Below are 922746 nucleotides of genomic sequence, written 5' to 3'. Positions count from 1 at the left end.
CCAAGGTGATGGGCTTTCGTGCCCCGCGCATCATGTTCCGCCACATTCTGCCCAACTGCCTGTCGCCGATCCTGGTCATCTCCACGGTGCAGGTGGCCAACGCCATCATGAGTGAGGCGGCTCTCTCCTTCCTGGGGTTGGGGATGCCGGTTGATCAGCCGTCGCTGGGCTCGCTCATCAGCGTGGGCTTCAACTACATCTTCTCCGGCTCCTGGTGGATCACCGCCTTCCCGGGCATCTGCCTGGTGGTGCTGGTGCTGGTCATCAACCTGTTGGGTGACTGGCTGCGGGATGTGTTCAATCCCAAGCTCTACAAGGGCTGATGGTCACAGATAAACAAACGAGACAGACAAACGAAAAGGGCGCCATAACGGCGCCCTTTTGCTATGTGTGCTGAGGGATCAAGCCTGCAGCCACTGCTCGATGCTGCGCTGGATGCCGGCGCCATCGAGCCCCAGCAGAGCGTAGATCTCCTCCTGGGTACCCTGCTCCACGAAGCGATCCGGCAGGCCGAGGTTGAGCACCGGCTTGCACTGTTTGCTGCGCATCAGCAGCTCGTTCACCGCAGAGCCCGCGCCACCCATGATGGCGTTGTCCTCGAGGGTGACGAACTGATCGTGGGTCGCGGCCAGGGAGAGCACCAGCGCCTCGTCCATCGGCTTGACGAAACGCATGTCCACCAGGGTGGCGTCGAGCGCCTCGGCAGCCGCTTTGGCCTGTTGCAGCAGGGTGCCGAACGCCAGGATGGCGGTGCCCTTGCCCTGACGCACAATCCGCCCCTTGCCGAGCGCCAGCGCCTGCATTTCGCTCTCCACCTGGACGCCGGTGCCGCTGCCGCGGGGGTAGCGTACCGCCGCCGGCCCGTTGCACTGGTAGCCGGTGTAGAGCATCTGACGGCACTCGTTCTCGTCGGACGGGGTCATGATCATCATGTTGGGCACGGTGCGCAGGAAGCTGATATCGAACGCCCCCTGATGGGTCGGGCCGTCGGCTCCCACCAGACCGGCCCGGTCGATGGCGAACAGTACCGGCAGCTCTTGCAGCGCCACATCGTGGATCAGCTGGTCGTAGGCGCGCTGCAGGAAGCTCGAGTAGATGGCGACCACCGGCTTCTGGTCGGCGATGGCGAGACCGGCAGCGAAGGTGACCGCATGCTGCTCGGCGATGGCCACGTCGAAGTAGCGATCCGGATACTGCTGGCTGAACTTCACCAGGCCGGAGCCTTCGCGCATGGCCGGGGTGATGCCGACCAGCCGCTCATCCTTGGCCGCCATGTCGCACAGCCACTGGCCGAAGATGGCGGAGAAGCTCGGCTTGCCGCCGCTCGCCTTGGGCAGGGTGCACTCGTCCGGATTGAACTTGGGCACGCCGTGATAACCGATGGGGTCCTTCTCGGCAGGCTCATAGCCCTTGCCCTTCTTGGTCTTGACGTGCAGCAGCTGCGGCCCCTTGAGGTTGCGCATGTTGCGCAGGGTCTCGACCAAGGCATTGATATCGTGGCCGTCGATGGGACCTATGTAGTTGAAGCCGAACTCCTCGAACAGGGTGCCGGGCACCACCATTCCCTTGAGGTGCTCCTCGGCCCGCTTGGCCAGCTCCTTGACCGGCGGCAGGCCGGCCAGCACCTTCTTGCCACCCTCGCGGATGGTGGTGTAGAGCTTGCCGGACATGATGCGGGCCAGGTGGTTGTTCAGTGCCCCGACATTTTCGGAGATGGACATCTCGTTGTCGTTGAGCACCACCAGCATGTCCTTGTGGACATCGCCGGCGTGATTGAGTGCCTCGAACGCCATGCCGGCGGTGATGGCGCCATCGCCGATCACCGCCACCACCTTGCGCCCCAGCCCTTCGCTCTCGGCCGCTACGGCCATGCCGAGCGCCGCACCGATGGAGGTGCTGGAGTGACCGACGGAGAGCACGTCATATTCGCTCTCGCCGCGCCAAGGGAAGGGGTGCAGACCGTCTTTCTGGCGGATGCTCTGCATCCGATCGCGGCGACCGGTCAGGATCTTGTGGGGATAAGCCTGGTGGCCCACGTCCCACACCAGCCGATCGAACGGGGTGTTATAGACGTAGTGCAGCGCCACCGTCAGTTCGACGGTGCCGAGCCCGGAGGCAAGATGGCCACTGGAGCGACTCACCGAACGCAGCAGATATTCACGCAGTTCGTTGCACAGCACGGGCAGTCGCTCGAAGGGCAGGGATCGCAACTCGACCGGCGTATCCGCGAGGGCCAGGTTGGGGAAATTGCTTATATCAACGCTCATATTGTTACTGTTATCCAGCGTTTAGTGGGTTCGCTCGATGATGTAATCGGCAAACGCTTCCAGAATGTCGGTATTGTAGGGCAAAGATTGCAAGGCTGTTAAGGCTTTACCATGCAGTTCGCGAGCCAGCTCACGGGCATTGTCGAGCCCAAGCAGTGCCGGATAGGTACTCTTTTCCAGCGCCAGATCGGAACCTTGCCGCTTGCCGAGGGTGGCGGTATCGCCCGTGATGTCGAGGATGTCATCCTGCACCTGGAAGGCGAGACCGATGGCGGCGGCATAGCTTTGCAGCGCGCTCAGGGTGGTTTCATCCACGTCGGCCTTGCACAGGGCGCCAAGCGCCACGGCGCACTCGATGAGGGCTCCGGTCTTGTGGCGGTGTACCTGTTCCAGCTCGGCCAGGGTGATCTGGCGCCCTTCCGCTTGCAGGTCCAGCGCCTGGCCACCGCACATGCCGAGATAGCCGGAGGCGCGGGCCAGCCGGCTCAGCATTCGCACCCGGTTGCCCAGCAGCGAGTCCGGCATCGGGTGATCAGCCAGAATGGCGAAGGCCAGGGTCTGCAGGGCGTCACCGGCCAAAATGGCGGTGCCTTCATCAAATGCCTTGTGTACCGTCGGCTGACCGCGACGCAGATCGTCGTCATCCATGGCGGGCAGATCGTCGTGCAGCAGGGAGTAGGCGTGGATGCACTCCACCGCGGCGGCGGGGCCGTCCAGCAGCTCGCTCTTGACGCCCAGCATCTCGCCGACGGCGTAGACCAGAAAGGGGCGCACCCGTTTGCCGCCCAGCAGCAGGCCATAGCGCATGGCATCGCGCAGGCGGGGGGCCATGGGCGGCAAGGATTCAAGTTGTGCAGAGAGACGGTCGTCAATACGTTGCCGGTGCAGGCGGGAAAAATCGTCCAGCGTCACTCACTCCTCTCCTTGCTCTGGCTGGAAGGGAACTGCCTGCTCGCTGCCATCGGCCTGAGTCAGCAGGATCTGGATCTTCTGCTCAGCCTGCTCCAGCTTCTGCTGGCCGGCGCGCACCAGGTGAATGCCCTGTTCGAACTGCTTGAGGGCCTCTTCCAGCGGCAGGGAGCCCTGTTCCAGTTGATGAACTATGGTTTCCAGCTCTTCCAGAGTGGCATCAAAACTCAGGCGGTCGATTTTTTTACTGGCCATGTCCATCCTCGGGGATTGAAAAAAACGGCTTATCTTAACATCGACGGCGGGCAGGGGGGAGGCAGAAAAATGCTGTCGGCTTAAACTCTCGGAAAAGTGGCCGATAATAAGCCATCTTCCAAAGGGGAAAATGGTAGCGGCCCTTGCCGCTGGTGAGCCAATAGCAGAAAATTCAACAAACTACAGATACAACAAATTTCAGCTGACAGGAGTAGGGATGTGGATCTAGGTAGTCTGATTGGCATAGTGCTGGGATTTGGGGTGGTCATCTATGGCATGCTGCTGGGTGGCCCTGTGGGGATGTACATTGACGTTCCTTCAATCTGCATCACGGTGTTAGGCTCCATCTTTATCGCCATGATGAAGTTCAACATCGGCCAGTTCCTGATGGCGTTCAAGGTGGCCGGCAAGGCATTCATGTACAAGGGAGACAAGCTCGACGATCTGATCGTCAAGGCAGTCGAGCTGGCCGATGCGGCCCGCAAGGGCGGTTTTCTGGCGCTGGAAGCGGCCGAGGTGCCCAACCCCTTCATGAAAAAGGGCATCGACATGCTGGTGGACGGTCACGACGCCGACGTCATCCGTGCCGTGATGGAAAAAGACATAGAGCTCACCGCCGAGCGCCATGTCATCGCCATCAAGGTGTTTCGGTCGCTGGGGGATCTGGGGCCGGCCATGGGGATGATAGGTACCCTGGTCGGGCTGGTGGCCATGCTGGCCAACATGAGCGATCCCAAATCCATCGGCCCGGCCATGGCGGTAGCCTTGCTCACCACCCTGTACGGTGCCATTGAGGCCAACATGCTTGCCATCCCCATCGCCGACAAGCTGGAGCTGCGCAGCGGTGAGGAGAAGCTGAGTCGCTGCCTGGTGCTGGACGCCATCATGGGCATCCAGGATGGCCAGAACCCGCGGGTGATCCAGTCCATGTTGCAGAACTACCTCAACCAGTCGAAACGCAACAATGGCGATGAATAGGGGGATGTATGTCTGATTGCAAATGTCCACCCCCCGGGCTGCCCGGTTACATGGGGACTTTCGCCGATCTGATGTCGCTCTTGATGTGCTTCTTCGTGCTGCTGCTCTCGTTTGCCGAGATGGATGTGCAGAAGTTCAAGCAGATTGCCGGCTCCATGGAGAAGGCGTTCGGGGTGCAGAACATTCTCGAGGTGAAGGACATCCCCAAGGGAACCTCCGTCATTGCCCAGGAGTTCAGACCGGGTCGCCCGGAACCAACACCCATCGATACCATCATGCAGCAGACTATCGACATGACCCAGACCGAGCTGGAATTCCAGCCCGGTGACGCCGACAAGGCTGGCGGTCATGACAAGAGCGAAGACAAGCTGGTGGGGGGCGATACCCAGCAGGAGGCGCAGAAACAGCAGCAGGAGCAGTCCAATGCGCTGGCCAAGGCGCTGGCGGATCAGATGAAGGCGCAGATCCAGGATGGGGCGATCGAGATTGAGGCGCTGGGCCAGCAGATCATCATCCGGATCCGCGAGAAAGCCGCCTTCCCGGCGGGTTCCGCCTTCCTGCAGCCCCAGTTCTGGCCGGTGGTGCGCAAGGTTGCCGCCTTGCTCAAGGATGTCCCCGGCGAGATAACCATCTCCGGTCATACCGACAACGTGGCCACTGAGGATGAGCTGTTCCAGTCCAACTGGGAACTCTCCTCCCAGCGGGCGGTGGCGGTGGCTCACCAGATGATCAAGGTGCCCGGTTTTGATGGCAGCCGGCTGGTGGTGCAGGGCATGGCGGATACTCAGCCGCTGGTGCCCAACACGACACCGGAAAACCGGCGCATGAACCGGCGGGTGGAGATCTCCATCATGCAGGGCAAACCGACGGTATCTGCGCCGATCAGCGCCCAGGAGCAGAAATAGTCACAGACAATTGTGATGCCAAAGCGCGATCTGCCTCGCAGGGACCGACATGGATTTTGTGCCGGCTTCATATTAAGATGCCTCATCCGAACCGACAGCTGCGGCTCTCTCTGATAGCCGCAGCTTCTCTTTTCAAGCAACCCAGGTTTCGACTATGAATCATACTCCGATGACTGTTCGCGGCGCTGAAAAGCTGCGTGAAGAGCTCGAATATCTCAAGACCGAGCTTCGTCCGCAGATTATCGAAGCGATTGCAGATGCCCGTGAACATGGTGATCTGAAAGAAAACGCCGAATATCATGCTGCCCGCGAGCAGCAAGGCTTCTGTGAAGGCCGTATCCAGGAAATTGAGAGCAAGCTCTCCAACGCCCAGGTGATCGACGTCACCAAGATGACCAACAATGGTCGTATCATCTTCGGGGCGACCGTGACGCTGCTCAAGAGCGAGACGGAAGAAGAGGTGGTCTACCGCATCGTGGGTGACGATGAGGCGGACATCAAGCAGAACATGATCTCCGTGAATTCGCCCATAGCCCGCGCCCTGATCGGCAAGGAAGTGGACGATGTCGCCATCGTCAAGACACCGTCCGGCGACGTGGAGTACGAGATCCTGGAAGTCGCCTACCTCTGAGGTAGCGTTCAGGCAGCAACAGGGGAGCCCGGCTCCCCTGTTTGTATTCAGCGGGGTTGATAAGCCTGGGTGAAGGCGTCCTGATGGCGCTGAAACATCCAGCCGCGCAGTTGTTCAAGATCCTCTCTGGCCATCTGGAAGTGCAGTGCCCAGCCCTGTATGCCGTTGCGACGGTGGATCCGCCTGACCGGCTCTGCGCTGAGGGGCAGAGGAGGGAGACCTTCGATCAGCAGGGTGCCTGCCAGCGTGGTATCCATGGCCAGCTCGGCCGGCAAGCCTTCCACCACCAGCCCGTCCAGCGACAGGCTGTGCACCAGGTAGTCCTCTTCTCCCATCTGGAAACGGGCCTGTTCATCCAGCCGCCAGGTGCGCGGATGGGGGTAACCCAGCTCCTTGATGACGGGGGCGGCGATGCGTGGTTCGACGAAGCCGTCATCGCCCTGAGTGAAACGCAGTGGGAAACGGAGCTGGTGTCCGGCGAAGCGGGCTTCCAGCACCAGCTGGTCGGCGCGTTGCAACAGGCCAAGCAGGGGAGTGGCGAGATAACCGCTCAGGGGTTGTCCGGCGGCCGTCTCCTGATCGTTTCCCAAGTCCCGTAGCATGGCCAGTTCATCTTCGGTGAGAATCTGATGGTGATCCATAGCGGGTTTCCACGAGTATTCATCGCAGGTTAAGGGCCTGGCGACTACTTTGGCAAGCGACTTGGGAAGAGAGAAAATGAGAGGAAAGAGCGATGCTCTTTCCTGTTACTTGCGGGGCAGTTGGATTTTCGGCTCGTTGGCCTGACGGTAGATGGTCAGCACGTGGCCGATGCTCTGTACTTTCACCGCGCCGGTTTCACGGACGATGGCATCCATAACCAGCTGTTTCATCTCACGATCTTCAGACGCAACCTTAACCTTGATCAGCTCGTGGTGGTTGAGCGCCAGATCGATCTCGGCCAGCACACCTTCGGTCAGACCGTGTTGTCCCAGCAGGACGACCGGCTTCAGACTGTGGGCAAGGCCCTTGAGGTACTGTTTCTGTTTATTGTTGAGAATCATGGCAATTTCTTCATAAGTCAGGGTTGAAAGGGGCGTATTCTACCCCCACTTAGCCCTTAATACTAATAACCCTTGTGGTTTTTTAAAGTCGACAATCATGACCCAGAAAAAACATTCCCCCAGTTCAACCCGCTGGTTAAAAGAGCATTTTGACGATCAATACGTCAAGAAAGCCCAGAAGTTGGGGCTGCGTTCCCGTGCCGTGTTCAAGATCGACGAGATCCAGGGTAAGGACAAACTGCTCAAGCCCGGCATGACGGTGGTGGACCTGGGGGCGGCCCCCGGTGGATGGTCCCAGTTTGCCATCGATCAGGTCGGTGACAAGGGCCGGGTGATCGCCTGCGATATTCTGCCGATGGATTCCATCGCCGGTGTCGATTTCCTGCAGGGAGACTTTCGGGAGGAAACTGTACTGGGAGCCCTGCTTGAGCGGGTCGGTCCGGACAAGGTTGACGTCGTCATGTCCGACATGGCACCCAACATGAGCGGTACCCAGCAGGTGGATCAGGCCCGTTCCATGTATCTGGTCGAACTGGCGCTGGACATGTGCAATCAGGTCCTGCGTTCCAACGGCAGTTTCGTGGTCAAGGTATTCCAGGGGGAGGGGTTTGACATCTATCTCAATGAAATCCGTAAGCTTTTCTCTGCTGTCAAGATTCGTAAACCAGACTCGTCTCGTGCCCGTTCACGAGAAGTCTACATTGTGGCTACCGGTTTTAAACTGTAGTACCCTAACCTTCATCGTTAACTGTCAGTCTGCGAGGTTACTGATTTGAGTGACATGGCGAAAAACCTAATCCTGTGGCTGGTCATCGCCGTCGTGTTGATGTCGGTGTTCAATAGCTTCAGCCCCAGCGATACCACCAGTCGCCAGCTGGACTATTCCAGCTTCGTTAAAGAAGTGACCCAAGAGCAGATCCGTGAAGTACGGATGGATGGCAAGGTCATTAATGGCGTCAAGCGCACCGGTGAACGCTTCACCACCATCATCCCAGCGCCGGATCCCCAGCTGCTCAACGACATGCTCAATCACAATGTCAAAGTGATGGGCGAGAAGCCGGAAGAGCCGTCTCTGATCACCTCCATCTTTATCTCCTGGTTCCCGATGCTGTTGCTGATCGGTGTCTGGGTCTTCTTCATGCGTCAGATGCAGGGCGGCGGTGGCAAAGGTGCCATGTCGTTTGGCAAGAGCAAGGCTCGCCTGATGAGTGAAGATCAGATCAAGACCACTTTCGCCGACGTAGCCGGTTGCGATGAGGCCAAGGAAGAGGTCAAGGAGCTGGTCGACTATCTGCGCGACCCGAGCAAATTCCAGAAACTGGGCGGCAAGATCCCGACCGGCGTACTGCTGGTAGGTCCTCCCGGTACCGGTAAGACCCTGCTGGCCAAGGCCATTGCGGGTGAGGCCAAGGTGCCTTTCTTCACCATTTCGGGTTCCGATTTCGTCGAGATGTTCGTGGGTGTGGGTGCCTCCCGGGTACGCGACATGTTCGAGCAGGCCAAGAAATCCTCCCCCTGCATCATCTTCATCGATGAGATTGACGCCGTCGGTCGCCAGCGTGGCGCCGGTCTGGGCGGTGGTCACGATGAACGCGAGCAGACTTTGAACCAGATGCTGGTCGAGATGGATGGCTTTGAGGGCAATGAAGGCATCATCGTCATCGCCGCTACCAACCGTCCTGACGTACTGGATCCGGCACTGCTGCGTCCGGGCCGTTTCGACCGTCAGGTCGTGGTCGGTCTGCCGGATGTGCGTGGCCGCGAGCAGATCCTCAAGGTGCATATGCGCAAGGTGCCGCTGGCGGATGACGTCAACCCGGCGCTGATTGCCCGCGGTACTCCTGGTTTCTCCGGTGCCGATCTGGCCAACCTGGTCAACGAAGCCGCTCTGTTCTCTGCGCGCGAGAGCCGCCGTGTGGTGTCCATGGCCGAGTTCGAGAAGGCGAAGGACAAGATCATGATGGGCGCAGAACGTCGCTCCATGGTGATGAAAGAGTCCGAGAAGGAGATGACGGCTTATCATGAAGCGGGTCACGCCATCATTGGTCGTGTGGTACCGGATCATGACCCTGTCTACAAGGTCTCCATCATTCCGCGCGGCCGTGCGCTGGGTGTGACCATGTACCTGCCGGAGCAGGATCGCTGGAGCCACTCCAAGCAGCATCTGGAGTCCATGATCTCCAGCCTGTACGGTGGCCGTCTGGCGGAAGAGCTGATCTACGGTGCCGAGAAGGTATCGACCGGTGCATCCAACGACATCGAGCGTGCCACCGACATCGCCCGCAAGATGGTGACCCAGTGGGGCATGTCTGAGCGTCTCGGCCCCATGCTCTACGCGGAAGAAGATGGTGAGGTGTTCCTCGGCCGCAGCATGGCCAAGGCCAAGCACATGTCCGATGACACCGCCCGCATTATCGATGCCGAGGTCAAGCAGGTGATCGACCGCAACTACGACCGTGCCAAGCAGATCCTGCTGGATAACATGGACGTGCTGCACAGCATGAAAGATGCGCTGATGAAGTACGAAACCATCGATGCCAAGCAGATCGATGATCTGATGGCTCGTCGCGAAGTGCGTGCTCCCAGCAACTGGCATGACGAGCACGGCGATACCCCGCAGGGTGGTGCGACTGTGGCACCCGAGCCCAAGCCGACCGTGACCGAGGCGGAACAGGTTGCCGATGTCGATATCGACAAGGCCAACGACCTGCCTGCCAAATAAGTCGTGATGATACAAACCCCGGGCTGGCCCCGGGGTTTTTCTTTATGTCCATGGAAGTGAAGATGCAGCTAATCAGCAAGGGGCTCAGCCTCTCCCTCGAACGTCCCCACGTCATGGGGATCCTCAACGTGACGCCGGACTCCTTCTCCGACGGCGGCCATTTCAACCAGCTGGAGCGTGCGATGACCCATGCGCGCCAGATGGTGGCGGAAGGGGCAACCCTCATCGACATCGGTGGCGAGTCGACCCGTCCCGGCGCGCCCGACGTGAGCGAGCAGGAAGAGCTGGACAGGGTCCTTCCCGTGGTGGAGCACATGGTGCGTGAGCTCGACGTGATGATCTCCCTCGACACATCCAAGGCAACGGTCATGCGGGAGGGCTGCGCGGCGGGGGCCCATCTTATCAACGATGTACGAGCCCTGCTCGAACCTGGGGCGCTGGCTGCGGCGGCCGCTGCCGACGTCCCCGTGTGTCTGATGCACATGCAGGGGCAACCGAGAACCATGCAGGCCGAGCCCCATTACGATGATCTGTTGGGGGAGGTGAGAGCCTTCTTTGACGAGCGGATCGCCGCCTGTTTGACGGCCGGCATCGCTCGTGAACAGCTGCTGCTGGACCCTGGCTACGGTTTTGGCAAGACCCTTGCGCACAACTATCAGCTGCTGGCACAGCAGGAGTCATTGCTCGATTACCAGCTTCCGCTCTTGGTCGGGATGTCGCGAAAGTCTATGATAGGCAACCTGCTCGGTCGCCCGGTTGATGAACGGCTGGCCGGCAGCCTGGCCTGTGCCCTTGTCGGGATGCAGCGTGGTGCCCGGATCATCCGGGTGCACGACGTGCGAGCGACCATGGATGCTCTGCGCACCGGCTGGATGGTCATGACGGGACAAGATTTCATATCCAAATAAAAAAACGAGAACAGACAATGGCAAGAAAGTATTTTGGCACCGACGGTGTACGCGGCAAGGTGGGTGAATACCCGATCACTCCCGATTTCGTAATGAAACTGGGCTGGGCCGCGGGCAAGGTGCTCTCCAAGAAGGGTACCCGCAAGGTGCTGATCGGCAAGGATACCCGCATCTCCGGCTACATGCTGGAGTCGGCGCTGGAAGCGGGTCTTTCCGCCGCCGGTCTCAAGGCCATTCTGATGGGCCCCATGCCCACCCCGGCCGTTGCCTACCTGACCCGCACCTTCCGTGCCGAGGCAGGCATCGTCATCAGTGCTTCCCACAACCCCTATTACGACAACGGCATCAAGTTTTTCTCCGCTGATGGCACCAAGCTGCCTGACGAGGTCGAGCTGGCCATCGAAGCCGAGCTGGATCACGAACTGAAGTGCGTGGAGTCCGCCGAGCTTGGCAAGGCGCTGCGCATCGACGATGCCGCCGGTCGTTACATCGAATTCTGCAAGAGCACCTTCCCCTCCAACCTGAGTCTGGAAGGGCTGAAGATGGTGGTGGATTGCGGCCATGGTGCCACCTATCACATCGCGCCTTCCGTTTTCCGCGAGCTGGGGGCCGAGGTGATCGCCATCGGCTGCAGCCCGGATGGTCTCAACATCAATGACGGTGTCGGTTCGACCGCCCCGGAGGCACTGGCCGCCAAGGTGCTGGAGTGCAAGGCTGATCTCGGCGTTGCCTTCGACGGCGATGGCGATCGCCTGGTGATGGTGGATCACACCGGCTATATCATCGACGGTGACGAGATCCTCTACATCATCGCCCGCGATGCTCTGCGTAACGGTCGCCTCAAGGGTGGCGTTGTCGGCACCCTGATGGCCAACATGGGGCTGGAGCTGGCGTTGCAGACCCTGGGCATTCCGTTCGCCCGCGCCAAAGTGGGTGACCGCTATGTGCTGGAGATGATGAACGAGAAAGGCTGGCGCATCGGTGGCGAGAACTCCGGTCACATCATCTGCCTGGATCAGACCACCACCGGGGATGGCATCGTCGCCGCTCTGCAGGTGCTGACCGCCATCTGTACCGCGGAGATGCCGCTGGCCAAGCTGCGCTCCGGCATGAACAAGTTCCCGCAGGTGCTGGTCAACGTGCGCTTTGCCGAAGGCAAGGATCCGCTGGCGGCTGACGCCGTACAGCAGGAAGTGGCCAGGGTGGAACAGGAGCTGGCCGGTCGTGGCCGTGTGCTGCTGCGCAAGTCCGGCACTGAACCCCTGATCCGCGTGATGGTGGAGGGGGAGCACGAGCAACAGGTGCGCGATATGGCACAACGCATTGCACAACAGGTTGAATCGGCGTTTTAATGAACAAATGGGGCGGCTTTTTAGCCGCCCTGGTTGTATCTTGTTCAAACGATTCAAAAATTTAAAAATAGCGCTTGTCAGCTGACAATCCTCTGGATATTATCAGCCCCGCTTTCGCAAGGGAGTTGCCGATGGGACATCGCAAGCCGTTTGTAGCAGCCAACTGGAAGTTACACGGTAGTAGGTCGCAGTTAGAGCAGTTTGCCGGTCAATGCCTGAAAGGTATTGGTGAGCAGGTAGACGTGGTCTTGTGTCCATCCCATGTGCATCTCGACTTCACGGCCGCTCTGCTCGGTGAGCAGAGGGTGATGAAGTTGGGGGCTCAGAATGTGAGCCAGCACAGACAGGGCGCTTACACGGGTGAAGTCTCGTGTCAGATGCTGGTCGAGGCAGGGTGTCGCTACGTATTGGTAGGGCACTCCGAGCGCAGGCGTCTCTTTGGTGAGACCAGTTTTATCGTCGCAGAGAAGTTTGCGGCAGCCAGGTCGGCAGGACTTGTTCCAATCCTCTGTTTGGGCGAGTCGGGTGCGGCAAGGCAGGCAAGAAGAACCTTCGAGGTGATTGCCGAAGAGCTGGATATCGTCATAGAGAAAAATGGCGCGATGGCTTTCGATAATGCTATCATCGCCTACGAGCCGATTTGGGCTGTAGGTACAGGTAAATGCGCCACACCCGAGCAGGCACAAGAGGTTCATTCCTTTATACGTGGTCGCTTGGCGGAGGATACTCCGGTCATAGGTGAGAAAGTCAGAATCATCTATGGTGGGAGCGTGACACCGGCCAATGCGAGAGAGTTGTTTGCCCAGCCCGACGTTGACGGCGGCCTGATTGGTGGAGCAAGTCTCGATGACCAGACGTTTTTAGGAATTGTTGAAGCGGCAAAGGGTGCAAGTTAAATGTACGAGATTCTTTTGGTCGTTTATCTGCTGGTATCACTGGCTCTGATTGGTCTGGTGATGATTCAGCAAGGTAAAGGGGCTGACATGGGCGCCTCCTTCGGCGCAGGGGCATCGAATACCGTATTCGGCTCCGGTGGTTCAGGCAGTTTCCTGACCCGCACAACAGCGATTTTGGCTACTCTGTTCTTTTTGATTAGCCTGGTGCTTGGCTCTATGTCCAGCAACAAGGTCAAACAGGGTAGTGAATGGGAAAATCTGCAACAGACCCAACAGGTTGAGCAGAGCAAAGCGCCAGTAAAGAAAGACACTGACGTTCCCGAGTAAGAGTTTTGCCGTGGTGGTGGAATTGGTAGACACGCTATCTTGAGGGGGTAGTGCTCTAGGGTGTGCGGGTTCGAGTCCCGCCCACGGCACCAATTAAGCAGTAAGCCTGGGTGACCAGGTGTGTTATAGCCAGTCAGTCTTGTGTGACGAGAGTGAAGTGGCTATAATCTCGCACGATTTCGGACGCGGGGTGGAGCAGCATGGTAGCTCGTCGGGCTCATAACCCGAAGGTCGTCGGTTCAAATCCGGCCCCCGCAACCAAATTTCACGCATTTCCTACGCTCAGGAAGGCGGTCGCTGCGAGGCGACAATCAGGGTAAAGCGCCAAGCCCCGATTTGACATCGGGGCTTTTTGTTATGTGCAATTTACTCTGAATCTATTTCTATCTGGGCTTTATGCCCTTTTTTTGTTTTTCGGAGGGTGACTTTGGCTACGTTGGAACAACGTTTGACCGATCTGCTCGAGGCTCCTGTCGTTGCCTTGGGTTTTGAACTGTGGGGTATCGAGTTTATCCGTGCGGGTAAACACTCCACCTTGCGCGTCTACATCGACGGCGAGCATGGCGTGAGCGTCGAGAACTGTGCAGAAGTCAGCCATCAGGTTGGCGCCATCATGGACGTCGAGGATCCCATCACCGAGGAGTATTACCTCGAGGTGTCCTCCCCGGGTCTGGATCGTCCCCTGTTCAAGGTTGCCCAGTTCGAAAAATACGTTGGCCAAGAGGCGGCGGTTTCGCTTCGGATGGCAACAAACAACCGCCGCAAGTTCAAAGGCGTAATCAAAGCCGTGCAGGGCGACATGATCACTCTGACGGTAGATGGTAAGGACGAAGTGTTGGCTTTCACCAATATCCAAAAAGCGAACATAGTGCCGAACTTTGGTTAACGAGGCTATCGGATATGAATAAAGAGATTTTGCTGGTCGTTGACGCAGTGTCCAACGAGAAGGCGGTTCCCCGCGAGAAGATTTTCCAGGCTCTGGAAACCGCACTGGCGACGGCGACCAAGAAAAAATATGAAGGCGAGATCGAAGTTCGGGTAGAGATCGATCGCAAGACCGGCGACTACGACACCTATCGCCGCTGGGTCGTCATCGCGGATCAGGCCGCCATGGAAAACCCCTACGCCGAGATCACCCTGGAAGCGGCGCAGATCGAGCAGCCGGACATCCAGATCGGTGAATATGTTGAAGATCAGATCGACTCCGTCACCTTCGACCGCATCACCACCCAGACCGCCAAGCAGGTCATCGTGCAGAAAGTGCGCGAAGCCGAGCGTTCACAAGTCGTTGACCAGTTCAAGGACAAAGAAGGCACCATCATCAGTGGCGTGGTCAAGAAGAGCAACCGCGACAACGTGATCTTGGATCTGGGCAGCAACGCCGAGGCCGTGATCTTCCGCGACGACATGCTGCCGCGCGAGACCTTCCGTCCGGGCGACCGCATCCGCGGTCTGCTCTACGCTGTGCGTCCGGAAGCCCGTGGTTCCCAGCTGTTCGTCAGCCGCTCCAGCCCGGACTTCCTGAAAGAGCTGTTCCGCATCGAAGTGCCGGAAATCGGCGAAGAGATGATCGAAATCATGGGCGCCGCCCGTGATCCGGGTTCCCGCGCCAAGATCGCGGTGAAGACCAACGATCGCCGCATAGACCCGATCGGTGCCTGTATCGGCATGCGCGGTGCCCGTGTTCAGGCGGTCTCCGCCGAGCTGAGCGGCGAGCGCGCCGACATTGTGCTGTACGATGACAACCCGGCCCAGTACGTGATCAACGCCATGGCGCCGGCCGATGTGGCCTCCATCATCGTCGATGAAGACAACCACACCATGGACATCGCCGTGGAAGCCGCCAACCTGGCTCAGGCCATCGGCCGCAACGGTCAGAACGTGCGTCTGGCCTCCCAGCTGACCGGTTGGGAACTGAACGTGATGACCGTCGAGGACATGCGTGCCAAGCACCAGGCCGAAAACGACCGCATCATGAACCTGTTCACCAGCACCCTCGACATCGATGACGATTTCGCCGGCCTGCTGATGGAAGAGGGCTTTTCCACCCTGGAAGAGATCGCCTTCGTACCGGTCAACGAGCTGCTGGCCATCGACGGTCTGGATGAAGACATGGTCGAAGAGCTGCGCAAGCGTGCCAAAGACGCCCTGACCACCAAGGCGCTGGCCAAAGAAGAATCCTTTGAAGGTGTTGAACCTTCCGAAGAACTGCTCAATCTGAACGGCCTCGGCCGTGAAATGGCGTACGCCCTGGCCGCTCGCGGCATCGGTACCCTGGAAGATTTGGCAGAGCAAGGCATCGATGACCTTGCTGATATCGAAGGGCTGACCGCCGAGAAGGCCGGTGAGCTGATTATGGCTGCTCGCAATATCTGTTGGTTCGGAGAAGAGCAGTCTAGTTAAGATCAAACGGAGGAAAATGAATGGCAGAAGTATCAGTCAAACAACTTGCCACTGACATCGACACACCGGTTGATCGTCTTCTCCAGCAGTTTGTCGATGCCGGTATCAGCAAGAGCAAGGCCGACGACATGGTCAGCGAGTCTGAGAAACAGACTCTGCTGACTCACCTGAAGAAACAGCATGGAGGTGACGAGGTCGCCGCACCTGCCCGCATGACCTTGCAACGCAAGACCAAGAGCACCATCAGTGTTCAGGGGACTGGCGGCAAGAACAAGGAAGTGCAGGTAGAAGTGCGCAAGTCTCGCACCTATGTAAGACGCTCGGCGCTGGAAGATGAACAGCGTCAGGCGGAAGCCGAGGAAAAAGCGCGTTTGGAAGCAGAAGAAAAAGCTCGTCGCGAAGCCGAAGAGAAGGCTCGTCTCGATGCTGAAGAGAAGGCTCGCCGTGAGGCTGAGCAGGCTCGTCGTGAAGCTGAGGAAAAGGCGCGGATCGAGGCACAACAAAAGGCTCGACAGGCTCAACAGCCCGCCAAAGCAGCCAGTAGCACAGCTCAGCAAGAGGCAGAAAAGATGGCCAAGCGCGAAGCAGAAGAACTGAAGCGCCAACAGGAACAAACAGCTTTGCAAAAGGCTGAAGAACTCGCCGCCAAGAAAGCCGAAGAGGCTCGCGTCATGGCGGAACAGAACGCAGCCCGCTGGGCTGAAGAAGAAGCCGCTCGCGCCAAAGAGAGCAGCGATTACCATGTGACCACCTCCAAGCACGCCCAGGCTGCTGAAGATGAACTGGATCGCAAGGAAGAGACCAGCCGCCGCACCGCTGCTGCTGCCAAGGGGCCGAAGAAGGCCGGTCGCCGCGACGACGATCGCAACGACCGCAACTCCCGTGACCCGCGCGCCCGTAAAGGCAAGCGTGGCAAGGTGGCTACCCCGAATGCCATGAAGCACGGCTTCAACAAGCCGGCTGCCGCCGTCAACCGTGACGTCATCATCGGCGAGACCATCACTGTGGCTGAGCTTGCCAACAAGATGGCCGTCAAGGGTGTTGAAGTCATCAAGGTGATGATGAAGATGGGTGCCATGGCCACCATCAACCAGGTGATCGACCAGGAGACTGCTCAGCTGGTCGCCGAGGAGATGGGTCACAAGGTGGTGCTGCGTCGTGAGAACGAGCTGGAAGAGGCGGTGCTGTCCGATCGTGACGAGACCTCCGAAGCCAAGCCGCGCGCGCCGGTCGTAACCATCATGGGTCACGTTGACCACGGCAAGACCTCGTTGCTGGACTACATCCGTAAAGCCAAGGTGGCTGCCGGTGAAGCCGGTGGTATTACCCAGCACATCGGTGCGTACCACGTACAGACCGACAGCGGCATGATCACCTTCCTGGATACCCCGGGTCACGCGGCGTTTACCTCCATGCGTGCTCGTGGTGCCAAGGCAACCGACATCGTGGTGCTGGTTGTTGCTGCTGACGACGGCGTGATGCCGCAGACCATCGAAGCCATCCAGCACGCCAAGGCTGCCGGTGTGCCGCTGGTTGTTGCGGTCAACAAGATCGACAAGCCGGAAGCGGATCCGGATCGCGTCAAGACCGAGCTGGCCCGCTACAACGTCATGTCCGAAGACTGGGGTGGTGACTGCCAGTTCGTGCACGTCTCCGCCAAGTCTGGCGAAGGCATCGACGACCTGCTGGAAGCCATTCTTATCCAGGCTGAAGTACTGGAGCTGAAAGCCGTGGTTGACGGCATGGCCAACGGCGTCGTGATCGAGTCCTTCCTCGACAAGGGCCGTGGTCCGGTTGCCACCGTGCTGGTACAGGAAGGCACCCTGCGTCAGGGCGACATCGTACTGTGCGGTCTCGAATACGGCCGTGTCCGCGCCATGCGTGATGAGCTGGGTCGCGAGATCAAGGAAGCGGGTCCGTCCCTGCCGGTGGAAATCCTCGGCCTGTCCGGCGTTCCCTCTGCCGGTGACGAAGCCACAGTTGTGCGTGACGAGAAGAAAGCCCGTGAAGTGGCGCTCTATCGTCAGGGCAAGTTCCGCGAAGTCAAGCTGGCTCGCCAGCAGAAGGCCAAGCTGGAGAACATGTTCGCCAACATGACCGAAGGCGAAGTGTCCGAAGTGAACGTGGTGATCAAGGCCGACGTACAGGGTTCCGTGGAAGCGATCTGCGATGCGCTGGTCAAGCTCTCCACCGACGAAGTGAAGGTGAAGATCGTCGGTTCTGGCGTGGGTGGTATCACCGAGACCGACGCCACTCTGGCGGCCGCGTCCAGTGCCATCCTGGTGGGCTTCAACGTCCGTGCCGATGCTTCTGCTCGCAAGGTCATCGATGCCGAGAGCCTGGATCTGCGTTACTACTCCGTTATCTATGACCTGATCGACGAAGTGAAGCAGGCCATGAGCGGCATGCTGGCCCCCGAGTACCGTCAGGAAATCATCGGTCTGGCCGAAGTGCGCAGCGTCTTCAAGTCACCGAAGTTCGGCGCCGTTGCCGGCTGTATGGTTACCGAAGGTGTGGTCAAGCGTTCCAACCGCATTCGCGTTCTGCGCGACAACGTGGTTATCTATGAAGGCGAGCTGGAATCCCTGCGTCGCTTCAAGGATGACGTCAACGAAGTCAAGAACGGCTACGAGTGTGGTATCGCGGTCAAGAACTACAACGACGTACGCGAAGGCGACCAGATCGAAGTTTACGAGACCGTTGAAATCCAACGGACTCTGTAAGCCAAGAGTCAGATTAAATAGGGGGCCGCGGCCCCCTTTTATCGCAGGATAGAATATGGCCAGAGAATTTAGCCGGACCCGTCGGGTCGGACAGCAGATCCAGCGCGAAATCGCGCTCATTCTGCAGCGCGAGGTAAAAGACCCGCGCATCGGCATGGTGACCGTTTCCGATGTGGAAGTGTCCCGTGACCTCAATTACGCCAAGGTGTATGTCACCTTCTTGCAGCTGGAAAATGATGCCGAGCGCATCAAGGAAGGGCTCAAGGCGCTGACCGAAGCCGCCGGCTACATCCGCAGCCTGCTGGGCAGCGCCATGCGCCTGCGCGTGGTGCCCGAGTTGCGCTTCTTCTATGATCAGACCCTGGTTGAGGGGATGCGCCTCTCCAACCTGGTGACCAACACCATCCGCGAAGACAAGCGTCGCATGGCCGAATCTGGTCGTGAAGAAGACGAAGCCGCGCCGGATGACACTACTGAGGATAAAGCCTGAGATGTCTCGTAGACGTCGTTTCAAGGGCCGTGACGTACACGGTATCCTGCTGCTGGACAAGCCGACCGGCCTGACCTCCAACGATGTGTTGCAGAAGGTCAAACGGATTTACAACGCCGCCAAGGCCGGTCACACCGGTGCCCTGGATCCGCTGGCAACCGGCATGCTGCCGATCTGCCTCGGCGAGGCCACCAAGTTCTCCCAGTATCTGCTGGAGGCGGACAAGCGCTATGAGGTGACCGCCAAGCTGGGCGAGCGTACCAACACCAGCGACTCCGATGGCGAGGTGGTCTCCACCCGTCCGGTGAACGTGGCCGTGGGTACCCTGATCGAGGCGCTGGACCAGTTCCGCGGCCCCATCATGCAGGTGCCGTCCATGTATTCGGCCCTCAAGCACAACGGCCGTCCGCTCTACGAATATGCCCGTGAAGGCATCGAGATCGAGCGTGAAGCCCGTCCCATCACCGTCTTCGAGCTCAAACTGCTGAGCTTTGAAGGGGATGAGGTGCGACTTGAAGTGCACTGCAGCAAGGGTACCTACATTCGCTCCCTGGTGGACGATCTGGGGGAAGTGCTGGGCTGTGGCGCCCACGTCACCCAGCTGCGCCGCACCCAGGTAGCCAGCTACCCCTATGAGCGGATGCTGACCCTGGAGCAGCTCGAGTGCATCTTTGAGCAGGCCAAGGCTGAGAGCATTCCGCCGCGCGAGCAGCTGGATCCCCTGCTGCTGCCGATGGATACCGCGGTGGCCTCCCTGCCCGAGGTGAACATGCTGGCTGCCGTGGCCGCCTATGTGAACCAGGGCCAGGCCGTGCAGGTGGCAGGCAGCCCGCAGAGCGGCCAGGTCCGCATGACGGTCGGCCCGGAGCGCGAATTCATCGGGGTTGGCGAGATCGACGACGAGGGACGCGTGGCGCCCAAGCGTCTGGTGCGCTACCACGACGAGGAGTGATCCTCCGGCGGTATCAGGTTGCTTGCCCGTTGCGCGTCTTTATCGTTGCGAAAAGGGGCGGGGACGATTATGATATCGCCCTCATTTCACGGCTGAATTAGAGATTGGCTGTGAACCTTTAAACACTCTACTGGAGTATTACCATGTCTCTAAATGCTGAGATCAAAGCTCAAATCGTTGCTGACAACGCTCGTTGCGCCAACGACACTGGCTCCCCCGAAGTGCAAGTTGCCCTGCTGACTGCCCAGATCAACCATCTGCAAGGTCACTTCAAGGAGCACTCCAAGGATCACCACGGTCGTCGCGGTCTGCTGCGCATGGTTTCCCAGCGTCGTAAGCTGCTGGACTACCTGAAGCGTAAAGACGTTCAGCGTTACGCTGCTCTGATCGCCAAGCTGGGTCTGCGTCGTTAATCGACCATCAGATTTCGCGAAAAAGGGGAACCTCCGGGTTCCCCTTTTTTATTGTGCGTCAGGCTGTTGCCGCCATCACAGAATTTGTGTCACTGCTTACCTTTTGCATCGAATCAAGTATACTTGCACGCGAATTTAAAGCGCCAAATTGTAAAAAGGAAATTCACGTGAATCCTATTGTAAAGTCATTCCAGTACGGTCAACACACCGTCACTCTGGAAACCGGTGTGATGGCCCGTCAAGCCACTGCGGCCGTCATGGTCAGCATGGACGATACCTGCGTATTTGTGACCGTCGTTGGCAAGAAAGAGGCCGATCACGGCCGTGATTTCTTCCCGCTGACCGTCAACTATCAGGAGCGTACCTATGCTGCTGGTCGTATCCCGGGTGGTTTCTTCCGTCGTGAAGGTCGCCCGAGCGAAGGCGAGACCCTGATCTCCCGTCTGATCGACCGTCCTATTCGTCCGCTGTTCCCGGAAGGCTTCCTCAATGAGGTTCAGGTGGTTGCCACCGTCATGTCCGTGAACCCGGCCGTCTCTCCTGACATCGTTGCCATGATCGGTGCCTCCGCGGCGCTGGCCATCTCCGGCATCCCGTTCGGCGGCCCGATCGGTGCAGCCCGCGTGGGTTACATGAACGGCCAGTACGTGCTCAACCCGACCACCACCGAACTGCCCCAGAGCGATCTGGACCTGGTGGTTGCCGGTACCGCCAACGCCGTGCTGATGGTGGAATCCGAAGCGGCCATCCTCTCCGAAGAGGTGATGCTGGGCGCCGTGGTCTTTGGTCACGAGCAGATGCAGGCCGTTATCAACGCCATCAACGAATTCGCTGCCGACGTCGGCACCAAGCCGTGGAACTGGACTGCGCCTGCCGTCAACGAAGCGCTGAAAGCCAAGGTTGCCGAGCTGGCGACAGCTGAGCTGGGTGAAGCCTACCGCATCACCGAGAAGGCCGTGCGTTACGAAACCATCGGTGCCATCAAGGCTCGCGTGGTTGAGCAAGTGATCGCTTCCGGCGTGGAAGAAGATGCCAAGAAGATCGGCGAAGAGTTCCACAGCCTGGAAAGCCGCATCGTCCGTGGTCGCGTCGTTCGTGGCGAGCCGCGTATCGATGGTCGCGATCCGGAAATGATTCGCGCCCTGTCCGTCGCCACCGGCGTACTGCCGCGTGCCCACGGCTCCGCCCTGTTCACCCGTGGTGAAACTCAGGCCATGGTCGTTGCGACCCTGGGTACCGAGCGTGACGCCCAGAACATTGACGAGCTGACCGGCAACCGCGCCGATCGCTTCATGCTGCACTACAACTTCCCGCCATACTGCGTCGGTGAGACCGGCATGATGGGTAGCCCGAAACGTCGTGAAATCGGTCACGGTCGTCTGGCCAAGCGCGGCGTTGCTGCCGTGATGCCGAGCGCCGACGAGTTCCCGTACGTGGTGCGCGTGGTGTCTGAAATCACCGAATCCAACGGCTCCTCCTCCATGGCCTCCGTCTGTGGTTCCTCCCTGGCGCTGATGGACGCCGGTGTGCCGATCAAGGCCTCCGTTGCCGGTATCGCCATGGGTCTGGTGAAGGAAGAAGAAGGTTTCGTCGTGCTGTCCGACATCTTGGGTGACGAAGATCACCTGGGCGACATGGACTTCAAGGTTGCCGGTACCACCGAAGGTGTGACCGCCCTGCAGATGGACATCAAGATCGAAGGCATCACCAAAGAGATCATGGAGATTGCCCTGAAGCAAGCTCGTGGTGCTCGCCTGCACATCCTGAAAGTGATGGACGAAGCCATCCAGGCTCCGCGTGCCGAGATCTCCGATTTCGCCCCGCGCATCCACACCATCAAGATCAACCCGGAGAAGATCAAGGACGTCATCGGCAAGGGTGGTTCCGTGATCCGCGCCCTGACCGAAGAGACCGGCACCAACATCGAGCTGGATGATGACGGTACCGTCCGCATCGCCGCCGTTGATGGTGATGCCGCCAAGGAAGCGATCCGCCGCATCGAGGCCATCACCGCCGAGATCGAAGTGAACCGCATCTACGAAGGCAAGGTCGTCCGTCTGGCCGACTTCGGCGCCTTCGTCAACATCCTGCCGGGCAAAGACGGTCTGGTACACATCTCCCAGATCACCGATGCACGCGTGCAGAACGTGGCCGACTACCTGAAGATCGGTGACGTGGTGAAGGTGAAGGTACTGGAAGTGGACCGTCAGGGCCGCGTACGTCTCTCCATCAAGGAAGCGAACGCCCCGACCGAAGCTGCCGCCGCTCCGGCTGCCGTTGCCGTCGAAGAGCCGGCTGCCGAATAAGTCGCCGAGCCGTGAAAAGCCGACCTCTGGGTCGGCTTTTTTTATATTTGTGGCCTGATGTTGTCTCTCTTGAGGCCCATTGTTATAACGAAAGGCTTCTCGCGCGACGGGCAACAAGGAGCAGTGTGATGTCGTGGGCCCTCCTCAGGCAGTTTCCTCCCCTGGTCTGGACCGTGATCCTGGGCACCTTCATGGTGCGCACCAGCTATTACATGGTCTGGCCGTTTCTCTCCATCTTGCTCTATCGGGAGTATGGTCTCTCGGCGACCACCATCGGCGCCATGCTGGGGGCGACCGCGGCTATCTCCACCTTGGTCAGCTTCTATGGCGGCTGGCTCTCCGACAAGCTGGGGCGGCGCAACATCTTGCTGGCGGGCTGCCTGGTCTCCGTGCTCTGCTACGGTCTGCTCGGCTTTTCCCACTCTATGTTCTGGCTCGGGCTCGGGGTGCTCGGCAGCGGCCTCTCCTCCGGTCTCATCGATGCGCCCGGCAAGGCGTTGATGGCCGATAGTCTGGCTTCGGCCAAGGCCCGTGAGCTGGCACTGCACCTGCGTTACTTTCTGCTCAACCTGGGGGCGGCCCTCGGCCCCTTGCTGGGGGTGACCCTGGGCATCAATGCCCAGCAGCAGACCTTCCTGCTGCTCAGCGGCAGCTATCTGCTGCTGGGGGCTGCCTTCCTCTGGGGATTTGCGCAAGGGAGGGTTGCGGCGACCCGTGGCAACGAGCTGGGCCTGCGGGTGGCCATCAAGGTGCTGTGGCGGGATCGGGGCTTCTTGCTGCTGGTGCTGGCTAACCTGCTGATGAACCTGGTCTATTCCCAGTTCCACTCACCGCTGGTGCAGTACCTGACCCGGGCCGGGACCCCGGAGGTGGCAAGCCTCATCGCCATCCTGGTGGCCACCAATGCCCTGACCGTGGTGCTGCTGCAGTTTCCTCTGCTACATCTGCTGGCCCGCTGGCCGGGCAAGGTGCGCCTGCAGGTCGGCATCACCCTGTTTCTGGGGGCTCAGGTGCTGTTTGCGCTGGGGGATCCACAGCAGTGGTCGCACTGGATCGGCGCCGTGCTGATGCTGAGCGTAGGGGAGACCATACTGTTCCCGCTGCTCAACGTGCTGATCGATCAGATGTCGCCCCCGCATCTGAAGGGGAGCTACTTCGGGGCCGGCGCGCTGGCCGGGCTGGGTGGCGCCATCGGCGCTCTGCTGGGAGGCTGGATCCTTGCCCAGTGGAACGGGCAACTGCTCTATGCGTTGATGGCGTTGCTCTGCCTGCTGACCTTCCTGCTCTATGAGTGGGGCGCCCGCATGCCGCGGCCCGAGCTGGCCCGGGCCAACCCGGGTCAGTGAGTACCCTTCTGGGCGACCTGTTTCATCGCCTTCTTGGCGGCATACATGCGCTCGTCCGCCAGCCGGATCAGGCTGTTGCCCTCGTCGAACTGCACCGGCCCGGTCTGCACCAGCCCTATGCTGAGGGTCACGTCACCGGTACGTTCGGCCAGTGTCTTGTTGAGACGGGGCAGGAAGACGTCCCTGGCCTGATCCTCGTTGCAGTTGGGCAGGATCAGGCAGAATTCATCCCCGCCGTAGCGGAAGCAGCAATCTTCCACCCGTGACACCTGACGAATGCAGTCGCCGACGATGCGCAGGATCTCGTCCCCGCGCTGATGGCCCTGGGTGTCGTTGATCTGCTTGAAGTCATTGATGTCGAGGTAGGCGATGACCACCGGCTCGGAGCGACGCTGGCAGGTGCGCAGGGTGCGGGTGAGGTTCTCCTGCAGATGGCGCACGCTGAGCAGGCCGGTGAGGGCATCGGTCCGGCTCATCTCCTCCAGCTGCTGGGTGCGTTCGCGTACCTTCTCCTCCAGCGCCTTGGCGTAAAGCTCGGATTTCTCCTTGGAGGATTCGATCTCCGACACCAGGCTGCGGATATAGGTCTCAAACACCAGGGTGATGTCGAACAGGAACAGCTTGTCGAGGGCGGTGAGCATGGTGACCCGCTCCTGCTCGCTGGGGATCTGGGTGAAGATATCCTCGATGAGCAGCCCTTTCAGGGTGTTGATGGCGGCCAGGTAGAGCTTGGGTTCCACCCCAATCCGCTTGTGCACCAGCCCGATCCGCAGCCGGTTGTTGACGTACTCCAGGTCATACAGGCCGCTGAACAGGTCGAGAATGTAGCGGCGCTGGGCCGCCCGCAGCCGGGTCAGGGTGTCGGCGTCGCCGATCAGCAGGGCAATCTCGGTGATCCCGGTCTGCAGGGTATAGAACTTATCGACCAGGGCGTCGATGTGGGGCTCGATCTTGGGACGATAGCTGGCGAGCAGGAGGAAATCCTGCTCGTCCAGCAGCAGCAGCTCCTTGCGATGGGCGATTTCGAACTCTGTGATCCGCATCTGCTCCAGCAGCGTCTGTTCGGTTGGGTTCATGACAGTTTCCCGAGCAAAAATAAAGGCGCACACATTGTTATGTAATTGACAGTGTAGACATTAACAGCCGGGAGCAGGTTTTCAAATGGCGCAGTGTTGTGACAGATCAACTCTGCGCCCATTTTTGCCTTGTGCTAGAAGGTGAGCACCTTGTGGGCGGCCAGAGTCCATTGGGCCAGCAGCGGCAGGGTGCCGATCTCGATCCCCTCTATGAGCGGCAGTGCCGTGATGCCGCGAGCATCGGTACAGGTCTTGCAAAGGCGGATGGTGACCCCCTGGGCCAGCAGGATCTCCAGCATCTGGCGCAGGTTGTAGCCCTCGGCCGGGGCCTGGCCCGCCAGGGCGGCGCTGACCGCATCGGACATCAGAAACAGTTTCAGGCTGGTACCGCCCTGTTCGCCCAGGGCGATGGCCAGGCGCAGGGCATTGAACAGGGATTCGCTGCCATAGGGGGCGCCGTTGGCGATGATGACAATCTCTTGATTCATAACAGACTCCTCATGAAAGTCGCCATTGTAGACCCAGCAGCCCACCATTGGCGTGACGTTGCACAAACTCTGTCGTAGCGGTTTGCCCGCGCCTTGACCCGGCCGGCTGAGTACGGTCTGATAGGCGGCCATCAAACATGACAGGGGAACGAGGTCGTTATGTGGAAGGTTATCGGAATGAGCATGCTGCTGTTGGCCGGTCAGGCCTATGGCAGTGAGGCTGTAGGTTGCAAGGCGCGCCAGCAGGCCGTCAAGGAGCAGCTGGCCATTGCCAAGGCGCACGACAACGGGGACCAGGTGGCCGGGCTGGAGCGGGCCCTGCGCAATATCGAGACCCATTGCACCGATGCGGGCCTGTTCAAGGAGCAGCAGCAGCGGGTGGCCGAGCTCAGGGAGCAGGTCAACGAGCGGTTAGTCGAGCTGCAGAACGCCCGGGTGACGGGCAAGCCCGACAAGATCGCCAAGAAGCAGGCCAAGCTGGAAGAGGCCCAGACCAAATTGCTGGCCGCCCAGCGCGAGCTGGACGCACTCAGCAAGCTTACCAAATCCTGATTTTTCGATAAAAAGAAGCCGGCGCAGCCCGGCTTCTTTTTTATCTCGTCTCTTCCGCCAGGGTGCTTCAGCTGCCGCGCCGGCCGACCATGTCGGCCGGCACCACCCAGGCATCGAACTGCTGCGCCGTGAGGTGACCGGAGGCGATGGCCGCCTCCCGCAGGCTGAGCCCCTCATGGTGGGCCCGCTTGGCGATCTCTGCCGCCTTGTCATAGCCGATATGAGGGTTGAGCGCCGTTACCAGCATCAGGGAGCGGGCCAGCAACTCGTCGATGCGGGGCTGGTTCGGGCTGATGCCGACCGCGCAGTGATCGTGGAAGCTCTGCATGCCGTCCGCCAGCAGCCGCACGCTCTGCAGGAAGTTGTGGGCGATCATCGGCCGGAACACGTTGAGCTCGAAGTTGCCGCTGGCGCCGCCGATGTTGATGGCCACGTCGTTGCCCATCACCTGGGCGCACAGCATGGTGAGTGCCTCGCACTGGGTCGGGTTGACCTTGCCGGGCATGATGGAGGAGCCGGGCTCGTTCTCCGGGATGAGCAGCTCGCCGAGTCCGCTGCGGGGGCCGCTCGCCAGCCAGCGCACGTCGTTGGCGATCTTCATGAGGGAGGCGGCCAGCGTCTTGAGGGCGCCGTGGCCATGGACCAGGGCGTCGCTGGCGGCCAGCGCCTCGAACTTGTTGGGGGCGCTCACCAGCGGCAGGCCGGTCTGCTCGGCCAGGGTGGCGGCCACCGCCTCGGCGAAGCCGGGCGGGGTGTTGAGGCCGGTGCCGACGGCGGTGCCCCCCAGCGCCAGCTCGCACAGATGGGGCAGGGCGGCGCGTATATGGCGCTCCCCCTGCTCGAGCTGGGCGACCCAGCCGGAGAACTCCTGCCCCAGGGTGAGCGGGGTGGCATCCTGCAGATGGGTGCGGCCTATCTTGACGATGTCGTCGAAGGCAGCCGCCTTGCCGGCCAGGGTGGCGCTCAGGGTGGCCAGGGCGGGCAGCAGTTGCCGGGTGAGGGTAGTGACGGCGGCCAGGTTCATGGCGCTCGGGAAGACGTCGTTGCTGGACTGGCTCTTGTTCACCTCGTCGTTGGGGTGCACCAGCCGCCCCTCGCCGCGGGGGCCGCCGAGCAGCTCGCTGGCCCGGTTGGCCAGCACCTCGTTGAGGTTCATGTTGGTCTGGGTGCCGGAGCCGGTCTGCCATACCCGCAGCGGGAACTCCTCATCATGCTGGCCGCACAGGATCTCGTCGGCGGCGCTCATGATGGCCTGCGCCGTGCGGGCGGGCAGCAGCCCCTTGGCGTGATTGACCCGGGCACAGGCCGACTTGATGCGGGCCAGCGCGTGGATCAGCGCCATCGGCTGGCGCTCGCCGGAGATATCGAAGTGCTGCAGGGAGCGCTGGGTCTGGGCTCCCCACAGCCGGTCGGCCGGTACGGCGATCGCGCCGAAGCTGTCGTGTTCACTCCTGCTCTTCATCTCGTTCTCCCTTCATTGCGAAAAAGGGGCGACATCCTGCGCCCCTGTCGAATTATCCGCCGGTCAGTGCCATTCAGCCGCGGGGGCGAAACGGCGTCAGCTCGGCCAGCGGCGCCACCGTGCTGAACTCCTGGGTGGTCTCGGCGTACTTGAAGATCTTGAAGCCTTCGCCGCGGGCGCTCCAGTACTCGATCTGCTCGCCACTTACCTGCAGCAGGCTCGCCTCGCGCAGGGCCACCACGTGCTCGCTCGGGTTGATGGCGCAGAACTCGGCCAGGCGCTCGTCGCGGGTCTCCCCCATGTGGCCGCTGATGCTGGCGTCCAGGTAGTGGGGGTTGATCTGCAGCGGGAACAGCCCCAGCGCAGGCAGTACGGCTGCGCTGCAGACCGGCATGTCATTGGTGGTGCGAATGCTCGGAGTTGCCACGTTGCAACCGGCGCTCCAGCCCACATAGGGCACGCCCCGCTCGCGCACGGCGCGCTGGATGGGCACCACCAGGCCGTTTTCGTGCAGCAGCTGGTTGAGGCGCCAGGTGTTACCGCCGCTGATGAAGATGGCCTCCGCCTGCTGGATGGCGTCCACCGGATCGTCAAACTGGTGGATGCTGATGGCCTCCACTCCCAGGCTCTCGCTGAGCTCCAGGGCACGGGCATCCCAGTCGCTGCGGATCACCGCGTAGGGGATGAGCAGGATGCGCTTGACCTGTTTGCGGGCGAGCAGGGTTTGCACCCGATCCCGGGCCCAGCCGAGCAGACCCGGGCATTCGGTGGCTTTGCCGTTGCTGAGAAGAAGCAGTTCCATGAAGCGTGTCCTCGATAAGTGAAAGCGCGAAGAGGTCACCGGCCCAGGCCGGGTGACGGAAGCCCCCATTCTAGCCCGATCCGGCGTCGGGTTCTGTGATCGACTCGCCATGTACCCTGATGAGACCGTTTTTTGACCAAAGAGAGGTCAGGCACTGATGGGCCTGCGACTGGGGTCATGGTGCCGAGCGGGTGGCATATGGACGCGATGAGGCTGTAGAGCAGAGGAGATCCAGGGGTCTCTTTGAATTTCATCGGCGGCCACAAAAGCACAAGGGGACCCGCAGGCCCCCTTGGTCAGTCTGGCGCGATCAGTCGAGCTTGAAGTCGACCCACACCAGGCGGTGATCCGAGCTGACTCCCTTGGCGATGCCCAGCTTGGCGTCATACACCAGGTGGTAGCCAGGCTCGAAGCTGGCCGGCCAGAACACGCCGGAGGCGACCGCGTTCAGGTTGGCGGAGGGCAGCACGTGGTCGAGCTGCAGGCCGCTGCTGCTGGTGATGCGCTCCGGGGTGGGGCGGTTGTTGTTGCGCTTACACTGATCCGGCTGGCTGGCGAGGCACTCGGGGCCGCCCTGGCTGACCGGGATCAGGGCGCCGTTGGTAACGGCCTGATTGACCAGCGCATGGTTGTGCAGATCCTGAATGGCGGTCAGGTCGCCATCGCCAATCTGGGGATCGGCGTTGAGATCGCCGGCGATGACGAACTTGGCACCCGCGGGCAGGCCACCGGCTTTGCCGGCGTCATCCACCATGTAGCTGGCGGTCTCCACGTAGTCCTGCCAGAAGGCGACTTCGGCCCGGTTGTGCTTGACGTTGTGGCGCGCCGCGTTGCCGAAGATGGGCGGGGTCGGGTGGGAGATGAGGAAGTGGATCACCTCCTCCTTGTTGCCGCGCTTGATGCGCACCGGCACGTCGGCGTGGTTCTTGGACGAGAGCGGGAAGGCCTGCCAGGCGGCGTCGTCATACCAGGCATCGCCGCACTGGCGGCCGGCCGGGATCGGCGCCTTGGCATTGTTGCAGTCGTCGATGACGGGGTTCGTTTCGCCCGGCATATCCTTCCACTTGAATTTCTGGAAGGTGCGGATCTGTTTGGTATCGATGGGGTACTGGGACATCACGGCGAAGGCGTACTGGCCGTGATAGTTGCCAAAGCCCCAGGCGTCGTCCGGCCCGTTGTTGACCTTGCCGTCCAGGTTGAGGTCATGGCCGCTCATCAGGCCGGTGTTGGTGGCGAAGTTCTGCAGCACCGGGTAGCTGATGGCCTTCACCTCGTCGTGCTGGGCGTGGGCCAGGTAGTTGTCGTTGAAGGCTTTGAGGTCTTTGGTGTCGCTGCCCTTGCCGTCATTGTCGAATTCGTTGAGCAGGAAGACGTCGGGTCGGGTGCGCTGGATGATTTCGGCGATGTTGCGGATCTGCTGCACGTCGAGGGCCTTGGTCTTCTCGGCGCCGCTCAAGGTGCCGTCGGCGAGGCGGGCCAGCAGGGCGTCCTGCTCGGTGCGGCTCAGAGCCAGTTCACCGGCGAGCATGCCGGCGGCGGTGCGATCGAAGGAGAGGTTGAAAGTAGCGAAGCGAACCATGGGCGTCGGGGTCTCGGAGTCATTCTGGCTGTTACAGCCTGCCATCAATCCGAGGGAAATGGCAGCCGCGAGCAGGGACTTGCTGATATTTTTCATTGTAATATTCCGTAGCATCAATAAGTTATACCTTGCTCATGGGGAGCGAAGGAGGGCCCATTATAGGGATCCCGGCAGGCAGCCGGGCTCTGAATGGGCCAAAGTGTGAGACCATTCACAGAGCAAAACGGGGAGGCGAGATGAGTCGGCGACAAACGGCCCTGGTGGTCGAGGGGGGCGCCATGCGCGGCATTTTTGCCGCCGGGGTGCTGGATGCGTTTCTGGCCAAGGGGCGCACGGCGTTTGATCACTGCATCGGGGTGTCGGCCGGGGCGGTCAATCTGGCGGCCTTTCTGGCCGGCCAGCAGGGGCGCAACCACAACGTCATCACCGACTACTCCTGCCGTCCCGAGTTCATCAACCTGGCCAAGTTCGTGCGCGGCGGTCACTGGCTCGATCTCGACTGGCTGTGGGCGATCACCATTCGCGAGTGCCGGCTCGATCTGGCGCGCTTTGCCGCCAACCCGGTGCCGCTGACCGTGGTGACCACCCGGGTAGCGGACGGCCAGGCCGCCTACCTCAAGGCCAATGCCGCCGAGCTGGAGCAGCAGATCAAGGCCTCCTGCTCGGTGCCGCTGGTCTACCGGGATTTCGTGCGCATCGACGGGGAGGCCATGACGGACGGCGGGGTGGCCGACTCCATTCCGGTGCGCCACGCCTATGAGCAGGGTGCGCGCGACATCACAGTGGTGCTCTCCCGGCCGCTGGGCTATCGCAAGCGGGCGCCGCGCCTGCCTGCCCTGCATCGCTACCTGCTGCGCGAGACGCCGGCGCTGGCTCGCGCCAGCCTGTCGCGCCATCAAAGCTACAACGATGCCATCGACTTCATCCGCCAGCCGCCGGCCGATTGCCGCATCCGGGTCATAGTACCGCCGGCAAACTTTCGGGTCGGCCGCATGACCACCGACCGGGCGAGGCTGGAGCAGGGTTACCGGATGGGCTGGCAGGCAGCCCTCGACTATCTGGCGGCGGAGCCGGTGCCGGCCTGAGGAGATTCGGTCGACCATAGGCAGCGTCGCTGAGACGAGATGCAAAGCACCGGGGCAACCCGGTTTTTTTGTGTCTGCGCCATCCCGGAACCCGGCCATGGCGCATCGGCTTATTATGTGAATAAATAATTGTTTGCGATATTTTCGGCGAAGTGGTCACTATTATTCCGTTGAGCCGCTATCACTATTAAGCTCTGCTAAATAATGGCTGAGTCAACTTGTGACCAAATAAAATAATGGCTAGGGAACTTTTTTGGAAAAGGGTTTTTTGTAACCGCTTTAATATTCATTATTTTGTTTTTATTCATATAGATAAATGTGAATTGCTTATGCGGTAAAGATTATTAGCGCAGGGTTGAAGCTGTTTACATCAATGGCGAATTGATAGCCTGACTTTATCTCGGCTACTGTCCCCTCTCGATTCGTTTGGGTAGCAAACGGATACGCAAATAATAACAACAGAGACTGGACGCATTGATAAAGAGTCATCTTTATTGATTTTAATCCTGCCAAAGGAGCCGGAATAATGAGTGGTTTATCTTCCCATCAAATTGCCCAGAATATATTTGCCGAGCTGTTGCCTTATCGCCGCCGCTTCCCCGATCCCATCCTGGATCGGCAGCAGGAGGAAGCCGAGGTGGCCGCCATCCAGATCCCCCGTCTGCAAGACTTCATCGAGCGGGGCGAAACCATCCTCTGCGTGTTGCCCGCCTTTCCCACCAAGTCGCCCAATCCTAACAAAGTGCTGGGCTCTCTGCCGGACATGGCGGAGCGGCTCTCCCTCAGTTTTCTCAACCACCTCTGCCAGCGCATCCAGCTGCACTATGCGCCCGGCATGCGGATCCTCATCTGCTCGGATGGCCACGTGTTCGGTGACCTCATCCGGGTGCCCGATCCGGCCATCGATGCCTATCAGGCCCATATCGAGCAGCTGATCCTGGAGCTGGGGGCGACCCATCTCGGGGTCTTCCACCTGGGCATGGTGGCGGGCATGGCCGAGTTTTGCGCCAGCCGCGACTTCGACACCCTGCGCGAACAGCTGGTGGAGCGCTACGCCGAGCCACTGGAACTGATTGCCCAAGAGGTAAGAAGCACCGAGGAGGGCATTCGCCTCTATCGTGCCATGACCCGCTTCCTCTATGAAGACAGCCAGCTGCCGGACACCCCGCTCTCCAACACGGCGCTGCAGCGGGATGCCAAGGGGCGCACTCATGCGGTGATCCAGCGCAGCCGCGCCTGGGGCAACCTGCTGGCGGAGCGCTTCCCCGAGGCGATCCGCCTCTCCATCCACCCCCAGGCGAGCCACAGCCTGAAGATGGGCATTCACATGCTGCCGACCCGGGATGACTGGCTCACCCCCTGGCACGGAGTGGTGGCCAACCTGGATGGCCAGTTCGTGCTGATGAAGCGGCGCGACGTGCTGGCGATGGAGCATGAGCTGGTCCACATCCACGGCCGTCCGAGCCACTACCTGATCAACGGCAAGCAGGCCGCCGCCTGAGGAGTTTCCCATGACTGCATCCATCGTTACCCTCGGCGGCGAGCGCTGCCGCATTCTGCCGCAGGCCCCGTTCGGCTTGCTGATTGAGCCGGCCCGCAATGGCCAGCCGGTGCAGAGCCTGGCTATCGAGGCGCTGCGCGAGCTGGCCCGCCGCCACGGCGTGCTGATCCTGCGCGGGTTCGAGTCGGGCTTCACCGATGCCGAGCGGCTGACCCGCTACGGCGAGGAGTGGGGAGAGATCATGATGTGGCCTTTCGGCGCCGTGCTGGACGTGAAGGAGCACGAGAACGCCACCGACCACATCTTCGACTCCAGCTATGTGCCGCTGCATTGGGACGGCATGTACAAGCCGACCCTGCCCGAGTTCCAGCTGTTTCACTGCGTGCACGCGCCGGCGGCGGACGAAGGGGGGCGCACCACCTTCATCAATACCCGCCAATTGCTCACCGAGCTCGATGGCGAGCGGCTGGCCCGCTGGGAGCGGGTGCACATCACCTATCGCATCAAGCAGGTGGTGCACTACGGTGGCCAGGTGAGCTCGCCACTGCTGGTGACCCACCCGGTGAGCGGCGAGACGGTGCTGCGCTACAACGAGCCGCCGCGCGAGGGAGTGCGTTTTCTCAACCAGCATGCCCTCGACATCGAGGGGGTGGCGCCGGCCGAGCAGGCCGCTTTTCTGCAGGATCTGCACGAGCGGCTCTACGACCCGCGCTACTTCTATGCCCATCAGTGGCAAGGGGGAGACGTGGTGATCGCCGACAACCTCGGCCTGCTGCACGGCCGCGAGGGGTTCACCGCCCGCTCCGCGCGCCACATCCAGCGGGTCCACATCCAGGCCAGCCCGGTCTGCCTCAACCCGGCGCTGGCGCCGCAAGGGGCGGCGTGATGGCGACCCTGTTGCTGGCGGCCACCGCCACCCCGGGCCACGTCAATCCCATGCTGGCGGCGGCTCGTCTGCTGGTGGCGCAGGGGCACCGGGTGCTGATGCTGTGCGGCGCCCTGTTCGAGCGGCACATCCGTGACACCGGCGCCGAGTTCGTGCCCCTCGCCCCCGAGGTGGACTTTGACTACCGGTCGCTGGAGCGGCACTTTCCCGAGCGGGCCAGCCTGAGCGGCACCGCCCAGATGGCGCTGGCGCTCAAGCGCTTCTTCGCCGCTCCCATGGCGCAGCACGACAGGCAGCTGAGGGCGCTGATCGCGGCGGAGGGGGTGGATCTGCTGCTGGTGGAGAACGGCTTCTACGGGGTGCTGCCCTTGCTGCAGCAGCCCCATGGCCGGCCGGTGCCGATCCTGATGCTGGGGGTGAACCCTGTCTCTTTCTCGAGTCCGGACGCCATCTTCTACGGCCCGCGCATTCCCCCCGAGCTGCGCCGCTCCCTTGGCGAGCTGCCCTGGCTCGATGAGCCGACCCGGCAACTGCAAAGGGAGGTGCAACAGCGTTTCGATGCCGCCCTGGCCGAGGCGGGGGCGCCGCCGTTGACGGCCCCCTTCACCGACGTGATGGTGACGGCGCCCGATGCCTTTTTGCAGCTATCCTGTGCCGGCTTTGAATATGAGCGGCCGGAGCTCGAGGGGGTGATCCGTTATGTCGGTCCGCTGCTGCCACCCCGGCTTGAGCTGACGCCGCCGCCCTGGTGGGAGAGGCTCGATGAGCGACCGCTGGTCATCGTCAGCCAGGGCACTCTGGCCAACGTGGATCTGGGGCAGTTGCTGCTGCCGGCCATGCAGGGGCTGGCCGGCGACGAGCTGCAACTGCTGCTGACCACCGGCGGGCGGGATCCGGCGCTGCTGGGTGATGCCATCCCGGCCAATGCCATCGTCACCGACCACGTGCCGTTCGAGCTGGCGCTGCCCCGCGCCGCCGCTTTGGTGACCAACGGCGGCTACGGCTCGGTGCAGTCCGCGCTGGCCCACGGGGTGCCGCTGGTGGTGGCGGGCACCGGAGAGGACAAGGCGGAGGTGGCGACCCGGGTGGCCTGGAGTGGGGCCGGCATCAATCTGCACAGCAACGAGCCGACGGCGGCCATGGTGGCCACGGCGGTACGCAAGGTGGTGCGTGAGCCGCGCTACCGCGCCCGGGCGCGGCTGCTGGCCGAAGAGATGGCGGCGCTCGATGGCCGCGCCGCCATCGCCGGGACGGTGGCGGATCTGCTCGGCGGACGACCTTGATAGCGTGATGAAGGGGAGGCCAGACGGCCTCCCTTTTTGTTCAGCTTCTGCTCAGTTTGGTGCTGCTAGCGTGGCCATCATGACAGCAGGCTGTGCCAGTGGCGCCGGATGCGCTTTTTCATGCAAAAAAGAGCGTTTTCGACGTTGAAATTTTGGCCGACTCAGGAAAGAATGCGCGCTCGGTAATCGACCGCGGACGCCACCTTTGCGCCCCGGCGCAACCGAGGATGACACGGCCTTCGGCCAACTTGGTACAGGAAACCACACAGGAATTTTATGAATCCCCTTCGCATTGCCGCTTCGGCTCTTTTATGTACGCTGGCACTGGCCGGCCAGCAGGCTGCCGCCGTTGAATACCAGCTGCCCGCCGCCAACAGCCGCCTGATCGGCGAGAACCAGGAATACGTGGTGCCCGCGGACAACCGTCCGCTGGAGCAGATTGCCTCTGACTTCCAGCTGGGTCTGACCAACATCATGGAAGCCAACCCGGGCGTCGACCCCTACCTGCCCAAGGCTGGCAGCAAGCTGATCATTCCCCATCAGCTGATCCTGCCCAACGCTCCCCGCGAAGGGATCGTCATCAACGTGGCCGAGATGCGTCTCTACTACTACCCGAAAGGCAAGAACGTGGTGCAGGTGCTGCCCATCGGCATCGGCCAGCTGGGGGTCAACACCCCGGAGAACTGGATCACCAAGGTTGAGCGCAAGCGCGCCAACCCGACCTGGACCCCGACCGAGAACATCCGTCGTCGCTATGCCGCCCAGGGCAAGACCCTGCCTGCGGTCTGGCCGGCCGGCCCGGACAACCCCATGGGCCTGCACGCGCTCTACATCGGCAACCTGTACGCCATCCACGGCACCAACGCCACCTTCGGCATCGGCCTGCGGGTGAGCAGCGGCTGTGTGCGCCTGCGTGCCGACGACATCAAGTATCTGTTCGACCACGTGCCGGTCGGCACCCGCGTCCAGTTCGTCAACCAGCCGGTCAAGACCACGGTCGAGCCGGATGGCAGCCGCTACATGGAAGTACACGAGCCGCTGTCGCGCACCGAGGAGGAGTTCAACTCCACCGCCTCCGTGCCGCTGCCCATGACCCCGGCCACCACTCGCTTCATCGCCCACGCGGAGAGCGACTCCAACGTGGTCAAGCAGGTGCTGGAACAGCGTACCGGCATGCCGACCCGTCTCAACCCGCAGGTCTGATGACCCGGGAGACTGGCTCATGCACAACGGCGACCATCAGGTCGCCGTTGTTGTTTCTGGGAGCCGCCGTCATCAGCCGGCCGGCGGGGCATAGAGGGCCAGCCAGTTGCCCTCGGTATCTTCGATGATGACCCGTGAGCCATGGCCGCTGCCGATGCTGTGCAGGGGCTCGAGCACCCGTCCGCCGATGCTGGGCACCAGCTGCTCGGCCTCCTGCAGGCGATCGCCCAGGGCGAGGTAGATGAGGGGGCCCGAGTGCCCCGGCTGGTGGTACTTGTCCATGGGACCGAGACAGGCCGCCGCGTTGTTGCCGTCGTGGCGCAGCATGGCGAAGCGGATCTCCTCCTGTATCGGCGTGACCGGCACGTCGAGCAGGGCCGAGTAGAAGGCCATGGCGCGATCCAGATCCCGTGTCGGAATGTCGGCCCAGACCAGGGTATTGTCCATCTTGGTGATCTCCTGCATGTGCCGGCCGATGCGACCGGCGGCTCTGTTCCTTGCTGACGGCCTCTCGCGGCAGGTCGTAGACAGCTTCCTAGAGGTTAGGAGCGGCCCATGAGGAGCGCCAGAGCTAAAAAAGCGGCGCCTGATGGCGCCGCTTTCGGGTGGGAATCTGGGGGCTTTTCCCCACGATATACAGTTAGTTGCCTGCAATGCTCAGCCCGCCGAAGCGGATAAGCGGCGCGTAGAAGCTCTTGCCATCGTCGTGGTGCAGCAGGTTGCCGACCGCTTCCAGCTCACCCAGCAGGCGGTAGAAGTTGCCCGCCACCGTGATGCCGCGTACCGGGGCCACCCGCACGCCGTCCCGGCACAGGAAGCCGGAGGCGCCGAACGAGAAGTCGCCGCTCACCGCATCGGCGCCGGAGTGCAGGCCGTCCAGCTTGACCAGCTCCAGATACTCGCCGGCTTGCGCCTCGGCCTCGCTGTGGGGGCCGAGCCCGAACACCAGGTGGCGCGGACTGACATCCAGCGCACTGCGGGCGCTGCGGGCCGCCGAGCCGTTGCTGGCCACATCGAAGTAGCGGGCGGTGGCGCTGTTGTGCAGCAGGGTCTTGAGCTCCCCTTCGCCGATCAGCAGCAGATCCCGGGTGGCGGCACCCTCGCCATCGAAGGCCTTGATGTGCATGCCGCCCGGCATATAGGCCCGGCTCTCCAGGGTGAGCCAGCGGGAAGCCACGCTTTGGCCCAGCTTGCCCCGCCAAGGATTGATCCCCTGCTGGGCCCACTTGCCCGACAGCGCTGCCTGGAAGCAGCCGAACAGGCTGGCCAGGGCATTGGTGTCGAAGATGGCGCTGTAGTGACCGCTCGGCACCGCGTCTCCCGCCAGCAGGCCGTCGGCCACGGCGTGGATCTGCTGGATGAGGGTCTGGCTGTCCAGCGCATCGAAGCGGCGCTCATACTGCCCCTGGGAGAACATTGACTGACGGCCGTCGCGCTCGATGAGGGCGGAGCTGTAGCAGCCGACGCTGAATGCCTGATGCTGGCAGAGGCTGCCCTGGGTGTTGGCGAGCCACAGCCGGCCCTCTCCCTCGAAGAAGCTGTTGTAGGGGGCGCCGGTCACGTCCGGCAGCGCCAGCATCTCCGACTCGAGGCGCAGGGCCAGGGCAATCTTCTCCTCCACTGGGGTGGTGTCGGGCTGATTGATCTCGGCGCAGTCGGTAATGAGCCGGCTCTGCTGCACGGCGATGGTCTGATCCGGGTCCACCTTGGCGAAGCGGCTGGCATCCAGCGCATCCTGCACCATGGCGGCCAGCGCCGACTCGTCGAGAGACTCCGAATAGGCGATGCCGACCCGGCCCTCTTTTATCAGCCGAATACCGATCTGTTGGCTGCTGGTGACCTTGTATTCGCTGAGCTCTCCCTTGTCGGCCTTGAGAGAGAAGGCCTTGTCCTGGTTGGCGATGACGTCCGCCTCGGCACCGAGGTCGGCGACCTGGTCCAGCAGGCGGGCAAGCAGTTGGTTCATGTCGAGTTGGCTCATCAGGCGTTCCCTCCGACCAGGATATTGTCAACCTTGAGCGGCGGCTGGCCGACCGAGGCGGGAATGGAGCCGGAGACCGAGCCGCACATGCCGGCGGAGAGGGCCAGATCGCGCCCCACCATGGAGATCTCCTTCAATACCTGCGGGCCTGTGCCGATCAGGGTGGCCGACTTGAGGGGCCGGGTGATCTTGCCGTGCTCGATGAGGTAGGCCTCCTGCACGTTGAAGTTGAACTCGCCGGTGCCGGGTTGCACCGAGCCGCCCCCCATCCGCTTGGCATAGATGCCGTGCTCCACTGTCGCCAGCATCTCGTCCAGGCTGTGATTGCCCGGCTCGATATAGGTGTTGCGCATGCGCGAGGCCGGCGCGAACTTGTAGGATTCACGGCGCCCGGAGCCGGTACGGGCGTAGCCGGTGCGAAGGGCCCCCATCCGGTCCACCAGGAAGCCGGTGAGCACGCCATCCTTGATGAGCTGGGTGTGCTGGGTCGCCATTCCCTCGTCATCGACGTTGATGGAGCCCCAGGCGTTGCCCTGCAAGCCTTCATCCACCGCGCTGACCGCCGGATTGGCGATGAGCTGGCCCATCTTGTCGTGGAACACCGAGGCCTTCTTGGCCACCGAGGTGGTCTCCAGCAGGTGGCCGCACGCCTCGTGGAAGATGACGCCACCAAAGCCGTTCTCCATGATGACCGGCAGCTTGCCGCTCGGGCAGGGAGCCGCCCCCAGCTTCACCAGCGCCTGGCGGGTGGCGGTGAGGGCCAGCTCGCGGGGATCGATACTGGCGGCGTGCTCCCAGCCCATCATGGCGCCGGGGGCTTCATAACCGACGCTCTGCTCGCTGCCAAGGGCGGCGATGGTCTGGGCCATGATGCGGTTGTAGTGGCGGCGATCGCTCACCTGCACCCCTTCGCTGTTGAAGATCTCCACCTCCTGCTCCCAGCCCAGCACGTTGCCGGCAAACTGGCTCACCTTGTCGCTCTCGGCGCGGGCCGCGGCATCCATGGCGTGCAGGTAGGCGATCTTCTGCTCCAGCAGCTTGTCGGCCGACAGGGGCAGGGCGATCGGGTTGCGATCGTTCAGGCGGGTGAAATCGAAGGCGGTGGCGGTGACCACGGGGTCACGCCTGTCCTTGGCCGCCAGCAGGGTGACGATGCGCAAGAGTTCGTTGCGATCGGCCAGGTTGGTGTAGCCGTAGAGCACCTTGTGGCCGTAGCACAGGCGCACGCCGATGCCGAAATCGAGGCCGCCGCTGATATTTTCTATCTGGCTTGAGAGCAGGCTGAGCTGGCTGCGGCGCTTGCGCTCCACAAACAGCTCGGCGAAGTCGGCGCCCAGCGCCAGCGCGTGATCGAGCACGTCGCGGGCGATGGCGGGGGCCAACAGGGAGAATGGGGTCATAGAATGTCCTTTTCTGGTCTGTCCGTTTGCTTCCGACACCCGGCTGTGATTGTTATGGGGTGTCGCTTCCATTGTTGCAGACCAGCATAAAAAAGTCGCTATAGCGTCATGCGATGATACCGATTGAGAAAATCGGTGCGATTTATGCGCCCGGTGGTCCGAAACCTGAGGCGGCAGGCGGGGAAGTGTCGCAGCTGACGTCTGTTCAAGGGGCCAGTCACAAGGCCTTTTTCGACATGCCGTGCGGGGAGCGGGCGATGGCAGGGGGCCATCGCCACTGCTGTCAGAAAACCCGGCGTCACAGCAGTTCGTGGATCTCGCTCAAAATCTGGTCGACCCACTGCTCGATGCGCGATTCGGTCTGGTCGTACTGATTGGCATCGTCGAGGGCCAGGCCAACGAAGTGATGACCATCGTCGATGAGCGCCTTGGAGGCGTCGAACTCGTACCCCTCGTTGGGCCAGTAGCCCACCAGCTTGACCCCCTTGGGCACCAGCTGATCGTGCAGCATGCCGAGGGCATCCTGGAACCATTCGCCATAACCCAGCTGATCGCCGAGGCCAAACAGGGCGATGATGCGCCCCTCCAGATGCAGGTCGGCAATGTCTTCCCAGCGGGATTCCCAGTCCTCCTGCAGTTCGCCGAAGTCCCAAGTGGAGATGCCCAGGATCAGGATGTCGTACTCCTGCATGCGGATGAGGGGCACGTCCTTGATATTGTGGAGATCGACCAGCTCCGGGCCAATGAGGGTGCGGATCTTCTCGGCGGCCATCTCGGTGTAGCAGGTGGTAGAGCCGTAAAACAAACCAATCTTCATCGCTCTTCTCTTGATCGCAGTAGGCAAGGGGCGTGACCGGCACAGCGGCGCCCGGGGTGGGCGCCAGTCTAGCAGATTGCCCGGCGCGCTTCACTTCTTGCCGGGCCATGGACAAGCCTGCCTTGCGGGCCGGGTGGGTCGACACGTTACAATGGGGGACTGTTTCCCTGAGCGCGGCGTACCATGAGCAAAGCTGAATCCCATCCCCTGATCGAGCCGTTTCTCGACGCCCTCTGGCTGGAGCGGGGCCTCTCCGACAACACGGTCAGCTCCTATCGCACCGATCTGGAAAAATTCTCCCTCTGGCTCGATGAGCAGGGGGGCTCCCTGCTGCTGGCCGGGCTGGACGACATCCAGCACTACCTCGCCTGGCGGGTGGATCACCAGTTCGCGGCCAGCAGCACGGCCCGCTTCTTGTCGGCCCTGCGCCGCTTCTACCAGTATCTCAACCGTGAGAAGCTGCGCAGCGACGATCCCACCGTGCTGCTGGAGGGGCCCAAACTGCCCAAGAAGCTGCCATCGGATCTCAGCGAAGCCGAGGTGGAGGCGCTGCTGCAAGCGCCGCAGGTGGATGACCCGCTGGAGCTGCGCGACAAGGCGATGCTCGAGCTGCTCTACGCTACCGGACTGCGGGTCTCCGAGCTGGTGGGGCTGACCGCCGAGCATGTCAGCCTGCGCCAGGGGCTGGTGCGGGTGGTGGGCAAGGGCAACAAGGAGCGGCTGGTTCCCATGGGGGAGGAGGCGGTGCACTGGCTGGAGCGCTATTACCGTGAGGGTCGCGGCCTGCTGCTGGGGGGCACCAGCTCGGACGTGGTGTTCCCCTCCAAGCGGGCCCAGATGATGACCCGCCAGACCTTCTGGCACCGCATCAAGCTCTATGCCCTGCGGGCCGGCATCAGCGGGGAGCTATCTCCCCACACCCTGCGCCACGCCTTCGCCACCCACCTGCTCAACCACGGCGCCGACCTGCGGGTGGTGCAGATGCTGCTGGGCCACGCGGATCTCTCCACCACCCAGATCTACACCCACGTGGCCAACGAGCGGCTCAAGGCACTGCACGGCCAGCACCACCCGCGCGCCTAGGCCAGACAGAGGCGATCTTTCCCCTCCTGCTTGGCGCGATAGAGGGCGGCATCCGCCCGGGCCAGCACCTCGGCGGGCGGGGCATCCAGCGCCTCGGCCAGCCCACCGCTGAAGGTGACGGTCAAGCCCGGTTCGCGCCAGTTCTGCGTGGCCATGGCCCGGCGCCACTGATCCATCTGCTGCTGTGCCTCCTTAAGCCGCCCCTGCTCGAAGATGGCGACCAGCTCCTCGCCGCCAAAGCGGCAGAGGGTGGCCTTGCCCTCCAGCAACTGGCTGCCCAGGGAGGCGGTGCGTCTGAGCACGCTGTCGCCGGCGGGGTGGCCATGGCGGTCGTTGATCAGCTTGAAGTTGTCGATGTCGATGATGGCCAGCACATAGGGGGTATGTTGCTGGTGCAGCTCGCTCAGCAGGGTGTCCATGTAGCGGCGGTTGTAGAGCCCGGTCAGGGCATCGCGCTGGGCCTTCTCGCTCTCCGCCTGCATCTGGTCCGAAATCAGGGTGATCTCGTCCTCCAGCTCCTCGATGCCCGGAATGCGGGGGATGATGAGGGGCTGTCCCGGCGGGGTGACCCGCAGCTGGCGCACCACCTGCACCAGCATGCCGATGGTGTTCTCCAGCCGCTGATGGAAGATGACGGCCACCAGGATGAACATGACCAGCGACAGCAACAGCCCCATCATCATGTTGGGCAGCAGCTCCCTGATGACGAAGGAGTTGCTGAAGGGGTAGATGATGATGACCTGCCAGCCGGGGTTGTTGGCCAGGGTGTAGTAGGCGATGAGTTCGTCATCCTGGCTCTGGATCGCGCCATTTTTCCCCTGAAGCCGGGATAACCAGGGCTCGTCGAGCGGGGTGGCGTTCAGCAGCGGGTTGCTGTGCGCCACGATGCGCTGATACCTGCGATCGTAGAGCTGGTAAGTCATCTGCTTGCCGCCCTGCAGCATGCGCCCGATCCGGTCCGAGACTCGCGACAGCTCGACGTCCAGACCAATCACGGCCACTATCTTGCCGCTGTGGTTCAAGACCGCCCGCGACAGGGTCACCACCGGGATGTGCTGGACGGTGTCGAGATAGGGGGCACTCCAGATATTGATCCCCGGCGTATGGATGGCATCCAGATACCATGCCTGTTTGGCCATAGCCTGGGGGGAAGGGGGGAGCTGGTGGTTGAAGTTGACCAGGGTATTGTCCCGCTGCACATAGTAGAGCCCCTTCAACAGGCTGCCCGAGCGGCTGAGCTGCTGCCACACCGAGTAGTGCCGCGCCCGCATTTCCGGCGGGAGCACGCCGTCATGGTCGGCGAGATCCACTGCCAGAATATTGAGTTGCTCTTCGACCGAGCTCAGCGCGTTGTCCCATTGCTGGGCCGTACTGCTGCTGAAAAACTCCATGCGCTCGCGTACTACGTTCTGTTGTTTGATGAAAAACAGATAGAGGTTGCTGGCTGTCATCAATAGCAGGGGCAGGGAGAGCAACAGCAAATAGCGCAGAATGAAACCATGTTTCGCTCTGGTCTTCACTGTCGGGGATGTCATGGCGATGATTCCTGTAGGTTTACATTCATTCAAGCATGATGTGCGTGGGATGGGGGCGGATGCAGATCAAGGTCTGGGTGATGCCAAGTGTAAAGTGTTCCGTTGCTGATGTAGCTAAAAAACCGCCCGAAGGCGGTTTTTTTCCAGTACACGACAGGAGCTGGCGCTTATTTTCCCTGTTGGGATTTGAGCAGATCGCGGATCTCGGTCAGCAGCTCCTGATCCTTGGTGGGGCCGGCCGGTGCCGCGGCTTCCTCTTCCTGCTTCTTCTTCAGGGTGTTGATGGCCTTGAGCCCCATGAAGATGGCGAAGGAGATGATCAGGAAGTCGATGATGGTCTGGATGAACTTGCCGTAGGCGATGACCACGGCCGGCGCACTGCCCTCGGCGGCCTTCAGGGTCACGGCGAGGTCGCTGAAGTCCACGCCCCCCAGGATCAGGCCGATGGGCGGCATGATCACGTCACCGACGAAGGAGGAGACGATCTTGCCGAAGGCGGCCCCGATGATGATACCGACCGCCATGTCGATGACGTTGCCTCTGGATGCAAAGGCCTTGAACTCTTGAATCAGACTCATTTTCCCCTCCAAAAATGGGCTAGCAGCGGCCTGGGCCGCCCTGGTGTTTGAATAATAAAGCATCAGGAAAACAGAGGATGACCGTCGTGTTTCCTGTCGTCCCGGTTAGCTTGCTGGGGCTTTGCCCGATTGGCAACCTGTCAGATCGGGATTTTTTTGCGACCCTTCTATTAACCAATCAGTAATTAAGCAGTTGAGGCGAGCATATTTGCTGAGTAACCTTGTGAGTCCATTCGTTCATGCCAAGTGAGTAAAAAAGTGCACTATTTACTGCTGGGAATGATGCTGCTGGGCTCTTTTGCCGTCAGCGCGGGGATGGATCCCCAACTGTTGAAACAGACCATAGAGCGGCGGCTCGGGGTGCAGGTCTACCTGGTGGACGAGACCCCGGTCTCCGGCCTCTATCTGCTTGGCACCGCGCAGGGGCCCCTCTATACCGATGCCAGGGGCGACCATGTGCTGCTGGGCACCATGCTGGATCTGGCCCACGACATGAAGAACCTCACCATGCTGGGCCAGCGTCAACAGCGGCAGCTGGCCCTGGCCCAGATCGGCGAGCGGCGGATGCAGCTCAAGGCCGTGCCCGAGCGCCACCGCCTCACCCTGTTTACCGATCTCGCCTGCCGCGGCTGTCGCACCACCCTGGATGAGCTGTCCGCCTTGCAGGCGAGGGGGGTGAGCGTGCAGCTGCTGCCGGTGCTTGGCCCCTTTGCCGATCTGGCCGAGGCGCAGGCGCGCTGGTGCGATCCCGGGCTGCTGCGCGAACTCGAACTCAGTGATCGTTTGCCTGAGAGCGGCTGTAATGAGATCCTTGCCCATCATATCGGCCTGAGCCAGTGGCTCGGGATCAAGGCACTGCCGAGCTGGGTCCTGCCAAATGGCGACCTGCTGCGCGGTTATCAGAGCCCTGAACAACTGCTCAAGATACTGGATCACATCGATGCCCCTGCTAATCCGTCGTCGTCCGCGCGTGGATGATTCCCATCTGCCCGCCACCCTTCATCCCTTGCTGCGGCAAATCTTCGCCAGCCGTGGGGTCGAAGACCCTGCCCTGCTGGAGCGCAGCGCCAATCAGCTGCTGCCACCCCAGCGCCTGTTCGGTATGGCGCAGGCGGTGCCCCTGCTGGCCGACGCGCTGACGGCGCAAAAGCGCATCCTCATCGTCGGTGACTTCGACTGTGACGGCGCCACCAGCTCGGCCCTGTGCGTGCTGGCCCTGCGCGCCATGGGCGGCCGCCACATCGATTTTCTGGTGCCCAACCGCTTCGAGTTCGGGTATGGCCTCACCCCCGAGATCGTCGAGCTGGCGGTGGCCCGCGGCGCCGAGTTCCTCATCACGGTGGACAACGGCATCTCCAGCATCGCCGGGGTGGCGGCAGCCAAGGCGGCCGGCATGCAGGTACTGGTTACCGATCACCATTTGCCGGGCCAGGAGCTGCCTGACGCCGACGCGATAGTGAACCCCAACCAGCATGGCTGCGACTTTCCCTCCAAATCGCTGGCCGGGGTCGGGGTCGCCTTCTATCTGATGGCCGCCCTCAACACCCACCTGCGCCAGAGCGGCTGGTATGAGCGCCAGGGGCTGCGCGCCCCCAACGTGGCGGATTACCTGGATCTGGTGGCCCTTGGCACCGTGGCCGACGTGGTGGCGCTCGATGGCAACAACCGCATCCTGGTCCATCAGGGTCTGCAACGGATCCGGGCCGGCCGCTGCCGTCCCGGCATCCAGGCGCTGGTGGATGTGTCGGGCCGCGACGGTCGTCGCCTGTGCGCCGCCGATCTCGGCTTTGCGCTGGGGCCGCGCCTCAACGCGGTGGGCCGGCTCGACGACATGTCGCTCGGGGTCGCCTGCCTGCTGAGCGACGACCTCAACCTGGCGCGCCAGCTCGCCTCCGAAATGGACAGCCTCAACCAGGAGCGCAAAGAGATCGAGCAGGGGATGCAGCAGGAGGCGCTGGCCACCTTGGAGCAGATCCGGTTTCGTGACGGCGAGGTGCCCTCCGGTATAGTGCTGCACCGGGACGAGTGGCATCAGGGGGTGGTGGGGCTGGTGGCCTCCAAGGTGAAGGAGAAGTACTACCGCCCGGTCATCGCATTTGCCGAGAGCAGCGAGACCGAGCTCAAGGGCTCGGGGCGCTCCATCCCCGGGGTGCACCTGCGCGATGCGCTGGAACTGCTCGATACCCGTCACCCCGGCCTGATGGGCAAGTTTGGCGGCCACGCCATGGCGGCCGGGCTGACCCTGCCCAAGGCCAATATCGAGGCCTTCGGTCGCGCCTTCGAGGCGGTCATCGGCGAGCTGGTGACCCCTGAGCTCTTGACCGGGGTGCTGCTCACCGACGGCGAACTGCTGCCGGATGAGCTCACCCTCGAGCTGGCGGAGCTTATTCGTGCCTCCGGCCCCTGGGGTCAGGCCTTTCCCGAACCGCTGTTCGACGGCGAGTTCGTGCTGGTGCAGCAGCGGCTGGTGGGGGAGAAGCACCTCAAGATGATGCTGACCACGGATTCCGGCCACGCGGTGGATGCCATCGCCTTCGGGGTCGACTTGCAGCGCTGGCCCGATGCCTCGGTCAAACGGGTGCGGCTGGTCTACCGACTCGACGTCAACGAGTGGCGCGGCAACCGTAGCGTGCAGCTGCTGGTGGAGCATCTGGAGGCCGCCGGCTTCTGATCCGTGAGTCTCTCTTGCTGCCGATGACGGCCACCTCAGGGTGGCCGTTTTTTTATGGTATGAACCCGGATTTTGCCGTTGACCCGTCTATTGCTTCACAGTTTAAGCTTCCCTTCATCGGGTCACGGACCCCACTGAGAGTCGCTGTCATGAAAATATCCGAACTGGCCAGGCGCTGCGGCCTGGCCCGCTCCACCCTGCTCTATTACGAGAAGCTGGGGGTGATTGCGGGAACGAGGGGCGCCAACGGTTATCGCCACTACGACGATGAAGATCTGCAGCGGCTGCGGATGGTGCAGGCCCTGCAGGCGGGCGGGCTCAGCCTCAAGCAGTGCCTCGCCTGTCTGGCGGGGGAGATAGATCAGGAGGTATTGCAAGCCCGGGTCAGAGAGCTGGACGGCGAGCTGGCGCGGATGCAGAGAGCGCGGGATCTGCTGGCAGACCTCGCTGGCTTGCGTTCGCACTCCGGCAACGAGTTCAAGGCCTGGCAACTGCAGCATCAAGCCCCGCAGGCCTACTTTGCCTGGGTGATGAAGCAGGGATTCAGTGAAAAAGAGCGTTATCACCTGCAGTGGCTGAGCAAAGACATGAATGAACACGAGCGCTACATCCGGGATTTCAAGCAGTTGTTGGATGGCATGAGTTATTGGGGGCCGGGCGATAGCCTCTTCACCCAGCAGCAGTTTGCCGCGCTGCCCATGGCGCCTCGCCGGATCCTCGACATGGGCTGCGGGCGCGGCGCCGCCACAATGGCGTTGGCCCAGGTGACGGACGCCGCCATCGTGGCCATCGACCTCGACGAGGAGGCGCTGGCCGCCGTGGCCAGATCGGCCAGCGCGGCTGGCTTTGAGCAGGTCACTACCCTGTGCGCCAACATGGCGGCGCTGCCGGTGGAGCTGGCCCCCGCCGACCTTATCTGGGCCGAAGGGAGCGCCTACACCATAGGGGTGGCCAATGCGCTCAAAGCCTGGCGGGCGCACCTTGCCGGCCCTGATGCCTGCATCGTGTTGAGCGACCTGGTGTGGCTGATAGACACGCCGCCAGAGGAGGCGCTGGCGTTCTGGCAACGGGATTATCCCGCCATGCAGACCCTGGCTGGTCTGCTCAAGACGGTGCAGGAGGCGGGGTATCGCTGCCTGTGGCACACCGAGTTACCGCAAAGGGCCTGGCACAATTATCTGGATCCCATCGAACGCAATCTGGCGCGCCATCGCGCCGAGCTGGGGGATAGCCCAGCCTGGCAAGATCTGAGCCGGGAAGTGGCTATCCACCGCCAATACCTGGGCAGCTACGGCTATGTGATCTGCTGCCTGCAGGCAGTCTGATCAGGCCATCCATTGAAAGAGAGCAAACGGAGAAACCCTTATGAACATCCTCATTCGACCGGAAACGGTCACCGATCACGACGCCATTGAAGCGGTGACCGTGGCCGCATTCTTCAAGGCCCCCCATACCGATCACAACGAGCAGCTGATCGTGCGTGACCTGCGCCAGGCCGGGGCACTCAGTCTGTCGCTGGTGGCGGAGCAGGCGGGGCAAGTGGTCGGCCACCTCTGCTTCTCGCCGGTGACCATCAGCGATGGCAGCGAGCGCTGGTATGGCCTTGGCCCCATTTCCGTCTCCCCCGAGCTGCACGGCAAGGGACTGGGTTCACGGCTGATGGAAGCGGGTCTGGCCGAGCTCAAGGGGATGGGGGCTGCAGGCTGCGTGGTGCTGGGGGATCCCGGCTTCTACGGCCGTTTCGGCTTCGTGTCCGAGCCGGGGTTGACGCTGCCCGGCGTGCCGGCCGAGTACTTCATGGCCCGCTCGTTCGGCGTCGCCATGCCCAGTGGTGAAGTGCGCTACCATCAGGCCTTTGAGCAGGGGTGAGTCCTCACCATGAGAGCAGGCGTCATGGCGCTTGCTCTCATGGTGGTTTTTAATTGCTGGATTTTTTGATAATCAGGGTTTTTAGCATCGATTAAAGCTGATTTCCCATATGGTAAATTCAATAAATCGAGGAATTGTGATAAATTCACCCTTCTTGTTCCTCTTTGTTTGAACCGGATGCATCCCTTGTTGCCCCCTGGCCGACTGTCGACCTGGTCGATGGCCCTCGCCATCGCCTGCCTTCTCTGGCTTGCCGCCTCTGTCGCGGCAGGGGTCGTTGCAACCCCGGGGCCGGCAACGGGAGGGCAGGAGGGCTCGATGCAGCTGCACGAGCCGGCCCAGCGAGGGCTGCTCGACAGCGCCAGCCTGCCGCCAACCTCCCAGTGGCGCCTCGGCTTCGAGCAGGGGCGGCGACTGGAAGGGGCCGCTCATGCCGAGCTCTACCAGATGCTGCTGGCCTGGTTCCAGCATGAGATCCTCGGCCTGCTCTGCGGCCTGCTGTTCTTCCTGCCCCTCATCTACCTCAGGCAGCTGGCCGACCACTTCGGCTATCTGCATCGGCGGCTGCGATGCTGCCACCATCTGCAATTTCGGTTCTGCCACAGCGACTAGAGGCCGGCTGCACGCCACGCGCCCGTTCGATCCGATCCTGATCCCAGCCACAGAGTGCGGCCTGTGGGTCAGGCTCCGATCCGGCGCCTCTTGCACCGCCTTCGTGCCCGCTTGTGCGCAGGGAGGCGGCTCCCGTTCGTACCCGTTGTGAGCTGACCCGATGGACTATTACGTCAACCTCTTCATTCAATCGATCTTTGTGGAAAACCTGGCGCTGGCCTTCTTCCTTGGCATGTGCACCTTCCTGGCCGTTTCCAAGAACATCAACACCGCCTTCGGCCTTGGCCTGACGGTGCTGGTGGTCATGGTGATCGCCATCCCCCTCAACAACCTGATCTACCGCCATATCCTGCGCCCGGAGAGCACCTTTCTCGGCGAGTTTGATCTGAGCTTTCTCGATTTCATCGTCTACATCGGGGTGCTGGCGGCCCTGGTGCAGGTGATGGAGATGGTGCTGGACAAGCACTTTCCGGCGCTCCATCACGCGCTGGGCATCTATCTGCCGCTGCTGACGGTGCACTGCGCCATCTTCGGCGGGGTGATGTTCATGGCGCAGCGGGACTACGACTTTATCGAATCTGTGGTGTATGGAGCGGGCTCAGGCCTGGGCTGGCTGCTGGCCATCGTCGCCATCGCCGGCCTGCGCCAGAAGATGAAATATGCGGATGTGCCTGAGGGGTTGAGGGGGATTGGCATCACCTTCATCGTGGCCGGGCTGATGTCGCTCGGCTTCATGTCCTTCTCCGGCATGTCGTTCTAGCCGGTAGAAAACAACAACGGCCACCCTGGTGGCCGTTGTTGTCTGCCTCAGCCCTCCGCCAGCATGGCGAGCAGCCGGTCACGCACCAGCGGCAGGGTCAGAAAGCCGTCCCGGTCGAGGAAGTGGCCGCCATGCTCCAGGCTGTAGAGCGGCGCGGACAGTCGCTCGCTCAGGTGCTGGCAGTAGGGATAGGGCACGATGGCATCATCCCGGGAGGCTATCACCACCCGGCGGGGGGCCAGCGCCATGATGCGGGCCGGGTCATAATCCGGGGTCATGAAGGGATCCAGCTCCGGCAGGGTGTGCAGCGGCTGATCGAAACCGGAGACCAGCAGGATCCCCCCCACCTGGCTGCCGGCGGGCAGCCGGTCGAGCTGGCGCAGTATGGTGATGCAGCCGAGGCTGTGGCCGAGCAGGAAGGTGTGTTCGTCGTGATCCTGCACCAGGCTGTCCATGGCCGCGTCCCAGGCGGCGGGCTTTGGGTGGTGGGGGTCAGGCATGGCCAGCACCTCGACCCGGACATCCCGGGCCTCGAGTTCGGCCTTGAGCCAGGGAAACCAGTGAGCGTCGGGGGAGGCGGTATAACCGTGCACGATGAAGAGGCGGGTTTGAGACATGGCATATCCTGGGCGGTTGACGATAACGGCGCCACATCATAACAGCGACCAAGGCCCCTCGACATGCCCGTTTCGGGGGCGCCAACCAGCAGGATGTGCTTTGCGACTTGCATAAAAAAGAGCGCCAGAAGGCGCTCTTTTGCTGTCGGCGGGCAGAGGCTTATTTGACCTCTTCCCCCTTGGCCTGCAGATCCGCGTGGTAGGAGGATCGCACGAAGGGACCGCAGGCGGCGTGGCTGAAGCCGAGCTCCATGGCCACGTCTTTGAGCTCGTCGAACTCTGCGGGCGGCACGTAGCGCTTCACCGGCAGGTGGTGGCGGCTCGGCTGTAGGTACTGACCCAGGGTCAGCATGTTGACGCCGTGCTCGCGCAAGTCCTTGAGTACCTGGACTATCTCTTCATTGGTTTCGCCCAGACCCATCATGACGCCGGATTTGGTCGGCACATGGGGATGCATCTCCTTGATGCGGCGCAGCAGCTCCAGCGACCACTTGTAGTCGGCACCCGGACGGGCGACCCGGTACATGCGCGGGGCGGTTTCCAGGTTGTGGTTGAAGACGTCAGGCGGGGTCTCGCGGAACACCTCGAGGGCCTGCTCCATCCGGCCGCGGAAGTCCGGGGTCAGGATCTCGATGCGGGTCTGCGGGCTGTGCTCGCGGATCTGCTTGATGCAGTCGGCGAAGTGCTGGGCACCGCCGTCGCGCAGGTCGTCGCGATCCACCGAGGTGATCACCACGTATTTAAGCCCCATCTCCTTGATGGTCAGCGCCAGCTTCTTCGGCTCTTCCGGGTCGAGTGCCAGCGGGCGGCCGTGGGCCACGTCGCAGAAGGGGCAACGACGGGTGCAGATGGCGCCCATGATCATGAAGGTGGCGGTGCCGTGGTTGAAGCACTCCGCCAGGTTGGGGCAGGAGGCTTCCTCACACACCGAGTGCAGCTTGTTCTTGCGCAGGGTGCTCTTGATGTGCTCGATCTTCTGGCTCGACGGTGGCAGCTTGATCCGCATCCAGTCAGGCTTGCGCAGCACTTCCTCGTTGGGATCCGGCATGAATTTCACCGGGATCAGGGCCATCTTGTCGCCATCGCGCAGCTTGACGCCCGGCTCCATACGAACGGGTTTGCTCATGATTCACTCTCGGTGTTTGTTATTGTTTGATAACCAATCAGGCGGGCCAGTTCGGCCACCAGGATGGATTGCGCCTCGGCCACGCTCTGCGGGCCGCCCAGGGCGCTGGTCTGGGTCATGGCCATGCCCGCATAGCCGCACGGGTTGATGCGCAGGAAGGGGGTCATGTCCATGTTGATGTTGAGGGCCAGCCCGTGGAACGAGCACCCCTTGCGAATGCGCAGGCCAAGGGAGGCCAGTTTGGCCTCCATGCCGAGCTCGTTCTTCACGTAGACCCCGGGGGCATCGGCCTTGGCATAGGCGCTGATGTCGCTGTTGGCCAGGGTGTTGATGATGGCGGTCTCCAGGCAGGTCACCAGCTCACGTACCGTCAGCTTGCTGCGACGCACGTCCACCAGCACGTAGAGCACCAGCTGGCCCGGGCCGTGATAGGTCACCTGACCGCCGCGATCGCTCTGCACCACCGGGATGTCGCCGGGGGCGAGTAGGTGTTCGGCCTTGCCGGCCTGCCCCTGGGTGTAGACGGGGTCATGCTCCACCACCCAGAACTCGTCCGGGGTGTCGGGGGTGCGGCTGTCGGTGAAGGCCTTCATGGCATCCCATACCGGCTGGTAGGGACGACGGCCCAGCTGTCTCACCAGCAGCTGGCTGGCGGACTGTGATGACTCGGCGGGAGTTTGGGGTGACATCTTTCCTCACTGACAGGCGCTTGGGTCGGCCGGCACGGCGCTGGTCGCCGGCGGCAAATAATCAGTCGCCCCGGTGGCGGGGCGAAAGAGGCGACTTACAGGACGTAGCGAACCAGTTCTATGTTGCCGAGGGCGGTATACATGGCTTCGATATGTTCCTTGCTCTGGGCAGTCACAGTGACCCGGACCGAGTGGTAGTTGCCCTTGGAGCTGGGCTGGACGGTCGGGCTGTAGGTGCCGGGGGCGTGCTGCTGCAGCACTTCCACCACCATGTCCGGCAGGGCCGGGTCGGCAACGCCGAGCACCTTGAACGGGAACTTGCAGGGGAACTCCAGCAGTTCATCAAACTTGGTATTCATTTACTCACCTTTTGCGGTCGTCGCGAGACGACTTTCTTGCTTGTGGCTAATGGCCGTTGGCCCCTCGGGGCCGCCATGCCCCCGTCTGTGCGGGGCAATGCTCAAGTGTATATGGGCATTGCCCGGGCCGGGATCAAGGCCGGACCGGCAGACAAGGGATGGAGGTGCTGCTTTTTACCACAAATCGTCAGTCGGCGGAACCTGCAGTTTACAGGGTTATTGACTGGCCCGACCCCAAAAAGACAGCAGCGGCGCCTGTTGGCGCCGCTGTTTGGTCGGGATCCTGCGTGCGGATTACTTGAACCAGCTGGAAACCAGCATCACCAGGTAGTCCCACAGACGGCTCATCAGGCCACCCTCTTGCACCTCTTCCAGGGCGACCAGCGGCACCTGCTTGATCTCCTTGTCCCCTTGCTTGAGGAACACGGTGCCGACGCGCTGACCCTTGGCCAGCGGTGCCTTCAGTTCGCTTTCGAGCTGGAAGTCCGCCTTGAGGTTGTTGCCCTGGCCACGGGTGACCAGCACGGAGACGTCCTTGTCGACGCCCAGCTTCACTTCTGGCTTGTCGCCCATCCAGATCTTCTGGGTCACCAGCTCGGTGCCGGCCTTGTAGGGGGTCAGGCTCTGGAAGAAGCGGAAACCGTAGGTGAGCAACTTCTTGCTCTCGGCGGCGCGGGAGGCTTCGCTGCTGGCGCCCAGCACCACGGCGATCAGGCGCATGCCTTCGTTGTTGGTGGCGGAGGAGACCAGGTTGTAGCCGACCTGGCTGACGTGGCCGGTCTTGATGCCGTCAACCTGCAGGGACTGGTCCCACAGCAGGCGGTTGCGGTTGTGCTGGGTGATGCCGTTGAACACGAAGGATTTCTGGGCGTAGATCTTGTACTCCTCCGGCAGGTCGCGGATCAGGGCCTGGCCCAGGCGCGCCATGTCGTGAGCGGTACTGTAGTGACCTTCCGCATCCAGACCGTGCGGGTTCATGAAGTGGCTGTCGTTCATGCCGAGCTTGGCGGCCCAGCTGTTCATCAGGCTGGCGAAGGAGTCGGTGCTGCCCGCCAGGAATTCGGCCATGGCGACGCAGGCGTCGTTGCCGGACTGGATGATGATGCCCTTGTTCAGGTCATCGACCGAGACCTGCTTGCCCACCTCGATGAACATCTTGGAGGAGTCGGAGTAGTTCTTGGACCAGGCGTTCTGGCTGATGGTCACCATGTCGGTGCGCTTTATGTTCCCCTTCAGCAGCTCCTGGCCGATGATGTAGGAGGTCATCATCTTGGTCAGACTGGCGGGCGGCAGACGCTCTTCGGCGTTCTGCTCGGCCAGTACCTGACCGGAGTAGTAGTCGATCAGGATGTGGGCCTTGGCGGAGATCTCCGGCGCGGCGGGAACCACCACGGGGTTGGCGTTCGGCGTCGGGGTCGGTACAGGCGTGTTGGCCTGGGCGGTGGCGCTTATCAGGGAGGCCAGAATAACTGAACGGGCAAATTTGGACATCTTGAAATTCCTGGTGCCTGGTTGGGGTAACCCAAGTTAAAAATGCGGGCTTCACTATACCAGAAGCGACCGTCGGTCAAAGCCCGACGTGCCATCTGGTCTGGTTTTTTCTCCCTCCGTAGCCGCCATCACGCCGGGAAACGACGTGATGGCGGGCCACAGAGGGCGGTTCGGTCAGCTTGAACCTGAGACGCTCAGGGGACGATGAAGGCTTGCTCCAGCCCCCCCTGGCGCACTTTCTCCAGGGTGGCGGCCTGCTGGTCGGCAGGCACGGGGCCGATCAGCACCCGGAAGATGGCACCATGGGCGTCCACCCGATAGGGCAGGCCGTGACGCTGGGTCATCACCTTGCCCATCGCCTCCGCCCGTGCCTGCGAGCCGCTGGCCAGCACCTGGATCATCTTGCCCTCGCCGCTGCTGGCGGGTGCCGCCGTCTTGGCCGTTGCCGGTTTGGCGGGTTTGGTGACCGGCGCCTTGACTGGGGCCGGCTCTTCTGCCGCCGGCGTGGCCATGGCCAGCTCGGTGGGTTGGCCGACGAAGCCGTCCTGAGCGACGGGGGCCGTGGCGGCCGGGGTGGTCGGCGTCATCTCGATGGGCTTCATGGGGGCCATGAGCACCATCTGATCCGGGGTGTCGTTGATGAGCTCGAGCCGTACCCGCGCCTCGCCCCCTTCCACCATCCCCAGCTGCGTGGCGGCGGCATGGGAGAGGTCGATCAGCCGATCGCTGCCGAAGGGGCCGCGATCGTTGACCCGCACTATGGTCTCTTGCCCGTTCTCCAGGTTGGTGACCCGCACATAGCTTGGCAGCGGCAGGTTGCGGTGGGCGGCGCTGAACAGCTTGCTGTCCTGCACGTCGCCGTTGGCGGTCTGCTGGCCGTCCAGATCCTGGGAGAGCCAGCTGGCGGTCCCCTCTTCGCTGTAGTGCTTGATGTCGCGCCACACCTCGTTCTTCTGCTTGCCTATCCAGTAGTCACGGTTGCCGCTGGCGCTCAGGGGCTCGGGACGCGGGATGGCGCCGGTGGCCTGCGGGATTTCGATGACCTGGGGTTTTTCCGGCTGGACTGGTTCGGGAGGCGGGGGAAGCTGTTCCGGCTGGCTGCTACAGGCGGCCAGCAACAAGGTCAGGCTGAGCGGGAGAAGTTTGTGGCTGTAATGCATACGCGTCCTGGATTGCTTGACTGAGTTGATGCACCGCCATCGCATAGAGCGGGCTGCGGTTATAGCGGGTGATCACGTAAAAATTGTGGCGCGCGACCCAGTATTCCGGTCCATCGGCCTGTTCCAATGCCAGCAGTTTCACCGGCGTGTCGGGTGCCAGCGGGGTGGCGAGTTCAATGCCCGCGGCGGCCAGCTCGGCCCAGGTCTGGGTCAGCTCGGGGGCAGGCCCCAGCAGGGTACCCACTGGCGCCAGTCCGATCAAGGCGGGTTCGACCGCCGACTCCCCCCAGCGCCACTGATGCTCGGCAAAATAGTTGGCGACGCTGCCGATGGCATCCACCGGATTGGCGAACAGATCGCGCTTGCCGTCGCCGTCGAAGTCGACCGCGTAGTGGCGATAGCTGGAGGGCATGAACTGACCCATCCCCATTGCGCCGGCATAGGAGCCCTTGAGAAGGGTGAGTGGCCACTTCTCTTCCCGGGCAAGCAGCACCAGCTGGGCAAACTCCTTGGCGAAGAAGTCGGCCCGCTCGGGGTAGTGAAAGCCCAGGGTGTAGAGGCTGTCGAGCACCGGATGGCGGCCCATCTGGCGGCCGTAGAAGGTCTCGATGCCGATGATGGCGACGATGAGGGAGGCCGGCACCTGATAGGTCTGCTCGGCCCGCGCCAGGGTGGTGGCGTGGCGTTGCCAGAAGCCGACCCCGTCCCGGATCCGCTCCGGAGTGATGAACAACGGCCGGTAGCGATGCCAGGGTTTGGCCTCCCAGGGGCGGCTGATGGTGTCGAGCACCTCCTGGCGCAGGCTGGCCTGGGCGGTGGCGGCCTGGAGCGCGGCCAGCGGCACCTGCTGCTGCTCGGCGAGCCGGGCGAGCCCGGGGGGCTCGACGGCCGCCGTTGCGTTCAGGGCAACGAGAGAGAGCAACACACCAGCCAGTCGCATCAGGCCAGCAGCCTTCTGTGGGTCTGGATGGACATCAGGATGCCGAAGCCGGCCATCAGGGTCACCATGGAGGTGCCGCCGTAGCTCACCAGCGGCAGGGGCACGCCGACCACCGGTAGAATGCCGCTCACCATCCCCATGTTGACGAACACGTAGACGAAGAAGGTCAGCGTCAGGGCACCGCCCAGCAGGCGTTCGAAGCTGTTCTGGGCCTGCATGGAGATAAACAGGCAGCGGCTGATGATGTAGAGGTAGATCACCAGCAGGAGGGCGACCCCCACCAGGCCGAACTCCTCGCTGAACACCGCGAAGATAAAGTCGGTATGCCGTTCTGGTAAAAACTCCAGCTGGGACTGGGTGCCCTGCAGCCAGCCCTTGCCGAACACGCCGCCGGAGCCGATGGCGATCTTGGACTGGATGATGTGGTAGCCACGGCCGAGCGGATCCTTCTCAGGATCCAGCAGCATCAGCACCCGCTGGCGCTGGTAGTCGTGCATCAGGAAGAACCAGAGCACCGGCATGAAGGCGCAGATGAGCAGCACCGCGAGGCCGATGAGCCACCAGCTGATCCCCGCCAGGAAGATGACGAAGAAGCCGGAGGCGGCCACCAGGATCGAGGTGCCAAGGTCAGGCTGGGCCGCGATCAGCAGGGTGGGCAGCAGCACCATGATGAGGCTCAGCACCAGGTGGCTGAACTTGGGCGGCAGCGAATGACGGCTGAGCCAGGCGGCCACCATGATGGGCATGGAGAGCTTCATCACCTCGGAGGGCTGGAACTTCATGAAGCCGAGGTCCAGCCAGCGCTGGGCACCCTTGCCGATGTGGCCGAACACGTCCACCGCGATGAGCAGCAGCACCACCACCGCAAACAGGGGAACCGACCAGCGGGCATAGAGGGAGGGTGGCAGCTGGGCCATGCCGATCATCAGGGCGAACGCCAGTCCGCCACGCACCAGCTGGCGCACGATGGAGTCGACATCCTGACCGGAGGCGGAGTAGAGCACCACCATGGAGAGGGACATCAGGGTCAGCAGGCCGAGCAGCAGCGGCAAGTCGATATGCAGCTTGTACCAGATGCTCTGCTGGCGAGCGGAGTTACTCATGAGAGGCAACCTCTTCGGATTGGGGCTTCTTGGCCGGTGCCGGCGGCAGCTGGGGCTCCGGCGGCAGCAGATAGGCATCCAGCATGTTGCGGGCGACCGGCGCCGCCATGGCGCTGCCGCCCCCGGCGTTCTCCAGCACCAGGGCGACCACCGCCTTGGGTGCTTCGAACGGGGCAAACGAGACGAACAGGGCGTTGTCGCGATGCTCCACCTTGGTGGTGGCCGCGTTGTAGACCTGGTTCTCCTTGAGGCCCACCACCTGGGCGGTACCGGACTTGCCCGCCGCCTTGTAGGGGGTGTTGGCAAAGGCGCGTCGACCGGTTCCTTCGTGGCCGTTGATGACCCGCCACATGCCGTCCTTGGCCACCTGCCAGTAGCTGTCGCTCTTGGTCTGGATGGCCATGTTCGGGTTGATGGGGGCGTTGACCACGCCATCGATGGAGGCGGTGCTCTTGAGCAGGTGCGGCGTCACGTCGTGGCCGTTCTGGGTCAGGATGCTGATGGCCTTGGCCAGCTGGATCGGGGTGGCGCTCCAGTAGCCCTGGCCGATACCGATGGAGATGGTGTCACCCTGATACCAGGGCTGGCGCCAGCGGGCCATCTTCCAGTCGCGGGACGGCATGACCCCCTTGGTCTCTTCGTAGATGTCGACACCGCTGTACTGACCGAAGCCGAACCTGGTCATGTAGCTGTTGATCTTGTCGATGCCGACCCGGTAGGCGAGATCGTAGAAGTAGGTATCCGCCGACACCTCGATGGCGCGATAGACGTCGAGCCAGCCGTGGCCCCAGCGGCGCCAGTCGCGAAACTTCTTGGTGGTGCCGGGGATGGAGAAGCTGGGGCCGCCAAAGTAGCGGTAGTTGGGGGTGATGGCCCCCTCGTTGAGCCCCATCACCGCCATCATGGGCTTGACGGTGGAGGCGGGGGCGTAGATGCCCTGGGTGGTGCGGTTCACCAGCGGCCGGGCCGGATCGTTGAGCAGCGCCGAGTAGTTGGCGCTGGAGATACCGGTCACGAACAGGTTGGGGTCATAGCTCGGGCTCGACTCCATGGCCAGGAGGGCGCCGGTATTGGGATCCATCATCACGATGGCGCCGCGGCGGCCGGCCAGCAGCTGCTGAGCCTTGAGCTGCAGGCGGATGTCGATGTTGAGGTAGATGTCCTTGCCGGGCTCGGGCGGCTGGAACTTGAGAGTGCGCACCACCCGGCCGCGGTTGTTCACCTCGACCTCCTGGTAGCCCGCCACGCCGTGTAGCTGATCCTCGTAGTACTTCTCCACCCCCTGCTTGCCGATATCCTTGGTGGCGGCATAGTTGGCGAGCTTGTCCTCCTTGTCGAGGCGCTCCACGTCGCGGGTGTTGATCTTGGCCACGTAACCCAGCGCATGGGTCAGGGTGTCGCCAAACGGGTAGTAGCGCTTGAGGTAGGCCTCGATGCTGGCACCCGGGTAGTTGTGCTGGTTGACCGAGAAGAGGGCGACCTGATACTCGGTCAGCTTCTCGTACAGGGCGACCGGCTTGAAGCGGCGCTGGCGTTTCACCTCGGCCAGGAACTTCTCCTTGGTCCCCTCCGGCAGCTTCAGCAGGGTGATTAGCTCGTCGGCGGTCTTCTCCAGATCCTTGGTCTCTTCCGGCACGATCTCGAGGCTGTAGACAGGGCGGTTTTCCGCCAGCAGCACGCCGTTGGTGTCATAGATGAGGCCGCGTGGCGGCGCCACCGGCACGACGCGGATGCGGTTGTCGTTGGAACGGGTCTGGTAGGTGTCGTAAGACTCTACTTGTAGGTAGTAGAGATTGCCCAGCAGCACCAGCATCAGCACTATCATGCCAGCGTAGGCGACCAGGGTTCGTCGGAAGAAGAGGCGACCCTCGGCGCTGTGGTCGCGCATTTCGATGCGAGTCTTCAGCATGCCGCTACCTTATGACTGTCGAGCAGGTGAGAAACGGGGTGCAGATGTGCATGCTCACGCTCTGTGATTCGGGTTTGAGAGGGGAATGCTTGGATAGTGCATGGCTCACTCTCTGTGATACGGGTATGTGAGGGTGATGCTGGAATAGCGCATGGTTCACTCTCTGTGATACGGATGATTGGTTGTGATGCTCCAGGCGCGATAGAGGCTCTCGGCCACCAGCACCCGCACCAGCGGATGGGGCAGGGTCAGCGGCGACAGCGACCAGCTCTGCTCGGCGGCAGCCTTGCACTCGGGGGAGAGCCCTTCCGGGCCGCCCACCAGCAGGGCCACGTCGCGGCCATCGAGCTTCCAGGCTTCCAGTTGCACGGCCAGCTGCTCGGTAGTCCAGGGTTTGCCGGGGATGTCCAGGGTCACGATGCGCGAGCGGCCGGCGGCAGCCAGCATGGCTTCCCCCTCTTTTTGCAGAATGCGGGGAATGTCGGCATTTTTACCACGTTTTCCGGCGCCGATCTCGACAAGTTCGAATGGCATGTCTTTGGGAAAACGGCGGCGATACTCTTCGAAGCCATGCTCTACCCAGGCGGGCATCTTGGTGCCCACCGCAATCAACTGGATTTTCATCGGTCTTTACACTTGTGCTCGTTTATTGCGCATTCACCTGAGCGGTGTTGCTCCAGAGTTTTTCCAGCTGATAGAAATCGCGATGCTCATCCTGCATCACGTGCACGATGACGGAGCCCAGATCCACCAGCACCCACTCACCGGTGAGCTGGCCTTCCACGCTCAGCAGATCGAGCCCGGCATGGCGAGCTTCGCTGGCCAGATGGTGGGCGATGGCGCTGACGTGACGGCTGGAGTTGCCGGAGCAGATGATCATGGTGTCGGTGATGCTGGATTTGCCGCGCACATCGAGGGTGATGATGTCGCGGCCTTTCATGTCATCGATCTTGTCGACGATAAAGGCATGCAGTTCTTGGCCTTGCAATGAGTCTCTCCTGTATTCCGGCGCGCTTTCACGGCGTGAGGGCGGCGGATTATATCATGGTCGCTCCCGTTTCCCAGTCCGGTGAAGGGGAGTGGAACAGGGGCCGTGCCCGCTCGGAAAACGGCCCCCTGTTGATCACTATAGTGCGCGATCCGCGTCGGACAACTACCCCGGAAAACCGGGTTCAGGCCGGTCGATAGAGCCCCTGCTGGCGGATGTACTCCGCCACCGATGGCGGCAGCAGATAGCGGGGATCCGCCCCCGCCGCCAAGCGCTCTCTGAGCCGGGTGGCCGACAGCTCGATGGGCAGGTTGTCCGCCAGCCAGATGCGGCCGTGGCGCAGCCGGTGCAGCTCCGCCACTTCGCGGGCCTGGTGGCGGGTCAGCAGCGCGACCACTTTGGCCGGGTAATCCGGTTGCCAGCCGGGACGGGTGCTCACCACCAGGTGGGCGTAGTCGAGCAGCTCCTGCCAGCGGTGCCAGCTTGGCAGGCTCAGCAGGGAGTCCATCCCCATCAGAAAGCAGAGCGGGGTGTCCGGCAGCTCGCTCCTCAGCTCGATCAGTGTGTCGATGGTCCAGGAGGGTGTGTCGCGCTTGAGCTCCCGCTCATCCACCACGAAGCCCGGGTTTTCCGCCGCCGCCAGCGCAACCATGGCCAGACGCTGCTCGCTCGAGCAGAAGGGATTGGCGCGGTGGGGCGGGATATGGTTCGGCAACAGGCGCACTTCGGCCAGACCAATGGCGTCGCGGGCCTCGATGGCCGGGCGCAGATGGCCGATGTGGATGGGATCGAAGGTTCCCCCCAGAATGCCGATGGGCGGCTGCAGCATGGGCTCCCCTCCGGGGATGGCCGGGATGTCGACGGGCTGGCTCATATGTCAGATCCCGCCAGCGGCAAGGGGGTACCATCGCGAAAACCGAGGGCGATGGTCTGCAGCATCAGCCAGGCCTGCTCGGTATCGAAGCGACGCTGGGCGTCGTCGAGGCGGGCCATCAGCTGCCACAACTGCTGCAGCTTGGCGAAGGGGAGCCGGGTCAGCGCCTGCTGAATAAGCTGCTGGCGGCTCTGCCAGATGCGCAATCGGGAGAAGTGCTCCACCAGCGGCTGACCGGCGCGGGCCGCCAGCGCCAGCTCGGTGAGCTGCTCCAGCTCGCGGCACAGGGTCCAGGCCAGCATGCCGGGCTCGGTGCCTTCGGCGCGCAGGGCCAGCAGGATGCGCTGGGCCCGGTTCACCTTCCCTTCCAGCAGGGTGTCGATGAGCTGGAACGGGGTGAAGTGGGCGTGGCGGATGATGGTCTCCTGCAGATAGGCGACGCTGATGGGCTGGGGCGGCGAGAGCAGGGTCAGCTTCTCTATCTCCTGGCTGGCGGCCAGCAGGTTGCCCTCGTAGGAGTGGCACATGAAGTTGACCGCATCCGGCAGCGCCTTGAGGCCGAAGCGCTGGAAGCGGGCGCTCATCCAGCGCGGAAAGAAGCGGGGCTCGGGGTGGTTGACCGGCACATAGGTGCCGCTCTGGCTCAGCTTGTCGAACCAGGCTGCCTTCATCTGGGTCTGGTTGAGACGATTGCCGCTCAGTACCAGCAGCAGGTCGGGGTGCAGCTGCTTGCCGATCTCGCTGATGCGGGCGGCCAACTCCTTGTCGACCTTGGCCGGCAGCTCCAGCTCGATGATCTGGCGGGCCGAGAAGAGGCTCATGGCCTGGCAGGCATCGTAGACCTGATTCCAGTCCAGCCCCTGTTCCACCACGAAGCTGTGGCGCTCATCGAAGCCCTGTTTGCGCGCCACCTGGCGCACGGCATCGATGGCTTCCAGCTTGAGCAAGGGCTCGTCCCCAAAAATGAGATAGCAGGGCTTGAGCCCTGCCTTGAGATGATCCGCAAACTGCTCGGGATAGACTCTCATCAACACACTCTCATCAGGATGGGCGCATCAGAATTTGACCTGACTGAGCTGGCGGATCACCAGGTTGGCGGCCTGCTCCTGCATCTCCTTGCCGAGCTGCTCCTGCTCGCGGGAGGAGGCGAGCGCCGCGTCCGGCTTGTTCAGGAAGCTGCGGTTGAAGGCGATGGGGAAGACCTGGGTCGGTTTGCCCGGCATGGAGACGGTGAACTGGGTGTTGTAGCCCAGCACGTACTCACGGGCCTGGCCGATGGAGTCGACGGAGGCGACCTGACTGGTGCTGCCGACGCCGGACAGGGTCAGCACCGGAATGCCCTCCTTGTCGGCGAGTTCGACGCCAGCGGCTTTGAGGCGGGTGGTGACCAGCCGGTAGAAGTCGCTCTTGTTGTCACCGACCACCTTCATGGTCATCAACTCGGGCGGGATGGCGGTGCCGCGCATCTGGAAGCCGCAGGCCTGCAGCAGCAGACCGGTCAGCAGGATGGCCATCCAGCGGGTGAGGGTGGTGCCCATAGAAAATCCTCTTTGCATGAAGTGAAGAGCGGCGGGCGCAGGGCCCGCCGTTATCATCCGTTTGCTGTGACCGCTTGGCAACCGCTCCGTTGGCGACGCAGTTGCGTCGACCCGAACCGGTACCCGGTTGCCAGTAAGCGATATGGCATCAGTTGGCTACGATGTTGAGCAGCTTGCCCGGCACGTAGATCACCTTGCGTACGGTCAGGCCGTCGGTGAACTTCTGTACCGAGGCATCGGCCATGGCCAGCTTCTCGACGTCGGCCTGGCTGATCTCGGCCGGCACGGTCAACTTGCCGCGCATCTTGCCGTTGATCTGCACCACCACCAGCTTCTCGGTCTCGACCATGGCGGCCTCGTCGGCCACCGGCCAGGCCGCGTGATCGATGTCGTCGCCCTTGCCCAGCATCTTCCACAGCTCGAAGCCGATGTGCGGGGTGATGGGGTAGAGCATGACCACCACAGCTTCCAGCGCTTCCTGCATCAGGGCGCGATCCTGAGCGTCGCTGCCCAGCTTGGCCAGGTTGTTCATCAGCTCCATGATGGCGGCGATGGCGGTGTTGAAGGTCTGACGGCGACCCACGTCGTCGCTCACCTTGGCGATGGTCTTGTGCAGCTCGCGGCGCACGGCTTTCTGGTCGCTGGTGAGGGCGGCCAGATCCAGCGCGGCAACGGCGCCACCGGAGACGTGCTCGAAGGTGATGCGCCACAGGCGGCGCAGGAAGCGCTGGGCACCTTCTACACCGGAGTCGGACCACTCCAGGGTCATCTCGGCCGGGGAAGCGAACATCATGAACAGACGCACGGTATCGGCGCCGTAACGCTCCACCATCAGCTGCGGGTCGATGCCGTTGTTCTTGGACTTGGACATCTTGGTCATGCCGGAGTGCATCACTTCACGGCCTTCGAGGTCGACCGCCTTGGTGATGCGACCCTTGTCGTCGCGCTCAACCTTGACGTCGAGCGGACTGACCCAGACATTGCCGCCCTTCTCGTCCTTGTAGTAGAAGGCGTCAGCCAGCACCATACCCTGGCAGAGCAGGCGCTTGAACGGCTCGTCGCTGTTCACCAGGCCCGCATCACGCAGCAGCTTGTGGAAGAAGCGGGCGTAGAGCAGGTGCATACAGGCGTGCTCGATGCCACCGATGTACTGGTCCACCGGCAGCCAGTGGTTGGCAGCAGCCGGATCCAGCATGCCCTTGTCGTAGTCCGGGGAGCAGTAGCGCGCGTAGTACCAGGAGGACTCCATGAAGGTGTCGAAGGTATCGGTCTCGCGGAACGCTTCCTGGCCGTTGTAGGTGGTCTTGGCCCACTCGGCATCGGCCTTGATCGGGCTCTGGATGCCATCCATCACCACGTCTTCCGGCAGCAGCACCGGCAGCTGATCTTCCGGGGTCGGCACGACGGTGCCGTCGGCCAGGGTCAGCATCGGGATGGGGGCGCCCCAGTAGCGCTGACGGGAGACACCCCAGTCGCGCAGACGGTAGTTGACGGTGCGCTTGCCGTGGCCCAGCGTTTCCAGCTTGTTGGCGATGGCATCGAAAGCGCCCTGGAAGTCGAGACCGTCGAACTCGCCGGAGTTGAACAGCACGCCCTTCTCGGCGTAGGCGGCTTCGATCACGTTCGGCGCTTCACCGTCGGCCTGCTTGATGACCGGCTTGATCTCGAGGCCGTACTTGGTGGCGAATTCGTGGTCACGCAGGTCGTGACCCGGTACTGCCATCACGGCGCCGGTGCCGTAGTTCATCAGCACGAAGTTGGCGACCCAGACCGGCACCTTGCGGCCATCCAGCGGGTGAATGGCGTAGAGGCCGGTGGCCATGCCCTTCTTCTCCATGGTGGCGAGCTCGGCTTCGGCCACCTTGGTGTTCTTGCACTCTTCGATAAAGGCGGCCAGCTCCGGATTGCTTTCGGCGGCCTGCAGCGCCAGCGGGTGACCGGCGGCGATGCCCACATAGGTCACGCCCATGAAGGTGTCAGGACGGGTGGTGTAGACCTCGAGATGCTCAGTTTGACCGTCGATGGCGAAGCTGATGTTGACCCCTTCGGAGCGGCCAATCCAGTTGCGCTGCATGGTCTTGACCATCTCAGGCCAGCCTTCCAGGTTGTCGATGTCGTTGAGCAGCTCTTCGGCGTAGTCGGTGATCTTGATGAACCACTGGGGGATCTCTTTCTGCTCCACCGGGGTGTCACAGCGCCAGCAGCAGTTGTCGACAACCTGCTCGTTGGCCAGCACCGTCATGTCGTTCGGGCACCAGTTGACGGAGGAGGTCTTCTTGTAGACCAGACCCTTCTCGTAGAGCTTGGTGAAGAACCACTGCTCCCAGCGGTAGTAGTCCGGCTTGCAGGTAGCCAGCTCGCGATCCCAGTCATAACCCAGACCCAGCATCTTCAGCTGGTTCTTCATGTATTCGATGTTTTCGTAGGTCCAGGGCGCCGGTGCCGTGTTGTTCTTGATGGCGGCGTTTTCCGCCGGCAGGCCGAAGGCGTCCCAACCGATGGGTTGCAGCACGTTCTTGCCATTGAGGCGTTGATAACGGGAGATCACATCACCTATGGTGTAGTTGCGAACGTGCCCCATGTGTAGACGACCAGACGGATAGGGGAACATGGAGAGGCAGTAGAACTTTTCCTTGTCTACTTTCTCCACCGCCTTGAAGGTTTTCTTGGCATCCCAGTGCTTTTGCACTGCTGGTTCTATGGATTGGGGAACGTATTGCTCTTGCATTGGTGACATCCGGATCTGTGAAATGGATAGATAAATCAGCTGGGAAATCGCAATAGAATACCCATATCCTGCGGCGGCAACAACCGCCAGCGTCCCTCGGGCCTTAAGCCGGGCTCGATCAGGGTTCAGTAGAGGAGTAACGGCCATGGACAAACGTCAAAAAGGGTACGAAGCCTTCATTGCCGAACTGCAAAAGCAGTGGCAAGAGACAGAACAGTTCCAGGGGGAGCGCCTCAACCGGATGATCGCCAAAGTACAGGCCTATCTGGAGGCGGCCGGGGATCTGACCCAGGACGAGCTGGCGCTGATCGCCGAGTATGTGAAGCGAGATCTGGGCAACTATGACGAGGGGCGCAAGGATGAGCAGGTGGAGGAGTCCGCCTTCATGCTGGCGCTCAAAGATACCGCCTGGTCCTGGCTGGCGGACGTGACCGACCGCACCCAGGTGGAGTGGCAGGAGCTGGCGGACGAGCTGGAGCACAAGGGGGTCTACCGGGCCGGTGACTGGGTGGGGCTCGGGGTATTGGTGTGCGATCACTGCGAGTGGCGCCATACCGTGCTGCACCCGGAACAGCTTGGCACCTGCCCCGAGTGCGGGGCCGATGAGTATCACCGTGAGCCGCTCTCGCCCTGAGAACCTGTCCACACTCTTACTGCGAGGCCGTGATCAAGGCTCATGTACTGCTCGCTTGTTTGTAACCGATAGTTCTCACGTATATCTATACGCTCCGGTTCCTGCGCTGCTCTTTACCTTGCTGACGACCTCTCGTTGCAGAGCCTGAACAGGTTCTGAGCGGGTATCAGACTGAACAGAAGAGAGGCGCCCCTGGGCGCCTCTCTTGTTTATCTGCCTTGTGTTGCCTCAGCCCTTGCGCGCCCAGGGGTGGGCACGGGGGCGCAGCCCCAGTCCCAGCGCCAGCAGCAGGGCGGCGATGCCGTACATGGGCCAGCTGCCAAAGCGCAGATAGGGGGTCACGCCGTGGGCGGGACGCACCTCGGTGCGCAGCACGCCAGCCTCGAACTGCGGGATCTGGGCGATGATGCTGCCGTCGATCTCGGTGACTATGGTGATGCCGGTGTTGGTGTCGCGCAGCAGCGGGCGGGCCAGCTCGAGGGCACGCATGCGGGCGATCTCCATGTGCTGCCAGGGACCGATGCTGGTGCCGAACCAGGCGTCGTTGGAGACGGTCAGCAGGAAGTCGGTATCCGGCTGCACGTTGCGGCGCACCTCGTCCGGGAAGATGATCTCGTAGCAGATGGCGGCGGCAAACTTGAGCCCCTTGGCGATCAGGTTCGGCTGCACCTCGTCCCCGCGGCTGAAGGAGGACATGGGCAGGTTGAAGAAGGGCGCGATGGGGCGCAGCAGATCTTCAAACGGCACGAACTCGCCGATGGGCAGCAGGTGATATTTGTAGTAGCGGTTCTTGTGCTGGTAGTAGTAGGACTCCTTGCCTTCCGCATCCTGCACCCCCATGCCGAGCACGGTATTGAAGAAGCGCTGCTGCTCGAGATCGTAATGGATGATCCCCGCCAGCAGGCCGGTATCGTTCACCTTCATCGCCTTGTCCAGGCTCTCCAGGTAGTTGCCCATCTCCTTCTCGATGGCCGGGATGGCGGATTCCGGCCAGACGATGATGTCGGCATCCTGGTTCTCGCGGCTCAGATCCTGATACTTGCGCACCGTCGGCACCAGGGCCTCCGGATCCCACTTGAGGGACTGCTCGATGTTGCCCTGCACTAGCGCCACCTTGACCGGTTCACCTCGGGTCACCCAGTTGAGCTGCATCAGCCCCTGGGCGGCGCCCACCAGGGCCACCGGCACCAGCAGCCAGGCCGGTTTGCGGCTCTGCCAGAGCAGCCAGAGGGCGGAGGCGGTCAGCAACAGCGCGAGGGTGATGCCCTGTACGCCGAGGATGGGGGCAAAGCCCTTGAGGGGCCCGTCGATCTGGCTGTAGCCAAACCAGAGCCAGGGGAAGCCGGTCATCACCCAGCCACGCAGCCAGTCGGCCATCAGCCAGAGCGCCGGGAAGGCGAGCAGCCAGCGGCTCCAGTGACGTTCGCGGAAGAAACGGGCAAACAGCCAGCAGGCCAGGGTCGGATAGAGCGCCAGATAGGCCGACAACCCGGCCAGCAGCACGAAGGCGACCGGCAGGGCGATGCCGCCGAACATGGTCATGCTGACGTGGATCCACCACAGCCCCGGCAAAAACAGCCCCATGGCGTAGCCAAAGCCGCGCCAGGCCGCCTGCTTGGGGGTGGCCTTGTCCAGCAGGGCGTAGAGGCCGAGCAGGGACGGGATCACCAGCGGCCAGTAGTTGAAGGGGGAGAAGGCCAGCACGGCGATGGCGCCAGAGGCCATGGCAAACAGGCTGGTCAGAAGTTTCGATTTTGCGGGCTGTAATTTCACGGGCGATGAGGCTCGGATTGGACTGCTATGGGTTGAATGGCCGGTATCTTAACCCGTAAAGGCGGTCAACGGCGAGCCTCCCGGCCGACGGCCCGAAGCGAGGGGATAAAAGGGTGATGACGGGCCCGGTAGCCGGTGGGAAACAGGGGGCACGTGGTCAAACGAACAGCGCCCCGACGGGCGGGGCGCTGTTGACTCGGACCAGGGCTTATTGGGCCTCGGACTGTGCCGCGACATGGTTGTCGGGGATCTTCACCTGCAACTGCTGCAGACGACGCTTGTCGGCATGCATCACCTTGAACAGGTAGCCGTCCAGCTCGATCTCCTCGCCCTTCTTGGGCAGGTGGCTGAAGGCGTGCATCACCAGACCGCCGACGGTATCCACCTCTTCATCGCTGAACTGGGTACCGAAGAAGTCGTTGAAATCCTCGATCTCGGTGAGGGCGCTCACCGAGAAGACCCGTTTGCTGATGCGGCGGATCTCGTCCGGCTCGTCTTCGATGTCGTCGAATTCGTCGTCAATCTCGCCGACGATGAGCTCAAGGATGTCCTCGATGGTCACCAGACCGGAGACGCCGCCGAACTCGTCCACCACGATGGCCATGTGGTAGCGCTCTTCGCGAAACTCCTTGAGCAGCCGGTCGACCCGCTTGCTCTCGGGCACGATCACCGTGGGGCGCAGGATATTCTCCAGTTGCAGCGGCTCGCTGGCGTGGTGGCCGCCGAACCCGAACGGCAGCAGATCCTTGGCGAGCAAGATGCCCTCCACGTGATCCTTGTCCTCGTTGATCACCGGGAAGCGGGAGTGGCCCGACTCGATGATCACCGGCAGGATCTCGTCCACCGGCTGGGATTTCTCGATGGTCACCATCTGGGAGCGGGGGATCATGATGTCGCGCACGCGCAGCTCGGCAATTTCGAGCACCCCCTCGATCATGTCCTTGGTGTCCTGATCGATGAGATCGCGCTCTTCGGCGTCGGCTATCACTTCCACCAAATCGTTGCGGTCTTTTGGCTCGCCCTGGAAGAGTTGGCTGAGTTTGTCGAGCCAGGTTTTCTTCGGCGAGCCGGTACTAGGGTGATCGTCGGTCATTTTCTCTCTTGGTTACTCGTATGAACACACTTGAAATCGTTGTGGCTATATGAGGATGGGCATCGGCTGTTTCAAGGCGATGACCATCCCGCGGTTTACTCTTCGTCGTTCAGATAAGGATCGGCGAAACCGAGCTCCTGCATGATGTCGCGCTCGAGCGCTTCCATCTCTTCGGCCTCGTCATCCTCGATATGGTCATAACCTAGCAGATGGAGACTGCCGTGCACAACCATATGGGCCCAGTGGGCCATCAGTGGCTTGCCCTGCTCGATGGCTTCGCGCTCCACCACCTGGCGGCAGATCACCAGATCGCCGAGCAGCGGCAATTCCAGACCGGGTGGTGCCTCGAACGGGAAGGAGAGCACGTTGGTGGGCTTGTCCTTGCCGCGATAGGTGAGGTTGAGCTCGTTGCTCTCCGCCTCGTCGACGATGCGCACCGTCACTTCGGCCTCCTGCTGGAAGCCGAGAATGGTGCCGTCGAGCCAGCCCTGCAGCTGGGCCTCGCTCGGCAGGCCGTCGGTGTTGGCACTGGCCAGTTGCAGATCCAGGGTCACGCTCATTGGGCACTCTCTTTACTGGTGTGGGTGGCGACTTTGTCGGCCGCCTGTTTGGCATCGAACGCCTCGTAGGCCTGCACGATGCGGGCCACCACAGGGTGGCGCACCACGTCGGCGGACTGGAAGAAGTTGAACGACAGGCCGTCGACATTCTGCAGCACTTCCAGCGCATGGCGCAGGCCCGACTTCTGGTTGCGGGGCAGGTCTATCTGGGTGATGTCACCGGTCACCACCGCCTTGGAGTTGAAGCCGATGCGGGTCAGGAACATCTTCATCTGCTCGGTGGTGGTGTTCTGGGCCTCGTCCAGGATGATGAAGGCGTCATTCAAGGTTCTGCCGCGCATGTAGGCGAGCGGCGCCACCTCGATGATGTTGCGCTCCATCAGCTTCTCCACCCGCTCAAAGCCCAGCATCTCGAACAGGGCGTCGTAGAGCGGGCGCAGGTAGGGGTCCACCTTCTGGGAGAGATCACCGGGCAGGAAGCCGAGCTTCTCGCCCGCTTCCACCGCCGGCCGGGTCAGCAGGATGCGGCGGATCTCCTGGCGCTCCAGCGCATCCACCGCCGCCGCTACCGCCAGATAGGTCTTGCCTGTTCCTGCAGGGCCTATGCCGAAGCAGATGTCGTGGCGCACGATATTGGCGATGTACTGGGCCTGGTTGGGGCTGCGCGGCTTGATGAGGCCACGCTTGGTCTTGACCGTCACCTCCTTGCCATAGGGGATGCTCGGTGCCGGCTCGTCATCCTGCTCCAGCACCCGCGACTCCTGAATGGCCAGATGGACCATGTCGGGGGTGATGTCGGTCACCTTGCCGCCCTTGAGCGGCTGGGTTTCCACATAGAGGTGCTTGATGATGACGGCGGCCGCGTCCACCTGGGCTTGCTTGCCCAGCAGCTGGAAGTGGTTGTCGCGGTAGCTGATCTCGACGCCGAGGCGGCGCTCCAGCTGTTTGATGTTGTCATCGAACGGGCCGCACAGACTGGCGAGACGCTGGTTGTCGGCGGGTTCCAGATGCAGATTCAGGGTCGAGAGGTGTCGGCTCAAAGTGTCCTCGTCTTGACGCGATCCCATCCGGCCGGGGCCGGATGGGGTGAACAGATTAGTGGGGAGTGAAGGCGGCCACGCCCAGCTGGTCCGGTACGTTGTCCGGGCGGCGGGCCAGGATTTCGCTCGGGGCGGTGGCGATGCGCAGGTTCATCTCGTTCTCGCCGCGCAGGAACTTGCCGCGCAGGGAGTTTGGGCGCACCTCGGTGATCTCCACGTCGGCAAAGCCGCCGATCAGGGTGTGCGGGCCTTCGAAGTTGACCACCCGGTTGTTCTCGGTGCGGCCGCACAACTGCATGGGATCGAGCTTGGAGGGCCCTTCCACCAGGATGCGCTGGGTGGAGCCCAGCATGGCGCGGCCAATCTGCATCGCCTGGTTGTTGATGACGTGCTGCAGGCGGCTCAGGCGGGCTTTCTTCACCTCTATGTCGACATCATCGGGCAGATCGGCGGCCGGAGTGCCGGGGCGCGGGCTGTAGATGAAGCTGAAGCTCATGTCGAAGTTGATATCCTCGATGAGTTTCATGGTGGCCTCGAAATCCTCGTCCGTCTCGTTCGGGAAGCCGACGATGAAGTCGGAACTGATGGTGATGTCGGGACGGGCGGCGCGCAGGCGGCGGATCTTGGACTTGTACTCCAGCACGGTGTGCGGGCGCTTCATCATGGTCAGGATGCGGTCGGAGCCGCTCTGCACCGGCAGGTGCAGGAAGCTGACCACTTCCGGGGTGTCCCTGTAGACCTCGATGATGTCGTCGGTGAACTCGATGGGGTGGCTGGTGGTGTAGCGAATGCGGTCGATGCCGTCGATGGCGGCTACCAGTCGCAGCAGCTCGGCGAAGGTGCAGATGCCGCCGTCGAAGGTCGGGCCCCTATAGGCGTTGACGTTCTGGCCGAGCAGGTTCACTTCGCGCACGCCCTGCTGGGCGAGCTGGGCGATCTCATAGAGCACGTCGTCCAGCGGTCGGCTCACCTCCTCGCCGCGGGTGTAGGGCACCACGCAGAAGGAGCAGTATTTGGAGCAGCCTTCCATGATGGAGACGAAGGCGGTCGCCCCTTCGGCGCGCGGCTCGGGCAGGCTGTCGAACTTCTCGATTTCGGGGAAGGCGACGTCCACCTGGGCGCCGCGCCCCTCCTGTACCTGCTTGATCATGGTGGGCAGGCGATGCAGGGTCTGCGGACCGAACACGATGTCCACATAGGGGGCGCGGGTGCGAATGTTGTCCCCCTCCTGGGAGGCGACACAGCCGCCCACGCCGATCACCAGACCGGGCTTGTTCGCTTTCAGTTTTTTCCAGCGTCCCAGCTGGTGGAACACCTTCTCCTGCGCCTTTTCGCGGATGGAGCAGGTGTTGAGCAGCAAGACGTCTGCCTCTTCGGGCTCTTCGGTCAGCGTGTAGCCATTGCTGGCATCCAACAGGTCGGCCATCTTGGACGAGTCGTACTCGTTCATCTGGCAGCCCCAGGTTTTAATGTGAAGTTTCTTGCTCATTGCTTCTCTTGACTTGTTTTGAATGCGGCATGGTCAAAGGACCGGGCATTTTACTCCGCAATCCGGAGACTGCCTAGCAAATATCCAGCCCGCCATGGTCGGAACGCAGCCGTAGCCACCTCGGCAGGCATCGGCTTTCTCCTTGATTTGGCGCACTAATTCTCCACGGCCTTCACTGTTTCTCGGCGCCCCTTGCGGTATCATGTGACCATTCGGTCCGGCTGCGCTCTCCCCTTGCCCGGGCCCACCCCTTGCAGGAATCAAGTTATGGAACAGTGTGATATCGCCATTGTCGGGGCCGGCATGGTCGGCGCCGCCACCGCCTGTCTGCTGGCGGCGCAGGGCCTCTCCATCCGGGTCATCGAGACCCGGTTGCCGGAGCAGTACGCCCCCGAGCAGCCGCTGGATCTGCGGGTCTCCGCCATCAGTCAGGCCTCGGTGGCGCTGCTGGAGCAGGCCGGTGCCTGGCAACACCTGCAACAGATGCGGCTGTGCCCCTATCGCCGGTTGGAGACCTGGGAGCTGGATGGTTTCGCCACCCACTTCAACGCCGCCGACCTCGGCCTGCCCCAGCTCGGCTACATCATCGAGAACCGGCTGGTGCAGCTGGCGCTGCTCAGACGCATGGAAGATTTCCCCAACATCCAGACCCACACCCCGGCAGCGGTGACCAGCCTGCGCCAGGGCGCGGACGAGGCGGTGCTGACCCTGGATGATGGCAGCGAGCTAGCCGCCCGCTGGGTGCTGGCGTGCGATGGCGCCGAATCCCGCACCCGCCAGCTGGCCGGCATCGGGGTGTCGCGTTTTGAATACCGCCAGCACTGCATGCTGATCAACATCGACACCGACTTCGAGCAGGAAGACATCACCTGGCAACAGTTCACCCCGAGCGGTCCGCGCGCCTTCCTGCCGCTGCCGGGCCGGCACGGCTCCCTGGTCTGGTATGACAGTCCGGCCCGGATCCGGACGCTGGCGGCCATGAGCAACGAGGGGCTGGCCGCCGAGGTGCGCCGCCACTTCCCGGCTCGCCTCGGTGGTTTTTCCGCGACCGGCAAGGGGAGCTTCCCGCTGGTGCGCCGCCACGCCAACGACTACCACGCCGGCCGGGTGGTGCTGCTGGGCGATGCCGCCCACACCATCAACCCGCTGGCGGGGCAGGGGGTCAATCTCGGCTTCAAGGACGTGGCCTGCTGGGCGGATCTGTTGCACAGTGCCGGTGCCGAGTGGCACAAGCCCGAACTGGCGACCCGCTATGAACGGCGGCGCCGCCCGGACAACCTGCTGATGCAGTCGGGGATGGATCTCTTCTACGGCGTCTTCAGCAACGAGATAGGCCCCCTCAAGCTGGCCCGCAACCTGGCCCTCAATCTGGCGGACAAGGCGGGCCCGCTCAAGGAGATGGCGCTACGCTATGCGCTGGGGCTGGTTTAAGGCGCGTGGCGCCATCATGAGGGAGGAGAGCCCATGAACAAGGCATTGCTGGTGATCGATTTCATCAACGACATCGCCCACCCGGACGGGCGCATCGCCGCCTCGGCGGCCCATGTGCTGGAGCAGGACGCCATCGCGCACGCCAACCAGGCGCTGGCCCATGCCCGCGCCCACGGCTAGCTGGTGGTGCAGGTCAAGGTGGGCTTTGACCCGCACTATCTGCTGCAGCCCAAGGGCTCCCCCATGTTTGGCCGGGCCCACCAGTTCGGGGCGCTGTCGCTGGCCGATCCCGGCACCGACTTTCACCCTGATCTGGACGTGCAACCCGGCGATCTGGTGCTGACCAAGCCCAGGGTCAGCCCCTTCTACGGCACGGCGCTGGAGCCGGCGCTGCGGGCCAATCGCATCGAGCACCTCTATCTGTGCGGGGTGAGTACCGGCTGGGCCATTCAGGCGGCGGCGCGGGAGGGTCACGATCGGGATTACGCCATCACCATCCTGGAAGATGCCTGCGCAGCGGCGGATGCCAACGAGCACCACGCCTCGCTGCGTCTGCTCGGTCGCATCGCCGAGATCATCAAGGTGGCCCAGCTGGCCTGATCCCGGCGGCAGGCGGAGCTTGCTCACTGTTTTGACATTTTGTCTGCGGCCCCCTGTCGGGCCGCAGCCATTTTGGGCAACATGAAGCGAGCATCGATGGCCACAAGGATGGGGACATGCGTTATCAGGGACGGATCGTGCGCTGGAACGAAGCGCGCGGCTTTGGTTTTATCGCACCCGAGCAGGGGGAGGGTGCCCCGAAAGGGGCTGAACTGTTCGTGCACATCTCGGCACTACGGTGCGACGGCCTGCCGCCCATGGCGGGGGAGCGGGTCTCCTACCTGGTGGGAGCCGGCCAGAATGGCAAGCCCAGGGCCGAGCAGGTGTTTTTCCCCGAGCGCCCCCTGTCGTTGGCAGACGGCAATGAGAGTCGACCCACGCCGGCGGGCCGCCGCATGTCGGAGGGCAGTCGCATCCCGGCGGGCAGCGGGCCTACCCCGCAGCACACGCGTCCTCGCCCCGCCTACCGGCGCCGCAGCCACTGGCTCGGCAAGCTCATCCCGCTGCTGGTGCTGATCGGGATCTTCTCCCTCTACTCCCGTTTTTCGGTCGAGTCGGTTTCACCTACCTCCACTTCCTCGTTCAGCCAGGCAGAGGCCAACCCCTCGGACAGCCCGCAGCAGGCCGCCACCTTCGTCCGCCAGTGCGACGGTCGGCAATACTGCTCCCAGATGACCTCCTGCGAGGAGGCGACCTGGTTTTTGCAAAACTGCCCCAATACCAGGATGGACGGCGAGGGCGACGGCATCCCCTGCGAGCGGCAGTGGTGTGGCCACTAGCGGACTCGGAGGCCGACTCAAGTCGTTGATCATCTATCATTATCTTGTTGGTCGGGTCATGGCAGGTGTGGCCCCGGTCATTGGCAACACGCGGGCGGGCCGGGATGGCTCTGGTTGTCGCGGCCATGCCGGGGACGTCGTTTTTGGGTGAGGAGTGCGGTCATGGCGGACTATTTTCAGGGCTCACTGTTTCACTTCTCCGATCGGGCGCAATACCTGGCCGCGCTGCTCAATTCGCTGGAGGAGCAGATCTCGGTGATCGACCGGGATGGCGTCATCCACTACACCAACCTCGCCTGGAATCGCTTTGCCGAGCAGAACGGCATGCCGGCAGGCTATGACTGGGTGGGGGTCAACTACTTGCGGGTGTGCGACAACTCGGTGGAGCCGCTGGCCCTGATGGCGGCGGAGGGGATCCGGCGGGTACTGCGCCATGAACAGCAGCACTTTCATCTGGAGTATCCCTGTCACAGCCCGGACACCCAGCGCTGGTTCATGATGCGGGTCTCCGCCATCCCGGGTATCGAGGTCGAGTTCTACACCATCAGTCACATCAACGTCACCGAGCGCAAGCTGCAGGAGCTGGACATGGCCTACCTCTCCCTGCACGACCCGCTGACCGGACTGGCCAACCGACGACTGTTCAACAGCTTTCTGCACAACGAGTGGCGGCGCAGCATGCGTGAACAGACCCCGCTCTCCTTCATCATGCTGGATCTGGACAACTTCAAGCTGTGCAACGACCACTTCGGCCATCAGGTGGGGGATGACTTCTTGCAGCAGGTGGGTCGCCTGCTGAGCACCTTTTGCCAGCGAGCCACCGATCTGCCGAGCCGTTTCGGTGGCGACGAGTTTGCCCTGATCCTCGGCAACACCGGGGCCGAGGCCGCCGCCCGCATGGGGGAGGCCATTCGCCTCGGCATCGGCGAGCTGCTGATCCAGGGAGCGGACACCCTTCGGCTCAGCGCCAGCGTCGGCATCGCCACCCTGTTGCCGCAGCAGGCCCGCGTCTCGGAGGAGGAGCTGCTGAGCGCCGCCGACATGGCGCTCTATCTGGCCAAGCTGGGGGGCAAGAATCGCTGCCACAGCGTCAGCTGCAGTGCCCTGCCATCCCCCTGATATCCCTCGTTTTATCCTGCCTGCGACCCTGCTCTCTATTAATGATTCTGCTTGCTGTTAACGCTGTTGCCCGGCCGGCTGCGGTTCGGGATGGGCGTCGACGACCAGTTGCAAGAAACGATCGCGGATCGGGTCGGCAAAGTCGGGGTTCCACACCAGGCTTATCTCCCACTCGGAGCAAGGGCCGGAGAGGGGATAGAGGGTGACGTCCCGGCCCGCGATGAAGCTGACGCTGCGCGGCAGGATGGCGTTGCCGATGCCGGCGGCCACCAGCGCCACCAGGGTCTGGATATCCTCTGCCTCCTGCACCATGCCGGTCAGCCGGTTGGCGCCGAGGAAGCTGGCGATCTGCTGGCTGAGGCCGGGGCAGCGGTGCCCCACCATCTGCAGCAAGGGCTGGCTGGCCAAGGCTTGCTCGATGTCGAAGGCGGCCGGATCCGGCTGTGTCATCTGGGTCGGCACCGCCAGCACCAGCCGGTCGGTCAGCAGCCTGTGCTCCCTAAGCTGCGGGGCCTGTGGTCGGCGCATGAAGCCGAGCTGCAGCTGACCCGACAGCAGCCACTCTTGTTGGATGGCGGAGGTCATGTCCTGCAGGTGCACCATCACATCGGGGGCCTGCTGTTTGAAGCGGGCCACCAGCGCCGGCGCCAGCGCAAAGCTCGACAGCCCGAAACCAATCTTGAGTCGCCCGGCAATGCCGCTGGCCAGCGCTAGGGCGTGGCGCTCAAAGCCCTTGCCATGCTCGACCAGCGCCCTGGCTTGGGTGAGCAGCTGGGTGCCGATGGCGGTCAGCTCGGCGCCGTGACGCCCCCGGTTGAACAGGGTGCTGCCGAGGGTCTGCTCCAGCCCCTGGATCTGCTTGGTGAGCGCCGGCTGGGTGATGAACAGGCGGTTGGCGGCCTCCCGGTAGTTGGCGGTCTCCGCCAGGGTCACGAAGGCCTGCAGCTGTCTCAAATCGAATTTCATTCTGTTTGGTTATCGAAAGTGGCCATTTTGTGATTATAAATTATCTAACTGCCTTGTTCTAATAGACCTGAAGCGGGCCCTGTCGGCCCCGTCAGCTTGCTAACAAGGAGTCATTCATGCCTGCCGAACGCTATCTGTTTTTGATCAAGGGAGATCTGGTGCTGGCCCAGCCGCTGGCTGCACCGGAGACGGGGGAGCTGCTGACCAGCCTGTTGCAGCAGGGCTTTGCGGTGGGTCCGCTGCAAGTCTGGGCGAGCAATGCCGAGCAGGCGCTGGCCTGTTATGAGCAGGCAGCCCAGCGGCGGGCCTTCGGCGATATTCTGGCCGGGGCCGAACCCGCCGTGGCCGGAGCCGTTTCATGAGCATGCTCACGCTGCGGGCCCGCGCCCTGCTGTTGGACATGGATGGCACCCTGGTGCACTCTACCGGCGAGGTGGAGGCGGTGTGGCGGCTGTGGTGTCGCCGCCACCGGCTGGATCCCGAGTCCGTGCTGGCCATGTGCCACGGGGTACGCTCGCGGGAGGTGATCCGTACCCTGGCCCCGCAGCTTGACCTGGCACAGGAGGTGGCCCTGCTCGACGATCTCGAGATCCATCACACTGGCCAGGCCGAGGCCCTCGCCGGCGCCCGGCCCCTGCTGGCAAGTCTGCCCGTCGAGCGCTGGGCGCTGGTGACCTCCGCCAGTCAGCGGGTGGCCAGGCATAGGCTGCGCAGCGCCGGTCTGCCGCTGCCCGCCCTGCTGGTAGGGGCCGAGGATGTGGAACACGGCAAGCCGGATCCCGAACCCTACCTGCTGGCGGCCGAGCGTCTGGGGCTGGCTGCGGCCGATTGCCTGGTGTTTGAAGATGCGCCCGCCGGCATCAGCAGTGCGCTGCGGGCGGGTTGCCGGGTGGTACAGGTGGGGGGCCGGCAGCGGCTCAGTCCCGGCATCAGCGCCCTGATCCAGGACTGGCGCCAGGTGAGTGTGGTGGTGGAGGCTGAAGGTCTGCAGCTGACGCTGCTCACCTGACAACAAAAAGCCCCCGTGAGCGGGGGCCTGACTGGCGATGGGGCAATTACTTGAACACGCGAAAACGCTCTGCGTCGTCCATGAAGGTCTTGTCACCGGCCGGTTGCTGGATGCTGCCAAAGGGCATCTGGGCCCGCAGCAGCCAGCTGGCGGGCAGGTTCCACTCCTTGCGCACCGCCTCGTCGATGAGCGGGTTGTAATGCTGCAGGGAGGCGCCGATCTTCTCCTGGGCCAGGGTGGTCCAGACCGCAAACTGGGCGATGCCGGTGGCATGTTCCGACCAGATGGGGAAGTTGTCGGCGTAGAGGGCGAATTTTTGCTGCAGATCCTTGATGACGTCGGTGTCTTCGAAAAACAGCACTGTGCCGACACCTGCGCGGAAGCTGCCATTCACCTTGGCTTCGCTCTGGGCGTAGGCTTCCGGCGGCACTATCTTCTTCAGCTCTGCCTTGACGATGTCCCACAGCTTGTGATGCTGGGCACCAAACAGGATGACGGCGCGGGAGCTCTGGGAGTTGAACGAGGAGGGACTGTGCTTGATGGCGTCCTGGATGAGGGCGGTCAGCTGCTCCGGCGTATGGGAAACCTGGTCACCCAGGGCATAGATGGTACGACGTACTTTGATCTGTTCGATAAACGGACTGCTCATAACATCTCCTTTGTTTGACGGGGAATCGTCTTCGGTGATCCTTGGCAAGGCCATCCGGCTCCGATTGCTCGAGTTGTAGACTATAACACCCTCTTGCGGGTTAGCCGTCAACGCACAGTGGTCACTGTTTTTACTTTTTGTTGATATGCCTCTTCGTGACGCGGGAGAGCGGCGTCACGTTTATGTGTTTTTTGTCATTTAGCCGAAATCCGGCTGATATCAATCAATGAATAATTCCGTTTGAGCACCATAAAATTCTCGCATTCCAGTTTTTGTTGCGGAGTGTTGATGATCCAGTGGTTGGTTAGTCGGCGTTATTATCTGTTGACCTCGTTTACCCTCTTGCTGGGGGCCCTGGTGCTGGTGGTCACCCTCACCCTGGCGATGGCCAGCTATCTGCGCAGCATCGACAAGACGGTGACCGGCTACGGTCACATGCTCTCCTCCCTCGAAGCAGCCCTGATCCACGAGCTGGTGCTGGCCAACCAGCGTCAGATCGCCGTGCTGGAGGCGTCGCTGGACAAGGCCGCCATCGCCCGCGGCGAGCCGGCCGACAACCCGCTCTGGGCCATTGCCCACCAGATCAAGCGCGACAGCCACTACATCTACTTCTATCACCCGCAGACGGATCGCCTCAGCAGCTACCCTGCCTGGCAGCAGCCGGTCGAGTATCGTGCCGCCAGCCGGCCCTGGTATCGGGCGTTGTCGATGCCGGGGGCGGATCTCGTCTGGCTCGGCCCCTATCCGGCGTTCGACACCCAAAAGCCGATCCTGACCCTCATCAAGCGGGTAAAGGGGCTGGATGATCAACTGCTCGGCCTGCTGATGGTCGACATGTCCTTCAACACCATCGAACAGGCGTTGCAGCGGGCCATGGGCAGCAACCGGGCGGCCATCTACATCAGTGCGCGGGAGGACGGAAAGCTGGTGGTGGGCAGCAACATGGGGCTCTATCAGCCGTCAGCGGCCGAGCCGGGCGGTGCGGACAAGGGGCTGGCGGTGATCTGGCACGGCAGCCATCTGCGCCGTGAGCTGGAGGATATCGACTGGGATCTCAACATCTATCTGCCGCCAAGGCTGTTTCATGACGACCTTGAAGAAGCCCTGCTGATGGTGGCGCTGCCGCTGCTCCTGCTGTTTGCCATCTGGTTTTGCAGCATCAACTTTCTGGTGCGGGTGTTCAATCAGGAGCAGGCGCTGGTGGCGGGCTCGCTGACCGGCATAGTGCGGGATCCGACCCAGGCCAGGAGACCCGGCCGGCTGAAGACCTGGTTCGTACACGACAGCCTCAGCGAGATAGATCAGGTGCGGGCGAGTTTTCTGCAGGGGCAGGATGCGCTGCTGCACGATCCCCTCACCGGCATCATGAACCGGCGGGCCTTCACCCAGCGTCGCGCCGAGCTGGAAGAGCGCGCGACACCCCACTGGCTGCTGCTGTTCGACGTGGATCACTTCAAGCGCATCAACGACAGCTGGGGGCATGCGGTGGGAGATGGCGTGCTCTGCCGGGTGGCCGAGCTGCTGGTGAGCGAGCTTGGCAGCGGCGGCGTCTTCCGGATCGGGGGGGACGAATTTGCTGCCCTGCTGCCCTGGCCGCGCAGCGAGCTGGAAGCGGGGCTGACTCGGCTGCTGACCAGGGTGCGCAACCAGCGCTGGCGCGAGTTTCACGAGGCGGTGACCCTGAGCGTGGGCGGCGCCCACTGCCCGGAGGACGGGGCTCTGCTGTTCGAGCGGGCCGACGAGTGCCTCTACCGGAGCAAGCGGCTGGGGCGCGATGGCTGGTCGCTGACGCAGTGGCCCCGGCCGGACGGAGATGCTGACAGATCCTGTCATATCGATCATGGGTGAGCGGAGGTGCTCTGCCCGGGGGGTCGGCGACTGCCTCTGCTGCTATTTCACAACATCTGTTTTTTAGTAAGCAAATTCAAAAGGTTAATCCTGATTTTGTCAGCGCGGCAGGTCGTGCCTGGCCGGGTGTCGCTCTGCTGCGACAGTGGCGCCCTTTGCCGGGAATCGTATAGTTCGGGGAAATTAATCAGGTTTGACAGGAGTACCCCATGGAGATGAACAAGCACGGCATGCGCGCCCTGGCCCTGTTGGGCTCACTGCTGCTGGCCAGCGGTGCGGCGCAGGCGTCGGAGACCCTCAACACCATCCTGGGCGGCGGTGCGGGCGGCGTGGCCGGCACCATGATCGGCAAGGAGCTGGGCGGTGACACCGGCGCCCTGGTGGGTGCTGCACTGGGCGGAGCGGCCGGCGGCGCGGCCACGGCCAACAAGGGCAACAAGAATGAAGCCGCCCTCGGCGGGGCCGTCGGGGCGCTGGGCGGGGCCGCCATCGGCAAGAGCGTGGGCGGCAGCACGGGTCAACTGATCGGGGCCGGCGTTGGCGGGGCCAGCGGCTCTGCCATCGGGGCCAAGACCGGGGATGGCCACAAGAGCAACGATCGCTACTACGACGATGACCACAGGCACTACAAGAAACACAAGAAGCACAAGAAACACAGATGGCACGACGATGATTGATCGCCGCCAGCATTGAGAGAGGGGCCGATGGGCCCCTCTCTCGTTTTGGTCGCCAGAGGGTTCACACCAGCCGGTGCTGGCGGCGCCCCTCGGCGAAGGCGTTGATGTTGTCGATGAGCTGATCGGCGAGGCGCTGCATCGACTCCTCGCTGGCCCAGGCCACGTGAGGGGTGAGGATGAAGTGGGGGTACTGCAGGGCCTTCATCAAGGGGTGGTCGGGGGGCGGCGGCTCGACGCTCGCCACGTCGAAACCGGCGCCGCCGAGGCGACCGTTGGCCAGCGCTCGCAGCAGGGCCTCCTCGTCCACCAAACCGCCGCGGCCGACGTTGATCAGCAGGGCACCCGGCTTCATCAGCCCCAGCTCCCGCTCGCCGATGAGGTTGCGGGTATAGGGGGTGAGCGGGCAGTGCAGGCTGATGACGTCAGCGCTTTGCAGCAGCTCGTCCAGCGGCAGTCGATCCTCGTCGTGGCTGGCGCCGACCTGGCTCTGGGCGTAACGCACCTCCATGCCGATCCCCCTGGCCCGCTCGCCGAGGGCCTGGCCGAGGGTCCCCTTGCCGATGATGCCGAGCCGCTTGCCGTGCAGATCCGTGATGTGATGATCGAAGAAGCAGAACTGGCCGCTCTGCTGCCAGCGCCCCTCCAGCAGCGACTGGCGCCAGCAGAAGAGGTTGCGCGCCAGGGCCAGCATCAGCGCCATGGCGTGCTCCGGCACCGAGGGGCCCGAGTAGTTGCGGATGTTGCAGACGCCGACGTTGGCGGTGCGGCACGCCTCCAGATCCACGTTGTCGCTGCCGGTAGCCGCCAGCGCGATGAGTCTGAGCTCCGGCAGCTGGGCCAGCTCGGCGGCGCCGATGCGCACCTTGTTGATGATGGCGATGCTGGCGTCTTTGAGCCGCGCCACTACCTGCTCGGGGGCCGTGCTCGGGTAGCTCTGCCAGTGGTGGGGAAAGTCGGGGTGGCGCAGGGTGATGCCGGTATCCAGGGTATCACTGTCGAGAAACACAATTTGCTGCATGAAGCCTCCTGCCGTTGAGGCGTTCATGATGCCAAACATCGGCGGCCGAGGGCCAGTTTGCTGCACCTCAAGGCCTTGGCAATCGCGCCGGATGTGAGACAGGCGGCATTTTTGGTGTCAGAGCCAGCCGAGGTGGGTGAGCCAGCCCTGGATCCGGGTCGGCGTTTCATCCAGCTCCAACAGGGCGTAGGGGCGGTAGTTGAGCTTGTGGCTGCGGCGGCTCTCGCTTCTGCGCGCTTCGGCGGCCAGCAGCGGCCAGCGTCCGCCATCCTCCTGATAGAGGTCGAGGGTCGGCATGGTGGCCTGGGCGATCTCCTTGGCGAAGATCTGGTTGCTCTGCTGGTCGGGGAAGAAGCCGTCGAGCAGCACCAGCGCATCGGGGGCGGGCAGCTGTTCGCTGGCGATGAGGTTGGTGGCCCAGGCGGCGCCGGTGCCTTGCGCCAGTATCAGCTTGAAGCCCCCCTCCTGCAGCTTGGCGTCCCCCAGCTTGCTGATGCGGGTGGCGAACTGCTTGCGAAAGTCGTCGATGGCCTGCTGTTTCTTCTCGGCGGCGGGGTCAAATTCGGTTTGCTGCGGTGAGGGGAGCAGTAGCAGGGTGTCGAAGCCGAGCCGGCCGAGGGCGCGGGTCAGCTGCCACAGCTGGCCACTGCGCTGCCAGTCGGGCAAGAGGATGGCGAGCCCCACGTAGCTGTCGCTGTCGTGCTTGGCAAACAGCACCGTCTGCTTGTCGATCTGGGTGCTGTTGGGCAGCCCCTGCCAGTCGCTGTTCTGCCAGTAGTCGAGGGGCGTGAGCGGTGTGCCCTCGCTGGCCTGCAAGGGGTTGCTTGCCAGCAGGGTCAGTAACAGCAGTGATAAGAACAATCTGGCCATAGTGCGCTCCCCCGGTTATTCGGGTTAGCGGCACCAGGCCGGTTTTCTGAAGGGGGAAGTGGCAGCGCTAGCGTGGCGGCCGCTTGAGGCTTGCCAGCCCGGCCAGCTGGCGGTCGTGCAGGGGGGAGAGCAGCAGCAGGGCGCTGACGGCGCCAATCAGGGCGAAGAACATGTCGGACTGGGTATCCCATGGATCGCCCTGGGTGCCGAGAAACTCATCCGCCCCCTGACCAAGCGCAAGGGCGGCTCCCCACTCGATGAACTCGTAGGTGGCGCTAATGGCGAGCACCACGCAGACCACCAGAAACGCCAGCATGCGCCGGCCCTGCACATAACCTCCGCGCAGCAGGATCTCCCGGCACACCAGGGCGGGCACGAAGCCCTGGAAGAAGTGGCCAATCTTGTCATAGGGGTTGCGACCGAGCTCGAGCCACTGCTGCAGTTCGAACCCGAGCGGGACGCGGGCATAGGTATAGGCGCCGCCCAGCATCAGCACCATGGCGTGCAGGGTGATGCACAGATAGAGCAGGCTGGTGAGCGGAAAAGAGCGGTGCGTCAGGACAAGCAGCGGCATGGCGATGAGCACGGGCGCGACCTCCATCAGCCAGGTCGCCCTGTCATAGGGTTGCCAGCCGGAGAGGAGCAGCAGTAGCAGGGTCAACAGCAACAACAGCGCTTTGTGCAGGGATGTCATGGGGCGCTCCGAGGGATGGCAAAAGCCAGCATGCCCCATTTAGCCATGTTTGCGCCGCGAATACAGCCAGGGGGCCGATGCGCCCATAAAAAAAGCGAGCCGACGGCTCGCTTTTTTACCACTGATCCAAGGGGTCAACTTAGTTGACGCGACGCTTGAACTCACCGGTGCGGGTATCGATTTCGATCTTGTCACCGATCTCTACGAAGGCGGCAACGGCCAGCTCGTAGGTGGTGCCCTTCAGACGGGCAGGCTTGGTCACTTTACCGGAGGTGTCGCCACGGGCAGCCGGCTCGGTGTACTCAACTTCGCGCACGATGGTGGTCGGCAGCTCTACGGAGATGGCTTTCTCGTTGTAGAAAGTCACTTCACACAGATCTTCCATGCCGTCTACCAGGTAGTTCAGCGCGTCACCCAGGTTGTCTTTCTCGACGTCGTACTGGTTGTATTCGGTATCCATGAATACGTACAGCGGGTCGGAGTAGTAGGAGTAGGTGCACTCTTTACGTTCCAGCTGAACAACGTCCAGCTTGTCGTCGGCCTTGAAGACGGTCTCGGTGGCGCTGCCGTTCAGCAGGCCTTTCAGCTTCATTTTGACCACGGCGGAGTTACGGCCGGATTTGTTGAATTCAGCCTTCTGGACCACCATCGGCTCGGTGCCGATCATGACTACGTTACCAGCGCGGATTTCCTGTGCGGTTTTCATGTAAAAAATTCCTGTTCGTGAAACGGACGGATAAAAACTGCCAGATTATATACGGCTTTCTAAAAATTTCACCAACCTCGTGACGAGATCCCCGTCCTGGAGCAGCTTATGTGACCAGTGTCGCCCATGTTGCTGCCATATCGCGGCGTGATCCGGCCATTGGGCCCACCATTCGCGGATGTTTTCCCCCTGATTGAGGGCATGGCTGAAACCGCGCAGCCACTGGCCGGTGGCGGTGGGCAGCTGCGCCAGATAGTGGTCGAGAAAGCCGTCCAGCTTGACCATGTGCGCCTGCTCTTCCTGCGGGTAGATATGCCAGAGGAAAGGGCGGGCAGCCCACTGGGCCCGCACGAAGGAGTCTTCGCCGCGCACCAGGTTGAGATCGCAGCTCCACAGCAGCCGATCATAGCCGGCCTGATCGGTCATCGGCAGCAGCTTGATGGCGAGGTTGCCCGAGCGCAGCAGATCCCCCGCCTGGGCGGTGGGGATGGCGTCTGCCAGCCCGGCGCCGGTGAGCACGTCGTTGAGGGAGCGCCCGAGCGGCAGCAGCAGGGTGACGGGGGTGGCGCTCTGGCACCAGCTCTCGACCAGGCTGGTCAGGGCGGCGCTCTCGTAGGTAAAGAGGCTGACCCGCAGCTCGTGTTCCTGTTTGGGGGGCAGGCCGAGGCTCGCCCAGTAGGCGTTCAGTACCGCTTCATCCTGTTGCCAGCGCTCGCGCTCGACGATGAGACCGCGCTCGCACAAGAGGCCGCCGGTTCTGGCGGTGAAGCCCGGGAAGAAGAAGTATTTGTTGAGACTCAGGCTGCCGAGGCTCTGGCTCTCGAGACGCTGGGGGGAGGCGAGGCCGTGGCAATCCTCGACCCAGCTCTCGGCCGAGAGGTATTCGAGGTTGAGCCAGCAGGGGGGCCTGGGCTGGCTCGCCATTCGTTCAATGAAGGGGGCGGGCAGCTGGCAGGCGAACGCCTCGATCACCACCCGGGCCGGGATGGTATCGGCCGGCAGGGTGTCGTGCCAGTGCTGGATATGGATGCCGTCGACCCACTGGCTCTCCAACGCCGGGTCGAGCCCAGGGCAGATGCGGGCGAAGCTCGCCAGATCGTCCACCCAGAGCCGCACCTGAACCTCACTCTCCTGCGCCGGGAGCGCTCCTTCCTGTTTCAACTGGCGGGCCAGCCGCCAGGTGACACCGATGTCACCGAAGTTGTCCACTACGCAGCAGAAGATGTCCCAGTCAAACGGGGGGAGGGGGCTTGTCATGTCGTGGGGTTCCAGATGCAAAAAACCGGTGCGCAGGGTAGCACACCGGTTGGCTGGCTTCTAACCGTCAGCGCGTGACGGTGGCTGCGGCAGGTTACTCCTTGCCGTAGACGTTGTTCTCTTGCTCGCGCACCCGGATAAAGGTGGTGCGCTTGGTCAGTTCCTTCAGCTGGCTGGCACCCACATACGTGCAGGTGGAACGCACGCCGCCCAGGATGTCGCGCACCGTGTTCTCCACCGGGCCGCGGTAGGGCAGCAGCACCGTCTTGCCCTCGGAGGCGCGGTATTCGGCGACGCCGCCGGCGTGCTTGTCCATGGCGCTCGATGAGCTCATGCCGTAGAACTTCATGAAGGGTTCGCCATCTACATCGACGATCTCGCCACCGCACTCCTCGTGGGCTGCCAGCATGCCGCCCAGCATCACGAAGTCGGCGCCGCCGCCAAAGGCTTTCGCCACATCCCCCGGGCAGGTGCAGCCGCCGTCACCGACGATCTGGCCGCCCAGACCGTGGGCCGCATCGGCACACTCTATGATGGCGGAGAGCTGCGGGTAGCCGACGCCGGTCTTGACCCGGGTGGTGCAGACCGAGCCCGGGCCTATGCCGACCTTGACGATGTCGGCGCCGGAGAGGATCAGCTCCTCCACCATCTCTCCGGTCACCACGTTGCCCGCCAGGATGACGTGGTTGGGGCAGGCGTCACGGATCTTGCGCACGAACTCGACGAAGTGCTGGGAGTAGCCGTTGGCCACGTCGACGCAGATGAAGCGCAGCGCTTCGGACATGGCCAGGATCTGGCGGGTCTTGGTGAAGTCATCCTCGGAAGTGCCGGTGGAGACCATCACATGGCCCAGCAGCGCCGGGTCGGTTTCGCTCACGAAGGTTTGCCACTGCGCAAGGCTGTAGTGCTTGTGTACTGCGGTCATCATCTCGAAGCCGGCCAGGGTACGCGCCATGGCGAAGCTGCCGACGGTATCCATGTTGGCGGCGATGACGGGCACGCCCTGCCATTGGGTCTGGGTGTGCTTGAAGGTGAACTGGCGGGTCAGGCTGACTTGGGAACGGCTCTTGAGAGTAGAGCGCTTGGGGCGGAACAGGACATCCTTGAAACCGAGCTTCAAGTCTTCTTCGATACGCATTACGAATTCCTTATTGAGCCTTGTTTGATAGGTCACTTTGCAGTGGCAACTTTTCGGCAGGCACAAAAAAACCGGTGGTTTTCAGGGCCTCCGGTTTACAACAGTGTAGGCAAAAATCCCGCCAGAACAAGACTGATAATGCGCGAAGCCTTGTGGTAGCCTTTGGCGTCACAACCTGAGCACAGCCTCGGGTTTCATCCAACGCCAATCTTGCCTCCCTCCTTGCCTGCCAGGTCGGCTTCTGATGACACTGTTCTGCCCCGTCACCGCAGGCTGCTGACGCACCGCATCCGGCCACTCGTTACTCGCTGGTCTGCCGTGCTTTTCAGCGGTTGACAGTGGCGCTTTCCATCCCCACTCTGGGCGGCTCGGGCCTGTGTCGGCCCCGTCCTGACAAGGAGTAGACATGATCCGATTGCGAATGATACCGCTGCTGCTGGCCGGGTTTGCCCTGCCGGCCCTCGCCGCGCCGGCGCCCACCATCTATGGCTGGATTGAGAAGGGGCTCATCATGCCGAGCGGGGTGGCAGTGAAGATGAAGCTGGATACCGGGGCGCTCACCTCCTCGCTCGATGCGCGGGATCTGCGCCACTTCAAGCGTGACGGCAAGCCCTGGGTGCGCTTTACCCTGCAGGTGACCGATGCCAACACCGACCGGCAGGTGAGCCAGACCCTGGAGCGGCCGGTGGAGCACATGGTGACGGTGCGTGGCGCCGGCGGCATGGAGCAGCGCCCCACGGTCACCATGTCCATCTGCCTGGGTGACAAGGTGTACGAGGAGTGGTTCACCCTGCGGGATCGCAGCAAGATGATCTATCCGGTGCTGCTGGGGCGCCGTCTGCTGGCGGATCTCGGCGCGGTGGATTCGAGCCGCACCTTCACGGTGCAGCCGAGCTGTCGCTGAGGCGAATAGCAGCATGAGAAACGGGGGCCAGGCCCCCGTTTCTCATTGCGCTGGTTGGGCCTGGCGGGCTGGGGCGGGCAGCAGCACGCTGACTTCCAGCCCCCCTTGCGGCCGGTTGTGGATGTCGAGATCGGCGCCGTGCAGCTGGGCGATACGCGAGACGATGGCCATGCCGAGGCCGACCCCGTCCCCCTGCTGGGGATTGACCCGAAAGAAACGCTCGCACAGGCGCGACAGGGCGGCGGTGGGGATGCCGGGGCCGTTGTCGCGAATGTCGACCCTGACCCTGTGTCCCTCCTGGCACGCCTCGACCACGATCTCGCCCTGGGCCTGGGTGTAGCGCAGGGCGTTGTCGATGAGGTTGCTGAACATCAGCTCCAGCAGGGTGGCCTGCCCCATCACCGTCAGTTGCTCGGTGCCTTCCAGCGACAATTGCTGATCCTTTTTCAGGGCGATGGGGGCCAGGGTGGCCAGGGTGCCCTGCAGTAGCTGGTTCAGGTTGAGCTCGCTCAGCTCCAGCCCCTGCTGGTTGTCGATGCGGGCCTGGGTCAGCAGCTGGCGCAGCAGCCGATCGCTGCGATCGAGCGCCAGCAGCATCTTCTGCAGGGAGTGCTGACGGCTCTCGGCATCCTCGGCGGCCAGCGCGTTCTCGCTGTGGATGCGCAGCACCGCCAGCGGGGTGCGCAGCTCATGGGCCGCCTCGTTGGTGAACTGTTTCTCCCGCTCTATGGTGTCGGCAAGGGCGTGCATCAAGCGATTGATCTCGTTGGTGAGCGGGGTCAGCTCCTGGGCCCGGATCTTCAGGTTGAGCGGACTCAGGTTGGCCGGGTGGCGCTCACCGATGGCCTGGGCCAGCTGGCGCAGCGGCGCCAGCCCGCGGGAGATTAGCCACCACAACAGGCCAAGCAGGAAGGGCAGGGTGATGAGCAGCGGCAGCATGGTCAGGGTGGCCATCTTGCTGGCCAGCTCGCTGCGCTCGTCGTCCCGCTCCGCCACGATGAGCCAGGTCTGTGCATCCTGGTTGTAGAGGGTGAAGGTGCGCCACTCGTGGTTGTCCTTGGTGACGCTGTTGAAGCCGGGGGCCAGCGCGCCGAGGGGCTGGCTGGGGGCGCTGGGGGAGCGCAGCAGTATGCCGCCCTGCTCGCTCAGCAGCTGGAAGTAGAGGTTGCGCTCGAACTCGTGGCCAAAGGGGGTGAGCTCTCTGTCTTCACCCCGCAGGTTGAAGCTCTTGTCTTTCTGCCACGGCTCCGGGTTGCTCTGCTCCCACTCCTGATAGACGGTGCCGTTGGCGGGCAGCTCGCCGTTTTGTTCCAGATAGCGGCCGAGCAGCTGGTTGGTGATGCGGGCCGACTGGGCGAGCCTTGCATCGAACAGCTCCTCCATTTCGTGGCTCGCTTCCAGATAGCCGATGAGGGCGCTGACGGCCAGGCTGGCGCTGACCAGCGCCAGGATGCCGGAGAGCAGAAAGCGGCGGATGGAGCGGGGACGTGTCATGCCCGGCCGTCCCGGCGCTGGGCCTGCTCAAGCTGGGGAATGATGTAGCCGACCCCGCGGATATTGCGGATGAGGTCGCTGTAGAACTTCTTGCGCAGATGGTGAATGTGCACCTCCACCGCGTTGCTCTCGGCCCCCTCGTCCCAGCCGTAGAGGCTCTGCTGCAGCTGATCCTTGCTCAGCACCCGCCCGCTCTGGGTGATGAGCTCCTGCAGCAGCTTGTATTCGTGGGGGGTGAGCTTGACCGGCTCGCCCCGATAGGTGACCTGCTGGGATTCGGGATAGAGCTGCAGCTCGCCGTATTCGAGCACCGCCTGGGCCTGGCCCTTGCTGCGGCGCACCAGGGCGCGCAGGCGGGCGTTGAGCTCCTGCAGGGCGAACGGCTTGACCATGTAGTCGTCGGAGCCCGCATCCAGCCCCAGCACCCGGTCGTCCAGGGCGTCGCGGGCGGTGAGGATCAGCACCGGCAGCGTCTGGCCTTCCCGGCGCAGCTTGCGCAGCAGGCTGATGCCGTCGATGTCCGGCAGGTTGAGATCCAGAATGAGCGCGGCAAACTCCTCGCTCTTGAGCACCGACAGGGCAGGCAGCCCCTGCTGCAGCCAGTCCACCGTGTAGCCGCTGCTGCGCAGGGCATCCACCATGCCGTCGCCCAGCATCACATCATCTTCCACCAACAGGATCCGCATTGTTATTCCCCTCAAAAGACGCTGCCCACCAGTATGCAAGCTGGTGGGCAGAGTTTAAATAGCCCGCTGATCCCAAACGGATTTACAGCTTGTCGAGGCGGTCGCGGATCTCGATGCGTCGACCCTGGTCCGCCAGCTCGCGACCCGGCCGGGGCGGGGCTGCCAGCGCCTTCTCCAGATAGCCTTTGGCCTCGGCCTTGCGGCCCTGATCCAGCAGGAAGTCGCCGTAGAAGAAGTTGGGGTCTATGCCGGTCGGGTTGATGGCCAGCGCCTGCTTGAGCAGCTGCTCGGCCTTCTCGTCATCGCCAAAGCCCACCGGCCAGCCCGGCACCTGATAGTAGAGCGAGCCCAGGCTGGTGTAGGCGGAGCCGTCCAGTGCCTTGGGGTCCTGCCTGAGGGCGATCTCCAGCTTGGTCTTGGCCTCCTTGACCAGACCGAGCGCTCCCAACCCGCCCTTGGCGCCGGCCCAGGTGCTCTTGACGATGGCCGACCAGATCAGCAGGTCGGTGCGAAAGGCCTCCTTGGCGCTGGCCTGATCGGCCTCGCTGCTCAGCTGTTCGAGGCAGCTCTCCTTGGCCTTGCCGGTCTGTTGATACTGACAGACGGCCCACTGCTGCTGGATGACGGGCAGGGCGTCGGCGGCCTGGGCCATCCCCGAGCCCAGCATGAGCAGCAGGAGGGCGCAGTGGGTGAAACGGGGGCGGAAAGTGGCGTGCTTCATCTTAACGTTCCTTCTCTGTCATGACGGAGGTGGGGTGCCCCGACGTGCCGGCAGCGGGTGCCGGGTGGCGGGCATAGCGCTCTATGATGGGTTTTTGCCTGGCCAGCGCCCGGTCGACCAGGCCGGGCAGCAGGCCGTTGAGCCGCACGAACAGCTTCTCCGGCCAGCCGAGCCAGCTGCGGCGGGTTTCGTTACACAGGGCGATGACGGCCTCCTCGGCCACGTCCTGCGGGCTGTCGGTGTGGGTGCCGAGCTCGGCATTCATCTCGTAGGCCGCCTCCGAGTTGAGGCGGGTACGGGTGGCTCGGGGGGCAAAGTGCAGCACCTGGATGCCGGTCCCCTCCAGTTCGCGGCCGAGCGCCTCGCTGAAGCCGCGCAGGGCGAACTTGCTGGCGCAATAGACGCTGTAGCCGGCGTAGCCGATGGCACCGAAGCTGGATCCGATGTTCATGATCACCGCCGGCTTGCGCAGGCGGGGCAGCAGCATGCGGGTGAGCTGGATCGGCGCCTCGACGTTGAGCAGCAGCTGGCGCTCCACCTGCTCGCTGCTCTGATCCTCCAGCCAGGCAAACTGGTTGCAGCCGGCGTTGTTGATCAGCACGTCCAGCCCCTCGTCCAGCGCCGGGTGCTGCAGCAGTCTGGCCCGCTCCTGGGGCGAGCCCAGATCGGCGATCACCGTCTGGTGGCGCTCCGGGTGCGGCAGCTCCTTGCACAGCCGCTCCAGTGCACCGGCCCTGCGTCCGTGCAGCAACAGGTGCGCTCCCTGGGCCGCCAGCTCTTGGGCCAGCGCCTCGCCGATCCCGCCGCTGGCGCCCGTGAGCAGCACGAGTTTTCCTTCAAGCTTCATGATGTCTGGTTTTCCGTCAGTTGATAGAGCATGTCGGCGTAGAGGCGGTAGACCACCCTGGCCGAGTGAATAATGGCCGCCTGATCGGCCGGGCTCTCCACACGGTTCATCAGGGATTCGAAAAACTTGAGGTGATCCTGATCCAGTGCGCCGTGGGAGCTGAGATAGCTCATGGCCTGGGGCGGCAGGCCGAGGCCCGCCTTGAGCTGGTCGGCCACGGTCAGGGCGATGGCGACGCTAGTGCCTTCCAGCACCTGTACCATGCCGAAGAAGCCCATGGGGTTGCCGCGCTGCACCTGGTCATAGAGAAAGGCCACCATCAGCTCGATGGGCAACTCGGGCTGGCCGTGGCGCACTGCCTCGGCATCGCCGCCGCAGGCGCGGATGTCGCTCAGGATCCACTCCTGATGGCCGTACTCCTCGTCGATGTACTCCTTGATGGCGCCGCGCACCCACTCATACTCCTGGCCCAGCTTGCCGCCGGTGGCCATCAAGAGCGGCACCGTGTGGCGCACGTGATAGAAGGCCTGGGAGAGGAAGCGCAGGTAGATGTCGCGGGAGATCTCCCCCTTGCGGCACGCCTCTATGATGGGGGCGTTGAACAGATGCTCGCGCTCACTGGCAGTGGCTTGTTGCAGAGTCTGATAGAAGCTCATGAGGTCTCTCCTGTAAGGCATTGGCTGATCTGCCGGGAAAAGTGGTGATAAATCCGTTCGCGACGGGGGCGGCCGTTGGCGGTGAGCAGTTCAGGATGTTGATCCAGCGCCACCGGCAGCCAGTGATGGATGCGGGCATAGTCGGGCAGGCGATGATTGAGCTGCTCAATCTGCTGGGCCAGCAGGGCGTCGGTGCCCGGCTGCGGCTGGATCAGGGCGACGTTGGCCGGCTGGCCGTCGCCGAAGATCACGATGCGGGCGATGGCCGGACAGAGCTGGGCTTCCGCCTCGACCCATTCGGGGGAGAAGTTGCGACCGAAGGCGGTGATCTGGACGTTCTTCTTGCGCCCGGTGATGTGCAGGTAACCCTCGGCATCCAGATGACCCAGATCGCCGGTGGCGACCAGCGCTGGTACCGCTTCATCGTTGCCCAGATAGCCGAGCATGGCGGCTCCTTCCACCAGGATCTCACCGTCGGCGGCGATCGATACCCGGCAGTGAGGCAGTGGCTGGCCGACGCTGCCCAGGCTGTGGCCGTTGGGGCCGTTGAGGGCCACGACGGAGCCGCACTCTGACAGCCCGTACCCCTCGTAGACCGGCAGCCCCAGCTTGCGGGCTCGGCTGATGAGCTCGGGCGAGACCTTGCCGCCGCCCACCGCGACGAAGCGCAGGCCGGCCAGCTGTTCGGCCAGCGCCGGGTTGGCGCTGCACAGGGCTAGCAGCAGGCGCAGCAGCTCGGGCACCAGCACCAGGCTGTGGGTGGGCCAGCGCAGCAGGGCCTGGGCCAGGGTGGCCGGATCCAGCTTGCTGGAGCCGGCAAAGCCGAGCTCTGCCAGCGAAGGGATGCGGCTGCAGGCACCGGTGAGCAGTGGCACGTAGAGACCGGTGAGGTTTTCCAGCAGGGTGGTGAGCGGCAGCAGGGTCAGGTGCTTCTCAACCTTGGCCGGGGCAACCCGTTCGGCCAGCGACGCGCAGACCGCCATCATCTGGGCCAGCGACAGGCAGACTCCCTTGGGCTGGCCTGTGGTGCCGGAGGTATAGGTGATCTTGGCGGTGCCGGCCGGCAGGGGGGGCAGCCGGGCAGGAGTGCGGCGCCACAGCGGCAGCTCGCCGACCGCGAGCGTCAGCGGCTCGCTGGCCTGCCAGCCCGGATGGTGGGGGCCGATCAGGGCGTCGGCGCCGCTGCTCTCCAAGAGCCACTCCTGCTGCTCCAGGCTGAAGAAGTGGGGGATCGGGATCACCACTATACCGGCCATGGCGCAGGCGAGATCGATGAGCGCCCAGGGCAGGCCGTTGTCCAGTTGCAGCGCCAATCGGCTGATCCCGGCCATCTGCAGGCGGTCGGCCAGCGCTGGCAACTGCTGCCACAGCGCCTCGTAGCTGAGGCTGTGCTGGCTGCTGGCAAGAGCCGGGCTGTGGGGCGTCTGGCGGGCGAAGTAGGCGATTTGGTCAAACAGCATCATAAGGCGCTCCGGTGCGGGCAGTTGAACAGGGAGGGCATGGGGGCCAGCAGGGAGAGCAGCAGGCTGCCCCGGGCCAGCGCCTGCCGTCCGAGGCCGAGATCGCCGACCATCACCTTGGGCTGGCAGTGGTAATAGGCGCCCCAGGCGCTGGCGTCGTCACCCACCTTGTCGGCCCTGGCGGGGGCCAGCTCCACCGGGGTGAGGTGGAGGCGGTGAAAGCTGTTGCGCAGCTTGGCGGTGCCGGTGAACACAACATAATCGAGGTCGTTGTCGCACAGCAGACGGCAGAGCGCCGCAAACATCAGGCGGGCGTTGCCGGGCTCGCTGCAGGCGAGGTTGCCCACCTCGACGATGCGATCCCGCCGGGCGGGGGCACCGAGCCGGGTTTCGATGGCGGCCTCGATGGGCTGATCCAGATACTGTTCCAGATAGAGGCGCTCGCTGCCGGCCAGCTTGAGACCGCAGGCGCCGGCCAGCAGGCCGTCGGCCCGGTAGAGGCCGAGCAGGCAGGGCAGAAAATGGGGAATGCGGGCGTTGAACTCCTGGCTGTAGGCCGCCTGGATGTAGCCCTGCAGTGCCATGACCTGTTGCGGGGTATCGGCCAGTGCCAGCCGATAGGGGGCTTGAATGTCGGTGGTCATGGATGGCTCCTTCTTGTCGATTGTCATCAGACTAAAGGGGCAAACTTAAGAAACCCTTAAGAGGTAAAAAATCTGTTTCACACAGATGCAACTGGTTGAAAAGAGAGGTAAAGCTGTGACCCGATTGCGGGGCAGCCGGACAAAAACCTTGTCAGCCGCCAGACAGGCAGGCAAGCTGCGGCCACTTTTGACCGCCCCGCTTTCGAGAGGAGATGCCATGACCCCCTTATCCTGCCCGCTCTGCTGCGCCACCGATGCCTATGAGCTGCCGGTGGCCGGCAAGCTCTACCATCGCTGCCGGGCCTGCGAGCTGGTCTGGCTGGATGCGGTCGAGCACCTGGATCCCGCGCGCGAGAAGGCGGTCTATGACGGCCACGACAACCAGGTGGATGACCCCCGCTATCGCGCCTTTTTGCTGCGTGCCTTCGGCGAGGTGCTGCGCCGCCTGCCTCCGCCGGCCAGCGGCCTCGATTTTGGCTGCGGCCCGGGCCCGGCGCTCATCGCCATGGGGCGGGAGGCGGGCTACCAGATGGCGGGCTACGACAAGTTCTATGCCGACGAGCCCGAGTTGCTGACGCGGCAGTATGACTTCATCACCAGCACCGAGGTGATCGAGCACATCGCCGAGCCGCGCGCCGTGCTGGAGACGCTGTGGGGCTGCCTCAAGCCCGGCGGTCTGCTGGTGCTGCAGACCCAGCGGGTGCTGGGGGACGAGCGCTTCCGGCAGTGGCGCTACCGCCACGATCCGACCCACATCGTCTTCTTTGCCGAGGCCTCCTTTCGCACCCTGGCGACCCGCTGGCAGGCACAGGTCGAGTTTCCTCACGCGGATGTGGCGGTCATCACCAAACCCTGAGCCGGGCGTTTTCATTTGGCCATGAGTTGGGCATGCTGGTGGCCCGATACTCAGGAACGGATGCCCCTATTTCCATGTCGATCCCCCACCTCTCATTGCAAGACGCCCGTCATCTACAACTGGCGGCCCAGGGGCTGCTGACGCCGCGCCGCGGCAAGGCGAAACCGGCCGATCTGCTGGCCACCATCCGCCGCATGGCGCTGCTGCAGATAGACACTATCTCGGTGGTGGCCCGCAGCCCTTACCTGGTGCTGTTCAGCCGGCTGGGGCAGTACGATCCGCGCTGGTTGGAGCAGTTGCTGGCCGATGGCGATCTATTCGAATACTGGGCCCACGAGGCCTGCTTCGTGCCACGGGAGGATTACCGCCTGCTGCGCCACCGCATGCTGGATCCCGCCGCCATGGGCTGGAAGTTTTCGGCCAACTGGCTCGCCACCCATCAGCAGGAGATCGGCGATATCATCGAGCGCATTCGCCAGCATGGCCCGGTGCGGGCGGCCGATTTTGAACGCAAGGGGGGCAAGGGCAATGGCTGGTGGGACTGGAAGCCGGAGAAGCGCCATCTGGAGGTGCTGTTCACCGCAGGCCAGCTGATGGTGCGCGAGCGGCGCAACTTCCAGCGGGTTTACGATCTGGCCGAGCGGGTGATGCCCGAGTGGCGCGACGCGCGGGATCTGCCGAGCCCGGAACAGGCGCAAAGGGACATGGTGCGAGCCAGTTGCCGGGCGCTGGGGCTGGTCAAGACCGGCTGGGTGGCCGACTACTATCGGTTGCGACGCGGCAAATACGACGCCCTGCTCCATCAGCTGGCGGACGAAGGGGAGCTGTTGCCGGTGCGGGTGGAGGGGTGGCAGCACGGCGCCTTCGTGCACGCCTCCCTGGCCGAGGAGTTGGCCAGGGCGCAGGCTGGCACCCTCAAGGCGACCCATACCACGGCCTTGTCACCGTTTGACCCTCTGGTCTGGGATCGCAAGCGGGCCAGCGAGTTGTTTGGCTTTGACTACCGCATCGAGTGCTATACCCCGGCCCCCAAGCGCCAGTACGGCTACTTCGTGCTGCCGCTGCTGCATCGCGGCAAGCTGGTGGGCAGGATGGACGCCAAGGCCCATCGCCAGCAGGAGATCTTCGAGATAAAGAGTCTCTATCTGGAGGCGGGGGTCAGGGTGACCCGAACCTTGGCGCAGGAGCTGGCCAAAGCGCTGCAGCGGCTGGCCGACTGGCACCAGACTCCGACCTTGCGCTACGGCGCCATCCCCGCGCCCCTGCTGGCCCTGTGGCAGGAGGGGGCACCCTGACGGGGAGCATCACCCCCGTCTGCACTAAGCTGTAAGGGAGGCGAAGGAGGGAGACAATGACGCGAGCCATGTTGTTGCTGCTGGGATGGGGCCTGACCGGGCTGGTGGAGGCGGCCCAGCCCGAGGTGCAGATCTGCCTGGGGGAGGGCAACGAGTGGGCCCCCTTCACCTACTGGGAGCGCAAGGATGGCGTGCCCGATACCGGCCGTCTCACCGGCTCTGCCACAACCCAGGTGCTCGAGGCCCTGAAGCGGCTCGGTTTGTCCTACAAGATCCGCTATCTGCCCTGGGCAAGGGTGCAGCAGGAGCTGGCCGACTATCGCCAGAACCGCTTGTGCGAGCTGACCTGGGATGCCAGTTACAAGCCGGAGCGGGCGGAATATGCTTTCTACAGCGTGCCGCTTTACTACACCCACCTCGGATTTTTCTACCTCAAGCGGCGCTTCCCCGAGGCGCCCGATCTGCAGACGGTCAATCGCTCACGGGTGTGCGGGGTGCTCGGCTACAACTATGCCCCCTACGGGCTGGCGCAGGAGCCGCGACGGCTCAAGCAGTTGCAGCAGGCGCTGGACATGCTGGGGCGCGATCGCTGTGACTTTTTGCCCAGCGAGATTGAACCCCTGATGAGCGGTATCGGCCTTGGCATCTACCAGAGCGAGAGCGGCCTGCTCCACCTCGCCCTGCCCAGCCGCAAGGGCTTCTATCTGCTGGTGAGCAAGGGCTCGCCGCGCTCCTATGAGCTGGTGACCCGCCTCAACCAGTTGCTGATCGAGTTTCAGGACAGCGGTTACAGCGACGAGGTGATGCGCCGTTTTTTGCCGCCGATGGAGTAGCCGGCAGACAGCCTGTCAGTAGGACGAGAAAAGAGGAGCCAGCCGATGTAAACCGGCTGGATCCTCTTTTTATGAATGCCGATGTCAGTTCGCGATACGGGTCAACACCCTCACCAGCAGCTCGATGCGCGGGGCTATGCTCGCCAGGTCCAGATACTCCTCGTCACTGTGGAAACCTGCGCCGATGGGGCCCAGGCCGTCCAGGGTCGGAATGCCGAGGGCGGCGGTCAGGTTGGCATCGGAGCCGCCACCGACCTCCTGCCAGCAGATGGGCAGACCCAACTCCTGACCGCACTCCTCCACGATGGCCATAAGTGCCTGGGTGCCCTCTGACGGCATCATGGCTGGCTTGTGCGCCTCACGGGTCAGCTTGATGGCGACCCCTTTCAGATGGGGGCGCTCGGCCAGGGTCAGTAACTGGTCGTTGACCTGGCAGTACTCCTGGTTGTCCCAGAAGCGCACATCTACTACGGCGCTGGCGTGGGCCGGCACTATGTTGGCGCCAGTGCCCCCTTCGACGATGCCGATGTTGAGGGTGGTGCCACTCTCGAAATTGGTGAGGGCATTGATGGCCAGGATCCAGTGACCCAGCTCGGTGATGGCGCTGCGCCCCTTCTGCGGCTCGTTGCCCGCGTGGGCCGCCTTGCCGGTGAAATCGAGACGATAGCGGGCCATCCCCTTGCGGGCCTTGACCAGGGAGCCGTCGGCACGGGCTGCTTCGGCCACCAGCACCTGACGGGCCTGTTTGGCCACCGAGGCCAGCCAGTCGCTGGAGTGCAGGGAGCCAATCTCTTCATCCGGATTCATGCAGACGCAGATGCTCAGGCTGTCGCGCACTTCGCGGGGCAGGGTGCGCAGGGCATAGACGATGTTGAGCAGGCCGGATTTCATGTCGGAGACGCCGGGGCCGTAAGCTCGCTCGCCATCAACGCTCAGCGGGCGGGTGGCGGCGGTGCCGAGGGGGAAGACGGTGTCCATATGGCCAATCAACATCACATCGATCCTTTCGGCATCAGGCTGGTTGCGAATTTCCAGTCCTACGCCTGCTACCCCGCAGTCAACCCGCTTGACGTACCAGCCACCCATGGCCTCGTATTTGGCGGCCATCATATCTGCCACTGCGGCGATGCCTGGCTGATGCAATGAGCCGCAATCCAGGTTGACGAGAGGGGCCAGCTCGGCCAGGTATTCATCCAGAGAAAAAGTCATCGGTTGCTCCACCTATGTGGTTGTTCGAAAAGGGTCAGAGAAGGATGTTCATCAACAGCATGGCGCCGAAGGCATTGAGCACAGAGATGGCGATCATGATGGGGATGTAGCGCCCTTCGGTGCCGATGCAGCCGAGGATGCGGCCCATGTACTGCACCTGGGAGCCCATCAGGTAGATGGCGGGGGCCAGGATGGCGATATGGGTGCCGTTGAGTATGCCCTGATCGAACAGGGTGATGACCACGCCGACCGCGCCGCCCATGGACATCCAGGCGCCGATCAACACGGCAGCTGCCTCACCGGGCAGACCAAACACCGCCATGATGGGGGAGAAGATGGCACCCATGGCGTCCAGGGCGCCGGTGATCTGCAGCGCCTTGATGATGACGAAGGCCATTAGCACGTTGGGCACGGTGGAGGTGGTGGCGATGACCCATCCCTTCTTGGCCCCTTCGACGAAGATATCGGTGACGATGGGTTTTTTGACGTTGGCCTGGCTCATTTGGATTGCTCCTGGGTGCTGGGGGTCGTGGCGTGCTGGGTGTTGTTGCTGTTTTTGCCTTCGGTCAGGTTGAGGTAGACCCTAAACAGGTTGGCACCGACAAATTTGAAGGCAAACATCACCACCACGGCGAGACCGATGGAGGAGCTGACTGCCGGGCTGCCATCGGCCAGGGTCAAGGTGAACAGCACGGCGCCGGAGGAGAAGAAGTTGACTATGGTGGCACCGGCGGAGAACTGGAACATGGTGAAGACGTCGGTCTCGCGCTTGCTGATGAGCCCTTCATCCTTGAGCTGGCGGGTCATGGCGGCGCCGGCGTCGGTACTCTGCAGGGAGGCGATCAGCGCCAACCCCGTATTGCCCGGGATCCCCATCAGCGGTCGCAGCAGTGGGGTCAGCAGCTTGCGGGCGGCATCCAGGGCGCCGTAGTGTTCCAGCACATTGATCATGCCGAGGGCGAACATCACGGTGGGGATCAGGGTCAGGGCAAACAGGAAGCCGTCGCGGGCGCCGTTGCCCCCCTTGCCGCGCATGTCGGTCATGGCGGTCTTGAGGCCGTCGCCGTTCTCGCTGACGCTCTGAACCATGGTGCCGAACGAGCCGTTCAGCGTGGTAAAGTCGAATACTCCGTACCACTGGTTGGACTGCAGCAGTCCCGAGAAGAATACGATGGCGAACGCCAGTGCCAGGTAACTGCCTATTGTTACCGAGCGTGATTTGTCAGTCATGATTTAACTCCCTCTGAATAAGCGTTTAGTCAGAGGAAATTATGCGGTTGCGTCTTTTGATTAATTGATGGTGGTCAAGCTAGTTCACTGCATATTAGTATGATGTTGGTTTTATGTGATGGTGATCTTGGTATTGTTGGTTAAAAGTTCTGTTTTACCGAGATTATTGAGGGGGGGCTGACGGGCTTTCGGGCGGGCAATAAAAAACCGGGCACTTGGCCCGGTTTGTCATGCAGTCTGGATGTGCTTACTGGAACACCAGCACCATCAGCAGACCCAGGGTGATGGCGGACACCAGGAAGGCGAAGCCATAGAACACATAGTGGTGCAGCTTGGTGGTGTGGATCCCCAAGTCATGCAGGCCGTGGTAGATGCGGTGCATGCCGTGCCAGATGGGCAGGGCGATGATGGCCAGCAGGATGCAGGCACCCCACCAGGAGCTGGCGAATTCCAGCACGCGCTCGTAGCTCATGGTCTCCACGTCCATGATGCCCATGGGCACCAGCAGACCTGTGATGAGGACAATGACCGGCAGCAGCATGGCAACGACCATGCCGCCGGCACCAAACAGACCCCAATATATAGGCTCGTCAGAACGTCTCATATTTTTTCCTCAAATCATGATTGAGTGATCGTGGCCAACGTTTCTGAATGAGAGCCCGGTACCAAACAGACACCAATAACCAGGCTCGTCAGAACGTCTCATTGTTTTCTCCTCAGGCCACGATGATCAGGACAAGCAGGGATACCACCGCCAGCGCCACATACTGGGCGATGACGATCGGCTTCTCCGGCACCAGGTCTTCGCCACGGAAGATGCGCATGGCTTTCGGCGCCAGGGCGAACCAGGTCTTGGCGTGGAACAGGCAGGCTGCCAGGGCGATGACATGGAACAGGATGGCGATCGGGCTTTGCAGGGATTCCAGCCAGCCGTTGAACGCCTCCTGACCCTGTACCAGCCGCAGCAGACCCCACATCAGCACGACGGCGTAGATGGAGACGAAGATGCTGGTGCCTTCGCGGATCATGTAGCCGGTGTAGAAGGCATTCTTCAGCCACCAGTCTTTCTTCATTTCGCGGACGTAAGGCTTACGTTTGCTATTGGTGTTGTTCATGGTCTCATTCCTGCTCTCAATCTGGCTTGAACATGGCGATCATGTAGTCCTTGGCGCTCTCGACCTTGCCAAGCTGGATGGCCGCCGCCGGATCCACGCCTTTCGGGCACACTTCGGAGCAGTAGCCCACGAAGGTGCAACCCCAGACGCCCTCGTCCTGGCTGATGATTTTCATCCGCTCTTTGGACGCACTGTCGCGGTTGTCGGCGTTGTAGCGGTAGGCCAGTGCCAGGGCCGCCGGACCGGTGAACTTCTTGTTGATGCCATACTGCGGGCAGGCCGCGTAGCACAGACCGCAGTTGATGCACATGGAGAACTGGTGATACTTCGCCATGTCAGCCGGGGTCTGGGTGTACTCGCCATCGCACAGGTTGCGCGGCTCAGACGGGATGATGTAGGGCTTGATGCTCTCCAGCTTCTCGATGAAGTCGGACATGTCGACCACCAGATCGCGCTCGATCGGGAAGTTGTTGAGCGGCTCGATAGTCATCTTGCCCGGCAGGTAGTCGCGCAGGAAGGTCTTGCAACCGAGTTTCGGAATGCCGTTGACCATCATGCCGCAGGAGCCGCAGATCGCCATCCGGCAGGACCAGCGGAAGCTTAAGGTAGAGTCCAGATGATCCTTGATGTATTGCAGCGCATCCAGCAGGGACATCTCTTTGAGGTAGGGCACCTGGAAGGTTTGCATCCAGGGCTCGTTATCCTGCTCGGGACGGTAGCGCAGGATTTCAATTTCGATCATCTCAGCCATTCTTCTTAGCCTCGTCTTGTTTCTCACCCTCGGAACCGTACACGCGCTTGGCCGGTTGGGATTTAGTGATCTTCACATCGGAATAGTCGATGGTCGGGGCCCCTTCGCCGTTGTAGAAGGAGAGAGTGTGCTTGAGGAAGTTGACGTCATCGCGCTCCTCGTAACCGTCCAGACGCTGGTGGGAACCGCGGGACTCTTTCCGGTTGATGGCGGAGTGCGCCATGGCTTCGGCCACGTCCAGCATGTAGCCCAGTTCGATGGCGTACAGCAGATCGGTGTTGAAGACGGAGGACTTGTCGTTGATCTTGATCTTCTTGTAACGGGCTTTCAGCTCGTTGATCTTGTCGATGGTGCCCTGCATCAGCTCTTCGGTACGGTAGATACCGACCCCGGCTTCCATGGACATGCCCAGTTCGTTGCGGATATCGGCCGGGTTTTCGGTGCCGTCGATGTCGAGCAGGGAGAGGTGCTGCTTGATCAGCGCCTCGGCCTTGGCGGCCAGCGCCTGGGTGTTGCCGTGAGACTGGGTCTTGGCAAATTCACCGGCGTGCTCACCGGCCACCTTGCCGAACACCACGATCTCGGACAGGGAGTTGGAACCAAGACGGTTGGCGCCGTGCAGACCGACGGAGGCACACTCGCCCAGGGCATAGAGGCCCGGCAGACGGGTGGCGCATGCGCCGTTGGTCTCGATGCCGCCCATGGTGTAGTGGGCAGTCGGACGTACCGGGATCGGCTCCTTGACCGGATCCACACCTACGTAGGCCTTGGCCAGTTCGCAGATGAAGGGCAGACGCTCCTTCAGGTACTTCTCGCCGAGGTGGCGCAGGTCGAGGTGAACCACGTCGCCCATCGGGCCCTGGATCACGCGGCCTTTCTGCTGCTCCTGCCAGAAGGCCTGGGAGAGACGGTCACGGGGACCCAGCTCCATGTGCTTGTTCTTCGGTTGGCCGACCGGAGTTTCCGGGCCCAAGCCGTAGTCTTGCAGGTAGCGGTAGCCATCCTTGTTGAGCAGGATGCCACCCTCACCACGACAACCTTCGGTCATCAGGATGCCGGTGCCCGGCAGACCGGTCGGGTGGTACTGGACGAACTCCATGTCGCGCAGCGGTACGCCGTGGCGGTAGGCCAGCGCCATGCCGTCACCGGTGACGATGCCGCCGTTGGTGTTGTAGCGATAGACACGGCCGGCGCCACCGGTGGCCAAAATGACGGATTTGGCCTGGATGAAGCGGGTGATGCCGTTCTGGATGTCAAAGGTCAGTACGCCCTGGACGCGACCATCTTCCACGATGAGATCCATGCAGAAGTGCTCGTCGAAGCGCTTGATGCTCGGGTACTTGATGGAGGTCTGGAACAGGGTGTGCAGAATGTGGAAACCGGATTTGTCTGCCGCGAACCAGGTGCGGGGGATCTTCATCCCGCCGAAACGGCGCACGTTGGCCTTGCCGTCCGGCTTGCGGCTCCAGGGGCAACCCCAGTGCTCCAGCTGGATCATCTCGTTGGTGGCATTGTTGACGAAGTAGTCGACCACGTCCTGCTCACACAACCAGTCGCCACCGGAGACGGTGTCGTTGAAGTGGTTTTCGAGGGAGTCATCATCACGGACGACACCGGCGGCGCCGCCCTCTGCGGCCACCGTGTGGCTGCGCATCGGGTAGACCTTGGAGATCAGGGAGATCTCCAGCTCCGGGTGAGCTTCCGCTATGGCGATTGCGGCACGCAGGCCACCACCACCAGCACCGATGATGGCGACATCGGTCTTGATAATATCCACATCTGCCTCCTTAGGGATAGATTTGCTGGGCACGATTTTGCTCTATGAAAAAAATTCAGGCTTGATGCAAGTCAAACTGGTCTGTTTTAGTGCTTGGCAATGGTGATCTTTATCAAAATCACCCCATTCCTTGGATGAAAACGCCGTAATTATCGCCATCCTGCAGTTATCGGTATCAGCCGCTGTCATTACTATGGTTATTTTAAGCTCAGGATTATACGTAGTTTTCTTTCAAAAAAATGAGAAACACCTCTCTTTTTAGGTATTACCCCCAAAGTTTTTAAGTTTTTTATCAAAAATATTTAATAAGAATTATTCACGGATAGAAGAATGTGGTGGTTGAGTTCAAAAAACTAATCCGAAGATCGTGGTGAGTCAGCTGTTGCAGGATCGAGGGCTGACCGGTGTCGTGCAGGAGAGTCGGTAATCCCTGCGGGTTGATGTGGTAATAACTATTGAAACCAAAGCATTTTTTCATAAAAAAAGGGGCCTGCATGGCCCCTTTTGTCGATCTGCATCAGATGCGGAACATGCCGACCTGATTGCTCAGTTCACCTGAAATATTTTTAAGTTGTTCAGAGAGATGGCGTGAGCTGTCGGCATCGACCGCCAGCTCGTCCGAGACGTCCTTGACTGCCTGGATGTTGCGGCTTACCTCGTCGGTAACGGCCCGCTGCTCCTCGGCGGCGCTGGAGATCTGGGTCGCCATGTCGGAGATCTGGTTGATGGAGGCGGTGATCTGCTCCAGTGCCTGAGTGGCATCGTTGGCATCTTCCACGCTGTTCTGGGCCAGCAGCTGGCCTTCGTGCATGGTGCTGACGGCGCCCTGGGTGTTGCGCTGCAGGGTCTCGATCATGTTGCGGATCTCGACGGTGGAGCTGTGGGTGCGCTGTGACAGCACCCGCACCTCGTCGGCCACCACCGCGAAGCCGCGACCCTGCTCGCCGGCACGGGCTGCCTCGATGGCGGCGTTCAGAGCCAGCAGGTTGGTCTGCTCGGCGATGCCCTGAATGGTGGAGAGGATGGTGTTGATCTCCTGAGCGTTCTTCTCCAGTTCCTGAATGATGCCGGAAGCCTGTTTGACCTGGGTGGCGAGATCCGTGATGGAGCGCTGGTTGCGGGCGATCACCTGCTTGCCGTGCTCACAGCTGCTGGAGGAGCTGCGGGCCGCATCGGCGGTCTGCTCGGCGTTGCTGGCCACTTCCACCGCGGTGGCGGACATCTCGTGCACCGCAGTCGCGATCTGGGAGATCTCGTTTTGCTGGCGGGCCAGACCCTGGCTCGATTTCTCCGCCATGTTGTGGGACGACTTGGCCTGCTGGTTCAGTTGCCCGGAGGAGTTGGAGATGTCCTGCACCATCACGTGGATGCGGTCGATGAAGGTGTTGACGTGTTTGGCGACTATACCCACTTCGTCTTCCCGCTCGATCTTGACGCGGCGGGTCAGATCCCCGTTGCCGCGGGAGAGATCGGCAATCGCATCGCCCAGGGTCTTCAGTGGTGCCAGGGAGCCGCTGATGGCGACGTAGGAGAAACCGGCCACGATGAGGATGGTCAGCAGGCCTTGCAACAGGGCGGAGGTGACCATGCGGGAGACGGACTGGTAGGCGACCGCTTCGTCCACCACGATGCCGAAATACCAGTTGGTGTTCGGGATCTCGGTCAGGTCGAACACGCTGGGTTTGCCGCTGATCTCCATCTCGGAGATGGTGTTGTCATGGGCCAGTTCGTTGACCTTGGCTGCGGTCAGATCGGGGGAAAGGGCGGTGGCCGGCTTGAGCGCCAGCTCCTTGTCCGGGTGGGCGATGATGGTGCCATTACCGTCAACCAGGATGGCGTAGGTGCCTTCCGAATTGAGGGCCAGCACATCGCGTACCAGGGCATCGATGGAGACGTCACCGGCGATGACCCCCTGAGTGTTGCCCCGGGTGAAGGGCTCTGCGATGGTGATGATCAGCTGACCCGTGGTGATATCGGCATAAGGCGAGGTGATGGCCAGCTTGCCGGCTGCCATGGCGTCCTTGTACCAGGGACGTTGACGGGGGTCATAGCCGGCCGGCAGGTCGGTCGGCTTGCTCTGAATCATCTTGCCATCCTTGGTGCCCACGTAGACCAGGTCGAAGTTGCCTGCGTTCATGGTCTGGGCCAGATGGCTGATGGGTTCGTCTTCCTTGGCGAAGGCCTCCTTGGTGGCGGTGACCATGCCGATGCGGGCGTCCAGCCAGCGGGAGATGCCTTTCACGTTCGAGACCGAGCTGTCGTCGATGAAGCTCCAGATCAGACGCCGGGTCTCGCTTTTCAGTTGACTTGTGTTGTACCAGACCTGCAGGCCTGTTATGACCAGGATAATGACCCCGATGGCGAGGACAAGCTTGTTCTTGATGGATAAGTTCATGTTTACATCCTTGTGAGCTTCAGTCTGCGATGTGTGGTTTTATTGTTATGGGCCAACACTGTATCGGCCAAAGTCGAACTTTTTGTATCCCGGTGCGCCATTAAATTTATAGCTTAAATCAGCGGTTATCGATCACCCCCGACACAATGAGTCCAATTTGGCGGATGGCAGAAAACGATCCGGCCGGTTGGTGAAGATGCCGTCGACGCCGATGGCGGCCAGCATCGCTTGATCGGCGGGTTCATCGACCGTATAGACCAACACTCTTAGCCCGCGTTTGTGGGCATCCTGTACCAGCTGTTGATCGACAAAATCCACGTCGCAGTTGAGCGACCAGGCACCCAGCTCGGCCGCAAAGGCCGCCTGGGTGAGGGGGATGGTGGAGGTGAGAGCCCCCAGCCTGATCTCGGGGCGCAGTGCGGCGAAGCGGGCGAGCTCGGGATGGTGGAAGGAGGAGACGACCCACTGGGCGGTCGTGAAACCAAGCTCGGCCTCAGCGCGCCGGGTCAGTCGGGCCACCTCGTCGGCTGTTTGTGCTCCTTTCAGCTCGATATGCAGCTCGGCCTGGCCGGCGATGGCCTCCATCACCTGCCACAGGGTCGGGATCCCCTCTCCCTCGCCGGCATTCAGGCTCGCCAGATAGGTGCGTGACTGGGCCGTCAGCACGCCGCGGCCGTCGGTGCAGCGCTCCAGTCTTCGGTCATGGAAGACCCACAGCTCGCCGTCGGCCTGCTGCACGTCGATCTCGATGGCTCCAGCCCCCAGCGTCAGCGCCAGCCTGATGGCCTTGAGGGTGTTCTCCGGTGCCAGTCCGCTGGCGCCGCGATGGGCGATGATCTGCATGTTGTGCTCCTGTGAGGGCGACTCAGGCCCGGCTCAGACGAATGTCGATCTGCTGGTGCGGCAGCCCCAGCCCCTGTTGCTGCAATTTCTCCAGCACCAGCGAGTGGACCTCGTGGGTGATGGGCATGCGGTGATCCATGCTGTTCACGTAGAGCCGGATCTCGTAGATCAGCGCCGAGTCGGTGAATTCGATCAGGAACACCTCGGGGGAGGGGGTCTCCAGCACCAGGGTGGAGGCCTTGATCGACTCTTCCAGAATGGTCTGTATCTTTCTCGGCTCCTGGGTCAGGCCGATGCGGATGCGCAGCCGTACCCGGGTGATGGCGTCGGACAGCGACCAGTTGATGAACTGCTCGGTGATGAAGGCCTTGTTGGGGACGATGATCTCCTTCCTGTCCCAATCCACTATGGTGGTGGCGCGGGTCTTGATCTTGGTGACGGTGCCGGTCAGCTCGCGGATGGTGACAGTGTCGCCGAGCCGGATCGGTTTCTCGAACAGTATGATGAGGCCGGAGACGAAGTTGGCGAAGATCTCCTGCAGCCCGAAACCCAGGCCCAGGGAGAGGGCCGCCACCATCCACTGCGCCTTGGACCAGTCGATGCCGAGAATGGAGAAGCCGGTCAGCGCCCCCACCACCAGCACTATGTACTTGGTCACTGTGGTGATGGCGAAGCCGGTGCCGGGGGAGAGGCTCAGGTGCTGGAGCAGGGTCAGCTCCATCAGGCCCGGCAGATTGCGGGCGGTGACCACGGTCAGGATGAAGGTGAATGCCGTCAGCATCAGATCCTGCAGGGTGATGGCGACGACCTGCTCGATGCCGCCGATCTTGCTGCTTACCTGCCACACCTCGATGCTGCGCAGGAAGCTGAACGCCGAGTTGAGTTCGGACCACTGCACCACCACCAGCATGGTGAAGCCCAGCATCAGCAGGGTGCGCACCAGCCCGAGGGACTGGGCACTGATGGTGTCCAGATCCAGTTCGGTGTCCTCCACCACGTCCGGGATCTCGGAGCTGAGCTCGTCGTGTCCCTCTTCCCGGCCGCGCTGGGCCAGGATCTCGGCGCGCTTGCTCTTGGCTCGCTCGAAGGCGAGTCGACGACGCTGGATCAGCATCCAGCGGTGCGCCAGATAGTAGACGAGCAGGCAACCCAGCCCCATCAGCAGGCTCAGCTCTAATTGGCGCAGCAGGATGCGGGAGGTATAGAAGTAGCCGAGTAGAGAGCCGATCACCGCCAGCAGCGGCGCTAGCATCAGGCTGTTCCAGATGAAGTGGTGCAGCAGGTGGGGCTTGCTCATGTCGGCCTGGCCCCAGGTGAGCGGCAGCCGCTCCCGGTTGAGGCGGGCGAAGAACAGCAGCAGCCAGAGGGCGCCGACGATGAAGGACAGCCGGCCGAGGGAATCGTAGAAGGCGTGCTCCTGATAGCTGTTGGCCATGCCTTGCACGAAGAAACTCGGGATGATTACCAGCAGCAGGGTGCGAAACTGGCTCCACACCTTCTGCACCCGCTCCTTCTGCCAGCGGAAATGGAGGATCAGGATCCCCTTCTCCAGCGTCAGGTGGCGGGCCATCAAGAGCGCCAGCAGCAGGAACCAGATCTCGCCGAGGCCGCGGGCCACCGCCACCGCGAACGGGTATTGCCAGGCGCCGTCGAGCAGGCCACGCACCATCAGCACCATGGCGGGCAGCGGCAGGGAGGCCAGCAGAGAGCGCATCAGCAGTCGGCTGGTGAGGCTGAACTTGTCCTGGGTCACCTTGCCGATGCGGGGCGCTATGTACTGGCTGTAGTGGGTCAGGTGGCGAGCCAGCTTGAACCAGCACCAGGCCAGCACCAGGATGCCGATACCGGCGAAGGTGAGGGTGATGGGGTTGTTCTCGGCGATGGCCTGGGGCAGCTGCAACCAGTTGACCGGGTTGAGGGCGAGACCGAGGGCGGCCGGCACCCCGAGCAGCACGGCCGGGGTGAGCGGGCGCACGTCCGGCATCCAGAACAGGTGGCTGGCGCTGAGCTCGCGGATCTCGTCGATCTTGCTGTTCTGGCGGCTGTAGAGCAGCTTGAGCCGGGTCTGCTCCTGAATGAGGCTGTCGGCGGCGTCGTTGAGTCGGGTCAGCAGCTGCCGTCTGGCCTTGAGCAGGTTGTCGAGCACCGCCAGCTGGGCGCGATCCAGGGTGATGCCGTCGGTTGTCAGCAGCTGATCGCGCAGCTGACGCGGATCCTTGAGGGCATCCTGCTCGGTCTCGTACTGGTATTTGGCCATGCGGGCGTTGACGATGGCCGACTCCAGCTTGTCGAGGGGGAAGTAGGCGGGCAGATCCGAGAGCTTGCTGCGCAGGTTCTCGCCGTAGGCGTTGCTGATCTGCAGCCACTCCAGTTGCTCGCGCACCGAGTTGACCAGGTCGTTCAGGGTCGAGAGGTTCGTGTCGATCACCCGCTGCTCGTCCTGCACCCGCTCAATCTGATCTTCGAGCGCGCCGAGCTGGATGGAGAGCGCCTGATTCTGCTGTTGCTGCTCCAGCAGCAGCGGCATGTCGGAGGTGAGCTGCTTGCGCAGGCGCTCGCTCTCCGCCAGTGCCTGTTCTGTCTTGTCGCGGCGCAGCTGGTTCTGCTGGTTGAGCAGGCTGGTCTGCCACTCGTCCTCGTCGGTGATGGCGAGGTTGAGCTCCTGCAGCCTGAGCTTGCCCAGGTCGTTGCGCTGCTGGGCGGAGAGCTGCTCCAGCTCCAGCATCTGGATCCGGTCGGAGAGGCTCTGCTCCTTGAGGCGGGTCACCAGCTGCTGGGCATCCTGCTGGCGGTCAGACTCGCTGCTGAAGCTGAGCCGATCGAGCAGGGCACGGGTCTGCTGCAACTGCTTGCGTAGCTCGTCGACCCGCAGGTGATACTCCTGGCCGGTGCTCTCCAGCTGGTTGAGGCTGTCCATCACCCCCTGGCGCTCCTTGCGCAGGTTGAGCTGGCGGTTGCTGCTCAGGCCGATGGCCTGGCGCAGCGCCTCCTCCTTCAGGGAGGAGAGGGCAGGGCGAGGCTGGGGCTGGTAGTTGTGCAGGCTCTCCTTGAGGCGGGCCGACTCCTTGGGATAATCGATGAGCACCTGCTGATAGGCCTTGCCCTGCTCGCGGTAGCGCTGGGCCTCCCGGGCAAATTGCAGCGCCTGCTGGTAGCTCTCCCGCAGCTTCTGGTTCTCCGGGGTGTCCGTCTTGGGCACGCTCTGCAGCAGCTCTTCCACCTGGGTGATGGCGTCATCGGCCTGGGCAAGGGGAGAAAGAAGAGTAAGGCAGAGCAGCAGGGAGAGCAGGCGTTGCAACATGGCGCACGTTTCCGTTCAGGTGGAGTCGCCCTAGCCTAAAGCAGGGGCCTGGGCGGGTAAAGTTTTCCATATTAATGATTTGTAACATAAATAACGGGCGATCCCGGCCCTCTTTGGCTATCATTCCGGCCGTTTTCCCCTCCATTGAGCATCCTATGTTCGCAGTCGATCTGGGCACGGCCCCCCTTTCCCGCCTGTTCTGGCGCTACGTCACTCCGACCGTGGCCGCCATGCTGGTCACCGGCATCTATGTCACCATAGACGGCATCTTCGTCGGCCATATTCTGGGCCAGGATGGCCTCGCCGGCATGATGCTGGCGTACCCCATCTGCGCCGTGCTCTATGCGGTGGGGGCGCTGATCGGCATGGGCTCCTCGGCGCTCGCCTCGTTTTATCTGGGCAAGGGGGAGCAGACCAGGGCCCGTCACATCGTCGGCAACGCGCTGGTAATGGTGCTCATCGCCTCGGCGCTGCTCGCCTTCATCGGTATCCACTACGGTGACGAGATGCTGATGTGGATGGGGGCGGAGGGGACCATCTTCGACGCCGGATACGCCTATCTGCAGTGGTACGCCTGGCTCGGGGTGTTCGCGGTGCTCTCCATGGCCTTTACCGCCCTGCTGCGCAACGATGGGCGACCCGGCCTCACCACCTGGATCCTGGTGGGGGGCGGCGTGCTCAACGTGCTGCTCGACTATCTGCTGATGGCGGTGATCCCCTGGGGACTGGCGGGGGCCGCCATCGCCACCATGCTCTCCCAGGCGGTGACCGGCGGCCTGTGCCTGTGGCACTTCTTCACGCCGCGCAGCCAGCTGCGCATTCGCTGGGATACCCTGCAGCCCGACTGGCGGCTGATGGGAGAGACATTGCGACTCGGGGTGTCGAGCTTTCTGATGTACCTCTACCTGTCGGTGGTGCTGGCGCTGCACAACAAGGCGCTGCTCTCGGTCGGCACTTCACTGCACGTGGCCGCCTACGGCGTCATCAGCTACAGCGAGGCCTTCTTCTATCTCATCTTCGAGGGGATCGCCATGGGCATCCAGCCCATCGCCAGCTTCAACGCCGGGGCGAGCAACTGGGCACGGGTGCTGCGGGTGCGCAACCTGGCGCTGGGGGTGACGCTGCTGGTGGCCCTGTGCGGCATGTTGCCGCTCTATCTCTGGCCGGAGGGGGTGGTCTACCTGTTTGCCGGTGACAACGCGGCCCTGTTGCCAGTGGCCAGCCTCGGCATCTGGCTCTACTTCTGGGGCTTGCCGATGGAGGGCCTGCTGCTGGTGGGGGCCACCTACTTCCAGGCCATCAATCGGGCCCGCGTCGCCTCCCTGCTCACCGGCGGCAAGCTGGTGCTGATCGGCGGCTTTCTGTGGGGCTTCTCTTCCCTGTGGGGGGTATCCGGCGTCTGGCTGGCATTGCCCACCTGCAGCACCCTGTTGGTCCTGGTGATGTGGCGAGCCATGGGCAAGGAGGCACGCCAGCACAGCGCTGCCTGACAGGTGGTCATTCGGCCATGAAAAAGGCAGCCTCGGCTGCCTTTTTCGTTTTGAACGCCCCGGCCTGCGCGCGACAGGTCTCCGGCCTCAGGGCTTGAAGGCACCGATGAAGATGGCGGGGTCGACGCGAGCGTCGTTGAGGCTGACGTTCCAGTGCATATGGGGACCGGTGGCGCGGCCGGTGGCGCCGACCCGGCCGACGATGCCGCCGCGGGGCAGGCTCTGACCCAGCTTCACGTCGACCTTCGACATGTGGCAGAACATGCTGATGAGCCCCTGGCCGTGATCGACGAACACCGTATTGCCGTTGAAGAAGTAGTTGCCGATCAGGATCACCTTGCCCGCCGCCGGCGACTTGATGGGGGTGCCGGCACCGACCGCGAAGTCGAGGCCGGAGTAGGGGTTGCGCTCCTCGCCGTTGAAGAAGCGGCGCAGCCCGAACGGGCTGGAGAGCGGGCCCTCCACCGGTTTGTCGAACAGCAGGTTGCTGGGCTGGGCCGGACTGAAAGTCTGGTAGGCGCGGGTCTGCTCCGCCAGCTCGCGGTTGATGCGGGCCATGTCCTCGGCCAGCGGGTTGACCTGGCGGCTGTTCTTGAGCTTGATGTGCTGCTCGCGGTAGTGCTTGCTGCCGACCGTGAAGTCGAGGGTGCGGCCATCGCTCACCTGCAGCTGGTGGGGGCCGGGCTGGCTCTTGAGGGGGATGCCGACGATGGCAATCCAGCGCTTGCCCTCTTCACGCACCACCAGCACCGGCTTGCCCTGATAGCGGGCGGTCGGGGCCTGTGCCTCGCTGCCAAGGGGCACCACGGCGACACCGCCCGGCACCGGGTGATTGAGCAGGCGGCTGATGAAGCCCTCGGCGAGGGCGGACTGGCTGGCCAGCAGCAACAATAGACAACAAACGACTCTCATGATGATTCCAGGCTGGGTTGACTAAGACGAAACGGTAACGAAATCAGGAGGCTGGCTGGAAGCGCTGGTAGATGGCCTCCATCTGGACCGAGACCTCCTGGCGCACCAGATCCAGCTCCAGCATGTCTTGCAGCACCTTGAGCTGATCCGGGCTCAGGAAGCCGCGGCTGCTCTCCAGTACCCGCTGGGTATAGGCGCGCTGGTTCTCCAGATAGGTGCCGGCATCGCCGCTCTCCTGTTGGGCCAGCTGCTGGTTCGCCTCGCTCAACAGGCGCGTCAGGGATTGGCGCTGGGCCGGTGCCAGCAGCTCGCCGCGCTCCGCCAGGCGGCCCTGGATCTCCAGCAGGCGGTTGGTGTCGCCCGAGTAGATCTCCTGCTCGAGCCGGGTGCGGGTATCCTCCCCCAGCAGGTTGCTGAGGTTGCTCCAGATGCGCTGGCTTTCCTGCTCATAGGCGTCGGGATGATCGAAGCCGAGGCGATAGAGCTCGCGCAGCTGCTCCTGCACCTGGCCGCGCACGTCCTCCACGATGTCGAGCCGATCGAAGACGGTGGTGAGCTGGCTGCCCTGTTCGGCGTCATAGAGCCGTTCGATCAGCACGGACCCTTCGCTCGACTGGCTCCACTGGCTGATGGCGGCTTCCAGCTCTGGATTGGGGGGGAGCGCCTCCTGGGTGGGCGCTGGCTCGCTCTGGGGGCCCTTGCCGGGCAGCTTGGCCAGCAGGCTTTGCCCCGGGTTCTGGCTGCTGCTCTGGGAAGCTGACGCGTCGCACTGGGCTGAGCGGGCGGTGCCGGCGGCGTCTGATTCCGGCTGGGCGACGGTGTGGTCGGCTTGCCACTGCCAGAGGTTGAGCAACAGGGAGGCCAGCAGCAGCGGCGCCAGGTGAGATGTACGCATTTTGGATTCTCTTGAATAAGTGAACGCCCCTTGCAGAGGGGTCTCTTATGATAACCGTAACGTCTGATACAAGCAGCCATGACGTGCACCTGCGGTGTCGACGGCGGCCCGCCATTGAGTCGGGGGCCCCATGGCTCTAGAATCGGCAACCAGCCGTTTTCATCCGAGGAACTGTTATGAATGGATTGTCCCCCCTGCGCACAGCACCCGCCCGTCACCCCATAGGGCGTGGCTGGGTCTGGGTGCGGTCCGGCTTCGATATCTTCAACAAGGGGATGGGGGCCAGCGTCGCCATGGTTCTCGTCTGGTTTGCGGTCGGTCTGCTGCTGGAGCGCCTGCCGGCGGGCAGCCTCATCTCCCAGTTGCTCTACATGGTCTGGGGCGCCGGCTGGGTGGCGGTGGCCCACCACGGCTATGAAGGCAACCCGCTGCGCTTCGCCGACTTCTTCTCCGGTTTTCGCCACAAGCTGACCCCGCTGATGCTGGGGGGCCTGCTGGTGCTGGCTCTGTTCAGCCTGATCGGTCTCATCTGCCTGGGGCTGCTCTCCATGTGGGGGCTTACCTCCCTGCTGACCCAGGATCCCGAATCCCTGGTGGTCACGGCGGCCCAGGCCCAGGGGCTGCTGCTCTGCCTGCTGCTGGGGCTGGCGCTGCTGATCCCGGTGCTGATGGCCATCACCTTCGCCCCCGCGCTCATCTATTTCCACGACGTGGGGATCCTGCAGGCGGCCAAGCTCAGCTTCAAAGGCTGCCTGACCAACATGTGGCCCTTTCTCTGGTGGGGCATAGTCGCCGCCATCCTGATGCTGTTTGGTGCGGCGCTGATGCTGGTGGGGCTGCTGGTGGTGATCCCGGCCCTCAACTACTCCATCTATGTGGCATATCGGGAGATCTTCCTGGATGTGGCGCAGGAGACGCCGGCCGATGCCCCGCTGAGCGGTTTCGAAGCCTGAATGCGGCCAGCGAGTCTGGCATATTGAACGAAAGGGGCCTGCTGGCCCCTTTTTCATGCCGGTTTAATCACGCCACATGGGGTCGGCGGCCATGCGTTCCACCATAAAGTCGAGGAAGCTGCGCAACAGCGGTGACATCTGCTTGCGGGTGCCATAGACGGCGTAGACGCCGAGTCGCTTGGGCTGCCACTGCTCCAGCAGCGGTACCAGAGTGCCGGTCTCGAGATGGGGCTGGGCGGAATAGCGAGGCTGCAGGCTGATGCCGGCACCTTCCAGGGTCGCCTCCAGCAACAGGTTGGAGATGTTGGCGCTGAGGTTGCCGCTGACCGGCACAGATTCGGGCCCGTCCGGCCCCTGAAATTCCCACAGGCTCTTGCCGAAATAGGTGTAGGTGAGGCAGTTGTGCAGGGCGAGCTCCTGCACCTTGTGCGGTGTCGGGTGCCTGGCCAGATAGGCCGGGCTGGCACAGACCACGGAGTGGCAGGTGCCGAGCCGGCGGGCCACCAGGTTGGGATCGAGATCATTGGTGATGCGGATGGCGAGATCGATCCGCTCCTCCACCAGGTTGACGGTCCGGTCCAGTAGCAGGATATCGATGGCGGTGCCCGCATAGCGCGCCAGGTAGTCGTTGGCGGCCCCCACCAGCAGGGCTTCCGAGAGCGAATAGCTGCTGGTGATGCGCAACTGCCCCTTGGGCGCCTCGTCGCCGCGCACGGCGATCTGCTCCATCTCTTCCCCCAGCGCCAGCATGGCCCGGGCCCGGTTCAACGCCTCTTCTCCCGGGCCGGTCAGACTGAGCCGGCGGGTGGTGCGGTGCAGCAGCCGCGCCCCCATCCACTGCTCCAGCTCCGCCAGATAGCGGGTCACCATGGCGCGCGACATCTCCAGTTTCTCCCCGGCGCCGCTCAGGCTGCCCTGTTCGACTACGCTGACAAAGACCCGCAATGCGGTCAGTCGATCCATGTTCAGGCTCTCTATATGTTCGATTAATGCAACAGTGATGCGCTCATTATGCTGTATTTGTACCGAAAGTGATCCAATAAACTGTGTCCATCTGATGAACCCCTGATGACTTGATGAGGAATACCCGATGAACAATACCCTGATCCGCAATCTGACCCTGGCTACCACCCTGCTGAGCGGTGCCGCCATGGCCGCCCCGCTGACCGTAACTGTCTACAACCCTGGCGAGAAGGCCATCTTCCCGGTCTCCTCTTCCCTGGTGGCCGGTGACAAGGAGGCTATCCTGATCGATGCCCAGTTTGACGTGCAAAACGGTCAGGCGCTGGTGGATATGATCAAGAAGAGCGGCAAGAAACTGACCACCGTCTATATCAGTGCCGGTGACCCCGACTTCTACTTCGGTCTGGAACCTGTCATGGCCGCGTTCCCCGACGTCAAGGTACTGGCCGACCAGCATGTGGTTGACCACATCAACCAGACCAAGGATGCCAAGCTGAGCTACTGGAGCCCCATTCTGGGCAAGGGTGCACCCAAGAGCCTGACCGTACCGCAAGTGATGACGGCCAGCCACCTGACCCTGGATGGCGAGAAGATCGAGATCAAGGAGATGAACACTCCGAATGCCTACCTGTGGGCGCCATCCATCAAGACTGCCTTTGGTGGTGTGCCGGTCTACAGCGGCGTACATGTGTGGATGGCGGACAGTCAGACCAAGGTCGCTCGCAGCAACTGGGTCAAGGCGCTGAACAATCTGCTGGCGCTGAAGCCTGAGCGCGTGGTGCCGGGTCACTTCCTGGGGACTGCGCCCAAGGGTACCGAAGCCGTGACCTTCACCCGTGACTACGTAGAGCGCTTTGAGCAGGAGCTGGCCAAGGCCAAGAACTCCGGGCAGCTGATTGAAGCGTTGAAGAAGGCTTACCCGTCCCTGCCGGTCGACGATGGTCTGGCCATCGGTGCCAAGGTCAATACCGGCGAGATGAAGTGGTAACCCCCTGACGCCTACTTCCCTGTGTTTTTTTACCGGGCCTTAGGGCCCGGTTTTTTATCCAGAATTGCAGCGAGAATGATGATGAACGAAGTGCAAACAACCCTCCATTATGTCTATGACCCCCTCTGTGGCTGGTGCTATGGTGCCGCCCCGCTGCTGAAAGCCGCGGCCGATGTCGCCGGCTTGCAGATCGAACTGCATGCCGGCGGCCTCTGGCTGGGTGGTCGCCGCCAGGCCATGGGTCAGGCGCTGCGCGACTATGTGCGCCCCCATGACGAGCGGATCCAGGCGCTGACCGGTCAGCCCTTTGGCGAGCGCTATTTCAACGAGCTGCTGCTGCGCGATGGGCTGCTGCTGGACTCGGAGCAGCCGATCCGCGCCATCCTGGCGGTGGCATCCCTGGGGGGCAATGGGTTGGTGATGCTGCACCGCATCCAGCAGTCCCACTATCGCGATGGCATCTGGATCGGTTCTCTCGAGCATCTGACCAGCCTGGCGGCGGAGCAGGGCATTGCGCAGGAGGCCTTCGTGCAGGCTTATCAGGCGGTCGATCTGGCAAGCCATCTGGCGGACAGCCAGGTCTGGATGCGTCGTCTCGGCGGGCAGGGTTACCCGACTCTGGGGCTGGTGCAGGGGGACAAGGTAACGCCCTTGTCAGCGTCCTCTTTCCTGGGCGAGCCCCAGGCATTTGACCGCCATATCCAGCAGCTGATGGGGCGCTGAGGGGGGAATTGGTATCCTGCCGAAGATAACCTTGATCGGATGAGTCCTGAGTGGATTTTCCTGCCAGGGCGGCCCTCATGCTATCCCCGGGCAGGACGATATATTGAGCAGCGGATAGTATGAAAATCATCCGCTTGCAATCATCGCGCTATGCTCTATGGGGATAGCCCGGACGTTCGATGTCAGGGGCTTGCGTCTAGCCGCCAAGGATACCAATCATGTTCAAAAATATGTCTATAGGTCAGAAGTTGAGCGCCGGTTTTGCGGTGTTGGCATTATTGGTGCTGGTCATCGCCGGATTTGGGATCTCCAGGCTCTCCTACCTGAATGCGAACACTCAGCTTATTGTCAATAACCTGGTGCCTTCCATTCGCTATGCCAGCCAAATGCACGTTGCGCTGCTGGATGCGCGTCGAGCCGAACTGGCCATGGTCATTGCGTTGACCAACAATGACCAGGCGGATATCGCCAAACGGAACGACAGTTTCTCGGATGCCAAGGCTCGCTTTCTAAAAGCGTTGTCGGATTATGGCCGTTTGGCTTTCAACGACGCAGAAGAAGAGCAGACCTATCGTGCCTTGCAACCAGCAGGAGAGGCCTATTTCAGCGCCCATGATCAGCTGTATCAAGCGGTCATGAACAACGAAGGCGCCAAGATTGGCGAGTATCGGGATGGCATTACCCGCACTACGTTGGACCAGACCACTCAGCTCACAATGACGTTGCGCGAAATTAACGACCGCATTGGTAGTGCCATGCATACCAGCAGTGAGCAATCATATGAGTCAGCCAAACTGCTCAGCATAGCGATTGGACTCGTGACGCTGCTTTTCGTGGTGTTGGTGGCTTGGTATCTGACTCAACAGATCAAGCGCCCGGTCAACGCGTTGCTGGAGGTGGTTGGTAAAGTGTCGGGAGGTGATCTGGCGACCCATCTTGACACCAGCCAGTTCAACAATGACGAACTGGGTCAACTGGCCAAGGGCTTTGGCGAGATGCAGAAAAACTTGCGCAATCTGGTCAGTGAAGTCTCCGGATCCGTGGTGCAACTGAGCTCAGCGGCCGAGGAGATCAGTGCGGTGGCCCGTCAGTCCGCCAACAACATGAACAGCCAGCAGCACGAGCTGAACCAGCTGGCCACCGCCATGAACGAGATGCAGGCGACGGTGCAGGAGGTGTCCCGCAACACCAGCGATGCCGCCAGTGCCGCCAGCGCCGCCAGCAGCACCGCCGAGCTGGGGGCCCGCACCGTCAACGACTCCATCAAGCGCATTGAGCAGGTGGCCGGTGCCATCGAGAGCACCGCCGTGGTGATTCATCAGTTAGGTGACGACAGCCGCAACATCGGCATGGTGCTGGAGGTCATTCGCGGGATCGCCGAGCAGACCAACCTGCTGGCACTGAACGCCGCCATCGAGGCGGCCCGGGCCGGGGAACAGGGGCGCGGTTTTGCGGTGGTGGCCGACGAGGTGCGCACCCTGGCGAAACGGACCCAGGACTCCACCTCCCAGATCAACACCATCATTGCCGAGCTGCAGCAGCGGGCCGAGCAGGCCGGCACCACCATGCAGCAAAGTCAGGACATGATGAACTCCACCGTCAGTACGGCGCGTGAGGCGGGGGCGTCCATCTCCGAGATCAGCGGCTCGGTGGAGAGCATCTCCCACATGAACATCCAGATCGCGACCGCCACCGAAGAGCAGGGGGCGGTGAGTGAAGAGCTCAACCGCAACGTGGTCAATATCAGCCATGCCTCGGAAGAGGTGGCGGCCGGGGCGACCCAGATGGCGCAGGCTTGCAACGACCTGAACCATCTGGCCACCCAGCTGCAGGAGCTGGTACGTCGCTTCCGGGTGTGATGAGGCGACGCTGACCCGACGGGCCCGGATCCGGGCCCGTTTTATTTATCCCCTGTGCATGGTCTGTCCAATCTCACCATCCCTTGTCCCTCCCGCCGTTCTTGGGCATGCTAATGGCCCCATTGGTTGGCAGGATTCTGGATGTATGAACCTTCGCGATCTCGAGTATTTGGTGGCGCTGGAAGAGGAGAAGCACTTTCGCAAGGCGGCGGAGCGCTGTTTCGTCAGTCAGCCGACCCTGAGCGGCCAGCTGCGCAAGCTGGAGGATGAGCTGGGGGTGATCCTGATCGAGCGCACCTCCCGCAAGGTGCTGTTCACCCCGGCTGGCGATGCCATGGCGCAGCAGGCTCGCAAGGTGCTCAAAGAGGTGCGCGAACTCAAGAGCATAGGCCAGCACTTTGCCGAACCCATGTCCGGCGAGATCCACATCGGCTTCATTCCCACCGTCGGCCCCTATCTGTTGCCCCACATCATCCAGGATCTGCGCGAACATTTTCCCAAGCTGGAGTTCTACCTCTATGAAGAGCAGACCCAGGTGCTGCTCAAACGGCTGGAAGAGGGGGAGCTGGACTGCCTGATCCTGGCCGAACTGGAGGGGATGGAAGGGTTTGGCTCCATCCCTCTCTACCAGGAGCCCATGTGGCTGGCGGTGCCCCAGCAGCATCCGGAGGCCAGGGCCAAGGCGGTGCCGCTCAGCAATCTGAAGGGCAAGAAGCTGTTGATGCTGGCCGATGGCCATTGTCTGCGGGATCAGGCGATGGGCTTCTGTTTTGCCGCCGGCATCGGCGAGGATCAGCGTTTCAAGGGCACCAGCCTGGAGACGCTGCGCAACATGGTGGCGGCCGGCAGCGGCATGACGCTGGTACCCAGGCTCGCTGTGCCAGCCAATACCGAGGAGGGGGGCGTGAGCTACCGGCCGGTGATCGATCCGGTGCCGGGGCGTACCATAGCGCTGCTCTATCGCCACTACTCGGTGCGCCGGCCCTGCTTCAACGAGCTGGCCGCCCGCATCTCGAGCCTGATGAAAAACCTGCTCGGCTGACGACAACGCATTCGTGTTCACCAAAAGAAAACCGGCGCCTTGGCGCCGGTTTTTGTCTGCTGCGGTTGCTTAGAAGATATCGTCGGTGGAGACGGGGCCGTCAGTGTCCGAGCCATCGCCGCCATAGACCTGATTGCCATCCGAGCTCTGGGTGGCGAAGCGGGTCGGTTCGGTGCCTTCCTTGAAGAACTCGTCCGTGCTGCTGCCATCGGTGCGGTTGGTCAGCAGGCCGGTTTCACGGTCGATGCGCACCGTGATGATCCCTTCCGGCACCGGCATCTTGCGCTCGGGGATCTGCTTGAGCGCCGTCTTCATGAAGTCGATCCAGATGGGCTGTGCGGCGCCGCCGCCAAACTCGGCCCGGCCCAGGCCACGCTGGTGGTTGTCAAAACCGATCCAGGAGGTGGCGACCAGGTTCGGGGTATAGCCGGAGAACCAGGCATCGCGCGACTCGTTGGTGGTCCCGGTCTTGCCCGAAATATCGTGGCGCTTGAGATCGCGAGCCGCCCGCCAGCCGGTGCCGCGCCAGCCATTGCCGCCCCAGATGGCGGTGGTCAGGGTATCGGTGACCAGGAAGGCGCTCTGGGCACTGATGGTCTGCGGCGCCATGTTGTTGGGCACGACGGGATCGATGGGGCACTGGGCCTTCCAGTCGGGGGCCGTATTGGCATAGGCATCCGCGCTGTCCAGACCGGCGGCGGCCAGTACGCCGCAATCACGGCAGGCGGCGGCCGGGTTGGCCTGATAGAGAGGCGCGCCGAAGCTGTCGGTCACCTCGGTAATGAAGTAGGGGGTGACCTGGAAGCCGCCGTTGGCCAGCACCGAATAGCCGCGCACCACTTCCAGCGGGGTGAACTCGGCCGCGCCCAGCGCCAGCGATTCGTTGGGCGAGATGGTGTCGCGGGCAAAGCCGAAGCGGGTCAGACCGTCGATATAGGTATCCAGCCCGATGGCGCGCATCAGCCGGACCGACATCACGTTCTTCGACTTGGCAAGACCAAGGCGCAGCGGTGTGGGGCCGTCATAGATAGCCGGGGAGTTCTTGGGCTGCCACATGGGGCCCTTGGAGGGATCCCACTGGTTGATCGGCGCATCGTTGATGAGCGAGGCCAGGGTATAGCCCTGCTCCAGCGCGGTGGCATAGAGGAAAGGTTTGATGTTGGAGCCTATCTGGCGACGTGCCTGATCGACCCGGTTGAACTTGGACAACTCGAAGCTGAAACCGCCGACCAGCGCCTCGATGGCGCCATCCTGCGGATTCATGGCCACCAGGGCGGCGTTGACCTCGGGGATCTGGGAGAGCAGCAGCTCTTCACCCTTCTCCCGTACCCAGATCTGGGCGCCGACCTTGAGTACGTCCCGTGCCGATTTCGGGGCAAAACTCTGACGATCGTCGGTGATGAAAGAACGAGCCCACTTGATGCCGTTCCAGCCAAGCTCGGCCTGTTTGCCGTTTTTCAGCACTATGGTCGCGCTCTTGTCACCCAGCTTGGTGACCACGGCGGCCATCAGCGGCTGATAGGTCGGCTGCTTGGCCAGATGGGCCATGATCTTGTCGTAATCCCAGTCGGCCTCGCCGCTCTTCCACAGCTGGGCGGTCACCCCCTTGTAGCCATGGCGGGTGTCATAGTCGAACACGCCGTCGAGCAGAGCCTGACGGGCAGCCCGCTGACGCTTGGCGGTGACCGTGGTGTAGACGTGCAGGCCCATGGTGTAGGCGTCTTCTCCAAACTGCTCCACCATCTTCTGGCGCACCATCTCGCCGAGATAGGGGGCGTTGAGGGTGGTCTCGGCACCGTGATAACGGGCCTTGATCGGCATCTTGGAGGCTTCGTCGAACTGGGCCTGGGTGATCTTGCCGGTCTCCAGCATGCGACCCAGCACCACGTTGCGACGGGCGAAGGCCCGCTCCGGCGAACGGATCGGGTTCAGCATGGAGGGGGCCTTGGGCAGACCGGCAATGATGGCGATCTCGTCCAGAGTGAGCTCTTTCACCTCCTTGCCAAAGTAGACCTGGGCGGCGGCGCCGACCCCGAAGGCCCGATAGCCGAGCGGAATCTTGTTGAGGTAGAGCTGCAGTATCTCGTCTTTGGAGAGGTTCTGCTCGATGCGCCAGGCCAGGAAGACCTCCTTGATCTTGCGCACCAGGGTCTTCTCGTTGCTCAGGAAAAAGTTGCGGGCAACCTGCTGGGTGATGGTACTGGCGCCCTGGCGTGCCTGGCCGGAGACGGCCCAGACGGTGGCAGCCCGCAGAATGCCGATGGGGTCGATGCCGGGGTGCTCGTAGAAGCGGGCATCTTCGGTGGCGAGCACCGCATCGATCATGGACTGGGGAATTTCATCCAGATGCAGGGGGATGCGACGAATTTCGCCAAATTGGGAGATCAATTCCCCATCCCGGCTGTACACCTTCATCGGGGTGGCCAGCTTGACGTCGCGCAGTGCGGTCACATCCGGCAACTGGGGCTTGATGTAGAAGTAGATACCGATGAGGCTGGCAACACCCAGCACAGCACCCAGCATCATGACAATAAACAGGCGTACGAGCCATTTCAGCATGGAAGAACTACCAATCGTCTTAAAATTAGCCAACGGGCGCAGAGTATAGCCCTTTTGCCTTCGTGAATTCGAGGTTTTCCTGACGACGGTCCGGCTCCTCGAGAAGAGGCGGGAGGTTAGCACTCTGCGACTCAATAACCAAGGGGAGGAGGGCGCGGCTCGGAAAGCGAGTTGCATCACTTTTCGGCATAAACTTTATGACATTGATAGATAGAGCATTTAGGATGAGTTAAGCCATCATCTTCTGATTAGCTGTCCTACAATCAATCCTAAAACCCATATAACGCATGGATGTGTATATGTTTGGGCTATTCAACAAGGGTTCTCTGCTTCCACTGGCAGGCATTGATTTTGGAAGTCAGACCATCAAGGCCGTGACCATCACCGGCCGTCCCGGCAAGCTGCACCTCGAATCCGTGGCGGAGGTTGCCACTCCCAAAGGCACCCTGGTCGATTATCAGCTGCAGGATATCGAGCGGGTCGGCCAGTCTCTCAAGGGCCTCAAGCGCCTCATCTCGGGCAGCAGCCAGTATGTGGCTACTGCCGTCACCGGCTCCAACGTGATCACCAAGGTCATTCAGGTGGATGCCAGCCTGAGTGAAAGCGAGCTGGAAAATCAGGTCCAGCTTGAGGCTGAACAACTCATTCCTTTCCCCCTCGATGAAGTGAGCCTGGATTTCGAGATCCTGGGCAAGGTCGCCGATCAGGAGCGCCAGGAGGTGCTGCTGAGCGCGGCCCGCACCGAGAGCGTGAATGGTCGGGTCACCGCGCTGGCGGAAGCCGACATGACCACCAAGGTGGTGGATGTCGGGGCACACGCCTTGGGGCGGGCGGTACTCGCCTGTCTGCCTGAGCTGCAGGAGTGGGACAAACCGGTCGGTGTCATCGACATCGGCGCCAGCGCCATGACATTTGCCGCGCTGGTGAAGGGGGAGGTGATCTACTCCCGCTTGCAGAACTTCGGTGGCGACCAATACAGCCAGGCACTGGCCTCTTTCTACAGCCTCTCTCTGGATGATGCCGAGCAGGCCAAGCTGCAGGGCAAGTTGCCGATCGATCACGAGCTGGATGTGTTGCTGCCCCACATGAATGCGTTGCTGCAGCAGGTGCGGCGCAACGTCCAGCTATTTTGCAGCTCTTCCGGCCACCGGGAGCTCTCCAAACTGGTGTTGAGCGGAGGGGGCAGCTTGCTGCCCGGGCTGGCGGCTCAGATTGGTAACGAGCTCAGCTGCGAGGTGTTGCATCCCGATCCCTTTACCCTGTTCGGCAAACCCAAGGGAGAGGTCGCGGCCCATGGTGCCAAGTACATGACGGCGCTGGGTCTGGCATTGAGGAGCTTCACGCCATGTCAAATATAAACCTCCTTCCCTGGCGTGAAGCCAGGGCGCTGCGTCAGAAGAAGCAGTTCGGCGTCATGTTAGGTATCTTCATGGCCATCACGGCATCCCTCGGTTTTGCTGCCGACTGGCTGGTGGAACAGCAGATCGGCCATCAGCAGCAGCGCAACCAGCGCCTGCAGCAGGAGATGACCATACTCGATGCCCAGCTTGGCGAGATCCGCCTGCTCAAGGAGCGGCGCAAGGAGCTGATTGACCGCATGCAGCTGATCGAGCATCTGCAGATGCGTCGCAACCTGCCGGTTCGTCTGTTCAACCAGCTGCCTTCGTTGGTACCCAATGGGGTGTATCTCAATACATTGGCCCTGCAGGACAACCGGATCGACGTGAACGGCAAGACCGAAGCCTATGGCAGGGTGGCCAGCATGATGCGTCGCATCGATGGTTCCGGCTGGCTGGGACAGTCGCAGATCAGCACCATCTTTGCGGCTGACGTGGCACCTGTTTCGCTCAGCCAGTTTTCCATGATGTTCAAGGTCGCCGTGGCGGCTGGAGCCAGCCTCGAGATGGCTAAGGGGCAGAAATGAACCTGCAACAGCTCAACGAACTTGATTTCAACAACATTGCCAGCTGGCCCAAACTGGCCAAGGGGATCTTCATCCTGTTCTTCTGCGCCCTGCTTGGGGGCGCCATCTATTACTACGTGATTGCCAAGTCGCTGACTCTGTTGACCCAGGAAACCGACAAGGAGGCGGAGCTCAAGTCACAGTTTGAGAGCAAGGCGATGCTGGCTGCCAATCTCGGTGCCTACAAGGCGCAGATGGTGCAGCTTGAACAACTGGTCGATACCCAGCTAAAACAGCTGCCCAATACCCATGAAGTGGCCGGGCTGCTGGATGACATCAGCTTCATCGCCACCGACAACGGCCTCAAGCTGAATCGCATCAACTGGGAGCCGGAGATCAAGCACGAGTTTTCCACCGAGCTGCCCATGCAAATAGAAGTGGTGGGCACCTATCATGAGATCGGCAAGTTCACGGCTGACATGGCGGCCTTGCCAAGGATCGTCATTCTGGAGTCGTTCACGCTGGGTCAGGGCAAGGAGCAGGATGATATGATCGCCATGTCGATGCTGGCCAAGACCTATAAATATAACGGCAAGACGGTGGAGCAGAAAAAATGAGGATACTCTGCGTTCTGTTGCCGGCATTGTTGCTGACGGCCTGCGGCGGTCAGGATGACATGGATAATTACGTGGCCGAGGTGAAGGCCAGAAAGCCGGTCCCCATTGAACCGCTTCCCGAAATAAAGCCCTTCTCTCCCATGGCTTATCATCTCAGTGATCAGCGCAGTCCCTTCATCGCTCCCCAGCCCGAGGCCAGCAGTGCCAAGACGGATGCCAAGGTGAAACCGGATTGCGCCCAGATCGTCGCCAACAGAGAGAAAGAGGTGCTGGAGAACTATTCACTGGCCAGCCTGAGCATGCAGGGTTCCCTTGGCAAGCAGGGGCAGCTGTGGGCCCTGATCAGAACGCCGGATGGTCAATCCATCCGGGTGGGCCTCAACCAGCATATGGGGCTGGATCAGGGGCGGGTGATCAGGATCACTGACACTTATGTGGATTTGATTGAGACTATACCGGACGGCAAGGGATGCTGGGTGACTCGAGAAACCCAGCTGGGCATGGCCAATCTTGAAGCAAAACGATAATCAGGGATGAACTGCGATGAGAACAACAATAGGTAAGGCAACCAGAGTGGCCCTGCTGTTTTGCGTCGGTGCATGGGGCCAGGCCTGGGCGGTGGCCACCCTGCAGGAGGTCAAAGTCAATCCGCTGATGGCCGATCAACTGCTGCTGGAGCTGAGTTTCAGTGAACCGGTCAGCGGGTTTACCGATCGGCTCTCCTATGAACCCAACCAGTTGCTGCTGCATGTGCCGGGGGCGGTGGGGGCACTCAATGTGAATCCCCTGCCCATCAAGCAGCAGGGGGTGGATAACATCAAGGTAGAGGGCAAGGGTGCGGGTCTCGATATCAAGATTGCGCTCGATCAACTGACTCCCTATCAGGTGCACCAGCAGGGCAACAAGCTGTTGGTTGCATTGGGGGACAAGGCGGCCATGCCGCTGCCAACCACGACCTCTTCCTCCGGGATGGTGGCCCGCCAGCAGAGCTCGTCCGCCCTTATCAATACCCAGCCGGCAACTTCGTCGGCCTTGATCAACAGCCAGCAGCTTGCCCGCCAGAGTGCTCCGGTGGTGGCGCCGGTTGCCAGCAAACCTGTGTTGCCAACCCCGCAAACTTCGGCCAGTGGCGCTTACTTCAACTCCGTCAAAGGCGTGGATTTTCGACGTGGCAAGGACGGACAGGGGGAATTTCTGGTGACGCTGGATAACAGCTCAGCCGCCGTGGACGTCAGCAGCCGCGGTCAGACTGTGCTGGCCAAGTTTCACGGCACTCGGGTTCCGGACGACCTGCTTAATCTGATCAATGTGCAGGATTTTGCCACCCCTGTTTCTCAGGTTGAGGTGTTTCGCCAGGGCAATGACACCCTGTTCGAGCTGTCGGTCAATGGCCAGTTTGATTATCGCTACGACCAGGCAGACAAGATGTTCATCGTCGAGGTGAAAAAGCGCACCGCAGCGAGTGCCGGCAAGCAGTATCAGGGCAAACCCATCTCTCTCAATTTCCAGGATATTCCGGTCAGAACCGTGTTGCAGCTCATCGCGGATTTCAACAATCTCAACCTGGTAACCACGGACTCGGTGTCGGGCAACATCACCCTGCGGCTGGATGGGGTGCCCTGGGAGCAGGCCCTCGACATCATCTTGAAGGTGCGTGGACTCGACAAGCGGCTCGACAACAACATTCTGCTGGTTGCACCGGCAGAAGAGATTGCCGCCCGCGAGAAACAGCAGCTGGAGAGTCGCAATCAGGTCGCCGATCTGGCTCCGCTCTACACCGAATACCTGCAGATCAACTATGCCAAGGCATCCGAGGTGGCGGCGCTGCTTTCGTCTGAAAGCACCAAGCTGCTCTCTGCCAAGGGGGCGGTGAGCGTGGATGAGCGGACCAACGTGCTGGTAGTCAAGGACACCGCCGACGTCATCAGCAACATCAAGCGCATGCTGGATATTCTGGATATCCCGGTCAAGCAGGTGGTGATCGAAGCGCGCATGGTGACCATAGACGACGGCTTCGACGAGGCACTCGGGGTGCGTTGGGGGGTGACCAAGAACGACGGTCACGGCAACAGTACCTCGGGCTCCATCGAGGGCAATGATGGTTCTGGCAACAACAACGGTGGCTCGACCATTACCCGTCCCGGGGTGGACGATCGGCTGAACGTCAACCTGCCGGTGACCAACGCCGCCGGTACTCTAGCCTTCCAGGTGGCGCGGCTGGCGAACGGCACCTTGCTGGATCTCGAGTTGTCGGCACTGGAGAAGGAGAGCAAGGCCGAGATCATCGCCAGTCCCCGGGTGACCACGGCCAACCAGAAGCCGGCGCTGATCGAACAGGGGACCGAGATACCCTATGTGGAATCCTCCTCCAGCGGGGCTACCTCGGTCACCTTCAAGAAGGCAGTGCTGAGTCTCAAAGTGACACCGCAGATCACCCCCGACAACAGGGTGATCCTGGATCTGACCGTGACCCAGGACACCAAGGGTGAAACCGTACCTACCGGTACCGGTGATGCCGTCTCCATCAACGCCCAGTCGATCACCACCCAGGTGCTGGTCAACAATGGCGAGACGCTGGTGCTGGGCGGTATCTATCAGCAGACCATTACCAACGATGTGACCAAGGTCCCCCTGCTGGGTGATATCCCGGGTCTGGGGGTGCTGTTTCGCAAGACGACCAGCGCGAACAAAAAGCGGGAGCTGCTGATTTTCGTGACACCGAAGATAGTCACCGAGACTTTCTGAAGACTTTACATGTGAAGGTAAAACACATATAACCTTACGCCCCAATGAGGCTGGGGCGTAAGGGCTGCGGTTGCCAGTCCTGATTTCTATTGAGATAATCCCCCTCCTGATCCATCGCAAGATAAGGTTCATAGGTACCCCGATCGAGAGTTTGTCGGGGTCGTACAGTTTGTAATTACTAACGAAAAGACATGGCTGAGAAACGCAATATTTTCCTGATAGGTCCCATGGGTGCGGGCAAGAGCACCATAGGTAGACATCTGGCAGAACAACTGCATATGGAGTTTTTCGACTCAGATCATGAGATTGAGCGCCGCAGTGGTGCCGATATCGGCTGGGTGTTCGATGTTGAAGGCGAAGAGGGTTTCCGGATCCGCGAAGAGAAGGTCATTGGTGACCTTTCCGAACAGCAGGGTATCGTGCTGGCAACGGGTGGCGGTGCCATCAAGAGCCGTGAAACACGCAACAAACTCTCTGCTCGCGGCATCGTGGTGTACCTCGAGACCACCATTGAGAAGCAGCTGGCCCGGACGCAACGTGACAAACGTCGCCCGCTGCTGCAAACCGAAGAGCCGCCGCGCGAGGTACTCGAGCGTCTGGCGCAAGAGCGCAACGCCCTGTACGAAGAAGTGGCTGACTTTGTCATCCAGACTGATGACCAGAGCGCAAAAGTTGTTGCCAATCAAATCGTCAAGTTGATCGGCATGTAATCAAGAGGACGTCCATGGAAAGGTTGAAGGTCGAACTGGGTGAACGCAGCTATCCCATCGAGATAGCGGCAGGTCTGTTGCAGCATGCAGAGGTGCTGACGCAAACCATCAAGGGCAAGCGGGTCATGATAGTGACCAACACCGTTGTCGCCCCCTTGTATCTTGAGCGCATTACCCAGCTGCTGTCCGGTTATCAGGTTGAACACCTGATCCTGCCGGATGGCGAGGCCTACAAGAACCTGGCAACCTTCGAGCGGATCATGTCCGCTCTGCTGGAAACCAACCATGGCCGTGATACCACTCTGATCGCCCTGGGGGGCGGTGTGATAGGTGACGTGGTCGGCTTTGCTGCGGCAAGCTACCAGCGTGGCATTCCTTTCATTCAAGTGCCTACCACACTGCTCTCCCAGGTTGACTCCTCCGTCGGCGGCAAGACCGCCGTCAACCATCCTCTCGGCAAGAACATGATCGGGGCCTTCTATCAGCCCAGACACGTGGTCATCGACACCGAGTGCCTTCAGACCCTGCCTGCCCGTGAATTCGCCGCCGGCATGGCCGAGGTGATCAAGTACGGCATCATCTGGGATGTCGAATTCTTCTGCTGGCTCGAAGCCAACATGTCCCGTCTGCAGGCGCAGGAGCCGGCCGCGCTGGCCTATGCCATCCGCCGCTGCTGTGAAATCAAGGCCGATGTGGTCGGTCAGGACGAAACCGAACATGGCGTGCGTGCCCTGCTCAACCTGGGTCATACCTTCGGCCATGCCATCGAAGCCGAAAAGGGCTACGGCAACTGGCTGCACGGCGAAGCCGTGGCGGCGGGCACCATGCTGGCTGCCTGGACCGCACTGGCCCGTGGCGATGTGACCGAGCAGGACGTAGCCCGCATCAGGGCGCTGCTGCTGGCGGCCAACCTGCCGGTACAGGCACCGCCCGAGATGGATTTTGCCGCCTTCATTCGCCACATGCGCCGCGACAAGAAGGTGCTGGAAGGCAAACTGCGTCTGGTGCTGCCGGTTGGCATCGGTCATGCCCAGGTGGTGGCCGATGTCTCCGATGCTGAACTGCTGGCGGTGATCGAGTCTGGTCGTGACAAATAAACTGCTGAAGCTTCCTTCCCAGCGGCAGCTGGTTGACCGGCTGCTGCATCTGATTGAATTCAATCATCCTTTCATTTTTCTTTCCGGCAAACCCGGCAGTGGTCGCGGCACCTTGTGTCAGGCCATGCTCGATAGCCTGCCTGAAAAAGTCCGCGTCGCCAGCCTGATCGGCAGTCCGGCCATGAAGATGGTGGACGTGCGCCAGTTGTTGCTGCCCCAGGTGGTGGCCCGCCCGCTGTTCAATCCACAGGATGCGCTGGCAGACAGCTTCTTTCGCATGCTGGAGGGCAAACCGGCCACCCTGCTGCTGCTGATCGAACGGGCAGACGAGCTGCCGGCCGAACTGGTTGGCGAGCTGTGGAGTCTGTGCCGCCACAACGACACCCTGGCTGTGCCCCATCAGCTGGCGATCATGGTGTCCGGCAGTGACGTCTGGTGTCGCACCCAGAAGGCGTTGCTCAAAGGGCGTGCCATGCCGGCACTGGAGCTGGAAGTCGCGCCGCTGAGCGCCCCCGAACAACGCATCTTCTTGTATGAGAAGGCCAAAGAGCTCAAGATCCCGACAGCCCTCTTGCCCAAGCCGAAAGTGGAAGAGATCCTGAAAGTGGCGAATGGACATCCGTCCACCATCATGCAGTTACTGGAGGATATCATGACCGACAGAAGGCCCAAGAAACGTCAGGCCGAGTTGCCCGTCAAGAAGATTGCGACCCTGCTGGCACTGGTTGCCGGCGGCCTGTTGGCCCTGAGTTATCTGCTGCCGGCCCTGTTCAGCAGTGACGACAAAGGGGCCGTGTCTGAACCCGCCCAGAGCACGGCGCTGCCGATCCCCGTGTCGGGTGGCGATCCGCTCACCGTCGGCGGCAACAACAGTAGCCAGAACGGCAATCAGAGTGTGAACAATGATGGTGCCGCCACCAATCAGGGTGGTGTGGTTCGTGACTGGCAGCCCGATGCCAAGGCCTTGCCCAAGGCGGTGGAGAGCGACACGGTTACCACCAAATCGACCAACTACGAGGGGCGCCGGGTGGTGATCTCCGACGAGGTGGTCGAGAAGCTGATGAAGCAGCCCAACGTCAGCGGAGCCCTGCCCACGGCGGTGGTGGATGAGCTGACCGGTGCCGATTCCCGGGCGGCAGCCACCCAGGATGCGCCTGCCAAGCAGGCGGCCACACCTAATGCCACCGCCCAGCCGGCAACAGCCGCCAAGACCCAACCCGCGCAGGCTACCAGCAAGCCGGTGGTCAAACCGGCCGCCGCCGAGCCGGTGGCGACTCCTGCACCCAAGGTCGCGCTGACTCCCGCCGCCACCCTGAACAAGAAGCCGCGCAGCCATTACAGCATCCAGCTGATGGGGGCGAGCAACACCAAGGCGGTCGACAAGTTCGTGGCCGAGAATGGCCTTGCCGGCAAGATCTGGGTCTATCAGACCCAGTTCCGCGGCAGCCCCTGGTATGTGGTGCTGCAGGGGGACTATGCCAGCAGCAACCAGGCCAAGGCCGCCATTCGCAAGCTGTCGCCCGCCTTGCTGAAGGGTCAACCCTGGCCCAAGTCGTTTGCGCAGGTACAAAAAGAGTTGAAGCAATAGCCATTTTGGCCGGGAAGGGGGTAGAATCGTCCCCCTTTTTTGGTCGATGCCTTCTTAACACCGGATTTCCATGAAAAAAACACGCGCTTTTTTAAAATGGGCCGGGGGAAAATACTCCCTGGTTGAAGAGATTGCCGAGCGTTTGCCGGCCGGGCGTGTGTTGCTGGAGCCCTTCGTCGGGGCCGGGTCGGTGTTTCTCAACACCGACTACGACGCCTATGTGCTCAACGACATCAATCCGGATCTGATCGGGCTTTACAACCACCTCAAGCAGACGCCGGACAGCTTCATCGCCGAGGCGCGCAAGCTGTTCGTGGCCGAGCACAACCACAAGGCCGCCTACTACCGGCTGCGAACCCAGTTCAATCAGGCCGATACCAGTTTCGAGCGTGCCCTGTTGTTCCTGTTTCTGAATCGGCACGGTTTCAACGGCCTGTGCCGTTACAACAAGAAAGGGGGCTTCAACGTCCCGTTCGGTTCCTACAAGAAACCCTATTTCCCGGAAAAAGAGCTGTGGGCCTTCGCCGAGAAGGCACAGAAGGCGACCTTCATCTGTGAAAGTTATGCCGACGCCATCCAACGCGCCGAAGAGGATTGGGTCATCTATTGCGATCCGCCTTATGCGCCGCTCTCCACCACCGCAAGCTTCACCACCTATTCGGCCGGCGGCTTTACCCTGGACGATCAGGCCGTGCTGGCCAGACTGGCCCGCCACACCGCGGCGCGCAAAGGGGTGCCCGTACTCATCAGCAACCACGACATCGAGCTGACCCGAGAACTCTATCGCGGTGCCCGCCTCGACGAGATCTTGGTCAAACGCACCATCAGCCGCAACGGTGGCACCCGCAACAAGGTAGCCGAGCTGCTGGCGCTCTATCCGCCCGGCATCGAGCCGGAGCAGGGCTACTACCCGAGCGACGCCGAACTGGCGCCACTCGGCTGAGACAGACAGCACCTTGGGTGCCGTTTTTTATGTCTCCCGCGGGTGATGATGGCATTCGCTTTTTCCATACCGTGTGCGGGTCGTTTTCGGCGCTCGTTTGCGGTAAAATTGCGCCGCTTTTTCTGCCACGCTGCCAATGGATGACGCTGATGAAAGACTTTCTGATTGCCCCCTCGATCCTCTCCGCCGACTTTGCCCGTCTGGGGGACGATGTCGCCAAGGTGCTGGCCGCCGGTGCCGACGTGGTCCATTTCGACGTGATGGACAACCATTATGTGCCCAACCTGACCATAGGCCCCATGGTCTGTCAGGCACTGCGTGACTACGGTATTGAAGCCCCCATCGACGTGCACCTGATGGTCAAGCCGGTGGATCGCATCATTCCCGACTTTGCCAAGGCCGGTGCCTCCCTCATCACCTTCCACCCGGAAGCGTCCGACCACGTCGATCGCTCCCTGGGACTCATCAAGGAGCAGGGCTGCCAGGCCGGTCTGGTGCTGAACCCGGCCACCCCGCTCACCTGCCTGGAATACGTGATGGACAAGCTGGACGTGATCCTGCTGATGTCGGTCAACCCGGGCTTCGGCGGCCAGAGCTTCATTCCCGGCACCCTCGACAAGCTGCGCCAGGTGCGCCGCCTGATCGACGAGAGCGGCCGCGACATTCGCCTCGAGATCGACGGTGGGGTCAAGGTGGAGAACATCCGTGAAATTGCCCAGGCGGGTGCCGACATGTTCGTGGCCGGCTCTGCCATCTTCAGTCGTCCGGACTACAAGGCGGTGATCGACGAGATGCGGGCGGAGCTCTCTCATGTCAAACGCTGAACGTGATTTTGACCTGGTGCTGTTCGATCTGGACGGCACCCTGATCGACAGCGCTCCGCAACTGGCGCTGGCGGTCAACCGTACGCTGACCGAACTCGGGCTGGCCGAGGCCGACGAGGCCGTGGTGCGGACCTGGGTCGGCAACGGTGCCGACAAGCTGATCCAGCGGGCGCTGGACTATCGCGCGGCGCCCGAGCTGTTTGCCGGCGCCCGTCCGCTGTTTGACCGTCACTATCAGGCCTGCCTGCTGGAAGGGCTGGCCATGTATGACGGGGTTGAGCAGAGCCTGCGCCGCCTGCAGGCGCTGGGCTACCGGCAGGGAATCGTGACCAACAAGCCGAGCCACTTCGTGCAGCCGATCCTCGATGCCCTCGGCATCGCCGATTGCTTCGCGCTCTGGCTGGGGGGCAACTGCGTGCCGGTCAAGAAACCGAGCCCGGAACCGCTGCTGCTGGCCTGCCACGAGCTGGGCGTCAGCCCGTCGCGCACCCTGATGGTGGGCGACTCCGAAAATGACGTGCTGGCCGCCCAGGCTGCCGGCATGAAGGTGGTGGGGCTGACCTACGGCTACAACTATGGCCGTCCCATCGCAGATTCCCGCCCGGACTGGGTATGTGAACAGTTTGCCCAGCTCGACGCGCTGCTGGCCGAATAAGCTGGCCAGGCAGGCCGAATAACAAGGATCAACACTCTGATGACTAAACCTATCGTATTGAGCGGGGCCCAACCGTCGGGCCAGCTGACCATCGGCAACTACATGGGGGCCCTGCGTCAGTGGGTCAACATGCAGGATGACTTCGACTGCCTCTACTGCATCGTCGATCTGCACGCCATCACCACCCGCCAGGATCCGGCCGCCCTGCGCAAGGCCTGCCTGGACGCCGCCGCCCTCTATCTGGCGGTGGGGATCGATCCGGCCAAGAGCACCGTCTTCATCCAGTCCCACGTGCCGCAGCACGCGGAGCTTGGCTGGATCCTGAACTGCTACACCCAGATGGGCGAGCTGTCGCGCATGACCCAGTTCAAGGACAAGTCCGCCCGTTTCGAGAACAACGTCAACGTCGGCCTGTTCGGTTATCCTGTGCTGATGGCGGCCGACATTCTGCTCTATCAGGCCAATCAGGTGCCGGTGGGCAACGACCAGAAGCAGCACCTGGAGCTGACCCGCGACATCTGCACCCGCTTCAACAACCTCTACGGCGAGGTGTTCACCCTGCCGGAGCCCTTCATTCCGACCGAAGGCGCCCGGGTGATGAGCCTGCAGGATCCGACCAAGAAGATGTCCAAGTCGGACGACAACGAGGCCAACTTCATCGGCCTGCTGGAAGATCCCAAGCAGATCGTCAAGAAGATCAAGCGCGCGGTGACCGACTCCGATGAGCCGGCGGTGGTGCGTTTCGATCCGGAGAACAAGCCGGGGGTCTCCAACCTGCTGACCCTGATGTCCGGGGTGACAGGTCGCTCCATCCCCGAGCTGGAACAGCATTTCGAAGGCAAGATGTACGGTCACCTCAAGACCGAAACCGCCGAGGCCGTGGTTGCCTTGCTGGAGCCGATCCAGGCGCGCTTCCACGAGCTGCGTCAGGATGAGGCTCATCTGCAGGCCATTTTGGCGGCAGGTGCACAAAAGGCGCGGGAAAGGGCTGAAAAAACCTTGGCCAGCGTATATGATGTAGTCGGCTTCGTTCCTCGAGCCTGACATACTGGGAAGGTGTAGTAGAAGAGAGCTGGGTATTTGCCTGGCTTTCTTTGTTTTACCCGACCTGCTATTCGTTGTTTTCATCTTCCAATTTCAAACGCGGGCGTCTGCCCCAAGAGTTAGCATGTCTGTCGAATCAAATACCACGATTGAAGAGTTGGGTGACAAGGGTCACTGGCTGCGCAAGTTCCGCAAGGCCAAGAACCTGCATACCCTGCAACTGATGGTCTCCAACGCCATCGACAAGCACCACAAAATCCCCGCCATCGCCGCCGCCATCTACCTGGCCGAGTGCCAGCGCGAGCGCGAGATGGAGCAGGGCCGCTATCTGGATCGTTAATTCTCTGCCCTGGTTGACCCATGCTGTTGTTGATCGATAACTACGACTCCTTTACCTGGAATCTGGTGCAATATTTTGGCGCCCTGGGACAGGAGGTGGTGGTGAAGCGCAATGACGAGCTGACGCTGGACGCCATCGCCCGGCTCTCTCCCCGCTATCTGGTGATCTCTCCCGGCCCCTGCACGCCAAACGAGGCGGGCATCTCTCTGGCGGCCATCTCCCGTTTTGCCGGCCAGCTTCCCATCCTCGGCGTCTGTCTCGGCCACCAGTCCCTGGCGCAGGCCTTTGGTGCCCGGGTGGTGCGTGCCCGTCAGGTGATGCACGGCAAGACCTCGCTCATTCGCCATCGGGGGGAGGGAGTCTTCAAGGGGCTCAACGACCCGTTGCGGGTCACCCGCTACCATTCGCTCATCGTGGAGCGCGACACCCTGCCCGATTGTCTCGAGATCACCGCCTGGAGCGAACATGCCGACGGCAGCCCGGACGAGATCATGGGCCTGCGCCATAAGCAGTTGAATCTAGAGGGGGTTCAGTTCCATCCGGAGAGCATTTTGAGCGAACAGGGCCATCAATTGCTGGCCAATTTTCTGGCAAATTCCTGACAAGTCGTGATCGGCCTCTCAAAATCGTGATGAGGCCAAAAATATTTTCCCTGACACTTTATTCACCTGCCTCCCTGTCCAAATTATCTCTTGCCAACACCCCCTGAGCCGTTATGCAATGCGGTTGCCTAAAATCTCACGGGCAATCGAACATTGTTCCCTGTAACGCGCTTTGTTGCAGACTTTTAGCTTTTTTTCTGTGACAATGCCGATGTGTTTACATGGATTTAACTTTTGGGCGGTGGATTATTCTGTCGCCAGATCGAAGGAGAGCAATATGTCAGAGTTGTTGGCAGTGACACGTGAAGTGTTTGATGAAGTGATGGTTCCCAACTATGCGCCCGCCAAGATCATCCCGGTGCGTGGTGAAGGGTCACGTGTCTGGGATCAGGAAGGCCGTGAGTATGTGGACTTCGCCGGCGGGATCGCCGTCAATGGCCTGGGCCATTGCCATCCCAAGCTGGTAGAGGCCCTGAAAACCCAGGGCGAGAAGCTGTGGCACCTCTCCAACGTGATGACCAACGAGCCGGCTCTGCGCCTGGCCAAGAAGCTGGTCGCCGCTACCTTCGCCGACAAGGTCTATTTCTGCAACTCCGGTGCCGAAGCCAACGAAGCCGCCCTCAAGCTGGCCCGTCGCTACGCCATCGAGAAGTTCGGCGCCCACAAGACCCAGATCATCGCCTTCCATCAGGGTTTCCACGGTCGTACCTTCTTTACCGTCAGCGTCGGTGGCCAGGCTGCCTACTCCGATGGTTTCGGTCCCAAGCCCGCTGACATCACCCACGTGGCTTACAACGATCTGGCCGCACTGGCCGAGGTCATCTCCGACAATACCTGCGCCGTGGTGATGGAGCCGCTGCAGGGCGAGGGCGGCATCATTCGTCCCACCGACGAGTTTGCCAAAGGGGTGCGCGAGCTGTGCGACCAGCACAACGCCCTGCTGATCTATGACGAAGTGCAATCTGGCGTCGGCCGTACCGGCGATCTGTTTGCCTACATGGGTCTGGGCGTCACGCCGGACATCCTCACCAGCGCCAAGGCACTGGGCGGCGGCTTCCCCATCGGCGCCATGCTGACCACCACCGAAATCGCCTCCCACCTGAAAGTGGGCACCCACGGCTCCACCTACGGCGGCAACCCGCTGGCCTGCGCGGTGGCCGAGGCGGTGATCGACGTGATCAACACCCCGGAAGTGCTCAGCGGCATCAAGCAGCGCGAGCAGCTGTTCCGCGAAGGGCTGGAAGCCATCAACGCCAAGTACCACTGCTTCAGCGAAGTGCGCGGCAAGGGTCTGCTGCTGGGCGCCGTGCTGAACGACGACTACAAGGGGCGTTCCCGCGACTTCCTGCTGGCCTCCATCGATCAGGGTCTGATGGCGCTGGTTGCCGGCACCAACGTGGTGCGCTTCGCGCCGTCCCTGGTTATTCCGGAAGCGGACATCAAGGAAGGTCTGGCCCGGTTCGAGAAAGCGGTTGCCCAGGTGGTTAACGCCTGATCCAAATTGAGGTGGGGAACCCGCCCGGCAGGAGCCGGGCCCCCACCTGTCGTCAATGAAAGGGAGTTGTCATTTATGTTGGTTATCCGTCCCATCGAGCAAAAAGATTTTGCCGGTCTCAAGACCTGTGCCATCGAATCCGGCACCGGCATGACCTCGTTGCCCGTCAACGATGAACTGCTGCAGCGCAAGATAGACGCCTCCACCCAGACCTTTTCGGACAAGCCTGCGGGCAAGGGTGACTGCCTCTATTTCTTCGTCGCCGAGGATCTGGAGACCGGCGAAATGGTCGGTACCTGCGCCATCGATGCGGCCGTGGGCCTGTCCCAGCCGTTCTACAACTATCACATCGGCAAGGTGGTGCACTCTTCCCCCAAGCTCGGCATCTACAACGTGGTGGAGACGCTCACCCTCTCCAACGACTACACCGGCAATTCCGAGCTCTGCACCCTGTTTCTGCGCGAATGCGCCCGCGAGGGGCTCAACGGCCGTCTGCTCTCCAAGCACCGCTTTCTGTTCATGGCCGAACACCCCGAGCTGTTTGACGAAACCGTCTTCGCCGAGATGCGTGGCGTCTCCGATGGCGATGGTCACAGCCCCTTCTACGAGTGGCTGCAAAAGCATTTCTTCTCGATGGATTTTCCCACCGTCGACTATCTCACCGGCATCGGCAAGAAGCGTTTCATCGCCGAGCTGATGCCCAAGTACCCCATCTACGTCAATCTGCTGAGCAACGAGGCGCGCGCCGTCATCGGTCAGACCCACGAGAAGACCCGCCCGGCCATCAAGATGCTGCAGGACGAAGGATTCGTGAATCGCGGCTATGTCGACATCTTCGATGCCGGCCCCACCGTCGAGTGCGACGTGAAGAACATTCGCAGCGTGCGCCGCAGCCAGAAGCTGCGGGTACTGGTGGGCGAGCCCATCGGCGGCAAGACCCACCTGATCTGCAACACCCGCTACGAGCACTACCGCGCCTGCTACGGCAACATCCGGGTCGATCTCGACAAGCACGAGGCCATCATTCCGCCCAAGATGGCGGCGGCGCTCAAGGTGCAGGATGGCGACATGGTGCGTGCCGTCGATCTCGACTGATCCGGCTGGCGACGAAACCGAATATGAAACAGGCAGCCTCGGCTGCCTGCATACCACAGGGAGTGATTGGATGACTCATTTAGTGCAGTTTATCGACGGTCAGTGGCTGGCCGGTGAAGGCAAGCCGTTCGAATCAAAGGATCCGGCCAAGAATCAGGTGATCTGGCAAGGGGAGGCCGCCAGCGCCGCCCAGGTCGATGCCGCCGTCAAGGCCGCCCGCCAAGCCTTCTATCATTGGTCCGATCTGGCCCTCGACGAGCGTCTGGCCATCGTGCGCCGCTACGCCGACCTGCTTGGCGAGCACAAGGAGGCGCTGGCGCTGACCATCGCCCGCGAGACCGGCAAGCCGCTGTGGGAGACCCGTACCGAGGTCGCCGCCATGCAGGGCAAGATTGCCATCTCCATCCGCGCCCATGACGAGCGCACTGGCACGGTGGAGAACCCCATGCCGGGCGCCAAGGCATTCGTGCGTCACAAACCCCACGGTGTGGTGGCGGTGTTCGGCCCCTACAACTTCCCGGGCCACCTGCCCAACGGCCATATCGTGCCGGCGCTGATCGCCGGTAATACCGTGGTGTTCAAACCCTCCGAGCTGACCCCCATGGTCGCCGAGGCCATGGTCAAGGTGTGGCAGGAGGCGGGACTGCCCAAGGGCGTGCTCAACCTGGTGCAGGGCGAGGTGGACACCGGCAAGGCGCTGGCCGGCAACCCGGACATCGACGGCCTCTTCTTCACCGGTTCGTCCCGCACCGGCCACTTCCTGCACCAGCAGTTTGCCGGCCAGCCGGGCAAGATCCTGGCCCTGGAAATGGGTGGCAACAACCCGCTGATCGTGAAAGACGTGAGCGACATCGACGGCGCCGTCCATGCCATCGTGCAATCCGCCTTCATCACCTCGGGCCAGCGCTGCACCTGTTCCCGTCGCCTGTTCGTCGAGCGCGGTGCGCGGGGCGATGCTCTGGTCAAGCGCCTGGTGGAGGTAGTCGGCCAGATCAAGGTCGGTCACTACGATGACGAGGCTCAGCCCTTTATGGGCGCCATGATCAGCGAGAAGGCAGCGCTCGGCATGGTCGAGGCGCAAGCCAACCTGCAGCGCCTCGGTGGCGAGAGCCTGCTCACTCTCAAGCACCTGGATGAGGGCACCGGCTTCGTCTCCCCAGGCATCATAGATGTCACTGCGGTCAGCGCGCTGCCGGATGAAGAGTACTTCGGCCCGCTGCTGCAGCTCATTCGCTACGACGACTTCGATGCCGCCATCGACCAGGGCAACGCCACCAGCTTCGGCCTCTCGGCCGGCCTGCTCGGCGACAGCGAGGCGGACTGGAACCACTTCTTCAAGCGCATTCGCGCCGGCATCGTCAACTGGAACAAGCCCATCACCGGCGCCTCCAGTGCCGCCCCGTTCGGCGGCATCGGTGCCTCCGGTAACCACAGAGCGAGCGCCTACTACGCCGCCGACTACTGTGCGTATCCGGTCGCTTCCGTCGAAGACAGCAAGGCCGCCATGCCGGATCAGCTGTCTCCCGGCCTGAGCTTCTGACAACAACGAAAAGGGGGCACCTCAGGGTGCCCCTGTCTGTACCCGCAATCAAAGGAAAGAGAGATGCAAAAGGATATCGACACCCTGTTCAGTCATCTGTGGGACAACTACATCAAGGTGACCCCGAGTGCCCACAAGGTGCACACCCTGCTGGGGGGCGGTGAACCCATCGTCAACGATCACGTGGCGTTTCGCACCTACAACCTGCCCAAGCTGGGGCTGGAGAAGCTGGCAGCCCACTTCCTGGCGCTCGGCTACGAGCAGAAGGGCGAGTACGTGTTCAAGGCCAAGAAGCTCTACGCCAAGCACTTCGAGCACAAGGATCCGGACGCTCCCAAGGTGTTCATCAGCGAGCTGAAGGTAGAGGAGCTCTCCGAAGGCGCCCAGGCCATCATCCACAAGCTGGTGGATCAGGTGCCCGATCATCTGACCGATACCGCCGCCTTCCTCTATGCCGGTGCCCCCTGGCAGGTCTCCTATGCCGACTATCAGACCCTGCTGGCGGAGAGCGAGTATGCGGCCTGGATGGCGGCCTGGGGTTATCGCGCCAACCACTTCACCGTCAACATCAACCGCCTGCGGGATTTCGACACCATAGAGCAGGTCAACGCTGCCCTGAAAGCGGCCGGCTTCGTGCTCAACAGCGTGGGCGGCGAGGTGAAAGGGGACCCGCAGGTGATGCTGGAGCAATCCTCCACCATGGCCGACAAGGCGGACGTGGCCTTCAGCGACGGTGTGCGCACCATCCCGAGCTGCTTCTACGAGTTCGCCCTGCGCTACCCGCAGGCCGACGGCGTGCTCTATCCGGGCTTCGTCGAGGCGTCGGCCGACAAGATCTTCGAATCCACCAACGCCATGTAAGCCGGGGCCGGGTCATGCCGGCACTGCTGCATGCAAAACGCCTCCCTTGCGGAGGCGTTTTCATTGGTGACCGCGAGGGTTGTGTGGCCTAGCGCTGGTAGAGCTCCCCCTCCAGCACCAGTACCGTCTCCATTCCGGCAGCGCGGCCCGCCTGCAGGCCGATCTGGGTGTCTTCGAACACCAGGCAGTTGGCGGGGTTGGCCCCCAGCTGCTCGGCCACTTGCAGGAAGGTGTCGGGGTGGGGCTTGTGGTTGACCACGTCGTCGGCGCTCACCACCACCTGGATATAGGCATCGAGCCCGGTGCTTTTGAGGATCGACTCCGCCTGAATGCGCGGCGAGCCCGTGCCGATACCCATGGGGACCTTGCCGTGGCAGCGCCTGACCAGCTCCCACATGGCAGGAAAGACGCTCACTTGCTGGATATGCTCCATGTAGAGGGCCACCTTGCGCCGGGTGAAGGCCTCCGCATCGATATCCAGCCCATGCTGTTCGGCTAGAATGGCGACGATCTTGCGGGTGGGAATGCCGCCGTACTCGTTGAGCTGGGCGCGATCGAAGGGCAGGCCGAACTCGGCGCTGGTGGCTTCCCAGGCATCCAGGTGGCGCGGCATGGAGTCCACCAGGGTGCCATCCATATCGAAAATAAGGGCGTCGTACTGCTCAAACCGGAACTGCTCGGACATGGGGCTGCTTCCTCTCGGGGTAAAAGGGCAGCCTACCAGAGCGGGGGGCACAATGCCGCGACCGGGGTCATGCTTGCCGGCACGGATGCCCTGGTTTTGGTCATCTGCCGGTGATGTATGAGACAATAACAAGTTCTGCGCCGCAGACGCTGGAGCAACAAAGGAGCGAGCCCGTCTTATGTCCCCCAAAACCATCTTCTCGAGCGTGGCCCTGGTGATCGCGCTGGGTTCACTGGAAAAGAGCATAGTCACCACCCCGCTGCCCATCATAGGGGCCGAGCTCAATGCCGGCGCCGCCCTCACCTGGGTGGTCACCGCCTACCTGCTGGCGGCCACCGCCGCCCTGCCCATCTACGGCAAACTGAGCGACATGTTCGGTCGTGTGCGCATGCTCAACATCGGTATAGGCCTGTTTCTGGCCGGCTCGGTGGCCTGCGGCCTGGCCCAGGATCTGCCGACCCTGCTGGCCGCCCGGGTGCTGCAGGGGCTGGGGGGCGGCGGCCTGATCGCGCTCGCCTTCACCGTCATCGCCGACAGCATACCGCCGCGGGAGGTGGGCAAGTATCAGGGCTACATCTCGGCGGTCTACGCGGTTTCCAGCATTGCCGGCCCCTTGCTCGGCGGTTATTTTACCGAGCAGCTCAGCTGGCGCTGGATCTTCTGGATCAACCTGCCGCTCGGGGCCATCGCCCTCTGGCTGGTGAACCGCAACCTGGGCCACCTCAATGTGCGTCGTCACAGTCGTTTCGACTGGAAGGGGGCGGCGCTGCTCATCACTGTCACCACTCTCACCCTGTTGTTGCTCTCGCCGGAGGCGGCGCTGCCCGCCATCTGGCTCGCGGCCGCGCTGGTGGTGGCCCTGCTGTTGCTGGTGCTGATCGAGCGGCGGGCCCATGACCCCATCCTGCCGGCCCACCTGGCGCGTCAGCCCGGTTATCTGGTGAGCGTGCTGCTGGCGCTGGCCTCGCAACTGCTGATGTTCGCCGTGCTGGTCTACCTGCCGCTGCAGATGCAGTGGCAGAAGGGGATGAGCGCCAGCGACAGCGGCGAGATCATGGTGATCTTCATGGTCTGCATCACGGCGGGGGCCTTCGTCGGCGGCAAGCTGATCGGCCACACCGGCTACTACAAGCGTTTCGTGGTGGTGGGGTTCGCCCTGGCGGCGCTGGCCCTGTGGCAGATCCACTTCGACGTCTGGATCAGGCTGGGACTGGCGTTTGCCGGCATCGGCCTTGGCCTGGTGCTGCCCGCGCTCTCGGTGGTGGTGCAAAACGCCCTGCCGCGGGAAGATCGCGGCATCGGCATGTCGCTGTTCAACTTCGGCCGCGAGCTGGGGGGGGCGGTCGGGGTGGCCATCTGCGCCGTGCTGTTCCACTCCGCCCTGCCAGCGGGCAGCAGCCACAACCTGGCCAGCCTGAGCCCGGTCGAGCTGGCGCCCGGCTTCAGCGCCACCTATATCGGCATGGCGCTGATCGCCAGTGCCGCCCTGCTGGTCACCCTGCTGGCGTTGAAGCGCCACGAGCTGGCCGACATGCCTGCCTGATGGCTGCCAGCCGGTAAAAAGAGGGCTCCCCGTGGGGAGCCCTCTTTATTGGTGGCAACTTGAGCGCTTACTCCTGCGCCGGCGCCTCTTTGCCGGCCAGCTGGCTCAGCCAGGCGAAGCGGCGGTGGGCATCCTCCTGCGCCTCCTCATAGAGCCGGCTGGCCACCTCCGGCAGCTGACGAGTGAGGCGCTCGAAGCGGGGCTCCTGCTGCAAGGTGTCGGCCAGCGACGCGCTGGGGGCGCGGGAGTCGAGCGCCAGCGGCGCCTTGCCCTCTTCCTTGCGGCGCGGATCGTAGCGGTAGAGTGGCCAGAAGCCGGTGGCGGTCAGCTGCTTCATCTGCTCGTGGCTCTGGGCCAGATCGTAGCCGTGCTCCTCGCAGGGGCTGTAGGCGATGATGAGGGAGGGGCCCGGGTAGGCCTCCGCCTCCTGGATCGCCTTCACCGTCTGATTCATCTGGGCGCCGAGGGAGATCTGCGCCACGTAGACGTGACCGTACATCATCACGTTGGCACCGAGATCCTTGCGCCCCTTGCGCTTGCCCTGCTCGCCAAACTTGGTGATGGCGCCGAGCGGGGTGGCCTTGGACTGCTGGCCGCCGGTGTTGGAGTAGCATTGGGTGTCGAGCACCAGCACATTGATGTTCTCCCCCAGGCTCAGCACGTGATCCAGCCCGCCGTAACCGATGTCGTAGGCCCAGCCGTCGCCGCCGATGAGCCAGACCGATTTCTCCACCAGGTAGTCCGCATCACGGGCCAGCTCCCGGGCCGCTGTGTCGGTGCGCCTCTGTAGCAGTGCGCGCAGCTGCGCGATATGGGCCCGCTGCTCGGCGACCGGCAGGCTGGCGTCCTGCAGCCCCTGTTGAAGTTCGGCCGGGACGGCGTCCCCCAGGCTCGCCAGCAGGCGGCGTACCCGCTCGCGATGCTGATCCACGGTGAGTCGAAAGCCCAAGCCAAATTCGGCGTTGTCCTCGAACAGGGAGTTGGCCCAGGCCGGGCCACGCCCGTCGGCGTTGGTGGTATAGGGTGTGCTGGGCAGGTTGCCGCCATAAATCGACGAGCAGCCGGTGGCGTTGGCGATGAGCAACCTGTCCCCGTAGAGCTGGGTCAGCAGCTTGATATAGGGGGTCTCGCCGCAGCCGGAGCAGGCGCCGGAGTATTCAAACAGCGGCGAGATGAGCTGGGAGGTGCGGATGTCGATGCGCTCCAGCTGCTCGGCGCTGCGCTCGGGCAAGTCCAGGAAGAAGTCGTAGTTGGCCTTCTGGGCCTCGAGGTGATCCAGCCGCGATTCCATGTTGATCGCCTTGCGATTCGGATCGGCACGATCCTTGGCCGGGCACACCTCGACGCAGAGGTTGCAGCCGGTGCAATCCTCCGGCGCCACCTGCAGCACGTACTGCTGGCCGCGCATGTCGCGGGCCTTCACATCCAGCGCGTCCAGGGTGGCCGGCGCATCGGCCATGGCCGCCTTGTCCACCACCTTGGCACGGATGGCGGAGTGGGGGCAGGCGGCCACGCAGTAGTTGCACTGGGTACAGAGGTCTGCCTGCCAGATGGGCACCTCCTTGGCGATGTTGCGCTTCTCCCAACGGGTGGTGCCCACCGGCCAGGTGCCGTCCGGCGGGAAGGCGGAGACCGGCAGGCTGTCACCCAGCCCCGCCAGCATGGCGGCGGTGACGGTCTGCACGAAGTCCGGCGCCTTGGGGGAGACCACCGGCGGGCGGGGCCGACTGCCGGCCTCCACTTCGCCGAGGGGCACCTGGGCCAGGGCCGCGCTGGTGGCCGCGAGGGCCTGCCAGTTGCGCTCGACCAGCGCCTGCCCCTTGCTGCCGTAGCTGTTGGCGATGGCCTGTTTCAGCAGCCGGATGGCCTCATCCAGCGGCAGGATGGTGGTGAGCTGGAAGAAGGCCATCTGCATGACGGTGTTGATGCGCTGGCCGAGCTGGCAGTCGCGGGCAATCTTGGCGGCGTTGATGGTGTAGAGGCGGGCCCCCTTCTCGCGCAGGGCATGTTGCACCTCGAGGGGGAGGCGGCCCCAGACCTCGGCCGCGCCATAGGGGCTGTTCAGGAGGAAGATGCCCCCCGCCTTGAGCCGCTCCGCCATCTGGTAAAGGTCGATGAACTGCCACTGGTGGCAGCCGACGAAGTCTGCCTCCTCCACCAGGTAGGCCGACTGCAACGGCCGCGTTCCCACCCGCAGGTGGGAGACGGTGAGGCCACCCGCCTTCTTGGAGTCGTAGACGAAATAGCCCTGGGGGTAGAGCTCGGTGTGGTTGCCGAGGATCTTGATGCTGTTCTTGGCCGCCGACACGGTACCGTCGCTGCCAAGGCCGTAGAACAGCGCCTCCAGCTTGAGGTGGCTGGCCGGGGGCACTGAGGTCGGCAGCGGCAGGGAGAGGCCGGTGATGTCGTCAAAGATGCCGACGGTAAAGCGCGGGCGTGGGTTAGCCAGCGCCAGCTCGTCAAACACCGCCTGCACGCAGGCCGGGCCGAACTCCTTGGAAGAGAGGCCGTAGCGCCCGCCGATGACCCGCGGCAGGCTGACCCGCTCACCCCGGCTGACCGCCTCGGCCAGTGCCGCCATCACGTCCAGATAGAGTGGCTCGGCCAGGGCGCCCGGCTCCTTGGTGCGATCCAGCACCGCTATCTTGCTGGCGCTCGCGGGAATGACCGCCAGCAGGTGCGCGGCCGAGAAGGGGCGGTAGAGGCGCACCTTCACCAGCCCCACCTTCTCCCCTTGGGCCAGCAGGTGTTCGATCACCTCCTCGCAGGTGCCGATGGCGGACCCCATCAGCACCAGCACCCGCTCGGCCTCTGGGTGACCCAGGTATTCGAACGGCCGGTAGTGACGGCCGGTCTGCGCGCCGAAGGCGTCCATCGCCTCGCTCACGTGGCGATAGCCCTCGTCATACCAGGGGTTGCTCGCCTCACGACACTGGAAGTAGGTGTCCGGGTTGGCAGCGGTGCCGCGGATGACCGGCTTGTCGGGGGTCAGCGCCCGCTCCCGATGGGCCCGGATCGCCTCGGCGGGCAGCAGGGCGCGCAGGGTGTCGTCATCGAGCGGCACTATCTTGGCTATCTCGTGGGAGGTGCGAAAACCGTCGAAGAAGTGGATGAAGGGGAGCCGGCTGTTGAGGCTGGCTACCTGGGAGATGAGGGCGAAGTCCTGGGCTTCTTGCACATTGTTGGCACAGAGCAGGGCGCAGCCGGTCTGGCGCACCGCCATCACGTCCGAGTGGTCACCGAAGATCGACAGGGCGTGGGTCGCCACGGTGCGCGCCGCCACGTGCAGCACGAAGGGAATGAGTTGACCCGCCAGCTTGTAGAGGTTGGGGATCATCAGCAGCAGCCCCTGGGACGAGGTGAACGAGGTCGCCAGTGCCCCGGTCTGCAGGGCGCCGTGGACGGTGGCGATGGCGCCACCCTCCGACTGCATCTCCACCACCCGTGGCACATCCCCCCACAGGTTGGCACTGCCCTGGCTTGCCCAGGCCGACGACTGCTCGGCCATGGCGGAGCTGGGGGTGATGGGATAGATGGCGATCACTTCGCTGGTGCGATAAACCACGGAGGCAACAGCGCTGTTGGCGTCCGTCGTTAGCATGTCGTGTTTCATTCTCAAACCTTGGTTGCACAGTCGGCGTGGGTACGCAAACGACAAAAGAGACCGGGCCTTGCCCCGGGGGGAGCGAAAGCATGCTGTGCCCTTCCTTGTGGCAATCTGTGTCACTGGCCTGTGACGGTGAATTCGCTTATCTTGCGCTGGGGTGAATCAACGTTGCGGCAAGAAAAATATGTGATGGAACGTTAATATGAGTAATGTTTTGCCGTTGTGATTGTCAATCTTCAAATTTATCCGCTCGATGAATTAAGGCTTCATATTTATTAAGCAAGAGTCGGCATTGCCAAAATAAATATCTGATGAATCAGACCATCCTGTTTATGGGGAAATAGATGCCAATACGTCCCTGCACTGGCATGAAATAATGGTCATCAGGAGGTCATCATTCTCTTGTCATTAAAATTTGTCGGACCAGCCCAGCTGCTGAAAAATCTGCTTTGATTTTTCCCCTTTCAAATATTCGGCGAAACGTACCGCATCCTGGCTCGGGCTCTTGTTAAGGACTATGTTCACATCCCGATAAACCACCAGCTGCTCTTCAATCGCCACCACGTCGCCCACGTCCGGGTTGCTCCTGGCCCAGTCAATCCAGGTGATCCAGGCATCGACACGGGGATCTTCCTGAAACGCCTTGCGGGCGCTGCCGCTGTTGGGGGTGTATTGCACTATGTTGTTTCGAAAATCGGCCACCAGCTTGATGTCACCGGTGCGACCTATCATGTCTTCCCACACCCCGGTTCCCGAGGTGTTGCTGACCCCGGCACCCTCCGGCACGACTATGCCGATACCCGGTTTGGCCAGATCGGCCAGCCCCTTGATATTCTTGGGATTGCCCTTCTTGACCAGAATGATGGCCGGGCGCAGGTAGAGCGGGGTAATCTTGTTGATGTCGAACTGCTGCTGATGGTCGGTGGCGATCGCCAGGGCCGATTGCTCGGAGGCGCCGAACAGCATGTCGGCGTTTTTGCTGGCATCGTCATTCCAGGTCGCCTGCGGCCCGAAATGGACGTTGACCTTGATCCCCGTCTCCGCTTCAAAGGCGCTGCCCACCTTGATCAAGGCGGTGTGCGGCCCGCCGGGGCCATATAAGTTGACGTCCGCCAATGTGGCATAGCTGGTCAGCATGGTCACCAATGCGGAAGCCGTCATAAATATATGCTTGTTCATTATCTACACTCCTTTGGGACTGATGGTTCAAGCGAAAAGGACCGGTCGTTTATCGAATTTATTTCAACGAAATATGAATGGTGAAATATTTCATGATCAGGCATCAATATTATTTAAAGCCGTGCAAGCCATGATTTAACATCTCTTCTTTCTTATATTCTGACGCCCACCATACCGGCAATGATGGCCAGCGCGAGGGCTGCCGAGCCGGTCAGTCCGGTGTACCACAGCAGCCTGATGCGGCTCGTTGCCACGCCGTGGGCCGCGAGCACCACCCGCAACCCGGCCAGCAGATGCGCCAGTACGAAGAAGACGCCGAGGGTGTAGTGGGGCACCAGGCGAATATTCCAGGGATCCATCAGCAGGCCCGCCTCGCCACCGGTGGCAAAACTCCAGTCGGTCGGTATGCCGAGGAAGCTGCGGGCATAGATGAACACCGAGTTCATGTGCCCCAGCACGAACACCGACAGATAGACGCCAGAGGCGATCTGGAAGGTGGTCAGCCAGTCATGCCGGGTACTGCTCCAGCGCCAGGCAAGATAGAGACCTGAGCCGACCTGGAAGAGAAACGCCGCCACCAGCAGGGGTTCGACAACGCCGGCCCGGTAGACGGTGCGACCCGCCGCCATGACCCGGGCGTGAAGCTCGGGGGCGACCAGCCCGGTCAGGTGATTGGCCAGATGAAAGATCACATAGCAACAGAGCACCAGTGCGCTGATGCCATGGGCGACGCGCCAGCGTCCCAGTCCACCCACGGGACGGGCCTGCGCTGCCTCTGTCTGGTGTGACTCCCACCCCAGCAGCATGGCGCCAACCCAGAACAGAGACCACACCAGCACATCGGGCAGCGGGCTGCCGACCAGCGTCTGCACCACTCCGAGCAGGACATAGAGGCTGGGGGCCGCCACGCTCAGATAGGCCAGTCGACGCATGCCTGTGGTGATGCCGGGCCGATTGGCGACGTTCAGCCCCGCCAGGGGAACGGCCAAGGCCAGCAGCAGCGAGAGCAGGGCGACGAGCAGACTGGCTGCGCCGCTCTGGCCGACCAATGTGTTGAAGATCATCAACAGAAACGGATAGCCGAGCGCGGCCAGCGGGGGGAGCAGACAGAGTGAGTGAGGGCGCTGCACCATGATGTGCTCGCGGCTCTCGTCCGCGATCCTGGAAGGTAAGGGCATACTGATATTCCTGCTTGATAGGGCGGAAAACCACCTTGATTCGGGTCTATTCAGATAACCGCGGCGCGATATCCTGCGCGGGGCAACCCGTCATGCCGCCATGAGCGAGCGGCCGCAGTGACTGAGTGTCGGCTCCCGGCAATCGGGGCCGGCGAGAGGTGGGCCAATCTATTCCAGGGAATATCTCAGCAAGGAGGTCAGGTAATGCATATGTTTTATTTCCCCTTTAACTGAGTGCCAGGTTGATAATGTGAGGATAAAAAAAGCGGCCAAGGGGTAACAGGGACAAGAATGGTCATATGGAGTAGTCCATACAGATAACAGGGAGTAATTGGATTTCCTTTGACTCCCTTTTATTGATTGCCGACAACCGGCAGGCTGGCAGAGATAATTCGGCCATAGCGTGATATAAAGACGGGCGGGAGGCGATGGATTTTAATCTTGACGTATTGAGCTGGCTTGTATAAAAAATACGCCAACTGATAGCGCTATACCAAGGAGAGTGTGTCGTGTTCGAGTTCACTGTTAATAAGGCGGCACTGCTGTCTCTTTCACTATTATTTACCTCCTCGGCCATGGCCATGGAAATATCTGCAGATAAAAGCAGAACGGTTCAGGAATTTACCGGCAATGTCATGTTGAAGGTAAATGATAATGAGTCTGTGACTGTCTCTGCCGATTCGGTCAGAAAAAGCCAGGATGGCATGGAGTATTCTGGCAAGGTCACCTTGTCTGCCGAAAAATTCAATGCTGAAGCTGATGAAATAAAATCGACGACAGATGGCTACGGTACGACCACCTTTACCACTGACAAGCTGACGCTGATCAGCAAATAGCGGTCAGCCAATGCACGCCCGTGATGGCACCATATACCATGTTTTCATGGTACAGGGTGTTATCAGCCAATATTGTCATGCTGCTCTTCTATCGTGATGCCAACAGGAGTGGATAATGGATAAACAACGGAAGTGATAGAATACAGAGCCATATTTCATGGACCCCTCTCATGGACATTCAGGATCTGAACCTCAGCCGGGAGCAGGCAACCCCGCTCTATCTGCAGATATACCAGCGCTATTGCCATGCCATCGCGAGCGGAGCCTTGAACGCCGGTGACCGTGTGCCCTCGGTGCGCAGTCTGGCAAGCGAACTCAACCTTGCGCGCGGCACGGTTGAAATGGCCTATCAGATGCTGATCGGTGAAGGGTATCTGATATCCCGCGGTGCCGCGGGCACTGTGGTCGCCGCCGGGCTGAACAGGCTCGTCGAGGCGCCACCCTCTCCCCGACCCGCCGCCGCGCTTGCGCCGACCCAGGGGATCCCTCACAGCGACATCCTGCCGTTCCAGCTGGGCGTGCCCGCACTGGATCTGTTCCCGCGCAAGAGCTGGGCCCGGCTTGCCACCCGGCATCTGCGCAATATGGAGATGGTGACGCCGGATCCGGCCGGGCACCCGGCCCTGCGCCGCGCCATCGCCACCTATCTGGGCATTTCGCGGGGGATCCGCTGCAGCCACGAACAGGTATTCATCACGGTTGGTTATCGGGGGGCGCTGGATCTGGTGTGCCGCGCCCTGCTGCGAGCGGGAGATCTGGGCTGGTTTGAAGAGCCTGGCTATTTTCATGCGCGCCAGTTTTTGCAGCAGGCGGGCCTGCGGTTGCACCCGGTGCCCGTCGACATGCATGGCATGGATGTCAGCCTGGGTGAGCAAACCGCCGACGAGGCCCGGTTTGCGGTGGTCACCCCCACCCACCAGAGCCCGATGGGGGTGGCCCTCAGCCTGCCGCGTCGACTGGCGCTGCTGGAGTGGGCAGAGCGGCGCAACGCCTGGATCATTGAAGATGACTACGACAGCGAGTTTCGCTACCACGGCCGGCCCTTGCCCCCCCTCAAGAGCCTGGATCATCAGGGGCGCGTGCTCTACACGGGGACCTTCAGCAAGGTGCTCTACCCCGGCCTTAGGCTGGCCTATCTGGTGGTGCCCGAGGCGCAGGTCGTCCGTTTTCGCGAGCTGGTGGCGCAGCTGCCCGGCGCGGGCAATCCGGTGCTGCAGGCCACCCTGGCAGACTTCATGGATCAGGGGCATTTCACCCGCCACCTGAGCAAGATGCGCAGAGTCTATGCCGAGCGGCATGGCTATCTGGTCGATGCCTTGGCAGCCCGCCTGGGCGCCCGGTTGCGGGTACAGCCACAGGCTGGCGGGATCCAGCTATTGGCGCAGGTTGCCGGGGGCGTGACGGATCAGCAGCTGGTCGAGGTTGCCCAAGCCAATGGACTGGCGTTGCATGCCCTGAGTAGCTGGTACATGAACCCGGCGCAGCAAAGGGGGGTGATGATGGGGTTTGCCAACTTTGCCAGCGCAGAGCAGGCCGATCGGGCCGTGCTGCAGCTGTTGTCCCTGTGGCCGGCAGAGTGAGCGCCATCCTTGGGTGATGCACATCCCTCGGCTTGTGAAGAGGCTGGTTACCAGGCGTCGTCTGCCACATGGCAGAGGTCATGAAGAGGGCTCCCGCGGGAGCCCTCTTGTCATTGTGCCTGTTGTACTCAGCCCGGCAGCCGCACCGGGCGCAGGGCGAGGATGGCCCCGCCAAACAGCAGCAGGGCCAGCAGGGCCATGGCCATGGGGCCGGCGCTGTAGGCAAAGCCGGCGACGGCGGACCAGAGCGCTACCCCGAGGTGCATCAGGGTCATGGCCAGCGACATCAGCATGCCGCGCTGGGCCGGGGCGAGCTGGGCGATGTAACCCTGCAACGCCGGTGAGCCGATGCCGCCGGCCAGCGCCCACAGGCCCAGCGGCATGGCGAGGCTGGCCAGGCTGCCGGCCGGATAGAGGTAGAAGAAGGCGCTGACCAGGGCGCACACCACCAGGGCGCCGCGCATCAGGGGGCGGCCGCTCTCCACATAACCTGCCAGGCGCGGCATCAGCACGTTGCCGACCACGCTGATAACGCCAAGGGCGCCGTAGAGCAGTCCCACCGACCAGACGGGCAGCCCCTGGCTGTCGTGCAGGTGCTGGCCGACCAGGTTGAACAGGCCGATGCCACCCCCCAGTCCCAACCCCATGGCGAGCAGGGCACCGAGTGCCCCCGGAATGGCCAGCACCGAGCCCTGCACCGCGGGGTGTGTGCCGCTGGCATGAACCTGCGGCGTGCGCGCCGTGAGCCAGGCCAAGGCCGCCGCCACGGCCCAGGCGCAGAGGCCGAGCACGATAAAGGGGGTGCGCCAGCTGCTGAGCTGGGCCAGCAGGGCGCCCACCGCCGGGCTCGAGATCATGCCGAGGGTGAGCCCCGACTGCACCCAGGCGATGCGCTTCATGGCATCGGCCGGCGCGCCGTCCGCCGCCATGGCGAAGGCGATGGGGAGCATGCCGGCGCTGGCCAGCCCGGTGATCACCCGGGTCGCCAGCCCAACCTCGAAGTTCGCCACCAGGCCGGTGGCCACCGAGGCGGCGCCAAACAGCAGGGAGGCCGGCAGCATCACCCGCAGCCGGCCGTGGCGATCCGACAGGCCGCCGAGCAGGGGGGCGATGAGGGCCAGCGCCACGCTGTAGGCGGTGATGAACAGGGTCACCCGTTCCGGGGGGACGCCCAGCTCGGCGCCGATGGGGGCGAGCAGGGGGCCCAGCATCAGCTCATCTGCCCCGACCAGAAACGCAATCAAAAACAGCAGTACTTTCAATAACATAATTTTTATTCCTTAAGCTTGGGTCGACACGGCGGCGAACTGCTGGATGTCCACCACCCGATCCGGCCAGTCGGCCACAAAGGCCGGTTCGTGGCAGACGGCGAGCACGCTGCCCGGGTAGTCGCACAGGGCCTGGCGCAGGGCGGCCTTGGTGCCGGCATCCAGGTGGGTGGTCGGCTCATCCAATATCAGCAGATGAGTGGGCTGCAGCGCCAGTCGGCACAGCTTGACCCGGGTCTGCTCACCGCCGCTCAGGGCACTGATGGGCTGGATGGCCAGCTTGCCGCCGATGCCAAGGCGTGCCAGTTGCTGGCGGGCACCCTTGTCATCCAGCCCGTGGGCGGCGGCCTTGACCAGAGCCAGCGGGGTGGCCGCGGGATCGGGCCAGTGCAGCGCCTGCTCGAAGTAACCCGACTTGAGGCCGGGGGCCAGGGCCAGTTCACCGGCGAGCGGGGCGAGGCGACCGGTCAGGGTGTTGAGCAGGGTCGACTTGCCGATGCCGTTGAAGCCGGCGATCACCACCTTCTCGCCGCGGCGCAGCTGCAGGCTGAGCGGCGCCAGCAGGGGCTGGTGGTAGCCGATCTCCAGCTCGCTCGCGGTCAGCAGCTGCGGGTGGCCCCCCTGGGCGGCGCGAAAGCTGAGGGTGACCGGTTTGGCCTGCTCGGGGGCGGCCAGGCGCTCGATGCGCGCCAACTGCTTCTTGCGGCCGTTGGCGATACTGGCGTTGACCCCGGCCCCGTTCTTGGCGATGAACTGCTCGAGCCTGTCGATCTGCCGCTGCTGGGCCTGGTATTGACGGGCGTGCAGCGCCTCGGCGGCGCCCTTCTGGGCCAGCGCCTGGTCTAGGTTGCCGCGATAGGTGTGGATCTGCTGGCGGTCGATGTCGGCGATGGTGGTGGCGATGCGGTTGACGAAGGCGCGGTCGTGGGAGACCACCAGGAAGGCGCCGGGGAAGCGCTCCAGATAGCCCGCCAGCCAGTCGACGTGGGCTGTGTCCAGGTAGTTGGTCGGCTCGTCGAGCAACAACACCTCCGGCGTGCGCAGCAGCAGGCCGGCCAGCATCACCTTGTGGCGCTGGCCGCCGCTGACATTGGCGAGCAGGGTCTGCATGCCGAGCTGGGTCAGGCCTAGGCCGGCTGCCACCTCGTCGATGCGCGGATCTAACTGGTAAAAACCCTGACTCTCCAGGTGCGCCTGCAGATCGGCCGCCCGGGCCAGCTGCCGCGGCCCCAGTTCGGGGTCGGCGTAGAGGGCCAGCATCTCGGCTTCCGCCTCATAGAGGTCGGCGAACACCGACTGCAGGTAGCCCCGCAGGGTGAGGTGGCCATCCCGCGCGGCGTGCTGGTCGAGATAGCCCGCCTTGATGCCGGGCTGCCAGAGGATGTCGCCGCCGTCTGGCAGGCGCTCCCCCTGGATCAGCTGGAGCAGGGTGCTCTTGCCGGCGCCGTTGTGGCCGGTGAGGCAGACATGCTCGCCGGCGTGGAGACGAAAGCTCGCCTGCTGGTACAAGGTCTTGTCGCCGATGTGGTAGGTCAGGTTGTGGATAGTGAGCACACTCATGGTTGTAACATCCATAAAAAAACGGGGGGCAGGTACGCGACGTACCGGCCCCCCGTCTCAGCAAGGTGAAACGCTGCCAAATGGCAGAGACAAAAAGGCCGGCGATGAAGCATCTCGCCGGCCTGTGTCTCCTGTTTTCATCAGATGCGGGGCAGCCTCCCAAAGAGAGGGCATTCGCGCAGCTGATGAAGATTCAGTCGATGGGCTCCGGGCAACACTTCATCGTGTTAGTGCACGGAGCACAGCCTCCTGACCGAGCATTTGAACAGGATGTACAACATTGAAAAACGGTCCAACAAAAATTCTGGTCGCAAAATACCCAGAATTTGCCGGTGAGTCAAATCTGCGACCCTGGCGCTACTCGTGGTGCAGGGTGATGCAGTCCAGTCCGCCGCTGCCGCGCAGCAGGGCCTCCGCCTGGTTCAAGCCGTCCCGTCGGTTGCTGGCAGCCTGCCCCACGAAATAGGGAGTGAGTCCGGCCACCTCGCGCTGCAACCAGGCGGCGAACGCCTCATTGAGGGGGGCGATGCTGGCGGCATTGGTGATGTAGAAGGGCTGCTGACGGGTGCCCATGATGCCGTTCATCCAGTTCACCTGCCGCTTGTCCACGCTGAAGGCGCCCGGGGTGGCGATGGGGGTCAGGCCGGCATCGCGCAGTTGCTGATGGATGAGGGCATGGATCTTGTGCCAGCGCTCGCCCTGCTGGCGCAGGTCGGTCACGCTCTTGGCAAGTTCCTGCCGCTCACTGTCGCTCAGGGTGGCATCGCTGGCCAGCACCTGCTCGATCAGCGCCGCGCCGGCGGCGTGATCGTTGAAGAGGATACGGCCGTCGGCCAGCGGGCGCATGGCCATGTCGAGGTGGAAACCGGGCTGGGCCAGGATCACCAGATCCCGCTCGGCCACCTTGAGCTCCTGCGCCATCAGGCGCTGGCTGATGGCCATCATGGCGAGGAAGCGGCGGGTCTGGTGCGCTTGCTCGGCCTCTGTCAGCCCAGTTCGCTGATAGCCGCCGGCCTGCAACATGCGGCCAAGCCGGGTCAGGGTGGCGGCATCGGCCGTCAGCGTCTGCAGCGCATCGGATATCTGCTCATCGCCGAAGTCGGCGTGCAGCCCGGCGGTTACCACCAGCCCTGCGTACTCCCGTTTGAGCTGGGCCAGCAGGTCGAAGGAGGCCGGCAGCGGCTGGCCGTGGATGGCGCGATAGCGCTCGGCGATGCGCTCCCCCTGTTGCGTGCTCAGAAACATGCGCTGCTCCGCCGCCTGGCGGGTCGCCCAGTTCACCTCGGACTGAGCCAGCTCGGCCTTGGCTCGTGCGGTTTTGGCAAAGGCGTGGCGCTGCGGCTCATCCAGCCCCTGTGGCAGCAGGTTGGCCGCCTCCAGCAGGATGAGGTCCACCTCGGTGTCATGGCCCTTCTGGAAGGTATGGGGGCTGCCCAGCCACTCCTCTTCGCTGAGTTGCAGCCGAAACTCGCCGTCGCGATCCATCTTCTGCTGGCGGGTGGCGATACGCTCACTGTCCAGCCGGCTGTGGTGCAGGGTGGTTTGCAGCAGGGCGTCTCGACCGATCAGGGCATAGGGGGTACCGTCTGGGCGCTGGCCGGTCAGCATGTTGCCACCATCGATGATGGAGAAGGTGGGGATGAGCTCGCGTCCCTGCGCCTCGGCGAAGCTGTTGGCCTGGGAGAGCATGTAATCATCCAGCCCCTGGGAATCCTGGCTGCCGAGGCTGTGGTGCCCCTCCTGCTCGGCCTCCGGGCTCTGCTCGGTGAGGGCGGTGACGAAGGCGTGGTAGCGCCCCTTGTCGGCCAGCGGCGCCTGGGGACGGAAGACGAGGGCGCCATCGCGCGACAGCCACATATTGTCCTCGGTCCAGGCGTACATATCAGCGTGGGTGCTGACCGAGAATCCCTGCTCCCTGCCGATCTGCTCCAGCTCTGCCACCAGTTCCGGCTCGGTCTGGAGGGGCAGGTGGAGCTGGTGGATCCGGTTGCCCAGATCGTCCTGGGCCAGCTGGAAGCTGCGCTCGAGGGCGGGGGAGTGCTGGCCGTTGCTGAGGGCGGGATCGTCCGGGAAGATCAGAGGGGCCGCGATGGCCGAGTGGAACCAGAAGAGGGTGGAGATGGCGAGTGCCACGCCGGTTTTGCGCATGATGATGTCCTGTTGTTATGGCGGGCTGGTGCCCGCAAGCCTGAACGTTGGCGTACGGCGCTGCGCCGCACGCTTCGGATGGAAACCATAAGGAGCTCGCCAAGAACCACAAGAGCGCAAATCTGAATTGACTTTTAACCCAGGCTAAACCGCGTTGAATATATTCACTTGATGACAAACGAGTCTTTTTTGATGCTGCTTATTTCCAGCAAAAACAGGGTGTTGCACTATTTCAATTGTCGATAGCGAGGGAGAGTCGGATATTTCAAAGCGGTGTCGTACGAGCCGTTAAATGCGAAGTTTTTAAGTGAGTAAATCGCCGGTGCGGGTCGGCAAGGTCAGCGGGAGGGGAATAACCAGGGGGAGGCACAGGGGCCAGCCCCCTTGACGAAGGCTGGCGCCGAGCCAGGGAGTGCCGTTACTCCCTTGCTGGCAGCAGCCAGGCCGCCGCCTGATAGGGGGCAAAGGTGGCGGTGGGCTGCCCCGGGTAGTTGCTTGTCAGCAGGGTGGCACCTGCCTCCACCTGGTCAAAGTGCGGCATGACCAGGGGGTGGTCAGTGAGATTGGCGAGCAGCAGCAGGGTGTGTCGCTCTGCGCTCGCCGGATCCTGCCAGCAGCGGCGATAGCCGATGCGCTCCTGGTCGTCCCCATCCAGCAACTCGAAGTCGCCGTGGCGAATGACGGGGTGGGCCTTGCGCAGGGCGATGAGCTGGCGATAGCAGTGAAACGGCGAGTCGGGGCGGGCGAGCTGCTCGGCGGCGTTGATCTCGAGGTGATTGGCGTTGAGGGCAATCCAGGGGGTGGCCGTGCTGAAGCCCGCGCGGGGACCAGCGTCCCACTGCATCGGGGTGCGGGCGTTGTCGCGGCCGATGGCATCGAGGCGCCGGGCGAGCTCGGCAGGATCCAGCCCTGACTGGCTGGCGCGGTAGTTGATCGCCTCCACATCGCGCAGCTCGCCCGGCTGCCAGTGGCGGTTGGTCATGGCGAGCTCCTCCCCCTGATAGATGAAGGGGGTGCCCTGCATCAGGTGCAGCACCATGGCCCACAGTTTGGCACTCACTTCGCGCCACTTCGGGCTGTCGTCGCCAAAGCGGGAGACGGCGCGGGGCAGGTCGTGGTTGCCGAGAAACAGGCTGTTCCAGCCCCGCCCGTGCAGCCCCTGCTGGTGGCGGGTCATGGCCCGCTTGAAGGCGAGGGGGTCGAAGCGGGATGACCACTTGTCACTGCCGAGCCCCAGGTGCTCGAAGTTGAACACCATGCTGAACTCGCTGCCGTCAGGGTTCGAATAGTTCTGCATATGGGCAAGGTCGGCCCCCCAGGTCTCCCCCACAGTGATGATCCCCTGACCGCCGAAGCTCTCGGCATTGAGCTCGCGGATATAGTCGTGCAGGCGGGGGCCGTTGCTCATGGCAAGCCGGTCCCAATCCTTGCTCACCATATCTATCACATCGAAGCGAAATCCCTTTATTCCCTTGCCCAGCCAAAAGTGGATCACCGCCGCCATTTCGGCGCGCACCGCCGGATTATCCCAGTCCAGATCGGCCTGACTGGGATCGAAGTTGTGCAGGTAGTAGCGATCCAGCGCCGGCACGTATTGCCAGCCGCTACCGCCAAAAATCGAGGTAACCGGGTGGGCATCGACGAAGGCCTGATCGCGAAACACGTAATAGGCCTGATAGCGGGGGTCGCCTGCCAGCGCCTGCACAAACCACGCGTGCTCGGTGGAGGTGTGGTTGGCGACGATATCCATCATGATGCCGATGCCGTGAGCGGCCGCCTCGGCGATCAGCTGCTCCATCTCGGCCAGGGTGCCGAAGGCGGGGTCGATGGCGCGGTAATCCGCCACGTCGTAGCCGTTGTCCCGTTTGGGGGAGCGATAGAGGGGGGTGAGCCACAGCATATCGACCCCCAGGGTGGCCAGATAACCGAGACGCTGGCGGATGCCGTTGATGTCGCCCATGCCGTCGCCGTCGCTGTCCTGAAAGCTCATGGGGTAGATCTGGTAGATGACGCACTGGTCGAGGTGGATAGAGTCTCTGTTCATCCGCTTGGCCGGTAGGGGGAGGAGAATGTCTATCTTACGCAGATGAGCGGGAAGTCAACAGGGTAGGGAAAACCTTGAAAAGGGTTCCATTGGTGGCTGATTGTCAGAAGTGAGGGGAGGGTCACAGCTGGGCCATCCCGAGCCATGGTTGTGGTCGGGATGGCAGGCACTTATTGCTGATGCAGTGCAAGGAAACGGGCTACTTGACCGCCTTGGCCTGCTCGCAGCGCTGCTCCTGCTGGCGCTCTGCCTTGTCTTGCTGGCGTTCCGCTTGGGCTTCCAGCTCCTTGCCGAGGAAGTAGTTCAGGAAGGTGCGGATCACCGCGATGATGGCGAGGCGAATGAGCTCCTCCTTGCTCGGTGCCACCGTGGTGGCCAGGATGTCGGCGGCGAGCTGGAATTCCAGCGCCAGAATGAGCCAGCTGCCGAAACAGAGCCGGATGCGCGGAAAGCCCGGTTGATGATCCCGCACCCGCGCCGCCAGCCAGAGGGTCTTGCCCAGCCCTATCACCACGCAGGCGATGGAGGTGATCTCCAGCAGCAGCTGGAACAGCTCGACCCCGTGCATCATGCCCTCTCGCAGGCTCGCTATCTCAAACACTCGGGTCACCTCCCTGATTCAAAAGAGGACACTATTAACACATCGCTCGGCAAAGGCCAAATCCGGCTCAGGCAAGCAGTTTGAATTCAATGACATAGAGCGGCGGCAGGGTGGGGTAGATGTCACGGATCACCTGTTTGAGCTCGGGCAGGGTCATGTTCTCCTGGCGGGCGTGCTCGTCATTGAGCTCATCGAAGGCGACCGCCTTGACCGAGAGCACCTCTATGGTGCCAAAGGGCTGGTGCTCCGGGTTGGTGAACAGGGCCAGGCGCTGGCCGGGTTGCCAGTTGGCCTCGCTCTCGTCGCGGATGGTGATGGTCTTGCGGCCGGCCTGGATGTCGGCGACGAAGCGGCTGAAGAAGGTGAACTCGGGATTGGTTGACATGGCACTCTCCTGACAGGGTGAATCGAAATGGGGTGGATTGAAATCAAAGGTCGAGATAGGCGCGCAGCCTGGCCAGATCGGCGATGACGGGGCCGTCGGGGCCATCGGCGACGATACCCTGTTCGATCAGCTCCTTGAGGGCACGCCGGTAGACCCGCTCCGTGGTGCCGAAGCGCGCCGCCTCGTGGGCCCGCTTGCGCGAACCCAGCATGGGGGTGCGCTGGCGCTCGCGCCACAGCTCGAAGGCGATGTTGTAGGCGATGGGGTGCAGCAGCCGGCTGGTGGTGATGTCCAGGGTGTCCAGGTAGTCGCTGGCGAGCGCCGCGGCGAAGAAGAGGGTCAGCTCGGGCTCGACCAGCAGTCGTTTGGCCAGCTTGTCGGCGCAGATGACGGCAGCGTCCAGCTCGGTCTCGGCCACCACGCTCCACTGCACCGGGGTGGCGCTGAAGAACTCCATCTCGCCGAAGATCTGCTGGTGGCACTCGATTTCGCCGAGTTGAAACAGCCGCCCCGAGTGCACCGCACTGTTGAGGGAGATGCGGCCCTGGGCCACCAGATAGAGCTGCTCGCACTGCTCCCCCTGCCGCATGATGGGCTCGCCCGGCAGGTAGCGGCGCGAATAGAGGGTGCAGGCCGTCAGCGCCGCGGCAAAGCGCGGTTCGAGTGCGGCAAGCTCGGCGTGAAAGCGACCGAGCGGATAGGGTTGTTGCTGCATGGGGAAGGCCCAGCTTGACGAGGGTCATGAGGCTAGCAAGAGCGCAGGCGGGATGCCAGCTTTGGCGACTCTGAATGTGCCGGGCTTAACGTTTTGCCGGGGCCGCTGCGGCCCCGGCAGACCCGCTCTATTGGGTCAGGGCGTGGAGGGCGGCGGTGATGGCCAGCCGCTCGCCGGTCATCATGGCGGCTTCGCTGGCCGCGTAGTTGCTCACCCCCGCTTGCACGTCCTGCTCGAAGGTCACCACGTTGCAGAGCACGGCGGCTACCCGCACCTTGCGCAGGCGCCCGACGGCGAGCAGGGAGGCGCTCTCCATGTCCGCCCCGAGCACCCCGCGCTGGTGCCAGTAGCGACAGACTTCCTGCTCGTCATCCCGATAGAAGCTGTCGTGGGAGCGCACCAGCCCGTGCCAGTGAGGATGCTCGCTGGCGCCGAGATGGGTGAGCAGGGCGGCCTGCAGGCGGATATCGGCGCAGGCGGGGTACTCGGGGGGCAGGTAGGCCTGCGAGGCGCCTTCGCTGCGCACCGCTCCCTCCACCACGATGAGATCCCCCAGCGCTATCTCATGCTGCAGGGCGCCGGCGGAGCCGACCCGGATGAGGGCGCGGGCACCCGCCTGCACCAGCTCCTCCAGCGCGATGACGGCGGAGGCGCCACCGATGCCGGTGCTGCACACCGTAATGGGCAGCCCCTGATAGCGACCGTTGATCAGACGAAACTCCCGGTGCTGGCCCAGCACATCACACTCATCGAGCTGGCCGGCGATGCGGTCAACCCGGGCCGGGTCGCCACACAGCACCACCCGCTCGGCGATCTGGTCCGGGCGGCATTGCAGATGGGGCAGCAGGCTCATGCGATCACTTCCTGTTGCGGACGTTTGGCGCTGACCATCCAGAGGCGTGTGCCGTTGGCGGCGATGAACAGCAGGATCAGGTACTCAAGGGACATGGCATAGACCCCCTGGGCGGCATAGACGCCGATGCTGATGATGTTGATGACCACCCAGAGGATCCAGTTCTCCACGTACTTGCGGGTCATCAGGATCTGGGCCACCACGGAGAGCACCGTCATGCTGGCATCCCAGAAGGGGAAGGCATCGGGGGAGGGCTCAGGGGTGGCTAGATTGGCGCCAAACAGGTTGAGCAGGGCGACGGCGGTGCGCGCCAGGGCGGCGAAGACCGGGTCGATATAGAGGGTCAACAGGGCGATGGCCAGCACGCTCACGGCGGCGGTGGCGATGAGCTTGGACTTGCTGAGCCAGCGGATCTGCAGGGTGTCTCCCTGGGCGTTGGCCGGGCGGGTCCAGGCGTACCAGCCATAGAGGTTGGCGCAGAAGAAGAACAGCTGCAGCAGCAACAAGCCGTAGAGCTGGATCTGGAAGAAGATGATGGCGAACAGGCTGACGTTGATGAGCCCGAACAGGTAGTTGATGGTCTTCTCCTGGCTGGCGCACCAGATGCAGGCCAGTCCGAACAGGGTGCCGACGGCTTCAATCCACGACATGGCGTAGCCACCGCCCAGCGGTATGGTCACCAGGGTGTGATTGATGCTGAACCACTCGAATATGCTCATTTTCATTTCCTTGGAAAATAGGGGGGAGTGAACCGGGCCTATTCTAGGGGCGGCGTGGGGGTCTTTGCAGGACTTTTGTCCGTGCAGGGCCGAGCCACCTCAAAGAATGGACAAACCGCAAGCAACTTTAGGCCCCCGATGACACCCTGATATGCGATGATGCCCTGCCCCTTTATTGATATGTCACAAAATGGGGATGAATTGGCTGTGGTCTGATGGGATCCGCCCTGCCGCGGTCGGGGTGGTGTTGAACGAAAGGAGCGAGCGTGAATTCCGAGCTGGTCTGGGTCCTCTGCATGCTGGTGGGCGCCATTTATCTGTTTGTGAGCAACAGGGTCCGCATGGACGTGGTTGCCTTGCTGATCATCATACTGTTCGTGCTGAGCGGCACCCTGACCCTGCCACAGGCGCTGGCGGGGTTCAGCGATCCCAACGTCATCCTGATCGCCGCCCTGTTCGTGGTGGGGGAGGGGCTGGTGCGCACCGGCATCGCCTATCAGGTAGGGGACGCACTGGTGAAGGTAGCTGGCAGCAGCGAGACCCGATTGCTGGTGCTGCTGATGGTGGCGGTCGCCCTGCTGGGGGCAGTGATGAGCAGCACAGGGGTGGTGGCCATCTTCATCCCTGTGGTGCTGAGCGTGGCGAACCGGATGGGGATCCCGGCCGGCCGGTTGATGATGCCGCTCGGCTTTGCCGGCCTCATCAGCGGCATGATGACCCTGGTGGCGACGCCGCCCAACATGGTGGTCAACAGTGAGCTGATGCGCCACGACATCCACGGTTTCGGCTTCTTCGGCTTCACCCCCATGGGGGTCATCATCCTGGGGATGGGGATCCTCTACATGCTGCTGATGCGCACCTCCCTGGTACGTAACGAGGAGGAGGGCAAGCACAAGCAGAGCGGGCGCAGCACCATGCGCGATCTCATTCGCGACTATCGGCTGGCCGGGCGTGCGCGCCGGCTGGCCTTGCGGCCTGACTCTCCCCTGATCGGCCAGACCCTGGACGAGCTGCAACTGCGAGCCCGCTACGGGGCCAATGTCATCGGGGTGGAGCGCTGGCGCAAGTTCCGGCGGGTGATGGTGACCGTCTCCGGGGTGACCGAGTTCCAGGCCAAGGATGTGCTGCTCATCGACATGTCCGACCCCGATGCGGACGTGCGGGAGTTCTGCAGCGAGGCGCGGCTCGAACCCATGATCCTGCGCGGGGAGTATTTTTCCGATCAGGCGCGGGAGGTGGGCATGGCGGAGGTGTCGCTCATCCCCGAATCCCGTCTGCTCGGCAAGAGCATCCGCGAGGTGGCGTTTCGCTCCCACTACGGCCTCAACGTGGTGGGGATCCGCCGCGCCGGCGAGGCGCTTGGCGGCAAGCTGGTAGACGAGGCGCTGCAGATGGGGGATACCCTGCTGGTGGTGGGCAACTGGAGCCTGATCCGCCTGCTGCAGACCCACAGCCGCGACTTCCTCTTGCTGGGGCTGCCGGCCGAAGTGGACGAGATGGCGCCGGCCCGCAGTCAGGCCATTCACGCCCTGATCGCGCTCGGGGTCATGATAGTGCTGATGGTGACCGATCCCGTGCCCAACGTGATAGCGGCGCTGATCGCCTGCCTGCTGATGGGCAAGTTTCGCTGCATCGACATGGAGAGCGCCTACAAGTCCATCCACTGGCCGACCCTGATCCTCATCGTCGGCATGCTGCCCTTTGCGCTCGCGCTGCAAAAGACCGGCGGGGTGGATCTCATCGTCGGCGCGCTGATCTCGGCGGTGGGGGAAATGGGGCCGCGGGTGATGCTGGCCAGTCTATTCGCCCTGTGCGCCGTCATCGGGCTGTTCATCTCCAACACCGCGACGGCGGTACTGATGGCCCCGATCGCGCTCGGCACGGCCCAGCAGATGGGGGTCTCGCCCTATCCGTTTGCCATGACCATCGCCATCGCCGCCTCGGCGGCCTTCATGACGCCGGTCTCCTCGCCGGTCAACACCCTGGTGCTGGGCCCTGGCAACTACAAGTTCGTGGATTTCGTGCGCATCGGCGTGCCCTTCACGGCGCTGGTGATGGTGGTGAGCGTCATCGCCATCCCCTGGTTCTTCCCGTTCTGACGACACATATGACATGGCGGCCTGCGGGCCGCTTTTTTATTGCCCGCAGTAATCTGACATGCAAAGGACGGCATAAAGCGGGAGCAGGGCATGAGCACCATCATAGAGAAGAGCACAAGGCCCAGCCGTTGATACATGGGAGGGGTTGCAGACGTGCGATGGAATGGAGAGGGGAAGAAGAGTGGCAAACGCCGGATACAAAAAAACCAGCCTGGGCTGGTCTGTTTGGTACTGCTTTCGATGGTGCGGAAGGAGAGACTCGAACTCTCACGCCTAGGGCGCCAGAACCTAAATCTGGTGCGTCTACCAATTTCGCCACTTCCGCAAGAGTAATGGTGGCTATGACGGGATTCGAACCTGTGACCCCCGCATTATGAGTGCGATGCTCTAACCAACTGAGCTACATAGCCGTCTTGTGTACGACTCGCGTCGAATACAAGTAAAAATGGCTGGGGTACTAGGATTCGAACCTAGGGATGGCGAGATCAAAACCCGCTGCCTTACCGCTTGGCGATACCCCAACAGTGTTCTTTACAATCAGATGATTGAAGGAACGTTTTTCAAAATGGTGGCTATGACGGGATTCGAACCTGTGACCCCCGCATTATGAGTGCGATGCTCTAACCAACTGAGCTACATAGCCGTTTGTTGTCAACCACTGGGTGGAAGAGAACAGAATGATGGCTGGGGTACTAGGATTCGAACCTAGGGATGGCGAGATCAAAACCCGCTGCCTTACCGCTTGGCGATACCCCAACAGCAATGTCTGACAGAAACTATCAAACATCTTTTTAAAAATGGCTGGGGTACTAGGATTCGAACCTAGGGATGGCGAGATCAAAACCCGCTGCCTTACCGCTTGGCGATACCCCAACAACAATGTCTGACAGAGTCTATCAAACATCTTTTAACAATGGCCGGGATACCAGGATTTGAACCTGGACACATTGACGAGTTCAACACCCATCACTGCTTCCCTTGACCTGTCACCGGCACTTTAATGCCGACAACTGAAATAATGGCTGGGGTACTAGGATTCGAACCTAGGGATGGCGAGATCAAAACCCGCTGCCTTACCGCTTGGCGATACCCCAACTAGAAATGGTGGCTATGACGGGATTCGAACCTGTGACCCCCGCATTATGAGTGCGATGCTCTAACCAACTGAGCTACATAGCCAACCTTGCTTCCAGTGCCTCGTTGCCTCGTCACTGTGCGGGCCGAATTATGCGTATCTGGCTCTGGGGCGTCAACCCTTTTTTTGTTTGAAAAAACGAATTTGAGTGCGTTTGGCGAGTTATTGGTCGCTGTCGCGCAAAAGCCCAACAATCTGGTTTTTTTTACGACATATCCAGCAGATAGGTGCTTGGGCCAGATAAAAAAGAGGCCAGCAAATGCTGGCCTCTCATGGGATTAGACGTTGAACAGGAAGTTCATGATATCGCCATCCTTGACGATGTAATCCTTCCCTTCGGCGCGCATCTTGCCCGCTTCCTTGGCGCCTTGCTCACCCTTGTAGGCGATAAAGTCTTCGAAGGCGATGGTTTGGGCACGAATAAAGCCTTTTTCGAAGTCGGTGTGGATCTTGCCCGCAGCCTGCGGGGCGGTGGCGCCCACCGGAATGGTCCAGGCCCGCACTTCCTTCACGCCGGCGGTGAAGTAGGTCTGCAGCTTGAGCAGCTCGTAACCGGAGCGGATCACCCGGTTCAGGCCCGGCTCTTCGATGCCCAGATCCGCCATGAACTCGGCGCGATCTTCGTCATCCAGCTCGGCGATGTCCGCTTCGATGGCGCAGCAGACTACTACCACGACGGCGTTCTCGGCGGCGGCGATTTCACGCACCTGATCCAGGTAGGGGTTGTTCTCGAAGCCATCTTCCGCCACGTTGGCGATGTACATGGTGGGCTTGAGGGTCAGGAAGTTCATGTGGCTGACGGCGGCCAGCTCGTCCTTGTCCAGCTTCATGCCGCGGATCATCTGGCCGTCTTCCAGCGCCACCTTGATCTTCTCCAGCACTTCCACTTCCAGCTTGGCATCCTTGTCGCCGCCCTTGGCGCGCTTGGACTGGCGGTTGATGGCGCGCTCGCAGGCATCCAGATCGGAGAGGGCCAGCTCGGTGTTGATCACCTCGATGTCGTCAGCCGGGGAGACCTTGCCCGCCACGTGAACGATGTTCTCGTCCTCGAAGCAGCGCACCACGTGACCGATGGCCTCGGTTTCACGGATGTTGGCCAGGAACTGGTTGCCGAGGCCCTCGCCCTTGGAGGCACCGGCCACCAGGCCGGCGATGTCCACGAATTCCATGGTGGTCGGCACAACGCGCTGCGGATTGATGATGGCCGCCAGCTGGTCGAGGCGGGGATCCGGCATCGGTACCACGCCGGTGTTCGGCTCGATGGTGCAGAACGGGAAGTTGGCGGCTTCGATGCCGGCCTTGGTCAGCGCGTTGAACAGGGTGGATTTGCCTACATTGGGCAGGCCCACGATACCGCATTTAAAACCCATGGATTGTTACCTTACGTGATGGATGCTGTTGAGGGGTCGTATAACCTGTTCACGCTCTTACTGCGAGGCCATGATCAAGGCTCATGTGCTGCTCGGAATCCTCACGTATACCTATACGCTCCGGTTCCTGCGCTGCGCTTCACCTTGCTGACGACCTCTCGTCACAGTGCGTGGACAGGTTCTTGGGCGACCCTGTCATATTGTGCGAGCCTGACGCGTGTCAGGCATCTCTATTCAGACTTTCTCGGCCTTGAAGCTGTGCAGCCGGTTCATGGCCTTGGTCATGTCCTGCTTGAACAGAATGTCGGTGGCGCGCAGGGATTCGTCGAGCGCGGCGTCGATCAGGCTCTGCTCGCTGCTGGGCGCCTTGGTCAGCACGAAACCGGCGACCAGCTCCTTGGCGCCCGGGTGACCTATCCCCAGCCGCAGCCGGAAGAAATTGTTGTTGTTGCCCATCTTGGCAATGATGTCCTTGAGGCCGTTGTGGCCGCCGTGCCCGCCGCCCTGCTTGAATTTGGCGATGCCGGGGGGCAGATCCAGCTCATCGTGGGCCACCAGCATGGCTTCCGGTTCGATCTGGTAGAAGCGGGCCAGCGCGGCCACCGCCTTGCCGGAGAGGTTCATGTAGGTGTTCGGGATGAGCAGGCGCACATCCTGGCCATCTACCTGGATGCGGGCGGTGTGGCCGAAGAACTTGGGCTCTTCGCGCAGGCTGACATTGTGCCAGCGTGCCAGTTGCTCCACATACCAGGCGCCCGCATTGTGGCGAGTCTTGGCATATTCCGGGCCGGGATTGCCCAGCCCCACGATCAGTTTGATTTGGCTTGTCACGCTTGATTTCTTCACTCGCTGCTTGCAATGGGCCGACTGCCCAGGGCAATGGGACGCAATATTCTAGCCGCCGACTGGCGATCACTCAACCAAAGCTCGGCCAGTGCCGGGGAAAAGCGGGGAACCGGTGGCCAACGTCAGCAAAACGGGCCCCAGTGCGGGGCCCGTTTTGTGGCTTGCCGGCGGGGGCCGGGTTATTGCGCGGCACGCACCAGGGTGACCGTCTCTTCGTCCAGGGCGGTCAGGGTGGGGCGCGCATCACGCACGTAGGCAACGAAGGAGGCGGCGTCGGTGCCGCAATCCACGCCGCTCGCCTTGCAGTCAAGCTGATGGCCGGCGGCATAGCGGGCGGTGAGCTGATCGCCGCGCTGCTCCACCCGCTCGACCGGGAAGCCGGTCAGCTTGCCATCCTGCCAGGCAAGATCCAGCCGCTCGGCTTGCTGCGCCTGGGCGCGGGCCAGCGCCTGCCAGCCATCGTTGCCGTTGGCGCTGTAGGCATTCATCACCACCCGATAGCGCTGGCTGTCCACCAGATCCTGCCACTGGCCGTCGGCGTTCTGCCACTGCAACTGGGTCAGGGCGCCGCCCTTGCCCGGGGTGGTCTCGGTGAAGGTGTAGCGCAGGTGGCCGCCGTAGGGGAACTTGCCGGCGTGGGCGCTGGCGGGCAGGGTGGCGGTGATGGTCTCGGTCAAGAGGGCGCGCACGTCGGCGCCGGTCAGGGTCAGCACCGAGAGCTGGTTCTTGAACGGCAGCAGGGTGAGCGCGGCATCCCCTTCGCGCAGCTCGCCGGCCGGCAGATCGGCGCGCACGCCGCCCACCGCCAGCAGGGCGAAGTGGACCGGACCGCCGGTCAGCGCCTGCACCGCCGGGGTATTGGCCCAGTAGTACTGCCCTTCGGCCACCAGGGGGGCGACGTCGGAGCCGTGGCTGTCGCTGCCGTTGTCGCCGGGGCGGCGGGCATTTTGCAGGGCGGCCGGGATGGTGGCGATGACGGGGCCGAACGCCTGCTCCAGAGCGGGCTTGTAGTGGCTGTCGATGATGCCGCGCAGGCGCGGGTCTTCATCCACGGTCACCAGGTTGGGCTGAGCGTCGATGAACTTGCCGGCCTGCTTGCTGCGGGTCTCATCCAGTGCCTGCTTGCGGGCGGGATCGGCGAAGAAGTCGCGGCTGGCCAGCAGCTGGTTCTGACCCTGACAGGCGATGACCCTGCCCTGGGCGTCGAAACTGACCCGGGCCAGCCCGATGGCCTGGGCATAGGAGCCGGCCTGTACCACGCAGGTCATGCCGACCCCGTCCGGGTTGGTGACAAGCGCCGCGTACTCGCCGGTGTTGCCCCAGCCGATGTTGCGAAAATCGCCGAGCAGGCTGTGGGAGTGACCGCCGACGATGGCGTCGATGCCGTTCACCTTGGCCGCCAGCGCCAGATCCCGCTGGTTGCCGATGTGGGTGAGCGCCACTATGTGGTCGATGCCGTGCTGGCGCAGCAGATCCACCGTGGCCTGGGCCGAGGTGACTTCATTGCCGAACCGCAGCTTGCCGACGTTGGGGGAGATGTTGGCCATGTCCTCCAGCACCAGCCCCATCACGGCGACCAGCTGCTTGCCCTGGGGCAGGTTGTTGATGTCGGTGACCGGGCTCTTCTGGTTGCCGTCGAAGGCGTAGATGACGAACGGCTTGAGGTTGGCGGCGTGGCGCAGATCCGGGTCGTCGCGGGTATCCAGGTTGGCGGCCAGCACCGGGAAGTTGACCCCCTTGATGAAGCGGGCCAGCTTCTGGTTGTCGAGATCGAATTCGTGGTTGCCCAGCGCCATGGCGTCGAGGCCGAACTGGCTCAGCAGCTCGGCGTTGGCCATCCCCTCGTTGAGCTTGAAGTAGCCGCTGCCCTGCCAGGCATCGCCGCCGTGCAGCAGCAGGAGCGGCTGGTTCTTGGCCAGCGCGTCGGCCTGGAAGGATTTCGCCATGGTGAGCAGGCGCGGATAGCCGCCGAAGCGGGTGTAGAGGGTGTCGGTTTCCCCCTGCTCGCCAAAGAGAGGCCCCTTCAGATCGGCGTTGACCGGGTCAAACTGGGAGTGGGTGTCGTTCATATGAGCCAGAGTCAGCACGAAAGGCTGGTTTTCATTGTTGGGCTGACAGGCGAACAGGAAGCTGCAGAAGGCGAGGAGCAGCAGCGGGCGCAAGCGATTCATGGAACAATCCTTAATCTGCGACGGGGCAGGGCAATACCGGGTGTAACTGGGACTAGAAAGACAAAAACCGCCAGCTGGCGGTTTTTGTCACAACAGGGTCTATCAATGCTCAAACATGGCAGAGATGGACTCTTCGTTGCTGATGCGGCGAATGGCTTCGGCCAGCACGGAAGAGAGCGTCAGCTGCTTGACCTTGTCGACCGCCTTCATCTCCGCGGTGAGCGGGATGGAGTCGGTGATGATCAGCTCGTCGATCACGGAGTTCTTGATGTTCTCCACGGCGGAACCGGAGAAGACCGGGTGAGTGGCGTAGGCGAATACACGCTTGGCGCCGCGCTCTTTCAGGGCTTCTGCGGCTTTGCACAGGGTGCCGCCGGTGTCGATCATGTCGTCGACGATGATGCAGTCGCGGCCGGCCACGTCACCGATCAGGTGCATGACCTGGGAGACGTTCGGGCGGGGACGACGCTTGTCGATGATGGCGATGTCGGTATCGTCCAGCAGCTTGGCGATGGCACGGGCACGTACCACGCCGCCGATGTCCGGCGACACGACCACGGGGGATTCGAGGTTCTTGGACTTCATGTCTTCCAGCAGCACCGGGCTGCCGAACACGTTGTCGACCGGGACGTCGAAGAAGCCCTGGATTTGCTCGGCATGCAGGTCAACGGTCAGCACGCGATCCACACCGACGCTGGAGAGGAAGTCGGCGACGACCTTGGCGGTGATGGGAACACGGGCGGAGCGGACGCGGCGGTCCTGACGGGCATAGCCAAAGTAGGGAATTACGGCAGTGATACGGCCAGCTGAAGCACGACGCAGAGCATCCACCATCACGATCAATTCCATCAAATTGTCGTTGGTCGGGGCACAGGTGGATTGAATGATGAAGATATCGCCACCACGTACATTCTCGTTGATCTGTACGCTGATCTCGCCGTCGCTAAAGCGACCTACGGCAGCATTGCCGAGTTTGATAAACAGGCGATCTGCGATCTTCTGGGCTAGTTCCGGCGTTGCGTTACCAGCAAACAGCTTCATGTCAGGCACGGTTTGAAACCTCGGGGTTGCATCCAGTATGTGGGGAGTCTGATTAGACCCTTATCGTTTGGGGGCAAACGATTTATCAAGTTGACGGGTCAGACCACTATAGGCTGCTTTCAGGTCAGGTGCCCACGTTACATGCGGCAAGCCGGTTGAGCGTCGTGCTGGTCGACCCCCCGTCATCCATGATGACCAGTGACCTTCCCGAAGACGACAGGGTAACGATGGGTGCTGCAACCGGCGAGGGGGAGTGTGCACTCCCGGCAAGACTGCTGCGGCAGGTGAATCGATATACCCTGTTCGATGTTCAGGAGATGGCTGGGGTACTAGGATTCGAACCTAGGAATGGCGAGATCAAAACCCGCTGCCTTACCGCTTGGCGATACCCCAATCACTGACTTGTTGCAATGTAGCGAAGAGTGGTGATATGTTCTCGCCCTTGGCGACAAATCCATCCCACTCTCTCGGCACTTTTGCCAACACTTCCCGAGCAGCCACTTCGTCTTCAAACTGAGCAAAGACGCAGGCTCCTGTGCCCGTCATTCTTGACGGCGCGTATTCTAGCAACCAGCCGAGCGCATTGGCAACCTCGGGGTGGCGCTTTTTCACCAGCAATTCGCAATCGTTTTTCCACTCCCCTTCCAGCAGATTGTGCAATGCCATTTTCGGGGTATCTCTGGGCAGGTCCGGATCCTGGAACACGGCGGCGGTCGCTACATGGCAATCGGGCTTGAGCACCAGATACCAGGCGCTCGGCAACTCGACCGGCTGCAGCCGCTCACCGACCCCCTCGGCAAAGGCGGCCTTGCCGCGCACGAACACCGGCACGTCGGCGCCCAGCTGCACGCCGAGCTCGGCCAGCTCGTCTTCGCTCAAACCGGCCTGCCAGAGGTGGTTGAGGGCGACCAGGGTGGTGGCGGCGTCCGATGAACCACCGCCGATGCCACCGCCCATGGGCAGTACCTTCTCCAGCCTGATATGGGCCCCCAGCGGGCTCGGCAGCCTGGCCTGCAGCAGACGGGCGGCGCGGATGATCAGGTTCTGTTCATCGGGCACGCCGGGAATGGCCGGGCTCAGGGTGAGCAAGTCGGTATCGGTGAGCGGCTCGAACTCGAGCCAGTCGCCATGGTTGAGGAAGATGAACAGGGTCTGCAGCTCGTGGTAGCCGTCCGGGCGACGGCCGTTGACGTGCAAAAAGAGATTGAGTTTGGCCGGAGCTGGCCAGCGCATGGCGCTCATGGGGGAGTCCTTGTCGATGGCCGCCATCAGCGGGTGATGGTCCACTGGTTGATCTGCAGCTTGAGGCGGCTGCCCTGGCCGGTCATGGTGAGCAGGTGCGGCAGGCGATAGCCGTCCTGATCCCGGTAGTCGCCATAGACGATCTGCCACTGGCCGTCACGCACACTGGCCAGACTGCGGTCGGGGTTGAGCTCGAACTCGGCCTCGCCCGGCAAGCCCTTGATCCACGCCGGCAGCCCGGCCACCGGAATGTTCCAGCCGGTGAGCTGATAGACGAGCGCCTCGGCATCCTGGCTCTGGTGCGGGTTGCCCTCGTTGTCGATCAGGGTGATCTCGCCCTTGCTGCGGGAGAGTTCGAGGATGTGGGTGCCGATCAGGCTGGTGAGGTTGAGGCGATAGTCGTCGCCATCCTGCTGCCAGTTGACCCGGGCGCTGCCCTTCTGCTGGGCGGTGATGATGGCCATCTTGCCAGACAGCTGCCAGTGGGTCAGTTGCTCGAGCCGGGTACGCTCCTGCTGCCAGTTGACCTGATCGCGTTGGGGTTGGGTAGTGGCGCAACCGGCCAGCAACAGCAGGCAGCCAAGGGTGAAAAGACGCAACAACAAGGTCATGCTCCGGAAAAGGTGATTTGGCACAGTATACGGGGGGGTCGTATTGCTTTTAAAGACTTACCCTTTCTCGTACAATTGGCAGCCTTTACTCCCTGCGCACAGATACGATCCACGCCCACTCATGAGTTTGCTTGCCCTCGGAATCAACCACAACACCGCCAGTGTCGCCTTGCGGGAGCGGGTCGCCTTCGGCCCGGACTGCATCGATCGCGCCTTGCGTGAGCTGGTCGCCCAACCCGGTGTAAGCGAGGCGGTGATCGTCTCGACCTGCAACCGCACCGAGCTTTACTGCAGCCTGGAGCAGGGGCAGGGCGAGCAGGTGTTGCAGTGGCTGCAGCGGTTTCACGATCTGGATGCGGCCGAGGTGGTCTCCGCCATCTACCGGCATCAGGACGAGGAGGCGGTTCGCCATTTGATGCGGGTGGCCTGCGGGCTCGACTCCCTGGTGCTGGGAGAGCCGCAGATCCTGGGGCAGATCAAGCAATCCTATGCCCATGCCCAGCAATCCGAGGCGGTGAAGGGGGCGCTGGAGCGTTTGTTCCAGAAATCCTTCTCGGTGGCCAAGCGGGTGCGCACCGATACCGAGATTGGCGCCAGCGCCGTGTCGGTGGCCTTTGCCGCGGTGAGCCTGGGACGGCGGATCTTCTCCGATCTCTCCCAGACCAAGGTACTGCTGGTCGGCGCCGGCGAGACCATCGAACTGGTGGCCCGCCACCTGCGCGAGCAGAACGTCACCCAGATGATGGTGGCCAACCGCACCCTGCAGCGGGCCCAACTGCTGGCCGAGGAGTTCGGCGCCCAGGTGATGACGCTCGAAGAGATCCCGGACTACCTGCACGAGGCGGACATCGTCATCAGCTCCACCGCGAGCCCCCTGCCCATCATCGGCAAGGGCATGGTGGAGCGCGCGCTCAAGGCTCGCCGCTTCAAGCCCATGTTTCTGGTGGACATCGCCGTGCCCCGCGACATCGAGGCGGAGGTGGACGAGCTCTCGGACGCCTATCTCTACACGGTGGACGACCTGCAGGGCATCATCGAGCAGAACCTCGAGACCCGCAAACGGGCCGCCGCCGAGGCTGAGCTCATCGTGCAGGAAGAGCGCGATGACTTCATGGGCTGGTATCGCAGCCTCCACTCGGTGGATCTCATCCGCGATTACCGCCACCAGTCCCAACAGGTGGCCGATGAAGAGCTGCAGCGCGCCCTGCTGGCTCTGCAGCAGGGCGAGCCTGCCGAGCAGGCGCTCAAGGCGCTGGCCCACCGCCTCACCAACAAGTTGATCCACGCACCGACCCAGGCCCTGCGCCAGGCCGCCGCCCAGGGGGATCACCACCAGCTGGCCCAGTTGCGCCAGGTGCTGGGGTTGTCACAAGAGTCATAGTTTGGGGGCGATCACCCGGTCGTCCCGTCCTCCATCGAGAACACAAGATTTATGAACCCGTCACTGATCAGAAAGCTGGAAGGCCTCATCGAGCGCCACGAAGAAGTACAGGCCATGCTCGGCGAGCCGGACGTGGCCGCGGATCAGGATCGCTACCGCGCCCTGACCCGGGAATATGCCCAGCTGGAAGATATCGTTCACGCTTTCCAGCAATTCCGCCAGGCTGAAGAGAACCTGGAGGCCACCCGCCAGATGCTGGAAGAGGAGGATGCCGACCTGCGCGAGATGGCGCAGGAGGAGCTGCCGCTGGCCAAGGCGACCTTCGAGGAGCAGGAGCAGGCGCTGCAGGTAATGCTGTTGCCGCGCGACCCCAAGGATGACAACAACTGCTATCTGGAGATCCGCGCCGGCGCCGGTGGTGACGAGGCGGCGATCTTTGCGGGCGATCTGTTTCGCATGTATTCGCGCTATGCCGAGCGCCAGGGCTGGCGCGTCTCCATCGTCAGCTGCAACGACGGCGAGCATGGTGGCTACAAGGAGGTGATAGCCAAGGTAGAGGGCGAGCACGTCTACGGCCGCCTCAAGTTTGAATCCGGTGGTCACCGGGTGCAGCGGGTGCCGGAAACCGAATCCCAGGGCCGGGTGCACACCTCCGCCTGTACCGTCGCCGTGCTGCCGGAAGTGCCGGAAGCCGAGCAGATCGAGATCAACCCCTCGGATCTGAAGATCGACACCTTCCGCGCCTCCGGGGCCGGTGGCCAGCACGTCAACAAGACCGACTCCGCCATCCGCATCACCCACCTGCCCACCGGCCTGGTGGTGGAGTGCCAGGACGAGCGTTCCCAGCACAAGAACCGCGCCAAGGCGATGTCGGTACTCTCCGCCCGTCTGCAGGCGGCCGAGGATGAGCGCCACCGCGCCGCCGAGCAGAGCACTCGTCGCAACCTGGTGGGATCGGGGGATCGCTCCGAGCGTATCCGCACCTACAACTACCCGCAGGGGCGCCTCTCCGAGCACCGCATCAACCTCACCCTCTACCGCCTCGGCGAGATCATGGAAGGGGACCTGGACTGCGTCATCAACCCGATGATCCAGGAGTACCAGGCCGATCAGCTCGCCTCCCTGGCCGAGAGCAACTGATGCAGATCCAGCAGGCTCGCGCCCACATCATGGCGACGTTGGCCTTCGGGGAATCCCCCCGCGCCGATGCCGATGAGCTGCTCTGCCATCTGTTGGAGTGCCGGCGCAGCTACCTGATGACCTGGCCGGAGCGCGAGCTCGATGCCGCCCAGCAGGCCACCCTGCAGGGCTGGCTCGAACGCCGTCTCAATGGCGAACCCATCGCCCACCTGATCGGTGAGCGGGAGTTCTGGTCGCTGCCGCTGAAGGTGAGTCCCGCCACCCTGATCCCGCGCCCCGACACCGAGGTGCTGGTCGAGCAGGCGCTGGCGCGGCTGCCAGCAGGCCCCTGCGCTCTGCTGGATCTGGGCACCGGCACCGGCGCCATCGCACTGGCGCTCAAGTCGGAGCGACCGGATGCCGATGTATGGGCGGTGGACAGGATGCCGGCGGCAGCCGCCCTGGCGCGCGCCAACAGTGCCGCGCTGGGTCTGCCCATCGAGGTGCGCGACGGCAGCTGGTTCGAACCGCTGGTCGAGCCCTCGCCAAGCCAGGCGCCGCGCTTTGCGATGATCGTCTCCAACCCGCCCTACATCGACGGGGCGGATCCGCACCTCGATGAGGGGGATGTGCGCTTCGAGCCCCGCTCCGCCCTGGTGGCGGACGAGCAGGGGCTGGCGGATATTCGCCTCATCGTGACCGGCGCACCGGCTCATCTGCTGCCGGGCGGCTGGCTGTTGCTGGAGCATGGCTGGCAGCAGGGGGAGGCGGTGCGTCAACTCCTGCTGCATCAGGGCTACGTGCAGGTGGAAACCGTGCGCGATTACGGCGATAACGAGCGGGTGACCCTGGGGCGGCTGGCTCAGTGATGATGACGGGCGGGCCGGGCCTGCCTCTGTTCAAGGACACGTTATGTATTTTGCTATCAAACATCTGCACCTGCTGCTGATTGGCCTGGCCGTGCTGATGTTCATGTTGCGCTTCTATTGGCTGCAGACCGGCTCGAGCCGCGCCGCCAGTGCCCGTACCCTTCGGTTGAGCGGCTGGCTCAACGGCCTGGTGGTGCTCTCCGGCGTGCTGCTGTGCATGGTGCTGGATCTCAACCCGCTCAACAACGCCACCCCCTGGCTCAGCGAGAAGCTGACCGCCATCCTGGTGGTGGCCTTTCTGGCCATGATGGCACTGCGCCTGGCCCGCAGTAACGGCATCCGCTGGTTTGCGTTTCTGGGAGCCCTCGGCTGGCTCTTCTTCATCGCCAAGCTGGCCGTCTACAAGCAGGCCAGCCTGTTCGGTTAAGGATGATGACGATGATACGCGTAGACGAATGGACCGATTTCGAAGCCCATGACATCGCCGAGCTGGCGCTGTCTGTGAGCGACGAGATCCATGGCATCAGCGGCCGCGGGACGGCGGAGCTGGCCCGGCTCGACGCCTGGCTGGACGAGGCCATCGAGGAAGGGGATTGCGACCAGGTGCGCCGCCAGCTGCTGCAGGGCTTCTACCAGACCTTAGGGTTTCACGGCGACTGGCAGGACTACTTCTCGGTGGCCAACTGCGATCTGGCCGAGGTTCTGGCCCGCAAGCAGGGCATTCCGGTCAGCCTTGGTATCCTCATCATTCAGCTGGGGCGCAAGCTCGGGCTGGACGTGGAGGGGATCTGCTTTCCCGGTCACTTCCTGGTGAGCTTCGCCGGCAGCGAGGGGGAGGTCTATGTGGACCCCTTCACCGGCGACGAGTTGAGCCTGCACCACATCGAGCTGCTGCTGCGCGGGGCCCTCGGCGACCTGGCCACCCTCACCTCGGATCATCTGCAGCCTGCCGGCCAGTGGGAGATCATCGAGCGGCTGCTCAACGTGAGCAAGGGCGCCCTGCTGCGGGAAGACCGGATGACAGAGGCGCTGCGCTGCAGCGAGCTGCTGCTGCGGATGAAGCCCGGCGACCCGCTGGAGACGAGGGATCGCGGCTTCATCTACGAACAGCTCGACTGCCCGCGCTTTGCCGCCGACGATTTTGAATACTTTATTGAACAGTGCCCGGACGATCCGGTGGCCGACGTGCTGAAAGCCCAGCTGGCCGCCCTGGATCTGAGCCCCAAGCCCCTCCACTGAGGGGCGAGCAACGACCTCGCTGCATGCGAGGCCCTGGCCGAATTGAGAGTCCCATGCCGCTGCATGCAAGGCTGGGAGATGCAACAGACGAGTATCGAGGCCATGCTGCCCTGGGCAGTGCGGCCGGATGTGGATTCAAGCCCTGCAAGCCCTTTTACCTAAGGAAGCCTGAGATGGAACAGAAGAATATCAAGGTCAATGGCATCGACGTCGCCAACGACAAACCGTTCGTGTTGTTCGGTGGCATGAACGTGCTGGAATCGCGCGACATGGCGATGGCCGTGTGCGAGAAGTACGTGGAAGTGACCTCCAAGCTGGGTATCCCGTTCGTGTTCAAGGCGAGCTGGGACAAGGCCAACCGCTCCTCCATCCACTCCTACCGCGGTCCGGGTCTGGAGGAGGGGATGAAGATCTTCCAGGAGCTGAAAGCGACCTTCGGCATGCCGGTCATCTCCGATCTGCACGAGCCCCATCAGGCCAAACCGGTGGCCGAGGTGGTCGACGTCATCCAGCTGCCCGCCTTCCTGGCGCGCCAGACCGACCTGGTGGAGGCCATGGCCCGCACCGGCAACGTCATCAACATCAAGAAGCCGCAGTTCCTGAGCCCAAGCCAGATGAAGAACATCACCGACAAGTTCGAGGAGTGCGGCAACGACCGTCTGATCCTGTGCGAGCGCGGCGTCAACTTCGGTTATGACAACCTGGTGGTGGACATGCTGGGGCTGGGGGTGATGAAGAAGAGCACCGGCGGCTACCCGGTCATCTTCGACGTGACCCACTCCCTGCAGTGCCGTGACCCCATGGGCGCCGCCTCCGGCGGTCGTCGCGAGCAGGTGGCCGAGCTGGCCCGTGCCGGCATGGCGGTCGGTCTGGCCGGTCTGTTCATCGAATCCCACCCGGATCCCAAGGTGGCCCGTTGCGACGGCCCGAGCGCGTTGCCGCTGGAGAAGCTGGAAGGCTTCCTCAAGCAGATGAAGGCCATCGACGATCTGGTCAAGGGCTTCGAGCCGCTCGATACTTCCATCTGAACCTGGCCCACGCTGGCTCCATAAAAATGCCCCGCACTGCGGGGCATTTTTGTTTTCGCGCTGTTTTTATTTCCTGGGCCAGCATAAATCAATCACGGAATAAATACATCCTGGTTGCCATGGTGTTAATGTTGTTAAATCTGTTGTGTGATTGATGTCTATTAATTGCTTCTTTCAACATGTGAAAGTAGCCCCTGTTGTGATGAGGGAACGGCACGAACCGGGCGAGATAATCCATATTTCGTCACGGCTTGCTGCATGCGTATTTCTGCCATGACACATCTCATTAAACTGACAGGACGTTAAGAATGCAGAAAAAAATAGTCAGCAGCCTGTATTTTCAGGTGTTGTTAGCGATCACCCTCGGAGTCATCCTGGGGCATATATATCCCGACCTTGGAGCGGACATGAAACCGCTTGGGGATGGTTTCGTCAAATTAATCAAAATGATCATCGCCCCGGTTATATTCTGCACCGTGGTGACCGGCATTGCCGGCATGGAGAGCATGAAAGCGGTGGGTAAAACCGGCGCCATCGCGCTGCTCTATTTTGAGGTGGTCAGCACCATCGCCCTCATCATCGGGCTGTGCGTGGTCAACCTGCTGCAACCGGGGGCGGGCATGAACGTCGACCCCGCCACGCTGGATGCCAGCGCCATCTCTGCCTACGCCGAACAGGCCAAGGCACAGGGCATCATCCCCTTCCTGCTGGACGTGATCCCGGGCAGCGTGATCGGTGCCTTCGCCAGCGGCAACATTCTGCAGGTGCTGTTATTTGCAGTGCTGTTCGGCTTCTCTCTACACCATATCGGCGAGAAGGGAAAGGTGATATTCAATGTCATCGACAGCTTCTCCCAGGTTATTTTCGGGATCATCAACATGATCATGCGGCTGGCGCCGGTTGGGGCATTTGGTGCCATGGCATTTACCATCGGTAAATATGGTATCGGCTCGCTGGTTCAGCTCGGACAATTAATAGCCTGCTTCTACATGACCTGCCTGCTGTTTATTTTCCTGGTGCTGGGCAGTATTGCCAGAGCGAATGGTTTCAGCATCCTGCGTTTTATTTCCTATATCCGGGAAGAGCTGCTGATCGTGCTTGGTACATCCTCTTCTGAATCTGTATTGCCGCGCATGCTGGTCAAGATGGAGGCGCTCGGTTGCAAGAAGTCGGTGGTGGGACTGGTGATCCCGACCGGTTATTCCTTCAACCTGGACGGTACCTCCATCTATCTGACCATGGCGGCCATCTTCATCGCTCAGGCCACCAATACCCCGCTCGATCTGTTCCAGCAGGTCACCCTGCTGGTGGTGCTGCTCATCTCCTCGAAGGGGGCGGCCGGGGTGACCGGCAGCGGCTTCATCGTGCTGGCGGCCACCATCTCGGCGGTGGGCCACCTGCCGCTGGCCGGGCTGGCGTTGATCCTCGGCATCGATCGCTTCATGTCGGAGGCCCGCGCCCTGACCAACCTCATCGGCAACGGGGTGGCAACCCTAGTGGTGGCCCGTTACTGCGATCAGCTTGACGAGCAGCAGATGCACGAGGCGCTGAACAACCCGCCGCTGGCGGTCAAGGTGGATCAGCATTGAACCACCGATACCTGCGCCGTGCGCTGCCAGCCTGTCGAGCACGGGCAGCCAACGGGGGTGGGTGAATTCAAGCCATAAAAAAACGGCCCGTTTGGGCCGTTTTTCATGATACCGGTTGTTGCAGAGCGACTTACAGGCTCTGGGTGAAGGTGCGGGTCACCACGTCACGCTGCTGTTCCGGGGTCAGTGCGTTGAAGCGCACGGCGTAGCCGGAGACGCGGATGGTCAGCTGCGGGTACTTCTCCGGGTTGGCGATGGCGTCTTCTAGGGTCTCGCGACGCAGGACGTTGACGTTCAGGTGCTGGCCACCTTCGACTGCCGGCTCGGCCTGTACCGGCAATTCACGGTATTCGAACTGGCCCAGGTCGGAGAGGCTGACTTCCTGATCGGCGGCAAAGGCATCACCCTTGGCGCAGATGCAGCGAGCCTGTTGCTTCTCTTCGTCCAGCAGCCAGAACGAGTTCAGCAGAGCGGCGTTGGCAGACTGGGTGATTTGGATGCCCTTGATCATGGTATGACTCCTCATAGGAAAGCGGATTCAACTGTAAGGACATTACCCTGATGTATTTAAACCACCGGGATGATTTAAAGGGCCCTTGCCTTACACCTTTACTTTGTTGGGTCATATATACCACGATGGTAATATTACGAAAATTGATCTAAATCAAAAAATATGCGATCTGCGTGGATGTGAAGGGATTAAATTATTGAGATTAATCAAAAATAGGTCATTTTTCTGATTATGAAAGATATCCAAATTATGCATCTTTCATTAATTAAATCTAGTAATTTAACTACATCTTTTCATGTTCCAGCCCGCTCGAAGCTGGATTCGCCATACAGTAGGTGAAGGGGATAAGCCAATGATGGGGATATGCCAAAAAGGTGAAGGAGAGGCTTAACCAAGGCAAGAGAGGGCGATAGGGGTCGACAGGCGAGCGGGAGAGTGGCCCTGCCATCGCCAGACGAGGCCATGGGGAGTCGCGTGGGAGTTCAGTGCCGACCTCTTGCTCACCCGAAGATGGCCAGCGGCGACCGAAAGGTGAGCGCGGTGGCCACGGCTTGGCCGGGAGAAGGAATCCGCAGGGGCATCCTGGTTGCGTCTTGGGGGCTGGCCCCCTATCCTGAGCCCCTTGCTGCATTAATGGGGGCAGGGGGCGCGTGCTGGCCGATTGGCCTGCGTAAAAGCAAGGTGACCCCGGGCCTGCCGTATTCATCGAGGATGGTGGCGTGCTGCGCTGTGCCCATGTGGGTGGACAGGGCGCAGGCCATCCATCCAGCCCTGTATATCGAGGAGAGAGGCGCATCGGCCTGCACGCACGAGCGGCCGGGTCGAAATAAGCGCCTCCCCCGACAGATTCAATGAGGAGATTGGGGTGCTGACCTGGACTGATGTGATTGGCTCCGAGAAGGAGCAGGACTATTTCAAGGCAACCCTGGCGACCGTCAGGAGCGAGCGGGAGGCGGGCAAGGTGATCTACCCGCCGGCCACCGACGTGTTCAACGCCTTCAAGCTGACCGAGCTGGATCAGGTCAAGGTGGTGATCCTGGGTCAGGATCCCTATCACGGTCCGAACCAGGCCCATGGCCTCTGCTTCTCCGTCCTGCCCGGCGTGCGTACGCCTCCCTCGCTGGTGAACATCTACAAGGAGATGCAGCGGGATCTGCCGGGTTTTGTCACACCCAATCACGGTTTTCTGGAGTCCTGGGCCACCCAGGGGGTATTGCTGCTCAATACGGTGCTGACGGTGCAGGCGGGCCAGGCTCACTCCCATGCCCATCTGGGCTGGGAAACCTTCACCGACCGTGTCATCGAGCAGATCAACGCCAGCTGTCAGGGGGTGGTCTTCCTGCTGTGGGGCGCCCACGCCCAGAAGAAGGGACGTTTCATCGACCGGAGCCGCCACCACGTGCTGAGTGCCCCCCATCCCAGCCCGCTCTCGGCCCATCGCGGCTTCATCGGCTGCGGCCATTTCTCCGAGACCAACCGCTTGCTGAGCCAGCAGGGGATGAGCCCCATCAACTGGCACTCGGTCTGCGAATAACGCGGGGGCAGATAGCCGTGATTTGCTCCGTCGGGAGGGTGGGGCAGCATGCGCCACTGGCCGTTTTGTCTGCAGCTGACTTGATTGAGTGCAAAGTTGGCGCGATAAATGGCCGTATACTCGGATCAGAATCGTCTCATTTCAGCGCAAGGAGTGCCCATGTTAACGAGTCTGCACAAGGATCATCTCAACATCGCCCGGTTGCTGGGTCTGCTCAAGCAGAAGCTGGCCGCCATTCGCAGCGAAGAAAGGGTCAGCTATTTCCTGATCCGCGATGTGGTGGATTACCTGCGGGAGGTATCGGACAAGTATCACCATCCGAAGGAAGACATCATTTATGACTACTACCTCAAGTACCGGGTAGTGGAAGGGGATGTGGCCAACCGGCTGCAACTGGAGCATGCCAAGCTGGTGGAGGCCGGTGCCGAGCTCAGGGAGATGGTGGAGATGATCCTGATGGATGCGGTCATTCCGCTCGATCAGTTCACCGCCAAGCTGGAGCAGTTCGTGGCGCTGCAGGAGGCGCACATGAACTACGAAGAGGGGGTCATCTTCCCCCATCTACGCGACTCGCTGACCGAGGATGACTGGCGTCACCTCGAGCAGGTCTGGCAGAACCGCGCCATCGGGGATCCCCTGTTCGGGCCCGAGATCAGCCAGCACTTTCAGGATCTGGCCAGGCGCCTGTCGCTGCCACTCTCTTCCTGAGGGGTAACGCTCCCTTAAAAAACAAGGCCCCGGTTAACCGGGGCCTTGTTTTTACAACTCGATCTCGTCTGAGAGACCTTCGTAGGCGATGTCGATGGATTGCAGCTCCTTCTGCAGGCGGTGCTTGTCTTTCAACGCCTCTATCTCACGCCATTTACGTTTTTTTCCCGTTGTCCCGCGGCTACGTGAACCGAGCTCAACTACATCTTCATAATCGAAGTTGAACATTTCCATGGCTCCCTCCTTGGTTATTCTCGTTTTCACCATCCGTATAACATACCGGCATTGAAAATAAAACGTTTTCGTGACGAACCCATGACAGCGGATCCTGCGCCCATAAAAAAACCGGGTGCCCTTGCGGGAACCCGGTTTTTGTCGGCAGATGGCGCAGCGATCAGAGGCGGCTGGCCAGCATGGTTTCCAGCTTGCCCTGGTCGATGGCAAACATGCGGATGCCTTCGCCCAGTTTCTCGTGAGCCATGGCGTCCTGGTTCAGTTCCCAGCGGAATTCGGCTTCGGTCATCGGGGTCGGTTTGGCCTTGCGCTCGCCGGTGTAGTCCAGTTTGCGTACCACGGCACCTTCAGCTTTGCTCAGCTCTTCCAGCAGGGCCGGGCCAATGGTCAGGCGGTCGCAGCCGGCCAGTTCCAGGATCTCGCCGGTGTTGCGGAAGCTGGCACCCATGACCACGGTCGGGTAGTCGTGCTGTTTGTAGTAGTTGTAGATGGAGGTGACGGAGACCACGCCCGGATCTTCGCTGGCGGTGTAGTCACGGCCGTTCTTGGCCTTGTACCAGTCGAGGATGCGGCCCACGAACGGGGAGATCAGGAAGGCGCCGGCTTCGGCACAGGCACGAGCCTGGGCGAAGGAGAACAGCAGGGTCAGGTTGCACTGGATACCCTCTTTCTCCAGTACCTCGGCGGCACGGATCCCCTCCCAGGTGGAGGCCAGCTTGATCAGGATGCGATCGTTGCTGATACCGGCGTCGTTGTAGAGACGGATCAGTTTGCGGGCCTTGGCGATGCTGGCCTCGGTGTCGAAGGAGAGACGGGCGTCTACTTCGGTGGAGATGCGGCCCGGGACGATCTTCAGCACTTCCAGACCGATGTTGACCGCCAACTTGTCGCCCGCGTCGATGATTTGCTGTGCCTTGTCCTGGCTCTGGGCCTTGGCCCAGGTGACGGCGTCTTCGATCAGCGGAGCGTACTCGGGGATCTCGGATGCCTTCAACACCAGAGAGGGGTTGGTGGTGGCATCGATGGGCTGGTAGCGCTTGATGGCTTCGATATCGCCGGTGTCGGCGACAACTGTGGTCAGGGCTTTCAGCTGGGTTAATTTATCGGCCATGGCAAATATCATCTCTTTATGAGGGCGCACTCTCTTGGTGAGGACGCAGGCTCGGGGGTGGCGGGCGTGAGACGACAGTTCTGAAATAAAATTACAAAATCCCGGCGACTCAGGCTCAGAAAAGCACGATGGGCGGGCCCCATCGTCATTGCCTGCCTAATTAATACGGATGTGGCGCATCCTGCAATAGGGGGGGCTGTATGCTTATCAGCCACTCCCTGGCGCCGGCGGGAAGGAGTGGATAAAAGTGTTTGATAAAAAACGACTTTTATCTGTTTTTAGTCGCTGAAATTATCCTTCGTCAAAAACAACTTTTTTGGTTGATTATCTGTTTTGTGCCCTCGATCACATAAATTGTGTGGTCAACCACTTGAAATTTTATTACGTGTAAAACGTTTGGCGAAAGCGGGCCGTTTTGGCATCCCCGATGGGTAAACGCTTGCGTAATGGTTTGCCTCCTTTTTCCCGGTTATACCTCTATGTAGATAATTGCCAAAAGGTTTTCTTATGGGTCTAATTTGTTGGCCGATTGATTGGATTCTCAGTTTTGTTGAAATTTTGCGAGTTAAATGAAGCTTTATTGCGCTAAAACGCTCGTTTTTTGTTTCCGTAGTGATCCCGATCACTATTCTGAACTCCTTCGCTATGCTAGATTCCGCCCCTTTAGTGAACCGCAAATTCAGAAATCGACAGCAAGGGGTCAGCGCAGACTGACCATGGATGTGATAACAACGAGAGAAATATGGACACCTTGATCGCAATGATTAACGACCTGATGTGGGGAGCCGTGCTCATCTACCTGCTCATCGGCGTCGGCATCTTCTTTACCTTCCGTCTGGGTTTTATCCAGGTCCGCCACTTCGGCCACATGTTTTCCGTTTTGCGCAACAGCCGCAAATCAGACAAGGCCGGTATCTCCTCCTTCCAGGCCCTCTGTACCAGCCTTGCCGCCCGCGTCGGCACCGGCAACCTGGCCGGTGTGGCGGTGGCCATCTATCTGGGTGGCCCGGGCGCCATCTTCTGGATGTGGCTGATCGCTTTCATCGGCATGGCGACCGCCTTCGTCGAAAGCACCCTGGCCCAGCTCTACAAGGTCAAGGATGAGGATGGCAACTACCGTGGCGGCCCCGCCTACTACATGGAGAAGGGGCTCGGCATGCGCTGGATGGGGGTGCTGTTCTCGCTCTGCCTGATCCTGGCGTTCGGTCTGGTGTTCAACGCGGTGCAAGCCAACTCCATCAGCCTGGCGATGAACGTGGCCTTCGGCATCCCCGACTGGGTCAGCGGTCTGGCTCTGGTGGTGCTCTCCGGCCTCATCATCTTCGGCGGCATCCGCGGCATCGCCCGCTTCGCCGAGCTGGTGGTGCCCTTCATGGCACTGGCCTACATCCTGATGGCGCTGTTCGTGGTGCTGGTCAACATTCACGAGCTGCCGGGTGTGTTCAGCCTCATCATCAAGTCCGCCCTCGGCCTTGAGCAGGCAGGCTCGGGTGCGCTGGGTTACGCCATCTCCCAGGCGATGATCAACGGCATCAAGCGCGGCCTCTTCTCCAACGAAGCGGGCATGGGCTCCGCCCCCAACGCCGCCGCAACTGCGACCCCCTATCCGCCGCACCCGGCCTCCCAGGGCTATGTGCAGATGCTGGGGGTGTTCCTCGACACCATCGTCATCTGTACCTGTACTGCCGCCATCATCCTGATGTCCGGCCAGTTTGAGCCTGGCTCAGGCATCACAGGTGTTGAGCTGACCCAGCGGGCGCTCTCTTCCCAGATCGGTGGCGGTGGCAACATCTTCATCGCGGCGGCCATCTTCTTCTTCGCCTTCACCTCCATCGTGGCGAACTACTCCTACGCCGAGACCAACCTGGTGTTCCTTGAGCACAACCACAAGGGCGGCCTGATGCTGTTCCGCCTGTTCGTGCTGGGTATGGTGATGTTCGGCTCGGTGGGCGAGCTGCCGACCGTGTGGGCCATGGCGGATGTCTCCATGGGACTGATGGCCATCGTCAACCTGGTGGCCATCCTGCTGCTCTCCGGGGTAGCCATCAAGCTGGCCAAGGATTACAACGACCAGCTAAAGCTGGGCAAGCTGCCCACCTTCGATGCCAACAAGTACCCCGAGATCCGCAGCCAGCTGGAAGAAGGTATCTGGGACAATCCGGCGCAAAACAGCAAGCAGACATAAGCCTCGCAGTCGCCGTTGTCTGATAACAAGGGGAGCCATGGGCTCCCCTTTTGTTTGGGCGCCGTTTCATCGTCGTCACCTTTGGGCATCCCAGCGCCGGCAGATCTGACGCAGTCGTCGCCGTACCTTGTGCAAGGTGTGTTGACGCTACACTGCCGTCAGCTGTTGGCATCCCAGCACCGGCAGATCTGACGTAGTCGTCGTCGCAACTGGCACAAGGTATGTTGACGCTGCCTGGCCGTCAGCCGTGTGCATCCCAGCTCCGGCAGATCTGGCGCAGTCGTCGCCGTACCTTGTGCAAGGTGTGTTGACGCTACACTGCAGTCAGCTGTGGGCATCCCAGCGCCGACAGATCTGACGCAGCCGGCGCCGCAACTGGCGCTGGGTGCGTTGGCGCTGCGTGGGTGACAGCGGGGCATAACGCCAGCGCCGGTAGAGCCAGGCCCCCTGTCGCAGCGGCCGCGCCAGCGAGGGTCTGAGGTCGGCGAGGCGCTCGCACCAGCTGGCCAGGCTCTCTCCTGCCAGCGGTTGCCAGCCGTGGCGGGCGGCGCGCCGGCGCAGGGGCTGCCATAGCCGCAGTCTCGCCGGGGTCGGGCCGCGCCAGAGCAGCAGCCCGCCCACCAGAGTCGCCACCCCCGACAGGGCGGCCAGAATAAGCCAGTGGGTATGGCCTGAGAGCGCCGGCCAGCGTTGCCCCAGCTGTTGCCACAGGCTGGCCGCATCATAGTTGAGTACCCAGCGGGTCCATTGGTAATCGAGGTTGGCCCCCCACCAGCGCAGCTGGTTGAGCAGGGCCCAGTTGCGATAGCGCTGCAAAGAGAGCGGGTCAGCGGCGGCGAACTCGCCAGCCAGGGCCGCCGGCACGCCCCCCTCGATGCGCTGGGGCGCCACCGCGGCGGTGGGATCGAGCCGCTGCCAGCGGTTCTGCTCATCCAGATACTCCACCCAGGCGTGGGCGTCGAACTGGTGCACCTCCAGATAGTTGCCCCTCGGATTCCACTCGCCGCCAAGGTAGCCGGTCACCAGCCTGGCCGGGATGCCGGCCGCCCGCAGCACGAAGGCGGTGGCCATGGCGTAGTGGCCGCAAAAACCGCGCCGGCTCTCGAACAGAAAATCATCCACCCCGTCCTGCCCCAGCCGTGGTGGCTGCAGGGTGTAGTAGAAGTCGCCCTGACGAAACTCGCCCAGCAGGGCGGCGGCGAGCGCCTCCGGCGTCGGATGGCGGGCCTTGAGCATCAGGGCGTGGGCCCGCGCCTTGGGGTTGCCGGTGGCGGGCAACTGCAGGTTGAGCTGGCGGGTCGCCTGGCTGGCTGGTGGCGCCGTGGCGGCCGTGCTGACCCGGTAGCTGACGCGGCTATCCCCCCGATCGCGACGATAGAGGGTGGCGAGGGGGCTCAAGGTGACCGGGCCGCTCAATACCTCGGGGTCGGCTTGGGCCAGGGTCCAGCGGTGGCGCTGGGGCTCGGCGATCACCTGATAACCGCCGGCAGGCAGCGACGTCGCCGGGTTGGCCGCCGGCAGCGTCTGCACGGACTGAGACTGTTGCCAGCGGCGCACCTCATCGCTTAACAACCAGCGGCGGCCATCGAACAGCTCCTGGCGCATCAGCGGGAAGTAGCGCTCCTGGGGCTGGGGGGGCGTTGAGGCGAAGCTGATGCGAAAAGCCAGCTCGGAGGAGTTGACCAGCTCGTTGATGTCGCCGGGGGCCACCTCCTCCGAGAGGCCGGAGAGGGCGCGGTTGCTGCTTGGCATCTGCCAGAGCGGCGGTAGCCTTGGCAGCAGCAGAAACAGAGTGAGCAGCAGGGGCGCGGCCAGCAGCAGGGTGACGCCGGCGCGCAGCCACAGCCGTCGGCCGAGAGGCTGCACCGCCGCCAGCAGGGTGGTGACTGCCAACCAGAGCGCCCCCGCCATCGCCAGGGCCCACCCCATGCTTTGCCGTTGCACCAGCGCCAGCGCGACCAGAAAGAAGGCGAGCAGCAGCACCTGCTCCACATCCCGCTCCCGCCGTACCTCGATGAGCTTGAGGCCGTAGCCGAGCCAGAGCAGGTTGATGAGGGCGGGCAGGGTGCCGAGCTGGCGCCACTGCCAGCCCAGCAGCGCCACGCCCAGGATGGCCAGCAGTGCCAGCACTGCGGCGGGCGGCGGGCGCCTGCCCCGCCACAGCATCATGGCCCGCACGCCCAGGGCAAGCAGCGAGACGGCCATCACCCAGAGCTGCAGCTGGGGCCAGAGGGCCGGGATCAGCAGCAACTGCAGCAGGGCGAGCAGCGGCAGCAGGCGCCGGTTATCGAGCAGCATCGAGGTCGACCTCCTGCGGCGACTCCACGGCATTGACGCGAGCCAGCGCCAGCCGGCAGCGCTGCAAAAAGGCGGGGCCACTGTCCGGCCCGAGCGTCCGGCCCGCCAGGGTCAGGCTGAAGGGAATGCCCCGCTTGGCATAGTCGTCACACCACCAGGCGAGCACCGCCAGCCTCGCTTCGAGATCCTGGCCGCCAACCCGGGAGAGGGAGAGGTGGGTATCATCCTGTCCCGGCTCGCAGAACTGCTTCACCAGCAGGCCGCGCCCCTGGGCGAGCTGTTTCCAGGCAACCCGGCTGAGCGGCTCCCCGCTCTGGTGGGCCCGCAGCATGTCGAAATCTCCCATCGAGGCCGGGGTGGGTTGTCCCCGGTTGCCCGCCGCGTCGGTCGTTGCCTCCCCGCGCAATGGGCCGTACGCCGGGGCCGGGGCGAGCCAGCCCTCCAGTTGCAAATCCAGCAGCGACCAGCAGCGAAACAGGCCGAGGGGGTAGCGGCTCTCCACCCGCAGCCTCTCCAGCGGCAGTCGCCCGCGCCGGGTACCCAGCACCGGCAGGAGCAGAGGTTGGGGCACCGCATCCACCTGCGCCAGCCAGAGCCGCCCTTCATTGAGGGAAAACTGCAGTGCCTGCAGCGGCCGTTCGCTGCGCACCGTAATGCGCATGGGCAAGGGGCTGCCCACCTCTCCCAGCACGGCAGGCCCCCCCAGCAGAGACAACCCCAGCAGGTTGCGGTGGGTGAGCCACATGGTGACCATGAACAGGCTGCCGAGGCCGTAGGCCAGCAGCAACACCAGGTTGTTCTGGTAGTTGGTGCCGAGCAGATAGATGGCCAGCATCACCAGCAGATAGCAGAGGCCGAGCCGGGTGGGCAGGATGAACAGGCAGCGCCCCTGCAGGGTGAGCTGGCGGGCTGGCGGGATGCGCCGGGCCAGCCAGCCTTGCTGCCACCTGGCTCTGCGCTGGCGCCAGTTCATCAGGGACGATCCGGATCGACCCGGGCCAGCAGGCGCTGGCTGAGCGGGCAGGCTTCACCGCGCTGCACCCCAAAACTCCCCCTGAGCCTGTGTTCGGCCACGTAGGGGAAGACCGCCTGCACATCCTCCACGCTGACGAAGCGGCGGCCCGCCACTAGCGCCCAGGCCCGGCTCACCGCCAGCAGGGTCTGGGCGGCGCGGGGCGAGAGCGGTTGCGGCAGCTCGGCGTCGAAGCGGCTCTGCTGCACCAGTGCCAGCAGGTAGTCGAGGGTGGCATCGGCGAGGTGGATCTGCGCCGCCTCGGCCTGCAGGGCGGCGAGATCTGCGGCATCGAGCTGGCGTTCGAGGGGGGCGCTCTGGCTGGCCCCACGCAGCAGCCGCCGCTCCGCCTCCGGGGTCGGAAAGCCCAGAGAGAGGCGCACCGCGAAGCGATCGAGCTGGGATTCCGGCAGGGGGTAGGTGCCCGATTGATCCGCCGGGTTCTGGGTAGCGATGACGAAGAAGGGGGAGGGGAGCGGGTGGCTCTGCCCCTCGATGCTCACCTTGCCCTCGGCCATGGCCTCCAGCAGGGCGCTCTGCACCTTGGGGCTGGCGCGGTTGATCTCGTCCGCCAGCAGCACCTGGGTAAAGACGGGGCCGGAGTGAAAGCGAAACTGCTGCTGCTGGGGGTCAAAGATCTGCAGCCCCAGCAGGTCGGCCGGCAGCAGATCGGCGGTGAACTGTACCCGCCGGCAGTCGAGCCCCAGCACCTGCGCCAGGGCGTGGGCCAGGGTGGTCTTGCCCATGCCGGGCAGATCCTCGATCAGCAGGTGGCCGCGAGCCAGCAGGGTCACCAGGGCAATCTTGAGCTGCAGCGGCTTGCCCAGGATCACCTGCTCCAGCGCCGTCAGCAGCCGGGTTATCTGTGGTTGTGTCTGCACGGGTGCCTCCCCTCGGTGTCGTTGCCCCTACAGCTTAATACGCCAGTTCGGTGGCAAGAGGATAAGTTGCATATAACCCATTGAATCCGGATGATTTGAGGCGCGACTTCACACAGACTTCACCTGTGCTCATGTTCGCCACATATTGGCCCGCTATGCTGGCGGCTTTCCAACCTCACGAGATCTATCGTCATGAAGCAAACCTCACCCTTGTCGTCGCTGGCGCTGAGCGCCCTGCTGCTGTCGCCCCTCACCCAGGCCGCTCCCGCCGATCCGCTGGTCGGGGTAGTGGATGAGGTCATTCGTCCGCTGGTGAAAGAGCACAGGATCCCGGGCATGGCGGTAGCCGTGTTCAAAGAGGGGCAACCCCACTACTTCAACTACGGGGTTGCCGAGCTGGCGACGGGGAAGAAGGTCAGCGAGCAGACCCTGTTCGAGATTGGCTCGGTCAGCAAAACCTATACCGCCACCCTGGGGGCCTACGCCGTGGTCAAGGGGAGCATTGGGCTGGATGACAAGGTGAGCCGGCACGCTCCCTGGCTCAAGGGCTCCGCCTTTGATGGCATCACCATGGCCGAGCTTGCCACTTACAGTGCCGGGGGTCTGCCGCTGCAATTCCCCGACGAGGTGGAATCGCTCGAGCAGATGCAGGCTTACTATCGCCAGTGGACGCCGGCCTATCAACCAGGCAGCCATCGCCAGTACTCCAACCCCAGTATCGGCCTGTTCGGCTATCTGGCGGCGAGCAGTCTGCAGCAGCCGTTTGCCCAGTTGATGGAGCAGACCCTGCTGCCCGGGCTCGGCCTGCATCACACCTATATCAATGTGCCGAAGCAGGCGATGGCGAACTACGCCTATGGCTATTCGAAAGAGGACAAGCCCATCAGGGTCACGCCAGGGGTGCTGGCGGACGAGGCCTACGGCATCAAGACCAGCTCGGCGGATCTGCTCGCCTTCGTGAAGGCCAACATCAACGGGGTGGATGACAAGGGATTGCAGCAGGCCATCGCTTTGACCCACCAGGGGCGCTACTCGGTAGGCGAGATGACCCAGGGGCTGGGCTGGGAGAGTTACCCCTATCCGGTCAGCGAGCAGACGCTGCTGGCGGGCAACTCGGTCCAGGTGATCATGAAGGCCAATCCGACGACGGCCGCGCCGAAGGAGATGGGGAGCCAGCGGCTCTTCAACAAGACCGGCTCGACCAACGGCTTTGGCGCCTATGTGGCCTTCGTGCCGGCCAAGGGAGTGGGCATCGTCATGCTGGCCAACCGCAACTACCCCATCCAGGAGAGGGTAAAGGCGGCCCACTCCATCCTGAGCAAGCTGGCTCCCTGAGCGGGCACTGGCCGCGGGTCACGGCGCCATTTGCCGCGACCCACCTGTTCTGAAAAACGCCGGGCTTTGCCCGGCGTTGTCATCTGGTCTGGGGGCAGCAGCAAAACAAAGACCCGTTTGAGATTAACAAAACTAATCCCGTAATATTAGAAAACTTCACCAATGGCATAGTTACAAGTGTGATCTACGGCTTATTTGCTTCATATGTAGTTAATTATCATAAATAGTGATGATTGCTCGATGTTTTAACGTTATGCGGTGAATGCCGGGCCATCTTGACTGGAAGCGAGTCGCGGCAGGAGAGGAAGGCCCGTTCGATCCCCCATTTTTGGTTGCCCGCCGATATTCGGTCTGCCGCCAGCAAGGGATCGATGACCCGAGCAGGGAGGTTCATGGCATGGCGAAAACCATCGCCCCTCAGCATCACCCCATCCGGGCCAGCCGGCCTGTTCCCCCCTTCGTCTGCATCGCGGCAGCAAGCTTGCGACCCCTGGCTAACCCGGCTGAGGGGCCGCTCACATGAATAAGAAAATACATACAGACAGGTAGGTTAGCATGCGTCCATCCACCCCGACCGGGTTGTTGCAACAACCAAAACCCTTTTTCATGATCTTCTTCGTCGAGCTCTGGGAGCGTTTCGGCTATTACGGCGTACAGGGCCTGCTGGCGGTGTTCTTCGTCCAGCAGTTGGGCTTTTCCCAGGAGCAGTCCTTCATCACCTTCGGTGCCTTCTCGGCGCTGGTGTACGGCCTCATCTCGGTGGGCGGTTACGTGGGTGACCATATTCTGGGGACCAAGCGCACCATGGTGCTGGGGGCCATTGTACTGGTCATCGGCTACTTCATGACCGGCATGTCCATCTACAACCCCGATCTCATCTTCTATGCACTGGGTACCATCGCCGTCGGCAACTGCCTGTTCAAGGCCAACCCCGCCAGCCTGCTCGCCAAGTGCTACGAGCCCGGTGATCCCCGGCTGGATGGCGCCTTCACCCTGTTCTACATGTCGATCAACGTCGGCTCGCTCATCTCCCTGTCGCTGGCTCCCGTGGTGGCCGATCACTACGGCTACACAGTGACCTACAACCTGTGTGGGGTCGGCCTGGTGATCGCCCTGCTCACCTTCTTCGCCTGCCGCCGCATGGTCAAGGGTATAGGCTCGGCCCCCGACCACCTGCCGCTCGACTACGGCAAGCTGCTGCTGGTACTGCTGGGCTCGGTCGCCCTGGTCTTCTTCTGCGCCTGGCTGATGCACCACGTGGTGATCGCCAACATGGTACTGATGACGGTGACCCTGGCCGTGGTGGTCTTCTTCTTTCGCGAGGCGTTCAAGCTCGACAGCGTCGGGCGCAACAAGATGTACGTGGCCTTCGTGCTGATGCTGGAGGCGGTGGTGTTCTACGTGCTCTATGCCCAGATGCCGACCTCGCTCAACTTCTTTGCCATCAACAACATGCACCATGAAATGCTGGGGGTGACCGTCAACCCGGTCAGCTTCCAGGCGCTCAACCCCTTCTGGGTGGTGCTGGGCAGCCCGGTGCTGGCGATGATCTATACCCGGCTGGGCAGCCAGGGGCGGGATCTCACCATGCCGCTCAAGTTCACCCTGGGCATGCTGTTCTGCTCCCTCGGTTTTCTCACTGCGGCGGCGTCCGGCATCTGGTTTGCCGATGCGCAGGGGCTCACCTCGCCCTGGTTCATGGTGCTCATCTATCTGTTCCAGAGTCTGGGGGAGCTGATGATCAGCGCCCTGGGGCTGGCCATGGTGGCGGCGCTGGTGCCGCAGCGGCTGATGGGCTTCATCCTCGGCATGTGGTTCCTGACCCAGGCGATGGCCTCCCTGCTCGGGGGCTATGTGGCGACCTTTACCGCGGTGCCGAAGGGGGTGACGGATCCGCTGCAGACTCTGCCCATCTACACGGACGTGTTCGGCAAGATTGGTCTGGTGACCCTGCTGGTGGCGGGGGTGATGGCGCTGATGGTGCCCTGGCTCAACCGCATGATGCAGGCCGGTGAACGCCATGGCGAGGAGGAGGAACTGTCGCAGGCCAAGGCCTGAGAGGGGCAGAAGGGGTGAGGCGCACTAGCGCCTCACCCCGGCAGATCAGTCGTATTGCTCTTCCATCCAGGCTTCCAGGATGAGCTGGGCGGAGACGCCATCCACGCTCCCCTTCTCCAGCGCCCGATAGCCACCCTGTTCGAACAGGCGGGCGCGGGCATCGGTGGTGGTGAGCCGCTCGTCCTTGAACTCCACCTGCTTGCCGAAGCGGCCGTGCAGGCGGTTGCCGAACTTGCGGGCGCGCACCGTGATTTCCTGCTCGGTGCCATCCATGTTGAGCGGCAGACCCACCACCAGCAGGTCCGGTTGCCACTCCTTGAGCAGCTTGTCTATTTCGTCCCAGTTGGGGATGCCGTCGTTGGCCTTGAGGGCGCGCAGCGGGCGGGCCGTGCCGGTGAGCTCCTGACCGATGGCGACCCCTATGCTCTTGGTGCCGTAGTCAAAGCCCATGATACTGCGTGATGACATTGGGTAATTTCCTCAGAATGCGTCGCAAATTGCACAGCAGATTGCATCAGCCGTGGCCGATGTCGCTGGACAGGTGAACGGGATTGACCCCGATGCTGGCGGCGGCGCGTTGCCAGCGCTGGTGGATGGGGGTCTTGAACACCAGATCCGGATTGGGGGGGATCACCAGCCAGGCGCCGTCCACCAGCTCCTGTTCCAGTTGCCCCGCGCTCCAGCCGGCGTAACCGAGCGCCACCAGCCAGTGTGCCGGTGCCTCCTCGGTACCCAGGGTCTCCAGTATGTCCTTGGAGGTGGTGACCATCAGCTCGTCCCCCACCTGCAGGGTGGAGTTGAAACCGGGGCGGAAGCTGTGCAGCACGAAGCCGCGATCGGCGTGAACCGGCCCCCCCTGCAGCACCGGCTGTTTGAGTTCCGGGTTGGCGGGCGGTGCCAGCTTGAGCTGATCCAGCATGGTCTCCAGCGACATGTCCACCGGAATATTGACCACCAGCCCCATGGCGCCCTCTTCGTTGTGTTCGCACAGATAGACCAGCGAGCGCTCGAAATAGGGGTCGGTGAGGCTCGGCATGGCGAGCAGGAAGTGATTTTGCAGTGTTTGCATATGGGCCAAATATTGCAAAGGTATTTGCAGTCAATTATGGCAGCTCGCTTCGTCTGGCAAAACCGCTTTTTGGGCGGCTGGCTCAGACCAGTCAATCTGTTTCAGTGGAGAGAAAGCCATGGAAGGTATTTCAATCAGGCAGAAGTTGATCCTGGGCTGTGTGGTTCCCCTGCTGGCGCTGTTGCTGCTGGTCATAGGAGCGACCCAGGCGATGTCCCGGCTGATGACCGGCATCAACGCCATGTATCAGGGGGAGGTGGTCCAGCTCAAGGAGCTCAAGCAGATCGCCGATCTCTATGCGGTCAAGGTGATCGATGCCGCCAACAAGGCCAACGTCGGGGGCTTCGAACCGGCCCGCTCCAAGGCCGACATGAGCGCCGCCCAGCAGGAGATCGCCACCATCTGGCGCCAGTACCGCAACCATGACATGAGTGACGAGGAGCGCAGACGGGCGGACAAGGTGGAGGCGCTGTTTGCCGCCGCCAACCGGGAGATAGAAAAGGTGATGGGGCTGCTGGAGGGCTCGCCGGGCGAACACAACGCGGCGCTCGCCGCCGCCATCATGCCGCTCTATCAGGTGATCGACCCGGTCAGCGACGCGGTGAGCGAGCAGGTGGCGTTCCAGCTGCAGGAGGCGGAGAAGAAGGTGATCGAGCTCAACCAGCTCAGGCAGCAGTTGACCCAGCTGTTTGTCGCGCTGTTTGTGGTGGTGGGGGGCTGCGTCCTGTTCATCGGGATCTGGGCCGGGCGCAGCGTCAGCCAGCCGCTGGCGGCCATGGGGCAGATCCTGCGCGGCATGCAGACGGATCTCGACTTGAGCCAGCTGGCCCCCGTGCTGCGCAAGGATGAGATGGGCAGCCTGGCGCACTCCCTCAACGAGGTGATCCGCCATTTTCGCGGCCTCATCGCCCAGATCAACGAGACCGCCGAGCAGCTTGCCAGGGCCTCGGCCCAGCTGGCCCATATCGGGGTCGAGAGCCGCCAGCGGTTTGCCCAGCAGCAGGCGGAGACGGATCAGACCGCGACCGCCATGAACCAGATGAGCAGCACGGTAGCCGAGGTGGCCAACAGCTCCAACCAGGCGGCCGATGCGGCCCGTCATGCCGACGACAGCGCAAGGCACGGCCATCAGATAGTGGAGGATGCCATTGCGCGCATGTCACACCTCTCCTCCCAGATCCAGAACACGGCGGCCATGATCACCCAGCTGGCAGATGACAGCCGGGACATCGGCAGCGTGATGGACGCCATTCGCGGCATCGCAGAGCAGACCAACCTGCTGGCCCTCAACGCCGCCATCGAGGCGGCGCGGGCAGGGGATCAGGGGCGTGGCTTTGCGGTGGTGGCCGACGAGGTGCGCACCCTGGCCCAGCGTACCCAGCGCTCCACCGAAGAGATCGGCAAGACCATCGTCAAGTTGCAGCAGGGGGCCAATCAGGCGGCCAGCAGCATGGAGCAGGGGCTGGAGCAGGTGGAGGAGTCCAACCGTACCGTGCTGGCCTGTGGTCAGGCGCTCGGCGAGATAGTCAGCTCGGTCAACGTGATCAACGAGATGAATACCCAGATTGCCACTGCGGCGGAGGAGCAGAGCAAGGTGGCCGAGGAGATCACCCGCAACGTGGTCAACATCGCCCATATCGCGACCGAGTCGACCGGGGCGGCCACCCAGCTCAACCAGAACTGCCACGAGCTGGAGCAGCTGTCGGGGGATCTCAAGGAGAAGGTGGGGCAATTCCGCTGCTGAGGGGACTGACGCTGGATAGATGGATGGATAGAAAAGAGGCGGCCCAGGGGCCGCCTCTGTTGTTTATAGTCTGTCGTCACTGCTGGGCTGGGACGGCTTAAGCCTTGGCCAGCCGGCGCTCGATGGCATCCATCAACATGCCGGTGATGTGCACGTCGAAGGCCGCTTCAATCTCGCGGATGCAGGTGGGGCTGGTGACGTTAATCTCGGTCAGCCGATCGCCGATGATGTCGAGGCCGACGAAGATGAGCCCCTTCTCTTTCAGCGTCGGGCCCACCGCGCGGGCGATGGCCCAGTCCGCCTCGCTCAGGGGGCGCGCCTCGCCACGGCCGCCGGCCGCCAGGTTGCCACGGGTTTCCCCTTGGGTCGGGATGCGGGCCAGGCAGTAGGGCACCGGCTCACCGTCCACCACCAGCACCCGCTTGTCGCCATCCTTGATGGCGGGCAGATAGGTCTGTGCCATGCAGTATTGGCTGCCGTGGGCGGTGAGGGTCTCGATGATGACGCCGACGTTGGCGTCATCTTCCTTCATGCGGAAGATGGAGGCGCCGCCCATGCCGTCCAGCGGCTTGAGGATCACGTCCTTGTGCTGGGCGTGGAAGGCGCGCAGCTTGTCGGCGCGGCGGGTGACGAGCGTGGCCGGGGTGTGTTCGGCAAACCAGGCGGTGTAGAGCTTCTCGTTGGCGTCGCGCAGGCTCTGGGGCTTGTTGACGATGAGGCAACCCTCGTCCTCGGCCCGCTCCAGCATGTAGGTGGCGTAGATGAACTCGGTGTCGAAGGGGGGATCCTTGCGCATCAGGATCACGTCCAGGCTGGAGAGCGGCTGATCCACCACCTCGCCGAGGCTATACCAGTCGGCATAGTCATATTTGACGGTGAGCGGACGCATGGTACCGAAGGCGCGACCGGCCTCCATGTAGAGATCCTTCATCTCCAGATAGAACAGCTCGTAGCCGCGCTTTTGCGCCTCTTCGAGCATGGCGAAGCTGGAGTCCTTCTTGATGTTGATGGCCGAGATGGGGTCCATCACGATGCCGAGTTTAATGGTCATCCGCTGTTCCTTCTTAATGGCTCGATGGGGTTGTAGGGTCGATTAGCGCAGCGTAATCGGCCGCTTGAGGCTGCCTCAATGCAGCCTGCAGCTTATCGACACTGCCCGATGGTATTACGCGAGATCGCCGAAGCGGCACTGCAGCGCAGTAATCGCAGTCAGGGCGGCGGTTTCGGTGCGCAGCACCCGCGGCCCCAGCAGCATCTCCTTGAAATCTTCCTGCACGGTACGGGCGATCTCGTCGCTCGACAAGCCCCCTTCCGGGCCGATCAGCAGGCGTACGCCGTGCTCAGGGATTGGCAGGGTGTTGATGCTGTAAGGGGCGCGCGGGTGCAGGTTGAGCTTGAGCTCCTGGGTCTCTTCCGCCAGCCAGGCGTCCAGCTCCATCGGCATGCGCACCTCGGGCACGGTATTGCGGCCACACTGCTCGCAGGCGCTGATCACCACCTTCTGCCACTGTTCGCGTTTTTTCTCCAGCCGATCGGCCGGCAGCTTGACGCCGCAGCGCTCGGAGAAGAGCGGGGTGATGCAGGTGACGCCCAGCTCCACCGATTTCTGGATGGTGAAGTCCATCTTGTCGCCGCGGCTGATCACCTGACCCAGGTGGATGGCCAGCGGGGACTCCACCGAGCGCTGCTCGCAGCTGTCGATGGTCACCTCCACCGACTTCTTGCCCACATTGGCGATGGTGGCGGGGTACTGGTTGCCGTCGCCGTTGAACAGTTCGAGCTGCTGACCCGGCTGCATGCGCAGCACTCGGCCGATGTGGTTGGCGCCATCTTCCGACAGGGCGAGGGTCTGGCCCACCTGCAGGGCGGCCGGTTCATAGATACGTGGAATGCGCATGGCTGATAGTCAGTCTCTTGCTTGGAAACCCTTCAATATCCTACTGCACGGTGGTGAGCAAGGCTCACGAGACCGAGGGTGAAGGGTTTCATGATAAGAGGGGGCGATCCCCCTCCCAGGTCAAATGGGGTTACTGGCACTGCTTTTCAATAAAGGGGTTGGTATTGCCCTGCAGCTTGCCGATGCGGCGGTTGCGCTCGCACTCCCAGCCGTCGGCCGGGTACTGCCTGTCCCAGGCTTCGAACAGTTTACGCTGTTGCGCCGCCAGACGCAGCCCATACTGCTGGCTCATGTAGAGGTAGGCGCGGGCAATCTGGCCCCGTACCGGCCCCTTGGGTGGCTGCACCCGGCGCTCCTTGAAATCCACCAGCATCCGGCACTGGCCGTACTGATCCGGGGTGCCGTTCCAGTCGGAGAAGCGGAAGTTGGCCCGATCGCCGTTCACCTCGCCAACGGCGGGGAAGAGGTTGTGCATGTCCCCCTCCATCTGGTTGAACTCGTCGCTCTTGCCGCAGTTCTTGCGGCCCCCCTGCTGCCAGCACTTGAGCTGGTGGCCGAACTCCCAGGCCGGCACCACGTGTTCCCACTCGATGCGGGCGGCGCGCTTGGGCTGCTTGCGCGGCTCATAGCCGCAGCTGGCCAGATCCGGGCTCATTTTCTTGCCCTGATAGTCGATGCTGCAGCCGCAGTAGATGGTGGTGACAGCGGGCTGGCTCTGGTAGAGCTTGACCAGATCCTGCTTGGCTTCGCGAAAGGTCTGGGCATGCAGGGGCGCGCTGAGCAGCGGCAAACCGGCCAGCAGGGTCAGGGCGAGGGAAGAGATGAGACGCATGGGATTCCTTGCAAACGGGATGATTGACGAACGATGGCGGGCACCCTACCACAAGGACGCGACACCGGCTGGCTTACTGCGACGAGCCAACCCGTTCCAGCGGCTGCTTGCAGCGGCGGCAGTGGTAGCGGGCCTCGCCGCGCACCACCTTGTTGTGGCGGCGCACCGACAGCTGATGCTGCTGGCAGAGGCAGCAATAGGGGATGGTTGGCTGCGCCAGTACCGCCAGATCGAAGCTGTGGGTGGTTCTGGGCTCAAGGCCGAACAGCTCCCGCATCACAGATTGCCACTGGCGGCCGTGGGGCAGCACCCGCGATCTGCCGCGCCCTTCACCCCACAGGGCATAGACCAGCAGGTGGGCCACCTCGTGGGGCACCACCTCGGCCAGAAACGCCTGCTGGTTGGCCTGATAGAGGGCCGGGTTGAAGCGCAGCTCCCAGGTCTGCAGCCGCGCCGAACCCGCCGCCCGACCGCGCATGTTGCAGTGCACCTGTGGGCGGGGAAAGGAGCGGCCAAGGCGTGCTTCGGCCTGCACAAAACAGGCGTCGACGCGGGTGAGCAGCTGCTCGTGCAGGGCGGGATCGAGGCGGGTAGCGGTGGCGGACATCGGGTTCTCGGCAAATGGCGGACAAGCAAAAGGGGAGCCAGGCTCCCCTTTATACCACAAGCGTGACGCTTACAGGCCGGCGGCGGAACGCAGCAGTTCGGCCTTGTCGGTCTGCTCCCACGGGAACTCGTTGCGACCGAAGTGACCGTAGGCGGCAGTGGCCTGGTAGATCGGGCGCTTCAGATCCAGCATCTGGATCAGGCCGTACGGACGCAGTTCGAAGTGCTCGCGAACCAGCTTGACCAGCAGATCCTCGGCCACCTTGGCGGTGCCGAAGGTTTCGACGCTGATGGAGGTCGGCTCGGCTACGCCGATGGCGTAGGATACCTGCACTTCGCAGCGATCGGCCAGACCGGCGGCAACGATGTTCTTGGCCACGTAGCGGGCGGCGTAGGCAGCGGAGCGGTCCACTTTGGAGGGGTCTTTGCCGGAGAAGGCGCCACCACCGTGACGGGCCATGCCGCCGTAGGTGTCGACGATGATCTTGCGACCGGTCAGACCGCAGTCACCCATGGGGCCGCCGATAACGAAACGACCGGTCGGGTTGATGAAGTATTTGGTGTCCTTGTTGATCCACTCGGCCGGCAGCACCGGCTTGATGATCTCTTCGCGCACCGCTTCAACCAGATCTTTGTGGCTGATGGATTCGGCGTGCTGGGTAGAGAGCACCACGGCATCCACACCGATGATCTTGCCGGCGTCGTCGTAGGCAAAGGTCAGCTGGCTCTTGGCATCCGGACGCAGCCACGGCAGGGTGCCGTTCTTGCGCACTTCGGCCTGACGCTTCACCAGCAGGTGGGAGTAGGTGATGGGAGCCGGCATCAGCACGTCGGTTTCGTTGGTGGCGTAGCCGAACATCAGGCCCTGGTCGCCCGCGCCCTGTTCCAGCGGATCGCTGCGGTCAACTCCCTGGTTGATGTCCGGGGACTGCTTGCCGATGGCGTTCAGCACGGCGCAGGAGTCGGCATCGAAGCCCATGTCTGAGTGGGTGTAGCCGATCTCGCGCACGGTGTCGCGCACGATCTGCTCGATGTCTACCCAGGCGGTGGTGGTTACTTCACCGGCCACCATGACCATGCCGGTCTTGACCAGGGTCTCGCAGGCGACGCGCGCCTTGGTGTCTTGCTTGAGGATAGCGTCCAGGACCGCATCGGAGATCTGATCCGCAATCTTGTCGGGATGGCCTTCGGAGACCGACTCGGAAGTAAACAGCTTTGCCATGATGGGATTCTCAGCTTGTCTGGGGTTATCGCCGCAGCAATAACCGGGTGATGATAGGATGATTGTAGAGGTATCTACATCTGGACGTCCATTTTAGTTAGCGACCCCCTCGATTGCCAGCACTATTTTGGTTTTGCCGCCCCCTGGCCGAACAAGATCCGTTCTTCACCCCATTTGGGGTAGATAGTGGTCATGACTCAATCGTTTGCCCCGTCAAGAAAAGCGATTGAGCTCCCAAAGCGGCTTTATTCGCCCAGATAATATTTGCACGCCGCGCCCCCTGCTGGGACAATGACGCGCCTTAATCTTGGCCATCAAATGAAGCAATCGCAGGAGATACAGATGCCTTCTCGTAAAGAGCTTGCCAATGCCATTCGCGCATTGAGTATGGATGCCGTTCAAAAAGCCAACTCCGGTCACCCGGGCGCCCCCATGGGAATGGCGGATATCGCCGAAGTATTGTGGCGCAGCCACCTGAAACATAACCCGAACAACCCCAAGTGGGCCGACCGCGACCGTTTCATCCTCTCCAACGGCCACGGCTCCATGCTGCTGTACTCCCTGCTGCACCTCTCCGGTTATGACCTCTCCATCGACGATCTGAAAAACTTCCGCCAGCTGCACTCTCGCACCCCGGGTCACCCGGAGTACGGTTACGCGCCGGGCGTTGAAACCACTACCGGTCCGCTGGGTCAGGGCATCACCAACGCCGTCGGCATGGCGATCGCCGAGAAGGCCATGGCCGAGCAGTTCAACCAGCCGGGTCACGACATCGTTGACCACTACACCTACGCCTTCATGGGCGACGGCTGCCTGATGGAAGGTATCTCCCACGAGGCTTGCTCCCTGGCCGGTACCCTGCAACTGGGCAAACTGATCGCGTTCTGGGATGACAACGGCATCTCCATCGACGGTCACGTGGAAGGCTGGTTCACCGACGACACCGTCAAGCGCTTCGAAGCCTACGGCTGGCACGTCATCCCGGCCGTTGACGGTCACAGTCCGGAAGCGATCAACGCTGCCATCGAAGCCGCCAAGGCCGAGACCGGCAAGCCGACCCTGATCTGCTGCCGCACCATCATCGGTTACGGTTCCCCGAACAAGTCCGGCTCTCACGACTGCCACGGCTCACCGCTGGGCAACGACGAGATCGCCGCCGCTCGTGCCTTCCTGAAGTGGGACCACGCACCGTTCGTTATCCCGGCCGACATCGCTGCCGAGTGGAACGGTCAGGAGAAAGGCGCCAAGCTGGAATCCGACTGGGCTGCCAAGTTCGCCGCCTATGAAGCCGCTCACCCGGCCCTGGCTGCCGAGTTCAAGCGCCGCACCGCAGGCGACTTGCCGGCCAACTGGGCTGCCGACTCTGCCAAGATCATCGAAACCCTGCAGGCCAACCCGGCCAAGATCGCCACCCGTAAAGCGTCCCAAAACGCCCTGGAAGCCTTCGGCAAGCTGCTGCCGGAGTTCATGGGCGGCTCCGCTGACCTGGCGCCGTCCAACCTGACCATGTGGTCCGGTTCCAAGTCCCTGACCAACGACGATGCCTCCGGCAACTACATCCACTACGGTGTACGCGAGTTCGGCATGTCCGCCATCATGAACGGTATCGCCCTGCACGGTGGTTTCATCCCCTACGGCGCCACCTTCCTGATGTTCATGGAGTACGCCCGCAACGCCCTGCGCATGGCTGCCCTGATGAAGCAGCGTTCCATCTTCGTCTACACCCACGACTCCATCGGTCTGGGTGAAGATGGTCCGACTCACCAGCCGGTCGAGCAGATCGCCTCCCTGCGTCTGACTCCGAACATGAGCACCTGGCGTCCGTGTGACCAGGTTGAATCTGCCATCGCCTGGAAACACGCCATCGAGCGTACCGACGGCCCGACCTCTCTGATTTTCTCTCGTCAGAACCTGGCCCAGATGGATCGTACTGCCCAGCAGCTGGCCGACACCGCCAAGGGTGGCTACGTGCTGAAGGATTGCGCCGGTACGCCGGAGCTGATCCTGATCGCCACCGGTTCTGAAGTGGAACTGGCCGTGGCCGCCTATGAGCAGCTGACTGCCAAGGGCCGTGCCGTGCGCGTGGTCTCTCTGCCGTCTACCGACGTGTTCGACGCTCAATCTGCCGAGTACAAAGAGTCCGTCCTGCCGGCCTCCGTCACCAAGCGTGTGGCCATCGAAGCCGGCATCGCCGACTACTGGTACAAGTACGTGGGCTTTGGCGGCAAGATCATCGGTATGACCACCTTCGGTGAGTCCGCACCGGCCGAGCTGCTGTTCAAGGAATTCGGTTTTACCGTGGAAAACGTGGTTGCGACCGCTGAATCCCTGTAATAGCTGACCATTGGGCCACTCTGGCCCAATAGCCAGAACGATAAAACGCCCCCCATCGCAAGATGGGGGGCGTTTTTATTGGCAAAGGAAAATAATAAATTAAAAATATATTTCAATGCCTGAGAGTTGATAGTACTTTCTCTTGATGATTAATCTTCATTGTCTCAATAAAGGCTAAGCTATGGTTATAAGAGGTTGGGTTATTATAGTTGTTGTTTTTGTACTTTTATTTTCCCCTATTGCTTTATATGTAAATACATTTGGCGGAGATTTGTCACAAGACCACTCTCGATGGGCTGAATTTGGCTCGGCAATTGGAGGTATCTATGCACCAATACTCGGATTTTTTACGTTAGTAGTTTTGATTCGTCAGCTTTCTTTACAGAAACAGATGAATGACCAGTATTATTTACAGCAAGCACGAGAAGATATCGAGTTTTATGCATCGCAGTTATCTAATATTCTTGATGAATCACTGGTCGGTAATGTGCCATTGAGGGCTGTACTGCACGAAAAGTTTATGTTTGTAGCCATGAAAATCTATGTTCAATGGATATGAAGAATATTGCCATTGATATTCATAAGGTAATGCCACAGGCACTTGATATATGGGAGGCTATATACCCTGTATTAATAGGGCTGTCAGCGGTTGATGATTCATTATTTAAAATGACATTGGCATCTTCAAAGCAAAAGCTAGTTGCATTACTCAGCTTTGAAATATGTGTGGCTTTGGATAGTTTGCATTTTTGTCGTACTGATGGGAAAAGCGGTTTCACATATATTTTTAACCAAAAATTGCAGTAGAGCTATCTAAATAGCTCGTAGGTTCGATTAGCGAAGCGTAATCGGACGTTCGCGTTCTTTAAGACGATGCCATAAAAATAATACCCCTTCCTGTTACCAAAAAAGAGACCGGCATATAGCCGGTCTCTTTGTTATTTCCGCAAACCTTACGCCTGCGGCGGGGTACTTTCCGCGTTGGACATCACAGCATCAATCTGCACCAGGGCGCCACCGGGCAGCTCGCTCACGCCAATCACGGTGCGAGCGGGCAGGTAGGCCGGGAAGTATTTGGTGTAGATGGCATCCACCTCCGCCAGATCCGCGATGTTCTTCAGCTGGATATTGACCTTGACGATATCGTCCATCACGTGGCCGATGCTCTCGACGATGGTCTTGATATGGCCGAGGCACTGGGCGGTCTGCTCTTTGATGCAACCGGTCAGGATCTTGCCGGTGGCCAGATCGAGCGGCAACTGGCCGGCGATATGGTTGTAGTGAGAGAAGGCGACAGTCTGGGTGTGCAGGGGGCTGCGCGGCGCCTTGTCGGTGTTGCGGGCGCGGATCACCAGATTGTGTCTGTCTTCCACCAGCTGTGGCGGGGTGCCGTCACCGTGGGAGATGACCGCATCCATCTGCACCCGGGCGCCCAGCGGCAGGGCGGCGGCCACGATCACGCTGCGGGCCGGCAGGTAGGCGACGGCGCGGGCAATGGCGGAGTCCGGGAAGAAGGTGGTGTAGACCTCGTTGACGGCGTCCAGATCGGCCAGGCTGGTCAGATAAACGGTGACCTTGACGATATCGTCAAATGGCACATCGATGCTCTCCAGCACGTGCTTGATGTTGCGCAGGCACTGCTCCGCCTGCTGCTGGATACCACCTGCGACCAGCTGGCCCGACGCGGCATCGACCGGCAGCTGGGCACCGATATTGTTGTAGTGGGAGAAGGCGACGGTATGGGTCGAGAGCGGATCCTGCGGTGCCTTGTCGCTGTTGCGGGAGAGCTTCAGCAGCGGGCAGGGGGCCTGCGGGAAGGTGCCTTCGCCGTTGGAGATGAGCGCGTCCATCTGCACGGCGGCGCCGAGCGGCAGACCGGCCACCGCCAGCACGGTGCGGGTCGGCAGCAGGTGGGGGAAAAACTCGCCATAGACGGCGTTGACCGCGTCGAGATCGGCAATCTCTTTGAGAAATACCGTGATTTTGACCACGTCATCCATCACATGATCGATGCTCTCGACGATGGCCTTGATATTGGTGAGGCACTGTCTGGCCTGCGCCTTGATATCCCCTGCGACCAGAGCGCCCGTTTTCGGGTCGACCGGCAGCTGGGCGGAGATATTGTTGTAGTGGGAGAACGCCACGCTCTGGGTGCTGGGGCTCAGATCCTGCGGTGCATTGGCGGTATTTCTGGCTGACTTGATGATGGTACCACTCATGGCGATACTCCTTTTTCAATCATTATTGGTGTAGGTACGGGTCACCCTCCCTCATCTTCTGATGGCCGCCTCGGCTCGCCAGCGAGCGGGCTCTCCTCTTTATTTCGGCAATAGCCGGCCATTCCCGCTAAATAATGACGGGTGGCAAACATCGCCTCGCATATTGAGTCAAGGTCGCCTGTGCAGGCGATCGGATAACAGAGGTATGGATTGGGTTGGTTATCTCAGACGAGAGGATTCTATGAAGGGTATTCAGGGGATGCAAACCGGGATCGCATTTCTATGAGGTGGCTCAACGCTCTGAAATATAGCCAGAATGGCATTCAATGCACGATAAATGACGGGATAAATGGCTTCATATAGTGCGTTATGGTGGTGAAGGCCGAATGGCGCGGCTTCCCGCCATCATGTTCAGCGATCGGCCTTGTGAATAAAGCGTTAATGATTGGCACTATTTCGCTGTTAATGCAAAAAACTATGCATGGCTATGCATTTCATTGCGTTGAAAGGGGCTGTTATATGCATGAAAAATATGCTAGCCGAGGGCGGTTATTGTGCCCATTCGTCGGTCACTGACATATCATTCAGCGATCTTGCATGGTTGTCTGCTTATTTTCAGGCAAAGCTTGCCGCGGGCAGCCGTTATTTGCCAGATGCTGGCTGCCGTTATTTTCCAGATGGAACCTGTCAGGTTTATGCAATGAAATTGCAGCGTGGGACCTGCGCCATCAGGGGCAAATATCAGGACGGATGTTCCAGCCCAGCCGATATCGGGCGAAGGGTGCAACAGGGGGGGCCGGCTGGTTCAGCGGGTGTGAACCTTGTGCCTGGAGCCCGGACAAGATAGCGCTGCCGCTTTGCCCTGTTCTGGCGGAAAAACCCGGCATCGCCCCATGGGCGGCGCGACTGGGTCTGGTGTTTGAGAGGTCGGCCGCCTGGGTTGCAGGTGCCTTGTTCAGGCGGCGCCTTGGACCAGGTATGGCTCAGGCGGGGTAGAGGGCACCCAGTATCGCAAGGCGGCTGGCACCGGCATATGGGAGGGCAGGTTGCCCTCCTTGTTCAGGCGGCGCCTTGGGCTAGTCCTGGCTCAGGCGGGATAGAGAGCACCCAGCACGGCAGGGCGGCTGGCGCCGGTGACAGCCGGCAGGTTGCCGGGTTGGCGGTGGATAAAGCGCTGTGCCAGCCAGGCAAACGCCGCGCCTTCCATCCAGTCGGGGGCGATCCCCAGCTCGGCCGTGTTGGCGATGCGCCAGCCGGGCAGCAGGCTGGCCAGCTCCGCCAGCAGCGGCGCGTTATGGGCGCCGCCGCCGCAGACATACAGCTCGGGCCGGCTCTGCGCATCCGTCAGTGCGGGCAACTGGCGGGCGATGCTGTGGCAGGTGAGCGCCTGCAGGGTACGTTGCACATCCGCCGGGGCATGGGAGTGGCCGGCCAGCTCGCCATCGAGCCAGTCGAGGGTGAACATCTCCCGCCCTGTGCTCTTGGGGTGGGGGGCGGCAAAGTAGGGGTGAGCCAGCAGCTGCTCCAGCAGCTCGGGGATAAGCTGGCCGCTGGCCGCCCACTGGCCGCCGGCATCGTAACCGGCCCCCTGGGGGTGATGGCGGCGATACCAGCCGTCGAGCAGGGTGTTGGCTGGGCCGGTATCGAAGCCATAGACACTGTCGGCCTGGCCCGGCAGCACCGAGATATTGGCGATGCCGCCGAGGTTCAGCACCACCCGCAGGGCGCCGGGGTGGGCAAAGAAGGCCTGATGGAAGGCGGGCACCAGTGGCGCCCCCTGACCGCCGAGGGCCATGTCCATGGTGCGAAAATCGGCCACCACATCGATGCCGGTCAGCGCCGCCAGCAGGGCCGCGTTGCCGATCTGCAGGGTAAAGCCGAGCTGGGGGCGGTGGCGGATGGTCTGGCCGTGGCTGCCGAGGGCGCGAATATCTTTGGGAGCCAGCCCCGCCTTGGCCAGCAGGGCGTGGGTGGCGGCGGCAAATTCGCGGGCGACCAGGTTGTCGGCCACCCCCATGCGGTCGATCTCGTTGTCGCCCGGGGTACAGAGGGCGTGCAGCTCGTGGGCGGTGGGCCAGGGGTGGCTGACAGCCGCCTCGACCCGCAGTTGATCCCCCTCGATCAGCACCAGCACGGCGTCGATACCATCCATGCTGGTACCGGACATCAAGCCTATATAGCGTTCAGTCATGGGGCTTCCTTACTTGCAGGGCGGGAAAAAGTACGTGAGAGAGGGAGCGGCCTCGATCCCATGCCGTATTCTGGTCCCGGACATCAAGCCTATATAGCGTTCAGTCATCAGGCTTCCTTACTTGCAGAGCGGGAAAAAGTACGTGAGAGAGGGAGCGGCCTCGATCCCATGCCGTATTCTGGTACCGGACATCAAGCCGATATAACGCTCGCTCATGACTGTTCCTTGTAGGTCAGTTGCCGCCGTTGGCCCGCTTGTTCTGGGCCAGCTGCAGTTCGGGGCTGTCCAGCTTGGCCAGCTGGGGCATGGCCTGTGCCTTGAAGCTGGCCAGCGCCCGCCCGCTGAGAGACTCCGCCTGCGGCAGGTTGAGGGTGCGCGGGTTCTTGTGCACGCCGCCCACCACGAATTCATAGTGCAGGTGCGGCCCGGTGACCCGGCCGGTGCCGCCGAGCAGGCCTATGGTCTGGCCCTGCTTCACCCGCTGCCCCTTGTTGACGGTGCGCTTGGAGAGGTGCAGGTACTTGGTCACGTAGTTGCCAGCGTGCTTGATGAAGACGTAGTTGCCGTTGAACTGGTTGTAGCCGGCGGCCACCACGCTGCCGCCACCCGCCGCCATGATGGGGGTGCCAACCGGTGCCACGTAGTCGATGCCGTTGTGGGGGCGTACCTTGCCGGTGACCGGGTGCAGACGGCGCGGATTGAAGTTGGAGCTGATGTATTTGAAGTTGACCGGCGCACGCAGGAAGCTCTTGCGCATCGCCTTGCCATCCGGGGTGTAGTAGTTACCATCCTCGTTCAGCACGGCGCGATACACGGCGCCCTGGTTGACGAACTCGGCGGCCAGGATGTCGCCGGAAGCAACCCGCTCGTCATCCTGGAATTTCTCCTCGTAAACCACCCGGAAGCTGTCCCCCGGTTGCAGATCCTGGGCAAAGTCGATGTCCCAGCCGAAGATGGCGGCCAAGTCCATGATCTGATCCTCGGTCATGCCGGCGTCGACGGCGGCGCCCCAGAAGCTGGAGCGGATCTCGCCCTTGGCCACCTGTTCGCGGGTGTCGAGCTCGAGCTTGACCGCCCGGGCGACAAACCCCTCATCCTTGCGGCTCACCTTGAGCGCCTGCTCCAGGCTGTGGGGGTAGTAGAGGCTGTGCAGCTCGCCACCCTTGGTGAGCTTGAAGGTGAGCTCCTGGCCTGGCTTGAGCAGGCGCAGGGTGTCGGTGCCGTTCAGCTGATCGATGAGGTGCAGATCCGTGGTGCTCAGGCCAAGGCGCTGGAAGATGACCCCCATGTTGTCGCCGCTGCGTACCTTCACCTGCTTGGTGATGTAGCTCGGTTTGGGCGGGGCGACGGGCTTGGCTTCGGCCAGCAGCGCCTCCTCGTCGACCTGCTGCTCGATGGCCAGCTCGTTGCCGTTGTCATCGACCCGGGTGGCGACTGCCTGTTCGCTGGGCCAGGCCGCCAGCATCATCACCATGATGCTCAGGATCAGCACCATCTTGCGGTGCCAGTGAGGGAGAGAGTTGAAGGCGTGCCAAATGACCATGAGAAGCAGACGAAGTTGAGCCGGGAAGAATGTCGGAGTTTACCGCCTTTCCAATTGGCCCGCCATTCCAGTAATATGTCTGGCCCTGTGGAATCGTGATTGGAGAGTCAAAAAATGTCCCAGCTCGAGGTGGCGCTAGCCGAGATCAAGCGCGGAGCGGAAGAAATTCTGGTGGAAGAAGAACTGGTCGCCAAGTTGAAGGAAGGGCGCCCGCTGCGCATCAAGTTGGGGATGGACCCGACGGCTCCCGACATTCATCTGGGTCATACCGTGATCCTCAACAAGCTGAAGACCTTCCAGGATCTGGGCCATGAAGTGATCCTGCTGATCGGTGACTTCACCGCCATGGTGGGGGATCCCTCCGGCAAGAACGCCACCCGTCCGCCGCTCTCCGAAGAGGCCATCAAGCACAACGCCCTCACCTATGCCGAGCAGGCGTTCAAGATCCTCGACCCGGCCAAGACCCGCATCGAGTACAACTCGACCTGGCTGAGCGAGCTGGGCGCGACCGGCATGATCAAGCTGGCGGCCAAGCAGACCGTGGCCCGCATGATGGAGCGCGACGACTTCAAGAAGCGCTACAGCAACGGCCAGTCCATCGCCATTCACGAATTCCTCTATCCGCTGCTGCAAGGCTATGACTCGGTCGCGCTGAAGGCGGACGTCGAGCTCGGCGGTACCGATCAGAAGTTCAACCTGCTGATGGGCCGCGAGCTGCAAAAAGATGCCGGCATGGCGACCCAGTGCGTGCTGATGATGCCGCTCTTGGTGGGTCTGGACGGCGTCAAGAAGATGTCCAAGTCCGCTGCCAACTACATCGGCGTACACGACGCCCCGGGTGAGATGTTCGGCAAGATCATGTCCATCACCGACGATCTGATGTGGAACTACTACGAGCTGCTCTCCTTCCGTCCGCTGGCTGAAATTGAAGAGTTCAAGGCAGGCATCGCCGCCGGCACCCTCAACCCGCGCGACGTGAAGATCTGGCTGGCCAAAGAGATCATCGCCCGTTATCACGATGAAGCTGCGGCCGAAGCGGCCCACGAAGACTTCACCCAGCGCTTCTCCAAGAACGCCATTCCGGACGAAATGCCGGAAGTCGAGCTGGCACTGGAAGGCGAAGGTCTGGCCATCGCCAACCTGCTCAAAGACGCCGATCTGGTGGCCACCACCTCCGAAGCGCTGCGCATGATCAAGCAGGGCGCGGTGAAGGTTGACGGCGAGAAGCTGGAGGATGGCAAGGCACTCATCGGTGCCGGCACCGCCGTCTACCAGGTCGGCAAGCGCAAGTTTGCCCGGGTGACCGTCAAGTAAGTCGCTAGCCCCTGGCGCCGCCATAAGAAAGGCCTCCCTTGCGGAGGCCTTTTTGTTGGCTCATTTCTGCTGATAGGGATCAGCCCTCTGTTTTCAGGAAGTTGCGATAGAGCATGTAGAGGTGGGCCGAGCTCCAGCTGAAGTTGCTGGCCCCCTGCATGGCGCCGGTCTCCGGGTTGTAGTTCTCGCGGATGGGGCCGCTGCCCGCCAGCCCCTCGGCGTTGGCAAACAGCTTGTTGACGAGCTGTTGGGCATCGCTGCGATAGCCGTAGTTCTCCAGCCCCTTCACCCCGAAGTAGAACTGATCCAGCCAGACCCGGCCGCGCCAGTAGATGTCGGGGTCGTAGGCCGGGTTGGTCAGCGCCGCCGTGCCGAGCGGCACCCTGGTGTTGAACTCCTGGGCATTGAGCATCACCTCGCGCACCCGCGCCGCTTTCTCTTTGTCCGCCACCTCGGCCCATAGCGGGCTCCACCCTTCCGGGCCGCGGCCGCGGGCGGTCAACAGCTTGCCGACGCAGCCGTTGGCGTCGGGCAGATCCCCCTGGGCTATCTGGCGGTCGTAATAGAAGCCGGAGGCCTCATCGAACAGGCAGCTGTTGATATAGCCGGCCAGCTGGCTGGCCCCTTCGCGGTAGCGGCTCGCCTCGTCAGGCTTGCCGAGCAGCTCGGCCATGTCGGCCAGGATGCGTTTCTCCTTGGCGAGGAAGGCGTTGAGCTCCACCGACTCCTGATCGATGGAGAAGCCGATAAGGCTGCCGTCGTCCTGATGGTTCTCGAAGAAGAAGACGTTCCAGTCCTGGCGCGCCCTGGCCAGGTCGCCGCCATAGGTCTTGTCGGCATAGCGCTTGAGCTGATCCGGCTCGATAAAGCCGAAGCGGGCGGCGTTGTCCATGCCGGACTCCCAGCCCGCGCCGTGCTGGGCGCCGATATCCATGTCGGCGTAGCCGCCAACGCTCAATACCTGCTGATAGAGTGCCATGCCGGCGCAGCCATACCAGCCATCTCCCTCATCGGTACAGCTCGACAGATCCAGCCCGACCGGTGCCCCCGTCGGGTACTGCACCTTGAAGGTGATGTTGCCGAACTCGTCGTTGTGTTCGACGTGGCGGGTGGCGCCATATTCGATGATGCCGTTGCGGTTGTTGTCCCGCGCCCGGTACCACCAGTCGTGATAGGCCTGGATCTTCGGATACATCTCGGCGATGAAGGCCTTGTCCTGGGTGGCGCTGTAGATCTCCCAGATGGCCCAGGCGGAGAGGGGCGGCTTGGTGTCCCGCTCGTTCCAGTTGCCGCCGTCGCCACCGCGATCGGCGAGCTTGTTGTAGAAGACGGCGTCGATCACCATGCCGGCATCCTGTGGCCGGACCGGGTCATCGGCCTGGATCTGGTAGTCATACATGGCGCGCACGTTGTTCTTGGCTACCTCGGGGTTGAAGTGGGCCATGGCGTAGGCGTGCTTCCAGCTGTCCCAGGCCCAGACCCCGTCGAACCAGCGAGCGGTGTTGGAGGGGGTCACCCCGTCGTGCAGGATGGCACCGGCCGGGGAGCGCCAGTTGCCGTTGAGGGTCTCCATCGCCTTGACCGCGATGCGCCGCTCCGATTCCGGGATCCCCTGATTGGAGAGGCCGCGCGCCAGGTAATCCTCCCAGCGGCGGATGGAGTCGTCGAAATGGCTGGCGGGGTCGGCCAGCAGCGCCTGGCGGCTCTGTTCGAAGCGGTCGGCGTCAGCACTGCTGTGGACATAGCTCTGCAGGGTGTAGATATCCTGCTGCCCCTTGGCGGCCAGGGTGAGGCTGGCCTCGCTCACGTAGCCGAGCCCCTGCTCGTCGAGGGTGGTGCGACTGGGCAGGGTGCGATCGATGCGGTAGCTGGCGCTGCCGCTCTGCATGATGTTCCAGGTGCTGCGCAGCTTGCCGAACTGGAATGCCACGCCGCGCTCGGTCTGGCTGATGGTGCGGCTCCAGGCGGGGTACTGCTCGGCGACCGTCTTGTTGGCATCCCACTGGTTGAGCAGCTCCCCCTGCCAGCTGAGCTTGAGGGTGAGGGGGGCATCGGTGTGGTTGATGAGGCGGGTACGAACCAGCGCAGTGCGGGCGTCGCCGTAGCGCAGCTCCAGCTCCAGAGTGAAGGGTTCGAATTCGAAGCGCTGCACCAGGGCCCCCGGGATGGCGTACAGCGCCTGCTTGCTGGCGCTGGTGAGCGGGAAGACGCGGCCGCTCTCGTCGCTCAGGGTCAGCTTGTCCAGCTCGCTGGCGAAGAACAGGCTGTACTCCTCGGCGATGACCATGGGGCCGGTAAAGCCGCCCCACTCGCTGTCGCTGGCGGGCAGCAGGAAGCCGTGCCAGGCGCCGAGATCGAGCAGCGGGTTGTATTTGAGGTTGGAGTAGCTGTCAAAGTCACGGAACTGGCGCGGGGTGCCGCTGCGGTCGATCACGTTCTGATACTGGTTCGCCAGGGTGGCGCTGGGGGCGGCCGGGCTGCTGGAGTCATTGCTGTTGCAGGCAGTGAGGCCGAACAGGGCGACGCTCAGGGTGACGGATAGTAAACTTTTACGAAACATCTCTCGCTCCAATGACAGTTTTTGTAGGTTAAGTAAGGTGTTTTTTAGTGCTTGTTTTAGTGAAAGCGTTTGCGATAGCCATTATAGGGCGATTTAGACGGGATTGTTGGCGCTGCGTCACAGTGCAGGGGGGGCTGGTGTGAGCCGGATCACCCGGTTACACGAGGTTACATAGCTTGATATTTTAGTAACTATTTACTTGTCTGGCGGCAGCCAGCGAGAGGGAGGAGGGGCAGGTGCGCAGGTATTGATAGGGGGTCAGGCCGAACTCCTGCTTGAAGCGGGCGGCGAAGCGGCTGGGGGAGTCGTAGCCACAGGCGAGGGCCGTCTCCAGCGGTGCCAGCCCCTGCTGCAACAGGGTGAGGGCGTGGCTCATGCGCACCTGGGTCAGCAGCTGGCGAAAGCTGCGCCCCTCGGCGGCCAGCTTGCGCGCCATGGAGGCGCGGCTCATGGCGAAGTGCGGTGCCACCCCCTCCAGGGTGTGGTCGGCGCCCGGCTCCACCCCGAGGTAGCGGGCCAGCCGCTCGCCGAGGGTCATGGTGTGGGCGGGAAACAGCAGGTCGAGCCCGCCGGCGGCCTGCAGCTCGGCATAGAAGCCCTGCAGCAGCTGGGCCTGGGTGGCCTCATTGAGCCGCCGATCCGCCATGGAGCAGACCAGCTCGAAGCAGAAGGCCAGCGCCGGGCTGACCGCCAGGCGCGGCTCCCTGAGCGGGCCGGTCTGGGCGGTGCTGAGCCATTCGACGGGGGGCGGGGTCAACAGGGTCAGCGCGCGGGAGCGAAACTTGCCCTGCTCCGGCTGGTTGACGAAGGTGAGCTGGTGACCGGCCGGGATCAGCAGCCAGCTCGCCTGGTCGAACGCCAGGCGCTTCTCCTGCCACCACAACTGCTTGTGACCCTGCTCCACCCAGATGATGGTGGGGGCGTAGATGAGCACCCGGTGCAGCGGCTGCTGGCGGATCCCGAGATAGTGGTGCAGTTGCAGCAGCGGCGTGCTCATCCGGCTGGCTCCTAGGGGGTGACGAAGGTGGCGGTCAGGGTGGCCTTGCCAAGAGCCATGCTGTTGAGCATGTAGCCTACCATGGCGGGCGGGGTGTCTGCCTTCACCTCCAGGGCCTGGGGCAGGGCCCAGGCGGTAAACTGGTAGCGGTGCATGCCGTGGCCGGCGGGCGGGCAGGGGCCGCCGTAACCCTGGTTGCCGAAGTCTGTTTTCAGCTCCAGCCCCTGCTTGAGCTTGCCCGAGGCGTTGCTCGGCAGCTCGCTCTGACTGGCCGGCTGGTTCACCACCAGCCAGTGCCACCAGCCGCTGCCGGTGGGGGCATCTGGATCATAGGCGGTGATGGCGACGCTCTTGGTGCCGGCCGGCAGGTCCTGCCAGCTCAGCTGGGGCGAGCGGTTGTCGCCGCTGCAGCCAAAGCCGTTGAAGCTGAAGGCCTTGTCCATCAGCTGGCCTTCGTGGATGTCGCTGCTCTTCAGGGTCATGGCACTGGCGGGCAGGGCTGCCACGCACAGCAGGGAGAGCAGGGTGGTACGCTTGGCAATCTTCATGGTGAGGCTCCTCGGTGGATGATGGGATCAGTCTAGCGAAGAGGGGGAGAAGGTGAGTGACCAAACCGCTCAAAGCGGTCGTCTTGCCGCCATGATATGAGTTGTTGTGTTGATTGCTGGTGAGCGCTGCGAAAGCGCGGTGGTGCCCTCGGGCATAAAAAAACCGGCATCATGGATGCCGGTTTTTTACTGTGCTGACAGCTGGTCGCGCGACTTAGCGCAGGATCATCTCGTCACGGCCTGGGCCGACGGAGACCATCGGAACCGGTACGCCCAGCAGCTCTTCGATGCGCAGTACGTACTGCTGAGCCGCTTTGGGCAGCTCGGCGAAGGTGCGGCAGCCGGTGATGTCTTCGCTCCAGCTTTCCATCACTTCGTAAACCGGCTTCAGACCGGCAGTTTGCGGCCAGATCGGGTTCTCGGTGTGGGCACCTTCGTAGGCGACGCAGATCTTCAGATCCGGCAGGCCGGTCAGGCAGTCCAGCTTGGTCAGCGCCACTTCGTTGGCAGCCTGCAGCTCGACACCGTTCTTGGTGGCGACGGCGTCGAAGTAGCCGACGTCACGGGGACGACCGGTGGTGGCGCCGAATTCGTTGGCGATCTTGCGGAACTCGTCCTGGTTCTCCATGGCGGTCAGCAGGGTGCCGGTACCGACGGAGGTGCTGAACGCCTTGGCGACGGCGATGACGCGCTCGGGACGCAGACCCGGCAGGCCGCCACCGATGCCGGCATAGGCGCCGGAAACGTGGGAGGAGGTCACCCAGGGGTATTCGCCGTAGATCAGGTCACGGCCGGCGCCCAGCTGGGCTTCGAACAGCAGGGTCTTGCCTTCGGCCTGCAGCGCTTTGAGCGGCATGCTGACGTTGCAGACGGAGTCGATCCAGGGGGCGGACACTTCCAGCAGCCAGTCGGCCATCTCCTGGGCGGTCTGGTTGAATTCGAAGGTCGGGTAGAGGGCCTTGAGCTGCGGCAGTTTCCAGTCGAGGAAGAATTGAATGCGCTCGACCAGTACTTCCGGCTGCTTCAGCCAGCCGACCAGGATCGCTTTCTTCATGACGCGATCGCCGTAGGCCGGGGCGATGCCCTGACGGGTGGAACCGTAGGCGCCGTCGCCCAGGCGCTGCTCTTCCAGGGTATCTTCCATGGCGTGCAGCGGCAGGCAGAGGGTGGCGCGATCAGAGATGGCCAGCTTGGGAGTGACGCCGGAGGCTTTCACTTCGTCCAGCTCGACGGTCAGTTTCTCGGGGCTGATCACCATGCCCGGGCCCAGCACGACCAGGCAATCCGGGTTGAACACACCGCTCGGAACCTGGTGCAGCTTGAAGGTGCCAAGGTCGTTGACGACGGTATGGCCGGCGTTGTTGCCGCCCTGGAAGCGAATGCTGGCGCCGGCTTGGCCTGCCAGATAATCCACGATGCGGCCTTTGCCTTCATCACCCCAGTTGGCACCTACGACTACGATAGACGACATGACTCTTTCTCCTAAGACGTTAGGCGATCATCCTAGGAGGCTCAGGAGGATTAGAAAAATTAATTATCTTTATAATTCCGATAAGAGAGTCATATAATTAAGGTGAATTTATCGGCAAACTGCCCCCTCTGCCGTACCGGCATCCCCGTCAGGGGCCTGTGCGGCCGTGGCGGCACAAGAGGATCCCCATGCTGGACATCCACTGGCTGCACACCTTCGTCACCCTGGCTCGGCTGCAGCACTTCGGCCAGACCGCCACCGAACTGCACATGACCCAGCCCAATGTGAGCCTGCACCTCAAGAATCTGGAGCAGGCCACCCGGGTCAAACTCATCGAGCGCAGCCCGTTTCGGCTGACCCAGGCCGGCGAGCGGCTGCTGCAAAGCGCCGAGCGCGCCATCGCCGAGCTGCAGCTCTGCCAGTCCGATCTCAACGCCCTCAACCAGCTGAGTCAGGGGACGCTGGCCATCGCCGCCAGCGACATCATCTCGCGCCTGCTGCTCATTCAGCCGTTCCAGCGCTTCAAGCAGGAGTTCCCCGGCATCGACCTCACCCTGTTCAATACCACTTCGGATCAGGCGGCTGAGCTGGTCAAGGCGGGCAAGGCGGATCTGGGTTTCGTGATGGCGCAAAAGCGCAGCGAGCCGCTGTTCTACACCGAGTTGCAGCAGGTGACCTGGTGCGCGCTGGGCCACGGTCTCGCCCGCTGGCAGGCGCGGGCGCAGGCGGGGGAGAGCGATCCCCTCGACGAGCCGACCCTGATCCTGCTGGGGCACGACACCCGTACCCGGGCGCTTATCGACCCCTCTTTGCCGCTGCTCGGTCTGCCCAGCTGTCGCATCATGGAAGTGGGCAGCGTGGACGCCCAGCTTGACTGGGCCGAGGCGGGCTTCGGGGTGGCCATAGTGCCGGACTTTTCCATTCACCCGCGGCTCAAGCTGACCGCCCCGGTGACCCGGCTCACCGATTTCCCCGGCACCAGCTTAGGGTATGTGGTGCGCCAGAACCAGGTGCTGTCGCGCGCCATCAAGCAGCTGCTGCACTGGGTGGAGCAGGAGATCCAGCGCCCGGCGCCGTTGCCGGACGCCGGGGCGTGAGCCCAGCCAATATCGAAACAAAAAGAGGCCACCCTTGGGTGGCCTCTGTCGTTGTGGTTGTTTGGCGGTCTTACTGGGCAGGCGTGCCCTCTGCGGTCGGTGAGGCGCCGCTTGGTGCGGCCGGTGCCGGTGCTGTCGATGCCGGTTCGGCGGGGGCCGGTGAGGCAGGTTGTGCCCCGCTCACCACGGCAGAGGGGCTTGGCGCAGCCGTGCCGGTCAGCGTGCCGCCCTGCTCCACGGCGGCCCCTTCGAGCACGCTACTCGCACCCGGCTCGGTGGTTGTGGCTGCCGAGGGGGTCGGCAGCAGGGCACCAGGCGTCTGCCCGGAGGAGGTGGCGGGCGTGCCTTCCGGGGAGGGGGCGCCCGTCTCGCCGGCAGCTTGCTTCGCTTCCTCACCGGCGGGGTGTGCCACCTCGGTGGGCTGCGCCGCTGACGTTGCCAGGGCCTCCGAGGTCGCCGGAGCCGGGCTCAGGGTCTCGGGCAGCAGGGTGGGCGGAGCATCCGCCATGCCGGTGTGGCGCGGCACTTCCGCCTCACCCAGCATTCCCTCCAGGGTGAGCTGGGTCAGTGCCGGGTGGAGGCGGGTGAACTGCTTGAGACGGCCGCTCAGCACGTCGCGCACGGTGCGCACCTCGCCCTCTGGCAGGCTGGCCAGTGCCACCAGCTCGGCGGTGACGGCGAAGGTGTTGATCCCGCTGGTCTGGCCCGGATAGAGGTTGGCGCCGATGCGGCCGCGCTGATAGTAGGGGTGCTGCTTGAGCAGCCTGTCTATCTGTTCCCCCTCGATGGGGATGAGGCGCGCCTTGCAGCGGCCGGTGAGATCGCCGATGGCCTGATTGGGGTGGCCCGCCACCACGAAGGCGGCGTCCAGGGTACCGTCACAGAGCCCCTCCAGCCGGTTGTTGGCCGCGGCTGGGATGAGGGGGGCAAAGCTCTTGGCCTGCCAGCCCATGGCGTCCAGCAGAGCCTGGCTGGTGACCCGCTCCCCGGAGCCCGGGTTGCCGAGATCGACCCGCTTGCCTTCGATGTCGGCCAGGGTGTTGATGTTGCTGTTGGCGCTGGCAAGCAGGGTCAGCGACTCCTGATGGAGGCGGTAGAGGCTGCGCAGCTGATCGGCGGGGGGCTGGCCCTGGAAGGGGCCCGTGCCGTGAGCGGCGTGATGCAGCACGTCCGACTGCACCAGCGCCAGCTGGATGTTGCCCTGCGCCAGCGCCTTCAGGTTGGCGAGGGAACCTGAGGTACTCTGCACCGAGCAGTGCAGGCCGTGGCTGCCGCTCTCTTCATTGAGCAGCCGGCAGATGGCGCCGCCGGTCGGGTAGTAGACGCCGTTCAGCGGCCCCGTACCGATGGTGAGATAGGTGGCGGCCTGCAGGGGCAGGGTCAGGGTTGCTGCCAGCCAGGGCAGGGCTCGGCGCAGCCGGATGGGCAGAAGGTGCAAGACGCGTTGGAACATAGTGAACCGGATCATTGGCTGATAAAAAGGATGGGTCAGCCCCATCCCGGTTGGCATCGGGCCGTTACCCGCAAGAGGGCGGCCGGTGCCGTGTTGGGTGGCCCCTGGCGCCCCGGGATGGCCGGGGTGGGGCGTCGCCAAAATATACCCTATTGCGTGCGGATACGGATCGGGTCGGACAGATTATATTGCGGGGTCGGCTGGCGCCGCCCCGCAGGGGCTCAGCGGCGAGCCAGGATGGCCTTCTCCATGCGGGCCAAGGCCTCGACGAGGCGAGCCCGGGTGCAGCCGAAGTTGAGCCGCACGAACTGGCCGTCGCCAAACTGGGCTCCGGGGGAGAGTCCCACCCCGGCCTGCTCGAAGAAGGCGATGGGATCGTCCAAGCCCAACGCGCTCACGTCGATCCAGGCGAGGTAGGTGGCCTGGTGGCGCGCCAGCTTGATGCCGGGCCAGCGGGCGACCGCCTGCTCGATCAGCGCCAGGTTGGCGGCCAGGTAGTCGAGCTGCTCGCTGAGCCACTGTTCGCCCCCTTCATAGGCCGCCTCGGCGGCCACGAAGCCCAGCAGGTTGACGTCGGCACTGATGCCGCGCATCGCCTGCTGCAGCTTGAGGCGCAGACGGGCATTGGGCACCACCGCGAAGGCGCAGCAGAGCCCGGCGATGTTGAAGGTCTTGCTCGGGGCCATCATCACCGCCGAACGCTCGGCCGCCGCCGGGCTGATGGCGCCGTAGGGGATGTGACGGGCGTCCTTGTCCAGCAGCAGGTCGCAGTGAATTTCATCGGAGCAGATCACCAGGTTGTGGCGCTCGGCGATGGCGTCGATGGCCAGCAGCTCCTCGCGGGTGAAGACGGTGCCGCCCGGGTTTTGCGGGTTGCACAGCAGCAGCAGATCCGCCGCCGGCGCCTGGCGTTCCAGCTCCTCGATATCCAGCACCCAGCGGCCGGCCTCTTCCACCATGGGCACGGTGAGCAGCGGCCGGTCGTTGAAGCCCGGCGCCTGCAGGAAGGGGTAGTAGACCGGCTTGGGGGTGATGATGCCACGCCCGTGCTGGCTCCAGGCCTTGCAGGCCAGGTTAAGACCGGGCACCACCCCGGGCAGAAAGACGAGCCACTCGGGCTGGATGGTCCAGCCATAGCGGCTGGCCAGCCGCGCGATGATGAGTTCGATTAGCCGGGGAGAGGGGCGGGAGTAGCCGAAGATGCCGTGGGCGACCCGCGCAGTGAGGGCCTCGACGACGGCAGGGGGGGAGACGAAGTCGGTGTCGGCGACCCACATGGGCAGCACGTCCTGTCCCTTGTACTTGTCCCATTTCAGGCTCATGGTGCCGCTGCGATCTATTTCCCGGTCAAAATCAAACATGTGAAATCCTTATGCTGGCCAGTGGGCTTTCACTGTACGGGGTCGGCGACGGGGTCGCAAGCCTTGAGGTGGCTCTTGATAATGACATAAAATAAGCGGCGCCATTTCATGCACTTGCCGAATTTTGGCCAGTTTTCTTCCCTCCAATCAGTGGTAATTCTATGCGCTTGTTGACTGCTGCCCGCAACAGGACGGATCCCGTCTCTCTCTCTTTTCTGGCCGTGACCTTCATGACCGGGGTGGCGGTGGCGCTGCAGGTGCCCACCCTGAGCCTGTTCCTGGCCGAGGAGGTGCAGGTGCGCCCTTTCCTGGTGGGGCTCTTCTATACCGTCAACGCGGTGATCGGCATCCTTATCAGCCAGTGGCTCGGCCACCGCTCCGACAACAAGGGGGATCGCAAGCGGCTGATCCTGCGCTGCTGCTTCGCTGGCGTGGTGCTCTCCCTGCTGTTTGCCTGGAACCGGCAATACTGGCTGCTGGTGAGTCTGGGGGTGCTGCTGGCGAGCCTGGCCGCTACCGCCAGCCCCCAGCTGTTCGCGCTGGCGCGTGAATACGCCGACAGCCGCAACAAGCGGGCCGACATGTTCAGCTCGGTGCTGCGGGCCCAGTTCTCGCTGGCCTGGGTGATAGGACCACCCATCGCCTTCGCGCTGGCCATCGGCTACGGCTTCGAGGTGATGTACCTCGCCTCCGCGCTGGCCTATCTGCTCTGCGCCTTCGTGGTGTGGCGCTGGCTGCCCTCGTTGCCGCTGCCGGTGATGGACAGCGAGGTGGAGCGGGTCAGTAGCTGGCGGGATCCGTCGGTGCGGGCGCTCTTTATCGCCTCCACCCTGATGTGGACCTGCAACAGCATGTACCTCATCAACATGCCGCTCTACATCACCCGCGAGCTGGGGCTGGAGGAGAAGCTGGCCGGGGTGCTGATGGGCACGGCGGCGGCCCTCGAGATCCCCTTCATGTTGCTGGCGGGCCACTACACCCAGCGTTTTGGCAAGCGCCCCATGATGCTGCTGGCGGTGCTGGCCGGGGTGGGCTTCTACGTGGGGCTGGTGACCCTGTCAAGCCAGCATGCCCTCATTGCGCTGCAACTGCTCAACGCCATCTTCATCGGCATCGTCGCCGGCATCGGCATGTCCTACTTCCAGGATCTGATGCCGGGTCGCACCGGGGTGGCGACCACCCTGTTCGCCAACAGCATCCGTACCGGCTCCATCATGGCGGGGGCGATAGCGGGGACTGTGGCGGAGATCTGGAGCTTTCACGGGGTCTTCATGGTGGCCATGGGGCTGGCACTGCTGGCACTGGCCGCCTGCTGGCGGGTGCCGAACGTCTGAAGCCAAAGGGGTGGGTCAGCCCCGTCTCACTGCCTGATGGCGGCGGGGGAGCGGGCTAGCGGTCGCTGTCGTCCTGATATTCGTTGCGCAGGCAGCGCAGCAGCAGCTCGGTGGCCGGGCCCAGGGCGTCGGCCGACGGGGTCAGCAGATAGGTATAGAGGTGGCGCTCGTTGCCACCGGCCAGATCCAGCGCCACCAGCTCGCCGCTCGCCAGCTCCTCCTGCACCAGGTGGCGCGGCAGCCAGGCATAGCCGAGGCCGAGCCTGAGCATGGCGATCACCTCGTGGTAGTGGGTCGCCTTCCAGCCGGTGTCGTCCGCGTCGTTCCAGTCCACCGAGCGGTGAATGGGGGGGTGAAGGCTGATCTGGTTGTGGCCGGCCAGCGCCTCGGCAGCGATGGCGCCGCCCTGGGTGGCGAGCGGGTGATCGGCCGCGCAGAGCGGCAGCAGACACACCTCGTCCAGCGGCAGACCGGTGCGATCATGGGGCAGGTGTTCGGAGAGCATCAGATCCCCCACCTGCAGGGCGTTGAAGTGGCAGTGGATGCGCTCGTGCAGATTGACCCGGCAGCCCCGGCTGCGGGGGTAGAAGTGGGCCAGCGCCCGATAGAGCCGCTCGCGCGGCTGCATCACCGACACATAGAGGTTGATCTGCGGCTCCCACTGCCGCTCCAGGTTGTTGGCCAGGTTCTCCAGCTCTTCCACCTGCTGGCTGAGCTGACGGGCCCGCTTGAGGAAGATCTCCCCCGCCGGCGTCAGCACCGCCTTGCGCCCTCTCACCTCCAGCAGGGCCACCCCCAGACTCTGCTGCAGCTTGGCTACCGCATGATTGAGGGAGGACTGGCTCTTGTTCAGCGCCTCGGCGGCCTGGGCGTAGCCGCCACAATCCACCACGGCCTGAAAGATCCGCCATTGCTCAAACGTGCTCTTGGGACGAAACATATCTCAACCTGATAAGGGACTGGATGGAACGGGCCTTGCCATATTCGCAACAGGGTGCCGACGGCACCCTATTGAATTTAACCCCATGCCGCGCAGGGTTGGGGTTATTTTGTTGATTTATTTGGGCTGGGCCACAAAGGTCTGGCCGGTTTTGCCCTTGCTGTCCACTCCCATCAGATAGAGATAGAGCGGCATCAGGTCGGCCGGAGTCTTGAGGGTCTGCGGATCTTCGGCCGGGAAGGCGCTGGCCCGCATCTTGGTGCGGGTGCCGCCCGGGTTGAGGGTGTTGACCCGCACCGAGGTGTTCTCCAGCTCGTCCGCCAGCACCTCCATCATGCCTTCGATGGCGAACTTGGAGATGGCATAGGTGCCCCAGTAGGCGCGGCCCTTGCGACCCACGCTGGAGGAGGTGTAGACGATGGAGGCATCGCCGTGCTCCTTGGCGGTCTGGCGGATGAGCGGCAGCAGCGCCTGGGTCAGCAGGAATTCGGATTTGACGTTGACCTGCATCACCTCGTCCCACTCCTGCTCCTGGATGTGTTCGAACGGTGACAGGGTGCCGAGCAGGCCGGCGTTGAACAGCACGCCGTCGAGGCGGCCGAACTGCTGGGCGAAGGTCTCGGCCATGCCGCGATAGTGGGCGGCGGTCGCCCCCTTCAGATCCACCGGCACGATGGCGGGCAGCGGGTGGCCGGCCGCCTCGATCTGGTCGTAGACCGCCTCCAGCTTGGCGCTGGTGCGTCCGAGCAGGATCACGGTGGCGCCGTGGGCCGCATAGGTGAGTGCCGCTTCGCGGCCGATGCCGTCACCGGCACCCGTGACCAGAATGACCTTGTCCTTGAGCAGATCCTGGGGGGCCTGATAATCGAACATGACAACTCCTGTTAACAATTCGTGGCTGATGCGCCCGGCAATAGAGGGGCAAGTGTACTGATCCCGCACGGCGTTTGACCAGTATGAGATGGCAAAAATGTGAATAAATCAGAGGGGTTGTGATTGTCGATTGGCATTTCTGACGGGTTGACGCAGAGTTTTTGCGCGCACCGGGCAAACTCCCTAGAATGTGAAAAAATCGTCCCCCCGGGGGCACACCAGTGGAGCATCAAGTGGCATTTTTGACCGAATATGGCCTGTTCCTGGCCAAGACCATTACCCTACTGCTCGCCATCGGCGCCGTCATCCTGATGGTGGTAAGCAGCCGTCAGCCCAAATCCCGCAAGGGGGAGCTGGTGGTCACCGATCTATCCAGCGAGCTGGAGCAGGGGCGTCACCAGTTGCAGGCTGCATTGGCCGGCAAGGCGGAGCGCAAGCAGCTGGAGAAGGCGCGCAAGGCCGAGCAGAAGGCGCGAGCCAAGAGCGAAGATGCCCGCAGCCGGCTGTTCGTCATCGATTTTCACGGCAGCATGGATGCCAGGGAGGTGGCCTCCCTGCGCGAAGAGGTGAGCGCCGTGATAGGCGTAGCCCAGCCGGGGGACGAAGTGCTGCTGCGGCTCGAATCCGGCGGCGGCGTGGTGCACGGCTACGGTCTGGCAGCCTCCCAGCTGCAGCGGCTGCGGGATCGTGACATCAAGCTGACCGTGGCCATCGACAAGGTGGCGGCGAGCGGCGGCTACATGATGGCCTGCGTGGCTGATCAGATCCTGGCGGCGCCGTTCGCCATCGTCGGCTCCATCGGGGTGATCGCCCAGCTGCCGAACTTCAACAAGCTGCTGAAAAAGCACGACATCGAGTTCGAGATGCACACCGCCGGCCAGTACAAGCGCACCATCACCATGTTCGGCGAGAACGACGACCTGGGGCGCGAGAAGTTTCGTGAGGAGCTGGGCGCCATTCACGAGCGCTTCAAGGCATTCGTGGCCGAGCACAGACCCAGCCTCGACATCGACAAGGTCACCACAGGCGAGCACTGGCTGGCGAGCCAGGCCAAGCAGCTCGGGCTGGTGGACAGCCTCTGCACCAGCGATGACTATCTGCTGGCCCAGGCCAGCCAGCACAAGGTGGTCGGCATTCGCTACAGCAAGCCGAAAAGCCTGACCCAGAAGCTCGGCCAGCAGGCTGCCGTGGCGCTGGAATCCGGTCTGGGTCGCCTGTGGCAGCAGGGCCCCTGGCGCTGAGGTACAGTTCAAGGACGGAAAAAAGAGAGCCGGGCACTTGCCCGGCTCTCTTTTTTTATAGGGTTGGAGCGCTTTAGCGCTGGAACGGGTAGACGGAACCCAGTTTCAGGATCTGGGTCAGCTCGTCCAGCGCGGTGCGGGACTCCATCACCAGCGCCGGGTCGCGCAGGTCGTCCAGTGCCAGGCTGTCGCGGTAGTGTTTCTCCACCCAGGCGTCCAGGCGGGCAAACTGGCCGTCGTTGATGAGGCAGGCCGGGTTGACCGCGGCGAGTTCGGTGTCGTTCATGGCGACCCGCAGCCGCAGACAGGCGGGGCCGCCGCCGTTCTTCATGCTCTGCTTCACGTCCATGTAGTGCACCCCCTTGATCGGGGTCCCCAGGGTCACCAGCTTGGCCAGATAGGCTGACACCGCCGGGTTGTCGCGGCACTCGGTGGGGGCGATGATGGCCATCTCGCCAGACGGCAGGGTCAGGATCTGGGTGTTGAACAGATAGGACTTCACCGCATCCTGCACCGACACCTCGGCAGTGGGCACCTCGATAAAGTGCAGCTCGCCGTCACCGAACTTGGTGCGCACCTCGGCCAGTGCCGAGGCGGTGTTGAGAAACGCCTGCTGGTGGAAGAAGAGCACGTTCTGGTTGCCCACCGCGATCACGTCGTTGTGGAACACCCCCTGATCGATCACGTCCGGGTTCTGCTGGATGAAGACCGCGCTCTCGTCTCCCAGGCCGTGCAGGCGGGCAATGGCCTGGCTCGCTTCCAGGGTCTGGCGGGCCGGGTAGCGTTTGGGGGCGGGCTGGGAGACGTCGAAGGCGCTGCGGCCATAGACGAACAGCTCGACCCCGGACTCGCCATAGGCGCGGCACAGCCGGGTGTGGTTGGCGGCCCCCTCGTCACCGAAGTGGTCGTTCTCCGGCAGGTGTTGATGGTGATAGAAGTGGCGGTCGTTGTTGAACACGGCGCGCAGGATTCGGCCGGTTACCTCGGGCTCGAGGGAGCGGTGAAACTTGTTGGTCAGGTTGGCAGGTGTGAAGTGGATGCGGCCATCCTGGGTATCGGCACTGGGGGAGACGGTGGCGGCGTTGGCGGTCCACATGCTGGAGGCCGAATAGCAGGCGGCCAGCACGGCGGGCGCCTGTTTGGCGGCCTGGGCCAAGACGCTTGCATCGTTGCCGGTGAAGCCGAGGCGACGCAGGGTGGCGAGATCCGGCCGTTCCTGCGGGGCCAGTACCCCCTGCACCATGCCGAGGTCGGTCAAGGCCTTCATCTTGCGCAGACCCTGCTTGGCGGCCTCCTTCGGATTGGACGCTTCCTTGGCATTGTTCTGGGAGGCGACGTTGCCATAGGACAAGCCGGCATAGTTGTGGGTCGGGCCGACCAGGCCGTCGAAGTTGACCTCGAAGTGCTTCATTGAGTACATCCTTTCGATTTTTATATGGGTAGCGGTTCCTTCCGCGCACAATGCTGCGGGATGCAGCCATTATAAGGAGATTTTGTCTTTTGTAACAAGCTGATAACGAAACTGGTTTGTTATGTTACAAGAGCGGTTGGTTATGTCGTTTCCAATATAAAAAGAGGGTGGATATAGCATAAAAATAAAAAAGCGGTTGCTTCCCGCGGCTCGGCTTCGCATTAATAAATAAAGAAGCAAGGTGGTTCGGGCTGCTGGGCAAATTTGCTCACAAGATTGCTTTTTCCCGTCAAATCTCTTATACAGCCCCACAAAACCGCACACCAACCCCGTCGGGTGCAATGAGGATAATAGTTACAGCATGGGCAAATCACTGGTCATAGTGGAGTCTCCGGCCAAGGCCAAGACCATCAACAAATATTTGGGCAAGGACTACGTGGTGAAATCCAGCGTTGGTCACGTGCGCGATCTGCCGACCAGCGGCAGCGCCAGCAACGAGCCCAAAAAACCTGTCATTCGCGGCATCAAGCTGAGCGAATCAGAAAAGGCTGCCAAGGAGCGCAATGCCCTGTTCTCACGGATGGGGATCAATCCGACCGCAGGCTGGCAGGCCAACTACCAGATTTTGCCCGGCAAGGAAAAAGTGGTCAGCGAGTTGCAGAGTCTGGCCGAGAAGGCCGACACCATCTATCTCGCAACCGACTTGGATAGAGAGGGGGAAGCGATCGCCTGGCACCTGCGCGAGATCATCGGCGGCGACGACAGCCGCTACAAGCGCGTGGTGTTCAACGAGATCACCAAGACCGCCATCCAGGAGGCGTTCGCCCAGCCGTCTGAGCTGAACATTCACCGCGTCAATGCCCAGCAGGCCCGTCGTTTCCTCGACCGGGTAGTGGGTTACATGGTCTCTCCGCTCTTGTGGAAGAAGCTGGCTCGCGGCCTCTCCGCCGGCCGGGTACAGTCTGTCGCGGTGCGCCTCATCGTCGACAAAGAGCGTGAAATCAAGGCGTTCGTGCCGGTGGAGTTCTGGGATCTCAACGCCGACCTGCTGACCGGTGATAACGCCGATCTGCGGATGGAGGTGGTCAGCCGCAATGGCGCCGACTTCAAGCCGGTGACCCAGGCCGAGACCTTCGCCGCCGTGGCCGCCCTGGAAGGGGTTGACTACAAGGTGGTGAACCGGGAAGACAAGCCGACCGGTTCCAAACCGTCCGCTCCCTTCATCACCTCCACCCTGCAGCAGGCGGCCTCCACCCGGCTGAGCTTCGGGGTCAAGAAGACCATGATGATGGCCCAGCGCCTCTATGAAGCGGGTTACATCACCTATATGCGTACCGACTCCACCAACCTCAGCAAAGAGGCGGTCGAGGCGGTGCGGGAATACATCGGCGAGCAGTATGGCGCGGCCTACCTGCCGGCCGAACCGAACCTGTACGGTGCCAAGGCCAATGCCCAAGAGGCCCACGAGGCGATCCGCCCCTCCAGCGTGCTGGTGACGGCCGAGATGCTGGAAGGGATGGAGCTGGACGCCATGCGGCTCTATGACCTCATCTGGCGTCAGTTTGTCGCCTGCCAGATGACCCCGGCCCAGTACGACTCCTCCACCCTGACCGTCAAGGCGGGCGAGTTCGAGCTCAAGGCGCGCGGTCGCACCCTGCGCTTCGCCGGTTGGACCAAGGCGCTGCCGCCCATGGGTCGCAAGGGCGAAGACAGCCAGCTGCCGGCGGTGACCGTCGGTGAGGTGCTCAAACTGGTCAAGCTGGATCCGCGCCAGCACTTCACCAAGCCGCCCGCACGCTTCACCGAAGCGGCGCTGGTGCGCGAGCTGGAAAAGCGCGGCATCGGCCGCCCGTCCACCTACGCCTCCATCATCTCCACCATCGTCGACCGTGGTTATGTGCGGGTCGAGAGCCGCCGTTTCTTCGCCGAGAAGATGGGTGAGATCGTCACCGACCGGCTGGTGGAGAACTTCGTCGAGCTGATGAACTACGAGTTCACCGCCAAGATGGAAGACAAGCTCGACGGCATCGCCGAGGGGAGCCTGGAGTGGAAGAAGGTGCTGGATGCCTTCTACGCCGAGTTCACCCAGGAGCTGGAAAAAGCGGATCTGCCGGTGGAAGAGGGGGGCATGCGTGCCAACCAGATGGTGCTGACCGACATCGACTGCCCGGATTGCGGCCGCAAGATGGGCATTCGCACCGCCACCACCGGGGTCTTCCTCGGCTGCTCCGGTTACGCCTTGCCGCCCAAAGAGCGCTGCAAGAAGACCATCAACCTGGTCTCCGCCGACGAGTTCGTCTCCGCCACTGACGGTGACGAGGCCGAGACCGAGGCGCTGCGCGCCAAGCACCGCTGCGGCGTGTGCGGCACCGCCATGGATGCCTACATCATCGACGACAGCCGCAAGCTGCACGTCTGCGGCCGCAATCCGGATTGCGACGGCTACGAAATTGAAAAAGGCCAGTTCAAGCTCAAGGGCTACGAAGGACCGAGCATCGAATGTGACCGCTGTGGATCCGAGATGCAGCTCAAGAACGGTCGTTTCGGCAAGTACATGGGTTGCACCAACGACACCTGCAAGAACACCCGCAAGATCCTGAAAAACGGTGATATCGCGCCGCCGAAGGAAGACCCGGTGCCGCTGCCGGAGTTGAAATGCACCCAGTCCGACGCCCACTTCGTGCTGCGTGACGGGGCCGCCGGCCTGTTCCTGGCTGCCAGCAACTTCCCGAAATCCCGCGAGACTCGTGCACCGCTGGTGGAAGAGCTCAAGCGCTTCAAGGAGCGCCTGTCGCCCAAGCACCAGTACCTGGCCGATGCCCCGGCGTCAGATCCTGACGGTAACGCCTCCATCGTGCGCTTCAGTCGCAAGACCAAGGAGCAGTACGTGATGACCGAGGTCAACGGCAAGGCGACCGGCTGGACGGCGCACTACGACAACGGCAAGTGGCAGGAGAGCCTGGCCAAGTCGAAGAAGGCGTGATTGCGCAGCGCGCACACTCTGATGAAAGAGGCCCCTTGCAGGGGCCTTTTTGTTTTCAGATGGCGGTATACTGAAACCGCTGCAAGGATGGCAGCGCTGGACACGGAGGTTGTGATGGAGATTAACGAGATCCGGCCGGGAATGACCTGTCTGACCCGGGAAGGAACCGCCTATGTGCTGGAAGTGGACAAGCAGAGTCTGCTGGTGCTGCTGCAACGGGAGTACGAAACGATCCCGGTGCAGGTGCGCAGCGACGAGATCCTGGCCCCCATCACCCGGTGAGGCGGGCCGCCATCGTCAAAAGGGCAGGAGAAACAGCAGCTCGGCGAGGTCGGGCTGCCACTGCCACTCCTTCATCCTGACCCGTCCGCCAATCACGGGCACCCCCTCTTCCTGCAGCAATCCCGCCTGTCTGTCAAAGCCTGCCGACCCCTTGGGCAGTGATATGGTGCCCGCCGCGCCCAGCACCCTGTGCCAGGGCAGCACCTTGTCGGTCTCCCTCAGCACCTTGCCCACCAGCCTGGCCCGGCCGGGCAGCCCAGCAAGATCCGCCACCTGGCCATAGCTCACCACGCGACCGGCCGGGATCAGGGCCAGGATCGCCTCGATGCGGGCCACCTTATTCAGCGGGGCTGGGGTCGATTCCGTTCTCATGAAGTTGACTCGTCAAAAACAACAGAAGCGCCATTGTGGCGCTTCTGTCGGGTGACTGGCAAATGTGTCAGCCGAAGGTCTGGCTGAGCCCCTTGAGCTGCCTGGCCCGCTCCAGCAGCTCCTGACTGGAGTCGTCGACCTCCTGCATCTTCTGGCTGTTGGCGTGGGAGTACTCGGAGATCTGGTGGATGCTGCGGCTGATATCCTCCACCACCGTCTGCTGCTGCTCGGCGGCGGCGGCGATCTGGGTGGAGAACTCGGTCACCAGCTCGATCTCCTGCAGCACGGTATGCAGGCTGCTGGAGCCCTGACGGGTCATCTCGGCGCACTCGCGGGTCTGCTGCAGGTTCTCCTGCATCATCCCCTTCCAGCGGCCCAGGGTGTGCTGGATCTGCTGGATGCTGCCCTGGATCTGCTCGGTCGCCTTGTGGGTGCGGGTCGACAGGGTGCGCACCTCGTCGGCCACCACCGCAAAGCCGCGCCCCTGTTCGCCAGCCCGGGCCGCCTCGATGGCGGCGTTCAGCGCCAGCAGGTTGGTCTGGTCGGCGATGCCCTGGATCTCTCCCATCACGCTGCCGATCCGCTCCGACTCGCTGGCCAGCTCCACCGCCGAGTTGAAGGCGAGCTCCGCCTGTCTGGCGAGCTGCTCGATGCGCTGCTCGGTCTGGGCCAGCTGCTTGTCCGTGTGCTGGCAGCGGCTGCGGGCCTCGCTCACCTGGCCGTTGGAGTCCTGGATGTTGCGGGCAATCTCGTGGGCCGTGCTGGCCATCTGGGTCATGGCGGCGGCCATCTGCTGGGTCTGGGCATCCTGCTCGTTGATGTCGAGACAGGCCTGATGGGAGGCCTGTTTCAGGTTGCTGGCCAGGGCCTGCAGCGGATTGGTCGCATCGTTGACCCGGCCCAGCACGGTGCGGATGCGGGCCTGGAGCATCTTGATGTGAAAGTCGGCAATGGCGCCGGGGCCGTCACCTGAGTAGACCAGCCGGGTCAGGCTGTCGTATTCGCGGCCCAGCTGCTGCAGATAGAGTGGCAGGGCGAAGATCTCGCGCCAGTAGGCGCCGCCGATGAGCAGCAGGGGCAGCAGCATCAGCAGGGCGGTCATGGCTCCCTGGCTGGCGAAGGCCCAGCCCACCAGGCCGAGCAGCAGCAGGGCGATGGCCGGTGCGCGCACCCGGGCGAGGGAGGGGAGGCGGCTGCCGGTACCGCGCTCGGCCTTGAGCAGGGCCTGGTAGGCCTGGCCGGCGATGCGCTTGAGCTGGGGATCCGGCTTGCAGCGCACCGACTGGTAGCCGCTGATCCGGTTGCCCTCGTAGATGGGGGTCACATAGGCATCGACCCAGTAGTAGCGGCCATCCTTGCAGCGGTTCTTCACCATGCCACGCCAGGGCTTGCCCTCCTTGAGGCGGGCCCAGAGATCGGCGAAGGCCGCCTTGGGCATGTCTGGGTGGCGCACCAGGTTGTGGTTGTGGCCGACCAGCTCGTCGACCGAGTAGCCGGCGATGCGGCAGAAGGCGGGGTTGGCGTAGGTGATCACCCCGCGCAGATCCGTGGTGGAGACCAGTTGTTCGTCGGCAGGAAACTCCACTTCGCTGTCCAGGGTATGGACGTCTCTGCGGGCCATAGGAATACGCTCCGATGTTCTTGTTGATAACTTTGTCGTTGTTATTGTGGCAGATCTGGAGATGGCCGCAGGCTCGCGCCAGCAGGCGGCAGACCGGCTTCATAGGGGGCTGAATTTTGCCAACAATGGCGGATGAATGGTAGGGGTAAGTTGATGTTTTGTTGGTTAATCGTAAAAAAAAGGCGGCCATCAGGCCGCCAAGGAAAAAAGATAACACTACCTCTGCGGTACCCGGTAACGCACCTGGAGCTGGTCGAGGATCTGCAGCTGGCCCGGCAGACGGGCGGCGAAGTGCTCCCACCCCTTGCGGGCGGGGGCGCTCCAGGCCACCTCGGCGGTCGCCAGCATGCGCGGGAACAACATATAGTCGAGACGATCGCGAGAGGTGATCAGTTCCGACCATAAGGGGCTCAGCACCCCCAGGATGTTATCGTTGGCATGGAAATCGGCTGGGGCCGGGTCGCACGCGTAGACCTGCGCCAGATTGAGGGTGCCCGCCCAGTAGAGGCCGGGTTCATGGATGTCCTGACTCCAGGCAAGGTCCAGATAGAGGTGCTGGGCCGGCGCCATCACCACCGGATAACCCGCAGCGGCCGCGTCGAGCCCGGCCTGGAAGCTGGTCCAGGCGAAGATGGTGGCGTCCCGGCTCACCTTGTCGCCGTGCAAAATCTCCTCCCAGCCCAGCATCCGCTTGCCCTTGCCGGCCAGGTAGTGCTGGCAGTGGCGCAGAAGGTGGCCCTGCAGCTCGCGGCAATCCTGATAGCCCTGCTGCTTCATCAGTTGCTGGCAGGCGGGGCTGTCGGTCCAGACCCCGCTGGGCACCTCGTCCCCCCCCATGTGCACCAGCGGCCCCGGGAACAGCTCGCACACCTCGTCCATCACGGCTTCCAGGAAGCGATAGGTGCCGGGCAGCGCCGGGTTGAGCACGTTGTCGTCAAAATATTGCACCGACAGGTAGCGGGAGCGGTCGGCCTCCTCCACCAGCAGTTCGGGCAGCGCCTTGATGGCGGCGTGGCAGTGACCCGGGATGTCAATTTCCGGAATGATGGTGATGCCAAGCCCGGCGCCGTAGGCCACCAGCTCGCGCACCTCGCTCTGGGTGTAGTAGCCGCCATAGGGCTCGGGGCCGCCGCTCAGCTGGGGCCCGACGGCCAGGCCGTGGCCGCGCCAGGCGGCCAGTTCGGTCAGCTGGGGGAAGGCCTTGATCTCGAGCCGCCACCCCTCGTCATCGGTCAGGTGCCAGTGGAAGCGATTGAACTTGTAGAGGCTCATCAGCCTGAGCAGGCGCTTGAGGGTGGCGAGGGAGTGAAAGTGGCGGGCACAGTCGAGAAAGATGCCGCGAAAGCCAAAGCGCGGCGCGTCGCTGAGCTCGATACAGGGCAGGCTCTCGCCGTGCTGCAGATACCACTGGGCCAGGCTGATGAGGCCATGGCGCCAACCTGCCTCGCCGCCGGCGGCAATCACTATCTCCTCCGGGGTAATGGTCAGCCGGTAGGCCTCCGGACCCAGGCCGCTTTCAACCAGCCGGATCTCGGCGTCGTGATCCTGCGCCAGCGCGAGCCCGGTCAGCTCGTTGAAGTGGGCCAGCAGCGGGCCGAGCAGGGGGCTCGGGCCGCTGACGTGGGCGCGCTCCGCCAGCCGGAAGTTGCCCTCCAGCAGCAACAGCCGATCCGGCTGGGGCACTATGCCGGCGAGGGGCTCCACCTCGGGCAGATCTGGCGCCGCAGTGGCGGATTGTGGCAGGCCCAGCTCCTCGCCGGTCAGCTCCACCGGCATCAGCTGGGGGCCGCTGCTGGCCCGGGGCAGGCTCAGGAAGAAGCCGCGCGGCATGTCGGAGAGGCGCTTGATGGGGGTGCTGCGACAGCAGAAGCGCAGCTCACTGGCCCCCGTTTGCGGGATCAAGACCTTGTAGCTGCCGCTCTGGCGCTCCAGTTCCCCTCCCTCTACCGAGCCTGGGTCGATGTGACGTGCCAGGCAGAAGTGGAGCTTCCAGGGGGCATCTGGCAGCTGGCTCAGGCTGAAATGAAACCAGACGTCGTCACCATCGCGTCGGTCGACCTGGGTGTGGATCAGGGGTGCGGACATGAAAACTCCTTCGGTTGCACGAGCAGGGGGCCGGCCGCCCTGGTGAAGGCGGCTGGCGATGGTTGAGGGGAGGGCGTTCCGGTGCTGGCCCGGTACGCCCGGTTCAGGAGTGCAGGCATGGCGGCGCCTCCGTCTTGGCAAACAGGATGGCCCCTTCCAGCGCGTCGGCAGCGGGGCTGACCAGCGGCAGGTGCGCCAGACGGGGGGCGAGGCGCATGCCGATGCCGCCGAGCAGGGCAATCCGGTCGGCGCCCAGCTGGCGCATCCCCTCCAGCAGGGTGGCCAGCTGCTGGCAGGTCTCCTCCAGCAGTTGGCAGGCGAGCTCGTCGCCGTCGCTGGCGGCATCGAACACCCAGGGGGCGAAGCGACCATAGTCGGCGGGGATGGCGCGGGCGGCCCAGCGTACCACCTCGGCCTGATCCCGTTTGAAGTGATCGAGCAAGCGGATGGCCAATGTGCTGGGGGGCAGGATGCCGTCGTGGCAGAGCAGGGATTGCTGGATGGCGCGCAGCCCCAGCCAGGCGCCGCTGCCCAGATCCGAGATGGGAAAGCCGCGGCCGGAGCAGGTGTGCAGCTGGCCGTGGCGATAGATGAGCCCGGCCGAGCCGGTGCCGGCGATGAGGATGGCACCCTCCTCGCCGCCAAAGGCGCCCAGGCAGGCACCGAAGGCATCGGAGGTGAGCCGCACGCTCGCAAAGGGGAAGGGCATGGTCAGCATGGCGTGATAGCAGTCGGCCAGCTCGGCGGAGGCGAGCGCCAGCCCGACCCCCATCCGTTGCTGGGCATCCTCCGTCAGTCCGGCCTCGAGACGGGCCTGCTCGATGGCGGCCAGCACGTTGCCGTGGGCGATCTCGATGCCAAGCTCCAGGTTGGAGCCGGCGGCGCGTCCCTCGCCGAGCAGCTTGCCGGCCCGATCCCGAATGCGGGCACGGGTGTGGGTGCCGCCGCCATCCACCCCGACCCAGTACTCAATCATGGGAGCCTCCCTGATCATTTGGAGCACTCAGGGCATTTTGCAAGCTGATGGCCAGGGCAAACCTGGCTGGCTGTATGGAGGATCCACGGCTCTCCTCACTGCCAATGATGTTCGAGTCTCTCTCAATCATGGGAGCCTCCGAGGGCGCTCTGCCAGCTGATGGCCAGGGCAAACCAGGCGGCGTGCGGGATCCACTGCTCCCCCCAGCGCCAGTTCTGATCCAGCCGCTCCTTGTAGGCCTCGGGGATAAAGGCCACCTCGTTTTCGTCATCAAACCCTGAGGTGATGCCGTTGCAGATCCCCCCCAGCGCATTGGGATAACCGGCGGTGTAGGCGGGATTGTTGCTGCCATGACCCGCCAGCATGCAGGCGTTGAAGGGGTTTTGCCCCAGGATCCAATCGAGCTGGTGCTGGCCGAAGGTGCGCAGCAAGCGGCTCTGGTGCGGCAACTGCGCGGCGGCAAACGCCATGGCGGCGAGCGACGCCAGCCGGGCGTTCTCCCCCTGCCACCAGTAGCCCGACTCGTTGTGATGGGGCATAAAGAAGCTGACGCGGGGCGCTTCGCCAACCCCTTTCACATACTGGCGGGCGAGGGCAAACGGGTTGCCGGGGCGGGCGCAGAGCGCCAGCTCGGCGGCCAGCGCCTGCTCGATCACCCGCTGCACCGCGCTCTTGCGCTCCCAGTCCGGCTCGATTTCCACGTATTCCAGCAGGGCCAGCACCGGCAGGCCCGCCTCGGCGGCGTGGTAGTAGGGGCGCGCGCCATCCTCGTTGGCCGCCCAATAGTGGCCGAGCTCCGGGTGAGGGTGCTGGCGGGCGCAGAGCTTGCCGGCCCGCACTCTGGCCTCTGCCAGCCACTCTGGGCCCAGGGTGCGGGTCAGCTCGACCGCCGCCAGCAGGGCGCAGTAGTCGTCGATGATGTTTTCGACCCCGTCATCCAGATAGGCCAGGTTGTGCTCACGCAGGTGCAGGTAGCCGCGTCTGGCCGCCTCGGCGTAGCGGCTGGCATCAAAGTCGCCGCTGATGCTTTCGCGGGCGGCGCGGGCTAGGGCGGCGATGGCCATGCCGCCCCCTTGACGGAAACCGGCCTGCCAGTTGGCGGACTTGAGCCCCTGCTGGGTGGCGTAGGCGCACAGCTCCCGCTGCTCGGGATCCTTGCTCCACTTGTCGAACAGGGTCATATAGAAGAAGCCCGACTCATCCTGCATCCGGCAGAGAAAATCGGCGCCGTGCAGCGCCTCGTCATTGAGCCGCTTGCAGAGGTTGACCCCGTCGATGTCGCGGCGCGGGGCCAAGAGCTCGCGGCACTTGAGCAGGGCCCAGACCACCATGGGGGTCTGCTGGGGGTTGAGGTAGTTGGCGTAGGAGAGGTGGCTCAGGTATTTGCTCATGTCGCCGCTGGCATCGAACCAGCCGCCGTGCACATCTTTGTGCTGGTCGGTGCCAAACAGACGGGCGCTGCGGTCGGCCCGATCGAAGGCGCCGCTGGCGCGCTGTCCCTTGAAGTAGTGGATGACGTCGGAGAGGCAGCGTCTGGCCAGCAGATCGGGGCCGATGGCAAAGCGGGTAGAGCGGACAATGCCTTGGGCGGTGATCGCCTCCAGCCGATAGTGGCCGGGCTCTTGGAATGCCGAGAAGTCGGCGCGCCAGTAAGCACGGCACTGCCAGCCGGGGACGCTGCCGGCCGCTTGCAGCGGGGTTTCAAACAGGATCTGGCCATCACCCTGGCGTTGCAGCCTGACATAGCCGCCGAGATCATGGGCGGGGGTGGCTTGCAGCAGGGCGATCTTCTCCCCGTCGCACGGGTAACCCACCTGATTGATCAAGAGTTCCATCGAGGTATTACTCCTGTGGTTCACCGACAGACGGTGAGGCACATCACGGGGCCATGGCAGCCCCGTATCGAGGCATGGCCGGACAGTGCTGTCCGGCCGGTTCAAGGCTCACCCTCACTCGTAGAGGTAGCAGCGCACAAAGTGGTTGTCGGCAAGCTTGCTGACGGGGGGCAGGGTCTCCTTGCAGCGCGGCATCACCTGATTGCAGCGCCCGGCGAAGGGGCAACCGCAGGATTCCGGCGTCCAGAGCGGGATCTCCCCCTTGCGACCTCCCTCCAGTTCGGCGTGGATGCTCTTCTCGGGGTCGGGCACTGCCGAGATGAGCAGCTGGGTGTAGGGGTGCTGGGGGTGGTGCAGGATCTCGTCCACCTCGCCCCACTCCACCATGTGCCCGACGTACATCACCGCCAGATCCTCGGCCACGTAGCGGGCGGTGGCGATGTCGTGGGTGATGTAGAGCATGGAGACGCCGAGTTCGTCCTTCATCTGCTCCATCAGGTTGAGGATGCCGATGCGAATGGAGACGTCGAGCATGGAGGTGGGCTCGTCCGCCAGCACCACTTCCGCCTCCACCGCCAGGTTGCGGGCGATGTTGACCCGCTGGCGCTGGCCGCCTGAGAGCTGGTGCGGGTACTTGGCCGCGGTCGCCTTGGCGGGGGTGAGCCCCACCTTCTCCAGCAGGCCATAGACCATGTCGGGCAGGTCACGCTTGTCGATCACCTTGCTGTGCAGCAGCAGGGGGCGGGCGATGTGGTGGTAGATGGTGTGGGTCGGGTTCAGCGAACCGAACGGATCTTGCCACACCATCTGCACGCTCTGACGGTAGTCGAGCAGGGCGGTGCCCTTGTTGAACTCCTCCAGGTCGCGGCCGCGATAGAGGATGCGACCGCCAGAGAGCTTGTACATCTTGGCGATGATCTTGGCGATGGTGCTCTTGCCGGAGCCGGACTCTCCCACCACCGCCAGGGCACGGCCCCGGTGCAGGTTGAAGGTGATGTCCGAGAGGGCCCGCATCTTGCCGCTCTTGATGGCGTTGGAGTTGACGGGGAAGTCCTTGTAGAGGTGCTGGACTTCGATGATGGGGGCGTCGGTTTGGGCGATTTGCATGACAGACATCCTTAACAGCCAGCGGCCTTGTCCAGATAGATCAGGGGATCTTGTTGCTCATCCTGCGCCTCATAGAGGTGGCAGGCGGTTTGTTGGCCGGGGCGGATCTCGGCGAGCTTGGTGTACTGCTGGCGGCAGCGCTCGTGCACCTTGCCGCAGCGGGCCTGAAAGCGGCAGCCCACCGGCACCTCCAGCAGGTTGAGCGGGGTGCCCGGGATCCCCTCCAGCACCTTCTTGGGCCCGTGCAGGGGCGGGAAGGAGTTGCCGAGCCCCCTGGTATAGGGGTGCAGCGGCGCGGTCAGGATCGCCTTGGCCGGCGCCACCTCCACCAGTTCACCGGCGTACATGATGCCGATGCGATCGCAGAACTCCACCATCAAGGAGAGGTCGTGGGTGATGAAGAGGATGGAGAAGTTGAACTTCTCTTTGAGCGCATAGACCTTCTGCAGGATCTCCCGTTGCACCACCACGTCGAGCGCCGTGGTCGGCTCGTCCATGATCAGCAGCTCGGGGTTGAGTGCCATGGCGATGGCGATCACCAGCCGCTGGCGCATGCCGCCGGAGAACTGGTGCGGGTAGTCCTTGAGCCGGCTCGGGTGGATGTCGACGATGGCGAGCAGCTCCTGGGCGCGCTTGATCGCCTCATAGCGGGTCAGCCCCGGGTTGTGGGCCAGCAGCACGTCGCAGAACTGCTCCTCCATGCGCAGCACGGGGTTGAGCGCATTCATGGCGGACTGGAACACCACCGACACCTGCTGCCAGCGGTAGCTGCGCAGCCGCTCATCGCCGTAGTGGAGGATGTTCTCCCCCTTGAACAGGATCTCGCCGCCGCTGATGTAGGCGGGCGGCTTGTGCAGCCGCGCCACCGAGAAGGCGACGGTGGACTTGCCGCAACCCGACTCGCCGGCCAGGCCGAACACTTCACCAGGGGCTATGTCGAAGCTGACCGAGTTGACGGCGCGCACGTCGCCGTTCTCGGTGATGTAGTCGACGCAGAGGTTGCGTACCGACAGCAGGGGTTGTTGCGATCTCATGCTGTCTTCTCCTGTACGGCCGGCACCGGCGTGGTGACGGGGGCGGCGAGTTTCTTCCAGCGATTGAGCCCCTTGTGGGAGCGCAGCTGCGGGTTGGCGATTTCGTCGATGGCAAAGTTGAGCAGGGCCAGGCCGGCACCGAGCGTTGCGATGGCGAAGCAGGGGGCCAGGATCTCCCACCAGGCGCCGACCAGGATGGCGCTGGAGGTCTGGGCGTTGTAGAGCATGATGCCCCAGCTCACGACTGTGGGGTCGCCGAGGCCCAGGAACTCCAGGGTCGCCTCGGTGACGATGGCGTAGATGATGGAGCCGATGAAGCTCACGCCGATGATGGAGATGAGGTTCGGCAATATCTCCACCAGGATGATGCGCCAGGCCGGCTCCCCCAGCACCTCGGCGGCGATGACAAACTCTTTCTCCCGCAGGGCCAGGGTCTGGGCACGGATGACCCGCGCGCCATAGGCCCAGGAGGTAAAGCCTATGATGAGGGCGATCACCGCCGGTGACGCCTCCCCGATGAAGCTGGCCAGCACCAGCAATAGAGGGAGGTTGGGGATCACCAGCACCACGTTCATCAGGAAGGTGAGGCACTCGTCCACCAGACCGCCGAAGTAGCCGGCGGTGATGCCGATGGCGACGGCGAGGGCGCACACCAGCAGGCCCGCGCTGAAGCCCACCATCAGGGAGATGCGGGCGCCGTTGGTGAACTGGGCCCAGATGTCGTGGCCCATGCGGGTGGTGCCCATCACGAACTCGGTGCTGGGGGGCTGGTGGGGGCGGGCCACCCGTTTGGTCGGTTCGTTGCCGGCCAGAATGGGGGCGAACAGGGCCATCAGCACGAAGCTGACCACGATGAAGAGGCCGCAGGCGGCCTTCTTGTTGCCCAGCAGGATTTTCAGAATAGTCGGCATGCGCATCTTATTTGCCTCCGGTACGCAGACGGGGATCCAGGAAGACGTAGAGCACGTCGGCCAGGAAGTTGAAGCTGAGCATGGTGATGGTCATGATGAGCAGCTGCCCCTGAATGAGCGGGTAGTCGCGGGCCAGAATGCCCTGATAGAGGGTCAGGCCCAGGCCGGGATAGTTGAAGATCACCTCGGTGATGAGGGATCCGCCGATGACGAAACCGAGCGCCATGGAGAGGGCGGTGACGCTCGGCAGGATGGCGTTGCGGGCGCCGTAGTTGAAGATCACCCGGTTGCTGGAGAGTCCCTTGGCCTTGGCCATGGTGATGTAGTCCTCGCCCAGCAGGTTGATCATGTTGTTGCGCATGGTGATGAGAAAGCCCCCCACCTGCACCATGGCCAGGGTGCCCACCGGCATGATGGCGTGGGTCAGGATGCTCTTGATGTGATCCCAGCCCCAGTCGGGGGTGATCTCCGGGCTGTAGGCGTAGCCGATGGGCAGCCACTCCAGGCTCACCCCGAACAGGAAGAGCGCCAGCAGCGAGATGACCACAGGCGGAATGGCCTGCATCACCAGGGTGAGCGGGGAGAGGATGCTGTCGAGGCGACCGCCCCGGTGCCAGGCGGCGAAGATGCCGACGATGGAACCGATGGAGAAGCTCAGGATGGTGGAGGTGCCCACCAGAAACAGGGTCCAGCCGATGGCGCGGCCGAGCACGTCGGCGACCGGTTGGGGGTAGTAGCGCACCGAGGTGCCGAGATCCCAGGTGAAGACGCTCTTCACATAGGTGAGAAACTGGGTGCCGATGGGGCCGTCCACGAAACCGAAGGTGGCCTTGAGGGCCTCCAGCGCGGCGGGTTCCATCATGGCGCCGGCCCGGGCAAACATGACGGAGACGGGGTCCCCCGGCATGGCTCTGGGCAGCAGGAAGTTGATGGTGGCGGCCACCAGAAAGGCGACCAGATAGAAGGAAAAGCGTCTCAGTATGAATCCCATGATGATACCTTTTACTGCTGGTCCGCCCCGCGCCGGGCATAGTTACCCCAACCCCGGCAGAGCCGGGAGATAAGGGGAATGGGCGGGGAAGAGGGCCCCCCGCAGGGGGCCGGGATTGATTAGCTGTTCGGCTTGAGTGACAACACGTGCAGCAGACGCTCCGGGGTATCCGGGTGAACCTGCGGCTTGGCGACCGGGTTGTCGGCACTGAACCAGCCGTGGAAACGCTTGGTGCTGTATTCGTACCAGGTCGGGTTGTTGAATACCGGGATGATGGTCTGGTTGGCACCGACCCTGTCCTGGATCTCGAACATGATCTCCTTCTGCTTGGCGGCATCGGCGGTCTGGGTAAAGTCGTCGATCAGCTTGTCGAGCGCCGGATCCTTGTAGCGGGGCGCCGCGAAGCGGTTGCCGCGCTCACCCATGTTGCGGGAGTGGAAGGCGGTCTCGAAGTACTTGTGCGGGTTGGCACCGGCAAAGTAACCCTGCAGGGCGACGTCGAAGTCACCGGTGATCAGGTTTTCGGTCCAGACGGTGGCTTCCGGGGTGGCGGTCTTGGCGTTCAGGCCCAGAGCCTGCAACCCTTCCACGCCGATCTGGGCGGTGTTGACCCAATCGGTCCAGCCGTTCGGTACCAGCACCTTGAACTCGATCTTCTGGCAGGTGGGGGTGTCGAGGAACTTGTCGCCGTCACAATCCTTGTAGCCGGCCTGTTTCAACAGGGCCTTGGCCCCTTCCAGATCGAACTTGTTGTACTTGCCGTACTTCTTGTCCACTTCCGGGTTGTTCCAGGAGTCGAACGCCTTGCCCAGACCTGACGGGTACTCGTTGACGGTCGGGTAGCCGTAGCCCGCGATGTCCACCATGGACTGGCGGTCCATCGCCATGGAGAAGGCGCGGCGGAAGTTGACGTCGTTGAAGGCTTCGTGGTTGCCCGGTTTCTTGGCCTGGAAGTTGACGTTGAACGCCACAGTGCCGGAGGCCGGGAACCAGTATTTGTTGTTCTTGGGATCGTTGCCGACGTAGAGGCGCTCGATGTCCGGCACGAAGGAGCCGAACCAGTCCACGTCCCCCTTCATCACAGCGGCCAGTACCTGGTCGTTGGTGGCCATCTGCGGCATGCGCAGGCAGTCGATGGAGAGGTTGGCGTTGTCCCAGTAGTGTGGGTTGCGGCACTGGGTGTAGAGCTGGGCGGAGAAGTTGTCCACTTCGGTGAAGGGACCGGTGCCGACCGGCTTGTCGTTGGTGAAGGCGACCGGGTCTTTCACCGATTTCCACTGATGCTCCGGTACGATGGGCACCAGCACCAGGTCGTTCACCACGTTGGTGTTGACGTCGGTCAGGTCGAACTTGATCTTGTTGGGAGCCAGCTTCTCGACGCTCTTGATCTGGGTCCAGATTGAGCGCTCGTCCAGCGCCTTGTTGGCCTTGACCAGGTTGAAGGAGAAGAGGACGTCATCGGCGGTAAAGGGCTGACCGTCCGACCACTTCACCCCGTCACGCAGATCGAAGGTGACGGACTTGAGGTCCTTGCTGAACTCGAAGTGGGTGGCTAGACGATAGACGGGTTTGCCACCCTGCATATCGTTGAAGATCACCAGGGGTTCATAGATGAAGTGACGGGTGGTGTGCAACAGACCCGCTTGCAGGAAGGGGTTGAAGTTTTTGACCCACGCGGTTTCCTGTTGTGCGACCAGAGTCAGCACCGTCTTGTTGTCCGCCGCCATGGCGTTGCCGGCAGCGCCGGCAAGCATCATGGTGCCCAGCATTACAGCAGTAGAGATTTTGGATACTTTGGCAAGCATATTATTTCCTTTCTTATTTATATTCCTTGTTTGGATTTGAGCACCGACTTCGCATGCTGGGGAGGTCGGCCCTCAATGTTGGTCAGGTTTTTCACCCTTGTAGTTGTGTCATCCAACGTCCCTAGCAAAGCAGAGTTAACAGGAAAACAACAACTGTTCAGATCGTCGATATCGTAAAAATCGGCGCCATCACGTCAATTTCGTCAAAATGGCTTTTAACTCGATTTAAATCATGAGGTTATGTTAATTGCTCTGACGTAATAAGTCCCCGTCAATCTGCCCCTCATGACAATTGTGTGAATTGGATCGGCTCTCGTTTTGACGTGGTGAGCGGGCTTAATTTTGCACAAAAAAAAACCGCCCCGCCAAGTGTGAGCCAGGGCCCAGATTGGAGATGGGGTGGGGAGGGGATGCGCTAGCTCTTGCGGGTGGCGAGCTGGCGCAGGGTCTGGGCGCTGTGGTGCAGCTGCTGGCGCTGGGCCTCGTTGAGCGGGCCGTGGCTGAGCACGTATTCGGCAGTGGCGACCACCGTCTTCCAGCGCGGCGCCTTGGGCAGGGTATCCAGGCTCAGGTACTTGTCGAGGGTGCGGGTCTGCGGGCTGGAGCGGTCCATGTAGACCCGCCACAGCTTGCTCTTTTCGGCCAGCACTATCTTGCCCTTGCCGGTGCTCTGCTGCCAGGCATCCAGGGTGAGCCGCATGGTGTCCACCAGGGCACGGCGCAATGGCTCGTCATCCTGCTGGCGGATGAGGTCGTCGGCGAGCGAGCGGAACTCCCCGCCCAGCCGGCTCAGCTCGCCCAGCAGCTGGCCATCCTCGATGATGGCCTGGCGCGACAGGCTCTTGAGGGCATTCTCCAGCGCCATCACCCGGTTTTCGTCGGGCCTCGATTCGGTGCTGAGGGCCAGTGCATAGGCGGCCTGCCCCCCCAGGCTGATGGGCAGGGCGCGGGCGTTGAGCTCGTCCCGCTGGCCCGCCACCAGAAACGCCAGCGACTGTTCCTGGCCGGCCTGCAGCCCGGGCCACTGGCTGGCCAGCGGGCTGGCCAGCCAGTCGTCCAGCGGCTGCCCCTCCATGGCTTCCGGCTCCTGGCCCAGCAGGCGAGCCAGCACCCGGGAGGCGAACAGCACAGTGCCCTGACCATCGATGAACACCATGGGGTCGGCCCCTTCGCCGAGCAGGGCCAGCAGCCGCTGCTGATCCTGATGCAACTGCTCCTGCAGCACCAGCCGGTGCTCTATCTCCTGCTTGAGCAAGCGGTTCTCCACCAGAGAGGCGCGCCCGGCGTTCGCCTCCAGCAGGGCCCTGACCCGGGCGAACAGCTCCTCCTTGCAGAAGGGTTTGACCAGGTAGTCGTTGGCGCCGGCATTGAAACCCTCCTCGATATCCTTGGGCTGGTTGAGGGCGGTGAGCAGCAGCACCGGCAGCTTCTCCTTGGGATGCTGCTCCCGCAGCCGGCGGCAGACGTCGAAGCCGGAGAGGGTCGGCATCATCACGTCCAGCAGGATGAGGTCGACCGGCTCCTGGGCCAGCTTGGCCAGCGCGTCGTGGCCGTCGCTGCTGGGCAGGATGCGATAACCACAGGGCTGCAGCAGGTGGCGCAGTATGTGCAAATTGATGGGTTCGTCGTCCACCACCAGGATGAGGGGCGCATCCTCGGGGGGCGGAGGGAGGTCATCGCTCTCCCACTCCGGCAGGGCGAGCGGCTGCTGGCGCACCAGCTGGTGTTCGATCTGGCGGCTGTCGAGGGTCAGGCTGCCCGCCTTGCCGCTGGCGAGCGGCAGGGTGAAGGCGAAGGTGGAGCCGACGCTCGGCTCGCTCTCCACGAACAGCTCGCCCCCCATCAGGTGTACCAGCTGGCGGGTGATGGAGAGGCCGAGACCGGCCCCCTGCTTGCTCACCTCCGGGCTCATCTGCACCAGCGGCTCGAAGATGTGCTCCAGGTGATCCCTGGCGATGCCGATGCCGGTGTCGGTCACCCTGATGTGCAGGAAGTTGCCCTCCACCAGGGCGCTCAGCACCACCTTGCCCTGTGGCGTGTACTTGATGGCGTTGCCCACCAGGTTGTAGAGCACCTGTTCGAGCCGCTGCTCGTCCGCCAGCACAGGCGGCAGCTCGGCCGGGGTTTTGTCCACCAGGGTGAGCGGTTTGGCCTGCACCAGGTGCTGGCAGAGATCCAGCACCAGCCGGATGACCCCCTTGGAGGAGACAGGCTGGGGGTGGATCTCCAGCTGGCCGTAGCGCATCTGGTGGTAGTCGAGCAGATCGTCCACCAGCCGCGCCAGGCCGTCGGCACTCTTGATGATGAGCCCGAGCTGTTTCTGCTGCCCTTCGGTCAGATCCTGCTGGCTGGCGAGCATGGACTCGGCCATTCCCTTGATGCCGTGAATGGGGGTGCGCAGCTCGTGGGAAGTGTTGGCCAGCAGCTCATCCTTGAGCTTGTCCGCCTGCTGCAGGCTGAGGTTCTGCTTGTGGGTCAGCTTGACCTGCTGCTGCAGCTCCTGGGTCTGCCGCTCGATGAGCTCGATCTTGTCCTTTACCGAGCGCTGCATGTGGCGAAACGCCTGGGCGAGCCGGTCGATGTCGTCATCGGTGCGGGCGATGGCGATGGGGTGATCCAGGGCGCCGTCGGCCACCTGCTCGGCGGCGGCGGTGAGGGAGCGCAGCGGCGCCGTGATGGAGTGGGAGAGCCAGCGGGAGAAGAGGATCAGCAGCAGCAATGAGCCGGCCCCCAGCAGGATCACCAGGGTCTCCAGCTGGCGGATGGGGCGATAGGCCTCGCTGGTGGAGATCTCGGCGATGAAGGCCCACTCGGTGTCGAACACCTTCACCTGGGTGTAGGCGGCCAGCACCTCGTCCTCGTGGTAGGAGCGAAACAGCCCGACCCCCTGCTCGCCGGAGAGCGCCTTGACCACCAGCGGGGTCTGCAGCGGCCGGAAGTTGGGGCTGAAGCTGTTCTCCACGCTGAACTCGGGGGCCAGCCAGGCGTTGGCGCGCATCCGCTTGTCCGGGCCGATGAGGATGGTCTCGCCGGTTGCACCGAGCCCCTCCCGCTCCGCCATGATCTGGTTGAGCTTGTCCGGCAGCAGCTCGAAGATCACCACGCCGCGCACATAGTCGTACTGCATCACGGGGGCGGCCATGTAGGCGACCACCTGGCCGGTCAGCTCGTTGCGGCCAAAATCGGTGAACTCGAAGATCTGTTGCGGCTTCTGGCCGCCGTCGAGGCGCCGTTTGATCTTGGCGAAGGTCTGGCCCAGACCACTCGATTGGTAGGGGCCGGAGAGCAGGTTGGTGGCGAAGTTGGCGCGCTTGGTGACCGAATAGACCACGTCGCCGTTGAGGTCGATCAGGAAGATGTCGCTGTAGTTGGACTTGCGCACCATGTCGGCGTAGCCGCGATGAAAGCGCTGATGCACCCGGCCATACATCTCGTCCGCCAGGATCAGGGCACTGATGGAGGGCTCGATGTCGGGGGTGTTGTCGGGCTTTTGCAGCTGATCCCAGGAGCCCGGCACATAGCGGGCCTGGGCGCGGGCGCGGGCCTCCTGCGGTGTGGTGCCGAGTTTCTCGAAGGCGCCGGTGAAGCCGTAGAAGCGACCGATACTGTTGCCGGCAAAATCCTGCTGGGAAAAGTTGATGATCTGCTGTTTGAGGTTGCCGAAGTAATCTTCCAGCTGGCTCTTCTTGATGTTGCGAACGGAAACCAGATGGTTGGAGGTCTGGGTGGTGAGATCCTTGCCGTGGCTATAGAGGAAAAACAGGGTGACAACCAGGAAGGGCACCATGGCCAGCATAAAAAATGCCAGCATCAGCTGCGGCCTGAGTCCACGAGGCTTGAAGATCCATTTCATCGGGAGATTTTCAATTGAGAATCCGGTTACTAACCGCCGCAAGTCTCTGATTAAAGGCTAATCATTTCAATGACTTTATCTTGAATTCGCCTGCTGGGTCACAGCCTGGCGCGTTTTTTTTGGGCAAGCCGTTTAAACCCTGAGCAAACAGCACGAGAAAGGGCTAAAAGTGAGAAAAAAGGGTTGTGCCTCTGCTCGGGGTACGTATAATGCGCCTCGTTGTCAGGCAACTGGCACACAAGCAGTAATGCGGGAATAGCTCAGTTGGTAGAGCACGACCTTGCCAAGGTCGGGGTCGCGAGTTCGAGTCTCGTTTCCCGCTCCAATCTTCCATGGCACCAATCATGGATATCACTTTCAAGGCAATGCCTTGTCAGCATGGCGCGTTAGCAAAGCGGTTATGCAGCGGATTGCAAATCCGTTTAGTCCGGTTCGACTCCGGAACGTGCCTCCATCTTCTCCCTGTCTGAATTTTCCGATATCGACCGTTTCGTGCGGCGTTTTGTCGTATCAGTATCCCTGCTGCAGCAACAGCTGTTCGCAACCCTGCTGTTGCCACTCCCGCTCCAGATAGCGGTTTACCTGTGTCAGGTCCTGTCCCCGGTACTGAAACTGCACTTCGGCCGAGTGTTCGGTCACATCCATCATCTTCTGTTTCAACTGACCGCACTGCCACAGGCTGACGGTGGGGGCCCCCTTGTAGGCCAGGGTGATGCTGTCGTCCCGGTTGAGCTGCCAGTCCTGCCATTCCGACCAGATCAGCAGGCCCAGGATCCCTATGATCGCCATTTCTGCGGGTTTCATCGCCTTGACTCCATGTTGACTGCCAACTCATTAAATCTGGTCAAACGCGGCCGCTTTGCCAGCTTTTGTTGCCTGTAAGTTAATGGATGTAACCCAATTTCACTTTGTGGCTTTTCAGGGCGTTTTTTGCGAAAAAATGGGATTCCTGGTGTAGTAATCCTACAAATTGTGGAGTAATCTTTGCTCAGTGGTCTTACCAGTGAGGAGTGCTATCATGTTTCATCCCTATTCCCTTACTCAGATAATTCTTCGTCGCCTCTATGTGCTGCTGGTGGGTATGCTGGCCTTCCCCGTGATGCTGTTTCGCAGCGACCGGGCCCGTTTCTACAGCTATCTGCACCGGATCTGGAGCAAAACCAGCACTAAACCGGTATGGCTCAAGATGAGCGAGCGCGGCGAGCGGATCTTCTACTGAGGTCCCGGCTTGATGACAAAAGAGACAGCTTCGGCTGTCTCTTTTGCATTTATGGCCCCTGGCCGCACAAATTGCATTCAACAGGGAGAAATGAGGTCTGTATGGCGCCCCTTGCGCCAGGTTTTGTCCTGCATGATGAGGGCGGGTGGCGCCGCGGTACAATCCGGCCCGCGGGATCCCGGGTAGAGTGGCGACTCATTGATCCGAGGAGCTTTTTATATGTCCGATATTTTCAAGGCCGCCTTCATCTTCGTTGCACCGGGGGCGGATCCCGCCCGCCACGCCAGCTGGGTCAAGACGGAGAACGTCCATGTGAAGACGATCGCCGTGCCCGACTACCAGGGAGGCCGTGAACTGCTCGACGAGCTATATCGGGAGGGGATCCGGGCGGTGGAGCTGTGTGCCGGGTTCGGTCACCTGGGGGTCGCCGCCATGGTGGAGGCGGCCGCGGGTCGCATGGAGATAGGCGTGGTGCGCTTCGATCGCCATCCCTGTCTCGACCATGTCAGCGGTGATACCCTCTTCCTGTCCGCCTCTGAACCGAGCCTGTGAGCAACATCGTAGCCCGCCATGATGCAGTGCCGTAAATTTCAGCCCGCTCCCGATCTGGCGCCCTGGCTGGCGCAAGGTTGGGAGTGGCGCCTTGGTCACCCCCAGCCGATGCCTGAGATCTTCCCCGGCACCGGGGCCGAGATCCTGTTCAATCTGGGGGCTCCCCTCACCATCACGATCCTCTCGTCAGCAGATTTGCACCGCACCGTCACCGTGGCCACGGGGGTTGCCGTGTTGCTCTGCCCGCGCCATGCCCGCCTGCGCTTTGCCGCCCATGGCCAGACTCATCTGCTGGGGCTGCGGCTGCGCTCTTCGGCCTGTTTCGATCTGTTTGGCGTGCCGCTCGAGCAGTTGAGCGATCGGGTGCTGCCCCTCGATGAGCTGGGGATTGTCTGCCCCGACCCGCAGTGGTTGATGCAGGAAGGGGCAGGGACGCTGGGCGCCTGGTTGCGCCGGCAGGTGGCGAGTCGTCCGCCGCGGGATCTTGCGCTGGTGCGGGCGATAGAGCGGCTCTATTACGGCACGCCGGCGATTGAGTTACAGCTGCAACTGGGGATGAGCGCACGCACCTTTCAGCGGCGATTGCGCAGCCATCTCGGGGTAGATGCCCGCTATTTTCTACGTACCGCCCGCTTTCAAAGGGCGCTGCGCCAGCTGCTGTCGGGCACCCCGTCGCTCGATGCTCTGCTGGAACAGGGCTATTGCGATCAGCCCCATTTCATCAAGAGCTGCCACTTCTTTACCGGGCGCTCGCCCGGGCAACTGCTCACCCCTGAGCATCAGCGCCTCAACCACTACAGCCCGCAGATAAACCGGCCGGCCGGATCGCTCTGACGACCCCGCCCGCTCGGCGCTTTTCCATTCATATTGCCTTGCGACCAGCTCGCCTCTCGCCGCAGCGCGCTGGTGAAAATGTGCCGGCAGACCCGCGTCGGGATGGTCGGGGAGGCGAACCGGTTACCCCGTCACCGCCATGCCATCGTCTCTGTCGCCGTCTTGATGTCAATGCCCTGTGGCCGAGAACATCCTAAAAACTCCTTTTAAAACAGCACGCTACTAATTGTGTTTTTTATAGATGTGCCGATTTTGCATTTTTTTTGAAATCATTTCGTCGCATCGCCGGTTCTATGGAAGGCATCCGGTCGCGAATGATCGGGCACACCACACACAATCAGAAGGAACAGAGAATGAACGTTAAAAAGAGCACTGCCATCGCCTCCGCCATGACCGGTCTGCTGGCCCTCGGCGCCCAGTTCATTGCCGCCCCGGCCATGGCTGCCGACGAGAAGGAGAAGTGCTACGGCGTGGTGAAGGCGAGCAAGAACGACTGTGCGACCAAGACCAACTCCTGCGCCGGCACCGCCAAGATGGATGCCCAGGGCGACGCCTTCGTGGTGGTGCCCAAGGGGCTGTGCGAGAAGCTGGCCGGCGGTTCGCTGCAACCCAAGTAAGGCTGGGTGCCACGGTGTTGTGCACCGTGGCTCTCTTTTGATGGCCAACCGCGAGTCTTTGCGATGAACCCCTTGATTGGTATTGGATTGCGAACCCCCCATTACGACGAGATGCTGCGTACCCTGCCGGCCGTCGGCTGGCTGGAGGTGCACAGCGAGAATTACTTCGAACGGCACAGCCGGGGTTTTCAGGTATTGAGCGAGCTGGCCCGGCACTATCCGGTCAGCCTGCACGGGGTCGGCATGTCCCTGGGGTCGGCCGATGGGCTCGACCTTGCTCACCTTGCCAGCCTCTCGGCCCTGGCCGGCGCCATCAAGCCGGTGCGCATCTCGGAGCACCTCAGCTGGGGCAGCATCGGGGGGCGCCACTTCAACGATCTGCTGCCAGTACCCTATACCCGGGAGGCCCTGCTCACCATGAGCGACAAGATCATGCAGGTGCAGGATGCACTCGGCTGCCGGCTGCTGATCGAGAACCCCTCTTCTTACCTGCAACTGGCGGGAGAGATGCCGGAGTGGGAGTTTCTGGCCGAGCTGCAACGGCGCAGCGAGTGCGGCATCCTGCTCGATCTCAACAACCTCTACGTCAGTGCCTTCAACCACGGCTTTGCGTGCCGTGACTATCTGGCTGCCATCGATATCGCCACCGTGGGTGAAATCCACCTGGCCGGTTTTACCGACAAGTCCCTGCCGCTGGGGCACCTCTATATCGATACCCACAGCGCGCCGGTGAGCGAGCCGGTCTGGGCCCTCTATGCCGAGATCTGCCGCCAGCGCGCCATCCCCACCCTGATCGAGTGGGATCTCGAGATACCGCCGCTCCCCGTGCTGTTGGCGGAGGCTGAGCGTGCGAGCACCCTGCTGGATGCCGCCATGGCTGCCCATCCTGAGTCGGAGGCCGCCCATGTCTGAGCTGGCCCACCGGCAGCAGCAGTTTGCCGAGGGGCTGCTTGGCCAGAGCGAGGCCATTCTGCCCCACGTCCATTCCCGCCTCTTCCCGGCCGATGCCGTGCTGCAGGTCTATCGCAACCACTTCATCCTGAGCCTTGGCGAGGTGCTGGCAGGCAGCTACCCGGCGGTTAAGGCCATGGTGGGGGAGGCGTTTTTCGACGCCGCGGCGCGCGGCTTCGTACTGGCGGAGCCCCTCTGCGAAGGGAGCGTGATGCACTATGGCGCCGGTTTTGACGACTGGCTCGCCGGGCTGCCCACCACCGCCGAGCTGCCCTGGCTGGGGGAGCTTGCCCGCTTCGAGTGGGCACTGGAGCGCACCAGTCTGCTGGCCCCCGAGGCACGCCACTGGCCGGCCGAGCGGGTGGCGGCTCTGCCGCCAGCGGCCTGGCAGACGCTGGTGCTGATCCCGGCCTGCGATCTGCTTCTGTTTGACAGCCTTCGCCCGGTGGAGGCCCTCTGGCAGATGGCTCTGCACCAGGGTGAGGCGGTGCACGATCTGGCGGCCCCCGCCTGGCTCGCCCTCAAGAAACAGCCCGATTGTCGGGTATTGCCGCTGCGCCTGAGCGAGGGGGAGTGGCGCCTGCTGGATGGTTGCCGCCAGGGCATCGCCCTGTCGACCCTGCTGGCGCAAGATCCGCAGGCTGCAGAGTATCTGACCCGCCTCGTCACCCTGGGCCTGCTGGTCGATGTGACCTCAACGCTGGAGTAAATTCGATGACAAACCACAAGTTCCCCCTGATGCAGCAACGGGGGCCAGCCGCCCCCTGGTGGCTGAGCGGCGCCCTGTTGCTGCTGGCCAGATGCTGGGTGGCGGCGGTCTTCTTGCGCTCCGGCTGGCTCAAGCTGAGCGCTTGGGACAGCACCCTCTACCTGTTCGAGTTCGAGTATCGGGTGCCCCTGCTGCCCTGGCAGTGGGCAGCCTGGCTGGGGACGGCCACCGAGTTGCTGCTGCCGGTGCTGCTGCTGCTTGGGCTTTTCACCCGGCCGGTCGCCGCCCTGCTGTTTGCCTTCAACATCATGGCGGTGCTCTCCTATCCCGCCCTCTGGGCCGGCGGCTTTTACGATCACCAGTTGTGGGGCTGGATGTTGCTGACCCTGGCTGTGTGGGGGGCGGGGCCGCTGGCCCTGGATCAGTGGCGCCTTGTCAGGCGGGGATGAAGCCGCCACACTGGCACTCTCATCAGGCACCCTGCGGGGTGCCTGTGCATTTCATCACAAGGAGAAGAGGCGATGATCATCCGGCAGGCAACGCAGGCAGACATTCCCGCGCTGGTGACCCTGCGCATGGCGCTGTTTTGCGAGGTGGGGGAGCTGAGCGAGCCGTTGGCCGATCTGCCGCTGTGGCAGGCCACCACCGCCTATTTCAGCACGGCGCAGGCCGAGGAGAGCGCCCGCTCCTGGGTGGCGGAGGTGGATGGCGAAGTGGTGGCGAGCGCGACCCTGGCGCTCTTCGTGCGCCCGCCCTATCCCGGCAATCTGACGGGGAGGGAGGGCTATCTGCTCAACATGTATACCCTGCCTGCCCATCGCCGGCAGGGACTGGCCGGTGCCCTGCTGGACCAGATGGCGGACTATGCCAGGGAGCAGCAGCTGGGCCAAGTCTGGCTCCATGCCAGCGAAGAGGGGCGGCCCCTCTACGAGCGGATGGGGTTTGTGAGCAACCCCGCCTATCTGGAGTGGCAACCCGGGTGATCCCGCTTGCCGCCCTGCCCGTATCACGCCTGCCAACGGGAGACGGGCACTGCGAACCTCTCCCTGGCTGTGGCAAAATCTCGGCCAAATTCTGATCGAGTCACCACGCTCAACTATGATCAGCCTCAACAGGCTCGTGCCGGTTCACCTTGACGCCGAGTCTTGTGCCCGTTCCCACCTTGTCAGGTCATTACAGAGGTATGACACCCATGTTCAACAACAAGCTGAAGGCGCAACTGCAGGCCTGCCAGGCACAGCTCGCCGAGTCACAGGGCTTCGTGGAAGCGGTCAAGGCCGGGATCGCGACCATCATCTTCACCCCGGATGGCGAGATCCTGGAGGCCAACCAGCCATTTTTGAGCCTGATGGGTTACAGCGCCATCGAGCTGCAGGGTCAGCACCACCGGATGTTTTGCAGCCAGGAGCTGGCCCGCTCCGCCGAGTACCAGCAGTTCTGGGCCCAGCTCAAGCAGGGCAGGGTCAAGTCCGGCATCTTCTCGCGCCGCAACAAGCGGGGCGAGGTGGTCTGGCTGGAGGCCAGCTACTTCCCGGTAAAGTCGCAGGGCAGGGTGACCCAGGTGATCAAGATCGCCAGCGACGTCACCGCGGAGCATCAGCAACTGCTTAACCAGGAGGCGGTCTCCAAGGCGCTTGAACGCTCGCTTGCCATGATCGAATTCACCCCGACCGGTGACATCCTCTCGGCCAACGCCAACTTCCTGAGTTGCGTCGGCTACACCCTGAACGAGCTCAAGGGGCGCAATCACCGCATCCTGTGCGATGACGCCTTCTATGAGGAGAACCCCCGCTTCTGGGAAGAGCTGGCTCAGGGGCAATTCAAGTCCGGGCTCTTCCTGCGGCGCAACAGCCATGGTGATGCGATCTGGCTGGAGGCCACCTACAACCCCATTCGCGACGAGAGCGGCAAGGTGAGCCGGGTCATCAAGTTTGCCAGCGACATTACTGATCGTGTCACCAAGAGCCATGCGGTGCGCGATGCCACCCAGGTGGCTCACGCCACGGCTCAGGAGACCCAGCGCTGTGCCGAACAGGGGGCAGAGTTGCTGCGCTCCGTGGTGGAGACCTCGTCGCTCATCAGCGAGCAGGTGGACAAGACCATCCTGCTCATCAACCAGCTCAACGAGCAGTCCAGAAGCATAGAGGCCATCGTCTCCACCATCAGCAGCATCGCCGATCAGACCAATCTGCTGGCCCTCAATGCGGCCATCGAGGCGGCCCGCGCCGGCGATCAGGGGCGCGGTTTTGCGGTGGTGGCCGACGAGGTGCGCCAGCTGGCGGCCCGCACGTCGCTCTCCACCGACGAGATAGCCAAGGTGGTGCAGAAGAACCGCGAGCTGACCGCCAGAGTGACCGACGACATGGCCAGGGTGGCCGGCAGCGCCGAGCTCGGCAAGCAGCAGATCGACAAGGTCAACGAGGTGATGGTGGAGATCCGGCAGGAGGCCAACAACGTCTCGGCAACCGTCTCCAGCCTCTCCATCTAGTCTGCTGGCGGCCCCTCTTAGGATGCGGGCCGCCTTGACCACTATTTCAACGACCTGCACGCAATGTGAGCAGTCGAAATCCCAATCTGAACCCCTGCTGTATCGCTCCCTGCTTGTGAATTGCCCGCCGGCGGCGGCCTGTTTAGGCTTGCCGACTCATTATTTCTGGAGCAGATAAAGACGATGGCAACGAGAAGAGAGGGCAGGGCGCTGGCGCTGCTGGCAGGTGTGGTGGCAAGCGTGGGACTGAGCGGCTGCATGGGGCAGATGGGGCTCTCCTCCATGGTGACCAAGGGCAACCTCAGCGTGGTGGACAACCGTTACGGCCGGGCCGGGGTCTTCATCCTGCTCTCGCCGGTCTACGGTCTGGCGGCCACCGCGGATCTCTTCGTGTTCAACACCATCGAATTCTGGTCGGGCAAGAACCCCATCACCGGCAAGTCGCCGGCGCTGGTGGATCAGAAGCTCGACGCCCTGATCAAGGTCAACCAGCATCTGGATCCCTCCCTCAACAAGGTGCCGCTGGCCCTGCTGCCGCAAGGGGTACGCGAGGTGGAGGTGAGCTACCCGGACGAGCGCACCGCCCAGATGGAGGTGCACTACCTGGACGGGCGCAGCAGCCTGATGCGCGGCGAGAAGCGCGGCGAGTTGCTGGACATCTACTTCGACGGCCGGCTGGTGTCGACCCTGACGCCGGCCCAGCTGGAGGAGCTGGCAAGCCGCCACCCCGCCATGGCCTGAGGCCGTGGCCTGAGACGACAACGCCCCGCTTTGCGGGGCGTTTTGCTATGGGCGACTCTGGCTGCGGGGTGGATGCATCACCAGGCCCAGCAGCCGGCGCAGGTGGGTGAGCTGTTCGGTGAGCTGCAGGTTGAGCCACAGATAGCCGCTGATGGCGGCCTCGCCGCCGGCGTCGATCCGCACCCTGCCGGCCGCCTCCTGCAGACGAGCGATGGCCAGCTCCGAGCCCTGCAGCTCGCCGCTCTTGAGCATCAGCGCCAGCTCGCTCATCAGCGCCTCGGTCGCCTGCTGGCAGGCGCGCAGTTCCGGGGTGCTCTGCATCAGGAAGTGGCTCTGGCGATCGCGCCAGTAGGTGTTGGCCAGCATCTCCAGGGTGCAGAGGGTGTTGCGCATGGTGGTCTGGATCGCCTCGAACAGGGCGCTGCCAAGGCGGGTCTCCTTGACCGCCGGGGTCAGCAGGGGGCGCAGACTTACCATCTTGGAGAGCAGTCTGGCGTGGCTGTGGGCGAGCCGCGGTCGCTCCAGCACGTTGGGGGAGAGGTGGGTGTGATAGAGCCGCTGGGCCTGCTGCAGGGTATCGTGCATCTGCAGCCGCCAGTGGCTGTAGGCGCGCTGGGGATAGATGCTGCAAAACAACAGCGCCAGCAATGAGCCCAGGATCACGTCGGCACTGCGCCACAGGGCGGTCTCGATGTCGCCGGGCATGGCCCCCATGGTGACGCCGAGGGTGATGCCGATGAGCAGCCCCACGTAGGGGCGCTTGCCGAGCGCCAGATAGCCGCACAGAAACATGATGCAGCCGCACCACAGCAGCATCAGCGGCAGGGAGTAGAGCTCGAGATAGAGCGCCACCACCCCGCAGCTGGCGCCGAAGATGGTGCCGACCACCCGCTGCAGGGCGCGCGACAGCACATTGCCCCAGAACGAGATGGGACCCATCACCACCACCAGGGTGATGAGGGGCCAGGTGCTTTCCGGCAGCTTGAGCTCGCGGGTCAGCAGAAAGGTGAGCATGAAGGCGAGCGCGATGCGCAGGCCGTGGACGATGCGGTAGTGACCGTAGATCAGCAGATCGAGTCGGGAGAGGGGGGCATTCAGGCGCAAGGGACAAGCCTCGAATTCATGGGGGCAACCACCCCGCCACGCCCGGCGGGGTGGAGACCGGTATCAGGCCACTCGTCCCTGGAGTGGGTGGATCCAGACCCGCTCGCCGACCGCGATGGCCGGCTGGGCGGGGACGATTTCAATCAGGCAGTTGGCATCACTCATGGAGCTGAGGATGCCGGAGCCCTGCGGCCCTGTGGTGCGTACCCGCAGCACGCCGCTGGCGTCCTGATGGAAGATGCCGCGCAGGAACTCGGTGCGCCCGGGTCGGCTCTTCATCTGCTGCTCGGCCAGCGCCGATAGGCGCAGCGGCTGCCACTCCCGGCCCTGCAGGCGGGCGATGGCGGGCTCGACGAACTGCAGGAAGCAGATCATGGCGGCCACCGGGTTGCCGGGCAGGCCGAAGAAGGGGGACTGCCCCAGCTGGCCGAAGGCGAGCGGGCGACCCGGCCGCATCTGGATGCGCCAGAAGGCGATCTGGCCAAGCTCGGCCAGCACCTGCTTGATGAAGTCGGCATTGCCCACCGACACCCCGCCCGAGCTCAGCACCAGGTCGGCGTTGGCCGCGGCCTGTGCCAGCTGCTGGCGCAGGATGGCGGGATCATCGGGGATGATGCCAAGGTCCATCACCTCGCAGCCAGCCCCGGCGATGAGCGCCATCAGGGTGAAGCGGTTGCTGTCGAAGATGTGGCCGGGGGCGAGCGTCTCGCCCGGTGCCTGCACCTCGTCGCCGGTGCTGAATAGCGCCACCTTGAGCGGCGCGCGTACCGTCAGGGTTGCCTGCCCCAGAGAAGCCGCCAGCCCGAGCTGAGGGGCGCCGAGGCGGGTGCCGGCCGCGATGGCGACCGCACCTTTGGCGAGATCTTCCCCGGCCTGACGCACGTTCTGCCCCGCCTTGACGGGGGCACTGACGCTGACCCATTCACCGTCAAGCCGGGTCTCTTCGCGCATCACCACGGTATCGACACCGGGGGGGAGCGGGGCGCCGGTCATGATCTGCACCGCCTGTCCGGCCAGCACCGGCTCGCTGCGCGGCTGGCCCGCCAGCACCTCCCCCACCAGCTGCCAGCGGCCGGCGGCGAGATCGTCGCTGCGCAGGCCAATGCCGTCCATCGCCGAGTTGGCATGGGGCGGCACATTGATGGGGCTGACGAGATCCCCCGCCAGCACGGCGCCGTGGCAGCGGGCGAGCGGCAGGTCACGGCAGGCGGTGGCTGGGGTGAGGGCATCGAGAATGGCGTTGCGGGCAGCCTCGACCGACAGAAAGCCGTTGCCAGCCTCCTGCTCCCGCGTCTGGCTCTCCTTGAGCCAGTGGCAGACGAAGTCGGCGATGGCCTCCAGATCATTGATATCGAGCCGGGGCAGGGCGGTCTGCTGGGGCTGATCGCTGGCCAGGGCGATGATGTCGCGATCAATCGGGAACAGCAGCGGCTTGCCGATGGCGGCGCGGTGCAGCTCGATTTTCGGGAAGTGCTCGTGCTTGAATCCCTCCACCAGCAGCAGGTCGAGGCTGCGCTGATCGAAGCTGGCCAGCAGCTCGCGAAAATCGGCCTCACCCAGATCGGTCTCAACGATGCGGGCGTGGCGGCGGCGGGAGGCCACCATCATCTGGCTGGCGCCGGCCTGGCGCAGGCGATGGCTGTCCTTGCCCGGCTGGTCGATGTCAAAGTCGTGGTGGGCGTGCTTGAGTACCCCGAGGCGCAGACCGCGGCTCACCAGCAAAGGGATGAGCTGCTCGAGCAGGGTGGTCTTGCCGGTGCCGCTCCAGGCGGCAAAGCCGAGCAGGGGCAGGGTGGGGGCCGGGGTCATGAGGTGGCTCCTTGCCCGGTCGCGGCGTCTGGCAGGCGCGCCTCGTAGGCGGCCAGCTCGTCCGGGCTGTTGAGATTGATGAAGGCATCCGGTTGGTCGGCAAAGCTCACCACCGCCATATTGTGGCGGGCAAACCAGATATCGATTTTGCGCTCTCCCTCCGCCAGCGCGGCGGACAGGGAGGGGAGCAGGGACTTGTGCAGCAGGGCCACCACGGGTTGCAGCCAGTCGCCGTCGTGGGCCACCACCAGCTCGGTCTGCGGGGTGAGGGCGGCGCGAAAGCGCACCATCAGATCGCGGGGCAGGGCGGGGCCATCACAGGGCACGAACAGCACCCAGTCGTGGCGGGCGGCGGCAAGGCCAGCCTGCATGCCCGCCAGCGGGCCGAGATAGTCGGGGCTGTCGTCGCCGATGACCGGGGCCAGTGCCTGGTAGCGGGCCTGGCTGCGGTTGGCGTTGATCAGGATCTCGTCCACCTGGGGCCTCAGTCGGTCAAGCACGTGGTCGATGAGCGGGCGGCCCGCCAACTCGACCCAGCCCTTGTCGGCGCCCCCCATGCGGGTAGCGCGGCCGCCGGCCAGCACCACGGCGGAGACGGGAAAGCGGTCAGTACGAGGTTCGCTGTGTGAGGTCATGTCGCTCGATGATTTTCAAAGGAGTGGGTTCGTGCAGCCGGCCCCGGGCGAGGGTCCATTGCCGCTCGCACAGGTCGGTCAGATCGTTGCTCTGGTGGCTGATGATGACCAGGCCGCTGCCCTGTTCCCGCAGATCTTGCGCCATGGCGGCCATCAGGGCAACCGAATGTGCATCCAGATTGGCGGTGGGCTCGTCCATCAGCAGAAAGGCGGGCTGCAGTGCCCAGGCGCGGGCCATGGCCAGCCGCTGGCGTTCGCCGCCAGACAAAATGCTGATGTGCTCGCGCGCCAGGCTCTCCAGTTCGACCCGGCGCAGCGCCTCGAACACCCGCACCTCGTCGGCGGCGCGATGGCCGAGGGCCCAGGCCACGTTGTCGTGTACGCTGCGATCAAACAGGTAGGGGGTCTGGTGCAGGTAGGTGACCCGACCCGGCCCCGGATCGCGCTTGAGCCACTGGCCAAGTTTGCCGCGCCAGCCAGAGGGGAGGTTGGTGTGGCCCCGGGTCGGGGTGAGCAGGCCGGCCAGGATCTTGAGCAAGGTGGTCTTGCCCACCCCGTTGGCGCCGCGCAGCCAGACGGCGTCGCCGGCCGCGATGGAGAGCTGCTCAATCTGGAACAGGTCGCGCTCGCCAAAGCGCATCATCAGCTGGTGGGCGGTCAGGGCCATGGCGTACTCCGGTGGATGGACGGTGGGGGCATGGTCAGTTCTTCAGATAGCTGTGACCACGGCACGCGGTCAGCAACAGGTTGAGCAGCAGGGCCAGGGCCAGCAGCACGATGCCGAGCGCCACCCCCTGGGTGAAGGCCCCTTTCTGGGTCTCCAGCGCGATGGCGGTGGGAATGTTGCGGGTGAAGTGCAAAATGTTGCCCCCCACCATCATGGAGCAGCCCACCTCGGTGACTATGCGGCTGAAGGCGCCGATCACCGCCGCCAGCAGGCCGAAGCGGCACTCGCGCATCAGCCCGAGCAGCGCCCTGGGCCAGGAGAGCCCCAGGGTGCGGGCGGTCTCCCAGGCGCGCCGATCGCTCTGCACGAACGCGGCGTGGGCCATGGTGGCGATCACCGGAAAGGCGATCAGCATCTGCCCCACCACCATGGCCTGCTGGGTGAACAGCATCTTCCAGTCGCCGAAGGGGCCGGCCCGCGACAGCAGCATGTAGAGCAAGAGGCCAATCACCACGGTCGGCACCGACTGCAGGGTATTGATGCAGGAGAGCCAGAGCCAGCGCGCCGGAATGGGCAGATAGGCCAGCGCGAAGCCGAGCAGCAGGGCCGGCAGCAGCACCAGCCCGAGCGCCAGGCCCGACACCGAGAAGGAGACCCCCACCACCTGCCACAGTTCGGCGTCACCGCTGAACAGCAGCGAAAGGGCCGCCAGAGTGGTCTCGATCAGGGTCGGCACCGGGCGCCTCCGTCAATCAAGGTGGCGAGAGGCATCTCGAGCAGTCTCGGCCTTGGCATCACTGCGGCTTGGCGTCGGCCACGAACAGCGGCTGGCCGGCCACCTTGAAGTCACCGATAAGCTGCTGGCCATGCTGGGAGACCAGCCAGTTTTTCAGGGCGCGCGCCCCTTCGGTGTTGAGATCCGGGTAGCGCTTGGGGTTGACCAGGATCACCTGGTAGGGGTTGAACAACCGCTTGTCCCCCTCCAGCAGCACGGCGAGATCCAGCTTGCTCTGGTAGGCGAGCCAGGTGCCGCGGTCGGTCAGGGTGTAGGCACCCAGCTCCGAAGCCATGGTCAGGGTCGGCCCCATGCCCTGGCCGATGGATTTGTAGCCGGCGAACTCAGGCTTGACGTCAGCCGCCTGCCACAGGGTCTTCTCCTTGATGTGGGTGCCGGACTCGTCCCCGCGGGAGATAAAGGTCTGCCCCTTGTTCTTGATGGCCTGCAGCGCCTTGGCGGCGTCGTGCAACTTGCCAAGACCGGCCGGATCTTTCGCCGGGCCGACGATGACGAAGTCGTTGTACATCAGGTGCTCCGGCTCGATGCCAAAGCCCGCCTCGACGAAGGCCTTCTCGGCAGAGGGGGCGTGGGTCATCACCAGATCCGCGTCGCCGTTCTCGCCCATCTTCAGGCTCTGGCCGGTACCGGCCGCCATCACCTGCACCGGGTAGCCGGTCTCCTTGGTGAACTGGGGCAGCAGCCAGCCCAGCAGGCCGGACTGTTCGGTGCTGGTGGTGGTGGCGAGGCGGATGGGGGCCTTGGTCTCGGCATGGCTGGCGGCGCTCCAGAGCGGCAGGCTCAGCAGCAGGGCGGAGGAGAGGGCAAGGGCGAGGCGTTTGCGCACTGTGGCTGTGATCATGATGTCAGGGTACCCGGTGATGGAGAGAGGGCAGGACTAAGCAAGCAGGGTGCCAAGCTGGCCACATGCCCTGTTCGGCACGGTTTTTAATGTGAAAACAGTCGGTTAAGCGCCCTAATTGCGTGATGGCACCGTCGCTTTTAATAAACGGAGTTGGCACTTAGGGCCGGTTAGCGACAAAATGTCCCACAGTTTATAAGGTCGGTGGGACAATCCCGGAACCTTGTCGAATCTGAGGTACTTTTTTCATGACTGCACCCGCCAGCCGCTGGTCCGCCCTCTCCTTGCTCATCGTCGACGACGAACCCGGCATGCGCAGCTTTCTCGCCAAGGCGCTGGCCCGCCGCTTCGCCCAGATAGAGACGGCCGCCAGCGTGGAGGAGGCCGAAGCCCTGCGCTGCCGCCTGCATTTTGATCTCATCATCGCCGACATCCGCCTGCCGGGGCGCTCCGGTATCGAGTGGCACGAGGCCATCGACCCCGCCACCCGGCGCAGCGACATCATCTTCATGACCGGTTTCGGCGACATGGAGACCGCCCTCAAGGCGCTGCGGCTCGGTGCCAGCGACTTCATTCTCAAACCCTTCAACCTGGATCAGATGGTGCAGGCGGTGGACAGGGTCATCGAGCGTCGCCAGATGGAGCGGGAGAACCTGCTGCTGCGCCGGGAGGTGAGCAAGCTGTTCCCGCCCACCCTGATCGGCGACAGCGCCAGGACCCGCGAGCTCAAGACGCTGATCGCCCGGGTCGCCCCCTCCAACGCCGCCGTGCTGGTGGAGGGAGAGTCCGGCACCGGCAAGGAGCTGGTGGCCCGCGCCCTGCACCAGCTCTCCGGCCGGATGGGGGCCTTCGTGCCGCTCAACTGCGCCTCCATCGCCCCCGAGCTTTTGGAGAGCGAGCTGTTTGGCCACGTGCAGGGGGCCTTTACCGGCGCCCGCAAGGGGCGCGATGGCCTGTTCCGGGTCGCTCATCAGGGCACCCTGTTTCTGGACGAGATCGGCGAGATGCCGCTCGCCATGCAGGCCTCCCTGCTGCGGGCGCTGGAGCAGAAAGCCATCCGCCCGGTGGGGGCCGAGCGGGAGCTTTCGGTGGATGTGCGCATCGTCGCCGCCACCAACCGCAACCTGAAGGCGGAGGTAGAGGCGGGCCGGTTTCGTGAAGACCTCTTCTATCGCCTCAACGTGGTGGCGCTGCCGGTGGCCCCCCTGCGTGAGCGCATCGACGACATCCCCGCCCTGGTGCACCACTTCACCCGCCAGCTCACCGCCGAGATGGGCATGGGCGCCCTGCACTGGACCCATGAAGATGTAGTAGCCATGCAGGCCTACCCCTGGCCCGGCAACGTGCGCGAGCTGCGCAACCTGATCGAACGCTGCCTGCTGCTGGGCAAGCCGCCTGCCGAATATTGGCAGAGCGCCAAGCCGGCCGAGTCGGCGCGGGGGGAGGAGGGCTATCCGCTGGAGTGGGCGCTGGCCGAGGTGGAGAAGGCTCACATCCTGCAGGTAGTGGCGAGCTTTGACGGCAACAAGTCGGCCGCCTCCCGGGTGCTCGGGGTGGCGCGCAAGACCCTGGAGCGCAAGTTCAAGGAGTGGGCCATCGAATGAGCCGGCTCGCCCGTTGTCGCCGGAGTGAGCCGTGAGGCTGACGCAGATCCCGGGGTTGCTCAGAACCAAGGTACGCTGGCGTCTGCTGCTGCTCACCTCGGTGCCCATCATGCTGACCCTGGCCGGCATGATAGGGCTCACCCTCTACTGGACCCTCACCTACAGCTGGCAGAACCTGCTCACCACGGTGCGCAGCGACCTTGGCGTGGCCCACCACGCGGTGAGCGTGCAGCAGCAGCGCCAGGCCGAGCACCTCGAACACCTGCGTGATGCCTGGGCCTTCCAGCTGCAACTGCGCGAATCCCCCGCCCGCTTGCGCCAATGGGTGATGCCGCTGGCCGCCAACTACGGCCTCGACTTTTTGCGCCTGCGCAGCGGCAGCGAGCTGGATCAGCTGCCAGAGCAGGATCGCGCGACCCTCGCCGCCGGGCGCAGCGTCAGCCACTTCGTGGTCTGGTCGCGGGAGCAACTGTTGGCGCTCTCGCCGGCGCTGGCCAGCCGCGCCGTGCTGGACAAAGAGCTGGAGCCGGGCGCAGGGCAGGAGACCCGCGGTCTGATCAGCCTCTCCCTGACCCCGGTGATGGGGCGGGACGGCAGTCTCTGGGGCGTGCTGGAGGGGGGCGAGCTTATCAACGGCAGCACCCGGCTGGTGGACGAGCTCAAGGGCCAGGTGTTCGCCAAGAACACCCTGCCGGCCGGCAGCATCGGCAGCGTCACCCTGTTTCTCGGCGATCTGCGGGTGAGCACCAACGTGCCCGCCAGCAGCAGCCAGCAGCTGGGACGGGCGGTGGGCACCCGGGCCTCGGCGCCGGTGCGCGAACAAGTGCTGGGGCGCGGTGAGCCCTGGATTGACCGCGCCTTCGTGCACGACGCCTGGTATGTGTCGGGTTACGAGCCGCTCTTGGGCGCCAATGGCGAGCGTATCGGCATGCTCTACGTCGGCTTTCTCGAGTGGCCCATCGTTCGCACCTACCTCACCAATCTGCTGGAGCTGGGCTCCGGCGTGGTGCTGCTGTTGCTGCTCTCGGGCCTGCTGGTCTATCGCGGCGCGCGGGACTTGTTCACCCCCATCGAGCGGATGCACAAGGTGGTGCGCCAGGTGCAGGCGGGTCGGCCGGCCCGCATCGGCGAGCTCTACCTCGACCCCGATCACGAGCTGGCCCAGCTCGGCCGCCAGTTCGACGCCATGCTGGATCGCCAGGCGGCGCACCGCCAGCAGCTGGCCCGCAGCGCTGACGAGCTGGAGCAGAAGGTGGCCGAGCGCACCCAGAGTCTGGAGCAGAAGACCGCCGAGCTCGAGCACCACATCCATATGCTGACCCAGGCCCGCCAGCAGCTGCTCATCAGCGAGAAGCTGGCGGCCCTCGGCGAGCTCTGCGCCGGGGTGGCCCACGAGATCAACAACCCCCTGGCGGTGATCCTCGGCAACGTGGAGCTGATGAAGCTGGAGCTGGGGGAGGCGGCAGAGCCGGTGGGCGAAGAGCTGGCGCTGGTGCTGGCCCAGATCGAGCGCATTCGCGCCATCACCCGCAGCCTGCTGCAATATTCCCGTCCCGGCGACTACGAGACGGCGCCGGTGTGGCAGCACCTCACCCCCATCATTGAGGAGAGCCTGACCCTGGTGCGCTCCGCCCTGCGCCAGCAGCAGGTGAACCTGGTGGCCGATCTCAAGGCCCAGCAGCCCATCGAGGCGGATCGCCAGCAGCTGCTGCAGGTGCTGATAAACCTTCTGGTCAACGCCAGCCATGCGTTGGGGGAGCAGGGGGAGATCCGGGTCGAGAGCCGCGACTGGCTGGATGACGCCGGGGCCCTGCAGGGGGCCGAGGTGCGGGTCATCGACAACGGCAGCGGCATCGAGGCGGCCATCATCGACAAGATCTTCGACCCCTTCTTCACCACCCGCGCCACCGGCACCGGGCTGGGGCTGGCCCTGAGCCACCGCATCATCAGCCGCTGGGGCGGGGAGCTGTTGGTGGATTCCACCCCGGGGCAGGGCAGCTGCTTTACCATCCGCTTGCGCAGCCACGCCCGGCTGGCCAGCGGCGGTGAGCGCGCCCGGCTGGAGGGGTGGCGCATCGCCCTCCATGCCGAGGGGCGTGAGGTCGGTGGCAACAACCCGTCTTAGGCAGTCGTAAAAAAGCCCGCCAATAACTTGCAGGACGCACAGTGCCCTCAATGGGGAGGGGGTGACTGTCGCAATTGAGAGTGAGGCACAAAAAAGCCCGCCAATAGTGGCGGGCTTTTTTATGGGCGAGTGAGGGGATACTTACTGCGGGCTCCACACCAGCTTGCCGCTCTGGGTCAGGTCATAGCCGCCGAGGCGGGCCGCCAGCTCGCGCCCCTCGGGGGATTGCAGCCAGCCGATCAGCTGTTGCAGCAGGGTGCGAAAGAAGACCCCCTGCGGCATCACCAGATCGAAGCACTCCTGGGAGAGCGGTACGAAGTCGAGGCCGAACTCGGTGGCGGTGCTCTGGGCGCCGGGCCCCACGTCCGCATCGCCGCGGCTGATGGCGGCGGCCAGCTCCCGCTCGCTGTTGACCTCGAGGGTGCGCTCCAGCCGGGTCAGCGACTCACCCTGGGTTTGCAGCCACTCCTGCAGGGCGCGCTGGCTGCCGGCCCCCTCCTGGCGCATGGCCCAGCGCCAGTCGAGCGCCTCTTTCGCCTCCTTGGGTTGCAGCCCCTGGCGCAGCACCAGCCCCTGTACCCGGCGAAATCCATGTACGATCACCCATTGTCGGTGGCCCTGATACTGCTGCACCAGCGCCGGGTGGCGCAGGTGGGCCTCCTCGGCCTGGCCCCAGTGGATGGCGCACAGATCCACGTGGCCGCGCGCCAGCATCGCCAGTCCCTGACGAGTGCCGCACGGGGTGTAACCCACCAGCGCCTGAGTGCCGAGCTGCTGGGCTAGCCGGCTGCTGGCGTAGTGCAACAGCACATCGTCCGAGCCCGCCAGCAGCAGCCGGTCGTTCATCACCCCCTCGTGGCAGCTGCCGAGCAGCCAGCGGTCGAGCAGGGAGCGCGGAAACAGCCACTTGCCGGTCGCCTTGGTGGCGGGGATGCGCGCCTCGTTGGCGAGCTGGTAGACCTTCTTCTCGTTGAGATCGAGGTACTCCGCCACCTGCTTCACATTCATAAACTCGTTCATGGCTTGCGTTTGGCCCTCTGGCTGGTCTGATCGAGATACAGCGCGATTTGCTGGGCACTCATCAACTCGTTCATGGCTTAATCCCGCATTCCGCGACCGGCCGAACCGGGCGCCAGCACCGGCGGCTTCTCGTCCAGCAGCAGCTGGTCGTGGCCGCTGAATACCTCGAAGTGGCGCCCCTTGGCGCGGGCAATCATGGTGATGCCGAGCTGGCGGGCCAGATCCAGCCCCATCTGGGTGACGCCGGAGCGCGACAGCAGCACTGGAATGCCCATCTGCGCCACCTTGATCACCATCTCCGAGGTGAGCCGCCCCGTGGTGTAGAAGATCTTGTCGTGGCCAGCCTCGCCGCGCATCCAGAGCTCGCCCGCCAGGGTATCCACCGCGTTGTGGCGCCCCACGTCCTCGACAAAGGAGAGGATTTCGGCGCCGCGGCAGATAGCGCAACCATGCACGGCACCGGCCATCTTGTAGGTTTCGTTATGGGCCGACAGCGCCTTGAGCAGGGCGTAGAGGGTGCTCTGTTTAAGCTCAGGCGCCGCCAAGACCACCCCTTCAAGCTTCTTCATCACGCTGCCATACATGGTGCCCTGACCGCAGCCGGAGGTGACCGTCTTCTTCTCCAAGGATTTGTCGAGATCTTCGGCCTGCTGGCTGCTCACCACGGCGGCGGCCTCGCTCTCCCAGTCGACGATCACCGACTCGATGGCTGCAATATCCTCGATAAAGCCCTGATTTTTCAGATAACCCAGCACCAGTGCCTCGGGGCGGGCCCCCAGCGTCATCAGAGTCACTATCTCCTTCCAGTTGAGGTAGACAGTCAGTGGCCGCTCACAGGCGATTTGGCGGGTTTGCAGCGTGCCCTGCTCATCCATCACCTCGACGGCCATGGTGAGCTGGGCTGCTGCATTGCTTTTGATAAAGGTCGGTGTCATGGGCCCCTCGCGACCGGTTGCCGGGATCTAAGGGGAGGGATACAGCAAGTTTTGTTCCAGATAATCAACCTAATCGTGATTGTATAGCACAAAGGATTGAATACATAACTAATGCGAATATCAGTAATGTAAAGTATTCTATGCGGCAATTTAGATATAAATGTTTATATTTATCTGTTACGCTGTTTTTTAGAAAAATAGTCATTTTTTTAATTTAAAGGAATGTTTGGAGGCTCAGTGGAGAATTACTTCTTGAAATTAGAAAGCATTCATCCATCATGTTTAATGAAAATATTGCAAGGAGATAAGCTTCCCAGAAAAGTTGAGATATGGGAGTTTACTAATGAGATTAAACCTCTAGATTTATATTGCTACTTGTATGCTAAATTTGGTCCCCCGAATGGAATTCAGAATTTTCTCAGAGCTGATGATTCAGACAACTTGATTCATTGGGAGTGGACACTTGTGGGTGATTATGGTCTTACATCCATCCAAGGGCATAATTTCCGTAGTGAAGTTCATTTAATTGGTGATTTTGCAGGGAAAGAATTATCACTACATGATTTCATTCACCAAATAAAATCGGATATAGGAGTGTATGGTCAGAGAATATCTGAAGTAAGGAAAGAGCTTGAAAAATGGACTCAGTTTGTCAATCCATATAAAAGAATAGAGTCGGCTGTAAATCTTCATTTTTCTAAACTAGACGAACTGAATATTAATATTCAAGAAGATAAAGTCCCACAACCCAATTCTGAAAAAGACTGGGCTAATTATCAAGCTCGTTGGGACGCAGTCTCAGATAAATACAGTTATGCCGTTGGTTTAACATTTGGTCTGCGCTCTATGCTGCCTGTTCTTGCAGAGTCTTTTGTTAACTTGCTGCTATTTGTTTTGTGTCGGAAAGAAATAAAAAATAATGATCGACTTTTTAAGAATGCTATCAGGCAACCGATAGATATAAGGGTTCAGTCGTTAAATTTAAACTGCATTGGCTTTTGTTCTTCGATTGACTATAGCTCAGAGGCGTGTAAGAAGTTTCACACGCTGATGAATGAAAGAAATGACTTGCTACATGGCAATATTGAGGTTAATAAATTATCAATAGGTGATGTGTTTTTTAAGGGTAAAGTACCTATTTTTATTCAATATGGGGATTTTTGGGATAAATCTATTGGTGTTTCAATGCAGTCAGTGAAATTTGAAGAAATACATGAGGATAAAAAAGTGGTAGATGATTTTATAAATTATATCCTCAGTAAACTTACCCCTGAGGTAAAACAAGAAATTGATATGATTATGGATAAAGAGCAGTTAGGTTTCAATAGTAAAACAGGAAGGATTGGTCTTTTATTCTCTGACCATATGGTTGATTTCAGAGCTGTTGTTAAAAAAGCCTGAAAGATATTTTGTTCACTTTGTTGTTTATCTCGGATGTAGGGTTAAATTGTAGGTTGGTGCTGAACGAAGTGAAGCCCAACGTTTACCGCACACAGCCTTATCAAGGCAATAATCGGATAATCCGGTGTTATTCGATTATTGCCATCCCTACTTATTAATGTTCCGGCGGATTAGTTTTACGCCGCATGTTGGGCTTCGCTGCGCTCTGCACCAACCTACGCCCGCGCCAACTCATATCCCGCACGACACGCCAACCCGTATCAAAGCCCCCATCAGCCATCAATCCGGCCTTGGCCCCACTCTTGCTAAGTCTTATCCCATTGATGGCTGTGGCCGCCATGAATCTCCTGCTGTGATCCGCCCCTAACGGGGTGGATCACGGGGGAGGGCGGCCCGGCAGAGACCTTCTGATGGGAGCCGTGACAGTGCAAGACACCACCAATACCTTGCCCCCGCAGCGCTGGCTGCAACTGGAGTTAAAGGCCATCGACAGCCAGGTTGGCCGCTGGCAGAGCCGCCGTTTCGAGATTGCGGCGCTCCACCCCGCCGACCCCGAGGCTGCCGGTGCCTTGCCCCTTACCCTGTTTCGCGACGAGCGGGGGGATTATCGCTTCAACCTGAGCTCCGGCTCGCCACGCCTGTTTGTCACCGGAAGCCGCGTGGACAATGGCTTTGTGGCCGACGGCCTGACCCTGAGCCAGACCGTGGCCGCGGCCTATATGGATGGCGAGCGGCAGGTGCTCTCCTGCCCGCTGCCCGAGGCGCTGCAAGCCTGGGTGGAGGCCTTTATCGGTCGTCACGGCGAGCTGCTGGAGGCCCGTCGCAAGGGCAAGAAGGGCAAGGGGCGAGCGCAGGATCAGTTGGGTGTCGATGCCGCAGAACCAGTCAATTGCGGCGCCGTTAAAGCCACCGGCCCCGATGGCCGCGAGCGTGGCAGTGACAGCGGAAATCGCGCCCATGAGTGAGTTCCTCAAACGCTGGTCGTCTCGCAAGAGTGAGGCGCGCAAGCATCAGGTATTGCAGCCGAGGGAAGAGGTTAGCCCCGAGGCAGTTGCCGCCCCCACCGAAGGCAGTGGCGAAGCTGAAACTCCAGATACTGCACTGGATAGCCCCGTAGTCAGCACTGACAAGGGGAGCAGTGAACTCCTTGCCATTGAGGGGGCCGAGAGTGGCGAACCGCAGCTAACAACAGCTCAGCCGGGCAAGGCAAAACTCCCCGACAGGGAGGCGCTGCGCGCCATGTTTCGCAGCCATAAACCGGATGGGCTCGACGACTACACCCAGGATTTCAGCCAGCCCGAATTGCTGCCTGCGGCCCTGACCGCCGGGCTGCGCAACTGGCTGGTAGATCAGGTAACCGCCCCGGAGAGCGAATCGACCAATCCGGCCAGCGGATTCGCTGAACCGGTGGCGCTTGTCAGCGAACCTTCCGCCGACGAGCTGGCTGATAACCATTCTCAAACCCACACCGACGATCGGGACATTTTGGTTTCCTCTGGTGGACAAAATGTCCCAACCAAAGGTGGGGGAATGGAACCCTCAGGATCCTGACTCCCTGTCAGTCACTTTTTTTCCGGGGGAGTTGGCTCGCCTCTTGCTCTCTCGGCTTACCAACAAGCGCCCATCCCATGAGGTGGCGCGCGCAGGAGTGTATGTGAGCACTGAACAAACATTGCCAAATCTGAGCCCAAATCTGGCCCACGGGGCGGGGGCGGCCGAGCACAACGCGCGCGCTCGCGCCTATGCCCTGCAGCATACGGTCAAGACCGACAACCTGATCCCGGCCACTGTCTCTTACCAGAGTCAGGGGCGCCTGCTGCTGGTCGGCCCGGAGGATCGCATTCGCCGCGCCGCCAGCCTGCTGCCCCAAGGCGTGATGCCGACCCTGCTGGTGACCGAGTCGGTCCATGACGCCGAGGCGGCGGATCTCGAGGCCATCTTCGAGGCTACCGCCACCCTGGATGCCCTGACCCTGCGCGAGCCGAGCCTGACAGGGTATCTCGGCCAGTTTCAGCTCACCGGCCTCAATGGGCAGGGTGAGCGTATTTCTCTGGCTGCGCTCTGTTTTCCACAACAAGCGACGGTGAGTAGCGAACCGCGCTTTGATCTGGTGGCCGATCTGGGTACGACCCCGCTGTTTGCGCTGGAGCGCCCGCCGGTGGGTTATCTGCATCTGGTAGATGATGTTGGCTTGGCCGAACGACTCGCCGAACTCTGTGCGCTGACCGGTATCTTCGACAAGCCGCGCTATTTTCGCCTCGACCCCGAGGCCTGCGCCTTTACCGCCCGCGGTGTGCCAGGTTGCAGCCGCTGCCTCGATGTCTGCCCGACCGATGCCCTCAAGCACGTCAATGGTCGTATCCAGATCGATCCCCATCTCTGTCAGGGCTTTGGTAGCTGCGCCTCGGCTTGTCCGACTGGCGCCATCGGCTATCACCAGCCCGATGCCAATACCAGCGGTGACTACCTGTTGCGCCTGCTCAAGCACTACCGGGAGGCGGGGGGCGACGCACCTCAGCTGCTGATCGCCGGTGAAAACGAGCGCGAATGGGTGGAAGCCGAACTCACCCGCCTGCCCGCCAACTGGCTGCCGGTCTGGGTGGAGGAGAGCGCGAGCTTAGGCATCGAGAGCTGGTTCGCCGCCCTTGCCTATGGCGCCAGCGCGGTGCGCATCGTGCTGGGCGATGATGCCCCCGCCAGCGTTCGCGCGCTGGTCGAGCGGGAGCTGGCGAGCGCCGCTGTGCTCTTGGCGGGCGCCGGCCTCACAGCAGATCGCATCGCCCTGTTTAACCCGGATGTCGAACTAGATAAGCCGCTCTCCTGTGAGCCAGCCTCAGCCCTGCTGGACAAGCCGCTCAAAGGAGACAAACGGGAGAACCTGTTCGCCTCCTTCGATGCCCTCTGGCAGGCCAACGAGGGGCGCCGCGAGCCGCTGGTTGTGCCCCACGGCGCCCCTTACGGCAGCGTTGAATTGAAAGAAGCTGACTGCACCCTCTGCATGGGCTGCGTGGCGGTCTGCCCGAGCCGCGCCCTGCATGCGGTGGGCCATGCGCCCGGCCTCAACTTTATCGAGCAGGAGTGCATCCAGTGCGGCATGTGCGAAAAGGCGTGCCCCGAGCAGGCCATAGTGCTCACGCCCCGCCTGCAACCTGTGCCCGAGGCACGCCGCGCCGTGCAGAGCCTCAAAGCCGAGGAGGCGGCCTGCTGCATTCGCTGCGCCAAGCCGTTCGCGCCGGCCTCCCTTATCCGCCGCATCCAGCAGAAACTGGCTGGTCACTCCCACTTCCAGAACGAAGCCGCCCAGCGGTTGCTGATGTGCGAGGACTGCCGGGTGAAGGATGTGTTTGCGGCGCTGGCGGCGGATCCCGTTTCCCAGCTCAAGGTGTGAGGGGTCAGTGATGAGCGAACAACATAACGAAAAGGCTGGCGAACTGACCATGACCGAACTGGAACAGAGCAGCGCCGATCTCTACGCCCTGCTGGCGAGCCTCTGGCGCGCCGCCCCCTGTGGCGAACAGCTCGCCTGGCTGCAAGGGTTGCAGGCCATGCCCGGCCCCTTTGCCAGAGGGCTGGGGCTGGTGCAACTGGCGGCCAGCAGCCATCACGAGCACGAGCTTGCCGAGGAGTATCAGGATCTCTTTATCGGGCTGGGGCGCGGGGAGATAGTGCCGTTTGCCTCCTGGTATCTCACCGGCTCCCTGATGGAGCTGCCGCTGGCGGTGCTGCGCGCTGACCTGCAGTCGCTTGGCTTCGAGCGCCAGAGCGGGGTGTGCGAGCCGGAAGATCACCTGGCTGCCCTGTGCGAAGTGATGGCGGTATTGATTGCCGAGCAGCACCCGGATCGCAACCGCTTCTATGAACGCCACCTTGCCCCCTGGGTACTCGCCTGCTGCCGCGATCAGCAACAGGCGAAAGGGGGCAGCTTCTACCGGGCGGTCGGGGCCCTTGCCGAAGACTTTTTCAAACTGGAACAGGAACTGCGCCTGCCCTTTGGCAGCCCGGTGGTGACGCTGCCATGACGCTGCGCCGCCCACTCATAGCAAAACCGGCTCACCGCAGCCGACCATAACAACAGAGGTCACAGAAAGATGAGCGATGAACAGCTGAAAGACCCGTCCCGCCGCAATCTGATCAAGGGGGTGGGGGTGGTTGCCACCATAGGTGTGCTGGCCGGTGCCACCGGCCGGGTGGTGGGCAAGGAGGTGCTGACTCACGACACCGAGCCTGACAAGGGCTATCGGGAGACCCCCCATGTTCACGACTTTTATCGCACCCTGCGCGGCACCGACTGAGCCGGCTCAGTGAAGGAGAACTCATGAAACTGACGAAACGTGCCGAGCAGCCCCAGGCGGGCGAGCAGGGCCACTTGCAGAGTAATGCAAACGCTCGCGGTCAGGGGCTGACCCGTCGCGCCTTTATGGTCAATTCCGGTCTGGTGGCTGGCGGCGCCGTGGCGGCCGGCTGGCTGGCACCGGCCATGATGCAGCGGGCCGAGGCCAAGACCGTGGCGGCCGGGGTGCCGGTCGAGGTGAAGCGCACCATCTGCTCCCACTGCTCGGTGGGTTGCGGCGTCTATGCCGAGGTGCAGAACGGCGTCTGGACCGGTCAGGAGCCGGCCTTCGATCACCCCTTCAACCTCGGCGGTCACTGCGCCAAGGGGGCGGCCCTGCGTGAGCATGGCCACGGTGAGCGTCGCCTCAAGTACCCGATGAAGCTGGTGGGAGGCAAGTGGCAGCGCATCAGCTGGGATCAGGCCATCGAAGAGGTGGGCAACGAGGTGCTGCGCCTTCGCAAGGAGTCCGGCCCCGACAGCGTCTACTGGCTCGGCTCCGCCAAGCACTCCAACGAGCAGGCCTACCTGTTTCGCAAGATGGCGTCCCTGTGGGGCACCAACAACGTGGATCACCAGGCGCGGATCTGCCACTCCACCACGGTCGCCGGGGTCGCCAACACCTGGGGCTACGGCGCCATGACCAACAGCCTGAACGACATGCACAACAGCAAGTCGATCATGTTCATCGGCTCCAACCCGGCGGAGGCCCACCCGGTCGCCATGCAGCACATCCTGCTGGCCAAAGAGCGCAACGGCTGCAAGATCCTGGTGGTCGACCCGCGTCGCACCCGCACCGCTGCCAAGGCGGACATGTACCTCTCCCTGCGCCCGGGCACCGACGTCGCCTTTATCTGGGGCATGCTCTGGCACATCTTCAAGAACGGCTGGGAAGACAAAGAGTTCATCCGCACCCGCGTCTACGGCATGGACGAGGTGCAAAAAGAGGTGGCGCGCTGGACTCCGGCCGAAGTAGAGCGGGTGACCGGCCTCAACGAGCAGCAGGTCTATGGCGCTGCCAAGCTGCTGGCCGACAACCGCCCCGGCTGCGTGGTCTGGTGCATGGGCGGTACCCAGCACACCACAGGCAACAACAACACCCGCGCCTACTGCATCCTCGAGCTGGCCCTTGGCAACGTGGGCAAGAGCGGGGCGGGCACCAACATCTTTCGTGGCCACGACAACGTGCAGGGCGCCACCGACTTTGGCGTCACCTCCGATTCCCTGCCCGGTTACTACGGGCTGGAAGAGGGCTCCTGGAAGCACTGGGCCCGGGTGTGGGACGTCGATTACGAGTGGATCAAGGCCCGCTTTGACAACAAGGCCTACAACGGCAAGCTGCCGATGAACAACAACGGCATTCCGGTCTCCCGCTGGGTGGACGGGGTGCTGGAGAATGCCGATCTCATCGAGCAGGGCTCCAATATCCGCGCCATGTTCTACTGGGGCCATGCGGTCAACTCCCAGACCCGCGGCCCGGAAATGAAGAAGGCGATGCAAAAGCTCGACATGATGGTGATTGTCGACCCGTATCCCACAGTCGCCGCCGTCATGAATGATCGCACCGACGGCGTCTACCTGCTGCCGGCCACCACCCAGTTCGAGACCTATGGTTCCGTCACCGCCACCAACCGCTCCATGCAGTGGCGTGACAAGGTGGTTGAGCCGCTGTTCGAATCCAAGGTGGACCACGAGATCATGTATCTCTTGAGCAAGAAGCTCGGCTTTGCCGATGAGCTGTTCAAGCACATCAAGGTGGAGAACAACGAGCCGCTCCTGGAAGACATCACCCGCGAATACAACCGCGGCATGTGGAGCGTGGGCTACACCGGTCAGAGCCCGGAGCGGCTCAAGGAGCACCAGCAGAACTGGCATACCTTCCACAAGACCAACCTCAAGGCCGAAGGTGGCCCGGTCAGTGGCGAAGTGTACGGTCTGCCCTGGCCCTGCTGGGGCACCCCGGAGATGAAGCACCCGGGCAGCCATATCCTCTACGACACCAGCATTCCGGTCTCGCAAGGGGGTGGCGGTTTCCGCGCCCGTTTCGGCATCGAGTATCAGGGCGTCTCGCTGCTGGCGGAAGACTCCTGGCCGAAGGGGAGCGAAGTGGAAGACGGCTATCCCGAGATCACTGCCGACCTGATGAAGCAGCTTGGCTGGTGGGATGAGCTGACCGAGGCCGAGAAGAAAGAGGCCGAGGGCAAGAACTGGAAGACCGACCTCTCTGGCGGTATCCAGCGGGTTGCCATCAAGCACGGCTTCGTGCCCTACGGCAACGCCAAGGCGCGCTGCGTGGTGTGGACCTTCCCGGATCAGGTGCCCAAGCACCGCGAGCCACTCTACACCCCGCGCCGCGACTTGCTGGCCGACTACGCCACCTGGCCGGACGCCAAGAGCCTGTGGCGCCTGCCGACCCAGTACGCCTCGGTGCAGGAGAAGGATGTCAGCAAGGAGTTCCCGATCATCCTCACCTCCGGCCGTCTGGTGGAGTACGAGGGGGGCGGCGACGAGACCCGCTCCAACCCCTGGCTGGCTGAATTGCAGCAGGAGATGTTTGTCGAGATGAACCCGGCGGATGCCAACGACGTCGGCGTGCGCGACGGTCAGGATGTGTGGGTCGAGGGGCCGGAAGGGGGTCGGGTCAAGGTGAAGGCGCTGGTGACCCCAAGGGTCAAGGCGGGGCTCGCCTTTATGCCGTTCCACTTCGGCGGCCACTTCGAGGGCAAGGAGCTGCGATCCAAATATCCGGAAGGGTCAGACCCCTATGTGCTGGGGGAGTCGGTCAACATAGTCACCACCTATGGTTATGACCCGGTCACCCAGATGCAGGAGACCAAGGTCACCCTGTGCCGTTTTCGCAAAGTAGGAGCCTGATCCCATGGCCAGAATGAAATTCATGTGTGACACCAAGCGCTGCATCGAGTGCAACGGCTGTGTGACGGCGTGCAAGAACGAGAACGACGATGCCCTCGAGTGGGGCATCCAGCGCCGCCGGGTGGTGACCCTCAACGACGGCCTGCCGGGTGAGACCTCTATCTCGGTCGCCTGCATGCACTGCACAGATGCCCCCTGCATGGCGGTCTGCCCGGCCGACTGCTTCTATCACACCGACGACGGCATAGTGCTGCACAACAAGGATCTCTGCATCGGTTGCGGCTACTGCTTGTTTGCCTGCCCGTTCGGGGCGCCCCAGTTCCCGAAAACCGCCGCCTTTGGCGATCGGGGCAAGATGGACAAGTGCACCTTCTGCGCCGGTGGCCCGGAAGAGGATCACAGCGAGGCGGAGCGCCAGAAGTACGGTGCCAACCGTATCGCCGAGGGCAAGCTGCCCATGTGTGCCGAGCTCTGCTCCACCAAGGCGCTGCTGGCGGGGGATGCGCAGGTCATCTCCGACATCTTCCGCGAGCGGGTGGCCTATCGCGGTGCGCCTCACGCGGGCTGGGGCGGGGATGAGCAGGATCTGTTCCACGACGCCAGCCAACCCCGCGATGGCAGAGGCAAGGGGCTCAAGCCTGGCAAGCAGGAGGGTGGCCAATGAGACACTGGCTGACAGGGTTGCTGACAGCCTTGCTGCTGTTCAGTGCACCTGGCTTTGCCGATGCCCAGAAGGAGACGATCGGCTTTGCCGGCGCCGACTACTGGCGCGCGGTGAAGGATGGGCAGGAGGGGGTGACCACCTCCCGCTCGCCGGAGCACGGGGTGCTCATCTCGGTGCCGGGCCAGCTCTGGTTCGAGGTGAAAACCAAATGGGTGTCGCCGCTGGGTGCCATCGCCATCTTCGGCTCTTTGGCCATGTGCGGCTTGATGTACTGGGTGGTGGGACCGACCAAGCTCTCCAAACCGCGCACCGGGCGCAAGCTCAAGCGCTGGAGCCGGCTCGATCGGGCGCTGCACTGGACCACGGCGGGCATGTTCCTGACCTTGTCCGGCTCGGGGCTGGCCATCATCTACGGCAAGCACTTCATCAAGCCGGTGGTAAGCATGGGGGTGTGGGAGAACTGGATCTGGTTCGCCAAGGTGTTCCACAACTATGTGGGGCCGCTCTTCTTCCTCTGCCTGATGGGAGTGCTCATCAAGTGGTTCCGTCACAACATCGTCAACATGGTGGATGTGCAGTGGTTCATGAAGGCGGGCGGCATGCTGGGCCCCCACAAGGGGAGTCACCCCTCGGCGGGCTTCTCCAACGGCGGCGAGAAGGCCATTTTCTGGCTGCTCATCTGGTTTGGCGGCATCGTCGTGGCGACCGGGCTGTTTCTGGACTTCCCCATCTTCGGCCAGCTGCGCCGCCAGATGGAGTGGGCCAGTTTCATCCACATCGTAGGCGCCTTGATCCTCATCTGCGGCTTCATCTTCCATATCTACATGGGCCTGTTCCAGCTGGAAGGGGCGCTGGAGGGGATGGTGACCGGCGAGGTGGACGAGACCTGGGCCAGGGAGCACCACGACCTCTGGTATGAAGAGGTGAAGCACCAGCTCGACGAGCCGAAGGCAGGCAAGTCAGGCTGAGACTGACCGCGACATCAGGATGAAAGAGAAGGGGCGCTGCGGCGCCCTTTTTTGTGCGCGCAACTTAACCGATATGAATGGTCTGAATGAGGCCAAAGTCCGTCCTGCCACGGTTTTTGGCCGCAGGGTATGCCCAAGCTCACAAAATGAAACGACCAAACGTCATATGATTGATTTCATTATGAGTCTTGCTCTCCTGCCGAACGGCAATTTCACGTAAATCAAAGAGAATGACTATGGCTACCGGACAATATCTGCTGTGGAAAGATGCACAGGGACAAGATTTTCGCCCCGTTGCACTGACTGGCACCGATCTGCTCAACGATCGCAATCTCAACAAGGGTACCGCCTTCACCGAACAGGAGCGCGCCGACTTCGAGCTCGACGGCCTGTTGCCTCCCCAGGTTCAAACGTTTGAAGCCCAGCTTGAGCGGGTTTATCAGGGCTTTTTGAGCGCCTGCAGCGACATCGAGAAGTACCAGAACCTGCGGGCCCTGCAGGATCGCAACGAGACTCTGTTCTACGCCCTGCTGGCACGCCACGTGGAGGAGATGACCCCCTACATCTATACCCCGACCGTGGGCAAGGCGTGTCAGGAGTTCAGCCACCGCTTCCAGAAGCCACGCGGCCTCTACATCACCCCGAAGAACGTCGAGGACATGGGCTCCCTGGCCCGTCATCTCGATGCCAAGTCGGTGCGCATCATAGTCGTGACCGACAGCCAGGGGATCCTGGGGATCGGTGATCAGGGGGTGGGCGGCATGGGCATCCCCATCGGCAAGCTCTCCCTTTATACCCTGGGTGCCGGCATCCATCCCGCCTGCTGTCTGCCCATCGCGCTGGACGTGGGCACCGACAACCAGGCGCTGCTGGATGACCCCATGTATCTGGGCCAGCCCCACAAGCGCATTCGCGGCAAGGAGTACGACGACTTCATCGACAAGTTCGTGGCCGGGGTCAAGCGCCACTTCCCTAATGCGGTGCTGCAGTGGGAGGACTTCAGCAAGTCCAACGCCTTCAACAACCTCTCCCGTTATCAGCAGTCCCTGCCATCGTTCAACGACGACATCCAGGGGACCGGGGCCGTGGTGCTGGCGGGCATCATAGGGGCGGTCAAGGTCAAGGGCGAGACCCTGGGCCAGCAGAACTACCTGGTCTATGGCGCCGGTGCCGGCGGGGTCGGGGTGGCGGATCAGATCTGTGCGGGCATGATCCGCGAAGGGCTGGATCCCCAGGCGGCCCGCGATCGCATCTACATCCTGGATACCCAGGGGCTGGTGTGTGACAACCGTGAGGGGCTGGACGAATACAAGCGTCGCTATGCCAAGCCGGGCCTGTTGCTGTCGGGCTGGGATACCGAAGTGCCCGGCAAGGCCAACCTGACCGACGTGCTGCGTCACGTGCCCATCACGGTACTGCTGGGGACCAGCGGTGCGGGTGGCGCCTTCAAGGAGCAGCATATCCAGCTGATGCTCAACCACTGTGCGCGCCCCATGGTATTCCCGCTCTCCAACCCGACCGCCAACTGCGAGGCGCTGCCGGAGGACATCTATCGCTGGAGCCAGGGCAAGGCCATCGTCGCCACCGGCAGCCCGTTCAAGGATGTGCACTACGAGGGGCAGGAGTTCCGGGTCGGCCAGGGCAACAACGTCTTCATCTTCCCGGGGGTGGGGCTGGCAGCCATCGTCAGCCAGATCCGCGAGATCACGCCGGACATCTTCACCACCGCCGCCTTTGCGCTGGCGGAGTGCGTGAGCGAGGTGGACCTGGCCAAAGGGGCCGTCTATCCGCGCATTCGCGAGCTGCGCAGCATCTCGGTGCACGTGGCAACGGCGGTGCTCAAGGACATAGTGCGGCGGGATCCTTCCCACCCGCTGATCGGTCAGGATCTGCAGCAGCACATCCTCAACCACATGTGGGAGCCGGTCTATCTGCCCTACCGCCGGGTATGACGGACGCAAGCTGGCAATAGTTGCAATGAAGAGGGGTGGCCATGGCCACCCCTCTTGTTTTGTCACCTGAGCGGTCGGCTATCTTGTCAGCCGCGCAGCGGCAGCCAGTGCCCCGCCTTGCTGCGGCAGGCGGTGTCCTGCCACTGCTGGCTGGCCTGGCCTACGTAGAGCTGCTCGTGATAGTCGCGACACCAGAGACCGTTGGGATGGCGAAAGGTGCGCAGCGGCGTGACGCTGCCCGAGTGACGGCTGGCGGGGTTGAACCAGGTGAGGCTCTGACCCTTGGGGCGGGTTTGCAGCGCCTCGGCCAGCGCCTGGTTGGCCAGCGCCACGTCCTGCTTGTCCATCTGGTGGTAGAGCGGGGCGGCTGGCTGGGTGGCACAGGCGGACAACCACAGCGCCAGGCAGATCAGCAGATAGCGGCTCATGGTTGCTCCTTGCTGTTGAACCCTTGCTGGATCAAGGCCTGCTCCTGTGCATCGGTCAGGGTCTGGCCGCGATCGTCGACCGTGCCATCCCCCCGCAGCTTGTTGCCGTCAGCATCGACGGCGTCCATGCCGTTGTCATCGACTGTGCCATCCCCCCGGATCTCGTTGCCGTTGGCATCGACGGCATCCATGCTGTTGTCATCGACCGTACCGTCCCCCCGGATCTCGTTGCCATTGGCATCGACGGCATCCACTCCGTTGTCATCGAGGCCATTGCCCAGGCCTCGTCCACCACCGTGACGATCGCCGCCGGCGTGACGCTCCCCGCCGCCATGCTGTTCACCACCTGCATGGCGATCCCCTCCGGCATGTTGCTCGCCGCCGGCGTGCTCCCCACCGCCGTTGTCGTCAGCGCCATGGCTGCCACCATCGCTGTCACTGCCGCCGCCACTGTTGCTGCCGCCGTCGCTATCACTGCCACCACCGTCACTGTTGCTGCCGCCGTCGCTGTCACTGCCACCTCCACCGCTGCTGCTTCCACCTCCACTGCTACTACCGCCGCCACCACTGCTGCTTCCACCACCACTGTCACCCCCACCGCTATTGCCGTCGCCATCCTTGTTGTGAACGATCAGCCCATTGGCGACATAGCTGTGGCTGCCATCCAGGATCAGGTTGAACAGTGCCGTGGTGGGCGGGGCGTCAATCCAGCAGAGGGACTCCACCAGCAACAGGGCGGGCTGCGGGGCCAGCGCCAGGTTGCCTGCGTTGCCATGCTCAGACCAGCCCAGCAGGTGCATGCCGGTAAAAAGCGGCAGCACGGCGAGGGTCGGGTTTTCGGTGCGGGTCATGGCCGGCGCGATGGCCGCCCAGCCGCGGGTGGTCAGGAAGGGGTGCTCGGCGGTGAAGAAGGGAGCCAGCCGGTTGATTCCATAGAGACGGCGCTCTCCCAGCAGCACCCGCTCGACCGCGAGGATGAGGTTGCTGCGGCCATATTGATCCCGCACCCGTTCACCGGCCTGCAGGGTCTCGATGGGACGCGCCTCTCCGTCGGCCATCAGGATGGGGGTGCCGGTCACGAAACAGGACTTGGCATAGGCCTGATTCACCTGCCACTGATGGTGGCTGAAGTCATAGCTCAGCGGGGTGGCAAACAGGGCCAGGGCGATGGCCGAACCCACCAGCAGTCGGCGCTGGCTGGGCTTGAAAGCGGGCAGTGACATGGGGGACTCCTTGTCCGGCTGGGTTCACGTCATCAAGTATAGGGCGGGCTGATGGAGGGGCAGGGGAGCCATTGACAAACAAAACAGCATGGAAAAACGATTGGCGCCGGCCATAAAAGTGCGTAAAATGGCTTCCTCGATGCTTGTAGCAACGAATCCCGCCTAAAAAGCCAGTTTCATGCCCTCCCCAAGCAGTAAGAGGCAACAAATGACGCCAAATGGCTCATTCAATGCCTTGAAAAAGTCTTGTGATAACTGAAAAGTGTCAAATATCCCTGTCAGTTATCAAAAAATTAAGGACATCCATGTTTTCCTTAGTCAAGCAAAGCGTCGCCGGGCTGCAAATCCTGTTTGTCGCCTTCGGTGCCATGGTGCTGGTGCCCCTGCTCACCGGACTGAACCCCTCCATGGCCCTGCTTGGCGCCGGTGTAGGCACCCTGTTGTTCCAGCTCTGCACCCGCCGCCAGGTCCCGATTTTCCTCGGTTCCAGCTTTGCCTTCATCGCCCCCATCATTTACGCCACTCAGACCTGGGGCCTGCCCTCCACCATGTTCGGTCTGTTTGCCGCCGGTTTCATGTACTTCATCCTGGCTGCGCTCATTCGCGCCCGCGGCATGGGCTTTGTGCACAAACTGCTACCGCCTGTGGTGATCGGCCCGGTGATCATGGTGATCGGCCTGTCGGTGGCCCAGGTGGCCTGCAACATGGCCATGGGCCGTGCCGGCGGTGAGCAGGTGATGCCTGCCTCGACGGCGCTGACCCTGGCCGGCATCTCGCTGGCGGTCACCCTGATTGCGGCGGTGTTCTGCAAGGGCTGGATCAAGCTCATCCCCATCCTGTGTGGCGTGATTGCGGGCTATGTCTCTGCCGTGCTGATGGGTCAGGTGAGTTTCGACGGCATGGTCAACGCCCCCTGGCTGGCGCTGCCCCACTTCGTGACCCCGGAGATCAACTGGGCAGCGGCGCTGTTCATGCTGCCGGTAGCCATTGCCCCCTGTATCGAACACATCGGTGGCGTGCTGGCCATCGGTGGCGTGACCGGCAAGGATTACACCAAGAACCCGGGTCTGCATCGTACCCTGGCTGGTGACGGCATCGGCGTCTGCTTCGCCGGCTTCATCGGTGGCCCTCCCGTCACCACTTATGCCGAAGTGACCGGCGCCGTAATGATCACTCGCAACTTCAACCCGGTCACCATGACCTGGGCCGCGGTGTTCGCCATCATTCTGGCCTTCTTCGGCAAGTTCAACGCCCTGCTCACCTCCATCCCGATGCCGGTGATGGGCGGCATCATGCTGCTGCTGTTCGGATCCATTGCCGCCATCGGTCTCAAGACCCTGGTGGAGTCCAAGGTGGATCTGGGACTGTCGCGCAACATCGCCATCGTGGCCGTGACCCTGACCGTGGGTGTCGGCGCGCTGGAGATGAAGATCGGTGACTTCGCCCTGGCGGGCGTGGGTCTGGCCTCGGTGGCCGCCATCCTGCTCAACCTCATCCTGCCCCAGCACTCCGAAGAGGGTGCCATGGAAAGCGCCAAGGATTGAGTCAACGGACGGCGTATCCCTGTCTTGCAGAGGCCACCTCAGGGTGGCCTCTCTCTTTTCCGCCATCTGACACATCGCTGGGCCGGTGGAGTCTTAATACGTATAAAGTCAATAACTTGCTCACCGGCAGGCGTTGTCGTCCGAGAGTATCCGCCAGCCTCAAAATAGGGGTTGATTGAAGCCTGTCTAGCCAGGGCACCATTTGACGGATCCCTGTTCCTGACCTTTGCTAAAGGTCAGGTTTGACACTGTGCTGTGCGGATCAGTATGAAAAAAGAGGCGTTTACGCCCCCCATCATGGGATGCATCTTCCTCTCTTCTTACTGATGCTGTTCTTGCCGTTGCACCCTGTTAAACCACCCCATCTGCTTGCCGCCGACATGACGAAGGCGCGGCAAACCGTGCAAGCCGGCACGATCCGATAAGGGTCGTAAGGGTCCGCACATCGACTGGTGCGGACATTGAGGGACGAGCTGTGAGCAAAGTGAGGTTGCAATGAAATATCAACTGTTGTGGAAAAGCGCCCTGTTCTCGGCCTCTTCGGTGCTGGCGCTGGGTGCTGTACAGGCGGCACCCTTGAACGTGATGACCGAGGATTATCCGCCGTTCAACATGCAGGGGGAGGGGGGCAAGATAGTCGGCCTCTCCACGGAGGTGGTGGAGGAGCTGTTCAAGCGGGCCGGGGTCGAATACAAGCTGAGCATGATGCCCTGGAAGCGTGCCTACGAAGATACCCTCAGCACGCCCAATACCGCCCTGTACTCCACCACGCGCACGCCGGAGCGGGAAACCCTCTTCAAGTGGGTCGGGCCGCTGGTCAACAACAACTGGGTTTTCTTTGCCAATCCATCTTCCACCATCACGGTCAACTCCTTGGAAGATGCCAAGCAGTATTCGGTTGGGGGCTACAACGGTGATGCCGCTGCCGAATATCTCAAGGCGCAAGGGTTTGGCAAGCTGCAGCTGGCGGCTAACGATACCGCCAACGTGAAGAAACTGGAGGCTGGTCGCATCGATCTCTGGGCGACCGGGGAGTACCTGGCCCCCTATCTGGCCGCCCAGGAGAAGACGTCCAGTCCCAAGCCGGTGTTTGTGTTCAAGGAAACCCAGATGAGCCTGGCTTTCAACAAGGAAGCCCCGGATGAGCTCATCAACAAGCTCAACGAGATCCTGGCCGCCATGAAGGCGGATGGCACCATCGACAAGATCAATGCCAAGTACCATTAAGTTGTAACAAGACGTCGTTGCCGATATCGGGAGGGAACCATGGGTTGGAATAGTCTGACGTTCAGGATTGCCGTGCTGACCTCCCTGTCGGTGAGTCTGCTGCTGGTGTTGTTTGGTGGATATAACTACAACGCCGCCAGGGAGGAGAGCTACCGCAGACAGGCCGAGATGGTCGAGCAGGCCATCAGCCGGTTGCAGCTCTCCTTGCCTGGTCCGCTGTGGAATTACGAATCGGCTTTTGTCGAGGCATCCCTCAAATCCGAGTTGGCCACGGATGCGCTTAGCAGCCTGCTGGTGGTCAACAAGGACAAGCTGGTAGCGGGATTTGTCCGTGATGATGCCGGCGAAATTCAGGCGGTGGCAAAGCTGCCCGCCGATCTGGGCAGCCACGCCAGTCATGAGCTGGTCTACGACGACAACGGCCAGCTCAAGACGGTGGCCAATCTGCTGGTGGTCAGCAGTGATCGGGCCATTTTGATCCAGTTGCGCCATCTGCTCATTACCACCGTCTGGCAGATAGTGGTGCTGGACGTCGGCATCATCCTGTTGCTGATGGTCTTGATCCACCGCAATGTGCTGCGCCCCTTGCGGCAGATGAACTCCGCAGTCTTCGATCTGGCCCAGGGAGATGGGGATCTGACCCAGCGCCTCAAGATCCGCCGGCATGACGAGATGGGGGCGCTGGCTGGCAACATCAATCAATTCATTGCCAAGCTGCAGGGGACGGTGTCGGAGATAAACACCCTGTCGGCAGGCGTCTTGCAGACGGCGGAGCTGTGCGATTCGCTGGCGACCGATACCCGGCACGGCAGCGCCGAACAGCAGTCAGAGCTGGATCAGGTCGCGACCGCCATCACCCAGATGAGTCATGCGGTACAGGAAGTGGCGGGCAATGCGGTCAAGACATCCGGTGCGACCGATGAAGCCAGCCTCTATGTGGAGCAGGGTTACAAGCTGGCCGGTCAGGCCAATGAAGCCATTCATCAGCTGGTCGGCGAGGTGGAGCGGGTCGCCAACCTGATCCGCTCCTTGTCGAGCGAGAGCAGCAGCATCGGCAACATCATCGAAGTGATCAACGGTATTGCCGAACAGACCAACCTGCTGGCCCTCAATGCCGCCATTGAGGCGGCCAGAGCCGGGGATCAGGGGCGCGGGTTTGCCGTGGTGGCCGATGAGGTGAGAACGCTGTCCGGCCGTACACGCCAGTCGACCGAGGAGATCAGTGCCAGTATCGCGCGCTTGCAGCAGGCAACCCACAATCTGGTTTCTGGTATGCAGCAAAGTCAGGACAAGGCCTCCCAGGCGGGGGCGCAAGCCGCCGACGTGCAGCTCTCGGTTGAGAAGATAAAGACCCAGGTCGGCCTTATCCGTGAAATGAACATGTATATCGCCCAGGCCTCGGAAGAGCAGCACTCGGTGGCGGAAGAGGTCAGCAACAGCGTCAATCGCATCGCCGGGCTCAACAACGACAGTGCGGCGAGGGTGGGGCAGGTAGCCGATGCCAGCAGTGATTTGCGCCAGCTGTCGGCTCAGTTGGACAGTCTGCTCAAACAGTTCAGGGTGTGAACGCCGGGCGTCAGCGATCTGGCCGTCAAGGCAGAGGAGTGGATGATGGGAATAACCAGGATGCTTGTCCTGTTCTGGGCTCTGTGGGCAGGCGGATTGCAGGCCGGGTCCGTCAGGTATCAGGTCGAAGGGCGGACGTTCGAAGGTTATCATCTGGCGGGGGCCAGTCAGCAGTCAACCCTGGTGCTGCTGGTCCATGACTGGGATGGGTTGACCGGGTATGAAATGAAGCGTGCCGACATGCTGGCGGCCTTGGGTTACCGGGTGTTTGCCGCCGATCTGTTCGGCGTTGGTGTGAGACCCACTACGGTGGAGGATAAAAAGCGGCTGACAGGGGCACTATACCAGGACAGGGCGAGCATGCGGGCCCTGCTCGCCGGGGCGCTGGCCGAGGCCACGAGGTTGGGAGGCAAACCGAAAAAGGTTGTTGCGCTCGGTTACTGTTTCGGAGGGGCCGCCGTGCTGGAGCTGGCCCGCAGCGGGGCGGATCTGCACGGTACAGTGAGCGTGCATGGCGGGCTGGAGACGCCGCCAGGTCAGAACTACCAACAGGTCAGGGGACGTGTGCTGATACAGCATGGCAGTGCTGACGAGGCGGTCAGCCTGGGGCAGTTTGCCGCCTTGATCGGCGAGCTGGAGAGGGCCGGCATCAGCCATGAAGCGATCAGTTACAGTGGCGCCCCTCACGCATTCAGTGTGTTTGGATCAGACAGGTACCACGCCGAAGCCGATGCCCTTGCCTGGCAACGCCTGGTTGGTTTTCTGGCAGAGATCTCCGCAAAGTAACCCTGTGCGCTGGTTTGCAAGCCATGGCATTGCCATGGCTTTTTGCTGTCTGTTGATCATGACTGATGGCGTGCCAGTACGATCACCCACATGGCCCCGTCCCCCACGTGATAGCGTGCCAGCAGGGTCAGGGCACCGCTGACCGGGTCGATGCGATGCACCGCCAGCTGGTGGGAAGCCTGCCCGGCCGCCAGCAGCCAGTGGCCGCTCTGGTCGATGGCAAAACCGCGGGGCATGGTCTCGGTCGGGAAGTGGCCGACCACGCCGAGCTCGCCATCCGGCGCGATGGCGAACTGGGTCAGCAGGCTGCTTGCCCGCTCGCTGCTGTAGAGAAAACGCCCGTCGGGTGTCACGTGCAGATCCGCCCCCCAGCGCTCCCCCTGATAACCGGCTGGCAGCATGGAGAGGCTCTGGCAGAGCCGGATCCCGCCATCGGCGGTGGGCCGGTAGCGGTTGATGGTGCAGTCGAGCTCGTTGAGGCAATAGAGGTCGCCATTGCTCGGGTGCCGCGCAAGATGGCGCGGCCCGGCACCGCTGGCGGTCGCCAGATCCCCCAGCGGATGGGGGCGCAGCCGCCCCTCCTTGCAGAGCAGAAAGCGGCGGATGCAATCCTCCTTGAGGCAGGCGACCAGCACTTCCTGCTCGCCCTGTTTATTTGTACGCAGCAGGGTGACCGAATGGGCGGCCTGCAAGCCGTCGAGCTGCTGGTGGGGGGGCGCTGCCCGGCCGTCGACGGCGATGGCGGAGACGGTAACCTGATTGAAGGCATAGGAGGCCGCCAGCAGGAAGCGGCCGTCGGCCGAGATGGCGGTGTGGGAGGCGCTGCCCGCCAGCGGTGCCGATCCCTGCGTTTCCAGCCGGCCATCGGCCTCGATGCGATAGCTGATCAGGGCGAAATCGGGGCGCACGGCGGCATGGAGCCAGCGCCCGTTCGGGCTGATCACCAGCGGCTGGACCTGGCCCGGGGTGTCGACCACCTGCAATGGCGTGAGCTCCCCGGTATCGGCCAGGGCAAATACGTGGATCTGCTGGCTGGCGGGGCTCGCCACATAAACGACCTGCTGCATCTGTTTCTCACTCCTTGTCATGGGCAACCGCAGGCCATCTTATCCTCTTTCGCGTCCGGCTGGCGCTACTCTTTTGCCCGGCCCGGGCAGACCACCTGACGGGCCTTGAGATGGTAGAGCTCCACCTGCGGGTGGCTGAAAAAGCCCACTTCCCACGGGTTCTTCTGCACGAAGGCGGCGCGGATAGGTTCGAACAGCGGGTGATCCTGCGGGATCTGGTAAGCATCGGCGGCGATGATGGTGTAGTTCCACTCGATGGCGCGGGTGTAGGTGAACACCGCCCGCGAGTCGATGGCGAAGTGGCAGCGGCCGTCCCGCTTGAGCAACTGCGACTTGAAGGTCTCGGGGAAGGTGATGAAGAAGATGTCGTCCTCATCGGAGGAGAGAAACGCCAGTACAGTGGTGTGGGGCTGGGACTGGGCCCGGGTCACCAGCACCCCGATCTTGTTCTCAACCTCACGCAAGTCAGGCACCGGCAGGTCGGTGAGCGGGGTGACGGGCAGCTCGTTAGCGGGGCGTTCATCGGCCGGATGTTGATAGCCCGGCTGGGCGAAGCCGTAGACCACCCGGTTGCCGTACCAGAGCTCGAACTGCAGCGGAGTGACCTGCACCCTGTCTGGGGCGGTGCGGGCGATCACCCCTTTGTAGGAGACGCGATAGACGCTCAAGGAGGCGTCGTACTCGTCGACCCCGGTGCGGTTGTCCAGATGCAGGGTGATCTTCTCTCCCACCGCCAGCTGGTGCCCCTTGGGGAAAGTCAGCAGCAGCTCGTCGTCTGGCTGGATCTCGGCCCCGCAGATGTAGACGCCGGTCTCCTTGCTGGCGGGGTCGACATAGGTGGCGGCCACCCCGAGCAGGGGAGAGCCGAGAAAAGAGAGCAGAGAGGGTTGGGAACTCATGGCGCACCTTGGTAAATGTGGGGGATCGGCTCCTCAGTGTATCGCGGCCGACCGGGATTGGCAGGCCCCTCATCCGGGGAGACAAGCGTTTCAGGCTAGCGACAAACCGTGCCCCATTCTGGCCGGCCCGTCACAAAACCAGCGCAAGCGGTGGGCCACCGACACAAAAAAGGCCCCTTGCGGGGCCTTCGAGCGAGATGAGGGGCTGCCTTAACCGGGCTGGGGGCCCGGCAGGGCGGGAGGCTGGGCGGAGTCGGACTCCACCTTCTGCTCTTCGTCTTTCATGTTCTTGATATAGACATCCATCTGGTTGAACGCGATCTCGATGCCGTTTTCGCGGAACAGCTGGTCTATCTTGCGGTTCAGCTCGTCCACCGCCGGGTTGCGATCGCCAAGCTCGCTCACGAAGAAGCGCAATTCGTGATCCAGGGTGCTGGCACCGAAGGTGAGGAAGTAGACGATGGGCGCCGGATCCTTGAGCACGCGGCTGTTCTCGTCCGCCGCCTGCTTGAGCAGGGTGCGGGTCAGCTCCAGATCCGAACCGTAGGCCACACCTACCCGTACGATGACCCGGGTGACCGTATCGCTCAACGACCAGTTGATGAGCCGCTCGGTCATCAGCTGCTGGTTGGGGATGATCACCTCCTTGCGGTCGAAGTCGGTCAGGGTGGTGGCGCGAATGCGGATCCGCGAGACGGTGCCGGAGAAGGAGCCGATGGTGACGGTGTCACCGATCCGCACCGGACGCTCGAACAGTATGATGATGCCGGAGACGAAGTTGGAGAGGATCTCCTTCATGCCAAAACCGATACCGACCGACAGACCACCGGCGACCCACTGCAGCTTGTCCCACTGTACCCCCATCATGGAGAGGGCGGTCAGCGAGCCGACCCCGATCAGCACGTAGTTGAGCATGGTGGTGATGGCGTAGGCCGTACCCTGGGCCAGGTTCAGCTTGGAGAGTACCAGCACCTCCAGCAGACCCGGCAGGTTGCGGGCCAGCGACCAGGCGCCGCCCAGCAGCAGGAAGCCTATCAGTACATCGCTCAGGCTGATCGGGAACATCACGGCATTGGCCCCTGTCCCTTCAGTGCGGTGCCACAGCACCATGCTGTCGAGGTAGGAGAAGACCGCCACCAGATCGGACCAGAGCCAGTAGAAGGCGACGCCGAAGATCAGCAGCAGCACGGTACGGGTCAGACGCAGCGACTGCTGGCTGACATCTTCCAGATCCATGGGCTGCTCTTCGATGGTGTCTCCCCCTTCCGCATCCTCCTGGGCCTTGTGTTCGCGTTTGGCCACCGCACGGCGATAGGCCAGGCGACGGGCCGCCAGCTCAAGGCCGCGCAGGGCGGTACGGTAGACCAGGCTCCAGAGGATGAGCAGGTAGAAGGACTCGATCAGCCGGCCGGTCAGCTTGAGGGCGGTGTAGTAGTAGCCCAGTCCCACCAGCACGATCAGCGCCACCGGTGCCAGCGCCAGGGCGATGGCGGTGATGGACTGCTGCATGCTCGCCTCGCCCTTGATGCGGGCGCGGGAGATGGGGAACACCAGGTAGGCGGCCAGCCCCAGCAGGGCCAGGGTCAGCGCCTGACCCACCACGTCGTTGCCAAGGGAGGAGGGTTCCACCACCGCCTTGGTCGACAGCATGATGAGCGGCAGCAAGGGCACCCAGAGGTAGCGCATGCTGGTGCGCTTGGCCTGCAGATCGGCTTTCGGAATGCGGAAGTGGCTCTCGGCGATGCCGCCCGGCCGCATCACCGCCAGATAGACGCTGAACACCAGATAACCGAGCGCCAGGTTGAGGGTGATCTGGAAAATCAGCTTGGAACTGAGCAGACCGCAGTCAGTCAGCAGCAGGCCGGCAGCCAGGATGAACAGGCTGCCCGGCAGGCGTTGCAGCACGGTATAGCAGAGGGCTGCCGGGGTGTGCCACTGGCTGTCCTGGCGAAAGCGCCCCAGATCCTTGGTGATCTTCTTCTGCCGCTCGATCAGCGTCGGGCGCTTCCAGATCAGCAAGCCACCTATCAGCAGCAGCGGCAGGGCCAGCAGGGTGATGGGCAGCAAGGTTTCACCCCAGCCGCTCCAGTCCGGTTTCAGCACCCAGTCGGAGGCCTGCTTGTAGGCCTGGGCCGGCCAGCTGATGAACCACTTGCCGTCGATGGGTTTGTTGCTGCTCACCCAGAAGATGTGCTGCTGCAGGGTGAACTCGATGGAGGAGTAGATCCGTGCCAGCTGCTGCTGGGTCAGCTGCAGGCTGATGGCGTTGGTCAGCTGGGCATCCAGCTGGCGGTTGAGCTGGTCGAGCAGGCTGATGCGGGTGTCGAGCAGCTTGGAGAGGCTGGCTCTGTCCTCCTCGCTCACCGGCTCGCTGCTGCTTGCGATCAGGTTGTCCAGATACTGGGTCTTCTGGAACAGCTGGTCGCGCTGCTGGCTCAGTTCAAACTGGGCCAGGTGCAGGTCGGCGATCTGCTCCTCCAGGTTCTTCACCAGGGTGGAGGGGGAGGACTCCAGCTGCTGGTAGAGCTGATAGAGGATGCGCGACAGCAGCAGGTTGCCCTTGAGCATCTGCACCTGTTCGTTGAGGTTGCGTTCGGTCTGGGTGCCGCGCTCCAGCCAGCTCTTGGCCTGCAGGTTCTTCTGCACCAGCGAGTTGAGGCTGGCGGTGGCGCTGACCAGCTGCTGGCTGAGCTGGTGGTTGAGCTCCTGCTCCTTTTGCACTAGCGGGCTGTCGGCGGCGGCCACCAGCTCACCGGTCTGCTCTGCAGTTTTTTCGGTGTCGCCCAGGCGCTTGGCACTGCTCTGCTCCTGCAGCAGTTGCAGCTTCTGCTCTTCGCTCGCGAGGCGGGCGGTCTGGTAGTCGCGCTGTTTGACCGCCAGATCCTGCATGCTGGTGCGGTTGTCCAGCTCCTTCTGCAGGTTGGCCAGCTGCAGATCCAGCAGGGCCAGCTCGGCATTGAGCTTCATCTTCTCGGCGCTGCTCACCCCGTCACCGGCGTTGAGGCGGGTACGGATCTCCTGGCTGCGCTGATAGGCGCGGCTCATGCTGGCCTGAGCCCGTTCCGGCAGGGTCTGCAGGTTGGTGAGCTGGCTGCCGATGGTGCCGAGGGCCTCCTGGGCATCCTGCATGTTGGCCATGACGTCGGGCTGGCGACTCTCCAGTTCGCTCAGACTCATGCTGGCGTATTCGCTCTTGATCTGCTCGGCGCTCTTGCCCTGGGTCAGGGCATCCAGTCTGGCGCTGATGTCGCGCAGCTCGGCCGGCAGGGAGCGAACCCGTTCGTTCTGGCTTCTGGCCTTGCTCTTCTCTTTCTCGATGCTGTCGAGCAGGGTGAGGGTGTCGGTCAGGAATTTCTGGTCGGCCTGCTGGCTGACGGTGAGGGTGTCCGACTTGCCGAGGGCGTCGAGAGCCCGTTGTACGCTGGTACGTTGGGGCACGTCCTGCGCCATGGCTTGCGGGGCCCAGAGACTGACGAGTAAGCAGAGCAGCGGCAACAGGGTGGCCGAGGCTCTTTTGAACGGTATTGAGAGCATAAAACTTCCGGGTTATTACGCGATATTCGGGAGATGTCCCACTTGGATTAAATCCGCGTGGATTCTAACACCGGGCAGAAAGGGGCAGCAGGGGGGCGAGATAAAAAAAACGGCGCCCGCGGGCGCCGTTTTCAGCTTGTTCAGTTCCGATTAAAGAACGTGAACAGAAGCGGTGTTGGTGGTGCCGCTCGGTACCAGGGCACCGGAGACCATGACAACCACATCACCCTTCAGACCCATGCCGCTGGCCAGGGCCGCTTCTTTACCGATGCGATAGAAATCGTCGGTGGAGGCGATGCTGTCAACCACGTGAGCAACCACACCCTTGGTCAGCACCAGCTGGGCAGCGGTCTTCTTGTTGGTGGTGATGGCCAGGATCCAGGCTTTCGGGAAGTACTTGCGGATGGCCTTGGCAGACTTGCCGCCTTCGGTGGCAACCACGATCAGCGGGGCGTCCAGCTTCTCGGAGGTCTCTACCGCGCCTTTACATACGGCCTCGGTGATGCGCAGCTTGTTGCTGTCGTTGGCAGCAGACAGGTTGGACGGCATCACGGCATCGGTACGCTCGCAGATGGTGGCCATGATGGTCACGGCTTCCAGCGGGTACTTGCCCTTGGCGGACTCACCGGACAGCATGACTGCGTCAGTACCGTCCAGGATGGCGTTGGCCACGTCGCCGGCTTCGGCGCGGGTCGGACGCGGGTTCTTGATCATGGAGTCCAGCATCTGGGTGGCGGTGATGACCACTTTGCGGGCTTTGTTGCACTTCTCGATGATCATCTTCTGGGCGAAGATAACTTCTTCAACCGGGATTTCGACACCCATGTCGCCACGAGCAACCATGATGCCGTCGGAGACAGCCAGGATCTCGTCGAAGTTGTCCAGGCCTTCCTGGTTTTCGATCTTGGAGATGATCTGGATGTTCTCGCCACCGTGGGCTTTCAGGTGCTCACGGATTTCCAGCACGTCTTCTTTCTTGCGAATGAAGGAGGCGGCAACGAAATCAACGCCTTGCTCGCAACCGAAGATCAGGTCGCGCTTGTCTTTCTCGGCCAGGGCCGGCAGCTTGATGGAGACGCCCGGCAGGTTGATGCCTTTGTTCTCGCCCAGATCGCCGTTGTTCAGTACTTTACAGACAACTTCGCGCTCGGTGATCTCGATGACGTCCAGACCGATCAGGCCATCGTCAACCAGGATGCGGTTGCCGACGCGCAGGTCGTTGGCGAAACCGGCATAGGTCACAGCGACTTTGTCTTTGTTGCCAACCACGGTCTGGTCGGTGGTGAAGGTGAAGGTCTGGCCAGCGACCAGGGCCACGTCGTTGCCGCCTTCCAGCTTGATGGTACGGATTTCCGGACCCTTGGTGTCCAGCAGGATGGCTGCGTGCTTGCCGGTTTCGGCCATGACAGCGCGCAGGTTGCTGATGCGACCACCGTGCTCGGCGTAGTCGCCGTGGGAGAAGTTCAGGCGCATGACGTTCATGCCGGCGTCCAGCATCTTGGCCAGCATTTCTTTGGATTCGGTCTTGGGACCGATGGTGCAGACGATTTTGGTCTTTTTCATGTCAGTCTTCATGGTTAAGGAGTTTCCGCCGTGCAATATACACCAGTTTTTGGATACTTTTTATGATCCAGAAACAACGTTTTGACCAGATAACGTTTTCTTTTCAGGGATAACGTTTTCCTCCCGGCTACTTTTTAGGGCATAAATTAACTGGTCAGCGCAGATTTGGCATAAATGTCGCCATATGTATCTCGGAGCCGGCCCGCCTCGTCAAATGTTGTAAAATGACGATCCCGTCCCTTCATCAAACCGTCATCGGCCCCCGACAAGAATAGACACTCTGCTGCCACCGGAGTGCTGCAAGATGGTCCCTTATCTGCTGCTGTTGTCCGTCGCCCTGCTGGGTGTGCAGGCGCTGCCCGCCAGCTGCTGGCCGGCCGATCCCGCTCCCCGCGATGGCGCGCTGCGCGCGTTCGAGCGCCTTGAAAGGCTGCATGCGCAGGCCGCCACGGCCCACGCGCAGCCAGGCTTGCCGCGCACCAATCCCCCGCTTGCCGGGGCGCATCGGCAGCCCTGAGCGGAAGGTTTGAAAACAAGAGAGGGAGGCCTGGCCTCCCTCTCTTGTTTTAGGTGCTTCATTACTCCTTGGCGGCTCAGTTTATCTTGCCCATCTCGATGGCGAAGCTGGTGGCCAGCTGGGCGAACTTGAGGGCGTGGGCAGCCGAGGGATCCGAGTTCTGCAAGGTGTCCCGGGCGGTATGGATGTTGGGGTTGTAGTCGTTGAAGCGCGACTCGAACGGCATGGCGGCCGGGTAGCCCTGATTGTGCCAGGAGGCGTGATCCGAGCAGCCGTAACCGCAGCTGTCATAGCCGTAGCGGATCTGGGGCAGATAGGCGTCGAGCAGCTGGGCCAGATAGCCGGTCAGCCCCTGGTCGGTGTAGTCGGTCATGAAGACGATATCTTCCGCCGAGCCCTGGTAGTTGGTCATGTCCAGCTGCAGCGCCGCCAGCACCTTGGTGTTGGCCGCCTTGTAGCGGGTGGCGATGTCCTTGGAGCCGCGCAGCCCCACCTCTTCCGCCGCATAGCCGATGAACTGCAGGGTGCGCTCCGGCTGGCGGCCCTGCTCTGCGATGACCCGCAGCACCTCGGTCAGGGTGGCGATGCCGGAGGCATCGTCGTCGGCGCCGGGGGCCAGGGTGCGGCTGTTGGGGGCCGAGCCCGCGGTGGAGTCGAGATGACCGCCGAGCACCACCACTTCGTCCGGGTAGCGGCTGCCCTTGAGGGTCAGCACCACGGACTGCTGCGGATAGCCGCTGTGCTTGACCCGGCTGACGCTGGCCCAGGGCAGGGTCGCGCTCAGGGTCTGCCACTGGCCGGCCACCCAGTCAGCCGACTGCACCCCCGTGGTGGTGGTGTAGTAGCGGTTGCGCCAGCTGGCGAGCTGGCTGATGGTGCCGACTATGTTGCCCTGATCCAGGTAGGGCAGCAGCCGGTTGACGCTGGCTCCCTGGGTCAGCGGCGGGGCGCTGAACAGGTTCTGACTGATGGGCTGGGCCATGCTCTGCAGGGCGTCGGCCAGGGTGCTGTGCACCACGTAGCCGCCGCAGCGCTGGTGCCCTTCGTGCATCAGGTGGGAGAGGGTGCCAAGCTCGCTCGCCTCGACCTGGGCCAGCTGGACGGGGGCGCCGCTGGCGCTGAACAGGGGGGCCAGCTTGGCTTTTACCTGCTTGAGTTCGACGCCGCTGTCGGCACCGACCGTGATCCAGACGGGCTCGGCGGCCTGTACGGCGAGGGGCAGCAGGGGGAGCAGGAGGGCAGTCAACAAGGGTTTCATGGCGGATCCTTCCAGATTGGTTGTGGGCACATGTGCCAAATGGGTGTCATAAGACGACTGGCCCAGTCTAGCCAAGGAGACTGATCAGCGAATTTGCCCATCTGGCGCGGCGCTCCCCCAATCCGGTAGGGGTCGCTGCAGGATCTGCTGTCTACTGCGGGCCGGCGAGGGTGGCTGGCGGAGCTTTGTGCTGGCGAGGGGGCGGTGCGCAGGGGGCTCGTGGCCGTGGCGGCACTCGGCCCTGACCTGGGGGGCTGACAAAGGGAGTCAAATTGTGCCATATCGCTGCTCGCCGCCGGTGGCGCAAGCCGTGGCCGGGTGCATCGGCGTCAGTGACGGGCATAACGGCAGCCATCAAAAAGAGGGGCAGAGCCCCTCTTCTTCATCATCTTAATGTCGGTTCAGGTGGTCGCTTGGGCCAGCATGCCGAGGGCTATCTCCCGCTCCCCCATGATCACCTTGTCTGCCCCCTGCCTGGTGAGGAAGCTCACCTCGTCGTCGCTGTGGGCACGGGCGATCACCCGGATGGTCGGGTTGATGAGCCTGGCCTGGGCGATGGCCTCGCCGGCCTCAAAGCTGTTGGGGATGGCCACCAGCAGCCAGCTGGCGTCGGTGATGGCGGCGCGGCACAGCACCTCGTCATCGGCCACGTTGCCGTTGACGTGGGGAATGTCGGCCTGGCGCAGGCTCTCCAGCCGGTGCGGATCCTGCTCGATCACCACCAGCTCGCGCCCGGCCTGCTGCAGGCCGTTTACCAGCAGGCGGCCGACCCGGCCATAGCCCACCAGTATGGTGTGGGCCTTCATCTCCACCGCCGGGCATGTGCACTCGGCCAGCACCTTGGCGTTGTCGGCGTCCGGGTGTTTCTCCAGGTAGCGCTCGACAGCGTTGAACACCAGCGGGTTGAGCATGATGGAGAGGCTGGCTCCCACCAGGATCAGGTCACGGGCTCCTTCCGGCACCAGCTTTAGCACTATGGCCAGCCCGATGAGGATGAAGGAGAACTCGCCGATCTGGGCCAGGCTTGCGGAGATGGTGAGGGCGGTGCGCTTGCTGTAGCGAAACAGCCGCACGATGGCGTAGGCCGCCGCCGACTTGCCGAACATGATGATGAACAGGGTGGCCAGCACCGCCAGCGGCTCGGTCAGCAGCACTGCCGGGTTGAACAGCATGCCCACCGAGACGAAGAACAGCACGGCGAAGGCGTCCTGCAGCGGCAGGGTGTTGTTGGCGGCGCGGTGGCTCAGCTCGGAGCGGTTCATGACGATGCCGGTGAAGAAGGCGCCAAGGGCGAAGGAGACGCCGAACAGCTTGACCGCGCCGAAGGCGATGCCAAGGGAGCAGGTCAGCACCGCCAGGGTGAACAGCTCGCGCGAGCCGGTGCTGGCGGTGTGGGTCAGCAGCCAGGGGATGAAGCGGCTGCCCACCACCATCATCAGCGCCACGAACAGGCTCACCTTGCCGAGGGTCCAGCCCAGATCCAGCGCTATGCTCTGCCAGCTCATGGCCTGCTCGCCGAACCGGATGTCGGCGATGATGGGCAGCATCACCAGCGCCAGCACCATCACCAGATCCTCGACGATGAGCCAGCCGATGGCGATGCGCCCCTGCAGGGTCTCCAGATTCTGGCGGCTCTCCAGTGCCCGCAGCAGCACCACGGTACTGGCGGTGGAGAGGGCGAGGCCGAACATCAGGCCGGCGACCGGATCCCACCCCAGCAGCGAGGCGAGCCCCATGCCGAGCAGGGTGGCGACGGCGATCTGGGCGATGGCGCCCGGGATGGCGATCCGCTTTACCGACATCAGGTCGCGAAAGGAGAAGTGCAGCCCCACCCCGAACATCAGCAGGATCACACCCAGCTCCGCCAGCTCGGGCACCAGCTTCATGTCGGCCACGTACCCCGGGGTGAAGGGGCCCGAGATGACGCCGGCCGCCAGATAGCCCACCATGGGGGAGATCTTGAGGCGCTGGGCCAGCATGCCGAGGATGTAGGCCAGCACGAAGCCGCCGACCAGGGTGGTAATCAGGGGAAGGGAGTGGTCCATGTCGTCACCTCGCTAATGGCAGTCAGGGGGCTACCAGATCACCGCGCGGGTGAAGAGGGCAGCTGTCAATGAGCAGGGGGCGAAAGAGACAGATGCTGGTCCCGTGCACGGGGAGTGTCTGAGGGACAACAGTTGCCGTTTCTGTTGAAAAATAATACGTTTTTGGCGTAAAAACAATCTTTATCCACATTTAAAGCTAATTTTGAGATTAAAAGTGGATAAGTGATGCTTTTAAGGTGAGGGGCTCTATTTTTATTGACCTGGCTTGGCAGCATTAATCAATCGGTGATGATTTTTGTGGCCAAGGCGAGCGGATCCTGGCCTCACAAAAAAAGCGGCCGACCGGCCGCTTCGTTGCATTGAGGGTTGGGTGCATACCTCCGGGCTCACTGACCCTTGGCGATCCCCTCCCGGCGCGGATCGGCAGCGCCCAGCCAGCCGCCGGCGTTGCGCTGCACCCCCTGCAGGCCCGAGGTCTGCTCGCTCAGCACCACCTCGTGCCCCTTCGCCTTGAGCGCCTCGACCACGGCGGCCGGGGTGCGGCCCGCCTCCAGTTCGGTGGGGCCGTTGCGACTGCCGAAGTTGGGCAGATTTATCGCCTGTTGCAGGTTGAGCCCCCAATCCTGGGTGCCCAGCAGCGTCTTGCCCACGTAGTTGATGATGGCGGAGCCCCCCGGGGAGCCCAGGCTCATCTCCAGTTCGCCGCTGCTCTTGTCGAACACCAGCAGGGGGGACATGGAGGAGCGCGGTCGCTTGCCCGGCTCCACCCGGTTGGCCACCGGCAGCCCGGCGGCGTCCAGCGAGGTGAAGGAGAAGTCGGTGAGCTGGTTGTTGAGCAGGTAGCCGTTGACCATCAGCCGTGAGCCGAAGCCGTCTTCAATGGAGCTGGTCATGGAGACCGCCATCCCCGCCTTGTCGACGATGGAGATGTGGCTGGTGGAGGGGAGCTCAGGGGTCGCATCCTGGCCGCGAGCCGGCGCCAGCGGCGGGGTGCCCGCGTTGGCCAGCCCCATGGAGCGCTCGCCGATCAGGGCGCCGCGCCGGGCCAGATAGTGCTTGTCGAGCAGGCCGCTGACGGGGACCGCCACATAGTCGCTGTCCGCCACGTACTGGTTGCGATCGGCAAAGGCGAGCCGCGCCGCCTCGCTGTAAAGGTGGATCGCCTCGGCGGAGGCGGCCGGCTGGCCCTGCTCCCCTTGTACCGGCTTGAGGGCCGCCATGTCGCGGCTCTCCAGCATGCCGAAGATCTGGCCGAGCGCTATGGTGCCGGACGAGGGGGACGGAAAGCCGCACACCCGGCTCTGGCGATAGTCAAAGCAGAGGCCGTCGCGCAGCTTGGCGCGGTAGCTGGCCAGATCGACGGCGCTCAGCACCCCGGGGTTGGTCGGGTGGGCGTGCACCTTGGCCACCATGGCCTCGGCCAGCGGGCCGCGATAGAAGGCGTCCGGCCCCTCGCTTGCCAGGGTACGCAGCACCTTGGCCAGGGCCGGGTTGGTCAGCCGGCTGCCCGCCGCTCTGGGGCTGCCGTCGGCCTGATAGAAGTAGGCCCGCGCATCCGGGTCTTTTGCAAGATAGGGATCCTTGGTCAGCAGCGCGGCCAGCCGCGGGCTTATCACGAATCCCTGCTCCGCGAGGGTGATGGCGGGCTCGAACAAGCTGGCCCAGGGCAGCTTGCCGTAACGCTGGTGGGCCAGCGCCAGTGCCCGCACCGTGCCGGGGGCGCCCACCGAGCGCCCGCCCACCACGCCGTCGTAGAAGGCCATCGGCTTGCCATCCTTCATGAACAGCTGATCGGTGGCGGCGGTGGGGGCCGTCTCGCGACCATCCACGGCGGCTACCTGTTTGCCGTCCCACACCAGCATGAGGGAGCCACCGCCGATGCCGGAGGATTGCGGCTCCACCAGGGTCAGTACCAGCTGCACCGCGATGGCGGCATCCACCGCACTGCCGCCGGCCTGGATCATCTGGTAGCCCGCCTCCACCGCCAGCGGGTTGGCGGCAGCCACCATGAAGTCGTGACCCTGCCAGCCCTGCTTCTCTTGCCAGCCGCTGGCGGCCTCCGGCGCGATCAGGGTGTGGGCGGGGGGCGTTTGCGGGCTCTGCTGAGCGGCGCAGCCGGCCAGCAGAGCGAGGGCGATGGCCAGCCCCAGCGGTTTGCGCAACATGACACTCTCCTTGTCTGTTTTATGAGCATGAAGGGCGACTATGTCACGATTGGCGCTAATGACTCAAGTTGTCGAATCAGATCAACAAGTTACTCATCTATCAACAAGTCGTACCGGCGCCCGCCCATAAAAAAACCGCCCGGAGGCGGTTTTTTGCAATCAGGCTGAGCCATTTCGCTTAGATGGACTGCTCTTCACCGCCCAGGGCGGCGAACAGGGCCGGGATGAACTGGGCCAGCTCGGCGGTGACCAGGGCGAAGTCGGCATCCAGACGGGCGGCCGGATCTTCGCTGGTGACGTCGTCGTTCTGCTCGCGCAGCTCTTCGCTGAATTTGAGGCGCTTGATGGAGAGGTCATCCCCTAGCACGAAGCTCAGGGTCTCGCCCCAGTTGAGGGCCAGTTTGGTCACCAGCTTGTCGTTGGCCAGGTGGTTCTTGATCTCGTCGCTCATCAGATCCTGCTGCTTGCAGCGGATGATGCCACCGTGCTCCATGGCGCTGCGCAGCTCGGCCTCGTCCTCCAGGGTGAAGGAGGCGGGCAGGTTGCCCTCGTTCAGCCACTCGGTCATGGTGATCTCGGGCGGGTTCTTGAGGGCCACCGGCACCACCGGCAGGGTGCCGATGGACTTGCGCAGCAGAGCCAGCAGATCGTCCGCCTTCTTGGCGGAGCCCGCGTCGACCACCATCAGGTTGTCGGCCGGGTTGATCCAGGCGAAGGTCTGGCTGGTGCGGCTGAAGGCGCGCGGCAGCAGGGTGTGCATGATCTCTTCCTTGAGCGCTTCCTTCTCTTTCTTCTTGAGGGCGCGGCCCTGTTCGAACTCGATCGCCTCTACCTTCTCCGCCAGCATCTCCTTGACCACGGTGCCGGGCAGCATCTTCTCTTCCTTGCGAGCGCACAGCAGGATGTGGCCGGCGGCGGAGTGGGTCAGGGTGGAGCCGAATTTGCCAAGGGGCTTGACCCACCCGAACCGGGAGATGTCCTGGCTGCCGCACGGGGTGAAGGCACAGGCTTCCAGCTGGGTTTCCAGCTGCTCGACGGTCAGCTCGAAGGGGCGGGTAAAGCGATAAATCTGCAGGTTTTTAAACCACATGGCGTCCTCGGTCTCATAGATTGTCCGGCGGGCATTGTACTAGAGAGGCGCTTTGTGATCAGCCAATCATTCTTGCTAAATAAAGGGCGATCGACTTCACAGGGAGTCATATCCGTCCCCAAAGCTGTCATCAAACTCCCCTAGACTGCGGATGTTAAGGTTGTTAACAAGGATACCAATATGCTGAGGGCGAGTCGGTCCGACGACATGGACGAGATCGTCGAGATCTGGTTGCTGGCCTCCCTGCAGGCCCATGATTTTGTCGATGCCTCCTGCTGGTGGCAGGCGCAGGAAGATCTGCGCACCCGCTATCTCGAGCGCGCCCGCATCTGGGTGTTCGAGGAGCGCGGCGAGCTGCTCGGCTTCATGGCGCTGGTGGATGACTACCTGGCTGCCCTGTTCGTGCGCCCCGACCGCCAGGGGCGGGGGGTGGGCCATGCCCTGCTGCAGGAGGCCAAGTCCAAGGGGGCCAGGCTGCATGCCCGGGTCTTCGTGGAAAACGATCAGGCGGTGCGCTTCTATCGTCGCCACGGTTTCGTGATCGAGGGGGAGCTGGCCGATCCGCTCACCGGTCATCCCCAGTACCAGATGTGCTGCGAGCCCGCCTGAATCTGACGCCAGCACCCGCTCCGGCTTGAAAAAAGGGAGGCATATCCTCATCTTGTCTGCATCGGGTGCTGCTGGCACCACCTCCATACGAGCCGTTTTTTCATGAAGATCCTGCATACCGCCGACTGGCACCTTGGCCACCAACTCCATGGCCATGACCGCCGTTTTGAACACGATGCCTTTCTCGACTGGCTGGCCGACACCATCAAGAGCCGTGACATCGACGCCCTGCTGGTGGCGGGCGATCTGTTTGACACCGCCAACCCCCCCTCCAGCGCCTGGCAGCAGCTCTACCGTTTTCTGGCCAGGCTGCGCGCCGAGCACCCGGCACTGGAGATGGTGCTCATCGGCGGCAACCACGACTCCCCCTCCAAGCTGGATGCTCCCCACGAGCTGCTGCGCGCTTTCGACCTGCATCTGGTGGGCAGCATCAGCCGGGACGACGAGGGGCGCCTCGAGACCGAGCGCCTGCTGGTGCCGCTGCGAGGCAAGAATGGCAAAGTAGCCGCCTGGTGTGCCGCCGTGCCGTTTCTGCGCAGCAGCGATCTGCGCCCGGAAGGGCTCAGCGAAGGGCAGGACAGGCTGATCGAAGGGGTACGCCAGGTCTATGAGGCGGTACTGAGCGAGGGGCGGGCGCGCTGCAATCCGGATCAGGCCCTCATCGCCATGGGCCACGCCTATCTGGCGGCGGGCCAGCTCTCCGAGCTCTCCGAGCGGCGGGTGCTCGGCGGCAACCAGCACGCCCTGCCTGCCGAGCTGTTTGGCGCCGCCGATTACACGGCGCTGGGCCATCTGCACCTGGCCCAGAGCCCGGCCGAGGGGGTGCACTACAGCGGCTCGCCGCTGCCGCTCTCGCTGGCCGAGGCGAACTACAACCATCAGGTGCTGGAGGTGACGTTTGAGGGGGGCAAGCTGGCCCGCCTTGAGCGGATCCCGGTGCCCCGCGCGGTGGAGATGATCCGGCTGCCCCAGAGCGGCCTCGACGAGGCGCTCCAGGCCATCGAGGCGCTGGACCTGCCCGCTTGCCTGCAGCAGGCCCAGCCCTTCCTCGAGGTGCGGCTGCTGCTGCCCAAACCCGAGGCCCGCATCCGCGAGCGCGTGCTGGCCGCCATCGGCGACAAGCCGGTGCGCCTGGCCCGCATCACGACCAGCTATCAGGGCTCGGGTCAGGGGCTGGCGGACGGCGCCGGCCAGCGCCGGCTCGATGAGCTCTCCCCCACAGAAGTGTTCCGTCTCTGCTATCAGCGTCAGTTTGAAGGAGAGCCGGAGGCTGAGCTGGTGGCGTCGTTTGAAGAGATCCTGGAGCAGGTGAAGGAGGCCAATGCATGAAAATCTTGTCGCTGTCAGGGGAGAATCTGGCCAGCCTGACCGGTCAATTCACCATCGATTTTGCCGGTGGTGCCTTGGGGGCCGCCGGCCTGTTTGCCATCACCGGTAATACCGGCGCCGGCAAAAGCACCCTGCTCGATGCCATCTGTCTGGCGCTCTACGACGAGATGCCGCGCTTCATCGCCAATCGCAAGAACGTGGCCGAAGTGGGTCGCATGGATGACGAGGAGAAGCTCAAGGCCAACGACGTGCGCGGCATCCTCAGCCGCGGCCATGCCAGCGGTTTTGCCGAGGTGCAGTTTCGCGGCTGCGACGGCCGGGTCTGGCTGGCCCGCTGGGCGGTGCGCCGGGCCCGCAACCGCGCCGAGGGGCGCTTTCAGGCTCAGGAGCGCAGCCTGACCGACGTGGCGTCGGGCCAGGTATTCAGTGGCAGCAAGCGGGAGCTGCAGGATCGCATCGACGAGCTGGTGGGGCTCTCCTGGGAGCAGTTTCGCCGCGCCGTCATTCTGCCGCAGGGGGAGTTTGCCGCCTTCCTCAAATCGAGCGCCGACGAGCGTTCGGCCCTGCTCGAACGGATGACCGGCACCGAGCTCTACTCCGCCATTTCGGTTCAGACCCATGAACGGGCGCGGGAGGAACAGCAGCAACTGGCCGCCATCAGCCAGCGGCTCGGCGACGTGGCGTTGATGGACGAGGCGACCCGTGAGCAGTGGGTGAGCCAGCAGGTCAGCCTCGCCACCAGCCTCAAACACGAGCAGCAACAACAGCAACTGATGCAGGACTTGCGCGACCTCAACGGCCGCATCGCCGCCCAGTTGCAGGCTTGTCAGGAGGGGGAGGCGGCCCTTGCCGCCGCAGAGGTGGCCCACGGTGCGGCCGCCCCCGAGCGCGAGGAGTTTGCCCGCGCCGAGCAGGCCCAGGTGGCCCGCGCCGATCACGACGAGCTGGCTCGCCTCACTCTGGAGGTGCAGCAGCAGGAGAAACTGCTGGCCGAGCTCGGCCCCGAGCTTGGCAAGCTGGAGGAGCAGACCCAGCAGAGCGCCCTCACCGAGCAGCAGCTGCTGGCTGAGAAGATCGCCGCCGAGCGCGAGTGGGGCGCCCTGCAGCCCGAGCTCAAGCGGGCGCAGGAGCTCGATACCCGCATTAGGGAAAAGCAGCAGCAACTGCAGAAGATCCAGCAGGAGGGAACGCAGGAGCGGGAGGTGCAGCTCACCCTGGAGCAGGGCTGGCACCAGCAGCGCCAGCAGGTGGATCTGCTCAAGGCCCAGCACCAGCAGTGGGGCGCCTGGCTTGAGGAGCACAAGGAGCTGGCGCCGGTCGCCCGCCAATGGCAGCCCCTGCTCACCGCCATGCAGGATTGGGCCGAAGATGCCGACAGGCTGCAGCAGCTCCTTACCCTGCGCGAGCACAAGCTGCGTGCCCTCAGGCAGTTGCAGCACCAGCTTGAGCAGGGGCAGCAGGAGCGCGACTACTGGCTGCGTGAGCAGACCCGGTTGCAGCAACAGCAGCACGAGCTGCAGGAGCAGCAGTGGGAGGGGCGACTGGCCAAGGCGCAGGAGCAGTGGCAGCAGCAGACCGAACAGCTGGGTCAGCTGCGCCAGCTGCTGGAGCTGGCGGACTATGGTCGCAATCACGGCGAGCAGCATGGTCGCCTGCAGCAAGAGATAGCCCAGCTGGAGCAGGCGCTCGGCAAGCTGGCCATCCTCGGCGACGAGCTGGCGCCGGCCCGTGAGCGGCTCGCCCTGCAACGGGACGAGGCACGTCACGCGCTGGAGCAGTCCCGCGCCATCGCCAGTTTCGAGCAGCATCGACACATCCTGCGCGACGGTGAACCCTGCCCGCTGTGCGGTGCCGAGGAGCACCCCTATCACCAGAGCCAGCCGCAGGTGGCGGGCATTCTGGGTCAGCTGGCGGAGCGCGCCCGCGGCCTCGAGCTCGAGTGGGAGCGGCTCAATCACCAATACATTCAGTGCGAGAGCGAGCGTCAGGAGCTGGCCCGTCAGCTGGCGGTGCGCCAGCAACATCTGCCGGAGCTGGAGACGCGCGCCGAGCAGCTGACCTTGCGCTGGCAACAGCTGGGAGGTGATACCCTGCTCGGTCATCCGTTGCCGCTAGGTCAGAGCCCGATCGAGTGGAATGAATTGATGAATACCCTGCTGGGCCGTGGCCAGAGCCTGGAGCAGGGGCTGGCCCACAGCCAGCAGCAACTGCGTGAGGCCCAGCAGGGGCAGCAGCAGTTGCAGGCCGTGCGCCAGCAGTTGAGCCAGCTGGCCAGCCAGTACCAGCAGTTCGAGCAGCAGTGGCAGGAGGCAGACCGCCAGCGCATCGCCCTGGAGGGGGAGGTGAAGGCGATGAGCGAGCAGGAGACGACCTTGCGCCAGCGCCTCGAGCAGGGGGGCAACCGGCTCGACGAGCAGATGGGGGGCCAGCCCTGGCGCCAGTGGCTCGGCAGCCAGCAGTGGCACGAGTGGCAGCGGGCCTGCGAGGCCTGGCTGCATGGCCAGAGCGAGTGGGAGCGGTTGGCCGGCGAGATTGCCAGCCTTACCCCGGCCCTGAGCGCCCAGGAGGCGCGCCTGCAGACCCAGCGCGAGCTGCTGCACAAGCTCGAGCGCGACTACAAGGAGCATGAACAGCAACGGCAGGGTCTGGTCACCAGCCGCGCCACCTGTCTGGAGGGCGAGGAGATAGCCCAGGTCGAGCATCGCTGGCAGCAGCGGCTGCAGCAGCTGGCCAGCGAGCTGGAGATGATGCAGGGGGCGGCCCGCGCCCTGCGTGAGCGCCAGACCGAGCTCAAGGCCCGTCTCAACCATCTGGAGCAGGAGAAGCAGGTGAGCAGCCGGCGGCGGCGGGAGGTGCTGGGGCGCTGGGCTGCCCACGCCAGCAGCCTCGGCATTGCCGAATATGACCTGCGCCGCCTGCTGGCCATGAGCCCGGATGAGCTCAAGGCGCGCCGCGCCGCCTTGCAGGCGCTGGAGGATGCCCGCGCCGAGGCGCGTACCCGTTTGACCGAGCGGCAGCGGGCGCTGGCGCTGGAGGAGAGCAAGCGGGATCGTTACCGCGAGCATCACCCCGAGCTGGCAGCGCTGGCGCCAGAGGAGCTCGACAGCCGGCTGACGGCGCTGGAGGCGCACTGCCGTGCCCTCGACGAGCAGCTGTTCCAGTGCAAGAGCACGCTAGCCCAGGCCGAGGCGGCTGCCCTCAAGGCAGGCACCCTGCAGGAGGAGCTGGCCGCCCAGCAGGCGGTGGCGGATCACTGGCAGCGACTCTCCGATCTCATCGGCTCGGCCAGCGGTGCCAAGCTGCGAACCTTCGCCCAGAGCCTGACCCTGGAGCGGTTGCTGCTGGAGGCCAACGCCCAGCTTGCCGAGCTCTCCCCCCGCTATCGGCTGGAGCGGGTGCCCGGCACCGATCTGGCACTGCAGGTGGTGGATCTCGACATGGGGGACGAGGTGCGCTCGGTGGACTCCCTCTCCGGCGGCGAGAGCTTCCTGGTGTCGCTGGCGCTGGCGCTGGCCCTCTCCAGCCTGTCGTCGCGCCAGACCCAGGTCGAATCGCTCTTTATCGACGAGGGCTTCGGCACCCTGGATCCCGACAGCCTGGATCTGGCGCTCTCAAGCCTCGATTCCCTGCAGGCGGCCGGCCGCCAGATCGGGGTCATCTCCCACGTACAGACCCTGGTGGAGCGGATCGGCGTACAGGTGCGGGTGGAAGCCCTCGGCGGTGGCGAAAGCCGGGTGGTGCTGCCCTAAGCCCCTGCTTCGCTTTGCTGAGAAATCGCAGCCCCGTCATCTGGCGGGGCTTTTTTGTTTCAGTGTTTCGTCAATCTGGTCGCTTGAGCTAGGTCCATACCCGCGTATCGCGGGAAACGAGAGTGAGGGGTTGACCCCGGTCTTGCATCCATCTGCCCGCAAGAGGGAATGGTCAATGACATTGATGCCTGAAAGGATCCTGGCTCGCATCGCGATGCGGCCACGCAGTGACGCGCTGTATCTCATCTGGTTCTGCTGGGGCCTGGCGTTGCTGCTCTATGTGGCGGGATCTGCATATTACAAATTACCCATAGTGCCGTTGCTACTGATGGTGCTGCTGTTGATGGTGGAGAAAACCAAGATGTTTGGACGAAAGCGCAATGAGTCTGAGATGGTCGGGGCGGGGAGCACGACGACGGTGATCGCCAAGGGGGCCCGTTTCAAGGGCGAGTTGCAGGTGGAGGGTAATCTGGATGTGTATGGCCAGTTCGTCGGGACGCTGCAACTGAACGGCGGGACGGTACGCATCATGGAAGGCGGCCGGATTGAAGGGGATGTCAGCGCAGCCCATGTGATCATCAATGGCACCCTGGACGGCACCTGCGCCTCGAGCGAGGTGGAGATACTCGAAAGCGGCAAGATGAAGGGGTTGTTCAAGGGCGGGAGCCTCTCCATCCGCAAGGGAGGCCAGTTTGTCGGCCAGTCCCAGTCTCAGGAGGAGCAGAAGGGCGAGAGCAAGGGCAACGTCAAGCAACTGCAGCCTGAAGGTAAAAACAAGGCTGCCGATACCGTCGAGGTGGTGGCCAAACAGGCCTGATCAAAAGAGGGGCGACTACGCCCCTCTCTGCAGACAAGGGATTAACTGCGTCGCTCTGGCAGCATATTGGTCAGGGTGTTGTCCTTGAGCACGTGGTGGTGGTAGATGGATGCCGCCGCGTGCAGGGCAATCAGGGCATAGCCAATGTTGGCCAGCGTCTCGTGCAGCTCCTTGATGGTGCCCTTCAGGCCGTCGTTGGGGGCGATGAGGGCGGGAAGCTCAAGGCCGAAGAAGGGGATGGGCTTGCCACCCGCGCTCAGCAGCAGCCAGCCCAGCAGCGGGGTGAGGATCAGGAAGCCATAGAGCGCCAGGTGGGCGAGTTTGGCCAGCTTGAGCATCAGGGGGGAGAGCTCGGGCACGATGCGCGGTGAGGGGCTGCTCGCGCGTACCAGCAGGCGCACCACCACCAGCGCCAGGATCAGCAGACCCACCATGAAGTGAAACTCCTTCATCAGGTCGCGGCCGACCGACCCTTTGGGGAAAATGTCCCTGAACTCCATCAGCGCATAGACGGCGATCATCAGCAGCAGGGTCAACCAGTGCAGCCCTATGCTCAGGCTGCCATAACGTTGTTCGGTATTTTTCAACATGTTCGTATCCTTCTCGGGGCTTGCATTGCATCACGGGTGGTCTCATCGGGTGGGCGTCCTGCCTCCGGGCCACTTTTTCCATGTTACTGCGAAGATGTGTCAAAACCTTGATCTCTGTGTGTTTTTAACATGTTATTTGTAACAGGCCGGCAGCGCGCCGGTCGAAGAACTGGTTTCGCTCATCCGGGAGAGGTTGTCAGGGTGGCGAACGGCTGATGCAAAGCCGCAGAGCAGGGTGTGTTGCGGCCGGGAACCGGGCACCCAGCCCAGCCCAGTTCAATGAGGGCTTTACCCCTCTTCTCCCCTCATTTACCTTTAATAAAATCCTCAACAGGTGAAGGGAATTACCTTGACCATCACAGATCCCGTGATCCTGACCGAGCTGCAGCAGATCCTGTTTCGCTCCTTCGACGTGATCCCGTTTCCTATCCTGATCTCGGAATCGGCCTGCAGCGAGACGCTGGACAGCATCCCCACCCGACTGTCGGAGATCCCCGCCCGCCATCACAGGTTCGTGAACCGGGCTTTCGTGGCGCAACTGGGTTACGACCTGACGGATCTGCCTGACATGGCCAGCTGGTTTGCCACCGTCTATCGCGACGAGGAGAGCCGGGCACTGGCCATCTCGCGTTGGAACCAGGCGGTGATGAGCAGCCTGGCAAGCGGGGCTGCGGTGGCCGAGATGAATGCCCTGCTTTACTGCAAGAACGGCCAGCAGCGCTGGTTTACCATCACGGCCCAGTTGAAAGCCGATGCCATGCCGGGCTGGCACATAGTGACCCTGCGCGACATTCACGATCTGCACTGCATGATAGAGGAGGTGAGCCGGATCTCCTGCACCGATCCGCTGACCGAGCTTGGCAACCGGCGGGCTGCAGGCCAGCAACTGCAGGCGCTCTGGCTGCAGGGAGAACCCTTCTCGGTGATCCTGGGCGACATCGATCACTTCAAGCAGATCAATGATCGCTACGGGCATCCCGCCGGGGATGCGGCGCTGTGTGATGTGGCCCGCATCATGACCGGCCAGCTGCGAGCCGGGGAGCACCTGGCCCGCTGGGGCGGAGAGGAGTTCTTGCTGATCCTGCCCGGGGTGGATGCTGAGCTTGTGGTCGAGCGGGCCGAGCAGTTGCGCCGGCAGTTTGTCGGCCATGTGGTCGCGTGGGAGGGGCAGAGCTTCTCCCTGACGATGAGCCTGGGCTGCGCTACCCGAGGCGAGGGGCAGAGCAGCGACAGCCTGCTGCAGGTGGCTGACAAGGCGCTCTATCAGGCCAAGAGCAACGGGCGCAACCAGGTGGTCTTCGGCAAGGAGTAGCTGGAAGGCGCCCATAAAAAAACCGAAGCCTGGGCTTCGGTTTTTTGTTGCAGCGATGGGCGTTCGGCCCATGCAGCCTTATTTCTTGATGCGGATCACCGGGGTCTCGCCCACGGTCACGGCACCCGTCATCTTCACCAGCTCTTTGATCTCGTCCATGTTGGAGATGACCACCGGAGTCAGGGTAGATTTGGCTTTGGCTTCCAGAACGGCCAGATCGAACTCGATGATGGTGTCACCGCGCTTGACCTGTTGACCTTCCTGGGCGATGCGCTTGAAGCCTTCGCCTTTCAGCTCAACGGTGTCGATACCGAAGTGAACGAACAGCTCGATACCAGAGTCGGATTCCAGCGAGAACGCGTGGTTGGTCTCGAAGATCTTGCCGATGGTGCCGTCGCACGGAGCAACCATCTTGTTGCCGGCCGGCTTGATGGCGATGCCGTCACCGACGATCTTCTCGGCGAAGACCACGTCGGGCACATCTTCGATCGGTACGATTTCGCCTGACAGCGGGGCAAAAATTTCGATGCCGCCAGTATCAGAGCTGTCATCGGAAACCAGTTTCTTCAGTTTATCAAACAGACCCATAGTAAAAGCTCCTAGAGATGATTGTCGCTGTTTGCAGCCGATCTTAGCAGACTGCCTTCTGCTTAATAAAGTTATCTACACAGGCTTCGATTTCGGCGGCGGTGGCAAAGCTCAGCGCTTGATCAGCCATGGCCTTCACATCTTCGAAGTTGGTGTTGCGGATAAGCTTCTTGATACGCGGTACAGAGATGGCGCTCATGGAGAACTCATCCAGACCCATACCCAGCAGCAGCAGGGTGGCACGCTCGTCACCAGCCAGTTCACCACACATACCGGTCCACTTGCCTTCGGCGTGGGATGCATCGATAACCATCTTGATCAGGGTCAGGACGGAGGGTGACAGCGGGTTGTACATGGCGGAAATCATCTCGTTACCACGGTCGACGGCCAGGGTGTACTGGGTCAAATCGTTGGTACCGATACTGAAGAAATCCACTTCCTTGGCCAGATGATGAGCCATCACGGCAGCAGCCGGGGTCTCGATCATGATACCCACTTCGATGGATTCATCAAAGGCTTTGCCTTCGGCACGCAGTTCGGCTTTCAGCGTCTCTACGGTGGCCTTGAGGCTGCGGAACTCTTCGACGGAGATGATCATCGGGAACATGATGCGCAGTTTGCCGAAGGCAGACGCACGCAGGATGGCCCGCAGCTGGGCGTGCATGATGTCGGCGCGATCGAAGAAGATCCGCACGGCACGCCAGCCCAGGAAGGGGTTCATCTCTTTTGGGAAATTCATGTAGGGCAGTTCTTTGTCGCCGCCGATGTCCATGGTGCGCACGATGATCGGTTGATCCGGCATCGCTTCGGCCACTTCTTTGTAGGCTTTGAACTGCTCGTCTTCGGTCGGCAGCGCGTCACGGTCCATGAACAGGAACTCGGTACGGTACAGACCCACGCCTTCGGCGCCGTTGCGGATGGCACCCTCGGTATCCTTGACGGTACCTATGTTGGCGCACACTTCGACCTGATGGCCATCCAGGGTGATGGCAGGCAGATCTTTCAGCTTGGCCAGCTCGTCTTTTTCGGCCTGGAACTGGGCCTGGATCTCTTTGAACTTGGCCAGCTGTTCGGCAGTCGGGTTGAGGACGATCTGGTTGTTGATCGCGTCTAGTACCAGCACGTCACCATTCTTGACGCGCTCGGTGATGTCGTTGGTGCCCACGATGGCCGGCAGCTCCAGGGAGCGGGCCATGATGGAGGTGTGGGAAGTACGGCCACCGATGTCGGTGACGAAACCCAGCACGTATTTCAGGTTGATCTGAGCGGTTTCGGACGGGGTCAGGTCTTTGGCGACCAGGATCACCTCTTCGTCGATGGTACTCAGGTTGACAACGGCGATGCCCAGTACGTTCTTGACCAGACGGGTGCCGATGTCACGGAAGTCGGTGGCGCGCTCGCGCAGATAGGGGTCATCCAGCTCGGCCATCATCTTCGCGTACTGCTCGATGACCTCGTAGATGGCCTTGTCAGCGGTGGCCTTGTTGTCTTTGATGAAGGATCTGATATCCCCTTCCAGCTCTTCATCTTCGAGCAGCATGATGTGGCCTTCGAAGATGGCCTCTTTTTCTTCACCGAAGGTGCGACCGGCCATCTCTTTGATGGCTTCCAGCTGTGCGGCTGACTTGGTGCGGGCTTCGAGGAAGCGGTTGATTTCGGCATCAATCTGTTCGGCAGCGATTTTGCCCTGATTGATAACGATTTCATCTTCTTTCAGAAGAAGCGCCTTGCCGAATGCGATACCGGGGGACGCAAGAATGCCAGATATCATAATCCTTCCTATTAAAACGACTGTGGGGGAGGAATAAAGCTGGATTACTCCAGCTCGTCCATCAGGGCAACCAGCTTCTCAACGGCTTTCTGAGCGTCCGGGCCGTCGGCCTGGATGGTCACGTTGGTGCCTTTGGTCAGGCCCAGGGTCTGCAGCTTGAACAGGCTCTTGGCGCTGGCGGATTTGCCACCGGAGACCACAGTGATCTCGCTTTGGAATTCTTTGGCTTCTTTCACGAACTGAGCTGCCGGACGGGTGTGCAGGCCGTTTTCAGCAGTAATAACAACAGACTTCTCGTACATGGTTTCACCCCATATTATTGATATTTTTTGGTGTGAGGGATGCTTTTGACGCTTCCTTCTCGCACCGTGTCAGTATGGATATGTTGTAAAGTAACGAAATCAGACCTGCAATGGTTTAATCCAGGTCAATTTTCTGTGCAGTATTCGGTGTCTGCCTCAACTCTTTTCCGTTATCGCGCTACAAGCCGCGTCAATGCTGGCCTGAAATTATTTTATAACGAAAAATAACACTTTGTTACTTTGTGATACCTAGTCGGCAAACACCTCGTGACGCGGCACAGGATATGAGATTTATCACAGAATGTCTGCTTTTTTCGTCACTGCTTTGCTTGTTATTTTACCCCGAAAAATAAGGGGTCGACTGGCGCTGCCAAGTGCTCAGTCTAGCCCATAAAGAAACGGCGCTCCTGGGAGCGCCGTTGTTTTGAAATAATCCGATCACTTATTGCTGCAGCTCTTGTTCGCTGAACACCCCGGCAAACAGGGCGCTGGAGAGGTAGCGCTCGGCAGCGCTCGGCAGGATGACCACTATGGTCTTGCCTTCAAACTCCGGCAGCTCGGCGAGGCGAGCTGCGGCCACCACGGCGGCACCTGAGCTGATGCCCGCCAGAATGCCTTCCTCTTCCATCAGGCGGCGAGCCATTTCGATGGCGTCATCGCTGCTTACCTGTTCGACGCGGTCCAGCAGGGTGAGGTCCAGGTTGCCCGGGATGAAGCCGGCACCTATGCCCTGGATCTTGTGGGGACCCGGTTTGATTTCAAGGCCGGCCAGACGCTGGCTGATCACCGGCGATTCGCTCGGTTCGACGGCAACGGAGACCACCGCCTTGCCCTTGGTCTGTTTCAGGTAGCGGGAGACACCGGTAATGGTGCCGCCGGTACCGACGCCGGCCACGAACACATCCACTTCGCCATCGGTGGCATCCCAGATCTCGGGACCAGTGGTCTTCTCGTGGATTTCCGGGTTGGCCGGGTTTTCAAACTGTTGCAGCAGCACGTATTTGCCGGGCTCGGACTCGAGGATCTCGTTGGCCTTGGCAATGGCCCCCTTCATGCCGAGCGGCCCTTCGGTCAGCACCAGGTTGGCGCCGAGTGCCTTGAGCAGCTTGCGGCGTTCCAGGCTCATGGTGGCTGGCATGGTCAATGTGATGGGATAGCCACGGGCGGCGGCCACGAAGGCCAGAGCAATACCCGTGTTGCCGCTGGTGGGTTCGATGATCTCCTTGCCCTTGGTCAGAACGCCGCGCTTCTCGGCATCCCAGATCAGGTTGGCGCCGATACGGCACTTGACGCTGAAGCTCGGGTTTCGGCTCTCAATCTTGGCCAGCACGCGGCCTTTGGTAACACGGTTGAGACGAACCAGAGGGGTGTGACCTATGGTCTGGCTGTTGTCCTCAAAAATTTTGCTCATGGTGCTATCCCTGTTTGTTACGGCGATGAAACAAGATTACCCTGTGGTTTCTGAATGAGAAGTGACGATTTGTTATAACAATATGTTATTACAAGATATAGAACTTATTCTTTCTTATTGAGACCTCCCTCGCGAAAAGGTCTCTCGTCGTCAAAGGAATGGACGTTATGGGATTTGCAGGAAGCGATCGCTATCTCGCCTCAGAGGCGCTCAAGATGGCGGTCAATGCCGCCATCGTGCTGGAGAAGCCGCTGCTCATCAAGGGTGAACCCGGCACGGGCAAGACCGAGCTGGCAGAGGCCGTGGCCAGCCATCTGGGCACCGAACTTATCGCCTGGCACATCAAATCCACCACCAAGGCCCAGCAGGGGCTCTATGAGTATGATGCGGTGGCCAGGCTGCGGGACTCCCAGCTCGGCGACCCCAGGGTGGGGGAGATCAGCCACTACATCCGCCGCGGCAAGCTGTGGCAGGCCTTCACTGCCGACCAGCGCCCGGTGCTGCTTATCGATGAAATCGACAAGGCGGACATCGAGTTTCCCAACGATCTGCTGCAGGAGCTCGATCGGATGGAGTTCGACGTCTACGAGACCGGCGAGCGCATCAAGGCCCGCCAGCGCCCAGTGGTCATCATCACCTCCAACAATGAAAAAGAGCTGCCGGATGCCTTCCTGCGCCGCTGCTTCTTCCACTACATCCGCTTCCCCGACAAGGCCGAGATGCAGGCCATCGTCAAACTTCACTACCCAAACCTCAAGGAGAGCCTGCTCGGCGAGGCGATGGATCTCTTCTTCGAGCTGCGGGAAGTAGAGGGGCTGCGCAAGAAACCCTCCACCTCGGAGCTGTTGGACTGGATCCGGCTGCTGTTGGCTGACAACATCGCCCCCGAGGCGATGCGCGCCCGCGAGCCCGGCAAGCTGGTGCCAGCCCTCTACGGCGCCCTGCTCAAGACCGAGCAGGACCTGCATCTCTTTGAGAAGCTCGCCTTTCTGGCCCGCCGTGGTAGCTAGATGCTGATCGACTTTTTTACCCATCTGCGTCGCCACCAGCTCCCCTGCAGCCTGCGCGAATTGCTGGACTTGCACGGAGCGCTGGCAGCCCGGCTGGCCAGCCTCGACATGGATGAGTTCTACCAGCTTGCCCGCTGTCTGCTGGTAAAAGACGAGGCTCACTACGATCGCTTCGATCGCGCCTTCGCCGAGTATTACGAAGGGCTGGCCGCCATCCCCCTGCTGCCGGAGAGCCTGCCGGATGAGTGGCTGCGCAAGGAGTTCGAGCGGCTGTTGAGCGCCGAGGAGAAGGCGTTGCTCAAATCCCTTGGTGGGTTCGACCAACTGCTGGCGACCCTCAACCAGCGCTTGAACGAGCAGAAGGAGCGTCACGCCGGCGGCAACAAGTGGGTCGGCACCGGTGGCAGCAGCCCGTTCGGCCACGGCGGTTTTCACCCGGAAGGGATCCGCATGGGGGGAGAGGGCCAGCATGGCAAGGCGGTCAAGGTGTGGGAGGCGCGCCATTATCGCAACTTCAGCGACGATTCCCCTCTGGGACAACGGGCCATCCAGCTGGCGCTGCGCAGACTCAGGCGCTGGGTGCGCCAGGGCAACCCCGATGAGCTGGATCTCGACGACACTATCCGGAGCACGGCCAGGCAGGGCTGGCTCGATGTGAAGCTCAGACCCGAGCGCCACAACGGGGTCAAGCTGCTGGTCTTCTTCGACGTGGGAGGCTCCATGGATGCCCACGTGGCCGAGGTGCAGCGGCTCTTTTCTGCTCTGCGCCACGAGTTCAAGCACCTGGAGTACTTCTATTTTCACAACTGTCTCTACGACTTTGTCTGGCGAGACAACGCCCGCAGGCACGAGGAGCGCTTCGACACCCTGCGCCTGCTGCGCACCTACGGCAGCGACTACAAGGTGATCCTGGTGGGGGATGCCACCATGGGCCCCTACGAGATCACCTGGCCTGGCGGCAGCGTCGAATATTGGAACGAGGAGGCCGGTCAGGTGTGGCTGGCCCGCTTGCAGCAGCATTTTCCCAAGCTGGTGTGGATCAATCCCACCCCGCGGCGGGAGTGGCTCTGGCACCCCTCCATCAAGTTGATGAACGAATTGATCGGCGGGCGCATGCACCCGCTGACTCTGGCGGGTCTGGCTGCGGCCATCGACCAGCTGTGACCCTCTCTACCCGAACAGACCAACAAGCCGGGAGTGAACCCGGCGAGGAGCAAAGATGACCTCTATCGTGATCAGTGGCTCAGGCCTCTATACCCCTCCCTTTGCCGTCAGCAACGAAGCGCTGGTGGCCGCCTTCAACCAGTACGTGGATCTCTACAACGAGGAGAACGCTTCCGCCATCGACGCCGGCCAGCTGCCCGCCAAACAGCATTCGAGCAGCGAATTCATCGAGAAGGCCTCCGGCATCAAGAGCCGTTATCTGGTGAGCAAGGAGGGGGTGCTGGATCCCGACATCATGCAGCCGCTGCTGCCCGAGCGACCCGATGACAAGCCCTCCATCATGGTGGAGATGGCGGTGGCCGCCGCTGAGCAGGCGCTGATCGCCGCCGGTCGCGAGCCGGGGGAAATAGATCTGGTGATAGTGGCCGCCTCCAACATGCCGCGCCCCTATCCAGCCCTCTCCATCGAACTGCAGCACTATCTGGGGGCGGGCGGCATGGCCTTTGACATGAACGTGGCCTGCTCCTCCGCCACCTTCGGCATCAAGACGGCGGCAGACATGCTGGCGGCTGGCAGCGCCCGACTGGCGCTGGTGGTCAATCCGGAGATCTGCTCGGGCCACCTCAATTTTCGCGACAGAGACAGCCACTTCATCTTCGGCGACGCCTGTACCGCCGTGCTGCTGGAGCGGGAGGCCGATTGCCAGGTGGCCAACCCCTGGCAACTGGTTGCCAGCAAGCTGGTGACCCAGTACTCCAACAACATCCGCAACAACTTCGGCTTTTTAAACCGGCTCAGCCCGCGCACCCGTTACGGCGATGACAAGCTGTTCCGCCAGCAGGGGCGCAAGGTGTTCAAGGAGGTGCTGCCGCTGGTGTGCGACCAGATCGCCGGCCAGCTCGATGAGCAGGGCTGGACTGCCGAGAGCCTGAACCGGCTCTGGCTCCACCAGGCCAATCTGACCATGAACCAGTTCATCGCCCGCAAGCTGCTCGGCCACGATGCCAGCCAGCAGGAGGCGCCGGTGATCCTCGACAGCTACGGCAACACCAGCTCGGCGGGTTCCATTATCGCGTTCCATCTGTACAATCGCGACCTTCCCGCGGGGGCCCGCGGCGTGCTCTGCTCGTTTGGCGCTGGCTATTCGATCGGGAGCCTGCTGTTGCGGCGCCTGTGAGGGGCGGGGTCATCTCCCCGCCGTCATGACGATAAGGTTTGGGTGGAATCATGCAGAGGATCACGGGGCGCTGCGCCCTTCACTACGGGGTGACGCTGTCACTGTTTTGTCTTTACGGGCTGCAGGTCTGCCCATTCCTGGAGAGCCTGACGCTGCCCCAGCTGCTGGGGCCCGCGCTGGTGACCTTTGGCATCATGTTTGTCCTGCGCGATCAGCTGCTGCGCAAGGTGACGCTGTCCGGTCAGGGGCTGGGAGGCTTCGGGCTGGAGGTGGGCTTCTACCTGCTGGGGGCCTTGCTGCTCTCTGGCTACAACGGCATCCGGTATGATTTTCCGCTGGAGAGCCACCTCAAGATCCTGCTGGGGATGAGCACCCTGGGCTTCCTGGTGGCGGCGGATCTGTCGCTGCAGCGGGACTGGCAGCGGGCCAAGCTGCGGGAACATCAGGCCTGCCTGGTGCTGAACCAGCCGCTGGCCATGCCGGTTTCCCGCAAGTTCTCCCTGTTCGCCTTCACCACCCTGACCCTGCTTGGCGCTGTGTTCTTCCTGCTGTTCAACAAGGATCTGGAGTGGCTGGTCACGGTGGACAAGAGCCTGCCGCGGCTCGATGCCCAACACTACATCTTGCTGGAGATCGCCTTCGTGATGGTGGTGACCTTCGGTTATCTCTGGCTCATCATTCGCGGCTATGGCCGCAACCTGACCCTCTCCCTGATGCATCAGACTCGCGCCATGGCGCAGGTGCAGTGCGGCGATCTGGAGGCGCGGGTGCCGGTGATCCGGGATGATGAGTTCGGCCTGATTGCCGCCGGCACCAACCAGATGATCGGCGAACTGAAAGCGCGTCAGGACGAGCTCAACCTGACCCGGGACGTGGCCATCCTGGGGCTCGCCTCGCTGGCGGAGACCCGCGACAACGAGACCGGCGCCCACATCATCCGCACCCAGTTCTACGTCAAGGTGCTGGCGGAGCAGCTGAGCCGCAGCGACTGGGAGCGCTATCCGCTGGACGATGCCACCATCGATCTGCTGTTCAAGTCGGCGCCGTTGCACGACGTGGGCAAGGTGGGCATTCCCGATGCCATCCTGCTCAAGCCGGGCAAGCTGACGGACGAGGAGTTCGCCATCATGAAGCGCCACCCCCAGATTGGCGCCGATGCGCTGGCGAGCGCCGAAGCCCAGCTCGGCTCCAACTCTTTCCTGCGGCTGGCGCGAGAGATCTCCCTCACTCACCACGAGAAGTGGGATGGCAGCGGCTATCCGGCCGGGCTGGCGGGGGAGGCGATCCCCTTGTCGGGCCGGCTGATGGCGCTGGCGGATGTCTACGACGCTCTCATCTCGAAACGGGTCTACAAGCCCGCCTTCAGCCATGAGCAGGCCAGAACCATCATAGTGGAGGGGCGTGGCCGCCACTTCGATCCGGCCATCGTCGATGCCTTCCTCGCTTGCGAGGAGGAATTTCGCCAGATTGCCCTCAGGCACAAGGATCATGACTGACAAAAAACCACCCGAACGGGTGGTTTTTTTATGGCTGGCTCACTGGGCCGGCTCGATGGCGAGCACCAGACAACTGGGCTCGCTGATGCGAAAGCGCACGTTGCAGTCAAACAGCCTGACGCCGTACTCCTTGTCATCCGGCTTGCCCTTCTTGTAGGCGGGGCGGGGATCCTGGGCCAGTACCTCGCTCACCAGCTGGCGCAGCTCGGGTTGGGCCTTTAGCCAGGGCTGCAGCTGCTGCTCCGCCTCGGGGCTGAAACTCACCGCCAGCGGCGGGGTGGGGGCATCGGGGGCGAAACCGCCGCGGGCATCCGGCAGGCTGTCGGCATAGGGGATATAGGGCTTGATGTCGACGATGGGGGTGCCATCGAGCAGGTCCACCGCCCCCAGCTCGAGCCAGAGCTTGCCGCGCTCACGGCCGACCCCGTGCAGCTCGACTACCGAGAGGCCGAGCGGGTTGGGACGAAAGGTGGAGCGGGTGGCAAACACCCCGACCCGCTCGTTGCCGCCCAGGCGTGGCGGTCGCACCGTCGGGTGCCAGCCCTGCGCCATGGTCTGGTGAAACACGAAGCTGAGCCAGAGGTGGGAGAACTGCTCGATGCCGCGCAGCACGTCCGGCTGATCGTAGGGGGGCAGCAGCTCGAGGCGGGCGCGGGCCGATTTGACCAGACCGGGCTGGCGCGGGATGGCGAACTTCTCCTTGTAGGGAGAGCGGATGATACCCAGGGTGTCGATTTCGAACTTCATGGCGGATCCTGACTGAAAACCCCGGCAATGTAGCACAGCAGCCCTTAAAACGCAGGCTAACCCGCTTGTCGTGATCTTGCTCCCATCCCGGCCGCCCGAAGGCTGTATCGCGCCGCCAACTTGCGTAGGGTGGGCGCAGGAAGAGTGAAAGGGCCGTCCGCCGGCAGGGTGGGCCGGCACAACCGGCGTGGCCATCGAGGATGGGCCGCGCCGCACAGGAGAGACAGGGATGAAACTGCTGATCATCGGCGGCACCGGATTTCTGGGTCGCCATCTCGCCTCACTGGCGCTGGACTGGGGCCACGAGGTGACCTTGTTCAATCGCGGCCGGCGCCAGCATCCGGACTGGCGCGAGCTCACCCAGCTGCAGGGGGACCGGGATCAGGACCTGACCCCGCTGCATCGCCATCAGGATGGCTGGGATCTGGCCATCGACACCTGCTGCTATCGCCCCGAACAGGCGGCGAGCCTGTCGGCCGCCCTGCTCGGGTGCTGCGAGCGGCTTATCTTCATCTCCACCATCAGTGTCTATCGCGACTTCGCCCACCCGGGGCAGGACGAGTCGGCGCCGCTGCACGAGATGGCCGAGGGGGAGATGGCGGAGGATTACGGCCCCCTCAAGGTGTTGTGCGAGGCGACCTATCGTGCCCGCTGGGGCGAGCGGCTCTGCATCTTGCGCCCGGGCGTCTTGTGCGGCCCCCATGATCCCACCGGCCGGCTGGCCTGGTGGGTCACGCGGGTGCAGCGGGGCGGCCCCTGGCTGCTGCCGGGGCAGGGGGAAGATCGGTTGCAATATCTGGACGTGCGCGACTGCGCCGAGTTCGTGCTGCGGGCCGCCGAGCAGCAATTGAGCGGCATCTTCAATCTGGTCAAGCCCGGTATCGCGCTGAGCGACTGGGTGGATCGCCTGGCCGCCAGGCTGGCCCCCGCGACCCCGATCCTGCCCGAATGGGCGCCCTGGCCCGCGCTGCTGGCCGCCGGGGTGGAGCCCTGGCAGAGCTACCCGACCCTGTTGCCCAATGCACAGCCCGAGTATGCCGGCTATGGCCTCATCAGCGCCGAGGCGGCCATCGTACAGGGCCTCAACTTTCGGCCGCTGGAGGAGACGGTGGCGGATGTGGCCGAGTGGCTGGCCGGCGCGCCGGACGCCGTGGTGGCCACCGGCATCACCGCCGAGCAGGAGGCGCGGCTGCGTCAGCTGGTCCGCTAGGGGCCAACAAGTGCGGCAGCAAAGCAAAAGGGCATCTCTCGATGCCCTTTTCTGTCTGATGTGAGCGGCGTTATTCGGCGCGCATGGCGGCGCCGGCGGCGGTCAGTTGCTCGCGCAAGATGGCGCGATGACAGCGGGACTCCTGCTCGCAGTAACAGCCCACCGACAGGTTGGTGGTGTGGGAGAGGGCGGCCAGCAGCGCCAGATCGTGCCTGGCGGCGGGAGTGGCCAGCTCTGCCTTGTACTGTTTGCAGAAGGCGCTCCACTGGGCGGGCGTCTCGGCAGCCTGGCCCAGCTTCATGGTGTCGTTGCTGGGGGCGAGATTGGGGAACCAGACGTCGTACCAATCCTGGCTGGCAAACTCGGTTTTGGGCACGCCGCGGGGCGGGCGGCGCACTGTGCCGATCCGCAGTCCCTCGTCGGGCAGGCGGGGTGTGCCGAGGCGAACGATGGCCAGTGCCATGCAGGCTCCTTGCAGTTGACGCTTATTTCTCGGTGGCGACTTTCAGCGCCTGACCGTAGCAGATCACCTGCTTCAGGCAGCCCGGGGTGTCGCTGAATTCGGCGCACTTGTCGAAGGTGACGCCGTTGCCGCCCATGTCGGCCACACGGCGGCGGGCCAGGGTGCGGGCCTCACCGGCGTTGGGGATCGGCTGCTTGGCATCGCTCTGGCAGGACTCTCCTTCGACGGTGCCGAGGTAGAGGTAGTTGAGATCTGCCAGCTGGCCCTGTTCATAGATCTGAACGCTGCCCGGCTTGAAGTACTCGTCGAAGTTCTCTCTGTCCAGATTGCTGTTGAAGGCAAAGTCGGCGCAGCCGGAGGCAATCAGGGGCATCATCAGGATCAGGCGTTTCATCGTCTCGTATCTTGTGTCGGTGATGAGGACAGTAGCAAGGCGCAGGCGCTCCATGTCGGCATCTTGTGGAATAACGAAGGGGCCATTATAGGGGCCAGTCGACGGTGGCGACCAGCCCCATTTTTAGCCGTATGGACGGGGTGTGACAAGGATCCGGCCACGTGTTGCCTGTGCGGCTTCACGCTGCCGGCAAAGATGACTTGCCTGCTGTCATGAGAGAGGGGCGCACCGGGCGCCCCTCTCTCGTTGCTCATCAGGCCGGCGCCAGCCGCTGATGCAGGCTGCGGTAGTAGTCGTCCGCCAGCAGCGTCTGATGGGGGGCGCAGAGGCGGATCTGCCCCTCTTCCATCAGGGCGATCCGGTCCATCTGCTCCAGCCCCAGCAAACGGTGGGAGATGAGCAGCAGGGTGCGATCTGCCCCTAGCCGGAACAACAGTTCCATGATCTCCCGCTCGGTCTGGCTGTCGAGCCCTTCGGTCGGCTCATCCAGCAGCCAGAGCGGCGCGTCGTGCAGCAGGGCGCGGGCGATGCCGATGCGGCGGCGCTCGCCACCGGAGAGCGGCCGGCCGCCATCCCCCAGCCAGGCATCGAGCCCGCTGTCGCTGTGGCCGTTGTCATCTTCCAGCAGGTTGGCAAGGCCGACCTGGGTCAGCACCTGCACCAGCTGCTCGTCACTGGCATGGGGGGCGGCCAGCTTGAGGTTGCCGCGTAGGGTATCGGCAAACAGGTGCACCCGCTGGCTCACCACCGAGAGAGAGGCGCGCAGCGCCCCTTCGCTGTAGTCGGTGAGCGGCTTGCCATCGAGCAGGATCTTGCCGGCCTGCGGGTGCCATTCGCGGGTCAGCAGTCCCATCAGAGTGGACTTGCCACAGCCGGTCTGGCCCAGCAGCGCCAGCTTCTCGCCGGCCTGCAACTGCAGGGTGCAGCCGCGCAGCACCGGCTGCGGGTTGCCTGGGTAGCTGAAATAGAGGTCGCTTATCTGCAGCGCCCCCTGTTGCGCGTGGCGCTCTTCGTGGCCCCACTCGGGGGCCTTGGCCTCTTGCAGGATCTCGTTGAGGCGGCGGGCCGAGGTGAGGCTGGTGGAGAGGTGCTGGAAGGCACCGGCCAGCGGCATCAGCGCCTCGAAGCTGGCCAGGGTGGCGAACACCATCAGCGCCGTGATGGGATCCGGCGCAGCGCCAGCCACCCCGTGGCCGGCCAGCCACAGCATCAGGGTCAGGGTCCAGCCGCTCAGCAGTTGCACCGAGCCGTTGGCCAGCCCGCTCACCCGGGCCATGCGGGCCTGGGCCTGGATCAGCGCCTGCTCGGCCTGCTGCAGCTCGTCGCGCGCCCGGGGGGCGGCGGCAAACATCTGCAGCTCGGCCTGACCGTCCAGATAGTCCACCAGACGGGTACGCAGGCGCGATTTTTCCGCTATCAGCGCCTGTCCGGGCTTGCGACCGAGGAAATAGAACACCAGCGGCAGGGCAATCATGCCAAACAGCAGGATGGCGCCCAGGGTGAGTGCCAGCTCACTGTCAAAGAAGGAGAGAAAGAGCACCAGACCGGCAGTGCTGAGCAGGGCCGCACCTATGGGGGTAACCAGCCGCAGGTAGACGTGGTCCATGGCGTCGATGTCGGCCACCAGCCGGTTGAGCAGGTCCGCCTGGCGAAAGCCTGCCAGGGCGCCGGTGGAGAGCGGCGAGAGCTTTTGCCAGAACCAAACCCGCAGCCGGGTCAGCACCCGGAAGGTGGCGTCGTGGCTCACCACTCGCTCACCCCAGCGGCCGGCAGTGCGGATGATGGAGAAGAAGCGCACCCCGCCGGCCGGCGTCATGTAGTTGAAGTGATCGCGGGTGGCCGCCGTCAGCCCCGCCACGGCGGCGGCGGAGAGGAACCAGCCGGAGAGCGACAGCAGTCCCATCCCGGCCGCCAAGGTGACCAGGGCCAGCAGCAGACCGATGGAGAGGCTGAGCCAGTGCTGGCGATAGAGGCGCAGAAACGGCAAGAGATCAGTCATCGAGAGAACCCTCGTTACGTTGGGAGAGCAGGCGGGCAAACGGCCCCTGCGAGGTACTGAGTTGCTGGAAGTTGCCTTGCTCCACCAGCTTGCCACGCTCCAGCACCAGGATCTGGTCCATCTTGGTGAGCTGATCGAGGCGGTGGGTAATCATCAGCAGGGTCTGGTTGGCGATGACCTGCTCCAGCGTGGTCATGATGGCTCGCTCGGAGTGGCGATCCAGGCTGGCGGTCGGCTCGTCCAGCACCATCAGCTGGGTGGACTTGAGCAAGGTACGGGCCAGTGCCAGGCGCTGGGCCTGGCCGACCGAGAGGCCGCCGGCCTGATCCCCCACCGCATAGTCGAGTCCCTTCTCCATGGCGAACTCCCATGCCTGGGCCCGTTTCAGGGCCTCTTCCAGTTCGCCGTCACTGGCGGCGGGTTTGGCCAGCAGCAGATTGTCACGCAGCGAGGCGTGGAACAGCTGCGGGTTCTGGGAGAGCCAGCCCAGCTGCCTGCGCCACTGGCTCATGTCGAGGCTGGCCAGCTCCTGGCCGTTGACCTTGAGCTCGCCGCGATAGGGGGCAAAGCCGAGCAGGGCGTTGACCAGCGAGCTCTTGCCGGCGCCGCTGATGCCGATGAGGGCGGTGCGTGAACCCGCTTCCAGGGTGAAGTCGATGGGGCCGACCAGCACCTTGCCCTCGGCGCTCAGCACCTCCAGGGCGCGGGCTTCCACCCTGATGGGGGAGTCGGCATGGAACGGCGCATTGCCTGAGGCGGGTTCACTCACCTCGGCCTCGAGGAACTCCAGCAGCTGTTCGGCGGCGCCGATGGCCTGCGCCTTGGCGTGGTAGTGGGCACCGAGCTCGCGCAGCGGGGCGTAGAACTCGGGAGCCAGAAACAGCACGAACAGGCCGGTAAAGAGGGTAACTTTGGTGCCATAGTGGCCGAAGTTCAGGTGATCGATATAGGAGAACCCGAAGTAGACGGCCACCAGCGCCACCGAGAGGGCGGCGAAGAACTCCAGTACGGCGGTGCTGAGGAAGGCAAGGCGCAGCACCTCCATGGTGCGTTCGCGAAAATCTTCCGACGCATCGCGAATGGCATCCCCTTCCGCCTGGGTGCGCATGAAGAGCTGCAGGGTGCGCAGCCCCTTGAGGCGATCGAGGAAGTGGCCGGAGAGACGGGCCAGCGCCTGGAAGTTGCGGCGGTTGGCATCGGCGGCACCGACCCCCACCAGGATCATGAACAGCGGAATGAGGGGCGCCGTGCCCAGCAGAATGAGGCCAGCGGCCCAGTTGACCGGGAATACGGCCACCAGGATCACCACCGGAATGAACACGGCAATTGCCATTTGCGGCAGGTAGCGGGAGAAGAAATCCTGCATGTTTTCAATCTGCTCCAGCAGCAGGCTGGCCCAGCTGCCGGCCGGTCGACGCTGGATGTAGGCCGGTCCCAACCGGCCGAGGCGGGTGAGCACCAGCTCGCGGATGGCCTGGCGCACCGCGCTGCCTGCCTTGAAGCTGGCCACCTCGCGGCCATAGGCCAGCACCGCCTTGCCGAGGGTGACCAGCAGCAGGGTAATGAAGAGGGGAATGGATCCCGCCGGGGTGGCGTCTTCGATGATGAAGCCGTGCAGCAGGGTGGCCAGCAGCCAGGCCTGCGCCACCATCAGGATGCCCTGCCCCAGGCCAAAGCCGATGGAGAGGCCGATCCAGCGCCGGCCGTGGCTCGATTGATTGCGCAACCAGCCATAGAGTCGTTTTTGCGTTTTTTTATCCATTACCACCATCCTCGCGTCGAGTGGCGCAAGACTATCCTCGCCCCCCAGGCTTGGCAACCTTGTAAATTCCGGCCGGTGAAAACGATTGATGGAAAAAGCGGCTTGCTGCTCATTAGTTGGTCGAACAGATTGATTTATGGTAAAAAACCGTATCGGGGTGATTGCGCTCGGCGGCAAAATGCATATAGTAGAGGCCCTGACGCGGGTGTAGTTCAATGGTAGAACGGTAGCTTCCCAAGCTGCATACGTGGGTTCGATTCCCATCACCCGCTCCAAATTCCTGATAATGGCCAAGGCCGTTGTCACCTCAGCCGAAACGGCTGTCTGTCGTGGGGTTTCCCCATCACACCAAGCAAGTTTTGATGCCAGGCGGGCATCGTATAATGGCTATTACCTCAGCCTTCCAAGCTGATGATGCGGGTTCGATTCCCGCTGCCCGCTCCAGCCTTGATGCAAAAAGCCCACTCCTGCGAGTGGGCTTTTTGTTGTCCGTTTCTGGGCGAGGCTCACTGCCTGACCGGCACTCCTGAAAGCAGCTGCAATGAAAAAAGGCGCCATCGGCGCCTTTTCAACTCGGGAGGGAGGATTACTCCTGCTCCAGCTCGCCGCAGAAGCGATAGCCTTCGCCGTGGATGGTGGCGATGATCTCGGGGGTGTCGTTGACGCTCTCGAAGTGCTTGCGGATGCGGCGGATGGTGACATCCACGGTACGGTCGTGGGGCTTGAGCTCACGGCCAGTCATCTTCTTGAGCAGCTCGGCGCGGGTCTGGATCTGGCCCGGGTTTTCGCAGAAGTGCAGCATGGCGCGGAACTCGGAGCGCGGCAGCTTGAACATGTCGCCAGCCGGGCTGACCAGGGCGCGGCTGTTGATGTCCAGTGCCCAGCCGTTGAACAGGTAACGCTCCACCAGTTTCTTCTCTTCGCCACCGGCGGCCACGTTCATGGTGCGGCTCAGCAGGTTGCGGGCACGGATGGTCAGCTCGCGGGGGTTGAACGGCTTGGTGATGTAATCGTCGGCGCCGATTTCCAGACCCAGGATCTTGTCCACTTCGTTGTCGCGACCGGTCAGGAACATCAGGGCAATGTTGTCGTCCTCACGCAGCTCACGAGCCAGCAGCAGGCCATTCTTGCCCGGCAGGTTGATGTCCATGATCACCAGGTTGATGGTGTGGGCAGTCAGGGCCTGATGCATCTCGTCGCCATTGTTGGCTTCGAGCACGATATAGCCCTCTGCCTCGAAGATGCTTTTCAGGGTATTGCGAGTGACCAGTTCGTCTTCGACGATCAGAATGTGTGGTGTTTGCATGAGTATTCCCAGATTCTTATCAGTTAATTATCTAAATTTTAACACTCTTTGGCGTTACCCGACCGGTCCTGAAAATTAATTACGTCATCCTGGGTATGAATATCAGGTCGGATTATCGCGAATTTGGCATCAGCGTTGGCAAACATCCCTGTGCCACACATAGGCTCTCAATAAGTCTGATCGAGAGAAGCCTGGAAAGGTAGTCCATTACAAAAGTGGCTGCATTTTATCAGTTAACAGGCGCATAACAACACTCTTTGCCGTCAGATAGCAACTTTTTAACTCTGGTTTGATATAGGTCAAACCCTGAGTTCACAGCATGATACTTGGGGTTGCCCCCATTTTCGCCCCTATAAAATGTAATGGAATGTAACATGTGGTTGACATGAATTTGTGGGAAAACTACAGAAAAATCTGCTTTATTGCACCCTTTTCGGCGCCGAAATGGCCTGCCTACGCCATAGTGACGGCCTGGAATCCGGCCAGTCGCCAGCTGGGAATGCGTCGCAATACCCGCCGTCAGCGGGCCTTGCGGCGAGCCATTGCAGCCATGCCTGGCTGGCAGGTGATGGGGCCTTGTAGGGGCAGTTCGCTGGATGAAACATGGCAGGAGTCGTCGCTGCTGCTGGCCTGCCCGCGCAGCGAGGCCATCCGGCTGGCAGCCCGTTTTGGCCAGAATGCCATCTATTGGGTGGAACAGGGGGAGCTCTGGCTGCTGCCGGTGTTGCTGGCAGGGGAGCCACACCATCTGGGCAGAATTGAATCCCACTGGATTGTCAGGGGCTCTGCTTGATGAAAGAATGAGCGAATTCATGTCCATGGAAGGAGACTTATGATGCTGGATCTACTGCCCGATCTCTGTGACGAGTATGGCGATGCTCTGCAGGTGGCGGAGCCGCTGTTTCAAAATTTTGGTGGCAAGGTGCTGTTTCACGGCCAGGCGGTCACTCTCTCCTGTTACGAGGACAATAGCCTGGTGCGGGAGCTGGTCAACCGGCCCGGGCAGGGGCGGGTGATGGTGATCGATGGCGGTGGCTCCCTGCGCCGCGCCTTGCTCGGCGATCAGCTGGCGATCAAGGCGGCGGAGCAAGGTTGGGAAGGAATCGTGATCTACGGCGCCGTGCGCGACGTGGGCACGCTGGCGACACTGGCGCTGGGGGTCAAGGCATTGGCACCCTGCCCGGTCAAGACCGAGAAGCGGGGGCTGGGTGAGCTGGATGCGGTGGTGTCGTTTGCCGGGGTGACCATACATCCGGGTGACTATGTCTACGCCGATCTCAACGGCGTGCTGGTGAGTGCCACCCGGCTAATCTGAATCCGCTAGAAGTTGAAGCCGACCCCGACGCTGAGTGATTGTTCGGTGCGAAAGGCGCTGACGCCGTAGTTGGCGGTGATGGCCAGCTGCGGGGTCAACAGCAGGCTGGTGTTGAGCTCCAGCAGGGTGCTGGGCTTGTTCACCTCCAGCTGTTTGAGCTGGCTGCCGATGTTGAGCATGGGGGAGAGCTGGTAGCGCACCCCAGAGCTCAGGTTGTAGCCGGATTGCTCGCTGCTGGGGCCGATGGCCGGGCCTGCTTCCATGTAAAGGCTGACGCCATCGTGCAGCGGATATTGATAGCCGGTATTGATGAGCCAGAGATCGAAACTGTCGTTGTGATGAGTCTGACTGCCGAGCAGGACACCTGAGTAGCTTTTGACGTAGAGCTGGCTGTCGGTATCGTTCTTGAGGAAATCCCAGTCGGCGGCCTGGGCGGTGAGGCTGAGGCATGAGACGAGTGCGATGACGGATGATTTGACCATTCTTTTCCCCTCCCTGGGTCCGGAACAGGAATACAAGCATGGCACATGCCAGCTGTTAGTAAAGGGAACCCCGATCACAATAAAACAGTTTTGATTTGCTCTGGTCTCATGATACACAGGCCCCCATCATCCTGTTTCTTCCCCTATTTCGCTGATATCGAGAGGTGAATCCATGAACAAGAAACTGACTTTGCTGGCCGCGCTGGCCCTGGGGGGCTGCGCCATGGCTACTGGTTCCAAACTGACGCAACTGCAAGCCTCCACCTGGCAACTGCAGGGGGCGAGCGGCGACACCTTTACCCTGCAAGTGGCCGGCGACAAGGTGGCGGGCAAAGGCGGCTGCAACCGCTATTTCGGCAGCATCACCCAGCAGGGTGACGGGGTACTGGCGCTGGGCCCCATGGGTTCGACCCGCATGATGTGCATGGGCGAGCTGGCCGGCAAGGAGATGCTCTACCTGCAGACGCTGGAGAAAGTGGCGAGCTTCCAGATCAGCGGCCAGCAGCTGGTGCTGAGCGACGCCAACAAGGCGGCACTGCTCACCTTCGACGCCATGCCTGCCGCCAAGTAACTGACGTTTTTGTCAAAGACTGTCGTAGCGCGCGCAGCCGGATGCAGAAAGGGACGCCACGGCGTCCCTTTTGCTATTTGCACTCCCTTTTGCAACGAGGGCGGATCGGCTAGCCGCCGCGCTGGAACTTGAAGCGCTTCTTGCGCCGGTAGGGATAGACATCCTCGAACACCCCCTCCTTGATGTTGCTCTGCAGCATCTTCCAGTAGTTGGCGTCGAACATCTCCTTGTGCAGCGCCAACATGATCTCGCGCACCTGCGGCTTTTGCAGCAGGAAGGTGGCGAACTCCTCGGGGAAGATGTCGTTGGGGGCCACCGAATACCAGGGCTCGGCGCTCCATTCGTCTTCGGGGTAGCGCGGTGGCGGGATCTGGCGGAAGTTGCACTCCGTCATGTAGCAGATCTCGTCGTAGTCGTAGAACACCACCCGGCCGTGGCGGGTGACGCCGAAGTTCTTGAACAGCATGTCTCCCGGGAAGATGTTGGCTGCCGCCAGCTGCTTGATGGCGTTGCCGTACTCCTCCAGCGCGAGCCGGGTCTGCTGCTCGTCTGCCTTGTCCAGATAGAGGTTGAGCGGGATCATCTTGCGCTCTGTGTAGAGGTGCTTGATCACCAGCTTGTCGGCGGTGATGGTGAGCGCCGAGGGGGCTACCGCCTTGAGTTCGGCCAGCAGCTCCGGCGAGATGCGATCGAGGGGAAACTCGAAGTTGGTGAACTCCTGGGTATCGGCCATCCGTCCCACCCGGTCGTGCTGCTTTACCAGCCGGTACTTCGCCTTCACCTGCTCGTGACTCACGTCCTTGGGGGGCGTGAACTCGTCCTTTATCACCTTGAACACCACGTCGTAGGAGGGGAGGGTGAACACGCTCATCACCATCCCCTTGATGCCCGGCGCGATGACGAACTGCTCGCGACTCTGGGCCAGATGGTGCTGATAGTGGCGATAGAGCTCGGTCTTGCCGTGCTTCTGGCAGCCGATGGCGTTGTAGATCTCGTAGTCCGGCTTGTGGGGCATGATCTGGCGTAAAAAGGCGACGAACAGCGCCGGCTCCGGGGCATAGACCATGAAGTAGGCGCGGGCGAAGCCGAACACGATGGAGGCGAGATCCGGCTCGAAGATGACGGTATCCACATAGATGCTCTGGCCGGTGCTGAGCAGGGGCAGGATGAAGGGAAAGACCTGCTCCCTTGCCCGGATCAGCCCCACCAGATAGGCCCCCTTGTTGCGGTAGAAGACCTCTCTCAATAGCTCGATGGCGAAAGGCTCATCGTGCAGAATATGCGGGCCGTTCTCGGCAAGATGACGATGGATATCGACAATATCCCGCTGTTTGTCCTCATAGGGCAGGGTGAAGCTGTAATCCCCCAGCAGCTGGCTCAGAGTCTGCGGCAGGTGGGCGAGATCGGTGCGATAGATGCGCAGCAACGCGCTCAGATCGGGCTTGTCACCGCGGCTGACGAAGGGGTGGATGTAGAGGTTCTCGTCGCGGATGTTGCGATGGCGAAAGATGCGGCGGTAGACGGAGTTGAAGAAGGACTCCGCCACCTCGAAGTTCTCGCACTTGGGCAGCAGGTCGCTGAAGGCACTCTTCACCCGCTTGAGCAGCTCCTGGGTGGCGTGGTGTTCTCCCATCATCTGGCGAATGGAGCCGGCCGTCGCCCCCACGTGGTGGTCATAGAGGCGGATGCGCTCGCGCCCCGCCAGCTGCACCCCCAGCCAGTCGCTGTTTTCAAAACGGCTCTTGCTGCCCTGGGTGATTTCGAGAAACCGGCTGTAAAACGACTCGAAGCGTTGCAGAATCGTCTCGGCGACGGCCTGTTCCAATGGCTGCTGCATCTCTCTCTTCCTTGTGATCTGTCGGGCCGATGGCGCTTGGGATTGGCTGCAATTTGTCCACATTCCTGGCCACTATGGCAACATTCAAACGTCTGTTCAAGTGGCAATTTTCGGGTGAAAACGGTAGATTGCGCCCCTGTTTTGCCGACGTTCCGCTGTGGTTTGCACGTTCGGCCCTGCCCAGGAGAAGACCCGATGAAACTCTATTTTGTGCTGGTGGCCCCCGCCCGCCCTGCCAACGTGGGCGCCGCCGCCCGCGCCATGAAAACCATGGGCTTTGATGCCATGCGACTGGTGGCAAGCCGGGTGCACGAAGAGGAGGAGGCGAGCTGGGTAGCCCACGGTGCGCAGGAGATCCTGACCCAGGCCGAGGCGTTCGACACCCTGGAGGAGGCGCTGGCCGACATGGATCTGGTGGTGGCCACCACTGCCCGCCAGCGCGGCCGTTACCAGCACTACCTCACTCCGGCCGAGATCCGTGACCAGATCAAGGCCAAGCCTTCCCTTGAGAAGGTGGCCATCGTGTTTGGTTGCGAGGAGTCGGGGCTCTCCAACGAGCAACTGGCCCAGGTCGATCTCATCAGCTATCTGCCGCTCAAGGTGAGCTACCCGTCCCTGAACCTGGGCCAGGCGATCATGCTGTACGCCTACGAGCTGAGCCAGTTGCTCGATGAGCCCGAGGTGCTAGCAGAAAATATTGATAACGTCGGACAGGTTCGGGTACTGAAAAGTAAAACAGCAGAAATTCTTGGTGATCTCGGTGTTTCGCAGGATGAAAAACTGCATCAATGGGTGATGGACCGGGTGCCCATGCTGCCGCAGCGGGATTTGAACATGCTCCATCTGCTCTGCAAAGACCTTGCCCGCAAACTTGGCAAAGAGGTTTAGGTTGACAGCCCGGCGCCCGGCGCGGTATTGCTAAAAGCCAGCTTCGTTCAAGAGTGTTCGTCATGCAGTTATTCACCAACGTCATCACCACCACCATTATTACCGGTACCACCACAGGTGGCACTGGGGCCGGTTGATGCGCTGACGAACAAGCACAGAAATCAGAAAAAGGCCCGTACCCACCCAGTACGGGCCTTTTTTGTTGGGTTGTTTTCAGACAGTTTCCAGACCGATTAGCGGATCAATTTGCAGGGAATACAGGGAGATAGCGATGAGAGTGTTGAAGTTTGGCGGGTCGTCACTGGCCGATGCAGAGCGTTTTTTACGGGTCGCCGATATCGCGGTGAATACCCACGGCCAATCCCAGGTTGCCCTGGTGCTGTCGGCACCGGCCAAGGTGACCAACCACCTGGTGGCGCTGGTGGAGCAGACCAGCCGCGGCATGGATGCCAGCAGCACCCTGTTTGAAATCAACGGTATCTTCTCCCGCCTGCTGGCCGGCTTGAAGGCAGCCTATCCGGCGCTGGATGACAAGGCGCTGCAGGCCCGTCTCACCAGCGAACTGGATCAGGTGGAGCGGCTGATGCAGGGCATCCGCCTGCTGGGGCTCTGCCCGGACAACGTGCAGGCCCGCATCCTGAGCCGGGGCGAGAACCTCTCCATCGCCTTCATGCACGAACTGCTGCGGGTACGCGGCCTCGAACTGGACCTCATTGTGCCAGAAGAGCTGCTGGTGACCGACGGCGGCTACCTCGAGGCCCACGTGGACATCGAAGCCTCCCGCCTGCGCTTCGCCGCCAAGGGCCTGCGCTCCGACTGCCTTTACCTGATGCCGGGCTTTACCGGTGGCAGCGACAAGGGGGAGACCGTGCTGCTGGGCCGTAACGGGTCGGATTACAGCGCAGCCGTCTTGGCCGCCTGCGTCGATGCCGAGTGCTGCGAGATCTGGACCGACGTCGAGGGCTGCTACAACTGCGACCCACGCCTGGTGCCGGACGCCTATCTGCTGAAGACCCTCTCCTACAAGGAGGCGATGGAGCTCTCCTACTTCGGTGCCAAGGTACTGCACCCGAAAACCATCGCGCCGGTGGCCCAGTTCCACATTCCCTGCCTCATCAAGAACAGCTTCAACCCGCAGGGGCCGGGCACCCTCATCGGGGTCGAGCAGGGGGATGACGACCTAAAGGTGAAGGCCATCTCGGATCTCTCCGGCATGTGCATGTTCAACGTCTCCGGCCCCGGCATGAAGGGGATGGTGGGCATGGCCGGCCGCATCTTCTCCGCCGTCTCCCGCGCCGGGGTCAGCATCGTCCTCATCACCCAGTCATCCTCCGAATACAGCGTCAGCTTCTGTATCCACAGCTATGACTGCGACAAGACCCGCAAGGTGCTGGAGCGCGAGTTCGAGCTCGAATTCAAGAACCAGCTGCTGGATCCGCTGGAGATCATGCAGGATCTGGCGATCATCTCCCTCATCGGTGACGGCATGCGCACCTCCAAGGGGATGGCGGCCCGCTTCTTCACCTCGCTGGCACAAGCCTCCATCAACATCGTCGCCATTGCCCAGGGCTCGAGCGAGCGCTCCATCTCTGCGGTGGTGCGGGATCGCAAGGTGGCCGAAGCCATCAAGGCCTGCCACCAGAACTTCTTCGGCAGCCAGCAGTTCATCGACCTGTTCGTGGTCGGTGTCGGCGGTGTCGGCGCAGCCCTGGTGGATCAGATTGCCCGCCAGCAGCCGGTATTGGCCGAGCAGGGCACTGGCCTGCGGGTAGTGGGCATCGCCAACAGCCGCCAGATGGCGGTCAACAAGGATGGCCTGAACCTCGCCAACTGGCGTGAACAGCTGGTGGAAGCCCGTGACAGCTTCAGCCTGGAGGCGGTGAAGAAGCTGGTGGAAGAGAGCCACCTCATCAACCCAGTGATCGTCGATTGCACCTCCTCTGAGGCCATCGCCGTCCAGTACGCCGACTTCCTCGCCGCCGGTTTCCACGTGGTCACCCCGAACAAGAAGGCCAACACAGGGTCGCTCGATTACTACAAGGCGCTGCGCCGCACCGCCCGCCAGACCCGTCGCAAGTTCCTGTACGAGACCAACGTGGGCGCCGGCCTGCCGGTCATCGAGAACCTGCAGAACCTGATCAAGGCCGGTGACAAGCTGCGCGCCTTCGACGGCGTGCTGTCCGGTTCGCTCTCCTTTATCTTCGGCAAGCTGGACGAAGGGATGGCTTTCTCCGACGCAACCAAGATTGCCCGTGGCAACGGCTTTACCGAGCCGGATCCGCGCGACGATCTCAACGGCATGGACGTGGCCCGCAAGCTGCTCATTCTGGCTCGCGAGGCCGGCATGGCGCTGGAGCTCGCCGATGTCGAGGTAGAGCAGGCGCTGCCGCCCGGCTTTGATGTGAGCGGCGATGTGGAAGCCTTCATGGCTCGTCTGCCGGAGGCTGACGGCTGGTTCCGCGACCAGTTCGCGGCTGCTCAGCGTGACGGCAAGGTGCTGCGCTACGTGGGCTCCATCGAGGGTGGCAAGTGCAAGGTTGCCATCAAGGCGGTCGGCGCCGACGAGCCGCTGTTCAAGGTCAAAGACGGGGAGAACGCGCTCGCCTTCTTCTCTACCTACTACCAGCCGATCCCGCTGGTGCTGCGCGGCTATGGCGCCGGCACCGAAGTGACCGCCGCGGGCGTCTTTGCTGACGTGCTGCGCACCCAGAACTGGAAGCAGGAGTTGTAAGCATGAGTTCAGACATGTACCAGAGCAGCAGCGTGGTGGCCTATGCCCCCGCCTCCAGCGCCAACCTGAGCGTGGGATTCGATGTACTGGGGGCGGCGCTCGCCCCCGTGGATGGTTCCCTGCTCGGGGATCGCGTCCAGGTCAAGGCCGCCGATGTGCCGTTTGCCCTCTCCTCCGTGGGCCGTTACGCCCACAAGTTGCCGGCTGACCCGAAAAAGAACATCCTCCATGACTGCTGGCTCGCCTATGGCGAGGCGCTGGAGAAGCTTGGCCTTGGTCTCAAGCCGCTCGAAATGGTGCTGGAGAAGAACCTGCCGGTGGGCTCGGGTCTGGGTTCCAGCGCCTGCAGCGTGGTGGCGGCACTGGAAGGCCTCAACGCCTTTCACGGCGCGCCCCTCAATGAACACGACCTGCTGCTGTTGATGGGGGAGATGGAAGGCAAGATCTCCGGCTCCGTCCACTACGACAACGTCGCCCCCTGCTATCTGGGTGGCATGCAGCTGGTGCTGGAAGAGCACGGCGTCATCAGCCAGGGCATCCCGGTGTTTGACGAGTGGTACTGGGTGGTCTGCTACCCGGGCACAGTGGTCTCCACTGCCGCCGCCCGCGCCATTCTGCCGGCCCAGTATCGCCGCCAGGATTGCCTCACCTATGGCCGCCGGCTGGCCGCCTTCGTGCACGCCAGCTACACCGGGCAGGAGGGGCTGGCGGCCAGCGTATTGAAAGACGTGATTGCCGAGCCCTACCGCGCGGCGCTCATTGAAGGCTTTGCCGAAGTGCGGGCCCAGGCCGCCCAGAACGGGGCACTGGCCACCGGCATCTCGGGCTCCGGCCCCAGCGTGTTTGTGGTGATGAAGGATCTGGCCCAGGCCGAGCGGATGAAAGATTGGATGGATGCACATTTCGTGCAGAACGAAGATGGATTTGCCCGGGTTTGCAAACTCGACATGGCCGGGGCACGGGTAACAGGAAGCGAGCTATGAATCTTTACAATATCAAGGACAAGAGTGAACAGGTGAGCTTCGCCCAGGCGGTGCGTCAGGGTCTGGGCCGCGAACAGGGTCTGTTCTTCACCGAGCAGCTTGAGCCGCTGGCCGATGTCGACGCCCTGCTGGATCTGCCGCTGGTGGAGCGCTCCGCCCGCATCCTCAGCCACCTGCTGGGGGACGAAGTGGCCGCGGCCAAAGTGCATGAGCTGGTCAGTGCCGCCTTTACCTTCCCGGCGCCGCTGGTGAAATTGAAAGATGGCACCTATGCCCTTGAACTGTTCCACGGCCCGACTCTGGCGTTCAAGGACTTCGGCGGCCGCTTTATGGCTCAGTGCCTTGCGGCCTTTAGAACCAACGACAAGATCACCATCCTCACTGCCACCTCCGGCGACACCGGCGCCGCCGTGGCCCACGCCTTCTACGGGCTGGAAGGGATCGAGGTGGTGATCCTCTACCCCAAGGGCAAGATAAGCCCGCTGCAGGAGGCGCTGTTCTGCACCTTGGGGGGCAACATCCGCACCATCGCCATCGACGGCGACTTCGATGCCTGCCAGGCGCTGGTGAAGCAGTCCTTCGATGACGAGGAGCTGAAAAAGGCCATTGGCCTGAACTCCGCCAACTCCATCAATATCAGCCGCTTGCTGGCCCAGGTTTGCTACTACTTCGAGGCGGTGGCCCAGCTGCCGAAAGCCCAACGCGCCAAGGCGGTCATCAGCGTGCCGTCCGGCAACTTTGGCAACCTCACCGCTGGCCTGATTGCCAAGGCGCTGGGGCTGCCGGTGAAGCGCTTTATCGCTGCCACCAACGCCAACGATACCGTGCCGCGCTACCTGAAAACCGGTCAATGGGATCCGCACCAGACGGTGGCAACCCTGTCGAACGCCATGGATGTGAGCCGCCCCAACAACTGGCCTAGGGTGGAAGAGCTGTGCCGTCGCAAAGGCTGGGCACTGGAAACCCTGGGCTCTGGCATGCGCAGTGATGCCGAAACCCGCGCAGCCCTCAAACGCCTGCACCAGCTGGACTATCTGTGCGAACCCCACGGGGCGATTGCCTGGGATCTGCTGGGCGAACAGCTGGCCGACGATGAGGTAGGGGTGTTCCTCTGCACCGCCCATCCGGCCAAGTTCAAGGAGTCGGTGGACGAGATCCTGGGGCTGGACGTGCCGCTGCCGGGGCCGCTCGCCAAGCACGCCGTGCTGCCGCTCTTGTCCCATAACCTGCCGGCGGAGTTTGCCCCGCTAAGGGCCTTCCTGCTCGGTTAAGTTGACTGCCAATCCCCCGAGCTCGGGGGATTTTTCTATCCGTTGTTTTCTATCCGTTGTTTTCTATCCGTGACAGGGCGGGCAAGCCGCCCCCTATAAGGAGTGAAGATGAATCAGCATCCCCTTCGAACTCTCATCGAGACCTGCGATGCCGCCATCTCCCGGCGTGATTTCGACGCCCTGATGGCCTTCTACGCCGAGGACGCCGCCCTGGTGGTCAAGCCCGGCATGGTGGTGCGCGGCACTCCCGCCATCCGCCGCGCCTTCACTGCCATCTCGGATTACTTTCAGGGACAGCTCAAGGTGGAGCAGGGCGCCATGGAGGTGATCGAGGGGGCCGACAATGCCCTGGTGGTCATGGAGACCCGGCTCAATTACCCCGATGGCCAGGGGGGCCTGACTGAGGAAACCCGCCGCGCCACCTATGTGTTTCGCAAAGAAGCCGATGGGCAGTGGCGCTGCACCATAGACAACTCCTATGGCACTGCGTTGCTGGCAGCGGTGGACCCCGCGCCTTCTGTCTGAACGCTCCCAGGGGCTATCCCAGAGTGGGGGCTGCTACAAGCCCCCGAATGGCAGGCAATCAACAAGCTGCTGATATAGATAGACTTGTCAGAGGTTGCTGTGGTGCGGCGCCGGTTTGATGCAGGTTTTCTCCGCCATAGTGGCGGCGCGCAGAAGAATAAAAATTGTGGGAAAAAGCCGCCGATGGGGAGTCTCTTGACCAGCCGCTCGGTGGCTGTTAATCAGGGTGCTGCATGAAGCCATCATGGACGAACAAGGTCGGCACCCTGCTCAGGGTTGGCGGCCGATGGCCGGATAATAACGGATCAGGGAGCAAACCATCATGTGGCCGTACCGAAGAGTCGTAACGCAATCCCTTAAAACCCCTCTGGTGATCGCCAGGGTGCTGGTTTATATCGCACTGTTAATCTTGTTGCCGCTGCCCTTGAGCATCTTCTCGGATTCTCTGGTCGGCGGCGCAATTGTTGTTCCTTACGCCGTCTCAGTGCTGCCTGTCAGCGTCGGGCTGATCATCATCTCCGGTTTTATGGCCATCCTGATCGCCAGGGTGGAGGCGCTCAAGAACCGCTGATAGCGAGCACCGGCGCAGATAGTGACCCGCCAAACAGGATAAACAGGAAACAAAAATCCCCCGAGTGCGGGGGATTTTTATTGTGCGAACAGGCCGCGCGGGGTCAGAACCGGAAGGCGGGAAACATTCTGGCCACCGGTTTGCTGTACCTGGATCTGGATTTTCTGACGCTCTGGCAGAGGTGAGCGGCGACAGGGCTACTCGACGGCCGTTTTCTCACAGCTGGGGTTGCCCATATCGTCGTGAACACTGCAATCCCAGTTGTGCACACCATCGCTGAGCTGGTCGTATTCTACCTTGGCTGCGGCCAGGTTGACCCCTTCCAGCTCAGTCGGCTGGACGTTCACATACCAAACGCGTGTGCCGTCGGTGACGAAGTTCTCCTGCAATGGCTTGATGAGGGCGCTGTCGACCCCTTTTGGCAGAGGGGCGATCAGCTGGTTGCCGCTATAGAAGCCGTCTTTGGTCACGGCTGAAGAGAAGTTCAGGCAGTGGAAGCTGGTAGCATCCACCTCTTGTTGGGGTTCACCCTTGAAATAGAGGGTGTCATCGATGTTGGCCCATCCTTGGCAGACGTCGTACAACGCCACTTTTCCTTTGTGAGGGATGACCTTGGTCTGGTCGGCCACATAGTAGTAGTGGCGCTGGTCAGCAGCCTGACCATGGGTTGTCTTCAGGTGTTTGGGGTCTGCTCCCTCGAGCAGTTCGCCGGTGACGAGAAAGACATGGCGATCGTCGCTGGCAAAAGGGTGGTCAAGCAAGGCGAAGGCGGCGGTATTCACCGGCACCTTGATCTGCTCGCAATAGGCATAGGCCTGCTGCCCGCTCAGCAGGAAACTGCCAAGCGCCTTGGCGCTGTTGACATCAAAGCTGTCAGGCAGCGGCTGGGCATTGCAGAAATAGCGCCCCTGCGAGAGGGCAAGGGCGAAATTATCGTTGCGGTATATGACGTCAAAATCCGTCGGAACAGCTCCGGCCAGCGGAGTTCCCGCTTGATTGCCATAGGGTTTGAAGATGACCTTGCCGGCATCGAGCTGATAGGGGGCAGCAATCTCTGCATGGCTTGCCAGCGGCAGACAGCACGCCAACAGGGCGCAGTAGCGAACATTCATAAGGGCTCACTGTTCATTGATAAGGTGGGTGATGATGCGAAATGGCAGCCTGGGTCTTGAGAGCACAGCATGCCCCAAAACGGTGCCGTTTGGCATCATACTTAGGTGGGTTTCCATATGGCAAGCATGAAGCGCCGACAAGTCAATCCACCTGACAGGACGTTATCTGTTCAGTTGACCTGCTCGCATATGCCGGGTTAGCCTCTTGGCTCCTTTGATATATGAGTACTTCCTCCGATGCGCATTTAACCTGTCCGCACCCCGCTTTTGATTCCTCTCCCGCCAGGGAGATCGGGTGCGTCTCACCGTGACAGGTTGATGCTGATTCCTCTGCTGTTTTCCCACTTGTGGACACGTGCCCCTGTCATTTGGCTTGGCTCTTGGCCTGCGGCTTCCGCACTGGCCCACAGGAGTTCAGATGACCCATATCGCATGTCATATCAACGCCTTGCAGCTGCCCTTCGGCGCCTGCACTGTGCCCCTTACCTTCACTTTGCCCGCTGCGGGCTGCACCCTGATCGGCCGCAACGGTATCGGCAAGAGCCTGCTGCTCGAACTGCTGGCGGGCCAGCGCCGCGCGGCTTCTGGCAAGATTGAGTGGTTGACCCCCATCAGCTGGTTGTCTCAGTTTGCATCGGCTCAAGCTCATGACGGCGCAGCCAGCGTGGCCGATGTGATCGGCTGGGGCGAGCCGCTGCGGGCCCTTGAGCGCATCGAGCAGGGGAGCTGCGCCCTGGACGATTTCGAGCTGCTGGCTGATCGCTGGAACCTGCGCAGCGATCTTGCCGACCTGCTGGCAGAGGCAGGCCTCAGACTCGATGCCCATGCCCCGGTCAGTACCCTGAGCGGCGGCCAGCTCACCCGCTTGCGCCTGCTGGCGCTGTTTGCGAGATCTGCTCACTTTCTGCTGCTCGATGAGCCGGACAACCACCTGGATGCCAGTGGCATCGCGTGGCTGAGCCAGCGATTGGCCAGCCACAGCGGTGGCTATCTGCTGGTAAGCCACGACCGGCGCCTGCTCAATCAGGGGAGCCAGATACTGGAGCTGGGCGAGCAGGGGCTGCAGAGTGCCAGCCTCTCGTTTGAGGCATTTCTGGCGCAGCAGGCCGAGCTGCAGGCTGCCCGCAGCGCCCGGCTGGCGCAGGCGGAGCGCCGTGAAAAGGCGGCGGCGCGCAGCGTGCAAAAGGTGCGCGAACAGGCGGCCAGACGAGCCAGCCAGGGGCGGCGCGAGCGCGGCTCCCAGGCCAGGATCCTGCTCGACTTCAAAGCGGAACAGGCGGGCAAATCCCTTGGCAAGGTGCTGGATCGCCATGAGCGGGGCCACAGTGCCCAGCTGGAGGCGCGCGCCGAGGCGGCGGCCGCGCTGGCGGCGGTGCAGCCGCTTGTCATGCAGTGGCCGGCGAAAAGCGATCTCAAGGGGGCGGCCCAGCCGCTGGTGATCACGGCGGCGCGCCACAGGCGCTGGCATGATCAGCAGGTAGATCTGGTGCTACAGCGGGGGGCTCGCTGTCTGTTGGCCGGTGGCAACGGCAGCGGCAAGTCGAGCCTGCTGCAGATGCTGCGCGGGGAGCTGGCGCCCGAGGCGGGCAGCTTTCACATCAATGGCCGGACGGCCTGTCTTGATCAGGGGCTCAGCCTGATTGCGCGAGACCTCAGTCCATTGGCCAACCTGCTGGCAGTGGCACCGACACTTCCTGAGAGCGAGGCGAGAACCCGGTTGGCGGGCATAGCACTGCGCGGCGATCGCGCCCTAATGCCCTTCCATGGTCTGAGTGGGGGTGAGCGGCTAAAACTGGGCCTCTTGATGGTGCTGGCGCAACTGCCCGACCTGCTGCTGCTGGACGAACCGGACAACCATCTGGATCACCCCTCGCGCCAGCTGCTCATTCAGGTGCTGGCCGACTATCCGGGCACCCTGCTGCTGGTCTCCCACGATCCCGACTTTGTAGCCGGGATGGGGGTTGAAAGGGAGTATTGGTTGGAGGGGGAGAAGCAGGCGCTGAAAAGCGTATAAGCCTCTGTACAAGTTCAAGGAGTCGGTGGACGGGATCCTGGGTCTGGATATGCCGCTGATTTCCCACAACCTGCCGGCGGAGTTTGCCCGGTTAAGGGAGTTTTTGGTGGGCTAACTGCTGTGTCGAGATAATCGATAAAAATAAAAATCCCCCGGCAACGGGGGATTTTTATTTCTGCAGAAGAAAAGGTGAATCAAATGCGATCTGCTGCTCGATAAGCCGGATGCGTTGGTTGAAGTTGAAGTAGACTGCCTGCTTGGTCAACAATATATGTCCAATTTGGAATGTATGAGCTCCTATCAATGCTCATATATTTAAAGTTTTATGTTCTTTACTGTAATAATCACCTACACAGTACAAGCTATTGTTTAGTTTTGCATCGATCATGGATGTGGTGAATATAATCTGATGCTCAGTCTTTAAGTCGTTTGATAGTTTAATTATTTCACGCTGAAAAAGTTGGCTGCGCTCTTCCTCCATCCCTTTGTCCTCTATATTATCCATTAGTAAGAAACGAGGGTAAAGATAGCTTTGGTCTTCACATGAACATTTTAGCATGGCTAATCTGAAGGCATTTTTTAGATAAACCATGGAACTAGCTGAGAATAGCGCCCGCTCATCAATCGTTACTCTGTCTTCTGCAAAATCAAATTCTACCTTATGACCATCAACAAAAATATCTTCATGACCAGTGTCAGCTCTTAAAATTTCTAAGGTCGCTTGAGAGAGCTTGCTTTTTTTTGCAATCAGTGCACTTTCCATTCGACTGCTCAGTCTGGTTAATTCATCAGATAATTTATTTACCTCTGTTTGAATAGAGTCTCTTTCATCATACAGAGCATATAATTTAGAGAATTCTTTTTTACTGTTATTGAGGGTTTTAATTTCATTACGCAACTCACCTATCTCATTGAGTTTTTGTCTTAGATGGATATTAATAGTGCGTTGTGGTTTAAGAATTACTCCTAACTCTCTCTCTAATTCTTCAGCTTTAGTTTGGTATTGATTAGATTCAATTATTTGTTCATCAAGTTTTTTTTGCTTTTTTTCTATGAGGTAGTTTGACTCGGTAATTTGAAATTCAATTTCTTTTCTCACTTTAAAGGTTGGGTCCACTTGAAGATGAGCATCATTTTTATGTGTTCCACATAGAGAACATCCTGTGTTTTTTTTAACTATTTGTGTTTGACAGGCAGGACAATGATTAAAGCTAATGTCTGAGAGAGCATTTATAGTGTTTTGAGTTTCTTTAAGTGCTCTTACTCTCTGTGATAATGATTCTACGAAAAGTTGAGAGTCATTTATTTCAAAGGATATTTCAGCAATCCTCTGTAGACTGGTTGTGTAAGCGCTTCTAGTTGACTGTAGCTCATCAGTTAGTGCTTTAATAATGCCGCTATTATCTTCACTCCCATTTTCATTATGACTAGATATTGAATCAATATCGGTTTCCAATAAGTCTATTTCTATACGTTTATTGGTGATTTCGCTATTGATTTCTTGGGTTGATTTTATTGTGCTGCCTAGGAAGGAATGGATGGTTTTTACATCTTTAATACAGTTGTCTAGAGAAAGTTCTAAACGTTGTAGTCTTACTCGTTTCTCATATAAATCAAAATCGGATAGGCCAATTAAAAGTTCACCTATTGCTTGTCTTTTATTGGGAGAGTCAAATTTGTCAAATTTAAAAAGTCGGTCAGGAGATGTCATCTGGTCAACGTAGAGCATACGAAGAAGCTGATGCATTGTAATACTACTTTTATCGTCTGATGTAGAGTATGGTATGCCAAGCTCTTTAAATATTACTTGGTAAAAGCTCTCTTTCGTATTTGCATTATATGGATGACGTGACCATTCAGATATAGGTGCGATTAAAGCATTGTCGTAAGTTCCACTGAATATATCCATTCCCTTACGTCCACCCTCCGATATTTCTCTTTTAAGAGTGAACGTTTTCCCATTTAGACCTACTTCAATTATTACAAAACTGCATTGTTTAGCCTCATTTTTAAGTTTTGTTAAATCACCACCCAACCCATAAAAAATAAAGTCTGAAATGGTTGATTTACCTGAGCTGTTCATCCCTCTAATTATATTCACACCTAATTTAAATTGCTCATCGTAAACGATGGAATTGCCTTTTTGAATGACAACTCTTTTGACCATCAAGAAAGGTTTATACTGCATCATATCGGTATTCCATCAATCCTGTTCTCTTTTTAAGACCGTTGTCGCCAGCGATCTCTATATCATTCAATATTTGAAATAGCTTAAAGAAAAGTGGTGTTAGCTCATTGTGATTAGTGTCTAAAAGCGTTTGAATTGATTTAGAGTAAAACCCACAAGATAACTGTATAACACCATTGTTTTCTTTAAATATATCTTTCGATTTCAGAATGTGAAGTGCTTGTATATGGTAGTCTCCCATTTCCGAAAAAAGTCGTTTTTTATCGGGTAGACGTTCATAAGGGATAACTATTTTGCTAAAACTCTTCTTTATGCTGGCTAAGCCTTTTTTTCGAGGGAATTCGATATCATTAACTAAGTGTGGAAATAAGTAAAATAAATCGTAGATTCTTAGTCTTGTCCATTCAAACTCATCTTTACCTAGAGATTGTGCAATGTTTATGAATCGAAACATACAATGGTAGATATCACTTCTTGGATGATAGATGATCACTGTTAATCCCACTCTATGTAACAGTTACCTGTAAGAATATATAGCAACCCGTATAACTCATCCTTGTCAATACGAAGACTGCAGATTCCAATATTTTCAAGTAGAGGTTGGATTATTTTCTGCTCAACAAGGTCGTTAATATCATACTGTTTAAAATCGCCTGATTTTATTCTGGGGGCAATCTCATGAAGGAAAGTAGTTCTTATATTCGTTAGGATATATGTATATAACTCTTGAGCTGACTTGTAATGAGAAAAAAGCATTATTTTTTTAGATACGCTTTCTTTAACGTCGAGGGCATAATCCAAAAGATATTCCCTGTTGGAGTCAATAAGTTTTTCTTCTAGATTACGTAATTTACCCTCTACTTTTCTCTCAAGGTAATTATTTAATTTTTCAGAGAAATCCCTGTAGTAAATGTCGCTAATCACTTCTCTTTCATGTTCTTCAACAAGGCTTTTAAGTCTATTGTCTTGTCGATAAACTATAGGTGCTGCATAATTGTTGATGACCGATGTGTTTGTTGTTGATTGGTCATAAACATCGCGACCACCAACATTTCGACCAGCTTGGATATGGTCTAGTGATGCTTTGTTAGAATTAAGCACAGACACTTATGACCCTTTTTTATCTCTGCCCACAACATCACCACCAGCAGTAATATTTTTCATCGTAACTTTATTTATAGATTCTGTTGGTTTTTTTTTGAAAAATACAGTTCCAATTACAGCTATTATTATCGTCACTGCTAGGCCAATGACATAAACCCCTAGACCAGAAAATAAAACATCGAACTTTAATTCAATCCAGTTTAAAAAGCCTTCCATTTAAATACCTTTATTAAAAAATCCCAATAATTTTTTGAAACGACGGTGGATGTGAAAGACAACGCTACCGCCCGTGGATTACAGCTTCCAATATGCTCCATTAACCTGCGAGGGCAGCAGCCCATCGCAGCAATAGGCACCGGATGGCTATGTTAAGCCAATCGAATCTGGTCTCACCAGTCAAAAATTGACGTAACTATCAGGAATATCTGTGTTTTATGCGCTGGCTCAAGAAATCGCTGTGGCAGGAAGCAGGATTCCTATAGCCCTTGATTCTATTGGGGGTTGGCGAGCGTTGCGGGGAAGAGGGGGCTGGCTTGCTGTTGAGACGGAGCTGGCCGGGGAGAATCCCGCTTAGCCTATCGGCGCTATAGTGCGGCTATGGTGCCCTGTGCTCTGTGGCTCTTGCTGGCGAGGTGGGGGATCTGCGGCAACAATCAGCTGTTGCAATAACCGCTATTTGCAAACCATCACAGTGCAAACAGGTCACCATGCCAACACATCACAATAAGGAACGTCATATGAAGCGTATTGCCATCCTGTTCGGCCTGCTCTGCGGCAGCGTGCTGCTGGCCAATCCGGTCTTTGCCAACGACGCTGCCCAGTTGCAGTGCGAGGCGCAGGCCGCGGCCAAAAAGCTTAACGGCGCCGCCAAGACCAGTTTTGTCGGCAAGTGCGTGAAAGATGCCGCCGGCGCTGTGAGCGGCGAGTGCGAGAAGGCGGCCGCCGACAAGAAGCTGGCCGGCGCGGCCAAGAACAGCTTTATCCAGAAGTGCGTGAAGACGGGCGCGGCGGTGGATCCGGCGGCCAAGTGCGAGAAGGCGGCGGTCGACAAGAAGCTGGCTGGCGCGGCCAAGAACAGCTTTGTCCAGAAGTGCGTGAAGGATAGCGCCGCCAAGTAAGGGGTTTTCTTATCCGGTGTGTTTGCGGGGGGCCAGCAGGCCCCCCGTGCTTTTTGGGGCGCAGGGGCGTTATCGCTGGGCGGGTGACGTAGCGCTTGCCGCAAGGGCAGGGCTGGGTTGGATTGTGCGGGGGCAGATAAGCGGCGGTGAAGGGGGGCAAGCGGGGCTGCCCTGGAGAAGTTGTCGGAACTGGGATCTCGATCGGGGCAACAGGACTTTTGTCCTGCAAGGGGCGAGGGGACGGGGGCTAGGATGCCCTCATCCACACGAGTCAAACTGGAGCACAACAATAATGACCGCTCATATCAATGCCAACCCGGGCGATTTCGCCGAGACCGTCATCATGCCGGGGGACCCGCTGCGGGCCCGCTATATCGCCGAGACCTTTCTGACCGATGCGCGCGAGGTGACCAATGTGCGCAATATGCTGGGCTACACCGGTTATTACAACGGCCAGCGTATCTCGGTGATGGGCCACGGCATGGGGATCCCCTCCATGGTGCTCTACGCCCACGAGCTGGTGAACGACTTCGGGGTCAAGCGGATCATCCGTATCGGCAGTCTGGGGGCGACCCAGCGCCATGTGCAGATGCGTGACGTCATTCTGGCGCAGGCGGCGGGCACCGACTCCCCGACCAACGCCAAGCGCAGCGCCGGCTACCAGATGGCCACCTCGGCCGACTTCGCCCTGCTGCACAAGGCGTTTACCAAGGCGCAGGAGAAGGCGATTCCGGTCAAGGTGGGCAATATCTTCACCGGCGACCTCTATTACGATCCGGACGAAAACCTCATTCCGGCGCTGGAGAAGTTCGGCGTGCTCGGCATCGACATGGAGGTGGCCGGTCTCTACGGGCTGGCCCATCAGCAGGGGATCGAGGCGCTCGCCATCCTGACTGTCTCCGACCACTGCCTGACCGGTGAAGAGACTACTGCCGAGGAGCGGCAGCTCTCCTTCAACCAGATGATCGAGCTGGCGCTGCACACCGCGCTGTAAGCGCCGCGGCCCGTCCAACCCTGCACGCACCCTGACCCCAAGAGAGATCCAATATGAACAATAAGCTCTCCCTCACTGCCATCAGCTTCCTGGCCAACTTTGTGATGGCCGGTTTTGCGACCCAGTTTGGCATGCTGATCGACCCCATCGCCGCCAAGTTCGGCGCCGACGTCAATCAGGTGGCCTCCATCTTCTCCCTGCTCAACGGCGGGGCGCTGGCGGGCACCATTGCCGCCTTCTTCCTTATCGAGAAGGTGGGGCTCAAGCGGATGACGCTGATCTGCTACGGCCTGATCGCGCTGGCGGCGGCCTCGCTCCATCTGACCGGCTCGCTCTATGTGGTGATGGCGGCCATGACGGTGATTGGCCTGTGTGGCGGGGTGGGGCTCTGCATTGCGGGGACCCTGGTGGTGAGCGTCTGGCAGGCGCGAATGCAGAGCACCATGCTGGTGGTGCAGGATGCCACCTTCAACGTGGCCGGGGTGGTCTTTCCGCTTATCACCACCTACACCCTGACCCACGCCATGGCGTGGAGCTGGAGCTATCTGGCGGTGGGTGTGGTGGCGCTGGCGACCATGCTGGTGGCGGTGCTGACCAATTTCCGCAGCTGCGAGGCGGGCGGCGAGAGCGCCGGCAACGAGCACTCGGAGTGGAACCTCGGCATTATCAGCGGCGGGGTCGGGCTCTTTCTCGGCATGCTGGCGCTCTACACCTTCCTCACCTGGGCGCCTATGTTCGTGAAGAACAAGTTCGGCATCCCCTTCGAGGAGGCGGGCAACATCATCACCCAGTACTGGACGGCGGCCCTGCTCGGCGCGCTGGTCTCCACCGCCATCGTGACCCGCATTGCGATCCGCACCTTCCTGCTGGTGATCATCACGCTGGCGATGGGGATGACGGCGCTTATCGTCACCACCGACAACCTGAGCCAGCTGCCATACCTCACCTATGGTTACGGCTTTGTCTGCGCCGCGCTCTACAACGCCTTTATCGCCTACGGGGTGTCGTTTGTGCGCCAGGCATCGAGCAAGAACGTCTCCTACATCCTCATCAGCGGCAGCGCGGGGGCCATGTTCAGCCCGGCCATCAGCGCCCTGTTCGAGCAGGTGATCGGCCTGCAGGCGGTGATGTACGCCATCCCGCTCATCTACGGTGTGATCCTCGCCATGCTGGTGGCGTCGCTGCGCATGGCCCGGCCGCAGCCCTGTCTCGCCTGAGCGGGGGCGTAAACAGCAAGAGGGGCGGTATAAACCGCCCCTTTTTTTGTTGCTGTTCCGCTTGTTGCTGTTCAGTCGGCAACTGATGCCCGCGAGTTATGGCTGCTCCAGAAAGGCCCTGAGCCCCGCCAGATCGCGGATCTGCAATCCCTCCTCACCGCGCTCCACCAGTCCCTTCTCCATCAGCTCTTTCACCGCCCGCCGGTAGACCCGGTCGGTGGTGCCGAAGCGTTCCGCCTCCTGATACCCCTTGCGAAAGCCGCTCACCGGGTTGTGGTGGCAGTGGCTGTGATAGAGGTCGAGGGCGATGTTGTAGCTGATGGGGTAGAGCATGCGGCAGGTGAAGATATCCACCATGTCCTGATAGTCGATGGCAATGGCGGTGGCAAAGAAGAGCGCCACCCTGGGGTGGGCGACCAGCGCCTGCTCCAGCTGCTCGCCGTCGATGCGGGCCACTTCCAGCGGCTCCTCGGCGATGATGTCGAGCTGGCAGCGGTAGCCGGTGAAGAACTCCATCTCGCCAAAGAGCTGGTGGTCGCACTCCAGGGTGCCGAGCTGAAAGCGGCGGCCATTCATGGCGGTGTGGCCCATGGCGATGCGGCCGCTCTTGACCAACACCAGATCCCGCAGTGGTTCGCCCTGGCGCATCAGGGGCTCCCCCTCGGGGATGAGACGCCGCTCCGTGATGCAGGAGCTGACCACCTGTTCGATGAGATCGTGGCCGGCCTGCCAGTGGGGCTGAAAGCGCCCCTTGAGAAGGGGTTTGAGTTGCATGATGTGTGCGCCTGCTGAAAACAAACGGCTATTACACACCCTGCCGCTGGCAGACTCCAGTCCGAAGGCGCTGAGGGCTGGCGTGAGCATGCGAGGGTGTGACGGGGATCGGGCTGGCAGGACTGGGGTAGACACGGCTGGAGCGGATAAGGTTGGAGCGCTGCCCCGCGTCATCCGGCCCAGATTATCAGGCCGGGCTCAGGGCGCCGGCATTGGTCTGCTCGAGGCTGGCCAGGGCGGTGCGCAGCCGGGCCAGCCCGATGGGCTTGTAGAGGCAGTCGTCCATGCCGGCGGCGAGGCAGAGTTCCCGCTCGCGCGCTGTGGCGTGGGCGGTAAAGCCCCAGATAGGCTGGGTGTGGCCGCGGGCGCGCAGGCGGCGGGTCAGCTCGAAGCCATCCATCAGCGGCATCTGGCAGTCGGTGATGACGAGATCGAAGGGCTGGCTCTGGCTGGCTTGCAGCGCCTCGGCGCCGTTACCGCGCACGCACACCTCGTGGCCCAGGTGCTTGAGCTGCTGGCGCAGCAGCACCTGGTTGGCGTGGTTGTCGTCCACCACCAGCACCCGCAGCCGGGTTGGCGCGAGCGGCCGGGGGGAGGGCACAAGCAGTGGCACGGCCGGCGGTGAAGCGGCGTCGAGAAGCTCGTGGGGGGCGGCCAGCGGGGTGAGCGGCAGCCGGATCCTGAGCTCGGTGCCGCTGCCAAGCTCGCTGCTGACCGCTATCTTGCCCCCCATCAGCTGGCACAGCATGCGGGCGATATTGAGGCCAAGGCCGGTGCCGGCGAACTGGTAGGGGTCGTGGGCGCGGTAGAAGGGGCTGAACAGCCCGGGCAGCTTGTCGGGGGCGATGCCCACCCCGCTGTCGCGGATGATGAGGTGCAGCAGCGGCTGCTCCGCGCTCCCCGTGAGGCTGGCCTGCAGGCTCACCTCCCCCCGTTCGGTGAACTTGATGGCGTTGCCGAGCAGGTTGAAGACGATCTGGCGCAGGCGCAGCGGGTCGATGAGCACCCGCGGCAGGGGGGGCAGCTCGACCCGGTAGCCAAGCCCCTTTTGCTGGGCCATCCCCTTGCAGGCGCGGGCCACCGAGTGGAGCAGGGGCGCCAGCTCGCACGGCTCGGGGGCGAGGGTCAGCTGGCCCGCTTCGATGCTGGAGATGTCCAGCACGTCGCCGATGAGATCGAGCAGGCCGTTGGCGGATTCGGAGGCGATGCGCAGCTGCTCGCCGGTGTGGCGGGCGAGGGCGGGATCCTGGCTCGCCAGCTCCAGCATGCCGAGAATGGCGTTCATTGGGGTGCGGATCTCGTGGCTCATGGTGGCCAGAAAGTCGCTCTTGGCCCGGCTGGCACGGTCGGCCTGCTCCTTGGCGCGGCGCAGCGCCTCCTCCATGGTCTTGCGCTCGGTGATGTCGATCCAGCCGTTGATCACCCCACTGATGGCGCCGCGGTAGTCAAAGTAGGGCACCATCCAGTGGTAGACGAACTGGCGCGGGCCGCGCTGGCTGAAGATGCGATCCGACAGTATGGGGCTGCCGCTTCGCAGCACCTGCTGAAAATCCTGCTCCAGGGCGGCGATGGCCTCGGCGCCGAGCAGTCCCTTGAGCCCCTCGGCAAACGAGGTACCGAGTACCCGCTCGATGGGGGCGTTGAGGGTGGCCAGGTACTTGCTGTTGCAGAGGATCACCTTGCCCCCCTTGTCGCGCACCACTATGGGGTGGGGCAGGCTCTCGCCGAGCGCCTCGATGAAGCGCACGTGCTCCTCCAGCTGGCGGCGGGAGGCCTGCTCCGAGCGGGCCAGCCGGTTGAGCATGCGGTTGCGGTAAAACAGCAGCAGGGCGACGGCGCACAGCCCTGCCAGCAGCAGGTAGAAGTAGGGGGCGTTGCGCTCCATGAAGGTGGGGGCCGGCAGTTTGCGGTTGCGCCACTGGTAGCTCATCATCGCCAGCTCGTTGGGGGCGATGGAGAGGATGGTCTTGTCGATGATGTCCATCAGCATCCGGTTGGCGGAGAGGCCTGCAAAGCCCATCCGGATCGGCTGGTCGTCGGCGGGGCCGGCGATGCGGATCTGCTGGAGCCGCCCCCCCTCCACCGCATGCTGGGCAAAATAGAGCGGCACGATGGCGGCATCGAGGCGCCCCTCGTTGACCGCCTCCATCGCCTCGTCGGCGCTCTCCAGAAAGCTCACCTGGCTGTCGCCAAGCCCTTTGGCGATGGGGTTGTAGATGGTGCTGCCCACCCGCTTGCCGGCGAGCTGTGCCAGATCGCCGCTTAAGGCATCCCCCTTGCGGGCCACCAGCACATAGATGTCATCGGTGGCGTAGGGCAGGGAGGGGCGCAGCCGGTAACCCTCGGCCACCGGGCGGGAGATGGCACCGATGAGATCCAGCGCCCCCCTGAGCAGGGCCTCCTTGCGCGCCTGCTCCGAGCCGTAACTGACGAACTCGAAGCGCAGGCCGGAGCGCTTGCTGATCTTCTCCAGCATCTCCACCGACATGCCGGTGAGCTGGTTGTCGTAGTCGCGCACCCCGTAGGGGTAGAGGTCGTCCATCAGCCACACCTTCACCGGGCCGGCGCTGGCGAGCCAGGCGCGCTCCTCGCGGCTGTAGAGATCGCCGGGGCGCTCGATGATGTCGCGGATGGGGCCGTTCCACTGGTTGAAGATGAGGCTGCGGGTGACGTCGCTCACCCCCTCCAGGGTCTGGTCGAGCAGGGCCAGCAAGCCGGGGTGAGCGGCCGACACCGCGAAGCGAAAGCCGTCTGCCGCGATGGCGGGCTGCGCCTGGCTGCGCTGGCGGATCTTGTCGAAGCGCTCGCTGTTGAGGTAGTGCAGAGAGTGGGGGTCGCTTAGCAGCAGCGGCTCGTGGCCGAAGAAGACCGCATCGAAGGCTGCCACGTTGGAGGGGTAATTGACCAGTACCAGATCCGGGTAGTAGCGCTTGAAGGCGGCCTCGTTCACGTAGCCCCGCACGGTGGCGACTCGCTGGCCCGGCAGCAGCAGCGGCCCCTGTTCGGCGGCGAGGGCCGAGAAGACGGGGGCACTGCTGAAATAGCGCCGGCTGAGGGCGATGCCCGCCTGTTCGGCCGCGCCGAGGTTGAGGTTGCCGAGGTTGACGAGGTCGAGATCCCCGGCCCGCAGCGCCGCCAGCGCGCTGCGCGTGTCGTTGAATGCCCGCAGTTTCACCGGTTTTTGCAGCGCCCTGGCCAGGATGTCGAGGTAGTCGGCGGCGATCCCCTCGAAGTGATCATCGGGCCCGATCATGGCGAACGGGCGATAGTCGTGGCGCAGCACGCCGACTCGCAGCGCCGTCATTTCGGCGAGCCAGGGCTGATCAGCCGTGCTGGCGGGCGCCGGAGTGCTTTGCAGGTAGGGGCGACTGTGCAGGGTGAGCGCCTGGGCGCAGAGGGGCAGCAGCAGGCAGAGCAGCAGGGGTCGGATCAGGTTCATTGCCAGATTGTGCCCCTCCCGCCGGTTGGATGGTGATCGAAAGCGGCGATTCTACCGAAGAGCGGCGCACAATGAACCTTTAATCAGCAGTTTGTCAGTGCAAACGGCAAGGCCGCAGGCGGGACGGGACTCGCCAGCGGCCTGCTAACTGCCCGCCCTAACTCCTGATTTGGACAGGGGGCAGGCACGGCAGAGGACTCATACATCCTCGCCATCGGCGGCGACTCTGGCCCGTCCTGCCTCTTTGGCCCGGTAGAGCTGGCGGTCGGCCGCCTCCAGCAGCTGTTGTGGCGTGCCGGTCTGACTGGGGATGGTACAGACCACGCCAAGGGAGATGGTCACCACCCTGGCCACCTCGGAGGCGAGGTGCTCGATGGCCAGCTCGCGCACGGCGCTGCACATGCTGTCGGCGAGATGGACGGCGCTGGCCAGGGGGGTGTTGGGCAGCACGCAGGCAAACTCCTCGCCGCCGTAGCGGGCCACCAGATCGTGCGGCCTGCCCAGCCGCTCGGCCAGCACGGCGGCGATGGCCTGCAGGCAGTGATCGCCGGCCTGATGGCCATAGCGGTCGTTGTAGCGCTTGAAGTAATCGACATCGAGCATGATGAGGGAGAGGGGGGTGTTGTCCCGGCAACCCTGGCGCCACTGCCGCATCAGCTCATCATCGAACTGGCGCCGGTTCGGTATGCCGGTGAGGCCGTCAAGCATGGCCAGGTTGCGCAGCAAGTCCCCCTGCAGCTTGAGGGTGATGTGGGCCTTCACCCTGGCCCTGACGATGTTGGGACTGATGGGCTTGCTGATGAAATCCACCGCGCCGAGGGACAGGCCGTACTCTTCGTCCGTCTCCTCCTGCTGGGCCGTGACGAAGATGACGGGAATGTCCCGGGTGTCGGGATCCGCCTTGAGTTGCTGGCAGACCTCGTGGCCGCTCATGCCGTCCATGATGACGTCCAGCAAGACAAGGTCGGGCAGCAGGCTGCGGCAGAGGGCAAGTGCCTGCTCCCCGCTGGTCGCCATGAAGATCTCGCACTCTTCGCGAAAGAGCTGGTGCAGCAACCTGATGTTGATCGCCTGATCATCGACGATCAGCAGTTTGGGGCGACGGTTGGTGGGCAGGTTCCAGGGGACCATCTTGGGCTCCATCATTGGTTGTCGCATAGGGCATGTCCCAGCTTGAGGGCGGCGCCGAACTCCAGGTTGTCGATCAGGCCGGCAAACTGGCGAAAGGCGGTGTGCAGCTGCGGCGGCGTCTTGGGTGCCAGGGCCTCGGTCAGCTCGACCGCCGCCAGATTGCCATCTTCCAGCAGCGCCAGGATGCGCTGCATGGCCTCCCGCCATTCGGCGGGGGACAAGGCATCATCGGCCGGCTGCGCGGTGGTGTCGGGGGGCAGGGCGAAGGCTTTTTCGAGGCTCTCCAGGCTGAGCCGCACCGTCTCCTGCAACAGCTGCAGCCAGCCGGCGTCAGCCAGCAGCGCTGCGGCCTGCGGCTGGTCGGCGTGGAGTAGGGCCTGCTCCTGCGCCTTGGCCAGGGTGGCCAGTCGGCAGGCCCCCATGGTGCTGGCGCTGCCCTTGATCCCGTGCAATATGCGACAGGCCTCCGTGACCTGGCCAGCGGCGATGGCCTGGTGCAAGGCCTCCAGCTGTTCTGCCATGTCGGGGCCGAACAGGCTCAGGATCCGTTGCAGCAGCTCGATATCGTTGTCAAAACGCTGGCGTATGACGGATTCCGCCTCCAGCAGGGCTTCGCTGGCTGCGGGGGACGGGGGCTGGGCAAGGGCTGGCTGGCCAGCCTTGCCAAGCTGGGCCAGCAGGGTCGAGACCAGCTGTTCGAGGGCAATGGGCTTGCCCACATGCTCATTCATGCCGGCAGCCAGGCAGAGCTGGCGATCCGCTTCCGAGGCGTTGGCGGTCATGGCGATGATGGGCAGGTTGGCAAACTGCGGGTGGGCCCGGATCTGGCGGGTGGCCTCCAGCCCGTCAATATCCGGCATCTGCATGTCGATCAGCACGGCATCAAACGAAGGGGCTTGCTGCAACACCATGGCCACCCCGTCCCGCCCGCATTCGGCCAGCAGCACCCTGGCCCCTTCGCAGCTCAGCAACTCGCAGGCGACCTGGCGGTTGAGCAGATTGTCCTCCACCACCAGCAGGGTGAGGCCACTCAGCCGGCGGGTGTGCTGGGCAGGGAGAGCGGGCGCGGCGTCCTGGCCATGGAGGGCCTGATAGATAGCCTCTGCCAGCTGCTTGGGAGTCACGGGTTTGGTCAGCAGGCTGACGAAGGGGGTGGCGCCCGACTGGTGCGACTCGGTGAACACCTCGTGGCCGTAGGCGGTGACCATGATGACTCCGGGGGCTGGGTCTTGCCCGGCCTGTTGCCGGATCTGGGCGGCGGCGTTCAGGCCATCCATGCCCGGCATGCTCCAGTCCATCAGCACTATGTCGAAGGGACGGCCCTGGGCACGGGCCTCGCCGACCCGGCGGACGGCTTCTGCCCCCGAGTGGACCAGCTCGGCCTGCCAGCCGAGCTGCAGCAGGGTGCGTTGCAGCAGCTCTGCCGCCAGCTCGCTGTCGTCGACCACCAGAATGTAGGGGGGCGGTGCCAGGTCCGGGCAGGCCTCCTTGAGAGACTGGGGGGCGGCCTGTGCCAGGGTGATGTCGAACCAGAAGCGGCTGCCACGGCCAGGTTCACTCTCGACTCGCAGCTCTGCCCCCATCAGCTTGAGCAGGCGTTTGCAGATCACCAGCCCCAGCCCGGAGCCGCCGAAGCGACGGGTGGTGGAGGCCTCGGCCTGGGTGAAGCTCTCGAAGATGCGCTCCAGCTGGTGGGCGCTGATGCCGATGCCGCTGTCGGTGACGGCCACGCGGATGGTGACCGTCTGCTCATGGCGGGCCAGCAGCGCCATGGTGATCACCACCTGGCCCTTGATGGTGAACTTGAGGGCATTGCCCGCCAGGTTGGTGAGCACCTGCTGCAGGCGCATGCTGTCACCGATCAGGAGATTGGGCAGATGGGGGTTGATATCGAACATGACCTCGATCTCTTTCTGGCGCTGGTTGCCGTCCAGTACGATGGCCAGGTCCCGCATCAGCAGCTCGATGTCGAAGGGGTGCAGATCGAGCTGCAGCTTGCTGGCCTCGATCTTCGAGTAGTCGAGAATATCGTTGAGCAAGCCCAGCAGGGAGTTGGCCGCAGAGTGTGCCTTGACCACATAGTCGAGCTGGCGGGCGGTGAGCTCGGTGTACTGGATCAGCTGCAACATGCCGAGCACGGCGTTGAGGGGGGTGCGGATCTCGTGGCTCATGTTGGCGAGGAAGGAGGACTTGGTCTGGCTGGCGGCATCTGCCTGCTCCTTGGCATAGAGCAGACGGGACTCCAGCTCGGTCTGGGCGGTGATGTCACGGTTGAAGCCGATGACGCGCAGCGCCTGACCGCTGCTGTCCCGCTCCACTTTAGCCCCGGCCTGGATCACACGGTGATCACCGTTGTCCTGCATCACCCGAAAGACGGGGTCGTAGATGCCGGTGCCGGCCACGGCGCGGTTCAGGCTGGCAGTGGTGGCCGCCAGATCGTCCGGGTGCACCCTGTTTGCCCAGTGCTGGTAGTTGAGCCCCTCGTCCCTGAGCGTCAGCGGCAGATCGTAGAGCTCGAACATGCGGTTGTTCCAGCTCAGGGCGTTGCTGCCGAGCTCCCATGACCAGATCCCCAGCTCGGCCACGTCGGCCGCCATCTGCAGCTGATCGCGGGTCGACAGGATCTCGTTGCGCTGGGCCAGTTGCTGGGTCATGTCGGTCATGATGCAGACGAACATGCTGGAGCCCGCCGCCTGCATCCGGCCGATCGACATCTGCAGCGGGAACTCGCTGCCATCGCGCCGCCGTCCGATAAACTCCCTCTCCATCAGGGCGGCCAGCTGGCTGTCGCTGAGGGTGCCGAGGGGGGCCTCACCCAGCGCGTGCTCATCGCTGCTTTGCAACAGGGTCTGCACCTGTCGGCCCTGGATCTCGCCGGCCTGATAGCCAAAGGCGGTCTGACCGGCCGGGTTGAGGGAGTGAATGCGGCCGTCAGGATCCATGGTCATGATGGGGTTGACGGCGGTGTCCAGGATGGCGCGGGTGATCTCGAGACTCTCGGCCAGCTTCTTCTCGGCCGCCTTGCTGTCGGTGATGTCCAGGCCGATGCCAAGGTAGCCCTGACTGCGCCCCTGTTCATCACGGATGGCGGTGATCACCAGGGTGACGGGGAAGCGGCTGCCATCCTTGCGCACATAGGTCCACTCCCGGCTCTCCGCCCCTTCCCGTTCCGGCTTGTAGACGAACACCTGGAAGCCGCTGATCTGCTCGCCAAACTGGGCGCTGAGCTCGACGCTGCGGGCCTGCATCTCGTCGCGGGTGTGGAAGATGCCGGGGGTCTCCTTGCCGACCACGTCGGCGGCGCTGTATCCCAGCAGCTGCTCGGCCCCCTCGTTGAACAGGGTGATGGTGCCCTCGAGATCGGCCGCTATGATGGAGATTGCCGAGGCTGAGCGCAGGACGTTGCTCAATAACACGTTGATCTTGCTCAGCTCAGCCGTGCGCTCTGCCACCTGATGTTCCAGATTGGCGTTGAGCTCCAGGATCTTGGCCTCTGCCTGTTTCTGGGCCGTGATGTCCCGGATGGTCTCTGAGGTGCCGACCAGCTTGCCCCTATGGTCATAGATGGGGGCGATGGAGATGGAGAGATCCAGCAGATGGCCGTCCCTGTGGCGACGCCGGGCGGAGAAGCTCGGGATCCGGACGCCCTGCCTGAGGTCGGCGAGCCGCGCTTTCTCGCTGGCGCTGTCGTGATCCGTCTGAAACAGCGCGCTGTCGGTACGGGTCAGCGCCTCGCCGGCCGGGTAACCGAACAGATCTTCGGCCCCCTTGTTCCAGCTTACGATGACGCCGTTCAGGGTCTTGGCGATGATGCCGTCACTGGCGCCGGCCACGATGGCGGCCAGCCTGGCCTGTTCCTCAATGAGTTGCAGACGTTGCTGTTGCCCCTGAGCCCGCATGCGCGCGAGCAGGGTGAGCAGCAGAGTGAAGAGGCCGCCGGTGAACAACACCACATAGGGGGAGGTCTGGTTGAGCTGCGCCACGAACAGGGGGTGGGCGTCGAGCCTGATCTGCCAGCGGCGGCCATGAATTTCCCGCTCGGCGGCTCTGGACATGGTGATGTGGTGCGGATTGCGCGACTCGTGGTCGATGGCACTGGTATAGAAGGGCTGGATATGCCGGGGGTCGGTCACATCGATCAGTCTGATGTGAAAGGCCGGGCTCTCCAGATGCAGGGCGTCCAGCAACTCTTCCATCAGCAAGGGGGTATAGCTCCAGCCAAACCCGGCGGCCTCTCGCTCCTCGGGAGTCGCTGGAGTGGTCACGGTGCGGTAGATGGGCATCAGCATCAGAAAGGATTGCCTTGGCTTGCTCGTGGCCTGTACCAGGGTGATGGGGGGGGTCAGCCGTACCTCGCCGCTGCGGATAGCGGCGAGGGCCGCCTCACGGCGTGAGGGTTCCGAGGCGATGTCCAGCCCGATGGCCGCCTTGTTGCGTGATAGCGGCTCGATAAACTGGATGATGAAATGTTCACCCCGATAGGGCGAGAGCAGCTGAAGGGTGAAACCTGGCCGCCCATCTCGTCGGGCGCGCAGGATGAAGTCGTCGAGCTCGGCATCCTTCACTCGCCTGATGAAGCCAAAACCCCGGGCACCGGGGAATTCACTGTCCACATCCCTGGTCAGGCTGTAACGAACGAAGTCCTCGTTGTCGAAGGCATGCTCGCCGGCAGTCAGGATGGCGCCACGTACCCCTCTGAGACCGTATTGGTACAGATCGAGTCGCGCCTTGACGGTATCTGCGACGTGCTCCGTGGCCGCCGTGATGCTGGCTTGCACCTGCTTGTTATTGCTGTAATGGAGGAGGAGGGTGCCGAGCAGGGAGAGCAGCAGGCCGATGAGCAATACCAGGCCTGCACTGCGGTTCAACCCTAAAAAGGGGTGGTGATTGCGCAAGCTGAAGCCTCCTTGCCTCGCTGATGACGTAGAGCACACCCGATACGACTATTGAGTCGCGTTAATGCATTGAAAGTAAACCCTGATATCCCGCATTCAAAACGCAGAGCGCGAAGGGGGGCGCTCTGCGTCGATCCCAAGTGGTATCAAATGAGTTGCAACATAACTTAGCATTAATCGCAGGCGTTTGTATCCGATTCTCCTGCTCTACGCCTTGGCCTGAACGGCAGCCGCGTCTATGCAAAGCGGTAGGAGCCCATGTAGAGGCTGCCGCCATCCCAGCTGTCGTGCAGCTTGACGGGCTTGTCCTGGCCGGCGGCGCCAAGCGCCACGAACAGCGGGCGCAGGTGATCGTCGTGGGGATGGGATTCCACCGCCCCAGGCGCGCGGGCGCGGTAATCTTCCAGCGCCGCTCTGTCACCCTCGGCCATGGTCAACTCCAGCCAGTCGACGAAACTGCGGGCCCAGCCCGGCACCGGCGAGTTTTCCGGCCCCAGTGCCCGCAGGTTGTGGGTGATGGCGCCGGAGGCCAGGATGCCGATCCCCTGGGCACGCAGCTGCTGCAGCGCCTCCCCCAGCTGCCACAGCTGGCGCGGGGTGAAGCTGGCCGGGATGGAGAGCTGCACCAGCGGGACGCTGCTGGCGGGATCCATCAGCGAGAGCGGCGACCAGACCCCGTGATCCAGCTCGCGGCGCACCGGCTCGGCGGGCAGGCCCGCCAGCAGCAGCTGATCGCTCACCGCCTCCTGCAACCAGAGCGGGCTGCTGGCCGGCCAGCGGATGTGGTAGAGCGGCTCGGGGAAACCGTAGAAGTCGTACATCAGGGCCGGATTGGGCTCGACGTTGATCTGCAGCTCGCTGCGGGTAAACCAGTGGGCCGAGATGACCACCAGCCCCTTGAGATCGCCAAGGCGCAGATTTTTGAGGAAATGGGTCGCCGGCTGGTCGCGCAGAACCAGATCCGGGGCGCCATGGGAGATGAACCAGACGGGGGCGATAGACATGACAGACTCCATATGCGTTGTGCCGGTGCCAGGGCACCGAAAACGGTGGGCCAGGGCGACATGCCGCTGACGATATGGTCATTATCTGCCCCGAGATGCGAGTTAACAATCCAGCTTGATGGATAAGTACTATTCACTGTTGGTTGATAGTGTTGGGTGGGAAGGAGGGGGATCACCAATAACAAGGCCGGCGCAGTGGCCGGCCCTGGGGGAGCAGACAGGCGACAGGCCTGCCCTCAACAATTTACTGAATACCCAGCAGCTCCACGTCGAAGATCAAAACGGATCCCGGCGGGATCTTGCCGGCGGCGCGATCGCCGTAGGCGAGGTTGGCGGGGATGTAGAAGCGGGTCTTCTCCCCTTCCACCATCAGCTGTACCCCTTCGGTCCAGCCCTTGATCACCTGGTTGAGGCCGAACTCGATGGGCTCGCCGCGGGCGACCGAGCTGTCGAAGACGGTGCCGTCCAGCAGCTTGCCCTCGTAGTGCACCTTCACCTTGCTGGTGGCGGTGGGGTGAACGGTGCCGCTGCCCGGGGTCAGCACTTCATACTGCAGACCGGAGGCGGTGGTGGTCACCAGGGGTTTTTCCTTGTTGGCGGCGAGGAACTCGGCCCCCTTGCGCACATTCTCTTCCGCCAGCTTCCTGTTGTTGCTGCTCGAGTAGAAGTAGTAGGCGACGCCGGCAACCAGCAGCGCGATCAGAACGAGTTTCATCGGGTATCCCTATGTCGTGAAATGCCGGGAGGGCAGTGAGTGCGGCATCTTATCCCAGCCGGGGCGTCAGGGCGAGCCGGGGCGGGGCAGGATGTGACCGGACGGGCAAATGAGCAGGGGGAGGCGACTGGCGCCTCCCCCTCGTCGTCAGGGCGGTCGTTACTTGGCGGCCACCATCATCAGGGCGGGCAGGGCGAAGAAGAGGCCCGCCACGTAACCGAGCGCCAGCAGCTTGTTCTCGCTGCCGACCCGGGCCAGCCCCTCGGCCGCCTTGACCGGCAGCTCGCGCAGGAAGGGCACCCCGTAGATGAGCACCACGGCGAACAGGTTGAACAGCACGTGCACCAGGGCGATGGTCAGCGCCAGCTTGGCCCCGGCACCGCTGATGGCGGTGGCGGCCAGCAGGGCGGTGATGGTGGTGCCGATATTGGCGCCCAGGGTGAAGGGGTAGAGCTGACGGGTGCTGAACACGCCGCCGCCGGCCAGCGGGATCATCAGGCTGGTGGTGGTGGAAGAGGACTGCACCATCACGGTAACCAGGGTGCCGGAGGCGATGCCGGTCAGCGGGCCGCGGCCCAGCGCCTTGTGCAGCACCTCTTTGGCACGGCCGACCAGCACCCGTTGCAGCACCTTGCCGAGCCAGGTGACGCAGCCGAGGATCAGCAGGATGCCGATGACGATGGTGGCGATGGCCGGCCCTTTACCAGGCAAGAAGGCCACCAGGTCGTCGATGAGGTTGAGGGCCGGGGAGATGAGGGGCTTCATGAAATCCATCCCCTTCATCGACATGTCGGCGGAGCCTACCAGCAGGGTGGCCAGCGCCTCGGCACTCTTTTGCAGCAGACCGAACATCAGCTCCAGCGGCAGGAAGATGAACACCGCCAGCAGGTTGAAGAAGTCATGCACGGTGGCGGCGGCAAAGGCGCGGCGAAACTCGCCCCGATCCCGGATATGGCCGAGGGAGACGATGGTGTTGGTGATGGTGGTGCCGAGGTTGGCGCCCATCACCATGGGGATGGCCATGCCGATGGGCAGGCCGCCGGCTACCAGACCGACGATCACCGAGGTGACCGTGCTGGAGGATTGCACCAGCGCGGTGGCCAGGATGCCGAGCAGCAGGGCGACGAAGGGGTTGTTGGCAAAGGCGAAGATCTGGGCCGCGCCTTCGGCGCCGCCGGAGAAGCCCTTGAAGCCGTGGGAGACGGCGCCGACGGCAACCAGGATCAGGTAGATCAGGGTGATCACAGCGAGCCAGTTGAACAGTGGGCCAGTACGACGGGTCTGCTGTTGTGCAAAAGATGGGGTGCTGTGCATGAAGCCTCTTGGGACAGTCTGCTTGAAAATGGACGGGCGCATTACAGCAGGGCTCCATGACAGAAATATGACAAAGTGACACTTTTGTGATGATTTGATGACATGGCCGGGTGGGGGAGATGGGACAGAAGGTGTCGGACTGGGCCGGGATCTCGCCCCGTTTGGCTGCGAATGTGTCTGACGGCTTGCAGCCGGGGGACAGGGCGTTATGCTGCGGTCTTTCTTATCTCAACCAGCGTGGTGTTGTTATGCGTGCATGGGTGTTGTGTCTGTCACTGGGTCTGCTGTCTGTCGGTGCCCAGGCGAGCGTGTTGAAATCCGAGTGCAACCTCGACAAGGCAATGAAGAACGAGGCGCTCAATGCGACCCTGGGGGTCAAGGGGCGCTGTGATACCGACAAGCTGGTGCGCCAGCAGAAAGAGAAGGCCGGGGCCGAGGTGAAGAAGCACACCACGGATGTGCTGGAGCAGAAGAGCGCCGGCCTCAAGGAGGGCAAGAGCCAGCTGCAGGGGACCCAGCAGAAGGTCAATCAGGCCGGCCAGCAGCTCAAGCAGACCCAGCAGGATGTGAAGGCGGTGGCCAAGGATCCGCTCAAGGCGGCTGCCACCGCGGTGATCAATCAGGGCTGATCAGCCTGCCCGCTCTAGGTGGGGCCGCGAGCGCGGCGTGCACAGCAAGAAGGGGAGCCATGGCTCCCCTTCTGCTTGGTTGGCGCTGGCCGCTTACTGCGAGTCGGCCGCCTCTTCGTACTGACGGAAGGGGATGCGGAACACCGCGAGGCGCAGGAACAGGTAGGTGACGCCGAGGCCGGCCCAGATCAGGCCCAGCTCCAGCGAGCTCTGCTCCAGGTTGATCCAGAGCGCGCCTATGGTGGCGGCACCCAGCAACGGCAGCAGCAGGAACAGCAGGTGCTCCTTGAGGCTCTTGTTGCGCTTCTCGCGCACCCAGAACTGACCGATGACCGACAGGTTGACGAAGGTGAAGGCCACCAGGGCACCGAAGTTCACCAGCGCCAGCGCCATGTCCAGATCGAACGACACCGCGGAGAGGGCCAGGGCGCCCACCATCAGCACGTTGATGGCCGGGGTGCGGTATTTCGGGTGGATGTAGCCGAATACCCGCTCCGGGATCATGCGATCGCGCCCCATCACGTAGAGGATGCGCGACACGCCGGCGTGGGCGGCCATGCCGGAGGCCAGCACGGCTACCGTGGTGCACACCAGCACCACGCTCTGGAACAGGGTGCCGCCGACGTAGAGGGCGATCTCCGGCAGCACGGCGTCCGGCTCCTTGAAGCGGGCCAGATCCGGGAAGTAGAGCTGCAGGAAGTAGGAGACGGTGACGAAGATGATGCCGCCGATGAGCGCGGTCAGCACGATGGCGCGCGGGATCACCTTGCCGGCGTTCGGGGTCTCTTCGGAGAGCGAGCTCAAGCCGTCGAAGCCCAGGAACGAGAAGCAGAGAATGGTCGCGCCGGTGAACAGCGGCACCATGCCGGCCGACTCGAAGTGGAACGGACGGCTGCTCAGCAGGGTTGCAGCCCCTTCACCCTGATAGATGCCCCAGCCCATCAGGCCGAGGAAGACGGTGATGATGGCCAGCTGGATGAAGACGATGACGCCGTTGAAGTTGGCCACCAGATTGATGCCGCGCAGGTTGAGGAAGGTCATCACGGTCACCAGACCGAAGATGAAGATCCAGGGCTCGACGCCGGGGAACATGGCGGTCAGGTAGATCTTGGCCAGCAGGATGTTGATCATCGGCATGAACATGTAGTCGAGCAGGGAAGACCAGCCGACCATGAAGCCGATGTAGGGGTTGAACACCTTCTGGGCGTAGGTATAGGCAGAGCCCGCGGAGGGGAACTTGCGCACCAGGTGGCCGTAGCTGATGGCGGTCAGCAGGATGCCGCCGAGCGCCAGCAGATAGGCGGTGGCGACGCGGCCTTCGGTAATGTCACCGACGATGGCGAAGGTATCGAATACCGCCATGGGTGTGAGGTAAGCCAGACCCATCACCACTACCTGGAAGAGGGTGAGCGTCTTGAGCAGCTTGGCACCGGCCATCACGCTTTCTCCTCTGTGATCGCCAGGGCGGCGAAGGGGGACGGGATCAGGGACGCAGCGCGTCGCTGGACACAGGGGGCGCCGGTCTGTGGCACAGACAAGTGGCGCACGCCGGCGGGGACCGGCAGGAAAGCAATGAAATGCCCCATGTATTTCCTCACAACGTCGGGAGATTGCCTGGCAATCTCGGTATCAATTCCGGTACAAAGTCCGGCCTCTTGGTGAATGTGGTTTACCCCTTAAAAACGAAGAACCGATGTTGCAAAAAACATCGGCTCTCAGGGGCGGCGTATTGTGCCCTCAGGGGGGGGAGGACACAAGCAAAAATGCCCCCGTCAGGGGATTTTGTTGACCTGGGTCAGGTCGGGGTTGAGCCCCCGGCTGGCAGCCTGTGCTGACAGGGGTGCGAGCGGAGCCGCTCTGGCGCGAAGGGCACTGTCACGGCGGGTGAACAGGGGTAAAAAAAACGCCCGCGAAAGGCGGGCGCAGTAGTCATGAAAAGGGGGCTCAGGAGGCGTCGGTTTCGGGCCGGCGCAGCTGGACCCGGAACACCGTCAGGCGCAGCAGCAGATAGAGGGCGCCGAGGGCGGCCCAGATCAGCCCAAGCTCGAAGGAGGCCGGCTCCAGGTTGAGCCAGAGCACGCCGATGCAGGCGGCGCCGCACAGGGGCAGCAGCAGGAAGATCAGGTGATCCCGCAGCGTCTTGTTGTGACCGAGCTTGACGTAGAAGTGGGCAATCACCGCCAGATTGACGAAGGTGAAGGCCACCAGGGCGCCGAAGTTGATCAGTGCTAGCGCCATCTCCAGATCGAACGACACCGCCGAGAGGGCCAGGATCCCCACCAGCAGCACGTTCAGCGCCGGGGTCTGCCAGGTCGGGTGGATATAGGCGAAGAAGCGGCTCGGCAGGGCGCGATCCCGTCCCATCACGTAGAGCAGGCGCGACACGCCGGCGTGGGAGGCGAGCCCCGAGGCCAGCACCGCCACCGTGGTGCAGACCAGCACCACCGCCTGGAACAGCTTGCCGCCCACATAGAGGGCGATCTCCGGCAGTACCGCATCCGGCTGCTGGAAGCGGGAGATGTCCGGGAAGAACAGCTGCAGGAAGTAGGAGACGGAGATGAACAGCACGCCGCCGATCAGCGCCGTCAGCACGATGGCGCGGGGGATCACCCGATCCGCGTTCGGCGTCTCTTCCGACAGGGTGGTGATGGCGTCAAAGCCGAGGAACGACAGACAGAGGATGGAGGCGCCGGTGAGCAGGGGGGCCACCGCCATCTGATCGGAGAAGAAGGGACGGCTGCTCGCCACCGTGCCGAGCCCCTCGCCATGGTAGACACCCCAGGCGATGAGGCCGATGAAGACGGCGATGATGCTGAACTGCATGATGACGATCAGGCTGTTGAAGTTGGCCACCAGCTTGATGCCGCGCAGGTTCAGGAAGGTCATGACGGCGGCCAGCCCCAGGATGTAGGTCCAGGGTTCCACGCTCGGGAACAGGGCCTCCATGTAGATCTTGGCCAGCAGCATGTTGATCATCGGCATGAACATGTAGTCGAGCAGGGAGACCCAGCCCACCATGAAGCCCACGTAAGGGTGGAACACCTTCTGGGCATAGGTGTAGGCGGAGCCTGCCGAGGGAAACTTGCGTACCAGGTGGCCGTAGCTCATGGCGGTGAACAGCATGCCGATGAGGGCGAACAGGTAGGCGGTGGGCACATGGCCTTCGGTGATTTCGGTGACGATGCCGAAGGTGTCAAACACCGCCATGGGGGTCAGGTAGGCCAGACCCATGATGACGACGTGCCACAGCTTCAGGCTTTTTTTCAGGCCGACGGGTTGGGCATTCATTGTGCTTTCCCCTCAATCCGGGCCGAAGGGATCAGGCTGACGGCATCAACCTGGGCATAGGGGGCGCCAGCAAGGCGGCGCAGACCGGCGCGGGCCGGCAGGAAAGCAGTGAAATACCCCATGGTGTTCCTCACTAGAGAAGCGGGTGTCGTGAGATGGCAACCCATCTCGCTATCTTTTCCGGTCGGTTCCGGCCTCGTTGTGGATTTGTTTGCCGCAAAAAAAGAACCTGACTCAGCAAGTGGTCGGTCCTTTTACGCGGCGGCGCATTGTGCATTCGTGTTGCCCCCTTGACAAGCATATCAAGGGGGCAAAAACGCATTTTTTTGCACTAATGGGCGAATGCTCTGTTTCAGATCAGGCGTGAGCCGCCTGCAGGGCCTGTTCAAGCAGGGTCAGCCCCTCCTCGATGATGGCCGGCGAGGCCGTCAGCGGCGCCAGGAAGCGGATGACGTTGGCACGCACGCCGCAGGCCAGTAGCACCAGCCCGCGTTTGCCCGCCTCGGCCACCAGTCGCTTGGTGAGGTCGGCATCCGGCTGGTTTGCATCGCGCTGCTTGACCAGCTCCATGGCCACCATGGCGCCGGGGCCGCGGATGTCGCCGATGCAGTCAAAACGCTCGGCCAGCTGCTGCAGGCGCGCCTTGATCTGCTCGCCCTGGGCCTGGGCCTGCTGGTTGAGACGCTCCTCTTCGATCACCTCCAGCACCGCCAGGGCGGCGGCGCAGGCGATGGGCGAGCCGGCGTAGGTGCCGCCCAGGCCACCCGGCTTGGCGGCGTTCATCACCTCCGCCTTGCCCACCACGGCGGAGAGCGGGAAGCCGCCGGCCAGGCTCTTGGCGAGCGTCATGATGTCCGGCTCGATGCCGCTGTATTCGGTGGCGAAGGTCTTGCCGGTGCGGCAGAAACCGCTCTGGATCTCGTCGCAGATGAGCAGGATGCCGTGCTGATCGCACAGCTGGCGTAGGCGCTGCATGAAGCTGGCGGAGGCGGGGTAGAAGCCCCCTTCACCCTGCACCGGCTCGATGATGATGGCGGCCACCCGGGTCGGTTCGATATCCGAGCTGAAGCAGAGATCCAGCGCGGCCAGCGCATCGGCCTCGCTCACTCCCAGATAGTCGCTCGGGAAGGGCAGGTGATAGACCTCCCCCGGGAAGGGGCCGAAACCGGTCTTGTAGGGCACCACCTTGCCGGTGAGCGCCATCCCCATCATGGTGCGGCCGTGAAAGCCCCCCTTGAAGGCGATGGTGCCGCTGCGGCCGGTGTGGGCGCGGGCGATCTTGATGGCGTTCTCCACCGCCTCGGCGCCGGTGGAGAGAAACAGGGTGCGCTTCGGGGTAGGGCCGGGCACCAGGGCATTCAACTTCTCCGCCAGCTCGATATAGCCGGGGTAGGGGGTGACCTGGAAACAGGTGTGGCTGAATTTTTCCAGCTGCGCGCGTACCGCGGCCACCACTTTCGGATGGTTGTGGCCGGTGTTGAGCACGGCGATGCCGGAGGCAAAATCGATGTAGCGGTTGCCCTCCACATCCCACAGTTCGGCGTTTTGCGCCCGCTCGATAAACACCGGCAGCAGGGTGCCGACGCCGTTGACCACGGCGGCTTCGCGGCGCGCTTGCCACGCCTTGTTTGATGCTGACTGACTCATCTTTCCTCCCTGAGGGGCCGGGGGCCCCTGTCTCAATGTGGCGAGGCCCCCTTGGGAGCACTCACTTCGTCCTTGTGAACTGATATGGCTGCGCCGGCGGGTGGCGGGCCCCTGTTGCAGGCCCGGCTGCCGGCGCAAGATGTGACTGCCTAGCGGATGCCGCCGAAGCAGAGATATTTGGTCTCGAGGTACTCCTCCAGCCCCTCGGCCGCCCCTTCACGACCCAGGCCCGACTCCTTGATGCCGCCAAAGGGGGCCAGCTCGGTCGAGATGATCCCCTCGTTGATGCCGACCATGCCGTATTCGAGCTGCTCGGCCACCCGCCAGACGCGGGCGATGTCGCGGCCATAGAAGTAGGCGGCGAGGCCGTATGGGGTGTCGTTGGCCAGGGTGATGGCTTCGGCCTCGGTCTCGAAGCGCACCAGCGGCGCGACCGGGCCGAAGATCTCCTCCTGCAGGATGGGGTTGGTTTTATCCACCTTGCCCAGAATGGTGGGCTGGTAGAAGAGCGGGCCGGCGGGGTGGGCTTCGCCCCCCAGCAGCAGCTCGGCGCCGGCGGCGGTGGCCTGTTTGACCAGCTCGGCCACCTTGCTGGCGGCGGCCGGGTTGATGAGCGGACCTATCTGGGTGCCCTCGCTCATGCCGTCGCCCACCTTGAAGGCCTTGACGGCGGCGGTGAGCTTCTCGGCGAAGGCGTCGTAGATGCCGGCCTGCACCAGGATACGGTTGGCGCAGACACAGGTCTGGCCGGCGTTGCGGTATTTGGAGGCGAGCGCCCCGGCGATGGCGGCGTCGAGGTCGGCGTCGTCAAACACGATGAAGGGGGCGTTGCCGCCGAGCTCCAGCGACAGCTTCTTCATGGTGTCGGCGCACTGGCGCATCAACAGCTTGCCGATGCGGGTGGAGCCGGTGAAGGAGAGCTTGCGCACCGTCTTGTTGTTGCACAGCTCGTTGCCCACCACCGCGGCCTGATGGCTGGTGACGATGTTGATGACCCCGGCCGGGATCCCTGCCTGCTCTGCCAGTGCCGCCAGCGCCAGGGCGCAGAGCGGGGTCTCGGCGGCCGGCTTGATGACGATGGTGCAACCGGCGGCCAGCGCCGGGCCCGCCTTGCGGGTGATCATGGCGATGGGGAAGTTCCAGGGGGTGATGGCGGCGACCACCCCGACCGGCTGCTTGATGGTAGCCAGCCGGCGATCGCTGGAGAAGCCCGGAATGGTGCGGCCATAGGCGCGTTTGCCCTCTTCCGCGAACCACTGGATGAAGCTGGCACCGTAGGCCACCTCCCCCTTGGCCTCGGCCAGCGGCTTGCCCTGCTCGCAGGTCATGATGCGGGCCAGCTCCTCCTGGTTGGCCATGATGAGCTCGAACCAGGCGTAGAGCCGGTTGCTGCGCTCCTTGGCGGTGAGCGCGGCCCAGCCCGGCTGGGCTGCGTGGGCGGCGGCGATGGCGCGGCGGGTGTCGCCCTCGTCCATGTCGGGTACCTGGGTGATGACCTGGCCGGTGGCCGGGTTGTGCACCTCGAACCGGCGTCCGCCGCCGGCTTCGCACCAGCGACCATCTATATAGGCAAGGGATTTGATCAGGGAGAGTGCGGGTTGTGATGCTGACATAGATAGCAAGCCTCGATTGTGGGTCAGGGGGCCGGCTCATCCTGTGCCGCCACCGTATAGAATAATAAGCACAGGAAGACCATAAATTGAGCTGAAATGTTTTTCAAGTGTTAAATATATTTGAGTAAACTGTGTCTCGCGTGCTAGAAATGGAGCTGTTGGAGCGATTTTACCGGTTTCTGTGGTGCAGGGTGTGCAAAATAATGAACGGAGTGCACTGTGCAGGATAACAAACAGGTCGGTCGGATTGACTCGCTATTTTAACCGGGGCCGCCAATGGCTCCTACCAGGCACACAGGGAGGTGGCCGAATGCAGCAACCACAGGGCGAGACGCGCTGGCAGTCCATGACCGACAACCCGCTGGCGCAGAATACCCAGGCGCAGAGCATGGGGGAGCGGTTGGCCGCCACTCGCCGCCGGCTGGGGCTCTCCCAGCGGCGGGTGGCCGAGCTGAGCGGGCTGACCCATGGCGCCATCTGCATGATAGAGCAGGACAAGGTGAGCCCGTCGGTGGCCTCTTTGCAAAAGTTGCTCAGCGTCTATGAGCTGCCGCTGTCGCGCTTCTTTGCCGAAGAGGAGGTGGCGAGCACGCCGAGCGTGGTGATCAGGGCCGAGCAGCTGATCGAGCTGGGCAGCCAGGGGGTCTCCATGAAGCTGGTGCACAACGGCAACAACCGCCGCCAGCTCGGCTTCATGCTGGAGACCTACGCTCCCGGCACCGACACCGGTGGCCAGGTCACCCATCTGGGGGAGGAGGTGGGTACCGTGCTGGAGGGGTCGGTGATCCTGACGGTGGCGGGCCAGACCTATCAGCTCAGTGCCGGGGACAGCTACGTGATCGACACGGGCGAGCCCCACAGTTTCAGCAATCCGTCGGGGCAGGTGTGCCGCATCGTCAGCGCCCACACCCCGGCCAACTTCTAGTGTCGAGACATCGTCTCGTTTGGGAAAAGAACTTGTAAGGAAACAGGGATCATGACCGAACATGTAAACAGTTACTACGCAGCCAGTGCCAACCAACACGCGCCCTATCCGACGCTGACCGAACAGCTGGAGTGCGACGTCTGCGTCATCGGGGCGGGTTATACCGGCCTCTCCAGCGCGTTGCACCTGGTGGAAAAGGGCTATTCGGTGGTGGTACTGGAGGCGGCCCGGGTGGGCTTTGGCGCCAGCGGTCGCAACGGCGGCCAGATCGTCAACTCCTACAGCCGCGACATCGACACCATAGAAGCGAATTGCCCGCCGGAACAGGCCAGGCTGCTCGGTTCCATGCTGTTTGAGGGGGGCCAGATCATCCGCGAGCGGATCAAGCGCTACAACATCCAGTGTGATCTGCAGGAGGGCGGGGTGTTCGCCGCCGAGACCGAGAAGCAGTTGCACGAGCTCAAGGCGCAATATGAGCGCTGGCAGAAGTGGGGCAATGACAAGCTGGAGCTGCTCGATGCCGACGGTGTGCGCGAGGTGGTAGCGAGCGATCGCTACGTCGGCGCCCTGCTCGACAAGAGCGGCGGCCACATCCACCCCCTCAACCTGGCGCTGGGGGAGGCGGAGGCCATCCGCTTGCAGGGGGGCAAGATCTTCGAACAGTCTGCCGTCACCAGCATCACGCCGGGTCAGCCTGCCCTGGTCAAGACCGCCAAGGGGGCGGTCAAGGCGCGCTACGTGGTGGTGGCCGGCAACGCCTACCTCGGCAATCTGGTGCCCGAGCTCGCCGGCAAGAGCATGCCGTGCGGCACCCAGGTGATCGCCACCGAGGTGCTTGGAGAGGAGCGGGCCCGCTCGCTGTTGCCGCAAAACTACTGTCTGGAAGATTGCAACTATCTGCTCGACTACTACCGCACCTCTGGCGATCACCGGCTGATCTATGGCGGTGGTGTGGTCTATGGGGCGCGGGATCCGGCGGACATCGAGCGGCTGATCATCCCCAAGATGCTCAAGACCTTCCCCCAGCTGGCGGACGTCAAGGTGGAGTACACCTGGACCGGCAACTTCCTGCTCACCCTGTCGCGTCTGCCGCAGTTTGGCCGCATCGGCCACAACATCTATTACATGCAGGGCTACAGCGGTCATGGCGTCACCTGTACCCATCTGGCGGGCAAGCTGCTCGCCGAGGTGTTGAGCGGTCAGGCGGAGCGTTTCGATGCGTTCGCCAAGCTGCCGCACTACCCCTTCCCGGGTGGTCGCCTGTTCCGGATCCCCTTCACCGCCGCCGGCGCCGCCTGGTACACCCTGCGCGATCGGCTGGGGGTGTGAGCCGGTCCGTGCCGTGCACACTCTCAAGGAAAAAGAAACACCGCCAGCTGGCGGTGTTTTGCTTTATATGGGCGCTTATTGGGCCAGGGACTTCAACTGCTGCTTGTCCGGCGGGTTGTTCCAGTCGATGGGGCCATGGGTGAAGCGGTACTGCAGGCGGGGCAGGCTGGTCTCCAGCCACTCATCCCGAAAATAGGCGTAGCCCTGATCCCAGTCCGGGTCGTTGGCCCAGCCGGTCTGCAGGAAGTAGAGTCGGGTGCCCTGACCTTCCGGCACGAAGCGCAGGCAGACCTGGGTCTTCTGTTGGCGGATATGGGGCAGGGAGGGGGGAAAATTCCAGCTGAAACTGAGCAGGTCGTGGGGCATGACGGCCATCACCCGGCAACCTTCGCTGCCACGCTCGCCCAGCGGGGCATCGGGTCTGAAATAGATTTCGAAGGGACCATTCGGTTCCGGCACCATCAGGCATTCCGGCGCCAGAAAACTGCGCAGGCCGCTTTCGGTTGTCCAGGCACGCCAGACGTCGTCGATATGGGCCGGAACAAAGATATTGCCTTCTATCTGCTTGTTATCCATAAATCAGCGAGCCTCAAAACATCCATACACGGGACTCAGGCAGTATAGTCCCATGGCTCATGAAATGGACAGAGGTGTGTCACACCCCTGCCATCGCGGCGGCGTTATTCTGTGCCGGCGATTTGACAGGGCCCCCGTGTTCCGTGGAGAGTGGGGTGGTACTCATATGACAGGGACAGTTTGATGATCAGAGCCATGCGAGAGACGGATATTCCCCAGTTGGCGCAGCTGTTTTTGAAAGGGCGGCGGCAGACCTTTCACTGGGTCGACCCCGCCCAGTTCCGGCTGGAAGACTTTGACGAGCAGACCCGGGGCGAGCAGATCTGGGTGGCCGAACAGGGGGGAACACCCTGCGGCTTCATCTCCATCTGGGGCGATGAGAGTTTCGTACACCACCTCTATGTCTCGGCTGACTGGCATGGCCAGGGCATGGGACGGGCCCTGCTGAATCAGGGGCTGGCCCCCTTCAACAAGCCTGCATCCCTCAAGGTGGCCACCAACAACACGGCGGCGCTGGCGTTTTATCACCGGCTGGGTTGGCAGAATACGGCGGAAACCGGCCACTGCGAGATCACCGGCCCCTGGCGGCGACTGATCCTGGAATAAGCCGGTTTGCCATGCCCCGTTTGCCTATTCGCACTGGGGAGGTTGCCGGCAGCCATCGCCGGCAATATATAGTGTCAATTGTCTACCTAGAGTCTCGTGTGAGTGGCGGAAAAATTAACAGCCGTGGCTAATTGTAAAAATAGCTGGCATCACCTGCCGGAAAATATGACAAGCTGTGCCGGATCTATTTGCCATGCGTTACATGGGGGAATTGCATGGTAAACCATCTTGCAGGCGGGCCAATGAGTAATGGCTGAATAAAGTAGCCGCTATATTCAGCCAGAACTTTTTTGTTAAGAAAGTGACAGCTCTTATAAAAACATTATGTTGTTCTCAAACTGCCGTGCTATTCTCAAGCTGTGTTATCCCTGTGACAAACAAAAATAATTCTGTGAGGAAGTAATGAACGAGTTTCTGAAAGTTCTGCTGAACATTCGCAGCCTGCGTGCGGCCATCCGTGAATTGCCGTTTGAACAGCTGCAAGAAGCAAAAGAGAAGTTCGATCTGGTATATAACGAGCGCGCCGAATCTGTTGAACAGGAGCGTGCCGAGCAGGAAGAGCGTCAGCGCAAGCTGAACGAGTTTACCGAAATGCTGCAGCAGGCCGGTATCGATCCCCGTGAACTGCTGAACAGCGCTGCCGCCCCGGCTGCCGCTGCCGGCGCGACCAAGAGCAAGCGTGCTCCGCGTCCTGCCAAGTACAAGTATCAGGAAGATGGCCAGGAGAAGACCTGGACCGGTCAGGGCCGTATGCCCAAGGCCATTGCCGAGCAAGTTGCGCTGGGCAAGGATCTGAATGATTTCCTGATCTGATCCCTGAGGGTCGATCATGAATGATGCCGCCCATGAGGCGGCATTATTATTTGTGCTCATTGAAAGCCGCCCCTGTCAATTCCCCATGCTGTTTTATCCGACTGGTTTTTGTCGCATGACACTCGCATGATGTCACCCCTATTTGTTGCCGCCTGATTGAACGATTAATTTCCACTTGGCTGGTTTTTTCATCACCGACATCGTTTTTATGGTGTGACTGGCTGCCTTCTTCTCCTCCTGTTGCTGGACTCATATAGCCCGTCAAGTATTAGGTAGGTCATTCCAGGACGATACCATCAGCATTAAGAGATCGCCTGTTTCTGGCGCCTTGCCTCTCCCCTTGGTTGTGCCCATGGCATTAATCGGTCGGGTCACTGTCAGCGACCTGATTGGACGAACCACAGTGTATTACCCCGGTTGTTTTATTGCGGCGGGAGCAAGATACCTGCGCACTTTTTATGGGAAAGAGATGCCCTGGGCATTTAATCGGTGGTATGGCGGGGAGATTGGAAAAGGAGAGTGGGGAAATAATAAGGCTCCCGTTACGAGAGCCTTATTCACCCTATAGATTCAACTTGCCAGCTGGGCCGGCCAGCGAACAGGGTCCGGCCGGGGCTGTCCCGGATATTGGCGGCGCCGCTCGACGGCATCCGCCAGCATGGCGAGCAGGGTCTGGGTATCGTCCCAGCAGAGGCAGGCATCGGTGACCGACTGGCCGTAGACCAGCTCGCTCAGAGGGGCCGGTTTCTGGCTGCCACCCTGCAGGAAACTCTCGACCATGACGGCGGCGATGGCGTCGCTGCCTTCTGCCAGCTGGCGGCAGAGCTCTCCCGCCACCCGGATCTGGTTCTTGTGCAGCTTCTGGCTGTTGCCATGGCTGCAATCCACCATCAGCCGGGGGGGGAGCCCCTGCCGTGCCAGCCGCTCGGCCGCTTCTTCCACGTCGTGCTGGTGGTAATTGGGGCGGGTGCCACCGCGCAAAATGATGTGGCCGGCCGGGTTGCCTTCACTCTTGATCACCACCATGCCGCCCTGGCTGCCGGGGGCGGTAAACAGGTGGGAGGCTTCGCTCGCCTGAATGGCATCGATGGCCACCCGGATGTTGCCGTCCGTCCCGTTCTTGAAGCCGACGGGGCAGGGCAGGGCTGAGGCCAGCTGCCGGTGCACTTGCGACTCGGTGGTGCGGGCACCGATCGCCCCCCAGCTGATGAGATCGGCCAGGTAGAGGAAGCTGGTGGTATCGAGAAACTCGGTGGCGGTGGCCAGCCCCAGCTGGTTGATGTCGAGCAGCAGCTGGCGCGCGAGCCGCATGCCGTGGTTGATGTCGTTGCTGCCATCCAGATGGGGATCGAACACCAGCCCCTTCCAGCCCACCGTGGTGCGGGGCTTCTCGAAATAGGTGCGCATCACTATCTGCAGCCGATCCTGATAGGCGTGGGCCAGCGAGGCCAGCCGTCTGGCATAGTCGAGGGCGGCGAGGGGATCGTGGATGGAGCAGGGGCCAATCACCACCAGCAGGCGATCGTCCTCTCCTGCCAGGATCCGGCGAGCCTGCTGGCGGTGCTGGTCGATCCGGGTCGCCAGCTCGGCGGGACAGGGATGAAGTGCCAACAGGTCGGCAGGAGTGGGGAGTACCTCCACCGCGAAGGCGCGCATTACCGAGTTTAAAACTGCCATCTGGATTACCTTGCTGTGCATAGGAGTGAGTGACGTGCACTCCACACCGGAACCCGGACGGGAGCTGCAATGGGGCGTCATCACCTGTTATTGTTGAGAGTGATTATCATTATCTTTTTGTCGGCCGCAAATGCAAGCACAACCGAGTGGCACACCAGAATGGGGGGAGAGCGCCGGCGGGCAAGGCCGCTCCAATGGCAATCAAGCCCATGACCGGCAGGCCATGGGCTTGATATTTCAGGACAAAATCAGCTGATTCAGCTGTCCATCACGTCGTGACGGGCATGGTGATAGGCCTCTTCATCCTTGCCGTGGCGCCAGTAGGGCACGGCGTACACCCGGGTGCGATCCACCTCGAGCGTGCGCCGTACGTGACGGCGCATGGGGACCACCAAGCCCTCTTCCCCGCCAAACCAGAAGTAGCTCTGTTGCTCCTCCAGCGGCAGGGCGGTGAAGTACTCCACCAGCGGCGCCGTCTGCTCAGGGGTGCCGACAAACCAGCGCAGGCTTACCCCGGCGGGCAGCGACAGATCCTGCACATCTTCCTGATAGGGCACCAGCAGGGCGATGTGGCCGCGGGCATCGGCAGGCATCACCTCAATCATGGCGCTGATGGCGGGCAGGGCGGTGAGATCCCCCACCATGTAGTAGTAACTGGCCGGTTGCAGCATGGGATCCGGGCCACCGGGGCCCGAGATGGCCAGCAGATTGCCGGGCTTGGCCTGGCTGGCGAAACGGCTGGCGGGGCCGCCATCATCGTGCAGGGCGAAGTCGATATCCAGCTCCAGCGCCTCGCGGCGAAACGCGCGAATGGTGAAGGTGCGCATGATGGGACGCTGGCTCGGATCTTCCCAGCGCGGCCCCTGCGGGGTGGGCGTGGGCAGCACGGCATGGGCCTGGCCCGGCTGGGGCAGCATGATCTTGATATGGGCGCCGCCACAGGTGAAGGGGTAGTCAGCGAGCTCCGGGCTGGTCAGGCAGATCCGGCGCAGGTGCGGGCTCACATCCTGAATGTGCTTGACCGTGAGCAGGCGGGGGCGGTTGACCGGGGCGGACTGGGACATGGGCATACTCCTGACTGATAATGGCGCCCATTCTTCATTAAATGAAAATTATTATCAATTGGTTTGTGTGACAGAGTCAGAGAGGGGAAAGCGAAGGGAAGTTCAGTGGCGTGCAGAAAAATAGCCCCCTCGCCATGGGGCGAGGGGGCTGGGCTCAGAGGCGATCGCTGCCCCCCAGCGCCTTGTAGATCCTGGCCATGGTGTTGAGCTGCTCCTTCTGCTGGCCGAGCAGGGCGAGCTCGGCGTCCCACAGCCGGTTCTGCTCATCCAGCCAGGGTTGTACCCCGGTGGCGCCGGCCTGGTAGCGGGCTCTCGCCAGCCGCTCCGCCTCTTTGGCAAAGTCCAGCTGCTCGGCCAGGTAGCTCAGGCGTTGCTCGCCGTGGTGGCGGGCGGTCAGACCATCCTCCACCTCCACCAGCGCACCGTAGAGCTGCTTGCGAAACTCCGCTTCGGCTATCTGGTAATCGAGCTCGGCGCCGGCGATGGCGAGCCGGGTCTTGTTGTACTCGAGGAAGGGCAGCGCCAACGTGGCGCCCAGGGTGCCCACCGGGTTTTGCAGCACCTGGGTCAGGGTGTCCGAGCTGCTGTTGGCGCCGCCGGTCAGCTTCAATGTGGGGTAGAGGCCCGTGCGGATCTCGTCCCCCTTCGCCAGGGTCTTGCGCAGGCGCAGCTCGGCGGCACGCACGTCGGGACGCCGCGCCAGCACGTCGGCCGGAATGCCGACCGCCAGGGTGGGGATGGCGGCCGTCGGCAGCGCCTTGGGTTCGAACGCCAGCGGGCCGCTGCTGCGACCGAGCAACAGGCGCAGGGCATTGCGGGCCTGCTCCTGCTGCATCAGAAGCGAGCTGAGCTCCGCCTGTTTGCCGGCCTTCTGCTGGCTGGCCTGCACCAGATCGAGCCGGGTCACGGCGCCAGCCCGGTACTTGGCCTGGGTCAGCTGCTCGGCGCGCACATAGTTGGCGAGCTGCTGCTGGCCCAGGGTGATGGCCGAGCCAAGGTAGGCCAGCTGCCAATATTGCTCGAGCGCCTTGCCGATCAGCATCAGGCGGGTGGCGGCCAGATCCTGGGCGGACGCCTCGGCCTCCCAGCTAGCCTGATCCCGCACCGAGGCGAGCCTGCCCCACAGATCCACCTCATAGCCGAGGGTCAGGGAGGGGCCCATGCTGCCTTCACTCTTGCCGCTCTTCAGATTCTTGGTGCCATTGCCGCCGAGGCTGGCATCGACCGAGGGGGTCAGGTTGGTGTCGGCCAGATCGGCACTGAGCAGGGCGCTGCGCAGGCGCAGGCCGGCGACCTGCATGTCCGGGTTGGCCGCCAGCACGGCCTCGATCAGCCGATTGAGCTCGGGATCGTGGAAGCCCTGCCACCAGGGGCCGGCCAGCTGGCGGTTAAGACCGTCCTCTGGCTGCTGCCAATGATCGGCCAGTGCCAGCTCCTGCCGCTGATAGCTGCTCTGCTGGCTGCAGGCGCCGAGGCCGAGCGCCAGGGTGAGGCAGAGCCCCAGTTTGGATAAGTGGTACATCGTCATTCCCTCGCCAGCGCCTCGACCGGATCGAGCCGGGCGGCATTGCGGGCGGGCAGATAGCCAAACAGGATCCCGATGAGCGAGGAACAGCCAAACGCCATCAGGATGGAAAAGAGCGAGAAGTGCATCTGGATGCTCTCCACGAACAGGGAGAAGAGCAGGCCGATGAAGAGGGATACCCCCACCCCGAGCATGCCCCCCAGCAGGCTAACCATCACCGCTTCGATCAGAAACTGCTGCAGTATGTCCGACTGGCGGGCACCGACCGCGATGCGGATGCCGATCTCGCGGGTGCGCTCCACCACCGACACCAGCATGATGTTCATCACCCCGACGCCGCCGACGATGAGGGAGATCACCGCGATGGCGGAGACCAGCAGGGTCATGGTGGCGGTGGTCTTCTCCACCGACTTGATGATGCTGTCGCTGCTGAAGGTGAAGAAGTCCTTCACCCCGTGGCGCTGGGTCAGCAGCTCGATGGCGGCCTGTTCGGCCAGCGCCGGTTGCACCCCGTCCTTGACCCGGATGGTGAGCTGGCTGAAGTGGTTCTGGGAGATGAGGCGGCTCATCACGGCGCTGTAGGGCAGCCAGACGTTCACCGACTGGCCGCTGCGACCAAACCCGGTCTCCTCTTCCACCACGCCGACGATGCGCACCGGCAGGGTGCCGACCAGCACCACCTGGCCGACGGGATCCTGCTTGCCGAGCAGGCTCTCTATGGTCTTGCCGTCCACTACCGCCACCGCGGTCCGGTTCTGGATGTCGCGCTCGTCAAACAGCCGGCCGTTGGTGAGCTTCATCCCCTTGACCCGGAAGAAGTCGCTGCCGACCCCGACTATGCTGCCGCTGTTGGTCTTGTTGCGATAGCGCAGCTGGCCGGAGGCGGCGATCTGGGGGCTGGCCCCTTCCAGGTAGGGTTGGCCGAGCAGGGCGTCGAGATCCCGCTTGTTGAGGGTCTGGATGCTGGCGGCTTTCTCGTCCCCCCAATCCTTGCCGGGGAAGATGTCGATGGTGTTGGTGCCCATGGCATTGATCTGGTCGATCACCTTGGCACGGGCCCCCTGGCCGAGCGCCACCACGCTCACCACGGCGGCGATACCGATGATGATGCCGAGCATGGTGAGGAAGGTGCGCATGCGGTGGGCCAGCATGGCGTGCAGCGCCATGCGTGCCGCTTCCCGGTAGCGATCCCAGTCGTGGCCTGCCCCTTCCTTGCCGGCGGGGGCGGCGGTCGGGGTCACGGGGGCGGCCGGTTTGCGGCCGCTGTCTTCCTGCACCCGGCCATCTTTCAGGGTGATGATCCGGTCGGCGTGGCTGGCCACCTCCATGTCGTGGGTCACCAGGATGATGGTGTGGCCCTGGGCGTGCAGCTCCCTGAGGATGGCCATCACCTCCTTGCCGCTCTGGCTGTCGAGGGCCCCGGTGGGTTCGTCCGCCAGGATCACCTCGCCGCCGTTGGCCAGCGCCCGGGCGATACTGACCCGCTGCTGCTGGCCGCCGGAGAGCTGGCTCGGGGTGTGATGGCTGCGCTCACTGAGCCCCAGTCTCGCCAGCAGTGCCTGGGAGCGGGCCTGGCGCTCGGCTCGCGGTGTGCCGGCGTAGACGGCCGGGATCTCCACGTTGGCGGCGGCATTGAGGTGCGGCAACAGGTGGTAGCGCTGAAAGATGAAGCCGAAGTGGTGACAGCGCAGTCTGGCGAGGGAGAGGGCGTCCAGGGTCGCGGTATCCTGGCCGCGGAACAGGTACTGGCCGCTGCTCGGCCGATCGAGGCAGCCGAGCAGGTTCATCAGGGTCGACTTGCCGGAGCCGGAGGCGCCGACGATGGCGATCATCTCTCCCGCCTCGATGGCGAGATCGAGGGGATGGAGCACGGTCACTTCCTGCTCTCCGCTCTGGTAGCGCCGCTCGATCCCCTTGAGCTGGATCAGAGGCTCGCTCACAGCATGATCTCCACGTCATTGCCACTGACCGGCGAACCCTGGTTCAGGGTGACCTTCTCCTGTTCGCTCAGGCCGCTGACCACCTCCACCTTGATGTCATCCTTCATGCCGGTCTTGATGCGGCGAGTCTCCTTCTGGTCATCCTCCTTGAGCAGGGTGACCTCGTACTCGTTCTCCCCGAGCTTCTTGCCAAGGGCGGTCTGCGGAATGGTCAGCACCTGCTTGCGCTCGCCGAGCACTATGGTGACCTGGGTGGTCATGGCGACCCGCAGGGTGTGATCCGGGTTGGGCACGTCGAACAGGGCGTAGTAGTAGACGGCGGCGTTGTTGGTGGCCGTGGTGCTGGTGGCCTGCTCATTGATGTTGGTGGGGGCCAGCTCGACGGTGCGCAGGGTGCCGTGATAGCGGGTGTCCGGATCCCCCATCAGGGTGAAATAGACCGGCATGCCAGCCTTGACCCGGGTGACGTCCGCTTCGGAGATCTGCGCCTTGACCGTCATGGTCTCCAGGTTGGCGAGCTTGAGCAGGGTCGGCACCGTCTGGCTGGCGGCCAGGGTCTGCCCCTGGCGGGTCACTATGCTGACGACGGTACCATCCATGGGCGCCTGAATGCGGTTGTAGCCGAGCTCCGTCTTGGCTCGCTCCACCTTGATCTGGGCATTGTCGACTTCAGCCAATGCCCCCTGCAGCTCGGCTCTGGTCACGGCCAGCTGGGCTTCGGCGCTCTCCAGATCGGCGCGCGAGCTCGCCTCCTGCCTGAACATCTGCTGCTGGCGACGCCAGCTCAGCTCGTTCTGCTTGAGCTGGGCCTGCTTGATCTTGAGCTGGGCGCGGCGGCTGGCGAGATCCGCCTCGGCGGTCTTGAGGTTGTTCTGGGCGATCAGCGGATCGATCTCGGCCAGCAGGTCTCCCTGCTTGACCTTCTGACCTGCCTCCACCGCCAGATAGGTGACCTGGCCCGAGACCTGGGCACCGACGTCTACCTGCTCGATGGCCTGCAGCACACCGCTGGCCAGCACGGTCTGCTCCACGTCCTGGCGGGTCACCTCGGCGGTCAGTACCGGCTCGGGAGCCTTGTTCGGCCAGGCCAGCCAGCCGATGGCGAGCACGGGCACGAGGGCGAGCAGGGCAATTTTTCTCTGCTTGGGAGTGATGTTCATTTTTCACCTGAAAGAAGCGAACGAAGGCGTGCAAGGGCAACATCCTGCAGCAAACGAGGCTCAAAAAACAGTGATGAATATGTAAGAAAACATGTAGATAGTCTTGTCACTAGCGTGCCCTGGCCGGGCTTCCTAGCGAGCAGACGGGGCGGGGGGGCAGCGGGCGAAAAAGCCCGCTGCGGGCGGTCATTCTGGCACCCGGCCTGAGTCGGCGGGGGCCGGTCGTCAGCCGACGGCCTTGAGTTGTTCGGCGTAGGGCTCGTGGCAGATCTGGATGTCGAGCGGCAGCTTGTAGATAAGCAGGCGGGCCAGGGAGCCCTCCATCCAGTGGTGACGGCTGCCGACCAGCAGCAGATCCATCGGGTGAGTGGCCAGCCAGCGTTTCAGGTCGGGCACCACGTCATCGACCACCAGGCACTGGTAATCCACCGGGTGTTGCAGGGTGGTGATGAGCTCGCTGATGATGGCCTTGGCGTCCAGCGTACCCTGGGCGCTGCGCTCCTCTTCCGACAGCGACAGGCTGTTGCGGCGCATCTTGCTGCTGTGGGTCAGGTGCAGCAGGGTGAGCTCGCCCCCCATTCCTTGTGCCAATTGACTCGCTTTGGCCAGCGTCTCCTGCTCGTAATCCTTGCCTTCCAGCAACAGCACGATATTGGTTGAGGTCATAAGCAGTTCTCCCTTGGCATGGTGCGGGTCACCCGGGACAAACGGCCTGTCCCATATCACTGTGTACCCGCTATGTGTCGCATAGCACGAACCTGTCCCTGTGGCTGCAGGCGTCACCGGGTGTCGCTGATGCAGCGCCAGGGCATGTTCGTTTACATCATCATAACAGACTGAGTTGAATGGAAAATGAAGGAAAAGCGGGGCTGGGCGGGCAAATGACGTGCGAGCCGTCAAAAGTATGAGCAAAGCAGGGGTTGGCCCCTCTCTGGAACCATGCCGGACTGTGTCGGCAGGCAGACGGCAAGGTAACAAGAGAGTGGGCGGGACGGGTGAGCAGACGGCGAGTCCAGCGTGAAGCGGGACTCGTCGGGTCAGCGTCAGAGTGGCTTGCCCGCCAGATAGCTCGTCAGCCAGGGCAGCCCCTCTTTCTTGCGACTGACGGCGCCAATGAGCTGGATGGGGTGGGCGGGCAGGATGCCGTTGCTGGCGAAATGGAGCTGGCTGCCCCCCTGAGCCAGGTCGGTCAGCATCAGGACATAGGCATCCAGCCCATCCTCTGCCAGCCGCAGCTGCATGGCTTGTTCCAGTTCCGCCTGCCGGCTGTGCAGCTGACCCGGATCCATCACGCAGATCTGGCTGACATAGAGCTGGTAACCGGCGATCCGGTATGCCTTCTCGTCGGCGGCGAGCAGTTCGGCCATGGGGGCGTCACCGAGCTGGGTGCGGCGCTCCAGCAGGGTCTGGGCGAAGGGTTCCAGTGCCAGATCCGCCAGCGGCAGCAGGGCATGGACGGCGGCGCGATCGCGCGCCGTGGTGGTGGGCGAGGTGAGGCTGAATGTATCGCTGATGATGGCCCCGAGCAGCAGGCGAGCCTGGGCGCGGGAGAGGGTATGGTAACCCATCAGCTCCAGCAGCACGGTGGCGCTGCAGCCCACGGCCCGGATCCAGGCATCGAGCGGCCCACGGGTAATGAGAGTGCCGATGCGGTGGTGGTCGATGAGGCCCTGCACGTCGGCCTCTGCCAGTCCCTCCGGCCCCTGCTCCAGCTCGCTGAAATCCACCAGGAACACCTGCTTGTTGGCCACGCTGCCCTGCAGCAGGGGCGGGGCGGCGACGCCGGCGGTTTCCAGAATGAAGCGGGTTTCAGCGATGGGCTCGCCGAGGGCATAGGCCTGGGCAGGGCGGCCCTGGCGATTGAGCCAGTCGGCAGCCACCAGGGCGGTACAGATGCTGTCGCTATCGGGATTCTTGTGGCCAAACACGTGGAGCATGGTGCCATTCCTGCGGTTGATGACGTACCTGAGGCAAGATCAGGTATGCGGGGCAAACGGGAAAACAGGGGGTTGCCCTGCTCTGGATTCACTCTATGCGCCGTCCCCGCTGATGGCAACCGGCGCAGGCCGCTATGTACCGGGCGAGACCCTGTTGTAAAAGGGGCGCGCACACTAGCAGCGGAATCGCCTTGGGGCTGGGTAGGGAGGCAGACCAGGGTTGCAGATTAGGGCAGGGAGGCACACTCGGACAGGGAGACAAGCGGAAGGAGATGGCTGTGTGGCAAGCGCCGGGGGATCGCCCATGACCGCAAGGTTCACGCTGCAAGAGGTGGATAGGGGGATGGGCAAGCAAGGAGATTAGGCCGGGTCTCGGTATGAGCGAGAGGCTATGAGGCTTCGATCCGGCCAGGCAGGCCGTGACCATTCAAACCGCCAGAAAGTGATCTCTCGGGGGGGAGCTCTCCAGAATGCGGCAACGGCGGCATGGTGATGATGCACCCGCCGCGGCGCAGCAAACCGCCGTCACCAGCAGGCGGGGTTACGCGGGGAACATGATCCTCAACGTGGGCCCCGCGTGCAGATGGCTGACCTTTGCCTCAGCAGGCCAGCAGTTCGCGAGCGTTGGCCAGGGTGTTGTCGGTGATCTGATCGCCTCCCAGCAGACGGGCCAGCTCGTTGAGACGGGCACTTTGATCCAGCGCCTGCATCTGGGTTTCGGTGGTCTTGCCGTCGGTGTGCTTGCTCACCACCATGTGCTGGTGCCCCTTGCCTGCGACCTGGGGCAGGTGGGTGACCACCATCACCTGGGTCGACTCGCCGAGCTGGCGCAGCAGGCGACCAACCACGGCCGCTGTCGGGCCACTGATCCCCACGTCCACTTCATCGAAGATCAGGGTCGGCGTCGAGATCTTGCGGGCGCTGATCACCACGATGGCGAGACTGATGCGCGACAGTTCACCGCCGGAGGCCACCTTGCCGAGCGGCTGGATGGGCTGGCCCGGGTTGGTGGTGACCATGAACTCTACGCGGTCGATGCCGAGCGGTGACAGGCTGCTCTGGGCATCGGGGCGCACCTCGATGGCGAAGCGGCCGTCCGGCATCGCCAGCTCGTGCATGCTGGCACTCACCTTGGCGCCGAGTTCCTCGGCATAGCGTTGGCGACTCTGGCTCAGGGCCTCGGCGGCCTGCACGAAGGCCTGGCGGGCCTCGGCCAGCTCGTCTTCCATCCCCTCCAGCCGCTCTTCGTCTGAGTTGAGGCGCGCCAGATCGGCGGCCAGCTCCTGATGGTGCAGGGCCAGCTCCGCCGGTTTGACGTGGTGCTTGCGGGCCAGGTTGATGGCTTTGGAGAGGCGGCTCTCCAGCTCGTTGAAGCGCTCGGGATCCAGCTCCAGCCGATCCAGGTAGCTGCGCAGCTCGCTGTGGCTCTCCTGCACCCCGATCAGGGCCTCGTTGAGCATGCCGAGCACGTCGCCCAGCCGGCTGTCCATGGCGACCAGCCCCTCGGCCCGATCGACGACGGTCTGCAGCAGACCGGCGATGGTGGTCTCCTCGTTGTCATAGAGCAGATCCAGACAGGCGCCGCACTCCTGCATCAGCTCGGTGCCGTTGGCCAGGCGCTGATGCTCCTCCTCGATCTCTTCAAACTCCCCCGGTTGCAGCGCAAATTCATCCAGCTCCTGCACCTGGTATTCGATGAGCTGGCGGCGGGCCTCCCGCTGCTGCTGCTCGGCCTTGAGCCGGTTGAGCTCGTTCTGCAGCTGGCGCCACTGCTGGTATTGGCGGCGCACCTCATCGAGCAGCAGATGGTGGCCGGCGTAGCCATCGAGCAGGGCGAGCTGGTAATCGGGTTTGAGCAGCATCTGGTGGGCATGCTGGCCATGGACGTTGACCAGCAGCTGGCCCAGGTTCTTGAGCTGGGTGAGGGGCACGGGCACGCCGTTGATGTAGCTGCGTGAGCGCCCCTCGGCGGAGATGACCCGCCGCACTATGCATTCCCCTTCGTTTTCCAGCTCGTTGGTGGCCAGCCAGGCGCGAGCGGCCGGGTTGCCGTCCAGCAGGAAGCGGGCGCTGACCTCGCTCTTGTCACTGTCCGGTCGCACCATGCCCGCTTCGGCACGCTCCCCCAGGCACAGGCCCAGGGCATCGATGGCGATGGATTTGCCCGCCCCGGTCTCACCCGTGATGCAGGTCATGCCCGGTTGCAGATCGAGTTCGAGAAACTTGACGATGGCGAAGTTGTTGACGGTCAGCTGGGTCAGCATGGTCTCATCCTGTATGGGCCAACATTACTGTGTATGTATCCAGTATATACTGGTTTTCCATACAGTAAAGATGTCGCCGCGGGACGGAATGCAAAACGGCCCGCGCCAGGGACCGTTTTGTGAGGGAGATGGAGTGCAGGGCTGGGGATCAGAACAGCTTGCTGCCCCAGCCGAGCTTGTTGCGCAGCACGTGGAAGTAGCTGTAATCCAGCGGATGGACCAGATGCAGCTTGTGGCTGCTCTTCTTGATGAGGATCTCGTCCCCCGGGTGGACCGCCAGGGTCACCTGACCGTCGCAGCTCACTTGCATGGCGTCGTCCTGATTGTCCGGTGAGACCAGCAGCCGCACCTCGCTGTCGGCGTCCAGCACGATGGGGCGGCTGCTCAGGGTGTGCGGGAACATGGGCACCAGCGTGATGGCGTTGAGCTTGGGGGTGAGGATGGCGCCGCCCGCCGACAGGGAGTAGGCGGTGGAGCCGGTGGGGGTGGCCACTATGATGCCGTCCGAGCGCTGGCTGTACATGAAGCTGCCATCGATGTAGACCTCGAACTCGATCATGTGGGCAATCTTGCCCGGGTGCAGCACCGCCTCGTTGACCGCCAGGTTGTTGGACTTGCGCTCGCCGTGGCGATAGACCGCTGCCTCCAGCAGGAAGCGATGCTCGCTCTTGTAATGGCCGCACAGCACCTGCTCCAGCGGCAGCAGGTAATCCTGCGGCGAGAGATCGGTGAGAAAGCCGAGGTTGCCCCGGTTCACCCCGATCACCGCCACGTCGAAGCGCGACAGTACCCGCGCCGCCCCCAGCATGTTGCCGTCACCACCGACCACGATGGCGAGATCCGCCTGCTGGCCCAGTTGCACCAGATCCATCACGTTCTCGTCCATGATGCCGAGGGCATGGGCCACCCGGCTCTCAACCAGCACCCGAAAACCGCGGGTGGTCAGGTATTGATGCAGGCCGGTCAGGGTCTGGTTGGCCCCTTCGTGGTGGGGCTTGCCAATCAGGGCGATGGTTTTGAACGGAGAATCCATGGTCTGTCGGGTCTGGGATGAGTATTGGGGGGAGTATACAGCGCTTTGGGGGGGATTTGTCTGCTGCCGGCGTGCCCGCTTGCGTCATGGGGCGGGAAAACACCGTAAATTGCCTGTCGCGTCACCTCCTTGGCGATAATGGCGCCTTTTTCCCCTTGAAAGCCGGGGATCCATCCCCATAATAGCGCCAACATAGTCGGCCCGTTGCCGTCCGGTCGCGCAACCGGAGAACGGGCCCTCATAAGTAACCCGCAATTGGAGATGTCATGAACCACGAAGAACAAAAGGTTGAAGCGATGGAGCAAGTGGAAGCCCAGCCAGTCGAGCCGACCGATGTAGACAGTGAAGTGACAGCCGAGCAGGCCCGCATTGCCGAGCTGGAGGCGCAGCTGGAAGCTGCCCAGCAAGCCTCTGCCGAAGAGCGCGAGCGCGCCATTCGTGCCGTCGCCGAGATGGAGAACCTGCGTCGTCGCGCGGCGCAGGACGTGGAGAAGGCGCACAAGTTCGCGCTGGAGAAGTTCGCCGCCGAGCTCTTGCCGGTGCTGGACAACATGGAGCGCGCCATCGAGCTGGCCGACAAGGAAAACGACGCCCTCAAGCCGATGATCGAAGGGGTCGAGCTGACCCTGAAATCCATGCAGAGCGGCGTGGCCAAGTTCGGTCTGGCGGCGCTGGATCCGACCAACCAGCCGTTTGACCCCAACGCCCATCAGGCGATGAGCATGGTGCCGAGTGCCGACGTGGTGCCGAACACCGTCATCGCCGTGATGCAGAAAGGCTACGAGCTGAACGGTCGCGTGATCCGTCCGGCCATGGTCATGGTATCCAAGGCCGTCGACTGAGTCGGTGCTTGATGCCCAGGCCCGCCGCTTGGCGGGCTTTTTGTTGTGTATCCCTGCGGTGCGTCATGGCCCGGCCATGACAAAAGGCGGGGTTTTTGCAGGGCGGGGCTTGAAGTGGCCACTTGCGACCCCATATAGGATGCAAGGCCACGGCGGCACAAAAAATTTGATGCCGGGAGCTTGAAAGCCAGATTGGCAGGCCCCACCTAGCCGTTAACGCATTAAGGCGAGCCCCTCGCCAGTTTATTCAAAGTATTTGGAGATTCGTCAAATGGGTAAAATCATCGGTATTGACCTGGGTACTACCAACTCCTGCGTCGCTATTCTGGATGGCGACCATGCTCGCGTGATCGAGAACGCGGAAGGCGACCGTACTACTCCGTCCATCATTGCCTATGCCGATGACGGCGAAATCCTGGTTGGTCAGCCGGCCAAGCGTCAGGCCATCACCAACCCGAAGAACACGCTGTTCGCCATCAAGCGTCTGATCGGCCGTCGTTTCGAAGATGACGAAGTACAACGTGACCTGAAAATCATGCCGTACGCCATCGCCAAGGCCGACAACGGTGACGCCTGGGTCGAGGTGAAAGGCAAGAAAATGGCACCGCCGCAGATCTCTGCCGAAGTGCTGAAAAAGATGAAGAAGACCGCCGAAGACTATCTGGGCGAGCCGGTCACCGAAGCCGTCATCACTGTACCGGCCTACTTCAACGACGCCCAGCGTCAGGCTACCAAGGATGCCGGTCGCATCGCCGGTCTGGATGTAAAACGCATCATCAACGAACCGACTGCCGCGGCTTTCGCCTACGGCGTCAACAAGGTCAAGGGCGAGCGCAAGGTTGCCGTGTATGACTTAGGGGGCGGTACCTTCGATATCTCCATCATCGAGATCGACGAAGTGGAAGGCGAGACCACCTTCGAAGTACTGGCGACCAACGGTAACACCCACCTGGGTGGTGAAGACTTTGACAACCGCGTCATCAACTACCTGGTTGACGAGTTCAAGCGTGAGCAGGGCATCGACCTGCGCAACGACCAGCTGGCCCTGCAGCGTCTGAAAGATGCCGCCGAGAAAGCCAAGATCGAGCTCTCTTCCGCCCAGCAGACCGACGTCAACCTGCCGTACATCACTGCCGATGCCACCGGTCCGAAGCACATGAACATCAAGGTGACCCGCGCCAAGCTGGAATCCCTGGTGGAAGACATGGTGAAGGACTCTCTGGAGCCGGTTCGCGTCGCCCTGAAAGACTCCGGTCTGGCGGTTGGCGAGATCGACGACGTCATCCTGGTTGGTGGTCAGACCCGTATGCCGCTGGTTCAGAAGACAGTTGCCGAGTTCTTCGGCAAAGAGCCGCGCAAAGACGTCAACCCGGACGAAGCCGTGGCCATGGGTGCTGCCATCCAGGGTGCCGTGCTGTCCGGTGACAAGACCGACGTACTGCTGCTGGACGTTACCCCGCTCTCCCTGGGTATCGAAACCATGGGCAGCGTGATGACTGCGCTGATCGAGAAGAACACCACCATTCCGACCAAGAAGTCCCAGGTGTTCTCCACTGCCGAAGACAACCAGTCTGCCGTGACCATTCACGTGCTGCAGGGTGAGCGCAAGCGCGCCAGCGACAACAAGTCTCTGGGCCAGTTCAACCTGGAAGGCATCCGTCCGGCACCGCGTGGTCTGCCGCAGATCGAAGTGACCTTCGACATCGACGCCAACGGCATCCTGCACGTCTCCGCCAAAGACAAGGAGACCAACAAGGAGCAGAAGATCACCATCCAGGCCTCCTCTGGTCTGTCTGATGACGAGATCGAGCGCATGGTACGTGAAGCCGAAGCCAACGCGGCCGAGGACAAGAAGTTCGAAGAGCTGGTGCAGGCCCGCAACCAGGCTGATGGTCTGGTCCACTCCGTGCGCAAGCAGGTTACCGAAGCCGGTGAAGCTCTGCCTGCCGACGACAAGACCAAGGTCGAAGCTGCACTGAGCGAGCTGGAAACCGCCATCAAGGGCGACGACAAGGCCGTTATCGAGGCCAAGCAGCAGGCACTGCTGGAAGCGTCCCAGAAGCTGATGGAGATTGCCCAGCAGCAGGCTCAGGCGCAAGGCGCCGCCGGTGCTGACGCCGGTCAGTCCTCCTCTTCCGCCAAGGCTGACGACGACGTGGTCGACGCCGAGTTCGAAGAAGTGAAAGACGACAAGAAATAAGCCCGACCCAGATGGGCGAAGTCCGCTTCGCCCATCGGCTTGATTCTATGAATTTACGGGCGTTGGGTAACCAACGCCCGTCTGCGTAACTGCTGATATAGCAACAGGATAAGTATGTCGAAGCGCGATTTCTACGAAGTGCTGGGGGTATCGAAAGATGCCGACGAGCGCGAGATCAAGAAGGCGTACAAGCGTCTGGCCATGAAGTATCACCCTGACCGCAATCAGGGGGATGCCGGTGCCGAAGAGAAGTTCAAAGAGGTCAAGGAAGCTTACGAGATCCTGACCGATGCCAACCTGCGTGCCCGCTATGACCAGTACGGCCACGCCGGCGTGGATCAGAGCCAGGGTGGCGGTGGCCACGGCGGCTTTGGCGGTGGCGCCGATTTCGGCGACATCTTCGGCGACGTGTTTGGCGATATTTTCGGTGGCAGCCGTGGTGGTGGCCGTCGCGGCCCGGCCCGTGGCTCCGACCTGCGCTACACCATGGAGCTGACCCTGGAAGAGGCGGTGCGCGGGGTCTCCAAGGAGATCAAGGTACCGACCCTGGTCCACTGCGAAGTGTGCAACGGCTCCGGTGCTCACACCGGCAGCTCTGCCCAGACCTGCCCGACCTGCCACGGCTCCGGCCAGGTGCAGATGCGTCAGGGCTTCTTTGCAGTGCAGCAACCCTGCCCCCATTGTCATGGTCGCGGCAAGATCATCAAGGATCCGTGCCGCAAGTGCCACGGCGAAGGACGCTACCAGAAGACCAAGACCCTGTCGGTCAAGATCCCGGCTGGCGTCGACACTGGCGATCGCATCCGTCTCTCCGGCGAAGGGGAAGCGGGGGAGGCCGGCGCACCGGCGGGCGATCTGTATGTACAGGTGCACGTCAAGGAGCACGAGATCTTCGTGCGTGACGGCAACAACCTCTACTGCGAAGTGCCCATCAGCTTTACCGCGGCAGCCCTGGGTGGCGAGATCGAAGTGCCGACCCTGGATGGCCGGGTCAAGCTCAAGGTCACTCCTGAGACCCAGACCGGCAAGATGTTCCGCATGCGGGGCAAGGGCGTCAAGTCCGTGCGCTCCGGCCAGGTGGGGGATCTGATGTGCAAGGTGGTGGTGGAGACCCCGGTCAAGCTGACCGAGCAGCAAAAAGAGCTGCTGCGCCAGCTAGATGAATCCTTCAGCGGTGCTGCCGCCAAGACCCACAAGCCGAAATCGGAAGGCTTCTTCGAAGGGGTGAAACGCTTCTTCGACGATCTGACCAGCTGATCTTCGCGACCCTGATATCAAGAGCCGGCCCTGTGCCGGCTCTTTTTTTGCCCCAGCTTTAGCAAGATCCCCGCTTATTGAGTGGATCCCGATGAGGGATCTTCCTCACAACTTCCGCCAATTCCTGCTGTACGAATGTTATCCCGCTCACACTTGAGCTGAAACGGTTTAGCTGATGTATTGAGTTGGCTAAATTGGTTTAGCTATGCTCTCTTCGTCGATAACAACAGGCCCGACCGGGCGACAGATGACAGGTGAGGACGATGACGATGTGCAAGCACAAGTTGGCGCTGGCGGTAGCGCTGGGATTGGGGATGAGTAGCCCGCTGTGGGCGGCGGATGGCGGTATCGAGGCCCGTCTGGCGGCGCTGGAGGCACGGGTGCAGGCGGCCGAGGCGCGCGCCACCGCCGCCGAAGCGCGGGCCGATGAGGCCCAGAGCAAGGCAAACGAAGCCCGCGAGACGGCCGTGGTGGCCAAGGCCCAGAGCGAGAAGGTGGACAAGCAGACCGCCGGGGCCCAGGGCTTCGAGTTCCACGGCTATGCCCGCTCGGGCCTCTTGGTCAACGGCAATGGCAACGGCGGTCGCGGCGGCCCCTACATCACCCCGGCCGGCTCGGTGGGGGGCGCCGTGGGTCGCCTTGGCAACGAGGATGACACCTACATGGAGGCCAACCTGCTGAAGACCCAGATCTTCGCCGATGGCAGCTGGGCCCGCTACAAGCTGATGCTGGCGGACGGGGTGGAGACCAGCAACGACTGGACCGCCAGCGATTCCAGCCTCAACACCCGCCAGGTATTTGCCGAGATCGGCGATCTGGCGAGCTTCGACGGTCCCTTCAAGCATGCTGTGTTGTGGGCGGGCAAGCGCTTTGACCGGGACAACTTCGACATCCACTGGCTCGACTCGGACGTGGTGTTCCTGGCCGGCACTGGCGGCGGCGTCTACGACGTGCAGCTGGCCGACAGCTGGAAGGCGAACTTCTCCCTCTACGGGCGCGACTACGGCGACATCAGTGCGAGCGGTCTCTCCGACATCGAGAGCTACATCCTCACCATGAACAACCGGGTCGGCAACTGGCAGTGGATGGTGAACGGCCTGTCTGCCAAGGACAACGAGGCGCGCATCAATGACGGCGGCGCCGGCAGCGAAGCGGCGAACAAGGGGGCGCATACCCTGCTGGCCTACCACGCCGACAGCTTCTTTGGCATCAACCCCGGCTTCTCCAAGGCGGCCGTGCTGTATGGCCACGGCCTGGGTGCCGAACTCAAGGGGCTGGGTTCCGACAGCGAGCTGCTGGCGGACGCCGATGCGGTGCGGGTCGCCGTGTTTGGCGCCACGGATCTCAGTTCGCGCTGGCGTATCGCCCCGGCCCTGCTGGCCGAGCAGAGCAAGGATCGTTACGTGAAGGGGGACGAGTACCGCTGGGCCACCCTCAACACCCGGTTTGCCCAGGTGCTGAGCCAGAACGTCGAGCTGGTCTACGAGGCCACCTGGCAGTACATGGATCTCGATCCCAAGGGCTACAAGGGGCGTCAGGCGGTGAGCGGCGACTTCACCAAGCTCACCTTCGCCCCCACCTTCAAGGCGCAGACCGTCGGCTTCTTCGAGCGGCCCGAGTTGCGGGTATTCGCCACCTGGATGGACTGGTCCTCCGAGCTCGACCACTACGCCAGCACCGATGCCATGGGCCAGAACAACTTCACCGCCGGCGGCGAGTGGAACTTCGGCGTGCAGATGGAAACCTGGTTCTAGTTCGTTATCCCGATCACAAAAATGGCAGCCGGCGTCGGGATCTGTTGGTTGGCTAAAACGGTTTAGCTGATAATGCCAGCCAACAAAACAGAGTCCGGGTTTGACAGTCGATCCGATGCAGCAGTGGAGTAGCAAGGTGACGAATCGTGTGTGGGTAATGGGGGATGCGGTGGTGGACTTGATCCCGGAAGGGGAGCTGCACTACCTCAGGTGTCCGGGGGGCGCGCCGGCCAACGTGGCGGTCGGGGTGGCCCGGCTCGGTGGTGAGTCTGCCTTTATCGGCCGGGTCGGCGCGGATCCCTTCGGCCGCTTTATGGCCGGCACCCTGGCCAGCGAAGGGGTCGACACCCGTCACTTGATCCAGGATCCGGCCCATCGCACCAGCACGGTGCTGGTGGAGCTCGATGAGGCAGGGGAGCGCAGCTTCACCTTCATGGTGAGGCCCAGCGCGGATCAGTTTCTGACCCCCGTCGATCTGCCGGTCTTCCAGGCCGGGCAGTGGCTGCTCACCTGCTCCATCGCCCTCGCCAACGAGCCGGTGCGCAGCAGTTGTCTGCAAGCCATGGCGGCCATCAAGGCTGTCGGGGGGCGGGTCTGCTTCGACCCCAACCTGAGGCCCGAGGTGTGGGGCAACCCGGCCGAGATGCTGTCCGTGGTGCGCGAGGCCATTGCGCAGGCGGACGTGGTCAAGCTCTCGCTGGAGGAGCTGCAACTGCTGAGCGGTCTGGACGATCTGGCGGCGGGGCTCGCCACCCTGGCGGGGCCGGCGCTGGTGCTGGTGACCCGGGGGGCGGGGGGCGTGGTGGCTCGCCTCGGCGGCGAGCTGCTGGAGTGGGTGGGGCCCAAAGTGACGCCCATCGACACCACGGGGGCGGGGGATGCCTTCGTCGCCGGTCTGCTGAGCGCCCTGGCCGAGATCGCGTCGTTGCCCGGCCCGGACGCGCTGCCCGCCATCCTGGCCCGGGCCCACGGCTGCGGGGCGCTCGCCACCACCGCCAAGGGGGCGATGACGGCACTGCCCACCCGCACCCGGCTGGATGAATTTTTGCGATCAGGTGCAAGCGGCTGTTGATCCGCGGCTAGAACCGCGGGTCGACAGACCCTACTCTCATGTGACATGGGCCTGCCGACGGCGGGCCATAAGAGGAAGAATATGAATATCAGTGCGATAGCCAAGGATCTGGTGCCCCTGCTCGGGGGCAAGGAGAACATCGTCAGCGCCGCCCACTGCGCCACCCGGCTGCGGTTGGTGCTGGCGGACGACAGCAAGGTGAACAAGGCCGCCATCGACAAGCTGGACGGGGTCAAGGGGTGCTTCAGCAACGCCGGCCAGATCCAGGTGATCTTCGGCACCGGCCTGGTCAACAAGGTCCATGCGGAGTTCGTGGCGCTGACCGGTGCCGGCACCGCCAGCAAGGCGGAGCTGACCGACCTGGCGGCGGCCAAGCTCAACGTGGCCCAGCGCCTGGCACGGACCCTCTCCAACATCTTCGTGCCCATCATTCCGGCCATCGTCGCCTCCGGCCTGCTGATGGGGCTGCTCGGCATGGTGCGCACCTATGGTTGGGTCAACGCCGACAGCGCCCTCTTCATCATGCTGGACATGTTCAGCTCGGCGGCCTTCGTCATCCTGCCCATCCTCATCGGCTTCACCGCGGCGCGGGAATTTGGCGGCAACCCCTATCTGGGGGCGACGCTGGGGGGCATCCTCACTCACCCGGCCCTGACCAACGCCTGGGGCGTGGCGGGGGGCTTCAAGACCATGGACTTCTTCGGGCTGGATGTGGCCATGATCGGCTACCAGGGCACCGTCTTCCCGGTGCTGCTGGCGGTCTGGTTCATGTCCCACCTGGAGAAGCAGCTGAGAAAGCGCGTCCCCGATGCCCTGGATCTGATCCTCACGCCGTTCCTGACCGTCATCCTCACCGGCTTCGTGGCGCTGCTCTTTATCGGCCCCGCCGGGCGGGTGCTGGGGGATGGCATCTCGTTCGGTCTGAGTGCCCTCTACGAGCAGGCGGGCTGGCTGGCGGGTCTGGTGTTCGGCGGGACTTATTCGCTGATCGTCATCACCGGCATCCACCACAGCTTCCACGCCATCGAGGCGGGCCTGCTGGCCAACCCGGCCATCGGCGTCAACTTCCTGCTCCCCATCTGGGCCATGGCCAACGTGGCCCAGGGCGGCGCCTGTCTCGCGGTCTACTTCAAGACCCGGGACGTGAAGATCAAGGCCATCACGGTGCCGGCGGCCATGTCCTGCCTGCTCGGCATCACGGAGGCGGCCATCTTCGGGGTCAACCTGCGCTACATCAAGCCCTTCCTGGCCGGCCTGTTCGGCGGGGCCTGCGGCGGCGCCTACGTGGTGGCGGCCAAGGTGGGCATGACGGCGGTGGGCCTGACCGGCATTCCGGGCATGGCCATCGTCCAGCCCATGAGCCTCATCCACTACGTCATCGGCCTGGTGATCGCCTTTGGCGCCGCCTTCGCCGCCTCCTACCTGCTCAAGTACAAGGTGGAGTGATGAAAGAGAGCCATCTCCTCAACCAGGTTGTCCGGTCCCTGCTGGCCGGACAGCTCAAGGCGGCGGCCGATCCCCATCGGCCCCGCTGGCACCTGGCAGCCCCGGTGGGGCTGCTCAACGATCCCAACGGCTTTATCGAGCACGGCGGGCGCTATCACCTCTTCTACCAGTGGAACCCGCTGGGTTGTGCACACGCCAACAAGGGCTGGGGCCACGTCACCTCCAGCGATCTGCTGCATTGGCAGCACGAGCCGGTGGCGCTTCTGCCCACCGAGGTCTACGAGAGCCATGGCTGCTATTCGGGGTCGGCGGTGAGCGACGAGCAGGGGCGCCTGACCCTGGTCTACACCGGCAACGTCAAATACCCGGACGGCAGCCGCACCGCCTACCAGTGCCTGGCCCGTGACGATGGCAAGGGGGGCTTCGAGAAGCTCGGACCCGTGCTGGCGCTGCCCGAAGGCTACAGCGGCCACGTGCGCGACCCCAAGGTGTGGCACGACGGTCGGCAGTGGCTGATGGTGCTGGGAGCCCGCACCCTGGATGACAAGGGTGAAGTGCTGCTCTATCGCGGCGATACCCTGGATGGCTGGACGCTGGTCGGCCCCATCGCTGGCAGCGGGCGCGGCGGGCTCGGGGAGTTTGGCTATATGTGGGAGTGCCCGGACCTCTTCCCTCTGGCGGACCGTCACGTGCTGATCAGCTGCCCGCAGGGGATTGCCCCACAGGGAGAGGATTATCGCAACCTCTACCAGTGCGGCTGGCTGGCGGGCCACTTCGATGGCACTCAGTTCGTGCACGGGGCCTTCCACGAGCTGGACCGGGGCTTCGAGTTCTATGCGCCCCAGACCACCCGGGACAGTCAGGGGCGCCGCCTGCTGTTCGCCTGGCTGGGGCTGCCCGAAGAGAACGAGATGAGCCAGCCTACCGTCGAGCACGGCTGGATCCACCAGATGAGCTGCCCGCGGGAGCTGTTCTGGCAAGGCGACTGGCTCTGCCAGCGGCCGGTGGCGGAGATTTCAGCCCTTAAGGGAGAGCAAACCCGCTTCGAGGGAGCGCCGGACGAGCTGCCTGCCCTGGCCATCGACTCGGCCTGGCTGGACCTGGCCTTGAGCGGGGAGGGACGCCTCGGGTTTGGCGCCGTGGCCGAGCTGGTGTGGCAGCCGGGGCGTCTTGTCCTGCGCCGCCAGAACTGGCAGAGCGGGGAGTGGGAGGAGCGATCCTGCCCCTGGCTGGGTGGCATGACCACTATCTTGTGCGATCGCTCCAGTCTCGAGTGTTTCGTGGATGGCGGTCGCCAGACCCTGTCTACCCGCTACTTTCCCGGTGAAAACCCAATACTTTCCGCACGTTGTGACGGTGATGACAGCAAAATTTGCCTCGATCACTGGCCGCTGGCGGCCTGCCTTGTACAATAGCCCGGTGTCAGTTTGCCGGGAGGTCAGGTGGAGAAGAAAAAACGGATCACGATTGCCCAGATAGCCACGCTCGCGGGGGTCTCCAAGGCCACCGCCAGCCTGGTGCTCAACGGCAAGAGTGCGGAGTACCGCATCGCCGACGATACCCGCAAGCGGATCCAGGCGGTGGCGGACGAGTGCCACTACCAGCCGAGCATCCATGCCCGCTCCCTGCGGGAGGCGCGCAGTTACACCTGGGGACTGGTGATCCCCGACCTCACCAACTTCGGCTTCGCCAGCATCGCCCGTGCCCTGGAGGCCCATTGCCGGGAGGCGGGGATCCAGCTGCTCATCGCCTGCTCCGAGGATGACCCCACCCTGGAGCAGCGGGTGGTGGACAACCTCATCAGCCGCCAGGTGGACGGCCTTATCGTCGCCTCCAGTGGCCACAGCGACGACATCTATGCCCGCATTCACGACCGCTTGCCGGTGGTGCAGCTCGACCGCCACATCGGCGAGTCGCGCCTGCCCATGGTGATCTCGGACGCCTGCAAGGCCACCGCCGAGCTGGTGCAGGACATGGCGGCCAGCTGCGGGGAGGAGATCTATTACTTCGGCGGCCTGCTGGATCTCTCCCCCAGCCGCCACCGGCTGGCGGGCTACGAGCTGGGGTTGCACCGCGCCGGGTTGGAGGCCACATCAGACCGGGTCCGTCACCGCGACTACCAGCCAAGCTCCGGCTATCAGCTGATGGCCGAGCTGGTGGCCGAGCTCGGGGCGCCGCCGAAGGGGCTCTTCACCGCCTCCTTCACCCTGCTCGAGGGGGTGCTGCGCTACCTCAACGAGGCGGGCCTGATGGAGACGGGGATGCGCCTGTGCACCTTCGACGATCACGATCTGCTCGACTGCATCCCCATGCGTATCGACTCGGTGGCCCAGGACTGCCCGGCCCTGGCCCGCGCCGCCTTCGAACTGATGCAACAGCTGATTGCGGGCAATCCCCCCACCCAGACCGCCCAGGTCATCCCCCCCAGGGTGCGCTGGCGCAGCCGTCGCTAACCCGGAAAGATGAAAAAGCCCCGCCAGTGCGGGGCTTTTTGCTGTGGGGCGAGGGCTCGCCTCAATCCGTGGTGCTGGCGCGCCAGAACACCTGCTTGATGTGAGGGTGGATGCCGAGTTTCACCATCAGGGCGTCGAGCTCGTCGCCATCGATGGAGGTGGCCAGCAGCACCGCCGAGATCTCCAGATCCCGCTCGCCGAAAGGCTCGATGTCGAGCTCGCTCAGCGGGTAGTTGGCCTGCTCCAGCATCTCTTCCAGCCAGTGCAGCACCTCCTTCTGGTATTCGCGCTGGGTGAGGGCCGTGACGCGGTAGGTCACCTCGGTGTCTGTATTGTCCACCGGGCGGCGGTTGATCTGGTTCACCAGCGGGCGCAGCAGGGTGTTGGCGGCCAGCACGAACAGGGCGCCGAGGATCGCCTCCATGGCCAGCCCGGCCCCGCTGGCGGCACCGACCGCGGCCACTCCCCACAGGGTGGCGGCGGTGTTGATGCCGCGGATGTTGCCGGATTCGCGCATGATGACGCCGGCGCCGAGAAAACCGATGCCGGAGACAATGTAGGCCACCACGTGCACCACCCCGTAGGTGCCGCCGTGCAGGTCATAGATGCGCTGGGCCAGGTTGACGAACAGGGCCGCGCCCACCGCTACCAGTACATTGGTGCGCAGGCCCGCGGTACGCTGACGATACTGACGATACTGACGCTCCAGCCCCACCAGACTGCCGAGTACGAAGGCGAGCAGCAGGCTGGCCAGGGTGTCGAGCAGGGAAATCATGTCCAATTGTTGCCACATTCTCATGGCGTACTCCTTCTGTTGCAGATGGCCTTCCTGAAGGCGGGCGAGGGTTCCCTTGCCTGATCCCCGTGCGTGAAGGCCATCACCTCATCAAAAAAACGCACGGAAAGCCCGGCCCGGCCATGCAGGATGGCGGGCTGGGCTGCGAAACGGATTGAAAGGGGCCAGCGTGGCTGGCCCCGGTTATGGCTTGCTCAATTGAGCGCCGGTTCGGGGTCGCGGCGCGGATGCAGCTCCCAGCGAACCGGGTGATGTACCCCCACCTGGTGCACGAACTGCACCAAGTAGCGCCGCTGGGGCGGGGTGCAGTGCAGATTGAGCACCAGCTCCCGCCCGCCGCTGCGACCGGGTCGCAGGGACTGCAAGGGGTGCAGGCCCGCCGGTTGCAGGGTGTGGTTCACCAGATCCAGCACCTGCTCCATGTCGGCCCGATCCTCGCAACGGATCTGCAGCCGGTAGTGGTGCTGGCGCTCCTTGCCACGCAGCCAGGGCGGCAACAGGCCGCGACCCAGTCTGCTCAGCAGGGGGTGAGTCCGGTTGGTTACGGACAGGGTTGAAATAAAACGCATAGCAGCCTCCTTGTGGGAAGCAGAAACTATGCAGGCATGGCAGCCATGGCTTTTGGCCAATGGTCACCAGACGTCAAGTGTAAAAAGAGAAGAGGGGAGTGGATTTCCGCTTCTCGCAGGGCTGCGAGCATGCGGCAGAGGATGACCTGCGGCTAGCTCGCGACCCGGGTACCGACGACGAGGGTCGGTCTACAACTGTCACTTGATGAGTTGCCCACTGATGGTCTCCGCTGTTGATGGACGGCCTGATGGTACTCATCCAGAGCGGTGGGGTAAAGCCTCATCGCCCATTTAGCAACATTTAGATACAAGTTCGTCAATAGTCGGGGTCGGCTGGCTACCTTCATGGCCATAAGAGGGCGGCGAGATGCCCCGCCCCCTCATCCCACCTCAGATGGCAGATTTTTCTCTACCTTGGCGCGCCGCTATTTCAGCCCCAGCCGTTTGAGGATCATTGCGGCCGGGCAGAAGCCGGTGAAGGCGCTCTGGATCAGGTTGACCCCGACAAAGACGCTCAGCCAGACAAAGCCCGGGTGTACCCAGGCGGTGAGCAGCAGCGACAGCAACAACATGCAGCCCGCGACCACTCTTACTCCGTTTTCTACTGTCATGACCTTCTCCTTAGTTAATTTAGATATTGCTAATTTAGTGTCGCTTTATACAATAGAACTAAATATCAGCAATTGCTAATTTACTCCCATGAGCCAATTCGACGAGATGAACAGACACGCGACGGCCGCCGCCTCCCTGCTCAAGGCGCTGGCTCATCCCGAACGCCTGATGGTGCTCTGTCAGTTGGTGGAGGGGGAGAAGGGAGTCGGGGAGCTGCTGGCCCGCAGCCAGCTCGGCCAGTCGGCCTTCTCCCAGCAACTGTCGGTATTGAAGCGCCAGGGTCTTGTCCGCTCGCGCAAGGTCTCCCAGCAGATCTACTACTCGCTGGTGAGCGAGGCGGCCGCCGATGTGCTGGCGGCGCTGCAAACCCATTTTTGTCACTCAGAAAATAAGGAATCTTGATGATGGAAAGCCAATGGCTGCTCTCCCTGGGGGGCGGCATGCTGGTGGGGCTCGCAGCCCTGATCCTGATGCTGTGCAACGGCCGGGTGGCCGGGATCAGCGGCATCCTGGCCGGTGCGCTGCAACACAGGGCGCCGTGGCGACTGCTCTTCCTGCTGGGGTTGGGAGCGGGAGCCTGGCTGGCACTGACGCTGGGTTGGGCCAGCATGCCTGCATTCACCGCGCTGCCCGCCTGGCCGCTGGTGCTGCTGGCCGGTCTGCTGGTGGGCATCGGCACGCGTTTTGGCAATGGCTGTACCAGCGGCCACGGCATCTGCGGCATGGGGCGGCTCTCCGTGCGCTCCATAGTAGCGACCCTCACCTTCATGGCAACCGGTGTGCTGACCGTGTTTCTGACTCATCATCTCTTCTAGGAGGCTATTGCGATGACCTTGTTGACAAGTCTGCTCGCCGGTTTGCTGTTTGGTCTGGGTCTGGCCATCTCTGGCATGATAGACCCCGCCAGGGTCACCGGTTTTCTCGATCTGGCCGGCGCTTGGGATCCCAGCCTGGGGTTCGTGATGGGGGGGGCCCTGCTGGTCTTCATGCCGGGTTATTTCTTGCTGGTGAAGCCGCGGCGCCTGAGCCTGCTGGGAGAGCCCATGGCTGTGGTGCCAGCCCCCAAGCTGGATCGCCGCCTCATCGGGGGATCTGCCCTGTTCGGCATAGGTTGGGGATTGGTCGGTATCTGCCCGGGGCCTGCCTTGAGTCTCATTTCCAGTGGCCAGCCCATGATATTGTTGTTCGTAGCCGCCATGGTGGCCGGGATCTTGCTGGTTGATCGGGTCCTGGTGAAGGTGCGGGAGAAGCGCTGCCACGCCCGCTCCGCCTGAATGGATTGCCCCCGCTGCCGGGGAAGGAGAACTATCATGGAACCGATCCGCTTGCCGGGGGCCATTCTGCTGGCCGTGACATCTGCGCTTGTCTCTCCCATGACGCTGTCGACGGCATGGTCTGCCGAGACGAATGGCGAGGCGGCCCTGACACTGGCTCCCCGTCAGGTGACCGACTGGCTCACTCTGGATGGCACCGTCAGTGCCATCCATCAGGGGACGGTGGCGGCCCAGACCGGCGGTCGGGTCTCCCGCATGCTGGTGGATGTGAATGATGAGGTGCAGGCGGGGCAACCCCTGCTGGAGATCAGCGGCAAGGAGCAGTTTGCCGCCGTGACCGGCGCCGAGGCGCGATTGGCCAGAGCCCAGGCCCAGCAGGTAGAAGCCGAGCGCCAGCTCGCCCGCTTCCAGGCGCTGATTGCCAAGGGGGTGATCACCCGCGCCCAGCTCGACAGCGCCCTGGCGAGCGACAGATCTGCCCGCGCCGAGGTGAACGCGGCCGAGGCCGCCCTCACCCAGGCCCGGGAGGCCTACGGCTATACCCGCATCCTCGCCCCTTACGCCGGGGTGGTGACCAAGCGGCTGGTGGAGCTGGGGGAAACGGTGGCCCCAGGGACGCCGCTGCTCTCCGGCTTTTCCCTTGATGCCCTGCGGGTGGAGGTGGAGCTGCCCCAGTCCGCGCTGGCCCTGGCCGGCCAGCCGTCGGATGCGCAGGTGCTACTGCCGGATGGCAGGGCCGTTACCCCCCTCAAACTGACCCGCTTCAACTATGCCGACAGCCAGAGCCACGCCTTTCGGCTGCGCCTCGACCTGCCGCCGAGCACGGCGGGGGTGCTGCCCGGTATGTGGCTCAAGGTGCAGCTCAAGCAGGGCGAGCGTCAGCTGCTGCAGGTGCCGGAGCAGGCCCTGCTGCGGCAGGGTGAGTTCAGCGGCCTCTACCTGAAGGAAGGGGGTGGCTGGGTGCTGACGCCGGTGCGGGTCGGCCATTGCCAGGCAGGGCAGTGCGAGATCCTGGCGGGCGTCCAGAGCGGCGATCGGGTGGCTCCGGATGGCTGGGCGCGCCAGCAGGCGGTGGCCCATGAGTAACGACGCTCACGACAGCAAGAACAAACTGGGGCCAGCCGGCCAGTTGGCGGCCCTGTTTCAGGGCTCGGCCATCACCCCGTTGCTGGCGCTGGTGGGGCTCTTGCTCGGCCTGTTTGCGGTGCTGGTGACCCCGAAGGAGGAGGAGCCGCAGATCGATGTCACCTTCGCCGACGTCTATATCCCCTTTCCGGGGGCCAGCCCGGCCGAGGTAGAATCCCTCGTCACCACCCCGGCCGAACAGGTTATTTCCCAGATAAAGGGGATAGACACCCTCTACTCCTTCTCTCGCCCCGACGGCGCCCTGCTGGTGGTGGTGTTCAAGGTGGGGGTGAGCCGCGAGCAGGCCATCGTCGATCTCAACAACCAGCTCGACTCGAACCGGGACTGGCTGCCCCAGGGGCTTGGCGTCGGCCAGCCCCTGGTCAAACCCCGAGGCATCGACGATGTGCCCATCGTCAGCCTGACCTTATGGAGCAAAGAGGGGAGCAAGCAGCTGGGGGCCGCCGAGCTGACCCGGGTTGCCCACGAGCTGGAGACCGAGCTCAAGCGATTGCCCGGTACCCGCGATATCTACAGCCTGGGCAGCCAGCGCGCCGTGCTGAGGGTGATGCCGGATCCGGCGGCCCTCAGCGCCCACGGCATCAGCTGGGGCGAGCTGAACCAACGGCTCGCCGCCGCCAACCAGGCGGGCAGCGAGCAGGCCGTGGTGCAGGACAACCGGGAGATCAAGGTGCAGGTGGGGCAGTTCCTGCAGAGCGAGCAGGAGGCCCGCGAGCTGGTAGTGGGGTTGCACGATGGCAAGCCAGTCTACCTCGGCGAGGTGGCCCAGGTGGCGCTTGGGGAGGAGACCCCGACCCAGCGCAGCTGGATGGGGCAGGGTGAGCAGAGCTATCCGGCGGTGACCCTGGCCATCGGCAAGCAGCCGGGGCAGAACGCGGTGGAAGTGGCCAAGCGGGTGGAGGCCCGGGTCGAGAGTCTCAAGAATCGACTCATCCCGGCCGGCGTCGAGGTGACGGTGACCCGTGACTATGGCGTCACCGCCGAAACCAAATCCAACACCCTCATCGGCAAGCTCATCTTCGCCACCACCGCAGTGGTGCTGCTGGTGCTGGTGAGCATGGGGTGGCGCGAGGCGCTGGTGGTGGGCATCGCCATCGTCATCACCCTGGCACTGACCCTCTTTGCCAGCTGGGCGTGGGGCTTTACCCTCAACCGGGTGTCTCTCTTTGCCCTTATCTTCTCCATCGGCATCCTGGTGGATGACGCCATCGTGGTGGTGGAGAACATCCACCGCCATCGCGGCCTGGGCAAGGGATCCCTCAGGGACCTTATTCCGGGGGCGGTGGACGAGGTAGGGGGGCCGACCATTCTCGCCACCCTGACCGTGATCGCGGCCCTGCTGCCGATGGCCTTTGTCAGCGGCCTGATGGGCCCCTACATGAGCCCCATTCCCATCAATGCCAGCATGGGGATGCTTATTTCCCTGCTGGTGGCCTTTATCTTCTCCCCCTGGCTGGCGGGCCATCTGCTCAAGAGCGAGGGGCATGTCGCCCACGGCGAGGCCAGGGCCGGCCTCTTTCACCGTCTGATGACCCCCTTCCTGATTGGCGCTGGCGCCAGGAGCGCGAGACGCAAGCTCTGGCTGGTCATCCTGCTGCTGGTGGCAGGCGCCGCCGCCATGCCCATGGTGCAGTGGGTGGTGCTCAAGATGCTCCCCTTCGACAACAAGTCGGAATTCCAGCTGGTGCTCGACATGCCGGAGGGGGCGACCCTGGAGCAGACCGAGCGCACCCTGCTGGCGGTGGGACGGGAGCTAGCCAGGGTGCCCGAGGTGAAGGATTACCAGATTTACGCCGGCAGCGCCGCCCCCATCAATTTCAATGGCCTGGTGCGCCACTACTTCATTCGCAGCGGCGCCAACGTGGGGGATATCCAGGTCAATCTGGTAGACAAACACGATCGCCATCGCAGCAGCCACCAGATTGCCCAGTCGGTGCGCGCCCCCTTGCAGGCCATCGCATCCGCAGCCGGCGGCAACCTGAAAGTCGTGGAGGTGCCCCCCGGCCCGCCGGTCTGGTCACCCATCGTCGCCGAGGTGTATGGCCCCACGCCTGCTGCCCGTGAAGCGGCGGCGCGCGCCGTAGAGGCCCGCTTCGTGGCGACGGCGGATCTGGTGGATGTGGACATCTATTTGACCGACCCCCAGCCCAAGTGGCGGCTGGTGGTGGATCGCAGCAAGGCGGCCCGCTTCGGGGTCGATCTCGGCGATCTGGTGGCCACCCTCAATGGCGGCGTGGGCTATCAGGATGCCAGTTGGCTGCATGGTCAGGGCGCCAAGTACCCGGTACCGATCCGTGTCGAGCTCGCCCCCGGCGACAAGCGAGATCTGGCCGGCATCCTGGCCCTCAAGGTGCGCAGCCAGAGCGGCCAGCTCATCCGGGTCTCCGAGCTGGTGAGCCGCCGCGACGAGGTGGCTCCCAGCTACATCATGCACAAGAACATGCGGCCCATGGTTATGGTGGTGGCCGACATGGGGGGCCATGCCGACAGCCCGCTCTACGGCATGTTTGCCGCCGGAGCCGACATCTCGCTGCCCCAGTATTACGTGCAGCAGCCGGATAAATTGGGAGAGGTGGCGCTGTTGTGGGACGGGGAGTGGAAGATCACCTACGAGACCTTCCGCGACATGGGCATTGCCTACGGAGTGGGGATGATCCTCATCTACCTGCTGGTGGTGGCCCAGTTCCGCTCCTATCTGGTGCCGCTCATCATCATGGCGCCCATCCCGCTCACCCTGATCGGAGTGATGCCGGGCCACGCCCTGCTGGGGGCCCAGTTCACCGCCACCTCGATGATCGGCATGATAGCGCTGGCCGGGATCATAGTGCGCAACAGCATCTTGCTGGTGGATTTCATCGAGCAGCAGCGCAGCGCCGGCATGGCGTTCGAGCAGGCGGTGATCGGCGCCGCCCAGGTGCGGGCCAAGCCCATCCTGCTGACGGCGCTGGCGGCCATGATCGGTGCCCTGTTCATCCTCGATGACCCCATCTTCAACGGCTTGGCCATCAGCCTCATCTTCGGCATTCTGGTCTCCACCCTGCTCACCCTGGTGGTGATCCCGCTGCTCTACTACAGCCTGATGTCGCGCCGGGCGGAGGGGGGCACGGCAGATGTGCCGGGCGCACAATGACAGAAGGGCCACCCGGGTGGCCCTTCTCGTTTCACACGTTCAGGGAGGAGATATGCCGGCTGGCGGGGCTCAGCGCCCCTTCATCAGCGGGAAGTAGCGCCGGTCGGCCTGGCTCATGTGGCCGACCACCAGCTCCTGAATGATGAAGTTGAGCAACTCGTCGTTGCCAAGGGTACCCGCCCTGGCGGCGGTCATCAGCTGGTCAGCCTTTTGCAGCAGCAGCTGGTGGTCTTGCTGGTGGCTGGTGAACTCGGGGTAACCCAGCTCGGCCAGCACCTGCTCTTCGAAGGTGAAGTGGTGGCGTGCCACGTCGAACAGATTCTCCATGCACTCCAGGAACAGGGCGGGGTGCTCCTGGTGATCCTTCATGTGCTCCAGCAGCCGGTTGGTCAGCACGAACAGCTGGCGATGCTCGGCATCGATGCGCGGGTGGCCGCACTCGTGGCTGCTCTGCCACACCAGCGAGCCCTGTTCCGGATCCAGTCCGGCGGTATAGAGGCAGACCCGGCCGCGCCCTCGTCCCTTGGCCTGATACATGGCCTGATCGGCGTGGTGCATCAGGGTCTTGGGGTCGCTGCCGTGCTCCGGGTAGAGGGCCACTCCTATGCTGCTGGAGATGCGCAGCTCCTGCTCCTCGTCGATGCGAAACGGGTGGCGCAGGCGCTGGTGCAGGTGGTCGGCCACCGTCAGCGCCTCGTCACCGGTATCGGGCAGCAGGATCACGAACTCGTCCCCGCCCAGGCGGGCCACCAGATCCCGCTCCCGCACGCAGTGGCGCATCCGCTCGGCCACCATGTTGAGCAGCACGTCACCGGTCTCGTGGCCGAAGGTGTCGTTGATCGGCTTGAAGTGGTCGAGATCGATGAACAGCAGGGCGAGCTGGGCCACCTTGCCCTCCATGACCTCCTTCAGCCGCTGCTGCAGCAGGCGGCGGTTGGGCAGGTTGGTGAGCGGGTCGTAGAAGGCGAGCCGGCGCATCATCTCCTCCCTGGCGGCCCGCTCGGTGATGTCGCGGGTGACCCCGAGGATCGCATCAGGCTGGCCCTGCTCGTTGCCGTGCAGGGTGGTGATGGTCTCGGTGGCCACCAGATGTCCCTCCTTGTGACGCAGCTGGGTACGAATGACGCAGCGGGTCTGCTCGTGATCGCCGCGTTGCCAGGCGGCGAGGGAGCCGCTCAGCTCGGCGCGCAGCTGCTTTCTGGATGCCTCCGGAATAAGCTGCCTGAGGGGGAGGGTGAGCACATCGGTGGGGTCGTAACCGCTGAGCGGCTGGATGGCGGGGCTGACATAGCGAAAGCGCAGGGTGGTGGTGTCCATGGTCCAGATGACGTCGGCACTGTTCTCCGCCACGAAACGGTAGTGCTGCTCGCTCTGGGCCAGCTCGCGGGTCAGTCGCTGTCGGCCGCGCGCCTCCTGGCGCAGGCGCAGATAGAGGTAGCAGAAGATACCGAGCAGGGTCAGCAGGGAGAGGGTGATCAACATGGCCACCGCCACGCTCTTGTCGAGCAGCTGGCGCTGCTGGCGGATCCGCTCCCGATCCGGGTTGTAGAGAAAGTGCTCCAGGTCGGGCAGGGCCGACAGCAGACCGGCATCGAGGTAGTTCCTGGCGATCTGCTGCCAGCGCTCCGGCTGCATGTAGCCGGGCTCGACCAGATCGGGTTGCATCAGCTCCCGGGTGGTGTCGGCCTCGAACTGCAGCAGATCACGGCCGGCGCCGCTCGGGTAGTTGGTCACGATCCAGTCGATCATCTCGGCCGGGTTGTCCATGGCGTAGCGCCACCCCTTGAGGGTCGCCTGCTGAAAGGCATAGACCCGCTCCGGCCTGCTGTTCAGCTCGCGCTCCGAGGTGAACAGGTTGTCACCATAGAAGTCGAAGTCGATGCTGCGGGGGGAGAACACCCGGTAGGGGATGCCCATCTTGGCCAGATAGAAGGGCTCGGTGGTGCTGTAGGCGCTGATGGCATCCGTCTTGCCCGCCAGCAATGCCTTCAAGCCCTGCCGGTAGGGCTGCTTTATCCAGCTCTCCGGCGGCGTGTGGCGGTTGAGGTAGATCTGCAGCTCTTGGGAGCCGGGCTCCAGCATCAGCCGCTTGCCCGCCAGATCCGCCGGCTGGCGAATGTCGGGTCGCTCCAGGGTGAGCAGCACCAGTGGCGAGTGCTGCAACATGGAGGCCAGCACCACGATGGGCTGGCCGCTGGCGCGGGCCAGCAGCAGATCGCTGCCGCTGATCCCGAACTGGGCATTGCCCGACATCACCTCGTTGACCACATCGGTGCCGGTCATGGCGGGTCGCAGCGTGACATCCAGACCGGCGGCTCGATAGAAACCCTTGGCCTGGGCCGCGTAATAGCCGGCAAACTGGAACTGGTGTTGCCAGGGCAACTGCACTGTCACCTTGTCAATCACCGCCTTCGACGGCGGTGAAAAAAAGGTGCAAAACATCGCCGAGCCAAGCATTGGCAGGTACCAGAGCAGGCGATGAAGGGAGGAATTTACGACGCTCATACTCATTCCTCTCGGGAGACGATGGTCCGTCCTAGAGTCAAACAATTCCTTGTTGCCCGCAAGGGGGCGAAAGGGCGCTATAACAGGGGATGCGTAACAGAAAAAATGATTTCTGTGTCATTCATCACATTTGGCCTTCCTGCTCGTTATTTTTGGCAATTAAGCGAAGAATTACGGAGCCATATGACCTATAAAAATGGTCGCATTTTAGTCGTATTTGATTGTCGATTACCTCAATAAGCGCGAGTGTTTGGGCTCTTTTTAGCGCAATGCGTCAGTCTGTGTCGCCGTATCACGGGATACTTTCAACTTGCTGTCGAAATGTGTCGAAACTGCGATTATTGCGTTATGAGTCAATTATTGGCGGGAGGGGGGAAGCGGATCCTTGCTGCCCGGGTGGTATGATAGCGGTTCTCCCATCCCGATGAGGCCTTCTCATGTCCCGATTGCGTCTGTTGTTGTCCGACTCCCACGATCCTTTGTTCAATCTGGCGGTGGAAGAGTGCATTTTTCGCCAGATGAACCCGCATCAGCGGGTGCTGTTTCTGTGGCGCAACGCCAATACCGTGGTGATCGGCCGGGCCCAGAACCCCTGGAAGGAGTGCAATACCCGCCGCATGGAAGAGGACGGGGTGACCCTGGCTCGCCGCAGCAGCGGTGGTGGCGCCGTGTTTCACGACCTTGGCAACAGCTGCTTCACCTTCATGGCGGGCAAGCCGGAGTATGACAAGAGCATTTCCACCGCCATCGTGCTGGACGCGCTCAAGCGGCTCGGGGTCGAGGCTTTCGCCTCCGGTCGCAACGATCTGCTGGTGGCGACCCCGGACGGGGAGCGCAAGGTGTCGGGCTCGGCCTATCGGGAGACCCATGATCGCGGCTTTCACCACGGCACCCTGCTGCTGGATGCCGATCTTGGCCGACTCGCCCACTACCTGAACCCCGATCCCAAGAAGCTGGCGGCCAAGGGGATCAGTTCGGTGCGCAGTCGGGTGGCGAACCTCGGCGAGCTGCTGCCGGGCATCGACCATGGCCAGGTGAGTCAGGCCCTGTGCGAGGCCTTCTTCAGTCACTACGGCGAGCGGGTACAGCCCGAGCACATCTCCCCAGAGCGGCTGCCAGACTTGCCCGGCTTTGCCGAGACCTTCGCCCGCCAGCGCAGCTGGGAGTGGAACTTCGGCCACGCCCCCGCCTTCAGCCATCAGCTGGACGAGCGCTTCGGCTGGGGCGGGGTGGAGCTGCACTTCGATGTGGAGAAGGGGGTGATAGGGCGGGCGCAGATCTTCAGCGACAGCCTGGATCCGGCGCCGCTGGATGCGCTGGCCGCGCGCTTGCCCGGGGTGGCTTATCAGGTGGAGGCCATCGACGAGTTGCTGCGCCAGTGGCGCGGCGAGTTCCCGGCCCTGCAGAGCGAGCTGGAGGCATTCTCGCGCTGGTTGCTGGCATCGCTGCGCTGACGCTTTTCTCGCCGTTGGGGCGGGTGGATCACAAAATCAAAAGAGGCGCTCGAAAGGCGCCTTTTTGCCAGCCGTTGTCCGCCCTCATGCATGACAAAAAGTAGGGGAGGCCATTAGTTATTGTCGCTGTTTCAAACGGCGACCCAGGGGTATAAGGGCAGCACATTTGCTGTACTAATGGTATAAAAATGAGTGACTTGGTCTATTTGAAAGATGAAGGCGTCAACGCCATCCACCCCGAATTCAAACGTCGTTTTGCCACAGTCAAAGCCAACTTTTTCTCGCGCAACCCCGATCTCTGGCCGGTCTTTCGTGAACCCGGCTTCGCCACCCTCAACGAGTTTCGCGCCCGCGGCCTGGCCCCGTCGGCGCGGCTGAACGCCTGGCCCGATGGTCGCGCCCGCCTCGCCGACTTGTGCGAGACCATGCCGGTGCCGCAAGCCATGCGCACGCCGGGCGAGCCCATGGCGGAGCTGCTGTTTGCCGGCGCCCTCTCCAAAGACTGGGAGAACCCCTCCAGCGTCGAGAACGTGGTCACCATGTCGGCGGATCCCGCTATCTACGGCGCTCAGATGGGGATCCTCGCCAACCCCAACCTGGTCTACTCCGAGTATGCCGGGGTGGCTGAGGAGCTGGAGAAGAAGGTGGTGCGCCAGATTGCCCTGCTGGCGGGTTACGATCCGGCCCGCGCCACCGGCATCTTCACCCAGGGGGGGACCTTTTGTAACCTCTATGGCTACCTGCTCGGCATTCGCAAGAGCCTGCCCGAGGCCAAGCACAAGGGGCTCGGCCACTATCAGGATTACCGCATCATCAACTCCCAGGGCGGCCACTACTCCAACATCACCAACCTCTCTCTGCTCGGGGTCGACATCGAGAACAAGACCATCCGCATCCAGGTGGGCGAGAACAACGACATCGATCTCGACCATCTGGAGCGCACCCTGACCGCCTGCTTTGCCCTCAAGCACGTGGTGCCCACCATCATGCTCACCATGGGCACCACCGACACCTTCGGGGTGGACCAGGTGAGACCCGTGGTCGAGCTGCGGGATCGCCTCTGCGAGCGGTTCGAGGTGGCGGTCAAGCCGCACATCCACGTGGATGCCGCCATCGGCTGGTCGATGATCTTCTTCCTGGATTACGACTTTGCCGCTAACCCGCTCGCCATCAACGCCGCGACTCTGGCGGGCATAGAGCGCAACGTGAGCCGCTTCGCCGAGCTCAGATACGCCGACTCCTTCACCGTCGACTTCCAGAAGTGGGGTTATGTGCCCTATACCTCCAGCCTGGTGATGATAAAAGAGCAGGATGACCTCAAGGCGATGGAGAACGACCCGGAGAACTTCTCCTACTTCGAGCGGGACATCCAGGGCCAGACCCACCTGCAGTCCACCATCGAGTGTTCCCGCGGGGCGAGCGGTCTGTTTGGTGCCTATGCGGCCCTCAACTACCTGGGGGTCGAGGGGTATCGCACCGTGCTGGCCCACTGCCTGCAAAACGCCAACTACTTCCGCTTCCGGTTAAGCCAGCTCGGCAACGTCAAGCTGGTGGCGCAGGAGAATCAGGGGCCGAGCGTGGGCTTCAAGATCTACAACCCCGAGTGGGTGCAGGACCCCGACGCCGAGTTCGCCTTCGAGCTGGCGCGCAGCACGGACCCCGCCTACAAGGCGCGCCTGCAGCGCAACACCGACTATCACCGCAGCCTGTTTACCGGGCGTGGCAAGGTGGGGCTCTACACCAACTGGGTGGAGGCCATCGCCCACTCCGACTACGACGCCCGCGGCAAGTACTCCTATATCGCCGGTGAGAAGGCGGTCTTTATGAACCCGGCCTGCGGCCGCGAGCAGATCGACGCCTTTATCGACCATATCCGCGGCTGAGCGGCGCACGGTATTTAAAGAGAGCCGGACAGCAAAACGGCGGGATGATCCCGCCGTTTTTTATTGGTTCTGGTTACTGCTTCTGAAGAGCCGTCACCGTCAGCTTGCCAGCCGGGTTTTCGGCGTGGAAGCGCACCGCATCCCCCACCTGCAGATCCTTGAGCAGGGCCGGGTCGGCTACCAGAAACACCATGGTCATGGCGGGCATCTTGAGGTTCGCGATGGCCTCGTGCTTGATGCCCACCTTGCCATTTGCCGCGTCGATGCGGCTGATGACTCCCTTGGTCATCACCCTCTCCTGCATTCCCTCCATCTGCTGCATGTCACCCATCTGGCTCATGTCATGGCCTTCGTGGTTCATCATCTCCTCGGCCTGCAGGCCGGTGTGGGTAGCAAGGCCCAGCAGCAGGGTCAGGGTCAGCGTCTTGTAGTTCATCTTGGTTTCCTTGTTTGGGTTGTCCGGTTGATCAGGGTGCAGTCTGGGTATCCGTCTGCGCAGTCGTGTGGTCGAGGGTCTTCAGGGTGCGGCTGCGCCAGAGGTAATAGGCGGCGGGCAGCACCAGCAGGGTCAGCACCAGGGCGGTCACCATGCCGCCTATCATGGGGGCGGCGATGCGCTGCATCACCTCCGAGCCGGTGCCCTGGCTCCACATGATGGGCAGCAGGCCCGCGATGATGGTGACCACCGTCATCATCTTGGGGCGCAGGCGCAGGGCGGCGCCGTGGACCACCGCCCGGTGCAGGCCGGCCTGGTCCGGTTTGCCGCTGGCCACCAGATCGTCCCAGGCGTGGTTGAGGTAGACCAGCATCAGCACCCCGGTCTCCACCGCCACCCCGGCCAGGGCGATAAAGCCGACCCCCACCGCCACCGAGAGGTTGAAGTCGAGCAGCCAGAGGGTCCAGATCCCGCCCACGACCGCGAGCGGCAGAGTGGTGAGAATGAGCAACACCTCCTGGAAGCGGCGAAACGCCAGATAGAGCAGCAGCACGATAATGGCGACGGTGAGCGGCACCACGTAGGTGAGGCGCTCCATGGCCCGCTCCATGTATTCGTACTGACCTGACCAGCTGAGGGCGTAACCCGGTGGCAGCACCAGTTGCTTGCCCACCTCGGCCTTGGCCTCTGCCACAAAGGAGCCGATGTCGCGGCCGCGGATGTCCACGTAGACCCAGCCGTTGAGGCGCGCGTTTTCACTGCGCAGCATGGGCGCCTCGTCGCTGATGTAGACCCGGGCCACGTCCGCCAGGGCGATCCGCTCCCCCTTGGGGGTGACCAGGGGCAGCAGTTCGAGGCTGGCCACCGAGTCGCGATAGCTCTGGGGATAGCGCAGGTTGATGGGGTAGCGTTCGCGCCCCTCGATGGTCTGCCCCACCTCCATGCCACCCACCGCGGTGGCGAGCACCGCCTGCACGTCGGCGATGTTGAGACCGTAGCGGGCCGCCTTGAGCCGGTCGATGTCCACCTTCACATAGCGACCGCCCGCCACCCGCTCGGCGTAGACCGATGAAGCGCCTTCCACCTTGCCGACGATCTGCTCAAGTTGCTGGCCAAGTTGTTGAATGACCTTGAGGTCAGGCCCGGCAATCTTGATCCCCACCGGGGTCTTGATGCCGGTGGCCAGCATGTCGATGCGGGTCTTGATGGGGGGCACCCAGGCGTTGGTGAGGCCGGGGAAGCGGATAAGGGAATCGAGCTCCTCTTTCAGCTTCTCCGGGGTCATGCCGGGGCGCCACTGATCCCGGGGTTTGAGCTGGATGCTGGTCTCCATCATCACCAGATCCGCCGGGTCGGTGGCGCTGTCGGCGCGTCCCGCCTTGCCGAACACGTTCTGCACCTCGGGCACGGTGCGGATGAGCTTGTCGGTCTGCTGCAAAATCTCCCGCGCCTTGCCCACCGAGATGTTGGCCGCAGTGGTGGGCATGTACATGATGTCCCCCTCATCGAGCGGCGGTATGAACTCGGAGCCCAGGTGCTGGAGCGGCCAGAAGCCCGCGAGCGTGACCACCAGGGCGGCGGCGAGGGTGGTCTTGGGGCGGGCCAGCACGGCGTTGAGCAGCGGGATATAGGCCTGGCTCAGGCCACGGTTGAGGGGGTTGGCCTGCTCGGGCAACACCTTGCCGCGGATGAAATAGCCCATGATGACCGGCACCAGCGTGATGGCGAGCGCGGCGGCGGCGGCCATGGCGTAGGTCTTGGTGAAGGCGAGCGGGTGGAACATGCGCCCCTCCTGCGCCTCCAGCGCAAACACCGGCAAGAAGCTCATGGTGATGATGAGCAGGGAGAAGAAGATGGCGGGGCCCACCTCGATGCTCGCCTCGGTGATGATGCGCCAGCGGTTCTTGTCGGTGAGCGCCTCCCGCTCCATGTGCTTGTGGACGTTCTCTATCATCACGATGGCGCCATCCACCATGGCGCCGATGGCGATGGCGATGCCCCCGAGCGACATGATGTTGGCGTTGATCCCCTGCAGATGCATCACGATAAAGGCGGTCAAAATCGCAATAGGGAGGGTGATGACCACCACCAGCGACGAGCGCAGGTGGAACAGGAAGGCGAGACAGACCAGTACCACCACCGCGAACTCCTCCACCAGCTTGCCGGAGAGGTTGTCGATGGCGCGCTGGATAAGGTCGGAGCGATCGTAGACGGTGACGATCTCCACCCCCTCCGGCAGGCTGGATTTCAGCTCGGCCAGCCGCGCCTTGACCCCGTCTATGGTGTGCTGGGCATTCTCGCCGTAACGCATGACGATGATGCCGCCCACCACTTCCCCTTCGCCGTTGAGCTCGGCGATGCCGCGCCGCATCTGGGGGCCGGTGACTACGTCCGCCACGTCACCCAGCAGCAGGGGTGCGCCGCGCACATTGGTGCCAAGCGGAATCTGTTTTAAGTCCTCCACGCTCTTCAAATAACCATTCGAGCGCACCATGTACTCCGCCTCCGCCATCTCGATGACGGAGGCGCCGGTCTCCTGGTTGCCCTGCTTGATGGCGGTCTCGATGAGGGAGAGCGGGATGCCGTAGGCGCGCAGCTTGTCCGGGTCGACCCGCACCTGGTACTGGCGCACCATGCCGCCGACGGTGGCCACTTCGGAGACGCCGTTCACCGTCTGCAGCTCGTACTTGAGGAACCAGTTCTGCAGCGAGGTGAGTTCGCTCAGGTCGTGCTTGCCGGTTTTGTCCACCAGGGCGTACTGGTATACCCAGCCCACCCCGGTGGCGTCCGGCCCGAGCTGGGGCTGGGCCCCGGCGGGCAGATTGGGGGCCACCTGGCTCAGGTACTCCAGCACCCGTGCGCGGGCCCAGTAGAGGTCCGTGCTGTCGTCAAACAACACATAGACGAAGGAGTCGCCGAAGAAGGAGTAGCCGCGCACCGTGGTCGCGCCCGGCACCGCCAGCATGGCGGTGGTGAGCGGGTAGGTGACCTGATCCTCCACCACCTGGGGCGCCTGGCCCGGGTAGGAAGTCTTGATGATCACCTGCACGTCGGAGAGATCCGGCAGGGCGTCCACCGGGGTCTGCTTGACCGACCAGAGCCCCCAGGCGGTGAGCATGACAGTCAGCAGCAACACCAAAAAGCGGTTGCCGACGGACCAGCGAATGATGGAAGGGATCATGACTGGGCTCCTCTCATTCGGTGGGCTGGCAGCAAGTTGGGTTTGTACTCAAGGCAGCGAAGCATGGCCGGGATCATGACTTATCCCCCATCTGGTGCTGGCTGTGATCCATACCCTCCATGCCTGGCATCTCGCCCTTGGCCTCTTTCATTGCGTCGCCCGCGGCCGGTTTATCTTCCACATGGATCTGGATGATGCGGTACTCGTCCCCCTCCTGCTCTACCTGCAGATGCAGGGTCTGATCCGGTTTCAGCTGGCTGATGTCCACATCGTCGGCCACGGTGAAGTCCATCTCCATGGCAGGCCACTGCCACTCGGGGATGGGCTGGTGGGCGACGCCGAGGGTACGCCCGGCGAGATCGATGTTCTGCACCTGGCCCTGGGTCCACACCTGCATGGGACGCACCGCCGTCATACGCTGGAAGTCCGAATCGATGGCCGATTCGGAGTCGAGCAGGAACTGGGCCGAGCTGACTATGCTGTCACCGGCTTCGACCCCCTCGTCGATGGCGACCTTGTCACCAAACTGGGGGCCCAGGGTGACGGCCACCGATTTAAAGTTGCCATCCCCCAGCGCCAGCACCAGCCTGTCCTGGCTGCCGGTGCGGATCACCGCTTCGCTCGGCACCACCAGGCGGGGTTCCCCCTTGCCGGTGCCGATGCTCACCTTGGCGAACATATTGGGTTTCAGGAACTCGTCCGGGTTGTCGAAACGCAGGCGTACCCGCAGGGTGCGGGTGCTCGCATCCAGAGTGGGGTAGAGGTAGTCCACCCGACCCTGCCAGCGGCGGCCGGGGGCATAGTCCAGGGTCATGGTGACCGGATCGCCGACCTTGATCTGGGCGGCCTGGCGCTCGAACACCTCGGCGCTCACCCACACCTGCTTGAGGGTGCTGATGTTGAAGAGGGGCGCGGCGGGCTCCACATACTGGCCTTCCCGCACCTTGAGCTCGGAGACATAGCCGCTGCTGGGGGCGTAGATGCGCACCGTCTCCTGCACCTTGCGGGTGCGCTTGAGGGCCGCAATCTGATCCGCCGGTACCTGCAGCGACTTGAGCTTGCCCTCGGCGGCGCGCAGCAGCAGGGGATTGGTGGTGCCCAGCGCCAGCAGGTATTCGTGCTGGGCGTTCACCAGATCCGGGGCGTAGAGATCGTAGATAAAGCTGCCCTTGGTGACCTGCTGCCCCTCGTTCTTGATGGCGAGGTTGCGGATCCAGCCTGCCATCCGGGAGTTGATGGCTTCGAGCCGCTCTTCGTCATAGCCCACATAGCCCACCGTCTCGATCTGCTGGTGGACGGGCAGTTTCTCCACCTTGGCCAGCCGCACCCCCAGGTTCTGCTGGATCTCGGGGCTGATGGTGACGGTGCCAGGGGATCCGCCCTGTTTTTCCTCATAGACGGGGATGAAGTCCATCCCCATGTTGTCCTTGGCGGGGCCGTCGCGCTTGTCACGGGGATCCATGGGGTTGACCCAGTAGAGCGGCGTCTTCTCCTTGGCGGTGGCACCACCGTCCGTCTGTTTGGCGGCCCAGTAGCCGCCACCGGCGCCGAGGGCGAGCAGCAGGGTGGATAGCAGCAGGGTCCGGCTCATCGCACACCTCCTGTCCGGGACGGATGGGGCAGGTCGGCGCAGTGGGCAAGAGGCGCGGGGCGGCCTTGTTCGGCCACGAGGCCGGGGATAGGGGCAAATGACATGATACTTCTTCTCTTCTGTCAGAGCGCCGGAGGGGGTGTGCAGGCAAGGCATCACCAGAGTCCGGGCGGCAAACTGGGCGCGGCTGAATGGTCAGCGTACGCACGGCTCCCTGTGCCATGGCCGGGTCAGCCGGCGACACAGGGTCAGGCAAGGTGGGTGGCAACGGGCAAGGGCCGCCCCGAGAGAAGTGCTTTCTAGTGGCGCAGCACCGACAGCATCAGGTGTCGGCGCGGCCAGGAGGGAGGGTGGGTACCGCGGGATCGCAGGAAGGGATCCCGCAGCCAGTTGTCCAGCACGCTGCCGGCCGTCCCGAGGGGCAGCAGCAACAGCGGCAGGGCGAGCAGGGTCAGCAGGGCGGCCAGCAGCGGCAGGCTTGGGCTGCTGCTCGAGGTGAGCCCGCCGTGCATCTGGCACTCCTGGCTGGCGGCATCTGGTGCCCCGGTATCCTGGGATGCCCCGTGGCAGGAGAGTCCCTGCATGGCGCTGCTGCTCATGGCCTGATGGTCTTGCGCCATGGCGGCGTTGAGGGCATCCAGCCCGTGCCAGCCGATGCAGAGGGTGAGATTGCAGACGAGCATCAGCCCCAGCAGCAGCCGGGCAATGCGTTCTGTGGGCAATCTCGATGAGAGCATGGGGAAAATCCTGACAATGACTGGGGACACTGTAAACCTTGCCTTGAGGAGAAGGTCAATGGCCCCGGCCGTGTCAGAGAGGGGCCTGATGAATCGTTAAGCGTCACTTAACGATGGCGTATAGCCAACCCTAATGAAGCCGGCTTCTTCTCTCGTTAGGATGCGTACCAGTCAGAAGTTGCCAGGGCATCAAACCGGGGGTTTGAGCCGTCTCTCTGGCGAGTCTCCATCCAGTTCATTGTTCGGGAGTAACGATATGCAGCAACGACGGCTGGTGCTGATGCTTGCAGCCTTGCTGAGTCCCTCTGCCATGGCCGGCGGCCTTGCCTTGTATGAAACCAGCGCGGCCAACAGTGCCTTGGCCAACGCAGGGGCAGCCGCCCGCGCCCAGGGGGCGGAGACCATCGCCAGCAATCCGGCCGGCATGACCAGGCTGGCAGGCACCCAGTTTCAGGTCAATGGCGGTGTGGTATATGGCGACCTTGAGCTGGATCTGGAGCCGGGGGGCAACAACGGCGGCAATGCCCTGCAGAGCGCCCCGCTCGGTAGCCTCTATCTGACCCACGCCATCGATGATCAGTGGGTCGCCGGCCTCGGGCTCTTCGGCAGCCACGGTCTGGGGATCGATTATGGCGAGGGGTGGCAGGGGCGTGGCTATGTGCAGTCCGCCAAACTGACCGGGATCGCCTTTGCTCCCAGCCTGGCCTATCGCGTCGATGACCACTGGTCGGTGGGGGCCAGCCTGATCGCCATGCATGGGGCGCTGGAGGCCTCACTGGACATGACGCCGAACGGTTCAACCAGTCAGGCATTTTCCGACAGCGACTGGGCATATGGCACCTCCTTCGGGGTGCTCTACGAACTGGATCACGACTTCCGCATCGGCTTGAGCTACGTCTCCGAATTGAAGTGGGAGCTGGACGATCAGCCGTTGAGCCGGCTGAATGGGGCCGGGCTGGGGGTGGAGATGATGATCCCGCAGACCCTGACCCTGAGTGGCTATCACCGGCTCAACCCGCAATGGGCCTTGCTGGCCAGTGCCAACTGGCAGCAGTGGTCCCGCTTTGGCGAGGTGGATCTCGCTTCGGGACAGCAGAGCCGAACCCTTGATATGCAGTACCAGGACACCTGGCACCTGAGCCTGGGCACCCAGTTTGATGTGACGCCGGCCCTGCGCCTGAGCAGCGGCATCGGCTATGACAGCAGCGCAGTGGACGACGTGCACCGCACTGTTACCCTACCGCTGGGCGAGAGCTGGCGCTGGGGGTTGGGGGCCAGCTATCAGCTGACACCAGCCACCAGGCTGGAAGCCAGCTATACCCTGGCCTGGCTGGGCGACATGGCGGTGGAGCAGGATGGGGTAGGTCGCCCCCAGCTGTCAGGTACCTACCACAACAGCTACCTGAACTTCTTGAGCATAGGGGTGCAGCACCAGTTCTGAGGCCTGACTTGTCGCGTTGGGAGGTAGCCGGCTGTGTGTTCTCTTGCCGGCGAACGGGGACGATAAAAAAAGCCCCTCCATGAAGGAGGGGCCGGGTGAGCGTGACTCGAGTGGTCAGGCCCGTTTTTCCGAGCGCCGCATGATGAGGCGGAAGAAGAGCGGGATGAAGAAGATGGCGATGAAGGTCGCCGCCAGCATGCCGCCGATGACCGGCCAGCCGAGGGCGTGGCGGCTCGCCGCACCGGCGCCGCTGGAGGTGACCAGGGGCACACAGCCGAGGATAAACGCCAGCGAGGTCATCACGATGGGGCGAAAACGCAGGCGTGCCGCCTCCAGGGCCGACTCGATGAGGCTCATCCCCTCCTCGTGCTTCATCACCGCGAACTCCACGATCAGGATGGCGTTCTTGGCCGCCAGCCCCACCAGCGTCACCAGACCTATCTGGAAGTAGACGTTGTTGGTGAGCCCCACGGCCCAGGTGGCGAGCAGGGCGCCGAACAGGGCGAACGGCACGGCGGTGATCACCGCGAACGGCAGGCTCCAGCGCTCATACTGGGCGGCCAGGATGAGGAAGATCATCACGATGCCAAAGCCAAACGCCGTGGCGGCGCTGCCGGCGGCCGCTTTCTCCTGGTAGGCGGCGCCGGTCCACTCCAGCTTGGCATCGTTGCCGAGGGTCTGGGCGGCGATCTCCTCCAGGGCGGCAATGGCCTGACCCGAGCTCACCCCTGGCGCCGGCTGGGCCATGATCTTGGCGGCCGGGAAGATGTTGAAACGCTCCACCAGTTCGGGGCCGGTGGCATCGCGCACCGTCACCAGGCTGGTGAGCGGGATCATCTCGCCGCTGTTGGAGCGGACATAAACGTTGCGGATGTCATCCTTCTTGGCGCGGTAGTCCGCCTCGGACTGCAACTGGACCCGATAGGTACGACCGAACTGGTTGAAGTCGTTGACGTAGACCTGGCCGAAGGTGGCCTGCATGGTGTCGAACACGGCGTTGATGGGCAGTCCCAGCGCCTTGGCCTTCTCGCGGTCGAGATCCAGGTAGACCTGGGGCACGTTGGCGCGGAAGGTGGTGCTCACGCTGGCGAACTCAGGACGCTGCTTGGCGGCATCGATCAGGCGTTGCACCTCGCCCGCGAAGGCGTGCACGTCGCCGGTGCCGCGGTTCTGCAGATAGCCTTCGAGGCCCCCGGTGGTGGACATGCCCTGGATGGGAGGCGGGTTGAAGGTGGCGGTGAAGCCATCGGCCAGCCCCATCAGGCTCATCCCCTGGAAGGTCTTGGCCAGGGAGAAGGAGTCCTGCCCCTCGCCCTGACGCTCTTTCCAGTCTTTCAGGGTGATGAAGGTGAGGCCGCGGTTGCTGATGATGGAGCCGGACAGGATGTCAAAGCCCGAGAAGGTGACCACGTCCTTCACGCTGGGGTTGGCCATGGCCATCTTGTCAAAATCATTGGCAACCGCCTGGGTACGGGTCAGGGCGGCGGCATCGGGCAGCATCACGGAGCCGATGAGATAGCCCTGATCCTCGTCCGGCACCAGGGCGCCCGGCACCTTGTGGAACAGCACATAGCTGCTGGCGAGGATGATGGCGATGATGCCAAAGGCCACGCCGACCCGGCGGTTGAGGAAGGCCACCCCGCGCACATAGCGGCGGGTCAGCTGATCAAAGGCATTGTTGAACCAGACGAAGAAGCGGGCCGGCTGGTGGTGGCCCTCTTTGAGCAGGATGGCGCACAGGGCCGGCGACAGGGTGAGCGCCACCAGGCCGGAGATGGCCACCGACACGGCGATGGTGATGGCGAACTGCTTGTACATCACCCCGGTCATGCCGCCCATGAAGGCAACCGGCAGGAACACGGCGCAGAGCACCAGCACGATGGCGACCACGGGGCCGGAGACCTCCTGCATGGCGAGGATGGCGGCCTCCTTGGCGGAGCACTTCTTCTCGCTCATGATCCGCTCGACGTTCTCCAGCACCACGATGGCGTCATCCACCACGATACCGATGGCGAGCACCATGCCGAACAGGGTCAGCAGGTTGATGGAGAAGCCCAGCATCAGCATGCCGGCGAAGGTACCGATGAGCGACACCGGCACCGCGATACAGGGGATCAGGGTTGCGCGCAAATTCTGCAGGAACAGGTAGACCACCACGAACACCAGCACGATCGCCTCGAGCAGGGTCTTGACCACCTCCTCGATGGAGATCTTCACGAACTCTGTGGTGTCGTAGGGGATCTGGTACTCCACGTCCTGCGGGAAACGGCCCTGCAGGCGATCCATGGTCTCGCGCACCTGATCGGCCACCGCGACCGCGTTGGCACCCGGTTGCAGGTAGGTGGCGATACCGATGGCCGGCTTGCCGTTGGCGCGGGCCAGCACGTCGTAGTCCTTGCCGCCGAGCTCGACCCGGGCCACGTCTTTGACCCGGATCTTGGAGCCGTCCGGCATGGCGCGGATGATGATGTTCTGAAACTCCTTCACGTCATCGAGGCGCCCCTTGGTCTGCACCGTGTAGGTGAAGTCGGTGGGGGTGCTGGTGGGCTGGGAGCCGATCTTGCCCGCCGCGAACTGGGTGTTCTGCTCGCGGATGGCGCCGATCACGTCGCTCGGGGTGAGCTGCAGCTGGGCCAGCCGGTCCGGGCGCAGCCAGATCCGCATGGCGTAGTCGGTACCGCCGAACAGGGAGGTGTCCCCCACGCCGGGAATCCGCTTGAGCTCGTCGATGATGTTGAGCAGGGCGTAGTTCGACAGATAGGTGGTATCAAACGAGCCGCTGGGGGACTGCAGGGTGATCACCTGCAGGATGGAAGTGGACTTCTTGCGCACCGTCACCCCCTGCTTCTTCACCTCTTCCGGCAACTGGGCCATGGCAGCCGAGACCCGGTTGTTGACGTCGATGGTCGCCTGATCGGGATCGACCTCGATGTCGAAGTAGACGTTGAGGTTCATCTGGCCGTTGGAGGCGGAGCCGGATTGCATGTAGATCATGTTCTCGACCCCGTTGACTTGCTGTTCAATGGGGGCGGCCACGGTCTGGGAGATCACCTCCGGGGTGGCACCCGGGTAGAAGGCGGTCACCGAGACCACGGCGGGGGTGATCTGGGGATACTGCTCCACCGGGAGCGCGCGCATTGCCGCCATCCCGCCCAGCACTATGATGATCGAAATCACGCTGGCGAAGATGGGGCGTTCGATAAAGAACTTGGAAAACATGGGGGCTCCTTATTTGCCAGCGGCACCCTGGGTGATCTTGGCGTTTATCGCCTTCATCTCCTCGGCGGAAACCGGTTTGACCACGGCGCCGGGACGAGCCTTCATCAGCCCCTCGACGATGTAGCGATCGCCGGCCTGCAGGCCTTTGTCGATCAATACGCCGCTGTCGACCACCGACCCCAGTTTGACCGGACGGGGCACCACCTTGTTGTCGGCATCCACCACCATCACCATGCGGTCGGCCTGGGACTGGACGATGGCGCGGGGCGGCACCACGATGGCGTTCTTGCGAGTGCCCAGATCGATGGTCATGCGCACGAACTGGCCGGGCAGCAGGACCCCGTTCTTGTTGTCGAAGATGGCGCGGGCGCGAATGGTGCCGGTGGCCGGGTCGACCCGGCTGTCGGAGAAGTTGAGCTTGCCCGCCTGGGGGTAGACGGAGCCGTCCGCCAGCCGGATGTGGGTACGCCAGTTGGTGGCGTCCTTGGCTTCAATCAACCCTTGCTTCACCGCATTATCGAAGTTGAGGCGATCCTGCTCCGAGTAGGAGAAGTTGACGTAGAGCGGGTCGAACTGGGTGATGGTGGTGAGCAGGCCGTTCTCGCCGCTGGTGGAGATGAGGCTCCCCTCGGACTGGGAGCTCTTGCTCGCCATGCCGTTGATGGGGGCGGTGACCTGGGTGTAGCTGAGGTTGAGCTCGGCCTCTTTCACCTTGGCCTGGGCGGCCTGGTGGCTGGCGACGGCGGCTTCGTAGTTGGCGATGGTGTCGTCATAGTCCTTGCGGCTCACCACCTGGCGCTTGAACAGCGGGATGATGCGATCGCGGTCGGCGCGGGCCTTGTTGAGGCGCGCCTGCTCCTGGGCCAGGGTGCCCTTGGCCTGCTCCAGCGCCACCTTGTAGGGCTCGGGGTCGATCAGGAACAGTGCCTGACCGGCGGTGACCGGCTGCCCTTCGATGTAGGTGCGTTTGAGCAGGATGCCGCTCACCCGGGAGCGCACGTCAATTTCGCGAAAGCCGGCGGTTTCGCCCACCATCTCGGTGGTCAGCGGCACGTCGGTCAGTTTGACCTCGGCCACCACCACGGGCACCGCTGGCAGTGCCTGGGCACCGGCGGCGGGTTCATCACCACAGGCGGTCAGTGCGCTGGCCAGTGCCAGGGCGATACAGCCGCGCTTGAACATCTCTTCCCTGACGGATTGCACCTTCATCATCACACTCCTGTGGGATGGTGCACGATTGCCGCGCCCACCCTTTCTCTTCATGAACATGGTTAACTGCATGGTTACAAATTTAACTTATTGGATTACTGACAGTTTTTTAATGATAAAGCACGAATATTGAACCCAAGCTGCTCGGCAGTGAAAGTTGTCTGCATCTGGCGGCATGGGGGCGAGGGGCCAGCGACAGTCTGTGTCAGCCCGCAGGGCTCTTTCGGCGCGGTGTTGCCCGGATGCGAGGGCTCAGGGAGAAATTATAAGAAGGAAAAAACGGGGGAAGTGGGGGCTTGGTCACAGAGGGGGCGTCAAATGCCCCCTCAGTTGTCGTTATCAGGCGAAGCAGGCCCAGATGGGTGCGTGGTCGGAGGGCTTCTCGATGCCGCGCAGCTCGTAGTCGATGCCGGTCTCGGTCACCTTGTCCTTGAGGGCGTCGGAGGCCATGATGAGGTCGATGCGCAGGCCGCGGTTCTCGTCAAAGCCCTTGGAGCGGTAGTCGAACCAGGAGAAGCGCTCGCACTCGGTCGGGTTGGCGGCACGGAAGGTGTCGGTCAGGCCGAACCCTTTCAGACGCTCCATCCACTCGCGCTCGATGGGCAGGAAGGAGCACTTGCCGTCCCGCAGCCAGCGCTTGCGGTTCGCCTCGCCGATGCCGATGTCGAGATCGGTGGGGGAGATATTCATATCCCCGATCAGCACCAGCTGGTCACCCGGGGTGTGATTGGTCTCGAGGTAGTGCTGCAGATCCTCGTAGAACTTCTGCTTGGCCGGGAACTTGGTCTCGTGATCCTGGCTCTCACCCTGCGGGAAGTAGCCGTTCATCACCTTGATGAGGGAGCCGTCTTCGCGCTCGAAGGTGGCCATGATCATGCGGCGCTGGGCCTCTTCATCGTCGGTGGGGAAGCCTTTTTCCACCTTGACCGGCTTCTGCTTGCTCATGATGGCGACCCCGTAGTGGGCCTTCTGGCCATGGAACTCGACGTGATAGCCCATGGCCTCCACGTCGGCCAGCGGGAAGGCTTCGTCGTGTACCTTGATCTCCTGCAGGCCGATCACATCCGGCTGATGCTTGTCGATGATGGCTTGCAGCTGGTGCAGACGGGCACGCAGGCCATTGATATTGAAAGAGATGATCTTCATGTCCGGGATGCTCATGTCATTTTTATAAGTGGCTATTGGACTAGGAATCCGCCGTGGATGCAAGTTCGGGGGCTGTGACTGGCGCAGCTGCTCGGTAACCTGTTCACGAGACGTCGCGAGAGGTTGTCAGCGGGTCATCTTCTTGACAAACACCACCACAAACAGCGCCAGGGTAAAGCTGCCGGTGAAGGCCTCGAAGGCGGCGAAGATCCGCGATAGCCCCACCGGGGTGAAATCCCCGTACCCTAGCGTGGTGAAGGTCACCACGCTGTAGTAGAGGCACTCCAGCAGGAAGATGGCGTTCTGTTCGAAAGGGGCGCCGGGCCGATAGACGAGGTGGTTGCCATTGAAGCTCAGGCCAAAGAAGAAGTAGAAGAGGCTGCAAATGAAGATGAGCAGCAGGGAGAAGAGCACCACCCGCATGGGGGCCTCGCCGTAGCCGCAGAAGAGATCGACTATCCAGGAGGTGAAACGGCGGCCGGACCAGAATGGCAGCTGCAGCCGGCGCATGGTGAGCTCCTGCTGGATGTAGCGGCCGGACATGGTGAAGATGCCCTGGGCTTCCGAGGCCTTGCGCAGATCCCGGTAGGTCTCCTCGGCCTCCTTGAACCAGATCCGGGCCTGCACCGGGTCGCGCTCCTTGCGGCCGCGCCGCTCCTGCATCAGCCGCTTGCCGGTATCCAGGTTGTCGAGGCGGGTGTTGTGCCAGCGGATGCCGAGCAGGTTGACGTCGTCGAGGGTGGCGCAGTGCAGGTTGGCATCGCTCAGATCCGCCTTCATCAGGCTGCCCCCCTTCATGCGCAAACCGTAGAGGTGAGCCCCCTGCAGATTGGCCCGGTAGAGGTTGCACTGCTCCAGCAGAAAGCCGTGCGGCGCGCCCTTCTTCACCAGATTGAGCCCGGCCAGGTTGGCGCGGGCCAGTTGCAGGCCATGGCACAGGCCGCCCTGGTGGACGTAGTGCTCCAGCTCGCGGGCGGTGTGGGGATCCTGATGCTGGCCATGGGGATCGTGCCAGCGGCACAGATCATGCTCCCCCGCCTCTTCGCTGCAGTGGCGGCCATCCGCCACCAGATATCGACACATGGCCATCGCCTGTCTCCTCCCCTTGCCGAGTCAGTATCAGCATAGGTGAGCGGCCGGCGAGCGGGGTCAGCTGAGCTGGGTAAACTCCTGACGCAGCTTGCGAAAACGGTCCTGCTGGGCCGGGTTGAGGGGGATGCCGTCCAGCACCTCCAGGGTCTCCTTGCACTCGGCGCCAAACTCCGGGCTCTTGCGATTCTTCTGCATCAGCTGCAGCAGCACCTGGATCTTGTTGAGGGCGGCACCGGTGTTGGCCGGGGCCCGGCGCAGCGCCTCGCGAAAGTGGCCGAGCGCCTGTTCCAGCTCGCCGGACTGATAGGCCTTGATGCCCAGTTCGTTGAGCTGCTGGTAGCGCTGGCGACGCTCCAGCACCGTCTTGTCGTCGCGGGTGGCCTGGATGCAGGTGGTGAGCAGCCGATCCTCGTCTTCGGCCAGCAGTGCCTGCAGGCTCTCGGCGTATTCGAACTCGCCGAGCTGATAGAGGGCGAGTATGGTCTCGCCCAGCAGGCTGGGGGGCATGGTGGCCGGCTGATCGAGCCAGTTCTGGTTGGCGCGGTAGAGCATCTTCTTGCCCTTGAGCAGCTCCCCCAAGGCGATCTGTACCCGGGCCTGGCAGATCTGCTCGAACACCGGGTAGTTGAACTCCGCCATCATCAACGAGTCGCGAATGCGCGACAGGGCCGAGTTGACCTGCTTTTGCAGGTTGGCGATGTGGTAGATGTCGTTGCTGTTGAGGGCATAGAGGGTCAGCGCCTGGATATAGGCCCCCAGGTAGTGGGGGGTGCGGTGGATCGAGTTGCGCGACAGGTCGATGAGGGAGAGCAGCACGTCCTTGGCCTGGGCGTAGTCGTGGCGCAGCAGGCACACCTCCGCCAGCCGGCGGGAGAGCTGTACCGACTGGGGCGAGATATCCACCGCCCGCTTGAGTTCCTGCTGGGCCTGCTCGTCATTGCCGAGCGCCAGCAGGGATTCCGCCAGCCAGAGGTGGGCCTCCACCATCAGCGGGGTGTTCTTGAGGGTCGCCTGCAGGTGGCTCACCGCCTCCTCGTGCAGACCCAGGGTGTGGCACGCCTTGCCCAGAGTGAGCCGGGCCCAGCTGTTCTCCTGGCCGGCCAGCAGCTGGCGCATCAGGCTGCGGGCCTCCTTGGCCTGGCCCAGCTTGAGCTGGGTATCGGCCTGCAGACAGCGGCAGAAGTTGGCAAAGCGCGGCACCGCATCGGCCCGCTCGGCGCAGGCGGCGAGCAGGGTGGTCAGGTTCTCCTCGGCAAGGGCGCTGAACACGCTCTCCAGCGCCTGGCGACGGGCGAGGGCACGTTTGAGGCGAAACGAGAACTGCTCCTGGGAGAAGGGCTTCATCAGGTATTCGTCGGGCTCGGCCTCCAGCGCGCTCAGCACCATGGCGCGGGAGCTGTCGCCACTCACCATGATCACCACGCTCTGGGGCGGGATGAGCTTCTGGTCGCGCAGGCTCTCCAGCAGTTGGCGACCGTTCTCGCCAACCCCCAGCTCATAATCGATGAGGTAGATGTCGAAGGACTCTTTCTGGCAGCGCCGTCTGGCCTCTTCGGCCGAGTTGACATAGGTGATGCGACTGATGCCTATGTTGATCAGCATCGCCTTCATCATCACCTGAAAGGAGCGCTGTTCGTTGACCAGCAGGATGCGCTTCGGTTTGGGTGGGGCTTTTTTCTCTGGCTCGGATTCCGGTGTCTGCATCTGTCTGGTCAGGGCGCTACGGGCGGATAACAGAAGTGTGCCACCAAAGCGCGCAGACAGGCAATTGAACATCCATGCCGCCGCCGTTTTTCCTCTGGCAAGGGGGCGCCGGGCCTGAAAAAAAACCGCCGCGGCCCTTGATCCCGGTCAAGCGGGCGCTGGATTGCACTGGCGGCGCCCACGCCGGTTTTTAGACTGAAAAGAGGCGGGCCGCGGGCCTGCCTTCGACCATCCAGTGACCACAAGGAGGAATCAAATGAGTTTGCTACCAGGCCGTACCAGTCTGTTTGATGACCTGTTTCACGACATGGCCTCCGGTTTCTACATCCGGCCCCTGCACGGGGATCCGCTGCCGAGCCAGATCAAGCTGGACCTCAAGGAGAGCGACGGCGGCTATCTGCTGCAGGCGGAGCTGCCCGGGGTGGCGAAGGAGGACATCCACGTGGATGTGCACGGCAAGCTGGTGACCCTGAAGGCGGAGATCCGCCAGCACGACAGCCAGAGCCAGGATGAGCGCACCCTGCGCAGCGAGCGCTATTTCGGCAGCGTATCGCGCACCGTCGAACTGCCGGTGGAGGTGACGCCGGAGCAGGTGGTCGCCCGCTTCGACAACGGTATCCTCACCCTGCAACTGCCCAAGCAGACGATGACTCCGGCGCCCCACCGCATCCCTATCGAGTAGCGCCGGCTTGCACACCACGAGGCCCCGCAGTGCGGGGCCTCGCTCTTTTATGGCGGTTGGGGTGCAGGCCGGGGAGAGGGCAGGGATGGCTGGCGGAGACCCCGACTCGTTCCTGATCACAAGGCCACCCGCCGCTCGGCCCCGGACAGCCCTCCGGGTGGATTTTTGCAGAGGGGGGATTGTGCAATTGGGTTTCTTTTGATACCACTGAACGCTTTCCCCTGCGGATCAGCCACCATTGCGCGACAAGGAGTTCCCATGCGCCTGCCACCCTTTCCCCCGCTGGTCTGGATCGTGATCCTGGGCACCTTCATGGTGCGCACCAGTTTCTTCATGGTCTGGCCCTTCCTCTCCATCCTGCTCTACCGGGAGTATGGCCTGTCAGCCTCCGGTATCGGGATGCTGCTGGGTGGCGCGGCCGTGCTCTCCTGCCTCATCGGCTTCTACGTCGGCTGGCTCTCCGACCGGCTCGGCCGGCGCACCATACTGCTGCTCGGCTGCGCCCTGTCGTGCGGTGCCTACCTGTTGCTCGGATTCGGCCACTCCCTCTGGCTCATCACCCTCGGGGTGTTTGGGTCGGGGCTCTCCTACGCCTTTATCGATACCCCGGGCAAGGCGCTGATGGGGGATCTGCTGCCCGAGAAGGCGCTGCGGGAGCTGGCTCTGCACCTGCGCTACTTCCTGCTCAACGTGGGGGCGGGGGTGGGGCCCCTCATCGGCGTCATGGTGGGGCTGGGTGCGCGCCAGGAGACCTTCGTGGTGACGGCCGCCAGCTATGGCCTGCTCGGCATCGCCTTCCTGCTCGGCTTTCGCCGCGACTGCGCCAGCCGGCCGGATGCCGGTCTCACCCTGGGGGCCATGCTCAGGGTGGTGGGGCGGGATCGCGCCTTCATGCTGTTCATCCTCGCCAACCTGCTGATGAATCTGGTCTATGCCCAGGTGGAGTCGCCGCTGATCCAGTACCTGACCCGCGCCGGCGCCCCCGAGGTGGAGACGCTGGTGGCCCTGCTGGTGGCCACCAATGCGCTCACCATCATCACCCTGCAGTTTCCGCTGCTGCACCTGACCCGACGCTGGCGGGTAAGCCTGCGGCTGCAGTTCTCCATCCTGCTGATGGCATCGGCCCAGGTGATGTTCGCCCTGTCGAGCCCGGCCCTGCTGTGGCCCTGGCTGGTGGCGATGTTCTTGCTGAGCGTGGGGGAGGCGGTGCTGTTTCCGCTCTTCAACGTGCTGATCGACCAGATGGCGCCGGCTCACCTCAAGGGGAGCTACTTCGGCGCCAGCGCCCTGGCCGGGCTCGGTTGGGCATTCTCGCCTATGGTGGGAGGCTGGTTCTTGCAAGTGTGGGGTGGCCCGGCCCTGTTCGCCGTGATGACCGCGATCTGCATGCTGGTGTTTGCCCTCTACGGGATGGGTCGCCGGGAGGCGCGTCCGTCGGCCGGGCCTGCCGGCTGCGAGGAGTAACACGCAGCGCGTTGACGGCGCTCACTGGCTTGCTGTCGCCGAGGGAATACGCCAATGCCTCACTGCATTCCTATCGAATCACGCCGGCTTGCAAACAACGAGGCCCCGCACTGCGGGGCCTCGTTGTTATGATTGCTGGGTCATGGCTGCAGCTTTATGGCTGTTTGGCCACCAGATAGGGGGCGAACTGGGGGGTATGGCTGGCGGCGAAGCCCTGCTCGGTCTTGACGATGAGGTAGACCGCGAGCCCATGCGCCCTGGCAAAGGCCATCGCCTGCTCCGGCCCCATCACCATGAGGGCGGTGTCGAGGGCGTCGGCCTCGAGCGCAGTCGGGGTGATGACGCTGGCGGAGACCAGCTTGTGGGTGATGGGCTGGCCAGTGGCGGGGTCGATGATGTGGGAGTAGCGCTGGCCGTCGAGCTCGTAGTAGTTGCGATAGCTGCCGGCGGTGCTGAGGGCCATGCCGTTGGGGATCACCACGTCCGAGAAGGCGCCGGGCTGGTCGGACGGCTCGACGATGGCTACCCGCCAGGGTTTGCCCTTGGCGTTGTTGCCCTTGCTGCGCACGGCGCCGGCCACCTCGATGAGGTAGTTGTGCACCCCTTTTTGCTCGAGCAGGCCGGCAATCTCGTCGGAGGCCGCCCCCTCGCCCAAGGTGGAGAGATCGAGGTAGAGATCGGGAATGCCCTTGCCGAGCAGGAAGTGATCCCCCTCTGGGGTCAAGGTCAGCCGGTCGATGCCCACCTTCTGGCGGGCGCTGGCGATCTGCTCGGCGCTGGGGCGCTTGATGGGACGTTTGTCCGGCCCGAATCCCCACAGGTTGACCAGCGGGCCCACGGTGACGTCGAGCTTGCCTTTGGTGAGATGGCCGGCATCGATGCCCTGCTGCACGATTTTGGCCATGGTGGCGGGAATGGCCATGGGGGGCTGGCCGTTGCCCTGATTGAAGCGGGAGATGAGGGAGTTCGGGTCGTAGGTGGAGATCTCGTGGTTCATGCGCGCCAGCAGGGCGTCGACCTCCTGCTGCAGCGCAGGCTCCCCGCCCGGGAAGGGATCGCTCAGGGTCACCGCATAATAGGTGCCCATGGTCTTGCCCTGGATACGGGTCTGGGTCGGGGCTGGCTGACAGGCGGTCAGCATCAGCAGCAGGGTCAACAACAGGCCGCGGGGGGCCGGGCGAGCAAGGAGCGACATGCGAGATCTCTCTGGCTAAAAACGGATGGCTCGGGCGTGGGCTGCGAGCCGGGGTCGCCAGCTTAGCCAAGGGCGCGGCGGCGGGCGAGCGTCGGTTGGAGAAAAGCGCGGGAGATAATTAAACAAAGAGTGGTTAATGGGCGGCGCGGCCGGTTTGTCCAGTTAAATAATGGGAACAATCTGGTGACCTGACCCGCAGCTTTGCGCTAAAGGCATAGCCGAATGACGACAGTTGAGTAGAATAAGGTCGATTTTGACAGCATGTTTGCCAGCCATGGTGCGAGCCTGCAGGCAATTGTGTTGCCATCTATTGCCAATCAAAGGAGAGGATGATGAAAAAGGCGATTACCCTGCTGTTTCTGAGCACCCTGGCTGCCCCGGCTCTGGCCGATGAGTGCGCGTTGGTCATCGAAGGCAATGATGCCATGCAGTACAACCTCAAGGAGATGAGCGTACCGGCCACCTGCAAAGAGGTGACCGTGACCCTGAACCACACCGGCAAGATGCCGGTGACCGCCATGGGCCACAACTGGGCGCTGGCCAATACCGCCGACTATCAGGCCGTTGCCACCGCGGGCATGAGCGCCGGCGCCGAGAACAACTACCTGCCCAAGGATGATCCCCGCGTACTGGCTCACACCAAGCTGGTGGGCGGCGGCGAGAGCACCAGCGTCACCTTCAAGACCGACGGCCTGGCCGGCAAAGACCTCACCTTCTTCTGCTCCTTCCCCGGCCACTTCGCCATGATGAAGGGCACCTTCAAGGTCGGCTAAGCACGTTGTGCCGACTCAGAAGCCGGGCAGTGCCCGGCTTTTTTGTGGCCGCTTGCCATGCCGTAGGAAACCCTGGCTCTGCGCCGGGAGTTGTGTGCCGTTTTATGATCCGGCGCGGGGTGAGTGGGGAGCATAGCGGATAAGATAGGCCCCTTTCGGGCCTGATGGTCCGCGTGAGAGGAGTCGTTTGTCGTGAGAAACGCCATCAACTGGGTGGTCGGTTGTTGCCTGCTGCTGGTATGCGCCATCGCGCTGGCGGCAGAGCCGCCGGTGAAGAAGAGCCGCAACGGCATCTGTCATCCCAAGGGCGGTACCTACTACAGCCGCACCAAGCACTACACCCCCTATGACTCCATGCAGGCCTGCCTCGACAGCGGCGGCCGGGCGCCGAAACGCTGATTACTGCACAGAAAAATCAAATCCAAAGTGTGAAATCGGCCAAGTCAAAACATTTGATGTTTTTAGTTGTGCATTTGGCTGATTCAGTCTTTAACCATTCAAAGGCTGCTTTTTTATGCCCTTGTCCTTCAATCAAAATAATGACATTGGGCTCGGGGGCTTTATAAGCACTTTGCAGGAAGAAAGGAAACTTGCGGTCTACGGAGCCAGATACTTGTTGTTGGTGTGGCTCAATTCGAGTGAGGCCATATATCGGATGGTTAATTACAAAAGCGCTAATGGCTTTGAGACCGTACAAATCCTCATAAGGCACCCGGCATTTGAACGTTTTTGGGATAGCGATTTTGTTGTCTTCAACGTATTGAAACTCAATAAGAATTTCTTTTATCTTGGTTTGTAGCTGTTGATTGCTTTTTTCTTCTTCCGAGGTCAATTCTGGTGGAGCCTCGAATCCTTCAAGAGTGTATTGCATAGGATCTCTCATTACAGGAAAGCAATGAGACCCATACTACCCCCTAATATTGATTGCTTTCAATATTAGGGGGTGTTTTTTGAGCGATATTGATGTGAGGCTGTCGCTTTAAATAATGGGCTGCAGGGTAAAGAAGGCGATGGCGCTCTTCTTCTGGCAGTCGAACTGGATGCTCTGCTCGCCGCTGATCAGCAGGGTCTCGTTGACCGCCATGGGCTGGCCCGCCGCCGTGAGCTGGCCGCTCAGCAGGTAGCAGAGATAGGTCTTGTCCGTCTCCAGGGTGAGGCTGAGCGGGAAGGGGAGGTTGAGCACCCGCACGTTGGCGCTGAGGCGGGCCGGATCATAGATGAGCCCCAGATCCGTCACCTCTTTTTTCAGCAGCTCGCAGTGGGTGTCGTCATCCCCGCTGAAGTGGGCCGCCTCGAAGGTGGCGTAGGGGTGGCCGTTTAGCACGAAGCCGGCCCCGCTGATGGGCAGCAGGATGCGCTGATAGCCGGGGAATTTCGAGAAGGGGCCGGCCTCCTTGATGGGCGCCGAGCTCAGCCGATAGGCAAAATCGAGCTTGTCGAGGCTGGCGCCGGCAGGGGAGATGAGGATCTGGGCTGTGGTGCCCTGCTTGTTCTTCCAGGGCATCTTCAGCTGGTCGGACTCTTTTATCAGGGTGATCAATGGCGCCTCGGCAGTTGGTGAGCGGAGTGAATTGTGTGGCCCAGTGATACCATCCCGCCCGCCGGCCCACAAGGTTGCGTCTGCCTGTCCCGCACTGCCCGCCCACTATTTCATCAGTTTCATCAGTCAGGCCAGCCATCGCCCTTGCGTTGGCTGCTTGCCCGTCGCGGCTGTATGAAACGCAACCACTTGTGCAGGGCGGCGAGAGGGCAAAACGGCAGGCTGTGATCCCGTCGCTGTTAAAGCGGCGGCGGCTCGCTACACTGGCGGTTCTGTTGCCCAAGGAGGCCCCATGACTCACAAGATCATTCTGGATACCGATCCCGGTATCGATGACGCCATGGCAATTCTGTTTGCCGAAGCCCACCCCGCCATCGAGCTGCTCGCCATCACCACGGTATTTGGCAATGCCACCATCGAGAACGGCACTCACAACGCCCTCTGGCTCAAGCAGCAATACGGCATGAAGGCGGATGTGGCGCAGGGGGCGGCCGCCCCGCTGCGACGCGAGCCGGTGGGCCCGACCACTGTGGTACACGGCCCGAGCGGGTTTGGCGACGTGACGGCGGGGGAGGTGACGCTCACTCCGGATCCCCGGCCGGCCTGGCAATACATAGTCGAGGCGGTGAAGGCCGCGCCCGGCGAGATCACCCTGGTCACCATAGGGCCGCTCACCAACCTGGCGCTGGCGCTGCAGGCGGCCCCCGAGATTGCCGGCCTGGTGAAGCAGGTGGTGGTGATGGGCGGCGCCTTCGGCGTCAACGGCCATCGCGGCAATGTGACCCCCTATGCCGAGGCCAACATCCACGACGATCCGGATGCCGCCGATCGGGTGTTCACCGCCCGCTGGCCTGTGGTGATCATCGGGCTGGACGTGACCCAGCAGAGTTTCTTCAGCAGCGCCTATCTGGACGCACTGCGCGACGAGGCGGGCGAGCCGGGCCGTTTCCTGTGGGATGTCAGCCGCTTCTACCTGCGCTTCTACTCCGAGCGGATCGGGCTCGATGGCTGCCACGTGCATGACCCGTCCGCCATCGCCTACGTGATCGATCCAACCCTGTTCACCCTGCGCGCGGGGCCGGTGCGGGTCATCAACGACGGCCCTGCCATCGGCCACACCCTGCAGAAATTTGACGGCAAGTCCCACCCCCACGACGAGTGGGCCGATCATCCTGACCAGCAGGTCGGGGTGGCGGTGCGGGATCAGGCGCTGCTGGCACTCTATCGGGAGACGCTGGTGGCCTGGGGTCGCAACCGCTAGAGGGCTCGGCGAGCAGGGGGCTTACGGTCGGACTTGAGACGCGGCTGTGATCCGCACCAAACAATCGGGGGCCAGTTGCGGCTTATACTGGCAGCAACCGTGTGAAGAAGGAGAAACAGGATGGCCTGGTTGTCGTTGCTGGTGGCGATTGCCCTCATCTGGTGGTTGATGAAGCTGGGGCGTGGCGCCTTGTTCGAGATCCGGCTTGCTCCAGGCAAGGTGCAGGTCAAGCGGGGCAAGGTGTCGCCGGCGTTTATCGAGCATGCCAAACAGATCCTGCGCCACGAGACGGTGCGCGGGCGCATCCTGGGTCAGCGCGATGGTGATGGGGTCAAGCTGGTCTTCTCCCGCTCCATTCCGGAGCCGGTGGCCCAGCGCTTTCGCAACATCTTCCCCTATGGTGATTACCGGCTGGGGGCGGTGCCGCTCTCCGGCTCCAAACCGCGCAAGGGGTGAGTCGTCACTCACACAGCAAACGGGCCTCCACTGGAGGCCCGTTTTGTTAGGGTCGGCGTGACTTATGGGTGCAGGGCGCGCTGGGCCTTGACCGTCTCCGGCTTGATGGCCACCCCTTCATTGCCCCAGGAGGCGCGCAGGGTGTTGACCAGCTCGGCGATCTGCTGATCGTTGAGGGTCCAGCCGTAGCCCGGCATGTGGTAGCCGATATTGCCCTGGGTGACCGGGGTCTCAGCGCCGTGCAGCAGCACGTTGAGCAGGCTGGCCGGATCCTCGGCCAGCACGGTCTGGTTGCCGACCAGGGAGGGGATGACGTGGTCGTTGCCGCGCCCGTTGTTGCCGTGGCAGGTGGAGCAGTACATGGCGTAATCCGCCTTGCCGCCGGCACTGGCATAGGCCCGGTTGCCCCTGGCGGCCGGTGCCTCGTCATCCAGCCCGGTCAGGTAGGTGGCGATGCTGGCCAGATCCGCGTCGCTGAAGTACTGGCTGCTGTGAGTGATCACTTCCGCCATGGGACCGCTGACGGCCTGATGCTGGCTGCGGCCGGTTTTCAGCAGATCGATGAGGGCCTGCTTGTCGTAGCGGCTGCCGCGAATATCGGGGGCATACCAGCCATCCAGGGTGGCGCCGCTCAGATAGAGGGGATCCGCCTCGGTCAGGGCTTTCTCCTGCATGCCGAGCCCGCGCGGGGTGTGGCAACTGCCGCAGTGGCCGGCCCCCTGCACCAGATAGGCGCCGCGGTTCCACTCCTCGCTCTTGCCGGCGACCGGGGTGAAGCGGCCGTCATCGTGATAGAGCCAGTTCCAGCCCCTGAGGGGCCAGCGCATGTTGAGCGGCCAGGGGATGTCGCTCGCCTTGTTGGCAATGGCCTGCGGCTGCACATCCTGCATCAGGTAGTGGTAGAGGGCGGTGAGATCCTCATCGCTCATCTTGGCGTAGGCGGTGTAGGGCATGGCCGGGTAGAGGGGGTCGCCGCTGCGGGTGATCCCTTCGCGCATCACCTTGATGAACTCGGGCAGGCTGTAGTTGCCGATGCCGTGGGTCTTGTCCGGGGTGATGTTGGTGGCGTAGACGGTGCCGACCGGGGTGGGGAAACCCTTGCCACCGGTGAGCGGCTTGCTAGCCTCGCTGGTGTGGCAGGCGGCGCAGTCCCCCAGCTTGGCCACGTATTCACCCGCCGACATGGCGGGGGCGGCTTGCAGGGCGAAGGTGGGCAGGGCCAGCAGCACGGCGCTGGCAGTCAGGGAACGGATCATTTGGCACCTCCCTTGGTCAGGGCGACCAGCTCGTTGACGGCGCGCCACGCCTCGTCGATGGCGGCGTGGGCATAGGGGCTCCAGCCCGCGTCCGAGTTGGCGATGGTGATGTTGCCCACCGGCTGGCGACCCCGCTCAATGAAGCGCTCCGACTGCTCTTCGTCGTCAAACAGGGAGTTGGCGATGTAGGAGTAGCCGTGGGACCAGCGGTTGACCGTGATGGCGAGGATATCCTGCTCATGGTTGAAGCCGGCCTCGCCCAGCATGGCCTGCAGCTGCTCGCGGATCATCTGTTCGTGCTGCTCGAATGGCATGCCGAGGAGCATGGCGCGCCCCTTGCGGGACTGCTCGCGGGCCGACAGGCCGCTGCCCGGCAGGGTCGGCACATAGACCATGTGCAGGCACATGGGTTGGTCCGGGTTCTTGGGATGCTCGTAGCCGCCGAGGTCGACCGGGTAGTCGAGCTTGACCCGGCTGTAGGGGGCGGCCGGGGCATAGACCTCGTGCACGCCGAGTTTGACGAACGGCTGCCAGTTTCTGATCACTACCTTGGTGTAGACCAGCGGCGCCTTGACGTTCTGGCGCAGCGCCTCCTTCTGGGGCTCCGGCATCTCGGGCACCAGGTAGGGGATCATCATGTTGTAGCCGGCCATGATGCACTGTCTGGCCTGTACCCGGTGCAGCTTGCCCTCCTTGATGTAGGTGACGTCCACCCCCTGTTTGCCGTCCTTGAACGGCACGTTTCTGGCCTGCAGCGCCGTGCTGCCAAGGCGCAGCTGCACCTTGTGCTCGGGGCGGTCGAGCTGGCTGTAGTCGAACCTGGCCAGTACCACGTCCTGCATGGTGTGGCCCGGGGCCACCTGCGGGATGAGCTTGCGCACCATCAAGCGGGTGAGGCCGGCGTTGCCATCCGGGAAGTGGAAGATGTAGGGGTCGTCCAGCTCGGCCTGAGATTCCGCATCGAGCGGGGTGAGATCCATGCCGGCAAAGCCCGGCAGGGCGCACAGGCGCGCGTCGGCGCAGGAGGTGGCATCGATGCCGACTGCCTGGAAGTCGTCGGTACGCTGCTGGAAGAAGGTGATGGCCCGCTCGCTCAGCCCCACCTTGTCGCGCAGGAAGGTGGTGTAGCTGTTGCTCTCCATCCAGGCGTCTTTCTGCTCGCGGGTCATGCCGTGCAGATAGTCGGTCTTCTCTTCGTGCAGCGCCAGCAGGGCGGCCTTGTCGGTGTCGTCGAACGGGAAGTCGCCGATGAACTCGGCCAGCGGTCGGCCGTTCAAGCGATCGCGCGGGATGTCGTCTGCCACGCTGTGGCCCGGGTCGCCGCTTACTATCTTGTTGACCCCGAAGTGCTTCTCGTCAAAGAAGACGCCGCGGCTCAGGCCCAGATCCGGGTAGAAGGTCTGCTGGAAGCCTTTGGCCAGCTCATCGATGTTGACCTCGAGCGCCTTGAGCAGCCCCAGCGCCACCGGGCTGTAGACGGAGCGCGGCGATTGCAGGGATTCGCTGCCGCCGTAACCCAGCCGCAGACCATCCGGGGTGGTGAACTCGTTACGCTTGGCGTGGCCACCGAAGTCGTCGTGGTTGTCGAGCAGCAGGATCTTTTTGTCCGCCCCGAGCAGTTGCTGGTAGAAGCAGGCGGCGGAGAGGCCGCTGATGCCGGCGCCGACGATCACCAGATCGTACTCGCCCTCCAGCGGGAGGTGGGCGAAGTCATACTGCTTGCCGTCGCGGGCGATGCTGTGAGCCGGCTCGAAGGAGCCCGGATGGTTGCCGCGCAGGCCGGTGAGAGCGGGCGGATAGACCAGCGTCTTCTCGGCCAGCGCCTTGCCGCCTTCGGCGGCCTGCAGCAGCTGGATGGGGGCGACGCCGGCCGCAATGGCAATGGCGACGCCGTTGAGAAAGTCTCTGCGTGTGATGCTCATGGCAATCCCTGTAAATGAAGAGTCGAATGAGAAGTGGGATAGGGTTGAATTCGTGACTGACGAGTAACGAAGGGGCGCAACCTACCGCTATATCCCGATGGAGTCCATGGCTTTGATAATAACTTATTAAACAAAATGGGGGATCATGTGATGGCCATGGCGGTGAGATGGATGAAATATGCATGTTTGTGGGGCAAAGCCACATCAACACCAAGGAATTAATTGAAATTTAATTTGATTAATTATGGTTAATTTCGAGTCTCACCTTTATTCGGCCATGGTCGACAAACAGGGCCTGATTATCGTCTGAATTTTCACCGCAAGGCCACCAAATGACACCCTTTATCCTTGTGAAATAAAAGGTTAAACGACGAAGTGGTGATTTAATCAACGCCGATTGGGTGAAATTGAGCCAGCCGCTGATTAATTGAGAAGGGCCCGACATGGATAAATTCAGCGGCGTCAAGCCATTAACATGCGACACACAGAAATCGCAAACAGCACACAAGTGAAAGATTAATTTTTCATGTTGTTCACATCCCCCCCCGGTGAAATAGAATGCTGCGTTTTTCTTACCACTTTAGCCTTGCGAAGATGAGGACATTGCATGAGACCTTTTGATGTAAAGAGGGGCTTGGGCGCTTTGCTGTTGCTCGCGACTGCCGGCTTGCTGAGCGGCTGCGACATGGCGCTGATGAGCCCCAAGGGGCAAGTTGGTCTGGAGCAGAAGTCACTGATATTGACCGCACTCGGCTTGATGCTGATCGTGGTGGTGCCCGTGATCGTGATGGCAGTGGCGTTCGCTTACAAATACCGAGCGTCCAACACCAATGCCACCTATGCGCCTGACTGGGCCCACTCCAACAAGATTGAAGCGGTCGTCTGGACCGTACCCGTCATCATTATCGCCATCCTGGCGGTGATTACCTGGAAGACCTCCCACTCTCTGGATCCCTACAAACCGCTGGAATCCGAGGTGAAACCGATCCAGGTCGATGTCATCTCCCTTGACTGGAAATGGTTGTTTGTCTATCCGGAGCTGGGTATCGCCTCGGTCAACGAGCTGGCATTCCCGGTCAACACCCCGGTCAATTTCCGGGTGACCTCCGACACCGTGATGAACTCCTTCTTCATTCCCCAGCTGGGCGGCCAGATCTACGCCATGGCGGGCATGCAGACCAAGCTGCACCTGATTGCCAACGAGGCAGGCCAGTACAAGGGCATCTCGGGTGGCTACAGCGGCGCCGGTTTCTCCGGCATGAAGTTCAACGCCATCGCCACGCAGGATCAGGCCGGTTTCGACGCCTGGGTCGCCAAGGTGAAAGCCTCTTCCAAGGCGCTCAACACCATGGATGAGTTCAATGCCCTGGCCAAGAAGAGCGAGAACCACCCGGTGGAGTACTTCGCCAGCGCCGATCCCAAGCTGTTCGTCAACATCATCAACAAGTTCATGGGCGACATGAAGCACGGCGAACACGCCGCCATGCAACACGGCGAAAAGCAGGCCGCCATGCAGCATGATGCCTCCATGAGCCACGAAGGCATGGAGCATGACGCCTCCATGAGCCATGAAGGCATGGAGCACGGCGACGCCATGCACCATGAGGCCCAGGGCGAGCAGATGGACCACGCCGGTCACATGCCGGCCGACAAGACTGTGAAAGCGGGTACTAACTGATGTTTGGAAAATTAACACTCGATGCCATTCCGTACCATGAACCCATCATCATGGTCACGATCGCCGGCATCATTCTGGGTGGGCTGGGTATCGCCGGTCTCATCACCTATTTCGGCAAGTGGCAATATCTGTGGAAAGAGTGGCTGACCTCGGTCGACCACAAACGCCTCGGTATCATGTATCTCATCCTCGGCATGGTCATGCTGCTGCGCGGCTTTGCCGATGCGGTGATGATGCGTACCCAGCAGGTCATGGCCTCGGCTGGCGGCGAGGGCATACTGCCACCGCACCACTACGACCAGATCTTCACCGCCCACGGCGTCATCATGATCTTCTTCGTGGCCATGCCGCTGGTGATCGGTCTGATGAACATCGTGGTGCCGCTGCAGATCGGTGCCCGTGACGTCGCCTTCCCCTTCCTGAACAACCTGAGCTTCTGGTTCACTGCCGCAGCCGTGGTGCTGATCAACGTCTCCCTCGGGGTCGGTGAATTCGCCCAGACCGGCTGGCTGGCCTATCCGCCCTTGTCGGGGCTGGAATTCAGCCCGGGGGTCGGGGTCGACTACTGGATCTGGAGTCTGCAGATCTCGGGTCTGGGGACCTTGCTGACCGGCGTGAACTTCTTCGCCACCATCATCAAGATGCGCGCCCCTGGCATGACCATGATGCGCCTGCCGGTGTTCACCTGGACCGCCCTGTGCGCCAACGTGCTGATCATCGCCTCCTTCCCGATCCTGACCGTCACCATCGCCCTGCTGACCGCAGACCGCTACCTGGGTACCCATTTCTTTACCAATGACATGGGTGGCAACATGATGATGTACATCAACCTGATCTGGGCCTGGGGTCACCCCGAGGTGTACATCCTGGTACTGCCGGTGTTCGGGATCTTCTCCGAAGTGGTGGCGACCTTCTGCAAGAAGAAGCTGTTCGGTTACACCTCGCTGGTGTGGGCGACCATCGCCATTACCGTGCTCTCCTTCATCGTCTGGCTGCACCACTTCTTCACCATGGGATCCGGCGCCAACGTGAATGCCTTCTTCGGCATCACCACCATGATCATCTCCATCCCGACCGGGGTGAAGATCTTCAACTGGCTGTTCACCATGTACCGCGGTCGCATCGAGTTCACCTCACCCATGCTGTGGACCGTCGGCTTCATCATCACCTTTACCGTGGGTGGCATGACCGGGGTACTGCTCTCCGTGCCGGCCGCCAACTTCGTGCTGCACAACAGCCTGTTCCTGATCGCCCACTTCCACAACGTCATCATCGGCGGCGTGGTGTTCGGTTGCTTCGCCGGTATCACCTACTGGTTCCCGAAAGCGTTCGGCTTCAAGCTGGATGACGTCTGGGGCAAGCGCGCCTTCTGGTGCTGGATCACCGGCTTCTTCGTGGCCTTCATGCCGCTCTACGTGCTGGGCTTCATGGGCATGACCCGTCGTGTCAGCCAGAACATCGATCCCGAGTTCCACGGCTGGCTGGTGGTGGCTGCCTGCGGCGCCGGCCTGATTGCGCTGGGCGTACTGTGCCAGGTGATCCAGATCGTGGTCAGCATCCGCGACCGCGAGAAGAACCGCGACCTGACCGGCGATCCCTGGGGTGGCCGTACCCTGGAGTGGTCCACTTCCTCGCCGCCCCCCTTCTACAACTTCGCCATCGAGCCGAAGATCAAAGGGCTGGATGCGTTCTGGGAAGCCAAGCAGGACGGTTCTGCCTATCAGCAGCCCAAGCACTATGACCCGATCCACATGCCGAAAAACTCCGGTGCCGGCGTCATCATCGCCGCCTTCAGCACCCTGTTCGGCTTTGCCATGATCTGGCACATCTGGTGGATGGCCATCGCCGGCTTCGTAGGCATGATCGCCACCTGGATCATCCACAGCTTCAATGACGACGTGGACTACTACGTGCAGGTTGACGAGATCGAGCGGATCGAGCGTCAGCATTTTGAAAATCTCAACAAGGTGGCTTAATTCCATGGCGACTGACGTTCTACATCACACTCACGGTGCCCATGAGGATGGGCACCATGATGCCGGCGCCAACAAGGTATTCGGCTTCTGGATCTACCTGATGAGTGACTGCATCCTGTTCGCGACCCTGTTCGCGACCTATGCGGTCCTGGTCAACGGCACCGCCGGCGGTCCGAGCGGCAAGGACATCTTCGAACTGCCGTTCGTGTTTGCCGAAACCATGCTGCTGCTGCTGAGCTCCATCACCTTCGGCTTTGGCATGCTGGCCATGAACAAGAACAAGGTGGCGGCGGTCAATACCTGGCTGTTCATCACCTTCCTGTTCGGTGCCGGCTTCATCGCGATGGAGATCTACGAGTTCCATCACCTGATTGCCGAGGGCTACGGTCCGGATCGCAGCGGCTTCCTCTCCGCCTTCTTCACCCTGGTGGGTACCCACGGTATCCACGTGACCAGCGGTCTTGTCTGGATCATCGTGATGATGGTGCTGGTAGCCAAGAAGGGGCTGACCGATCGCAACCGTACCCGTCTGATGTGCCTGAGCCTGTTCTGGCACTTCCTCGACGTGGTGTGGATCTGCGTCTTCACCGTGGTCTATCTGATGGGGGTCATGTAATGAGTCATTCCGTTGACAATCACGGCGCCAGCCACGGCAGCGCCAAGAGCTACCTGATCGGCTTCGTGCTGTCCCTGATCCTGACCGCAGTGCCGTTCTGGATGGTGATGGACGGTTCTGCCTCCCACACCACTGTGCTGGCCACCGTGGTCGGCATGGCGGTGGTGCAGATCTTCGTGCACCTGGTCTACTTCCTGCACATGAACACCTCGTCCGAGGAGCGCTGGAACCTGGTGGCACTGATCTTTACCGTGCTCATCATCGCCATCGTGGTCGTGGGTTCCCTGTGGATCATGTACAACCTCAACATCAACATGATGGTTCACTGAGCAGGTTGGCAATGATGATGAAGCAATACCTGCAAGTGACCAAGCCGGGCATCATCTTCGGTAACCTCATCTCGGTTATCGGAGGGTTCCTGCTGGCCTCCAAGGGGAGCCTGGATGTGCCCCTCTTCATCCTGACCATGGCTGGTGTATCACTGGTGGTCGCCTCCGGTTGCGTGTTCAACAACTACATCGACCGGGACATCGACTGCATCATGGAGCGCACCAAGAACCGTGCTCTGGTGAAGGGTCTGATCGCCCCCGGCGTATCGCTCTGGTACGCGAGCGCCCTCGGCATTGCGGGCATTGCACTGCTCTACTTTGCGGCCAATCCGTTGGCCGCCCTGCTGGCGGTGCTGGGCTTCATTGTCTATGTGGGGGTCTACAGCCTCTACATGAAGCGTCACTCGGTCTACGGCACCCTGGTCGGCAGCCTCTCCGGCGCCGCGCCGCCGGTCATCGGCTACTGCGCGGTGAGCGGTCAGTTCGACTCAGGCGCGCTGATCCTGCTGGCGATCTTCAGCCTGTGGCAGATGCCGCACTCCTACGCGATCGCCATCTTCCGCTTCAAGGATTACCAGGCCGCCAACATCCCGGTACTGCCGGTGGTGAAGGGGATCCCGGTGGCCAAGCTCCACATCACCCTCTACATCCTGGCCTTCATGGTGCCGACATTGATGCTGTTCCTCGGCGGCTACGCCGGTTACAAGTATCTGGTGGTGGCCACCGCGGTCAGCGTCTGGTGGCTGGGGATGGCGCTGTCTGGCTACAAGGCGGCGGTGGATGACTCCCTCTGGGCGCGCAAGCTGTTCATGTTCTCCATCGTCACCATTACCTGCCTGAGCGTAATGATGTCGGTGGACTTCCAGCCGGAGGCAGAGCCTGCGGTACTGGTGAGCATGCTGCCCTAAGGTGCATACCTGTCATGTTCCGTGTTGTGATGCGACGCGGGAAAATCAGTAGAATCCAGAGCCGGGAACCTTCCCGGCTCTGTTATTATGGGGCCGCCCCGTCGGGCACTTTTCCCTTGTGTCGGGTGTGGCAAGCCCAGTGTCGGCCACCCCTTGAGTCTTCCTTTTTCCTGACCTATCGAGGCCATCATGAATGATTTCACCATGACGAGGGGCGAGCGCCGTGCCACCTGGGCGCTCGGCTCCGTCTTCTCGCTGCGCATGCTCGGCATGTTTATGGTGCTGCCGGTGCTGACCACCTACGGCATGTCGCTGGCGGGTGCCTCCGAGGCGCTCATCGGCCTGGCCATCGGCATCTACGGCATGACCCAGGCGCTGTTCCAGATCCCGTTCGGCCTGCTCTCCGACAAGGTGGGCCGCAAGCCCCTCATCGTCGGCGGCCTGCTGATGTTTGCCCTCGGCAGCGTGATCGCGGCGTTGACCCACTCCATCTGGGGCGTGATCCTCGGCCGCGCCCTGCAGGGCAGCGGTGCCATCTCGGCTGCCGTGATGGCGCTCTTGTCGGATCTCACCCGCGAGCAGAACCGCACCAAGGCGATGGCCTTCATCGGGGTGAGCTTTGGCATCACCTTCGCCATCGCCATGGTGACCGGCCCCCTCATCACCCATGCGCTGGGGCTCAGTGGTCTCTTCTGGCTGATCGCCCTGCTGGCGCTGGCGGGCATCGCCGTCACCCTCTGGCTGGTGCCAACTCCGAGTGGCCACCTGCTCAATCGCGAGTCCGGCATGGTGAAGGGGGGGATGCGTACCGTGCTGACCAACCCGCGCCTGCTCAAGCTCAACTTCGGTATCCTCTGCGTGCACACCCTGCTGATGTCGAGCTTCGTGGCGCTGCCGCCGCTGCTGGAGCGCGCCGGCCTGCCCCGTGACAGCCAGTGGCAGGCTTATCTGGTCACCATGCTGATCGCCTTCGTCAGCGTGGTGCCCTTCATCATCTATGCCGAGAAGCGCAGAAAGATGAAGCGGGTGTTCCAGATCTGCGTGCTGGTGATGCTCATCGCCGAGTTGGTGCTCTGGCAAAGCGGCCTGCAGCTGTGGGGCCTGCTCGCTGGCCTGCAGATCTTCTTCATCGGTTTCAACGTGATGGAGGCGCTGCTGCCTTCTCTTATCAGCAAGGAGTCGCCCCCCGGCTACAAGGGCACCGCCATGGGGATCTACTCCACCAGCCAGTTCATCGGGGTGGCCATCGGCGGCAGCCTCGGCGGCCTGCTCTACAGCCTGGGTGGCGGCGCCCTGGTGTTTGGCGGCTGCGCCGCGCTGGCGCTGGTCTGGCTCGGGGTCAGCCTCACCATGGCCGAGCCCCCCTATGTGAGCAGCCTGCGCATCGTGTTGCCGGAAGGGGTGGAGGCCGACGCGGCGCTCGAGCAGAAGATCCGCGCCTGCGAGGGGGTGAGCGACGTGCTGCTGGCCGCTGCCGATCGCTCCGTCTATGTGAAGGTGGACAGCAAGCGCCTGAGCCGGCGCGATCTGGAGTCGCTGGTCGCCGCCTGAGGACACCGACCAGCATGAAAAAGCCCGCCAATCCGGCGGGCTTTTTATTGGGCTCCATTCAGCTGGATTGTGCCCAGCTGTGCTGTACGCTCAGTCGGCCTGGCAGCGCTGCTCGGCAGGCAGGCTCGCGCCATCTCCCAGCAGCAGGGTGCTGAGAGCCGCCCGGGCGCAGCGGGAGCTGTTTAGCTGGCCATGCTGATTGCTCTGCGTCACCTGTACCATTCGCGCGGCGCTGCCAAAGGCGGCCTGCATCTGGCGAGCACCGGCGAAGGGGGTATTGGGGTCGTACTCGGCGCCGAGCACCAGGGCCTTGGCATCATCCGGCAGTTTTATCTCGCCGGCGCCGTAGCTGGCGATGGGCTGGCGCGGATAAGGCCAGTCGGCGCAGGTGTTGAAGCTTTTGGCCAGCAGCAGGGCGCCGGCCCCCTGGAAGGCGGCATCTTCCGGATCCAGCCCCTGCCAGCCATAAGGCTCGCTGTTGTCGGTGCAGTGGATGGCGCTGAAGAAGGGCATCTCCTGCAGTTCCTGATAGGGGTTGTCATCGTCCTGCCCGGCGAGGCGAGCCAGCAAGGGGCCGGCGTCGTCCTGCTGCCAGAAAGCGAGCTGATCGTCGCGCTGGCTGCCGCTGATGGCATCGCCCAGCACCGCCACCCAGCTGGCGCGGTCGAGCACATTGCCCTGATTGTCCACATAGCGGCCGTTGTCGCGCACCTGCCGGGTCACCGCCATGCTGCGCTGCAGCGCCTGCTCCCCGAAGCGCCAGGCCAGGATGCGATTGGCATTCTCGGCGTCGCCACGGAAGATGGCCGGGTAGCGGCTCTCGGTGGGAGACATCGGCGAGTCGACCACCAGATTGGCCACTTGGCTTGGGTAGCGGGCGGCATAGAGGGCAGCCAGGCGTGTGCCGTAGGAGAAGGTGATGGGGGTGATCCGCTCGCGCCCCAGGTGCTGGCGCAGGCGATCCATGTCCTCGACCACGGCCCGCGAGCCCAGGTGCGGCGCATGTAGCCGCAACGGCTCGTCGCAGCGCTCGCGCAGGGTGGTGCTAAAGGCCTTGCCCTGATCCGTCCCGCTCTCGAGTGCCGGCAGGGCGCCCTTGTCACGGCTGGCAAAGAGCTGGGCGAGCTGCGCCGGGGTCATGTCTGGCCGCACCCCCTGCTTGTCGGTCAGCAGGCAGCTGCGCAGCTCGTGGCCGAGGGCGCTGTAACCGGCCCCGCGGGGATCCAGGGTGACGATGTCGTAGTGCTCAAGGATGGCGGGGTTGGCGCTGCGCAGCAGGTCGAGCAAAAGGCCGAGATCCGGGGTGGCCGAAGTGGGGCCGCCCGGGTTGTAGAACAGGGTGCCGCGATAGTCGCCGCTGGCGCGATAGTGCAGATAGAAGATATCCAGGGTGTCGCCCTTGACCGTGCGGGTCTGCTGCTTGATCTGGGTGCTGCTGGGCTGGTTCGACCAGGAGGAGAAACGGCTGCTGTCGCCGGAGAAAAAGCCACTGCTGGAGCGCGAGGTGGAGCTTTTCTCCCACTTGCTCTCCTTGATCTGGACCCACTCCTTGTCGTAATCGAGCGGCACCGTCAGGTAGTGACAACTGACCTGACTGGCGGGAATGGCAATACCGTCCTCTTGCCAGCCCTGGCGCAGCTGTTGGCAGACCTGGCCGGCGTCATAGCCGGCGCGAATATGGCGGGCCTGGAAGGGCTCATCTTTCTTTTCCAGATTGCAGCCTGCCAGCAATGCCGGTGCCAGCAGGGTCATGAGCAGCGTGTATTTCATTGTCTATTTCCATTTATCTAGCCTGAACCCCGAAATAGTACGGGGAGGGGCCGACCGGATGGCAGCCGGAAGTTGTATGGAAATATTGCAAGGTGTGTCGATTTACATATTTCTGGCGATATTTGGTGGTCTAATTGATCTATTTGAAAATAATGACCGGCAACGCGCACCGTTATTTTACTCGGGATCAATAACGGCGGCGCGACCGGTCGGCGCAGGGGCAGGAGCCGGCGTTACGCGGACGCGCGCCAGAACGGCTTGTCCCCCAGCACGGTGGCCCTGTGCATCACTCGCCGGGCCGGCAGATAGTCGGCGTTGGCGTAATGCTGGGTAACCCGGTTGTCCCAGATGGCGATGTCGTGCTCCCGCCAGCGCCAGCGCACCTGATACTCGGGCTTGGTGACATGGCGAAACAGGAAGGCGAGCAGCGCTTCGCTCTCTTGCGCCGGCAAGTCGGGCAGGCGGGTGGTGAAGCCCTCATTGACGAACAGTGCCTGCCGACCGCTCAAGGGGTGGGTGCGAACCACAGGGTGGCGCAGCGGCGGGTTGCGGGCCACCGCCTCCTGCCAGCGCTGGTACTCGGCCGGGCTGGCGTTGTGACGATGGGCCGGGAACGACTTGGTGAAGTCGTGCTCGGCCTCCAGCCCTGCCAGCAACTGCTGCAGGCGGGGGGAGAGCCCCTCGAAGGCGGCGATGCCGCTGGCCCACAGGGTATCGCCCCCCACCGGCGGCAGCTGCTTGGCGGCCAGAATGGCCAGCGCCGGCGGCGTCTCGATGAAGGTGACGTCGGTGTGCCAGTTGTCGTTGTCCGGTGGGTTGTCGTCGTGGGTGTCGAGCACGATGATCTCCTCGGCCTCCGGCGCGTGGGGATAGACAGGGTGAATGTGCAGATCGCCGAAGCGGTTGGCCAGCGCCCGCTGCTGGCGAGGATTGATGGGCTGATCTCGAAAGAACAGCACCTGATGGGTCAGCAGGGCCTGCTGCAACTGCGCGAACTGGCCCTCATCGAGCGGCCCGGCCAGGCTGATGCCGCTGATCTCGGCGCCGATGTGGGGGCCGAGGGGGGTGATATGCAGGGAATTGCTCATAGTCCTTCTCCATGCCACGGCGTCAGGCGACGCTGCAGCGCACGTAAACCAAGTTCCAGAGTGAAGGCGATCAGGGCGATCACCAGAATGCCCGCCAGTACCACGTCGGTGGCGAGAAACTCGCCGGCGGCTTGCACCATGAAGCCCACGCCGCGGGTGGCGGCGATGAGCTCGGCCGCCACCAGGGTGGACCAGCCGACCCCGAGCCCGATGCGCAGCCCGGTGAGCATGTCCGGCAGGGCGCCGGGCACGATGACGTACCAGAGCACCTGCCAGCGGTTGGCGCCGAGCGCCCGGGCGGCCCGCAGACGCACCTGCCTGGCGCCCTGCACCCCGGCCAGAGTGGCCATGGCGACCGGCGCGAAGATGGCCAGATAGATGAGCAGCACCTTGGAGGTTTCGCCGATGCCAAACCAGATCACCATCAGCGGCAGGTAGGCAAGGGGCGGCACCGGCCGGTAGAGCTCGATCAGCGGGTCAAGCATGCCGCGCATGGTGGGGCTGAGCCCCATGGCGAGACCCACCGTCACACCGCACAGGGTGGCGGCCGCGAGGGCGATGAGGATGCGCTGCAAACTGGCGGCGAGGTGCTGCCAGAGGGTGGCGTCCATGAAGCCCTGCGGCCCGGCGAGGGTGACCAGTTGCTGCAGTACCTGGGCGGGTGGCGGCAGAAACAGCGGGCTTATCAGCTCGAGCCTGGCCACCAGCCACCAGAGCACCAGCAGGGCACCCAGAGTCAGCAGACTTATCCCAAGCCGGCGCGGCAGCGGCCAGCGCAGGCGTATCCGGCGGGCAGGGTCGAGCGGACGGGAGAGGGTGAGGCTCATGCAAACACCTCCCGCTCGGCAAAGACCCGCTCCAGCACGTACTCGCGCTGCGCGATGAAGGCGGGATCCGACTTGATGCTGCGGCAGGGCTCGCCGGCGGCGAAGCGGCGGCCAAAATCCAGGGTCAGCCGCTCCATGACTCGCCCCGGCGCCGGGGAGAGCAGCACCAGCTCGGTGGCCATGAACACTGCCTCCTCGATGTCGTGGGTGATGAGCAGCACCTGCCGACGCTGCTCATGCCACAGGCGCAGCAGCAGGGTCTGCATCTGCTCACGGGTAAAGGCGTCGAGGGCGCCGAAGGGCTCATCGAGCAGCAGCAGTTGCGGCTGGGTGGCCAGCGCCCGGGCGATGCCGACCCGCTGGCGTTGACCGCCGGAGAGCTGCCAGACCGGCTTGGTCTGGGCCTCCTCCAGCCCCACCTTGCTCAGCATGGCCAGCGCGCTGGCCTCGCGTTCGCGGCGCGGCACGCCGGCCAGCTGCAGCCCGAAGGCGACGTTGTCCAGCACGTTGCGCCAGGGCAGCAGCCCCTCGTGCTGAAAGACCACCCCTCGCTCGGCGCCGGGGCCGCGCACCGGCCTCCCCTGCAGGCTGATGGTGCCCTGCTGGGCGCTCTGAAAACCGGCGATGAGGTTGAGCAAGGTGGTCTTGCCGCAGCCGGAGGGGCCGAGCACCACCATCAGCTCGCCCGCATCCAGGGTCAGGTTGATGTTGTCGAGGACTCTGCGTCCGGCGTAATCGGCGCAAAGGTGGGTGAGCTGCAGCATGCATGCCTCCTTGTTTTGCGGGGTTAGCGGGCGTGAGCCTTGACGAAGCGGTCGGTCACGTAGTCGCGATAATCGTTGCCAGCGCTTCGTACCTTGCCTTGCTCCTTGAGAAAGCGGCTGGTGTCCACCAGGGTCTGGTTCACCAGCTCCCCCAGTTCGGCGCCCTGCTGGCTGGCGCTCAGGTAGCTGTTGCCCCTGACCAGCGCGGGCACGTCCGCCTCGGGTACGCCGCTCAGTTTGGCCAGCTTGGCGAGGTTGTCCGGCTTGGCGAGCCAGCCGTCGGGGTTGTCCAGGTAGTCGCGCTGGGCCGCCAGGGTGCTGTCGACGAAGGCCTGCACCAGCTCGGGATGGGCCTTGGCGAACGCCTTGCGCACCACCCAGACATCCAGGGTGGGGGCTCCCCACTCGCCCACCTGGGCCGAGTCGGTCAGTACCTTGCCGCCCTTGGTCAGCTCGTTGAGGGCTGGCGCCCAGACATAGGCGCCATCGATGTCACCCCGCTGCCAGGCGGCGATGATGGCCGGTGGCTGCAGGTTGACGATCTGCAGGCTGGCCGGATCCACTCCCCAGTGCCGCAGCGCGGCCAGCAGGCTGTAGTGGGTGGTGGAGGTAAAGGGCACGGCGATGCGCTTGCCGGCCAGGGCTGCGGGGGAGTTGAGCCCGGGCTTGACCACCAGCGCTTCCGAGTTGCCGAGCTTGGAGGCGAGCAGGAACACCTCAATGGGCACCTGCTGGTTGACGGCCACCGCCAGCGGGCTGGAGCCGATGTTGCCGATCTGCACGTCGCCGGAGGCGAGCGCCCGCACCACGCTGGCGCCGCTGTCAAACTTGAGCCACTTCACCGTGGCGCCGCTGGTGCGGGCAAAGGTGTCGTCGGCCTGGGCGACTTTGGCCGGTTCGGCTGAGGTCTGGTAGGCCACAGTAACGTCCACGGCCCTGGCTTGCAGGCTGAGCAGGGCGAGCGCCGCCAGCCAGAGGGAATGTCCTTTTCCTGTCATGATATTGCTCCATCGGGGGGGAATGAAGCGGCAGTTTTCCCATTTATCGGGAGATTGAGGAAAGACCGAAAATATATGGCTGATGAGATATGGTTCTTAGAAAAAGAACGGCAATAAAATCCGTTTATTCATATATCTCAATATGGCAAGTCGATATTTGATTGCTGGCAATGGGTGTTGAAAAAATGCTGAAAATAACGGCAAACCTATTTGGATATGGCAATGCTTGCCCAGTTATTGAATATCGAACCGGTTTGGCTGATTGGGCCGGATAAAATAAAACCCGCCGGTTGGGCGGGTTGGTTGGGGGCAGGTGAGGCCTGTGATGCAAGAGCGCGCAGGCAACGGGCCGGGCGAGCGTGGAGAGCCTGGGCTCAACGCTCCAGCAGGGGGGCAGAGCGGTAGCTCCAGAGCCCGTAGGTGCGCAGGGCATCGCGGTAGATGCCGAGCAGCTCGCTGTCGCTCACCTTGGCAAGCTCGGAGAGTGGCTTGTCGGGGTAGCTGACGCTGTCTATCCGGATCCCGGCGGGCCCGCTCTGCCAGCTGGCGATCTCCAGCAATGTCTGGCCCCGGCGCACATGGCTGGCGGAGCTCACCAGGGTGGCGTACGCGATCTGGTGGCGGGCGAGGGCATAGCCGCTGTAGAGGGCGTTCTCCACCGTGCTGGTGGCGTAGTTCTCCTCGATGATGCGCGAGCGATCGATCCCCTTTTTCACCAGCCAGTCGGCCATCAGCTTGCCCTCGGTCTGGCGATTTTGGGGCACGCCGCCGGTCAGGATGATGAGGGCCGCCGGGTTGGCCTTGGCCAGCGCCCGGGTGGTTTCCAGCCGGCCCAGCAGGATGTCGTGCATGGAACCGTCGGGATTGAGGGCATAACCCAAGGTGACGATAGCCCGGTTGCCCGGCTTGGGTGAGCGCTCCCCCTGCTCCTTGAGCGGGGTGGCGACAACGCGCTCGACAGTGTCGAAGATGCGCTGCAGGTCGGCGGCCCGGCCGGGATTGAGGGTCGCCAGCTTGCTCTGATACGCCTTGGCGGCGGTCTCGTTGTGTTTGAAGGTCTGCCAGGTGGCGAGGTAGGTCAGCAGGTCGATGTCATCGGGCGCGGTGCTGAGGGCCTGCTCGAACAGGCCGATGGCCTTGTCCACGTTGCCGTTGTAGATCTGGGCGTTGGCCGCCGAGATGAGCAGGTCGGTGCGATAGGGCTCGAGCTGGTAGGCCTGCAGCAGCAGCTCGGTCACCTGCTCCATGTTGCTCGGCATCTTGGCGGTGAAGCCGGCGGTGGAGATGCGGGCGGGGGATTTGAAGATCTGCCAGGCGTCCGCCAGCAGCTGATCCACCACCTGGCGCTTGCTGATGTACTGGTCGTAATTCTGCTCCTTTTGCAGGGAGCGTACCGGGGTAGCCCAGGCTGCGGAAGGGAGCACGGCAGGCAGTGTCAGCAGGCCGGCCAGCGTCAGGGCAATCGCGGTTCTTTTCATCATGATGGCGTTCCACCGAAGGTTGATGGCACCAGGCCATTCCAGGACCATGGGGCTTTTTCAATAAAAACATAAACTTGGTGATTGGTCAGTGTACCGCGTCGTGGCGTGAAAAAACGTGAACCGCTTCGGTTATCCGGGGAAGGGGGTGGTGTTTGCCCTATTCGGGGGGAGCGAGGTGTGGTTTTCCTGTGAAGTGGCTCAGTTGTGGCGCAATCCTGCCGCGTTTTCGGCGAAAGGGGCCATGACTGTGAAAAAGTTGACGGTGCCAATCGTTTTACCGCTTTTTCTGTGACGGCGATCACTGTACCATCGCCGCCCGACCTGCCACCTGGCGCGCGGCTCCCTGCGTTCTGGTTGGCGTCACCCGATACTCGCCGTCACCCGGAACGTGAATGACCCCAGGATGGGACCCGCCACTAACCTGTAGGTTTGTGGTCTGCGTGTCGCGGGGTCGGCACCTTTCCCGCCCGCTCCCTGCGATGCCTGTCTGCAGACTTGCCGTATGAAACTTCTCTCTTCATAGGTGCAAGATGACGCTGTTATTGAGTCTGGTCGGTATGCTGGCCCTGATGTTTATCGCCTGGCTGGCCAGTGAAAACCGCCGTGCCATCCGCTGGCGGACCGTGCTGGGGGCGCTCGCCCTGCAAACCGGCTTTGCTGCCCTGGTGCTCTACTTCCCCCCCGGTCAAATCATGCTCGGCGCCATGAGCAACGGCGTCTCCGCCCTGCTCGGCTTTGCCGACAGCGGCATCCGCTTCGTGTTTGGCGATCTGGCCAGCAACGGCTTCATCTTCGCCGTGCGGGTGCTGCCGCTGGTGATCTTCATCAGCGCGCTGATCGCGGTGCTCTATCACTTCGGCATCATGCAGTGGGTGATCCGGGTGCTGGGGGGCGGTATTCACCGCCTGCTCGGCACCAGCCGCGCCGAATCCCTGGTGGCCACCGGCAACATCTTCCTCTCCCAGGGGGAATCGCCGCTGCTGATCCGCCCCTTCCTCGCCGGCATGACCCGCTCCGAGCTGTTTGCGGTGATGACCTGCGGCATGGCCTCGGTGGCAGGTTCCGTGCTGGGCGGTTACGCCGGGCTGGGTGTGGATCTGAAATACCTGATTGCGGCCTCCTTCATGGCGGCGCCGGGTGGCCTCTTGATGGCCAAGCTCCTAGTGCCTGAGCAGCAGCAGGTGAACGATCAGGCCGAGATCACCCTCGACAAGAGCGACTACAGCAATGCCATCGACGCCCTGGCGGGTGGCGCCATGAGCGGCATGAAGATCGCGGTGGCCATCGGCACCATACTGCTGGCCTTTGTCAGCGTGATCACCATGATCAACGCCGGTCTCACCACGGTGGGCGAGTGGTTCGGCTGGGCCGATCTCTCCCTGCAGCAGCTGCTGGGTTACCTGTTTGCCCCGGTGGCCTGGCTCATCGGCGTGCCGGCCAGCGAGATGATGGCGGCAGGATCCTTGATCGGCCAGAAGGTGATCATGAACGAGTTCGTCGCCTACCTGGACTTTGCCAACATCAAGCAGGATCTCAGCGCCCACACCCAGATCATCATCACCTTCGCGCTGTGCGGTTTTGCCAACCTGGGCTCCATTGCGGTGCAGCTTGGCTCCATCGGTACCATGGCGCCGGAGCGCCGCCACGACGTGGCGAGCCTCGGCTTCAAGGCGGTGCTGGCGGCGACCCTGGCCAACTTGATGAGCGCCACCCTGGCGGGGCTGTTCGCCTCCCTCGGCTAAGCGACCCTTGCCCCATGCACACCCCGTCTCGCCACTGGTGCGGCGGGGTGTCGTCTATCTGGCGCCAGCCACTGACGCCTTGGCACGACGTGGGCTCGACAGGGGCGGGCGCAGGCGGTAGCGTGATGACGCGCGGCCAGTCCGCGCCCGTTCAGGCATTCATATAACAAGGAATCACACCATGACCCGTCTCTCTCGCGCATTGGCGCTCTCCCTGCTGCTGGTCGGCGCCGCGCCGGCGTTTGCCGCCGCCACCTATACCTCTGATCTGCTGCTGTCGGCGGACTTCAAGGCCACCTGGGCCAAGGCGACCCAGGGCATCAAGAACCTGCCCAAGTGGGTGCGCAGCGGCAACGGCACCAGCTCCCCGCTTGAAGCCGTGGCCGGTACACCGTATCAGAGCGGCTCGGTCTGCAAACCTCATGACTGCGCCAGCCACTACATGCAGTTGCTGGTGGATGCCAAGGCCAAACGGGTATGGGGCGTGCTGATCGACCTGCCAGATAGCGACGCCGCCCGCGAAACCCCGTCCAAATTCGCCCACTACACCTGGCTCGGCCAGCCGGACAAGGGAATGCAGGCCGCCCTGATGAAGCAGGTGGAGGCCGACCCCAACTGGCAGTAAGCATCAAAAAGCAAAAACCTCTGCCTGGGCAGAGGTTTTTTTATGGCGAAGGAGTGATGGGGCAGGGCGCTAGCGGCTCAGGATCCGCACCGAGCGGATGCGATTGTTGAAGTCGGTCGCCTCCTGCTCGCCGCCCTTGCGGGTGTAGTAGCCACCGCGAAAATCGGTCTCCTCGAAGAAACGTACCACCCAGCCAGCCGGAACGGTGAAGGAGGAGATGCGATTGGCAAAGCCGTAGCGGCCGAGATCCGCAATATCCCGGTCGATGCGCAGGGACTCGCCGCTCTGGTGGGCACCGTCAAACACCAGCAGGGTGCTGGCGTCGTCGCTCTCATCGAGAGTGGTGGTGATGCAGCTCGCCTTGGCCGCCTCGCAAAACAGGCTGTTGTTGCCTTGGCCCTGCTGGCAGCGGCGGCTTACCTTCTGGCGCGCCAGCCACTCGCTGCGCCCCGCATCGGCATAGACGCTGTTGAAGGGGGTCAGGGTACAGATGTGGATACGCCCGCCACCCTGGCTCTGGCCGTTCACCACGATCTTGGGATTGATAAGGATATCGGCGCGGACCGCTGTGCTCAGGGTCAACAGCGCCAGCAGGACAAACAGCTTGTTCATGGATGAGATCTTGCCAGTTCAAGGGGCGGCAAGAATTGCCGAGACGCAACCTCGATGCAAGAGGGGGCGGTGCCCGCTGCGACACTCTTTGCCCGCCATCGACGTAAAGATGAAAGGCCCAAAGCAGAACACCGGCGCAAGGCCGGTGTTCTGAACAGCATGGCGGCGGGCCCGGCGGGGCGCGCGGTCAGGGCCGTTTAGGCGTAGAAAGCCTCGACGGTGCCCTTGACAGTGATCAGCATGGGGTTGCCATAGCGATCCTTGGCTTTGGGGGAGGGGATCTTCACCCAACCTTCGCTGATGCAGTACTCCTCGACATTGGTGCGCTCCTTGCCGTTCACGCGAATGCCGATTTCGTGCTGGAAGCACTCCGCCACATGGTGCGGGCTGCGCGGGTTGGCCGCCAGGCGGTCGGGCAGGGCCGGTTTGTTGTCGCTCATTTTATTTACCTGAGTGTGATAAAAAGTGGGTCATTGTAGGCAATGCCCGTCATGGGCTCAAGGCTGGGTTACGTCCCATGGGGGTGGACAAGGTTTGGCTATAGCTGCAGTTCGGGCAACAGCCCCGCCTGCTCCTGAAAATGGTGGCAACGGCGCTCAACGTCATCTTTATAGCGTGCCAGATAATCCAGCTCGGCGGGATGGTCTGTCTCGACCATAGCTATAGCGGCATCCAAATGGTGGAGGATGTCGCTGGCTATCTTCTGCAAGGTCTGTTGCAGCAGGCGTTCGGGCAGGTCACATGCCTCGGCCATTTCCAGCAACTGCCATGCGTTGATCGCCTCGGGAGCAAATTCGTCGCCTATGGCCATGGCCAGATGCTGGTTGAACTCGGGGTAAAGCCCCACATTGACCAGATCGTACCAAGGGGTGGGCGTCAGCCCTGCTTTTGATACGAAGAAGCTGTAGTTCTTGCCGTGGGCATCGTGATTGTTGACGCAGAGGTTGAAGAGCAGCCATTGCAGCATGTCCAGTCTGGCCTGCGCTGGATTGACGCAGAGAGCGCTAAGGCTGAACAGCCGTGGCAGGCTCACCCCTTCCCGAATATGGGCCACGTCCCGACCATCACCGAAGTTGCGTTCATATTTTCGGGCGACGGGGAACCCCAGCCCCTGACAGGCATCGATCATGTGGCGACGGCGGACCCTCATGCCATCCTCATCAAGACGACGGTCGAACCGTTCCACCAGCAAGCTTCTGTGGGACTTCTCACCCTGACCCACAGTATGCAGTTCGACCCGCGCCACCGGCATGCTAAGCTGTGCGGCCAGCTGCATGGTTACAAATTCATTGATCACCAGATGAGGGTGATGCTCGAACTTGAGGAGGTGGGTTGAACAGAGTTCACCTTCGCCAAATCCTAGCCTCCCCTCGAGTCGCAGCAGGTTGAGTTTGGCCTGCACACCCGCAACCGAGAGTCGGGGGCGGCCATCCCAGACTTCCAGCGGCCAAATCTCGGGTTGATCGAGGCGCAGCATCAACTCCTCTGGTGTGATGGGGCGAAACCGGGTGGGAATGTCGGGCTCTGCGGGTAGGGTGAAGGTGACAGCCCCGGATACATCGCGGCCGATACCGTGGATCAGGGCAAAGAGATTGCTGCGCGAAACGGAGAGCACCTCAATCAGATGATCCAGCCCGCGATTTTCTGGCAGTAAGTTGCCGAGATACGCCCGGATCTGAGCGCTGCTGGCCGAGCCATCCAACGCCAGTGGCGGTGAGAGTGGGAATCCGCGCGCTTGCCACTCTGGCAGATAGCCGAGCTGAAACGAATCCCGGTTGGAGTCATATTCGAGATGGCCGATCAGCTGATTACCCAGCCGAAGTTCCAGCCGATGGTGCTCAGAACCATTCATCATCACCGACCTCTGGTTGGCTGTAGCTGCTCATTACCTGTGATCCCGCTTCTTGCACCAGTTGCAACCTCAGTCCCAGCGCCTTCATCACCTGCAGCAGGGTCGAGAGGTAGACATCCCCCCCTTTTTCAATCTTGATCAGGGTTTTCTTGGAGATGCCGCACAGTGAGGCCGTCACCTCTTGGGTCATCTTGGCTGCTTTGCGTCTCTCCCGTATCGCCAGTCCCAGCGAGGCGGGATCCAGTGCTTTCGTGCCGGTTGGCAACGGTGTATCTGTCATCATGATCACGGAAAAAGTGTAGGTTGTTACACCTTAGCTCATGGTAAGAGCAAACAGCAACAAAAAGTGTACGATGGTGCACTTTTTATAGTCTCAGCGTTGTTTTCGATAAAAAAGTGTAGAAGTGTTCACCTTTTAGAACAGAAAAGGTGGTTAGGGAGGGTCTGGGAGATGATAGAGGGGCCGGGAGGATGTTGTGTGCAGAGCCGCATTGCACTTCACCTTCACTTCACCGAGCGGGGGTAGGGTAGGCTTACGTCTTCAGTTGGAGCTTTATTCTATGCCCACCATAGTCACTCACGCCGCCGTACCTCTCTGCCTTGGGCTCGGGCTTGGCAGCAGGATTATCCCGCCGCGCCTGCTGCTGGCAGGGATTGCCATCGCCATGCTGCCCGATGCCGACGTGCTCGCCTTTAAACTGGGGGTTGCCTACGGCCATGTTTTTGGCCACCGCGGCTTTACCCACTCCCTGCTATTCGCTTTTGCCCTGCCTACCTTGGCCATGCTGCTTCATCGCCAGTTAAGGGCGAGCGCCGCCACCGTCTGGTCGTTTCTGCTGGTCTCTCTGCTCTCCCACAGCCTGCTCGATTCCCTCACCACAGGCGGCAAGGGGGTTGGCTGGCTCTGGTCGTGGCGGGACGAGCGTTTCTTCGCCCCCTGGCAGGTGATCCGGGTCGCCCCCTTCAAGCTGGAGGCCTATCTCACTGCCCGAGGCGAAGCGGTGATCCTCTCCGAGCTCTACTGGGTCTGGCTGCCGGGGGTTGTATTGATGCTGATATTGATGGGGTGGCGGGTGTGGGGCAGGACGCCTATGGAATGCTGAGACTGGCGGCCAAGTGATGAAGATAGTCATAACTGTGCCACTGTATGGCACAGAGAGCGAGTAGGGCTGAGGTTCCCAAGGCATCCTGATCCCGGTGTCGGAGCAATACACGCAATGCATGTATTATGCAGAGACCCAAGATCGTCAGGTAAATGATGGCTAATGCCACTTCAATTAAATCCGATATACCGTATGGATCATTCGGATTGTGATAAAGCAGGTCATAGCCAAAGGCGCGAAATCCGAGTCTTAAGAGAAACAAGGAAAAGCAGACGGTGGCCAGTTGTATTGGCTTTCGGCTGATTTCTGTCATGCAACTTCTCAAATCTTTCAACGCCAACTTTTGGGGCTGAGATGCAGCAGAGCTGGGATACCCATCATTTTGAATGTTTACTTATCCAATGTATTCTGGATTTATTTTTTGCTAACACTTGGCAAATGACACCCACTTTCCTGTGAGCTTGCTATGTGACGACGTGCTCAGAAAGATGGGTGTCTTAACTCTAGTCGGATTTTCTTATAACTTCGTCATATCCCTTTCGGAGAGTGTTTCTTCAAGGTATTTAGAAAGAGCAGAAAGGTAAGTATCTAAGTACTTTGAATTTATTACATCAGTCCAATTTCCAGAGGCGCCAAAAGTATTGTTCTGGACAAATCGGAACCATGGAATTTCCTCTGGTTCATGATTTAGTGCAGACCACAATCGACTCTCAATTAAAACTAATGGGATGTAAAAATCAATTGCCCTTGAATATGACTCTATTGAGTTCAATGCTTGAGTGAGGTCAGCCTTCTGTCTTCTACACATCTCTAGTTCTAACGTGAAATCACTTAGCAGCTTATTGATTGATTCGCTTTTGGCGCTATTAATGGCAGAGTTAAGGGTTGATATCGCACGCCATAATACGGAGTTGTCAAGGTCTTTTTCTTTATTTGTATCTGTTTCTCTAAATGCAGAATAGCATTGCTCCGCAGGCATTGGTTGAATTCTAATCGGTGCTGTTAGCATTGTGCTTTTGGGGAATATCAACTTGTCAAGTTCGTGTAGGTAATCTCTAGATTTAGATAATGATATTCCAAAACTATCGAGAGTAGATTGGACTTTTAACTTTGTTTCATCACAGTAACCAGGCCAATATTCATTCTGGCCAAATGAATGTTGTGCTGTCTCTCCAGCACAAAGGATATGAAAAGCTGATGCTGATTTAATTTCAACATAAATATGAATGCGAGCTATTAACTTATGTCTTTTAATTTCTTTACACCAAATTTGTCTTCCGCTCAGGTCAAGCTCCCTTAATTTACCACTGATTATATCTTTGTAATAAGGACTATGAACGGGGTTCCATTTGCGCGCGCTCAATATATTGAATGCTGTATGTTCAGCTCTAATAGAATGAAATGCAGCAGATTGAGAAAGTTTCTTGTCGATAGTTTTTGATTCTGTCATATATATTCGGCGTCCAATATTAAGCAGTGATTAGATTGAAAATAATGTAAATTCGATAACAGACTTTCTAATATAAATCCGCGGAGCCCTGATAGTTGCCACGGGAGAAATTAAGCCATAATACTACCAGCCAGCCTCTGACATCTGAATGTATTAGTTTGCCTTCTTTTTTTGGTTTTACCATCTGCACTTTACAGAGTAGGAATCGACTTTGGAACTGCCGTCAAGGCTACCGAAACTGAGTTACAGCTCCCAGCTCGCTACTTCTCACCTGCGAGATGTCGATAATCGCTGTCATGAGGCTCTTTCTGGAGATGGAGTGTCGTCTCGTATGTTGGGCTAAAAATCGTAGGTTGGTGCTGAACGAAGTGAAGCCCAACGTTTACCGCGAAATATATCTATCAATCTGTTTTACGGATCTGCCACATCCATATTTATCCCGCTCTGGTTGGCGCAATGATTCTCGCCTGTTGGGCTTTGCTTCGCTCTGCACCAACCTGCAAAAACCACGCTACCGCCCCTGAGTGACAGCCCCCAGTTTGCTGCTGTTAACCTGCGAGATAGCAACAATCGCAGCCATGGTGTGCTCCCGAGAGAGAGATTGTCGTTTGGCTATCTTAATGGCGAGGGGAGAGAGTTGAGAAGCGTGTTTTGGTGGGAATCTGTGTTGGATCAATAAATTAGTCATTAAGGCGTGCGCTGTATGAACAACCAGCTTGGCTGGGGATGCACAATTCCCCTCACCCCAGCCCTCTCCCAAGGGGAGAGGGGGGCTTGTTCACTGTTGCACGGTAGCCTCAGGCGGGCACGGTTTTGATCCCCCTCTTATTCGCTGAGGCGAGTCCTCTTGTCCAGGCCGCGAGGCAGGACGCCGAGCGAGCGGCGTTGGGCTATGGGCAAAATCGGGAAAGGGCGAGCACCGCTCGACCCGATTTGGCGCGAGAACACGGATGTTCGAAGCGGGCTTTGGGCGAAGCCATGGATGGCGGAGGCCAAAGGCCCATCGGCGCGTGCCGTTGGACAAGAGGATGAGCCGAAGGTACCCGACGTCAGTCGGGCAAATAAGCGGGGGTGGCCTTTCTTTTGGTGACTTTTCTTTGGCCACGCAAAGAAAAGTCACTCGCCCCAGCCCGAAGGGCGGGCGAAACCCCGTCGAGGGCGGAGCCCTCGCATCCAGCGTGGCAAAGCCATGCCATCAGGAATATCTGCCGGCTCGAGCGTTCGGATTAACTCCGCCCGGATCGCGAATGTCCGAATACGCTTCGCTATTCGAACCTACGATTCGATAACGTCGGAGGATTATGGGTTCCCTCACCCTGCCCCTCTCCCAAGGGGAGAGGGGACAAAGACGCAGGGAGCGGCAACAAGCAGGAAATAGAAAGGGAGCCTATCAGGCTCCCTTTTCGCAGACATGGCCAATGGCATTTGGTCAATGCCGCTCTTTACCGATTGGTCGCGGCCTTCATCCCTTCTACAAACTCTTTCAGACGAGTGAGCATATGCTCCGGGTTCTGGTGGTGGGTCTCGATGATCTTCACCACGGCGGAGCCGGAGATGGCACCGGCGGCGCCGGCGGCGATGGCTTCACGCACCTGAGCCGGTTCGCTGATGCCAAAGCCGAGCAAGGCAGGGGGGGCGTTGAACTCGCGCAGGGTGTTGATGAGCCCCTCCACCGGCATGCCGGCCTTGGTCTCGGCACCGGTGACGCCGGCGCGGCTCACCAGATAGGTGTAACCATTGCCCAGCTCCGCCACCTGTTTCAGGGTCCCGGCGTCGCCATTGGGCGGCGCGATAAAGATGCTGTCGATGCCGAACTTGTCGGCGGCCGCCTTGTAGGGCTCGCACATCTGCACCGGCACGTCGGCCACCAGCACCGAATCCACGCCCGCCTGCCGGCACTTCTCGTAGAAACCGTCAATTTTGCGCACATAGACCAGATTGGCGTAGACCAAGAGGCCAATGGGCAGCTGCGGGTACTTGGCGCGGATGCGGCCGAGCAGCTCGAAACAGTCGTCCGGGGTGGTGTGGCTGGCAAACGCGCGCAGGGCGGCGCCCTGAATGGTGGGGCCGTCCGCTACCGGATCGGAGAAGGGAATGCCGAGTTCGAGGGCATCGGCGCCCCCTGCGACCAGCGCATCGACGATGGCCAGCGACAATTCGGGAGTCGGGTCACCCAGCATCACGAACGGCACAAAGGCGCCCTGATTGGCTTCATCCAGACGGGAGAAGAGTTGTGCGTAACGGTTCATGACAAGGTTCCTTCTTTCTCGAAAATATCGGCAACGGTGAAGATATCTTTGTCGCCACGGCCGGAGAGGTTGACGATGAGCACCTGCTCTTTTTCCGGTTCACTGCGGGCCATCTTGAGGGCGTGGGCCAGCGCGTGGGAGGACTCCAGCGCCGGTATGATGCCTTCGGATTTGGCCAGCTCCTGGAAGGCGTCAAGCGCCTCCTTGTCGGTCACCGAGGGGTACTCGGCGCGGCCGATGGCGGCCAGATGGGCGTGCTGCGGGCCGACGGAGGGGAAGTCGAGCCCCGCCGAGACGGAGTAGGACTCCTGAATCTGGCCCTGGGTGTCCTGCATCAGATAGGAGTGCATGCCAAAGAAGACCCCCTTGCTGCCGTGACCGAGCGGCGCACCGTGCTCGCCGCTCTCGATGCCGTGACCACCCGGCTCGACGCCGATGAGGCGCACCGACGGTTCATCGATAAAGTCGGCAAACATGCCGATGGCGTTCGAGCCGCCGCCGACGCAGGCGATCACCGCATCGGGCAAGCGCTCTTCCTTCTCGAAGCACTGGGCCTTGGCCTCTTCGCCGATCATCTTCTGGAACTCCCGCACGATAGTGGGGAAGGGGTGTGGGCCGGCGGCGGTGCCCAGCAGGTAGTGGGCCGACTCGTAGTTGGCGGCCCAGTCGCGCAGCGCCTCGTTGCAGGCATCTTTCAGGGTGCTGGAGCCTGAGTGCACCGGGATCACCGTGGCGCCCATCAGCTTCATGCGAAAGACGTTGGGCTTCTGGCGCTCGCAATCCTTGGCGCCCATATAGACCCGGCACTTGAGGCCGAGCAGGGCGCAGGCCAGCGCGGTGGCCACGCCATGCTGACCGGCGCCGGTCTCGGCGATGATCTCTTTCTTGCCCATCCGCTTGGCCAGCAGCGCCTGACCCAGCACCTGGTTGGTCTTGTGGGCGCCGCCGTGCAGCAGATCTTCACGCTTGAGATAGAGGCGGGTCTTGGTGCCCTTGGTCAGATTGCGGGTCAGGGTCAAGGGGGTCGGGCGACCGGCATACTCGGTCAGCAGGGTCTGAAACTCGGCGATAAAGGCCGGATCATCCTTGGCATCGACGAAGGCCTTCTCCAGCTGGAGCAGGGCGGGGATGAGGATCTGGGGCACATACATGCCGCCAAATTCACCAAAAAACGGATTGAGCAGGGTCATGGTTTCTTCCTTATACCTTGAGTCGAAAACGAAACATCAATTACGAAACAGCTATTCAGTGGTCGCCTCACAGGGAGCGCTTACAGTTGGCGCAGGGCGGCAAAGGCGGCCGCCAGCTTGTGCGCATCCTTCTGGCCCGGGGTACTCTCTACCCCGGAGTTGAAATCAAGGCCGAGGCAGCCCACTTGCGCGGCTTGCAGGGCGTTGTCGGGATTGAGGCCGCCCGCCAGCATCAGCTTGGCTTTATCCAGATGGGCCAGCAGAGTCCAGTCGAACGCCTGACCAGTGCCGCCGCTCTGGCTGCCGACTTTCGTATCCAGCAGCAGGCGATCGGCCGGATAGTCGAGGGCGGGCAGCGGTTCGCCACTTGTGACTCCAACTGCTTTCCAGATCTGGCAGCCCGCCGGCAGCAGCGGGCGCAGCCCCTCGATATAGGCGGCATCTTCATCGCCGTGCAACTGCACCGCGGCGAGGCTGAGTGCTTCCACCGTCTTGGCGAGGGTGGCGGGCTGGGCGTTGCGAAATACCCCGACGTAGGCGAGCGGTGCGCCCGCCATCACGGCGCGGGCGGCGGGAATGTCCACATAACGCGGGCTTTTGGCTACGAAGATCAAGCCGCCAAATACCGCGCCTGCCTGATGGGCTGCGGCGGCATCTTCGGCGCGGGTCAGGCCGCACACCTTGTTCTGGCCCAGTACCAGCTTGCGTACCGCCGCCTCCAGATCCGGCTCGGCCATCAGGGATGAGCCCACCAGAAAGCCCTTGGCATGGTGGCGCAGATCCGCCACCTGGGCGCGGTGGTTGATGCCGGATTCGCTGATCACCACCCGATCGCTTGGAATGTCTTTGGCCAACTGCTTGGTGCGGGCGAGATCCACGCTCAAATCCCGCAGATCCCGGTTGTTGATGCCGATCACCGGCGCCCCCAGCGCGATGGCGCGGGTCAGCTCTTCCTCGTTGCTTACCTCGGTGAGCACGCCAAGGCCCAGCTCTTTGGCGACTGCGAACAGGGCGCGATAGCCCTCGTCGGTGAGCACCGAGAGCATCAGCAGGATGGCGTCCGCCTGATAGTGGCGGGCCAGATAGACCTGGTAGGGGTCAATCATGAAATCTTTGCAGAGCACCGGCTGGCTGACGCGGCTGCGCACCCGCGGCAAAAAGGCGAAATCCCCCTGAAAGAACTTCTCGTCGGTCAGCACCGAGATGGCGGTGGCGTATTTGCCATAGATGTCGGCGATGGCCTCCGGGCTGAAGTCGTTGCGGATCAAGCCCTTGGAGGGGGAGGCCTTCTTGCACTCCAGAATAAAGCGGGTTGAGCCCGCCTTGAGCGCCCCGACGAAATCCCGATCGCTGGGGGTCAGCGCGTTCTGGAAACTCTCCAGCGGCTGGGTCAGCTTGCGGGCGGCAACCCACTCCTGCTTGGCCGCCACGATTTTGCCGAGAATGGTCTGGCTGATGGAGGCCATGTTCAGAAAAGCATGGGGGGCAATAAGGTCTGACATCTCGTTATCCTTGCGAAACTGGCTCTTGCCCTGCGGGCGTTCTGAATGACTGCTGTGCAGAGTCGTGGCTGACATCATGCCTCCTGATGACTCAAGGTGGCGAGCCGGGCGGCGAGCTCCGCCGTTTTGCCGCTTGCCAGCACCGCCAGCACCTCGGCCGCCGCGCTCTTGAGATCCTTCGCCTTGCCTGCCATCAGCAGCAGCGGTGCTACGTTGGCAGCGATGGCGGCGTTGTGGGCCGGGGTACCACGCCCTTCCAGAATGGCGGCGGTGATGGCGCGGTTCTCCTCAGGTTCCCCCCCCTGAATGGCGCTGACCGGGTAGGTCTCGAGGCCAAAGTCAGCCGGGGTGAGCAGAAACTCGCGGATCTCGCCGTCACGGATCTGGGCCACCTGGGTCGGGCCGTGGATGGCAATTTCATCAAGGCCGGCGCCGTGCACCACCATACCGGTTTTCAGCCCCAGTGCCAGCAGGGTTTCGGCGATGGGGCGCACCAGCTCGGGGGCATAGACCCCCATCAGCTGATAGGTGGGGCGAGCGGGGTTGATGAGCGGCCCCAGCACGTTGAACAGGGTGCGGGTCTTGAGGGCTTGGCGCACCGGCATGGCGTGGCGCACGCCGGCGTGGTACTGGGGGGCGAACAAAAAGCAGATGCCGAGCTCATCCAGGCAGCGGCGCGCCTGCGCCGGGCTCATGTCGAGCTTGATGCCCATCTTGTCCAGCAGATCGCTTGAACCCGACTTGCTCGAGACCGAGCGGTTGCCGTGCTTGGCCACTTTCAGGCCGCAGGCGGCAGCGACCAGCGCCGAGGTGGTGGAGACGTTGATGGTGTTGAGGCCATCGCCACCGGTGCCGACGATGTCGCAGAACTCGTAATCCGGACGCGGGAAGTCGCGCGCTTCGGCCAGCAGGGCCTCGGCGGCGCCGGCGATCTCCTCCGGGGTCTCCCCCTTGATCTTGAGGGCGGTCAACAGACTGGCGAGCACGATGGGATCCACTTCGCCACGTACCACCTGGCCGAAGGCGTCACGGGTACTTTCACGGCTCAGAGACTGACCCTGATAGAGGGTGTTGAGATGATGATGCATGTTGGTCTCCTTACCGCGCGCCGCGTGTCGAAAAAATGCTTTCTGGACGGGTGATATGGGCGAGCGCCTGAGTGAGCAGACGGGCCCCTTCCGAGGTCATGATGGATTCGGGATGGAACTGGAAGCCCAGCACCCGCTCATCCTGCTGCTCGATGGCCATGGGCATGCCCTGATAGTGGGCAATCACCGTCAGCTCTTCCGGTACATAGGTGGCGACCAGCGAGTGGTAGCGGGCCACCGGCAGCGGGCTTTGTAGGCCGGCGAAGGCGCCGTGGCCGTTGTGCTCAATCAGGGAGCGCTTGCCGTGGACGATTTCGCCCGCCGCGCCGACGGTGCCGCCGTAGGCTTCGCACAGAGCCTGATGGCCGAGGCAGATGCCGAGGATGGGCACCTGACTGCGGGCCAGCTTGATGAGGTCAATCAGGCAACCCGCCTCATGGGGGGCGCCCGGGCCCGGTGAGAGCACCAGTACGGCATCCCCTTCGCAGGCGGCGATCTCGCTCATGATGCGGCTGGCCGGCAGGCTGTTGCGGTAGATCCGCACCGGATAGCCGAGGGAGCGGAACTGGTCGACGAGGTTGTAAGTAAATGAATCGAAGTTGTCGAGCAGGAAGATGTTAGTCATGGCTCACGTCCTTATGTTGCTCCTGCTGGGCGTTCAGGGCTTGCAGGGAGGTGCCATGGCTGGCTGCGATGGCGGCCAGCACGGCGGCTGCCTTGGCGCGGGTTTCGTCCGCTTCGGCCTGGGGTTTGGAGTCATAGACCACCCCGGCGCCGGCCTGCACATGGGCCACGCCCTCTTTGACGAACGCAGAGCGAATGACGATGCAGGTATCCATCTCGCCGGCACCGTTGATGTAGCCGACCGCGCCGCCGTAGCTGCCGCGACGCTTGCCTTCCACCATGCGAATAAGCTCGCTGGCGCGGATCTTGGGTGCGCCGGTGAGGGTGCCCATGTTCATGCAGGCCTGATAGGCGTGCAGGGCGTCAAGGTCGGCGCGCAGGGTGCCGACCACCTTGGAAACCAGGTGCATCACGTGGCTGTAGCGATCCACTTTCAGCAGCTCCTTGACGTAGCGGGTGCCGGGCTCCGAGATGCGGGCGATGTCGTTGCGGCCCAGATCCACCAGCATCAGGTGTTCGGCCACCTCTTTCTCGTCCTGGCGCAGCTCCAGCTCGATACGGCCGTCGAGATCCCGGTTGATGCTGCCATCGGGGTTGAAGCCGCGGCGGCGGGTACCGGCGATGGGGTACATCTCCACGTCGCGGCTGGTAGCGCAGAACTTCACCGCGCTCTCCGGCGAGGCGCCAAACAGGGTGAAGCCCTCGTCCTGCACATAGAACATGTAGGGGCTGGGGTTGGTCTGCTTGAGGCGGCGATAGGCGGCGACGGGGCTGGGGCAGGGCAGGGAGAAACAGCGTGACGGCACCACCTGGAAGATGTCACCGCGGCGGATAAAGCCCTTGAGCTTCTCCACCTCGGCGCAGAACTGCTTGTCGCTCTTGTCCACGCTCATGCCGCCGACGAGGGGCGGAGTGGCCGGTGCCTGCGCGGGGGCTTGCTGGCAGGCATGCTTGAACTGGGCGAGGCGCTCGCTCAGGCGGTGGTATCTGTCTTCCACCCGGCTCTCGTCGCTGTCGCCGCCAAAGATGCAGGCGAGCAGTGCAGTGGATCGCGCGATGTGGTCGATGGTGATCAGGGTCTCGGCCACGTAGAAGCAGTAGTCGGGGCAGTCGTTGCTCCCCTCCGGTACCTCGGGCAGATCTTCAAAGGAGGCGATGAGGTCGTAGGCGAAGCTGCCGGCCATGAAGAGCGCCTCTTTGCCCAGCTGGCAATCAAGCTCCCGCTGCAGGGTGCGCAGCACGTCCAGCACGCTGATCCCCTTGAGACGGCTGTCTTCGTCCTGCTCCCGATCAGAGGCCGGGAAGTCGAGCTGCAGCTCGCCGGCCACCAGGCTCTGGGTAACGGCGGCGGGCAGGCGCTCGGCCAGCAGGCTCTGCAGCTGGGCGCCGTTGTCGTTCAGACTGCGCACCTGCACGGTGCGGCCCCGGCACTCGATGCGCAGGCAGGCGTCCACCAGCAGCAGGCTCTGTTTGCCCGCCTTGGAGTCGATCTCCACCGATTCAAGCAGCAGGTTGTTGGGGCGACCCTGGCAGAGCTCGCTGTAGAGTGCCAGCGGATCGGCCACATAGGGGGCGTTGAGGGTGAGGGTATCGAATTCACCCAGAGGAAGGCGATGGCTGGCTGTCATAGTGCGTTCCCTTGCGTGTGATGCTGTTTACCGATGTTCATGACGTTGAATTCCTTGAAAATTTAATGGGTCCGGGGTGGCTGGTTCAGGGGCGCCATCGCCAGGTCAGCTTGCTTGTCTGAATTCTCGGTTTCATCACAGGTCCATTTGCCGGATAATAAAAAAGCCCGCTGGGGTCAGCGGGCTTTTTCTTTGGGTTCTTTATTTGCTGTCAGATTTACAGGTACAGCAACGACCACACGCCCGCATGTCAGGGAGTGTGCCACCACCAGATGGTCAGGATGGAAGTCGTTTGCATGATAAAGTCCTGTAAAAAGATGTTTGCAATGAAGTGCCTACAGAAAACGATAAAGCCGCGGCCAAGTCAAGTCGCTTTTTAGCCTTCTTTCACCGAATGTGTACCCATGGTGACCTGACCACGAGAGCGGAATAATCTGATGAGATTCGATCTACACTGCCATACCACGGCCTCGGATGGGGTGCTGAGCCCCGCCGAACTGGTGCGCCGCGCCGCCGAAAAACAGGTCGAAGTGTTAGCAGTTACTGACCACGACACCCTTGCCGGGCTTGATGAGGTGCGCCGCACCATCGAGAACGAGCAACTGCCGCTGCGGCTGGTGAGCGGGGTCGAGATCTCCACCGGCTGGGAGCATCACGAGATCCATATCGTGGCGCTGGGGGTGGATGAAAAAAATGTGGCGCTCACCGATTTTTTGGTCGGCCAACAGGCTCGTCGCGAAGCGCGCGCCCAGGAAATAGGGCGTCGTCTGGAGAAGTGTCTTATTCCTGGCACCTATGAAGAGGCCAAGCAGCTTGCTGGCGATGCCGCCGTGACCCGGGCCCACTTTGCCCGGGTGCTGGTGGCGCGCGGGGTGGCCGACAACATGCAGAAGGTATTCAAAAAGTACCTGAGTCGGGGCAACAAGGGCTATGTGCCGGCCGAGTGGCCCGAAATGGGCGCGGCGATCGGCGCCATTCACGGCGCCGGTGGCCTGGCGGTGCTGGCCCACCCGAGCCGCTACGATCTCACCGCCAAGTGGATCAAGCGGCTGCTGGTGGCCTTCAAGGCGGCCGGTGGCGATGCCATGGAGGTCTCGCTGCCCCAGCAGAGCCCCCAGGAGCGGGCGAATCTCGGCCAGTGGGCCAAAGAGCACGACCTCTACATCTCGGTGGGGTCGGATTTTCACTTCCCCTCCAACTGGACCGAACTGGGTCGCCACCTCTGGTTGCCCAAGGAGGGGATGCCGATATGGTTGGCGTATCCCGGTCATTTTGGGCTTACCACCGAGCAACACGCAGAGTTGCTGGCGAGTCGGTAACAGTATTTGCGAAATAGGGAACACACCGGACAAGAGGGTATGGCCATATTTATGGCTGGCATATCCCGATCATTTTGGGCTTACCACTGAGCAACACGCAGAGTTGCTGGCGAGCCGGTAACCGCCCCGGTAATGCAGGCGCCAACGGGCGCCAAACAGAGTAAGGTAGTGTCGTGAAGCCCGGCTTCGCGGCCATCAAGCGGGCAGAGATTGCTGCCCCCATTGCGAGAACGAGTCATGAGTCAGCACTTTTACGTACACCCGGAAAATCCCCAGGCCCGTCTGATCAGCCAGGCGGTGCAGATCATCCAGAATGGCGGCGTCATCGTCTATCCCACCGATTCGGGTTATGCGCTGGGTTGCCAGATGGGTGACAAGGGCGCGCTGGAGCGCATCTGCCGCATCCGCCGCATCGATCCCAACCACGACTTCACCCTGGTGTGCCGCGATCTCTCCGAGATCTCCACCTACGCCAAGGTGGACAACAGTGCATTTCGCCTGATCAAGAACAACACCCCAGGCCCCTACACCTTCATCTTCAAGGCCACCAAAGAGGTGCCGCGTCGCCTGATGAACGAGAAGAAGAAGAGCATCGGCATCCGGGTACCGGACAACAAGATTGCCCAGGCGCTGCTGGAGGCCCTCGGCGAGCCGCTGCTCTCCACCACCCTGATCCTGCCGGAATCTGACATGGCGGAGTTTGACCCGGAGGAGATCTTCGACAAGCTGGGCAAACAGCTGGATCTGGTGGTCAACGGCGGTTATCTGGGCGAGCAGCCCACCACAGTGGTGGACTTCTCCGACGATGAACCCGTGCTGCGCCGGCGCGGTGCCGGGGATCCGACCCCGTTTGAGTGAAACGGTCGAACCGGTCGCCATGACGGCCGCCCAGCCGCCCGCAGGGGCTGGAGAGGGTGCACCGTCGGCGCTATCTCCCATCGCCCGGGTGCTGGGGCAGCCCTACCACGAGCTGCCCCAGGACCTGTTCATCCCGCCCGATGCGCTGGAGGTGTTTCTCGATACCTTCGAGGGGCCGCTTGATCTGTTGCTCTACCTCATCCGGCGCCAGCAGCTCGACATCCTCAACCTGCCGATCCTGCAGATCACCGCCCAGTACATGGAGTACGTGGAGCTGATGCAGGGCCTCAATCTGGAGCTGGCGGCCGAGTACCTGCTGATGGCGGCCTGGCTGGCGGAGATCAAATCCCGCATGCTGCTGCCCAAGGCGCCGGAGTTGGAGGACGAAGAGGAGGGGGAAGACCCCCGTGTCACCCTCATCCGCCGGCTGCAGGAGTACGAGCGCTTCAAGGTGGGGGCTGAGCGGGTCAACGAGTTGCCGCGGCTGGAGCGGGAGATCTTTGTCGCCAGCGCCATGGCGCCGGATTTTGGCGATCTCAAACCACTGGCGCCCGATGTTTCGCTGGTTGAGCTCGCCCTTTACATGCAAAGTGTGGTAAAACGCGCGACTCATTTTGAACATCACCAGATCCGCCGCGAGCAGATCCCGACCCGGGTGCGCATGGCGGAGATCCTCGCCATGCTCTCGCTAGGCCAGACCCTGCGCCTGGAGCAGGTGCTGCGCGCCGAAGAGGGGCGCATGGGCGTGTTGGTGACGTTTCTGGCGCTGCTGGAGCTGTGCAAGGAGCAGCTGATCTGGATCCTGCAGGCGGAACCCCTGGGGCCCATTCATTTTGCCCTGGCCGGCCAGCATGAGGAGAGCGAGCGTGGCGCTGCCCACTGAACGACTGCGGCCGATAATGCGAGGAGCGGACCATGGCGCTGCCGGCTGAACGACTCAAGACGCTGATCGAAGCGGCGCTGTTCGTTGCCGGGCGCCCGCTCAACGTCAGCGAGCTCAAGAGCAGCGTGCTGGCGGACTACCCGGTCACCAGCCGCTACGTGCAGCTGCTGCTGGCGGAGCTCAAACAGGATTACAGCGAGCGGGGGGTGGAGCTCAAGGAGGTCGCCTCCGGCTGGCGCTTTCAGGCCCGCCAGGAGTACGCCGAGGAGCTCTCGAGGCTCTGGAGCGAGCGGGCCCCGCGCTATTCGCGCGCCGTGATGGAGACGCTGACGTTGATCGCCTATCGTCAGCCCATCACCCGGGCCGAGATCGAAGCCATCCGCGGGGTGGCGGTCTCGAGCCAGATAGTGAATACCCTGAAAGAACGTGGCTGGGTGCGCAGCATAGGTCACAAGGAGGTGGTGGGTCGCCCGGAGCTGCTCGCCACCACCCGAGAATTTCTGGATTATTTTAATCTGCAGAGTCTGGAGCAGCTCCCCGAGCTTGATCCCGAACTGCAACCCTCGTTGTCCACTCTGACGTTGGCAGAGACGGGCAGCGATCAACAATCAGGTAACCCCGATGAGTGAAAAACTGCAAAAAGTGTTGGCCCGCGCGGGTCACGGCTCCCGTCGTGAGATGGAGGCCCTGATCACCGCAGGTCGGGTCAGCGTGGATGGCAAGGTCGCCACGCTGGGGGATCGCGTCGAAGTGAACGCCGTGATCCGGGTGGATGGTCACCAGGTCAAGACCCGCGCCGCAGAGGAAGTGATCTGCCGCGTGCTGGCTTACCACAAGCCGGAAGGGGAGATGTGTACCCGTCACGATCCGGAAGGTCGCCCCACCGTGTTTGATCGTCTGCCCAAGATGGAAGGGGCCCGCTGGATCGCGGTCGGCCGCCTCGACGTCAACACCTCAGGTCTGTTGCTGTTCACCACCGACGGCGAGCTGGCCAACCGGCTGATGCACCCGAGCCACGAAGTGGAGCGGGAATACGCGGTGCGCGTGTTTGGCGAGATCACCGAAGCCATGCTGCAGCGCCTGCGCAAGGGCGTGCAGCTGGAAGACGGCATGGCCAAGTTCAACAAGATCAAGCCGGCCGGCGGTGAAGGTCTGAACCAGTGGTTCAACGTTACCCTGACCGAGGGTCGCAACCGTGAAGTGCGCCGTCTGTGGGAATCCCAGGAAGTGCAGGTGAGCCGCCTGATGCGTATTCGCTACGGCGACGTCAAGCTGGATCGCGGCATTCCGCGCGGCGGCTGGCAGGAGCTCAAACTGCCCGAGGTGAACTACCTGCGCGGCCTGGTCAACCTGCCGCCGGAGACCGAGTCCAAGGTCGATCTGCAGCAGGATGGCAAGGCCAGCCGCCACAAGCAGGCCGCCCAGATCCGTCGCGCCGTCAAGCGTCACAAGGAGATGCAGGGCAAGGAGCCGCGCGCCCGCGCCACTACCGCCCGTCGCAAGCCGCAAGCCTCGACCCGCAACTCCGGCACCGGCAGCAAGTAAGCGCCCAGTCGCACTGTAAAAGGCCCGCCTTTTTGGCGGGCCTTTTCGTTGGCGCCTGCTGCGTCCGTTATTGTTCAATGTGCAGGATTGCTGAATTAATGGGGCCAGGCAGGCGGCTGGCGGGGGCCGGGGTGGTTGCCCGGCGGAGGCGGGCTTGTTAGCCTTCCGGCACTGACACAGGAGATAATAATGAGCAAGGTACTTGATGAGCTGCTGGCGTTGCTGGCGCTCGAAAAAATCGAGGAGGGCCTGTTTCGGGGCCAGAGCCAGGATCTCGGTCTGCGGGCCGTGTTTGGCGGACAGGTAATGGGGCAGGCCTTGTCAGCCGCCAAGCAGACGGTGGCCAGCGATCGCCAGGTGCACAGCTTCCACTCCTACTTCCTGCGCCCCGGCGATGCCAACCGTCCCATCGTCTACGACGTGGAGAACATCCGCGACGGTCAGACCGTCTCCACCCGCCGGGTCAAGGCCATTCAGGGCGGCAAGCCCATCTTCTATCTCAACGCCTCCTTCCAGGTCGAGGCCGAGGGGTTTGAACACCAGATCGCCATGCCGGCGGGGATCACGCCCCCCGAGCAGCTCAAGAGCGAGCTGGAGCTGGTGCGCCCCTACGAGCAGCAGATCCCGCCCGCCCTGCGCGACAAGATCATGTGCGAGAAGCCCATCGAAATTCGCCCGGTGACCCTGGTCGACCCGATCCGCCCCGACGTGCATGAGCCGCTGCGCCACGTCTGGTTCAAGGCCAATGGCCAGATGCCGGACGATCAACGGGTGCACAAGTACCTGCTGGCCTATGCCTCCGACTTCCACTTCCTGTTCACCGCCCTGCAGCCCCACGGGGTGTCGTACTGGGAGCCGGACATGCAGGTGGCCACCATAGACCACTCCATGTGGTTCCACCGGGACTTCCGGCTGGACGACTGGCTGCTCTACGTGGTGGACAGCCCGAGCGCCAGCGCCGGTCGTGGCCTGGTGCGCGGCCAGTTCTTCACCCGCGACGGGGTGCTGGTGGCCAGCACGGCGCAGGAGGGGGTGATCCGCCGCCGCGGTTGATTAGCGCTGACCGCCAACAAAAAACGGGAGCCGATGGCTCCCGTTTTTTTTATGGTCGTCTTGCTCTATCAGGCCGCATCTTGCTCGGCGCTGAGGGCTGTTTCGCCGCTCTGGGCGAAACGGTCGGCCCACAGGGCGATGACGCCGTCGCCGGTGACGTTGCAGGCGGTGCCGAAGCTGTCCTGGGCCAGGTAGAGGGCGATCATCAGGGCGATGGAGGCCTCACCAAACCCCAGCATGGAGGTGAGCAGGCCCAGTGCGGACATGACGCCACCACCCGGGGCACCCGGGGCGGCAATCATGATGACACCCAGCATCATGATGAAGGGCAGCATGGTGCCGATGCCAGGAATGGCCAGATGCTCGGAGAGGAACATCACGGCGGTGGCACAGGTCACCAGGGTGATGGTGGAGCCACACAGGTGAATGGTGGCGCACAGCGGCACGGTGAAGTTGGCGATGCCGGCGCTCACGCCGTTGTTCTTGCTGGCCTGCAGGGCGACCGGGATGGTGGCGGCGCTGGACATGGTGCCAAGGGCGGTGAAGTAGGCCGGCAGCATGTTCTTGATGAGCTGGGCCGGGGAGCGGCCCAGGGCCAGACCGGTGCCGACGAACAGCACGGAGAGCCAGAGCCAGTGCATGATGATGGCCATCACCAGCACCACGCCGAAGGTCTTCAGGGTGGCAAACACGGTGCCTTCCACCGTCATCTCGACGAAGACGCCGGCGATGTAGAACGGCAGCAGCGGGATGATCACCTTGGCCAGCAGGCGGTCGATGATGTCGCGGCCCTGATCGGCGACCCGGCGCAGGTCGGTGGCCTGGGTGGCGCTGATGCCGATGCCGAACACGAAGGCTGCGGCCAGTGCCGACATCACCCCGAACAGCGGCGGGATCTCCAGATTGATGTAGGAGGTGAGCTTGATGGCGCTCTCGGCGGTGGACTCGGCGGCGCTGGTCAGACGCGGGATCAGGTTGCTGGCCACGGTAAAGGCGAACAGCCCCGCCAGTATGGTGGAGCAGTAGGAGAGGGCGACCGTCTTGCCCAGCAGCTTGCCGGAGTTCTTCGGCAGGCTGGCGATGCCGCTCATGATGAAGAAGAGGATGATGAGCGGAATGGTGAAGGTGATCAGCTGACCTATGACTGTCTTGGCCGTAAACAGCACGCGTGCGACCCATTCAGGGGCGTAGAGACCGAGCAAGAGACCGGCGAGGATGCCGGCAACCAGTTTGAGGACAAGTTTCATAAGTAAATCCAGGTGTTAGTGTCTGATTTGTTATTTAATTTTGATTTTAATGCCGCTTTTTAACACAAAATCCGCATCATGTCTGTCGCAGGTGCGTTAATGTCGAGTTAAATATTGTTAAATGTGATCGTGGTGGTGATAGCCACTGGCCAGGCGATCGCGAAGTGCTGCGGGTGATTAATTTGGTGCGGCCCTTCAGCTGCGAAGCAGCAGGGCGTGCAGCCAGCGGCCATCTGCCTGCTCGCTCTCCCAGCACTGCTGCAGTTGCAGCGGCAGCGGGGCGATGAGCCGGCGCAGGCCGTCCTCATCGAGCCGGGTCAGGGAGAGGTGCGCTTGGGTTGAGGGAGCACCAGATGTGCTGCCGGTGGCAACGATCTGGCCACTGAGGTGGGGAAAGGCGCAATAGAGCGCTCCGGCGGGCTTGAGCAGCCCGGCCAGATGGGTCAGCGCGTCGCTGAGCTCGTCTGGCGCGATCGCCGGCAAGGCCCCGCGCGCCCAGATGCCGTCATAGGGCACCACGCTATGCAACTGCCCGATGCGGCAGACCCGCACCGGCTGGCCGCTGCGCCGCGAGGCGATTCTGGCCTGTGCCAGACGGGCATCGAAGGCCGTCACCACCAGCCCCTGCTGGCGAAAGAAGCAGAGATCGTCGCCTTCGCCGCAGCCCGCCTCCAGCAGATGGGCACCACAATGGAGCAAGGCCAGAAACTGCTGACGCGCGACGGACAGTGGGTCGGCTGAGGGGGTGGCAAGGAACATCGGCGGGCAATGGGGAGACGAACGGGACATGGCGGGCACTTTTTCGGGGACGCTACTCTGTTTCGGGGGCGTGACTATAGCAAATTTGAGCCAATTTGGCGCCGGGGCGCCAAAGGAAGGGGAGGGAACTGGGGAGTGTCTGCGCCGGCCAATGGACCCGTGCTGAGCGGCTGTGAGTCAGGTGCGGCGGGTGGCCGGGCCGCCGGACTGGGCGATCAGGGCGAACAGGTTGTCCAGCACAAAGTCGGCCTCCTGGCGCAAGTCGATGCGATCCGGGAAGTGCAGCCAGTTGATGATGTAGCCATCCAGGGTGCAGTGCAGCAGGGTGGCGGCCCGCTGCAGATCCAGCTCCCGCGGCAGCTGGCCGAGGCGCACCGCATTGCCCAGGGTGATCTCCAGATCCCGGAAGAAGTTGTTGGACTGGCTGCGCATGTGCTCGCGCAGTGAGATGGCCTCTCCCTCCAGCGACTCCAGGTTGAACAGTATGGTGAACATCTGCTGATGGGCGGGTTCGGTGCTTATCTTGATGATCACCCCCTTGAGGAAGCTGCGCAGCTTGCCGAGGGGGTCGGGCTCCTGCTCGGAGACGCAGGCATCGAGCTGGTGGGAGAGGGGCTGGCAGAGCTCCTCCCAGAGGGAGACGAACAGCTCTTCCTTGTTCTTGAAATGCCAGTAAATGGCGCCCCGGGTCAGCTCGGCGGCCCTGGCGATGTCGGTCAGGCTGGTCTTGGCCAGGCCTTGTGAGCAGAACAGATCCAGGGCCGTACTCATGATGTGGCAGCGGGTCTGCTGCGCCTCTTCTTTGGTTCTTCTGGCCATCTCTCTGCGCACCTTGTAAAAGTAAAAAAAGTCACTTACATACATTTATGAATGTATGTATATTGCCTCATCTTTCCAATTTTACCAACCGGGTCCTATAAACCCTGTGGTTTTTCATTGATAGACAGAGGCTCAGGTTTTTCATGCATAAACATATTCTCGCACGTTCAGTCGGCCTTGCGCTGCTGGCGAGCGGTCTGTTGACCGCTTGCGGCGAACAGGGCCCCGCCCAGCAAGGACCCGGTGCGATGCCGCCGGCCGCGGTGGATGTCGTCACCCTGCACACGGCGCCGTTGCAGCTCACCACCGAGCTGACCGGCCGTAGCGCCCCGCTGCGGGTCGCCGAGGTGCGCCCCCAGGTGAGCGGCATCATTCTCAAGCGCCTCTTTACCGAGGGCAGCGACGTCAAGGCCGGTCAATTGCTCTACCAGATCGACCCCGCCGTCTATCAGGCCGCCGTCGCCAGTGCCAAGGCCAACCTGGCCAAGGCGCAGGCCAACGAGCAGAGCGCCCGCCTCAAGGCCAAGCGCTATGCCGAGCTGGTAAAGGTGAAGGCCATCAGCAGCCAGGAGTATGACGACGCCGACGCGGCCTGGAAGCAGCAGTTGGCCGAAATCGGTGCCGCCAAGGCGGCGCTGCAGAGCGCCAACATCAACCTGGCCTATACCCGCATCACCGCCCCCATCAGCGGCCGCATCGGCAAGTCTGCGGTGACCGAGGGGGCGCTGGTGACGGCCCAGCAGGCCGACAGCCTCACCTCCATCCAGCAGCTCGATCCCATGTATGTGGACGTGCGCCAGTCCACCGCCGATCTGCTGCGCCTCAAGCGCCAGGTGGCGGCCGGCAAGCTGACCCAGGACGAGCAGAAAGGCGCCCGGGTGAGCTTCCAGCTGGAAGATGGCTCCACCTACGGTGAAGAGGGCTCGCTGCAGTTCTCCGATGTGACCGTGGATGAGACCACCGGCATGGTGACCCTGCGGGTGATCGTCCCCAACCCTCATCAGCTGCTGCTGCCGGGCATGTTCATGCGTGCCACCCTGCAGGAGGGCGAGCGCGCCGAAGGGCTGTTGGTGCCGCAGACCGCGGTGACCCGCACGCCGAAAGGCGGCGCCACCGTGATGGTGGTGACGGCGGACAACAAGGTGGAGCTGCGTGAAGTGCAGCTGGGCCGCATTGTCGGCAGCGACTGGGTGGTGGAATCCGGTCTCAAGGCGGGTGAGCGGGTGATCGTCGCCGGCCTGCAAAAGGTAAAACCCGGGGTCGTCGTGGCGCCGGCTGAACAGGGCGCCGCTGCGCAGTCTGCCCAGGCGCCGGCCAATGCCCCGGCCAACAAGTAGGATGGAGTAGTCGCCTCATGGCACGATTTTTCATAGACAGACCCATTTTCGCCTGGGTGATCGCCCTGGTGATCATGCTGGCGGGCAGCCTAGCCATCATAGGCCTGCCGGTTGCCCAGTATCCGAGCATTGCGCCGCCGGCGGTGGGCATCTCCGCCAGCTACCCAGGGGCCTCCGCCAAGACGGTGGAAGACTCGGTGACCCAGATCATCGAGCAGAACATGACCGGGCTGGATCACCTGCTCTACATGTCCTCCCAGTCGGACTCCTCCGGCCGGGTGTCGGTCACCCTCACCTTCCAGCCGGGAACCGACCCCGACATCGCTCAGGTGCAGGTACAGAACAAGCTGCAGCAAGCCATGTCGCTGTTGCCGCAAGAGGTGCAGCAGCAGGGGATCCGGGTCCAGAAGACCTCCAGCAGCTTCCTGATGGTGGCCGCCTTCATCTCCAAAGATGGCGCCATGACCAACGATGACCTGGCCGACTACGTGGTGGCCAACATCAAGGAGCCGCTCAGTCGTCTGGACGGGGTAGGGGACATCACATTGTTCGGCAGCCAATACTCCATGCGGGTCTGGCTCGATCCCAACAAGCTCAACCGGGTGCAGATGACCCCGGGGGATGTGCAGACCGCCATCAAGGCGCAAAACACCCAGGTGGCCTTCGGCAAGCTGGGGGGCACCCCGGCGGTGACCGATCAGCAGTTCACCGCCACCATCATGGGGCAGACCCGACTCTCCACCGTGGCGCAGTTCAACGACATCCTGCTGCGGGTGAACCAGGACGGCTCCAAGGTACGGCTCAAAGACGTGGCCCGGGTCGAACTGGCCGGTGAAAGCTACGATGCCGAGGCGCTCTACAACGGGCAACCCACCGCGGCGGTGGCCATCAAGCTGGCGACCGGTGCCAACGCGCTGGATACCGCCGAGAAGGTGCGTGGCAAGCTGGGCGAGCTCTCCGCCTACTTCCCGGCCAACATGGAGATCGTCTATCCGTACGACACCACGCCGTTCGTGAAGATCTCCATCGAGGAGGTGGTGCAGACCCTGGTGGAGGCGATCTTCCTGGTGTTCTGCGTGATGTATCTGTTCCTGCAGAACTTCCGCGCCACCCTGATCCCGACCATCGCGGTGCCCGTGGTGCTGCTCGGGACCTTCGGCGTCATGGCGGCGTTCGGCTTCTCCATCAACACCCTGACCATGTTCGGTCTGGTGCTGGCCATCGGTTTGCTGGTGGATGACGCCATCGTGGTGGTGGAGAACGTGGAGCGCCTGATGAGCGAGGAGGATCTCTCTCCGCTCGAGGCGACCCGCAAGTCGATGACCCAGATCACCGGCGCCCTGGTGGGGATCGCCCTGGTGCTCTCGGCGGTGTTCGTGCCGATGGCCTTCTTCGGCGGCTCCACCGGTGCCATCTATCGCCAGTTCTCCCTCACCATCGTTTCGGCCATGGTGTTGTCGGTGCTGGTGGCGCTGATCCTGACCCCGGCCCTGTGCGCCACCCTGCTCAAGCCCATCAAGCATGGCGAGTTCGGTGCCAAGCGCGGTTTCTTCGGCTGGTTCAACCGGGCCTTCGACGCCAGCGCCAACCGCTATCAGAGCGGGGTGCGCAAGGTGGTCAAGCAGGGCGTTCGCTACGGCATCATCTATGCGGCCATGCTGGCGGTACTGGCCATCCTGTTCATGCGCATGCCCACCTCCTTCCTGCCGGAAGAGGATCAGGGGGTCATCATGTCCATGGTGCAGCTGCCGGTCGGTGCCACCAAGCAGCGCACCGAGGTGGTGCTGGCTGACATGCGCGACTACTTCATGAAGAACGAGAAGGAGAACGTCGACTCCGTGCTGACGGTGGCGGGCTTCAGCTTCGCCGGTAGCGGTCAGAACAGCGGCATGGCCTTCATCAAGCTGAAAGACTGGAAGGAGCGCAACACGCCGGATCGCAGCGCCAATGCCATCATCGGCCGCGCCATGGGCTACCTGTTCAGCATCAAGGAAGCCCAGGTGTTCGCCTTCAACCTGCCCCCCATCCCGGAGCTCGGGACGGCCACCGGCTTTGACTTCTATCTGCAGGATCGGGCCGGTGTGGGCCACGACAAGCTGATGGCGGCGCGCAACCAGCTGCTCGGCATGGCGGCGCAGGATCCCAACCTGGTGCGGGTGCGCCCGAACGGGATGGAAGATACTCCCCAGCTCGACATCAAGATCGACTACGAGAAGGCGCTGGCGCAGGGGCTCTCCATCAGCGACATCAACAGCACGCTCTCCAGTGCCTGGGGTTCTGCCTATGTGAACGACTTTGTCGACAGAGGCCGGGTCAAGAAGGTCTATCTGCAGGCGGATGCCCCCTTCCGGATGAACCCGGAAGATCTCAAGCTCTGGTACGTGCGCAACAGCGCCGGTCAAATGGTGCCCTTCTCCGCCTTTGCCAGCACCGACTGGAGCTTCGGCTCGCCACGGCTGGAACGTTACAACGGCGTACCGGCGATGGAGATCGTCGGGGAAGCGGCACCGGGCAAGAGTACCGGTGACGCCATGGCCGCCATCGAGCAGATGGTGAAGCAGCTGCCGGAAGGCATCGGCATCGAGTGGACCGGTCTCTCCTATCAGGAGCGGCAGGCGGGCTCCCAAGCGCCGGCCCTGTACGCCATCTCGCTGCTGGTGGTGTTCCTCTGTCTGGCCGCCCTCTACGAGAGCTGGAGCATTCCGTTCTCGGTGATGCTGGTGGTGCCGCTCGGGGTGTTGGGGGCCATTGTGGCCGCCACCCTGCGGGGGCTGGAGAACGACGTCTACTTCCAGGTGGGCCTGCTCACCACCATAGGGCTGTCGGCCAAGAACGCGATTCTGATCGTGGAATTTGCCAAAGAGCTTTATGACAGGGGTATGGGACTGAGTGAAGCCGTGGTGGAGGCGGCGCGCCTGCGCCTGCGTCCGATCCTGATGACCTCGCTCGCCTTCATCCTCGGCGTATTGCCGCTGGTGATCAGTACCGGCGCCGGCGCCAGCAGCCGCAACGCCATCGGTACCGGCGTGATGGGGGGGATGATCAGTGCCACCGTGCTGGCCATCTTCTTTGTGCCGCTGTTCTTCGTGCTGGTGATGCGCTATTTCACCAAGCACAGTACCAAGCAAGCGCGTCTGGCCCATGCCGAGGAGATCAAACATGACTAAGACCCTGATCGCCTTGAGCGTGACTCTGCTGTTGGGGGGCTGTTCCATGGCCCCCGATTACCAGCGCCCCGAGCTGCCGCAAGGCGCCACCTGGCAGAGCAACCAGACGGGGGAGGCGGCCGTCTCCTCCTGGCGCCAGCAGTTCCTGGATCCCGCCCTGCAGCAGCTGATCGCCACGGCCCTCGAGAACAACCGGGATCTGCGTATCGCGGCCCTCAACGTGGAGGCCTACGAGGCCAGATACCGGATCCAGCGGGCGGCACAGCTGCCGACCCTGGCTGCCAATGGCTCGGGTACCCGCCAGCAGGGATCGGACGATCTCAGCAGCACGGGGCAGGGCACCATCAGCAGCCAGTACGGCGCCAACATCGGCATCACCGCCTACGAGCTGGACCTGTTCGGCCGGATCCAGAGCCTCAAAGATCAGGCGCTGGAGACCTATCTGGCGCAAATCGAGACCCAGCGCAGCACCCAGATAGCCCTGGTGGCCTCGGTGGCCAACGCCTATCTCACCCTGCTGGCGGATCAGGAGTTGCTGGCGCTGAGCGAGGCGACCCTGGCCACCGAGCAGGAGAGCTATGGTCTGACCGAGCACAAGTACCGGCTGGGGGCCGCCTCCGAGATGGAGCTGGCCCAGGGCCGTACCGCGCTGGAGAGCGCCAAGGTGAGCCTGGCCCAGTACCAACGGCAGGTGAAGCAGGATCGCAATGGCCTGGCGTTGCTGCTCGGGACCAGTGTTCCCGCACTGATGACCGAGCCGGCGACCCTGGCCGAGGTGCAGCTGGCGGCCATCCCGGTGGGTGCCCCCTCCAGCCTGCTGCAACAGCGCCCGGACATCCTGGCGGCCGAGCACAGCCTGAAAGCGGCCAATGCCAATATCGGCGCCGCCCGTGCGGCCTTCTTCCCGACCATCTCGCTGACCGCGACGGCGGGCACCGCCAGCAACCAGTTGAGCGGGTTGTTTGACGGTGGCACCGGTACCTGGACCTTCATGCCGCAGATCAACCTGCCGATTTTTGACGGTGGCAAGCGCATCGCGGATCTGGATGTGGCCGAGGTAAGCACCAGGCAGGCGGTGGCGAGCTACGAGAAGAGCATCCAGACCGCGTTCAAGGAAGTGGCGGATACGCTCGGCGCCCAGGCTGACTATCAGCAGCAGCTGCAGGCCCAGCAGGCGCTGGTGAAGGCGAGTCAGACCTACTTCAAGCTGGCGGAGGTGCGCTACGAGAAGGGGGTGGACAGTTATCTCACCCGGCTTGATGCCCAGCGTTCGCTGTTCAGTGCCAAGCAGGGGCTGATCAGTACCCGTCTGGCGCAGCTTAGCAACCAGGTCGCGCTCTACAAAGCCGTCGGCGGCGGCTGGCAAGCCACCGATACCGAGGGTGACAAGGGCGAGCGCCAGCAGTAGGCACACTCATACCTTCCATCAGCAGGCCAATACGGGGCGAACCATCGGGTTCGCCCCGTTTCTTTTGAGCAAAAACATATACATATGAAGCCCAAATGACATAATACGTCGTGCAGACAGTCTATCGGCAGGCTGCAGAGATGGGTGAAAAGACCTGAATTCTGAGCATTCAGTGAATGGCAATTGTAAGAAAGTGTTACTCATCTTCTTCAAGGATTGGAGCAAAATGGTGTTCTTGTGAGCTAGCTCCACTCCGATACGCAATTTATCACTATTTTTACTTGGGATATTAGCAGTGGAAAATGATGATGAGGTGTCGATAGGGGCTTTTTGAATGATGACCGAACATTTCCGGCCACCAATAGAGTGTTGAGCAACAGCAAAATGGGTTGTAGATGACTTGTTTTGAGCAAGGTTGTTTTGGCTATTCAAGGCGCTGGGAAAGGCGCTAGAATCCAGACTTTGTCCTTGGGGCATAGCAATTTATATGGCTTCAGCTTGTGCAACGGCCAGGTTGAAGGCCAAACAGACAGCAATCTTGTCATCAGGGACGATGGCAGAACAATCCCAAGCTGGAGGGCATTATGACCAACAGCACATACATTCTGGTTAAAAGCAGCAAACTGGGGGCTGTAACTCAGGGGCGGTAGCTATCGCTTTTGATTTGCACAGCATCAGACATTCTCTGCAAAGACGAGGGTAATCGTCGATTCAGTGCGTCTAAAAACTAAGTTTTCTATTAATTTTCAAGAGCATAACTATGAAAATTCTTGTCACTGGTGGTGCTGGTTTTATCGGTTCGGCGGTTGTTCGTCATATCATCCGAGATACCAATGACTCAGTTATCAACCTCGACAAACTCACCTATGCGGGCAACCTGGAATCCTTGGCCTGTGTCGCCAGCAGTGAACGTTATGCCTTTGAACTGGTGGATATCTGCAACCGCGCCGAGCTGGATCGGGTGTTTGCTCAGTATCAGCCGGACGCCGTGATGCACCTGGCTGCCGAGAGCCATGTTGATCGTTCCATCACCGGCCCCGCCGACTTCATCGAGACCAATATCGTCGGCACCTACATGCTGCTGGAAGCGGCTCGCGCCTACTGGAACGGCCTAGATGAGGTACGCAAGGCGGCCTTCCGTTTCCACCATATCTCCACCGACGAGGTGTATGGCGACCTGCCCCATCCGGATGAAGTGGTCCCCGGTGTGGCACTGCCGCTCTTCACCGAAACCACCCCCTATGCCCCCAGCAGCCCCTACTCTGCTTCCAAGGCTTCCAGTGACCATCTGGTGCGCGCCTGGCGCCGTACTTACGGTCTGCCGACCGTCGTCACCAACTGCTCCAACAACTACGGTCCGTACCACTTCCCCGAGAAGCTGATCCCGCTGGTGATCCTCAACGCGCTGGATGGCAAACCGCTGCCGGTGTACGGCAAGGGTGACCAGATCCGTGACTGGCTCTATGTGGAAGATCACGCCCGCGCGCTTTATACCGTGGTCACCACAGGTGTCATCGGCGAGACCTACAACATCGGCGGCCACAACGAGAAACAGAATCTGGAAGTCGTGCATACCATCTGCGATCTGCTGGATGAAATGGTGCCCAAAGCCGGCTCCTACCGCGATCAAATCACCTACGTGGCCGACCGCCCTGGCCATGACCGCCGTTATGCCATTGACGCCAGCAAGATGAGCGCTGAACTCGCCTGGCAACCGCAAGAAACTTTTGAATCCGGCATTCGCAAGACAGTGCTGTGGTATCTGGATAACCAGCAGTGGGTCAACAACGTCAAGAGCGGCGCCTACCAATCCTGGATTGAACAAAACTACGGGAAGCGTGCCTGATGCATATTCTGCTGTTTGGCAAGAATGGTCAGGTTGGCTGGGAGCTGCAACGTGCACTGGCACCACTGGGCCGTATCACAGCTGTCGATTTTGACTCCACCGATTATTGCGGTGACTTCAGCAAGCCGGCCGGCGTAGCGGAGACTGTGCGCCAGGTGAAGCCGGATGTCATCGCGAACGCGGCGGCCCACACTGCGGTAGACAAAGCCGAGAGCGAGCGGGAGTTTGCCGAACTGCTCAACGCGACCAGTGTGGCGGCGATTGCCAGAGAAGCGGAGGCATTGGGAGCCTGGCTAGTTCACTACTCCACCGACTATGTGTTCGATGGTAGTGGTGAGCGCCCTTGGCTTGAAACCGATGCGACCGCACCGCTGAATGCGTACGGCGAAACCAAGCTGGCGGGTGAGCAGGCTGCGGCCCTGTGCTCGCGTCACCTGATCTTCCGCACCAGCTGGGTCTACGCGGCCCGCGGTGCCAACTTTGCCAAGACCATGCTGCGTTTTGGCAAGGAGCGTAGCGAACTGTCGGTCATCAATGACCAGTTTGGCGCCCCGACCGGTGCTGAATTGCTGGCGGATTGCACCGCCCATGCGCTCCGCGTGGCGCAGAGCAGACCCGAGGTCGCCGGGCTGTACCATCTGATTGCCTCCGGTACCACCACTTGGTTTGACTACGCCCAGCTGGTGTTTGCCAAAGCCAGAGAGGCCGGGGTTGAACTGGCGGTCACGCAGCTCAATGCGGTGCCAACCAGTGCCTTCCCGACCCCGGCCAAACGCCCTCATAACTCCCGCTTGGATACCAGCAAATTCCAGCGCACCTTCGAGCTGGTACTGCCGGACTGGACGGTCGGTGTGGAGCGGATGTTGACCGAAACTCTGGGCAAGTAAATCACAGGCCTGGGACGTATTGAACACCTCTCTGGCTGGCAGGGATAAAACAGAAAGGTGTTGTATCAAGCCACCCTTCTCGTTTGTAATTTAAAAATAAGAAACAAGCATCATGACCAAACGTAAAGGCATTATTCTGGCTGGGGGCTCTGGCACACGTCTCTACCCCGTCACCATGGCTGTCAGCAAGCAGCTGCTACCGATCTATGATAAGCCGATGATCTACTACCCATTGAGCACCCTGATGCTGGCGGGCATTCGCGATATTTTGATCATCAGTACCCCGCAAGATATCCCCCGCTTTGAACAATTACTGGGCGATGGCAGCCAGTGGGGCCTGAATTTGCAATACAAGGTGCAGCCAAGCCCGGACGGGTTGGCACAAGCCTTTATTCTGGGTGAAGAGTTCATCGGTTCAGACCCCTGTGCACTGGTGCTGGGAGACAACATCTTCTACGGCCACGACTTGCAGAAACAGCTGGAAGCGGCAGCCAGTAAAGACAGTGGTGCCACCGTTTTTGCCTATCATGTGCATGATCCGGAGCGTTATGGGGTGGTGGAGTTTGATAAGCAAGGCAGCGTTATTTCGCTGGAAGAGAAGCCACAGGATCCCAAGAGCAACTATGCGGTCACTGGCCTCTATTTCTACGACAACAGTGTGGTGGAGATGGCCAAGGGTCTGAAACCGTCGCCCCGTGGTGAGCTGGAAATCACCGATGTGAACCGTATCTACTTGGAGCAAGGTAGTTTATCGGTGGTGATGATGGGCCGCGGTTATGCCTGGCTTGATACCGGAACCTATGAAAGCCTGATTGAAGCGAGCAACTTTATTCAGATTATCGAAACTCGTCAGGGGTTGAAAGTCGCTTGCCCAGAAGAGATCGCTTATCGCAAAAAATTTATTGATGTAGAGCAGGTACGTGCGCTCGCGCTACCATTAGAAAAGAATACCTATGGACAATATTTGCTAAGAATGGTTGAACAAAGTCTGATGTGATATCTGGGTGGTGTTACCACTCTGTACCACGAATAAATTTAATTGGCATATCTGAGATGAATGTAATAAAGACGGAGCTCCCTGACATACTTCTATTTGAGCCTAGGGTATTTAGTGATGAGCGTGGCTTTTTCTTTGAAAGTTTCAATCATAAGCTATTTGAAGAAGCGGTGGGATACCCTGTCACCTTTGTACAAGATAATCACTCAAAATCATCTAAAGGTGTATTGCGTGGTTTGCACTATCAACTTCCCCCGCATGCGCAAGGAAAGTTAGTGCGCTGTATCATTGGTGAAATATTTGATGTGGCAGTTGATATTCGTAAAAGCTCGCCGACTTTTGGGCGATGGGTTGGAGCCCATTTGTCAGATACAAACAAACGTCAATTATGGATTCCTGAAGGATTTGCTCATGGGTTTATCACAAGAACAGAGACCGCAGAAGTTTTATATAAAGCAACTAATTATTACCAACCAGATTTTGAAAATTCAATATGCTGGAATGATCAGCAGCTATCTATAAAATGGGATAATGATATGTTCCCTGTATTGTCTAGGAAAGATGCAAGTGCAAAATCATTTATGATGGCTAAAAAATTTAACTATAATTTCATGGTGTAGCTATGACAGTTTTAATTCCTGCAATTATGTGTGGTGGCAGCGGTTCTAGATTATGGCCCATTTCGCGTGAACAGCATCCCAAACCGTTCATCAAACTATCTGATAATCAGAGTTTTTTGCAAAAAGCATTTTTACGTGGAGCAAAGCTAGCTGATATCAGAGAAGTTTTGACGATCACTAACAGAGATCTTTATTTCAAAACACTAGACTCATTTAAAGAGGTGAATAGCAATGAAGTTCAGACTTCATTTATTCTGGAACCCTATGGTCGTAACACCGCAGCAGCAGTAGCATCAGCTGCAGTTTATGTTCGTGATACATATGGTGATGATGCGATCTTGCTAGTATTAGCTGCCGATCACTTAATCACAGATCAGGTTGCATTCGATGATGCTGTCTCTTGTGCAGTTGAATTGGCGAAAGCAGGACAATTAGTCACATTTGGCATTAAGCCAACAATTCCTGAAACCGGTTATGGTTATATCGAGGCCACTGGTACAAGCGTATTGCGTTTTGTTGAAAAGCCAACCTTGGATAAGGCAAGTGAGTACGTCGCAAGTGGTCGTTTCTTCTGGAACTCAGGCATGTTTTGCTTTAAAGCAAGTACAATGATTACAGAGATGGATTTGCATTGCCCAGAAGTATTGTCAGCAACAAAAGCATGCCTCGACAGGTCAGAACTGGTTCAAAGTAAAAAGGTAAAACATATTGACCTTGATCCTGACACGTTTAGTCATGTACCAGACATATCGATAGACTATGCTGTGATGGAGAAATCAGGCAATGTTTCGGTGGTGCCCTGTGACATAGGTTGGAGTGATATTGGCTCTTGGGCTGCAATGAGTGACCTCCATCGAGCCGATGAACATGGAAATACCGTTCAAGGCCATGCAATTTTACATGCTACCTCAAACTGTTATATATCGAGTGAAGATCGAGTTATTGGTGCAGTTGGTATAGAAAATCTAGTTATTGTTGATACAGCAGATGCATTATTGGTTGCACATAAAGAGAACAGTCAAGATGTCAAGTTGATTTATAATAATCTTAAGGCGATAAATAATGATGCATTTAAAATGCATCGTACTGTTTATTGCCCCTGGGGTCTATATACATTACTTGAGGCGGGTGAACGTTTTAAAATTAAAAGACTTGAGGTTAAACCTGGTGCTAGTTTAACGATGCAAATGCATCATCATAGAAATGAGCATTGGGTTGTACTATCTGGTGTTGCAGAGGTCTTTTATGAAGATCAGATTACATTACTAACAGCTAACCAATCTACATATATTCCTGCCGGACATCGCCATCAATTAAAAAATCCTGGTCTCATCGACTTAGTTATGCTAGAAGTTCAAACTGGTGAGTATTTGGGTGAAGACGATATTATTGATTATTAAAAAGGAATCATAATTAAGGGAGGGAATTAGATGAATCTTACTTGTTTTAAAGCTTACGATATTCGTGGAAAATTGGGTGATGAATTAAACACTGAGATTGCCTATCGTATTGGTCGTGCAACAGCACAATATTTAAAGGCAACGAGAATTGCTGTTGGAGGTGATGTTCGACTAACTAGTGAAGGCTTAAAACAAGCGCTTGCAAACGGTATTCTAGATGCAGGTTGTGATGTTATTGATTTGGGCGTAACCGGTACTGAAGAAACTTATTTTGCAGCCTTCACATTGGATATTGACGGTGCGATAGAAGTTACTGCCAGCCATAATCCTATGGATTATAATGGCATGAAGCTGGTTGGTCGTGATGCTCGTCCAATTAGTGGCGATAGTGGTTTGAATGATATTCGAACATTGGCTGAAAAGGGGGACTTCAGTGTATCACCTCGGCGAGGTACATTGAGTAAAAAATCGATACTAGATGCTTATGTCGATCATTTACTGACGTATATAAAGCCACATCAATTACGTCCGCTCAAGCTGGTTGTGAATGCCGGTAATGGTGCTGCAGGCCATGTAATTGATGTTATTGAACAACGTTTTAATACCCTTAATGTTCCAGTCGAATTTATAAAAATTCATCATGAAGAAAATGGTAACTTTCCCAATGGCATTCCTAATCCATTACTTCCTGAAAATAGAGATGTGACATCGGAAGCTGTAAAATTTCATCATGCTGATATGGGCATTGCGTGGGATGGTGATTTTGATCGCTGCTTTCTGTTCGATGAAAATGGTATTTTCATCGAAGGATATTATATCGTTGGATTATTGGCAGAGGCATTTTTAGTAGATAATCCTCATGAGAGAATAATTCATGATCCACGCTTGACATGGAATACTATCGATATCGTTGAGAAGTCTGGCGGCATACCTGTACAAAGCAAAACTGGTCATGCTTTTATTAAAGAACGGATGCGCAGTGAAAACGCAATTTATGGTGGTGAAATGAGTGCTCATCACTATTTCCGTGATTTTGGCTACTGTGATAGTGGTATGATTCCATGGTTACTAGTAATTAACTTGTTATCACTAAAAAAGTCCACATTGTCAAGTTTAGTGGCTGAGCGAGTTAAAGCATATCCATGTAGTGGAGAGATAAACTATAGAGTCGATAATGCTCTTGAAATAATAAAGACGCTTGAAGAGGTTTATGTACCACTCGCTGTCAAGGTAGAATATGTAGATGGTCTTAGTATCGAAATGAACGATTGGCGATTTAATGTTCGCATTTCAAATACGGAGCCACTACTAAGGCTTAATGTTGAAAGTAAAAATAATATAAGCAAGTTAACGTCTGGTTTGAATTCATTACATAAAATGATCAACAACATATAGGGAGAGTGCTGAAAATGTCCAAGAAAGTAGCATTGATTACTGGGGTGACTGGTCAGGATGGTTCATATCTGGCTGAATTTCTATTAGAGAAGGGTTATGAAGTGCATGGTATTAAGCGCCGTGCATCTCAGTTTAATACACAACGTGTAGACCACATTTATAAAGATCCTCATGAGGAAAATGTTGATTTTAAACTGCATTACGGCGACTTAACTGATTCATCAAATCTAACGAGAATTATAGCCGAAGTTCAACCCGATGAAGTTTACAATCTTGGTGCTCAATCTCATGTCGCTGTTAGTTTTGATTCTCCAGAATATACTGCGGATGTCGATGCGATCGGCACCTTGCGCTTATTGGAAGCTATTCGTTTCTTGGGGCTAACCAAAAAAACTCGGTTTTATCAGGCATCGACATCCGAACTATACGGTCTGGTGCAAGAAATTCCGCAGCGAGAGACAACACCTTTTTATCCGCGCAGCCCTTATGCCGTGGCTAAAATGTATGCGTATTGGATCACGGTGAATTATCGTGAGGCATACGGCATGTATGCTTGTAATGGAATTTTGTTTAATCATGAGTCCCCCCGTCGTGGTGAAACATTTGTTACTAGAAAAATAACTCGAGGTTTGGCAAATATTGCTCAAGGTCTCGAAAAGTGCCTGTATATGGGGAATATGGACTCATTACGCGATTGGGGACATGCAAGAGACTATGTCAAGATGCAATGGATGATGTTGCAACAAGAGCAACCAGAGGATTTTGTGATTGCAACTGGAGTGCAATATAGTGTCCGTGAATTTATAAAAATCGCTGCTGCCGAGTTAGGTGTTGAATTAAGCTTCGTTGGGAGTGGTGTCGATGAGAAAGCTGTTGTTTCGGCTATTTCTGGAGATAAGGCACCGGCATTAAAGGTTGGTGATATTATCGTATGTGTTGATCCGCGTTATTTCAGACCGGCAGAAGTAGAGACACTCCTTGGTGATCCATCTAATGCCAAAAATAAGCTGGGTTGGGAGCCGGAAACGACTCTTGCAGAAATGGTAAAAGAGATGGTTGCATATGATTTGCAGCAAGCTCGTCAGCATGCCTTGCTGAAATCACATGGTTTTGATGTTAATGTTAGTGTGGAGTGATTATGATTCCAGTATATCAACCAAGATTGTCTGGTAATGAAAAAAAATACGTTAATGAATGCCTTGATTCAACATGGATCTCTTCAAAAGGTGAATTTATTAACAGATTTGAATCTGCATTTTCAAAGTATATTGGTGCAGAATATTGTACAACGGTTAGTAATGGCACCGTGGCACTGCATTTGGCGATGGCTGCTTTAGGTATTGGTCCTGGTGATGAGGTCATTGTTCCTTCATTCACATATATTGCTTCAGTAAATACCATCATCCAGACCGGTGCCAAAGTTGTCTATGTAGACTCGCTACCAGATACATGGAACATCGATGTCAATGACGTGATAACAAAAATCACGGCAAAGACTAAGGCTGTCATGGCTGTGCATCTTTATGGTTTACCATGTGACATGGATGCATTAGTAGATGTTTGTAAAAAACATAACTTGTTTTTGATAGAAGACTGTGCGGAAGCTTTCGGCACTCTTTATAAAAATAAGCATGTTGGTACATTTGGTGACGTGGCGACATTCAGTTTCTTTGGCAATAAGACAATAACTACCGGTGAAGGTGGTATGGTTGTTTCAAAGGATAAAATTGTCCATGAATTGGCATGTCACTTGAAGAGCCAGGGGGTCTCGAAGCTGAAAGAGTATTGGCATGATGCGTTGGCATTTAATTATCGCATGACCAATATATGTGCTGCGATTGGTTTGGCACAATTAGAACAAGCAGATGAGATCATTGCCAAAAAGAGAGAGATTGCCTGCTGGTACCAGCGTCGATTGAACCATTTACCGATTACGTTCCACAAAGAGATTGAGAATGCCAGACATTCATACTGGATGTGCTCGATCCTTGTAGAGAATGCACAAGATAGAGATTTGCTCAGAAATGTTCTAAAAAATCATGGTGTCGAGACAAGGCCATTGTTTCCTTTAGCTAACACAATGCCACATGTATTTACAGAACAGAAGTTTTCTGTTGCTGAAGATATTAGTTCAAGAGGCATGAATTTACCAAGTTACCCTGAGTTATCTGAAAAAGATATTGATTTTATCTGCAAAGTAATCGCTGATTTCTACTTAAATAAATAGTATTCAGATAGATGACCCTTCATATTTTATTAGTGAAGGGTCATTTTAAACTAATGGAAACCTTATGAGCTTTTATTATATTCGAGGTATTTGGGATGCTAGATATTTTTGGCAGCATCTCGCCTTATCCGATCTACGTTCTCGTTGGCGGCGTTCCTTTTTTGGTGTTTTATGGTCGTTTATTCAACCTTTAGGTATGACGTTATTAATATCGATAGTTTTTAGTAAGATGTTTAATACAGACATAGTGACATATGCACCCTATATTTTGTCGGGGATTATAGTCTGGGATTTTGTCGTAGCCAATACCATTGGTGGTTCACTTGCGTTTGTGCAAGCCGATGCCTACATTAAACAATGTAAGCATCCACTAGCAATATACACATTACGTACTGTATTTAGCAGCATCATAGTGCTTGCCCTCGCCAGTTTGTCACTATTTGCTTGGTCAATTGTTGTCTTGCCACAAAATATAAATATAACTTGGCTAGCCACCTTAACTGTTTTCCCAATATTGGCACTTATTGCTTGGCCATTATCAACGTTGCTAGCTTATATCGGTGTTAGATTCAGAGATGTGCCGCATGCTATGGGATTAGTCATGCAAGCAATATGGTTTATCTCTCCGGTATATTTCGAGGAACGTATGTTCCGTTCTGGCGGGTTGGATTGGTTAGTCGATTACAATCCTGTGTATCATGTATTGCAAATTATAAGAGCACCACTACTAAAAGGTGAGTGGCCCAGTCTGGAAAACTATACATTTAGTCTAATAACTGCTGCTCTCCTATTTTTACTGGCGTGGCTGATTGGTCGAAATGTAGAGAAAAAAGTGATCTTCTACCTATGAAAAAAAATAGAATTAAACTTGAAAATGTTAACCTTCATTATGCATCGGTAGCTTATAAAGAGCGATCGCTAAAGTCCCTTTTGTCTGGAGCTTTAAAAAAAGGAAAAGCTGAACACTCAATCTCTGATATTCATGCATTAAAGAATATTACTTTGGAAATAAATAATGGAGAGCGGGTTGGACTCTTGGGGCACAATGGCGCCGGGAAAAGCACATTTCTTAAAACAGTGGCTGGTCTTTATCCTATATCTAGTGGTAAATTAATTGTTGAAGGGCAAGTGCGTTCTCTTTTTGATTTGAGTCTAGGTTTTGAACCAGATGCAACAGGCCGAGAAAATATTCTCTATCGCGGTCTTCTGCTTGGTCTCTCTCCTACCTTTATGAAAGAGAAAGAAAGTGAGATCGTTGAGTTCGCAGGTCTGGGAGAGTTTATTGATTATCCAATTAAAACTTACTCTGCAGGGATGCAAGTCAGACTAGCATTTGCCATATCCACGGCTGTTGGTGGCGATATATTACTGCTCGATGAGGTGATTGGTGCCGGTGATGCCCAGTTTATGGCAAAGGCTAAAAACAGAATAATGAGCTTGATTGAGAATGCTGAAATACTGGTTTTAGCATCACATGATTTCAGTGCCTTGAAAAATATTTGCTCAAGAGGGATTGTGTTCCATCATGGTGAATACATTTTTGATGGCCCCATTGATGATGCTATCATAGCTTATAAACGAGTCAATAATCTGGATTTAACATGAAAAATCGAGTTTTGTGGCTGCTTAACCATTCAACATTAAGAAGCTTTGAAATACCTCAACTAATAGAGTCTGGTATTGAAGAGATATATCTTCCAAAAAAGTTTCCATATGATGAAGGAAATTTATCGGCAAGTATAACATTCGATTTTGACGATGAATTGACTATTCCTAGACATGAGCTTGATGTTTTAAATGAACAGAATTGGTATGAGTCACCAAGTAAAGATGCTTGGGATATTGTAAATAAGTATTTTGATTATGCGATAATTGGTTTCTTCCCAAAGCAGATTAAGTCAACTATCAAAAATTTTAATGGTGCTGTCATTCTTCGTGTATTCGGCTTGTCTAAGGGATACAATTATTCTTCTTTATTAAGAAGTGAATGTGGAGATAATGTAGTTTCAACAATTAAATCGATGGGGAAGAGATTCTGGTTTGGTTGTGGCTATGAGCATATTTCTGATGTAGAAATGCCATTTTTAGCAAAACGGTCATGTTATTTACCTGTTGGTTTAAAAGGAAAATACCAACCTGAAAATTGGAGTGGAAAGAGAAAGACGATACTATTTGTCTGTCCAAGAATTGGAACATCTCCATATTTTAAAAATATTTATGACTCCTTTGTTCGTGACTTTAAAGATTTTGATTACATCATTGGTGGCGCGCAACCAATAGCTGTTAATGATAAAAAAGTGCTCGGCTTTGTATCTAAAGAAGAGCACTCAGATAACATGCAAGAATGTAGCGTGATGTTTTATCATTCCACTGAACCAAATCACATACATTATCATCCATTTGAAGCAATACAAGCTGGTATGCCACTGGTATATATGGCCGGGGGAATGTTGGATTTAATGGGGGGAGTCAATTTACCTGGCAGATGTGAAACAATTGCAGAGGCTAAGGCTAAGATTGGTAAAATCTTAAATGGTGATGAAAAGTTAATTAGAGATATTAGAAAAACACAGCATGTTCTTCTTGAACAAATGATGCCTGAGCATTGTGCTTCAATATGGAAAAGCAACTTTAGTCTTGTCATCGATGGATTGAAAGAGCATCGCTTGCAGCAGAAAGCTCGGCCTGCATATGTCACCAGGAAGAAGCGAATTGCAGTAATTGTTCCAATTGAGTATCGTGGTGGTAGTCTGCGAGGCGCTAAGCTTTTAGCTGATGCCATATTGCTTGGCAGTCAGCAGGCTAATGAAGATTGTGAAGTCGTTTTTGCCCATCCAGCTATTGACGAGTTAGAGCGTGCTAATGAGCTGCAGGATTTAAATCCGACAATTCAAAGGAGAGGCTTCTATTGGCAAAATCTTTCCAAAGATGATGCTGCTCGTGCTATGCAATATGCAGGTCATGATGGCTGGTGTACTACAGCTGAATCATATATGGTTCCCAATGATGGCATCAGTAATTTCTATGATTGTGATATGTGGGTTTTCGTTTCCGACAGGCTAGCCAAAATACTTCTCCCTGTAAGACCAATAGTACTGATGGTATATGATTATTTGCAGCGCTATGTTTCAATTTTGCAAGGTGGTGCTGACCATCTCTACTTAAAAGCTGCAACACAAGCTGAGCGAGTTTTGGTGACTACTGACTTCACTTGCCGCGATGCGCAACAATATGCTGGTATTGAGCCAGACAGAATTGCTAGGTTACCTATGTTGGCGCCGGATTTTTCCTTTGAAAAGGATCAGCATAAAGATTTATGCGATTATTTCATTTGGACTACCAACCTAAGTCCCCATAAGAATCATCTCAATGCTGTGAAAGCATTGGATATTTATTATAACCAGCTAGCGGGCTCTCTCAAATGCTTTATTACTGGCGTCAACACTCAGAGTATAATGGAAAGTAAGCTGTCACATTTGAGCGAGTTTGTGAGGGTCGTTGAGAATAGTAAGCCGCTAAAGCGTAAGATAAAGTTGTGTGGTGAGTTATCCGATATAGAATATAGAAAGGCACTAAAGCTAGCATCATTTATATGGCATCCTGCGCGCATAGATAATGGCACTTTCTCGGTTATCGAGGCCGCCTACCTTGAGGTTCCTGCGCTATCCTCTGATTATCCGGCAATGCGGGAAATAGATAGTCAGTTCTCGCTGAATTTGACATGGTCTGCTGCAGAGTCACCACAAGAAATGGCTCAACAACTTAAATATATGGAAGAGCAGGCTGTGTATCTTCGAGAAAAGTTGCCTAGCAAAGATGTATTAGAAAAACAGCAAGTACACCATCTGGCTAAGCATTATTGGGGGGTAATACGCGAATGTCTGTGAGAAAATTTGGAATTTATCTTTGCTATGCCCCATCTGTTGATTTAAGAAAGGAAGGGCTTGGCCGCTACTTAGCAGCCTTTCTTAAAGGTGCTGCAGCACGCAATGATGTAAAGTTCACCTTAGTCTGTCCCAGTTGGTCTAAGCAAGATCTCTATGATCTGTTTGATAGCGAAAATGTGCCACATGACAGCTTTTCAATTCGTGCGCCAGAGAAAAGACCGCTTTTATTGGATTTTTACCATTGGTATCTTAATCGTAAAACGAAAAGAAAAAAAAGAAAAACACTCAAATCATTTTTTCTGGAGTTGATTGGTAGACTGAAGGAAAACACTTTTCATTATGTGGAGAAGCGTTTACTGAATACGTACACGACATCGGACCTGATCCTGCTAGGGATTGAGGGTGGCCTGTTGTTGCTGTTGACCTTAATGATATTCCCATTGTTTTTTATCGTGTTTTTTCCTTTGTTATTGGCGTTCTTTTTTGTTCATAAATTGAAGTCAGTCGTGCTTGGTAGGTCTTCCAAGTACATAGGTCGTTTCATGAAAATGGTTCACTCGCCTAAAGATGACGGATTGGTGTTGCGTCTCTACCGCAATATGGAGTTGATGGAGGGGAAGCGTATAAACGCATTAATCGATAGTATGCATGATATATCTGCATGGTATTGTCCTACAGCTTATTGGCCTGAGTTTAACAAAATTGATGCCCCTCGATTAATGTGTGTGCCAGATGTTGTTTTACGAGATTTTCCTGTCGCCTTTTCTCAAATTGGTGGCGATAGGACTCTATCGACCTTTAAATTGCTAGAAGAGGCTATCAGAACAGGGGATCACTTTGTCACTTATAGTGAAGTGGTAAAATGGAATACACTAATCGATGGCTATCAAATATCAGTGGATAAGGTGTCAGTAGTACACCATGCCGCTAATAAAGTTGATAGCTTCATTAATATTGGTGGCCTACCAGATAATGAAGAAGCGACCTCCCATTATGCCAAATCATTACTCATGTCTGCGATTCGTAAATCGAATGAGCAAGACTATGTTTCAATATTTAAAAATAAAAATGTAGATTTTATCTTTTATGCTAGCCAGATCAGGCCGAATAAAAATATAATAAGTTTATTCAAAGCATATGAGTATCTTTTGCGGAAAAGATTCGTTCAGCACAAGCTGGTCGTTACCGGCAATGTTAGTGTTATGCCAGAAGTAAAAGAATTTATTGTTAGCCACAACCTACAACACGAAATTTTGTTTTTGCATGGACTGACGATGCAAGAACTTGCTGCTTGTTATAAACTGGCGGGTTTGGCTGTTAATCCAAGTCTAAGTGAAGGGGGATGTCCATTTACATTTACTGAGGCATTATCAGTTAATACGCCAGTTGTTATGGCTCGCATTCCTGTTACAGAAGAAATTCTTACTGACCCTGAATTACAGGAAATGACATTTTTCGATCCGTATGATTGGCGAGATATGGCTAAGAAAATAGAATGGGCACTTCACAATCATGATATCTTACTAAGAAAACAGTTGCAGATATATGATGAGTTATCAGTGCGCACATGGTCCGATGTTGTAAATGAGCATATCGATATACTCGAGCGTATTAGTGGCTTGGAGACATGATGTGATGGACTCTAAGAAGCTGGTCATTTTAGGTTGTGGTGGACATGCAAGAAGTGTGGCTGATGTAGCATTGTCGTTAGGGTTCTTAACGTTATGTTTTATTGATGATAATGCCAGACCTGGCGAAAGCATCTTTGGTTATCCAGTTCTTTCGTCATGGGAATTAATATCACCCGATGAGTGGTTTTTTTTTCCTGCAGTAGGTGATAACAAAAAAAGAAAGTTACAGCTAGAGGTGCTGGAGAAAATGGGGTGGCAAGTTGCCACCTTGATCTCTGCTACTGCCACTGTTGGTGTTAACTCTATTATAGGTAAAGGAACGTTCATTGGTCATCATGGACACATAGGTCCTTCAGTTAAAATTGGTGAAGGATGTATTATCAACTCAGGTGCAATAATTGAACATGATGTCAGTGTTGATGAATTTACGCACGTATCGGTCAATAGTACAGTGGCAGGTTCTGTTAATATCGGGAAGTTATGTTTTATAGGTGCTGGTGCTACTATTATAAACAATGTTTCTGTTCGCGACGAGATTACAGTTGGTGCAGGGGCGTGTGTTGTAAATAATATAGAGCAGTCTGGAGTTTATGTAGGTGTGCCAGCAAAGAAATATAAATGATGTATGGGGGTGATATGCATCTTACTGATGATGATTTTTTTAAAACAATAAAAAGCACACCCTTAATATCGATTGATCTGGTGATTTCTGATAGTTCAGGACGGTACCTTCTAGGTCTAAGAAAAAATAGACCAGCAGCCGATCATTGGTTTGTCTTGGGCGGCAGGATAAAAAAGGGGGAATCTATATCAAATGCTTTTAAAAGAGTGGCTGAAAATGAACTTGGCGTGACGTTGCAGTGTTCGGAAGCTAAGTTTATTGGAGTCTATGAACATTTTTATAAAGATTCATTTTATGACGTTATGACTCCTACCCACTATGTTGTCTTAGCTTATTCGATAGAATTAGGCTGCGATGTAAATTCTTTTTCTGTTGCTCAACATTCAAAATACAAATGGTTTGATATAATAGAGCTTCTTGCATCACCAGATGTTCATCAATACACAAAAAATTATTTTTTAGATAAAGGTCTGGAAGTCAATGAGAATTCTTCATTTTTTTAAAACATATTACCCAGATGCTTACGGTGGTGTGCAACAAGTAATATATCAGCTTGCTGAAGGTGCAGTAAAAAGAGGGCATGAGGTTGATGTATTATGCTTGAGTGCTGAAAATGCAGGCAGACATTTTAATATTGAAAATCATAGTGTACATGCCGCAAAGGAAGATTTCTATATAGCCTCGACTGGGTTTTCATGGTCCGCTATCGTCGAATTCAGGCGGCTGGCAGAGAGCGCTGATATTATTCATTATCATTTCCCTTGGCCTTATATGGATATAGTGCATTTTTTGGTTAATCCTAAAAAGCCAACGGTGGTTAGTTACCACTCTGACATTGTCAAACAAAAGTATTTGCTACAACTTTATAAGCCATTGATGATGTCTTTTTTAAATAAAGTTGATGCTGTTGTTGCTTCTTCACCCAACTACGTCAAGACTAGTCCTATTCTCTCTAGCCTAAAAAAGGATGTTGAAGTAATACCATTTGGTCTGGAAAGAGTATCTGCATATCATGCAGATTTATCGTTGTTGAATAAATGGAACGATAAAATAAAAGGGCGTTTCTTTCTTTTTATAGGTTTTTTACGATATTATAAGGGACTGTCATTTGTCCTTGATGCTATGCGTGAGCTTGATTATCCTTTGATAATAATTGGTGAAGGGCCATGTGAAAAGGAGTTGAAATCTCAGGCGGATAAATTAGGATTGAAAAATACACTTTTTATTGGTCCTGTAAGTGATGATGAAAAAAATATTTTACTGGAGTTATGTTATGCCGTGGTATTCCCATCGCATTTGCGTTCTGAAGCGTTTGGTATGACGTTGTTAGAGGCGTCAATGTATGGCAAGCCCATGATTACTTGCGAGATTGGCACAGGTACTACATATATAAATCTACATGGTGAAACTGGATTGGCTATTGAGCCAGCAAATAGCGATGCTTTATCATCCGCGATGAAGAAGCTATGGGAGGATCAAGACGAAACTGAGCGTATGGGAAAAAATGCAAAGGTTAGATTTGAACAAAACTTTACGGCTGACGTCATGATTGATAAATATATGACGCTATATGAAAAGGCTATCTCAAATTATTACTCATCTTGAAAGGCCTACTTCAGACTGTATGTCTATACCTATGATTCTAGTCACTGGTGCCAACGGATTTGTAGGCAAGGCGGTCTGTGAACACCTGCTTAGGTGTGGGGTGAATGTGAAAGGTGCTGTGCGCAGTAACCCGTTCGCTTCGTACCAAGTTCAGGCTCCCTCTTTGACTGCCGATGCAGACTGGACGGTCCTTTTGCAACAAGTGGATGTGGTTGTCCACTGTGCAGCCAGGGTGCATGTGATGTCAGATACTGCGGCAGATCCCCTGACGGCTTTTCGAGCGGTGAATACAGAGGGCACCCTTGCTCTTGCCCGGCAGGCGGCTGAGGCAGGGGTAAAGCGCTTCATCTTTATCAGCTCGATCAAAGTGAATGGCGAGCAGACCGAGCCAGGCAAGCCATTTGATGAGAATGTGCAAAGTCCGCCAGAAGATCCCTATGGACGCTCGAAGTATGAGGCTGAGCAGGGGCTGATGGCACTCGCGAAAGAGTGTGGTATGGCTGTAACCATCATCCGTCCTCCTCTTATTTACGGGGAAGGGGTGAAGGCTAACTTTGCCAGCATGATGACGTGGGTGCGCAAAGGGATCCCGCTCCCTTTTGCCCGTTTGACCAATGCGCGTAGCCTGTTGGCGTTGCCTAATCTGTGTGACTTCATTGCCCATGCGATGGCACACCCTGCCGCAGTGAACCAGGTCTTTTTAGTCGCGGATCCTGTCACCGTGTCGACGTCGCAGTTGTTGACGGCGATTGCTGATGCAGAAGGGGTTAGCTGTCGGCTCTTTTATCTCCCACCAGGAATAATAAGAGGGCTTGGACGCTGTTTGGGGATTGATGCCAAGCTACAACGGATTTATGGCTCTCTGGAAATGGATACCGGTAAGGCTCAGAGCCGATTACAATGGTCGGCACCCTATTCGCTCTCTCAGACCCTATCTCTGATGGCATCTTCCCATAGTGAGTCGTCTTGATGCTGGCATTTGTTTTGTTGTCGATATTTTGTCTTTTCCTTTCAATCACCATGACTGGTCTGCTCAGGCGCTACGCCCAGACCCACTTACTTGACCAACCCAATCATCGTAGTTCGCATCAGGTGCCTACCCCGAGAGGCGGTGGCATGGCTATCGTAGCTACCTTTCTGCTGGCAGTCCCTTTGCTTGCCTCCCTGATCCCACTGCCCTATGGCATATCCCAGAGCGGTGTCGCATTGATATGGGCTGCTGCGCTTGGCATTGCACTGGTTGGTTTTATCGATGATCACATCTCTCTCAAGCCCAGAACTCGTCTTGTTGTACAGAGCATTGCGGCAGCCTTTGTCGTATCTGCTGTTAATGGTTTACCTGAACTGACTTTCTTTGGCTGGCAGCTGGATCTCGCTTGGTGCGGTTATCTACTGGCCTGGCTGGGGGTGATTTGGTTTATCAACCTGTACAACTTTATGGATGGCATTGATGGCTTGGCGGCCAGCGAGGCCGTTGTCGTTTGCCTGTTCATGGCGTTATTTCACTATTTGGTTGGGGGGGAGTGGTCGTCTGCCAGTTTGATCCTGCTACTGGGGATTTCGGTGGCGGGCTTCTTGTGCTGGAATTTTCCGCCCGCCAGGATCTTTATGGGGGATGGTGGCAGCGGGTTTCTTGGCTTGATGCTGGCTTCCCTGATGCTGCTGGATGCCGCTGCTGCACCTCAATTCCTGTGGGCATGGCTCGTCATGCTTGGAGTCTTTGTGGTTGATGCGACTTGGACGTTACTGAATCGTTATCGTCTGAAATGTCCTCTGAGCCAGGCTCATCGTACTCATGGCTATCAATATCTGGCGAGGCGTTGGCAGAGTCACCGAAACGTGACATTGGCTGTGCTTCTTATAAATAGCCTCTGGCTTGCACCGATCGCTGTCATGATTGTATTGGGCCTACTCGATGGTGTGAGCGGTCTGGTCATTGCCTACTTGCCATTAGCGTTTCTTGCGTATCACCTGAATGCAGGAGTGCCAGAATGAGAAATGAGCTTTTACCCGGAGGGAGCTGGCTACTGACCTGCCTGGGTTCTCTGTCACGAGCCAGCAAGCGTGCTGTATCTGTCACCGTTGATATGATCCTGATCACCATGACCTATTGGGGGGCGTACTGGATCCGGCTTGAACATAGCTGGCCAATCGATAGCCCCCATCACTGGGCACTGCTTGGCGCAGTTATCATCGTCAGCATCAGTGTGTTTGTGCGGCTGGGGCTGTATCGTGCAGTGTTGCGATATGTCAGCTTCCGGGTTTTATGGACAATCTTGTTGGGAGCATTTCTTTCAACTGCCTTCTTTGTTATCTCTGCGTTTTACTTTGATATCTTCCTGCCTAGAACGGTCTCGGTTATCTATCTCTCCTTTCTGGTGCTGTTGGTCGGTGGTGTGCGGCTGTTTTTCCGGGCGCTCCTTAATACCACCCGTTTGGCGCGCACCCAGGTGTTGATCTACGGCGCAGGCTCTTCCGGCCGTCAGTTGCAGATGGCCTTGTTGCAAGGTAATGAGTTTTATCCCGTCGCCTTTATTGATGACGATCCCACCAAGCAGGGGTGTGTGATCCAGGGATGTACCGTTTATCACAGCGCTCAGTTGCCAACCCTGATTGCTCACCATGGGGTACAGAAGATCTTGCTGGCCATGCCGAGCAGCACTAGGGCTCGTCGCCAGGAAGTGATCAATGCACTTGAGCCCCTCTCTTGCGAAGTGCTTTCTATCCCGGGAATGGCCGATCTGGTCAATGGTTCGGCCCGCATTGATCAGCTCAATGAGGTCTCCATTGATGATCTGTTGGGCAGAGATCCGGTAGAGCCGGTGACCAAATTAATGGAAGCCAATATCACAGGCAAAGCGGTCATGGTGACAGGTGCCGGTGGTTCCATTGGTTCTGAGCTGTGTCGCCAGATCTTGCGGTGCCGGCCATCCACCCTAGTACTGTTCGAACTATCTGAATACGCCCTTTATGTCTTGCACAAGAACCTGCGAGAGCAGTGTCAGCGTGAAGGAATCGAAACGGATCTGGTGCCGTTACTGGGATCAGTGCAGCGCCAGCATCGTCTAAAGACGGTGATGCAGAGCTTCAAGATCCAGACCGTTTACCATACCGCGGCTTACAAACATGTTCCGCTGGTTGAGTTCAACATCATTGAAGGGGTGCGTAACAATGTATTTGGTACGCTGTATGCGGCACAAGCTGCCATTGAGGCAGAGGTGGAAACATTCGTGCTCATCTCTACCGATAAAGCCGTGCGGCCAACCAACACCATGGGGGCCAGCAAGCGTCTGGCCGAGTTGATCTTGCAAGCCTTGACCCGCGAGAAGCACAGCACCCGTTTTTGTATGGTGCGTTTTGGCAATGTTCTCGGCTCTTCCGGCTCAGTGGTGCCGTTATTCAGACAGCAGATAGATAAGGGGGGGCCCATCACCCTGACTCATCCCGATATCATCCGTTACTTCATGACGATACCTGAGGCTGCCCAGCTGGTGATCCAGGCAGGCGCCATGGGGGAGGGGGGCGACGTCTTTGTGCTCGATATGGGGCAGCCGGTACGGATCATGGAGCTGGCTAAACGCATGATACGCCTGAGCGGTCTTACTCTGCGCGATGAGCAACGGCCCGATGGTGATATTGTCATCGAGGTAACGGGTTTGCGGCCGGGTGAAAAGCTCTACGAAGAGTTACTGATTGGTGATGATGCCAGAGGAACCGAACATCCCAGGATCATGATGGCACAAGAGAGCTGGTTGCCCTGGTCGCGACTACGCCCCTTGCTAGCCTCGTTGGATGATGCCTGTCACCGTTTTGATCAACAGCAAGTGCGCGATATCCTGATGCATGCACCGGCAGCATTCGAACCGACGGATGGTATTTGTGATCTGGTGTGGCTGGCCAAGCAGCAGCTACCACCAAGTGATAATGTGGTTAAATTACCCTCACATAACATAGATTTTTTGCTTGCCAATCACTGAGTTTGTAAATGAGCGCCCATCATTGGGCGTTTTTTTGCTTGAATTGCCTTCGTTGCTTGTTTTTTAATCAATCAGGCCTGTCGTGGACTAGATTGGCTACTCATTTCGGCAAACCGCAGGTAGAATTCCCCCTCCATCGATTTCGGAATAATCCTGCATTTTTGCGTGAAATAATGTTGCAAAATAAGCGGAGTTATGGCGAATGGTTGGAATGGCGGCTTGCTTTGTTGTCATGCTCGTCAACAGTAAAGTATCGAAAATTGCATATCGGTTTACTGATGCTTTCAATAATAAGAGGGGCTATGTGCACACTGGGAGCTGTAACTCAGGGGCGGTAGCTATTCATTTTTTCAATAATTTGGTTGTTTATTGAGCTGTTGGTGGCCGCTTTGTCATCTATTGGGTGTTGGCGGTCATCAGGCAAATAAAAAAACAGGTCGCCATCAGAAGCGAACCTGAAATTATCAAGGGATAAAACAATAATGGAAACGTCTGGTCTGGTTGCATTTGTTGGAACCGCGCTGGCTATTGCCTGTTTGCGTCCACTATCTGCCAAGCTACAACTCGTTGACTTACCGAATCAACGTAAACAACATGTCGGTGCGATCCCCCTGATTGGTGGGATTGCGGTTTGTCTGGGGGTATACCTCAGCGTCTTCTTCACCCTTCCATTGCAGAGCGCAATCATCACCATGCTGGCCTGTGCCGGTTGCATGATGGTGATTGGTGCTATCGATGATGCCAAGGATATCTCCCCCTGGATCAGACTGACCCTGCAAGCATTGCTCATCCTTATCCTCTGCCTGTCGACAGATATCAGCCTCCATCAGTTTGGTGATGTGCTGGGCATCGGGAACATCACAATTCCATTTATTGACTTGCTGATTGCCGTTGTTGCGGTCTGTGCGGCGATCAATGCCTATAACATGATGGACGGTATTGATGGTCTGGCTGGCAGCATGGCGGGTATTTCACTCGTGGGGCTATCTATTCTGTTTGCCAACACCATGCCTGATATGACTCATATCTGTTTGGTGATCACCATTGCTCTGGTCCCCTATCTGATCGTCAATCTCAATATTCCTCCTTTTAAACGCAAGATCTTCCTGGGTGATGCCGGTTCCATGTTCCTCGGCTTTATCATCGGTTATCTGGTGCTGTTTGGTTCACAACATAATGAGCTGGAACCTGCATTTCGCCCTGTCACCGCACTCTGGTTGATCGGCCTGCCGCTGATGGATATGGTGGGCATCATGATCCGCCGTATTCGCAAAGGGCAATCCCCTCTGCGCCCGGATCGCAATCATCTGCATCATATTCTGCTGCACGCCGGTTTTACCCCTCGCGAATCCCTATTGCTGATTGTCGTTGCCAACCTGGGGGTTGTGTTCTTCGGTATTCTGGCCGAACAGGCCGAACTGCCTGAGTGGCTGATGATGGGGCTCTATATGTTGCTGTTTGTGGCGTATTCACTCTGTCTGACATATGCATGGAAGCTTGGGCGATGGGTGAAAGGGATAAAAGCGCCATCCTCTGATTCTACCCGCATCAAAAAAAGTTAATCCGTCTGTGTAACACGGGGTCAGGTTTTTCATTTTGTATGATCTTAATGACTGGCTAGCCTCATAAACACTTTGCTGTAAATCGCAGGTGAGTGAAGATAAGCAGACCATTGAGACTGGAATTCGCCAGTGCCCTGTATCACATCATCGCCAGAGGCAATGAAAGAAAAGCGATGTACGCGGATGAAACTGATTTTCAGGTGTTTCTAGAGATACTTGATATAGTGTGTGCTTGCTGCATAACTGGAGGATTCTCCATGGAGCAGTTGGCTATTTATCATCGGCTATAGCCAATCCCCCGACTGGCTGGCAACGGTGCGATCTTGCGTTACTTTGGTACGCAACGGGCCAGCGCAATTAACGCATATATTGAGTTCGTTTACCAAGGTTTGCATAAACAGATCTGGGATAAGCTGAAACATCAAGTATATCTGGGGGATGATGACTTTGTAAAAACATCAAACATTGCAAAGTATGCTCGATGGCGATTTATCAGAAGTGCCGCAATAATAGCGCCGAGCGATAGCCAAACCATGAACAGAATATCAATAACAGGCCACCACCTGCGATGAGGCAATCCTGAATGTATACCGTTCTGGTGGTCTTCTTTAGAAAAAAGCAAAAAAAGATTGGTGAATTTTTTGGTGTTCATTACTCACTGGTTATCCGGATTATTGCAAAAAACAGCAAGACATAAACAGGGGGGATAATGGTAAACGTCCAGATGAAAGAGCTGAACCAGAATGCGATGGCGAAAATCAAAATGACAGACCTGACCCCGTTTTTTTCTATGCGGTGGGATGACCCACAAGTGGGTATTGATTGGCCGATTGAAGGTGGGCTGAGCCTTTCTAAGAAAGATAAAGAGGCGCTAAGCTTTAGTCTAGTAATAATTTTTTGATTAGTATTGCTGATGACCATTCTTATAAAATAGATAATTTGTTATTCTTCCTGTTCAATTGTATTTAATAACATTAAAGCTACTATTCTCAGCATAATAAGTTGAAATTAATGTCGAATTCAAAAAACAATCTCCGCATTGTTAAAAATACAATGTTTCTTTATTTTAGAATGCTATTAACACTCGGTGTCACCCTCTATACATCTCGAGTTGTTCTTAATAATTTGGGTGTTGAAGATTTCGGTATTTATAACGTGGTCGGTGGGGTTGTGACTATGATGGCATTCTTAAGTGGCGCCATGTCATCAGCAACGCAACGTTTTTTGTCCTTTGAGCTGGGCAAAAAAGATACGGTACAGTTACATAATGTTTTTAAAATGAGTATCAATATTCATTGGTTAATCATTTTTATCGTGGTGTTGATAGCCGAGACGTTAGGCTTGTGGTTTGTAAATACTCAATTGGTGATCTCGTCTGAGCGATTAGTGGCAGCCAACTGGGTATATCAGTGTGCTTTATTCTCTTTTTGCTGTACTGTACTTGGTGTGCCATATAATGCAGCAATTATCGCCCATGAAAAGATGAGCGCTTTTGCTTATATCAGTATCGTAGATGTATTACTTAAATTAATTGTGGTGTTTTGGTTGGCTGCCCATGATGGCGATAAGCTGCAATTTTATGCCTTACTGTTGAGTTTGGTGAGTGTGTTGATTTTGGCTTGTTATTATGGCTATGCCCGTTGGCAGTTTGCGGTAACTCGTTTTAGTTGGTACTGGAGTACTGAGTTATTTAAAACCTTGTTTAGTTATACCGGCTGGAATTTGTTTGGCAACCTGGCAGCTGTAGCAACAAATCAAGGCGTTAATATCTTACTTAATTTGTTCTTTGGTGCCACAGTAAATGCAGCTCGCGCAATTGCCTTTCAAGTAAACAGTGCCATTACCGGTTTTGTTACCAGTCTACAAATGGCGATTAATCCGCAAATCGTCAAATCTTACGCCAGTGATAATCATGTATATATGCACCAGCTAATTATGAGTGGTTCTAAGTATGCATTTTTCTTGCTTTATGCATTGGCATTACCCATTTTGCTGCAAACCGATACGGTTTTAACTTTGTGGCTAGTTAACCCGCCTGATTATACAGCATTATTTTGCCAGTTGATTTTAGTTGATGCTTTGCTAACCAGTCTGTCAGGTAGTTTAATGGCATCGGCACAAGCAACGGGAAATATAAAGCGCTATCAAACTGTTATTGGTGGTATATTGCTTTTAAATTTGCCGGCATCCTATTTGTTTTTGTCTAATGGTGGTGGTGCTCATACTGTATTTTATGTATCCATAGCTACATCAATAACTGCGTTACTGTTCAGGTTTGTGCTATTAAAAGACTTAATTAACCTTAATATTACTCAATTTTTTAGCAAGGTGATTGGTCGAGTTATAGTTGTTGTGTTGGCCACATTTTTGCCACTTAGTCTGTTGAGATTAAACACTGGCAATCCTATTGTTGACTTTGTGCTGACGTCAATGTTGATAGTAACACTGACTGCCATGGCTATGTTTATGCTAGGGCTTGAAAGGTTTGAGCGTGATTTCATAAAGGCGCGTGTTCGCAATTTTATTTAAAATAATTTAATATGGAGTGTGGTTTGAAAAGTAAAATTAAAGCTGTTGTAAAAAAAATGTTGGGTGTCGGTGGCCTAGAAAAAATTAGTTATGTGCGAAATTGTCGATTGTTAGCTGTTAATTCATTTAAAGACTTTAAGCTTTATTTAAAGCACTCTACAGTCTTTAATCAAGATGGCTTACATAAAATAGAGTGCCAATTAATTCTTGATTATCATTCGGTAGAAAAAGGCTTACTTTTTAAAAAAACCAAGCCAAGATTTGCCCAGCAACGCATTTTAAATTTGCACCCAAGGCTTGCTTTAGTGCTGATTAAAGATAATATCAACCGCTCGCAAATTAGAGTGGCTTATCAGGTAATGTGTGAATATTATGAATTGCATCAAAAGCTAAGTGTCGATATTAGCGATTATTACACACAGGCTCAGTATGAAGATTATAAATCAATTTTAGGTGATGCATATACAAGCGAATTTAAAGGAGCAATTGATTACCAAAAGGATTACTTTTATGCGCAAGTTAATGCTGATTTTGAAACATTTTCTAGCTCGCGAAAAAGTGTGCGTGAATATACTGGAGAATTGGTGTCAAGTTCACTTATTGAACAAGCAATTGCTTTGGCACTAAACACGCCTTCAGTTTGTAACCGCCAAGCATGCAAAGTATATTTGCTGGAAGATAAAGCCCGCATCGACAAGCTGCTAACCATTCAGGGTGGTTTAACAGGCTACACCCAAAATATCAATCAAGTTCTACTGTTAACAGTTGACCGAAATTACTTCTACACAGTTGGTGAGCGCAATCAGTTTTATATCGATGGTGGTATGTTCTTAATGAACATGCTGTACGCTCTGCATTTTTATAAAATTGCAAATTGTCCTGCAAATTGGGGCAAAACCATTCAGGAAGAGGAACGGCTTGGTGGTATTGTCGACATGCCAGAATCAGAAAAAATCATCTGTGTTGTACCAATTGGTGTAGCAAAGGATGAATTTAGAGTAACACTTTCACAACGTCGTGACCTTAACGAAGTTTTGGTTAAAATATAAATTTATAAGTGCTAAATACATGAAAATCGCAATTCTCACTCAACCACTTCATAATAACTACGGTGGTTTACTGCAAGCATTTGCATTGCAACATTATCTCAAAGCCCAGGGACATGATGTACTTACTGTAGATTTTAGCAGTGATCCGACACCACATTTTTTTGGTATAAAAACAGTCGTTGGCAATATACTTAGAAAGTATGTACTTCGCAGACAAATAAAAAGCATACTACCCATAACAGCTGAACAAAAACGTGTGATAGGGCAACATACAAATCGTTTTACCGCTGAACACATCCGAACTACTCAAAAGATCCACTCAGTCGAAGAATTTGCTTATATCAAGCAATATCAGTTTGACGCTTATGTGGTAGGTAGCGATCAGGTATGGCGGCCGGCCTATTCACCGGGCATGTCCGCTTTCTTTTTGTCTTTTTTAGGCAAAGAAGATAAAGCCAAACGCATTGCCTATGCGGCTTCGTTTGGCGTGGATAACTGTGATGAGTTTAGTGCGGAACAGTTGGCCAAGTATGCACCGTTATTGCAGCATTTTGATGCCATTGGTGTGCGTGAAGACAGCGCGGTTAGTTTATGCAAACACCACTTTGGTGCAAATGTAGAACATGTTATTGACCCTACACTATTACTAGATAAAGCGATTTATTGTGATTTGGTGGCTCAAGGTAAAACTCCACCAAGTAACGGTAATATGATGGTCTATGTGCTCGATAAAGCACCGGACAAGCAACAGATTATTAAAGCAGTCGCCAAGGAGCAGGGCTTAACACCATTTACCGTGATGCCAGCGCAAGATGGAATTTATCCGCCCGTCACTCAATGGCTGCGTGGTTTTATGGATGCGGAATATGTGGTGACTGACTCATTCCACGGTGTAGCGTTCTCGATTATCTTTAACAAACCCTTTATCGCCATCGGCAATCATGGCCGTGGCTTGGCCCGCTTTACTTCCATTTTAAAGATGTTTGGTCTGGAACAGCGATTGATTTTTAGTCCGGCTGAGTTAAGTCGCGAGCTAATCAACTTGCCGATTGATTTTGCAACAGTCAATCAATTGAAAACTGAAAAACAGCAAATTGCCACCGCATTTTTAAAACAGGCCTTGTTCACCCAATAACAATATGAATAGCTTCATGTCACCCAACTACATCCCAAAAGTTTCTGTCATCGTACCTGTATATAACACCGAGCTGTATGTCGAGCGTGCCATTATCAGCTTGATGGAACAAACCCTTGATGATGTGCAATTTATTATCATCGACGATGGCTCGAAAGATAATTCCCTGAACATCATTAAGCAAGTGATAACTCGTTACCCTGCGCGGCAAGGGCAGGTGACCTTAATTAGCCGAGAGAACCGCGGTGTAGCCGCTACCCGTGCTCAAGGCATGGAGTTGGCGACGGGCGATTATGTTATACACCTTGATAGCGACGACTGGGCCGAACTCAACTGGCTGGAAGCGTTGTACACCAAGGCTATTGAAGATAATGCGGATGTAGTGGTGTGTGACTACCGTACCATTCATCCTGCGACCTCCACTGACGTGAAACAACCGATAGGGAAAGATGGTGTCGATTGTGTTAAAAAATTGCTTTCTGGTGAATTACTTGGCCCGACTTGGAATAAATTGATTAAGCGAAAATTACTTGCAGATAATAATATAAGGTTTTTACCTGATATCAATTTTTTGGAAGATTTCATTCTGGTTATGCAAGCTTTTTTAGCAGCCAATGCAATCGGCTATGTAGCACAACCATTGATCAACTACAATAAGTGCAATGAATCATCAATTACTGCATCTGTTAGTAAGCAGAAGGTAAAAGAGATTGTTTTTGCAACAAGTGCAATTGATAGGGTACTAAGTGCGAATCAATTATCATCCGGTTTATCAAAGTATTTTAATACCATGAAGTTAAACCTAAAATACTGGATGTTGTGTTGTATTGATAAAAAGGCTATTGCTAGTATTGCTTGGGTATACCCTGAGACCGATAGCTTTATTTTTAAGTCACCCATGCCTATACAAGCAAAAGCAATTTTATATTTATTTTCTTTAAAAATGTTCAAGGCTGTAGAGGTGCTAATTTATCTATTGGCTCTTTTAAGAGGTTTAATTAGGTGATTTGCTGTCTCTTATCCGTATTTTGTAATTGCATATATTTATGATGGTAGCACGATGAAAATTCCTAAAAAAATACATTATTGCTGGTTTGGTGGAGCAGAGTTACCTGAGTTGGCGATTCGTTGCATGGCAAGCTGGGAAAAATATTGCCCTGACTACGAAATTATACGTTGGGATGAAAAGAATTCAGATTTAGAATCATGTCGTTTTGTGCGTGAGGCCTATACCGCTAAAAAGTGGGCATTCGTATCTGATTATATGCGTCTCAAAGTTGTTGAAGAGCATGGCGGTATTTATCTTGATATCGATGTGGAGTTATTAAAACCGTTAGATATATTTTTGGTTCATCAAGGGTTTATGGGGTTCGAGCAAGCTAAACCCTATTGTGTTGCCACAGGTTTGGGGTTTGGAGCGGTTGCTCATCATCCAGTTATTCGAAAGTTGATGGAAAACTATGAAAATACACCATTTATTAAAGCTGATGGTAGTTTTGATATGACTCCTTGTCCGGCAAGAGATACAATAGTCTTGACATCTTTTGGCTTAAAGCAGAATGGGTTAGAACAACAGATCTATGATTTAGTCGTATACCCACCGGAAGTTTTTTCCCCCATATCGTTATTAGGCGAAGAACTCTTTACTCAAAGAACCGCATCCATTCATCATTTTAATGCCTCTTGGGTTACTCCTGAGCAAAAGCATTTTATTGAAATCAAATCAAAATTGACCCGTATTTTTGGGGTTAAAGCTGGAGGTGTTTTATCCATGCTTTATTTAGTAAAGCAAAAAGGAGTTTTATATTCATTGCATAAAATAAAAACTCGTCTTTTTAAGTCAATTAAGTAAATTGGATTCAAGATGATTTTGTGACGATTACGCCTATTTTAAAATTTGCCATCATACATGTGATTTGCTGATTGATTTTTATAAATATTATGGTTCTTAACATGTTGCGATTATATAGGTAGGTGTTATAAAAAGAGAGTTTAATCTCAACTTCATTCAGTATCAGAGGCAGACATTTATCAATTTGAGTTTTGTAGTTGAACACTCCCAATATAAGGACGGGGCGAAGCTCAATAAAGCCATGTTAACACACATTATCATACAGTATAGACCCTTAACGTAATGGTATTGCGATCTAAAGTTTCAACATGCTAAGTTAGAAACTGTTGTCAAGTTACCAGTGTGAATCTGGCTATCTTACCAATAGGTATGGCTCATTGATCTAGTGCCGGATAATAGAAGTGAAGGGTAAAAACCTAATTGTGTGGCAGCACGATAACCTGCGCTAAGAACATTTATAGGTATAATAGAATTCCTAATGATTGACTATCGTCAGGTGATCGATTTAATTTAAACTGTTGCTTTTTATATAAAGCAACTATTTCTAGTTGCATTTTTATAGGTTGATGTGTGTAAACATGAAATATATCCGCATTGATAATGATTTTCTATTTTTTATTCTTGCATATTTTGGTTTTATAGTTTTTTCATTAGTTAGTTTTGGATATGCATCTACTTTTGAAGTTAAAGGTGATACTCTTCAATATTTTTATAATTTTGAGAGTATAAAACTCGATCCTTTCCCATATGGTTTTGAGTTTGTTACCTCTGGCATTATGTGGTTAGTTAACTTTTTAGGTGGTGATTTTAGATTATTTTTGTTTGTTTGTTTGTTTATGTGGTCTCCTATTGTATTTATAGTTATCTTGTTGTCTCGGCGTAACCCGATGTTCATTTTTATTTATTTGTTTTTTCTCACGCCGATATTTATGAGTAACGCCTTATATATTATAAGGCAGTATCATGCTGCACTGTTTTTTATTATGTTTATTTACTTACAAAAAAGTGAGAGGAAAATAAAAATCGCTTCGTTGGTACTTTTTTTGGTTTCTTTCTGCTCTCATCTTTCTGCTATATTGTGGTTTTCTTTATCGCGTCAGCGAGTAGTGTCACTTTTTGTTAAGCCGTTTTTTATATATACTATGGCATTCACGCCATTCTTTTTGCTTTTGATTAATGTTAATTCGATATCTGTTTTTGTTGATGCTCTCATTGAGATATCAAACTTTTTTGGTGCATCTGATATAAATAGGAAGTTAGCATTTTATACTACCGGCGAGTATTTGCTTGCAGAGCCTATTGGTTATCAATTTATTTTCATATCAGCTATTATCATAATCTTAAGTGTGTATCTGATGCTATACACTGCTCATGAAAATACATGGGTATTTTTAATGTTTACCCAATCTCTGCTGTTGGTTACATTAAAAGATAATATAATTATTGCGAATAGATTTGCTTTTTTTTCGTATTACTTTTCTATGCCATCGTTATTGATTCTAATATCCCTTTCTTTAAGGGGAATTAAGTGGAGGTTTAATTGAAATATAATGCTTATGTTATTTCTCTTATTGATGAATATGAAAGAAGGTCAAGTGTAAAAAAGCAGCTCACTAGCCTTGCACCTACATTTAAGTATGTAGATGCAATTGATTTTAGAGCAGCATCAGTTGATTTATTAATAGAAAATACAGCTGTTGATAAGTTAGGTTCCTTAAATAGAATGCTGACCAAAGGAGAAGTGGGGTGTGCACTAAGTCATTTTAAATGTTATCAAGAAATTGTATCTGATGATTCGGATTGGGCTTGGGTTATAGAGGATGATGCCGATTTAAGCAGATTAACTAACGATAGCGTTGAAAAGATTATATCATTAGTTGCTGAAAATAATATAGATGTTGTCATTTTAGGTTATTCAAAATTGTCAAAGAATGAAGAGCTTGATTTTTATAAATTTGAGCCTATTCGAAAACTATTTGCTTCAGAACATTTTGCGTTGGGGGAGCCCTGGAAAAATTGGACATGTGGTACGGTCTCATATTTGATTAGTAAGTCTGGCGCAAAAAAAATGCTTGATTATTTTAGTGATGGAAAAGTAATAACTGTCGCCGATGATTGGATGTTTTTTGAAAAGAACATTGGACTAAACATCACTCATTTACGACCATTATTAGTTTTTGAAGATTTTATTAGTTTTCAAAGTGCGTTGGAAATAGAGCGCGCAGCAGTTTCAAAAAATAAGATTGCAATCATGAAATCAATTAAAGTGTTAAGGGGATATTTTCGGGCTCTATTGATGAAGACTGTGTTATGAAAATCTTATTTATTATAACTGGTCTAGGGATGGGTGGTGCGGAGCGCCAAGTGTGTGAATTGGCCGACCAATTTTCAGTAATGGGGCATCAGATATTATTAATCTCTATGACAGGTGAAACAGTTAATCTCCCACGTTCAAAATCAATTGAAGTTGTTTCTTTGAATATGGGTAAAAGTCCCATAGGAATAATCCGTGCATACTTAAAGGCTCATGTACTAGTGAAAGAATTCCAGCCTGATGTAGTACATAGCCATATGGTTCATGCAAATATATTTGCTCGAATACTTCGCTTAAGTACCAGATTTCCACGACTAATTTGTACTGCACACAACACCAATGAAGGCGGTCGAGCAAGGGTTATCGCTTACCGATTAACCGATAGTCTATGTGATGTAAGTACAAATGTGAGCCAAGAGGCTGTTGATGCATTTGTAGCGCAAGGAGCCGTTCCTGCTGGACGTATGTGTGCTATGTACAATGGTATTGATACCACTCGCTTTGACTTTGATTCAGATAATCGTCAGCGCTATCGTTCAGAATTGGGATTGACTAGTGGTGATCAATTATTATTGGCAGTTGGTCGACTTAATGTTCAAAAAGACTATCCAAATCTGATCTATGCGCTATCTCATTTATTGGTTAGCCAGAGTCAAGTGCAGTTAGCCATTATTGGTGTCGGTGAGGAGCATGCGAAGTTGACTGAGCTTGTAGCCAGTTTGGGGTTGACTAGTCGAGTTCATTTTTTGGGAATGAGACATAATGTTCATGAGTGGATGAGTGCTGCAGATATTTTTGTTCTCTCGTCTGCTTGGGAGGGGTTTGGTCTAGTTGTTGCCGAAGCCATGGCATGTCAGCGGGTTGTGGTTGCAACTGATTGTGGTGGCGTCAAAGAGGTTGTTGGAGAATGTGGTATTTTGGTGCCTCCAAGAGATCATCTTGCATTGGCAGATGGAATTAACACAGCGCTTCAGATGAGTAGTGATGAGATTGAAATGATAGGTGCTGCAGCAAGAGATAGAATAGTCACACGTTATTCGTTGAGTGCTCAGACGGAGAGGTGGTTATCTTTGTACCAATAGTGTTGACGCCAAATCTAGATTTTCAGAGGTATCTGTGAATAAAAATCATATAGTCATCGTGGCCAATACCGCATGGTCTGTTTTTAATTTTCGCCATGGTTTATTAAATCGACTACTCAGTGATGGGTATCATATATCGGTAGTCGCCCCTAATGATAAATTTTCCGGTAAGCTTAAAGACATGGGCTGTGATGTTATTGATCTGCCCATGTCTGCCAAAGGTGTGAATCCTTTCGATGATATAAAGTTAGTGACTTTATTGTATCGTTACTATCGTAAGCTAAATCCAGATTTTATTATTCATTATACAATCAAACCAAATATTTATGGTTCTTTGGCTGCTAAAATAGCCGGTATTCCATCGTTGGCGATTACAACTGGCTTAGGGTATACATTTGTCAATGACAATTTTATTGCCAAAATTGCACGGCAGCTCTATAAAATGGCATTTCGTTACCCTAAAGAAGTATGGTTTTTAAATGAAGATGATCGTCAAGCATTTTTAGCGTATAGCTTGGTTAATGAAAATAAAGCTAAACTACTGCATGGCGAAGGTGTAAATGTATCACATTTTTCACCCATACCCTCCTCGTCTGGTAACAATCCCACAACATTTTTGCTGATTGCAAGAATGTTGTGGGATAAAGGGATCGGAGAATATATTGAAGCTGCGAGAGTGATTAAAAGTAAATATCCAAAGACACATTTTCAATTGCTTGGTTCCTGCGATGTTCCTAACCCCAGTCTTATCAGTCGTGAACAAATAGGCATATGGGAGTCAGAAGGGATCGTTGAGTATTTGGGAACAACAGATGACGTAAGAACTGTTATTGCCAATGTTGATTGTGTGGTGTTGCCATCTTATCGAGAGGGTATTCCGAGAACGATGTTAGAAGCTGCTGCGATGGCCAAACCGCTTATCGTTTCTGATGCCCCTGGCTGCAAAGATGTTGTTATTAATGGCAAGACCGGATTCTTATGCAAAGTCAAAAATCGGGATTCACTTGCCGCAGCAATGGAGCTGATTATTAACCAATCAACACAAGAGCGCGTTGATATGGGGGTGGCAGGAAGAAATCTAGTGCTTCAAAAATTTGATGAGCGAGTCGTGATAAAAAAATATATTGACATGCTATCTAGATATAATTTGAGTGTCAGTGGGGTAACTATAAAAAGAAAAGTAGATAGTCGAATTGATAGCATATTGAGTTAGGTAGGACTGCGCCTGCTTTTATATTACTCATACTGCTTTAGCTGTTTGCATCGAAGCTTAGCATATATGTATTTGATGTGACTTAAAGAGTTTAATTTTAGAGAAAATGCTCTCTAGTTTTTATAAAATCCGCTATCATACGGCGATTTTTCCGTTCAGTTCTTGATGGCAAGCTTAATAAGGTGTGGTAGTGAAAAGGATTCAGCTCATTCCTCTGTTGTCGGCCGTGGCCCTGCTCAGTGCATGCACTGTGGTGCCCGGTACCAATCTTTCCACCAGTGGCAAAACCGAGGTGGCTACAGGTTCTGTTGATGTTGATCAGCTGGCAGATGTCTATCCGGTAACACCGGCGTTGATCAGCCAACTGCGCAAGGCGCCGGTGGTGGGCAAGGCCAACCCCGAGCTCAATAGCGAGATCAGCCGTTACGAGTACCGGATTGGTGTGGGTGACATCCTCAATGTCACTGTGTGGGATCACCCCGAGTTGACCATCCCGGCCGGTTCTTACCGCAGTGCCAGCGAAGCGGGCAACTGGGTGCATGCCGATGGCACCATCTTCTACCCCTATATCGGCAAGGTGGACGTGGTGGGTAAAACTGTCGCACAGATCCGTACCGATATCGCCAAGCGCTTGGCCCAGTTTATCGAGAGCCCGCAGGTGGATGTGAGCATTGCTGCTTTCCGCTCCCAGAAGGTTTATATCTCCGGTGAGGTGACCAAGCCGGGCGCACAGCCCATCACCAATGTGCCGATGACCCTGCTCGATGCCTTCAATCTGGCTGGCGGGCTGACCCCGACCGCGGATTGGCACCATGTGGTGTTGACCCGCCAGGGCAAGGAGTTCCCGCTTTCCATGCAGGATCTGCTGCAGTATGGGGATCTCTCTCACAATCAGTTGATGCGTGACGGCGACATGCTTTACGTGCCGCGCAACGATGCCCAGAAAGTTTTTGTGATGGGTGAGGTCAACAAAGCATCGACCCTGACCATTGGCCGTGAGGGGATGAGCCTGACCGAAGCACTGAGCAGTGCCGAAGGCCTTAACCAGAATGCCGCCAATGCGACCGGCATCTTCGTATTGCGCCCCGCCGCGAAAGCCCAAGAGAAAGCCGCCATTTATCAGCTCGACCTGAGTGATGCCACCGCGCTGGTGATGGGGACCGAGTTTGCATTGCAACCTTACGACGTGGTCTATGTCACCACGGCGCCGGTGACGCGCTGGAATCGCGTGTTGAGTCAGCTGGTGCCCTCCATCAACGGCTTTAACGAGCTGACCGAAGGCATGCTGCGGGTTCGCAACTGGTAAGACCGTGATTTTGCTTAACCTCTCCCGCTTGATTGACGTGTAGCCGCACTCCTTCAGGGAGACGGCATTGAGGGGGGCTGATGCCTCCCTTATCTCCGGTTGTTTGTTGCCTTGATATGGTGACAAACGTGGAGGATAGGGTAGGGGAGTATGCCCTCTATCCGCCTTGCTTCAGGAAGATGCACGTAGTGAGGGGCGGTGGCTGCAGATTTTATTTTTAAAGAGCGACAGCGATATGTTTGAAAAAATTCTTGTGGTGTGTGTGGGCAATATTTGCCGCTCCCCAACCGGTGAACGACTGCTTCGCGAGCATTTGCCCGGCCGCCAGGTCAGTTCTGCCGGGGTCAGTGCCCTGGTTGACAAGCCGGCCGACAAGGTCGCGAGCGAGGTGGCACAGCAGCATGGTCTCTCCCTTGAGGGACACGCGGCGCGCCAACTGACCCGCGATCTCTGTCAGGATGCCGATCTGATCCTGGTGATGGAGAAAGGGCATATCTCTGCCGTCACGTCCATCGACCCGGGGGCTCGTGGCAAAACCATGCTGTTTGGCCACTGGCAGGGGGAGAGTGAAGTGCCCGATCCCTATCGTCTGAGTCGGGAAGCTTACGAACATGTTTACCAGCTGTTGGTGCGTAGCGCCGATGGGTGGGCGAAAAAACTGTAACGACATCCGCAGCGTCTGGTGGTGTTTGGGTTGTATCTGACTATAAAAATGGATTGTGTTTAATGACGACTTCTTCTGTTTTGTCCCGGCAGAGCAGTGCCGCGGTGGAGAATGACGAGATCGATCTGGGGCGCCTGCTGGGTTACCTGATCGATGGCCGTTGGTGGATTGTGACGATCACCGCTCTGTTTATGGTTCTTGGCGTTGCATACGCTCTGTTGGCGACCCCGGTCTTCAAGGCAAACGCCTTGCTGCAGGTTGAGAAAAAAGCCAGTGGCGCGGCGCTGCTCGGAGATATGGCTGATGTATTGGGCGGTGAACAGCCTGATGCCGCTGCCGAGATTGAGCTGCTGACTTCTCGTATGGTGCTTGGCCGTACAGTGCAAGAGCTTCACCTCGATACCGTAGTGACACCCAATTTCTTCCCGCTGGTTGGCCGTGGTCTGTCACGGCTGATGGGGCATCCCTATCCCAAGATGGCAGTGAGCCGCTTTGAGGTGGCACCTGAATTGCTGGGAACGCCGCTTACGCTGACTATGAACGAAGATAAGCGCTTTACCCTCGAGGTTGAGGGGCGGGTGCTGGAAGGGCGGGTTGGAGAGCTGCTTGAGAAAGATGATGTTACCTTGCTGTTGTCCGATGTGGCTGCTGATGAGGGACAGACCTTCACGCTGGTCAAGCAGCCAGTACTGGATGTGATTGCTGAGTTGCAGAGTGGGCTTCAGGTCAGTGAGAAGGGCAAGAATACCGGGATCATCTCGCTGACGTTGGAAGGGGAAGACAAGGGGCGCATTCGTGCCGTACTTGACAACATCAGCCAGAACTATCTGCAACAGAATGTGGTGCGCAAGACCGAAGAGGCTCAAAAGAGCTTGGATTTTTTGCAAACGCATCTGCCTCAGGTCAAAGAGGATCTGAATCGTTCTGAAGAGCAATTGAATCTGTATCGTCAGCAGAATGAGTCGGTCGATCTGTCGCTGGAAGCCAAGGCCGCACTGGATACCATGGTGGGTCTCGAGAAGCAGCTCAATGAGTTGACTTTCCGGGAGGCCGAATTGCAGCAGCTCTATACTCGCCAGCACCCCGCTTACATCGCTCTGATGGAAAAGCGCCAGACTTTGATGAATACCAAAAATGCGATCAACAAGTCGATCAAGCGCCTGCCAAAAACCCAGCAGGAGATTTTGCGTCTGACCCGTGATGTGCAGGTCGGTCAGGAGATCTTCGTCCAGCTGCTCAACAAGCAGCAGGAGCTCAATATCATGAAGGCGGGTACCATCGGCAATGTGCGGATCATCGATGATGCCGCCGTTGAAACCCGCGCCGTCAAGCCGAAGAAACCGCTGATTGTGGTACTGGCGACCCTGCTGGGTGGCATGTTGTCAGTGGGGTTGATCCTGGTGCGTGCCGCCTTCCACCGAGGCGTGGAGAGTCCGGAGCAGCTGGAGGAGATGGGGCTTTCTGTTTATGCCACTATTCCCTATTCCAGCGAGCAGGCCACGATCGAGCAGCAACAGAAAAAACGTCGTCATGCTATGCCGCTTAATGAAGCGCTATTGGCCGCACGTAACCCTGCTGACTTGGCTATGGAGTCGCTACGTAGCCTGCGAACCAGCCTCCACTTCGCCATGATGGAAGCCAAAAACAACATAGTGATGATCTCGGGCCCCGGCCCGGGTCTTGGCAAAACCTTCGTATCCACCAACTTTGCTGCCACGTTGGCTCTGGGCGGCAAGAAGGTGCTGGTTATCGATGCCGACTTGCGCAAAGGCTATATGCAGAAGGTGATGGGCCAGGAGATGGGGACTGGCTTGAGCTCCTATCTGGCGGGTCAGACCGATTTGACGCAGGTAGTGAGTCAGACCGGGTTTGACGGCCTTGATTTTGTCTGCCGTGGCGCTGTACCACCAAATCCTTCAGAACTGCTGATGCATCCGCGTTTCAAAGCGCTGCTGGATTGGGCGAGCGAGCACTACGATTTTGTCATCGTTGACTCCCCTCCCATCCTGGCGGTCACCGATGCCGCCATTGTTGGCCAGCATGTCGGGGCATCTTTGCTGGTTGCCCGCTTCGCCAAGACGGCGGTCAAAGAGGTGGAAGTGGCTATTCGTCGTTTTGAGCAAAATGGTGTCTCGATCAAGGGTATATTGCTCAATGCCGTCGAGAAGAAAGCGAGCAGTTACTATGGAAATTATGGGTATTATCAATACAGTTATGGCGACAAGACGAAAGCCTGACTTTTCTTGGAGCACATCTGGGTCTTAAGAGACACCGCACAGTAATCGTGGTTTAATTGATGTTTCGTTTGGGTAATACTACGGGTGTCTGAGAAAATTGATGTCTCAGTGATAAGGTTTAGATGTATCAACAAAAAGGAAGATAGTATGAAGAAGACTGCATTTGCTCTGGCTGCTTTGCTGGCTGTTTCCGCTAATGTGATGGCTGCAGAGGAAGCTGTAGTTGTAGAGGGTGCTGCCGGTGGTGCTGCCGGTACTGGTGCAGCCGCAGCGGCTGCAGGTGTCACCACTACTGCTGTTGCTGTCGGTGCGGCTGCCGCACTGGTAACCGCTGTAGCTGTATCTGAATCCAATAGCCGCAACAACAACACCAGCACAACCACTTCGACCAAATAAGTCCAATAAGGCTGCTCTAACCGAGCAGCCTTATCTTTTATTCTCTTTTCATGGATGGTTATTCGCGCGTGATATCGTACCGTTCTTTTCTGCCCCCACGAGTACTAGCCTGGGCGGGCATGTTGTTGCTGACTGGTTGTAGTACCTCAACGAATCAGACAATAGAAACCCTGGGTTATGTCTTTCATAAAGAAAATGAGATTGTGCTGACGTCTACGCAACTCAGACAGCTTCCTTATGCAAGCGCCTACATCAAAGTCGGCGATCTGCCACAAGCTTTGGTTGTATTGGCTTATGTCAATGGCGAGCGCTTGTCATGGATGAGTGCTGATGGGGTGATGTTCATCACAGAACATGGCCGCTTGGTCAAAACAATTGGCTTGCCGAATGATTTACGTTATCTCGGATATCTAGACCAAGATCCCTTAAGAATTGTACGTCTGGATAAACTGCCATCCATGGTGTGGTACAGTGTGGCCGAGTGGTCACAAAAATATACCAGTGGTTATCCTTTGAGTGCCCATTACCGCCGCGTTGGTAATGAAGTGTTAGAAGTGATGGATAAACCATATACAACAACTATTATTGAAGAGTCTGTTACTGCATCTCCCAGTGAGGAGCAATGGAACAATTATTTTTGGATTGATGAGCATTCCGGCCAAGTTCGCAAACTCAAGCAACAATTAGGCCCTTCCCTTCCTGTCATTGAAATGACTTTTCTCAAGCCCTACTCATCATGAAAATTATAAATATATTTCTTATCTCTATTTTAGCAACTAACCCTGCGTGGGCTGATGCGACTATATCCATATGGTGGAAAGGTCAGCCAGTAAAAGACCTTCATTATGCCAAGCAGATAACGCTAAGCAGTGCGCTGAGTGATCCTGCTATCTTGTCATATAACCCTTATTGGCCGGTCGGACAAATATCAACGCCGGTACGTCAGCAAGAGCTCGAGCATCAGCGTCAAGTATTATTGGCTGACTTGACCGTATTATCCAAAATGTGGTCTGACATGGGAGAGCCATCGCTGGCATCTTCTACTCTGCAATTGTTGCAGCAATTGCAGCAGCTTGAGTTAACTGGCCGTTTTGATGTGTCTGTAGACCCTGATGTAAATCAAGCGCGTTCTGGTGTTGATGCTCCTATATTGAAAGGCCATTATCAGTTGTATCTTGCTCCTCGTCATCCTGAGGTACAGATTGCCGGTTTGGTAAAACAAATCGGTGACGTTCCTCTCCTGCCCGGAGCTGGATTACGTGAGTATTGGAAAAGAAAAGATATATTGGAAGGGGGAGATCCTGCCGGGGTATATCTTGTATCCCCCAGTGGAAAATATGATTGGTTTCCTGTTGCGATTTGGAATGAACGACATGTTGAAGCGATGCCGGGGGCAACACTTTTCGTGGGATTCTCGCCTGACGTACTTCCCAAGCAGTATCAAAACTTGAATGAACGAATTCTGACATTGTTTGCTAACCGGATGCCAAAATGATGTACCCAAGAGTTTCCTTGATTGCCCTGTTGGTATGTCATGCAGCCAACGCCAATGCGGATATCTTTGAGCCACTGGGCCCCTCACAAAGTGATTTTGGGGGCGTTGGCCTGCTGCAAATGCCTACTGCCAGAATGGCAAAAGAGGGTGAGTTCAGCGCCAACTATTTTGACAATGAACAATATCGTCGTTGGACTGTTTCTGTACAGCCTTTTGAATGGTTTGAAGCAACCCTGCGTTATACTGATGTAAGAACCAGACTATATAGTTCTTCACCTGGTTTTAGTGGTGATCAAACTTACAAAGATAAAGGCATCGATTTCAAGTTTCGTTTGATGCAAGAATCTACCTGGCTACCCACAGTATCACTCGGATTTCGAGACTTGATGGGGACCGGGCTATTTGACAGTGAGTATGTTGTTGCCAGTAAACGTTACGGCCCTTTCGACTTCACTCTAGGAATGGGGTGGGGCAATATGGGCGAAAGTGGAAATATCACCAACCCATTCTGCCGTTGGAAAGACGACTGGTGTGGGCGTGATGGTTCTTATTCCGGTGGGGGTGGTAAATTTGAAACAGGGAATATGTTTCATGGAAACTCGGCTCTGTTTGGTGGGGTGGAATACCAAACGCCATGGCAGCCACTGAGACTGAAACTTGAATATGATGGTAACGACTATAGTAATGAGTTTTCGGGAAAGGTAACTCAGTCATCTCCGATCAATGTTGGTGTGGTCTATCGTGTATTCGATTATATGGATACTCATCTTAGCTATCAGAGAGGAAATACTCTGATGTGGGGGGTGACATTGCGGACCAACTTCAATGATTTGCGGCAGAACCATTTGGATGAGCCTCGTCCTGTCTATATGGAAAACAGGGTGCCAGCTGAGGATACTGCCGTCGACTGGGCTGCAATGGCGGATCAATTTGACCGAAATGCGGGTTGGCAAGAGTCCACAATCACTCAGCATCAAAACACTGTGTCTCTGTCAGGTCAACAATATAAATACAGAGACCCTCAAGAAACGCTTGAACGTACGGCAGTGATTGCGGCCAATCAATTACCTGCTTCAGTGACGGAGTTGAAAGTAATTGAACGTCAGCGCAATCTTACACTGCAAGAGACAGTAATTGACCTCGACTCCGTGCGAGAGGCCAATATGCCTCCGATTTTGGGGGATGAGAAGTCGGTCAAAAGCCATAAGCAAGCACCGGAACCACTGATGGGAGATGTACGTTATCAGTCTGATGCCGAGCGTTTTTCTTATTCATTTGACCCAAGCCTGACCCAGTCTTTTGGTGGACCCGAGTCATTTTACATGTATCAAGTCGGCGTCAATGCCAACAGTGAGCTACGTCTTTCCGATAAGAACTGGCTGCAAGGCACACTGTTTTTCAACGTGGCCAATAACTTTGATGAGTTTAACTACAAGACTCCTCCGGCAGATGCGGACAAGTTGCCCCGTGTCAGAACGTGGATCCGAGAGTATGTCGATTCATCCAATATTTTGTTGAATAACCTGCAGCTGACTCATCTGGATCAATTCAGCCAGGATTGGTATGGCCAGGTTTATGGCGGGTACCTTGAGATGATGTATGCCGGTGCTGGCGGTGAGCTATTGTATCGGCCTTTCGGGCAGTCATGGGCATTAGGGGTAGACGGCAACTGGGTGAAACAACGAGACTGGAATAATACCCTCAAGATGGCCGACTACGATGTGGTTACCGGTCATGTGACTGGCTATTGGCAATTGCCTTTCTTGGAAGGTGTCACCGCGAAGGTTGCTGTTGGTCGCTACCTGGCTGGAGATGTCGGCGCGACATTCGATTTTTCGAAGCGATTCGACTCAGGCATTGTCATGGGGGCCTATGCAACTCTGACAGATGTGTCGGCAGATGAATATGGTGAGGGCAGCTTTACCAAAGGTATCTATGTGACCATACCTTTCGATCTGATGCTGATTCGTCCGACTACATCCAAGGGCACCATTGGTTGGGTTCCGCTGACAAGGGATGGAGGCCAGATGCTCAATCGTAGTCAATCGCTCTATGATCTGACGGAGCGTTTGCCGCTGTAACAAAGGCTATTGCCCTCATTCGTAAAGACAACAAGCCGTGATAGTGTTCTGCTATCGCGGCTTTTTTTGCTTTGGTGCATGGAAGAGGTTTCATGGTGCGCTTTCCTGATCTGACCCAGAGAACTTGTTGTGGGTTATTCGTCTTGTACTGGCTGCTGGGCATGCATTTTTTCATGCACAACCCCGGTGGGGCTGGGCTCTATCTGCCGTTCAACGCCTGGGGCTGGATCTTCGCCAGTCTGGTCATCGGGTTGGGGCTGTGGCGGGTGACCTTGCAGCAGCGGCTAGTGTTCTCCTCGTTGCAGGGCTGGCTCTGGCTCGGGGGATTGTTGCTGCTGCTGCCCATGGCCTATCCCGGCTTTGAACTGAAAGACTACGCCATTCCCCGTTTGCTGGGGCTGTTCGCCGGTTTGCTGTTTCTGTTCTGTCTCTATCAATGGCAACTGGCGCGGGCATCCCGTGACCGGCTGCTCTATCTGCTGCTGGGGGCGGTGGCCATCGAGGCGCTGCTCGGCCTGGTGCAGTACTACCTGCTGGTGCCGGGCAACTGGATCGGCTATGACACCCACGTCAACCGCCCCTACGGCATCTTTCAACAACCCAATGTGATGGCCAGTTTCATGGCGACCGGGCTTGCGCTGGCCAGTTGGCTGGAGCTGCGCGGCAATCCTCATGTCTGGCTGCGTGGGTTGCGCTACGGGGTGATCCTGGCTGCCAGCCTGCTGTTGGTGGTGCTGCAATCCCGGGTGGGGCAGTTGGGGGGCTTGCTGGCGCTGCTCCTGCTGGTGCCCGAGCTGCGTCGTCATCGTCTGCTGGCCAGGGTGCTGGCGCTGGTCGCGCTCGGCATCTTGCTGGGGGTTGCCTCCCAATACTGGATTGACGGCCTCAGGCGTGGGCTGGAGGCCTATCAATCCGGCGGCATGCGCTCCATCTACTGGCCTTATGCCGCCAAGCTGATTGCCCAGTCTCCCTGGGTGGGCTGGGGCTATGGCAGCTTTGAAACCACCTTCCTCCATCACTACATGGCCGACAAGGCGCTGAACCCGGCCATGGTGCAGATTGAATACAACCTCGATCACCCCCATAACGAGTTCCTCTACTGGGCGGTAGAGGGGGGGATAGCCCCCATGCTGGGTATGGTGTTGATGGGCGTTGCCCTGCTGTGGCGGGCGAGCCGGGCCGGCTGGCGCAAGGGCACAGCCCTGCTGGCGCTGGTGACCCCGATCCTGCTGCATACCCAGACCGAATACCCGCTCTACCACGCCATCGCGCTCTGGTGGGCCTTGCTGATGTTGGTGTACGTGCTGGACGCGGAAGTGGAGGAGGGGCTGCTTGAGGCAGGACGAGCCAGCTGGCGCGAGCATGTCTACCGCCCCTGGCTGTTATTGCGTTTTACCGCCATTGCCATCCCCCTGTGGGTGGTGCCCTTCATGTTGACGGCGTTGCACACCGCCTGGGTGGTGACCAAGTACGAGCGCGGCGGCTACAAGGAGCCGACCCTGCTGCTCGATGTCATCAATCCCATGGCCTGGTTGACCCGGGTGGAGTTTGACGTCAACTCGGTGCGGCTGGCGGTGGGTCTGCAGAGCAACAACAAGGCGGAGCTGGAGGCCTATCTCGACTGGGGGCAAGCCTTTGTGCGCCACACGCCGAGGGCCAATATCTACGCCAACATGGTGATCGCGCTGGATGCGCTGGGACGCAAAGAGGAGGCGCGGGCCCTGCGCAGCGAAGCGCTGGCACTCTATCCGGCAGATCCCTTGCTGACCGGCACTGCCGCCAAATCCGTGGCCACGGCGCTGGAGCGCAAGCCATCCTCTTGACGGTGGCGGGGCGATTGCGCGATGTTTCATCAACTGCCCCATCGCCTCGCAAAAATGGTGGCCACTGCTGGACGGCAGAGGCGCCATGGCTAAGATAGTGGCCTCAACGTCTTGCTTAGTAGGGAGTATGAAATGGAGTTAGTGCTTGGCCCGTTGGAGGCCCGCGTGATCGGCTGTCTGATCGAAAAAGAGATCTGCACCCCGGATCAATACCCCCTCTCTCTCAATGCGCTGGTCAACGCCTGCAACCAGAAGAGCAACCGCGAGCCGGTGCTGGAGCTGTCAGAGCTCGACATCCGGGCCGTGGTGGATGAGCTGATCCGCAAGCGGCTGGTGGTCAATACCGCCGGTTTCAACGCCCGGGTGCCTCGTTACCAACACCGCTTCTGCAACACCGAATTTGGCGAGCTGAAGTTCACCGCCCAGGAGCTCGGCATTATCTGCGAGCTGCTGCTGCGCGGCCCGCAGACACCGGGTGAACTGCGCTCACGCACCAACCGGCTGTGCAGCTTCGATGACGTGACCGAGGTGGATGCGGTGCTGGCGACCCTCATCGAGCGTGGCCCCTATGTGGTCAAGCTGCCGCGCGAGCCGGGCAAGCGGGAGTCCCGTTATGCCCACCTGTTCAGCGGCGAGGTGGATCTGCAGGCGCTGGCCGAGGCGGCCCCCGCCGGCAACTATGCATCGCCGGCGGCGGACCGGTTGAGCGCGCTGGAAGAGGAGGTCGAGAGCCTCAAGGCGCAGCTGCAGGCGCTGGCCGAGCGTCTGGCCCGGCTGGAAGGCTGACGTCAGAACAGGATCTTTTCCAAGAGGCGCTACGGCGCCTTTTTTTATGGCTGCGTTTCCCCGTCAGGGCCGCGGGGGCGGCAATGACGGGTTGTCTGCGTCCCGTCGTCGTGGTCGGCTGCGACCTGCAGGCGCCAGCTTTTTTGCGTTATTTCGCGCTTAAGGGTCGAGCCGCAGTCGCTTTCCCGTTAAAATTCCGCTTTTGCACCGGCCCGTGAGTCTCGATGTCTGCGTCCACACTCTCCTCAGATTGTTATGCCCTGCTTGGCGAGCTGCAGTTGCAGCGCACCGCCAGTACCCGTTATTTGCAAGAACAGCTGCCATCTGGACAGGCCCTGCCGGATCGGCTCGGTCAGATGCAGCAGCAGGGGCTGGTTCGCCAGCGCGGGGAGCAGCAGTGGAGCCTGACGGCGGAGGGGACGCTGGCACTCATCCTGGCGGTGCGCCGCGGCGACTGCACCATGCCGAACTGGGCGCGGGTACCATCGGTCACCGGTCAGGAGATGGCCCAGGCGCTGGTGCGCGAGCTCTGTCTGGGGGAGGCTGGGCAAGTACCCGCTTACTATCTGGCGTCCGACCTGCTGAGTCTGCTCGATCTGCCCGACGCCCAGCTGCTGCTGGCAGGCTCGAGCCCGCAGTGGCAGCGGTTGCTGATGCAGCACTTCGCCCTGCAGACCCTGCTCGATGCCGAGCCTCATCCGCAGTGGCCGCTCACCCCGCTTGCCCAGCACTGTGCGCCCGAACTGGCAAGTTTGACCGAGGGCTTTGCCGCCGAGTGGCAATGGCTCTGCGGCGAGCCGAGCGGGGAAGCGACCACTCACTGGCCCGCCCTGCAGCAGTTGGCGGAGCAGGAAGACGAGCAGCCGCTGGCCGAGCGCCTGCTGGCTGCGCTGGGTGCCTGGCAGGCGTCAGCGGGCGCGACGGGCGCGGGTCAGTGGCCTGCCACCTTCAGTGCCCTGCTCTGGCTGGGCTGGTTGCAGCAGGCGGATCCCGTGCTGGCCAGCGAGCAGCGCAAGAAGTGGCTGCGCACTTTGGCCAATCAGTTCCCCCTGCTGGCCGATCTGCTGGGACAGTGGGCAGGGGAGCGCCACGGCCAGGCGGTCGGGCTGTTCGACACCCTGCAACTGCCCCTGGAGGAGCTCCATTGGGGTTACCTCTGGCTCGATCTCTGTGCGCTGGCCCGGCACGGCGAGCAGAGTCCTCAGGTGGCCATCCTGCACAAGTGGGATCTCTCCCACGTGCTGGAGGCCGCGCCCTGTCACCGCTTGATGGCCTTCTGCCAGGATCTGCTGCGCCTGCTGCTGGGGCAGGGGGCAGAACGCGCCCCGCTGCAGCAGTTGCGGGCCGCCGGGCAGGATGAGCAGGGGAGTGCGCCTGAGGATGAGGAGAAGGCTCCCGCCTCGGCCAGCTGGCTCAATTGGCTGCAGGGGCTGGGCCGCTCCAGCGGTGTGCGCAAACCGCAGGAGCGGCTGGTCTGGCTGCTTCACGCCGAAGGGCCCGAGCTCGAGTGCAAGATCCAGAAACAGAGTACCAAGGGGGAGTGGACCGCCGGTCGCCGGGTCGATCCCGCCCTGCTCTCCACCCAGTACGCCGCCCTGCTCGACGAAGAGGATTGGGCGCTGGTGCGTACCCTGCCGCGCAACATGGGGCGGCTGCCGCGCGAGGTGTGGGCGCCGCTGGCCAACCATTCCCGTTTGTTCAATGCAAGAGGGCAGAAGCTGCAGCTCGCCATCACGGCGCCACTGCTGCAGATCGTGGCCACCGAGCAGGGCATGGGGGCAGTGTTGAGCCCGGCTGCAGCCGCACGAGGGGCGCATATACTGCCGCTGGCGCAGGATCTGTGGCAGCTCATTCTCACCCCCCAGGCCCTGCAGGATCGCCTGCCGGCGCTGGAGGCCATTCCCGACCTGCCGGCCGAGGGGCTGGCGGAGCTGCAACGCACCCTGGATGCCATCCCGGATCTGCCTTGGCACAGCCAGGTGGCGGGGCTGCATGGCAACGCCGAGCTAGCGCCCTGGCCCGGTGTGGCCTCGGTGCAGCTCGACTGGCAGGATGGCCAGCTGGCGGTCAGGTTGGTAACCCGGTTCGAGGAGCTGCCGCCGCTGCCCCTTGGCAAGGGAGAGGCCATCGTGCGCCAGGGGATCAAGGATGATCACTACTGGCAGCGGGATCTGGCGGCCGAGCGGGGCGAGGCCCAGCTGCTGCGCAACCAGCTGCCCATCGAGCTGCCGGGCAGCGAATGGCGGCTCGAAGGGGAGCAGGCACTGGCGCTGGTCAACGCCTTGCCGGAGCTGGTGGATGCCGGCGTGGTCATTCACTGGCATCAGGACAGCGCGCGTTTGAAGAGCCTCGATGAGGCGGCGCTGAGCCTGCGCATCGAGCGGCGTCAGGACTGGTTCCAGGTGGAGGGGGCCCTCTCCCTCGATGAGCACCAGATCCTCGATTTACGCTTGATCCTTCGCCAGCTGACACCGGGCCAGCGCACCGTCCAGCTCGACGAGAAGACCAGCCTGATGCTGAGCGACAAGCTGGTGGAGCGGCTCACCATGCTGGGGGCCATGCTGGATGACGAGCAGCGCATCAACAACAAGCTGGCCTATCCGCTCACCCGGCTGCTCTCCGTCATCACCACTGAGGGGGATGCCGCCTGGCAGAACCTCCAGCAGGAGTGGCAACAGGAGGTGGCGTGCCCGGATGAGTTGATGGGGCCGCTGCGGGACTATCAGAAGGAGGGGGTGCGCTGGCTGGCGACCCTGGCCCATCACGGTTTCGGTGCCTGTCTGGCCGATGACATGGGGCTGGGCAAGACATTGCAGGCCCTCATCGTGCTGCGCATGCGCCAGCATCTGGGGCCGGCCCTGGTGGTGGTCCCCAAGTCAGTGGTCACCAACTGGCAGGAGGAGGTGGCCCGCTTCGCCCCCGAGCTGGAGGTGGTGGTGTTCGACAACCCCGCCGAGCGGGAGGGGATGGTGCGCGAGGCGAGGGCGGGGCAGATCATCCTGCTCAACTACGGCATGCTCGGCAGCCTGGCGGAGGCGCTCAAGTCGCGGCGCTGGTCCAGCATGGTGCTGGATGAGGCCCAGCAGATCAAAAACGCCGGTACCCAGCGGGCCAAGCTGCTGTTCCAGCTCGACGGTGATTTTCGGCTCGCCCTCTCCGGCACCCCCATCGAGAACCATCTGGGGGAGCTGTGGAGCCTGTTCACCTTCATCAACCCGGGGCTGCTGGGTAGCCTCGGTGAGTTCAAGCGCCGCTTTGGCAAGGCGGTCAAGGATCCTCAGCACATGGCGCTGCTGCGGGCGGTGATCAGCCCCTTCATCCTGCGCAGGCTCAAGCACCAGGTGCTGACCGAGCTGCCGGACAAGACCGAGATCATCCACCACATCAGCCTCTCCCCGGCGGAGCGCCAGCTCTACGAGGCGACCCGGCGCGAAGTGGTGCAGCAGGTGCAAAGTGCCGATGGTCGCGCCCTGATGCACGTGCTGAGCGGCCTGACCCGGCTGCGCCGGCTCTGCTGCTCGCCCCAGCTGGTGATGCCGGAGTGGGCCGAGGCCAGCAGCAAGCTGGACGAGGCGATGGCGCTGCTGGAGGAGGCCATCGACGGCGGTCATCGGGTGCTGGTGTTCAGCCAGTTCGTCGATCTGCTGAGCTTGCTGCGCACCCGCATCGAGCAGCGGCAGTGGGATTATTGCTATCTGGATGGTGGCTGCTCGGCCAAGGCGCGGCAGGATTCCATCCTGCGCTTTCGCCACGAAGCGGTGCCGCTGTTTCTCATCAGTCTCAAGGCGGGGGGCACAGGGCTCAACCTCACCCAGGCCGATACCGTGCTGCACCTCGACCCCTGGTGGAACCCGGCGGTGGAGGATCAGGCGAGCGACCGGGCCCACCGCATGGGGCAGACCCAGCCGGTGACCGTCTATCGCCTGGTGTGCGAGCAGACGGTGGAGGAGAAGATTGTCGCCCTGCACGACGAGAAGCGGGCGCTGGCCGATGGCCTGCTGAGCGGCCAGTCGGAAGTGCGCGGGCTGGATGTGGAGAGCCTGCGGGCCCTGCTGATGAGCTGACGAGGGGCTGACACGGCGCAAGAAACAAGGGGGAGCATCTGGTGATGCTCCCCCTTGTTGTTGGGCGATACGGGTTGTGAGGTGAGTGGGCTGTGCCTGGTGGGCAAGGGCCCCTTAGCCCTGATAGAGGTAGAGGTGGAGCCGCTCTATGATGGGCTCGCCGCCAATCTTGCGATCCCGCCTGGCCTGGCGCAGCTTGGGCGGGTAGTGGCCCAGATGGGTGACGGCCGGCTGGTTGTCCGAGCAGAGCAGCAGAGGCAGGCTCGCCTTGATCTGCTGCTTGCGGGGCTCCCGATCCAGCCAGAGCAGGTTGATCATGGGGTGGGTCTTGACCGGGCGGCGGATCCGAAGCTCTGCATCCGCCGGCAGGCGGCGGATATCGTAAACCTCCTGATCCACCATCTTGCTCCACTCCTCGTTGTCCGACAGCGCCGGGACATAGCGGCGGCTGCGCTCCAGCATCTCCAGCACCTGCTCGCGGCTGAGGCGGTTGATGCTCTGCTTGTCGGCCCAGGTAAAGCCCAGCGAATGCAGGTCACCCTCCAGCAGGGTCAGCTTGCGATAGACCTGCAGGGTGATGACCCCGGGCAGCGCCCTGTGCACCAGCTCGAACTTCTCGTCCCGGCTGCCCGCCTGCTGTACCTGGGCCTTGAAGGTGAGCTTGCACTCATTGATCTCGTCGATCAGCGGTCGCAGCAGCGGGGCGCTGGCGGTGGGCAGGCGCAGCCAGCCCGGCAGGCGATGGGTGGCCTTGGTGGAGCAGCCGGCGCGGGCACTGTGATCCCGATAGGCGGCCAGGGTGGCGGCCAGCGCCTCTTCACCATCGAGGTAGCTCACCGTGATGGTGTCGATGGGCTCGTGCTCCTCTCCCTGCGCGACGGCGGGCAGGGGATAGACGTGGGCTTCCAGCAGCTCCAGCTGCGTCAATTGATCCGCCAGCCTGGCCAGCGCCTCTTCGAGCCGCGCCATCTGTTGGCGCAAGGCAGCGGTGGGGGTGAATGTCTCCATCGGCATATCCTGTGTCGCCCTTGCCGGCCCATGGGGCGGGAAACGGCAAGGTGGTAAAGGTACTGTATAAATAACCATATCAGCCCTGTGTATGTGTGCCAAGTGGGAGCGAGAGGCGGGCAAGGCGATGGGTCACTGGAAGGTAACTGTGGTGTATCAATGTGTTAATTGAAGATCAACGAAAGATCTCTTCATTAACAATTGAATGTAAACAGCCGGTTGACCCTGCTTTTTGCCAAGGACGGGAGTGCATAGCCAGCAGAGGAAACTGCATAGTTAGAAGGGAGCCATGCAGGAGAATATGCTGCAGCCTTTCATCAGGCCCAGAAAAGGTTTGTTAGTCTTTTATAATCAGTATCTTATGATTATCTCACTGCGGACATCAGCCATTAGTTTTACTAATGTCTGCTATCAAAATTCGTCAATTGAGTCGGCCATACCCCCTGACTAAGCTTTGCGCAACAAATTTGCACCCGCGCAGACACCCTACAGAGGAGCCATATCATGGCCAACATGACTTATACCGCCGCCGGTTACCAGCATTCCAGCCAACTGAATCTGGTTGCTCGCGTCAAAATGACCGTCCTGACCTGGCTGGAACGCAGCCGCAGCCGTCGCCAGCTCTCCGAGCTGCCCGAATACCTGCTCAAGGACATTGGTCTGAACGAAGCCGATCGTTATCAAGAGACCACCAAGCCGTTCTGGCGTGGTTGATCTGCCGGGCAAGGATGCCTCGTTTTTTTGCTGATCCACGGCCGCAGACCGCCGCCGTCACGGGTTGATGGATTGCCCTGTTCATCAGTTGCTTCACACTGATCGCCTTACCCCATTTCTTCCCTCACGGCTCTGTGCCGATCTCTCTCTGTTCCCCACGCCCCGATCCTGCTCCCGCTCAAACTTGTAACATTACTGTTTGAATTTGTTTAAAAATTGATTTTAAGCCGAAGCGCCTTGCGTATAATCCGCCCATAGCGTTCCTGACAAAAGGGTGAGATGGATGATTCCCCAGCATGACTTTTTGGCTCTGACCCGCCGCCACGAGTGGCAGCTTGAGCCCTTTTCCTATGCGTTGGCCAATGGCGACAGGGTGAGTGTCTGGGATACCGGCGTGCTCTGCCTCGAGCCCGCCTCCGGGGCCGGTGATCAACCGGGTGGGCGCAAGGATATCGTGCTCTCCTGCGGCATCCACGGCAACGAGACGGCCCCCATCGAGATCTGCAACCAGTTGCTGAGCCGCCTGCTCTGCGGCGAGCTCAGGGCCCGTCACCGGGTACTGTTCCTGTTCGGCAACCCGGCGGCCATGAACCTGGGCGTGCGGGAAGTGGAGGAGAACATGAACCGGCTCTTCTCCGGTGCCCACAGCAAGGGGGAGGGGCTGTGCAACCAGGAGCGGATCCGCGCCATGCGCCTCGAGCAGTATGTGAGCCGCTTCTTCGCCGACGCGGCCAGACCCCGCTACCACTACGACTTGCACACCGCCATTCGCGGTTCGCGCCATGAGAAGTTTGCCGTCTACCCCTTCCCCCACGAGCGGCCTCACTGCAAGGAGCAGGTACAGTTTCTCGGTGCCTGCGGCGTGCGCACCATTCTGCTCTCCAGCGGCCCCACCACCACCTTCAGCTATTACAGCTCCCATCACCATGGCGCTCACGCCTTCACGGTGGAGCTGGGCAAGGTGCGCCCGTTCGGCGAGAACGACATGACCCGTTTCATCGAAACCCGGCAGGCGCTGCAGGATCTGGTGACCCGGGATGAGGTGGAGCTGGAGCCCTGGCGAGCGGATGACTTCACCATCTTTGCCATCGATCGGGTGATCAACAAACGCTCGGAGCAGTTTCGTTTCCTGTTTGCCAGCGATGTGGACAATTTCACCGAATTTCCCCAGGGTTTCGTGCTGGCCGAGGATGGCGAACTGCGCTACACGGTAGAGAAACCGCGGGAGGCGGTGGTGTTCCCCAACGCCAACGTGGCCATCGGCCAGCGTACCGTGTTGCTGGTGGTGCCGACCCGGCTGTGGGAGTAACCCGGCGCTACCCCTGATGACAATCTCAGGCTGCCGCCGGCCTTGCCGGCCGTGCAGCTCGGAGCGGGAGCCCCTGATGCTCCCGTCCCGCCCTGACAGGGAGCCCGATGTGGCTCCCTGTTTCGTTTTCTTTCAGCCGAAAAATCCAGCTTCTTTCTGAAATTAAAGAAGTTTCTACTGGTCTTACCTGGCTAAATCTCATTGCCCTTTGGTTAACAATCTATTTACATTCAAAGGGTCACCTCATGGTGGTGACGTTGACAACGGCAAGGAGCCAGTTATGACCCATGTCGACATCCCTTTCCTTCGTTACCTCGATGAGGAAGGGCGCCCGGTCGCCACACTACCGACCTGGCTGGACAAGGCGATGCTGCACACCTTCTACCGAAACATGGTGATGGTGCGCAGTTATGACAAGAAAGCGATCGCGCTGCAGCGAACCGGCAAGCTCGGCACGTTTCCCTCCCATCTGGGGGCCGAAGCGGTCGGAATAGGCGTCGGGCTCGCCATGCAGCCGCAGGATGTCTACGTGCCCTACTACCGGGACATGCCAACCCTCTATGTGCGGGGCGTGCCCATGGAGAAAAACCTGCAGTACTGGGGCGGGGACGAGCGCGGCAGCGTCTTTTACAAGGCCGACGGTGAACTCTCCGAGGATCTGCCCATCTGCGTGCCCATCGCCACCCAGATCACCCATGCCGCCGGCATCGCCGCGGCCTTCAAACTGCGCAATCAACCCAGGGTCGCCGTGGTGACCATCGGCGATGGTGGCACCTCCAAGGGGGACTTCCTGGAGGGGCTCAACTGTGCCGGCGTCTGGCACCTGCCCATGGTGATGATCATCAACAACAACCAGTGGGCCATCTCGGTGCCGCGCAAGCTGCAGTCGAGCGCCCCCACCCTGGCCCAGAAGGGGATAGGGGCCGGCGTGCGTAGCCTCCAGGTGGACGGCAACGACGTGGTCGCCGTTTATGAGGCTACCCGCAGCGCCGTCGAACGCGCCCGCAGCGGCAAGGGGCCGACCCTGATCGAAGCGGTCAGCTATCGGCTGGGGGATCACACCACGGCCGACGATGCGACCCGCTATCGGGAGGCGGCCGAAGTGGAAGCCGCCTGGGCCAAGGAGCCGGTCAAGCGGCTGCGCCAGTTCATGTTTGAACAGGGCTGGTGGGACGAGCAGCAGGAGCAGGCTTTGCTGGCAGAGGCGGCCCGCGAGGTCGAACGCGCCGTGGCCGTCTATGAAGGAACCGCGGCTCAGGCCCCGGAAACCCTGCTCGACTATCAGTTTGCCGAGTTGCCGAAGGATTACCGCACGCAGCGCCAGCGCATCATCGCCAAGGGCATGCAGCAGCACAGCGGGGAGGAAGCATGAGTGATATGACGTTGCTCGAGGCCGTCAATCTGGCGTTGCATCACGAGATGGAGCGGGACCCGGATGTGGTGGTGCTCGGCGAGGATGTAGGGGTCAACGGCGGGGTGTTTCGCGCCACCGTGGGCCTGCGCGACAAGTTCGGCTTCAAGCGGGTGATCGACACGCCGCTGGCCGAGGGACTGATCGCCGGGGTGGCGGTCGGCATGGCCACCCAGGGGCTCAAACCCGTGGCCGAATTCCAGTTTCAGGGGTTCATCTTCCCGGGCATGGAGCAGATCATCTGCCAGGCGGCGCGGATGCGCAATCGCACCCGGGGCCGCATCACCTGCCCCATCGTCTACCGCTCCCCCTACGGCGCCGGCATTCACTCCCCCGAGCACCACAGCGAGAGCGTGGAAGCTCTGTTTGCCCACATTCCCGGGCTGCGAGTGGTGATCCCCTCCAGCCCGAAGCGGGCCTATGGCCTGCTGCTGTCGGCTATCCGTGACCCGGATCCCGTGATGTTCTTCGAACCCGATCGCATCTATCGCTCCATGAAGTCCGACGTGGTGGATGACGGCATCGGCCTGCCGCTGGATGTCTGCTTCACCCTGCGTCCCGGTCGCGACCTCACGGTCGTCGCCTGGGGAGCCTGCATCCAGGAGGTGATGCGGGCAGCGAACCTGCTGGCGGAGCAGGATATCCAGTGCGAGGTGCTGGATCTGGCCACCATCAAGCCGCTGGACATGGAGAGCATACTGGCATCGGTGCGCAAGACCGGTCGCCTCTTGGTGGTGCACGAGGCATGCGGCAGCTTCGGGGTCGGTGCCGAAATCGTGGCGCGGGTCACCGAGGAGGCGCTCACCTCCCTCAAGACACCGCCCAGACGGCTCACCGGGGTGGACGCCGCCGTCCCCTACTACCGCAACGAAGAGTATTACCTCATCACCGAGCAGGAGATTGCCGATACGGCTCATCAGCTGATGGAGAACCAGTGGCTATGAAATTTTTCAAATTACCGGATCTGGGTGAAGGCTTGGCCGAAGCCGAGATCGTCGAATGGAAGGTCAGCGCCGGCGATACCGTGAGTGTCGACCAGGTGTTGTTATCGGTAGAGACGGCCAAGGCGCTGGTGGATGTTCCTTCACCAGTGGCTGGGGTCATCGCCAGGCTGTGTGGTGCCGAGGGGGACATTCTGCACATAGGTGCGCCGCTGGTGGAGTTCGAAGGCGGCGAGGATGACGGCACCGTGGTCGGCAAGGTCAACGCTCATCAGCAGCATATCGAGGATCACTTCGTGGTGGGCGCCATCGCCCCCGGCGGCGCCCTGGTGCAGGCCATGCCAGCGGTACGTCTGCTGGCCCAGAAACTGGGGCTCGACATCGAGCGGATCAAGGGCAGCGGCAGTGCCGGCATGGTGACCGAGCAGGACGTGCAGCAAGCGTTCGAAGCTCAGCAGAGCAGCGGCAACGAGTTCCTCAAGGGGTCGCGCCGGGCCATGGCCAAGGCGATGGAGCTCTCGCACCAGACGGTGGTGCCGGTCAGCATCACCGACGAGGTGGACTTGCGCCACTGGCGCCCCGATGAAGACGTTACTGTAAGGCTCATCAAGGCCATCGGTGTAGCTTGCCGGGCCGAGCCCTCCATGAATGCCTGGTTTGACGGCGACACCCTGTCAAGACGGCTGTTCAGGGAGGTCAACGTGGCCATTGCGGTGGATTCCAAACATGGGCTCTACGTGCCGGTAATGGAGAACGTGGCCGAGCGGGAAGGGGCCGATCTGCGCCAGGGGCTGGATCGCATGATCGCCGACGTGAAGGCGCGCGCCGTACCGCGCGAGATGCTGCAGGGGGCGACCATCACCCTCACCAACTTCGGTGCCATCGCGGGCCGCTATGCCAGCCCGATCGTGACGCCGCCCCAGGTGGCCATCATTGGCGCGGGCAAGTTGTTCGAGAAGGTGGTGTTCATCCATGGGGAGGCGCGCCCGGTCAGAGCGCTGCCACTGTCGATGACATTCGACCACAGAGCCTGTACCGGCGGCGAGGCGGCACGCTTCCTCAAAGCCCTGGTTCAGGCACTGGAAGCACCTACGCTGTAACGTTTGTGCCCTGCCGTGGCAGGGCACAAATTGTTTGCGTAATCCCCAAAGCCACGTATAATCTCAACCAGCTTGAAAGGGCGATAGTTATGTCAATGAATATGATGTTTTACATCTTTTCCTGTTGTTCATAAGTTAATCCCGTTTTTTGAGCTTTATCCGCTGAAAAGCATAAGTAATTATTTTGAATACAGGTTTAAAGATATGTCTAACATGATCACCGGTACCGTTAAGTTTTTCAACGAAACCAAAGGTTTTGGCTTCATCCAGCAAGAAAACGGCCCGGACGTTTTCGTTCACTTCAGCGCCATCCAAGGTAACGGCTTCCGTACCCTGGCTGAAGGTCAGCGCGTACAGTTCTCTGTGACCCAAGGTCAAAAAGGCCCGCAGGCTGAGAACGTAACTGCTCTGTAATTCTTACAGAATTTAAGAAAGCCGTGGTGCCTTTGGGTTCCACGGCTTTTTGTTTATGGGCGTTTATCACCGTCCGTCGGTGTGAGGCGTGACCTTCTACTTCTGCATGTTGTGCCGACTATGCTGCCATCTCTTCTGCTCGCCGCCACTCTGATAACCTCCACCGATAAACAGGGGCCGAACCCCGTTGAGAAAGAGGCCATGGCCGTGTGCCAGCAGTTTGTGCAGGTGCGGGTGGGCGCTGGCAGGCTCCCGGACGAGATCAGGGCGCAGCCGTTGCCGCAACGGGCGGGGGAGTGGATGGTCGATGGCAAGATAAAAGGACCCGAAGGTCCTTTGCTGTTTGCCTGTCTGTTGCGTCAAGGGAAACGCTGGGAGCTGCTCAACTTTTCGCTGTGGGCTCCCAAGGCGGTCAAAGCGGTTTGAGTGCCACCAGCAGGTGCTGCAGGTGTTCCACCATGGTCATGCCAAAGGGCGTCAGATAGCCGCCATCTTCCGCGCTTATGAGTCCCTGCTGGTGCAGGCGAACTGCCGCCTGGCAGAGTTCGTCGGACATGTCGCTGCGCAACTTGATACCCAGGCTCATGTTGGCCGGATCAAAGCATGCCAGTATTTTCAAATCGTTTACAAACTCGCTGGAAACCTGGTCGATCCCGATCATGAATGCACTCCTTACGCTAAAGATGTATGCAAACTAGCACTCCCGGATCCACTTTAGTGGGCGCTGGCTCAAACTATTGGGCTTTCTCTCTCCCTAGCGTGCTCAAACGCTGCTTTTTTGGTCGTCATCTGGTGAATCAATTGAGAATTGTTTGAGTCCGGCTTTGTGGCGCCAAACATGATAGGATAGGGCTTCCTTTGTCTATCTGGCCGATATTGTCTGTCGGCCCCCGGTTCAAGGCGCGTTCCATGGTCAAGATCACACTGGTATCCCTGCTGCACACCCTGGGTTCCCGTTTTCCCGTCTACCCGGCCTCTCTGCTGCTGCCGCTGCTCGAGCAACATCAGGGGGATCTCTGGCTACCCACCTGCAAGGGGGCTGATGTCGCCGCCCTGCGTCAGCATGGCAAAGGTGCAACCGCGCAGAGCCTGGCACCGTTGACGGCAGCCTGGTGCGACTTCGCGACCGGTGAAGAGGGGGCAACGCCTGAGCTGGACGCGCTGGCCAACTACGACAGCGAGATGATGGACAACCTGCAGATGTACTGGCACAGCCCGGCCAAGATCAACAGCCCGATCACCGACAATCTGTTCGAGCTGCGCCGCGAGGTGGTGGAAGAGGCTCATGGCGGCAAGCTGGCCGATGCCTGGGACAGCGCGCAGCAGGCTCGTCTTGCACAGATCCTGGCGGGGGCGAGGGCCGGTCGGGATCAGCTCTGCTTCGTCGAAGTGGAGGCAGCCTACTGGCTGCGCCAGCGCCTTGGCGAGATGGCGGAGATCGACCTGGTGACTCCTGAGCTCGGGTGAACCGGCTCAAAAATCGGTGACCGATCTCTCATACTGGACAAGGCGCCGGCAAGATGTGAACATGGCGCCCTTTATTGCACAAGAGACTTGACCGATGAGCTATGAACTGAGCGACACCGAGCGCAATGCAGCGCTGCAACTGAACGCGGACTACCGCTTTGATCACTTCATCAGCAAGCTGGTCGAGCACGAAGAGCTGTTCGTTCTGACCGACGAGCACGGCGTCATGATGCTGACCACCGACGATGAAGACTGCATCCCGGTATGGCCGCACCCGGAGTACGCCAAGGCGTGGGCCGAAGGGGAGTGGGCCGACTGCAAGCCTCAGTCCATCACCCTCAAGGTGTGGCTGGAGCGCTGGATTGACGGCATGGAGCAGGATGAGCTGTGCGTGGCCGTCTTCCCGACGCCGGATCAGGAAGGTATCGTGCTGGAGCCGGCCGACGTGGCCGACGCCATCGCCCAGAAGCAGGCCAAGCGCGGCTAAGCGCCTCCTGCCTCAGCGAGCAACCCAGGTTGCAAAAAAGACCCCGCCATTGTGCGGGGTCTTTTTGTTGATGGCCTTGGTACACCCTGGCAGAGAAGCTGGTTGCCCTATTTCTGCTGATAGGTGGTGTCAACCAGGGTGACGGGCGGGAAGGGCTGGCCTGCCTTGATGGCGGCCCGGGTCTGCGCCTTGGTCTCTTCATCAATCCAGAACAGACCGCCGTAACTGTAGCCACTGTTGCTGCCGTCCAGCGGCCAGTAGAGCAGTTCGCTCTTGGGCGTCGCCGGCAACTTGGGCAGTTTTATCCAGCGCCAGGCCCCTTCCCGGGTGTAGGGCACCTGATAGGCGGGCACGAAGCTGGCCAGTTCATAGAGTCGCTGCTGGATCTGGCGCGACAGCGCCGCCTTTTTGGCGAAGTCGAACTCCTTGTCGTACTGCTCCACCAGGGCTGTGATGGCGTCGTCATTTATGTTCATGATGTTGTTGGTCTGCGGCTTGTTGGCGTTGACCTTGTGGAAATATTCCCAGTAGGCGGGATAGCGGCTGGTGCTCCAGCCCATCCAGGCGCTCTGGTGTTTCTTCTCCAGCATCGACTTGAAGCCGGCCGAGGCATCCATCAGGTTGAGCTCGAGGTTGAGCCCCGCCTTCTTGGCCTCTTCGCGCAGCAGGGTGAGGCGCTGGGCGTGCTCCGCCGTGGTGTAGGTGATGCTCAGGGTCAGCGGCTGGCCCTTGTCGTTTTGCAGGGTGCCGTCGGGGCCGGGCTTGGTGAAACCGGCCTTGGCGAAGTACTGACGCGCCAGCTCGGGGTCAAACGGGCGGGCCTTGAGCGCCGTGTTGGTGAACTCCCCCTGGCCTGAGCCGTAACTGTTGAGGCGTTGGTAGTCCCCCCGCAGCAGGGTGGTGAGCATCTTGTCGAGGTTGAGGGCATGCTGGATGCCGAGCCGCACATTGAGGTCGCGCAGCAGCGGATCGGCGGTGTTGAGATAGAGCCCCATGGGGGACTGGGGAGTCTGGTTGTAGAACCAGAGTCGCTCGATATAGCCCTGCTCGAACTCAGGCGTCCTGGTCTTGTCGTGCCACCAGTTGGGCATGACCAGCGGGAAGGTATCCAGCTCGCCGCGCAGGAAGTGCTGCCAGGCGATGTTCTGATCCCTGAGCACTTTGAGCTCGATCCGGTCCGGGTTGAAACGGTGCAGGAAGTAGCGCTCGTCATTGCCCCACCAATCCTTGACCCGCTCGAAGGTGACCGACTTGCCCTTCTTCACCTCGCCAAGCTGGTAGGGGCCGGTCACCGGCAGCACCTTCCAGTTGTACTCCTTGACCCAGTCGGCGGTGATCTTGATGGCGTGGCTGGGGGCCGGGGTGAAGGGGAGGGATTCCAGCAGATCCTGGCGACTCTTGGCACTGCCGCTGGAGATGGCCAGGGTGTGGTCGTCAAACTTGGTGACGTCGCTTATCTGGGTGCTGTAGTAGTTGTTGTACCAGGGGTCGTTGATCTCCTTGCTGCGCAGCAGCTTGAGGGTGAACAGCCAGTCATCGGCGGTGACCGGTTGGCCATCCGACCAGCGCGCCTTGGGATTGATGCGCAGATAGAGGGTCTTGTGGTCGGCTCCGAAGGCCCATTCGTTGGCCAGCATGGGCATGGGATTGCCGGTGACGGGGTGGGTACTCAAGAGCGGCAGGTTGGTCTCCCGCACATAGCCGGCGAAGCCGCCGTTGGAGTCCGGACCGTACACCCGCAGGGTCAGCGGAAAACTGGTCATGAAGCCGCGAAAGGTGCCGCCCCGCTTGGCGGCCGGATCCGCGAACACCGGATCCGCGTTGTTGCTCTCCCACTTGAGGTCAGCCGGCAGGGTGGCGCTCCAGCCGTAGTGGCTCAGGCAGAGGGTCAGGGTGATGGCACTGGTGCGCAGAAGGCGCGGGATGATCCGGGGGCCGGCGGTGACTGTCGATGGCATGTCCTTGCTCTCCTGATGGCTGCGTCCTGCAGGCCATGTGTTGATGACGCGAGCCCCGTTGGGGGCTGGATCATCATGAAAAGTTTCTCCGCCCCGGTCAATGGCGACGGGTAAATAAGCGTCAGGCTGCGGTCTGCGATTTGAACCAGCGCAGCCGCCCGCCCAGCAGATGCACCACGAACCCCAGCAGCACCAGGGCCGAACCCAGCCACTGCAAGGGGGTGGGGTGCTCGTCCAGCAACAGGGCCGCCGCCACCATGCCGACGCAGGGCACCAGCAGGGAGAGGGGGGCCACCTGCGCCACCGGGTAGCGCATCAGCAGCCGTCCCCACAGGCCGTAGCCGAGCCAGGTGGCGACAAAGGAGAGATAGAGCACGCACAGGATCCCCTGCCAGCTGATGTTGAGCAGGCTGCTGGCCATCAGCTCAGGCCCCTCGAACAGCCAGGAGAGGGCGAAGAAGGGGAGGATGGGCACCAGCCCGCCCCAGGCGACCAGGCTTGGCAGAGACGTCTTGTAACGCAGGCCGATCTGGCGATTGATGACATTGCCAAGGCCCCAGCAGGCGGCGGCGCAGAGGGTCAGCACGAAGCCGAGCAGGGTGAGATTGCCCTCGCCATGGGTGGCAATGAGGTAGAGCCCGGCCCCCGCCAGCGGCAGGGCCACCCAGTGGTGGGGTTGCCAGCGCTCCCCCAGCCAGATCATGGCGAACAGCAGGGTGAACACCACCTGGGATTGCAGTACCAGCGAGGCCATGCCCGCCGGCATGCCGAACTTCATGGCGCAGAACAGAAAGGAGAACTGCCCCAGGCTGATGGCACCGCCGTAGGCCAGCAGCCAGCGCCAGGGCATGGCGGGTCTGGGGACCAGCAGGATGGCGGGAAAGACCACCCCGACGAAGCGCAGCGCCCCCAGCAGCAGTGGCGGGATCCCCTCCAGCCCCCACTTGATGGCGACGAAGTTGAGCCCCCAGCAGAGGATGACCAGAGCGGCCAGAAACTTGTCCTTGGTGTGCATGTCACGTCCTTGAAAAAGTGGCCCTTGCCAGGCAGTGGCCAAAAGAGGACGAGCATACCCTCGTCTGGGTGGGCGCCGTCAAGCCGCCAGTCGGGGGAGCTACCCGGCAACGGGGGGCAAGGTACTACTCAGGCGGCGACGCAGTGCACTGTGATGCCGCGCGCAGTTAGGGTGGATCGCATGGTGACGGGCAGGGCATCGTCGGTGACCAGCACGCCGATCTGCCCCGGTGTGCCGAGGGGGCTTGGGTGGATGGCGCCGAACTTGCAGCTGTCGGTGATGACCACATTGGTCACCCCCTTGGCCAGTACGCTGTTGACCACATCTGCCCGCATCATGTCGCGGCCGGTGAAGCCCACCTCGGGATGAAAGCCGTCCACCCCGATGAAGGCCTTGGAGAAGTGCACCTGCTCGATGCACAGCCGGGTCAGCGGCCCTACCACGCTCTCGCTCTGATGCTGGAACAGGCCGCCGAGCAGCACCACCTGGGCCTGGGTGTCCCGCAGCAGGTGGGCGATGTAGCTGCTGATGGTGATGATGGTGACCCGCTTGTGCAGCGCCAGGTGGCGGGCCAGCAGGGCGTTGGCGCTGCCCCCCTCGATGAAGACCGTCTCGCCATCCTCCACCAGCTGGGCGGCCCGCTCGGCGAGGCGCTCCTTGAGCAGGTAGTTGATGTTCATCCGGGCGTCGGGGTCGTCGCTCTCCAGCGCCATGGCCGAGCCGTGCACCCGTTTGAGCAATCCCTGTTTTTCGAGGGAAGTCAGGTCGTTGCGCACCGTCACCTCCGAGACCCCGGTACGTTGGGAGAGCTCGCTCACGCTCATCTTGCGGGCCTGATGGACCAGGGTGAGGATCAGTTGGTGGCGTGGGTTCATGGGACCTCGCTGGCTGGCAGTGGATAGCGGCAAGCCACCTCGCGGGTGGCTTGCCGGTCATGATGGGACACAGCTGCCCCTGGTGGGGGCCGTCAGAGACTGTGCTCGGTGCGGGCGATGATATCATCTTGCGCATCGGGGGATAAGGCGGTGAAGAAGGCCGAATAACCGGCCACCCGCACCACCAGATCCCGATACTGGTCGGGATGGGCCTTGGCGGCCAGCAGGGTTTCCCGCGAGACGATGTTGTACTGCACGTGCCACCCCTTGTGCACCTCGAAGAAGGTGCGCAGCAGGCTCATCAGCTTGGCCTTGTCCCGCTCGCTCTCGAGGCTGGCCGGGCTCAGCTTCTGGTTGAGCAGCACCCCGCCGAGGATGGCCGCCGTGGGCAGCTTGCCGAGGGAGTTGAACACCGCCGTGGGGCCGAGGCGATCCGACCCCGATGCTGGGCTGGCCCCTTCCGCCAGCGGGGTGCGGGCGTGGCGGCCATCCGGGGTGGCCATGGTGGCCGCCCCAAACGGCACGTTGGCCGAGATGGAGGAGGTGCCCGCATAGTAGGTGCCGCCGATGGGGCCGCGGCCGAAGCGGGTGTTGTGCAACCCCTTGAGCTCGTCAATGTAGCTCTGGTAGGCCTGCACCAGCAGCAGGTCGACCTCGTCCAGATCGTTGCCGTATTTGGGGGCCGCGTGGGTGAGGCGCTGGCGCAGCTGTTCGCCCTCGAGCCCGGCAAAATCCTGCTCGAGCGCATTGGCCAGCTCGCGCTGATCCACCACCCTCTGCTCGAACACCAGTTTCTTCAGCGCTGCCAGGCTGTTGCCCAGGTTGGCGATCCCCACCTGCAGACCGGAGACCCAGTCATAGACGGCGCCCCCCTGCTTGATGGTCTTGCCGCGCTCAATGCAGTCATCCACCAGGGCGCTGCAGAGGATGTCGTGGGCCTGAGCCTCCAGCACGCTGTCGACCACACAGTCGATCTCGATGGACTTGCGGGTGAAGTAGCGCACCTGCTCGTCCCAGCGGGCCATCACCTCATCGAAGTGGCCGAAGGTGCCGTCCCGCAGTGACTGGGGCTGGGGCAAGAAGACCTTGCCGGTGGTGGCATCGCGGCCGCCATCGAGCGCCGCCAGCAGGATGCGGGCGAAGTTGATGAAGCTCATGCCGGTGCAGCGATAGCCCCACTTGCCGGGCACCGCGGTTTCGATGCAGCCGATGGCGGCGTAGTGGTGGGCATCCTCCTCGCTCACCCCGAGCTTGATGAACTCGGGGATCACCACCTCGTCGTTGTTGAAGGCGGGCATGCCGAAGCCGCAGCGGATCACCTGGATGCAGGCGTCGAGGAAATCCTCGCTCATGCCGGCATGGTAGCGCACCGAGAGGTTGGGCTGGGTGGAGCGCAGCTGGCCGCAGGACTCCAGAATCACGTAGGAGAGGCCGTTGACTGCGTCGTGGGCCTTGCCATCCCGCCAGTTCTGGCCGCCGATGGTGACGTTCTGGTAGAGCGGGCTGCCGGCGGAGGCCTTGGAGTGGGTGCCGGAGCGGATCTTGTTCACCTCCAGCAGCTTGAGCCAGCACCCTTGCAGCAGTTCGATGGCACGGGTGCGCGGCAGGGATTCCGACAATTCCACCTCGCGGCGATACCAGGGGTAGAGGTACTGGTCCATCCGGCCAAACGACACCGAGTGGCCGTTGGACTCGATCTGCAGGATGAGCTGGATGAAGTAGCAGAGCTGCAGCGCCTGCCAGAAGGTCTCGGGTGGCCGGTGGGCGATGTAGGCGCAGTTGAGGGCGATGGTCTCTAGCTCGCAGCGGCGCTCGGGACGCGGCTCCTGCTGCGCCAGTTCGCGGGCCAGCGCGGCGTAACGCTCGATGTGCTGGCTGACGGCATCGAAGGTGATGGCGACGGCCTGCAGGAACTGCTCGCGCTGCAGATCGGCCCAGTCCGCCAGATCGAGCCGGCCGCGCCGCTCGGCCACCCTGGCCTTGAGGCCGTCGAGACCGAGGGCAAGCAGCTGCTCGTAGTTGACCGCGAGGTGGGCATCCCCCGAGGTCATGTTGCCCTCGGCCTTGATGATGCCGCTCTCCAGCAGCCCCTTCTGCTCGTCGGTAAAGAGGCCGTAGCAGCGATCCTGCACCGTCTGGCCGCGCCAGAAGGGGGTGAGGGCGTGGATGGCCAGCTTGTCCGCCTCGCTCACCGCAAAGCCGGCGCCGGGACGATCCGCCAGCTCGTCGATCTCCTTCTCGATCCAGCCCACCGTGTATTCGGGAAAGAGCGGCGCCGCCCGCACCTGACTGGCCTGATTGCCGACGATGAGCTCATCGTGCTTGATCCAGATGGTGCGCTCCTTGAGGTGGTGGGCCAGTGCCAGGGCACGGCGCACCGGCAGCGGTCGGGCCAGGTGGGCCTGATAGGCCTCTGTATAGTGGCGGGCACGCTCGGTGCAGACCGGTGGCTGGACGATGTGGATCAGGCTCTCCTTGTGGGCACGGATCCGCGGGGGCAGGGTGGTGAGGTCGAGCTGGGTCATGGTCTTATCCTCTGGTCATAGGGCTGCGAATGGCTGATGTCATGGGGTCTTTCTAGCCCCGGGTGAGCGGGGTCAGCCCCTGCGCACGGGCACACTCATGGGCAAAGGCGAGCAGTGCCGGGTCATCGAGTGGCTGGAGGGGGGCCTGATAGGGTTGGTCGAGCATGGCGTACTTGCCCGCGCCCAGGGTGTGGTAGGGGAGAAAGTGGATCTCCTGCACGGTGCCGAGGCTGGCGGCGGCCCGGGTGATGGCCTCGATGGAGGCGTGGTCGGCATTGAAGCCGGGGATGAGCGGCACCCGGATCTGCATGGCCACGCCGCGCTCGGCCAGCCGCTTGAGATTGGCCAGGGGCAGGGCGACCTTGCCGCGGGTCCAGTCGAAGAAGCGTTCCTCATCCACCTGCTTGAGATCTGCCAGCAGCAGGTCGAGATGGGGGAGGCTGGGTTCAATCTGGTGCCAGGGCACGTGCAGGCAACTTTCCACCGCGGTATGCAGCCCCTCGGCCTTGCAGCGGGCCAGCAGGCTGGCGGCAAATTCAGGCTGCATGAAGGGCTCGCCGCCGGAGAGGGTGACCCCGCCGCCGCTGCGCTCGAAGAAGGGGCGATCCCGCAGGATGGTGGCCATCAGGGTGTCCAGACTCTCCTCCCGGCCGCACACCTGCAGCGCTTCGCTGGGGCAGAGGCCGCGCAGCCGTTCCACATCCTGATTGCCGAGGGATGAGCGGGTGAGCTGGACACCCTGGCTGTCACGCAAGATTGCCGGGCAGGCGTCGCTGCAGAGCCGGCATCCCTCGATGCATTGGCGCCGGTCGAGTAGTATGTCCGGCTTGGGAGAGCGGCTTTCCGGGTTTTGACACCAGCGACAGGCCAGCGAGCACCCCTTGAGAAACACTAGGGTGCGAATGCCGGGGCCATCGTGAGTTGAATAGCGTTGCAGGTCGAAAATCATACCGCCTCCTTTTGTTTTTGCATTCTATTTTCTTTCGTTCGAAAGTTGATTTGATTTTGATCAACTAAATTGCGGATGTTATCTCGCTAGAATGGCGACAGATTGCACATCCCCTTAAGGAGTCAGAGATGGAGCTTTATCTCGATACTGCCGATGTGGCTGCGGTGCGCCGCTGGTCACGGATCCTGCCGCTGGCCGGCGTCACCACCAACCCGTCCATTACCGCTGCCGGTGGCATGCCGCTGGCCGAGCTGTTGCCTGCCCTGCGGGAGGCGCTGGGTCCCAAGGCGCGGCTGTTTGCCCAGGTGATGGCCAAAACCGAGACCGAGATGGTGCGCGAGGCATTTGCCCTGCGTGAGCTGGACCGGGACCTGGTGATCAAGATCCCGGTATGTGAAGAGGGGCTGGCGGCCATCAAGACCCTGACGGCCAACGGGGTGCCGACCCTGGGCACGGCGGTCTATACCCCGCTGCAGGGCTGGCTGGCGGCGGTGGCGGGGGCCGAATACGTGGCGCCCTACGTCAACCGGCTGGATGCCCAGGGGGGCGATGGCATCGCCACCGTGCAGGAGCTGCAACAGCTGCTGGCGCTGCACGCGCCGCACAGCAAGGTGCTGGCGGCCTCCTTCCGTACCCCGCGCCAGGCCCTCGACTGCCTGCTGGCGGGTTGCCAGTCCATCACATTGCCGCTCGACGTGGCCGAACAGCTGCTGCGGGTGCCGGCGGTGGACGCGGCGCTGGCGAAGTTTGATCAGGATTGGCAGCGGGCGTTTGCCTGAGGCTGTTTGAAGGCAGGATGAAGGGGCGGCTGGCGGACTAAGCTAGAAGAGAGGGCCCGCTGTGGCGGGCCGCTATCGATGGCTGATCGGAGGTGCCCCATGAGCGACCATACCCTGCTGCCCCACGGTGAAGATCTGCGCCGCGCCGTGCGCTGGCTCAGCGAGCACCATCAACACGACATCCGGGCCATCGAAGAGGCCTGCATCCGCTTCGATCTGTCGCCGCTGGATGAGGAGTTCCTCATCCAGCACTGCGCCGAGCGGTCGCGGGAAGGGGGCGCCAACTAGACGAAGTTGGCGAGGTTGATGCCGAACTCCTTGGGATCGACCGTGCTCTCGATGGTCTCCTGCACCCCGTTCTTGGCCAGATCCAGCCACTGCACCTCGAGGTAGTGGCGCTGGGTCCCGTGATAGATCACCTTCACCACCGGTTTGAGCGGCTCATGAGGATTGCGCTGCATGACGATGGCTAGCCGCTGGTTGGAGAGCTGCACCAGGGTACCCACCGGATAGACCCCCATGCACTTGATGAACTTGGTGACCAGCTCGGCATCGAAGTGGTGGTTGATCCCCTTGAGCAGAATGCGAAAGGCCTGGGTCGGCTGCATCCCCTGCTTGTAAACCCGATCCGCGGTGACCGCGTCATAGACATCGACGATGCCGCTCATGCGGGTATAGAGCGAGAGCTGCTCGCCCTTGAGCCGCTGCGGGTAACCGGTGCCGTCGAGCCGCTCGTGATGGTTGGCGGCCACCTCCAGCATGGTGGCGGTGATACCGGGGGTGTTGCTCAGGATCTCGTAGCTGTGCACCACGTGCTGGCGCATGACGGCAAACTCCTCGTCGGTGAGCTTGCCCGGTTTGTTCAGCACCTCGTCCGGGGTCATGATCTTGCCCACGTCGTGCAGCAGGCCGCCCAGGGTCAGCTCCTTGAGCACGCTGCGATCCAGGTCCAGATAACGGCCAAAGTTTGCCAGCAGGATGGCGACGTTCATGGAGTGCTCCATCAGGTAGGCATCCTTGGCGCGAATGCGGGCCAGACAGAGCATGGCGTCGCCGTGGGTGAACATGGTGTCCACCATCTCCTCGGCCACTGCCGCCAGCGGCGTGATGTCGATGGGCTCCCCCGCCTTGAGGTGGCGGATGAACTTGCCCTGCAGCTCGCGAGCCTCCTGATAAAGCCGGCGGATCTTCAGCTCGCGCCCCTCGCCGTTGCCACTGCCGGAGGGACGTTGTGAGCTGGTCGCAGAGACGGCGGGCTGGGGGGAGATGACCTGCTCGATGCCAGGCAGCTTGCTGCGGGCGAGATCGACCCGCACCGTGAGTACGCCGCGCCTGACCAGATCGTTGATCTGCTGACGGGTGGTCACCAGCCCCATCTGGGCAATCTCCATGCCGCCGGTCTGGCTGGTAATGGCGATCACATACATGCCGGGTTGCAGCTGGTTGACGGGGATAACGGGATGAGGAGTGTGCGACTTCATACGGCTTCCTGACATTATTATTATGCGTGACGTTAGGCCCTCTGTTGGCAGTCTAACACCGGCGCCGGGGTTCGTCATGGCGACATGCTGGCAGGCCTTGGCGCTTAGTGCTGGAGTTGTCGGCCCCGGCCGATATAATGACGCCCCTTTCTTGATGGACTCTGAGGTTGTGCATGCGGCTCGATAAATTTCTTTGCGATTGTTCCGACTTGACCCGCTCGCTGGCGGGCAAACTGATCCGGCAGGGAGAGGTGATGGTGGACGGCATCGTGGTCAAGCAGCCCGCCTTCCACATCAACGAGCAGAGCCAGATTGAATTCGACGGCGTCACCCTGACTCTGGATCAGCGCAACCGCTACTTCATGCTGCACAAGCCGGAAGGGTATGTCTGCTCCAACGAGGATCCGGATCACCCCACCGTGTTCTTCCTGATGGACGAGCCGGCCATGGGCAAGCTGCACGTGGTGGGGCGGCTCGATCTCGACACCACAGGTCTGGTACTGGTGACCGATGACGGTCAGTGGTCCCATCGTATCACCTCCCCCCGTCACGAGTGCGCCAAGACCTACCACGTCTGGCTGGCCGATCCGGTCAGTCCGGATGCCATTGCGCTGTTTGCCGAAGGGGTGCTGCTGCGCAGCGAGACCGAGAAGACCCGGCCGGCCCAGCTGGAGATCCTGGGGGAGTGCGAGGCGCGCCTCACCATCCACGAGGGCAAGTACCATCAGGTGAAGCGGATGTTTGCCGCCATCGGCAACAAGGTGGTGGGGCTGCACCGGGAGCGGGTGGGCGATCTGGTGCTGGACGATGATCTGGCGCCGGGCGAATATCGCGAGCTGACCGCCGAGGAAATCGCCCGCTTCTGATCGCCAGGAGTCAGTGGCCGCTGGCGCCCAGCACCAGCACGGTCCCCAGGGTGGCCAGCAGGGTACCGGCCCAGGCGGCGGCGGACGGCCGCTCGCCCGAGTGCCACCACAGCAGCGGCAGCAAGATGACGGGGGTGGTGGAGGAGAGGATGGCCACCATGCCCACATCCCCCTGTCTCAGGGCCACCAGGATCAGCGTCATGCCGAGCGCCATGGCGAGGAATCCGTTGAGGGCTATCATGCCGAAGATGCGACGGTTGATGGGATGCAGCGGCTTGCTCAGTGGCAGCCCGGTCATGCGCAGGGCGCAGTGAGCCAGCAGGGCGCTGCCCATCCTGACGCCGGAGGCGCTCACTGCATCGACGTCGCCGCCCATCATCACCGGTTTGGCGATGATGGCGCCCAGGCTCTGGCAGAGGGCGGCGGTCAGCCCTAGCGCGACCCCGGCTGCCAGGCTGCCCCGTATTTTCTCCCATTCGCTGCCGCTGCTGCGCCGACCAAACAGAATGGCCAGCATGACGCCGACAAACACCAGCATGGCGCCGGCCAGCCGGGAACCGGTCAACTGCTCGTTGAACAGCCAGAGCCCGAGCAGGGCGGAGAACAGCGCATGGCAAGAAAACAGCAGACCGCTGCGACGGGGGCCCAGCCGGTTCATGCAGGCGTAGAGGGCGGTATCGCCGATGAAGATGCCGATGAGGCCCGAGATGGCCAGCAGGGGGAGGGCGCTGCCCGAGAGGGTATGCCAGCCGCCGGTCAAGAGACTCATGCTGCCGAGCATCAGACTGACCAGGCACATCCGCCAGCGGCTGTAGGCAAATGGCCCCAGATGGCGAGCCGGTTTGACGGAAATCAGGGCCGCCACTGCCCATAAACTGGCCGCTGCCAGCGCCAGCCACTCATACCCCATAAAAACTCCTGAAAAAAATAGCCCGAGAGACTCCATCTCTTGGGCAAGCCCGATACAATACGGGGCGTCTTCGGGGATAACAAGCGCGGCATCATGCATTCGTATCCAGGCGCGCCGCCGGCCTTCCCCCTTTCCTGAAATAAGTGCATTGAACGAGGTTTATGTCATGGTTTACCGCTTAGTACGCCGGCCGGCACCACGCTGGCTCTCCCCCTTGCTGCTGGGGCTGCTGCTGACCCCGTCGCTGCAGGCGACCACGGTATCCCAGGATCCCGCGTTGTCGGATCGCCAGACCCTGGTCAAGGGCAATGGCGCCGAGCCCGAATCCCTCGACCCGGCCCAGATCCGCTCCGGCTTCCCCGGTGAAGTGGTGCTGGTGGACCTGTTTGAAGGGTTGGTGAGCGAGGATGGCCAGGGGCGGATCGTGCCGGCCCAGGCCCAGCGCTGGGAGACCAGTGCAGACGGGCTGGTCTGGCGTTTCTTCCTGCGCCCGCAGCTCAAGTGGTCCAACGGCGAGCCGCTCACCGCCGCCGACTTCGTCTATGCCTGGCGCCGTCTGCTGGATCCCGCCCAGGCTTCCCCCTCTGCCGGCCTGCTGCTGGCAACCGGCATCAACAATGCCCAGTCCATCTACGCCGGCGCGCTCGATCTCAACACCCTGGGGGTGGAAGCCGAGAGCGAGCAGATCCTGAAAGTGACGCTGGAGCGGCCGGTTCCCTACTTCCTGCAACTGATAAGCCAGCGCCCCTTCGTACCGGTCAACGAGAAAGCCATCAGCCAGTTCGGCAAGCAGTGGACCCAGCCCGGCAAGCTGGTCAGCAACGGCGCCTACAAGCTGGTGAACTGGGTACCGAACGAGCGCATCGAGGCGGAGCGCAACGTGCAGTACTGGGATGATGCCCATACCCGGATCCAGCGGGTGACCTATCTGCCGCTCGCCTCCCAGCATGCCGAGCGGCTGCGCTACGAGGCGGGGGAGATCCAGCTCACCAACAAGGTGGCGCTGGAGTATTACCAGAAAACCAGGGAGGCAACCCCCGAGCGGATCTGGGGTCTGCCGCTGCTGGGCACCTACCTCTACACCTTCAACCTGCGCCGCCCCGAGCTGCAGGACGTGCGGGTGCGCCAGGCACTGGCCATGACCATCGATCGTCACCTGTTGACCGAGAAGGTCAGCGGGCAGGGTGAGCAACCCGCCTGGTCGTTGCTGCCCGGCATGCCGGGCTATGAGGCGCTGAGTTCCCCCCTGGCCCTGCAGGATCAGCCGACCCGGTTGGCTAAGGCGGCGGCGCTGCTGGCCCAGGCGGGCTATGACAGCCAACATCCCCTCAAGTTGACGCTCACCTACAACACCTCTGAGAATCACAAGAAGCTGGCGCTGGCCGTCGCAGCCATGTGGAAGCCGCTGGGGGTCGAAGTGACGCTCAACAACATGGAGTGGAATGCCTATCAGGTGGCCAAAGACAGCGGCGATTTCATGCTGGCCCGATCCTTCCTGTTCGGGGATTACGTGGAGCCCTCAGCCATGCTCAACAGCTTCCGCTGCCAGGATCCCCAGAACGAGAGCGGTTACTGCAACCCCGCCTTCGACGGCCTGCTGCAACAGGCGGCCGATACCCTGGATGGCAATGCCAGGAGCGGGATCTACCACCAGGCCGAGCAGTTGCTGATGGACGAGATGCCGGTCATTCCCGTCTATCACTACAACCAGATGCGACTGGTGGATCCTACCCTGCGCGGCCTGCCGGTGCAGAACCTGAAGGGGGCGATCGCCACCAAGGATCTCTACTTCAGTCAGCAGTAAGGAGCTTGCCATGAAGATTGCCATTCTTTCCGACCTGCACGGCAGCCTGAGTGCGCTGGAGCAGGTGCTCGACCAGCTCGCCCCCTGGCAGCCGGATCACTATCTGCTGCTCGGTGATCTGCTCAATCACGGCCCGCGCAACCCGGTGCCACCTGGCTATGCTCCCGCGGCCGTGGCCGAGCGGCTCAACGGGCTGGCCTCCCGCATCATGGCGGTGCGTGGCAACTGTGATTCGGAAGTGGATCAGATGCTGCTGGATTTTCCCATCACCGCCCCTTACAACCAGCTGCTGGTGGACGGCCGGCGCTGGTTCGTCAGTCATGGCCATCTCTATCAGCCTGCCGAGGTGCCGCTGCCTGCCGGCAGCCTGTTTATCAGCGGCCACACCCATCTGCCCGTGCTGCAGCGGGAAGGGGAGCTGGTGTTGATGAACCCGGGATCCATCTGTTTTCCACGCGGCAACCTGGCGGCAAGTTATGGCCGCTACGAGGATGGGGTGCTTGGCATTCACGCCTGTGCGGACAGCGAAGTGCTGTTGCAGCTGGCGCTGTAAAAAAGAGAAGAGGGGATGGTTGTGCTGCGGGGCAGCCTGTCGTCGTAACGGGGAAGGTCAGGCCTTGATGCCGATGGAGCGGGTACCGGAGCGGGTATTGCCCTTGGCGTCATAGGTCAGGGAGTTGCGATCCCGCAGCTTGCTCAGGTAGCTTGCCAGCCGGCGGTTGGAGACGATGCTGAGCTCGAGCAGGCGCCCGTTCAGATCGTTCTGTTCCTGGCAGGCATCGAGTTTTTCACGCAGTACCCGCATCTGCTCGGGATAGGCATTCAGTTGCTGTTTCAGGTCGGGCAGCAGGGCCATGGCCTTGTCCAGCTCTTCAATATCGGCAAGCAGCTTCTGCTTGCGCTCTGCCAGCTCGGGCAGCGCCAGTGCCTGGTGCTGCTTGAGCAGGTTGAACTCCTCCTCCAGCAAGCCCTGCATCTGGGAGAGGTAGTCGTCTTGGGTGTGCAGCAGCGAAGGTAAATCCATCATCCCAGCAACTTGTCGAGGTTGGATTCAAAACTGAACATCTTCTTGGCCACAGCTTCGCTGTCGACCCGATATTCACCATTGGCCACGGCTTTCTTCAGGCTCTCGACCCGGCTTTCATTGCCGGTGGAGGCTGAGTTGAGGTTCTTCTGCATCTGTTGCAATTGCTGCGCCTCGCTGGTCAGAGAGACGGAGTCGGTCTTGACGGCCGCCGCACGGTTGTCGGAGGACGAGGTCGCTGGTTTGGTGCTGGCACCCTGGCTGCTACCGGTATTTTGCAACCGATTGTTCGCCAAGTTGTTGATATTGTTAATAGCCATAGTGTTTACCTTCGCCTGCTTTGCTGTTCGCTTACCTGTTTATCGGTGGCTGCCGTCATAACTTTAGAAAAAAAGTGATCCGAAAATACTCAGAAGGTGACCACCACGGAGCCAACTGCGTTGACTTTTCCCTGCACCGTTTTGCCTGACCGGATATTGACGAGCCTGATCATGTCTCCGAAGCTGCCATCTTGCAAGGCTCGGGCCATGGTTTTGATTTGCATGCTGCTATTTTCTGCGCTGAGGGTCACCTGGTCACCCTTGCAGACGACGCAGACCTGGCTGAGCCGGATAGGCTGGCCCGGCTTGAGTTCCCGTTTGCTGCGAACGCCGATGAGGGCCGTGGTATCGCTGAGATAGTCGCCGCGGATCAGGGTCTGATCCTGGTAGGCCTGTGTCAGCACGCTCTCGCTGAGGATGTCGCCCTTGGCCACCGGCGTGGAGACGGTCACATACGGCTTCTGTATGCTGATCCGCACCGGCAGGTAGAGATCCCAGGGTTTCTCCTCCTCACATTTGAGGTAGACGGTGGTATTGCGGCGGATCTCCATCTTGGCGGGCAGGGTGATGGACAGATGCTCTTCGCAGCGACTCAGGGGCAGACGTTCATCGATGGAAGCGGCCTGCACCTGTGCCTGGGCGTCGAGGGGGACATCGAGCTGGCCGAGCACAAATTCCTGCGCCTTTTCTTGCAAGTAACTGGTCACCTCGGATGCCGTGGCGTGAGAAATGCCGCAAAACAGCAGTAAGGTGAGGAAAAGTCTACTAATCATTTTCGCTCGCAGGCCGATAAGTTGTTCACGTATATCACCATATTTAACTATGCTTGCTTCAGAATTCGTTCGTAGTGACATCGACAGTCTGACGCAAGCCAACACGCATGCATGATTAATGCCAAGCGTTTTTAGGGAGTGTTTATGGCCAGTATCCTGGACTCGGTCAACCAACGTACCCAGCTGGTGGGGCAAAACCGGCTGGAATTGTTGTTGTTTCGTCTCAACGGACGTCAAAGATTTGGCATCAACGTATTCAAGGTTCGTGAAGTGTTGCAGTGTCCTCCCTTGACCGTCATGCCCAAGTTAAACTCCTGCATTCGCGGGGTGGCCCACATTCGTGGCCAGACGATCTCCGTCATCGATCTGAGCATGGCGATGGGCAAGCGTCCTATCGAGGATCTGACCAAGTGTTTCATCATCATTTCTGAATACAACCGCTCCATTCAGGGTTTTCTGGTGCACTCGGTGGAGCGCATCATCAACATGAACTGGGAGTCCATTCTGCCCCCGCCGAAAGGGGCGGGGCGCATCAACTACATGACGGCCGTCACCGAGGTGGATGGGGAGCTGGTCGAGATCCTGGACGTGGAGCGCATCCTCAACGAGATTTCGCCGGTGTCGACCGAAGTGAGTCAGGAACTGGTGGAGGCCAGCGTAGAACACCCGACCCTGGGACGTCCGGTGCTGGTGGCCGATGACTCTTCCGTGGCCCGCAAGCAGGTGCAGCGCGCCCTCGAAGCCATCGGGGTACAGTGCGTGCTGGCCAAGGATGGACGCGAAGCGCTCAACATGTTGCTGGAGATGTCCAAAAACGGTCCCATCAAGGATCAGATCGCCCTGGTGATTTCGGACATCGAGATGCCGGAGATGGATGGATATACTTTCACGGCAGAGATCCGCAACAATCCCAATCTCAAGGACTTACATGTTATTCTGCACACATCCCTCAGTGGGGTGTTCAATCAGGCCATGGTGCAGAAAGTTGGTGCGAACAATTTCATTGCCAAATTCCAGCCGGATGAATTGGCCAAGGCCGTACAAGGCGCACTCTAATCAAGAAGAACAAACTGCATGAAGACACTTTCGGACGACTTATACAAACAATTCAGCAATTTTCTGGCGGTACAGAGCGGAATCGTGCTGGGTGACAACAAACAGTATCTGGTCAAGAGTCGGCTTTCACCCTTGATGACTCAGTTTGGTATTGAGAGTCTGTCTGATCTGGTTACTCGAGCGATGAGTGTGCGTGAGCGTGACCTGAAAATGGCAGTGGTTGATGCCATGACCACCAACGAGACCCTTTGGTTTCGCGATACCTATCCCTTCCAGCTGCTGACCGACAAGATCTTTCCCGAACTGGGCAAGAGCGGTCGGCCCATCAAGATCTGGTCTGCGGCCTCTTCCTCCGGACAGGAGCCCTATTCTATCGCCATGACGGCGCTGGAACAGCAGATGAAGAAGCCCGGCACCTTGCCAGGTGGCGTCCAGATCGTGGGAACGGACATCTCGACCACCATGCTCAATCAGTGCAAGGAGGGGGTATACGACAGCCTGGCACTGGCCCGTGGTTTGTCGCCCGAGCGCAAGAAGCTGTTCTTCGAACCCTATGGCGACAACAAGATGCGGGTGGTGGAGCGTGTCAGAAAATTGACCACTTTCCGGCCCTTGAACCTGCTGGAGAGCTACAGCCTGCTTGGCAAGTTTGATATCATCTTCTGTCGCAACGTACTCATCTACTTTGCCCCGGAAGTGAAGTCCAAGATCCTCAACCAGTTTGCAGCCAGCCTCAATCCCGGCGGCTACCTGATGTTGGGGGCTTCCGAGTCGCTGGCCGGTTTGACCGACAGGTTCGAGATGATCCGCTGCAACCCCGGCATCGTCTACAAGGTTAAATGATCCCCGCTTAAATCCCTCTTTGGCACACCTCTTGCTAATAATTTCTCAAGCAGGAGGTGTGCTATGGCAATTTCATTCGACAAGGCATTTGGTATCCATCAATACACGCTGAGCGTTCGCTCCAAGCGTGCCGAGGTGTTGTCCAGCAACATTGCCAACGCGGATACCCCTGGCTTCAAGGCCAGAGACATCAACTTCTCGCAAGCATTGGAAGAGGCCCAGCAACATCAGGGCTTCGGCCTTGCCACGACCAGCGAGAAGCACTTTGCCTTGCAGATGGATGCGCCCGGCGTGACGCAGTACCGCAATCCCCTGCAGCCGGATACCGGTGATGGCAACACGGTGGACGTGCAGCAGGAGCGTAGCGAGTTCTTGCGCAACAGCCTTGAATACCAGACCTCCCTTGAATTTATGAACAGCAAGATCAGTGGCCTGCTGAAGGCCTTGAAAGGAGAACAGTGATGAGTTTGTTCAAGGTCTTTGACATTGCAGGCTCGGCCATGAGTGCACAGTCTGTTCGACTCAACACGGTAGCCAGCAACATGGCCAACGCCGACAGCGTGAGCTCCAGCGTGGAAAAAACTTACCATGCCAGGCGGCCAATCTTTGCCGCCCAGCTGGATCAGGCCATGTCGGACAAGCAGGCGTCGGCCGGGGTTGAAGTGAAGGGCATTGTCGAGAGCGATGCCCCTCTGCTCAAGGAGTACAACCCCAACCACCCCATGGCAGACAAGGATGGCTTCATCTTCAAGCCAAACGTCAACATGGTGGAAGAGATGGCGGACATGATCAACGCCTCGCGTAGCTATCAAACCAACGTGCAGGTGGCCGATTCTGCCAAGAAGATGCTGCAGCAGACGCTCAACCTCGGCAAGTCCTGACAGGGGGACGCATAAATGGCAGATACAACCAGTGGTGTGAACGGTATTGGCTATACCTCCACCCAGACCACGGGCACGACCACCACTCCGAAGAAGGAGCTGGATCAGGAGTCGTTCCTGAAGCTGCTGACCATGCAGCTCTCCTATCAGGATCCGTTCAAACCGGTGGACAACGCCCAGATGCTTTCCCAGATGACGTCCATGTCGACGTCCCAGGGGATCAGCAGCCTGTCGAACCAGATTGGCAGCCTCAATACCTTGATGACCTCCAGCCAGGCGCTGCAGGCGTCGGCACTAGTGGGGCAAAACGTCTTGCTGCAGAGCAACGTCGGCTACCTGGAAAAAGATGGTTCTTTGCCGGGTGTGGTCGCAGTGGGCACAGAAAACAAGTATTCCAACGTCAAGATCACCATCGAAGACGAGAGCGGACAGGTCATCAAGGAGTTTCCGCTGGAAGGTGACCAGAAGGGCAACGTCGAGATTGTATGGGATGGCAAGGACAAGAACGGAAACCCGGCCAAAGAGGGCAAATACACCCTCAAGGCCAACGGTACCGTGGACGGGAAGTCGGAGAGTGTGCCGATCTTTGCCTACGGCAAGGTCGACAGCGTGATCCTGGGTTCGGCAAGCAATCCGACCCAGCTCAATTTGAAAGGCCTCGGTACAACAAGCTTGAACAGTATCTTGCAGATTGCAGGTACGGTGAAAACACCATCAACCACCACGCCAACAGCATCGATCTAAGGAGCTGGATATGTCATTTAACAATGCCTTGAGCGGTGTCAACGCGGCACAAAAAGATCTGAACGTTACCGCCAACAACATTGCCAACGTCAATACCACGGGCTTTAAAGAGTCTCGTGCCGAGTTTGCGGACGTTTACGCCAACTCCATCTTCGTCAATGCCAAGACCCAGGTCGGCAACGGTGTGGCAACGGGGGCGGTGGCGCAGCAGTTCCATCAGGGGGCGCTGCAATTCACCAACAACGCCCTTGATTTGTCCATCCAGGGCAACGGCTTCTTCGTGACGTCGGACGGTCTGACCAACCTGGACCGTACCTTTACCCGGGCTGGTGCCTTCAAGCTGAATGAAAACAGCTATATGGTCAACAATCAGGGCAACTATCTGCAAGGTTATGAAATCAACACGGATGGGACACCCAAGGCGGTCAGCATCAACGCCACCAAGCCGATTCAAATTCCGGATCGGGCGGGCGAGCCCAAAATGACCGAGCTGGTGGAGGCCAGTTTCAACCTGAGTATCGAGTCGAAAACCAAACCGACGTCACCCGCCGCGTTTGATCACACCAACTCCGCCACCTTTGCCCACTCAACTTCCGTGACGATATATGATTCGCTGGGGGCCCCCCATGTGATCACCAAGTATTTTGTCCGCCACGAGGATCCGGCTGCCCCGGGAACGCCGCTGACCCCAGGTACCTGGAGCATGTACATGTATGAGGGGGACAAGCCCATCGACATCGCTGGTGGTTCACCCAGCCCGGCCGCAGGCGTCCCCACCGGCGTCCAGATGACCTTTACCTCCGGCGGCAAACTGGATACAGCGCTGACCGTTCCGGCAGATCCGATCAAAACCGTCACGCTTGGTACTGCGGCCGGGATTATCACCAACGGTGCCGATCCCACCCAGACACTGGAGATCCGTCTCGGTGACGTGACGCAATACAGCTCGCCTTTCAACGTCACCAAGCTGACCCAGGATGGCGCCACTGTCGGTAATCTGACCAAGGTGGAGATCACGCCGGACGGCATTGTGTCGGCGACCTACAGCAATGCGACTACTTTGAAGGTTGCCATGGTGGCACTTGCCAAGTTCGCCAATTCGCAAGGATTGACCCAGGTTGGCGATACCTCCTGGCGCCAGTCTCTGCTCTCTGGCGATGCGCTGCCAGGCACCCCCAATTCGGGCACCCTGGGCAGCATCAAATCCTCTGCGCTGGAGCAATCCAACGTGGATTTGACCTCCCAGCTGGTCAACCTCATCACGGCGCAGCGCAACTTCCAGGCCAACTCCCGTTCGCTGGAAGTGAACAGCTCCCTGCAGCAGACCATACTGCAGATCCGTTAAGTCTGGTTGCATGCACGACAGGGGGCGCTTCGGCGCCCCTTTTTATTGCCTGTTGTTGCGGGTGATTGCGGCGGTAACTGACAAGCTTGATGGGGATTGGCATTCAAATTGCAGTTCCTCTGTCAGAGTCATCAGTTTGACGGAGGATCCCATGGATCACCTGCTATACATCGCCATGTCCGGGGCCAAGGAGAGCATGAACAGCCTGGCTGTTCGAAGCAACAACCTGGCCAACGCCAACACCACCGGCTTCAAGTCTGACTTCGAGCAGGCGCGCAGCATGCAGGCGTTTGGCGAAGGGCTGCCCACCCGGGTGTTCGCCATGGCGGAGCGGCCGGGACAGAACCTGCAGCACGGCATGCTGATGACCACGGGTCGGGATCTTGACGTTGCCGTCGACGGTCCGGGCTGGATTGCGGTGCAGGATCCCAAGGGCGGTGAAGCCTATACCCGCATGGGCAACCTGCAGCTCAGTGCCACCGGCAATCTGCAGACCTCCACCGGCCTGAACGTGGTGGACGACGGCGGTCAGCCCATCGTGCTGCCGCTGCCGATGGAGAAAATCGAAATCAACCGGGACGGCACCATCAGCGGCCGGCCGGAGGGGGCCGCCCCCAACCTGCCGGAGGAGTACCAGCGCATCAAGCTGGTCAACCCGGCGGCCGATGCGGTGGAGAAGGGGCAGGATGGCCTGTTCCGTCGCAAGGATGGCCAGAATGAAGCTGCGTCGGCCAATGTGGGCCTCATCGCCGGCTCCCTCGAGGGGAGCAACGTCAACGTGGTTGATGAAATGACCAACCTTATTCGCTTGCAACGTCAGTTCGAAACCCAGGTCAAAATCATGAAGACCGCGGAAGAGAATGACGAGGCCCAAACCCAGCTGCTGCGTATCAGCTAACCAAGGAGTTTTACATGAACCCTGCACTCTGGATCAGCAAGACCGGGTTGGATGCACAGCAGACCAATATCTCGGTTACCTCGAACAACCTGGCGAACGCCAGCACCGTGGGTTACAAAAAATCCCGGGCCATCTTCGAGGATCTGCTCTATCAAAACATCAATCAGCCGGGCGGTCGCTCGTCGGCCGACACCGAGCTTCCCTCCGGCCTGATGCTGGGGGCGGGTGCCAAGGTGGTGGCCACTCAGAAGAACCACAGCCAGGGCAACGTGCAGACCACCGACAACTCGCTGGATCTGATGATAAGCGGCCGCGGCTACTTCGAGATCCAGCTGCCGGACGGCAGCGCCGCCTATACCCGCAACGGCCAGTTCACCCTCAACGATGAAGGGACCATAGTCACGCCGGGCAACGGCTATCCGTTGCAGCCGGAAATCCAGATCCCCGAAAACGCCCAGAGCGTCACCATAGGGGAAGATGGGCAGGTCTCGGTACAGCTCAAGGGGGATGGCGCCTCCCAGGTCATCGGCCAGATCAATACCAGCGACTTCGTCAATGCCTCCGGCTTGCAGCCGATGGGGGAGAACATGTTCGTCGAGACCCAGTCCAGCGGTGCCCCGATTCAGGGGGTGGCCGGCACGGACGGGCTTGGGGTGATCAAGCAGGGGATGCTGGAGACCTCCAACGTCAACGTGACCGAAGAGCTGGTCAACCTGATCCAGGCCCAGCGGGTGTACGAGATGAACTCCAAGGTTCTCTCGGCGGTGGACGGCATGATGTCCTTCCTGATCCAGCGCACATAAGTAGGAGGCGCACCATGAAAGCCATATGGATGCTGGGACTGATGGTGTTGGGGGGCTGCAGCAGCACCCCCAATACCCCCAAGCCTGATGATCCCGAGTTTGCCCCCGTTTACGGGGAGTCGGAGCCGGTCTCGGTCAGACCGACCGGGGCGATTTTCCAGCCCGATCAGGTCAACGGCATCTACTCGGACATCAAGGCGCACAAGGTGGGTGACATCATCACCATCGAGCTGGCCGAGTCCACCTCCGCCTCCAAGAAGGCCAATACCCAGAGCGGCAAGGACAACAAGCTGACGATGAACACGGCGATGCTGGGTGGTGTGCCGGTAACGGCAGGCCCCTATGATCTGTCTGCCTCCCTTGGCCAGAATGGCGCTTTCAAGGGACAGGCCAAGGCGGATCAGAGCAACAGCCTGCAGGGCAACATCTCCGTCAGCGTGGCCAAGGTACTGCCCAACGGCAACCTGCTGGTGCGCGGCGAGAAGTGGATCATGCTCAACAACGGCAATGAATATATCCGGATCACCGGCATGATCCGCCCCGAGGACGTGACCACGGACAACAGCGTCTCCTCCCAGAAGGTGGCCAATGCCCGCATCCATTACGGTGGTACCGGCGATCTGGCCAACAGCCAGGAACAGGGGTGGCTCACCAGCTTTTTCAATGGTCCCTGGTGGCCGCTCTAGGAGGTGTTATGAAGTCGCTCCGTCTTGTTGCCCTGTTTTGCTGCCTGTTGCCCCTGGGGATGGCTCATGCCTCCCGGATCAAGGACATCAGCTCGGTGGAAGGGGTGCGCAGCAACCAGCTGATCGGCTACGGCCTGGTGGTGGGTCTGCCCGGCACGGGTGAGAAGAGCAACGCCTTCACCGAGCAGACGTTTCGCACCATGCTGAACAACTTCGGCATCAAGGTGCCGGACAACATCAAGCCCAAGATCAAGGACGTGGCGCCGGTGGCCATCCATGCCGATCTGCCCCCTTTTTCCAAACCGGGGCAGACCATAGATGTGACCGTATCGGCCATCGGTGAGGCCAAGAGCCTGCGCGGCGGCACCCTGCTGCAAAGCTTCCTGAAAGGGCTGGATGGCCGGGTCTATGCCGTAGCGCAGGGCAGCCTGGTGGTTGGCGGGCTGGGGGCCGAGGGGGCTGACGGCTCCAAGGTGGTGGTCAATACGCCCACCGTCGGCCGCATCGCCAACGGGGCCACCGTGGAGCGGGAGGTTCCGAACTCCTTCAGCCAGGGGGATACCATCACCTTCAACCTGAATCGTCCCGACTTCACCACGGCGCGCCGGCTGGCCGACGTGGTCAATGATCTGGTCGGCCCCAACACCGCGCAGGCGCTCGATGCCACCTCGGTCAAGGTCTATGCACCGCGGGATCCGGGCCAGCGGGTCTCCTATCTCGCCACCATCGAGAACCTGGAGGTGGATCCGGCCACCGAGGCGGCCAAGATCATCGTCAACTCCCGTACCGGCACCATCGTCATCGGCAGCCAGGTGCGGCTCAAGCCGGCGGCCATCAGCCATGGCGGCTTGACGGTCACCATCGCGGAGAATCAGCAGGTGTCCCAGCCCAATCCGCTCTCGGGTGGCCAGACGGCGGTGACCAACAACTCCACCATCAATGTGCAGCAGGAGCAGGGGCGCATGTTCAAGCTGGATACCGGGGCGACCCTGGATGATCTGGTGCGGGCGGTGAACCAGGTCGGGGTGGCACCCGGCGACCTGATGGCTATCCTGGAGGCGCTGCAGCAGGCTGGCGCCATCGAAGGCCAGCTGGTCATACTGTAATCAACAAGCGGCAAGGGGTTGCCACGGGCGGCAATGAGGTAAGCAAAATGGCAGAGTTAGATAACAACGGCGGCGTGAATCTGGGCATGGTACAGGACATCCAGAACCTGGATCGCCTGCGCCAGTTGAGCCAGAGCAAGGAGGGGAAAGCGGATGCGCTGATGGCCGCCTCCCGCCAGTTCGAGTCCATTTTTACCCAGACCCTGTTCCAGAGCATGCGCCAGGCCAACCAGGTACTGACCCAGGACAGCCCTTTCAACAGCAGCTACACCCAGTTCTACGAAGGGATGCTGGATGAGCAGCGGGTCGCCGACATGTCGAGCAAGGGGGGGATAGGCCTGGCCGCCATGGTGGCCAAGCAGCTCTCGCCGGAGACCTTTACCCATCACGACGGGCGGGTGCTCAAGATGCCCCAGCGCACCGAGCGGGTCTACAAACCCTATCAGCCGCCCACCTCCGCCGCCAACGATCTCATCTCTGCCTCAAAAGTTGGCAAAGATTTTGCTGAGAAAGAGATGCAAGGGGATGCCCAGCCTCAGACAGCGCTGCATCGTACCCACCGAACCGTACCGCCCATGGGGCCGGCGGCAGAGGCACACGGCATGCGCAGTCACAAGGCGCTGGACGATACCGCACAGGTGTTCGACTCCCCTGAAGAGTTTGTCGACCGGCTGATGCCGCTGGCCAAGAAGGCGGCCGCCAAGCTGGGGTTGAGCCCGGCGGTGCTGGTGGCGCAGGCCGCGCTGGAAAGTGGCTGGGGCAAACGGGTGATCAAGAACGGGGAGGGGCAGGTGACCCACAACCTGTTCGGCATCAAGGCTGACCCGCGCTGGGAAGGGCCCAAGACGGTGGTCAGCACCCTGGAATACGAGAAAGGAGTGGCATCGCGCCAGAAGGCCGCGTTTCGCTCTTACGAGTCGTTCGAAGAGAGCTTCAACGACTATGTCGATTTCCTGACATCGGGCTCCCGCTACAAGGGGGCACTGGCCAAGGTGGACAGTCCGGATCGCTATTTCGAAGCCTTGCAACAGGCCGGATACGCCACCGACCCGCACTATGCCAGGAAACTGAAACAGGTATTGCGCAGTGACGCCATTGCCGGCTACTCCGCGACCAACACGACAGAAATGGAGCTGTAAGTCATGGCAAGCGATCTGCTTGGAATTGGTACCTCGGGTGTGATGGCCCAGCAGCGGCTGCTGCAGACCACCAGTAACAACATCGTCAACGTCAATAGCCAGGGCTATGTGCGTGAACGTACCCTGATCTATACCAATGCCAACGGACTCGGCACCGGAGACATGCTGACCGAGCGGGTCATCAACGCCTATGCCCAAGGGGAGGTCAGACGCGATACCTCGGCCTTCTATGCCTCTTCCACCCGTTATCAGCAACTCGCCAACACCGACACCCTGCTGGGGGACACCAGCAACAGCGTCGGTGCCGCCATCAGCTCCTATTTCGAAGGATTCCATACCGCCAACGAAGCACCCGCCGACATCTCGGGCCGCAAGACCACCCTGAGCGGGCTGAGTGGCATGGTGAACCGCTTTCATACCCTGTCGGCCCAGCTGGACAAGCAGACCGACACCATCAACACCACCATCGGTGACGAAGCCAAGCGAGTGAACAGCCTGATCAACAGCATCAACGATCTGAACCAGGCTATCATTCGCACCCAGGGCACGCCGGAAGAGAACCTGATGCTGTTCGATCAGCGGGACGAGGCCATTCGCCAGCTCTCCGAGAAGATGGAGATCCGCACCGTGCCGCAGGACAACGGCAGCATGCTGGTCAACATGAGCACCGGCCACTCCCTGGTGCTCAACGGCAGCGTTGCCCAGCTCAATGTGGTGCCGGGCAATCCCGATGCCCGTGAGTCCGAGTTGCAGCTGGTCATGGATCCCAACAAGGTCGCCCTCAATGACAAGGACATAGGCGGCGGGATAGGGGGGCTCTTCTCTGCCCGCAACGATCTGGAGCCGGCCAAGCGCGAGCTGGGTCAGCTGGCGGCCGCCATGGCGGATACCATGAACCAGCAAAACCGGTTGGGGATGGATCTGGACAACGAGCTGGGGGGGGATCTCTTCTCTCTCGGCACGAGCGATGGCCTGCCCTACAGCCAGAATACCGGAAACGCTACCGCCAAGGTGAGCTTCGTGCCCGGCAAGGGGACGGAAGTGACCACCTTCGACTACGAGGTGCAGTTCAGCAGTGCCACCGGCTACGAGGTGTTTTCGGTGGACAAGGATGGCAACCGCACCTCGCTGGCCACCGGCACCACGCCACCCGCCACCGTGCAGGTGGCGGGGCACGGCATCCAGTTCGATCTCTCCGGCACGCCGGCGGCGGGGGATAAGATCTTGCTGCAACCCACCAAGCGGGCGGCAGCCGGGCTGGACCAGCTGGTGACCCGGGCCGAAGATCTGGCGCTGGCGTCGCCGCTCAAGGCGGATAAAGGCAAGAACAACTTCGGTTCGGGCGAGATCAAGCTCACTGGCATCACCAATACCGGCGCCGGTTCCGGCTTTGGCACCAACAGCCTGGATCCGGCCTCACCTCAGGTGGTGAAGATAGATGGCAGCGGCAACTATCAGGTCTATGCCGCGGACGGTACCACCCTGATCGGGGTTGCCCCCGCCGCCAGCAAGGGGCAGAACCTGATGGCGGCCCTAGAGAATCCGCTCGGTGGCCCCAAGGTGTATGCCACTCCGACCCAGACCCCGGGTTATGAGTTCAGCATCACCGGCAAGGTGGAAGCCAATGACAGCTTCACCCTGAGCTACAACACCGACGGCTTTGCCGACAATGCCAACGGCCTGGCGCTGGCCGAACTGCAGAACAAGGATCTGGTGCGCAAGAGCAGCAACGCCGGTACCAGCAACGACAAGATGACCTTCAACGAGGCCTACTCCAGCCTGGTGACCGGGGTGGGCAACACCACCAGCCAGGCCAAGAGCCAGCTCAAGGCCGATGAAACGAAATTGACCCAGAGCAGGGGGATTTTCGAGAGTGTCTCCGGCGTCAGTCTGGAGGAGGAGGCGGCCAACCTGATCCGCTATCAGCAGTCCTATGCCGCCTCCGCCCAGATCGTCAGCACTGCCAAGACCATCTTCGACACCCTGCTGTCATCAGTGAGGTAACCCGATGCGTATCACCACCAACATGGTCTATGACCGCAACATCTCCTCGCTGAACAGTGCCAACGAGCGGCTGAGTACGGCCTACGAGCAGCTGATGACGGGGGAGAAGTTCAAGTCGGCGGGGGAGGACCCTTCCGGCATGAGCCAGAAGCTGGCGCTGACCAAGGAGATCGATCTCTTCAAGCAGTACGGGGTCAACGGCAGCCTGCTGGAAAACAGCCTGGGCCACGAGGAGACGGTGCTGACCGCCCTCAACACCGCCATGACCAGTGCCCAGACCCTGATCCAGAAGGCGAACGACTCGGCGGTGGGGTACGAGGATCGCCAGGCTATTGCCAGCGAGCTGGAGGGGCTGCAAAAGCAGATGTTCGACCTGATGAACAGCAAGAACTCCCAGGGCGAATATATCTTCGGCGGCAATCAGAGCAAGACCCAGCCCTTCATTCAGGATGCCAGCGGCAACTACATCTTTCAGGGGGATACTGGCCAGCGCAAGATCCAGGTGTCACCGACGGTGCAGATTGCCGCCAACGATTCGGGCTTCAACCTGTTCGAAATCGTGCCGACCCGTCGTACCAGCAGTGCGGGGAGCGCCAATATTCAGGTCGGGGTGGCCGATCAGGGCCACTTCGACAGTTTTTACCGCAACAATTACGACCCTTCGCTCGCCAGCAACCAGTACACGGTGAACACCATCGCCGGCACGCCGGATACCTACGAGATCCGGGATGGCGGCGGTACCCTGCTGCAAAGCGGCGACTATGTGGCGGGCAACAAGATCCCCTTCAACGGGCTGGAGCTGACCCTGTCGCTGCCGGCGGGGGGCGCGGCGCAGAACTTCGTGCTGGATCCGCCCCAGAACAACAACATCCTGGATGGCATGTCCGATTTCATCACGGCGCTGCGGGATCCCAACATCACGCCGGATACCTTCCAGCTGAAGGTGGCGGATGCCACCGCCCACATGAAGAATGCCCGTCTGAACGTGGATCAGGGGCTGGGGGAGATCGGCGGGCGCATGAACGGGCTGGAGCAGGTGATGGGTTCGAACGAGGGCTTGAGTACCCTCAACCAGCAGGCGAGGGCCAAGGTCTCCGAAGCGGATCTCTATGAGGTGATCGCCACCCTGTCGAAAGAGGATGCAGCCCTGAGCGCCACCCAGCTCTCCTTCAGCAAGATCAGCAAGTTGACCCTGTTCGACTACATCCGCTGAGCTTTTTTCATCGCTTGCGGCCCTGGCTGGCCGCAAGCGATGGTTGCCGTTCCAGTCCCTTTTTTCCGCTTTTTTATCCTCATTCAACTCCCCTTGCCAACCAATTGTAACAAGCTGTTGCCATGGGCCATTTAGCCCCTTGCCCCGGGTTGACTCCTATTGAGCGTTCGATAATCATGCTGCCCGCACAACAGAGGGTTGTGCGACTATTTGCAGCATCTCGTTAGGCGAGGCTCCTGTATAAACACAGGCCACTGATCTCACGACGTCCAGAGACGCCCAAGATCAGGACAGTTTTCATCGGATTAAGGTGTAAACCCAAGTGGCTTCCGGCATGCCGGATACGTTATGCAGTGCTAAAGCTGGTACGTGGGGATGATGACACGCCGAACGGCGTCATTTCCTGCCTATTACTCGTCAATCAAATTGCTGTTTTCTTTCAGACGGCGACGGATCACCGTTCGCGCTCAGTCTTGCCTGAAATCACATGAGGTCATTTGTGATGAAGAAAACACAGACACTACTCAATCGTCACCAACTGCTCGATCTGGCCGCCCTGCAGGGCTGGCTGGAGCACAATCTGGACCCGGTGCAGCGCGCCGATCAACTGCTGACCCTGCGTCCGGAAGAGCTCAACTGCATCTTCGATACCCTGCCCATCAACGAGGGGGCTGCACTGCTCGGCTCGCTGTCGGCGGAGTGTGCCGGCCGGCTGCTGATGCGACTGCATGTCAGCATCGTCAGCCTGTTGCAGGGGGCCATGCCCCGTCGCGACATGCTGGCCATTCTGCGCCGGTTGGGAAGCAGTGATCGCACCATGCTGCTTGCCCGCTTCCCGGAGCAGGTACAGTCCACCTTCTACTCCCTGCTCGACTGGCCGACCGAATCGGTGGGCGCCAACATGCGCCACGAGTTTCTGGCCATCGGCGATCAGGAGACGGTGGGCAGTGCCAAGCAGCTGATCCACGATGCCTGGGACAACGCCCAGCTGTTCCAGAACCTCTATGTGGTCAACAACGACAAACGCCTGCTCGGCAGCATCTCGCTCAAATCCCTGCTGATTGCCGACCCGCAACTGCCGGTGAGCGAGCTGATGGACCGGGAGGTGGTGCGCATCAACGCTCGGGCGGATCAGGAGCTGGCCGCTCGCCTGCTGATCGATCGCGACCTCTCGACCTTGCCGGTCGAGGATCAGGGCAAGCTGGTGGGTATCTTCCACGTGGACGATGCCGCCGACATCCTGGAGCTCGAATCCACCGAGGATGCCGAGATGCAGGGGGGCTCCTCGCCGCTCGATACCCCCTATCTGCAGGCAACTCCCTGGCAGCTGTGGCGCAAGCGGGTAGGCTGGCTGCTGATCCTGTTCGTGGCCGAAGCCTATACAGGTACCGTGCTGCGGGCCTTTGAAGAGCAGTTGGAAGCCGCCATCGCGCTGGCCTTCTTCATTCCGCTCCTGATCGGCACCGGCGGCAACAGCGGCACCCAGATCACCACCACGATCGTGCGTGCCATGGCGGTCGGGGAGGTGAGCCTGCGCAACCTCGGCACCGTGCTGAAAAAAGAGATCTCCACCGGTCTGCTCATCTCGGCGGCCATTGCCCTGGCGGCCTGGGTGCGGGCCTGGAGCCTGGGGGTTGGTCCCCAGATCGGCATGGTAGTGACTCTGACCATCATCGCCATCGTGCTGTGGAGCGCCACCGTCGCCTCTGTGATCCCCATGGTGCTGCGTCGTTTCCGCATCGACCCGGCGGTGGTGTCTGCCCCCTTCATCGCCACCCTGGTGGACGGCACCGGTCTCATCATCTACTTCGAGATCGCCAAGCTGTTGCTGCCCGAGCTGCAGTAAGTCGCCATCTGAGAAAACGCAAAAGGCAGCCCATGGGCTGCCTTTTTTGCATCCGTCGCCCGCGCTCAGCCGAGCTGGAACAGCAGCGGCCAGCCCTGCTCCTGGCAATAGCGGTGCTCCTTCTCCAGATTCTGCATCAGCAATTTGTTCTCCTCGCACCAGTCGAGCGGCAAGGTCACCACCAGCTGATCGCCTTGCGCCGCGACCTTCCACTCGGGCAGCAGGTTGTCCTGACGCCTGTGGTGGGCGGCCACCGCGAGGCGCAGGATGCGGATGCAGCGCAGCACCGTCTGCTCGTCGTGGTTGGGCAGGGCGGGTAGCTCGGAGAGTTTGAGCCCCTTGCGCTGGAAGCGCACCAGGGCCGCCAGCAGGGCCTGATCGTCCTGGTTGAAGCCGGGCAGATCGGTGTGCTGCAGGATATAGGCGGAGTGGCGGTGGATGCCGCTGTAGTTGATGGCAAGGCCAATCTCGTGCAGCCGCGCCGCCCAGCCGAGGATGGCGCGATAGGGCTCTACCGGCAGTTGCCATGGCACCTGCAGGGCATCAAACAGGGTCAGCACGCTCTGTTCCACCCGGGCGGCTTGCTTTCGGTCCAGCCGGTAGTGGGTGCCGAGGGCCTGGGCGGTGCGCTCGCGAATGTCGTGGTGCTGCAGCCGCTCCTCGAACTCATACAGCAAGCCTTCGCGCAGGGCTCCGTCGGAGTACTCCATCCGTTCGATGGGCAGGGAGGTGAAGAGCCCGATCAGGATGGCGACCGCGGCGGCAAACACCTCCTGGCGCTCTTCGGTGAGGCCGGCCAGTTTGAGATCGCCGACCCGCTTGTGGGCCAGCATCTCCCGTTTGAGCTGCTCCAGCCCGGCGAGCGTGATGCTGCCGTCGGTCCAGCCCTCACCCTGCAGGACATCGCGCACGGTGCGGATCGAGCCCGAACTGCCGAGGCAGCTCTGCCAGCCCAGCTTGCGGTACTGGTTGATGATGGGGGCGAGCTGGTGCTGGGCCTCCAGCACGGCGCCGTTGAAGGCTTTTTCGCCGAGCTTGCCGTTGGCAAAGAAGCTCTGGGTGAAGCTGACGCAGCCCATCTTGCGGCTGGTGAGCGCCTTGTGTTCGAACCCCTCGCCGATGATGAGCTCGGTGCTGCCGCCGCCGATGTCCACTACCAGCACCTGTCCCTCGATGTGCTGGGTATGGGCGACCCCCTGATAGATGAGACGCGCCTCCTCCTGGCCGCTGATGATCTCGATGGGGTGGTTGAGCACCTTGGCCGCCTCGCTCACAAACTCGCGGGCATTGCTGGCGCGGCGCAACGTGTAGGTGCCGGCGATGCGGATCTGATCCGGATTGATGTTGGTGAGCCGCTCGGCAAAGATCGACAGGCAGGCGAGGCCGCGGGCCATCGCCTCCGGGCTCATCCGCTTGTGGGCATCCATCCCTTCGGCCAGACGCACCCGCTCCTTGATGCGATCGACGATGCGAAAGCGCCCCTCGCTGAGATGGGCGATCACCATGTGAAAGCTGTTCGAGCCGAGATCGACGGCGGCGTACAGGCTATTGTCCATTGTTTGACTCTATGCGTTTGAGGTAGTCGTAAATCGCGACCTGGGAGCGAATTTTGCGGCGGTTGCCCCGCTTCACGTATTCGTTCTTCTGGTCGGCATCGATGACCCGTGCCTTGCAGGTGTCACTCAGTTGTAGCTCGAGAATATCCAGGATGCGCTGCTTGAGGCGCTCGTCGTAGATGGGGGTGCCCACCTCGATGCGACCGTCAATGTTGCGGCTCATCCAGTCGGCGCTGGAGATATAGAGCTGGGGGTTGCCCCGGTTGTGGAACACCATCACCCGCGGATGTTCGAGGAAGCGGTCGATGATGCTGATGACCCGGATGTTGTCGCTAAGACCCGGCACCCCGGGGCGCAGGGCGCACATGCCGCGGATGATCATCTGGATGGGCACCCCGGCCTGGCCGGCGGCGTAGAGCCGGTTGATGAGATCCCTGTCCACCAGGTTGTTGATCTTGAGGGTGATGCCGCTTGGCTGCCCCGCCTTGGCGTTGGTGAGCTCGTTGTCGATGAGCCGATAGAGCTGGCGCCGGCTGTTGATGGGGGAGACCAGCAGGTGGTTGAACTTGTAGCGCCGGTAGGGGTACTCGATGTATTCGAACACGCTCTCCACCTCGGCGGTGATGTCCGGGTGGCGGGTCAGCAGGGAGAAGTCGGTGTAGATCTTGGCGGTCTTCTCGTTGAAGTTGCCGGTGCCGATGTGGGCATAGCGCACCGCTTCGCCATGTTCGTGGCGGGTGATGAGGCAGAGCTTGGAGTGGATCTTGAGGCTTGGCACCCCGAACACCACCTTGACCCCCGCATTGGTCAGGATATTGGCCCAGTCGATGTTGGCCGCCTCGTCGAAGCGGGCGCGCAGCTCTACCACCACGGTCACCTTCTTGCCGTTGTTGGCGGCATCGATCAGGGAGTGGATGATGCGCGACTTCTTGGCCACCCGGTAGATATTGATGCGAATGGCGCTCACCGCCGGATCGAAGGCCGCCTGGCGCACCAGCTCGGTGAAGTGGTGGAACTTGTGGTACGGGTAGTAGAGCAGTATGTCCTGCTTGGTGATGGCGTCGAAGGCGTTGACGAAACCGTCGAAGTCGCGGCAATCGAGCGCCGGCAGCTTGGGGTTCTCCAGATAGTCCCGACCCACGTTGGGGAAGCCGATGAAATCCTTGAAGTTGTGGTAGCGCCCGCCCGGCATGATGGCGTCGTAGGAGCTGATCTGCAGCTTGAGCTTCAAGAAGCTTATCATGGCCGCCGGCATCTCCCGCTCGTAGACGAAGCGCACCGGCATGGCGGTGAGGCGCTGTTTCAAGCCATCACTCATCTTGTCCACCAGGCTGAGGTCGAGCTGGTCGGAGAGGTCATACTCGGCATCCCGGGTCAGCTTGACCGCGTAGGCGGCAATCTCGTCGTAATCGAAGAAGCCCTTGAAGATCTCGTCCAGACAGAAGCGGATGACGTTGTCCAGGATGATGATCTGCTTCTTGCGGCGGGTGCCCTCCGGCGGCAGCTGGAAGAAGCGGGGCAGATCGTCGGTCGGCACCTCCACCAGGGCGTACTGGATCACCTGGCCGTTCTTCTTCATCTCGATGGCCAGGTAGGTGTACTCGTCTTTCAGGAATTTGACCGGGTTGACCTCCTTGTTGAGCAGGATCGGGATGATGTGGCGCAGCACCTTCTCCTTGAAGAAGACCCGCAGCCACTGCTGGATGGATTCGGAGAGCTGGTTCTCGTTGACCAGAAAGATGTTGTGGCGGGCCAGCGCGATCAGCAGCTCCTTGTAGGTGTTGTCGAACGCCTCGCCGAGCGCCATCACCTTCTGCTGGATGGCCCGCAGCAACACCTTGGCCTCGTCGTCGCCGCCGTGCACCTCGTTGATCAGGATGCGGCGCTTGACGTCCGACACCCGTACCTTGAAGAACTCGTCCTGGTTGGAGGAGAAGATCCCCAGAAAACGGACCCGCTCGATGAGCGGGACCGTCTTGTCCATCGCCTCTTGCAACACCCGTTCATTGAATGAGAGCCAACTCAGCTCCTTCTCTTCATACTGCTTGTCGGTGCTCATGTGATGCCTCTGTGGTCAGGTCGCGTCTGCGCGGCAGTTATGGCGTGGAAATATGACAGATTGATGACCATCCGCTCAGTCGATGAAGGCCTGGTCGATGTCGACCACCAGATCGTCGGAGAGGGACTCCAGCGCACTGATGAGATCCCCCAGTTCGAGCCGGGGCGGCAGCGCCACCAGGGCGTGGGCGTAGAAGAGCGGGGCGCCGGAATGGGGGGCGGGCTCGCAGCCGGTGGTGAGGTCGGCCACGTTGACGTTGAGCTGGCGCAAGATGCTGGCCACCTCGTGGACGATGCCGGCCCGGTCGTTGCCGGTGACGCTGACCATCACCTGCCGCTCCGGCTCCTGGCTGAGCTGGCCTTCGGCGAAGCTGACGGTGAGGCCGGGCAGCATCGCCAGCGCCTCGCACAGGCTGCGGTAGTGCTCGTCAGGCACGCTCACGTGCAGGATGCCGGCAAACTGTCCCGCCAGCTCGCTCATGGAGCTGGCCAGCCAGTTGCCCTGCTGGTGGCTGATGACGTCCGCCAGACTCTCGACGATACCGGGCTTGTCTGCGCCGATTACGGTCACGACCAATTGCTTTTGCATCCTGCTCTCCTTGGAATTGGGTTTCTCCAGCATTGTGCCTGCTGTCACAGGCCATATGAAGCCCCGCCGGCAGCAAAAATGGCGAAAAAGCGCGGCGAAGAGGGGGCTGACGCCATTTCTGCACTGCCTGCGCCCGCAGCTGCGTGGTAGAGTGATGCCCCTGTTTTGTATTGTGAAACTAGCTGGCTCTGGTGAGCGGGATGTGCGCGTATGAATAGCCTTGTCGTATCGGGATTGGTGTTGTTGGTGCTGCTTCTGCTGGCGATCTTCTGGAGCAGGGGCAAGAAGGGCAAGGCGCTGCCCTATGAGCTGCAGGAGACCCTGTTCAGCCCGGCGGAGCGCTCCTTCCTCGGTGTGCTGGATCTGGCGGTGGGCGACCAGGCTCGGGTCTTTGCCAAGGTGCGGGTGGCCGATGTGCTGACGCCGGAGGCGGGGATGGGCAAGAGCAAGTGGCAGCAGGCTTTCAACAAGATCAGCGCCAAGCACGTGGACTATCTGCTCTGCCACCCCTCGGATCTCTCCTTCATCTGCGCCATCGAGCTCGATGACAGCTCCCACCGCCATCAGAAGCGCAAGGCGCGGGATAGCTTCCTCAAGGCCGCCTTTGACAGTGCCGGTCTGCCGCTGCTGCAGATCCCGGCTAGCAGCCACTATCAGGTCGAGGAGCTGCGCGAACAGATCCTGCCGCTGCTGAACCGCAGCACGGATCTGCCGCAAGAGGATCTGCTGCCGGGCGAGCGCCGCGAACCCACCTTCAGCCCTCTGCAGCTGGACAGGGTCGAGGTGGAAGAGCCCCACCATGGTGGCCGAGCCCCGGCTGTGGCCCCCATCAAGGCCATCGTATCGCCACGCAGTGCGCCGCTGCCGGCGGCCGACGCCGAGCTGGTGGACAATCTGTTTGCCGAGGTGGAAGAGGACGAAGACGAGGCTCCCCATCAAGTGCCGCACTGCCCCCGTTGCGATGCGCCGTTGGTGGAGCGGGAAGCCAAGAAGGGACCCCATGCCGGCCGCCTGTTCCTGGCCTGCAGCCGCTTCCCCGAGTGCCGTTACGCCGCGCCCCACACTCACGCCCGCCATTGACCATCCTGCCTGCTTGCGGCCCGCTACGGGCCGCAAGCAGGCGCTCTCGCTCCTGTTCCTCTCATCCTCTTGTTTGCCTGCGGCCTGCCCGCGTTACCCCAAAAAAAGTGTCGACAAAATTTATCTTGTGGCGCCGTTGGGTCGATAAACTTAGGTGAAATGCGACAAATTTTGACAATGCGTCGGAATTTTGGCACTTTGTGCATCCTGCATAAAGTGCGTGGTTTGACCACATAAGCACAATAAAACAATAAGTTACGTCGAGAATAGAGGGATGGATATGATGGCAATGGGAGTGTTGATTGTTGACGCCGATGCGCAGCGGCGCCAACAGTTGGGGACAGTTCTCTCGTTCATGGGGATCCCCTGGCAGGAGGTTGCCGAGGGTGATCTGGAGGTTGCCATCGAGTCATCCGGCCCGCTGCAGGGGGTACTGACCGGTGCCCTCAATGGCCGGCCGCTGGGCGAGCTGCTGACCGGTTTTCCCCGGGTGCCTTTCCTGTCGCTGGTGGAAGCCGACTTCCCCAACAGCAACTTCATCGGGGTGGCCGAGTCTCCCTTCACCTACGAATCCCTGACCCGCCATCTGCACTTTTGCCAGGCCTTCGTCTCCCTCCACCCCCGTCAGCAGACCCATGACAAGGGGCAGGCGCTGCTGCGCCTGCTGGTGGGCAAGGGCAAGGGGATCCAGGAGGTGCGCCGGCTCATCAGCCAGGTGGCCGAGACCGATGCCAACGTGCTGATCCTCGGCGAATCGGGTACCGGCAAGGAGGTGGTGGCGCGCGCCATCCATGAACTCTCGGCCCGAAGCGCGGGCCCCTTCGTGCCCATCAACTGCGGTGCCATTCCGGCCGAGCTGCTCGAGAGCGAGCTGTTCGGCCACGAGAAGGGGGCCTTCACCGGCGCCATCGCCGCCCGGCGCGGCCGCTTCGAGCTGGCCCAGGGGGGCACCCTGTTTCTCGACGAGATCGGCGACATGCCGCTGCCGATGCAGGTCAAGCTGCTGCGGGTGCTGCAGGAGCGGATGTTTGATCGGGTCGGCGGTGGCAAGCCCATTCAGGCGGACGTGCGCATCATCGCAGCCACTCACCGGGATCTGGAGGCGATGATCCGCACCCAGGTCTTCCGTGAAGATCTCTACTATCGCCTCAACGTCTTCCCCATCGAGACTCCGCCGCTGCGGGATCGGGCCGACGACATCCCGCTGTTGCTGCAGGAGCTGCTCAATCGCCACGCCGAGCTGCACCAGGGGATGATCCGCCTGACCCAGCGCGCCATGGAGTCCCTGATGCAGTACCCCTGGCCGGGCAACGTGCGCGAGCTCTCCAACCTGCTGGAGCGGCTGCTCATCCTCTACCCGCAGCAGATCGTCGATGTGGCCGACCTGCCGAGCCGCTATCGGCTGCTGCCCTGCGAGCCGCGGGACGAGCGGCTGACCGAGATGGACGAGCGCGATGCGCTGGCCGCGGTGTTCCAGGATCCGCCCGAGCTGGATCTGCCCGCCAGCCACGCCCGCGCCATGCAACTGCCGGAGGAGGGGGTCAACCTCAAGGAGATGCTGGCTGACCTGGAAGTGGAGCTGATCCGCCAGGCGCTGGAGTCCCAGGACGGGGTGGTTGCCCGCGCCGCCGACCTGCTCGGCATGCGCCGTACCACCCTGGTGGAGAAGATGAAAAAATACGGAATGAGCAAGGAAGCATAAGGGTCAAAGCCTTGACGCCTGGCTTCAAGGCTTTGATTTAAAGTATAAATTTTAGTGGCATGGAAATTGAATAAGCTGACTCAGTCGCTAGTTTGAGGTCAGCTTTATGACAGCCCAGCCGCAAGAAACCCCGCTCCAGTCTCACGAGGTGAGCCAGCTTTACGCCATCTTCACGGCGCTGCCCACCGGTGTCTTGCTGCTCGACGGCGAGGGCCGGATCACCCGCGCCAACCCGGCCGCCAAGGCGCTGCTGGGGGAGCCGCTGGAAGGGCAGGCCTGGCGCCAGATCATCGACCGCTGCTTTCAGCCCCGCGAGGATGACGGCCACGAGATCTCCCTGCGCGATGGGCGCCGGGTCCAGCTCTCGACCCAGCCGCTGCCGGATCAGCCGGGCCAGCTGGTGTTCATCAACGATCTGACCGAAACCCGCCAGCTGCAAGACCGCATCAACCACATGAAGCGGTTGTCGGCCCTTGGCAACATGGCCGCCTCGCTGGCCCACCAGATCCGCACGCCGCTCTCCGCCGCCATGCTCTATGCCGCCAACCTGGCCAACCGCACCCTCAAGCCCGAATCCCGCAGCCAGTTCCAGCAAAAGCTGATGGCACGCCTGCAGGATCTCGAGAAGCAGATCAACGACATCCTGTTGTTTGCCCGCAACGGCGACAACCAGGTGGTGACCCCCACCTCGGTACAGGGACTGCTGGCCGAAGTGCAGGCGGGTGCCGAAGCCTTCTGCGCCCAGCAGGGCTGCGAGCTGCACATGGAGGCGCCGGAGCCCGATCTCTGCCTGCTGGCCAACAACAGTGCGCTGGCGGGGGCAGTCAACAACCTTATCGCCAACGCCCAGCAGGCGGGGGCAACCTCCTTGCTGGTGAGCGCGGTGCGCAGCGGCGCCCGGGTGGAGCTGCGCATCCTCGACAACGGCAAGGGGATGCCCGCCCACCTGCTCAGCCAGATCTTCGAACCCTTCTTTACCACCCGCTCCCAGGGCACAGGCCTTGGGCTGGCGGTGGTGCAATCCGTCGTCCGTGCCCATCAGGGGGAGGTCAGCGTGGCCTCAGTCCCCGGCGAGGGCACCTGTTTTACCCTGTCGTTCCCCCTGCATCAGCAGGCGGTGCAGTTAGGAGGTGTCGCATGAGACATGTTGGGCGTCAGCGCCATCCGGCAGGGATCAATATCAATGCGGCCAGGCTGGCTGTGGTGGGAGGTGTAGCATGACTCAGGCCCGGATCCTGGTAGTGGAAGATGACAATGGCCTGCGCGAAGCGCTGATGGATACCCTGTTGCTCGGCGGCTATGAGTGCCGCGAGGTGGACAGCGGCGAGCGGGCCCTGCTGGCCCTGTCGCGCCAGAGCTTCGACATGGTGATCTCGGATATCCAGATGGGGGGGATGGACGGCCTGACCCTGCTGGCCAATATCCGCCAGCAATATCCCCAGGTGCCGGTGCTCCTGATGACCGCCTACGCCAACATCGACGGTGCGGTGCGTGCCATGCGCGAAGGCGCCATCGACTATCTGGCCAAGCCCTTCTCCCCCGAGGTATTGCTCAATCAGGTCAGTCGTTATGTGCCGGCCCAGAAGGTGGAGAAACGGGCCGTGGTTTACGGCGATCCAAAGACTGCCGAGCTGTTCCAGCTGGCGACCCGGGTGGCCAGAAGCGAGGCCACCGTGATGGTGACCGGCCCGAGCGGGACCGGTAAAGAGGTGCTGGCCCGCTACATCCACGACAACTCCAGCCGCGCCGAGCAGACCTTCGTCGCCATCAACTGCGCTGCCATTCCGGAAAACATGCTGGAGGCGACCCTGTTCGGTTACGAGAAGGGGGCCTTTACCGGCGCCGTGCAGGGGTGCCCCGGCAAGTTCGAACAGGCGCAGGGGGGGACCCTGTTGCTCGATGAGATCACCGAGATGGATCTGGGGCTGCAGGCCAAGCTGCTGCGGGTGCTGCAGGAGAAAGAGGTGGAGCGGCTCGGCAGTCGCAAGCTGATCCCGCTCGATGTGAGGGTCATCGCCACCAGCAACCGGGATCTGAAAAAAGCGGTGCAGGATGGCCTGTTTCGCGAGGATCTCTACTATCGCCTCAATGTCTTCCCGCTGCGCTGGACGGCGCTATGGGAGCGCCCCGGCGACATACTGCCGCTGGCGGAACACCTGCTGGCGCTGCATGCTGGTCAGCAGGGACTGCCGACGCCGCAACTGACGGAGGCGGCCCGCGAACGGCTGCTGGCTCACCCCTGGCCCGGCAACGTGCGCGAGCTCGACAACGTGGTGCAGCGCGCCCTTATTCTGAGCCCCGACGGCCTCATCGGCTGCGAGCACCTCATTCTGGAAGAGGTGGAGGAAGAGGAGATCCGCCTGGTCAGCAACGAGCGCAGCAGCGGCAGCGAACACCTGGGCAGCGAGCTCAAGCAGCAGGAGCACCAGATCATTCTCGACACCCTGCAGGATTGCAACGGCAGCCGCAAGGCGGTGGCCGACCGGCTCGGCATCAGCCCGCGCACCCTGCGCTACAAGCTGGCCCAGATGCGCGAGGCGGGGATCGACCTGCCGGCCTGAGGCCATTCCGGGCCCGACCAGGGGCCGCAGTGCGGGAGGCATCATGGTCTTGCCGGCCCGCCTCGATTATCATGGGGCCTCGGCGTTATGAGCCCGATTCCTGCCTGTATCGCAGCACAGGGGTCGGCGCCTTTATAAGGGACCCCTATGATCTCTCATCGAAAACTGGAAAGCGTACTCAACCATCTGCTCGAACCCCACGCCATCAAGGATTACTGCCCCAATGGCCTGCAGGTGGAGGGGCGTGAGCGCATTCGCAAGGTGGTGACCGGCGTGACCGCCAGTCAGGCTCTGATCGACGCGGCCGTGGCTGCCGGGGCCGATGCCATCCTGGTCCATCACGGCTACTTCTGGAGCGGCGAGCCGGCCCAGATCACCGGCATGAAACAGCGCCGCATCAAGACCCTGCTGACCCACGACATCAACCTGTTTGCCTATCACCTGCCGCTGGACGTGCACCCCGAGGTGGGCAACAACGCCCAGCTGGCCCAGTTGCTGGGCATCAAGGTGCGCCGTGGCCTCGAGCCCTGGAACAGCAAGAGCGTCGCCATGGTGGGCAAGCTGGAAGAGCCCATGAGCGGCGCCGATTTTGCCAAGCTGATTGCCGAGCGCCTCGGCCGTGAACCGCTCCATTGTGGCGACAGCGGCCCCGAGCTTATCCGCTCGGTGGCCTGGTGCACCGGTGGCGGCCAGAGCTACATCAATCTGGCGGCGGAGCAGGGCATCGATGCCTTCATCTCTGGCGAGGCCTCCGAGCAGACCATCCACACCGCCCGCGAGATGGGCATGCACTTCTACGCTGCCGGTCACCACGCCACCGAGCGTTACGGTGTCAAGGCGCTGGGGGAGTGGCTGGCGACGGTGCACGGGCTGGATGTCACCTTTATCGATATCGACAATCCGGTCTAGGTTCGTTTAGCCGCGTAGCGGGGTAATCGGACCTGACTGCAGCAAGTGCGCTGGTAGATAGAAATGACAAGGGAGGCCGAAGCCTCCCTTGTTCTATTTTGCATGTTGCGGTTAACCGTTACTCGCTGGCATAACCCGCGGGGCCGAGCAGAGCGCCGTCGAGCAGGGCGGCCCCCTCCAGCATCTGCAGCCTGCCTTCACAGAACCACTGCACCACCAGCGGGTAGATGCTGTGCTCCTGCACCTGCACCCGGGCCGCCACCTCCTCGGCTGTGTCCCCTTCGAAGATGGGAACGCGCGCCTGCAGGATCACCGGGCCGCCGTCGAGCTCTTCGGTGACGAAGTGGACGCTGGCGCCGTGTTCGTCGTCACCGGCGTCGATGGCGCGCTGATGGGTGTGCAGCCCTTGGTACTTGGGCAGCAGGGAGGGGTGGATGTTGACCATCCGCCCGGCAAAGTGCCGCACCAGGTCGGCACTCAGGATCCGCATAAACCCGGCCAGCACCACCAGGTCGGGCTGATAGTCGTTCATCAGCGCCAGCAGGGCGGCGTCATACTCCTCCCGACTGGCAAACTGCTGCTGGGCGAGGATGGCGGTGGCCACCCCCGCCTCTTTGGCACGTACCAGACCATAGGCATCGGCCTTGTTGCTGATGACACCGACCACCTCACCGGCAATCTTGCCGTCGGCACAGCCGTCGAGGATGGTCTGCAGGTTGCTGCCGTTGCCGGAGATCAGCACCAGGATGCGTTTCATAGGGGAGGTCATTTGGCTGTTGATCCGGTCATTCATTGAATGATGACCTGCTCCTCACCATCGGCCGCCTTGGCGATATGGCCGATATGCCAGGCGTTCTCGCCTTCCGCCTTGAGCAGGGTCAGCGCTTTTTCCAGCTGATCCGCCGGCAGGGCGATGATCATGCCGACGCCGCAGTTGAAGGTGCGGTACATCTCGTGGCGGGTGACGTTGCCGGCCTCTTGCAGCCAGCTGAACACCGCCGGCCACTGCCAGCTCTGCTCGTCGATCACCGCTTGGGTGTTGGCGGGCAGCACGCGCGGGATGTTTTCCCAGAAGCCGCCACCGGTGATGTGGGAGAGGGCGTGGATCTCGCACTCCTTGATGAGCTTGAGCACGGGTTTCACGTAGATGCGGGTCGGCTCCAGCAGGGCATTGGCCAGGGTGGTATCACCCAGTGGCTGCTGCACGTCGGCCTTGGAGACTTCCAGGATCTTGCGAATGAGGGAGAAGCCGTTGGAGTGGGGGCCGCTGGCGGCCAGGGCGATCAGGGCATCCCCTTCGCCGACCTTGCTGCCGTCGATGATCTCGCTCTTCTCCACCACACCGACGCAGAAACCGGCGATGTCGTAGTCTTCCCCTTCATACATGCCCGGCATCTCGGCGGTTTCGCCGCCTACCAGGGCGCAGCCGGACTGCTCGCAGCCGGCACCGATGCCGGTGACCACGGCCGCGGCGGTGTCCACGTCCAGCTTGCCGGTGGCATAGTAATCGAGGAAGAAGAGGGGCTCGGCGCCCTGCACGATCAGGTCATTGACGCACATGGCCACCAGATCGATGCCCACGGTGTCGTGCTTCTTCAGGTTGATGGCGAGGCGCAGCTTGGTGCCCACCCCGTCGGTGCCGGAGACCAGCACCGGCTCCTTGTAGCCCGCAGGGATTTGACACAAGGCCCCAAAGCCGCCAAGACCACCAAGGACTTCAGGACGACGAGTGCGCTTTGACACGCCCTTGATACGTTCAACCAGTGCATTGCCGGCATCGATATCCACGCCAGCATCCTTGTAGCTCAGTGAGGTTTTGTCAGTCACGCGTATTCCCCGTCATATAAAGAAGTGGAGGGTAAAATTCGGGGCGTATTCTAACAGTGGCGGTGAAAAACCAGAAAGGAAATCGTTTGCGCGTTTTTGCGCGGAAATGCTCTACAAGCGGCGGCTTTTGTTGTATGATTCCGCGATTTTTTTGCGGCAGTTAGAGGAGATAATAATGAAAGTCGTTGAAGTCAAACACCCCCTGGTCAAGCACAAGATCGGTCTGATGCGTGAAGGCGATATCAGCACCAAGCGTTTCCGTGAACTGGCCAAGGAAGTGGGCAGTTTGTTGACCTACGAAGCGACCTCTGACTTCGAAACCGAGAAGGTTACCATCGATGGCTGGAACGGGCCAGTGGAAGTTGACCAGATCAAGGGCAAGAAGGTCACCGTGGTGCCCATCCTGCGTGCCGGTCTGGGCATGATGGACGGCGTGCTGGAGCACATGCCGAGCGCCCGCGTCAGCGTGGTCGGTATCTACCGCGACGAAGAGACCCTGCAGCCGGTTCCCTACTTCGAGAAGATTGTCAGCAACATCGAAGAACGTCTGGCGCTGGTCATCGACCCCATGCTGGCCACCGGCGGCTCCATGATCGCCACCATCGACCTGCTCAAGAAGAAGGGCTGCCAGTCCATCAAGGTGCTGGTGCTGGTTGCCGCGCCGGAAGGCATCAAGGCGCTGGAAGCCGCTCACCCGGACGTGGAGCTGTTCTGCGCCTCCATCGACCAGGGCCTGAACGAGAAGGGCTACATTGTCCCGGGTCTGGGCGACGCCGGCGACAAGATCTTCGGCACCAAGTAAGCCTCGCTCGCCTCATCGCGTGCCTGCAGGCGCGCAAATGGAGCCGGCACCTCGCCGGCTCCGCTGTTTCTCCCGCCCCTGGCTTGCTGCCATGCGCGCCTTGCCGCTACCATAAGCACCATCTCCCATTTCGAGACTTTTCTCATGCTCAAACGTGTTGTGACCGCCCTCTGCTGCGGCTTGTCATTCATGGTGTCGGCCGCTCAGGTGACCGATCTCTATCAGGGCAAGGCCCCCACCAGCGGCGACATGGCGGCAGCCCAGTCCCAGGCTCTGGGCGAGGTGCTGATCAAGGTGACCGGCAAGCGCGACATCCTGACCCAGCCGGCGGTGGTCAAGGCGCTGGCGGCCCCCGGTGCGTTCGTGCAGCACTACGGTTATCAGGACGTGGGGCCGGTGAAGTTTCTCAAGGCCGATTTCGACGTGACCAAGGTCAATGCCCTGGTGGCCGAGAGCAAGTTCGCCCTGCTGGGCCCGGCCCGGCCGCAAGTGGCCATCTGGCTGGTGATCAATGAAGGGGAGCGGCGCATTCTGCCGGATCAGTCCAGCGATGGCTGGGCCGTCGCCCTGCGTACCCAGGCCCAGGCGATGGGGCTGCCGGTCAGCATTCCGCTGATGGACTTGGACGACAACATGGCGGTCAATGCCACCGACGTCTGGGGCCGTTTCGCCGATCCCATCCTCAAGGCGAGCCAGCGTTACGGTGCCGAGATGGTGGTGCTGGGCAAGCTCACCCCTGAAGGTGACAAGTGGAGCATCGACTGGGGTCTCTACGGGCCCAAGGCCGGCGGTGAGCTGAGCGAACTGACCAGAGGCGAGGGTTCTGGCACCCAGGCCGAGGTGGCGCAGACGTTCGCCGATGCCCTGGCAGGCTGGCTGGTGCAGAACTACGGGGCGCGCATCTCCGGTGTTGCCTCCAGCCAGACACTGGTGGTGGAGGGGTTGTCAGGCATCGACGGCATGATCACGGTGCAGAAAATGCTGCAGGGGATGGCCAGCGTCACCAAGGTGGAGATTGGCAAACTGGAGGGGGACAAGGTGACCTTCAACCTGAGCCTGCAGGGGGACAAGGCCGAGCTCATCCGCGGGCTGCAGCTGGAGAGCCGGTTGCGCCAGCTGGCGGATACCCCAGAGGGGCTGAGCTACCAGTGGTCGCAGCCCTGATCCTGGCCGAGGATCCTGACCGTTCGGCTGTGAGGCATGGGCGCTCTCCTGCCAGGGCTTGAGCGCGCCGGCCAAGGAGTAGCCGTTCCCGTTAGCAATGGTCGCAGCCTGGATCCTTTATGAGGATCCACACCGCCCGGCATCGTCCGGGCGGTTCTCTATCCGCCTTCGCGATGATACACTTGCCCGCAAATGTCACAGTCAAAGCCCAACGAGTGAAGCAACCGGCCCAACTGTCTTTAGCCGTACAACTACCGGATGATGAAACCTTCGTCAGTTTTTATCCCGGCAACAATGCTCATCTGATCACCGCCCTCAAGAATGCGGCCATTGGTCAGGGTTCGCCTTTCCTCTATTTCTGGGGGGCCAAGGGATCGGGCCGCTCCCATCTGCTGCACGCCACCTGCGCCGAGGTCAATGCTCGCGACGCTGCCGCCGCCTATCTCTCCCTCGATCAGTTCGAACAGCTGGATCCCAGCATGCTCGACGCCCTCGAAAGCCTGCCGCTGGTCTGCCTCGACAGCCTGGAGGCTATCGCTGGCAATGCCCTGTGGGAGCGCGCCCTGTTCGACTTTTACAATCGTTGGAAGGAGAAGGGCGAGGGGACCCTGGTGGTGACCGGTTGCAGCGCGCCGCGCAAACTGGGGCTGCAGCTGCCGGATCTCGCCTCCCGTCTCGATTGGGGGGTGAGCTTCCACCTCGACGAGCTGGACGATGAGGGCAAGCTCAGTGCCCTGCAGCTGCGTGCCGAGCTGCGGGGCTTCAAACTGCCCATCGACGTGGGCCGCTTCCTGCTCAACCGTCTCTCGCGCGATATGCGTACCCTGCTCACCACCCTCAATCAGCTCGACAACGCCTCTTTTCGTGCCAAGCGCAAGCTGACCATCCCCTTTGTTAAAGAGATCCTCGAGCTCTGAGTCCTTCGGGTGTGCTTGAGCGTGAGCGACGCCTAAGCAATGAATAAAAAGAAAAGAAACCCCGGCCAGTGGCCGGGGTTTTGCTATCTCAAGGACTCTCTCAAAGAGTTCTGCCTAATCAGTGGAACTGATCTTCTTCAGTCGAGCCAGTCAGCGCGGTCACCGAGGATTGGCCGCCCTGGATGACGGTGGTCACCTTGTCGAAGTAACCGGTGCCCACCTCCTGCTGGTGCGCCACGAAGGTGTAGCCCCGCTCGGCGGCGGCGAACTCGGGTTGCTGCACCATCTCGACATAGTGCTTCATCCCTTCGCCACGGGCGTACTGGTAGGCCAGCTCGTACATGTGGAACCACATGTTGTGGATCCCTGCCAGGGTGATGAACTGGTACTTGTAACCCATGTCGGACAGCTCCTGCTGGAAGCGGGCGATGGTGGCATCGTCCAGGTTCTTCTTCCAGTTGAAGCTCGGGGAGCAGTTGTAGGCCAGGATGCGATCCGGGAACTGGGCCTTGATCGCTTCGGCAAACTTGCGCGCCTCGTCCAGATCCGGCTTGGCGGTTTCGCACCACACCATGTCGGCGTAGGGGGCGTAGGCCAGACCGCGGGCGATGGCCTGATCGATGCCGGCACGCACCTTGTAGAAGCCTTCGGCGGTGCGCTCACCAGTCAGGAAGTCCGCATCGTAAGGATCCGCATCCGTGGTCAGCAGGTCTGCCGCGTTGGCGTCGGTACGGGCGATCACCAGGGTGCTGGTGCCGCACACGTCGGCCGCCAGACGAGCCGCGACGAGCTTCTGCACCGCTTCCTGGGTCGGAACCAGCACCTTGCCGCCCATATGGCCGCATTTTTTCACCGAGGCCAGCTGATCTTCGAAGTGCACGCCGGCGGCACCTGCCTCGATCATCCCCTTCATCAGTTCGAAGGCGTTCAGCACGCCGCCGAAGCCGGCTTCCGCATCCGCGACGATGGGCAGGAAGTAGTCGATGAAACCCTCGTCTTGCGGTCCGACCTTGTTGGCCCACTGGATCTGGTCGGCACGGGCGAAGGAGTTGTTGATGCGCTCCACCACCGACGGCACCGAGTTGGCCGGATAGAGGGACTGATCCGGATACATGGTGGAGGAGAGGTTGTTGTCTGCCGCTACCTGCCAGCCGGAGAGGTAAATTGCCTCGATCCCCGCCTTGGCCTGTTGCACCGCCTGGCCGCCGGTCAGGGCGCCGAGACAGTTGACGTAGCCCTTCTTGGCGCCGCCGTGGATCAGCTCCCACAGCTTGTCGGCGCCACGTTGGGCCAGGGTGTGCTGCGGCTGCAGGCTGCCGCGCAGGTTGACCACGTCCTCGGCGCTGTAGCCACGCTTGATCCCTTTCCAGCGGGGGTTCTGTGCCCAGTCTTTCTCGATAGCCTGGATCTGTTGCTCACGGGTCAGTGCCATATCAGTTCCCTCTTTCATTGATTTCACGTTTCCATTGACTTGTTATTGGCGAGCTCCTTGCGGAGCCCGTGATTCAGAGCCGCTCGTAACCGGGCAGCGTCAGAAAATCGATCAGGGTATCGGCGCAGGTGATCTCTTCCATCAGGGCGCTCGCCTCGGCGAAACGACCCGACTGCCAGCGGGCTTCGCCCACCTCGCGTTTGACCACCTCCTGCTCCTCGGCCAGCATCTGGCGGAACAGATCCTTGGTCACCACCTGGCCGTTGGAGAGGCTCTTGCCGTGGCGGATCCATTGCCAGATGGAGGTGCGGGAGATCTCGGCGGTAGCCGCATCTTCCATCAGACCGTAGATAGGCACGCAGCCGTTGCCATTGATCCAGGCCTCCAGGTATTGCAGAGCGACCCGGATGTTGGTGCGCATGCCTGCCTCGGTGCGCTCGCCCTCGCAGGGTGCCAGCAGGTCGGCGGCTGTGATGGGGGCATCCTGCTCGCGCAGCACGCCGATCTGGTTCTTGGCGCCGGCCGGGATGGTGGCGTTGAACACGGCCATGGCGGTGTCGGCCAGGCCCGGGTGGGCCACCCAGGTACCATCGTGGCCGTTGTCGGCTTCACGCTGTTTGTCGGCATGTACCTTGGCGAAGACCTGCTCGTTGACGGCGGCATCCTTGGCCGGAATGAAGGCGGCCATGCCCCCCATCGCCAGCGCGCCGCGCTTGTGACAGGTCTTGATCAGCAGCCGCGAGTAGGCGGAGAGGAACGGCTTGTCCATGGTCACCACCTGGCGGTCCGGCAGGACGCGATCCGGGTGATTCTTCAGGGTCTTGATATAGCTGAAGATGTAGTCCCAGCGGCCGCAGTTGAGGGCCACGATGTGATCCTTCATCTGATAGAGCAGCTCATCCATCTCGAACACCGCTGGCAGGGTTTCGATCAGCACGGTGGCCTTGATGGTGCCGCGGGGCAGGCCGAACTTGTCTTCGGTCCAGGCGAACACCTCGCTCCACCAGCGCCCTTCCAGGTGGCTCTGCAGCTTGGGTACGTAGAAGTAGGGGCCGGATCCCTTGGCCAGCAGCGCCTTGTGGTTGTGCAGGAAGTAGAGGGCGAAGTCGAACAAGCCGCCGGGAATGGGGGCTCCATCAAAGGTGACGTGTTTTTCCGGCAGGTGCAGACCGCGCACCCGGCAGATGAGCACGGCCGGATCGGCATTTAGGGTATAGGATTTCCCCTCCGGGCTCTGATAGGCAATGGTGCCATTGACCGCATCGCGCAGGTTGATTTGACCCTCGATCACCTTGTTCCAGGCGGGGGCCAGCGAATCTTCGAAGTCCGCCATGAACACCTTGACGTTGGCGTTGAGGGCGTTGATCACCATCTTGCGCTCGACCGGGCCGGTGATCTCCACACGGCGATCCTGCAGGTCGGCAGGAATGCCGCGTACCGTCCAGTCGCCGGCGCGGATGTGGGCAGTCTCAGGCAGGAAGTCCGGCAGTTCGCCGCCATCGATACGGGCCTGGCGTGCCACACGTTGTTTCAACAATTCGTCCCGTTGGGGAGCAAAGCGTTCCACCAGTTCGGATACCAGGGCCACCGCGTCCGGCGTCAGAATTTGCGCGTAATCGGGATGCATTTCGCCCTGGATGCGCAGACGGGCGCTACAGTGGGTCTGGGCCGGTGCCGACATAGTGTTCACTCCTTTGATAATTACATTTTGAACTAATTAACTACGACTAAAGTCGATCCCTGTTTTTTCAATCTTCCCGTAACAACGGGATAACACGATTCATAAGGTGCGAAATATTGCTCTATTCGTCAACAGCTTTTTTAAAACACCCGTTTCGGTAATGATGTTAACTATATGTTTTAAATGAGTTTGTTTGATTAGCGCAAAAACTCTATGCAGATGGTTATGCTCTTGCTTTCCATCCCTTCGCGATGGCCCCATATCGGGGGGAGAACAGTCGATGGGATGTAACTTATTACGTAATAAAATTACAAATGCAAAAACAAATCCCGACCTCACTCCAAGCTTTCAAAAAACGTCCGTATGAAATGTGTTTGAGCAACCCAGCAAGCGCTTGGTGCCTTCTGGCATTGGCTGGAGAACGGTTGTTTAAAACTTAAGTCGCTCAATGGGACCAAATGGGGTCCAGTGGCAGCAGAGTGAGAAAGTGATGGGCAATAACGTAGGTTTGTATCACCTCAGGGATGGCGTGTGCAGGTGAGGGGAGAAACGCTGGTAGCAGATATGACTGCCGCTATTTCATTACGCAGGATATTGTTGTTATTTGTATCAGCGGGCCATCCTGGCCCTCAAAGGAGGTATCAAGGGGAGATGATCCCGAGTGTCGCGACCCTGCTCTCCCGTGACAGGAAGGGTTGACGCCAGGGCTGACGGTTCAGTAGTCATCGTCCGGCGCCGCCAGATCGACGATGTCGAGCCGTACGACGGGGCCATGCTCGGCCACATACTGGTTGGCACCGGTTTCGGTGGCCGGCTGGGGCAGGGGAGAGTGTTCGGGTTGTGTTTCAACTGCTTGCGTCATGGGTGCTTGCCTCACTGGATTGCAAGCCGGTTGGTGACTCCATCACCCGGGTTTCCACCTCCCTGTACGAATTGCCGGCGGAAAAGTCGCGTATCCTAGCGATACTCTAGAAAGGTTTCAAGCGGTTCTGAATAAAATCCGTACCGCAACTGACTGGTGACTCTTTGAAGGAGAGGGCGTGACACGAGAGGCTAACGGCGAGCGGCGGGTGAAGATCGGGATGACGGGCAAAAAATAGCCCAGTCGCTGGACTGGGCTATTTTCGGGGAATGATGGTCGGCGTGAGAGGATTTGAACCTCCGACCCCTGACACCCCATGACAGTGCGCTACCTGGCTGCGCTACACGCCGACAAGGTCAGTCTGTGCTGACGGGGAGGAAGTCTAATGTTCCGCACCTTTGGACGCAACTCCTTTTTTATCATAGAGATGCTGACTGCTTCTTTATTGCTCAGCACAGATGGAACTTGGGGGCGCCAGCGGGATTTGGCATAATCGCCGCCCCGCCGCAGGCATGGATGGCGGGACCTATGCCACAGAGATCGGTGGCACGGGGCCGTGATACCGTCTTTCGCCGACAGCATGATCTGTCGTCATCAACCAGTCAGAGAGGAGCAGGGCGTGAAACCATCGGACGTTGCAGCACAGGCGAGCCAGCACGAGCAGGACGAACGCTGGATGCGCCATGCCATGGCGCTGGCCGCCAGGGCCGAGGGGATCGGCGAGATCCCGGTGGGCGCCGTGCTGGTGCTGGGGGAGGAGATCGTCGCAGAGGGCTGGAACCGCTCCATCAGCGAACACGACGCCTGCGCCCATGCCGAGGTGATGGCGCTCCGGGCTGCCGGCGAGCGGCTGCAAAATTACCGTCTGCTCGACACCACCCTTTATGTGACCCTGGAACCCTGTTGCATGTGTGCCGGTGCCCTGATCCACAGCCGGGTCAAGCGGGTGGTCTATGGCGCGCGGGACTTGAAGACCGGAGCTGCCGGCTCAGTGTTCGAGATCCTGCAGGACCCGCGTCACAATCACAGGGTCGAGCTGGCCGGCGGCGTGCTGGCAGAGGCCTGCTCGGCCCAGCTGTCGGATTTCTTCAGGCGTCGCCGCGCCGAGAAAAAGGCCGCCAGATTGGCACTGCAACAAACCCCGGCCGCCGACGATTGAGGCGCATCAGCGCAAGCGGTGCGCTCCCGCGGCGCTTGCGCTACATTTTTAACCTTATAAAACAGTTGGTTGCCATCTTCTTCATGGCATCTTTGATGCCGTTTTCTTGCCTGCAAATAAGCCCGGTTCACGGGACCTTCATGTAACAAAACTGTCATGCAACCGCCATATAATGCCGCCAAGCCTAGCTCACATTGAGGTTTTGCATGTCATCGGAATCGTTGCACCTGGTTATGGCGGGGAGCAGAAAGCGCCGTATCAAGGATAAGTTGGCCAAGTACGGGGTGACCACGGGCGGAGCCCTGGTACTGGTCGCCCTGTTGCTTATTTTCTTCTATCTGCTCTATGTGGTGAAACCCATCTTCAATGGCGCCTCCATGGAGCCGACCGCATCGTTTACCCTGCCCATTCAGGGCAAGACCGCCTGGCTCGGGGTGGAGGAGCAGAACGAGATCGGCTATCGCTTCAGCGACCAGGGTCAGGTCAACTTCTTTGCCGTCCAGAATGATGGCAAGGTCAAGGTGGGCCAGTCGCTCGGTCAGGCACAGGTAAAGGGTGACATCACCGCCGTCGCGCCGCCGTCGCCGGGCCAGAAGCTGATGGCCTACGGTTTTGCCGACGGCAAGGCCCAGGTGGTGCAGCCCGCTTTCAAGGTCTCCTATCCCAACGACGTGCGGGTCATCGAACCCAGTCTGCAGTACCCCTTCGGCGAAGAGCCGGTCGTGGTGGACCCTGCGGGCAAGGCGCTGTCGCTGATGGTATTTGAAGCCACCAAGGACAAGATGGCCACCGCGGCCGTGACCGCCGATGGTCGCGGCGTCATGATGGTGATGAGCGGCGAGGAGAACTTCCTCTCCGGCGAAGTCGAGTGGAGCGCCCAGAACTACAACATCCCCTCCCTGCCGCGCCACGTGGATCAGATGTTGCTGACCCCCAACCTGCGCATCCTGTTCGTGCGCGAGGGCAATCGCCTCTCGGTCTACGACATTCACAACCTGAACGACATCTCACTGCGCAACGTGCTGGAGATCAATGCCCCCGATGCCAACGTGACCCGGGTCGAGCTGCTCTCAGGTGCCTCCTCCCTGCTGGTGGGCAACGACAATGGCGTCATCTCCCAGTGGTTCGAAGTGGCCCGGGATGGCAAGCGCCAGTTCACCCAGATCCGCGACTTCAAGGGCGATGGTGCCGTGGCGCTGCTGACCCCGGAACATTTTCGCAAGGGTTTCATCAGTGCCGACAAGAGTGGCACCATCAGCTTCTTCCACGCCACCGGCGAAACCAAGCTGTTGAGCGAGAAGGTGGAGGGTGGTCCGCTGGCTGCGCTGGCCATCTCCCCCCGTCACAACGTGCTGCTGATGCAGCAGGGGGATGCCTTCAAGCTGTTTGCGGTAGAGAACGAGCACCCCGAGGTAACCTGGTCGGCGCTCTGGCAACAGGTGTGGTATGAAGGCTACCCCGAGCCCCAGTACGTCTGGCAGTCCACCTCCGCCAGCAACGACTTCGAGGCCAAGCTGAGCCTGGTGCCGCTGGTGTTCGGTACCCTCAAGGCTTCCTTCTATGCCATGGTGTTTGCGGTGCCGCTCGGCGTCGCCGGCGCCATCTATACCGCTTACTTCATGTCGGCGGGGCTGCGCAAATACGTCAAGCCGACGGTGGAGATCATGGCGGCCCTGCCGACCGTTATCCTCGGCTTCCTGGCCGGTCTGTGGCTCGCACCCATCATCGAGGGGGCGCTGCCCGGCGTGGTGCTGCTGCTGATCCTGCTGCCGATGGGGATGCTGCTGACAGCCCTGATCTGGAACTACCTGCCGGAGCGCGGCAAGGCCTGGTTGCCGGAAGGGTGGCACGCCATCCTGCTGATCCCGGTACTGCTGCTGATTGGCTGGGGCGCCTTCGCGGTGAGCCCGCTCATCGAGAACGCCTTCATGCACGGTGACTCGCGCATCTGGTTGACCCACGACATGGGCATCAAGTTTGACCAGCGCAACTCCCTGGTGGTCGGCATCGCCATGGGCTTTGCGGTCATTCCCACCATCTTCTCCATCGCCGAGGACGCGGTATTCTCGGTTCCCAAGCACCTCACCCAGGGCTCCCTGGCCCTCGGTGCCACGCCGTGGCAGACCCTGAGCCGGGTGGTGATCCTCACCGCCAGCCCGGGCATTTTCTCGGCGGTGATGATGGGCCTTGGCCGCGCCGTGGGCGAGACCATGATAGTGCTGATGGCCACCGGCAATACCCCCATCATGGACTTCTCCATGTTCCAGGGGCTGCGCACCCTGGCCGCCAACATCGCGGTGGAGATGCCGGAATCGGAAGTGGGCAGCTCTCACTATCGGGTACTGTTCCTCGCCGCCTTCGTGCTGTTCGTGTTCACCTTCTTGTTCAATACCCTGGCCGAGTTCATCCGTCAGCGGTTGCGTGAAAAATACAGCTCCCTGTGATGGGCTGCTCTGTAAGGATCGAGGAATCGACAATGGGTAAGTGGTTTAAATCGGGGGCCCCCTGGATCTGGATGACCGGCGGCGCCGTCAGCCTGAGTCTGGTAGCGGTACTGGGTCTGCTGCTGCTGATCGGCTGGCGTGGTCTGGTCTACTTCTGGCCCCACCCCATCTATGAGTGGCAACTGGAAGACGCCCAGGGCAACAAGAGCGTGCTGATCGGCGAAATCAACGACCGCGAGCTGGTGCCGGTCGAGCGGCTGCGGGCCGCCGGCCTGCCGCTGGCAGGGGAGGAGCGCGAGCTGCTGACCCGCTATCTGGTCAAGACCGGCAACCGCGAGTTCGTCGACCTGGACTTCCGCTGGGTGCTGGAGACCGACATCAAGTCCCAGAGCCTGCCGGCGGAGCTGGCCATGGTGGAGCGTGCCACCAACGGCAACTTCTACGGCTACATAGTGGGGGTGAAAGAGGATGGCCGCGAGCTCACCTCGGACTTGCATCCTGCCCTGCAGCGGGTGCTGGCGCGGGCCAATGGCCTCTCAAGCCAAGCCGACGATCTGCAAAAAGGGGACATCGGCAGCATCAACTACCAGCTGGAGCGGCTGCGCCTCAAAGAGCGCAAGGCCGAGCTGGACGACAAGCTGACCGATCAGCTTAAAGCTGAGCTGGCGAGCGAGCGTCAGGCCCTCAACGATCGTTATCAGGTGCTGGAGAAGGAGCTCTTCTCCCTGCGTGCCCAGGCGGACAGAGACAGCATCACGGTCAAGGACATGCGTGGCGAACTGGTGACCATGCCCATGTCCAAGGTGCTGGACGTGGTGTGGCCCAACGACATGAGCCTGCCGGCCAAGGTGGGTTACTGGTTCCACCAGATCGGCAAGTTCGTCTCCGACGATCCGCGCGAGGCCAACACCGAGGGCGGGGTGTTCCCGGCCATCTTCGGTACCGTCTTCATGGTGTTCCTGATGGCGATCATCGTGACTCCGCTGGGGGTCATCGCAGCGGTCTACCTGCACGAGTACGCGGGCAAGAACAGCCTGACCAAGATCATTCGCATCGCGGTGATCAACCTGGCGGGCGTGCCCTCCATCGTGTACGGCGTGTTCGGTCTGGGCTTCTTCGTCTACACCCTCGGTGGTTCGCTGGACCAGCTGTTCTATCCGGAAGCGCTGCCGAGCCCGACCTTCGGCTCCCCTGGCGTCATCTGGTCGGCGCTGACCCTGGCCATCCTGACCCTGCCGGTGGTGATCGTCTCCACCGAAGAGGGGCTGGCCCGGATCCCGAGCACCATCCGTCAGGGGTCCCTCGCGCTGGGGGCTACCCAGGCCGAGACCCTGTGGCGCATCGTGCTGCCCATGGCAAGCCCGGCCATCATGACCGGCCTCATCCTGGCCATCGCCCGCGCGGCCGGTGAAGTGGCGCCGCTGATGCTGGTGGGGGTGGTGAAACTGGCGCCGACCCTGCCGATGGACGGCAACTTCCCGTATCTGCACGTGGAGCGCAAGTTCATGCACCTGGGCTTCCACATCTATGACGTCGGCTTCCAGAGCCCCAACGTCGAGGCGGCGCGTCCCCTGGTCTACGCCACCTCCTTCCTGCTGGTGACGGTGATCGTCGGCCTCAACCTGACGGCCATCGGTATCCGCAACCACTTGCGTGAGAAATTCCGGTCGCTGGAACATTGATAGACCAGCCACTACAGAGATGGGCAGGGAACTGGGTTCCCTGCCAGCCAAGCGTTCCGGCCGCGGGCAATGAGAGTGCCCGCCGCCACCGACAGATTTTGAGGTAACAGATGATCAACGTAACGACCGCAGCGACCCAGCATACCGCGACCGACCTGCTCAACCTGAGCCCGGAGCAGACCGCGCTGGAGGTGAAGGATCTCAACCTGTACTACGGCAACAAACAGGCGCTGTTCAACGTCAACATGAAGATCCCCAAGGGCCAGGTCACCGCCTTTATCGGCCCCTCCGGCTGCGGCAAGTCCACCCTGCTGCGCTGCATCAACCGGATGAACGACCTGGTGGAGATCTGCCGCATCGAGGGCGAAATTCAGCTGCACGGTCACAACATCTACGACAAGAGCGTCGATGTCTCCGCTCTGCGCCGTCAGGTGGGCATGGTGTTCCAGCGCCCTAACCCCTTCCCCAAGTCCATCTACGAGAACGTGGTCTATGGCCTGCGCCTGCAAGGCATCAATGACAGACGCACCCTGGACGAGGCGGCCGAGCGCTCCCTGCGCGGCGCGGCCCTGTGGGACGAGGTGAAGGACCGCCTGCACGACAATGCCTTCGGCCTCTCCGGTGGTCAGCAGCAGCGGCTGGTGATTGCCCGTGCCATCGCCATCGAGCCGGAAGTGCTGCTGCTCGATGAACCGACCTCGGCGCTCGACCCCATCTCCACCCTCACCATCGAGGAGCTGATCAACGAGCTCAAGAGCCAGTTCACCGTGGTGATCGTGACCCACAACATGCAGCAGGCGGCGCGGGTCTCGGATCAGACCGCCTTCATGTACATGGGCGAGCTCATCGAGTACTCGGACACCAACACCATCTTCACCACCCCGGCCAAGAAGAAGACCGAAGACTACATCACCGGTCGTTACGGCTAAGGGATACTGGCGATGGAGATGAGCAAGATGAGCAAGATGAGCAAGATGAGCATCAACAAACAGATTACCGGTCAGTTCAACGACTAAGGCATACTCGGAGCATCAAGGATTATTTGTATGGACAATATGAACCTCAACAAACACATCTCCGGTCAGTTCAATGCCGAGCTCGAGAGCGTGCGCAACCAGGTGCTGGTGATGGGCGGGCTGGTGGAGCAGCAGCTGACCGACGCCATCGCGGCGATCCACGATCAGGATCTGGACGCGGCGCGCAAGATCGTCGCCAACGACCACAAGGTCAACGCCATGGAAGTGGCGATCGACGAGGAGTGCACCCGCATCATCGCCAAGCGCCAGCCCACCGCCTCCGACCTGCGGCTGGTGATGGCCATCATCAAGACCATCACCGATCTGGAGCGCATCGGCGATGTGGCGGACAAGATCGCCCGCATGCTGACCGACAACGCCAACAAGCCGCAGCCGCCGCTGGTGTCGCTGGAGAACATGGGCCGCCGCACCATCAAGATGCTGCACGACGTGCTGGACGCCTTCGCCCGCATGGATCTGGACGCGGCGCTGGCGGTCTACAAGGAAGATGACAAGGTGGACCGGGAGTACGAGTCCATCATTCGCGAGCTGATGACCTACATGATGGAAGATCCGCGCACCATACCCCAGGTACTCAACGTGCTGTGGGCGGCGCGGGCCATCGAGCGGGTGGGGGATCGCTGCCAGCACATCTGCGAGTACATCGTCTACTACGTCAAGGGCAAGGACGTGCGCCACACCAAGGCGGACGATCTGGGCACCCTGCTGGGGAAAGGGTGAGTCTGACATGCATAAAAAGGCGCTTTGAGCGCCTTTTTTGTTGCCTTTTCAGTCAGTGCAAGATATCGCCACCCGCTTGGCGCTTTTCTGCTAGAATATGCCCCCTGTGTGAGTCCCGGATTGACTCACGGTCCGGTCCCCCGGACCCAGTTTGCCGTCTTGTGCTAAGGCGGCTGTTGCAATAGGTTAATCATGAGTTTTGCCGATAGTTTATTTTTCCTGATGCTGCTGGTCGCCGGCAGCGTGTTCTTCTCTCTCTCCGAGATCTCCCTCGCCGCCTCCCGCAAGATCAAGTTGCAGGTGATGGCCGATGAGGGCAACCGCCATGCCGAAAAGGTACTGGCACTGCAGGCCCAGCCGGGCAACTTCTTTACCGTGGTGCAGATCGGGCTGAACACCGTCGCCATCCTGGGCGGTATCCTGGGCGAGTCTGCCCTGAACCCGGCCATCAAGGAGTTCATCTCCGAGTTCTATCAGGGGCCCTGGCTGAGTGAAATCAGCTCGGCGACCTCCTTCGTGTTCGTCACCGGCATGTTCATCCTGATCGCCGATCTGATGCCCAAGCGCCTCGCCATGACCATGCCGGAGCGGATCGCCGTGGTGGTGGTGCGCCCCATGCTGCTGTGCGTCACCCTGCTGATGCCGCTGGTGTGGCTGTTCAACGGCATGGCCAACGGCCTGTTCCGCCTGCTGCGCATCTCCATGGTGCGCAACGATGAGATCACCTCCGACGATATCTATGCGGTGATGGATGCGGGCGCCGAAGCGGGCGTCATCCAGCGCGAGGAGCACCAGCTCATCGAGAACGTGTTCGAGCTGCAGTCCCTCGGCGTCACCTCCGCCATGACCGCGCGCGAGAGCCTCATCTACTTCACCCTGCAAGAGGGCGAGGAGAGCATCAAGGCCAAGATCGCCGAACACCCCCACAACAAGTTCCTGGTGTGTGACCACAACCTCGACAGCATCAAGGGCTTCGTCGACTCCAAGGAGCTGCTGATCCGGGTCATCAGCGGCCAGAGCATCGACCTCAACAGCGGCTCGCTGGTGCAGAACGTCATCATCATCCCCGACACCCTCAACCTCTACGAGGCGATGGAGTACTTCAAGAACCACAGGGGCGATTTTGCCGTGGTGATGAACGAGTATGCCCTGGTGGTGGGGATCGTCACCATGAACGATCTGATGAGCACCGTCATGGGCGAGTGGGCCACCCACGTGGTGGAAGAGCAGATCGTGCAGCGGGACGAGAACTCCTGGCTGGTAGACGGGGTGACCCCCATCTCCGACGTGATGCGCGCCTTCGACATCGAGGAGTTCCCGGAAAACCAGAATTATGAAACCATTGCCGGCTTCATCATGTACATGCTGCGCAAGATCCCCAAGCGAACCGACTCGGTCAAATACGCCGGTTACAAGTTCGAAGTGGTGGACATCGACAGCTACAAGATCGACCAGCTGCTGGTCACCCGGGTCGAGCCCACGCCGGCCGAGAAACCCGCTCAGGAATCGTAAAAGGAGCTAGTTAGCAATCATGAAGATGCAGTCTCATTCCCGTGCGCTGGCCTGTGTGGCGCTCGCCCTGGCACTCGGTGCCTGCAGCCAGAGCGCGCCGCGCAAGGCCACCACAGTCGCCAAACCGGCAGCCCCCAAGGCAGCCGTGGTGGTGCCGCAGCAGGATCCGGATGCGGTGGTGCAAAGCGCCGTGGCGGAGCCGAGTCCGGTGTTCGACGAGGAGTATCACGGCCCGGATCAAGGATCGCTCGAGTCGGTGACCGCCCTGTTTGCCCGTGGCTACATCGAATCGGCCATGCGCGAGACCATGCTGGCGGCGGTGCACAGCGACTACCCGCTGCTCGGCATGCGGGACGTGCGCCTGACCGATCCGGTGGCCAAGTTTCTCACCTCGGCCCAGGCACACACCACGGCTCACGACTACCTCTATGCCGGGGTGCAGCGCCGGTTGGGCCGCCCGCTCAGCCCAGCCCAGTGGGAGCAGATCTGGCAGGGGTATCCCCAGCAGGGTCGGGTGTCTGACTGGGTCAAGCAGACCAAGCGGGTACTGGCCGGGCGTTGAGCCGCCAGATCCTCTGTTGCCACAAGAGGCCACCTTCGGGTGGCCTCTTGCTTTTCTGCCTTCTGCGTTTGTGGTTTTGCGGTGATGCCGGTTGCCGTCGGGCGGGCTTTGCTTTATCTTGTTTTGGCCATCTAGGCGTCTGTATGTTTTTATGGCTGATTTATTCAGGGTGACGATGGCGACGGGTTGCCGCGCCGCCGGGGCAGGCGCAACGGATAAAGCGCACAGTCCCGCACAGCAAGACAACAACACAACAAGAGACGAGACAGATGGATACGCAGGCATTGTGGATACTGGATGGCGGCATGGGGCGCGAGCTGGCACGGCGGGGCGCGCCGTTTCGCCAGCCGGAGTGGTCGGCGCTGGCCCTGATGGAGGCCCCCGAGACGGTGCGCGAGGTGCACCGGGCCTATGTGGCGAGCGGGGCCCGGGTCATCACCACCAACAGCTATGCGCTGGTGCCGTTTCATATCGGTGAGGCGCGTTTTGCGGCAGAGGGGGAGGAGCTGGCGGCGCTGGCCGGTCAGCTGGCCCGGGAGGTGGCCGACGAGCAGCCGGGTAGCGTGCAGGTGGCCGGCTCCTTGCCGCCGCTCTTTGGATCCTACCGTGCCGACCTGTTCGACGCAGGCCGGGTGAGCGAGCTGGCGACCCCGCTTATTCGGGCGCTCTCCCCCCGAGTAGATTTTTGGCTGGCGGAGACCATGAGCCTCATCGCCGAGCCGCTGGCCATCCAGGTCCTGCTGCCCGAGGATGGCAAGCCGTTCTGGGTCTCCTTCACCCTGGAGGACGAGGCGCCGGGCAGCGAGCCGACCCTGCGTTCCGGTGAGCGGGTGGCGGACGCCGTCGCCGCCCTGGCATCGGCCGGGGTGGACGCCATTCTGTTCAACTGCTGTCAGCCCGAGGTGATCGAAGGGGCGCTCAAGGTGGCCGGCGCCGCGTTGCAAGAGCAGGGTCGCACCGATATTCGGCTCGGCGCCTATGCCAACGCCTTTCCGCCCCAACCCAAGGAGGCGACCGCCAACGACGGGCTGGACGAGATCCGCACCGATCTGGGGCCGCTGGATTACCTTGGCTGGGCCGAGCGCTGGCGCGCGGCCGGGGCAAACCTCATCGGCGGCTGCTGCGGCATCGGCCCGGAACACATTGAGGCGCTGGCCAGCCGGCTGCGTTAAGGAGCGCCCATGAAAGAGAGCAAGATCGGGCTCTGGTCCCTCACCGCGCTGGTGTTCAGCTCCATGGTGGGGGCGGGGATCTTCAGCCTGCCCCAGAACATGGCCGAGGTGGCCGGCGCGCGCGCCGTGCTGATCGGCTGGGCCGTCACCGGGGTCGGCATCCTGGCGCTCGCCATGAGTTTTCTCTATCTGTCGCGCTTAAGGCCGGAGCTAGATGGCGGCATCTACAGCTATGCCCGGGCCGGTTTCGGCGATCTGGTGGGCTTCTTCTCCGCCTGGGGCTATTGGCTGTGCGCCACCATCGGCGTGGTGGGTTATCTGGTGATCGCCTTCGCGGCGCTGGGCAGCTTCGTCGACACCCCGGAGCGGGTCTGGTTTGGCGAGGGCAACACCTTGGCGGCCTTCATCGGCGAGTCCTGCATCCTCTGGGCGGTGCACCTGCTGGTGGCCCGCGGCGTGCAGCAGGCGGCCCTGTTCAACCTGGTGGCGACCCTGGCCAAGAGCCTGCCGCTGCTGCTGTTCATCCTGTTTGCCTGCTACTGGTTCGACCCGGTCACTTTCGCGGCGGATCAGCAGGGGAGCACCCTGGCGACGCCGGTCTCCGAGCAGGTGCGCAACACCATGCTGATCACCCTCTGGGTCTTCACCGGCATCGAGGGGGCGGCTGTGCTGTCGGCCCGGGCCAGAAACAGGCGGGACGTGGGCACGGCCACCGTGCTCGGGGTGGTGCTGGCGCTGCTGCTCTATGTGCTCATCTCGGTGCTGGCGCTCGGGATATTGAGCCGCCCCGAGCTCGCGGCCCTGCCCAACCCCTCCATGGCTGGGCTGATGGCCCAGATGACCGGCTCCTGGGGCAAGCTGCTCATCAGCGCCGGCCTTATCGTCTCGGTGCTCGCCTCCTACGTGAGCTGGACCCTCTTCTCGGCCGAGGTGCCGTTCAGCGCGGCGGGCCACGGCGCCTTCCCGGCCATCTTCCGGCGCCAGAACCGCAACGGCACCCCCATCGCCTCGCTCTGGCTCACCAGCCTGACGGTGCAGGGCTGTCTGCTGCTGGTGTGGCTGCTCGGCAAGGGCTACACCAACCTGCTGCTCATCTCCACCTCCATGATCCTGGTGCCCTACCTGCTGATCGGCCTGTTCCTGCTCAAGCTCGCCTCCAGCGGGCAGGGGAACCTCCTGATGCGAGCGGTGGCGCTGGTGTCGAGCGGCTATGGCCTCTGGCTGCTCTACGCCGCCGGAATGGAGTACCTGCTGCTCTCCTTGCTGCTCTACGGGCCGGGTCTGCTGCTGTTCCTGTACAGCCGGCGCCAGCTGGGGGCCGATCAGCCCCTGAGCGGTCGCGAGCGTCTGCTGGCCGGGGTGACGCTGCTGAGCCTCATTCCCGCCGTCTGGTCTTTTGCCCACGTCTGAGTGAGGTGGTGACCCAATGCAAGAGAGCGCCCAAGGGCGCTCTCTTTTTGTCTGCGACGTTGTCCCTAGCGACTGGCGGGGCCGGCCGGCTTGCCAAACAGCACCGCGAGCTTCTGTCGCCAGGGCAGGCCCCGGGCCTCTTGCAGCATGTCGCGCCACTCGTGGAAGGTGAGGGTGAGCGGGTTGAAGCTGTGGATGGGCTTGGTGATGCCGAAGCGACACGGCTCGTCTAAGTCTTCTTCCACGAAGGTACCGAACAGCCGGTCCCAGATGATGAGCACCCCGGCGAAGTTGCGATCGATATATTTGGCGTTGCTGGCGTGGTGCACCCTGTGGTGGGAAGGGGTGTTGAAGATGGCCTCGAGCCAGCCAAGCTTGCCCACCACCTGGGTGTGGACGAAGAACTGGAAGCCCAGGCTCAAGAGCACGGTGGCGACCACGGCCTCGGGCGGGAAGCCGATGAGGATCATGGGGATCCAGAACAGCCACATGCCGGAGACCGGGTACATCAGGCTCTGGCGAAAGGCGGTGGAGAGGTTGAGCCGCTCCGAGCTGTGGTGCACCACGTGGGAGGCCCAGAGCCAGCGCACATGGTGGCTCGCGAAGTGGAACAGCCAGTAGCAGAGATCCTGCAGCAGGAAGAGCAGCAACAGGCTCCAGACGTTCAGCTCTATGTCCAGCAGCCGCCAGCCCCAGAGGGCGTCGTAGAGGTAGGCGATGGCGATGGCCGCCAGCGCGTCGCCCCCCTGATGCATCAGCGCCAGGGTGGCGTTGGCGAAGAGATCCCTCCACTGGTAGCCGGCGCTGGGAAAGGCGGCGCCATGCTTGCGCAGGTAGAGCATCTCCCAGCCGATAAAGGCCACAAAGATCGGCGAGAGGTAGAGCAGGAGCAGTTGCACATCCATGTCGGGTATCCAGTCAGAGCAATTGCTCTCCAGCATAAAGGATGAATGCAAACTTTCATTAACATTTTGCTTCAGTGGATGTGTTCAGCTGGAGCTGGATGTGACATGTGGCCAGCGGCGACCCATCAATTGGTATGACGACTCCCTGAGCGGCGGGTGCAGTGACTATGCTTGATGAGGCTTTCTACCTCTGGAGTGGCAGATGATGCGGCTGTGGTGTTGTTTGTTGATGGGGGTCTGCCTGCTGGCGCAGGCCAAGACCCGGGTCGAGATCCTGGCCGATGCCAACTATCCCCCCTACTCCTGGCAGGAGGGAGAGGAGGTGAAGGGGATCTATGCCGACATAGTGCGCAGCGTGACGGCCTCCATGGATGGCTACGAGGTGGTGATCAAGGCCATGCCCTGGCGACGGGGTCTGAGCATGGTGGAGCAGGGCAGCGCCTTCGCCATCTTCCCGCCCTACTACCAGCCCGACGGTCGCCCCTGGATGTGGCCCTACTCCCAGCCCCTGCTCGACGAAGAGCTGGTGGTGATGTGCGGCGCCGGGGTGGCCGTCAACACCCCGCAGGCGCAGTTCCCGATCGACTACTATGGCCTGCGCTTTGGCATGAATGCCGGTTTTACCATCGGCGGCGCCCCCTTCTGGCAGGCGATCAAAGAGCAGAAGATCGGGCTGGAGGAGGTGAAGAGCAACCGGGAGAACCTGCTCAAGATCGTGCGCGGCCGGGTGGACTGCACCGTCAACGACCGGCTCTCGCTGCTCTATGAGCTGCTCAGCATGATCAAGGGCAACCAGCTGGCAGTGGCCGACATGTCCCAGCTCAAGCAGGGGCCTGTGCTCAGCAGGGAGCAGGGGTTTCTCGGCTATAGCCGCAAGGGGGAGTTCGGCTTCAAGGAGGACTTTGTCGAGCAGTTCGACAAGCATCTCTACGAACTCAAGAAGCGGGACGGGATCCGGACCATAGTGGAGCATTATCTGGGAAAGTCCCCACGCTGAACTGATGGTGGAGCCGGTCAGATTCAGCCTTCTCGTCGTGTCGGCCAAGCAACAGAGGGACTATGAGTCCCTCTGTTGCTTTTATAGTCAGCCTGATCTTGCCCATATGACAACCGCATTCCCTCATCCCTCACCACCATCTGGCGACTGGTCTGTTTGAAAATTCAATGTAACCTGTTGTTTTCAAATGGTTGATGAGGCAGTTATGCAGTGGGTGAAGAGAGGGGCTGTGATCGCCCTGTTGTGGAGTGGCGGAGTGTGGGCCGATCCCGCTCAGGAGCTGGTCAGTCTGCTCAACAGCGAGCAGCAGGCGGAGCAGCTGCAGGCTCAGATGCAGGCACAGATGATTCCGCTGATCATTCGGGGCGCCGGTGAACATGCACAGGAGCTGGCCCAGCACCGCGATGTACTGGAGGCCTGGTTTGCCCGTTATCTCTCCTGGCCGGCCATGAGTGCCGAGGTGGCCGCCATCTACCGCAAACATTTCACCGAAGCTGAGCTCAAGGATCTGATCGCCTTCTATCAGAGCCCGGTCGGGAAAAAATCCTTGGATACCATGCCCGCCATCTTTCAGGAGAGCTCGCTGGTGGGTAAATCCCTGGCCGAGCGCAACATGCCGGCACTGCAAACCATGCTGGATGAAGCAAAGCGCAAAGCGACAAAATAGACGCAGTCGGCAGGGTATCAACGCAAAGAGGGAGCCATGGGCTCCCTCTTTCTTTTTGTGCGTTATCCCTTAGAGCACCTGGCTCAGGAACTGGCGCAGGCGTGGGGAGGGGGGATTGTCGAAGAAATCCGCCGGCTTCTCGTCCACCAGCAGCTCGCCGCTCTCCATGAACAGTACCCGATCCGCCACTTCCCGGGCAAAACCCATCTCGTGGGTGACCACCACCATGGTCATCCCCTCGCGGGCCAGCCCCTTCATCACGTCCAGCACCTCGCCCACCATCTCGGGGTCGAGTGCGCTGGTGGGCTCGTCAAACAACATGATGCGCGGCTGCATGGCGAGCGCCCGGGCGATGGCCACCCGCTGCTGCTGGCCGCCGGAGAGCTGGGAGGGGTAGCTCTGGGCCTTGTTGGAGAGCCCTACCTTGAGCAGCAGGGCCTTGGCTCTGTCCTCGGCGTCCTTGCGCGACAGCCCACGCACCTTCTGCGGTGCGAGGCAGATGTTGTCCAGCACGCTCAGATGGGGGAAGAGGTTGAAGGACTGGAACACCATGCCCACCTCTTCTCGCAGCTTGTTGACGTCGCCGGGCTCGGTGAGGCTGATGCCATCCACCACGATATTGCCATCGTTGATGGTCTCCAGCTGGTTGAGGGTGCGCAGGAAGGTGGACTTGCCGGAGCCGCTGGGGCCCACGATCACCACCACTTCCCCTTCGGCCACCTGGGTGCTGACGTTCTTGAGGGCGTGCACCTCGCTGCCGTAGAACTTCTCCACTGAGCTTGCCTTGATAATCGGATCAGTTGCTGCGCGCATATTTCACCTCCAGACGGCGTACAAGGAAGGAGAGAGTGCCGGTCAGCACCAGATAGAGCAGGGCCACGGTGAACCACACCTCGAACGGGCTGAAGGTGGAGCTCACCACCTCCCGTCCCGCCTTGGTGAGATCCGTGATGGAGATGACCGAGACCAGCGAAGAGTCCTTGATCAGGTTGATGAACTGGCCCGCCAGCGGCGGCAGTACCCGCTTGAAAGCTTGAGGCAGGATCACGTAGCGCATGGTCTGGGCCGAGGTCATGCCAAGGCTGCGACCCGCTTCCATCTGCCCCTTGTGGATGGAGCTGATGCCGGCCCGCACGATTTCCGCCACATAGGCGCCGGTGAAGACCGCCAGTGCCGCCACCCCGGCGGTGAACCGGTCGAGGTTCAGCACGGTGCCGATGAAGAAGTAGACAATGAAGATCTGCACCAGCAGCGGGGTGCCGCGGATGAGCTCCACATAGGTGATTGCCAGGTTGCGCAGGGCCGGATTGGGGGAGAGCCGTGCCAGCCCCGCCAGGGTGCCGAGCAGGATGGCAAAGATGCCCGCCACCAGCGAGAGCTTGATGGTCATCCAGACGCCCCAGGCGATGGGGCCGGCGGTCCAGCTCAGCTGGGTGTCGAGGGTATCGCCGCGAAAGACGGTATCCCCCTGCGCCACCTGACCACCGCTGACGGCGATGGGCTGGCGCTGGTTGGGATCGAGATCGTTTTGCAGGAACAGCTTGCCCTTGTCGGCCTCTGTGGTGCCGGCGACCACGGTGCCGTCGAACTCGGCGTAATTTTTCTGCTCCGCCTGATAGGCGATGTATTGGGGGATCCGCTCCCAGCGCCAGGTGTAATCCACCGATTGCACGGCCTTGTAGATGCCGAACAGGGCGGCCAGCACGATCAGCAGAAAGACGCCGTGCCAGAGCAGTTGATTGGGTTGTTTTTCCATCTGTCTTGTTGGGTTGTGCACTGTCGCAACCTCGTTGTAGTTATTGTGTGGGGATCTGCGTGAAGGGGCGGCGGGCCGCCCCTTGCGAGGTTACTTGAGCTGATCAAGCCAGGCGGTGGATTCGAACCACTTCTTGTAGAGGCGGTCGTAGCTGCCGTCGCCCTTGATCTGGCGCAGGTAGTTGTTGAACCAGTTGAGGGTGTCCTGATCCCCCTTGCGGATGGCCCAGGCCAGCGGTTCGAAGGTGAACGGCTTGTCCAGATGCACCACGGCGCCCTTGTTCTGGGTGGCGAAGATGGCGTTGTAGGGCAGGTCGTAGACGAAGGCGTCGACCTTGCCGTTGATCACTTCCAGCTTGGCGTCATCCTGGGTTTCAAACTGCAGCAGGGTGGCTTTGGGGATCAGGCGCTTGACCGCCTGCTCGCCGGTGGTGCCGAGCTTGACCGCAATCTTGTACTTGGGGTCGTTGAGGTCGGTGAAGGACTTGATCTCGCCAGCCTTGTCCTTGCGCACGACTATGGTCTGCCCGACCACGATATAGGGGTCGGCGAAGTTGACGCGCAGGTTGCGCTGGGGAGTGACGGTCATGCCGCCCATGATGACGTCGAACTTGTCGGTCAAGAGCGCGGGGATGATGCCATCCCAGGCGGTGTTGACGAACTCCACCTTGACGCCCATCTCCTTGGCGACCATCTTGGCCAGATCCACGTCAAAGCCGATGTACTGGCCCTGCTTGTTGGTCATCTCGAAGGGTTGATAGCCGGCGTCGAAACCGACCCGCAGCACGCCGCGCTCCAGCACGGCATCCAGGGTGGAACTGGGGGCCGCGTTGGCCAGCCCGCACAGCAGCAGGGTAGAGAGAATGAGTTTTTTGATCATAAGTGACGTCTCTGTCAAAAGTGTGTTCAGCCTTGAACCTGATCCCGTGCGACTCCGTGGCACAAGAGACTGCTGCATCCGGCAACAGGGCAAGACAGGATTATTGTCTTGATTGAGGCGAAAGCCCCATATGGGATTCTATTCGCCACCAGCTGAGTGAAAAATGTACCAAATGCCGATTGTGCCAGATGACTCAATAGGTTAGTGGCGCATTTTCCCCGTGGCGACACTCATAAAATCACACGAAAACAACATATCTATCTAATGGGGCGGGTTCAAGCCCAAAATGTATCCAGCACATTTTGTTACAAGGGGACCCGCCGTCAGCAGTGCCAATTGCTGCTCAGCCGGCTGGCGTGCGCCCACAATCAGCTTCACATGAGTGGTAAAGGGGGGCGAGGTGTGGGTGGCAGGCGCAGACCGACGGCGCCCGCGCTCAAACCAAAGGGAGGGCAAGAGGCGGGTCTGCCGGGGTGAGTCAGGCCGCCTCGCGAGGGCGGGGGGCCTGCGCCTTGAGGAAGGGGAGCAGCAACAGGGCGGAGACGCCGGCCGCCACCGAGATGACCACGAAGAAGCCTTGCCAGTGCCAGATCTCCATCACCTTGGCCAGCGGATAGCCAGAGAGCGCCGCCCCCATGTAGGCGAACAGGCCGACGAAGCCGGTGGCGGCCCCGGCCGAGTTCTTGTGGGAGCACTCCGCCGCCGCCATGCCGATCAGCATCTGGGGGCCGAACACGAAGAAGCCGATGGTGAAGAAGCAGGCCGCCTGCATCACGTAGCTGAAGAAGGGCATCAGCCACAGCGACCCCACCGAGAGCAATATCCCCACCGCGAAGATGAGGTTCATGGGCCCGCGGTTGCCGTTGAACAGCTTGTCCGATCCCCAGCCCGCCACCAGGGCACCGATAAAGCCCCCCACCTCGAACATGGAGATGGCCGAGTTGGCGCTCATCAGATTGAAGCCGCGCTGTTCTGTCATGTAGAGGTTGCCCCAGTCGTTGATGGCGGTGCGCACCACGTAGACCAGCACGTAGCAGCAGGCCAGCAGCCAGATGTAGGGGTTGCCGAGCACGTATTTGCGCAGGATCTGGCGATGGGAGAGCCCCGCATCCTGAGTCTGCTGGGCCAGCTCCAGCGCATCGCTGCGCCACTCGCCCACCGTGGGCAACCCCATGGCGCTCGGGGTGTCCCGCAGCCGCCAGCAGAGAAACAGCCCTGCGACGATAGCGATAAGGCCGGGCACTATCATGCCGTAGCGCCAGCCGTGCTGCAGGGCGAGGGTGCTGACGATGAGGGGGATGAGTGCGCCGCCCACGTTGTGGGCCGTGTTCCAGGCCGACCACCAGAAGCCGCGCTCGCTGCGCGAATACCAGCTGGTGAGCAGCTTGGAGCAGGGGGGCCAGCCCCAGCCCTGGAAGAAGGCGTTGGCCACCCAGAGGGCGGCAAACAGCCACAGCGACGACGAGAGCCCGAACAGGATATTGATGACCCCGGTGGCCATCAGGCCGAGGCCCATGAAGTAGCGCGGGTTGGCGCGGTCGCTGATGATGCCGGAGAAGAACTTGGAGCAGCCGTAGGTGATGTAGAACAGGGTCCACAGCATGCCGATGTCGGCCTTGGCCAGCATGCCGCTGGCCAGCATGTCCGGCATGGCGAAGTTGAAGCTCTTGCGGGTGAAGTAGAAGACCGCGTAGCCCAGGTACATGGTCAGCAGTATGTGCAACCGCCAGTGGCGATAACAGGCGTCGATCTCGGCCTGATCGCGGATGAGGGGTTGAGGCGGCGCACTGCGCATAAAGCTCAGCATGGAAGCGATCCCGGCCGGAGAGTGGGCTTATTCATGGTTTTCCTCCCGCTTGCGATCGGGCAGGGTCACGGTCAGCTGGGTACCGTGTACGCAGGAGAGTTGCAGCGAGCCCCCCAGCGCCTGCACCCGCTCGCGAATGCCGAGCAGGCCGTAGCCCTGGGGCGTGCGGTGCTCGGGCAGGCCGCAGCCATCGTCTTCCAGCAGCAGGGTCAGTCGCTCCCCCTGGCGCTGGGCCCGGATGGTGACCGAGCTGGCGTTGGCGTGTTTGACCACGTTGTTGAGCCCCTCCTGACAGACCCGAAACAGGGTGACCCGCTGGGCATCGGAGAGGCCGGTGTCCGCCAGCTGCCACTCCAGCCGGGTAACGATGCCACGGCGCTCCAGCTCAAGCTCGCGCAGCAGGGCGCGCACCGCCTGCTCCAGGCTCATGTCGTCGAGCTGGCGGGGGCGCAGCCGGCCGAGCAGGCCGCGCACCGCGTCGTAGATGCCAAGCGACAGGGTCTCGATAAGGGCGCTGCTCTGGCCCACCCCGGCGTTGTCAGGCGCCAACCGGCGCGCTATGCCGGCCTGGGTGCGGATGGCGGTGATGGTCTGGCCGATGTCGTCGTGCAGCTCGCGCGCCACCTCCTTGCGGATGCTCTCTTCGGTCTCCAGCAGCCGCTCGGTGAGCTGGCGGTTGTGGGCGAGCTGGCGGGTCAGCGCCTGGTTGAGCTCGCGCTGGCGCTGGATGCCGGCGCCGAGCAGCAGGCCGGTGAGGCTCTGGGCCAGCAGGGAGAGCAGCAGATCGAGCGGGTGATCGTGCCAGGCCTGGCCGGCCATCAGCGCCACCGTGTTCATCAGGGTGGCGAGCAGGGCCCCTTGCCAGCCGTAGCGCCAGGCCATGGCGATGATGGGAATGGCCAGGCAAAACGGGGTGAAGCGCACCAGCGAGTCCGGCAGGCCGAGCTGCAGCCAGAGGCTCAGCACGAACAGCAGCAAATACCAGACCAGGTGGCGAAAGCGCCAGTCCACCGGTTGATCCACCAGCGCAGGGCCGAGCGGCACCCAGGTGGCGCGGGTGAGGTAGTGCCAGATCAGCATGCAGGTGGAGGTGAGGGTCAACCCGCCGGTGAGGGTGAGCAGCAGGGCGGTGAGGCCATCCTCGCCGGCCAGGTGCCAGAGCAGGGATTGCAGCCCGGCGGCCACCGTGACGGTGGCCAGCAGCACCAGCAGCTGCTGCCAGTCGTTGCGCACCGGCTGGCGGCGGGCGATGAGCAGCGGCAGCAGGGTGAGCAGGCTGCCCGCCTGAATGAGCGGCCACAGCGGCAGCCCCACCTCCTGGTTGAGCCAGTAGAGCAGCAGGGATTCGCACAGCAGCAGCGGTGGCCAGTAGGCGAGCGGGCTTTGCAAGAGCAGCCCCAGCCGCAGGCCGAAGGGAAACAGCAGGGCTGCCAGCATGGGGGAGCCCGCCAGATGCAGGCCAATGCTCCACAGGCAAAACCAGCCGGCGGCAAAGATGAAGCAGGCCGCCAGCGAGATGGCGACATAGCTGGCCAGACGAGCGATCACCAGCTGTCCAGCATGCGGTGGGCCAGCTCCACGTTGTTGCTGACCTTGAGCTTGTCCATCAGGTTGGCGCGGTGCACGTGCACCGTCTTGGGGGAGAGGCCGAGCTGCTCGGCGATGGCCTTCACCTCCAGTCCCCGCGCCAGCAGCTGCGCCACCTCCCGCTCCCGATTGGTGAGGGGATCCTGGCTGTTGCAGGCGAGCTTTTGGGCGATGTCCGGGGTGAGGTAACAGCCGCCGTGGGCGGCGGTGCGCACCGCGGCGATCAGCTCGTCCGGGCTGCAGCGCTTGGAGAGGAACCCCTTGGCGCCGGCCTGCAGGGCCTGCTCGATGAGGGCCGGGCTGTCGTGCACCGACAGCATCACCACGGCCAGCCCCGAGGGGAGGCGCTTGAGCAGATCCAGCCCGGATTGATCCGGCATGGAGATGTCGCACACGCACAGCTGTACCCCGCTGCCGGGCAGACCCGCCAGCGCCTCGGCGGCGGAGCCGAATTCGGCCACCACCCGCAGGTCGGGTTCGAGATTGAGCAGTTGGGCAAAACCGGAGCGGACGATCTGGTGATCGTCGATGAGGGCAATCTTAATCATGATGTCAGCCTGAAATCTGCGGCCAGGGTGCTGGCGCGGCCAACAAGATACCTGCCCCCTCGTCCCGGCTCAAGTGAAAGCGGGGCTGGAGGGCAGGATTGGCGCCACTTCTGCGGCAAAGCTTGATCGGGATCAGCTGCAGGGGCACGCCCGGCGCCGTCATGCAGGCCGGCGCGTGCCCGGGAGGGCTAGCGGTGCAGCTCGCCGGCACGCTCCGGCTGGTAGACCACCTCCAGGATCTCCACCTGGATGGTGCGACCGGCCGGGCCCGGCCAGGCGATGCTGTCACCCACCTTGAGCCCAAGCAGAGCACTGCCGACCGGGGCCAGCACGGAGATCTTCGACTCGTCTCCCTGTACGTCCCGCGGGTAGACCAGGGTCAGGCAGAATTCGTTGCCGCTGCTCTGCATCTTGAAGCGCACCGTGCTGTTCATGGTCACCACGTCCGGCGGCATGTCGGCCGGTTCGCGGATCTCGGCGCGATCCAGCTCCTCCTGCAGGGCCAGGTGCTGGGGATGGTTGCCGAGCAGCTGCTCGATGCGATCGAGATCCAGGCTGGAAATCACGAGATGTGGCTGTTTCATAAGATATTCCTTATCAATGGGTCTGATGGCCAGGATGACGGGCAAGCTGGCCGAAAAAAGAGTGTGCGATACGAAAAAACAGATCGGGAATGCGATGCCCCCAACGACTCGCTGTCAGGGGCGAGGGCGGGGGCTCAACGGGGTGTGAGCAGACTTGACAAAATCATGAGCGCTTTCATGGGGATACCATAACCATTCTGAACTGCTTTGGCAATTATCCTGACAAGCTTGTCAGGGCGCCTGGTAATCGTACTGTTTGATGATGCGCGCCAGGCTGCCGTCGTCGCGCATGGCGGCGATGGTCTGGTACCAGCGGGTCGCCTCGGCGGTTGGAAAATGGGGGCTGGCAGCCAGGTACAGGGGAGAGTGTTGCAGGGTTTCGCCGCGCACCAGATCCGCCAGCGGCAGGCCGGCCTGCTGCTGGTTGTAGCGGGCGCTGTTCCAGGCCACCGCCCAGCCCTGGATGCGGCCGAGCGCCAGCTTGTCGGCGTTGTGGATCTCCTCGGCCACCAGCGCCTGTTTCACCTGCGGATAGGGTCGCAGCAGGCTCTGGCCAAAGGAGCCGCGCATCACGCCGACGGTGAGGCCGGGCAGGGCGTTGATGGTGAGGGGGGTCGGGTGGTACTGGCGATGGCTGACCAGCACGAAGGCCTCGTCCATCAGGGGGACAATCCAGAGAAACTGAGGGTCGCGCTGGGGGCTGCGCACCGGCGGCACCAGCAAGACATTCCGGCGATAGCGGGCCTGGCTGAGGGCGCGGGCCAGCGGCATCAGCTCGATGGTCAGCGGCTCCTTGAGCCGGCGGGCGGCCTCTTCCAGCACCTCGATGACCATGCCGCTCGGGGCCCCCTGATTGGAGCGGATCACATAAGGCGGGATCTCGGCGGCGATGACCACCACGGCCCGGGCCGGCAGGGCGGAAAAGAGCAGGGAGCAAAACAGCAGCAGGAGAGCGGAAATTCGCATGGCAGACCTGATCCGGGATGAGTACACAGAGTGTACCACCCCGTCGGCACAAGTCAGCCCACCCTGTTCGGGGCGTCCCGTCAGTCGAAGAAATCTCGCAGATCCAGGGTCTGGTAGCCCTCCAGCTGCTGCCAGGGCAGGGCTTTGGGCAGGGATTTGAGGGTCACCTCCATCCGGTAGCTGCGATAGCCGTCGAGGCTGGCCGACTCCACCACCAGCGGCAGCTGCCAGCGGCTCGACCAGAGGATGCGGGTGCGCTGCTTGCCCTCGCGCTTCCCATACCAGCGCGCCTGCTCGGGGGCCGCCTCGTCGAGGGGGGTCATCTCCTGCAGCAGGGCCGGGTTGATGAGGTGGCGGATCCTGGGCCAGTCGGGCTTGAAGGCCACCTGGCCATACTCCTCCTCCGGTACCTCCACCAGCTGGTTGTGCCAGTTGTCGGCGTAGCGCAGCTGCAGCTCATCCTGCTGGTTGCGGGTCACCCAGCGCGCCGCCATCTGGTGGGTAAAGTGCTTGTGGCCCGGGGTGGCATCGTGGGCGGCGTGGTAGGCACGGGCCAGGGGGAGGGGAATGAGCCGCTGGCTCCACACCTGGTCGCCGACCCGCAGCCACTTCTCCTGCCACTGGCTCTCCTTGCTGATGCCGTCGCTGCTGGTCACCCTGTCCTGATAGCGGATGCGGGCAGCCAGGTCGGGGACTTCATCGGCCAGGAGGGAAAAAGAGAGGCTGCAACCAAGCAGCCACAAGGGTAATAAATATCGCATCATGCCGTCTCGCTCGAGCGAGCAGGGCCCGGCATCTGGCCGGGCCCTGTCGTTTACAGACCGAGCGCCTCCTTGAGCTTGCCGAACACCTTGGTGTTATCCAGCGTCCCCTTGAAGCGGCTGCTGCCGGCGCCGTCGGCAAACAGCATCACATCGCCGCCGCCGTGGGTCTCGGAGCCCAGCTTGACCCCGGTCTCTTGCAGGTAGTCGTCCGCCATCACCTGATCGCTGGTGAGGGTGGGGCGCACGTCGGCGCGGTTGGGGCCGTTGCCGAACACCAGGGTAGTGAACGGCTTGCCATCCACATCGTTCTGGGTCGAGCCGTCGCCATTTTTCACCAGGTCCAGCACCTTGTTGCCCTTGGCGGAGTAGCCGTTGATGGTCATGGTGTGGTCATGGTCGGCGGTGACCACGATCAGGGTATCTTTCAGATCCACCTTGCCGAGCGCCGTCTTGACCGCCTCGTCCAGCGCCACCGCGTCGGTGAGCGAGCGCTTGGCATTGGTGCCGTGCAGGGCGTGATCGATGCGACCCCCTTCCACCATCAGGAAGTAACCCTGACTGTTCTGGCTGAGTAGATCGATCGCCTTGGCGGTCATCTCCGAAAGAGAGGGCTGGGTGCTTGCCGCCCCCTTGGCGACCCGGTCCAGCTCGTAGTCGAGGTGGGACTTGGCGCTGAACAGCCCAAGCACCTTGCCCGAGTTGACGCCAGCCAGATCATCTTTGGTGGTGACGTAGTGGTAGCCCTGGGCAGTCAGCTCGGCGGTGAGATCCCGTCCGTCGGCGCGACCGCCCTTGTTGCTGGTGCTGTTGTAGGGCGTCCAGTGGTTGGCGCCGCCTCCCATCAGCACGTCGACCCCATCCCCCAGCGCGGTGTTGAAGCCGGCACCGCCCGGTACCGCCTGCTCGGCGATGGCGTAGGCAGCGTCCCGATGGCAGATGTGGGAGTAGGTGGCGGCCGGGGTGGCATGGGTCAGCTCGGTGGTGGTGACGGCCCCCACCGACTTGCCGGCTGCCTTGGCCAGTTCGAGAATGGTGGGCACCGGCTTGCCGTTGTCGCTGGTGCAGTTGTTGATGCCTTTGTTGCCGTTGACGTCCTTGCCGGGCGCGACGGCCTTGGTGTCGCTGCTCATGGCGATCACCTCGTTGTTCATCTTGACCCCGGTGGTGTAGGCCGCCATGGAGGGGGCCGAGTCGGTGGTCTGGGCGTCGTTGGAGAAGGTCTTGATGCGGGCGCTGCGGGCCAGCTTCATTATCTCCAGATTGCCCTCTTCCCCCACCTTGTAGAGGCGGGTGGCGGTGAGCACCGTGGGGCCCATGCCGTCGCCGATAAACAGGATAACGTTCTTGGCGTCGCTGGCCTGTGCCTGGGCCGCGCCGCCGAGGGCGGCCAGCAGGGCAGTGCTGATCAGGGTTTTATGCAGTTTTTGTTTCATGGCGCTTTTCATGGGAATGCTCCTTACAGCCCGGCCGCAGCCTTGACCTTGCCGAACACGGCGGTGTTGTCGAGTGAGCCGTGGAAGCTCTCCGCTCCCTGGCCGATGGCGCCGAGGAAGACGTCGGTGCCGCCGTGAGTCTCGTTGCCTATCTCGCCTACCTTGACCACCACCTCCTGGTGATAGTCGTTGGCAGAGACGGTGGCGTCGTCCAGCGGTGCCACACTGCTGCGCGGACCATCCACCCGGTTGTAGCCGTTGCCAAAGCCGATGATGGTGTAGGGCATGCCGTCGGCATCCTTGCTCGGTTCGCCGGTTTCGTAGTTCTTCACCAGCCCGAGTACGCCGGGGTTGTCGGCGGTGGTCTTGCCGGTCCGCTTGGCGTAGCCGTTCAGCACCAAGGTGTGGTCATGGTCGGCGGTGACCACGATCAGGGTGTTTTTCAGCTCGGGGTCGGTTTTCTTCACCTCGTCGATGGTCGCCTTGATGGCGTTGTCGAAGGCGAGGGTGTCCTGCAGGGCACGCTTGGCGTTGGTGTCGTGCAGGGCGTGGTCGATGCGCCCCCCTTCCACCATCAGGAAGTAGCCCTGTTTCTTGTCCTTGAGCTGCTTGATGGCGGCCAGGGTCATCTGGGTCAGGGAAGGCTCGCTGGCGGGTCGGTCCAGGTCATATTTCATGTGGCTTGAGCCAAACAGTCCCAGCAACGGCTTGCTCGCATCGGCCTGGTTCAGCTCGTCCAGGGTTGCGGCAAACTGGTAGCCCTTGGCCTTCATCTCGTCGATGAGGTTGCGGCCATCCTCGCGCTTGCCCTTGTCGGCCTTGGGCAAGAAGAAGCTGCTGCCGCCGCCGAGTACCACGTCCACCCCCTCTTTGAGAGCGCTGTTGTAACCGGCGCCGCCAGGTACCAGCTGGGCGGCGATGTCCGCTTCCAGATCCCGGTTGCAGAGGTGGGCATAGGTGGCGGCCGGGGTGGCGTGGGTCACCCGGGTGGTGGTGACCACGCCGGTGCCGCGGCCGGCGGCCTTGGCCAGCTCCAGCAAGGTGGTGACCGGCTTGCCGGCGCTCTTGCTGCAGTCGTTCTCCTGGGTGGCATCGCCGTCCATGCTGATGACACCGTTGTTGCTCTTGACCCCGGTCATGTAGGCGGACATGGAGGGGGCCGAGTCGGTCACCTGGGCGTCGTGGGAGAAGGTCTTGATGAAGGCCGTCTCCGGCAGGGTATCGATGGTGAGGCTGCCCTCTTCACCGACGCCGTAGATGCGGGCGGCGGTCAGGGTGTTGAGACCCATGCCGTCGCCGAGGAAGAAGATCACGTTCTTGGCGCCGGGGGCGGGCGCACTGCTGTCGTTGTTGGAGTTGCAGCCGGCGGCCAGGGCGGCGCCGATCATCAATGCAAGTCCTGCCATCTTTCTCATTGGGGTTCGCTCCTTGTAAAACCTGAGCGCAGCCTAGAGGTCGCAGATGACACTTTTAGTGAAACTGGATGACAATCCGATGAAGGTGTTGCGTGAATGTTATGTTGTATCAATAGCTTATCTATCAATAGCCAGGGCTGGCCAGATCGGCTGACGCGGGGAGAGTGCGGGCGAAAATCTGGCCGGTTTGCCGGCTGGCGGTTAGAATGGCCTGTCAAATCGGGGCGGGTGCAGGTAAAATGCGCCCCCTTGCGACGCCCTGCGTCCGCCATCGCCCGCCGCTCGCGCCACCGCAAGCCCGCGCCCGCAGTCCCTAGATGAGAGTAACGGATATGTCCATCAACTGGTTCCCCGGCCACATGCACAAGGCCCGCAAAGAGATTGCCGAGGTCATGCCCCAGGTCGATGTCATCATAGAGATGCTCGACGCCCGCATCCCCTTCTCCAGCGAAAACCCGCTGGTGCCCGAGCTGCGCGGCGATACTCCGGTGATCAAGGTGCTCAACAAGGCGGATCTCGCCGACCCCGAGATCACCGCGCTGTGGGTGGCCCACATGGAACAGGAAAAGGGGATCAAGGCGCTGCCCCTGACCCAGCAGGAGCCGGAGAAGATCAAGCAGCTGCTGACCCTCTGCCACGAGATGCTGCCGGAGCGCAATCTGGAGCTGCGCGGCGTGCGCGCCATGATCATGGGCATTCCCAACGTGGGAAAATCCACCCTGATCAACACCCTGGCGGGGCGCATCATCGCCCGCACCGGCAACGAGGCGGGGGTGACCAAGTCCCAGCAGCGGATCAAGCTCGACAACAACGTCATCCTGACCGACACCCCGGGCTTCTTGTGGCCCAAACTCAACCCCCCCTCCTGCGGTTATCGGCTAGCCATCACGGCCGCCATCAAGGACACCGTCTATGACTACGCGGACATCGCCATGTTCGCCGCTGACTACTTCCTCAAGGCCTATCCGGAGCGGATCCAGGCGCGCTATCAGATTGACGCACTGCCCGAGACCGAGATCGAGCTGCTGGATCTGATTGCCCGTCAGCGCGGCTTCATGCGCAAGGGGGGGCTGTCGGATCTGCACAAGGCGTCCGAGATCCTGGTCAACGAGTTCCGTTCCGGCCTGCTTGGCCGCATCTCGCTGGAGACCCCGCAGATGGTGAGCAGCGAGATCGTGGAGGCCGATGCCGAGGCCGAACAGAAGGCCAAGGAGAAGGCGGAGCGGGAAGAGGAGCGCCAGGCGCGGGCCCGCCGCAAGTACGCCAAGAAGCGTCAGCGCTGACCGGCCTTGTGCCAGGTATAAAGAAGAGGCGACCCGGGGTCGCCTCTTCTCGTTATGGCGTCCTGGATTGAGGGGGAGGCCAAGAGGCCGACAGGCAACCGGCATCTGCCCGTCATCATGGCCAAAGAGTCCGTGAATCAAGGGGATAAGCCAGGCGCCGAACCGTGCCATGCTGCACCGCACCAGCAGCATTTGATAAAACCTTTCGATCCTGCTTTCAGTGCCGATTGACAATGGCATTGGCGGTGGCATGATGCGCTCGCATTTTGACTCTCCTCGCGGTTTTACCCATGACCATATACACCCGGCCAGTGCTGTTATTGCTCTGTGGCCTGCTGCTGCTGACCCTCTCCATCGCGGTGCTCAATACCCTGGTACCGCTCTGGCTTGCCCATGAACAGCTGCCGACCTGGCAGGTGGGCATGGTCGGCTCCTCCTATTTCAGCGGCAACCTGCTGGGCACCCTGCTGGCGGGCACCCTGATCAGGCGCTGCGGCTTCAACCGCAGCTATTACCTGGCCTCCGCCCTCTTTGCTGCCGGTTGTGTCGGGCTCGGCATTACCCTTGATTTCTGGAGCTGGCTCGGCTGGCGATTTATCGCCGGTATCGGCTGCGCCATGATCTGGGTGGTGGTGGAGAGCGCGCTGATGTGCAGCGGCAACGCGCACAATCGGGGCCGTCTGCTGGCCGCCTACATGATGGTCTACTACCTGGGCACAGTGCTCGGCCAGCTCTTGGTCAGCAAGTTGCCGACCGGCCTGATGGAGGTACTGCCCTGGGCGAGTGGGCTGATCCTGGCGGCTATTCTGCCGCTGTTGTTCACCCGCATCGTCAGTGAGCGCAGCGAAGCGCAGGGCTCAACCCGGGTCTGGTCCATGTTGCGGCTGCGTCAGGCACGGCTCGGGGTCGATGGCTGCATCATCTCCGGCATCGTGCTGGGCTCCCTCTACGGCCTGATGCCGCTCTACCTGAATCATCAGGGGGTGAGCGATGCCGGCATTGGTTACTGGATGGCGGTGATGGTGAGTGCCGGCATCCTGGGGCAGTGGCCGGTGGGTCGGCTGGCGGACAGGTTCGGTCGCCTGCCGGTGCTGCGGGTGCAGGTGCTGGTGGTGATCCTGGGGTGCGGGGCCATGCTCGGCGGCGTGGCGATGGGGCCGGCGTTGTTCATCCTGGGCGCCGCCGGGTTTACCCTCTATCCGGTGGCCATGGCGTGGGCCTGCGAGAAGGTCGAGCACCATCAGCTGGTGGCCATGAACCAGGCGCTGCTGCTGAGCTACACCATCGGCAGTCTGCTCGGCCCGGCCTATACCGCACTCCTGATGCAGCACCTTTCGGACAATCTGCTGTTCATCATGATCGCCGGTGTGGCCTTGCTCTACCTGCTGATGTTGCTGCGCCCCATGGGGAAACACTCGACACCGGTGGCCCACGCCTGAACTGTGGTCGGTGGCAGGACACCATCCTCGCTTCTCGATAGGGGGCTGGATGGCACGCATATAAAGCAGAGGCGGCCCAGGGGCCGCCTTGTTGTTTGCAACGGTGACCAGGCAGAGATCAATGGCTAGCCGTAGCGCCTGTGCGCCTCTTCAAACAAGGACATATGCAGCGGGATCAGCTGTTGCCAGTCACGGCGGTAGCCGCCGCCCGGTACGGCGGCAATGGGCAGCCCGTGCCGTTGTGCGCAGTCAAAGACCATGGCATCGCGCTGGCGCACCCCCTCATTACTCAAGGAGAGATAGCCAAGTTCGTCGGCATGATGCACGTCCACCCCGGCCTGATAGAGGATGAGGTCGGGGGCGTAGAGCCGCAACGCCAGATTGAGCGCCTCTGCCAGCGTGGTGAGGTAGGCATCGTCCTCCATGCCGCTTGGCAGGGGGAAATCCATGTGGGAGGCGGGCTTGTGGCGGGGAAAGTTGTGCTCCCCGTGCAGGGAGAGGGTGATGATGTCGCGCCGATCCTGGCACAGGGCGGCACTGCCATCCCCCTGATGGACATCGAGATCGACGATCAGTACCTGTTCGCAGCGCCCTTCGTCCAGACAGGTCTGTGCGGCGATCACCAGATCGTTGAACAGGCAAAAGCCGCTGCCAACGTCCCGGTGGGCGTGGTGATAGCCACCGGAGATCTGCAGGCCGCAGCCTTGCACGAGGGCGTGTCGGCTGGCGGCAAGGGTGGCCCCCACCGAGCGCAGGGTACGTTCAATCAGCACGGGGGACCAGGGAAACCCCAGCTGGCGAATAGCACCCGCATCCAGGGTGCCGGTGAGGGCCGCTTCCACATAGGCCGCATCGTGCACTCTCTCTATCTGGGCGCGACTGGCGGGCGCGGCCTCTGCCAGCGGATAACCCAGGTTTCCCAGCTGTTCGAACAGCGCCTGGTATTTAGCCAGCGGAAAACGATGGCGCGCTGGCAGGGTCAGGGCGGAGTAGAGGGGATGATGGAAGATGCGCAGTGACATGAAGGCTGGGCCTTGGCAAATGGGTAGATATGAAAAAGGGGAGCCAGGCTCCCCTTGTCATGCCCGATAATTCGGGACGAACAGATGCAATTACTGCTGCTGGATCACCCAGATCTGGAAGGCTTTGCGGGTCTCCGCATCGGCCTTGTTGTACCAGTTTTGCAGCTGGGTCAGGGCTTCCGGATTGCTCTGGGCCTTGCTCGGGGCGACCTGAACCGGGGCGCTGTTGGCGGCCATGACGGCAGCGGTAGAGACAGCGACAGTCTTGGGCTGGTTGAACGCCTTGCCCATGTTGATCAGCTCCTGCTGATAGTCACGGGTCAGCTGGAAGCCTTCTACCTTCGGCAGCACGAACTGCTCGGTGGTGACGACCTGGCCGCTGCTCTTGTCTTTGAGCGCGACTTTCTGTTCCTTGACGAACTGGTTGGCTTCGGATTCGTTGCGCGGCTTCTTGTAGTCCAGCACCAGTTTCTGGTTGTCGGCGGCGGTGAAGTTGATCACCAGCGGCTCGGCAGTGACCAGCTTGGTGTCGCTGCGGCTGGAGTAGTTGCCTTCGAAGGCGACGACCAGTTGGTGCTTGCCGGCTTTGATAGGATAGGTACTCGTCTTGTCGAGCAGCTTGGGATTGATGGATTGGCCATCGATCAGCTGCACCACATAGGGGTTATTCACTTCCAGTTGGGCATCGGCCAGGGCACTACCTGCCCACAACAGACCAGCCAAGGCTGGCACCAGAACAGTCAGTTTCATTTCATCTCCTTGAACAGTCAGGCGAGTGCCCACTGAAAAACAGGGGCTCATTTTTGCAGGTTTGCCAGAGGGCGGCAATAGGCGTTTATGGCGCCCCTGTCGCGTCTGGGCTCGGGCTTTCCCGAAGCAAACTCATCGGGCCAGTGGGGTTGGCTACCCTGGTCAACCCCGGCGTTACTCAATCCGGCGTCGAAATGGCGGCAGGGCATCGAGCAGCCCCTTGCCGTAGCGTTTGGTCAGCAGACGGCGATCGAGAATGGTGACCCGGCCCCTGTCCGCCTCTTTGCGAATGAGGCGACCACAGGCCTGGATGAGCTTGCGCGACGCCTCTGGCACCGTCAGCTGCAAGAAGGGATTACCGCCCCGTTTCTCGACCCACTCGGCGGTAGCCTCTTCCACCGGCGAGTTGGGGACCGCGAACGGCAACTTGGTAATCACCAGGTTGGTGAGGTAGTGACCGGGCAGATCCAGCCCTTCCGAGAAGCTGCCGGTGCCAAACAGTATGCTGGCCTGGCCGCCATCGCATTTTTGTTTGTGCAGGGTGAGCAGGGCGTTGCGGGAGGCTTCCCCTTGCACCAGCAGGGAGAGCCCCTTGGCCCGCAGCCCCACCGCCACCTCGTTCATCTGCCGGTAGGAGGAGAAGAGCACCAGGCTCGCCTCCTTGCCGGCCAGCAGACGGGGCAGGATGCTGACGAGCTCCTGGGTGAAGGCGGGGGCACTGGGCTCGTGCTCCATCCTGGGCAGATAGAGTTCGGCCTTCTGGTAATCGAAGGGGGAGCGCAGGCGCAGATAGCGGGTACCATCGTGCTCTTTGAGCCCCACCTGGTGGCGGAAATAGCTGAAGGAGGAGAGGGCGGTCAGGGTCGCCGATACCAGCACGGCGCCAAGACATCTGGACCAGAGCCACTCCTCCAGCAGGTAGCCCACTTCGATGGGGGAGGCGTGCAGCCAGATGTCGCCGTCATCGCTCTTGACCATCCAGCGGGCCAGCGGCGTCTTGCCTTCTGCCACGTGCCGCCCCAGCATCTCCCACAGGGCGCAGAAACCCTCCAGCCGCTGCAGATAGAAGCCGCTCTCCGCCAGCAGGGGCTCGGCCTCCTTGCGACGGATCTCGCCATCCTTCAGCGCCTCGCCGATGGCGCCCTGCATCCTGTCCAGCGCTCGCAGTGCCTTCTTGCTCGCCTCCTTGAGGTTCTCCGCCAGCATGGGCAGGGGGTCGGGCAAGACACCATCGGCGAAGCGGTACTGTTTTTCTTCATTGAACAAGCGGTCGTTGGCGGCGAGCCACTGCTCCAGCGCCTTCAGATCCGGCTGCAGGGAGGCCAGCGCGTCCTGCAGCTTGAGCTGGGGATCGAGCAGGCTCTCCTTGTTGAGGGTTCTGGCCAGCTTGCCTGCCCCCTGCGCCAGCTTCTCCAGCCAGCGGCGTGACCCCTTGACGCTGGCCGAGGCGGCGCCGTGATCCCGGGCTATGGTGGGCAAGTGATGGGCCTCGTCCAGCACATAGAGGCACTCGTCCGGCGGCGGTAGGATAATGCCGCCCCCCATGGTGAGGTCGGAGAGCAGCAGGGCGTGGTTGACCACCAGCACGTCGGCCGCATCCATGTCGTTGCGGGCGCGGTGGAAGGGGCAGTGTTGATGATGAGTCAGCGCCTTGTTGCAGGTGTGGCGGTCGGCGGCGATACGATCCCAGCAGTTATCGTTGATGGGTTTGGGCCAGTTGTCCCGATCACCGTCCCACTTGCCTTCCGTGTAGGCCTGCCACAACGCCTGATAGCAATCCTTGTCGGCGTCTGACGGCTTGTGTTTGCTGAGGGCTCCGAAGTCGAACTCGAAGTTGGCCATCTCGCTGCCGCTGGCGGCCTGCTCCAGCAGGTGTTCGCAGCAATAGCGCTGGCGCCCCTTGACCAGCATGAAACGAAACGGCAGCTCGCTGTGGCGATGATAGAAGGGGAGGTCTTTGTGGATCAGCTGCTCCTGCAGCGCTACGGTGGCGGTGGAGATCACCAGCTTCTTTTGAGTAAGGCGAGCCACCGGGATGGCCCCCTGAGCATAAGAGAGGGACTTGCCGATACCGGTGCCGGCTTCGGCCACCAGGATGCGACGCTGTTTGTCATACTCCCCGGTCAGCGTCTTGGCTATTTCGGCCACCAGAAAATTCTGCTCCTTGCGCGGCACAAAACCGGGTAAACCATCGGCAATCTGCCGATAGGTATTGCGAATGGTGGTTTTGAGACGGGTAGACAGCATGAAGAAAATGACCGTTGCACAGGGTGAAGGAAGACAGGATACCTGCAACCGGCAACCTGGGTCGAGGTGTGTGGCAACGCACAGATCCGACCTCTTCTTCTGTTTATAAGGCGAGTCGTCGTTATTGTGTGATAAATCACCAATTCGGACGAATTTTGCCAGCGGTTATCGCTGTAAACGTTTTCCCATGGCGTGCAAACAATGTGGGATTCAGGTCACAATTTTTCCGCTGTGACTATGCTTTTCGTAAAAAGTTCCAAGTTTTTTCATTGCGGATTGGAAAACCCGGTGCTAGTCTCGGCGCCATAGTGATGCAAAGTACATCGCTAACACAGGGAATAACAACGACTTAGTGTTTAATTACAGTAGGCATTGGAAACTATGAAAAAGACAATTCTGGCTATTGCTATCCCGGCTCTGTTTGCATCCGCCGCTAACGCTGCAGTGGTTTACGACAAAGACGGTACCACTTTTGACGTATACGGCCGTGTTCAGGCTAACTACTACGGTGACCACAATACCGCCGACTCTACCGCTGCATCTGGCTACAAGGATGTTGACGGTGAGCTGGTTGGTTCTTCCCGTCTGGGTTGGTCCGGCAAGATTGCTCTGAACAACACCTGGTCCGGTATCGCCAAGACCGAGTGGCAAGTTTCTGCTGAAAACTCCGCCAACAAGTTCGATTCCCGCCACATCTACGTTGGTTTCGACGGCACCCAGTACGGTAAGATCATCTTCGGTCAGACCGATACCGCGTTCTACGACGTGCTGGAACCGACCGATATCTTCAACGAGTGGGGTGACGCAGGTAACTTCTATGACGGTCGTCAAGAAGGTCAGGTTATCTACTCCAACACCTACGGCGGCTTCAAAGGCAAACTGTCCTATCAGACCAACGACGACAAAGCCGTCAAGGTTACTGACGTAGGTCAGGGTATCAAAGAAACTGCCGTTTACGGTGCCGATGTGAAGCGTAACTACGGTTATGCCGCTGCTGCCGGTTATGACTTCGACTTCGGTCTGGGTCTGAACGCAGGTTACTCCTACTCCGATCTGGAAAACACCAAGACTAACAACACTGGTGACAAGAAAGAGTGGGCACTGGGTGCACACTACGCCATCAACGGTTTCTACTTCGCCGGTGTTTATACTCAGGGTGACCTGAGCTACGACAACACCACCGGTGGTGACAAGGACAAGGGCCGTGGCTACGAGCTGGCAGCTTCCTACAACGTTGATGCCTGGACCTTCCTGGCTGGCTACAACTTCAAAGAAGCAAAAGTCAAGTCCAATACTGCCGGTGCAGAGTACAAAGACCTGCTTGACGAAACCCTGCTGGGCGTACAGTACGCTTTCACTTCCAAGCTGAAAGCCTACACCGAGTACAAGATCCAGGGTATCGACAAACTGGACGACGAGTGGACCGTTGCCCTGCAATACAACTTCTAATCTAGTCTCTGCGCTGATTGAGTTGATGAACGGCCAAGCTTGCTTGGCCGTTTTGTTTTATCTGCTTCCCACCTGATTGCCTCTCTTCTCCTCTGTTGATGATCCTCTCCTGCTCCTGTTTGGCTTGCGCCAGTTCACGTTGTCTCTTTTCTGTACTTGGCTCCCGGTCTGCGAATAGCTAGATTATTCAGCTCGTTGCAGGATGTTCGGCAGACAGGGAAGGATGACGCTTGATTGACTTTAGTCACCCGCAGTGGCGGGAGCTGGCCCGCCAGCTGCTGGACAACCCCACCTCGGTGGTCCGCGCCCGCCAGTGGCAACCCCTGCTGGGCCTGCTCAAGGACAACCAGCTGCTGCTGGCGCTGGGCAACCACCACTATGAGCTCACCCCCGCCGGCCGCCGCTACCTGACCCGTGAACTGACGCTGGCCGAGATCGCCACGGCACCGCCAACCCCGGAGGAGTGGCTCCATGGGCAGGGCTGGCAGCTGGCGGAGCAGGTCAACGAGCGGGTGCTGGCCGCGCTCTATCGCAAGAGCGAGGTGAGCTTTACCCCCAACGAGCAGATCGACTTCGAAGACAAGGGGATCCGGCTCTGTTTGGATCAACAGGTGCGCCTGCGTGCCCCCGAGCCGTTCAGCCTGTTTTTCAGCGGCGGCACCCTGCTCGATGCGTCCCCTTGGTTGCAGGCGCTTGGCGAGGTGGCGTTGCCGGAACGCAACCTGGCCAGCCTTGGCAAGATCCTGTGGGGGGAGGGGGAGCTGCTGCGGGTGATCACCACCGACAGCGTCGGTGCCTTTGCCGAGCTGGTGCTGCCGGCAGGGACCCTGCTGATCTGGGCTCCCGCCTCGGCTCAACAGGCACTGCAGCAAGTGATCGCCGCGCTGCCGCCTCAGGTGCAGTGGAGTCATCTCACCTCCCTCGACCCGAGCGGGGTGGATCGGGTGCTGACTCTGGCCCAGCGTTTGGGTCGGCCGGCCAGCTGGTGGCTGCCCACCGTGCTGGCTCCCATCATGACGGCCTATGCCCTGCCGTTGGCCGACTCCCGCCCCTGGGAGCCGAGCCGGATCCCCAAGTCATTGTTAGCAGTTTGTAGCGGTTTGGTTGAGTCCAATGGTGGCTTGTCTGCCGAGGTGTGCGCGTTGGCGCCACAGTGGCATGCCATCGGTTGAGATTGCCGCAGATCCGGCCGAAAAAGCGGTTTTCCCCCATCCTGCACGATGATATAAAGAGTTGACGAAGCGCTCGCCAGTGGGCGCTTTTGTTTGCCACGTGTTTTGCGTGTCACGGACGGTGTGCCAACACGCTTTGCCAGCCAACGAACTCAACGGAATACAGGGAATACCATGTTTGAAAAGGTTGTTGCCGCCCCAGCGGATCCGATCCTGGGCCTGACCGAAGCCTTCCGCGCCGACTCTCGCAGCCACAAGATCAACCTGGGGGTCGGGATCTACAAGGACGAGACCGGCGCCACCCCCATTCTTCACTGCGTCAAGAAAGCCGAACAGAAGCTCTTGACCGACGAGAAGACCAAGAACTATCTCGGTATCGAAGGCAATATCGAATACGGCCGCATCGTGCAGCAACTGCTGTTCGGACAGGATTCCGCGCTGGTCAACAGCGGCCGCGCCAAGACGGCGCAAGCGCCGGGTGGTACTGGTGCCCTGCGCATCGCCGCCGAGTTCGTGGTACGCAACAACCTCGCCAAGACCATCTGGATCTCCGATCCCACCTGGGCCAACCACGTCAGCGTGTTCCAGGCCGCGGGTCTGACCGTCAAGTGGTACAAGTACTATGACGCGGCGACCAAGGGGCTCGACTTTGCCGCCATGCAGGCGTCTCTGGCCGAGGCGCAGGCTGGCGATCTGGTGCTGCTGCACGGTTGTTGTCACAACCCGACCGGTATCGATCCGACCGCTGATCAGTGGCGTGCCCTGGCCAGGCAGAGTGCCGCCGCCGGCTGGTTGCCGCTGTTTGACTTCGCCTATCAGGGCTTTGCCCGCGGCATCGAAGAGGATGCCGAAGGTCTGCGCATCTTCGCCGAGTGCCACGACGAGCTGCTGGTGGCGAGCTCCTTCTCCAAGAACTTCGGCCTCTACAACGAGCGGGTCGGTGCCTTCACCCTGGTCAGCGCGACCAAGGCGATCGCCGATGTGGCCTTCACCCAGGTCAAGACCGTCATTCGTGCCAACTACTCCAACCCGCCGTCACACGGAGCTGCCGTCGTCACTGCCGTGGTGAGCGATCCGGCCCTCTATGCCGAGTGGGTGGAAGAGGTGGCCGCCATGCGGGTGCGCATTCGCGAGATGCGCGAGCTGCTGGTGGAAAAACTGGCCGCGCGCGGCGTGAGCCAGGACTTCAGCTTTATCCGCGAGCAGAACGGCATGTTCTCCTTCTCCGGTCTTTCCAAGGATCAGGTGGAGCGCCTCAAGAGCGAGTTCGCCATCTACATCGTCGGCTCCGGCCGGATCAGCGTGGCCGGTATCACCCGTGCCAACATAGATCCGCTGTGCGACGCCATCGCCAAGGTGCTGTAAGCGAGTCATCGCCATCCGCTCAGTAACAAGCCCGCCGGGTAGACCCGGCGGGCTTTTTCATTTTTCGGCTCAGGCCTTAGCGACGGCGTTTGCCACCCCCCAGCAGGGAGCCGAGCACCCCGCGCACCAGCTGGCGACCCACCTCGCTGCCGATGGTGCGGGCCACGCTCTTGGCGGCGGTTTGCACAACCCCGTCGTGCTGGCCGCCACGGGGGCCGGTGCGGCCAAACAGGATGCCATTGAGTGCATCGAGCAGGCCGCCTTCCTCGCTGGATGACGGTTTACTGGCTTGTTCGCTTGTGGTTGTCAGCTTGCCGCCGTTGAGCCGCTCGAAGGCCGACTCGCGATCCTCCGGCGTCTCGTAGCGGCCGTGCAGCAATGAGCCCTGAATGAGCGCCTGCCGCTCGGCGTCGCTCAAGGGGCCGATGCGGCTGGCCGGCGGGGCGATGAAGGCGCGCTCCACCATGTTGGGCCGCCCCTTCTCGTCGAGCAGAGAGACCAGCGCCTCGCCGACCCCGAGCTCGGTGATGACGCCAGCGGCATCAAAGGCCGGGTTGGCCCGCAGGGTGTTGGCGGCGATCCGCACCGCCTTCTGATCGCTCGGGGTAAAGGCGCGCAGGGCGTGTTGCACCCGGTTGCCAAGCTGCCCCAGTACGCTGTCGGGGATATCGGCCGGGCTCTGGGTGACGAAGTAGACGCCCACCCCTTTCGAGCGGATGAGGCGCACCACCAGTTCAATCTTCTCCAGCAGCGCCTTGGGGGCGTCGTTGAACAGCAGGTGCGCCTCGTCGAAAAAGAACACCAGCACAGGTTTGTCGGGATCCCCCACCTCCGGCAACTGCTCGAACAGCTCGGAGAGCAGCCAGAGCAGGAAGCAGGCATAGAGGCGACTGGACTGGGTCAGCTTGCTGGCGGCCAGCACATTGATATGGCCGTGGCCGGCCTCATCGGTCTGCAGCAGATCCTGGATGTCCAGCATGGGCTCGCCAAAGAAGTGATCGCCGCCCGCGCTCTCCAGGGTGAGCAGGTTGCGCAGGATGGCGCCGATGGAGGCGGTGGAGACGTTGCCGTAACGGGTGGTGAGGGACTTGGCGTTGTCACCGGCAAACTGCACCATGGCGCGCAGGTCCTTGAGATCGAGCAGCAGCAGCCCCTCGTCGTCCGCCACCTTGAACACCAGCTCCAGCACCCCGCTTTGGGTGTCATTTAGGCCGAGCAGGCGGGCGAGCAGCAGGGGCCCCATGTCGGAGATGGTGGCCCGCACCGGGTGGCCCTGTTCGGCAAACAGATCCCAGAACAGGGTGGGGCTGGCGGCAAAGGCGGGGGCCGGGATGCCGAGCTGGGCCAGCCTGGCATCCAGCTTGGCAGAGCCTGCTCCGGCGGCGCCAAGGCCGCTCAGGTCCCCCTTCACATCCGCCAAGAAAACCGGCACGCCGAGGCGGGAGAACCCCTCTGCCAGCACCTGCAGGGTGACTGTCTTGCCGGTGCCGGTGGCCCCTGTGATGAGGCCGTGGCGATTGGCCATGGCTGGCAGCAGGGCGAGGGGATGACCACTGGCATGGGCCAGCGTGAGCGGTTCGGCCATGGTGGGCTCCTTGTGGCAAATGGGGGACGAAAAACAACGGGTTACAAGGAGTGTGGTAGCGGGGCCAGGGGATGGCAAGGCAGTGCCTCGTCAGCGCGCCAGAGGCTGACGAGGCGGGGGATCAGCGGGGGCGGACCAGCTTGCCGAGGCGCAACAGCAGCAGGGTGAGGAGGCCGCCGCTGGCGGCGGTCAGCACCGCCAGCAGCAGGCTGCCGAGCAGGAAGGGAGGCACCAGGGTAGCCGCCTCGTGCTCCAGCCAGTGCAGGGTCCAGGTAAGGTGAAATGGTTCCGGCGTCTTGTGCAGCACCAGACAACCGGTGCGATAGGCGTAGAGGTACATGAAGGGCAGGGTCAGCGGGTTGTTGAACCAGACCGCCAGCAGTGCCAGCGGCAGGTTGAGGCTGAACGCCAGCGCCAGCCCGACCGCGATGAGTGAATGCATGGGGATGGGAAACCAGCAGGCGAAGATGCCGGCCGCCACCGCCCCGCTCAGGGCGCGCGGCCCCCCTTGCCAGAGGGCGGGGGCGAGCAGGCGCTCGCCAAACAGGGCGAACCACTTCTGCTGGCGCAGGGTATCGGGGTCTATCTTGAAGCGGGCAAACCAGCGATTCAGCATGCGCGTGCCACCTTGCGTTTCTGCCACTGACGCACGGTGCTGATGCGCCAGCAGGTGCGAATGAGGGCGTAGCCGATGAGGGAGCTGAGCAGGGCCAGCACCAGCGAACCCAGCAGCAGCGGCGGGGCCACGGTCTCGAACACCGACACCAGCCAGGCCCAGGTGAACTCGATCTCGATGTGCTGGGAGGATTGCCCCAGCAGCTGACAGCCGGTCAGGTAGGCACCGTAGAACAGCGGCGGCATGGTGAAGGGGTTGGAGAGCCAGACCAGGGCTACCGAGAGCGGCAGGTTGACCCGGCAGGCGATGGCGCCGCCGGCCGCCAGCAGCATCTGGCAGGGGAGCGGCACCCAGGCCATGAACAGCCCCACCGCGAAGGCACCAGCTGCCGAGCGCCGATTGAGGTGCCACAGGTTGGCGTCCAGCAGCAGCTTGCCAAACAGCCGCAAGTGCTTGTGTTCCTTGAGTGTCGCCGGATCAGGCAACCAGCGTTGTATGAGTCGTTTGGGCATATTGAAACCTTGCTAAATACTTGCACCATGGATCTGCGCCTGCTGTCGTTTGCCCTCGGGGCAAGCTCCTCACTGCTTTGGCCATGGTTGCCTTCATGGGAATGGGGTGGCCTGATGCTGCTGCTCGCGTTCCCTCTCGCCGGTTGCCGCTGCTGGCGGCTGCTGTTTCTGCTGCTCGGCATCCTCTGGATGCAGGGGAATTTGCACCACCGGCTCGCCTGGCTGGATCAGCTTGGCAAAAAAACGAGCCACATCATAACCGCACAACTGCAAAGTGCAGAACCCGAGGGCGATAAATTTGTCCGGCTGGTGCTGCGGGTGAACAGGCTCGATGAGCAGGCGCTCACCCCGGCGCCCCTGGTGCGCATCAATACCTACCAGGCGCTGCCCACCATGACGGCAGGCAGTCGCCTGACCCTGGAGGTCTCCCTCAAGCCGGCTCACGGCCTGGCCAACGAGGCGGGGATGGACGGGCGGCGCCTGCTGCTCGGCAAGGGGATCACCGCCACCGGCAACTTGCGCCGGGTGATCCAGATTGAAGCGGTGCCGGCGGGGTTGCGCGAGCGCTGGCTGGCCCGGGCCGCTGCCAGCTGGCAGGATCTGAGCCAGGGTCCGCTGCTGGCGGCGCTGACCTTCGGCGAGCAGGGCGGCATCACGGATGAGCAGTGGAGCCTGTTTCGCGGCAGCGGGCTGACCCACATCATTGCCATCTCGGGGCAGCATATCGCGCTGGTGGCGGTGCTCGGCTGGTGGCTGGGGCGGCTGTTCGGGCTGCGGGGGGCGATTCTGCTTGCCCTGCTGTTTGCCGCCCTCTACAGCTGGCTGGCCGGGTTTGCGGTGGCCACCGAGCGGGCCCTCATCATGGTGCTGGTGTGGAGCCTGCTGCGCTGGCGACGGCGGGAGTGGCCGGCCCATCGCGTCTGGTTGTGGGCCTTCGTGGTGCTGACGCTCTGGGATCCCTTCGCCCTCTATTCGGCGGGATTCTGGCTCTCCTTCCTGGCGGTGGCCCTGCTGCTGGTGGCGAGCCTGCTGGAGGCCAAGCCCGGGCTCGTTCGCCTGCAGGGCTTGTTGCTGTTGGGGCTGCTGCCGTTGCAACTGGCGCTGTTCGAAGGGATAGCGCCGCTGTCGCTGCTGCTCAATCTGCTGGCATTGCCGCTCTTTTGCATCGGCATCATACCGCTGGCGCTGGTCGGGGTGTTGCTGGCGCCGCTTTCGGGGGAGCTGGCCCACCTGCTGTTCTGGCTGGCCGATGTCGGCCTGCAGTGGATATTGTGGGCGCTGGAGAGGTTGGCCAGCCAGTGGCAGCTCTGGTGGCCGGTGCCGGGCTGGGTGCTGCCGCTCACAGCGCTGCTGACCCTGCTCTGGTGCGCCTGGCATGTGCCGGGCGGTCGTTCCTTACTGTTGCCGGGGGGCGTGGCCCTGCTGCTGGCGGCCTGGCCGGCGCCGACCCACTGGCAACTGAGGGTATTGGACGTGGGGCAGGGGTTGGCGGTGCTGATCAGCCGGGGTGAGCGCGGCATCCTGTTTGACACCGGCGATCGCTACCCAGGCGGCTACAACATGGCGGATGCCGTGATCCTGCCGCTGCTCAACCGGCTCGATGTGCGGGTGCTGGATTATCTGGTCATCAGCCACAAGGACCGGGATCACGCCGGCAACCGGCGTGCCATCCTGCAGGCTCTGCCGGTACGCCACGAGCTCTCTTCCTTCGACTTCGGCCGCTTCACGACCCTGTGCCGGCGTGGCCAGCAGTGGCGCTGGCAGGGGCTCGAGATGGCGGTGCTCTGGCCACAGCAACCGGGAGGCGGTCACAACAACGACGGCTGTGTGCTGCAGATCCGCGACGGGGAACGGCGCATCCTGCTCAGTGCCGACATCGAGCGGCAGGCGGAGCAGCGGCTGCTGGCGCTGGAAGGGGAGGGGCTTGCCAGCACCTTGCTGGTAAGCCCCCATCACGGCAGCCGCACCTCCTCCACGGCCCCCTTCGTGGCGGCGGTGGCCCCCCGCTATGTGGTACACAGCGCCGGCTTCATGAACCAGTGGGGCTTTCCCCGCCCCGAGGTGGTGGCTCGCTACAGGGAGGCGCAGCAATGGGTCACCGGGCTGGACGGGGAGATCCTGGTCGAGCCAGCGCCGGACGGGCTGCGGATCCGTGCCGAGCGGAAGCAGGGACCCTGGTTTCGCCGCAATGGCGACTGGTGGCGTCCTGCATTCTGGCCTGAGCGCTGAGCGTCAACCCGGCTTTGGCTGGCATAACGGTCTTCATTTCCTGCCTTGGCGAGGGACATGCGCTGGCGATGCTTGGTGTAATCCTGCGCTTTGGCTGGGATAACGGCCGTCATTTGCCGTCTTGGCGAGGGGCATGCGCTGGCGATGCTTGGTGTAATCCTGCGCTTTGGCTGGGATAACGACCGTCATTTGCCGTCTTGGCGATGGGCACTGCTTGGTGTAATCCTGCGCTTTGGCTAGAATAGCCCGTCATTTCCCTTATTAACGGCTATTCATGCAACAAGAAACCTCACAAGACAGCTGGCCTGTCTTCAAGCGTCTGCTCGGCTATGTCCGTGACCGCAAGCTTGGCCTGATTGGCGGCATCATCGGCATGCTGGGCTACGCCGCCGTGGATACCACCTTCGTCTATTCCATCAAGCCGCTGATCGACAAGGGGATCAACGGCAATGATCCGACCGTGCTCAAGTGGATGCCCTTCTTCGTGCTGGGTATCGTGGCCCTGCGCGGCGTCGCCAACTTCCTCTCCAACTACTGCATGGCCTGGGTCGGCAACCACGTGGTGATGCGCCTGCAGCAGCAGGTATTCAACCACATGGTGGCGATGCCGATGAGCTTCTTCGACCGCCAGAATACCGGCCACCTGCTCTCCAAGGTGACCTATGACGCGAGTCAAGTCTCCTCGGCCGCCAGTACCACATTGGTCACCCTGGTGCGGGAAGGGGCGACCGTCATCGGTCTGCTCGGCCTGATGTTCTGGCACTCCTGGCAGCTGTCGGTGATCTTCCTGGTGGTGGGGCCCGTGGTGGGCATCATCATCGGTCTCATCAGCCGCCGTTTCCGTCAGATCAGCCGCCACATCCAGCAGGCGGTGGGGGACATCACCACCTCCACCGAGCAGATGCTCAAGGGGCACAAAGAGGTGTTGATGTTCGGTGGCCAAAAGGTGGAAGAGAAACGCTTCTTCAAGGTCAGCAACAACATGCGTCAGCAGACCATGAAGATGGTCGCCGCCGATGCCATCGGCAGCCCGGTGGTGCAGATGGTTGCCTCCATCGCGCTGGCGGCCTTCCTCTATGTGGCCACCATCGACAGCGTGCGCAGCGAGCTGACTGCCGGTACCTTCACTGTCATGATCACCTCCATGATGATGTTGCTCAAGCCGCTGAAAAGCCTGACCGACGTCAACAACCAGTTCCAGCGCGCCATCACCGCCTGCCACAGCCTGTTCGGCCTGCTCGATACCGAGCCGGAGCAGGATACCGGTACCCGTACCCTGGAGCGCGCCCGCGGCGAGATCGAGTTTCGCAACGTCACCTTCACCTACCCGACCAAGGACACCCCGGCGCTGCACAACGTCAGCTTCAAGGTGGAGGCGGGCAAATCGGTGGCCCTGGTGGGGCGCTCAGGCTCTGGCAAGAGCACCATCGCCAGCCTGCTGACCCGCTTCTACGACATCGAGCAGGGGGAGATCCTGCTGGACGGCGTCAACATCCGTGAATACCGCCTGAGCGAGCTGCGCAAGCAGTACGCCCTGGTCTCCCAGCACGTGCACCTGTTCAACGACACTGTGGCGAGCAACATCGCCTACGCCGCGGAAGAGCAATACAGCCTCGACGAGATCAAGCAGGCGGCCCGCATCGCCCACGCCGACGAGTTCGTCAGCAAGATGAGCAACGGTTATGACACCGTGGTCGGCGAGAACGGCGCGTCGCTCTCCGGCGGCCAGCGCCAGCGTATCGCCATCGCCCGCGCCCTGCTGCGCGATGCCCCCGTGCTGCTGCTGGACGAGGCTACCTCGGCGCTGGATACCGAGTCCGAGCGCCATATTCAGGCGGCCATCGATGAGCTGTGCAAGGCGCGCACCTCGCTGGTGATCGCTCACCGCCTCTCCACCATCGAGAAGGCGGACGAGATCCTGGTGATCGACGAAGGCCATATCGTCGAGCGCGGCAACCACGCGGCGCTGATGGCCCAGCAGGGGACCTATGCCCAGCTGCGCGCCATCCAGTTCGGCCATGCCACCGCAGGTGGCAACGCCTGATGCTGGAGCGGCTCTGGTATGCAAAGAGTGGCTGGCGCTGGTTGCTGGCCCCCTTTGCCCTGCTGTTTGCCATCATCAGCGGCGCCCGCCGCTACGCCTATCGCCACGGCTGGCGCAAGGGCTATCGTGCCTCCTTGCCAGTCATAGTGGTGGGCAATATTTCGGTGGGTGGCAACGGCAAGACCCCGGTCGTGGTCTGGCTGGTGGAGCAGTTGCAGGCTCGCGGCTATCGCCCCGGGGTGGTGAGCCGCGGTTATGGCGGCAAGGCGCCCCATTACCCGTACCGGCTAGATGCCGCCAGCACCACGGCGCAGGCGGGGGATGAACCGGTACTGATTGCCCGGCGCTGTGGCTGCCCTGTGGTGGTGGCGCCCAGGCGGGCCGATGCGGTGCGTCTGCTGGAGCAGAGCGGCGAGGTGGATATCATCATCACCGACGACGGCTTGCAGCACTATGCGCTGGCTCGTGACATCGAGCTGGTGGTGGTGGACGGGGCGCGCCGTTTTGGCAACGCCTGCCTGCTGCCCATGGGGCCGCTGCGCGAGCCGGTCACCCGGCTCAAGCGGGTGGACGCCATCATCTGCAACGGCGGCGAGCCGGGGCGGGGAGAGTATCCCATGAGGTTGGTGGCCGATTCCCCCCGTCGGGTACGCGATGAGGCCCCGCTGGCTGCTCCCCTGTCGGGGTCGGTCGACGCGCTGGCGGGCATTGGTCATCCGCCCCGTTTCTTCGCCACCCTCGAGGGGCTTGGTTATCAGCTGGATCAGCGGGTGGCCTACGGGGATCACCACCCCTTCGATCGGGACGAGCTGGTGGGCCGCTTTGCCGGCAAGCCGCTGCTGATGACCGAGAAGGATGCGGTCAAGTGCCGCGCCTTTGCCCTCGACAACTGGTGGTATCTGCCGGTCAGCGCCGAGCTGCCCGCCTCCCTGCTCGATACCCTGCTGCACAAGCTGGGCGCGAGCGGGAAGGGGCAAGGCGCAACCAAGGCACAAGGTTAATCTCTCTTTCCAGCGTGGGGGAGAAGGGGCTTATCATGCCCCGCAAGGCATATCTGGTTGTTCGACACCCATCGCCGGCGTGATGAAACCGCCGGCGCGACATCGTTGAAGGAGTATCGTTTTGGCTTTGGACATCAAGTTGCTCGACATCATTGCCTGCCCGGTCTGCAAGGGCAAGCTGCACTACAACAAGGCCGTGCATGAGCTGGTCTGCCGCTTCGACAAGCTGGCCTATCCGCTGGAGGAGGGGATCCCGGTACTGCTGGAGAACCGCGCCCGGCAGCTCAATAGCGACGAGCTGTCGTCATGAGCTTCGTCGTCGTCATTCCGGCCCGCTACGCCTCCACCCGGCTGCCGGGCAAGCCGCTGGCCGACATCCACGGCAAGCCCATGGTGCAGCACGTGGTGGAAAAGGCCCTGCAGTCGGGCGCCGATCGGGTGATCGTCGCCACCGACGATGAGCGGGTGCAGCAGGCGCTGGCCGGCCAGACCGGATTCGAGGTGTGCATGACCTCGAAGGATCACCAGTCAGGTACCGAGCGCCTGGCCGAGGTGTGCCGTCACTACGGTTTTGCCGCCGACACCATAGTGGTCAACGTGCAGGGGGATGAGCCGCTCATTCCGCCGGTCATCATCCGTCAGGTAGCGGACAACCTGGCCGCCGCCACGGCGCCGATGGCGACTCTGTCGGTGCCGATCCAGGACGCCGAAGAGGTGTTCAACCCGAACGCCGTCAAGGTGGTGACCGACCAGGAGGGCTACGCGCTCTACTTCAGTCGCGCCTCCATTCCGTGGGATCGGGATCGCTTTGCCGCGAATCGCGAGCAGATTGGCGATCACTACCAGCGCCACATCGGCATCTATGCCTATCGCGCCGGCTTCATCCAGCGTTATGTGGACTGGGCGCCGAGCCTGCTCGAGCAAGTAGAGGCGCTGGAGCAGCTGCGGGTGCTCTGGTACGGGGAGAAGATCCACGTGGCCCAGGCGCTCGAGGCGCCGCCGGTCGGGGTGGATACCCAGGCCGATCTGGACAAGGTGCGCGCGCTGCTGGCGAACTGATGCCGACAACAGCAAAAATGACTCTGAACGGTGCCTGCGGGCGCCGTTTTTTGTGTTTAATCTTTACATAATTATTTGATTACAAACGTCATTTATGAGCACTTTCAAACTTTTCCCGGCCATGGTTTGCCAAATCAGCGAGTTTGGTTATGATGCAAGACGCCGTGTTAACCCTAACTGGCATATAACGAGATAAAAAACGGGGTGTTTGGGTGATTAATGTATTCCTGGTCGATGATCATGAGTTGGTGCGTACAGGGATAAGACGCATTCTGGAAGATGTCCGCGGGATCAAGGTGGTGGGCGAGGCGCAGAGCGGGGAAACCGCAGTCACTTTCTGTCGTCAGAACCATCCCGACGTGATCCTGATGGACATGAACATGCCTGGCATCGGCGGCCTGGAGGCAACCCGCAAGATCCTGCGGATCCGGCCCGATGTGCGCATCATAGTGCTGACCATTCATTCAGAAAATCCGTTCCCGACCAAGGTGATGCAGGCGGGGGCCGCCGGCTATCTCACCAAGGGGGCCGCGCCGGACGAGATGATCCACGCCATTCGCCTGGTCCACTCCGGTCAGCGTTACATCTCCCCGGAGATCGCCCAGCAGATGGCCCTGAGCCAGTTTGCCTCGGCCGACGAGAATCCCTTCAAGTCCCTCTCAGAGCGCGAGCTGCAGATCATGATGATGATCACCAAGGGGCAGAAGGTGACCGATATTTCCGAGCAGCTCAACCTGAGCCCGAAGACGGTCAACAGCTATCGCTACCGGTTGTTCAGCAAGCTCAACATCAATGGCGATGTGGAGCTGACCCATCTGGCCATTCGCTATGGCATGCTGGATGCCGATACCCTGTAACGGGCGGCGTGTAGCCATCAAAGGCGGCCTGTGCCGCCTTTTTGCTTTTTGCCGGTCTGGCGCAGTATGCTCTGTGCCGTCTTCTGCTTTCATCCGTTGAGCCGAGTTGCCGATGAGCCTCTCTTTCGATCTTCCGCTTGCCGCGATATCCCAGACCCAACACCCCGATCCCCGTTGCCGGAGCCAGCATGACCTCGTCTGAACCTCTCTTCGACAGCAAGGCGTTTCTCAGTGCCGTCACCCACCAGAGCGGCGTCTATCGCATGTATGACAGCGGCGGCACCGTCATCTACGTGGGCAAGGCCAAGGATCTGAAGAAGCGGCTTGCCTCCTACTTTCGCGCCAACGTCGACAGCATCAAGACCCGCACCCTGGTGCGCCAGATAGCCGATGTGCAGGTGACGGTCACCCACACCGAGACCGAGGCGCTGATCCTCGAGCACAATCTGATCAAGCAGTACCAGCCCCGCTACAACGTGCTGCTGCGAGATGACAAGTCCTACCCCTGGATCATCATCACCGCCCATCAGCACCCGCGTATCGGCGTCCATCGCGGCGCCCGCAAGGTGAAGGGGGAGTACTTCGGCCCGTACCCCTCCGGCGGCGCGGTGCGCGAGAGCCTGCACCTGATGCAGAAGATTTTTCCGGTGCGCCAGTGCGAGGATGCAGTCTATGCCAACCGCACCCGCCCCTGCCTGCTCTACCAGCTCAAGCGCTGTGCCGGCCCCTGCGTGGCGGGGCTGGTGAGCGAGGCCGAATATGCCCAGCAGGTGGAGCTGGCCAAGCTGTTTCTGGCGGGCAAGAACCAGCAGGTGATCGGGGAACTGGTGGGCAAGATGGAGTCCGCCAGCGGCGATCTGCGCTTCGAGGAGGCGGCCCGCTACCGGGATCAGATCCAGGCGCTGCGCCGGGTGACCGAGCAGCAGTCGGTAAGCGGCAACGTGCTGGACGAGCTCGACGTGGTGGGGGTGTCCTTCGAGCAGGGGACCGCCTGCATTCACGTGCTCTTCATCCGCCAGGGCAAGGTGCTGGGCTCGCGCAGCTACTTCCCGAAAGTGCCGGCCGATACCCAGCTCGACGAGGTGGTGCAATCCTTCCTGCTGCAGTTCTATCTGTCGGGGCAGGGGGGGCGGCAGATCCCGAGCGAGGTGCTGCTCGACGTGGCGCTCGAAGACGAGGACGTGATCGCGCAGACCCTGAGCCAGACCGCGGGCTACAAGGTGCGGGTGGTGAGCCGTACCCGCGCCGAGCGGGCCCGCTTCATCAAGCTCGCCTCCATCAACGCCCAGACCGCGCTGCGCTCGCGGCTCGCCCACAAGAGCACCACCACCGCCCGCTACGACCAGCTGGAGGAGCTGCTGGAGCTGGAGCGCCCCATCGCCCGCATGGAGTGCTTCGATATCTCCCACACCATGGGGGAGCGCACCGTGGCCTCCTGCGTGGTGTTCAACCGGGAGGGGCCGCTCTCATCGGAATACCGCCGCTTCAACATCGACGGCATCACCGGCGGCGATGACTATGCGGCCATGGAGCAGGCGCTGGAACGGCGCTTTGGCAAGCAGCAGGAGCCGGACAAGGTGCCGGACGTGCTGTTTATCGACGGCGGACTCGGCCAGTTGCGCCGCGCCGAGGAGATCCTGGCCCGCCAGCTGGAGTTTTTGGGGGGCAAATATCCGCTGCTGGTGGGCATTGCCAAGGGGGTGACCCGCAAGGCGGGGCTGGAGACCCTGATCCTGGGGGAGAGTCACGAAGAGCTGCACCTGCCGGCGGACATGCCCGCCTTGCACCTTATTCAGCACATCCGCGATGAATCCCACCGGTTTGCCATCACAGGCCACCGCGCCAGACGGGCGAAGGCCCGCACCACCAGTACCCTGGAGGATATCCCGGGGGTGGGGCCGAAACGGCGGCAGGCGCTGCTCAAGTACCTGGGTGGCCTGCAGGAGGTGAAAAAAGCCGGGGTGGAGGAGCTTGCCAAGGTGCCCGGCATCAGCCAGGAGCTGGCCCAGTCCATCCACGATGCCCTGCATTCCCTCTAGCCATTGGTCGCCGAGAAGGGGGAATGTGCCTCCGTGTTGCCCCTGTTTGCTCTGACGGCGAACAGGGGCTGTAGCCCCGGGTATCGACAAGAGGCGAGGTGAGTCACATCATTCACCCCGGGTTCATTCCCTTCAGGATCCAGACACACAAGAGCCGTGACGCCGGGGGGCCGCAAATGCCATAATGGCCCGCATCCTGAGGTTGTTGATGGATTAATAGACCAAGGCGGGCGCCTGTCCGGTTGCATCCGTGATCGGCTTGGGGCTACCATGTAGCGGCATACAAGAAGTGGCTGAAAATAATGACAAATATTCCTAATCTGCTGACGTTTTTTCGGATCTTGCTCATCCCCGTCTTCGTCATCCTGTTCTATCTTCCCTACCAGTGGTCCTATCTGGCGGCGGCCATCGTCTTCATCCTGGCGGCGGCGACCGACTGGTTTGACGGCTACCTGGCCCGCAAGCTGAATCAATCCACCGCCTTCGGTGCCTTCCTCGATCCGGTCGCCGACAAGATCATGGTGGCGGCGGCGCTGGTGGTGATCGTCGAGCACTACAACACCATCTGGGTGACCATTCCCGCCATGACCATGATTGGCCGCGAGATCATCATCTCCGCCCTGCGCGAATGGATGGCCGAGCTTGGCAAGCGCTCCTCGGTGGCGGTCAGCTGGATCGGCAAGTGGAAAACCATGATCCAGATGGTCTCGCTCACCGGCCTCATCTGGCAGTACGACATCTGGATGGTGTGGCTGGCCTATGTGCTGCTCTACGTGGCGACCGTGCTTACCTTCTGGTCCATGTTCCAGTACATGAAGGCCGCCTGGGGCGATCTCAGCTATCACTCCCGGTTTTGACCTGCCGACACAAAGGACCGTTTCCCCGTTCTTGGGGCTGGGAAACGGTCGTGAACGCTGAAAAAGCAGGAAAAGGGCAAAAAACACTCGAACGATCAGGGTATTAAACATTTTTGGTTGACTGGGCGAGGAACATCGCTAGAATGCGTCCTCGTAGTCAGGCAGTCAGCCAGACCGATGCGGGAATAGCTCAGTTGGTAGAGCACGACCTTGCCAAGGTCGGGGTCGCGAGTTCGAGTCTCGTTTCCCGCTCCAAATTCAGACAATAGAGAGTTTCTCTCTTTTGCATGGCGCGTTAGCAAAGCGGTTATGCAGCGGATTGCAAATCCGTTTAGTCCGGTTCGACTCCGGAACGTGCCTCCATATTGACAAGCCCGCCACGCGAGCTTGATACCGATTGCGGTGCCCGAGTGGTGAAATCGGTAGACACAAGGGATTTAAAATCCCTCGACGTTCGCGTCGTGCCGGTTCGATTCCGGCCTCGGGCACCATTAAAATCAAAGAGTTACAGAAGGCCACTAGATATAGTGGCCTTTTTCTTTTTCTTCAGTGTCCACATTTGATCCACACAGATTTATTCCGGCAGCTCTGCCAGTTTCACTTCGAGTTGCAAGCGGTTGGTGTAGCCCTGGTCGGTGAGGTCGTGAACGACCTGGGTGAGTAGCCATTCGGCCTCGTCGATTTGCGGTTTGAATCCCCTGACCGTGGTGGGTTGTTCCGGGTAGAGCTCGGGGCGGCCTTTAGCCAGTGTGATTTGAAACTCGGCCACGCCGCGCTGCAGCTTTTCCCACTCAGCCCGGGCGGCGCGCATGGCGTTGCTCTGGTTGGCGTAAACGTGGCGCAGCTCTTTGACGTTCTCACTGTCGCCAACCAGCAGCTCGTTCTCCTTCTTGTTGACTACCACCCCCGGTGGTAGCGGCCGTTCCTCTTTCGGTTTGGTCTTCCACTTGCGCTTCACCTCGATTTTCTTCTTCTCGGCGGCCTTGTTGTCTTGCCAGTAGGCGATGACGCCGGTGTAGGCGTCGCGGTCTGCCACCGAGAACTGGTGTTGATCGCCGTCCTGGCGGGTGATGGTGACAGCTGGCAGTGGCTTGCCGCTTGCGGTGGTGCCGTTGCCCGCCTTGATAAACATCAGGCGGCCAGATTTGACGGTGGCGATGGCATCCTGCTCGGTGGCCAAGCGGGTGAGAAAGGCCAGATCGCTCTCGTTGGTCTGGTCGATGTGGTCGATCACCATCCCCTTGAAAGCGTCGCCAACGCTCGGTGTTAGGCCATAGCGGGCGGCAAGCTGCTCCACGATGGCGCCAATGGTTTCGAAGTGCCAGCTGCGCTCGCGCAGTTTATTCATGCCCCCGCGCAGATCAGCCGACTTTCCCCTGATGGTGAGTAAATCCGGTGCGCCGCCGTGTTCCACCTCGTCAATTTTGAAGGTGCCTTTATCGACCAGGGGGCCGCCTTGCCACCCGATGCTGGCTTGGAGGGTGGCCCCACGGCGCGGCATGGCCAGCTTGCCATCGCTGTCATCGAGGGCGATCTCGATGGTGTCGGCCGAAAAGCCCCGGTTATCGGTGATGGTCATGTGCATCAGGCGTGGGCGCAGGGTGCCCGAGACATCGCGACCATCGACCCGCACCTGATAGGCGGGCGCCGGATGCTGCTGGCTCAGGGCATCCAGCTGGTTGGTGATACCAAGGTTTTCAGCCAAGCGGGTACCGAACTGGTCGAATGCCCCCATCAGAGCAGCCCCCCGAGTTTGCCGCCCACGGTGTTCAGCAGCTTGCCAACACCCAATCGACCGAGCAGGTTGCCCGCGGTGCGCCCGAGCAAGGTATTGCCGAGGGAGCTGTCGTTGTCGTCGACCCGCTTGAGCTTGATGCTGAACTCGATTTTTCTGGCGCTGCCATCCTGGAAGAACTTGCTGCGGGTGGTGCTGATCCCCTCTATCACGAACGAGCCGCGCATCACGCCATCCCCCTGGATCAGGGGGAAGGCTTGGCCGCTGTCGCCCATGCTATTGAGCATGTCGAGGGATACGGGCCCGCCGGTGAGCTCTGGATAGAGCACCCCGCTTAAGTGACTGAGCTCGTCATCTGGCCCGAGGTACTGGTATGAGGGGCGGGCGCCGACCCGGTTATTGCCCGGGTGGCGCCATGATTTTTCGTCTTGTTGAGATTGCGGGGCCACGGTCGAGCGCATAAACACGAACCAGCCCAGAGTCATCATCATGGTGTTTGCTCCTTAGTTGCGGTCGGTCAGGGAGGCACGGCCACTGGCGGCCGCCTGGCGTTCGCGCCGGTCCAGTTCGCGGCGCACCTCTTGCGCCACATCGGTGGCGGATTGTCCCGGCTGCTGGGTGATACTGATCGGGGCGTGGATCTGGGTGGTGCTGTTGCCTCTGGCTACAGGCCGCACCGGGGTGACGATACGCGGGCCATAACCCGAACCGCCCGTCATGGCAGGGGTGTTGTAGTTGCCGGTGAGGTAGCCGGACGGATTGACGTTGGCGGTGACCGAGCCGCCCCCCTTCATCCAGTCCGGCAGCAGGTCGGTGAGGGCTTTTATCTTGTTCTTCAAGCTCTCCCACTTGGCACTGATGCCGCCAATCAGGCCGTCGATGATGGCCTTACCCTTGTTCGCGGCCCCTGCTGGCAGGGTATCGAAGAAGGCCCAGATCTCGTTCCAGTGCATGATCAGCATGCCGATGGGGGTCCATGAGAAGAGCTCTTTCAGGAGTTCCCAGAAGGCGAGAGCAGGGGCCTTGCACTGGGCCCATAGGTCGCTGAACCACTTGGTGACCCCATCCCAATGTTTGTAGAGCAGGTAGGCCCCGGCCGCGATTGCCACAATCCCCATGATGAACCAGCCGATCGGGGTGGTGAGCATGGCAATCCCGAGCCTGACCATGCCCATGGTCATCGCCTTGATGAAGGTCAGCAGCGGGCCGCCATAGACCAGCAGGGTTGAAAGCCCCATCTTGATGGCGGCCAGCGGCCCCAGCAGACCGGCCACAATCAGCAGCAGCGATCCGCCAGCAGCAGCCGTTACGGCGGTGACCGCCGCGATACGGGTCAGGGTCGAGGTCAGCTCTGGGTTGGCCCGCATCCAGTCACCACTGACCTGGATGATCTCGGTGATGCGCTGGATAATGCCACGCAATGGGCCGTTCTCGGTCTCCATCATCTGGATCCCTACGTCATCCCAAGCGGAGGTGAGGTTGTCCAGGTCGCCGATGGCGTTATCGGCCATTACCTTGGCGACCTTACCCGCTTCCCCCTGGGTTTGCTTCAAGGTGGCGATCAGCTCCTGCAGCTTGCCGGAACCGGCCTGCTCGGTCAGCACGGTCAGGGCGGCAAATGCCTCTTCGCCGGCGATGGCCTTGAAGTAGCCCGAGCGGGTTGCGTCCCCCATCTTGCTGGTTTTCTTGTAGAGCTCGTCCAGGATATCGGGCAACGAGCGCAGGTTCCCCGCCGCATCGGCGGTCTTGACGTTGAGGGCGGCCAGCGCATCGTGCGCCGCCTTGGGCGGAGAGGCCAAGCGGCCGAGAATGGCCCGGATAGCGGTACCGCCCATGCTGCCCTGAATACCCGCATCTCCCAGCTTGCCCGCCATGGCGGAGGCAGTTTCAAGGTCGACTCCGAGCCCTGCCGCCACCGGCCCCACGTATTTCATGGTTTCACCCAGCATCTGCAAGTCGACGTTGGCGCGGGTGAAGGTGCCGACCATCACATCCCCCAAGCGGTTCATCTGGTTGGCCGGTAGCTTGAAGCCGGTCAGGATGTTGGATCCGATATCGGCAGCAGCGGCAATCTCGACGCCGCCCGCCTTGGCGATATCGAGCACCCCTGGCATGGCGTCACGGATCGCCTTGGGGGTGAAACCGGCCATGGCCAGAAAGCCTTGGCCCTGCGCCGCTTCGCCCGCCGTGAAGGCGGTATTGGCGCCGAGCTCCCGAGCCTGGGCCCGCAGGGCGGCCAGTTCGCTGCTCTCTTTGCTCAGCCGGGTGATCGCCTGCACCTTGGACATATCGACATCAAAGCCCATCGCCTTGCCCGCGATATTGGTGCCCTTGTAGATGGCGGCGGCCCCGGTGGCCATCCCTGCAGCGCCATAGCCTGCCAGAGTGCCGCGCATCGACATGGTTTTGTCGTAGTTGGCTTTGATCTGGTTAAGGCGCTTTTGCTGGTTGGCCAGTTGCCCCAGCTTGGCCCGTTGCTGGTCGAGCTGGCTGTTGGCGGCAGCGAGATCACTCTTGAGCTGGCGCTGGTGCTGGCCCAGCTGTTTGGTGTTGATGCCTGCCTCGCCCATGGCCCGTTTCAGGCTACCGTGACGGGCGACCATTTCCCGCTCTTGCTGGGAGAGGTCGCGCACCTTCTGCTTGGCTTGCTCCATGGCGCGGGTCATGGCCTTGGTCGGTTGCTCTACCTTGGCAAGCTGTTGGGCCATTTGCTGGGCATCGCGTTGGGCTGCTGTGAGCTGGGCGCGGGTTGCACCGATTTGCTGGCCGAGGGTGCGATAACCATCAATCTGGCCGCTCTGGGTTTCCAGCTCCTTGATGCGCTTTTTCGTGTCGACCAGGTCTTTGGCGGTGATGCGGCTCTGGCCGCTGGCTGCCTTGAGGGGGGCGGTGAGCTTGTCGATCCCGTTAAGCAGGATTTGAAGTTTGAGAGGGTTCATTGTTGTTCTGCCCCGTTGATGCGGTTGTGAGTCTCAACGAGGCGTTGGTGCCAGCCCATCAGCTCGCTGATCTCCATGACCGCCATCTCGGACGGCGGCCAGTGGGCGATGATGGCCAGATCGGCCATCACCTCGTCTACGCAATGAGGTAGGCCATTCTCTTCGGTACCAAAAAAGCGCTTACCTCGCTGCCCAGTTGCATCAGGTCAGCCGGATCCATGTTGCCGATCTCGGCTTCGGTCAACATGGGGGTGGTGATGCGGGGCAGCAGTTTGGTGAGGGCGTTGACGTCCATCTGCACCACATCGGTCATATTGAGGCCGCGCATTTCGCCCGCCTTGGGTTTGCGCAGCTGGATCTCGGTGAGGGTGGTGTCGCCGCGCTGGATGGCTTGGTCGAGGGTAACGGTTTTGTTTTCCATGGTGTCGGTTCCTGGTTATGTGGTGAGGGCGGCACTTATTGGTTGGATAAGGACCGCCCATTGGATGAGAGAAGGGGTTAGAGGCCGAGGGCTTTGCGGTGCTCGGCCATGCGGTCGACGCCATCGGGGCCGATCTCAATCATGTTGATGAGGTCGATTTCATGGATCACCTGACCGTTGATGGTCTCCTTGTAGTAGGTGTTGACCATGCCGACCTTGGCCTGGGAGTTGTCACCGGCCTTGAGGGTGCCGCGGTCGAGCTCTTTGAAGCGGCCACGGCAGATGATCTCGACGGGTACCACTTCGGCGGTGTCGTCGCCCTGCACCGAGCCGGCAAAGCGCACCATGGTGCCGTCGGCCTTGGGTTCCCCCATGCAGCGCAGCAGGGGCTCGCCATAGCCGCCGAAGGTGAACGAGACATCGAGGGCGCTGTCATCGAATCCCATATCGATGTTGACGGCGCCGCCCATGCCGCCGCCGCGATAGGCTTCAAACTTGCGGGTCAATTTGGCCGGGGTGAAATCTTCCGCTTCACCTACCCAGTTCTCGCCGTTGAGAAAGACGTTCAGGCGTTTGAGTTTGCGTGGCAGTGCCATGGGGGCTCCTTATGCTGCGGCCGCGACGCGGGCGCCGAAGTCGATCAGGTAGTGGTCGGTGATGCGCTGGATGAAACCGAGGTCTTCGAGTGGCGGCACCGGGGTGTAGTTGTAATCAATGCGTAGCTTGCCCGCCTTGAGGGTGTCCTTGTCGTTGAGCTCCTCGTTGTACCAGCAGTCAAACCCGAGCAGATAACCGCCGTTCACCAGCTCGCGGCCCTTGGCCTTGATCCCTTCGACGATGTCTTTGACCAGGGACGGGTGCAGCGGCTTGTCGTTGGCCCACATGTGCGCCTCGGCCATGGTGTCAGCCAAAATCTGGGCGGTGCGGGTGTAGTTCTCGAAGGCGAACAGGGGATCATCTGAGCAGGTGCGGTTGCCCCAGTAGCGAAAGCCGTCAGAGCGGATCAGTGCGGTGACCTCGTTGGCGTTGAGCAGGCCGACCTCGGTGTCGGGGTCTTGCAGATCCCAGAACAGGTTTTTGGTCATGCCATCGACCCCGGTCACGCCGACGTTCGACAGGGTCTTGTGCCAGCCAATCTCTTTGTCGATTAGTGCCCGCATGGCGGCAGCCTTGAGGCAGGCATCGAGCTTGATGCTGGCATTGGTGGCAACGTCCCACGCGATCCAGTCGGCATGCACCAGCATCAACTCACGGCTGGAGAAGTTTTCACGGTAGGCCAGCGCGGCTTCGACGGTCTCGGCGATGGTCGGCACGTAGGCAAAGGCGCGCAGCTTCTTGGCCATGCCCGCCAGCGCAGTGGATACCGGCAGGGTGCAGTTGTCCGGCACGCAGAGGATGCGTGGCTTGACGCCGGTAGCCGGGGTGGCCCGCTCCAGCGCCTTGAGGCCGGTATAGCTGCCATCGGGCTTGATGGTGCCGATGATGTTGCTTGTCAGCGCTGCCGCATCCGCGCCTTTGGCCACACGCACGGCGATAACGATGGTGTTGACGGTGTCATAGATGGTTTGCAGTGAGCGTTTCAGGTTCCCCTCGCTGCCCGCCTTGGCGATGGCCGCTGGCAGGTTGGCGATCAGCACAGGCTTGTCGAGGGGGAAATAGGTGGCGTCGGCGTCTTCGCTGGTGCAGACCATGCCGATCACCGCCGTGGCGACGGTGCGGATGGTACGGGTACCCTCGGTCGCTTCGACGACGCGCACGCCGTGGTGGAATTGGTCCAGTGCCATAGGTTCTCCTGTTGTCCGGACGGAGCATTCTTTGCGTAGGTAATGCAGGTGATGTGAACAGGGTCAGGATGCAGGGGCAGGGGATCGCAGGCGAGCGGCGGCCAGTGTATCTGGCGTGGATACACTGGATGGGCGGTGACAACGGGGTAACGGACGGCAGTAACGAAACACCCCGCACAAGGCGGGGTGTTTCGTTAGATGATTTTGTCCGGTTCGGTTGGCCACTGCGGCGACTCTGGCCAGCCGGCTTGCTCCGACACCAGCGTCAGCTCGTAGCGGTAACGCTGCCAGTCGGCCAGCAACTGGGTGTGCTCTGGCTTGGCATAGCCGCCATCGACTGCGGGCTGAAGGGTAGCAATGGTCTGATTTGCCAACGTGAGGCAGTCTGACAGGCGCGCTTGCGCGCTATTTTCAGGAGAGACTTCCGTTACTGAGGGTGGTGTGATGTTGTTACCTGAGACGACCCATCCAGGCATCACATCATCGCTGCATGCCATCCAGTCAAGCGCTTCATAATAGCGGCCAGAGGGGTCAACCTCGGTGGTTTCCATGACGACATTCTTTTCGATTCGTGCCCACATAATTTACCACTCCACAATAACGATACCGTTTAATCCATCTTGGCCAGCCGCGCCCTGATTACCTGTTACCGTGGCGCCGCCATTTCCCCCTCTACCCAATGAGGCGAGGGCTGTTCCACCTTGTCCTTGGCCCACAGACCCCCCTGCTGCGGAAGGCGCGGAAGCAATCCCGGCTGAACCATGGCCACCATAACCATCAATGTCGCCGCCGGAACCTAACCCGCCGCCGCCTCCTGCACCACACATCGAAGAGGTGGACCCACCCACAGCGGAGTTGCCCGGGCTACCGCCGGTGGCACTGCAAAACGTGCCAAATGAACTGGTTTGCCCGGGGGAGGCGGCAACAGTCCCATTTAGTGCCCCTTTACCCCCTGTTCCGATCGTGATGGGAATACTGTCTCCCGGGGACACGTTGACCAACTTTTTGGCATATCCCCCCGCGCCACCCCCGCCACCACTGGCGTTGTAATTGGTCGATGAGCTGGCTCCACCCCCACCGCCGCCAGCACCGACCACTGTGACCAGGACTTTATACACGCCGGTTGGAACCACCCAGTGGGTCACGCCCACCTGTTTGAAGGTTGCGATCTGTTTTTGAATGCCCATCTTTGCCAGTTTCAAGGCAGTGACGAATTTGGCGTCATCGGTACCGGCGTTCACCTCTGTCTGGGTGGCGATCTGTGCCTTACCCTTCACGGCTTCACTGGCGGTGGCGATGGTTACCGCCCCGGTCATGCCATCCACCGATTGCACCGAGTCGGTCGGGGTGAGCAGTTCTTGCCAGTTGGCCAGAGTGGCGGCGCCCGCAATCCGCAGGATGAAGCTCTTGTTGAGGTCGGTACGTACGGCGATATCCCCGACTTCGGAGGTCAGGGCCAGCATGGCGGCCTGGGTGTTGACGACAAAGGTGTCGGTGATGGCCGTGGCCGGGATCTGATTGACGGGGACCTTGCCACTGCCATCGAGCGTCGCCACCCCATTGGCTGCGCCTTTTTGTGCGCTGGGAACCGCATCGGTGATGCCATAGCCCGCCAGGGTGGTGGGGTTGCTGCCGGCGGTGATGTTGCCCTTGGCATCGACGGTGACCGAGCGATAGGTGCCCGCCACTACCCCCGAGTTTTTATAGGTGGCGGTGATGGTGATGTTGCCGCTGCCATCAAATGCCGCCTGACCGGTCACATCACCAACCAGGGCAATATTGCGAGCGGTGCTGAGCTTGTTGGCCTTGCCGGCCGCCGTGTTGCCACCCTCAATATCATCGACGTGTTTTTTCAGGTAGGCGGTACGGTTGGCCAGTGCTTGTGCTTGCTTGTTGGAGATGCCGCCCGGGCCGCCCAGCACCGGATCACCGGTTTCGAGTTGGTAGATGCCAGCCTCCCAGCTGACGACCTCTTGTAAATTCGCCATATCACGAGGCTCCGTGGTTGTAGTTGCCGTTGTAGGTTGCGGCGCCGTTGTAGGTAACGGGCGCCCGGGTGTAATCGAGCGCGGAGAGGTGGCAACGGGCCGGGGCCATCTCTGCCAACAAGCGCTTGATGCGGTTGGCCTGTTCGGTGGTGACCGGGCGAGTCAGGATGACCCGATAGACTGCCCAGCGGGTCGGGTCGCCATGGGGTTCGTTGCCGTTGTAGCTGAGTGTGCCGTCATAGCGGCGGCCGGTGGCGCGCTCGATGATGGTGCTGTCACCAAAGCCCAGCACGTTCAGCGCCTCCTTGATGGCCCACGGGGTGCCCTTGCGCTGATGCAACCTGAACGAGGCTTTGATCAGCGCCCGCTGCTGGTCTTCCGATTCCGCCAACTCCCACCAGTCCACCGAGCGGGCCCATGCCAGCCAGGGCAGCAACGGCGTTGGGCAGGTATCGGCAAAGCGGGTGGCGGTAATGGCTTCTGGTGTCAGGTGGTAGGCCAGCGCGGCGGCGGTCAGGTGCTCCAGCCGGGTTGCAGAGGGTGGCAGCAGATCGCGAGTGGCAGGCGTTGCCAGCGGCATGCGATGCACCTTGTGCGACCCCATGCCACCGGCATCGACCCCTTGGGTCGCCAAGTGAGTGATGGTGGTGAACGGGCCTACCAATGGGGGTGCTAGTCCATCCTGTGCCAGGGTGATGGTCAGGGCTGGCTGGGTTGCTGCTGGCAGGGCTGGTGCCATCGGATAGATGATCTGGGCGTACTGGGCGATCGGTGTGCCCATTGCGCCGGTAAAGGCGGTTGCCACCTGCGCCAGCTTGGTTTTCAGCAATAGCGCACCTTGCTGACCGTCAGCCAGATCACCGATGGTCTGTCGCACCCTGGCTTTGTGGTTGCCGATGACGCCGAGAGCGAACCCTGCAGGAGCCAGCCGTTGCTGAATGGTCGGCGCCTTGATGGCATCAGGGGGTAATCCGCCGGTTCCGAGCCGGGTTCTGACTCCCGCCGTGCCGACCATCCCCGCATCAAGCCCGGCAAGGGTTATCTGTGTTGACATGTCAGCCGCCCCCATGGCGAGCAGATCGCCCATTGTTGCAACCGTGGCCCGGATGGTCGTCGCGGGTTCACCCTGTGCGCAATTAGTGATAGCGATGGCCTTGGCGCGGCTGGCCAGCTTATTGGCCCCGGCGGCAAACTGGCTGATCCCGGTTGGCTTGGCGCGCTGAATGAGTGATGCCATCCCGGCCTGGCCTGCTTCTATCCCTGCCACTGTCAGGCCAACTCTGACCCCGGCAATGGCCTCTGGCGCTGGATCATCCGGGCCTTGCACCGTGCCCCGATAGAGAGCTGCCCCGTCATGTGACAGGGTGCCGTCGTGATAGGTGAGTGACCCGCGCCAGACGGGATAGAGGGTTGCCATCAGAGCTTGAAGATCTTATTGGGGCCGTTATCCCAGGCGATGATGATGTCGCCGCCGTTGGTGCTGACCGGCAGGCCCGCCGCCGTATCGAACAGGGCGATCAGCGGGCTGGTCGCGGCGTTGCCGGTGTCTTTGTAAATGGCGCAGTAGCTGACGTTGGCGGTTGGCACCGCAGTGAAGGTGACATCGGCCGCATCGAGCACGCCTACGGCCACGGTTTTGCTGGTGAGGGTCTGCGGGGTTCCGACCACATGGGCCGAAATCCCGCTGTAAAACTCGTCGCTGGCAAGGGTTGGCGAATAGGTGCTCTTGAGCAGGGCACACTTGAGGGTGTCGGCGCTGGCATTGATGGCGCCGGTGAGAAACTTTTCGCGGGCTTTGTCATAGAGGGCGTTTGCCATGGTGGTGTCCTTAGTCGAGGTGGAGGGTGGTGAGTTTGGCGGCCTGCTGCTCGCTGCAGGTGACGTCGGTCAGCGGCGCGCGCAGGGTGACGCTGTCGATCCCCGGCTGGTGCAGAGCGGCATAGATGGCGGAAAGCGGGACGGTCGCCCCGACCCGGTAGTAAGCGGCGGCTGTCTTGGTCATGGCATCTTTCGCGGCGGCAATGGCCTGCTCTTTACCCAGACCGATGGCGTTGAGGGTGGCATCGACGGCATAGGGTTTGATCTGGGCCGGTTCGACCGCTACCAGATCGCAGAGCGGGCGCACGTCTTCGGCAGATAGCGACTGCTCGACCAGATTGAGGGTGTCGGCGCTCGGCTGGCCTGCCGGTGAGAGGATGGTCACTCTGACGGTGCCCGGGATGGGGCTATCGACGGCGACATCGGCCACCTCGGCACTGGCCGAGAGGGCGTGGAACTTGTAGGCATTGACCGGGCCCGCCGTGGCCATGCCCTCATAGGCCATTTGGCAGCGTATGCGCAGGCGGTCATCAGATTCATACACCGGATCTATGGGCGGGGTTGCTGATGGATTGCCTGGGGTGACCAGCAGGCGTTCGAGTTCGTACTCACCGGCTACATGGTCCAGGGTGGTGCCACTGGCAAAGGCGAGCAGGGTCTGCTTGGCGGCATCGTTAATGCGGGCCCGCAGGATCAATTCGTTGTAGGCGTTCTCCTGCAGCAGCTTGTTGAGCGGCTCTGATTCGAGTTCCAGCGTGGCAGCGATAGCCGCCTGCTGGTCTGCCGGGTAGTAGCTGATCAGGGTGGCTTTGCGCTTGGCTAGCATGGCCTCAAAGTCGAGGGTTTCCTCGACTTCCGGTGGTGGTAGTTGGGTCAGGTCTACAGTGCTCACTGGGTGGCTCCTGTCGGAATGGGGATGGTCGCAGACTCCAGCACGCCGCCATCTTTGCGCTGCCAGGTGAGCTCGATGGTGAGGGCACCATCCATGCCGCCGCCCAGCACATCGACGCGGGTGACGGTGATGCGGGGCTCCCAGTTGATAAGGGCCTGCACAGTGGCGGCCATCAGGCGCAGGCGGGTGGCTGGATGCTGGGGCATGTCGATGAGGTAAAAGAGCTCGCTACCGTAGTCACGGCGCATCACCCGCGAACCCACCGGGGTGATAAGGATGTCACGCACAGACTGGATGATGTGGTCGGTGGCACTGATGGCGCGGCCATTGGCGGCATTCATGCCGAGCCAGTTCATACCGGGCCCCCTGATGTACCGCTGCCCGGCATGGTGTCTTTATGTTTGTGGGTAGTGACTTCTATGCCGCCGATGGTTGCGCTGGGGGCGGTAATCTTGCCCCCTGCGCTGATGGTGGTGCCAACCTTGAGCGCCTTGGTGCATTCGACCAGCGGGGTGATCAGCTTGACGGTTACCGATGCCGAGATAGTGGCGGACTTGATACCGGTGGCGTTGAGTGCCCCGGTTGCCGGGTTGTATTCGATGATGGCGCCGTCGCTGTATTCGGTACGGTCGAGATCCGGGTTGTCATCTTCGGCCAACGGTTCGGGGAACTGGTCAGCATTGAGGCGGCCGACGATATAGGCATTGCGCAGATCGCCGCTGACGGAGAGCAGGATCACCTGCTCGCCCAGGCTCAGGCGGTGGCGGGTACGGTTAGCCCCGGCCCGTTCTGTGGTATAGGGCCGCCAGTTGGTGGTGATGTTGCCGGTTTTGACTCGACATTCCCCTGAGCGCACGGCGGTGACGGTGCCAATGCGGATCAGGTTGTCGATCAGGCGCTTGAGTTCGGTTGAGGTCGGTTGCATGGGGCCATTGTTTTGGGCAATGGCGGGTAAGGCGAGGGGAGGCCAGTGTGTACGGCGCTGGCACACTGGCGGCGGTGGTGATGCTGTCAGGCGGGTTGGTTGTGCGCTAATTTAGCGGGCAGAAGAAACACAGCGTTCGCGATTGGCGTCAGTGCCTATTTGACCATCGCGCTAATGGGAATAAAGAGTAAAAACACTGTCAAACCAGAGAACATAAAATATGTCATTTTTTCGGTATCCAACCATGGCTCTTTTTCCGTGATACCTAAAAGCTAAAAAATGGTCTACATCTGGTGTGATGAAATTTGGAATAGCAGCATGTATTGCGGTTTTAGATATTTTTTCAAAGCCCAAGCCATGCTTTGGCATTTGCTTAATATCTTTCCACATCATTCCTTTTCTACGAAAGATGGCCTCTGCAAAGTTAGCCTTTCCTTCTTGGTCTAGCGTTTGTAAACAAAAGTTACCGGATTGAAGACGTTCAAGGGAAAAAATTGGCGGGTGTTCATCATAGTTAACTGATGGATCTTGCGCCGATATCTTACCGTCCGTTTTTTCTTTAGGTAACTTTATTATTCTTTTGGCCATGGATATTAACTAACGCGAGTATCGAAGTATTCTTTAAGTTCTTTTTGTGGGATAACATCAGCGAAAGCTTCATGCTTAATCCAAGGCGATTCTTCATGCGTCATATTACGAAGCTTCCAAGCGCTGAATTGCCCGAAGACATTATAAATTTCTTCAATATGAGCAATTTCTGGTTTGGTCAGGCATGTATGCGGGCTGAACTTTGGATTGTCATCAATCGAGTTGCTGCCGAAATCTTTGAATTTATGATAAAGAATAGGTACAACGGGGCCATGCGCCCAAGCTTCAATATTATCGTCAAACAGCGGCTTATCGTACAATGCTAAATAGTAGCCTTGAGCATAATAAACGAGCTTTTGAAGCTTAAGATTGGAGATGCCATCTTCGTCGTCCCCCAACCGTATAAACAACTTCGCTACATCTAGTACATTCGCCATGTCTTGCCCTATTTATTATTATCGACCGATTCACTTTACTATTCTGCGCTACCGGCCTGCCATACCTGTCAGATACATGCCGTTACCTGCATAGTATCGCGCAGTATCGCGCAACCAATCAACCCCAATTGATGCGGAAGCCGTAGACGAAAGTACGGTCACGCATGAGTAATGCGTGACCGGTCACATTATCAGCCGATCGCTTTCGGCTGTCGGCGCAGGTGGGGTATCTGCTTGAGCCAGTCGCTGTCGCCTTGGGTGTTGGGTTGGATATGGCGGGGGCGGTCGGCCAGGATCTTGCGGGCCTGGTTCAGGGGGTTGGTGTACTAGTTGATGATGGAGTAGTAGTGGCCTGCGTCACGGTGTTCAGCGACCTCAAGCAGGGGGGAGATGCTGAGGGCGCCTCCATCATCCGGTCGGCGGCGCGCCAACACTAGGTCAGGGTAGCGATATCCGTCAGTGCAGGGGATGTCTTTTTCGGCTGGGGGCAAACACAGGGCTGCAGCCCTGTGTCGGGTTATCATGACTTCTTAGGCTCTTTGGGGGGGAGGATCAGAGTCTGATCTACCTGGTCATGGCGCAGGATCAGAGTACCTGTCGTGTTCCAGTAAGCACAGTGGGTAGTATTGCAAATAATGCGCAGGTTGGGTCTATCACCCAAACGTGACGAGGTGGTGATGGTTCTTGCGTTATCTGGCTGCGAGAGGTCTATCTTATCTTTTTTGGCATCAGCGATTCCATCTTGCAGAGAGACTATCGCCAAAATAAACAGAATGAGAAATGGCACTGCCAGTGTCACTATTCGTGCATACAACTCTGTACTTTTGTCTAATAGCTGAGTCGTTACTGGAGCTTCAGTCAAGGTGTCTTTTATTGCTTTGCTGGCTTTGTCTAAGCCCTTCAGTCGACGGAAAAATTTAGTGAAGTACTCCCTTACTTGCCTTGCATACAACAGAAAAACGAGCAGTCCCACAAAAGCAGCAAAAAGGAATATTGCATACTTAAAATTAGTTAGCGATAGGATGCCTGCTAACGAAGTAAAACCGCGTAGAAGTGTGAGATCAGTTGGTTGTTGGAAGTCGTAGGGGTTTAACTGGAACTCTCCAAGATACCCAAAGTGATAGAACATTCCAATGACATAGATCGCGGCATAAATCAGCGGTAAGAACAGCAGTACACCTTGCCAGATTTGCATTGGTGAGATGCTACTTTCATAAAGTATTGGGGCATCTCCGAGCTTATTAGTCCCCTGTTCAATGGGTTGTAACCTTTCTTTTCTGTCCATTTATCCTCCTTGTGGCATAGACGGAATAGGGCATCATAGAGGTCCTTTTTTCTGCTATCAACGTCCGATGTTGTTTGAATGGGACAGTTGGGCAAGTAATAACTCCTCCAACTGCTCCACCTCCTCCGTAGTGAGTCCCAGCAGCTCCCGTGCCGGATAGCTGATCTCGCGGTCCTTGATGCGATCTTTGAGGCCGTATTGGTGAATGGTGGCGAGGCGATTGGCCGAGCCGACAAACTCGACCACGGCCTGATGCTCGGTGCTGGTTGCCTTGAGCCAGCGGGGGCTGACCAGATGCTGAAACATCTTGCGGCGAGTGGTACCGCGTTTTTTTGCCAGCTTCCTGAGCGGCTTGCGCGGGGTCATAGGGCTGCCATCCGGCTGGATGTTGGCCCTGATCCGTTTGCTCTGACTGGCGCGCAGGCTGCGGGCCATTTCCCCCATCAGTTGCCGGCGGGCGGCCGGTGTCATGCTGGCCAGCAGAGCATCGGCCCAGCTGACCAGCCGGTTCAGGTCGTCGGTGGCCATGGCTGCGGTTCCCTGTTGATAAAGAGCTCCCAGGTGATGCCGTCATAAGGGTCTTCCGGCGGTTCTGGCAGATGCTCCCAGCCTATCCCCTGTTCGTTCTGCCATACCTTGACCCGCTCGGTCAGCTTGACGGTGATGATGAGATCCATCAGGTCGTTGGCGAGGTATTCGGCCTCGAAGGTGATGCCATCCTTGCGCAACTCGTCGTTGGTCATCAGCTCGGGCTGGTGTTGGCGCAGCCAGGCCAGCAGCGGCACCATGATCTGATCCGGGTGGCCGGCAAAGTCTTCAATACCGATGGTGAGGGGGTATTGCCACTCGAACGAGAGGGAGCGGGCGCCGGTGCTTTCGATATTGCCCGGGGCGATAAAGATGTGCAGCTTGTCCGGGTTGGTTTTGAGGTGCGGTACGCAGCGGGTCAGCACCTCACGGATCTGTTTTGGCTTTTCCATCTTCCCTTCCTTGTTGTCGTGTCTGGCAGGAGATGAGGCTATCGACCTTGGCGGCGCAACTGGCCCAGGCGGCCTCGGTCTGGCTCAGCTGGTCGAGCAAGTCGCCGTTATTGCGTGGTGCCGCCGGCGGCAGCCGGCAGGGGCTCGGGGCTGGACAGGTGAGCCTGATAATCTGCGGAGCCGGTGAGGGCGGGGCGCTGGAGCAGCCTGATAACAGGGTCAGGCAGAGGGCGATCAGCCCAAGTGCTGAGTTCGGCATTTTCACGTTTGAGCCTCTTGATGGTGTCGGCGCGGGTGGCGGCAGCCTGCGCCAGCTGGTCGAGCTGGCCCTGCAGCAGCTGCGCCGCTTGTGCCTGGGTGGTCAGTTCCCAGGTGAGGGTGGCGATGGCTGTCTCTTTAAGCTGCTCGCGTCGCTCGGCCTCTCTGGTTTTCTCATCGGCTGCCTTGAGACTGGTTTGCAGGGTGGTGACGTCCCCTTTGGTCTTGGCCGCCGAGCGGGCTGACCAGCCCCAGCCACCAAGAGCGACAGCCAACGCCAGCAGCAACCAGCTGAGGGGCGAGCCCAGCAGTTCACGCCACATTGGCTACCTCCTGCACCTTATAGACCTTGGTAAAGTACGCAAACCACTTGGCCAGCTTGGTGTCGTAGTCGTTTTCCTTATACGCCGGGCCGTTGTAGCGGCGGGCGAAGTCCGCCCACTTTCGCCCCTGCAGCGCTTTGTGCATGGCGGGGTCTTGCTGGATAAAGTGGCACAGGGCGGTGAGGTGTTCGACTTCGCTGCGCTGCATGGCGTTCTGCCAGTCGCTGGCAGAGGCAAAGCCCAGCGGTTGCCAGTGGTAACCCATGATCTGGAACATGCCCCAGCTGGCCGACTCGATGGCGGCATCCCGATGCAGGCTGATGGCCAGTTGCAGTCGTTCCCACTCGGCTGCGCCGCCCGCATAGCCGCCGCGCTTGGGGCTGACCAGGTTGGGGTAATGGGCGGCCAACTGGTCGGCGGCCGCCTTGCCCAGATGTTTGGTGAGCTGCTTGTAGAACACATGCCGCTCGAACAGCACCACCGGGCGTATGGCTTGGGTGAAGCCTTCACCGATGCTCTCGACCTGGGCAACGGTGGCCATGGTGGCCAGCGGTACCGCCAGCAGATCTGCGCCGGCCTGCATGTGGTTGATGGTCAGCTGGTTGCCGCGCTCACTGCCGAGCAGGGCGGCCAGGGTACGCGGGCCCGCCTGACCGATGGCGGCAATCATGTAATCCCGCTGGAAGGCTACCAGTGCATTTTCGGTTGCCTCACCAAACCAGCCATCGACTGCGACCGGATAACCGGCGGCGGTGAGGCGGCGTTGCAGGTCGGCCACGGCGGTGCCGGTATCGCCTTTTTTCAGGCTCATGGCTGGTACCTCCGGTAAATATCCCGGGCATGGTCGGTGCTGGATGGTTTGCCCCGGGGCAGCAGGTGGTGCACAGAGCCGCCGGTGTTGAGCACGGCGCACAGCAGGAAGAGAGCGAGCCCGAAGGCTGCCGGATCTGGCACTGGAATGCCGCCGAACAGAAAGCGCAGCGGAATGGAGCCTGACAGCACGCAGAGCAGCCACGCCATCCAGGCGGGCAGGGCGCGATACTCGCCACCTTTGCGGTCAAACAGCATGACCCGCAGGAAGATGGCGGCGCAGATCAGGGCGTAAAGGGCGGTGTAGATAAACACACCGGTAGGAGTCGTCGGGATCATGGTTGCCCCCTTTTGTTAAACAAGGCTTCAAGTAGCCGATCTTGATTGCGCATGATGAGCTGCAGCAGGCGCACCATCATGGCGGAGGCGATCAGCGAGCCGATCGCATTGCTGACCTGGACGCTGGCGGGCAGCAGTACCTCCAGCAGTTGGCAGGTAAAGCCGGCCAGCAGCAGGCCGCTGATAAACGAGGCGACAAACAGGGCAATCCGGCGCAGGCGCCCCTGCTCTTCGGCGGCCGAGATAAACAGCACCGCGCCGGTGAGCGCGCCGAGTACGACGGAGGGATCCACCCCGGGCAGGGTGAACAGCAAGGCCAGACCGGTGAGGGTGCTGGTTGCGGCGCTGGAGGAAATCGGTTCTGGCATCGTGCTCTCCTATCGTTTGCTGCCGCAGTGGCGGGCGAGTTGGAATTCGTGGATGGTCTGGCAGTCGGCGCAGCGCTCGCAACCCCGGATCGCCTCGCGGCGCTCCTGCGGGATCGGGTCGTCGCAGTCGATGCAGTAGTGGGGGCCAGTGCCCGCGATGCGGGCGGCATGGATGCGGGCAGCGAGTTGCTGCTCGCTGATGTTGGCCAGTCGTTCGAGTTCGTCGTCGAGGCGGCTCATGTCGGTGTTCTCTTTTGTCGCATGACAGTCAGTCCCATAGCTGGATCAGCGGCTGTTCGGCCTGCGTGGGGGCCGCTGGCATGTTGATGAGGGTGCCGGTTGGCAGGATGGGGCCGAGCGCTGCCAGATCGGGGTTGAGGTTGAGCACCTGCTCGGTGATGCCTGCGGTGTAGCCGTAGTGACGAAACAGGATGAGATCGAGGGTGTCGCCCTGCAGGCTGCGCAGTTGCATCAGATGAGCTCCACCGTGGTGTGGGTGGTGCCGATGATGTCGCGGATGGCAAAGCGGGCATCGCGGTAGAGGTCATCCGAACTTAGCTCTTTGGCTTCGGCCCCTTTGATGCCGTCACCGGTGGCGCTGTAGTCGGTGTAGCGCTCCAGCAGGTTGGCGCGGGTCATGGCGTAGACGGCGCGCCGGTAGCTGTGCAGGTATATCGATTCGCCGTTGATGGGCTCTGTGGGCACGGCGGCCAGGGTGGCGTGACCTTCACTTTCTCGGGCGCTGCGCCACTGGGCCAGATCCCGGTTGACGCTGGTGATGGCGTCGATCACCGCATGGGTGAGGCGGGCGGTGGTGACGGTGCCATCGAGCCGGACGGTGTCGCGCAGCGCGCAAAGCGAGATGGCCGGCCAGAAGGGGGCGCTGGTGATGTCGCCCTCTTCTGTGGCGGCCGGTGTCGGGTTGGTGGCTAAAAATCCGGTGCTCATGGTGCTCCTGATGTGAGGTGGCGCCGCATGTTGGGCGGTGGTCGGGCCGTCTGGTATGCCGCTGGCATTCGTCAGGCCCGAGCCGCCCAGGGTGCGGGGTTCGCTCGGTTAGCTGGCCTCGCCGGGGGCGGGGTCAGGCTGTTCGGGTGGCTGTGATTCGGATTGGGGCTCAGCGCCCGGCTGCTGTGCCGGTTCGTTGGCCGGCTGGCCGGAGGTGGCTTTCTCCTTTTTGATCTCGCGCAGCAGATCTTCCAGCTCTCGCTTGATACCCACCTTGTCGTGCAGTTCGATGGCGCGGCGGTAGTGGTCGGCCGCTTGCTCCTTGAGCCCTTCGGCATAACAGGCGCGGCCCACCGCCTTGTGCAACTTGGCGCGCACCTGGTCGAAGATGTCGCAGTCAGCCAGCATGTTCATGTAGCTGCTGAGCAATGGTAGGGACGGGCCATTGCCCGCCTCTTGTAGCTTGATGGCGGTGTCGGCCACCTCTTCGGCGATGAGGGTGGGGGCGGTGCGTTCGTACTGGTCCGGGGTATTGAGGCCGTGGCGGATCACGTAATCAGCCATCGGCAGGGCGCCTGCCAGATCGCCGGTGTCGAGGTGCCATAGCATCACGGTCACCATGACGTCATCCTGACCACCGCGATCGGCGGCCAGCAGGCCATCAATCCACGGTGTGTAGGTGGCCAGCATGGTGCGTTTGGCGTCAATCTTGCGTTCGAGGCTCTGAATGCCCTTGAGGGTGCGGCGGTGCTCGGCCAGCTGCATCAGCTGGAGTTCGTACTGGTTGGCGGCGGCGCGATCCTGCTCGGGGTTGGCCGCCCCTTGCAGGGCGGCCATGATGCGGGCGGTGTGTCGTTGTGCAGGTGTCATCGTGGCTCCTTAACCGCCTGCAGGCGCAGGTTTGGCGCACAGCGTGATGTTTTCTGCGACGGCGATGCAGTCGTAATCCTCGACCACGTAGGCATCGTTGGAGGATTCCCAGTTGACGATGCGGTCGAGGCTCGGCTGCTCTTCCAGGTGGCGACGGCGGCCGCCGATCTGCCAGTAGATGGAGAGGTTGTCGAGGCGGGTGACGATCAGGGTGTCTTCCGGGACGAAGGGGACGCGGATCGCCAGCAGACCGCCAATCTGTTTCTGGCTCACCAGCACCTGACCGGCCAGCTTGTTCTGGTTGTCACGGGTCTCGTTGAGGATGGGGAAGTATTTGTCGGCCAGCAGCTTGCGACCGCAGATCACCACCAGATCGGTGTCGTCCTGGTACCAGGGTTTGATCTTGCTGTTGACCAGATCGAACACCAGGGCGTCGAGGTTGCCGTAATCACCCTCTTTGGTGTCGGCTTCACTCTTGGGCTGGTAGATGTAGATATGGCCGGTGCCCGCATCCCCTTCGCTCATCACCTGGGCGGGAGCATCATGGCGGGTGTGCTCAATCCAGCCGATGTTGACGTCTTGCAGCATAGGGAACTGGACGCGATCGGTGTCTTTCGCGGCAAGTTTGCCGTTCCAGCCGATCATGATGCGGTCCAGGCCCTGGCGCTTGACGATGGCATCGCGAATGCGGATCTGGAAGTCTTTGAACTTGGCCCAGGCATCAAGCTTGGCGTAACCGATGCTGGTGTCGTAGTTGGTCTTTTCGCACTCGTATTTGGTGTTTTGCAGTCCGGTCGGGTCGAACGGGACGCGGGCCTTGCCGCCACTGGTATCGGTGCGAGAGGCGATGGTGCCATTGATACCGATGCCGACCTTTTCCCCTTTGAGTTCATCCACCGGCACGATGTTGATCATGCCGAGGAAGTCGACGGACTCCTGCATTTTGGTTTCCAGCTTTTGCTGGATGCTGGGCTCGACACTGAATTGCACCATGGCCGAGCTGACGGCATTCAGGCTCGCCAGTTGGCTGGTGTACTGCTCGAATTGCTGACGGGTATCGTTGCGCATTATCGGGGTCCCTTAAAAATCGGTGTTGGTTGGCTTGGTGCCATCGTCACCGGTGGCAGGCTGGCGCTTGTGGCTGAAATCTTCCTGGCGCTCGAGCTGGGTGGTCAGGTCGGCCAGGGCGTTGGCGGTCGCCGTTTGCCGGGCCGTCAGTTCGTTGAACCTGTTTTGCAGGTCGGTATCGAGGCTGGTCACCTCTTTGGCGACGGCTTCGATGGCCTGATGCACCTCGCTGAAATCGGCGGTCGATTGCTGCTTGTGACTGGTGAAAATGGCGCTGATCCGTTCCAGCAGGCCCGGGCCTTTCTCTTGCTCATCTTCAAACTCGATGACGGTTTCGAGGGCTTCGGTAAACAGGCATTCCGGATGGTATTTGCGGTCGGCCAGCGGGTTGACTGCGGCCTTGCTGCAGAACTGCAGCATTTCGGTGCCAAGGCTCGCCGGACTGTCGGTCACGGCCAGCCCCATCATGTAGGCCCCTTTTTCGTTCAGGTTGGGGTGGATCTCGATGGAGGTGTAGACCTTCTGGCGCTTCTTGTTCAGCGCGATCAGCTCAGGGGTCGGGTCAATCTGGACGAACAGGGCTAGCCGCTGTTCCCCTTCGATGGTGACCTCTTCGGTCTTGGCGGCGGTGATGTCGCCGTACATCTTGAACAAGCCGTTGGGGTCGAGGCCCCGGATATGCTCCATATTGACCCGTGCGCCGTAGGTGGCCTGGTTGTAGCGCTGGGCCATCTGCTCAATCCATTCGCGGGTGATGGCGCGACCGTCGGTGGTGCCCCCCTCAACCGCAACACGGAAGAATTTGGACTTAGGCATGTGCTGAGATCCCTTTGGTAATTGGGTAGTGATGTCGCGGTTATGGTCTGGGTGAGCGGCGGGATCGTGCAATCTGGGGCCAGTGTGTGGTGGCGCTACACACTGGCAGTGGGGCGTTTGGGGTGGTAGCGGCTGGGTAGACTGGCGCCATGACAACAGCACCCATCATCTTTCCTCATCTCGACCCCAGACGGCAGGCCATGTACCTGTTCTTTCAGGGGTACCCGCTGCGCGCCATTGCCGAGTTGCTGCAAACGCCGGAGGGTACCGTCTCGACCTGGAAGAAACGCGACGGCTGGGAGGACATCAAACCGATAGACCGGGTGGATAGCGCCATCGAGGCGCGCATGATCCAGCTGGTGATGAAGGAGACCAAGAGTGGCGGTGACTTCAAGGAGATTGACCTGCTGGGTCGCCAGCTCGAGCGTATTGCCCGGGTCAACAAGTACAGCAACGGCGGCAACGAGGCCGACCTCAACCCCAAGGTGGCCAACCGCAACAAGGGGCCGAAGAAGGCGCCCGAGCGCAACGTGGTGGAGCCCGAGCAGCAAGAACGGCTCATCGAGCGGTTTGAGTCGACCATGTTCGATTACCAGCGGGTCTGGTATCAGGCAGGACAGGAGTATCGGATCCGCGACCTGCTCAAGTCGCGCCAGATCGGGGCGACTTACTTCTTTGCCTTCGAGGCGTTCATTGATGCCCTGGTGACCGGGCGCAATCAGATTTTCCTGTCAGCCAGCAAGGCGCAGGCCCACATGTTCAAGCAGTACATCATCCAGTTCGCCAAGGAGGAGGGGGTTGAGCTCAAAGGTGACCCCATGGTGCTGCCGAACGGGGCGCACCTTTATTTCCTTGGCACCAACGCCCGCACCGCCCAGAGCTATCACGGCAATATCTACATGGACGAGTATTTCTGGATCCACGGCTTTCTGGAGTTCCGCAAGGTGGCCTCCGGCATGGCGATGCACAAGAAGTGGCGCCAGACCTACATCTCCACCCCCTCCAGCCTTTCTCATCCCGCTTATGGATTCTGGTCTGGCGCCAACTTTAACCGCGGCAAGGCCAAGGCCGACCGGGTCGAGATTGACCTGAGCCACGCCAACCTGTCTGCCGGCAAGCTGTGCGCCGATGGGCAATGGCGGCAGATCGTCACCGTGGAAGATGCGGTGCGCGGCGGTTGCAACCTGTTCGACCTGGATCAGCTGCGCAGTGAGTATTCCGAGGATGAATACCGCAACCTGCTGATGTGCGAATTCATGGATGACACCGAGAGCCTGTTTCCGCTGGCGACGCTGCAGCGCTGCATGGTCGACAGCTGGCTGGTGTGGGAGGACTACAAGCCCCACACCTTGCGGCCGCTGGCCAACCGGGCTGTGTGGATCGGCTATGACCCGGCCAAGGGGGGCAAAGGTGACAGCGCCGGCTGCGCGGTGCTGGCCCCGCCACTGGTGCCGGGTGGTAAGTTTCGGGTGTTGGAGCGCCACCGCTGGCAGGGGATGGACTTTGACGCCCAGGCCAAATCCATTCGCGCCATCTGCGATCGCTACAACGTCGCCTATATCGGCATCGATACCACCGGGATCGGGGAGGGGGTTTATCAGCTGGTGAAGCAGTTTTACCCGGCGGTGACCGCCATCCAGTACAACCCCAACGTGAAGATGCGGATGGTGATGAAGGCACAGGATGTGATGAACAAGGGGCGGCTGGAGTTCGACAGCGGCTGGACCGACTTGGCTCAGGCGTTCATGAGCATTCGGCGCGCCGTGACCCAAAGCGGCAAGCTGCCCACCTTCGAGGCCAGCCGCTCCGATGAGACCAGCCACGCCGATATTGCCTGGGCAACCATGCAAGCCCTGTTACACGAGCCCCTTGAGGGGCAGACCGGCACCAATTCCGGCTTTATGGAGATTTACTGATGAGTGAGCAGATCAACTCGCCTGCCGGTGTGCAGGCGTTTACGTTTGGGGAGGCTATCCCGGTGTTGTCCCAGCGGGAGGTGTTCGATTACCTGGAGTCTATGCACAACGGCCGCTGGTATGAGCATCCCCTGAGCCTGCACGGGCTGGCGCGGGTCTATCGGGCAGCGGTGCATCACGCCTCGGCCATCCAGGTGAAGCGCAATATCTTGCGCGGCTGTTTCATCCCTCATCCCAAACTGAGCCTGGCCGCCTTTACCGGCTTGGTAATGGACTACGAGATCTTCGGCAACGCTCACCTGCAGCGGGTGCGCAACCGGCTGGGGGGCACGCTGCGCTATGACCAGATGCCGGCCAAGTACACCCGCCGCTCTCTCGACCTTAACCGCTACTGGTGGGTGCCAAGGCCTGGGGATGAGGTGGAGTTGCCCGCCGGTGATGTGGGGCATGTGATGGAGGCGGACGTTAACCAGGAGATTTACGGCATCCCCGACTATGTGGCCAGCCTGAACTCGGCACTGCTCAACGAGTCGGCCACGCTGTTCCGCCGCCGCTACTACGAGAACGGCAGCCATGCGGGGTTTATTCTGCACATCAGCGATGCCCTGCAGAACGAAGGCGACATCACCGCGCTCAAGACGGCGCTACAAAACAGCAAGGGGCCGGGCAACTTTCGCAACCTGCTGCTCTACACCCCGGGTGGCAAGGCGGATTCGGTGAAGCTGATCCCGGTGGCCGAGATTGCGGCCAAGGATGATTTCCTGTCCATCAAGGGGGTGAGCCGGGATGACCAGCTGGCGGCCCATCGGGTACCGCCGCAACTGATGGGGGTGGTACCCAACAACACGGGCGGGTTTGGGGATGTGACCAAGGCGGCCCAGGTGTTTGACGTCAACGAGATCGACAGCATGAAGGCGAACTTTGCGCAGTTCAACGAGTGGGCTGGGGAGGAGATAATCCGATTCACCTCCTATCGACTGTCAGATCTGACAGTGCAAAGCTGAAAACCTTGGCTATCTTCAAATTGGAATTCCTCCAAATTCCTCCATGATTTAATTCAAAGCCCCCTATCCAGGGGGCTTTGTTTTGGCTGAGCTCCCATCCAGCCAGGGCTCACCAGTCGCGCTACAGGCCATCGTCGGCCAACCCTTCGCCCATCACACTCCCGAGATCCTTCACGCGCACCTGCGAGCATGAGCGGAGCCTCGAAAGGTCCCTCAACACCCAGCGCGCGCAATCGGGACCCCGCCTCGCCTGCCCGCTTTATGTGTGGAAAATCATGCAGGTGAACGACCGGAGGGAGGGAGCGGCTCCCCTCGCCAGCACTGGCCGTACGCGGGGATCTGGATCCTTTTTGCGATCCTTCACTGTCCGTCAGAGCCTTTCACCCTCAATCTGGGGGATGGCACCGCATAATTTTTCTCTTTCGGTTATTGGTAGGCACATGTGGAGGCTCTGATATAAAAATCTTTTTTGGATTTCAGTTGAACCGCGAAGTCACTCATCAACTTATGATACCAATAGGGGATCATCATTTCTTGATTAGGGGCTTTGGGGCCAAGTGTAACATGTTTAACCGGATCAAGATGGTTAGTTCGATGCAGTTCCAGATATAGTTTGGGAGGTATACCATTTTCCAAATCAGGGGCCTGAGACTGAATTTCTTTGGCACCATACTCCAGATGGGAAATGATTATGCGATGTTCTTTTTCTGCTTCATAATCAGCATCTTTTATTAAGTATGGCAAAGGCCCCAGCAATCTTGATAAATTTTGTAACTTATCGTTATCCTTGGTGTGGGAAATATATTTGGTTACTTCATCATTTAATTCTTTAAAGGCTCTCCTAAGAGAATTTGCTTTATCGTCGCCTTGAATATCCATATCATCTTTGACATAAATTATTCTATAAAAATCCAAGCTCTCTTGAGGTATTTTACCCGTACTATGTAACTCTGTGTTATCGTCGTTGCCATGCTCGTCAGTCGGAATTTCTTTCAATAAATTAAAATCAAAAAAATTATCAACATCAAAAGTTATCGCACAACCACAGGCATCATCATTTTGATGGTCTTTACTATAAAATCGCCACATGTTTAAACTGTCATCATCAGGTAGGAAACAGCCAACAAACACAGGGTTACGTTCTACCTGGGCATAGCCCAGATAGCGCCATAGTAACTTCCCTTCGTTAGGGTCATTGAGTGAATTGATATGTCCTAACCGAAGAGGGCTTTTATCCAATAATAGGGCGCTGCCAACAACAAGGGACGTGTAATGGGTCATTTGGGGGGATGTTAAAATGTCAACCTTAAGTTTCCTTAATATTTTTTTTCTGATTTCTGTTATTTCTGGGGAGATGAGATATCGCGCTGCGCGATCTTGATATTCAATAGCTTTAAAGCGGAGGTCAGAATCGGTGCTTGCGGCGGCTTGATGAAACAGTTCTTTCGCATGGCTATAGTTCTTATCAACACCTTGTCCATTTAAATGCATTAAGCCTAGGTTGAATTGAGCCTGTGAATTCCCCTGAGCAGCAGATTTTTGATACCAAATTAGAGCTTGTTTGTAGTCTTTTTTTACACCTAAACCAAGTTTGTACATTACTCCTATAGCATTTTGACTTCTAGATTCTCCCTGTTCGGCAGATTTTTTATACCAATGAAAGGCTTCGCTATTATTCCTCTTTACGCCTTGTCCAAGGCGGTATTTCTGTCCTAGCTCAAACTGAGCAATTGCATCCCCTGCATCGGCATTTTCCTTCAGTGCGGTGATTTCTTTTGGTTGTTCATATTTATCCATATTCGATTTACCATACTTTGTTGTTATGCCAACCCACACCAATGTTCAAATGCGGTTTTTATATCTACAACTTACTGAAAATGAAGTGCTTATTTTTAGTTGTAGGTATCTTTCCCTAAGCCCTATAACTTGTAGATTGAAGGGGGCTAGGGCCCCCAAAAATTTCACTGACTGGGTTTACACTTACGAAAATTCTGTCATCGATAGGCGGTTCTGTTCGCGCTTAAAAGGGCCTCGGGCATCTCAGATGTATGACAAGTCCTGTTAAGTGCCTTCATGGTCTAACGCCAAAATGAAGGGCCGCTAACACCATTAAACTCAAACCATGCTACCGTTAACACTAATATAACAAAGGACCAAAGGCGCCATAGATTAAGAGTCCCAGTGAATAGAAGTTTATCAATAAATTGTTCGATGTAATTTGGGGTTCATTTGGTTGTCGCGCTTTCTAATAACATCTAAAAATATCATGTCTTCATTCCCGTTTTCGGATGCGAAAGTGCAGAAAATCCTAATATCTCTGCTTTTTATTTCATAAATCTTCTCTTCGAATGCCAATAATTTAATCAATTTACGTGAATTAAATATTTCTTGTTTGCTCATGTTCTCCATTTCATTAAAAATAGACAATACCTTTTTTCTATCTACTTCATTCAGCTTAATGATGGACTTATTGAACTGCTCGGTAATTAGAACTCTCATTTTAATGCCTCCCCGAACAGTTTTTTAAATGCTTCGGTTTCTTTAATAAGCTGATCAACACTACCTTCTTTTATTAGTTTTTTTGCTCGTTTTGCACTTTCTTCAGCGACATAAATCCTTAATGCCGCCTCATACTGCTTCGGTGTTAGGCCTCTAATTAGGTTGGTATCATGTCTGCTGATGGCGACTTGATACAAGCAAAGTAAGATGGTGCAGATAAGTAACACATAAAAGGATACTTTTTGTGGTATCTCATGCCAGGATATTTGATTTCCATTTGCAATCTCTACAACTAGAGAACTTGCAAAAACGCTTGATGCCCCCATAAGTACAAGAGGTAAAAGAGATCTTACCCATGGGTTCTTTAATAAAATTTCTTCCATGTAGCCTCAATTTATAATTTTTATAAAATCCAAGTGTGATTAAATGGAAAGCAGTACTCATCAGTTAATAAAGTTTTTAGTGTCACTTTAATTACTCTCGTAACCATCAAAATTTTATATAAACATAATATTACCTACATATGCCTATTGTCTAGACGTTTTCGCTTGACCTTATCTTTTGATGCTATCTCCGCCACTGCGCTAAAGTTTAGTCAAGGTGAGACAATCGAAAGCGCCACCATGCCTTGTCTCCCTTACAAGTTTCAGTGTTGTGATCGAGGCAATCGGTATCACATTGTGTAGCTGGCCAAGATGTAGGATGCTGGAATGAGAGATAAGTGAAAGAGCCTTCTGTCTTCTGGTCATCATACCAGTAGGCACTGAGTGGTATTGATTTACGGTTTAGCTGCGGCCTCCACATTTTGACGATCTTCACCGAGACTAGGCTATCAGTCAGGTAGTACTTGCCCAATAGGTGGTCATCAGTGGAAAGTAGAGTGCCTCCCGGTTGGGAAGCGGAGCTATTAGCAATCGGCTTATGGACTTTGTTGTGGCTTGGAGTGGCCTGAGGAAGATAGGGGGGCCCAATACGTTCTGGTAGGAAGATCCGGCGCATCATAGCGATGGCCACTCCTCTGATATGTTGTTGCTGCAGCTATTCAAGCATAACTTCAGGCAGCCATGCCGGGGTGCCGTCAATCTGGGGTCCAATTCGGTATATCTGACTCTCCAGTGCCTCACACTGCGGTATAGATATAGGTATAAGTATAGGTTAGGTATAGGGCGTGGCGGGGATCTCGACCTGCCGGGCTTCCAGTTTGGAAAGTAGCTCAGTCAAACTCAACTTCGCTCATCCGTTCGTCAAACAACGGGTTTTCCACTTCATGTCGCTCTGCGCGGTCTAACTTATCCAGCACGCGCCAGAGCTCACACCGATATGGATTGGGCAGATCCGTGATCCACTGCTGGCATGCCATGAACCCACAGGTGTTGAACAGCTCGTAGCAATCCATCACTAGTGTTGGCCAATGCTCATCATCGGGAGGAATAGTATCGGGCTGTTTCTCCGGCTCTGGTACACCAACCATGGCCCGTAGCCATTCCAACTCGATAAGTGGGTCGTCATCACCCGATGGGTTCAAGCGGCTCGACTGCACCTGCCCGTTCTCCAAGCAGAGGGTGAAACCGTCCACCGTTACGTTAGAACCAGCCCGTAAACGATCGATGGAGAAGGGCGATAACCCCCATTGTTCCCTCATGATCTGGTTTGCGAAGGCTGCAGGATCTGGCCGCGTACAGTTATTGTCAGAGCTCCAAGGTGCCGGGCTGTCGCCCGGCTTAACCCCAACCCCCCTCGCTGCAGCCTCGGCGGCTCTATTAGCAACATAGGTACCTGCAGGCACCACTTCCCACCCTTGCAGGCGGGTTTTGATGCCAAGGCGAGCGGAGGTGATGCCCATCAGTCGCTTGATGTCTTCGCCATAGCTGTTGGCCTGCTCCTCGATGAGGTGGGCCAGCTTGATGGGGTGTTCGGCACGGGTCGCCAGTGCGCCGCCCATGGCGTGCAGGTAGCAGCGGAAAATGCCGTTATCAGCGGCAAATCGGGCTGCCTCAAAGCGCGGGTCTTGCAGTACTGGCTTGGGTGGGCCCACCAGATCGGCATGCTTCTTGGCGTTGCTGATGCGGCGCAGCTCGCGCCATACCCCTACCGGGGCGCCGCCGATCTGCTGGAAGGTGCGAATACCCCACCAACTGGCCCAGGCCACGGCATGCAGGGCACCCTCATCGGCGGCGGTACCGGCCTCCTCGTCATCGTCCAGGTAGGCGCCGTCGATGTTCTTGGCAATGTATTTGGCGAGATAGCCGGCTGCATCCCCCTTGGCCGGGTCTATCTCTTTCCAGTCGAATCGGGGAGTAAAGTCGGTAAAGGGTGGGGCGCCCTTGATATCCCGTACCAGCTCGTCATGGTCATCGGTCAGGGCATAGCGTTGCAGGATACCGATCACCCGGTTGCGATCTTCCGGGCGCATAAATAGCAGCAGGTGCCAGTGCGGGGTGCCGTCATGGTGAGCCTCGCAAACACGAAATCCATAAACGGGGGCGTTCCACCGTTTGAGGGCTGCCCTGGCTCGGCTCCATAGTTTGGCTAGATAGGCGCAGGTCTCCCGCGGCGTGGCCCCTTGATATCGTTTGTTCTCTACCGCTTTGCCGTTGTGCTTTTGTGTCCAGGCATGAAAGCGGCTCGGGGCGGTCCAGGTGAAGAAGACCCCCACATGACCCTGCTCCTCGGCATAGTCATTGAACCCCCGCGCACGCACCATCATTTCGTTGCGGCGGTTCACCGGGTTGGCGTTGCTGGCCTCCCAGCAATCCTTCATCGACACGACCAGGTCATAACGCTCGTTCACCACTTCCGACTCGGCCAGCCAGCGCATCATGGCCCGCTTGCGTTCGCGCACCACCTTCATGGTGGCGTTCGATACATAAGCAGATACGCCCTTGCGCACTTTGCCGAGCAGGATATTGATGTGCTCTTGTAGCCTGTCCCAGCAGCGGTTGACGCGCTTCTCCCACCACTTGGCAGAGAGCAGGCGCACCAGCACGCTCAGGATCCAGTTATCCCGCATCTCGTCGGTTTTGAACTTCGGCAGATCGCCGATAAACCCCCACTGGTCGGCAGGCTGGCGCATCAGCTCCCAGGTCTGCAGCAGATCCGGCTTAGCGCCCTCTTTGATGCCCTGCTCGATGTTCTTGTAAATGGCCGCGGTCTGGTTGGCGAACTGGTGGGCCACTTTCTTGCGGCCGTCTTCATCGCGCATCTGTTTCGGGTCGACCGGGATGGTCTGGAGCTGCATCCGCACCCACTTGGTTCGCTCCCTCAACCAGATGTTGGCAGAGCGGCAATGGGTAAAGCTGCAATCCTTGCGGCGGCGGATGTACTGCTTCAACAGGTTCTTGGTCAACTCGGTGGAGAGCCCATCGAGCAGTTGCATGGCCCAGATCAGGTCGTACTGGCCGCGGTCACCAGCAAAAGCGGCGTCAAAGTTGACGCCGGGCAGAGAGTTGCAAAGGGTATCGATGCGCTGCCGCAGTGTTCTTTTCGACAGCGGCAGGCGTTTGGTCTTGCTGGTCATGCAGAGAGATAACCGGATAGCTGTTTGATGTGGGATTGGTAGCCGCGAACGCTCATGAGGGCTTGCTCTTTTAATCGGCGAGCGGCCGCACACTGGCGCAGCAACTGCTTGATGCTGGCGCGGGGGCGGGCAGGTAGCCGGCGCGCATGGGCCAGCTCTCGCTGATAAAGGCGCAGCCGTGCCGCGTCTTCCCGGTAGGTGGCTTGCCAGCGATCTTGCAGGAGCGTGAGCTCCCATTGCAGTCCATGGCTCATTTGATGATCTCCCCCTGTCCATGCAGTGGTGCGCACTCGGCCCACCACTCGGCAATTTCCCGGGCTAGTGCCAACTCCAGATTTGCAGCGGCCAACCAGTAGACGGTGCGCATTGCGCCCAGCTCCAGCAGCTCGGCTACCTGATCCCGGTTGCCTCTGGCATCGCTGCCCGCAGCGATAAACTCGGCGCGGGCGGCAAACCAGTGGGTGGTCAGCTGGCTGACCGGTGTGGTGGGTTGCATATGTGCAGGGCCGGCTTCGCTCTGCTCTTGTTGGGCGTCCAGCTCAAACAGATCGAAGTTGCTCATCGCATGCCTCATCTATTGCCTGAAAGTCCGGCGCATCGATGGCGATATGGCCCGCCTCGATGCGGATCGAGATACCGAGTTCACCACCACAGCAAAGCGGGGCTGTCGGCAGCAGTTTCGATTCGTTCTGGGCTAGCCACTCTTTCAGGCTGGCCAGGGTGAACAGCGTGGTACTCATGCCTCATCCCCCATCACCAAATCGTCATCGAGCAGATCCGCAGGCTTGCTGGTCACCACCAGTTGCACCTGGATGTATTCATTCCCCGAGTAGAGTGCGCCCAGGGCGATGCGGTTATCCTCGGCGCGTGCGGCAAACATCTCGGCCAGCAGACCCTCGATCACCTTGGGCGCCTGGCTGGCAATCTTGATGGCATCACTCATGGGCGGGCCCTCCGGTTGAGGTGGTGAAACAACTGATGCCAGCGCAATGACTGCTGCGCCTGGACTAACAGGGATTTGCCCTCTGACCCCCGATAGGTAAAAGAAGCAGGGCGAGCTTTGGCGGTCAGCCGTTGCTGAAGGCGCGGCAACTCTGCCAACGCCTCTTGTTCGGATATGGGGTGGAAGATTTTGCTCATGCCTGCACCTCCGGTGTGGCGATGCCAGTCAGCAGCCAGTCGATGTGCCGTTTCAGCTCCGGGTGGTTGGCAATCAGCAGGAACAAACCGCCGCCAATCTCGCGGTAACCCAGCTCGTAGTTCTTGAGCGTGGTGGGTGGAATACCCAGCAGGTCGGCAAACTTCGGGCGGCTCAGCTTCAACTGTTCCCGCAACTGGCGAAGTCGCTTGGCGGCATGGTGGTTGAGCAGATTGATTTGGGTCGGTTGTGCGGTCATGGTCAGGCTCCTTGTTGAGGTGTGCAGGGGTTGATGCGGCTGAACAGAGAAGCCCAAGCCAGTGCGGTGGAACGCTCGAGCAGCGCCACCCCGTCAGGGTGCTGGCTAAGACGGGCGCCATAGCGGCCCGTCAGCTTGCGTTGCTGGATGCGAAGGTTGCGCAGTGCGCAGGGGATCGCTAAAGTTGCCATGTCGACTTCCTCATACGTTGTTGATAAAGGCCCGCTTGGAGTTGCAGCTCCGTTAAGCGGGCTTTTTAGTGCCCGATAGGTCGCGGGCCTTCTTGGCCAATCTGGCCAGCGACATGCACCGCATGATCCAGTTGCTGGCGCTTGGCCTGTTCTCTCTTCTTCCGCTCGGCCAGTTCTGCTGGCATCACCTTCACCGACGGGTGCCACACCTTGGGGTCACACCCGCTGTGAAACAGCGGCTGATAATCCAGCGCAATCACCGCAAGGCGGATCGCCTCACGCTGCTGATAGGGCAGGGCAGAGAGGGTCGCCATCATCAGCGAATCCCACGGCTGGCGGGCGATGGTGCAAATGGCGACGCGCTTGGTCTTGGGCGCATTAAGCCAATCACCGTCGAGGTTTGAACCCGCTCGGTTGAGGTGCTCCCGCAACAGCGCAATGCCTGCGGTATTCATCAGCACCTGCTCCTCGGCGGTCAGACCGGCGATGTTGCGGGGCTCTAGTTGGGTGTGTTGCATGCTGGTTTCTCCTTCACCTGTGCGCAGAATTTGGCGGCCAGTGAGGGGGTCACTGGGCCACCTCTTTCACCCTGCGCGGGACGATGGGCAGCACAATGGCCGGATTGGGCATGGCACTGGGGCTGATGGTTGCGATGATTTCGAACCCCGCCTTGAAGGTGTGGCCGCAATCCACATTGCTGCATTGATAAGTGGCGATGCCGCAAAGCGGGCTCATCCGGATGGATGTGCGAGTGCTGGCGCGGGCACCACAGTGGGGGCAAATCAGTCTCATGGCTTCTCCTATGCGCCCAGTGCTGCACGCGCCATATCAGCGGCACACGCAAGACCAGGGACGGCGTGAAAGCGGTCTTCGACCTCGGTAGCCAGCAGCACAAGGTGCTCAATGCCAGCCCAGATGCCGGTGACGACGGTGTTTCGGTTGGATTTGGTGACGCGGTCACCGGCAAGCAGCGTGGTCGCCTGAGCGGTGACGCCCAGGATCTGGGCCCCCGCATTGAGTGCCTGCTGGGCACGTGCTTCTGGTGCTGCGGCCGCAGCCGCCGGCAAGCGCACGGCCGTCAATTGGCAATCAAACAGCAACCCGTCGAACAAGGTGTCGTCACCGGTGACGCGGTAAAGGTCGATAAGGTCAGTCGCAGTCAACTTGTGCCGCGCCTGAGCCGGGTTGAACTTGTTGCGCAGCACATCGGCACTCATGCCGATCTGCGCAGCCAGGTCGGCAAGGTTGTGCACCTGCTTGAAGCGGTCGCAGGCACTGGCGAAATGGCGGTGTATGTTTTGTTGACAGTTAGACACTTTCAGCTCCTGTTCGCAGTCGCTACTGTGTGATCAAGCCACAGAGCGGGACGTGGGCTTCTTGGTCAGCGCACGGCTTGCCAACCGCCGTCCGGAGTTCTCATTGACCAGCTTGAAATACTGCTCCGGCTCGCTGGCCATATCGCGCCAGCGCACCAGATTGACCCAGGGCTGATCGCCGGCGCGTAGCTTGGGAATGATGGGAATGCGGCCATCGGCAATCATGTCCTGGGCGGTGCGCTTGGGGAGCTTGAACTTGTAGACGTCGAGCAGCATGTCCAAAAAGGCATCGAGCGGAATGGCCGGCAGGGCTTGCAAGGCCAGCCCTTGCTTGATGGCTGCCAGTTCACGCAGTACCTCGGTGATGGGCTCGACAGGATGGTTTTCTATCGTCATAGCTATCTCCTTACTGCGCCGGATGTGATGATTGTGCTGATGGTTCGGCTTTCAGCTTGCCGCCGGTCAGCGACTCAATTTTGTAAGCGCTACTTTCCGGGATGATCTCGTCCCATTGGGACACTGCAGACCTGGTAATCCCAAGAGCGTTAGCTGCTTTGCTCACACCCCCGAAATACTCAAGGACATCATTCTTTTTCACAGAACCTCCCGCAGTCAGACTGCTTAACAATGTTAAAAGTGCTTGCCATTGATGATGGTAAGATCGCTTAACATTGCGCGCAAGCACTTTTAACTTCATTTTGTTTAGAGTGCTAAACATGAAAAGTGAACGCATCAAAGAACTCAGGAAAAAACATGGGCTTACCCAGCAAAAACTAGGTGAGCTGGTTGGCGCTAGTCGGGCGTCGGTCTCTCAATGGGAAAGTGGCGAGCATTCGCCGAGTGGTGATTATCTAATTGCCCTTGCGAAAGTGTTTGGTGTCTCTGCTCACTGGCTTTCGACAGGAAAGGGGTCCCCGAATCCTTCAGTTGTCTTGACGGATGAGGCTCACCAGGCTGCTAGAGTTGGCAATTCCCACGATGTTTCGGAACGCGATGTTTCGGAATATGTGAATAAGCTTTTTGACGAATGGGCAAAGAGCAAGAGCCTTATTGCCTTCTCAGGCGAGCCTTTGAGCAAGACGGCTTCTGGGGGGAATGAAGATGATGTGAGATTTAGCAATGTCGAACCGACGGAGATCCCAGTCGGACGGCGAGTGCCGATCCTGAGTTATGTACAGGCTGGCCACTGGCGCGAGATGTGCGAACAGGCCAGCGGGTTTGATGGCAATGTCGAGTATGTGTCTGCGAGTATCGATATTGGCCCTCGCGGGTTTGGTCTCTGGCTACGCGGCAATTCTATGACACCGCTCTTCAATGAAGGGGATTTGGTGATCGTTGACCCTGATGAGTCACCTCGCCCTGGCGATTATGTCGTTGCCAAGAACGGTAGTGAAGGTGCTACTTTCAAGAAGTTCCGACCCCGCGGAATCGATGAAAACGGGCAAGAGGTGTTTGAGCTTGTCCCACTAAATGACGATTACCCTTCCATGCACTCCGACCGGCAACACATCGAGATCATCGGCGTGATGGTAGAACACCGGATTTTTAGGAAACGATAGGAATTTGATGCACTATCTATCACATAATGATGTACATTTGGCGCCAGTGCGCTCTGTTTATGTACATAGCGAAAGACTGTTGGTGAGTGATGTACGGCTTGGCTTGGCTGGGGTGATTGAGTCCAGAAAATGGACAGAGGTGCACAGCGAGTCCCATTGGCTCATCTAGATAGAGTTAAGTCGTACTTTGATACAATAGAAAAGGTTGTTACTGTATCAATCTACCAAGTCAAATGGTTTCGAGTGAGGCTGCGTTGTATCTAATGGAAAGCAATGCACCTTAACATTGGAGCTATCTTCTTTGTTTTTTAAAGGTAATGTTCAATGGCAACAACCAGTAGTTCTTCACCTCATATCTATGAGGGTCCTCTGGTAAAATCGAAGGATGTACGTCGATACTTCGGCGCAAAGAAAATCACGGTTAAATGCCCATTTTGTGGTAATGAAGGGCTCAGAATGCCTACCACACGCCTGACACCAACAGAAATCGATGATGAACAGGCTGAACTTCATGATGGTCCATTAGTAAAAGTTCCTGATCCTGCACCCCATGCCCTAGGGAATGAGGTTGGTACAGACAATCCTGTTAATTGGCAAACAGTCGAACCTAGCGAGCCTTACGTTCATATCATTGAGACAAGAACTGGGATGGGTTTTATGCTTTACACTATCCCCATGGTGTGTCCTAAGTGTTCAGGTGTACATCAGTTTATGGTTGATGAGATCATTGACTGGGTAACAAAGTCAGATATGGATGATTCCTCTTCTCCTGATGGAGGTGAGCTATGAGAACTAGTGCTCCCCCTCTCAAAAGGGTTTCCTTTGAGGATGCTAGTGAGACTCATTTCAAAAGTGGAGGGGGCGATAACGGAGGTGGTGGCATGGAGTCTCGTGTAGCGAAACTTGAGTCTGATGTTGAGTTTATCAAGCGTGATATTACTGAATTAAAAGGCTCTGTGAGATCTATCGAAACCACAGTTCAAGATATTCGAGTTCTGTTGGAAGGGATGAAAACCAACCAGCTAACAGCCTTGGAAAAGTTATCGAAGCTTGATGAGAAATTTGCGACCAAAGTCGACTTGGAAGCTCGATTTAACAAAATGTATCTTTGGCTATTTGGTGCCGTGTTTACCGGATGTGGCCTCTTGTTCACACTCTTACGGTTTTTCCCAGCAGGCAAGTAATCTAAACGTTTTGCCTACATCTGATGACCGTCCGCAAACTTGATGATGGCAAGCCGCTTCCCTGGCTTGCTGATATTCGCCCAGTTGGTCGCAATGGGCCGCGTAGGCGCAAGCGATTTGCCACCAAAGGCGAGGCGGCAGCGTGGGAGCTGTGGCAGCTTGAGCAGTTCGCCGAGAAGCCTTGGCAGGGGAATGATGAGCAAACCGTTGAACCTGCAGCAGATACCCGGCGTTTGTCTGATTTGGTCGAACGTTGGTATGGCCTGCATGGCCAGAGTTTGCGTGATGGTGAGCAGCGGCGCTCCAAGCTGTTGCTGATCTGCGAAAGCCTGGGTAATCCGCTGGCCAGCGAATTCACCGGTAATGATTTTGCCAAGTATCGGGAGGCGCGTCTCTCTGGTGCTGTTAGCGATCGGCGGGCGGCAACGCAAGAAGGGAAGGGGGTGAGCGCATCGACGGTGAACCGCGATCACGCTTACCTGCGAGCAGTGTTCAATGAACTAAAGCGGTTGGGTGAGTGGACGGCAGAGAATCCGTTGGCCGGGATGCGGCTTTACCGGGTTTCCGAATCAGAGCTGGCGTTCTTATACCCTGATGAGATTAAGGCGTTACTTGATGCCTGTGACGCAGCCAGTAATCCAGATCTTGGCATTGTTGTGCGACTCTGTTTGGCCACAGGGGCGCGTTGGGGAGAAATCCAGGACCTGACCCAGTCGCAGGTGTCACAGAACCGGTTGACCTTCACTCACACCAAAGGCGGAAAGCGCCGAACCGTGCCCATCAACCAAGAGCTGATCGACATCATCCCCAAGCGCCGGGGCAAGTTGTTCAGTGAGTGCTACCACCACTTTGAATCCGCCATCCACAAGGCGGGGATCCAGCTACCAGCAGGGCAGAGTACCCATGTGCTGCGTCACACCTTTGCCAGCCATTTTATGATGAACGGTGGTAACATTCTGGTGCTGCAAAAGATACTCGGGCATTCGACCATCACCATGACAATGCGCTATGCCCACTTTGCCCCAGACCACCTTGAAGATGCGTTGCGGCTCAATCCGCTGACGGTAAACAACCTGCGCTAGTGTCCACATTTGATCCACACAGCTCGCAGAACACCGCATTTTTCCGCATAATGACGTGTCTATAAGTGACTGTATTTATTTAACTATTTGATTTTAAAGGCTGGGCGCAGGCATTTAAAATCCCTCGACGTTCGCGTCGTGCCGGTTCGATTCCGGCCTCGGGCACCAGTTATTGAATAAAGCAATCAAAGACTTACGAAAGGCCGCTAGCAATAGCGGCCTTTTTGTTTTTTGCAAAATGTCGCCAAAGTGGCGACAGCGATTGTGTCGAGTCTATGGCGCCATAACAACAAAGCCTGCTGGAGGCAGGCTTTTATAGGGCTCTGTATATACCCGAGGAATTTACCGTGTGGGGCAGGGGATGGCCGATTACTTCCACCACTCCTTGCTTGGTAAGTTATTCCATTCTCCAACCGGGTATTCATGGCCATTGAAGCGCAGCGTGGTGCTCAATGTTCTCTGACTGGAGGTTTGAGAGGTACCATCCTGCTCTATGGTCTCTGTTTTCGCTTTGGTTACTACTCTCAGATCGTGCAGCCCGTTAGACATCCCTGGCAGGACTTGGATGTAGGAAATTCCTCGTTCTAAGTCAATTTTTCCTGGTGAGCAAGGCACGCCTTTTCGGATGTAGGTGTGCAGCATAGGGGCGCCGTTAATTACGCGTAGAAGAGTTCCATTATGTAGTCTGAATAGATGTAAGAATCTGGAGCTAAAACCGTCAGCACAGGAGGGGCCATAGCCGATATCCAATCTTACGCCAAAGGCCCGTTCTCCTTTGGCCAGTAGGTAAGGAGCTGTGTCGAGCCATATACTGGCGCTTCCAATTCTTATACTGGCATCTTCTTCAATAGTCTCCTCAAACCGCTGTTGTACTTTCCCTTGGGAAATGAGTTCTACTCGCCAGATACTCGTAGGTAGAGACATTTCATCATGGTGATCTGCACTATCTGGGAAAATGTAGGAAGTCAATGTCACTTCTGGCTGGTTTGGTAACGTCTTACATGCGCCGGCAGTCAGTTCGGTGCCTGAAGGCAAACTTGCCTTGATAGCTGCTAGTTGTTCTGAAGAGCAAACTTGTTCTCCGTCAGCCCATGTGCCAAAACTAATCCCTTGTAGCAACAGCGTGGATATTGATGCACTCACTTTCCACGCGAGTGATTTTGTTCTCACTATCATTTTTTCCCCGCTAAAGAAGCATATTGGTGGTTGAGGTTTTTATGCAGGCTGGCACTGTAACAATATTTTGGGGGGTGTTCGAGTCGGTACCATTTGGACGAACAGAGCCCACGATCGTAGGAGGGGGAGAGTGTTGAAACTCATTAGGATCTTTTTTTGTTTCAGTTATCAAATCTACCCTCATTACGCTAATCGTCTGAGACAAAAAATTATGAGCTTTTCCGTTACTGCAACTCGTGTTGGTAACGATGGTTGCTGGTAAACTTATCGACTTGACCAATGAAAACGCCGAGCTTTCAGAAATGATGAAACAAGCGGTTAAGGCAAAGTTTGAATGACCGGGCAGATCTCATGGCAGATGCGAGCCAGTGGATTGGTTGTCGCATTACTCGGAATAGGTGGCCTTTGGATGGCCATGGTGTTTGGTTCTGAATTCATGGACCTGCAAGCACTTACACCGGCAGATCCGTTGCGAATGAATGACTGGCGGGGATGGTTCGCTATCTTCGTTAGCCTACTAGCGGCCCCTTTCATGCTATATGCCGGTGGAAAGCTGATACTTTCTCGGGCTATGCCTGAGCCAGACCTTTCCTCAAAAGCGGTTAAGAGGCGGGTGATCTTCGTTGTCTCCTTGATTGTTATAGCTGCTGGTTTGGGACTGCTGACACAAAAAGTCAGCATGTCGAATATTGAACGTTTGGGATGGGAGCAGTGCTACGTCAAACAGACGAGCTGGCGATTTGGCAAGGAGATCTATTCTCAAAATTGTGAAGCACATGGACTTATGAAACTGGACCATGCGTTAGACAGACTCTCTTTGGAAGCACTGAAAGAGAAGTTAAACAAAGAGATGTTTGAGCAAAAATGAAAGGGGGCCTTAAAGGCCCTTTGTTTTATTCGATGATGGGGGATAGCTGGCCGGCCAACTGCTCCACCACGTTCATCAGCTGTAGCAGCAGTTGGAAGATGTTCGCGCTCTCGGTCCCCATCCACGAACGGGGTGCCTCCAGGTGTTGCAGCTCGCCGGCAACCGCCCGGCGCAGTCGGCCTCCCTCGACCAGAGCCCTCGTCTTGGTTTGGCTCATGTTACCCCGACTTGCCAGGGGGAGAGCGCCACCGGTTAGGGGGGCGGTGGATGACCCGGTGCATCGATTAGCTTGAACCTGCTTGGTGTCTGTGGTGTAACTGACGCTATACCGTCTTGGGAGGTGTGGCGAGTGGTCCAGTCATTGGCAGACATTGACCTGTGTGAAGCGCTGTCCGATCTCTTTGTCGATAATGAGGTCGATTTCGAGCGGATCGCTCAGGTGGCACGGGGCTTTCCCGTTGCCCACGTCGAGATGGTCTTGTTCGAATGGGTGGCGCCGGTTTGTTACATCAACACCCTGGCACCTGTGCCACCGATCTGGACCGGCTTTGAACGTGATTCACTTTGGGCGGAGATCCAGTGCTTGCTGACAAGAGAGGCCAAGGCCGGGTTTGCCAAGAAACTGTCCATCATGCTCAGGCAGTTTTATCTGAGGCAACGGTTTGCCGAAGAGTGGCGCAGGCTGTCGGTGCTGCTGGTCGAAAAGGAATAAAAGTAATGACGGAGAGTGGCGATAAAAATTTCAATTTATGGTCATTGGACGCTACTGGCCGTTTTTAACTGGTTGATATTTATATAAATGTTTTTTCATCAATGTTCACATGTGATTTGGCTTGGCTGGGGAAGTGTTGACATGGTATTGGTGTTCACATCATGTCATTGATGGCCTGTCACGCAGGCTGGCGGGTTTGACAATCAAAGAGGGGAGCCTGGGCTCCCCTCTTTATTGTTGGGCTGGCAATACTCCTGTCAGCCCTTATGCGGCGCGTGGCCGTCCCTTAGAACTTGTAGAGCCAGGAGACGGCGGTGAAGTAGCCGTTGTAGTCCTGGTTCAGGTTGCCGAGGTTGCGCTCTTCGCCGGTGTAGAGGTAATCCACGTCCTGGAAGTATTCGTAGCGCACATCCCAGCGCAGCGAATGCTGCTTGGTCAGCTGATAGAGGGCGTAGCCTTCCAGCCGGTGCTGCTTGCTGGTGAGATCCGGGTAGTCATAGCCCTTGCTGGCGTCGGTCTTGCCGCGGCCATAGGCGAAGCTGTAATCGAGCCCGAGCTCGAGATCCCGGTCAAACGCCTTCTTCTGGGTGAGCCCGAGCCCGAGGGTGGTGATCTCGTCGCGCACCGCCGTGCTGTAGGGATCCCAGTCCGGTGCGCCTGTATAGGCATGGTTCTGGCTGGAGCTGATCCACTGCAGGTTGCTGAACAGGTGACCGCTCAGGTTGTCGTCGAACTGCTGGTTGAGGGTCAGGTCGATGCCATAATCCTTGCCCTCGCTGCGCCCTATGTCCGGCTCCTTGTAATCATCCCTGGCCCACCATCCTTCGAGGCGGGCATCCATCCCCTCGCTGAACTGATAGCCGAGATCCCCCCTGAACTCGACCCTGTCCCTGTCCGCCAGATAGAACTGGCGCAGGGTCGGGCTGCCGGTGCCAGCGGCGCTGTCGTGGCGCCAGTCCGAGCCGTCGCGGGTGCTCCAGGCGAGCTTGCCGCCCAGTTGCAGCGCCCCGGCCGGGCGGTAGCGCCCCTTGAGGAACAGGGTGTGCTCGTCGGTGTCCTGCCGGTCGGCCTGCTCGCGCTGATCCGCCTTGTACTGATAGCCGGTGGTGAGCTTGACCGAGCGGCTGAGCCGGTAGTCGGCCGCCAGATCCGCCTTGCTGCGAGTGCGATCGCTCTTGCCGCGCTGCTTGCCGACCACCGCGTATTCATCGGACTTGTCCTTGCGGTCCCGATACTCGCCGCCGGCGCGCAGGGTGAGATCCCGGCCAAAGCGGCCCACCCACTTGGCATCGGCCTGCAGGGTGCTTACCTCGCCGTGGAAGTCATCCTGGCTGATGGGGGCGTTGCGAAACGCGGTCAGGCTGCCGTTGGAGGTGGCCTGGCTGGTGAGCACGCGGCCGGTCAGGCTCTGCCGGTCCCAGTTGTACTGGCCAGAAAGGCTCAGCTGGTGGAAGTTGTTGTCCGGCTCGTAGGCGCGCTCGTTGGCGTAAGGGTCGGCGACGCTGCCATAGTAGAGCGCCGTGTCATCGGTACGGTAGAGGGAGCCGTGGTAGGCGAGGTCGACCAGCCAGCCTTCTCCCAGGTAGCTGACGCCGCTCTTGACCAGAGTGGTCGAGCTGCCGTCGACGGGCTTGGGCAAAAGGCCTGGCCCGCTGCCGATGCCGGGCACGCTCGACTGGTAGTAGGCTAGGGTGGCCTCTTTTTTCTCATGAGAAAAATCGGCGTAGGGGCGCCACGGGCTCTTCGGGGTATAGGCGAGCCCGGCGGTCAGCTTCTTGCGCACCACCTCCTTGTCGAACTCGGCCAGCGACCCCTGGGTCAGCGGGCTCTCGCCCGGCTGATAGACGCTGCGGCCGTGGCTGTTCCAGTAGAAGGGGGACTCCGAGTAGCCCACTCGGGCACGCATGCCGTCGTAGTGGCCCTGTTCGGTCGCCAGGCGAAAGCGCTCCATACCGAGGTTCTTCACCTCCAGGCTGCCGTAGCGGGAGCCTTCTCCCCGGTATTGCAGGTCGGCGTTGAAGATGCCGAGCATGCCGCTGTCCTGCTGGCTGGGAACCCAGTTGCGAAAGCGGGTGGCGCCATCGTCGTTGGCATAGCCGGCACCCAGCCCCACTTCGCCAAACCAGCCCTCATCGCGCTCGCAGGATTTGCAGCTCCAGCGTTCGGTCTTGGCCGGTTTGCTCTGCTGCAGGGCGTAATCCCCGACTGCCAGCGGCTCCTCGGCCGCCTGGGCCGAGCAGACCGCCAGCAGGGAGAGCCAAAGTGTTGAGTATTTCATGACTTCTCTCCTCAGCGCCGCAGTGATTGACCGTTGGGATGGTTGGTCCCGTGGATCTGGTTATGACAGTTCAGGCAACTGCCGCCACGCACCTTGAGATCCCCCTCGGGGATGGAGACGTTGGCATGGGGCACGCTGTGGCACTCCTGGCACAGCTGGGGCACCCGCTTGTTGAGCAGCGCCTGGTTGATGGAGCCGTGCGGGCTGTGGCAGAGGGAGCAATCCTCGGTCACCGGTTCGTGTTCCCACAGGAAGGGGCCCCGTCTCTCGGCGTGACATTCGTAGCAGCTCTCATTGAGGCTGGGCTGCTTGAGGCTGGCCTCGTTCTGCGACTGGTGCGGGTTGTGGCAGCTGGAGCAGGGCAGCTCACCATTGAGAATGGGGTGGCTGGTGCGCTTGTGCAGATCGGCTTTTTGCTGGGCGTGGCAGCTGGTACAGGTCTCCACCTGTTTCTTGCTGTCCATCACCGGATCCTTGGCCTGGTGCAGGCTGTGGCAGCTGGTGCAGGAGAGATCCTCCACCGCGTGAGCGCTGGCATGCCAGCCCATCCGCTGGGTATCGGTGTGGCAGGAGAGGCAGACGCTGTTCTGTTTCTCCACCGGTACCGGCGAGTCGGGGCCGAAGGTGATCATGGGTTCCCGCTGCTGTCCCTTGCGGGGATTGCGCGGGTGGTTGCCGGCGGGGCCGTGGCAGGCTTCACACTGTTTGTCGGCCATCGGCCCGTTCTGGTTGCCGAGGTTGCCGTGCACATTGTGGAAGATGCCGGTGGCGGGTTTGCGCGAGTCGGCATCGTGGCACTTGAGGCAGGTATCGGCCCCCTTGGGGGAGTATTTGCCCTGGTCGAATTTCTGGTCGAGGGTGGCCTCGACCTGCAGGCGCGGATCGGCATCGGCCGCCGGCTGGGCATCGCTCTTGGCCCAGACCGGCAGGCAACCGAGTGCCAGCAAACCCGCCAGGAGCCACTGCGGGGTGATTCTTTTCATATCGTGTCCTTCAACGGCAAAGGGCCGGGGAGAGGCATCCCCCCGGCCTGGTGGTCTCAACGGAAGTCATACACCTTGTGAACCTTGTCGACGCCCTGCTCCTGCCCGACGGCATGGCAGGACGCGCACTGTTCAACCCCGGTGGCGGCCTCTATCGTCTCTGCACCAAAGATGGCGCCGTTGTTCTTCATGTGGGTGGCCCACTCATCCCCCGCGACCGGGCTGTCCGGCTTGACCAGTCCCAGCGGCGACTTGAGGTGGCAGCTGGCGCAGACCACCAGGGTCGGACTGAAGAACTTGGGCTGCTTGTTGTCCGCCGTGGTCGCCACCAGCGAGGGTCGTTCGTTCTGCTGGTTGGGCAGGTTGTACTGACCCTTGGTGTGGCAGGACTCGCAGTTGTTCAGCTTGCCCGGGAAGGTGGCATCACCGCTGCGATGGGAGCCGAAGGCGTGGAAGGAGTGCACGTGGTACTTCAGATCCCCCGGCACAGCCGCATAGAAGGAGGTGCGGGTGGCGTTGTGACAGCTGGTGCACTGGGCGAAGTCCTTGGAGGCGTGGGCCGAGCCCGCGTTGCCCTCGGTGTGGACGGCCAGATCCTTGTGACAGCCGTTGCAGGAGGCCAGATCCGCCCCTGCCTTGAGCACATAGTTGCCGTCCACCCCGCCTTCGGCCCGGAAGTAGGCCTTGACCGGATTGATAGGCACGTAGGAGAGGGCGCTGGCTGTGCTGCTGCAGGGGAGCAGATCCCCGGCGGCGAAGGCACCGTTGCGATCCGCCTTGCGGGCCACGCACACCTGCAGTTCGGCAACCGTGGCCGCCAGGGTGCCGCTCACCTCGTTACCCACCTCTTTGCGGCACAGGAAGCTGCCGCCGCCCTGGCTGTCGCATCTGGTGAAGTCAATCTTGTTGCCGGCGACGAAGGTTTGCGGGTTGGTGTAGCCCAGCTCGAAGCCGCTGCCCTGATCCCAGTTGACCAGCACGTAGGGAGCCTTGGCCAGATCGCCGTACTTGATGTACTTGAGCACCCCGTCCATGGTCTCGACCGGTGTGCCGTTGGCGGTCACGGTCAGCTCGACCTCGATGTTGGGCGCCGCGTAGCGCACGTCGTCAAACTTGAACACCAGCTTGTCGCGACCGGTGGCCTCGTTGGCGAGGTAGCCCATGTGCACGCTGCTGGGGGACTTGGTGTTGCCGGGCGTCTCGGCGTGGCACTGGGTACAGAGGGTGCCGCTGCTGATCTTGCCGTTGATGTGGCTGACGTAGCCGGTCGCCGTAGTGGAGTCCGCGTGGCAGGCGCCGCAGGGTTTCTCCTGGGCGTGCTGCCAGTTGTTGGCATCCGGGGTGGTGGGGGTGACGCCCTTGTGGCAGGTGTCGCAGTTGCGCGGATCCTGCGGGAAGTGGCTCACCAGCTTGGTGGCGGTGGCATCCAGGTTGCCGTGCAGCTTGTGCACCAGGGTGGTCAGATCGCCCCGTCCGCTGCCGGGCACGCTCTCGTTGTGGCAGGTGACGCAGAGCTTGGGATCGGCCCGGTTGCTGTGGTGAATCGGCTGCTTCATGTGGCAGCTGTTGCAGCTCTGCTGCTCCAGGATGTCGCGGGTCAGCAGCGGCGGCGTGCCGGCCGGCACCCAGTCCAGCACGTAGTCGGTGACCGGAATGTCGTTGCTGCCGCCAAAGTAGATGCCGAGGCGGTGCGTCGCTGCCTCATCCCAGCGGATCAAACCGTTGTTGTCCTGCGAATCGCTCGGATAAGGGTCGCGCACCGTGGTGGCATTGAAGGAGAAGGTGTAGCGGTACTGGCCATTGCCGAGGGCTTCGAGCTTGCCGCCGTTCTCGCCGGTGGGGCGGTTGTTCTTGGTGCTGTAGATGAAGCTCTTCCAGATCACGGGGTCTTCCCGCGTGGCGTCACGGCCGGGGATCACCTTGGCCAGGGTGAAGGAGGGGAGGGTGGTACCCAGGTCATAGCCCTTGCCTTGCTTGTCGGTGACCTTGAACTGCACCGAGAGCTGACCGCTTTCGCCAAGTTGCGGGGTGGAGGCCGAGATCACCAGCGAATCCGGGGTGCCCGGCGGAGGGGGCGGTGGGTCCGTCTTGTCGTTGCCATCACCGCCGCCCCCGCAGGAGGAGAGGGTGAACACCATTGCTGCAGCCACCAATACTTTCCAGTATTTCATTCTTTTATCCTTTTTTATCGGACTTATTGTTCCATATATGAGCCAGCTCAAAAAATTCCCAAAAAGATACTACTTAAGGGTCAAAAGAGGACTGAATACGGTATAAATCATTTCCATCTTAATTGTAAGGTTTATATATTAGAGAGCGTTGATCTAAGTCTCAAAAACGGATCGAAAATCAACCTGGATTATAAAAATGTCTTTTTTAACTGGGGTTTATAGACCTTTTCTGGAAGAGGGATGAGAAATGAAACGCAGTATGAAGCTGGAAATAGTGGGACTGTCGCTGCTTTTGGGCTCTATTGGCACAGCACATGCCAGTCTGGACTCATTGGTGGATACATGTAACTCATGTCATGGAAATCAGGGGATCAGCACCCAGAACGATATTCCAACTATCGCAGGATTGGCAGAATCAAATCTTGCCGAGCAGTTGCGCACCTACCTCGACGGCCGGCCAGCCAAGACCGTTAATCATGTCACCGGTGATACCAGCAAGAAGGGGAACATGACCGACATTGTTAAGGGCCTTAGCGACGAGCAGATCGACGAGTTGGCGGCACATTATGCCGAGCTGCCCTACCAGCCGATGAAGCAGCCGTTCGATGCGGCGCTGGCCAAGGCGGGGCAAAAACTGCACGACGACTCCGGCTGCAAGAAGTGCCACTCCGAAGGGGGCTCGGTGGCCGAAGACGAGGCCTCCATCCTCGCCGGCCAGCCCAAGGGTTACCTGCTGACCTCCCTGCAGGAGTTCAAGGCCGGCAAGCGCAGCAACGACGAGAAGATGAACAAGGCCATCATCGCCATGAGCGATGCCGACCTCAAGGCACTGGCCGAGTACTACGCAAGCCAGCAGTAACGTCGCAGCCCCTCCCGCTGACGCAGCCACCCCGCTTCTGGCGGGGTGTGGTCTCGTGTTCACGACCGTCAAAGGAGCTCTCATCGGCTCCTTTTTGTTTCGCGGCGGGCAGACGGCACCCTTCGGGTGCCACCGTTTCGGAGTTTCCTATGAAAAAGATCATCAAGTGGCTGCTGCTTGCCTCCCTGAGCCTGGGGATGAGCCAGCTTGCCCTGGCCACGACGACAGCAAGCGAGGCTGCCCCCGCAGCCCAGGCCGAGCAGGCAGAGCAACCCACCCTGGCCGAAAAGCAGGCCAAGGCGGAAAAGAAGAAGGCAGCTGCCAAAAAGGCCGCGGCCCGTTTTGCCAAGTGCGAGAAGTGCCATGACGGGGCAGAGGGGATGCACGGCAAGCATGGCCAGGTCACCAACCCCAACACGGGGGAGGCGGTTACCTGTACCAACTGCCACGGCAATGCGTCGGCCGATCACCGTAAACAGCGCGGCGGCATCGTCGATGTGATGCGCTTTGGCGACGACGCCTTCCCGCTGAGCCAGCAGAACGGCGTCTGCATGAGCTGTCATGAGCCGGACGATTTGCGCAAGGCCCTCTGGGCCCACGACGTGCACGCCACCCGGATCAGCTGCACCAGCTGTCACCAGCTGCACCCGGCCAAGGAGCCCATGGTGGGGCTCCCCGAGAAGTCGCGCATCAAGCTGTGCGTCGACTGCCACCGCAAGCAGCATGAGGCCAGCCTCGGCACCGCCGTCAAGGAGGGCTCATGAACACGACCCGCCGCGACTTCATGGTGGGCATGAGCGCCGGCGCCCTGATCCTGCTGACGGGGGCCCCGCGCGCCCTGGCCAACAGCATGACCATCAAGGGCGTGCGCTACGGCATGATCCACGACGAGACGGCCTGCATTGGCTGCACCGCCTGCATGGATGCCTGCCGCGAGGTGAATCAGGTGCCACAAGGAGTGGCCCGCCTGCAGATCCTGCGCAGCGGCCCGGTGGGGGAGTATCCGGCGCAGGAGTACCGCTTCTTTCGCAAATCCTGCCAGCACTGCGACAACGCCCCCTGCGTGCACGTCTGCCCGACCGGCGCCTCCCACATCCGGACGGAGGATGGCATCGTCGACATCAACCCCGACCTCTGCGTCGGCTGTCGCTATTGCCTGGCCGCCTGTCCCTATCAGGTGCGCTTCATCAACCCGGTCACCCGGGTTGCCGACAAGTGCGACTTCTGCCGCAAGACCAATCTGGCGGCGGGCAAGCAACCCGCCTGTGTGGAGGCCTGCCCGACCAAGGCGCTGGTGTTCGGCAATCTGGACGATCCCGACAGCCCCATCGCCAAACGGCTGGTGCAGGAGACCACCTATCGCTACAAGCAGTTCCTCGGTACCTCGCCCAAGATGTACCGGGTGCCGAAAGGGGAGGTGAAGTCATGATCCCGTCTCATCTGTATGACGCAGACCGGCTGACGGGAGGGAAGCACCATGTGGCATGATGCGTTTCACTTCGACTCGCTGGTGTGGGATGGCCCCATCGCCATCTACCTGTTCCTGCTCGGCATCTCGGCAGGCTCGGCCACCCTCTCGGTGCTGCTGCGCCGCCAGGGGGCCGGCAGCGAGAGTGGCATCATCAAGGCGACCGCCATCCTGGCGCCGGTGAGCGTCGTGTTGGGGCTGCTCATCCTCATCTTCCACCTGGCCCGTCCCTGGACCTTCTGGAAGCTGATGTTCCACTACCAGTTCGACTCCGTGATGTCGATGGGGGTCATGCTGTTTCAGGTCTACATGGCGGTGCTGTTCGCCTGGCTGGCGGTGGTGTTCAGAGCCGAGATCGAGGTCCTGCGCCGACGGCTGCTGGTGGACAGGCTCTCCTTTGTAGATGGCCTGATTGGCTGGCTCGCCCGTCTCGAGCGGCTGCTGGCGCCGTTGTTGCTGCTGCTTGCCGTACTGCTCGGGGCCTACACCGGCTTTCTGCTCTCAGCCCTCAAGACCTACCCCATGCTCAACAACCCGATCTTGCCGGCGTTGTTTCTGGTCTCCGGCATCAGCTCGGGGGTGGCTTCCACCATCTTGCTGGCGGTCACCCTGTTTCGGGAGGATGGCCACAGCCAGGGGGTGAGCTTCGTGCATCGCTTCGAGCGGCCCATCGTCGCCATCGAGCTGTTCCTGCTGCTCTGCTTCTTCACCGGCCTCTACTTTGGTGGCGGCCAGCGGGAAGCGGCCATGTGGGCGGCCATCGGCGGCGGCTTCTGGTCCCAGGTGTTCTGGTTCGGGGTCATGGGGCTGGGGATCCTGCTGCCCCAGTCGCTGGGGCTGGTGGGCAGTCCGGCCAAGGCCCATCAACCGGCCCGGCTGGCACTTATCTGCAGCCTGAGCCTGGTGGGGATATTGCTGCTGCGCTACTTCATCCTCTACGCGGGGCAGATGACGGTGATGTAGCTGGTGTGTAGCCACTGCGCAGGCAAATCACAGGCAAACAAAAGGCGGGATCTTCCCGCCTTTTTTATTGCCGCCAGCCTACCTAGTCAGATCAGCGCGCGCTGCTCGAGGCGCTGCTCGCCGGGGCGGCAGATCAGCACCGAGCCCTGCTCGAACCAGTCCCCCAGCACGATGCGCCGGGCAGGCGCGCCGTCGAGTTGGAAGTCGTGGATGGCGGGTCTGTGGGTGTGGCCGTGGATCATCATCCGGCAGTTGTGCTGGCGCAGCATCTGGTCCACCGCTGCCGGGGTGACGTCCATGATGGTCTGGCTCTTGTGGGCATTTTCCATCTGGCTCTGGCCGCGCATCTTGTGGGCGATGGCCTGGCGGCGTGCGAGCGGCAGGCGCAGGAACAGCCAGCGCAGCCACTTGAGCTGGGTGATGCGGCGAAACTTCTGGTAGCCCTCATCCAGGGTGCAGAGCAGATCGCCGTGGCTCAGCACCACCCGCTCGCCGTAGAGCTTGATGACGCACGGGTCCCCCAGCAAGGTCATGCCGGCGCGCTTGGCAAAGGCCTGACCCAGCAAGAAGTCGCGGTTGCCGTGAATGAAGTAGAGGGGCACCCCCTGCTGGCTCAGGGCCGCAAAGGCGTCAGCCACCTCGCCGTGGAGGGGATTGGGATCGTCGTCGCCAATCCAGAATTCAAACAGATCGCCCAACACATAGAGGGCATCGGCGCCGGGGGCGTCGTGCGCCAGAAAGCGCACCAGGGCGGCGGTCATGTCGGGCCGCTGGGCACACAGGTGAATGTCGCTGATAAAGAGGGTGCTCATGAGAAAGTGCGCTGGGCCCTGTTGAGGTGGCTGGAAGTGGAACTGGTACTGGAACTGGAAGTGAAGCGGGGGCTCGTCGTCCCCGGCTGCCACACCAATGAGGCCAGCTCGCCGCCCTCCAGGGTGAGCAGCGCGGCATACGGGTCACCGGCAAGGCCCAGCAAGTGGCAGATGGCGGCCTCTCCTTTGAGCCCTTCCTCACGGCGCAGGCGCAGCACTTCGTGATAAAAAGCAGCGCCAAACTGCTCAAGCAGGGCCGCCATCAGGCTGAGGTGGCGCCAGCCGTTGAGGTGCTCGAGGGGTTCTGGGGTGAGGTAGAGCTCAAGGGGCCAAGGGTGACCATCGGCGCCGGTGACGCTCTGCTCAGCCAGCCAGATGGCAGCGCCCTTTTGCGCAACCTGCCAGCCTTGGTTTGCCAGCGCTGCGGCAAACGCGGCCGGCTCTGGATGCTGGCAGACGATGTCGAGATCGCTGCCGGGCCTGTCGAGCCCGATGGCGACCGTGCTCACCAGCGCCAGATCGCTGCACTGCGCTGTCAGCGCATCCCACACCCCGGCGGTGAGCAGGGCATGGGCCGAGCGTTGGCGCGGGTTGCCGTGGGCCAGGTAGTCGAGACGGCGCCAGTCGATGGAGCCGGCCTTTGCAGATGGAAAAACTGCGGCCGGGGCCGCAGTCAGTTCATCTCTCAGAAGGCAGAGATCACTCGGCAAGGGTCACCTTGGTGATCACGACGTCTTCGGTCGGCACGTCCTGGTGGATGCGGCCGTAGTTGCCGGTCTTGACACCCTTGATCTTGTTGACCACGTCCATGCCGGCGGTCACTTCACCGAACACGCAGTAGCCGAAGCCCTGGGTGGTGGCGGATTTGAAGTCGAGGAAGTCGTTGTTGTTCACGTTGATGAAGAACTGAGCGCTGGCAGAGTGCGGCTCCATGGTGCGGGCCATGGCGATGGTGCCGACCTTGTTGGACAGGCCGTTGGCCGCTTCGTTCTTGATGGGGGCGCGGGTGTCTTTCTCTTCGAAGCCCGGGGCATAGCCGCCGCCCTGGATCATGAAGCCGTCGATGACGCGGTGGAAGATGGTGTTGTCGTAGTGACCGTCACGGCAGTATTGCAGGAAGTTGGCCACGGTTTCCGGGGCTTTTTCAGCGTTCAGGGTGAGGGTGATGTCGCCGTGATTGGTGTGCAGAGTGACCATGATATGTCCTTTCATTTGATGCGGGCGACGAGGTGCCCGCAGGTGTATGGCATAAAGTGGTGGCAATTCTAGCCCATCAGGGCCCTGCGGCATAGATGGTGCGCCTGATCCGGCACGTTTTCTGCCTCGTTTTCTACGCGCGATGCGGGTAGAATGGCAGGCCATTTTACTCACAGGCAGTGGTCATAAGATGCTGAAGATATACAACACACTCACTCGTCAAAAAGAAGAATTCAAACCTATCCACCCGGGCAAGGTGGGCATGTATGTGTGTGGCGTCACTATCTACGATCACTGTCATATTGGCCACGGCCGCACCTTCGTCGCCTTCGACGTGGTGGCCCGTTACCTGCGCTACAGCGGCTATCAGCTCAACTACGTGCGCAACGTCACCGACGTGGACGACAAGATCATCAAGCGCGCCGCCGAAACCGGCGTCACCTGTGACGATCTGACCGAGCGCCTGATTGGCGACATGCACGCCGACTTCGATGCCCTCGGCATGGTGCGCCCGGACGTCGAGCCGCGCGCCACCCAGCACATCGGCGAGATCATCGAGCTGGTGCAATCCCTGTTGGATAAAGAGCACGCCTACGTGGCGGACAACGGCGATGTCATGTTCATCGTCGAGTCCTATGCCGACTACGGCAAGCTCTCCGGCCAGGATCTGGAACAGCTGCAGGCCGGTGCCCGCGTCGACGTGGTGGATGCCAAGCGCAATCCGCTCGACTTCGTGCTGTGGAAGATGTCCAAACCGGGCGAGCCGACCTGGGACAGCCCCTGGGGCCCGGGTCGTCCTGGCTGGCACATCGAGTGCTCCGCCATGAACTCCAAGCACCTTGGCAACCACTTTGACATCCATGGCGGCGGCTCCGATCTGCAGTTCCCGCACCACGAGAACGAGATCGCCCAGTCTTGCTGCGCCCACGGTGGCGACTACGTCAACACCTGGATGCACAGCGGCATGGTGATGGTGGATAAAGAGAAAATGTCCAAGTCCCTCGGCAACTTCTTCACCATCCGCGACGTCTTGGCCCACTACGACGCCGAAACCGTCCGTTACTTCCTGATGTCTGGCCACTACCGCAGTCAGCTCAACTACTCGGAAGATAACCTGAAGCAAGCCCGCGCCGCGCTGGAGCGCATGTACACCGCCCTGCGCGATTTGCCTGAAGCCGCCGCTGCCGGTGGCGACGAGCAGGTGGCGCGCTTCAAGGAGGCGATGGACGACGACTTCAACACTCCGGAAGCCTACTCCGCCCTGTTCGACCTGGTGCGCGAGATCAACCGCCAGAAGGGTGAAGACATGGCCGTTGCTGCCGGCCTCGGTGCCCGTCTGCGTGAACTCGGCGCCGTGCTCGGTATCCTGCAGCAGGATCCGGATGCCTTCTTGAAGGGCGATGAAGCGGACGAAGAGGTTGCCGAAATCGAGCAACTGATCGCCCAGCGCAATCAGGCCCGCGCCGACAAGAACTGGGCCGCGGCGGATGCCGCTAGAGCCCGTCTCACCGAGATGGGTATCGTGCTGGAAGACAGCGCCGGCAAGACCAGCTGGCGCCGTGCCTAAGGCCGATGTCCCTGTTGGCGCCAAGTGCCAACAGGTTGGGCCAATAAGAAAACCGCAGCCCTAGGGCTGCGGTTTTTGTTTGTGCCTTTTCCCTCGACACCTTTTAAGCCTCTGCGCTCTGCTTAAGCCCCGGTGGTCTGCGCTCTGATCCCCTCTCCCCTTGTGGGAGAGGGCCAGGGTGAGGGGGCTAACCTCCTTGGCTCGCCTGTCTGGCGAGCAAGCCGAGGGTTTGGCTCTCAGTCTAAAAGAGGCGAGGGCGCTGCCCTCGACAGGATTGCGCCCGCCCTTCGGGCTGGGGCGAGTGACTTTTGAAAGACCAAAAGTCACCAAAAGTCTTTTCCCCCGGCAAACCGCCCGCTTCGCGGGTTCCCTCATCTCGTCCAACGGGTCGGACGGAGCGCCGCAGACGGCACATCCCTGTGCCGACTGCGGCTGCGCCATCATCCCTGATGGCGCTCCTGAGCCGTTGAACTCGACTCGGCGGTTTGCAGGGGGAACCAATACCGTGCCCGCCCGTGGTTTTAGCGTTCATGTGACCGTCTATTCCGCCGAAGGGGAGAGCAGTACAAGGGGTTGGGGAAATAGGTTTGGGTTTGATCAAAGCGTGTTTGGGCAATAGAAATAAAAACCGCAGCTCAAGGCTGCGGTTTTTATTTTAATAGTCATAGAATTAGATTCTCCTAGAGAGCATTTTTATTTCTATTGTTGACAATCCTTTTAAGCTATGAGGGCTTCTTTCAATTGTAGCTTTTATTTCTTTAATATTTCCAGTGTCTTTTATATACGGCGATAAGTGACTTATTATTGATTTTGGTACTCCAGCATCCGTAAGTAATATATTGTATGTTTCATCGCTACCATATTGAAGGTGTGTAGCCATCATGCCTAATGAAACATCATCACCATATACAAAGTTAAGGATGTTTTCCAAGGCTATTATGTATTTCGGCAAAGAAAACTCAAAATATCTATATACTAATTCAAGTATATTTCTTATCTTTGTATCTTCTTTTTTTGCACTGTGCTGTGTAATAAGTTGCTTTATTGAAGGGTTGTAATAAATTTGATACTTAACTAATCTAGATAAATTGCCGGTTGTCCACGTGTCTTTCTTGTCTGAGTCTGAAAACAAAATATCATGTATTAGATGCATGATTAAATCAACTTGGGCTTTATCTGGAAGCTTATGCTTAATATAAAGTTGTCTTCTCAGGAGTGGGTTTTCTTTTAGGTATTTAATTAATGATAATTGCTTTTCAAAGTTTATGTATTTATTTTTCCTAAGAACATCTATTGGAACTCTTTGTTGTAGAGCCATCGAAATAACAGTGTCTTTCCGTTTTAAACCTGATGGAGGTAAGTCATTGTCTTCTATTTGAAGGTAATCTTCGAGTGGTAGTTGGTCGTAGTCGAAAAATGGAAAGCGGATCTCATCAATATTGTCTTGTTCTACATGCTTCTCTAAAAAAATAGCCCGCCCAACAAAATGTTGGCCAAATCGCCCCGATCGACCAATAATGTTTTTAACTTCAAAGCCCGTTAAATTAATATTTGCCTTTGTTGTGTCATAAAAAACTACATTTTTAGCTGATGTATTTACACCTTCAGTTAGAGTGGGTGTGCATACAATAATATTAATTAGTCCTGAATTAAAAAGTTCAACGATTTCTGTTTGAATAAACTTAGGGACACCGGAATGATGAAATGCAATTCCTTTCTTGAGACATGTAATAAGACCCCATTGTTCAGATATATTTTTTGATATGTATTCAATTAAGTCTGTAAGTTCGGGCTTAGGTGTGAATGTGGATACCGTGTTAGATATATTCTTAGCCCTAGTTTCTGCTGTATCTTTGCGGGAGACATATATAATCGTCTGTCCTTGAACCTTGTTTATTATTTGACCTAATCGAGAATCTTTTCCTAATAATTTTTTAAGTTTTACACCATCAATTAAGATGTCACTATCTTCCAAGTAGTTAATTGTGCTTTTTTGGACGATGTCTGTATTGTATTTCTTAAAGTAGCCATTTGTTTTTTGTATAAAATTAGGGCTAAAGTCGTTAAAGTAAGGCCCAATCAAATAATAGTCGCATCTTTTTTTGTACGCCTTGTATAAGCAATTTGAAAATACAGAAGCACGATTGTCATTACTATCTATCTTGTACACTTCATCAAAAATAAAGAACTCATAGTTAATGTTGTATTCATCAGTGTAAAGATCGAATTTTTCTGGGGTAAATATATAAATGCTTTTTTCATTGTTTGGCTGGATGTGAGTTGAAAATATAAGATTATATTCACTCAATCTTTCATCCATTCGAAATGTGAAATAAGTTTCACTTAAAAGGGCATTTGTGGGTACTATCACGACAATGTTATTATATTTACAATGAGCAATTATTTCGCGCATTATACGTGACTTACCGAAAGATGTTGGGGCACTTACAACTAAGCGACGCCTTGTAATAAATAAGTCAAAGAGGTCTTTTTGTTCTTTGGTTAAAATAATATCAGAAGATAAGGAATAAAATGCCTTTTGAGCATAATCAAAAAGATTATCTTCATCAAATATATGATCTTTGTCTTCTAACATTTTCTGGTAGAGGAATACCCTAGATGACTGGATACATAGCTTTAGAAGATCTGCATCGTAGTCTATATTTGATATGTTATCGCATGCAAAGCAAAGATGTTTTATACCCTCAGAGTAATACTTTTCTGATTGTAGTAACTTATATATGTCTTCAAGATGCTTTATTGCATTGAAGTCTGTTTCTTGTCGAGCGGTTAAAATTCTATTGTGCGCTCTATCTGCAATAACATCTACAATGCTCATCTGTATGTCTCCTCAATATTATCAAGTTTTTCCTTTATGCTAGCGACATTGCTTAGTGGTAAAAGAATAAAGAAAACTTCAACGTTTTTAGGAGTAGTTAATGATTTTTTATTTATATATGCAAACTTTTCTTCAAACTGCTTTTTAAATGCATCACTAAACTCTTGTGTTACTTCTTTATGATTTTTAATCTCGGCGCTTTCATAAGTAATTAGGGCAGGTATGACGATTTTGATTTGGTCTAAAGGAATGCTACCATCTAGATACTCAATGAGCTCGTCAGGAATTATAATGTCTTTGTTATATTCAATGTTTGGACATAGAATGGAAAATTCATTCTTTAAGTAATCCGCGCTTACGTGTTCGTGAATTTCATCTATCACATCATTTATTGCAGCAGAGAATGACTTGTAGAATTTTACTTCACCTAGCCATAGTTTAATTTCATTGTGTTCATCGACACTGAAATGCGCACAGTCAAATCCTTTTATTTGATCTTTAACGGAGCTCCTGAGCCTAACTTTTGTTACTAAGCGATCTGCACCATAAAAAGACTTTAGTATTAGGAAAAGAAGTAGCTCTCCATAGTCACCTTTTTTATCTTTCTTTGCTTTTGAGATTCTAGAAAAAGCTAACCTGTACATTTCATCCAGATCTTCATCTCTTATCATTCTTTGAAATTCATCTGGAGTTAATGCAAAGTGAGGTAGAGCCCCTCTTATTATTTTAACTAACTCATCTTCTCGATACTGGCCATTTTCATAATTTAGATGATATGGGTGTTTTCCTACTCCACAAGAATTAGATGCATGGTTAAAGCTAAAAACTAGCCTGCTGAATCTCTTGTAAATTTTTGTCATGTATAATTCTCGGCTATTAGAAGTTATGTATATTAGGTTTTATCAGTTTTCATTAGGATGTTCGATGAATAAGGTAATTATCACTACGAATAATTTCCTATCGGGTCTTCAATATAAAATTATCCCCGATAGGAATATGGATCGCTTGCTGCGGTACTCATATTCATTTTTTCACATATACAACTATGTCGATTGTCCTTGTTGAATCGGTGGACAATTTGGTCTTGCCATACGGCGGGTGAGTGGCCGGAACAGAGAAAACGACTTTCCCGAGCACAGTCCCGAATAACAGAGTGCTATTAACTGGCGTCGTGGCTGAAGGTACGGGGTTGCCCCCTGTTGTTCGCCGAGGTGAGCCTGTTTGTCCAGGCCGCGAGGCAGGATGCCGAGCGAGCGCCGCTGGGCCAGGGGCCAAACCGGAATTGGACGAGCAAGGCTCGGCCCGGTTTGGCGCAAGGACAAGGATGTCCGTAGCGGACTTTGACCGACGCCAGGGATGGCGAAGGTCAAAGCCCATCGGCGCGTGCCGTCGGACAAACGGGTGAACCGAGGGAACCCGACGCAGAAGGGCGAACAAGTGGGGGAGAAGACCTTTGGTGTTATTTGCCAAAGAGAGCGGGTCTTTCCAAAGTCACTCGCCAAGCCGCGCAGCGGCGGCGAAACCCCGTCGAGGACGGAGTCCTCGTGTCCTGCATGGCGCAGCCATGCCAATCAGGCTAGTGACCCCTCACCCTAGCCCTCTCCCGCAAGGGGAGAGGGAACGGTTACCGCGGACGATTACGCTTCGCTAATCGACCCTACTCGACCCCATTCATTGATCCCAAGCCCTATCCCCCAAGGGGCGAGGGGATCATTTACCCCGGTGCAATGCGCTTCGCTTATTGGCACCCTACTTGTCTCCCGCAAGGGGGAGGGGATGGTTACTGCGGACGATTACGCTTCGCTAATCGACCCTACATGGTGACACCGTGCCAATAGGGCTAGTGACCCCTCACCCTAACCCTCTCCCGCAAGGGGAGAGGGATGGAGCCCCGAAGCTGACGGGGCACCCGTCGAGGGTGCAACCCTCACACCTTGCCGCAGGGGCGGGAGACCGGCTGGTCTGCGCCAAAGACGCTGCCGCCCCTGACTGTCGCCGCCACCTTGCGCCCTTGACCATTCATGAATATGCGGGGCCAACAGGGGCCGATGGTCATCTTACGGAACCCGCTTCGGCGGGGCCATCCAAATCCATGAAATTAGTGATGCAACCATCAGAATTAAATGGTTTTTCTCCTTTGCTGCAGAGTAGCAACCGGCGGTTGACCCAGGTTCGGGGTGTGATGGAAGGTGAGCCCCAAGCCCCAAGCCCCAAGCCCCAAGCCCCAAGCCCCAAGCCCCAAGCCCCGAGCTGCGCTGACAGCCGAGTAGAGACACGGGGAGAGTGGCAGGCCGAGAGCTGAACCGAGTGGCGAGCCGAGTGAGGGGAATGGCAGGGGAGCGCCACGAATAAAGGTGGTCAGCGACAGGGGCCATCACGATACCGAGCTCGCCCTCTTGAGCGCCACCGTCAAGCTGCCGCAGCCAATGGCTCCGCACGACAGGCGCCGCTTGCTTCGGCAGTGGGTGCTGATTACCTCTTAGAGCGGGTTATCTCTCGTTGGCTGCAAACGGAGCACGTTGCCGAACAATTTAGGGTCGTTCGGCGACAAAGGGCGACAAAAGCGCAGAGATAGCGCCGCGATGGGGGCGGGCGGCGGGTGAAGAGGCTATGGTTTCAGGAATAGACATGCAAGCAGGGAGGTGTGCATGGACAGAATATTGCAGGCGTTGTCGCTGCAAGTGACCGGGGCGCGGGATCTGGAGAGCCTGACCCGCCCGCTGCTGGAGATGCTCGAAACGGTCACCGGGCTCGAGTCCACCTATCTGACCGAAATCGACCTTGGTCACGACACCCAACATATCCGTTATGCCCGCAACAGCGCCGACCTGCAGATCCCCGAGGGGGCCTCGGTGGCCTGGGACGATACCCTCTGCCGGCGGGCCCTCGACGAGGGGCGTTTCTACACCGACGATGTGGCGCTCTGCTGGGGGGATTCCCAGGCGGCGCAGGCCCTTGGCATTCGCACCTATCTGAGCTGCCCGGTGCGCACCCCCTCCGGCTCCCTCTATGGCACCCTGTGCGCCGCCAGCGCCGAGCACAAGCCGCTGACGGCGGGCTCGGATCACCTGATTGCCTTCTTCGCCCGGCTCATCGCCGAGCAGGTGGAGCGCGAACAGCTGCTGCAGCAGCTGCAGCAGGCCAACAACGAGTTGTCGCGTCAGGCGCTGAGCGACCCGCTGACCGGGCTGCCCAACCGGCGGGCACTGATGCACGAGCTCAACCGCCTCTTTTCGCTGGCAGAGCGGGTCGAGCATCCGCTGTTGATAGGCTTTATCGATCTCGACGGCTTCAAGGCCATCAACGACACCCACGGCCACGATGCGGGCGACCTGCTGTTGCAACGGGTGGCGGCGGCGCTCTCCTGCGTGCTGCGCGGCGGCGATCTGCTGGCGCGGGTGGGGGGCGATGAGTTCGTGGCGGTGGGGATGGGGCCGCCGTGCGGCGAAGAGACGCGGGAGGCGGCGGTGCAGGGCTTTCAGCGCCGGCTGTTCGAGGCGAGCCTGGTGTCGCTCGAGCTGCCCACCGGAGCGCTCCATTATGCCGGCGCCAGCGTGGGGGTGGTGGCCACCGATCCGGCCCTCAGCACGGTGGACGAGGCGCTGAGGCTGGCCGATGCCTGCATGTATGAGGTCAAGCGCCAGCGTCGCCGGCCGAGCTGACGCGCAGGTGAGACAGGCAAACAGAAGGGGCCCCGCTGGGCCCCTTCTTCATGCCGCCCCTCAGCGGGCGGGGAAGTACTTGCTCTGGATCTGCTGGAACTCGCTGCTGGCCAGCACCTGGGTCAGGCCGCTCTGGAACTCCTTGACCAGCTCGTCGCTCACCGGGTGGCTGAAGGCGAAGCAGAACTGCTCCGAGCTCAACATCCAGAACACCTTGAACTGGGCGGGATCCAACTGCTGGGAGGCGATCAGATCCAGCATGGTGGTCTTGTTGGTGGAGATGAGATCGACCCGGCCCGAGGTGAGCATCTTGAGCGCCTGGGGCAGGCGGTTGGCCGGCAGGATCTTCTGCTCGTCGAAGCCGTTGTTGAGCAGCAGCTGCTCCCCCACGTCGGCCCGCACCGCCCCTATGTTGTACTGCTGGGCATCTTCCAGCCTGGCTATCTTGACCGGGTTCTTGGCCAGCCCCATCAGCACGATCTCGGCGTAGCCGATGGGGCAGGCCCACTTGAACAGGGGATCCCGCGCCTCGGTGCGGGCGGTGGAGAAGAGCACCACGTTGGGTTTCTGGGTCAGCAGGTAGTAACCCCGCGCCCAGGGCATGATGGTGACGGTCTGCGGCGGGGTGTTGGTCTTCTTCCACACCTGTTGCAGCAGCTCGACGGCGAGCCCGGTGGGGGCGCCCGCCTCGTTGGAGAAGTTGTAGGGTTTGTACTCTTCGCTGAGGTAGTGCAGCTTGCCAAGCTCGGGACTGGCCTGGGCCAGGGTGGCAAACACGAGTGCGGCGAATCCGGTCCATTTTTTCATTTTGGCCATCCTGGTGGGGTGTTACGTCACTCTCAAGTGTTATCAAAGCCGGCCAAATCGCCAGCCGTGGCACGGCTCACGGCATGTATTGGCGCCGCAGGGCCTGATAGTCCGGTGAGGCGAGCGCCTGGTTGAGGGCGCGCTGAAACTGCTTGATCACCCCGTCATCCACCTGGCGGCTGAAGGCGTAGCAGAGCTCTTCGGCATCCAGTACGAAGGCCACCGTGAACGCTTTGGCATCGAGCTGCAGCTCCTTGATGGCGTCGTAGCCCGCCAGCTTGCCGGTAGCCAGCAGATCGGCGCGGCCCGATACCAGCATCTTCAGCCCCTGGCTCAGCCGGTTGGCGGGGATGATGCGGTTCTCGTCCATGCCGCGGTTGAGCAGCAACTGCTCGGAGGCATCGGAGCGCACGGCGCTGATGCGGTAGTCGTTGATCTGCTCGACGGCGCTGAGGGTAATGGGGCGGCGTTTGTAGGCCAGCAGCACGTACTCGGCGTGGCCGATGGGGCAGGCCCACTTGAACAGGGGATCGCGGGTGTCGGTGCGGGCGGTGGAGAAGAGCACCACGTTGGGTTTCTGGGTGAGCAGGTAGTAACCCCGCGCCCAAGGCAGGATGCGGATGGGCTGGGGGGGCGTCTGGGTGTTTTGCCAGATGCGCTGCAGCAGCTCCACCGCGAGGCCAGCGGGCTGGCCGGCGGCATCGGTGAAGTTGTAGGGGGGATACTCCTCGGTCAGGTACTCCAGCTTGCCGAGCTCGGCCTGCGCCGTGCCAAGGCATGACAACAGCAGCAGACAACCGAAAAAACCTCTCCTCATGGGCAATCCTTGGCGTAGCGCGGGCGATCATCTTGCCCAAGTGTGGGCAAAAAAGCCTGATATTGCCAGCAGTTACCAGCGCGCTCTGGGGTTGCCCAGCGGTTTTAGCTGCTCATCGCGCAGCCCAACCAGCAGGGCCTTGCCGCTCTCTTGCAGGCGAAATTCGCCGTAGCGCGCCGCCTCGTACTGCTCGCCGGTGCCCTCTTCGAAGAAGTAGGCGTCGGGGCCGATGCGCCACTGGCCATCGCTTTGGCGCACCTGCAGCCGCCGCTCATCGCGGGCCAGCTGCTCCGGCTTGCCCCCTTCCACCCAGCTGGCGACCTGCTGCTCGTCGAGGCGGATCACCAGGGTATCGGCGGGGGCCTCGTCGTGGCGCCGGTTGCCGAGCTGGCGGGCGAGTTCGTAGTTGAGGCGCATGTAATCCCCCTGCATCAGGGAGCGCGGGTCGACCGGGGCGAGGCGCAGCAGCACCACCTCGCCACTGCTCATGGCGTGCTCGTAGCGCCAGACGGTGACATTGATGGCCGCCAGGATGGTGATACCGGTCAGCAGCAAGGCGAGTCGTCTCATGAGGGGCTCCGTGGGCTCAGCCGTTTGAGCAGCTGGCGGGCGCCGAGCAGCAGGGCGCCCGAGCCCAGCAGCAGCCAGGATTTGGTCATCAGGGTCAGCCCCAGATCGTAGTAATAGAGGGAGCCAAAGCCGACCAGCAGCAGGCCGGCCAGGGTCATCAGGCCGACGCTGCCGGCATAGAAGCCGAGCACCAGCACCAGGGCGCCGGCCCCCATGCCGGGGATGAGGGCGCTGAGCAGCACCAGTGGCAGCCCGTACAGCAGCGGCAGTTTCAGCCTGACCATCAGCCCCAGCAACAGAGCGGCGCAGAGCAGCGGGTTGAGCCAGAGCGGCAGGCGGGAGTGGCCGAGCTCGTCGAGCATGCTGGCGCCGCCCTCCCACAGCGGGTGGTGCAGGCGCCCCAGCACCAGCAGGGAGAGCGCCAGCCCCAGGGTGAGGGATTCATAGAGCTGATGGCGCGCCGGATCGCGCTCTGCCTGCAGCCAGCTGAGGGCAACCGCCGTCATCACCAGCGGCAGGGCCAGCAGTTGCAGGCCGAGGCAGGCGAGGCCCAGGGTGAGCAGGATGGCGGTGGCGAAGCTGTGGAACAGCCGGATCAGCCAGTGCTCGAACAGGGCGGCGATGGCCAGCGACAGCAGGGCGAGACCGAACCAGAGCGGGGCCGAGTGCAGATCCAGCCGATCGAGCAGGCCGTAGAGCAGCCAGGCGTCGCCGGCCAGCGCCAGCGCCAGCACGAACTGATCCCACAGATCGCTGAGGGTGGCGAAGCGGTTGAGGCAAAAGGCGATGGCCATCAGCACGGCGCCCATCAGCAGGGCGCTGTCGGCATCCCGGGTGAGCTGGGAGAACGACATGAACAGGAAGAACAGCAGGAACAGGGCGGCAATCCAGCCCACCATGCCGAGCAGAAAGCGGCTCGACCAGTGGGGCTGGTCGTCGCGGGGGGCATCCCCTTCCACCAGCCGGGCCCGTTGCAGTCGCTGCCAGGGGGTCAGATCACTCATGGGACCTCCGTTGTTGTTGCAGCCAGCGGCTGGCGGCCACCGACAGGCCGATGGCGATGAGGCAGAGCAGCAGGAAGCCGTCCACGTCCGGCTCCATCCATTTGCCGAGCGCGGTCAGCAGCACCACGATGAGGCTCAGGCAGCCCATGGCGAGCCCGGCGATGAACCTGTGGTGCCAGCGCAGGTAGGCGGCCGCCAGCCAGCCGAGCCAGGCCGGCCAGACCCAGGGGGAGGCGGCATCGAACAGCGCCAGCAGGGTCAGCAGGGTGACGCCGAGCCCGGCGGCCAGCCCCGCCAGCCAGGAGGGCATCAGCCGGTAGCGGGCGGGCACCAGCAGCAGTATGCCCCAGAGGGCGGTGTTGAACAGGGTCAGGCTCCAGCCGAGGGCCTCCTCATCGAAGGCGAAGAAGAAGTTGAACAGGCCGAGCCGCCAGTAGAGCACCAGCGCCAGCTGACCGAGCAGCCAGCTCAAGGTCCACAGCAGCGGGCTCTGGCCGAGCGCCGCCAGCGGCAGCAGCATCAGCGCCCAGATGGCGAACAGCTGCCAGGGATCGGCGCCGGTCTGGTAGGTCTGCCCCACCAGCGCCAGCAGAGCACCGATGTTGAGGGCGATGGCGAGCAGCAGCGCCTGGCGCTGGCTGTCGGCGAGGGGCTTGCGCCACAGCAACAGCAGCATGGCGAGCAGTGGCAGCTCCAGCAGGGCGAGGCGCGAGAGGCGGCCCAGCTCCTGCCAGTTGAAGGCGACGAAGAACACCAGGCCGGCGCCGAGACACAGGCTGCCAAGCCAGAGCAGCAGCCGATCGAACAGCCACTGCCAGCGGGCAGGGCCGGGGGGCAGCTCGCACAGGGCGAGGGCGGCGGGCAACTGGGCCCGGTCGAGACGCCCGCGCCTGACCCAGTCGAGCAGCGTCTGTCTTGAGGTGAAGTGCATGGGATGCTCCATCAGGTTTGCCGCATTATGCCACGGCCATGGCGCCGGTTGGCAGCCCCCGTCTGCGGGCGCCGCAGGCCCGCCATGCGGGCAGCAAAAAGCCCCGCCAGAGGACGGGGCTTGCGTGCAAAGAGACGACATGGGCGCGGGAGTGGCGTCGGCAAGTGCTCACCCTTGCCTCGCCACCTTCTGATCCGGCCGGGTCAGGCGAATAGCAGGGTGCTCACTCCGAGGCCCACGAACAGGATGGCGCAGGCGATGCGGATCCCCTTGAGGGGCAGGCGATCGGCCCCCAGCTTGCCAAGCAGCACCACAGGCACGTTGGCCAGCATCATGCCGAGGGTGGTGCCGGTGATGACCTGGGTCAGGGAGTCGTACTTGGCCGCCAGCAGCACGGTGGCGATCTGGGTCTTGTCGCCGATTTCAGCGATAAAGAAGAGCACGAAGGTGGCCATGAAGGGGCCGTACTTGTCGAGCGGGCTCTCCTCGTCGTCCATCTTGTCCGGCACCAGGATCCAGGCGGCCATGGCGATGAAGGCACCGGCCACCAGGTAGGTCATCACCTTGGGATCGAGCCAGCGGCTGATGAACTCGCCAAGCCAGGCGGCGCCGGCGTGGTTGAGCAGGGTGGCCGCCAGCATGCCGGCGATGATGGGCCAGGGCTTGCGAAAACGACAGATGAGCAACAGCGCCAGCAGCTGGGTCTTGTCGCCGATTTCGGCGATGGCCACGCTGAGGGTTGAGGTTAACAAGGCTTCCATAAAAATGACCGGGGGACGGAATTGTTATACCTGAGACAAGCCTGCGCCATCCGTCCCCGGTATTGGCACTGGCCCGTCAAAGGTCTTGTCAAATCCGCGGCTGGCGTGGATCACCCTGACCATGGTGAGTTGGCACCAAGTATGTTGATCAGGGTCGCGAACCGGTTTGGGGCCGGCTGGCGAGACTACTCCCCCTCGATGGGAGCGGGCATTCTAGGGAAAAAGCGAAAGTGACGCAAGCCGGGCGAGCGGGGATCAGCCACCCACCAGCTTGACGCTGAAACCGGCCTTCTCGAGCTCGGCCTTGATCAGATCCCGTTTATCCCCCTGGATCTCGATCACCCCCTCTTTGAGGCCGCCGCCGGTGCCGCACTTTTTCTTGAGCAGGGTGGCGATGCTCTTTTGCTGGTCGGCCGGTACGCCGTGGATGGTGATGACCCCGGCGCCCTTGCGCCCCTTGGTTTCGCGGCGGATGCGCACCACCCCATCGGTGGGGAAGGGGGAGGCGGATTGCGGCTGGCTCTGTTCTTTGATGATGCCGCCGTCCGTGCTGTAAACCAGACGGCTGTTGTTGTCGTGACTCATGGCAGTTATTTGTGGGTTAGCTAAGCGGAGTTTGATTTTACTCAAATAAGCGTTGAAAACACGGATTATAATGCCCCAAGTAAAAGAGAATTATTATTGTTTAACTTCAGGAGTCAGTCATGGTACTCGCGCAGTTGTCACCGGGACAGAGTGCTCGCATCAAGAACATGAATCAATTGACCCGTCCCCTGCGGCGCAAGCTGATGGTGATGGGCTTGCTGCCCCAGACTGAAGTCATCTTTTTGCGCGCGGCCCCGCTCGGGGATCCGCTGCAGATCCAGTGTCAGGGGATCTGCCTCTCCATGCAAAAAAGCCTTGCCCAGCAAATCGAGGTCGAACCGGTATGAACTACTCCCTGGTAACCGTCGGCAACCCCAATAGCGGCAAGACCTCCCTGTTCAACGCCCTGACCGGGGCCCGCCAGCAGGTGGGCAACTGGAGCGGCGTCACCGTCGACAAGAAAATGGGCGAATTCAGTGTCCAGGGCCACGACTACAAACTGATGGACCTGCCCGGCATCTACAGCCTGGCCAACCAGGAGGGGAGCCTGGACGAGCAGATCGCCAGCCGCTTCGTGGAGGGCCAGCAGCCGGATCTGCTGCTCAACGTCATCGACGCCGCCAACCTGGAGCGCTCCCTCTACCTCACGCTGCAACTGCGCGAGCTGGGGTTGCCCATGGTGGTGGTGCTCAACAAGATGGACATCCTGCAAAAGCGGCGCATCACCATCGACGAGAGCAAGCTCGCCAAGGCCCTCGGCTGCCCGGTGGTGGCCCTCTCGGCCCACAATCGCCAGCAGGTCGCCGCCTTCAAGAACCAGATCCAGCAGTTCATCGGCCAGCCGCAGCCGGCGCTGTTGCTGGACTACGGCACAGATCTTGAAAAAGATCTGGCGGAGCTCGAGACCCTGCTCGCCCCGCACCACCTCACTGCCCGCGGCCGCGCCCTGCGCCTGCTGGAAGAGGATGCGGTGATGCAGGAGACCCTGCTGCCCGGCCAGCAGGCCGCCGCCGCCAACGTGGTGGCCCGCGCTCACCACGGGCAGGATGTGGACCTGCAACTGGCGGATATCCGCTACGGCCACATCCACCAGTGGGCCGCCCAGGCGTGCCAGCAGAAGGGCAAGCTCAGCGCGGCCCAGAGCGAGCGGCTCGATCGGGTGCTGCTCAACCGCTGGTTCGGCATCCCCTTCTTCCTGCTGGTGATGTACCTGATGTTCATGTTCGCCATCAAGGTGGGCAGCGCCTTCATCGACTTCTTCGACATCATGGGCGGTGCCCTGTTTGTCGACGGGGTGCACCACCTGCTGGGACTGGTCCATGCGCCGGACTGGCTGGGGGCCATCCTGGCGGACGGCTTCGGGGTGGGCTTGCAGACCGTCGCCACCTTCATCCCGGTGATCGGCTGCCTCTATCTGTTCCTGGCGGTGCTGGAGAGCTCCGGCTACCTGGCCCGCGCGGCCTTTGTGGTGGATGCCCTGATGCGCCGCCTCGGCCTGCCGGGCAAGGCGTTCGTGCCCATGCTGATGGGCTTTGGCTGCACCGTGCCCTCGGTGATGGCGACCCGCACCCTCAACTCCGAGCGCGAGCGGCTGATGACCTCGGCCATGGCCCCCTTCATGTCGTGCGGTGCTCGCCTGCCGGTTTACGCCCTGTTCGCGGTGGCCTTCTTCCCCGAGTCGGGCCAGAACCTGGTGTTCGGTCTCTACCTCATCGGCATCCTGGTGGCGGTACTCACCGGCCTGTTGCTGCGCAGCACCCTGCTGCCGGGCAAGAGCGACTCCATGCTGATGGAGATGCCGGACTACGAGTGGCCGCGCCCGGTCAACGTCGGCATCAAGACCTGGCAGAAGCTCAAGTCCTTCGTGTTCGGCGCCGGTAAAACCATCGTGCTGGTCGTCGCCGTGCTGAGCGTGCTCAACTCGCTCGGCACCGATGGCAGCTTCGGCCACCAGGATCAGGAGAGCTCGGTGCTGAGCAAAATCAGCCAGGCGGTGACCCCGGTGCTGCACCCCATCGGCGTGCGCGATGACAACTGGCAGGCCACGGTCGGCATCGTCACCGGCATCTTCGCCAAAGAGGCGGTGGTCGGTACCCTCAACAGCCTCTACGCCGGCAGCGGCGACGGGGAGGAGGAGGCGAGCGAGTTCTCCCTGGTGCACAGCTTCCAGGAAGCGATCGCCGCAGTGGCCACCAATCTGGCCGACATCGACCCGACCGACCCCATGGGGCTGGCGGTGGGCAATCTGGATGACCAGCAGGCTGCCGCCGAGGCGCAGGAAGTGGACGTCTCCACCTACGGCAACATGCAGAGCCACTTCGACGGGGCGGCCGGTGCCTTCGCCTACCTGTTGTTCGTGCTGCTCTACATGCCCTGCGCCGCCGCCATGGGCGCCCTGGTGCGGGAGACCGGCCGCCAATGGGCCCTGCTGACCGCCGCCTGGTGCAACTACATGGCCTTCATGTGTGCCACCGTCTTCTATCAGCTGGCCACCTTTGCCGCCCACCCCGAACAGAGCCTGTTCTGGGTGGCGAGCTACGGCCTCTCCCTGCTGCTGCTCTGGTGGCTGGGCCGTCGCCACGGCGACATAGTGGCGCGCAAGGTGGTGGCCCTATGATCCTGCGCGAGCTGGGGGAGTACCTCGCCGCGCAGCAGAAGGCGAGCCGGCGCGAGCTGGCCCGCCACTTCCACACCTCGGAAGATGCGGTGGAGGCCATGCTCGGCGTCTGGATGCGCAAGGGGCGGGTCGCCAAGCGGGAGACTCAGGTGTGCGGCGGCTCCTGCTGTGGCAAGAGCCAGGAGGTGATGTTCGAGTGGTGCGAGCCGGGCCAGATTGGTCTGGTGCAAAAGGGCTGAGCTCACGCCCGATAGCCCGCATTCGAATATAAAAAAAGACCCGCCGCTGGCGGGTCTTTTTATGGGCGCGTGTTCGCCCTGTTCGCTGGATTGGCGTAGAAGGGGGGCAGATCAGCGCCCCGGCCAGCGCTGGCCCACCTCGGCGTGGCGATACCAGGCCATCAGCGCCTGCTGGCCCTGGATGTCGTCCACCGCCGGTGACCAGGGGGCGAAGTCCTCTTCCCGGAAAGGAGCATAGGGACCGTGTTTCACCTCGAAGATGACGGCGCCGGGATCCAGAGAGAGCACCGCATGCCAGCTGGCGACCGGGGTCTCCAGCACCGAGGTCTCTTCCCCCAGCACGGCGCGGGCAATGACGGTGCCCTCGTCATCGAAGTTGAGCACCACGAAGCGGCCCTGCAGCGAGGTGAGCAGCTCCCAGGTCTGCAGGTGGCGATGGGGGCGGATGTAGGTACCCGGCTCCATGGCGATGGCCAGGCGCTGGATGGGGTCGGCCAGCTCCTGATGCAGGTTGTGGTTCATGCGCAGGCGCGGGGAGTGGGCGGCCTCGTCGGCGAGGCTGGCAAGGCGGGCAACATCCAGTTTTTTCATATGTGATTCCATGGTGAGACGAAGGCAAGGGCCGAGGGCAGAGTAGCACGCACCGGGGGCGGCCGGACAAGGCGCGAGCGGTAAGCAAATGTAAAAAGGGAGCCGACAGGGCTCCCGTTTGCCGGCGCGGCGGCATCACAGCCTGGCCAGCATCTCCTGGGTGACCAGCACTATCCCCTGCTCGGAGCGGTAGAAGCGGCGGGCATCCTCGCTGGCGTTTTCCCCCACCACCAGTCCTTCCGGTAGCTTGCAGCCCTTGTCGATCACCACCCGGCGCAGCCGGCAGCCCGGGCCTATCTCGACTCCGGGGAAGATCACCGCCTGATCCAGGGTGCAGAAGGAGTCGACCCGCACGTTGGTAAACAGCACCGAGCTCACGATGAAGGAGCCGCTGACGATGGTGCCGCCGGCAAACATGGAGTTGATGGTCATACCGTGCTGGCCGTTTCTGTCCTGCACGAACTTGGCGGGCGGGGTCATGTTCTGGCTGGTCCAGATGGGCCAGTCCTGATCATAGATGTCGAGCTCGGGGGTGACGGAGGCGAGATCCATGTTGGCCTCCCAGAACGAATCCACCGTGCCCACGTCACGCCAGTAGGGGCGCTTTTGCGGGCAGCAGCCGACGCAGGACATGCTGAACGGGTGGGCGTAGGCGGTGCCCTCTTGCACCACCCGCGGGATCACGTCCATGCCGAAATCGTGGTGGGAGGCCGGGTTGGCGAGATCCTCTTCCAGCAACTGGTAGAGGTAGTCCGCTTCGAAGATGTAGATCCCCATGGAGGCGAGCGCGGTATCGGGCTTGCCCGGCATGGCGGGCGGGTTGGCGGGTTTTTCGACGAAGGCGTTGATCTTGCGATCCCCATCCACCGCCATCACCCCGAAGGCGCTCGCCTCATCCCGCGGCACCTCGATGCAGGCCACCGTGACCCTGGCCCCCATGTTGACGTGATCGAGCAGTATGGCGGCGTAATCCATCTTGTAGATGTGATCCCCCGCCAGCACCACCACATACCTGGGGCCGTGATCGCGAATGATGTCCAGATTCTGGTAGACCGCATCGGCGGTGCCGCGATACCAGGTGACCTCGTCCACCCGTTGCTGGGCGGGCAGCAGGTCGATGAACTCGTTCATCTGGTAGCGCAAAAAGGACCAGCCGGACTGCAGGTGGCGCAGCAGGCTGTGGGATTTGTATTGGGTCACCACTCCGACCCGGCGAATGCCGGAGTTGATGCAGTTGGAGAGTACGAAGTCGATGATGCGGAACTTGCCGCCGAAGTGTACTGCCGGTTTCGCCCTGTTGTCCGTCAACTGTTTGAGGCGACTGCCCCGCCCTCCTGCGAGAACCAAGGCCATGGTCTCGTTCAGCAACTGTCTTGACTGTGCTGTATTGGCAGGTTGTAACGACATTTAATACCCCTTTATTGATAGAACCCTTTGATAGTGCCTCCTTTGAAGCCGGTATGAAAGAGCTTTCACTCACACTTCTCGCACGGTTTTTCGGTCAAGTGATGGTTTTGTCATTTTTGGTGACAGATTTTGTCGCAGATGGGCCGTTCGTTCACCAGATGTCGCTGTCTGCTACGGGCGAGCGAGGAGGGGGGAGGCAGCCGGGATATGAAAACACCCGCCGGGGCGGGTGTTTGCAGGCACAAGGGGGAGACGGGTCAGAACAGATCGTCCTTCTCGTCCTTGGTGGGCTCCAGGCTCCAGCCGGTGGCATCGCTGCTGCTGGCGATCTGGCCCTTCTCCTTCCACAGCTTGATCTTGAGGCGCAGGTTGTTGGCCGAGTCGGCGTTCTTCACTGCCTCCTCCTCGTCGATCACCCCTTCCACCACCAGATCGAACAGGGCGCTGTCGAAGGTGACCATGCCGAGGGCCTTGGACTTCTCCATCACCTCCTTGAGGCCGCCAAACTCGCCGCGCTTGACCATGTCGCGGATGGTGTGGGTGCCCAGCATGATCTCTACCGCCGCCCGGCGGCCGCCATCAGTAGTTTTCACCAGCCGCTGGGAGACAAACGCCTTGAGGTTGTTGCCAAGATCGTTGAGCAGCTGGGGCCGGCGCTCTTCCGGGAAGAAGTTGATGATGCGGTCCAGCGCCTGGTTGGCGTTGTTGGCGTGCAGGGTGGAGATGGCCAGGTGGCCGGTTTCCGAGAAGGCCAGCGCGTGCTCCATGGTCTCGCGATCGCGAATTTCGCCGATAAGGATCACGTCCGGCGCCTGGCGCAGGGTGTTTTTCAGGGCGGCGTGGAAGCTGCGGGTATCCACCCCCACCTCCCGCTGGTTGATGATGCTCTTGCGGTGGCGGTGCACGAACTCCACCGGATCCTCGATGGTGATGATGTGGCCGCCGCTGTTGCGGTTGCGATGGTCGATAAGGGCCGCGAGCGAGGTGGATTTGCCCGAGCCGGTGCCGCCGACGAACAGCACCAGCCCCCGTTTCTCCATGATGGTGTCGAGCAGCACGGTGGGCAGTTTCAAATCCTCGAAGCGGGGGATCTCGGTCTTGATGTTGCGCGCCACCAGGGAGACTTCGTTGCGCTGCTTGAAGATGTTGATCCGAAAGCGCCCTATCTGGGGCAGGGAGATGGCGAGGTTCATCTCCAGCTCCTTTTCAAACTGCTGCTTCTGCTCGCCGTCCATGATGGCGTCGGCTATGCTGGCCACCTCGCCGGGCTCGAGCGGCGTCTCGCTCAAGGGGCGCAGGCCGCCGTTGAACTTGGCACAGGGGGGCGCGCCGGTCGACAGATAGAGGTCTGAGCCGTCCTGCTTGGCCAGGATCTGTAGCATGTCTCGCAATTCCATGGTTTTTGCCTCGTCTATCAAGGAGATGCCTTGCTGGGGATGTTATTGAGTGTACAGCGTCAGGCGCCGGTGAGTTTCTCGCGAAAGACAAAAAAGACCGCGCCCAGGATGCAGAGGCCAGCCCACAGGTAATCCCATTTCAGATCCTCTTTCAGATAGAAGATGGAGAAGGGGACGAACACGGTGAGGGTGATCACCTCCTGCAGGATCTTGAGCTGGCCGACGGAGAGCACGGTGTGGCCGATGCGGTTGGCGGGTACCTGCAGCAGGTATTCGAACAGCGCTATTCCCCAGCTCACCAGGGCGGCGATGATCCAGGGTTTGTGATTCATACTCTTGAGGTGGGCGTACCAGGCGAAGGTCATGAAGACGTTGCTGCACAGCAGCAGGCCGATGCTGGTAAAGATAGGGTTCATTAGGTTCTCCTTTAAAATCAATCGCATTTTATCGCCGAACCATGGGTTCTCATAAGTGGGGCGGCAGGGTATTTTTAATCCATCAAGGATGAAGAGACAGAGGGTTGTACGAGATGGGCAAGACAAGCTGGGGTGTGCTTGGTCTGCTGTTTGCCTGCCAGGTGCACGGTGCGCCGACCCTGACGGTAGCCACCGATGTCTGGCCACCGTTTCGAATTGAAATGCCGGACGGTCGGCTGGGCGGACTGGACATGGATATCTTGCAGCAGTTGCAGCGGCGCAGCGGCATCCGCTTCGAAGTGAAGCAGGTCCCCTGGGGGCGGGCGCTCAAACAGATGCAGACCGGTCAGGTGGACCTGATGATCGGGCTGGCCATGACGGCGGAGCGGGCGACCTTCATCGACTATCTGCAGCCGGCCTATTACCAGTGCCGGCCCGCCTTCTATGGCAAGGGGACTGAGGTCTCGACCCTGCGCAGCTATGCCGATCTGCAGGGGCACAGGGTGGGTTACGTGCTCAATTCGGCCTATTTCGAACCGTTCGATTCCGACAGCCGGCTCGACAAGCACGGGGTGCCCACCGAGGAGCAACTGCTGCGCATGGTGCAGCGCGGCCATCTGCCCTTGATGATCGGCACCGACTGCCAGGTGGACTATGCCTTGAGTCGGGGCAAGGAGGCGGGGCTGCGCAAGGCAGCCTACCAGCCATCCCAGCCCGTGGTGCTCTATCTGGGCATGAGCAAGCGCTCCCCCCACCAGGCGCTGCAGCAACCGCTGGCGCTGGCCCTGCAGGAGCTGGTGGCAAGCGGTGACATCGCCACCCTCGCCAAGCCTTACCAGCCTTGACCTTGGGTGGTAACACGCTGTTATCATGACCTTTTCATGCTGATGCCCGGTGGCTGACGCCGCCCGGGCACGGGTCACTCTCACCTTCGGGGAGCCTCTGTGTATCTCTCTTTGCTCGCCCGCCAGCAGCGCTGGCAGCGGCGCTGGTTGCTCGGCCTGCTGCTGCTGACCCTGGCGCTGTTTCTCTTCTCCCTGATCTGGGGCGAATTCCTGCTGTTGCCCTGGCACCCCTTGGGGGAGCTCGAGCAGCGTATTCTGCTGGAGCTGCGTCTGCCGCGCGCCCTGCTGGCCCTGCTGGCGGGGGCGGCGCTCGCCTGCGGCGGCGCCGTGCTGCAGGTGATGCTGCACAACCCGGTGGCCGAACCCGGCCTGCTCGGCGTCTCGAGCGGGGCAGGACTGGCCGCCATGGTGGCGATGGCGGTGGCCAAGGCCCTCGGCGTCTATCTGCCGGGTTGGGGGTTGTCGCTGGCGGCCTTCGGCGGTGCCCTGCTGGTGACCATGCTGCTGATACGGCTGGCGCGCCGGGCCCGGCTCGGCCATGCCAGGCTGCTGCTGTTCGGGGTCGCCATCGGCATCCTCAGCAACGCCGCCATGACCTGGCTGATGTACTTTGCCGATGACGGCTCCTTGCGTGAATTCATGTTCTGGATGATGGGGAGCCTCGCCTATGGCAGCCAGCAATTCGCCTGGTGGTGGCTGCTGTTCCCGCTTGCTCTCGGCTGGCTCGGCTGGCAGGGCAAGGCGCTGCAGCAACTGCTGCTGGGAGAGACCCAGGCCCGTCTGATGGGGCTCGATGTGGACAAGATGCGGGTGCGGCTGGTGCTGGCGGTCTGCCTGCTCACCGGGATGGCGGTGGCACTGTGCGGCGTCATCGGCTTCGTCGGGCTGGTGGTGCCCCATCTGCTGCGCCTGTGTGGCGGCAGCGATCAGCGCTTCCTGCTGCCCGCCTCGGCGCTGGGGGGCGGCGCCCTGCTGCTGGCGGCCGATCTCATCGCCCGCTCCGCCCTGCGAGCGGGGGAGCTGCCCATCGGGGTCATCACCGCCTCGGTCGGCGCCCCGCTCTTCATCTATCTGTTGTTGAGGCAAGATGCCCATGCCAGCACCTGATCACCCCGGGAGCCAGCCTCCCTTGCTGGCGGCCCGCGCCCTCGCCGTCGCCAACCGGCTCGCCCCACTCGACCTTGCCTGGCAGGGTGGCCAGCTGGTGGCCCTGCTCGGCCCCAACGGCAGCGGCAAGTCGACCCTGCTCGGGGCCCTGGCCGGCCTCTTGTCGGGGCAAGGGGAGGTGCGCATCGGCGGCGAGTCGCTGGCGGACTTGAGCTGGCCGGAACTGGCGCAGCGGCGCGCCATGCTGCCTCAGCGCCAGCCCCAGCTGTTCCATATCCCGGTGTTTCAGGTGCTGAGCCTGGGGCTCGATGAGGCTCAACCTGCGGCCAGGCAGAACGAGGCTATTCAGGCGCTGTGTCAGGCGCTGGAGCTGGAAGCCTTGCTGGCGCGGGACTTCAGCCGGCTGTCTGGCGGAGAGCAGCAGCGGGTGCTGATCGCCCGCACCCTGCTGCAGGTGTGGCCGAGCCTCAACCCGGATGGCCGGATACTGCTGCTGGACGAGCCGCTGGCCGGGCTCGATCTGCACCATCAACTGGCGCTGCTGCGGCTGCTCAAGCAGCTGGCCGGGCAGGGGCTGCTGGTGGTGCTCGCCATCCACGACATCAACCTGGCCATCGACTGGGCCGATCGCCTGCTCTGTCTGCAACAGGGCCGGGTGGTACGGGAGGGGGGCGTCGAGCTGGTGGACGAGGCGCTGCTGGCGCAGGTATTCCAGATCAAGACCGAGCGCATCGAGGCGGGCGGCCGGGTCTGGTTTATGCCCAGTTTGTAGGAGCGGGGCGCGGCCTAGTCGGCTGCCCAAGAAAAAGGGGCCAGTATCGAACATACTGGCCCCTTTGCTTGTTGGCTGTTCAGCCCAGCTTGTGCAGGCGCACCTGGGCGGCCTCGGCCAGCATGGCCAGCAGGGTTTCGGTGTCGCTCCAGGAGAGGCAGGCATCGGTGATGCTCTGGCCGAAGGTGGCGGCGCAGCCGTTCTCCACATCCTGCCGTCCTTCCACCAGGAAACTCTCGGCCATGATGCCGGCGATGCCGGTGCGACCGCGGCGCAACTGATCGCAGATGTCCTGCGCCACCAGCAGCTGGCGACGGTGATCCTTCATGCTGTTGCCGTGGCTGAAATCCACCACCAGCCGCTCGGGCAGGCCGACGTCGGCCAGCGCTTCACACGCTTCATCGATGCTGGCGGTGTCGTAGTTGGGTCTGTGGCCGCCGCGCAGGATCACGTGGCCATAGGGGTTGCCGGCGGTGCGGTAGATGGTCATCTTGCCGTCCTTGTCCGGGGAGTAGAAGATGTGGCTGTGACGGGCGGCGCGCACCGCATCGATGGCGATGCGGGTGTTGCCGTCGGTGCCGTTCTTGAAGCCGACCGGGCAGGAGAGGGCGGAGGCCATCTCGCGGTGCACCTGGGATTCTGTGGTGCGTGCGCCGATGGCACCCCAGGTGATGAGGTCGCTGATGTACTGGCCGGTCACCATGTCGAGGAACTCGGTGGCGGTGGGCATGCCGAGGGCGTTGATGTCCACCAGCAGCTTGCGGGCCAGTTTCAGCCCTTCGTTGACGTCGAAACTGCCATCGAGGCGCGGATCATTGATGAGGCCTTTCCAGCCGACGATGGTGCGCGGCTTCTCGAAATAGGTGCGCATCACGATGCACAGGCTCTCTTTATACTGCTGGCGCAGGGCATTGAGGCGCAGGGCGTACTCGTGGGCGGCGGCCGGATCGTGAATGGAACAGGGACCGACGATGACCAGCAGGCGCTGATCCTCACCGGCCAGGATCGCTTCCACTTCGCGGCGGGCATCCAGCAGGTTCTGGGCTACGGTGTCGCTTAACGGGAAGGCGTGCGCCAGCTCGCTGGGAGTGATCAGGGACTCCAGGCGACGGGTGCGCAATTCATCGGTGTGAATGGACATACGACTCGATTCTCGAAATGGGTGGCGTGGGCAGTAGCAATGACTGAGTGCCAGAAAAGGCAAAGGGATAAAATAAAGCAAAAAACCCCTGATGGAAACCTCGAGGGGCTCTGATAGGATGTGAGCCCCAAAACGATTCCAAATGAGGTAGATAGCGTGGCAAAGCCAGGGGCAACCGGGGTCACCCGCATCATCAATGCAACCGGTTACAGCATGAAGGGGCTCAAGTCAGCCTGGATCAACGAGGCCGCCTTCCGGCAGGAGCTGATGCTGATCCTGCTGCTGATGCCGCTGGCGTTCTGGATCGGTGACTCCCTCGATCAGATCCTGCTGCTCATCTGCATCAGCTGGCTGGTGGTGATCGTCGAGGTGCTCAACTCCGCGGTCGAGGCGGTGGTGGATCGCATCGGCTCCGAACATCACGAGCTCTCCGGTCGCGCCAAGGATCTGGGCTCCGCCGCCGTCTTCATCGCGCTGGCCCTGAACGCCCTGGTGTGGGGCGCCCTGGTAGGCCGCAACCTGCTGGGTTGGTGGTAAGCCGGGCCTCATTTTCTGTCGCGTTTTTTCCTGCTCTCTTTGCAAGAGGGCCGGATCAGGGTGGTTTCATCTCCCCCTCATCCCCAACCCTTCTCCCGCGAGGGGAGAAGAGGGCAAGGCGCAACGACGCAGATCTGTGTTGAGTATTGCATCATAAAAAAGCCCGTCGTTGCGACGGGCTTTTTGCTGGACGGCTGTGAGGCTGATCAGTGCAGGATACGGGCACGGATGGTGCCACCGATCTCCTTGAGCTTGGCCAGCGCCTTCTCGCTGTGTTCGGTCTCCACGTCGATCACCACGTAGCCGATATGGCTGCTGGTCTGCAGGTATTGGCCGGCGATGTTGATCCCCTCGTCGGCGAAGATCTGGTTGATCTGGTTCATCACGCCGGGCTGGTTGCGGTGAATGTGCAGCAGGCGGCTGGAGCCCTTGTGACCCGGCAGGGAGACTTCCGGGAAGTTGACAGCGGAGAGGGTAGAGCCGTTGTCGGAGTATTTGACCAGCTTGTTGGCCACTTCCAGCCCGATGTTCTCCTGGGCCTCCTGGGTGGAGCCGCCGATGTGCGGGGTCAGGATCACGTTGTCCAGCCCGCGCAGCGGGGTGAGGAACTCCTCGTCGTTGGACTTTGGCTCGACCGGGAAGACGTCGATGGCGGCGCCGGCGAGGTGGCCGCTCTTGATGACGTCGGCCAGGGCATCGATGTCCACCACTGTGCCGCGGGAGGCGTTGATGAAGATGGCGCCCGGTTTCATCATGCGCAGTTGCTCGGCACCGATGAGATCCTTGGTGGAGGCGGTCTCAGGCACGTGCAGGCTGATGACGTCGGACATGTTGAGCAGCTCGACCATGCTTGGCACCTGGATGGCGTTGCCCAAGGAGAGCTTGTTCTCGATGTCGTAGTAGTAGACCTTCATGCCGATGCTCTCGGCGATGATGCCAAGCTGGGTGCCGATGTGGCCGTAGCCGATGATGCCGAGCTTCTTGCCACGGGCTTCCACTGAACGGTTGGCCAGCTTTTCCCACACACCGCGATGGCACTTGGCGTTCTTCTCCGGGATGCCGCGCAGCAGCAGCAGGATCTCCCCCAGCACCAGTTCGGCCACCGAGCGGGTGTTGGAGAAGGGGGCGTTGAACACCGGGATGCCACGCAGGTGGGCGGCATCCAGGGAGACCTGGTTGGTGCCGATGCAGAAACAGCCGATGGCCACCAGCTTGTTGGCGGCATCCAGCACCTTCTCGGTGATCTGGGTGCGCGAGCGCAGCCCCACGAAATGCACGTCACGAATACGCTCGATCAGCTCTTCTTCGGAGAGAGAGGTCTTCAGATACTCCACACTGGTGTAACCTGCGGCACGAAAGGTTTCCACTGTGTTGGGGTGAACCCCCTCCAGCAGCAGCACCTTGATTTTATCCTTGTCCAGTGAAAACTTGGCGGTCATGACGATCCCTCTATGTTTGCAAAAGTGAGTGCAGATATGGTGTGTGAAGAAAACCGTAAAGTAGCAAAAACGTTGGGGAGAGGGAATATTTGTGACGAAAGTCAAATTCTTTGAAGTTTTCAACGATAGTTGTAAACGAGGGTTTGCAACTCATTGAGCAACAAATAAAAACGGCGCCATGGGGCGCCGTCTTGCATTGCGAAGGGATCATGGGTGACCTGATCCTGTCCATCGGAGGTCAGCTGATGATCACGCCGTCCGGGGTGCCGATCACCACCACGTCAGCCCCGCGGTGGGCAAACAGACCGTTGGTGACGGTGCCTACCATGATGCCGTTGAGCTGCGTTTTGGCAGACAACCTTATTGGGTGATGACCCCGTCGGGAGTACCTATCACCACCACGTCTGCCCCGCGGTGGGCGAACAGGCCGTTGGTGACGGTGCCGACGATGGCATTGAGCTGCACTTCCAGCCCCTTGGCATCGGTGATGGCCATGCCTTTCACGTCCAGGATGTGGTTGCCGTTGTCGGTGACCACCCCTTCACGCCAGACCGGGTTGCCGCCGAGCTTCTTGATCTCGCGGGCCACGTATTCGCGGGCCATGGGGATCACTTCCACCGGCAGCGGGAAGGTGCCGAGCACGTCGACCGTCTTGGTGTTGTCGATGATGCAGATGAACTTGTCGGCCACGGCGGCGACGATCTTCTCGCGGGTCAGGGCCGCGCCGCCGCCCTTGATCATGTCGCGGGTGCCGTTGATCTCGTCGGCACCGTCCACGTAGACGGAGAGGGCGTCGATCTCGTTGAGGTCATACACAGGGATGCCGAAGCCCTTGAGGCGTTCGGTGGAGGCCACGGAGCTGGATACCGCTCCCTTGATCTCGTCCTTCATGGTCGCCAGTGCATCGATGAAGTGGTTGACGGTAGAGCCGGTGCCTACCCCGACGATGGTGCCGGGAACCACATACTTGAGCGCAGCCCAACCGGCCGCCTTCTTCATTTCATCTTGAGTCATGATCGATCCTTTGGAAAAAAGCGGCCGCATTATATCCAAGGCGCCACCCCAGAGCGACCACCCAGCTCACGTTCCGGGCCAAAAACCCGCAAGATGTAAATCGTTTGCCTGTTTATTGCGCCATGTCATTGCACCATGGCTGTGTCAGCAAGAGCCGATCAGTGCGGCAAGGCAGCTTCTGGCCTCAGTCGGGAAAGTGCCAGCAGCGGCTGGGGGTGATGATCTGGGGCAGCGGTACGTCCCACTCCTCCTGCGGCACCGCGTCTACCTGCTGGCAGTCGTGGGCAATCCCCAGCGGCTTGGGACCGAGCCTGTGTTCGTGCCAGCAGGCGAGGGTGCGATCGTAGTAGCCACCGCCCATGCCGAGCCGGTTGCCTGCCGCGTCGAACGCCACCAGCGGCGTGCAAATCAGATCGAGGGTGCTGTGGGGCACCACCTGCTGCATGTCGAGCTCAGGTTCGGCGATGCCGTAACGGTTGCGGGTCATGGGACTGGTAGCGGTGTAGCGCAAGAAGAGCAGGTGGCCCGGGGTGAAGGGGTGCAACACCGGCAGATAGACCTCTTTTTGCTGGGCCCACAGCCAGTGGATGGCGGGCAGGGGGTTGAGCTCGCCGTCGTTGGCCAGATAGAGGGCGATACGTTTGGCCGCCAGGATCTCGGGATGCTGCTTGAACTGGGCAACCAGCTGCTGGGCCGCCTGCTGCTGCTCGGCCTGGGTCAGGCTCTTTCTGCGCTGACGGATGAGCTGGCGCAGGGATTGTCTTTCAGGCTGGGTATCCGGCATGGGGGCTCCTCTGATGAACGGGCGACGGGGCGATACGTGGATCGCACTGGCAGGCGATCACCTTAACAAGGCCGCGCCGGGTTGAACAGCGCGGCTCGGCCGCCGGGTGGGACCCGGCGGCCGCACTATCAGGCGTGGGCGGTTTTGCGCATCTGGTGCTTGACGAACACCGCCACCAGGGCGGCCAGCGCCAGCGCCATGGGGTAGAAGCTCATGCTCACCACCGCCAGCGGCGAGAGGGCGAAGATGGAGCCCAGCAGCAGCGCCTGGGCGCCCCAGGGGATGAGCCCCTGCACCACGCAGGAGAAGATGTCGAGCATGGAGGCGGCGCGGCGCGGGGTGACCCCGTGGTGATCCGCCAGATCCTTGGCCACCTTGCTGGCGACGATAATGGCCACCGTGTTGTTGGCGGTGCAGAGGTTGGTGAGGCCCACCACCCCGGCGATGCCGAGCTCGGCCGCCTTCTCGTTCTGCTCGCCGTCGTGCTGACGGGTGAAGCGGGCGATGAGGGCGCTGATGCGGGTGCTGATCCAGGCCAGTCCCCCCTGGCGTTCCATCAGGGCGCCGAGGCCGCCGATCAGCATGGAGAGCAGGAAGATCTCCTGCATGCCGGTGAAGCCCTGATAGATGTCCTTGCTGAACTGGCCGAGGGGGTAATCCCCCAGCAGACCGACCCCGCCAGCGGCCACAATGCCGAGCCCCAGCACCATGAAGACGTTCATGCCAGAGAGGGCCAGCACCAGGATCAGCAGGTAGGGCATCACCTTGAGCAGCTCGATATGGGCCTCGGTGGCGGGGGCATCCCCGACCGACCCCAGGGTCAGATAGAGCAGGATCACCCCGATGGCGGCCGGGGCGGCAATCTTGAAGTTCTCGCGAAACTTGTCCTTCATCTCGCAGCCCTGGCTGCGGGTGGCCGCAATGGTGGTGTCGGAGATGATGGAGAGGTTGTCGCCAAACATGGCGCCGGAGAGGATGGTACCCGCCATCAGCACAGGATCGATGCCGGCGGCCTGGGCCACACCCAGCGCCACCGGTGCCACGGCGCCTATGGTCCCCATGGAGGTGCCCATGGCGGTGGCGATGAAGGCGGAGATGAGGAACAGTCCAGGCAGCAGGAACCAGCCGGGGATGAGGGAGAGGCCGAGTGCGACCGTGGCATCCACCCCGCCGGTGGCCTTGGCTACGGTGGCGAAGGCGCCCGCCAGCAGATAGATGAGGCACATCGCCATGATATTGCTGTCACCAACCCCCTTGAAGAAGGTCTCGAGGTTCTTGTTGAACCCCTCCTTGCCCAGCACCAGCGCCAGCATGGCGGCGGGGAGGGCGGCGACGGGGGCGGGCAGCTGATAGAAGGCGAACTCGACCCCCTGCAGGGTCAGCCAGGTGCCGGTACCGATAAAGAGAGCAAGAAAGACCAGCAGAGGCAGCAGGGCTCTGGCGCTGGGTTGAGTCTGGATCATGTGTTCCTCGATGGTTGTACATGACCTCCTTGTCTCAGCCAGCCCGCAGTGGGGTGAGGGTGGCGGGCATCCTGCCGCTATGGGGTGCCTACAGTAGTGAGTCGCGCCCGCCCGGTCAAGATAGACGTCCAGATGGATGCTGCTTTTTGTCTTGTGATTTTGTTGAATTGATTAAATCCGTGAAATATTCGGATTTTAGTAAATATGCTGTTGATTTTTCGGGTGGCCGACGACGGCCACGGCGGGCTTTTCAAAGCGGGCGCAGGCTGGTAAAACGGTCTCTTTCCTTAATAGAGATGAGAGGGTGGAGATGGACAATCCGATCCGTGTGGCCGTGATGGGCTGTAATGGTCGTATGGGCAAGGTGCTGCTGGAGGCGATCAGCCATGCCGAGGGCGTGGTGGTCGGGGCGGCGCTGGAGCGACCGGGCTCCGCCGTGATCGGGCTGGATGCCGGCGAACTCAACGGGCTGGGTCGGCTCGGCGTCATCATCAGCGACAGCCTGGACAAGGTACGGGACGAGTTTGATCTCATCATCGACTTCACCCGCCCCGAGGTGACCTTGGCCAACCTGGCCTTCGCCCGGGCCCATCACAAGCAGATGGTGATCGGCACCACCGGCTTTGACGACGCGGGCAAGGCGGCGCTCCAGGCCGCCGCCGGCGAGATCGGCATCGTCTTCGCCTCCAACTACTCGGTGGGCGTCAACCTGGTGTTCAAGCTGCTGGAGCAGGCCGCCAAGGTGATGGGGGATTACACCGACATCGAGATCATCGAGGGGCATCACAGACACAAGGTGGATGCACCGTCCGGCACCGCGCTTTCCATGGGGGAGGTGGTGGCCAAGACGCTGGGACGTGACTTGAAAGAGTGCGCAGTCTACGGCCGCGAGGGGATCACCGGCGAGCGGGATCGCAACACCATCGGCTTTGCCACCATTCGCGCCGGCGATCTGGTGGGGGAGCACACCGTCATGTTTGCCGACATCGGCGAGCGGGTGGAGATCAGCCACAAGGCCTCCAGCCGCCTCACCTTCGCCAACGGTGCGGTGCGCGCCGGCAAGTGGCTCAAGGGGCAGGGCGCCGGCCTCTATGACATGCAGGACGTGCTCGGCCTCAAGTAACCACATCCACTGACATCACGGCACCCGTGGTGTGCACGAAGGGCTGCCCGGCCCGTCGTCTGCTTAAGACCCCGCTCATGCGGGGTTTTTTATTGGTGATTTTGTATAAATGCCGCTTACATGGTGATTTTTGCACGAAACGAGATAAATCTCCCCTCTTTGCTGTTTTACCGGATCCTGCATTGCATGAATGTCATCGACTGGTAACGAAAATGGGCCTCAATAGCCCCTGCCAGGGCATTTTTTTACATCCGCCAAAACAGACTAAAAATTCAAGCCAAGAAAAACGTTTTCCATTTTTCAGGGCCACTCATCCTCCATAAAAAAGCTGATTGCAGGCGTTGAGATTTTTTATATGAAACTTCATTACATTGTTTTTTAAGGATTTAAAATTGGTTTTTGTATCAAGACTGGTCTCTTGGTCTAGATTGGCAGCAACTTTTGCCTTTTCTTTTCAGGGAGGGGGTTGCAAAGCAGTGAAGTGCATAGATAATGGGTAATGTTGCTTTTTTATTGAATTTAGATGCGTTTCGGATGAGAAAAGACGTTGAAATGCGATCGTTTTTAAGTAGAATGCGCCCAATTTGCCAGAAATCTGCCGGGTTCGAGTCCTGTCCAAGGCCGGAACCGAGCCCGCAACACCCAGGTAAATTGCTGAATTTAAAGCTAAATAACTGGAGGTTGTCTTGAATCACACTGCATTGCTAGTGCTGGAAGATGGAACTGTGTTCAAAGGCGTGTCGATAGGCGCCGAGGGATGTTCCGTTGGTGAAGTGGTTTTCAATACGTCGATGACGGGCTATCAGGAAATCCTCACCGATCCCTCTTATTCCCGTCAGATAGTCACCCTCACTTACCCCCATATAGGCAACACCGGCACCAACAGCGAAGATGAAGAGTCCAGTCAAATCCACGCTCAGGGATTGATCATCCGGGACCTTCCGATACTTGCCTCCAATTTCCGCAATCAGCAATCCCTCTCCGATTACCTCAAGTCCCACAACATCGTTGGCATCGCCGACATCGACACCCGCAAACTGACCCGCATCCTGCGCGAGAAAGGCGCTCAGGCCGGCTGCATTCTGGCCGGCAAGCAGATCGATGAAGCCTATGCCCTCGAACAGGCGCGCGCCTTCCCCGGTCTGAAGGGGATGGACCTGGCCAAGGAAGTGACCGTCGCCGAGGCGTACAACTGGACCGAAGGCAGCTGGCAGCTTGGCAAGGGGCACGTCATCCCGGATGCCGACCAGCTCAAATACCACGTAGTGGCCTACGACTTTGGCGTCAAGCGCAACATCCTGCGCATGCTGGTGGACCGCGGCTGCCGCCTGACCGTGGTGCCGGCCAAGACCCCGGCTGCCGAGGTACTGGCGCTGAACCCGGATGGCATCTTCCTCTCCAACGGCCCAGGTGACCCCGAGCCGTGCGACTACGCCATCGAGGCCATCAAGACCTTCCTTGATACCAACACCCCGGTGTTTGGCATCTGCCTGGGTCACCAGCTGCTGGGTCTCGCCTCTGGCGCCAAGACCGTCAAGATGAAGTTTGGCCACCACGGTGCCAACCACCCGGTGAAGAGCCTGGACGACAACACAGTCATGATCACCGCTCAGAACCACGGCTTCGCGGTGGACGAGAACAGCTTGCCGGAGTGCCTGCGCGCCACCCACGTCTCCCTGTTCGATGGGTCCCTGCAGGGCATCCATCGCACCGACCGTCCGGCCTTCAGCTTCCAGGGGCACCCCGAAGCGAGCCCGGGCCCGCACGACTGTGCCGGTCTGTTCGACCACTTTATTGAATTGATTAAGCAGTATCGCGCCTAAGAGGATAAAGAGAGCCATGCCAAAACGTAACGACCTTCAGAGCATCCTGATCCTCGGCGCCGGCCCCATCGTCATCGGCCAGGCCTGCGAATTCGACTACTCCGGCGCCCAGGCGTGCAAGGCCCTGCGCGAGGAGGGCTACCGCGTCATCCTGGTGAACTCCAACCCGGCCACCATCATGACCGACCCGGAGATGGCCGACGCCACCTACATCGAGCCCATCACCTGGGAAGTGGTGCGCGAGATCATCAAGAAAGAGCGCCCGGACGCCATCCTGCCCACCATGGGCGGCCAGACCGCACTGAACTGTGCGCTGGATCTGGAGAAGCACGGCGTGCTGGCCGAATTCGGCGTCGAGATGATCGGTGCCACCGCCGACGCCATCGACAAGGCCGAAGACCGCTCCCGCTTTGACAAGGCGATGCGCAGCATCGGCCTGGAGTGCCCGCGGGCCGGTATCGCCCACAACATGGAAGAAGCCTGGAAAGTGCAGGCCGAAGTGGGCTTCCCCTGCATCATCCGCCCCTCCTTCACCATGGGTGGCTCCGGTGGCGGCATCGCCTACAACACCGAAGAGTTCGTCGAGATCTGCGAGCGCGGTCTGGATCTGTCGCCGACCAAAGAGCTGCTCATCGACGAGTCGCTGATCGGCTGGAAAGAGTACGAGATGGAAGTAGTGCGGGATCGCAACGACAACTGCATCATCGTCTGCGCCATCGAGAACTTCGACCCCATGGGCATCCACACCGGTGACTCCATCACGGTCGCGCCAGCCCAGACGCTGACCGACAAGGAGTACCAGATCATGCGCAACGCCTCCATGGCGGTGCTGCGCGAGATCGGCGTCGAGACCGGCGGCTCCAACGTCCAGTTCGGCATCAACCCCAAAGATGGCCGCATGGTCATCATCGAGATGAACCCGCGGGTCTCTCGCTCCTCCGCGCTCGCCTCCAAGGCGACCGGCTTCCCCATCGCCAAGATCGCCGCCAAGCTCGCCATCGGTTACACCCTGGACGAGCTGATGAACGACATCACCGGCGGTCGCACTCCGGCCTCCTTCGAGCCGGCCATCGACTACGTGGTCACCAAGGTACCGCGCTTCAACTTCGAGAAGTTCGCCGGCGCCAACGACCGTCTGACCACCCAGATGAAGTCCGTCGGTGAAGTGATGGCCATCGGCCGCAACTTCCAGGAGTCCCTGCACAAGGCCCTGCGTGGCCTCGAGACCGGCAAGACCGGCTTCGACCCCATGCTGGATCTCAATGCCCCTGACGCCCTGACCCGCATCCGCCACGAGCTGCAGGATGCCGGCAGCGATCGCATCTTCTACATCGCCGACGCCTTCCGCGCCGGTCTCTCCATGGACGGCGTATTCCGCCTGACCAAGATTGACCCCTGGTTCCTGGTGCAAATTGAAGAGCTGGTGAAGCTGGAAGAGCAGGTGAAAGAGCGCGGCATGGCGGGTCTGGATGCCGACTTCCTGCGCAGCCTCAAGCGCAAGGGCTTCGCCGATGCGCGTCTGGCCAAGATCCTCGGCGTGGCCGAAGGTGAAGTGCGTAAATTGCGTGCCCGCCACAACATCTTCCCGGTCTACAAGCGGGTCGATACCTGCGCCGCCGAGTTCGCCACCAACACCGCCTACATGTACTCCAGCTATGACGAAGAGTGCGAGGCCAACCCCACCAACCGCGACAAGATCATGGTCATCGGTGGCGGCCCGAACCGTATTGGTCAGGGCATCGAGTTTGACTACTGCTGCGTGCACGCGGCGCTGGCCCTGCGCGAAGACGGTTACGAGACCATCATGGTCAACTGCAACCCGGAAACCGTCTCCACCGACTACGACACCTCCGACCGCCTCTACTTCGAGCCGGTGACCCTGGAAGACGTGCTGGAAATCGTGCGGGTCGAGCAGCCCAAGGGCGTCATCGTCCAGTACGGCGGCCAGACTCCGCTCAAGCTTGCGCGAGCATTGGAGGCCAACGGCGTGCCGGTAATTGGCACCAGCCCCGATGCCATCGACCGCGCGGAAGACCGCGAGCGCTTCCAGTCCGCCGTTGAGCGCCTCGGCCTCAAGCAGCCGGAAAACGGCACCGTCACCGCCCTGGAGCAGGCGGTGCTGACCGCCGAGCGCATCACCTACCCGCTGGTGGTTCGTCCCTCCTATGTGCTGGGTGGCCGTGCCATGGAGATCGTCTATGACGAGCAGGACCTGCGCCGCTACTTCGCCGAGGCGGTGAGCGTCTCCAACGAGTCGCCGGTACTGCTGGACCGCTTCCTGGACGACGCCACCGAGGTGGACGTGGATGCCATCTGCGACGGCGTGGATGTGGTCATCGGCGGCATCATGGAGCACATCGAACAGGCCGGTATCCACTCCGGTGACTCCGCCTGCTCCCTGCCGCCCTACACCCTGTCCAAGGCCATTCAGGACGAGATGCGCGAGCAGGTGCGCAAACTGGCGCTGGAGCTTGGCGTGGTGGGCCTGATGAACGTACAGTTCGCGGTCAAAGACAACGAGATCTACCTCATCGAGGTGAACCCCCGTGCCGCCCGTACCGTGCCGTTCGTCTCCAAGGCTACCGGTGCGCCGCTGGCCAAGATCGCCGCCCGCGTCATGGCCGGTCAGAGCCTGAAAGAACAGGGCTTCACCAGCGAGATCATCCCGCCCTACTACTCCGTGAAGGAAGTGGTGCTGCCGTTTGCCAAGTTCCCGGGTGTCGACCCGCTGCTGGGCCCGGAGATGCGCTCTACCGGTGAAGTGATGGGGGTGGGCAGCAGCTTTGCCGAGGCGTATGCCAAGGCGCAGCTGGGTGCTGGTCACCAGGTGCCGCGCGAAGGTCGCGCCCTGCTCTCCGTGCGCCACGGCGACAAGGAGCGGGTGGTGAATCTGGCCGCCAAGCTGCTGGAGCTCGGCTATGACCTCGACGCTACTCACGGCACTGCGGTGACCCTGGGTGAGGCGAGCATCAACCCGCGCCTGGTCAACAAGGTGCACGAGGGCCGTCCGCACATTCTGGATCGCATCAAGAATGGCGAGTACACCTACATCGTCAACACCGCCGAAGGCCGCCGCGCCATCGAGGACTCCAAGCAGCTGCGCCGTGGCGCCCTGCAGCACAAGGTGGCGTACACCACCACGCTGCACGCGGCGTTCGCCACCTGCATGGCCATCACAGTCGATGCTACCGCCAACGTGAGCTCGGTGCAGGAGCTGCACCAGAAGGTCGAGAGCCAGCTGAAGAGCCGCTAAGAGCGCGTGATGAAGGAGGGACGCCTCCTTCGTGACCCGATAAAACCCCGCCAGCGATGGCGGGGTTTTTTATTGGCCGAAGGCTGCGGGGCAGAGGGGAAAATGCCTGGTCAGGGAACCTGAGGGAGATAGTCACTCAATAATCAGATAAAACATCACAATGATTGTGCAATAGATGTATTTGACAGCACTCTTTGCAATCTCTCACCCGCGTCGCCTCTCTATACTGGGTTCTTGTCACAGGAGTCAACGGATCAGATCGTCTGCGCCTGCCGATGCAGGGGTGAACAGATCGGGCCCGCAGCCTTATCGGGTTGTGCGGCCGGCCCTTCTTACCGGGAGGGCCACAGGATACCGGGCGTGGGGTTACCGCCTCGCGACTCGTCAGGGCCAGCGTTACCGCGCCGCCCCGCTTCCCTCTCTTCGTCCCTCTGTCAGCCGCCAGTCAGCCGTTCGTCTATCAGCCAAGGGAATCAGAATATGAGCTTCGATCATCGCAAATACCGCCGTGCCACCGTCATCAATCTGGCGGATCGCCAGTGGCCCAGCCGGGTGCTGGAGCGGGCGCCGCTCTGGTGCGCCGTGGATCTGCGCGACGGCAACCAGGCGCTGGTCGAGCCCATGACGGTGGCCCAGAAGCTGCAGATGTGGGCGCTGATGGTGCACATCGGCTTCAAGCACATCGAGGTGGGCTTCCCGGCCGCCTCCCAGCCCGATTTCGACTTCGTACGCGAACTTATTGACCGCAACCTGATTCCGGACGACGTCACCATCCAGGTGCTGGTGCAGGCGCGCGAAGATCTCATTGCCCGCACCTTCGAGGCCCTCAAGGGGGCGCAGCGGGCCATCGTTCACGTCTACAACTCGGTCAACCCGACCCAGCGCAACTATGTGTTCAACACAGGTCGCGACGGGGTCAAGGCCATCGCGGTGCAGGGGGCGCGCTGGGTGCGGGAGTATGCGGCCCGCAATCCGGGCACCGAGTGGAGCTTTCAGTACTCGCCGGAGAGTTTCAGCAGCACCGAGGTGGAGTTTGCCGTCGAGGTGTGTGACGCCGTCATCGATGAGTGGCGCTCGGCTGCCCGCCCCATGATCCTGAACCTGCCCGCCACGGTGGAGGTGAGCACCCCCAACGTGTTTGCGGATCAGGTGGAGTGGTTCTGCCGCAACCTCAAGGCGCGGCCCGAGGTGAGCATCTCCATCCACACCCACAACGATCGGGGCTGTGGGGTGGCTGCCGCCGAGCTGGCGGTGCTGGCGGGGGCGGATCGCATCGAGGGCACCCTGCTCGGCAACGGCGAGCGCACCGGCAACATGGACATCGTCACCATGGCCATGAACCTCTACAGCCAGGGGATCGATCCCGAGCTCAACCTCTCCGACATGGATGCCATCGTCGCTACTGTGGGGGCCTGCACCCAGATTGCCCTGCATCCGCGCCACCCCTATGCCGGCGAGCTGGTCTACACCGCGTTTTCCGGCAGCCACCAGGATGCCATCCGCAAGTCTCTCGCGGCAGAAAAACCGGATCACTACTGGGACGTGGCTTACCTGCCCATCGATCCTGCCGATCTCGGTCGCAGTTACGAGGCGGTGATCCGCATCAACAGCCAGTCCGGCAAGGGGGGCGTCACCTACCTGCTGGAGCGCGACCTTGGTCTGCAGTTGCCGCGCTGGCTGCAAATTGACTTCAGCCGCCGGGTTCAGGCCGAGGCCGAAGCCAGCAGCAGCGAAATCAGCCCGGAGCAGATCCGCACCCTGTTCGAGCGCCACTACCTCGAGCCTGCCCACGGCTATCGCATCGGTCGCTTCCAGCTTGGTCGCGACAGCCAGGAGAGTTTGCGCCTGGAGCTGCAGACCCCGACCGGCTCGCTGCAGCTCAGTGGTGAAGGGGAGGGGGCCATCACGGCGCTGGTCAACGGCTGGCAGCGCCAGACCGGGATGCACATCGACGTGCTGGATTACTCCGAGCATGCCTTGAGCGCCGGTACCGAGTCCCGCGCCGCTGCCTACGTGCTGCTGAGCGTCGACGGGACCCGCACCTGCGGGGTGGCCATCGGCCGCGACGTGGTCAGCGCCTCCCTGCAGGCGGTGATTAATGGCGCCGCCCAGATAGAGGCGCTGCGCCAGAGCGCCTGAACCAGCACGCTTCTTCGCCAATAAAAAACGCCACTGCAAGGTGGCGTTTTTTATGGCTGCCAGGCTCAATCGGCCATCGCATTACGCCCGCGCGGGCGCGGCAGGGGGCGCCACAGCTTGAGTGCGGTGACTAGGAAGGGGCGCAGGATGAGCGCGCTCAGGTGGCTGTAGCGCTCGTTGTCCCTGGGACCGACCCCGAAAGAGAGTGGCTCGGGTTGGCTGTTGGTCACATAGAGGGTGCCGAACCACCAGTCCCAGAGCGAGAGGTTGGTGCCGAAGTTGTGGTTGAAGTGGCGGGGATCACGGCTGTGGTGGATCTGGTGCTGGGCCGGGCTGTTGAAGACATGTTCGAGCCGCGGGCCAAACGAGAGCCAGACATGGGTGTGGCGCAGGTTGGCAGCCAGGGAGTTAAACAGCAGCACCAGGTAGCTCACCCCGAACAGGGTGTAGGGGCGCACTGTGCCGCCACACAGCCAGTGGAAGGCGCCGGCGTAGAGGGCAAGACAGCTCCCCTTGGCCAGCATCTCGCACAGCTTCTCCACCAGATGGATGCGGCTCGCTGTCGGCGGCACCATGACGGTCGCGCTGTGGTGTACCTTGTGAAACTCCCAGAGCCAGCGACTGTGGAAGGCGCGGTGCAGCCAGTAATGCACCAGATCGCTGATGAGAAAGACGCCCAGACCGTAGAGCATCATCAGCCAGCTCGCCTCGGCCAGCCGGGGACGCTCCCCCCACAGCCGGGTCAGGGCAGACTGGACATCCTCAGCCTGCAGCAGCCAGGGGTGGAGCAGGGCCAGGATCGGCAGGATCAGCGCCACATGGAGCAGCGCCCGCACCAGATAGTATTGGTAGTCGAGCAGAGCCGAGGGGTGCCGCCAGACGGCCCGGCCCCCGAGGAAACTGCTAAAGCTGCGGGCGCCGGGATCTCCCTGGCGGCGTCGATAGCGATAGAGCAGGTAGGCGATCGTGCCCGAGATCAGCAAGAAGGGGACACCCAGGCGCCCATTGAAATCGAGCAATCCGGTGAGGCAGTGCCAGAGCGGCGTGATCAGCCACCGCTGCACGGGGTCAAAGAGAAGGGTCAGTCTGTCCATGGGGTCTATACCGTGAGCGTCCGGGCGGCGGCATTCTAAATGTAAATCACTCTCGATAAAAGCTTATCAATGGGCCTTTGTCATCCTGGTTTGCGAGGGGATGACGGCAGGGGCTGTCAGGCACAATAGAACGCCGCGGCCATCAGGCTTTAGCCTTGTGGATCAATCCTCTACAATGAGCGACCATTTGCTCGCCTGATACAGGTCGGGCACAGTCTCTGTACCGGATGCCTTGATGATCATGTCTCTATTCTCTCCTTCTGTGGTCGTGCGCGGGTTGCCGCTGCTCGTCACCTTGCTGCTCGCCGGTTGTGCCAGCGAGCCGCCTGCACCGGCCACGCCGTCGACCTCGGTGACCCCGGCGGGGCGTCCCATTCCCAAGGCGATGCAGCCGCAAAAGCCGGCCGACATGAAGAGTCGCATCGTCACCTTCTTGCCGCGCAACGTGGTGGACAAGCCGGGCTGGGCCAACGACGTGGTGACGGCGCTCACCAGCCAGGGGCTGACGGTGAGCGATCACAACGTCTGTACCGTGCTGGCGGTGGCCGAGCAGGAGGCCACCTACCAGGCCGACCCCGTGGTGCCAGGCCTTGGCAAGATAGCCTGGAAGGAGATCAACGCCCGCGCCGGCAAGCTGCTGATCCCTGAGTTTGTGGTGCGCACCGCGCTCTCCATCAAATCCCCCACCGGCAAAACCTACGCCGAGCGCATCGACAAGTTGCGTACCGAGCGGGAGATGAGCGAGATTTTTGAAGACATGATCGGGGAGGTGCCGATGGGCAAGCAGCTCTTTGGCAACATGAACCCGGTGCGTACCGGCGGCCCCATGCAGGTGAGCGTCGCCTTTGCCGAGGCCAACACCCGCGGCTACCCCTATCCGGTCAAGGATTCCATTCGCCACGAGGTGTTCACCCGCCGCGGTGGCATCTGGTTTGGTACCAAGCACATCTTCGGCTACCCGGCCGACTACCCCGACACCCTCTATCGCTTTGCCGACTTCAATGCGGGCTGGTATGCGAGCCGCAATGCCGCCTTCCAGGCCGCAGTGAGCCGGCTGAGTGGCAAGACCCTGGCGCTGGACGGAGATCTCATTCGCTACGACTCCGATCTGCCGGGCAAGACCGAGCTCGCGGTTCATGCCATCGCCGGCCAGCTCAGCATGAGCAAGCAGGCCATCCACCAGAGCCTCAAGCTCGGCGATACTGCCGAATTTGGCCAGAGCGACCTCTATCATCGCGTGTTCACGCTGGCAGACCAGAAAGCGGGCAAACGGCTGCCGCGCGCCATCCTGCCAGGCATCCAGCTGAAAAGCCCCAAGATCACCCGCAACCTCACCACCGCCTGGTTTGCCAAGCGGGTGGATGAGCGCGAGCAGCGCTGCGTGCAGAAGATGGCGACGATCCGCTGATTGCTAAAAGTAACAAAGGCGGCCAATTGGCCGCCTTTGTTTATAGTTAAGAACTATCCCTTTCTTTTAAATAGCCTCAATAAGCCTTTTACTGTTACGTCTAGGTGACTGCCTTCATCATACAGAGCAGGGACGACATAATCAGCTCTTTCTTCGGATATTAGCTTTTCTACTTTATCTTGAGTTGATTTTAGAGACCATTTTTTGTTGTCAAAGACAGCAATAGACCTGCCACCTTGATACCTCACCATTTTCATAGATGGAATATCTGTGTCGCCATCACCAAGATATATCATTCTCTGAAATGGTATGTCTCTATCTTGAAGTTCAATGAATTTATTTACTTCCCCATTATCCCATGAATTATGAATTCCTTTGTTTATTCTAAATAAGAATTGTGTTTTGGTTGTATAGTTAATCGCTTGTGCGGGCCACGTTGCGTAGCGCTGATTTTCAGAGTAGTGATATTTGCAAGCATAAATATCACGAAATTTGTCTCCAATACATGTTCCTCTAATCATTGCATCAAGGCCACTTGATATGATGTAATGCTCCAGTTCTAGGTCAATACTTTCAGCAAAGCTGTTAATTCTATCGAACCATGAATCAACGCCACTAAATAAAGGAATTGATTGTCCATGCGTCATTAGTTTTTCTGTACTAAGGACATCAGATTGAAGCATGTTAGCCCTCTCTGCTAGCATACCAAGGTAGGTCAATATTTCATCGCCGTCATCGTACATTGCCCTACGTTTTACGCTGGCCCAAAATTCAGGTATATCAGTTATCTCTAATTCGGGCATAACCCCATGCTGGGCACAATCACCTTCCGCTAAGGTTCCATCAAAATCATAAATTAGTGCGCACTTCATGAATAATCCTCTAAAAGTTAAATCGGCCAGTTCTGCTCAATCCATAATATTTCCCGACACACTTTCTCCTCCATTCTGTCTCTGTCAGAGGTAAGTCTGAACTCTTGGCCGGAATGCAGATCAAGAACTATATATTCTGCACCAGCCTCTTGAATTGCTTCATGCATTAAATAGCAGATATAGTCAGCTCGCTCTTTGGTCATTCTTTGCTTCTCGGTAAAATGGAGCTTGACATGAGTTCGGACGCCATTTATCAATGCGCTCAGCTCGGGATTGCAATGGATAGTTGTGCTATTAAAAACAAAGGACTCTCGCAATGATGCATATACATCAATGTTCTTACCTGACTGCCACTTAATAAAGTTATGAGCTAGGCGTTCAAATTTTATTTTTTTACTGGAGTCTTTTTGCTTTCGTGATATTTCGATCAGGTACGAAACATGTCTCTTTTGGCTAAAAAGTGACTTTATAGCTGTTCTAAGTTGCAAGTAGTAATCTTTATAGTGTGCATAATCCCCTCTTAGTGCAATCTGCTTAAGTTTTGTGTGTTTAGGTGAGCCAGTTGCAACAGCAATATTAGTGAAATCTGAGATAGCTAACTCTGGCATATAACATCCTTATTTAAATATGTGAATTTGGTGATCCGCTCAGGAGTAAGTGTCCTTTAGTTCGATGTTTAGTTCTTAATAGGGAGCCGGTTGCGGTATTGTTGATAGCTAGGACAGCCCCAGAAACTATTGCCCTTGGTATCTCCCCATTTGCTGGTCATCAGTACCGTGTTGTGGCAAGCCGGCGCCGGATCTGCATTCCGTGCATTGAGCTTGAGGAAGGGGCTGATCAGGATCAGTCGCTCCTTGGCGTCCTTGATCAGTTCTTCAAGAAAGTAATTGGTTGCACTGGTATTGAGGAACTTGGCCATGGTGATGTCCTTGTCGATCTCTTCCGTCTGGGAAGCCCCTGATATCCATGGTTGGTGCAGCAGACAAGGGCGTTCTCTTTTTATACAGGGTCATCTGGCAATGTTAAATCACTCAATGATGAAAAAGTGCGAGCGGGATCAAGCGGTTGGTAGTGATAGCCTGGCGTGGGAACCGCGTTGAGGGAGGCCCCCTGTGCTATGCGATGAAAACTGGTTAGGATTGCCACCTTTTTGTAAAGCAAGAGCGGGTTGCCTGCTGGCAACCCGTTTACCTTGTGCCACGGCAATACCATATGAACCGGGAAGGAAGTCATCATGACAAACGCCATACTCTTTAGCCTGCTGCTCGCTGGCTCTGCCGCGAGTGCGACGGAATTGAGCGTGCAGCCACTGTCAGCGCAAAGCCGTTACATCGAGATCCCTGCCCAGGGTGGCCCCGTGTGGCAGTTTGAAAGAGAGGGGGAGCGGGTGAAGGTGACACGCGACAGTCAGGACGCGGGTGTCTACCACATCACCATCTTGCAGCTGGGCAAGAGTGGCGAGCGGCGCGAGCTCAGCAACCAGGTCTTCCTCTCTCCGGGGCCGGCAAAAGTGATAGGTGGTGTGTCTGATAGCCAGCGGGGCATGACGGTCTATTTGGTGTCCCTGGCCGCCACCTTTGACGAGGAAGGCGGCACAACGCCCTGAGCCAGCGGCGCAGGCAGATAAATGCAGGGTTGGCCTAGAAGCTCATCGCCAGCCCGACGCCGTAGCCGCTGGTGTTGTGGCTGAACATATAGCGGGCCACCAGCCGGGTGCGGGTGACGAAGATATCGTACTTGCTGCTGTCGAGCTCCAGCCCGAGGCCGAGTGAGTTGAGGGAGTTGAAGCCGAGCAGGCCGCGCTGCTCGCCCAGGTATTCGGTGCGAGCCCCCTCCAGCACGTAGCGCACGGGTTTGCCCAGCAGCGTCAGACTGCCGATGGGGGCGCGGCGGCGCAGATAGAGGCCGAGGTTTTCGGCGTTGGCCTGGCCGGTCACGCTGGCGGCGGTGCCGCCAAAACTCTGCAGGTGCTGATAGGAGTAACGCAGCTCGGCGTCGATGTCCTGAGCGGGGGAGAAGAGCTCGTAGTCCAGCATCATGGCGCCGCCGAGGCCATAGACGTCGAGCCGGCCGCCATCGAGAAAGTCGAGGTTCTTGCCGGTGTACTGGCCCAGCAGCCAGTTGCCGATGCGCAGATCGCTCGCCACCGTGCCAAGGGTGACGTTGCCGATGGGGCGCAGCACCAGGTTGCCGCCGTGTCTGTCCCGGTGCAGCCCTATGTCCCAGCCGATCCCGCCGGTGGCCGTCAGGCTGTTCCACTTGGTGGGGAGGGTGCGGCTCTCGCTGCCGTTGCTGATCACGAACTGGGGATCGTAGCGGCTGAATCCCAGGGTCCCTTCCAGATAAACCGGTACGCTCTCGCTCATGGTGGCGCCGCCGCCGACCTGGGTCATGTTGAGGGCCGAGGATTGATTGGTGCCGCTGCCGATGTTGATGTTGCTGGCGGTGATGTCGGGCACCACGGTGAAGGTCATCAGGGAGACCACCGCATTGGCGCGTTGTTGCACCCGCGACTCCTCCTCGGCCATGGCCGGCTGGCCGAGGCCAAGCAGCGGGGTGAGCAGCAGGGCGCTGCGCAGCGGGTGAACGAGTGGTATGAGCATGGCGGGCTCCGTGACGCCTCTTGCGCTGAGGCACGGTTACACTGTAGCGATTTTTGGCTGGCTTGGCAGCTCATATACCGAGTCGAATGAACCTTTTCAGGCGATGTTTTCTCCCCGCGGCGAAGGGCTGAGCGCCCTGGCGAGGTTTTTCGCACACAAGGCGGATGGCGAGGCAAAATCCATTAAACTCAATGGGTCACCTGTTCGGGAGTGTGGGTAAAGATGAAGATCAGCCGCAAGATTACGCTGACCATAGTGCTGACGCTGCTGCTGTTGCTGGGGGTCGGCTATGTCGGCCTCCATTATGTGGTGGGCAACAAGTTCGGCGAGCTGGAGCGCCTGAGCGTGGAGCGCAACCGCGAGCGGGTCAGGGCCGTGGTGCAGGCCGAACTGGATCAGCTCACCATCCTGGGGCAGGACTGGTCCGAGTGGGATGACACTTACGCCTACATGGCGAGCCGGGATCCCGCCTATCTGGCGGCCAACCTCAACGCCCGCACCTTCGAGACCCTGGCGGTGGATCTGGTGGCTCTTTATGACGCCGACAAGCAGCCGCAGGTGGCCTTTGCCTATCATGGCGGCAAGTTGCTGGCGCAGACACCGGACGAGCTCGCGCCGCTCACCGACTATCTGGTGCGCTACGGCAGCCTCAAGCCCAATGGTGGCATCTGGTTCGACGGGGAGCGCTACTATCTGCTGGCCGCCACCCAGATCCTGACCAGCGAGGGGGAGGGGCCGAGCCGCGGCACCCTGCTGCTGCTCAAGGCTTTCAACACCCGGCTGGTTCATCAGCTGCAAAAGCGCACCAATCTGTCGCTCTCGTTTCTCAGCCCGCAGCAGCTGGCCACCAGCCTGGGGGTCACCACTCTGGCCAGGCTCAGGGCCAATGACAGCCTGATCCTGCCGCAGGAGGAGCGGCTGCTCACCCTGGCCCAGATCGATACCCTGCGAGAGGAAGATCCCCTGATCTTTCGCTTCACCCTGCCACGGGATCTGATGCTGGAGGGCAAGGCCGTCGAGCGGCGCATCTTCTGGCTGCTGAGCCTGGGGGTACTGCTGTTTGGCGGCCTGGTGCTGCTGATCCTCAACGGCTATATCGCCGCCCGCCTGCAGCGGTTGAGTGCAAATCTGCGGCTCATCGGCGAGGACGGCGCGGTGCGCCGCCTGCTGGTGGAGGGCAGTGACGAGATCTCCCAGGTGGCCGTCGACTGCAATCGGATGCTCGATCATCTCGACAGCCTGCGCCAGCAGCAGGCCGACAGCGAAGCCCGCCAGAAGCTGCAGCACGGCGCCCTCATTCACCTGGCCAAGAGCGATCTGCTGACCGGCGAGGATCCGGGCCAGGCCGCCCGTCACATCAACGAGGCGATCTGCGCCGGCACCGGGGCGGTGCGGGCCAGCGTCTGGTTCAGCGCCGAAGACAGGCAATCCATGTACTGCCAGGATCTCTTCTTCCTGCCCAAGCTCCACCATCAGCAGGGGTTTCACCTGCCCTATGCGCTGATCCAGGGGCGCTACGAATCCTCCAAGCCCGAGCACGAACCCTGCCTCATCCTGCGCGAGCCCTACGATCTGACCCGCTTTGGCGCCATGCTGGCCCAGCTCGGGCTGGAGGGGCTCTCCGGCACCATTCTGATGGCGCCCCTCAAGCATGGGGATGAGCTGCTCGGTTTCATCATCGCCGAGCGGGCCCGGTTGGAGGAGGTCTGGCACCCGGACGAGCTCGCCTTCGTGCTGTCGGTGTGCGATCTCTCGGCCCAGACCCTGCTCACCCTCACCAAGCTGCAGCGGCTCAAATACAGCTGAGTACCTGGATGGCCGGGGCCCGCACGACAGATGCGGGCCTCATTTTTTTAGGGCCCGCAGCCGATTATCTCGTCTATCCGTGACCTGTATTAATTTCTTGTTCACTTGGCCGGGTGTATAACGGGCCTCCCTCAGGGAAGAGAGGGGTTGGCGACAGGGGAGGGTCTGCCGCACCGGAGGCCGTCGGGCCACCTCATGAAGTTGATGGGAGTCACCAGATGCAGGAGATGCTGCTTGCCATATGGCAACAGGACTTTGACCAATTGATCCAGATGCAGGCCGTGGGCCTGCTCGTCACCTGCCTGGTGGTGATCCTGTTTCTTGAATCGAGTTTCGTGTTCCTGCCCCTGCCCGGCGACAGCCTGGTGCTGCTGGCCGGCGGCCTGGTGGGCATGGGGGTGCTCGGCCCCGAGGTGACGCTGCTCTACATGCCGCTTGCCGCCGGGCTTGGCAGCCTCATCGCCTACGTGCAGGGCCAGGCGCTGCACGGCACCTCCTTCATGGGCCACGTGGAGCGAATGATCCCGGATGGCAGCCTGCCACGAGCCTCGCGCCTGCTGCACAACTACGGCTTCTGGGCCATGTTCTCCTCCCGCTTCGTGCCGTTCGTGCGGGTGTTGACGCCCATGCTGATGGGGGTCTCGCGTCTGCATCTGCCACGGGTGATGATCGCCAGCTTCGCCAGCGCCTTCCTCTGGGCCCTGGTATTGAGTCTGGTGGGCAAGTTCGTGATGGCGACCCCGGTGTTCGCCCAGCACCACGAGCTGCTGACCAAGTGCCTGCTGGTGACCTCCCTCGGCCTCTTCGTTATCGCCATGGCGGCCATCGCCATCCGTCTGCTCAAGCGACCGACCAACCGCATCCGCTAAGGGGGCAGGGGCCTTGCCCCTGTTTCTCCCCCTCTTCATGTCATGGCGCCGCCCCCTTTGGCTGGCCGGCACCCTTCCAATCTGCAAGCAGGTACCTTATGTCATCCCCCGACACCCTGACCCTTCGTCCCCTCGAGCGCGAGGATCTCAAGTTCGTTCATCAGCTCAACAACAACGCCAGCATCATGCGCTACTGGTTCGAGGAGCCTTACGAGGCTTACATGGAGCTGGCCCAGCTCTATGACAAGCACATCCACGACCAGCACGAGCGCCGCTTCATCCTCGAGGTGGCAGGCAGCCAAGTGGGGCTGGTGGAGCTGGTGGACATTCGCAGCATCCATCGCCGCGCCGAATTCCAGATCATCATCGCCCCCGCCCATCAGGGGAAGGGGTATGCCAGGAGCGCAACCCTCAAGGCGATGACGTACGCCTTCAACGTGCTCAACCTGCACAAGCTCTATCTCATCGTCGATCGGGACAATGTCCGGGCCATCCACATCTATCAGGCGCTGGGATTCGAGCCGGAAGGGGAGCTCAAAGAGGAGTTCTTCATCGATGGTCACTACCGTACCGCCATCCGCATGTGCCTGTTTCAGCGCGATTTCCAGGTCAGAAACGGGCAGGAAGGCTAAGCTGGAGCCAGCCCGGCCCGGTCCATGGGGGGCGATCCGGGACGCCGTGAAAAGGGACGTTTTTGAGGCAGAATTTGCGCCGCTTATCTGTTACACTTCGCGCCCGCCATTTTCCGGCCACTCTCTGACTTGATGTCAGGCACAGCCGTCGGTGGTCATAGCCGACTTCTTGCTCATGCCGAGCCAACCAGGCCAGCCACAGTCCCGCTGGAACACAGGAACCCATTATGAGATTTGAATCGTTCGATTTTGCCCCCGAGATTTTGCGCGCCATCTCAGAGTGCGGTTATCAGGAGATGACCCCTGTGCAGAGCCAGGCCATCCCGGCCGTGCGCCGTGGCCGTGACCTGCTGGCCAGCGCCCAGACCGGCACCGGCAAGACCGCCGCCTTCGCCCTGCCGATCCTGCAGCGACTGGTGGACAATCCGGCGCCGGTGCAGCCTTCCAACGCCCGGGTGCTGATCCTGACCCCGACCCGCGAGCTGGCGGCCCAGGTGGCGAGCAACATCAATGACTTCGCCAAGTATCTGGATATCACCACCCTCACCATCGTGGGTGGCGGCAAGCAGGACGTGCAGGCCAAGCGGTTGAAAGCGGGCGCTCACATTATCGTGGCGACCCCGGGCCGTCTGCTCGAACACCTCACTGCCTGCAACCTGAGCCTCTCCGGGGTCGAGACCCTGGTGCTGGACGAAGCGGACCGCATCCTCGACATGGGCTTCAGCGCCGATGTGCAGAAGATCCTGCAGGCGGTCAACAAGACCCGCCAGAACCTGCTGTTCTCCGCCACCTTCTCAGAGGCGGTGAAAAAGCTGGCCAATCTGATGCTGGACAAGCCGCAGGTGGTGGCCGTCAACAAGCAGAACTCCACTGCCGACACCGTCAGCCACACCGTCTACCCGGTGGAGCAGAAGCGCAAGCGCGAGCTGCTCTCCGAGCTCATCGGCAAGCAGAACTGGCAGCAGGTGCTGGTGTTCGCCAGCACCCGCGAGAGCTGCGACGAGCTGGTGGAGGAGCTGAACCTCGATGGCATCAAGTCAGCCGTGGTGCACGGCGACAAGGCCCAGGGCAGCCGCCGCCGCGCGCTGCGCGAGTTCAGCGAAGGCAAGCTGCGGGTGCTGGTGGCCACCGAAGTGGCCGCGCGCGGGCTGGACATCCCGAACCTCGAATACGTGGTCAACTATGATCTGCCGTTCCTCGCCGAAGACTATGTGCACCGCATCGGCCGTACCGGTCGCGCCGGCAAGAGCGGCATGGCCATCTCCTTCGTCAGCCGTGAAGAAGAGCGCACCCTGCTGGAGATCGAGGCGCTGATCGGCCAGAAGATCCGCCGCATCATGGTGCCGGGCTACGAGGTGAGCAGCCGCGACGAGCTGATCAAGCAGCTGCAGGAGCGCCGCCGCTTCGGCAAGCGCCCCCAGCGTGAAGACAACGCCGCCGCCCAGGCCATGGCGGAGTCCAAGCTGCAGGGCCAGCGCCTCAAGCGCCTGGCGGCCGCCAAGAAGCCGCGTCAGCCTAAATAAGGGCGCACGCTCTATTGAACCGCAAAGGCGCCACTGGCGCCTTTGCCTTCTCTGTCATCGGTGTTGACTCGTCGCGGTCAACTGAAGGATTGCTTATGACCTCTACCACCTACAATCAGGCCCTGCTCGAGATGGCCAGCCAGAGCCTGGCCGAACTGGCCCGTACCGCCGAGCAGAAGGCTGGCAAGCGCACCCCGGCGCAAGAGAGCCACTTTCTCTGCAGCTGGATGGCGGAATCCCTCAAGGAGAAACGCTTCTCCCGCCTGGTGATGGAGGATTTGAAAGAGTGGGTGCAGCTGGGCCGCACCCTGGGGGCCGGCGCCGATCTCAAGGGGCTGCTTGAGCGGATCATTCGCCAGTATGAGCGGGCCACATGCGAACCGCTGCAGCTGGGGAGCAAGCTGGCGGCCCTGCTGGCCGATCTAGCGGCCGAAGGTTGGTTTGTGATCACCGACAGCGAGGTGAGCGCCAAGCTGCGCCTGCAGTCGGGCGGTCAGCCTAGCCTCATCATCAGTGCCAGCGAGTATCAGGGCCACATCGAGGCGGGTGAGCTGGTCAAGCCGCTCACCCTCTATGTGCGCGGCGACGAGGCCCGACTGGCGCAAGGCGCCTTCACCCACGGCCTGCTGCTGAGCCAGGGCAACAAGAAGACCACCCTGGTCAAGCACCACAAGGCCTACCGGCTGGTGCCGGGCAATGCGCTGCCAGCGCTGGCCCTGCTGGCGGGCCCCTGCAAAGAGTGATTGCCATTTGTCTGAGACCCCGGCCCGGTGCCGGGGTTTTTTATGGACGCAATCCGCCGGACGGGGAATGCAGACAGGGGCAAGGGGGAGGGGCCGCGATTGTTGTCGCAGCAGCGAGGGATGCCTGGCGTTCCCCCTATCCTGGGGGGCGTCACCCATATGGTGGGATGGTCGCAGAAAAAAACTGCTCTAGGGTGGTTGAGCCCCAAAGAGGGCCTTGAAGGAAGCAAACCGCCTGACAAGGCGACACTCAATGAATGAGGAAACATGATGAAAGCGACTCCCATTGCCCTGTTGCTGGCCGGCGTGCTGGCCTCTCCGCTCTGCGCCGCCGGGCTCGATGCCAAGCTCACCCTGGTGGATGGCAGCAGCGACGACGTGCGCGTCAACCTGACCCTGACCAACACAGGGGACAAGCCGGTTCGCCTGCTCAAGTGGCAACTGCCGGGCAGCGAGGATGCCCCCCTGTTTCTGGTGGAGCGGGACGGCCAGCAGGTCAGCTATGAGGGGGCCCTGATCAAGCGGGCTGCCCCGACCGACAAGGACTTCCAGCTGCTCAAGGCCGGCCAGAGCCTGACGGTGCAGGCTGAAGTCTCCGGTCTCTACGACATGAGCGCCCAGGGCCAGTACAGCATCCGCTATCTGCTGCCGACGCTGCCACAAGAGGCGAAAGCCGCCAAGGCCAAGCAGGCCCAGGCGAGCGAGTCCAATGCCGTGACCCTGTGGGTGGAAGGGGTGAGCGACGAACGGGTGCTGGCCAAGGCGGCTCCCCTGGTCGAGCCGCAGGCGGTGACCGCTTCGGTCAGCTTCAGCGGCCGCTGCACCAACACCCAGAAGAGCGACATCCTGGCGGCGCTCGATGCCGCCAGCGGCATCACCAATAACTCCAGCAGCTACCTGGCGGTGGACAAGCCGGATGGCCAGCGTTACCGCAGCTGGTTTGGCGCCTATGATGCGTCGCGCTGGGATCAGGCCGAGACCCACTTCAGCAAGATCAAGGATGCCATCGACAACAAGCCGCTCACCTTCGACTGTGGTTGCAAGCAGAGCTACTTTGCCTATGTCTATCCGGATCAGCCTTACAAGGTCTACCTGTGCAAGAGCTTCTGGACCGCACCGGTCAGCGGGACTGACTCCCGTGCCGGCACCATCGTCCACGAGCTGAGCCACTTCAATGTGGTGGCGGGCACCGACGATCTGGGTTACGGTCAGGCCAATGCCCGCAACCTGGCGAAGACGGATCCGGTCAAGGCGCTCAACAACGCCGACAACCACGAGTACTTCGCCGAAAACACGCCGAGCGAAAACTGATTTGCCGACCGGGGGCCGCAAGGCCCCTTTTTGTCCATGTCGTTTGTCACAGGAAGGAGCGACCATGATGACACTCTTGCTCACCACCCTGGCGCTGGCCCCCCTGCAGTGCGAGCTGTCGGTCAAGGCACAAAGCCGGGTCAACGAGCCGCTGCCGCTGGTGATGACCCTGACTAACCGGGGGGAGGGGCCGCTCGAGGTGCTGAGCTGGTTCACGCCGTTCGAAGGCTGGTTTGCCGATGCCATCGATCTCACCCTCGATGAACAGCCGCTGCCCTACAAGGGCCCGCTGGCCAAGCGGGGCAACCCGGGCGCCGAGGATTTCTTCCTGCTGGGGGCTGGTCAGCAGAGTCAGGCCGACGCGGATCTGACCCTGGTCTACGATCTCTCCCGGCCCGGCAGCTACCGGCTGAGTTACCGTGCCCAGCCGTTGACCCTGACCCGGGGCGTGGCCCCCCGCTGCCCCGTCATTCATTTCACCCGGCTGCCCGCCTCCTAGAGGCGGCCCCATCTTGTGGAGCCCAGCCCTTAGATGGCATCCGGCCTGCTAAGGGGCGCCAGCAGACCCGCTGCGCGGGCAGCCAGCGCCAGATAACGCTCCGCCAGCAAAGGCCTGGCGAGCCCCTCCCGCCAGCAGCAGTGCACCAGCTTGATCACGTGATCGTCGAGGCTCTCCACCGCGCTGGCCAGCACGTGTTGCCACGCCAGCTTGCCGGTATCGGGCCAGACCGGCCTTTGCAGTGACGGTGCGCCGACCGTGACATAGGCGGCCGCCACCGCCTGCCACATCAGGGTCTGCCAGCGCCCTTGCCATGGCGCGGGCAAATGGCGAGCGACGATGGCGGCGGCGCGACTGCCGGTCACCATGTGCAGTACGGTAAAGTTGCCGGTCTGCCAGTAGAGGGCGAGGGCTGCGTCGGCCAGCTGCACCAGCAGATCCGAGGATGACGGGAGCCCGCCCGGCAATCTCGCCGCCCAGGTCGGCGCATCCGTCACCTGCCGCAGTCGCTCGGTGATCCAGTCGCCCTGCCAGCGCGACCCTTCCCACTGCTGCGCCAGTACGCTCAGCAGGCCGTCGATATCCTGCACCGGTGCTCCCTGCCCGGCCGGCACCCGCAAGGGGTCGCATTGCCAGGCAGCCAGGGCGGCGGCCTGCTCTCCCAGGTGACCATTTTCCAGCGCGCAGGCCAGGCGGATCAGCGGATGAAAGGCGCCGCCTGCTGGCGAGAGCCCCTGCTCCAGCAGGTCGCCAAAGGCGGGCAGCCAACCCTCAGCGGCCAGCCGTGCTGCCAACTGCTGACGCAGCCGGACAAACTGCATCTCCTTTTCATCCCCCTGCTGTTGCTCACCCCCCGCCAGGGCATGATTGGCCTGCCAGTGGGCAAAGAAACGCTGCAGCCGCGCTGGGCTGGCGCTCATCTCATGCAGGGCGTGCAGCGCCATCGGGCAGTGGTTGGTGGTGCCGCGACCATTGAGGGCAAATGCCTGGTTGGCATCGAGCAGTTGATGAAGATAATGCATAATCATTTGACTCCTTTCATGAGGGGAGACAGGATTGTGCAAGTTAAAGCTAACTTGAGGTCAAGCGTGGCGATGGAACGCAAATGGCTGGCCATCGGCCAGATTGCCAAACGCTCGGGCGTCAAGGCCAGCGCCCTGCGCTTTTACGAGCAGAAGGGGCTGATCCGCAGCGTGCGCAGCGACGGGGGACAGCGGCTCTATCCGCAGGATGTGCTGCGTCGCATCGCCTTCATCCGGGTAGCGCAGGGCATGGGGCTGAGCCTTGGCGAGATAGGCGAGGCCCTGGCCGGCCTGCCCGAGGGGCGCACCCCGGATCGCAGCGACTGGGTCGGGATTGCCGGTCAGTGGCAGGGGCTGCTCGAGCGGCGCATCGCGGCCCTGCAGCAGCTCAAGGAGAAGCTCGGCGCCTGTGTCGGCTGTGGTTGCCTCTCCCTCGAGCACTGCGCACTTTACAATCCGGATGATCAGGCCGCCGCCCTTGGCAGCGGCCCTCGCTACCTGCTGGGGGATACGCCCCCGGATGACGAACAGGCAGCCATATGATGAACATCGGGGTCGGCCCAGCCATGCCATGCACCGGGCCGACTCGTTTACACCGTCAAGGAGGAGACATGGCACTGGAACAACTGAAACGGGAGCTGGAGCTGTTTGGCGAGCGGCACGACGGCGCACAACACTCCCGTGGCAGCAAGATGCTCAACATTACCCGCGACACCGGCGAACTGCTGGCGGTGCTGGTCCAGACGAGAGGGGCACAGGTGGTGCTGGAGATAGGCACCTCCAACGGTTACTCCACCCTCTGGCTGGCTGAAGCGGCGAAACGGCTGGGGGGCCGGGTCACCACCATAGAGCTGGACGAGGGCAAACGGGCCATGGCGGCCGCCAACTTTGAGCGCGCCGGGCTCGACCCCTGGATTGAGCAGCTGGCAGGGGACGCAGGCACCCTGCTGCCCACCCTGCCGAAGGCCGCTTATCAGCTCATCTTCCTCGACTCCGATCGCCGCCACTACCAGGCCTGGTGGCCCGAGATCCTGCGCCTGCTGGCCCCCCGCGGCCTGCTGGTGGTGGACAATGCCGTCTCCCATCGGGAGGAGCTGGCCGAGTGGATGGCAGAGGTGGAGCAGGATCCGGCCTTCGCGACCTCGCTGGTGCCGGTGGGCAAGGGGGAGTGGCTGGTGGTGCGTCTGTAGGAGGGCTGGCATGGAAAACAAGACCATGGAACCAAGAGCGGTGGTGGAGGCCTACTGGCAGGCCATGCAGAGCAATGATTTTGCCAAGGCAGCCCGCTGGCTGTGTGAAGATTTCATCTGCGACTGGCCCCAGTCGGGGGAGCGGATCGAGGGGCGTAGCAACTTCGTCGAGATCAACCGGCGCTATCCGGCGGCCGGCCCCTGGAATTTCGACGTCGTCCGCCTGCTGGAGCAGGGGCGGGAAGTGGTGACCGAGGTGCTGATCACCGATGGCGAGGTGGAGGCCCGTGCCATCACCTTTCACACGGTGCGCGGCAATGCCATCTGGCACCAGACCGAGTTCTGGCCCGATCTCTACGAGGCGCCGCACTGGCGTCGCCACTGGGTCACCACCATTCCGCGGGAGCCGCAACCCGCCTGATCCCCTCCGCTGGCGCGCTACCGCCAGCGGAGTCGTTCATGATGTGCCGTGACCATCCCGCCGCCTGCCTCATGTCCCCTTTTTCATGATCTCCAAGCGCCTCCCCGACATGACCTGGCTAGGGTGTGCCCGCTATTGCATCGCGGTTAGCGGCAAACATAAAACAACAGCCCCGCATAAGCGGGGCTGTTTGTTAGTTGGTACAGGTCAGGGATGGCGGGTTATACGGCCAGATAGTCCATGATCCCTTCGGCGGCCTTGCGACCCTCGTAGATGGCGGTGACCACCAGATCTGAGCCGCGCACCGCGTCGCCACCGGCGAACACCTTGGGGTTGCTGGTCTGGAAGGCATACTCGGCCTGCTCCGGCGCCTTGATGCGATCCCGGCCGTCGAGCTCGATGCCGTACTCCGCCATCCAGGGCTGGGGGTTGGGCTGGAAGCCGAACGCCATCACCACAGCATCGGCAGCCAGCACCTGCTCGGAGCCTTCGATCACGACAGGATTGCGGCGGCCGTTGGCATCGGGGGCGCCAAGCTCTGTGCTCACCACCTTGATGCCGCAGGTACGGCCATGGGCGTCCAGCTCCACGCCGATGGGCTGGAGGTTGAACATAAATTCCACCCCCTCCTCCTGGGCGTTCTTCACCTCCCGCTTGGAGCCTGGCATGTTCTCGGCATCCCGGCGGTAGGCACAGATCACCCGATCGGCACCCTGGCGGATGGCGGTGCGCACGCAGTCCATGGCGGTGTCACCACCGCCCAGCACCACGACCTGCTTGCCGGCGAAGTCGATGTAATCGGCCTGCGCCTTCTCGAAGCCCAGCAAGCGGTTGGCGTTGGAGATGAGGTAGGGCAGGGCGTCGTAGACCCCCGGCGCCTCTTCGTTGGCAAAGCCGCCCTTCATATATTTGTAGGTACCGACCCCGAGGAAGACCGCATCGAACTCGCCAAGCAGGTCGGCGAAGGTGACGTCACGGCCCACTTCGGTCTCGAGGCGGAATTCCACGCCCATCCCCTCGAAGATCTCGCGCCGGCGCTGCATCACTTCCTTTTCCAGCTTGAAGGAGGGGATGCCGAAGGTGAGCAGGCCCCCTATCTCCGGATACTTGTCGAACACCACGGGGGTCACGCCGTTGCGTGCCAGCACGTCGGCACAGGCAAGGCCCGCGGGACCGGCGCCGATGACGGCGACCCGCTTGCCGGTCTTGACCACCCTGGAGAGATCAGGGCGCCAGCCCATCTCGAACGCCTTGTCGGTGATGTATTTTTCGATGTTGCCGATGGTCACGGCGCCGAATCTGTCGTTGAGGGTGCAGGCACCCTCGCACAGACGATCCTGCGGGCAGACCCGGCCGCACACCTCCGGCAGGCTGTTGGTCTGGTGGGAGAGCTCCACCGCCTCCAGAATGCGTCCCTCGTTGGCCAGCTTCAGCCAGTTGGGGATGTAGTTGTGCACCGGGCACTTCCACTCGCAATAGGGGTTGCCGCAGTCGAGGCAGCGATCCGCCTGCATGCCGACCTGGGCCTGGTTGAAGGACTCGTAGATCTCCACAAACTGGATCTTGCGGATCTTGAGCGGCTTCTTGGGCGGGTCGACCCGCTGGACGTCGATAAACTGGAATACGTTCTGGCTCATAGGGTTCCCTCCTTATTGCGCCTGGATTCTGAGTTCTGCACTGGAACGGCTGGTGTGGCCCAACAGCGATTTGACATCGCTGGACTTGGGTTTGATCAGCCTGAACTTGGGCACATAGGAGTCGAAATTGGCCAGGATCTCCTCGGCGCGCGAGCTGCCGGTTTCATTGAGGTGCGCCGTGATGATGCCGCGCAGGTGCTCCTGGTGGATGGCAAGATCCGCTACGTCCAGCAGTTCCACCAGCTCGGGGTTGGTGCGCTTGGCGAAGCTGCCGCACTCGTCGAGCACGTAGGCAAAGCCGCCGGTCATGCCTGCCGCGAAGTTGACGCCGGTCTCTCCGAGCACGGTGACGATGCCGCCTGTCATGTATTCACAGCCGTTGTCGCCAATCCCCTCGACCACCGCGAGAGCGCCGGAGTTGCGCACCGCGAAGCGCTCGCCGGCGGTGCCGGCCGCATAGAGCTTGCCGCCGGTGGCGCCGTAGAGGCAGGTGTTGCCGATGATGGCTGCCTCGTGGGACTTGAACGCCACGCCGACGTGGGGCTTGATCACCAGCTTGCCGCCGGTCATCCCCTTGCCCACGTAGTCGTTGGCATCCCCGGTGAGGATCATCTCAAGACCGCCTGCGTTCCAGACGCCGAAGCTCTGGCCTGCGGTGCCGTTGAAGTGAACCCGAACCGGATCCGCTGCCATCCCCTGGTTGCCATGGCGCTTGACGATCTCGCCGGAGAGGCGCGCACCCACGGAGCGGTCGGTGTTGCGGATGTCGTAGCGGAACTCGCCGCCACTCATGTTCTCGACGGCATCCAGCAGGTCTTCCACCATCTTGAGGTTGAGCGGCCCCTTGTCGAAGGTGGGGTTGTGCTGCTGGCTGAACAGGCTGGAGCCTTCCGGTGCTACCGGGCGGGCCAGGATGCCGGACAAGTCCAGCTTGGCCTGACGGGCGGTGAGGCCGGGCAGGGCTGCCAGCAGGTCGGTGCGACCGATGAGGTCGGTCAGCTGGGTGACACCGAGTTCGGCCATCAGCTCGCGGGTCTCCTCGGCGATGAACTTGAAGTAGTTCATCACCATCTCCGGCAGACCGGTGAAGTGCTCGCGGCGCAGCTTCTCATCCTGGGTGGCGACGCCGGTGGCGCAGTTGTTCAGGTGGCAGATACGCAGGTATTTGCAGCCGAGCGCCACCATGGGGCCGGTGCCGAAGCCAAAGCTCTCGGCGCCGAGGATGGCCGCCTTGATGATGTCCAGACCCGTCTTGAGACCACCGTCCACCTGCAGCCGCACCTTGTGGCGCAGGCCGTTGGCGACCAGGGCCTGCTGGGTCTCGGCCAGCCCCAGTTCCCAGGGGGAGCCGGCGTATTTGACCGAGGTGAGCGGGCTTGCACCGGTGCCGCCGTCGTAGCCGGAGACAGTGATGAAGTCCGCATAGGCCTTGGCCACGCCGCAGGCGATGGTGCCGACGCCGGGCTCGGAGACCAGTTTCACCGAGACCAGGCAGCTTGGGTTGATCTGCTTGATGTCGAAGATGAGCTGGGCCAGATCCTCGATGGAGTAGATGTCGTGGTGGGGCGGTGGCGAGATCAGGGTCACGCCGGGCACCGAGTAACGCAGCTTGGCGATCTGGGCCGTCACCTTGTCACCGGGCAGCTGGCCCCCTTCGCCGGGTTTGGCGCCCTGAGCCACCTTGATCTGCACCACGTCGGCGTTCATCAGGTAGTGGGGGGTGACGCCAAAGCGCCCCGAGGCCACCTGCTTGATGCGCGAATTCTTCTCGGTGCCGAAGCGCTTGGGATCTTCGCCGCCTTCGCCGGAGTTGCTCTGACCGCCGAGCCGGTTCATGGCCACCGCCAGCGCCTCGTGGGCCTCCGGCCCCAGTGCACCGATGGACATGGCGGCGGAGTCGAAGCGGGGGAACAGCTTGGCCGCAGGCTCCACTTGATCCAGCACCACCGGATTGTCGACCTTCTTCAGAGTAAGCAGATCGCGTAGGGTAGCAATCGGCCGCTCGTTCACCAGACGGGCGTACTCCTTGTAATCGGCATAGTTGCCGGAGCGCACCGCGGTCTGCAGGGTCTGCACCACGTCCGGGTTGTAGGTGTGGTACTCGCCGCCGTGGACGAATTTGAGCAGGCCACCCTGGGTGAGGGCCTTGCGGGCCAGCCAGGCCTGGCGCGCCAGGTTGAACTGATCCTGCTGGATGTCGGCAAAGTCGGCACCCTGGATGCGGCTCGATACGCCGCGAAAACACATCTCGACCACGGCTTTGGAGAGGCCCACCGCTTCAAACAGCTGGGAGCAGCGGTAGCTGGCCACCGTGCTGATGCCCATCTTGGACATCACCTTGTAGAGCCCCTTGTTGATGCCGTTGCGGTAGTTGAGCATGGCCTGGCGCAGGCTCATCTTGAGCACGCCCTCTTCTACCTGCTTGGCGAGGGTCTCGTAGGCAAGGTAGGGGTAGATGGCGGTGGCGCCAAAGCCCAGCAGCACAGAGAAGTGGTGCGGGTCGCGCACGCTGGCGGTCTCCACCAGGATGTTGGCGTCGCAGCGCAGGTTGTTGTCCACCAGGGTACGCTGCACCGCCCCTACCGCCATGGCGGCCGGGATGGGCAGGGTGTTGGCAGTGACGTCCCGATCCGAGAGCACCAGCAGCACGGTGCCGGCCTTGGCTGCAGCCTTGGCTTCTTCACAGACGCGCAGGATGGCCGCTTCCAACCCCTCTTCAGGTCTGAAGTTGAGGCTGATCACCTGATGGCGATAGTGCTCCCCTTCCAGGGCCAGCAACTGGTGGAAGTCGGAGTAGAGCAGGATCGGCGACTGGAACAGCACTCGGTGGGCGTGGCCGAAAGTCTCGTTGAACACGTTCTGCTCGCGACCGATACAGGTGGCCAGCGACATCACGTGGTTCTCCCGCAGCGGATCGATGGGCGGGTTGGTCACCTGGGCGAACATCTGGCGGAAGTAGTCGTACAGGGTGCGCTGGCTGGAGGAGAGCACCGCCATGGGGGTGTCATCCCCCATGGAGCCCACTGCTTCCTGGCCGTTTTCACCCAGTACCCGGATGATCTGGTCCAGCTCCTCATAGGAGTAGCCGAACAGCTTCTGATAGGTTTTCAGCTGATCGTCGGAGAACTCGCGGGCACCGGTGCTGGCGTCATCCATCTGCTCGAACGGCACCAGTCGCTTGCAGTGCTTGTCCATCCACTGTTTGTAGGTGTGGCGGCTCTTGAGGTCGTCGTCGATCTCGAAGCTGGTCCAGATCTTGCCGTTGCTGGTATCCACCACGAACAGTTCGCCCGGGCCGACCCGGCCCTTCTCCAGCACCTCGTCCGGGGTGTAGTCCCAGGTGCCCACTTCGGAGGCCAGCGTGATGAACTTGTCCTTGGTGATGACGTAGCGGGCCGGGCGCAGGCCGTTACGGTCGAGCGCGCAGGTGGCGTAGCGGCCGTCGGTCATGACGATGCCGGCCGGGCCGTCCCAGGGCTCCATGTGCATGGAGTTGAAGTCGTAGAAGGCGCGCAGGTCGTCATCCATGTTCGGGTGCTTCTGCCACGCAGGCGGGATCAGCAGACGCATGGCACGGAACAGGTCCATGCCGCCGGCGAGGAAGAGATCCAGCATGTTGTCGAGGCTGGAGGAATCCGACCCCGTGGTGTTGACGAAGGGGGCGGCCTCTTGCAGATCCGGAATGAGCGGGGTGGCAAACTTGTAGCTGCGCGCTTTGGCCCATTGGCGGTTGCCGGCGATGGTGTTGATCTCGCCGTTGTGGGCCAGATAGCGGAACGGTTGCGCCAGCGGCCAGCGTGGGCTGGTGTTGGTGGAGAAGCGCTGGTGGAACACGCAGATGGCCGCCTGCATGCGGATGTCGGCGAGATCCAGATAGAAGCGCGGCAGGTCCACCGGCATGCACAGCCCTTTATAGACGGTGACCAGGTTGGAGAGGCTGACCACATAGAAGTAGTCGTCGCTGATGCGCTTCTCGATGCGGCGGCGCACGATATAGAGGCGGCGCTCGAGGTCCTTGTCGACCCAGCCGGGCGGGGCGTTGACAAAGACCTGTTCGATGCTGGGCAGGGACGCCTTGGCGATGGAACCGAGTACATTGGTATCGATGGGCACCTTGCGCCAGCCGACCAGACTCAGGGTCTCCTTTTCCAGCTCCTCGTCGATGATGTCGCGCGTGGCCTGGGCCAGGATGGGATCGGGGTTGAGGAACAGCATGCCGACCGCGTAGTTGCGGCCCAGGTGCCATCCCTTCTCTTCGGCGACCGCTCTAAAGAAGCTGTCGGGTTTTTGCAGCAACAGACCGCAGCCGTCGCCGGTCTTGCCATCGGCGGAGATACCGCCGCGGTGCTGCATGCGAGCCAATGCTGACATCGCGAGACGGACAAGCTTGTGGCTGGCTTCACCTTCCATGTGGGCCAACAGGCCGAAGCCACAGTTATCCCTCTCCAGCTTTGGATCATATAGTGACATTGCATTTCTCCCTTGCTCGGCCTTGCATCGCGCTGTCGTCAACAGACTGCATAAATTGCGATTGGCTCTTGTGGTTCCGTCCGCCTGAGGTGGCGAATCTCCAAACTAATGGGATTTTTCGGCAAGGTCAATTGGACATCCCGGCTGTTTTCATTATTACAATGTCATAACAAAATCTCGATGCGCGAGGATAAATGGGGTGGTAATTGGCTATTGCTCTGGTGTTTTTTATTTTTGCGAGATTAAATCCTGATGTGTCGGGTTTTGTTGGTTGACTCGGTGGGTGTGGGTGTTTGTAGTAAATTTACCAATTCACTGCCGGAGTGGCTGGTTGAGATCACATTACTGATGTGAATGACTTGCATTTGCCAAATCCCCGTATAAAGAAAAATTTTCATTATTCAACAGAATGTTAGCTAACAATTATGCAGCCATGCTGAAGGCTGGTCAGAAGGGGGATGGGTCTCGAAAGCGTCGAGAATGTCCGGTTAACTGATATTTATCCTGTTATTGGTGAATATTTATATGTTTTCTGACTCTCGTATCCCTTGATCCAGCGCAGCACCCCGTACGGGCAAGCTCGTACAATGACGCTCCTTTACTGGAGGTGTCATGCAGTTACACGAACTCGTCAATACATTCGGCCAGGATCTCAAGCAGCGCCATGGCCAGAAGATCCACAAGCTCTCCATTCACGGCGCCTTCACCTGCCCCAATCGTGATGGCACCCTGGGGCGTGGTGGCTGCACCTTCTGCAATGTTTCCTCCTTTGCCGACGAATCGGCCCAGCAGCTCTCCGTGGTGCAGCAACTGCTGGCCCGTCGGGACGAAGTGACCCGCGCCAAGCGCTATCTCGCCTATTTTCAGGCCTATACCAGCACCTATGCCGAAGTGGAGTACCTGCAGCGCATGTATGAAGAGGCGTTGTCGGTGAGCGACATGGTGGGCTTGTGTGTGGGGACGCGCCCAGATTGTGTGCCGGATGCGGTGCTGGACCTGCTGGCCGGTTATCAGGCCCGGGGTTACGAGGTGTGGCTGGAACTGGGGCTGCAGAGCGCCAACGACAAGACGCTGCAGCGCATCAACCGGGGCCACGGCTATGCCGCCTATGTGGATGCGGTGACCCGGGCCCATCAGCGGGGCATCAAGGTGTGTGCCCACCTCATCGTGGGTTTGCCCGGCGAGGTGCCGATGGACAGCCTGGATACCCTGCACCGTATCGTGGATACCGGCGTGGAGGGGATCAAGCTTCACCCTCTGCATGTGGTGGAGGGCAGCACCCTCGGTAAGGCCTGGCAGGCGGGGAGGCTCGATGTCTTGAGTCTGGAGCAGTATGTCGAGGCGGCAGTCGCCATGATCCAGCACACCCCACCCGAAGTGGTCTATCACCGCATCTCGGCTTCAGCGCGCCGGCCAACCCTGTTGGCCCCTGCCTGGTGCGAGAACCGCTGGACAGCGATGGCTGATATTGCTAGTGCGCTGGCCCGCACCGGTCCTCAGGGGCAGGCGTTGGAACGCCCGTTTTCCCTTGTGGGCAATATTGATTAGGTCGTCAGATTTCATTAAAAAAACAGTGGGTTATTAGATGAAATTCAGTCTTTGCGGTATAGTTTCGGTAAAATTGTCTTGATATAGTACTTGGCTTGAAAAAGATATCATTATCAATAAGCTTGTATTATTTCCAATTTGGACGGGATATATCGGGCATGGCGCCACCCTGTGTCGCGATCAACAGCCTGACCTGCCGTCCCCGCTTTGGGCATAATGCCGTTCAGGTCTGTCGATGACATCCAGTGTCAGGTACCTGTGCTTTTAGTGTGTATCAGGCTGTAGCTCCTTTTTCGAGGGAGCGCTGTTCTTTATGTCACGGGCATGTCTGCGCCAACAACGCCCGTGAGGTTTGAATATCGGTATGGCGAGACAGCCGGCCCAATCATGCAGTGACAGGATGCTATGCAAGCAGAAACTAACCGTATTGACGAGTTGTTGGAGTGCCTGGTCTTTCTGACCCGCTTTTATGGGGTACCCAACAGCAAGGATGCTCTCACCACCGGCCTGCCACTGGTGTCCGGTCTGCTGACGCCCAATCTGTTCGGCCGTGCCGCCGAGCGGGGTGGCTTGTCCGCCCGGGAAGTCATCCAGTCTCTCGACGAGATCTCCCCCCTGTTGCTGCCCTGCGTGCTGCAGATGCGCAACGGCGGCGCCTGCATTCTATTGGAGTGGAACGAAGACAGAACCCAGGGCAAGGTGATCTTTCCTCAGGCGGGGGATGCGGCCCAGTGGCTGAGTGCATCTCAACTGGGTGATGAGTATCTGGGGCGACTGTTTTTTGTCAAAAAGCAGTTCAAGTTCGATGAGCGTTCACCCAAGGTGCTGGAGACCCGCGATGGTCACTGGTTCTGGAGCACCCTGCTCGAATCCCGCGGCATCTATCGGGATGTGCTGGTCGCCTCCATCCTCATCAACCTGTTTGCCGTCGCAAGCCCTCTGTTCACCATGAACGTCTACGACAAGATAGTGCCCAACCTGGCGTTTGATTCGCTCTGGGTGCTGGCGGTCGGCGCCATGGTGGTGTTCACCTTCGACTTCGTGATGCGCCAACTGCGCAGTTACTTCATCGACATCGCCGGCAAAAAGTCCGATGTGCTGCTGTCTGCCAAGATCTTTGCCAAGGTGATGGGGATGCGGATGGAGTCGCGTCCTGCGTCGACCGGCGCCTTTGCCAAGCATCTGCAGGAGTTTGAATCGGTGCGGGAGTTTTTCACTTCCGCGACGGTATCTACCCTCATCGATCTGCCCTTTGCCATCTTCTTCCTGTTCATCATCTGGATCTTTGCCGGCGTCATGGTGGTAGTGCCCATCGTGGCCATGGTGATCCTCATCATTTACAGCTTCTATATCCAGGCGCCGCTCAAGCAGTCCATCGAAGAGGGCTCACGGCTGGCTTCCCAGAAGAACGCCAACCTTATCGAGAGCATCTCGGGCCTCGAAACCGTGAAGATCTTTGGTGCCGAGAGCATGTTCCAGCACCGCTGGGAACAGGCCGTATCCCACATTTCGACCTGGGGCGTACAGACCCGCCGCATCACCAACTCCATGTCGTCGCTGGCCAGCTACATCCAGCAGGTGGTGACGGTGGCACTGGTGATTGTCGGGGTTTACCAGATCTCGGAAGGACTGGTCACCATGGGGGGCATGATTGCCGCCGTCATGCTGTCGAGCCGCGCCATCGCGCCCATGGTACAGCTGTCGGTTCTCTCGACCCGCTACAACCAGGCCAAGTCCGCATTGGAAATCTTGGAGAAGATCATGATCACGCCGGGCGAGCAGGAGGAGGGCAAGCAGTACATCCACCATCCCGTGATCTCCGGTCGGATCGAGTTTGACAAGGTGTCGTTCAAGTATCCCGGGATGGAAACCAGCACCCTGCACAATATCAACCTGCGCATCGAGCCGGGTGAGAAGGTGGCCATCATTGGCCGGATCGGGGCGGGCAAGACGACTCTCGAGAAGATTTTGATGGGCCTCTATCGGCCCACCGACGGCTCGGTACGGCTCGATGGTTTTGAACTCGATCAGCTGCCGGCCTCGGTGATCCGCCGCAATATAGGCTGTGTGCCACAGGATGTGACCCTGTTTTTTGGCTCGGTACGCGACAACATCATGCTGGGCAATCCGCTGGTGGATGATGTGCGAGTCATGCGGGCTGCCAAGCGGGCCGGTGTGACCAACTTCACCAACCGGGATCCCAATGGGCTGGATAGACAGATAGGGGAAGGGGGGCGTCAGCTCTCCGGTGGCCAGCGTCAGGCCATCTTGTTGGCCCGGGCCTTGCTCAATGATCCCCCCATACTGGTGATGGACGAACCGACCTCCAACATGGATAACCAGTCGGAGATGCAGGTCAAGCATGAGCTGGCCAGACTTGGGCCGGAAACGACCCTGATCGTCATCACCCACAAAACCACCATGCTTGACGTAGCCTCACGGGTCATCGTGATCGAGCAGGGTCAGGTGGTGGCCGATGGTCCCAAGGAAATGGTGTTGCAACAGCTGAAAGAGGGCAAGGTGCGCGTACAGGAGGCCTCCAATGGCTAAGTTTGGCCTGTTCAAGAAGGCGCCTTCCGATACTGTGCTGCCGGCCCCGGAACACCTTGAGTTTGTGGATGACGGGGCGGCTGCCGTCCTGCTGAGTACCCCGACGCGGGCACGTGCCCTGCTGTGGGCCTGCTTCCTGTTTTTCATGAGTGCCATCATCTGGGCGGCCTGGGCCGAGCTTGATGAGGTGACCGTCGGCCAGGGCAAGGTGATCCCGTCACGTCAGCTGCAGGTGATCCAGAACCTGGAGGGGGGGATCGTCAAGGAGATCTTCGTGAAGGAAGGGGACATCGTCGAGAAAGGGCAGCCACTGCTGCGCATCGATGATACCCGTTTCCGTTCCGACTTTCGGGAGCGGGAGCAGGAGCTGGTGACCCTCAAGGGGGACATCGCCAGATTGCGGGCGGAGATCCAGAGCGTGGTGGTCAAGACTGGCCCCAATCTGGGTTGGCGTGAACAGGTGGTGGTTGAAAAGCAGCCTATCGTTTTTCCGGACGGTTATGAGAACGTGTTTGCCGAATATGCGACACGGGAAAAGTCGGTGCAGAATGAGCGCCTCAACAACCTGAGCAACCAGCTCTATATTCTGGGTCAGCAGATCGAGCAGAAAGAGCAGGAGACCATAGAGCTCAATGCCAAGATAAGGACGGTGGCACGCAGTGTGGATCTGGCGCGCCAGGAGCTCAATATCAGCCGTCCCTTGGCCAAAGAGGGGATCGTGCCCCAGGTTGAGTTGATCAAGCTGGAACGCCAGGTCAACGAGATGCAGGGGGAGCTTGAGAGCAATAGGCTGCTGATCCCCAAGCTTGACTCCGTATTGCGGGAAACCATCTCCAAGCGCAACGATATTGCGCTGAAGTTTCGGGCCGATTCGCAAACCGAACTCAACGAGCGGCAGGGCAAACTGAGCCAGTTGTCCGAGGGGCAGGTGGGATTGCGTGACCGGGTGGATCGCACCAGCGTCATCGCCCCGCTCAAAGGCACTATCAAGAAGCTCAAGATCAATACCCTGGGTGGCGTCGTCCAGCCCGGCATGGATCTGATGGAGATAGTACCGCTGGAAGACACCCTGCTGGTCGAAGCCAAAGTGTCGCCGAAAGATATCGCATTCCTGCGACCGGGGCTGGAAGCCGTGGTCAAGATCACTGCCTATGACTTCACCATTTATGGTGGATTGCATGGCAAGGTTGAGCAGATAAGTGCCGACTCAATTCAGGATGAAGATGGCAATTCCTTCTACCTGGTTCGGGTACGCACAGAGAAGAGTTACTTGGGCGATGAGCTTAACGCACTTCCCATCATCCCCGGTATGTTAGCCAGTACAGATATTATTACTGGTAAAAAAAGTGTCCTAGACTATTTGCTTAAGCCGATATTACGGGCAAAGCAGTCGGCACTGAGAGAACGATAAGCCAACAATCTAAAAACAACATGACTGGAGATACCATGAAGAAGACGATTGTTGCCATGTTAGTAAGTGGCGCCGTGCTGTTCCCGGGCCTAAGCCAGGCACAAACACTGGAGCAGTCAGTGGCACAGTCACTGGCTACCCATCCCAAAATCAAGGAAGCTTTTGATCTCTATCAGGCGCGACTGTATCAGCATGACGGGGCCAAAGGTGGTTACTACCCCACCATCGATCTGCGTGGCGGTGTCGGCTACGAGAAGACTGACAGCCCGACCACCCGTGCGGCCGGCGCAAACTCGACCACCATCGATGACTCCATGACCCGTAAAGAGGCCGGCATCAGCCTGCGCCAGATGTTGTTCGACGGCTTCAACGTCAGCAGCAACGTGGCACGTACCGATGCCGAAGCCAATGCCCAGCGCCTGGCCATGATCTCCGAGGCGGAGAACACGGCACTGCGGGTGGCCGAGGTCTACCTCAACATGTTGCGCCAGCAGGAGATCCTGGAGCTGTCCAAGCAGAACCTGGAAACCCACGAACAGATCCGCAGCGACATCAGCAAGCGGACCGATTCGGGGTTGGGTTCGACCGCTGACCAGACCCAGATCGATGGCCGGGTAGCCAGAGCCTATGCCAACCAGGCTGCCGCCGAGAACAACTATCGCGATGCCGAAAGTGAGTTCATCCGGGTGGTCAACGAGATGCCAAAAGATTTGGTACAGCCGGTTCCGGATGCTCAGCTCATTCCTAGCAGCCTGGATGCTGCACTGAAGACGGCAACCGAAGTTCACCCGACGCTGCTCTCCTCCCTGCAGGATATCGAAGCCGCCAAGTACCAGCATGAGGGTTCCAAATCCGGTTTTTATCCCAACGTCACCTTTGAAGTGGATCAAAACTGGAATGAGGATATCGATGCCGTCAAGGGGCGCAACGATGACCTGACCGCCATGGTTCGGATGCGCTACAACTTGTTCCGCGGTGGTTCCGATCTGGCCCAGAGCAAGGCCACTTCCGCACTCTATTCCCAGGCCAAGGATATTCACATGAATGCCTTCCGTCAGGTAGAGGAAGGAACCCGCCTGGCCTGGAACGCAAAAGAGTCTTTGGCTAAACAGAAGACCTTCCTGAAAGAACACGTGGATGCAAGCTATGACACTGTGCAGGCGTACAAGAAGCAGTTTGGTCTCGGCCAACGTACCTTGTTGGACGTATTGAACACCGAAAACGAACTGTTTGAAGCGCGCCGCAGCTACATTACAGCCGAGTATGACTCCCTGCTGGCGGATTATCGGATCCTCAATGCCACTGGCAGCCTGCTCAACGCATTCAATGTGAAGCAGCCGGCCGATTGGCAAGCCAAACAGTAATGGAGTGCGCATCAGGTTTGATGCGAGTGAAAGGGATGGTTGCAGCCGGGCTGCCGCCATCCCTTGTCTCTGACGGCCATCTCTGGCCAATGCAGTGAGTACCATTGGATCTGTCGAAGATGCATGTGACCGGATGGGATAGAGCAAGCAGTATCGGCATGGCGTCAACCTCCGGTTTGACCCAGTTGCTGCGCGCTCGCTGGTTACGCTGGTCACTTTGGCTGCTGCTGATATCTCTGCCGCTACTGCTCTCCGCCAGCCAGCCTCTTACCCCTGAAGATCTCAAACTGGTACAACGGGCTCAGGAGACCTACGGCGTCAGAGCCGGCAAACGGGTCACCACCTGGCGCACGCTGGTAATGCAAAATCGGGCTGCCGGCCTGACCGACCGTCAGAAACTGGAGAAGGTTAACCAGTTTTTCAACCAGATGCGGTTTATCGACGACATCAAGTTGTGGCGAAAAAAAGACTACTGGGCAACCCCGCTGGAGTTTTTGGGAGCGGCTGGTGGCGATTGTGAAGACTTCAGCATTTCAAAATACTTTACCCTGCTGGAGCTGGGTGTTCCGGATGAGAAGATGCGGATGGTCTATGTCAAGGCATTGGATTACAACCAGTTTCATATGGTCGTCGCTTACTATGAAACACCGTCTGCGGTGCCCGTCATTTTGGATAATTTGATAGGGTCGATCCGGCCTGCCAGTCAACGTAGGGATCTGGTGCCGATATACAGCTTTAACGGTAGTCACTTGTGGTTGATGAAGGCGCGTGGTCAAGGGGAACTGGCTGGACAGTCCTCACGCCTGGGATTATGGAATGATTTACGCAATCGCATGACGTCGGGGCGATTGGCTCAGCCTGTGTTGAATTTGGATGATTAACCTATGACGCTCTACAGACAATTATTGGCAACCATGTTGATCCTGTTCGGGTTGTTGTTTGCAGCTACCTATTGGGTGCAATTCAACTCGACTCGTACCTATCTGGCCCAACAGCAGGAAACCACCGTCATCAATACAGCCACGTCTCTGGGGCTGGCACTGACCCCTTATTTGGAAAATGGTGACAAGGTGGGGGCGGAGTCCGTCATTCAGGCGATATTTGACGGGGGATATTATCGTCTGGTCCGTCTGGACTTGCTGGCTTCCAAAGATGTCATCGAGCAGGAAAATACCAATAACATTCAAGGTGTTCCCCAATGGTTCATCAATCTTGGGTTGTTTCCCGAGGTATCCAATGAGTCGATCCTGACGTCGGGCTGGCTGCAACTGGGTAAATTGAAGGTCGTTGGTCATCCCGGCCAGGCCTATTACGAGTTGTGGCGCGGAATGAGTGAGCTTGCCAGCTGGTTCCTGATAGGTTTTCTGATCACCACCATCTTGCTCATGCGGGCACTCAACTACCTGCTCAAGCCGCTCAAGCAGATTTGTGAGCAGGCCGTCGAGATAGAGCTGCATCACTTTGGTCATGCCATTCCCGAACCCAAGACCCATGAATTGAAACAGGTGGTTCAGGCCATCAACACCCTCTCCAGCAAGTTGGCCGTGCAATTCAAAGAGCAGGCCGACGAGGCTGAAAAACTGCGGGAGCGGGTCTACGTCGACGCCGTCTCCGGCTTGGGCAACCGGGCTTATTTCGTGGGTCAGGTCAACGCCTGGATTGCAGAGGCTGGTCAAGGGGGGGTCATGCTGGTTGCCGTCGACATGCTGGACGAGCTGTACCGCGAAGAGGGATTTGCTGCGCGTGACAACATGGTCAAATCGATAGCCCAGGCTTTGAAAGAACAATTGAAAGGGTGGGATGGCTCTGCTGTGGCGCGGATCTCGGCAACGGAATATGCCCTGTTGTGCCCGACAGATGACCTTTCCCAATTGAAGGATTTGGCTGAAGTGATCAACAGTCGCATCGCCGATCTGGTGGTAAATCCCATGGGTGAGGGGGGCGCCTTGTCCGTCATTGGTATTGCTGGCCGAGATGGCAATGATGATTTGTCGGCACTGCTGACCAAGGCTGACAATGCGCTGGGCCGGGCCCGCAATGAACGTCGTGGTGCCGTGGTCATGGAAGGGGGCACAGATCAGGGGTTGATGGGACGCCTGGCCTGGCGTGATCTGGTTCAGGATGCGATTGCACGGCATTTGTGGCGTTTCAAGGCGCAGCCAGCCTGCCGGTTTGATAATGGTCTGCGTATGCATGCAGAACTGTTTGCCTCCATCTCTCGCGATGGTACCGATTATTTCGCAGGCCAGTTCCTGCCTGCCATCGAGCAGTTCAAGCTGGGTGGTGAGTTTGACCAGGCAATACTGGATGCGTCAGTTCCATTACTGCAGCAGCAACCTGATCTGGTCCTTGCGGTCAATATTACGGCTGGCTCGCTGTGCTCAGATGAATTCCGTACTTGGCTGACCGGTTATCTGAGCGACAATGCCGGATTGAAAGAGCGCTTGCTGTTCGAGATCCCTGAAGCCGCCATCATGAAGCACAAGGAGCATGTGACCGCTCTGGTTAATGTTCTGCAAGAGCATGACTTTCAGTGGGGGGTGGATCACTATGGACGCCACTTCCAGTCACTGGGCTATCTGGAGGAGCTTGCACCTTCCTATGTCAAGGTTGACCACGGTTATACCAGCCAGGTCATGGAGCCTGGGGCTGATACTTCCTTCCTGGCTGCGGTATGTCGTGCCGCCCACAATGCCGGCGTTACAACCATTGCGACCAGAGTGGAAGATCAACACCAGGTTGAGTTGCTCTCAAAGCTTCATATCGATGGTTACCAGGGCTTTGTACACCCGGCATTTCCGTTGCCGTGAGCATGACCAAGTATTTCAGGGGCCCACAAGGGCCCCTTTTTTATTCGAAAAATTAATAAGCATGCTTATTCTCAGTTTCATTAGACTAGATGGCTTCATTTGGTATCGCGCAACTGATTGATTTGACGATATAAAAAAGAACATTCGATTTCGTACATTTCCCCTCCCCAGTTTTGACACGAATCCCATACATTTTTGCAACGGATGCAAGAAGCACGGACATCTATGGTGTAGACATCGAGATCCGTCACGTTGGAGCAATGGACATGCGTACCCAAATCATCGACAAAACCGTTGTGGTTTCTGCAGTTGAAGGCAATGTGCAAATCGTGCTGGCTGATGGAAGCAGCCGCCCTCTGCAAAAAGGAGAGATCCTGCAACCCGGGGCAAAGCTCAACATTGCAGATGATGCCAAATTGTTATTGGCGCCCTACGATGATTCACCGGCGGCTGCCACACCGGATGCTCCTGCCCATGATGCGCCTGCTACCGGCCAGCCACCGGCTCCGGATGCCGGAAATGCGGCCTCTCCTGATATAGCCGCCTTGCAAAAGTCGATTTTGCAAGGGGTTGACCCGACGCAAAACTTTGAAGCGTCAGCTGCGGGTGGTGCTCCGGCTGCAGGTGGTGGCGGTGGGATCGGTGGGGTTGCTGGAGCCAGCGGTAACGGTGGTTTTGTAACCATCGACAGGATTGGCGATGCCACTATCGCCGCCGCCGGGTTTGACACTACCTACCAAGCTGAGCCGGTGGTGGATACCCAGCAGATAGCGGAGCCCTTGCTGGTCAATGAGCTGACGGATCAGGGAGAGCAACTGACCGTTGCTGAAGACGGATCTCTGAGTGGTAATCTGCTGGATAACACGGTGAATACCGATGGGCCGCAGGCTGCGTCAGTACTGATCTTCAGCTGGGGGGACAATGCCAATATAGCTGCCGGTACCAGCGTGACCATCGATGGGATAGGCACACTCATCGTCAATACGGATGGCAGCTTCACATTCACACCGGCCCCCAACTACGATGGCGCCGTTCCACCAGTGATATATACCGTGACTGATGGCACCGACACGGTGCAATCCACCTTGGAGTTGACGATGACCCCCATCAATGATCTCGCCGATGAGGGAGAGAGTGTGGTGGTGACGGAAGATGTAGCTGTATCGGGCAATCTGCTTGCCAACACCATCGACAATGATGGTCCGCAGGCGGCTTCCGTGTCTGAATTTAGCTGGGGTGGGGTTGCCAATGCCACCCTAGGTACACCTGTCAGCCTGGCAGGGATCGGTACTCTGCTGATCAATGCGGATGGTAGCTATCAGTTCACGCCGGCTCCCAATTATGATGGTCCCGTTCCCGCCGTCAGCTACACCGTCACCGATGGTGTAGATACCGTCCAATCCACTTTGACCATCACTATCACGCCGGTTGATGAACCGGTCGAACTGGCTGGTTTGCAGGTGGAAGGGGGAGAGCTGACGCTCAATGAAGCCTCTTTGGCAGATGGCAGTAATCCCAATGCAGCAGCCTTGACCCAGAGCGGTATTTTTACCTTCAATGCGGCCGATGGTGTCCAGAGCTTGACCCTGGGTGGTGTTGCACTGATCACCAATGGACAAACCATCACTTCGTTCCCGCAAACCATCGCCAGCCCGTTGGGCAATCAGTTGACTGTTACGGGCATCAATTACAACCCTGCAACTGGAACGGGGAGCGTGAGTTACAGCTATACGCTGAACGACAGCGAGACACACACTCAACCAGCTAACGATGCATCACTGGTGGAGAGTTTCAATGTTGTGCTGGTCGATCCTGATGGTGACACGGCCAATGGCAGTCTGGATGTCGTCATTCTGGATGATGTTCCCAGTGTCACCCTGACTTCCAATACGCAAGGGCTGGGTACGGTATCCGTCGACGAGAGCCTGGTCAGCCTGGGCGGGGTGGGCGGTGACGGGGTGGCCAGTGCCAGCCTGAGCGCGGCCGACGTGCAGGCCCAGTTCAACCCGGCCTTCGGGGCCGACGGGGCGGGCAGCATCGGCTACAGCCTGGCGCTGAGCGGCAGCAACGTGGCGAGCGGCCTCTATGCGGTGGATCCGCTGGCCGCCAACGGCCAGGGGGCGGCCATCCTGCTCAATCAGGTGGGCAACGTCATTACCGGCAGCGCGGGCGGGGTGGATTACTTCACCCTGACCATCAACCCGACCACCGGGGAAGTGACCCTGGCCCTGCTGGACAACGTCTGGCATGGCGACACCAGCAATGCAGATGACAGCGTGGCACTGACCGTGGGGCAGGGCGTACTGACCCTGGTGCAGACCGTGACCGACGCCGATGGCGACCGTGCCAGTGCGGCGGTGGATCTGGGCGCCAACAGCGTGTTCCGCTTTGAGGATGATGGCCCGCGGGCTGGCCTCGCAGAAGAAGCGCCGAGCCTGGGGGCGACCGTGGACGAGAGCCTGGTCAGCCTGGGCGGGGTGGGCGGCGACGGGGTGGCCAGTGCCAGCCTGAGCGCGGCCGACGTGCAGGCCCAGTTCAACCCGGCCTTCGGGGCCGACGGGGCGGGCAGCATTGGTTACAGCCTGGCGCTGAGCGGCAGCAACGTGGCAAGCGGCCTCTATGCGGTGGATCCGCTGGCCGCCAACGGCCAGGGGGCGGCCATCCTGCTCAATCAGGTGGGCAACGTCATCACCGGCAGCGCCGGCGGGGTGGATTACTTCACCCTGACCATCAACCAGACCACCGGGGAAGTGACCCTGGCCCTGCTGGACAACGTCTGGCATGGCGATACCAGCAATGCAGATGACAGCGTGGCGCTGACCGTGGGGCAGGGCGTACTGACCCTGGTGCAGACCGTGACTGACGCCGATGGCGACCGTGCCAGTGCGGCGGTGGATCTGGGTGCCAACAGCGTGTTCCGCTTCGAGGATGATGGCCCGCGGGCTGGCCTCGCAGAAGAAGCGCCGAGCCTGGGGGCGACCGTGGACGAGAGCCTGGTCAGCCTGGGCGGGGTGGGCGGCGACGGGGTGGCCAGTGCCAGCCTGAGCGCGGCCGACGTGCAGGCCCAGTTCAACCCGGCCTTCGGGGCCGACGGGGCAGGCAGCATCGGCTACAGCCTGGCGCTGAGCGGCAGCAACGTGGCAAGCGGCCTCTATGCGGTGGATCCGCTGGCTGCCAACGGCCAGGGGGCGGCCATCCTGCTCAATCAGGTGGGCAACGTCATCACCGGCAGCGCGGGCGGGGTGGATTACTTCACCCTGACCATCAACCCGAGCACCGGGGAAGTGACCCTGGCCCTGCTGGACAACGTCTGGCATGGCAACACCAGCAATGCAGATGACAGCGTGGCGCTGACCGTGGGGCAGGGCGTGCTGACCCTGGTGCAGACCGTGACCGACGCCGATGGCGATCGTGCAAGTGCGGCGGTGGATCTGGGCGCCAACAGCGTGTTCCGCTTCGAGGATGACGGCCCGAGCGTGACCATCAATGCGGTGGCGGACGGTGGCATCACCCTGACCACCCAGGATGCGCAGACCATCGGTGCGGCCAGTGACACGGCGACCGGCAGCTTTGCGGCGGCGTTCCTGGCGGCGGCGGTGCCGAACTATGGGGCGGACGGTGCGGGCAGCACCACGGTGAGCGGCTACAGCCTGAGCGTGACCGACAGCAACAGCGGGCTGACCAGCAACGGGCTGGCCATCACCCTGACCAAGGTGGGCAACGACATCGTGGGCTCGACCACGGACGGGGAGGTGTTCCGCATCAGCGTGGCGAGCAATGGCACGGTGACGCTGACGCAGTCGGCGGAGCTGGACCATCTGCCGGAGGACGTGGACAACAGCAACGACAACAACCTCATCAGCCTGGCCAATGGCAAGGTGCTGCTGAGTGCGACCGTGACGGTGGTGGATGGCGACAACGACACCGCGACCGGGACGGTGAGTGCGGACCTGGGCGGCAACATCAACTTTGAGGACGATGTGCCGAGCGTGACCATCAATGCAGTGGCAGACGGTGGCATCACCCTGACCACCCAGGATGCGCAGACCATCGGTGCGGCCAGTGACACGGCGACCGGCAGCTTTGCAGCGGCGTTCTTGGCCGCGGCGGTGCCGAACTATGGGGCGGACGGTGCGGGCACCACCACGGTGAGCGGCTACAGCCTGAGCGTGACCGACAGCAACAGCGGGCTGACCAGCAACGGGCTGGCCATCACCCTGACCAAGGTGGGCAACGACATCGTGGGCTCGACCACGGACGGGGAGGTGTTCCGCATCAGCGTGGCGAGCAATGGCACGGTGACGCTGACGCAGTCGGCGGAGCTGGACCATCTGCCGGAGGACGTGGACAGCAGCAACGACAACAACCTCATCAGCCTGGCCAATGGCAAGGTGCTGCTGAGTGCGACCGTGACGGTGGTGGATGGCGACAACGACACTGCGACCGGGACGGTGAGTGCGGACCTGGGCGGCAACATCAACTTTGAAGACGATGTGCCGAGCGTGACCATCAATGCAGTGGCAGACGGTGGCATCACCCTGACCACCCAGGATGCGCAGACCATCGGTGCGGCCAGTGACACGGCGACCGGCAGCTTTGCAGCGGCGTTCTTGGCCGCGGCGGTGCCGAACTATGGGGCGGACGGTGCGGGCACCACCACGGTGAGCGGCTACAGCCTGAGCGTGACCGACAGCAACAGCGGGCTGACCAGCAACGGGCTGGCCATCACCCTGACCAAGGTGGGCAACGACATCGTGGGCTCGACCACGGACGGGGAGGTGTTCCGCATCAGCGTGGCGAGCAATGGCACGGTGACGCTGACGCAGTCGGCGGAGCTGGACCATCTGCCGGAGGACGTGGACAGCAGCAACGACAACAACCTCATCAGCCTGGCCAATGGCAAGGTGCTGCTGAGTGCGACCGTGACGGTGGTGGATGGCGACAACGACACTGCGACCGGGACGGTGAGTGCGGACCTGGGCGGCAACATCAACTTTGAAGACGATGTGCCGAGCGTGACCATCAATGCGGTGGCGGACGGTGGCATCACCCTGACCACCCAGGATGCGCAGACCATCGGTGCGGCCAGTGACACGGCGACCGGCAGCTTTGCGGCGGCGTTCCTGGCGGCGGCGGTGCCGAACTATGGGGCGGACGGTGCGGGCACCACCACGGTGAGCGGCTACAGCCTGAGCGTGACCGACAGCAACAGCGGGCTGACCAGCAACGGGCTGGCCATCACCCTGACCAAGGTGGGCAACGACATCGTGGGCTCGACCACGGACGGGGAGGTGTTCCGCATCAGCGTGGCGAGCAATGGCACGGTGACGCTGACGCAGTCGGCGGAGCTGGACCATCTGCCGGAGGACGTGGACAGCAGCAATGACAACAACCTCATCAGCCTGGCCAATGGCAAGGTGCTGCTGAGTGCGACCGTGACGGTGGTGGATGGCGACAACGACACTGCGACCGGGACGGTGAGTGCGGACCTGGGCGGCAACATCAACTTTGAAGACGATGTGCCGAGCGTGACCATCAATGCAGTGGCAGACGGTGGCATCACCCTGACCACCCAGGATGCGCAGACCATCGGTGCGGCCAGTGACACGGCGACCGGCAGCTTTGCAGCGGCGTTCTTGGCCGCGGCGGTGCCGAACTATGGGGCGGACGGTGCGGGCACCACCACGGTGAGCGGCTACAGCCTGAGCGTGACCGACAGCAACAGCGGGCTGACCAGCAACGGGCTGGCCATCACCCTGACCAAGGTGGGCAACGACATCGTGGGCTCGACCACGGACGGGGAGGTGTTCCGCATCAGCGTGGCGAGCAATGGCACGGTGACGCTGACGCAGTCGGCGGAGCTGGACCATCTGCCGGAGGACGTGGACAGCAGCAACGACAACAACCTCATCAGCCTGGCCAATGGCAAGGTGCTGCTGAGTGCGACCGTGACGGTGGTGGATGGCGACAACGACACTGCGACCGGGACGGTGAGTGCGGACCTGGGCGGCAACATCAACTTTGAAGACGATGTGCCGAGCGTGACCATCAATGCGGTGGCGGACGGTGGCATCACCCTGACCACCCAGGATGCGCAGACCATCGGTGCGGCCAGTGACACGGCGACCGGCAGCTTTGCGGCGGCGTTCCTGGCGGCGGCGGTGCCGAACTATGGGGCGGACGGTGCGGGCACCACCACGGTGAGCGGCTACAGCCTGAGCGTGACCGACAGCAACAGCGGGCTGACCAGCAACGGGCTGGCCATCACCCTGACCAAGGTGGGCAACGACATCGTGGGCTCGACCACGGACGGGGAGGTGTTCCGCATCAGCGTGGCGAGCAATGGCACGGTGACGCTGACGCAGTCGGCGGAGCTGGACCATCTGCCGGAGGACGTGGACAGCAGCAATGACAACAACCTCATCAGCCTGGCCAATGGCAAGGTGCTGCTGAGTGCGACCGTGACGGTGGTGGATGGCGACAACGACACTGCGACCGGGACGGTGAGTGCGGACCTGGGCGGCAACATCAACTTTGAAGACGATGTGCCGAGCGTGACCATCAATGCGGTGGCGGACGGTGGCATCACCCTGACCACCCAGGATGCGCAGACCATCGGTGCGGCCAGTGACACGGCGACCGGCAGCTTTGCGGCGGCGTTCCTGGCGGCGGCGGTGCCGAACTATGGGGCGGACGGTGCGGGCACCACCACGGTGAGCGGCTACAGCCTGAGCGTGACCGACAGCAACAGCGGGCTGACCAGCAACGGGCTGGCCATCACCCTGACCAAGGTGGGCAACGACATCGTGGGCTCGACCACGGACGGGGAGGTGTTCCGCATCAGCGTGGCGAGCAATGGCACGGTGACGCTGACGCAGTCGGCGGAGCTGGACCATCTGCCGGAGGACGTGGACAGCAGCAATGACAACAACCTCATCAGCCTGGCCAATGGCAAGGTGCTGCTGAGTGCGACCGTGACGGTGGTGGATGGCGACAACGACACCGCGACCGGGACGGTGAGTGCGGACCTGGGCGGCAACATCAACTTTGAAGACGATGTGCCGAGCGTGACCATCAATGCGGTGGCGGACGGTGGCATCACCCTGACCACCCAGGATGCGCAGACCATCGGTGCGGCCAGTGACACGGCGACCGGCAGCTTTGCAGCGGCGTTCTTGGCCGCGGCGGTGCCGAACTATGGGGCGGACGGTGCGGGCACCACCACGGTGAGCGGCTACAGCCTGAGCGTGACCGACAGCAACAGCGGGCTGACCAGCAACGGGCTGGCCATCACCCTGACCAAGGTGGGCAACGACATCGTGGGCTCGACCACGGACGGGGAAGTGTTCCGCATCAGCGTGGCGAGCAATGGCACGGTGACGCTGACGCAGTCGGCGGAGCTGGACCATCTGCCGGAGGACGTGGACAACAGCAACGACAACAACCTCATCAGCCTGGCCAATGGCAAGGTGCTGCTGAGTGCGACCGTGACGGTGGTGGATGGCGACAACGACACCGCGACCGGGACGGTGAGTGCGGACCTGGGCGGCAACATCAACTTTGAGGACGATGTGCCGACAGCCAAGGACAACAGCATCGTCATTACTGAGGCGGGCTTGCCGCCTTTCAACCTCGTGATGGTGATCGATACCTCGGGCAGCATGTTGTGGCAGATAGGTACGACGTCAAATGGCTCGCCAAACCGTCTGGAACTGGCCAAAGATGCCCTGAACCACATGATCGAATCGTATGTGGCGCTGGGGGTTCCATTGGTCATTACGGTCATTGATTTTGCCAGTGGTGCAGTCCTGATCCCGCAAACCAGTGATCCTGATGTGGCCAAGGCCAGCATTTCTGGTTTGCCAACGGATGGCGGTGGTACCAACTACAATGCCCCCTTGGTACTGGCACAGAATCAACTGACAACGGATTTGGCAAACCCTGCCTTGGCCGGGTATGAAACCAAGGTCTATTTCCTGTCGGATGGTGCGCCCAATGAAGGCAATGTCCCCGCCGGCTGGACCAGCTTTGTGAACAACAACAACGTTGAAGTTTACGCCGTTGGTCTGAACGTGAGCGGCAATGCTTCGGCGATCGCCCAGCTGGGACTGGTGGAGGACAACGGGGATGCGGTGACGCTGGTCAACAATATCTATGACCTGGATGCCACTTTGCAGGCGACTGTGCCGCCTCCTGCCACTGGCAATGTGATCACGGATGTGGATGCGACTGCCGGCGTGGACAGTGCAGGCGCGGATGCCCCCGCAACCGTGTTCCAGGTCAGCTTCACCGTCAGCAATCCGGCTGCGTATGTGGGGGTTGCCGACAGCATCAATGGCAATGTCGTGACCTTCCTGGTGCAAGGAGGAACAACGGGTCCCATGACTACGCCTCTGGGTGGCCAGTTGGTGGTCAATGCCGACGGCTCCTACTCCTACACACCGCCCAATGATGTAGCAGTGGATACGTTGGAGACCTTTACCTACACCATAGTGGATGCAGATGGTGACACCTCCAGTGCCTTGCTGAAGATACTGGTGCTGGATACCACACCGATCACGGCCTCCGTGTTCGAGGATGGTTTGCCCACCGGCTTGCCTGGCAACGACCCGTCCCTGACAACCGTGGGCGGCTCACTGGCCCATATGGTGATTGACAGTGCCGGCGTCAGTTTCGGTGTTGGCAGCACAGCCGGCTTGCCGGCGTTGACCTCAGGCGGTGTGCCGATCACCTACAGCATCGTTCATGGTGTCGGGGTGGATACCCTGGTGGCCATGGCCGGCAGCAAACCGATCTTTACGCTGGCGGTGGAGGCGGATGGTGATTACACCTTCACCCTGCAGGGGCCGATAGATCATGCTCAGGCTGATGGCAATGATCTGGAACTGAAGGCGTTGAACCTCTCCAGTGCGATCACTGCCCATGAAGGACCGGACAATGTGACTCTGGTACGGGATTTCATCGTGCAGGTTGAAGATGATGTGCCCCTTGTCATGACGCCCGCAATGGGAGTCATGTTGAACCAGTCCGGGCTTACTGAGACCTTCCTGCTGGATGGCGATGGCTCGCTGTTGAACAACTACGGGGCTGATGGTGGTTCGATCCGCTTTGACAGCAGTCTGAATGGCAGCAGTGGCCTGACCTCGGGTGGCTTGCCCATCACCTATGCCTTGTCGTCGGATGGTATCACCCTGACCGCTACAACGGCGGCCGGCACCGTGTTCATTGCCACCCTGCAACCTGCATCCGGGACTTATCAGATCCAGATGATTGGCGAAGTGGACGGCGGGCAAACCACCATCGACTTCAACGGCGGGGGTTACGACTTCGTTGGCGGCAATGCATCCTGGGCCGGTTTTAATACGGCAGCGAATGACAACAGCAAGGATCTGCTGCTGACGGCGATGACCAATGGTGTGGATGGCGGTACCGTCAACACCTCTGCCAACACGGGGGGGATCAGTAGCGGTTCATCCGTCGGGTCGGGTGAGGCGATGCGGATAGACTTTGTCATCGATCTGACCGGCAACCCGGTCAGTGGTGGCTCCTACGGCGTCCTGGCGAACCAGACCCATGCCTTTGAGGCTCACTACGATGTAAATGGTGCCTCCGCCATGTTTACGGCGATCAATAGCAGCTCCAGTGTAAAACTGGTAGCCCGTCAGGATGTGGACAATGACAACGATATTGGCGATGGCAACAAGGAGTCACTGACCGCCGTGGCGATCAGCTATAACGGTTCAACCAGGATTGTCAGTATCGGAGCCGGCATGTCCCAGGTTGTCTCGGTGGGAGGCCACAGCTTCACGGTCAACTTTACCGATGACGATCCGACCGCTGGTGTGGCTTATGTCGCGACAGTTGCCGGGGTGATCTCCAATACCAAACTGGCGGCGTATACCGCAGATGGTTACAACAGCCTGGAGTTCCACTATGCCGCAGGGAGCACCTTCAAGATTGGCGACTTCGGCTCCAGCGTGGCGACTCCGGGTATTCCGGTCAACTTGCAGTTGCCGGTCACACTGACAGACGGCGATGGCGATGCCGTTCACAGCAACATCGGTCTGAGCCTGCTGCCGGATGCCCCCTTTACCGTGGACTACGAAGACTCCGCCAGCGCGGTGAATGTGACCCTGACCAGTACGCAAGGGCATGCCATCGGGTCCGACTTTGGAGACAGCATCACGGGCAACAGCCTGGACAACATCCTGTCGGGTGGTGATGGTGATGATCTGCTGTACGGGATGGGAGGCAAAGACACCCTGGTTGGCGGGTCGGGCAATGATGTGCTGGATGGTGGCAGCGGCAACGATACCCTCTATGGGGAATCCGGCAATGACACCCTGATCGGCGGAATTGGCAACGACATATTGCAAGGAGGAGATGGCAACGATCTGTTGATCGGTGGTCTGGGCAGCGACACCATGACGGGGGGCGCTGGCAGCGATACCTTCAAGTGGATTGCTGGCGATGCGGATGGCAGTACCGACACCATTACCGACTTCACGCTGGGCAACCCGTCCAACGGGGGGGATGTGCTGGATCTGTCGGATCTGCTGGTCGGTGTCCCCTCGGGGTTCAACAACAATGATCTGGCCACGGTGCTCAACAACTATCTGCAGTTCGACACCACGACCAACAAGCTGACCATAGACACGAACGGATCGGCGAGTGGTGGCTCTCAATTGACCGTCCAGTTCCAGGGCAACCTGGATCTGGATCAAAACGGAGGGCTCACAACCAACCACGACATCATCAAGCAGCTGCTGGATGACGGCAACCTCAAGGTTGATCCGTAACCAGCGAACGGGGCCGGGCCATGCCTGGCCCCTGTTTTTTGACTGAGGGGGCGGCTAAGATAGCGGCAGTACAGGAGAGGGTCACCATGCAGTCATTTAATTGGATCGATATCGATGGCATTCGCTACAGCTGGGACGGGCAGGGCAGCATTACCTGTACCGGCCAGTTTGGCTATCACGCCACGATGGCGGGTGATCGGATTGATGCGCTGGATCTGGAGAGCGATGATGGCGAGGTGGCGGGTTCACTGAATGTGGACTTTGCTGCGGCAACCATTTCCTTCACGCCGGCCCGGGGTGAGCAGCCACCTCATATGATGGTGCTGGTTGGCCATGAGCAGGGGGAGCAGGAGTATACGCTGCAAAGTCTGAGCGATATCAGCCTGCAGGATCTGCTCGGTCATTCCGACAACATCGACTGCGCCCCTCTGACGGTGGATACCATGGCAGACCCGGTCACCCCGCTGGCCGGACACGTTCTGTCGTGGGACTCCTTCCACTTTGATGATGATGTGCTGCTCAGCTCCCGCAGTGCCTCCCCCGTAACGGCTGGCCATCCGGAGCCGGCTGGCAGTGAGATCAGCATCAATATCGACATGACCAATCAGGTACTGGATCAGATCCCGCCGTTGCACGATATATGAATCCCATTCGGCGACGGGCATAATGACCTCACTCCAATAGATTGAGGTCTTTTTTTATGTGGCGTCCCCTTCTTACCCTGTCCGCTCTGGTGGTCAGTGCTCCCCTGTTTGCCATCGAAGTGCCGCAGGCTCCCCATCTGGTGGTGAGCGGCTATGCCGAGCAAAAAGCAGAGCCCGACATGCTGACCCTGAATGTCTCCGTGACAGCGCTGGAGAAACAGGGCATCAAGGCCAAACAGCAGGTGGATGGCAAGGTCGCCGCCTTCTTTGGTCAGCTCGAAGGGCTGGGCATCAAGCGCACTGACGTTGAGGCGGGCAATCTGGTGATCTCCCCGGAGTATCAGTATCCGCAGAACAAGAAGCCGGAACTGGTGGGTTATCGTGCCCAGCGCCAGCTGGCGGTCAAGCTCTATCAACTCGACAAGCTGAGCGAGCTGATGGACACCGCGCTCAAGGCCGGGCTGGAGTCCGTTTCCCAGATTGAATACGGCCTAAAGACACCGCAAGCCATGAAAGAACAGGCTCGCCTCGGTGCGGTTGAGGATGCCAGAAGCAAGGCGGAGTCGCTGGCCAAGGCATTTGGCATGAAGCTCGGCAAGGTTTACAGCGTCGAATATCGCAACAATACCCCCATGCCGATCTACAGCCGGGCCCTCAAGGCTGCCGCCATGTCGCCCGCCGCCGACATGATGGAAAACAGCTATCAACAGCAGCAGATCAGCATTACCGACAACGTGGAAGCCGTCTTCCTGCTGGAATAATCCAGCGGCTTTCGCCCCTTGTCGTCTCCAAGCCCGAGCCCAGTGTCTCGGGCTTGTTGCTTTCAGGGAGAAGCCTTCTTGCAAGCAGACTTTGGCGGGCTGTGTCGGCCCGCACTTGAGGCTGACCCTGGCCTTGGGCCATCTGCATATGGTGTCATCTGCATAGGTGAAGAGGGGGGGCCGATATGGATGTTGGTTCGCGGAGGGAGCGCCAGCCAGAAAAAAGCCGGTCAGTGACCGGCTTTTGAGGGGCGATGAAGTTGATACCATCAACCCAAGTTGGCCGCGACGCGAGCCTGGCGCTTCTGCTTGAACTGATAGCCGATGGCCAGCACGATGATCCAGACCGGGATGAGCAGTACCGAGATCTGGATGCCCGGGGTCAGGTACATGATGACCAGGATGCCGGCCATGAAGGCGAGGCAGAGGTAGTTGCCGAACGGGTACCAGAACGCCTTGAACTTGGGAACCACGCCTTCGGCCTGCTTGCTCTTGCGAAACTTCAGGTGCGCCAGGCTTATCATGGCCCAGTTGATGACCAGGGCGGAGACCACCAGCGCCATCAACAGCTCGAACGCCTTGCCCGGCATCAGGTAGTTGATGAGTACGCACAGCAGGGTTGCCGCCGCGGAGACGGAGATGGCCACCACAGGCACACCGCTCTTGTTGGTCTTGAGCAGGCTGCGCGGGCCGTTGCCCTGCTTGGCCAGACCAAACAGCATGCGGCTGTTGCAGTAGACACAGCTGTTGTAAACCGACAGGGCTGCGGTCAGTACCACCATGTTGAGCACGGTGGCCACCAGATTGCTGTCCAGTGCGTGGAAGATCATGACGAAGGGACTGCCGCCTTCTACCACCTTGCCCCAGGGGTAGAGGGACATCAGCACGGCCAGGGCGCCGATGTAGAAGATGAGGATCCGGTAGATCACCTGATTGGTGGCCTTGGGGATGCTCTTCTCGGGATTGTCGGCCTCGGCGGCCGTGATGCCGACCAGCTCGAGCCCGCCGAACGAGAACATGATCACCGCCATCGCCATCACCAGACCGCTGATGCCGTTGGGGAAGAAGCCGCCCTGGGCCCAGAGGTTGCTGATGCTGGCGTCCGGGCCGCCGTTGCCGCTGGCCAGCAGGTAGCCGCCGAAGCCAATCATGCCGATGATGGCCACCACCTTGATGATGGCAAACCAGAACTCCATCTCGCCAAACGCCTTGACGTTGGAGAGGTTGATGGCGTTGATCAGCACGAAGAAGAAGGCCGCCGACATCCAGGTCGGGATCTCGGGCCACCAGTACTGGACATAAATGCCCACCGCGGTCAGCTCGGCCATGCTCACCAGCACATAGAGCACCCAGTAGTTCCAGCCGGAAGCAAAACCGGCGAAGTCACCCCAGTATTTGTAGGCGAAGTGGCTGAAGGAGCCGGCTACCGGCTCTTCCACCACCATCTCGCCCAGCTGGCGCATGATCAGGAAGGCGATAAAACCACCGATGGCATAGCCAAGCAGCACGGAGGGGCCCGCCATCTTGATGGTCTGGGCAATGCCGAGAAACAGGCCGGTACCGATGGCGCCGCCCAGTGCGATGAGCTGGATATGGCGGTTTTTCAAACCGCGTTTCAGCTCCTCGCCGTTTTGTTGAAGATCCATTCTTCCTTCCTTACGTCTTCTGAAGTCATTCGTCTGTCATCTCGTCCGTCGGGTCACTCCATGTGACCGTGCACGGTAAAGCGTGCCTGAAACGTGACGAAATCCGTATTTATTTCGTTACAGTGAGTCGCTTTCTGTTTTTTATGGCGACTACCAACGGAAGCAGAATAGTGATAATCCATCGCGGATGCACCTGTTTTCCTCATCATTCGCTGGTTTTTTCGGCGAAAGGCAGGTTTTTAGGGAGCGATGAAGCTGGCAGAGAAGTGTTTGGCTGTATTATGAACAATCGAATGCTGCTCGGTTGACTCTTCTGGTATTTCCTGTTTTATGAAATCTCCTGTGCAACAAGGATGCGCTTCATGCAACGTATTATTGGCAGTTTGCTGGCCGTCGCGCTGTGGCTGACCGTGTGGCTTTCGCCCCTGCTGCTGACCATGGCGGCGGGATGTCTGCTGGTGTGGGCCGTAGAGGGTGATGACTATCTGGTGATGCACCTGCGGACTGTCTTGTTGATCGCCGGTGCCATCGGCCTGCTGCCGGCCCTCTGGCTGACTGAACGGGTACGGCGGCGTCACGGTGTGCTCAACTTCTACGCCATGCTGATGAACAACAGAGAGCTGAACCGCCCGGGCTCCCAATCCCGTTGAGGTTCAGTCCACAAGCGCCGGATACAGATGTATCCGGCGCTTTTTTATGGTCGTTTGCCGTATCGCCAGCTTGCCGGCGCGCGGCGTTTCTCAATAAAGCTGACGACGCAGGCCGGTGGCCTCGAGGATCTTGGCGCTGATCTCCTCAACCGAGTGGGAGCTGGTGTCGAGGAAGCGGATCGCCTCCTGGCGAAACAGCCGCTCGACGCAGGCCAGCTCCTGTTCGCACTGTTCCAGCGAGGAGTAGCGGCTGTTGGCGCGGCGCTGGTTGCGGATCTCGTGCAGCCGCTGGGGGGCGATGGTGAGGCCGAACAGCTTGTGACGATTGGCCTTGAGGGCGGCCGGCAGATCCAGGACCCCCATGTCCTGCTCGATGAAGGGGTAGTTGGCGGCGCGAATGCCGAACTGCAGCGCCAGATAGAGGCTGGTCGGCGTTTTGCCGCAGCGGGAGACCCCGATCAGGATGATGTCGGCCTCCTCATACTCCTTGGTGGTGATGCCATCGTCGTTGGCCAGCGCGAAGTTGACCGCCTCGATGCGATCGTCATAGAGCTTGCGGTTCTCCATGCCGTGAGTGCGGTGCAGCCTGGGCTCGGCTTTTACTCCGAGCTCGTGCTCCAGCGGGCTGACGAAGGTATTGAGAAAGTCGTGGCTGCTGGCCTGGGCCTTGAGCACCTCCTCGCGCACCTGATGATCGACGATGGTGTGGAACAAAATGGGGCGTACCCCGGTCTGGCGGAACTGCTCGTCGATGCGCATCCGTACCTGGCGCGCCTTCTCCAAGGTTTCGACAAAGGGGATGGTGATCTGCTCGAAGGCCAGCGGAAACTGGCTCAACACGGCATGGCCGAACACTTCGGCTGTGATGGCGGTGCCGTCTGAAACATAGAATACGGTGTGCACTGGGGGCTCCTGTGAGGGGGTCGGCGAGCTGGCTGGCAAGAAGTATCTCTCGAAACCATATCGTTTTTGTCAACCGGTCTGCCGTGCCCAAGTTGTGAAGTGGCTTGCAAACCTGAGTCGTTACCTTTTTGTGTTGGCATTGTAGAATGTCTGTGTCATTCGACCATCCCCAAATCTTGCTCGGGGATTTTTTTGACAATAAGTAGAAAACGTTTTCATGGTCGTTGGCAACAGTAGAAACAGACAATAACGCACATAAACTGGCGCACAAGGTGCCATGGCGGCACAGTGCCCACCAACCTGGAGACATGCAAGTGCAACAGTACGTACTCTGGTACGAGCAACTCGGAATGCAGGACGTAGAACGAGTTGGCGGCAAAAATGCATCCCTTGGCGAGATGATCAGCAACCTCTCTGGTGCCGGAGTTTCCGTGCCGGGCGGGTTTGCCACCACCGCCTTTGCGTTTAACGAGTTTCTGGAGTCAAGCGGCCTCAACGGCAAGATCCACGATCTGCTCGACAGCCTGGATGTGGACGACATCGCCGCCCTCAACCGGGCCGGCCAGCAGATCCGTGACTGGGTGATCGACGCCCCGTTCCAGAGCGAGCTGGAGCAGGCGATCCGGGTTGCCTACGACAAGCTCAGCGGCGGGCTTGACGCGTCCTTTGCGGTGCGCTCCTCCGCCACTGCCGAGGACATGCCGGATGCCTCGTTTGCCGGCCAGCAGGAGACCTTCCTCAACGTGCGCGGCATCGACGCCGTCATGATTGCCGTCAAGCATGTGTTTGCTTCACTGTTCAACGACCGCGCCATCTCCTATCGGGTGCATCAGGGCTATGACCACAAGGGTGTCGCCCTGTCGGCCGGGATCCAGCGCATGGTGCGCTCGGATCTCGCCGCCTCCGGCGTCATGTTCACCTTGGATACCGAGTCGGGTTTCAACGACGTGGTGTTCATCACCGGCGCCCAGGGCCTTGGCGAGATGGTGGTGCAGGGGGCGGTCAACCCCGACGAGTTCTACGTGCACAAACCGACCCTCAAGGCAGGACGCCCGGCGGTGGTGCGCAAGACTCTCGGCTCCAAGCTCATCAAGATGACCTATTCCGGCGATGCCAGCCACGGCCGCCAGGTGCAGATCGTCGACACCGATGAGGCCGAGCGCAGCCGCTTCTGCATCACGGATGCCGAGGTGATGGAGCTGGCCAAGCAGGCCCTCATCATCGAGCAGCACTACGGCCGCCCGATGGACATCGAGTGGGCCAAGGACGGGCAGGATGGCAAGCTCTACATCGTCCAGGCTCGCCCGGAAACCGTGCGCAGCCGCCAGGAGGCCAACACCCTCGAGCGCTTCGCCCTCAAGCAAGCGGGTAAGGTGCTGATCGAGGGGCGCGCCATCGGCCACAAGATCGGGGCAGGTCCGGCGCGGGTCATCTCCTCCATCAGCCAGATGGACGAAGTGCAGCCCGGCGACGTGCTGGTCACCGACATGACCGACCCGGACTGGGAGCCCATCATGAAGCGGGCCTCCGCCATCGTCACCAACCGGGGCGGGCGTACCTGTCACGCCGCCATCATCGCCCGCGAACTGGGCATTCCGGCGGTGGTGGGTTGCGGTGATGCCACCAAGCGCATTGAACCGGGCCAGCTCATTACCGTCTCCTGCGCGGAAGGGGATACCGGTTTCATCTACGACGGCGAGCTCGACTTCGACGTGGCGGTGACCGAGGTGGGCAACATGCCACGCCTGCCCATCAAGATCATGATGAACGTCGGCAACCCGGACAGGGCATTCGACTTCGCCCAGCTGCCGAATGCCGGTGTCGGTCTGGCTCGCCTGGAGTTCATCATCAACCGGATGATCGGGGTGCACCCCAAGGCGCTGCTGGAGTTTGACAGCCAAAGCCCCGAACTCAAGACCACCATCGGCAAGATGATCGCTGGCTACGAGAGCCCGCGCGAGTTCTACGTCGCCAAGCTGACCGAGGGCATCGCCACCCTGGCCGCCGCCTTCTGGCCGGAGCGGGTGATCGTGCGGATGTCGGACTTCAAGTCCAACGAGTACGCCAACCTGGTGGGCGGTCGTGACTACGAGCCTCACGAAGAGAACCCGATGATCGGTTTCCGCGGCGCGTCGCGCTACATCGCCGACAGCTTCCGCCCCTGTTTTGCCCTCGAATGCGAGGCGATCAAGCGGGTGCGCGATGTGATGGGGCTGACCAACGTCGAGGTGATGATCCCCTTCGTGCGCACCGTGGGCGAGGCGGAGCAGGTGATCGACATCCTGGCCGAGAACGGTCTGCGCCGTGGCGAGCGGGGGCTCAAGGTGATCATGATGTGCGAGATCCCGAGCAACGCCCTGCTGGCAGACAAGTTCCTCGAGCACGTGGACGGCTTCTCCATCGGCTCCAACGACATGACCCAGCTGACGCTTGGACTGGATAGGGACTCGGGGCTTATCGCCCACCTGTTCGACGAGCGTAACGAAGCGGTCAAGGCGCTGCTGGCGATGGCCATTGCCGCCGCCCGCAAGGCGGGCAAGTATGTGGGGATCTGCGGCCAGGGGCCGTCCGATCACCCGGACTTCGCCGCTTGGCTGGTCGAGCAGGGCATCGACTCTGTGTCGCTCAACCCGGATACCGTGGTCGACACCTGGCTCTATCTGGCCGAGCAGCACAAGGCGAGTTGACGCAGGCTGCACTGCCCCCATCAAAATGGCGCCCACGGGCGCCATTTTTCATGACCGAACCTGACGCAGCTGGTCCGATATGACGGCTAGATGTGCCCAAAATGGCGCGCTGGCGCGTGCTTTTACACTCCGTTACATCTGCTCGCTTTGCAACCGCCCCATAATGGTCCCGCCAGCCCGCCGCACGGGGTGGCAGGCCTGCCGCCAGTGGCGGGCCGGGGGATCACGAGCAGTTTCCTGTCAGCACGGAGGCCAGGACGGCAGATGTCACAGAGCGTATCAAACCAGGTGATCAGACGAATGCTGGGAGCCTGCCAGCAGCAGGGGGGCGATCCCGATGCCATTCTGATGGCGGGCGGCCTCACGTCGTTCGACATCGAGCGGGAACAGGGCCGGCTGCCGGCCCACAACCACTACCGGATGCTGCAACTGATGCAGCCCTATCTGGCCAGTTTTCACGAAACCATCCTCTCCTACGACATCGGCCAGCTCTACCAGCACTATCCGCCGCTCATCAGCCTGTGCCTGAACCAGCCCTCGCCGCGGGCGGCGCTCGAGGTGCTGCTGGCCTATCGCCCCATCATCGGCAGTTGTGACGAGCTGCGGGTGCGGCGGGGGACGCAGGCCAGCCAATACTTGTATGTCAATCAGGGGCCCGCCAGCCTGGGGGCGAGTCAGGCCATCCCCAACTTCATCATCCTCTACCGGATTTTGCGGGTCTATCTGGCGGATCCCCGGGTCTCGGTGGGCTTCACGGGGCGGCCGCCACCGCGCCATCAGCTGCTGGATCAGTTCTTCGCCACCCGCTGCCGCTGGGAGCAGGGGGAAAACACCCTGACCATCGACAACGCCCAACTCGACTGCCCCAGCCACTGCTACAACGAGCCGCTGGGTCGTCTGCAACTGGCTCAGCTGGCACAGATATGTGCCGACATCGCCGAGCGGGCCCCCTTTGCCTATCTGGTGGAGGAGCGGATCCGCCACAAGATCCGGGAAGGGGAACTGGAGAGCGACGAGAGCCTGCTCAAGGAGGTGTGCGCGGCCATGAACGTCAGCCGCTGGACCCTCAATCGCAAATTGCAGGGGGAGGGGAGCAGCTTCTCGACCCTGCTGAGGGACGCGAGGGTGAGCGAAGCCTGCCGCTTGCTGGGGGAGGGGGATCAACCGCTGCAGAACATCAGCGATCGGGTCGGCTTCTCGTCCCAGAGCGCCTTCAACCGCTTCTTCAAGGCCAACACCCGCATGACGCCGCTGGCCTATCGTAACGCCCGCCAATAAGAACGGGACCGGCGCAAGGCCGGTCCCGTGGTCGGGTCATTGTTGAGCAACTGTCAGGCAAGGCAAGGCTGGGTGCCCGGCCGTGCCTGCCCATGTTAGCGGGTGATGGTGGTGACGCTGGTGGGATCCACCCCGGCCGGCAGTGCCAGTGCCCCTGGCGTGGTGTTGCTCACCACTATCTCCTTGCTCACCGTGAAGCTGACCGGCGTACTGCTGGAGACATCCGACGAGGGGCTGATGTAGGCGCTGTAGCGACCCGGCTCCACGATCCACTGGTTGCTGGCCTCATCGAAGCTGGCGAGGATGCTGGCCGGAATGGTGAAGCTCAGCTGTTCGCTGGCCCCCGGTACCAGTTGCGCCGTCTTGGCAAAGGCCTTGAGCTCGATGAGCGGTTTCTTCAGCTTGACCTCGGGGGCGGTCACATAGACCTGGGCCGCCTCCTTGCCTGCCACGGCGCCGGTGTTGGTGATGGTGGCGGTCAGCACCAGGTTGCCGGCGCTGCCACCCTCCAGGGTATTGCTGGCGATGGCGGGGCTGGTGTAGCTGAAGCTGGTGTAGGAGAGACCGAAGCCGAACGGGTAGGAGACCGCCTGCTCGAAGGTGTTGTAGTAGCGATAGCCCACGTAGATCCCCTCGTTGTAGTAGAGATCGTCCGGTTCGCCATCTCCGTCGGTGTCCTCACCCGGGAAGGTGCCGGCGGAGGGGACGCTGGCGTAACTTTGCGGGAAGCTCTGGGCCAGCTTGCCGCTCGGGTTGACCGCGCCTGAGAGCACATCCGCCACCGCGTGGCCGGTCTCCTGGCCAGCCATGTAGGCCAGCAGGATGCCATCCACCTTGTCGCCCCATTGGGCGGTGTCGATGACGCCGTTGACGTTGAGCACCACCACCACCTTCTTGCCCTGGGCGTGGAAGGCGCTGCTCACCGCGTCGATGAGGGCGCGCTCGTCATCACCGAGCAGATAGTCCCCCTTGCCGCTGCTGCGATCCGCCCCTTCCCCGGCCTGGCGGCCGATGCTGATGACGGCGGCTTGCTGGGTGGCGGCCGCACTGGCGATCAGGGCCTCCAGATCTCCGCTGATCGGTGCCTCGGCACAGGTGTAGTAGCCCTTGGCGCCAAATTGCCCCTCGTGGTAGACCTTGTTGTTCTCGTAAAAATCGCGGTAGTAGCTCTGCAGCGCCTCGTTGACCGGGAAGCGTGCCGCCAGTCCCTGCGCGATGGTGGCGGTGCTGGCGGCGTTCACATCCCCGCTGCCGGTGCCGCCCTTGTAGGTGTTGATCTGGTTGATGCCAAAACTGGCCAGCGTGCTGCTTGTCGCCAGCGGCAGGGCCGCGGCCTCGTTGCGCAGCAGCACCATGCTCTCGGCGCCGGCCTGACGGGCCAGTTTGGCGTGGGCGGTCAGATCCGGGCTGTTGCTGATGGCCAGCTGGTTGTAGGAGGGGCTCTTCATCACCTGGGTCAGGATGTGGATGGCGGCCTCGTTCACCTTGGCCTCGTCGAGATCGCCCTGCTCGATGGATTGCTGCAACTGCTCCTTGACGTTGCCCGGCTCGATCAAATCTTGTCCCGCCAGCACCTGCTTGTAGGCGTTGTTGGCCACATCGCCGGCAAACCAGTCGGACATCACCAGGCCGTCGAACTTCCACTCGCCGCGCAGCAGGTCGGTTACCGCATCCCTGCGCTCGTTGACATAGGTGCCGTTGACCTTGTTGTAGGAGGTCATCACCGCCCAGGGCTGGGCCTCGTCCACCGCGATCTGGAAGCCGCGCAGATAGATCTCGCGGAAGGTTCTCGGTTCGCCGATGTCGTTGATCTGGTTGCGGTTGGTCTCTGAGTTGTTGCCGAAGTAGTGCTTGATGGTGGTGCCCACCCCGTTGCTCTCCACCCCGTTGACCATGGCGGCGCCGATTTTGCCGGTGAGCAGGGGATCTTCCGAGTAGTACTCGAAGTTGCGGCCATTGAGCGGGTTGCGCTGGATGTTCATGCCCGGGGCCAGCAGGATGTCGACTCCGTACTGGCGCACCTCGTCCCCCATGGCTTCGCCGACAGCCTTGACCAGCTTGACGTCCCAGCTGGAGGCGAGCAGTGAGCCGATGGGCCAGGCGGTGGCGTAGTAGCTGGCGCTGTCACCGTCGCGGTTGGCGTTGATCCGCACCCCGGCCGGCCCGTCGGCCAGTTTGAGGGCCGGAATGTCGATGCCGTCTGCGCTGCGCAGCACGCCGTTGATGTAACCCGCCACGCCGGGCACATCCTGCTTGACGTTGATGGCGCCGTTGGCACTGCCATAACCGGGGCCGGAGAGCAGGTCCAGCTTCTCGCTCAGGGTCAGCTTGGCCACCATGGCCTCGGCCTGGCCGCGGTAATAGGCATCGTCCTTGACCAGGGGATCCGAATCATTCTGGTTGCAACCGACCAGCAGGCCGGCCAGCGCCAGGCTGACCCCCAGTGAAACCGCTTTCAATTTTGTGGTGATAGGCATGAAGACGTCCTCGTAACTGTCTGAATAAAAATAAAAAGGAGATATCGACACCGGGTGCAAGGCATCCGCCCGGGCTGGGCCGCTCTGCTGGCGGCTGCCATTGGATATCGCAAGGAAGACCAAACGGACCCGTGGGCAGGCGTTTGGCTGCTGGCAGGTTAACAAGCCGGGCGATGGCCGCCTTGCCCCGGGGGAGCGAGAAATGTGCCGACGGGAGCAAGGGGGCCGAGTTGTGAGCGAGGTCGCATCGAAGGGGGCAAACCAAGGGTTGAAGGTGGCAAGAGGGGGAAAGGGCGGGAAAGATGCGGGAAAACGGGTGGCCTGATGGCCAATAACGCTGGCTGCGGGCAATACGCGAGGGGGCCGGTGGCCCCCTCGAAGATAAGTCAAAGCGTCCGGGCGCTGGCCCGGAGCGGCTCACTTGGGCCGTTTGAGGGCCCCGGCGAGTTCAATCTGCACCTTGACCCCCTCCTGCTTGAGCGCCGTGGCGATGGCGTTCAGATCGGTGCCCGGCTTGGCCTCCAGCAGGGCGATGCCGCCGCTGCTCTGCTTGAAGCGCAGGCCGTGCCGGCTGGCCAGCGCGCTGGCCTGGTTGTCATCGGCTTCCACCAGCAGGGTGCCGCTGGCGGTGAGCTCAGGGCTGGCCACCCCTTGCAGCAGCACGTCGCCGCTGCGCAGGGTTTGCCGGGGCGCCTTGCCGTCTGCGCTGCGGGCGACTCGCTGCTTGCTGCCGTTGTCCGGGGTGAGGTAGGTCTGACCGTTCACCTCTATGGTGCGGTACAGCTTGCCGTCGATCACCACCGATTCATCGGCGGCGTGCACGCCGGCCGAAGCCAGGAGGCCGGCCAGGGCCAGGCCGAGTAAGCTGTGTTTCATCTTGTGACTCCTTGTGATCATGAGCGGGCGGCATCGTGGCCGATCACCCGCAGGGACCAGTTGAGCAGTTGACCCGGTTGGCTGTTGTTGCGCTCGGTCAGGGTGCTGCGGCGGTTGGTGTTGAGGTCAACCAGGGTCAGCTGGCGGCTGCTGTTGGAGACGTCGGTCACCTCCAGTCGCCACTCGCCCTGGGCCGCTTCGCCATAGAATTTGTGGGAGAGCATGCGCATGTCGCGCAGCCCCTTGGTGCGCACATAACCCAGCTGCTGCCGGTCGAGGGATTGCCCCACCAGGCTGTTGTTGGGGTTGAGCAGCACGCTGCGGGTACCGGACGGGGAGACCAGCTCGATCAGCAGGTCGGGCAGGCGCTGATGATCCAGGCTCACCGTGACCTGGACCGCTTCCACGGTCAAGGCCTGCGCCACCTGGGTGCTGGAGCGGGTGGCACTGCTGCCCACATCCGCGATGCTCCCTTCACTGCGCGGCACCGTGACCTTCTGAGCCGGCAATTGCACCAGCGGCGGCAGCGGGGTGTGGTTGGCGGCGGCCGTCAGGGTCTTGTTCACGTCGATGAGACCAAAGCCATAGGTGGGGCTGTACCAGAGGCCGGCGGCGTTGCGCTCCCACCCTTCCAGGCCGGTGACCTGGCGGGGTTGACCGTTGGCGGCGGTATAGCTGACCTGGACCGGCTGCTGGCCGGCATCGATGCGGGTGGCGTTGCGGGCCAGCAGATCGCGCAGATCCCGCACCGACAGATCCGGATAGGCGGACATCAGCAGCGCCATGGCGCCCGAGGTGTTGGGGGTGGCCGACGAGGTGCCGTTCATCACGCCGTTGTAGTCGCAGGTGGCATCCAGCTGCGGGTTGTTGTGCAGTCGGTTGGTGCTGGGATCGTCGGTGCGGTTGTAGCCCATGTCGCAGCCGGGCAGATCCGTGGTCACCATGGCCGGCGCATCGGTACCGTACTCCCCGCCGGGGGCGCTCAGGAAGACGTTGCTGCCGACGCTGGAGTAGGAGGAACGCACTCCGTCGGCATTGATGGCGCTCACCACCAGGTTCCAGAAGTTGCTGTTGGAGGGGTCTATGTTGCTGTTCTCGAACGGCAGCTTGGGCAGGACGCCGGTGCGGCTGAACATGTAGTCACCCGCGGCGATGCGGTTGAAGCCATTGCCTGCCGCCTTGATGTAGGCCGCGCCCTGCGCCTGCTGGGTCTGCTGCTCGAACAGGCGATCGAGCTGAACCTGATCCAGCCCGCTGGCGCTTTGCGGATCTACCAGGCTCATGCCGTAGCTCTGGTTGAAGACCCGGTTGTCGGCGGTGGCGGGGCTGCCGCCCAGCGCATAGAGCCAGTCCTTCTGCAGCTGCTTGCTGCGCTCGTCCAGCAGGTTGAACCCCTGCAGCTGGACGCGAGGGGCCACCCCCAGGGTGCCGATGCGGTTGTCGACCGCCCCGATCAGGCCGGAGACCGAGGTGCCGTGGGCACTGTCCGGATCGGTCGGGGTGGGGTCGCTACTACCGGTCACCACGTTTTTCGAGCCGGGGCGCACATTGTCGGCCAGGTCGGGGTGGGCGATGGCCAGGCCGTCATCCACCACGGCCACGTTGATGTCCTGGCCCTGCACGCCGGTACGGTGTGCCCACCAGAGGTTGAGGTCGTTGCCTGCCACGCCGCCGCGGGGGCTGAAGGCATTCTGGCCGCTGTTGAGCAGGTGCCACTGCTGATCCTGCAGCGGGTTGATGCCGGGCAGGCAGCGCTCGGCGCTGCTGCGGCCGGTATCGAGGCCGACTTCCTTGCCGGTCAATGGGGTGCAACTCTCACTCGCCTGAACTGAAGCGATGGGCAGGGCCGAGAGCAGGGCCGAGATTGCCAACGCTAACGATGTTTTTCTCATTAATAAACTCCATCTTATATCGCACCGTCCTGGGTGCGACTGGCATCTATACATGGGAAGAACAGAGTCAAAAAGCACTCATTTTCATTCTGAGATAAGGCTCAAAGAAATCTCACAACAAATAATCGACAGACCATGTGGGGGTTCCTGCGAATCCTTTTCTGTGCTGTATTGAGAACTTTTCTCAGTTTGGCGCTATTGATATTTATCTTTTTATATCAATCGATTAGTAACCGTTTGTTAACGTCTGACGGGCCGCTACCGGTGTGAGAGAGGTGGGGCGGATCTGCGCAGGATGGGGGAAATCTTCGCGCTGGCGGGAGCGCCGCTGCGATGAAAACAGGGGGCACTGCAGGCAAGCCACACGGCGCCAATGGCGCCGGGTGGGATGACGTAGCTGGCCGGCAGGGGAGGCTATTTGATCAGCGGCAGCAATATGGTACGAAACGCCGGACGGCAGGGGCTATTTGATCAACGCCAGAATGGATCGAAACGCCGGATGGCGACAATCGCCCAGCAGCTCGTAGAGGCACATCTCCACCGAGGTGAGTTCGGCCCCGTGCGCCGCCAGCTTGTGGATGGCGAGCTCCCGGTTGGCGGCGCTGCGCGATGACACCGCATCCACCACCAGCGACACCTGGCTGCCCGCGTCCAGCAATCCCAACACCGTCTGGTAGACGCAGATATGGGCCTCGATGCCGCACACCAGCCAGTGGCTGACGCCCTGGCGGGTGAGGGCGTCGGCCAGCGCCGGCTCCCCCAGCGCACCGAAGCTGTGCTTGGGCAGCACCAGATCGCCTGCCTGCATCAACTGCAGCTCGGGCACGGTGGCCCCAAGCTTGTCCGGGTTCTGCTCCAGCCAGACAACCGGCAGGCCCAATAGACGGGCCCCCGCCACCAGTCTGGCGGCATTGGCGATGAGGGCATCGCTCCCCTCGACCAGACGGGCCAGTTTGCCCTGAATATCGACGACCAGCAGGCCGGTGTTCGTGGTGGTCAGCATGGATACTCTCCCGGATCAGAGTGAGACAGTGGCGCCGAGTGGGCGGGCGAGGGAGGCGCGCGACTGGTTCCACAGATAGATGAGGGTCAGCGCGATGACGGTACCGATCGGAAAGGCGAACAACTGCAGGGCGACGAAGCACCAGAAGACTACCTTGAAGGCGGTCACCTGTTCGGTGAGCCCGCGATAAGCGACATAGTTGAAGGCGAGCACAAACAGGGCGATGGCGGTTGCCAGGCCAAGGCTGAGACTCTGCGACGGCGCCATGTCAGCCGGGTGGAGCGGACTGACCGTGACGACGGCCCAGGCGACGAAGGCGATCATGGCGAGGGAGAGCATGGTCGCAACGATAAAGATGGCCTTGGCGAGCAGATGTTGTTTGGGGGTCATGAATACTCCTTGAATAGGGGGGGGGCGTGCTCCCTGCTGGTGAGTTAGCGAACCCTCCATGTCGTTCGCGACTGACAAGGTGACGTATAAAATATGAGTCACAGCACTGTGTCGATAAGGCATAAACCTACCGGCAGGGCCGGAGCAGGTCAAAAATAAAGTAATTCAAAATGTAAATTTGGTGGCAACCAAGCCATAAAATGTAGCAGCTCTGAGTCGAAGTATTTTTCCTGCACCTGCCTGCCAGTTGAAAAAACAACCATCACTCTATCTGGATTTGGTTAATTGGGATGCCCGTTTTTTATCTCTTACCCATAATACTGAGTTGTCTGTCTTCTTCATCTCGAACAAGTCAATTGCCATGAACAGGTCACTGAGTTTTTTAAAGCCATAATTTCGTTGATCGAATGAGGCATGATTTGAGATATGGCTGCCAATTGGGCTTAACCTTGCCCAGCCTCCGCCTTCTTCAACTGCTTCAATGGCTTGTCTGAGCAAATTGATGAGGCGTGTATCACTCTTGAGATTCTTGGCTTGCTTGGTAACGGGGTGCTCTTCTTGAATATCCTGCAGTTCTGCATCCAGATAGAGAAAGCGAGAGCAGCTATTGACGAAAGGCATCGAGGCTTTACGCTCGCCAAACCCTATCACAAACTTGCCATCAGCCAGACATCGGGTAACAAGAGGGGTGAAGTCACAGTCAGAAGAGACGAGGCAGATAACATCCACATCCTTGGTATAAAGCACATCCATAACATCGATGACCAAAGCCATATCGGTCGCATTTTTTCCCTTGGTCAAGTCGAATTGCTGCACGGGTTGAATGGCAAATTCGTGCAATATTTCTTCCCATGACTTGAGGGCGGGGTTTTTCCAGTTTCCATATGCCTTACGAATATTGACTACACCATAGCGAGCCAGTTCTGACAATACTCTGTCCATCTTGCTGGCTGGTGCATTATCTGCATCGATAAAGACCGCTATTTTCTCTTTATCTTTCAAGTGACCTCCTGTCATCACAATAAATTCAGTTGTAAAAATTTATCACTGTCTGGGCACTTTTCCCGTTCGAAATAAAAACTGCGCCGCAGTCTGTGCTATGTATGGAATATTCTTGGCCTGCAAAATGAGAGCATTGAGTGCCAGATATGTGTCCACAGCAGTTCCTTTGCTGGTTGAATAACAAGGTCCATCACACGCAACAGCCATCAAGTGACCACGATAAGCCAGCTATGGCCGATTAGGGGAGAGGGCAAAAGCAATAACTGTGTGGTTTATCAAATATTTCTTGTTTGGGTACCCAGCAAGGTTGAAAGCCGGGGTTAGCAAGCATCCGACAAACCTTGCCCGGTTTTGTTGCTTGGCGAAGAGAAACGGCTCTGTTATGGTGTGTTTAATTAGCCGTTTGGATGGCTAGATGGTTGTGGTGGTTCAAGCACGACTCTGCCATCGCGCCAGCCGTTGAGATGTTTACAGGGAGTTTTTATGCAGCGTCGTTCCTTCTTTGCTCTTTCCGCCCTGGCCCTGCTGGCCGGAACCCTGCCATTGGCCACGCTGGCCGCCGATCCGGCCAAACAGGCGATCGTCATCGGCACTACTGTGGGGGATTTTGCCGACATGGTGACCGACTCCATCAAGCCCCAGCTCGAAGCCAAGGGCTACCAGGTCAAACTGGTGGAGTTCACCGATTATGTGACCCCCAATATCGCGCTGGCCGACGGCTCGCTCGATGTGAACTGCTTCCAGCACAAGCCCTATCTGGAGAGCTTTGCCAAGGATCGGGGGCTGTCGCTCGCCCCCATTACCCAGGTACCGACCGGCCCCATGGGGCTCTATGCCGGCAAGCTGGGAGATCTGAAGGCGGTGCAGGAGGGGAGCACGGTGGCCATACCGAACGACCCCACCAATCAGGCGCGGGCGCTGCTGATGCTGCAGGATCTGGGCTGGCTGACCCTCAAGGAGGGGATAAATCCCCTCAAGGCGAGCGAGTTCGACGTGGTGCAAAACCCGCACAACCTCAAGCTGGTGCTGCTGGAGGCGGCCCAGCTGCCCCGCTCGCGCGAAGACGTAGACTTCTCGGTCATCAACGGCAATTTTGCCGCCTCAAGCGGCATTCCCTTCAGCTCAGGCCTGTTCCTTGAGCGCAGCTACGACTTCATCAACTGGGTGGTGGTAAAAAGTGCCGATGCGGACAAGCCCTTCGCCAAAGATGTGGCAGAGGCCTACAACTCGGCCGCCTTCAAGGCCTATGCCGCCAAGCGCTTCGTCGGCTACAAGTACCCGCAGGGGTGGCAGGGCGCGAGCGCCAGCAACTGAGCCACCACGGCAGAGAGCAGAGAACAAAAACGGGCACCCGCAGGTGCCCGTTTTTTTGTCGCACGCATTGTTAGTAACGGCGTAGCCACCAGCGCACCGCGAACAGCGAGGTGAGGCTGCCGAGCAGGGCGCTCGCCAGCACATCCAGTGGCCAGTGCATGCCGATCAGCATGCGCGACAGGCCGACACCGATGGCCCACAGCGGCAGCAACCAGGCGCCGGCTGGGGCGCGCGCCAGCCAGATCAGGCCGAAGAACTGGGCCAGGCTCATGGCGGCGATGCTGTGGCCGGAGGGGAAGGCGTAGTTCACCTCCGCCTGCCAGTGGTTGGCGAGCCACTCGGGCAGCGCCAGCAGCTGGCTGGCCGCATGGACCTGTTCGCTGCGCACCTCCACCTTGCCGGCGTAGAACTGCTGGATGGCGGGGATCAGGTTCTGGCTCTCCAGCCAGAGCAGATAGGGGCGGGGCTCCTCGGTCAGATGCTTGATCAGGCTCTTGATGAGCCAGTCGCCGGCCAGCACGGCAAACAGGGCGGCGCCGAGGGCCAGCAGTGCCGGCAGGCTGAGCGTCAGCTTGTGTCGGGTCAGCAGCAGCAGGGCCAGGATGCTGACGCCGATGCCGGGCACATCCACCATGCGGGTGAGGGCGTAGGGCCACCAGAGCCAGTCCGAGTGCAGAGCCTGGCTCATGAACGGTTGCCAGGGCAGGCAGGCCAGCAGGAGCAGCGGCAGGATCAGGGCGGCACTGAAACACAGCACCTGGCGGCGCGGCAGGGAAGAGGCGTGAGTCGGCATAACGGGGCTCGGCAAGGTGCCCATTCCTGGGCAGAAAAAAAAGAGGCGTCATTGTGCCAGCCCAACCCGGTCGGTCAAGTCGCGCCCCGCTCCCTGTAACACGGGGTTACAAATGAGTGTGGTGATGGTCTGATTGTTGACCAAGGTCCGCTGATGGCGGGGCGGTCAGCAGATATTGCCCGGGCAGGGCGCTTCATCGGGTGCAGATGAGGCAATCGCGCACCCACCCCGGCAGAAAGTCGCGGCGACGGCCGCGTATGGGTGAATAAGCATCTGAAACTTCGGTCTGTTTGGGCTAGAATGGCGCGCTTGTGGCCGCTAGCGAAGTGAGAGAGCCCGATGAAGATCGTCGTTGATGAAAATATGCCCCACGCCCGTGAGTTGTTTGCCGAGTTTGGTGAGGTCATCCCGCTGCCCGGCAGGCAGATGCAGGCGGCGGATCTGCAAGAGGCCGACGTGCTGCTGGTGCGCTCCGTCACCCGGGTGGACGCTGCCCTCTTGGCCAGCTGCCCGCGGCTGAGCTTCGTCGGCACCGCCACCATAGGCACCGATCATGTGGACAAGGCGCTGCTGGCCGAGCGAGGCATTCCCTTCTTCAGTGCCCCCGGCTGCAACAAATATTCGGTCGGCGACTATGTGCTCTCCGCCCTGCTGGTGCTGGCCGAGCGCCATGAGCTCAACTTGAGCGAGATGAGCCTCGCGGTCATCGGCGCCGGCAACACCGGCGAGTGCGTGGCAGGCAAGGCCGAGGCCCTCGGCATGCGGGTGCTGCGCTGCGATCCGCCCCGGGCCCGCGCCGCCGAGGCCAACGAGGCGGTGCAGTTTGTCGATTACCCGCAGGCCCTTGAGGCCGACATCGTCAGCTTCCACGTTCCCATTACCCGTCAGGGGCCGGATGCCACCTTCCATCTGCTGGATGCGGCGCAGATTGCCGCCCGCCCGGCCGGGCAGATCCTCATCAACGCCTCCCGCGGTGAGGTGTGGGACAACCAGGCCTTGCTGGCGCGCCAGCAGAGCCAGGCGCCGCTGCGACTGGTGATGGACGTGTGGGAAGGGGAGCCGGAGCCGCTACAGGCCCTGGTGCCCCATACCGAGCTGGCGACCCCGCACATTGCAGGTTACAGCCTGGAGGGCAAGGCGCGCGGCACCTGGATGCTCTATGAGGCGCTCTGCCGCCAGCTGGGGCGCACGCCGCGCCAGGATCTGCAGAGTCTGCTGCCCATCCCCGAGGTGCGCGAGGTGACGCCGGGCCAGCCGGCGGATCAGGCATTGATCAAGCAACTGGTCCACCTTATTTATGACGTGCGCCGTGATGACGCCCGTTTTCGCAACCGGCTCGGTGTGGCGGGCAGCTTCGATGAGCAGCGCAAAGATTATCCTGAGCGGCGCGAGCTCTCGGCCCTGCAGCTGAAGGGGCCGTTTGCGAGCGATGCCCTGGCCCGGCTCGGGTTTGTCTGCCAGCCCGGCTGAGCGCTCTACATACTTGAAGGGGGGGAGCCTTGTCCCGCCCATACCCGGTCTGGCTGACGCCAGACCCGCTATCAGGCAGGTCCGCCTGCCAGCGGTGATGCCAGCGCGCGTCACCGGCACCATCATAGGAGAGAACAGCAGTGAGTCAGCAATTCAACGTAGCGGTATTGGGCGCCAGCGGCGCCGTGGGCGAGGCGATGATCGAGATCCTGGAAGAGCGTGCCTTCCCGATCGCCACCCTCTATCCGCTGGCCTCCAGCCGCAGCGCCGGCGACACGGTGCGTTTTGCCGGCAAGAACGTCGAGATCCTGGATGTGGAGGAGTTTGACTGGAGCCAGGTGCAGATCGCCCTCTTCTCCGCCGGGGCCGAGGTCTCTGCCAAGTGGGCGCCGATTGCCGCCGAGCACGGCTGCATCGTCATCGACAACACCTCCTGCTTCCGTTACGACGAAGAGATCCCCCTGGTCATTCCGGAAGTGAACCCGGACGCCCTGGCCGATTTTCGCAATCGCAACATCATCGCCAACCCCAACTGCTCCACCATCCAGATGCTGGTGGCACTGAAGCCTTTGCACGATGAGGTGGGTATCGCTCGCATCAACGTGGCGACCTATCAGTCCGTCTCCGGCTCCGGCAAGGAGGGGGTGAGCGAGCTGGCCGGCCAGACCGCCCATCTGCTCAACGGTCGTCCGGTGGAGCCCAGCCTCTACCCGCAGCAGATCGCCTTCAACCTCATTCCGCAGATCGACAGCTTCACCGACAACGGCTACACCCGGGAAGAGATGAAGATGGTGTGGGAGACCCAGAAGATCCTGGGGGATGCCAGCATCGCCGTGAACCCCACCTGCGTGCGAGTGCCGGTGTTCTACGGCCATGCCGAGGCGGTCCACGTCGAGCTGCATCAGCCGCTCGACGCCGAGCAGGTGAAAGAGCTGCTGCGCCAGGCGCCGGGCGTCACCCTGTTTGACGACGAGCATGACTATCCGACCCCGGTGCGCGACGCAACCGGCAAGGATGAGGTACAGGTGGGCCGGGTTCGCCAGGATATTTCTCACCCCTGCGGTATAAATATGTGGATCGTGGCCGATAACGTTCGTAAGGGCGCCGCGACCAACAGCGTGCAGATTGCCGAACTGCTGGTGCGCGATTACCTCTGATCGGCGAGTCCATGGGTCTGGCGGGGAGGGATGCCCGCCAGAGATGGCACTGCCGAGCGCGAGGCAGATGTGACCGGGGGCGCACAGTGCGACTTCTGGAATGTTTCGCGATATCAACTGATTAAGTTTTTTCCTACACTCAGGGGCAAGTTGGGTGCTAAATGTGTCGGACTGCTGGCTTGCAACCTGAGCCTGATTTATATTGAACCGACTGTTTTGGGGTAACTATCCAGATTTTTCAATGTGATAGGGCCGTCATACGAAGGAACGAATATGGGACATTCCCGCATAACATTGGCAACGCTACTCGCATTGGGTCTGCTGGGCATGGCCCAGGCCGAAGACTCGACGCGGGAGCCCTTTTTTGTTGAGCTCAAAGGCCCGGACGAGCCGGCTCCGCCCGCCGTCAATTCCCAGCCGCTGGCACAACCCGTCGCCACTCCCAGCGCCACGCCCCAGCCCAGCCGAGCGACGGCCCAGCCGATCGTGCGGCAGGTCGCGAGCAATGCCGGCAGTTATGGTCCCATTCGTCCCACCGACACCCTCTGGAGCCTGGCGAGCAAGTACCGCCCCTCCAACAGTGTCAGCGTCTACCAGACCATGGTGGCGATCTACGAGAAGAATCCCCGCAGTTTCGCTGACGGCAACATCAACCACATTCTGGTAGGCTCGCGCATCCTGCTGCCCACCGCCGCCGAGGCCAGCGTCATCACGGATGCCGAGGCCCGCGCCAAATTCCGCAGTGACAACGCCAGCTGGAAAGGGCTGAGCCCGAAATACCTGGCCAACAAGCATGTTCAACCTGCCAAACCGGTGGCCACCAAGCCGGCCCAGCCCAAGGCGACCTCCACCAAGGCAGCCGAGCCGACCAAGCCCGAGGTTGCCAAGGTAGCGCCCGCCAAGGCGGCGCCCATTCCGGCTCCGGCACCCAAGGTGGAGGCGCCCCAGCCGGCCACCGAGGTCAAGGAGGTCGCCAAGGCCCCCGAGCCGGTCGCGAGCCAGGCCGCGGCAACCAGTGCCGCCACCGCCAGTGCACCGGCCCCGCTGCCGGCCGACCTCGACAAGCCGGTCGGCAAGCCCTCCACCGAGATGGCGTTGGCGCTGGAAGATGCCAATGCCCAGCTCGGTCAGGTCACCGAGATGAACCACAGGCTCAAGCTGCGACTGCAGTCGCTGACCGAAGAGGTGGAAACCCTCAAGGCCCAGCTGCAGGATCAGACCGCCCTGCAAAAAGAGATCGCCGAGCTCAAGGCCAAGCCGGTTCCGCCGGCGGCGCCGGCCCCCGAGCCCAAGCAGAACTGGCTGATGGACCTGCTCTCCTCGCCGCTCAACCTCGCCATGATCATCTTGTTGCCGGTGCTGCTGGTGCTGGCGCTGGTGACTCTGTGGCTGCGGGCTCGTGCTCGCCGCGAGCTGGAAGAGCAGGAGAAGAGCCTATCCGAATCCACCGCCATGGTGATGGATCAGGAGAGCAGCGAGTTTGACGAGCTGATGACGGTCGGCATAGCCGACGAGGAGCCGATGCGGCCGACACCGGATCTCAATACGCCGGATGGCTACATGGCGGTGGAAGAGCCCGCCGCGCCGGCCGATCTGGTGTTCAGCGATGATGGCGAGATGGATCTGGCCAGCTTCGATGCCGAGCCGGCACCAGCCGCCAAGGCCGCCATCCGGGATCCGGATCTGGTGCCCGATCTGGATCTGGCCCATGACGATCCCATCACCCTCGACACCGAGCCGGATCTCGATCTCGCCAGCGAGTTCAATCCCAAGCCCAAGGCTGACAACGAGGTCATGAGTGAAGAGGAGCTGCAGGCTGCCCTGTTCGCCGAGCTGGATGCGGATCTGGAGGCCGACCTGACGCTGGATGGCGCCGATGACGGCCAGCCGGACGCCGAGGCGGTGGTGAGCGATGAGGATCTCGCCTCCTTCGATCTGAGCGACTTTGAGACCGCCTTTGCCGAGCCGGGGGCCGACCAGGCTGCCGCTGCCGGTGCCGACGAGATGCTGGCTGAGCTGGGGCTGGAGCCCGAGCCGGTCAAAGGTAAGAAAGAGGCAGAACCGGATTGGGATCCCAACGAGATGGCCCTCTCCGATTTTGAGGATGCCTTCGCCGAAGTGGAGCCCCATCAGGGCGAGGTCAAGCCGCGCGAGCAGGCCCAGGAGAGCGGTTATGTCGAGATCGACAAGTTGCTGGCCGAGGCCGATGCCACCACCACGGAGCAGGAACCCTATCAGGGCTTCTCGCTGGATGTGGGGCTGGATGGCTTCCCCGAGGTGCTGCCGGAGTCCACCGGATTTGACGTGGATGCCGACGATGGCGGAGTGGGGGCCAAGCTGGATCTGGCGCGCGCCTACCTCGAGATCGACGACAAGGACAGCGCCCGCGAGCTGCTGCAGGAGGCGGCGGAGCAGGGCACCGAGCATCAGCGGGCCGAGGCCGAGAAGCTGCTCAAGCGCCTTGGCTAGGTAGCCACAGCACCATGATGACAGCAGGGGCAGCCGACGAGCTGCCCCTTCTTTTTGGCGCCTGGTCTGGCCTGGGCGCTGCGATTTGGGATTTTTGAGGCGAGATGGGTATAATCCGCCCCATTTCTTTCACCGCATCCTTTCATCAGAAGACAAGTTTATCCATGCGAATTGCCCTAGGTATTGAATACGACGGCAGCCGGTATTTCGGCTGGCAGCGTCAGCGCGAAGTGATCAGCGTACAGGAGGAGCTGGAGAAGGCCCTCAGCCGGATCGCCAATCACCCCGTCTCCATCCAGTGTGCAGGACGCACCGATGCCGGCGTCCACGCCACCGGCCAAGTGATCCACTTCGATACCGATGCGAACCGCGCCGAAGGGGCCTGGACCCTGGGCCTCAACTCCAACCTGCCGCCGGACATCGCCGTGCGCTGGGTCAAGCAGGTGGACGAGGGGTTTCATGCCCGCTTCAGCGCCACCGCCCGTCGCTACCGCTACGTCATCTACAACCACAACTACCGGCCGGCCATCCTCGGCAGTGGCGTCAGTCACTACCACGAAACCATCGATGCCGATCTGATGCACCAGGCGGGCCAGAGCCTGCTCGGGGAGCACGACTTCAGCACCTTCCGGGCCGTCGCCTGCCAGTCCAACACCCCGTGGCGCAATGTGACGCACCTCTGTGTCAGCCGCTCCGGCCCCTACATCGTGCTCGACATCAAGGCCAACGCCTTCCTGCACCACATGGTGCGCAACATCACCGGCTCCCTGCTGCTGGTGGGGCAGGGGCTCCAGCCGGTGGAGTGGATTGCCGAGGTGCTGGCAGCCCGGGATCGCAACCTGGCGGGCCCGACCGCCAAGGCGGGGGGACTCTATCTGGTGGACGTGGATTACCCGGCGGAGCTGGGGTTGCCGCGGATGCCGCTGGGCCCGTTGTGGCTGCCGGACTCGGCACCGGGTACGACCAGTTTTTAGTAACTGGCCCCGAAAATTTGTGGTTTAATGATCCGTCATTTATTGCCATCGAGCTATTAAGTCATTGAACAATCTAGGCTCGATGCGTTTTGTCAGGCACAAAAGCATTAAGGAATTCCATGAGCTGGCTTGAGAAGATCCTTCCCAAGAGCAAGATCACTACACCTCGTCGTCACAACATTCCGGAAGGGGTGTGGACCAAGTGCAGTGCTTGTGAACAGGTGCTCTACCGGGCAGAGTTGGAGCGCAATCTCGAAGTGTGCCCCAAGTGTGATCATCATATGCGCATCAGCGCCCGTGCCCGTCTCGAGAGTTTTCTCGACGAGCAGGGCCGCACCGAGATCGGTGCCGAGCTGGAGCCGCAGGATGTCTTGAAATTCAAGGATTCCAAGCGCTACAAGGATCGTTTGTCTGCCGCCCAGAAAGAGACGGGAGAAAAAGATGCGCTGGTGGTGATGAAGGGGACCCTCAAGGGGGTGCCGGTTGTCGCCTGTTCATTCGAGTTCTCCTTCATCGGTGGCTCCATGTCCTCCGTGGTCGGTGCCCGTTTCGTGCGCGCCGTCGAGGAGAGCATCAAGGAAGGTCGCGGTCTGGTCTGTTTCTCCACCTCGGGTGGTGCCCGCATGCAGGAGGCGCTGTTCTCCCTGATGCAGATGGCCAAGACCAGTGCGGCGCTGGACCGTCTGTCCAAAGCCGGCTTGCCCTATATCTCCGTGCTGACCGACCCCACCATGGGTGGCGTCTCCGCCAGTCTGGCCATGCTGGGTGATATCAACGTGGGCGAGCCCAAGGCACTGATCGGCTTTGCCGGTCCGCGCGTCATCGAGCAGACCGTGCGCGAGAAGCTGCCGGAAGGCTTCCAGCGCTCCGAGTTCCTGCTGGAGAAGGGCGCCATCGACCTCATCATCGATCGCCGCGAGATGCGCAACCGTCTGGCCAGCCTGCTCGCCAAAATGCTGAATACTCACGTCATCGAAGAGTGAAGATGAGTTCCAACATGCAACAATCCCAAAGCCGGTCGCTGGTCGACTGGCTTTCTTATTTGGAGCAGATCCACCCGGTCAACATAGACATGGGGCTGGATCGGGTCGGCGCCGTGGCCCGCCGCATGGGCTTAACCCACCTGCCGTTCAAGGTGATCACGGTGGCGGGCACCAACGGCAAGGGCTCCAGCTGTGCCATGGCGGCCAGCATACTGACGGAAGCCGGCTACCAGGTCGGCGTCTACTCCTCTCCCCATCTGCTGCGCTTTACCGAGCGGGTGCGGATCAACGGGGCCGAACTGGCCGACAGCGATCACTGCATCGCCTTTGCCGAGGTGGAAGCGGCCCGCGGCGAGATTGCCCTTACCTTCTTCGAGTTCGCCACCCTGGCGGGCTTGTGGCTGTTCCGCCGCGCCGTGCCCGATGTGCTGCTGCTGGAAGTGGGGCTGGGCGGTCGGCTGGATGCCACCAATGTGGTGGAATCCGATGTCGCCATGATCACCTCCATTGCGCTCGATCACTGCGACTGGCTGGGGGATACCCGCGAGGCGGTGGCGGTGGAGAAGGCGGGGGTGTATCGCGCCGGCAAACCCGCCATCAGCGGTGAGCCCAATCCGCCCGTCACCATCGCCAGCGAGGCGGCGCGCCTCGGTGCCTGCCTGCGTCAGGTCGGCATTGATTTTCGTGGCGATGAGCACGCCACCGGCTGGGATTATCACGGCCTTCATCAGTGGCGCGACCTACCCAAACCGGCCCTGCCGCTGATGAACGCGGTCACCGTGCTGGCGGCGCTGGAGTCCCTCGGCCTGCCGCTGCCGGAAGAGGCTATTCGGCAAGGGCTGGCCAATGCCCGGCTGGCGGGGCGGATGCAGCAACTGCAAAGTGCGCCGCTGGTCATCGTCGATGTGGCCCACAACCCCCATTCTGCCGCCTATCTGGCAGCCCAGCTGCGCAAGATGCCCTGCACCGGCGTGCGCCGCGCCGTGGTCGGCATGCTCAAGGACAAGGACATGGCGGGGTCGCTCGCCGAGCTTGATGGTCTCATCGGTGAATGGTATCTGGCCAGTTTGACCGGCCCGCGGGCGGCGAGTGCGGCCCAGCTGGCGGCCGCCCTTGGCAGCGAGCGGGGGCCGGCGACCACCTTTGACAGCGTGGGGCAGGCCTATGCTGCTGCGTTGGCCGCATCGAGTCCTGATGATATGGTCATTGTGTTTGGTTCGTTTTACACTGTTGCCGACATTCTGGCGGGTGTCGCCGTCTAGGCCACACCCCGGCTCCCCGGCCCTCTGGCGGGGAGCCGAATCGCATATTGAGTTACGTAAAGGTAGGATTCAACTTGGCCTCTAAGTTTCAAAACCGTCTGGTGGGCACCGTCATCCTGGTGGCCCTGGTTGTCATTTTTCTGCCGGATTTGATGGACGGCCACAAGCTGGAGCAGAAGGAAGAGGCGTTTGCCAAGATCCCGCTGCGCCCGGAACTGGAGCCCGCCAAGCCCGCCTTGCAGGTATCGGCCGCCAGCACCCTGCCGGCGGAACACCTGGCCAGCCAGCAGCAGGCCTCTGCTGCCCAGCAGTGGCAGGTGGAAGAGGTATCTGAGCCGGTAACCCTGGGGGCCAAGCAGGGCCAGCCGCCGGTGCAACAACCGGCCGCCAAGCCGGTGACCCAGCCCGTCACTCCGCCTGTGGTCAAGCCCCAGCCCAAGCCTGAGGTGATCGCCAAGAAACCGGTGGAGCAGCCCAAGCCCAAGGTGGTGCCGCCCAAGCCGGTCGAAGTGCAAAAACCGGTTGAGAACAAGCCACAGGCGGGCCAGATCAAGTCGATGGACGATCTCATCGCCAGCAAGATGGGGCAACCGACCGCGACAACAGCCCCGGCTCCTGCCGCTGCTGCACCGGCCCAGGGCAGCTGGATCCTGCAGCTCGGCGCCTTCAAGAACGTCGACAGCGTCAATGCGCTGGTGGGCAAGCTGCGGGCTGCGGGCTACTCGGCGCACACCTCGCCGCGTACGCCTGTCCAGGGTCAGCTCAACCGGGTCTTCATCGGGCCGGATGTCTCCAAGGCCAAGCTGCAGGGCATGCAGAGCCGCATCGGCCAGATGACCGGCTTGAGTGGTTCCGTGGTGGCTTACAACCCTTAAGAGGGTCGACAAGGTAAAAAAATACCGCGCTGCATCTTGGATGGGCGCGGTATTTTTTAGATGCATTTCACCGGTTTGGGCAGGCCGCCAATCTTGGTGGCCTGCTTGGCGGGGCCTTCCGGGAACAGCTTGTAGAGGTAGCGGCTGTTGCCCTTCTCGGGGCCGTACTGCTTCTCCATTGCCTTGACCAGGGCGCGGATGGCGGGGGAGGTGTTGAACTCCAGATAGAAGGCGCGCACAAAGCGCACCACTTCCCAGTGCGGCTCCTCCAGCACGATACCTTCCTGCTCGGCCAGTACCAGCGCCAGCGCCTCGCTCCAGTCGTTGCTGTTGAGCAGATAACCCTTGGCATCGGTGTCGATGAGTTGGCCGTTGAATTCCAGCTGGTGATGCTCGGACATGGTGGGCTCCTTGTGGCCTGTCAGGATTGGGCGGGCATGGTAGCGCCTTGTTCCCGGGTGAGCAACCGGCTCTCGTTGGCCAGGGTGAGCAACTCATCGGCCAGCTGGCTGATGAGGTTGAGCTGCTGGGTCAGCATCAGCTGCTCCTCGCTGCTGTCGGGGGTGATGACCGGGCACTGCCCCTCGATCTGCTCCGGCATCTCTCCCGCCAGATGGCCGGCAGCCCGCTCCAGGGTGTGGCTCAGGTGACGGCTGATCTCGTCCAGCTCGCCGATGGCCTCCAGCTTGTCGCGATGGGCTCCCAGCGCCGAGATGTAGGAGAGCAGGGCGTGGTTGCGCCAGGTGAGGGTGAAGCAGAGGTCGAGAAAACGGCGACGCTTCTGCGGCTCCACCAGCATGCTCTGCCAGGCCATGGCCAGCTCGCTGTCCGCCAGATGGGCGCTCTTGCGCGCCACCCGGTAGTCGATGGACTCATCCCGCTGCTGCTGCAGGCTGGCGAGCACCGCCGAGAGGTAGCGGGCGTTGGCCGAGAGCGAGTTGGCGATCAGGGTTGGCAGCCGCTTGTACTGCCAGTCCGGCCACAGCCAAGCCACCAGGGCGTAGGAGAGCAGGCAGCCGAGGAAGGTATCGAGCATGCGCGGCCCCAGGATGGCGAAACCGATACCGTCCAGCAGGTTGAATGCCATCAACACGTAGAGGGTGATGAAGCAGACCGCGGCGCTGTAGTTGCTGCGCACCTGGGTGAAAAAGAGGAAGGCGGCCAGCCCCATCACCACCAGTTGTACGTGCAATTCGGGGAACAGCCAGAGCACCGGGATCCCCACCAGCAGGCCGGCGAAGGTGCCGAGCATGCGCTGCACCAGCCGGCGGCGGGTGGCGCTGTAGCTCGGCTGACAGACGAACAGCACGGTCAGCAGGATCCAGTAGCCCTTGTCCAGGTGGAACGCCTGCAGGATGCCATAGCCCACCACCAGCCCGAGCGACAGCCGCAGGGCATGGCGAAACACCATGGAGTTGGGGGTGAGATGCTGTTTGAGCTGGGTCAGCAACGGCAGGCGGGCAGGGCGGGCCAGGGGGGGCAGGTTCTGCGGCGCCTGCTCGGGATTTTGCAGCTCCTCGGCGCTTTGCAGCAGCTGGTTGATGCTGGCCAGATTGCGGCGCAGGAACTTCATCGGCGTCAGCAGGGTTTTCGGGTAGTGCTGCTTGAGGTGGGTGAACTCCAGCTGATCGCCGAGGGCCTCCAGCGTCCAGTGGATGCGCTTGTTGTGGGCATAGGGCTTGTGCACCAGGATGGCGTAGCCGAGCCGCTGACACGCCTCGGAGAGCTGCAGGAACACCTCCTGAAAGCCGTCAAGCACGATGCCCTGTTTAAGCTCGGCCTCCAGCTTGCTGTAGGGGTAGTGGCTGGAAGTGGCCCGCTCGTGGATCTCCAGAGCCAGCAGGTAGAGGCGCAGCAGGCTGGCCAGCTCGGGGGAGGCCCGGTGACGGGTGCTGAGGCGGGCGTTGAGTGCCGACTTGGTGAGCGTCAGGGCGTTGACCAGGTTGATGTTGAGCTGGGCCAGGTTGTGACGAATGGCCTGGGCGCCGTGCTCGTCGGCCGGGAAGAAGCGGGATTTTTCCAGTAGATAGCGGGAGAGGGCAAAGTAACTCTGGGCCAGCTGCTCGTGCAGGGTCTTGTAGGGCAGCAGCCAGAGCCAGATCAGCGACACCAGGCCATACCAGAGTGCCCCGGCGCCGAGGGCCAGCGGCTGATAGAAGAGATCCGGTGCCTTGGCGGCCCCCAGCATGGTGTAGATGGCGATGAGCAGGGAGCCGAAGCTGATGGTGGCGTAGCGCTGACCGAGCGCCCCCACCATCACGAAGATAAAGGTGGAACCTGCCAGTCCCAGGGCAAACAGCCAGGGTGTGGGGAAGAGGTACTGCACGCACAGGGAGGCAAACAGGAAGCAGAGCAGGGTCATGGCGAGGTTCTTGACCCGGCCCCACAGACTGTCGTCGGTCTCGGCGATGGCACCGGCCACCACTCCAAGGGAGAGCAGCACGGTGAGCTGGATGTCGCCGGTCGCCAGAGTGAAGGCAAGCAGCCCCATGATGGCCAGCAGTACCTTGAGGGCGAAATAGATATGACTGTCAGTCAGCAAACGGCGCAACAGGCCAGAGAAATCCGTGGGCATGGGAGAACGCAACCCTTGAGCGAAACGAAAACCAGAGCATAACCGGTCAACAACGAAACGGCCCTGATTTGGATCAGGGCCACTTCGCTTCATATCCTTGATTTACAACTTATCCTGACAGAAACAGGCGCCAATAAAAACCCCGCCGAAGCGGGGTGTTTGATTAGTTGCGGTTGCCGCCAAGCAGACTCAGCAGGCTCAGGAAGATGTTGTAGATGGAGACGTACAGGGTGACGGTGGCGGAGATATAGTTGGTCTCGCCGCCGCGCACGATCTGCTGGGTGGTCAGCAGGATGGCGCCGGAGGAGAACAGCATGAACATGGCGGACAGGGCCAGGCTCAGGGCGCTCATCTGCAGGAAGATGTTGGCGATCATGGCCACCAGCAGGACCCAGAAACCGACGAACAGCATGCCGCCGATGAAGGAGAGGTCACGCTTGGTGGTCAGGGCATAGGCCGACAGACCGAAGAAGGTGAGCGCGGTGCCGCCGAGCGCGGTCATCACGATCTCGCCGCCGCCGTTGTTCATGTACATGTTGATGATGGGGCCCAGGCTGTAGCCCAGCAGACCGGTCAGGGCGAAGGTGAACACCAGCCCCATGCCGTTTTCGCGATTCTTCTCGGTTAGGAACATCAGACCGTAGACGCCGATGAGGAAGATGGCCCAGTGCAGGGGCGGCATGTTCATCACGGTGGCTACCCCGGCCACCACGGCAGAGAAGCCAAGAGTGAGGGAGAGCAGCATATAGGTGTTGCGCAGTACCTTGTTGGTATCGCGCGCGGCACTCTGGGTGCCGGTATAGATAGAACGGGTATCCATCTTGGGTGTCCTCTTGATTTCCGGGGTGAAGCGGCAATCCGCCTCGTTAACGCATTGTATGCACTGAATGTCGGGATGACGAGCGCTGATTTCAAGCCCCACCCCAGCCTGTTTCCCCCTACTATCCCAAATCAAATATGTATTGCATATGAACAAGGGGCTGACGTAGTATGCACGCCGTTCGGAGGGGTGGCAGAGCGGCTGAATGCACCGGTCTTGAAAACCGGCGATGGGCGACCATCCGTGGGTTCAAATCCCACCTCCTCCGCCATCTTCAGAAAAAGCCCCCGGCAACCTAGTTGCCGGGGGCTTTTTGCTATCCGGACGCCGGTGTTTTCGGATCATGGCGTCGTGGTGGATGGCGGCGGCTGGTATTTGCTGAGTATCAGCAGGGTGAGCAGGCAGCAGGTGGCGCCGGCGTAGAAGGTGAAGGCGGGGCCCAGATTGTCCCACAGCAGGCCGGCCAGCAGGCTGGCCAGCAACATGGCGAGGCCGCAGACGAGGTTGAAGAAGCCAAACGCGCTGCCGCGCAGATCCGCCGGGGCCGTGGCGGCCACCATGGCGGCCAGCAGCCCCTGGGTCATTCCCATGTGAATACCCCACAGTATCACCCCTGCCAGCAGCACGCCCCAGTGGGTGCTGGCCGCCAGCACCAGATCGGCGGCAATCAGCACCAGCAACCCCCAGATCAGCAGGGTGCGGTGACTCATGCGATCCGAGAGGCGGCCGAACGGGTAGGCGCTGAGGGCATAGATCAGATTCATCGCCACCATGACCAGCGGTACCAGTGCCAGCGCCATGCCGCTTTGCTGGGCACGCAGCACCAGAAAGGCTTCGCTGAAGCGGGCCAGGGTAAACAGGGCGCCGATCAGCAGCACCCAGCGATAGGGTTTACCCAGCCGGCGCAGGCTGTCGCGTCGCAGGGGGTTGTGGCGCTCGCGCCGGTCGCTCTCTTTGGGTTCCCGCAGGCCGATGGCGAGCAGGGTGACCGAGGCCAGCCCAGGAATGACCGCCAGCCAGAAGATGGCGCGAAAATCATCGTGCCAGAGCAGCATCAATCCCACGGCAAGCAGTGGCCCCAGCAGGGCGCCGACCGTGTCGAGGGACTGGCGCAGGCCAAAGGCGGCGCCGCGCAGCTCAAGGGGAGTGAGGTCGGCCACCAGCGCATCGCGGGGGGCGCCCCGAATGCCTTTGCCGATTCTGTCCAGCAGGCGGGCGGTCAGTATCAACCCGCTGCCAGTGGCGATGGCGAACAGCGGCTTGGTCAGGGCTCCCAGCCCGTAACCGAGCAAAGCCAGCCCCTTTCGTCTCCCCAGATAGTCGCTCAAGGTGCCGGAGAAGACCTTGACCATCAGTGCCGTGGCCTCCGCCATCCCTTCGATGAGCCCGATGGTGAGGGTGCTGCTGCCAAGCACGGTCACCATGAAGAGGGGTAGCAGGCTGTGGATCATTTCAGAAGAGATGTCCATCAGCAGGCTGACAAAACCCAGCACCCAGACGCCACCCGGGATCCGGCCGGCGGGTTGGGGAGCGGGGGGACTGCTTGTCGTGGTCATGGGGTTCTCCTGCCTTGCATCGATTCACCCAGAGCATAGCCAGCCCGGCGACCCAGAGGCGGCCGGGCTGGCTTGCTGCGTGATTACTGTTCAATATCGAGTTCAGCCCGAACCGGTTGCCGGTTGCGCAGGGTCGAGATGAGCACCAGGGTGGCGATGGCGGCCAGCAGGGCAAAGGAGGCGGAGTAACGGCTCAGTTCAAGCCAGCCCTTGCTGAGTGGCTTGTCCAGAAAATCTCCCACCACGGCGCCAAGGGGCCTGGTCAGGATGAAGGCGGCCCAGAACAGCAGGGTGCGCGATACCCGGGTCAGGTAGTAGGCGGCAATGATGGCGGCCAACATGCCGCCAAACAGCAGGGTGCTGCCCGCATAGCCAAAGCCGGCCTCGTCTGCGGTCCAGTCGCCCAGTGCGGTGCCCAGGGTCTGGGAGAACATGATGGTGACCCAGTAGAACAGCTCGGTGCGCGGGGTGGTAATGCTGCCGGTGGAGATGCTGCCCTGCAGCCGATACCAGAGCAGGAAGGAGCCCATCAGCAAAGCCAGCAGCAGGGTGGAACCACCGGCATAGCCCAGCCCGAGCGATCGGCAAAGTCCGCTAAGGTGGTGCCGACCGTGGTGGTGGCGATGATGGTGGTCCAGTAAAGGAGGGGGTTATAGGAGGTCGCAGCGATCTGCGCGCTGACCGACACGAAAAAGATCACGGCAAAGATGGCCGTGCTCACCAGATAACCGAGTTCCATCGACATGGAGACGGCGTCACCCCCCGTCTCCCCCAGGGTGGTCGCCAGAATCTTGATGACCCAGAACGCCAGGGTGATCTCTGGCACCTTGCTGATTGCTGCGCTGTTGCTGTTGTGCATGTTAACCCTCTCTCGCATCTGTCGTGTGACGAGGACTCGTCAGGGAACAGCCTCGCCGAGCAGTCTTAAACAAAACTTAAGGACGAGCGGTCGTCTGAGAAAGAGTGGTGCGAGCGCCAGGCGGGGAGATGAATCGTATGTGTGTGGCTGTTTTTTGTGCGGCCAAATAACACGGGTATCTTAATTTTTCCTTAAGTATCGTCGGCTAGGCTGTCGGTTTGCTGATGATTGTTGATATAAATCACATTATTGATGATATTTGAAAATAGTATATTTGGTGTTTTCAGCACGCTGTTACTATCCGGCGCCAAATATCGGCGTGTCGACTCTGGCTCGGCTATTTCGATGTGTAATAAAGAAGCGTAACAGGGAGATATGCATGCCTTCTTTTCTTAGAATAAGAATTGTTCCATTTATTTTGTTGTTGGCATTTATCTTTGCTTTCTTGCTCAACTGGCCAGTTCTGCTGCATTTTTATGAGATATTGACGCAGCTTGAGCATTTTAAAATCGGGTTTGCCATCTCCATTCCCATCGTATTGGTTGCGGCATTGAACTTTGTATTCATGCCATTCTCTGTGCGTTATTTCATCAAGCCTTTCTTTGCCTTTCTGTTTATCACCGGTGCCATTGCCAGCTACACCATGATGAAATACAAGGTGCTGTTTGATGGCGACATGATCCAGAACATCTTTGAGACCAACCAGAGCGAGGCTTACTCCTACCTGAGCGTGCCCATCGTGGTCTGGGTATTGCTGGCCGGGGTGCTGCCGGCGGTGCTGCTGTTCTTCGTCAAGATAGAGTATCCGGCCAAATGGTATCAGGGCCTGTTGCAGCGCGGGCTCTCCATGCTGGTCTCGCTGGTGGTACTGGGGCTCATCGCCGCGGCCTACTATCAGGACTATGCCTCGGTCGGGCGCAACAACCAGACCCTGAACCGGGAGATCACGCCGGCCAACTACATGTACAGCACCACCAAGTATCTCTACAAACGCTATCTGGCGGAGCCGGTGCCGTTCCAGCGCATGGGTGACGACGCCAAGCGGGTGGCTGGCAAGGACAAGCCGACCATGATGTTCCTGGTGGTGGGGGAGACTGCGCGCGGCAAGAACTTCTCCATGAACGGCTATCACAAGGAGACCAACCCCTTCACCAGCAAGCAGGCGGGGATCATCTCCTTCAATGACGTGCGCTCCTGCGGCACGGCGACGGCTGTCTCGGTTCCCTGCATGTTCTCCAACATGGGGCGCAACCAGTTCGACGGCAACCAGGCCCGCAACAGCGAAGGGCTGCTGGATGTGCTGCAAAAGAGCGGTATCTCCATCTTCTGGAAGGAGAATGACGGCGGCTGCAAGGGGGTGTGCGATCGGGTGCCGAACATGGTGGTGAAGCCCAAGGAGCACCCCAAGTTCTGCGACAAGAACACCTGCTATGACGAGGTGGTGCTGGAGGGGCTGGACGACGAGCTGGCCGGCATGAAGGGGGACAAGCTGGTGGGCTTCCACCTCATCGGCAGCCATGGCCCGACCTATTACAAGCGTTATCCGGGATCGCATCGCCATTTCCTGCCGGATTGCCAGCGCAGCGATATCGAAAACTGCACCGATCAGGAGCTGGAGAATACCTACGACAACACCATTCGCTACACCGATTTTGTGATTGCCAGCATGATCGAACGGCTGAAAAAATATGAAGACAAATACAACACGGCGCTGATCTATATTTCCGATCATGGTGAGTCACTGGGGGCATTGGGGCTCTATCTGCACGGCACCCCTTACAAGTTTGCACCGGATGATCAGACCCGGGTGCCCATGCAGGTATGGATGTCGCCCGGTTTCTCCAAAGAGAAAGGGATGAACCTCGATTGTCTGCAGCAGAAGGCTGCCAATACCCGTTATTCCCACGACAACCTGTTCTCGTCCATGCTGGGGATCTGGGATGTGAATACGGCGGTATATGACCAGCAGCTGGATATCTTCAGCCAGTGTCGCAGCGTGCAGTAACGCCATATTGAGATAAAGGGGAGCCTGGCTCCCCTTTTTATTTAGGCTCAGTCTATTGATGAGCCATGAGCGGCTTGCCAACCTGACCAGATGGGTCGGGTAAACCCTGTTATCTGGTGTATGATGTCTCTGCTCATTAATTGTACGGCGCGCCCACGGGATGTGGCGGGGCTGACCGTCAGGGTAAGCGGTGAATTAATCTGCCGGCAGCTGAGTAATTTTATTTCTAGAGCAAGGCTCGTCTTTTGCAAAAAAGTCGATATAAAGTGGGATGCCATGCTGGGCGGGAGCATTTTCCGGGCAGCCAGGGCCAAACCGGCCATGTCATCCGTGCCGACCGTTCGCCGCCCATGGCCCATAAAACATCTATTTGAAGGCCAAGGCACGAAGGAGTGCGAGCTGCGTTTCTCGCTGCCAGTGGCCACGTTCAGCAACGTGACGCGCATGGCCATGGCCTCGCGTCGGTAGGGATCGGCAATGCGGCGTCATCTGTTTATCTGGTTAGGCCCGTTATGTAGCTTGTTGTTGTTGGGGGCGGCGCTGGCCGTGCTCTATCGTTTGACTCACCTCTGGCACTGGCACGACATCCGGCTGGCCATCTGGTCTTTGCCGCTGCCGCTGCTGGGCGGTGCCCTGTTGCTGACCCTGCTCAGCTATGCCTGCCTCTGCTGCTACGACATGCTGGCAGTGCACGCCCTCGGCAAGCGGCTGCCCTGGCAGCAGGTGGGGGTCACCTCGTTCATCGCCTACACCTTCTCCAACACCCTGGGTTTCGCCCTGCTGACCGGCTCGTCGGTGCGCTATCGCATCTACTCGTCGTTGGGGCTCGGCACCGGAGAAGTGGCCAGGATCATCGTCTTCTGCTCGGTGACCTTCTTCCTCGGCCTGCTGGCCTGGGGGGGTACGGCCCTGCTGGTGGGGCAGGCCACCACCTTGCTGCCGGACTGGCCGCTGTGGGCCGATCAGCTGCTTAACGTGGCGGGCGCTCTGGCGCTCTTGGCGGTGCTTGGCTATCTGTTCTGGCCAAAGCCTGCGCTGGTCTGGCGTGGTCACGAGCTGGTGTTGCCGGTATTCAGAACCCGGCTGCTGCAACTGCTGGTGGCGCTGCTGGACTGGATGGCCGCCGCCGCCGTGCTCTATGTGCTGCTGCCGGCGGACAGCGTCTCCTATCCGGTGCTGCTCAGTGCCTTCGTGCTGGCCAGCTTCCTCGGGGTGCTGGCCCATGTGCCCGGCGGGATCGGGGTATTCGAGGCGAGCATGAGCCTGCTGCTGGCCAAATATCTGCCGGTGGACAAGCTGCTGGCCTCCTTGCTGCTCTATCGCTGCATCTACTATGTGCTGCCTTTCCTGTGTGCTCTGCTGCTGTTCACCAGCCAGGAGCTGTTGCAGCAGAAGGCGCGCTGGAGCCGCCTGCAGGGCATCATGACCGCGGTGCGCGAGTTCCTGCCGGCGCTGATCAGCCTGGGAGCGTTCGCGGCGGGCAGCCTGCTGCTCTGCTCGGGGATGATCCCCACCATGCGCGGGCGCATCGAGATGTTCCTGCAGGTATTGCCGCTGCACCTGCTGGAGCTCTCCCATGTGCTTGGCAGCGTCAGCGGCGTGCTGCTGATCCTGCTGGCCCGCAGCCTCTACCGGCGCCACGATGCGGCGTTTCGCATCACCCAGTTGCTGCTGGGGCTGGGGATGATCTTCTCTCTGCTCAAGGGGTTCGACTGGGAGTCGTCCCTGCTGCTCGGGCTGTTTCTGCTCATCATCACTCCCTGCCGCTCACTGTTCTATCGCAAGGGCTCCCTGCTGCACGCCCAGTTCACTCCGGGCTGGCTCATCTCGGTGGGGGCCGTGCTGCTGGGGGCGCTCTGGCTGCTGCTCTTCTCCTACCGTCAGGTGGAATATGACCACGCCCTCTGGTTCCACTTCTCGCCCCATGGCGCCGCCTCTCGCGGGCTGCGGGCCATGGGCAGCGTGGTGGCCGTGCTGGCCGTGGTCGGGGTAGCCCAGCTGCTGGCGCCGCTGCGGGTCTCCGGGCGCAAGCCGGGGCCGGAGGAGCTGGCCCGTGCCCATGCCCTGGTGCTGCGCGAGGGGGGCGGTCATGGCTACCTGGCCCAGCTTGGCGACAAGTCGCTGCTGTTTCATCCCGGCGGCGAGGCGTTTTTGATGTACGGCGTCGAGGGCAATGGCTGGATCGTGATGGGGGATCCCATCGGTCAGCCTGAGCTTATCGAGGAGCTGCTCTGGCAGTTTCGCGAGCTGTGCGATCAGCACGATGCCAGCCCGGTGTTCTACCAGGTGTCGGCCCGCTACCTGCCGCTCTATCTCGAGCTGGGGCTGATCCCGTTCAAGCTGGGGGAGGAGGCCATCGTCGATCTGGCGGCCTTCGAGCTGGCCGGCAGCCGGCTGCGAAACCTGCGCCAGAGTCATGCCAAGGGCAAGCGGGAGGGGTTGTCGTTCGAGGTGGTGGCGCCTGAATGTGTGCCTGCACTGTTGCCACGCCTCAAAGAGGTGTCGGACACCTGGCTGCAGAGCAAGCAGGGCAAGGAGAAGGGCTTCTCGGTGGGCAGTTTCGAGCCGGCCTATCTCAGTCTGAGCCCGGCCGCCCTGGTGTGGCACGAGGGGCAGATCGTCGGCTTTGCCAACCTCTGGGTCAGCGACAACAAGGAGAGCCTCTCCATCGACCTGATGCGCTACAGCCTGGACACGGGCACGGCGCCCATCATGGACTTCCTGTTCGTCGAGCTGCTGCTGTGGGGCAAGGCCGAGGGCTATGCCACTTTCAACCTTGGCATGGCGCCCATGTCCGGTTTCAACGATCACCCCCTGAGCGGCTACTGGACCCGGCTTGGCAATACCATCTTCACCCGGGGCAGCCGTTTCTACAATTTCCAGGGGCTCAGACGCTACAAGGAGAAGTTCTCGCCGGACTGGGAGCCGCGCTACCTGCTCTGTACCAGCAAGCTGGTGCTGCCGAGGGTGCTGACCAACCTGATATCTCTGATCAGCCGAGGCCCGTTCGGGCTCATCAAAAAATAGGAGTCGGCCATGAAAATCCTGTTATTGCTGCTGGCGTGCTGCGCCTTTTCGCTCTCTGCCGCGTCGGTGAAAGAGGAGTTGGGGCTGGTGGAGCTGCCGGTGGCGCAAGCCTCAAGCGCCCCCATGGTGGTGTTCATGAGCGGTGACGGCGGCTGGGCGGCGCTGGACAAGGGGCTCAGTGCCCAGTTGCAGCAGCACGGCATGCCGGTGGTGGGCTGGAGCTCGCTCACCTACTACTGGAAGAAGAAGGATCCAGAGCAGGTCACCGCCGATCTGGTGCGGATCCTGGATGATTACCAGTCCCGCTGGGGGCGCCAGCGCTGGCTGCTGGTGGGCTTTTCCTTCGGTGCCGAGATAGTGCCCTTCGTCATCAATCGATTGCCCGAAGCTTATCGCAAGAGCCTGATAGGGGCCGTGATGCTCTCCCCCTCGACCGCCTCCGACTTCGAGATCCATGTCAGCGACATGGTGACCCACGACAAGGCGGGCAGCTATCCCACCCAGCCCGAGGTCAACGCCATCCACACCCTGCCAATGCTCTGCGTGCAGGGGGCGGATGACGACTCGCCGGTACTGCTCTGTCCCCGTCTGCAGCAGCCCAACGTGACCACGGTGACCCTGCCCGGTTCGCACCATTTCGAGGATGACTACCCGGTGCTGTTCAAGGCCATTGCCAGCCATCTGTCACTGCAATAAATATCGCGCAAAGGCAGGAAATATTGATTTGAATCAATGATTATTTCCTGCCGACCCGATCCGTTTTCACTCCGTCAGAATCTTTTTGAATTGACCTTTACAGGTGCTGATTGCTTCCCAACACTCTACTGAGCAACAGCGTAAAAGTGGGGGCTACATGCGCGAACAAAAAGGCCATCTTGTTGATCAGGAAGTGGATTTCGCAGCTGATGAACAGCTGGTGTCCACCACGGATCTGCGGGGCGTGATCACCTACGCCAATGACAACTTCTGCCGGGTCGCCGGTTACAGCCGGACCGAGCTGGTGGGGCAGCACCACAACATGGTGCGCCATCCCGACATGCCCAAGGCGGCATTTGCCGACTTGTGGGGCAAACTCAAGCAGGGCCAGCCATGGCGCGGCATGGTGAAGAACCGCTGCCAGGACGGTCGCTATTACTGGGTGGATGCCTACGTCACCCCCATCTTCGAGCAGGGCAAGATCAGCGGCTACCAGTCGGTGCGCTGCCGCGCCGATCCGCAGATGAAGCAGATCGCTGCCCGTACCTATGCGCGGCTGCGGGCGGCGGAGCAGGGCGGTGGCAAGCCCAGGATTTCGCTGGCGCGGCTGCGCCACGGGATAGCCGTGGCCGGGTTGCTGGCGCTGGGCTGGCTCGGCACCGTGCAACTGGGCGGCTGGGCCGCGCTTTACATGGCGCTGCCGCTGATCTTGCTGGGGCTGCTCTATCGCCACGAACTCATCACCACTCCCCGTTACCTGCAGCAACTGGCCGGCGAGTACGACAGCCTGACCCGGCTCATCTACTCGGGGCAGGAGCCAAGCGCCATCGCCGACTTCCACATCAAGCTGCTGCAGGCCCGTATACGCACCGTGCTTGGCCGGGTGGATGATGCCACTCACGCCTTGCAGGATCTGGCGGTACATCTGAAGAGCGCCTCCAGCGAGGCCAGCTCGGACATCGCCGAGCAGGATGCCCAGACCCAGCAGATGGCGGCTGCCATCACCGAGATGGCGAGTACGGCCCAGGAGATCGCCCGCAACATCCAGGATACCAACAGCCAGATTGCCGAAGCCAAGGCTCACTGCCAGCACACGGATCAGCAGTTGATCGAGACCGAGCACAAGATCACCGATCTGGCGAAGGAGGCGGAGCACGCCTTTGCCTCGGCGGTAGCGCTGGCCAGCGAGTCGGATCGTATCGGGGTGCTGATGGGGGAAATCCAGGGCATCGCCGATCAGACCAACCTGCTGGCGCTCAACGCCGCCATCGAGGCAGCCCGGGCCGGCGAACAGGGGCGCGGTTTTGCGGTGGTGGCGGACGAGGTGCGCACCTTGTCTACCCGCACCCACAAGGCGACCGAACAGATCCAGAGCAGCATCGGCCAGATCCAGCGCACCCTGAACGGCTGGAAGGGGATGATGCAGAACAACCTGCAACAGACCCAGGCCTGCGTAGAGATGACGCGAATGGGGTCGGACAGCCTGCATCAGGTGCTGGCGGAGATCGAGCTGGTGATGGACTTCTCGGCCCAGATCTCGGCGGCGGCGGAACAGCAGCAGGCGGTGGTGGAAGACATCAGCCAGAACGTCAACCTCATCTCCCAGCACTCCCATGCCAACAGCAGCAAGATGCAGGATGTGGACGAGTCGAGCGAGATCCTGCTGACCAAGGCCAGACAGCTCAAATCCCTGGGGCAGACCTTCGGCTAGCCGCCGCTGCTATCCATACAACAAGGCCACCTGCGGGTGGCCTTGTGCTGTCGGGGACTTGGGGTCAGCCTGGGGGCGCTGCCAGCGGAGCACCCTTGTCTTGGTACATGGCGCGATCGGCCTGGATCAGCCACTGTTCCGCGCGCCAGCCCGGCTGGTACTGGCTGATGCCGACGCTGATGCCGACCGCCAGCGGGACTCCTTCCACCTCGAATGGCGACTGCATGGTGACCCTGATCTGCTCGGCGATGGCGTCGGCCTGCGTCTGATCATGGCCCGGCAACAGCAGCACGAACTCGTCGCCGGCCAGCCTGGCGAAGAAGTGCAGTGGCCCGAGGCTGCGGCTGATCCGCTCCGCCAGCTGGCAGAGGAGGGCATCGCCGTGGCTGTGGCCGAAGTTGTCGTTGACCTGTTTGAAGTCGTCGAGATCGCAAAACAGCAGGCAGCCGGGGGCCGGGCCCTTGACCTGGGCATCGAGCCGCTCCATCAGGCTCAGCCGATTGGGCAGGCCGGTGAGCGGGTCGCGGCGGGCCAGCTGCCAGATCTCCTCCTCCCGCTGGCGGCGCAAAGCGATTTCGCGATTGAGCCGCTGGTTGCACATCAATAGATAGAGGGCGAGCAGCAGGATCAGCACGCTGGCCGCCAGGCTCAGCAGGAACCATGGACGCCAGAAGATCCACTGCTCGGAAGGGGCCTGATAGATAAATTCGTGCAAGGAGACCGGCTTGGACACCAGCCCGATCTCGACCAGCTGCTGCATGATGTGGGCCATGCGATCGGGATTCATATACCCGATCTCCACATAGAGCGGCTGGATCATCTCCTTGCTTACCTGTAGCTCGTACTCCATGTGGGCCTGACTGCGGTTGACGCCATATTCCTTGCGCAGCAGGGCGATGGCCTCCTGCGGGTGGGCCAGGGCGTAGCGCCAGCCGGCCAGGCTGGCGGCCCGAAAGCGGGCCACCCGATCCGGATGGGTGCGCTCCTGCACCTGGGTGGTGAACAGGATGTCGCTGTAGAAATCGATGCCGTAGTTGCGCGGATTGATGACGGAGACGGGGATGCCGCGCTCTTCCAGATAGAAGGGCTCGTTGCTGAGGTAGGCGTTGAAGATGTCGACCCGGCCTTCGATGAGATCCTCGATGTTGACCGAGGTGGGCAGCGGGATGAGTTGACGCTCGCTCAGCCCCTGGTAGAAGAGGGTGGCCAGCAGTTCGGCGTCCTGATGGGCCGAAAACATCATGATCCGTTTGCCACGCATGTCATCAACGGTGAGAATGCCGCTGTCACGGCGAGCCAGAAAGATGGACGGGGAGTGCTGATAGACGCTGGCAAGCGCCAACAGCGGCTGGCCGCTGGCGTAACTGGTCAGTACCTCGGTGTTGCCGACCCCGAAGTCGGCCCGCCCGCTCAGCACCTCTTCTACCGGACTGACGTCCTTGCCGCCGGGCCGTATCTCGACATCCAGCCCAGCACTGGCATAAAAGCCCTTGGCCTTGGCCATGTGATAGCCAACGAACTGGGGCTGATGCAGCCAGCGCAGCTGGAGTACGACCCGCTCCGGCGCCTCAAGATTGGATTCGCTGGCCCGCAGGGGAACAGCATGACTGATGCCAATCAGCAGCAGCCAAAGCAAGTATCTCTTCATCCGTGCGAGTCTTGTTCTGAGTGTTCATGGGGTGCGACCCCGCAGGGTCATGTTCTTGTAATGAAAAATATTCTAAAGGGTTATTGATGTACCGGATACTAGCGCAGCACAAAGATTTCATGGTTATCAACAAGGGGCCCGGGCTTGGCATGCATGACGAGACCGACGAGGTTGGCCTGCTCCATCCGGGGCTGGTCAGCCGGGTCAAGGCCGACACCGGTATGCAGCTCTATCCGGTGCATCGGCTCGACAAGATGACCTCCGGGCTGGTGCTCTTGGCGCACACCACCGAGGCCAACCGTGCCCTCAGCATGGCCTTTGCCGCGCGGGAAGTGAGCAAGCAGTATCTGGCCCTCTCCGATCGCAAGCCCAAGAAGAAGCAGGGCTGGGTGAAGGGGGACATGCAGAAGGGGCGGGGCGGCAGCTGGATGCTGACCCGCACACTCGACAACCCCGCCATCAGCTGGTTCGACTCCGTGTCGGTACGCGAGGGGCTGCGCCTTTATCGCATCAAGCCTCAAACCGGCAAGACCCACCAGATCCGGGTGGCCTTGAAGAGCGTGGGGGCGCCCATCCTCGGGGATGAGCGCTACGGCGGCACGGCGGCCGATCGCGGCTATCTGCACGCCTGGCGCCTCGCGTTCACCCTGGCGGGGGAGGCGTTCGACTTCGTTTGCCCGCCCGACGAAGGCACGCTGTTTGTGCTGCCCGAGCTGCACGCCGCCATTTCGGGGCTGGCCGAATGAAGGGGGTGACAGTGCCAGGCGTGTCGGATCTGCCCGCCAGCGGCTGGATCCTGGCGGATTTTGACGACACCCTGGCGCCGGATGACAGCCATGCCGGGCTGCTGCGTTTCATCCTGCGCCGCCGCATCTGGCCGCTGCTGCTGTGGCCTGTGATGGCGCTGGGCGGGCTGGTCTATCTGCTGCCAAGCCAGCGTCGGCGCGGCATTTCACTGATCTGGTGGGCCATCACCCTGGGGCTGTCGCCGCTAGGGTGGCGACGCCTGGTACGGGCTTATTGCCGCACGAGACCTGGGCTGTTTCAGGAGGCGCGCGCCCTGCTGCTGGCCGAAGGGCAGCGCTGCTGGGTGCTCTCCGCCAGCCCCCGCGCCCTGGTGCGGGGTCAGCTCCATCAGCAGCTGCCCGGCCAGCTGCCCCATCGTATTCTGGGCTCGCGGATGCACTATCGCCTCGGCGGCCTGATGCCACGTTTTTACTGTCACGGCCGCCACAAGATCCTGCCCGGGATCCAGGCCCTCAGCGCCACCCTGGCCCTGAGCGACAGCCTGCACGACTTGCCACTGCTGGCAGAGGGGCAGGCGGCCTGGCTCATCAACCCCACCCCGGCGCGGCTGCAACGAGCGCGGCAGTCACTGCCCCGCATCGAGCCCAGATACTGGTCCCTGTAAGGCAAAACTGACAGCCTTGTGGGTCGCCACCGAGCGTGCCACAAGGCTGCGGCTTAAATGTCACAATCTATTTACATCTTTTAGCGCCGCCCCCCGCCAAACTATCTGAACGCCGCCTCTTTTCTTCCGCTACGCCCCTGCCTCTAATGAAACAAGTTGTTAACAATGCCGGGGCAGCTGCCCGCAGCGCCCCGGTGTGACCCGTTTCGTTATCAGTCAATCGCAAGGAGCGCATCATGACGACCACTTCTTCTGCCCGTACTCACACCATCAACCCGCTCGGTACCGATGGTTTCGAATTCGTCGAGTACACGGCGCCCGATGCCAAGGGCATTGCCGCCCTCAAGGCGCTGTTCGTCTCGCTGGGCTTTGCCGAGGTGGCCAAGCACAAGCACAAGCAGTGCTGGCTCTATCGTCAGGGGGACATCAACTTCGTGGTCAATGCCGAGCCCCACTCCCAGGCCGAGCAGTTTGCCAGCCTGCACGGGCCGAGTGTCTGCGGCATGGCGTTTCGGGTGAGCGATGCCGGCAAGGCCCAGCAGTACGCCATCGCCAAGGGCGCCAAGCCGTTCGTCGGCAAGATTGGCCCCATGGAGCTCAACATCCCCGCCATCTACGGCATCGGCGAGAGCACCCTCTCCTTTGTCGACCGCTACGGCGACAAGGGCTCCATCTATGATGTGGATTTCGTCTTCTATCCCGACTGGCAGGCGCGCATGGCCGAGGTGGATGCAGGGCTGTATGAGATTGACCACCTGACCCACAACGTGCAGCGCGGCAACATGGATGTCTGGTCCAATTTCTACGAGCGGATCGGCAACTTTCGCGAAATCCGCTACTTCGACATCGAGGGCAAGCTGACCGGGCTCCATTCCCGCGCCATGACCGCCCCTTGCGGCAAGATTCGCATTCCCATCAACGAATCCTCCGACGACAAGTCCCAGATTGAAGAGTACCTGCGTCAGTACAAGGGGGAGGGGATCCAGCACATCGCCATGGCGTCGAGCGACATCTACCACACCATCCGTACCCTGCGCGGCCGTGGCACCGGCTTCATGCCGACCCCGGACACCTACTACGAGAAGGTGGACAGCCGGGTCGAGGGGCACCAGGAGGATCTGGCGGCGCTCAAAGAGCTGCGCATCCTGATCGACGGCTCCCCCACCAAGGATGGCATCCTGCTGCAGATCTTCACCGATACAGTGATCGGCCCGGTGTTCTTCGAGATCATCCAGCGCAAGGGCAATGAAGGCTTTGGCGAGGGCAACTTCCAGGCACTGTTCGAATCCATCGAGCTGGATCAGATCCGCCGCGGGGTGCTCAATGATGCGTAACGAACGCCGCCACGCGCAGGTTGTCGGTCAGGCAAGGGAGGTTGGCAATGCGTAACTGGATTAACTTTCCCCACCGGGAGGGGACCCACTCCCGTCAGGCTCATGCCGACCTGCCCGAGCAGGCCATCTATGAGCGTGAACTGGGCCGCTCCGGCTTTTTCGGGCCGGCCACCCACATGCACCACAAGCATGCCCCCACCGACTGGGTCAACTGGGAGGGGCCGCTGCGCCCGCGCCTGTTCGATCTCAACGCCCTCGGCGAGGAGGTGAGTTCCCTCTCCCCCTGGGTGATGCCGGATATTCTGAGCAACCCCCACTGCCGCTACCGCATCTGGCGCCTGCATGAGCCCATGCCGTTTCTGGTGCGCAACGCCGATGGCGACGAGCTCCTGTTCATCCACGAGGGGAGCGGCGAGTTCTATTGCGACTACGGTCACCTGACCCTGCGTGATGGCGACTACCTGGTGATCCCCCGCGGCACCATGTGGCGCATCGAGCCGACGGCGCCCCTGTTCATCCTGATGATCGAGGCGACCAACGACAGCTACCAGCTGCCGGACAAGGGGCTGGTGGGCAATCACGCCATCTTCGATCCCGCAGCGCTGGACGTACCGGCCATCAACGAGCGCTTCCTGGCCCAGCAGGATGAGAACCCCTGGTCGCTGCAGGTGAAGCGTCACAACCAGGTCTCGGTCATCACCTGGCCGTTCAATCCGCTGGATGCGCAAGGGTGGCACGGGGATCTCTGTGTGGTGCGCCTCAACTGGCGGGACATCCGCCCGCTGATGAGTCACCGCTACCACCTGCCGCCCTCGGCCCACTCCACCTTCGTGGCGAGCCGGTTCGTGGTCTGCACCTTCGTGCCGCGCCCCATCGAGAGCGATCCCGGCGCCCTCAAGGTGCCCTTCTACCACAGCAACGACGACTACGACGAGGTGCTCTTCTACCACGCCGGGGATTTCTTCAGCCGGGACAACATCGAGCGAGGCATGGTCACCTTCCATCCCGCCGGTTTTACCCACGGCCCCCATCCCAAGGCGTTTGCGGCGGGTCAGGCCTACGCCAAGAAGTTCACCGACGAGGTGGCGGTGATGCTCGATACCCGCGATGCGCTCAACGTTGGCAGCCTGTGTGACGGGGTGGAAAACCCGCGTTACGTCACCAGCTGGTTGCGCCCGGAACTCACGCCAGCCACGAACGGCAAATAAAAGGAATCCCTATGAAACTGGCAACCCTGAACAATGGCAAGCGGGACGGCGCCCTGGTGGTGGTGAGTCGCGATCTGAGCCGCGCGGTGCGCGTGCCGCAGCTGGCCGCCACCCTGCAGGCGGCCCTCGACGAGTGGGCCGAACTTGCGCCCAAACTGACCGCCGTCTATCAGCAGCTCAACGATGGCGCCTGCGCCGACGCCTTCCCGTTCGACGAGACGGCCTGTCTCTCCCCGCTGCCGCGCGCCTACCAGTGGGCCGACGGCAGCGCCTATGTCAACCATGTGGAGCTGGTGCGCAAGGCCCGCGGCGCCGAGATGCCTGCAAGCTTCTGGCACGATCCCCTGATGTATCAGGGGGGCTCGGACAGCTTCCTGCCGCCGCGGGGTTCCATCCCGATGGGGTCGGAGGAGTGGGGCATCGATTTCGAGTCGGAGATCGCCGTCATCACCGATGACGTGCCGATGGGCACCAGCCCGCAGGCGGCTGCCGGCCACATCAAGCTGCTGATGCTGGTCAACGACGTGAGCCTGCGCAACCTCATCCCGGGGGAGCTGGCCAAAGGCTTTGGCTTCTTCCAGTCCAAGCCCTCCAGCAGTTTCTCGCCGCTGGCCATCACCCCGGACGAGCTGGGGGATGACTGGCGCGACGGCAAGGTGCACCTGCCCCTCGAAACCCACCTCAACGGCGCCCTGTTCGGGGCCCCCGACGCCGGGGTGGACATGACCTTCAACTTTTATGAGCTGATCGCCCATGCCGCCAAGACCCGGCCGCTCGGGGCGGGCTGCATCATCGGCTCGGGGACTGTCTCCAACTACGACCGAAGCCGCGGCTCATCCTGCCTCGCCGAGCTGCGAATGCTGGAAATTATCGAGTCAGGTCAAGCCACTACACCCTTTCTGCGCTTTGGTGATACAGTGTCCATCGCGATGCAGGATCGCAACGGGATGAGTCTGTTTGGCACCATTTTGCAGCGGGTCACGCCGGCAGAGGCCAGTCAGACGAAGTGAAGGGGCCGGCATGGACACGTGGCCGACGGGTGAGCGGCAGGTGTCCATGCACCTGTCAACACAGGGACAAAGTATGTTGCAGTTGTTTGGATATTGGCGTTCATCGGCAAGTTATCGGGTACGGATCGTGATGCAGCTCAAGGGGCTCGACTACGAGCAGCATCCGGTCAATCTGCGGCAGGGCGAGCAGCGCGAGAAGGCCTATCGCCGGCTCAATCCCCAGGGGCTGGTGCCGTTTCTGGTGGATGGTGAGGTGCAGGTGGGGCAGTCGGTGGCCATCATGGAGTACCTCGACGAAACCTACCCCGCTCACCCGCTGATGCCGTCCGCCCCCGAGGAGCGGGCCCGGGTACGCCAGATCGTCAACATGATCGCCTGCGACATCCATCCCCTCAACAACCTGCGGGTGCTCAATTACCTGGGAGAGCATCTCAGGGCGGGCAAGGAGCAGGAAGCGGCCTGGTATCGCCACTGGATTGACGAAACCTTCAGCGCGCTGGAGCAGCTGCTGATGACCACCGCCGGCATCTATTGCGTCGGCAACGAGGTGACCCTGGCTGACTGCATGCTGGTGCCCCAGGTCTACAACGCCCGTCGCTACGACATGTCGCTGGAAGACTATCCCACCATCAACCGCATCGTCGCCAACTGCGAGCAGTTGCAGGCCTTTATCAAGGCCGCCCCCGTCAATCAGCCGGATGCCCAGCCCTGAAGCTGCGCCTCCCTGCCAGGTTCCAATTATCGAGCCCCGCACCGTCAGCCGACCGTGCGGGGCTTTCATATCAGAGGCTCGCTAGCCGCGGGTGGGTTTGGGCTGGAAGAAGGCGATGAACTTGCCGAATTTCTCCCCGTCGTAGCTGTCCCCCTTCTCCAGCAGTCCGGTGTTGAAGGATTCGAGCAGCTTGCCCTTGCCATCCAGCACGTAGAAGTGGGGCACCCCCAGGTACTCGGGATAATCTTTGAGGAAGGATTCGTTCTTGTTCTGCTTGCTGACGTTCACCTTGACCACCACGAAGGTGCGGTTGAACTGGCCGGCGAGTTTGGGTTCCCGGTCCAGAAAGTGGTTCATCTCCTGGCACCAGCTGCACCACTCGCCGCCCACCAACAGCAGGACTTTCTTGTCCTCCGCGCTGGCCTTGGCGGTGGCGGCGGCGAGATCGCGGGCCGGATCCCGCTGCTCGTCATAGCCCTGGCTGTAATCGGGCAGGGTCTGGCTCCAGAGGTGGTCGGCGCTGTACACCTCGCCATGAAACAGGGCGGTGCCAAGCACCAGCGGCAATAGCAGTCGGTTCATCACGTGCTCCTTGTGTTGTTGTGGTTGCTTCCAAGCCGCAACAATGTGACACGAGCGAGCCCGGCCGCCAAGGGCGAGATGGGCCCTTGTTATGCAAAAAGCGGGAATGGGTCGACGGGAAAAACAAAGCCCCTCGCAGGAGGGGCTTGGCATTCAGGCAAGGGTGGTCGCCGGCAGATCAGTAACCCTGCTGGTGCACGTCCATCACGGCGCGACCGGAGGGGTCGGCCATCTCCTTGAACTTGGCATCCCATTCCAGCGCAGTCGGGGTGGAGCAGGCGACCGACTTGCCGTAGGGCACGGTGCGGGCGGCGGACTCCAGCGGGAAGTGCTCGTCGAAGATGGCGCGGTAGTAGTACGCCTCCTTGGTGAGCGGGGTGTTGATGGGGAAGCGGAACGCCGCCGCCTCGAACATCTGATCCGTCACTTCCTGCTCGACCATGGCCTTGAGACTGTCGATCCACGAATAACCCACGCCGTCGGAGAACTGCTCCTTCTGGCGCCATGCCACTTCATGGGGCAGCAGATCCTCGAAGGCTTCGCGCAGGATGTGCTTCTCGATCTTGCCCTTGCCGCACATCTTGTCGGCAGGTTGCAGGCGCATCGCCACGTCCATGAACTCCTTGTCGAGGAAGGGCACGCGACCCTCCACCCCCCAGGCGGCCATCGACTTGTTGGCGCGCAGGCAGTCATAGAGGTGCAAAGAGGCGAGCTTGCGCACGTTCTCTTCGTGAAACTCGCGGGCGTTGGGCGCCTTGTGGAAGTAGAGGTAGCCGCCGAACAGCTCGTCCGAGCCTTCGCCCGAGAGCACCATCTTGATGCCCATGGCCTTGATGTAGCGCGCCATCAGGTACATGGGGGTGGAGGCGCGGATGGTGGTGACGTCATAGGTCTCGAGGTGATAGATGACGTCCCGCAGGGCATCCAGACCTTCCTGCACCGTGAAGTGGATCTGGTGGTGGATGGTGCCGAGGTGATCGGCCACCTTCCGGGCCGCGGCCAGATCCGGGGAGCCTTCCAGGCCGACGGCGAAGGAGTGCAGCTGGGGCCACCAGGCTTCGCTCTTGCCATCGTCTTCTACCCGGCGGGCGGCGTAGAGCTTGGTGATGGCGGAGATGACGGAGGAGTCCAGACCGCCGGAGAGCAGCACGCCGTAGGGCACGTCACACATCAGCTGGCGCTTGACCGCCGCTTCCAGGGCCGCTTTGAGCTCGGCTCTGTCGCTCTGGTTGTGCTCGACCGCACCGTATTCCATCCAGTCGCGCTTGTACCACTGTTTGAGCTCTCCATCCTTGCTCCACAGGTAGTGTCCCGGCGGGAAGGTTTCGACGCTCTTGCAGACCGGTACCAGCGCCTTCATCTCGGAGGCGACGTAGAAGTTGCCGTGCTCGTCGCGGCCGGTGTAGAGGGGGATGATCCCCATGTGGTCGCGACCAATCAGGTAGGCATCCTGCTCGGCGTCATAGAGGATAAAGGCGAAGATGCCGTTGAGATCGTCCAAAAAGGCGGGGCCCTTCTCCTTGTAGAGGGCCAGCAGCACTTCGCAGTCGGAGTGGGTCTGAAACTGGAAGTCGACCTTGAGGTTCTTCTCCAGCTCCTTGTGATTGTAAATCTCGCCGTTGACGGCCAGCACATGGGTGCGCTCGGGGTTGTAGAGCGGCTGGGCGCCGTTGCCCGGATCGACGATGGCCAGGCGCTCGTGCACCAGAATGGCCTTGTCGGAGCTGTAGACGCCGGACCAGTCAGGACCGCGGTGACGCAATCGCTTGGACATCTCCAGCGCCGATTTGCGCAGGGCGGCCGCATCGGATTTGATGTCCAGAATGCCGAAAATAGAACACATTGGCGGTAATCCTCTTGATTTTTATATGAGCCCCCCACGTTCGGGCTCGAAATTCCATTTACATTCCTCGCCAATCACAATGCCTAGTGCAAAAACCTTTTGCAAGCGGGAAAACCGCAGAAAATCATGCCGTAAGCATCAAGCAGGTAGGGGAGTGCGGCGACCCGTCCGGCCGCCGGAAAAAAGAGGGGAGATTGACGTGAACGTCAGCTGGTGGGCTCGAAGATCACGTAAAGCTTGCGGCAGGGGGTGAGGGTCTCCCACTCCCCGACAAAGCCGGCGGGAATGACGAACTGGTCGCCGGACTTGAGGGGCAGCCTGCCGCCCTGGCCGTCGTGGATCACCGCCTCGCCCTCCAGCAGCTGGCAGTATTCATGCTCGGTGTAGTGGATGGCCCAGCGGCCGGGCTCACAGCTCCAGAAGCCGACGTGGAACTGCTGGCTCGGATCCGAGTAGTGGTTCCAGACCGTCTGGCTCGGGTTGCCGGCGCGCAGGCGCTCGGGGGTGGGCATCAGCGGGGTGGGAGCCACCTCGTGGCGGTCGAGCAGGATCCAGTCGTTGAGGGTCTTCATGCTGCCTCCTTGGCAAGGGATAAAAAACGGGGCCATCCAGGCCCCGTGATTGTTCGTTTTATTAAACGAGGTTGCGCATAACGTAAACGATGGCGCCCTCCTTGCCAAGGGGCTGCTCCCGCCCGTCAGCGTGGCTGCAGCCGCTTGATGACGTGACGGGCGAAGCCGCTGCCCGCTTCGTCGTAGACGTTGAACACCGCATCCACCCCTTGCTCCTTGAGGGAGGCGATGTCGTCCTCGAAGCGGACGATGGCGGCAATCTTGCCGGCAAAGCCGTGGCTGCGCAGCTTCTCGATGGCGTAGAGGTTGCCCGAGTGGTGAGGCATTGCCAGCAGCACCAGGTTGACCTGGTTGGAGAGCAGCACCTTGTCCCAGAAGTCGGTATCGGTGGCGTCACCCTCGATGACGTTCATCCCCTGGGCGCGCAGGGTAGGCAGCTTGTCGCTGTCGTTCTCCACCCCGAGGATCACGGTGCCGTACTTGTTCTCCAGCTCGAAGTAGGCCCCCTGGCCGATCCGCCCCATGCCGAGGATGATCACCTCGGCATCGCCGAGCTCGATGGGCCTGTCCTCCGGGTGCAGGGTGGTGGCCTGCATGCCACGCAGCCAGTTGCCGAGCCGATGGTAAATTCGCTCGCTCTGGCCGTTGAGGGGGGCCGAGATCATGAAGCTGGCCGCCAGCGCCAGAGAGAGCGCAACCAGCCACTCGTGGGAGATCCAGCCCGCCTTGGCGGCGATGGCCGCGACGATGAGGCCGAACTCCGAGAAGTTGGTGAGCGCCAGGGTGGAGAGCAGGGCGGTGCGCACCCGCAGGTGGGCGCCGCTGTAGACCAGGTAGTAGAGCGCGCTCTTGAGCGGCAGGGCCAGCACCAGTGCCAGCGCCAGCAACATGGTGTCGTGGGTCGGCAGGCCGTTGAGGCCGATGGTGAGAAAGAAGCAGATGAGAAACAGGTCTTTGAGGTTGAACAGCGACTTGGCCAGTCCCGCGGAGGCGGGGTGGGAGGCGATCAGCATGCCGATGATGAGTGCCCCCAGATCCGGTTTGAGCCCCACCACCTCGAAGCCGGCGGCCCCCACCACCAGCGCCAGGAAGATCCCGAACAGCACCTGCAGCTCGCCGTGGCCGGCCCGCTCCAGCAGTTTCAGCAGCAAGGGGCGCAGCAGCGGCAGCCCCAGGATCCAGAGCGCCCAGATGCTGGGCCACTCGCCGCTGGAGACCGCCAGGAAGGCCACCGCGAACAGATCCTGCATCACCAGCACGCCGATGGCGAGACGGGCATAGAGGGCGTTCATGTCGCTGCGCTCCTCCAGCACCTTGACCGCAAATACTGTGCTGGAGAAGGAGAGGGCAAAGCCCAGCAGCAGCGCCAGCTGCCAGTCGAGCGACATGGCCAGCGCCAGTCCGAGCCCCTTGCACACCAGCAGCACCACGGTAAACAGCAGGGTGGAGAGCAGCAGGTGCAAACTGGTGGTACCCCAGACGTCACGCCGCATCAGGATCTTGACGTTGAGCTTGAGGCCGATGGTGAACAGCAGCAGGGTGACGCCGAGATCGGCCACTTCGCTGAGGGCCGGGGTGTTGTGATAGCCCATGGCGTTGAGGATGAAGCCGGCGGCCAGAAAGCCCAGCAGGGGCGGCAGGCCGATGAGGTTGACCAGCATGCCGCAGCCGAAGGCCACGGCGATAAGAATGGGTTCCATGTTGTTTCCTGCGAGGGCAGGGCCGGCCTGCCCTCTTCTCTATCCTGGGTAGCGGGTCAGACGATGTCGATGTCCACTACTGAGTCAAAGATGTGGTTCGGCCGAAACGGCATGCGGTCGATGTCGGCCACCTTGCTCACCCCGGAGAGCACCAGCACCGTCTCGAGGCCGGCCTGGAAGCCCGCCAGAATGTCGGTGCGCAGGTTGTCGCCGATGATGATGGTGTCGTCGGAGTGGGCCTCCATCCGGTTGAGCGCCGCGCGGATGATCCAGGCGCTCGGTTTGCCCACATAGAACGGCTTCTTGCCGGTCATCCGCTCGATGGGGGCGCACAGGGCGCCGCAGGCCGGGTGCATCATGGGGCCGTGGGTATCCGGGTTGGTGGCGATGAAGCGGGCTCCCTGATCGACGAACTTGGCCCCCAGCTGCATCATGGTCCAGTTGTAGTTGCGGGTCTCGCCCACCACCACGAAGTCGGGGTCGATGTCGGTGATGGTGAAGCCGGCCTTGTAGAGTTCGTGGGTCAGCGCCCCTTCGCCGATCACATAGGCCTTCTTGCCGTCCTGGCGCTTGAGAAAGTCGGCGGTACCCATGGCGGAGGTGTAGAAGCACTCCTCCGGCACCTCGATCCCGGCGGAGCGGAAGCGGTTTTGCAGATCTTTCTGGGTCTGGGCCGGGTAGTTGGTCAGAAACAGCAGCTTGCTGCCCTGCTCCAGCAGGCGGTGGACGAAACGGTCGGCGCCCGGCACCAGATCGTTGTTGTGCAGGATGACGCCGTCGATGTCGCAGATGACGCTTTTCTTCATGGGGACTCCTTGTGTAGGCGCAAGAGGCGGCGGAAAGTTGCGCCAACTCTCAAGATCTTCAAATAGTTATGTTGTTTTTGTGACGCCATTATAAGTCTGTTTGATGACAAGTCTCCCCCATAAACAGAGATAGGTGCACAATCAATTGCAGGGGAGGGAACCGCTCTGCCACTGGCGGGTCCCGCTGTCTGTGCACTGATGGAGCCGTCATCATGGATAACTTTATTGCCGGTCTGCCCAAGCTGGAGCTGCACCTCCATATCGAAGGCTCGCTCGAGCCGGAACTGATGTTTGCCCTGGGCCAGCGCAACGGCGTGGCCCTGCCCTGGCCAGACGTGGCCAGCGTGCGCGCCGCCTACGAGTTCGACTGCCTGCAATCCTTCCTCGATCTCTACTATCTGGGGGCCAGCGTACTGGTCAACGAGCAGGACTTCTTCGATCTGACCTGGGCCTATCTGGCGCGCTGCGCCGCCGACAAGGTGGTGCACGTGGAGATCTTCTTCGACCCCCAGACCCACATCGCCCGCGGCGTGCCCTTTGCCACCGTGCTGGGCGGCATCGAGCGGGCGCTGCAGCGCGGGGAGAAAGAGTTTGGCATCAGCTGGCGGCTCATCATGAGCTTCTTGCGCCACCTGAGCGAAGAGGAGGCCTTCGCCACGTTGGCAGAGGCCACTCCCTTCTTGTCGCGCATTCACGGCATCGGCCTCGACTCGGGGGAGCTCGGCAATCCGCCCAGCAAGTTTGCCCGGGTCTTTGCCCGCTGCCGCGAGCTGGGGTTGCCGGTGGTGGCCCACGCCGGCGAGGAGGGGCCGGCGGACTACATCTGGCAGGCCATCCGGGAGCTGGAGGTGCGGCGCATCGATCACGGGGTACGCTGCGTCGATGATCCCGAGCTGCTGCGTTATCTGGCCGATACCCGGCTGCCGCTCACCGTCTGCCCCCTCTCCAACACCCGCCTCAAGGTGTTTGACCAGATGGCCCACCACAACGTACTGAATTTGCTGGAGCAAGGGCTGTGCGTCACCATCAACTCGGACGACCCCGCCTATTTCGGCGGCTACATGAACGCCAACTTCCACGCTCTGGCCCATGAGCTGGGGGCCAGCATGAACCAGCTTTGCCGTTTGTCACTCAATGCCGTCGAGGCGAGCTGGCTGAGCCTGGCCGACAAGGCGCGGCTGACCCGGGAGATCAGAAGCTACGCCGCCTGCTACGGGGTCAGCCTCTACTGAGCATTGGCACGTGTGAAAAGCAAAAACGGCGCGCCCACCAGTGATGGTGGGCGCGTTTTTTTATGCCTGGGCGGGTTTGATTCAAGCCGTGTGAGGCTGGGCGGTTGCCTGATAGGTCGGGTAGTCGGTCAGGCCCTTCTCGCCGCCGCCAAACAGGGTGGCTGGATCGTGAGGGGCCAGCGGATAGCCGTGGCGCAGCCGCTCGGGCAGGTCGGGGTTGGCCACGAAGGGGCGACCGAAGCCTATCATGTCGGCCCAACCCGCCTCGAGCGCCGCCCGGGCACGCTCGCCGTCGTATTTGCCGGCATAGATGAGGGTGTTGGGGAAGGCATCGCGCAGCCCCTGCTTGAAGCTCTCAGCCATCAGCGGGGCGTCGTCCCAGTCCGCCTCGGCAACGTGCAGGTAGACCACGTCGAGCCGGCCCAGCAGGCGGGCGGCGGCCAGGTAGGTCTCCTGCGGATTGGCATCCACGGTGCCGTTCAAGGTGGTGAGCGGCGCGAGGCGCACCCCGACCCGGTCGGCCCCGATCTCGCTGCAGACCGCCTCTGTCACCTCTTTGAGGAAGCGCAGCCGATTCTCCAGCGAACCGCCGTAGCCGTCGGTGCGGGTATTGGACTCGGAGTCGAGGAACTGGTTGATGAGGTAGCCGTTGGCTGCGTGCAGCTCGATGCCGTCAAAACCGGCCAGCATGGCGTTGCGGGCCGCCTGGCGAAATTGCCCCACTACCGCGTCGATATCGGCCTGGGTCATGGCGCGCGGGGTGACGGTTTCGACGAACCCGGGGGCGTCGCTGCCGTTGTCGACGAACACCTTGACCCCTTTGGCCTGAATGGCGGAGGAGGAGATGGGCTGGGCGCCGCCGAGGTTGTCAGGGTGAGTGACCCGGCCCACGTGCCAGAGCTGGGCGAACATGGTGCCGCCCTTGGCGTGCACGGCGTCGGTCACCAGCTTCCAGCCGGCCACCTGTTCGGCACTGTGGATCCCCGGCGTCCAGGCGTAGCCCTTGCCCATGGGGTCAATCTGGGTGCCTTCGCTGATGATGAGGCCGGCTCCGGCGCGCTGGGCGTAGTAGGTGGCCATCATGGCGTTGGCCACGTCACCGGGCTGGCTGGCGCGGGAGCGGGTCATGGGTGGCATGACGATGCGATTGTTGAGGTGCAGCTGGCCGAGGCGCAGGGGGCAGAACAGGTGATCGTGGTGCATGGTGAATTCCTCATGGTGATGATGGGCTCACTCTAGTGCCGGCATCCCTTGCGAAAAAGAGGGGTAATTGCAGATGAGAATTGCGCTGATGACAGCAATGGCGAAATGAGAGAGGAGAAAGGGGGGAGGATAAATAGAAAAGGGGACCGACAAGGTCCCCTTTTGCTGCAGGCTTCACGAGATGGCGTCAGGCCGCCAGCGGCATGACGCGCACCCGCTCGATGCGCCGCTCGCTCACCTCGACTACCTCGAAGCAGAGCTGCTGCAGTTGCAGCTGCTGGCCCGGGGCGGGCAGGGTGCCGAAGTGGGAGAGCAGCATGCCGGCGAGAGTCACGTACTCGTCGCTCTCGCTCACCAGCCCTTCGTGTTCCAGCACCTGCTCCACGTGGTGGATGTTGGTGCTGCCGTTGATGAGCCAGCCAGCCCCGTCGCGGATCATGTCCGGCGTTTCATCTTCATCGGGCAGCTCGCCGACGATGGCCTCCAGCAGGTCGTGGGTGGTCACCAGCCCCTGGATGATGCCGAACTCGTCGGCCACCAGGATGAGGCTGCCCTTGGCCTGGCGCAGCTCCGCCAGCAACCTGATCACGTTGATGGTCTGCGGCACGATAATGGGGTCGTTCTGTTTGGCCAGCCCGCTCAGGGACTGCCCCTCGTTGAGGGCAAACAGCAGGTCGCGCGCCTTGACCACCCCGATCACCTCGTCCAGATCGCCGTCACAGACCGGGAACAGGCTGTGGGGCTCCTGCTTCAGCAGGGCGCGGATCTCGTCATCGGTGTCGTTGACGTCGATCCAGGCCATTTCGGAGCGCGGGGTCATGATGGTACGGATGGAGCGATCGGCCAGCGACAGCACCCCGGTCACCATGTAGCGCTCCTCCTCGCCAAAGCTCACCGGCTCGGGGGCGGGGGCATCCAGGTCGTCGTCCGGTTTGTCCTGATACGCCTTGCTACCCATCAGCTTGAAGATGGCGGCGGTGGTGCGCTCACGCAGGGGCAGCTTGGCCTCGTGGCGCTCGGCACTGCGCTGGGAGAGCTGGTTGAAGAATTCGATCAGCACCGAGAAGCCGATGGCCGCATAGAGGTAGCCCTTCGGAATATGGAAACCGAACCCTTCCGCCACCAGGCTGAAGCCGATCATCAAGAGGAAGCTCAGACAGAGCACCACCACTGTGGGATGGGCGTTGACGAAGCGGGTCAGCGGCTTGGAGGCGAGCACCATCACCACCATGGCGATGGTCACGGCCGCCATCATGACGCCGAGCTGTTCCACCATGCCGACGGCGGTGATGATGGAGTCCAGCGAGAAGATGGCATCCAGCACCAGGATCTGGGTGATCACCACGCCGAAGCTGGCGTAGACGCCGACCGGTCCCTCTTCGGGCGGCTTGGCCTCCAGCCGCTCGTGCAGCTCGGAGGTGGCCTTGAACAGCAGGAACAGGCCGCCCCCCATCAGGATCAGGTCCCGCCCGGAGAAGGGGTGATCCCAGATGTGCAGTATGGGGGTGGTCAGGGTGACCAGCCAGGACATGACGCTCAGGAGCCCCAGGCGCATCAACAGGGCCAGCGACAGGCCGATGATGCGGGCCTTGTCCCGCTGGGCGGGGGGCAGTTTTTTCACCAGGATGGCGATGAAGACCAGGTTGTCGATCCCGAGCACGATTTCCAGAACGATCAGGGTAAACAGACCGATCCAGATGTGGGGATCCAGCAGCAATTCCATGTAGTGACCTCAATAAAAACAGACAGAGCAAAGAGTGATCACGGCGCACGACGGCCGTAGTGACAGCAAGGCTATGACGTTATTCAGAGGCGCTGATTAAGCAGATAGAGATAGGTTTTGACGGGAAGAAACGAAGGGCAACTTCGGGGATTGTCCATGATGGGCAATAAAACCTCGGGTTAAAAGTGAGCCCTGATGATAGCGGTTGGCGCCGTTTTGGCAAGAGGGAAGCCATGAAGATGTGATGACAGGGGGAGGCGGCGGCTGGCCTCCCCCAAACGGCAGTTCAAGCGGCGGTTACAGCCAGCGCTTTTCGCGGGTGAAGCAGACCGACAGCCAGGCGTCTCCCAGGGTATCGCCGAGGCGGGACCAGAGCTCCTGGCGCAGGGCATCCTGGCGCTCAATGGGCCACTCCTGACCGGGGGCCACCAGAATGTTGAGTTCGAGATCGAAACGACGGCCGCTTTTCGCCAGATGGCTGTAGCACTCGACCCCATGGCGCAGGCGCAGGGCCTCGACCTCGCTCGCCACCAGCCGGGAGACGTCCCCCTTGGGGGCTATTTTCAGCACTTCCCGCAGGTTGCGACCGAGCACCTTGATGGGGATGAGGGTGGCGCACAGGGCCAGCAGCGAGACCAGCAGCGGGTCTATGTAGCGGTTGTAGTGGCCGTAGCCGATGGCATCGAGGCCAATGGCGACCACGAAGCCGATGAGCAGGGTGGTGCTGAGCAGGGTATCCACCAGCCACTCCTTGGAGTCCACCCGCACCAGCTCGGAGTTGACCCGCTCAGCCACGTTGGCCTCGACCAGATAGATGATGCCGCAGAAGAAGGTGGAGACGACGGCATAGATGAGGGCGTGGCCGAGATCGATCTCCCGTCCCCCCGCCAGCAGGGTGGTGAGGCCGTTGTAGAGCGCAGCCAGACAGAGCAGCAGAATGATGGTGCCGTTGATGACGTTGGCGATGGGTTCGAAGTGGGCGTAGCCGTATTGAAAGCGGGCGTCGGAGGGTCGGGTGACCAGGTAGGCGGTGATGAGCCCGAGGCCCGTCATGCCCATGCTGAACAGGGTGAAGATGCCGTCGAGCATGATGGCGTTGGAACCGACGAACAGGCCATAGCCGATGCCGAAAATAGCAAAGGTGATGCAACCAAACAGCGACAGGGTCAGCGCCTGTTTTTCGGTGCGGATAAGCGTACTGATAACATGGCTGTAGTGAGCCATAAAAGTCCTCCTTTCAAATGGTGAAGATTGCGCGCGCAAGCGGTTTTCTAGCTGATATACTGCCCGCTCACATGTGAGCGGACTGGTTCGGGGGCCCGCGAAGAGGCTGGCCCGAACGGTCGTTGTCGCCGGAATGCCGGCATCAAGCAAAGGATGGGAACAAGGATTCATGATCCCGAGACTCGATTACCAGGACAGTTTGTCACCTACAACCCTGCAGTTTCTTGAGTTGCTGGCGCGATCAGCATTTCGTGGTGATATCGAAAAGTCTTATGCAAGCCGGTTGGCGATGGCGACGGATAACAGCGTCTATCAGGTCGTACCTCAGGCGGTTCTCTATCCGCGCAGCGCGGATGACATAGCGGTGATGCTCAAGCTGGCCCAGGGGCCCGAGTACGCAGCCTTGAGTTTCTTCCCTCGCGGCGGCGGTACCGGCACCAATGGTCAATCCTTGGGCGGCGGCATTATCGTCGATCTCTCGCGCCATATGAACCAGATCATGGAAATTAATCTGGAAGAGGGTTGGGTGCGAGCCCAGGCCGGGGTGGTGAAGGACCAGCTCAACGCCTATTTGAAGCCTCATGGCTACTTCTTCTCGCCGGATCTCTCCACCTCCAACCGCGCCACCCTGGGGGGCATGGTCAACACCGACGCCTCCGGGCAGGGGTCGCTGGTGTACGGCAAGACCTCGGATCACGTGCTGGGTCTCAAGGCCGTGCTGGAAAACGGCGAGCTCATGGCCACCGAGCCGGTGACCGGTGAGCGACTGGCCGACAAGCTGGCTCTCGAGAGTCGTGAAGGGGAGATCTATCGCACCCTCTATCGCATCGGCCGCGAGCGGCGCGCCGACATAGAAGCCACCTTCCCCAAACTCAACCGCTTTCTGACCGGATACGATCTCAAGCACCTTTATATTCCAGAGAGCGACACCCTGGACGTGAGCCGGGTGCTGTGCGGCTCGGAAGGTTCTTTGGGTTTCATCACCGAAGCCAGGCTCAACATCACCCCCATCCCGCGCTACCGGACGCTGGTCAACGTCAAGTACGACAGCTTCCCCTCGGCCCTGCGCAACGCCCCCTTTATGGTGGAGGCACACGCCCTGTCGGTGGAGACGGTGGACTCCCGGGTGCTGGGGCTGGCCCGCGCCGACATCATCTGGCACTCGGTGAAGGATCTCATCCAGGACGTACCCGGCAAGGATCTGCAGGGGCTCAACATCGTCGAGTTTGCCGACACCGACGAGGATGCGCACAAGGCCAAGGTAGCCGAGCTGTGCCGGCGCATCGACGACCTGCTGGCGCGCGGTGAGGCGGGGGTCATCGGCTATCAGGTGTGTGACCACCTGCCGAGCATCGAGACCATCTACGGCATGCGCAAGAAGTCGGTGGGGCTGCTCGGCAACGCCGAGGGGCGCAAGAAGCCGGTGGCCTTCACCGAAGACACCGCCGTGCCGCCGGAATCCCTGGCGGACTTCATCATGGAGTTTCGTGCCCTGCTGGACGCCCATGGCCTTGACTACGGCATGTTCGGCCACGTCGATGCCGGGGTGCTGCACGTGCGCCCGGCGCTCGATCTGTGCGACCCGGAGCAGGAGGTGCTGCTGCGGCGCATCTCGGATCAGGTGGTGGCGCTCACCGCCAAATACGGCGGCCTGATGTGGGGGGAGCACGGCAAGGGTTTTCGCTCCGAATACAGCCCCGCCTTCTTCGGCGAGCTGTGGGAGGAGCTGCAACGGGTCAAGGGGGCGTTCGACCCCGCCAACCGCATCAACCCGGGCAAGATCTGCATGCCTTACGGCAGCGGCGCCGAACTGGTGTCGGTGGACGGGCCCAAGCGCGGCAAGTTTGACCGCCAGATCCCGCTGGCGGTACGCACCAGCTATACCCGGGCGCTCGATTGCAACGGCAACGGTCTGTGCTTCACCTTCGAGACCGACTCCCCCATGTGCCCCTCGGTCAAGATCAGCCGCGATCGCCGCCACTCCCCCAAGGGGCGGGCCGGCCTGATGCGCGAGTGGCTGCGCCAGCTGGCGGAGCAGGGCTTCGACCCTCTTGCCGAAGAGGTGGCGCTGCAAAGCGGCGGTCTGCGCTTCAAGCAGATTGTCGACAAGTTCCGCAATACGGTGGCCCGCGCTCGCGGCCAGTATGACTTCTCCCACGAGGTGATGGAGGCAATGGAGGGGTGCCTCGCGTGCAAGGCGTGCACCAGCCAGTGCCCCATCAAGGTGGATGTGCCCACCTTCCGCGCCCGCTTCATGCAGCTCTACCACAGCCGCTATCTGCGTGGACCCAAGGATTACTTCGTCGGCACGGTGGAAGCTTACGCTCCTCTGCTGGCCAAGGCGCCGAAACTGGTCAACTTTTTCCTCGAAAAAGAGTGGGCCCAGAAGGCGACCGAGAAGAGCATCGGCATGGTGGACGTGCCGCTCTTGAGCGTGCCGACCCTGGCCGAGGAGCTGCGGGATCACCGCGCCCGCTATTTCGATCTGCCGGGTCTGGAGGCCATGAGCCCAGAGCAGCGCCAAAAAGTGGTGCTCATCGTGCAGGATCCCTTCACCAGCTACTACGACGCCCCCGTGGTGCGGGACCTGGTGAAGTTGGCCACCAAGCTCGGCCTGCAGCCCTATCTGCTGCCGTTCAAGCCCAACGGCAAGCCCCAGCACGTGAAGGGTTTCCTGCGCGCCTTTGCCCGTACCGCGGCCAGCAGCGCCCAGTTCCTCAACAAGGTGGCGGCGCTCGGCATCCCCATGGTGGGGGTCGATCCCTCCCTGGTGCTCTGCTATCGGGATGAATACGTGAAGGCGCTCGGCCCCGCTCGCGGCGACTTCCAGGTGATGTTGCCCCAGGAGTGGTTGCTCTCCCTGCCGGCCGAGGCGCTGCCGGTGCGGGAAGAGGCGGGCACCGAACCCTGGTATCTGTTCGCTCACTGCACCGAGAAGACCGCCAAGCCCACCACCCACGGCGACTGGAGCACCCTGTTCCGCCGCTTCGGTGCCACGCTGCAGCCGGTCTCGGTGGGCTGCTGCGGCATGGCCGGTACCTATGGCCACGACGCCAAACAGGTGGAGAACTCCAAAGGCATCTATGGTCTGAGCTGGGCCGAGCCCCTCGCGCGCCTGCCCAAGGAGCGCTGCCTGGCCACCGGTTATTCGTGCCGCAGCCAGGTCAAGCGGATGGAGGGGGAGAAACTCAAGCACCCGTTGCAGGCCCTGCTGGAACTGCTCTGATGCTGACGCTGCCCAAGCGGTTTCGGGTGCCGCAAGCCTATCGGCACCCGCACTTCCTGCTGCTGCCGGTCAGCCCGGCCCAGGCGGTGGTGGAGTTCGTCGCCATGCTGCGCGAGCGCGAGCAGCTCCATCAGCTGTTTCGCCCGGACGATGTGTGGCCCTCCGCCAATTTCAGCCTGAGCCAGCACGAGGCCGATCTGGAGTGGCAGCGCTCCGAGTTTCTGGCCAAGCGCTCCTTTGCCTATGGTCTCTGGAGCCCGGCACGGGAGCCCGAGTTCTGGGGCGGAGTTTACCTCTACCCCTCGGTGCTGCCGGAGGTGGCGGTGGAGCTCTTCTTCTGGAAGGTGGCCGAGGCGCCGCTCACCGATGCCGAACTGGAGGCCGAACTGCGCGCCTGGCTTGGCAAGGTGTGGCAGTGGCCCGAGCCGAGCCTGCCTGGGCGGGACGTCCCTTGGGCCGGGTGGCCCGGGGTGACCTACCCCTGGTGACAGGGCCTGGCCAGCCAGCCCTGAAGATGCCCCCTCAAGCGGGGCATCTTTTTTTCTGCGCCTTTTTCGCCGACACTGCTGGTTTGCCGCTACGGCGCAGCGATAACCCATTGATCACAGAAGGAGTCAGCTCGTCATGAGTCAAGATAACGCCCCCATCTGGCGCAAGCCCATGAGCCTTGAGGGGCTCAACGCCAGCTCCCGCAATACCCTGATGGCCCACCTCGACATCGTCTACACCGCCTTTGGTCCTGACTGGCTGGAGGCCACCATGCCGGTGGATCACCGCACCCATCAGCCGCTCGGCATGCTGCACGGCGGCGCCTCCGTGGTGCTGGCGGAGACGCTGGGATCGCTTGCGGCCAACATGGCGGTCGGACCTGACAGTTACTGCGTGGGGCTGGAGGTCAATGCCAACCACTTGAGGGCCAAGCGGGAAGGGGTGGTGACGGGGCGCTGCGCGCCGCTGCATCTGGGGGCGACCACTCAGGTGTGGCAGATAGAAATTCGCGATGAACGTGGTCGTTTATTGTGCACCAGCCGGTTGACCATGGCGGTGCTCAAGCACAAGCGGGACAAGGACTCTGGCGAAGCGTGATCCGCAATCACGCACCATGAGTGAAAAATAAGCAAGCCATAGTCGTCAGATCCCTCTATAATTGCCAACGTCTTGAGAGGCCTATCACATTTTTCAAGACAGCAGAACAAAGTGGCGCTATAATCGCCGCCTTTTTGCTATTCCGCGGTGTTAGCCGCCTGCCTTAATCTGGAAGAATCTATGTCTGATACCGAACAACTGCCCCTTTTTAGTGAGCTTGGACTGGCCGCGCCTGTACTGAAAGCGCTGCAGGACGTGGGCTATGAGCGCCCGTCCCCCATCCAGGCCGCAGCAATTCCCCACCTGATGGCGGGCCACGATCTGCTGGGGCAGGCGCAAACCGGTACAGGGAAGACCGCTGCTTTTGCCTTGCCTCTGTTGTCTCGTCTGGAAGCTGGTAACCGCAACACCCAGATCCTGGTGCTGGCGCCTACCCGCGAACTGGCCCTGCAGGTGGCTGAGGCGTGCCAACGCTATGCCCACCACATGCCTGATTTCCACGTGCTGCCCATCTACGGCGGCGCCTCCTACGAAACCCAGACCCGCGCCCTGCGTCGCGGTGCTCAGGTTGTCGTGGGTACTCCGGGCCGTGTGATGGACCTGATCCGTCGCAAGAACCTGGACCTCTCCGGTCTGAAAGCCCTGGTGCTGGACGAAGCGGACGAAATGCTGCGCATGGGCTTCATCGACGACGTGGACTGGATCATGGATCAGTGCCCGGCCGGTCGTCAGGTTGCCCTGTTCTCTGCCACCATGCCGGAGCAGATCCGTCGCGTTGCCCAGAAGCACCTGAAGCAGCCCAAAGAGATCAAGATCGCCTCCAAGACTGCTACCGCCACCACCATTCGCCAGCGCTACTGGCAGGTGACCGGTCTGCACAAACTGGACGCCATGACCCGTCTGCTGGAAGTGGAACCCTACGAAGCGCTGCTGGTGTTCGTGCGTACCAAGAACGCCGCCGAAGAGCTGGCCGGCAAGCTGGCCGCTCGTGGCCACGCCTGTGAAGCGCTGCACGGCGACATCCCGCAGAAGCTGCGTGAGCGTACCGTCGACAAGCTGCGTCAGGGCCAGTTGGACATCCTGATCGCTACCGACGTGGTTGCTCGTGGTCTGGACGTTGAGCGTATCACCCACGTAGTGAACTACGACATTCCGTACGACACCGAATCCTACGTTCACCGTATCGGCCGTACCGGCCGTGCCGGTCGCAAGGGCGAGGCCATCCTGTTCGTGGCACCGCGCGAGCGCCGCATGCTGCGCGCCATCGAGCACGCTACCCGTCAGGCCATCGAGCCGATGAAGATGCCGAGCACCGAGGACATCAACCAGCACCGTCTGGCCAAGTTCAAGGAGCGCATCCGCGAAACCATGATGGGCGAAGAGCTCGAGATCTACGTGAACCTGGTGAACGAGCTGATCGAAGAAGATTCTGCCGATCCGCTGGAGCTGGCTGCCGCACTGGCCAAGCTGGTACAGGGTGATCAGCCGCTGCTGCTGGATGACTCCATCCCGGATCCGCTGTTCAGCAACAACAACGATCGCGGTGGTTTCGAGCGTCGTGAGTTCAACGACCGCGGCGGTCGTGACTTCGGTGACCGTGGCGATCGTCCGGCCCGTCGCATGCCGTCCCTGGAGCCGCGTCCGCTCAAAGACAACCCGGACGTGGAGATGGAGCGTTACCGCGTAGACGTGGGTGCCCATCACGGCGTCAAGCCGGGCCAGATCGTGGGCGCCATCGCCAACGAAGCGAACATCGAGAGCCGTTTCATCGGCAACATCGACATCGCTGACGACTTCTCCACCGTCGATCTGCCCAAAGGCATCAGCCCTGACGTGCTGGAAGTGATCAAGAAGGCCCGGGTCTGCCAGCGTCCGCTGCAGATCAGCCGCTACACCGAGGTGCCGACCGGCGGCAACACCAGCAGCCGTCCGCCGCGCGGTGATCGTCCGTTCCGTGGCGACCGTCCTTTCAACAAGGATCGCCGTCCGCAGGGTGACCGTCCCTTCAACAAGGATCGCCGTGAAGGCGGTTTCGACAAGGGTCGCAAGTTCGGTGGCAAGCGCCGCGACAGCTAAGCCCTGATGGTTATCTAAAAAGGCCGCTCATCGAGCGGCCTTTTTGTTGCCTGTGGTTTACCCATGCTGTGCTGGTGGGGCTCACCCATTGAGCGCCATTGATATCACCGACAGGCTGCCCGGCATCGGCATCGGCTGCAAGGTGCAGGATGGTAACTAAGGTAGCCAGCCCATGAGCCGCCTTGTGCCGTTGCGAGCAGAACCTGCGCGAAGGGGAGAGCGAAGCAGAACAAGAGAGGGCCGACAGAGCAGCCAGGAAGGAAAAGTGCCTCGCCTGTTCGCTCGTATATTCCGGCGTATACATGGCACGATGAAGGCAGCAAAAAGGCGACCCATAGGTCGCCTTTTTGCTGTGTTGTCTCTTACTGCCCGGCTTAGAGCACCATGGCGGCAATCCAGCCGAAGAGGATGAGCGGGATGTTGTAGTGGATGAAGGTCGGCACCACGCTGTCCCAGATATGGTCGTGCTGGCCGTCGGCGTTGAGGCCCGAGGTGGGGCCCAGGGTCGAATCCGAGGCGGGCGAGCCCGCGTCCCCCAGCGCGCCGGCTGCCCCCACCAGGGCGATGGTGGCCATGGGCGAGAAGCCGAGCTGGATGCACAGTGGCACATAGATGGTGGCGATGATGGGCACGGTGGAGAAGGAGGAGCCGATCCCCATGGTGATGAGCAGGCCCACCAGCAGCATCAGGAGGGCGGCCAGCCCCTTGTGGCCGGTCATCATGCCGGCTACGGACTGCACCAGGCTGTCGACCCCGTGGGTCTCCTTCATCACGGCGGCAAAGCCGGCGGCGGAGATCATGATGAAGCCGATGAGGGACATCATGCGCACGCCTTGAGTGAAGGCATCCTGACTCTCGCGAAACTTGATGACGCCGCCACAGGTGAAGATGACGAAACCTGCCAGGGCCCCCAGCACTATGCTGTTGGTCATCAGTTGCAGCCCCAGCGCCACGGCGATGGCCAGCAGGGCCACCCAGATGTGACTGAGGTTGAGTTCGACCGTCTCCGGCTCGGCGGCCAGGATCTTCTCCAGATCGTACTGGCGCGGTTTGCGGTAGCTGAAGAAGACGGCGATGAGCAGGCCGCAGAACATGCCAAGCACCGGGATGGCCATCGCCATCGGCAGCTGGCTGAGCTCGACCGGCACGCCGTTGTCGATCAGGTTCTTGGCCAGGATGTTGTTGAGGAAGATGCCACCAAAGCCCACCGGCAGCAGCATGTAGGTCGCGGTCAGGCCGAAGGTGATGACGCAGGCCACCTGACGACGGTCGATCTGCATCTGGGCCATGACGTGCAGCAGCGGCGGGATCAGGATGGGAATGAAGGCGATATGGACCGGGATCAGGTTCTGGGAAGAGACGGAGACCGCGAGCACGGAGGCGAGCAGCAGGCTCTTGACCCAGAGAATGCGGGTGCTGCTGGCATCCTTGCCGAGCTGGCTGATCACCTTGCGGGCCAGCAGATCGGTGATGCCGGAGCGGGAGATGGCGACGGCGAAGGCACCCAGCATGGCGTAGGAGAGGGCGATCTCGGCGCCGCCACCCAGGCCACCGGTAAAGGTGGAGAGCGTCTGCTCAAGGGTGAGCCCCCCGATCAGGCCGCCCGCGATGGCGCCGATGGCGAGGGAGACCACCACATTGATCCGCAGCAGGCTGAGCACCAGCATCAGCGCCACTGCGATAACAACAGGATTCATTTGATTTCCTTATAGTTTGTGTTGCTGTCTGTCGTGTGAAAGGCAGTTAGTTTGCGAAAAATGTGACAAATGTCGAGTAAAAAATCAGGCTGATGGCCTATCTGCAGCATTCACGGCGCTCTGCTGCCGACAACGGGGTCGGAGGCGTGAAAAAAGGCGCTGGATGGCACTTTATTATCTATTCTGGTCAAACCAGATCAGGAATAAACGAGCAGAGGCAAACCGTACAAAGAAAAGCGGCTGCCGTGGCAGCCTGCTTGAGATCGGGGTTTATTCGCCCCCATCGTCACTCTCGTTGTCCGGGTGAGCGGGTGGCCAGCCACCCAGGCTCTTCCAGCGGTTGACGATATGACAGAACAGCTCTGTGGTGCGTTCGGTGTCATAGAGGGCGGAGTGTGCCTCTTTGTTGTCGAACGGGATGCGGGCGCTCTGGCACGCCTTGGCCAGCACCGTCTGACCCAGGGCCAGGCCGGAGAGCGCCGCGGTATCGAACGTGGCAAACGGATGGAACGGATTGCGCTTGAGGCCGGCCCGCTCGGCGGCGGCCATCACGAAGCCGTGATCGAAGGTGGCGTTGTGGGCCACTATGATGGCGCGGCCGCAATCCTGCTCCTTCATCCCCTTGCGAATGCCCTTGAAGATCTCGGTCAGCGCCTCTTTCTCGCTGACGGCGCCACGCAGGGGATTGAAGGGGTCGATGCCGGTGAAGTCGAGCGCCGCCTTTTCCAGGTTGGCGCCCTCGAACGGTTCGACATGAAAATGGAAGATCTGATCGGGCACGAGCCAGCCCTGCTCGTCCATCTTGAGGGTATGGGCAGCGATCTCCAGCAAAGCGTCGGTTCTGGCATTGAACCCGGCGGTTTCAACATCGATGACGACGGGGTAAAAGCCACGAAAACGGCCCTTGAGGGTGTGAACTGCGTCGGTCATGGTATCTCGGTCGGCGTGAAATGAGGCGGCATTATGGCAAAAAAGCGGGCCCTTGTCCCATCTCCGCCGCCCCTCAGGCGCTAGCCGATTCTATTATCGACACGCGAGCTTATAATTGACCACTCAATCAATGGAATGGAGAGCAAGGATGAAGAAGCTGGGATTGGCGCACAAGATGTTGCTGGTTGTCTGCCTGCCACTGCTGGCCCTGCTGTTTTTCTCCGGCCGGTACGTGTATGAACGCTATCGGGTCGAACAGGAGATGAGCCAGGCCCAGGCCGCGTTGGATGTGGTTCGGGAAGCGGCGCAACTGGCCCACGAGCTGCAAAAAGAGCGCGGCATGTCGGCCGGTTTCCTCGGCTCCGGCGGCAACAAGTTCCGCGATGCCCTGCCGGCCCAGCGCAAGGTGGTGGATGGCCTGCTGCAGCGTTTTGCACAAGATCCGGCCCTGCTGGCGCTCAGCGAGGTGCAGCAGGAGCTGGCCGGACTGACGGCCATGCGCGAGCGGGTCAGTGCGCTGGGGGTGGAGGTGGCGGAGCAGGTCGGCGTCTACAGCCGGATCATCTCCCGCCTGCTGGCGGTGGTGGATCAGATCAGCATCCACAGCCGGGATGCCACCATAGCGCTGCAGACCAACGCCTATGCCGCCTTCTTGCAGAGCAAGGAGCGGATGGGACTGGAGCGGGCAACCTTGAGCAACGTGTTCGGCCGAGACAGCTTCACGCCGGCACTGCTGCAGCAGTTCATCTCGTTGCTGGCGGCCCAGAATACCTATCTTGAGCGCTTCCAGGCGGTGGCGAGCCCCTCCCAGCGCCAGCTGCTGGCCGACAGCCTGGCCTCGCCCGTGGTAGCCAAGGTGGCCGCCATGGAGAAACTGGCGCTCGACAAGGCGGCCAGCGGCGGCTTCGGGGTGGATGCCGAAGCCTGGTTTGCCTTGAGTACCGACAAGATAGGCCTGCTCAAACAGAGTGAGGATCGCCTCTATCAGCAGCTGTCCGAGCGGGTCGACCAGATGCGGGCCCAGAGTGCCAGCGACTTCTGGTGGGCTGCCATCGGGGTCTTGCTGTGCGTGGCACTGACCACCTTCGTCTGCTGGCGGGTGGTGCGGGATCTGCACCTGGGCTTCACGGCGCTGCATCAGACCTTCAAGCGGCTGGTGAAGGAGAACGACCTGACGGTGCGGGTCAACTGGCAATCCGGCGACGAGCTGGGGGCGCTGGCGCGGGATCTGAACCACTTCCTCGAACACCTGGAAGGCTTGTTGCTGGCGGTTCGCCGCTCCTGCGAGGTGTTGACCCGCAGCGCCGCCGCCTCGGCCAACGTCATCTCCGAGGTGAACGCCGGGGTGGCCAGGGGCTTTGGTCAGGTGGACCTGGTGGCGACCGCCGCCACCGAGATGGCCTCGACGGTGGCGGAGATCGCGCGCAATGCCACCCAGACCTCGCTGGCGACCCAGCAGGCCATCGGCCGGGCCCGGCAGGGGGACAAGGAGGTGGATCAGACCATAGACGCCATCCAGCTGGTGGCGGGTACCCTGAGCGATACCCAGCAACTGGTGGACAGCCTGCATCAGGATACCGAGTCGGTGGGGGAGGCCCTCAACCTCATCAAGCAGATCTCGGATCGCACCAACTTGCTGGCCCTCAACGCCGCCATCGAGGCGGCTCGTGCCGGCGAATCCGGTCGCGGCTTTGCGGTGGTGGCGGAAGAGGTGCGGGCGCTGGCATCGCGCACCCAGCAGGCTGCCGACGACATCGAACGGATGCTGGCGCGTCTGCGTCAGGGGGCCAATCAGGCGGTGACTGCCATGCACCTGGGAACCGAGCAGGCGGGGCTGAGCGTGACCGAAGCCAAGCGGGCGGGCAGCGAGCTGACCGACATCGTCAATGAGGTGCGCAAGGTGAGCGACATGACGGCCCAGGTGGCCACCGCCACCGAGGAGCAGCGCTACGTCACCGACGATATCCAGCACAACGTGATGACCATCCGCGAGGTGTACGAGGCGCATCGCCAGCACTCGGAGACCCTGCAGCAGAACAGCGTTGAGCTGGATCAGCTGGCACGAGAGCTGGCAGGCCGCATCGCCAGCTTCAAGCTGATGGGCGGATCTTCACCCCATTGAGCGCTTGACCTAAAGCTTGTCCTGCCCCTGCCGATACCTAACCAGAGATCGTGTGGAGGGCAGGCAGTTGAACGCTTGGGTGTTGGGGTTGGTCAGCATATCAGTGAGTATGCAGTTGCAGGCGGGGGTCACCGAATTCGGTGCCGGCCTGGATCAATCCGTCTGGCGGTTGACCTCTGATACCCAGGTGGAGTGCCGGCTCGAGCATCCGATCCCCAGCTGGGGCACGGGGGCCTTCGTCAGCCGCGCCGGTCGCAAGATCAATCTGGACTTCGAACTCAAGGGGCTGCGCCAGCAGGCCCAGACCCAGACGGTGAGTCTGGGCATCATGCCGCCCATCTGGCGTCCTGGCCTGGCCGGTCGGGAGATAAGCCAGCTGCGTTTTTACCAGCAGTTTGATGGCCTGGTGGAGGGGCAGACCGCCTGGACCATGCTGGACGAGCTGGAGGGGGGGCGTATGCCGACCTTCCAGTATCGCGACTGGTACCGTCAGAACCGGCCGGTGCGGGTCTCCCTCTCCTCGGTCAATTTCCGGGTCAAGTACCAGGCCTTCATGGACTGCGTGAACGGCCTGTTGCCCTACAGTTTCAACGACATCGCCTTCAGCGTGCTCACCTACGACAAGAACAGCGATCAGCTGTCGCTGGCTTCCAAGCGGCGGCTGGCGATGATCGGCGAGTATGTGAAGGTGGACAAGAGCATCGACGTGGTGGTGATCGACGCCTACAGCGACAGCTATGGCGGCCGCTGGCCGAACCAGAAGCTCTCGGAGAAGCGGGCCGATGCCATCAAGAAGGTGTTTGTGGATCTGGGCATCGATCCCGGCAAGATCTCGGTGGAAGGGCACGGCGAGAAGCAGCACGTCGCCTCCAACGAGACCGAGGGTGGCCGTGCCAAGAACCGGCGGGTGGTGATCAACATGGGCCGCAACGGCGCCATCTGAGTGATATCTTTGCCATAAAAAAAGAGCGCCTCGGCGCTCTTTTTGGTTTTTCAGGGGACAAGCCTGGATCAGAAGCTCTCGCCAAGGCCGCTGCCGGCATCTTTCTTGGCGATCAGTTCAATCTTGTAACCGTCCGGATCCTCGACGAAGGCGATGACGGTGGTACCGCCCTTGACCGGACCCGGCTCGCGGGTGATCTTGGCACCGGCGGCGCGCAGCGCGTCGCAGGTGCCGTAGATGTCGTCCGCTTCCAGCGCGATGTGGCCGTAGGCCGAGCCCAGCTCGTACTCGCTCACGCCCCAGTTGTAGGTGAGCTCGATGACGGCCTCATCCTTCTCGTCGCCGTAGCCGACGAAGGCCAGGGTGTACTTGTACTCGCTGTTCTCGCTCTTGCGCAGCAGTTTCATGCCCAGCACACGGGTGTAGAAGTCGATGGAACGTTGCAGATCGCCGACGCGCAACATGGTATGCAGAATTCTCATTGCTCAATTCTCCGGGTTGGTGATTGGTACTGCCTTGAATCCATGGCCCTCGGCCTGGGTCCGCAGACGCCTGTAAGCCAGGCCTCGCCCTGCGGATCAGCTCTCGGGGTAGACTTTTTCTTTGTACTCACACAAATCTTCGATGATGCAGGAGCCACAGCGCGGCTTGCGGGCCAGGCAGGTGTAGCGCCCGTGCAGGATCAGCCAGTGGTGCACATCCAGCTTGAACTCGGCCGGAACCACCTTGAGCAGCTTCTCCTCCACCTGATCGACGTTCTTGCCCACCGCAAAGCCGGTGCGGTTGGAGACCCGGAAGATATGGGTATCGACGGCGATGGTGGGCCAGCCGAAGGCGGTGTTGAGCACCACGTTGGCGGTCTTGCGGCCAACACCGGGCAGGGCCTCGAGGGCCTCGCGATTCTCCGGCACCTCGCCGCCGTGGCGCTCCAGCAGGATGGCGCAGGTCTTGATGACGTTCTCGGCCTTGGTGTTGAACAGGCCAATGGTCTTGATGTACTCCTTGAGCCCGTCCACCCCCAGATCCAGCATGGCCTGCGGGGTGTTGGCCACCGGGTAGAGCTTGTCGGTGGCCTTGTTGACGCTCACGTCGGTGGCCTGGGCGGACAGCAGCACGGCGATCAGCAGCTCGAACGGCGTGGTGAAGTTGAGCTCTGTGGTGGGGTGGGGATTGTCGTCCCGCAGTCGCTCCAGGATCAGTCTGCGTTTCTGGTTGTTCATGGCTCCCTCTTGGCTCAGAGCTGGGTCGCGCGGGCGCCCGCGGCCGGCACGCTGCAATGGGCCTTTTCGGCGCTTTGCTTGCGGCCCATCCAGTCGTTGATGGCGTTCTTGCCGGCGATCATCAGGCCGAGACCGATGAAGCCGCCAGGGGGCAGGATCGCCAGCAGCAGGCTGGCGTCGGCATGGAACAGCTCGATGCGCAGGGACTTGGCCCACTCACCCAGCAGCAGGTCGGCACCGTCAAACAGGGTGCCCATGCCGATGATCTCGCGAAGCCCCCCCAGCACCAGCAGCACCAGGGTAAAGCCCAGTCCCATCATGAAGCCGTCGATGGCCGCCAGCAGCGGCGGGTTCTTGGAGGCATAGGCCTCGGCCCGGCCTATGATGACGCAGTTGGTGACGATGAGGGCGATGAAGATGCCGAGCGCCTGATAGAGGCCGTAGGTGTAGGCGTTCATCAACAGCTGCACGCTGGTCACCAGGGCCGCGATGATCATCACGTAGACCGGGATGCGGATATCCTTGGGCACCCAGTTGCGCACCAGGGAGATGGCGAGGTTGGAGCTGACCAGTACCGCCATGGTGGCAAGGCCGAGCCCCAGCGCATTGGTGAAGGTGGAGGAGACCGCCAGGGTGGGGCAGAGCCCCAGCACCTGCACCAGGGAGGGGTTGTTCTTCCACAGCCCCTGCAGCATCAGCTCCTTGAGCTCTTCACGGCGGCCATTGCTCTCGCTGATCGGGCTCTGCCCGTCAATCACATCAACTTGTTCCATAGCTTGTGCTCCGGCGTTAGGGGGTGGCGTCACAGGCGGGGGCGTCCCGCAGCAGCTCGGGGTGCTCCTGTTGCAGCAACAGCAGGTTCTTCACCGCCTTGACCACGGCCCTGGGGGTGATGGTGGCGCCGGTGAAGGCGTCGAACTCGCCGCCATCCTTCTTCACGGCCCAGCTGGATTCGTTGTCGCGGTTGAGAAACTTGCCGACGAAGCTGTTGATCCAGCCAGATTTTTTCAACTCTATCTTGTCGCCAAGACCGGGCGTCTCGTTGTGGGTCAACACCCGCACCGCGCTGACGGTGCCCTTGGCGTCGGTGCCGACGATCAGGCGAATGGCCCCACTGTAGCCGTCGGGGGCCACGGTTTCCAGCGCATAGCCGGTGGTGGTGCCCTGCAGGGTCGCGGTGTAGAGGGGCATCGGCTGGTCGCTGCCCAGATAGCGTTTGCTCTGCACCAGCTTGCAGCTGGCCACCAGATCGTTGTCATAGCTCCCCTCCGGCAGCAGGGCGGAGAGGGTGCGCAGCTTCTCCAGCTGCTGTTGATGGGCGATCCGGCCCTGGGTCAATTCGTTGGTCAGTACCACCAGGGTGGTACAGGCCAGGGCGAACAGGGCCAGGGTGACGCCATTCTTGCGCATGCTCTTTAACATTGCATCGTTCCTGAGAGTGAGGTGTGCGCGACGTTCATACGACGGGCGTCATGGGCGCCGGGACAGCTCAGGCTGTCTGTCCAGCAAGCCATGCAGGCGTTGGCTGTCGAGATCATTTGCGGCGGGCTCCATAGACTTTGGGGCGTGTCAGGCTGTCGATCAGCGGCACGCACAGGTTGGCCAGCAGCACGGCGAAGGCGAAGGCGTCCGGGTAGCCGCCAAAGCGGCGGATGAGGTAGACCAGCACCCCGATGAGCACGCCATAGACCAGGCGGCCGCGCGGTGTGGTGCTGGCACTCACCGGATCCGTGGCGATGAAGAAGGCCCCCAGCATGGTGGCGCCGCTGAACAGGTGGAACATGGGGGTGGCGGTGGCATCCGGCGTCACCAGATAACCCAGGGTGGCAGCCAGCAGCAGGGCGCCGAGGATGGCCCCCGGGATGCGCCAGTTGATCACCTTCTGTTGCAGCAGGAACAGACCGCCCAGCAGGTAGCCGAGGTTGACCCAGCTCCAGCCGATGCCGCCCCAGCCCTCGAACACCTTGTGGGTCATCACTTCGCCGGCGGTGAGGCCCTGGGTCAGCCCGGTTTTCAGGGTATCCAGCGGTGTGGCCATGGTCAGTCCGTCCACTCCCTGCTTGAGCTGGGCCATGCTGTAGCCATCCAGGCTGAAGCCGGTGAAGATCACCGAGGCCGCATCGCCAAAGCCGATGTCGTAGGCGGCGATGCTCGACGGCGGCAGCCAGCTGGTCATCTGTACCGGGAAGGAGACCAGCAGCAGCACATAGGCCACCATGGCAGGGTTGAACAGGTTCTGGCCCAGTCCGCCGTAGAGGTGCTTGGCGATGATGATGGCAAACGCCGTGCCCAGCACCAGCATCCACCAGGGCAGCAGCGGCGGCAGGGAGAGACCGATCAGCACGGCGGTGAGCGCCGCACTGCCATCCAGCAGGGCTGGCTTGACGGGGCGTTGGCGCAGGCGCAGCACCAGGGCTTCGGAGGCCAGCGCCGTGACCAGGGCCAGCAGGATCTGGATCAGGGTGCCCCAGCCAAAGAACCAGCTCTGCGCCAGAAAACCGGGCAGACAGGCCAGCATCACCAGCAACATCAGGGTTTGGGTCTGTCTGCGGTTATGGGCAAACGGCGCACTCGCGATATTGAACATGGATCAGTGGCTCTTGTCGGTCGATGGAGAAGGGGAGGCCTGGGCTGCCGCCTCGGCCGCCAGTTTCCGGGCCTTGGCACGGGCCACGGCGGCAGCGATGGCCGCCTTCTTGGGATCTGCCTCGGCAGCATCAGGCTGCGGGGCGGTAGCAGGGGCCGCCGCAACAGCCGCTTCACCCTCGCTCACGGCTGTGTCGCCTTGCGCTTGAGCCGCAGCCTTCTTGGCCTTGGCGCGGGCGATGGCGGCGGCAATGGCCGCCTTCTTGGGATCCGCCTCGGCGGCATCAGGCTGCGGGACGGTAGCAGGGGCTGCTGCAACAGCCTCTTCACCCTCGCTTATGGCGGTGTCACCTTGCGCTTGAGCCGCAGCCTTCTTGGCCTTGGCACGGGCGATGGCGGCGGCAATGGCTGCCTTTTTGGGATCCGCGTCGGCAGCATCAGGCTGCGGGGCGGTAGCAGAGGCGGCTGCAACGGCCTCTTCACCCTCGCTCACGACTGCGTCGCCTTGCGCCTGAGCCGCGGCCTTCTTGGCTTTGGCGCGGGCGACGGCGGCAGCGATGGCCGCCTTCTTGGGATCTGCGTCGGCAGTGTCAGGCTGCTGGACGGCAGCAACAGCTTCTTCACCCTCGGTTACTGCTTTGTCGCCTTGCGCCTGAGCAGCGGCCTTCTTGGCCTTGGCACGGGCGATGGCGGCAGCAATGGCCGCCTTCTTGGGATCGTCCCCCGCGCCGGTCGGCTCGGCTGTTGCCGCACGGCTGTCAGCGCCAGGCTCGGTGGTATCTGCCTCGCTGCCAGCTTGCGCTTTCTTCGCTTTGGCGCGGGCAATGGCTGCCGCGATGGCGGCCTTCTTGGGATCGCTCTGGGCAGCAGCACTGGTTGACGCTGTGGCATCCTCCGGGGTGGCCTGTGCCGCTTCGGTGTCACCGCTCTGGGCTGCCTTCTTGGCCTTGGCCCGCGCCAGTGCGGCGGCGATGGCCGCTTTTTTCGGATCCGCCTCTGTGGCTGCAGCCTCGCTTGGCATAGCTGCCGTCGTATCGAGCGCCTTGGCGGCGCGGCGGGCTTCCGCCTCCCGCTTGCGGGCCTCACGGGCGGCGATCACCGCGCTGTTGTCGGGCACACCTTCGGCAGTGGCGGCAACGGCCGTGACGGGAGCCTCCTGCTTGGCCTTGAGACGGGCCAGGGCCGCAGCCACCGGATCCTCTCCGCCGGCCGCTGTCATGGCCTGGCGGCGCTGGGCAGCTGCCTCGGCATGGCGGGCTTCGCGGGCGGCTTTCTCCCGCTCGAAGCGGGCCTGCTTGGCCTCGAAGCGCTGCTTGGCGCGCTCGGCCTTCTCGGCCTCGGCGCGAGCTTCGCGGATGTCATCCTTGGCAATCTTGTAGTACTGCACCAGCGGGATCTCGCTCGGGCAGACCCAGGCGCAGGCGCCGCATTCGATGCAGTCGAACAGGTTGAGCCCTTCGGCCTTGTCGTACTCCTTGGCCCGGCTGTACCAGTAGAGCTCCTGCGGTAGCAGGTTGGCCGGACAAGCGTCGGCACAGGCGCTGCAGCGAATGCAGGCCTGCTCCGGACCGGGGGGCGGCAGCTCGGCCCGGGTGGGGGAGAGCAGACAGTTGGTGGCCTTGACCACGGGGACCATGGCGTGGGGCAGGGTGAAGCCCATCATGGGCCCCCCCATGATGACCCGCTGATCCGCCTCGGGCTGCAGCTCGAAGCGCTGCAGCAGCCAGCGTACCGGCGTGCCCAGCAGCACCCAGGCGTTGCCCGGCTTCTTGAAGGCGTCGCCGGTGAGGGTGACGATGCGGGAGATGAGCGGTTCGCCGTCGATGATGGCGCGCTTGATGGCAAACACGGTGGCCACGTTGAGCACCATGATGCCCATGTCTACCGCACGGCCGCCTTTGGGTACCTGACGACCGGTGAGCAGCTCTATGGTCTGCTTGGCGCCGCCCGAGGGGTACTTGGTGGGGACCGTCTTGACCAGTACGTCTTCGTCAGTGGCGTGACGGGTCAGCTCGCCGATGGCGGCCGGCTTGTTGTCTTCCACCCCGATCAGGGTCAGCTTGGGTTTGAGCAGGTGCTTGAGCACCCGGATGCCGTCCATTATCTCGTCGGCATACTCCTGCATCAGCCGGTCATCGGTGGTGATGTAGGGCTCGCACTCCAGCCCGTTGACGATGAGAATCTCGGTGAGCTGGCCACGGCCGTCGAGTTTGCTGTGAGTCGGGAACACGGCGCCGCCGAGGCCGGCGATACCGGCCTGCTGAATGCGCTCGAGCAGTTCACCCCGCTCCAGATTCCAGTAGTCGGCTTGGCCCTTGCGCTCGCCCCAGGCATCTTCGCCATCCGGGGTGAGGGTGATGCAGAGATCGTCGAGACCGGAGGGGTGGGCCACCGTATGGTGCCCGATGGCGGTGATGGTGCCGGAGGTGGAGGCGTGCACCGGCACGATCCGCCCCTTCTCATGACGGGTGAGTGGCTGACCCTTCTTGACCCGGTCGCCGACCCGCACCAGCAGATCGCCGGCCGGGCCCGCGTGCTGGCGTACCGGAATGATGAGCTGGGGCGGCAGGCCCGCGTCCACCACGGGGGTGAGGCTGGACTGCTCCTTGTTCTCGGGAGGATGAATGCCGCCGTGAAAATCCCACAGGGTGCCGGCTTTGATGCGTTCGAGTAAGGACTGCATGGTTACTCCACTATCTTGACCGGAATGGTGACGTTGTTGAGATCCCACTTCCAGTTGTCGACCGTGGTGGGCACCGGGATCATCTCGATGCAGTCGGTCGGGCAGGGATCGACGCAGAGATCGCAGCCGGTGCACTCGTCCTTGATCACGGTGTGCATCGCCTTGGTGGCACCGACGATGGCATCGACCGGGCAGGCCTGGATGCACTTGGTGCAGCCGATGCACTGATCTTCATGGATGAAGGCGACTTTCTTGACCGGTACGGCGGCTTCTGCGCCGCCCAGCGGCTGGGGTTCGACCCCCATCAGATCGGCAATCTTGCGCATGGTGGCATCGCCACCGGGTACACACTTGTTGATCTGATCGCCGTTGGCCAGTGCCTCGGCGTAGGGTTTGCAGCCAGGGTAGCCGCACTGGCCGCACTGGGTTTGCGGCAGCAGGGCGTCGAGCTGATCGACGATGGGATCGGCTTCCACATGAAACTTGACGGCGGCAAAGCCCAGAATGATGCCGAAAGCCAGGGCCAGCAGAGCCAACACCAGAACGGCAAAAAGAATGTGAATCATAGCGCTATATCTTGATGAGGCCGGTAAAGCCCATAAAGGCCAGCGACATCAGGCCGGCAGTGATCATGGCGATGGAGACGCCGCGAAACGGGGTGGGAACATCGGCGGCCACCAGGCGCTCACGCATGGCGGCAAACAGGATCAGTACCAGCGAGAAGCCGGTGGCGGCACCAAAGCCGTAGATGATGCTCTGGATGAAGTTGTGGTGCTCGTTGATGCTGAGCAGCGCCACCCCCAGCACGGCACAGTTGGTGGTGATGAGCGGCAGGAAGATGCCAAGCAGACGGTAGAGGGTAGGGCTGCTCTTGCGGATAACCATCTCGGTAAACTGAACCACGACGGCGATCACAAGAATGAAGGCGAGCGTGCGCAGGTAGGCGATGTTCAGCGGGATCAGGATATAGTGTTCCATCAGATAGGAACAGGCGCTGGCCAGGGTCATCACGAAGGTGGTCGCCAACCCCATGCCGATGGCGGTTTCCAGCTTGCCGGAGACGCCCATGAAGGGGCACAGGCCAAGGAACTTCACCAGCACGAAGTTGTTGATCAGCACGGTGCCGACCAGTAAAAGCAGGTACTCAGTCATTGCAGGTTGGTTATCCGGTTTGAAGGCGGCGGTATTATCTGATTTTAGGTGCCTTTTAACAACCGCAAGGCCGCATGGTTATTATTCAAATAGCCAATTTTATGGAGGAAACGTGCGCCCTTTACCCATTTTTACCCTGACTCTGGCGATGCTGCTCTGGTCCAGCTCCTTCATCGCGCTCAAGCATGTGCTGGCGGTCTGGGGCTTCGGTCAGGTGCTCTTCATGCGCATGAGCGTGGCGGCCCTTTGCTGGCTGTGTTGCTACCGCTATCTCGGCAATTTCCGCTACCAGAAAGGGGATTGGCGCTGGCTGGCCTTGATGGGGGCACTGGAGCCCTGCCTCTATTTTCTGCTGGAGGTCAACGCCCTGCGCTACACCAGCGCCGGCCAGGCGGGCATGGTCTGCGCCCTGCTGCCGCTGGTGGTGGCCCTGGTCGCCTTTTTGCTGATCGGGGAGCGGGTGAGCCGCCGCCAGCTGCTCGGCTTTGCCGTGGCCATCTTCGGCATCGCCCTGCTCGGTTTTGGCAGCGGAGCCGATGAGTTTGCCCCCAACGCCCTGCTTGGCAACAGCCTGGAGATGGCGGCCATGTTCTGCGCCGCCACCTACTCGGTGGTGTTCAAGAAGCTCTGCAGCCGCTACAGCGTGCTGACCCTGACCGCCCTGCAGGCCTTTGTCGGCACCCTCTTTTTTGCCCCCTTCGCCCTCAGCGAGCCCTGGCCTGCAGGCTGGGCCTGGCAGGATATGGCGGTCATCGTCTTTCTCGGTGCCTGCGTGACGCTCGGGGCCTACCTGCTCTACAACTGGTCGGTGACCCAGGTGAAGGTGACGCTGGCGGCAGCCTACGTCAATCTCATCCCGGTGTTTACCCTGCTGCTGGCCTACCTGCTGTTGGGGGAGACCCTCAATGCCCTGCAATGGGTGGCCTGCGGCGCCGTGCTGCTGGGCATCGCGCTGGGGCAACTGCCGGCCAGGCGCAAGGGGGCGCAGGCCGTCACCGCCGAGGGGTAACGGGCGGAGCACCCCATCGAATGCAGGCGGGTAACACAGGAGACAAAGCAAACAGGCGACGCACCGGCGTCGCCTGTCTGTTGTGGGCGAAATGGCTAGATTGAGAGCCCTTTGACCGTCTCCGAGACGGAGTTGGCGTCCTCGATGATCTCCTGAATGACGCCGGCGATGATGTCGGCCTGGGCCTGACCTGCCATCGCCTTGTCCGATACCACAGAGACGGTCTGGGTGATCCTGGAGGTGATGTCAGAGTTAAGCCGGATGACGGAGACAATCTCGCCGGTGGAGGTGGAGGTTCTGGCCGCCAGCTGGCGCACTTCATCGGCCACCACCGCAAATCCGCGCCCCTGCTCGCCGGCGCGGGCCGCCTCGATGGCGGCGTTGAGCGCCAGCAGGTTGGTCTGATCCGCGATGCTGCTGATGGTGGAGATGATGGACTCTATGCTTCTCGACTGCTGGTTGAGGTTCTCTATCTGCCGGGTGACCTCGCTGACCGAACTGTTGATGTGGGCCGAGGTTTCCAGCACCTTGTCGATCACCTCCCGTCCTTTGGCGGCGCTCGAAACGGTCTCACCGGCGATGGCGCAGGCTTTCTGGGCCGCCTCGCGCACCGAGATGGATTTCTCCACCCGCTCGCTGATGTCGCTCGCCAGCTTGATGATCTTCACCACCTTGCGCTCGTGGTTGAAGATGGGGTTGTAGGTGGCCTCCAGCCAGATCTTCTCGCCGTGGCGGCCGCGGCGCATGAAGAGCCCGGACTGGATGGCGCCGGATCCGAGATCCCGCCAGAAGTTGGGATTCTGCTGATAAAACTCCTCGTCACAGAACATGCGGTGGGGCTGACCCACCACCTCGTCCAGCCGGTAGCCAAAACAGTGCAGGAAGTTCTGGTTGGCGGTGATGACGGTGCCATCGGGCTGGAAGTCGATGACGGCCAGTGACTTGTCCAGTGCCGTCAGCAGCGCCTGGGTGCGCTCCAGGGTGGATTGTTGCTCGCTGACGTTGGAGGCGACCTTGGCCACCTTGCTCACCTTGCCATCGAGGAGGATCGGGAAGTAACTGGCTTCGAGCCAGACCGCCTTGCCCGATTTGGCCTGACGAATGAAGCGGCCGCTGCGCGACTCTCCCCGCCGCAGCTCCTGCCATAGCTGCTCGTATTCCCGGGTGTTGACATCGTCGGGGAAGCAGAGGGAGCTGTGGTGCTTGCCGATCACCTCCTCCCGGCCGTAGCCCACGATGGCGAGAAAGCGATCGTTGACGAAGGTGATGACCCCCTCCGGGGTGAATTCGATATAGGGCAGCCGTGACTGGATGGCTTGCTCAAAGGCGCCGAGTGCTGCGATCTTTGCCGCTTGTTCACTCTTGTCGTGATTTCCCGTGCGATTCCAAAACATGGCGGAGCTCCTTGTTAAGACCCCTGTGAGGCTCTTCATGACAATAACCGACCGTCTGAATACTAGTACAGGTTCTTTGGCCATCGCCTTGGCCATTGGGGGGAACTGCTTGTTTTGTCGTTATTTATTGTTCCATGCGGGTGAGCGGCAACAGGGGGGAACGGGGCAAGTCCGCCTGAGGGCGTGACGGTAGGAGGGGCGGCGGCGGTTTTTGTCCCTCCATTTGCTCATTTTCCCTGCGATTCAACACATCAGAGCACCTTATCGCGGCAAGATGAGGTATCTTATGCCCCGATTTCATCCATCAAACGGATAAGAGACAACACATGATCATCAAACCCAAGGTTCGCGGCTTTATCTGCACCACCACTCACCCGGTCGGTTGCGAAGCCAATGTTCGTCGTCAGATTGCCTATACCCAGGCCAAGGGCACCATCGAGAATGGTCCCAAGAAGGTGCTGGTGATCGGTGCCTCCACAGGTTATGGCCTGGCGTCTCGCATTGCCGCCGCCTTCGGCTCCGGCGCCGCCACCCTCGGCGTCTTCTTTGAAAAAGCGGGCAGCGAAACCAAGACCGGTACCGCCGGCTGGTACAACTCCGCCGCCTTCGACAAGGCCGCCAAAGAGGCAGGTCTGTACGCGAAAAGTGTCAACGGCGATGCCTTCTCCAACGAATGCCGCGCCAAGGTGATCGAGCTCATCAAGCAGGATCTGGGTCAGATTGATCTGGTGGTCTACTCCCTGGCCTCTCCGGTGCGCAAGATGCCGGAAACCGGTGAAGTGGTGCGCTCCGCCCTCAAACCCATCGGCGAGGTCTACACCACCACCGCCATCGACACCAACAAGGATCAGATCATCACCGCCACCGTCGAGCCGGCGAACGAGGAAGAGATCCAGAACACCATCACCGTCATGGGCGGTCAGGACTGGGAGCTGTGGATGACCGCCCTGCGCGATGCGGGCGTGCTGGCCGACGGCGCCAAGTCCGTGGCCTACTCCTACATCGGTACCGACTTGACCTGGCCAATCTACTGGCATGGCACCCTGGGCCGCGCCAAGGAAGATCTGGACCGCGCCGCCGCCGCCATCCGTGGCGATCTGGCTGCCAAGGGCGGCACCGCCCACGTGGCCGTGCTCAAATCCGTGGTGACCCAGGCATCAAGCGCCATTCCGGTGATGCCGCTCTACATCTCCATGGCCTTCAAGATCATGAAGGAGAAGGGCATTCACGAGGGCTGCATGGAGCAGGTGGATCGCATGATGCGCACCCGTCTGTACGGCGCCGATCTGACGCTGGACGAGCAGGCCCGCATCCGCATGGATGACTGGGAGCTGCGCGAAGACGTACAGCAGACCTGCCGCGACCTGTGGCCGTCCATCACCAGCGAGAACCTCTCGGATCTGACCGACTACACCGGCTACAAGCAGGAGTTCCTGCGCCTGTTCGGTTTCGGGCTGGACGAGGTGGATTACGACGCGGACGTGAATCCGGACGTGCAGTTCGACGTGGTCGAACTCTGAGTCTGACCCAAGTGAAAATGGGGCCCCGCGGGGCCCTGTTTTTTTGGCAAAAATACCGCCAGGTTGCGAAATTTTATTATCCGCGATCACCTTTTTCCCATATCAAACCCGCTAGTCTGGCGGTGATCGGATCACATGACGGCATTGCCGAGGTACGGAAGCTATGACCACTCCAAATGATGCGCCCAAGAAGCGCCAACTCCCCACGGTTTACACCCTGCTTTTCATCATCATCGCCCTGATGGCGGCCCTCACCTGGGTGCTGCCGGCGGGCAAATACAACTATGTGACCGCCAAGAGCCAGCAGCCGGTGGCGGCGGCGGCCGTGGCCGATTACAGCGGCGATGAGCGGCTGTTGCCAGTGCCAGGCAGCTACACCGAGCTCCCCTCCCAGCCACAGGGGCTATTCGATGTGCTCAAGGCACCCATTCAGGGCTTTCACAAGGCGGCGGACGTGGCGCTGTTCGTGCTCATCATCGGCGGCTTTCTGGCGGTGACCATGCAGAGCGGGGCGCTGGATGCCGGGGTGGGGGCCATCGTCCGTGCCTTTGCCGGGCGCGAGCGGCTGCTCATTCCGGTGCTCATCGCCCTGTTTGCCCTCGGCGGCTCCACCTTCGGCATGGCGGAGGAGACGGTGGCCTTCTGGGCGCTGATCGTGCCGGTGATGATGGCGGCGGGCTTCGATCGCATGGTGGCGGCGGGGATCATCCTGCTCGGCTCCGGGGTCGGGGTGCTCGCCTCCACCGTCAACCCATTTGCCACCGGCATCGCCTCCGGTTTTGCCGGTATCCCCATCGGTGAGGGGATTGGGTTGCGGGTCATCCAGTGGCTGCTGCTGGTGATCTTCGCCTCCTGGTTCGTGATGCGCTACGCCAGGCAGGTGCAGCAGGACAAGTCCCGCTCCGTGCTGGCCGACATCGCCTATGACGACGAGTTCTCCCAGATGAAGAGCGGCAACCTCGCCTTCAGCGGCAAGCAGAAGCTCACCATGCTGGTCTTCTTCGGCACCTTCTTGCTGATGATCTATGCGGTGGTGCCCTGGTCCGATCTGGGTATCGACCTGCTGCCCACCCTGGGCTGGTGGTTCGACGAGCTCTCCACCCTCTTCTTCAGCGCCTCCATCCTGATCGCCTTCATAAACCGGATGCCGGAGTCCAACTATGTGGCGACCTTCCTGAACGGGGCGCGGGATCTCATCGGGGTGGCCCTAGTGGTGGCGGTGGCACGCGGCATCTATGTGGTGATGGAGCACGGCGTCATCATCGACACCATCTTGCACTGGGCCGAGGGGCTGGTGAGCGGGCTCTCCTCGTCGGTGTTCATCCTGATGGCCTATCTGGTGCACATCATCCTGAGCTTCTTCATCCCCTCCACCTCGGGGCTGGCGACCGTCTCCATGCCGCTGATGGGGCCGCTGGCGGACTTCTCCGGTATCTCGCGGGATCTGGTGATCACCGCCTATCAGTCCGCCTCCGGCTGGATCAACCTGTTCGCCCCCACCGCCGCCCACCTGGTGGCGGGGCTGGCGCTCGCCAGGATCCCCTACGATCGCTTCGTGCGCTGGGTACTGCCCTTCATCATAGGAGTGGCCCTCATCACCATGGTGGTGCTGGTGGCCGGGGCCCTGCTGCAGGGGTGATAAGCAGACCGCCGTCTCGATGAAACAGGGCCGCTCAACCGGGGTTGAGCGGCCTTGTTGTTTACTCATGTCGCGCAGAGCAGGGTGAAAGGCCGCCGCTGGCTCGCCACCTTGACGCGCGATGGATCAGGAAGGGGACGTCATGGCGTTCATTTTTATGCGTGCCTCTGGCAGCATATCAATATGAGTCCTGACTGAGGCGCCAGACCGGCGAAGTGAGCACAGTGGCAGAATGCGATGTCGCCCCTTTCGCCGCCTCGACTGCAGTGCTATTACTGCTGGTGATCTTTGTTATGACTCGATTTTTTGCAAACGAGGGCGATGAGCCCTATGTGTCATGGATGACGCCAGGAGAGGGATAGGGGGACGTTGCCCCGTCCGTTGCCGAATGTGGTCATCATGATGAAACCTGACGGTCACGAGGGAGAGGTTATGGGGCACAGAGGGATCATCAGGCTGGCAGGGATGCTGCTGGCCCTGCTCATGGTCGATAGCGGGTGGGCGGCGGAGCCGAGACTGGAGCCGACCGAGCAGGAGCAGGCCCAGACCCTGACCCTGTTTCACGAACCCATAGTGATGCTGCAGGCGAAATTCGGTCGCCTGGACGGAGCGGCCCGGGTGCGGATCGTCAAGGAGCGGGTAAGGCAGTTGCAGCCCGAGGATCTGACCCATCCGGTGACCGTGGTCAGCTCGACCCGTCTCGGTCAGGAGGCCAGGGAGTTCAGGCTCAATGACAAGCACCTGCTGGTGTTGCTGGAAAAGGATCTGGAGTGGCTCGATGAGCTGACCCTGGATCAGGCCGCAGAGCGGGTGCGGCTGCGGCTGGAAAATGTCCGGGTCAAGGTGCTGGAGCTGCACTCCAACACCTACCTGCTCAAGGCGGCGGGCAAGACGCTGCTGGTGACCCTGCTGTTTCTGATGGTGGTGCAGCTGCTGCGGCGGGGGCACCAGCGGGCACGTCGCTGGTTTGCCAATCAGCTGCTGCAGCAAAAGGGGCTGATCCCCCATCAATGGCGCCAGGTGCTCGGCAACCTGGAGATCCGCGTCATCGGCGTGCTTACCTGGCTGGTGATCCTGCTGCTCACCTATGGCTGGCTCACCTATGTGCTGGGGCTGTTCCCGCATACCCGGATCTGGAGCGATCAGCTGGGCTCCTCCCTGCTGGAGCTGTGCAGCAACATCCTGGGCGGGATCATCGCCGCCATGCCGGGGCTGGCGACCGTGCTGGTCATCTTCGTGCTGACCAAGCTGTTCATCCGCATGCTGGCGGTCATCTTCGCGCGCATCGAGCGCGGCCATTTCCGGGTGCAGGGGCTGCACTCCGAGACGATAGGGGCGACCCGCCGTCTGCTCTCGGTGGTGATCTGGCTGTTTGCCCTGACCGTCGCCTATCCCTATCTGCCGGGGGCGGATTCGGACGCCTTCAAGGGGGTGAGCGTCTTCTTCGGTCTGATGGTGACCCTGGGCTCGGCCGGGATCATGAACCATGCCATGAGCGGCCTGGTGCTGATCTACTCGCGGGCCCTGCGGCCGGGGGATCTGGTGCAGATAGGGGAGGTGGAGGGGGTCGTCACCGAGCTGAGCGCCCTCTCGACCAAGCTGGTGACGCGCCACGATCACGAGGTGACCCTGCCCAACGCCGTGGTGGTGGGGGGCAAGGTGACCAACCTGAGCCGACTGGCAAGCGACAAGGGCATTGCCCTGCTCACCAAGGTCACCATCGGCTATGACACTCCCTGGCGTCAGGTGCACGCCATGCTGGAGCTGGCGGCCAGGCGCTGCCAGCTGATCAATCAGGAGCAGGCCCCGCTGGTGCGTCAGCTCAATCTGCAGGACTGGTATGTGGAGTACGAGCTGCAGGTACGGATGAAAGAGGGGCTGTTGCCCGGCCCGGTCAGAACCGAGCTGCACGGCCATATCCAGGATGTGTTCAACGAGTTCGGGGTGCAGATCATGTCTCCCAATTTCGTGGCTCAGCCAGAGCAGGCGGTGCTGGTGCCCCGCGAGCAGTGGTATCAGGCTCCTGCCGTGCCGCCTGCCGAAGTGGCCACCGGGGAGAAATAGTCCACAACGCGGGCCTTGCGACGGGACTCTCTCGCCATAAAAAAATCCGAAGCGGTGCAGACCGCTTCGGATTTTTTATGGTCGGCCTGCTGCTGGCGAGCAGCAGGCCAGGGCAGACGCCGCGTTGCGGTTACTGCTTGTAGCCCTTGAGGAAGCGGGCGAGGCGGCCGATGGCCTCTTCCAGCTCCTCTTCCCGGGGCAGGAACACCAGTCGGAAGTGATCCGGCGCCGGCCAGTTGAAGCCGGTGCCCTGCACCAGCAAGAGCTTCTCCTGCTGCAGCAGGTCGAACACCATCTTCTGGTCGTCGCGAATGTCATACACCTTGGGGTCGAGGCGCGGGAACATGTAGAGCGCCCCCTTGGGCTTGACGCAGGAGACCCCGGGGATCTCGTTCAAAAGCTCCCAGGCCTTGTCACGCTGGCGGCGCAGGCGCCCGCCCGGCAGGATCAGCTCGTTGATGCTCTGGTAGCCGCCAAGGGCGGTCTGGATGGCGTGCTGCATCGGCACGTTGGCACACAGCCGCATGGAGGCCAGCATCTCCAGCCCCTCTATATAGCCTTTGGCACGGCCCTTGGGCCCGGTGATGACCATCCAGCCCTGACGGAAGCCGCAGGCACGGTAAGCCTTGGAGAGGCCGTTGAAGGTCACCACCATCACATCGTCGCACAGGGTACAGACGCTGGTGTGGGAGATGTCGTCGTAGAGGATCTTGTCGTAAATCTCGTCGGCGAAGATGATGAGGTTGTGCTGGCGCGCGATCTCGATCACCTCCAGCAGGAACTCGCTGCCGTAGACAGCGCCGGTCGGGTTGTTGGGGTTGATCAGCACCAGGCCGCGGGTGCGCGGGGTGATGCGGGCGCGGATGTCGTCGAGATCCGGATACCAGTCGGCCCCTTCGTCGCAGCGGTAGTGCACCGCATGGCCGCCGGAGAGGGTCACTGCCGCGGTCCAGAGCGGGTAGTCAGGGGAGGGCACCAGCATCTCGTCGCCGTTGTTGAGCAGCGCCTGCATCGCCATCACGATGAGCTCGCTGGCGCCGTTGCCGATGTAGATGTCGTCGATGTCGACCTTGCGCATTCCCTTCTGCTGGTAGTACTGCATCACCGCCTTGCGGGCGGAGAAGAGCCCCTTGGAGTCGCAGTAGCCCTGGCTCTGGGGCATGTTGAGGATCACATCCTTGATGATCTCTTCCGGCGCTTCGAAGCCGAACGGAGCCGGGTTGCCGATGTTGAGCTTGATGATGCGGTGGCCTTCGTCTTCGAGACGGCGAGCTTCTTTATGCACCGGGCCGCGGATGTCATAGCAGACATCGTCGAGCTTGTGCGACTTGTCGATTGTGAACATGGTGACTGTGATTCCTTCCCCATGGGGACGCGTTGGCGAAAAAGGCGTTTTTTAGTATCAAATTTCTTTTCCCCTATTCTTCACAGAATTGAATGCTAGAACAATCCTCTTTTTAGTAGAATTCCCTGATTTTTAGCCCTGAAACAGGGTTGCTAAAACGTTAAATTCAGCACGATCGTTTGTGTGAACCAAGGTTATCCAGTGAAAGATGAGGGGCTCATTAACAAAGCTACCCGACTGTGTTGAAATATTCACGCTCGCTGGCACGATTGGCTTGCGTGAAAAATGCCGTTCTTTTTGCCCACGGCGGCCAAAAACAGGAGCTGACGCGTGCTGTCAGGCCTGCCCGGGCCCCGTACCTACACCATGGAGAAGTCATCATGCAAGCCCCCGCCGCCGGTCGTTATCGTCACTTCAAGGGTGGTTATTATCAGGTGCTGACCCTGGCCCTGCACACCGAGACCGGGGAGCAGCTGGTGGTCTATCAATCGGAGCAGGATGGCGCCGTCTATGCCCGTCCCGTGGTCATGTTCATGGAGTGGATCGAGCATCAGGGTCAGGTGGTGAGCCGCTTCAGCCCGGTGGCGGAGTGACGCCGGGGAACGACCATGAAAAAAGGCGCCTGATGGCGCCTTTTTTACAACGTGAACTTACTGGTAGAGACCCAGGTTCTCTTTGGCATAGGCTTCGAAATCGGTGCAGCCACCGATGTGCTGTTCGTCCAGGAAGATTTGCGGCACGGTATTGACCGGCTTGCCGGCGCTCTTGGCCAGATCTTCCTTGGTGATGCCCTCGGCGTGGATGTCCACGTAGCGGAATTTGAAATCGTCACGCTGTTCGACCAGTTGCTCGGCAATCTGCTTGGCACGGACACAATAGGGGCAACCGGGACGACCAAAAATCACTGCAAACATGTTCTCTCTCCATTCATTTGAGGCTGGGCACAGGATAGCCCCGCCTCGTGGCTAGTCAAAGTGGAAATTGTCGATACGGCCGTTCGCCATCTTCGATAAGGCGCACTGCGCCGGCCGTCATCGTCACTCACCTCGCAGCGGATCACCCCTCATCGGCGATCTGGATCGGCTGCTGCTGGTAGATGCTCTCCAGCACCCCTTTCTCGAACACGGTCCAGGGCCAGGGGGCCTTGCTGGCGCGGTAGCGCTCGTGGGTGGCCGGATCCTGCGACAGGCCGCGCTGGAACATCACGAACGCCTTGCGCTGGCCGCCGGCGGTGTCGATGAAGCCCACCAGGTTGGAAGTGCCGGTGATGGTGCCGGTCTTGGCATGCACCTTGTTCTTCATCATGGGGGCGGTAACGCTGCGCCGCCAGGCCAGGGTGCCGTCCACCTGGGAGCTTGGCAGCAGCTTGATGAGGCCGAGCTCCGCATCATTTTTCTGGATGAAGTTCAGCACCGACAGCATCTGGCGGGCACTGATGAGGTTGTGGGCGGAGAGACCCGAGCCGTCGGCCAGGGTGGCGTTGCCCAGATCGATGCCGTTCTTGGTCAGGATGGCGCGCACCGCCATGGTGCCGCTGCGATAGCTGCCCGGCTTGTTGTAGTAGTGACGACCGACGGTCTTGAGGAAGGTATCGGCGTAGAGGTTGTCCGATTTCTTCAACATCTTGGCCAGCATCACCGGCAGGGAGACCGAGTAGTGGGTACCCAGGGTCTCGGCATTGTCCGGCGACTTGTGGGTAACACGCAGCAGGCCGTCATGCTTGATGCCGGCCCGGTCCATGGCCCAGCGGATGTTGTCCCAGCCCCAGGCTTCCACGTCATGGATGGCGAAACGCAGCCCCTGCGGATCCTTGTTCGGGGTGATGCAGCCCTTGAGCTCGTAGAAGTTGCCCTTGGCCATGTCCACTTCCAGTGCGCAGAACTGGCGTGCCATGTCGGCGTAGCTCATCACTTCGACGTTGTCGGCACCGACCCCGATGGGGACCCCGGTGGCCACGTTGCCCACCGCCGGCTTGCCGATCTGGGTGGCGGTGATGGTGGCGTAGGCGCAGTTCTTGTCGATGATGACCGAGGAGACGGGCGCGGCGAAGCAGAGGGTCTGATCCCCCCAGGACCAGCCGTTGCCGCGCTCGTAGCCGTTGTAGGCGCCGGTGTTGACGTAGACGTTGCCCTTGATCTGGTTGACCCCGAGCTGCTTGAACAAGGCCAGCAGATCCATCCGTGACAGGGTGGGGTCGCCGACGAAGTTGATCCAGATATCACCGTTGATGACATTGCCCTGCTTGGCGCCAGGCTGGGCCTGGATGTCGGTGGCGAAGCGGAAGTCGGCGCCGAGCTCGAGACGGGCCGCCAGCGCGGTGAGCACCTTCATGGTGGAGGCGGGGGCGATCATCTGATCCGCATGGCGGGCAAACTCGATGCCGTTGTTGCCCTGCACCACGATGGCGTACTGGCCCCCCTGGGGGGGCGTCAGCGGGGCGGCCTGGGCCGCCAGGGAAAAGAGAGCACAAAAACCAATCAACAGCCGCTGCATAACATCCTCTAACGTGACGAAGGGGCCCGGCAGTGGGCCGGCCCTGATAACTCAAACCTTGTTGTACCCGCCGATACCGGAACGGCCGTGGCAAAGCAATTCATACGCCTTATGCCGGTCGCCATCACGCCAGTGAATTGGCGGTGCGATAGCGACCCTCATAATCAAAAATCTTCTCTTTTATCTGCCAGAAGTGCCCTGACTTGCGGGCGATGACAAAATCGGGGTGGCGAAACTGATGTTCCACCGCCAGCACGCTCGCCAGGGTGGCAAATTCGGGCTCCAGCCCCGGGGCGGGCCAATGATGACGCACAAAGTGCTGTTGAAACAAGCGCCGTGCGCCTGCCGAGTGAAATCCGAAGTACTCATTGAGGGTGAGACCATCCTCGTCGTGATAGACAACCTCCAGCCGCTCCCCCTGTTTGCCGCGCCCGGCCGTCAAGGTCAGCCCTGCGCAGCGGATCACCATGCAGTCCTTGAGATTGAGTGCCTCCTTGAGCTTGTCGTCAGGGTCCACCAGCAGTTGATCGCAGCTCTGGCAGCGGCGGGCGGCGATGTCGTTTTCACTGCCGCAGGCGGGGCAGATCTTGGCGCGAAAGCGGTAGTCGCACTCCTCGCGGTTGCCCTCGTCATCTTCAAACAGCCCCTGACAGCGGCGGCCGTAGTGCTCGATCACCTTGCCATCCTCGTCGGTCTTGCCCCAGAAGGTGTTGGCAAAGCCGCAGGCGGGGCAGGGCACCTGCACCGGCTCGGTGCCGGCATGGGGTCTGGGCTCCCCCACTTCGGGAGCGAACAGGTTGAAGTTGTTGCCGGCGTAGTCGAGCACCAGACAATCAGTCTTGCCGGGCGACAGGCGCAGGCCCCTGCCCACGATCTGCTGGTAGAGCGAGACCGACTCGGTGGGGCGCAGCATCACGATGAGGTCGACGTGGGGGGCGTCGAAGCCGGTGGTGAGCACCGCCACGTTGACCAGGAATTTGAGCTCGCGCGCCTTGAAGGCGCTGATGAGGGCATCGCGCTCCGGCCCCGGGGTGTCACCTGTGATGAGGGCCGCCTGCTCCCCTCTGGCACCCAGCAGGCCGTGAATTTCCCGGGCATGCTCGACGGTGGCGGCGAAGATCATCACCCCCTGCCGCTCGCGGGCATACTCCAGTACCTGGCTCAGGATATGGGGGGTGACCCGCTCCTGACGCTTGAGCTCGCCGTTGAGATCCGCCTCGCTGAAGAGGCCATTCTCCCGCGGTACCAGCCGGCTGAAGTCGTAGTGGACGATGGGGGCATCCACCATGCGCGGCGGCGTCAGATAGCCATTTTTGACCATGAAGCGCAGCGGCAGCTCGAACACGCAGTCGCCGAACAGCCGCTCGCCGTGGCTCTTGACCATGCCGTGGTAGTGGCGCCGGTAGATCCAGCCCAGACCGAGTCGATAGGGGGTGGCGGTGAGGCCGAGGATCTTGAGGGCCTGATTGGCGGCCTTGAGGTGGCCTAACACCTGATGGTACTGGCTGTCATCATCGAGCGAGACCCGGTGGCACTCGTCGATGATGAGCAGCGAAAAAGCGCCGTCGAAGGCGTCCAGATTGCGCGCCACCGACTGCACCGAGCCGAACACCACCTGGGCGCTGGCCTCCTTGCGATTGAGCCCGGCGGCGAAAATGTCGGCCTGGAGGCCCCAAGCCTCGTACTTGGCGTGGTTCTGCTCCACCAGCTCCTTGACGTGGGCCAGCACCAGCACCCGGCCACGCGCCTTGCGGGCCAGCTCGGCGATCACCAGACTCTTGCCGGCCCCGGTGGGCAGCACCACCACGGCGGGATCTGGGTGCTTGCGAAAGTGGCTGATGACGGCGTTGACGGCGTCGGTCTGGTAGGGTCTGAGAACGAACATGCAGGCTGGGTACATCGACGAGGGGCGGAGCAGGGTGGCGCCATTATAGGGAACTTGGCGCCAAAAAACAGCGGGCCGGCATGGTGCCGGCCCGCTGGCTGCGTCGTTGCGGCTTAGTGGAAGGGGAAGATGTAGTTCATCCAGCTGGCCATGCGCAGCAGTACCTTGCGCATGATGGCCACGTGATGGAAATGCTTGGTGTAGATGGCAGCCTGACCGCTGGAGCCGGCTATCACCTGATACTCCTGCCAGCGTGGGTCGGTGATCTTGATGCGCACCGGCAGGCGGCCGGGGATCACCGCCGAGCTCTGGTCGATCAGCGCGGCATTGGCCTGCACGTTACCGGAGGCGATGGCGGGGATCACCGCTTCTACTTCACCCTTGAAGATCTTGCCGGGGATGCCGTCGATGACTACTTCGGCCTCGTCCCCCACCGCCAGGCGCTGCATGCTGTTTTGCCAGAACCAGCCGACGTAGGCGTTGTCGTCCTCGTGGATGAAGGTCATCACAGGGCGATACATGAAGGGAGTGGCGATCATGCCCGGGCGCAGGGCCAGCTGTACCACATGGCCGTCGCTCGGGGCATAGACCACGGTCTGGTCGAGCTGATACTTGGCTTCGCGCAGTTGGGCCCGTACATCGTCCAGGGTGGCTTGCTGCTGATCGAGCTGGGCGACCAGATCGTCGACATTGGCCTGGGTCACGTCCAGATCGCGCTGCTTGCCGATGCCGCGGCGCATCAGCTCGGCGGCGCGATCCCGGTCGAGCTTGGCCGAGCGCATGCGCGCCTCGATGGATTTGAGGTGCTCCTCGTTGGAGCTGACCCTGGCCTCCAGGCTCGCGGCGCGCTGGCGGAACGGCTCGTCGTCGATACGAAACAGCACGTCACCCTTCTTCACCTTCTGGTCCGGCTTGACCGCGACCTCGCTGACCCGGCCCTTGACCAAGGGAACGATGGGGGTGGAGACGTAGTAGTTGCGAGCCATCTCGGAGTAGGGGTGGTTGTAGTTCATCAGCATGATGAGGGTGCCGATGAGCAGCACGCCGCCCAGCACGGCGGTGGGCACGGTCCACTTGTTGAGCGGGATGCGGAAGATTTTGAAGACAGCTACACAGATGGCGGTGTAGGTGAGTACCAGCAAGAGATCCATGATCACTCCTTCTCTTGGGTCAGCTGATCGAGGCGGCTGCGCAGGGCGGCGACCTCATCCTTGAGCTCGGCGAGATGCTTCTCGTCGCGCTCGATACGCTGGGTAAAGCCCCAGCCCCGATCCTCCCGGTAGAGGGTCGCCCAGATCCATAGGAAGGGCCACAGCACGTGCAGGGTAAACAGGCTGACCCAGCCGGCCACGTGAATGGCATCCTGATGGGGATGCTGACGATGCTTGGCTATTTCATAGGGAATGTCGTGAATGACGATGACCCCGTAAAAGATGACCAAACCCACAAAAAAAAGCAGACCAAGAGCAAAATAATCGAGTGTCATTTATGCCTCCACCGGCGTGACGCACAGCATTGTCATTGGATCCCGGGTTCTGCAACACAACCAGCAACCGGGTTTCCATCCTGTTGGGCCCGAAATCTTAAGCAATCTTGTTGTACTGAAGCTTAAGTGGCTTCGAAATCGTCAAGATAGATGACGGTATTATTGGGGCGAGTCCATAAAGTCGTATCCATGACAAGGACTTACGCAGGGAGTATGGCATCAGTGAGGGGAAATTAGCAGCAAAAAAAGGAGCCTTTATGGCTCCTTTTCTGACATGTTTGGCGTGGATCAGCTTTCGCTGGCCTTGCCGATCAGGGCGGGTCTGAACTTCATCAGGAAGGCGACGGTCACCACCAGGGTGCTGGCCAGACCGATGAGGGTGGAGACGCCCATCTCCAGTCCGAACCCGATGGGGGCGTTGGCCAGATAGGTGAACACCACGGCGGTCATGAACATGGCCGGCAGGGTGCAGACCCAGTGCAGCTTGCCCTCTTTGGCGAGGTAGGCGGCGGCAGCCCACAGCATCATCACGGCGGTGGTCTGGTTGGCCCAGCCGAAGTAGCGCCAGATAACCCCGAACTCGGCCTTGGAAATGATGAAACCGAGGATGAACATGGGGATGGCGATGAGCAGTCGCTTGGCCATCGGCTTCTGGGTCAGGTTCAGGAAGTCCGCCACGATGAGGCGGGCGCTGCGAAACGCAGTGTCACCGGAGGTGATGGGCAGGATCACCACGCCGAGGATAGCCAGGATGCCGCCAACGGTGCCGAGCAGGCTGGTGGAGACCTCGTGCACCACGGCAGAGGGGCCGCCGCTGGCCAGGGTGGCGTTGAGCGCTTCTGTGCTGTCGTAGAAGGAGAGCCCCAGGGTGCACCAGATGAGGGCGATGATGCCTTCACCGATCATGGCCCCGTAGAAGATGAAGCGGCCGGATTTCTCGTTTTGCATGCAGCGCGCCATCAGCGGGGACTGGGTGGCGTGAAAGCCGGACACGGCGCCGCAGGCGATGGTGATGAACAGCAGCGGCCAGAGCGGCAGCTCGGTCGGGTGCAGGTTGGAGAAGTCCATCCCGGTGTTGTAGAAGCCTTTGCCGGAGACGATGAGGCCGATGATGAGGCCGACCGACATGAACACCAGCAGGGCGCCGAAGATGGGGTAGAAGCGGCCGATGATCTTGTCGATGGGGACTATGGTCGCCAGGATGTAGTAGGCGAAGATGGCCACAATCCAGTAGACCAGGTCGGTGGAGGTGAGGTTGGCCAAGAGGCCCGCCGGGCTCAGCACGAACACCACGCCCACCAGCATCAACAGCACCACGGCGAACAGGTTCATGAAGTGCTTGGCGGCGGTGCCCAGGTGCTCACCGACCACGGTCGGTACAGAGGCGCCCTTGGCGCGTACCGACAGCATGCCGGAGAAGTAGTCGTGAACCGCGCCGGCGAAGATGCAGCCAAACACGATCCACAGCATGGCGACCGGGCCGTAGAGGGCACCCAGGATGGGGCCGAAGATGGGGCCGACGCCTGCGATGTTGAGCAGCTGCACCAGGTAGACCTTCTTGTCCGACATGGGGACATAGTCCACCCCGTCCGCCATGGTGATGGCGGGGGTTTTCAGCTCGGGTTTTGGCCCGAATATCCGCTCGATGAATTTGCCGTATACGAAGTAGCCGGCTATCAGCAAGCCGACACAGAGGAAGAACCAGATCATTGCTACGCTCCTGCTTTGTTATTTTTTGGTGTGCGCGGCCAGTGTAGGGGCTTGCACTGTTAACGGCAGGTAAAAAGGGGCGAGCGGCCGTATGGCGACCCGAGCGGTTGGCGCTCGTGATCCGGCTCACACCGCGCGGCTCACTCCAGTCCGAGCTGCTCCTTCAACTCCTTCAGGTAGCGGCGGCTGACCGGCACCTGGGCACCGCTCGGGGTCACTATCTCCGCCAGCTGATTCTCCAGCAGCCGGATTTCGAAGATGGCGGTCGGGGCCACCAGGTACTGGCGGTGGCAGCGCAGCAGCGGGGTCTTCTCTTCCAGGGACTTGAGGGTGAGCTGGGTGTGAAACAGCTCGCCCTGGCTGGCGACGTGCACGCCGCCGAGATCGGAGAAAGCGTACTCCACCTGTTCGATGGGCAGCAGCCGCACCCGGTTGTGCAGGTAGCCCGGAATGTGGCGAATGGCGGGGGCGATCGCTGTCATGGGCTGCGGGCTGAGATCCTGTCTCAACCGCGCCAGCGTCTTGGCGAGGCGGGCCGGCTCCACCGGCTTGAGCAGGTAGTCGAAGGCGTTCTCCTCGAACGCCTGGATGGCGTAGTCGTCAAACGCGGTGACGAAGACGATGCGGGGCAGGGGATCGAGCATGGCCACCAGCTCCATGCCGCTCAGCTTGGGCATCTGGATGTCGAGAAACACCACGTCGGGTCTGAGCCGCTGAATGAGCGGCAGCGCCTCGATGGCGTTGGCGGCCGTCCCCAGCAGCTCGATATCGGGCTCGGCGGCCAGCTGCTGCATCAACTCCTCGCGGGCATACGGCTCGTCATCGACGATGAGGGTGCGGATCATGGTGTTCTCCTGCGTGACTGGGGGGCAAAACTGGCTTGGTGTGACGGCCGGATCATGACGCCTCCCTGGGCAGGGTGACGGAGACCCGGGTCCAGCAGTCGGGCTCGCAGCTGACGCTCAAGCCATAGCGGTTGCCAAAAGCGCTCTTGAGGCGCCGATCCACCAGGGTCATGCCGAGCCCGTCACCGGCCGGTTTCTCCTGCCAGGTGCCGGCATTGTCCTCGACGTGAATGGTAACCCGATCCGTCGTCTGCTCGGTGTAGAGGCGAATGCGCCCCTGCTCCAGCAGGGTGGAGATGCCGTGCTTGATGGCATTTTCAATCAGTGGCTGCAGGGTGAAGCTCGGCAGCTTGAGGCCGGCGAGGTCGGGCGGGATGTCGTTTTGCACCGTCAGCCGGTCGCCAAAGCGGGCCAGCTCGATCTCCAGATAGGATTGGCAGTGCTCCTGCTCCTCCTGCAGGGTGGCCAGCCCGCTCTGGCGCTTGAGGTTCTTGCGAAAGAACAGGGAGAGGTGGAGCAGCAGCTGGCGCGCCCGCTCGGGCTCGCGCCGGGTGATGGCACTGATGGTGTTGAGGGTGTTGAACAGAAAGTGGGGGTTGATCTGGGCCTGCACCAGCTTGAGCTCGGACTGCACCAGCAGCCGCTGCTGCTGCTCCAGCCGGCCGGTCAGCAGCTGCTGGGAGAGCAGGTTGGCGATCCCTTCCCCCAGGGTGTGGTTGATCTTGAGAAACAGCCGCTTCTTGGGTTCATAGAGCTTGATGGTGCCGATCACCCCCTCGTCACCGTGCAGCGGGATCACCAGCACAGAGCCGAGCTGGCACTGGGGCGAGATGCTGCAGCGGTAGGGCTGGCTGTTGCCGTCGGCAAACAGCACCTTGTTCTGGGCGATGGCCTGCATGGTGATGGCGGAGGTGATGGGGGTACCCGGCTTGTGGTGATCCTCGCCGATGCCGATGAAGGCGAGAATCTTGTCGGTATCCGTGATGGCGACCGCTCCGACCCCGGTCTCCTCCTGCACTATCTGGGCGATGCGGGTGCTGGCCTCGGGGGTAAACCCCTGGCTCATGATCCCCACGGTGCGGTTGGCGATGGTGAGCGCTTTGGCGGAGAAGACCCGGGAGAACTTCTCGTACATTCGCTGCTGATCGCGGATCATGCTGATGAAGAGGGCCGCACCGCAGGAGTTGGCGAGGATCATGGGGGTGGCGATGGTGCGCACCAGCAACAGGGACTTGTCGAACGGGCTGGCTACCAGCAGGATGATCACCATCTGCATGATCTCGGCGTAGAGGGTGGTGAAGAAGGCGATGCGCGGCTCGAACAGCGCATCCATCTTGCCTGCCCGCATCAGTCGCCAGTGCACCAGTCCGCCCAGCAAGCCTTCGCAGGTGGTGGAGATGGCGCAGGCGAGATCGGTGAATCCCCCCAGGGTATAACGGTGTATCCCGCCGGTCAGTCCCACCAGAAATCCCACCAGCGGGCCTCCCAGCAGTCCCCCCAGCACGGCGCCCACGGCGCGGGTATTGGCGATGGCATCGTCGATATCCAGTCCCACATAGGTACCCAGAATGCAGAAGCAGGAGAAGATGAGGTAAATCAGCACCTTGTGGGGCAGCCTGACCGAATAGTTGGTCAGTGGGCGCAGCAGCGGACTCTTGGAAAAGAGGTAGGCGATGACCAGACTGACGCTCATCTGTTGAAGCAGGGAGAGGACCAACTGCATAAAAAACGTTCCTCAGAGTCCGTGCCGAAAAAAGCGGCAGTCTTGAATAAATGTGATCAGGATCTTGTTCTGTGGGCCATTCTGGCCAGAACGCCGGCGAAGTGTGCCAGAAACGCGGAATAAAACCATATAAAATCAGCATGTTAAATTGATATTTGTGTAATTGCCCAAGGATTGATATTGCTGAATTGAGCATGAATGTATCCGTTGGATACGCCACACGGAGGTGGCATGCTCCGCCCGACCAGCAGGTCGGGCGTTTTTTATCCAGGGGACGTGGCAAACCATTTTGAGGGTAATCGGGCAATTATTCAGGTTTGTCCAATGAGTTATCCCCAGCTTCTGGGGATAACTCAGAATGCAAAATAGTAACAGAAGCGTCGGGTCAGGTTGAAAAATAGCCGCTGCCCTTCGTCCAGATCTTCCTGCTTGAGAAAGGATTTGATGGTGCGCTCATCTTCCCGCAGGTCGACCATGGCCACCCCTTCCGGTCGTTGTGCCTTGATGTAGGGCAACACCTTGGGCTTGAGGGGCATGGTGGGTTCGGTGGAGAGCACCAGGGCCACCGAGTCGTCGGAGAGCTGCACCAGCGAGCCCGGCGGATAGACCCCCAGTACCTTGATCAGCAGCTTGACCAGATCCTGGTCGAATTTCTTTTGCGACAGCTTGTAGAGCTGGCTGATGGCCTGGCTCGGCGCCGCCGGTGTCGCGCTGTTGCGCGGGTGCAGCAGCTCGTCATAGTAATCCACCAACCCGATGATCCGTGCCAGCGGCGGGATCTCGCCCCCCTTGATGCCTAGGGGAAAGCCGCTGCCGTCGAGCCGCTCATGATGCAGGTGGGCCACCTGACGGATCTTGGGCTCGAAGGCCTGCAACTGGGTCAGCATCTCCAGTCCGTACTGGGGGTGCATCTTGAGGAAGTTCTGCTCCGACTTGTTTAGTTCCCCCCGCTTCTGGGTGATCTGGGTCGGGATCTTCAGCTCGCCAATGTCGTGCACCAGCCCGGCCAGGCCGGTCTCCTCGATCTCGATGGGAGTCATGCCCAGCTCCCGTGCCATCAACATGGCGATGAAGGCCACGTTCAGGCTGTGCTGCAGCAGGATGTCGGTATGGGGGCTGCGAATGAGGTGCAGCCCGAGGGGGCCCTCGTGGGCGCTGATGCGGGCGGCGGCGTTGCGCACTATCTGCGCCGTGTTGGCAAGCCCTTCGTCCGGCTTGAGGTTGAGGGCGCCCAGGGCATCGCGCAGCTCGGACATGGACTGGCCGAAGGCCTTGTCGGCGGCGCGCAGGGAGCGGCGAAATGCCTTCTCGTCAAACGGGGGAGGGCCGCTATCCTCCGGCTCTTCGACAACGGAGAGATCGGGGCCTGGGCTCGGAATATCGCCACGCAACAGGGGCTCGAGAGGGAGGTCGCTCTTGTCGGGGTCGACCATCAGCAGATTGAGGTCAAGGTGGCGGATGATGTCGAGTTGCTGTTGATCCTTGATCTTGAAGGCATTGAACATAAAAGGGTGATTGGTCCATCCCGTGGGAAGATGGATATAGTGACCGACCCGCAACTGTTCTATGGATGCCTGTATCAGCGCCATACGCTCGCTCGCATTTCATGAATGCCTATGAACAAGCTAGCAAAATTAAGCAGATAGACAAACAAAAAAGCCCGCGCATGTGCGCGGGCTCTCGAGTCGACTCAGCTTATCAGGCTTTGGACTTCTTCTTGCCTTCTACTTTGGCATCAACCTTGGCGGCAACCTGGGCCTCCTCGGTGAACGGACGGCCGTAGTAGGTGTCCAGCAGGATGGCTTTCAGCTCGCTGATCAGCGGGTAGCGCGGGTTGGCGCCGGTGCACTGGTCATCGAAGGCTTCCACGGCCAGCTGGTCAACCTTGGCCAGGAAGTCGGCCTCGGCGACGCCGGCTTCACGGATGGAGGCCGGGATACCCAGGGTTGCCTTCAGCTCGTCCAGCCATACCAGCAGCTTCTCGATCTTGGCGGCGGTACGGTCACCGGCGGCGGTCAGACCCAGGTGGTCGGCCACTTCGGCGTAGCGACGACGAGCCTGCGGACGGTCGTACTGGGAGAACGCGGTCTGCTTGGTCGGGTTGTCGTTCGCGTTGTAGCGGATGACGTTGCTGATCAGCAGGGCGTTGGCCAGGCCGTGCGGGATGTGGAACTCGGCACCCAGCTTGTGAGCCATGGAGTGGCACACACCCAGGAAGGCGTTGGCGAACGCGATACCGGCGATGGTGGCCGCGTTGTGTACCTTCTCACGAGCGATCGGGTCGTTGGCACCGTTCAGGTAGCTGGAGGGTAGGTAGTCCTTCAGCAGTTTCAGGGCTTGCAGTGCCTGACCGTCGGAGTACTCGTTGGCCAGCACGGAAACATAGGCTTCCATGGCGTGGGTCACGGCGTCGATACCACCGAAGGCGCACAGGGACTTGGGCATGCCCATCACCAGGTTGGCGTCGACGATGGCCATGTTCGGGGTCAGCTCGTAGTCGGCCAGCGGGTATTTCACGCCGGTGGCGTCGTCGGTCACGACCGCAAACGGGGTCACTTCAGAACCGGTACCGGACGTGGTGGTGATGCAGACCAGTTCGGCCTTCACGCCCATTTTCGGGAACTTGTAGATACGCTTGCGGATGTCCATGAAGCGCATGGCCAGATCTTCGAACGCAGTGTTCGGGTGCTCGTACATCACCCACATGATCTTGGCCGCATCCATCGGTGAACCACCGCCCAGGGCGACGATCACGTCCGGCTTGAAGGAGTTGGCCATTTCGGCACCCTTGCGCACCACGGACAGGGTCGGGTCGGCTTCGACTTCGTAGAACACTTCCACTTCCATCTTCAGGCCCTTGAGCAGACGAACCACTTCGTCGGCGTAGCCGTTGTTGAACAGGAAGCGGTCGGTCACGATCATGGCGCGCTTCTTGCCTTCCAGGTCGCCCAGGGCGATCGGCAGGGAGCCACGACGGAAGTAGATGGATTTCGGAAGTTTGTGCCACAGCATGTTTTCTGCCCGTTTTGCGACTGTCTTCTTGTTGATCAGGTGCTTGGGACCCACGTTCTCGGAGATGGAGTTGCCACCCCAGGAGCCGCAGCCCAGCGTCAGAGACGGTGCCATCGCGAAGTTGTACAGGTCACCGATACCACCCTGAGTGGTCGGGGTGTTGATCAGAATACGGGCAGTCTTCATCTTGTCGCCGAAGTACTTGATGCGGTCGGCGTTGCGATCCTGGTCGGTATAGAGACCGGAGGTGTGGCCGATACCACCCAGGTTGACCATGTCGCAGGCCATCTCGACGGCTTCTTCGAAGTTCTTGGCACGGAACAGACCCAGGGTCGGGGAGAGCTTCTCGTGAGCGAACTCTTCCTCTTCACAGATCTTCACGCCTTCACCGATCAGGATCTTGGTGTTGGCAGGCACGGTGACGCCAGACATTTCAGCGATCTTGACCGCAGGCTGACCCACGATGTTGGCGTTCATGGCGCCGTTGATCAGGATGACCTTGCGGACCTTGTCGGCTTCTTCCTTGGACAGCACATAACCATTGTGAGTGGCGAAACGCTCTTTCACCTGGTCGTAGACGGAGTCGACCACGATGGCGGCTTGCTCGGAGGCACAGACCACGCCGTTGTCGAAGGTCTTGGACATCAGGATGGAGGCGACGGCACGCTTCACATCGGCGGTTTCGTCGATGACGACCGGTACGTTACCGGCACCTACACCGATGGCGGGTTTGCCGGAGGAGTAGGCGGCCTTCACCATGCCCGGGCCACCGGTGGCCAGGATCAGGTTGATGTCGTTGTGCTTCATCAGGGCGTTGGAGAGCTCAACAGAGGGTTGGTCAATCCAGCCGATGATGTCTTTCGGGGCACCGGCGGCAATGGCTGCATCCAGTACCAGCTTGGCTGCGGTATTGGTGGAGTTCTTGGCGCGGGGGTGCGGGGAGAAGATGATGGCGTTGCGGGTCTTCAGAGAGATCAGGGACTTGAAGATCGCGGTGGAGGTCGGGTTGGTGGTCGGTACGATACCGCAGATGATGCCTACCGGCTCGGCGATGGTGATGGTACCCATCTCGTCATCTTCGCTGAGGATGCCGCAGGTCTTCTCTTCTTTGTACTTGTTGTAGATGTATTCGGAGGCGAAGTGGTTCTTGATAACCTTGTCTTCGATGATACCCATACCGGACTCTTCCACGGCCATCTGGGCCAGGGGGATACGGGCGTTGTTGGCGGCCAGGGCGGCGGCACGGAAGATCTTGTCTACCTGCTCTTGCGAGAAGCTGGCGAATTCACGCTGCGCTTCTTTGACGCGGGCAACCAGTGCATCCAGTTCAGCCAAATTGGTTACTGCCATGTTTATCTCCTGATGATTTGAAAACTGTTTAGTAAGACCTTGGCAATGCCCGGCAATTATAGATGCCCTGTCAAGAACAGAATCACCACAACGGGGTATTTACATGCCTTACTAAATCGCTTTCTGAGTCGATTATAGAGCGGGGCTGACTCAGAAAAACTTGATCTGGATCATGTGTAACAAAAGAACAAAAGAAATTTTGTTTCACAATACATGTTTGCCAGATGTTGCGCGGTTGTTTAGTGAGCCAGAGGTGGGATGAATGGTGCGTGAACAGGGGTTCACGCACCATTTTTCAAGCAGTTAGCACGATCACGTCCCAATGTCCCCGGTCCGGGCCCAGGGGCAGAATGGGGGCGGCATTGTGATAGAAACGGCGATCATCCAGGATCAGATACTCACCGACGTTTAATTGTTGTTGGAAAAATGGTTGTTCTTTTAATCCATGATAGAGCTGCAAGGCGCCGCCGCTGACCCCTTCACTGCCGCAGAAGAAGACCCCGATGAAGTCAAAGCCATCCTGGTGCACCCCCTCCGGCGCGGGCGGGACGCTCTCCCCTTCGCCGGTGACGATGCGCATCTGGTGAATGCCGATGGCCTGACCGTCTTCCAGCCGGGTGTGGCGGGCGAACAGTTTCAGCAGCTGTATAAAGGAGGGGTGAGCGACGAAGGCAGGCTCCAGCTCGGCATAGGTTCTGGGCACATCCCCCAGAAACTTGTTGATGGCGGCCGCCTGAAAGAAGACGCCGTTGTCGAGGGGCTGAAAGCGGGAGCCCTCCTTCTCCACCCGGCCGTAGCGGCGCTGGCGAAAGCTGCCCTGAATGTAGGGATCAACCGGCAGTCGCCCGAAGAAGCTAAGCAATGGGTTCAGGGTGCCTGCGGGCAGTGCATCCAGGTGCCACTGCAACTCGATGTCCGTATCAATCATCACGAAATCCTTGTTTGCTGAGATGAAATGTTGCGGCCAAACTCCATGGCCAGATAAAACTCGAAGCGATTTTATCAGAGTGTTAAATCGCGACAATCTTTATTAACAACTCAATCTGTCGAATTTTGTCGATGCATTAGAGGAACTAACTGAAAAGCCACGGAAAGGGTGAGATTATTTGATTGGTGAAGGTTTCGGGCATGATGTAAATTTACGCTCGGTTTATCGGGGTGGCCCACAGGGCCTCGTACTACTTCTGGATGGCGCCTATGGCAGCGATTGACGTCTCTTTATATCTGAAGTTTTTCATCGGTTTGTTTGCGATCATCAACCCGCTCGGCTTGCTGCCGGTGTTCGTCAGCCTGACCAGCCATCAGACGCCGGAAGAGCGGATGAAGACCAACACCACCGCCAACATTGCGGTGATGATCATCCTGCTGGTCTCCATGTCCATGGGGCAACTGATCCTGGACGGATTCGGCATCTCGCTGGCCTCCTTTCGCATCGCCGGCGGCTCGCTCATCACCCTGATCGCCTGGTCCATGCTGCAGGGCAAGCTGGGGGAGGTGAAGCACAACAAACAGGAGAAAGGGGAACTGGCCGCGCGGGAATCTGTCGCTGTGGTGCCGCTGGCGCTGCCGTTGATGGCGGGCCCCGGTGCCATCTCCTCTTCCATCGTCTACGCCAGCCAGAGCACCTGGTCCCAGATGCTGGGCATGTCGCTGGTGGTGATGGTGTTTGCCTTCTGCTCCTGGCTGATATTCCGCGCCGCCCCCCTGCTGTTCAAGGTGATGGGCAACACCGGCATCAACGTGGTGACCCGGATAATGGGTCTCATCATGATGTCGCTGGGCATCGAGATCATGGTGGCGGGGATCAAGGGGGTCTTCCCCGGATTGATGTGATTCAGGTCTGTTTTGTTGGAGCCGGTCCTTGTGACCGGCTTTTTATTGTTTCTTTTTTGTTGGTCATTTCCTAGAATCGAGCGGGTTTGTATAAAAAACGTCCATCATGGGATATTTAAATTCTGAATAATTGGTCAAAAGCTGCTTTTTTGACCATGAAGTCCAGTCCTGCCTGACGATATCTATTGCATTATCAGAAATGTCAGGGAATTATGCTGGCAGCGGGGTACTTATCTCGTTGATGGAAAAATGCATGGAATGTTCTTGTGGAGTATGGAAATGACTCATAAAAAAACAATGATTAATACCCTATTGGTGGCAGCTCTGTTTGGCGGTGTCAACGCGGCACAAGCCGCCGATGTGCCCGCAGGTACCAAGCTGGCTGAGGTTCAGCAGCTGGTGAAAGGCAACGGCTCCGAGCCCGCAACTCTCGACCCGCATAAAACCGAAGGAACGGTTGAATCCAATATTCTGCGTGACCTGTTCGAAGGTCTCGTCTCCTCCGGCCCCAAGGGTGAAGTGCTCCCCGCCATGGCCGAGTCCTGGGAAACCAAGGACAACAAACACTTCGTCTTCCACCTGCGTAAAAACGCCAAGTGGTCCAACGGTGATCCGGTCACTGCCCACGACTTCGAATATGCCTTCAAACGGGCCGTCGATCCGAAAACCGCCTCTCCCTACTCCTGGTATCTGGAGATCCCGACCATCGTCAACGCCTCCGACATCATTGCCGGCAAGAAGCCGTCAGATACGCTGGGCGTGAAGGCGGTGGACGACTACACCTTCGAGGTGCAGCTGGAGAAGGCGGTGCCTTACTTTGTCAGCATGCTCTCCCACACCACCACCTACCCGGTGCCGAAGAAGGTGATCGAGAAGTTCGGTGACAAGTGGACCCAGCCCGGCAACATGGTATCCAACGGCGCCTATGTGCTGAAGGATTGGGTGGTCAACGAGCGCGTCGACGTCGAGCGCAACAAAAACTACTGGAACGACGCCAAGACCGTCATCAACAAGGTGACCTATCTGCCGATCCAGTCCACCAACGCCGAGTTGAACCGCTACCTGGCCGGCGAAGTGGATCTCACCTACAACATGCCCATCGAGCGTTTCAAGCAGATGAAGAAGGATCTGCCGAACGAGGTGAAGGTGAGCGGCTACGTCGGTACCTACTACTACCAGTACAACTTCAAGAAGAAGCCGTTTGATGACGTGCGGGTGCGTACCGCGCTCTCCTACGCCATCGACCGCAACGTGATCGCCGACAAGGTGATGGGCAAGGGGGAAACCCCGGGCTACACCCTGGTCCCTGATTTCGTGGACGGCTTCAAGCCGGTGGCGCCGGCCTGGTCCAAGCTGACCCAGGCAGAGCGCGATGCCAAGGCGAAAGAGCTGCTGACCGAAGCCGGTTTCGGCCCGGGCAAGCCGCTCAAGTTCGAGCTGCTCTACAACACCGACGACAACCACAAGAAGGTGGCGGTTGCCGTGGCCTCCATGTGGAAGAAGCTGGGCGTGCAGGTAAGCCTGGTCAACCAGGAGTGGAAAACCTACCTGGAGACCAAGAAACAGGGTCAGTTTGACGTGGGCCGTGCCGGCTGGATCGCCGACTACAACGAAGCCTCCTCCATGCTGGATCTGATGCAGACCACCCACGGCAACAACGACGGCAAATACTCCAACCTGGCGTTCGACAAGTTGATGAACGAGTCGCGCAACCAGGTGGATGCCGAGGCGCGCAACAAGCTCTACGTCCAGGCTGAAGAGATCCTGGCCAAGGACATGCCGATTGCCCCCATCTATCAGTACGTGACTTCCCGTATGGTCAAGCCCTACGTGGGCGGCTATCCGGCCAACCCGCTGGACAACCTGTACAGCAAAGACATGTACATCATCGCCCACTGATTTTCGTTACAAGTCGCATAACAAGCAGGGCCCGCCAGACGGCGGGCCTTTATTACAACCGCGACCCTTTGGAAGCAGTACAGGACAGGAATTGTCTATGTTGAAATTCATTTTTAAACGTCTACTGGAAGCGATCCCGACTCTGCTGGTCTTGATCACCGTCTCCTTCTTCATGATGCGTTTCGCGCCGGGTAACCCCTTCAGCAGCGAACGCACCCTGCCACCCGAAGTGATGGCCAACATCGAAGCCAAATATGGCCTCGACAAGCCGATCGGGGTGCAATATCTCACCTATCTGGGCAACCTGGTGCAGGGGGATCTCGGTCCTTCCTTCAAGTACAAGGACTTCACCGTCAATGATCTGGTGAGCCAGGCACTGCCGGTTTCCGCCAAGATAGGTTCCTTCGCCTTTCTGTTTGCGGTGACGCTGGGGGTCACCTTCGGCACCATTGCCGCCCTCAAACAGAATACCGTCATCGACTATCTGTTGATGTCGTCGGCCATGGCCGGGGTGGTGATCCCGGGCTTTGTGCTGGCGCCCCTGCTGGTGCTGTTTTTCAGTATCCATCTGGGCTGGTTCCCGGCCGGTGGCTGGCAGGGTGGTGGCGTGCAGTTCATGGTGCTGCCGGTGTTCGGCATGATGATGTATTACATCTCCGCCATCTCGCGGATCATGCGGGGCAGCATGATCGAGACCATGAACTCCAACTTCATCCGTACCGCCCGCGCCAAGGGACTGCCGCTGCGCCACATCATCCTGAAACACGCGCTGCGCCCGGCCATGCTGCCGGTGGTCTCCTACCTGGGCCCGGCCTTCGTCGGCATCATCACGGGTTCCGTGGTGATCGAGACCATCTTCGGTCTGCCGGGGATTGGCCAGCTGTTCGTCAACGGTGCCCTCAACCGTGATTACTCCATGGTGCTCGGTCTGACCATTCTGGTCGGCGCCCTCACCATCACCTTTAACGCCGTGGTCGATATTCTCTATGCCTTTATCGATCCCAAGATCCGTTACTAAGTCGGGAGTACATCATGGTTGTCACAACTGAAAAACGCGAAGCCATCGAGGCGTTCGCCCAGAAAGTGGAAGTGGTGGAAGGACGCTCCCTGTGGAAGGATGCCCGTCGCCGTTTCCTGCGCAACAAGGCGGCCCTGACCAGCCTTATCATTCTCTCCATCATCGGATTGGCGGTGATCGTGGGGCCCCATCTGTCCCAGTACACCTTTGACGATCCTGACTGGGGCGCCATGCAGACCGGCCCCGACATGGAGACCGGCCACTGGTTCGGCACCGACAGCCTGGGGCGCGATCTGTTCGTGCGCACCCTGCTTGGCGGGCGCATCTCGCTGATGGTCGGCATCATGGGGGCCATGGTGGCCGTCATCATCGGCACCCTGTATGGCGCGGCATCCGGTTTCATCGGCGGTCGGGTCGACAGCCTGATGATGCGGGTACTGGAGATCCTCAACGCCTTCCCCTTCATGTTCTTCGTGATCATGCTGGTGACCTTCTTCGGCCGCAACCTGGCGCTCATCTTCATCGCCATCGGTGCGGTGAGCTGGCTCGACATGGCGCGGATCGTCCGTGGTCAGACCCTGAGCCTCAAGAGCAAGGAGTTCATCGAGGCGGCCCATGTCTGCGGCGTCTCCAAGTGGAAGATCATCACCCGTCACATCGTGCCCAACGTGCTGGGAATAGTGGCGGTCTACGCCACCCTGCTGGTGCCGGGCATGATCATGTTCGAATCCTTCCTGAGCTTCCTGGGGCTGGGGGTGCAAGAGCCCATGACCAGCTGGGGCGCCCTGCTGGATGAAGGCTCCAAGTCGATGGAAGTGGCCATCTGGCAACTCCTGTTCCCCGCCGGCTTCATGGTGGTGACCCTGTTTTGCTTCAACTTCCTCGGGGATGGTCTGCGTGACGCCCTCGATCCGAAGGATCGCTGAGAAAGCGGCGAAAGAGCGTTGGAACAACGCGCCGAAGGGCCGCACAGTGCGGCTCAATCGGGCGGACAGCGCATCGGATCGACAGGAAAACGTCACGAAAGATCGATAAGGAGTTTTTATGAAGTTACTGGATGTAAAAGATCTGCGGGTCGAGTTCAAGACCCCGGACGGCAATGTGGTAGCGGTCAACGACCTCAACTTCTCTCTCTCTGCCGGCGAGACCCTGGGTATCGTCGGGGAATCCGGTTCGGGCAAGTCCCAGACCGCGTTCGCCATCATGGGGCTGCTGGCCAAGAACGGCATCATCACAGGGTCAGCCAAGTTTCAGGGCGACGAGATCCTCAATCTGCCGGAACACAAGCTCAACAAGATCCGCTCCGAGAAGATCGCCATGATCTTCCAGGACCCCATGACCTCGCTCAACCCCTACATGAAGGTGAAGGATCAGCTGATGGAAGTGCTGATGCTGCACAAGGGGGTCAGCAAGGGCGAGGCGTTCGAGGAGTCGGTGCGCATGCTGGATGCGGTGAAGATCCCCGAGGCGCGCAAGCGGATGGGGATGTACCCGCACGAGTTCTCCGGCGGCATGCGTCAGCGGGTGATGATCGCCATGGCGCTGTTGTGCCGGCCGCAACTGCTCATCGCCGATGAACCGACCACGGCGCTGGACGTGACGGTACAGGCCCAGATCATGACCCTGATGAACGAGCTCAAGCGCGAGTTCAACACCGCCATCATCATGATCACCCATGACCTTGGCGTGGTGGCCGGCATCTGCGACAAGGTGCTGGTGATGTACGCCGGCCGTACCATGGAGTACGGCAAGGTCAACGACATCTTCTATCGCCCGAGCCACCCCTATACCGAAGGCTTGCTGCGTGCCATTCCCCGCCTCGATACCGAAGGGGAAGTGCTGCCCACCATCCCGGGCAACCCGCCCAACCTGCTGCGTTTGCCCACCGGCTGCCCCTTCCAGGAGCGCTGCCATCGGGTGAGCGAGATTTGCGGCCGGCAATCCCCAGTTCTGACGCCGTTCAACGACGGCCGGGAGCGGGCCTGCCACTGGGTATCGGATGCCATCATCAAGGGAGTGAACTAAATGGGGACTGACAAGAAACTGCTGCTGGAAGTGTCCGATCTCAAGGTCCACTTCAGCATCAAGAGTGACAAAGCCTGGCCCTGGGCCAAACCCTCCGCCCTGAAGGCGGTGGACGGGGTGACCCTGCGCCTTTACGAAGGGGAGACCCTGGGCGTGGTGGGGGAGTCGGGTTGCGGCAAGTCCACTTTTGCCCGGGCGCTGATCGGCCTGGTGCCGGCCACCGACGGCAAGGTGGTGTGGCTTGGCAACGATCTGACCAAGCTCGACCAGAAGGCGCTGCGCGAAAAACGCAAGGAGATCCAGATGATCTTCCAGGATCCGCTGGCCTCCCTCAACCCGCGCATGACCATAGGCGACATCATCGCCGAGCCTCTCATCACCTTCTACCCGGCCCTGCCGAAAGAGGAGGTGAAGGAGAAGGTACGCGCCATGATGAGCAAGGTGGGGCTGTTGCCCAATCTGGTCAACCGCTACCCCCACGAGTTCTCCGGCGGTCAGTGCCAACGTATCGGCATCGCCCGGGCGCTGATCCTCGAGCCCAAGATGATCATCTGTGACGAGCCGGTGTCGGCGCTGGATGTGTCGATCCAGGCCCAGGTAGTGAACCTGCTCAAGTCCATCCAGAAGGAGATGGGGCTGTCACTCATCTTCATCGCCCACGACCTGTCGGTGGTCAAGCACATCTCGGATCGGGTGCTGGTGATGTATCTGGGCAATGCGGTGGAGCTGGGGACCGGCAAGGAGATCTTCGCCAACCCCTTGCACCCCTATACCAAGGCGCTGATGTCGGCGGTGCCCATTCCGGATCCGGATCTGGAGCGCAGCAAGACCATCCAGATCCTGGAAGGGGAGCTGCCATCGCCGATGAATCCGCCGTCAGGCTGCGTGTTTCGTACCCGCTGCCCGGTGGCCGGCCCGGAGTGCGCCAAGACCCGGCCCCAGCTTGAGGGCAACTTTGACCATGCGGTCTCCTGCCTCAAGGCCGACCCGCTCTGATGGATGAGTCGCGACGAAAAAACGGGGCGCCTAGGTGGCGCCCCATTTTTTTGCGAGGGAGATGAAGATGCCCCTTGGCGTTCCCTTTTGCCGCTGTTACTATCCGCCGCACAAGGGGAGTAACTTCTCGCCGGTTTGTCGTCATTACGGTGCACCCATATCCTGCAGTGCACCCGGCAGCCGGGCAGTCGATGAAAATCGGCTGTAAGTGAGACCTTGCCGAGAGGCAAGGTGTATCTGCTCCAGACGCGAACCCACTGCCTCCCGGCCGTGGGTTTTGTCGTTTTTGGGAGAAGTGAAAAATGGGTGAATGGTGGATGTGGACCGGTTTCTTCAGCATAGTGCTGGTCCTGTTATGGATTGATATCCGCTTTGTCGGTGGCGGCAAGGCGCACAAGGTGTCCCTCAAAGAGGCGGGCATCTGGTCCCTCATCTGGATCAGCGTGGCGCTCCTCTTCAACCTGGCCATCTGGTTCTGGCTGGATCACAGTGCCGGCCGTGAAATTGCCAACCAGAAGGGGCTGGAGTTTCTCACCGGCTACCTCATCGAGAAGGCGCTGGCGGTGGACAACGTCTTCGTCTGGTTGATGCTGTTCGGCTACTTTGCCATTCCGGCCGAGCTGCAGCGCCGGGTGCTGCTGTACGGGGTACTGGGTGCCATCGTGATGCGGGCCGGTATGGTGTTCGCCGGCAGCTGGCTTATCGAGCAGTTCCACTGGATCCTCTACCTGTTCGGCGCCTTCCTGCTGCTGACCGGGGTCAAGATGCTGTGGGCGGCCGACAAGGAGCCGGATCTGGCCAACAACCCGCTGCTGGGCTGGATGCGCCGCCGCTTCAAGGTGACCGAGACCCTGGAGGGGGAGAACTTCTTCGTCTGGCGCGATGGCGTGCGTTACGCAACGCCGCTGTTGCTCATTCTGGTGCTGGTGGAGGTGAGCGATCTCATCTTCGCGGTGGACAGCATCCCGGCCATCTTCGCGGTGACCACGGATCCCTTCATCGTGCTGACCTCCAACATCTTCGCCATCATGGGTCTGCGTGCCATGTACTTCCTGCTGGCCGGCGTGGCCGAGCGCTTCGCCTTGCTGAAATACGGTCTGGCACTGATCCTGATGTTTATCGGGGTCAAGATGCTGCTGCTGGATGTGTTCAAGATCCCCACCGGAATTGCATTGGGTGTGGTTGCGCTGATCCTGCTGGCCTCCATGGGGCTGAGCCTCTGGGTGACCCGCAAGAAAACGGCATAATTGGCAAACAAGCAAAAGGGCTCCCGCGGGAGCCCTTTTTTTATGGCAAAGAGTGACTTAGCGCTTGATCTTCTTGGGGTTGGTGTAGCCCCAGATGGTGTACATGTCCGCCAGCAGGGCACCGTTGTACTCCTCCAGATCCGCCTGTTTCACCTCGGCTTCACCCTGGCGGCCAAACAGCACCACCTCGTCACCGGGTTTCACCCCCTTGAGGTCAGTCACGTCCACCATGATGGTGTTCATGGAGGTCTTGCCCACCACCGGCACCTTCTGGCCCTGGATCAGCACATAGGCCTTGTTGCTCAGCGCCCGGCGATAGCCGTCGGAGTAGCCCAGCGGCAGGTTGGCGAGCCAGGAGTCGCGCTTGAGGGTGAAGGTGCGGTCATAACCGACGGTGTTGCCGGCCGGGTAGTGGTTGACGGAGGCAACCTGGGTCTTGAACGCCATCACCCGCTTGTACTCGGTGTAGGAGGGGATGGAGTCACCGTACAGCAGGCCGCCCGGGCGCACCATGTCGAAGTAGGCGTCCGGCACTTCCAGAGTGGCGAAGGAGTTGGCGGCGTGGATGGTGATCTTGCTGCGATCCAGCTTGCCCGCTTCCAGCAGCCACTGGGAGTCCAGCTTGAACTGGGCCAGACCCATCTTGACGTCCTCTTTCTCCTCCACCGGGAAGTGGGTCATGATGCCGACCGGGGTGATCCCCTTGAGCTTGAGCATGGCCAGTGCGTCTTCCTTGGAATCAGCCAGACGCAGATCGATGCCGTTACGGCTCATGCCGGCGGAGTTGAGCGCGATGTGCACCGGGATATTGGTGTGGTGGCGCTGGGCGATGTCGGCGATGCCCTGGGCACTCACCAGGCTGCCGATGAGCTCTTCCATCTTGTAGGGCAGTGCCTGTTCCACTTCGGCCGGGGTGGCTGCGCGCACCCGCATCAGGCGGCCGGTGAAGCCCTTCTCGCGGGCCACACGGGCCTCTTCGTTGCTGGCAATCCCGATGCAGGGGATGCCCGCTTTGACCACCGAGGGGACCAGCAGGTCGATGCCGTGGCCGTAGGCGTCCGCCTTCATGATGGCGCAGATCTTCGGCCCCTTGTCGCCGAGGCGATCCTTGAGGGTCTGGATGTTGTGCTCGAAGGCGCCGAGATCAACTTCCAGCCAGGCATTGCTGGCGGTCTGCACTTCGCCGTTGCGGTGATCGCTGGCGAGCGGCAGATAGGGGGCTGCGACGGCCTGACCGGCCAGCAGGCCCAGGATCAGGGTGGCCAGCAGTGTCTTCTTGTGCATGGGGTGGTTCCTTTCTTTATTGTTTGGGTTGAGGCGCATGGCGGTCAGCGGGTGACCGTTTTCATGCAGATGGGATAAAGTGTAGCCAAGGCATTGTTATCGTTATGAACTTTGTCAATTTTCCACGGCGCTTTCCCGCCGGGGAGTGTAACGCAAGGTGCCGATCGTGGCACCTTCCGGGAGCCAATAGATGATGAGTCTTGAGTGTCGGGTACCACCGTTGCTGCTGTTTGGCCTGATCGTGGCGGCCATGCTGGGATGGGGCGCGGGTGACGTGAACGGTGGCTGGCCGCTGCCGGCCCTGTTGCTGGCCATGCTCGGCAGCCTGTTCGGGCTGGGAGGCGTGCTGCGCTTTCGCCGCCAGGGCACCACGGTGACGCCGCTGCACCCGGCGCAGGCCAGTGCACTGGTCACCGGGGGGATCTTTCGTGTCAGCCGCAACCCCATGTACTTGGGGCTGCTCTGCTGGACCATGGCGCTGGCGTGCTATCTGGGCGGGCTGCTGGTGTGGCTCGGTCCGCTGCTGTTGTGGGGCTGGCTCAGCCGCTGGCAGATAGTGCCGGAGGAGCGGGCGCTGCAGGGGCGCTTTGGCGAGGCCTATGCCGATTACTGCCGGCGGGTGCGGCGCTGGTGTTAGGGGGCGTGCTGTTGCCATGAGGCACAAGAAAACGGCCCGCAGATGCGGGCCGTTTTGATGGGATGGCGGGGATCACGCCTTGGCGGTATCCACCTCGCCGAGCGGCGCGGTTTCCCCCAGGCTGTCTTCGCTCTTGGCCACCACGCTGGCGGCGATGGCATTGCCCAGCACGTTGGTGGCGGAGCGGCCCATGTCGAGGAAGTGGTCGATGCCGAGCAGCAGCAGGATGCCCGCTTCCGGGATCTGGAACTGGTTGAGGGTGGCGGCAATCACCACCAGGGAGGCGCGCGGTACGCCGGCCATCCCCTTGGAGGTGACCATCAGCAACAGCAGCATGGTGATCTGCTGGGCCATGGAGAGCTCGATGCCGTAGGCCTGAGCGATGAACATCACCGCGAAGGTGCAGTACATCATGGAGCCGTCCAGGTTGAAGGAGTAGCCCATGGGCAACACGAAGCTGGCGATGCGCTTGTCACAACCGAACTTCTCCAGCCGATCCAGGGTTTTCGGATAGGCGGCCTCGGAGCTGGCGGTGGAGAAGGCCAGCAGGATGGGCTCGCGGATCAGGGTCAGCAAGGTCAGCATGCGGCGGCGGATGAACAGGCTGCCCATGGCGATCAGCAGCAGCCAGAGGCAACCCAGTGCCAGGTAGAACTGGGCCATGAAGGTGCCGTAGGTGGCCAGGATGCCGAGCCCCTCCTTGGCGACCATGGCGGCGATGGCGCCAAATACAGCGAACGGCGCGAAGTTCATCACGTAGCCGGTCACCTTGAGCATGATCTCGGCGCCGCTGGCCATCAGCATCACCACTGGCTTGGCGGCGTCCCCCAGGGCGGCGGCGGCCAGCCCGAAGAAGAGGGAGAACACCACGATCTGCAGGATCTCGTTGGTGGCCATCGCCTCGACCACGCTTTTCGGGATGGCGTGGGTGACGAAGTCCTTGAGGGAGATGGCAGTGGCGACCACGCCGGAGCTGGCGGTGTCATCGGGCAGGGAGAGGGAGAGCCCCACCCCAGGCTGCATCAGGTGAACCATCACCAGTCCCAGGGTCAGTGACAGCAGGGAGGCGAGCATGAACCAGCCGAGGGTCTTGACGCCGATGCGGCCCACGGTGCGGGTGTCGCCCATCTTGGCGATGCCGACCACCAGGGTGGTGAACACCAGGGGGGCGATGATCATCTTGATGAGGCGCAGGAAGATGTCGGTCAGCAGGGTGATGTCGCTGGCAAAGCCGGCGGCCTGGTCAGGAGCAAACATCCGATAGCCCTGACCGGTAAGGATGCCAACCAGCATTGCGATGAGGATGGCAGCCGTCAATTTGTTCATTTTCATGGGGTGGGTCCCAGTTTTGATAAGTGCAGAGCATTTCAAGCGGCAAGGGTGCCACTTCAGTCCGTTTTTGTGATCCGAGCCGTAGATTCCTGACAGCCGGTGTGCTGGCAGCATGCCTAATCCGGGGGGGTAAATCCAGCGCCTTGTAGCAGAATTTTATCTTGCTATTAGGTGTATGTGATATGGATCTTGCAATTTGTCTATATTAATCGCTGTTTATTTTGATATTGGCAAGATAATCGGCTTTCAGGCTTTGGTCGTTTCTTGCCCGCTTGGCGAGGGTGAAGACCAGCAGCGCCGAGATGCGATGCTCCACGGTGCGCTGATCCAGAAAGGGGTCCGGTTCGTCATCATCGAACCCGAACAGGGGGCGGCTCGGGGTCACCCTGACCGCATCCCGCTGCAGGGTCAACTCGTTGACCTCAAGCCACTGATAACCTTCGGCTTGCGCCACTTCGCCCGCCCGTTTCAGCACGTACTTGCGGGCGGTTTCCCGGCTCACCAGATCGTTGCCGACAAACTCCAGCTGCCACTTGTCCGGCCCGAGCCGGGTCTGGGAGAAACCGGTCTGGCCGTTCCAGAACGAGGGTTCGCTGTGATAGGGGGTGGCACAGCCGAGCAGCAGGGCAGCGCAGAGGCAGGCCAGCAGCAGGACGGGCACAGAGGGACGGGGAGAGGGCATCTCGATCACCGGTTGGCAGCAGAGGGCTTCACTACACCACAAAGCCATGGGGGGCACAATCGGTGGGCCGTTTCCTGCGGTGGCGCGCCTGAAAGAAAAAAGGCCTTGTCGTTTGACAAGGCCTTTCTCGGGGAATGATGGTCGGCGTGAGAGGATTTGAACCTCCGACCCCTGACACCCCATGACAGTGCGCTACCTGGCTGCGCTACACGCCGACGAAGTCAGTCTGAGCTGACGGGGGCTGAGTTTATGGAGATGGACCCGACCTGTCAACAAGGAAACCGCGGCGGCGGTGCGTTCGCCTGCTTTGCGAACAATCGGCGCTCAAAGTGCCGCCACTTGCCCAAAAACCGCCCATCGCGGGGTTGAGAACCCCTTAAAACAAGCAGGCCGCCCGGGTGGGCGGCCTGTGATGGTGACGGTGGCACCGATTGGGAGGGATCAGCGGGTGAAGGTGAGCCGCTTGCCCAGCACCTCGTTGGTGACCTGACCGTTTTGCCAGGCGATCTGGCCGTTGACCAGGGTCATCTCCACCGTGCTGTGGAAACGGTAGCCGTTGAAGGGCGACCAGCCGCACAGGTAGAGCAGGTTGCTGTCGTTGACCACGTAGGGTTTGCCCAGATCCAGCAGCACCAGGTCGGCGAAGTAACCCTCGCGGATGTAGCCGCGATCCTGCACCTGGAAGCGCTCGGCTACCGCGTGGGAGGTTTTCTTGACGATGGTCTCCAGCGAGAATACCCCGTTGTGGTAGAGCTCCAGCAGGGCCAGCAGGGAGTGCTGCACCAGCGGCACGCCGGACGGCGCCTTGAAGTAGCTGTTCTGCTTCTCTTCCCAGGTGTGGGGGGCGTGGTCGGTGGCAATGATGTCGAGCACGTCATTGCGCACCGCATCCAGCAGGGCGTGCTGGTCGGCGGCGCTCTTCACCGCCGGGTTGCACTTGATCTGGCTGCCCAGGGTGTCGTAGTCCGCTTCGTTGAAGAACAGATGGTGAACGCACACCTCGGCGGTGATGTTCTTGTCCTTGAGATCCTTCAGATCCGGGGTGGCGGTGAAGAGCGACAGCTCTTTCGCCGTGGTCAGGTGCAGCACATGCAGCTTGGCGCCGTACTGCTTGGCCAGGGAGACCGCCAGGCTGGAGGATTTGTAGCAGGCATCGGCGCTGCGGATGCGGCCGTGCTCGCGCATCGGCACATCTTCGCCCCACTTGGCGCGGGCTTCGTCTTCCAGCACCTTGATGGTGGGGGTGTCCTCGCAGTGGGTGACGATCATCACCGGGCTCTCGCGGAAGATGGCGGCCAGGGTCTCCTGGTTGTCCACCAGCATGTTGCCGGTAGAGGCACCCATGAAGATCTTGATGCCGCAGGACTGCTTGGGATCGAGCTTCTTGATCTCTTCCAGGTTGTCGTTGGTGGCGCCGAGGTAGAAGCTGTAGTTGGCGGCGGAGGAGTTGGCGGCTATCTGGTATTTGGCTTCGAGGGCGTCGAGGGTGGTGGTCTGGGGATTGACGTTGGGCATTTCCATGAAGCTGGTGGTGCCACCGGCCACGGCGGCCCGGGATTCACTGGCGATGGTCCCCTTGTGGGTCAGGCCGGGTTCCCGGAAATGGACCTGATCATCGATCATTCCGGGGATGAGATGACGGCCCGCGGCATCGATCACCACAGCATCGGGGGCGCTGATATCCGGGGCGATGCGGGCGATCCGTTCCCCCTCGATCAGCACGTCGGAGGCATAGATGCGGCCTTCGTTGACCAGGGTGGCATTCTTGATAAGCAATTTGTTCATGGGGGGTTCCAGTTCCTTTGCCGATAATCGCGGGTCATAATAGCGCAAACCGCCCTTTCTCTGTAGCAAGGCCTGACTGATGAAGTTATTTGTAAAAGATTTGACCGTGATCGACTCCAGCTACCTGTGCGAACGCCGCGGTATGGTGGGGGAGAGCTGGCTGGTGGACATCGAAATGAGCGGCGAGCTCAACGAGATGAGCATGTTGCTGGACTTTGGCCGGGTCAAGAAACTGATCAAGTCGATCATCGACGACGAGGTGGATCACAAGCTGCTGGTGCCGACCGAGAGCCCCCTGGTGCAGGTGGCCCAGCTGGACGGTGACGAGAGCACAGTCGATCTGCTGCGCCCGGGTCGCTCTATCCACCTGCGCTGCCCGAGCCAGGGCTTTGCCTTCATTCCGGCGCCCCAGGTGGACAAGGAGTCCGTCACCCGCTATCTGCTGGCGGTGCTGGCCAAGCGGCTGCCTGGCAACATCAAGGATCTGTCGCTGACCCTGCGCCAGGAGGCCATCGACGGCGCCTTCTATCACTACAGCCACGGCCTCAAGAAGCACGACGGCAACTGCCAGCGCATCGCCCACGGCCACCGCTCTCCCATCGAGATCCACGTGGACGGCGAGCGCGACCAGGAGCTTGAGCTCAACTGGGCCGAACGCTGGGCCGACATCTATCTTGGGACCGACGAGGATCGGGTGGCCCTCGGCGATCTCGCGTTGAGCGAGCAGGCCAAGGCCATCCTGCAAGAGGCTGGCGAACACTACGTCGGTTTCAAGTATGTGGCGCCGCAAGGGCTGTTCCAGCTGGCCATGCCGGCGGCGGAGGTGGAGATGATCGACACCGACACCACCATAGAGCTGCTGGCCCACTACATCGCCCGCGAAGTGAAGAAGAGCGTGGGCGACAAGTTCATCAAGATTGTCGCCTATGAAGGGGTGGGCAAGGGCGCCATCGCCTACGCCTGATCCCGCGTCGCTTGCCAGTAAAAAACAAGGCCCCGCATCTGCGGGGCCTTGTCGTTGCCGGGGCTGGCGTGGGCGTCAGGCGCTGAGCCGGAAGCGCTTGACCAGGCTCTCCTGCTGCTCGGCCAGCGAGTCGAGCTGCTGGCTGGTCTCGGCCACCCGCTCGATCCCTTGGTAGTTGAGATCCGAGATGTCGGAGATGCGGTTGAGGTTGGTGGCGATGTCGGCGCTGGTGGCCTGCTGCTGCTCGGCGGCGGAGGCGATCTGGCTCGACATGTCGCTGATGAGCACCACTATGCCCTGCACCTCCTCCATGGCGTTGTTGGCGTGGGAGCTCTGATCCATGCAGCTGTCCATCTCGCGGGAGCACTCCTGCATCACGGTGACCGCCTTGGCGACCCCCTGCTGCAGGTTCTCGATCATGGTCTGGATCTCGCTGGTGGACTGGGCGGTGCGCCCGGCCAGGCTGCGCACCTCGTCGGCCACCACCGCAAAGCCGCGCCCCTGCTCGCCGGCCCTGGCCGCTTCGATGGCGGCATTGAGGGCCAGCAGGTTGGTCTGCTCGGCAATGCCGCGAATGACGTCGAGGATGTTGCCGATCTGGCCGCTCATGGCACTCACGTCGCCAATCACCTTACCGGTCTGCTGCAGCTTGCCCGCCAGCTGATGGGTGGTGGTGATGTTGCCGGCCATCACCTTGCGGCCGGTCTCGGAGGCTTTCTCCACGTCCATTACCCGCTCCAGGGTCTGGTTGGCGGCCTGGGCCACCTCGCGCACCGAGGCCTCCATCTGGGTCATGGCGGCGGCGACCGAGGCGGTCTCCTGGCGCTGTTTCTCCAGATCCGCCCGCACCGATTCGGTGGTGTGGCGGTTGTCATGGGCGGCGTTGTTGAGCTGGTTGGAGGCCTGGGAGAGCTGGCTCAGCACCTCGCCCATCTGCTCGATCAGCAGGTTGACCTGGCTGCCGAGCCGGCCGAATTCGTTGTTGCTGCGAAAACCGATGCGCTGGGTCATGTCGCCCTGGGTCACCTCGGTCAGTACCCGCAGCAGCTCCTTGAGCGGACGGCGAATGGCCTTGCCGAGGGTGTAGGCCACCAGGATGGCGATGGTGATGGCGATGACCAGCGCCACCCCCTGGGTGAGGGTGCTCTGGGTCTGCACCTTGCCGGAGGCGCGGATGCTGTTGTTCATCAGCTGCTGGCTCTGGGCGGTGATCTGCTCGAGCTTGCTCTGGATGTTGACGATGAGCTTGCCGGCCTGCTTGCTCTGCTCGCGCATCCGCTCCTGCTGCTGCATCAGCGCCAGGTACTGGGCCAGCACGCCGTCGCTGGCGGTGGTGTCGCGCACGAAGCCGTGCACGTAGTGGCCCATGTTGTTGTCGAACTCCTTGAGCTCCCCCTGCAGATCCTTGATGGTGCTGTTGAAGCCCTCGATCTGCATCTTGTTGCGCTTGAGCGCCGCCTCGATGGGGGCGGGGATGCTCTGGTTGAGGGCATCCATGGTGGAGAGTTCAATGGCGGAGAGCTTGGTGGTCAGGGTCTCGGAGAGCATCTTGATGAAGCTGTCGTCGATGGTGATCATCATGTCCCCCAGGTTCTTCTTGAACTGGGGCAGGCTGACCTGGAACTGCCCCTTGGCCTGGTTCACCTTGTAGAGCCGGCTGAGCAGGGCCTGGTGTTCGGTGGGCAGGGTGTCGGTCAGCTGCAGGTAGTCCTTGACCAGCTGGTTGAGCGCACCGAGCTCACTCTGCAGCTCCGGGTGTTCCGCCGCCTGTTGGGCAAGGGTGGCGAGAGTCTTGTCGACCTGCGCCTTGGCCTGCTGCAGCTCGGCCACTTCGGCCGGGATCTGCTTGAGATCCTGCTCGGTCAGCACGTCGGTGAGCCACTTGTTGGCGCTGAGCAGGCTGATCTGGGTCTGGCTGCTGGCGATCACCAGCGGCATGGTCTGCCGGGTGACCTGATCCAGCGCCTGATTGAGCTCGCTCTGGCTGCGGAAGGTGAGTACCGAGGTGGCCGCCATCACGGCCACCAGGATGGCAAAGCCAAGATAGACCCTCTGCAAGATGGAGAGGTCTGACATTGTTTGTTTCATTATTGTCCCGCTGTATATGCAAAAGTCCCTTGCCTGAATACCCCGTCCATTTGATACCCTGCTACCACTGTGGGCGAGCAACGTCGGCAGACGTCTTCCGGCTATCGGTATTTTTAACAATAACTGAAGAGAATGGGACAACGGCTGTGTCAAATGTCGGCTTGTGTCACACTTGCCGGGCCTTGATGACGGGCGTTGGAACCGCTTGAGACAGGCATTGAATTTTCTTTTTCATATAAAGGAGTTATCCATGGCGCAAGAAACCATTTTCAGCAAAATCATCCGCAAAGAGATCCCCGCCGACATCCTTTATCAAGACGACCTGGTGACTGCCTTTCGCGACATCCAGCCCAAGGCCAAGACCCATATCCTGATCATCCCCAACGTGCTGATCCCCACCGTCAACGACGTGGAGCCGGATCACGAGCTGGCGCTGGGCCGGATGTTCACCGTGGCCCGCAAGCTGGCCAGCGAGGCGGGCATTGCCGAGGATGGCTATCGCCTCATCATGAACTGCAACCGCCACGGCGGGCAGGAGGTCTACCACATCCATCTGCATCTGGTCGGCGGCCAGCCGCTGGGACCCCTGCTCAGCCTGTGATGCCGCGCCTGCCACTGGCCGGTCTGCTGCTGGCCGGTTCCCTGCTGGGGGGCTGCGCCTCCCACTGGCAAGACATGTTCGTCTCCTATTCTGATCAGATGGTGCCGCTGCGCAACCAGCTGCTGCTGGGTCATGCCGCCGAGGCGCTGCCCGAGGTGCGCGACTCCACGCCGGGGGACGATACCTATGTGCTGGACCGGCTCGAGCAGGGGCGCATCGCCTGGCTGGCGAGTCAGGATGCCGCCAGCAAGCAGGCCTTTGCGGCCGCCGACAGCCGGCTGGCGTGGGAAGACAATCAGGCCGAGTACCGGGTCAGCCAGGGGCTGGCCCAGGCGGGCAGCCTGCTTACCAATGACCAGACCATGGTTTACCGTGCGCCCGATTACGAGCGCACCATGCTGCACCACTATCTGGCTCTTAACTACCTGCAGCGCGGAGATGCCGAGGGCGCTCTGGTGGAGGTGCGCCGCGCCAACCAGGTGCAGGAGCAGGCCCTCAAACGGCGGGCCGACGAGGTGCGCAAGGCAAAGCAAAAGAGCGAAGAGGCCGAGGCGGATACCGCAACTGAAGGGGAGATGCGCCAGCTGATGTCGCGCGGCGCCCCCGAGCTCGACCGGCTGATCGGGCGGGTCAAGAACGGTTTCCAGAACGCCTACACCTTCTATTTCTCCGGCGTGCTCTATGAGGCGGCCGGCGATCTCAACGATGCCTGGGTCGACTATCAGCGCGGCTACCAGATAGCACCGGACAACCGGAGCCTGCAGGATGCCTTGCTGCGCCTGGCTGTGCTTCGTGGTGCTGCGGACGAGATCCGCGAGACCGAGAAAAAGGTGGGCCGCAAGGCGCCGCCCCTGGCCAAGGATCAGGGCCAGCTGGTGGTGCTGTTTGAAGATGGGCTGATCCCGGCGCGGCGCGAGCTGTTCCTGCCGCTGCCCATCGCCACCTCCGGCGGTGATTTTCGCACCTTTACCGTCGCCATCCCCTATTACGATAATCGGGCCAGTGACACCGGGCCGCTCACGGTGTCTGTGGGCAAGCGGGTCGAGCAGACCAGCGAGCTGGTCAGGCTGGAGGCGCTGGCGGCCAAAGATCTGCAGGAGCGGCTGCCCGGCATGCTGACCCGCCAGGCGCTGCGACTGGTGGCCAAGGAGCAGGTGCGGCGCACCGCTGCCAAGGAGGGGGGCGATGTGGGCAACATTCTGGTGGGGATCTTCAATACCCTCTCGGAGCGGGCTGACACCCGCAGCTGGTTGACGCTGCCGGCGCAGGCATCGAGCTGGCAGGGGATGCTGCCGGCGGGTGACGTGAACCTCACCCTCAGTACCGGTACAGGCGCCGGGGCAGCCCAGCGGCAATTGCCGCTCACCATCCACCAGGGACGCACCACCCTGGTGTGGGTACAGCGGCTCGGCGCCGGGCTGACGACCCGGGTGATGCCGCTGTGACGGCGAACGATGGCAATACACATGAGTGACCGGTCGGGCCTCTCGAGGTCGCCGGCAAGGAGAGCAAGATGAAAGCACACGGGTTGGCTCTGGGCCTGGTTCTGCTGCTGGCAGGCTGTGCCACCAATACCTCCGGCGTGGCGCTCTATGGGGCGGCGGGTGCCGCGCCAGTGGCGGAGCAGCATCAAAACGTCAATGTCACCCTGACCGAGCTCAGCCGGCGCGAACAGAACGGCCTGCTGCAGGTCAATGTGGCGGCGGCCAGCACCCAGCGCGGTGACAACAAGCTGCAATACCTGTTCTATTGGTATGATGAGGCGGGGCAGGAGGTGGCCAGCGATGGCCGCGGCTGGACGCCGCTCAAGCTGCACGGCTATCAGACCCGCACCCTGTCTGCCCTGGCGCCGAGCCCGGCCGCCCGGGGCTACCGGATTTACGTACGCGAAGTGATTGAGGAATCCTACTGATGAAAATGAATCATGCCCTGCTGATATTGACCGGCGCCCTGCTGCTGGGCGGCTGCTCCAGCACCACCGTCAGCTATGGCGACCCGACCGAAACCGAGACGGTGACCGTCGATTACGGTTCCAGCGATCTGCAGGCCATCGCCGACAAGATGGCGGATTCCATGCTGGCGTCGCCGGCCACCAGCGAGATCACCGCCGGCGGCCGTCCGGTGATGTTCATGGACTCCATCCGCAACAAGACCTCCGAGCACATCGACACCGAGGCCATCACCGACACCATCCGTACCAAGCTGCTGCGCGCCGGCAAGTTCCGCTTCGTCGACATGAGCAAGGTGGCGGCGGTCAAGCAGCAGCTCGAATACCAGCAGAGCAGCGGCATGGTGGATCCTGCCTCCATGGTGCGCCTGGGCAAGCAGACCGGCGCCCGCTACATGGTCTATGGCAACCTCGCCAGCATCGTCAAGGACAACGGCAAGGTGAAGGATGTCTACTACCAGATGACCATGAACCTGATGGATCTGCAAAACGGCGAGCTGCTGTGGGCCGATCAGAAGGAGATCCGCAAGCAGGCCAAGAAGTCCACCTTTGGCTGGTAAGTCGAGCGAGGACTCTCTGGCGGCCGCCGAGCGCGCCCTGCTGTCCCGCCTGCCGCCACCCTGGCGCTCGGGTCGGCTGGAGCCATTGGCCAGCGGCCTGACCAACTGCAACTATCGACTGCGCCTCCCCTCGGGGCGCAGTCACTTTTTGCGCCAGGGCCACCCCGATCCGGTGCGCCTTGGCATCGACCGGGCCACCGAATGGCAGCTCTATCAGGGGGCCGTGGGGCAGGGGCTGGCCTTGCCCTGCCATCACAGCGATCCCGCCACTGGCCTGATGCTGCTGGAGTGGTGCGACGAGCCGAACTGGCTGGCGGCGCCCCCCCCGGCCGAGGTGCAGCCAGCACTGTTGGCCGGGGTGCTGACGCGGCTGCACCGGCTGCCTGTGCCGGGCGTGGTGATGGCGGTGCGGGCTCACAGCGCCGGTTATCGTGGCCGGCTGGCCCGGGTGCCGGCCTGGCTGCCGGCACTGGAGCGGGGGCTGCTGGCCAGCCGCGAGCCTGCCGATTGCTGGCTCCCTTGCCATCATGATCTCAATCCGGCTAATTTGTTGGGGAGCCGGCCCTGGGTCATCGACTGGGAGTATGGCGCCGCCGGGCATCCCGGTTTCGAGGTGGCCAGCATCCAGCGCACCCACAACTGGCAGGAGGCCCAGCGCGAGGCACTGGAGCAGGCCTACTGCGAGCGGGCTGGGGCGCAGGTCGGCCCGCGCGGCTTTCAGAGCCGGGCCTTTTTGCCCTGGGTCGACTACATAGGGCTGCTGTGGGCGCTGCTGATGGCCGAGCAGCAGCCGGGGCCTGACTACCAGGCGCTGATCGATCTCAACCGGCAGCGGCTGGAGTAGAGGGTCAGGCATTGTGAATCATCCGTATCGTCAACCCTGTTTCATCAACATTGGAGCCCTGCATGGTGACCACCTTTTCCTGGCGCAAGCCCAGTAGCTGGAGTCTGCTGCTGCTCTGTCTGCTGCTGGCCGGCTGCTCCACCCGGGTCGTCTATTACTGGCTCGACGTGGCCATCGTCTGGCAGCTGGACGACTATTTCTCGCTGGATCGCAGCCAGAAGCGGCTGCTGGACAACGAAGTGAAGGGGTTGATGGCCTGGCACCGCCAGTATGAGGTGCCGCGCTACGCCAACGATCTCGATGCGCTGGCCAAGGCGGTGGCGAGCCCCATGACCCCGGCCCAGGTCTCCCGCCATCTGGATGCGGCCCAGCAGAGCCTGACCCGCACCCTGGAGGACACGGTGCCGCGGGCGGTGCGGCTGGCGCGCACCCTGACCGAGGCGCAGGTGGCCATGTTCATGAAGGACAGGCTGACCCGTCAGGCAGAGCGGGAAAAGGAGTTTGCCGACAAGCCCAGGGAGGAGATGCTCAAGGAGTTTCGCGACAAGATGAACGAGCGGCTGGTGTTCTGGATTGGCGAGGTGAAGCCGGCCCAGGCCCCGCTGGTGGCCCAGTGGGCCCAGTGGCAGTACGAGCTGCAGGCCCCCTGGCTTGAGTTCCAGACCGCCTGGACCAAGGAGCTGGATCGGCTGATGAAGCAGCGCCAGAGCCAGGACTTCGGCGCCCAGCTCACCGCCCTGCTGCAACAGGGGGACGGCCTGATGGATGGTCGCTTCACCGGTTACACCGATCAGTCGCGCCAGCGCACCGTCAACTGGCTGAGCGATCTCAGCCAGTCGCTGGACATCTCCCAGCGGGCCCACCTCTACAGCCTGCTCAAGGGCTATGCCCGCGATTTCAGGCAGATGTCTGAGGGGTAATGGTTGCGGCCAGCCGGTGGGGAAGGGGGTTGGCGACCCCCTTCATCCTTGTTCCAGCGGGCCCCCTGTGGTAGTTTTCCCTTTCTATTATGCGGGAATTAACTTTTTGAACCTGACCGACAAAGTGAAACTGGCGCTGATGACCCTGCTCATCACCCTCGCTCTGTTGTTCTCCACCCTCTCGGTGGAGGGGTTTTCCCTGCCCGTATCCCAGCATCACGCCCAGCATGGTCAGTTGATGGATGACGCCGCGGCGCCGTCCGATGGCGACCAGGTGATCCACAGTGCCAGCGACAGCGACGACGGCATCGTCAAGTTCGTCAGCTCCCACCAGAATCACCTGCTGCGGCTCGAACACTCCCTGCGCAGCGATCATCAGCCCGGCAGCGTGGTGTACGAGCTTGTCACCAGCTGGTCCCAACAGGCGATCCTGCTGCTGCTGTGCGGCCTGCTGTTCTATGCCGCCCTCTTCTATCGCAAACACAGTTTCCGCGATCGGTTTGCCACCATCCATCGGCACCGGTTGCAGCGCCAGCACCTGCAATACCGTTTCTGTCAGAGTTACCTCGCCTGATCCCGATGGGGTCAGGTCCTTTCGTACCACCTCATCGCCGCCTAATGCCTGATCACCGTGCGTGAACGGGCCACTGTCTCATTCCTGTTTTTTTGCGTGCCGCCAGCGTGGCGAGTGCGCCGCCTTCTCCTGACAGAGGCTGATTTCATGAGAAAAAAGAGTCGTATCACCTTGAACCGCATGAACATGTGGCAGTACGCCATGCTGCTGCTCATGCTGCTCACTTTTACCTTTTACTCCCTGCCCACCTTCTTTGGTGAGCAGCCCTCCCTCGGTCTGCACGGCCAGACCAGCCTGACCGAGGCGCAGCGTACCCTGCTGGCCGACAACCGCATCGAGCCGCTCAAGCTGGTGCAGCAGGGCGAGCGGGTCGAGCTGGTGTTTGCCAACCAGGCCGAGCAGCAGCGCGCCAAGCAGCTGCTGGAGCAGCAGGGCTATGACAGCTCGGCGCTGACCCTGGAGTTCTACTCCAACGCCCCGGGCTGGATCAGCCAGCTCGGCGCCGCCCCCATCAAGCTCGGACTGGACTTGCGCGGTGGCTCCCAGCTGCTGATCGGGGTCGATCTGAGCTTCGTTATCGACAACCAGACCAAGAACCTGGTGGACATGCTGCGCACCCAGTTTCGCGAGGCGCGCCTGCGCGGCGCCAACGTAGCCCGGGTGAGCGAAGGGGAGGTGAGGGTGACCCTGCCTGAGGTGGCCGATCAGGCGCCCTGGCTCACCATCATCAAGGATTCCGCCGGCACCCGGCAGGATCAGTGGACCCTCAAGCGCAGCGGCAACGAGCTGCGGCTGGTGATGAGCGAGGCCGAGCGCACCCTGCTGGCCAACAACGCGGTGACCCAGAACCTGTCGATCCTGAAAAAGCGGATCAACGAGCTCGGCATCGTCGAGGCCTCGGTCCAGCGCCAGGGGCAGGACGGCATTCGCATCGAGCTGCCGGGGGTGCACAATCCCAAGCAGGCGAAAGAGGTGATCGGGGCCACCGCCTCGCTGGCCTTCTACGAAGCCCAGGCCGACAGCCGCTTCTTCATGGCGGATCGCAGCGGCCAGGCGATTGGCTTGGCTCGCAAGCCGGTGCTGACCGGTGAGCACATCGTCGATGCCCGCGCCAACATGGGTGAGATGGGGCAACCCCAGGTCAACATCGTGCTCGACAGCCTGGGCGGCAGCAAGATGAACCAGTTCAGCCGCCAGCACGTGGGCAAGCCGATGGCCACCGTCTTCACCGAGTACAAGACCAACGCCCAGGGCAAGCTGCGGGCCCAGAGCGAGGTGATCAACGTCGCCACCATCCAGACCGCCCTTGGCAACCAGTTCCGCATCACCGGGATTGGCAGCGTACCGGAAGCCCAGGAGCTGGCCATGCTGCTGCGGGCCGGCGCCCTCACCGCGCCCCTCAAGATCCTGGAAGAGCGCAGCATAGGCCCGACCCTGGGTCTGCAGAACATAGAGGCGGGCTTCACCGCGCTGGCGTTTGGCATGGCGGGCATGATGCTGTTCATGATGGCCTGGTATCGCAAGTTCGGATGGGTCGCCATCACGGCGCTCATTGCCAACCTGTTGATGCAGGTAGGCATGCTGGCGGTGCTGCCGGGTGCCGTGCTGACCCTGCCGGGGATCGCCGGCCTGGTGCTCACCGTTGGCATGGCGGTGGATACCCATGTGCTCATTTTTGAGCGGATCAAGGACCGGTTGCGGGAAGGGGGCTCGCTGGCCAACGCCATCGACTTTGGTTATCGCTCGGCGTTTCGCACCATCTTCGATGCCAACATCACCACCCTGATCTGCGCCGTGGTGCTCTATGCCATCGGCTCCGGGCCGCTGCAGGGCTTCTCCATCACCCTGATCCTGGGCCTCATCTCCAGCATGGTGACCGGCATCTGGGGCACGCGCGCCATCATCAACCCCCTGTGGGGCAAGAGCAGCGTCAAGCTGCTGAGGGTGTGACCATGACGGATCACCACCTGTGTCATCGCGCCGCGCGTTCGAGCCTGCTCCGCGCCCGCGTCACGCGCTTCCCTGCGGGAAGCCAGAGCCATCTGCTGTCGAGGGAACAAGAATGCTGAGAATGATCATTGCCATGGGGTTGACCCGCTGGCGTTACATCGGCCTGTGGGCCTCCGTGCTGCTGACCGTGGCGAGCATCGCGGTGCTTGCCATCAACGGCCTCTCCCTCGGTCTCGACTTCACCGGCGGCATCCTGCTGGAGTTTCGCATCCAGACCCTGAAGGAGGCCCATGAGCTCAACGCCCTGTTGACGGCCCCCCTGGCGGGCGTAGTCGAGCTGCATGGCGCCGGCGTGCCCGGCGAGTGGCTGATCAAGCTGCCGCCCCACGAGCTGCCCTGGCCGGCCGAGGAGCTGGCGGTGATGCTGGGCCAGCAGCTCAACCTGCCGGTGGAGCTGCTGCGCACCACCATTGTCGGCCCCCAGGTGGGCGCCGAGCTGTTCCAGCAGGGGATGCTGGCGGTGCTGGTGGCCTCGCTCGCCATCTCCGCCTACCTGGCGGTGCGCTTCGAGTGGCGCCAAGCCATCGGCATCCTGGTGTCGGTGCTGCACGACGGCCTGGTGGCGCTGGGACTGCTGGCGCTGTTCAACATCGAGTTCGATCTCAACGTCATCGCCGGCCTGATGGCGGTGATCGGCTACTCCCTCAACGACAGCATCGTCATCTCCGACCGCTTACGGGACTTGCTCAGCTCGCGCACCCAGATGGGGATCCACGACTGCTCCGACGCGGCCATCAAGGCTACCTTCAGCCGCACCATGATCACCTCGGGCACCACCCTGTTCACGGTGGGGGCCCTGCTGCTGTTCGGTGGCGACGCCCTCTACGGTTTCTCCTTCACCCTGTTCGCCGGCATTCTGGTGGGCACCATCTCCTCCATTACGGTGGCCTCCACCGTGCAGGAGTTGCTGGGGCTCACGCCGCAGGCTTACCAGAAAAAAGAAGAGGAGCTGGCGGAGGCGGCGTGACCTTTATCGACGGCCACCAAACTGTGGGCATGCTGGGTCATCCCGAGTGAAGATAAATAGCGAGAAGGAAGACGACATGTCTTCCTTCTTTTTTATTGGTTGGCCGGCGCAGTCGTAGTCGACTCTTTGTCGCATTCAGATTCAGCCCACGGTTATTTTCGGGCCTGGATCTGACCATCGGCAGCAGGTGAAACACGAGGGCTGGCAGCAGTGACAGATGTGCAAGGAAGCGCACATTTTACGGGCCATCCGGAGGTTGCCCATCGTCTACACTGCAATGGAGTTTATTAACGGAGTATGCCTTTATGAACATTGCTCGCCGGCTTCAACTCATTGCCCTGCTGGTTATGCTGGCCCTGACCTTTCTCAGCTGGTTCAGCATCAACCGACTCTCTGCTGCCGACACTGATCTCGGTTATGTCACCGACAATACGGTGCCCAGCATCTCCCTCATCAAACAGGTACAAGCCGATTTTTACGCATTGCACGCCTTGATCCAGACCCATGTGCTCAATACTGACAACAGCAAGATGAATCAGATTGAGACGGGCATTGCAGATCTGCGTACTGAAATCCGCTCTCTGTTGCAAAAATACCAAGCAGAGATGCTCTCCAATGAAGAGGATCGGCAACTGACGACGGATGATCAGCGCATCATTGAGCAATATTATCAGGAGATAGAAAAGGTCCTGATATTGTCTCGCGATAATAAAAACACCGAGGCCAGAGACTTTATCGCCAGCAATGTCATGCCACTGTTCGAGCAGTTTTCCAAGGCCATAGATAAACATGTGAAATTCAATATTGATTTGGGGGCTGCAGTCAAACTGCAGGGTGAAAAGAACTACGACAATAGCCTCCAGACCATGCTGTTTATTTCTTGCGGTACCGGAATATTGACCCTGGTGCTGTTTATCTGGTTGTTCAGACAGGTCGCCAATCCACTGCGGCTGGCAATGGCGACGCTCTCCGATATTCAGCACAATTTGAACTTTACCTTGCGGGCCAAGGTGGCCCAGCAAGATGAGATTGGCCTGACCCTCTCGGCCGTCAACCGTCTGCTGGACACCTTGCAGCAAACCTTTACCGAGTTTTCAGTGGGCAGCCTGCAGATAAAGAGCACGGCCGAGTCGCTCTCCCAGGCGGCTCATCACCTTGCCTCGTCGGCGAGCCAGGCCAACGATGCCACCAGTCTCATTGCCGCCGGGGTGGAGGAGATGACGGTGAGCATCACGGATATTTCCCAGCGAACCCAGGAGGCCAGCCGCATCACCAATGAATCCGGCAAGCTCGCCAGCGATGGGGGGACCACGATAGACAGAACGGTGAAAGCCATCAACGAGATCGCAGAGGCCATTCGTCAGGCTTCCAGTGAAGTGTCGGCATTGGGTGATGGCATTTCCCGGATCGGTGGCGTGGTGAACGTGATCAGCGATGTGGCGGGGCAGACCAACTTGCTGGCGTTGAATGCGGCCATTGAAGCCGCACGAGCGGGTGAACAGGGTCGAGGTTTTGCCGTGGTAGCTGACGAGGTGCGTAAACTGGCGGAGCGGACGGCCCAATCGACCAGAGAGATCTCGGAGACGGTGGAGGCGATTCAACAGGGCTCCCAGCTCACGGTGACCAAGATGGTTCAGGTGGAAGAGAAAGTGGCGCAGGGGGTGGCCATGGCCACTGAAAGCGGGGAGATCATTACCCAGATCCGTCATGCTTCCCATCGTGTCATGGATCAGGTCGGTGAGATCACCATCGCGATTCGCGAACAGAGCTCGGCGGCGGAGTCCATTGCCCATCAGGTGGAGCAGATTGCCCAGGTGGTTCAGCAGACCAGCAGCACGGCGGAAGAGACATCGGCTGCGGCGGAAGAGTTGAATGTGACCACCGAGAATATTCACCAGCAGATCTCTCGTTATCGCATCCAGTGATCACGATGGGTGCCAGCTCCCCGCCACATGGCGGGGATTTTTTTATGGGTCAGAAACCTGACCCCGGTTGCAGCAGGAAGGCTGTCTCTTCCTCTGTGCTCGCGCGGCCCAGGATGGCGTTGCGGTGGGGGAAGCGGCCAAAACGCTCGACGATCACCTGATGGCGGCGGGCAAAGTCGGCAAAGCCGGCGAAGGTCTCCTGCGCCGGACTGTCTGTCTGCTCGGCCGCCAGCCCCTCGAACAGGGTCACGCTTCTGGCCTGCTGCTCGCGGGATTCGGCGTGTTCCAGCGGCAGGTAGAAAAAGACCCGTTCCAGCGGTGGCAGCGCCAGATCCGCTCCCAGCGAGAGCCCCTTGAGGCAGAGATCCCGCGCCTTGGCATCCTGGGCAAATGCGGCGGGAGTGCCCCGGTGGATGTTGCGCGGCAGCTGGTCCAGCAGCAGGATCAGGGCCAGCCGGCCCTCGGCCGATTCGGCCCAGTGGGCGAGCTCACCGGCGGCGGCGGCGGCGGCCTGGTCACCGAAGCGACTGGCGAGCAGGGCGTCGGTGTCGCTGTTTTTGCCCCACCAGAGGGGCGCTTGGCGTTTGGCGCGGGTGACGTCGTCACTCTCTTCGCCAAACCAGAATGTGAGCAGCGGTTGCCAGGGTTGCATGGAACACTCCTTGGGCCTGCGGGCACCGGATGAAACAAGGCCAAATGACCCTGATGTGGTTGCTGCCGAACGGGCGGCTTCTGGTTACACTGTGCCATCTTTTCCCGCAATAGGGATCCCCCTTCGGCCGGCATCGCTCTCGACATCGGCAGTTGCCGCCGGTGAACCGTGGGACCCTGACTACCCTGATGAGGATTTTCTGATATGGCCGGAACCAGTTTGTTGGCCCTGATTGACGATATTGCCAGCGTACTCGACGACGTGGCGTTGATGACCAAGGTGGCGGCGAAGAAGACGGCCGGGGTGCTGGGGGACGATCTGGCTCTCAACGCCGAGCAGGTCTCCGGGGTGCGTGCCGAGCGGGAGCTGCCGGTGGTGTGGGCGGTGGCCAAGGGGTCGTTTCGCAACAAGCTTATTCTGGTGCCTGCCGCCATCGCCATCAGTGCTTTGGTGCCCTGGCTCATCACCCCGCTCCTGATGCTGGGGGGGGCCTACCTCTGTTTCGAGGGGGCCGAGAAGCTGGCCCACAAGTTTCTGCCCCATGAGGCGAGCGAGGGAGAGGCGCACACTGCACCCATTCCCGATGATCTGGTCGCCTTCGAGCAGCAGAAGGTGAAGGGGGCCATTCGCACCGACTTTATTCTGTCGGCTGAGATCATCGTCATCGCCCTTGGCACCGTGCAGGGAGCCAGCCTGGCACTGCAGCTGTCGGTGGTGGCGGGCATTGCCGTATTGATGACCGCGGGGGTCTACGGCCTGGTGGGGCTCATCGTCAAGCTCGACGACATCGGCCTGCACCTGCTGCAAAAGCCCGATGGTGGCGCCCTGCGCCGGGCGGTGGGGCAGGGGCTGCTGGTGACGGCGCCGCGGCTGATGCACCTGCTGGCGCTGGTCGGCACCATCGCCATGTTCATGGTGGGGGGCGGCATCCTGGTGCATGGTTGGCCTTTCGTGCACCACCTGATTGAAGGGGCTGCCGCTGCCGTGGCCACCCTGCCTGCGGTCGGCGCCGCCCTCGCACTGGTGACGCCGACCCTGCTCAACGCCGTGGCCGGCGTGGTGGCCGGGCTGGTGCTGGTGCTGGCCATGACCCTGGTGAGCAAGCTCAAGCCCGCCAAATAGTGCCAGTGACCTGATTGTCGGTAGGCATTTCCGCGATAGCGGGTCATCCCGTCAGATACTGTCTCGTCTGTTGCCTCGGATGGGGGCTAGGCAAGGGCCGGCCTCCTTTCGTACTATCCGGTTGACACCCGCTCACAGAGGCGGGGTCAACCCACATGGATGCAAACAGACAAGGAACGTCATGAAACCACCCGTTTGGCAGGATGATCACATCTATGCCGCCCCCGACTGCCCGGCGATCGACGCCGATTTTCAGCGTGCCCGCGAGGCCATGAAGCGCCTGCAACCCCTGCTGGATGAACTGCCCAAGACCAACGACATCAATGCCTTGCGTCATCTGCTGCGGGCCATCCGGGCCTGCTGGCGCGAGGTTCGCCTGCTGGAGTGGAACTGGCAGACCTACGGCTACAACCGGCTCAGCCGGGACGGGCGCGACGAGGCGGCCCGGCTGCTGCTCTCCCGCGGCCAGCAGTTGCAGGCAAGCCTGGCCCAGCTCTGCAAACCGGTGGCCCTGTTCTGGGTGCGTGCCCCCGAGGAGCAGGTGCGCGCCCTGCTGCAGGATCCCGAGCTGTTCGAGCTCGCCTACGCCATTCGCCACGACCGGCGCCAGCGGGATCAGTGGTTGTCGCTCGAGAGCGAGCAGTTGATCGCGGGGCTGAGCGTGGATGGCCTGCAGGGGTGGGGGGATCTCTACGGTGGCCTGGTAGGAAGGCTCAGGCCGGTGGTGGAGGGGCAGCCCATGGGGCTGGCCCAGGCGGACAACCTGCTGGCCCACCCGCAGCGGTCTCGGCGCGCCGCGGCCTGGCACGCCATCCAGGCGGCCTGGGGGGCGGAGCAGGAGACGGTGGCCGCCATCCTCAACGCCATCAACGGCTGGCGCAACGAGCTGGCTCGCCAGCGCGGCAAGGAACGCAGGTGGGATGCGCTCGATCTCTCCTGCCATCAGGGGCACCTGGAGCGGGCCACCCTGGAGACCCTGATGACGGCGGCCGGCGAGCACAAGGAGCTGGGGCGGCGCGCCCTGCGTGCCATGGCCTGCGCCCAGCAGATCAACGACTTTGCCCCCTGGGATCTCTATGCCCCGGCGCCTGTCGGGGCGAGCAGCCTCATCAGCTTCGAGCAGGCGCTGACCCTGGTGGCCGATGCCTTCGCCGGGTTTGATCCCGAGATGGGGGCCTTTGCCCGCATGATGGCGGCCAATGGCTGGATTGACGCTGCCCCGAGCGAACAGAGGCGCAGCGGCGCCTACAGCACCGAGTATGCCGAGCCGCCCGAGCCAAGGGTGTTTCTCACCTTCGAGGGGACCCTGGACAACGTCATCACGCTCGCTCATGAGTTGGGGCACGCCTGGCACAGCTGGCTGATGCGGGAGTTGCCGCTGGAGCAGCGTGACTACCCCAAGACGCTGGCGGAGACAGCCTCCCTGTTTGCCGAGGCGCTGGTGCGCGATGCCCTGCTGGCGGCCACCGACAACATGGAGCAGCGCCGGGCCATCGCCTGGCTGGATGGGGAGCGGGCCGCCAGCTTGCTGCTCGACGTGCCGGCCCGCTTTACCTTCGAGCGGGCCCTGGTGGCGGCGCGGGAGGAGGGCTACGTGGGGGCCGGCCAGCTGCGGCAGATGATGAAATCGGCGCAGCAGCAGTGGTATGGTGACACCCTGAGTCAATATGACGAGCTGTTCTGGGCCAGCAAGGGCCACTTCTCCATCGCCGAGCTCGGGTTCTACAACTACCCCTATCTGTTTGGCTACCTGTTCAGCCTGGGGCTCTATGCCCAGCAGGCGCGGGCGGGGCGCGAGTTCGTCCACGCCTATCGGGAGCTGCTGCGCGACACCGGCCGTATGAGTGCAGAAGAGCTGGTGGAGAAGCACCTGGGGGTCGACATTCGTGAGCCCGCCTTCTGGCAGGAGAGCCTCGATTATGTGGAAGAGGCGGTCGCCCGCCTCGAGCGGCTGGTGTAGGTAGCCCGGCCGTTTTTATCCTGGTGGCGGGCCTGTGGCTCGCCACGCGCATTCAACGGGGCCCGGCCCCGCAACCTGATGACGAGCGTTTGATGCAGCAACGAATCTACCCACAACAGTGGCAAAACCAGCATATCTATCCCGCCCTCGACTGCCCGCAGGTGAGCGCGGATCTCGCCCTGGCGCGCGCCAGTCTGGACGAGCTCGGCAAGTTTATCGAGGGGCTTGGCGCCGCCCGGGCCAATGCGCAGGCGCTGCAGGATTTCCTGCGCGAGGTGCGGCTGCGGACTCGGGACATTCACAACATTGGCTGGAACCTGGCCGTGCTGGCGGCCTGCCGTGGCAGTCAGGATGCCCGCGACGAGCTGGCCAAGCAGCTGGCCTCCCGTGCCCGCGCCCTCAATGCCGATCTGTTCAAGACCCTGGCGCCGGTCGAGGATCTGATGCTGGCCCTGCCGGAACCCGAATTTGAACAGCTGATGGCCGACTCCCTGCTGGGGGAGGAGGCGTACCGGCTGCGCCACGAGCGCCTCTTGCAGGATCAGCGCCTGCCGGTGGAGGCGGAGCAGCTGGTGATCGGCCTTGGCACCGACGGCCTGCACGCCTGGGGCAATCTCTACAACGATCTGGTGGGCAAGATCCGGCTGCTGATCGATGGCCGCGAGATGGGGCTGGCCGAGGCGAGCAACCTGCTCTCCAGCCCGCTGCGGGCCCTGCGCCGGGAAGCGTTCGATGCCATCAGCGCCGGCTGGGAGGGGGAGCAGGAGACGGTGGCCGCCATCTTGAACGCCCTCAATGGCTGGCGGCTTGAGCTTTCGCGCCAGCGCGGCCGCAGCCGCCAGCTCGATGCGCTCGACCTCTCCTGTCACCAGAGCCACATCGAGCGGGCGACCCTGGATACCCTGATGCAGGAGACCTGGCGCGCACGCGGGCTGGGTCAGCGGGCGCTGGGGCTGATGGCCGAGCGCCTCGGCATCGAGGAGCTGGGGCCGGAGGATTTGTTTGCCCCGCCGCCGGCCGCGGTGAGCCGCGAGATCCCGTTCGAGGAGGCGATCGAGATCATTGCCGAGGCGTTCTCTCGTTTTGATCCCGAGATGGGCGAGTTTGCCCGCATGATGGCCGAGAAGGGGTGGATCGATGCGGCGCCCACCCCCAACCGGCGCACCGGGGCCTACTGCACCAAGTTTGCCGAGCCGGTGGAGCCGCGGGTCTTCATCACCTATGCCGGCACCATGGACAACGTCATCACCCTGGCCCACGAGCTGGGCCACGCCTGGCACAACTGGCTGATTCGCGATCTGCCCATGAGCCAGCGTCGTTACCCCATGACGCTGGCGGAGACCGCCTCCATCTTCGCCGAGACCCTGGTGCGCAGCGCCCTGTTCGAGCAGGCGCAAAGCTCGGAAGAGCAGCAGGCCATCGCCTGGGCCGAAGCCGATGGCGCCGCCACCTTCCTGGTCAATATTCCGGCCCGCTTCGATTTCGAGCGCGCCCTGGTGGCGGAACGGGCGTCGGGCTATGTTTCGCCGGCCCGGCTCAAGGCGCTGACCGACGAGGCCTGGGGTCGCTGGTACGAGCAGAGCATGTGCCGCTATCACCCCCTGTTCTGGGCAGCCAAGGCGCACTTCTCCATCGCCGGGTTTGGCTTTTACAACTACCCCTACCTGTTCGGCTATCTGTTCAGCCTCGGCGTCTATCAGCAGCTGATGAATCGCCAGAAAGCCGGAGAACAGAATGTGGCCCAGGCCTATCGCGACCTGCTGCGCGATACCGGCCGCATGAGCGCAGAAGATCTGGTGGCCAAGCACCTGGGGCAGGACATTCGCCAGAGCGCCTTCTGGCAGGGGAGCCTGGCGCTGGTGGAAGCGGCGGTGGAGCGCTTCGCCCAGACCCGCGGCTAACACAGGCTTGCTGAATGGAACCGCCGGGCAGCCACGCTGTCCGGCGGTTTTTTTATGGGGCGGGTTTACCCGGCTGCGGCTGAGCGGGCGGGCGCACCGGCCCCACCAGCAGGGGCCTCGGCTGGTGGCGCAGGTCCGGCTGGTAGCCGTTGAAAAAGAGGCTGAGCAGCACCGAGCTGAGGGTGGCCAAGAGGATGCCGCTGTGAAACAGCGGCTGCAGGGCGGCGGGGAAGTGTAGGAAGAAGGCGCCGGAGACGGTGGGGATCATGCCTATCCCTAAGCTGATGGCGACGATGTAGAGGTTGTGGCGATTGCTGTTGTAGTCGGCCCTGGCCAGGATGCGGATGCCGGTGGCCAGCACCATGCCGAACATGACTATGCCGGCGCCCCCCAGCACGAAGGGGGGGATGGAGGCGACCAGCACCGACATCTTGGGCACCAGGCCGAAGGCGAGCAGGATCCCCCCCGACATGACGCAGACCCAGCGGCTCGACACCCCGGTCACGCTCACCAGTCCGATGTTCTGGGAGAAGGAGGTGTGGGGGAAGCTGTTGAAGATGCCGCCGATGATGGTGCCGATGCCATCCACCCGCAGGCCGCGCACTATGTCGCCCCGGCTGGCCGGGTGGCCGACGATGTCGCCGAGCGCCAGAAACATCCCCATCGACTCGATGAAGGTGATCAGCATGATGACGGTGAGGGTGGCGATGGAGATGGGATCGAAGGTGGGCCAGCCGAAGGCGAACGGCACTATGGGGGCGAACCAGGCCGCCTCGCCGAGTCCGTCCAGGCTCACTTCCCCCATGGCGATGGCTACCCCGAAGCCGAACAGGATGCCGAGCAGCACAGATATGTTGCTGAAAAAGCCCTTGGTGAAGCGGGTCACCAGCAGGATAAAGGCCAGCACCAGAAAGCTGGTGCCGATGTAGCGCAGGCTGCCGTACTCGGGGTTGCCCTTGCCCCCCGCCATCCAGTCGATGCCCACCTGCATGATGCTGATGCCGATGGAGGTGATCACCACCCCGGTCACCACGGTGGGGAAGAGTGGCATCAAGCGGCCGATGAGCGGCACCAGCAGGGTGGAGAGGATGCCGGCGGCGATGGTGGCGCCAAAGATGCCGGTGAGCCCCAGCGCTGGGTTGGCGCCGATGGCCAGCATGGGCATGACGGCGGCGAAGGTGACCGACATGATGACCGGCAGCCGGATCCCGGCGAAGCGGCCGATGCCGAGGCACTGCAGCAGGGTGACGATGCCGCAGCAGAAGAGATCCGAACTGATGAGATACGATATTTGATCCTTGGGCAGCCCCAGGCTGCCGCCGATGACCAACGGCACCGCCACGGCGCCAGCATACATCACCAGCACATGCTGCAGGCCGAGGGTAAAGAGCTGGCCGGGGGGGAGCAGGCGCTCCACTTCGTCGATGGCGCGGCCCTTGGCCGCCCCGGGGGGCTGGGTCTGGTGCATGAACAGATCACTCCTTGCGACCCGGCGGCTCTGGCCGGGCAAGATGGGGCAGGCTGGCTGTCCCGTTCATGGATGGGGACCGGGTCGCCCAGGATCCGGCCACGCAGACGAAGGTCGCCTTCGCGCTGCATCACAGGGGGAGTGCAGGAACCGTGCTCGGTCGGCATGAATGGGGGTCTGTTGGTCCTGTTCATGCGCATTTTTGCAGGCGGGATCACGCTTGACAGCATCGATGGCTGCCAATCGTTTTCCTGCCGGCGGGGGAGGGCTGTCAGATTGGTAGCCCGGTTATCATTTCGGTCGGTCTGGCTCTCAGATTGATAGCCGGCGCTGTGCCGGCCCAGCCGCTCTGGTTTCATCAGCAACAGAGGGCGTGATCTAAAGCAAGAAAGTTGGATGTTTTGGTGGCGCAGGGCCCTGTCGCTGGGGTAGTTTCGATAAAACCGACACAGATCCTGAGGTCTTATCCATGATCATCTATCTGCATGGCTTCGATGCCACCAGCCCCGGCAATCACGAGAAAGTGCTGCAGTTGCAGTTTATCGATGATGATGTACGTTTCGTGCACTACAGCACGGTTCACCCCCGTCACGACATGAGCCACCTGCTCAAGGAAGTGAAGAAGCAGCTCGACATGAGTACCGATCCCAAGCCCCTCATCTGCGGGGTGGGGCTGGGTGGCTACTGGAGCGAGCGCATCGGCTTTCTGTGCGGCATCAAGCAGGTGCTCTTCAACCCCAACCTGCACCCCGAGATCAACATGCAGGGCAAGATCGACCGGCCGGAAGAGTACGAAGATATCGGTACCAAATGTGTGTCTGAGTTTCGTAGTAAAAATTCAGGAAATTGCCTCTGCATCCTTTCCGTTCAGGATGAAGTGCGCGATAATGGCGAAACTGAGCGTGAATTGAAGAATTATTACAACATCGTGTGGGATGAACGAGAGACGCACAAGTTCAAGAACATCTCTCATCACCTGCAGCAGATGAAGGCTTTCAAAGAGGCCTGATTGATCGTCACGTCATGGATTCAACTATCAAGGGAGCCGATGGCTCCCTTCGCTTTAATGGAACCGAGGTAATTAACCATGACCAATATTGTTGTCGTCGGCGGCGGTGCCGGCGGTCTGGAGCTGGCTACCAGCCTGGGCCGCAAGCTGGGCAAGAAGAACAAGGCCAAGATCACCCTGGTTGATCGCAACCGCACCCACCTGTGGAAACCCCTGTTGCACGAAGTGGCCACCGGCTCCATGGACGCGGGCATCGACGCCCTGAGCTACCAGTCCCACGCCAAGAACCACGGCTTCGACTTCCAGCTCGGTACCCTCACCGACATCAAGCGCGACGAGAAACGCATCGTGCTGGCGAAGATCGTCGACGAGAACGGCGACATCGTGGTCAACGAGCGCGAGCTGCCCTACGACTACCTGGTGATGGCCATCGGTTCCGTCTCCAACGACTTCAACACCAAGGGCATCAAGGATCACTGCATCTTCCTGGACAGCCCCTCCCAGGCGCACCGCTTCCACAACAGCATGATGAACCGCTTCCTGCAGTTCGCCACCGAGTACCAGCCGGGCGACAAGGTGAAGATTGCCATCGTCGGCGGCGGCGCCACCGGCGTCGAGCTCTCTGCCGAGCTCTACAACGCGGTGGAGCAGCTCTATGCCTACGGCTTCAAGAACCTCACCACCGACAGCCTGAAGGTGACCCTGGTGGAAGCGGGCCCCCGCATCCTGCCGGCTCTGCCGGAGCGCATCAGTGGCGCCGCCCATCAGGAGCTGGTCAAGCTCGGCGTGGACGTGCGTACCGCCACCATGATCACCGAAGCGACCGCCGATGGGCTGCACACCAAGGATGGCGAGCTGATTGAAGCGGATCTGATGGTGTGGGCGGCCGGTATCAAGGCGCCGGACTTCATGAAGGATATCGCCGGTCTTGAGACCAACCGCATCAACCAGCTGGTGGTGAAAGAGACCCTGCAGACCACCCGCGACGAGAACATCTTCGTCATCGGTGACTGCGCCGCCTGCCCGCAGCCGGACGGCAAGTTCGTGCCGCCGCGCGCCCAGTCTGCCCACCAGATGGCGACCCAGGCGTTCAAGAACATCCTGGCCAAGATGAACGGTGGCGAGCTCAAGCCCTACCTCTACCACGATCACGGTTCGCTGGTGTCCCTGAGCCGCTTCTCCACCGTGGGCAGCCTGATGGGCAACCTGATGCGCGGTTCCATGATGGTAGAGGGCTATATCGCCCGTCTGGTGTACATCTCGCTCTACCGGATGCACCAGATCGCCCTGCACGGCTACATCAAGACCGGCCTCATCATGCTGGTGGGCCGCATCAACCGGGTGCTACGCCCGACCCTGAAGCTGCACTAAGCCGCCTGGGGCAAACGTGCCGGGACTACAATGACCCCGCGCACCATGAAAAAGGAGAGGCCTTGGCCTCTCCTTTTTTATTGCGGTCGTATCAGGAGGCGTCCACCTGCAGGGTGCGCACCTCGGTGAGGGCGGCGGTGAAGAAGAGCCGCGCCAGTTCCGGATCCCCTTGTCCGGCATCGCGGGCGACGTTGGCAATGTCGCCGCCGAGCAGGGTGATGGTGTTGCCCACCTTGCTCACTCGATCGATGAGAGAGCCGAACTGCTGGGAGAAGGCCGTCGTCTGGCCGAGGAAGCCTTGCTGACGCTGGATCTGCCCCTCAATCTGGTTTACCTGTCCCTCCAGGCTGCTCACCTTGTTCTGGGTCTGCGTCAGGGTGACGGCCAGGGCGATGAGGCCAGGCAGCCCCAGCAGTCCCAGTCCCAGCAGGTAGAGTTTTTTCTTGTTGAGGGAATCCAGCTCCTGCCGGGCGCCTGCCAGGTTGGACTGCAGCCCGGCGATGGTGGCCTGCAGCTCCACGCCGATCCGCTGCAACGCTATGTTGTCCTGCGTGATGCGATCGTTGGCCGCCTGGCTGGCAGTCAGGGTCTGGGCGGTCAGGGTCTGGATAGGGATTATCTCCTGCTGGACCTGATCGACAAACGCCTTGAGGGTGTCGGGGTTGAAGGGGCCGCTATTGGCCAACTGCTGGGTCAGTTGCGTCTCCAGGCGGCCAGCAAATGCCAGCACCTGCTGCTGCATGGTTTGCACCTGGGGCAGCAGGGCCGCGACCACCTCACCGACGTTCTGCTGGATGTTGACGGCGTTTTGCGGCAGACCGGTGAAGGACTGAATGGTTGCTTCGGCCTGCTGCATGTTGGCAATGGATTGGGAAAGAATGCCGTTGCTCATGGGGTCTCCTTATGAAAGAGGGCGGCCAGGCCGCCCTCCCGGGGGTTAGGCGGCCAGGCGCGCCACGAAGTTGGCGATGGTGTCGGTCTGCGGCACTTGCAGCGGGCTCACGCCGGCCATCTGGGCCTTGATGGTAGTCACGTCGGTGAGCACCGTCTTGACCGTGGTGTCGGCGGCGGTCAGCCAGAGCTGGCGGATGTCGTCGCCGCTGGTGATCCCCTTGTCCAGATCGGTGATCAGGCTGCCCAGATCGGAGGTGAGGGCGTCCCAGGCGTTGCTCATCTGGGTGGCCGCGGTGACGGCGTTTTGCGCCTGCACCTGCAGCCCCTTGTAGCCGTTGCCGATCTGGGTGGCGATCAGCACCTCGCTGTTGAGGTTGCTGCGTTTCTGGTACAGGTCCTGGCGGGTACCGAGGGAGTTGTGCAGCACGATGGCGCCAGCCGTGATGCCGCCGGCCCCGGCCACCATCATGGCGACCCCGCCGATGACCACCGGGGTCGAGGTGCCGGCGGTGACGAAGTCCGCCACGGCGCCGATGGCAGTGACGAAGGCGCCGCCAATCACCAGCAGCCCCCCGGCGACGATGCCGGCGATGGCGCCGTCGATGGCCGCGTTCACTTTGTCGATGTCACCGTTGAGCTGGGCGAGTACCCCGTTGTCCCCCTGCACCTTGCTGTTGAGGTTTACCACTATGCCCTGGAAGTTGCTGGAGTCGGTGATGAGGTTGTTGTTGAGATTGACGATCACCAGCCGGGTGTCGGCGGAGAGCCGTTGATACTCGGTGGCCTGCTCCTTGATGACACTCAGCTGCCTGAGCCATTGCGCCTTGGTGGAGCCGGGCGGCAGTACGGCCGGAATGGCGTTTTGCAGGGCAAAGTAGTTGGAGATGTTGCTGATGTTGGTGATGATCTGCGGCTGGACGGTATTGAGATAGAGGTCGGCGTGCCCCTTCGCCAGATCGAGCCCCTGGTTGATCTGGGTCTGGTTGTCCTTGAGGTTCGGGAACTGGCTGAAGTCCACCGGCACCTGCTGCTTGACGCTGTTGCAGTAGGTCTGGATTTGCAGGGCCTGGGAAGCCTGGTTGGCCATACCCTGGTCCATGGTGATGGTTGTTGCGTTGGTCATTTGGCGTGTCCTTGCGTGGTGGGATTAAGCGTCGGGCAGGATGCCGTTGCCGGCGTAGGCTGCCTTGATGTCGTCAACCTGGCCTGCGAGCAGCAGCCAGGACTGGGTGTTGAGCGCCACGGTGCGCCGCAGCTGGCGCACGTCGTCGGGGCTGTTGAGGTCGGCGACCACGGGTACCGCCCCTTGGTAGGCGTCGGCCACCTTCTGCCAGCCAGCAGGCAGCTGGGTGACGGCATCGGCAACCCGGCTGTAGGTGTCGACAAACAGCTGGTTTTGCGCCTGCACCGACTTGGCCACGGTCAGCAGGGTGTTGGTGGCGGCCAGCGCCTGGTAGGCCTCGGCCAGTTTGTCGGTGTTGGTCTTGAGCTCGCGGGCCGCCAGGCTGGAGCCGGCAATGCCCGATGAGATCGCCTTGAGACCGGAGACCATGTACTGGGTCTGCTGGTCTGTCTGTTTGGCTATCTCCTGCGAAGTGGCGGGTTTGGCCCCCTTGTCGGCCGGTTTCTGTTCCAGCGTCAGCGAGGTGACGATGGCCCGCCCCAGCTGGTTGACCCCTTCACCGGCCTTGCCACCCTCATCGACGATGGCCTGGATATTGGCGGCAATAGCCTGGTTGAGGGCGTCAATGATCTCGGTCTGGCGCTTGGCGTCGGCCATCAGATCCTGCTCGAGCTGGGTGATGACGCCATTGAACTGCTCCATCAGGGGGCGCAGGGATCCCCAGGCCACCTGCACGCGGGTATTGAGTGCCTGGGCATTGAGCCGGTAGCTCAGGGCCTGATCGGCGAGGGACGTCAGCTGCTCGGCCAGCCGGGCGCGACCCGCGAGCACGGCGGCGTCTTCTTCCTGGCCAAGCAGGCGATTGAACGCGGCGACCAGGGCGTAGAAGTTGGAGCCGTTGCTCAGCAGGTGGATGAGGCCGGACAGGTTGGTCTGCTGGTAGTAGCGTGCCTGACTCATCATCTGGGCCTGGTAGGCCTCGATTTTGACCGCGAGGGTGGAGTCGATCTCGCTGTTGGCCAATGACTGCTGCATCAACAACAAGTTCGCATAGGTCTGGTTGAGCAGGGCGGGCGAGGTCGCCGACAGGTAGGCTGCCAGCAGACCCTGATCCCCCAGATCCAGGGTGGCGATCGTGGTCATGACTTGGTCTCCATAGCGGTGTCGGCGAGCTGGCTGGCGGGGGAACATACCCCCGGTGCGAGGGTGGGGTGAGGTAGTCGGGTATCCTGCTGCATCATGCTGCTCTCCTCGTGAGAAGTGGGTCTGTCTCCGGTCCATGGCCGGGACAGACTCACCCTAGGGAAAGGCAAAATGGGCCACAACTGACACTTTTATCACTTGATGTTTGAGCCGGATCGGCTAATGAAAGGGGCTGTCGGAGCAGGCCATGCGACTGCTCGATGTCGCCTTTCGTCGTTGAATATGGACAGGTGCCACGTCGTCGACGCGCACGGGATCCGTGCTGGCAGGCCCGCGCCGCCATGCTCCGCCAGGGGCGAACCGGGTCTCCCTGCTTGCCTGCGCCCCCTTCGCTGCTTTAGGCTGTCCCCCAGTTCAATCCACAAGGAAACCCAGATGATCCTCTCAACTACCCCCACCCTGGAAGGCAAGACCATTCGCGAGTACCGCGGCATCGTGGTGGGTGAAGCCATTCTTGGCGCCAACGTGTTCAAGGATCTGTTTGCCGGGATCCGCGACATCATCGGCGGCCGCGCCGGCGCCTATGAGAAAGAGCTGGCCCGGGCCCGGGAAATCGCCTTCGACGAGCTCAGGGAGCGCGCCGCGGCGCTGGGTGCCAATGCGGTGGTCGGCATCGACCTCGACTACGAGGTGGTGGGGCAAAGCGGCAGCATGCTGATGGTCAGCATCAGCGGGACCGCCGTGTTGGTCTGACGCCTTGATGCCATGAAAAAACCGGCAACCTGCTGCCGGTTTTTTATTGCGGCCTTCCCAGCGGATGGGGGATGCCAGCGCCCTGACATGCACCTGTCCGCCTGCCTGTATTGTGTTGTTCGCGTCCATCATACTCATGACAAGAGAGTCAGCTCGAGGGTGCAATCATGCTCCATATTCTGCGCTGGGTAATGTTGTGGTGCTGGCTGGGGAGCGCCATGGGGGCCACCATTCAGGCGGTGACGGAGGAGCTCCCCCCATACAACTATCGGGACAAGGACGGCCAGGTGACGGGGCTGTCGGTGGATCTGCTCAAGCGAATGCTGGAGGTCAGCGGCATCGGGCTCGACCGCAAGGGCATCCAGCTCCTGCCCTGGGCGCGGGCCTATCAGATGGCGCAATATGACCCCAATACCGTCATCTTCAGCATGATAAGGCTGCCCGAGCGCGAGGCGCTCTTTCATTGGGTCGGCCCTATCGGGCCTCGCGTCACCTGGGTGTATCGCCTGGCAAAACGCGACGATGTGGTGGGCCATCAGCTGGCTGACCTGGCCCCCTGGCGGATCGCGGTGGTACGCGACTCGGCGCTGGCCATCGAACTGGCGGAGAAAGGGCTCAATCTGGTGCTGGTGCACGACGAGGACGACAAGTTTCGCATGCTGCTGCACGGCAGGGCCGACGTCGCGCCAGCCATGCAGATGGGGGCCGCCTACCACATAGAGACCTTGGGCCATCACTACTCGGAGTTTGTCCCCATGTTTGAGTTTCAGGAGACCAAGTCGTTCTATTTTGCCTTCAGCCGCAACACGGATGCCGTCATTATCGAAGGCCTGCAGGCGGCGCTGGAGCAGATGCACCGCGATGGCTCCTTTGACGAGATAAGCCAGGCATGGGGGCGTCGCTTCTGGGTTCAGCCGGCGGGCAAGTGAGCCGCGCTATCTCCCATGCGGGTCTCGACTTCGTGATCACCAGCCGGGTGGCGTCGGTTACTATCTGATCTGCCATCTTTTCTTGGTGCCTTGACGGCCATATCATGGCTATTATGAGTCCTTTCTTGTGGCTGCCATGCCCTGGATGGCCAGATCTGGAACAGGACCGTTTGCGATGACAATACTCAAGCCGCCGGGGCTCAAGCCCGGCGATACCATCGGCTTTTTCTCCCCCTCCAGTGCGGCCACCGCCTGGGCGCCAAACCGCTTTGCCCGTACCGGGGCGTTTCTGAAAGGGCAGGGCTTCAGACTCAAGGCAGGCAGCCTCACCGGCCAGCGCGATCACTGGCGCTCCGGCTCCATCGCCGCCCGGGCTGCCGAGCTCAATGCCCTCATTCGCGATCCAGAGGTGCGCTGCATCATGTCGGTGATTGGCGGCAGCAACTCCAACTCCCTGCTGCCCTATCTCGATTTTGATGCGCTCATGCGCGACCCCAAAATCATCATTGGCTACTCCGACGTGACGGCCCTGCTGCTCGGTATTCATGCCCGCACCGGCCTCGTCACCTTCTACGGACCGGCGCTGGTGGCCTCTTTTGGCGAGCTCTCGCCGCTGGTGGACGAGACCCTGGCGGACTTTCGCCAGATCTGCCAGGCCGGTGGCGCCGCCGTGCCCCACACAGTGCCGACCCCGGCGCAATGGACCGAGGAGCGGCTTGACTGGGAGCAGCAGAGCCGGGCCAAGCAGTGCCGGCCAAACCGGCTGATCTCAGTGGGCACAGGTCGGGTGCGGGGCCGGCTCATTGGCGGCAACATCAACACCCTGGCGGGGATCTGGGGCTCCCCTTATATGCCGGCCATCGAGCGAGGGGACATTCTGCTGCTGGAAGACAGCCTTCATCTGGCAGAGACGGTAGAGCGCTCGTTTGCCCACCTCAAGCTGTGCGGGGTGTTTGATCGCATCGGTGCTCTGGTGCTCGGCAAACACGAGCTGTTCGACAGTCAGGGCAGCGGCCGGCGACCGCTCGACATCCTGCTGGAGGTGGTGGGGGAGCCGACCTTCCCCATTCTGGCGGAGTATGACTGCGCCCACACCCACCCCATGCTGACCCTGCCCCTTGGCATCGAGGCCGAACTGGATCTCGATGCTCAGCGCCTCACCCTGTGCGAGCCCTGGCTGGGCGAGTGAGCCAGCCCCGCCAGCCATAGCCGCATCGGCACATAGACAAAGAGGTCGCCTGGGCGACCTCTTTGTCATCTATCCCGTCGCTACGGGGCTCAAGGCAGGGCGTCGGGCCGGAAGCTGGCGCGGATCTGCGGCACCAGGGGTGAGACGTCGAATCCCTTCTCCTCTCCCAGCACCGGATGAAGCAGGGCCTGATCCGGGAGAGGGGTCATGTCGCCCGCCAGCAGCTGACGAGTGGCCTGGCCCATCTGATAGAGCTGGCGCACCGGGTCGAACTGGGTCGCCAGATTGAGGGCGTCATCGGCGCGGGCAAAGGCCATCATGGGGATCTGGTAGCTGGCATCGCGGGGTGGCTTGGCACCGTGGATGCCCTTGCCGGCCGACATCAGGAATGGTTGGTGATCGCCAAAAGCCACCACCAGGTAGCGTTTGCCTGAGCGATCCAGGCTGGTCAGCAGGTGCTCCAGCGACGCCATGGCATCCACCACGCCGGTGTAGTAGGTGTTGAGCAGCTGGCGGTCGGCCTCGCTCTGATCCGGGCAGGCCTTGTCGAGCTGCTGGGCCTGGTAGCGATCCCCGTCGAAGGGGCCGTGCCCCTGCATGGTGACCGCGTAGGCGAACAGCGGCTGCTCATCCTGTTCGCTGCGCTTGAGCAGGTGGTCGATCAACGCATCATCCGAGATATAGAGCCCCTTATGCTCGAGCGTGGTGAAACGGTTGTCGAACCAGCGCTCTTCGTAGCCAAGGGCCGGGATCGCCTTGGCACGGCCCCAGAACTTCTCCACATAGGGGTGGGCAAACAGGGTCCGGTAGCCACTTTGTTTGGCACTCTGCGCCAGACCCGGCACCTGCTCCGAGAGGTAGTAGTAGGGCACCACCCCCTGCTTGAGCAGCCCCACCGGCAGGCCGGTGTTCATCTCGAACTCCGCCAGCACCGTCATGCCGCCGGTGGTGGGGGAGTGGATGGTCTTGTGCCACTGCTGCACGCTGGCCGGCAGGCTCAGGGTGGGCGGGGGCGCGCAGATCTTGCCCTGCCAGCCGAGCCAGAGGGATTCATATTGCAGCACGATCACCAGATCGAAGCGGGGCGGCTGGTTCAGGCTGACGTGGCTGAGCTGGGGGGTGAACTCGTTGATCTGCAAGGGATAGCGAAACACGCTGCCGCTTTGCAACATCTCGTCCACCAGGTTGAACAGATAGAGGCCGGGCCCCGAGCGGATGATGTCCCTGTGGTAGTTGACCGCTCTGTCCACGTAGCGAATGTTGGGCCCCAGCAGCTTGTTGCCGGTCTGGGTGGCAAACACGCACAGCGCAAAGAAGGCGGCGGTAGCGGCGGCGGTGCGCAGGATCCAGCGCGACAGGGCGAAGCGCCAGCACAAGAAAAGGGCGATCGCACCGCCCAGCAGCGGCAACACAGGGTGCTGTTCCAGCAGGATGCGCAGCAGCGCCACCAGGTTGCCGAGATCGTCCCCCCCGAGCGGTACCCCGTAGATGGCGATCTTCATGAAGTTGGCGAGCAACCCGATGCCTGACAACGCCGTGAAAACCAGCCCCATATAGAGGTTGAACCCCGCCAGCGCGCAGAGGCTCCAGCCCAGCACCATGCTGCCCCAGGCGAGGTAGTAGTGCTCGGGACGAAAGCCTGACCAGAGCAGAAACTCCCCCAGCTTGAACACCACGAAGCCGTGCAGCAGCACGAAGGTGAGGTTGCCGAGCAGCAGGCTGCCGGCGATGCGCCAGCGCAGATTGCGCCTGAGGGTGGGCAGCACCACCTTCAGCACGGCGGCGCTCAGGGCCAGCACCAGCAGCAGGCTGGTGCAGAGATAGGTGAGGTTGAAACCCCGCTCCGGCAGGGTCTGCAGGATCTGGCTGAACTCGCCGCTCTCCGGCCTCTCCTTGAGCAGCAGGCCGATCCGCAGCTGATAGCGGCTGGCCAGGGCGTCGTCGGGGGCGCGCAGGGTGCTGTTGAGATCCAGGGTGCAGCGCCCCTTGCGGCACTGTTGGCGTTTGTCCACCGGCTGGCTCAGCTGATCGATGCGCTCACCCCTGTCGTTGAGCAGCTCCACCCTGACCTTGTCCCCCTCCTGCAGCGGCCCCCGCAGTTGCCACTGGCTGCGTACCACCAGATAGAGACCGCGGCTGTCGCTCTTGTAGAGCAGGGCGTGGCGGGTGAGGGTGGCGATGGGGTTGTCCGCCGGCCCCAGCACCAGCGGTTGGGCCCGGCCGAGCCAGCTGGCGGGATTGATCTGCGGCAGCAACAGGGTCAGCAGCAGCAGCGCGGCCAGCATGCCCAGCAGCAGGGCGGGGAGACCGGAGACCCTGGCTGGCAAGCGCGCTGAAGTGGGGGCTTTCATATGGGCTCATCCTTTGAGCGAGTGACGGTGATGCATGGCTGCTGCATTTAATTTGACCCGATGGTGATGGGCTTGTTCCTTGTTGTCAATTTAATGACTAAACAATGAAGGTTGCGTGACAGTGGATCCATGCAAACTGTGATCCCGATCCGGGGGGCACACTCATTCTGTGATGAAAGCGTCATCATGACGCTTTGCCGCTGGTCTGCTCCAGCCTTGCTGCTTAGTCTCTCAATATGGATGGAGGTACATGTATGAATCCCAAAGTAGCGGCACGTCAGGCAAGGTTGCTCCGCATGCTGGAGAGCAAGGAGGAGATCCGGATCGGGCGCGAGCAGGACTGTCCCCTCTCGGTGGCCCAGCTGGTGCGTCTCAAGGAGGATCATCCGGCCGTGCTCAAGGTCTATCGTCACGGCCTCACCGCCGAGGTGTTCCACCTCAAGGTGGAGGGACATCACTGGTGCCTGAAGCGGCGCCGGCACGACTCCCTGGTGGCCAACGTGGACGGCAGAACCGCCTTCCTGACCGAGCTGGAGCGCCGCCGGGAGATAGAGGCCCTGCGGGAGTTGCACCCCACCATCCTGGCCAACGTGGTCTGCACCAGCTTTGGCTCGGCCCGGGCCGGGGTGCTGGTCTCCCCCTGGCTGCGAGGCGTGCCGGTGCATGAGCTCAACGAGCGCAACCTGGCGCAGATGCTGGCAGTGCAGGCGGAGCTGGCCCACTGGGGCTGGTTCGACTGGGATCCGAGCCCCGGCAACCTGCTGGACGACGGTCAGCAGATCAGCGTGTTCGACTTTGGCTACATGTGGCCCTTCGATCCCCGCCATGAATTCAACTCCAACGGCCTCACCGATCCCGGTTTTCACGTACCGGAACGGTTGGAGACCCGCACCCTCTCGGGTCTGTGGCTCGACGAGCCGGATCCGCTGCCGCAGTTTCGCTACTGGCGCGGCCTGTGCGTCAATTGGGCGCAGCGGGAGCTGCAGCACCTGACTCGGGAAGGGGCGAGTGCGCCGGTGCTGGCCCGCTTGCAAGGGCTCTTGGGCGAGTGGCGATCGGCGCTGGCCAGCGAAGAGGCGCTCGCCGCCAACTGGTGGCGCGACATGTATCGCAGCCACCGGCTCGACATTGCCGACGATCTCAGCGGCAAGAGCTGTGGCCCGCTCACCCTGCGCCGGCTCGACTGGCTGGAGCAGGCGGTGACCGAACATTACGCCGAGCTGACGGACAACCTGGGCCCCGACGAGGCGGGACTGGATCAGGGGGCGCTGCTGCGCCGGCTGGAAGGGCTGCGCGAGGAGATCCGGGCCAACCTGCTGCCGGCGCTGACTACGGCGGGCTAGGGGCGCTCGACTCTCTCATCTCAAAATCACCCTATATAGAAAGAGGGGCCCGGCGGCCCCTCTGTTGATCCTGGCGAGCTGACTGCCCCTTAGTCGAGCAGCTCCTGATGGAGGCGGTTGACGATGTGGCCTGCCTCGTCTTCCTTGACCAAGAAGCAGAGGTTGTGGGCGCTGGCGCCGTAACAGATCATGCGGATGTTGTGTTCGCGAATGGCGTCAAAGACCTGACTGCCCACCCCGACCGCCTCGCTCATCCGGTTGCCGATGAGCGCCACCAGCGCCAGCCCCGTCTCCACCTGCACCTTGCACAGCTGGCCGAGCTCCGCCAGCACCTTGTCATTGAGGATGGGTTCGCCGTTGCTCTGGCTGCCGGTGTGATCCAGGGTCAGCGACACGCTCACCTCGGAGGTGGTGATGAGATCCACCGAGATGCGGTGGCGGGCCAGGATGCCGAACACCTCGGCCAGGAAACCGTAGGCGTGGAACATGTTGAGGCTGTGCAGGGTCACCAGCACCTGGTTGCGGCGCAGGGCCACGGCGCGAAATAGCGGATTGGTGCGGGTGCTGGCGCGGATCCAGGTGCCGCCGGCGGCCGGATCCTTGGCAGAGCCGACAAACACCGGAATGTCGCGGCGCACCGCCGGCTGCAAGGTGGCCGGGTGCAGCACCTTGGCGCCGAAGGTGGCCATCTCGGCCGCCTCCACGAAGCTGATCTCGGGGATGGGGCGGGCGCGGGTAACCAGGCGCGGATCCGTGGTGTAGATGCCGGGCACGTCGGTCCAGATCTCGATGCTGCCGGCGTCGAGCGCCTCGGCCAGGAGGGCCGCGCTGTAGTCGGAGCCACCGCGGCCCAGGGTGGTGGTGCGGCCATCGCCGTCGGCACCGATGAAGCCCTGGGTGATGATGAGGCTGTCGCCAAGCAGGGGGCCCAGCGTCTGCTGGCAGAGGTCACGGGTGGCGGCCAGATCCACGCTGGCCTTGCCAAAGCGGCTGTCGGTGCGCAGCAGCTGGCGTACATCCTGCCAGCGGGCCATGACGCCGCGCTGGCGCAGCAGTTCGGTGAAGAGGCGGGTAGACATCAGCTCGCCGCAGGCGATGAGCCTGTCAGCCAGCTCGGCATCGGTGTGCAGATGGGCCTGGCGCGCCATGGTGCGGATCTCGTCGAGCTGGTCGTGGATCTGGGCACTCACGTCTCCCGGGTGGCCAAGGTCGGCCAGAATGGCCTGCTGGATCTCGGCCAGTCTGGTCAGCTGCGCCTCCTGGCCCGCCTCGTCCAGATCGCCCTGGGCCAGTGCCACCAGCAGGTTGGTGACGCCGGCGCTGGCGCTCAGCACCACCACCCGGGTGGCCGGGTTGGCCAGCGCCACATCGGCACAGTTGTTCATGGCTGCCGCGTTGGCGACGCTGGTTCCGCCAAACTTGGCGACATTGATCGGGCTCATTGCTTACTCCTGTCTTAATATGAAAATCCGGTTCCATCGGGCAAAAAGAGAGGAGGAGGCTGAAAATGGCAGGAATGATCGAAACTATCCCGGCCAGAAGCACTCCACCCGCAGAGCCCATCCCGTACCCGCCCCTGACGGGGCGCGGTGGGGGATGACCACTACCGATGACAACCCGGGGGATTCAGCCCCCGCAGCCGACACTGAGGTATCCAGTTGCCTCAGATGTCTCGGCGCTGCTCCCCCTGACCCAAGTTCACCGGACACTGGTGTCCTCCCTCGGGCTGCCTGGGCAGCGCTCCTCTTCTGGCTCCACCAGGGCGGTGGAGTGCATTTAGAAATACCTTGCGTTGGATTGCACTGTCAATCGAGTTTGTGAAAAAGTTCAAAAAGTCAGCCAACTCAACACAGAATCAATGAGTTACACAATGGTCTTTGACAAAACCTTGGAGCGACGCTGCCAGTTGTAGAGGCGCTGGCGTTCAACCGGCAGATCTTCCACCTCCAGCGGATCGAAGCCCCGCTCCCGGAACCAGTGGATGGAGCGGGTGGTGAGCACGAACAGGCGACGGATGCCGAGCCGCCTGGCCCGCTCGGCCACCTTGGCCACCAGCTGATCCCCCCGGTTGGAGTTGCGGTAGTCGGGGTGGATGGCGACGCAGGCCATCTCCGCCATCGCCTCTTCCATGAAGCAGTAGAGCGCCGCGCAGCCGATGATGAGGCCGTCGCGCTCTATGATGGTGAACTTGTCTATTTCCATCTCCAGCTGCTCGCGGGAGCGGCGCACCAGGATCCCTTCCTCCTCCAGCGGGCGGATGAGATCCAGGATGCCGCCGATGTCCTCGATGGTGGCGGCGCGCGCCTGCTCGGCGCTTTCCCGCACGATCTGGGTGCCGAGGCCGTCACGGCTGAACAGCTCCTGCAGCATGGCGCCGTCATCCTGATAGCTCACCAGGTGGGAGCGGGGCACGCCGCCGCGGCAGGAGGCGATGGCCGCGCGCAGGTAGCGGGCGGTGCCGGACATCTCTTCCCCCGCCTGCTCCAGCTCCACCAGCAACTCTTCGGCCTGTTCGGGGAAGAGCTCGGAGATGGCTTCGCCGTGGCGGTCCATCACCCCCTGGGTGCTGCTGAAACAGATAAGTTTGTCCGCTTTCAAATCCACCGCCACCCGGCGGGCCACCTCTTCCGAGCTCAGGTTGAAGCTCTCGCCGGTGACCGAGCAGCCGATGGGGGAGATGAGCACCAGGCTCTTCTGATCCAGCTGGCGGGTGATCCCCTCCACGTCGATGCGGCGCACCCGGCCGCTGTGGCAAAAATCGATGCCGTCATCCACCCCGAGCGGCTGGGCGGTGACGAAGTTGCCGCTCACCACGCTGATGCGGGCACCCTGCATCGGTGTGTTGGCGAGCCCCATGGAGAGCTGGGCCGTGATGTCGTACTGCAAGCCGCCGCACACCTGCTTGATGATGGCGAAGCTCGCGTCATCGGTGACCCGGATGCGCTTGTGGTATTGGGCCTCGATGCCGGCGCGGGCCAGCGCCTCGTCGTTTTGCGGGCGGGAGCCGAAAACCAGTACCAGGCGAATGCCCAAGGTCTGCAGCAGGGCGATGTCGCTGACGATGTTGGCGAAATTGGGGTGGCAGAGGGCTTCCCCCCCCATCATCAGCACGAAGGTGGCACCTCTGTGCACATTGACGTAGGGGGTTGACTGCCGAAAGGCATAGACCAGGCTGGGTTCGCGTTCACGCACTTGAGGCTTCTTCCATAAAAAAACAGCAATGGGCTCAATATATGAAAATAAATGCACAAATCAAGATTAAATATTGATTTTGAGCGATTTTGTCATCGCGGTGGTCAGGCAGGTCGAACGGTGGCGATACCAGGCGGGGCAGGGGCGTCAGCGGTGTGGCGGTGCGCCCCAGGTTGATCCCGGCCCATAAACTGTTATCTTCGATATTCCTTTTCGTCAGCTGTGCGGTTGCACAGGTTTTTATACAAGGACAGGGTGCATGGAACAGATTATTTCGCCGGCAGACGCGCTGCCGGGACGCCGCGAGGCGATGGTGATTGGCCAGCAGCATGCGGTCAATGGTCACCCGACTCAGGGCCCCTGGCCTGAAGGGATGGCGGTGGCCTGGTTTGGCATGGGCTGCTTCTGGGGTGTGGAGCGCCTGTTCTGGCAACAGCCAGGGGTCTACTCCACCGCCGCTGGCTATCAGGGGGGGGTGACCCAGAATCCCACCTACAAGGAGGTGTGCAGCGGATTGACCGGCCATGCCGAGACGGTACAGGTGGTGTTTGATCCCAAGGTGATCAGTTACGGCGATCTGCTCAAGCTGTTCTGGGAGCAGCACGATCCGGCCCAGGGGATGCGCCAGGGCGGCGACATAGGCACCCAGTACCGCTCTGTCATCTTCTTCGGGGACGACACCCAGGAGGCGATTGCCCAGCAGAGTCTGGCCGCCTATCAGCAGGCGATGCTGGCCAGCGGCGACGGCCGCGCCATCACCACCCGCATTCTGCCGCTGGCCCCCTTCTATTACGCCGAGGATTACCATCAGCAATATCTGGAGAAGAATCCGGACGGGTATTGCGGCCTGGGTGGCATCGGCGTCTGCCTGCCACCGAGCCTCAACCGTTAGGGCAAGATGACGGGTATCTGTGACTCGTCATTGTTTGTGAAAAGAAAAAGGCCGCCTTTGCGGCCTTTTTATCGGGCTTTGTCAGGAGAGTGAAAAAAATCATAAAAAAATGTGTCATGGAAAGGAACTTATTTGAACCAGGCTTGCCCAACTTGGTAGCCACCATGGACGGCGGCCAAGACCAGACACATTTCTTGCCTCGAAATTCATAAAAGTCATTGAAAAACTTGATGAGTTGAAATGCTAGCAAGCAGGGCTGCCAATGAAGGCGGCCCTTTTCATTTCTGCGGTGCGATAAATGGTGGGGGAGTGGCGACGCGAACGTTCGCCATGGCGCTCAGCTGATGGCGCCGTCAAACAGGTTCTTGATGAGATCGATGAACTCTTCGAGGAAGGCTTTCTGCTCCGGGGTCGGGGCGCGCAGCCAGACGGCAGAGAGCACCTCCTCCAGATCGGCCACCACCGCATCGGCTTCCTGCATGATCACGAAGCGCAACTTGGGATCGAGTTGCGGATTCTGCTCGCAGATGGCCATCAGGTTGCCGGCCACCCGGCTGCTCACCAGATCTTCGATGGTCTGTTCACCACTGCTCTGTTGCTGGGTTTCAAACAGTCCCAGACTCTCCACCAGATACTCAATCAGGGCGATATAGCCTTCGCTTTCTACAACCATGGCGGCCTCAATCCTCAACAATACGGAAAAACTGTGCGTATTTTAGTGGCTGGACCTAGCTTGGCAAGCGACAGTGCAGGCGATAACGGATAAAACCGACGCCGCCGCGCTCCACGCTCTCCAATCCGGTCAGCTCAAAGCCATACCGTAAAAATAGCCCATAGCTGAAGGCGCTGGCCTCCGTCGTCAGCTGTTTGAGTCCGAGTCGTTGCGCCTCGGCGAGGGCCGCGGCCAGCAGCAGGCCGCCATAGCCAAGGCGCGGGTGATCGGCGCTCACATAGAGCAGGCTGAGGTGACCATCCTGGCTCAGGGTGACGAAACCGAGCGGCTCGCCGCTTTGCTCCAGCACCCAGCCGTGGTGCTCGCGCAACTGGCCGACAAAGCCGGGATGACGGGCGCCGAGGGCCCACTGCTCCACCTGCTCCGGGCTGTAGTGCTGTGGGCCTATCCTTCGCACCGACTGCTCGAACAGGGTGCAAAGGGCGGGGATGTGCTGCTCGTTCAGCTGGACGAGCCTGGGCTCTGCCGCCATGGCGGGGCTCATCGCTGGGGTGCCTGCGGGCGCTTGGCCTTGGGCAGACCGGCCACCACCCGCTCGTAGGAGTGATGCACCCAGCCCTGCCAGAGATCGTCGGCCAGGTCGTCGCTGAAGGTGACCGTGTTCCAGTGTTGCTTGTTCATGTGCCAGCCCGGTTTGACCTCGGGGTGCAGTTCGCGCAGCAGCAGGGCCAGCTCGGGCTCGCACTTGAGGTTCAGCCGCAGCGGTTCGGCCTGCCAGTCCAGCAGGGCAAACATCTTGCCGGCGATGCGATAGACCAGGATCTCTGGGCCGAAGGGGGTATCCTCCTGAGCGCCCGGCAGGGTCAGCAGAAAGGATCTCAAACGGGTCAACTCCATGGTCATGCTCCTGGCCGCTTGCGGTGCAAACGTATTAGTCGGGTGAAAAAATCTGCTAAGATGCGCGCCTACTATACCCCAATGCCGTCGATGAGGGAGTCGCAAGATGCTGTATCACAAGACCTTCGAGCTGGGTCCCGAGCGGGATTGGGTAGTCTTCGTACACGGGGCAGGCGGCAGCTCCTCCATCTGGTTCAAGCAGCTGCGCGCCTATCGCGAACACTTCAACGTGCTGCTGCTGGACTTGCGCGGCCACGGCCAGTCCCACAAGCTGCAGCAGGTGATCAAGGGTCACTACAGCTTTCGGGCGGTGACCGAGGATATCCTGCAACTGCTCGATCACCTCAACATTCGCCGCGCCCACTTCGTCGGCATCTCCCTTGGCACCATCCTCATTCGCCATCTGGCGGAGCTTTGTCCTGAGCGGGTCAAGAGCATGGTGCTGGGCGGCGCCATTTTGCGGCTCGACATCCGCTCGCGGGTGCTGGTGCAGCTTGGTCGCCTCGGCCAGCACATCCTGCCCTACATGTGGCTCTACCGGCTGTTTGCCTTCATCATCATGCCGCGCCAGCACCATCAGGAATCACGCAACCTGTTCGTGCGCGAGGCGCGCAAGCTCTGTCAGAAAGAGTTCAAGCGCTGGTTTCGCCTCGCCACCGAGGTGAACCCCCTGATGCGCTACTTCAAGGAGCGGGCCCTGCCCATTCCAACCCTCTATGTGATGGGGGAGGAGGATCACATGTTCCTGGCGCCGGTGCGCGAGCAGGTGGCGCGCGACCCTTACAGCCGGCTCGAGATCATCGACGGCTGCGGCCACGTCTGCAACGTGGAGCGGCCCGAGCACTTCAACCGCCAGTCGCTGGCCTTTCTCACCGCCCAACCCGTCTGAGCCTGCGCCAACCGCCTGCTTGAGGCGACCCTGGTGGCTTGAGCCAGCGCGCTGAAGGGGAGGCCATGTTAGGTAACGCTGCCGCCCGACTCAAAAAGCCCCGCGTTGACATAGGATGACCGCCATCCTCGCTAGCCGAAGTAGTGGGCGATATCGAGGTAGCGCTGGCGGATGTGCTCGATGAGCAGCCGGATCTTGCGCGGCGGCTGGCGGGTGAAGGGGTAGACGGCGTAGATCCCGAGCTTCTTGCCTACCTGATCGGGGAAGAGATCCACCAGCTCGCCATTCATCAGATCGTGATAGACCAGGCAGCGCGGCACATAGACGATGCCGCGCCCCCCCAGTGCCGCCTTGCGCAGGGCGCCAGCGTTGTCGGTGCAAAAACTGCCCGACACCGACAGCAGATAGTTGCCCTCTTCCCCCTTGAAGGCCCACTCCGAGGCCCCCGTGCTCTGGTAGGCGTAGCGCAGGCAGTTGTGGGTGAGCAAATCCGACGGCTCGCGCGGCGCCCCGAAGCGGCGCACGTAGGCGGGGGCGGCGCAGATCACCCACTGGGAGTCGAGAATGTGGCGGGCAATCAGGCTCGAATCATCCAGATAGCCGGTGCGAATGACCAGGTCGAACCCCTCTTCCACCAGGTTGACGAAGCGATTCTCCAGCGACATCTCCACCGTGAGCCCCGGGTGCTGCTGGCAAAAATCGGCCACCGCATCGGCCAGCAGTAGCTCGCCGGAGATGGTGGGCACCGACATCCGCACATGCCCGCTCACCTTTTCACCGAATCCTGCCACCGCATCGAAGGCGTCCAGTGCGGCGGCCTTCACATTTTTGGCACCCTGATAGAGCTCCTTGCCCGCCTCACTCAGGGTGAGCCGGCGGGTGGTGCGATAGAGCAGCTGCACCCCGAGCTCTTCTTCCAGACGCCCGATCCGCTTGCTAACCACTGAATTTGTCAGGGAATTTTGTTCGGCCACCTTGCTGAAGGAGCCGGCCTCCACCACCTGGGCGAAGAGAATGAGGTCGTCGGTACTGGCCATATTTATCGATTTTTGGAACGAATGTTGTTCATTATTTCCATATATCGCGAAAAAAGAACAGGGTAAGGTCACGTCCGCTTAACAAAACAACAACAAGGTGCGCCTCTGCACCGCTCGGACAAGGACGCAATGATGACAGACACCCTGTTGGCCCTGGTGGCCTTCTCGCCGATCGTGGTGGCCGCCGTGCTGCTGGTCGGTCTCAACTGGCCCGCCAAGCGCGCCATGCCCATCGCCTTTATCCTGACCGTATTCATCGCCCTGTGGGGCTGGCAGATGAGCCCGACCCGGGTGCTCGCCTCCAGCCTGCAGGGGCTCATCATCACGGTGACCGTGCTCTGGATCGTGTTCGGCGCCATCCTGATGCTCAACACCCTGAAACACACAGGTGCCATCACCGCCATTCGCGGCGGCTTTACCAACATCTCGCCGGACCGGCGTATCCAGGCCATCATCATCGCCTGGTGCTTCGGCGCCTTTATCGAGGGAGCCTCGGGGTTTGGCACCCCGGCCGCCATCGCCGCCCCCCTGCTGGTGGCCATCGGTTTTCCGGCGCTCGCCGCCGTGCTGCTCGGCATGATGATCCAGTCCACCCCGGTGTCGTTCGGTGCGGTGGGTACCCCCATCCTGGTGGGCATCAACAAGGGGCTGGATAACCAGGCCATCGGCCACACCCTGAGCGCCGGCGGCAGCAGCTGGGACATCTACCTGCAGCAGGTGACCACCAACGTGGCCCTCATTCACGCCACCGTCGGCACCCTGATGCCGGTGCTGATGGTGATGATGCTGACCCGCTTCTTTGGCCGCAATCGCAGCTGGACCGAGGGGCTATCCATCCTGCCGTTCGCGATTTTCGCTGGGCTTGCCTTCACCGTACCCTACGCTCTGACCGGCATGCTGCTTGGCCCCGAGTTCCCGTCCCTCATTGGCGGCCTGGTGGGACTGGCCCTGGTGGTGACGGCGGCGCGGGCCGGTTTTCTGGTGCCAAAAAACAGCTGGGATTTTGCTCCCGAGCAGGAGTGGCCCGCCGAGTGGCTGGGATCCCTCAAGCTCGATCTCAAAGAGGCCGCCGGCCGCCCCATGTCCCTGCTGCTGGCCTGGCTCCCCTATGTGGCGCTGGCGCTCCTGCTGGTGGCGAGCCGGGTGAGCCCGGAATTCAAGGCCAGCCTCCTGTCGGTGAGCCTCGCCTTCACAGACCTCTTGGGGGAGAAGGGCGTGAGCGCGTCGATTGAGCCGCTCTACCTGCCGGGGGGCCTGCTGGTGTTCTGCGCCCTGCTCGCCACCCTCATTCAGGCCCGCGCCCTGGCGCCTCTCGGCCGCGCCGTGAGCGAGTCGAGCCGCACCCTGATCGGCGCCGGCTTCGTGCTGATTTTCACCGTGCCCATGGTGCGCATCTTCATCAACTCCGGCGTCAACGGGGCGGATCTCGCCAGCATGCCGGTGACCACCGCGAATTTTGCCGCAGGGCTGGTCGGGGAGTTCTTCCCGGCGCTCAGCGCCACCATAGGCGCGCTGGGGGCCTTTATCGCCGGCTCCAACACGGTGTCGAACATGATGTTCAGCCAGTTCCAGTTCGAGGTGGCCCAGACCCTCGGCGTCTCCACCGCCGCCATGCTGGCGCTGCAAGCCGTGGGTGCGGCGGCCGGCAACATGATCGCCATTCACAACGTGGTGGCGGCCTCGGCCACCGTGGGGCTGCTCGGCCGCGAGGGGGCGACGCTGCGCAAGACCGCGCTGCCGACCCTCTACTACCTGCTGGCCACCGGCCTTATCGGGTTGGCGCTCATGTACAGCTTCCACGTCTCGGACGCACTGCTGCAGTTGAAGTAAAGGAGAGCAAGTGATGAAGGTAATGCGGGTCTATCCGGCCAAGCCGGCCGATGTCTATCTCTACGCCACCTGTCTGGTGGACCTGTTCGACCCGGTGGCGGGGCTCGATGCCATCGCCCTGATCGAGCGGGAAGGGATAAGGGTGCACTTTGTCGAGAAACAGACCTGCTGCGGGCAGCCGGCCTACACCTCGGGTCACGAGGAGGAGGCGCGCAAGGTGGCCCAAAGCCAGATGGCGCTCTTCCCCGAGCCCTGGCCGGTGGTGGTGCTGTCGGGCTCCTGCGGCGGCATGATGCACCATCACTATGCTCGCCTCTTCCCGGAGAGCCCCGAGGTGGCCGATTTTTGCGAGCGGGTGTTCGAGCTCACCGAGTTTCTGGCCCGGGTCTGCCGGGTGCGCTGGCACGGGGTGGGGAGGGCGAGCATCGTCATGCATACCTCCTGCTCGGCCCGGCGCGAGATGCAGGTGCACACTACGGCTCGCAGCCTGCTGGGGCAGCTCGAGGGGGTCACCCTGAACGAGCAAGCCTACGAGAGCGAGTGCTGCGGTTTTGGCGGCACCTTCTCGGTGCGCCATCCCCACATCAGCCAGGCCATGGTCGAAGACAAGACCCGCCACCTGCTGGCCACCGGCGCCGATACCCTGGTGAGCGCCGACTGGGGGTGCCTCCTGAACATCAAGGGATCCCTGGCCTATCAGGGCAAAATCTTGCCCGCCACCCATCTGGCCAGCTTCCTGCTCGCCCATAGCGAGCCGGTGGCTCAGTGCTTGCAAGAGCCAAAACAGGGGGCCCATCATGAGTGATCACGCCAAGTATTCGCCGCGCCGCTTCCATCCCCAGGCCGAGGCGGCCCTGGCCGACCCCGTGCTGCGCCAGAATTTTCGCGGCGCCATGGATTATCTGCGCTCCAAGCGCCGGGACGCCTTCGCAGACCCGGCCGAAGAAGAATCGGTGCGCGATGCGGCTGAGCAGGTCCGCCAGCGCTGCCTCTCGCGCCTGCCGGAGCTTCTGGAGCAGCTCGAAGCCAACTGCGAGCGCAACGGCATCCGGGTGCACTGGGCCCAGACGCCGGCCGAAGCCAACGCCATCATTCTGAAGATCGCCCAGCAACATGGGGTGAGCAGCATCGTCAAGGGCAAGTCCATGGTGAGCGAGGAGGTGGGCTTCAACCACGAGATGGCGCGTCACGGCATCCGCTGCCTTGAGAGCGACATGGGGGAGTTTATCGTCCAGCTCGACGGCGACACCCCGTCCCACATCATCATGCCCGCCATCCACAAGAACAAGCAGGAGGTGAGCGACACCTTCGCAAGCAACCTGGAAGGCTTCACCCCCACCACCGATGTGGACGCCCTGATCCAGACCGGGCGGCGGGCCCTTCGCGAAGAGTTTCGCCGTGCCGGCATGGGGCTGTCGGGCGTCAACTTCGCGGTGGCCGAGACTGGCAGCCTGTGCCTCGTCGAGAACGAGGGCAACGGGCGCATGTGCACCACGGTACCGAAAGTGCACGTGGCCATCACCGGCATTGAGAAGGTAGTGGAATTTTTATCCGATGTGCCGCCCCTTTACAGCGCCCTGACCCGTTCGGCCACCGGTCAGGCCATCACCACCTACTTCAACGTCATCAGCGGCCCGCGCCGGGCAGGGGAGCTGGACGGCCCGGACGAGGTGCACCTGGTGCTGCTCGACAACGGCCGCAGCCAGGCTTACCGGGACGAGGAGCTGCGCAAGACCCTGCAGTGCATCCGCTGCGGCGCCTGCATGAACCACTGTCCGGTCTACACCCGCATCGGCGGTCACGCCTACGGCACCATCTACCCGGGCCCCATCGGCAAGATAATTTCCCCCCACCTGCTGGGGCTGGAAAGCACGAGCGATCTGGTGAC

The 922746-nt window shown here is 61.3% G+C and carries 796 protein-coding genes, 21 tRNA genes, 2 pseudogenes, 2 riboswitches and 1 other annotated feature (2 of these 822 running past the window's edge); of the genes and pseudogenes, 410 read left to right on the top strand and 409 right to left on the bottom strand.

Annotated features, from left to right (window positions below):
• Positions 1–323, top strand: partial view of an ABC transporter permease gene (locus tag I6L38_RS14095; protein WP_010633105.1) — the end only. It extends 619 nt beyond the left edge of the window; only the last 323 of its 942 coding nucleotides appear in the window; its start codon lies off the left edge, out of view; the stop codon is at positions 321–323.
• A 78-nt stretch (positions 324–401) separates the two neighbouring features.
• Here I6L38_RS14095 and dxs read toward each other — a convergent pair whose 3' ends face one another.
• From dxs to xseB, 3 genes are read right to left on the bottom strand one after another with little or no spacing between them, the layout of a single operon-like run.
• On the bottom strand, positions 402–2267 hold the full coding sequence (dxs, locus tag I6L38_RS14090) for a 1-deoxy-D-xylulose-5-phosphate synthase (protein WP_043170261.1): 1866 nt from the start codon (positions 2265–2267) through the stop codon (positions 402–404).
• A 21-nt stretch (positions 2268–2288) separates the two neighbouring features.
• The gene (gene ispA / locus I6L38_RS14085) at positions 2289–3179 is read right to left on the bottom strand and encodes a (2E,6E)-farnesyl diphosphate synthase (protein ID WP_043170260.1); all 891 of its coding nucleotides are present in this window, start codon (positions 3177–3179) and stop codon (positions 2289–2291) included.
• Positions 3180–3431 (bottom strand): exodeoxyribonuclease VII small subunit, encoded by a 252-nt coding sequence (gene xseB / locus I6L38_RS14080; RefSeq protein ID WP_016351725.1) that lies wholly within the window; start codon positions 3429–3431, stop codon positions 3180–3182.
• 219 nt (positions 3432–3650) lie between these two features.
• On the opposite strand from xseB, the gene pomA reads away from it, so the two are divergent.
• The 3 genes from pomA to greA all read left to right on the top strand — a co-directional run bounded on the left by pomA (position 3651) and on the right by greA (position 5945).
• Entirely contained in the window at positions 3651–4409 is a 759-nt protein-coding gene (gene pomA, locus I6L38_RS14075) for a flagellar motor protein PomA (RefSeq protein WP_005298116.1), read from the top strand.
• Between the two features lie 8 nt (positions 4410–4417).
• Positions 4418–5314: a flagellar motor protein MotB gene (locus tag I6L38_RS14070; RefSeq protein WP_005298118.1), complete on the top strand. Its 897-nt coding sequence runs from the start codon at positions 4418–4420 to the stop codon at positions 5312–5314.
• Between the two features lie 154 nt (positions 5315–5468).
• A complete protein-coding gene (gene greA / locus I6L38_RS14065; RefSeq protein ID WP_005298120.1) occupies positions 5469–5945 on the top strand; it encodes a transcription elongation factor GreA in 477 nt (158 codons plus the stop codon).
• A gap of 47 nt (positions 5946–5992) precedes the next feature.
• Here greA and I6L38_RS14060 read toward each other — a convergent pair whose 3' ends face one another.
• Both I6L38_RS14060 and yhbY read right to left on the bottom strand, forming a co-directional pair.
• A complete protein-coding gene (locus I6L38_RS14060; protein ID WP_010633109.1) occupies positions 5993–6586 on the bottom strand; it encodes a hypothetical protein in 594 nt (197 codons plus the stop codon).
• A 105-nt stretch (positions 6587–6691) separates the two neighbouring features.
• Positions 6692–6988, bottom strand: coding sequence for a ribosome assembly RNA-binding protein YhbY (yhbY, locus tag I6L38_RS14055; RefSeq protein WP_005298134.1), 297 nt, complete (start codon positions 6986–6988; stop codon positions 6692–6694).
• A 97-nt stretch (positions 6989–7085) separates the two neighbouring features.
• On the opposite strand from yhbY, the gene rlmE reads away from it, so the two are divergent.
• The 16 genes from rlmE (at position 7086) to I6L38_RS13975 (ending at position 23826) form a co-directional block, all read left to right on the top strand.
• A complete protein-coding gene (rlmE, locus tag I6L38_RS14050) occupies positions 7086–7715 on the top strand; it encodes a 23S rRNA (uridine(2552)-2'-O)-methyltransferase RlmE (protein WP_005298136.1) in 630 nt (209 codons plus the stop codon).
• A 45-nt stretch (positions 7716–7760) separates the two neighbouring features.
• Positions 7761–9710 (top strand): ATP-dependent zinc metalloprotease FtsH, encoded by a 1950-nt coding sequence (gene ftsH, locus I6L38_RS14045; protein WP_017765155.1) that lies wholly within the window; start codon positions 7761–7763, stop codon positions 9708–9710.
• Between the two features lie 62 nt (positions 9711–9772).
• A complete protein-coding gene (folP, locus tag I6L38_RS14040; protein WP_043170258.1) occupies positions 9773–10618 on the top strand; it encodes a dihydropteroate synthase in 846 nt (281 codons plus the stop codon).
• Positions 10619–10635: 17 nt separating this feature from the next.
• Positions 10636–11970: a phosphoglucosamine mutase gene (gene glmM, locus I6L38_RS14035; protein ID WP_005298142.1), complete on the top strand. Its 1335-nt coding sequence runs from the start codon at positions 10636–10638 to the stop codon at positions 11968–11970.
• 131 nt (positions 11971–12101) lie between these two features.
• Positions 12102–12866, top strand: coding sequence for a triose-phosphate isomerase (gene tpiA / locus I6L38_RS14030; protein WP_005298144.1), 765 nt, complete (start codon positions 12102–12104; stop codon positions 12864–12866).
• Positions 12867–13193 carry a preprotein translocase subunit SecG gene (gene secG, locus I6L38_RS14025; RefSeq protein ID WP_010633113.1) on the top strand — a complete coding sequence of 109 codons (327 nt, stop codon included), beginning with the start codon at positions 12867–12869 and terminating at the stop codon, positions 13191–13193. It begins immediately after the preceding gene.
• Between the two features lie 7 nt (positions 13194–13200).
• Positions 13201–13285 (top strand) — tRNA-Leu (locus tag I6L38_RS14020).
• Positions 13286–13377: 92 nt separating this feature from the next.
• Positions 13378–13454 (top strand) — tRNA-Met (locus I6L38_RS14015).
• A gap of 166 nt (positions 13455–13620) precedes the next feature.
• On the top strand, positions 13621–14079 hold the full coding sequence (rimP, locus tag I6L38_RS14010) for a ribosome maturation factor RimP (protein WP_005298148.1): 459 nt from the start codon (positions 13621–13623) through the stop codon (positions 14077–14079).
• 14 nt (positions 14080–14093) lie between these two features.
• Positions 14094–15596, top strand: coding sequence for a transcription termination factor NusA (gene nusA / locus I6L38_RS14005; protein ID WP_005298150.1), 1503 nt, complete (start codon positions 14094–14096; stop codon positions 15594–15596).
• A 20-nt stretch (positions 15597–15616) separates the two neighbouring features.
• On the top strand, positions 15617–18319 hold the full coding sequence (gene infB, locus I6L38_RS14000) for a translation initiation factor IF-2 (RefSeq protein WP_005298153.1): 2703 nt from the start codon (positions 15617–15619) through the stop codon (positions 18317–18319).
• 55 nt (positions 18320–18374) lie between these two features.
• Complete coding sequence (rbfA, locus tag I6L38_RS13995) at positions 18375–18809, top strand: 30S ribosome-binding factor RbfA (protein ID WP_005298154.1); 435 nt, start codon at positions 18375–18377, stop codon at positions 18807–18809.
• A 1-nt stretch (position 18810) separates the two neighbouring features.
• Complete coding sequence (gene truB / locus I6L38_RS13990) at positions 18811–19761, top strand: tRNA pseudouridine(55) synthase TruB (RefSeq protein WP_019839525.1); 951 nt, start codon at positions 18811–18813, stop codon at positions 19759–19761.
• 143 nt (positions 19762–19904) lie between these two features.
• Positions 19905–20174, top strand: coding sequence for a 30S ribosomal protein S15 (rpsO, locus tag I6L38_RS13985; protein WP_005298162.1), 270 nt, complete (start codon positions 19905–19907; stop codon positions 20172–20174).
• 167 nt (positions 20175–20341) lie between these two features.
• Entirely contained in the window at positions 20342–22480 is a 2139-nt protein-coding gene (gene pnp, locus I6L38_RS13980; RefSeq protein ID WP_005298164.1) for a polyribonucleotide nucleotidyltransferase, read from the top strand.
• Between the two features lie 125 nt (positions 22481–22605).
• Complete coding sequence (locus I6L38_RS13975; protein WP_367948954.1) at positions 22606–23826, top strand: MFS transporter; 1221 nt, start codon at positions 22606–22608, stop codon at positions 23824–23826.
• Here I6L38_RS13975 and I6L38_RS13970 read toward each other — a convergent pair.
• Positions 23820–24902: a protoglobin domain-containing protein gene (locus I6L38_RS13970; RefSeq protein WP_005298168.1), complete on the bottom strand. Its 1083-nt coding sequence runs from the start codon at positions 24900–24902 to the stop codon at positions 23820–23822. The two genes, I6L38_RS13975 and I6L38_RS13970, sit on opposite strands and share 7 nt — an antisense overlap.
• Before the next feature lie 134 nt (positions 24903–25036).
• The gene (locus tag I6L38_RS13965; RefSeq protein ID WP_005298170.1) at positions 25037–25390 is read right to left on the bottom strand and encodes a DsrE/DsrF/TusD sulfur relay family protein; all 354 of its coding nucleotides are present in this window, start codon (positions 25388–25390) and stop codon (positions 25037–25039) included.
• Between the two features lie 177 nt (positions 25391–25567).
• Between I6L38_RS13965 and I6L38_RS13960 the strand changes: the two genes are divergently transcribed.
• On the top strand, positions 25568–25942 hold the full coding sequence (locus I6L38_RS13960; protein WP_216989592.1) for a DUF1090 domain-containing protein: 375 nt from the start codon (positions 25568–25570) through the stop codon (positions 25940–25942).
• Positions 25943–26009: 67 nt separating this feature from the next.
• On the opposite strand, the gene fumC is transcribed toward I6L38_RS13960, so the two are convergent.
• The 3 genes from fumC to I6L38_RS13945 all read right to left on the bottom strand — a co-directional run bounded on the left by fumC (position 26010) and on the right by I6L38_RS13945 (position 29881).
• Positions 26010–27404 carry a class II fumarate hydratase gene (gene fumC, locus I6L38_RS13955; RefSeq protein WP_216988650.1) on the bottom strand — a complete coding sequence of 465 codons (1395 nt, stop codon included), beginning with the start codon at positions 27402–27404 and terminating at the stop codon, positions 26010–26012.
• A gap of 73 nt (positions 27405–27477) precedes the next feature.
• The gene (gene pepE / locus I6L38_RS13950; protein ID WP_216988649.1) at positions 27478–28206 is read right to left on the bottom strand and encodes a dipeptidase PepE; all 729 of its coding nucleotides are present in this window, start codon (positions 28204–28206) and stop codon (positions 27478–27480) included.
• Positions 28207–28516: 310 nt separating this feature from the next.
• On the bottom strand, positions 28517–29881 hold the full coding sequence (locus I6L38_RS13945; protein WP_216988648.1) for an endonuclease/exonuclease/phosphatase family protein: 1365 nt from the start codon (positions 29879–29881) through the stop codon (positions 28517–28519).
• Positions 29882–30021: 140 nt separating this feature from the next.
• On the opposite strand from I6L38_RS13945, the gene I6L38_RS13940 reads away from it, so the two are divergent.
• The 5 genes from I6L38_RS13940 to I6L38_RS13920 all read left to right on the top strand — a co-directional run bounded on the left by I6L38_RS13940 (position 30022) and on the right by I6L38_RS13920 (position 35743).
• The gene (locus I6L38_RS13940) at positions 30022–30870 is read left to right on the top strand and encodes a patatin family protein (protein ID WP_024941211.1); all 849 of its coding nucleotides are present in this window, start codon (positions 30022–30024) and stop codon (positions 30868–30870) included.
• A 526-nt stretch (positions 30871–31396) separates the two neighbouring features.
• Complete coding sequence (locus I6L38_RS13935) at positions 31397–32371, top strand: L-tyrosine/L-tryptophan isonitrile synthase family protein (protein ID WP_216988647.1); 975 nt, start codon at positions 31397–31399, stop codon at positions 32369–32371.
• A gap of 10 nt (positions 32372–32381) precedes the next feature.
• The gene (locus I6L38_RS13930) at positions 32382–33257 is read left to right on the top strand and encodes a TauD/TfdA family dioxygenase (protein WP_019839532.1); all 876 of its coding nucleotides are present in this window, start codon (positions 32382–32384) and stop codon (positions 33255–33257) included.
• Entirely contained in the window at positions 33257–34540 is a 1284-nt protein-coding gene (locus I6L38_RS13925) for a glycosyltransferase (protein ID WP_216988646.1), read from the top strand. The genes I6L38_RS13930 and I6L38_RS13925 overlap by 1 nt, the downstream gene beginning before the upstream one ends.
• Before the next feature lie 276 nt (positions 34541–34816).
• The gene (locus tag I6L38_RS13920) at positions 34817–35743 is read left to right on the top strand and encodes a L,D-transpeptidase family protein (protein ID WP_043170235.1); all 927 of its coding nucleotides are present in this window, start codon (positions 34817–34819) and stop codon (positions 35741–35743) included.
• Between the two features lie 72 nt (positions 35744–35815).
• On the opposite strand, the gene I6L38_RS13915 is transcribed toward I6L38_RS13920, so the two are convergent.
• The 4 genes from I6L38_RS13915 to fldB form a co-directional block, all read right to left on the bottom strand.
• Positions 35816–36208: a VOC family protein gene (locus I6L38_RS13915; protein ID WP_043170234.1), complete on the bottom strand. Its 393-nt coding sequence runs from the start codon at positions 36206–36208 to the stop codon at positions 35816–35818.
• 175 nt (positions 36209–36383) lie between these two features.
• Positions 36384–37724 (bottom strand): TldD/PmbA family protein, encoded by a 1341-nt coding sequence (locus tag I6L38_RS13910; protein WP_043170232.1) that lies wholly within the window; start codon positions 37722–37724, stop codon positions 36384–36386.
• Positions 37724–39124, bottom strand: a complete 1401-nt coding sequence (locus I6L38_RS13905; protein ID WP_201881623.1) for a TldD/PmbA family protein — start codon at positions 39122–39124, stop codon at positions 37724–37726. The genes I6L38_RS13910 and I6L38_RS13905 overlap by 1 nt, the downstream gene beginning before the upstream one ends.
• 298 nt (positions 39125–39422) lie before the next feature.
• The gene (gene fldB / locus I6L38_RS13900; protein ID WP_216988645.1) at positions 39423–39941 is read right to left on the bottom strand and encodes a flavodoxin FldB; all 519 of its coding nucleotides are present in this window, start codon (positions 39939–39941) and stop codon (positions 39423–39425) included.
• A 183-nt stretch (positions 39942–40124) separates the two neighbouring features.
• Here fldB and xerD point away from each other — a divergent pair, with 183 nt between their 5' ends.
• The gene (gene xerD, locus I6L38_RS13895) at positions 40125–41024 is read left to right on the top strand and encodes a site-specific tyrosine recombinase XerD (protein WP_043170228.1); all 900 of its coding nucleotides are present in this window, start codon (positions 40125–40127) and stop codon (positions 41022–41024) included.
• Here xerD and I6L38_RS13890 read toward each other — a convergent pair.
• Both I6L38_RS13890 and mscL read right to left on the bottom strand, forming a co-directional pair.
• Positions 41021–42559, bottom strand: a complete 1539-nt coding sequence (locus I6L38_RS13890) for a sensor domain-containing diguanylate cyclase (RefSeq protein WP_010633138.1) — start codon at positions 42557–42559, stop codon at positions 41021–41023. The two genes, xerD and I6L38_RS13890, sit on opposite strands and share 4 nt — an antisense overlap.
• Before the next feature lie 167 nt (positions 42560–42726).
• Complete coding sequence (gene mscL / locus I6L38_RS13885) at positions 42727–43137, bottom strand: large-conductance mechanosensitive channel protein MscL (RefSeq protein WP_005298202.1); 411 nt, start codon at positions 43135–43137, stop codon at positions 42727–42729.
• 258 nt (positions 43138–43395) lie between these two features.
• On the opposite strand from mscL, the gene I6L38_RS13880 reads away from it, so the two are divergent.
• From I6L38_RS13880 to nqrE, 6 genes are all read left to right on the top strand, one after another.
• Positions 43396–44115, top strand: a complete 720-nt coding sequence (locus I6L38_RS13880; RefSeq protein WP_017788438.1) for a disulfide isomerase DsbC N-terminal domain-containing protein — start codon at positions 43396–43398, stop codon at positions 44113–44115.
• Entirely contained in the window at positions 44078–45808 is a 1731-nt protein-coding gene (gene recJ / locus I6L38_RS13875; protein ID WP_216988644.1) for a single-stranded-DNA-specific exonuclease RecJ, read from the top strand. Before I6L38_RS13880 ends, recJ begins: the two co-directional genes overlap by 38 nt.
• A gap of 149 nt (positions 45809–45957) precedes the next feature.
• The gene (locus I6L38_RS13870; RefSeq protein WP_216988643.1) at positions 45958–47133 is read left to right on the top strand and encodes a MerR family transcriptional regulator; all 1176 of its coding nucleotides are present in this window, start codon (positions 45958–45960) and stop codon (positions 47131–47133) included.
• Positions 47134–47173: 40 nt separating this feature from the next.
• Positions 47174–47677, top strand: a complete 504-nt coding sequence (locus tag I6L38_RS13865) for a GNAT family N-acetyltransferase (protein ID WP_216988642.1) — start codon at positions 47174–47176, stop codon at positions 47675–47677.
• A 318-nt stretch (positions 47678–47995) separates the two neighbouring features.
• The gene (locus I6L38_RS13860) at positions 47996–48289 is read left to right on the top strand and encodes a hypothetical protein (protein ID WP_026141461.1); all 294 of its coding nucleotides are present in this window, start codon (positions 47996–47998) and stop codon (positions 48287–48289) included.
• A 160-nt stretch (positions 48290–48449) separates the two neighbouring features.
• On the top strand, positions 48450–49049 hold the full coding sequence (gene nqrE / locus I6L38_RS13855; protein ID WP_010633144.1) for an NADH:ubiquinone reductase (Na(+)-transporting) subunit E: 600 nt from the start codon (positions 48450–48452) through the stop codon (positions 49047–49049).
• Positions 49050–49096: 47 nt separating this feature from the next.
• Here the strand turns inward: nqrE and I6L38_RS13850 are convergent, their stop codons facing one another.
• From I6L38_RS13850 to leuS, 15 genes are all read right to left on the bottom strand, one after another.
• Positions 49097–49666 (bottom strand): alpha/beta hydrolase, encoded by a 570-nt coding sequence (locus I6L38_RS13850; protein ID WP_216988641.1) that lies wholly within the window; start codon positions 49664–49666, stop codon positions 49097–49099.
• Between the two features lie 160 nt (positions 49667–49826).
• Positions 49827–50792 (bottom strand): lipoyl synthase, encoded by a 966-nt coding sequence (lipA, locus tag I6L38_RS13845; protein ID WP_005298218.1) that lies wholly within the window; start codon positions 50790–50792, stop codon positions 49827–49829.
• Positions 50789–51481, bottom strand: a complete 693-nt coding sequence (gene lipB / locus I6L38_RS13840; protein ID WP_005298220.1) for a lipoyl(octanoyl) transferase LipB — start codon at positions 51479–51481, stop codon at positions 50789–50791. Before lipB ends, lipA begins: the two co-directional genes overlap by 4 nt.
• Before the next feature lie 95 nt (positions 51482–51576).
• The gene (gene ybeD / locus I6L38_RS13835) at positions 51577–51840 is read right to left on the bottom strand and encodes a DUF493 family protein YbeD (RefSeq protein WP_005298227.1); all 264 of its coding nucleotides are present in this window, start codon (positions 51838–51840) and stop codon (positions 51577–51579) included.
• 294 nt (positions 51841–52134) lie between these two features.
• Entirely contained in the window at positions 52135–53331 is a 1197-nt protein-coding gene (locus I6L38_RS13830) for a D-alanyl-D-alanine carboxypeptidase family protein (RefSeq protein ID WP_005298230.1), read from the bottom strand.
• A gap of 194 nt (positions 53332–53525) precedes the next feature.
• Positions 53526–54491 carry a septal ring lytic transglycosylase RlpA family protein gene (locus I6L38_RS13825; protein WP_216988640.1) on the bottom strand — a complete coding sequence of 322 codons (966 nt, stop codon included), beginning with the start codon at positions 54489–54491 and terminating at the stop codon, positions 53526–53528.
• On the bottom strand, positions 54433–55431 hold the full coding sequence (gene mltB, locus I6L38_RS13820) for a lytic murein transglycosylase B (protein WP_216988639.1): 999 nt from the start codon (positions 55429–55431) through the stop codon (positions 54433–54435). The genes I6L38_RS13825 and mltB overlap by 59 nt, the downstream gene beginning before the upstream one ends.
• Positions 55431–56534 (bottom strand): rod shape-determining protein RodA, encoded by a 1104-nt coding sequence (gene rodA / locus I6L38_RS13815; RefSeq protein WP_005298235.1) that lies wholly within the window; start codon positions 56532–56534, stop codon positions 55431–55433. Before rodA ends, mltB begins: the two co-directional genes overlap by 1 nt.
• Entirely contained in the window at positions 56527–58443 is a 1917-nt protein-coding gene (gene mrdA / locus I6L38_RS13810; RefSeq protein ID WP_124250379.1) for a penicillin-binding protein 2, read from the bottom strand. The genes rodA and mrdA overlap by 8 nt, the downstream gene beginning before the upstream one ends.
• Positions 58444–58599: 156 nt before the next feature.
• The gene (gene rlmH, locus I6L38_RS13805) at positions 58600–59067 is read right to left on the bottom strand and encodes a 23S rRNA (pseudouridine(1915)-N(3))-methyltransferase RlmH (protein ID WP_005298242.1); all 468 of its coding nucleotides are present in this window, start codon (positions 59065–59067) and stop codon (positions 58600–58602) included.
• 22 nt (positions 59068–59089) lie between these two features.
• On the bottom strand, positions 59090–59431 hold the full coding sequence (gene rsfS / locus I6L38_RS13800) for a ribosome silencing factor (protein WP_005298244.1): 342 nt from the start codon (positions 59429–59431) through the stop codon (positions 59090–59092).
• Between the two features lie 184 nt (positions 59432–59615).
• A complete protein-coding gene (nadD, locus tag I6L38_RS13795) occupies positions 59616–60260 on the bottom strand; it encodes a nicotinate-nucleotide adenylyltransferase (protein WP_216989591.1) in 645 nt (214 codons plus the stop codon).
• Positions 60261–60301: 41 nt separating this feature from the next.
• Positions 60302–61333, bottom strand: coding sequence for a DNA polymerase III subunit delta (gene holA / locus I6L38_RS13790; RefSeq protein ID WP_216988638.1), 1032 nt, complete (start codon positions 61331–61333; stop codon positions 60302–60304).
• A gap of 27 nt (positions 61334–61360) precedes the next feature.
• Positions 61361–61843, bottom strand: coding sequence for an LPS assembly lipoprotein LptE (lptE, locus tag I6L38_RS13785; protein ID WP_005298250.1), 483 nt, complete (start codon positions 61841–61843; stop codon positions 61361–61363).
• A 148-nt stretch (positions 61844–61991) separates the two neighbouring features.
• A complete protein-coding gene (leuS, locus tag I6L38_RS13780; RefSeq protein WP_010633152.1) occupies positions 61992–64571 on the bottom strand; it encodes a leucine--tRNA ligase in 2580 nt (859 codons plus the stop codon).
• A 145-nt stretch (positions 64572–64716) separates the two neighbouring features.
• On the opposite strand from leuS, the gene I6L38_RS13775 reads away from it, so the two are divergent.
• Positions 64717–65205, top strand: a complete 489-nt coding sequence (locus I6L38_RS13775) for a zinc ribbon-containing protein (RefSeq protein WP_005298255.1) — start codon at positions 64717–64719, stop codon at positions 65203–65205.
• A 228-nt stretch (positions 65206–65433) separates the two neighbouring features.
• Here the strand turns inward: I6L38_RS13775 and lnt are convergent, their stop codons facing one another.
• The 5 genes from lnt to miaB form a co-directional block, all read right to left on the bottom strand.
• Complete coding sequence (lnt, locus tag I6L38_RS13770; RefSeq protein ID WP_025201276.1) at positions 65434–66978, bottom strand: apolipoprotein N-acyltransferase; 1545 nt, start codon at positions 66976–66978, stop codon at positions 65434–65436.
• Positions 66979–67186: 208 nt separating this feature from the next.
• Positions 67187–68071: a CNNM family magnesium/cobalt transport protein CorC gene (gene corC, locus I6L38_RS13765; protein ID WP_005298259.1), complete on the bottom strand. Its 885-nt coding sequence runs from the start codon at positions 68069–68071 to the stop codon at positions 67187–67189.
• 95 nt (positions 68072–68166) lie between these two features.
• A complete protein-coding gene (gene ybeY, locus I6L38_RS13760; protein ID WP_017787985.1) occupies positions 68167–68631 on the bottom strand; it encodes an rRNA maturation RNase YbeY in 465 nt (154 codons plus the stop codon).
• Positions 68628–69671, bottom strand: a complete 1044-nt coding sequence (locus I6L38_RS13755) for a PhoH family protein (RefSeq protein WP_010633155.1) — start codon at positions 69669–69671, stop codon at positions 68628–68630. The genes ybeY and I6L38_RS13755 overlap by 4 nt, the downstream gene beginning before the upstream one ends.
• Positions 69672–69726: 55 nt before the next feature.
• Positions 69727–71160, bottom strand: coding sequence for a tRNA (N6-isopentenyl adenosine(37)-C2)-methylthiotransferase MiaB (gene miaB / locus I6L38_RS13750; protein WP_043171223.1), 1434 nt, complete (start codon positions 71158–71160; stop codon positions 69727–69729).
• A gap of 267 nt (positions 71161–71427) precedes the next feature.
• Here miaB and I6L38_RS13745 point away from each other — a divergent pair, with 267 nt between their 5' ends.
• The 4 genes and pseudogenes from I6L38_RS13745 (at position 71428) to I6L38_RS13730 (ending at position 75089) form a co-directional block, all read left to right on the top strand.
• The gene (locus I6L38_RS13745) at positions 71428–72591 is read left to right on the top strand and encodes an FAD-dependent monooxygenase (protein ID WP_043171222.1); all 1164 of its coding nucleotides are present in this window, start codon (positions 71428–71430) and stop codon (positions 72589–72591) included.
• 33 nt (positions 72592–72624) lie between these two features.
• Positions 72625–73191 (top strand): annotated as a pseudogene (locus I6L38_RS13740) (cysteine hydrolase family protein).
• A 116-nt stretch (positions 73192–73307) separates the two neighbouring features.
• Complete coding sequence (locus I6L38_RS13735) at positions 73308–73970, top strand: excalibur calcium-binding domain-containing protein (RefSeq protein ID WP_043171220.1); 663 nt, start codon at positions 73308–73310, stop codon at positions 73968–73970.
• Positions 73971–74132: 162 nt separating this feature from the next.
• Positions 74133–75089: a sensor domain-containing diguanylate cyclase gene (locus tag I6L38_RS13730; protein WP_043171218.1), complete on the top strand. Its 957-nt coding sequence runs from the start codon at positions 74133–74135 to the stop codon at positions 75087–75089.
• 57 nt (positions 75090–75146) lie between these two features.
• On the opposite strand, the gene I6L38_RS13725 is transcribed toward I6L38_RS13730, so the two are convergent.
• A complete protein-coding gene (locus tag I6L38_RS13725) occupies positions 75147–76055 on the bottom strand; it encodes a LysR family transcriptional regulator (protein ID WP_043171217.1) in 909 nt (302 codons plus the stop codon).
• A gap of 116 nt (positions 76056–76171) precedes the next feature.
• Here I6L38_RS13725 and I6L38_RS13720 point away from each other — a divergent pair, with 116 nt between their 5' ends.
• Positions 76172–76417, top strand: a complete 246-nt coding sequence (locus I6L38_RS13720) for a hypothetical protein (protein WP_017780557.1) — start codon at positions 76172–76174, stop codon at positions 76415–76417.
• On the top strand, positions 76414–77064 hold the full coding sequence (locus I6L38_RS13715) for an HAD-IA family hydrolase (RefSeq protein WP_043171216.1): 651 nt from the start codon (positions 76414–76416) through the stop codon (positions 77062–77064). The genes I6L38_RS13720 and I6L38_RS13715 overlap by 4 nt, the downstream gene beginning before the upstream one ends.
• Positions 77065–77110: 46 nt before the next feature.
• Here the strand turns inward: I6L38_RS13715 and I6L38_RS13710 are convergent, their stop codons facing one another.
• Complete coding sequence (locus tag I6L38_RS13710) at positions 77111–77713, bottom strand: nitroreductase family protein (RefSeq protein ID WP_005298281.1); 603 nt, start codon at positions 77711–77713, stop codon at positions 77111–77113.
• 288 nt (positions 77714–78001) lie between these two features.
• Here I6L38_RS13710 and I6L38_RS13705 point away from each other — a divergent pair, with 288 nt between their 5' ends.
• Positions 78002–79561 carry a diguanylate cyclase gene (locus I6L38_RS13705; RefSeq protein ID WP_201881629.1) on the top strand — a complete coding sequence of 520 codons (1560 nt, stop codon included), beginning with the start codon at positions 78002–78004 and terminating at the stop codon, positions 79559–79561.
• 209 nt (positions 79562–79770) lie between these two features.
• Positions 79771–80238 (top strand): YMGG-like glycine zipper-containing protein, encoded by a 468-nt coding sequence (locus I6L38_RS13700; protein ID WP_005298287.1) that lies wholly within the window; start codon positions 79771–79773, stop codon positions 80236–80238.
• 61 nt (positions 80239–80299) lie between these two features.
• Here I6L38_RS13700 and I6L38_RS13695 read toward each other — a convergent pair whose 3' ends face one another.
• From I6L38_RS13695 to I6L38_RS13670, 6 genes are all read right to left on the bottom strand, one after another.
• The gene (locus I6L38_RS13695) at positions 80300–81256 is read right to left on the bottom strand and encodes a D-2-hydroxyacid dehydrogenase (RefSeq protein ID WP_010633165.1); all 957 of its coding nucleotides are present in this window, start codon (positions 81254–81256) and stop codon (positions 80300–80302) included.
• Positions 81257–81373: 117 nt separating this feature from the next.
• Positions 81374–82126, bottom strand: coding sequence for a DUF3530 family protein (locus I6L38_RS13690; protein WP_017764970.1), 753 nt, complete (start codon positions 82124–82126; stop codon positions 81374–81376).
• 67 nt (positions 82127–82193) lie between these two features.
• Positions 82194–82820, bottom strand: coding sequence for a DUF2238 domain-containing protein (locus I6L38_RS13685; RefSeq protein ID WP_201881631.1), 627 nt, complete (start codon positions 82818–82820; stop codon positions 82194–82196).
• Positions 82821–82959: 139 nt separating this feature from the next.
• Positions 82960–83526: an elongation factor P gene (efp, locus tag I6L38_RS13680; protein ID WP_005298294.1), complete on the bottom strand. Its 567-nt coding sequence runs from the start codon at positions 83524–83526 to the stop codon at positions 82960–82962.
• A gap of 45 nt (positions 83527–83571) precedes the next feature.
• On the bottom strand, positions 83572–84783 hold the full coding sequence (gene earP, locus I6L38_RS13675; RefSeq protein WP_216988637.1) for an elongation factor P maturation arginine rhamnosyltransferase EarP: 1212 nt from the start codon (positions 84781–84783) through the stop codon (positions 83572–83574).
• A 94-nt stretch (positions 84784–84877) separates the two neighbouring features.
• Positions 84878–85921, bottom strand: a complete 1044-nt coding sequence (locus tag I6L38_RS13670; protein ID WP_017781583.1) for a GMP reductase — start codon at positions 85919–85921, stop codon at positions 84878–84880.
• 406 nt (positions 85922–86327) lie between these two features.
• Here I6L38_RS13670 and I6L38_RS13665 point away from each other — a divergent pair, with 406 nt between their 5' ends.
• Entirely contained in the window at positions 86328–86825 is a 498-nt protein-coding gene (locus tag I6L38_RS13665) for an ATP-dependent zinc protease (protein WP_042049691.1), read from the top strand.
• A 42-nt stretch (positions 86826–86867) separates the two neighbouring features.
• Here the strand turns inward: I6L38_RS13665 and I6L38_RS13660 are convergent, their stop codons facing one another.
• The 7 genes from I6L38_RS13660 to I6L38_RS13630 all read right to left on the bottom strand — a co-directional run bounded on the left by I6L38_RS13660 (position 86868) and on the right by I6L38_RS13630 (position 93333).
• Positions 86868–88319: an ATP-binding protein gene (locus tag I6L38_RS13660; protein ID WP_216988636.1), complete on the bottom strand. Its 1452-nt coding sequence runs from the start codon at positions 88317–88319 to the stop codon at positions 86868–86870.
• Positions 88316–89005, bottom strand: a complete 690-nt coding sequence (locus I6L38_RS13655; protein WP_005298307.1) for a response regulator — start codon at positions 89003–89005, stop codon at positions 88316–88318. The genes I6L38_RS13660 and I6L38_RS13655 overlap by 4 nt, the downstream gene beginning before the upstream one ends.
• 82 nt (positions 89006–89087) lie before the next feature.
• A complete protein-coding gene (locus I6L38_RS13650) occupies positions 89088–89726 on the bottom strand; it encodes a tetratricopeptide repeat protein (protein ID WP_201889434.1) in 639 nt (212 codons plus the stop codon).
• A gap of 1 nt (position 89727) precedes the next feature.
• Positions 89728–90573 (bottom strand): SDR family oxidoreductase, encoded by an 846-nt coding sequence (locus I6L38_RS13645; protein WP_042006944.1) that lies wholly within the window; start codon positions 90571–90573, stop codon positions 89728–89730.
• Positions 90570–91229 (bottom strand): TenA family transcriptional regulator, encoded by a 660-nt coding sequence (locus tag I6L38_RS13640; protein WP_017764976.1) that lies wholly within the window; start codon positions 91227–91229, stop codon positions 90570–90572. The genes I6L38_RS13645 and I6L38_RS13640 overlap by 4 nt, the downstream gene beginning before the upstream one ends.
• Positions 91226–92692: an AMP-dependent synthetase/ligase gene (locus tag I6L38_RS13635; protein ID WP_201889433.1), complete on the bottom strand. Its 1467-nt coding sequence runs from the start codon at positions 92690–92692 to the stop codon at positions 91226–91228. The genes I6L38_RS13640 and I6L38_RS13635 overlap by 4 nt, the downstream gene beginning before the upstream one ends.
• The gene (locus I6L38_RS13630; RefSeq protein ID WP_201881650.1) at positions 92689–93333 is read right to left on the bottom strand and encodes a thermostable hemolysin; all 645 of its coding nucleotides are present in this window, start codon (positions 93331–93333) and stop codon (positions 92689–92691) included. The genes I6L38_RS13635 and I6L38_RS13630 overlap by 4 nt, the downstream gene beginning before the upstream one ends.
• Positions 93334–93550: 217 nt before the next feature.
• On the opposite strand from I6L38_RS13630, the gene I6L38_RS13625 reads away from it, so the two are divergent.
• The 3 genes from I6L38_RS13625 (at position 93551) to I6L38_RS13615 (ending at position 96317) form a co-directional block, all read left to right on the top strand.
• Positions 93551–94189, top strand: coding sequence for a class I SAM-dependent methyltransferase (locus tag I6L38_RS13625; RefSeq protein ID WP_201881651.1), 639 nt, complete (start codon positions 93551–93553; stop codon positions 94187–94189).
• Between the two features lie 74 nt (positions 94190–94263).
• Positions 94264–95484 carry a winged helix-turn-helix domain-containing protein gene (locus I6L38_RS13620; RefSeq protein WP_201881652.1) on the top strand — a complete coding sequence of 407 codons (1221 nt, stop codon included), beginning with the start codon at positions 94264–94266 and terminating at the stop codon, positions 95482–95484.
• A 56-nt stretch (positions 95485–95540) separates the two neighbouring features.
• Complete coding sequence (locus tag I6L38_RS13615; protein WP_017787967.1) at positions 95541–96317, top strand: ABC transporter substrate-binding protein; 777 nt, start codon at positions 95541–95543, stop codon at positions 96315–96317.
• Positions 96318–96401: 84 nt separating this feature from the next.
• On the opposite strand, the gene I6L38_RS13610 is transcribed toward I6L38_RS13615, so the two are convergent.
• The 10 genes from I6L38_RS13610 to mscM all read right to left on the bottom strand — a co-directional run bounded on the left by I6L38_RS13610 (position 96402) and on the right by mscM (position 108938).
• On the bottom strand, positions 96402–97526 hold the full coding sequence (locus I6L38_RS13610; RefSeq protein WP_201881654.1) for a M20 family metallopeptidase: 1125 nt from the start codon (positions 97524–97526) through the stop codon (positions 96402–96404).
• A 34-nt stretch (positions 97527–97560) separates the two neighbouring features.
• A complete protein-coding gene (locus tag I6L38_RS13605) occupies positions 97561–98028 on the bottom strand; it encodes a YjiG family protein (protein WP_043171201.1) in 468 nt (155 codons plus the stop codon).
• Positions 98025–98756, bottom strand: coding sequence for a nucleoside recognition domain-containing protein (locus I6L38_RS13600; protein WP_043171200.1), 732 nt, complete (start codon positions 98754–98756; stop codon positions 98025–98027). Before I6L38_RS13600 ends, I6L38_RS13605 begins: the two co-directional genes overlap by 4 nt.
• 247 nt (positions 98757–99003) lie before the next feature.
• A complete protein-coding gene (gene frdD, locus I6L38_RS13595) occupies positions 99004–99360 on the bottom strand; it encodes a fumarate reductase subunit FrdD (RefSeq protein ID WP_005298330.1) in 357 nt (118 codons plus the stop codon).
• A gap of 112 nt (positions 99361–99472) precedes the next feature.
• Positions 99473–99871 (bottom strand): fumarate reductase subunit C, encoded by a 399-nt coding sequence (locus I6L38_RS13590; RefSeq protein WP_005298336.1) that lies wholly within the window; start codon positions 99869–99871, stop codon positions 99473–99475.
• 16 nt (positions 99872–99887) lie between these two features.
• On the bottom strand, positions 99888–100622 hold the full coding sequence (locus I6L38_RS13585; protein WP_005298338.1) for a succinate dehydrogenase/fumarate reductase iron-sulfur subunit: 735 nt from the start codon (positions 100620–100622) through the stop codon (positions 99888–99890).
• Positions 100615–102399: a fumarate reductase (quinol) flavoprotein subunit gene (gene frdA / locus I6L38_RS13580; protein ID WP_043171199.1), complete on the bottom strand. Its 1785-nt coding sequence runs from the start codon at positions 102397–102399 to the stop codon at positions 100615–100617. The genes I6L38_RS13585 and frdA overlap by 8 nt, the downstream gene beginning before the upstream one ends.
• 517 nt (positions 102400–102916) lie before the next feature.
• Complete coding sequence (locus tag I6L38_RS13575; protein ID WP_043171198.1) at positions 102917–104794, bottom strand: methyl-accepting chemotaxis protein; 1878 nt, start codon at positions 104792–104794, stop codon at positions 102917–102919.
• A gap of 132 nt (positions 104795–104926) precedes the next feature.
• The gene (locus tag I6L38_RS13570; RefSeq protein ID WP_043171196.1) at positions 104927–105637 is read right to left on the bottom strand and encodes a glycerophosphodiester phosphodiesterase; all 711 of its coding nucleotides are present in this window, start codon (positions 105635–105637) and stop codon (positions 104927–104929) included.
• A gap of 22 nt (positions 105638–105659) precedes the next feature.
• Positions 105660–108938, bottom strand: coding sequence for a miniconductance mechanosensitive channel MscM (gene mscM / locus I6L38_RS13565; protein ID WP_043171195.1), 3279 nt, complete (start codon positions 108936–108938; stop codon positions 105660–105662).
• A gap of 155 nt (positions 108939–109093) precedes the next feature.
• Between mscM and I6L38_RS13560 the strand changes: the two genes are divergently transcribed.
• On the top strand, positions 109094–110428 hold the full coding sequence (locus tag I6L38_RS13560) for an MATE family efflux transporter (RefSeq protein ID WP_043171193.1): 1335 nt from the start codon (positions 109094–109096) through the stop codon (positions 110426–110428).
• Between the two features lie 87 nt (positions 110429–110515).
• Here I6L38_RS13560 and I6L38_RS13555 read toward each other — a convergent pair whose 3' ends face one another.
• Entirely contained in the window at positions 110516–111340 is an 825-nt protein-coding gene (locus tag I6L38_RS13555) for a peptidoglycan DD-metalloendopeptidase family protein (RefSeq protein ID WP_216988635.1), read from the bottom strand.
• Between the two features lie 43 nt (positions 111341–111383).
• Positions 111384–112235, bottom strand: coding sequence for a hypothetical protein (locus I6L38_RS13550; protein WP_043171192.1), 852 nt, complete (start codon positions 112233–112235; stop codon positions 111384–111386).
• Positions 112236–112411: 176 nt separating this feature from the next.
• Here I6L38_RS13550 and I6L38_RS13545 point away from each other — a divergent pair, with 176 nt between their 5' ends.
• Positions 112412–113188 (top strand): BPSS1780 family membrane protein, encoded by a 777-nt coding sequence (locus I6L38_RS13545; RefSeq protein WP_017764990.1) that lies wholly within the window; start codon positions 112412–112414, stop codon positions 113186–113188.
• A gap of 63 nt (positions 113189–113251) precedes the next feature.
• On the opposite strand, the gene I6L38_RS13540 is transcribed toward I6L38_RS13545, so the two are convergent.
• Entirely contained in the window at positions 113252–114151 is a 900-nt protein-coding gene (locus tag I6L38_RS13540) for a LysR family transcriptional regulator (RefSeq protein ID WP_017764991.1), read from the bottom strand.
• Between the two features lie 127 nt (positions 114152–114278).
• On the opposite strand from I6L38_RS13540, the gene I6L38_RS13535 reads away from it, so the two are divergent.
• The 4 genes from I6L38_RS13535 (at position 114279) to oxyR (ending at position 118763) form a co-directional block, all read left to right on the top strand.
• Entirely contained in the window at positions 114279–115139 is an 861-nt protein-coding gene (locus I6L38_RS13535) for a Vmh family MBL fold metallo-hydrolase (RefSeq protein WP_042049717.1), read from the top strand.
• Positions 115140–115214: 75 nt separating this feature from the next.
• Positions 115215–115862: a DsbA family protein gene (locus I6L38_RS13530; RefSeq protein WP_216988634.1), complete on the top strand. Its 648-nt coding sequence runs from the start codon at positions 115215–115217 to the stop codon at positions 115860–115862.
• 218 nt (positions 115863–116080) lie between these two features.
• Positions 116081–117721 carry a methyl-accepting chemotaxis protein gene (locus tag I6L38_RS13525; RefSeq protein ID WP_017764994.1) on the top strand — a complete coding sequence of 547 codons (1641 nt, stop codon included), beginning with the start codon at positions 116081–116083 and terminating at the stop codon, positions 117719–117721.
• 145 nt (positions 117722–117866) lie between these two features.
• Complete coding sequence (gene oxyR / locus I6L38_RS13520) at positions 117867–118763, top strand: DNA-binding transcriptional regulator OxyR (protein ID WP_201881658.1); 897 nt, start codon at positions 117867–117869, stop codon at positions 118761–118763.
• 69 nt (positions 118764–118832) lie between these two features.
• Here the strand turns inward: oxyR and I6L38_RS13515 are convergent, their stop codons facing one another.
• Positions 118833–121322, bottom strand: coding sequence for a penicillin-binding protein 1A (locus I6L38_RS13515; RefSeq protein ID WP_043171188.1), 2490 nt, complete (start codon positions 121320–121322; stop codon positions 118833–118835).
• A 287-nt stretch (positions 121323–121609) separates the two neighbouring features.
• Here I6L38_RS13515 and tapM point away from each other — a divergent pair, with 287 nt between their 5' ends.
• The 18 genes from tapM (at position 121610) to I6L38_RS13425 (ending at position 139381) form a co-directional block, all read left to right on the top strand.
• A complete protein-coding gene (gene tapM, locus I6L38_RS13510) occupies positions 121610–122680 on the top strand; it encodes a PilM family type IVa pilus assembly protein TapM (protein WP_017787953.1) in 1071 nt (356 codons plus the stop codon).
• Positions 122668–123246 (top strand): PilN family type IV pilus biogenesis protein TapN, encoded by a 579-nt coding sequence (gene tapN, locus I6L38_RS13505; RefSeq protein WP_201881661.1) that lies wholly within the window; start codon positions 122668–122670, stop codon positions 123244–123246. The genes tapM and tapN overlap by 13 nt, the downstream gene beginning before the upstream one ends.
• Positions 123243–123842 (top strand): PilO family type IV pilus biogenesis protein TapO, encoded by a 600-nt coding sequence (gene tapO, locus I6L38_RS13500; protein WP_216988633.1) that lies wholly within the window; start codon positions 123243–123245, stop codon positions 123840–123842. The genes tapN and tapO overlap by 4 nt, the downstream gene beginning before the upstream one ends.
• Positions 123839–124369 (top strand): pilus assembly protein PilP, encoded by a 531-nt coding sequence (locus I6L38_RS13495; RefSeq protein WP_005298376.1) that lies wholly within the window; start codon positions 123839–123841, stop codon positions 124367–124369. The genes tapO and I6L38_RS13495 overlap by 4 nt, the downstream gene beginning before the upstream one ends.
• Positions 124370–124385: 16 nt before the next feature.
• Positions 124386–126587 (top strand): type IV pilus secretin PilQ, encoded by a 2202-nt coding sequence (locus I6L38_RS13490; protein ID WP_201881663.1) that lies wholly within the window; start codon positions 124386–124388, stop codon positions 126585–126587.
• A 191-nt stretch (positions 126588–126778) separates the two neighbouring features.
• Positions 126779–127297: a shikimate kinase AroK gene (aroK, locus tag I6L38_RS13485; RefSeq protein ID WP_005298388.1), complete on the top strand. Its 519-nt coding sequence runs from the start codon at positions 126779–126781 to the stop codon at positions 127295–127297.
• Between the two features lie 14 nt (positions 127298–127311).
• On the top strand, positions 127312–128394 hold the full coding sequence (aroB, locus tag I6L38_RS13480; protein WP_216988632.1) for a 3-dehydroquinate synthase: 1083 nt from the start codon (positions 127312–127314) through the stop codon (positions 128392–128394).
• Positions 128384–129982 (top strand): SPOR domain-containing protein, encoded by a 1599-nt coding sequence (locus I6L38_RS13475; protein ID WP_216988631.1) that lies wholly within the window; start codon positions 128384–128386, stop codon positions 129980–129982. Before aroB ends, I6L38_RS13475 begins: the two co-directional genes overlap by 11 nt.
• Positions 129983–130052: 70 nt before the next feature.
• On the top strand, positions 130053–130925 hold the full coding sequence (locus tag I6L38_RS13470) for a Dam family site-specific DNA-(adenine-N6)-methyltransferase (protein ID WP_017765003.1): 873 nt from the start codon (positions 130053–130055) through the stop codon (positions 130923–130925).
• A 149-nt stretch (positions 130926–131074) separates the two neighbouring features.
• Complete coding sequence (rpe, locus tag I6L38_RS13465; protein WP_010633199.1) at positions 131075–131749, top strand: ribulose-phosphate 3-epimerase; 675 nt, start codon at positions 131075–131077, stop codon at positions 131747–131749.
• Positions 131736–132404, top strand: a complete 669-nt coding sequence (locus tag I6L38_RS13460; RefSeq protein WP_017765004.1) for a phosphoglycolate phosphatase — start codon at positions 131736–131738, stop codon at positions 132402–132404. Before rpe ends, I6L38_RS13460 begins: the two co-directional genes overlap by 14 nt.
• 39 nt (positions 132405–132443) lie before the next feature.
• On the top strand, positions 132444–133448 hold the full coding sequence (gene trpS, locus I6L38_RS13455) for a tryptophan--tRNA ligase (protein ID WP_005298400.1): 1005 nt from the start codon (positions 132444–132446) through the stop codon (positions 133446–133448).
• A gap of 124 nt (positions 133449–133572) precedes the next feature.
• Positions 133573–133788, top strand: a complete 216-nt coding sequence (locus tag I6L38_RS13450; protein ID WP_005298403.1) for a hypothetical protein — start codon at positions 133573–133575, stop codon at positions 133786–133788.
• A 20-nt stretch (positions 133789–133808) separates the two neighbouring features.
• Positions 133809–134390 carry an aminodeoxychorismate synthase component II gene (locus tag I6L38_RS13445; protein ID WP_216988630.1) on the top strand — a complete coding sequence of 194 codons (582 nt, stop codon included), beginning with the start codon at positions 133809–133811 and terminating at the stop codon, positions 134388–134390.
• A gap of 277 nt (positions 134391–134667) precedes the next feature.
• The gene (locus tag I6L38_RS13440; protein WP_005298407.1) at positions 134668–135885 is read left to right on the top strand and encodes an aspartate aminotransferase family protein; all 1218 of its coding nucleotides are present in this window, start codon (positions 134668–134670) and stop codon (positions 135883–135885) included.
• 75 nt (positions 135886–135960) lie between these two features.
• On the top strand, positions 135961–136980 hold the full coding sequence (astA, locus tag I6L38_RS13435; RefSeq protein WP_005298408.1) for an arginine N-succinyltransferase: 1020 nt from the start codon (positions 135961–135963) through the stop codon (positions 136978–136980).
• A gap of 70 nt (positions 136981–137050) precedes the next feature.
• Complete coding sequence (gene astD / locus I6L38_RS13430; RefSeq protein ID WP_216988629.1) at positions 137051–138520, top strand: succinylglutamate-semialdehyde dehydrogenase; 1470 nt, start codon at positions 137051–137053, stop codon at positions 138518–138520.
• Positions 138521–138583: 63 nt separating this feature from the next.
• Complete coding sequence (locus I6L38_RS13425) at positions 138584–139381, top strand: DUF1338 domain-containing protein (RefSeq protein ID WP_005298414.1); 798 nt, start codon at positions 138584–138586, stop codon at positions 139379–139381.
• Between the two features lie 88 nt (positions 139382–139469).
• On the opposite strand, the gene I6L38_RS13420 is transcribed toward I6L38_RS13425, so the two are convergent.
• On the bottom strand, positions 139470–140066 hold the full coding sequence (locus I6L38_RS13420; RefSeq protein WP_042006974.1) for an HAD family phosphatase: 597 nt from the start codon (positions 140064–140066) through the stop codon (positions 139470–139472).
• Positions 140067–140244: 178 nt separating this feature from the next.
• Between I6L38_RS13420 and I6L38_RS13415 the strand changes: the two genes are divergently transcribed.
• A complete protein-coding gene (locus I6L38_RS13415) occupies positions 140245–141609 on the top strand; it encodes an MDR family MFS transporter (protein WP_005298417.1) in 1365 nt (454 codons plus the stop codon).
• A 67-nt stretch (positions 141610–141676) separates the two neighbouring features.
• Here I6L38_RS13415 and nifJ read toward each other — a convergent pair whose 3' ends face one another.
• The 3 genes from nifJ to I6L38_RS13400 form a co-directional block, all read right to left on the bottom strand.
• Positions 141677–145210 (bottom strand): pyruvate:ferredoxin (flavodoxin) oxidoreductase, encoded by a 3534-nt coding sequence (gene nifJ, locus I6L38_RS13410; protein WP_216988628.1) that lies wholly within the window; start codon positions 145208–145210, stop codon positions 141677–141679.
• A gap of 414 nt (positions 145211–145624) precedes the next feature.
• The gene (locus I6L38_RS13405; protein ID WP_017765009.1) at positions 145625–146395 is read right to left on the bottom strand and encodes a substrate-binding domain-containing protein; all 771 of its coding nucleotides are present in this window, start codon (positions 146393–146395) and stop codon (positions 145625–145627) included.
• 152 nt (positions 146396–146547) lie between these two features.
• Entirely contained in the window at positions 146548–147573 is a 1026-nt protein-coding gene (locus I6L38_RS13400; protein ID WP_216988627.1) for a hypothetical protein, read from the bottom strand.
• A gap of 509 nt (positions 147574–148082) precedes the next feature.
• On the opposite strand from I6L38_RS13400, the gene I6L38_RS13395 reads away from it, so the two are divergent.
• On the top strand, positions 148083–148409 hold the full coding sequence (locus I6L38_RS13395) for a hypothetical protein (RefSeq protein ID WP_216988626.1): 327 nt from the start codon (positions 148083–148085) through the stop codon (positions 148407–148409).
• 170 nt (positions 148410–148579) lie between these two features.
• Positions 148580–149989: a PLP-dependent aminotransferase family protein gene (locus tag I6L38_RS13390; RefSeq protein ID WP_216988625.1), complete on the top strand. Its 1410-nt coding sequence runs from the start codon at positions 148580–148582 to the stop codon at positions 149987–149989.
• A 128-nt stretch (positions 149990–150117) separates the two neighbouring features.
• On the opposite strand, the gene I6L38_RS13385 is transcribed toward I6L38_RS13390, so the two are convergent.
• The 9 genes from I6L38_RS13385 to pnuC all read right to left on the bottom strand — a co-directional run bounded on the left by I6L38_RS13385 (position 150118) and on the right by pnuC (position 160282).
• Entirely contained in the window at positions 150118–151257 is a 1140-nt protein-coding gene (locus I6L38_RS13385; RefSeq protein ID WP_017781623.1) for an MFS transporter, read from the bottom strand.
• Positions 151258–151269: 12 nt separating this feature from the next.
• On the bottom strand, positions 151270–152817 hold the full coding sequence (locus I6L38_RS13380; protein ID WP_124249971.1) for an ABC-F family ATP-binding cassette domain-containing protein: 1548 nt from the start codon (positions 152815–152817) through the stop codon (positions 151270–151272).
• A gap of 357 nt (positions 152818–153174) precedes the next feature.
• Positions 153175–154965: a hypothetical protein gene (locus tag I6L38_RS13375; RefSeq protein ID WP_216988624.1), complete on the bottom strand. Its 1791-nt coding sequence runs from the start codon at positions 154963–154965 to the stop codon at positions 153175–153177.
• A gap of 418 nt (positions 154966–155383) precedes the next feature.
• Positions 155384–157009, bottom strand: a complete 1626-nt coding sequence (locus tag I6L38_RS13370) for an alpha-glucosidase (protein ID WP_216988623.1) — start codon at positions 157007–157009, stop codon at positions 155384–155386.
• A gap of 199 nt (positions 157010–157208) precedes the next feature.
• On the bottom strand, positions 157209–157610 hold the full coding sequence (locus I6L38_RS13365) for a DUF1622 domain-containing protein (protein ID WP_216988622.1): 402 nt from the start codon (positions 157608–157610) through the stop codon (positions 157209–157211).
• A 67-nt stretch (positions 157611–157677) separates the two neighbouring features.
• Positions 157678–157995 (bottom strand): N(4)-acetylcytidine aminohydrolase, encoded by a 318-nt coding sequence (yqfB, locus tag I6L38_RS13360; protein ID WP_216988621.1) that lies wholly within the window; start codon positions 157993–157995, stop codon positions 157678–157680.
• A 43-nt stretch (positions 157996–158038) separates the two neighbouring features.
• Positions 158039–158710, bottom strand: a complete 672-nt coding sequence (locus I6L38_RS13355) for a Crp/Fnr family transcriptional regulator (RefSeq protein ID WP_216988620.1) — start codon at positions 158708–158710, stop codon at positions 158039–158041.
• A 127-nt stretch (positions 158711–158837) separates the two neighbouring features.
• Complete coding sequence (locus I6L38_RS13350; protein WP_216988619.1) at positions 158838–159563, bottom strand: nucleoside phosphorylase; 726 nt, start codon at positions 159561–159563, stop codon at positions 158838–158840.
• Positions 159560–160282 carry a nicotinamide riboside transporter PnuC gene (pnuC, locus tag I6L38_RS13345; RefSeq protein WP_201891811.1) on the bottom strand — a complete coding sequence of 241 codons (723 nt, stop codon included), beginning with the start codon at positions 160280–160282 and terminating at the stop codon, positions 159560–159562. The genes I6L38_RS13350 and pnuC overlap by 4 nt, the downstream gene beginning before the upstream one ends.
• A 266-nt stretch (positions 160283–160548) precedes the next feature.
• On the opposite strand from pnuC, the gene I6L38_RS13340 reads away from it, so the two are divergent.
• Positions 160549–162381, top strand: a complete 1833-nt coding sequence (locus I6L38_RS13340) for an SLC13 family permease (RefSeq protein WP_216988618.1) — start codon at positions 160549–160551, stop codon at positions 162379–162381.
• A 241-nt stretch (positions 162382–162622) separates the two neighbouring features.
• Here I6L38_RS13340 and I6L38_RS13335 read toward each other — a convergent pair.
• The 15 genes from I6L38_RS13335 to lolB all read right to left on the bottom strand — a co-directional run bounded on the left by I6L38_RS13335 (position 162623) and on the right by lolB (position 170797).
• A tRNA-Leu gene (locus tag I6L38_RS13335) sits at positions 162623–162706 on the bottom strand.
• 8 nt (positions 162707–162714) lie between these two features.
• Positions 162715–162791, bottom strand: a tRNA-Met gene (locus tag I6L38_RS13330).
• A gap of 36 nt (positions 162792–162827) precedes the next feature.
• Positions 162828–162902, bottom strand: a tRNA-Gln gene (locus I6L38_RS13325).
• 45 nt (positions 162903–162947) lie between these two features.
• Positions 162948–163024 (bottom strand) — tRNA-Met (locus I6L38_RS13320).
• 38 nt (positions 163025–163062) lie between these two features.
• A tRNA-Gln gene (locus I6L38_RS13315) sits at positions 163063–163137 on the bottom strand.
• 42 nt (positions 163138–163179) lie between these two features.
• Positions 163180–163254, bottom strand: a tRNA-Gln gene (locus I6L38_RS13310).
• A 146-nt stretch (positions 163255–163400) separates the two neighbouring features.
• Positions 163401–163475, bottom strand: a tRNA-Gln gene (locus I6L38_RS13305).
• An 8-nt stretch (positions 163476–163483) separates the two neighbouring features.
• Positions 163484–163560: transfer RNA gene (locus tag I6L38_RS13300), tRNA-Met, on the bottom strand.
• A 234-nt stretch (positions 163561–163794) separates the two neighbouring features.
• Positions 163795–164886: a redox-regulated ATPase YchF gene (ychF, locus tag I6L38_RS13295; protein ID WP_017781634.1), complete on the bottom strand. Its 1092-nt coding sequence runs from the start codon at positions 164884–164886 to the stop codon at positions 163795–163797.
• 234 nt (positions 164887–165120) lie between these two features.
• Positions 165121–165717 carry an aminoacyl-tRNA hydrolase gene (gene pth / locus I6L38_RS13290; protein WP_017765021.1) on the bottom strand — a complete coding sequence of 199 codons (597 nt, stop codon included), beginning with the start codon at positions 165715–165717 and terminating at the stop codon, positions 165121–165123.
• 194 nt (positions 165718–165911) lie between these two features.
• Positions 165912–167903, bottom strand: coding sequence for a bifunctional UDP-sugar hydrolase/5'-nucleotidase (locus tag I6L38_RS13285; protein ID WP_216988617.1), 1992 nt, complete (start codon positions 167901–167903; stop codon positions 165912–165914).
• A 102-nt stretch (positions 167904–168005) separates the two neighbouring features.
• Positions 168006–168953: a ribose-phosphate pyrophosphokinase gene (locus I6L38_RS13280; RefSeq protein ID WP_005298464.1), complete on the bottom strand. Its 948-nt coding sequence runs from the start codon at positions 168951–168953 to the stop codon at positions 168006–168008.
• Between the two features lie 309 nt (positions 168954–169262).
• Positions 169263–169337 (bottom strand) — tRNA-Gln (locus I6L38_RS13275).
• Positions 169317–170186 carry a 4-(cytidine 5'-diphospho)-2-C-methyl-D-erythritol kinase gene (ispE, locus tag I6L38_RS13270; protein ID WP_026141266.1) on the bottom strand — a complete coding sequence of 290 codons (870 nt, stop codon included), beginning with the start codon at positions 170184–170186 and terminating at the stop codon, positions 169317–169319. Before ispE ends, I6L38_RS13275 begins: the two co-directional genes overlap by 21 nt.
• Positions 170187–170212: 26 nt before the next feature.
• Positions 170213–170797 carry a lipoprotein insertase outer membrane protein LolB gene (lolB, locus tag I6L38_RS13265; protein ID WP_010633224.1) on the bottom strand — a complete coding sequence of 195 codons (585 nt, stop codon included), beginning with the start codon at positions 170795–170797 and terminating at the stop codon, positions 170213–170215.
• Between the two features lie 121 nt (positions 170798–170918).
• On the opposite strand from lolB, the gene hemA reads away from it, so the two are divergent.
• From hemA to I6L38_RS13230, 7 genes are all read left to right on the top strand, one after another.
• A complete protein-coding gene (gene hemA, locus I6L38_RS13260) occupies positions 170919–172178 on the top strand; it encodes a glutamyl-tRNA reductase (RefSeq protein WP_017765025.1) in 1260 nt (419 codons plus the stop codon).
• A 51-nt stretch (positions 172179–172229) separates the two neighbouring features.
• Entirely contained in the window at positions 172230–173318 is a 1089-nt protein-coding gene (gene prfA / locus I6L38_RS13255) for a peptide chain release factor 1 (protein WP_010633225.1), read from the top strand.
• Positions 173318–174166 carry a peptide chain release factor N(5)-glutamine methyltransferase gene (gene prmC / locus I6L38_RS13250; protein WP_216988616.1) on the top strand — a complete coding sequence of 283 codons (849 nt, stop codon included), beginning with the start codon at positions 173318–173320 and terminating at the stop codon, positions 174164–174166. Before prfA ends, prmC begins: the two co-directional genes overlap by 1 nt.
• 43 nt (positions 174167–174209) lie before the next feature.
• Entirely contained in the window at positions 174210–174593 is a 384-nt protein-coding gene (locus I6L38_RS13245; RefSeq protein ID WP_010633227.1) for a SirB2 family protein, read from the top strand.
• An 11-nt stretch (positions 174594–174604) separates the two neighbouring features.
• Positions 174605–175405 (top strand): SirB1 family protein, encoded by an 801-nt coding sequence (locus I6L38_RS13240; protein WP_216988615.1) that lies wholly within the window; start codon positions 174605–174607, stop codon positions 175403–175405.
• Positions 175406–175578: 173 nt separating this feature from the next.
• A complete protein-coding gene (gene kdsA / locus I6L38_RS13235; RefSeq protein WP_005298479.1) occupies positions 175579–176433 on the top strand; it encodes a 3-deoxy-8-phosphooctulonate synthase in 855 nt (284 codons plus the stop codon).
• Between the two features lie 308 nt (positions 176434–176741).
• Positions 176742–178022 (top strand): dicarboxylate/amino acid:cation symporter, encoded by a 1281-nt coding sequence (locus I6L38_RS13230; protein WP_201881696.1) that lies wholly within the window; start codon positions 176742–176744, stop codon positions 178020–178022.
• Positions 178023–178152: 130 nt separating this feature from the next.
• Here the strand turns inward: I6L38_RS13230 and grcA are convergent, their stop codons facing one another.
• Positions 178153–178533: an autonomous glycyl radical cofactor GrcA gene (gene grcA / locus I6L38_RS13225; RefSeq protein WP_005298483.1), complete on the bottom strand. Its 381-nt coding sequence runs from the start codon at positions 178531–178533 to the stop codon at positions 178153–178155.
• A gap of 865 nt (positions 178534–179398) precedes the next feature.
• Between grcA and ung the strand changes: the two genes are divergently transcribed.
• Both ung and I6L38_RS13215 read left to right on the top strand, forming a co-directional pair.
• Positions 179399–180067, top strand: coding sequence for a uracil-DNA glycosylase (gene ung / locus I6L38_RS13220; RefSeq protein ID WP_017765029.1), 669 nt, complete (start codon positions 179399–179401; stop codon positions 180065–180067).
• A gap of 159 nt (positions 180068–180226) precedes the next feature.
• Entirely contained in the window at positions 180227–180775 is a 549-nt protein-coding gene (locus tag I6L38_RS13215; RefSeq protein WP_216988614.1) for a hemerythrin domain-containing protein, read from the top strand.
• A 51-nt stretch (positions 180776–180826) separates the two neighbouring features.
• Here the strand turns inward: I6L38_RS13215 and I6L38_RS13210 are convergent, their stop codons facing one another.
• The gene (locus I6L38_RS13210; protein ID WP_005298488.1) at positions 180827–181009 is read right to left on the bottom strand and encodes a DUF3545 family protein; all 183 of its coding nucleotides are present in this window, start codon (positions 181007–181009) and stop codon (positions 180827–180829) included.
• A gap of 160 nt (positions 181010–181169) precedes the next feature.
• The gene (gene tal, locus I6L38_RS13205) at positions 181170–182120 is read right to left on the bottom strand and encodes a transaldolase (RefSeq protein WP_026141265.1); all 951 of its coding nucleotides are present in this window, start codon (positions 182118–182120) and stop codon (positions 181170–181172) included.
• Positions 182121–182862: 742 nt separating this feature from the next.
• Here tal and I6L38_RS13200 point away from each other — a divergent pair.
• Complete coding sequence (locus tag I6L38_RS13200; protein ID WP_017778926.1) at positions 182863–184305, top strand: sodium:alanine symporter family protein; 1443 nt, start codon at positions 182863–182865, stop codon at positions 184303–184305.
• Positions 184306–184629: 324 nt separating this feature from the next.
• On the opposite strand, the gene I6L38_RS13195 is transcribed toward I6L38_RS13200, so the two are convergent.
• The 3 genes from I6L38_RS13195 to I6L38_RS13185 are packed head-to-tail and all read right to left on the bottom strand — an operon-like array spanning position 184630 to position 188496.
• Positions 184630–186603 carry a DUF3488 and transglutaminase-like domain-containing protein gene (locus tag I6L38_RS13195; RefSeq protein WP_216988613.1) on the bottom strand — a complete coding sequence of 658 codons (1974 nt, stop codon included), beginning with the start codon at positions 186601–186603 and terminating at the stop codon, positions 184630–184632.
• Positions 186590–187576, bottom strand: a complete 987-nt coding sequence (locus tag I6L38_RS13190) for a DUF58 domain-containing protein (protein WP_216988612.1) — start codon at positions 187574–187576, stop codon at positions 186590–186592. Before I6L38_RS13190 ends, I6L38_RS13195 begins: the two co-directional genes overlap by 14 nt.
• Complete coding sequence (locus tag I6L38_RS13185; RefSeq protein ID WP_216988611.1) at positions 187576–188496, bottom strand: MoxR family ATPase; 921 nt, start codon at positions 188494–188496, stop codon at positions 187576–187578. Before I6L38_RS13185 ends, I6L38_RS13190 begins: the two co-directional genes overlap by 1 nt.
• 192 nt (positions 188497–188688) lie before the next feature.
• On the opposite strand from I6L38_RS13185, the gene blaAQU reads away from it, so the two are divergent.
• Together blaAQU and dtpB are read left to right on the top strand one after the other, a co-directional pair.
• Positions 188689–189831 (top strand): AQU family class C beta-lactamase, encoded by a 1143-nt coding sequence (blaAQU, locus tag I6L38_RS13180; protein WP_099156042.1) that lies wholly within the window; start codon positions 188689–188691, stop codon positions 189829–189831.
• Between the two features lie 555 nt (positions 189832–190386).
• Complete coding sequence (gene dtpB, locus I6L38_RS13175; RefSeq protein WP_216988610.1) at positions 190387–191889, top strand: dipeptide/tripeptide permease DtpB; 1503 nt, start codon at positions 190387–190389, stop codon at positions 191887–191889.
• 45 nt (positions 191890–191934) lie between these two features.
• On the opposite strand, the gene ruvX is transcribed toward dtpB, so the two are convergent.
• Both ruvX and I6L38_RS13165 read right to left on the bottom strand, forming a co-directional pair.
• Entirely contained in the window at positions 191935–192357 is a 423-nt protein-coding gene (gene ruvX / locus I6L38_RS13170; RefSeq protein ID WP_005303327.1) for a Holliday junction resolvase RuvX, read from the bottom strand.
• Between the two features lie 46 nt (positions 192358–192403).
• Entirely contained in the window at positions 192404–192958 is a 555-nt protein-coding gene (locus I6L38_RS13165) for a YqgE/AlgH family protein (RefSeq protein WP_005303325.1), read from the bottom strand.
• Between the two features lie 118 nt (positions 192959–193076).
• Between I6L38_RS13165 and I6L38_RS13160 the strand changes: the two genes are divergently transcribed.
• Entirely contained in the window at positions 193077–194702 is a 1626-nt protein-coding gene (locus tag I6L38_RS13160) for a methyl-accepting chemotaxis protein (protein ID WP_026459011.1), read from the top strand.
• Between the two features lie 97 nt (positions 194703–194799).
• On the opposite strand, the gene gshB is transcribed toward I6L38_RS13160, so the two are convergent.
• The 5 genes from gshB to metK form a co-directional block, all read right to left on the bottom strand.
• A complete protein-coding gene (gshB, locus tag I6L38_RS13155) occupies positions 194800–195753 on the bottom strand; it encodes a glutathione synthase (RefSeq protein WP_216988609.1) in 954 nt (317 codons plus the stop codon).
• A gap of 114 nt (positions 195754–195867) precedes the next feature.
• Entirely contained in the window at positions 195868–196599 is a 732-nt protein-coding gene (gene rsmE, locus I6L38_RS13150) for a 16S rRNA (uracil(1498)-N(3))-methyltransferase (RefSeq protein WP_017785228.1), read from the bottom strand.
• A 130-nt stretch (positions 196600–196729) separates the two neighbouring features.
• Positions 196730–197431: an endonuclease gene (locus I6L38_RS13145; protein ID WP_139753078.1), complete on the bottom strand. Its 702-nt coding sequence runs from the start codon at positions 197429–197431 to the stop codon at positions 196730–196732.
• A gap of 73 nt (positions 197432–197504) precedes the next feature.
• On the bottom strand, positions 197505–198038 hold the full coding sequence (locus I6L38_RS13140; RefSeq protein ID WP_216988608.1) for a SprT family zinc-dependent metalloprotease: 534 nt from the start codon (positions 198036–198038) through the stop codon (positions 197505–197507).
• A 69-nt stretch (positions 198039–198107) separates the two neighbouring features.
• On the bottom strand, positions 198108–199259 hold the full coding sequence (gene metK, locus I6L38_RS13135) for a methionine adenosyltransferase (RefSeq protein ID WP_005303314.1): 1152 nt from the start codon (positions 199257–199259) through the stop codon (positions 198108–198110).
• Positions 199260–199601: 342 nt separating this feature from the next.
• Here metK and tkt point away from each other — a divergent pair, with 342 nt between their 5' ends.
• From tkt to I6L38_RS13120, 3 genes are all read left to right on the top strand, one after another.
• A complete protein-coding gene (gene tkt / locus I6L38_RS13130; protein ID WP_216988607.1) occupies positions 199602–201593 on the top strand; it encodes a transketolase in 1992 nt (663 codons plus the stop codon).
• A 181-nt stretch (positions 201594–201774) separates the two neighbouring features.
• Complete coding sequence (locus tag I6L38_RS13125) at positions 201775–202152, top strand: hypothetical protein (protein WP_216988606.1); 378 nt, start codon at positions 201775–201777, stop codon at positions 202150–202152.
• The gene (locus I6L38_RS13120; protein WP_216988605.1) at positions 202149–202400 is read left to right on the top strand and encodes a hypothetical protein; all 252 of its coding nucleotides are present in this window, start codon (positions 202149–202151) and stop codon (positions 202398–202400) included. The genes I6L38_RS13125 and I6L38_RS13120 overlap by 4 nt, the downstream gene beginning before the upstream one ends.
• A 146-nt stretch (positions 202401–202546) precedes the next feature.
• On the opposite strand, the gene I6L38_RS13115 is transcribed toward I6L38_RS13120, so the two are convergent.
• The 3 genes from I6L38_RS13115 to I6L38_RS13105 all read right to left on the bottom strand — a co-directional run bounded on the left by I6L38_RS13115 (position 202547) and on the right by I6L38_RS13105 (position 207546).
• Positions 202547–203812: a RidA family protein gene (locus I6L38_RS13115; protein ID WP_216988604.1), complete on the bottom strand. Its 1266-nt coding sequence runs from the start codon at positions 203810–203812 to the stop codon at positions 202547–202549.
• Positions 203813–204899: 1087 nt separating this feature from the next.
• Complete coding sequence (locus tag I6L38_RS13110; protein WP_215269938.1) at positions 204900–206003, bottom strand: anhydro-N-acetylmuramic acid kinase; 1104 nt, start codon at positions 206001–206003, stop codon at positions 204900–204902.
• A gap of 232 nt (positions 206004–206235) precedes the next feature.
• Entirely contained in the window at positions 206236–207546 is a 1311-nt protein-coding gene (locus tag I6L38_RS13105) for a peptidoglycan DD-metalloendopeptidase family protein (protein ID WP_215269937.1), read from the bottom strand.
• Positions 207547–207660: 114 nt separating this feature from the next.
• Here I6L38_RS13105 and tyrS point away from each other — a divergent pair, with 114 nt between their 5' ends.
• Positions 207661–208860: a tyrosine--tRNA ligase gene (tyrS, locus tag I6L38_RS13100; protein ID WP_010633247.1), complete on the top strand. Its 1200-nt coding sequence runs from the start codon at positions 207661–207663 to the stop codon at positions 208858–208860.
• A gap of 79 nt (positions 208861–208939) precedes the next feature.
• Here the strand turns inward: tyrS and ygjK are convergent, their stop codons facing one another.
• The 4 genes from ygjK to I6L38_RS13080 form a co-directional block, all read right to left on the bottom strand.
• Positions 208940–211420, bottom strand: a complete 2481-nt coding sequence (gene ygjK, locus I6L38_RS13095; RefSeq protein ID WP_216988603.1) for an alpha-glucosidase — start codon at positions 211418–211420, stop codon at positions 208940–208942.
• Positions 211421–211604: 184 nt separating this feature from the next.
• Positions 211605–212417: a helix-turn-helix transcriptional regulator gene (locus tag I6L38_RS13090; protein ID WP_216988602.1), complete on the bottom strand. Its 813-nt coding sequence runs from the start codon at positions 212415–212417 to the stop codon at positions 211605–211607.
• An 11-nt stretch (positions 212418–212428) separates the two neighbouring features.
• Complete coding sequence (locus I6L38_RS13085) at positions 212429–212965, bottom strand: YbhB/YbcL family Raf kinase inhibitor-like protein (protein WP_201885168.1); 537 nt, start codon at positions 212963–212965, stop codon at positions 212429–212431.
• A gap of 214 nt (positions 212966–213179) precedes the next feature.
• On the bottom strand, positions 213180–214436 hold the full coding sequence (locus I6L38_RS13080) for an adenylosuccinate synthetase (RefSeq protein ID WP_005303296.1): 1257 nt from the start codon (positions 214434–214436) through the stop codon (positions 213180–213182).
• Between the two features lie 188 nt (positions 214437–214624).
• Here I6L38_RS13080 and I6L38_RS13075 point away from each other — a divergent pair, with 188 nt between their 5' ends.
• The gene (locus I6L38_RS13075) at positions 214625–215533 is read left to right on the top strand and encodes a LysR family transcriptional regulator (protein ID WP_042049298.1); all 909 of its coding nucleotides are present in this window, start codon (positions 214625–214627) and stop codon (positions 215531–215533) included.
• Positions 215534–215603: 70 nt separating this feature from the next.
• Here the strand turns inward: I6L38_RS13075 and I6L38_RS13070 are convergent, their stop codons facing one another.
• Together I6L38_RS13070 and I6L38_RS13065 are read right to left on the bottom strand one after the other, a co-directional pair.
• Complete coding sequence (locus I6L38_RS13070) at positions 215604–216986, bottom strand: TAXI family TRAP transporter solute-binding subunit (RefSeq protein ID WP_043171809.1); 1383 nt, start codon at positions 216984–216986, stop codon at positions 215604–215606.
• A 221-nt stretch (positions 216987–217207) separates the two neighbouring features.
• Complete coding sequence (locus I6L38_RS13065) at positions 217208–218347, bottom strand: MalY/PatB family protein (RefSeq protein ID WP_201882660.1); 1140 nt, start codon at positions 218345–218347, stop codon at positions 217208–217210.
• Between the two features lie 161 nt (positions 218348–218508).
• On the opposite strand from I6L38_RS13065, the gene I6L38_RS13060 reads away from it, so the two are divergent.
• Positions 218509–219681, top strand: a complete 1173-nt coding sequence (locus tag I6L38_RS13060) for an MFS transporter (protein ID WP_201882650.1) — start codon at positions 218509–218511, stop codon at positions 219679–219681.
• A gap of 55 nt (positions 219682–219736) precedes the next feature.
• On the opposite strand, the gene I6L38_RS13055 is transcribed toward I6L38_RS13060, so the two are convergent.
• Together I6L38_RS13055 and I6L38_RS13050 are read right to left on the bottom strand one after the other, a co-directional pair.
• Entirely contained in the window at positions 219737–220621 is an 885-nt protein-coding gene (locus I6L38_RS13055) for a LysR family transcriptional regulator (RefSeq protein ID WP_017765055.1), read from the bottom strand.
• A 117-nt stretch (positions 220622–220738) separates the two neighbouring features.
• Positions 220739–221494 carry a YciK family oxidoreductase gene (locus tag I6L38_RS13050; protein WP_010633256.1) on the bottom strand — a complete coding sequence of 252 codons (756 nt, stop codon included), beginning with the start codon at positions 221492–221494 and terminating at the stop codon, positions 220739–220741.
• Positions 221495–221727: 233 nt separating this feature from the next.
• On the opposite strand from I6L38_RS13050, the gene sohB reads away from it, so the two are divergent.
• Positions 221728–222735, top strand: coding sequence for a protease SohB (sohB, locus tag I6L38_RS13045; RefSeq protein ID WP_043171803.1), 1008 nt, complete (start codon positions 221728–221730; stop codon positions 222733–222735).
• Between the two features lie 73 nt (positions 222736–222808).
• Here sohB and astB read toward each other — a convergent pair whose 3' ends face one another.
• Positions 222809–224146: an N-succinylarginine dihydrolase gene (gene astB, locus I6L38_RS13040; protein ID WP_005303281.1), complete on the bottom strand. Its 1338-nt coding sequence runs from the start codon at positions 224144–224146 to the stop codon at positions 222809–222811.
• Positions 224147–224507: 361 nt separating this feature from the next.
• Between astB and topA the strand changes: the two genes are divergently transcribed.
• Positions 224508–227129 (top strand): type I DNA topoisomerase, encoded by a 2622-nt coding sequence (gene topA / locus I6L38_RS13035; protein WP_042051062.1) that lies wholly within the window; start codon positions 224508–224510, stop codon positions 227127–227129.
• A gap of 114 nt (positions 227130–227243) precedes the next feature.
• Entirely contained in the window at positions 227244–227411 is a 168-nt protein-coding gene (locus I6L38_RS13030) for a hypothetical protein (protein ID WP_005303277.1), read from the top strand.
• 15 nt (positions 227412–227426) lie between these two features.
• Here I6L38_RS13030 and I6L38_RS13025 read toward each other — a convergent pair whose 3' ends face one another.
• The 11 genes from I6L38_RS13025 to I6L38_RS12975 form a co-directional block, all read right to left on the bottom strand.
• Positions 227427–227783 carry an MGMT family protein gene (locus I6L38_RS13025; protein WP_005303274.1) on the bottom strand — a complete coding sequence of 119 codons (357 nt, stop codon included), beginning with the start codon at positions 227781–227783 and terminating at the stop codon, positions 227427–227429.
• Between the two features lie 67 nt (positions 227784–227850).
• Positions 227851–229404 (bottom strand): PAS domain-containing methyl-accepting chemotaxis protein, encoded by a 1554-nt coding sequence (locus I6L38_RS13020; protein ID WP_201877626.1) that lies wholly within the window; start codon positions 229402–229404, stop codon positions 227851–227853.
• 216 nt (positions 229405–229620) lie between these two features.
• Positions 229621–231489, bottom strand: a complete 1869-nt coding sequence (locus I6L38_RS13015) for a beta-N-acetylhexosaminidase (RefSeq protein ID WP_216988601.1) — start codon at positions 231487–231489, stop codon at positions 229621–229623.
• 103 nt (positions 231490–231592) lie between these two features.
• A complete protein-coding gene (locus tag I6L38_RS13010; RefSeq protein ID WP_216988600.1) occupies positions 231593–232465 on the bottom strand; it encodes a BadF/BadG/BcrA/BcrD ATPase family protein in 873 nt (290 codons plus the stop codon).
• Positions 232466–232587: 122 nt separating this feature from the next.
• On the bottom strand, positions 232588–234300 hold the full coding sequence (locus I6L38_RS13005) for a glycoside hydrolase family 9 protein (RefSeq protein WP_216988599.1): 1713 nt from the start codon (positions 234298–234300) through the stop codon (positions 232588–232590).
• Positions 234301–234414: 114 nt separating this feature from the next.
• On the bottom strand, positions 234415–235407 hold the full coding sequence (locus I6L38_RS13000; RefSeq protein WP_025201337.1) for an ABC transporter ATP-binding protein: 993 nt from the start codon (positions 235405–235407) through the stop codon (positions 234415–234417).
• Between the two features lie 11 nt (positions 235408–235418).
• Entirely contained in the window at positions 235419–236441 is a 1023-nt protein-coding gene (locus I6L38_RS12995) for an ABC transporter ATP-binding protein (protein WP_211028368.1), read from the bottom strand.
• On the bottom strand, positions 236438–237358 hold the full coding sequence (locus I6L38_RS12990) for an ABC transporter permease (RefSeq protein ID WP_017778439.1): 921 nt from the start codon (positions 237356–237358) through the stop codon (positions 236438–236440). Before I6L38_RS12990 ends, I6L38_RS12995 begins: the two co-directional genes overlap by 4 nt.
• 1 nt (position 237359) lies before the next feature.
• On the bottom strand, positions 237360–238343 hold the full coding sequence (locus I6L38_RS12985) for an ABC transporter permease (protein ID WP_216988598.1): 984 nt from the start codon (positions 238341–238343) through the stop codon (positions 237360–237362).
• Between the two features lie 119 nt (positions 238344–238462).
• The gene (locus I6L38_RS12980; protein WP_005303255.1) at positions 238463–240148 is read right to left on the bottom strand and encodes an ABC transporter substrate-binding protein; all 1686 of its coding nucleotides are present in this window, start codon (positions 240146–240148) and stop codon (positions 238463–238465) included.
• 415 nt (positions 240149–240563) lie between these two features.
• On the bottom strand, positions 240564–244001 hold the full coding sequence (locus I6L38_RS12975; protein ID WP_216988597.1) for an ATP-binding protein: 3438 nt from the start codon (positions 243999–244001) through the stop codon (positions 240564–240566).
• A 249-nt stretch (positions 244002–244250) separates the two neighbouring features.
• Here I6L38_RS12975 and I6L38_RS12970 point away from each other — a divergent pair.
• Both I6L38_RS12970 and I6L38_RS12965 read left to right on the top strand, forming a co-directional pair.
• Positions 244251–244326, top strand: a tRNA-Gly gene (locus I6L38_RS12970).
• Between the two features lie 55 nt (positions 244327–244381).
• Positions 244382–244455 (top strand) — tRNA-Cys (locus I6L38_RS12965).
• A gap of 56 nt (positions 244456–244511) precedes the next feature.
• Here I6L38_RS12965 and I6L38_RS12960 read toward each other — a convergent pair.
• A complete protein-coding gene (locus I6L38_RS12960; RefSeq protein ID WP_010633270.1) occupies positions 244512–244805 on the bottom strand; it encodes a hypothetical protein in 294 nt (97 codons plus the stop codon).
• A 214-nt stretch (positions 244806–245019) separates the two neighbouring features.
• On the opposite strand from I6L38_RS12960, the gene I6L38_RS12955 reads away from it, so the two are divergent.
• The 10 genes from I6L38_RS12955 (at position 245020) to I6L38_RS12910 (ending at position 252112) form a co-directional block, all read left to right on the top strand.
• Positions 245020–245220: a YbfA family protein gene (locus I6L38_RS12955; protein WP_005303249.1), complete on the top strand. Its 201-nt coding sequence runs from the start codon at positions 245020–245022 to the stop codon at positions 245218–245220.
• A gap of 219 nt (positions 245221–245439) precedes the next feature.
• On the top strand, positions 245440–245772 hold the full coding sequence (locus I6L38_RS12950; protein ID WP_216988596.1) for a DUF6506 family protein: 333 nt from the start codon (positions 245440–245442) through the stop codon (positions 245770–245772).
• Between the two features lie 18 nt (positions 245773–245790).
• Positions 245791–246606: a helix-turn-helix domain-containing protein gene (locus tag I6L38_RS12945; RefSeq protein WP_216988595.1), complete on the top strand. Its 816-nt coding sequence runs from the start codon at positions 245791–245793 to the stop codon at positions 246604–246606.
• A 353-nt stretch (positions 246607–246959) separates the two neighbouring features.
• On the top strand, positions 246960–247223 hold the full coding sequence (locus I6L38_RS12940) for a DUF2282 domain-containing protein (protein ID WP_005303242.1): 264 nt from the start codon (positions 246960–246962) through the stop codon (positions 247221–247223).
• 63 nt (positions 247224–247286) lie between these two features.
• Positions 247287–248135: a DUF692 domain-containing protein gene (locus I6L38_RS12935; RefSeq protein WP_216988594.1), complete on the top strand. Its 849-nt coding sequence runs from the start codon at positions 247287–247289 to the stop codon at positions 248133–248135.
• A complete protein-coding gene (locus I6L38_RS12930; protein WP_216988593.1) occupies positions 248128–248883 on the top strand; it encodes a DNA-binding domain-containing protein in 756 nt (251 codons plus the stop codon). The genes I6L38_RS12935 and I6L38_RS12930 overlap by 8 nt, the downstream gene beginning before the upstream one ends.
• 5 nt (positions 248884–248888) lie before the next feature.
• Positions 248889–249332 carry a DoxX family protein gene (locus I6L38_RS12925; RefSeq protein ID WP_017781950.1) on the top strand — a complete coding sequence of 148 codons (444 nt, stop codon included), beginning with the start codon at positions 248889–248891 and terminating at the stop codon, positions 249330–249332.
• 72 nt (positions 249333–249404) lie between these two features.
• Positions 249405–249866, top strand: a complete 462-nt coding sequence (locus tag I6L38_RS12920; RefSeq protein WP_216988592.1) for a GNAT family N-acetyltransferase — start codon at positions 249405–249407, stop codon at positions 249864–249866.
• Positions 249867–250075: 209 nt separating this feature from the next.
• Positions 250076–251371 carry a PAS domain-containing methyl-accepting chemotaxis protein gene (locus I6L38_RS12915; protein WP_216988591.1) on the top strand — a complete coding sequence of 432 codons (1296 nt, stop codon included), beginning with the start codon at positions 250076–250078 and terminating at the stop codon, positions 251369–251371.
• 120 nt (positions 251372–251491) lie between these two features.
• Entirely contained in the window at positions 251492–252112 is a 621-nt protein-coding gene (locus tag I6L38_RS12910) for a DUF3332 domain-containing protein (RefSeq protein ID WP_216988590.1), read from the top strand.
• A gap of 45 nt (positions 252113–252157) precedes the next feature.
• On the opposite strand, the gene I6L38_RS12905 is transcribed toward I6L38_RS12910, so the two are convergent.
• The 6 genes from I6L38_RS12905 to I6L38_RS12880 all read right to left on the bottom strand — a co-directional run bounded on the left by I6L38_RS12905 (position 252158) and on the right by I6L38_RS12880 (position 257964).
• Positions 252158–253216: an FUSC family protein gene (locus tag I6L38_RS12905; RefSeq protein ID WP_005303226.1), complete on the bottom strand. Its 1059-nt coding sequence runs from the start codon at positions 253214–253216 to the stop codon at positions 252158–252160.
• A 63-nt stretch (positions 253217–253279) separates the two neighbouring features.
• On the bottom strand, positions 253280–255025 hold the full coding sequence (locus I6L38_RS12900; RefSeq protein ID WP_216988589.1) for a bifunctional molybdopterin-guanine dinucleotide biosynthesis adaptor protein MobB/molybdopterin molybdotransferase MoeA: 1746 nt from the start codon (positions 255023–255025) through the stop codon (positions 253280–253282).
• The gene (mobA, locus tag I6L38_RS12895) at positions 255022–255660 is read right to left on the bottom strand and encodes a molybdenum cofactor guanylyltransferase MobA (RefSeq protein ID WP_216988588.1); all 639 of its coding nucleotides are present in this window, start codon (positions 255658–255660) and stop codon (positions 255022–255024) included. The genes I6L38_RS12900 and mobA overlap by 4 nt, the downstream gene beginning before the upstream one ends.
• The gene (locus I6L38_RS12890; protein WP_017781957.1) at positions 255632–256327 is read right to left on the bottom strand and encodes an energy-coupling factor ABC transporter ATP-binding protein; all 696 of its coding nucleotides are present in this window, start codon (positions 256325–256327) and stop codon (positions 255632–255634) included. Before I6L38_RS12890 ends, mobA begins: the two co-directional genes overlap by 29 nt.
• 34 nt (positions 256328–256361) lie before the next feature.
• A complete protein-coding gene (locus I6L38_RS12885; protein ID WP_010633284.1) occupies positions 256362–257063 on the bottom strand; it encodes an ABC transporter permease in 702 nt (233 codons plus the stop codon).
• 58 nt (positions 257064–257121) lie between these two features.
• Positions 257122–257964 carry a substrate-binding domain-containing protein gene (locus I6L38_RS12880; protein ID WP_216988587.1) on the bottom strand — a complete coding sequence of 281 codons (843 nt, stop codon included), beginning with the start codon at positions 257962–257964 and terminating at the stop codon, positions 257122–257124.
• Between the two features lie 248 nt (positions 257965–258212).
• Between I6L38_RS12880 and I6L38_RS12875 the strand changes: the two genes are divergently transcribed.
• Together I6L38_RS12875 and I6L38_RS12870 are read left to right on the top strand one after the other, a co-directional pair.
• The gene (locus tag I6L38_RS12875; RefSeq protein WP_017785189.1) at positions 258213–259568 is read left to right on the top strand and encodes a sigma-54 dependent transcriptional regulator; all 1356 of its coding nucleotides are present in this window, start codon (positions 258213–258215) and stop codon (positions 259566–259568) included.
• Positions 259569–259599: 31 nt separating this feature from the next.
• Positions 259600–261693, top strand: a complete 2094-nt coding sequence (locus tag I6L38_RS12870; protein WP_216988586.1) for a cache domain-containing protein — start codon at positions 259600–259602, stop codon at positions 261691–261693.
• A gap of 141 nt (positions 261694–261834) precedes the next feature.
• On the opposite strand, the gene I6L38_RS12865 is transcribed toward I6L38_RS12870, so the two are convergent.
• Both I6L38_RS12865 and I6L38_RS12860 read right to left on the bottom strand, forming a co-directional pair.
• On the bottom strand, positions 261835–262701 hold the full coding sequence (locus I6L38_RS12865; RefSeq protein WP_025201348.1) for a helix-turn-helix transcriptional regulator: 867 nt from the start codon (positions 262699–262701) through the stop codon (positions 261835–261837).
• Positions 262702–262790: 89 nt separating this feature from the next.
• Positions 262791–263648, bottom strand: coding sequence for a formate dehydrogenase accessory sulfurtransferase FdhD (locus I6L38_RS12860; RefSeq protein WP_026459016.1), 858 nt, complete (start codon positions 263646–263648; stop codon positions 262791–262793).
• A 252-nt stretch (positions 263649–263900) separates the two neighbouring features.
• Between I6L38_RS12860 and I6L38_RS12855 the strand changes: the two genes are divergently transcribed.
• From I6L38_RS12855 to I6L38_RS12810, 10 genes are all read left to right on the top strand, one after another.
• Positions 263901–265049 carry a hypothetical protein gene (locus I6L38_RS12855; protein WP_216988585.1) on the top strand — a complete coding sequence of 383 codons (1149 nt, stop codon included), beginning with the start codon at positions 263901–263903 and terminating at the stop codon, positions 265047–265049.
• 410 nt (positions 265050–265459) lie between these two features.
• Positions 265460–266014, top strand: a complete 555-nt coding sequence (locus I6L38_RS12850) for a DUF3305 domain-containing protein (protein ID WP_216988584.1) — start codon at positions 265460–265462, stop codon at positions 266012–266014.
• Positions 266007–266600: a DUF3306 domain-containing protein gene (locus I6L38_RS12845; RefSeq protein WP_216988583.1), complete on the top strand. Its 594-nt coding sequence runs from the start codon at positions 266007–266009 to the stop codon at positions 266598–266600. Before I6L38_RS12850 ends, I6L38_RS12845 begins: the two co-directional genes overlap by 8 nt.
• 103 nt (positions 266601–266703) lie before the next feature.
• Positions 266704–268437 (top strand): 4Fe-4S dicluster domain-containing protein, encoded by a 1734-nt coding sequence (locus I6L38_RS12840; RefSeq protein WP_216988582.1) that lies wholly within the window; start codon positions 266704–266706, stop codon positions 268435–268437.
• Between the two features lie 10 nt (positions 268438–268447).
• Positions 268448–269068 (top strand): molecular chaperone, encoded by a 621-nt coding sequence (locus I6L38_RS12835; protein ID WP_017785182.1) that lies wholly within the window; start codon positions 268448–268450, stop codon positions 269066–269068.
• 69 nt (positions 269069–269137) lie between these two features.
• Positions 269138–269341 (top strand): transcriptional initiation protein Tat, encoded by a 204-nt coding sequence (locus I6L38_RS12830; protein WP_005303194.1) that lies wholly within the window; start codon positions 269138–269140, stop codon positions 269339–269341.
• A gap of 23 nt (positions 269342–269364) precedes the next feature.
• The gene (locus I6L38_RS12825) at positions 269365–272253 is read left to right on the top strand and encodes a formate dehydrogenase subunit alpha (protein WP_216988581.1); all 2889 of its coding nucleotides are present in this window, start codon (positions 269365–269367) and stop codon (positions 272251–272253) included.
• A gap of 4 nt (positions 272254–272257) precedes the next feature.
• Positions 272258–272917 (top strand): formate dehydrogenase FDH3 subunit beta, encoded by a 660-nt coding sequence (gene fdh3B / locus I6L38_RS12820; RefSeq protein WP_005303185.1) that lies wholly within the window; start codon positions 272258–272260, stop codon positions 272915–272917.
• A complete protein-coding gene (locus I6L38_RS12815; protein WP_017765091.1) occupies positions 272914–273885 on the top strand; it encodes a formate dehydrogenase subunit gamma in 972 nt (323 codons plus the stop codon). The genes fdh3B and I6L38_RS12815 overlap by 4 nt, the downstream gene beginning before the upstream one ends.
• 236 nt (positions 273886–274121) lie before the next feature.
• Positions 274122–275837: an NAD-dependent malic enzyme gene (locus tag I6L38_RS12810; protein ID WP_010633297.1), complete on the top strand. Its 1716-nt coding sequence runs from the start codon at positions 274122–274124 to the stop codon at positions 275835–275837.
• A gap of 86 nt (positions 275838–275923) precedes the next feature.
• Here I6L38_RS12810 and I6L38_RS12805 read toward each other — a convergent pair whose 3' ends face one another.
• On the bottom strand, positions 275924–276265 hold the full coding sequence (locus I6L38_RS12805; RefSeq protein WP_216988580.1) for an RT0821/Lpp0805 family surface protein: 342 nt from the start codon (positions 276263–276265) through the stop codon (positions 275924–275926).
• Complete coding sequence (locus I6L38_RS12800) at positions 276262–277488, bottom strand: hypothetical protein (RefSeq protein ID WP_216988579.1); 1227 nt, start codon at positions 277486–277488, stop codon at positions 276262–276264. The genes I6L38_RS12805 and I6L38_RS12800 overlap by 4 nt, the downstream gene beginning before the upstream one ends.
• Positions 277489–277793: 305 nt before the next feature.
• Between I6L38_RS12800 and I6L38_RS12795 the strand changes: the two genes are divergently transcribed.
• The 4 genes from I6L38_RS12795 to I6L38_RS12780 all read left to right on the top strand — a co-directional run bounded on the left by I6L38_RS12795 (position 277794) and on the right by I6L38_RS12780 (position 282611).
• The gene (locus I6L38_RS12795) at positions 277794–279032 is read left to right on the top strand and encodes a uracil-xanthine permease family protein (protein WP_019839748.1); all 1239 of its coding nucleotides are present in this window, start codon (positions 277794–277796) and stop codon (positions 279030–279032) included.
• 495 nt (positions 279033–279527) lie between these two features.
• Positions 279528–280259, top strand: coding sequence for an ABC transporter substrate-binding protein (locus tag I6L38_RS12790; RefSeq protein ID WP_005303172.1), 732 nt, complete (start codon positions 279528–279530; stop codon positions 280257–280259).
• 39 nt (positions 280260–280298) lie between these two features.
• Positions 280299–281825, top strand: a complete 1527-nt coding sequence (locus tag I6L38_RS12785; protein WP_054544375.1) for a methyl-accepting chemotaxis protein — start codon at positions 280299–280301, stop codon at positions 281823–281825.
• Between the two features lie 45 nt (positions 281826–281870).
• A complete protein-coding gene (locus tag I6L38_RS12780) occupies positions 281871–282611 on the top strand; it encodes a dienelactone hydrolase family protein (protein ID WP_216989590.1) in 741 nt (246 codons plus the stop codon).
• A gap of 56 nt (positions 282612–282667) precedes the next feature.
• Here I6L38_RS12780 and I6L38_RS12775 read toward each other — a convergent pair whose 3' ends face one another.
• The 4 genes from I6L38_RS12775 to pykF all read right to left on the bottom strand — a co-directional run bounded on the left by I6L38_RS12775 (position 282668) and on the right by pykF (position 289674).
• Positions 282668–283678 carry a beta-propeller fold lactonase family protein gene (locus I6L38_RS12775; RefSeq protein WP_216988578.1) on the bottom strand — a complete coding sequence of 337 codons (1011 nt, stop codon included), beginning with the start codon at positions 283676–283678 and terminating at the stop codon, positions 282668–282670.
• Between the two features lie 65 nt (positions 283679–283743).
• Positions 283744–284577 carry a hypothetical protein gene (locus I6L38_RS12770; RefSeq protein ID WP_216988577.1) on the bottom strand — a complete coding sequence of 278 codons (834 nt, stop codon included), beginning with the start codon at positions 284575–284577 and terminating at the stop codon, positions 283744–283746.
• A 210-nt stretch (positions 284578–284787) separates the two neighbouring features.
• Positions 284788–288111: a mechanosensitive channel MscK gene (gene mscK / locus I6L38_RS12765; RefSeq protein WP_201971622.1), complete on the bottom strand. Its 3324-nt coding sequence runs from the start codon at positions 288109–288111 to the stop codon at positions 284788–284790.
• Between the two features lie 150 nt (positions 288112–288261).
• On the bottom strand, positions 288262–289674 hold the full coding sequence (gene pykF / locus I6L38_RS12760; protein WP_019839755.1) for a pyruvate kinase PykF: 1413 nt from the start codon (positions 289672–289674) through the stop codon (positions 288262–288264).
• Positions 289675–289978: 304 nt separating this feature from the next.
• Between pykF and I6L38_RS12755 the strand changes: the two genes are divergently transcribed.
• Positions 289979–290191 (top strand): hypothetical protein, encoded by a 213-nt coding sequence (locus I6L38_RS12755; RefSeq protein WP_216988576.1) that lies wholly within the window; start codon positions 289979–289981, stop codon positions 290189–290191.
• A 76-nt stretch (positions 290192–290267) separates the two neighbouring features.
• On the opposite strand, the gene I6L38_RS12750 is transcribed toward I6L38_RS12755, so the two are convergent.
• The 4 genes from I6L38_RS12750 to rdgC form a co-directional block, all read right to left on the bottom strand.
• A complete protein-coding gene (locus tag I6L38_RS12750) occupies positions 290268–291449 on the bottom strand; it encodes a M28 family metallopeptidase (RefSeq protein ID WP_026139135.1) in 1182 nt (393 codons plus the stop codon).
• A gap of 401 nt (positions 291450–291850) precedes the next feature.
• On the bottom strand, positions 291851–293494 hold the full coding sequence (gene ybaL / locus I6L38_RS12745) for a YbaL family putative K(+) efflux transporter (RefSeq protein ID WP_216988575.1): 1644 nt from the start codon (positions 293492–293494) through the stop codon (positions 291851–291853).
• 386 nt (positions 293495–293880) lie between these two features.
• The gene (gene ggt / locus I6L38_RS12740) at positions 293881–295659 is read right to left on the bottom strand and encodes a gamma-glutamyltransferase (protein WP_216988574.1); all 1779 of its coding nucleotides are present in this window, start codon (positions 295657–295659) and stop codon (positions 293881–293883) included.
• A gap of 178 nt (positions 295660–295837) precedes the next feature.
• On the bottom strand, positions 295838–296749 hold the full coding sequence (gene rdgC, locus I6L38_RS12735; RefSeq protein WP_005303149.1) for a recombination-associated protein RdgC: 912 nt from the start codon (positions 296747–296749) through the stop codon (positions 295838–295840).
• 180 nt (positions 296750–296929) lie between these two features.
• Between rdgC and I6L38_RS12730 the strand changes: the two genes are divergently transcribed.
• The 4 genes from I6L38_RS12730 (at position 296930) to I6L38_RS12715 (ending at position 303253) form a co-directional block, all read left to right on the top strand.
• Positions 296930–297358, top strand: a complete 429-nt coding sequence (locus tag I6L38_RS12730) for a GNAT family N-acetyltransferase (protein ID WP_005303147.1) — start codon at positions 296930–296932, stop codon at positions 297356–297358.
• A gap of 102 nt (positions 297359–297460) precedes the next feature.
• Positions 297461–298687 (top strand): exonuclease SbcCD subunit D C-terminal domain-containing protein, encoded by a 1227-nt coding sequence (locus I6L38_RS12725; protein WP_216988573.1) that lies wholly within the window; start codon positions 297461–297463, stop codon positions 298685–298687.
• Positions 298684–302436: an AAA family ATPase gene (locus tag I6L38_RS12720; RefSeq protein ID WP_216988572.1), complete on the top strand. Its 3753-nt coding sequence runs from the start codon at positions 298684–298686 to the stop codon at positions 302434–302436. Before I6L38_RS12725 ends, I6L38_RS12720 begins: the two co-directional genes overlap by 4 nt.
• A 175-nt stretch (positions 302437–302611) precedes the next feature.
• A complete protein-coding gene (locus I6L38_RS12715) occupies positions 302612–303253 on the top strand; it encodes a polymer-forming cytoskeletal protein (RefSeq protein ID WP_017781984.1) in 642 nt (213 codons plus the stop codon).
• Positions 303254–303294: 41 nt separating this feature from the next.
• Here I6L38_RS12715 and I6L38_RS12710 read toward each other — a convergent pair whose 3' ends face one another.
• Positions 303295–303843: a cytochrome b gene (locus I6L38_RS12710; RefSeq protein WP_005303137.1), complete on the bottom strand. Its 549-nt coding sequence runs from the start codon at positions 303841–303843 to the stop codon at positions 303295–303297.
• Positions 303844–304192: 349 nt separating this feature from the next.
• On the opposite strand from I6L38_RS12710, the gene I6L38_RS12705 reads away from it, so the two are divergent.
• A complete protein-coding gene (locus I6L38_RS12705; protein WP_216988571.1) occupies positions 304193–305155 on the top strand; it encodes a GGDEF domain-containing protein in 963 nt (320 codons plus the stop codon).
• A 78-nt stretch (positions 305156–305233) separates the two neighbouring features.
• Here I6L38_RS12705 and crr read toward each other — a convergent pair whose 3' ends face one another.
• The 4 genes from crr to cysK form a co-directional block, all read right to left on the bottom strand.
• Positions 305234–305743, bottom strand: a complete 510-nt coding sequence (gene crr / locus I6L38_RS12700) for a PTS glucose transporter subunit IIA (protein WP_005303134.1) — start codon at positions 305741–305743, stop codon at positions 305234–305236.
• A 43-nt stretch (positions 305744–305786) separates the two neighbouring features.
• The gene (gene ptsI / locus I6L38_RS12695; RefSeq protein ID WP_005303130.1) at positions 305787–307514 is read right to left on the bottom strand and encodes a phosphoenolpyruvate-protein phosphotransferase PtsI; all 1728 of its coding nucleotides are present in this window, start codon (positions 307512–307514) and stop codon (positions 305787–305789) included.
• A gap of 44 nt (positions 307515–307558) precedes the next feature.
• Positions 307559–307816 (bottom strand): HPr family phosphocarrier protein, encoded by a 258-nt coding sequence (locus I6L38_RS12690; protein ID WP_005303128.1) that lies wholly within the window; start codon positions 307814–307816, stop codon positions 307559–307561.
• Between the two features lie 442 nt (positions 307817–308258).
• The gene (gene cysK, locus I6L38_RS12685) at positions 308259–309227 is read right to left on the bottom strand and encodes a cysteine synthase A (RefSeq protein WP_010633318.1); all 969 of its coding nucleotides are present in this window, start codon (positions 309225–309227) and stop codon (positions 308259–308261) included.
• A 167-nt stretch (positions 309228–309394) separates the two neighbouring features.
• On the opposite strand from cysK, the gene I6L38_RS12680 reads away from it, so the two are divergent.
• From I6L38_RS12680 to I6L38_RS12665, 4 genes are read left to right on the top strand one after another with little or no spacing between them, the layout of a single operon-like run.
• A complete protein-coding gene (locus I6L38_RS12680; protein ID WP_216988570.1) occupies positions 309395–310237 on the top strand; it encodes a MoxR family ATPase in 843 nt (280 codons plus the stop codon).
• Positions 310238–311401: a VWA domain-containing protein gene (locus I6L38_RS12675; protein ID WP_216988569.1), complete on the top strand. Its 1164-nt coding sequence runs from the start codon at positions 310238–310240 to the stop codon at positions 311399–311401.
• Positions 311402–311456: 55 nt separating this feature from the next.
• Entirely contained in the window at positions 311457–312578 is a 1122-nt protein-coding gene (locus tag I6L38_RS12670; RefSeq protein ID WP_216988568.1) for a beta-ketoacyl-ACP synthase III, read from the top strand.
• A 50-nt stretch (positions 312579–312628) separates the two neighbouring features.
• A complete protein-coding gene (locus I6L38_RS12665) occupies positions 312629–314074 on the top strand; it encodes an HD domain-containing phosphohydrolase (RefSeq protein ID WP_095592303.1) in 1446 nt (481 codons plus the stop codon).
• 39 nt (positions 314075–314113) lie between these two features.
• Here I6L38_RS12665 and tsaA read toward each other — a convergent pair whose 3' ends face one another.
• Entirely contained in the window at positions 314114–314821 is a 708-nt protein-coding gene (gene tsaA, locus I6L38_RS12660; protein ID WP_216988567.1) for a tRNA (N6-threonylcarbamoyladenosine(37)-N6)-methyltransferase TrmO, read from the bottom strand.
• A 229-nt stretch (positions 314822–315050) separates the two neighbouring features.
• Here tsaA and I6L38_RS12655 point away from each other — a divergent pair, with 229 nt between their 5' ends.
• Positions 315051–316031: an NAD-dependent epimerase/dehydratase family protein gene (locus tag I6L38_RS12655; RefSeq protein WP_216988566.1), complete on the top strand. Its 981-nt coding sequence runs from the start codon at positions 315051–315053 to the stop codon at positions 316029–316031.
• A 70-nt stretch (positions 316032–316101) separates the two neighbouring features.
• Here the strand turns inward: I6L38_RS12655 and I6L38_RS12650 are convergent, their stop codons facing one another.
• The 4 genes from I6L38_RS12650 to cydD all read right to left on the bottom strand — a co-directional run bounded on the left by I6L38_RS12650 (position 316102) and on the right by cydD (position 320649).
• On the bottom strand, positions 316102–316494 hold the full coding sequence (locus I6L38_RS12650) for a DUF488 domain-containing protein (protein WP_005303108.1): 393 nt from the start codon (positions 316492–316494) through the stop codon (positions 316102–316104).
• A 22-nt stretch (positions 316495–316516) separates the two neighbouring features.
• Positions 316517–316888: an Rcs stress response system protein RcsF gene (gene rcsF / locus I6L38_RS12645; RefSeq protein ID WP_216988565.1), complete on the bottom strand. Its 372-nt coding sequence runs from the start codon at positions 316886–316888 to the stop codon at positions 316517–316519.
• 253 nt (positions 316889–317141) lie between these two features.
• A complete protein-coding gene (gene cydC / locus I6L38_RS12640) occupies positions 317142–318887 on the bottom strand; it encodes a cysteine/glutathione ABC transporter ATP-binding protein/permease CydC (RefSeq protein WP_216988564.1) in 1746 nt (581 codons plus the stop codon).
• The gene (gene cydD / locus I6L38_RS12635) at positions 318880–320649 is read right to left on the bottom strand and encodes a cysteine/glutathione ABC transporter permease/ATP-binding protein CydD (RefSeq protein ID WP_201882482.1); all 1770 of its coding nucleotides are present in this window, start codon (positions 320647–320649) and stop codon (positions 318880–318882) included. Before cydD ends, cydC begins: the two co-directional genes overlap by 8 nt.
• A gap of 201 nt (positions 320650–320850) precedes the next feature.
• On the opposite strand from cydD, the gene I6L38_RS12630 reads away from it, so the two are divergent.
• Both I6L38_RS12630 and I6L38_RS12625 read left to right on the top strand, forming a co-directional pair.
• Positions 320851–320924, top strand: a tRNA-Gly gene (locus I6L38_RS12630).
• A 94-nt stretch (positions 320925–321018) separates the two neighbouring features.
• Positions 321019–321093: transfer RNA gene (locus I6L38_RS12625), tRNA-Gly, on the top strand.
• 142 nt (positions 321094–321235) lie between these two features.
• On the opposite strand, the gene arcA is transcribed toward I6L38_RS12625, so the two are convergent.
• Positions 321236–321955, bottom strand: a complete 720-nt coding sequence (arcA, locus tag I6L38_RS12620) for a two-component system response regulator ArcA (protein WP_010633329.1) — start codon at positions 321953–321955, stop codon at positions 321236–321238.
• A 376-nt stretch (positions 321956–322331) separates the two neighbouring features.
• Here arcA and I6L38_RS12615 point away from each other — a divergent pair, with 376 nt between their 5' ends.
• Positions 322332–322748, top strand: a complete 417-nt coding sequence (locus I6L38_RS12615) for a DUF3293 domain-containing protein (protein ID WP_216988563.1) — start codon at positions 322332–322334, stop codon at positions 322746–322748.
• A gap of 42 nt (positions 322749–322790) precedes the next feature.
• Positions 322791–323270 (top strand): putative 4-hydroxy-4-methyl-2-oxoglutarate aldolase, encoded by a 480-nt coding sequence (locus I6L38_RS12610; RefSeq protein ID WP_042052180.1) that lies wholly within the window; start codon positions 322791–322793, stop codon positions 323268–323270.
• A 5-nt stretch (positions 323271–323275) separates the two neighbouring features.
• Here the strand turns inward: I6L38_RS12610 and I6L38_RS12605 are convergent, their stop codons facing one another.
• Positions 323276–323752, bottom strand: coding sequence for a hypothetical protein (locus I6L38_RS12605; protein WP_017765734.1), 477 nt, complete (start codon positions 323750–323752; stop codon positions 323276–323278).
• A gap of 172 nt (positions 323753–323924) precedes the next feature.
• On the opposite strand from I6L38_RS12605, the gene I6L38_RS12600 reads away from it, so the two are divergent.
• Positions 323925–324323 (top strand): META domain-containing protein, encoded by a 399-nt coding sequence (locus I6L38_RS12600; RefSeq protein WP_010633332.1) that lies wholly within the window; start codon positions 323925–323927, stop codon positions 324321–324323.
• Positions 324324–324432: 109 nt separating this feature from the next.
• Here I6L38_RS12600 and aceK read toward each other — a convergent pair whose 3' ends face one another.
• The gene (gene aceK / locus I6L38_RS12595) at positions 324433–326160 is read right to left on the bottom strand and encodes a bifunctional isocitrate dehydrogenase kinase/phosphatase (RefSeq protein WP_017786361.1); all 1728 of its coding nucleotides are present in this window, start codon (positions 326158–326160) and stop codon (positions 324433–324435) included.
• Between the two features lie 195 nt (positions 326161–326355).
• Between aceK and I6L38_RS12590 the strand changes: the two genes are divergently transcribed.
• From I6L38_RS12590 to I6L38_RS12565, 6 genes are all read left to right on the top strand, one after another.
• Positions 326356–327048, top strand: coding sequence for a tRNA/rRNA methyltransferase (locus tag I6L38_RS12590; RefSeq protein WP_017765731.1), 693 nt, complete (start codon positions 326356–326358; stop codon positions 327046–327048).
• Positions 327049–327116: 68 nt separating this feature from the next.
• Positions 327117–327251, top strand: a sequence feature (Thr leader region).
• A 68-nt stretch (positions 327252–327319) separates the two neighbouring features.
• Complete coding sequence (gene thrA, locus I6L38_RS12585) at positions 327320–329779, top strand: bifunctional aspartate kinase/homoserine dehydrogenase I (RefSeq protein ID WP_216988562.1); 2460 nt, start codon at positions 327320–327322, stop codon at positions 329777–329779.
• Positions 329780–329781: 2 nt separating this feature from the next.
• Positions 329782–330762, top strand: a complete 981-nt coding sequence (gene thrB / locus I6L38_RS12580) for a homoserine kinase (RefSeq protein ID WP_216988561.1) — start codon at positions 329782–329784, stop codon at positions 330760–330762.
• The gene (thrC, locus tag I6L38_RS12575; protein ID WP_216988560.1) at positions 330759–332033 is read left to right on the top strand and encodes a threonine synthase; all 1275 of its coding nucleotides are present in this window, start codon (positions 330759–330761) and stop codon (positions 332031–332033) included. The genes thrB and thrC overlap by 4 nt, the downstream gene beginning before the upstream one ends.
• A gap of 108 nt (positions 332034–332141) precedes the next feature.
• Positions 332142–332558 carry an SgcJ/EcaC family oxidoreductase gene (locus tag I6L38_RS12570; RefSeq protein ID WP_216988559.1) on the top strand — a complete coding sequence of 139 codons (417 nt, stop codon included), beginning with the start codon at positions 332142–332144 and terminating at the stop codon, positions 332556–332558.
• A gap of 322 nt (positions 332559–332880) precedes the next feature.
• The gene (locus I6L38_RS12565; protein WP_010633338.1) at positions 332881–333129 is read left to right on the top strand and encodes a hypothetical protein; all 249 of its coding nucleotides are present in this window, start codon (positions 332881–332883) and stop codon (positions 333127–333129) included.
• Positions 333130–333326: 197 nt separating this feature from the next.
• Here the strand turns inward: I6L38_RS12565 and I6L38_RS12560 are convergent, their stop codons facing one another.
• Positions 333327–334241: a DKNYY domain-containing protein gene (locus I6L38_RS12560; protein ID WP_017786356.1), complete on the bottom strand. Its 915-nt coding sequence runs from the start codon at positions 334239–334241 to the stop codon at positions 333327–333329.
• A 418-nt stretch (positions 334242–334659) separates the two neighbouring features.
• Here I6L38_RS12560 and I6L38_RS12555 point away from each other — a divergent pair, with 418 nt between their 5' ends.
• On the top strand, positions 334660–336255 hold the full coding sequence (locus I6L38_RS12555) for an ATP-binding cassette domain-containing protein (protein WP_216988558.1): 1596 nt from the start codon (positions 334660–334662) through the stop codon (positions 336253–336255).
• 307 nt (positions 336256–336562) lie between these two features.
• On the opposite strand, the gene I6L38_RS12550 is transcribed toward I6L38_RS12555, so the two are convergent.
• Genes I6L38_RS12550 through I6L38_RS12535 form a run of 4 tightly spaced genes read right to left on the bottom strand, consistent with a single transcriptional unit; the run spans position 336563 to position 339763 of the window.
• Complete coding sequence (locus tag I6L38_RS12550) at positions 336563–338446, bottom strand: ATP-binding protein (RefSeq protein WP_216988557.1); 1884 nt, start codon at positions 338444–338446, stop codon at positions 336563–336565.
• On the bottom strand, positions 338433–338936 hold the full coding sequence (locus tag I6L38_RS12545) for an ABC-three component system middle component 5 (RefSeq protein WP_124251185.1): 504 nt from the start codon (positions 338934–338936) through the stop codon (positions 338433–338435). The genes I6L38_RS12550 and I6L38_RS12545 overlap by 14 nt, the downstream gene beginning before the upstream one ends.
• Before the next feature lie 2 nt (positions 338937–338938).
• Positions 338939–339550, bottom strand: coding sequence for an ABC-three component system protein (locus I6L38_RS12540; protein ID WP_124251186.1), 612 nt, complete (start codon positions 339548–339550; stop codon positions 338939–338941).
• The gene (locus I6L38_RS12535; protein ID WP_216988556.1) at positions 339551–339763 is read right to left on the bottom strand and encodes a hypothetical protein; all 213 of its coding nucleotides are present in this window, start codon (positions 339761–339763) and stop codon (positions 339551–339553) included.
• A gap of 521 nt (positions 339764–340284) precedes the next feature.
• On the opposite strand from I6L38_RS12535, the gene I6L38_RS12530 reads away from it, so the two are divergent.
• From I6L38_RS12530 to tsgA, 3 genes are all read left to right on the top strand, one after another.
• The gene (locus I6L38_RS12530) at positions 340285–340665 is read left to right on the top strand and encodes a hypothetical protein (RefSeq protein ID WP_216988555.1); all 381 of its coding nucleotides are present in this window, start codon (positions 340285–340287) and stop codon (positions 340663–340665) included.
• 292 nt (positions 340666–340957) lie between these two features.
• Positions 340958–341659 (top strand): purine-nucleoside phosphorylase, encoded by a 702-nt coding sequence (deoD, locus tag I6L38_RS12525; RefSeq protein ID WP_005303072.1) that lies wholly within the window; start codon positions 340958–340960, stop codon positions 341657–341659.
• A 53-nt stretch (positions 341660–341712) separates the two neighbouring features.
• Positions 341713–342876 carry an MFS transporter TsgA gene (gene tsgA, locus I6L38_RS12520; protein WP_124250663.1) on the top strand — a complete coding sequence of 388 codons (1164 nt, stop codon included), beginning with the start codon at positions 341713–341715 and terminating at the stop codon, positions 342874–342876.
• Between the two features lie 96 nt (positions 342877–342972).
• On the opposite strand, the gene I6L38_RS12515 is transcribed toward tsgA, so the two are convergent.
• From I6L38_RS12515 to I6L38_RS12485, 7 genes are all read right to left on the bottom strand, one after another.
• The gene (locus tag I6L38_RS12515) at positions 342973–343650 is read right to left on the bottom strand and encodes a Crp/Fnr family transcriptional regulator (RefSeq protein WP_124250662.1); all 678 of its coding nucleotides are present in this window, start codon (positions 343648–343650) and stop codon (positions 342973–342975) included.
• A 187-nt stretch (positions 343651–343837) separates the two neighbouring features.
• The gene (locus I6L38_RS12510) at positions 343838–347089 is read right to left on the bottom strand and encodes a transporter substrate-binding domain-containing protein (protein WP_216988554.1); all 3252 of its coding nucleotides are present in this window, start codon (positions 347087–347089) and stop codon (positions 343838–343840) included.
• Positions 347090–347287: 198 nt separating this feature from the next.
• Positions 347288–348220: a diguanylate cyclase gene (locus tag I6L38_RS12505; protein ID WP_216988553.1), complete on the bottom strand. Its 933-nt coding sequence runs from the start codon at positions 348218–348220 to the stop codon at positions 347288–347290.
• A gap of 11 nt (positions 348221–348231) precedes the next feature.
• Complete coding sequence (locus tag I6L38_RS12500) at positions 348232–353115, bottom strand: PAS domain S-box protein (RefSeq protein ID WP_216988552.1); 4884 nt, start codon at positions 353113–353115, stop codon at positions 348232–348234.
• 236 nt (positions 353116–353351) lie between these two features.
• Positions 353352–354119, bottom strand: a complete 768-nt coding sequence (locus tag I6L38_RS12495; protein WP_017765719.1) for a class III extradiol ring-cleavage dioxygenase — start codon at positions 354117–354119, stop codon at positions 353352–353354.
• Positions 354120–354363: 244 nt separating this feature from the next.
• The gene (locus tag I6L38_RS12490; RefSeq protein WP_010633350.1) at positions 354364–354834 is read right to left on the bottom strand and encodes an FKBP-type peptidyl-prolyl cis-trans isomerase; all 471 of its coding nucleotides are present in this window, start codon (positions 354832–354834) and stop codon (positions 354364–354366) included.
• Positions 354835–354993: 159 nt separating this feature from the next.
• The gene (locus I6L38_RS12485) at positions 354994–356148 is read right to left on the bottom strand and encodes a sodium:phosphate symporter (RefSeq protein WP_017780726.1); all 1155 of its coding nucleotides are present in this window, start codon (positions 356146–356148) and stop codon (positions 354994–354996) included.
• Positions 356149–356396: 248 nt separating this feature from the next.
• Here I6L38_RS12485 and I6L38_RS12480 point away from each other — a divergent pair, with 248 nt between their 5' ends.
• Complete coding sequence (locus tag I6L38_RS12480; RefSeq protein WP_065016932.1) at positions 356397–356777, top strand: hypothetical protein; 381 nt, start codon at positions 356397–356399, stop codon at positions 356775–356777.
• A gap of 93 nt (positions 356778–356870) precedes the next feature.
• Here the strand turns inward: I6L38_RS12480 and I6L38_RS12475 are convergent, their stop codons facing one another.
• The 6 genes from I6L38_RS12475 to I6L38_RS12455 all read right to left on the bottom strand — a co-directional run bounded on the left by I6L38_RS12475 (position 356871) and on the right by I6L38_RS12455 (position 363325).
• Positions 356871–358214, bottom strand: coding sequence for an APC family permease (locus tag I6L38_RS12475; protein ID WP_005303054.1), 1344 nt, complete (start codon positions 358212–358214; stop codon positions 356871–356873).
• The gene (locus I6L38_RS12470; protein ID WP_017765716.1) at positions 358214–358363 is read right to left on the bottom strand and encodes a hypothetical protein; all 150 of its coding nucleotides are present in this window, start codon (positions 358361–358363) and stop codon (positions 358214–358216) included. The genes I6L38_RS12475 and I6L38_RS12470 overlap by 1 nt, the downstream gene beginning before the upstream one ends.
• A gap of 358 nt (positions 358364–358721) precedes the next feature.
• Positions 358722–360065 (bottom strand): APC family permease, encoded by a 1344-nt coding sequence (locus I6L38_RS12465; RefSeq protein ID WP_005303048.1) that lies wholly within the window; start codon positions 360063–360065, stop codon positions 358722–358724.
• The gene (locus tag I6L38_RS22735) at positions 360062–360187 is read right to left on the bottom strand and encodes a hypothetical protein (protein WP_005303046.1); all 126 of its coding nucleotides are present in this window, start codon (positions 360185–360187) and stop codon (positions 360062–360064) included. Before I6L38_RS22735 ends, I6L38_RS12465 begins: the two co-directional genes overlap by 4 nt.
• Positions 360188–360422: 235 nt before the next feature.
• The gene (gabT, locus tag I6L38_RS12460; protein WP_139431314.1) at positions 360423–361712 is read right to left on the bottom strand and encodes a 4-aminobutyrate--2-oxoglutarate transaminase; all 1290 of its coding nucleotides are present in this window, start codon (positions 361710–361712) and stop codon (positions 360423–360425) included.
• A 149-nt stretch (positions 361713–361861) separates the two neighbouring features.
• The gene (locus I6L38_RS12455) at positions 361862–363325 is read right to left on the bottom strand and encodes an NAD-dependent succinate-semialdehyde dehydrogenase (RefSeq protein WP_216988551.1); all 1464 of its coding nucleotides are present in this window, start codon (positions 363323–363325) and stop codon (positions 361862–361864) included.
• A 310-nt stretch (positions 363326–363635) separates the two neighbouring features.
• On the opposite strand from I6L38_RS12455, the gene puuR reads away from it, so the two are divergent.
• Entirely contained in the window at positions 363636–364250 is a 615-nt protein-coding gene (puuR, locus tag I6L38_RS12450; protein ID WP_017782011.1) for an HTH-type transcriptional regulator PuuR, read from the top strand.
• A gap of 51 nt (positions 364251–364301) precedes the next feature.
• Positions 364302–365579, top strand: a complete 1278-nt coding sequence (locus I6L38_RS12445; RefSeq protein WP_216988550.1) for an FAD-binding oxidoreductase — start codon at positions 364302–364304, stop codon at positions 365577–365579.
• Between the two features lie 75 nt (positions 365580–365654).
• On the opposite strand, the gene I6L38_RS12440 is transcribed toward I6L38_RS12445, so the two are convergent.
• On the bottom strand, positions 365655–366155 hold the full coding sequence (locus I6L38_RS12440) for an SRPBCC domain-containing protein (RefSeq protein WP_005303036.1): 501 nt from the start codon (positions 366153–366155) through the stop codon (positions 365655–365657).
• Positions 366156–366338: 183 nt separating this feature from the next.
• Here I6L38_RS12440 and I6L38_RS12435 point away from each other — a divergent pair, with 183 nt between their 5' ends.
• Both I6L38_RS12435 and I6L38_RS12430 read left to right on the top strand, forming a co-directional pair.
• On the top strand, positions 366339–366761 hold the full coding sequence (locus I6L38_RS12435) for a GNAT family N-acetyltransferase (RefSeq protein WP_005303034.1): 423 nt from the start codon (positions 366339–366341) through the stop codon (positions 366759–366761).
• 402 nt (positions 366762–367163) lie between these two features.
• Complete coding sequence (locus I6L38_RS12430) at positions 367164–367574, top strand: H-NS family nucleoid-associated regulatory protein (protein WP_043171531.1); 411 nt, start codon at positions 367164–367166, stop codon at positions 367572–367574.
• A gap of 570 nt (positions 367575–368144) precedes the next feature.
• Here the strand turns inward: I6L38_RS12430 and I6L38_RS12425 are convergent.
• From I6L38_RS12425 to nadK, 9 genes are all read right to left on the bottom strand, one after another.
• Complete coding sequence (locus I6L38_RS12425; RefSeq protein ID WP_201882310.1) at positions 368145–369251, bottom strand: 3-deoxy-7-phosphoheptulonate synthase; 1107 nt, start codon at positions 369249–369251, stop codon at positions 368145–368147.
• A gap of 257 nt (positions 369252–369508) precedes the next feature.
• Positions 369509–370315 carry a siderophore-interacting protein gene (locus tag I6L38_RS12420; RefSeq protein WP_201882308.1) on the bottom strand — a complete coding sequence of 269 codons (807 nt, stop codon included), beginning with the start codon at positions 370313–370315 and terminating at the stop codon, positions 369509–369511.
• Between the two features lie 154 nt (positions 370316–370469).
• Entirely contained in the window at positions 370470–371843 is a 1374-nt protein-coding gene (locus I6L38_RS12415; protein ID WP_216988549.1) for an efflux transporter outer membrane subunit, read from the bottom strand.
• Positions 371840–373780 carry a MacB family efflux pump subunit gene (locus I6L38_RS12410; RefSeq protein ID WP_201988864.1) on the bottom strand — a complete coding sequence of 647 codons (1941 nt, stop codon included), beginning with the start codon at positions 373778–373780 and terminating at the stop codon, positions 371840–371842. Before I6L38_RS12410 ends, I6L38_RS12415 begins: the two co-directional genes overlap by 4 nt.
• Entirely contained in the window at positions 373777–374940 is a 1164-nt protein-coding gene (gene macA, locus I6L38_RS12405; protein WP_017782017.1) for a macrolide transporter subunit MacA, read from the bottom strand. Before macA ends, I6L38_RS12410 begins: the two co-directional genes overlap by 4 nt.
• A 225-nt stretch (positions 374941–375165) precedes the next feature.
• Positions 375166–375606, bottom strand: a complete 441-nt coding sequence (locus I6L38_RS12400) for a universal stress protein (protein ID WP_005303019.1) — start codon at positions 375604–375606, stop codon at positions 375166–375168.
• Positions 375607–375983: 377 nt separating this feature from the next.
• Positions 375984–376877, bottom strand: a complete 894-nt coding sequence (locus I6L38_RS12395) for a DHHA2 domain-containing protein (RefSeq protein WP_216988548.1) — start codon at positions 376875–376877, stop codon at positions 375984–375986.
• A gap of 599 nt (positions 376878–377476) precedes the next feature.
• Positions 377477–379141 (bottom strand): DNA repair protein RecN, encoded by a 1665-nt coding sequence (gene recN, locus I6L38_RS12390; RefSeq protein ID WP_010633364.1) that lies wholly within the window; start codon positions 379139–379141, stop codon positions 377477–377479.
• Between the two features lie 148 nt (positions 379142–379289).
• On the bottom strand, positions 379290–380174 hold the full coding sequence (gene nadK, locus I6L38_RS12385) for an NAD(+) kinase (RefSeq protein ID WP_005303013.1): 885 nt from the start codon (positions 380172–380174) through the stop codon (positions 379290–379292).
• Between the two features lie 266 nt (positions 380175–380440).
• Between nadK and grpE the strand changes: the two genes are divergently transcribed.
• The 8 genes from grpE to I6L38_RS12345 all read left to right on the top strand — a co-directional run bounded on the left by grpE (position 380441) and on the right by I6L38_RS12345 (position 391198).
• Positions 380441–381016 (top strand): nucleotide exchange factor GrpE, encoded by a 576-nt coding sequence (gene grpE / locus I6L38_RS12380; protein ID WP_201882303.1) that lies wholly within the window; start codon positions 380441–380443, stop codon positions 381014–381016.
• 271 nt (positions 381017–381287) lie between these two features.
• On the top strand, positions 381288–383216 hold the full coding sequence (gene dnaK / locus I6L38_RS12375; protein WP_005303009.1) for a molecular chaperone DnaK: 1929 nt from the start codon (positions 381288–381290) through the stop codon (positions 383214–383216).
• Between the two features lie 114 nt (positions 383217–383330).
• Positions 383331–384473, top strand: a complete 1143-nt coding sequence (gene dnaJ / locus I6L38_RS12370) for a molecular chaperone DnaJ (protein ID WP_005303007.1) — start codon at positions 383331–383333, stop codon at positions 384471–384473.
• A gap of 263 nt (positions 384474–384736) precedes the next feature.
• Entirely contained in the window at positions 384737–386227 is a 1491-nt protein-coding gene (locus tag I6L38_RS12365) for a carbohydrate porin (protein ID WP_216988547.1), read from the top strand.
• Positions 386228–386342: 115 nt separating this feature from the next.
• The gene (locus I6L38_RS12360; protein ID WP_216989589.1) at positions 386343–387299 is read left to right on the top strand and encodes an aminoimidazole riboside kinase; all 957 of its coding nucleotides are present in this window, start codon (positions 386343–386345) and stop codon (positions 387297–387299) included.
• An 81-nt stretch (positions 387300–387380) separates the two neighbouring features.
• Positions 387381–388745: a sucrose-specific PTS transporter subunit IIBC gene (locus I6L38_RS12355; protein WP_216988546.1), complete on the top strand. Its 1365-nt coding sequence runs from the start codon at positions 387381–387383 to the stop codon at positions 388743–388745.
• Positions 388745–390160, top strand: a complete 1416-nt coding sequence (locus I6L38_RS12350) for a sucrose-6-phosphate hydrolase (protein ID WP_216988545.1) — start codon at positions 388745–388747, stop codon at positions 390158–390160. Before I6L38_RS12355 ends, I6L38_RS12350 begins: the two co-directional genes overlap by 1 nt.
• Positions 390161–390187: 27 nt before the next feature.
• Entirely contained in the window at positions 390188–391198 is a 1011-nt protein-coding gene (locus I6L38_RS12345) for a substrate-binding domain-containing protein (protein ID WP_065016944.1), read from the top strand.
• Between the two features lie 61 nt (positions 391199–391259).
• On the opposite strand, the gene I6L38_RS12340 is transcribed toward I6L38_RS12345, so the two are convergent.
• The 3 genes from I6L38_RS12340 to I6L38_RS12330 all read right to left on the bottom strand — a co-directional run bounded on the left by I6L38_RS12340 (position 391260) and on the right by I6L38_RS12330 (position 393174).
• Entirely contained in the window at positions 391260–391997 is a 738-nt protein-coding gene (locus I6L38_RS12340) for an MgtC/SapB family protein (RefSeq protein ID WP_216988544.1), read from the bottom strand.
• A 191-nt stretch (positions 391998–392188) separates the two neighbouring features.
• Positions 392189–392563 carry a hypothetical protein gene (locus I6L38_RS12335; RefSeq protein WP_216988543.1) on the bottom strand — a complete coding sequence of 125 codons (375 nt, stop codon included), beginning with the start codon at positions 392561–392563 and terminating at the stop codon, positions 392189–392191.
• Between the two features lie 425 nt (positions 392564–392988).
• Complete coding sequence (locus I6L38_RS12330) at positions 392989–393174, bottom strand: DUF2892 domain-containing protein (RefSeq protein WP_005302992.1); 186 nt, start codon at positions 393172–393174, stop codon at positions 392989–392991.
• Between the two features lie 88 nt (positions 393175–393262).
• On the opposite strand from I6L38_RS12330, the gene I6L38_RS12325 reads away from it, so the two are divergent.
• Genes I6L38_RS12325 through I6L38_RS12305 form a run of 5 tightly spaced genes read left to right on the top strand, consistent with a single transcriptional unit; the run spans position 393263 to position 398725 of the window.
• The gene (locus I6L38_RS12325; RefSeq protein WP_010633372.1) at positions 393263–393577 is read left to right on the top strand and encodes a helix-turn-helix transcriptional regulator; all 315 of its coding nucleotides are present in this window, start codon (positions 393263–393265) and stop codon (positions 393575–393577) included.
• The gene (locus I6L38_RS12320; protein WP_010633373.1) at positions 393577–393990 is read left to right on the top strand and encodes a YeeE/YedE family protein; all 414 of its coding nucleotides are present in this window, start codon (positions 393577–393579) and stop codon (positions 393988–393990) included. The genes I6L38_RS12325 and I6L38_RS12320 overlap by 1 nt, the downstream gene beginning before the upstream one ends.
• 12 nt (positions 393991–394002) lie before the next feature.
• Positions 394003–394449, top strand: a complete 447-nt coding sequence (locus I6L38_RS12315) for a YeeE/YedE family protein (RefSeq protein WP_017765698.1) — start codon at positions 394003–394005, stop codon at positions 394447–394449.
• A 36-nt stretch (positions 394450–394485) separates the two neighbouring features.
• Positions 394486–395535, top strand: a complete 1050-nt coding sequence (locus tag I6L38_RS12310) for an efflux RND transporter periplasmic adaptor subunit (protein ID WP_201885182.1) — start codon at positions 394486–394488, stop codon at positions 395533–395535.
• Positions 395528–398725, top strand: coding sequence for an efflux RND transporter permease subunit (locus I6L38_RS12305; protein WP_216988542.1), 3198 nt, complete (start codon positions 395528–395530; stop codon positions 398723–398725). Before I6L38_RS12310 ends, I6L38_RS12305 begins: the two co-directional genes overlap by 8 nt.
• 69 nt (positions 398726–398794) lie before the next feature.
• On the opposite strand, the gene I6L38_RS12300 is transcribed toward I6L38_RS12305, so the two are convergent.
• On the bottom strand, positions 398795–401230 hold the full coding sequence (locus tag I6L38_RS12300; protein ID WP_201885184.1) for a diguanylate cyclase: 2436 nt from the start codon (positions 401228–401230) through the stop codon (positions 398795–398797).
• Between the two features lie 437 nt (positions 401231–401667).
• Here I6L38_RS12300 and I6L38_RS12295 point away from each other — a divergent pair, with 437 nt between their 5' ends.
• Positions 401668–402684, top strand: coding sequence for a lipoate--protein ligase A (locus I6L38_RS12295; RefSeq protein ID WP_010633377.1), 1017 nt, complete (start codon positions 401668–401670; stop codon positions 402682–402684).
• 188 nt (positions 402685–402872) lie between these two features.
• On the top strand, positions 402873–404567 hold the full coding sequence (locus I6L38_RS12290) for a pyridoxal-dependent decarboxylase (protein ID WP_201882288.1): 1695 nt from the start codon (positions 402873–402875) through the stop codon (positions 404565–404567).
• 73 nt (positions 404568–404640) lie between these two features.
• Here the strand turns inward: I6L38_RS12290 and I6L38_RS12285 are convergent, their stop codons facing one another.
• The 4 genes from I6L38_RS12285 to I6L38_RS12270 all read right to left on the bottom strand — a co-directional run bounded on the left by I6L38_RS12285 (position 404641) and on the right by I6L38_RS12270 (position 410512).
• The gene (locus I6L38_RS12285) at positions 404641–405003 is read right to left on the bottom strand and encodes a copper-binding protein (RefSeq protein WP_201882286.1); all 363 of its coding nucleotides are present in this window, start codon (positions 405001–405003) and stop codon (positions 404641–404643) included.
• Positions 405004–405034: 31 nt separating this feature from the next.
• A complete protein-coding gene (locus I6L38_RS12280) occupies positions 405035–408184 on the bottom strand; it encodes an efflux RND transporter permease subunit (protein WP_201882284.1) in 3150 nt (1049 codons plus the stop codon).
• A 73-nt stretch (positions 408185–408257) separates the two neighbouring features.
• A complete protein-coding gene (locus I6L38_RS12275; protein WP_216988541.1) occupies positions 408258–409775 on the bottom strand; it encodes an efflux RND transporter periplasmic adaptor subunit in 1518 nt (505 codons plus the stop codon).
• 299 nt (positions 409776–410074) lie between these two features.
• Positions 410075–410512 (bottom strand): hypothetical protein, encoded by a 438-nt coding sequence (locus tag I6L38_RS12270; RefSeq protein WP_216988540.1) that lies wholly within the window; start codon positions 410510–410512, stop codon positions 410075–410077.
• 256 nt (positions 410513–410768) lie between these two features.
• Here I6L38_RS12270 and I6L38_RS12265 point away from each other — a divergent pair, with 256 nt between their 5' ends.
• Positions 410769–411953 carry an OmpP1/FadL family transporter gene (locus I6L38_RS12265; RefSeq protein WP_216988539.1) on the top strand — a complete coding sequence of 395 codons (1185 nt, stop codon included), beginning with the start codon at positions 410769–410771 and terminating at the stop codon, positions 411951–411953.
• 114 nt (positions 411954–412067) lie between these two features.
• Here I6L38_RS12265 and I6L38_RS12260 read toward each other — a convergent pair whose 3' ends face one another.
• The 5 genes from I6L38_RS12260 to I6L38_RS12240 form a co-directional block, all read right to left on the bottom strand.
• The gene (locus I6L38_RS12260) at positions 412068–415172 is read right to left on the bottom strand and encodes an efflux RND transporter permease subunit (RefSeq protein WP_216988538.1); all 3105 of its coding nucleotides are present in this window, start codon (positions 415170–415172) and stop codon (positions 412068–412070) included.
• A gap of 9 nt (positions 415173–415181) precedes the next feature.
• On the bottom strand, positions 415182–416381 hold the full coding sequence (locus I6L38_RS12255) for an efflux RND transporter periplasmic adaptor subunit (protein WP_017786316.1): 1200 nt from the start codon (positions 416379–416381) through the stop codon (positions 415182–415184).
• Between the two features lie 339 nt (positions 416382–416720).
• Positions 416721–417527 carry an exodeoxyribonuclease III gene (gene xthA / locus I6L38_RS12250; RefSeq protein ID WP_005302963.1) on the bottom strand — a complete coding sequence of 269 codons (807 nt, stop codon included), beginning with the start codon at positions 417525–417527 and terminating at the stop codon, positions 416721–416723.
• Between the two features lie 126 nt (positions 417528–417653).
• Entirely contained in the window at positions 417654–418616 is a 963-nt protein-coding gene (locus I6L38_RS12245) for an ion channel (protein WP_208201117.1), read from the bottom strand.
• Positions 418617–418676: 60 nt separating this feature from the next.
• Positions 418677–420323 carry a tetratricopeptide repeat-containing response regulator gene (locus tag I6L38_RS12240; protein ID WP_010633387.1) on the bottom strand — a complete coding sequence of 549 codons (1647 nt, stop codon included), beginning with the start codon at positions 420321–420323 and terminating at the stop codon, positions 418677–418679.
• A 256-nt stretch (positions 420324–420579) separates the two neighbouring features.
• On the opposite strand from I6L38_RS12240, the gene I6L38_RS12235 reads away from it, so the two are divergent.
• Entirely contained in the window at positions 420580–421005 is a 426-nt protein-coding gene (locus I6L38_RS12235) for an Hsp20/alpha crystallin family protein (RefSeq protein WP_201971682.1), read from the top strand.
• A 258-nt stretch (positions 421006–421263) separates the two neighbouring features.
• Positions 421264–422469 carry an MFS transporter gene (locus tag I6L38_RS12230; protein ID WP_216988537.1) on the top strand — a complete coding sequence of 402 codons (1206 nt, stop codon included), beginning with the start codon at positions 421264–421266 and terminating at the stop codon, positions 422467–422469.
• Positions 422470–422623: 154 nt separating this feature from the next.
• Here the strand turns inward: I6L38_RS12230 and I6L38_RS12225 are convergent, their stop codons facing one another.
• On the bottom strand, positions 422624–423664 hold the full coding sequence (locus tag I6L38_RS12225; RefSeq protein ID WP_216988536.1) for an FAD:protein FMN transferase: 1041 nt from the start codon (positions 423662–423664) through the stop codon (positions 422624–422626).
• A 332-nt stretch (positions 423665–423996) separates the two neighbouring features.
• On the opposite strand from I6L38_RS12225, the gene azu reads away from it, so the two are divergent.
• Positions 423997–424437 carry an azurin gene (azu, locus tag I6L38_RS12220; RefSeq protein WP_005302949.1) on the top strand — a complete coding sequence of 147 codons (441 nt, stop codon included), beginning with the start codon at positions 423997–423999 and terminating at the stop codon, positions 424435–424437.
• A 192-nt stretch (positions 424438–424629) separates the two neighbouring features.
• Positions 424630–424836 (top strand): hypothetical protein, encoded by a 207-nt coding sequence (locus tag I6L38_RS12215; protein WP_005302947.1) that lies wholly within the window; start codon positions 424630–424632, stop codon positions 424834–424836.
• A 16-nt stretch (positions 424837–424852) separates the two neighbouring features.
• On the opposite strand, the gene I6L38_RS12210 is transcribed toward I6L38_RS12215, so the two are convergent.
• Both I6L38_RS12210 and I6L38_RS12205 read right to left on the bottom strand, forming a co-directional pair.
• Positions 424853–425308 (bottom strand): PD-(D/E)XK nuclease superfamily protein, encoded by a 456-nt coding sequence (locus I6L38_RS12210; RefSeq protein ID WP_139398451.1) that lies wholly within the window; start codon positions 425306–425308, stop codon positions 424853–424855.
• A gap of 108 nt (positions 425309–425416) precedes the next feature.
• Positions 425417–425977, bottom strand: a complete 561-nt coding sequence (locus I6L38_RS12205) for a HutD family protein (RefSeq protein WP_216988535.1) — start codon at positions 425975–425977, stop codon at positions 425417–425419.
• A gap of 292 nt (positions 425978–426269) precedes the next feature.
• Here I6L38_RS12205 and I6L38_RS12200 point away from each other — a divergent pair, with 292 nt between their 5' ends.
• Complete coding sequence (locus I6L38_RS12200) at positions 426270–427238, top strand: nucleoside hydrolase (protein WP_216988534.1); 969 nt, start codon at positions 426270–426272, stop codon at positions 427236–427238.
• Positions 427239–427358: 120 nt separating this feature from the next.
• Positions 427359–427694 (top strand): DUF3634 family protein, encoded by a 336-nt coding sequence (locus tag I6L38_RS12195; RefSeq protein WP_005302941.1) that lies wholly within the window; start codon positions 427359–427361, stop codon positions 427692–427694.
• A gap of 62 nt (positions 427695–427756) precedes the next feature.
• On the opposite strand, the gene I6L38_RS12190 is transcribed toward I6L38_RS12195, so the two are convergent.
• The gene (locus I6L38_RS12190; protein ID WP_216988533.1) at positions 427757–428950 is read right to left on the bottom strand and encodes a cytochrome c; all 1194 of its coding nucleotides are present in this window, start codon (positions 428948–428950) and stop codon (positions 427757–427759) included.
• Positions 428947–430872 (bottom strand): FAD/NAD(P)-binding protein, encoded by a 1926-nt coding sequence (locus I6L38_RS12185; RefSeq protein ID WP_216988532.1) that lies wholly within the window; start codon positions 430870–430872, stop codon positions 428947–428949. The genes I6L38_RS12190 and I6L38_RS12185 overlap by 4 nt, the downstream gene beginning before the upstream one ends.
• 607 nt (positions 430873–431479) lie before the next feature.
• Between I6L38_RS12185 and cyoA the strand changes: the two genes are divergently transcribed.
• The 6 genes from cyoA to I6L38_RS12155 all read left to right on the top strand — a co-directional run bounded on the left by cyoA (position 431480) and on the right by I6L38_RS12155 (position 437930).
• Complete coding sequence (gene cyoA / locus I6L38_RS12180; RefSeq protein ID WP_139725907.1) at positions 431480–432550, top strand: cytochrome o ubiquinol oxidase subunit II; 1071 nt, start codon at positions 431480–431482, stop codon at positions 432548–432550.
• Positions 432550–434526, top strand: coding sequence for a cytochrome o ubiquinol oxidase subunit I (cyoB, locus tag I6L38_RS12175; RefSeq protein ID WP_005302935.1), 1977 nt, complete (start codon positions 432550–432552; stop codon positions 434524–434526). Before cyoA ends, cyoB begins: the two co-directional genes overlap by 1 nt.
• A 4-nt stretch (positions 434527–434530) precedes the next feature.
• Positions 434531–435142: a cytochrome o ubiquinol oxidase subunit III gene (locus I6L38_RS12170; protein WP_005302934.1), complete on the top strand. Its 612-nt coding sequence runs from the start codon at positions 434531–434533 to the stop codon at positions 435140–435142.
• Entirely contained in the window at positions 435142–435471 is a 330-nt protein-coding gene (locus I6L38_RS12165; RefSeq protein WP_005302933.1) for a cytochrome o ubiquinol oxidase subunit IV, read from the top strand. The genes I6L38_RS12170 and I6L38_RS12165 overlap by 1 nt, the downstream gene beginning before the upstream one ends.
• A gap of 11 nt (positions 435472–435482) precedes the next feature.
• Positions 435483–436379 (top strand): heme o synthase, encoded by an 897-nt coding sequence (gene cyoE / locus I6L38_RS12160; protein ID WP_095592355.1) that lies wholly within the window; start codon positions 435483–435485, stop codon positions 436377–436379.
• 189 nt (positions 436380–436568) lie between these two features.
• Positions 436569–437930 (top strand): MFS transporter, encoded by a 1362-nt coding sequence (locus tag I6L38_RS12155; protein WP_216988531.1) that lies wholly within the window; start codon positions 436569–436571, stop codon positions 437928–437930.
• A 90-nt stretch (positions 437931–438020) separates the two neighbouring features.
• On the opposite strand, the gene I6L38_RS12150 is transcribed toward I6L38_RS12155, so the two are convergent.
• From I6L38_RS12150 to I6L38_RS12125, 6 genes are all read right to left on the bottom strand, one after another.
• On the bottom strand, positions 438021–439700 hold the full coding sequence (locus I6L38_RS12150) for an alpha/beta hydrolase (protein WP_216988530.1): 1680 nt from the start codon (positions 439698–439700) through the stop codon (positions 438021–438023).
• 233 nt (positions 439701–439933) lie between these two features.
• Positions 439934–440788 carry a taurine dioxygenase gene (gene tauD, locus I6L38_RS12145; RefSeq protein ID WP_201882261.1) on the bottom strand — a complete coding sequence of 285 codons (855 nt, stop codon included), beginning with the start codon at positions 440786–440788 and terminating at the stop codon, positions 439934–439936.
• A complete protein-coding gene (gene tauC, locus I6L38_RS12140; protein WP_216988529.1) occupies positions 440785–441615 on the bottom strand; it encodes a taurine ABC transporter permease TauC in 831 nt (276 codons plus the stop codon). Before tauC ends, tauD begins: the two co-directional genes overlap by 4 nt.
• Positions 441612–442379 carry a taurine ABC transporter ATP-binding subunit gene (tauB, locus tag I6L38_RS12135; protein ID WP_126881437.1) on the bottom strand — a complete coding sequence of 256 codons (768 nt, stop codon included), beginning with the start codon at positions 442377–442379 and terminating at the stop codon, positions 441612–441614. Before tauB ends, tauC begins: the two co-directional genes overlap by 4 nt.
• A 23-nt stretch (positions 442380–442402) precedes the next feature.
• Complete coding sequence (gene tauA, locus I6L38_RS12130) at positions 442403–443377, bottom strand: taurine ABC transporter substrate-binding protein (RefSeq protein WP_216988528.1); 975 nt, start codon at positions 443375–443377, stop codon at positions 442403–442405.
• Between the two features lie 374 nt (positions 443378–443751).
• On the bottom strand, positions 443752–444906 hold the full coding sequence (locus I6L38_RS12125) for a YdcF family protein (RefSeq protein ID WP_216988527.1): 1155 nt from the start codon (positions 444904–444906) through the stop codon (positions 443752–443754).
• Between the two features lie 482 nt (positions 444907–445388).
• Here I6L38_RS12125 and I6L38_RS12120 point away from each other — a divergent pair, with 482 nt between their 5' ends.
• Both I6L38_RS12120 and I6L38_RS12115 read left to right on the top strand, forming a co-directional pair.
• A complete protein-coding gene (locus I6L38_RS12120; RefSeq protein WP_017765670.1) occupies positions 445389–446600 on the top strand; it encodes a NupC/NupG family nucleoside CNT transporter in 1212 nt (403 codons plus the stop codon).
• A 181-nt stretch (positions 446601–446781) separates the two neighbouring features.
• Positions 446782–447225: an inhibitor of vertebrate lysozyme family protein gene (locus I6L38_RS12115; protein WP_216988526.1), complete on the top strand. Its 444-nt coding sequence runs from the start codon at positions 446782–446784 to the stop codon at positions 447223–447225.
• A 69-nt stretch (positions 447226–447294) separates the two neighbouring features.
• On the opposite strand, the gene I6L38_RS12110 is transcribed toward I6L38_RS12115, so the two are convergent.
• From I6L38_RS12110 to I6L38_RS12095, 4 genes are all read right to left on the bottom strand, one after another.
• Positions 447295–447837 (bottom strand): beta/gamma crystallin-related protein, encoded by a 543-nt coding sequence (locus I6L38_RS12110; RefSeq protein ID WP_139432848.1) that lies wholly within the window; start codon positions 447835–447837, stop codon positions 447295–447297.
• Positions 447838–448034: 197 nt separating this feature from the next.
• The gene (locus I6L38_RS12105) at positions 448035–448277 is read right to left on the bottom strand and encodes a DUF3297 family protein (protein WP_005302916.1); all 243 of its coding nucleotides are present in this window, start codon (positions 448275–448277) and stop codon (positions 448035–448037) included.
• A 98-nt stretch (positions 448278–448375) separates the two neighbouring features.
• Positions 448376–449692 carry a HipA domain-containing protein gene (locus I6L38_RS12100; RefSeq protein WP_017765666.1) on the bottom strand — a complete coding sequence of 439 codons (1317 nt, stop codon included), beginning with the start codon at positions 449690–449692 and terminating at the stop codon, positions 448376–448378.
• On the bottom strand, positions 449676–449969 hold the full coding sequence (locus I6L38_RS12095; protein WP_269779906.1) for a helix-turn-helix domain-containing protein: 294 nt from the start codon (positions 449967–449969) through the stop codon (positions 449676–449678). The genes I6L38_RS12100 and I6L38_RS12095 overlap by 17 nt, the downstream gene beginning before the upstream one ends.
• A gap of 280 nt (positions 449970–450249) precedes the next feature.
• Here I6L38_RS12095 and I6L38_RS12090 point away from each other — a divergent pair, with 280 nt between their 5' ends.
• Positions 450250–450792, top strand: coding sequence for a metal-dependent hydrolase (locus I6L38_RS12090; RefSeq protein WP_216988525.1), 543 nt, complete (start codon positions 450250–450252; stop codon positions 450790–450792).
• A 517-nt stretch (positions 450793–451309) separates the two neighbouring features.
• Here the strand turns inward: I6L38_RS12090 and I6L38_RS12085 are convergent.
• The 7 genes from I6L38_RS12085 to I6L38_RS12055 form a co-directional block, all read right to left on the bottom strand.
• Positions 451310–452242, bottom strand: a complete 933-nt coding sequence (locus I6L38_RS12085) for a hypothetical protein (protein WP_005302905.1) — start codon at positions 452240–452242, stop codon at positions 451310–451312.
• 1442 nt (positions 452243–453684) lie between these two features.
• A complete protein-coding gene (gene trpA, locus I6L38_RS12080) occupies positions 453685–454491 on the bottom strand; it encodes a tryptophan synthase subunit alpha (protein ID WP_043169779.1) in 807 nt (268 codons plus the stop codon).
• Positions 454488–455681, bottom strand: coding sequence for a tryptophan synthase subunit beta (gene trpB, locus I6L38_RS12075; protein WP_017410364.1), 1194 nt, complete (start codon positions 455679–455681; stop codon positions 454488–454490). The genes trpA and trpB overlap by 4 nt, the downstream gene beginning before the upstream one ends.
• Before the next feature lie 80 nt (positions 455682–455761).
• The gene (gene trpCF / locus I6L38_RS12070; RefSeq protein WP_216988524.1) at positions 455762–457258 is read right to left on the bottom strand and encodes a bifunctional indole-3-glycerol-phosphate synthase TrpC/phosphoribosylanthranilate isomerase TrpF; all 1497 of its coding nucleotides are present in this window, start codon (positions 457256–457258) and stop codon (positions 455762–455764) included.
• The gene (gene trpD, locus I6L38_RS12065; RefSeq protein ID WP_005302896.1) at positions 457258–458271 is read right to left on the bottom strand and encodes an anthranilate phosphoribosyltransferase; all 1014 of its coding nucleotides are present in this window, start codon (positions 458269–458271) and stop codon (positions 457258–457260) included. The genes trpCF and trpD overlap by 1 nt, the downstream gene beginning before the upstream one ends.
• A 10-nt stretch (positions 458272–458281) precedes the next feature.
• A complete protein-coding gene (locus I6L38_RS12060) occupies positions 458282–458896 on the bottom strand; it encodes an aminodeoxychorismate/anthranilate synthase component II (RefSeq protein WP_216988523.1) in 615 nt (204 codons plus the stop codon).
• Positions 458889–460523: an anthranilate synthase component 1 gene (locus I6L38_RS12055; RefSeq protein ID WP_216988522.1), complete on the bottom strand. Its 1635-nt coding sequence runs from the start codon at positions 460521–460523 to the stop codon at positions 458889–458891. Before I6L38_RS12055 ends, I6L38_RS12060 begins: the two co-directional genes overlap by 8 nt.
• A 437-nt stretch (positions 460524–460960) precedes the next feature.
• Between I6L38_RS12055 and I6L38_RS12050 the strand changes: the two genes are divergently transcribed.
• The 6 genes from I6L38_RS12050 (at position 460961) to tesB (ending at position 466181) form a co-directional block, all read left to right on the top strand.
• Positions 460961–461842, top strand: coding sequence for a PHP domain-containing protein (locus I6L38_RS12050; RefSeq protein WP_043169773.1), 882 nt, complete (start codon positions 460961–460963; stop codon positions 461840–461842).
• A gap of 237 nt (positions 461843–462079) precedes the next feature.
• Positions 462080–462700 carry an L-threonylcarbamoyladenylate synthase gene (locus I6L38_RS12045; protein WP_005302891.1) on the top strand — a complete coding sequence of 207 codons (621 nt, stop codon included), beginning with the start codon at positions 462080–462082 and terminating at the stop codon, positions 462698–462700.
• Positions 462648–463583: a ScpA family protein gene (locus tag I6L38_RS12040; protein WP_043169771.1), complete on the top strand. Its 936-nt coding sequence runs from the start codon at positions 462648–462650 to the stop codon at positions 463581–463583. Before I6L38_RS12045 ends, I6L38_RS12040 begins: the two co-directional genes overlap by 53 nt.
• A 32-nt stretch (positions 463584–463615) precedes the next feature.
• Complete coding sequence (scpB, locus tag I6L38_RS12035) at positions 463616–464212, top strand: SMC-Scp complex subunit ScpB (protein WP_017780785.1); 597 nt, start codon at positions 463616–463618, stop codon at positions 464210–464212.
• Positions 464205–465128 (top strand): 23S rRNA pseudouridine(2605) synthase RluB, encoded by a 924-nt coding sequence (rluB, locus tag I6L38_RS12030; protein WP_005302885.1) that lies wholly within the window; start codon positions 464205–464207, stop codon positions 465126–465128. Before scpB ends, rluB begins: the two co-directional genes overlap by 8 nt.
• 189 nt (positions 465129–465317) lie before the next feature.
• Positions 465318–466181, top strand: coding sequence for an acyl-CoA thioesterase II (gene tesB, locus I6L38_RS12025; RefSeq protein ID WP_024942564.1), 864 nt, complete (start codon positions 465318–465320; stop codon positions 466179–466181).
• A gap of 68 nt (positions 466182–466249) precedes the next feature.
• Here the strand turns inward: tesB and I6L38_RS12020 are convergent, their stop codons facing one another.
• From I6L38_RS12020 to I6L38_RS12010, 3 genes are all read right to left on the bottom strand, one after another.
• Positions 466250–467428, bottom strand: a complete 1179-nt coding sequence (locus tag I6L38_RS12020; protein WP_005302882.1) for a dicarboxylate/amino acid:cation symporter — start codon at positions 467426–467428, stop codon at positions 466250–466252.
• 195 nt (positions 467429–467623) lie between these two features.
• Complete coding sequence (locus I6L38_RS12015) at positions 467624–468127, bottom strand: cyclopropane-fatty-acyl-phospholipid synthase family protein (protein WP_029305790.1); 504 nt, start codon at positions 468125–468127, stop codon at positions 467624–467626.
• A 237-nt stretch (positions 468128–468364) separates the two neighbouring features.
• Positions 468365–469006, bottom strand: coding sequence for a TetR family transcriptional regulator (locus I6L38_RS12010; RefSeq protein WP_041203640.1), 642 nt, complete (start codon positions 469004–469006; stop codon positions 468365–468367).
• Positions 469007–469149: 143 nt separating this feature from the next.
• Between I6L38_RS12010 and I6L38_RS12005 the strand changes: the two genes are divergently transcribed.
• The 42 genes from I6L38_RS12005 to I6L38_RS11800 all read left to right on the top strand — a co-directional run bounded on the left by I6L38_RS12005 (position 469150) and on the right by I6L38_RS11800 (position 523600).
• Positions 469150–470343, top strand: coding sequence for an efflux RND transporter periplasmic adaptor subunit (locus I6L38_RS12005; RefSeq protein ID WP_017786284.1), 1194 nt, complete (start codon positions 469150–469152; stop codon positions 470341–470343).
• 17 nt (positions 470344–470360) lie between these two features.
• Positions 470361–473510, top strand: coding sequence for an efflux RND transporter permease subunit (locus I6L38_RS12000; RefSeq protein ID WP_065016977.1), 3150 nt, complete (start codon positions 470361–470363; stop codon positions 473508–473510).
• Positions 473503–474918, top strand: a complete 1416-nt coding sequence (locus tag I6L38_RS11995) for an efflux transporter outer membrane subunit (protein ID WP_216988521.1) — start codon at positions 473503–473505, stop codon at positions 474916–474918. The genes I6L38_RS12000 and I6L38_RS11995 overlap by 8 nt, the downstream gene beginning before the upstream one ends.
• A 760-nt stretch (positions 474919–475678) precedes the next feature.
• Positions 475679–476764: a dTDP-glucose 4,6-dehydratase gene (gene rfbB / locus I6L38_RS11990; protein WP_043169758.1), complete on the top strand. Its 1086-nt coding sequence runs from the start codon at positions 475679–475681 to the stop codon at positions 476762–476764.
• Positions 476764–477651, top strand: a complete 888-nt coding sequence (gene rfbD / locus I6L38_RS11985; protein WP_043169756.1) for a dTDP-4-dehydrorhamnose reductase — start codon at positions 476764–476766, stop codon at positions 477649–477651. The genes rfbB and rfbD overlap by 1 nt, the downstream gene beginning before the upstream one ends.
• 112 nt (positions 477652–477763) lie before the next feature.
• Positions 477764–478648, top strand: a complete 885-nt coding sequence (gene rfbA, locus I6L38_RS11980) for a glucose-1-phosphate thymidylyltransferase RfbA (RefSeq protein WP_043169754.1) — start codon at positions 477764–477766, stop codon at positions 478646–478648.
• Between the two features lie 56 nt (positions 478649–478704).
• Complete coding sequence (gene rfbC, locus I6L38_RS11975; protein ID WP_043169753.1) at positions 478705–479268, top strand: dTDP-4-dehydrorhamnose 3,5-epimerase; 564 nt, start codon at positions 478705–478707, stop codon at positions 479266–479268.
• A gap of 2 nt (positions 479269–479270) precedes the next feature.
• On the top strand, positions 479271–480668 hold the full coding sequence (locus tag I6L38_RS11970; RefSeq protein ID WP_080760783.1) for a mannose-1-phosphate guanylyltransferase/mannose-6-phosphate isomerase: 1398 nt from the start codon (positions 479271–479273) through the stop codon (positions 480666–480668).
• A gap of 30 nt (positions 480669–480698) precedes the next feature.
• Entirely contained in the window at positions 480699–482063 is a 1365-nt protein-coding gene (locus I6L38_RS11965; protein ID WP_080760782.1) for a phosphomannomutase, read from the top strand.
• Positions 482064–482077: 14 nt separating this feature from the next.
• Positions 482078–483199, top strand: coding sequence for a GDP-mannose 4,6-dehydratase (gene gmd, locus I6L38_RS11960; protein ID WP_080760781.1), 1122 nt, complete (start codon positions 482078–482080; stop codon positions 483197–483199).
• Positions 483200–483201: 2 nt separating this feature from the next.
• Positions 483202–484290 (top strand): DegT/DnrJ/EryC1/StrS aminotransferase family protein, encoded by a 1089-nt coding sequence (locus tag I6L38_RS11955; RefSeq protein ID WP_080760780.1) that lies wholly within the window; start codon positions 483202–483204, stop codon positions 484288–484290.
• Between the two features lie 64 nt (positions 484291–484354).
• Complete coding sequence (locus I6L38_RS11950) at positions 484355–485140, top strand: ABC transporter permease (RefSeq protein ID WP_011706701.1); 786 nt, start codon at positions 484355–484357, stop codon at positions 485138–485140.
• Positions 485137–485895, top strand: coding sequence for an ABC transporter ATP-binding protein (locus I6L38_RS11945; protein ID WP_043169751.1), 759 nt, complete (start codon positions 485137–485139; stop codon positions 485893–485895). Before I6L38_RS11950 ends, I6L38_RS11945 begins: the two co-directional genes overlap by 4 nt.
• Positions 485892–488177, top strand: a complete 2286-nt coding sequence (locus tag I6L38_RS11940; protein WP_216988520.1) for a glycosyltransferase — start codon at positions 485892–485894, stop codon at positions 488175–488177. Before I6L38_RS11945 ends, I6L38_RS11940 begins: the two co-directional genes overlap by 4 nt.
• Positions 488168–489808, top strand: a complete 1641-nt coding sequence (locus I6L38_RS11935) for a glycosyltransferase (RefSeq protein WP_043169749.1) — start codon at positions 488168–488170, stop codon at positions 489806–489808. Before I6L38_RS11940 ends, I6L38_RS11935 begins: the two co-directional genes overlap by 10 nt.
• Before the next feature lie 4 nt (positions 489809–489812).
• Positions 489813–490430, top strand: a complete 618-nt coding sequence (locus I6L38_RS11930) for an acetyltransferase (protein WP_080760779.1) — start codon at positions 489813–489815, stop codon at positions 490428–490430.
• 14 nt (positions 490431–490444) lie between these two features.
• The gene (locus I6L38_RS11925; RefSeq protein WP_080760797.1) at positions 490445–490933 is read left to right on the top strand and encodes a GDP-mannose mannosyl hydrolase; all 489 of its coding nucleotides are present in this window, start codon (positions 490445–490447) and stop codon (positions 490931–490933) included.
• Positions 490911–492035, top strand: coding sequence for a glycosyltransferase family 4 protein (locus I6L38_RS11920; RefSeq protein WP_043169748.1), 1125 nt, complete (start codon positions 490911–490913; stop codon positions 492033–492035). Before I6L38_RS11925 ends, I6L38_RS11920 begins: the two co-directional genes overlap by 23 nt.
• 19 nt (positions 492036–492054) lie before the next feature.
• Positions 492055–493005 carry an NAD-dependent epimerase/dehydratase family protein gene (locus tag I6L38_RS11915; RefSeq protein WP_201889395.1) on the top strand — a complete coding sequence of 317 codons (951 nt, stop codon included), beginning with the start codon at positions 492055–492057 and terminating at the stop codon, positions 493003–493005.
• On the top strand, positions 493005–494030 hold the full coding sequence (locus tag I6L38_RS11910; RefSeq protein WP_201889394.1) for a glycosyltransferase family 4 protein: 1026 nt from the start codon (positions 493005–493007) through the stop codon (positions 494028–494030). Before I6L38_RS11915 ends, I6L38_RS11910 begins: the two co-directional genes overlap by 1 nt.
• Positions 494027–496012 (top strand): nucleoside-diphosphate sugar epimerase/dehydratase, encoded by a 1986-nt coding sequence (locus I6L38_RS11905; RefSeq protein WP_216988519.1) that lies wholly within the window; start codon positions 494027–494029, stop codon positions 496010–496012. Before I6L38_RS11910 ends, I6L38_RS11905 begins: the two co-directional genes overlap by 4 nt.
• A gap of 482 nt (positions 496013–496494) precedes the next feature.
• The gene (gene wecA, locus I6L38_RS11900) at positions 496495–497574 is read left to right on the top strand and encodes a UDP-N-acetylglucosamine--undecaprenyl-phosphate N-acetylglucosaminephosphotransferase (protein WP_201883767.1); all 1080 of its coding nucleotides are present in this window, start codon (positions 496495–496497) and stop codon (positions 497572–497574) included.
• 724 nt (positions 497575–498298) lie between these two features.
• Positions 498299–498475 (top strand): dTDP-4-dehydrorhamnose 3,5-epimerase family protein, encoded by a 177-nt coding sequence (locus I6L38_RS11895; RefSeq protein ID WP_201883768.1) that lies wholly within the window; start codon positions 498299–498301, stop codon positions 498473–498475.
• 110 nt (positions 498476–498585) lie between these two features.
• Positions 498586–500103 carry a lipopolysaccharide biosynthesis protein gene (locus I6L38_RS11890; RefSeq protein WP_367948971.1) on the top strand — a complete coding sequence of 506 codons (1518 nt, stop codon included), beginning with the start codon at positions 498586–498588 and terminating at the stop codon, positions 500101–500103.
• 23 nt (positions 500104–500126) lie between these two features.
• Positions 500127–501152, top strand: a complete 1026-nt coding sequence (locus I6L38_RS11885; protein ID WP_216988517.1) for a nitroreductase family protein — start codon at positions 500127–500129, stop codon at positions 501150–501152.
• Positions 501153–501171: 19 nt separating this feature from the next.
• The gene (locus I6L38_RS11880; RefSeq protein WP_216988516.1) at positions 501172–502287 is read left to right on the top strand and encodes a polysaccharide pyruvyl transferase family protein; all 1116 of its coding nucleotides are present in this window, start codon (positions 501172–501174) and stop codon (positions 502285–502287) included.
• Positions 502288–502303: 16 nt separating this feature from the next.
• The gene (locus tag I6L38_RS11875; RefSeq protein ID WP_201883772.1) at positions 502304–503293 is read left to right on the top strand and encodes a glycosyltransferase; all 990 of its coding nucleotides are present in this window, start codon (positions 502304–502306) and stop codon (positions 503291–503293) included.
• 54 nt (positions 503294–503347) lie between these two features.
• On the top strand, positions 503348–504139 hold the full coding sequence (locus tag I6L38_RS11870; protein WP_216988515.1) for a glycosyltransferase family 32 protein: 792 nt from the start codon (positions 503348–503350) through the stop codon (positions 504137–504139).
• 578 nt (positions 504140–504717) lie between these two features.
• On the top strand, positions 504718–505683 hold the full coding sequence (locus tag I6L38_RS11865; protein ID WP_216988514.1) for an EpsG family protein: 966 nt from the start codon (positions 504718–504720) through the stop codon (positions 505681–505683).
• Entirely contained in the window at positions 505680–506453 is a 774-nt protein-coding gene (locus I6L38_RS11860; protein ID WP_201883777.1) for a glycosyltransferase family 25 protein, read from the top strand. Before I6L38_RS11865 ends, I6L38_RS11860 begins: the two co-directional genes overlap by 4 nt.
• Positions 506450–507535 carry a glycosyltransferase gene (locus I6L38_RS11855; protein ID WP_254204162.1) on the top strand — a complete coding sequence of 362 codons (1086 nt, stop codon included), beginning with the start codon at positions 506450–506452 and terminating at the stop codon, positions 507533–507535. Before I6L38_RS11860 ends, I6L38_RS11855 begins: the two co-directional genes overlap by 4 nt.
• Positions 507536–507569: 34 nt before the next feature.
• Positions 507570–508748, top strand: a complete 1179-nt coding sequence (locus I6L38_RS11850; RefSeq protein WP_216988513.1) for a glycosyltransferase family 4 protein — start codon at positions 507570–507572, stop codon at positions 508746–508748.
• Between the two features lie 190 nt (positions 508749–508938).
• Entirely contained in the window at positions 508939–510054 is a 1116-nt protein-coding gene (locus I6L38_RS11845; protein ID WP_139126181.1) for a polysaccharide export protein, read from the top strand.
• Between the two features lie 235 nt (positions 510055–510289).
• A complete protein-coding gene (locus tag I6L38_RS11840) occupies positions 510290–510718 on the top strand; it encodes a protein tyrosine phosphatase (RefSeq protein ID WP_201883782.1) in 429 nt (142 codons plus the stop codon).
• A 62-nt stretch (positions 510719–510780) separates the two neighbouring features.
• Positions 510781–512955, top strand: coding sequence for a polysaccharide biosynthesis tyrosine autokinase (locus I6L38_RS11835; RefSeq protein WP_216988512.1), 2175 nt, complete (start codon positions 510781–510783; stop codon positions 512953–512955).
• Positions 512956–513102: 147 nt separating this feature from the next.
• A complete protein-coding gene (locus I6L38_RS11830; protein WP_076361318.1) occupies positions 513103–513351 on the top strand; it encodes a hypothetical protein in 249 nt (82 codons plus the stop codon).
• Positions 513352–513470: 119 nt separating this feature from the next.
• The gene (locus I6L38_RS11825) at positions 513471–514091 is read left to right on the top strand and encodes a YjbF family lipoprotein (protein WP_216988511.1); all 621 of its coding nucleotides are present in this window, start codon (positions 513471–513473) and stop codon (positions 514089–514091) included.
• The gene (locus tag I6L38_RS11820) at positions 514088–514846 is read left to right on the top strand and encodes a capsule biosynthesis GfcC family protein (protein WP_080760770.1); all 759 of its coding nucleotides are present in this window, start codon (positions 514088–514090) and stop codon (positions 514844–514846) included. Before I6L38_RS11825 ends, I6L38_RS11820 begins: the two co-directional genes overlap by 4 nt.
• A 17-nt stretch (positions 514847–514863) precedes the next feature.
• The gene (locus tag I6L38_RS11815) at positions 514864–516927 is read left to right on the top strand and encodes a YjbH domain-containing protein (protein WP_254204161.1); all 2064 of its coding nucleotides are present in this window, start codon (positions 514864–514866) and stop codon (positions 516925–516927) included.
• 92 nt (positions 516928–517019) lie between these two features.
• On the top strand, positions 517020–518750 hold the full coding sequence (locus I6L38_RS11810) for a PglL family O-oligosaccharyltransferase (protein WP_216988509.1): 1731 nt from the start codon (positions 517020–517022) through the stop codon (positions 518748–518750).
• 132 nt (positions 518751–518882) lie between these two features.
• The gene (locus tag I6L38_RS11805) at positions 518883–519536 is read left to right on the top strand and encodes a YceH family protein (protein ID WP_042051956.1); all 654 of its coding nucleotides are present in this window, start codon (positions 518883–518885) and stop codon (positions 519534–519536) included.
• A 224-nt stretch (positions 519537–519760) separates the two neighbouring features.
• On the top strand, positions 519761–523600 hold the full coding sequence (locus tag I6L38_RS11800) for a DEAD/DEAH box helicase (RefSeq protein ID WP_216988508.1): 3840 nt from the start codon (positions 519761–519763) through the stop codon (positions 523598–523600).
• A 114-nt stretch (positions 523601–523714) separates the two neighbouring features.
• Here the strand turns inward: I6L38_RS11800 and I6L38_RS11795 are convergent, their stop codons facing one another.
• Complete coding sequence (locus I6L38_RS11795; RefSeq protein WP_216988507.1) at positions 523715–524608, bottom strand: DNA replication terminus site-binding protein; 894 nt, start codon at positions 524606–524608, stop codon at positions 523715–523717.
• 504 nt (positions 524609–525112) lie between these two features.
• Here I6L38_RS11795 and I6L38_RS11790 point away from each other — a divergent pair.
• From I6L38_RS11790 to I6L38_RS11760, 7 genes are all read left to right on the top strand, one after another.
• On the top strand, positions 525113–525322 hold the full coding sequence (locus I6L38_RS11790) for a DUF1127 domain-containing protein (RefSeq protein WP_005302810.1): 210 nt from the start codon (positions 525113–525115) through the stop codon (positions 525320–525322).
• A 283-nt stretch (positions 525323–525605) separates the two neighbouring features.
• The gene (gene astE, locus I6L38_RS11785) at positions 525606–526631 is read left to right on the top strand and encodes a succinylglutamate desuccinylase (RefSeq protein ID WP_216988506.1); all 1026 of its coding nucleotides are present in this window, start codon (positions 525606–525608) and stop codon (positions 526629–526631) included.
• 280 nt (positions 526632–526911) lie between these two features.
• Positions 526912–528003, top strand: coding sequence for a pyruvate dehydrogenase (acetyl-transferring) E1 component subunit alpha (gene pdhA, locus I6L38_RS11780; protein ID WP_017778580.1), 1092 nt, complete (start codon positions 526912–526914; stop codon positions 528001–528003).
• Entirely contained in the window at positions 528000–528986 is a 987-nt protein-coding gene (locus I6L38_RS11775) for an alpha-ketoacid dehydrogenase subunit beta (RefSeq protein ID WP_216988505.1), read from the top strand. The genes pdhA and I6L38_RS11775 overlap by 4 nt, the downstream gene beginning before the upstream one ends.
• Positions 528983–530083, top strand: coding sequence for a dihydrolipoamide acetyltransferase family protein (locus I6L38_RS11770; protein WP_017778578.1), 1101 nt, complete (start codon positions 528983–528985; stop codon positions 530081–530083). The genes I6L38_RS11775 and I6L38_RS11770 overlap by 4 nt, the downstream gene beginning before the upstream one ends.
• A 204-nt stretch (positions 530084–530287) precedes the next feature.
• The gene (locus I6L38_RS11765) at positions 530288–530497 is read left to right on the top strand and encodes a cold-shock protein (RefSeq protein ID WP_005302803.1); all 210 of its coding nucleotides are present in this window, start codon (positions 530288–530290) and stop codon (positions 530495–530497) included.
• A gap of 120 nt (positions 530498–530617) precedes the next feature.
• The gene (locus I6L38_RS11760; protein WP_095592393.1) at positions 530618–530923 is read left to right on the top strand and encodes a hypothetical protein; all 306 of its coding nucleotides are present in this window, start codon (positions 530618–530620) and stop codon (positions 530921–530923) included.
• On the opposite strand, the gene I6L38_RS11755 is transcribed toward I6L38_RS11760, so the two are convergent.
• Entirely contained in the window at positions 530910–531158 is a 249-nt protein-coding gene (locus tag I6L38_RS11755) for a TIGR02647 family protein (protein ID WP_005302794.1), read from the bottom strand. The two genes, I6L38_RS11760 and I6L38_RS11755, sit on opposite strands and share 14 nt — an antisense overlap.
• Before the next feature lie 248 nt (positions 531159–531406).
• Between I6L38_RS11755 and I6L38_RS11750 the strand changes: the two genes are divergently transcribed.
• A complete protein-coding gene (locus I6L38_RS11750; protein ID WP_206220391.1) occupies positions 531407–531964 on the top strand; it encodes a hypothetical protein in 558 nt (185 codons plus the stop codon).
• 94 nt (positions 531965–532058) lie between these two features.
• Positions 532059–532451 (top strand): DUF2750 domain-containing protein, encoded by a 393-nt coding sequence (locus I6L38_RS11745; protein WP_005302792.1) that lies wholly within the window; start codon positions 532059–532061, stop codon positions 532449–532451.
• 107 nt (positions 532452–532558) lie between these two features.
• Here I6L38_RS11745 and I6L38_RS11740 read toward each other — a convergent pair whose 3' ends face one another.
• The 5 genes from I6L38_RS11740 to I6L38_RS11720 form a co-directional block, all read right to left on the bottom strand.
• Complete coding sequence (locus I6L38_RS11740; RefSeq protein ID WP_216988504.1) at positions 532559–534409, bottom strand: extracellular solute-binding protein; 1851 nt, start codon at positions 534407–534409, stop codon at positions 532559–532561.
• Between the two features lie 121 nt (positions 534410–534530).
• A complete protein-coding gene (locus I6L38_RS11735; protein WP_005302790.1) occupies positions 534531–535424 on the bottom strand; it encodes an EamA family transporter in 894 nt (297 codons plus the stop codon).
• Positions 535425–535552: 128 nt separating this feature from the next.
• Positions 535553–536299 (bottom strand): DNA-binding transcriptional regulator YciT, encoded by a 747-nt coding sequence (locus I6L38_RS11730; RefSeq protein WP_216988503.1) that lies wholly within the window; start codon positions 536297–536299, stop codon positions 535553–535555.
• 92 nt (positions 536300–536391) lie between these two features.
• Positions 536392–538824, bottom strand: coding sequence for a formate C-acetyltransferase/glycerol dehydratase family glycyl radical enzyme (locus I6L38_RS11725; RefSeq protein ID WP_216988502.1), 2433 nt, complete (start codon positions 538822–538824; stop codon positions 536392–536394).
• A gap of 52 nt (positions 538825–538876) precedes the next feature.
• Complete coding sequence (locus I6L38_RS11720) at positions 538877–539773, bottom strand: glycyl-radical enzyme activating protein (protein WP_216988501.1); 897 nt, start codon at positions 539771–539773, stop codon at positions 538877–538879.
• 128 nt (positions 539774–539901) lie between these two features.
• On the opposite strand from I6L38_RS11720, the gene fsa reads away from it, so the two are divergent.
• Positions 539902–540552 (top strand): fructose-6-phosphate aldolase, encoded by a 651-nt coding sequence (fsa, locus tag I6L38_RS11715; protein WP_005302782.1) that lies wholly within the window; start codon positions 539902–539904, stop codon positions 540550–540552.
• Between the two features lie 99 nt (positions 540553–540651).
• A complete protein-coding gene (locus tag I6L38_RS11710) occupies positions 540652–540840 on the top strand; it encodes a hypothetical protein (protein WP_123246954.1) in 189 nt (62 codons plus the stop codon).
• Here the strand turns inward: I6L38_RS11710 and I6L38_RS11705 are convergent.
• Positions 540837–542033, bottom strand: a complete 1197-nt coding sequence (locus I6L38_RS11705) for an HD-GYP domain-containing protein (RefSeq protein WP_017765631.1) — start codon at positions 542031–542033, stop codon at positions 540837–540839. The two genes, I6L38_RS11710 and I6L38_RS11705, sit on opposite strands and share 4 nt — an antisense overlap.
• Before the next feature lie 173 nt (positions 542034–542206).
• Here I6L38_RS11705 and rsuA point away from each other — a divergent pair, with 173 nt between their 5' ends.
• Positions 542207–542899: a 16S rRNA pseudouridine(516) synthase RsuA gene (gene rsuA / locus I6L38_RS11700; RefSeq protein ID WP_005302776.1), complete on the top strand. Its 693-nt coding sequence runs from the start codon at positions 542207–542209 to the stop codon at positions 542897–542899.
• Positions 542900–542909: 10 nt separating this feature from the next.
• Here the strand turns inward: rsuA and I6L38_RS11695 are convergent, their stop codons facing one another.
• A complete protein-coding gene (locus tag I6L38_RS11695; RefSeq protein WP_216988500.1) occupies positions 542910–543809 on the bottom strand; it encodes a DMT family transporter in 900 nt (299 codons plus the stop codon).
• A 166-nt stretch (positions 543810–543975) separates the two neighbouring features.
• On the opposite strand from I6L38_RS11695, the gene I6L38_RS11690 reads away from it, so the two are divergent.
• Both I6L38_RS11690 and yfcE read left to right on the top strand, forming a co-directional pair.
• The gene (locus tag I6L38_RS11690) at positions 543976–545613 is read left to right on the top strand and encodes a peptide ABC transporter substrate-binding protein (RefSeq protein WP_216988499.1); all 1638 of its coding nucleotides are present in this window, start codon (positions 543976–543978) and stop codon (positions 545611–545613) included.
• A 10-nt stretch (positions 545614–545623) separates the two neighbouring features.
• On the top strand, positions 545624–546166 hold the full coding sequence (yfcE, locus tag I6L38_RS11685) for a phosphodiesterase (RefSeq protein ID WP_124250083.1): 543 nt from the start codon (positions 545624–545626) through the stop codon (positions 546164–546166).
• 57 nt (positions 546167–546223) lie between these two features.
• Here yfcE and I6L38_RS11680 read toward each other — a convergent pair whose 3' ends face one another.
• The 3 genes from I6L38_RS11680 to flgA form a co-directional block, all read right to left on the bottom strand.
• A complete protein-coding gene (locus I6L38_RS11680) occupies positions 546224–546640 on the bottom strand; it encodes a flagella synthesis protein FlgN (RefSeq protein ID WP_010633463.1) in 417 nt (138 codons plus the stop codon).
• Entirely contained in the window at positions 546637–546957 is a 321-nt protein-coding gene (gene flgM / locus I6L38_RS11675; protein ID WP_005302771.1) for a flagellar biosynthesis anti-sigma factor FlgM, read from the bottom strand. Before flgM ends, I6L38_RS11680 begins: the two co-directional genes overlap by 4 nt.
• An 89-nt stretch (positions 546958–547046) precedes the next feature.
• Positions 547047–547652, bottom strand: coding sequence for a flagellar basal body P-ring formation chaperone FlgA (gene flgA / locus I6L38_RS11670; protein WP_010633464.1), 606 nt, complete (start codon positions 547650–547652; stop codon positions 547047–547049).
• A gap of 222 nt (positions 547653–547874) precedes the next feature.
• On the opposite strand from flgA, the gene I6L38_RS11665 reads away from it, so the two are divergent.
• The 14 genes from I6L38_RS11665 to mgtE all read left to right on the top strand — a co-directional run bounded on the left by I6L38_RS11665 (position 547875) and on the right by mgtE (position 562294).
• Positions 547875–548786, top strand: a complete 912-nt coding sequence (locus I6L38_RS11665; RefSeq protein ID WP_005302769.1) for a chemotaxis protein CheV — start codon at positions 547875–547877, stop codon at positions 548784–548786.
• 18 nt (positions 548787–548804) lie between these two features.
• Positions 548805–549629, top strand: a complete 825-nt coding sequence (locus I6L38_RS11660; RefSeq protein ID WP_095592404.1) for a protein-glutamate O-methyltransferase CheR — start codon at positions 548805–548807, stop codon at positions 549627–549629.
• 63 nt (positions 549630–549692) lie between these two features.
• Positions 549693–550091, top strand: coding sequence for a flagellar basal body rod protein FlgB (gene flgB / locus I6L38_RS11655; RefSeq protein WP_005302767.1), 399 nt, complete (start codon positions 549693–549695; stop codon positions 550089–550091).
• Complete coding sequence (flgC, locus tag I6L38_RS11650) at positions 550091–550510, top strand: flagellar basal body rod protein FlgC (protein WP_005302766.1); 420 nt, start codon at positions 550091–550093, stop codon at positions 550508–550510. Before flgB ends, flgC begins: the two co-directional genes overlap by 1 nt.
• A 15-nt stretch (positions 550511–550525) precedes the next feature.
• The gene (locus tag I6L38_RS11645) at positions 550526–551254 is read left to right on the top strand and encodes a flagellar hook assembly protein FlgD (protein WP_005302765.1); all 729 of its coding nucleotides are present in this window, start codon (positions 550526–550528) and stop codon (positions 551252–551254) included.
• A 10-nt stretch (positions 551255–551264) separates the two neighbouring features.
• Positions 551265–552599 (top strand): flagellar hook protein FlgE, encoded by a 1335-nt coding sequence (gene flgE / locus I6L38_RS11640; protein WP_005302764.1) that lies wholly within the window; start codon positions 551265–551267, stop codon positions 552597–552599.
• Between the two features lie 151 nt (positions 552600–552750).
• Positions 552751–553497 (top strand): flagellar basal-body rod protein FlgF, encoded by a 747-nt coding sequence (flgF, locus tag I6L38_RS11635; protein WP_005302763.1) that lies wholly within the window; start codon positions 552751–552753, stop codon positions 553495–553497.
• A gap of 14 nt (positions 553498–553511) precedes the next feature.
• Positions 553512–554300 (top strand): flagellar basal-body rod protein FlgG, encoded by a 789-nt coding sequence (flgG, locus tag I6L38_RS11630; protein WP_005302762.1) that lies wholly within the window; start codon positions 553512–553514, stop codon positions 554298–554300.
• A gap of 14 nt (positions 554301–554314) precedes the next feature.
• Positions 554315–554986: a flagellar basal body L-ring protein FlgH gene (gene flgH / locus I6L38_RS11625; RefSeq protein ID WP_005302761.1), complete on the top strand. Its 672-nt coding sequence runs from the start codon at positions 554315–554317 to the stop codon at positions 554984–554986.
• A gap of 8 nt (positions 554987–554994) precedes the next feature.
• Complete coding sequence (locus I6L38_RS11620) at positions 554995–556092, top strand: flagellar basal body P-ring protein FlgI (protein WP_010633466.1); 1098 nt, start codon at positions 554995–554997, stop codon at positions 556090–556092.
• A gap of 47 nt (positions 556093–556139) precedes the next feature.
• Positions 556140–557231 carry a flagellar assembly peptidoglycan hydrolase FlgJ gene (gene flgJ / locus I6L38_RS11615; protein WP_201883810.1) on the top strand — a complete coding sequence of 364 codons (1092 nt, stop codon included), beginning with the start codon at positions 556140–556142 and terminating at the stop codon, positions 557229–557231.
• 3 nt (positions 557232–557234) lie between these two features.
• Positions 557235–559235 carry a flagellar basal body rod C-terminal domain-containing protein gene (locus I6L38_RS11610; protein WP_216988498.1) on the top strand — a complete coding sequence of 667 codons (2001 nt, stop codon included), beginning with the start codon at positions 557235–557237 and terminating at the stop codon, positions 559233–559235.
• A 4-nt stretch (positions 559236–559239) separates the two neighbouring features.
• The gene (gene flgL / locus I6L38_RS11605) at positions 559240–560448 is read left to right on the top strand and encodes a flagellar hook-associated protein FlgL (RefSeq protein WP_017782329.1); all 1209 of its coding nucleotides are present in this window, start codon (positions 559240–559242) and stop codon (positions 560446–560448) included.
• A 212-nt stretch (positions 560449–560660) separates the two neighbouring features.
• A riboswitch (M-box (ykoK) riboswitch) is annotated at positions 560661–560830 on the top strand.
• Positions 560831–560950: 120 nt separating this feature from the next.
• A complete protein-coding gene (gene mgtE, locus I6L38_RS11600; protein ID WP_005302756.1) occupies positions 560951–562294 on the top strand; it encodes a magnesium transporter in 1344 nt (447 codons plus the stop codon).
• Positions 562295–562359: 65 nt separating this feature from the next.
• Here mgtE and ppx read toward each other — a convergent pair whose 3' ends face one another.
• The 3 genes from ppx to I6L38_RS11585 form a co-directional block, all read right to left on the bottom strand.
• Positions 562360–563850: an exopolyphosphatase gene (ppx, locus tag I6L38_RS11595; protein ID WP_139397919.1), complete on the bottom strand. Its 1491-nt coding sequence runs from the start codon at positions 563848–563850 to the stop codon at positions 562360–562362.
• The gene (ppk1, locus tag I6L38_RS11590) at positions 563840–565909 is read right to left on the bottom strand and encodes a polyphosphate kinase 1 (protein ID WP_005302754.1); all 2070 of its coding nucleotides are present in this window, start codon (positions 565907–565909) and stop codon (positions 563840–563842) included. Before ppk1 ends, ppx begins: the two co-directional genes overlap by 11 nt.
• A 75-nt stretch (positions 565910–565984) precedes the next feature.
• Positions 565985–566497 (bottom strand): glycine cleavage system protein R, encoded by a 513-nt coding sequence (locus tag I6L38_RS11585; RefSeq protein ID WP_005302753.1) that lies wholly within the window; start codon positions 566495–566497, stop codon positions 565985–565987.
• Positions 566498–566707: 210 nt separating this feature from the next.
• On the opposite strand from I6L38_RS11585, the gene I6L38_RS11580 reads away from it, so the two are divergent.
• The 5 genes from I6L38_RS11580 to I6L38_RS11560 all read left to right on the top strand — a co-directional run bounded on the left by I6L38_RS11580 (position 566708) and on the right by I6L38_RS11560 (position 572749).
• On the top strand, positions 566708–567577 hold the full coding sequence (locus I6L38_RS11580; protein ID WP_041203635.1) for a DUF2726 domain-containing protein: 870 nt from the start codon (positions 566708–566710) through the stop codon (positions 567575–567577).
• A 280-nt stretch (positions 567578–567857) separates the two neighbouring features.
• Positions 567858–569279, top strand: a complete 1422-nt coding sequence (locus tag I6L38_RS11575; protein ID WP_005302751.1) for a sigma-54 dependent transcriptional regulator — start codon at positions 567858–567860, stop codon at positions 569277–569279.
• Between the two features lie 106 nt (positions 569280–569385).
• Entirely contained in the window at positions 569386–570420 is a 1035-nt protein-coding gene (locus I6L38_RS11570) for a sensor histidine kinase (RefSeq protein WP_005302750.1), read from the top strand.
• Positions 570421–570496: 76 nt separating this feature from the next.
• On the top strand, positions 570497–571840 hold the full coding sequence (locus I6L38_RS11565) for a sigma-54 dependent transcriptional regulator (RefSeq protein ID WP_042051986.1): 1344 nt from the start codon (positions 570497–570499) through the stop codon (positions 571838–571840).
• A 147-nt stretch (positions 571841–571987) separates the two neighbouring features.
• Complete coding sequence (locus tag I6L38_RS11560) at positions 571988–572749, top strand: Nif3-like dinuclear metal center hexameric protein (RefSeq protein ID WP_043169692.1); 762 nt, start codon at positions 571988–571990, stop codon at positions 572747–572749.
• Positions 572750–572867: 118 nt separating this feature from the next.
• Here the strand turns inward: I6L38_RS11560 and purN are convergent, their stop codons facing one another.
• Positions 572868–573506: a phosphoribosylglycinamide formyltransferase gene (gene purN / locus I6L38_RS11555; RefSeq protein ID WP_043169690.1), complete on the bottom strand. Its 639-nt coding sequence runs from the start codon at positions 573504–573506 to the stop codon at positions 572868–572870.
• A 32-nt stretch (positions 573507–573538) separates the two neighbouring features.
• Positions 573539–574576, bottom strand: a complete 1038-nt coding sequence (gene purM / locus I6L38_RS11550) for a phosphoribosylformylglycinamidine cyclo-ligase (protein WP_043169688.1) — start codon at positions 574574–574576, stop codon at positions 573539–573541.
• Between the two features lie 175 nt (positions 574577–574751).
• Between purM and upp the strand changes: the two genes are divergently transcribed.
• The 3 genes from upp (at position 574752) to hda (ending at position 577459) form a co-directional block, all read left to right on the top strand.
• Positions 574752–575378, top strand: coding sequence for a uracil phosphoribosyltransferase (gene upp, locus I6L38_RS11545; RefSeq protein ID WP_005302745.1), 627 nt, complete (start codon positions 574752–574754; stop codon positions 575376–575378).
• Positions 575379–575522: 144 nt separating this feature from the next.
• Positions 575523–576542, top strand: a complete 1020-nt coding sequence (locus tag I6L38_RS11540) for a DUF2066 domain-containing protein (protein ID WP_043169686.1) — start codon at positions 575523–575525, stop codon at positions 576540–576542.
• Positions 576543–576757: 215 nt separating this feature from the next.
• The gene (hda, locus tag I6L38_RS11535; RefSeq protein WP_010633474.1) at positions 576758–577459 is read left to right on the top strand and encodes a DnaA inactivator Hda; all 702 of its coding nucleotides are present in this window, start codon (positions 576758–576760) and stop codon (positions 577457–577459) included.
• A 118-nt stretch (positions 577460–577577) separates the two neighbouring features.
• Here the strand turns inward: hda and aceA are convergent, their stop codons facing one another.
• The 4 genes from aceA to I6L38_RS11515 form a co-directional block, all read right to left on the bottom strand.
• Positions 577578–578891, bottom strand: coding sequence for an isocitrate lyase (aceA, locus tag I6L38_RS11530; RefSeq protein WP_005302742.1), 1314 nt, complete (start codon positions 578889–578891; stop codon positions 577578–577580).
• Between the two features lie 73 nt (positions 578892–578964).
• Positions 578965–580572, bottom strand: a complete 1608-nt coding sequence (aceB, locus tag I6L38_RS11525; protein WP_005302741.1) for a malate synthase A — start codon at positions 580570–580572, stop codon at positions 578965–578967.
• A gap of 715 nt (positions 580573–581287) precedes the next feature.
• Positions 581288–581434: a hypothetical protein gene (locus I6L38_RS11520; protein ID WP_005302740.1), complete on the bottom strand. Its 147-nt coding sequence runs from the start codon at positions 581432–581434 to the stop codon at positions 581288–581290.
• A gap of 273 nt (positions 581435–581707) precedes the next feature.
• Positions 581708–581784 (bottom strand) — tRNA-Pro (locus I6L38_RS11515).
• 269 nt (positions 581785–582053) lie between these two features.
• Between I6L38_RS11515 and tadA the strand changes: the two genes are divergently transcribed.
• The 9 genes from tadA to I6L38_RS11470 all read left to right on the top strand — a co-directional run bounded on the left by tadA (position 582054) and on the right by I6L38_RS11470 (position 593132).
• Positions 582054–582593 carry a tRNA adenosine(34) deaminase TadA gene (gene tadA / locus I6L38_RS11510; RefSeq protein WP_216988497.1) on the top strand — a complete coding sequence of 180 codons (540 nt, stop codon included), beginning with the start codon at positions 582054–582056 and terminating at the stop codon, positions 582591–582593.
• Between the two features lie 206 nt (positions 582594–582799).
• The gene (locus I6L38_RS11505; protein ID WP_216988496.1) at positions 582800–585037 is read left to right on the top strand and encodes an ABC transporter permease subunit; all 2238 of its coding nucleotides are present in this window, start codon (positions 582800–582802) and stop codon (positions 585035–585037) included.
• A 32-nt stretch (positions 585038–585069) separates the two neighbouring features.
• Positions 585070–586719: a phosphate ABC transporter permease PstA gene (gene pstA / locus I6L38_RS11500; protein WP_216988495.1), complete on the top strand. Its 1650-nt coding sequence runs from the start codon at positions 585070–585072 to the stop codon at positions 586717–586719.
• Between the two features lie 110 nt (positions 586720–586829).
• Positions 586830–587648: a phosphate ABC transporter ATP-binding protein PstB gene (gene pstB / locus I6L38_RS11495; protein ID WP_005302736.1), complete on the top strand. Its 819-nt coding sequence runs from the start codon at positions 586830–586832 to the stop codon at positions 587646–587648.
• Positions 587649–587765: 117 nt separating this feature from the next.
• Positions 587766–588476: a phosphate signaling complex protein PhoU gene (gene phoU, locus I6L38_RS11490; protein WP_005334097.1), complete on the top strand. Its 711-nt coding sequence runs from the start codon at positions 587766–587768 to the stop codon at positions 588474–588476.
• Positions 588477–588668: 192 nt separating this feature from the next.
• Positions 588669–589988, top strand: a complete 1320-nt coding sequence (locus I6L38_RS11485) for a hemolysin family protein (protein ID WP_216988494.1) — start codon at positions 588669–588671, stop codon at positions 589986–589988.
• A gap of 19 nt (positions 589989–590007) precedes the next feature.
• On the top strand, positions 590008–590550 hold the full coding sequence (locus tag I6L38_RS11480; protein WP_216988493.1) for a hypothetical protein: 543 nt from the start codon (positions 590008–590010) through the stop codon (positions 590548–590550).
• Between the two features lie 269 nt (positions 590551–590819).
• Positions 590820–591722, top strand: a complete 903-nt coding sequence (locus I6L38_RS11475) for a homocysteine S-methyltransferase family protein (RefSeq protein ID WP_216988492.1) — start codon at positions 590820–590822, stop codon at positions 591720–591722.
• A 9-nt stretch (positions 591723–591731) separates the two neighbouring features.
• Positions 591732–593132 (top strand): basic amino acid/polyamine antiporter, encoded by a 1401-nt coding sequence (locus tag I6L38_RS11470; protein WP_043169677.1) that lies wholly within the window; start codon positions 591732–591734, stop codon positions 593130–593132.
• 65 nt (positions 593133–593197) lie between these two features.
• Here the strand turns inward: I6L38_RS11470 and I6L38_RS11465 are convergent, their stop codons facing one another.
• Positions 593198–594037, bottom strand: a complete 840-nt coding sequence (locus tag I6L38_RS11465; RefSeq protein WP_043169795.1) for a sterol desaturase family protein — start codon at positions 594035–594037, stop codon at positions 593198–593200.
• Positions 594038–594266: 229 nt separating this feature from the next.
• Between I6L38_RS11465 and I6L38_RS11460 the strand changes: the two genes are divergently transcribed.
• A complete protein-coding gene (locus tag I6L38_RS11460) occupies positions 594267–595034 on the top strand; it encodes an ABC transporter substrate-binding protein (RefSeq protein WP_201988960.1) in 768 nt (255 codons plus the stop codon).
• Between the two features lie 205 nt (positions 595035–595239).
• Complete coding sequence (locus I6L38_RS11455) at positions 595240–595701, top strand: DUF2059 domain-containing protein (protein WP_201988928.1); 462 nt, start codon at positions 595240–595242, stop codon at positions 595699–595701.
• 69 nt (positions 595702–595770) lie between these two features.
• Here the strand turns inward: I6L38_RS11455 and I6L38_RS11450 are convergent, their stop codons facing one another.
• The 11 genes from I6L38_RS11450 to I6L38_RS11400 all read right to left on the bottom strand — a co-directional run bounded on the left by I6L38_RS11450 (position 595771) and on the right by I6L38_RS11400 (position 607440).
• Entirely contained in the window at positions 595771–596514 is a 744-nt protein-coding gene (locus I6L38_RS11450) for an amino acid ABC transporter ATP-binding protein (protein ID WP_017782344.1), read from the bottom strand.
• Positions 596498–597457, bottom strand: coding sequence for an amino acid ABC transporter permease (locus I6L38_RS11445; RefSeq protein ID WP_041203158.1), 960 nt, complete (start codon positions 597455–597457; stop codon positions 596498–596500). The genes I6L38_RS11450 and I6L38_RS11445 overlap by 17 nt, the downstream gene beginning before the upstream one ends.
• Before the next feature lie 90 nt (positions 597458–597547).
• Positions 597548–598336: a transporter substrate-binding domain-containing protein gene (locus I6L38_RS11440; protein ID WP_005302725.1), complete on the bottom strand. Its 789-nt coding sequence runs from the start codon at positions 598334–598336 to the stop codon at positions 597548–597550.
• 478 nt (positions 598337–598814) lie between these two features.
• Complete coding sequence (locus tag I6L38_RS11435) at positions 598815–600143, bottom strand: MFS transporter (RefSeq protein WP_017778541.1); 1329 nt, start codon at positions 600141–600143, stop codon at positions 598815–598817.
• A gap of 27 nt (positions 600144–600170) precedes the next feature.
• Positions 600171–601691: a signal transduction histidine-protein kinase/phosphatase UhpB gene (gene uhpB / locus I6L38_RS11430; protein WP_095592422.1), complete on the bottom strand. Its 1521-nt coding sequence runs from the start codon at positions 601689–601691 to the stop codon at positions 600171–600173.
• The gene (gene uhpA, locus I6L38_RS11425) at positions 601688–602278 is read right to left on the bottom strand and encodes a transcriptional regulator UhpA (RefSeq protein ID WP_005302722.1); all 591 of its coding nucleotides are present in this window, start codon (positions 602276–602278) and stop codon (positions 601688–601690) included. Before uhpA ends, uhpB begins: the two co-directional genes overlap by 4 nt.
• A 188-nt stretch (positions 602279–602466) precedes the next feature.
• Positions 602467–602862: a nucleoside diphosphate kinase regulator gene (gene rnk, locus I6L38_RS11420; protein ID WP_005302721.1), complete on the bottom strand. Its 396-nt coding sequence runs from the start codon at positions 602860–602862 to the stop codon at positions 602467–602469.
• A gap of 231 nt (positions 602863–603093) precedes the next feature.
• On the bottom strand, positions 603094–603828 hold the full coding sequence (locus tag I6L38_RS11415; protein WP_005302720.1) for an ABC transporter substrate-binding protein: 735 nt from the start codon (positions 603826–603828) through the stop codon (positions 603094–603096).
• Positions 603829–603908: 80 nt separating this feature from the next.
• The gene (locus I6L38_RS11410) at positions 603909–604592 is read right to left on the bottom strand and encodes a hypothetical protein (RefSeq protein WP_216988491.1); all 684 of its coding nucleotides are present in this window, start codon (positions 604590–604592) and stop codon (positions 603909–603911) included.
• 50 nt (positions 604593–604642) lie between these two features.
• Positions 604643–606037 (bottom strand): alkaline phosphatase, encoded by a 1395-nt coding sequence (locus I6L38_RS11405; RefSeq protein ID WP_005302718.1) that lies wholly within the window; start codon positions 606035–606037, stop codon positions 604643–604645.
• A gap of 11 nt (positions 606038–606048) precedes the next feature.
• The gene (locus I6L38_RS11400) at positions 606049–607440 is read right to left on the bottom strand and encodes an alkaline phosphatase (RefSeq protein ID WP_201891973.1); all 1392 of its coding nucleotides are present in this window, start codon (positions 607438–607440) and stop codon (positions 606049–606051) included.
• Positions 607441–607772: 332 nt separating this feature from the next.
• On the opposite strand from I6L38_RS11400, the gene ylqF reads away from it, so the two are divergent.
• Together ylqF and I6L38_RS11390 are read left to right on the top strand one after the other, a co-directional pair.
• Positions 607773–608723, top strand: coding sequence for a ribosome biogenesis GTPase YlqF (gene ylqF, locus I6L38_RS11395; RefSeq protein ID WP_010633500.1), 951 nt, complete (start codon positions 607773–607775; stop codon positions 608721–608723).
• 290 nt (positions 608724–609013) lie between these two features.
• Positions 609014–610162, top strand: a complete 1149-nt coding sequence (locus I6L38_RS11390) for an MFS transporter (protein WP_017778538.1) — start codon at positions 609014–609016, stop codon at positions 610160–610162.
• A gap of 125 nt (positions 610163–610287) precedes the next feature.
• On the opposite strand, the gene I6L38_RS11385 is transcribed toward I6L38_RS11390, so the two are convergent.
• From I6L38_RS11385 to dinG, 3 genes are all read right to left on the bottom strand, one after another.
• Complete coding sequence (locus I6L38_RS11385; RefSeq protein ID WP_216988490.1) at positions 610288–611184, bottom strand: histone deacetylase; 897 nt, start codon at positions 611182–611184, stop codon at positions 610288–610290.
• Positions 611185–611274: 90 nt separating this feature from the next.
• The gene (locus tag I6L38_RS11380; protein WP_010633503.1) at positions 611275–611934 is read right to left on the bottom strand and encodes a DUF2057 domain-containing protein; all 660 of its coding nucleotides are present in this window, start codon (positions 611932–611934) and stop codon (positions 611275–611277) included.
• Positions 611935–612108: 174 nt separating this feature from the next.
• Positions 612109–614181: an ATP-dependent DNA helicase DinG gene (gene dinG, locus I6L38_RS11375; RefSeq protein ID WP_216988489.1), complete on the bottom strand. Its 2073-nt coding sequence runs from the start codon at positions 614179–614181 to the stop codon at positions 612109–612111.
• Between the two features lie 381 nt (positions 614182–614562).
• Here dinG and I6L38_RS11370 point away from each other — a divergent pair, with 381 nt between their 5' ends.
• The 3 genes from I6L38_RS11370 (at position 614563) to I6L38_RS11360 (ending at position 618167) form a co-directional block, all read left to right on the top strand.
• Positions 614563–615630 (top strand): porin, encoded by a 1068-nt coding sequence (locus tag I6L38_RS11370; RefSeq protein ID WP_043160279.1) that lies wholly within the window; start codon positions 614563–614565, stop codon positions 615628–615630.
• A gap of 230 nt (positions 615631–615860) precedes the next feature.
• Complete coding sequence (locus I6L38_RS11365; RefSeq protein ID WP_043169655.1) at positions 615861–616802, top strand: hypothetical protein; 942 nt, start codon at positions 615861–615863, stop codon at positions 616800–616802.
• Positions 616803–616976: 174 nt separating this feature from the next.
• Complete coding sequence (locus tag I6L38_RS11360; RefSeq protein ID WP_139397934.1) at positions 616977–618167, top strand: amino acid aminotransferase; 1191 nt, start codon at positions 616977–616979, stop codon at positions 618165–618167.
• Between the two features lie 76 nt (positions 618168–618243).
• On the opposite strand, the gene I6L38_RS11355 is transcribed toward I6L38_RS11360, so the two are convergent.
• The 3 genes from I6L38_RS11355 to I6L38_RS11345 form a co-directional block, all read right to left on the bottom strand.
• Positions 618244–619752, bottom strand: coding sequence for a helicase HerA-like domain-containing protein (locus I6L38_RS11355; protein ID WP_201885340.1), 1509 nt, complete (start codon positions 619750–619752; stop codon positions 618244–618246).
• Between the two features lie 121 nt (positions 619753–619873).
• The gene (locus I6L38_RS11350) at positions 619874–620368 is read right to left on the bottom strand and encodes a DUF2062 domain-containing protein (protein WP_019838874.1); all 495 of its coding nucleotides are present in this window, start codon (positions 620366–620368) and stop codon (positions 619874–619876) included.
• Positions 620362–620880, bottom strand: a complete 519-nt coding sequence (locus tag I6L38_RS11345; protein ID WP_011706585.1) for a DUF2062 domain-containing protein — start codon at positions 620878–620880, stop codon at positions 620362–620364. The genes I6L38_RS11350 and I6L38_RS11345 overlap by 7 nt, the downstream gene beginning before the upstream one ends.
• Between I6L38_RS11345 and I6L38_RS11340 the strand changes: the two genes are divergently transcribed.
• From I6L38_RS11340 to I6L38_RS11290, 11 genes are all read left to right on the top strand, one after another.
• Positions 620818–623109, top strand: coding sequence for a DNA internalization-related competence protein ComEC/Rec2 (locus I6L38_RS11340; RefSeq protein ID WP_216988488.1), 2292 nt, complete (start codon positions 620818–620820; stop codon positions 623107–623109). The genes I6L38_RS11345 and I6L38_RS11340 overlap by 63 nt on opposite strands.
• A 274-nt stretch (positions 623110–623383) precedes the next feature.
• Positions 623384–625153, top strand: coding sequence for a lipid A ABC transporter ATP-binding protein/permease MsbA (gene msbA, locus I6L38_RS11335; protein ID WP_019838876.1), 1770 nt, complete (start codon positions 623384–623386; stop codon positions 625151–625153).
• Entirely contained in the window at positions 625153–626154 is a 1002-nt protein-coding gene (gene lpxK, locus I6L38_RS11330) for a tetraacyldisaccharide 4'-kinase (RefSeq protein WP_201885339.1), read from the top strand. Before msbA ends, lpxK begins: the two co-directional genes overlap by 1 nt.
• Before the next feature lie 121 nt (positions 626155–626275).
• Complete coding sequence (locus I6L38_RS11325) at positions 626276–626464, top strand: Trm112 family protein (protein ID WP_094696517.1); 189 nt, start codon at positions 626276–626278, stop codon at positions 626462–626464.
• Complete coding sequence (kdsB, locus tag I6L38_RS11320) at positions 626461–627213, top strand: 3-deoxy-manno-octulosonate cytidylyltransferase (protein WP_201881613.1); 753 nt, start codon at positions 626461–626463, stop codon at positions 627211–627213. Before I6L38_RS11325 ends, kdsB begins: the two co-directional genes overlap by 4 nt.
• Before the next feature lie 212 nt (positions 627214–627425).
• Entirely contained in the window at positions 627426–628070 is a 645-nt protein-coding gene (uvrY, locus tag I6L38_RS11315; protein WP_005302696.1) for a UvrY/SirA/GacA family response regulator transcription factor, read from the top strand.
• Positions 628071–628258: 188 nt separating this feature from the next.
• Positions 628259–630109 carry an excinuclease ABC subunit UvrC gene (gene uvrC / locus I6L38_RS11310; RefSeq protein ID WP_094696515.1) on the top strand — a complete coding sequence of 617 codons (1851 nt, stop codon included), beginning with the start codon at positions 628259–628261 and terminating at the stop codon, positions 630107–630109.
• Between the two features lie 302 nt (positions 630110–630411).
• Positions 630412–630966, top strand: a complete 555-nt coding sequence (gene pgsA / locus I6L38_RS11305) for a CDP-diacylglycerol--glycerol-3-phosphate 3-phosphatidyltransferase (RefSeq protein ID WP_010633516.1) — start codon at positions 630412–630414, stop codon at positions 630964–630966.
• A 179-nt stretch (positions 630967–631145) separates the two neighbouring features.
• A tRNA-Gly gene (locus tag I6L38_RS11300) sits at positions 631146–631221 on the top strand.
• Positions 631222–631255: 34 nt separating this feature from the next.
• Positions 631256–631329: transfer RNA gene (locus I6L38_RS11295), tRNA-Cys, on the top strand.
• 41 nt (positions 631330–631370) lie between these two features.
• Positions 631371–631457, top strand: a tRNA-Leu gene (locus tag I6L38_RS11290).
• An 83-nt stretch (positions 631458–631540) separates the two neighbouring features.
• On the opposite strand, the gene I6L38_RS11285 is transcribed toward I6L38_RS11290, so the two are convergent.
• The 30 genes from I6L38_RS11285 to I6L38_RS11145 form a co-directional block, all read right to left on the bottom strand.
• Positions 631541–632701, bottom strand: coding sequence for a phage late control D family protein (locus I6L38_RS11285; protein ID WP_216988487.1), 1161 nt, complete (start codon positions 632699–632701; stop codon positions 631541–631543).
• Positions 632701–633192: a phage tail protein gene (locus tag I6L38_RS11280; protein WP_201889368.1), complete on the bottom strand. Its 492-nt coding sequence runs from the start codon at positions 633190–633192 to the stop codon at positions 632701–632703. Before I6L38_RS11280 ends, I6L38_RS11285 begins: the two co-directional genes overlap by 1 nt.
• Before the next feature lie 12 nt (positions 633193–633204).
• Positions 633205–635640: a phage tail tape measure protein gene (locus tag I6L38_RS11275; RefSeq protein ID WP_201889367.1), complete on the bottom strand. Its 2436-nt coding sequence runs from the start codon at positions 635638–635640 to the stop codon at positions 633205–633207.
• A complete protein-coding gene (locus I6L38_RS11270) occupies positions 635637–635768 on the bottom strand; it encodes a GpE family phage tail protein (protein WP_041202707.1) in 132 nt (43 codons plus the stop codon). The genes I6L38_RS11275 and I6L38_RS11270 overlap by 4 nt, the downstream gene beginning before the upstream one ends.
• An 8-nt stretch (positions 635769–635776) precedes the next feature.
• Positions 635777–636061 (bottom strand): phage tail assembly protein, encoded by a 285-nt coding sequence (locus I6L38_RS11265; protein WP_019445430.1) that lies wholly within the window; start codon positions 636059–636061, stop codon positions 635777–635779.
• A gap of 77 nt (positions 636062–636138) precedes the next feature.
• Entirely contained in the window at positions 636139–636657 is a 519-nt protein-coding gene (locus tag I6L38_RS11260; RefSeq protein ID WP_013723888.1) for a phage major tail tube protein, read from the bottom strand.
• 9 nt (positions 636658–636666) lie between these two features.
• Positions 636667–637839 carry a phage tail sheath protein gene (locus tag I6L38_RS11255; protein ID WP_322111666.1) on the bottom strand — a complete coding sequence of 391 codons (1173 nt, stop codon included), beginning with the start codon at positions 637837–637839 and terminating at the stop codon, positions 636667–636669.
• Between the two features lie 200 nt (positions 637840–638039).
• Positions 638040–638396 carry a tail fiber assembly protein gene (locus I6L38_RS22675; protein ID WP_236660672.1) on the bottom strand — a complete coding sequence of 119 codons (357 nt, stop codon included), beginning with the start codon at positions 638394–638396 and terminating at the stop codon, positions 638040–638042.
• 33 nt (positions 638397–638429) lie between these two features.
• The gene (locus tag I6L38_RS22670; protein WP_236660671.1) at positions 638430–639833 is read right to left on the bottom strand and encodes a glycine-rich domain-containing protein; all 1404 of its coding nucleotides are present in this window, start codon (positions 639831–639833) and stop codon (positions 638430–638432) included.
• Between the two features lies 1 nt (position 639834).
• On the bottom strand, positions 639835–641250 hold the full coding sequence (locus tag I6L38_RS11240) for a phage tail protein I (protein ID WP_201889365.1): 1416 nt from the start codon (positions 641248–641250) through the stop codon (positions 639835–639837).
• On the bottom strand, positions 641250–641651 hold the full coding sequence (locus tag I6L38_RS11235) for a hypothetical protein (RefSeq protein WP_201889364.1): 402 nt from the start codon (positions 641649–641651) through the stop codon (positions 641250–641252). The genes I6L38_RS11240 and I6L38_RS11235 overlap by 1 nt, the downstream gene beginning before the upstream one ends.
• A 10-nt stretch (positions 641652–641661) precedes the next feature.
• On the bottom strand, positions 641662–642543 hold the full coding sequence (locus tag I6L38_RS11230) for a baseplate J/gp47 family protein (protein WP_201889363.1): 882 nt from the start codon (positions 642541–642543) through the stop codon (positions 641662–641664).
• Positions 642540–642899 (bottom strand): GPW/gp25 family protein, encoded by a 360-nt coding sequence (locus tag I6L38_RS11225; protein WP_201889362.1) that lies wholly within the window; start codon positions 642897–642899, stop codon positions 642540–642542. Before I6L38_RS11225 ends, I6L38_RS11230 begins: the two co-directional genes overlap by 4 nt.
• Complete coding sequence (locus I6L38_RS11220; protein WP_201889361.1) at positions 642896–643468, bottom strand: phage baseplate assembly protein V; 573 nt, start codon at positions 643466–643468, stop codon at positions 642896–642898. Before I6L38_RS11220 ends, I6L38_RS11225 begins: the two co-directional genes overlap by 4 nt.
• A gap of 171 nt (positions 643469–643639) precedes the next feature.
• Positions 643640–644056 (bottom strand): hypothetical protein, encoded by a 417-nt coding sequence (locus I6L38_RS11215; RefSeq protein WP_201889360.1) that lies wholly within the window; start codon positions 644054–644056, stop codon positions 643640–643642.
• 5 nt (positions 644057–644061) lie between these two features.
• Complete coding sequence (locus tag I6L38_RS11210; RefSeq protein ID WP_201889359.1) at positions 644062–644493, bottom strand: Panacea domain-containing protein; 432 nt, start codon at positions 644491–644493, stop codon at positions 644062–644064.
• A 520-nt stretch (positions 644494–645013) separates the two neighbouring features.
• Positions 645014–645778, bottom strand: coding sequence for a hypothetical protein (locus tag I6L38_RS11205; RefSeq protein WP_201889358.1), 765 nt, complete (start codon positions 645776–645778; stop codon positions 645014–645016).
• 57 nt (positions 645779–645835) lie between these two features.
• On the bottom strand, positions 645836–646306 hold the full coding sequence (locus tag I6L38_RS11200) for a phage virion morphogenesis protein (protein ID WP_201889357.1): 471 nt from the start codon (positions 646304–646306) through the stop codon (positions 645836–645838).
• On the bottom strand, positions 646288–646758 hold the full coding sequence (locus I6L38_RS11195) for a phage tail protein (RefSeq protein WP_201889356.1): 471 nt from the start codon (positions 646756–646758) through the stop codon (positions 646288–646290). Before I6L38_RS11195 ends, I6L38_RS11200 begins: the two co-directional genes overlap by 19 nt.
• Positions 646733–646975 (bottom strand): Rz1-like lysis system protein LysC, encoded by a 243-nt coding sequence (lysC, locus tag I6L38_RS11190; RefSeq protein WP_236660684.1) that lies wholly within the window; start codon positions 646973–646975, stop codon positions 646733–646735. Before lysC (I6L38_RS11190) ends, I6L38_RS11195 begins: the two co-directional genes overlap by 26 nt.
• Positions 646866–647339 (bottom strand): phage lysis regulatory protein LysB, encoded by a 474-nt coding sequence (locus I6L38_RS22665; RefSeq protein WP_201889355.1) that lies wholly within the window; start codon positions 647337–647339, stop codon positions 646866–646868. Before I6L38_RS22665 ends, lysC (I6L38_RS11190) begins: the two co-directional genes overlap by 110 nt.
• Positions 647329–648150, bottom strand: coding sequence for an N-acetylmuramidase family protein (locus I6L38_RS11185; RefSeq protein WP_201889354.1), 822 nt, complete (start codon positions 648148–648150; stop codon positions 647329–647331). The genes I6L38_RS22665 and I6L38_RS11185 overlap by 11 nt, the downstream gene beginning before the upstream one ends.
• Positions 648147–648488 (bottom strand): phage holin family protein, encoded by a 342-nt coding sequence (locus I6L38_RS11180; RefSeq protein WP_139746580.1) that lies wholly within the window; start codon positions 648486–648488, stop codon positions 648147–648149. Before I6L38_RS11180 ends, I6L38_RS11185 begins: the two co-directional genes overlap by 4 nt.
• Positions 648485–648856 carry a putative holin gene (locus I6L38_RS11175; protein ID WP_071911234.1) on the bottom strand — a complete coding sequence of 124 codons (372 nt, stop codon included), beginning with the start codon at positions 648854–648856 and terminating at the stop codon, positions 648485–648487. Before I6L38_RS11175 ends, I6L38_RS11180 begins: the two co-directional genes overlap by 4 nt.
• Before the next feature lie 9 nt (positions 648857–648865).
• A complete protein-coding gene (locus I6L38_RS11170) occupies positions 648866–649096 on the bottom strand; it encodes a TraR/DksA C4-type zinc finger protein (protein ID WP_019445413.1) in 231 nt (76 codons plus the stop codon).
• 28 nt (positions 649097–649124) lie between these two features.
• Complete coding sequence (locus tag I6L38_RS11165) at positions 649125–649328, bottom strand: tail protein X (protein ID WP_201889353.1); 204 nt, start codon at positions 649326–649328, stop codon at positions 649125–649127.
• Complete coding sequence (locus I6L38_RS11160) at positions 649328–649804, bottom strand: head completion/stabilization protein (RefSeq protein WP_201889352.1); 477 nt, start codon at positions 649802–649804, stop codon at positions 649328–649330. Before I6L38_RS11160 ends, I6L38_RS11165 begins: the two co-directional genes overlap by 1 nt.
• A gap of 108 nt (positions 649805–649912) precedes the next feature.
• A complete protein-coding gene (gene gpM / locus I6L38_RS11155) occupies positions 649913–650674 on the bottom strand; it encodes a phage terminase small subunit (RefSeq protein WP_201889351.1) in 762 nt (253 codons plus the stop codon).
• A 9-nt stretch (positions 650675–650683) separates the two neighbouring features.
• A complete protein-coding gene (locus I6L38_RS11150; protein WP_216988486.1) occupies positions 650684–651742 on the bottom strand; it encodes a phage major capsid protein, P2 family in 1059 nt (352 codons plus the stop codon).
• A gap of 12 nt (positions 651743–651754) precedes the next feature.
• Positions 651755–652558 carry a GPO family capsid scaffolding protein gene (locus I6L38_RS11145; RefSeq protein WP_201889349.1) on the bottom strand — a complete coding sequence of 268 codons (804 nt, stop codon included), beginning with the start codon at positions 652556–652558 and terminating at the stop codon, positions 651755–651757.
• A 149-nt stretch (positions 652559–652707) separates the two neighbouring features.
• On the opposite strand from I6L38_RS11145, the gene I6L38_RS11140 reads away from it, so the two are divergent.
• Together I6L38_RS11140 and I6L38_RS11135 are read left to right on the top strand one after the other, a co-directional pair.
• Positions 652708–654474 (top strand): terminase ATPase subunit family protein, encoded by a 1767-nt coding sequence (locus I6L38_RS11140; protein WP_058056121.1) that lies wholly within the window; start codon positions 652708–652710, stop codon positions 654472–654474.
• A complete protein-coding gene (locus I6L38_RS11135) occupies positions 654474–655478 on the top strand; it encodes a phage portal protein (RefSeq protein ID WP_139746585.1) in 1005 nt (334 codons plus the stop codon). Before I6L38_RS11140 ends, I6L38_RS11135 begins: the two co-directional genes overlap by 1 nt.
• 426 nt (positions 655479–655904) lie before the next feature.
• On the opposite strand, the gene I6L38_RS11130 is transcribed toward I6L38_RS11135, so the two are convergent.
• The 15 genes from I6L38_RS11130 to I6L38_RS11060 form a co-directional block, all read right to left on the bottom strand.
• Positions 655905–657275 carry a tetratricopeptide repeat protein gene (locus I6L38_RS11130; RefSeq protein ID WP_216988485.1) on the bottom strand — a complete coding sequence of 457 codons (1371 nt, stop codon included), beginning with the start codon at positions 657273–657275 and terminating at the stop codon, positions 655905–655907.
• A 698-nt stretch (positions 657276–657973) separates the two neighbouring features.
• Entirely contained in the window at positions 657974–658360 is a 387-nt protein-coding gene (locus tag I6L38_RS11125) for a hypothetical protein (RefSeq protein ID WP_201889347.1), read from the bottom strand.
• Positions 658361–659190: 830 nt separating this feature from the next.
• On the bottom strand, positions 659191–661494 hold the full coding sequence (locus I6L38_RS11120; RefSeq protein WP_216988484.1) for a replication endonuclease: 2304 nt from the start codon (positions 661492–661494) through the stop codon (positions 659191–659193).
• On the bottom strand, positions 661491–661748 hold the full coding sequence (locus I6L38_RS11115; protein WP_216988483.1) for a hypothetical protein: 258 nt from the start codon (positions 661746–661748) through the stop codon (positions 661491–661493). The genes I6L38_RS11120 and I6L38_RS11115 overlap by 4 nt, the downstream gene beginning before the upstream one ends.
• On the bottom strand, positions 661745–662056 hold the full coding sequence (locus I6L38_RS11110) for a hypothetical protein (RefSeq protein WP_216988482.1): 312 nt from the start codon (positions 662054–662056) through the stop codon (positions 661745–661747). Before I6L38_RS11110 ends, I6L38_RS11115 begins: the two co-directional genes overlap by 4 nt.
• A complete protein-coding gene (locus I6L38_RS11105; protein WP_216988481.1) occupies positions 662034–662234 on the bottom strand; it encodes a hypothetical protein in 201 nt (66 codons plus the stop codon). The genes I6L38_RS11110 and I6L38_RS11105 overlap by 23 nt, the downstream gene beginning before the upstream one ends.
• On the bottom strand, positions 662231–662437 hold the full coding sequence (locus I6L38_RS11100; protein ID WP_216988480.1) for a hypothetical protein: 207 nt from the start codon (positions 662435–662437) through the stop codon (positions 662231–662233). Before I6L38_RS11100 ends, I6L38_RS11105 begins: the two co-directional genes overlap by 4 nt.
• Positions 662434–662634 (bottom strand): hypothetical protein, encoded by a 201-nt coding sequence (locus I6L38_RS11095; RefSeq protein WP_129503802.1) that lies wholly within the window; start codon positions 662632–662634, stop codon positions 662434–662436. Before I6L38_RS11095 ends, I6L38_RS11100 begins: the two co-directional genes overlap by 4 nt.
• Positions 662631–662891, bottom strand: coding sequence for a DNA-binding transcriptional regulator (locus I6L38_RS11090; RefSeq protein ID WP_071911267.1), 261 nt, complete (start codon positions 662889–662891; stop codon positions 662631–662633). The genes I6L38_RS11095 and I6L38_RS11090 overlap by 4 nt, the downstream gene beginning before the upstream one ends.
• Positions 662892–662893: 2 nt before the next feature.
• On the bottom strand, positions 662894–663082 hold the full coding sequence (locus tag I6L38_RS11085) for a hypothetical protein (RefSeq protein ID WP_058056131.1): 189 nt from the start codon (positions 663080–663082) through the stop codon (positions 662894–662896).
• 65 nt (positions 663083–663147) lie between these two features.
• On the bottom strand, positions 663148–663600 hold the full coding sequence (locus I6L38_RS11080; RefSeq protein WP_216988479.1) for a hypothetical protein: 453 nt from the start codon (positions 663598–663600) through the stop codon (positions 663148–663150).
• A gap of 49 nt (positions 663601–663649) precedes the next feature.
• Positions 663650–663874 carry an ogr/Delta-like zinc finger family protein gene (locus I6L38_RS11075; RefSeq protein WP_005351998.1) on the bottom strand — a complete coding sequence of 75 codons (225 nt, stop codon included), beginning with the start codon at positions 663872–663874 and terminating at the stop codon, positions 663650–663652.
• An 8-nt stretch (positions 663875–663882) separates the two neighbouring features.
• Positions 663883–664398 (bottom strand): phage regulatory CII family protein, encoded by a 516-nt coding sequence (locus I6L38_RS11070; RefSeq protein ID WP_216988478.1) that lies wholly within the window; start codon positions 664396–664398, stop codon positions 663883–663885.
• A 33-nt stretch (positions 664399–664431) separates the two neighbouring features.
• The gene (locus tag I6L38_RS11065) at positions 664432–664794 is read right to left on the bottom strand and encodes a hypothetical protein (protein ID WP_216988477.1); all 363 of its coding nucleotides are present in this window, start codon (positions 664792–664794) and stop codon (positions 664432–664434) included.
• A 10-nt stretch (positions 664795–664804) separates the two neighbouring features.
• The gene (locus I6L38_RS11060; protein WP_254204159.1) at positions 664805–664996 is read right to left on the bottom strand and encodes a Cro/CI family transcriptional regulator; all 192 of its coding nucleotides are present in this window, start codon (positions 664994–664996) and stop codon (positions 664805–664807) included.
• Positions 664997–665114: 118 nt separating this feature from the next.
• Between I6L38_RS11060 and I6L38_RS22660 the strand changes: the two genes are divergently transcribed.
• The 4 genes from I6L38_RS22660 (at position 665115) to I6L38_RS11035 (ending at position 668223) form a co-directional block, all read left to right on the top strand.
• The gene (locus tag I6L38_RS22660) at positions 665115–665957 is read left to right on the top strand and encodes an XRE family transcriptional regulator (protein ID WP_254204206.1); all 843 of its coding nucleotides are present in this window, start codon (positions 665115–665117) and stop codon (positions 665955–665957) included.
• 324 nt (positions 665958–666281) lie between these two features.
• Entirely contained in the window at positions 666282–666746 is a 465-nt protein-coding gene (locus tag I6L38_RS11045) for a hypothetical protein (RefSeq protein ID WP_216989559.1), read from the top strand.
• Positions 666743–667141 (top strand): hypothetical protein, encoded by a 399-nt coding sequence (locus tag I6L38_RS11040; RefSeq protein WP_216989558.1) that lies wholly within the window; start codon positions 666743–666745, stop codon positions 667139–667141. The genes I6L38_RS11045 and I6L38_RS11040 overlap by 4 nt, the downstream gene beginning before the upstream one ends.
• A 23-nt stretch (positions 667142–667164) precedes the next feature.
• Positions 667165–668223: a tyrosine-type recombinase/integrase gene (locus I6L38_RS11035; protein ID WP_216989557.1), complete on the top strand. Its 1059-nt coding sequence runs from the start codon at positions 667165–667167 to the stop codon at positions 668221–668223.
• Between the two features lie 369 nt (positions 668224–668592).
• Here the strand turns inward: I6L38_RS11035 and I6L38_RS11030 are convergent, their stop codons facing one another.
• The gene (locus I6L38_RS11030; protein WP_147323350.1) at positions 668593–669393 is read right to left on the bottom strand and encodes a hypothetical protein; all 801 of its coding nucleotides are present in this window, start codon (positions 669391–669393) and stop codon (positions 668593–668595) included.
• Between the two features lie 340 nt (positions 669394–669733).
• On the opposite strand from I6L38_RS11030, the gene I6L38_RS11025 reads away from it, so the two are divergent.
• Complete coding sequence (locus I6L38_RS11025; RefSeq protein WP_017765579.1) at positions 669734–670267, top strand: hypothetical protein; 534 nt, start codon at positions 669734–669736, stop codon at positions 670265–670267.
• 25 nt (positions 670268–670292) lie between these two features.
• Here the strand turns inward: I6L38_RS11025 and I6L38_RS11020 are convergent, their stop codons facing one another.
• Positions 670293–670484, bottom strand: a complete 192-nt coding sequence (locus I6L38_RS11020) for a hypothetical protein (RefSeq protein WP_095592433.1) — start codon at positions 670482–670484, stop codon at positions 670293–670295.
• Between the two features lie 132 nt (positions 670485–670616).
• Here I6L38_RS11020 and I6L38_RS11015 point away from each other — a divergent pair, with 132 nt between their 5' ends.
• Entirely contained in the window at positions 670617–670979 is a 363-nt protein-coding gene (locus I6L38_RS11015) for a hypothetical protein (RefSeq protein ID WP_017765577.1), read from the top strand.
• A gap of 286 nt (positions 670980–671265) precedes the next feature.
• On the opposite strand, the gene I6L38_RS11010 is transcribed toward I6L38_RS11015, so the two are convergent.
• From I6L38_RS11010 to I6L38_RS11000, 3 genes are read right to left on the bottom strand one after another with little or no spacing between them, the layout of a single operon-like run.
• The gene (locus tag I6L38_RS11010) at positions 671266–673257 is read right to left on the bottom strand and encodes an MtrB/PioB family decaheme-associated outer membrane protein (protein ID WP_201882378.1); all 1992 of its coding nucleotides are present in this window, start codon (positions 673255–673257) and stop codon (positions 671266–671268) included.
• Positions 673258–673268: 11 nt separating this feature from the next.
• Positions 673269–674240: a DmsE family decaheme c-type cytochrome gene (locus I6L38_RS11005; RefSeq protein ID WP_201882376.1), complete on the bottom strand. Its 972-nt coding sequence runs from the start codon at positions 674238–674240 to the stop codon at positions 673269–673271.
• Positions 674241–674296: 56 nt separating this feature from the next.
• A complete protein-coding gene (locus I6L38_RS11000; RefSeq protein ID WP_201882374.1) occupies positions 674297–676411 on the bottom strand; it encodes an OmcA/MtrC family decaheme c-type cytochrome in 2115 nt (704 codons plus the stop codon).
• Positions 676412–676658: 247 nt separating this feature from the next.
• Between I6L38_RS11000 and I6L38_RS22730 the strand changes: the two genes are divergently transcribed.
• The 4 genes from I6L38_RS22730 (at position 676659) to nrfD (ending at position 679701) form a co-directional block, all read left to right on the top strand.
• Positions 676659–677270, top strand: coding sequence for a c-type cytochrome (locus I6L38_RS22730; RefSeq protein ID WP_017778667.1), 612 nt, complete (start codon positions 676659–676661; stop codon positions 677268–677270).
• 149 nt (positions 677271–677419) lie between these two features.
• A complete protein-coding gene (gene nrfB, locus I6L38_RS10990) occupies positions 677420–678034 on the top strand; it encodes a cytochrome c nitrite reductase pentaheme subunit (RefSeq protein WP_216989556.1) in 615 nt (204 codons plus the stop codon).
• The gene (locus tag I6L38_RS10985; protein WP_216989555.1) at positions 678031–678699 is read left to right on the top strand and encodes a 4Fe-4S dicluster domain-containing protein; all 669 of its coding nucleotides are present in this window, start codon (positions 678031–678033) and stop codon (positions 678697–678699) included. The genes nrfB and I6L38_RS10985 overlap by 4 nt, the downstream gene beginning before the upstream one ends.
• Positions 678700–678747: 48 nt before the next feature.
• Positions 678748–679701: a cytochrome c nitrite reductase subunit NrfD gene (nrfD, locus tag I6L38_RS10980; protein WP_216989554.1), complete on the top strand. Its 954-nt coding sequence runs from the start codon at positions 678748–678750 to the stop codon at positions 679699–679701.
• Between the two features lie 86 nt (positions 679702–679787).
• On the opposite strand, the gene lpxH is transcribed toward nrfD, so the two are convergent.
• Genes lpxH through I6L38_RS10965 form a run of 3 tightly spaced genes read right to left on the bottom strand, consistent with a single transcriptional unit; the run spans position 679788 to position 681710 of the window.
• The gene (gene lpxH / locus I6L38_RS10975) at positions 679788–680513 is read right to left on the bottom strand and encodes a UDP-2,3-diacylglucosamine diphosphatase (RefSeq protein ID WP_117403019.1); all 726 of its coding nucleotides are present in this window, start codon (positions 680511–680513) and stop codon (positions 679788–679790) included.
• Positions 680510–681223 (bottom strand): DUF4269 domain-containing protein, encoded by a 714-nt coding sequence (locus I6L38_RS10970; protein WP_117403028.1) that lies wholly within the window; start codon positions 681221–681223, stop codon positions 680510–680512. The genes lpxH and I6L38_RS10970 overlap by 4 nt, the downstream gene beginning before the upstream one ends.
• Positions 681213–681710: a peptidylprolyl isomerase gene (locus I6L38_RS10965; protein ID WP_005302674.1), complete on the bottom strand. Its 498-nt coding sequence runs from the start codon at positions 681708–681710 to the stop codon at positions 681213–681215. Before I6L38_RS10965 ends, I6L38_RS10970 begins: the two co-directional genes overlap by 11 nt.
• Positions 681711–681900: 190 nt before the next feature.
• On the opposite strand from I6L38_RS10965, the gene cysS reads away from it, so the two are divergent.
• The gene (cysS, locus tag I6L38_RS10960; RefSeq protein WP_216989553.1) at positions 681901–683277 is read left to right on the top strand and encodes a cysteine--tRNA ligase; all 1377 of its coding nucleotides are present in this window, start codon (positions 681901–681903) and stop codon (positions 683275–683277) included.
• A 670-nt stretch (positions 683278–683947) separates the two neighbouring features.
• Here the strand turns inward: cysS and I6L38_RS10955 are convergent.
• Together I6L38_RS10955 and I6L38_RS10950 are read right to left on the bottom strand one after the other, a co-directional pair.
• Positions 683948–686116, bottom strand: a complete 2169-nt coding sequence (locus tag I6L38_RS10955) for a helicase-related protein (protein WP_194758762.1) — start codon at positions 686114–686116, stop codon at positions 683948–683950.
• Positions 686113–686976: a DUF1837 domain-containing protein gene (locus I6L38_RS10950; protein WP_101616758.1), complete on the bottom strand. Its 864-nt coding sequence runs from the start codon at positions 686974–686976 to the stop codon at positions 686113–686115. The genes I6L38_RS10955 and I6L38_RS10950 overlap by 4 nt, the downstream gene beginning before the upstream one ends.
• Positions 686977–688764: 1788 nt before the next feature.
• Between I6L38_RS10950 and I6L38_RS10945 the strand changes: the two genes are divergently transcribed.
• Complete coding sequence (locus tag I6L38_RS10945) at positions 688765–689778, top strand: diguanylate cyclase (RefSeq protein ID WP_216989552.1); 1014 nt, start codon at positions 688765–688767, stop codon at positions 689776–689778.
• 60 nt (positions 689779–689838) lie between these two features.
• Here the strand turns inward: I6L38_RS10945 and I6L38_RS10940 are convergent, their stop codons facing one another.
• From I6L38_RS10940 to I6L38_RS10910, 7 genes are all read right to left on the bottom strand, one after another.
• Positions 689839–690585: an ABC transporter substrate-binding protein gene (locus I6L38_RS10940; protein WP_005302657.1), complete on the bottom strand. Its 747-nt coding sequence runs from the start codon at positions 690583–690585 to the stop codon at positions 689839–689841.
• 76 nt (positions 690586–690661) lie between these two features.
• Positions 690662–691402, bottom strand: coding sequence for an ABC transporter substrate-binding protein (locus I6L38_RS10935; protein WP_195878775.1), 741 nt, complete (start codon positions 691400–691402; stop codon positions 690662–690664).
• Positions 691403–691474: 72 nt separating this feature from the next.
• The gene (locus tag I6L38_RS10930) at positions 691475–691972 is read right to left on the bottom strand and encodes a GDYXXLXY domain-containing protein (RefSeq protein WP_216989551.1); all 498 of its coding nucleotides are present in this window, start codon (positions 691970–691972) and stop codon (positions 691475–691477) included.
• Entirely contained in the window at positions 691969–692976 is a 1008-nt protein-coding gene (locus I6L38_RS10925) for a DUF4401 domain-containing protein (protein WP_201882364.1), read from the bottom strand. Before I6L38_RS10925 ends, I6L38_RS10930 begins: the two co-directional genes overlap by 4 nt.
• Positions 692969–693907: a DUF2157 domain-containing protein gene (locus tag I6L38_RS10920; RefSeq protein ID WP_201882362.1), complete on the bottom strand. Its 939-nt coding sequence runs from the start codon at positions 693905–693907 to the stop codon at positions 692969–692971. The genes I6L38_RS10925 and I6L38_RS10920 overlap by 8 nt, the downstream gene beginning before the upstream one ends.
• Positions 693908–694110: 203 nt before the next feature.
• Positions 694111–694668: a TMEM165/GDT1 family protein gene (locus tag I6L38_RS10915; RefSeq protein WP_010633534.1), complete on the bottom strand. Its 558-nt coding sequence runs from the start codon at positions 694666–694668 to the stop codon at positions 694111–694113.
• A gap of 255 nt (positions 694669–694923) precedes the next feature.
• Complete coding sequence (locus I6L38_RS10910; RefSeq protein ID WP_010633535.1) at positions 694924–695253, bottom strand: translation initiation factor; 330 nt, start codon at positions 695251–695253, stop codon at positions 694924–694926.
• 119 nt (positions 695254–695372) lie between these two features.
• Between I6L38_RS10910 and I6L38_RS10905 the strand changes: the two genes are divergently transcribed.
• Genes I6L38_RS10905 through I6L38_RS10895 form a run of 3 tightly spaced genes read left to right on the top strand, consistent with a single transcriptional unit; the run spans position 695373 to position 698109 of the window.
• Entirely contained in the window at positions 695373–695600 is a 228-nt protein-coding gene (locus I6L38_RS10905; protein ID WP_019840265.1) for a FeoA family protein, read from the top strand.
• The gene (gene feoB / locus I6L38_RS10900) at positions 695597–697870 is read left to right on the top strand and encodes a Fe(2+) transporter permease subunit FeoB (protein ID WP_201882360.1); all 2274 of its coding nucleotides are present in this window, start codon (positions 695597–695599) and stop codon (positions 697868–697870) included. Before I6L38_RS10905 ends, feoB begins: the two co-directional genes overlap by 4 nt.
• Positions 697867–698109, top strand: coding sequence for a FeoC-like transcriptional regulator (locus tag I6L38_RS10895; protein ID WP_005302637.1), 243 nt, complete (start codon positions 697867–697869; stop codon positions 698107–698109). The genes feoB and I6L38_RS10895 overlap by 4 nt, the downstream gene beginning before the upstream one ends.
• A gap of 111 nt (positions 698110–698220) precedes the next feature.
• Here I6L38_RS10895 and I6L38_RS10890 read toward each other — a convergent pair whose 3' ends face one another.
• The 4 genes from I6L38_RS10890 to I6L38_RS10875 all read right to left on the bottom strand — a co-directional run bounded on the left by I6L38_RS10890 (position 698221) and on the right by I6L38_RS10875 (position 701920).
• Complete coding sequence (locus tag I6L38_RS10890; protein ID WP_065017832.1) at positions 698221–698700, bottom strand: WbuC family cupin fold metalloprotein; 480 nt, start codon at positions 698698–698700, stop codon at positions 698221–698223.
• A 135-nt stretch (positions 698701–698835) separates the two neighbouring features.
• Positions 698836–700107 (bottom strand): glucose-1-phosphate adenylyltransferase, encoded by a 1272-nt coding sequence (gene glgC / locus I6L38_RS10885; RefSeq protein WP_201882352.1) that lies wholly within the window; start codon positions 700105–700107, stop codon positions 698836–698838.
• A gap of 257 nt (positions 700108–700364) precedes the next feature.
• Positions 700365–701504, bottom strand: a complete 1140-nt coding sequence (gene tapW, locus I6L38_RS10880) for a type IVa pilus ATPase TapW (protein WP_017766703.1) — start codon at positions 701502–701504, stop codon at positions 700365–700367.
• A gap of 59 nt (positions 701505–701563) precedes the next feature.
• Positions 701564–701920: a DMT family protein gene (locus I6L38_RS10875; protein WP_005302630.1), complete on the bottom strand. Its 357-nt coding sequence runs from the start codon at positions 701918–701920 to the stop codon at positions 701564–701566.
• A 113-nt stretch (positions 701921–702033) separates the two neighbouring features.
• Between I6L38_RS10875 and I6L38_RS10870 the strand changes: the two genes are divergently transcribed.
• The 3 genes from I6L38_RS10870 to I6L38_RS10860 all read left to right on the top strand — a co-directional run bounded on the left by I6L38_RS10870 (position 702034) and on the right by I6L38_RS10860 (position 704644).
• Entirely contained in the window at positions 702034–702765 is a 732-nt protein-coding gene (locus tag I6L38_RS10870) for an ABC transporter substrate-binding protein (protein WP_024942579.1), read from the top strand.
• Between the two features lie 99 nt (positions 702766–702864).
• Positions 702865–703872, top strand: a complete 1008-nt coding sequence (btuC, locus tag I6L38_RS10865; RefSeq protein ID WP_042052043.1) for a vitamin B12 ABC transporter permease BtuC — start codon at positions 702865–702867, stop codon at positions 703870–703872.
• Positions 703859–704644, top strand: coding sequence for an ATP-binding cassette domain-containing protein (locus I6L38_RS10860; RefSeq protein WP_192897132.1), 786 nt, complete (start codon positions 703859–703861; stop codon positions 704642–704644). Before btuC ends, I6L38_RS10860 begins: the two co-directional genes overlap by 14 nt.
• A 79-nt stretch (positions 704645–704723) precedes the next feature.
• Here I6L38_RS10860 and I6L38_RS10855 read toward each other — a convergent pair whose 3' ends face one another.
• Positions 704724–705785: a 3-deoxy-7-phosphoheptulonate synthase gene (locus tag I6L38_RS10855; RefSeq protein WP_005302620.1), complete on the bottom strand. Its 1062-nt coding sequence runs from the start codon at positions 705783–705785 to the stop codon at positions 704724–704726.
• A 156-nt stretch (positions 705786–705941) separates the two neighbouring features.
• Here I6L38_RS10855 and I6L38_RS10850 point away from each other — a divergent pair, with 156 nt between their 5' ends.
• Entirely contained in the window at positions 705942–706322 is a 381-nt protein-coding gene (locus tag I6L38_RS10850) for a diacylglycerol kinase (RefSeq protein ID WP_010633544.1), read from the top strand.
• 206 nt (positions 706323–706528) lie between these two features.
• Here I6L38_RS10850 and serA read toward each other — a convergent pair whose 3' ends face one another.
• The 4 genes from serA to I6L38_RS10830 form a co-directional block, all read right to left on the bottom strand.
• Positions 706529–707761 (bottom strand): phosphoglycerate dehydrogenase, encoded by a 1233-nt coding sequence (serA, locus tag I6L38_RS10845; protein WP_005302616.1) that lies wholly within the window; start codon positions 707759–707761, stop codon positions 706529–706531.
• A gap of 360 nt (positions 707762–708121) precedes the next feature.
• Positions 708122–708775 carry a ribose-5-phosphate isomerase RpiA gene (rpiA, locus tag I6L38_RS10840; RefSeq protein ID WP_017766696.1) on the bottom strand — a complete coding sequence of 218 codons (654 nt, stop codon included), beginning with the start codon at positions 708773–708775 and terminating at the stop codon, positions 708122–708124.
• Between the two features lie 184 nt (positions 708776–708959).
• Complete coding sequence (locus tag I6L38_RS10835) at positions 708960–709559, bottom strand: 5-formyltetrahydrofolate cyclo-ligase (protein WP_005302612.1); 600 nt, start codon at positions 709557–709559, stop codon at positions 708960–708962.
• Positions 709560–709687: 128 nt separating this feature from the next.
• Entirely contained in the window at positions 709688–711022 is a 1335-nt protein-coding gene (locus I6L38_RS10830; RefSeq protein WP_216989550.1) for a Na+/H+ antiporter NhaC family protein, read from the bottom strand.
• Between the two features lie 310 nt (positions 711023–711332).
• On the opposite strand from I6L38_RS10830, the gene dapB reads away from it, so the two are divergent.
• From dapB to leuA, 4 genes are all read left to right on the top strand, one after another.
• Positions 711333–712145: a 4-hydroxy-tetrahydrodipicolinate reductase gene (gene dapB / locus I6L38_RS10825; protein ID WP_017785951.1), complete on the top strand. Its 813-nt coding sequence runs from the start codon at positions 711333–711335 to the stop codon at positions 712143–712145.
• A gap of 686 nt (positions 712146–712831) precedes the next feature.
• Positions 712832–713968, top strand: coding sequence for a glutamine-hydrolyzing carbamoyl-phosphate synthase small subunit (gene carA, locus I6L38_RS10820; protein WP_201882348.1), 1137 nt, complete (start codon positions 712832–712834; stop codon positions 713966–713968).
• 16 nt (positions 713969–713984) lie between these two features.
• Positions 713985–717221 (top strand): carbamoyl-phosphate synthase large subunit, encoded by a 3237-nt coding sequence (gene carB / locus I6L38_RS10815; RefSeq protein ID WP_201882342.1) that lies wholly within the window; start codon positions 713985–713987, stop codon positions 717219–717221.
• Between the two features lie 480 nt (positions 717222–717701).
• A complete protein-coding gene (gene leuA / locus I6L38_RS10810) occupies positions 717702–719360 on the top strand; it encodes a 2-isopropylmalate synthase (protein ID WP_201889330.1) in 1659 nt (552 codons plus the stop codon).
• 65 nt (positions 719361–719425) lie between these two features.
• Here leuA and I6L38_RS10805 read toward each other — a convergent pair whose 3' ends face one another.
• Positions 719426–720454: a sterol desaturase family protein gene (locus I6L38_RS10805; RefSeq protein ID WP_201889329.1), complete on the bottom strand. Its 1029-nt coding sequence runs from the start codon at positions 720452–720454 to the stop codon at positions 719426–719428.
• A 235-nt stretch (positions 720455–720689) separates the two neighbouring features.
• On the opposite strand from I6L38_RS10805, the gene I6L38_RS10800 reads away from it, so the two are divergent.
• A complete protein-coding gene (locus I6L38_RS10800) occupies positions 720690–721862 on the top strand; it encodes a DUF1615 domain-containing protein (protein WP_275065776.1) in 1173 nt (390 codons plus the stop codon).
• Positions 721863–721915: 53 nt separating this feature from the next.
• Here I6L38_RS10800 and I6L38_RS10795 read toward each other — a convergent pair whose 3' ends face one another.
• The 3 genes from I6L38_RS10795 to I6L38_RS10785 all read right to left on the bottom strand — a co-directional run bounded on the left by I6L38_RS10795 (position 721916) and on the right by I6L38_RS10785 (position 723653).
• Entirely contained in the window at positions 721916–722734 is an 819-nt protein-coding gene (locus I6L38_RS10795; RefSeq protein ID WP_124250716.1) for a haloacid dehalogenase-like hydrolase, read from the bottom strand.
• Between the two features lie 17 nt (positions 722735–722751).
• Positions 722752–723342, bottom strand: a complete 591-nt coding sequence (locus I6L38_RS10790; RefSeq protein ID WP_201889327.1) for a hypothetical protein — start codon at positions 723340–723342, stop codon at positions 722752–722754.
• Positions 723343–723410: 68 nt separating this feature from the next.
• Positions 723411–723653, bottom strand: a complete 243-nt coding sequence (locus tag I6L38_RS10785; protein WP_124250718.1) for a hypothetical protein — start codon at positions 723651–723653, stop codon at positions 723411–723413.
• A 315-nt stretch (positions 723654–723968) separates the two neighbouring features.
• Between I6L38_RS10785 and I6L38_RS10780 the strand changes: the two genes are divergently transcribed.
• On the top strand, positions 723969–724340 hold the full coding sequence (locus I6L38_RS10780; protein ID WP_216989549.1) for a hypothetical protein: 372 nt from the start codon (positions 723969–723971) through the stop codon (positions 724338–724340).
• 34 nt (positions 724341–724374) lie between these two features.
• Here the strand turns inward: I6L38_RS10780 and I6L38_RS10775 are convergent, their stop codons facing one another.
• Positions 724375–725337, bottom strand: coding sequence for an autotransporter domain-containing protein (locus I6L38_RS10775; RefSeq protein ID WP_010633558.1), 963 nt, complete (start codon positions 725335–725337; stop codon positions 724375–724377).
• A gap of 222 nt (positions 725338–725559) precedes the next feature.
• Between I6L38_RS10775 and I6L38_RS10770 the strand changes: the two genes are divergently transcribed.
• The 7 genes from I6L38_RS10770 (at position 725560) to I6L38_RS10740 (ending at position 732720) form a co-directional block, all read left to right on the top strand.
• The gene (locus I6L38_RS10770; protein WP_017785940.1) at positions 725560–727143 is read left to right on the top strand and encodes a CHASE4 domain-containing protein; all 1584 of its coding nucleotides are present in this window, start codon (positions 725560–725562) and stop codon (positions 727141–727143) included.
• Between the two features lie 218 nt (positions 727144–727361).
• The gene (locus tag I6L38_RS10765) at positions 727362–728012 is read left to right on the top strand and encodes a DedA family protein (RefSeq protein WP_010633561.1); all 651 of its coding nucleotides are present in this window, start codon (positions 727362–727364) and stop codon (positions 728010–728012) included.
• Positions 728013–728110: 98 nt separating this feature from the next.
• A complete protein-coding gene (gene speG / locus I6L38_RS10760; protein WP_216989548.1) occupies positions 728111–728644 on the top strand; it encodes a spermidine N1-acetyltransferase in 534 nt (177 codons plus the stop codon).
• Between the two features lie 227 nt (positions 728645–728871).
• Entirely contained in the window at positions 728872–730167 is a 1296-nt protein-coding gene (locus tag I6L38_RS10755; protein ID WP_005302574.1) for a DEAD/DEAH box helicase, read from the top strand.
• 95 nt (positions 730168–730262) lie between these two features.
• Positions 730263–730910: a DUF2913 family protein gene (locus I6L38_RS10750; RefSeq protein ID WP_216989547.1), complete on the top strand. Its 648-nt coding sequence runs from the start codon at positions 730263–730265 to the stop codon at positions 730908–730910.
• A gap of 267 nt (positions 730911–731177) precedes the next feature.
• Positions 731178–732221 carry a M35 family metallo-endopeptidase gene (locus I6L38_RS10745; protein ID WP_019840285.1) on the top strand — a complete coding sequence of 348 codons (1044 nt, stop codon included), beginning with the start codon at positions 731178–731180 and terminating at the stop codon, positions 732219–732221.
• A 64-nt stretch (positions 732222–732285) separates the two neighbouring features.
• Complete coding sequence (locus I6L38_RS10740; RefSeq protein WP_005302566.1) at positions 732286–732720, top strand: hypothetical protein; 435 nt, start codon at positions 732286–732288, stop codon at positions 732718–732720.
• 29 nt (positions 732721–732749) lie between these two features.
• Here I6L38_RS10740 and I6L38_RS10735 read toward each other — a convergent pair whose 3' ends face one another.
• Positions 732750–733748 (bottom strand): questin oxidase family protein, encoded by a 999-nt coding sequence (locus I6L38_RS10735; protein ID WP_216989546.1) that lies wholly within the window; start codon positions 733746–733748, stop codon positions 732750–732752.
• 66 nt (positions 733749–733814) lie between these two features.
• Between I6L38_RS10735 and soxR the strand changes: the two genes are divergently transcribed.
• The 3 genes from soxR to I6L38_RS10720 all read left to right on the top strand — a co-directional run bounded on the left by soxR (position 733815) and on the right by I6L38_RS10720 (position 735353).
• The gene (gene soxR / locus I6L38_RS10730; protein WP_216989545.1) at positions 733815–734285 is read left to right on the top strand and encodes a redox-sensitive transcriptional activator SoxR; all 471 of its coding nucleotides are present in this window, start codon (positions 733815–733817) and stop codon (positions 734283–734285) included.
• Positions 734286–734353: 68 nt separating this feature from the next.
• Positions 734354–734932 (top strand): O-methyltransferase, encoded by a 579-nt coding sequence (locus I6L38_RS10725; protein ID WP_216989544.1) that lies wholly within the window; start codon positions 734354–734356, stop codon positions 734930–734932.
• 10 nt (positions 734933–734942) lie between these two features.
• The gene (locus I6L38_RS10720) at positions 734943–735353 is read left to right on the top strand and encodes a nuclear transport factor 2 family protein (protein ID WP_017766677.1); all 411 of its coding nucleotides are present in this window, start codon (positions 734943–734945) and stop codon (positions 735351–735353) included.
• 221 nt (positions 735354–735574) lie between these two features.
• On the opposite strand, the gene I6L38_RS10715 is transcribed toward I6L38_RS10720, so the two are convergent.
• Positions 735575–736990, bottom strand: a complete 1416-nt coding sequence (locus tag I6L38_RS10715) for an FAD-dependent oxidoreductase (protein ID WP_017786178.1) — start codon at positions 736988–736990, stop codon at positions 735575–735577.
• A 12-nt stretch (positions 736991–737002) separates the two neighbouring features.
• The gene (gltB, locus tag I6L38_RS10710) at positions 737003–741460 is read right to left on the bottom strand and encodes a glutamate synthase large subunit (RefSeq protein ID WP_201889321.1); all 4458 of its coding nucleotides are present in this window, start codon (positions 741458–741460) and stop codon (positions 737003–737005) included.
• A gap of 612 nt (positions 741461–742072) precedes the next feature.
• Here gltB and I6L38_RS10705 point away from each other — a divergent pair.
• The 9 genes from I6L38_RS10705 to I6L38_RS10655 all read left to right on the top strand — a co-directional run bounded on the left by I6L38_RS10705 (position 742073) and on the right by I6L38_RS10655 (position 763347).
• A complete protein-coding gene (locus I6L38_RS10705) occupies positions 742073–743008 on the top strand; it encodes a TIGR01212 family radical SAM protein (RefSeq protein ID WP_043171943.1) in 936 nt (311 codons plus the stop codon).
• A gap of 405 nt (positions 743009–743413) precedes the next feature.
• Positions 743414–745558 carry a type I secretion system permease/ATPase gene (locus tag I6L38_RS10700; protein ID WP_010633572.1) on the top strand — a complete coding sequence of 715 codons (2145 nt, stop codon included), beginning with the start codon at positions 743414–743416 and terminating at the stop codon, positions 745556–745558.
• Positions 745551–746969 carry an HlyD family type I secretion periplasmic adaptor subunit gene (locus I6L38_RS10695; RefSeq protein ID WP_005302548.1) on the top strand — a complete coding sequence of 473 codons (1419 nt, stop codon included), beginning with the start codon at positions 745551–745553 and terminating at the stop codon, positions 746967–746969. Before I6L38_RS10700 ends, I6L38_RS10695 begins: the two co-directional genes overlap by 8 nt.
• Before the next feature lie 35 nt (positions 746970–747004).
• Positions 747005–748333, top strand: a complete 1329-nt coding sequence (locus I6L38_RS10690) for a TolC family outer membrane protein (protein ID WP_195878746.1) — start codon at positions 747005–747007, stop codon at positions 748331–748333.
• A gap of 158 nt (positions 748334–748491) precedes the next feature.
• Positions 748492–749214 carry a transglutaminase-like cysteine peptidase gene (locus I6L38_RS10685; protein WP_017766671.1) on the top strand — a complete coding sequence of 241 codons (723 nt, stop codon included), beginning with the start codon at positions 748492–748494 and terminating at the stop codon, positions 749212–749214.
• Positions 749215–749217: 3 nt separating this feature from the next.
• Entirely contained in the window at positions 749218–751143 is a 1926-nt protein-coding gene (locus I6L38_RS10680) for a LapD/MoxY N-terminal periplasmic domain-containing protein (protein ID WP_017766670.1), read from the top strand.
• Positions 751144–751409: 266 nt separating this feature from the next.
• Positions 751410–761942, top strand: coding sequence for a retention module-containing protein (locus I6L38_RS22645; protein ID WP_254204205.1), 10533 nt, complete (start codon positions 751410–751412; stop codon positions 761940–761942).
• 86 nt (positions 761943–762028) lie between these two features.
• Positions 762029–762586 (top strand): hypothetical protein, encoded by a 558-nt coding sequence (locus I6L38_RS10660; RefSeq protein WP_043169896.1) that lies wholly within the window; start codon positions 762029–762031, stop codon positions 762584–762586.
• Between the two features lie 56 nt (positions 762587–762642).
• The gene (locus I6L38_RS10655; RefSeq protein ID WP_017783052.1) at positions 762643–763347 is read left to right on the top strand and encodes an SIMPL domain-containing protein; all 705 of its coding nucleotides are present in this window, start codon (positions 762643–762645) and stop codon (positions 763345–763347) included.
• A gap of 269 nt (positions 763348–763616) precedes the next feature.
• Here I6L38_RS10655 and I6L38_RS10650 read toward each other — a convergent pair whose 3' ends face one another.
• Positions 763617–764993, bottom strand: coding sequence for an amino acid permease (locus I6L38_RS10650; RefSeq protein WP_005302537.1), 1377 nt, complete (start codon positions 764991–764993; stop codon positions 763617–763619).
• A gap of 362 nt (positions 764994–765355) precedes the next feature.
• On the opposite strand from I6L38_RS10650, the gene I6L38_RS10645 reads away from it, so the two are divergent.
• Positions 765356–765643, top strand: coding sequence for a hypothetical protein (locus tag I6L38_RS10645; protein ID WP_043169894.1), 288 nt, complete (start codon positions 765356–765358; stop codon positions 765641–765643).
• Between the two features lie 90 nt (positions 765644–765733).
• Here the strand turns inward: I6L38_RS10645 and I6L38_RS10640 are convergent, their stop codons facing one another.
• Positions 765734–766546: a pyruvate, water dikinase regulatory protein gene (locus I6L38_RS10640; RefSeq protein WP_005302533.1), complete on the bottom strand. Its 813-nt coding sequence runs from the start codon at positions 766544–766546 to the stop codon at positions 765734–765736.
• Positions 766547–766854: 308 nt separating this feature from the next.
• Here I6L38_RS10640 and ppsA point away from each other — a divergent pair, with 308 nt between their 5' ends.
• Positions 766855–769233, top strand: a complete 2379-nt coding sequence (ppsA, locus tag I6L38_RS10635; protein WP_216989543.1) for a phosphoenolpyruvate synthase — start codon at positions 766855–766857, stop codon at positions 769231–769233.
• Positions 769234–769533: 300 nt separating this feature from the next.
• Positions 769534–770511 carry an AraC family transcriptional regulator gene (locus tag I6L38_RS10630; protein WP_017778781.1) on the top strand — a complete coding sequence of 326 codons (978 nt, stop codon included), beginning with the start codon at positions 769534–769536 and terminating at the stop codon, positions 770509–770511.
• 95 nt (positions 770512–770606) lie between these two features.
• Here the strand turns inward: I6L38_RS10630 and I6L38_RS10625 are convergent, their stop codons facing one another.
• The 6 genes from I6L38_RS10625 to I6L38_RS10600 all read right to left on the bottom strand — a co-directional run bounded on the left by I6L38_RS10625 (position 770607) and on the right by I6L38_RS10600 (position 778151).
• Positions 770607–772988, bottom strand: coding sequence for a beta-glucosidase (locus I6L38_RS10625; protein ID WP_216989542.1), 2382 nt, complete (start codon positions 772986–772988; stop codon positions 770607–770609).
• Between the two features lie 417 nt (positions 772989–773405).
• Entirely contained in the window at positions 773406–773864 is a 459-nt protein-coding gene (locus tag I6L38_RS10620; protein ID WP_216989541.1) for a hypothetical protein, read from the bottom strand.
• 17 nt (positions 773865–773881) lie between these two features.
• Positions 773882–775756, bottom strand: coding sequence for a S8 family serine peptidase (locus tag I6L38_RS10615; protein WP_216989540.1), 1875 nt, complete (start codon positions 775754–775756; stop codon positions 773882–773884).
• Between the two features lie 463 nt (positions 775757–776219).
• Complete coding sequence (locus tag I6L38_RS10610) at positions 776220–776759, bottom strand: isochorismatase family protein (protein ID WP_201881156.1); 540 nt, start codon at positions 776757–776759, stop codon at positions 776220–776222.
• A gap of 15 nt (positions 776760–776774) precedes the next feature.
• Positions 776775–777149 (bottom strand): hypothetical protein, encoded by a 375-nt coding sequence (locus I6L38_RS10605; RefSeq protein ID WP_016351149.1) that lies wholly within the window; start codon positions 777147–777149, stop codon positions 776775–776777.
• A 267-nt stretch (positions 777150–777416) separates the two neighbouring features.
• On the bottom strand, positions 777417–778151 hold the full coding sequence (locus I6L38_RS10600) for an NYN domain-containing protein (protein ID WP_017764172.1): 735 nt from the start codon (positions 778149–778151) through the stop codon (positions 777417–777419).
• Positions 778152–778634: 483 nt separating this feature from the next.
• Between I6L38_RS10600 and I6L38_RS10595 the strand changes: the two genes are divergently transcribed.
• Positions 778635–779465, top strand: a complete 831-nt coding sequence (locus I6L38_RS10595; protein WP_201881158.1) for a MetQ/NlpA family ABC transporter substrate-binding protein — start codon at positions 778635–778637, stop codon at positions 779463–779465.
• Between the two features lie 70 nt (positions 779466–779535).
• On the opposite strand, the gene I6L38_RS10590 is transcribed toward I6L38_RS10595, so the two are convergent.
• Positions 779536–780282 carry a phosphatase PAP2 family protein gene (locus I6L38_RS10590; RefSeq protein WP_254204204.1) on the bottom strand — a complete coding sequence of 249 codons (747 nt, stop codon included), beginning with the start codon at positions 780280–780282 and terminating at the stop codon, positions 779536–779538.
• 315 nt (positions 780283–780597) lie between these two features.
• On the opposite strand from I6L38_RS10590, the gene I6L38_RS10585 reads away from it, so the two are divergent.
• The 7 genes from I6L38_RS10585 to dedD all read left to right on the top strand — a co-directional run bounded on the left by I6L38_RS10585 (position 780598) and on the right by dedD (position 789448).
• On the top strand, positions 780598–781728 hold the full coding sequence (locus I6L38_RS10585) for a 4-phosphoerythronate dehydrogenase (RefSeq protein ID WP_216989539.1): 1131 nt from the start codon (positions 780598–780600) through the stop codon (positions 781726–781728).
• 140 nt (positions 781729–781868) lie between these two features.
• Positions 781869–782885, top strand: coding sequence for an aspartate-semialdehyde dehydrogenase (locus I6L38_RS10580; protein WP_054544574.1), 1017 nt, complete (start codon positions 781869–781871; stop codon positions 782883–782885).
• A gap of 273 nt (positions 782886–783158) precedes the next feature.
• Positions 783159–785354, top strand: a complete 2196-nt coding sequence (locus I6L38_RS10575) for a FimV/HubP family polar landmark protein (RefSeq protein ID WP_216989538.1) — start codon at positions 783159–783161, stop codon at positions 785352–785354.
• 164 nt (positions 785355–785518) lie between these two features.
• Positions 785519–786328 carry a tRNA pseudouridine(38-40) synthase TruA gene (gene truA / locus I6L38_RS10570; protein ID WP_029300144.1) on the top strand — a complete coding sequence of 270 codons (810 nt, stop codon included), beginning with the start codon at positions 785519–785521 and terminating at the stop codon, positions 786326–786328.
• A gap of 119 nt (positions 786329–786447) precedes the next feature.
• Positions 786448–787311 carry an acetyl-CoA carboxylase, carboxyltransferase subunit beta gene (gene accD, locus I6L38_RS10565; protein ID WP_011706493.1) on the top strand — a complete coding sequence of 288 codons (864 nt, stop codon included), beginning with the start codon at positions 786448–786450 and terminating at the stop codon, positions 787309–787311.
• Between the two features lie 2 nt (positions 787312–787313).
• Complete coding sequence (gene folC / locus I6L38_RS10560) at positions 787314–788573, top strand: bifunctional tetrahydrofolate synthase/dihydrofolate synthase (protein ID WP_216989537.1); 1260 nt, start codon at positions 787314–787316, stop codon at positions 788571–788573.
• Between the two features lie 74 nt (positions 788574–788647).
• Positions 788648–789448, top strand: coding sequence for a cell division protein DedD (gene dedD / locus I6L38_RS10555; protein WP_216989536.1), 801 nt, complete (start codon positions 788648–788650; stop codon positions 789446–789448).
• 56 nt (positions 789449–789504) lie between these two features.
• Here dedD and I6L38_RS10550 read toward each other — a convergent pair whose 3' ends face one another.
• The 3 genes from I6L38_RS10550 to I6L38_RS10540 all read right to left on the bottom strand — a co-directional run bounded on the left by I6L38_RS10550 (position 789505) and on the right by I6L38_RS10540 (position 792843).
• On the bottom strand, positions 789505–789849 hold the full coding sequence (locus I6L38_RS10550; RefSeq protein ID WP_017407983.1) for a TusE/DsrC/DsvC family sulfur relay protein: 345 nt from the start codon (positions 789847–789849) through the stop codon (positions 789505–789507).
• Between the two features lie 20 nt (positions 789850–789869).
• Positions 789870–792023 carry a YccS family putative transporter gene (gene yccS / locus I6L38_RS10545; protein WP_194758722.1) on the bottom strand — a complete coding sequence of 718 codons (2154 nt, stop codon included), beginning with the start codon at positions 792021–792023 and terminating at the stop codon, positions 789870–789872.
• A 163-nt stretch (positions 792024–792186) separates the two neighbouring features.
• Entirely contained in the window at positions 792187–792843 is a 657-nt protein-coding gene (locus tag I6L38_RS10540) for a Bax inhibitor-1/YccA family protein (protein WP_016351136.1), read from the bottom strand.
• Positions 792844–793026: 183 nt separating this feature from the next.
• Between I6L38_RS10540 and I6L38_RS10535 the strand changes: the two genes are divergently transcribed.
• Positions 793027–793114 (top strand) — tRNA-Ser (locus tag I6L38_RS10535).
• 70 nt (positions 793115–793184) lie between these two features.
• Here the strand turns inward: I6L38_RS10535 and I6L38_RS10530 are convergent.
• Both I6L38_RS10530 and I6L38_RS10525 read right to left on the bottom strand, forming a co-directional pair.
• A complete protein-coding gene (locus I6L38_RS10530; protein WP_216989535.1) occupies positions 793185–794399 on the bottom strand; it encodes an MFS transporter in 1215 nt (404 codons plus the stop codon).
• An 83-nt stretch (positions 794400–794482) separates the two neighbouring features.
• Positions 794483–795258: pseudogene (locus I6L38_RS10525) on the bottom strand (hypothetical protein).
• 379 nt (positions 795259–795637) lie between these two features.
• Between I6L38_RS10525 and I6L38_RS10520 the strand changes: the two are divergent.
• The 4 genes from I6L38_RS10520 to I6L38_RS10505 all read left to right on the top strand — a co-directional run bounded on the left by I6L38_RS10520 (position 795638) and on the right by I6L38_RS10505 (position 802697).
• Positions 795638–797263, top strand: a complete 1626-nt coding sequence (locus I6L38_RS10520; RefSeq protein ID WP_216989534.1) for an MCR-3-related phosphoethanolamine--lipid A transferase — start codon at positions 795638–795640, stop codon at positions 797261–797263.
• Positions 797264–797740: 477 nt separating this feature from the next.
• Positions 797741–800290: a bifunctional lysylphosphatidylglycerol flippase/synthetase MprF gene (gene mprF / locus I6L38_RS10515; RefSeq protein ID WP_216989533.1), complete on the top strand. Its 2550-nt coding sequence runs from the start codon at positions 797741–797743 to the stop codon at positions 800288–800290.
• Between the two features lie 9 nt (positions 800291–800299).
• A complete protein-coding gene (locus I6L38_RS10510; RefSeq protein WP_216989532.1) occupies positions 800300–800986 on the top strand; it encodes an AcvB/VirJ family lysyl-phosphatidylglycerol hydrolase in 687 nt (228 codons plus the stop codon).
• Between the two features lie 157 nt (positions 800987–801143).
• Positions 801144–802697 (top strand): PAS domain-containing methyl-accepting chemotaxis protein, encoded by a 1554-nt coding sequence (locus I6L38_RS10505; RefSeq protein WP_187268442.1) that lies wholly within the window; start codon positions 801144–801146, stop codon positions 802695–802697.
• Between the two features lie 64 nt (positions 802698–802761).
• On the opposite strand, the gene I6L38_RS10500 is transcribed toward I6L38_RS10505, so the two are convergent.
• Positions 802762–804345: a GGDEF domain-containing protein gene (locus I6L38_RS10500; protein WP_216989531.1), complete on the bottom strand. Its 1584-nt coding sequence runs from the start codon at positions 804343–804345 to the stop codon at positions 802762–802764.
• An 86-nt stretch (positions 804346–804431) separates the two neighbouring features.
• Between I6L38_RS10500 and I6L38_RS10495 the strand changes: the two genes are divergently transcribed.
• The 6 genes from I6L38_RS10495 to maiA all read left to right on the top strand — a co-directional run bounded on the left by I6L38_RS10495 (position 804432) and on the right by maiA (position 810020).
• Positions 804432–805091 (top strand): TIGR01621 family pseudouridine synthase, encoded by a 660-nt coding sequence (locus tag I6L38_RS10495; RefSeq protein ID WP_216989530.1) that lies wholly within the window; start codon positions 804432–804434, stop codon positions 805089–805091.
• Positions 805088–805756: an HAD family hydrolase gene (locus I6L38_RS10490; RefSeq protein WP_216989529.1), complete on the top strand. Its 669-nt coding sequence runs from the start codon at positions 805088–805090 to the stop codon at positions 805754–805756. Before I6L38_RS10495 ends, I6L38_RS10490 begins: the two co-directional genes overlap by 4 nt.
• Positions 805757–805992: 236 nt before the next feature.
• Complete coding sequence (gene hppD, locus I6L38_RS10485; RefSeq protein ID WP_005302356.1) at positions 805993–807090, top strand: 4-hydroxyphenylpyruvate dioxygenase; 1098 nt, start codon at positions 805993–805995, stop codon at positions 807088–807090.
• A gap of 47 nt (positions 807091–807137) precedes the next feature.
• Complete coding sequence (locus I6L38_RS10480) at positions 807138–808298, top strand: homogentisate 1,2-dioxygenase (protein WP_011706477.1); 1161 nt, start codon at positions 807138–807140, stop codon at positions 808296–808298.
• Between the two features lie 11 nt (positions 808299–808309).
• Entirely contained in the window at positions 808310–809308 is a 999-nt protein-coding gene (locus I6L38_RS10475; protein ID WP_216989528.1) for a fumarylacetoacetate hydrolase family protein, read from the top strand.
• A gap of 73 nt (positions 809309–809381) precedes the next feature.
• Positions 809382–810020: a maleylacetoacetate isomerase gene (gene maiA / locus I6L38_RS10470; RefSeq protein ID WP_041207222.1), complete on the top strand. Its 639-nt coding sequence runs from the start codon at positions 809382–809384 to the stop codon at positions 810018–810020.
• Between the two features lie 81 nt (positions 810021–810101).
• Here maiA and I6L38_RS10465 read toward each other — a convergent pair whose 3' ends face one another.
• The 5 genes from I6L38_RS10465 to I6L38_RS10445 form a co-directional block, all read right to left on the bottom strand.
• Positions 810102–810602, bottom strand: coding sequence for a thioredoxin family protein (locus I6L38_RS10465; protein WP_195879259.1), 501 nt, complete (start codon positions 810600–810602; stop codon positions 810102–810104).
• A gap of 178 nt (positions 810603–810780) precedes the next feature.
• The gene (asnB, locus tag I6L38_RS10460; RefSeq protein WP_201881210.1) at positions 810781–812445 is read right to left on the bottom strand and encodes an asparagine synthase B; all 1665 of its coding nucleotides are present in this window, start codon (positions 812443–812445) and stop codon (positions 810781–810783) included.
• Between the two features lie 206 nt (positions 812446–812651).
• Positions 812652–813017, bottom strand: coding sequence for a cupin domain-containing protein (locus I6L38_RS10455; RefSeq protein WP_201881213.1), 366 nt, complete (start codon positions 813015–813017; stop codon positions 812652–812654).
• Between the two features lie 125 nt (positions 813018–813142).
• Positions 813143–814717: a cation:proton antiporter family protein gene (locus tag I6L38_RS10450; protein ID WP_065017970.1), complete on the bottom strand. Its 1575-nt coding sequence runs from the start codon at positions 814715–814717 to the stop codon at positions 813143–813145.
• 56 nt (positions 814718–814773) lie between these two features.
• Positions 814774–815523, bottom strand: a complete 750-nt coding sequence (locus I6L38_RS10445; protein WP_005302324.1) for an HAD-IIA family hydrolase — start codon at positions 815521–815523, stop codon at positions 814774–814776.
• A gap of 212 nt (positions 815524–815735) precedes the next feature.
• Here I6L38_RS10445 and I6L38_RS10440 point away from each other — a divergent pair, with 212 nt between their 5' ends.
• The gene (locus I6L38_RS10440) at positions 815736–816755 is read left to right on the top strand and encodes an adenosine deaminase (RefSeq protein WP_201881215.1); all 1020 of its coding nucleotides are present in this window, start codon (positions 815736–815738) and stop codon (positions 816753–816755) included.
• 81 nt (positions 816756–816836) lie between these two features.
• Here I6L38_RS10440 and I6L38_RS10435 read toward each other — a convergent pair whose 3' ends face one another.
• From I6L38_RS10435 to I6L38_RS10425, 3 genes are all read right to left on the bottom strand, one after another.
• Entirely contained in the window at positions 816837–817958 is a 1122-nt protein-coding gene (locus I6L38_RS10435) for an alkene reductase (protein WP_201881220.1), read from the bottom strand.
• 187 nt (positions 817959–818145) lie between these two features.
• Complete coding sequence (locus I6L38_RS10430) at positions 818146–819681, bottom strand: TerC family protein (protein ID WP_201881221.1); 1536 nt, start codon at positions 819679–819681, stop codon at positions 818146–818148.
• Between the two features lie 297 nt (positions 819682–819978).
• Complete coding sequence (locus I6L38_RS10425) at positions 819979–820905, bottom strand: cation diffusion facilitator family transporter (protein ID WP_043169833.1); 927 nt, start codon at positions 820903–820905, stop codon at positions 819979–819981.
• A 169-nt stretch (positions 820906–821074) separates the two neighbouring features.
• On the opposite strand from I6L38_RS10425, the gene I6L38_RS10420 reads away from it, so the two are divergent.
• The 4 genes from I6L38_RS10420 (at position 821075) to I6L38_RS10405 (ending at position 827293) form a co-directional block, all read left to right on the top strand.
• Entirely contained in the window at positions 821075–824131 is a 3057-nt protein-coding gene (locus I6L38_RS10420) for an FAD-binding and (Fe-S)-binding domain-containing protein (RefSeq protein ID WP_043169831.1), read from the top strand.
• Positions 824131–824619 (top strand): hypothetical protein, encoded by a 489-nt coding sequence (locus I6L38_RS10415; protein WP_043169828.1) that lies wholly within the window; start codon positions 824131–824133, stop codon positions 824617–824619. The genes I6L38_RS10420 and I6L38_RS10415 overlap by 1 nt, the downstream gene beginning before the upstream one ends.
• Positions 824620–824755: 136 nt before the next feature.
• Positions 824756–825217 (top strand): hotdog fold thioesterase, encoded by a 462-nt coding sequence (locus I6L38_RS10410; protein ID WP_042008973.1) that lies wholly within the window; start codon positions 824756–824758, stop codon positions 825215–825217.
• Positions 825218–825397: 180 nt separating this feature from the next.
• Positions 825398–827293, top strand: a complete 1896-nt coding sequence (locus I6L38_RS10405) for a DEAD/DEAH box helicase (protein ID WP_216989527.1) — start codon at positions 825398–825400, stop codon at positions 827291–827293.
• A gap of 374 nt (positions 827294–827667) precedes the next feature.
• On the opposite strand, the gene I6L38_RS10400 is transcribed toward I6L38_RS10405, so the two are convergent.
• Positions 827668–828990 carry a Na+/H+ antiporter family protein gene (locus tag I6L38_RS10400; RefSeq protein WP_005302295.1) on the bottom strand — a complete coding sequence of 441 codons (1323 nt, stop codon included), beginning with the start codon at positions 828988–828990 and terminating at the stop codon, positions 827668–827670.
• A 270-nt stretch (positions 828991–829260) separates the two neighbouring features.
• On the bottom strand, positions 829261–829920 hold the full coding sequence (gene rnt / locus I6L38_RS10395) for a ribonuclease T (RefSeq protein ID WP_010633628.1): 660 nt from the start codon (positions 829918–829920) through the stop codon (positions 829261–829263).
• Positions 829921–830068: 148 nt separating this feature from the next.
• Here rnt and I6L38_RS10390 point away from each other — a divergent pair, with 148 nt between their 5' ends.
• Together I6L38_RS10390 and I6L38_RS10385 are read left to right on the top strand one after the other, a co-directional pair.
• Positions 830069–832042: a methyl-accepting chemotaxis protein gene (locus I6L38_RS10390; RefSeq protein ID WP_017778815.1), complete on the top strand. Its 1974-nt coding sequence runs from the start codon at positions 830069–830071 to the stop codon at positions 832040–832042.
• A gap of 67 nt (positions 832043–832109) precedes the next feature.
• On the top strand, positions 832110–832985 hold the full coding sequence (locus tag I6L38_RS10385; protein ID WP_005302285.1) for an OmpA family protein: 876 nt from the start codon (positions 832110–832112) through the stop codon (positions 832983–832985).
• 68 nt (positions 832986–833053) lie between these two features.
• Here the strand turns inward: I6L38_RS10385 and gloA are convergent, their stop codons facing one another.
• The 8 genes from gloA to rsxA all read right to left on the bottom strand — a co-directional run bounded on the left by gloA (position 833054) and on the right by rsxA (position 840626).
• Positions 833054–833467 (bottom strand): lactoylglutathione lyase, encoded by a 414-nt coding sequence (gene gloA, locus I6L38_RS10380; protein ID WP_017778816.1) that lies wholly within the window; start codon positions 833465–833467, stop codon positions 833054–833056.
• A 96-nt stretch (positions 833468–833563) separates the two neighbouring features.
• Positions 833564–834205, bottom strand: coding sequence for an endonuclease III (gene nth, locus I6L38_RS10375; protein ID WP_017778817.1), 642 nt, complete (start codon positions 834203–834205; stop codon positions 833564–833566).
• Between the two features lie 14 nt (positions 834206–834219).
• Entirely contained in the window at positions 834220–834978 is a 759-nt protein-coding gene (locus I6L38_RS10370; protein ID WP_017764207.1) for an electron transport complex subunit E, read from the bottom strand.
• A gap of 16 nt (positions 834979–834994) precedes the next feature.
• Positions 834995–835627 (bottom strand): electron transport complex subunit RsxG, encoded by a 633-nt coding sequence (gene rsxG / locus I6L38_RS10365; RefSeq protein ID WP_043169825.1) that lies wholly within the window; start codon positions 835625–835627, stop codon positions 834995–834997.
• A gap of 112 nt (positions 835628–835739) precedes the next feature.
• On the bottom strand, positions 835740–836792 hold the full coding sequence (gene rsxD / locus I6L38_RS10360; RefSeq protein ID WP_005302270.1) for an electron transport complex subunit RsxD: 1053 nt from the start codon (positions 836790–836792) through the stop codon (positions 835740–835742).
• Positions 836793–836795: 3 nt separating this feature from the next.
• Positions 836796–839474 (bottom strand): electron transport complex subunit RsxC, encoded by a 2679-nt coding sequence (rsxC, locus tag I6L38_RS10355; protein WP_043169823.1) that lies wholly within the window; start codon positions 839472–839474, stop codon positions 836796–836798.
• Between the two features lie 2 nt (positions 839475–839476).
• Positions 839477–840040 (bottom strand): electron transport complex subunit RsxB, encoded by a 564-nt coding sequence (gene rsxB, locus I6L38_RS10350; RefSeq protein ID WP_005302265.1) that lies wholly within the window; start codon positions 840038–840040, stop codon positions 839477–839479.
• A gap of 4 nt (positions 840041–840044) precedes the next feature.
• On the bottom strand, positions 840045–840626 hold the full coding sequence (rsxA, locus tag I6L38_RS10345; protein WP_005302262.1) for an electron transport complex subunit RsxA: 582 nt from the start codon (positions 840624–840626) through the stop codon (positions 840045–840047).
• A gap of 112 nt (positions 840627–840738) precedes the next feature.
• On the opposite strand from rsxA, the gene I6L38_RS10340 reads away from it, so the two are divergent.
• Positions 840739–841635 carry a DMT family transporter gene (locus I6L38_RS10340; RefSeq protein ID WP_043169822.1) on the top strand — a complete coding sequence of 299 codons (897 nt, stop codon included), beginning with the start codon at positions 840739–840741 and terminating at the stop codon, positions 841633–841635.
• A 95-nt stretch (positions 841636–841730) separates the two neighbouring features.
• Here I6L38_RS10340 and I6L38_RS22725 read toward each other — a convergent pair whose 3' ends face one another.
• On the bottom strand, positions 841731–843029 hold the full coding sequence (locus I6L38_RS22725; protein WP_005302254.1) for a PAS domain-containing methyl-accepting chemotaxis protein: 1299 nt from the start codon (positions 843027–843029) through the stop codon (positions 841731–841733).
• A gap of 326 nt (positions 843030–843355) precedes the next feature.
• Between I6L38_RS22725 and fabV the strand changes: the two genes are divergently transcribed.
• The 3 genes from fabV to I6L38_RS10320 all read left to right on the top strand — a co-directional run bounded on the left by fabV (position 843356) and on the right by I6L38_RS10320 (position 848252).
• Positions 843356–844549 carry an enoyl-ACP reductase FabV gene (gene fabV, locus I6L38_RS10330; RefSeq protein ID WP_043169820.1) on the top strand — a complete coding sequence of 398 codons (1194 nt, stop codon included), beginning with the start codon at positions 843356–843358 and terminating at the stop codon, positions 844547–844549.
• A gap of 163 nt (positions 844550–844712) precedes the next feature.
• Entirely contained in the window at positions 844713–846188 is a 1476-nt protein-coding gene (locus tag I6L38_RS10325) for a YfcC family protein (protein ID WP_043169818.1), read from the top strand.
• A 432-nt stretch (positions 846189–846620) separates the two neighbouring features.
• Positions 846621–848252: a mechanosensitive ion channel family protein gene (locus I6L38_RS10320; RefSeq protein ID WP_216989526.1), complete on the top strand. Its 1632-nt coding sequence runs from the start codon at positions 846621–846623 to the stop codon at positions 848250–848252.
• A 130-nt stretch (positions 848253–848382) separates the two neighbouring features.
• Here the strand turns inward: I6L38_RS10320 and I6L38_RS10315 are convergent, their stop codons facing one another.
• The gene (locus tag I6L38_RS10315) at positions 848383–849597 is read right to left on the bottom strand and encodes a pyridoxal phosphate-dependent aminotransferase (protein ID WP_005302243.1); all 1215 of its coding nucleotides are present in this window, start codon (positions 849595–849597) and stop codon (positions 848383–848385) included.
• A 380-nt stretch (positions 849598–849977) separates the two neighbouring features.
• Here I6L38_RS10315 and I6L38_RS10310 point away from each other — a divergent pair, with 380 nt between their 5' ends.
• Positions 849978–850190 (top strand): DUF1653 domain-containing protein, encoded by a 213-nt coding sequence (locus tag I6L38_RS10310; RefSeq protein ID WP_010633639.1) that lies wholly within the window; start codon positions 849978–849980, stop codon positions 850188–850190.
• 57 nt (positions 850191–850247) lie between these two features.
• Here the strand turns inward: I6L38_RS10310 and I6L38_RS10305 are convergent, their stop codons facing one another.
• From I6L38_RS10305 to I6L38_RS10255, 11 genes are all read right to left on the bottom strand, one after another.
• Positions 850248–850511 carry a GrxA family glutaredoxin gene (locus I6L38_RS10305; protein WP_010633640.1) on the bottom strand — a complete coding sequence of 88 codons (264 nt, stop codon included), beginning with the start codon at positions 850509–850511 and terminating at the stop codon, positions 850248–850250.
• Positions 850512–850653: 142 nt separating this feature from the next.
• Complete coding sequence (dacB, locus tag I6L38_RS10300) at positions 850654–852090, bottom strand: D-alanyl-D-alanine carboxypeptidase/D-alanyl-D-alanine-endopeptidase (protein WP_201881226.1); 1437 nt, start codon at positions 852088–852090, stop codon at positions 850654–850656.
• A 124-nt stretch (positions 852091–852214) separates the two neighbouring features.
• Entirely contained in the window at positions 852215–853975 is a 1761-nt protein-coding gene (locus tag I6L38_RS10295; protein WP_201881228.1) for a DEAD/DEAH box helicase, read from the bottom strand.
• Positions 853976–854088: 113 nt separating this feature from the next.
• On the bottom strand, positions 854089–855126 hold the full coding sequence (locus I6L38_RS10290) for an HlyD family secretion protein (RefSeq protein WP_005302227.1): 1038 nt from the start codon (positions 855124–855126) through the stop codon (positions 854089–854091).
• A gap of 2 nt (positions 855127–855128) precedes the next feature.
• A complete protein-coding gene (locus I6L38_RS10285) occupies positions 855129–855461 on the bottom strand; it encodes a DUF3302 domain-containing protein (protein ID WP_005302225.1) in 333 nt (110 codons plus the stop codon).
• 288 nt (positions 855462–855749) lie between these two features.
• A complete protein-coding gene (locus tag I6L38_RS10280) occupies positions 855750–857171 on the bottom strand; it encodes a carbon starvation protein A (RefSeq protein ID WP_010633644.1) in 1422 nt (473 codons plus the stop codon).
• A gap of 140 nt (positions 857172–857311) precedes the next feature.
• Complete coding sequence (gene btsR / locus I6L38_RS10275; RefSeq protein WP_010633645.1) at positions 857312–858016, bottom strand: two-component system response regulator BtsR; 705 nt, start codon at positions 858014–858016, stop codon at positions 857312–857314.
• 52 nt (positions 858017–858068) lie between these two features.
• The gene (locus I6L38_RS10270) at positions 858069–859739 is read right to left on the bottom strand and encodes a sensor histidine kinase (protein ID WP_017782973.1); all 1671 of its coding nucleotides are present in this window, start codon (positions 859737–859739) and stop codon (positions 858069–858071) included.
• Between the two features lie 353 nt (positions 859740–860092).
• A complete protein-coding gene (locus I6L38_RS10265; protein WP_042050674.1) occupies positions 860093–861328 on the bottom strand; it encodes an HD-GYP domain-containing protein in 1236 nt (411 codons plus the stop codon).
• Positions 861329–861437: 109 nt separating this feature from the next.
• Positions 861438–864101, bottom strand: a complete 2664-nt coding sequence (gene adhE / locus I6L38_RS10260; RefSeq protein WP_005302211.1) for a bifunctional acetaldehyde-CoA/alcohol dehydrogenase — start codon at positions 864099–864101, stop codon at positions 861438–861440.
• A gap of 295 nt (positions 864102–864396) precedes the next feature.
• Positions 864397–865029 carry a 2OG-Fe dioxygenase family protein gene (locus I6L38_RS10255; protein WP_043169558.1) on the bottom strand — a complete coding sequence of 211 codons (633 nt, stop codon included), beginning with the start codon at positions 865027–865029 and terminating at the stop codon, positions 864397–864399.
• 269 nt (positions 865030–865298) lie between these two features.
• Between I6L38_RS10255 and I6L38_RS10250 the strand changes: the two genes are divergently transcribed.
• The 7 genes from I6L38_RS10250 (at position 865299) to I6L38_RS10220 (ending at position 873119) form a co-directional block, all read left to right on the top strand.
• Positions 865299–865934 (top strand): YchE family NAAT transporter, encoded by a 636-nt coding sequence (locus I6L38_RS10250; RefSeq protein ID WP_005302204.1) that lies wholly within the window; start codon positions 865299–865301, stop codon positions 865932–865934.
• Positions 865935–866213: 279 nt separating this feature from the next.
• Positions 866214–867833 carry an ABC transporter substrate-binding protein gene (locus tag I6L38_RS10245; protein WP_017764221.1) on the top strand — a complete coding sequence of 540 codons (1620 nt, stop codon included), beginning with the start codon at positions 866214–866216 and terminating at the stop codon, positions 867831–867833.
• A 97-nt stretch (positions 867834–867930) separates the two neighbouring features.
• Positions 867931–868851, top strand: coding sequence for an oligopeptide ABC transporter permease OppB (oppB, locus tag I6L38_RS10240; protein ID WP_005302198.1), 921 nt, complete (start codon positions 867931–867933; stop codon positions 868849–868851).
• A 14-nt stretch (positions 868852–868865) separates the two neighbouring features.
• Positions 868866–869777 carry an oligopeptide ABC transporter permease OppC gene (gene oppC, locus I6L38_RS10235; protein ID WP_005302192.1) on the top strand — a complete coding sequence of 304 codons (912 nt, stop codon included), beginning with the start codon at positions 868866–868868 and terminating at the stop codon, positions 869775–869777.
• A 118-nt stretch (positions 869778–869895) separates the two neighbouring features.
• Positions 869896–870876 (top strand): ABC transporter ATP-binding protein, encoded by a 981-nt coding sequence (locus I6L38_RS10230; protein ID WP_216989525.1) that lies wholly within the window; start codon positions 869896–869898, stop codon positions 870874–870876.
• Positions 870877–871872 (top strand): murein tripeptide/oligopeptide ABC transporter ATP binding protein OppF, encoded by a 996-nt coding sequence (gene oppF, locus I6L38_RS10225; RefSeq protein ID WP_005302185.1) that lies wholly within the window; start codon positions 870877–870879, stop codon positions 871870–871872. It abuts the gene before it with no gap.
• Between the two features lie 302 nt (positions 871873–872174).
• Complete coding sequence (locus tag I6L38_RS10220; RefSeq protein WP_025201519.1) at positions 872175–873119, top strand: TerC family protein; 945 nt, start codon at positions 872175–872177, stop codon at positions 873117–873119.
• Positions 873120–873176: 57 nt separating this feature from the next.
• Here I6L38_RS10220 and alr read toward each other — a convergent pair whose 3' ends face one another.
• On the bottom strand, positions 873177–874403 hold the full coding sequence (gene alr, locus I6L38_RS10215) for an alanine racemase (RefSeq protein ID WP_011706424.1): 1227 nt from the start codon (positions 874401–874403) through the stop codon (positions 873177–873179).
• A 190-nt stretch (positions 874404–874593) separates the two neighbouring features.
• On the opposite strand from alr, the gene I6L38_RS10210 reads away from it, so the two are divergent.
• Positions 874594–875040 carry an isoprenylcysteine carboxylmethyltransferase family protein gene (locus I6L38_RS10210; RefSeq protein WP_024941117.1) on the top strand — a complete coding sequence of 149 codons (447 nt, stop codon included), beginning with the start codon at positions 874594–874596 and terminating at the stop codon, positions 875038–875040.
• 72 nt (positions 875041–875112) lie between these two features.
• Here the strand turns inward: I6L38_RS10210 and I6L38_RS10205 are convergent, their stop codons facing one another.
• The 4 genes from I6L38_RS10205 to I6L38_RS10190 all read right to left on the bottom strand — a co-directional run bounded on the left by I6L38_RS10205 (position 875113) and on the right by I6L38_RS10190 (position 878839).
• Positions 875113–876372, bottom strand: a complete 1260-nt coding sequence (locus I6L38_RS10205; RefSeq protein WP_216989524.1) for a dicarboxylate/amino acid:cation symporter — start codon at positions 876370–876372, stop codon at positions 875113–875115.
• Between the two features lie 205 nt (positions 876373–876577).
• Positions 876578–877054, bottom strand: coding sequence for a hypothetical protein (locus I6L38_RS10200; protein WP_050491700.1), 477 nt, complete (start codon positions 877052–877054; stop codon positions 876578–876580).
• 138 nt (positions 877055–877192) lie between these two features.
• Positions 877193–877269, bottom strand: a tRNA-Pro gene (locus I6L38_RS10195).
• A 226-nt stretch (positions 877270–877495) separates the two neighbouring features.
• Positions 877496–878839 (bottom strand): dihydroorotase, encoded by a 1344-nt coding sequence (locus tag I6L38_RS10190; RefSeq protein ID WP_005302169.1) that lies wholly within the window; start codon positions 878837–878839, stop codon positions 877496–877498.
• Between the two features lie 79 nt (positions 878840–878918).
• Between I6L38_RS10190 and I6L38_RS10185 the strand changes: the two genes are divergently transcribed.
• The gene (locus I6L38_RS10185; RefSeq protein ID WP_042007654.1) at positions 878919–879803 is read left to right on the top strand and encodes a 6-carboxytetrahydropterin synthase; all 885 of its coding nucleotides are present in this window, start codon (positions 878919–878921) and stop codon (positions 879801–879803) included.
• Positions 879804–879878: 75 nt separating this feature from the next.
• On the opposite strand, the gene I6L38_RS10180 is transcribed toward I6L38_RS10185, so the two are convergent.
• The gene (locus I6L38_RS10180) at positions 879879–881879 is read right to left on the bottom strand and encodes a methyl-accepting chemotaxis protein (protein WP_254204203.1); all 2001 of its coding nucleotides are present in this window, start codon (positions 881877–881879) and stop codon (positions 879879–879881) included.
• A 262-nt stretch (positions 881880–882141) separates the two neighbouring features.
• On the opposite strand from I6L38_RS10180, the gene hinT reads away from it, so the two are divergent.
• From hinT to I6L38_RS10130, 10 genes are all read left to right on the top strand, one after another.
• Positions 882142–882492, top strand: coding sequence for a purine nucleoside phosphoramidase (hinT, locus tag I6L38_RS10175; protein WP_010633658.1), 351 nt, complete (start codon positions 882142–882144; stop codon positions 882490–882492).
• Positions 882492–883937: a COG3014 family protein gene (locus tag I6L38_RS10170; protein WP_216989522.1), complete on the top strand. Its 1446-nt coding sequence runs from the start codon at positions 882492–882494 to the stop codon at positions 883935–883937. The genes hinT and I6L38_RS10170 overlap by 1 nt, the downstream gene beginning before the upstream one ends.
• A gap of 68 nt (positions 883938–884005) precedes the next feature.
• Positions 884006–884404, top strand: a complete 399-nt coding sequence (locus I6L38_RS10165) for a YcfL family protein (protein ID WP_010633660.1) — start codon at positions 884006–884008, stop codon at positions 884402–884404.
• Entirely contained in the window at positions 884404–885000 is a 597-nt protein-coding gene (lpoB, locus tag I6L38_RS10160; RefSeq protein ID WP_005302153.1) for a penicillin-binding protein activator LpoB, read from the top strand. The genes I6L38_RS10165 and lpoB overlap by 1 nt, the downstream gene beginning before the upstream one ends.
• Positions 884990–885844: a phosphotransferase gene (locus I6L38_RS10155; protein WP_216989521.1), complete on the top strand. Its 855-nt coding sequence runs from the start codon at positions 884990–884992 to the stop codon at positions 885842–885844. The genes lpoB and I6L38_RS10155 overlap by 11 nt, the downstream gene beginning before the upstream one ends.
• Before the next feature lie 62 nt (positions 885845–885906).
• Positions 885907–886764, top strand: a complete 858-nt coding sequence (locus I6L38_RS10150) for a DUF6279 family lipoprotein (RefSeq protein ID WP_017408099.1) — start codon at positions 885907–885909, stop codon at positions 886762–886764.
• Between the two features lie 67 nt (positions 886765–886831).
• On the top strand, positions 886832–887338 hold the full coding sequence (locus tag I6L38_RS10145; RefSeq protein WP_254204202.1) for a hypothetical protein: 507 nt from the start codon (positions 886832–886834) through the stop codon (positions 887336–887338).
• 147 nt (positions 887339–887485) lie between these two features.
• Positions 887486–889288 carry a protein translocase subunit SecD gene (gene secD, locus I6L38_RS10140; protein ID WP_216989520.1) on the top strand — a complete coding sequence of 601 codons (1803 nt, stop codon included), beginning with the start codon at positions 887486–887488 and terminating at the stop codon, positions 889286–889288.
• 112 nt (positions 889289–889400) lie between these two features.
• Positions 889401–890315: a protein translocase subunit SecF gene (gene secF / locus I6L38_RS10135; RefSeq protein WP_026141873.1), complete on the top strand. Its 915-nt coding sequence runs from the start codon at positions 889401–889403 to the stop codon at positions 890313–890315.
• A 305-nt stretch (positions 890316–890620) separates the two neighbouring features.
• Complete coding sequence (locus I6L38_RS10130) at positions 890621–892240, top strand: methyl-accepting chemotaxis protein (protein WP_017784064.1); 1620 nt, start codon at positions 890621–890623, stop codon at positions 892238–892240.
• Positions 892241–892289: 49 nt separating this feature from the next.
• Here I6L38_RS10130 and I6L38_RS10125 read toward each other — a convergent pair whose 3' ends face one another.
• Positions 892290–892892: a DUF924 family protein gene (locus I6L38_RS10125; protein ID WP_216989519.1), complete on the bottom strand. Its 603-nt coding sequence runs from the start codon at positions 892890–892892 to the stop codon at positions 892290–892292.
• Positions 892893–893096: 204 nt separating this feature from the next.
• Between I6L38_RS10125 and I6L38_RS10120 the strand changes: the two genes are divergently transcribed.
• The 3 genes from I6L38_RS10120 (at position 893097) to I6L38_RS10110 (ending at position 897875) form a co-directional block, all read left to right on the top strand.
• Complete coding sequence (locus I6L38_RS10120; RefSeq protein ID WP_017784066.1) at positions 893097–894014, top strand: DUF808 domain-containing protein; 918 nt, start codon at positions 893097–893099, stop codon at positions 894012–894014.
• 181 nt (positions 894015–894195) lie between these two features.
• A complete protein-coding gene (locus I6L38_RS10115; RefSeq protein WP_216989518.1) occupies positions 894196–895974 on the top strand; it encodes a M3 family oligoendopeptidase in 1779 nt (592 codons plus the stop codon).
• Between the two features lie 92 nt (positions 895975–896066).
• The gene (locus tag I6L38_RS10110; protein WP_216989517.1) at positions 896067–897875 is read left to right on the top strand and encodes a M3 family oligoendopeptidase; all 1809 of its coding nucleotides are present in this window, start codon (positions 896067–896069) and stop codon (positions 897873–897875) included.
• Between the two features lie 52 nt (positions 897876–897927).
• Here I6L38_RS10110 and I6L38_RS10105 read toward each other — a convergent pair whose 3' ends face one another.
• On the bottom strand, positions 897928–899343 hold the full coding sequence (locus tag I6L38_RS10105; protein ID WP_216989516.1) for a nucleobase:cation symporter-2 family protein: 1416 nt from the start codon (positions 899341–899343) through the stop codon (positions 897928–897930).
• A 469-nt stretch (positions 899344–899812) separates the two neighbouring features.
• Here I6L38_RS10105 and ycfP point away from each other — a divergent pair, with 469 nt between their 5' ends.
• A complete protein-coding gene (gene ycfP / locus I6L38_RS10100; RefSeq protein WP_216989515.1) occupies positions 899813–900352 on the top strand; it encodes an alpha/beta hydrolase YcfP in 540 nt (179 codons plus the stop codon).
• A 78-nt stretch (positions 900353–900430) separates the two neighbouring features.
• The gene (locus tag I6L38_RS10095; RefSeq protein ID WP_010633673.1) at positions 900431–901723 is read left to right on the top strand and encodes an NAD(P)/FAD-dependent oxidoreductase; all 1293 of its coding nucleotides are present in this window, start codon (positions 900431–900433) and stop codon (positions 901721–901723) included.
• Between the two features lie 91 nt (positions 901724–901814).
• On the opposite strand, the gene I6L38_RS10090 is transcribed toward I6L38_RS10095, so the two are convergent.
• Genes I6L38_RS10090 through I6L38_RS10080 form a run of 3 tightly spaced genes read right to left on the bottom strand, consistent with a single transcriptional unit; the run spans position 901815 to position 904883 of the window.
• Entirely contained in the window at positions 901815–902615 is an 801-nt protein-coding gene (locus I6L38_RS10090) for a hypothetical protein (RefSeq protein WP_216989514.1), read from the bottom strand.
• 45 nt (positions 902616–902660) lie between these two features.
• Positions 902661–903740 carry an HBL/NHE enterotoxin family protein gene (locus tag I6L38_RS10085; protein ID WP_005302109.1) on the bottom strand — a complete coding sequence of 360 codons (1080 nt, stop codon included), beginning with the start codon at positions 903738–903740 and terminating at the stop codon, positions 902661–902663.
• Between the two features lie 24 nt (positions 903741–903764).
• Positions 903765–904883: an HBL/NHE enterotoxin family protein gene (locus I6L38_RS10080; RefSeq protein ID WP_010633676.1), complete on the bottom strand. Its 1119-nt coding sequence runs from the start codon at positions 904881–904883 to the stop codon at positions 903765–903767.
• A 435-nt stretch (positions 904884–905318) separates the two neighbouring features.
• Here I6L38_RS10080 and I6L38_RS10075 point away from each other — a divergent pair, with 435 nt between their 5' ends.
• The 3 genes from I6L38_RS10075 to I6L38_RS10065 all read left to right on the top strand — a co-directional run bounded on the left by I6L38_RS10075 (position 905319) and on the right by I6L38_RS10065 (position 907754).
• Positions 905319–905636: a heavy metal-binding domain-containing protein gene (locus I6L38_RS10075; protein WP_010633677.1), complete on the top strand. Its 318-nt coding sequence runs from the start codon at positions 905319–905321 to the stop codon at positions 905634–905636.
• A 167-nt stretch (positions 905637–905803) separates the two neighbouring features.
• Positions 905804–906565, top strand: a complete 762-nt coding sequence (locus I6L38_RS10070; RefSeq protein ID WP_025201535.1) for an ABC transporter substrate-binding protein — start codon at positions 905804–905806, stop codon at positions 906563–906565.
• 175 nt (positions 906566–906740) lie between these two features.
• Complete coding sequence (locus tag I6L38_RS10065; protein ID WP_216989513.1) at positions 906741–907754, top strand: S66 peptidase family protein; 1014 nt, start codon at positions 906741–906743, stop codon at positions 907752–907754.
• Positions 907755–907843: 89 nt separating this feature from the next.
• On the opposite strand, the gene I6L38_RS10060 is transcribed toward I6L38_RS10065, so the two are convergent.
• Entirely contained in the window at positions 907844–910105 is a 2262-nt protein-coding gene (locus I6L38_RS10060) for an LTA synthase family protein (protein ID WP_010633680.1), read from the bottom strand.
• Between the two features lie 254 nt (positions 910106–910359).
• Between I6L38_RS10060 and I6L38_RS10055 the strand changes: the two genes are divergently transcribed.
• Positions 910360–911448: a hypothetical protein gene (locus I6L38_RS10055; protein ID WP_005302088.1), complete on the top strand. Its 1089-nt coding sequence runs from the start codon at positions 910360–910362 to the stop codon at positions 911446–911448.
• An 89-nt stretch (positions 911449–911537) separates the two neighbouring features.
• Here the strand turns inward: I6L38_RS10055 and lysC (I6L38_RS10050) are convergent, their stop codons facing one another.
• Positions 911538–912890, bottom strand: a complete 1353-nt coding sequence (gene lysC, locus I6L38_RS10050; protein ID WP_010633682.1) for a lysine-sensitive aspartokinase 3 — start codon at positions 912888–912890, stop codon at positions 911538–911540.
• An 89-nt stretch (positions 912891–912979) separates the two neighbouring features.
• Positions 912980–913204: riboswitch (Lysine riboswitch) on the bottom strand.
• 107 nt (positions 913205–913311) lie between these two features.
• Positions 913312–914640: an amino-acid N-acetyltransferase gene (gene argA / locus I6L38_RS10045; RefSeq protein ID WP_010633683.1), complete on the bottom strand. Its 1329-nt coding sequence runs from the start codon at positions 914638–914640 to the stop codon at positions 913312–913314.
• Positions 914641–914899: 259 nt separating this feature from the next.
• Here argA and msrA point away from each other — a divergent pair, with 259 nt between their 5' ends.
• Positions 914900–915532: a peptide-methionine (S)-S-oxide reductase MsrA gene (gene msrA, locus I6L38_RS10040; protein WP_005302079.1), complete on the top strand. Its 633-nt coding sequence runs from the start codon at positions 914900–914902 to the stop codon at positions 915530–915532.
• A 337-nt stretch (positions 915533–915869) separates the two neighbouring features.
• On the opposite strand, the gene I6L38_RS10035 is transcribed toward msrA, so the two are convergent.
• From I6L38_RS10035 to I6L38_RS10025, 3 genes are read right to left on the bottom strand one after another with little or no spacing between them, the layout of a single operon-like run.
• Positions 915870–916205, bottom strand: coding sequence for a DUF3802 family protein (locus tag I6L38_RS10035; protein ID WP_005302076.1), 336 nt, complete (start codon positions 916203–916205; stop codon positions 915870–915872).
• Between the two features lie 55 nt (positions 916206–916260).
• Positions 916261–916749: a GNAT family N-acetyltransferase gene (locus tag I6L38_RS10030; protein WP_010633684.1), complete on the bottom strand. Its 489-nt coding sequence runs from the start codon at positions 916747–916749 to the stop codon at positions 916261–916263.
• A complete protein-coding gene (locus tag I6L38_RS10025; RefSeq protein WP_005302071.1) occupies positions 916746–917102 on the bottom strand; it encodes an MmcQ/YjbR family DNA-binding protein in 357 nt (118 codons plus the stop codon). Before I6L38_RS10025 ends, I6L38_RS10030 begins: the two co-directional genes overlap by 4 nt.
• Positions 917103–917208: 106 nt before the next feature.
• Here I6L38_RS10025 and I6L38_RS10020 point away from each other — a divergent pair, with 106 nt between their 5' ends.
• Positions 917209–917991: an alpha/beta fold hydrolase gene (locus tag I6L38_RS10020; RefSeq protein ID WP_010633685.1), complete on the top strand. Its 783-nt coding sequence runs from the start codon at positions 917209–917211 to the stop codon at positions 917989–917991.
• Between the two features lie 131 nt (positions 917992–918122).
• Here I6L38_RS10020 and I6L38_RS10015 read toward each other — a convergent pair whose 3' ends face one another.
• Positions 918123–919100 carry a LysR family transcriptional regulator gene (locus I6L38_RS10015; RefSeq protein ID WP_081588796.1) on the bottom strand — a complete coding sequence of 326 codons (978 nt, stop codon included), beginning with the start codon at positions 919098–919100 and terminating at the stop codon, positions 918123–918125.
• 60 nt (positions 919101–919160) lie between these two features.
• On the opposite strand from I6L38_RS10015, the gene I6L38_RS10010 reads away from it, so the two are divergent.
• The 3 genes in view from I6L38_RS10010 to I6L38_RS10000 are tightly spaced (at most 13 nt apart) and all read left to right on the top strand, a layout consistent with a single transcriptional unit that may run on beyond the window.
• A complete protein-coding gene (locus tag I6L38_RS10010) occupies positions 919161–920858 on the top strand; it encodes an L-lactate permease (protein WP_010633687.1) in 1698 nt (565 codons plus the stop codon).
• A 13-nt stretch (positions 920859–920871) separates the two neighbouring features.
• On the top strand, positions 920872–921663 hold the full coding sequence (locus I6L38_RS10005) for a (Fe-S)-binding protein (RefSeq protein ID WP_216989583.1): 792 nt from the start codon (positions 920872–920874) through the stop codon (positions 921661–921663).
• A protein-coding gene (locus I6L38_RS10000) for a LutB/LldF family L-lactate oxidation iron-sulfur protein (RefSeq protein ID WP_216989512.1) crosses the window boundary here: on the top strand, positions 921656–922746 show its 5' portion. It continues 346 nt past the right edge of the window; only the first 1091 of its 1437 coding nucleotides appear in the window; its start codon is at positions 921656–921658; its stop codon lies off the right edge, out of view. Before I6L38_RS10005 ends, I6L38_RS10000 begins: the two co-directional genes overlap by 8 nt.

The sequence above is a fragment of the Aeromonas sp. FDAARGOS 1408 genome, from assembly GCF_019048665.1.
Lineage (GTDB): Bacteria > Pseudomonadota > Gammaproteobacteria > Enterobacterales > Aeromonadaceae > Aeromonas > Aeromonas dhakensis.
This window is presented reverse-complemented; position numbering and strand designations above follow the sequence as displayed.

What these genes read in the sequence shown, in the direction of transcription:
- rluB (WP_005302885.1), top strand. Translation starts at nt 464,205, where the DNA reads ATGAGTGAAAAACTGCAAAAAGTGTTGGCCCGCGCGGGTCACGGCTCC.
- pstA (WP_216988495.1), top strand. Translation starts at nt 585,070, where the DNA reads ATGGGTAAGTGGTTTAAATCGGGGGCCCCCTGGATCTGGATGACCGGC.
- I6L38_RS11170 (WP_019445413.1), bottom strand. Translation starts at nt 649,096, where the DNA reads ATGAGCCGCCTCGACGACGAACTCGAACGACTGGCCAACATCAGCGAG.
- I6L38_RS13390 (WP_216988625.1), top strand. Translation starts at nt 148,580, where the DNA reads ATGGACATTCAGGATCTGAACCTCAGCCGGGAGCAGGCAACCCCGCTC.
- alr (WP_011706424.1), bottom strand. Translation starts at nt 874,403, where the DNA reads ATGCACAAGAAGACACTGCTGGCCACCCTGATCCTGGGCCTGCTGGCC.
- I6L38_RS10930 (WP_216989551.1), bottom strand. Translation starts at nt 691,972, where the DNA reads ATGAGACGACTCGCCTTGCTGCTGACCGGTATCACCATCCTGGCGGCC.
- trpB (WP_017410364.1), bottom strand. Translation starts at nt 455,681, where the DNA reads ATGACCCTGCTCAATCCGTTTTTTGGTGAATTTGGCGGCATGTATGTG.
- I6L38_RS13555 (WP_216988635.1), bottom strand. Translation starts at nt 111,340, where the DNA reads ATGAGAGTCGTTTGTTGTCTATTGTTGCTGCTGGCCAGCCAGTCCGCC.
- I6L38_RS10680 (WP_017766670.1), top strand. Translation starts at nt 749,218, where the DNA reads ATGACGCTCTACAGACAATTATTGGCAACCATGTTGATCCTGTTCGGG.
- I6L38_RS10875 (WP_005302630.1), bottom strand. Translation starts at nt 701,920, where the DNA reads ATGAACCCTATCTTTACCAGCATCGGCCTGCTGCTGTGCAGCAACGTC.
- tapO (WP_216988633.1), top strand. Translation starts at nt 123,243, where the DNA reads ATGAACCTGCAACAGCTCAACGAACTTGATTTCAACAACATTGCCAGC.
- I6L38_RS13020 (WP_201877626.1), bottom strand. Translation starts at nt 229,404, where the DNA reads ATGGCCCGCAGAGACGTCCATACCCTGGACAGCGAAGTGGAGTTTCCT.
- I6L38_RS12465 (WP_005303048.1), bottom strand. Translation starts at nt 360,065, where the DNA reads ATGAATGCCCAACCCGTCGGCCTGAAAAAAAGCCTGAAGCTGTGGCAC.
- I6L38_RS10415 (WP_043169828.1), top strand. Translation starts at nt 824,131, where the DNA reads ATGCTGACGCTGCCCAAGCGGTTTCGGGTGCCGCAAGCCTATCGGCAC.
- I6L38_RS11645 (WP_005302765.1), top strand. Translation starts at nt 550,526, where the DNA reads ATGGCAGATACAACCAGTGGTGTGAACGGTATTGGCTATACCTCCACC.
- pepE (WP_216988649.1), bottom strand. Translation starts at nt 28,206, where the DNA reads ATGGAACTGCTTCTTCTCAGCAACGGCAAAGCCACCGAATGCCCGGGT.
- I6L38_RS12265 (WP_216988539.1), top strand. Translation starts at nt 410,769, where the DNA reads ATGCAGCAACGACGGCTGGTGCTGATGCTTGCAGCCTTGCTGAGTCCC.
- I6L38_RS11620 (WP_010633466.1), top strand. Translation starts at nt 554,995, where the DNA reads ATGAAGTCGCTCCGTCTTGTTGCCCTGTTTTGCTGCCTGTTGCCCCTG.
- I6L38_RS13195 (WP_216988613.1), bottom strand. Translation starts at nt 186,603, where the DNA reads ATGCTGCTCGATAACCGGCGCCTGCTGCCGCTGCTCGCCCTGCTGCAG.
- I6L38_RS11910 (WP_201889394.1), top strand. Translation starts at nt 493,005, where the DNA reads ATGCTGGCATTTGTTTTGTTGTCGATATTTTGTCTTTTCCTTTCAATC.
- I6L38_RS13745 (WP_043171222.1), top strand. Translation starts at nt 71,428, where the DNA reads ATGGAACAGTGTGATATCGCCATTGTCGGGGCCGGCATGGTCGGCGCC.
- I6L38_RS12900 (WP_216988589.1), bottom strand. Translation starts at nt 255,025, where the DNA reads ATGACCCCGGCCCCCACCCTGCCCCTGCTCGGCTTTGCCGCCTGGAGC.
- I6L38_RS13725 (WP_043171217.1), bottom strand. Translation starts at nt 76,055, where the DNA reads ATGAAATTCGATTTGAGACAGCTGCAGGCCTTCGTGACCCTGGCGGAG.
- maiA (WP_041207222.1), top strand. Translation starts at nt 809,382, where the DNA reads ATGTTGCAGTTGTTTGGATATTGGCGTTCATCGGCAAGTTATCGGGTA.
- I6L38_RS10985 (WP_216989555.1), top strand. Translation starts at nt 678,031, where the DNA reads ATGAACACGACCCGCCGCGACTTCATGGTGGGCATGAGCGCCGGCGCC.
- I6L38_RS13720 (WP_017780557.1), top strand. Translation starts at nt 76,172, where the DNA reads ATGCCTGCCGAACGCTATCTGTTTTTGATCAAGGGAGATCTGGTGCTG.
- ptsI (WP_005303130.1), bottom strand. Translation starts at nt 307,514, where the DNA reads ATGATATCTGGCATTCTTGCGTCCCCCGGTATCGCATTCGGCAAGGCG.
- tkt (WP_216988607.1), top strand. Translation starts at nt 199,602, where the DNA reads ATGCCTTCTCGTAAAGAGCTTGCCAATGCCATTCGCGCATTGAGTATG.
- rsuA (WP_005302776.1), top strand. Translation starts at nt 542,207, where the DNA reads ATGCGGCTCGATAAATTTCTTTGCGATTGTTCCGACTTGACCCGCTCG.
- I6L38_RS11560 (WP_043169692.1), top strand. Translation starts at nt 571,988, where the DNA reads ATGATCTCTCATCGAAAACTGGAAAGCGTACTCAACCATCTGCTCGAA.
- I6L38_RS11825 (WP_216988511.1), top strand. Translation starts at nt 513,471, where the DNA reads ATGTTGTTGCTGACTGGTTGTAGTACCTCAACGAATCAGACAATAGAA.
- hinT (WP_010633658.1), top strand. Translation starts at nt 882,142, where the DNA reads ATGGCGCAAGAAACCATTTTCAGCAAAATCATCCGCAAAGAGATCCCC.
- I6L38_RS13015 (WP_216988601.1), bottom strand. Translation starts at nt 231,489, where the DNA reads ATGTCCGCACCCCTGATCCACACCCAGGTCGACCGACGCGATGGTGAC.
- I6L38_RS11165 (WP_201889353.1), bottom strand. Translation starts at nt 649,328, where the DNA reads ATGCAACTGCGCAGCCTGCAGGGCGACACCCTCGATCTCATCCTGTTT.
- I6L38_RS12455 (WP_216988551.1), bottom strand. Translation starts at nt 363,325, where the DNA reads ATGTCAGCATCACAACCCGCACTCTCCCTGATCAAATCCCTTGCCTAT.
- rsxD (WP_005302270.1), bottom strand. Translation starts at nt 836,792, where the DNA reads ATGTTCAATATCGCGAGTGCGCCGTTTGCCCATAACCGCAGACAGACC.
- grcA (WP_005298483.1), bottom strand. Translation starts at nt 178,533, where the DNA reads ATGATCAAGGGCATCCAAATCACCCAGTCTGCCAACGCCGCTCTGCTG.
- I6L38_RS13905 (WP_201881623.1), bottom strand. Translation starts at nt 39,124, where the DNA reads ATGACCCCATTCTCCCTGTTGGCCCCCGCCATCGCCCGCGACGTGCTC.
- I6L38_RS13830 (WP_005298230.1), bottom strand. Translation starts at nt 53,331, where the DNA reads ATGTCCAAATTTGCCCGTTCAGTTATTCTGGCCTCCCTGATAAGCGCC.
- I6L38_RS12170 (WP_005302934.1), top strand. Translation starts at nt 434,531, where the DNA reads ATGGCGACTGACGTTCTACATCACACTCACGGTGCCCATGAGGATGGG.
- rdgC (WP_005303149.1), bottom strand. Translation starts at nt 296,749, where the DNA reads ATGTGGTTTAAAAACCTGCAGATTTATCGCTTTACCCGCCCCTTCGAG.
- I6L38_RS10520 (WP_216989534.1), top strand. Translation starts at nt 795,638, where the DNA reads ATGCCTTCTTTTCTTAGAATAAGAATTGTTCCATTTATTTTGTTGTTG.
- I6L38_RS11610 (WP_216988498.1), top strand. Translation starts at nt 557,235, where the DNA reads ATGGCAAGCGATCTGCTTGGAATTGGTACCTCGGGTGTGATGGCCCAG.
- flgG (WP_005302762.1), top strand. Translation starts at nt 553,512, where the DNA reads ATGAACCCTGCACTCTGGATCAGCAAGACCGGGTTGGATGCACAGCAG.
- I6L38_RS13060 (WP_201882650.1), top strand. Translation starts at nt 218,509, where the DNA reads ATGCGCTTGTTGACTGCTGCCCGCAACAGGACGGATCCCGTCTCTCTC.
- I6L38_RS10405 (WP_216989527.1), top strand. Translation starts at nt 825,398, where the DNA reads ATGTCTGATACCGAACAACTGCCCCTTTTTAGTGAGCTTGGACTGGCC.
- I6L38_RS10805 (WP_201889329.1), bottom strand. Translation starts at nt 720,454, where the DNA reads ATGGACAGACTGACCCTTCTCTTTGACCCCGTGCAGCGGTGGCTGATC.
- I6L38_RS13705 (WP_201881629.1), top strand. Translation starts at nt 78,002, where the DNA reads ATGATCCAGTGGTTGGTTAGTCGGCGTTATTATCTGTTGACCTCGTTT.
- azu (WP_005302949.1), top strand. Translation starts at nt 423,997, where the DNA reads ATGAAAAAGGCGATTACCCTGCTGTTTCTGAGCACCCTGGCTGCCCCG.
- msrA (WP_005302079.1), top strand. Translation starts at nt 914,900, where the DNA reads ATGGAACAGATTATTTCGCCGGCAGACGCGCTGCCGGGACGCCGCGAG.
- I6L38_RS13160 (WP_026459011.1), top strand. Translation starts at nt 193,077, where the DNA reads ATGGAAGGTATTTCAATCAGGCAGAAGTTGATCCTGGGCTGTGTGGTT.
- leuS (WP_010633152.1), bottom strand. Translation starts at nt 64,571, where the DNA reads ATGCAAGAGCAATACGTTCCCCAATCCATAGAACCAGCAGTGCAAAAG.
- I6L38_RS12865 (WP_025201348.1), bottom strand. Translation starts at nt 262,701, where the DNA reads ATGAATGTGAAGCAGGTGGCGGAGTACCTCGATCTCAACGAGAAGAAG.
- I6L38_RS10625 (WP_216989542.1), bottom strand. Translation starts at nt 772,988, where the DNA reads ATGCCTATCACCACAAAATTGAAAGCGGTTTCACTGGGGGTCAGCCTG.
- cysS (WP_216989553.1), top strand. Translation starts at nt 681,901, where the DNA reads ATGCTGAAGATATACAACACACTCACTCGTCAAAAAGAAGAATTCAAA.
- I6L38_RS12510 (WP_216988554.1), bottom strand. Translation starts at nt 347,089, where the DNA reads ATGAACCTGATCCGACCCCTGCTGCTCTGCCTGCTGCTGCCCCTCTGC.
- ylqF (WP_010633500.1), top strand. Translation starts at nt 607,773, where the DNA reads ATGTCCATCAACTGGTTCCCCGGCCACATGCACAAGGCCCGCAAAGAG.
- I6L38_RS12235 (WP_201971682.1), top strand. Translation starts at nt 420,580, where the DNA reads ATGAGTTTGCTACCAGGCCGTACCAGTCTGTTTGATGACCTGTTTCAC.
- I6L38_RS12555 (WP_216988558.1), top strand. Translation starts at nt 334,660, where the DNA reads ATGACCCATATCGCATGTCATATCAACGCCTTGCAGCTGCCCTTCGGC.
- I6L38_RS10390 (WP_017778815.1), top strand. Translation starts at nt 830,069, where the DNA reads ATGAAGAAGCTGGGATTGGCGCACAAGATGTTGCTGGTTGTCTGCCTG.
- lysC (WP_010633682.1), bottom strand. Translation starts at nt 912,890, where the DNA reads ATGAGCCCGATCAATGTCGCCAAGTTTGGCGGAACCAGCGTCGCCAAC.
- I6L38_RS11200 (WP_201889357.1), bottom strand. Translation starts at nt 646,306, where the DNA reads ATGGCCACCGACGACCTGAACCGGCTGGTCAGCTGGGCCGATGCTCTG.
- oppF (WP_005302185.1), top strand. Translation starts at nt 870,877, where the DNA reads ATGGGGACTGACAAGAAACTGCTGCTGGAAGTGTCCGATCTCAAGGTC.
- I6L38_RS10265 (WP_042050674.1), bottom strand. Translation starts at nt 861,328, where the DNA reads ATGGCGCTGATACAGGCATCCATAGAACAGTTGCGGGTCGGTCACTAT.
- I6L38_RS12270 (WP_216988540.1), bottom strand. Translation starts at nt 410,512, where the DNA reads ATGCTCTCATCGAGATTGCCCACAGAACGCATTGCCCGGCTGCTGCTG.
- lptE (WP_005298250.1), bottom strand. Translation starts at nt 61,843, where the DNA reads ATGGGCACCACCCTCACCCGCTGGATGGCCATCCTGCTGACCGGTCTG.
- I6L38_RS12125 (WP_216988527.1), bottom strand. Translation starts at nt 444,906, where the DNA reads ATGGTCCTGGAATGGCCTGGTGCCATCAACCTTCGGTGGAACGCCATC.
- truB (WP_019839525.1), top strand. Translation starts at nt 18,811, where the DNA reads ATGTCTCGTAGACGTCGTTTCAAGGGCCGTGACGTACACGGTATCCTG.
- I6L38_RS13945 (WP_216988648.1), bottom strand. Translation starts at nt 29,881, where the DNA reads ATGAAAAATATCAGCAAGTCCCTGCTCGCGGCTGCCATTTCCCTCGGA.
- I6L38_RS12945 (WP_216988595.1), top strand. Translation starts at nt 245,791, where the DNA reads ATGATGCAGTGCCGTAAATTTCAGCCCGCTCCCGATCTGGCGCCCTGG.
- I6L38_RS11390 (WP_017778538.1), top strand. Translation starts at nt 609,014, where the DNA reads ATGACCATATACACCCGGCCAGTGCTGTTATTGCTCTGTGGCCTGCTG.
- I6L38_RS10430 (WP_201881221.1), bottom strand. Translation starts at nt 819,681, where the DNA reads ATGGAATTGCTGCTGGATCCCCACATCTGGATCGGTCTGTTTACCCTG.
- I6L38_RS10285 (WP_005302225.1), bottom strand. Translation starts at nt 855,461, where the DNA reads ATGACACTCGATTATTTTGCTCTTGGTCTGCTTTTTTTTGTGGGTTTG.
- I6L38_RS12395 (WP_216988548.1), bottom strand. Translation starts at nt 376,877, where the DNA reads ATGCTCCACGTGTTTGGCCACAAGAATCCCGATAGCGACAGCATCTGT.
- mprF (WP_216989533.1), top strand. Translation starts at nt 797,741, where the DNA reads ATGCGGCGTCATCTGTTTATCTGGTTAGGCCCGTTATGTAGCTTGTTG.
- I6L38_RS11895 (WP_201883768.1), top strand. Translation starts at nt 498,299, where the DNA reads ATGAAAGAGCTGAACCAGAATGCGATGGCGAAAATCAAAATGACAGAC.
- I6L38_RS12415 (WP_216988549.1), bottom strand. Translation starts at nt 371,843, where the DNA reads ATGACGATGTACCACTTATCCAAACTGGGGCTCTGCCTCACCCTGGCG.
- I6L38_RS12600 (WP_010633332.1), top strand. Translation starts at nt 323,925, where the DNA reads ATGAACAAGAAACTGACTTTGCTGGCCGCGCTGGCCCTGGGGGGCTGC.
- crr (WP_005303134.1), bottom strand. Translation starts at nt 305,743, where the DNA reads ATGGGTCTGTTTGATAAACTGAAGAAACTGGTTTCCGATGACAGCTCT.
- I6L38_RS22665 (WP_201889355.1), bottom strand. Translation starts at nt 647,339, where the DNA reads ATGTGGCGTGAACTGCTGGGCTCGCCCCTCAGCTGGTTGCTGCTGGCG.
- I6L38_RS10110 (WP_216989517.1), top strand. Translation starts at nt 896,067, where the DNA reads ATGCAGCAACGAATCTACCCACAACAGTGGCAAAACCAGCATATCTAT.
- I6L38_RS11210 (WP_201889359.1), bottom strand. Translation starts at nt 644,493, where the DNA reads ATGGCGAATGTACTAGATGTAGCGAAGTTGTTTATACGGTTGGGGGAC.
- I6L38_RS13400 (WP_216988627.1), bottom strand. Translation starts at nt 147,573, where the DNA reads ATGCCCTTACCTTCCAGGATCGCGGACGAGAGCCGCGAGCACATCATG.
- I6L38_RS12715 (WP_017781984.1), top strand. Translation starts at nt 302,612, where the DNA reads ATGACATTGATGCCTGAAAGGATCCTGGCTCGCATCGCGATGCGGCCA.
- I6L38_RS10220 (WP_025201519.1), top strand. Translation starts at nt 872,175, where the DNA reads ATGGGTGAATGGTGGATGTGGACCGGTTTCTTCAGCATAGTGCTGGTC.
- I6L38_RS10115 (WP_216989518.1), top strand. Translation starts at nt 894,196, where the DNA reads ATGAAACCACCCGTTTGGCAGGATGATCACATCTATGCCGCCCCCGAC.
- ychF (WP_017781634.1), bottom strand. Translation starts at nt 164,886, where the DNA reads ATGGGTTTTAAATGCGGTATCGTGGGCCTGCCCAATGTAGGCAAATCC.
- kdsB (WP_201881613.1), top strand. Translation starts at nt 626,461, where the DNA reads ATGAGCTTCGTCGTCGTCATTCCGGCCCGCTACGCCTCCACCCGGCTG.
- I6L38_RS11260 (WP_013723888.1), bottom strand. Translation starts at nt 636,657, where the DNA reads ATGGCACTGCCACGCAAACTCAAACGCCTGAACGTCTTTCTCAACGGC.
- I6L38_RS12710 (WP_005303137.1), bottom strand. Translation starts at nt 303,843, where the DNA reads ATGTTGAAAAATACCGAACAACGTTATGGCAGCCTGAGCATAGGGCTG.
- asnB (WP_201881210.1), bottom strand. Translation starts at nt 812,445, where the DNA reads ATGTGTTCTATTTTCGGCATTCTGGACATCAAATCCGATGCGGCCGCC.
- I6L38_RS12150 (WP_216988530.1), bottom strand. Translation starts at nt 439,700, where the DNA reads ATGAAATACACGCTGCTCATGACCCTGCTGGCACCGGCATTGCTGGCA.
- I6L38_RS10795 (WP_124250716.1), bottom strand. Translation starts at nt 722,734, where the DNA reads ATGAAGTGCGCACTAATTTATGATTTTGATGGAACCTTAGCGGAAGGT.
- I6L38_RS11955 (WP_080760780.1), top strand. Translation starts at nt 483,202, where the DNA reads ATGATTCCAGTATATCAACCAAGATTGTCTGGTAATGAAAAAAAATAC.
- I6L38_RS10170 (WP_216989522.1), top strand. Translation starts at nt 882,492, where the DNA reads ATGCCGCGCCTGCCACTGGCCGGTCTGCTGCTGGCCGGTTCCCTGCTG.
- I6L38_RS10085 (WP_005302109.1), bottom strand. Translation starts at nt 903,740, where the DNA reads ATGACCAACGCAACAACCATCACCATGGACCAGGGTATGGCCAACCAG.
- ycfP (WP_216989515.1), top strand. Translation starts at nt 899,813, where the DNA reads ATGATCATCTATCTGCATGGCTTCGATGCCACCAGCCCCGGCAATCAC.
- I6L38_RS10280 (WP_010633644.1), bottom strand. Translation starts at nt 857,171, where the DNA reads ATGATCTGGTTCTTCCTCTGTGTCGGCTTGCTGATAGCCGGCTACTTC.
- nrfD (WP_216989554.1), top strand. Translation starts at nt 678,748, where the DNA reads ATGTGGCATGATGCGTTTCACTTCGACTCGCTGGTGTGGGATGGCCCC.
- I6L38_RS10630 (WP_017778781.1), top strand. Translation starts at nt 769,534, where the DNA reads ATGCTGGGAGCCTGCCAGCAGCAGGGGGGCGATCCCGATGCCATTCTG.
- I6L38_RS12790 (WP_005303172.1), top strand. Translation starts at nt 279,528, where the DNA reads ATGAAATATCAACTGTTGTGGAAAAGCGCCCTGTTCTCGGCCTCTTCG.
- I6L38_RS12795 (WP_019839748.1), top strand. Translation starts at nt 277,794, where the DNA reads ATGTTTTCCTTAGTCAAGCAAAGCGTCGCCGGGCTGCAAATCCTGTTT.
- xseB (WP_016351725.1), bottom strand. Translation starts at nt 3,431, where the DNA reads ATGGCCAGTAAAAAAATCGACCGCCTGAGTTTTGATGCCACTCTGGAA.
- I6L38_RS11725 (WP_216988502.1), bottom strand. Translation starts at nt 538,824, where the DNA reads ATGACCCAGCTCGACCTCACCACCCTGCCCCCGCGGATCCGTGCCCAC.
- I6L38_RS11765 (WP_005302803.1), top strand. Translation starts at nt 530,288, where the DNA reads ATGTCTAACATGATCACCGGTACCGTTAAGTTTTTCAACGAAACCAAA.
- I6L38_RS13115 (WP_216988604.1), bottom strand. Translation starts at nt 203,812, where the DNA reads ATGAGTGGTACCATCATCAAGTCAGCCAGAAATACCGCCAATGCACCG.
- I6L38_RS12195 (WP_005302941.1), top strand. Translation starts at nt 427,359, where the DNA reads ATGGCCTGGTTGTCGTTGCTGGTGGCGATTGCCCTCATCTGGTGGTTG.
- I6L38_RS13695 (WP_010633165.1), bottom strand. Translation starts at nt 81,256, where the DNA reads ATGCAGCAAATTGTGTTTCTCGACAGTGATACCCTGGATACCGGCATC.
- rfbB (WP_043169758.1), top strand. Translation starts at nt 475,679, where the DNA reads ATGAAAATTCTTGTCACTGGTGGTGCTGGTTTTATCGGTTCGGCGGTT.
- I6L38_RS13470 (WP_017765003.1), top strand. Translation starts at nt 130,053, where the DNA reads ATGAAAAAAACACGCGCTTTTTTAAAATGGGCCGGGGGAAAATACTCC.
- I6L38_RS11215 (WP_201889360.1), bottom strand. Translation starts at nt 644,056, where the DNA reads ATGGCCAAAAGAATAATAAAGTTACCTAAAGAAAAAACGGACGGTAAG.
- I6L38_RS11705 (WP_017765631.1), bottom strand. Translation starts at nt 542,033, where the DNA reads ATGAAGTCGCACACTCCTCATCCCGTTATCCCCGTCAACCAGCTGCAA.
- I6L38_RS11275 (WP_201889367.1), bottom strand. Translation starts at nt 635,640, where the DNA reads ATGAACCCTCTCAAACTTCAAATCCTGCTTAACGGGATCGACAAGCTC.
- I6L38_RS22735 (WP_005303046.1), bottom strand. Translation starts at nt 360,187, where the DNA reads ATGGGGTATTTCACTGCTTTCCTGCCGGCCCGCGCCGGTCTGCGCCGC.
- I6L38_RS11720 (WP_216988501.1), bottom strand. Translation starts at nt 539,773, where the DNA reads ATGATTTTCGACCTGCAACGCTATTCAACTCACGATGGCCCCGGCATT.
- I6L38_RS13775 (WP_005298255.1), top strand. Translation starts at nt 64,717, where the DNA reads ATGGACAAACGTCAAAAAGGGTACGAAGCCTTCATTGCCGAACTGCAA.
- I6L38_RS13090 (WP_216988602.1), bottom strand. Translation starts at nt 212,417, where the DNA reads ATGAGCACGCCGCTGCTGCAACTGCACCACTATCTCGGGATCCGCCAG.
- I6L38_RS13940 (WP_024941211.1), top strand. Translation starts at nt 30,022, where the DNA reads ATGAGTCGGCGACAAACGGCCCTGGTGGTCGAGGGGGGCGCCATGCGC.
- mscM (WP_043171195.1), bottom strand. Translation starts at nt 108,938, where the DNA reads ATGTTGCAACGCCTGCTCTCCCTGCTGCTCTGCCTTACTCTTCTTTCT.
- serA (WP_005302616.1), bottom strand. Translation starts at nt 707,761, where the DNA reads ATGACCGCCAAGTTTTCACTGGACAAGGATAAAATCAAGGTGCTGCTG.
- I6L38_RS12275 (WP_216988541.1), bottom strand. Translation starts at nt 409,775, where the DNA reads ATGAGCCGGACCCTGCTGCTATCCACCCTGCTGCTCGCCCTCGGCGCC.
- mgtE (WP_005302756.1), top strand. Translation starts at nt 560,951, where the DNA reads ATGAAGAAAACACAGACACTACTCAATCGTCACCAACTGCTCGATCTG.
- I6L38_RS10190 (WP_005302169.1), bottom strand. Translation starts at nt 878,839, where the DNA reads ATGAACAAATTGCTTATCAAGAATGCCACCCTGGTCAACGAAGGCCGC.
- I6L38_RS13730 (WP_043171218.1), top strand. Translation starts at nt 74,133, where the DNA reads ATGGCGGACTATTTTCAGGGCTCACTGTTTCACTTCTCCGATCGGGCG.
- yccS (WP_194758722.1), bottom strand. Translation starts at nt 792,023, where the DNA reads ATGCCCACGGATTTCTCTGGCCTGTTGCGCCGTTTGCTGACTGACAGT.
- I6L38_RS11965 (WP_080760782.1), top strand. Translation starts at nt 480,699, where the DNA reads ATGAATCTTACTTGTTTTAAAGCTTACGATATTCGTGGAAAATTGGGT.
- I6L38_RS13935 (WP_216988647.1), top strand. Translation starts at nt 31,397, where the DNA reads ATGAGTGGTTTATCTTCCCATCAAATTGCCCAGAATATATTTGCCGAG.
- ppsA (WP_216989543.1), top strand. Translation starts at nt 766,855, where the DNA reads ATGCAAGTGCAACAGTACGTACTCTGGTACGAGCAACTCGGAATGCAG.
- fsa (WP_005302782.1), top strand. Translation starts at nt 539,902, where the DNA reads ATGGAGCTTTATCTCGATACTGCCGATGTGGCTGCGGTGCGCCGCTGG.
- I6L38_RS12515 (WP_124250662.1), bottom strand. Translation starts at nt 343,650, where the DNA reads ATGCAACTCAAACCCCTTCTCAAGGGGCGCTTTCAGCCCCACTGGCAG.
- I6L38_RS10610 (WP_201881156.1), bottom strand. Translation starts at nt 776,759, where the DNA reads ATGCTGACCACCACGAACACCGGCCTGCTGGTCGTCGATATTCAGGGC.
- mobA (WP_216988588.1), bottom strand. Translation starts at nt 255,660, where the DNA reads ATGACCTCACACAGCGAACCTCGTACTGACCGCTTTCCCGTCTCCGCC.
- I6L38_RS11090 (WP_071911267.1), bottom strand. Translation starts at nt 662,891, where the DNA reads ATGACCGCACAACCGACCCAAATCAATCTGCTCAACCACCATGCCGCC.
- I6L38_RS10325 (WP_043169818.1), top strand. Translation starts at nt 844,713, where the DNA reads ATGACCACTCCAAATGATGCGCCCAAGAAGCGCCAACTCCCCACGGTT.
- I6L38_RS12225 (WP_216988536.1), bottom strand. Translation starts at nt 423,664, where the DNA reads ATGTCGCTCCTTGCTCGCCCGGCCCCCCGCGGCCTGTTGTTGACCCTG.
- fdh3B (WP_005303185.1), top strand. Translation starts at nt 272,258, where the DNA reads ATGGCCAGAATGAAATTCATGTGTGACACCAAGCGCTGCATCGAGTGC.
- I6L38_RS12845 (WP_216988583.1), top strand. Translation starts at nt 266,007, where the DNA reads ATGAGTGAGTTCCTCAAACGCTGGTCGTCTCGCAAGAGTGAGGCGCGC.
- I6L38_RS10010 (WP_010633687.1), top strand. Translation starts at nt 919,161, where the DNA reads ATGACAGACACCCTGTTGGCCCTGGTGGCCTTCTCGCCGATCGTGGTG.
- pdhA (WP_017778580.1), top strand. Translation starts at nt 526,912, where the DNA reads ATGACCCATGTCGACATCCCTTTCCTTCGTTACCTCGATGAGGAAGGG.
- I6L38_RS11745 (WP_005302792.1), top strand. Translation starts at nt 532,059, where the DNA reads ATGAGCTATGAACTGAGCGACACCGAGCGCAATGCAGCGCTGCAACTG.
- I6L38_RS11280 (WP_201889368.1), bottom strand. Translation starts at nt 633,192, where the DNA reads ATGATGATGACTCTGGGCTGGTTCGTGTTTATGCGCTCGACCGTGGCC.
- I6L38_RS10370 (WP_017764207.1), bottom strand. Translation starts at nt 834,978, where the DNA reads ATGGAACAAGTTGATGTGATTGACGGGCAGAGCCCGATCAGCGAGAGC.
- I6L38_RS11935 (WP_043169749.1), top strand. Translation starts at nt 488,168, where the DNA reads ATGTCTGTGAGAAAATTTGGAATTTATCTTTGCTATGCCCCATCTGTT.
- I6L38_RS13930 (WP_019839532.1), top strand. Translation starts at nt 32,382, where the DNA reads ATGACTGCATCCATCGTTACCCTCGGCGGCGAGCGCTGCCGCATTCTG.
- I6L38_RS11005 (WP_201882376.1), bottom strand. Translation starts at nt 674,240, where the DNA reads ATGAAAAGAATCACCCCGCAGTGGCTCCTGGCGGGTTTGCTGGCACTC.
- I6L38_RS13535 (WP_042049717.1), top strand. Translation starts at nt 114,279, where the DNA reads ATGAACAATACCCTGATCCGCAATCTGACCCTGGCTACCACCCTGCTG.
- kdsA (WP_005298479.1), top strand. Translation starts at nt 175,579, where the DNA reads ATGGAACAGAAGAATATCAAGGTCAATGGCATCGACGTCGCCAACGAC.
- dnaK (WP_005303009.1), top strand. Translation starts at nt 381,288, where the DNA reads ATGGGTAAAATCATCGGTATTGACCTGGGTACTACCAACTCCTGCGTC.
- I6L38_RS11775 (WP_216988505.1), top strand. Translation starts at nt 528,000, where the DNA reads ATGAGTGATATGACGTTGCTCGAGGCCGTCAATCTGGCGTTGCATCAC.
- cyoE (WP_095592355.1), top strand. Translation starts at nt 435,483, where the DNA reads ATGATGATGAAGCAATACCTGCAAGTGACCAAGCCGGGCATCATCTTC.
- I6L38_RS14070 (WP_005298118.1), top strand. Translation starts at nt 4,418, where the DNA reads ATGTCTGATTGCAAATGTCCACCCCCCGGGCTGCCCGGTTACATGGGG.
- I6L38_RS13615 (WP_017787967.1), top strand. Translation starts at nt 95,541, where the DNA reads ATGACGCGAGCCATGTTGTTGCTGCTGGGATGGGGCCTGACCGGGCTG.
- I6L38_RS11710 (WP_123246954.1), top strand. Translation starts at nt 540,652, where the DNA reads ATGAGCGACCATACCCTGCTGCCCCACGGTGAAGATCTGCGCCGCGCC.
- I6L38_RS11080 (WP_216988479.1), bottom strand. Translation starts at nt 663,600, where the DNA reads ATGCAACACACCCAACTAGAGCCCCGCAACATCGCCGGTCTGACCGCC.
- I6L38_RS12365 (WP_216988547.1), top strand. Translation starts at nt 384,737, where the DNA reads ATGACGATGTGCAAGCACAAGTTGGCGCTGGCGGTAGCGCTGGGATTG.
- I6L38_RS13620 (WP_201881652.1), top strand. Translation starts at nt 94,264, where the DNA reads ATGTCGATCCCCCACCTCTCATTGCAAGACGCCCGTCATCTACAACTG.
- I6L38_RS11205 (WP_201889358.1), bottom strand. Translation starts at nt 645,778, where the DNA reads ATGGACAGAAAAGAAAGGTTACAACCCATTGAACAGGGGACTAATAAG.
- I6L38_RS10025 (WP_005302071.1), bottom strand. Translation starts at nt 917,102, where the DNA reads ATGGAGTTGACCCGTTTGAGATCCTTTCTGCTGACCCTGCCGGGCGCT.
- I6L38_RS10200 (WP_050491700.1), bottom strand. Translation starts at nt 877,054, where the DNA reads ATGCCCTCTCCCCGTCCCTCTGTGCCCGTCCTGCTGCTGGCCTGCCTC.
- I6L38_RS12890 (WP_017781957.1), bottom strand. Translation starts at nt 256,327, where the DNA reads ATGGCCCTGACCGCCCACCAGCTGATGATGCGCTTTGGCGAGCGCGAC.
- I6L38_RS12335 (WP_216988543.1), bottom strand. Translation starts at nt 392,563, where the DNA reads ATGCGTTTTATTTCAACCCTGTCCGTAACCAACCGGACTCACCCCCTG.
- I6L38_RS11145 (WP_201889349.1), bottom strand. Translation starts at nt 652,558, where the DNA reads ATGCCTAAGTCCAAATTCTTCCGTGTTGCGGTTGAGGGGGGCACCACC.
- wecA (WP_201883767.1), top strand. Translation starts at nt 496,495, where the DNA reads ATGGAAACGTCTGGTCTGGTTGCATTTGTTGGAACCGCGCTGGCTATT.
- I6L38_RS11065 (WP_216988477.1), bottom strand. Translation starts at nt 664,794, where the DNA reads ATGACGATAGAAAACCATCCTGTCGAGCCCATCACCGAGGTACTGCGT.
- I6L38_RS12305 (WP_216988542.1), top strand. Translation starts at nt 395,528, where the DNA reads ATGAGTAACGACGCTCACGACAGCAAGAACAAACTGGGGCCAGCCGGC.
- I6L38_RS13070 (WP_043171809.1), bottom strand. Translation starts at nt 216,986, where the DNA reads ATGTTCCAACGCGTCTTGCACCTTCTGCCCATCCGGCTGCGCCGAGCC.
- flgB (WP_005302767.1), top strand. Translation starts at nt 549,693, where the DNA reads ATGGCAATTTCATTCGACAAGGCATTTGGTATCCATCAATACACGCTG.
- I6L38_RS12565 (WP_010633338.1), top strand. Translation starts at nt 332,881, where the DNA reads ATGTGGCCGTACCGAAGAGTCGTAACGCAATCCCTTAAAACCCCTCTG.
- I6L38_RS11445 (WP_041203158.1), bottom strand. Translation starts at nt 597,457, where the DNA reads ATGGAAAAACAACCCAATCAACTGCTCTGGCACGGCGTCTTTCTGCTG.
- ggt (WP_216988574.1), bottom strand. Translation starts at nt 295,659, where the DNA reads ATGTTGCGCAAACCGCTGGGGCTGGCCATCGCCCTCGCTCTGCTGGCC.
- I6L38_RS12485 (WP_017780726.1), bottom strand. Translation starts at nt 356,148, where the DNA reads ATGCACAGCACCCCATCTTTTGCACAACAGCAGACCCGTCGTACTGGC.
- I6L38_RS12085 (WP_005302905.1), bottom strand. Translation starts at nt 452,242, where the DNA reads ATGACAGAATCAAAAACTATCGACAAGAAACTTTCTCAATCTGCTGCA.
- I6L38_RS12780 (WP_216989590.1), top strand. Translation starts at nt 281,871, where the DNA reads ATGGGAATAACCAGGATGCTTGTCCTGTTCTGGGCTCTGTGGGCAGGC.
- I6L38_RS11570 (WP_005302750.1), top strand. Translation starts at nt 569,386, where the DNA reads ATGACAGCCCAGCCGCAAGAAACCCCGCTCCAGTCTCACGAGGTGAGC.
- I6L38_RS10955 (WP_194758762.1), bottom strand. Translation starts at nt 686,116, where the DNA reads ATGAGCATTGTAGATGTTATTGCAGATAGAGCGCACAATAGAATTTTA.
- I6L38_RS10745 (WP_019840285.1), top strand. Translation starts at nt 731,178, where the DNA reads ATGATGAAAGCGACTCCCATTGCCCTGTTGCTGGCCGGCGTGCTGGCC.
- rbfA (WP_005298154.1), top strand. Translation starts at nt 18,375, where the DNA reads ATGGCCAGAGAATTTAGCCGGACCCGTCGGGTCGGACAGCAGATCCAG.
- I6L38_RS10435 (WP_201881220.1), bottom strand. Translation starts at nt 817,958, where the DNA reads ATGCACCACGATCACCTGTTCTGCCCCCTGCGCCTCGGCCAGCTGCAC.
- I6L38_RS10780 (WP_216989549.1), top strand. Translation starts at nt 723,969, where the DNA reads ATGACAAACGCCATACTCTTTAGCCTGCTGCTCGCTGGCTCTGCCGCG.
- gloA (WP_017778816.1), bottom strand. Translation starts at nt 833,467, where the DNA reads ATGAGAATTCTGCATACCATGTTGCGCGTCGGCGATCTGCAACGTTCC.
- ruvX (WP_005303327.1), bottom strand. Translation starts at nt 192,357, where the DNA reads ATGTCATCACGCAGTATCATGGGCTTTGACTACGGCACCAAGAGCATA.
- I6L38_RS13710 (WP_005298281.1), bottom strand. Translation starts at nt 77,713, where the DNA reads ATGAGCAGTCCGTTTATCGAACAGATCAAAGTACGTCGTACCATCTAT.
- I6L38_RS12665 (WP_095592303.1), top strand. Translation starts at nt 312,629, where the DNA reads ATGCAGAGGATCACGGGGCGCTGCGCCCTTCACTACGGGGTGACGCTG.
- I6L38_RS11760 (WP_095592393.1), top strand. Translation starts at nt 530,618, where the DNA reads ATGCTGCCATCTCTTCTGCTCGCCGCCACTCTGATAACCTCCACCGAT.
- yfcE (WP_124250083.1), top strand. Translation starts at nt 545,624, where the DNA reads ATGAAGATTGCCATTCTTTCCGACCTGCACGGCAGCCTGAGTGCGCTG.
- I6L38_RS10650 (WP_005302537.1), bottom strand. Translation starts at nt 764,993, where the DNA reads ATGGATCTTCAACAAAACGGCGAGGAGCTGAAACGCGGTTTGAAAAAC.
- I6L38_RS11810 (WP_216988509.1), top strand. Translation starts at nt 517,020, where the DNA reads ATGGTGCGCTTTCCTGATCTGACCCAGAGAACTTGTTGTGGGTTATTC.
- secG (WP_010633113.1), top strand. Translation starts at nt 12,867, where the DNA reads ATGTACGAGATTCTTTTGGTCGTTTATCTGCTGGTATCACTGGCTCTG.
- I6L38_RS13655 (WP_005298307.1), bottom strand. Translation starts at nt 89,005, where the DNA reads ATGCGGATCCTGTTGGTGGAAGATGATGTGATGCTGGGCGACGGCATG.
- I6L38_RS11540 (WP_043169686.1), top strand. Translation starts at nt 575,523, where the DNA reads ATGCTCAAACGTGTTGTGACCGCCCTCTGCTGCGGCTTGTCATTCATG.
- I6L38_RS12020 (WP_005302882.1), bottom strand. Translation starts at nt 467,428, where the DNA reads ATGAAACTTGTCCTCAAACTGGTTGCCGGCATCCTCGCCGGTCTCTTG.
- dtpB (WP_216988610.1), top strand. Translation starts at nt 190,387, where the DNA reads ATGCGTCCATCCACCCCGACCGGGTTGTTGCAACAACCAAAACCCTTT.
- mscK (WP_201971622.1), bottom strand. Translation starts at nt 288,111, where the DNA reads ATGCTCTCAATACCGTTCAAAAGAGCCTCGGCCACCCTGTTGCCGCTG.
- I6L38_RS11400 (WP_201891973.1), bottom strand. Translation starts at nt 607,440, where the DNA reads ATGAGAAAGATGGCAGGACTTGCATTGATGATCGGCGCCGCCCTGGCC.
- I6L38_RS12925 (WP_017781950.1), top strand. Translation starts at nt 248,889, where the DNA reads ATGACAAACCACAAGTTCCCCCTGATGCAGCAACGGGGGCCAGCCGCC.
- I6L38_RS10480 (WP_011706477.1), top strand. Translation starts at nt 807,138, where the DNA reads ATGCGTAACTGGATTAACTTTCCCCACCGGGAGGGGACCCACTCCCGT.
- miaB (WP_043171223.1), bottom strand. Translation starts at nt 71,160, where the DNA reads ATGAGCAAGAAACTTCACATTAAAACCTGGGGCTGCCAGATGAACGAG.
- lpxH (WP_117403019.1), bottom strand. Translation starts at nt 680,513, where the DNA reads ATGAGCACCCTCTTTATCAGCGACATTCACCTGTGTGCCCAGCGGCCC.
- grpE (WP_201882303.1), top strand. Translation starts at nt 380,441, where the DNA reads ATGAACCACGAAGAACAAAAGGTTGAAGCGATGGAGCAAGTGGAAGCC.
- gpM (WP_201889351.1), bottom strand. Translation starts at nt 650,674, where the DNA reads ATGACACCTGCACAACGACACACCGCCCGCATCATGGCCGCCCTGCAA.
- I6L38_RS22645 (WP_254204205.1), top strand. Translation starts at nt 751,410, where the DNA reads ATGCGTACCCAAATCATCGACAAAACCGTTGTGGTTTCTGCAGTTGAA.
- I6L38_RS13560 (WP_043171193.1), top strand. Translation starts at nt 109,094, where the DNA reads ATGTTCGCAGTCGATCTGGGCACGGCCCCCCTTTCCCGCCTGTTCTGG.
- I6L38_RS10785 (WP_124250718.1), bottom strand. Translation starts at nt 723,653, where the DNA reads ATGGCCAAGTTCCTCAATACCAGTGCAACCAATTACTTTCTTGAAGAA.
- I6L38_RS11820 (WP_080760770.1), top strand. Translation starts at nt 514,088, where the DNA reads ATGAAAATTATAAATATATTTCTTATCTCTATTTTAGCAACTAACCCT.
- tapM (WP_017787953.1), top strand. Translation starts at nt 121,610, where the DNA reads ATGGATGTGTATATGTTTGGGCTATTCAACAAGGGTTCTCTGCTTCCA.
- I6L38_RS10965 (WP_005302674.1), bottom strand. Translation starts at nt 681,710, where the DNA reads ATGGTCACTCTGCACACCAATCACGGCGACATCACCCTCACCCTGAAC.
- I6L38_RS13440 (WP_005298407.1), top strand. Translation starts at nt 134,668, where the DNA reads ATGTCAGAGTTGTTGGCAGTGACACGTGAAGTGTTTGATGAAGTGATG.
- trpS (WP_005298400.1), top strand. Translation starts at nt 132,444, where the DNA reads ATGACTAAACCTATCGTATTGAGCGGGGCCCAACCGTCGGGCCAGCTG.
- rsxG (WP_043169825.1), bottom strand. Translation starts at nt 835,627, where the DNA reads ATGTTAAAGAGCATGCGCAAGAATGGCGTCACCCTGGCCCTGTTCGCC.
- I6L38_RS12750 (WP_026139135.1), bottom strand. Translation starts at nt 291,449, where the DNA reads ATGAAACCCTTGTTGACTGCCCTCCTGCTCCCCCTGCTGCCCCTCGCC.
- I6L38_RS10550 (WP_017407983.1), bottom strand. Translation starts at nt 789,849, where the DNA reads ATGTCCGAGCATCACCAGCTGGAATTCAACGGCCAACTCATCGACACC.
- I6L38_RS12775 (WP_216988578.1), bottom strand. Translation starts at nt 283,678, where the DNA reads ATGCAGCAGGTCGTTTATGTGGCGAGCCCCGCCAGCCAGCAGATCCAC.
- glmM (WP_005298142.1), top strand. Translation starts at nt 10,636, where the DNA reads ATGGCAAGAAAGTATTTTGGCACCGACGGTGTACGCGGCAAGGTGGGT.
- rpiA (WP_017766696.1), bottom strand. Translation starts at nt 708,775, where the DNA reads ATGACTCAAGATGAAATGAAGAAGGCGGCCGGTTGGGCTGCGCTCAAG.
- I6L38_RS10295 (WP_201881228.1), bottom strand. Translation starts at nt 853,975, where the DNA reads ATGTTCGTTCTCAGACCCTACCAGACCGACGCCGTCAACGCCGTCATC.
- I6L38_RS12680 (WP_216988570.1), top strand. Translation starts at nt 309,395, where the DNA reads ATGGGATTTGCAGGAAGCGATCGCTATCTCGCCTCAGAGGCGCTCAAG.
- oppB (WP_005302198.1), top strand. Translation starts at nt 867,931, where the DNA reads ATGTTGAAATTCATTTTTAAACGTCTACTGGAAGCGATCCCGACTCTG.
- I6L38_RS10715 (WP_017786178.1), bottom strand. Translation starts at nt 736,990, where the DNA reads ATGAGCCAGAACGTATTCCAGTTTATCGACGTCCAGCGGGTCGACCCG.
- I6L38_RS12815 (WP_017765091.1), top strand. Translation starts at nt 272,914, where the DNA reads ATGAGACACTGGCTGACAGGGTTGCTGACAGCCTTGCTGCTGTTCAGT.
- earP (WP_216988637.1), bottom strand. Translation starts at nt 84,783, where the DNA reads ATGACAAGCCCCCTCCCCCCGTTTGACTGGGACATCTTCTGCTGCGTA.
- I6L38_RS10945 (WP_216989552.1), top strand. Translation starts at nt 688,765, where the DNA reads ATGGACAGAATATTGCAGGCGTTGTCGCTGCAAGTGACCGGGGCGCGG.
- I6L38_RS11950 (WP_011706701.1), top strand. Translation starts at nt 484,355, where the DNA reads ATGAGCTTTTATTATATTCGAGGTATTTGGGATGCTAGATATTTTTGG.
- I6L38_RS13630 (WP_201881650.1), bottom strand. Translation starts at nt 93,333, where the DNA reads ATGACCACCGACATTCAAGCCCCCTATCGGCTGGCACTGGCCGATACC.
- I6L38_RS10055 (WP_005302088.1), top strand. Translation starts at nt 910,360, where the DNA reads ATGAATCCCAAAGTAGCGGCACGTCAGGCAAGGTTGCTCCGCATGCTG.
- I6L38_RS12480 (WP_065016932.1), top strand. Translation starts at nt 356,397, where the DNA reads ATGCGTGCATGGGTGTTGTGTCTGTCACTGGGTCTGCTGTCTGTCGGT.
- I6L38_RS11790 (WP_005302810.1), top strand. Translation starts at nt 525,113, where the DNA reads ATGGCCAACATGACTTATACCGCCGCCGGTTACCAGCATTCCAGCCAA.
- I6L38_RS12445 (WP_216988550.1), top strand. Translation starts at nt 364,302, where the DNA reads ATGACCGAACATGTAAACAGTTACTACGCAGCCAGTGCCAACCAACAC.
- I6L38_RS13065 (WP_201882660.1), bottom strand. Translation starts at nt 218,347, where the DNA reads ATGTTTGATTTTGACCGGGAAATAGATCGCAGCGGCACCATGAGCCTG.
- I6L38_RS10870 (WP_024942579.1), top strand. Translation starts at nt 702,034, where the DNA reads ATGGGCAAGACAAGCTGGGGTGTGCTTGGTCTGCTGTTTGCCTGCCAG.
- I6L38_RS12320 (WP_010633373.1), top strand. Translation starts at nt 393,577, where the DNA reads ATGATGGAAAGCCAATGGCTGCTCTCCCTGGGGGGCGGCATGCTGGTG.
- I6L38_RS10310 (WP_010633639.1), top strand. Translation starts at nt 849,978, where the DNA reads ATGCAAGCCCCCGCCGCCGGTCGTTATCGTCACTTCAAGGGTGGTTAT.
- I6L38_RS11875 (WP_201883772.1), top strand. Translation starts at nt 502,304, where the DNA reads ATGTCACCCAACTACATCCCAAAAGTTTCTGTCATCGTACCTGTATAT.
- prmC (WP_216988616.1), top strand. Translation starts at nt 173,318, where the DNA reads ATGCAGATCCAGCAGGCTCGCGCCCACATCATGGCGACGTTGGCCTTC.
- deoD (WP_005303072.1), top strand. Translation starts at nt 340,958, where the DNA reads ATGACCGCTCATATCAATGCCAACCCGGGCGATTTCGCCGAGACCGTC.
- cyoB (WP_005302935.1), top strand. Translation starts at nt 432,550, where the DNA reads ATGTTTGGAAAATTAACACTCGATGCCATTCCGTACCATGAACCCATC.
- I6L38_RS13865 (WP_216988642.1), top strand. Translation starts at nt 47,174, where the DNA reads ATGAACATCCTCATTCGACCGGAAACGGTCACCGATCACGACGCCATT.
- I6L38_RS12880 (WP_216988587.1), bottom strand. Translation starts at nt 257,964, where the DNA reads ATGATCACAGCCACAGTGCGCAAACGCCTCGCCCTTGCCCTCTCCTCC.
- nth (WP_017778817.1), bottom strand. Translation starts at nt 834,205, where the DNA reads ATGAACAACCAGAAACGCAGACTGATCCTGGAGCGACTGCGGGACGAC.
- accD (WP_011706493.1), top strand. Translation starts at nt 786,448, where the DNA reads ATGAGCTGGCTTGAGAAGATCCTTCCCAAGAGCAAGATCACTACACCT.
- I6L38_RS12115 (WP_216988526.1), top strand. Translation starts at nt 446,782, where the DNA reads ATGACCCGTCTCTCTCGCGCATTGGCGCTCTCCCTGCTGCTGGTCGGC.
- uhpA (WP_005302722.1), bottom strand. Translation starts at nt 602,278, where the DNA reads ATGATTAAGATTGCCCTCATCGACGATCACCAGATCGTCCGCTCCGGT.
- I6L38_RS12825 (WP_216988581.1), top strand. Translation starts at nt 269,365, where the DNA reads ATGAAACTGACGAAACGTGCCGAGCAGCCCCAGGCGGGCGAGCAGGGC.
- I6L38_RS13665 (WP_042049691.1), top strand. Translation starts at nt 86,328, where the DNA reads ATGATCCGATTGCGAATGATACCGCTGCTGCTGGCCGGGTTTGCCCTG.
- I6L38_RS13660 (WP_216988636.1), bottom strand. Translation starts at nt 88,319, where the DNA reads ATGACACGTCCCCGCTCCATCCGCCGCTTTCTGCTCTCCGGCATCCTG.
- I6L38_RS10725 (WP_216989544.1), top strand. Translation starts at nt 734,354, where the DNA reads ATGGCACTGGAACAACTGAAACGGGAGCTGGAGCTGTTTGGCGAGCGG.
- I6L38_RS12200 (WP_216988534.1), top strand. Translation starts at nt 426,270, where the DNA reads ATGACTCACAAGATCATTCTGGATACCGATCCCGGTATCGATGACGCC.
- I6L38_RS11195 (WP_201889356.1), bottom strand. Translation starts at nt 646,758, where the DNA reads ATGGAAAAGCCAAAACAGATCCGTGAGGTGCTGACCCGCTGCGTACCG.
- I6L38_RS11410 (WP_216988491.1), bottom strand. Translation starts at nt 604,592, where the DNA reads ATGATGCGATATTTATTACCCTTGTGGCTGCTTGGTTGCAGCCTCTCT.
- fldB (WP_216988645.1), bottom strand. Translation starts at nt 39,941, where the DNA reads ATGAAGATTGGTTTGTTTTACGGCTCTACCACCTGCTACACCGAGATG.
- I6L38_RS11185 (WP_201889354.1), bottom strand. Translation starts at nt 648,150, where the DNA reads ATGAGCCTGAAAAAAGGCGATACCGGCACCGCCGTGGCCGACCTGCAA.
- frdD (WP_005298330.1), bottom strand. Translation starts at nt 99,360, where the DNA reads ATGAGACGTTCTGACGAGCCTATATATTGGGGTCTGTTTGGTGCCGGC.
- I6L38_RS11035 (WP_216989557.1), top strand. Translation starts at nt 667,165, where the DNA reads ATGACCGTCCGCAAACTTGATGATGGCAAGCCGCTTCCCTGGCTTGCT.
- I6L38_RS11225 (WP_201889362.1), bottom strand. Translation starts at nt 642,899, where the DNA reads ATGAACTGGCTCGGCATGAATGCCGCCAATGGCCGCGCCATCAGTGCC.
- I6L38_RS13025 (WP_005303274.1), bottom strand. Translation starts at nt 227,783, where the DNA reads ATGAGAACGGAATCGACCCCAGCCCCGCTGAATAAGGTGGCCCGCATC.
- ybeY (WP_017787985.1), bottom strand. Translation starts at nt 68,631, where the DNA reads ATGAGCGTGACCCTGGATCTGCAACTGGCCAGTGCCAACACCGACGGC.
- I6L38_RS11360 (WP_139397934.1), top strand. Translation starts at nt 616,977, where the DNA reads ATGTTTGAAAAGGTTGTTGCCGCCCCAGCGGATCCGATCCTGGGCCTG.
- I6L38_RS13610 (WP_201881654.1), bottom strand. Translation starts at nt 97,526, where the DNA reads ATGACTTTTTCTCTGGATGAATACCTGGCCGAGCTGGCCCCTCTCGTC.
- I6L38_RS11235 (WP_201889364.1), bottom strand. Translation starts at nt 641,651, where the DNA reads ATGGCAAACGCCCTCTATGACAAAGCCCGCGAAAAGTTTCTCACCGGC.
- I6L38_RS10855 (WP_005302620.1), bottom strand. Translation starts at nt 705,785, where the DNA reads ATGTCCATTCACACCGATGAATTGCGCACCCGTCGCCTGGAGTCCCTG.
- I6L38_RS13850 (WP_216988641.1), bottom strand. Translation starts at nt 49,666, where the DNA reads ATGTCTCAAACCCGCCTCTTCATCGTGCACGGTTATACCGCCTCCCCC.
- I6L38_RS13405 (WP_017765009.1), bottom strand. Translation starts at nt 146,395, where the DNA reads ATGAACAAGCATATATTTATGACGGCTTCCGCATTGGTGACCATGCTG.
- tesB (WP_024942564.1), top strand. Translation starts at nt 465,318, where the DNA reads ATGAGCAAGGTACTTGATGAGCTGCTGGCGTTGCTGGCGCTCGAAAAA.
- I6L38_RS10690 (WP_195878746.1), top strand. Translation starts at nt 747,005, where the DNA reads ATGAAGAAGACGATTGTTGCCATGTTAGTAAGTGGCGCCGTGCTGTTC.
- I6L38_RS11120 (WP_216988484.1), bottom strand. Translation starts at nt 661,494, where the DNA reads ATGACCAGCAAGACCAAACGCCTGCCGCTGTCGAAAAGAACACTGCGG.
- I6L38_RS12810 (WP_010633297.1), top strand. Translation starts at nt 274,122, where the DNA reads ATGGCTACCGGACAATATCTGCTGTGGAAAGATGCACAGGGACAAGAT.
- I6L38_RS13200 (WP_017778926.1), top strand. Translation starts at nt 182,863, where the DNA reads ATGGACACCTTGATCGCAATGATTAACGACCTGATGTGGGGAGCCGTG.
- I6L38_RS10185 (WP_042007654.1), top strand. Translation starts at nt 878,919, where the DNA reads ATGAAGTTATTTGTAAAAGATTTGACCGTGATCGACTCCAGCTACCTG.
- I6L38_RS12315 (WP_017765698.1), top strand. Translation starts at nt 394,003, where the DNA reads ATGACCTTGTTGACAAGTCTGCTCGCCGGTTTGCTGTTTGGTCTGGGT.
- I6L38_RS11915 (WP_201889395.1), top strand. Translation starts at nt 492,055, where the DNA reads ATGTCTATACCTATGATTCTAGTCACTGGTGCCAACGGATTTGTAGGC.
- I6L38_RS12245 (WP_208201117.1), bottom strand. Translation starts at nt 418,616, where the DNA reads ATGGCCATGTGTCGATATCTGGTGGCGGATGGCCGCCACTGCAGCGAA.
- I6L38_RS13575 (WP_043171198.1), bottom strand. Translation starts at nt 104,794, where the DNA reads ATGAACTTATCCATCAAGAACAAGCTTGTCCTCGCCATCGGGGTCATT.
- I6L38_RS11140 (WP_058056121.1), top strand. Translation starts at nt 652,708, where the DNA reads ATGACAACAGCACCCATCATCTTTCCTCATCTCGACCCCAGACGGCAG.
- I6L38_RS10255 (WP_043169558.1), bottom strand. Translation starts at nt 865,029, where the DNA reads ATGATTGATACGGACATCGAGTTGCAGTGGCACCTGGATGCACTGCCC.
- flgF (WP_005302763.1), top strand. Translation starts at nt 552,751, where the DNA reads ATGGATCACCTGCTATACATCGCCATGTCCGGGGCCAAGGAGAGCATG.
- I6L38_RS11800 (WP_216988508.1), top strand. Translation starts at nt 519,761, where the DNA reads ATGTCTGCGTCCACACTCTCCTCAGATTGTTATGCCCTGCTTGGCGAG.
- aroK (WP_005298388.1), top strand. Translation starts at nt 126,779, where the DNA reads ATGGCTGAGAAACGCAATATTTTCCTGATAGGTCCCATGGGTGCGGGC.
- I6L38_RS13210 (WP_005298488.1), bottom strand. Translation starts at nt 181,009, where the DNA reads ATGGAAATGTTCAACTTCGATTATGAAGATGTAGTTGAGCTCGGTTCA.
- I6L38_RS11865 (WP_216988514.1), top strand. Translation starts at nt 504,718, where the DNA reads ATGAAATATATCCGCATTGATAATGATTTTCTATTTTTTATTCTTGCA.
- I6L38_RS11940 (WP_216988520.1), top strand. Translation starts at nt 485,892, where the DNA reads ATGAAAAATCGAGTTTTGTGGCTGCTTAACCATTCAACATTAAGAAGC.
- I6L38_RS10540 (WP_016351136.1), bottom strand. Translation starts at nt 792,843, where the DNA reads ATGGATACCCGTTCTATCTATACCGGCACCCAGAGTGCCGCGCGCGAT.
- I6L38_RS10290 (WP_005302227.1), bottom strand. Translation starts at nt 855,126, where the DNA reads ATGGATCTCTTGCTGGTACTCACCTACACCGCCATCTGTGTAGCTGTC.
- scpB (WP_017780785.1), top strand. Translation starts at nt 463,616, where the DNA reads ATGGCGCTGCCGGCTGAACGACTCAAGACGCTGATCGAAGCGGCGCTG.
- phoU (WP_005334097.1), top strand. Translation starts at nt 587,766, where the DNA reads ATGGACAATATGAACCTCAACAAACACATCTCCGGTCAGTTCAATGCC.
- I6L38_RS10655 (WP_017783052.1), top strand. Translation starts at nt 762,643, where the DNA reads ATGTGGCGTCCCCTTCTTACCCTGTCCGCTCTGGTGGTCAGTGCTCCC.
- I6L38_RS12435 (WP_005303034.1), top strand. Translation starts at nt 366,339, where the DNA reads ATGATCAGAGCCATGCGAGAGACGGATATTCCCCAGTTGGCGCAGCTG.
- mltB (WP_216988639.1), bottom strand. Translation starts at nt 55,431, where the DNA reads ATGCGACTGGCTGGTGTGTTGCTCTCTCTCGTTGCCCTGAACGCAACG.
- thrA (WP_216988562.1), top strand. Translation starts at nt 327,320, where the DNA reads ATGAGAGTGTTGAAGTTTGGCGGGTCGTCACTGGCCGATGCAGAGCGT.
- I6L38_RS11415 (WP_005302720.1), bottom strand. Translation starts at nt 603,828, where the DNA reads ATGCGAATTTCCGCTCTCCTGCTGCTGTTTTGCTCCCTGCTCTTTTCC.
- astD (WP_216988629.1), top strand. Translation starts at nt 137,051, where the DNA reads ATGACTCATTTAGTGCAGTTTATCGACGGTCAGTGGCTGGCCGGTGAA.
- I6L38_RS12610 (WP_042052180.1), top strand. Translation starts at nt 322,791, where the DNA reads ATGCTGGATCTACTGCCCGATCTCTGTGACGAGTATGGCGATGCTCTG.
- dacB (WP_201881226.1), bottom strand. Translation starts at nt 852,090, where the DNA reads ATGCAGCGGCTGTTGATTGGTTTTTGTGCTCTCTTTTCCCTGGCGGCC.
- I6L38_RS12990 (WP_017778439.1), bottom strand. Translation starts at nt 237,358, where the DNA reads ATGCGCATGCCGACTATTCTGAAAATCCTGCTGGGCAACAAGAAGGCC.
- I6L38_RS11130 (WP_216988485.1), bottom strand. Translation starts at nt 657,275, where the DNA reads ATGGATAAATATGAACAACCAAAAGAAATCACCGCACTGAAGGAAAAT.
- I6L38_RS11830 (WP_076361318.1), top strand. Translation starts at nt 513,103, where the DNA reads ATGAAGAAGACTGCATTTGCTCTGGCTGCTTTGCTGGCTGTTTCCGCT.
- I6L38_RS12915 (WP_216988591.1), top strand. Translation starts at nt 250,076, where the DNA reads ATGTTCAACAACAAGCTGAAGGCGCAACTGCAGGCCTGCCAGGCACAG.
- I6L38_RS10925 (WP_201882364.1), bottom strand. Translation starts at nt 692,976, where the DNA reads ATGAGTGATCTGACCCCCTGGCAGCGACTGCAACGGGCCCGGCTGGTG.
- I6L38_RS10575 (WP_216989538.1), top strand. Translation starts at nt 783,159, where the DNA reads ATGGGACATTCCCGCATAACATTGGCAACGCTACTCGCATTGGGTCTG.
- I6L38_RS13385 (WP_017781623.1), bottom strand. Translation starts at nt 151,257, where the DNA reads ATGTTATTGAAAGTACTGCTGTTTTTGATTGCGTTTCTGGTCGGGGCA.
- I6L38_RS11175 (WP_071911234.1), bottom strand. Translation starts at nt 648,856, where the DNA reads ATGCCAGAACCGATTTCCTCCAGCGCCGCAACCAGCACCCTCACCGGT.
- yqfB (WP_216988621.1), bottom strand. Translation starts at nt 157,995, where the DNA reads ATGTCAACCAATCCCGAGTTCACCTTCTTCAGCCGCTTCGTCGCCGAC.
- I6L38_RS13910 (WP_043170232.1), bottom strand. Translation starts at nt 37,724, where the DNA reads ATGAGCCAACTCGACATGAACCAACTGCTTGCCCGCCTGCTGGACCAG.
- nadK (WP_005303013.1), bottom strand. Translation starts at nt 380,174, where the DNA reads ATGGATTCTCCGTTCAAAACCATCGCCCTGATTGGCAAGCCCCACCAC.
- I6L38_RS10700 (WP_010633572.1), top strand. Translation starts at nt 743,414, where the DNA reads ATGCAAGCAGAAACTAACCGTATTGACGAGTTGTTGGAGTGCCTGGTC.
- rnt (WP_010633628.1), bottom strand. Translation starts at nt 829,920, where the DNA reads ATGACCGACGCAGTTCACACCCTCAAGGGCCGTTTTCGTGGCTTTTAC.
- I6L38_RS13030 (WP_005303277.1), top strand. Translation starts at nt 227,244, where the DNA reads ATGGAGATTAACGAGATCCGGCCGGGAATGACCTGTCTGACCCGGGAA.
- I6L38_RS10800 (WP_275065776.1), top strand. Translation starts at nt 720,690, where the DNA reads ATGATCATGTCTCTATTCTCTCCTTCTGTGGTCGTGCGCGGGTTGCCG.
- I6L38_RS11350 (WP_019838874.1), bottom strand. Translation starts at nt 620,368, where the DNA reads ATGCTGAATCGCTGGTTTGCCCGCTTCAAGATAGACCCCGATACCCTG.
- folC (WP_216989537.1), top strand. Translation starts at nt 787,314, where the DNA reads ATGAGTTCCAACATGCAACAATCCCAAAGCCGGTCGCTGGTCGACTGG.
- I6L38_RS12670 (WP_216988568.1), top strand. Translation starts at nt 311,457, where the DNA reads ATGACCTCTATCGTGATCAGTGGCTCAGGCCTCTATACCCCTCCCTTT.
- I6L38_RS11995 (WP_216988521.1), top strand. Translation starts at nt 473,503, where the DNA reads ATGACTAAGACCCTGATCGCCTTGAGCGTGACTCTGCTGTTGGGGGGC.
- I6L38_RS12950 (WP_216988596.1), top strand. Translation starts at nt 245,440, where the DNA reads ATGTCCGATATTTTCAAGGCCGCCTTCATCTTCGTTGCACCGGGGGCG.
- I6L38_RS11890 (WP_367948971.1), top strand. Translation starts at nt 498,586, where the DNA reads ATGTCGAATTCAAAAAACAATCTCCGCATTGTTAAAAATACAATGTTT.
- I6L38_RS11180 (WP_139746580.1), bottom strand. Translation starts at nt 648,488, where the DNA reads ATGATCCCGACGACTCCTACCGGTGTGTTTATCTACACCGCCCTTTAC.
- dinG (WP_216988489.1), bottom strand. Translation starts at nt 614,181, where the DNA reads ATGCTGTCTACCCGTCTCAAAACCACCATTCGCAATACCTATCGGCAG.
- I6L38_RS13420 (WP_042006974.1), bottom strand. Translation starts at nt 140,066, where the DNA reads ATGTCCGAGCAGTTCCGGTTTGAGCAGTACGACGCCCTTATTTTCGAT.
- I6L38_RS12230 (WP_216988537.1), top strand. Translation starts at nt 421,264, where the DNA reads ATGCGCCTGCCACCCTTTCCCCCGCTGGTCTGGATCGTGATCCTGGGC.
- prfA (WP_010633225.1), top strand. Translation starts at nt 172,230, where the DNA reads ATGAACCCGTCACTGATCAGAAAGCTGGAAGGCCTCATCGAGCGCCAC.
- I6L38_RS12675 (WP_216988569.1), top strand. Translation starts at nt 310,238, where the DNA reads ATGCTGATCGACTTTTTTACCCATCTGCGTCGCCACCAGCTCCCCTGC.
- I6L38_RS10445 (WP_005302324.1), bottom strand. Translation starts at nt 815,523, where the DNA reads ATGAAGAAAAGCGTCATCTGCGACATCGACGGCGTCATCCTGCACAAC.
- I6L38_RS10205 (WP_216989524.1), bottom strand. Translation starts at nt 876,372, where the DNA reads ATGAAAATGAACAAATTGACGGCTGCCATCCTCATCGCAATGCTGGTT.
- I6L38_RS10755 (WP_005302574.1), top strand. Translation starts at nt 728,872, where the DNA reads ATGAGATTTGAATCGTTCGATTTTGCCCCCGAGATTTTGCGCGCCATC.
- I6L38_RS10950 (WP_101616758.1), bottom strand. Translation starts at nt 686,976, where the DNA reads ATGACAAAAATTTACAAGAGATTCAGCAGGCTAGTTTTTAGCTTTAAC.
- I6L38_RS10035 (WP_005302076.1), bottom strand. Translation starts at nt 916,205, where the DNA reads ATGGTTGTAGAAAGCGAAGGCTATATCGCCCTGATTGAGTATCTGGTG.
- I6L38_RS22725 (WP_005302254.1), bottom strand. Translation starts at nt 843,029, where the DNA reads ATGTTTTGGAATCGCACGGGAAATCACGACAAGAGTGAACAAGCGGCA.
- nadD (WP_216989591.1), bottom strand. Translation starts at nt 60,260, where the DNA reads ATGCTGCAGCCGCCCATCGGCATTCTGGGGGGAACCTTCGATCCCATC.
- I6L38_RS13585 (WP_005298338.1), bottom strand. Translation starts at nt 100,622, where the DNA reads ATGGCTGAGATGATCGAAATTGAAATCCTGCGCTACCGTCCCGAGCAG.
- I6L38_RS13685 (WP_201881631.1), bottom strand. Translation starts at nt 82,820, where the DNA reads ATGACATCCCTGCACAAAGCGCTGTTGTTGCTGTTGACCCTGCTACTG.
- I6L38_RS11485 (WP_216988494.1), top strand. Translation starts at nt 588,669, where the DNA reads ATGAGTTTTGCCGATAGTTTATTTTTCCTGATGCTGCTGGTCGCCGGC.
- I6L38_RS11115 (WP_216988483.1), bottom strand. Translation starts at nt 661,748, where the DNA reads ATGAGCCATGGACTGCAATGGGAGCTCACGCTCCTGCAAGATCGCTGG.
- flgC (WP_005302766.1), top strand. Translation starts at nt 550,091, where the DNA reads ATGAGTTTGTTCAAGGTCTTTGACATTGCAGGCTCGGCCATGAGTGCA.
- gshB (WP_216988609.1), bottom strand. Translation starts at nt 195,753, where the DNA reads ATGACCATTAAACTCGGCATCGTGATGGACCCCATCTCGGCCATCAAC.
- I6L38_RS10130 (WP_017784064.1), top strand. Translation starts at nt 890,621, where the DNA reads ATGAACATTGCTCGCCGGCTTCAACTCATTGCCCTGCTGGTTATGCTG.
- I6L38_RS12470 (WP_017765716.1), bottom strand. Translation starts at nt 358,363, where the DNA reads ATGGGGCATTTCATTGCTTTCCTGCCGGTCCCCGCCGGCGTGCGCCAC.
- gltB (WP_201889321.1), bottom strand. Translation starts at nt 741,460, where the DNA reads ATGTCACTATATGATCCAAAGCTGGAGAGGGATAACTGTGGCTTCGGC.
- I6L38_RS13460 (WP_017765004.1), top strand. Translation starts at nt 131,736, where the DNA reads ATGTCAAACGCTGAACGTGATTTTGACCTGGTGCTGTTCGATCTGGAC.
- I6L38_RS10895 (WP_005302637.1), top strand. Translation starts at nt 697,867, where the DNA reads ATGATCCTGCGCGAGCTGGGGGAGTACCTCGCCGCGCAGCAGAAGGCG.
- I6L38_RS12560 (WP_017786356.1), bottom strand. Translation starts at nt 334,241, where the DNA reads ATGAATGTTCGCTACTGCGCCCTGTTGGCGTGCTGTCTGCCGCTGGCA.
- carB (WP_201882342.1), top strand. Translation starts at nt 713,985, where the DNA reads ATGCCAAAACGTAACGACCTTCAGAGCATCCTGATCCTCGGCGCCGGC.
- upp (WP_005302745.1), top strand. Translation starts at nt 574,752, where the DNA reads ATGAAAGTCGTTGAAGTCAAACACCCCCTGGTCAAGCACAAGATCGGT.
- I6L38_RS10180 (WP_254204203.1), bottom strand. Translation starts at nt 881,879, where the DNA reads ATGTCAGACCTCTCCATCTTGCAGAGGGTCTATCTTGGCTTTGCCATC.
- secD (WP_216989520.1), top strand. Translation starts at nt 887,486, where the DNA reads ATGAGAAAAAAGAGTCGTATCACCTTGAACCGCATGAACATGTGGCAG.
- I6L38_RS10490 (WP_216989529.1), top strand. Translation starts at nt 805,088, where the DNA reads ATGAAGGGGGTGACAGTGCCAGGCGTGTCGGATCTGCCCGCCAGCGGC.
- I6L38_RS13525 (WP_017764994.1), top strand. Translation starts at nt 116,081, where the DNA reads ATGTTCAAAAATATGTCTATAGGTCAGAAGTTGAGCGCCGGTTTTGCG.
- I6L38_RS12835 (WP_017785182.1), top strand. Translation starts at nt 268,448, where the DNA reads ATGAGCGAACAACATAACGAAAAGGCTGGCGAACTGACCATGACCGAA.
- I6L38_RS10095 (WP_010633673.1), top strand. Translation starts at nt 900,431, where the DNA reads ATGACCAATATTGTTGTCGTCGGCGGCGGTGCCGGCGGTCTGGAGCTG.
- rlmH (WP_005298242.1), bottom strand. Translation starts at nt 59,067, where the DNA reads ATGAAAATCCAGTTGATTGCGGTGGGCACCAAGATGCCCGCCTGGGTA.
- I6L38_RS11135 (WP_139746585.1), top strand. Translation starts at nt 654,474, where the DNA reads ATGAGTGAGCAGATCAACTCGCCTGCCGGTGTGCAGGCGTTTACGTTT.
- rodA (WP_005298235.1), bottom strand. Translation starts at nt 56,534, where the DNA reads ATGAGTAACTCCGCTCGCCAGCAGAGCATCTGGTACAAGCTGCATATC.
- I6L38_RS11385 (WP_216988490.1), bottom strand. Translation starts at nt 611,184, where the DNA reads ATGTCACTGCGCATCTTCCATCATCCCCTCTACTCCGCCCTGACCCTG.
- I6L38_RS11470 (WP_043169677.1), top strand. Translation starts at nt 591,732, where the DNA reads ATGAAAGAGAGCAAGATCGGGCTCTGGTCCCTCACCGCGCTGGTGTTC.
- I6L38_RS12530 (WP_216988555.1), top strand. Translation starts at nt 340,285, where the DNA reads ATGAAGCGTATTGCCATCCTGTTCGGCCTGCTCTGCGGCAGCGTGCTG.
- I6L38_RS11735 (WP_005302790.1), bottom strand. Translation starts at nt 535,424, where the DNA reads ATGCACACCAAGGACAAGTTTCTGGCCGCTCTGGTCATCCTCTGCTGG.
- aceA (WP_005302742.1), bottom strand. Translation starts at nt 578,891, where the DNA reads ATGGCACTGACCCGTGAGCAACAGATCCAGGCTATCGAGAAAGACTGG.
- I6L38_RS13370 (WP_216988623.1), bottom strand. Translation starts at nt 157,009, where the DNA reads ATGAACAGAGACTCTATCCACCTCGACCAGTGCGTCATCTACCAGATC.
- I6L38_RS11520 (WP_005302740.1), bottom strand. Translation starts at nt 581,434, where the DNA reads ATGACGCAAGCAGTTGAAACACAACCCGAACACTCTCCCCTGCCCCAG.
- I6L38_RS11695 (WP_216988500.1), bottom strand. Translation starts at nt 543,809, where the DNA reads ATGGGGTATGAGTGGCTGGCGCTGGCAGCGGCCAGTTTATGGGCAGTG.
- folP (WP_043170258.1), top strand. Translation starts at nt 9,773, where the DNA reads ATGCAGCTAATCAGCAAGGGGCTCAGCCTCTCCCTCGAACGTCCCCAC.
- btsR (WP_010633645.1), bottom strand. Translation starts at nt 858,016, where the DNA reads ATGATCCGCACCCTCATCGTCGATGACGAGCCGTATGCCCGCGAGGAG.
- I6L38_RS10835 (WP_005302612.1), bottom strand. Translation starts at nt 709,559, where the DNA reads ATGCCGGATACCCAGCCTGAAAGACAATCCCTGCGCCAGCTCATCCGT.
- I6L38_RS13010 (WP_216988600.1), bottom strand. Translation starts at nt 232,465, where the DNA reads ATGATTGAGTACTGGGTCGGGGTGGATGGCGGCGGCACCCACACCCGT.
- I6L38_RS12940 (WP_005303242.1), top strand. Translation starts at nt 246,960, where the DNA reads ATGAACGTTAAAAAGAGCACTGCCATCGCCTCCGCCATGACCGGTCTG.
- I6L38_RS11270 (WP_041202707.1), bottom strand. Translation starts at nt 635,768, where the DNA reads ATGGCCGATCTGGCCATCATCGCCCACTGGCCGCCGTCCGAGATGGCG.
- pstB (WP_005302736.1), top strand. Translation starts at nt 586,830, where the DNA reads ATGATCAACGTAACGACCGCAGCGACCCAGCATACCGCGACCGACCTG.
- recJ (WP_216988644.1), top strand. Translation starts at nt 44,078, where the DNA reads ATGCCCCTGCTAATCCGTCGTCGTCCGCGCGTGGATGATTCCCATCTG.
- I6L38_RS13605 (WP_043171201.1), bottom strand. Translation starts at nt 98,028, where the DNA reads ATGAGCCAGGCCAACGTCAAAAAACCCATCGTCACCGATATCTTCGTC.
- I6L38_RS11095 (WP_129503802.1), bottom strand. Translation starts at nt 662,634, where the DNA reads ATGAGCAAAATCTTCCACCCCATATCCGAACAAGAGGCGTTGGCAGAG.
- lipA (WP_005298218.1), bottom strand. Translation starts at nt 50,792, where the DNA reads ATGAGCAAACCCGTTCGTATGGAGCCGGGCGTCAAGCTGCGCGATGGC.
- I6L38_RS12535 (WP_216988556.1), bottom strand. Translation starts at nt 339,763, where the DNA reads ATGGAAGGCTTTTTAAACTGGATTGAATTAAAGTTCGATGTTTTATTT.
- I6L38_RS10615 (WP_216989540.1), bottom strand. Translation starts at nt 775,756, where the DNA reads ATGAGAAAAACATCGTTAGCGTTGGCAATCTCGGCCCTGCTCTCGGCC.
- I6L38_RS11455 (WP_201988928.1), top strand. Translation starts at nt 595,240, where the DNA reads ATGCAGTGGGTGAAGAGAGGGGCTGTGATCGCCCTGTTGTGGAGTGGC.
- feoB (WP_201882360.1), top strand. Translation starts at nt 695,597, where the DNA reads ATGAACTACTCCCTGGTAACCGTCGGCAACCCCAATAGCGGCAAGACC.
- I6L38_RS12935 (WP_216988594.1), top strand. Translation starts at nt 247,287, where the DNA reads ATGAACCCCTTGATTGGTATTGGATTGCGAACCCCCCATTACGACGAG.
- I6L38_RS11460 (WP_201988960.1), top strand. Translation starts at nt 594,267, where the DNA reads ATGGGGGTCTGCCTGCTGGCGCAGGCCAAGACCCGGGTCGAGATCCTG.
- I6L38_RS13870 (WP_216988643.1), top strand. Translation starts at nt 45,958, where the DNA reads ATGAAAATATCCGAACTGGCCAGGCGCTGCGGCCTGGCCCGCTCCACC.
- I6L38_RS11740 (WP_216988504.1), bottom strand. Translation starts at nt 534,409, where the DNA reads ATGCCATCGACAGTCACCGCCGGCCCCCGGATCATCCCGCGCCTTCTG.
- I6L38_RS12310 (WP_201885182.1), top strand. Translation starts at nt 394,486, where the DNA reads ATGGAACCGATCCGCTTGCCGGGGGCCATTCTGCTGGCCGTGACATCT.
- I6L38_RS11925 (WP_080760797.1), top strand. Translation starts at nt 490,445, where the DNA reads ATGCATCTTACTGATGATGATTTTTTTAAAACAATAAAAAGCACACCC.
- I6L38_RS12050 (WP_043169773.1), top strand. Translation starts at nt 460,961, where the DNA reads ATGAGATTCGATCTACACTGCCATACCACGGCCTCGGATGGGGTGCTG.
- I6L38_RS11025 (WP_017765579.1), top strand. Translation starts at nt 669,734, where the DNA reads ATGACCGGGCAGATCTCATGGCAGATGCGAGCCAGTGGATTGGTTGTC.
- I6L38_RS12005 (WP_017786284.1), top strand. Translation starts at nt 469,150, where the DNA reads ATGCATAAACATATTCTCGCACGTTCAGTCGGCCTTGCGCTGCTGGCG.
- I6L38_RS10910 (WP_010633535.1), bottom strand. Translation starts at nt 695,253, where the DNA reads ATGAGTCACGACAACAACAGCCGTCTGGTTTACAGCACGGACGGCGGC.
- I6L38_RS11110 (WP_216988482.1), bottom strand. Translation starts at nt 662,056, where the DNA reads ATGAGCAACTTCGATCTGTTTGAGCTGGACGCCCAACAAGAGCAGAGC.
- I6L38_RS12000 (WP_065016977.1), top strand. Translation starts at nt 470,361, where the DNA reads ATGGCACGATTTTTCATAGACAGACCCATTTTCGCCTGGGTGATCGCC.
- I6L38_RS13350 (WP_216988619.1), bottom strand. Translation starts at nt 159,563, where the DNA reads ATGAGCCTGCTGCCCCATCTGCAATGCCGCCCGGACCAGATCGCCGAG.
- I6L38_RS13050 (WP_010633256.1), bottom strand. Translation starts at nt 221,494, where the DNA reads ATGTTCGATTATCAGGCCCCCCAGGATCTGCTCAAGGACAAGGTCATT.
- I6L38_RS13240 (WP_216988615.1), top strand. Translation starts at nt 174,605, where the DNA reads ATGATACGCGTAGACGAATGGACCGATTTCGAAGCCCATGACATCGCC.
- I6L38_RS11690 (WP_216988499.1), top strand. Translation starts at nt 543,976, where the DNA reads ATGGTTTACCGCTTAGTACGCCGGCCGGCACCACGCTGGCTCTCCCCC.
- I6L38_RS11755 (WP_005302794.1), bottom strand. Translation starts at nt 531,158, where the DNA reads ATGATCGGGATCGACCAGGTTTCCAGCGAGTTTGTAAACGATTTGAAA.
- I6L38_RS10440 (WP_201881215.1), top strand. Translation starts at nt 815,736, where the DNA reads ATGGATAACTTTATTGCCGGTCTGCCCAAGCTGGAGCTGCACCTCCAT.
- I6L38_RS11580 (WP_041203635.1), top strand. Translation starts at nt 566,708, where the DNA reads ATGAATAGCCTTGTCGTATCGGGATTGGTGTTGTTGGTGCTGCTTCTG.
- tauC (WP_216988529.1), bottom strand. Translation starts at nt 441,615, where the DNA reads ATGAGCCTCACCCTCTCCCGTCCGCTCGACCCTGCCCGCCGGATACGC.
- I6L38_RS13165 (WP_005303325.1), bottom strand. Translation starts at nt 192,958, where the DNA reads ATGCAAACACTGCAAAATCACTTCCTGCTCGCCATGCCGAGCCTCACC.
- rpsO (WP_005298162.1), top strand. Translation starts at nt 19,905, where the DNA reads ATGTCTCTAAATGCTGAGATCAAAGCTCAAATCGTTGCTGACAACGCT.
- ybaL (WP_216988575.1), bottom strand. Translation starts at nt 293,494, where the DNA reads ATGGACCACTCCCTTCCCCTGATTACCACCCTGGTCGGCGGCTTCGTG.
- rcsF (WP_216988565.1), bottom strand. Translation starts at nt 316,888, where the DNA reads ATGAAACGCCTGATCCTGATGATGCCCCTGATTGCCTCCGGCTGCGCC.
- I6L38_RS12995 (WP_211028368.1), bottom strand. Translation starts at nt 236,441, where the DNA reads ATGAGATCGCAACAACCCCTGCTGTCGGTACGCAACCTCTGCGTCGAC.
- I6L38_RS10500 (WP_216989531.1), bottom strand. Translation starts at nt 804,345, where the DNA reads ATGAAGAGATACTTGCTTTGGCTGCTGCTGATTGGCATCAGTCATGCT.
- I6L38_RS10695 (WP_005302548.1), top strand. Translation starts at nt 745,551, where the DNA reads ATGGCTAAGTTTGGCCTGTTCAAGAAGGCGCCTTCCGATACTGTGCTG.
- nrfB (WP_216989556.1), top strand. Translation starts at nt 677,420, where the DNA reads ATGAAAAAGATCATCAAGTGGCTGCTGCTTGCCTCCCTGAGCCTGGGG.
- I6L38_RS14060 (WP_010633109.1), bottom strand. Translation starts at nt 6,586, where the DNA reads ATGGATCACCATCAGATTCTCACCGAAGATGAACTGGCCATGCTACGG.
- I6L38_RS10920 (WP_201882362.1), bottom strand. Translation starts at nt 693,907, where the DNA reads ATGCACTTCACCTCAAGACAGACGCTGCTCGACTGGGTCAGGCGCGGG.
- I6L38_RS10455 (WP_201881213.1), bottom strand. Translation starts at nt 813,017, where the DNA reads ATGAAGACCCTCAACGACTGGATCCTGCTCGACCGCCACGAGGTGGCT.
- I6L38_RS13690 (WP_017764970.1), bottom strand. Translation starts at nt 82,126, where the DNA reads ATGGCCAGATTGTTCTTATCACTGCTGTTACTGACCCTGCTGGCAAGC.
- rfbA (WP_043169754.1), top strand. Translation starts at nt 477,764, where the DNA reads ATGACCAAACGTAAAGGCATTATTCTGGCTGGGGGCTCTGGCACACGT.
- I6L38_RS13700 (WP_005298287.1), top strand. Translation starts at nt 79,771, where the DNA reads ATGGAGATGAACAAGCACGGCATGCGCGCCCTGGCCCTGTTGGGCTCA.
- I6L38_RS12770 (WP_216988577.1), bottom strand. Translation starts at nt 284,577, where the DNA reads ATGAGTTCCCAACCCTCTCTGCTCTCTTTTCTCGGCTCTCCCCTGCTC.
- I6L38_RS12260 (WP_216988538.1), bottom strand. Translation starts at nt 415,172, where the DNA reads ATGTTTTCCAAGTTCTTTATCGAACGCCCCATCTTCGCCAGCGTGATT.
- cysK (WP_010633318.1), bottom strand. Translation starts at nt 309,227, where the DNA reads ATGAGCAAAATTTTTGAGGACAACAGCCAGACCATAGGTCACACCCCT.
- I6L38_RS12240 (WP_010633387.1), bottom strand. Translation starts at nt 420,323, where the DNA reads ATGCAGACACCGGAATCCGAGCCAGAGAAAAAAGCCCCACCCAAACCG.
- I6L38_RS13055 (WP_017765055.1), bottom strand. Translation starts at nt 220,621, where the DNA reads ATGTTTCGTCCCAAGAGCACGTTTGAGCAATGGCGGATCTTTCAGGCC.
- I6L38_RS12655 (WP_216988566.1), top strand. Translation starts at nt 315,051, where the DNA reads ATGAAACTGCTGATCATCGGCGGCACCGGATTTCTGGGTCGCCATCTC.
- I6L38_RS13425 (WP_005298414.1), top strand. Translation starts at nt 138,584, where the DNA reads ATGCAAAAGGATATCGACACCCTGTTCAGTCATCTGTGGGACAACTAC.
- I6L38_RS12875 (WP_017785189.1), top strand. Translation starts at nt 258,213, where the DNA reads ATGACTGCACCCGCCAGCCGCTGGTCCGCCCTCTCCTTGCTCATCGTC.
- I6L38_RS10530 (WP_216989535.1), bottom strand. Translation starts at nt 794,399, where the DNA reads ATGACCACGACAAGCAGTCCCCCCGCTCCCCAACCCGCCGGCCGGATC.
- flgJ (WP_201883810.1), top strand. Translation starts at nt 556,140, where the DNA reads ATGGCAGAGTTAGATAACAACGGCGGCGTGAATCTGGGCATGGTACAG.
- I6L38_RS12360 (WP_216989589.1), top strand. Translation starts at nt 386,343, where the DNA reads ATGCAGCAGTGGAGTAGCAAGGTGACGAATCGTGTGTGGGTAATGGGG.
- flgM (WP_005302771.1), bottom strand. Translation starts at nt 546,957, where the DNA reads ATGGCTATTAACAATATCAACAACTTGGCGAACAATCGGTTGCAAAAT.
- I6L38_RS12475 (WP_005303054.1), bottom strand. Translation starts at nt 358,214, where the DNA reads ATGGCCGGTGCCAAGCTGCTCAAGACGCTCACCCTCTTCCAGGTAGTG.
- pykF (WP_019839755.1), bottom strand. Translation starts at nt 289,674, where the DNA reads ATGAAAAAGACCAAAATCGTCTGCACCATCGGTCCCAAGACCGAATCC.
- tsaA (WP_216988567.1), bottom strand. Translation starts at nt 314,821, where the DNA reads ATGAAGTTCGAAATCGACACCCTGGGTATCATCCGCTCTCCCTACAAG.
- uvrC (WP_094696515.1), top strand. Translation starts at nt 628,259, where the DNA reads ATGACCTCGTCTGAACCTCTCTTCGACAGCAAGGCGTTTCTCAGTGCC.
- dapB (WP_017785951.1), top strand. Translation starts at nt 711,333, where the DNA reads ATGGACAATCCGATCCGTGTGGCCGTGATGGGCTGTAATGGTCGTATG.
- trpD (WP_005302896.1), bottom strand. Translation starts at nt 458,271, where the DNA reads ATGCATCATCATCTCAACACCCTCTATCAGGGTCAGTCTCTGAGCCGT.
- dnaJ (WP_005303007.1), top strand. Translation starts at nt 383,331, where the DNA reads ATGTCGAAGCGCGATTTCTACGAAGTGCTGGGGGTATCGAAAGATGCC.
- nifJ (WP_216988628.1), bottom strand. Translation starts at nt 145,210, where the DNA reads ATGCTAACGACGGACGCCAACAGCGCTGTTGCCTCCGTGGTTTATCGC.
- I6L38_RS11795 (WP_216988507.1), bottom strand. Translation starts at nt 524,608, where the DNA reads ATGGAGACATTCACCCCCACCGCTGCCTTGCGCCAACAGATGGCGCGG.
- I6L38_RS10660 (WP_043169896.1), top strand. Translation starts at nt 762,029, where the DNA reads ATGCAGTCATTTAATTGGATCGATATCGATGGCATTCGCTACAGCTGG.
- I6L38_RS10090 (WP_216989514.1), bottom strand. Translation starts at nt 902,615, where the DNA reads ATGAGCAACGGCATTCTTTCCCAATCCATTGCCAACATGCAGCAGGCC.
- I6L38_RS13915 (WP_043170234.1), bottom strand. Translation starts at nt 36,208, where the DNA reads ATGCAGGAGATCACCAAGATGGACAATACCCTGGTCTGGGCCGACATT.
- I6L38_RS12045 (WP_005302891.1), top strand. Translation starts at nt 462,080, where the DNA reads ATGAGTCAGCACTTTTACGTACACCCGGAAAATCCCCAGGCCCGTCTG.
- I6L38_RS10475 (WP_216989528.1), top strand. Translation starts at nt 808,310, where the DNA reads ATGAAACTGGCAACCCTGAACAATGGCAAGCGGGACGGCGCCCTGGTG.
- I6L38_RS11450 (WP_017782344.1), bottom strand. Translation starts at nt 596,514, where the DNA reads ATGCGCGCAGCAACTGATCCGATTATCAAGGCAAGCTCAGTGGAGAAG.
- I6L38_RS10270 (WP_017782973.1), bottom strand. Translation starts at nt 859,739, where the DNA reads ATGCAGTTGGTCCTCTCCCTGCTTCAACAGATGAGCGTCAGTCTGGTC.
- lpoB (WP_005302153.1), top strand. Translation starts at nt 884,404, where the DNA reads ATGAAAATGAATCATGCCCTGCTGATATTGACCGGCGCCCTGCTGCTG.
- thrC (WP_216988560.1), top strand. Translation starts at nt 330,759, where the DNA reads ATGAATCTTTACAATATCAAGGACAAGAGTGAACAGGTGAGCTTCGCC.
- I6L38_RS13920 (WP_043170235.1), top strand. Translation starts at nt 34,817, where the DNA reads ATGAATCCCCTTCGCATTGCCGCTTCGGCTCTTTTATGTACGCTGGCA.
- I6L38_RS10935 (WP_195878775.1), bottom strand. Translation starts at nt 691,402, where the DNA reads ATGAGGAGAGGTTTTTTCGGTTGTCTGCTGCTGTTGTCATGCCTTGGC.
- I6L38_RS22730 (WP_017778667.1), top strand. Translation starts at nt 676,659, where the DNA reads ATGAAACGCAGTATGAAGCTGGAAATAGTGGGACTGTCGCTGCTTTTG.
- I6L38_RS10595 (WP_201881158.1), top strand. Translation starts at nt 778,635, where the DNA reads ATGCAGCGTCGTTCCTTCTTTGCTCTTTCCGCCCTGGCCCTGCTGGCC.
- aroB (WP_216988632.1), top strand. Translation starts at nt 127,312, where the DNA reads ATGGAAAGGTTGAAGGTCGAACTGGGTGAACGCAGCTATCCCATCGAG.
- I6L38_RS12095 (WP_269779906.1), bottom strand. Translation starts at nt 449,969, where the DNA reads ATGACAGATACACCGTTGCCAACCGGCACGAAAGCACTGGATCCCGCC.
- I6L38_RS13245 (WP_010633227.1), top strand. Translation starts at nt 174,210, where the DNA reads ATGTATTTTGCTATCAAACATCTGCACCTGCTGCTGATTGGCCTGGCC.
- rsxB (WP_005302265.1), bottom strand. Translation starts at nt 840,040, where the DNA reads ATGATTCACATTCTTTTTGCCGTTCTGGTGTTGGCTCTGCTGGCCCTG.
- I6L38_RS10505 (WP_187268442.1), top strand. Translation starts at nt 801,144, where the DNA reads ATGCGCGAACAAAAAGGCCATCTTGTTGATCAGGAAGTGGATTTCGCA.
- I6L38_RS12495 (WP_017765719.1), bottom strand. Translation starts at nt 354,119, where the DNA reads ATGTCTATCGCCCCCGTCTGGTTCATCTCCCATGGCGCCCCGGATCTG.
- I6L38_RS12040 (WP_043169771.1), top strand. Translation starts at nt 462,648, where the DNA reads ATGAACCCGTGCTGCGCCGGCGCGGTGCCGGGGATCCGACCCCGTTTG.
- I6L38_RS10790 (WP_201889327.1), bottom strand. Translation starts at nt 723,342, where the DNA reads ATGCCAGAGTTAGCTATCTCAGATTTCACTAATATTGCTGTTGCAACT.
- flgE (WP_005302764.1), top strand. Translation starts at nt 551,265, where the DNA reads ATGTCATTTAACAATGCCTTGAGCGGTGTCAACGCGGCACAAAAAGAT.
- I6L38_RS10030 (WP_010633684.1), bottom strand. Translation starts at nt 916,749, where the DNA reads ATGAGCCCCGCCATGGCGGCAGAGCCCAGGCTCGTCCAGCTGAACGAG.
- I6L38_RS13445 (WP_216988630.1), top strand. Translation starts at nt 133,809, where the DNA reads ATGCTGTTGTTGATCGATAACTACGACTCCTTTACCTGGAATCTGGTG.
- tapN (WP_201881661.1), top strand. Translation starts at nt 122,668, where the DNA reads ATGTCAAATATAAACCTCCTTCCCTGGCGTGAAGCCAGGGCGCTGCGT.
- I6L38_RS10860 (WP_192897132.1), top strand. Translation starts at nt 703,859, where the DNA reads ATGCCAGCACCTGATCACCCCGGGAGCCAGCCTCCCTTGCTGGCGGCC.
- I6L38_RS13650 (WP_201889434.1), bottom strand. Translation starts at nt 89,726, where the DNA reads ATGAAGCACGCCACTTTCCGCCCCCGTTTCACCCACTGCGCCCTCCTG.
- I6L38_RS10250 (WP_005302204.1), top strand. Translation starts at nt 865,299, where the DNA reads ATGGCAGCGATTGACGTCTCTTTATATCTGAAGTTTTTCATCGGTTTG.
- I6L38_RS13140 (WP_216988608.1), bottom strand. Translation starts at nt 198,038, where the DNA reads ATGTCCGCCACCGCTACCCGCCTCGATCCCGCCCTGCACGAGCAGCTG.
- ygjK (WP_216988603.1), bottom strand. Translation starts at nt 211,420, where the DNA reads ATGTTTCGTAAAAGTTTACTATCCGTCACCCTGAGCGTCGCCCTGTTC.
- xerD (WP_043170228.1), top strand. Translation starts at nt 40,125, where the DNA reads ATGAGCAAAGCTGAATCCCATCCCCTGATCGAGCCGTTTCTCGACGCC.
- I6L38_RS11505 (WP_216988496.1), top strand. Translation starts at nt 582,800, where the DNA reads ATGTCATCGGAATCGTTGCACCTGGTTATGGCGGGGAGCAGAAAGCGC.
- I6L38_RS11880 (WP_216988516.1), top strand. Translation starts at nt 501,172, where the DNA reads ATGAAAATCGCAATTCTCACTCAACCACTTCATAATAACTACGGTGGT.
- I6L38_RS11945 (WP_043169751.1), top strand. Translation starts at nt 485,137, where the DNA reads ATGAAAAAAAATAGAATTAAACTTGAAAATGTTAACCTTCATTATGCA.
- I6L38_RS12105 (WP_005302916.1), bottom strand. Translation starts at nt 448,277, where the DNA reads ATGAGCGACAACAAACCGGCCCTGCCCGACCGCCTGGCGGCCAACCCG.
- lolB (WP_010633224.1), bottom strand. Translation starts at nt 170,797, where the DNA reads ATGACCTTGTTGTTGCGTCTTTTCACCCTTGGCTGCCTGCTGTTGCTG.
- I6L38_RS12190 (WP_216988533.1), bottom strand. Translation starts at nt 428,950, where the DNA reads ATGATCCGTTCCCTGACTGCCAGCGCCGTGCTGCTGGCCCTGCCCACC.
- I6L38_RS11010 (WP_201882378.1), bottom strand. Translation starts at nt 673,257, where the DNA reads ATGAAATACTCAACACTTTGGCTCTCCCTGCTGGCGGTCTGCTCGGCC.
- truA (WP_029300144.1), top strand. Translation starts at nt 785,519, where the DNA reads ATGCGAATTGCCCTAGGTATTGAATACGACGGCAGCCGGTATTTCGGC.
- secF (WP_026141873.1), top strand. Translation starts at nt 889,401, where the DNA reads ATGCTGAGAATGATCATTGCCATGGGGTTGACCCGCTGGCGTTACATC.
- rsxA (WP_005302262.1), bottom strand. Translation starts at nt 840,626, where the DNA reads ATGACTGAGTACCTGCTTTTACTGGTCGGCACCGTGCTGATCAACAAC.
- I6L38_RS12830 (WP_005303194.1), top strand. Translation starts at nt 269,138, where the DNA reads ATGAGCGATGAACAGCTGAAAGACCCGTCCCGCCGCAATCTGATCAAG.
- I6L38_RS12430 (WP_043171531.1), top strand. Translation starts at nt 367,164, where the DNA reads ATGAACGAGTTTCTGAAAGTTCTGCTGAACATTCGCAGCCTGCGTGCG.
- ppx (WP_139397919.1), bottom strand. Translation starts at nt 563,850, where the DNA reads ATGGACAATAGCCTGTACGCCGCCGTCGATCTCGGCTCGAACAGCTTT.
- I6L38_RS13970 (WP_005298168.1), bottom strand. Translation starts at nt 24,902, where the DNA reads ATGAACCCAACCGAACAGACGCTGCTGGAGCAGATGCGGATCACAGAG.
- I6L38_RS12805 (WP_216988580.1), bottom strand. Translation starts at nt 276,265, where the DNA reads ATGAGCCGCTATCTGCTGATCTGCCTGGCGCTGTGGTTGTCCGCCTGT.
- I6L38_RS12550 (WP_216988557.1), bottom strand. Translation starts at nt 338,446, where the DNA reads ATGATGCAGTATAAACCTTTCTTGATGGTCAAAAGAGTTGTCATTCAA.
- astA (WP_005298408.1), top strand. Translation starts at nt 135,961, where the DNA reads ATGTTGGTTATCCGTCCCATCGAGCAAAAAGATTTTGCCGGTCTCAAG.
- I6L38_RS12975 (WP_216988597.1), bottom strand. Translation starts at nt 244,001, where the DNA reads ATGAAATGGATCTTCAAGCCTCGTGGACTCAGGCCGCAGCTGATGCTG.
- I6L38_RS13415 (WP_005298417.1), top strand. Translation starts at nt 140,245, where the DNA reads ATGTCCCCCAAAACCATCTTCTCGAGCGTGGCCCTGGTGATCGCGCTG.
- aceB (WP_005302741.1), bottom strand. Translation starts at nt 580,572, where the DNA reads ATGTCGGCACCGGCCCAGACCCACTGTAGCGCCCGTCTGCGCATCCAG.
- I6L38_RS12060 (WP_216988523.1), bottom strand. Translation starts at nt 458,896, where the DNA reads ATGACTAACATCTTCCTGCTCGACAACTTCGATTCATTTACTTACAAC.
- I6L38_RS12330 (WP_005302992.1), bottom strand. Translation starts at nt 393,174, where the DNA reads ATGACAGTAGAAAACGGAGTAAGAGTGGTCGCGGGCTGCATGTTGTTG.
- tauB (WP_126881437.1), bottom strand. Translation starts at nt 442,379, where the DNA reads ATGCTGCAGCTCACCCACCTTTGCGCCGATTACGCCGGACGCAGAGTC.
- topA (WP_042051062.1), top strand. Translation starts at nt 224,508, where the DNA reads ATGGGCAAATCACTGGTCATAGTGGAGTCTCCGGCCAAGGCCAAGACC.
- I6L38_RS13570 (WP_043171196.1), bottom strand. Translation starts at nt 105,637, where the DNA reads ATGCAGATCATCGCCCATCGCGGCGCCAGCGGACTGGCACCGGAGAAC.
- I6L38_RS11440 (WP_005302725.1), bottom strand. Translation starts at nt 598,336, where the DNA reads ATGATCAAAAAACTCATTCTCTCTACCCTGCTGCTGTGCGGGCTGGCC.
- I6L38_RS10020 (WP_010633685.1), top strand. Translation starts at nt 917,209, where the DNA reads ATGCTGTATCACAAGACCTTCGAGCTGGGTCCCGAGCGGGATTGGGTA.
- I6L38_RS13530 (WP_216988634.1), top strand. Translation starts at nt 115,215, where the DNA reads ATGATGATGAACGAAGTGCAAACAACCCTCCATTATGTCTATGACCCC.
- I6L38_RS13085 (WP_201885168.1), bottom strand. Translation starts at nt 212,965, where the DNA reads ATGAAGATTGCCAAGCGTACCACCCTGCTCTCCCTGCTGTGCGTGGCA.
- rfbD (WP_043169756.1), top strand. Translation starts at nt 476,764, where the DNA reads ATGCATATTCTGCTGTTTGGCAAGAATGGTCAGGTTGGCTGGGAGCTG.
- I6L38_RS11930 (WP_080760779.1), top strand. Translation starts at nt 489,813, where the DNA reads ATGGACTCTAAGAAGCTGGTCATTTTAGGTTGTGGTGGACATGCAAGA.
- I6L38_RS13735 (WP_043171220.1), top strand. Translation starts at nt 73,308, where the DNA reads ATGCGTTATCAGGGACGGATCGTGCGCTGGAACGAAGCGCGCGGCTTT.
- rsxC (WP_043169823.1), bottom strand. Translation starts at nt 839,474, where the DNA reads ATGCAGTCCTTACTCGAACGCATCAAAGCCGGCACCCTGTGGGATTTT.
- I6L38_RS13215 (WP_216988614.1), top strand. Translation starts at nt 180,227, where the DNA reads ATGTTAACGAGTCTGCACAAGGATCATCTCAACATCGCCCGGTTGCTG.
- cydD (WP_201882482.1), bottom strand. Translation starts at nt 320,649, where the DNA reads ATGGATAAAAAAACGCAAAAACGACTCTATGGCTGGTTGCGCAATCAA.
- lipB (WP_005298220.1), bottom strand. Translation starts at nt 51,481, where the DNA reads ATGTCACCCCAAACTCCCGCCGAGTCATCACAGTCCGCCAGCCAGCTG.
- nusA (WP_005298150.1), top strand. Translation starts at nt 14,094, where the DNA reads ATGAATAAAGAGATTTTGCTGGTCGTTGACGCAGTGTCCAACGAGAAG.
- I6L38_RS11970 (WP_080760783.1), top strand. Translation starts at nt 479,271, where the DNA reads ATGACAGTTTTAATTCCTGCAATTATGTGTGGTGGCAGCGGTTCTAGA.
- tauD (WP_201882261.1), bottom strand. Translation starts at nt 440,788, where the DNA reads ATGAGCAATTCCCTGCATATCACCCCCCTCGGCCCCCACATCGGCGCC.
- I6L38_RS12505 (WP_216988553.1), bottom strand. Translation starts at nt 348,220, where the DNA reads ATGGTCCCCTGGAACCTGCCCACCAACCGTCGCCCCAAACTGCTGATC.
- I6L38_RS13515 (WP_043171188.1), bottom strand. Translation starts at nt 121,322, where the DNA reads ATGCTGAAATGGCTCGTACGCCTGTTTATTGTCATGATGCTGGGTGCT.
- I6L38_RS11020 (WP_095592433.1), bottom strand. Translation starts at nt 670,484, where the DNA reads ATGAGCCAAACCAAGACGAGGGCTCTGGTCGAGGGAGGCCGACTGCGC.
- I6L38_RS11660 (WP_095592404.1), top strand. Translation starts at nt 548,805, where the DNA reads ATGAAGACACTTTCGGACGACTTATACAAACAATTCAGCAATTTTCTG.
- I6L38_RS12350 (WP_216988545.1), top strand. Translation starts at nt 388,745, where the DNA reads ATGAAAGAGAGCCATCTCCTCAACCAGGTTGTCCGGTCCCTGCTGGCC.
- I6L38_RS11805 (WP_042051956.1), top strand. Translation starts at nt 518,883, where the DNA reads ATGGAGTTAGTGCTTGGCCCGTTGGAGGCCCGCGTGATCGGCTGTCTG.
- I6L38_RS22675 (WP_236660672.1), bottom strand. Translation starts at nt 638,396, where the DNA reads ATGGAAACCACCGAGGTTGACCCCTCTGGCCGCTATTATGAAGCGCTT.
- rfbC (WP_043169753.1), top strand. Translation starts at nt 478,705, where the DNA reads ATGAATGTAATAAAGACGGAGCTCCCTGACATACTTCTATTTGAGCCT.
- I6L38_RS13145 (WP_139753078.1), bottom strand. Translation starts at nt 197,431, where the DNA reads ATGCGTCTCATCTCTTCCCTCGCCCTGACCCTGCTGGCCGGTTTGCCG.
- holA (WP_216988638.1), bottom strand. Translation starts at nt 61,333, where the DNA reads ATGAGAGTCTATCCCGAGCAGTTTGCGGATCATCTCAAGGCAGGGCTC.
- I6L38_RS13890 (WP_010633138.1), bottom strand. Translation starts at nt 42,559, where the DNA reads ATGACATCCCCGACAGTGAAGACCAGAGCGAAACATGGTTTCATTCTG.
- pgsA (WP_010633516.1), top strand. Translation starts at nt 630,412, where the DNA reads ATGACAAATATTCCTAATCTGCTGACGTTTTTTCGGATCTTGCTCATC.
- I6L38_RS13285 (WP_216988617.1), bottom strand. Translation starts at nt 167,903, where the DNA reads ATGAATCGCTTGCGCCCGCTGCTGCTCCTCGCCTTCTGCAGCTTCCTG.
- I6L38_RS11585 (WP_005302753.1), bottom strand. Translation starts at nt 566,497, where the DNA reads ATGCAAAAGCAATTGGTCGTGACCGTAATCGGCGCAGACAAGCCCGGT.
- I6L38_RS11840 (WP_201883782.1), top strand. Translation starts at nt 510,290, where the DNA reads ATGTTTGAAAAAATTCTTGTGGTGTGTGTGGGCAATATTTGCCGCTCC.
- adhE (WP_005302211.1), bottom strand. Translation starts at nt 864,101, where the DNA reads ATGGCAGTAACCAATTTGGCTGAACTGGATGCACTGGTTGCCCGCGTC.
- I6L38_RS10060 (WP_010633680.1), bottom strand. Translation starts at nt 910,105, where the DNA reads ATGAAAGCCCCCACTTCAGCGCGCTTGCCAGCCAGGGTCTCCGGTCTC.
- tsgA (WP_124250663.1), top strand. Translation starts at nt 341,713, where the DNA reads ATGAACAATAAGCTCTCCCTCACTGCCATCAGCTTCCTGGCCAACTTT.
- yhbY (WP_005298134.1), bottom strand. Translation starts at nt 6,988, where the DNA reads ATGATTCTCAACAATAAACAGAAACAGTACCTCAAGGGCCTTGCCCAC.
- I6L38_RS13080 (WP_005303296.1), bottom strand. Translation starts at nt 214,436, where the DNA reads ATGTCGTCTATCGTAGTCGTAGGTGCCAACTGGGGTGATGAAGGCAAA.
- I6L38_RS11085 (WP_058056131.1), bottom strand. Translation starts at nt 663,082, where the DNA reads ATGGCAACTTTAGCGATCCCCTGCGCACTGCGCAACCTTCGCATCCAG.
- astE (WP_216988506.1), top strand. Translation starts at nt 525,606, where the DNA reads ATGATTCCCCAGCATGACTTTTTGGCTCTGACCCGCCGCCACGAGTGG.
- ispE (WP_026141266.1), bottom strand. Translation starts at nt 170,186, where the DNA reads ATGAGCGCCATGCGCTGGCCAGCTCCGGCCAAACTCAATCTCTTTTTG.
- I6L38_RS11355 (WP_201885340.1), bottom strand. Translation starts at nt 619,752, where the DNA reads ATGGCCGAACCGCTCACGCTGGCCCATGCCAGTGGTCATCCCCTCGCC.
- I6L38_RS11125 (WP_201889347.1), bottom strand. Translation starts at nt 658,360, where the DNA reads ATGGAAGAAATTTTATTAAAGAACCCATGGGTAAGATCTCTTTTACCT.
- I6L38_RS10320 (WP_216989526.1), top strand. Translation starts at nt 846,621, where the DNA reads ATGGGGCACAGAGGGATCATCAGGCTGGCAGGGATGCTGCTGGCCCTG.
- tyrS (WP_010633247.1), top strand. Translation starts at nt 207,661, where the DNA reads ATGTCCCAGCTCGAGGTGGCGCTAGCCGAGATCAAGCGCGGAGCGGAA.
- I6L38_RS13490 (WP_201881663.1), top strand. Translation starts at nt 124,386, where the DNA reads ATGAGAACAACAATAGGTAAGGCAACCAGAGTGGCCCTGCTGTTTTGC.
- tpiA (WP_005298144.1), top strand. Translation starts at nt 12,102, where the DNA reads ATGGGACATCGCAAGCCGTTTGTAGCAGCCAACTGGAAGTTACACGGT.
- I6L38_RS13375 (WP_216988624.1), bottom strand. Translation starts at nt 154,965, where the DNA reads ATGCGCAAAACCGGCGTGGCACTCGCCATCTCCACCCTCTTCTGGTTC.
- nqrE (WP_010633144.1), top strand. Translation starts at nt 48,450, where the DNA reads ATGGACTATTACGTCAACCTCTTCATTCAATCGATCTTTGTGGAAAAC.
- I6L38_RS12985 (WP_216988598.1), bottom strand. Translation starts at nt 238,343, where the DNA reads ATGGGATTCATACTGAGACGCTTTTCCTTCTATCTGGTCGCCTTTCTG.
- I6L38_RS13540 (WP_017764991.1), bottom strand. Translation starts at nt 114,151, where the DNA reads ATGGATCGACTGACCGCATTGCGGGTCTTTGTCAGCGTAGTCGAACAG.
- I6L38_RS12165 (WP_005302933.1), top strand. Translation starts at nt 435,142, where the DNA reads ATGAGTCATTCCGTTGACAATCACGGCGCCAGCCACGGCAGCGCCAAG.
- rlmE (WP_005298136.1), top strand. Translation starts at nt 7,086, where the DNA reads ATGACCCAGAAAAAACATTCCCCCAGTTCAACCCGCTGGTTAAAAGAG.
- I6L38_RS13590 (WP_005298336.1), bottom strand. Translation starts at nt 99,871, where the DNA reads ATGAACAACACCAATAGCAAACGTAAGCCTTACGTCCGCGAAATGAAG.
- I6L38_RS12725 (WP_216988573.1), top strand. Translation starts at nt 297,461, where the DNA reads ATGAAGATCCTGCATACCGCCGACTGGCACCTTGGCCACCAACTCCAT.
- I6L38_RS11435 (WP_017778541.1), bottom strand. Translation starts at nt 600,143, where the DNA reads ATGCTGAGCTTTATGCGCAGTGCGCCGCCTCAACCCCTCATCCGCGAT.
- I6L38_RS13640 (WP_017764976.1), bottom strand. Translation starts at nt 91,229, where the DNA reads ATGAGCTTCTATCAGACTCTGCAACAAGCCACTGCCAGTGAGCGCGAG.
- rpe (WP_010633199.1), top strand. Translation starts at nt 131,075, where the DNA reads ATGAAAGACTTTCTGATTGCCCCCTCGATCCTCTCCGCCGACTTTGCC.
- I6L38_RS12420 (WP_201882308.1), bottom strand. Translation starts at nt 370,315, where the DNA reads ATGTCCCAGTCCGCCCCGGTCAACCGCCCCCGCCTGCTCACGGTCAAG.
- I6L38_RS10685 (WP_017766671.1), top strand. Translation starts at nt 748,492, where the DNA reads ATGGCGTCAACCTCCGGTTTGACCCAGTTGCTGCGCGCTCGCTGGTTA.
- I6L38_RS13190 (WP_216988612.1), bottom strand. Translation starts at nt 187,576, where the DNA reads ATGAACTGGCGCCAGCGCAGAGCCAGGTGGCAGCAAGGCTGGCTGGCC.
- I6L38_RS10890 (WP_065017832.1), bottom strand. Translation starts at nt 698,700, where the DNA reads ATGAAAAAACTGGATGTTGCCCGCCTTGCCAGCCTCGCCGACGAGGCC.
- pnuC (WP_201891811.1), bottom strand. Translation starts at nt 160,282, where the DNA reads ATGAGCATATTCGAGTGGTTCAGCATCAATCACACCCTGGTGACCATA.
- I6L38_RS10720 (WP_017766677.1), top strand. Translation starts at nt 734,943, where the DNA reads ATGGAAAACAAGACCATGGAACCAAGAGCGGTGGTGGAGGCCTACTGG.
- I6L38_RS13230 (WP_201881696.1), top strand. Translation starts at nt 176,742, where the DNA reads ATGCAGAAAAAAATAGTCAGCAGCCTGTATTTTCAGGTGTTGTTAGCG.
- I6L38_RS10465 (WP_195879259.1), bottom strand. Translation starts at nt 810,602, where the DNA reads ATGAACCGACTGCTATTGCCGCTGGTGCTTGGCACCGCCCTGTTTCAT.
- I6L38_RS13860 (WP_026141461.1), top strand. Translation starts at nt 47,996, where the DNA reads ATGCAGCTGCACGAGCCGGCCCAGCGAGGGCTGCTCGACAGCGCCAGC.
- I6L38_RS11265 (WP_019445430.1), bottom strand. Translation starts at nt 636,061, where the DNA reads ATGGAAAACAAAACCGTTACCCTCGACCAAGCCATCCAGCGCGGCGAC.
- I6L38_RS10315 (WP_005302243.1), bottom strand. Translation starts at nt 849,597, where the DNA reads ATGTTCACAATCGACAAGTCGCACAAGCTCGACGATGTCTGCTATGAC.
- purN (WP_043169690.1), bottom strand. Translation starts at nt 573,506, where the DNA reads ATGAAACGCATCCTGGTGCTGATCTCCGGCAACGGCAGCAACCTGCAG.
- I6L38_RS10750 (WP_216989547.1), top strand. Translation starts at nt 730,263, where the DNA reads ATGACCTCTACCACCTACAATCAGGCCCTGCTCGAGATGGCCAGCCAG.
- I6L38_RS12100 (WP_017765666.1), bottom strand. Translation starts at nt 449,692, where the DNA reads ATGATGAATGGTTCTGAGCACCATCGGCTGGAACTTCGGCTGGGTAAT.
- I6L38_RS10420 (WP_043169831.1), top strand. Translation starts at nt 821,075, where the DNA reads ATGATCCCGAGACTCGATTACCAGGACAGTTTGTCACCTACAACCCTG.
- I6L38_RS11835 (WP_216988512.1), top strand. Translation starts at nt 510,781, where the DNA reads ATGACGACTTCTTCTGTTTTGTCCCGGCAGAGCAGTGCCGCGGTGGAG.
- I6L38_RS12490 (WP_010633350.1), bottom strand. Translation starts at nt 354,834, where the DNA reads ATGAAACTCGTTCTGATCGCGCTGCTGGTTGCCGGCGTCGCCTACTAC.
- cyoA (WP_139725907.1), top strand. Translation starts at nt 431,480, where the DNA reads ATGAGACCTTTTGATGTAAAGAGGGGCTTGGGCGCTTTGCTGTTGCTC.
- I6L38_RS22660 (WP_254204206.1), top strand. Translation starts at nt 665,115, where the DNA reads ATGAAAAGTGAACGCATCAAAGAACTCAGGAAAAAACATGGGCTTACC.
- speG (WP_216989548.1), top strand. Translation starts at nt 728,111, where the DNA reads ATGTCATCCCCCGACACCCTGACCCTTCGTCCCCTCGAGCGCGAGGAT.
- I6L38_RS12120 (WP_017765670.1), top strand. Translation starts at nt 445,389, where the DNA reads ATGACGCTGTTATTGAGTCTGGTCGGTATGCTGGCCCTGATGTTTATC.
- I6L38_RS13120 (WP_216988605.1), top strand. Translation starts at nt 202,149, where the DNA reads ATGAAGAATATTGCCATTGATATTCATAAGGTAATGCCACAGGCACTT.
- I6L38_RS13670 (WP_017781583.1), bottom strand. Translation starts at nt 85,921, where the DNA reads ATGCGTATCGAAGAAGACTTGAAGCTCGGTTTCAAGGATGTCCTGTTC.
- flgH (WP_005302761.1), top strand. Translation starts at nt 554,315, where the DNA reads ATGAAAGCCATATGGATGCTGGGACTGATGGTGTTGGGGGGCTGCAGC.
- ybeD (WP_005298227.1), bottom strand. Translation starts at nt 51,840, where the DNA reads ATGAATACCAAGTTTGATGAACTGCTGGAGTTCCCCTGCAAGTTCCCG.
- dxs (WP_043170261.1), bottom strand. Translation starts at nt 2,267, where the DNA reads ATGAGCGTTGATATAAGCAATTTCCCCAACCTGGCCCTCGCGGATACG.
- I6L38_RS12400 (WP_005303019.1), bottom strand. Translation starts at nt 375,606, where the DNA reads ATGACCTCAACCAATATCGTGCTGTTGCTGGAAGGCAAGGATTACGAG.
- I6L38_RS11285 (WP_216988487.1), bottom strand. Translation starts at nt 632,701, where the DNA reads ATGGGGGCATTCGACCAGTTCGGTACCCGCTTGGCTGAAAACCTTGGT.
- I6L38_RS10510 (WP_216989532.1), top strand. Translation starts at nt 800,300, where the DNA reads ATGAAAATCCTGTTATTGCTGCTGGCGTGCTGCGCCTTTTCGCTCTCT.
- I6L38_RS13355 (WP_216988620.1), bottom strand. Translation starts at nt 158,710, where the DNA reads ATGCAGCAACAACCCTATCCGCTCGGTCGCTTTCACGCCGAGCTTGCC.
- I6L38_RS11575 (WP_005302751.1), top strand. Translation starts at nt 567,858, where the DNA reads ATGATGGCAATGGGAGTGTTGATTGTTGACGCCGATGCGCAGCGGCGC.
- I6L38_RS10765 (WP_010633561.1), top strand. Translation starts at nt 727,362, where the DNA reads ATGCAGGAGATGCTGCTTGCCATATGGCAACAGGACTTTGACCAATTG.
- trpA (WP_043169779.1), bottom strand. Translation starts at nt 454,491, where the DNA reads ATGAACCGTTACGCACAACTCTTCTCCCGTCTGGATGAAGCCAATCAG.
- I6L38_RS12650 (WP_005303108.1), bottom strand. Translation starts at nt 316,494, where the DNA reads ATGGCACTGGCCATCGTTCGCCTCGGCACACCCCGCCTGCCCGACGAG.
- I6L38_RS10410 (WP_042008973.1), top strand. Translation starts at nt 824,756, where the DNA reads ATGAGTCAAGATAACGCCCCCATCTGGCGCAAGCCCATGAGCCTTGAG.
- I6L38_RS10495 (WP_216989530.1), top strand. Translation starts at nt 804,432, where the DNA reads ATGTACCGGATACTAGCGCAGCACAAAGATTTCATGGTTATCAACAAG.
- I6L38_RS11380 (WP_010633503.1), bottom strand. Translation starts at nt 611,934, where the DNA reads ATGAAACTGACTGTTCTGGTGCCAGCCTTGGCTGGTCTGTTGTGGGCA.
- I6L38_RS11870 (WP_216988515.1), top strand. Translation starts at nt 503,348, where the DNA reads ATGAAAATTCCTAAAAAAATACATTATTGCTGGTTTGGTGGAGCAGAG.
- tal (WP_026141265.1), bottom strand. Translation starts at nt 182,120, where the DNA reads ATGGCCGATAAATTAACCCAGCTGAAAGCCCTGACCACAGTTGTCGCC.
- I6L38_RS10245 (WP_017764221.1), top strand. Translation starts at nt 866,214, where the DNA reads ATGACTCATAAAAAAACAATGATTAATACCCTATTGGTGGCAGCTCTG.
- I6L38_RS11565 (WP_042051986.1), top strand. Translation starts at nt 570,497, where the DNA reads ATGACTCAGGCCCGGATCCTGGTAGTGGAAGATGACAATGGCCTGCGC.
- I6L38_RS10230 (WP_216989525.1), top strand. Translation starts at nt 869,896, where the DNA reads ATGAAGTTACTGGATGTAAAAGATCTGCGGGTCGAGTTCAAGACCCCG.
- I6L38_RS13825 (WP_216988640.1), bottom strand. Translation starts at nt 54,491, where the DNA reads ATGCATTACAGCCACAAACTTCTCCCGCTCAGCCTGACCTTGTTGCTG.
- I6L38_RS13545 (WP_017764990.1), top strand. Translation starts at nt 112,412, where the DNA reads ATGAATGGATTGTCCCCCCTGCGCACAGCACCCGCCCGTCACCCCATA.
- tapW (WP_017766703.1), bottom strand. Translation starts at nt 701,504, where the DNA reads ATGGAATTGCGAGACATGCTACAGATCCTGGCCAAGCAGGACGGCTCA.
- I6L38_RS10125 (WP_216989519.1), bottom strand. Translation starts at nt 892,892, where the DNA reads ATGCAACCCTGGCAACCGCTGCTCACATTCTGGTTTGGCGAAGAGAGT.
- I6L38_RS10080 (WP_010633676.1), bottom strand. Translation starts at nt 904,883, where the DNA reads ATGACCACGATCGCCACCCTGGATCTGGGGGATCAGGGTCTGCTGGCA.
- I6L38_RS12010 (WP_041203640.1), bottom strand. Translation starts at nt 469,006, where the DNA reads ATGGCCAGAAGAACCAAAGAAGAGGCGCAGCAGACCCGCTGCCACATC.
- astB (WP_005303281.1), bottom strand. Translation starts at nt 224,146, where the DNA reads ATGAAGCACTTCGAGGTCAACTTCGACGGCCTGGTCGGCCCGACCCAC.
- oppC (WP_005302192.1), top strand. Translation starts at nt 868,866, where the DNA reads ATGGTTGTCACAACTGAAAAACGCGAAGCCATCGAGGCGTTCGCCCAG.
- I6L38_RS10940 (WP_005302657.1), bottom strand. Translation starts at nt 690,585, where the DNA reads ATGAAAAAATGGACCGGATTCGCCGCACTCGTGTTTGCCACCCTGGCC.
- efp (WP_005298294.1), bottom strand. Translation starts at nt 83,526, where the DNA reads ATGAAAACCGCACAGGAAATCCGCGCTGGTAACGTAGTCATGATCGGC.
- I6L38_RS12055 (WP_216988522.1), bottom strand. Translation starts at nt 460,523, where the DNA reads ATGACAGCCAGCCATCGCCTTCCTCTGGGTGAATTCGATACCCTCACC.
- thrB (WP_216988561.1), top strand. Translation starts at nt 329,782, where the DNA reads ATGAGTTCAGACATGTACCAGAGCAGCAGCGTGGTGGCCTATGCCCCC.
- I6L38_RS11855 (WP_254204162.1), top strand. Translation starts at nt 506,450, where the DNA reads ATGAAAATCTTATTTATTATAACTGGTCTAGGGATGGGTGGTGCGGAG.
- I6L38_RS12280 (WP_201882284.1), bottom strand. Translation starts at nt 408,184, where the DNA reads ATGATCCCTTCCATCATTCGCTGGTCCGTCGGCAACCGCTTTTTGGTG.
- I6L38_RS13000 (WP_025201337.1), bottom strand. Translation starts at nt 235,407, where the DNA reads ATGCAAATCGCCCAAACCGACGCCCCCATCATCGAAGTCCAGCACCTC.
- metK (WP_005303314.1), bottom strand. Translation starts at nt 199,259, where the DNA reads ATGGCAAAGCTGTTTACTTCCGAGTCGGTCTCCGAAGGCCATCCCGAC.
- greA (WP_005298120.1), top strand. Translation starts at nt 5,469, where the DNA reads ATGAATCATACTCCGATGACTGTTCGCGGCGCTGAAAAGCTGCGTGAA.
- I6L38_RS10450 (WP_065017970.1), bottom strand. Translation starts at nt 814,717, where the DNA reads ATGGAACCCATTCTTATCGCCGTGGCCTTCGGCTGCGGCATGCTGGTC.
- I6L38_RS12930 (WP_216988593.1), top strand. Translation starts at nt 248,128, where the DNA reads ATGTCTGAGCTGGCCCACCGGCAGCAGCAGTTTGCCGAGGGGCTGCTT.
- I6L38_RS13075 (WP_042049298.1), top strand. Translation starts at nt 214,625, where the DNA reads ATGCTGGACATCCACTGGCTGCACACCTTCGTCACCCTGGCTCGGCTG.
- I6L38_RS12605 (WP_017765734.1), bottom strand. Translation starts at nt 323,752, where the DNA reads ATGGTCAAATCATCCGTCATCGCACTCGTCTCATGCCTCAGCCTCACC.
- I6L38_RS12090 (WP_216988525.1), top strand. Translation starts at nt 450,250, where the DNA reads ATGCCCACCATAGTCACTCACGCCGCCGTACCTCTCTGCCTTGGGCTC.
- I6L38_RS11370 (WP_043160279.1), top strand. Translation starts at nt 614,563, where the DNA reads ATGAAAAAGACAATTCTGGCTATTGCTATCCCGGCTCTGTTTGCATCC.
- I6L38_RS12425 (WP_201882310.1), bottom strand. Translation starts at nt 369,251, where the DNA reads ATGGCAGTTTTAAACTCGGTAATGCGCGCCTTCGCGGTGGAGGTACTC.
- I6L38_RS11075 (WP_005351998.1), bottom strand. Translation starts at nt 663,874, where the DNA reads ATGAGACTGATTTGCCCCCACTGTGGTGCCCGCGCCAGCACTCGCACA.
- I6L38_RS10005 (WP_216989583.1), top strand. Translation starts at nt 920,872, where the DNA reads ATGAAGGTAATGCGGGTCTATCCGGCCAAGCCGGCCGATGTCTATCTC.
- I6L38_RS10075 (WP_010633677.1), top strand. Translation starts at nt 905,319, where the DNA reads ATGATCCTCTCAACTACCCCCACCCTGGAAGGCAAGACCATTCGCGAG.
- blaAQU (WP_099156042.1), top strand. Translation starts at nt 188,689, where the DNA reads ATGAAGCAAACCTCACCCTTGTCGTCGCTGGCGCTGAGCGCCCTGCTG.
- I6L38_RS11160 (WP_201889352.1), bottom strand. Translation starts at nt 649,804, where the DNA reads ATGAGCACCGGATTTTTAGCCACCAACCCGACACCGGCCGCCACAGAA.
- I6L38_RS12155 (WP_216988531.1), top strand. Translation starts at nt 436,569, where the DNA reads ATGAATGATTTCACCATGACGAGGGGCGAGCGCCGTGCCACCTGGGCG.
- I6L38_RS10905 (WP_019840265.1), top strand. Translation starts at nt 695,373, where the DNA reads ATGGTACTCGCGCAGTTGTCACCGGGACAGAGTGCTCGCATCAAGAAC.
- I6L38_RS12730 (WP_005303147.1), top strand. Translation starts at nt 296,930, where the DNA reads ATGCTGAGGGCGAGTCGGTCCGACGACATGGACGAGATCGTCGAGATC.
- msbA (WP_019838876.1), top strand. Translation starts at nt 623,384, where the DNA reads ATGCAACAAGAAACCTCACAAGACAGCTGGCCTGTCTTCAAGCGTCTG.
- I6L38_RS11040 (WP_216989558.1), top strand. Translation starts at nt 666,743, where the DNA reads ATGAGAACTAGTGCTCCCCCTCTCAAAAGGGTTTCCTTTGAGGATGCT.
- I6L38_RS10775 (WP_010633558.1), bottom strand. Translation starts at nt 725,337, where the DNA reads ATGCTCATACCACTCGTTCACCCGCTGCGCAGCGCCCTGCTGCTCACC.
- I6L38_RS12570 (WP_216988559.1), top strand. Translation starts at nt 332,142, where the DNA reads ATGAATCAGCATCCCCTTCGAACTCTCATCGAGACCTGCGATGCCGCC.
- I6L38_RS13965 (WP_005298170.1), bottom strand. Translation starts at nt 25,390, where the DNA reads ATGAATCAAGAGATTGTCATCATCGCCAACGGCGCCCCCTATGGCAGC.
- I6L38_RS13625 (WP_201881651.1), top strand. Translation starts at nt 93,551, where the DNA reads ATGACCCCCTTATCCTGCCCGCTCTGCTGCGCCACCGATGCCTATGAG.
- I6L38_RS12210 (WP_139398451.1), bottom strand. Translation starts at nt 425,308, where the DNA reads ATGCAATACACTCTTGAAGGATTCGAGGCTCCACCAGAATTGACCTCG.
- I6L38_RS10605 (WP_016351149.1), bottom strand. Translation starts at nt 777,149, where the DNA reads ATGACCCCCAAACAACATCTGCTCGCCAAGGCCATCTTTATCGTTGCG.
- I6L38_RS10425 (WP_043169833.1), bottom strand. Translation starts at nt 820,905, where the DNA reads ATGGCTCACTACAGCCATGTTATCAGTACGCTTATCCGCACCGAAAAA.
- oxyR (WP_201881658.1), top strand. Translation starts at nt 117,867, where the DNA reads ATGAACCTTCGCGATCTCGAGTATTTGGTGGCGCTGGAAGAGGAGAAG.
- I6L38_RS11105 (WP_216988481.1), bottom strand. Translation starts at nt 662,234, where the DNA reads ATGAGTACCACGCTGTTCACCCTGGCCAGCCTGAAAGAGTGGCTAGCC.
- I6L38_RS12255 (WP_017786316.1), bottom strand. Translation starts at nt 416,381, where the DNA reads ATGAAGGTGCAATCCGTCAGGGAAGAGATGTTCAAGCGCGGCTGTATC.
- I6L38_RS13600 (WP_043171200.1), bottom strand. Translation starts at nt 98,756, where the DNA reads ATGACTGACAAATCACGCTCGGTAACAATAGGCAGTTACCTGGCACTG.
- I6L38_RS11220 (WP_201889361.1), bottom strand. Translation starts at nt 643,468, where the DNA reads ATGCAACCGACCTCAACCGAACTCAAGCGCCTGATCGACAACCTGATC.
- xthA (WP_005302963.1), bottom strand. Translation starts at nt 417,527, where the DNA reads ATGAAGATCATCTCTTTCAATATCAATGGCCTGCGTGCCCGTCTGCAC.
- I6L38_RS10165 (WP_010633660.1), top strand. Translation starts at nt 884,006, where the DNA reads ATGAAAGCACACGGGTTGGCTCTGGGCCTGGTTCTGCTGCTGGCAGGC.
- tauA (WP_216988528.1), bottom strand. Translation starts at nt 443,377, where the DNA reads ATGACAGGAAAAGGACATTCCCTCTGGCTGGCGGCGCTCGCCCTGCTC.
- I6L38_RS12355 (WP_216988546.1), top strand. Translation starts at nt 387,381, where the DNA reads ATGAATATCAGTGCGATAGCCAAGGATCTGGTGCCCCTGCTCGGGGGC.
- recN (WP_010633364.1), bottom strand. Translation starts at nt 379,141, where the DNA reads ATGCTGACCCAGCTGACCGTCAACAACTTCGCCATCGTCAAGTTTCTC.
- I6L38_RS10735 (WP_216989546.1), bottom strand. Translation starts at nt 733,748, where the DNA reads ATGATTATGCATTATCTTCATCAACTGCTCGATGCCAACCAGGCATTT.
- I6L38_RS13450 (WP_005298403.1), top strand. Translation starts at nt 133,573, where the DNA reads ATGTCTGTCGAATCAAATACCACGATTGAAGAGTTGGGTGACAAGGGT.
- ppk1 (WP_005302754.1), bottom strand. Translation starts at nt 565,909, where the DNA reads ATGAGCACCGACAAGCAGTATGAAGAGAAGGAGCTGAGTTGGCTCTCA.
- I6L38_RS11345 (WP_011706585.1), bottom strand. Translation starts at nt 620,880, where the DNA reads ATGCCCAAACGACTCATACAACGCTGGTTGCCTGATCCGGCGACACTC.
- puuR (WP_017782011.1), top strand. Translation starts at nt 363,636, where the DNA reads ATGCAGCAACCACAGGGCGAGACGCGCTGGCAGTCCATGACCGACAAC.
- flgL (WP_017782329.1), top strand. Translation starts at nt 559,240, where the DNA reads ATGCGTATCACCACCAACATGGTCTATGACCGCAACATCTCCTCGCTG.
- leuA (WP_201889330.1), top strand. Translation starts at nt 717,702, where the DNA reads ATGAGCTTCGATCATCGCAAATACCGCCGTGCCACCGTCATCAATCTG.
- I6L38_RS11150 (WP_216988486.1), bottom strand. Translation starts at nt 651,742, where the DNA reads ATGCGCAACGATACCCGTCAGCAATTCGAGCAGTACACCAGCCAACTG.
- hemA (WP_017765025.1), top strand. Translation starts at nt 170,919, where the DNA reads ATGAGTTTGCTTGCCCTCGGAATCAACCACAACACCGCCAGTGTCGCC.
- I6L38_RS13495 (WP_005298376.1), top strand. Translation starts at nt 123,839, where the DNA reads ATGAGGATACTCTGCGTTCTGTTGCCGGCATTGTTGCTGACGGCCTGC.
- I6L38_RS13005 (WP_216988599.1), bottom strand. Translation starts at nt 234,300, where the DNA reads ATGGAACTCTTGATCAATCAGGTGGGTTACCCGTGCGACGGGGAGAAG.
- I6L38_RS10830 (WP_216989550.1), bottom strand. Translation starts at nt 711,022, where the DNA reads ATGATCCAGACTCAACCCAGCGCCAGAGCCCTGCTGCCTCTGCTGGTC.
- cydC (WP_216988564.1), bottom strand. Translation starts at nt 318,887, where the DNA reads ATGACTGATCTCTTGCCGTTTCTGCGCCTCTATCGCCAGCACTGGCTC.
- I6L38_RS12800 (WP_216988579.1), bottom strand. Translation starts at nt 277,488, where the DNA reads ATGTCACTGCCCGCTTTCAAGCCCAGCCAGCGCCGACTGCTGGTGGGT.
- I6L38_RS11680 (WP_010633463.1), bottom strand. Translation starts at nt 546,640, where the DNA reads ATGATGGATTTACCTTCGCTGCTGCACACCCAAGACGACTACCTCTCC.
- I6L38_RS12285 (WP_201882286.1), bottom strand. Translation starts at nt 405,003, where the DNA reads ATGAACTACAAGACGCTGACCCTGACCCTGCTGCTGGGCCTTGCTACC.
- I6L38_RS12850 (WP_216988584.1), top strand. Translation starts at nt 265,460, where the DNA reads ATGGGAGCCGTGACAGTGCAAGACACCACCAATACCTTGCCCCCGCAG.
- I6L38_RS11770 (WP_017778578.1), top strand. Translation starts at nt 528,983, where the DNA reads ATGAAATTTTTCAAATTACCGGATCTGGGTGAAGGCTTGGCCGAAGCC.
- I6L38_RS13550 (WP_043171192.1), bottom strand. Translation starts at nt 112,235, where the DNA reads ATGCGTACATCTCACCTGGCGCCGCTGCTGCTGGCCTCCCTGTTGCTC.
- trpCF (WP_216988524.1), bottom strand. Translation starts at nt 457,258, where the DNA reads ATGTCAGCCACGACTCTGCACAGCAGTCATTCAGAACGCCCGCAGGGC.
- gabT (WP_139431314.1), bottom strand. Translation starts at nt 361,712, where the DNA reads ATGAGTCAGTCAGCATCAAACAAGGCGTGGCAAGCGCGCCGCGAAGCC.
- I6L38_RS11475 (WP_216988492.1), top strand. Translation starts at nt 590,820, where the DNA reads ATGGATACGCAGGCATTGTGGATACTGGATGGCGGCATGGGGCGCGAG.
- infB (WP_005298153.1), top strand. Translation starts at nt 15,617, where the DNA reads ATGGCAGAAGTATCAGTCAAACAACTTGCCACTGACATCGACACACCG.
- I6L38_RS13925 (WP_216988646.1), top strand. Translation starts at nt 33,257, where the DNA reads ATGGCGACCCTGTTGCTGGCGGCCACCGCCACCCCGGGCCACGTCAAT.
- I6L38_RS12300 (WP_201885184.1), bottom strand. Translation starts at nt 401,230, where the DNA reads ATGAGCGTCGTAAATTCCTCCCTTCATCGCCTGCTCTGGTACCTGCCA.
- I6L38_RS12590 (WP_017765731.1), top strand. Translation starts at nt 326,356, where the DNA reads ATGAAACTCTATTTTGTGCTGGTGGCCCCCGCCCGCCCTGCCAACGTG.
- I6L38_RS11480 (WP_216988493.1), top strand. Translation starts at nt 590,008, where the DNA reads ATGAAGATGCAGTCTCATTCCCGTGCGCTGGCCTGTGTGGCGCTCGCC.
- I6L38_RS12110 (WP_139432848.1), bottom strand. Translation starts at nt 447,837, where the DNA reads ATGAACAAGCTGTTTGTCCTGCTGGCGCTGTTGACCCTGAGCACAGCG.
- I6L38_RS13715 (WP_043171216.1), top strand. Translation starts at nt 76,414, where the DNA reads ATGAGCATGCTCACGCTGCGGGCCCGCGCCCTGCTGTTGGACATGGAT.
- I6L38_RS11405 (WP_005302718.1), bottom strand. Translation starts at nt 606,037, where the DNA reads ATGAAAAGCGCCATGAAACAAAAACTGCATAAAACCCTGATCAGCACT.
- I6L38_RS11730 (WP_216988503.1), bottom strand. Translation starts at nt 536,299, where the DNA reads ATGAACCCACGCCACCAACTGATCCTCACCCTGGTCCATCAGGCCCGC.
- mrdA (WP_124250379.1), bottom strand. Translation starts at nt 58,443, where the DNA reads ATGCTGAAGACTCGCATCGAAATGCGCGACCACAGCGCCGAGGGTCGC.
- I6L38_RS12290 (WP_201882288.1), top strand. Translation starts at nt 402,873, where the DNA reads ATGAGTGACTTGGTCTATTTGAAAGATGAAGGCGTCAACGCCATCCAC.
- I6L38_RS13105 (WP_215269937.1), bottom strand. Translation starts at nt 207,546, where the DNA reads ATGGTCATTTGGCACGCCTTCAACTCTCTCCCTCACTGGCACCGCAAG.
- I6L38_RS12340 (WP_216988544.1), bottom strand. Translation starts at nt 391,997, where the DNA reads ATGAGAATGTGGCAACAATTGGACATGATTTCCCTGCTCGACACCCTG.
- fabV (WP_043169820.1), top strand. Translation starts at nt 843,356, where the DNA reads ATGATCATCAAACCCAAGGTTCGCGGCTTTATCTGCACCACCACTCAC.
- I6L38_RS13125 (WP_216988606.1), top strand. Translation starts at nt 201,775, where the DNA reads ATGGTTATAAGAGGTTGGGTTATTATAGTTGTTGTTTTTGTACTTTTA.
- I6L38_RS12955 (WP_005303249.1), top strand. Translation starts at nt 245,020, where the DNA reads ATGTTTCATCCCTATTCCCTTACTCAGATAATTCTTCGTCGCCTCTAT.
- I6L38_RS13635 (WP_201889433.1), bottom strand. Translation starts at nt 92,692, where the DNA reads ATGATGCTGTTTGACCAAATCGCCTACTTCGCCCGCCAGACGCCCCAC.
- I6L38_RS10065 (WP_216989513.1), top strand. Translation starts at nt 906,741, where the DNA reads ATGACAATACTCAAGCCGCCGGGGCTCAAGCCCGGCGATACCATCGGC.
- corC (WP_005298259.1), bottom strand. Translation starts at nt 68,071, where the DNA reads ATGACCGACGATCACCCTAGTACCGGCTCGCCGAAGAAAACCTGGCTC.
- I6L38_RS10590 (WP_254204204.1), bottom strand. Translation starts at nt 780,282, where the DNA reads ATGGGCACCTTGCCGAGCCCCGTTATGCCGACTCACGCCTCTTCCCTG.
- I6L38_RS12960 (WP_010633270.1), bottom strand. Translation starts at nt 244,805, where the DNA reads ATGAAACCCGCAGAAATGGCGATCATAGGGATCCTGGGCCTGCTGATC.
- I6L38_RS11750 (WP_206220391.1), top strand. Translation starts at nt 531,407, where the DNA reads ATGGTCAAGATCACACTGGTATCCCTGCTGCACACCCTGGGTTCCCGT.
- I6L38_RS10645 (WP_043169894.1), top strand. Translation starts at nt 765,356, where the DNA reads ATGCAACGTATTATTGGCAGTTTGCTGGCCGTCGCGCTGTGGCTGACC.
- I6L38_RS10070 (WP_025201535.1), top strand. Translation starts at nt 905,804, where the DNA reads ATGCTCCATATTCTGCGCTGGGTAATGTTGTGGTGCTGGCTGGGGAGC.
- I6L38_RS12755 (WP_216988576.1), top strand. Translation starts at nt 289,979, where the DNA reads ATGGTCCCTTATCTGCTGCTGTTGTCCGTCGCCCTGCTGGGTGTGCAG.
- fumC (WP_216988650.1), bottom strand. Translation starts at nt 27,404, where the DNA reads ATGAAGAGCAGGAGTGAACACGACAGCTTCGGCGCGATCGCCGTACCG.
- I6L38_RS10105 (WP_216989516.1), bottom strand. Translation starts at nt 899,343, where the DNA reads ATGCACCAGACCCAGCCCCCCGGGGCGGCCAAGGGCCGCGCCATCGAC.
- rsmE (WP_017785228.1), bottom strand. Translation starts at nt 196,599, where the DNA reads ATGCGCATTCCACGTATCTATGAACCGGCCGCCCTGCAGGTGGGCCAG.
- I6L38_RS12860 (WP_026459016.1), bottom strand. Translation starts at nt 263,648, where the DNA reads ATGACACCGACCTTTATCAAAAGCAATGCAGCAGCCCAGCTCACCATG.
- I6L38_RS13110 (WP_215269938.1), bottom strand. Translation starts at nt 206,003, where the DNA reads ATGACTGAACGCTATATAGGCTTGATGTCCGGTACCAGCATGGATGGT.
- I6L38_RS13645 (WP_042006944.1), bottom strand. Translation starts at nt 90,573, where the DNA reads ATGAAGCTTGAAGGAAAACTCGTGCTGCTCACGGGCGCCAGCGGCGGG.
- I6L38_RS10585 (WP_216989539.1), top strand. Translation starts at nt 780,598, where the DNA reads ATGAAGATCGTCGTTGATGAAAATATGCCCCACGCCCGTGAGTTGTTT.
- I6L38_RS10210 (WP_024941117.1), top strand. Translation starts at nt 874,594, where the DNA reads ATGATGAGTCTTGAGTGTCGGGTACCACCGTTGCTGCTGTTTGGCCTG.
- arcA (WP_010633329.1), bottom strand. Translation starts at nt 321,955, where the DNA reads ATGCAAACACCACACATTCTGATCGTCGAAGACGAACTGGTCACTCGC.
- I6L38_RS12185 (WP_216988532.1), bottom strand. Translation starts at nt 430,872, where the DNA reads ATGAGCATCACACGCAGAGACTTTCTCAACGGCGTCGCCATTGCCATT.
- macA (WP_017782017.1), bottom strand. Translation starts at nt 374,940, where the DNA reads ATGAACATCACTCCCAAGCAGAGAAAAATTGCCCTGCTCGCCCTCGTG.
- I6L38_RS10150 (WP_017408099.1), top strand. Translation starts at nt 885,907, where the DNA reads ATGGTGACCACCTTTTCCTGGCGCAAGCCCAGTAGCTGGAGTCTGCTG.
- glgC (WP_201882352.1), bottom strand. Translation starts at nt 700,107, where the DNA reads ATGTCGTTACAACCTGCCAATACAGCACAGTCAAGACAGTTGCTGAAC.
- I6L38_RS11665 (WP_005302769.1), top strand. Translation starts at nt 547,875, where the DNA reads ATGGCCAGTATCCTGGACTCGGTCAACCAACGTACCCAGCTGGTGGGG.
- I6L38_RS12295 (WP_010633377.1), top strand. Translation starts at nt 401,668, where the DNA reads ATGTCCCGATTGCGTCTGTTGTTGTCCGACTCCCACGATCCTTTGTTC.
- lpxK (WP_201885339.1), top strand. Translation starts at nt 625,153, where the DNA reads ATGCTGGAGCGGCTCTGGTATGCAAAGAGTGGCTGGCGCTGGTTGCTG.
- I6L38_RS22670 (WP_236660671.1), bottom strand. Translation starts at nt 639,833, where the DNA reads ATGGCGAATTTACAAGAGGTCGTCAGCTGGGAGGCTGGCATCTACCAA.
- I6L38_RS12785 (WP_054544375.1), top strand. Translation starts at nt 280,299, where the DNA reads ATGGGTTGGAATAGTCTGACGTTCAGGATTGCCGTGCTGACCTCCCTG.
- I6L38_RS10770 (WP_017785940.1), top strand. Translation starts at nt 725,560, where the DNA reads ATGAAGATCAGCCGCAAGATTACGCTGACCATAGTGCTGACGCTGCTG.
- I6L38_RS11920 (WP_043169748.1), top strand. Translation starts at nt 490,911, where the DNA reads ATGAGAATTCTTCATTTTTTTAAAACATATTACCCAGATGCTTACGGT.
- I6L38_RS10705 (WP_043171943.1), top strand. Translation starts at nt 742,073, where the DNA reads ATGCAGTTACACGAACTCGTCAATACATTCGGCCAGGATCTCAAGCAG.
- I6L38_RS12980 (WP_005303255.1), bottom strand. Translation starts at nt 240,148, where the DNA reads ATGCTTGCCAAAGTATCCAAAATCTCTACTGCTGTAATGCTGGGCACC.
- I6L38_RS11045 (WP_216989559.1), top strand. Translation starts at nt 666,282, where the DNA reads ATGGCAACAACCAGTAGTTCTTCACCTCATATCTATGAGGGTCCTCTG.
- I6L38_RS12690 (WP_005303128.1), bottom strand. Translation starts at nt 307,816, where the DNA reads ATGTACGAGAAGTCTGTTGTTATTACTGCTGAAAACGGCCTGCACACC.
- I6L38_RS11000 (WP_201882374.1), bottom strand. Translation starts at nt 676,411, where the DNA reads ATGAAATACTGGAAAGTATTGGTGGCTGCAGCAATGGTGTTCACCCTC.
- I6L38_RS10915 (WP_010633534.1), bottom strand. Translation starts at nt 694,668, where the DNA reads ATGGAAGCCTTGTTAACCTCAACCCTCAGCGTGGCCATCGCCGAAATC.
- I6L38_RS11240 (WP_201889365.1), bottom strand. Translation starts at nt 641,250, where the DNA reads ATGGCAACCCTCTATCCCGTCTGGCGCGGGTCACTCACCTATCACGAC.
- rnk (WP_005302721.1), bottom strand. Translation starts at nt 602,862, where the DNA reads ATGAAACAGCCACATCTCGTGATTTCCAGCCTGGATCTCGATCGCATC.
- aceK (WP_017786361.1), bottom strand. Translation starts at nt 326,160, where the DNA reads ATGCAGCAGCCATTGGAACAGGCCGTCGCCGAGACGATTCTGCAACGC.
- I6L38_RS10740 (WP_005302566.1), top strand. Translation starts at nt 732,286, where the DNA reads ATGATGACACTCTTGCTCACCACCCTGGCGCTGGCCCCCCTGCAGTGC.
- mscL (WP_005298202.1), bottom strand. Translation starts at nt 43,137, where the DNA reads ATGAGTCTGATTCAAGAGTTCAAGGCCTTTGCATCCAGAGGCAACGTC.
- I6L38_RS10120 (WP_017784066.1), top strand. Translation starts at nt 893,097, where the DNA reads ATGGCCGGAACCAGTTTGTTGGCCCTGATTGACGATATTGCCAGCGTA.
- I6L38_RS10305 (WP_010633640.1), bottom strand. Translation starts at nt 850,511, where the DNA reads ATGTTTGCAGTGATTTTTGGTCGTCCCGGTTGCCCCTATTGTGTCCGT.
- I6L38_RS13960 (WP_216989592.1), top strand. Translation starts at nt 25,568, where the DNA reads ATGAGCATGCTGCTGTTGGCCGGTCAGGCCTATGGCAGTGAGGCTGTA.
- I6L38_RS10620 (WP_216989541.1), bottom strand. Translation starts at nt 773,864, where the DNA reads ATGAAACACAGCTTACTCGGCCTGGCCCTGGCCGGCCTCCTGGCTTCG.
- soxR (WP_216989545.1), top strand. Translation starts at nt 733,815, where the DNA reads ATGGAACGCAAATGGCTGGCCATCGGCCAGATTGCCAAACGCTCGGGC.
- I6L38_RS11100 (WP_216988480.1), bottom strand. Translation starts at nt 662,437, where the DNA reads ATGAGTGATGCCATCAAGATTGCCAGCCAGGCGCCCAAGGTGATCGAG.
- hppD (WP_005302356.1), top strand. Translation starts at nt 805,993, where the DNA reads ATGACGACCACTTCTTCTGCCCGTACTCACACCATCAACCCGCTCGGT.
- I6L38_RS11465 (WP_043169795.1), bottom strand. Translation starts at nt 594,037, where the DNA reads ATGGATGTGCAACTGCTCCTGCTCTACCTCTCGCCGATCTTTGTGGCC.
- I6L38_RS12920 (WP_216988592.1), top strand. Translation starts at nt 249,405, where the DNA reads ATGATCATCCGGCAGGCAACGCAGGCAGACATTCCCGCGCTGGTGACC.
- I6L38_RS11905 (WP_216988519.1), top strand. Translation starts at nt 494,027, where the DNA reads ATGAGAAATGAGCTTTTACCCGGAGGGAGCTGGCTACTGACCTGCCTG.
- I6L38_RS12325 (WP_010633372.1), top strand. Translation starts at nt 393,263, where the DNA reads ATGAGCCAATTCGACGAGATGAACAGACACGCGACGGCCGCCGCCTCC.
- I6L38_RS13380 (WP_124249971.1), bottom strand. Translation starts at nt 152,817, where the DNA reads ATGAGTGTGCTCACTATCCACAACCTGACCTACCACATCGGCGACAAG.
- I6L38_RS12720 (WP_216988572.1), top strand. Translation starts at nt 298,684, where the DNA reads ATGAAAATCTTGTCGCTGTCAGGGGAGAATCTGGCCAGCCTGACCGGT.
- I6L38_RS10400 (WP_005302295.1), bottom strand. Translation starts at nt 828,990, where the DNA reads ATGAATCCTGTTGTTATCGCAGTGGCGCTGATGCTGGTGCTCAGCCTG.
- I6L38_RS12440 (WP_005303036.1), bottom strand. Translation starts at nt 366,155, where the DNA reads ATGGATAACAAGCAGATAGAAGGCAATATCTTTGTTCCGGCCCATATC.
- gmd (WP_080760781.1), top strand. Translation starts at nt 482,078, where the DNA reads ATGTCCAAGAAAGTAGCATTGATTACTGGGGTGACTGGTCAGGATGGT.